The organism is Enterobacter sp. R4-368 (assembly GCF_000410515.1).
Lineage (GTDB): Bacteria > Pseudomonadota > Gammaproteobacteria > Enterobacterales > Enterobacteriaceae > Kosakonia.
In genome coordinates this window covers 633,422-1,556,167 of sequence record NC_021500.1, presented here as the reverse complement: position 1 = coordinate 1,556,167, position 922,746 = coordinate 633,422, and the positions used below count along the sequence as shown (strand labels likewise).

The window sequence follows — 922,746 nt, the reverse complement described above, 5'->3', positions numbered from 1 at the left end:
TCATGGCGTTTGGTTTCAACCCGCATTCAATGCCGTGGCTGGAGCGCCACGGTGTGCGCGTTGATGACTGGGGGCGCATTGCCGCCAGTGTCGAAAGCCAGTATCGCTATCAGACCAGTAATCCGAAAATTTTTGCCGGGGGCGATGCGGTACGCGGTGCCGATCTGGTGGTGACCGCGATGGCGGAAGGGCGCCACGCCGCGCAGGGCATGATGGACTGGTTGGGCGTCAAAGCACCAGGGCAGCATTAAGGCGTTTGCCATAAAACAGGCTTCACGGCGTCACACTTCGCGGCGTAGTATTACGCAAAGTTGTTAGCGCTCTGGAGCCTGTATGCCGCTGAAAATTGAAGTTATCAAAGATAAAATCCTCTCTGAAAATTATTTTGTCCTGCGCAATATCACCTACGATTTAACCCGTCAGGACGGTGAAGTGGTGCGTCATAAACGTGAAGTCTATGACCGGGGCGATGGTGCCACTATCCTGCTGTATAACCGTGAAAAGCAGAGCGTGGTGCTGATCCGCCAGTTCCGGATCGCCGCCTGGGTAAATGGCAGCGTGGATGGTCGACTGATTGAAGCCTGCGCCGGGTTACTGGATGACGATGAACCGGAAGTGTGCATTCGTAAGGAAGCGATCGAGGAGACGGGGTACGAAGTTGGCGAAGTGCGCAAAGTCTTTGAGTTATACATGTCGCCGGGCGGGGTAACGGAAATTGTCCACTTCTTCATTGCGGAATATAACGATGCGCAGCGCGCTAATAACGGCGGGGGAGTGGAAGATGAAGATATCGAAGTGCTGGAGTTACCTTTCCGGCAGGCCTTAGCGATGGTCGCCAACGGTGAGATCTGTGATGGCAAGACGGTGATTTTGCTGCAATATTTGCAGACATCTGGCCTAATGGACTGAAATTTATAAGGTTATCAGCTTTGCTTTCGGATGAAGCTATCCGACAAATCCGATTGAGCAAGCCTACCGGGAAATAGAATATACGCAGGTTCTGCGTCTATTCTTCCGGGGTTGTGCCAGCCATGCGTTACCGCAGCGTTTTGACTTTGCTCTTCGGCCTTCTGGCCGCACCGTGGCTGTGCGCTGCGCCCGCGCAACAAACCTTTTCCGACTGGCAGGTCACCTGTAATAACCAGAACTTTTGCGTGGCACGCAATATTGGCGAGCATCAGGGGCTGGTAATGACGCTGGAGCGCAGCGCCGGCGCGCGTGCCGATGCGACGCTGCGTATCGACTATGGCGGCATCGACGCGCCTGTTACCAAAGAACCGCCGATTGCCGGGCGCTTACTGTTTGACGGCCAGCCGCTGGTGCTGGCTGGCGAGCGCTGGCAAATCACGCCGTGGCATCTGGTGACGGATAATGCCGATGCCATCACTTCGTTTCTAAAAAACATTCAGGAAGGCCAGGCGCTTACCCTGCGAGGCAGCAAGGGCGAGATTTCTCTGGTCGGGCTGAAAGCGGCGCTGCTATTCATTGATGCGCTGCAAAAACGTGTCGGCAGCGAAACGGCATGGATTAAAAAGGGCGATAGCCCGTCGTTAAGCGTCCCGCCCGCACCCGCGTTGAAAAAGGTAGCCACGGCCAACGTTGCGCCAGCTCCGCTGACGCACCAGGAACTGAACGATTTGCTGGATTACGGCACCTGGCGAATGAACAACAGCCAGTGTTCGCTGGATCCGATGCGCCGCCAGGTGCGTGTGAGCGCGCTAACCGATGATAAAGCGTTGCTGTTGATCGACTGTGAAGCGGGTGCGTATAACATGGTTGAACGCGCTTGGCTGGTATCACGGGAAAAACCGTTTGCCGCGCGGCTGGTGCGCCTGATGCTGCCTTTCACGCCGGATAACGGTAACGATGAAATGGAGCTGATGAATGCGGCATTTGATGAGAAAACCCGCGAACTCACCACGCTCTCCAAAGGCCGCAGCCTGGCGGATTGCGGCGTGTCGAGCCGCTGGCGTTTTGACGGCCAGCGCTTTCGCCTGGTGCGTTACGCGCAGGAGCCCTCCTGCGATAGCTGGCACGGCCCCGATGCGTGGCCAACGCTGTGGGTGACGCGCTAATCCTTCGCTGACATAATCCCTTGCGGATATTTTTATCGGGAAGGGAATAATGAAACGCTTTTACCCACAATGGCTTGCGGCCTGCGTGCTCTTTTTTGCCGTTCTGCCTGCACAGGCTGAACTGACCTCAGCGGATAAACAGAGCATCACCCAGCTTGTTGATGTCTGGAATAGCCATCTGAATGGCAATGCCCGGGCAACCGGCAGCGATCTCTATGCGGCTCAGGTCGAATGGTTTGGCCAGCATCTTGAGCGCGACGAGGTCCTGCGCCGCCAGCAAGCGTTCACCTCTCACTCACCACACTATGCGCAGCGCATTATCACCACGCTTGATATCGCCGAAGATGAGGCGGGCCAGGTTCAGGTCGAGTTTGTTAAACAAGCCGGGCTCGATGAAAAACAGGTAAAAAACTACCCGGCGCAGCTTACCTTCAGCAAACAGTCTGCGGGCTGGCGCATTAGCGGCGAAACCGATTTGCTCACCCGCCTCAATCAAAAAGAGGCGTCGGTGCAGGGGCTGTTGACCAAAGGCAAGTTTGACGGCAACAGCAAAGATGTCGTGTGGGTGAACGCGCGCGATCCCAAAACCGGTGGCAGTTGCGATGAAGAGGGTGACTGTGAATGTAAGCTCTGGAGCAGCAACCCGGCTGTACAACCCGCGGTGGTGCCGCAGTGCATTGGTGGTGTGGTGGAAACGCTGTCGCAGCTCGATGATAGCGGGCGCGATCGGGTCGTTGTTTTCCCGCAATGGTGGACCAGCGCCTGGCGAGTGGTTTATGTCTTTGATATCCAGCAAGGGCAATGGACGAAAGCGCTGCCTTCATTTCCCATCAACATCAATATTCAGGAAGACGATGACGCCACAACGCTGGTGAAACGCGATACGCAGCACAACGGCAATGTGCTGGTGAAAAAAGCGCTGTGGGATGAAAAGCAGGAAGATATCGTGACGCCGCAGGAGAGCGAGCCGTTGCTGGTGGTGAAATAAAAAAGGCGCGCCAGCCATTTATGCTGGCGCGCTCACGCTTATTTTTTCAGTACCGCTTTGGCTTTTGCCACCACGTTTTCGACCGTGAAGCCGAAGTAGGGGAACAGTTTCTCGGCAGGTGCCGATTCCCCGTAACCGGTCATACCGACAATCGCCCCTTTCAGGCCGACATATTTGTACCAGTAATCGGCGATCCCGGCTTCAACCGCCACGCGCGCACTCACATCCGACGGCAGTACAGATTCACGCCAGGCTTCATCCTGCGCGTCGAAAATATCGGTCGACGGCAGCGATACCACGCGCACTTTATGGCCTTCGTTAGTCAGTTGCTCCGCCGCGTTGACGGTGATCTCCATCTCCGAGCCGGTCGCAATCAGGATCACATCCGGCGTGCCGTCGCAATCTTTCAGGATATAACCGCCACGGCTGATGGCCTGCACCTGCTCCGGGGTTCGCTCCATTTGTGTGAGGTTCTGGCGCGAGAGGATCAACGCTGTCGGGCCATGATGTCGCTCGATCGCCAGCTTCCAGCCGACTGCCGCTTCTACCTGGTCGCACGGACGCCAGGTGCTGAAGTTCGGCGTTAAGCGCAGGCTGGCGAGTTGTTCAACCGCCTGGTGCGTTGGGCCGTCTTCCCCTAAGCCAATCGAATCGTGGGTGTAAACCATGATCTGCCGGGCTTTCATCAACGCCGCCATACGCGCCGCGTTGCGGGCATATTCAACGAACATCAAAAAGGTGGCGGTATAAGGCACAAAACCACCGTGGTGCGCGATGCCGTTGGCAATGGCCGTCATACCAAACTCACGCACGCCGTAGTGAATGTAATTCCCGGCGGGGTCCTCTTTCAGCGAGGTGGAGCCGGACCAGATGGTGAGGTTGCTGGGCGCGAGGTCGGCGGAACCGCCAAGCAGTTCCGGCAGGATTGGCCCATAGCTGTTGAGCGTGTTCTGCGAGGCTTTACGTGTGGCGATTTTCGCCGGGTTGGCCTGCAGCTTATTGATCCAGTCGGTGGTGGTTTTTTCCCAGCTTTCCGGCAGTTCACCGCTCATACGGCGTTTAAATTCAGCTGCCAGATCCGGGTACTCTTTAGCCCAGGCCGCCAGTTTCTCATTCCATTCATGCTGATGTTTCGCCCCGCGTTCGCGGGCATCCCACGCCTGGTAAATCTCTTTCGGGATTTCAAAAGCCGGGTATTTCCAGCCGAGTTTTTGCCGGGTGAGTGCCACTTCTTCTTCACCGAGCGCCGCGCCGTGCGACTCCTCTTTTCCGGCTTTGTTCGGCGAGCCAAAACCAATCACCGTGCGGCAGATAATCAGTGACGGCTTATCTTTCACGCTTTGCGCTTCTTCAATCGCTTTTTTCACCGCCTCGGGTGAATGCCCGTCGATATCGCCAATCACATGCCAGTTATAGGCTTCGAAGCGTTTGGCGGTGTCATCGGTAAACCAGCCCTCGGTCTCGCCATCAATGGAGATGCCGTTGTGATCGTAAAAGCCGATCAGTTTGCCGAGTCCGAGCGTGCCCGCCAGCGAACAGACTTCATGGGAAATGCCTTCCATCAGGCAGCCATCGCCCATAAACACATAGGTGTAGTGGTCAACAATGTCATGCCCCGGCCGGTTGAATTGCGCAGCCAGCGTACGTTCGGCAATCGCCAGCCCGACGGCGTTCGCCAGCCCCTGCCCGAGCGGGCCGGTGGTGGTTTCCACGCCCGGCGTATAGCCGATCTCCGGGTGGCCCGGGGTTTTGGAGTGGAGCTGGCGGAAGTTTTTCAGCTCTTCAAGCGGCAGGTCATAACCACTGAGGTGCAGCAGGCTGTACAGCAGCATTGAGGCATGACCGTTAGAGAGGATAAAGCGGTCGCGATCGTACCAGGTGGGGTCCGCCGGGTTGTGGCGCAGAAAATCATTCCACAGCACTTCGGCAATATCCGCCATCCCCATCGGGGCGCCAGGGTGGCCAGAATTGGCTTTTTGCACCGCGTCCATACTCAGGGCGCGAACGGCGTTTGCAAGCTCTCTACGGGACATAATTCACTCCATGGCAAAGGTTAAAGTTTAGCGGCGAGCAGATCTTCAAGGCTGCGCTGATCAACGGCGAACTGACGGATCCCGTCGGCCAGTTTTTCGACGGCCATCGGATCCTGGTTATGCTCCCAACGGAATTCAGCTTCTGTTAACGGTTCCGGGCGATGGAAGGTTTGGCGCGATGGCACCAGCTTGCGCTCAACAATGCCTTCCTGTGCCTGTAGCTCTTTCAGCAACGCCGGAGAGATAGTCAGGCGGTCACAGCCCGCCAGCGCGAGGATCTGCTCGGTGCGGCGGAAGCTTGCGCCCATCACGATGGTTTCATAGCGATGTTGTTTGTAGTAGTCGTAGATATTGCGCACCGACTTCACGCCGGGATCTTCATCCACCACATACGGGTCGAGCGGTTTGCGATCGTTATACCAGTCGTAAATACGGCCAACGAAAGGCGAAATCAAAAACACACCCGCTTCGGCACAGGCGCGCGCCTGGGCAAACGAGAACAGCAGCGTCAGATTGCAGTTGATCCCCTCTTTTTCCAGCTCTTCCGCCGCGCGGATCCCCTCCCAGGTTGACGCCAGTTTGATCAAAATGCGTGACTTATCGATGCCCTGATCTTTGTACAACGCCACCAGCTGGCGCGCTTTGGCGATGCTCTTCTCTTTGTCGTAAGAGAGGCGGGCGTCAACCTCGGTGGAGACGCGTCCCGGGATGCTTTTCAGAATTTCCGCACCAAAATTGACCGCCAGTTTGTCGCTGGCTTCTGCCACTTGCTGCTCCTGGGTTTTACCACGCGCTTTGCCGTAGGCAATGGCATCGTCAATCAGATGCGAGAAGTGCGCCAGCCCGGCCGCCTTCAGCAGCAGGGAAGGGTTGGTGGTGGCATCTTCCGGCTGATAGTGGCGAATGGATTCGATGTCGCCGCTGTCGGCCACCACGGTAGTGAATTGTTTGAGGCCGTCTAAGTGATTCATGAAAAATAACTCCTTTAAAAGCAATGGATTACTGGAGTGCTTTCTGTCGCACTTTTGTGAGGATGAGAGGTGCATAACAAAAAAGCATAGCAGACGCGCCCGGGCCCTGCGTTTTGCGGCACGTAACAAAGTTGCGATAAATTGATAACAATTTTGTTTATGTCATGGCGAGATTTTGGCTATGTTCAAAGTTTATGCGGGCGACAGAGGCCATACTATGCGGCGCATTGGGATAGACATCGCACGTTTCACTCTGAAAACAACGTGAAAGGAACCTCAAATGGACGACCAACTAAAACAAAGTGCCCTCGATTTTCACGAATTCCCCCGTCCGGGGAAGATTCAGGTCTCCCCGACAAAACCGCTGGCAACACAGCGCGATCTGGCACTGGCCTACTCTCCTGGCGTCGCCGCGCCTTGTCTTGAGATCGAAAAAGACCCGCTGGCAGCCTACAAATACACCGCGCGCGGCAATCTGGTCGCTGTGGTATCCAACGGTACTGCGGTACTCGGCCTTGGCAATATTGGCGCACTGGCCGGTAAACCCGTGATGGAAGGCAAAGGCGTACTGTTCAAAAAATTCGCCGGAATCGATGTGTTTGATATCGAAGTGGATGAACACGATCCGGACAAACTGATTGATGTTGTGGCCGCGCTGGAACCGACCTTTGGCGGCATTAACCTGGAAGACATCAAAGCGCCGGAGTGCTTCTACATTGAAGCGAAGCTGCGCGAACGCATGAATATTCCGGTATTCCACGACGATCAGCACGGTACGGCGATTATCAGCACCGCCGCTATTCTCAACGGCCTGCGCGTGGTCGAGAAGAACCTCTCCGATGTGCGCATGGTGGTTTCCGGCGCGGGCGCAGCGGCGATTGCCTGTATGAACCTGCTGGTGGCGCTTGGCATGCAGAAACACAACATTGTGGTCTGCGACTCAAAAGGCGTTATCTACAAAGGCCGCGAACCGAATATGGCGGAAACCAAAGCCGCTTATGCCGTTGATGATGACGGCAAACGCACGCTGGCGGATGTGGTTGCCGGTTCGGACATCTTCCTTGGTTGTTCCGGGCCGAAAGTGCTGACCCCGGAAATGGTGAAAGGTATGGCGCGCCAGCCGCTGATCCTCGCGCTGGCGAACCCGGAACCGGAAATTCTGCCGGATCTGGCGAAAGCGGTGCGTCCGGACGCCATTATCTGCACCGGCCGTTCTGATTACCCCAACCAGGTAAACAACGTTCTTTGCTTCCCGTTTATTTTCCGTGGCGCGCTGGATGTCGGCGCAACGGCAATTAACGAAGAGATGAAGCTGGCGGCAGTTAACGCTATCGCGGAACTGGCACATGCTGAGCAGAGCGAAGTGGTGGCTTCAGCCTATGGCGACCAGGATCTCAGCTTTGGCCCGGATTACCTGATCCCGAAACCGTTTGATCCGCGCCTGATTGTCAAAATCGCGCCTGCGGTGGCAAAAGCCGCCATGGATTCCGGCGTGGCGACGCGACCTATCGCTGATTTCGATGCTTATGTCGATAAGCTCACTGAATTTGTCTACAAAACCAATCTGTTTATGAAGCCGATCTTCTCGCAGGCGCGTAACGCACCGAAACGCGTAGTGCTGGCAGAAGGTGAGGAGCCGCGTGTACTGCATGCCACGCAGGAACTGGTGACGTTAGGGCTGGCAAAACCGATTCTGATTGGCCGTCCGAGCGTCATTGAGATGCGTATTCAGAAACTTGGTTTGCAAATCCGCCCGGATGTGGATTTTGAAATCGTCAATAACGAGTCCGATCCGCGCTTTAAAGAGTACTGGATGGAGTACTTCAACATCATGAAACGCCGCGGCGTGACGCAGGAGCAGGCGCAGCGCGCGGTGATCGGTAACACCACCATTATTGGCGCGATCATGGTGCATCGTGGCGAAGCGGACGCGCTGATTTGTGGCACCATCGGTGATTATCACGAGCATTTCGGTGTGCTGCAGCCGATCTTCGGCTACCGCGAGAATGTCCATGTCGCAGGCGCGATGAACGCTTTATTGCTGCCAAGCGGCAACACCTTTATCGCCGATACTTACGTCAATGAGGATCCCAGCGCGGAAGAGCTGGCGGAGATCACCATTCTGGCGGCGGAAACGGTACGCCGTTTCGGCATTGAACCGCGCGTGGCGCTGCTTTCGCATTCGCAGTTTGGTTCATCGAACGCGCCTGCGGCGGTGAAAATGCGCGATACGTTAGCGCTGGTGCGTGAACGCGCGCCGGAGTTAATGATTGATGGCGAAATGCACGGTGACGCGGCGCTGGATGAGAGTATCCGCCATGAACGTATGCCGGATAGCCCGCTGAAAGGGGCGGCGAATATCCTGATTATGCCAAACGTAGAAGCGGCGCGAATCAGCTACAACCTGCTGCGCGTGTCCAGTTCGGAAGGGGTGACCGTAGGGCCGGTGCTGATGGGCGTGGCGAAACCGGTCCATGTGCTGACACCGATTGCCTCGGTGCGGCGTATCGTCAATATGGTTGCACTGGCGGTGGTGGAGGCGCAAACGCAGCCGCTGTAATGTTTGTGTCTGCGAACCGTCGATAATCGGGTTGTCGCTTGTTGAGTTGTTTTTGAAGGAAGCCGCTCGCTCTTTCTGTCCGGGCGGAATTCAATCGCGATGGGTCGCGTTCCGCTGAAATCGGCGAACCGAAGAGTGAGTGATAAGGTCTGGACGCCATGGATGGCGGCCAGAGGCGAATCGAGCCACGGACAAAATTGCCCTGGGAGCCATTCTGAACAGCGCTTGCGCTGACTCCGAAGGGGCAAGTAATCACGAGTCGAGCTGACCGCAGGCACGCACTCGGGAAGTGAGCGTAGTGCAAAGCACCGATTTATCGCGCAGACGCGGGCATTGAAAAGGGGAGCACGGCAGCTCCCCTTTTCCCGTTCACATGTAGCGATGTTTCAGAAACTGTGGAACATCTGTGCACGGAACAATACCTCATCAGCGACATATCCGTTGAACAGCGCACTTTATCCGGCTTGAGATTAAAGAAATTACACCCAGTCTCTGACTTTTATAAACTCGCTGAGGGCGGCTTCCGGGCTGCCTTCGGCGGGCTGATAATTGTATTCCCAGCGCACCAGCGGCGGCATCGACATCAGAATGGATTCAGTGCGCCCGCCGGTTTGTAAGCCAAACAGGGTGCCGCGATCCCACACAAGATTGAACTCCACATACCGGCCGCGACGGTAAAGCTGGAAGTCGCGCTCGCGCTCGCCATAAGGCGTGGCTTTGCGGCGTTCAACAATCGGCAAATAAGCATTGAGATAGCCATTACCCACCGCCTGCATAAAAGCGAAGCAGTGATCGAAATCCGGCGTGTTGAGATCGTCGAAAAACAACCCGCCAATGCCGCGCTGTTCATCACGGTGTTTAAGGTAGAAGTAATCGTCACACCACTTTTTATAGCGTGGATATACCTCTTCGCCGAACGGCAAACAGATATCGCGCGCTGTGTGGTGCCAGTGGCGAGCATCCTCTTCAAAACCGTAGTAGGGCGTTAAATCAAAGCCGCCGCCAAACCACCACACCGGTTCCGCACCGGGTTTTTCGGCGATAAAAAAGCGCACATTGGCATGGCTGGTGGGTACATACGGATTACGCGGATGAACCACCAGCGAAACGCCCATCGCTTCGAAACTGCGACCCGCCAGTTCCGGGCGGTGCGCGGTGGCCGAAGCGGGCATTGCGTCGCCGTGAACGTGCGAAAAATTGACGCCCGCCTGTTCAAACACGCTGCCATCACGCAGCACACGGCTGCGCCCACCGCCACCTGCCGCACGCGTCCACGCATCTTCAATAAATGCGCCGCCATCAAGGGCGCTCAGCTGGTCACAGATCTTGTCCTGCAAATTTAGCAGGGCGTTTTTAACCGGGTGGATATCAGGCGTGGTCATCCGCGTCTCTTCGTGTGGGCTTTATGATTATCAAACCAGCTAAAATAGCTGAGTACGCCGTCGGCAATGGCGCTGGCGATTTTCTGGCGAAACGCCGCTGTGCCGAGCAGCTTCTCTTCTGCCGGGTTGGTGATAAACGAGGTTTCCACCAGCACGGACGGTATCGAAGGCGATTTTAGCACCACAAATGCCGCCTGTTCTGTGTTGCGGCTATGCAGGCGGTGTACCGGTTTGATCTGCTTGAGAATATGCGAGCCGAGCGTCAGGCTGTTTTTAATGGTGTCAGTTTGCACCAAATCGAACAGCACTTGCTGGAGCAGGTGATCTTTGTCTCTGGCTTTTTTCCCGGCCAGATCGTCGGCGGCGTTTTCTTTATCCGACAGGTATTTCGCCATCGCGCTACTGGCGCCGCGATTAGAAAGCGCAAACACCGACGCGCCCGCAGCGCTTGGGTTGGTGAAGCCGTCGGCGTGGATCGACATAAACAGATCGGCACCGTGCTGGTGGGCAATCTCTACGCGATCATAAAGCGGAATAAATTTATCGCCGGTGCGCGTCAGGCGCGCATCAATTCCCTGCGCACGCAATTGGGCGCGGACGGTTTTGGCGATCGCCAGCACCACGTGTTTTTCTTGCGAACCGTTATGACCAATCGCGCCGGTATCAATACCGCCATGGCCCGGATCAAGCATCACAATGCGTTTCGCGCCGGCTTTCCTGGCTTTCGGTTTACTGTGCCCGGTCGTGGTTTTAAGTGGTGTCTCGTCCTTTGCGATAGCGCGAGACATGCCCGTTAATGTCAGGGCGGCCAGGCCTGCTTTCAGCACCTGACGACGCGAGGTGAGTGTTTTTAAAGGTTTAAAGGTGCTCATACGCCTGAATTGTCTTATTCGTGGTCCCTGGTGTTATATCGTATCGTGTTTACCGTTACGACTATCCGTGTGAACTAATGTTTTACTTTTCATTTCAATACGTGACAGAGTGACATTATGCCAAATTTCAGTGCTGAAGATGCCGGATATTGGCGACAGAGGCGCTTAGGGCCATAATCTACGTTTACACAGCTGAAAATGACGGGGAATACCATGGAGATACGCGTTTTTCGCCAGGAAGATTTCGAAGAAGTGATCACCTTGTGGGAGCGTTGTGAGCTGTTGCGACCATGGAACGATCCGGAAATGGATATTGAACGCAAAGTGAATCACGATGTGAGTCTGTTTCTGGTCGCCGAAGTCGGCGGGGAAGTGGTCGGCACGGTGATGGGCGGTTATGACGGTCATCGCGGATCGGCTTATTACCTTGGCGTTCATCCTGAGTTTCGTGGGCGCGGCATCGCTAACGCCTTGTTGAGCCGGCTGGAGAAAAAGCTGATTGCCCGCGGCTGCCCGAAAATCAACCTGATGGTGCGGGAAGATAACGAGATGGTTATCGGCATGTATGAGCGCCTCGGTTATGAACATATGGATTCGGCCAGTCTGGGCAAGCGTTTGATTGAAGATGAAGAGTACTGAGATTTATCCCGCCGATTACGACAGTCATGGCCGTCTGAAACTCCCTTTTCTGTTCTGGTGCGTGTTGCTGCTACAGGCACGCACCTGGGTGCTGTTTGTTATTGCGGGGGCATCGCGCGGGCAAGGCGACGCATTGCTCGCATTGTTTTACCCCGATCATGATGATTTCTGGCTGGGCTTGCTGCCAGGTATTCCTGCGGCATTGACCTTTTTACTGAGCGGCCGCCGCGATCATTTTCCCCGCCTGTGGCGCGCACTCTACCCGCTGGTATTGCTGGTGCAACTGGCGCTGCTGGTATGGCAACCCTGCCGCTGGTTTACCGGCGAGGCGCTCTCCGGGATTGGGCTGTTTCTGGTTATCGCCGATCTGTTTGCGCTGTGGTGGCTTGCGACAAACCGGCGTCTTCGGGCCTGTTTTTCCCTTGCTCAACATTAAGCGGCACTTTTTTCTCTTCCGGGACTCCAACAGGCGTTCAATGAATAAAAGGAATGAAGCATGAAATCCCTGCGTACACTTATTTGCGTTCTGCCGCTGGCGTTAACCGGCTGCTCGACGCTGGCTTCCGTCAACTGGTCTGCGGCCTATCCGTGGAACTGGTTTGGTTCATCTGTCGTGGTGAGCGACAACGGCGTTGGTAACATCACCGCCAGCACGCCACTAAACGAGCAGGCAATTCAGGATGCGCTGGGTGGCGATTACCACCTGCGTAGCGGCATGAAGACGGAAAAAGGCAGTATCGTTCGTTATTTTGAGGCGCTAAAAGATGACAAACTGGCGCTGGTGGTGAACGGAGAAAACGGCGCGGTCAGCCGTATTGATGTGCTCGATAATAGTATCGCCACGGATAAAGGGGTAAAAATCGGCGCGCCGTTCAATTCGCTGTTTGATAAAGCTTTCGGTAACTGTGTGAAAGGCGCGGGCGATGACAGCGTGGGCGTAGAGTGTAAAGCGCCGGGTAGCCAGCATATCAGCTATGTGTTTACCGGCCAGTGGAGCGGCCCGGAAGGGTTGATGCCATCCGATGATGCGCTGAAAAACTGGAAAGTGAGCAAGTTTATCTGGCGCCGTTAATTTGATCTCAACTCGCTGCTGCTGCGGGAAAAACAGGTACAATACCGCGATTATCGCCACGGTTTCGTGGCCTGTTTTTTTCCAGGAGGAGTCATGTCCCAGGTTCAAAGCGGCATTTTGCCAGAACATTGCCGTGCGGCGATTTGGATTGAAGCCAACGTGAAAGGGGACACCGATGCCCTGCGCGTGGCGAGCCGCGTATTCGCCGATAAGCTGGCGACCTTTCAATTGCAATTCCCCGATGCGGCGCTGGGCGCGACTATTGCCTTTGGCAACAAGACCTGGCGCGCACTGAACGGTGCCGAAGGCGCAGACGAGCTAAAAGATTTTCCGGCGTATGGCAAAGGCCTGGCGCCCGCAACACAGCGAGATGTGCTGATCCATATTCTTTCTCTGCGCCACGATGTGAATTTCTCCGTCGCTCAGGCCGCGCTGGCGGCGTTCGGCGAGGCGCTTGACGTTAAAGAAGAGACGCACGGTTTCCGCTGGGTGGAAGAGCGCGATTTGAGCGGCTTTATCGATGGTACGGAAAACCCGGCAGGCGATGAGAAACGTCGCGAGGTCGCCATTATTCAGGATGGCGTGGACGCCGGCGGCAGCTACGTGATGGTGCAGCGTTGGGAGCATAACCTCAAGCAGCTTAATCGCATGAGCGTGGGCGATCAGGAGATGATGATCGGCCGCACCAAAGAGGCCAATGAAGAGATCGACGGTGATGCGCGCCCGGACACGTCACACCTGACGCGTGTTGATCTGAAAGAGAACGGCAAAGGGCTGAAAATCGTCCGTCAGAGCCTGCCTTATGGCACCGCCAGCGGCACGCATGGGCTCTATTTCTGCACCTATTGCGCCCGTTTGTACAACATTGAGCAGCAACTGCTGAGCATGTTTGGCGATACCGACGGTAAGCGCGACGCCATGCTGCGTTTTACCCGGCCGGTGACCGGCGGCTACTACTTCGCACCGTCGCTGGATACGCTGCTGGCGCTGTAAACCACGCACTTCTGCTGACCGGGGAAACCCGGTCACTACTCCCTTCTGCTTATATTCTTTTCTGATTCCAAATCACCAATTGGTATATAAAACCGTTACTGGTTTCACACCCGTTATAAATAAACTGAGTGACGAAATGTCATCAGCTTATAAGGGTGCGCAATGGCCGTTAACTTACTGAAAAAAGGATATCTGACGCTGGCAGCGCTGACGCTGTGGGCCGCTCAGGCACAAGCGACGGAACTGCTTAACAGCTCTTATGATGTATCACGCGAGCTCTTTGCGGCCCTTAACACGCCGTTCGAACAGCAATGGGCGAAAGATAACGGCGGTGACAAGCTGACCATTAAGCAATCTCACGCTGGCTCCTCAAAGCAGGCGCTGGCGATTCTGCAAGGGTTGAAAGCGGACGTCGTGACCTATAACCAGGTCACCGACGTGCAGATCCTGCACGACAAAGGCAACCTGATCCCGGCGGACTGGCAGAGCCGTTTGCCGAATAACAGCTCGCCGTTCTACTCAACGATGGCGTTTCTGGTTCGCAAAGGTAACCCGAAGAACATTCACGACTGGAACGATCTGGTGCGCAGTGATGTAAAACTGATTTTCCCGAACCCGAAAACCTCCGGCAATGCGCGCTACACCTATCTGGCGGCTTGGGGCGCAGCGGATCAGGCGGATGGCGGCGACAAAGCCAAAACTCAGCAGTTTATGACCCAGTTCCTCAAAAACGTTGAAGTGTTCGACACCGGCGGTCGCGGCGCAACAACTACCTTTGTTGAGCGCGGGCTTGGCGATGTGCTGATCTCGTTTGAATCGGAAGTGAATAACATCCGTAAGCAGTATGAAGCGCAGGGTTTTGAGGTTGTCGTACCGAAAGTCAACATCCTGGCTGAATTCCCGGTTGCGTGGGTGGATAAAAACGTGAAGGCCAACGGCACAGAAAAAGCGGCCAAAGCTTATCTCACCTGGCTTTACAGCCCACAGGCGCAAACCATCATCACTGATTACTACTATCGCGTGAACAACCCGGAAGTGATGGCGAAACTGAGCGATAAATTCCCGCAGACGGCGCTGTTCCGCGTAGAGGACAAGTTTGGTTCCTGGCCTGAAGTGATGAAAACCCATTTCGCCAGCGGTGGTGAGCTGGACACGTTGCTGGCGGCGGGGCGTAAGTGATGTTTGCAGGATCAAAACGCGTGCTGCCTGGCTTTGGTTTAAGCCTTGGCAGCAGCCTGTTTTTTGTTTGTCTGATATTGCTGTTGCCACTGAGCGCACTGGTGATGCAGCTGGCGCAGATGAGCTGGGCGCAATACTGGGAGGTGGTCACTAATCCGCAGGTTGTGGCCGCTTATAAAGTCACGCTGATTGCAGCCTTTGTCGCCTCCGTTTTTAACGGCGTGTTTGGCTTGCTGATGGCATGGATCCTTACTCGTTACCGCTTTCCGGGCCGCACCCTGCTGGATGCGCTGATGGATCTACCTTTTGCGCTGCCAACGGCAGTGGCGGGTCTGACGCTGGCCTCGCTGTTTTCGGTGAATGGTTTTTACGGCGAATGGCTAGCGAAGTTTGATATCAAAGTGACCTATACCTGGCTCGGTATCGCGGTGGCGATGGCATTTACCAGCATTCCGTTTGTGGTGCGCACTATTCAGCCGGTGCTGGAAGAGCTGGGGCCGGAATATGAAGAGGCGGCGGAAACCCTGGGCGCGACGCGCTGGCAAAGTTTTCGCAAAGTGGTGCTGCCGGAACTCTCTCCTGCATTGATGGCGGGCGTGGCGTTGTCGTTTACCCGCAGCCTTGGCGAGTTTGGCGCGGTGATCTTTATCGCCGGTAACATCGCCTGGAAGACCGAAGTGACCTCGTTGATGATTTTTGTACGCTTGCAGGAGTTTGATTACCCGGCGGCGAGCGCGATTGCCTCGGTGATCCTGGCGGCTTCTTTGCTGTTGCTGTTTTCCATTAACACCCTGCAAAGCCGCTTTGGTCAGCGTGTGGTAGGTCACTAATGGCGGAAATAACTGAATTGAAACGCTATGACAAGTCTCAGGTGAACTGGGGCAAATGGTTTTTGATTGGCACGGGAGTGATTGTCTCGGCGTTTATCCTCGTTGTGCCGATGGTTTACATTTTCGTGCAGGCGTTTAGCAAAGGCCTGATGCCAGTTCTGGAAAACCTCGCGGACGCCGACATGCTCCATGCCATCTGGCTGACGGTGCTGGTTGCGCTGATCTCGGTGCCGCTGAACCTGATATTCGGCACGTTGCTGGCCTGGCTGGTGACGCGCTTTAACTTCCCGGGCCGCCAGTTACTGTTGACGCTGCTGGATATTCCCTTTGCTGTGTCGCCGGTGGTCGCAGGTCTTATCTATCTGCTGTTTTATGGCTCAAACGGCCCACTTGGCGGCTGGCTGGATGCGCATAATCTGCAAATTATGTTCGCCTGGCCGGGCATGGTGCTGGTTACCGTGTTTGTGACTTGCCCGTTTGTCGTGCGTGAACTGGTGCCGGTGATGTTAAGCCAAGGCAGCCAGGAAGATGAAGCGGCGATTCTGCTTGGCGCGTCCGGCTGGCAGATGTTCAAGCGCGTGACGCTACCGAATATCCGCTGGGCGCTGTTGTACGGCGTAGTGCTCACTAACGCGCGGGCGATTGGCGAATTTGGCGCGGTGTCGGTGGTTTCCGGTTCTATCCGCGGTGAAACCCTGTCGCTGCCGCTGCAAATTGAATTACTGCAGCAGGATTACAACATCGTCGGTTCGTTTACCGCTGCGGCTCTGCTGACGTTGATGGCTATTTTGACGTTGTTTTTAAAGAGTGCGTTGCAGTGGCGTTTGAATAATCAGGAAAAACGCCAGCAACAGGAGGGAAATCATGAGCATTGAGATTGCCAATATTAAGAAGTCTTTTGGTCGCACCCAGGTGCTGAATGATATCTCTCTTGATATCCCATCCGGCCAGATGGTGGCGTTGCTGGGCCCGTCCGGTTCCGGTAAAACCACGTTGCTGCGTATTATTGCCGGTCTTGAGCATCAGACCAGCGGGCGCATTCGTTTTCATGGTACTGATGTCAGCCGTTTGCATGCGCGCGAGCGCCGCGTCGGTTTTGTGTTCCAGCATTATGCGCTGTTTCGTCATATGACGGTGTTCGACAATATCGCTTTCGGCTTGACGGTGCTGCCGCGCCGCGAACGGCCAAATGCGGCGGCGATCAAAGCGAAAGTGATGCAACTGCTGGAGATGGTGCAACTGGCACATCTGGCGGACCGTTTCCCGGCGCAGCTTTCCGGTGGGCAGAAACAGCGTGTAGCGCTGGCGCGTGCGCTGGCGGTGGAGCCGCAAATCCTGTTGCTGGATGAACCTTTCGGCGCGCTTGATGCGCAGGTGCGTAAAGAGCTGCGTCGCTGGTTGCGCCAGTTGCATGAAGAGCTGAAATTCACCAGCGTATTCGTGACGCACGATCAGGAAGAGGCGACGGAAGTTGCCGATCGCGTCGTTGTGATGAGCCAGGGCAATATCGAACAGGCGGATGCGCCGGATCAGGTCTGGCGAGAGCCCGCCACCCGCTTTGTGCTGGAGTTTATGGGTGAGGTTAACCGCCTGAAAGGCACCGTGAGCGGTGGGCAATTCCATGTTGGTGCGCACCGCTGGCCGCTTGGTTATACGCCGGCTTACCAGGGGGATGTCGATCTGTTCCTGCGCCCGTGGGAAGTGGATGTCAGCCGTCGCACCAGCCTCGATTCTCCGCTGCCGGTACAGGTGCTGGAAGCCAGTCCGAAGGGTCATTACACCCAACTGGTTGTGCAGCCGCTGGGCTGGAACACGGAGCCGTTGACCGTGGTGATGCGTGATGAACATCCCCCCCAGCGCGGTGAGCGTCTGTTCGTCGGCCTGCAACATGCCCGTTTATATAACGGTAACGAACGCATTGAGGCCCGCGCAGAACTTGCTCTGGCGGATTCTGCCTGATAGCTTAAACAGACGTGGTTTCTGCCGGATAGCGTACAGCTTTACCCGGCCTACAAGCCCGGTATGCATCCTGCGACCGGGTTTTTTATTGGACAGCGATTGTGAACACATTAGAACAAACCATTGGCAATACGCCGCTGGTCAAATTGCAACGCCTGAGCCCGGACAACGGGAGTGAAATCTGGGTCAAACTGGAAGGCAACAATCCGGCGGGATCGGTAAAAGACAGAGCGGCACTGTCGATGATTGTGCAGGCGGAACAGCGTGGGGAGATTAAACCCGGCGACGTACTGATTGAAGCGACCAGCGGTAATACAGGTATCGCGCTGGCGATGATCGCCGCGCTGAAAGGCTACCGCATGAAATTGCTGATGCCGGACAACATGAGCCAGGAGCGGCGCGCCGCGATGCGTGCCTACGGGGCGGAGTTGATTCTGGTCAGCAAAGAGCAGGGAATGGAAGGGGCGCGCGATCTGGCACTGGCGATGTCAGCGCGCGGTGAAGGCAAACTGCTCGATCAGTTTAACAACCCGGATAACCCCTACGCACATTACACCACCACCGGCCCGGAAATCTGGCGGCAGACCAGCGGGCGAATCACGCATTTTGTCTCCAGTATGGGCACGACTGGCACCATCACAGGCGTATCGCGTTTTCTGCGCGAGCAGGATAAAAAAGTGACGATTGTCGGTTTGCAGCCGGAAGAGGGCAGCAGTATTCCCGGCATTCGCCGCTGGCCTGCCGAGTATATGCCGGGGATTTTTAACGCGTCTCTGGTTGATGAGGTACTGGATATCCATCAGCGCGAAGCGGAAAATACCATGCGCACGCTGGCGGTACTGGAAGGCATTTTCTGCGGTGTCAGTTCCGGCGGCGCAGTAGCCGGGGCAATGCGGGTGGCGAAAGCGAACCCGGGCGCGGTGATCGTCGCCATTATTTGCGATCGCGGCGATCGCTATCTTTCTACTGGCGTATTTGGTGAAGAGAGTTATTCGCAGGGCGCGGGGATTTAACCCGTTAAGGAGACTGAATGGAGATGATCCTGTTCAGGGATAAGACTCGGGCGCAGCAGGCCGATATCGTTGCCGTACAATCACAGGTTGTCTACGGTAGCGTGGGCAACAGTATAGCGGTGCCGAATATTCGCCAGCACCATTTGAACGTACTGGCCGTGCCGACGGTGCTGTTCAGTAACACGCCGCACTATGACACCTTTTACGGCGGCGTCATTCCCGACGAGTGGTTTAGCGGCTATTTACAGGCGCTGGAAGAGCGTGATGTTCTGCGCAGCGTTAAAGCGGTCACGACGGGATATATGGGTAGCGCCAGTCAGATTAAGCTACTGGCGAAGTGGCTCACGGCGCTGCGGGAAAAACATCCACACCTGTTGATTCTGGTCGATCCGGTGATCGGCGATACCGATAGCGGCATTTACGTAAAACCAGAAATCCCGCAGGCATATCGTGAACATCTGCTGCCACTGGCACAGGGTATTACGCCAAATGTATTCGAGCTGGAAGTGCTGAGCGGTCAGCCATGCCGGGATTTGCAAAGTGCGATTGAGGCGGCAAAAGGCCTGCTATCGGCGTCGCTGCATTGGGTGGCGATCACCAGTGCCCCGGTTGAGCAGCAAGATGGGCACATTCACGTGGTACTGGTTACTGCCGATGCGGTTCATATCAGTGGTTATCCGCGTGTGGCGACGGATCTCAAAGGTACTGGTGACCTGTTTTGTTCTGAACTGGTGAGCGGTATTGTTCAGGGTAAAGCGCTCGATGTGGCGATACAGGCTGCGGGCGATCGGGTCGTAGAAGTGATGGGATATACGCTGGAAAAAGGCTATGACGAGCTGATTTTACCGCCGCAGTAAAGCAAAAATGGCGCCTTTCGGCGCCATTCTTTTATGCATTACGCATTACTTTTTGATACGGATCACCGGGGTTTCACCCACGGTTACGCTACCAGAAAGTTTGATAAGCTCTTTGATTTCGTCCATGTTGGAGATTACCACCGGCGTCAGGGTTGACTTGGCTTTCTCTTCCAGCAGCGGCAGATCAAATTCGATTACCGGGTCGCCAACTTTTACGCGTTGGCCTTCTTCTGCGATGCGTTTGAAACCTTCACCTTTCAGTTCCACGGTGTCGATACCGAAGTGAACAAACAGTTCAATGCCACTATCGGATTCGATAGAGAAGGCATGGTTGGTTTCAAAGATTTTACCGATAGTACCATCAACCGGGGCTACCATTTTGTTACCGGTCGGTTTGATAGCAATGCCATCACCAACGATTTTCTCAGCGAACACAACATCCGGTACATCTTCAATGTTGACGATATCGCCAGAAAGCGGGGCAATAATCTCAATGGTTCCGGTGTCTTTTTTATCATCAGAAACCAAAGATTTCAGTTTATCGAAAAAACCCATGATCTTCTCCTAAGCAGTAATTTGGGCGCATCTCGCGGATTAGCAGATTGTTTTTTCTTCAATGAACTTGTTAACCAGCGTCATTAACTCGTCCGTTGTCGGTTGAGCAAGAGCCTGCTCTGCTAACACCTTCGCATCTTCGAAGTTTGTGTTACGAATAATCTTCTTAATGCGCGGGATAGAAATGGCGCTCATACTGAATTCATCCAGACCCATCCCCAGCAACAGAAGTGTAGCACGTTCGTCGCCAGCAAGCTCACCACACATGCCAGTCCATTTGCCTTCCGCATGAGAAGCATCAATAACTTGCTTGATCAGGGTGAGTACAGACGGTGACATCGGCTGGTAAAGATGTGAAATCATATCATTACCACGGTCAACCGCCAGGGTGTACTGCGTCAAATCATTGGTACCGATACTAAAGAAATCAACTTCTTTCGCCAGATGGCGGGCAATTGTCGCGGCAGCAGGGGTTTCTACCATCACGCCAATTTCAATGCTCTCGTCAAACGCCTTGCCTTCGTTACGCAATTCTTGTTTGTAGATCTCAATCTCTTTCTTCAGTGCGCGCACTTCTTCAACAGAGATGATCATCGGGAACATAATTCGCAGTTTACCGAAAGCGGAAGCGCGCAGAATAGCGCGTACCTGATCGCGCAGGATCTCTTTACGATCCATTGCAATACGTACGGCGCGCCAGCCCAGGAACGGGTTCTCTTCTTTCGGAAAATTCATGTACGGCAGCTCTTTGTCGCCGCCAATGTCCATGGTACGAACGATAACTGCCTGAGAACCGCAGGCTTCAGCCACCGCTTTGTAGGCGTCGAACTGCTCTTCTTCAGTCGGCAGGGCGTCACGATCCATGAACAGGAATTCGGTACGGTACAGACCAACACCTTCAGCGCCATTGCGCTCAGCGCCCGCGATATCGCGAACGGTACCGATGTTGGCGCACACTTCCACCTGGTGACCATCAAGGGTGATCGCCGGCAGATCTTTCAGTTTCGCCAGTTCGGCTTTTTCTTCGGCAACCTGAGCCTGCGCCGCACGCAGTGTCTCAATCTCTTCGTCGCTTGGGTTAACGTAAACTTTATTGTTAACCGCATCGAGGATCAGATAATCGCCATTTTTAACCTGAGTGGTGACGCTACCTGTGCCCACAATCGCTGGCAACTCAAGGGAGCGTGCCATAATAGACGTGTGGGAAGTACGACCACCGATATCAGTGATAAAACCAAGCACTTTTTTCAGGTTCAGCTGAGCAGTTTCTGACGGTGTCAGATCGGCCGCAACCAGAATTACTTCTTCCTGAATCGCGCTCAGATCGATAATCGGCATACCCAGGATGTTGCGCAGCAGACGCTTACCGATGTCACGTACGTCAGCGGCACGTTCTTTCAGGTATTCATCATCCAGCTCTTCCAGGGCTGTAGCCTGACCTTCGATAACTTCATGCGCTGCCGCATCGGCAGTCATGTTCTTATCTTTAATCAGGGCTATGATTTCCTGCTCCAGCTCCTCATCTTCCAGCAGCATAATATGCCCTTCGAAGATGGCTTCTTTTTCTTCACCGAAAGTTTCACCCGCTTTCGTTTTGATTGCTTCCAGCTGTGCCGATGCTTTGGCACGACCGCTCAGGAAACGCTCAACTTCCTGGTCAACCTTGTCGGCAGAAATTTTCTTCCGGTCGATGACGATCTCGTCTTCTTTCAGCAGCAGTGCTTTGCCGAAAGCGATACCCGGGGATGCTAAAATGCCTGAAATCATAACCCTACCTTTACTTGTGACTGATCTTGAAAAGAACTCGTAAGTAAAACTTACTCAAGTTCTGCCATCAGTTTAACCAGATGCTCAACCGCTTTTTGCTCGTCTTCGCCTTCAGCGGTCAACGTCACAACAGTACCTTGAGTCAGGCCCAAAGTTTGCAGTTTGAACAGGCTTTTCGCGCTAGCGCTTTTGCCGTTAGAAGTCACAGTGATTTCAGAAGAGAAGCCTTTTGCTTCTTTAACAAACTGAGCAGCAGGGCGGGTATGCAGACCGTTCGGAGCGGTAATGGTAACTTCTTGCTGGAACATTGTATTTCCCCAACTTATAGGTTTAGTGTTGTGGAACTAAAGTCTAGCCTGGCGGCATGACTTTAGCCTGTATTGTTAGCGCCGGCGCAACGGGACAAACTACAGAAGCCTGCCTGGCGCAACCAAACGCTGGCGCTTCTGGCTGCTGACGTTTCGCTCGTCATTAAACATTATGCAGCGAAAGGCAGAATTGAACCAAATCATAAAATCGATTCAGCTTGGTGAAATCTTGCCTTCGATTAATTTCGCGCATCAAAATAAATGTGATGGTTAAATACCAGACCGGGAGGTTTCAGGCAATGCCAGGTAGGACAAAAATTTGATATATGCCACAAAAAAGCACCGCGATGGGTGCTTTTTTGAGCTTATTTAACAATCTGGCATCACTGTTGCAGTTCTTTTTCAGTAAACAGATCGGCAAACAACGCTGTGCTCAAATAACGCTCACCAGAAGACGGCAGAATCACCACGATATTCTTATTGGTAAAGGTCTCGTCTTCTTGCAATTTCAGCGCCGCCGCAACGGCAGCACCTGAAGAGATACCCGCCAGAATACCTTCCTCTTCCATCAGGCGACGCGCGGTGCTGATGGCTTCTTCGTTGGTGATTTTGACAACTTTGTCGATCAGTTTCAAATCCAGGTTGCCGGGAATAAAACCCGCGCCGATGCCCTGAATTTTGTGCGGTCCTGGTTTCAGCTCTTCGCCTGCCAGCGCCTGGGAAATAACCGGAGAGTCAGTTGGCTCGACCGCGACGGTGATCAGGTCAGTTTTGCCTTTGGTATTTTTGATATAACGCGTTACGCCAGTCAGCGTACCGCCAGTGCCAACGCCGGAGATAAATACATCAACCTGGCCATCGGTGTCTTCCCAGATTTCCGGGCCGGTGGTTTTTTCATGAATTTCCGGGTTAGCCGGGTTACTGAACTGCTGCAACAGCAGGAATTTCGCCGGATCGCTGGCGACAATTTCTTCCGCTTTCTGGATTGCGCCCTTCATGCCTTTGGCGCCTTCCGTCAGTACCAGGTTCGCGCCTAATGCCTTCAGCAGTTTACGGCGTTCGATACTCATGGTTTCCGGCATGGTCAGCGTCAGTTTGTAGCCGCGTGCAGCCGCTACATACGCCAGTGCGATCCCGGTGTTACCACTGGTCGGTTCAACCAGTTCTACACCCGGTTTCAGCACCCCGCGTTTTTCGGCATCCCAAATCATATTGGCTCCGATACGGCATTTTACGCTGAAGCTTGGGTTACGTGATTCGACCTTCGCCAGAATGCGGCCGTTACCGATGCGGTTTAGTCGAACCAGCGGCGTATGACCAATCGTCAACGAATTGTCTTCAAAAATCTTACTCATAGCCCGTCCTTAACTGTATGAAATTTGGGAACCACCTCAGCATACGCACTTACTGTTGATGGGGAAGTAAGGAAATCGCATATCTATATACTGAGGTGAAATAATGCTAATCAGTATGGAATAAGAAACGGAATAAATCCTTATCGCCAAATTGCGTGTTTTTCCCGATAGCAATCGACCCACATCGCCGTTGCGCCACACACCGCTACTGGCATCACTACCAGGTTCAACACCGGAATCATCGTAAACAGGCTGGTGAGCGCACCGAATTGCATATTTATAACCTTGCGTTCACGCAAGGAAACGCGCATCGCTTTAAACGGCACCTTATGGTTATCAAACGGGTAGTCGCAATACTGGATAGCGAGCATCCACGCACTGAACAGAAACCACAACACCGGGGCAATGGTTTGCCCAATACCGGGAATAAAATAAAGTACCAGCAGCAGCAGGGCGCGGGGCAGATACCAGGCTAGTTTTTGCCATTCGCGCTTCATGATACGTGGTACATCTTTTAGCAGCCCAAAAACGCCGACGTCGGGCGTTGTCGCACCGGTAAGGCGTGCTTCCAGTTGTTCTGCCAGCAAGCCATTAAACGGAGCGGCAATCCAGTTCGCAAGGGTTGAGAAGAAGTAGCCGAACACCAACAAAATTGAGATAACGGCAATTGGCCACAGTAAATAGCTAAGCCATTGTAGCCACTCCGGCACATGGCTCATCAGCGAAGGGATCCAACTATCGAGCCGGGTAAACAGCCACCAGAACGCACCGCCCATCAGCAAAATATTCACCATTAATGGCAAGATCACAAAGCGGCGAATGCCTGGCAGCGTGACCAGTTTCCAGCCCTGGGAAAAGTAAAACATGCCGCTGCGAGCAACAGACGGGTATGATGAAACCATAATCTGGCCATACTCCTTTCATGACGACCGAAAACTGCAGCTTATAATATTCATCATACTGGGGAAACCCGTTCGGAAATGTTCGAAAAAACAGCAAAAAGCACAATTTCATTCATCTTTATGCTGTGAAAGACACGCGCGCACTTGCACTTGACGTAATGGGCAAATACTCTTAGTGAGTAAATGTTTGCCGTGGTGGCAAGGTGTTAGAACAACAGAGAATATAATGATGCAGGATTTGCGTCTGATATTAATCATTGTTGGCGCGATCGCCATAATTGCTTTGCTGGTTCATGGGTTTTGGACCAGTCGCAAAGAACGTTCGTCCATGTTCCGGGATCGCCCATTAAAACGCATGAAGTCGAGACGTGACGACGACGATTTGGATGACGAGGATGTCGAAGAAGACGAAGGCGTAGGTGAAGTGCGTGTTCATAAAGTGAACCACGCGCCGGGAGCCAGTAACGAGCAGGACGCGCCGCGTCAGCACCAATATCAGCCGCCTTATGCGTCGGCACAGCCACGCCCGTCGGCACCGCCGGTTCAACCCGCAGAGCCACCGCACCACGCGCAGCAGCCTTATTCCCAGCAGCAGCCGGAGCGCCCTGCGCAGGCACCTGCCTTTGAAACGCAGCCGGTGCGTCACGCACCGCAACAGCCTGTTGCCCCACAGTCACAGCCGCAACCAATGGCACCTCAGCAGCCTGCGCCGCAGTATCAATCGCAACCTGAAATTGCGCAGCCCACGCCTCAGCCGGAACCTGAGCCGGTTGTCGAAGCGCCGGTGGAAAAACCGCAGCGTAAAGAAACTGTGATTATCATGAATGTTGCCGCACACCATGGCAGCACGTTGAATGGCGAAGTGCTGCTGAACAGTATTTTGCAGGCCGGGTTCAAATTCGGCGATATGAGCATCTTCCATCGTCATCTTAGCCCGGACGGCAGTGGCCCGGCGCTCTTCAGCCTGGCGAATATGGTGAACCCCGGCACGTTTGATGTCGATACGATGAGTGAGATGGCAACGCCTGGCGTCACCATCTTTATGCAGGTGCCTTCCTATGGCGACGAACTGCAAAACTTTAAACTGATGCTGCAATCCGCACAGCATATTGCCGACGAAGTCGGCGGCGTAGTGCTGGACGACCAGCGTCGGATGATGACCCCGCAGAAATTACGTGAATACCAGGATCGTATTCGCGAGGTCAAAGACGCCAACGCGTAACGGGACCACGAACATTATTTCCTTCCAGAACCCCCGCCAGTCGGGGGTTTTTTATCATTGATGGTGCGATATGGACTCAATTGAACAACAACTGACAGAACTGCGAACCAGCCTTCGCCATCATGAATATCTGTACCACGTTATGGATGCGCCGGAGATCCCGGACGCCGAGTACGATCGTCTGATGCGGGAACTGCGTGAACTTGAAGCGCAGCGCCCTGATTTAGTCACGCCGGATTCGCCAACGCAGCGTGTTGGCGCAGCGCCGCTTACCGCTTTTAGCCAGATACGCCATGAAGTGCCGATGCTGTCGCTGGACAACGTGTTTGACGAAGAGAGTTTCCTTGCTTTTAACAAGCGCGTGCAGGACAGGCTGAAAAGCACCGACGCGCTCACTTACTGCTGCGAGCTAAAGCTGGATGGACTGGCGGTCAGTATTCTCTACGAAAACGGTGTGCTGATGCGTGCGGCAACGCGCGGTGATGGCACCACCGGAGAGGATATCACTACCAACGTGCGCACTATCCGCGCTATCCCGCTCAAGCTGCACGGCGACAATATCCCCGCCCGTCTTGAAGTGCGTGGTGAAGTGTTTTTGCCGCAATCGGGTTTTGAAAAAATCAATGAAGATGCGCGTCGTACCGGTGCGAAAGTCTTTGCCAACCCGCGCAATGCAGCCGCAGGTTCATTGCGCCAGCTTGATCCGCGTATCACCGCCAAACGTCCGCTGACCTTCTTCTGCTATGGCATCGGCATTCTCGAAGGCGGCGAGCTGCCGCGCAGCCATCTGGGCCGCTTGCAGCAGTTCAAAGCCTGGGGGCTGCCGGTAAGTGACCGCATACGCCTTTGCAACACGCCGGAAGAGGTGCTGGCTTTCTATCACCAGGTTGAAGCCGATCGCCCAACGCTCGGTTTTGATATTGACGGCGTGGTGATTAAGGTCGACTCGCTCGATTTACAGGAACAGTTGGGCTTTGTCGCCCGCGCGCCGCGCTGGGCAGTCGCTTTTAAATTCCCGGCGCAGGAGCAGATGACCTTTGTTCGCGATGTGGAATTCCAGGTCGGGCGAACCGGCGCAATTACGCCTGTCGCCAGGCTTGAGCCGGTACACGTTGCCGGGGTGCTGGTCAGCAATGCAACGCTGCACAACGCCGATGAAATTGACCGCCTTGGCTTGCGGATTGGCGACAAAGTAGTGATTCGCCGCGCTGGTGATGTTATCCCGCAGGTGGTCAATGTGGTGCTTTCCGAACGCCCGGAAGAGACGCGTGAAGTGGTTTTCCCGACGCACTGCCCGGTATGTGGTTCCGACGTTGAGCGTGTTGAAGGCGAAGCGGTGGCTCGCTGTACCGGTGGCTTAATTTGCGGTGCGCAGCGTAAAGAGTCACTGAAGCATTTTGTCTCCCGTCGCGCGATGGATGTGGATGGCATGGGCGACAAGATAATCGACCAACTGGTTGAAAAAGAGTACGTCCACACGCCGGCAGATCTATTCCACCTGACGGCCGGTAAGCTGACGGGGCTGGATCGTATGGGCCCTAAATCGGCGCAAAACGTGGTCAATGCGCTGGAGAAAGCCAAAGAGACGACCTTTGCCCGTTTCCTCTATGCGCTCGGTATCCGCGAGGTTGGCGAAGCCACGGCCGCCGGTCTGGCGGCTTACTATGGTACGCTGGAAGCGCTGATGGCAGCAAGCGTTGATGAGCTGCAAAAAGTGCCTGATGTCGGGGTTGTGGTCGCGAAGCACGTGGACAACTTCTTCAATGAAGAGAGCAACCGCGAGGTTATCCGCCAGTTAGTTGAGGATGTTGGCATTCACTGGCCTGCGCCGGTTGTCGTCAAGGCTGAAGAGATCGACAGCCCGTTTGCCGGGAAAACCATCGTGCTGACCGGTAGCCTGAGCCAGCTTTCGCGCGATGACGCCAAAGCACGTTTAACCGCCTTAGGGGCAAAAGTGGCGGGCAGCGTGTCGAAGAAAACGGATCTGGTGATTGCCGGGGAAGCCGCAGGCTCTAAGCTTGCGAAAGCGCAGGAACTGGGTATAGAGGTTATCGACGAAGCTGAGATGATGCGCCTGCTGGGAGCGTAAATGGAAAAGGAACAGCTGGTCGAGATTGCAAATACGCTCATGCCGTTTGGTAAATATCAGGGGCGGCGGCTTATCGATCTGCCCGAAGAGTATCTGCTGTGGTTTGCCCGGAAGGATTCGTTTCCCGCCGGGCGGCTGGGCGAGTTGATGCAGATAACGTTACTGATCAAAACGGAAGGGCTGAGCCACCTGGTACAGCCCCTGAAACGCAATTAAGCTTTCGCCGCTTCCTGCGCCTGCTGTTGCTCCGTTTGACGTTTATAACGGCGCGCCAGCACGGCGCAGACCATCAACTGGATCTGATGGAAGATCATCAGCGGCAGCACCATCATGCCAATCACCGACGTCGGGAACAGGATGTTGGCCATAGGAATACCGTTGGCGAGGCTCTTTTTCGAACCGCAGAAAACAATAGTGATTTCATCGGCTTTGTTAAAGCCACATTTCCGTGCCACCACTACGTTCACTACGATGACAATCGCCAGCAACACCAGGCTTGCCACCACGATAAACAGCAGCGAACCGATGCCCACTTTATGCCAGATGCCGTTCACCACCGCTTCGCTAAAGGCGGAGTAAACCACCAGCAGAATCGACGTCTGGTCGGTTTTTGAAATCCATTTCTTATGCTTTGCCACAAAAGCGCCGGTCCACGGGCGGGAAAGATGCCCCAGCACAAACGGCAGCAGCAGTTGCAGCATGATCTTGCCCACTTGCTCAAGGCTGCCTTCTGCGCCGTGCAGATCCATCAGCAGGCCGACCAGCAGCGGCGACAGGAAGATGCCGAGTAAGCTGGAAGCCGATGCTGAGCAAACCGCCGCCGCGACATTACCGCCCGCCAGCGAGGTAAAGGCAATTGCCGATTGAACGGTCGCAGGCAGAATGCACAAATACAGAAAACCGGTATACAGCTCCTGGCTGACATTCACCGGCGACCACCAGACAAACAGCACGCCGAGCGCCGGGAAAAGCACAAACGTGCTGCACATTACCCAAAGATGTAAACGCCAGTGGCTACCGCCAGCGATGATCGCCTCGCGCGACAACTTCGCTCCATGCATAAAAAACAGCAGCGCAATGGCGGCGGTGGTCAGCCCCTCGAAAAATGGCACAAAACCGCCGCGCGCCGGGAAAAAAGAGGCCAGCAAAACGGTACATACCAGCGTGAGCGTAAAAGGATCAAGGATACGAAAAAGTTTCATGTGCACTCCTGAAAGTCGGTGTCGCTATTGTGCTTTTTCTACTTTGAGAAATAAAATTGATTTATTGCATCCATTCATGAATTTATAAGATGAATTATTCCTTACGTCAGTTACGTGTCTTCGTCACGGTGGCGCAAGCCAAAAGTTTTAGCCGGGCAGGGGAGATAATCGGCCTCAGCCAGTCGGCGGTAAGCCACAGCGTGAAAGAGCTGGAACTGCAAACCGGCGTGCGCTTACTCGACCGTACCACCCGCGAAGTGGTGCTGACCGAAGCCGGGCATCAACTGGCCGGACGCCTCGAACGACTGTTAGATGAGCTTAGCAGCACGCTGCGTGAAGCCGGGCGTGTCGGGCAGCAACTGACTGGCACGGTGCGCGTGGCGGCGAGCCAGACCATTTCGGCGCACCTGATCCCGCAATGCATCGCCAGCAGCAACCAGCGTTATCCGGAAATTGATTTTGTGTTGCACGACAGGCCGCAGCAATGGGTGCTGGAGAGCATTCGCCAGGGCGAGGTGGATTTTGGCATTGTTATCGATCCTGGCCCGGTGAACGATTTTGAGAGCGAAGAGATCCTTGAGGAGCCATTCTTTTTGTTGTGTCGTAACGATCATCCGTGGGCACAGCTTGCTGAGGTGCCGTGGTCGGCGCTGGATGAGGCGCAATTAGTGGTGCAGGATTACGCGTCTGGTAGCCGACCGCTTATCGATGCGGCGCTGCGCCATTTCGCCGTACGCGCAACAATCGTGCAGGAGATTGGCCACCCGGCAACCCTGTTTCCGATGGTCGAAGCGGGAATAGGCATTAGTATTCTGCCCGCACTCGCCTTGCCGCTGCCGCAGGGAAGCGAGCTGGCGGTAAAACGGCTGGTGCCGGGTATGCAGCGCAAAATTATGCTGGTGCGGCGAAAAAACAGGTCGCTCTCAGGGGCGGCGCAGGCATTGTGGGAAGTTGTCAGAGAACAGGCCCGGTGTTTAAACCAGGCCCGTGAGGACGATCCGTTATTTACTCAGACGTAAATATCAATCTGATGATCGTCGGAAGGTTTGTTAACACCTTCCGCTTTCGTTTGCGGGTGCTGCTGGGCTTGTTTCTGCTCTGCTTCTTCAGCCTGTTTGCGCTGCAGTTGCGCCAGCTGCGCTTGCAGTTGCTGGATTTCAGTCTGAATCATCTCTTGCTGTTTCTTCTTGTCTTCCGTCGAACCGCTCCCGTTAGCGATTTCTTTCAGCTGCTGCGTCAGCTTGGTGATCTTCTGAGTAATGCGGCTGATTTGCGAAGCGGTATCGTTGCCGGTAGACGATGAACTACCCGCGCTACCCGTTTGAATTGACGCTGTTGTTGTCGAAATTGTGGTCATTGCACACTCCTTTTTGCCATAAAACATGGTTATCGGCCGACATCATCTATTTCTTGAATTGTGTTCATCGAATGGCCGTTCGGCGGGCATCATATCGGGATATTAAGGATAAATTATGGATAAACGTTACCGTGTTTACCTATTGAAAATACTGAAATTTTATTCGTTTTCACATTGTGGCCAGGGTGGTTTTTTTAGCCAACTTAACGTGGATTTAATCGTTTGTATGCTGCTTTAAAGTAAATTGTTCGGCGGGAAAAATTCATCGATTTACTGGTCACATAACTGGGATCGCGCGGGTTGGTAATCAATGGATTTCGACGGATTTTAACTGACGGCTGGAACAGGGCAGGAGAATGGGGAATAGCAGATAGCAAAAAAGCGCCTTTAGGGCGCTTTTTTACATTGGTGGGTCGTGCAGGATTCGAACCTGCGACCAATTGATTAAAAGTCAACTGCTCTACCAACTGAGCTAACGACCCGAAGTGGTGGGTGATGACGGGATCGAACCGCCGACCCCCTCCTTGTAAGGGAGGTGCTCTCCCAGCTGAGCTAATCACCCACTTCGGTACTTCAACTGATAAGAATTCGCTGGCGAGAAAGTGGTGGGTGATGACGGGATCGAACCGCCGACCCCCTCCTTGTAAGGGAGGTGCTCTCCCAGCTGAGCTAATCACCCACTTCTCATTCTTATCTACACTGCGGAAGCCACAAAAATCGTGGTGGGTGATGACGGGATCGAACCGCCGACCCCCTCCTTGTAAGGGAGGTGCTCTCCCAGCTGAGCTAATCACCCCCGCTGTGTGGAGTCGCATTATAGGGAGAGTTGAAAATGAGTCAACGCATTTTCAAAAGAAATTGTTCGTTCGTCGTAAAATTAGACAAACCGCTGCGTAAAGCGTCGCGAGAGCATGATTTCTAAACAAAATAGCCTGATAACCCCCTCATTGCGGCAACAACATTGAGGAATCAGCCCACAGTGATAGAATATCGCCCACTTTCATTTTAGCTATTGCCGACGGTCGGCATCTTTATAAACGTAAGGCCATTTCATGAAAATCAAAACTCGCTTCGCGCCAAGCCCCACCGGCTACCTGCACGTTGGCGGCGCGCGCACTGCTCTTTACTCCTGGCTATTTGCACGTAATCACGGCGGTGAGTTTGTGCTGCGTATTGAAGACACCGATCTCGAGCGCTCCACTCCGGAAGCAATTGAAGCCATCATGGATGGCATGAACTGGCTGAATCTGGAGTGGGACGAAGGCCCGTACTTCCAGACCAAACGCTTTGACCGCTATAACTCGGTTATCGATGAAATGCTGGAAGCGGGCACCGCCTACAAATGCTACTGCTCGAAAGAACGCCTTGAGCAGCTGCGCGAAACGCAGATGGCAAATAATGAAAAACCACGTTATGACGGTCGTTGCCGCCACGATCATTCGCACCATGCTGATGACGAGCCGTGTGTCGTGCGTTTTGCCAACCCGCAGGATGGTTCTGTTATTTTTGACGACCAGATTCGCGGCCCGATTGAGTTCAGCAACCTCGAACTCGACGATCTGATCATCCGCCGTACTGATGGATCTCCAACTTATAACTTCTGCGTTGTGGTTGATGACTGGGATATGGAAATTACCCACGTTATTCGTGGTGAAGACCATATCAACAACACGCCGCGTCAGATCAACATTCTGAAAGCGTTGAACGCACCGGTTCCGGTATACGCGCATGTGTCGATGATTAACGGCGACGACGGTAAAAAACTCTCCAAACGCCATGGCGCGGTCAGCGTAATGCAGTATCGCGACGATGGTTACCTGCCGGAAGCGCTGCTTAACTACCTGGTACGTCTGGGCTGGTCGAGCGGCGATCAGGAGATCTTCTCACGCGAAGAGATGATCAAGCTGTTCTCTCTTGGCGCGGTAAGCAAATCCGCGAGCGCGTTCAACACTGACAAGCTGCTGTGGCTGAACCATCACTACATCAATTCGCTGGATCCCGAGTATGTGGCGACGCACCTGCAGTGGCACATTGAGCAGGAAAATATCGACACCCATACCGGCCCACAGCTGTTTGAGCTGGTGAAACTGCTCGGCGAGCGTTGCAAAACGCTGAAAGAGATGGCGGCAAGCTGCCGTTATTTCTATGAAGAGTTTGACGAGTTCGATGCGGACGCGGCGAAAAAACATCTGCGTCCGGTTGCGCGTCAGCCACTGGAAGTAGTGCGTGACAAGCTGGCTGCTATCACCGACTGGACGGCGGAAAACGTTCACCACGCGATTCAGGCGACCGCCGATGAGCTGGAAGTGGGCATGGGCAAAGTGGGTATGCCGTTGCGCGTTGCCGTGACCGGCGCGGGTCAGTCTCCGGCGCTGGATGTCACCGTTCACGCCATTGGCCAGGCGCGCAGCATCGCGCGTATCAACAAAGCGCTGGGTTTTATTGCTGAGCGTGAAAGCCAGCAGTAAGTTTTACCTGCTGTAAATAAAAAGCCGCCTTTATTAAGGCGGCTTTTTTATGGCTGTAAGCTTACTGCACGCAGCGTGAATTCCGTCGATTAACGGGCAACCACAAAGCGTTTGGCGTCATCCATAAAGGCTTTATCGCCAGCCGGGGCCACGATCGAACCGAAGTTCATATGGCCGCGCAGTTTCCAGTTCTCCGGAATACCCCAGGTGCGCTGCACATCGGCGTCAACCAGTGGGTTATAGTGTTGCAGGTTCGCGCCGATGCCTTTCTCGGTCAGCGCCAGCCACACGGCGTACTGTGCAATACCGGTGCTGTGTTCAGACCATACCGGGAAGTTATCGGCGTAAGCCGCAAACTGCTCCTGCAAGCCTTTCACCACATCCTGATCTTCAAAGAACAGTACGGAACCCGCCGCCGCGGCAAAGCCATCCAGCTTGTCGGAAGTGGCTTTAAAGCTCTCTTCCGGCACGATTTTTCTCAGCTGCTCGCGAGTCAGCTCCCAGAACTGCACATGTTCTTTACCTAACAGGATCAGCGCGCGGGAACTCTGTGAGTTAAACGCCGAAGGTGCCTGACGAATCGCTTCTTTGATGGTTTCAATGACCACATCTTCTGCCACCGGCAGATCTTTACCCAAGGCATAGATAGTGCGGCGTTGTTTTGCTAAAGCGAGAAAATTGTCTGACATAGTCACTCCTGAAGTTGGCTGCACATCCGCTACGTTGTTACCTGCGGACTGTGGAAACAAAGCGCTAAAAAGTTTCTGTAATGGGTTCATGGTTAATCTGGCCTACAACGAAAGTTTTGATTAATTTTACGGCCAACCTGCGGGCCAGTTCCGTTTGTAATGGGCTGTTTTGCCCTGATGAAACGAATGATAGGCCGGTGACGGGGAAAGAAAAAGCTGAACTATTTGCGCGTAGTGTTCAAAAAATTAGAATGACTTTTGAATAGTTATCGAGGGTAAAAGGCGGGGAGATTCCCCACCTTACACGCGCAGGGAGGGGAAACCGCGCGTTTTCAGGCGGCGAGCCAGCGCTTCCAGATAAAGCGCACAACAAAAAACTCCACCGTGCCGAGCAACAAAAACCACAGGCAGTAAAGAATGATATAAAGCTGCGTCAAATCCAGCAGGTGGAAGCGCTGCACCAGGCTTTGCGCCAGTTGCAACCCAAGCGCAGGGGCAGGAAGCAGCAGCACAGAGAGAAAAGCCATCAGCAGGATACCTGCCAGCGTAAGCAGCGGTTCGAGCGAGTGTTTCATAAGCGTTAATCGAAGGTGAAAAGCCGCATTGTCGGGGAAAGCTGCGCGCTGTGCAACGTCCCCCGACAGGTCTTTACGCTACCACGAAGCGGTCAACCAGCGTCGCCATGGTTTCCGATTGTTGATCCAGCATCTGGCTGGCGCTCGCCGCGCTGGCGACCAGCCCGGCATTTTGCTGGGTTACCTGCTCCAGTTGGTTCAGGGCTTGATGCACCTGCGACACGCCCAGTGACTGCTCGCTCGCCGCACGCGCAATATCGCTGACAAACGCCAGCATCTGCCCGGTATGGGCTTTTGCCGATTGCAGCGCGCGGTCAGAAGCCTGCACCAGCGTGACGCCTTGCTGGATCTGCTCCATGTTTTTGCTCACCAGTTCGCGGATCTGGTGCGCGTCGTTGGCACACCGTTGCGAAAGGTTACGCACTTCGCTCGCTACCACGGCGAAACCTTTGCCCAGCTCACCGGCGCGTGCGGCTTCCACTGCCGCATTCAGTGCCAGCAGGTTGGTCTGAAACGAGATTTCGTCGATTGAACTAACGATATTCGAGATCTGCTCGCTGGAGCCGCGAATGGCAGTCATGCTCTGGCTGGCTTCACCCGCCACCCGGCTTGCTTCCTGCACCTGTTGCTCCATCTCTTGCGTCAGCCGTTTAGCCTCGTTCGCGTTATCCGCCGTCTGGTTCACCGCCGTGGCGATCTGCTCCATGCTGGCCGCGGTTTCTACCAGCGAGGCGGCTTGTTCATCCGTTCGTGAGGCCAGATCCTGGTTCCCGCTGGCAATCTCGGAACTGGCGCCGCGCAGCACGCCCGCGCCGTGTTTTATCTCGCTGACAATATGCTGAATATTTTCAATGGCCTGGTTGTAAGCGCGGTTCAGGAGCGAGAGCTCGTCGCTTCCCGGCACATCCAGACGCTGGGTAAGATCGCCGTCCATTCCTTCAATGGTGGCCAGTGAATGGTGCAACTGGCGATGAATACTGCTGGCGACCAGCAGGGCGAAGAACAGCGCGATCAGCAGGGCTGCGATGCTTATCACCGCAAAAACAATCACATCACGCCAGGCGTTATCCGCCAGATCTTTTGCCGTTTGCAACAGGGTATTTGCCGCGGCATCTTCCACGGATTTCAGCGTATTGATGCGTGCCGTCTGGGCGTTAAACCAGTCGGTTGGGGCGACGCCAAAACCACCGGTCGCCACATGGTCAATTGCCTGCTGGCGCATCTCAAGCGCGCGCGTCACCTCCGGGGTTTGCAGTTGCGCCGTCAGCCGTTCATTGACGGCGGCAGTACTGAACGCTCGCGTTGCCGCCAGCCAGGAAAGTTGCTTGCCAACCACTTCGTTCAGCTGACGGAACTGCCCGTCGGTAAACCGGTCGGCGGAAAACACGTTGGACATCAGCGCACGTTCCACGCCGGTTTGCTCTTTGGCATTCAGCACGCTGTAATATGCTGCCAGTTGATTCACAATTTCGCCGTTATCCGTCAGCTGACTAATTCCACCCACCACATTGAGTAGATCGCTAATAATGGTGCTGTACCAGGTCAGCGAGTCTGTACCGCTAACGCTGAGGGCATGAATTTGTTGGCGAAAATCCGTTATGCCTTGTTGATGCTGGCGGAATTGATCGAGCGCATGACGAATATCATTATTCGCCCGCTGGAGCGGGAATGCTTTTAACGCCTCGGCTAACTGGCTCAGGGCTTTATCAGAGAGAATATATTGCGCAGTTAACTCGGCATTAAATTGCTGTCCTTTGCTGCCGATATATCCTGCGCTCATGCCGCGCTCTTTTTGTAATTCATGAATAACGCCACCGGCATTTTTCGCCAGATCCGTTAAGGTAATGATGGTGCGCATCTGCTGGCCTGTTTCCACGCGTGCCAGGATGCCGCTGGTTGCTAACCATATGAGGGCAAACAATAAAGGCAGTAAAGCCAGTAATAATTTAAATTTCATTGATAAACGGTAAATCCATCTCATACAAATGCCTCATGTTCTCGTTTGCTTTAATTCGTTATCGGAGTAGGGGGCGGGGTCTTTATTTCTAACGCAGGGCTTGTTGATATTTATCAATTCTGTTGAATCCATCTACCACTTAGTGGTTATTATTTTTCGTAATAAGAAAAAATAACCTGCTGATGCGCAGGTTATTTACGTTGTGGTTAAGAATAATAACTAAAAAATTAATGCGTTAGCCTGCCGCCCAAATCTCAGCGTGTTTTTGCATTAATCCAATTAGCGAGCCGCCATCGGCAATAAATTCACGCATCATCTGTGCTTCGCTTTTTCCGCGTTTCACCACATTTGCCAGTTCATCCAGGGCGCTACCCGCATTCAGCTTATCTGCCGACGGCGCGAGCTTCTCCAGCAGGCGAGTGAGATCGTCAGCAATGGTGTACCGCTCACCGGTGTGCACATCGGTAATCAGACCTTCCAGCCCGTAACGGCAGGCCTGAAAGCGATTGAATTTATACAATAAATAATCCTGCGGCTGATGTTTAAACGGTCGCTCGGCCAGCAGCCAGTGCGACAGCGCCTGGATAAACCCTGCCACATTAATGGCGTGTGACAGCGTCAGCGGCGTGTCCATGACCCGCACTTCAACAGTGCCAAAATGCGGGCTGGGGCGAATGTCCCAGTGCAAATCTTTGATGCTTTCAATCATTGAGGTGTAGCTCAGGCGGCGAAATAGCCCTTCAAACTCCTGCCAGTTCGCCACCCACGGCATCGGGCCATTATCCGGAAAGGAAGAGAAAATGTTCAGGCGCGACGACGCATAGCGGGTGTCGGTGCCCTGGATGTAGGGCGAGGCGGCGCTGAGCGCAATAAAGTGCGGCACAAAATGGGAAAGGCCATGCAACAAATAGATCGCGTCGTCGCCGTTGGTGCAGCCAACATGCACATGCTGGCCAAACACCGTCGCTTGTTGCATCAGATAACCAAACGTCTCCAGCGTGCGGCTGTAACGCTCATCATTGCAGATCTCCTGGCGTTGCCACTTCTGAAAAGGGTGAGTACCGCCGCCGCATATCTGCACATGGTGCTCGGATGCAGCCTGCAAAATCACATGCTGCATGGCGGAAAACTGATGTGCCGCCTGGTTGATATCCCGGCACACGCCGGTGGCAATCTCCAGCATGCTTTCGGTGATGTCATGTTTGACTTCACCGGTACTTATCTGGTGTTTTACCGATTCAATCAGCCGTGAAGAGTCCTGGCTCAAATCGTAACCCGGCGGGTTAACGACCTGTAACTCCAGTTCAATGCCGAGCGTAAACGGTTCGGAAACATGAAAATCCGGCAGTGGCATAGCGTTCTCGCGATAAATGGGTTTGCTTCATTATGGAAGCGATTACTCATTCCTTCCTGCGAGGCGGCGACAACCGCTCAAAATATCAACATAGCTGCGCCAGTTGGCCGCGCAACACTTCCACGCCAGGGGCAATTGCATCCGGATTGATCGCGTGAAACCCCATGCGAAAGAAGTTATCCGGCGGCGCGGCATCAAGAAAATGCCGCGCGCCGGGCTCAATCAACACGCCCGCGTGGGCGGCGCGCCAGGTCAGTTGCTGGGTGTTGATCTGTTCTGGTGTGCGCAGCCAGAAGGCGTTGGCATGTTCGCTACCCTGCATCAACTGGCACTCCGGCAGAAACGTGTGTAGCGCGTTGTGCAGACAATCCCAGCGGCGGGCGGAGTCTTCGTGGTAGCGGCGCAAATGGGTTTCGTAATGCCCCTGCGCCAGAAAATGCGCCATCTGGTATTGAATATTGGTTGGCGGATGACGGTACACCAGGCGGCGCAGCGCCCGCGCTTCATCAATGATTTCCGGCGCGGCAACCATATACCCCAGCCGTAACCCCGGCGACAGTGCTTTGGACAAGCTGCTGACATAAATCACGCGCCCGCTGCGATCGCTGGCTTTCAGCGCGGGCAGCGGGTTTTGCATAAAGTTACTTTCCGAGTCGTAATCGTCCTCAATCACCACTGCATCGTGGCGGGCAGCGTAATCGAGCAATTGCACGCGCCGCGCTTTGCTCATCGTCACGCCAGTCGGCACCTGGTGGCCCGGCGTCACATAGTAGTAGTCGCAAGGGGTTTCATTGAGCACCAGCCCTTCGCTGTCCACGTCGTGCGGCACGATTTGCGGCTCGCTTAATAAGAAGGTGTTAATGGCTTCGCGAAAACCCGGGTTCTCCACCGCCACGCGCGTCGCGGGCGACATCAGCAAACGCGTCAGCAGATAGAGCGCGTTTTGCGAGCCGAGCGTAATCAGGATCTCATCCGGTGCGGCAACGATGCCGCGTTTGGGCAACACGCGGGTGCGGATCTGCTCAATCAGCATCGGCACATCCTGGTCAATATGATCAATCACCCATGCCGGGTCGCGCACACCACCGTGCAGCCAGTTTGCCGCCGCGCGCCAGCTGGCAAGCGGGAACTGCTGCGTGTAGGGCTGCCCGTAGATAAACGGGTAGCGGTAGTGCATCCAGCCTGCTGGTTTAAGGATCGATTCCTGCTGGCTGGGGGTGATTTTCAGGCGGTTGCCCCAGTGTGGTGCAGCGCTCTCGCATTCAGGTGCAGGTGGCGTCGGGTTTTGCCCGCAGCGGTAGTAATCCGGGTGCAGGTAGTAACCGCTGCGCGGGCGGCTCACCAGGTAGCCCTCGTTGACCAGGCCTTCAAACACCAGCGCGGTGGTATTGCGCGAAACGTTAAGCTGGCTGGCAAGCTGGCGGCAAGAGGGCAGTGCGGTATCCGCCGGGAAAATCCCGCTCAGAATGGCGTTGATCAAACATTCGCGGACTTGCTCCTGCAATCCACGCTGGCCGTCAAAATTCACATTCAACAGGTGACGAATCATGCTGCACTCCTTCGGATATATCGCGTAATGCGATGGAGCAAATTCCATACCAGCTTCCTGTTAACTGACACACTCATTCGCCAGAACTGGCTCTATTCACAAAAGCGCAAGCCTCCCTATTGTAAAAACGCAGTCACGAAAAACACACGATGTCGTATTTAGGCATATATCTTGCAACGCTTCCGGCACACCTGGGATATACCGGTCTGGCACATTAAATAAGGGTGGAGAGATGAAAAACGTATTCGGCAAATATTGTCTTGCAGCCATGATCTCTTTGGCGTTTTCCTTACACGCAGTCGCAGCGGATTTACCCGAAATAGAAAAATCTGGCACCATGAAAGTGGCGACCGAGGACGATTACGCGCCATTCAACTTTATGAATAATGGCCAGACGGATGGTTTTAACAAGGATATGCTTGAGGAATTACGCAAGTACGCAAAATTCAATATTAACCAAAGTATCTTACCGTGGACGGGATTACTCGCTGCGGTTTCCACCGGCCAATACGATATGGCACTCACCGGTGCGGTAATTACCGATGAACGCCTCAATGTCTTTAATTTCACCCCGCCGTGGGCCTCTGCGCAGCACTATTTTGTCAAACGCGCCGACGATAAAACCTTAAATACCATTGCCGATCTCAGCGGTAAAAAAGTGGGCGTCCAGGCGGGCAGTGCGCTGCTGGCGCGTTTGCCGGAGCTGAAAGCGATGCTGGAGAAAGTGGGCGGAAAACTCGGACCGGTGGTGGAGTACCAGTCCTATCCGGAAGCCTACGCCGATCTGGCGAACAAACGCGTTGATTATGTGATTAACGTGGTGATTTCCGTCAACGATCTGGTGAAAGCCAAACCGAAAGTCTTTGCCAAAGGTCTGGCGGTTTCCGGGCCAGGTTACATGGCGTGGCCGATCCCGAAAAACTCACCTGAGCTGCTGAAATTTATGACCGGTTTTATGAACCATATGACTGAAACCGGCAAGCTCACTGAGCTGCAGAAAAAGTGGTTTGGCGAAACCTATGAACTGCCGAAAGAGCCGATCACCAGCGCCGATCAGTTCCACAAGTTAGCCGGTTTGTAAGTAACCTGCGGCGGGCAACCGCCGCCCGTTTTCACAGGAGGGAACATGGACTTAATCTCATGGCAGTTATTGATTGAAGGCGCATGGACGACCCTCTGGATCTCAGGCGTGGCGATTGCGTTCGGGGTGGTTATCGGCCTGGTTATCGCCTTTATCCGCATGATGAAGATCCCGTTTATTGACCAGTTTCTGGTGGTTTACATCAGCCTGGCGCGTGCCACGCCGCTGGTAACGCTGGTGCTGTTTCTGTTTTTGTCCCTGCCGACGCTCGGCATTAACCTGGATAAAACGCTGGCGGCGATTGTCGCGCTGACGCTGAACACCTCGGCGTTTAACGCGGAAATCTGGCGCAACGCTTTCCGTAACTTCCCCCGTGAACAGCGGGAAGCGGCGGAGTCTGTGGGGATGCGGCGCTGGACCTATTTCCGCCACATCATGTTGCCGCAAATGTGGATCGAAAGCCTGCCGGCGCTGGTCAACGAGATGTCGTTTTTGATCAAAGGCAGCCCGGCGATTGCGGTGATTGGCGTGGTGGATTTAACGCGCGTGACCAACCGGATCTCCTCTGTGACCTATGAACCGCTGTCGCCGATCCTCGCTGCGGCGCTGTTATACGTGATTATTATCGGTCTGCTGCTGAAGTTGCAGGACGTAGCAGAACGCAAAGCGAAGCGCCTGGCGCGATAAAAGGCGGAGGATTTATGAATCAATGGGGAATTATTTGGGCCGCGCGTGAGAGTTTTTACAACGGCCTGCTGGCGACGTTAGAGTTGTTTATTATTGCCGCCGTGGTCGGGTTATTGATCGGTGTGCTGTTTTGCTACCTGATGGAATATCAGAACCGTGTTGTTCATCGCCTGATTATTGCTTTTGTCAGCCTGATGCGGGCAATACCGTTTTTGATTCTGGCGTATCTGCTTTATTACGGTTTACCGCAGTTAGGTATCAGCATGGACGCCTGGACCGCAGGGTTATTAGCCCTGGTAATTTATCATGGTGCCTATTTCTTCGAAATATTACGCAGTCAGCGCAGAATATTCTCCTCGGGCTATATTGAAGCTGCCGTATCGCAAGGTTTTTCTCGTTATAAGATCTTCCTGCGCATTATTTTGCCGAATATTGTCTCTTCCGCGCTGCCCTTAATGGGCAATCAGCTGATTATTTGCCTGAAGGACACGGCGTTTCTGTGCATTATTACCGTGCAGGAGATCACCGCCGCCGCGAACAGTGTGCAGTCCACGTACTTTATTCCGTTTAACGCCTTTATTGTCGCCATTGCGCTGTACTGGGGCATCAGCATTCTGCTGGAGTTGCTGATTAAGCGGTTGAGCCATTACGGAGCGAAAAGAGGAATGACCCATGCCTGAAGCAAACGCGGTAAGCATCAAAAACCTGTCCAAACAGTTTGATAACGTGGAAGTGTTGCGCGATATCAATCTGACCGTAAAGAAGGGCACAGTGGTCAGCATTCTGGGGTCGTCCGGTTCAGGGAAATCGACGCTGCTGCGCTGTATGAACTGGCTGGAACAGCCGGATCGCGGCGAAGTGCGCATCAGCGGGCAGCGCATCGGTGTGGATGAAAAAACCGGCAAAGCGATGTCGCATAAAGATCTCTCACACATCCGTGAACGGGTTGGCATGGTGTTCCAGAGCTTTAACCTGTGGCCGCATCTATCCGTGTTGCACAACGTCAGCGAAGCGCTGGTGCATGTGAAGGGGATGAAGCGTGAACAGGCGAATGAGATTGCCCACCGGCAACTGGAAAAGGTCGGCATGAACCATAAAGCCGATGTCTACCCGATAACGCTGTCCGGCGGGCAGAAGCAGCGCGTGGCGATTGCCCGTTCGCTGGCGATGTCGCCGGAGGTGATTTTATTTGATGAACCCACTTCAGCGCTGGATCCGGAACTGGTTAACGAAGTGCTGGGCGTGATGAAAGATCTCGCTGCAGAGGGTTACACCATGGTAGTGGTGACGCACGAGATGGATTTTGCCCGCCAGGTATCGGATGAAGTGGTGTTTCTGGAAAAAGGGCTGCTGATCGAGAAAGCACCGCCCGAGAAATTTTTCACCAACCCGGATTCGGACAGGGTGAGAAAGTTTTTGCAATCCAGTCGCTGAAGGCGGCAATTGAGAACCGAAAAAACAGACCGCTTATCGTTGTTTTCGAGCGGTGCCGCACTTTGAAATATCTGACAGGATTGTATTGGACTTGCCATTGCGAAGCGGCTACTGCGGTTATAAAATCACCACCTAAGTGAAATTTCACTCATTGTTAGGGTAACGCGTTCAGGGAGATTTATATGAAAAAATGTGATGAGTTCGACGGTTTCTGACAGACAACTTTTTTACAGGCGGAGCTCAGGCTCCGCTTTTTTTATCTAATGACAGGGAATTGTCTATGGAAATCAGTCCGACAGCGTGGCAAGTCATCAGCAATCTGCTTGTTTTTGGCGGTATTTGTACCGCTGTCCTTACCATCCGATTTAACGTGAAGATGGCCCGTAAAACCCAAACGGCGACCTTTCTTTTTGAAAGCAGAAAAGACAGTGAATACATTGATGGTCTGCATACACTTCGGCGCGTTCGCGATTCCGGGAAATCCTTCCGTTCATATGTGTTCCCTGTTGCAGAAAACCTTTCAAAGGATGAGAACTACGAAGGACGAAAAATACAATACATTCTTAATTTCTATGAGCGTATGGCGGTAAGCATAAAAGCCGGTATTTATGAGGAAAACATGCTTAAGCAGGCCTCATATACGACGGTAATAGACACCTACGAAACCGCTGAGCCGCTGATTAAGGTGTTACGGGAAAAACTGCGTACTTCTCTTACTTATCAGGAGTTCGAATGGTTGCATAAACGCTGGAAAAACAAGCCGCTTAAGAACAATAAAACAATCTGACAAGCCCCTGGCAAATTGACTCAGTTATCTCCATTTTTCTGCGATGCCCGCGCCCGGGTTGCTGTTTTCGCGAAAGTTGGCCCGGTAAGCGTCGGTTACAACAGAGCAAGACAGGCAGAAAGCCTGCCGCAAAGCACCATGTGTTACTGCGGATCGTTGCACTCTGCCGAACGTAGTCGAACGCCCGCTCCCTTAATGCTGAACATTTTCCGATGAAAGCCCCATTTTCACCTGAGGGCGAAAAAAATCCTCATGCAGCGCCACCTGGTTACGCCCGCGTTTTTTCGCGTGATACAGCGCGGCATCGGCCGTGCTATACAGCGTCTCGAAATCGCTGTCTTTATGCCCCAGGCTGACACCAAAACTGGCGGTTACCAGTTGCTGGGGGAGCACTTCCAGTGGCGAGGCGTTCAGCGACGAGTGAATATAACTGGCCGTGATCATCGCCTCTTCAACACGCGCTTTGGGCAGAACAATGGTGAATTCCTCGCCACCAACGCGACCGATCGCCGCGCTTTGCGGCACGGCGCGGCGAATACGCGCCACCAGCGCGCAAATTACGCGGTCGCCCATCGGGTGACCGTACTCATCATTAATGCGTTTGAAATGATCGATATCGAGCAGGATCAGCGCCACATGGCCGGTGGTCAGACCCTGGTTAATGTGATTAATGATCGCGCTGCGGTTAAACACGGCGGTCAGCGGGTCGTGCGTCGCCTCATATTCAAGGCGCGCCGCCAGCTGTTGCAACTGCTCATTCATGCGATTCAGTTCGCGCTCAGCGCGATCACTGCGCGAAATCAGGCGATACGATTCACGGATCAGGCGCTGGTAGTTTTTCGCCACCGCCCACAATTTTTCACGGCAGGCATCCGCCGTCAGCCTGTCGTCGGCAGCGGCCAGACGAGCATCTTCGAGGACGGAATAGTCCTCCTTGAATAGCTCATTAATATCTAGCATGCGTTAATGTCCGGGATAAGAAAAACGGTCAGCGACGGGAAATCGATGCGTAGCTCCTGGCCAAACTCCTCGGAGATATCGTCTTCCGCGTCATAGTACCAGTGCAGCTCACACACCGCGCCGTCGCGGGCGTAATCATTCAGGCTTTCGAACAGCGTAAATAACAGCTTGGTGCTGGAGCTGTTGAAGTAGCTCAGCGCCACATGTAGCTGGAGTGGGGCGTCCGTCTGCTGGCCACTCTGCAACCAGCCTTCCAGCGCATCCATCAACGGGCGGAAAAACGCGGCGGCATTCTCCGGGTAGGCTTCGCCTTTTAGCATCAGGCGTTGGGCGGCAAAATCAAATTTCACCTCCGGCGTCGCGGCGGTGGCGGGCAATTCAATAGCCGGCGTCAGTGTCATATCAGTCATGGCAGAACGTTGCCTTTAAGTGAAAGGCGGACAGCGAACCCGCCGCCAGAGGGTGAATGCGATATTCCAGCGGCAGGCTGGTATCCCGCGCCATGGTCAACAAACCGATGTTCGCGCCTTTACTGGTCGCCGGGGCTTCACTGCGCAGCCCCTGTTTCCAGGCATCGCGGATCTCCGCCTGCGACATACCGCGCAACACATCGAGATTTGTCTGCAATAACGTAGATGCTTCCGGCCCCACCAGGTTTGCGGTTTCGAGATAATAGTGAGTTTGATCCATATGAAAGCAGACCGAACCGAAGCGCAGCTCTTGCTGTTCAGTCGATAAATAGCGGTCATCTGAGGAGTAACGCACAATGTTTTGCCCCATCTCGATAAAAGCCGAGAACAGCTTTCTGCGCGTTACCGCTGAGGATTCGTGTTTATCCAGCCATGTACGAATGACTTCACCCAGCGAAACAATATGCTGCTGGGAAAAATAGCCCGTATAAAAAAGCTCAACGGCGTTTTGCCGTTGCAGCGTAAAAAGGGGTAACAGAACGGCTTCTTTGACCTGCAGGTCGTTTATTTGCATGTTGTTCACCAGCGAAAACCAAACCACGTCATGTCATCGCGCGAGGCTTGCTGCCCCTGCCAGGCTTTCAGCGCCGCGAGCAGGGCGTCGGAAAGTGCAGGCATTGGCAGCGTGCGGTTTTGCGCTAACAGTGACTGAATACGTTTTTTGCCAAACATTACATTGCGCGGGCCGCCTGGCTGGTCGGTCGCGCCATCAGAAACAATCAAGAACGTGTCGCCACGACGCAATGGAGCCTGGTAGCGCTGCCACTGGTAATCCACTGGCGTGTCGGTGTAACCCACACCTTTGCGGCAGCTTTCAAGCGTTGTTGCGCTGTCTTTTTCCGCGCTGAGTACGAAAGCGTGCATGCGCGCGCTCGCCCAACTGACCTGCTCATGTTGCGTGTCGACAAACAGAACAAGGGCGTCACAGCCATCGTTGGACTGGCTGCGATCGGCTGAAGGATGCACCTGGCTGAGCGTCTGTTTGATATGTTGATTAATCAGGCTGAGTAGTTGTTCCGGCGCGTTCGCTGGGGCGAGGCTGAGCGCTTTTTCCAGCGCCGAGGAGAAAATAAAAGTCATAAACGCGCCGGGAACGCCATGCCCGGTGCAATCCGCCAGCACCATCAACCAGCCATTTTCCACGCGCTGAAAAGCGTAGATATCGCCGCCAACACAGTCGCGCGGGTGCCAGTGCAGGCACCAGTCATCAAGCGTTTTTTCAATGGTGTTACGCGAGCGGCTCAGCATCGATTCCTGAATAATGCGTGCGTATTCAAGGCTTTGCATAATTTGCAGATGCTGCTTGGCCTGTAAATCCGAGACCGTGCGGATAAGATCTATGCCCAGACCAATACCGATGTATTGCCCCTGCTGGGTGAGGATAAACCCTTCGGTGACGGCTTTGTCGCCAGTTTCGATCACCCGCTCGGACAAATATTCGAGACCGCAATCGGCATCGACGATCAGCGGGTTTTTATCCATAAACGCGATGCAGCTTTTCTGGTCATACAGCTCATGGAAAAACGGACGGCTCATCTGCGACAGAAAAATATGCCGGTTAATCATGCCAATAGGACGGTTATTTTCCAGCACCGGCAGGCCAATTAACGATTTGTGTTCATTGAACAGCGACATGACCTGCACGTTATTGGCATCCGGGGTCACGTGCGGGACGGCAAGGCGCAAGATACCAGCATTAAGCTGTCGTGAAGCGAGCGGTATATCCATGATTCAAACAGCATCCCGATATAAGAATAATCTTAGGTTAAGGCGGATTTGTGACGGTTTGATTTCAATTAAGTAAGCCGATGAATAACGGGAGATTATTGCTCCCTAAGCAAAACCACAGTCATATCTGCGGCGGCGGGCGGAGAGGCGGTAAAAAAAAGCCCGCACTTGTCAGGCGGGCAAATAATACTGGAAGCAATGTGAGCAATGTCGTACCAAATACCTGAGTGATTTGCTCAACTATTCGGTAATGCGAAAGATAATCTTTATCATCTTTGCGGTCAACCCCAAATTTTGTGCGACTTCACCGGCTTAATGCATTGAGTTTAAAAAATTCGCGCCAGCTCACATCATCAACAAAATTACATTCCTTCTGGCGACGTGGATAAGCCCGATGGAAGCGCTTTGTACTGTCTCTTTTTTGCTAATGATGCCGGTCAAACAGTGATCCCTGTTAATGCTTTTGTCAGGTTTTGTCATTACTATCTCTGCGGCTAAAACAGATAACGAGTAAGTGATGACCCTCTTCTGGTGTGTAGTGCCAATATTGCTGCTATTTTTCGGCAAAGCGTGGAGTTCGGCGAAAATTCGCGAGTATTACAGCCGTTCGCAGCGTGCGCTCGAGGCGACGGTTGCCGCTGAAATGGATAATCAGCAACCCTCCTGGATAAACGATGCCGCTCAGCGTGCGCAATTTAGCGCCTCGCTGTGCGAACTGTGCCTGAAAAAAGAGGTGCCCGACTGGTTTCTGGAGAGCATTGCCGGTAACGAAGAGGGAATGGGGTTTCTTACCCGGCACGCCGCGCTGATGGAAACCTTTGGCGCGCCATTTTGCGATCAGGTGCAGGCTGCCGCTGAACTGATCGACAGCGCATGGCAACGATCAAAATTGCGCGGCTACTAAGATACATCCGCCATTATCAATAGCTGTTTTCGCCGTCGATGCCTTATGCAGTGCATCTGCCGCTTGTCCTTTGCTTAACGCCTGCGAAGGCGCAGCGTAAACGCTGCCGGCAGGCAGAATGATGATGCCGCAATTCCGGTACTGCCGGTCAGTTCCTGCTTTCACGCCGTATTCATACCCGCCGTTTTTCACTTTTTAACACGCCTCTTTTTTCTCGACAGGGAAGTGAAACGATAGTGCTTGCCTGAAAGTCAAGAATGCGTATAGTTCTCATTCTCTTTGGTGTTTGTGGGCGCAGCAAGGATCTTCCCCCGCAATAACAGTGAGCGTGAAGGCTGACAGGGAACACTGAAAAGCCGTGACGAGCTGCGCCGGGCCGCATCTGCCCTCATCAAACGATCGCGCACAGGATGCGTGGCGTGGGCGCTCGTCTGCCCTGATGACATTAACGGTAAAGGATCCCCCATGAAGATGAAAACGTCCGTGCTGTCTCTGCTGGTGGCGATGGCGCTTGCCGGTTGCAGCGCACATACCACCACCAGCGCACAGCCTGTGGCACCGGCAGCAAAACCTGCGGCGGCGCAGTTACCAGAGAGCGTGGTGAAACGCGAACTGGCGAGTGGTCTGTATGAAATGGCGATCAGCCCGCAAGGCGATGCACTGTATGTTTCCAGCGCGGAAGGCTTTAAAGATGTGCAGGGCGGAGTGGTATACAAGCTGGATCCGAAAACACTACAAACCCTCGGCGCGACCCACACCGATCTGAAAAACTTTGGCATGGCTATCTCCCCGGATGGCAAAACCGTGTATGTCACCAATTCGCTGGACGGCGGCGTGAGCGCCATCGACACCAGCACCGGCAAAGTACTTTCCCGTACCCTGTTCCCGGAACGCAACGAGAAAGGCCAGCCGTACGGCGCGCGTGAAATTGTGCTGCATAACGGCAATTTATATATCGGTGCCGTTGCCGATCCGGCGCTGGTGTGGGTGGTTGACGCGAAGACCCTGAAGGTAAAGGCGCGTATCAAAAACGCGGGCAAATGGGTGACCGGTCTGCACTTCTCTGCGCAGACGCAACGTTTGTACGTGGCGAATGGCGGTGGCGAAATCCTGGTGGTGAATCCGCGCAATAATCGCATTGAGCAACGCTGGAAACCACTGGGCGACAAACCGGCACTGCTGTTGAATATCGCTGAAGATGAGGCTACCGGCCGCTTGTTCGTCACCGACAATTCAAAAGCCAAAACCACGCTGGTGCTGGATATCCACAGCGGCAAAATTGTGAAACAGCTTGAGGGCGATGCGCTGGCGGTGAAATTCAACGCTAAACGCCATGAAATCTATATTACCCAGCGCGAGTCCGGCAACGTGCTGAGCCTTGATGCAATCAGCTATGCGGTAAAACAGCGCTGGGATCTGCCGCCGCATCCAAACAGCCTGCTGCTTTCCGCCGATGGTCAGACGCTGTTTGTCACCGTCAAACAGGCATTCAACAAAGATCACTCCACCAGCGGCCCGGATAGTGTCGTCAGGATCGATCTGAACAAGTAATGATACTGGCCTGGAAACGGGCCATTTCTTTTTTTATTTCAATAGCTAACGATGATGAATAACCGCAAAAAACATTCAATACCTTTGCGCAAGACCGTGCTTGCACTGACCATTGGCGCGGCCGCGCATAGCGCACAGGCGGCGACTGCTGATGCCAGCGTTAAACCGACTCACGAAGAGACCATGGTCGTGCAGTCCGCCGCTGGCAGTGATTTCAGGCCCGGCGGCAGTGAACTGGTGCCCGCGTTTCTGGACGGACAAGTGGCGCATGGCGGCCGCCTTGGCGTGCTGGGCGAGCAAAAAGCGATGGATGTGCCGTTTAACGTCATCGGTTACACCTCGAAGCTGGTGCTGGATCAACAAGCGAAAACCATCGCTGAGGTGGTCAGTAACGATGCGGGCGTGCAGGTTGGGCAGGGTTACGGCAACTTCGCCGAAACGTACCGTATTCGCGGCTTCCAGCTTGATGGTGACGACATGTTGATGGGCGGTCTGGCGGGCATTGTGCCGCGCCAGATTGTCGATACCCAGATGCTGGAGCGCGTGGAGATTTTTAAAGGTTCGAATGCGCTGATGAACGGTTCTGCGGGTTCGGGTGTCGGCGGGATGATTAACCTCGAACCGAAACATGCCGACGACACACCGCTCACCCGCGTGGGCGTCGATTACACCACCCGCTCGCAAGTCGGCGGTTCGCTGGATGTGGGGCGTCGCTACGGTGATAACAACCAGTTCGGCGTGCGCATGAACTTGCTGCATCGTGAAGGGGATGCCGCGGTGAAAGATGATCATCGCCGCACGACGGCGGCATCGATTGGTCTCGATTACCGTGGCGAGCGCTTGCGCACGTCGCTGGATCTCGGTTACCAGAACAAAACGGTTCACGGCGGCGAAATGGGCGTTAATATCAGCGCTGTCGACTTTATTCCGACGCTGCCGGATACCCGCAAAAACTACAGCCAGCGCTGGGCGCACAGCGATATTGAGAACGAATTTGGCCTGGCTCGCGCCGAATACGATCTGACCGATGACTGGACAGCTTACGGCGCGTTCGGCGGCCAACATGCTCATGAAGACGGCACCTACGGCGCACCTAAACTGTTCAATAAAAACGGTGACGCGACCTTCAGCCGTATGGATACGGTGCGGATTTCCGACTCCTGGAGCGGCATGGCCGGGTTGCGCGGTAACTTCGATACCGGTTTTGTTTCCCATAAAGTGAACGTCGGTTATTCGGCGAACATCAAGCGCGATCGCGTGGCATGGACCCAGTCCGATCAAAAAAATCTGCCGGTGGTGAACATTTATGATCCTTCGGCTATCCCGCTGCCGGACAATTTGACCCATAGCGGCAACTACAGTGACCCGCTGACAACCGCGCGCTACCGCTCGCAGGGTTATACCCTGAGCGATACGCTCGGCGTATTCGAGGACCGGCTGCTGTTTACCGTGGGCGCGCGTCATCAGAAATTATGGGTGCGCAACTACAGCAATGCCACCGGTGCGGAAACCACCACTGCGCGTTATACCCAGGATCGCTGGATGCCGACGTACGGTGTGGTCTATAAGCCGTGGGATGTCGTCTCTTTCTACGCCAACCATACCGAAGCGTTGCAGCCAGGCGGCGTAGCGCCGAAGACAGCTGAAAATCGCTATCAAAGCGTGGGGATTGCGCATTCTAAACAGAACGAAATCGGCGTGAAAACGGACTTTGGACGCATTGGCGGTACGCTGGCGCTGTTTGAAATCAAAAAGCCGACCGGCATTCTTAATAGCACGACCAATGTTTACGGGCTGGATGGTGAGCAGCGTAACCGCGGCGTGGAGTTGAATCTGTTTGGGGAGCCGGTGCTCGGTCTGCGTCTGAATGGCAGTGCGACCTGGCTGGATGCGGAGCTGACGAAAACCAAAGATGGTATCAATCAGGGTAACCGGCCGATTGGTGTGGCAAAGTTCTACGGCGTGATGGGGGCCGAGTATGACATCAAACCGGTCGATGGCCTGACCGCCACGGCACGAGTGAACTATACCGGCTCGCAATATGTAAACACCGCCAATACCCGCAAACTCGACAGTTACACCACACTCGATCTTGGCCTGCGCTACCGTATGCAGCTGAATGCGGAGAAAAACGAGATGGTCTGGCGCGTGGGCGTGGATAACGTCACCAACGAGAAATACTGGGCCAGCGTAGAAGACAACGGCACCTATATTTACCAGGGCGATCCGCGTACCGTAAAAGTCTCAATGAGTTACGACTTCTGATAGGGGTTTTATCCGGCGGGCGTGATGCCCGCCTGTTGCAGGCTTTTCAATACTTCCCGCATCCCCCGGCTCACCACTTTATCCTGACGCATCACCAGCGCTAACTGGCGCTGGAGCGGCGGCTGCACCGGTTGTACGCGCAGGCCCTGGCGGTCCTCTTCAGCCTGAACCGCCACGCCGGGCACGATGCTGTAACCCAACCCGGCGCGCACCATGCGTTTTATCGCTTCAATACTGCCCAGCTCCATCACCGGCGCGAGGGTGACACCGCCTGCGCTAAACCACTGTTCTATGAGCAGGCGCGTGCTGCTGCCGGATTCGAAAATAATCAGCGGCAGGGGGGCAAGCGTTGCCGGTGTTGGCAATAAAACGCCGTCAGCGTCATGGGCTGCGATCGCCACAAATTCTTCGGTAAATAGCGGTGAAATCGCCAGATTGCGTCCGTTGGCGGGCAGCGTCACAAGGCCGATATCGATACGGTTTTCTTCCACCGCGCGCACGATATCACTGGTGTTGCCGGTGCGCACCCCGACTGACAGTAACGGGAACTCGCGGTGCAACTTTTGCAGCAGCGGCGGCAACAGATGAATACAGGTCGTCGCGCCGGTGCCTATCGTCACGCTGCCGCTGACCGCGTGCTGATGCTGCGCCACCGACTGCACCGCGGCGCTGACGGCATTTTCGATCTCTGCACAATGCGCCAGAAAGGTTTCTCCGGCGGCGGTGGCGCGCAGACCACGCCCGGAACGTTCAATCAGGCGAACGTGCAGGGCCTGTTCAAGCTGGCGGATTTGCAGGCTGACGGCGGGTTGCGAAATGCCTAACACCTCTGCGGCGGCGGTAAAACTGCCGCGGGCGAGCACCAGCTTAAACGTCGCTAACTGGTCAAAGCTGAAGTGGGGCATGGCAAAGTTTTCCTTATAACGGTGATAAGCGCAGCCTGGTGCCGTGCGGGCGGCGTTACCGGTAGCCTGTAGATATCATCAAACGGGGAACAGTTTATGGAAATTATTGACGCGCAAGAACACCATCTTAGCGCGATTGTGCAGATTTATGCTTATCACGTGATGCACGGTAACGCCACGTTCGAAACCGAAGCGCCGGACATGGATGAAATGCGTACGCGGCTGGCGAAAACCCGCCACAATGGCTTGCCGTGGTATGTCGCCGTGCATGAAGGGCAGGTTCGGGGCTACTGCTATTTATCGCGTTATCGCGAGCGACGGGCGTATCAGTACACGCTGGAAGATTCCATCTATGTTGATGACAACTTTCGCCAGCAAGGCGCAGGCAAAGCGCTACTCGCCCGCGCGGTTGTCTGGGCGGAGCAAAACGGTTACCGCCAGCTCATCGCCAATGTTGGCAACAGCGAAAATGAAGGTTCATTACGGCTGCACAGCCGCGCCGGTTTCGTGATTATCGGCACGCTGAAAAGCGTCGGTATGAAGCACGGGCGCTGGCTCGATACGGTACTGATGCAGCGCCCGCTGGGGGAGGGGGATGTGACGCTTCCGCAGCCCGGGTAAGCGAGCAGCGCGGGTTATTTCAGGCGCTTTTCTGCGATGCCATACACGGTGTGGCGTTCGCGGTTTCCGACAGAGACAACGAACATCACAATCCGTCCATCGTTCAACTGGTAGACAAGGCGATAACCTGAAGCGCGCAGTTTGATTTGGTAGCTATCAGGTCAATGGCTGAGTCTGTTTGCTTCAATCCTCGGCGCTTTAAGCACCTGAGCAATTTTCTTTTTAAACTGCTTGCGAACAGGGCTGCCTAACTTTCGTCACTCTTTTAATGCGCGTTCATCGAAATCCAGTTGATAAACCATACAACCTCCTTGTTTGCTAAAAGCGGCCTTTCCCTGGCCGCATTGATGTATCAGCGTTTCATCACAAATCGTCCAGCGTCACACGAACCGGTTTCGGATCACGTAAACGCTCACGCACGATTTCGATCAATTGGCGATCCTCATCATTAAGCAGTGTGCGCTGAAACGGTAGTTTGCCGTTCTCGGCAACATATTCGAGCGTCTGTCGCAGGAGCTCGGAAGGTGTTACGCCAGGTTTTTCCAGAGCGACAAAGGAACGCGCTTTTAAATCGTCATCGATACGAACATTCAAATTGCCCATGGATTTACCCCTGTCATTACGTTTGTAATGACGAAATGGCAAGGTGAAGACCTTGATGCAACCGCAGCCAGGCAGATCAGGACAATTCTTCTGCTGTCACAATGCGTTCAAACGCATTCAGTTCCGCCAGCTTGCCGTGATACCACTGATCGCAAAATGCGCTGCCTAAATGGTCTGCCAGGTAAGCGCACTGGCGAAACGACTCCAGCGCAGGTTGCTGGAACAATGGCAGATCGGGCGAGGCGTGGGTGAAGTTGGCCAGCGCCTCATCATCAATACGCTCCAGGCCGTATAACATACCCGTCAGTAACGTCGCCATCACCAGATAAGGGTTGGCGTCCGCGCCCGCCAGACGATATTCGATCCGCCGGTTGCGCGCATCAGAGCAGGGAATACGCAGTGCGGCGTTGCGTTTGTTGTAACCCCAGGAGTGAAAAAGCGGCTCGTCCAGATTCTTACGCAACCGCCTGAACCCATTAACGCCCGGCGCCATGATCGCCAGCGACGCGGGCATCAGTTCCAGCATGCCGGCAAGGGAGAGCCGCACCATCTCATTGGGTGCCTCTGCCGGGCTGGCAAACACATTGTCGCCATTCGCGTCATTAAGGCTGACGTGAAAATGCAGGCCATTACCGGCCAGTTCTGAGAAGGGTTTCGCCATAAAATTGGCCTGATAGCCGAATTTCCCGGCCACGGTGCCGGTAAGTTTGCGCAGCGCCAGCACCTGCTCGCAACTATCCACCACGTTGTGCGAATGGCACATGTTCAGCTCAAACTGTCCGGCCTCGGCTTCGCTAACGATGCCGGATAAGGGAAGACGTTGCGCTGCCGCCATACTTTCCAGCTCTTCAATAAACGCAGAGTAGGCCGACGGCACTGCCAGATGAAAACAGCCCTGCGGGCGGTTTTGCTGTGCAGCGGGATCTACAAGGTAGAACTCCATTTCCGCTGCCACCACCGGGTAAAGACCATGCTGGTGAAACTGACGCAGCACATTTTGCAATATGACTCTTGGCTCCAGCGGCCAGGGCATATTATTGCTGTCGAGCATGGTTAATAATAATTGCGCGTTATGGCGCGGATTGTGCGCGCTCGGGCGTAGCGTGCCGGAAACGGGTAAACATACATTATCAGGCTCTTCGTTAATAAGTCTGTCGGGCGAAGAGGTGATTATTTTCCCTTCGCGATCCATGGTGTAAACAGATTGCGGAAAATAACAACCCGAGCTTAGCGAAAATAAGTTTTCGACGGCGACTCTTTTTCCGCGGAATGTGCCATGGGTATCGTTAAGATATATATCAATGTGTCTTGTTTGCGGGTGTTCGTTCAGATATACCTTGATTTCATGAGAAAAATTCTGCTGAAGCTGTCTGATCTCCTGATCCACCATCAACACAGATCGCGAATGCAACGGTGTTGGAAATGTTGTGGTGGTAAAAAAGTGCGGATATTTTTCAGCAGCGGAATAGTCATCAGCGAGTTCATATTTTTTCTTTCTGTCAGGCCTTTTGGGCGGTGAACTCAGCATAAAAGAGCGCTTTTTATTTTGATATAAACGCCGCGTAAAAAGGAAATACGCGGCGATAAAAATAGTATAAAAATGGCGAGCTTAAAGTGTGGAAGGCATTTTTAGCAGCGGCGAGGGCGCGCTATCCGCGAAATGCGTTTTTACCCAGTCGAGTGTTTTGCGCTGGCCTGGAAAAGTGAGCAATTCGTGGGCATCGGCAAAGCTGACCCAACGGTATTCGCTGTGCTCGTGGTTAAGCGTTATCTCGCAGGCTTCATCGACGTACGCAACAAACACCGGTACGACGGTGATGGCGTCGCGGTGCGCTTCGTAAAACTGCTCGCAGCAGTCGGCGGAATAGAGTTCGCTAAGCTGCAAGCCTGTCTCTTCCTGAGCTTCACGCAGTGCGGTTTGCCAGGCCGTTTCACCGTGTTCAATGCCGCCTGCAATCTGGCACCACAGGCCGTTAAGCATTTTACCGCTGCGTTTAAGCAGCAGAACGCGCCAGCCCGCTGCGGAGTTGCACAGCACAAACAGGGCTATCGAAAAGCAGCGTATCGGGATTTCCTTACTCATTGTTTTCTCCGTGTTAATGGCTAAAGCAGCAATATCAGGGGCTCGACAGGGCTTGTTATGGTTTCGCGCAAATGGCCTTTTTCCTGATTTTTCACAACAACCAGGCAGCAGATCGGTTACACTCGCGGCACAGAAAAGCCACATGACAGGAGGTTTATATGCTGGAAAAATTACGTACCCGCGAGGGGAAAAAATTTATCATTGCGGTGGTGATTGTATTCCTGGTTGCCGTCAGCGTCATTTCGAAAGTGACCTTCGAGGGCGTTGAAGATCAGTACAATTTGCCGATGGAATCCTGGACGGTAACGATGTTTATCATGCAGGGCGCATGGGTTGCTATCTACAGCCTGATGTTCACCATCATTGGATCGCTGCCGTTTGGTTTTTATTTCCTCGGCCCGAAAGACGATCGCGGCTAATCCCTCCCGCCCTGGCGTGCTGTCGGGGCTGTCTCTCTTGCGCCTTAATCGAAATCGTGATCTCTCACGTCCTCAGCGTAAAGTTCTGCAGTAAGCCTCAGTGACCGATAGGTTAACTGCCACTACATTCATTGGTCCGTGCAGGCTGCTGTTTCTCGCTTTAAGAAGCGTTTTTACCGCGCAATAACACATTCGCCAACAATTAAAGATCAAAAAATAACCGCCGATAGAGATCTCACAGGGAGTTCGTGCTGAAAGGAAGATGACGTAAAGGCTGACTCCAGGAGAGCCGTAATGGCCAGAGAACGTGTGACCAAAAAAATGAGCACCCGCGCGCAAATGTTGCTGACGGGGGCCATCACCATCACCCTCGGTTTTGTGGTAACTATCGGGGTACTGAGCTGGCAGTCCAGCAGTGAACAAAAACACCTCGCCGAACAATATCTGCAAAAAATTGCGGAAAGCCAGGCGCTGACTATCCAGCAACAACTGAACTATGCCCGCGATGTGGCGCATAACCTCGGTCACAGTATGATTGCCTTGCCAGAAGCCGGGATCACCGACCGTCAGGTGGCAGATAAGCTGCTTATCTCCGCCCTGCGCGATAATCCGGACTATCTCTCTATCTCGGTTATTTTTGAAGAAAACGCCTTTGACGGTCGCGATGCAGAGTTCGCCGACAAACCCGATCAGGCACCGAAAGGCCGCTATGCCTTTTTTGTCGACCACGATCAATCCGGTAATTTTAAGCTCCACCCGCTGATCTCGATCTTTACGCCAGGCCAGGGCGATTACTATCTGCTGCCGCAAAAAAGCCAGAAAGACACGTTAATTGAACCTTACAGCTACGCCTATAACGGTGTGCCGACGCTGCTGACCTCAGTGGCGGCACCGATTGTCAGCGGTGGCAAACTGCATGCGGTTGTGACGTCTGATATTTCGCTGGCGTCATTGCAGCAGAAAGTGAATCAGATCAAACCGTGGGAAGGGGGCGGCTATGCGGTGCTGCTCTCTACCGCCGGAAAGGTGATTTCTTACCCGGATAAAAACCTGACCAGTAAGCCTTACCCGGGTAAAACGGAGGGCTTCACCAGTAAAGTCGTGGAACAAGATGATCCGATCCTCGGCGAAAAAGCGCTGATCACCTGGCAGCCAGTCTCTATTGGCAACAGTACCGATAACTGGTATCTCGGCGTCGTTGCGCCGGTGAGTTCGGTGATGGCGGCGGCCAACCGTCAATTGATGTACGCCATTGTTCTGGGGGTTATCAGCATCCTGTTGGTGTGTGCGCTACTCGGTCTGATCTTCAGCCGTAAAGTGTTGAAGCCGATTGGTGGCGAACCGCTGGAAGGGGCGAATATCGCGCTGGCGGTCGCGGACGGCAAACTCGATAACGCCATCCCGGTGAAAGGTAACGATCGCAGCAGCCTGTTCTATGCCCTGCATACCATGCAGGCGCAGCTACGGCAGATTGTCGGGCAGATCAAAGAAGCCAGTGACTCGGTGCGTCAGGGAGCCGGGGAGATTGTCAGCGGCAACATTAACCTCTCTTCGCGTACTGAACAGCAGGCCGCGGCGCTGGAACAGACCGCCGCCAGTATGGAGCAGTTTAGCGCCACGGTGAAACATAACGCCGCCAACGCCCACCAGGCGACGGCGCTGACTGCCAATGCCACGCAGATTGCCAGCCGGGGTGAAACGCTGGTCGGCCAGGTGGTGGAAACGATGGCGAAAATTGACGACAGTGCGAAAAAAATCGGCGATATCACGGCGATCATCAACAGCATTGCTTTCCAGACCAATATCCTGGCGTTGAACGCCGCGGTAGAGGCGGCGCGTGCCGGTGAGCAAGGGCGTGGTTTTGCGGTGGTGGCGTCTGAAGTGCGCAACCTGGCGCAGCGCAGCGCCGATGCGGTGAAAGATATCGGTGCGTTGATTGAGGAGTCCGGCAAACGCGTCGAAGCCGGGGTGCAACTGGTGAATGATGCCGGTCACACCATGCAGGAGATGACGCAGGCGGTGAATTCCGTGCAGACCATCATCAATGAGATTGTCAGCGCCTCGGATGAGCAGGCCAAAGGCATTAGCCAGGTGACAATTGCCGTCAATGAAATGGACGGTGTCACGCAACAAAACGCCTCGCTGGTGCAGCAAATGGCCGCGGCGGCAACGTCACTTGAAGATCAGGCGCAGCAACTGGCGCAGACGGTGCATCAGTTCCGCCTCGACGCGTAACCTGAACAGGGAGTCTGGCAACAGGCTCCCTGCCTTCCTTAGCCGGCAACCAGTTCGATACGGTTATTATCCGGATCCAGAATCACGGCTTCGTAAAAACCATCCCCCGTCCACCGCGCGGCGCTGGCTAACCGGCCCTGCTGACGGGCTTTTTCCGCCATCTTATCCACCGCCCCGACATCTCCGACATGAATAGCGATATGCGCCCAGCCGACAAACTCTGCGGCGTTTGGCGCATCGGCCAGCTCCGGCACGGTCATAAGTTCAATGGTTGGCCCGTTGTGCAGCGACATAAAATAGGATGCAAAACCGGGGCGGTTTTGACTGACATATTTCTCATTGCTGGTGGCGGAAAAAAAGTCGCGCCAGAATGCGCGCTGTTCGTCGAGATGGCGTGTCCAGAGTGCGACATGGGCAATGTTCAAGGTGACCTCCAGGGCGTAGGGGATGTGAATTGACAGCGTAATTCATTTGCACGATTATGCTCATTATTGCTCGATATGAATTTTATAAAGAGGATTTATGCTCGATTATGCGGCTTTCCCCGATCAACGACAAGATCTGATCCGTCAGCGTCTGCAGACGCAGGGACGGGTAGTCTGTGCGGAGTTAGCTGTTGAATTGCAGGTTTCAGAGCACACCATTCGCCGGGATTTGCAGGAGCTGAGTAAAGCGGGCATCTGCAAAAAGGTGTATGGCGGCGCGGTGTTGCAGCTGGCAACCGCCGGGAGTTTTACGGAAAGGAAAGAGCAGGACCGGGCAAAAAAAAACCTCCTCGCGCAGCGCTGCGTGCAGCTGCTCAAACCCGGTACCTGCGTATTTATCGATACCGGCACTACCAATCTTGAGCTGGCGAAAGCATTGCCGCCAGCGCTAAACCTGACGGTAGTGACTAATTCACCGGAAATCGCCGTTGCCGCGAGTAAACATCCGCATTGCGACGTGATTATGCTGGGCGGGCTGGTGCAGCGCAGCACCGGCGGTTGCGTGAGCGGCCCGGCCATCAGCCAGCTTAATGGGATCATTTTCGATCAGGCATTTATCGGCGGCTGCGCGATGTCGCCGGAGATGGGGCTGACCGGGTTTGATTACGCCGACGGCGAATTTAAAAAGGCGGTGATTGCCCAAAGCAACCAGGTGGTGGTGGCCTTAACGGCAAATAAGATCCCGGGCGTGGCCCGCTACATTGTTGCCGCCAGCCAGCAGATTGATGTGCTGGTGGTCGAAACCGATCTCAGCAAAGCGTTGCATCAAGCCTTTCGCGCAGAGAATATTGAAATCCTGACGGTTTAAACGCAACCGGCCGTTTCGCGCTTTGCCGCTCAGGGTTCATTTCTTGCCAGCCCACAGCGGAGATGTTAAAAGGTGCCCCTTTAAATGAAACCACAAAGGGGAAGGACGTGAAAAACGCGTCACAGGCGGCGGGAAGCAGCACCGATGCCACGTCGGAAGCAGGGCCAACACTACAACGAGGTTTAAAAAACCGTCACATTCAGCTGATTGCGCTGGGCGGCGCGATCGGCACCGGGCTTTTTCTGGGGATTGGCCCTGCGATCCAGATGGCCGGGCCAGCCGTGTTACTGGGCTACGGCATTGCCGGGGTTATCGCTTTTCTGATTATGCGCCAGCTCGGTGAAATGGTGGTTGAAGAGCCGGTGTCCGGTTCATTTTCCCATTTCGCCTACAAATACTGGGGACCGTTCGCCGGTTTCCTCTCTGGCTGGAACTACTGGGCGATGTTTGTGCTGGTGGGAATGGCGGAACTGACCGCCGCCGGTATCTACATGCAGTACTGGTTCCCGGACGTGCCGACCTGGATTTGGGCCGCCGCTTTCTTTGTCATCATCAACGCCGTCAACCTCGTCAATGTGCGCTTGTACGGCGAAACCGAGTTCTGGTTTGCGCTGATTAAAGTGCTGGCAATTATCGGCATGATTGGCTTTGGCTTGTGGATGCTGTTTACCGGCCACGGCGGTGAGCGCGCCAGCTTCGATAACCTCTGGCGCTATAACGGCTTTTTCGCCACCGGCTGGCACGGGCTTATCCTCGCGCTGGCAGTGATTATGTTCTCTTTTGGCGGCCTGGAACTGATCGGCATTACCGCCGCGGAAGCCAGCGAGCCGCACACCACCATTCCGAAAGCGGTTAACCAGGTGGTGTACCGCATTTTACTTTTCTATATCGGCTCACTGGTGGTGCTATTGGCGCTCTATCCGTGGATTGACGTCAAAGCTAACAGCAGCCCGTTTGTGATGATTTTCCACGAACTTGACAGCAATCTGGTGGCATCGGCGCTCAATTTCGTCATCCTGGTGGCGTCCCTGTCGGTGTATAACAGCGGTGTCTATTCTAATAGCCGTATGCTGTTTGGTTTGTCGGTACAGGGCAACGCGCCGGCCTTTTTGACGCGCGTCAGCCGCCGTGGTGTGCCGGTGAATTCGCTGTTTCTCTCGGGGGCTATCACCTCGCTGGTGGTGTTGGTTAACTATCTGCTGCCGCAAAAAGCCTTCGCCATGCTGATGGCGCTGGTGGTGGCGACGCTGCTGCTGAACTGGATCATGATTTCACTGGCGCACCTGAAATTCCGCGCGGCGATGCGCCGCAAAGGGCGCGATCCGCAGTTTAAAGCGCTGCTCTTTCCGGCGGGTAACTATCTGTGCATTGGCTTCATGCTGATGATCCTCGTTTTGATGTGCACGATGGACGATATGCGCCTGTCAGCGGTGTTGCTGCCGGTATGGATTGTGTTCCTGTTTGTCGCTTTCAAACTGCTGCGTCGTACGCCGAAGCGCGGGTAATTCGCGCGACTCCCTACCAGATCCGGTGGGCTGCGGCCTGCCGGACGGGTGATGATGTCTATGTCTCAACTGTGATAGCCTCGGATCTTATGGCCAATCGCAGAATATATTGTTGTTATGTCCATTCAGAAAATTGCCAGGATGGCGGGCGTTTCCGTAGCAACGGTTTCACGTGTGCTGAATAACAGCGAATCCGTGAAACCGAAAAATCGTGAACGCGTATTGCAGGCCATCAAGGCGTGCCAGTACCAACCCAACTTATTAGCCCGCCAGTTGCGCACCGCGCGCAGCTCAATGATTCTGGTGTTGGTCTCTAACATTGGTAACCCGTTTTGCGCCGAAGTGGTGAAGGGCATCGAAGAAGAGGCGGAAAAAAACGGGTACCGCATCCTGTTGTGTAACTCCGGTGCGGACATGGCGCGCTCGCGCTCAGCACTCAAATTGCTGTCGGGCAAGATTGTTGACGGCATCATCACCATGGATGCGTGTGCGAAATTGCCGGAGCTGTCCACCATGATTGGCGCCGCGCCCTGGGTGCAATGCGCCGAATACGCCGATAACGGCGACGTCTCCTGCGTCGGCATTAACGATGTCGACGCCGCCTGCTGCGTGATTGACCGCTTAGTTGAGCGCGGCTGCCAGCGCATTGCCATGATTAACCACGATCTGAGCTATAAATATGCCCGGCTGCGTGAACGCGGCTACCGGAGCGGTTTACAGGCAAAACGCCTGCGCTATGAAAATGTGGCGTACGCCCGCGATTTGAGTTTCAGCGCCGGGAAAACCGCGATGCAGCAACTGCTTAATGCGCCGCAACGCCCGGACGCGGTGTTTGCCGTTTCCGATACGCTGGCCGCCGGGGCGCTGCTGGCGATCCATGAAGCCGGGCTGACAATGCCGCAGGATATCGCGGTGGTCGGTTTCGATGGCACTGAACTGGCAGAAATGGTTACGCCGCCGCTCAGCACTATCGAGCAACCTTCACAGGCGATGGGGCGCGAAGCCGTACGGCTGTTGCTGAACCGCATTGATAACCCGGACAGCCCGCCAGAAAGCGTAATCATGGACTGGCGTTATATTTCCCGCGCCAGCGCCTGACATTTCAGGCATGATGTGTGTAAAGATTTCGCCAGCCGTCGCGCTGGCTTTTTTATTGCTCAGGGAGCCTTGCCATGACCCGGCAACGACAAGCTGATTTATTTCTGGTTCTGACCACACTTATCGCCGCCTGCGGGTGGATTTTCTCGCGCGAAGCCATTAGCGGAATGCCGGTTTTCGCCTTTCTTGGGCTGCGCTTTTTTGGCGCGGCGCTGGTGCTGCTGCCGTTTTGCCGCGGGCAACGCATCGCGCTGGAAAAAGTGCGTCAGGTGGTGATAAGCGGCGTATGGATGGCGCTCAACCTTTGCCTGTGGATCTGGTCGGTATCGACCACGCCATCGCTGGGCGAGGGGGCATTTATCATGAGCCTGTCGATGCTGTTTGTGCCGCTGGTGGCCTGGGTGATGCTAAAAAACCGTCCGGCGCGCGCCTACTGGGAGTGTTTGCCGGTCGCCATTATTGGGTTAGCGCTGCTGAGCCTGCACATGCCCATCACGTTTCATGCCAGCCAGGGCTGGTTTTTGCTGACGGCGTTCGTGCAGTCGATCTATTTTTGCTACACCAGCCGCTGTGCCAGAGAAGTGCCGCTGCTGCCGCTCACGGCGGTACAGCTTGCGATCACCGGTATTGCCGGGCTGGTGATTTCTGCGCTGTTTGAGTCCTGGACTCAACCCTTTACCAGCACCACGGCGATGTGGCTGGCGGCGAGCATTTTAATTGCCACAAGCCTCAGGTTTGGCCTGCAGCTGCAAGGGCAAAAATATGCTGCCGTCGCCAGCGCTGCCATCATTATGGTGCTGGAACCCTTACTGACGGTGATCGCCGCTTCGATTTGGTACGGTGAGCGCTTACCGCTGCAAAAAATCCTTGGCGGCGTGTTGATCCTGCTGGCGCAGATTTGGTTCCGCTGGCGGATGATTGCGCGTCTACCGTCAAAGCCGTAACGTGCCGGCCAGCACCGTATGCGCACCGCCACCGATCAGCACGCGCCCATTTTCCCTGAGCGCCAGCGCTAAAACGCCGCCGCGCGGTGAGGCCTGGAAGGCGGTAAGCGAGCGCTTACCCAACCGCGCCGACCAGTAGGCCGCCAGCGCACAGTGCGCGGAGCCGGTCACCGGATCTTCATTCACCCCCACCCACGGGGCGAAGTAGCGCGAGACGCAATCATACTCATCCTGACCGGGCGCGGTGACTGCCACGCCGCGGCCTGGCAAGGTGCGAAGCGCCGCAAAATCAGGCGTGAGTGCGTAAATTAATTGCGCATCCTCGACCACCACCAGTTGCTTCGTGCCGAACAAACCGTAACCACTCACCTGTTCATGCGCCAGTCGGAGTGCCTTGAGTAATTCCGCTGGCGCTTCGGGCTGCATGTGCGGCGTCAGTAGCGGGAAATCAAGCTCAATGCCCTGCGCTGCGGCGGTTGCCGTCAGCGGGCCGGAAAGGGTGTGAAAGGTGATGGCATCGCCTTCGGCAAGCCGCCCGTTCTGGCGCAGAATATGTGCGGTTGCCAGCGTGCCGTGGCCGCATAAATCGACTTCGGCCTGCGGCGTAAACCAGCGCAGGTTATTGTCCGCAAGGTTTAAAAACGCGGTTTCGGATACCGCCATCTCTTCGGCTATCTGCTGCATTAATGCGGCAGATAGCCCCTGCGGTGTCATGCATACCGCTGCCGGGTTACCGGAAAAAGGACGCGTACTGAACGCGTCCACCTGGTAAATATCAAGTTCCACTACGGCGCTCCCTTTGTTAACAAGGAGATAACATTATCCCCTTTTTACGCCTGCGGATAGCGCGAATCAGGAGTTAGCCGGGCAGCGCGGCGCCAGTTGATGGCGTGCGCTCACTGCCGCTGCGGCCAGTACCAGCATCATCACCACTTCTGTTGCCAGAAAACCACTCAGCGCCGTGCTGTAGTTGCCTTGCGACTGGCCGACAAGATGCAAAAACAACCCACCGAGCACCGCCGGACCCAGGCCGAGTGTCGCTTGTTGCAACGTGCTAAGCAGGGCGCTACCTGCGCCCGCATCCTGGGTGGTGATATCGCGCATGCCGATGCGGTAAAAGCTATTTACGATCAGCGCCTGGCCATAGCCAATCAGCGCGGTAGACGGCGCGAGCGCCAGCGCACCCACCGTCCTCCCGGAGAGCTGCAGGGTAGCAATTAATGCCAGCAGGCCACTTACCTGGATTATCAGCCCGGTGAGTAAAATGGTGCGCATGGTATAGCGACCAATCATTTTGGGCGCATACCAGGCAGAGACAAAATAGGCGACGCCCAGCGCGACAAAGCTGTTGCCCGACTGGTACGGCGTCATGCCCATTCCTGCTTGCAACGTGAGCGCCATACAGAACATAAAACCCGACCACGCGCTAAAGAACAGCAACGCAATCAGCAGCCCGAAACGGATGCTGTGCAGCTTGAGTAAGCGTGGCGGTAGCAGCGGGATTAAACCCGCTTGTTGCTGTTTCAGTGCGCTGGTGCGCATCCACCATGCCAGCGGAATCAGCGCCAGCAGCGCGGCTTTCGTTTCCCAGGGCCAGTGCAGCTCCGGGCCAAGCGCCAGCGGGAACAGCAGGCAGCAGAGGATCATCGCAAGGGCGATCGTGCCTTGCCAGTCGATTCGCGTGCGCGTTTCGTTTTGCGTTTCCGGCACATAGCGGCGGCTGAGCGCCAGCACCAGAAGGCAAATGGGCACATTGATAAAAAAGGCGTTACGCCAGCCAAGACCGGCGATATCGGCTGAGACCAGCCAGCCGCCGCCCATCTGCCCGATGATAAACGCCACGCCGCCAATACCGCCGTAGAGACTGATGGCGCGCGCGTGGGCTGTGCCTTTTAGCGTGACATGCAACGTTGCAAGGATCTGCGGCACAATCAACGCCGCACCCATGCCTTGCAGTGTTCGCGCGCCAAGCAATGCGGAGACCGAATTTGCCAGCCCGCACAACAGCGAAGCGATACCAAACAGGGCAACGCCCCATAGAAACACACGCCGGCGACCGAGGTTATCCCCCAGTTTACTGCCCATCGCCAGACAGACGGCGAAAGCCACGCCGTACAGCGCGACAATCAGCGCCAGCTGTGTGGCGGTGGTGTGCAGCGACAGGGTGATGGAGTCGAGCGCGACATTGGTAATTGAGGTGTCAATCAATGGCAGCATCTGCCCGGTCAGTAGAAGGATCAGGCCTGCCCGGCCCGGAGAAACAGCAGACGTTTTCATGGGAACTCCATTGCGTCATTCATCGGATGGACGTAGCATCGCTTAACAGAAAAACGGGTACCAGTTCTTGCCTATACTGGTACTGGCACTACCATGCTGGAGATGGTTATGACGTCGATGGTCGAAAAGATCCCGGAACTGACGGTGCTCGATGAGAACCGCAAACAGCTTGGTGCGTTTTTACGTGCGCGGCGGGAAAGCCTCGATCCGCAGCGGCTGGGGTTGCCGCGCAGTACGCGTCGGCGCACGCCGGGGCTGCGGCGTGAAGAGGTGGCGCTGCTGGCGGATGTGGGTGTCACCTGGTATACCTGGCTTGAACAGGGCAGGGACGTCAATCCTTCCGCTACCGTGTTGCAGGCGATTGCCGCTGCTTTGCAGTGTTCGCCAACGGAAACCCGCCATCTGTTTTTGCTGGCCGGGCTAACGCCAACGGAAGCGCTGAATACGCCGCAGTGTGAAGGCATCAGTGAAGGCACCCGGCGTTTGCTGGATAGCCTGCTGCCGCAACCGGCCAGTATTCAGAAAACCAACTTTGACATTGTGGCGTGGAATGCCGGTTTTGAGCGCCTGATGGGGGTTAATTTCAGCGAAATCCCCGACGATGATCGCAACTGTATTTATCTTTATCTCACCCACCCGCAATGGCGTACCCGGCTCGGCTATGATGAGAGCGTGTTACAGACCTTTGTCGCCTATTTCCGCGCGGCCATGGCCGAGCACCGGGGCGATGCGGTGTGGGAAGCGAAGCTGGCGCGGTTTTGTGCGGCTTCTGCGGAATTTGAAGCGTTGTGGCGCAAGCATCTGGACGTGCGCGGTGTGGAAAATAAGGTAAAAATCTTTAACCATCCGCAGTTAGGCGAGTTTTCACTTCAGCAAATGTACTGGTACTCAGCACCGCGTAACGGCTCGCGGCTGCTGGTTTATCTGCCGGTGGATGAGGCCGGTGAAAAGGCGTTGAACTGGCTGGCGGAAAACGCTTAAGGGCGCAGACGTTTTTGATCTTTGCGCGGCAAGCCGTCGACCACGCGGTTCCATGATTCCTGAATCAGGAACGCGAGCAGCGATTCGTCGATGTCGTCGCCAGCGAATACCGAGATCCAGTGTTTTTTGTTCATGTGATACCCCGGCTCAATGCTGGGGTAGATCTGCTGGTTGAGCAGCGATTTTTGCGGCTCGGCTTTCATCGTCACCATCGGCCTGCCGTGCGCGGTGGTGGTCATCATAAAAATCTTCCCGCACACTTTGAACACGTCATGTTCCGGCCCAAACGGCCAGCAATGTTCGGTGAAGGGCAGTTCGAGCGCAATACGGTGCGCGCTCGCTTGCAGGGTTTTACTGTCCATTATTTTCCTCAATGGCCAGCGCACGCCACATGGCTTCGAAGCCAAGGCGCTTAAAATCGGTGATGCGAGAAGCATCCCGGCTGGCGAAAGTGATCGTGGTGTCCGCCATCGACAGGAAAATCGCATCGCCAAAAGGGGAGTATTCATCGGTCAGAAACACCGGCCGTACCGAACGATGGCATAACTCATGCAGCTCCGGAAAAATTTCCGCGACTTGCTGGCGGGTTGCGTCGGTGAGTTTGTCGCTGACAGCAATCTGGCGTACGGCGCAGTGGCCATTCGGGTGGCGGATGCCCCAGTCGATATAGCTGTTCCAGATGCATTGCGTGTGGTGCCTGGAGTCGTTGATCGAGAGATCAATATTCGCCAGCATGGTGCCGCACAGATCGCTTTTCAGATGCAGGTAAAGTGCGTTGAGCAGATCGTCTTTGGTGGCGAAGTAGCGAAACAGCGTCCCTTCCGCAACACCCGCATTGCGGGCGATTAACGCGGTGGAGGCAGCGATCCCCGACTGTGCAATGGCTTCGGTAGCCGCTTCCAGTAACGCCAGTTTTTTATCTTCACTCTTTGGACGAGCCACTACACTTTTCCTCTCAGATTGTAAAAACCACGATTGAAACATGCCCTCTGTAACGCTGCAACGTCGAATGTCATAGAAAAAAAATGATCTTGACGGTTGAGCGTTGCTTTCTATAATGAGTGCTTACTCACTCATAATCAAGTTTAACCAGCGTCGTATCTACGGAATGGATCGATTTTGTCGGGTCAGGATATGAAGCGTCTCATTTTCAGCGTGGTTCTTGTTATGCTCGTTGCCTCTGCCGCAAGTTTACCTTTTGTTCTGAATGCCGGATTTGGCCAACTCCCGCAGGGCGAACAGCTTACTGAAGTCGAAAAATCACCGCATTATCGTGACGGGAAGTTTCAAAACCAGTTGCCGACTCCCGGTTTTACCGGAAAGAAAAATATGCTGGCAGCATGGTGGGATTTTCTGGTCACTAAACGCGAGAACGCGCGTCCACAGCAACCGTTACCGACGGTGAACACCGATCTGGCCAGCCTGCCGCTTGAACAGGATACGCTGGTGTGGATGGGGCATTCGTCCTGGTATTTGCAACTGGCGGGCAAGCGCATTCTGATCGATCCGATCCTGAGTAATTACGCGGCGCCATTTTCATTTCTCAATAAGGCGTTTGCCGGTAACGATCTTTGGACGGCGCAAAATATGCCGGAGATCGATCTGCTGATTATTTCGCACGATCACTATGACCACCTGGATTACGCCACAATCAAGGCGCTGATGCCGAAAATCAAAAAAGTGGTGACGCCACTCGGTGTGGGTTCGCACCTGCGTTACTGGGGAATGGATCCGGCAATCATTCAGGAAGCTGACTGGCAGCAGAAAGTGGTGGTGAGCGACGATTTGGCTGTGCACGTTTTACCTGCGCGCCACTTTTCCGGGCGCGGTCTGAAACGTAATCAGACATTGTGGGCCAGCTTTATGTTCACGACCGCCACGCAAAACGTTTATTACAGTGGCGATAGCGGCTATGGCCCGCATTTCAAAGCGATTGGTGAACAGTTTGGCGTGGTTGACCTGGCGATTATGGAAAATGGTCAGTACGACGAAGACTGGAAGTACATTCATATGATGCCGGAAGAGACTGCGCTGGCAGCTCAGGAACTTAACGCTCGCGCGGTTCTGCCGGGCCATGCGGGGCGTTTTGTGTTGGCAAAACATACCTGGGACGATCCGTACAAACGGCTGGCGGCAGCAAGCCGGGACAAAAGCTATCGCTTACTGACACCGAGGCTGGGCGAACCGGTGCTTGCGGCTGACACTGCGCAAGTTTTCCGCGCCTGGTGGGAATAAACCCGTTTATTAATCGAAGAGCAGAGGGGGATCGCAGTATGACTATTTCCGCTCAGGTTATCGACACCATCGTCGAGTGGATCGACGACAATCTCCATCAACCATTACGTATTGATGATATTGCAGCGCATGCGGGCTATTCCAAATGGCATCTGCAACGGCTTTTCTTGCACTATAAAGGGGAGAGTCTGGGGCGCTATATTCGCACGCGCAAATTATCTCTCGCTGCGCGCGATTTACGTAATACCGATCAGAAGGTTTACGACATTTGCCTGAAGTACGGTTTTGATTCGCAGCAGACGTTTACGCGCATCTTTACCCGCACCTTTAATCAGCCGCCGGGTGCGTACCGGCGGGAGAATCATCAGCATACCCATTGATGGAAAACAGATAAAAAAATCGGCCTGCATAAGGCCGTTTTTTTATTCTGCCAGCGTTTTCTCAATGCCTAAACGGCTTAAAAGCCCGCTAATACCTTCGCGCGCCAGCAGCGTTGAAAGCTGTTTTTGTTCCTCTGCGGTCATATTTTGCAGTACTTTGATTATTTCATGCAGCGCGCTATTTCCGCTGGCGTAAACAGGCGCGGGTTCGGCAATAGAATAGGAAGAATTATGATGGCGCATAGAGGGCGTTTTCATAATGAAACTGCGCACCTCTTTCGTAATGTGAATCAGCCTGGCTCGACCGCCTTTTACACCGGGTAACGGTTCTGTTGTCCAACCTTGCTGGCGGATCCAACGATTTACCGTCTGTCTGGCGACGCCGAGAAACTCCGCTAATTCTTCGGTGGTCATTTTGTTAGGTAATTTCATCATATTATTTTTGATCGCGGAGCCCCAGACGTTGCAACAAGCCGGTAATGCCGTCGCGTAATAAAAGCGAAGAGAGTTGTTTTTGCTCCGCGTCTGTCATCTCTTTTGCCAGCCGGATTAATAATGCCTCGAGTGAGGTATCGCTGGCGGTAAGTGTGGCTTTTGGTTGGTCTTCAGTGCGCTGTGCGCTGCGAATAAATGCGCGGACTTGTTCATTTACATGGACCAGACGGGCTTTACCTCCTTGTACGCCGGGTTTTGGTGATGTAACCCAGCCTTCTTTGCGCACCCATTTATTGATGGTTTGTCGGCTATATCCTGTAAGGCTTGCCAACTCTTCTGGCGTCATTCGTTCCTTGAGCATGTAATTTCCCGAATTGTTGTAAGGGTAATTAATGGTTTATGTTATAGCACCATTTTAGGGGAAAATGTGACATGTTTAACTACTGGCTGCGAGGGCGTTCGCAATGTCTTTCATTTGCATGCTTTTTCAGCGATTGAATAATGCGGCGCGATTTTGCCGTTGACACCTGGCAAGGGAATTCATATTATGCCGCCCGTCAACACGACACGCTTTACGCGATGGGGCTATAGCTCAGCTGGGAGAGCGCTTGCATGGCATGCAAGAGGTCAGCGGTTCGATCCCGCTTAGCTCCACCAAATTCCGCACCCAACGGAATTGGCGCATAAGGCATATTGTGGGGCTATAGCTCAGCTGGGAGAGCGCTTGCATGGCATGCAAGAGGTCAGCGGTTCGATCCCGCTTAGCTCCACCAAAATTCAAACCCTCGCGTTTACGCGGGGGTTTTTCGTTTTATTCCGCGCTGTGTTAATTCTTTCTGCTATACATTAATAAGCAAACATCCGGTGAAGCGTCAGTAATGGCGGTTATTCGAGCCGCTGCTTACTTGATTCGCTTAATAAATAAACCTATTATCTCGGCTCTTCATTTTTTGACCAGCCCAGAGCATTTCATTAATACTGATGAAACATAATCTATACAGTGCGATAAGAAAATTCTTCCTCGCGTTAATTTTATGCCTGGTAGCTACCTCTCTTTCCCGTTTTATTTCTCCTGTTACTCTTGTTGACGCCAGTGAGGTTTATCTTGCCTGGTTGCCGTTAAGTGTAGCGCTGGCAATAATTTTTTTATTCGGACGGCACGGAATACTGCCTGTTATTATTGGTTTTGCTCTGGTAAATGAAGCTTTTTTTCATTTATCTTTTGCCGAGGCAGCAGTGCTTTTGTTTTGTCAGTTGTTTTTTGTGTTTCTGTTCTGCGGTGTGGTTCGCTGGCAACTAGGCTCCCGCTGGCGGTATAGCCTAACAAACAGAGCTAAAGACATGGGCACTCGTATCCTGTGGTTAGGTGTTATTGCCCCCATAGGTATAAAAATTTCGATGTATACTGCTGGCGTTTGGTTTAACTATCCATTTAGTTTGTCTAATTATTTTGGCCCTGCATCAGTTATTTATTCTATCATTGATATTCAAAGCCTGATTTGCTCTGCGATTATTTTTACCACCTGTGCCTATTACTTTTTACGGATGATCCTCAATCCACGCTTTGCCCGTGCATTATGGTTAAGAAGCATTGAACCGTGTTTTTCAAAAAAGAATCGTGTATTTACATTAGGTTGGATTTTTTCGCTGGTCGTTATTGTTACTATTTTATGTATTCCATATAAAAATGATTATATTGCTGGCTATTTAGTGCCCATTGTTTTTATTCTTTTCACCTTTGGCATCAGCAAGTTAAGTACAACGTTGTTGTTATTAAGCTGGGATATTGCGGCGTTTATGCTACTGGCATACAACGATAATTTCCTACATGGCGTGCGTTCCGATTATTCCCTGGCATTTGTCATGTCCGTTTTTATCAGCTTCACCATCTGCATGCTTTATATGATGCGCGTTTTTAACCGTAGCGAGTGGTTGAAAGCGCGCTGGGAGGTGCAGGCGATGAGCGATCCCTTAACGGGTTTGCCCAATTTGCGCGCGCTTGAACAACAGATGGAACAGCAGCCAAACAGTGTGGTGTGCTGTCTGTATATGAAAAATCTGGAGTTCCTCAGCCGCCATTTTGGCCTGATGATGCGTGTTCATGTGAAACGCAGCATCACCCACGAACTTCAGCCTCTGTTACATAACGGTGAACGTTTTTTTCAGCTTCCGGGCAGCGAGTTATTGTTAATACTCAATGGGCCGGAAATATTATCGCGCTTACACCATATTCTGGATTACCTGAACAGTCGCCGTATTTACTGGAACAATACCGCCCTGGATATTGAGTTCGGCGCGTCCTGGGGGGAATTACAGGGCTCGGGCGAAGAACTGCACCACACGTTGGGCCAGTTAAGCTGGCTTTCAGAACAAGCTAGTGCGGATCATCAGGTTCTGGCTCTTACAAACAGCTTGCAAGAGGTTACCGACCAGACTACGGAGCGCGTGTTACAGCTAAACAAGGTGAAGTGTGCGCTGGATGAAAATGGCATTGTTCTCTATGGCCAGCCGATTGTGAATGCCGAAGGGCGCGGCTACCAGGAAGTCCTCACACGGCTGGTTGTTGATGGCGAATTTATTACGCCAGATGTTTTTATTCCCGTTATTGCCCAGTTCAACCTTGGTGCACGGTTTGATATGCAGGTTATAGAGTGCCTGCTCCAGTGGATGCAGGCGCATCCTGAGCCTGGCGATTCGGCACGTTATTCTGTGAATTTAATGCCGCTTACCCTGATGCAAAAAGAGTTTGCTACACAATTTCTGGCTCTTTTCGCGCGTTATGCCGTCTCTCCGCGGCAGGTAATTATTGAGATAACGGAAGAGCAGGCCTTCTCTAATTCAGAAGCGAGTATCCAAAATATGAAGCAGTTGCGAAAAGCAGGATTCAAAATCGCGATTGATGACTTTGGCACTGGCTATGCCAACTTCGAACGTTTAAAAGGGCTGCAGGCGGATATCCTCAAAATCGATGGCTGTTTTATCCGGGATATTTTACAGGACAAGCAGGATGCGATGATCGTCAAAGCGATATGCGAACTGGCGAAGGCCAAATCGCTGACTGTTGTTGCGGAGTATGTGGAGAATGAAGCGCAGCGCGAGTTATTGCTGAATGCTGGCGTCGATTATTTGCAGGGCTATTTGCTGGGTAAACCGCAGCCGCTGGCTAAAGCTGAATAAAAAAACCGGGAAAATCCCCGGTTTTTTTAGCCTATGACAATCAGATAACCAGCGCGGCGATAGCCGCAGACAGCACGCTCACCAGCGTGGAGCCGTACACCAGTTTCAAACCGAAACGGGAAACCACGTTACCTTGTTCTTCATTCAAGCCTTTGATCGCACCGGCGATAATGCCGATAGACGAGAAGTTCGCGAAGGACACGAGGAACACGGACAGGATGCCTTCTGAACGCGGAGAGAGGTTAGCTGCGATTTTCTGCAGATCCATCATCGCCACAAATTCATTCGAAACCAGTTTGGTGGCCATGATACTGGCAACCTGCAGCGCTTCGTGAGCCGGTACGCCCAGCACCCAGGCAATCGGATAGAAAATGTAGCCCAGAATTCCCTGGAAGGAGATGCCCAGCACGGCGGCGAACAGTGCGTTCAGGCCGGAAATCAGGGCGATAAAACCAATCAGCATTGCCGCAACAATAATGGCAACTTTGAAGCCCGCCAGAATGTATTCACCCAGCATTTCAAAGAAGCTCTGGCCTTCGTGCAGCTTCGCCATTTGCAGGTTTTCTTCGCTCTCATCCACGCGGTACGGGTTGAGAATCGACAGCACAATAAAGGTACTGAACATGTTCAGCACCAGCGCCGCAACAACATATTTCGGCTGGAGCATGGTCATGTACGCACCGACGATGGACATCGAAACAGTCGACATGGCGGTCGCTGCCATGGTGTACATGCGGTTGCGGGACATTTTGCCGAGAATGTCTTTGTAAGCAATGAAGTTTTCAGACTGTCCCAGAATCAGGGAGCTAACAGCGTTAAACGACTCCAGTTTGCCCATACCGTTCACTTTGGACAGCACCGTACCGATGGCGCGGATAATGATCGGCAGCACACGAATGTGTTGCAGAATGCCAATCAGAGCAGAAATGAAGACAATCGGGCACAGCACTTTCAGGAAGAAGAACGCCAGACCTTCATCATTCATTTTACCGAAGACGAAGTTAGTACCTTCGTTGGCGAAACCGAGCAGTTTTTCGAACATCTCGGAGAAGCCTTTAACGAAGCCGAGGCCAATATCAGAGTTCAGGAAGAACCAGGCCAGTAAAACTTCAATCACCAGCAGTTGAATAACAAAACGAATGCGGATCTTCTTGCGATCGCTGCTTACGAGCAGGGCAAGCAGCGCCACAACAGCAAGCGCCAGGACAAAGTGCAAAACGCGGGACATATTTGCTCCAAATATGAGACGGGTAGGAATTTCGTGCACATTCTATGTAACAAGACAAAAGAAAACGAGATCAAACACACACTATATTAATGACCTGTGACCAGACTCAAAATTAGTGATCCAACATACATTTCTGTTATGTTAAGTAAAAGCGTGAAAAGTTGCGTCATACTGCTAGACTCTTAACATAACGCTGCGGCAAATGCTGTTGTCGCCGTCACCATCCTTGACATTCAACCCTTCTATTGTTTCTGGCTATCAGAGAAATCAGGTAAACCCATTTAAATGAACTTGATAATCATTCTCATTTTGGTAGCATAAAACATAGCAAAGGCTATATTTAGGGGCAATAAATGAACAGTAGTCGCGTTGAGAATAGTAATGGGCGTGCAGCGCGCAAATTACGGTTTGCCTTAATGGGACCGGCGTTTATTGCTGCTATCGGTTATATCGACCCGGGCAACTTCGCTACCAATATTCAGGCGGGCGCCAGTTTTGGCTACCAACTGCTGTGGGTGGTGGTCTGGGCCAATATTATGGCGATGTTGATCCAGCTGCTTTCCGCCAAGCTGGGGATTGCCACCGGGAAGAACCTCGCAGAGCAGATCCGCGATCACTATCCGCGCCCGCTGGTGTGGTTCTACTGGGTGCAGGCGGAAATTATCGCCATGGCAACCGATCTGGCGGAGTTTATCGGTGCTGCCATCGGGTTTAAGCTCATCCTCGGCGTTTCGTTACTGCAAGGTGCGGTGCTTACTGGCGTGGCGACATTCTTGATTTTGATGTTACAGCGGCGGGGGCAAAAACCGCTGGAGAAAGTGATAGGCGGCCTGCTGCTGTTTGTCGCTGCGGCTTATATTGTTGAGCTGGTTTTTTCTCAGCCGAAACTGGCCCAGCTGGCGCAAGGCATTGTGATCCCGAGTTTGCCGGGTAGTGAAGCAGTGTTCCTTGCAGCTGGCGTACTGGGCGCGACTATTATGCCGCATGTCATTTATCTGCACTCGTCTCTGACGCAGCATCTGCACCAGGGCACTCAGCGCGAGCGTTATTCCGCCACCAAATGGGATGTGGGTATCGCCATGACTATCGCCGGATTTGTAAACCTGGCGATGATGGCGACAGCGGCAGCGGCGTTCCATTTTAACGGTCACACCGGTGTTGCCGATCTCGACCAGGCGTACCTGACGCTTGAGCCGTTATTAAGCCATGCCGCAGCGACCATTTTTGGTCTTAGCCTGGTAGCGGCGGGGCTTTCTTCAACGGTCGTGGGGACTCTGGCCGGGCAGGTGGTGATGCAGGGGTTTGTGCGTTTTCATATACCTCTGTGGGTGCGGCGCACCATCACCATGATGCCGTCGTTTATTGTTATCTGGCTGGGGCTGGATCCGACGAGGATCCTTGTCATGAGCCAGGTGCTGCTGAGTTTCGGCATCGCGCTGGCGCTGGTGCCACTGCTGATTTTCACCAGTAACCACAAATTAATGGGCGAGTTAGTCAATACGCCAATGGTTAAACGGGTTGGCTGGGTGATTGTGGTGCTGGTGGTCAGTTTGAATGGCTGGCTGTTAATCGGCAGTGCGGCAGGTCTGTAAATAGCATGAGAAAAAGGAGCGCTCGCGCTCCTTTTTTTGAATTAGTGGTGATGTCCCCGGCCATGGCCACGATGATCGTCGCGGTCGCGCCAGCCTTCACGGTAACCGCGTTCATACGCGTTCTGTTTGTCCCAGCCGCGATGCCAGCCGCGATCATGTTTATACCAGCGGTTGCCGCGCCACTCATAGTTGCGGCCCCAGTAGTCACGGTCGCGCCAGCGGCCGCCGTCCCAGTAGTTACCGTAATTATCGCGATCGCCAATTTGTAATTTCACAGATGGCAACAGGGTGATTTCGCCAGCATTTGCGACCAGCGGCGCAGAAGCCATTAACACAGCTGCCAGAATCAGTGACCTGAACATACTCTTCTCCTTCACGATCGGGCCGAAACGGCCTGTTACAACAATATTACGGGGCGGCTAAACCCCGTATTATTGGCGGAACTCCTAAATCATCAATGGCAGCATTTTTTGCTAAATTTGCGGTTATTTTGCGCCACTGAGAATGGCGTCGATCTCATCGCTTTCAGTCGTGGTGAAATGGCGGTTTGCCAGCATGCCGACCGCATCGTCAAGCTGGCTGGTTTTACTGGCACCAATCAGCACCGAAGTGACGCGATCGTTACGCAGCACCCAGGCCAGCGCCATCTGCGATAACTTCTGTCCGCGCCGTTCCGCCACTGCATTCAGCGCACGAACGGTCGCGAGCTTTTCATCGGTAATCTGCTCCGGGTTGAGAAAACGGCTGCCGCTGGCGGCGCGGGAATCGGGGGGAATGCCGTGCAGATAACGGTCGGTCAGTTGCCCGCCAGCCAGCGGTGAGAACGCAATACTGCCGACGCCTTTTTCCTGCAACACATCGAGCAATTCGGCTTCGACCCAGCGTTCAAACAGTGAGTATTTCGGCTGATGGATAAGACACGGTGTTCCAAGATCATTAAGGATATCGATAGCTTCGCGCGCCTGCGCTGCCGGGTAGTTGGAAAGCCCGACGTACAGGGCTTTGCCCTGGCGCACAATATGGTCCAGTGCGCGCATGGTTTCTTGCAGCGGCGTCTCGGGATCCGGGCGATGGTGGTAGAAGATATCAACATACTCCAGCCCCATGCGGCGCAGGCTCTGGTCAAGACTGGCAATCAGATATTTACGTGACCCCCAGTCGCCGTAAGGCCCGTCCCACATGGTATAACCGGCTTTACTTGAGATAATCAGTTCATCACGATAGGGCAGGAAATCCTCCTGCAAAATCCGGCCGAAATTGCGCTCTGCGGAGCCCGGCGGCGGCCCGTAGTTATTGGCCAGATCAAAATGGGTAATACCCAGATCAAAGGCATGCCGCAACAACTGGCGGCTATTTTCCAGCAAAGTGGTATCACCGAAGTTGTGCCACAACCCAAGCGAAATTGCCGGCAGCTTTAACCCGCTCTCGCCGCAGCGATGGTAGTGCATCTTCTCATAGCGTGCGGGATCAGCCAGATAAACCATGCAGTTACTCCTTTTTATCAGCGTAGCGTTAGTGTATGCGTTTACATTCACTGAGCTTACACCGCCAGGTACCGTAAAGCTTGCTTTCCACTTTCTCTCTGACGCGTATCCTGGACTCTCATCACAGTTCTCCAATACTCAGGTAAGTGTCAGTATTTGGAGACGTAGCGCAATGCAAAACGATTATTCAGTTGCCGACTACCTACTGGACAGGCTTGCTGGCTGCGGTATTCATCATCTTTTCGGCGTACCGGGCGACTACAATCTGCAGTTTCTTGATCACGTTATCCAGCATCCGGCGGTGCATTGGGTGGGCTGTGCTAATGAACTGAATGCCGCTTATGCTGCTGATGGTTACGGGCGTTGTCAGGGAGCGGGCGCGCTGCTAACCACCTTTGGCGTGGGGGAGTTAAGTGCGATTAATGGTGTCGCGGGCAGCTTTGCGGAATATGTGCGGGTGTTGCAGATCGTGGGGGCACCCTGTCGCAGCGTACAGCAACGTGGTGAACTTTTGCACCACACGCTGGGTGACGGTGATTTCAGCCATTTCTGGCGCATGTATGAACCTATCAGCGCTGCGCAGGCGGTGTTAACGGCAGAAAACGCCTGCTATGAAATTGACCGTGTGATCCGCACGATGCTCAGTGAATCTCGCCCCGGTTACCTGATGTTGCCCGCCGATGTGGCAAAAATGGCGGCAACGCCGCCTGTAAACGTTATCACTCCCGCACCGCTTCAGCCTAATGAAGGGCGTCTGGACAGCTTTCGTCGACGTGTACAGGCGATGCTCAGCGAAAGCCGGCGAGTTGCGCTGCTGGCGGACTTTCTCGCTCACCGCTTTGGTGTACAGAAAATGTTGCAGTGCTGGATGAAGGATGCACCCATCCCGCACGCCACGTTGTTAATGGGCAAAGGCTTGTTTGATGAAACGCAGCCTGGGTTTGTCGGCACGTACAGCGGTGCCGCCAGCCCGCCGCAGGTGCGGGAGGCGATCGAGCGTGCCGATGCGGTAATGTGTGTCGGCGTGCGTTTTACGGACACCATCACCGCCGGGTTTACCCAGCAGTTACCTGTGGAGCGCACGATTGATATCCAGCCCTTTGCGGCGCGGGTAGAAGAAGAGTGGTTCAGCGGGATTACGATGCAGGAGGCGGTAAATATCCTGATTTCGGTTTGTCGCAATAACCCACGCTGCGTGCTTGACCCTGTTCCCGCGCCCTCCGCCAATTCGCCGCATCACTCCGGCATTTTAAATCAGCATACATTCTGGCAAACACTGCAGGCTTTTATTCGCCCCGGTGATATTTTACTGGCCGATCAGGGAACCGCAGCTTTTGGCGCGGCGTCTCTGCGTCTGCCAGCCGGGGTTGAAATGCTGACGCAGCCGCTGTGGGGATCGATAGGTTATTGTCTGCCCGCCGCGTTCGGCGCACAAACCGCCTGCCCGCAGCGGCGGGTCATTTTGCTTAGCGGCGACGGTGCGGCGCAGCTCACCATACAGGAGCTGGGGTCCATGCTGCGTGACGGGCAACGGCCGATCATTTTATTGCTCAATAATGATGGTTACACGGTGGAGCGGGCGATCCACGGTGCGCATCAGCGTTATAACGATATTGCACGCTGGAACTGGACACATATCCCGCATGCGCTCAGCCATGACTGCCAGGCCGAATGCTGGCGTGTTAGCGAAACGGTGCAACTGGCGGAAGCACTGGAAGCCGCTTCACATCACCACCGGCTTGCGCTGATTGAAGTGATGTTGCCGCAAGCCGATTTGCCGGATCTGCTGCGTGATGTCACCCATGCGCTGGAAACGCGTAACAGTGAGTAGTTACTTACTGCGCCGTGGGACAATCATCATCGGTTTTCCGGCCAGCACTAACCAGGCGGGCAGGATCACGATACACAGCAACGGTAGCAAGGTGGTATCCGGCACGACAACGGCCGCCAGGAACAGGCTCAGCCAGCCGTCGCGTGTTACAACCAATACCAGCCCTAATACGGCACAGGAAACGGTGACCGCAGCCGGAACGGCGTCGACATGTTCATGCAGCATTAAGCCTAATGCCACGCCGACAAACACCGCCGGAAAAATACGCCCACCGCGAAAACCGCAGGCGGCAGCGATCACCAGCGCGGCGAGCTTCACCAGGGCAAACAACAGGTAATCGGTAACGGTATAGGTATGGGCAAATGCAAGCTGCTGCATCTCATCCAGCCCCTTAAATAAGGTAACGTGGCCGCCAGCCATGCCCAGAAGGCCAAGCAGGAAGCCGCCAATCCCCAACGTCATCACCGGGTTGTTCAGGCGATGCATTAAGTGATGCAGACGCGGTAAACACCAGACTGCCACCATTCCCAGCGCAATGGCGAACAGCGTCACGACCGCACCGCTAAAAATATCAACTATATGCATCTGCGGATAATGGGGAATGGGCAGCGTGAAATGCGGTGGCGAAAAGAGGCTGGTGGTTAGCGCGCCTGCTGCGGCAGCCATCAACGGGGCGAACAGGCGATCCCACAGTGGCACGTCTTCACTGGTTTTCAGGGTTTGCGAGAAGATAAGCGCCGCCGCCACAGGCGTGCCAAACAGTGCGCCGAGCGTGCCGGCGGAGGCAAGGATTGTCCAGTCCAGCGGCGCAACGCGCGGGAAAATGCGCGCGCCAAGTGCAACGGCAAGGGCGATATTCAGCACCATCACCGGTTGTTCCGGGCCAAGACTTACGCCGCCCGCCAGACCGAGGATCATTGCCAGCGTCAGCCCCGGCAGCGCGGTGACCGCAACCGGCGAACCAATCAGCGGCACCGTCGCCGGATCCGGCCCGCCATGACCGGTGCTGAAACGGATAACCAGGCCTACAGCAACGCCGGTGAGTGTCAAAACAATCAGTATCCACCAGGGGGAATCAGGTGAGATGCCGAGCCGCCACGGTATGCCGCTCCACAACACGGTTTGCAGCAGGGCGGCGATTTTCATCACCAGCGCTAATATCAGACCCGACGCGACACCAATAGTGAGCGCAGGCAGCGCCAGTAACAGCAGCGTTCTCGCACGCGGATGGAGCATCTTTTTATCCTTGTAACGAAGCCTGGCAACGGAGGATGCAACCGGGCTGAAACCTTTAAGGTAATCTGTGACGAAGATCGATAATCCTGGGGCACTCATGATATGGTCGTTGTCGTTACAGCGCCTTGAATTTACAGTGTGCCAAAGATTTATTCTGACTTTAGCGGAGCCGTAAAAGAATGACAAAGTATGCTTTAGTGGGAGACGTGGGTGGCACGAACGCGCGCTTAGCGTTGTGTGATGTCGATAGCGGTGACATCTCCCGGGCCAAAACCTACTCCGGCCTCGATTATCCAAGCCTGGAAGACGTGGTGCGTGTTTATCTGAAAGAGCACGACGTCACGGTGGAAGACGGTTGTATTGCCATCGCCTGCCCGATCACTGGTGACTGGGTGGCAATGACCAACCACACCTGGGCGTTTTCGATTGCCGAAATGAAGAAAAACCTCGGTTTCGCTCATCTGGAAATCATTAACGATTTCACCGCCGTATCAATGGCGATCCCGATGCTCAAAGCGGAACACTTGATTCAGTTTGGTGGTTCCGCGCCGGTTGAAGGAAAACCGATAGCTGTTTACGGCGCAGGCACCGGGCTTGGCGTTTCGCATCTGGTGCATGTGGATAAACGCTGGGTGAGTCTGCCGGGCGAAGGCGGCCATGTCGATTTCGCGCCAAACAGCGAAGAAGAGGGGATTATCCTCGAAGAGTTACGTGCGGAAATCGGCCACGTTTCCGCTGAACGTGTGCTCTCCGGTCCCGGTCTCGTTAACCTCTACCGCGCGATCGTCAAATCAGACGGTCGCTTGCCGGAAAATCTGCAACCGAAAGATGTGACTGAACGCGCGCTGGAAGACAGCTGCATTGACTGCCGTCGCGCGTTGTCACTGTTTTGCGTCATTATGGGGCGTTTTGGCGGCAACCTGGCGCTCAATCTCGGCACTTTCGGCGGAGTTTACATTGCCGGTGGCATTGTGCCGCGCTTCCTCGATTTCTTTACCGCTTCCGGTTTTCGCGGTGGTTTCGAGGACAAAGGGCGCTTTAAATCCTACGTCCAGGATATCCCGGTATTTCTGATCGTGCATGATAACCCGGGGCTGTTGGGCTCTGGCGCTCATCTGCGCCAGACGCTGGGTTACGTGCTTTAAAGATTCATTAACTGACGAAACTCTTTAACTTTGCTGCGGCTGACGGGCACCTGAAACTCCAGGTCCCGCAGCCGCAAAATATAGGTGTTGTTAAACCAGGGTTCGATCTCACGGATTTTATCCAGGTTCACGCAGTAAGAGCGGTGGCAGCGAAAGAAGTGCGCCGCCGGCAGTTTGCTGCAAAACTCAGTGATGTTCATCGGCATCACGTAAGATTCCCGCTTCGTATAGACGAACGTCATCTTCTCATGCGCTTCCGCATAATAGATATCATGAATACTGGTGACGATAATGCGCTCGTCTTTCACCAGATTAATGGTTGCGTTTTCCCGTGGCTGCGGGCTGGCAACCGGGCCAGATTGTTGCTGCCAGGCTGTTTCCAGTTTTTGCAGCATGCTGATGATGCGCGACTCCTGGTACGGTTTCAGAATGTAGTCGAACGCTTCCAGTTCAAAAGCCTCCACCGCATGCTCTTTCCAGGCAGTGATAAAGACGATAAACGGCTTATGGGCAAACTGACTGATATTCTGTGCCAGCAATACGCCATCCAGAGAGGGGATATTAATATCGAGAAAAATGGCGTCGACTTTGTTGTGCTGTAAATATTTCAGCACGTCGAGACCATCGTCGAAAGTGCCGACAATTTCCATCTGGCTATGCGCTTTTATAAGCCAGCTCAGCTCCTGTTGCGCCAGGATCTCATCTTCAACAATGATGACTTTCATACAGCTCTCCTGTTAAGGCAACAATGCAGCGGGAGACGGTTGGCGCTGCACAAAAAACGCGATCTCCGTGCCCGGCGTTAAACGGCGGATATGCAGCCCTTCGCCGTACAGCAGCTTCACGCGCTGATGCACGTTCAGCAGGCCAATTTTGTTGCCGGGCATCTCATCGGCTTCAACGCGGGCAATCATCTGCGGATCGATACCGTTGCCCGTATCGCGCACCGCGATACGCACGCGGTTGCCACACTCTTCCACACTGATGGTGACCACGCCTTTGCCTTTACACGGTTGAATGCCATGCACAATCGCGTTTTCAACCAATGGCTGGATTAGCAGGCTCGGGATCACACAACTGACCTCTTCATCGATGTCATAAATCACCGTCAACTTGTCGCCAAAACGGGCCTGCTCAATGGCGATATAGTCTTTGATTTGATAGAGCTCTTTTTTGATATCAATGAGCTCATCATCTTTTAATTCAATGTTATAGCGCAGGTAACGCGACAAATTGAAAATGAGCTGCCGGGCGGTGTCCGGATTCAGGCGAATCGACGACGAGATAGCATTCAGGGCGTTAAACAGGAAATGCGGGTTGATCTTACTTTGCAAAGCGCGCAGTTCCGCTTTGTTCGCCATCTCCCGCAGCTGTTCGGCGCGGGAAACTTCCAGTTGTGTTGAGATAATCTGTGATAAGCCAACGGCCATATCCTGTAATGAGGAGGTGATCTGGTGCGCATGGCAGTAATAGATCTTCAGCGTGCCGGTCACGATGCCCTGTTCACGCAGCGGGATCACCAGCATCGAGTGGATCTCCGGCGTGCGGTGGGCTTCATCGTTGTTTTTAATGATAATTTCGCCGGTGTTCATCGCCTGGCGAGTGGTTGGACTGATAATATCGTCGCTGTCGCGGTAATTATTTTCCCCCACGCCAACGTAAGCCAGCACGTGATCGGTATTGGTGATAGCCACGGCATCGGCTTTGATATCCCGGCGAATAATGTCACACACTTTGCGCAGGGACTCGCTATTCACATTGCGGAACAGCGGCAGTGTTTTATTGGCAATATCCAGCGCCAGCTTCGCCTGACGACCGGCAATCGCCTCTTTTTCCCCTTCCACGCTTTGCACCAGCAGCACAATAAAGCCGATGCAGACGCTGCCGAGGATCATCGGCACCCCAATTTTGGACACAATATCGAGGCCTAGCGCGGTAGTCGGTGCCCACAGCACCACCAGCGTCATGGTCAGGCTTTCGCAAATCATGCCGCCGATGATGCCCACGCGCCAGTGCTGCGCTTTGGGCACTTTGCGGTTAATCATCCCGGACATCACGCCGGCAATAATGCTGGTGATAAAGCAGGGGATCGCCGTCACGCCGCCAATATCAATCAGATAGCGGTGCACCCCGGCAATCACGCCGGTGATAATGCCGACCCACGGGCCGAACAAAATCCCGCCGGACATCACCGCGATAATACGCACGTTAACCAGCGAACCTTCCACCGGCACGCCGGACCAGGTACTGAACAGAGCAAACATCGAGAAGATGGCCGTCACGCCCAGCAGCTCTTTTGGCGAGTGCGCCGTTTTATGCAGCAGTTCGCGGAACAAGCGGATGCGGATCAAGAAAAACAGGCAGATCAGCATGAGCGCCGCTCGGTCAAAGACGGCCAGCAGCATGTCGAATATTTCGTGCACGGGGGACTCATATGAATAGCGTCAAAAAGCTATGATAAAAAACCGCAGCCCAGATGACCAGCCGCAGTATTCATTCGCTGAATGAGGAAAGACCACTTTTCCAAAAGGGGATTGAAAAGATCCGAAAGAAATGATGCGTCGGTGCGCTAACTGGTGAATTTTTAAGGTAATTTTATCTTTATTTTATTGTTAAAATATATGATGGATTTTTCTATAAGAGGATAATCTGGCTTTCCCTTTCCTAAATTAAACTTCCCCTTTTATGGCGTTGCGTTATTTTTGCGCTTACCTCTCGACAGCGAGATTTTTTTCGGGCTATGTTCTGAGTACGCCGCAAATGCGGCGACGTCGCTCGGACGGTCCGGGCGCTAACGTTACTCCGAGGAATCTATGGCTGACTTCAGTCCTGAACGCCGTTTTACGCGCATCGATCGTCTCCCCCCGTATGTTTTTAATATCACCGCTGAACTGAAAATGGCTGCGCGACGCCGCGGCGAAGACATTATTGATTTCAGTATGGGCAACCCGGATGGCGCGACGCCGCCGCATATCGTTGAGAAACTCTGTACCGTCGCACAACGCCCGGATACGCACGGTTACTCCACGTCACGCGGCATTCCACGTTTGCGCCGGGCGATTTCCCGCTGGTATCAGGATCGTTATCGAGTGGATATCGATCCGGAAACCGAAGCGATTGTTACCATCGGCTCGAAAGAGGGGCTGGCGCATCTGATGCTGGCGACGCTGGATCACGGTGATACCGTGCTGGTGCCGAACCCGAGTTATCCGATTCATATTTACGGTGCGGTGATTGCGGGAGCGCAGGTACGTTCTGTGCCGCTGGTGGAAGGTGTCGACTTCTTCAATGAGCTGGAGCGCGCGATCCGCGAAAGTTACCCGAAGCCGAAAATGATGATTTTAGGCTTTCCGTCTAACCCGACGGCGCAGTGCGTTGAACTGGAGTTCTTTGAAAAAGTGGTCGCGCTGGCAAAACGCTACGATGTGCTGGTGGTTCACGATCTGGCCTACGCCGACATTGTGTACGATGGCTGGAAAGCGCCGTCAATCATGCAAGTGCCGGGCGCACGCGATGTCGCCGTTGAGTTCTTCACCCTGTCGAAAAGTTACAATATGGCGGGCTGGCGTATCGGCTTTATGGTTGGTAATCCGGTGCTGGTCAACGCACTGGCGCGGATCAAAAGTTATCATGATTACGGCACCTTTACGCCGCTCCAGGTGGCTGCGATTGCTGCGCTGGAAGGGGATCAGCAGTGTGTGCGCGATATTGCCGCTCAGTATAAACGTCGCCGCGATGTACTGGTGAAAGGGTTGCATGAAGCGGGCTGGATGGTAGAAATGCCGAAAGCATCAATGTACGTGTGGGCGAAAATTCCGGAACCGTATGCGGCGATGGGCTCGCTGGAGTTTGCCAAAAAGCTGCTGCAGGAAGCGAAAGTGTGTGTCTCTCCGGGTATCGGCTTTGGTGACTATGGCGATACGCATGTGCGTTTCGCGCTGATTGAGAACCGCGATCGTATCCGCCAGGCGGTACGCGGTATTAAGGCCATGTTCCGCGCCGACGGGCTGCTTCCGGCAGCGCAAAAAAGTGCGGCGGAAGATCTGGAACCGTAACTGTTCCTTGCCCGGCTGGCAAAACAAAAAAGGAGCCTTTTGGCTCCTTTTTTGTACAGCACGATATGCTCAGGTTAGATCATCAGGGCGAATGTGCCGGCCCACACAATAACCATCACCGAAATGCCCATAAAGAAATATTTCACGTTCATCGCTCCGCACACCTAAGTATGCATTCATGACCATTCAGGACTGAGTATAGAGAGGTGAAACTACGCCACATCGAAAATGAGAATTATCTCTATTTCGGCCACAGCTCCATCTCAGAATTTCGGGTGAATTCCTCACCAAACGGGGCTAATGTACGCTTAATTTTTAGGCCTTACAAGAGCCTTTTTTCTATTTAATTTTAGTAACTTACAATGTGTCGGGCTTTGGCGACACAATACTTTCACTGCTAAATAAATTGCTATTGAGCGACGATAAAAATGGCCTGCTGAAACGGTTCATTTCCGCTTGAATAATAAGGCTAATTTTTTGAAGCAGGTCACAACTTGTGCAATTAGACCGAAGACAAGCGTCGGCGTGTTTCTGCGATGACATGCATAAAAAAGTAAGTGAGAGGGGAAAAATAACCCTGCGGCGAAAAAAACGTTGAGGGAAGAGGGCGCTGGGGAAACTTGTGAAGAGCCCTGGCATATTATCAAAGCCGAGAGCTTCCCGGCTGATGAGTCCCGCCTGTTGTACCGCAACGAGCACGATCCCTGCCTGCTTATTCGCGGTCATAGATCGTCAATCTTACATATTGTCTCCCCCCGCCAGCCTGCTTTTCCTGGGTAGCCGTTACCGGTTACAGGGGCATTTCGGCTTCAGATCATTTGCGTCAGTAAAAGCGTGATTGCCGGCGCACTATAATAAAATTGTATCTTTTCTGTTAAATCCTGCCTTGCGCTTAATTGTATAGGCAAGTATATATGTTTACACATCAGGACATGTCCTCAGGAGAGAACACCGATGCCGCATACTCTCAATCGCCAGCAGACCCCTAAATGCATGGAGCTGAATACGAAAAGCTGGCTCGCCGAAGCGCCATTGCGCAATAACCTTGATCCCGATGCTGCCGAAAACCCGAACTTACTGGTGGGGTATGGCGGCATTGGTGGTAACAAACCTTATTCTGGCGCGGTGGCAAACCCGAACCGCGAAACCGAAGCGATGCGCGACGGTTCTGATGCCGTATCCAACTGGCCGATGTTTAACACTGCCAGCGGCGCGACCCTGGCCTCGCTGCACCACTGCGGTGGCATGCGGATGGGATTTTCCCGGCATGCAGGGGTGATGAATGTTTGTAATGGCACAAATGAAGCGGTGGCACGCATTGCGCGCGTGCTGCCTCACGATCCGACAACCGGCGTGATGCGTCACGCTGAGGCTGAGTATGAGATTGCGATTGAGTGCGCCGCAGCGCAGGCGCTCAATCTTCCGATGATTGCTGTAATGCAGGGGCAGGGCAAAGCATGAAAAATTTCACCCTTATTCCGGGCCAACTCACTCTCGCGCAGCTGCGCGAAATCTACAGCCAGCCGCTTCATCTGTCGCTGGATGATGGCGCGTTTGCGGCCATTAATGAGAGCGTTGCCTGCGTCAACACCATTATGGCGGAAGGTCGCACCGCCTATGGCATCAACACGGGCTTCGGTTTGCTGGCGCAGACGCGTATCGCGACGGAAGATCTGGAGAATTTGCAACGCTCGCTGGTGCTGTCTCACGCCGCAGGCGTTGGCGAACCGCTGGATGATGCGCTGGTTCGTTTAATTATGGTACTGAAGATCAATAGCCTGGCGCGCGGTTTTTCTGGTATTCGCCTGCAGGTGATCCAGATGCTGGTGGCGATGGTTAACGCGGAGGTTTATCCGTGGATCCCGGCGAAAGGCTCGGTGGGCGCGTCCGGGGATCTCGCACCGCTGGCGCATATGTCGCTGACGCTGCTCGGCGAAGGCAAAGCGCGCTGGCAGGGGGAATGGTTACCGGCGAGTGAAGCGCTGAAAAACGCCGGGCTGGAGCCAATTACGCTGGCGGCAAAAGAGGGGCTGGCGCTGCTGAACGGTACGCAAACCTCCACCGCCTTTGCTTTACGCGGCCTGTTTGAAGCCGAAGATCTGTTCGCTTCTGCCGTGGTTTGCGGTGCGCTGACCACTGAGGCGGCGCTCGGTTCGCGTCGTCCCTTCGATGCGCGTATTCATGACGTTCGCGGCCAGCGCGGGCAGATTGACGCGGCGGCGTTATATCGCCATCTATTAACCGATGACAGCGCCATTTCCCAGTCTCACCACAACTGCAATAAAGTGCAGGATCCTTACTCCCTGCGCTGTCAGCCGCAGGTGATGGGCGCATGCCTGACGCAACTGCGTTTTGCCGCAGAAGTGCTGTTAACTGAAGCAAATGCGGTTTCCGATAACCCACTGGTGTTCGCCGCCGAAAACGAAGTGATCTCCGGAGGAAATTTCCATGCGGAACCAGTCGCGATGGCCGCCGATAATATTGCGCTGGCGATTGCGGAGATAGGCTCGCTGGCGGAGCGCCGTATTGCCCTGCTGATGGACAGCCATATGTCGCAACTACCGCCGTTCCTCGTGAAAAATGGCGGTGTTAACTCCGGCTTTATGATTGCCCAGGTCACCGCAGCGGCGCTGGCAAGTGAAAACAAAGCGTTATCGCATCCGCACAGCGTGGACAGTTTGCCCACCTCGGCAAACCAGGAAGATCACGTTTCTATGGCACCGGCTGCCGGGCGTCGTCTGTGGGAAATGGCGGCGAACACGCGCGGCGTCATTGCTGTCGAGTGGCTTGCCGCCTGTCAGGGGCTGGATATGCGCGAAGGCTTAACCAGCAGCCCGCTGCTGGAACAGGCTCGTCATCTGCTGCGCGAACAGGTTGCGCATTATGAGAAAGATCGTTATTTCGCGCCGGATATCGAACGTGCGATTGCTCTGCTGGCGGAACGCCATCTGACGACATTGCTGCCAGCAATAGTGTCTTGCTGAAGAAGAGAGAGGCATTGCTGGTCATTCGGATGCGGCGGGCTTTGCCTTTGAAATTGAATACATTTTTGCTGTTATAAAACGTAAGGAGCCCCTGTAAGCCAGCATAATGTTTTGGTGTCAGGGGCGGGCGTCACGCCTGGAATGGATTAAGCGGTGGCGGGAAATAAAGGCTCAACGACACGGGAATGAATCCCGTCATGAAGGGATGCTTGCGCATCCCTTTTAATGTTAACGGGACAGTCGTTGCTTACCCCAGTCGAGCGCGGTGTTGATCAGGGAAGTCAGTAGCTGGCGGAACGCTTCACTCTTCTCTTCAGAGAAAGCAAAACTCGTCTCATCCATGTAGCAGCACTGCGCCACTTCCAGTTGTATCGCATGGATGTTCTGGTGCGGTGCGCCGTAATGGCGGGTGATATACCCGCCTTTGAAGCGGCCGTTGAGCACTTTCGTGTAGCGCGGAAATGCCTCGCAGCATGCCAGTAATGCGGCGCTCAGTTCCGGCGCGCAGCTTGCGCCATCGGCAGTACCGAAGTTCAGATCCGGCAGTTTGCCGTCAAACAAACGCGGAACCACCGATTTGATGGAGTGTGCATCCCACAGGAGCGCGTAACCGAAAGTGTCGCGCAACCGCGCCAGTTCCTGCGTCAGCGCTTGGTGATAAGGCTGCCACACAGTATGCAAAATAGCGGCTTTCGTGGCGTCATCCGGCGCTTTACCCGCTTCGAACAGCGACTCACCGTCAAAAAAGGTGTCCGGAAACAGGCCGGTGGTCGCGGTAGCGTATAACGGTTTATCATCTGCCGGGCGGTTTAAATCCACCACATAGCGGGAATAATTAGCGCTCAGCACGCTGGCGCCAAGCTCGCGAATCGGCTGATACAGCAGCGGAATATGCCAGTCCGTATCCTCCAGACGTCGTGCCCGCGCGGTGAGGCCGCTGGCAATTTCCGGTGTCAGTTGCGTGCCGGGATGGGGCATGCTGACCAGTAGCGGCAGCCGTCCCTGATGTAATTCGAATCCGTTAGTCATGCCAGACTTCCTCCCCCTGATAAATAACCTGTTTTGACAGTGTTCCTCCCAGCCAGTAGCTGAGTTCTGCCGGATGAGACACATCCCACGCGACAAAGCTGGCTTCTTTACCCGCCTGGAGCGTACCGCAGCGTTCACTGATACCTAATGCATGGGCGGCATGACAGGTCACTCCCGCCAGCGCTTCTTCAGGCGTCAGACGGAACAACGTGCAGGCCATGTTCATCATCAGGCGCAGCGACAACACGGGCGACGTACCGGGGTTCAGATCGCTGGAAATGGCCATCGGCACCTGATGCTTACGTAATAGCGCCACCGGTGGCTGCTGGCTCTCGCGTAAAAAGTAAAACGCGCCCGGCAGCAGAACAGCAGTGGTGCCGTGCTGCGCCATCAGCACGATATCTTCTTCGCACAAATACTCGAGATGATCGGCGGAAAGCGCACTGTAGCGGGCGGCCAGCCCTGCGCCGTGCAGCAGTGAAAGCTGTTCGGCATGCAGTTTTACCGGTAAGCCAAGCTGCTGCGCTTTGCGGAAAACCCGCTCCACTTGCGGCGGTGAAAAGGCCAGATGTTCACAAAAAGCATCAACCGCATCGACCAGCCCTTGTGCGTGCCAGGTGGGTAGCCAGTGCTGGCAAATCTCGTCGATGTAGTCGTCAGCGCGCCCCTGATACTCGCCCGGCACTGCATGCGCTGCGAGACAGGTGCTGAAGATGGTGAGCGGCATTTCTGCGCCAAGCGCGCGGATCACCTGCAACATTTTGCTTTCATCGGCAAAGCTGAGGCCATAACCGGATTTGATCTCAAGCGCCGTAACGCCTTCTTTGCGCAGTGCGTCAATGCGCTTGCGGGCGCTTTCCAGCAGTTGTTGCTGGCTGGCGTTGCGGGTGGCATTCACGGTACTGATAATGCCGCCGCCTGCTGCGGCGATTTCCGCGTAGCTCGCGCCGTTGAGTCGCATCTCAAATTCCTGGCTGCGATCGCCGCCAAACACGCTATGGCTATGGCAATCGATCAACCCAGGCGTAACCAGCCGCCCCTGCAAATCCACTTCACGATCGACCACATCATCCGGCTGCGTTCCCTCTTCGCCCAGCCATGAGATCTGCGACCCGTCGGTGATCAGCGCGCCGCGAGGGATCAGGTTGTATTTGCCCGCTTCCATGGTGGCAATTTGGCAGTGACGCCATAAAATGCGCATCCGCGTTCTCCCGTCATGGTTCGGCGCGGCAATCGCCACGCCGTCGGTTTTACTTTGCAATCATCGGTAAATTGAGGCCGTGCTCTTTGGCACAGGCGACCGCTGAATCATAGCCTGCGTCAGCATGGCGCATCACGCCCGTCGCCGGATCGTTATGCAGTACGCGGGCAATACGTTCTGCCGCTTCATCCGTGCCATCACAGACGATAACCATCCCCGAATGTTGCGAGAAGCCCATGCCGACGCCTCCGCCGTGGTGCAGAGAAACCCAGGTTGCTCCGCTGGCGGTGTTGAGCAACGCATTCAGCAAAGGCCAGTCGGAAACCGCATCGGAGCCATCTTTCATCGCTTCGGTTTCGCGGTTCGGGCTGGCAACGGAGCCGGAGTCCAGGTGATCGCGGCCAATGACAATTGGTGCGGAGACTTCGCCGCGACGCACCATTTCATTAAACGCCAGCCCCAGACGTGCGCGCTGCCCCAGACCAACCCAACAGATACGCGCAGGTAAGCCCTGGAAACTGATACGCTCTTTCGCCATATCCAGCCAGCGGTGCAGATGCGCGTCATCCGCGATCAGCTCTTTTACTTTTTCATCGGTACGATAGATATCTTCCGCATCGCCGGAGAGCGCGGCCCAGCGGAATGGCCCAATACCACGGCAGAAGAGCGGGCGAATATAGGCGGGCACAAAACCCGGGAAATCGAAGGCGTTGCTGACGCCCATCTCTTTCGCCATCTGGCGAATATTGTTGCCATAGTCGAAGGTCGGAATGCCCTGCTGCTGGAAGGCGAGCATTGCTTTAACGTGCTCGGCCATTGAGGCTTTCGCCGCCTGAGTCACCACTGCCGGTTCACTCTTCGCGCGTTCGCGATACGCTTCCCACTGCCAGCCAATCGGCAGATAGCCGTTTAGCGGATCGTGGGCGCTGGTTTGATCGGTCACGAGATCGGGGCGAACGCCGCGTTTAACCAGTTCCGGTAAAACTTCTGCCGCATTGCCGTGCAGCGCCACAGAGATGGCTTTACCTTCACGGGTGTAGCGTTCAATACGCGCCAGCGCATCGTCCAGATCTGTTGCCTGCTCATCCACATACCCGGTACGCAGGCGGAAATCGATGCGGGATTGCTGGCACTCAATGTTCAGCGAGCAGGCGCCCGCCAGCGTGGCGGCCAGCGGCTGCGCGCCGCCCATGCCGCCCAGACCTGCGGTCAGCACCCAGCGGCCAACCAGCGAACCGTTATAGTGCTGGCGACCCGCTTCGACGAAGGTTTCATACGTACCCTGAACGATCCCCTGGCTGCCAATATAGATCCAGGAGCCTGCGGTCATCTGGCCGTACATCGCCAGCCCTTTAGCGTCCAGCTCGTTAAAGTGCTCCCAGTTGGCCCAGTGGGGAACCAGGTTTGAGTTAGCGATCAGTACGCGCGGTGCATTGCTGTGGGTTTTAAACACGCCGACCGGTTTGCCGGATTGCACCAGCAGCGTTTCGTCATCATTGAGCTGTTTTAGCGCTTCAACCATTTTGTCAAAGCACTCCCAGTTACGCGCTGCCCGGCCAATCCCACCATACACCACCAGCTCTTTCGGGTTTTCCGCGACATCGGGATCAAGGTTATTCATCAGCATGCGCAGCGGCGCTTCGGTCAGCCAGCTTTTCGCATTCAATGTCGTGCCGCGCGGCGCTCTGATCTCAACATCACGATAACGGGATAATTCACTACTCATGCGGTTTACCTTCTCTGTTTGATAGCGGAATACATGCTTACTGACGTTGCGATGCTGCTGTATACGTCTTGTATATACATGATAAGCACATAAGGTGCCAGTTTAATCAATTTATTTATTTCACATATAAAACAATGCGTTGTTATTGATGGCTTTTTTGATCGTAGTGAAAGAAGGGGTATTGGTGCATTTTTTTGCACTGCTATTGTGCTTTAAAGCGTTGAGATGATCATTTTTAGTGCATCTCTGCGCTGTTTTAAAGCGAGCGTGTGGGGAAATGAAGCTGAGGGAATTCGTTTTGTTGTGCTGGATTTATTAACAATGTTTTTATATCTATTTGTTTTTAATTGGTTTTATTTAAATGATCAATGTTGCGATGACGTTATGGCACATGGCTTGCTAGTTGTACATACAAGGATATACAAAAGTTTTTTTGCATTGCCGTCACAACGGGACGGCAAACGATGACCATAAGGCGTAACGATGATTACTTTCAACAATGTGACCAAGCATTATCACGACGGTACCGTCGTGGTCGATGGCCTGAACCTTGTCGCGCCAGGAGGCAAAATTACTGTGCTTGTGGGGCCGTCTGGTTGCGGAAAAACCACCTCATTACGCATGATCAACCGGCTGGTGGAGCCCTCATCCGGGACGATTTTGCTCAATGGCGAATCCACCGCTCTGATGGATGTTGTGCAATTGCGCCGCCGTATTGGTTATGTGATCCAGAATGCCGGCTTGTTCCCGCATAAAACCATCATCGATAACATCGCCACTACCGCGATCCTTAATGGCGCGGCGAAAAGCAAAGCCAGGGCCAGAGCGGCAGAATTACTGGAAGTGGTCGGTCTGGCGCCGCAACTGGCGAAACGCTACCCGTGGCAACTCTCCGGTGGCCAACAGCAGCGCGTCGGCGTGGCGCGCGCACTGGCTGCCGACCCGGAATTTATGCTGATGGACGAACCCTTCAGCGCCGTTGACCCTGTGGTGCGTGAACAGTTGCAGGAAGAGTTTCTGCGCATTCAGAAAGAGGTCAGCAAGACCATCATTATGGTCACGCACGATATTGATGAAGCAATGAAACTGGGTGATTGCATTGTGGTGCTGAAACCTGGCGGCAAGCTGGCGCAACTGGCGACGCCGGGCGAACTGCTGAATGCGCCGCAGAGCGAATTTGTTGCCGATTTCATTGGCCGCGACCGCGGTTATCGCAAACTCAGTTTCCACACCTCCGCACCGCTGACGGCGTTGCAGGCGGAACCGGCTATCGAAATGGGCGCGTCACTTGCGCAGGCACGCAATATCAGCGCACAACGTTGGCTGCTGGTGACGCAGCAGGGCAGAGCCTGCGGCTGGTTTGACACGCATCAGCAGGTAACGGTGATAGCGCCGGAAAACGTGAACCTCGGCGCGACGTTTTCTCCGCAGGGCGGCACGCTGCGCCAGTTGCTGGATTCGGCGCTCAGCTCTCCCTGCCATCGCGCCGTGGTGGTCGATGAACAGCTTACCCCGCTGGGATCGCTGGCGCTGGACAATGTGCTGGATGCCTGCAAGTCGCTGACGCAGGTGGCACTATGAGATTTGACTGGCTGTGGGGGCAAAGCGACAGGATCCTCAGCTTGCTGCTCTGGCACTGCTATTTGTCGATTACGCCGATCCTGATCGGCCTGCTGCTGGCAATACCTGTCGGCTGGGCCGTGAACAACCTGCCAAAAGTGAAAGGTCTCATCCTGAATCTGTTCGGCCTGCTGTACACCATTCCGTCGCTGGCGCTGTTTGTACTGCTGCCGCCGCTGCTGAATACGCAAATTCTCGACCCCATCAACGTGGTCGTGGCGCTGACTATCTACAGCTTTGCGCTGCTGGTCAGAACCGTGTGCGACGGGCTGGATTCCGTGGCCGAAGATACCCGGCAGTCTGCTTTTGCGCTGGGGTACAAACCGCTACAGCAATTTTTGCAGATCGACCTGCCGCTTGCTGTACCGGTGATCGGCTCCGGGCTGCGTGTGGCCGTGGTTTCGAATGTCAGCATCGTGTCGGTTGCCGCGCTGATTGGCGCGCCACAGTTAGGTTCGCTGTTTACCCAGGGGTTTCAGCTTCAGTTTCTCACCCCGATTATCGCCGGGATTGTGCTGTGCATCGCGCTGGCCTTCATTCTGGATTGCCTGGTGGTGGCGATAACCCGCTCTTTAAGCCGCTGGCAACCGCAAAGGGGATAACTGATGAGTGAATGGTTTTTCGATCTCAGCCACTGGTACGGCGACGACGGCATTGTGCCGCTGCTGTTGCAGCATATCGGTTACAGCGCGGCGGCGCTGGCGATTGCCGTCGCCATTGCGTTTCCGGTCGGCTGCTACACCGGCCATACCGGGAAAGGGGAGGCGCTGCTGATTGGTACCACCAACGCCCTGCGTTCGTTGCCCTCTTTTGGTCTGATTATTTTGCTGGTGATCCTGCTGGCGGGGTATTTCGAATCGGATTTGGCCTTTGTTTTACCCTGCATCATCGTGCTGGTGGTGCTGGCGCTGCCGCCAGTGGCGCTGGGCGTACATGCGGGTATCCGTTCTGTCGATCCCAGCGTGCATGATGCGGCAAAAGGGATTGGTCTGACGCCGCTTCAGGTGCTGTTGCAGGTTGAGTTGCCCTGCGCAATGCCGCTGATCCTCTCCGGGATCCGCAGTGCCGCGCTGCAAATTGTTTCCACTGCGACCATTGCGGCCTACGTTTCACTCGGCGGCCTGGGACGATTGATTATCGACGGGCGTGCCGCCAACGACTTTGCGCAGATGACCGCCGGGGCCATCCTCGTCGCGCTGCTGGCATTGATCATTGATCTCTTTTTTTCGCTTTCAGGGAAAGTCGTGGTTTCACCGGGCATCACCCGGAAAACCAAAAACCAGTGATGTTGAGTCCTTTAATTACAGAAGGTTAATAAGATGATTAAGAAACGCTATTTAACGTTGTTCAGTGCTGCACTGCTGTCTGTCGCTTCTTCTGTCTGGGCTGCTGATGCCGGCCAGAAAGTGATTATTGGTTCGGCGGATTTTCCGGAAAACCAGTTGCTGGCGACCATTTACGCCGGGGCGCTGGAAGCGCAAAACATTCCGGTCGAGAAAAAACTCAACATTGGTAGCCGTGAAGTCTATATCCCGGCTCTGCTCGACGGTTCCATCACCGTGATCCCTGAGTACAGCGGCGCGCTGTTAAGCTATCTGGATGCGAAAAACGACGCGCACAGTTCGGAAGATGTGGCGAAAGCGCTGGCCGCTAAGCTGCCGGAAAAAGTGAAAATGCTGAACACGTCCACGGCGCAAAACAGCGATGTGCTGGCGGTAACGAAGAAAACCGCCGACAAGTACAAACTGAAAACCATCGACGATCTGAAACCTGTCGCCGGGCAGTTAGTGCTTGGCGGCCCGGCGGAGTGGAAAACCCGTCATGAAGGTGTTCCCGGCTTGCGTGAAGTTTATGGCCTGACTTTCAAAACTTTCAAAGTGCTGGATGTCGCTGGTCCGCTGACGCTGACGGCGCTGAAAAATAACCAGATTCAGGTGGCTGATCTGACCTCCACTACGCCGGAAATCAAAAAAGATCACCTGGTTGCGCTGGAAGATCCGAAACACCTGTTTGCCGCGCAGAACATTGTGCCCATAGTCGCCAGCAGCACACTGAACCCGACCATTGAAAGCACGCTGAACAAAATCTCCGCGCAGCTCACCACCGAAGATCTGATCGCCATGAACGAGCAACTTGCAGAGTTCGCCAGCATTGATGATGTGGCGCACCAGTGGCTGGTTAAACACCAGTTGAGCAAGTAAGGAACGGCTGCGAGATGACGACAACAATCCGTTCTTCCATGCCGCATATGGATGCGGTCACCTTAGGCAGGGATGCCACGACCATTGATGAGCTGGTGCGCATTGCCGATGGCGCCCAGGTTGTTCTGGCTGATGATGCGCTGGCGCAAATGGATAAGGTCAGCGGTTATATTCACAAGGCGATTGCTGACGGGAAGGTGATTTATGGTCTGACAACCGGCGTGGGAGACCTAGTGACCGAGCGTCTCTCTGCGGATCAAATTGCCAGCGTGCAACTCAATATGCTGCGTAGTCACGCCTGCGGGATGGGGCCGGATTTGTCGGTGCGGGAAGTGCGGGCGATGATGGCGGTGATGCTGAAATCGCTGTTGCAGGGCTACAGCGGCGTCAGTTCTGAACTGGCGCAGCGTATGTGCCTGATGCTGAACCGGCAGGTGACGCCGTGGTCGCCTGCCAGCGGTTCCGTGGGGTATCTGATTGCTACCGCGCATATCGGCTTATCGTTATTTGGCGAAGGGCAGTGCTGGTATCAGGGTGAGTTGTTGCCCTCCACCGACGCGCTGGCGAAAGCGGGCATTGTGCCGCGCATTCCCGGCCCGCGCGAAGGACACGCGCTGATCAGCGGCACCTACGAAATTACCGCACTGGCTTGTCTGGCAGTGCGGGATTTCGAGCAGTTGCTGCCGGTCGCGGATATGGCAGGCGGCATGTGTCTCGAAGCGCTGAAAGGCAACACCCGCGGCTATGACGCGCGTCTGCACGCTCTGCGTCCGCATGACGGGCAACAAGAAACAGCGCAGAATTTGCGCCGTTTACTGCACGGTAGCGAGATCCTTCAGCGTTACCGCGATCACCGGGTGCAGGATGCGCTCAGCTTACGCTGCATCCCGCAAATCCATGGCGCGGTGCGCGATCAACTGGCGCATTGTCGTCATATCGTTACTACCGAACTCAATTCGGTGACCGACAACCCGGTGTTTTTGATTGAAGACGATGCGCTGGTGATTTTGCCTGGCGGTAACGGTCACGGTGCGCCGCTGGCGCTGGCACTCGATGCGCTGGCGGTGGCTATTGCGCAACTAAGCACGGCGTCGCAGGCGCGTTCTGACCGTATTACCAACGTCCATCTCAGTGGCTTACCGGCATTTCTGGTCGGCAAAAGCGGAGCCAATTCCGGGATGATGATCCCGCCGTATGTCGCTGCCGCGCTCGCCGGGGATAATCGCAGCCTGGCGGCACCCGCCAGCGTACATACGGTTTCCACCTGTGCCGGGCAGGAAGACCATATCAGTATGGGCGTCTCCTCGGCGCGAAAAGCGATGCAGGCGGTGGCAAACGCGGTGGATATCGTGGCTATCGAGCTGCTGTGCGCTTGTCAGGCGATTGAATTTCATCGCCCGCTGCGCGCCTCGGTGGGGACAGAGCTGACGCTCTCGCAGGTACGCCAGCAGGTCGCGTTTCGTGAAACCGATACGCCGATGTACACGGATATGCATGCCGTCCGGGATCTGATTGCGGATGGCGAACTAAGCCGCCAGCTTGCTTTACTAATAAAGGAGGGGGCTGATGAGTGAAGCTAATCGTCTGCTCAAGAGAAAATGGAGACTGGAGCTGTCGCGTGTGTAGGCAGGCATAGGGTGCGCTTTGTGATTACCTGGCGCACGTCTCTGCTGTTGCGTGCGCCAGGGAAATCCCTGTCGATGCGGCTCGATGTATGAATGGTGAAGAGGTGCCCTGCAGGGCTGATTAGCCAGCAGGTTCATCCTGATGAACGGGGCGCGCAGGCGCTAAGCATTGCGTGATAAATCACCCAGACCGCGGAGCTGGCGGTGGTTAAGTTCGTAGCTGTGCTGGCCCGCGACGCGTGCGGGAGTGATTTATGAGCGGGTTAATTGCCGATAATGAAGAGGGCTGGCGACGTTTCAGAAGGTCGACGCCGCAGTTTAGCTGGTGTTAACGGGATGTCAGCGTCACGCAGGCGAAAAGCGTGTCGCTGCCTGGGTTGACGGAAACCGTCGCCGGGTTATCAAGCAGCAGGCTGTCGTAATGTTGCAGCGTATGGCGTTCGTCTCCGACGATGACGTCAAGACGATGTCCGGCATTGAACAGCAGCATTGTTCCTTGCTGATGTTGCCATGTGCCAGCGCGCTGCCAGCGCACCGTTGCCTGGGTGGTTTCACGGCGATAAATCACGTTGAAATCAAGTAACGGCCCGCCGATAACCTCGCAGAACACCGCGCTGTCGCCGTTAAAATCCGTCGCCTGAAACGGTGGAATTAACGCGCTGCGCTGGTCATCAATCGTCATAAACATGCCTTCGCCTTCCAGTACACTGATGTTTCGCAGGTAACCGGAGAAACGTGAGAACGCCCCGTCTTCGCGGATCGTCGCAACCGATATGCGCCAGTCATACTGGTCGCTGGCGGGAAAACGGCACACTTCGCGGGTGACACCCTGGCCATTTTTCCAGCGCATCTCAGCGTAGCCACTAGAAGGCAGCAGCCTCATTTGCGCATACTTCCTTCCAGACGGTAACGCGAACCCGGATAGACCAGGCGCACGCTGGTGACGATTTTCTTGTCCTGACGACCGGTCCAGGTGCGGCGGTTTACTTGCAGGCAGGGGGTGTGTTCATCTATTTCCAGGTAAACGCACTCGCTGCGGGGCACGTTCACCGCCTCGATAATATGCTCACCTTCGACAATCGGTGCGATGGAAGAGAGATAGGCATTCGGCGTGATACGGGTAAAATCCTGCTGCAGATAGTCTGGCACAATCAGCGCATTCACCAGCCTGTCTTCCAGCATCACCGGAACGCCGTCTTCATAATGGCAAATCAACGAATGGAACAGGCGGCTGCCTTTCGGCAGATTAAAAGCCAGCGCTTGCTGAGCATCTGCATGCTGCTGGGTCAGCTCCAGCACTCTGGCATGATGGCGATGGCCGCGACTGGCAATCTCATCAGCAATGTTGTTGATCTCCAGCAGCGCCGACTGCCCACGGACTTCGGCGACAAAGGTGCCAATGCCCTGCATACGCACCAGCAGCCCTTCGGCGGTCAGTTCACGCAGCGCGCGGTTAATGGTCATCCGGCTGTAGCCAAACTGGCTGACCAGCTCGCTTTCTGACGGCACGCGGTAGTTCACCGGCCAGGCGCCGCTGTGGATATTGGTTTTAATCATGCTCTTCACCCTTTCATAGAAAGGGGCGGGCTGATCAAGACGTGTCTCGCCTGCGGCTGCTTTAAAAATATCGCTTTGCTCCATGAACCCTTTCCTCGGCCGGATAACCGTTGAAGTTTACTCTACACATATTTGGATGTATATATATAAGCATGTATATACATATCAAATAACGGCAGGCGGTGAGGGGATATATGACGGTATATTTCGCGGCAAAAGCATTGTTGCCGCAGGGCTGGGCGGAGAATGTTCGCATCACGGTTTCCCCGCAGGGCATCATCACCGCGCTCGAAAGCGGTAGTCAGCCAGACGACACGGCGATTCGCCTGGAAGGTTTTTTGGTGCCGGGCATGCCAAACCTGCATTCGCACGCTTTTCAGCGTGCAATGGCCGGGCTAACCGAAGTGGTGGGCGATCCGGCGGACAGCTTCTGGACATGGCGCGATTTAATGTACCGGCTGGTGGATAAAATTACCCCCGAACAGCTGGAAACCATTGCCAGCTATCTGTACATCGAAATGCTGAAGGCCGGTTATACCTCCGTTGCCGAATTTCACTATTTGCACCACGATCGTGGCGGAAAACCTTACGCACAGCCAGCCGAGCTGGCGATGCGTATTTCGCAGGCGGCGAAAACGGCGGGTATTGGCCTGACATTACTGCCGGTGCTTTACAGTTTCTCCGGTTTTGGTGGGCAGCCAGCGACCGCCGGGCAGAGCCGCTTTATTCACGATACGGAAGGCTACCTTGCACTGCATGCCACGCTGACGTCGCAGCTTGCTGCTGAGCCGATGCAGCGTACCGGGCTGTGCTTCCACTCGCTGCGGGCCGTTACGCCGGAACAGATGCAGAGCGTGCTTAAAGCCTGTCCGCAACCGCAGCCGGTGCATATTCATATTGCTGAGCAGCAAAAAGAGGTTGATGACTGCGTGGCCTGGTCTGGATTGCGGCCGGTGGAGTGGCTTTATCAGCATATGCCGGTGGATGAACAGTGGTGTCTGATCCATGCCACGCATATTACGCCGCAGGAAACCCAACAGATTGCCGCTTCCGGCGCAGTGGCGGGCCTGTGCCTGACCACTGAAGCCAATCTTGGCGATGGTATCTTTCCGGGGCCGGACTATCTTGCGCAGCAGGGGCGCTGGGGAATTGGCTCCGACAGCCATATCAGCGTCAGCGTCAGCGAGGATTTGCGCTGGTTTGAGTACGGGCAACGGTTAAACAAACGGCGGCGCAACTTACTGTCTTTGCCGGATGAGCCTTATATTGGCAATGTGCTGTATCAGGGGGCATTGCAGGGCGGACGCCGTGCGCTGGGGCAGGCGATTGGTCAACTGGCGGTCGGCGATCGCGCGGATATGCTGTTGCTCGACAGCCGCGATCCCTTCCTTGCAGCCGCAGGCGATCGTGAACGTCTGAACCGCTGGATTTTCGCCTGCTCAACAAACCCGATAAGAAGGGTAATGGCGGGAGGACGCTGGGTGATTGAAGAGGGGCGTCACGCACAGGAGGAGCAGGTGACCTCTGCATTTATTAAGGTGATGCAGCAACTGGTGGCGTAACACTAAGCAGCAGGACGTTGATAAGAACCTATGGCAGTTGGCAGACGCGGGAAGTGATTTAACTTACTGAATCTGTAGGGTAATGACGACTTTGATCGATGTTCGCAGGAAGGGGGATATTGTCCCCTGCAGGAATCGAACCTGCAACTAGCCCTTAGGAGGGGCTCGTTATATCCATTTAACTAAGGGGACAAAGCGGCGGGAGTATAACGTTATTTACGTCTCGCGTTAAGCTCACATGCCGCCAAGTGATTAAACTGTCGCCGTTTAAGCTCCTTTTTCTGCGCCGTCGCGTTGCTGTTTTTGCTCGTCGGCGCGGGCTTTGGCTTCGGCTTTACGCGCGTTGATCATATCGTTACGGATCTGCGCGTGGCTGAGCAGAGCAAAAATAAAGGTGCCGCCGCAAATATTCCCGGCGAGTGTCGGCAGGGCGAACGGCCAGATAAATTCGCTCCAGTTCAGCGTGCCGTTAAACACCAGATAGAAAATCTCCACCGCACCGACCACGATATGCGTGGTATCCGCCAGCGCGATAAGCCAGGTCATTAAAATGATCACCACAATTTTCGCCGCGCCCGCTGAAGGGAACATCCACACCATGGTGGCGATGATCCAGCCGGAGATAATGGCGTTGGAGAACATCTCCAGCGGCGTGTTCTTCATCACCTCCATGCCGATTTTGACAAAAGCATCGCGGGTGGCTTCATCGAATATGGGCATATACTCGAACGCCCAGGCGGCAATAGCCGTACCAACCAGGTTCCCGAGTAACACCACGCTCCATAAGCGCGTCATCAGGCCAAAGTTAACCCAACTGGGTTTTTGCATCACCGGTAATACGGCCGTGACGGTGTTTTCGGTAAACAACTGCTGGCGCGCCATAATGACAATAATAAAGCCAAAGGTGTAACCGAGGTTCTCCAGCAGGAAACCGCCGGGAATGCCGTCGAGCTGTACGTGAAAAATCCCCTTTGCCAGCAGCGACGCGCTCATCGATAAACCCGCCGCAATCGCTGACCAGAACAGCGCCATCGCGTCACGTTCCAGCTCTTTTTCGCCGTCCTGGCGAATATGCTCATGAATCGCCATGGCGCGCGAGGGCAGGCGTTCTTCATCAAGTTCTATTTTCTTCCCACTCTTCTTCTCGTCGCTCTCCACTTGTAAGTCATCGCTGTGTTTGTCGAGTTTCTCTTCTTTAATATTGTCCACGATGGCCTCGCTTGGTGATGGCGGCAAAATTTAAGCGTAGCGGTTTTCACGCTTATTCCGTGACGGCATCGTCCTAAATTGCGCGAAAAGCAATAATGGCAATACGATATTGAGGAAGTTTGTATAGAATTGTTAACGAGCCGTAAAGGTGAGTTCGGTTAGGCTGAGTGAGCTTTGTTCGCTACGTGGACATCAGAATATGTGCTGATACAATGCGTTGCGCATTGTCTGCGCAAAACGGATTTCCGCGTTTGCGTTATTCAAAATGGCATTCAGCGATGACCATTTTCTTCAGGGAGACACCTATGAAATTCCGCCTGTCGGCGCTTGCGCTGGCTACCACTGTGCTGGTCGGTTGTGCCAGTTCCGGTAAAGATTCGCAGGGACGTTCAGACCCGCTGGAAGGGTTCAACCGCACCATGTACAGCTTCAACTTCAATGTGCTGGATCCGTATGTTGTCAGACCCGTTGCCGTTGTCTGGCGTGATTATGTGCCGCAGCCAGCGCGTAATGGTCTGAGCAACTTCACCAGCAACCTTGAAGAACCGGCGGTGATGGTGAACTTCTTCTTACAAGGCGATCCGTACCAGGGGATGGTTCACTTTACACGCTTCTTCCTGAACACCCTGCTGGGGATGGGCGGCTTGATGGATGTCGCGGGTGCTGCGAACCCGAAATTGCAGCGCGTTGAACCGCACCGTTTTGGTAGCACGCTGGGGCATTACGGCATGGGTTACGGCCCTTATATGCAACTGCCGTTCTATGGCAGTTTCACGCTGCGTGAAGACGGTGGTGATATGGCCGATACGCTCTATCCGGTGCTGTCGTGGCTGACATGGCCGCTGTCGGTGGGCAAATGGACGGTTGAAGGCATTGAATCGCGCGCGCAACTGCTGGATTCAGACGGCCTGCTGCGCCAGTCTTCCGATCCGTACATTCTGGTGCGTGAAGCCTACTTCCAGCGCCACGATTTTATCGCCAACGGCGGTAAGCTGAAACCGCAGGAAAACCCGAACGCGCAGGCGATAGAGGGCGATTTGAAAGATATCGACTCGCAATAAACCCAGCCCAGCAAATAAAAAAGGTGAGCACGGCGCTCACCTTTTTTTATGCCTGATGGTTTATCAGAACGCGTAGTTGAAGTTCGCGCCGTACAGCCATGCACGACCTTCAGAGCTGAAGGTATACGGGCCTTCGGTGAATTTCACTTTCTGACCGTGCATATAAGAAACGCCGACGTCGACGGACGCATCTTTATTAAATGCATAGGTCGCACCGGTGCTCAGCCAGAGGCGATCCTGATCCGGGATGGAGATGGAGCGTTTGTCTGCCGGAACCGGGCTGTCATCGAAGGCGATACCGGCGCGGAAGGTCCAGTTATCATCCATATAATAGGTAGTACCCAGCGCGATACGGTAGGCGTCTTTAAAGCTTTCATCTTTATAGAACAGCGTCTGGCCGTTGTCGCCGGTCGCTTTCAGCTCCTGGAACTGGCTCCAGCTGGTGTAAGTCAGGCTGTAGTGAATGGCCCACTGCGGGTCAACACGGTTATAACCCGACACTTCCCACATTTCCGGCAGGTGCAATGAGAGCGAACCGTTGGTGGTGGCACCGCCAGTACCGTATGGCAAGTTAAGATTTAGCGCCGCATTGATCGGGTTCAGCGCTGCGGGCAGGCTGCTCTTATAATCGCCGTCGAAGTCGACTTTGACTTCAGAACGATAGGTGAAAGCGTAGCGGTTGTTTTTATCCAGCTCGTAGAGAATACCGGCATTCCAGCCAAAGCCCCACTCATCGCCTTTCAGATGGGCGATTTGCGTATCGCGGCTAATACCACCAGCCTGCGCGGCGAGTCGCTGTGCATCTTGTGGTGACAGGCGACCCGATTGCACCAGCCCTGGCAGACCTGCGCCGATGATTTGCGGCAGGTCACCCGCGTAGCGCTCCACTTTCGCACGTGCATAAACGGCATCGAAACCGAGGCCGAAGCTCCAGTGGCTATCCAGACGATACGCACCGCTCAGGTTGAGGTTCAGCGTTTCGAGATCGGTTTTACCGCCCATTGAACCGGCTGCATAGCTGTTGTTGAACTCGGTGGCCAGCCCGTAGTTAGAGGTCACGGACGCGCCCCAGCCAAATTGATCGTTAATCGGTGCCACGAAGTGCAGGTTCGGGATCCACGCGGTCGGGGCGATGTTGTCCTGGCTGGCATTGTTACCAATGGCAGAACGGCCTTTTACGTTAACATCCGGATCGACAAACACCGCACCACCAGAGAAGGTTGGGCGATCGAACATGGTGATCAGCGCCGGGTTGCGGCTGACGCTGCCTGCGTCATCAGCAATGGCGCCTTCACCGGAATAAGCCCGGCCAAGGCCAGAGGATGAAAACTCGTTGAGTTGAAAGCCTGCGGACCAGGCCTGGGTAGAAACGATTGCCACTGCGACTGCCAACGCAGACTTGGTAAACCGGGTTTTCTGGCTCATGACCATAACCTCATTCGAAATCGATTTATTTTTATACAAACTTTGTTACGCGGGGTAACAGGAGCGCGAAGTGTAGGGTCTGAGGTACATCTGAGAAATCAGACCAGTGGCGAGAGTATAGGTCTGACCAGAGGAAATGTTGCAAGTATGTATATAAGATTTTTCAATTGTGATCTTCGAAACGGGATCTGCGCAGCAAAATTGCCCCCGGTGTTAATCAGTCGATTAGATGATTTTTGTTTTAGATCATTTTTAAGTGTGATTTCGGTCACTTATCACCGCTTGCGGAATTAACGACTGGAGCCACATTCCCTCGCGGCGTAAAATATGCGCAACGTTTATCTGGCACCTTGGGTGCGAATTCAGAGGAAATCTACCATGAGTAAATGCAGTGCTGATGAAACCCCGGTTTGCTGCTGTATGGATGTTGGCACCATTATGGACAACTCCGACTGCACCGCCTCTTACAGCCGCGTGTTCGCTAAACGCGCCGATGCGGAAGAAACCCTGGCTGCGCTGAGCGCCAGAGCCCGCAGCGTGGAATCCGATCCTTGCCAAATCACTTCCACGTTCACGGAAGTGGCAGACGGTGTGCGCCTGGATATCGATTTTGTCTTCGCTTGCGAAGCCGAAACGCTGATTTTCCAGCTCGGTCTGCGTTAATTATCCCGCCAACGCTCCCGTCCAGCGGGGGCGTTTTGTTAAGTATCTCTGTGCCTTAGCTCCCATTTTTTTCTCCCTCCCATTGGCTAAATGTAAAAAATTGGTTAAGACTGTTATCAGGTCAGACCACTTAATGCATTACGCTGTTAACAGGGGAGTGTTATGAAGGCATTACCGCTTGTCACCCGCCAGGGCGACCGCATTGCCATTGTCAGTGGGTTACGTACCCCTTTTGCCCGCCAGGCGACCGTCTTCCACGGCGTGCCGGCCATCGATCTTGGCAAAATGGTGGTGGGAGAGATGCTGGCACGCAGCGAAATTCCCCCCGAAGTGATTGAACAACTGGTTTTTGGCCAGGTGGTTCAAATGCCCGAAGCGCCGAATATTGCGCGCGAAATAGTGCTTGGCACCGGCATGAGTGTGCATACCGACGCTTACAGTGTAAGCCGTGCCTGCGCGACCAGCTTTCAGGCGGTGGCGAATGTCACCGAAAGCCTGCTGGCGGGCACCATTCGTGCAGGTATCGCTGGTGGTGCAGACTCATCTTCAGTGCTGCCGATTGGCGTCAGCAAAAAACTGGCGCGAACGCTGGTGGATGCCAACAAAGCGCGCAGCATGGGGCAAAAACTGAAACTCTTCTCGCGCCTGCGTCTGCGCGACCTGCTGCCGGTCCCTCCGGCGGTGGCGGAATATTCCACCGGCCTGCGCATGGGCGATACCGCTGAACAGATGGCGAAAACCTACGGTATCAGCCGTGAGCAGCAGGATGCGCTGGCGCACCGCTCACACCAGCTTGCCGCCCAGGCCTGGGCAGAAGGCAAACTGGCAGAAGAGGTGATGACCGCTTACGCGCCGCCATTTCGTGACCCGGTCGAGAAAGATAACAACGTACGTACAAATTCGAGCCTGGCGGATTATGCAAAACTGCGTCCGGCGTTTGATCGCCAGCACGGCACGGTGACGGCGGCCAACAGTACGCCGCTTACCGATGGCGCCGCGGCGGTGATCCTGATGACGGAATCCCGCGCCAAAGAGCTTGGGCTGGCGCCGTTGGGATACCTGCGCAGCTATGCGTTTACCGCGATTGATGTGCGTGAAGATATGCTGCTTGGCCCGGCGTGGGCAACGCCGCTGGCGCTGGAGCGAGCCGGATTATCAATGGCGGATTTAACCCTGCTTGATATGCATGAAGCCTTTGCTGCGCAAACCCTTAGCAATCTGAAGCTGATGGCCAGCGAGCGTTTTGCCCGCGAGGTACTGGGACGTTCACAGGCAACCGGCGAAGTGGATGACAGCAAATTTAACGTGCTTGGCGGCTCTATCGCTTATGGGCATCCGTTTGCCGCTACCGGCGCGCGTATGATCACTCAGACCCTGCATGAGCTGCGCCGTCGTGGCGGCGGTTTTGGTCTGGTGACGGCCTGTGCCGCGGGCGGTCTGGGTGCGGCAATGGTTCTGGAGGCAGAGTAATGACCACAACATCGGCATTTACCCTTAGTGTGCGTTCCGACAATGTGGCGGTAGTCGCTATTGATGTACCGAACGAGAAGATGAACACCCTGAAAGCGGAGTTCGCAACGGATGTTCGCGCCATTTTAAAACAGATCCGCGAAAACAAAGCGTTGCGCGGCGTGGTGTTTATCTCAGCAAAACCGGACAACTTTATTGCCGGCGCGGATATCAATATGATCGCCCGCTGCCAGACGGCGAAAGAGGCCGAAGAACTCGCCCGTCAGGGGCAGCAACTGATGGCGGAAATCCACGCCCTGCCGATCCCGGTCATCGCCGCGATTAATGGCCCCTGCCTCGGCGGTGGGCTGGAACTGGCGCTGGCGTGCCATCGCCGGATTTGTACAAACGATGCCAAAACGGTGCTGGGATTACCGGAAGTGCAACTGGGGTTGCTTCCCGGTTCTGGCGGTACGCAACGTTTGCCGCGCCTGATCGGCGTGAGTACCGCGCTGGAGATGATCCTCACCGGTAAGCAGTTACGCCCACGGCAGGCATTAAAAGTGGGTCTGGTTGACGATGTGGTTCCGCCTTCCATTTTACTGGACGCCGCCGTCGGACTGGTTTCGCAGGGGCGTCCTGCCAGCCGCCATTTACCGGTGCGTGAACGCATTCTTGCCGGGCCGCTTGGCCGCACTTTATTGTTCCGCATGGTCGCAAAAAAAACCGAACAGAAAACCCAGGGGAATTATCCTGCTGCATCGCGCATTCTCTCGGTGGTTGAAACCGGTCTTGCCCAGGGGGGCAGCAGCGGTTATGACGCCGAAGCACGCGCGTTTGGTCAACTGGCGATGACGCCGCAATCGCAGGCGCTACGGCATCTCTTTTTTACCAGTACCGATATCAAAAAAGATCCTGGCAGCGTCGTCGAACCCGGCCCGCTTAACAGTGTGGGCGTGCTGGGCGGTGGGTTGATGGGCGGCGGTATCGCATTTGTCACGGCCAGCAAAGGTGGGTTGCCGGTTCGCATTAAAGATATTAATGCGAAGGGCATTAACCATGCGCTGAAATACAGTTGGCAACAACTGGATAAAAAAGTGCGCCGTCGTTACCTGAAACCCGCCGAGCGCGACAGCCAGATGGCGAAGATCTCCGGTTCGCTTGATTATCGTGGCTTTGCCCATCGCGATCTGGTGATTGAAGCGGTGTTTGAGGATCTTGCGTTGAAGCAGAAAATGGTCGCTGAAGTCGAAGCTAACTGCGCAGCGCATACCATTTTCGCCTCCAATACCTCGTCTTTACCGATCGGCGATATTGCTGCGCATGCGGCGCGTCCGGAAAAAGTTATCGGATTACATTTTTTCAGCCCGGTGGAAAAAATGCCGCTGGTCGAGGTGATCCCTCATGCCGGTACCGATGAGCAGACCATTGCCACGACGGTGAAGCTGGCGAAAAAACAGGGCAAAACGCCGATCGTGGTGGCAGATAAAGCGGGCTTTTACGTTAACCGCATCCTCGCGCCTTATATTAATGAAGCGATGCGCCTGCTAAGCGAAGGGCAACGCATTGAAACTATCGATCAGGCGCTGGTGAAATTCGGTTTTCCGGTAGGGCCCATCCAGTTGCTGGATGAAGTGGGGATCGATACCGGCACCAAAATTATCCCGGTGCTGGAAGCTGCCTATGGAGAACGTTTTAGCGCGCCTGCAAGTGTGGTTAACGCAATCTTGAATGACGATCGCAAAGGCAGAAAAAATGAGCGCGGTTTCTATCTTTACCCGACGAAAGGGCGTAAAAGCAAAAAGCAGCCAGACCCATCGATCTACCGCTTAATCGGTGTTTCAGATGGCACGCAGTTACCGCCTCAGCAGATAGCAGAGCGGTGCGTGATGTTGATGCTGAACGAAGCGGCTCGCTGCTTTGATGAACAGGTGATTCGCAGCGCGCGCGATGGTGATATTGGTGCCGTGTTTGGCATCGGTTTCCCACCGTTTTTGGGCGGGCCGTTCCACTATATGGATGCGCTGGGCATAAGCGAAGTGGTGGCGACACTACAGCGGTTACAGGCGCAGTACGGCGAGCGTTTTGCTCCTTGCGAGCCGCTGTTACGCATGGCGGAACAAGGTGTAACTTTCTGGCCGACAAAAGAAACCGAACGTTTCAGTTAGTGTCTAAAAAAGTAATTCTGTTATACCTCATGGGCTTTACGGTTATTTAATAAACAGTGATTGACTATAGTTGCGCCATTGAGGTAAAAAACAGCGTTTCATTCAACGAATGGATCAGGCACAATGCCCGGCCATTAATATTTTCCGATGTCGTGAAATGATTTTGCGGTGAAAGTATTAATGATTCTGGTTAACAAAAGCGGTGCAATATGCAAGTTTTTATCATGCGTCACGGCGACGCTGCCCTCGATGCAGCCAGTGACTCGGTTCGTCCCTTAACCCCTTGTGGCTGTGACGAAACCCGTCTGATGGCAACATGGTTGAAAGGCCAAAAAGTGGATATTGAACGTGTTCTGGTTAGCCCTTTTTTACGTGCTGAACAGACGCTGGATAAGGTAGGAGAGTGTATGAACCTGCCTGACAACGTGGATGTCCTGCCGGAACTGACGCCCTGCGGCGATATCGGCCTGGTTAGCGCCTATTTGCAGGCGCTGGCAAACGAAGGTACTTCCGCCGTGCTGGTGATTTCTCACCTGCCGCTGGTCGGATACCTGGTGTCCGAGCTCTGCCCGGGTGAAGCGCCGCCGATGTTTACCACCTCCGCCATCGCCAGCGTTACGCTGGATGAAGACGGTAAAGGTGTCTTTAACTGGCAAATGAGTCCCTGCAACCTGAAGATGCCAAAAGCTATCTGATTCGCCGGACCATGAAAGATAAAGAGCCGCATTGCGCGGCTCTTGTCGTTTCTGCGCTTCAGGGCAACTCCGGCGGCTGCCACTCTTCCACTTCTATAAGCACCAGTATTGCCGCATCGCCGCCATACTCTTTCGGGGCCTGGTGAAACGCCATCACATGCGGGTGCTGCGCCAGCCACAGCGGTGTCTGCTGCTTGAGAATATGTTTGCCGTGGCCGTGCATCACGCAGGCGCAAAACACATGTTCGCGACGGCAGGCGGCAATCAACGCCCCCAGTTCCTGTTTCGCCTGAAGCTGGGTTAAACCGTGCAGATCAAGAAACAGCTCCGGGGCATAATCGCCACGGCGGATCTTTTTCAGCTCAAAATGGCTGACATCGTCGCGCACATATTTTACCGGGCCTTCGGTGTTTAACAGCGGCTGGAACTCATCAGAAAAATAGTGGCTGTTATCGGCCTGCTCCTGCAGCAACCGTTTCTCCGGCACTTCAGTGATTTTTTTTCGTGCCGGGCGATGAACCACGGTGTCCTGCTTTATCTGGCGTGTACCGGCCATCAGTTGCCGGAACAGCGCCTGTTCCTCCTCGCTAAGCGATGGTTTCTTTTTCATCTGCGCATCTCATCTTTTCTTTTTTTCAGTGTACCCGACTCATTGCGCCAGCGGTGCAGCAAAATGCATTTTTACCCCGCGCAGGTGCGTGAGAATGCTGATTTATCGCCGTCTTCGTGGCAAACTAGCCGCCGAATTTAATGCGAGCATGCGCCTGGGGGATACCATGGATAAAATTTTCGTCGACGAAGCAGTGAACGAGCTGCACACCATTCAGGACATGTTGCGCTGGTCGGTAAGCCGATTTAGCGCCGCCAATATCTGGTACGGCCACGGCACCGACAACCCGTGGGACGAAGCAGTGCAACTGGTATTGCCAACACTCTACCTGCCGCTGGATATCCCGGAAGATATGCGCACCGCGCGCCTGACCTCCAGCGAGCGTCACCGCATTGTTGAACGCGTGATCCGCCGTGTTAATGAGCGTATTCCAGTCGCTTATCTCACTAATAAAGCCTGGTTTTGCGGCCACGAATTTTATGTTGATGAGCGCGTACTGGTGCCGCGTTCGCCGATTGGCGAGCTGATTAACAACCATTTTGCGGGTCTTATCGATGAACCGCCGAAGCATATTCTTGATATGTGTACCGGTAGCGGCTGTATCGCGATTGCCTGTGCTTATGCCTTCCCGGAAGCGGAAGTGGACGCCGTCGATATCTCCACGGACGCGCTGGCGGTAACCGAACACAATATCGAAGAGCACGGGCTTATTCATCACGTGACGCCAATCCGCTCCGACGTTTTCCGCGACTTGCCGAAAGTGCAGTACGACCTGATTGTGACCAACCCGCCGTACGTTGACGAAGAAGATATGGCAGATCTGCCTTCTGAGTATCGCCATGAGCCAGAACTTGGCCTGGCCTCCGGCAGCGATGGCCTGAAACTGACGCGCCGCATCCTCGCCTGCGCGCCGGATTACCTCTCTGACAACGGCATCCTGATTTGTGAAGTGGGTAACAGCATGGTACATCTGATGGAACAATATCCGGACGTACCGTTTACCTGGCTGGAGTTTGATAACGGCGGGGACGGCGTCTTCATGCTGACCAAAGCGCAGCTTATCGCCGCTCGCGAACATTTCAGCATCTATAAAGATTAAAACGATGCTCAACACAGACAACGACAACGGAGCCGTGATGGCAGGAAACACAATTGGACAACTCTTTCGCGTAACCACCTTCGGCGAATCGCACGGCCTGGCGCTCGGCTGTATTGTCGACGGCGTGCCGCCGGGCATTCCGCTAACCGAGGCGGATCTGCAACACGATCTGGACAGACGCCGCCCGGGGACATCTCGCTACACCACTCAGCGCCGCGAGCCGGATCAGGTGAAAATCCTCTCCGGCGTGTTTGAAGGCGTCACCACTGGCACCAGCATTGGTCTGCTGATTGAAAATACCGATCAGCGTTCGCAGGATTATGGCGCGATTAAAGATCTGTTCCGTCCGGGACATGCGGATTACACCTATGAGCAAAAATATGGTGTGCGCGACTATCGCGGCGGTGGCCGTTCTTCCGCCCGTGAAACGGCGATGCGCGTGGCGGCTGGCGCTATTGCTAAAAAATACCTGGCGCAGAAATTTGGCATTGTTATTCGCGGTTGCCTGACGCAGATGGGCGACATCCCGCTGGCGATTAAAGCGTGGGAGCAGGTGGAGCAGAACCCGTTTTTCTGCCCGGACCCCGATAAAATTGACGCACTGGATGAGCTGATGCGCGGCCTGAAAAAAGAGGGCGATTCCATTGGCGCGAAAGTGACCGTTATCGCTGATGGCGTACCGGCAGGTCTTGGCGAGCCAGTGTTTGACCGCCTTGATGCGGATATTGCCCATGCGCTGATGAGCATTAACGCGGTGAAAGGCGTTGAAATTGGCGATGGCTTTGAGGTGGTAAAACTGCGCGGCAGCGAAAACCGCGACGAAATCACCAAACAGGGTTTTCAGAGCAACCACGCGGGCGGCATTTTGGGCGGTATCAGCAGCGGCCAACAAATTGTCGCCACTATTGCGCTGAAACCCACCTCAAGCATTACCGTGCCCGGTAAGACGATCAACCGCTTTGGCGATGAGGTCGAAATGATCACCAGAGGTCGTCACGATCCGTGTGTTGGCATTCGCGCCGTACCGATCGCTGAAGCGATGCTGGCGATTGTCTTGATGGATCACTTCCTGCGTCAGCGCGCGCAAAACGCTGATGTAATAACCGATATTCCACGCTGGTAACCATGAAAAAAACGGCAATCGCCTTGTTTGCCCTGCTGGTGAGCGCAACTGCCATGGCGGCGACGCCATGGCAAAAACTGACCCATCCCATCGCCGGTAGCCCCCAATCTATCGGCGCGTTTTCCAATGGTTGCATCGTTGGCGCACATGAGCTGCCGCTGCAATCGGATCACTATCAGGTGATGCGCACCGATCAACGGCGCTATTTCGGCCATCCGGATCTGGTGTTATTCATTCAGCGCTTCAGTACTCAGGTGTACAACCTCGGGCTCGGTACGGTGCTGGTAGGCGATATGGGAATGCCAGCCGGTGGGCGCTTTAACGGCGGTCACGCCAGCCACCAGTCGGGGCTGGATGTTGATATCTTCCTGCAGCTTCCGAAAACGCGCTGGAGCGCGGCGCAATTGCTCAAACCGCAGGCGCTGGATCTGGTTTCCAGCGAGGGCAAACAGGTGGTTCCCGCGCTGTGGAAGCCGGAAATCAGCAGCATGATCAAGCTGGCGGCAGAGGATAACGAGGTGACGCGTATCTTCGTTAACCCGGCTATCAAGCAGCAGCTTTGCCTGGATGCGGGTAGCGATCGTGACTGGCTGCGCAAAGTGCGCCCGTGGTTCCAACATCGCGCGCATATGCATGTGCGCCTGCGCTGCCCGGCGGACAGCCTGGAGTGCCAGGATCAACCGCTGCCGCCGCCAGGCGATGGTTGCGGCGCGGAATTGCAAAGCTGGTTTGAACCGGCGAAGCCGGGTAGTTCAACGCCTGAGAAAAAGACGCCGCCGCCGTTGCCGCCGTCCTGTCAGGCTTTACTGGATGAACACGCACTCTGATGGAACTCTTTCAACAACTGTTTATGGTGTCACCGTTGCTGCTGGTGACGCTTTTTTTTGTCGCGCTGCTGGCCGGGTTTATTGACGCGCTGGCGGGCGGTGGTGGGCTGCTAACCGTTCCGGCGCTGATGGCGGCGGGCATGTCACCGGCGCAGGCGCTGGCGACCAACAAATTGCAGGCCTGCGGCGGTTCGCTTTCGGCATCGCTCTATTTTATTCGCCGCAAAGTGGTGAATCTCGCCGATCAGAAGCTCAATATTTTGATGACCTTTATCGGCTCCACCACCGGCGCGCTGCTGGTGCAACATGTGCAATCCGATGTGCTGCGCCAGATCCTGCCAATTTTAGTTATCTGTATTGGCCTCTATTTCTTGCTGATGCCAGGGCTGGGCGAAGAGGATCGTCAGCGCCGCTTGTACGGCCTGCCTTTCGCGCTGGTTTCCGGCGGCTGTGTTGGTTTCTATGACGGTTTCTTCGGCCCGGGCGCAGGCTCGTTTTACGCCCTGGCGTTTGTCACACTTGCGGGTTTTAACCTGGCAAAATCGACCGCTCATGCCAAAGTGCTGAATGCCACCTCCAACGTCGGCGGGCTGCTGCTATTTATTATTGGCGGCAAAGTGGTGTGGGGCACCGGTTTTGTTATGCTGGCCGGGCAATTTCTCGGCGCGCGCATGGGCTCGCGTCTGGTGCTCAGCAAAGGGCAAAAGCTCATTCGTCCGATGATTGTGATTGTCTCGGCGGTGATGAGCGCCAAACTTCTCTATGACAGTCACGGGCAGGAGATCCTCCAGTATCTGGGGGTGAATGTATGACGCATCACTATCAACAGTTAATTGATATTTTCGACGGCTGTTTTGCCGACGATTTTAATACCCGTCTGATTAAAGGCGACGACGAACCGATCTATCTTCCTGCTGATGCGGATGTTCCTTATAACCGCATTGTCTTTGCCCACGGCTTTTATGCCAGCGCGTTACATGAAATTTCGCACTGGTGCATTGCGGGAGCCGAGCGGCGCAAGCTGGTGGATTTTGGTTACTGGTACTGCCCGGACGGCCGCGATGCGGCGACGCAGGGGAAATTCGAAGATGTTGAAGTCAAACCGCAGGCGTTTGACTGGTTGTTCTGCGTGGCGGCAGGTTTCCCGTTTAACGTCAGTTGCGACAATCTGGAAGGCGATTTCGAACCCGATCGCATCGTGTTCCAGCGCCGTGTACATGCACAGGTGATGGCGTATCTGGAGCAGGGCATTCCTGCACGTCCGGCGCGTTTTATTAAAGCACTACAGGATTATTACCAGACGCCGCCCTTAGCGGCAGCACAGTTTCCGTGGCCGGAAGACCTGTAAGGCCATTTTTTAAAATGAGGAAGAGAGATGATCGCGGAGTTTGAATCACGCATTCTGGCGTTAATAGATAACATGGTGGACCACGCCAGTGATGATGAGCTGTTCGCGGGCGGTTATCTGCGCGGCCACCTGACATTGGCGGTGGCGGAGCTGGAGAGCGGCGATGACCATGCGCCCGAAACCCTGTACGGCAAAGTGACCACCAGTGTGCAAACCGCTATTCAGGCGGGGGAATTATCGCCGCGCGATCAGGCGCTGGTGCTCGGCATGTGGGAAAACCTGTATCAGCAGGCGAAAGCGCACTAAGCCGTTCTTTCCCTCTCCATTCTGGAGAGGGAAAACATCCACCTCATTTCACCGCTTTGCCCTTCAATAACTTTCTGACCCATAAACGATTCGGGTTCATTGCCGCCAGCGTTTCACCGTCCAGCGGGATCGGTTCATTGCTCATTTGTGATGCCAGAATTTCTGCCGCCAGCGGCGCGCTGCAAAGACCTCGTGAACCCAGCGCTCCCAGCATAAACAGGCCGTCATAGGCGGGCGCGCTGACGGCTGTTTCGCTGTGTTCTGCGAGGGTCGCATAGGCGCTAAGCGTTGCGTCGTAATCCGCCACGTTGCCAACCATCGGCAGGTGATCGCGCGTGGCGCAGCGCACGCCGCAGCGCGCCTCGCCCGCGCTGACGTCCACCGTTTTGGCCCATGAAGCCTGCGGGAAGCAGTCGAGCAACCGCTGGCGGTTCTGCTGCTGATCGGCTTCGCTGTAGGCGGTTTCCTGCTGACCGCGATGATAACTGGCGCCAATGCAGTGCTGCTGATTGTGCGGGTTTTGCGGCGTCAGATAGCCGTCATAACACAGCACCTGGCGTAACGGGCTGAGCTGAGGCGTGCTGGGAATATGGCTGACCTGGCCTGCCACCGGATACACCGGCAGTTTTTCCGTTTGCGCAAAGTGGTGAATGCGGTGCCCGTTAGCCAGCACCACGGCGGCATGCTGGCGTAACTCGCCGCCTTTGATATGCAACTGCCAGTAATTATCGCCAGCCGTTAATTGCTCGACATCATACCCATAGTGCACCTGCAAACCCTGTTCACAAGCCAGCGCGATAGCGGACGCCGTGAGCTGCGCCGGGCAAAGCCAGCCGCCTGCCGGGTAAGTGATGCCACCGCAGCCGGTTTCCACGCCGCAGAGCGCATCGACCTCATTAGCCTCAACGCGCCTGGCGAGTTCCGGGGGCAGATCCAGCGTCAGCATCTGTTCGATTTTATGCTGGCTTTTATCATCCCAGCCGAGTTGTGTCACGCCGCACCACTGATGGTCGAATTCAACAGGAAGCGCGTCGTACACGCGGCGGGCAAAGGTAAAAGCCGCCGGGAAGAAACGCGCCAGCGCCGGATCGTGCGCGCTGAGCAAAGGATAGAGTGCGCCCTGGCGGTTGCCGGATGCGCCTTCGGCAGGGGCGTTATCGGCGCAATACAGCGTGACCTGCCAGCCGCGACGCAGCAACGCCAGCGACAATAGTGCGCTGGCTACCCCGCCGCCAATTAGCGCCACTTCGCGCTTCTCTGTGCCGCTGCGGGCAAACCACGGCGCACGAACCGCTGGCATTTGCGGGTTCTCCATCACCCCGGTGAGCATTTCGCGTTTGCGGCCAAAACCTTTGCTTTTGCGCATGGTAAAACCCGCCTCTTGCAGACCGCGCCGGACGAAACCCGCCGAGGTAAAAGTCGCCAGCGTACCGCCAGGCCTTGCAAGACGCGCCATCGCCTGAAACAGATTAGGTGTCCACATGTCCGGGTTTTTGGCGGGCGCAAACCCGTCAAGGAACCAGGCGTCGACGCTCTGGTTGAGCGAATCATCCAGCGTATCGGTCAGTTCGTTGATATCACCGAACCACAAATCGAGCGTCACACGACCGCCATCCAGCAACAGGCGGTGGCAACCGGCAAAGGGCAGCGGCCACTGTGCTTGTAGCTGTTCTGCCCAGTTCGCCAGTTCCGGCCAGTGGGCGTGCGCTTTGCGCAGATCGTCGCGGGTGAGCGGAAATTTTTCAAAACTGATGAAATGTAATCTTTCCAGGGTAGCGTCGGGGTTTACTGCGCGAAAGGCCGTAAACGCCTGCCAGAGGGTAAGGAAGTTCAGACCGGTGCCGAAACCGCTCTCCGCCACCACAAACAGCGGGCGCGGGTGGTCAGGAAAACGCTGTTCAAGACGGTTGCCGCCGAGAAAAACATAACGAGTCTCTTCCAGCCCGTTATCATTAGAGAAGTAGACATCGTCAAAATCTCGGGAAACAGGTGTACCCTCAGCGTTGAATTCCAGGTTGGCGGATTGTATAGCGGTTTGTTTCACGTAAGTTACTCGTCCATCAAGCAGTGTCACGATCTTAACGAGGGACAAAGAAAGGCGCAAATTTCCTCAGAAATTGTCTGATCGGACTTGTTCGGCGTACAAGTGTACGCTATCTTGCGACACGAAACTTAATTAGTGCGACTTTAGGGGTATTGAATGAAACGTGCAGTGATTACTGGCCTGGGCATCGTTTCCAGCATTGGTAACAACCAGCAGGAAGTCCTGGCATCCCTGCGTGAAGGACGCTCAGGGATCACATTCTCTCAGGAATTCAAAGATTCCGGCATGCGCAGCCACGTATGGGGTAACGTTAAACTGGACACCACTGGTTTGATTGACCGTAAAGTGGTTCGTTTCATGAACGATGCCTCTATCTATTCCTATCTCTCCATGCAGCAGGCGATTGAAGATGCCGGCCTGAAAGACGAGGTTTACCAGAACAACCCGCGCGTGGGCCTGATTGCAGGTTCTGGCGGTTCGTCTAAATCTCAGGTTTTCGGTGCTGATGCAATGCGCAGCCCGCGTGGTCTGAAAGCGGTTGGCCCGTATGTGGTCACCAAAGCGATGGCGTCTGCGGTTTCCGCGTGCCTCGCAACACCGTTTAAAATTCACGGCGTGAACTACTCCATCAGCTCCGCATGTGCCACTTCCGCACACTGTATCGGTAACGCGGTAGAGCAGATCCAACTGGGCAAACAGGACATCGTTTTTGCCGGCGGCGGCGAAGAGCTGTGCTGGGAAATGGCCTGCGAGTTCGACGCAATGGGCGCGCTCTCTACCAAATACAATGAAACGCCGGAAAAAGCGTCCCGTACTTACGATAAAAACCGTGACGGTTTCGTTATCGCAGGCGGCGGCGGTATGGTGGTGGTTGAAGAGCTGGAGCACGCGCTGGCGCGCGGCGCGCACATTTATGCGGAAATCGTTGGCTACGGCGCGACCTCCGATGGCGCAGACATGGTAGCGCCGTCAGGCGAAGGCGCAGTGCGCTGCATGAAGATGGCGATGCACGGTGTTGATACGCCGATCGATTATCTGAACTCCCACGGGACTTCCACGCCGGTTGGCGATGTGAAAGAACTGGGCGCTATCCGCGAAGTGTTCGGCAACAACAGCCCGGCGATTTCCGCGACTAAAGCGATGACCGGTCACTCTCTGGGTGCGGCTGGCGTTCAGGAAGCGATCTACTCCCTGCTGATGCTGGAGCACGGCTTTATCGCCCCGAGCATTAACGTGGAAGAGCTGGATGAGCAGGCTGAAGGCCTGAACATTGTCACTAAACCGATGGATGCGACGCTGACTACCGTGATGTCTAACAGCTTCGGTTTTGGCGGCACCAACGCCACTCTGGTGATGCGCAAACTGAAATAAGTTTGTCTTACCGCGAGAAGGGGAGCCTGAGGCTCCCTTTTTTATTGCCAGCGTTAAACCTTCTTCTGCGGGGCAGCAACGGGCTTTGGCTCTGTCTTGATTGTCGTTGAAGTGACATCTTACCGATCTGGCAGAGGCTGTTTTTACGGTTTCTGGCTCGCGTCCTGGCGGCGAAAACAATTCCGCTTTTATTGCGGGGATTTTTATGCGTTGACAACCCGCTACGGTGACAGGCAAACTCCACCCGCAACATTATCCCCACGATAATGCGTAAGCGTTTAACGTTAACCAACGCGCCTTAATCCTGAAACTCAGGTAGAGGGGGCGTGGTACTTCCAAATCCCGCCTTACTCTGCGTTATGGAGTAATGCATGTCTGCAGAATCACAATCTGTTTGTTCTTCTTCAGCGAATGTCTCGCTGTTTCGCATCGCTTTCGCGGTGTTTCTTACCTATATGACTGTTGGGCTGCCGCTACCGGTGATCCCGCTGTTTGTTCACCAGCAGCTCGGCTACGGCAACACGATGGTCGGTATCGCGGTCGGAATTCAGTTTCTTGCTACCGTCTTAACGCGCGGCTACGCCGGGCGGCTGGCGGATCAGTTTGGCGCTAAACGCTCAGCGTTGCAGGGAATGTTTGCCTGTGCGCTGGCGGGTGTGGCGTGGCTTCTCGCGGCGTTATTGCCGGTTGAACCGCTGGCGAAATTCGCGTTGCTGGTGGTGGGGCGTTTAATTCTCGGCTTTGGCGAAAGCCAGTTACTGACCGGAACGCTGACCTGGGGTATGGGGCTGGTTGGCCCGGCGCGTTCCGGCAAAGTGATGTCGTGGAACGGGATGGCGATTTATGGCGCGCTGGCGGCCGGTGCGCCGCTGGGGTTATTGATCCACAGCCAGTTTGGTTTTGCGGCGCTTGCTGCGACCACTATCGCGTTACCGTTTGTTGCCTGGGCGTTTAACGGCAGCGTGCGCAAAGTCCCGGCACATGCGGGTGAGCGTCCCTCTTTGTGGAGTGTGGTTGGGCTTATCTGGCAGCCGGGCCTTGGTCTGGCATTGCAGGGCGTCGGCTTTGCGGTCATCGGTACCTTTGTTTCGCTCTATTTCGCCAGCAACGGCTGGGCAATGGCGGGCTTTACGTTGACTGCTTTTGGCGGTGCGTTTGTGCTGATGCGTATTCTGTTTGGCTGGATGCCGGACCGTTTTGGCGGCGTGCGGGTGGCGATAGCCTCGCTGATAGTTGAAACCGTGGGGCTATTGCTGCTGTGGCAGGCGCACGACGCGTGGACGGCGCTGCTTGGCGCGGCGCTAACCGGCTGCGGTTGTTCACTGATTTTCCCGGCGCTCGGTGTGGAAGTGGTGAAACGCGTGCCGCCGCAGGTACGCGGTACGGCGCTTGGCGGTTATGCCGCGTTTCAGGACATCTCGTATGCCGTCACCGGCCCGCTGACCGGCCTGCTGGCAACCTCGCTCGGCTATCCGTCGGTGTTCCTCGCCGGGGCTATCTCGGCAGTGACCGGCATTATCGTGACGTTAATCGCTTTCCGCTCCCGTAAATAGCGCAGAAAAACACAGCAATAAAACTCTTTGCAACCGGTTTCACAAAACAAGCCCGAGATGATGTCATGTCATCGCGGGCTTGTTTATCCTTTGTTCACCATTGAGCGAAAGGAGAGAGATATGTCCGGGTTTAAAGCGGATTTTTTATGGGGTGGCGCTGTTGCCGCGCATCAGCTGGAAGGCGGCTGGCAGGAAGGCGGTAAAGGTGTGAGTGTTGCCGATGTAATGACTGCTGGCGCGCACGGCGTACCGCGTGAGATTACCGACGGCGTGCTGCCCGGTAAAAATTATCCCAACCATGATGCCATCGATTTTTACCATCGCTACAAAGACGACATTAAGCTGTTTGCCGAGCTGGGTTTTAAATGTTTTCGCACCTCCATTGCCTGGACGCGTATTTTCCCGAAAGGCGACGAGCTGGAGCCAAACGAAGCCGGGCTGCAATTCTATGACGATCTGTTCGACGAATGCCTGAAGTACAATATCGAGCCGGTGATTACCCTGTCTCATTTCGAAATGCCTTATCACCTCGTCACCGAATATGGCGGCTGGCGCAACCGTAAACTCATCGACTTCTTTGTCCGCTTCGCCAATGCCGTTTTCACCCGCTATCGCAGCAAGGTGAAATACTGGATGACATTTAACGAAATCAATAACCAGGCCAACTACCACGAAGATTTCGCGCCTTTTACTAACTCCGGCGTGAAGTACCAGCCTGGTGAAGATCGCGAAGTGATTATGTATCAGGCGGCGCACTATGAGCTGGTGGCGAGTGCGCTGGCCGTAGAGGCCGGACATAAAATCAACCCGGATTTTAAAATTGGCTGCATGATCGCCATGTGTCCGATCTACCCGTTAACCTGTGCGCCGGACGACATGATGATGTCGGTGGTGGCGATGCATCGCCGCTACTGGTTTACCGATGTGCATGTGCGCGGTTATTACCCGCAGCATCTGCTCAACTACTTCGCTCGCCGTGATTTCAAACTCGATATTACCGACGAAGATTTACAGATCCTCACGCGTGGCCGCGTCGACTATATTGGCTTCAGTTACTACATGTCTTTCGTGACCAAAGCGAAAGAAGATAACCCGCAGCTGGATTACGACGAAACCAAGAGCCTCGTGCCGAACCCGTATGTCAAAGCGTCAGACTGGGGCTGGCAAATCGACCCGGTTGGCCTGCGTTACTCCCTGAACTACTTCTACGACATGTATCAGTTGCCGCTGTTTGTGGTGGAAAACGGCTTTGGCGCGATTGATAAGCCTGAAAGCGACGGCGTGGTCAATGATCAGTACCGCATTGACTATATGCGTAACCACATCAGTGAAATGAAAAAAGCGGTGGTGGAGGATGGCGTTGATTTAATGGGCTACACCCCGTGGGGCTGTATCGATCTGGTCTCGGCGGGCACCGGCGAAATGAAAAAACGTTACGGCTTAATCTACGTCGATAAAGACAACGACGGCAACGGCACGCTGGCGCGCAGTCGCAAGAAATCGTTCTGGTGGTATCAGGACGTGATCAAACATAACGGTGACAATCTGTAAAAGCGAATCCCCTCCAGCGGAGGGGATTTTTTTAACTGAGCAGCCAGAAAAGAAACGCCACGATCAGCAGGGCGATAAAGAAGAAACCCGGACGGGTGGAGATCGCTTTTACCGTCTCTACAATCGGTGCCACGAAGGGGCTGTAAATCGGCTGAATATCACGCACCTCAATCATCCCCGACGCCCGTTCCGTGCGGCGCAAGAACACATGGTTCAGAATATCCTGTACCTGCGCGGTGGTTAACACCGTCTGCGGCGTCGCTTGCCATGTCTGCTGCGCGTACTCGGTGATACTGCGCATCTCGTTATTATCCAGCGGCTGCTTTAGCACCGTCTGGATAACATGCAGCGTTGGCGCGGGATGCGTGCTCAATGTCTGACGCGCCTGTAGCCAGGTCATCAGCGGCGTAAAATGTTTTGCCGGGATCAGTTCGCCGCTTTTCACGCCGGACAGCTCCAGCATCGATTGCCAGATAAGTTTGCCCGATTCACCGGTAGCTGCGGTCAGTTTGATAACCGCCTGGTTGAGCGAGTTATGCTCCGCGGGCAGCAGCGGGCGCTCGGTGGAAGGGCGCTGTTGCGGCTGCGGAATCGTGATCTGGTTGTTTTGCAGCATCGTCAGCACCGTTTTCAACTGCTGCGGTGTCAGCTGGCTTAGCGCCGTCTGCCCGAACTGCTGGCGAATAAAATCACTCACCGCCTGGCGATTATTCCCCTGGCTTAACAGCTCCGTCAGCTGTGAAACCATCTGGCGAGTTGTGTGGTTCTGCGTTGCCGTCTCTACGCGCTGGTTGAGGTTCTGTTCCGCCGCCGGAAAATGGCGGGAAAGCAGCGGCGTGTCGTTCTTCAGCCCTAAATCATGCTTAACGCCCGCCCAGACTTCCGCGCTCTGCTGTTGGGTCAGCGCAATCAGGCGAATAACCAGACGCTCGAGCACAGTGCGCTGCATCGTGGATAACGGTTGCTCGCCGATATGATTGGCGGCTGGAGCTGGCTCTTGCCCGGGAGGGCGCGCGGGGGCACCCTGAATGGGTTGAATCATGGTTTCCTCTTACTCTCGCGTGGCGGTGGCGGCATTGCGGGTATGCCCGGCCGCGAGATTATGGCACACTTGCGCGCTCAACTCCCGTTCTCAAACAGGTACTGAAGCGTGAAAATCCTTGTTGATGAAAATATGCCTTACGCCCGCGATCTTTTTAGTCGCCTTGGCGAGGTAAAAGCGGTTCCCGGTCGCCCGATTCCCGTGGCGGAACTGGCTGATGCGGACGCCTTAATGGTGCGCTCTGTCACGAAGGTGAATGACGGTTTATTACAGGGCACGGGGATCAAATTTGTCGGCACGGCGACGGCAGGCACCGACCATGTTGATGAGGCGTTTTTGCAACAGGCGGGCATTTCCTTTTCCGCCGCGCCAGGCTGCAACGCGATTGCGGTCGTCGAATATGTTTTCTCCTCGTTGTTGATGCTGGCGGAGCGCGACGGCTTTGCGTTACAGGATCGCACCGTTGGTATCGTAGGTGTCGGCAATGTGGGCGGTCGCCTGCAGGCGCGACTGGAAGCGTTCGGTGTTCGTACATTGCTATGCGATCCGCCGCGCGCCGATCGTGGCGACGACGGAGATTTCCGCAGCCTGGACGAGCTGGTGCGCGAAGCCGATGTGCTGACATTCCATACGCCGCTGTTTAAAGACGGGCCGTATAAAACGCTGCACCTGGCGGATGATGCGCTGCTTTCGCGCCTGCAGCCTGGCACTATTCTGATAAATGCCTGCCGCGGGCCGGTAGTGGATAACGCCGCGCTGTTGCAACGTTTGCAGGCCGGGCAGGCGCTGAGCGTGGTGCTGGACGTATGGGAGCCGGAGCCGGATCTGAATGTCGATTTGCTTAACCTTGTCGATATCGGGACGGCGCATATCGCCGGTTACACCCTTGAAGGCAAAGCGCGCGGCACCACGCAGGTGTTTGAAGCCTTTAGCGATTTTCTCGGCAAGCGCCAGCAAGTGGCGCTCGACACGCTGCTGCCCGCACCGGAATTTGGCCGCATTACGCTGCATGGCCCGCTTGATCAGTCAACGCTAAAAAGGCTGGTGCATTTGGTGTATGATGTGCGCCGCGACGATGCGCTGCTGCGAAAAGTAGCGGGCACGCCGGGTGAGTTTGACAAGCTGCGCAAAAATTACCTTGAGCGCCGTGAATGGTCATCGCTGTACGTGCAGTGCGATGACGCCAGCGCCGCCGCGCTGCTGCAACAGCTTGGTTTCAACGCCACGCATAACCCGGCACGTTAATGTCATCTTAATGCTCCCTGCCGAATAGTGCGGCGGGGACGCTTTTTTCCTGGAGTAAATCACCATGTCTGAAGGCTGGAATATTGCCGTTCTCGGCGCCACGGGCGCTGTCGGAGAAGCCTTGCTCGAAACGTTAGCGGAGCGCCAGTTCCCGGTTGGCGAAGTGTATGCGCTGGCCAGAAGCGAAAGTGCCGGTGAAAACCTGCGTTTTGCCGGTAAAACCGTGCGTGTGGAAGATGCCGCCGGGTTTGACTGGACGCAGGCGCAACTGGCCTTTTTCGTCGCGGGAGCACAGGCTTCTGCCACCTATATTGAAGAGGCGACCAACGCGGGTTGTCTGGTGATCGACACCAGCGGTCTGTTTGCTCTGGAACCGGATGTGCCGCTGGTGATGCCGGATGTTAACCCGTTCGTACTGGCGGATTACCGTAATCGCAACATTATTGCCGTGCCGGATAGCCTCACCAGCCAGTTGCTGGCGGCGCTGAAACCGCTGATTGATGAAGGTGGTTTATCACGCGTGAGCGTAACGTGCTTGCTGTCCGTTTCCCGTAACGGCAAGCAGGCGGTGGACGCGCTGGCCGGGCAGAGCGCCAAGCTGCTGAACGGTATCCCGATTGATGAAGACGACTATTTTGGCCGCCAGTTAGCGTTCAACATGCTGCCGCTGCTGTCAGACAGCGAAGGTAGCGTGCGTGAAGAGCGGGTTATCATCGATCAGATGCGCAAAATTTTGCAGGACGAAGGGCTGATGATCTCCGCGAATTGCGTCCAGTCGCCGGTCTTTTACGGTCACGCGCAGATGGTGAGTTTTGAAGCGATTCGTCCGCTGGCGGCGGAAGAGGCGCGCGACGCATTCAGCCGCTTTGAAGATATCGCGCTCTCTGACGCGGGAGATTTCCCGACCCAGGTCGGCGATGCCTCGGGCCAGGCGCACCTTTCTGTCGGTTGCGTGCGTAACGATTACGGTATGCCGGAGCAGGTGCAGTTCTGGTCAGTTGCCGATAACGTACGTTTTGGCGGTGCGCTGATGGCGGTGAAAATCGCGGAAAAATTGGTTCAGGAGTATCTGTACTGATGCAGGACAAGCTGAAAGCGCCGGTCTACAAAATTGCGCTTGGCATTGAGTATGACGGCAGCAAGTATTACGGCTGGCAGCGTCAGCAGGAAGTACGCAGCGTGCAGGAGAAGCTGGAGAAAGCGCTCTCGCAGGTGGCTAACGAGCCCATTAACGTGTTCTGCGCCGGGCGTACCGACGCAGGCGTACATGCGACCGGCCAGGTGGTGCATTTTGAAACCACGGCGCTGCGCAAAGACGCGGCCTGGACGCTGGGTGTAAATGCGAATTTGCCTGGTGACATCGCGGTACGTTGGGTCAAAGATGTGCCGGATGATTTTCATGCGCGTTTTAGCGCCACGGCTCGCCGTTACCGCTACGTCATCTACAATCATCGTTTGCGCCCGGCGGTGCTCGGTCACGGTGTGACGCACTATCACCAGCCGCTGGACGCGGAGCGCATGCACCGTGCGGCGCAGTGTCTGCTCGGTGAAAACGACTTTACCTCGTTTCGCGCGGTGCAGTGTCAGTCGCGCACACCGTGGCGCAACCTGATGCATATCAACGTCAGTCGTTACGGTGCTTATATTGTGGTCGATATCAAAGCCAATGCCTTTGTACATCATATGGTCAGGAATATTGTCGGCAGCCTGATGGAAGTAGGCGCCCACAACCAGCCGGAGAGCTGGATAGCAGAGTTGCTGGCGGTAAAGGACAGAACGCTGGCGGCAGCAACGGCGAAAGCGGAAGGGCTCTATCTGGTGTCGGTGGATTATCCCGCGCGCTTTGAGCTTCCCGCTGCGCCAATGGGCCCGCTGTTCCTGGCGGACTAGTCGCAATTTAAAAAGGCATAACCAGACATGGACTTAATACACTTCCTTATTGATTTCATCCTGCATATTGATGTGCACCTGGCGGAGCTGGTAGCGCAATACGGCGTCTGGGTTTACGCCATCCTGTTCCTGATCCTGTTTTGCGAAACCGGCCTGGTGGTGACCCCGTTTTTGCCGGGCGACTCGCTGTTGTTTGTCGCCGGTGCGCTGGCATCGCTTGGCACCAACGATCTGAATGTCCATATGATGGTGGTGCTGATGTTGGTCGCCGCGATTGCGGGCGATGCGGTGAACTACACCATTGGGCGTCTGTTCGGCGAGCGTTTATTCAGTAATCCGGATTCAAAGATTTTCCGTCGCAGCTATCTCGATAAAACGCATCAGTTTTATGAGAAGCACGGGGGTAAAACGATTATTCTGGCGCGTTTTGTACCGATCGTGCGCACTTTTGCGCCTTTTGTTGCGGGCATGGGGCATATGTCCTATCGCCACTTCGCGCTGTTCAACGTGGCCGGCGCGCTGCTGTGGGTGCTACTGTTCACCTACGCAGGCTATTTCTTTGGCACCATTCCGGCGATTCAGGAGAATCTTAAGCTGCTGATTGTGGGAATTATCGTGGTGTCTATACTTCCCGGAGTGTTTGAAGTTATTCGTCACCGTCGCGCCGCGTCGCGACAGGCAAAATAAGAAGTCAGTGGCGGTTCGACCACTTTTTTATCCCAAGTTGCGAACCGTTATGTTTTAATGTGCACCATTTATGGGCTACCAGGTTCATGTATAAAGGTTATCAATGAGCTGGATTGAAAGAATTAAGAGCAACATTACCCCCACCCGTAAGGCGAGCATTCCTGAAGGCGTGTGGACAAAATGCGACAGCTGCGGCCAGGTGCTGTATCGCGCCGAGCTGGAGCGTAACCTTGAGGTCTGCCCGAAATGTGACCACCACATGCGGATGTCAGCGCGTAATCGCCTGCATAGCCTGCTGGATGAAGGTTCACTGGTAGAACTGGGTAGCGAACTTGAGCCGAAAGATGTGCTGAAGTTCCGCGACTCCAAAAAATACAAAGACCGTCTGGCGACAGCGCAGAAGGAAACCGGCGAGAAAGACGCGCTGGTGGTGATGAAAGGCACGCTGCACGGCATGCCGGTTGTGGCCGCGGCGTTCGAGTTCGCCTTTATGGGCGGCTCCATGGGTTCGGTTGTCGGCGCGCGTTTTGTGCGTGCGGTCGAGCAGGCGCTGGAAGACAACTGCCCGCTTATCTGCTTCTCCGCTTCCGGCGGTGCGCGTATGCAGGAAGCGCTGATGTCCCTGATGCAGATGGCGAAAACCTCTGCCGCGCTGGCGAAAATGCAGGAGCGCGGTCTGCCGTATATTTCCGTGCTGACCGACCCGACCATGGGTGGCGTTTCTGCAAGCTTTGCGATGCTGGGCGATCTGAACATCGCGGAACCGAAGGCGTTGATTGGTTTTGCCGGTCCGCGTGTTATCGAGCAGACCGTGCGTGAAAAACTGCCGCCGGGCTTCCAGCGCAGCGAGTTCCTGATCGAAAAAGGCGCAATCGATATGATTATCCGCCGTCCGGAACTGCGCCTGAAGCTGGCGCGTATTCTGGCGAAACTGATGAATCTGCCGTCGCCGGAACCGGAAGATACGCTGACGGGCACGGTGATGCCGTCACCGACCGATCAGGAAGGCGAAGCCTGATAATACCGAAGGGCAGAGCCAACAGGCTCTGCCCTTTTGCTTTTCAAACCGTACATTATTAACGGGCATCATGGACACAAAACGCATTCCGCAAGCCACGTCGCCCCTGGCCGCGTGGCTTTCTTATCTGGAAAACCTGCACAGTAAAACCATCGATTTGGGCCTTGAGCGCGTAAGCCAGGTGGCGGCGCGTCTTGATGTGCTCCGTCCCGCGCCGTTTGTCTTTACCGTTGCCGGAACCAATGGCAAAGGCACGACCTGCCGCACCCTGGAATCTATCCTGCTGGCTGCGGGTTATCGCGTCGGCGTTTACAGTTCGCCACATCTGGTGCGTTACACCGAACGCGTGCGCGTACAGGGCGATGAGCTGCCCGAGAGCGCACATACTCATTCGTTTGCCGAAATTGAAGCGGTGCGTGGCGATATTTCGCTGAGTTACTTTGAATACGGCACTCTGTCGGCGCTGTGGCTGTTTAAACAGGCGCAGCTCGATGTGGTGATCCTCGAAGTCGGCCTTGGTGGTCGCCTGGATGCGACCAATCTGGTCGATGCCGATGTCGCCATTGTCACCAGCATTGCGCTTGATCATACCGACTGGCTGGGGCCGGATCGTGAAAGTATTGGCCGCGAAAAAGCAGGGATCTTCCGCGCCGGGAAACCGGCGGTGGTGGGCGAACCGGACATGCCGTACACCATTGCCGGGGTGGCGCAGGAAAAAGGCGCGCACCTGCTGCGTCGCGGCGTGGACTGGCAGTATGAGGTGGACGCTGATAGCTGGTGTTTTCGCGATGCGCAGGGCGAGCTGAACGGATTGCCGCTACCGCAGGTACCGCAGCCGAATGCCGCAACGGCTGTAGCCGCGCTGCGTGCCAGCAAGCTGGCGGTGAACGAGCAGGCTATCCGCGACGGTATCGCCGGGGCGATTTTACCCGGACGCTTCCAGATTGTGAGCGAGTCGCCGCGTCTCATCCTCGATGTCGCGCATAATCCTCACGCGGCAGGCTATCTTGCCGGGCGTCTTTCCGCACTACCGAAAACCGGGCGCGTGCTGGCGGTGATTGGCATGCTGCATGATAAAGACATCGCCGGAACGCTTGCCTGTCTGGAGCCGGTGGTCGATAGCTGGTATTGTGCCCCTCTGGAAGGGCCGCGCGGTGCGACAGCGGAACAACTGCTGGAACATCTGCAAACCGGTCGTGCATGGCCGGATGTCGCGCAGGCCTGGCAGGCGGCAATGGCGGACGCCGATGCCTGCGATACCGTGCTGGTGTGTGGCTCGTTCCACACGGTGGCGCATGTCATGGAAGCGATGGAAAAAGCGGGGAGAACCGGTGGCAAGTAAGTTTCAGAACCGTTTGATGGGTACCATTGTGCTGGTCGCGCTCGGGGTGATTATTCTCCCCGGGCTGCTCGACGGGCAGAAAAAGCATTACCAGGATGAGTTCGCGGCAATTCCGCTGGTGCCGAAACCCGGCGATCGCGATGAGCCCGATATGATGCCTGCGGCAACGCAAGCGTTACCGGCGCAGCCGCCGGAAGGGGCTGCGGAGGAGGTGCGCGCCGGGAACGCGGCAGCGCCATCGCTGGATCCGTCGCGCCTGGCGGTGAACGGCAGCCCGGACCCGGAAGTGAGCAGTACGCCGGCAGAACAGCCAAAGCCAAAACCGGTCGAGAAGCCGCAGCCAAAACCGCAACCGCAGCAGCAGGCGCAACCGCCAGCCGCGCGTGAGCAGCAGACGGCGGCCAGCGACGCGCCGGTGAAAGCGCAGGAAGATAAATCCGCGCCGACCGGTAAAGCGTATGTGGTGCAGCTGGGCGCGCTGAAAAACGCCGATAAAGTGAATGAAGTGGTGGGCAAATTACGTGGCGCGGGGTATCGCGTTTACACGTCGCCGACAACGCCGGTTCAGGGTAAAATCACCCGCATTCTGGTGGGACCGGATGCATCACGGGACAAGCTAAAAGATTCGCTCGGCGAGCTTAAACAGATCTCGGGTTTAAGCGGCGTCGTCATGAACTATAGCGCGAATTAATGGCCCAACCTTGCCTCACTTGTTGAGGTAAGCGGGCGAGGGAAGCCAGTAATTACTACGCCCGAAGAGGCCAAAGTTCCGATGGCGTTGAATATTTTTTCAGCGCCATTTTTATTTCCGCGCGGGAAGGAAATCCCTACGCAAACGTTTTCTTTTTCTGTTAGAATGCGCCCCGAACTGGACGACAGGGCGTAAAATCGTGGGACACATATGGTCTGGATTGATTACGCCATCATTGCGGTGATTGGTTTTTCTTGTCTGGTAAGCCTGATCCGCGGCTTTGTTCGTGAAGCGTTATCGCTGGTGACATGGGGCTGTGCTTTCTTTGTCGCCAGTCATTACTACACTTACCTGTCTGTCTGGTTCACGGGCTTTGAAGACGAACTGGTGCGCAATGGCATCGCCATCGCGGTCCTGTTTATCGCGACGCTGATTGTTGGCGCTATCGTTAACTATGTGATCGGTGCGCTGGTGGAGAAAACCGGCCTGTCGGGTACTGACAGGGTGTTGGGGATCTGTTTTGGCGCGCTACGCGGCGTGCTGATCGTCGCCGCCATTCTGTTCTTTCTGGATACCTTTACAGGCCTGTCGAAAAGTGACGACTGGCAGAAGTCGCAGCTTATCCCGCAATTCAGCTTCATCATCAGATGGTTCTTTGACTATCTGCAAAGCTCGTCGAGTTTCTTGCCCAGGGCATAAGCCCTGAGATGTGGCTTAGAGTTTGGTGTATTAGGCTATTTTACTCGCCATTTTGAACCTGGGCAGTGCTCACAATCCTCGCGTACTACGTGTACGCTCCGGTTGTTGCGCGCTGTCCGTGTTCAAACTGTTTTCGACAATTACGCCTACTAAACCAAACTCTTAACGAGGAAAAGACGTATGTGCGGTATTGTCGGTATCGCCGGTTTTATGCCGGTAAACCAGTCGATTTATGACGCGTTGACGGTGCTTCAGCACCGTGGGCAGGATGCTGCGGGCATCATCACAATTGATGCCAATAACTGTTTCCGTCTGCGTAAAGCAAACGGCATGGTGAGTGATGTATTTGAAGCCCGCCATATGCAGCGTATGCAGGGCAATATGGGTATTGGTCACGTACGTTATCCCACGGCGGGCAGCTCCAGTGCTTCAGAAGCGCAGCCTTTTTACGTTAACTCCCCGTACGGCATTACGCTTGCGCACAACGGCAATCTGACCAACGCGCATGAGCTGCGTAAAAAGCTGTTCGAAGAGAAGCGTCGCCACATTAACACCACCTCTGATTCTGAAATCCTGCTCAATATCTTTGCCAGCGAGTTGGATAACTTCCGCCACTATCCGCTGGAAGCAGACAACATTTTTGCCGCTATTGCCGCTACTAACCGCCAGATCCGCGGTGCGTACGCTTGTGTGGCAATGATCATCGGCCACGGCATGGTCGCGTTTCGCGACCCGAATGGCATCCGTCCGTTGGTGCTGGGCAAACGCGAGATCGGCGATGGCCGTACCGAGTATATGGTCGCCTCTGAAAGCGTGGCGCTGGATACGCTGGGCTTCGAATTCCTGCGTGATATCGCGCCGGGCGAAGCGGTATATATCACTGAAAAAGGCCAGTTGTTCAGCCGTCAGTGCGCGGACAACCCGGTCAGCAACCCGTGCCTGTTCGAGTACGTTTACTTTGCACGCCCGGACTCCTTCATCGACAAAATTTCCGTCTACAGCGCGCGTGTCAACATGGGCACCAAGCTTGGCGAAAAAATTGCCCGCGAGTGGGAAGATCTGGACATCGACGTGGTAATTCCGATTCCGGAAACCTCCTGCGATATCGCACTGGAAATCGCCCGTATTCTCGGCAAACCGTACCGCCAGGGGTTTGTGAAAAACCGCTATGTTGGCCGCACCTTTATCATGCCGGGCCAACAGCTGCGCCGTAAGTCTGTGCGCCGCAAACTGAACGCCAACCGTGCCGAGTTCCGCGATAAAAACGTGCTGCTGGTGGATGACTCCATCGTGCGCGGCACCACTTCTGAGCAGATTATCGAGATGGCGCGTGAAGCGGGCGCGAAGAAGGTTTATCTCGCTTCTGCCGCCCCGGAAATTCGTTTCCCGAACGTCTACGGTATCGACATGCCAACGGCAAATGAGCTGATTGCCCACGGTCGTGAAGTGGACGAAATTCGCCAGATCATCGGCGCTGACGGGCTGATTTTCCAGGATCTTAACGATTTGATTGACGCGGTGCGTGCCGAAAACCCGGATATTCAGCAGTTTGAATGCTCGGTATTTAACGGCGTCTACGTCACTAAAGATGTCGATCAGCAATACCTCGATTATCTCGACTCCCTGCGTAATGACGATGCCAAAGCAGTACAGCTTCAGAACGAAGTGGAAAGTTTAGAGATGCATAACGAAGGTTGATCCTTCCGCGCCCCTCGCTCTGAGGGGCGCAATCTGTTGCAACGCCCTCTATAATCAGGCAAAGTTCGTGCGTGCAAAAAGGGGCAACAATCATGAAACGACTCATTGTGGGGATCTCTGGCGCCAGCGGTGCCATCTACGGCGTGCGCTTGCTGCAGGTGCTGCGTGACGTGGCGGAAGTGGAAACCCATCTGGTTATGAGTCAGGCCGCCCGACAGACCCTCTCTCTGGAAACCGACTACTCGCTGCGCGATGCGCAGTCGCTGGCGAACGTGGTGCATGACGCGCGCGATATCGCTGCCAGTATCTCTTCCGGCTCGTTTAAAACCGCAGGCATGGTGATTTTGCCATGCTCGATCAAAACCCTTTCCGGCATTGTGCACAGTTATACCGACAGCCTGCTGACGCGTGCGGCGGATGTGGTGCTCAAAGAGCGCAGACCACTGGTGCTGTGCGTGCGTGAAACACCGTTGCACCTTGGGCACCTGCGTTTGATGACGCAAGCGGCGGAACTGGGAGCGGTAATTATGCCGCCGGTTCCGGCGTTTTATCATCGCCCGCAAAGTTTGCAGGAGGTGGTTGATCAGACGGTTAACCGCGTGCTGGATCAGTTCGATATTGAATTACCCCACGACCTTTTTACCCGCTGGCAAGGGAGCGATGTCGCAAAATAGTGCGTCGCTTACCGGCATGCGCTTTTTTGGGGCAATTCTGCAAGCGCGATCATATCCTCAACATTTAATCCTCTTTTCGCTGTGTTAGCACTGCGGTTCGTTCAGCAGAGCTGCTATCTTTCATCATTAAGTAAGTTTGCAACGTTTTATTAACATATTTAACGCGGTGTTTTTTAACGCCCGGGAAAGTGGCATAAGACGTGCAAGGTAACTGTCAGCAACACACACAACACAACGTAATACAAAATAAAAACAGAACACTTGAGGGTAATGTATGAAGAAGACGGTTCTCGCTCTGTTTTTACTGCTGGGCCTGTCGGCGACGGCCAGCGTTTATGCAGCGCTTCCCCAGACGGTACGCATCGGTACGGATGCGACCTACGCGCCGTTCTCATCGAAAGATGCGAAAGGGAACTTCGTGGGTTTTGATATCGATCTCGGCAATGAAATGTGCAAACGCATTCATGTGAAATGCACCTGGGTGGGCAGCGATTTCGACGCGCTGATCCCGTCGCTGAAAGCGAAAAAAATCGATGCCATTATCTCTTCTCTGTCGATTACCGAAAAACGTCAGCAGGAGATCGCCTTCTCTGACAAGCTCTACGCCGCAGATTCCCGCCTGATCGCCGCTAAAGGCTCGCCGATTCAACCGACGCTGGAGTCGCTGAAAGGCAAGCATGTTGGCGTGCTGCAAGGATCAACGCAGGAAGGTTACGCCAATGACAACTGGCGCAGCAAAGGCATTGATGTGGTGGCTTATCAGAACCAGGATCTGATTTATTCTGACCTCGCCGCAGGTCGTCTGGACGCTGCGTTCCAGGATGAAGTCGCCGCCAGCGAAGGCTTCCTGAAACAGCCCGCCGGGAAAGATTTTGCTTTTGCTGGCCCGTCAGTAAAAGACAAAAAATACTTTGGTGACGGCACCGGTATCGGCTTGCGTAAAGATGATACCGAGCTGAAAGCCGCTTTTGACAAAGCGTTTGCCGAACTGCGCAAAGACGGCACCTACGACAAACTCGCCAAGAAATACTTCGACTTTAACGTCTACGGCGATTAAGACTGGCCGACCCGCTATGCCGGGTCAAAAGGGAAAACTGTGCCATGCCGGAAAATCGGCATGGTGCAGAGATACGGTGAATGCTCCAGAATAGTGCCTTGAATGCTTCATAATGGTGCATAAGTGCATAGTTAAGCATTCAGAATGCAAATAAAAGCCATTGGACAGCCATAATTTTTTGCCTTAACGGGGCATAAAGTGGCACGATAGCGGCACCGTGTTGTGATGAGAATTCCCTTAGGGAAGACAGTCTGTTGAGGATAATGATGAAAAAACTGGTGTTATCTCTTTCTCTGGTGCTCGCTTTCTCCAGCGTTTCCAACGTGTTCGCCGCCATTCCGCAAAAATTACGTATCGGTACCGATCCGACCTATACACCATTCGAATCGAAGAATGCGCAGGGGGAATTAGTGGGTTTTGATATCGATCTGGCAAAAGAGCTCTGTAAACGCATTAATACGCAATGTGTGTTTATCGAAAACCCACTCGACGCGCTGATCCCGTCTCTGAAAGCGAAAAAAATCGATGCCATTATGTCGTCGCTCTCCATTACGGAAAAACGCCAGCAGGAAATTGATTTTACCGACAAGCTCTACGCGGCAGATTCCCGCCTGGTGGTAGCGAAAGATTCTGATGTTCAGCCGGAGCTGGACAAACTGAAAGGCAAACGCATTGGCGTACTGCAAGGCACCACGCAGGAAACCTACGGCAACGTACATTGGGCACCGAAAGGCGTAGAAATTGTCTCCTATCAGGGGCAGGACAATATTTACTCCGACCTGACCGCAGGCCGTATCGACGCCGCGTTTCAGGATGAAGTGGCCGCCAGCGAAGGTTTCCTGAAAACCCCGCAGGGCAAAGCCTATAAGTTTGGTGGTCCTTCCATTAAAGACGAAAAACTGTTTGGCGTCGGTACCGGTATGGGCGTGCGTAAAGGCGACACCGAATTGCGCGACGCGCTGAATAAAGCCTTTGCAGAGATGCGCGCTGACGGGACTTACGAAAAGCTGGCGAAGAAATACTTTGATTTTGATGTTTACGGTGGTTAACACCACGCGTGATTAACGTGCGGCCCCTCCCGCTGCGGGAGGGGAAGAGACACGGCAACACCACACACGACAGGACTGGCTGCATGCTGTACGGGTTTTCTCAAGTTATTTTACAAGGCGCGCTGGTCACGCTGGAGCTGGCTCTCAGTTCCGTGGTGCTGGCGGTGCTGATTGGCCTTGCGGGCGCGGGAGCGAAGCTCTCGAAAAACCGGTTTCTCGCGCTGATCTTTGAAGGCTACACCACGCTTATTCGCGGTGTACCGGATCTGGTGCTGATGCTGCTTATTTTTTACGGCCTGCAAATTGCGCTCAATGGCATTACTGATGCGCTGGGTATGGAACAGCTGGATATTGATCCGATGGTGGCGGGTATCATCACGCTCGGCTTTATCTACGGCGCCTATTTCACTGAAACTTTCCGCGGTGCTTATATGGCGGTGCCGAAGGGGCATATTGAAGCCGCAACCGCCTTCGGTTTTACCGGTCTTCAGACTTTCCGCCGCATCCTGTTTCCGGCGATGATGCGTTACGCGCTGCCGGGCATTGGCAATAACTGGCAGGTGATCCTCAAAGCCACTGCGCTGGTCTCGTTGCTGGGGCTGGAAGATGTGGTTAAAGCTACTCAGCTCGCCGGGAAAAGCACCTGGGAGCCTTTCTATTTCGCCATTGTCTGCGGCGTCATTTATCTCATTTTTACAACGGCTTCCAATGGCGTACTGCTTCTGCTCGAACGTCGCTACTCGGTGGGTGTGAAGAGGGCTGACCTGTGATCGAGATTATTCAGGAGTACTGGAAATCCCTGCTGTGGAGCGATGGCTATCGCCTGACCGGCGTGGCTATCACGCTGTGGTTGCTGATCTCCTCGGTGGTGATGGGCGGCGTGATGGCGGTGTTTCTGGCTATCGGGCGCGTTTCCAGCAACAAATTTATCTGTTTCCCGATTTGGTTATTCACCTATGTGTTTCGCGGCACGCCGTTGTATGTGCAGTTGCTGGTGTTCTACTCCGGGATGTACACGCTGGAAGTGGTGAAGGGTACCGAACTGCTGAACGCCTTTTTCCGCAGTGGCCTTAACTGTACGGTGCTGGCGCTCACGCTCAACACCTGCGCCTATACAACCGAGATTTTCGCCGGGGCGATCCGCTCTGTGCCGCACGGTGAAATTGAAGCGGCGCGCGCCTACGGTTTCTCCTCGTTCAAAATGTATCGCAGCATTATCCTGCCCTCGGCGTTGCGCATCGCGCTGCCCGCTTACAGCAACGAGGTGATTTTGATGCTGCACTCCACCGCACTGGCATTTACTGCCACCGTGCCGGATCTGTTGAAAATTGCTCGCGATATTAACTCTGCGACCTACCAGCCGTTTACCGCGTTTGGTCTTGCCGCAGTGCTGTATCTGATTATCTCTTATGTGCTGATAAGCCTCTTTCGCAAAGCGGAAAAGCGCTGGCTTCAGCATATGAAACCTTCTTCGACGCACTGAGAACACGATGTCTGAGAATAAATTAAACGTTATCGATCTACACAAGCGCTACGGCGAGCATGAAGTGCTGAAAGGGGTGTCGTTGCAGGCGAACGCTGGTGATGTGATTAGCATCATTGGCTCCTCCGGCTCCGGTAAAAGTACGTTTCTGCGCTGCATTAACTTTCTCGAAAAACCGAGCGAAGGCTCGATTGTGGTTAACGGACAGAATATCAATCTGGTGCGCGACAAAGACGGCCAGTTAAAAGTCGCCGACAAAAACCAGCTGCGTCTGCTGCGTACCCGTCTGACGATGGTGTTCCAGCACTTCAATTTGTGGAGCCATATGACGGTATTAGAAAACGTCATGGAAGCGCCCATTCAGGTGCTCGGTCTGAGCAAGCAGGAAGCCCGCGAACGTGCGGTGAAATACCTGGCGAAGGTCGGCATTGATACGATGCAGCAGCAAAAATACCCGGTGCATTTATCCGGTGGTCAGCAGCAGCGCGTCTCCATTGCCCGTGCGCTGGCGATGGAGCCGGAAGTGTTGCTGTTTGATGAGCCCACTTCGGCGCTGGATCCGGAACTGGTGGGCGAAGTGCTGCGCATCATGCAACAGCTGGCGGAAGAGGGGAAAACAATGGTGGTGGTGACCCATGAAATGGGGTTTGCCCGCCATGTTTCCACGCACGTTATCTTCCTGCATCAGGGCAAGATTGAAGAGGAAGGCACACCGGATGAATTATTCGGCAATCCGAAAAGCCCGCGTTTGCAGCAGTTCCTCAAAGGTTCGCTGAAATAAAGTGCCTTAACGGGAAGGTGGCGAGACAGGCCACCATCCCTGCGGGATGCCGTTCGCTGAGATAAAACGATAGTGGGTAAACACGGCGCCCCTGGCGCTGACGCGTTTTTCCAGCTGCACTTTCTGTGCGCCGGGCACAACGATGGCATCGCGCGTGCACAGCTCAATCGGACGCTGAAGCCACTCGTCATAGAAACGTAACCCGGCTTCGCAGTGCTTACTCTTACTTACCGGTGGACCAGGGTGACCAATCGAGAAAGCCACTTCACTGTGCACCATCTCGTTTGCGCTATAGCGCACCCACGCTTCCGGCACATTCCACAACGTCATCTCTGCGAACAAAACAAGGCCCAAAAACGTCAGCAGCCGGGTTTTATTGTGGGTGACTTTTTTCCTGCTACACCATGTCGCTAATAATGCCACCAGCACGGCAATTGCCAGCATCACCCACGTGTCGGGCGCGCCCGCTTGCAGGTAGACTTTATGGCTAAGCCTGCTGGCAAACAATATCCAGATAATCCATATCGTGAACAGTACCAGATAAAGCCAAAATCGCGTTTTGCCGGATTTCATCCCGTCCGTATCCCTCTCTTTTAAAGTGCCTGTCAGCGCCGCGTGTAAGCCTTATTTTTCACGCCGGTAAACCCAGTCGTCATAATACTCGCCATGGAGCAGATACACTTTTTCCAGCACTTGTACGCGGGTAAAACCGCTCTTTTCCAGCACTCGTACGGAACCCTGATTGTCCGCCAGTACCCACGCATTCAGCGCATTCACTTTACCCTGTGAAAAGACGTAATCGCAGAGCGCTTGCAGGGCTTCGGAGGCGATGCCGCGCCCCTGGGCTGCTGGCGCAACCGAATAACCAACATCGGCTTCGTGTGGGTTATGCTGGCTGATACGCAGGCCGATATCGCCAACCGCGCTGTGTTGGTCACGAATGATAAAGGCGTTGCTGTCCCGCAGGCGATCGTCAAACAGGGTGCGGATTTGTGCCCTTGAGGCGATTTCGGCCATATAGCGCATCACGCTGTCGTTTGAACGCAGCTGCAGAAAAAAAGGCCAGTCGGATTCCAGAAATGAAGAGAGCGTAAAGCGGGGCGTGTGCAACGTCATGAAATCGCCTTTGCGGTGGTAAGGCGTTTTAGCTTACCACCGCCAGCGACGTACGGATGCCACGAAAATTAGGAGGGAACCACATCCCCCAGCGCCTCTTCCAGATCGTACCAGCGGAAGGCAAAACCGGCGGCTTCGAGGCGTTTTGGCAGCGCGCGTTGGCCGCCAAGCACCAGCACCGCAGATTCACCCATCATCAGGCGCACGGCAAACGCCGGGGCGCGCATGATGGTTGGGCGGTGCAACACATGACCGAGCGTATGCGAGAACTGCTCATTACGAACCGGATAGGGTGAAACCATATTGAACGGCCCGCGCAGATCGTTATCCAGCAGCCAGAGTATGCCGTTAACCATGTCGTCTATATGGATCCACGCCAGATACTGGCGACCATCGCCAATCGGGCCGCCAAGGCCAAGACGAAACAGCGGCAGCAGCTTAGCGAGAATGCCGCCTTTCGGTGCGAGCACTACGCCTGTGCGCAGCAGGCAAACCCGGGTGCGATCGCTTTGCGCTTCACAGGCGATTTGCTCCCAGCGGGCGCACAGCTTATGAGTAAATTCGTTGTGGGGCGGCTCTTCCTCTGTGACCACCACTTCACCGAGATCGCCGTAGTAACCGGAAGCTGAACCGGAAATCAGCACCTGCGGCGGTGTATCACTGGCGTTGATCAGATCGACTATCCGCTGGGTTATCTGCCAGCGGCTGTTGCACAGACGCTGTTTTTGCTCCTCGCTCCAGCGCTTATCGGCAATGGGTTCACCGGCCAGATTGATCACCGCATCGACATCATTCAGGTTGCTCAGCTCGTTCAGCCCTTTTAACAGGCTGACGCGCGCATCAAGCAACTGTTGTGCTTTGGCGGGGTTGCGCGTTACCACCGTCACACTGTGTTTTAGCTCCAGCAGGCGGGGGATCAGATGACGACCAATCAGGCCAGTTCCGCCGGTAATCAGTATCTTCATGCTTCCCTCCAGGATGTGTGTGCTTTTCCTCAGCATATGTGACTCAGCAAAACCCGCATGCGATGGCGGGCACATTTTGCATCAAATTTTTCAGCAATGTGAAGAGGTTACCCGCAATGCTTATACGTGTTGCGCCTTCTGAAGCGCCCGCTCAGTCGCCGGGCGAGTGCGAATGCGCTCAAACCAGTTAAATACCGCCGGGTAATCCTCCAGATCGACGCGCTGACGCGCGTGGGCATTGATCCACGGCCAGGCGGCAATATCGGCAATGCTGTAATGCTCGCCTGCCAGCCACGGTACGCGCTCAAGACGCTTATTCAGCACCTGATATAAACGCTGGGTTTCTACCTGGTAGCGCTCAATAGCGTAGGGCACCGGCTGCGGCGCAAAGTGGTTAAAGTGGTGGTTTTGTCCGAGCATTGGCCCCAGCCCGCCAACCTGCCAGAACAGCCATTGCAGCGTAAGATGGCGCTCGCGGAGTTCACCGCTAAGTAATTTTCCCGTTTTTTCCGCCAGATAAAGCAGGATCGCCCCGGATTCGAATATGCTAAGCGGCGCACCGCCGTCGGCGGGCAGATGGTCGACAATGGCGGGAATTTTGTTGTTAGGTGAGATGGTCAGAAAATCGGGGCGAAACTGATCGCCTTTGCTGATATCCACACGGATCAGGCGATATTCCAGCTCCGCCTCTTCCAGAAAAAGCGTTATTTTATGACCGTTTGGTGTGGGCGCAAAATAGAGGTCTATCATCAAAGCTCCCGTTAAGCGGAAAAGAAACGTCTGAGTTTGAGTATAGGTGTTACCTCTGATGCGTGAACTTTCATCAAGTGACAGTGCGCACAGGACGTTATATTTTGAAGAAAAATCCCAACTACTGAACGAGGATGTTATGAGCGAACCGGCTATTACCTTATGGTCTGACGCAGAGTATTTTTCCCCGTATGTGCTGTCGGCCTATGTCGCACTACATGAAAAAGGACTGCCCTTTACCCTGAAAACCGTTGATCTCGATAGTGGTGCGCAACGTGCGCCGGACTGGCCGGGTTTCAGCCTGACGCAACGTGTGCCGGTGCTGGAGATTGAAGGGTTTGAGCTCAGTGAATCCACGGCGATTGATGAATATCTGGAGGAGCGCTTCGCCCCGCCGGAGTGGGAACGTATTTATCCGCTTGATCTGCAAAAACGTGCGCGCGCCCGGCAAATTCAGGCCTGGCTGCGCAGCGATTTGATGCCTATCCGCGAAGAGCGTTCGACAACGGTGGTGTTTGCCGGCGCCAAAAAAGCGCCGCTCAGTGCTGCCGGGCAGGCGAGCGCCGCCAAGCTGTTCGCGATTGCCAGTGAGCTGCTGGCGCACGATAAACCGAATCTGTTTGGCGAATGGTGTATCGCTGATGTTGACCTGGCATTGATGCTGAATCGGCTTGTGTTGAACGGCGACAACGTCCCGGAGCGGCTGGCGGATTACGCTACCTTCCAGTGGCAACGCTCGTCGGTCCAGCGCTTTGTTGCACTTTCCGCTAAGCGCGCGGGCTGATAAGCCCGACAACTTCCGTTATTATGGGGCGTTTTCTTCCACATGAGGTGCAGTGATGAAACTGATGTTTGCATCGGATATTCATGGGTCGTTGCCCGCGACGGAACGCGTACTGGAACTGTTCGCGCAAAGTGATGCCCGCTGGCTGGTGATCCTTGGCGATGTGCTGAATCACGGCCCGCGCAATGCCTTACCAGAAGGCTACGCGGCAGCGCAGGTGGCGGAACGTTTGAACGAACAGGCCAGCCGGATTGTTGCCGTGCGCGGCAACTGCGACAGTGAAGTGGATCAGATGCTACTGACGTTCCCGATTACGGCGCCCTGGCAGCAGGTTTTACTGCCTGAACGCCGCCTGTTTTTGACGCACGGTCATCTCTTTGGCCCGGATGACGAGCCGCCGCTGGCGGCGGGCGATGTGCTGGTCTATGGTCATACGCATATTCCGGTTGCTGAGAAACGGGGCGATATTTTCCACTTCAACCCCGGTTCGGTCAGTATCCCAAAAGGCGGGTTCGCGGCCAGCTACGGCATGCTGGAAGAGGACGTATTGCGCGTTATCACACTTAATGATCAGCGGGTTATTGCGCAGATCACGATTAATCCGTAAGTTACCTTTCAACCGAAACGCGCCAACAGAGCGCCCTAAAGAGAAGATTTCCCGATGGTGGAACAGAGTCATTTTGCAGGCATGGAGTGGGTGGATATTGTCAATGAAGACAATGAGGTGATAGCGCAGGCCAGCCGTCAGCAAATGCGGGCGCAATGTCTGCGTCACCGCGCAACCTACATTGTGGTGCATGATGGGATGGGCAAAGTGCTGGTACAGCGTCGCACAGAGATCAAAGATTTTATGCCCGGTATGCTGGATGCCACCGCCGGTGGTGTGGTGCAGGCAGGGGAAAACCTGCTGGATTCCGCGCGCCGCGAAGCGGAAGAGGAGTTAGGTATTGCGGGTGTGCCGTTTGCCGAGCATGGCCAGTTTTACTTTGAAGATGAACACTGTCGGGTCTGGGGCGGGCTGTTCAGTTGCGTTTCCCACGGTCCATTCGCGTTACAGGAAGAAGAGGTCAGCGAAGTATGCTGGATGACGCCGGAAGAGATCACCGCCCGCTGCGACGAGTTCACCCCTGATTCACTGAAAGCGCTGGCGCTGTGGATGACGCGCAATGCCAGCAATGATGTGGAAATAGCGCAGGAAACGGAATAACTAGCAGCTATCTCGCAAGCAAAACGTCGGTGCAATCGGCGTTTTGTTTTCCCAGGTTTCATCATTCAGTCGCGCCAGCAGCGCGCGTCCTGCTTCAATACCAATCTTGCGATGCGGCACGGAAATTGTCGTTAACGGTGGCACACATACCCGGCTGACATCGCTGTCGCCGAAGCCGACAATCGCTAAATCGTCCGGAACCTTAATTCTGCGCCGTTGGCACTCGTAAAGCGCGCCGCAGGCCAGCTCATCCGAGACACACACCAATGCGTCCAGTTCCGGCCACGCCAGCAGAAATTCCGGCAATTGTGCCGCTCCCGTAGAAAAGATGGGCGGTGCGGCGGCATTGATCACCCTGTTTGGTGAAAGATGGTGACGTAGCATCGCTTTATACCAACCCTGCAAATGTTGCTGAAAAATCCACTGCTCCTGGTTGGCACACAATAAGCCGATATTCTGATAACCGCGCTGCACCAGCATTTGCGTCAGTTCGAACATTGCCGCAACGTTATCAATACCGATATTCATATCAATGGGATCGGCGCGCACCGCACCGATTTCGATTACCGGAATAGAGGCGTTTTTCAGCCAGTGGCGTACGGTATCGCTATGTTCGACGCTAAGTAAAATGGCCGCGGCCAGATTGGAGGCGAGCAGCGTTTCCAGCAGCTTCTCCTCCTGCTCCAGCCGGTGCTGTGATTCGGCGAGCATGATTTGATAGCCCGCAGGTTGTAACACCTGCTGCAAACCGGCGAACATTTCCGAGCAGCCGGATTCGGCAAGGCTCGGCACCACCATGGCAATCGTCCACGATGAGGCGGAAGCCAGCGCGCTGGCCGCGAGGTTAGGCATGTACCCCAGTTCCTGCACGGCAGCTTCTATTTTCTCGCGCAATTTATCTGAAACCTGCTCCGGGGTACGTAATGCCCTGGAGACGGTCATGGTGCCGACGCCCGCCAGTTGCGCCACATCGGCAAGGGTGACTTTTCCTGTGCTCCGACGTTTTCGGGTAATTGTCATTCCGTTTCCTGAAAGCCCTGATAGCTCAGGCGCTGAGTTATGAGTCATCTCAAGGGAGTATACGCCGGAAATGCCTGCTTTTTCTGCGAATTCCCCTGCGTTTTCATATCTGATAGCGCTATCACATTTTTCGATCATTCCTGTTGGTAGCGCTATCTTTGCGACTATCATCACGGATAAGCGCTGCAGAGTTGCATAAAGTTTGCCCATCTCATCCCGATAAGGAGTGCGAAGTGTTAAACCAATGGCTTAACGACAAAACTATTCAGGTGTTAGAAAGCGTGGAAAACTGGCCGCAAGCGCTGGAGATTTGCGCCAGACCGCTGCTCGCGTCCGGCACCATTACGCCGGAGTATGTGACGGCCATTGTCGCGCAACATCACAAACTGGGACCGTATTATGTGCTGGCACCAGGGCTGGCCATGCCGCATGCCAGGCCGGAGGAAGGGGCAAAAGGCTTAGGCCTGTCATTATTAAAATTGTCTCAAGGGGTGAATTTTGGATCTGAAGAATCCGATCCGGTTGATACCATTATTATGTTGGCCGCACCGGATAAAGACAGCCATATTGAAATGATCGCCGCGCTGGCAGAGTTATTTTCCAGCGATGAAGATATTGCACAATTACATCGTGCAAACACTCAGGAGGAAATTAAAAAAATTATTCATCGTTTCTGATTTTTATTTTATTTCACCAGTGATGAAACATTGCCTGCTATGGGCGATGCGGTTGTACTCTACTCAAAAAAGGTAAACACAATGAAAATAATGGCAATTTGCGGATCCGGCCTGGGCAGTAGTTTTATGGTCGAAATGAATATTAAAAAAGTGCTTAAAAAATTAAATATTGAAGCGGAAGTCGAACATTCCGACCTCTCTTCTGCCACACCAGGTGCCGCCGATGTGTTTGTAATGGCAAAAGATATTGCAGCCAGCGCCAGCGTGCCGGAAAACCAGTTGGTTGTACTTAACAACATTATTGATATCAATGAACTGGAAGCGAAAATCAGCGCTTTCTTCGCCAGCCGTTAACATCAACCGGATGCAGCGCACCACGGTGCGACATGCATAAAGCGAGGTGGATATGTTTATCCTTGAAACGCTAAACTTTGTTGTTGATATTTTGAAAGTCCCGTCAGTATTGGTGGGGTTAATTGCGCTGATTGGCCTGGTTGCGCAGAAAAAATCTTTTTCGGATGTCGTCAAAGGCACAGTGAAAACCATTCTTGGTTTTATCGTGCTCGGCGGCGGTGCAACGGTATTAGTTGGGTCGTTAAACCCGTTGGGCGGTATGTTTGAGCACGCTTTTAATATTCAGGGGATTATTCCGAATAACGAAGCGATTGTTTCAATTGCGCTTGAAAAATATGGCGCGTCTACAGCGCTGATCATGGCGTTCGGTATGGTGGCGAATATTATTGTCGCGCGCTTTACGCGGCTGAAATACATTTTCCTTACCGGACATCACACCTTTTATATGGCCTGCATGATTGGGGTGATCCTCACCGTTGCCGGATTTGAAGGTATCGGTTTGGTGTTTACCGGTTCGCTGATTCTCGGCCTGGTGATGGCGTTTTTCCCGGCGATTGCACAGCGTTATATGAAGCGGATCACCGGCAACGACGATATCGCTTTTGGTCATTTTGGTACGCTGGGCTACGTGTTATCCGGCTGGATCGGCAGTAAATGCGGTAAAGGGTCACGTTCAACCGAAGAGATGAACCTGCCGAAAAACCTGAGCTTCCTGCGAGACAGTTCCATCTCTATCTCGCTGACAATGATCATTATTTATATGATCCTCGCCGTATGTGCCGGGCGTGAGTATGTTGAGGGACAACTGAGCGCCGGGCAGAACTTCCTCGTCTACGCGATTATTCAGGCTATCACCTTTGCCGCAGGTGTGTTCATTATCCTGCAAGGCGTTCGCTTGATCCTGGCGGAAATCGTGCCGGCCTTTACCGGCTTTTCTGAAAAACTGGTCCCCAATGCCCGTCCGGCGCTGGATTGCCCGGTGGTTTATCCCTATGCGCCAAACGCAGTGTTGGTTGGCTTCCTGTTCAGTTTTCTCGGCGGGCTGGTGGGGCTGTTCCTGCTCGGTCAGATGAAGCTGGTGCTGATTCTGCCTGGCGTGGTACCGCATTTCTTCACCGGTGCAACGGCGGGCGTGTTTGGTAACGCTACCGGCGGGCGACGGGGCGCGATGATCGGTGCCTTCGCCAACGGTTTGCTGATCACCTTCCTGCCGGTGTTGCTGCTGCCTGTACTGGGCGCGCTCGGCTTTGCCAATACCACTTTCTCCGATGCCGACTTTGGCTTTATTGGCATTGTGCTGGGCAACCTCGCGCGTTATCTGTCACCGATGGCCATTACCGGTCTGGTGGTGGCGTTGTTCATTGCCTTAGTGATCTGGAATGTGATGTCAAAAGGCAAGTCGGCTGCCAGCGATGCAGATGAAAAGAACGGAGCGAAGTCATGAGCACAATTGCAGAAGTAACACAATTTGCGCGGGACATTCGTGTCGCCACTCTCAGGGCCTTAACGCATCTTGGTTTTGGGCACTATGGCGGCAGCATGTCGGTGGTAGAAACCCTCGCGGTGTTGTATGGCGAGGTCATGCGGATTGACCCGGCCGACCCGGACTGGCCGGAACGCGACTACTTTGTGCTCTCGAAAGGTCACGCTGGCCCGGCGCTGTATAGCACGTTGGCATTGAAAGGCTATTTTCCTCAGGAAGCGCTAATGACGCTCAACGAAAATGGAACCCGTTTGCCAAGCCATCCGGATCGCTTAAAAACGAGGGGCGTAGATGCCACAACCGGATCGCTGGGGCAGGGCATTTCCATCGCGGGGGGAATAGCGCTAGGCCATAAGCTGGCGGGCAGGCCTAATCGCGTGTTTTGTATCGTTGGCGATGGTGAGTTAAATGAAGGGCAGTGCTGGGAAGCATTCCAGTTTATTGCCCATCATCGGCTCAACAATCTGACGGTGTTTGTTGACTGGAACAAGCAACAACTGGATGGCGAGCTGGATGAAATTATCTGCGCCTTCGATCTGCAAGGGAAATTCCGCGCCTTCGGTTTTGATGTCTGTACGGTGAAGGGGGACGACATTGCTGCCCTTCTGGAGGTGGTGAAGCCTGTTCCGCCAGCCGATGCAAGGCCGCGGTTGGTGATCCTCGATAGCATTAAAGGGCAGGGGGTGCCGTACCTCGAAAGTCTCAGTAATTCTCACCACTTACGCCTGACAGATGAGATGAAGCAGGCGCTAAACGACACCATTAAACAACTGGAGGCGGCACATGATTAAGGTGGCTGAACCCGGCGGCAAAGACAGTATCGAGATGCGCAAAGTCTATGCCGGTTTTATCAGCGAGCAGATCGAGGCAGGCAGCGATATTATCGCCCTGGAAGCCGACTTGATGAGTTCGATGGCGATGGATGGTGTCCATAAAAAGTATCCGCAGCAGGTGATCAATTGCGGCATCATGGAAGCGAACGTGATCGGCACGGCGGCAGGGCTTTCACTGACTGGACGTAAACCGTTTGTGCACACGTTCACCGCTTTTGCCAGCCGACGCTGTTTCGACCAGTTGTTTATGGCGCTCGATTACCAGCGCAACAATGTCAAGGTTATCGCCTCCGATGCGGGTGTCACCGCGTGCCACAACGGCGGGACGCACATGTCATTTGAGGATATGGGGATTGTGCGCGGGCTGGCGCATTCGGTCGTGCTGGAAGTGACAGATGCGGTAATGTTTTCCGATATTTTGCATCAACTGGCGGAGCTGGAAGGTTTTTACTGGGTGCGCACCATCCGCAAACAGGCGCCGACCATCTACCAGCCGGGCTCACGCTTCACCATCGGTAAAGGTAATGTGCTGTGCGAGGGGACAGACATTACGTTAATTGCCAATGGCATTATGGTTGCCGAAGCCCTGACCGCCGCGCAGCAACTGGCGCAAGAAGGTATCAGCGTGGCGGTGATCGATATGTTTACTTTAAAACCTATCGACCGTGAGCTGGTGAAGAACTACGCAGAGAAGACCAGGCGGATTGTTACCTGTGAGAACCACAGCATTCATAACGGGCTGGGCTCAGCCGTGGCGGAAGTGTTAGTGGAAACCAGCCCGGTGCCGATGCGCCGTGTTGGCGTGAAGGAACGTTATGGCCAGGTAGGGACACAGGATTTTCTGCAACAAGAGTATGGACTCACAGCGAATGACATCGTGGCGGCGGCACGCGAGCTGTTGTAAATAAGCAGGTGTAAATAAAAAAGGCGACCATCAGGTCGCCTTTTTGTTGCCGGTTACAGCAGATTACTGCTGTGAAGCCTGGATCGCGGTCAGTGCGATGGTGTAGACGATATCGTCAACCAGCGCGCCACGGGACAGGTCGTTAACCGGTTTACGCATACCCTGCAGCATCGGCCCGATGGAGATCAGGTCGGCAGAACGCTGTACCGCTTTGTAGGTGGTGTTACCGGTGTTCAGATCCGGGAAGATGAACACGGTAGCGCGACCTGCAACCGGAGAGTTCGGCGCTTTGGATTTCGCAACGTCAGCCATAACGGCAGCGTCGTACTGCAACGGACCGTCGATCACCAGGTCAGGACGTTTTTCCTGTGCCAGACGCGTTGCTTCGCGCACTTTCTCTACATCGCTACCCGCGCCGGAGTTACCGGTGGAGTAGGAGAGCATTGCCACACGCGGTTCGATACCGAACGCGATAGCGGAATCCGCAGACTGAATCGCGATTTCTGCCAGCTGTTCAGCGGTAGGATCCGGGTTGATGGCGCAGTCACCGTACACATAAACCTGTTCCGGCAGCAGCATAAAGAACACGGAAGAAACCAGTGAGCTGCCCGGTGCGGTTTTGATCAACTGCAGCGGCGGACGGATGGTGTTCGCGGTGGTGTGCACAGCACCGGAAACCAGACCGTCAACTTCGTCCTGTTCCAGCATCAGCGTGCCGAGAACCACGTTGTCTTCCAGCTGTTCGCGGGCGACGGCTTCGGTCATGCCCTTGCTCTTACGCAGCTCAACCAGGCGAGCAACGTAGCTTTCACGTACCACGTCCGGATCGACGATTTCAATCCCGGTGCCCAGCTCAACGCCTTGCGCAGCGGCAACGCGATTGATCTCGTCCGGGTTACCCAGCAGGATACAGGTCGCGATACCACGTTCAGCACAGATAGCGGCAGCTTTCACGGTACGCGGTTCGTCGCCTTCCGGCAGAACAACGCGTTTGCCCGCTTTGCGCGCCAGCTCAGTCAACTGGTAACGGAATGCCGGCGGAGAGAGACGACGGCTGCGTTCGGAAGTTGCGGTCAGAGAATCGATCCACTGGGCATTGATGTAGCCAGCTACGTATTCCTGAACGTTTTCGATACGCTCGTTATCATCAACCGGAACTTCCAGGTTGAAGCTCTGCAGGCTCAGGGAGGTCTGCCAGGTGTTGGTATTCACCATAAATACCGGCAGGCCGGTGGCGAATGCACGTTCACACAGTTTGCGCACGCTGGCGTCCATTTCGTAACCGCCAGTCAGCAGCAGCGCCCCGATTTCCACGCCGTTCATCGCGGCAAGGCAAGCAGCAACCAGCACGTCCGGACGATCTGCGGAGGTCACCAGCAGTGAACCCGGGCGGAAGTGTTCCAGCATGTGCGGAATGCTGCGCGCACAGAAGGTCACGGATTTCACACGGCGGGTTTTGATATCGCCTTCGTTAACAATGGTCGCATTCAGGTGGCGGGCCATGTCGATTGCGCGGGTAGCAATCAGATCGAAGCTCCACGGCACAGCGCCCAGCACCGGCAGCGGGCTGGCTTCTTGCAGTTTCGCCGGATCGATATGAATAACTTTTGCTTTGGACGAGTCATCAAAAATTTCAGACAGGTCAGGGCGGGTACGGCCTTGTTCATCAACCGGTGCGTTCAGTTTGTTAACGATAACGCCAGTGATGTTGGTGTTTTTCGTGCCGCCGAAGCTGTTGCGGGTCAGTTCGATACGCTCTTTCAACTGCTCTGGCGTGTCGGTGCCCTGAGACATGACAAACACGATTTCTGCGTTCAGCGTTTTCGCGATTTCAAAGTTCAGCGATTGCGCGAACTGATGTTTACGCGTCGGAACCAGACCTTCAACCAGCACCACTTCAGCGTCTTTGCTGCTTTCGTGATAGCGGGCGATGATCTCTTCCATCAGCACGTCTTTCTGGTTGCTGGAGAGCAGCGACTCAACGTGGCTCATTTTCAGCGGTTCTGCTGCAGTCAGGCCAGAGTTGGCACGCACGATTGTGGTGGTCTGGTCTGGCGCATCGCCACCGGCGCGCGGCTGAGCGATCGGTTTAAAGACGCTCAGACGAACGCCTTTGCGTTCCATAGCACGGATAACGCCAAGGCTGACGCTGGTCAGGCCGACGCTGGTTCCGGTAGGGATCAGCATAATAATACGGGACACGGTTAATCCTCTTTCGTTACCGTCTTGCGAGACGGGTTACAAAACAGCACCGCCAGCGTGGGCTGGCGGTGTGTGGAATCAGGCAGTCAGGCGGCTCGCGTCTTGCGCGATGACCAGCTCTTCGTTTGTCGGGATAACGACAGCCGGGCGGGTGCCTTCTTTGTTGATAAAGCCAGACTTACCAAAACGGGCAGCCAGGTTACGTTCGTGATCAACTTCAAAGCCGAGAACGCCCAGTTTGCCCAGAGACAGCTCACGTACCATGGCGGCGTTTTCACCGATACCACCGGTGAAGACAACCGCGTCCAGACGACCGTCCATCAGCGCAGTGTAAGAGCCGATGTACTTCGCCAGACGGTGGCAGTAAACGTCCATTGCGCGTTTCGCGTCTTCTTTATCTTTGTAGTTGTCTTCTACATAACGGCAGTCGCTGGTGACTTCGGTCAGACCCAGCAGACCGGACTCTTTGGTCAGCATTTTGTTGATAGCTTCAACGCTCATGCCCAGAGTGTCATGCAGATGGAAAATGATAGCCGGATCGATATCACCAGAACGGGTACCCATTACCAGGCCTTCCAGCGGGGTCAGACCCATGGACGTGTCAACGCATTTGCCGTTACGGATAGCGGAAACAGAACCACCGTTGCCCAGGTGGCAGGTGATGATGTTCAGTTCTTCAACCGGTTTGTTCAAGACTTTGGCTGCTTCCTGAGTCACATAGAAGTGGCTGGTGCCGTGTGCACCGTAGCGACGAACTCCGTGCTCTTTGTACAGTTTGTACGGCAGCGCATACAGGTAGGATTCTTCCGGCATGGTGGTATGGAACGCCGTATCGAAGACAGCCACGTTTTTGTCTTTCAGGTTCGGGAAGGATTTCAGCGCTTCGGCGATACCGATCAGATGAGCCGGGTTGTGCAGCGGTGCGAAAGAGGCTGCGTCTTTGATGCCCTGAATAACGGATTCGTCGATAACCACAGAGCTGGTGTATTTTTCGCCACCGTGCACGATGCGGTGACCGATTGCGGTCAGTTGTGCAGACAGTTCTGGTTTTTGTGCCAGAATAGTGTTAACGATAAAGTTCAGCGCTTCGCTGTGAGCGGCACCTGCACCTAAAGCCGCTTCTTGTTTACCGCCATCAATTTTCCACTTGATGCGCGCTTCAGGAAGGTGGAAACATTCGGCTAAACCAGAAAGGTACTCGTCACCATTAACTGCATCGATGATTGCGAATTTCAGTGAGGAGCTACCGCAGTTCAGAACCAGTACTAACTTACTCGACATGGAAGTACCTATTTATGATACGTGGCTAAAAAAGGTCAGTGAGTCGCACAGCGTAGCGCAGGTGGACACTGACAATTATGATTAACATCATGCCGGGTTTACTTTCTGGCATGATGAGAAGAATACATAAAATTTTAAGCTATTTTGCGCAAATTTCAGGCAGTGGCATAATGAGCTTAAATTTGACGACTTAAAGATATTCGTCTAATGAACCGGTCAAGGCCGCCACAGGATACCTGATACCAGGTGGGATTGACAAAAAATTTTAACGATGTCATTCACAGTTGTTGTTTTGCACAATTTTTTTAATTTTTATATGTGAAGTTGAGGTAAACCATGTCCACTTCAGAGAATCGACCCGTCACTTTTTTTAGTTTGTTTCGTCGGGGTCAGCACTATGCGAAGACCTGGCCTATGGAAAAACGCCTCGCTCCGATGTTCGTTGAAAACCGCGTGATCCGCGCAATGCGCTATGCCACGCGCTTTATGCCGCCAGTGGCAGTGTTTACTCTCTGCTGGCAAATTGCGCTCGGTGGCCAGCTTGGCCCGGCGGTGGCTACCGCGTTGTTTGCGCTGAGCCTGCCAATGCAGGGGCTTTGGTGGCTGGGTAAGCGTTCCGTGACGCCGCTACCGCCGTCAATTCTGCACTGGTTTTATGAAGTGCGCGGCAAGCTGCAAGAAGCGGGTCAGGCGCTGGCACCTGTAGAGGGTAAGCCTGATTACCAGGCGCTGGCCGACACGCTTAAACGTGCTTTTAAACAGCTCGATAAAACATTTCTTGATGATTTGTGAGTTTGAGCAAATTTCGTAATCTCTATAAAAGAAGGCATTTTTGCGATGTCTTCTTTTTTATTTTTCATCGTGTTCTACCCAAAACCCCCGGCAAATCAAAAAAGCCGTCTTTTTCAGCAGGTAAACTCAAGACATCTTTTTTAATGCGCCGATGTGCCACAGGAGTCGAAAGATGGAAATGACTAATGCCCAACGTCTGATCTTATCCAACCAGTACAAAATGATGACCATGATGGACCCGGCAAATGCGGAGCGCTATCGCCGTTTGCAAACCATTATTGAGCGTGGATATGGCCTGCAAATGCGTGAGTTGGATCGTGAATTCGGCGAGTTGAAAGAAGAGACCTGTCGCACGGTTATCGACATCATGGAGATGTACCACGCACTGCATGTCTCCTGGACCAACCTGAAAGATACCAGCGCCATTGATGAGCGCCGCGTGACTTTCCTTGGCTTTGACGCCGCAACGGAAGCGCGTTATCTCGGCTATGTGCGTTTTATGGTCAACATCGAAGGCCGTTATACCCATTTCGACGCGGGAACCCATGGCTTTAACGCGCAAACCCCAATGTGGGAAAAATATCAGCGCATGCTGAGCGTGTGGCACTCCTGCCCGCGTCAGTACCACCTGAGCAGTAACGAAATTAATCAGATTATTAACGCCTGAGGAGGTGAGTGTGCAGTGTAAAGGATTTCTGTTTGACCTGGATGGCACCCTGGTGAATTCGCTGCCTGCCGTGGAGCGGGCATGGTGTAACTGGGCTGATCGATTTGGTATCGCGCATGATGAAGTACTGAATTTTATCCATGGCAAACAGGCGATTACCTCGCTGCGGCATTTCTTACCGGGCAAGTCTGAAGCAGAGATTGCGGCTGAGTTTACCTGGCTTGAACAAATTGAAGCGGCAGATACCGATGGCATTACCGCGCTGCCTGGCGCGATTGCGCTGCTTCAGCACTTAGATGAGTCAGCGATTCCGTGGGCTATCGTCACTTCCGGGTCGGTGCCTGTCGCGCACGCGCGACATCGTGCGACCGGGTTGCCGACGCCGAAAGTGTTCGTCACCGCTGAGCAGGTCACTCGCGGCAAACCTGAGCCTGATGCTTATCTCCTCGGCGCTCAGCTGCTGGGGCTGGTACCGCAAGAGTGCGTGGTGGTGGAAGATGCGCCGGCGGGTGTCCTTTCCGGCCTTGCCGCAGGTTGCCATGTGATTGCGGTAAATGTTCCGGCAGATGCGCCCCGGCTTGATGAAGTAGATTTCCGGCTCACCACACTCGACGCGCTCGATGTCGCAAAACGGCCGGACGGCCTGGTGAATGTCACGCTAAAGGCCTGATTCCATGATTTAACCCCACTTTTGTGGGGTTTTTTATGGCACTATTTCTCCACTCTCAACTGACAAGGATTCGTTGTGAACGGTGAACTTATCTGGGTACTGTGTCTGCTGGGCATCGCGGTGGTGCTTTTTGCGACGGGCAAAGTGCGTATGGATGCTGTTGCGCTGTTTGTCATTGTTGCCTTCGTTCTCAGTGGAACGCTGACGCTTTCCGAAGCGTTTTCCGGTTTTAGCGACCCGAACGTCGTATTAATTGCCGCACTGTTTATCATCGGCGATGGCCTGGTGCGCACCGGTGTGGCGACGAATATGGGGACGTGGCTGGTCAACATGGCGGGCAGCAGCGAAATCAAAATGCTGGTGCTGTTGATGGTTACCGTTGCCGGGCTTGGCGCGTTTATGAGTTCGACCGGCGTGGTGGCGATCTTCATCCCGGTAGTGCTCAGTGTGTCAATGCGCATGCAGATTTCGCCGTCACGGCTGATGATGCCGCTCAGCTTCGCCGGCCTTATTAGCGGCATGATGACGCTGGTAGCGACGCCGCCAAATCTTGTCGTTAATAGCGAATTGCTACGCGAAGGCTTTAGCGGGTTCAGCTTTTTTAGCGTGACGCCTTTAGGGCTGGTGATCTTGCTGCTTGGCATTATTTATATGCTGTTGATGCGTTTCACGTTGAAAGGGGAGAGTGACGATACCGCGCGTGAAAGCTGGAAACGTCGCAGTTTTCGCGATCTTATTAAGGAGTATCGTCTTGCCGGACGGGCGCGCCGTCTGGCGATTCGCCCCGGTTCGCCAATGATTGGGCAGCGCCTGGATGATTTACAACTGCGAGAACGCTATGGTGCCAACATTATCGGTGTTGAGCGCTGGCGACATTTCCGGCGTGTCATTGTTAACGTTAATGGGGTGTCCGAATTTCGTGCCCGCGATGTGCTGCTGATTGATATGTCTGCCGCCGAAGTCGATTTGCGCCAGTTTTGCGCTGAACAACTGCTTGAGCCGATGATCCTGCGCGGTGAGTATTTCTCCGACCAGGCGCTGGATGTTGGAATGGCGGAGGTGTCGTTGATCCCCGATTCGGAACTGATTGGTAAAACCGTGCGCGAAATCGGTTTTCGCACCCGCTACGGTCTTAATGTTGTTGGTCTGAAACGCAACGGCGAGGCGCTGGAAGGCGCAGTGACGGATGAAACATTGCAATTGGGCGATGTTTTTCTGGTGGTCGGCAACTGGAAACTTATCAGCCAGCTTGGTTCGCACGGGCGCGACTTTGTGGTGCTCAACTTACCGGTGGAAGAGAGCGCCGCTTCTCCGGCGCACAGCCAGGCGGCACACGCTATTTTTTGTCTGGTATTGATGATTGCATTGATGCTGACTGATGAAATTCCCAATCCGGTGGCCGCGATCATAGCTTGCATGTTGATGGGTAAATTTCGCTGTATTGATGCGGAAAGTGCGTATAAAGCGATCCACTGGCCGAGCATTATTTTGATTGTCGGCATGATGCCGTTCGCGCTGGCGCTGCAAAAAACCGGCGGTGTGGATTTGGTGGTGAAAGGGTTGATGGATTTGGGCGGCGGCTACGGCCCACATCTGATGCTGATATGTCTGTTCGTGATGTGCGCCACGATTGGGTTATTTATCTCTAACACCGCCACTGCGGTATTGATGGCGCCGATTGCGCTGGCGGCGGCGAAATCGATGGGCGTGTCACCTTATCCGTTTGCCATGGTCGTGGCGATGGCGGCCTCGGCGGCGTTTATGACGCCTGTTTCCTCACCGGTGAATACGCTGGTTTTAGGGCCGGGTAACTATCAGTTCAGTGATTTCGTAAAAATTGGCGTGCCGTTCACGTTACTGGTGATGGTGGTCTGCGCATTATTAATCCCGGTGCTGTTTCCGTTCTGACCTGACCTGACCTGACCTGGCCGGGCTGTTGGCCCGGCATGTTCAGTTACAGCGGCGAATCCTGGCTGATCTCATCCAGCGACAGATGGAAGCTCGGTACAAACACCTGCATAAAGTAATCCATTTCCGGGCTGCGGCGCGCATCGAGCGTTTTTTCCAGCCGTGATTTGGCTAGCAAGAATTCGTTGTTGCCAGCGGAGAGCTCTTCCAGACATTTCAGATAAGCGCACAGGGCATCTGCCTGTTTCACGATCGATTTTTCTTCTGCGGTGTAGTGATGCTCATCGATCAGCGGCGCAAAAATATCACGCAGTTCTTCCGGCACCATCTCGACCAGCTTCTGCTGGGCGATCTTCTCAATGGCTTTATATTCCTGGGCGATTTGCGAGTTGAAATATTTTACCGGCGTTGGCAAATCGCCTGTCAGCACTTCCGATGCATCGTGGTACATCGCCAGCAGCGCGATGCGCTCGGCATTGAGCTGGCCTGCGAATTTACGGTTTTTAATGGCCGCCAGCGCGTGGGCGACCATCGCGACTTGCAGGCTATGTTCGGAGACATTCTCTGTGCGCACATTGCGCATCAGTGGCCAGCGATTGATAAGTTTAAGGCGGGAAAGGTGGGCGAAAAAGTGGCTCTGACTCATGGTTTACCTTGTCTGTGACTGCGACCTGAGCCATTGTGCGCAGAGAGTGGGGGAAGATGCAAATCCTCCCCCGGTATCCTTACTGATGGTAACCCGAGAGGAAACGACCAAAACGGGTAATCGCCATTTCCAGATCGTCTTCACGCGGTAACGTCACAATTCGCACGTGATCCGGCCATGGCCAGTTAAACGCAGAGCCTTGTACCAGCAGCACTTTTTCCTGCAACAGGAAGTCGAGAACCATTTTCTGGTCGTCGTGAATATTGAAGCGTTTGGCGTCGATTTTCGGAAACATATACAACGCGCCGCTTGGTTTCACGCAGGAAACGCCCGGGATCTCGTTAATTAGCTCCCACGCGCGGTTACGCTGTTCATACAGGCGACCGCCAGGCACAATAAATTCACTAATGCTCTGGTAGCCGCCGAGCGCGGTCTGAATTGCATGTTGAGCCGGAACGTTGGCGCACAGGCGCATCGACGCCAGCATCTCCAGTCCTTCAATGTAGCCTTTCGCGTGTTTTTTAGGCCCGCTCAACACCATCCAGCCCTGGCGGAATCCCGCGACGCGATAGGTTTTCGACAGCCCGTTAAAAGTGATGGTGAACAGATCCGGCGCGAGTGCAGCAATGGAGTGATGCTGCGCTTCGTCGTAAAGAATTTTGTCGTAGATTTCATCTGCAAAGATGATGAGGTTGTGCTGACGCGCGATCTCAACGATTTCCAGCAGCAGCTCTTTTGAGTAGACCGCGCCGGTTGGGTTGTTCGGGTTGATAATGACAATCCCGCGCGTACGCGGCGTAATTTTGGCGCGGATATCATCGAGATCGGGGAACCAGCCTGCCGATTCATCGCATAAATAGTGCACCGCTTTGCCGCCAGAGAGTGAGACTGCAGCGGTCCACAGCGGGTAATCCGGTGCGGGCACCAGCATTTCGTCACCGCTGTTCAGCAACGCCTGCATCGACTGCACAATCAACTCGGAAACACCGTTGCCAATATAGATGTCTTCCACAGTGATTTCGCGCATGCCGCGCGCCTGGTAGTGCTGCATGATGGCTTTGCGCGCGGAATAGAGCCCTTTTGAATCGCAGTAACCTTGCGCGCTGGGCAGGTTGCGGATCACATCAACCAGAATTTCATCCGGTGCCTCGAAGCCGAAAGGGGCTGGGTTGCCGATGTTGAGTTTGAGGACCTTGTTGCCTTCTTCTTCAAGACGTTTTGCTTCTTTCAGAACCGGGCCACGGATGTCGTAACAGACGTTATCTAATTTGCTGGATTTTTCGATGGAGGACATGAACCTTTGACCTTTTAGCTGGAATAGCCACTGCCTGCCGTGGAAGTGAGCACGGAACAATGTACTCCCCCCTCGGTCCGTTTTGAAGGGTTAGCAGGAGAAGATTTTGTCTTAATGTCTCTGATGGTTAGCGATTTTTTAACTATTTATTGGGCTTTATGTTTTTTATTTTTTCTGTGTTTGTTTTATGTTTTGGTTTTTAATGCTGATTTTGTGTTTTTAGGTGAGATTTTTTACCGCCTAAAAGCGTTCGTTTAGTCTCGGTTTGAGGCCGTTGTGCTACGGTAGAATTCGCTTTCTGCTTAAAACCAGCGCGATAGATTTCCTCCTCATTCGGCCTGGCGAAGAGGTGAGTTGGCTGTGAACGCAATGTTAAGCATTATTAATAGTTAGTTCTTCACTTAATTAATAGCTATTTAATATTGAGAATGGGAACGATGACTATCACTAATATTAATAAGTAGATGGTGTGGTGGAAGCCATTTGTTTGCTTAAGATAATTCGTAATAATGCTTATAAATATAAAGGTTTTAGGTTAAACTCGTGGGGCAAGAAATGGAACTGATACCAAAGGCCTTGCTTTAGTTAAGGTTTATTTCTTAATTGTAGTTGATTGTTATTACTCGCTTTTAATTCTGACCAGTTATATAGGCTGGTTCTATATGGCGCAGTGCTATGTATAGCCTATGAACGTTGCACAAACATGTTTTTCTTAAAAGGAATAACGCGCTTTGGCATCTTTTATATATCTAAAAGGAATGGCAGAAGGCGAAATAAAGCCATCGAGTTCAGCTTGCGTTAGACAGCGAACTATAAACACCTGAACGACTGCCAGCTTTACCTGGTTATAAACCTGCTGGATGCACTTTTTAAATGGAATTACTTAATCTTACGAGCACAGCATAAACCCGGGTCACTCCGCGCGAACGACCCGTAAGTGAAAAATTATGATAAATGCAAATCGTCCGATATTGAATCTCGACCTCGATCTGCTGAGAACTTTCGTTGCGGTCGCCGATCTAAACACTTTTGCTGCGGCCGCTGCTGCAGTTTGTCGCACACAATCCGCCGTAAGTCAGCAAATGCAGCGGCTTGAACAATTAGTGGGAAAAGAATTATTTGCCCGTCATGGCCGCAATAAACTGTTAACTGAACATGGTATTCAGTTACTGGGATATGCGCGAAAGATCTTACGTTTCAATGACGAAGCATGCACGTCGTTAATGTTTAGCAACCTTCAGGGCGTCTTAACTATTGGTGCTTCTGATGAGTCTGCGGACACCATTTTACCGTTTTTGCTTAATCGTATTAGCTCGGTATACCCGAAGCTGGCTCTTGATGTGCGCGTGAAACGCAACCCCTTTTCTGACGAACGCGAACAAGAGCATGATGTTGATCTCGTGGTGACGACTCACCGTTCCGCGCAATTCGATTGCCTGACGTTACGCACATCGCCCACGCACTGGTACTGCTCGGCTGAGTACGTGTTACAGAAAAGTGAGGCGATACCACTGGTTCTGTTGGATGAGCCCAGCCCATTTCGCGATATGGTCATCAATTCGCTGAATGATGCGGATATTCCCTGGCGTATGGCTTATGTTGCTTCGTCGTTGTCGGCGGTCAAAGCAGCTGTAAAAGCCGGATTAGGTGTAACCGCGCGGCCGGTGGAAATGATGAGCCCTGATTTGCGCGTGCTGGGCAGAGCCGAAGGGCTGCCGCTGTTGCCGGATACGGAATATTTGCTCTGTTATAACCCGCAAAGCCGCAATGAGCTGGCACAGGTAATTTTCCAGGCCATGGAACATTATCAAAACCCCTGGCATTACAGCGGCGGTACTCCTGAAGGAGGAGACGATCCGCTGGTTATCGAAGGGGATTTTAGCTAACATCCCCTGCCAAATCTGGTAACAAAATGTAAGTGCAAAAATGAACCGCTGGCGGCAAAAAAGCGGTTATCGGTTCATTTTGCGCACAGATGATGAATCACAGAAACCCCATTCCTGAAAATTATTCTTTCTTTCAATAATTTAATATCACTCACAGCAAGATCTCCTTTTTTCAACTATAGTCTTTCATGCCTGCTGGTCATGTTAAAAATCAAGGCGGATTGTTGCTGTTTCACTGAATGAATTAACAAAAGCGTGTCTCAGATCAAGAAAATACTCCCGTTGAGGGGGAGGAATCCGGACAAAATCCTGTCAAAATAAGCGGGTAATTAGTGTAAAACCTCGCTACGGACACGATTCAACACCTGGATATTTCTTGTGAATGTTTGAAGCCGTTCAAGAAAACGGCACTAAATGTTAATGAATTGCTGCCGATGTAAACTAATGTGAGGAAACCTTTGTTAAAGTTGACAAAAGGTTATAGAAAGGAGTAAAAACCCACATCGTTTAGCTGTTTTCGCCTTTTACACAGTTAATGTGTGGTTTTTTATTCCTCCCCGTGAATCGATGTGGCGTCATCTGCCAGCAAGAGCAGAGGTAATAACGCTACCTTTTGAGTTAAGCAATGCGTATGTCAACATCCACTGAAATCATCGCTCATCACTGGGCATTCGCTATCTTTCTTATTGTCGCCATTGGCCTGTGTTGCCTGATGCTGATCGGCGGTCGGTTTTTGGGCGGTCGCGCACGCGCGAGGCACAAAAACGTTCCTTTCGAATCGGGTATCGACTCCGTCGGTTCCGCTCGCTTACGTCTATCCGCCAAGTTCTACCTGGTGGCCATGTTCTTCGTCATCTTCGATGTGGAAGCGCTCTATTTATACGCATGGTCAACCTCCATTCGCGAGAGTGGTTGGGTCGGGTTTGTCGAAGCCGCAATTTTTATATTAGTGCTGCTGGCTGGTCTGGTTTATCTGGTGCGTATTGGCGCGCTGGATTGGACGCCCGTGCGTTCGCGCCGTGAGCAAATCAACCCAGAGACTAACAGCTACACTGACAGTCAACGCTAACCGCGAGGCAATAAGATGGATTATACGCTCACCCGCATAGATCCTAACGGTGAGAACGACCGTTACCCCCTGCAGAAACAGGAGATCGTAACCGACCCCCTGGAACAAGAAATTAACCGTAGCGTTTACATGGGCAAACTCGAGAATGCCCTGCACGATATGGTGAACTGGGGACGTAAAAACTCAATTTGGCCATATAACTTTGGCCTGTCGTGCTGTTACGTAGAGATGGTGACATCCTTTACGGCGGTGCACGACGTTGCGCGTTTTGGTGCGGAAGTGTTGCGTGCTTCTCCTCGTCAGGCAGACCTGATGGTGGTAGCGGGCACATGCTTTACCAAAATGGCGCCGGTCATTCAGCGCCTTTACGACCAGATGCTGGAACCTAAATGGGTTATCTCCATGGGTGCCTGTGCCAACTCTGGCGGTATGTACGACATCTACTCAGTCGTACAAGGCGTCGACAAATTTATCCCGGTGGATGTTTACATCCCTGGCTGCCCGCCGCGTCCTGAAGCCTATATGCAGGCGCTGATGCTGCTGCAGGAGTCGATTGGCAAGGAGCGTCGTCCGCTCTCATGGGTGGTTGGCGATCAGGGCGTTTATCGCGCCAATATGCAGTCGGAACGCGACCGTAAGCGTGGCGAGCGTATCGCCGTGACCAATCTGCGTACGCCGGACGAGATTTAATTTGCGCCTGTGGGTAATGGAAGAAACTTCGCATTTCAATAATCCAATAACGCGAAGCCATACCCAACAGTCACCACGGACCCTTTGCAATGGTGAACAATATGACCGATTTAACTGCGCAAGAAGCCGCATGGCAGACCCGGGATCATCTGGATGATCCGGTCATTGGCGAATTGCGCAACCGTTTTGGGCCGGATGCCTTTACCGTTCAGGCGACCCGCACCGGGGTACCCGTTGTTTGGGTTAAGCGTGAGCAGTTGCTGGAAGTGGTCGATTTCTTAAAGAAATTACCGAAACCGTACGTCATGCTGTTCGATTTGCACGGCATGGATGAACGTCTACGCACACACCGCGCCGGTTTGCCAGCCGCGGATTTTTCCGTTTTCTACCACTTCATTTCCATCGATCGCAACCGCGACATCATGCTGAAAGTGGCGCTGGCCGAAAACGATCTGAATGTGCCGACGATGACCAAACTTTTCCCGAACGCCAACTGGTATGAGCGTGAAACCTGGGAGATGTTTGGTGTTACCTTTAATGGTCACCCGCACCTGACGCGCATCATGATGCCGCAAACCTGGACGGGTCACCCGCTGCGTAAAGATTACCCGGCGCGCGCAACCGAATTCGATCCGTTTGAGCTGACCAAAGCCAAACAGGATCTGGAAATGGAAGCGTTGACCTTCAAGCCGGAAGACTGGGGCATGAAACGCGGCACCGAAAACGAGGACTTTATGTTCCTCAACCTCGGTCCGAACCACCCCTCTGCGCACGGTGCGTTCCGTATCATCCTGCAACTGGACGGCGAAGAGATCGTCGACTGCGTGCCGGATATCGGTTACCACCATCGTGGCGCGGAGAAAATGGGTGAGCGCCAGTCCTGGCACAGCTACATTCCTTACACCGACCGTATCGAATATCTCGGCGGTTGCGTAAACGAAATGCCTTACGTGCTGGCGGTAGAAAAACTGGCCGGTATCACCGTGCCGGATCGCGTCAACGTGATCCGCGTGATGCTGTCTGAACTGTTCCGCATCAATAGCCACCTGCTTTATATCTCAACCTTCATCCAGGACGTAGGCGCAATGACGCCGGTGTTCTTCGCCTTTACCGATCGTCAGAAAATCTACGATCTGGTGGAAGCGATCACCGGTTTCCGTATGCACCCAGCTTGGTTCCGCATTGGCGGCGTGGCGCACGATCTGCCGCGTGGCTGGGATCGTCTGCTGCGCGAATTCCTCGACTGGATGCCAAAACGTCTGGCCTCTTACGAGAAAGCGGCACTGCGTAACACCATTCTGAAAGGCCGCTCACAGGGCGTTGCCGCTTACAACGCAAAAGAAGCGCTGGAGTGGGGCACGACCGGTGCAGGCCTGCGTGCGACCGGCATCAATTTTGACGTGCGTAAAGCGCGCCCGTACTCCGGTTACGAGAATTTCGACTTTGAAATCCCGGTTGGCGGTGGCGTGAGCGACTGTTACACCCGCGTGATGCTGAAAGTTGAAGAGTTGCGCCAGAGCCTGCGCATTCTTGAGCAGTGCCTCAACAACATGCCGGAAGGCCCGTTCAAAGCGGATCACCCGCTGACTACGCCGCCGCCGAAAGAGCGCACGCTGCAACATATCGAAACCCTGATTACTCACTTCCTGCAAGTGTCGTGGGGCCCGGTAATGCCGGCCAACGAATCCTTCCAGATGATTGAAGCAACCAAGGGTATTAACAGTTACTACCTGACCAGCGACGGCAGCACCATGAGCTACCGCACCCGCGTTCGTACCCCGAGTTTTGCGCACCTGCAGCAAATCCCGTCGGCTATTCGCGGCAGCCTGGTATCAGACTTGATTGTCTATCTGGGTAGTATCGATTTTGTTATGTCAGATGTGGATCGCTAATTATGCACGAGAATCAACAACCACAAACCGAGGCTTTTGAGCTGAGTGCGGCAGAGCGTGAGGCAATTGAGCACGAGAAGCACCACTACGAAGACCCGCGTGCGGCGTCCATTGAAGCGCTGAAGATTGTTCAGAAACAGCGTGGTTGGGTGCCGGACGGCGCAATTTACGCCATCGCTGATGTGCTGGGTATTCCGGCGAGCGATGTCGAAGGCGTGGCAACCTTCTACAGCCAGATCTTCCGCCAGCCGGTTGGCCGCCATGTTATTCGCTATTGCGACAGCGTGGTTTGCCACATCACCGGCTATCAGGGCATTCAATCAGCGATTGAAAGCCACCTGAAGATCAAACCGGGCCAGACAACGTTCGATGGTCGCTTTACGCTGCTGCCGACCTGCTGTCTGGGTAACTGCGATAAAGGCCCGAACATGATGATTGATGAGGATACTCACAGCCATCTGACGCCGGACGCGATCCCTGACTTGCTGGAGCGGTATAAATGAAAACAGTTATCCGTACTCCTGAAACGCATCCGCTGACCTGGCGTCTGCGCGATGACAAACAGCCGGTCTGGCTCGAAGAGTACCAGAGCAAAAACGGTTACGCCGGTGCGCGCAAAGCGCTGACCGGCATGGCGCCGGATGAGATTGTCAATGCGGTTAAAGATTCTGGTCTGAAAGGTCGCGGTGGCGCGGGGTTCTCCACGGGCCTGAAGTGGAGCCTGATGCCGAAAGACGAATCCATGAACATCCGTTACCTGCTGTGTAACGCCGATGAAATGGAGCCGGGCACCTATAAAGACCGCCTGCTGATGGAGCAACTGCCACACTTGCTGGTGGAAGGCATGCTGATTTCGGCATTCGCGCTGAAAGCCTACCGTGGCTACATCTTCCTGCGCGGTGAATATATTGAAGCGGCGGTGCATCTGCGCCGCGCGATTGCGGAAGCAACCGAAGCCGGTTTGCTCGGCAAGAACATTCTTGGCAGCGGTTTCGACTTCGAACTGTTCGTGCATACCGGTGCGGGACGTTATATCTGCGGCGAAGAAACGGCGCTGATTAACTCGCTGGAAGGCCGCCGCGCTAACCCACGCTCCAAACCACCGTTCCCGGCCAGTTCCGGCGTGTGGGGTAAACCGACGTGTGTTAACAACGTCGAAACCCTGTGCAACGTCCCGGCAATTCTGGCGAACGGCGTTGAGTGGTATCAGAACATTTCGACCAGCAAAGATGCGGGCACCAAGTTGATGGGCTTCTCTGGCCGCGTGAAAAATCCGGGTCTGTGGGAGTTGCCGTTTGGCACCACCGCGCGTGAAATCCTTGAAGATTACGCGGGCGGTATGCGCGATGGCCTGAAATTTAAAGCCTGGCAGCCGGGCGGGGCAGGTACTGACTTCCTGACCGAAGCGCACCTCGACTTGCCGATGGAGTTTGAAAGCATCGGTAAAGCGGGCAGCCGTCTCGGTACGGCGCTGGCGATGGCCGTTGACCATGAAATTGGCATGGTGTCGCTGGTACGCAACCTGGAAGAGTTCTTCGCTCGTGAGTCCTGCGGCTGGTGTACGCCGTGCCGCGATGGTCTGCCGTGGAGCGTGAAAATCCTGCGTGCGCTGGAGCGCGGCGAAGGCCAGCCTGGAGATATCGAGACACTTGAGCAACTGTGTCGACAACTCGGGCCGGGTAAAACCTTCTGCGCGCATGCGCCAGGTGCGGTTGAACCGTTACAGAGCGCGATTAAATATTTCCGCGAAGAGTTCGAAGCGGGCATTAAACAGCAATTCAGCAATACCCATGCAATTGGCGGTATCCAGCCAAACTTGCTGAAAGCGCGCTGGTAATGGTTCTCCCCTCATCAGGTAGATGAGGGGAACGCGAACAGAATTTTGATTAACTCTTAGTCGCTGACTGAGACAACTGGAAGCATGCTAATGGCTACTATTCATGTAGACGGCAAAGAATACGAGGTAAACGGAGCAGACAACCTTCTTGAGGCGTGTCTCTCTTTAGGCCTTGATATTCCTTATTTTTGCTGGCATCCGGCGCTGGGGAGCGTGGGTGCGTGCCGCCAGTGTGCGGTGAAGCAATATCAAAACGCGGAAGACACGCGTGGCCGCCTGGTAATGTCCTGTATGACACCGGCATCCGACGGTACTTTTATCTCTATTGATGACGACGAAGCGAAGCAGTTCCGTGAAAGCGTGGTCGAGTGGCTGATGACCAACCACCCGCACGACTGCCCGGTCTGCGAAGAAGGGGGCAACTGCCACCTGCAGGATATGACCGTAATGACCGGTCACAGCTTCCGTCGCTATCGTTTCACCAAACGTACGCACCGTAATCAGGATCTCGGCCCGTTCATCTCTCACGAAATGAACCGCTGTATCGCCTGTTACCGCTGCGTGCGTTACTACAAAGACTATGCGGACGGCACGGATCTTGGCGTGTATGGCGCCCATGACAACGTCTACTTCGGTCGCCCGGAAGACGGCGTGCTTGAGAGCGAATTCTCCGGCAACCTGGTGGAAATCTGCCCGACCGGCGTATTCACCGATAAAACCCACTCCGAGCGTTATAACCGTAAGTGGGATATGCAGTTCGCGCCGAGCATCTGCCAGCAGTGTTCACTGGGGTGTAACACCAGCCCTGGCGAACGTTATGGCGAACTGCGCCGCATCGAAAACCGTTATAACGGTACTGTTAACCACTACTTCCTTTGCGACCGTGGTCGTTTTGGCTATGGCTACGTCAACCTGAAAGACAGACCGCGCCAGCCGGTTCAGCGCCGTGGCGACGATCTGATCACCCTCAACGCCGAACAGGCGATGCAGGGTGCGGCGGATATTCTGCGTCAGTCGAAGAAAGTGATCGGTATCGGTTCTCCGCGCGCAAGCGTAGAGAGCAACTTCGCGCTGCGTGAACTGGTTGGTGCGGAAAACTTCTACACCGGCATTGCCAAAGGTGAGCAGGAACGACTTGAGCTGGCGCTGAAAGTGCTGCGCGAAGGCGGCATCCGTACACCGGCACTGCGTGAAATTGAATCCTATGATGCGGTTCTGGTTCTTGGGGAAGATATCACCCAGACCGGCGCGCGCGTCGCGCTGGCGGTTCGTCAGGCGGTGAAAGGCAAAGCCCGCGAAATGGCGGCGGCGCAGAAAGTGGCCGACTGGCAGATCGCGGCGATTATGAACATTGGTCAGCGTGCTAAACATCCGCTGTTTGTTACCAACGTCGACAGTACCCGTCTGGACGATATCGCAGCGTGGACCTACTGCGCACCGGTAGAAGATCAGGCTCGCTTAGGCTTCGCCATCGCGCATGCGCTGGACGACGCGTCTCCTGCGGTTGACGGTCTGAGCAATGACCTGAAAAGCAAAGTGGATGTGATTGTTCAGGCATTGGCCGGGGCGAAAAAACCACTGATTATCTCCGGAACTAACGCCGGTAGCACGGCGGTGATTCAGGCGGCGGCAAACGTAGCTAAAGCGCTGAAAGGCCGTGGTTCTGATGTCGGCATCACCATGATTGCCCGTTCGGTAAACAGCATGGGGCTGGGGCTTATCGGTGGCGGTAGCCTCGATGACGCGCTGGCTGAGCTGGAAAGCGGCAGTGCTGACGCCGTTGTCGTGCTGGAAAACGATCTGCACCGTCACGCTTCTGCTGCCCGCGTTGACGCGGCGCTGGCGAAAGCGCCGCTGGTGCTGGTGGTTGATCATCAGCGCACCGCCATTATGGACAGCGCCCATCTTGTGCTCTCCGCAGCCAGCTTCGCTGAAAGCGACGGTACGGTCATCAACAACGAAGGCCGCGCGCAGCGCTTCTTCCAGGTGTATGACCCGACCTATTACGACAGCAAAACGCTGATGCTGGAAAGCTGGCGCTGGCTGCACTCGCTGCACAGCACCGTGCAAAACCGCGAAGTGGACTGGACGCAGCTTGATCATGTGATCGACGCGGCCATTGAAGCGCTGCCGCAGCTGGCCGGTATTAAAGACGCCGCGCCGGATGCCAGCTTCCGCATTCGTGGGCAGAAACTGGCGCGTGAACCGCACCGCTACAGTGGACGCACCGCGATGCGCGCCAATATCAGCGTGCACGAACCGCGTCAGCCCCAGGATAAAGACACCATGTTCGCTTTCTCAATGGAAGGGAACAACCAGCCGTCCGCGCCGCGTTCGCAAATTCCGTTTGCATGGGCGCCGGGCTGGAACTCCCCGCAGGCCTGGAACAAATTCCAGGACGAAGTGGGTGGTCACCTGCGTCACGGCGATCCGGGCGTACGCCTGATCGAAGCGTCTGAAAGCGGTCTTGATTATTTCACTACCGTACCAGGCGCGTTCGAAGCGCAGGATGGCAAGTGGCGTATCGCGCCTTACTATCACCTGTTTGGCAGTGATGAATTGTCGCAGCGCTCTCCGGTGTTCCAGAGCCGCATGCCGCAGCCGTACATCAAGCTGAACCCGGCAGACGCCGCGAAGCTTGGCGTGAACGCGGGCGCGCATATCTCCTTCACTTACGAAGGGCAGACGATCAGCCTGCCGTTGCAGGTTTCGGAAGGTCTGGTGGCAGGGCAGGTTGGTCTGCCAATGGGGATGCCGGGTATCGCGCCGGTACTGGCCGGAGCACGTCTTGAAAATCTGCAGGAGGCGCAAGCATGAGTTGGTTAACACCGGATGTTATCGACATTCTGTTAAGCATTCTGAAAGCGGTCGTCATTCTGCTGGTGGTGGTCACCTGCGGTGCGTTCATGAGCTTTGGTGAACGTCGTCTGCTCGGTCTGTTCCAGAACCGTTACGGGCCGAACCGCGTAGGCTGGGGTGGTTCCCTCCAGCTGGTGGCGGACATGATCAAGATGTTCTTTAAAGAGGACTGGATCCCGCGCTTTTCGGACCGCGTGATTTTTACTCTTGCGCCAATGATTGCCTTTACCTCGTTGCTGTTAGCGTTCGCCATTGTGCCGGTCAGCCCCACCTGGGTGGTGGCCGACCTCAATATCGGGATCCTGTTCTTCCTGATGATGGCGGGTCTGGCAGTTTACGCGGTGCTGTTCGCTGGCTGGTCGAGTAACAACAAATACTCGTTGCTCGGTGCGATGCGTGCCTCCGCGCAGACTCTGAGCTATGAAGTGTTCCTCGGGCTTTCCCTGATGGGTGTGGTTGCGCAGGCCGGTTCATTCAACATGACCGACATCGTTAACAACCAGGCCGGTTTGTGGAACGTTATCCCGCAGTTCTTTGGCTTTGTGACTTTCGCGATCGCGGGCGTTGCGGTGTGTCACCGTCACCCGTTTGACCAGCCGGAAGCGGAGCAGGAGCTGGCGGATGGTTACCACATCGAATATTCCGGTATGAAGTTCGGCCTGTTCTTTGTCGGGGAGTACATCGGTATCGTCACCATTTCCGCGCTGATGGTCACGCTGTTCTTCGGTGGCTGGCAAGGACCGTTGTTACCGCCATTCATCTGGTTCGCGCTGAAAACCGCGTTCTTTATGATGATGTTCATTTTGATCCGCGCCGCGCTGCCGCGTCCGCGTTATGACCAGGTGATGTCCTTCGGCTGGAAAGTCTGCCTGCCATTGACGCTGATTAACTTGCTGGGAACGGCGGCTGTCATTCTCTGGCAAGCGCAATAAGGGGTGAAAAGACCATGACTTTAAAAGAATTACTCGTGGGCTTCGGCACCCAGGTTCGTAGTATCTGGATGATTGGCCTGCATGCGTTCGCCAAACGCGAAACGCGTATGTACCCGGAAGAGCCGGTCTATCTGCCACCGCGCTACCGTGGCCGTATCGTGCTGACGCGCGACCCGGACGGTTCCGAGCGCTGCGTTGCCTGTAACCTGTGTGCGGTAGCCTGCCCTGTCGGCTGTATCTCGCTGCAAAAAGCGGAGATGCAGGACGGCCGCTGGTATCCGGAATTTTTCCGAATCAACTTCTCGCGCTGCATTTTCTGCGGTCTGTGCGAAGAAGCGTGCCCGACAACGGCGATTCAGCTCACCCCGGATTTCGAGATGGGCGAATACAAACGTCAGGATCTGGTGTACGAAAAAGAGGATCTGCTGATCTCCGGTCCGGGCAAATACCCGGAATATAACTTCTACCGGATGGCAGGTATGGCAATCGACGGCAAAGATAAAGGCGAAGCGGAAAATGAAGCCAAGCCTATCGACGTCAAGGGCCTGTTACCGTAAGGAGAGGGGCAATGGAGTTCGCTTTTTATATCTGTGGCCTGGTCGCCATCCTGACGACGGTACGCGTGATTACGCATACCAACCCGGTACACGCGTTGCTGTATCTGATTGTGTCTCTGCTGGCGATTGCCGGGGTCTTCTTTTCACTCGGCGCATACTTCGCCGGGGCGCTGGAGATCATCGTCTACGCCGGGGCCATCATGGTGCTGTTTGTGTTTGTGGTGATGATGCTGAACCTCGGCAATACCGTGGTCGAGCAGGAGCGCAACTGGCTGTCGCCGCAAATCTGGATTGGCCCGGCGCTGCTCTCCGCAGTGCTGCTGGTGGTAATGATTTACGCCATCCTCGGCGTTAACGATCAGGGTATCGAGGGGACGGCGATTGGCGCGAAAGCGGTTGGCATTACGCTGTTTGGTCCTTACGTACTGGCGGTAGAACTGGCTTCGATGCTGCTGCTGGCGGGGCTGGTTGTTGCTTTCCATCTGGGACGCGAAGACCGCCCGGGCGAAGTGCTGAGCAATCGCACGGAAGACCGCGCGAAAAGAAAAACGGAGGAGCACGCATGATCCCGTTGCAACATGGATTGATCCTCGCTGCGATTTTGTTTGTTTTGGGGCTGACCGGTCTGGTTATCCGCCGCAACCTGCTGTTTATGCTGATTGGGCTGGAAATCATGATTAACGCCGCTGCGCTGGCCTTTGTGGTCGCGGGCAGCTACTGGGGTCAGACCGACGGACAGGTGATGTACATTCTCGCCATTAGCCTCGCGGCTGCCGAAGCGAGCATTGGCCTGGCGTTGCTGCTGCAACTCCATCGTCGCCGCCAGAATCTGAATATCGATTCAGTAAGTGAGATGCGTGGATGAACATGCTCGCCTTAACCATTATTTTTCCTTTTATTGGCTTTGTGCTGCTGGCGTTTTCCCGTGGCCGCTGGTCGGAAAATGTTTCCGCAACCGTGGGTGTCGGGTCGATTGGTCTGGCTGCGCTGGTTACCGCGTATGCGGGCGTTGATTTCTTCAATCACGGTCAGCAACCTTTCGCAAAACCGCTGTGGACGTGGATGGCGGTCGGTGATTTCAACATCGGCTTCAATCTGGTGCTGGATGGCCTCTCCCTGACCATGCTTTCCGTGGTCACTGGTGTTGGCTTCCTGATCCACATGTTCGCCTCCTGGTATATGCGTGGTGAAGAGGGTTACTCCCGCTTCTTCGCCTACACCAACCTGTTTATCGCCAGCATGGTCGTTCTGGTGCTGGGTGATAACCTGCTGCTGATGTACCTCGGCTGGGAAGGCGTGGGTCTGTGCTCCTATCTGCTGATTGGTTTCTACTACACCGATCCGAAGAATGGCGCCGCGGCGATGAAAGCGTTCGTCGTTACCCGCGTGGGTGACGTGTTTCTCGCTTTCGCACTGTTCATTCTTTACAACGAACTGGGCACGTTGAACTTCCGCGAAATGGTTGAACTGGCACCGCAGCACTTCGCCAACGGCAATAACATGCTGATGTGGGCGACACTGATGCTGCTGGGTGGTGCGGTGGGTAAATCCGCGCAGCTGCCGTTGCAGACCTGGCTTGCGGATGCGATGGCTGGCCCGACCCCGGTTTCTGCGCTGATCCACGCGGCGACGATGGTTACCGCCGGTGTCTACCTGATTGCACGTACGCACGGCTTGTTCCTGTTGACGCCGGAAGTGCTGCATCTGGTGGGTATTGTGGGTGCCGTAACGCTGCTGATGGCGGGTTTCGCCGCGCTGGTGCAGACCGATATCAAACGTGTGCTCGCTTACTCCACCATGAGCCAGATTGGTTACATGTTCCTGGCGTTGGGCGTACAGGCGTGGGATGCGGCGATTTTCCACCTGATGACGCACGCGTTCTTTAAAGCGCTGTTGTTCCTCTCCTCCGGTTCGGTGATCCTCGCGTGTCATCACGAGCAGAACATCTTCAAAATGGGTGGCCTGCGTAAGTCGATTCCGCTGGTGTATGTTTGCTTCCTGGTCGGTGGTGCGGCGCTGTCAGCGTTGCCGATGATCACCGCAGGCTTCTTCAGTAAGGACGAAATCCTTGCCGGTGCGGTAGCAAATGGTCATATCAATCTGATGATTGCAGGCCTGGTCGGTGCCTTTATGACATCGCTCTACACCTTCCGTCTGATTTTCATTGTTTTCCACGGAAAAGAACAAATCCACGCGCATGCAGGGAAGGGGATTACCCATCATCTGCCGCTGATCGTGTTGCTGGTGCTGTCTACCTTTGTTGGCGCGATGATCGTGCCGCCGCTGAAAGGCGTGTTGCCGGAAACCACCGAGCTTGCGCACAGCAGTGTCGTGATGCTGGAAGTGGCATCCGGTGCGGTAGCGATTATCGGTATCCTGCTGGCAGCCTGGCTGTGGCTGGGTAACCGCACACTGGTGCATTCGATTGCCAACAGCGCAACGGGGCGTTTCTTCGGTACCTGGTGGTTCAATGCCTGGGGCTTCGACTGGCTTTACGATCGCGTCTTTGTGAAGCCATACCTCGGTATCGCATGGTTGCTGAAGAGCGATCCGCTCAATGCGCTGATGAACATCCCGGCGATCCTTTCCCGCTTCGCAGGCAAAGGTCTGCTGTTTAGCGAGAACGGCTACCTGCGCTGGTATGTGGCATCCATGAGCATTGGCGCGGTTGTCGTGCTGGCGCTGTTGATGGTATTGCGCTGAGTTTGTTGGCCGGTTGAGTGCGCTTTATCCGGCCTGCAAACGGAAAGAGAATTTTTAGAAATTCGTTGAAAATCTGGTCCGAATGGACAGGCGTTATCGGTGAAGTCAGAGTGGACACCGCCTGCGCAGAGCAACCGGAGCGTACAGATGTACGTGAGGATTGCGAGCACAGCCGGGGTTCGCTATGACGAGCAAGATAGCCTGAGACGGACTTAAACAAGGAACAAAAATCGCCATGTTACTACCCTGGCTAATTCTGATTCCCTTTATCGGCGGCTTCCTCTGCTGGCAGACCGAGCGCTTCGGCGTGAAGGTGCCGCGCTGGATCGCGCTGATCACCATGGGACTGACGCTGGCGCTTTCTCTGCAACTCTGGTTGCAGGGCGGCTATTCTCTGACGCAAGTCACCGGCCTTCCGCAGTGGCAGGAAACGTTCAAGCATGACTGGATCCCGCGCTTTGGCATTAGCATTCATCTGGCGATGGATGGTTTGTCGCTGCTGATGGTGGTGCTGACCGGCTTCCTCGGCGTGCTGGCGGTGCTCTGCTCCTGGCGTGAAATCGAGAAATATCAGGGCTTCTTCCACCTGAACCTGATGTGGATCCTCGGCGGCGTTATCGGCGTGTTCCTTGCCATCGACATGTTCCTGTTCTTCTTCTTCTGGGAAATGATGCTGGTGCCGATGTACTTCCTGATCGCGCTGTGGGGCCATAAAGCCTCCGACGGGAAGACGCGTATTACCGCGGCGACCAAGTTCTTCATTTATACCCAGGCGAGCGGCCTGGTCATGCTGATTGCCATCCTGGCGCTGGTGCTGGTGCACTACAACGCGACCGGCGTATGGACTTTCGCTTACGAAGATCTGCTGAAGACGCCGATGTCCGGCAATGTCGAATACCTGCTGATGCTCGGTTTCTTTATCGCCTTTGCGGTAAAAATGCCGGTGGTGCCGCTGCACGGCTGGCTGCCAGACGCGCATTCGCAGGCACCGACCGCCGGTTCCGTTGACCTCGCGGGGATCTTGCTGAAAACCGCCGCTTACGGTCTGCTGCGCTTCTCGCTGCCGCTGTTCCCGAACGCGTCGGCAGAGTTTGCGCCTATCGCCATGTGGCTTGGCGTGATCGGTATCTTCTACGGCGCGTGGATGGCCTTCACCCAGACCGATATCAAACGTCTGATCGCGTACACATCTGTGTCTCACATGGGCTTTGTACTGATTGCTATCTACACCGGCAGCCAGCTTGCTTACCAGGGCGCGGTGATTCAGATGATTGCCCACGGTCTTTCCGCTGCGGGTCTGTTTATTCTGTGCGGCCAGCTGTACGAACGTCTGCATACGCGCGATATGCGTATGATGGGCGGCTTGTGGAGCAAAATTAAGTGGCTGCCGGCGCTGTCAATGTTCTTTGCCGTCGCAACGCTTGGGATGCCGGGTACCGGTAACTTCGTGGGTGAATTCATGATCCTGTTTGGCAGCTATCAGGTTGTGCCGACGATCACGGTGATTTCCACCTTCGGCCTGGTGTTCGCATCGGTGTACTCGCTGGCGATGCTGCATCGTGCTTACTTCGGCAAGGCGAAAAGCGAACTCGCCAGCCAGGAACTGCGGGGTCTGTCGCTGCGCGAGCTGTTTATGATTCTGATCCTGGTTGTGCTTCTGGTACTGCTTGGCTTCTATCCGCAGCCGATTCTGGATACATCGCATGCCGCGATGGGCAATATCCAGCAGTGGTTTGTTAATTCTGTTACTACTACAAGGCCGTAAATCGCCATGACGATAACTCCACAACACCTGATTGCGCTGCTGCCGCTGCTAATCGTCGGATTGACGGTGGTGGTTGTGATGCTCTCCATTGCGTGGCGACGCAACCATTTTCTCAATGCCACGCTGTCGGTCATTGGCCTGAACGTCGCGCTGCTCTCTTTGTGGTTCGTCGGCCAGGCGGGGGCGATGGATGTCACCCCGCTGATGCGCGTCGATGGCTACGCCATGCTTTACACCGGGCTGGTGCTGCTGGCGAGCCTCGCCACTTGCACCTTTGCCTATCCGTGGCTGGAAGGGTATAGCGATAACAAAGAAGAGTTTTATCTGCTGGTACTGATAGCCGCGCTCGGCGGCATTCTGCTGGCGAACGCGAATCACATGGCGGCGCTGTTCCTCGGTATTGAGCTGATCTCTCTGCCGCTGTTCGGGCTGGTGGGCTACGCCTTCCGCCAGAAACGCTCGCTGGAAGCCAGTATCAAATACACCATTTTGTCCGCTGCCGCCTCCTCGTTCCTGCTGTTCGGTATCGCGCTGGTTTATGCGCAAACTGGCAACCTGTCGTTTGTCGCGATCGGTAAAAGCCTGGGCGAAGGGATGCTGCATGAACCGCTGCTGCTGGCGGGTCTGGGCATGATGATTGTCGGACTTGGCTTTAAACTCTCGCTGGTGCCGTTCCATCTGTGGACGCCAGATGTTTACCAGGGCGCTCCTGCGCCGGTGTCCACCTTCCTGGCCACCGCCAGCAAAATCGCCATTTTTGGCGTGGTGATGCGTCTGTTCCTCTACGCACCGGTGGGTGAAAGCGAAGCGGTTCGCGTGGTTCTGGGGATCATCGCCTTCGTCTCCATCATCTTCGGTAACCTGATGGCGCTGAGCCAGACCAACATTAAACGTCTGCTGGGCTTCTCCTCTATTTCGCACCTGGGTTATCTGCTGGTGGCGCTGATTGCGCTGCAAGGCGGCCAGATGTCGATGGAAACCGTTGGTGTTTACCTGGCCGGTTATCTGTTCAGCAGCCTTGGCGCGTTCGGTGTGGTCAGCCTGATGTCCAGCCCGTATCGTGGCCCGGATGCAGAGTCGCTTTACTCCTACCGTGGCCTGTTCTGGCACCGCCCGATCCTGTCTGCGGTAATGACGGTGATGATGCTGTCGCTGGCGGGTATTCCGATGACGCTGGGCTTTATCGGTAAGTTCTACATTCTGGCGGTTGGTGTTGAAGCGCATCTGTGGTGGCTGACTGCCGCGGTGGTGCTTGGCTCGGCGATTGGTTTGTATTACTACCTGCGCGTGGCGGTGAGTCTCTACCTGAACGCACCGCAGCAGTTGAACCGCGATGCACCGTCTAACTGGGCTTACAGCGCAGGCGGGATTGTGGTACTTATCTCCGCGTTGCTGGTGCTGCTGTTAGGTATCTATCCGCAGCCGCTGATCAGCATCGTTCAACTGGCGATGCCGATGATGTAAGCCTGGAAACAGGTAAAGAAAAACCGCCGATATCGGCGGTTTTTTTATGGGCTAACCAGATAAACGCTAAATGATTACTTCGCCAGCAGCGGGGTAGACGTTACCTGGTGGTGGCTAATCAGCGGGCCGCGAATATTATTCGCAGCGCGATCCAGCACTTCCTGAATCACGGACGAGAGTTCGTTAATCTCGAACTTCGCCACGTAACCGTCTGCCTGCACTTTACGTACGTGATCTTCGTTAGCACTACCGGAGAGCGATGAGTGGATCACCACCGGGATGTTTTTCAGACGCGGATCGGTTTTGATAAGACGCGTTAAGGTAAACCCATCCATCTCCGGCATCTCAAGGTCGGTCAGGACCATGGAGATCTTATCGCTAACTGCAACACCTTCCGCATCGGCCTGCTGCGCCAGCAACTGGATTTTCTCCCACGCGTCTTTACCGGTGATATGCATCGCACTTGGGATCTGCATCGCGTTGAGGCCTTTTTCCAGCATGGCGCGCGCCACTTTGGAATCTTCGGCCACAATGGCAACAGAACCCGGTTTCAGGTTGAATTTCTTGTCCGGCACATGATCACCATGTACGTCATGATCCGCAGGCACGATGTCATACAGGATCTGCTCAACGTCCAGCACCATCGCCAGGTTGTTGGTATCCTTATCGTCATCCAGGCAGGCAATACTGGTGATATAGCGACCATTGATCGCTTTTTCGGCCGTGTGCACCTGTTTCCAGTCCAGGCGAATAATATTTTCCACGGACTCAACGGCAAATGCCTGCACGCTACGGGCATATTCCGTAATCAGTAAGATGTTCAGACCGCTTGCAGGTTTACAACCCGCTACGGCGGCAAGGTCAATCACCGGGATCACCTGATCGCGAATGTTGACCATCCCCATCAGTGGAGCTTTCATCCCTGCGGGACGGGTAAAGGTGGGCATCGGTACGATTTCGCGTAGCTTAAATACGTTGATGCCAAATAACTCGGATTTGGTGGCATCTAACGATGTGCCAAGGCGAAACAGCAACAGCTCAAACCGGTTCGACAGAGTAAGATTCGCCCTGTCATCGATGTCTTTCTGGAAATTGTCCATCATGCCCTCAAATAGGAAATGCCTGCGTATATCTATTATCGGCATGGTGGAGAAAAAATAGAGTGCCTAAATTAAAATCAAATGTGAACTACCGCAAAATCTTCAGCCAATGTCGTTTGCGAAAAGTACGTTTTACACTCGGCGAGCATCGCCAGGCTGCCTTGTTCGTCATAACGTGAACTGAGATGGGTAATCACCAACTTTTTTGCACCGGCATCGGCAGCGAGTTGCGCCGCCTGGCGGGTTGAGCTGTGTCCCCGGCTGTTCGCTTTTTCCTCCATCGCCTGCTCAAGAGTGGCTTCATGTACCAGTAAATCCACGCCTTGCGCCAGTTCCAGCGCGGCCGGGCAGGGTGCAGTGTCGCCAAAAATCGCCAGTTTTTTTCCGCTTTCTGCCGGGGCGAGATAATCCGCGCCATTGATGATGCGCCCGTCAGGCAGCGTGACGGTTTTCCCCTCTTTTAATTGCTGGAACAGCGGCCCTGCCGGAATGCCTTGCGCTTTTAACGCCGCCGCATTCAGCGCGCCGGGTTTATCATGCTCTTCAATCCGGTAGCCGTAGCACTCCATCGGGTGCGACAGCGGGTAAGCGGTCACTGTGCGCAAACCATCATCAACCACCAGCCCAGGCGTCACTTCTTCAATCGTCAGTGGGTAATCGGTCCATGAACCGCTAAGCCGCAGCGTGGTTTCCACAAACTCATGAATCCCTTTCGGACCATAAATCTGTAGCGGCTGAACATTGCCAGCCATTGAGCGGCTGCATAACAACCCAGGCAGACCGAAAAGGTGATCGCCATGCAGGTGAGTAATAAAAATTTTATCGAGTTTGCCAGGGTGAAAGGCGGTGCGCAGCATCTGGTGCTGGGTTCCTTCGCCGCAATCAAACAGCCAAAGCCCGGCGCGGGTTGGGTGTTGTAAATTGAGCAGCATCGCCGTGACATTACGCGCCCGTGTAGGTACGCCCGCAGAGGTGCCTAAGAAAATCAGTTCCACAATCTTTGCCCGAATGAAAAAGAATCTAGTATAACGAGGTCACTATAAATGAGGAGAACAACATGATCCGCTGGCAGGATGTGCACCATTCCGAACTGACCGTTCCTGAGCTGTACGCGTTACTGAAATTGCGCTGCGAAGTGTTTGTGGTTGAGCAGGCCTGTGCTTATCTGGATGTGGATGGTGATGACCTGGTGGGCGAGAACCGCCATATTCTCGGCTGGAAAGACGACGAACTGGTGGCGTATGCGAGGATTCTGAAAAGTGACGATGACCTCTCGCCGGTGGCTATCGGTCGGGTGATTGTCAGTGCGCAGGTTCGCGGCGAAAAACTGGGTTATCAATTAATGGAGCGCGCGGTGCTTTCCTGTGAGCAACACTGGCCGCAGCACGCGCTATATCTGGGCGCGCAGGCACATCTCCAATCTTTCTATGCCCATTTTGGTTTCCAGGCGGTGACGGATGTGTATGACGAAGATGGTATCGCGCATATCGGGATGGCGCGCGAGATCCGCCAGGCGTAACCGGCAGCCTTTGTCTATAGTTAGCGGACAGGTGCATAACATGGAGACAACAGATGGCATATCATTCTTATGAATCACATATTGATGACGACCTGACCCTGCTGAGCGAAACGCTGGAAGAAATTCTCCGCTCATCGGGCGATCCTGCCGATCAAAAGTACATTGAGTTGAAAGCCCGTGCCGAACAGGCGCTGCATGACGTGAAAAACCGCGTCAGCAGCGCATCGGATACGTATTACTACCGTGCGAAAAAAGCCGTCTATCGCGCAGACGACTACGTGCATGAAAAACCGTGGCAGGGCATTGGTGCCGGTGCCGCAGTGGGTCTGGTGCTCGGTCTGCTGTTAGCCCGCCGCTAACGTTTCACTTCCCCTCCCTGGAAGGGGGTACTGTTATTACGCTAAGTACCCCGTATACTATGTGGTTTTTAACAGGGAGGGGCTCGCGTGTACTCCATTTCCTCGGCGCTTTCACACTTACACCGCTGCCTGACCGGCGACATTCCCCGGTCGTCAGGATTGTGCTTTTTTGATGCACCTTTCCCGTTAAACGACGCTTTTGATCCCCTGACGTGGCTCGCCAGCCAGCACGTGTGGCCGCAATTTTACTGGCAGCAACGTAGCGGCGATGACGAAGCCGCCGCGCTTGGCGCATTGCGCCGTTTCTCTTCTTTATCCCTGGCGCAAGATTTTATGCAGCAATGCGCTGAAGATGTCCGCATCTGGGGGCTTAACGCCTTTGATCCCACACAAGGCGAACTGTTTTTACCGCGTCTGGAGTGGCGTCGGGAAGGCGGGCACGCCTTTCTGCGCGTGTACATTTTCAGCGAGACTTCCCTCTGTGATGACGCACAGCGCGCAATCGCATTTCTTTCGGCGCTGGTGGAATCGACACCGCTGCAAAACGTGCAGCAAACGTGCCTTGAGCAGCATCACATCCCCGAGCGCGATGGCTGGCGAACGCTGATTGCGCAGGCGTTGCAAACGCTGGAAAGCGGCGAACTGGATAAAGTCGTGCTCGCCCGCGCAACGGATTACCATTTTGCCAGCGCGGTGGATGCCGCCGCATTGATGGCCGCCAGCCGTCGCCTCAATCATCACTGCTTTCATTTCATGATGGCGTTCGACGCGCAAACGGCGTTTTTAGGCTCCTCGCCCGAGCGGCTCTGGCGGCGTCGCGGCACGGCTTTGCGCACCGAAGCGCTGGCCGGAACGGTGGCCAATCATGAAGATGACCAGCAGGCGCAACAGCTTGCCGACTGGCTAATGACCGATGATAAAAACCAGCGTGAAAATATGCTGGTGGTGGAGGATATCTGCCAGCGTTTACAACAGCAGACCGGTGCGCTGGAGGTGCTGCCGCCGAAGGTGGTCCGGCTGCGTAAAGTACAGCATCTTCGCCGCTGTATCTGGACCGATCTGCAAACGCCGGATGACGCGCTCTGCCTGCAAATGCTCCAGCCGACAGCAGCAGTTGCGGGATTACCCCGCCGTGAAGCGCGGGCATTTATTGCGCGTCATGAGCCTTTTCAGCGCGCGTGGTATGCCGGTTCGGCGGGCTATCTTTCGCGGCAACAGAGTGAGTTCTGCGTTGCCCTGCGTTCGGCAAAAATTGACGGCAATACCGTGCGTCTTTACGCCGGTGCGGGCATTGTTTCCGGTTCAGACCCGGAGCAAGAGTGGCAGGAAATTGAGAATAAAGCGGCGGGATTACGATCATTATTACAACTTAGTCACGCATAACCGACTCATATCAAAAATACATAGTTCCTGATTATTTATACTAAGCCGTAATATTGATACCGGACAAATTCATGTCGATAAGCTCATTTAACCGACGCTGGGCGGCGGTGATCCTCGAAGCTCTTACCCGTCACGGCGTCAGGCATGTATGCATTGCCCCGGGATCCCGTTCCACCCCATTAACGCTCGCCGCAGCGGAAAATCACGCCTTTATTCACCACACCCATTTTGATGAGCGTGGCTTAGGCCATCTTGCGCTGGGGCTGGCAAAGGCCAGCAATGAGCCGGTGGCGGTGATCGTGACATCCGGCACGGCGGTGGCGAACCTTTATCCCGCGCTGATTGAAGCAGGGCTGACCGGTGAAAAACTGGTGCTGCTGACGGCAGATCGACCACCGGAGTTGATTGATTGCGGTGCCAACCAGGCAATTCGCCAGCCGGGCATGTTTGCCACGCATCCCGCTGAATCTCTCGCGCTGCCGCGACCCTCACAGGACATTCCTGCGCGCTGGCTGGTTTCCACCCTTGATAACCTGCTGGGTTCATTACAGGGCGGCGCGGTACACATTAACTGTCCGTTTGCCGAGCCGCTGTACGGTGAAATGGATGATACCGGCCTTGCCTGGCAGCAGGCGCTGGGTGACTGGTGGCAGTCAGACACGCCATGGCTGCGCGCACCGAACAGGGTGAACAGCGAAACGCAGCGCGACTGGTTTTTCTGGCGACAAAAACGCGGCGTGATCGTAGCTGGTCGCATGAGCGCGGCTGAAGGCCGTTTGCTTGCTGAATGGGCGAAAACGCTCGGCTGGCCGCTGATTGGCGATGCGCTTTCGCAGACCGGGCAACCGCTGCCATGTGCCGATCTCTGGCTCGGCAATGGCCAGGCAGTGGCGGAGCTGAATCAGGCGCAGATTGTGTTGCAGTTTGGCAGCAGTCTGACCGGCAAACGTCTGTTGCAGTGGCAGGCGACCTGCGAACCGGAAGAGTACTGGCTGATTGATCGCCTGCAAGGGCGGCTCGATCCGGCCCACCATCGCGGGCGTCGGCTGGTTTCCAGCGTTGCTGACTGGCTGGAGCAGCATCCGGCTGAACCGCGCGCCCCCTGGTGCGAGGCGATCCCACGCCTTTCGGCGCAGGCCTGGGAAACCGTTTGTGCGAAGCGTGATATTTTTGGCGAGGCACAGCTGGCGCACCGCATCGCGGATTATTTGCCGGCCCAGGGCCAGCTTTTTCTTGGCAACAGCCTGGTCGTGCGGCTGGTCGATGCGCTGGGGCAACTCCCGGCGGGATATCCGGTTTACAGCAATCGCGGCGCCAGTGGTATTGACGGCTTGCTTTCAACGGCGGCGGGCGTTCAGCGCGCTACCGCGCGGCCTACGCTGGCGATTGTGGGCGATCTCTCCGCGCTTTACGACCTCAATGCGCTGGCGCTGCTGCGGCAGGCTTCTGCGCCATTCGTCCTGCTGGTGGTGAATAACAATGGCGGGCAAATTTTTTCGTTACTGCCCACGCCGCCCGCCGAGCGCGAGCAGTTTTATTTGATGCCGCAGAATGTCCATTTTGCGCATGCGGCGGCGATGTTTAGCCTTGCTTACCATCAACCGGAGAATTGGGCTGAGCTTGAGCAGGCGCTGGAAGGCGCCTGGTGCAAGCCTGGTGCGACGGTGATTGAACTGGTGGTGAATGCAACTGACGGCGCGCAGACGTTACAAACGCTGCTGGCGCAGGTAAGCCATCTGTGATCCTGCACGGCCAGGCCATTAGTGGACGCCAGCCGCAACCGTGGCTGGTGTTTCTGCATGGTTTTTCCGGCGATAACCGCGAATGGCAGCACGTTGGCGACGCGCTGAGTGATTTCCCGCGCTTGTACCTCGATCTGCCCGGACATGGTGGTTCAGCCCATACTGGCGTTGCTTCCTTTGATGCGCTGGACGCGCTGCTGCGCATCACCCTTGAGCACTACAACATACGCAACTACTGGCTGGTGGGGTATTCGCTTGGTGGGCGTGTGGCGATGTACCACGCCTGCCAGCATCCTGTCGGGCTGTGTGGCCTGGTGGTTGAAGGTGGTCATCCGGGGCTGACATCCGCGGACGATCGCGCACAGCGGCTGCGTAATGATCAGCAATGGGCTGCGCGTTTTCGCCAGCAGCCATTGAATGAGGTATTTGACGCCTGGTACCGGCAGCCTGTTTTTGCCACGCTGAGCGAATCGCAACGGGCGGCGCTGGTGGCGACACGCTGCGAGAATAACGGTGCGACTCTGGCGGCGATGCTGGAGGCAACCTCGCTTGCCTGCCAGCCCGATTTGCGCGCCGTACTTCAGACACTTTCTGTGCCAGTACATTATTTATACGGTGAACATGACAGCAAATTTCAGGCGCTGGCGACGCAAGTCTCGCGCCACTGTCACGCCATTCCTGCCGCCGGGCACAACGCGCACCGGGAAAATCCCGCTGCCGTTATTGCCGCCCTGGCGCGTATTCTGCGTCTTGAGACAAAGGACACACTATGATCCACCCAGATGAAAACATGCTTTATGCGCCGGTTGAATGGCGTGACTGTTCTGAAGGTTACACCGACATCCGTTATCAGAAATCGGCCGATGGTATTGCCAAAATCACCATTAACCGCCCGCAGGTGCGCAATGCATTCCGTCCGCTGACGGTCAAAGAGATGATTCAGGCCATGGCTGACGCGCGCTATGACGACAGTGTGGGCGTGATTATTCTGACCGGCGAAGGGGAAAAAGCCTTCTGTTCCGGCGGTGATCAAAAAGTGCGCGGCGATTACGGCGGCTACCAGGATGACTCCGGTGTGCATCATCTCAACGTGCTGGATTTCCAGCGCCAGATCCGCACCTGCCCGAAACCGGTTGTCGCGATGGTGGCGGGTTACTCCATCGGCGGCGGCCACGTGCTGCACATGATGTGCGATCTGACCATCGCAGCGGACAACGCCATTTTCGGCCAGACCGGCCCGAAAGTCGGCTCCTTCGACGGCGGCTGGGGGGCGTCTTACATGGCGCGCATCGTGGGGCAGAAAAAAGCCCGCGAAATCTGGTTCCTCTGCCGTCAGTACAACGCTCAGGAAGCGTTGGATATGGGCCTGGTCAACACCGTCGTGCCGATTGCCGATCTTGAAAAAGAGACCGTGCGCTGGTGTCGCGAAATGCTGCAAAACAGCCCGATGGCGTTGCGTTGCCTGAAAGCCGCGCTGAACGCCGACTGCGATGGTCAGGCGGGGCTGCAGGAGCTGGCGGGTAACGCCACCATGCTGTTCTACATGACCGAAGAAGGGCAGGAAGGCCGCAATGCGTTTAACGAAAAACGCCAGCCTGATTTCAGCAAATTCAAACGGAATCCATAATGCGACAGGCGCAGGTTTATCGCTGGCAAATCCCGCTTGATGCGGGTGTGGTGCTGCGTGAGCGGCGCCTGAAAACACGTGACGGATTGTTCGTTCATCTCACCGAAGGCGAGCGCGAAGGCTGGGGGGAGATTTCCCCTCTGCCGGGGTTTAGCCTGGAAACGCTGGATGACGTTCAACCGGTTGTGATGGCGTGGGCGCGTAGCTGGTGCGATGGCGAACAGCCACCGCTGCCGGACGTGCCTTCTGCGGCATTTGGTTTGAGTTGCGCGCTGGCAGAGCTTGGTGATGCGCTGCCGCAGGCGGCGGATTACCGCGCCGCGATGCTGTGCAGCGGTGATCCGGACGAGTTGTTCGCCGCGCTTGCTGCTTTGCCGGGTGAAAAGCTGGCGAAAGTGAAAGTGGGGCTGTATGAAGCGGTGCGTGACGGCATGGTGGTCAACTTGCTGCTGGAATCCATTCCCGATCTCCGGTTGCGGCTGGATGCTAACCGTGCCTGGACGCCGCTGAAAGCGCAACAGTTTGCGAAGTATGTCAACCCGGCTTACCGCTCGCGCATTGCCTTTCTCGAAGAGCCCTGCAAGACGCGCGAGGAGTCACTGGCGTTTGCCCGCGAGACCGGCATTACTCTCGCCTGGGATGAGAGCCTGCGTGACGCAGACTTTCGTTTTGAGCAGCAGCCAGGCGTCGGCGCCGTGGTGATTAAACCGATGTTGACCGGCAGCTTGCAGAAAGTCCAACAGCAGGTTGCAGCGGCGAAAGCGCTGGGGCTGACGACCGTTATCAGTTCGTCAATCGAATCGAGCCTGGGTCTGACGCAACTGGCGCGTATCGCCGCCTGGCTGACGCCGGGAACGGTGCCGGGTCTGGATACGCTGCAATTAATGCAAACGCAGTTGATCCGCCGCTGGCCTGAGAGTGATTTACCCTGCTTGCAGGTTGATGCGCTGGAACCATTGCTATGATTTTTCCCGACTGGCCCTGGCGTCACTGGCGCACGCAACAAGGCGAGCAGGCGGCGATTCGCCTTGAGCAGCAAAGCCTTAACTGGCATGAGCTCTGTGCGCGTATTGACAGGCTGGCCAGCGGGTTTGCCCGCCAGGGCGTGCAGTCGGGCGACGGCGTTATGCTGCGCGCGCGCAATCAGCCGGAAACGCTGCTGGCGTGGCTGGCGCTGTTGCAATGCGGCGCGCGGGTTTTGCCGCTGAACCCGCAGTTACCCGCCACGCAACTGGAGGCGCTGTTAGGGCAGTTGACGCTGCGTTTCGCGCTCGATCTGGAGTCGCATGCGGCGTATGCCGGTTTAACATCGCTGGCGTTAAGCGAGGCTGACGGGGATTATGCCGTTGACTGGCAGCCTCAACGGCTGGCCTCAATGACTCTGACTTCCGGTTCTACCGGCCTGCCGAAAGCCGCCGTGCATACCTGCGCGGCGCATCTTGCCAGTGCGCAGGGCGTACTGGCGCTGATCCCGTTTACCGCGCAAGACGACTGGTTTCTCTCGCTGCCGCTGTTTCATGTTTCCGGGCAGGGGATTTTGTGGCGCTGGCTGCTGGCCGGGGCGCGGATCACCGTGCGGCAAAAAGCGCCGCTGGAGCAAGCGCTGGCCGGGTGCAGCCACGCCTCGCTGGTCCCAACGCAGCTGTGGCGCTTGTTAAATGGCAACGTTCCGGTGTCGCTGAAAGCGGTGTTACTGGGCGGTGCTGCGATCCCTGTTGAACTCACGCAGCAGGCACGCGAGCGCGGTGTCCGCAGCTGGTGCGGCTACGGCTTAACCGAATTTGCTTCGACGGTGTGTGCGAAAGAGGCCGATGGCAAGCCTGATGTCGGCTACGCGCTGCCAGGGCGTGAAGTGAAAATTGTCGGCGAGGAAGTCTGGCTGCGTGCGGCCAGCATGGCGTCGGGTTACTGGTGCAACGGAGAACTCCTCCCGCTGGTAAACAGTGAAGGCTGGTTTGCCACGCGCGATCGCGGCGAGCTGAGCGATGGTCGCCTGACCATTCACGGGCGTCTGGACAATCTTTTTTTCAGCGGCGGGGAAGGCATTCAGCCAGAAGAAGTTGAACGCGTTATTGCCCGCCACCCGCAGGTGCAGCAGGTGCTGGTGGTGCCTGTCGATGACGCCGAATTTGGTCAACGCCCGGTGGCGGTGGTGGAGTGCGCAGGCGATGTTGATGCCGATGCGCTGAGCCAGTGGGTCGCCGATAAACTGGCCCGTTTCCAGCAGCCGGTACGCTGGCTGATGATGCCCGCAGCGCTTAAAAATGGCGGCATTAAAATCTCCCGTAGTGCAGTGGCACAATGGGTCGCCAGCCACTCTTAGAGCAAGCCTTTCATCTTTAACGTAGTGCGGGTCGCGTCGTTCAGATCGTAGCGGTGCAGATCCGCAGGTTTTACCCATGCGTAATCCTGGAATTCGTCATTAATACTGACGTCGCGATTGGCGCTGATGCAGTCAAAAATTAAGTAAATCATGTAGATCTGCTCTTTTATGCCGTCAGCATAGGTTTTCACCCGAATATCGTCGCGAAATGTCCACGGGGTGATTTCTCTCAGCTCCAGCTTGTCGCCCAGTTCCTCACGGATCTCCCGGCGCAGCGCCTCTTCAATCCGCTCGCCAGGCTCCACACCGCCGCCGGATAATGCCCATTGACCCGGGAAAACACCGCGATTGTCGGCCATCTTACACAGCAAATAGGCGCCGTCGTTTTGAATCAATGGGCACACAATCGTCCGTTGTCGCATGGTTAACTCCTTTAGCATGGTGAACATAACGCGCCATGTTAACGCAAGCGCTGGTGCAGAAAAATTGACCCCGTCTATAGTTACTGGCCTTTTTATTCATTCTGCTGACAGAAAAATAGGCGTACAATCAGAGGCTTTTGGGCATCAGGCCCGTTATGTGCGGAAATCAAAAATGAAGAAGATTGCTTTATTAGGTTTAGCCAGCGTGTTGCTGGTCTCTGCTGGGGCGCAGGCCGTGAGTCTGAACGGCCAGATTGGGAAAGATTACACCAACTTTGGTTTCGGTTTGGGAACTGAAACCAGCGGGATCGCCGTGAGCGGTAACTGGGCACACAGTGAAGATGACGGCGATATCGCCGGCCTGGGGCTCGGTTACAACATCCCGCTTGGTCCGTTCCTTGCGACCGTCGGCGGTAAAGGCATTTATCTGAATCCGGATGTGGGCAGCGAAGGTTATGCCGTTGCTGTCGGTGGCGGGTTGCAGTGGAAAATTGCCAGCAGCTTCAGTATTTTCGGCGAATACTACTACTCGCCGGACTCACTCTCCAGCGGCGTGAAAGAGTATCAGGAAGCGAACGCCGGGGCGCGTTATACCATTATGCGCCCGCTGACGGTTGAGGCTGGTTACCGCTACATCGACATGACCGGTAAAGAAGGGCGTCGCGACAACGCGGTTGCCGATGGCCCGTATGTTGGCGTTAGCGCCAGTTTCTAATCCCCTGGCGCGGCATCTGTCCGCGCCCGTTTGTCTCCGTTTTTCCTCTGCGCATGCGCTATAGTGTTTCAACCTCGATTGCAGGAGCTAACGATGTTAAATGTGGAGATGTTATCGACCGGCGATGAAGTGCTGCATGGCCAGATTGTGGATACCAATGCGGCCTGGCTGGCTGACTTTTTCTTTAACCAGGGGTTGCCTCTCACGCGCCGTAACACCGTGGGCGATAACCTTGATGATTTGGTCGCTATCCTGCGTGAACGTAGTGAGCACGCGGATGTGCTGATTGTGAATGGCGGCCTGGGGCCGACCAGTGACGATCTCAGCGCGCTGGCGGCGGCGACCGCCAAAGGCGAAGCACTGGTGTTACACGAAGCGTGGCTGGCACAAATGGAACGCTTCTTTACCGAACGTGGCCGCGTGATGGCACCGAGTAACCGCAAACAGGCCGAGATCCCGGCCAGCGCCGAACTGGTGGATAACCCGGTCGGTACCGCCTGTGGTTTTGCTCTGCAGCTCAACCGGTGCCTGATGTTCTTCACGCCGGGCGTACCATCGGAATTTAAAGTGATGGTGGAACAAGAAATTCTGCCGCGCCTGCGCGCACGCTTTACCTTGCCGGAGCCGCCGGTTTGCCTGCGTTTAACCACTTTCGGTCGCTCAGAGAGCGATCTGGCGCAGAGCCTGCAACACCTTCAACTGCCGCCAGGCGTAGTGATGGGCTACCGCTCTTCGATGCCGATTATCGAATTAAAACTGACCGGCCCGGCAGAGCATCGCGCCGCGATGGAAGCGCTGTGGCCGGAAGTAAAACGCGTCGCCGGGGAAAGTTTGATTTTTGAAGGCACCGAGGGTTTACCCGCAGCACTTGCCGCAACCCTGCGGGAACGTCAGCTCAGCCTGACACTGAGCGAACAGTTCACCGGCGGTCTGGTGGCCTTACAGCTTTCCCGCGCTGGTGCGCCGCTGCTGGCCAGCGAAGTGTTACCGTCGCAGGCGGAAGCGCTGGCGCAGAGTGCCCGCTGGACCACCGAGCTGCGCAATCGCCATCTCGCCGGGCTGGCGCTGACGGTGACCGGTCTTGAAGAGGATCATCTCAACTTCGCGCTGGCGACGCCGGAAGGCACCCGCGCGCTGCGGGTGAAATTCAACACCAACCGCCACGGGCTGGTGGTGCGCCAGGAAGTATGCGCCATGATGGCGCTGAACATTCTGCGCCGCTGGCTGGCGGGTAAAGACATTGCCAGCGATCACGGCTGGATCAACGTGGTGGAAACGCTGTCGGTAGAGTGATCGCTGAGGGTAACGGCATGCCGTTACCCCAATGCGTTTGCCAGTAGCGTAATGGGATGTTCACAGCGTTTGCTGGTGGACATCTCAATTTGCCATTTGCAGGTTTCACAATCCGTCACCACCAGATCCGCGCCGCTGGCTTCAATCTGCTCGAACAACGGCGCGCCAATCGCCTGCGATGTCGGGTAGTTTTCGCTTTTAAAGCCGTAGGTGCCGGCAATCCCGCAGCAGCGCGAATCCAGCACCGTCAATTCAAGCCCGGGGATGCGCCGCAGCAGCTCCAGCGTGTAGTGCGTCCAGCCCATTTTTTCCATATGACACGGTGTGTGGTAAACCACTTTCAGCGGCGTTTCTTTCAACGGCAACGCGCGACCTTCGTCGAGCATGCGCCAGATCCAGCGCGTGGCTAAATCGATATGCGAGCGCAAATGGCTGTTATCCACATCCAGCAGGTGAGGATATTCATCGCGCAGGGTGAAAGCACAGGTGGACGAGGTGGCGATAACCGGCAGTCCCTCGGTCCCGATAGCCTGCTCCAGCGAGCGCACATTAAACTGCGCCTGTTTTTTCGCTTTATCGAAAAACCCATTCGCAATCAGTGGTACGCCACAGCACTTTTCCCGCTGCAATAACTGTACGCCGATGCCCATATGGTTCAGCACACGGATCAGATCTTTACCCAACTGGGGATGGTTGTAATTCACGTAGCAACCGTGGAAAAACGCCACCTGCTGCGCAAATGCCTGTTGCTGCGCGGCAATGCTGCGATACCAGCGGCGAAATGTACCGCTGGAATATTTTGGCAGCGTGCGGTGGTGATCGATTTTTAATGCGGTATCCAGCAACTGGCGCACGGGTTTTAGTGATGTTGCCGCATTCACCAGCGGCGCCATCGGTGTTGATAGCGTCCCCATCAGGTCGGTGTGGCTGAGAATGGCATTACGTATGGAGAGCTTTTTCGGCGCGTACTGGGCGCGGGCGCGCTGAATAATATCGCCAATTTTCACCCCGGACGGGCAGACAGTTTCGCAGCGTTTGCAGTTGGTGCAGTACTTCAGCGCATCATCATACAGCGCGGCGTCTTTTAACCGCAGACGCTCGCCATCAGGGCCTGCTTGCTTCGGGCCAGGGTAAGCGGGGTTGACGCGACTGACCGGGCAGGCGGTGGTGCAAACGGTGCATTTAATGCAGCTTTCAAATTGCGTATTGTTCATTGTTCGCCTCCCTGTGCGCTAATTTGCTGTGCGGCATGCAGCGCGGTAACGACGCAAACGCCGCCGCCGCACCCCTGGGCGATGGCATCAAAACCGCCCAGCACCGAACCAACCACATAAAGATTGTTCACGGCGTCGCCCTCGCGCAGGCCGTGTAGTTGCGCATCGGTCTGCACGCCAAACTGCTGCCACGGTTGGCTGTCAAACACATTATCGCGATACCACTCCTGACGCTGCGCGCTTTGCAGCACGTCGAGATCAAACACCGTTTCCCGCACGCGATCGCGCCCGGCAACCAGCCCGTTACTGAAAAAACTGCCGCTGGCGAGCACCACATTGCGCGCACGCAGCGGGATATCTTCATGTTTACGCGTCCACACTTGCGTTACGCGCTGATCGGCGATATCGGCACGCAGCACCTCGTCACCGGGCATCCAGTTACCGCCGCTGCGTATAAACGCCTGTTGCAGGAGTTGTTGCATGCGCATACCCGGTACAGATGGCGGCAGCGTAGGCAGCAGGCGCAGCGGGCAGGCCAGTTGCTGGTTAAGGCGCGTAAAGACGCTGTTGTCCGTCAGACCAAAGCAGGTGGGCAGATAGAGCATCGCGTAGCGCTGGCTTAGCGGCAGCAGCGCTTCGTACAGGGCGTTGTAGTGCTCGGGTGCGTCCAGCAGGCGGGCGATATTCACCGCGCGAAATTCGCTGGGGTTATCACGCAGCCGATCCAGTAGCGGCAGATCTATCTCTTCTGCCTGCGCGTCAATACCGCGTTTACGCAGGGCACCAGCGGCAAGCTGCGGCTGGAAATCAAGAAAACCACTGATACCAACCACGCCAGTGTGCTGGTGGGTTTCTGTTTTTACCGGCACTTCCTGCGGGCTAAGCCAGGCGGTGCGGAATGTGCCAAGCGGTGTTACGCGCTGGTGCGGCGTATCAACATCGCCCTGTAATGCCAGGCCGCAATCTGCCAGCAGCGTTTGCGCCTGGTGTGCATAGTGGCGAACCTGGTCTGCGCCGAGTCGGGCATAAGGGTGACTGGCATGGTGCTGTTGGAGGTGCGCGATGGCGCTATCAAGCGTATCGATGGGCTGGCCGTCGGGTAAGTGTGAAAGCAAATCCAGCGAGCCGGAAGAGAAGCTCAGAGCACTCTGTCCGCGGCTGACAATGGCGCAGCGCTGGCCGCTCTGCGCAAGACGGATCCCGCAGACTAAACCGGCCAGCCCGCCCCCGATAATGACCGTATCAAATCTCATCTTCCGCCTCCTTTTCCAGACCGCACAACCCCTGATAAACCCAGCGTGTGAATTCGCTTTCACGCAGCGCATCGCCCCAGGCAACGGGTTTAACGCCTTTCCAGCGTTCATTAAGAAAACCGGCCAGTTGATGCAAAGATTCACTTTCGGTCGTGACATGCATGCGGTTAAGCAACCCGGCAGCGCGACAGGCGCATAGCTCGCCCTGGCAGGTGCCCATCCCGACGCGTGTGCGGCGGCGCAAATCCAGCAGCGAGTGGACATTGAGGTTTTCGACGGCGTACTGCACTTCCCCGGCGGTGACGGCTTCACATTCACAGACCAGGCTGCGGTTATGTCTGTCACTACCAAGCCAGGCTGGCGTGCGATCGCCATGGCGATAGACCGCCGAACCGCGGAGCGGCGTCGGCAGAGAAATGATTTTTTTGAGCGCCTGTTCTGTCGGCTCACGTGAGCCAGGCAGCGGCGCGGTGGCGGTGGTGCAAGGAGCATGATGATTGAGCTTGCGACACACGGCATCCGTTGCCCATTCGGCCATCAGCCGGTAAGTCATCAGCTTGCCGCCGGTAATAGTGATAAACCCTTCCAGTCCGTCGCGCTGCGCGTGGTCCAGCAACACAATTCCCCGGCTGACGTTGCGCCCGCTCGGATCATCATCGCTGGCAACTAGCGGTCGCACACCGGCATAAGCACGCAGAATGCGCGTTTTCGCCATCACCGGTGCCAGTTTTTCCCCTTCACGCAGCAGAATATCCACTTCGTCAGGCGTGACGCGCAGGTTATCGATATCGGCGTAATCAATATGCGTCGAGGTGGTGCCAATCAGTGAAATCGTGTCGCCAGGTACCAGAATATCGGCGTCGGCGGGTTTGCGGCAGCGGTTGATGACGTGCTGGTTAATACGGTGATCGAGGATCAGCAGCGCGCCTTTCGCGGGGAACATGCGGATGCTCAGATCGGCATATTCAGCGATACGCTGGCCCCAAATCCCGGCGGCGTTGACCACCACAGGCGCATGTAACTCCTGTGTTTCGCCGCTGGCGGGATGATAAAGCCGCACACCGCTCACCGTATCACCATGGCGGATCAGGCCACACACTTCATGTCCGGTGAGGATTTTGGCGCCATGCTCGCGCGCGTCCAGCATATTGCTGGCGGTGAGACGGAAAGGGTCCACCGTGCCGTCCGGTACGCGCACCGCGCCGATCAGCGCCGGGTTGACGCTTGGCTCCATGCGCAGCGCTTCCTGCGGTGAGATGGCCTGCGCCGGGATCCCCGCTTGCAGACAGGCGTCAATAAACTGGCTTTGATAGACCAGATCATCTTCCGGCAGGGTGATAAACAGGCCGTCTGTCGGTTCGATACAGTGGCGGGCGATGCGTTTGAGGATCTGGTTTTCGGCAATACATTCACGTGCTGATTCGTTATCGGTCACCGCGTAACGCGCACCGCTGTGCAGTAAGCCATGGTTACGGCCGGTCGCGCCGGTGGCGATATCGTGGCGTTCAAGCAGCACCACGCGCAAGCCGCGCAGGGCGCAGTCGCGGGCGATGCCTGCGCCGGTCGCGCCGCCGCCGATAATAATCACATCGTAGTCACTGGAGTTGCGCATGTTCGCGTCCTTCTGGTCGACGTTCCTTAGCAACCATTTAGCCATACTATGATTGTGGTTTGTTTGATATCGCGCATATTCGAGCAAAAAACGAAAGTGAAACGCGCTTTCTTGCGTGAAGTTAGATGTTTGTCATATTTCTGTAACAATATCTGCGACAACTCATTCTCTCTGGTTAAAACTTTCACTACAATCCGCCGCGAATAACTCTGGTTATGTTCGTTTTCACTCATTAATGAAAGATATGAGTCTTACCGCGCCACGGAGGCCGCTATGTTGAGTATTTTTAGACCTGCCCCCCATCAATCGCGTCTGCCCGATGCGCAAATCGACCCGCTGTACCGGCGGTTGCGCTGGCAGATTTTCCTCGGGATCTTCTTCGGTTATGCCGCCTACTATCTGGTGCGTAAGAACTTTGCGCTGGCGATGCCGTATTTAGTCGAACAGGGCTTTTCCCGTGGCGATCTGGGGTTTGCGCTGTCCGGGATCTCCATTGCCTACGGTTTTTCGAAATTTATTATGGGTTCGGTGTCGGATCGCTCGAATCCGCGCGTTTTCCTGCCCGCCGGCTTAATTCTGGCGGCGGCGGTGATGCTGGTTATGGGCTTCGTGCCGTGGGCCACATCCAGCATCATGGTCATGTTTGTGCTGCTGTTCCTGTGCGGCTGGTTCCAGGGGATGGGCTGGCCGCCGTGTGGGCGCACTATGGTGCACTGGTGGTCGCAAAAAGAGCGCGGCGGCATTGTGTCGGTGTGGAACTGTGCGCATAACGTCGGTGGTGGCATTCCTCCGCTGCTGTTCCTGCTGGGGATGGCATGGTTTAACGACTGGCACGCGGCGTTATATATGCCCGCGTTTGGCGCGATTCTGGTGGCGATTCTTGCGTTCGCACTGATGCGCGATACGCCACAATCCTGCGGCTTACCGCCGATTGAAGAGTACAAAAACGACTACCCGGATGATTACAGCGACAAGCACGAAGAAGAGTTGTCCGCCAAACAGATTTTCATGCAGTACATCCTGCCGAACAAACTGTTGTGGTATATCGCGGTCGCGAACGTTTTTGTTTACCTGCTGCGCTACGGCATTCTCGACTGGTCGCCGACTTACCTGAAAGAGGTGAAACACTTCGCGCTGGATAAATCCTCGTGGGCCTATTTCTTCTATGAATATGCGGGTATTCCCGGCACGCTGCTGTGTGGCTGGATGTCGGATAAAGTCTTCCGCGGTAATCGCGGTGCAACGGGCGTGTTCTTTATGACGCTGGTGACCATTGCGACTATCGTTTACTGGTTGAACCCGGCGGGTAACCCGACCGTGGATATGGCTTGTATGATCATCATCGGCTTCCTGATTTATGGCCCGGTGATGTTGATTGGTCTGCATGCGCTGGAGCTGGCACCGAAAAAAGCGGCGGGTACGGCGGCGGGCTTTACCGGCTTGTTTGGCTATCTTGGCGGTTCTGTCGCCGCCAGCGCCATTGTTGGCTATACCGTTGATTTCTTCGGCTGGGATGGCGGCTTTATAGTGATGATTGGCGGCAGCATTCTGGCGGTTTTACTGCTGGTTATCGTGATGATTGGCGAGAAACGTCACCATGCCGACGTGCTGGCGCGTCGTAGCTAACAGGGAGCACTGATGAAAACCACTTTCACCCGTATGACGTCAAGCCTGCTGCTGGCAGGCGCGTTAACCAGCCAGGCGCTGGCCGCCGATAAAATCGTTATCGCCCATCGTGGCGCCAGCGGTTATCTGCCGGAACATACCTTACCGGCGAAAGCGATGGCCTATGCGCAGGGCGCGGATTTCCTGGAACAGGATCTGGTGATGACCAAAGACGACCAGTTGGTCGTTCTGCATGATCACTATCTCGACCGCGTGACGGATGTCGCGGAGCGCTTCCCACAGCGCGCGCGTAAAGACGGGCGCTACTACGCCATCGACTTTACGCTCGACGAGATCCGCTCGCTGAAGTTTACCGAAGGGTTCGAGCTGGAAAAGGGCAAAAAAGTGCAGGTCTATCCGGGGCGTTTCCCGATGGGCAAATCCGATTTCCGCATTCACACGTTTGAAGAGGAGATCGAGTTTGTGCAGGGGTTAAACCACTCCACTGGCAAAAACATCGGTATTTATCCGGAGATCAAAGCGCCCTGGTTCCACCATCAGGAGGGGAAAGATATTGCCGCAAAAACGCTGGAAGTGCTGAAAAAGTACGGGTACACCAGCAAGCAGGACAACGTGTACCTGCAATGTTTTGACGTCAATGAGCTCAAGCGCATTAAGAATGAGCTGGAACCGAAGATGGGGATGGATCTTAAACTGGTGCAGCTGATTGCGTATACCAAATGGAATGAAACGCAGGAGCAGCAGCCGGACGGTAAATGGGTGAATTACAGTTACGACTGGATGTTCGAACCCGGCGCGATGAAGCAGATCGCCCGGTATGCCGACGGTATCGGCCCGGACTATCACATGCTGGTGGCGGACGGTTCAAAACCGGGTAACGTCAAGCTTACGGCAATGGTGAAAGAGGCGCATGCCAGCCATTTGCAGGTCCATCCGTTTACCGTACGCGCGGATCAGCTTCCGCCGTACGCCAGCGATGTGAATCAGCTCTATAAGGTGTTGTATCAGCAGGCGGATGTCGATGGTTTGTTCACCGATTTCCCGGATAAAGCTGTGCAGTTTTTAAAGCACAAGTAAAACAAAAGGGCCTGTGAAGGCCCTTTTTACATCTCAATTTCGATATCGCCTTTCGCCCGGCAGCAGCAGGGCAAAATTTCCCCTTCGTTGATAAAGGCCAGCGGCTCGGCAATCCAGTCTACCTGGCCTGCCACCAGGCGGCAGCGGCAGGAGCCGCAGTAGCCTTCGCGGCACTGGTACTCAACTTCCACCTGGTGCGATTCGAGCGCCACCAGCAGGGAAGGGTGCTCATCCTGGCACTGGACGTGCGTGCCGGAAAGGCTAAGCGTAACGCGGCTCATCAGAGCTGGAAGCTGCTCAGATCGTCGGTGTCGACTTCAGAGTCGATCTGGCCGACCAGATAGGAACTCACTTCCACTTCCTGCGGTGCCACCTGGACGTTATCGGAAACCAGCCAGGTGTTGATCCACGGAATCGGGTTCGAACGGGTCTGGAACGGTAAGTCGAGACCGACTGCCTGCATACGGATGTTGGTGATGTACTCAACATACTGGCAGAGAATGTCTTTGTTCAGACCGATCATCGAGCCGCCCTGGAACAGGTATTCCGCCCACTCTTTTTCCTGCAATGCCGCCTGCACGAACAGGTCATAGCACTCCTGTTTGCACTCTTCGGCGATCTCGGCCATTTCCGGGTCATCCGCGCCGGAACGCAGCAGGTTCAGCATATGCTGGGTGCCGGTCAGGTGCAGGGCTTCGTCGCGGGCAATCAGGCGAATGATTTTGGCGTTGCCTTCCATCAGCTCACGCTCGGCGAAAGCGAAGGAGCAGGCGAAGCTGACGTAGAAGCGAATCGCTTCCAGCGCGTTCACGCTCATCAGGCACAGGTAGAGTTTTTTCTTCAACTCGCGCAGGCTGACGGTCACGGTTTTACCGTTGACGTTGTGCGTGCCTTCCCCCAGCAGATGCCAGTAGCTGGTCATTTCGATCAGCTCGTCGTAGAAGTGCGAGATGCCTTCCGCGCGCTTGAGGATCTGCTCGTTGGTGACGATATCGTCAAACACCACCGCCGGATCGTTAACGATGTTGCGGATGATGTGGGTGTAAGAGCGTGAATGGATCGTTTCTGAAAACGCCCAGGTTTCTACCCAGGTTTCCAGTTCCGGGATAGAGATCAGCGGCAGCAGCGCAACGTTCGGGCTGCGACCCTGAATGGAATCCAGCAGCGTCTGGTATTTCAGGTTGCTGATAAAAATGTGCTTTTCGTGTTCCGGTAGCGCCTGGAAATCAATACGGTCGCGGGAAACGTCAACTTCTTCCGGACGCCAGAAGAAGGAGAGTTGTTTCTCAATCAGCTTTTCGAAAATGTCATATTTTTGCTGATCGTAGCGCGCCACGTTAACCGGCTGGCCGAAGAACATCGGCTCCAGCAACTGATCGTTTTTCGTCTGTGAAAAAGTGGTGTATGCCATGAAATGTGAGTCCTGTCTTGCGAAAAAAAAGGGCGGGTTTCCCCGCCCCTTAGTTAGATCTTACATGCGCCGCTTTCGCAGCCATCGTCCTGGATGGAAGGTGCCAGGTCATCCTGCGCATCTTCCGCGCCATCGCGGGTGTTTTGATAGTACAGCGTTTTCACACCAAATTTGTAGGCGGTCAGCAAGTCTTTCAACAATTGTTGCATCGGCACTTTGCCCGACGGGAAGCGTGACGGGTCGTAGTTGGTGTTCGCCGAAATCGACTGATCGATAAATTTCTGCATGATGCCGACCAGTTGCAGGTAGCCGTCGTTATTCGGCATTTCCCACAGCAGCTCGTAGGCATTACTCAGTTTTTCGTAATCCGGCACCACCTGACGCAGGATGCCATCTTTCGACGCTTTGATGCTCACATGACCGCGCGGCGGTTCAATGCCGTTGGTGGCGTTGGAGATCTGCGAAGATGTTTCAGACGGCATCAGCGCGGAGAGCGTGGAGTTACGCAGGCCGTGCGTTTTGATCGATTCACGCAACGCTTCCCAGTCGTAATGCAGCGGCTCGTTGGTAATACCGTCGAGATCTTTCTTGTAGGTATCGATCGGCAAAATACCCTTCGAGTAGGTGGTTTCGTTGAACCACGGGCACGCGCCTTGCTCTTTCGCCAGCTCGTTAGAGGCTTTCAGCAGCCAGTACTGAATGGCTTCGAAAGTCTGATGCGTCAGGTTGTTCGCGCTGCCGTCCGAGTAACGTTTGCCGTTCTTCGCCAGCCAGTAAGCAAAGTTGATGACGCCAATACCCAGCGTACGGCGGCCCATCGCGCCACGTTTAGCGGCCGGAATCGGGTAATCCTGATAATCCAGCAGGGCATCAAGCGCACGCACCGCAAGCGTGGCCAGCTCTTCCAGCTCGTCGAGGTTTTTAATCGCGCCGAGGTTAAACGCAGAGAGCGTACAGAGCGCGATTTCACCGTTTTCGTCGTTCACATCATCCAGCGGCTTGGTCGGCAGGGCGATTTCCAGGCACAGGTTGGACTGGCGTACCGGCGCAACCACCGGGTCAAACGGGCTGTGGGTGTTGCAGTGATCGACGTTCTGAATGTAGATACGGCCCGTAGACGCGCGTTCCTGCATCATCAGAGAGAACAGCTCCACCGCTTTGATGCGCTGTTTGCGGATGCTGTCGTCTTTTTCATATTTGGTGTACAGGCGTTCGAACTCGTCCTGATCGGCGAAGAACGCATCGTACAGACCCGGCACGTCGGACGGGCTGAACAGGGTGATCTCTTCACCTTTCAGCAGACGGGTGTACATCAGTTTATTGATCTGTACGCCGTAGTCCATGTGACGCACGCGGTTACCTTCCACGCCACGGTTGTTTTTCAGTACCAGCAGGCTTTCGACTTCCAGATGCCACATCGGGTAGAACAGGGTTGCCGCGCCGCCGCGTACACCGCCCTGCGAGCAGGATTTCACTGCCGTCTGGAAGTGTTTGTAGAACGGGATACAACCGGTGTGGAACGCTTCACCACCGCGGATCGGGCTACCCAGCGCACGAATGCGGCCGGCGTTGATACCGATACCGGCGCGCTGGGAAACGTATTTCACAATCGCGCTGGAAGTGGCGTTGATGGAGTCCAGGCTGTCACCACACTCGATCAGTACGCAGGAGCTGAACTGACGGGTCGGCGTACGCACGCCGGACATGATCGGCGTCGGCAGCGAAATTTTGAACGTGGAAACGGCATCGTAGAAACGCTTCACGTAGTCCAGACGGGTTTCACGCGGATAGTTGGAGAACAGGCACGCGGCAACCAGGATATACAGGAACTGCGCGCTCTCGTAGATCTCGCCGGTCACGCGGTTCTGCACCAGGTATTTCCCTTCCAGCTGCTTCACCGCCGCATAGGAGAAGTTCATATCGCGCCAGTGGTCGATAAAACCGTCCATCTGCTTGAACTCTTCTTCCGTGTAGTCTTCCAGCAGATGATGATCGTATTTGCCAAGCTCAATCATTTTCTTCACGTGGTCAAACAGCGCAGGCGGCTCGAACTGGCCGTAGGCTTTTTTACGCAGGTGGAAAATGGCCAGGCGTGCGGCCAGGTACTGGTAGTCCGGCGCATCGCGGGAAATCAGATCCGCGGCGGCCTTAATGATGGTCTCGTGGATATCGGACGTTTTGATACCGTCGTAGAACTGAATGTGTGAGCGCAGTTCAACCTGAGAGATAGATACGTTACTTAGCCCCTCTGCCGCCCAATCCAGTACTCGATGAATTTTGTCGAGATTGATGCGCTCAGTGCCACCATCACGCTTTGTCACCAGCAGACTCTGATTCATGTGATTACCTGTCCGTGAAATAGAAAATATCCCCCATTTATCCACAATTCGTTGCTGTGATTAACTCTGTGGATAAATACTACATATAGGGGGTTTGCGATAAGAGAAACGCTATATGGTGAGTATTCTAGTAAGGATTCTTTTCAGTACAAGAGTTGATTTTGAGGTTAAATTGAGGTTGCGAAAGGGTGATAATCGCTAAGTCCTCGTATCGTAAGGCCTGGCGGCGATGTCAATATTTCGCAAAAAAAAATGAATTTTTGATCGAGTGCTGATTTCTTCATCGGGAAAGGCAATTGCGCAACTTGATGCTGCGCAATCTTCTATCACTTTATCTGATGACCTTAGTCATTTTTTGCCGTTGTATGTAACATATAGTTCACATCCACACCCGGCCCTAACGTAAACTGGTTTAACAACGGGTTGTAATGTAACCCGGTAATGTGACGTTCCTGTAACACGGTGCCGTCAATCCAATGTAAGAGCTCCGCTGGCTTAATAAATTTCTTCACGTCGTGCGTGCCTTTCGGCACCATGCGCAGCACATATTCCGCGCCGACTACCGCCATCAACCAGGCTTTGCCGTTGCGGTTAATAGTAGAGAAGAAGACATGACCGCCGGGTTTGACCAGTTGCGCACAAGCTTTCACCACCGATTGCGGATCCGGAACATGCTCCAGCATCTCCATGCAGGTGACGACGTCATACTGCTGCGCATGTTTTGCCGCATGTTCTTCTACGGTTTCCTGCACATAATTGACCTGAATGCCAGATTCCAGCGCATGCAAACGCGCCACCTGGAGCGGTTCAAAGCCCATATCTAGCCCGGTGACATCCGCGCCTTCCTGCGCCATGCTTTCCGCCAGAATCCCGCCGCCGCAGCCGACATCGAGCACTTTCTTACCGAACAGACCGGCAGCGTGTTCGCTGATATAACCCAGACGCAGCGGGTTGATGCGGTGCAGGGGTTTAAACTCACCTTCTTTATCCCACCAGCGCGAGGCGACAGCCTCAAATTTGGCGATTTCAGCATGATCAACGTTTTGAGCGACCGGCGTTTTTTCGGCATTCATGGGCGCAATAACTCCTCTATCAATAAGACCCGTGAGTATATCAGGCCAACGGGATGAATAAACCTTTGCACGGGTGTTATAGGTTTACCTGTATCAAAGCGGTTGTGTTATAATTTGCGACCTTTGAATCCGGGATACAGTAGAGGGATAGCGGTTAGATGAGCGACCTTGCGAGAGAAATTACACCGGTTAACATCGAGGAAGAGCTGAAGAGCTCCTATCTGGACTATGCGATGTCGGTCATTGTTGGCCGTGCGCTTCCGGATGTCCGAGATGGCCTGAAACCGGTTCACCGTCGCGTACTTTACGCCATGAACGTATTGGGCAATGACTGGAATAAAGCCTACAAAAAATCTGCCCGTGTCGTTGGTGACGTAATCGGTAAGTACCATCCCCATGGTGATTCCGCAGTGTACGACACCATTGTCCGTATGGCGCAGCCGTTCTCGCTGCGTTACATGCTGGTCGATGGTCAGGGGAACTTCGGTTCCATCGATGGCGACTCCGCGGCGGCGATGCGTTATACGGAAATCCGCCTGGCGAAGATTGCCCATGAATTGATGGCCGATCTGGAAAAAGAGACGGTTGATTACGTCGATAACTACGACGGCACCGAAAAAATTCCTGATGTGATGCCTACCAAGATCCCGAACCTGCTGGTGAACGGTTCTTCGGGTATTGCCGTCGGTATGGCAACCAACATTCCGCCACATAACCTGACGGAAGTGATCAATGGTTGCCTGGCTTACATTGATAACGAAGACATCAGCATTGAAGAGCTGATGGTGCATATTCCGGGGCCGGATTTCCCGACCGCGGCAATCATTAACGGTCGCCGTGGCATCGAAGAAGCCTATCGTACCGGTCGCGGCAAGATTTATATTCGCGCGCGCGCGGAAGTGGAAACCGACGCGAAAAGCGGCCGCGAAACCATCATCGTGCATGAAATTCCGTATCAGGTGAACAAAGCGCGCCTGATCGAGAAAATTGCCGAGCTGGTGAAAGATAAACGCGTTGAAGGCATCAGCGCGCTGCGTGACGAGTCCGATAAAGACGGTATGCGCATCGTTATCGAAATCAAACGTGACGCCGTGGGTGAAGTGGTGCTGAACAACCTCTACTCCCAGACGCAATTGCAGGTTTCCTTCGGTATCAACATGGTGGCGTTGCACCATGGTCAACCGAAGATCATGGCGCTGAAAGAAATTCTGGCCGCGTTTGTGCGCCACCGCCGTGAAGTCGTGACGCGTCGTACCATTTTCGAACTGCGTAAAGCTCGTGACCGTGCGCATATCCTTGAAGCGCTGGCCGTGGCGCTGGCGAACATCGATCCGATCATTGAACTGATCCGCCGCGCGCCGACGCCTGCTGAAGCAAAAGCGGGCCTGATCGCGCAGCCGTGGGATCTGGGCAATGTCTCTGCCATGCTGGAACGTGCGGGCGATGACGCGGCGCGTCCGGAGTGGCTGGAGCCGGAGTTTGGTATTCGCGATGGTAAATACTATCTGACCGAACAGCAGGCACAGGCGATTCTGGATCTGCGTTTGCAGAAACTGACCGGCCTTGAGCATGAAAAACTGCTCGACGAATATAAAGAGCTGCTGGAACAGATTGCTGAGCTGCTGCATATCCTTGGCAGCGCTGAACGCCTGATGGAAGTGATCCGCGAAGAGCTTGAGCTGGTTCGCGAACAGTTTGGCGACGAGCGTCGCACCGAAATTACCGCTAACACTGCTGATATCAACATCGAAGATCTGATCAATCAGGAAGATGTTGTGGTCACGTTGTCGCACCAGGGTTATGTGAAGTATCAGCCGCTGACCGACTACGAAGCCCAGCGTCGTGGTGGTAAAGGTAAATCGGCTGCGCGTATTAAAGAAGAAGACTTTATTGACCGCCTGCTGGTGGCCAATACCCATGACACCATCCTCTGCTTCTCCAGCCGTGGACGTCTGTACTGGATGAAGGTCTATCAGTTGCCGGAAGCGAGCCGTGGCGCGCGTGGCCGCCCGATCGTCAACCTGCTGCCGCTGGAGCCGAACGAGCGTATTACCGCCATCCTGCCGGTGCGTGAATACGAAGAGGGCGTGAACGTCTTTATGGCGACCGCCAGCGGTACCGTGAAGAAAACCGCGCTTACCGAATTCAGCCGTCCGCGTTCTGCCGGTATCATTGCCGTCAATCTGAACGAAGGCGATGAGCTGATTGGCGTTGATCTGACGTCAGGTAGCGACGAAGTGATGCTCTTCTCTGCGGCGGGCAAAGTGGTGCGCTTTAAAGAAGGTGCTGTGCGTGCAATGGGTCGTACTGCGACCGGTGTTCGTGGCATCAAACTTGCGGAAAAAGACAGCGTTGTCTCGCTGATCGTACCGCGTGGCGAAGGCGCAATCCTGACGGTAACGCAGAACGGTTACGGTAAACGTACGGCGGAAACCGAGTACCCGACCAAATCGCGCGGTACCCAGGGCGTTATCTCCATCAAAGTCACCGAGCGTAACGGCGCAGTGGTCGGCGCGGTGCAGGTTGATGATTGCGACCAGATCATGATGATCACCGATGCCGGTACGCTGGTGCGTACACGCGTCTCGGAAATCAGCGTGGTAGGGCGTAACACCCAGGGCGTTATTCTGATCCGCACCGCGGAAGATGAAAACGTAGTCGGTCTGCAGCGTGTTGCTGAGCCGGTAGATGATGAAGAGTTAGACTCCATCGATGGTAGCGTAGCGGAAGGCGATGATGATATCGCGCCGGAAGTTGACACCGATACCGACGACGACGCGGCGGACGACGACGCCGAGTAATGCGTTATAAGGGCCGGTTTCCGGCCCTTTTTCATTGCCGTTGCGGCCTTTGCGATTTATCGCTACCTTAATCACACTCTTTTTTAACTTCCTTGTGGCGGAGTTTCCCCAGGTTGAAATACCTCGTCTCGTTTCGCAGTACCCTGAAAGTCTCCCGCTATCTGTTCAGGGCGCTGGCGCTATTGCTTTGGCTGTTGATTGCCTTTTTTTCTGTCTTTTATATTGTTAACGCCTTGCATGACAAAGAGTCGGAAATTCGCCAGGAATTTAACCTCAGTTCCGATCAGGCGCAGCGTTACATCCAGCGCACGTCTGACGTGATGAAAGAGCTGAAGTACATCGCTGAAAATCGTCTGACGGCGGAAAACGGTATTCTGACCTCGCGCAACCGCGACGACAAAACCGAAGTCCCGACATTTATACCGCTGTTCCCGGATTCTGACTGCTCCGCCATGGGCAGCTCCTGGCGCGGCTCGCTGGAGTCGCTGGCGTGGTTTATGCGCTACTGGCGCGACAATTTCTCCGCCGCTTACGATCTCAACCGTGTGTTTTTGATCGGCAGCGACAATCTCTGTATGGCCGACTTCGGCCTGCGCGATCTCCCCGTTGAACGCGACGACACGCTGAAAAGCCTGCATGAGCGCATCGTTAAATACCGTAACGCCCCGCAGGATGAGCGCAGCAACAACGTCTACTGGATGAGCCAGGGGCCGCGTCCGGGGATCGGTTACTTCTATGCGCTGACGCCGGTTTACCTCGGCAACCGCCTGCAAGCGCTGCTGGGCACGGAACAGTCCATTCGCATGGAAAACTTTTTCACGCCGGGTAGCCTGCCGATGGGCGTGACCATTCTGGATGACAACGGCCATGCGCTGATCTCCCTTACCGGCCAGGATAGCGGCATTGTTGTCGATCCGCGCTGGATGCAGGAACGTTCATGGTTTGGTTATACCTCGGGTTTTCGCGAACTGATCCTGAAAAAGAGCCTGCCACCGTCATCGCTGAGCGTGGTTTACTCCGTACCGGTCGATATGGTGCTGGAGCGCATTCGCATGCTGATCCTCAACGCCGTATTGCTGAATGTGCTGGTCGGTGTGGCGCTGTTTACGCTTGCGCGCATGTATGAGCGGCGGATTTTTATTCCGGCGGAAAATGATGCCCAGCGACTGGAAGAGCATGAGCAGTTCAACCGCAAAATCGTCGCCTCCGCGCCGGTGGGGATCTGCATTTTACGTACTCAGGACGGGACGAACATCCTGAGTAACGAGCTGGCGCACAACTATCTGAACATGCTGACGCATGAAGACAGGCAGCGGCTTACGCAAATTATCTGTGGTCAGCAGGTCAATTTCGTTGATGTGTTGACCAGCAATAATACCAATCTGCAAATTAGCTTTGTTCATTCACGTTATCGCAATGAAAACGTGGCGATTTGCGTGCTGGTGGATGTTTCCGCCCGCGTGAAAATGGAAGAGTCGTTGCAGGAGATGGCGCAAGCGGCGGAGCAGGCGAGCCAGTCGAAATCGATGTTCCTTGCGACAGTCAGCCATGAGTTGCGCACGCCGCTGTACGGTATTATCGGTAACCTCGATCTGCTGCAAACGAAAGAGCTGCCGAAAGGGGTCGACAGGCTGGTCACCGCGATGAACAACTCATCGAGTCTGTTGCTGAAAATTATCAGCGATATTCTCGATTTCTCGAAAATTGAATCGGAACAGTTGAAAATCGAGCCGCGCGAGTTTTCCCCGCGCGAAGTGATGAGCCACATCACCGCCAACTATTTACCGCTGGTAGTGCGCAAACAGCTGGGGCTGTACTGCTTTATTGAACCAGATGTGCCGATGGTGCTGAATGGCGATCCGATGCGTTTACAGCAGGTGATTTCCAACCTGCTCAGCAACGCGATTAAGTTTACTGATATCGGTTGTATCGTGCTGCATGTGCATCGCGATGCGGATTATCTCAGTATTCGCGTACGTGATACCGGCGTGGGAATTCCGGGTAAAGAAGTGGTGCGTCTGTTCGATCCCTTCTTCCAGGTGGGAACCGGCGTACAGCGTAACTTCCAGGGCACCGGGCTGGGGCTGGCGATTTGTGAAAAATTGATCAGCATGATGGATGGCGATATTTCCGTTGATACCGAGCCGGGCATGGGGAGCCAGTTCACCATCCGTATCCCGCTTTACAGCGCGGTCGCACCGGTTCGCGCCGATGTCGATGGCCTGGCGGATACGTGCTGCTGGCTGGCAGTGCGTAATGCCTGGCTGTCGGGTTATCTCCAGACATTACTGCAATGGAACGGTATTCAGGTTAAGCAGTACGACGGACGCGCGCTGGGCAACCAGGATACGTTAATCACCGATGATGAACTCTCCTCGTCGTGGACCGGACGCGCGGCCATTATTTTCTGCCGTCGCCATATCGGTATTCCCGTTGAGCGAGCCCCGGGCGAATGGTTGCACAGCGTGGCGTCGCCACACGACCTGCTGACGCTGCTTGGGCGCATTTACCGCGTTCAGGTTATCGAGCCGCAGGCGAGCAACGCGCTTCCTGCCGAGACCCGGGAAGCGGTGCTTAACGATGACATGATGATCCTGGTAGTAGATGATCATCCGATTAACCGTCGCCTGCTGGCCGATCAGCTGGGATCGCTGGGATATCAGTGTAAAACGGCCAATGATGGCGTGGATGCGCTGAATGTTCTGAGCAAAAACCCTATCGATATTGTGCTCAGCGATGTCAACATGCCGAATATGGACGGTTACCGCCTGACACAGCGTATTCGTCAGTTAGGGCTGACGCTGCCGGTGATTGGTGTGACGGCTAACGCGCTGGCAGAAGAGAAGCAACGCTGTCTGGAATCGGGTATGGACAGCTGCCTGTCGAAGCCGGTAACGCTGGATATTCTCAAGCAAACGCTGGCGGCGTATGCCGCGCGGGTACGTAACAGCCGGGTATAAAAAAGAACCCCGGCGGATGCCGGGGTTGCAGGATTACTCTTTTTCTGTCTGCGTCAGGGTGACGGAGGAGAGATAGTTCAGCAGTGCGATATCGTTATCGACACCCAGTTTCATCATTGCTGATTTTTTCTGGCTACTGATGGTTTTGATACTGCGGTTCAGCTTCTTGGCGATTTCCGTTACCAGGAAACCTTCGGCAAACAGGCGCAGCACTTCGCTCTCTTTCGGTGACAGGCGTTTGTCGCCGTAACCGCCAGCGCTGATTTTTTCCAGCAGGCGCGAAACGCTTTCCGGCGTGAATTTCTTCCCTTTTTGCAGTGCCGCCAGCGCTTTTGGCAGGTCTGTCGGCGCGCCTTGTTTCAGCACGATACCTTCAATATCCAGATCCAGCACTGCGCTCAGGATGGCCGGGTTATTGTTCATGGTAAGCACAATAATCGACAGCGTCGGGAAGTGACGTTTAATGTATTTGATAAGCGTGATGCCATCGCCGTATTTATCGCCCGGCATTGACAGGTCGGTTATCAATACGTTTGCCTCAAGTTTCGGCAGGTTGTTAATCAGCGCTGTAGAGTCTTCAAATTCACCGACAACGTTTACCCATTCGATTTGTTCGAGTGACTTGCGAATACCGAACAGTACAATCGGATGGTCATCGGCAATAATTACGTTCATATTGTTCATGTATTAGGCTACCTTGCTACAGCAAGCTCTTGACGTAAGCGTCAATGTCGCTGATGTAATTTTCTATGCCTGGAACATCGCTCTCGCGAATTAATTGCTCCAGCGTTTCGCACAACTGCTTACCAGGTACCAGATTAAGCATGGCAAACACGCCTTTCAGGCGGTGTGCCGTCTGCGCCAGCGCCGCGAAATCGCGCAACGCCGACTCAGTATACAACCTCTTAACATCATCGGGTACTGTGTCAACAAACAGCGCGTAATAGCCGCTGGCGTGGAGCTCGGCGTTTTCGTCACCCCCCAAAGGCGACTCCGGTACATTCTCCTGCGCCAGTTGCTCTTCAATGAGTTGCAATATTGCTCCCTGCATTGCATTGCTCATATTAAAGTTCACGCGCAATTGGCCTGGGCCAATTTTCCGCACGCCTGCCTCATCATCGCTTAAAAGCAAGCCTGAGGCAGTAAGATTAGACGGATTATCTGTCAAAAAGAGATCATATTCTTGACTTGATAACCGCTCATCCGGGGAAATACAGCTTGCCCCCCAGTTTTCCAGCTGGCGAACCACAATATTACGGATTTCGTTAGAGGTAATATCAATCATCGCCACCACGTCATCGAGTAATTTTTCTTCGCTCTCAGCCTGTTGCGGACGAGCCGCCATCTTCACATGCAGTGAGTAGCGGGTGCCCAGATCCTCACGCGCTTTAATATTCAGATGCCCGCCAAGCTTACGCGCCAGCTGATCGCACAGCCAGAAGGTAAGGGCATTCGCTTTTCCGTACTGATCACCCTGCGTATCGTTAAGGAACGGGAAATGCAGATTATCGATTTCACTGGCGTTCACACCCACGCCGGTATCGAGAATCCGGAAGGTCAGGCGGTCTTCCGCCGATTCGTCCACATTCACTTCAAGCGTGATTTTGCCCATCTGCGTGGTCGTGACCGCGTACTGGATGAGCAGCAACAGGATCCGACGCAGAGCGTCACGGTCGCCGTGACGCTCTTCATTGGCCGGAAGCGGGTTATTAATTAAGAGTTGCAGACCCTTACGTTTGATAACCGGCAGGACTTCCGGCACCACTTCATCAATCAAATCCTGAATCGAGAACAGTGTAGACGAACCTTTCCAGCTGTCGCTCTCCAGCATATGTGCCAGCTGGATTTCATCGACCAGTTGTACCAGCCTGTCGGCGTGATCCGCGACAAGATTGCCCTCCTGGCTCTGCAACGCTGCGGCTTCGCTGGCCAGCGATTTCACCGGCTGTTTCAGCGACTCGGCAAGATTACTCATAAAGCTAGCGCGGCCCTGCTGGTTTTTCTCATACAGCCGTTGCGCCTGCTTGAGCTTTTTATTAACCAGCACTTCTCTGTCCTGGTCGCGAATAATAAAGATCTGCGTACGCGAAGCGACCTGGCTGCGGAACTGACGAATTTCGTACAGTTCGTTATTAATGGTGGCCTGAATCACGCCCTGATGCTGATCGGCCATCGCCGTAATATTTTGCAGATTCAGGTGCGGTAATAAGTGATCGGCGATTTTATTGCTCAGGACGGTGCGGTTCGCTTCCTGATCGTGGACCAGCAGCCCCAGCGGCAACAGTGAAACGATCTCTTCATTAAAGGCACGCAGCACACGTAGTTCGTTACTTGCACCAGGCGTTGCCAGACCGTCGGCTTTACGCCCTGGCATCTGGCGAAAAGTGGTGTAACCGAACAATGCCAGCGCCAGCAGGCCGATATTCAGCAGTAACGGCAGAAGAATATTTTGCAGCGTATCCAGCAGCAGTGTCCCGAACGGCACCTGCCAGACCAGACGCAGCCCGGTGCCGTTCAACGCTGAGGAGATCTCAATGCGCGAACTGTTAAAATTGACGGCAACGCTGTCGGTTGTTTCTTTATCCTGCCCGCGTGTGTTGGTCTGCGTGGTATCCGGATCGAGACGGAAGCTATCCAGCGTCATGCCGGGTGGGATCAGATCATTAATCGGCAAATCGAATGCGACTACTGTGGCCAGATGACCCGGCTGGTTGAATGTCGTACGCAGCGTGAAGTAATGGCCGTTTTGCCAGGCCAGATGGCGCAGAGATGAAAAGCTTTCGCGTTCATCAAGGGCATTCGCCTGCTGCAGCATTTCTGCGCGGCGGGAATCGACAATATTACTGATTGTGGTGTCTTTGAAACCGGAAGAAAGATCCTTTAGCGGCAACGTCGACACCAGGATCATGCTGTTATCCTGGCCGTTGAGGTAGTACATCGACCATGGCACGGTTTCCGCGCCCCAGAGCGTATCGAGGTACGTTGAGATCCGCTGCGTCATCTCCAGCGTAGAACTGTCATGGGAACCAAAAATCAACGCTTCTGTTTTACGCCGTGGTTTTTCCAGGTAGTAAACGTCTTGCTTTAAGCGCGTTTCTTGCAGACCTTCACCAGACGTAGCGGCTGGCGCCGCAGCAATGTTGTCGTAAATTTGCCAGGTAGCGTAGCGCCAGGTATCGATACGCTTGTGAATAGCGTGGGTGATATCGACAATCTGATAGCTTTTATCTTTTAACCAGGCGTTGACCGCACTTTGGATCATCACCCCCATTGTCACCAACAGGACGATAATCAACAAAAGAAAGTAACGGGTGATGTTGCCCGGTATCAGGGAAAATTTGCCAGGGATCATTGTGTCCGATCGACTCATTCTTGTGTGGAACCCGTTATGACAACACTGCTGTAAATACTAAGCGCTCGCTGAGACAATGTTGCTGCCATGCCGTAATAACCGCCTGTAACATGCGGCGAACGTGTAGATGTTGTGTTGCAGAGCAGTGTACAGCAGGCAGTATATCGGTTAATGAGTGAATTTCCAGACTCTCTTTCCCGTTTCAGTCTCGAAAACATGGGGATAGGCATATTGACTAAACGCAGTGGCAAATATGTACAGCCAAGAAAAATTGTACATATATTTACCGTTTGGTTGCAAAAAGAACGCGATAAATAACAAACCATTAATTTCGTGAATGCGTCAATGAGAAATATCCGGCATGGTAATTGATTAATTAATAGTCGTTACAAATAGTTATTATATCTAAATAATTATTCAAGTTGCGTAAGGAAAGGTAAAAAAAAACCGAATGCGACGCATCCGGTTATAAGAGGGGTAAACAGACATTCAGATTCGAATGACGGTAATAAATAAAGTTAATGATGATAGCGTCAGTTATTTTAGTTGCGATTGAAGATTATGGTTTTGCATTCAGTGCTATGATTTGTGTTTTACTTATTATTTTGTTTTTAAATGATTTTTTATTATTTTTTGATTATTTGTGCGCATTTGTTTAGCTATTTGTGCGAAAAAAAGTTCCCTCAAATTTACAAAATGAAACATCTATCATTACGTATGAAACATCTTCAAAGTTTTCGTATCATATTCTCGTTGGATTATTTTTCTATTTTAAGCACAATGATTTTGCCAGCTGATTAGAGGGTTAATCGGCAAGCAGTGGCAATAAAAATGCATATAACAGAGGGTTAATAAAATGAAAGTTAAAGTTCTGTCCCTCCTGGTACCGGCTCTGCTGGTAGCAGGCGCAGCAAATGCGGCTGAAGTTTATAACAAAGATGGCAACAAATTAGATCTGTACGGCAAAGTAGACGGTCTGCACTATTTCTCTGACGACAGCAGCGCTGATGGCGATCAGACCTACGTACGTTTTGGCTTCAAAGGCGAAACACAGGTAAATGACCAGGTGACGGGTTACGGCCAGTGGGAATACAACGTTCAGGCTAATAACACGGAAACCTCTACCGACCAGGCATGGACTCGTCTGGCTTTCGCCGGTATCCGCGTAGCTGATGCGGGTTCTTTCGACTATGGTCGTAACTACGGCGTAATTTACGATGTCACCTCCTGGACCGATGTTCTGCCGGAATTTGGTGGCGATACCTACGGTGCTGATAACTTCCTGCAATCCCGTGCTAATGGCGTTGCAACCTACCGTAACACTGACTTCTTTGGTCTGGTTGATGGCCTGAACTTTGCTCTGCAATACCAGGGTAAAAACGGTAGCGTAAGTGGTGAAGACTCTACTGGTCGCAGTGTTCTGAAACAGAATGGTGACGGTTATGGTGCCTCTGTAACTTACGATCTGGGAGCAGGCTTTAGTGTAGGTGGTGCAATGTCCTCCTCGAAACGTACCTACGATCAAAACAACCGTGTTTACACCACCACCGATTCTGCTGGTAACGTCACTGGCTCTTATCCGATCTATGGTGAAGGCGATCGCGCTGAGGTTTACTCCGGTGGTTTGAAATATGACGCCAACAACCTCTACCTGGCGGCACAATACTCTCAGACTTATAACGCGACTCGTTTTGGCGGCGCATCTGGTGCAAAAGCTTATGGTTTTGCCAACAAAGCGCAGAACTTTGAAGTGGTTGCTCAGTACCAGTTTGACTTCGGTCTGCGTCCGTCCATTGCTTACCTGCAGTCTAAAGGTAAAGATATTTCCGGTACGGGTGTTGAAAACTACGGCGACCAGGATCTGCTGAAATACATCGATGTTGGCGCGACTTACTACTTCAACAAAAACATGTCCACCTATGTTGATTACAAAATCAACCTGCTGGACGACAACGACTTCACCAAAGCCGCTGGCATTTCCACAGACAACGTTGTTGCTCTGGGCCTGGTTTACCAGTTCTAAGTTAACAACTGTGATTATTAAGGGGCCGAAAGGCCCCTTTTTTATGTCCCGCGTCGGCCAAAGCTTGCGTTTTAGTGTAGGCTTGCCGCGGGATAACAAATAACGAGAGACAGAGATGATTTTTCTTCGTGCCGGGGTTGTCGCGGCGTTGTTGGTACTGTCCGGTTGCGACACCGGTAGCAAGGCACAGCCCACTGTGCTGGAAGGCAAAACCATGGGCACTTTCTGGCGCGTGAGCGTGGTGGATATTAGCCCGCAACAGGCGCAAAGCCTGCGACAAAAAATTCAGACACAGCTGGATGCTGACGATCATCTGATGTCGACCTGGAAGGACGACTCCGCGCTGATGCGCTTTAACCATTCGACCAGCACGGCACCGTGGCCGGTCAGCGCCGCGATGGCGGATATCGTTACTACCTCGCTGCGTGTCGGTGAGAAAACCGAAGGCGCGATGGATATCACCGTCGGGCCGCTGGTTAATTTATGGGGATTTGGCCCGGATAAACAGCCGGTAAAAACACCGGGTCAGGCACAAATTGATGCGGCGAAAGCGCGTACCGGTTTAGCGCATTTAACCGTGATCAACCGCGCCGGAGAGCAATTCCTGCAAAAAGATCTGCCGGATCTGTTTGTTGACCTTTCGACGGTAGGCGAGGGATACGCGGCGGATCACCTGGCAAGGTTAATGGAGCAGGAAGGGATCGCGCGTTATCTGGTTTCTGTTGGTGGCGCATTAGCCAGCCGGGGCATGAACGCGCAAGGCCAGCCGTGGCGCGTGGCGATCCAGAAACCGACCGATCGTGAGAATGTTGCCCAGGCGGTTGTCGATATTAACGGTCATGGCATCAGCACTTCCGGCAGCTACCGTAATTATTACGAGCTGGACGGCAAACGCATTTCTCACATCATCGATCCGCGTAGCGGGCGGCCAATCCAGCATGCGCTGGTGTCGGTCACGGTTATCGCGCCCACCGCGCTGGAAGCGGACGCCTGGGACACCGGTTTAATGGTGCTCGGCACCGAACAGGCAAAAGAGGTGGTGACGCGGGAAGGGCTGGCGGTATTTATGATTATCAAAGACGGCGACGGTTTCCGCACCTGGATATCACCGCAGTTTTCCGCATTTCTGCTCAGCGAAAAAAATTAAACCGCAAGATTGCGGGTGTCTGGAGCTGCGCATACGGGCACAGTGAGGCTAAGCTTACATGAGGAGCCTGACATGAACGACACCACATTATTAGATGAACAGCGCTGGCAAGCGGTGCTGGCCCGTAATGCGCAGGCCGATGGTCAGTTTGTTTTTGCCGTGCTGACCACCGGCATTTTTTGCCGTCCCTCTTGTACGGCGCGCCACGCCTTGCGTCAGAATGTCCGTTTTTATCCCGATGCGCAGAGCGCCCAGGCCGCTGGTTTTCGCCCCTGTAAGCGCTGCCAGCCGGATAAAACCCACCCGCAGCAACAGCGGCTGGATAAAGTGACCAAAGCCTGCCGCTTACTGGAGCAGGATACGCCTATCACGCTGGAGCAGCTGGCCGCTGAAGTGGCGCTTAGCCCTTATCATTTTCACCGTTTATTTAAATCCGTTACCGGCATGACGCCAAAAGCCTGGCAACTGGCTTTTCGCGCTCGCCGCTTACGCAATACTCTTGCGGTGAGCGAAACCGTTACCGACGCTGTGCTGGCAGCGGGCTTTCCGGATAGCAGCAGTTATTACCGCCAGGCCGATGCATCGCTGGGGATGACGGCACAGCAGTTCCGTCGCGGCGGCGATGCTGCCGACGTCTGGTATACCTTCAGCGACTGCGCGCTGGGCCGCTGCCTGGTGGCGGAGAGCGAACGTGGAATTTGCGCCATTTTACTGGCCGACAGTGACGAGCAGCTTCTTACCCAGTTGCAGGCGATCTTCCCCCGCGCTCAACGTGCGCAGGCTAATGACGCGTTCAGTGCGCGGGTGGCGCAGGTTATCAAGCGGCTCGACAACGCCGATGCCCCCTTTACGCTGCCGCTGGATCTTCGCGGCACCGCGTTCCAGTTACAGGTATGGCAAGCACTGCGCGAGATCCCCACCGGTGAGACGGTAAGTTACCGGGAACTGGCGCAAAAGCTGGGTAAACCAAACGCGGTACGAGCAGTTGCCAGCGCCTGCGGTGCGAACAAACTGGCGATTGTCATCCCTTGCCATCGCGTGGTGCGCAGCGATGGGGCGCTGTCCGGTTATCGCTGGGGGATGGCGCGCAAAGCTCAGTTGCTCCAGCGAGAACGTAACAAAGAGGAGACGTAATGCTCGATCTGTTTTCCGGAGAACAACCCTGGCAGGAGCCGCTGGCATCGGGCGCTGTCGTGCTGCGGCGCCTTGCCTTAGCACCAGCCGACCAACTGTTACGCGGTATCGCACAAGTGGTCAGTCAGTCGCCGCTGCGTCATATGGTCACCCCTGGCGGTTATACCATGTCAGTGGCGATGACCAACTGTGGCAAACTCGGCTGGACCACCGATCATCGTGGTTACCTCTACGCGCCAGTCGATCCGCTAACTCAACAGCCGTGGCCGCCGATGCCTGCGGCTTTTTCTGCGCTGTGCCAGCAGGCGAGCGAGGCGGCTGGTTACCCGGATTTTCATCCGGATGCCTGTCTTATCAACCGTTATGTGCCGGGGGCGAAATTGTCGCTGCATCAGGATAAGGACGAACCCGACCTGCGTGCGCCGATTGTATCTGTGTCGCTCGGTTTACCGGCCATTTTCCAGTTTGGCGGCCTCAAACGTAGCGATCCGCTGCAACGGCTGATGCTTGAACACGGCGATGTGGTCGTATGGGGAGGCGAGTCGCGGCTCTTTTACCACGGCATTGCGCCGCTGAAAGGCGGCTATCATCCGGCGACCGGTGAGTGCCGCTACAACCTGACGTTTCGCCAGGCAGGCAATGGCGAATAAAAATAAGAATTATTCTTGATGTAACCCGGTAGCCGTTTAAACTGCTGGCTGATTTTGTTGACCGGGTTTTGTTATGGAACTTCTCCTTCTTGTCTGGCGTCAGTATCGCTGGCCTTTTGTCGGTGTGCTCGCGCTTACCCTCATGAGTGCCGCGTTTGGTATCGGCCTGATTGCTTTTATTAACCAGCGGCTGATTGAAACCGTGGATATGTCGCTGACCGTTTTACCGGAATTTCTCGGCCTGTTGCTGTTACTGATGGCGGTGACGCTGGGGTCGCAACTGGCGCTGACTACGCTCGGTCACCATTTTGTCTACCGCCTGCGTAGTGAATTTATTAAGCGCATCCTCGACACGCCTGTGGAACGTATCGAACAACTGGGTAGCGCCTCTTTGCTGGCCGGGCTAACCAGTGATGTGCGTAATATCACCATCGCCTTTGTGCGCCTGCCGGAACTGGTGCAGGGCATTATCCTGACCGTTGGTTCCTGTATCTATCTGGCGATGCTCTCCGGCAAGATGCTGTTGATCACTGTGCTGTGGATGGCGCTGACCATCTGGGGCGGGTTCGTGCTGGTTTCCCGTGTGTACAAACATATGGCGAGGCTGCGTGAAACAGAAGACAAGCTGTACAACGATTTCCAGACCGTGCTGGAAGGGCGCAAAGAGCTGAACCTCAACCGCGAACGCGCGGAACACATTTTCGAACAGATGTACCTGCCGGATGCACGTGAATATCGCCATCACATTATTCGCGCCGACACGTTCCATTTAAGCGCGGTGAACTGGTCGAACATTATGATGCTGGGGGCAATCGGCCTGGTGTTCTGGATGGCAAACAGCCTCGGCTGGGCGGATACCAATGTCGCCGCAACGTATTCCCTGACCCTGCTGTTTTTGCGCACGCCGCTGCTGTCCGCAGTGGGTGCTTTGCCCACGCTGCTCAGTGCGCAGGTGGCTTTCAAAAAGCTAAAACAGTTTGCGCTGGCCCCTTATAAAGCCGGGTTTCCCCGCCCGCGGGCTTTCCCGAACTGGCAAACGCTGGAACTGCGCGATGTCACCTTTAAATATCAGGACAACGACTTCGCGATTGGCCCCGTCAATATGACGCTCAAGCGCGGCGAGCTGGTGTTTTTGATTGGGGGTAACGGCAGCGGTAAGTCGACGCTGGCGATGCTGTTAACCGGGCTGTATCAGCCGGTTTCCGGTGAGATCCTGCTGGATGGCAAACCGATGGCGCAGGATAAACCGGAAGATTACCGCAAACTATTCTCGGCGGTCTTTACCGACGTCTGGCTGTTTGACGACCTGCTGGGACCGGAAGGCAGGCAGGCGGATCCGGCGCTGGTGGAAAAGTGGCTTGAGCAACTGAAAATGTCGCACAAGCTGGAGCTGAACAACGGCAAGATCCTCAATCTCAAGCTGTCGAAAGGGCAGAAAAAACGTGTCGCCTTGCTGCTGGCGCTGGCGGAAGAGCGCGATATTCTGCTGCTGGATGAATGGGCGGCGGATCAGGACCCGCATTTCCGCCGCGATTTCTACCAGGTCTTACTCCCGTTAATGCAGCAAATGGGCAAAACCATTTTTGCCATCAGCCATGACGATCACTACTTCGTGCATGCCGATCGTCTGCTGGAGATGCGCAACGGCCAGCTTACCGAGTTGGTGGGTGAAGAGCGTGCGCACGCTTCCCGCGACGCAGTGGCACGCACCGCCTGACAGAGCCGCCCCTTCTGGCGAGGGGGCGTTCGCTGGTTTTTTATCCAAACGCCTGCGCTGTTTATTATTTTTTACAAAACCTGCCGCTATGCTTAAGGCTACTCTGCTCTGGCTTCGGAGCGCTTTGCCACATTCAGGGACCGGCCAATGCCAGTTATCAAAAAAAACAGCGTCAAACTGCGCGATGAAGAGCGTGCGCGGCTGATTTGGCTGCTCACCACCCATAAACCGCTCACCGCCGCGCTGCTTGGCGAAATCACGCTGGTCGAGCAGGTCGACAGTGCCGAGCTTGAGCACGATCTCGCCGAAGTGAAAGTGCTGGTTTCGCACCTGCCGCCACCGGATTTGGCTGACACCCTCGAAGCGCTGCCGGTGGTTGAACGTCACGCGTTATGGCGGCTCATCGATGATGATAAGCGCGGCAAAGTGCTGCTTGAAGCGTCCGAAAACGTCTGGGATGACCTGATCGATGAGATGAGCGACCGCGCGCTGCTGGATGCGCTCGAAACGCTGGATATTGATGAGCAAATCTGGCTGGTGCAGCATCTGCCGCGTAACCTCACCGGACGGCTGATGGCTACGTTGCCGCCGACAGAGCGCGCCCGCATGCGGCAGGTCATGCGTTATGGCAAAAATTGCGTCGGCGCAATTATGGCGTTTGAAGTTATCACCGTACGCTCAGAAGTCACGCTGGCGGCCGTCCAGCGCTATTTGCGACGTCTCGGTAAAATGCCGGAGAACACCGATAAACTGTTTGTTATCGGGCGTGATAACCGGCTGATGGGCGAACTTGGTCTGCAGACTATCCTGCTTAACGCCGCCGGACGGCGGGTGAGCGAGGTGATGGATGCCGATCCGGTGACCTTCTCCCCTGAAGACGAAGCGGAAAAAGTGGCGCGTACTTTTGAGCGTGATAACTTGCTCAGCGCGGCGGTAGTCGATGAAAACGGCATGCTGATGGGCCGTTTGACCATCGATGAGATCGTTGATGTGGTGTACGAAGAGACCGACAACGATATGCGCCAGATGGGGGGCTTAAGTACCGAGGAAGATGTTTTCGCGCCGGTAAGTAAAGCGGTGAAAAACCGCTGGGTATGGCTGGCAACCAACCTGTGTACCGCCTTTATCGCATCACGCGTCATTGATGGTTTTGAACACACTATCTCGCAACTGGTGGCGCTGGCGTCGCTGATGCCGATTGTCGCTGGTATTGGCGGCAATACCGGTAATCAAACCATTACCATGATTGTTCGCGCGTTAGCATTGCAGAACATACAGCCGGGCAACTTTACCTTTCTTATACTGCGTGAAATGGGCGTAGCGCTGATTAACGGTCTGGTGTGGGGCGGGATTATGGGCGGTGTCACCTGGTGGCTGTATGACGATGCGGCGCTGGGCGGCGTGATGACGCTGGCAATGGTGCTGAACCTGCTGATGGCGGCGATAATGGGGGTATTAATCCCGATGGTGATGACCCGGCTGGGGCGCGACCCGGCGGTCGGCTCCAGCGTGATGATCACCGCTATTACCGATACTGGCGGCTTCTTTATTTTTCTTGGGCTGGCGACGATTTTTTTGCTGTAGAAAGGCTCTTTTCCCGCAGCGCGGCTGGCGTAATCGCCAGCGTAACCAGCCCGGCAACAACGCCGATAGCCAGATTACCGGTGCTGACGGTGGCAACCACGGTGACCAGCATTACCAGCGTTTCGATAACTGGCGCTTGCGTCAGCGCCGCGGGTTGCACACTGCTCCAGTTAAAGGTTTTGAACGCGACAATCGCCATAATTCCGGCCAGTACCACCATCGGGATTTTCGCCATCACGTCGCTTAATGCCGTTACCAGCAGTAACAGCACCAGCGCAGCAGCAAGGGTCGAGATACGCGTGCGGCCTTTGCCCATTTCCACATTGACAATGGTCTGGCCGATCATGGCGCACCCGGCAATCCCGCCGTAGAAGCCAGCCAGAATGTTCGCGATCCCAAGCCCGGTGCTTTCCCGGCTTTTATTCGATGGCGAATGTGTCAGATCGTCGACCAATTTTGCGGTCAGCAGCGACTCTATCAAGCCGACAAACGCGATGCTCAGCGCACACGGCCAGACAATGCTCAACGTATGCAGGTTCAATGGTACCAGCCATTGCGTCAGGCCAGGCAAACCGCCCTGCATTGAACCTTCATCCCCCACGGTGGGCAGCAACTGACCGCTAAAAACGGTGAACGCGGTGAACAGCGCAATCGCCACCAGCGGCGCAGGAATGCTTTTTACCCAGCGCGGGAGCCACAGCACAATCAGTATGGTCAGTGTAAACAGCGCCAGAATCAGGGGATCTTTATGCCAGAAATGCGGCACCTGAGCGCAGAAAATCAATATCCCCAGCGCATTAACAAAGCCGGTCATTACAGCTTGTGGGATAAAGCGCATCAGCCGCGACATTCCGCTCAGACCGAAAATAATCTGCATCACACCCGCGAGTAAAACTGCCGGCAGGATGTATTCCACACCGTTTTGATGAACCATCGGACCGATAACCAACGCGACTGATCCCGCCGCCGCCGTGACCATTGCCGGACGCCCGCCGAGCAAAGACATGCTAAAACACAGCACTACTGAGACTATCAGGCTTACTTTCGGGTCAACACCTGCAATAACAGAAAATGAGATAACTTCCGGGATGAGTGCCAGCGCGGTGATTACGCCTGCCAGAACTTCACGGGTAAAAAGCTGTGGTGAGCGCAGAAGATGGCTTACGCGCAATACAGAATGGGTTGATTTTTCAGTCATAAAGATTCGCAGGTGGGATGCCAGAAAAGCAGTGACAAACGGTATCACTGCGTTCGGCAAAGCGGGGGATGATAGCAGATTTCCGAGCAGAGTGACCAGCAATAAGTGTTAAATATAATGCAAAAAATCAACTTATTAGTAACATTAATACAATGAATATTTAATGTTTAAACATTATTTAAATCTCACTTTTTAAGTGCTACGTTAGGGGTGCTAACTACTTTACCCTCAATAAATGCGAATAAAGCAGCACTAAAAGTAAGGCAATATCATCATGAAAAAAATGACTGCCAGGCTGTTTTCGATGGCTGTCGGGCTTAATGCTGTCTCAAAAGCAGCAAAAACGTCCGCATCGAAAGAGCAGGAAACAGATGTGCTTTTAATCGGTGGTGGGATCATGAGCGCCACGTTGGGAACCTGGTTGCAGGATCTCGAACCCACCTGGTCGATTACCATGGTGGAACGGCTGGATGCCCTGGCGGAAGAGAGCTCGAACGGCTGGAACAATGCCGGTACCGGGCATGCCGCCTTAATGGAACTGAATTACACCCCACGCAGCGCGGACGGCTCTGTCAGTATTAAAAAAGCGATTGAAATCAACGAAGCATTTCGTATTTCTCGCCAGTTCTGGGCGCATCAGGTGAAAACCGGCGTATTGCGCGAACCGCGTTCATTTATCAATACCGTGCCGCATATGAGCCTCGTCTGGGGCGACGACAATGTGAACTTCCTGCGCGCGCGCTACAAAGCGCTGCAGCAATGTTCCCTGTTCCGCGGTATGCGTTATTCCGAAGATGCCGAACAGATCAAACAGTGGGCGCCGCTGGTGATGGAAGGGCGTGATGCCGGGCAAAAAATTGCCGCCACGCGTACCGAAATCGGCACCGATGTGAACTTTGGCGAACTGACGCGCCAGATGATTGGTTCGTTGCAGAAAAAAGAGAACTTCGCTTTGCAGCTAGGCACTGAAGTGCGCGGCCTCAAACGCAATGCCGACAATAGCTGGAATGTGACGCTGCATAACCTGCAAACTGGAGCGGAGCAGATCATCAAGGCGAAGTTTATTTTTATTGGCGCCGGTGGTGCAGCGCTGAAGCTGTTGCAGGCATCCGGTATTCCGGAAGCGGCAGACTATGCGGGCTTCCCGGTTGGCGGGCAGTTCCTCGTGGCGGAAAACCCGGCAGTGGTCAATCACCATCTGGCGAAAGTCTACGGCCAGGCCACCGTGGGCGCGCCGCCCATGTCGGTACCGCATATTGATACGCGCATTATCGATGGCAAACGCGTGCTGCTGTTTGGACCATTCGCTACGTTTTCGACGCGTTTTCTGAAAAATGGTTCTCTGTGGGATCTGCTGCGTTCGACTAACTCGTCGAACATTCTGCCGATGCTGACCGTGGGGATGACCAACTTCAGCCTGGTGAAATATCTGGTTAACCAGGTGCTGCAAAATGAGGACGACCGCTTCGATGCGCTGCGCGAGTACTATCCGCTGGCGCAGAAAGAGGACTGGCGTTTGTGGCAGGCGGGCCAGCGCGTGCAGATTATTAAGCGCGAGCCGGGCAAGGGCGGCGTGTTGCGCCTCGGAACCGAAGTCGTGAGCGATAAAGAGGGCACCATTGCCGCGCTGCTTGGCGCGTCACCGGGTGCCTCGACCGCAGCGCCAATCATGCTGGAGTTGATGGAGAAAGTGTTCGCTGAGCGTTTTGCTTCTGATGCCTGGCAGGCAAAACTGAAAGAGATTATTCCTTCTTTCGGCACCGAGCTGAATGGCAATATTGAAGCCGCAGACAAGGAACTGCGCTACACCAGCGAGATCCTCGGCCTGAAATGCGACGAGTCGCTGGTAGCAGATATCACGCCACCGGTGCAAAAACCGACAACACAGCCGCACAATGACGGCGAGCAGGTTGCGGATATCGCGCTGTAATCGTTTTTACTGCAACATAAAAACCGTGACGAATGCGTTACGGTTTTTATTACACTCCCCCGCTGATGGATTAGTGAGTTTTTGTTGGCCGCAGTATCACTATCACCAATGATGGGGGAGGGCATCTATCTCGGGCTGTTTGTTCTCTTGCGCATAGCGCAGACATAACAAAATCAACCGCAATGGATTGGTTTCTTATGGGTTTTTGGGGCGGTACGAGAGGATTAAATATATTAATACAACATTATGATTTATATAATTTCATCAAAGCTGTGAGCCTCTCCATTGACAGATTTTTTACTGGAAATCCCTTTCATATAACAGCTTTCATCACGTATACCGCATCCGGTAAGTCATTTACGTTGACGTGATTTCGTTTGAATGTCTTCACGAACGGTTCTGCGACCCCGTTACTTTGCGGGTTGCGTCCTGGCGTTGCTCACACTACAAACCCCAAGGGAACTGGCGAACGTGCGTGTTGCATCGGCCTGGTGGCAACTGTCCTTATCGGGCAGTTATTCAATATGAGGCGGAGCCTTCAGCACGTTACCTAACCTCTTTTCCAGATTTTCAGTATCGATTAAGTGCGCGATTGAAACGGCGGCTACGGCAAAACCTATATAATCATCGACTGCATGATAGCACCTCATTATCAGCTGCTTCACATAATTGCTACATTTACAATGACGTGCAAAGAAATGTTTAAAAAAACAGCACTTATACCTTTCACGAATGCTTTATAATTTTCAAAAAGCACTTTAAAACCTTCAAATAAACGTACTAAAACTTCAAAAAGCGTTTTAAAACCTTCAAGTAAACACACTGAAACTTCAAAAAGCGCTTTAAAAACTTCAAATAAGCGCATTAAAGCTTCAAAAAGGGTTTTAAAAACTTCAAAAAAAATTTAAAAGTTTCAAAAAAGCGCTTTAAATTTTTAAAGATGCTTTTGATTTTTTATTGATTAAAAGATCCTGGGGTAATGCGATATATTTCATCCTGTTCAGAAATGAACGATTTGCAAATAATTGAAGCACTATTACACAAGGGAATTAAAATGTTTAAAGCAACAGTATTAGAATCCAAAGAAAGTAAAGCAGTTGTGGGCGGAATGGTTGGCCCATACGGTGAATGTTATTTTGTTGATAACCGTCCTAACGGCGTGTATGGCTGGTTCCGTCGTGAATCAGGTAAAAATGGTTTGGAAAAACGTTGTGACGAGAAGTAATTCACAATATTAATTAAGCAGTAAAATTAAAACAAAGGCCAGTTTCTGGCCTTTTATAATGGTCATCAGTGTGAAGATAAAACCTTTTTTTCTGACTTTATTAGTAGCTATAGTTCCTGCTGTATATGCGGTTAATAGCGTATTTCTTTCGGAAAGTGACGTTACTGAAAATACGAAGAAAGAAAGTTCTCACGTCACCTACTCTGATATCGATCGACTGATTACCACGACCGGCGTTCTAAAACCTAACGAGCAAGTTAGTGTCGGGGCGCAGGTTAATGGACGGCTCAATAAGCTGCATGTGAAGGAAGGTGATGCAGTTAAAAAAGGCCAGTTGCTGGCTGAGATCGATCCGACGCTTGCACAAAATGATGTCGATAGTGCTAAATCTGAGCTGGATAATGCATTAGCGCAAAAAAAGATCACGTTACTGTCGCTTAAACAGTCTAAGAGCGATTATAACCGACAAAAGAAAATGTCACTGGATGACGCCACAACGCTGAGCGACCTCGAGACGGCGAAAACAAAATATGAAAGTGATAAAGAACAGCTAGATATAAATGAAATTCAAATAGCTCAGGCCAGAGTCAAGTTAAATACTGCTCAGGCAAACTTAGCGTACACGCGCATTACGTCGCCCATAGATGGCGTCGTCTTGGGTATATTAACGCAGGAAGGGCAGACTATTGTTTCATCACAGAGTGCGCCGACAATTCTGGTGGTGGCTAATCTGGATATCATGACTGTAAATATCAAAATATCAGAAATGGATATTTTGAAAACCAGGGTTGGTATGCCTTTATGGTTTACTGTCACGGCTTCTCCTGACACCCGTTATAAAGGGATGCTAAACAGGATACAGCAAATACCAGAAGAAATGCTTTACGATATGAAGAGCAGTTCAGGTGATTCTGCCGGGAGTAAGAAAACAGCTACCTATTACAATGGAAGTTTTGACGTAGTAAATGATCAGCATGTTTTAAAGCCAGCTATGTCGGTACAGGTTTATTTAGTTGTTGAAGAGAAAAAAAACGTTAAAGCCGTTCCGACAAACTACCTGGGTGAAATGGTTAGCAAAGATCATTATATCGTCAATGTACTTCACAATAATAAAATAGAAAAAAGACGCGTACAAACCGGGATTAAGAACGCGAAAATTACTGAGATCGTTAAAGGATTAGAAATAGGCGATATTATAATAAAGGGTGGCGACTAAATGAGCCGCACCGATGAATATATTATTTTATCAGACGTTTATAAACGATATGAGAGTGGTGGAGAAATCGTTTCTGCACTGAAAGGCGTATCGCTAACCATTATAAAAGGCGAGTTTATCGCTATCGTCGGGCCATCAGGCTCGGGTAAAACCACGCTGATGAATACCATTGGCTGCTTAGATGATATTAGCGCTGGGCAGATGTCATTCTACGGCATTGACGTATCGGTGTTAACAGCAGACTCAGTTGCTGAGTTACGAAATAAATATATTGGTTTTGTATTCCAGAAATACAATCTTTTGCCTTACTTAACCGCGAAAGAGAATGTCGCTTTACCCGCACAATACACCTCAAAAAACTATAAAAATAGAAATGAACGTGCGGAAAAAATACTTGAGTCGGTCGGCTTAAGCGATCGCGTTGATTTTAACCCAAACCAACTTTCTGGTGGACAGCAGCAGCGCGTCAGCATTGCCAGAGCGCTAATGAATGATGCCGACATTATTCTGGCAGATGAACCGACGGGTGCTCTGGATAGTGTGACGGGGTGCCAGGTTATGGACATATTCAAGACGCTTAACCGAAAGGGCAAAACGATTATCCTTGTTACGCATGATAGCAATATTGCGTCACAGGCCGACCGAATCATACACATGAATGATGGCCGGATCGTGAAAGACGAAAGCAGCGTATCAACCAGTGACCTCCAGGCAGCATGCACCAGGGTACTTGAAAAGGATCCGCTTGGCATGATGTTTGGGATAGTCGAAGCATTCAGAACTGCGTTTAGAGCACTGAACGGCCACCGGATACGAGCGTTTCTGTCAATGCTGGGTGTCATTATTGGGGTTTTTGCAGTGCTTATGTCTATTGCCATAAGCGAAGGCGCACACCATCGTGTTATGAAAGAAATGAATTTATTAGCCACCAACACCATTGAAATCAGGCCAGGCACCAGCTGGAAGTCAATGCCAGATCCCGGCAATAAGCTTCTTGAAAAAGATGATGTTGATATGCTTACCGAGCTATTACCGGAAAGTAAAATTTCACCGGTGATAACATCAACAGCGACGATAAATAGTGGTGATAGTGATATTGACGCTGCGCTTACCGGTATCAGTAAGGAATACTTCGATGCCGATAAAGTGTTAGCTGGCCATTTGTTTGAAACTGACAATATAACCGCCAGTGATGCTGTTGCCGTTATTGACTCAAGGCTTGCAGAAACCGCATTCGGTTCCTCGAATGAAGCGGTAGGAAAATATTTGCAGATTTCCGGCTACCCATTTGAGGTGGTCGGGGTGATCAAAGATATCTCGACGGCATCGGAAAAGACGACATTAAAAGCCTGGATACCCTGGACCTCGTACATAAACCGGATTACGGGTCTGATACCTTTTGAAGCCATCCAGGTTCGGGCCAAAGATCCGGCTCAGGTTGAGCTTATAAGAGAGAAAATAGAGCAAGCGCTCACGTTTTCACACGGTAAAAAGGACTTCTTTACCGTCACGAATGAGTCCGTGGCAGAAATGATCGAGAATGTTTCTACCTCAATGAAACTGCTCACGGTAGCTATTTCAACCATCTCGCTGTTGGTTGGTGGAGTGGGCGTTATGAACATTATGTTTGTTTCAGTGACCGAGCGCATTCATGAAATTGGCATTCGTCTTTCTGTCGGCGCGAGTCCTGCTGATATTAAAAGGCAATTTTTAATCGAGTCTGTATTTATCTGTTTTTTAGGGGGAGCCGTCGGCGTGGCTTTAACGAGTTTAGCCAGAATTATATTCCCTCTAGTGACGAACCAATTTGACATGGTTTTGACAATAACACCGATTGTTATTGCCTGTGCGTTTTCATGTTTCATCGGCATCGTATTCGGTTACGTTCCGGCGAAGAAAGCATCATCTTATACGCCTGCTAAAGCATTAGGTTACAAATGAAGTTCAGACAAACATCATTATTTTTGCTTTGCTTATTATGCACAGGTTGCGGCAGTATGTTGAAAACTGAATATCATACGCCAGAGATAAAATTTCCAACGGCGGGGCAAAGCGAGAAAACAGGTTATAAAAATGCTGTCACCAATGAAGCATGGTGGAGTGTATTCAATGACCCCCTGTTATCATCGATCATTAATGATACGCTGAGGAATAACAACGATTTGCATGCGGCCGCGTTGAATCTGTTAAAAAGCAAGCTGGATTCAGGCGAAATAAATACGAATCTTTTTCCTGATTTTAATATGTCAGCGAGTGCAAGTAATAACCGCACTTTATTGCAAGGTACTCCTTCAACAGAGAGTTACAGCTCTTCTTTGTCAATGAGCTATGAGCTTGATTTATGGGGCAAGTTAGCGAGGACGAGAGAGCAGGGTAAATGGAACATTGATGCCAGTGAAGAAGATTTGCAAAACACTGTGTTGGTTATCATTGATTCAATTGCCAAAAGTTACTGGAATATTGCTAAATTCAATGAACAAATTGAGTTTTACAAACAACGGCTTGAGATCGCCAGGTCTACATATCTGGTCGTTAATGCTAAATATAAAAGCGGAGCAGGCGCGAGATCTGATGTCTTATTAGCAAAGCAAGCTATTTATTCAAGCGAGTTACAACTGCGGAATGTTATTAGCCAAAGGGAAAATGAGCGTAACGCCATGGCCATTGTCTATAACAAAAACAGTATTGATCGTCCGAAAGAAAAAAAAGGACTTGGTGAATACCAGGATATCAAACTGCCGTTGTTTAAATCGGTGGACATAATATCGCTGCGCCCGGATATACGCGCCGCGGAATCCAGAATAAAAATAGCAATTACCGGTTATGATCTGGCTAAGATTAACTTCTTTCCCTCTATCTCACTGGGCGCGACGATCGGGGCGGGGAGCACTATTTTCACACAATGGTTTAGCGAGCAAACCTTATTACAATCTATCTCGGCCGCTTTCCCACCGCTTCAGTGGAGAAAGTTGAGTTTTGAATTAGAAAAAGAAAAGATTGCTGTCGCGTTATCAGTTAATGACTTCAGAAAAGTCGTGCTCAATGCATTATCTGAAGTAGAGAACGCTTTAGATGCCAGAAAAAAAGCCGAATATGGTCTTGAGATGCAAAAAAAGACACTCTCAATTTCTCAGAATCTGATGCGAATAAATACAGTCAAGTACAGGTCTGGTTATATATCGCTTCAGACCTTACTGGACTCTCAGGACAATGTTCTTAACCAGAAAATTTCATACGCCGATTGTCAGTACGATTATCTAACTTCTACGATGAAGTTTTTATTATCAATCGGTGGTGGTGAATTTAACAGCAAGGTAAAAAGTTAAAATGGAACATAGACGCGTTGTTATCACCGGCTACGGTGCGATTACGCCGTTGGGAAGCTCAGCGGAAGAAAGCTGGAAATCTATTGTGGATTACCAAACAGGCTATCAGTACGTTGATAAAACGGATGCGAGTATTAACTCGAAATTTTATGGCTTGATTGCGCATGAACCTAAGTTAACGGGGGTTCCTGCTTCTATTCGACGGAAATTACCTCGTTTTGCACGGCTTGGTCTTGCGGCTGCGCAGGAAGCTGTTGCAATGGCATTTAACCAGTCTCTACCTGCCGATATCTACGACCCTCTGAAATGCGGCACGATTGTCGGCACCGGCTGGGGGGGAATTGATGACGCCTACCATAATTATGATGATTATAAACTTGTTGGTGTTGGCTCGCCGTTTAGCTGCTTTCATGCAATGCCAAGCGTCGCAACGGCCGCCTGCAGCATCATGTGGGGATTGAGGGGGTATCAAAATACCCCGATAGCAGCATGTGCCACGGGGAGCATGGCTATTGGCGAGGCTTATGAATTAATTAAAAATGGGCACATGACCATGATGCTTGCCGGTGGAAGTGAATCACTGACATCAAATGCATCGGTGTGGATGATTGATGTGCTTCAGGCGTTAACGCATGAACAACATGATATCCAAAAAGCCTCTTGCCCATTCAGTCTTGACCGCTCGGGGTTCGTTTTATCTGAAGGCGCGGCTATCCTGTGTCTGGAGGAGCGCGAATCAGCGCTGGCAAGAGGGGCGACCATACTCGGTGAAATTAAAGGATACGGGAATTTTTCCGATGGAGTTGATTTTACCGCTCCTGCACAGGATAAGCTTTCACGCGTTTCTACTATCAAGAAAGCGTTAGCTGATTCGGGGCTAAGCGCTAATGAAATTGGTTATATAAATGCGCATGGAACATCAACCATGCTCAACGATCTCAATGAAACACAGTCTATTAAAGATGTCTTCGGGCGGTATGCATATGAGATCCCCGTTTCGAGTACAAAATCATACAGCGGGCATCTGATTGCTGCAGCAGGTAGCTTCGAAAGCATTGTCTGTCTGAAGGTGCTGGAAAACAATATCCTGCCGGCAACACGTAATCTGAACCGCCCCGATCCAGAATGTGATCTTGATTTCATTCCAAACCAGCATCGTCAGACTGTTGTAGATAATGTACTGAATCTCAGTTTTGGGTTCGGGGGGACAAATGCTGCTCTGGTCATAGGTCGCTCGTTATGACAGACATGACATATGATGGCTTTCACGCAAAGCATTGGGCCAATTTTTCTGGTGATTACAACCCGATACACTTTGATCTACTTGCTGTCGCTAAACTGAATCAAACAGCATTGGTTGCGCATGGCATGCGTGTACTGGCAGATGTACAAAATGAGCTGATTAATCATTCCGGTATTTTTAGCGCAACACATTCTGCTCCGGTAAAGTTCTCAGCCAAATTTGAAAAACCGGTATCGTGTGGCACGACGTACTCTTTACGCCACAATGATGGAGAAACAAAGACAACCTTCAAATTGATTGATTCCTCAACCGGTATCACACATATTCGCGGCACTATTTCTCAGGCAAATTATCCAACCATCAACGATGTTATTGCTGAAAGGGTTTTGTCGAAGGAATATCAGGATGAGGTTGTTGCACTGTGGCCTGCTGACATAGAAAAAAATTATGCTGTTTTTTTGTCCTCAGTAATGTTCAGAGAACTATTCAGGGCTAAGGATTTATTTCCTGCCGATTTTTTAAATAAATGTACTCCCGTGCATTCGCTATCAGCGCTGTTGTCGCAGGAACACGTATTACAAACGCATTATGATTTCTATTGCCATTCTTCCTTGTTTTACAGAGAGGGACAAAAAATTGAAGGTTTGTGTCTCTCTATTGCAAGGCCATTGATAACCGGTGATGCAGATTACGGCTGGTTAATTCAAGTTCAGGTGGCGGCAAAAGAAAAAGAAAATACACTCATGCAAATGTCGGTGACACTGAAAGTTGCCATTAACTCACAGGGGAAATGAATATGTACACAGAACTTTATAACGCTATTGCAAGCACTATTGCCGATGCAAAAGATCTTCCTTTAGAAGAGATAAACGAGCAAACGACTATTTCAGAATTAGGTTTAGATAGCCTGGACTATGTAGAACTGATGGTAATGGTTAAAAAGCAATTTAATATAACTATAAATTTCGAAGCAGCAATGAAATCAAATGACATTACTCTTAAAGAGTTTTGTACATCCGTTTTATCAGCTTAGCATTTCAGGTGATTAATAATGAGTGACTCATGGATCCTTGTTACAGGTGGAAATCGCGGGATTGGTTCAGCCATTGTCAATGAATTACGGAGTGACAATAATATTGTATTCACTTCTCGGTCGACAAAATCCAGCCCGGATGAAAATAATCAGTCCAGTAAGACCTTCATTGAGCATGTGGTTTGCGATAACTGTGATGTTGTGCAGGTGGAAACGGTCGCGAAGGATTTGTTAAATCGATATGGGCCGCCTAAAGCCGTCATACATAATGCCGGGGTCACTCAGGATGAACTGCATATTCGTCAATCGATTGAACAATGGCGGAATGTGATTGATACAAATCTCAATGCCATTTTTTATTGGAATCAGTATCTCCTGCCTGAAATGATGGCGAATGGCGATGGTGTCATTTTGCTTGTGAGTTCGGTAACGGGAATAAAAGGCAATATTGGTCAAACGGCTTATGGTGCAAGCAAAGCGGCTCATTTTGGGCTGGCCCGGTCACTGGCACTTGAAGTTGCTCGATTTGGTATTCGCGTTAACTGCCTGGCTCCGGGGGTCATAGACAGTGATATGACGCACAACTTATCGCCAGATGCCTTGAAAAAATTACGTTCGCAAATCCCGCTGCGCCGGTTTGGCTCTGTGGAAGAGGTGGCAAAGGTTGCACGATTTATGATTAGTGAACCTTGTCAATATATGACAGGCCAAACAATTGTGCTTGATGGCGGAATGACCGCTTAACATTCAGGTATAATTCACAAATACAGACCAGTTGAGAGCGTGATGCCAGGCTTTGAATTTCTTAGTTTGTTATTGTCAGGTTATGTTCGTGTTTATTACAAGAAAATAACCATTTTTAGAACAATAAAAAGTAAGCTGATAGCTTTATTTTTTAAATATATAGATTACCGATTTTTACTCTATATTTCGGAGAAATATTGTTTTCTATTTGGTAAGAGTCATGGCCTGAATAATAGTTTCAGGCAAACGCATTACAACGTTCTTGGTTTGCAAAGCACCACAACCCATTTTTTTTGTGTGATGCGACAAAAAATATTAAAGAATGCGCTGGTTAATGAGAATAAACAACTGCTGGAGCAGTTGGAAGCCTGTGCAGGAAAAATAAGGAGCTATATTGATGAAAATAATATATCTTCTCATCTGATATTTGCGCCATTGCACACCGTCTCGGATATTTTACAGACGGTGATTGCCGCGCGGGTTACGGGAAAGCCGGTGGTCGTTGTCTCTGTGCACAATTCAATGCAAAGTCTCCATGAAAAGCAAAATAATAACTCGCAGGGTATCTCTATTGAACAATTCAACCCTGAAGCAATGGAGGGTAATGAAGGCAATAGTTTGCAGGATATTATTTTTTCTCTGGTAGAGAATCAAAAAAAACTTGTTATCTTTCCTGATGCACTTCCGGAATGTACAACCAGGCTTACAAAGAAAAAAATGAAAACGTTTCCAGTTAGATTGCTGGAGCGAAGCTGTGAGTTGCACTCTGGTCTTCCTGTTTTTAGCCGCCTGCTAAAACAGTCGACGTTATTTTACTGTATCAAGCTGGATGATAAAAATAATTTAAATATAGATATTTTAGATTGCGTTGACCATCGCAAGATCGAAAAGAAAATGCCTGAGTTAGTTGAGCAGGGTATCTGCAGATATAACAATGAATGGACTTTGTGGCACTACACATCCTTCTATAGTTATAATTTTTAGGTTTTATTTAATATTATGAAAGAGAAATATTATTCTTCTCCTGAAATGGTTTATCAAGGAGAAATATCCGAGTGTGGGCTTGCATGTGCTTGCATGATGCTCAATACCTTAGGTGAAAATACTACATTAACTGACTTACGTGATAAATGGGGTGGCGGTGATGGTACGTCCCTCGATTTATTAGTTACTATACTTAAATCATACGGGTATGAGGCCTTACCGGTTAAATTTGATGTTAGTAGCATTCAATATTTACCCGTTCCATGTATATTGCATTATGGCGGAAATCATTATGTTTATGTATATAGTCATCACGGTGCCTTCTTTCAGGTTTTAAACCCTGCTACTGGCAGGCTAATGATCTCGGCCGAAGAACTTGAATTATCGGCAACGGGGTTTGGCTTGATCCTTGATGAATCATTATATAAGGATAAAAAAAGCTCGGGTAAAATTAGAAGTGAAAGTGGGTGGCTAGAAAAACTCTCTTTCCCGGGGATCATGAAAAGATGTCTACTGGCAATATTTTTGTCGCTCTTTTCTTTGATTATGCCGATGCTGTTCTCATTTATATCGAAAGATCAAAATTTCTTTGTAGATGAACAGATCAATATTATGTTTATGGGAATGATTCTGCTGTTTTGTCTTATATCATTCCTGCAATACATTAGTAACAAATATGGTTTGAACGCAGCGATAAATGCAGCAACAAAATATAAGCCTTCATTGTTTAAGCGGTTATTGAAGAAAGATATTTCTTACTTTGAAAGACGATCTTCTGCTGATATTAATCAGCGGATTAATTCCATTGGAATGGCTATTCTGAACAGGGAAAAAATACTTAATGATAAATATAAGGCACTGACTATAACAATTATAACTCTATGTATAATGTTATGGCTAAATGTTGTTTTGTCGGTCCTTTCAATCGGAACTATGGCAATTTTTGGTTGCGTTAGTTATTACTTTGCAGGTATCAAAAAGTCATTTGCAAAAAGCTTTGAGGAAAGTGTTTCGGATATTGAAACATTTAATCTTGAAACAATAAATGGAATCCAGGCTATCAGGTCTGGTGAGCTAAGCACTGGCATTCTTGGAAGGTATAATCATTTACTTGAAGTGTTGTTTCATCGATACAAAAAGGTTAGCTCAACTGATATTAGACAGAATGCAATATTTTCATTTCTGAGTAACATTGATTCAATGTTGTTTTTATGGATCTCATTCTATAGCATAAGTGAATTACATATATCTTACGGAAATGTGATTGCCTTTTGGTTTTTCAGACGGATTGCGATGGATAGCATCAATCAATTCTATCAATGTTGCGTTGCACAGAAACTGCAAAAGGTCTCTGATGAGCGATTAAAAGATATGTTATCTTACAAAGAAATCGACATTACTCGTCAGAATTATACAATTAAAGAATCAGTTTGTGTCCAGAATCTACAATTTGGTTATGGACCCGATAGTGCAATTATTAAAAATTTAACTATTGAAATACCGTTGCATTCCAGGACCGCTGTAATAGGAACTTCCGGTGCCGGGAAAAGCACTTTATTGAAATTATTGGCTGGATTATATAAGCCAGGAAACGGTGATTTCATTATAGATGGTCAAAAAATAAATAAAGATGACCTGCATCTGTTTTATTCCAATGTGTATTATCTTCCACAAGGCTCTATCGTCTTTAACGGCACGATTTATGATAATATCGTCTGGTATAGTGGTGGAGAGGCTAATGAACGTGATTGCCGCGAAATGTTGAGGAAATTTGGTTTATTGGAGGTGATTACATCTTTGCCTGCAGGGTTGTACACTAAAATATCGCCAGGTAATCCCGTTCTCTCTTCCGGTCAATTACAACGATTGATGCTTTGCAGGGCATTACTTTCATCTAAATCTATTATTTTGCTCGATGAGCCGACCGCTAATCTCGATGAAAAAAGTGCTATGCTGGCATTAGACTCTTTAATGACCAGTGATAAAACGATTGTATTATCTACCCATGACGTTAAAACGTTATCCCTGTTTGATAATATTATTAACCTGGATAAGCATTGACCGTTATGCATGCGGTAACTATCTGAAAAGAAGCTGGCTTATGGCCAGCTTCTTTTTAACTTTTAGGTATTATAAAAACGGTAATACTTTTCAAGATGTATTATTGGCAAGGAATTAGACCATAGACCAGAGTCAATTGCGGGCCTACAAAAACGCAGGGTTTGTGCTATACAGGGTCTTAGTGTGAGTACCCGGCATAATTGACCCATTCATTTTCAGAAAGCTTCCTGCATACTCATTCTGCCAACGAAGGCGCTCGCCATGCGTAAAGCCCGTTTTACTGAGCATTAGATCATCACTGTGTCCAGGATGGTTGAAGCCGGATGAACAGTGAAAGATGTCTGCCGTGAGGCCGGTCTCTTTGAAACGACGCACTACAGCTCATTGCTATATCGTAGATGTATAACAAAACGGATAACTAAAATACATGGCTGTAAATGTATCAGACTGAACTGCTATGAATGAAAAAAAACCGCAAACACAGTGTGAATGCGGTTTTTATCGAGGTCTATGGTCTGAAACGAACCACACCATATTGTAATTTGGTCGGCACGAGAGGATTTGAACCTCCGACCCCTGACACCCCATGACAACGGCTTAACACCCGGCAAACCCTTGCTTCATCTGGCTTTGCGAGTTGTTTGTATGTATATACAAACAGTGCATTTTTAGCAAAATCCGCGCTATATACTTCAATGACTTAACCCCCAGTTTTACCTTTTTTATCAAAGTCATTTTTTTAAGAGTAAGCAGGGAAGGTTCGTTAATAGCTACTTCCTGTCAGCATATCTAAAAGGCTTCAAAGATTAACTTTTGTGTATAACTTTTTCTTGTCAACAATGTTATCAACAAAAGTAAGTATAAAATTGGAGGTGGTGTGAAAAAATCAGCATTTTTAAATTATTTACATTGACAATTGAGTACATAGCACTTTTCAGTCTGGCTATTGCACATACTGTCATGTACTCTAATCTAACAAATCAAGATTGCTCTAGTTAAAGCAACTGTGTCTTCTCACTCGAAGGAACTTTCATGCCGCAGGCTGAACTTAAAGCTAACGAAATAGGTAGCGAATTAATCGATCTGCTACAGGCTAAATCTTCCATAACTGAAATGGAATTTTATCGTTATATCAAGGACATAGAAAAATTAAAGGATAGAGTCTCGGAAGACTATCTCAAAGCACTAGCGAACGGCGTGTACGGCAGAAAAGATATTGCTATTGATTTTTTTGAAGCATCATTAAAGCAGAATAGTGACATTTTTGCTCAAAACTACGTCGTCTATCTCAACGACTACGGTACATTTAGAGAAACACGGGATTTAGTTAATCGATTAGTGCCTCAATACGGCTCGCGAACCATGATAGGACATGCTTGGGAAACTAATCTTTTCATGGGAGATATTGATAAGGCCTTGTATTTTGCGAATAAATTCATCTCGATTGTAGATGAGAGTGAGGGCGAAAAGATGTCTAGGATCGCAGCCTCAGCATTGAAAGATACTACCGAGTTTAAACAAACTGTTGGGATCACTGACGAGGATTATAAAGATCTGGCTAATCGTGTTGTTGACGTGATGGATGCATATCATGTCAAACCAAGAGTTTTAGAATTTTTCTCCGTCCCAGAGGAACAAACATCTTCATATATAATGTTTGTTAACAGCGATGACATTGATATATTGTCTGATATGAATTTGGATATCGCTTTCTCCTTAGCAGAAAACGATAATTTGGTCGGTAAAAAATTTAGCGTTTGGTTTAAAGGCAATATTGAGGAGGATGCTGATGCCGGTCAGTAGTTCAGATTTTCTTGAGTTTGCTAAAGACTGTGTTACCAGAAACGATGAAATAGGCTATCGCAATGCTGTGGCTAGAGCTTATTATGGTGCCTATCATCATATCCTTCCATTCATTAAGTATGGCCCTAAAGATAATCATCAGGGGCTTATTGATTATTTGATGACAGCTTCTTGGAAAGGGAATGAGCCTTATAGCAAGCTTGAATTAACAGGTTTGGGCATGGCTTTACAAGCATTAAAAGATCAGCGAATCATTTCTGACTATCGGTTAAATGCGACAGTTACAGCCAACGATTCTAAAACCTCCATAAAAACAGCTGAAAAATTGATTGCGAAATGGGTTGACATTAGCAAACCTAAAGCCTCTTAGTTTTTAGTCATCAAAGCCTCGCTATGAGGCTTTATTTTTGTTAATTTCTCCATGTGGTACCATGACCCAATCGATATGATTCTCGGTATAAATCTTTGTCGACTTCGCATCGCTGTGTGCCATCCTGCCTTGTGGATCAATCCCCTGCTTATTGAACAGAAATGCAGACAGAGCCCTGATCTCGTGAAAAGTAGGGCGCTGTTTCTCTGGCAAAGTTGCGGCCACACCGACCTGATCCCTTAATGCTGAGAACGAACGGCTGAGGTAGTCCGGCGCAACCTGTGACGGGTGGCGTACTTCCTTGCTGGTGGGATTACTCCGCTTAAGTGGAAGCCGGTGAACCACATACGGACTGGCAACGTTATCCCGGCTACGCTCGATAATATCCTTCAATACTGGCCCGATGGGGATCGCAACGTGAGAAGCTTCTTTATGTTGTACTTTCTGGCGATGGATGTAGAGCGTGCCCAAAATATCTCCCTGCGGCTCAGCAAACCATACGCAGCCGCACACACCCTCGCTGGGTTGTTTAATTGAATACCTGATCCGGGAAACCTCTAGTCGTGCATGCGTTGTTTGCAGTGCAAGATCCATTGCAGTCTGCAACCACCGTGGCGCGGCTTGGTGAATTTTGAGATAGTCTTTAAGCGATAGTCGGCGACGTACCTTCGATTCAACCCGGCGCATTTTTTTACGCTCAGCAGGGTTATCCATCATTAACGATTCATCGACTGCATAGCTGAATAATTTTTTCAAGAAGCTGACTTTTCTGTTTTGAACATTTGCCGATGCCTCAGAATGATATTTCCTGATATATCCATTAACATGCTCAAGTTCGATATCACAGGCATAAATATCTCTGAAATAATCTTTAACCCTCTCAATATCATTTAGCCAAACTGATAACGTATCACCTCCTGGTTTCTCATCATTAATAGCGCGATCTAAAAGCTTCTGTGCATATTCAGCAAAAGGGCGCGCCTCTCCATTTATTCCGCCGGATTCTCTTACAAGGATTTCAATTGATGGTACTGACTCCGGGCGGAGTCGGTTGTTATATTCTCTGGCGATCGCTATAGCCATTACGCGATCAGTTCCAAGGTGCTTTCTCTTCCCGGTAATCAGAGTAAAACGATATTGACCTGATGATTTTTCAAAATACAGGTGATCCGGAAGGTTTCTGTTTTCCCTTTTGCGAGGTCTTGCGGCCATGTTAATCCTCTAGCATTAACGTGCGAACGCGCTCACTGATCATCGAATCTACACCCCATTGTTCGGAAGAGCATACCCAGACCATTCCGTCCACGACACGTCCCTTCAAGAGGCCATCTTCAACCCAGCGCTTAATCGTTCTGTTATCTGGTACCGAGCCATGTTCAAACTCGCGTTTGCCCCACTGGCTCGCCTTCATCAACTTGGCCATGGTCATATCTCCACTACCGGCTGCAACCGGCTATTTCAATCGGTACGCACATGACGAGCAGCCAAGCCTGGCGCCGTCGTTACACTTCAAACAAATTTCAGGCTCGCTGGTGGCCGGAGCCATCTGTTTAATTATCCTGGCGGTAACCAGCACCGGCATCGGAACGCGCTGGTGCCTGGCTTCTTCCAGTAGTTTTGCCAGTTCCAGCAGACGCGCTTTGCAGTCCATTGCCTCAGCGCGCCACCAGAGCATATCCTCGCGTATACGCCTCAGACGGCGTTGCTTCAGTTTGCAGGGCATACTAAACACTCCTTAAATCTCGAACGCTAACTGTGGCGTAAAGCGGTCGCGGTCGGCGTTATAGTTCAGAGAGCTGGCGCTGTTGATTGATTCGATGCGTTCAACCAGCACCGCGGCCCTCGTCTCTTTGCTTGCCGGCGCGTAAGCTGATTTTTGCCAGGCTTTATCGATGCCAATGTTCCGCGCGACGTTGGTGCTGTCAGCCGACGAAAGCGGTATATGCCGAAAAATATCGGCATTTAGCATGCGAAGGCCGTGCAACTTGCAAATGGGATAGCCGTTCTCATCAACGACATGTCGAATTAAATCGCGCAGAAGTGCAACACAACGACGCGGGCGCTTTGCGTCGTATTCACCCATGCTGCCGATGCATACGCGCGGGAACTCATTGCATAGTCTGATAAATCGCTCATCCGGTTCGTTCATGTGCCATACCGGCGCGCCGACGAATTTCCCATGTGGCCACTCAACGATAAGCGCATCGTTTTCTTCACTGCTGCCGCCAATCACATCCGGTATAACGGCAAAAGCAAAACGTGGGTGGTTAGCCCAGCGTTGGACAAACGCATAATACTGGTTCCAGTCGACGACGCGTTTCTTTGTCCAAAAGCTAAAGGCCCCGTTGTCGAGTGCAAAAGACTGGCAAACCTCGCTAGCCAGCACTAACTGTCCGGGGTTAGCAAAACTGATAAATGCATGGCGGGATTTCCACGCTTTCAGAGCGCAGGTGTCCGGGGTTATCGGCCCGCCATGAAAATGAATCATTTATCTTCTCCTGCGTTACCTTTCACCTGTTCAAACTGCCGGGCGATAGCAGCAGCTTCAGGCGATGGCGCGGATTTATTGCGAAGCCAGATGCAAACCGCACCATCTTCCGTATCGTGAATGGAACCAACAAACCATCCATCCCCAGCAGGCGCTTCTGGTTGCCATTTCGAAATGTCGTAACCATCGACAACCGGATCAATATCTTCCTCATCGCGGTAAACGACTGTCCACTCCAGCCCGTTAGCATCCATCCATGCATTAAATTCAGCGGTTGGAATATGCTCACGACCATCGCAGAAATCGTTGTATGCCGGGTGCGTCCAGTAGCCGTATTGATCACGTTCTACTTGCAGCGGTGCGATTGCCGGTGATGATTGCGTCTGCTCCGCTTCGGTTGATGTCGCTGACTGGCTGCACACTTTGGCGATGTATGCGAGGTTCAACGCCTCAAGGCGAGAAGACAGCTCTTTAATCAGATCGGAATAAACACCGGCCTGCTTGATGCTGGTGGCGTAATTGTTGGCGGTCCTTACCAGCTCGATAATGGTCATTGATGCCAGTTGTTGTCTCATTGCGTTGTATCTCCTTTGCGCGCTGCAACGCGCGATTTTGGGATGCACGAATCCCTCGCCGGGTGGCGATAATTAATGACTGTTCGCTTTAATAAACGCCCGGTGCAGGGCGCTTAATGAAGCGGGCGGCTGCAACCGCCTGTGGCATCTCCACATAATTGAAAGCGCGCTCCGGAAAGGGTTTGCATTAACGACCAGACACTCAGGGGAAGAGGCCGGAACGCGCTTACAGTTATGAGAAAAAATTGCGGCGCCCTCACGGGAAAGATCCGACGCCGCCAAAAACTACCATTGGCATTTATACTGTTGTGTGGTGCCAGACGCTTATCTTCTGGTTTCCGTCGAAGCGACTGCAATTCACCACAACTGGAAGCGCACTCCCGCTTAATCACACCTGCCACCCATAACTGATGAGAGAAGGAGTGCGCTTTCATGTTGTGTGCCTGGCTTTTAACCACATCAGGTTCGGTGTTGTCCTGGTGTTCTCACCCAATCAGAAGGACTCGAATATGGACACGGTGCTGCAGCAACAAATCAACCAACTGACTCTCGAAATTGCCCGCCTGAAAGAGGCTCAGGCAGTAGCCGAGAAAAACGTTGTAAACCTTGTCGCACGGTCTGAATTTACCGTTGCGCTGATCTCGGCTTTTATTTCCGACGGCACCATCAGCACCGATGATGCTGTGGATTTCATCAAGGAGGCTCCCGTCGAAATCCCCGGTTACACTGAGAGCGTCGAGCAGGCCCGCCACACCGTTATCGAAATCCTTAGCTATCCGAGAGCACACTTTTAGCCGCCGCGTTTTACCGGACTCTTCCCGGTGGTCACACCGAATCGCCACGATGGTGAATCGCTCAGGCCGAAGTACGGGGCTGGCTTGCACATTCCGGCTACCCGCTTGGGTTAGGGATACTGTCAAGGGAACCCACCGGACCGCTAACGACACATGTGCCATACGCCGATAAATTAAAGGTACCTTTAGTTACCAATATCGTCAAGCGTAAATGTACTTTAAGTTACATTGCAGGGTAAAAAAATAGCCACGCGAATGTTGGCTACTCTTAGGGAGATTAAAGGTTCTGAGTGACTTGAACTACTTTACCAACAATACGACAGTTGCCGTTGATAGCGATTGGTTTAAAAGCTGGGTTTAAGGGCATTAGATAACTATGTGGGCTATCCCACACCAGTTTTTTCACGGTTGCCTCTGATGAACCATCTAAGATGGCTACAACTATTTTTCCATATAATTCATCAAGCTGACCGTAGTTTGGCTCGACAATGACAATCGATCCCTCTGGTATTGATGGCAGGCCATTCGGGTTCGTCATTGATTCCCCTCTCACAACTAACCCAAAAACCTCAGCAGAAACATCAGCTGTGGTTTGCGTCCATGTAATCACGTCTGAAAGCCTCGCTGCTGCGTAGCTATCTGTCCAGAGTCCGGCCTGGACAGCGGAAATAATTGGTACTGCTGTTGTTGGCTTAACGAAGGGCACCAACTTTGTGTCGTCCGTGACGTTATCCCCTTGACCATACAGCAACCATTCTGGAGTTGTACCAAGCGCTAAAGCCAGTTGGTGAAGATTCTCACCATCTGGCTTAGTCGTTCCACTTTCCCATTTAGTAACGGATACACGACTCACCCCGAGACGCTTGGCAAGCGATTGTTGCGTTATATCCAGCTGTAGGCGCCGGGAGCGGATGCGGTCATTCATTTCAGTTTTCATGTAACTAATGTTACTAATTTCCCATGTAACTGTTGTTTGCTATTTAATGTACCTTTTGTTACCTTTAAAACGTCATCATATAGGAGGAATTATGCGCAAAAGCGATGTTGTAAATCATTTCGGTGGCATTTCTAAAACTGCCAGCGCTCTTGGAATCTCTCACCCTGCAGTGTGCCGATGGGGGAATGTCATTCCTGAAAAGCAAGCTTTTGTAATCGAGCGCATTACCGATGGCGCTTTGAAATACGACGCAAAGATGTACCAAAAGCCTAACGAAAGCGCTGTTAAAGCGTAACCACAGAATCAAGGGGTTAACCGTGGGTAATGAACACTGGAAAGTAGAAAAGCAACCGGCGTGGCTGGTGGCTGCAATACGCAAGACTATCGCGGCTTTGCCCGGCGGCTATGCGGAAGCCGCTGAAATCCTCGATGTAACTACTGATGCGCTTTTTAATCGCCTGCGTGACGGCGGCGATCAGGTGTTCCCGATGGGCTGGGCAATGGTTCTTCAGCAGGCAAGCGACACGAAGCATATCGCTGATGCCGTATCGCGCCAGTCCAACAGTGTGAACGTGCCACTGGTGGCAGTGGATGACATCGACAATGCCGACATCAACCAGCGCTTGATGGAATCAATCGAGTGGATCGGCAAGCACTCAACCTATCTCAGAAAGGCAACTGCTGACGGGGTTATTGACCAGGCGGAACGCGAACAAATCGAAGAGAACAGCTATCAGGTAATGGCGAAGTGGCAGGAGCATTTAACGCTGCTGTTTCGTGTTTTCTGCGCGCCAGAAAAAGTTGACGCCGGCGAGTTGCAGCTCCCGGCGTCGCGGCGTGTCGATCGTAGTGGAGATACCAACGCATGAACAGTTTAACGGCTAAAAGCCGCTTACCGCAACTGAGGATGATCCCCGTTCCGGGCGCTCCTCTGTTTCGGTATGAGCGCAGATTATCAAACCGCTGGGTGTCATGTAACCACAGTCGGGCGGCGGCAATCGTGGGGGTGTATTACCGGAAGGCGAGGCAGCTATGCGCGAACTCAACCGCAGATTCAGAGACCAGTACGGCGTCCCTGTGCGTGTCATCCGCTGGGAGCCAGAAACGCAGCGCGTTATCTACCTGCGGCAAGGTTACGAGCACGAGTGCTTCAGCCCGCTTGAGCAGTTCCAGCGTAAATTCAGAGAAATAAAGGACGACCATGAGCACTAAATTAACCGGTTACGTCTGGGACGCCTGTGCCGCTTCTGGCATGAAGTTGTCCAGCGTGGCGATCATGGCGCGCCTGGCTGACTTCAGTAACGACGAGGGCGTGTGCTGGCCGTCCATCGAGACGATTGCCCGCCAGCTTGGCGCAGGCGTTAGCACTGTGCGCACCGCCATTGGCAAGCTGGAGGATGAAGGGTGGCTGTCACGCAAACAGCGCCGCAACGGCAACCGCAATGCATCTAACGTCTATCAACTCAACGTGGCAAAACTCCAGGCTGCTGCTTTTTCTCACCTGTCAGATTCTGACCCATCAAAATCTGACGCATCAAAATCTGATGCATCAAAATCTGACCCGTCAAAATTCGACGCGTCGAAATCGAGCAAAACCGGCAGTTTTCACCCCCCAGAATCTGGCGGGGATCCGTCAGTAAATTCAAAACAAGATCCATCAGATAAAAAACCTTCTTGTCCGGTTGCTGCGCAACCCGACGATGCGATGGTGATCACCGATCAGGCTAAACAGGTTCTGACGTACCTCAACCAGAAGACCGGATCACGGTATCAGGTCAGTAAATCCTCGCTGGATAACATCCGCGCCCGCCTTGGTGACGGTTTCACCGTTGCTGAACTTGAACTTGTTGTGGACTACACGACCGCAAAATGGGGGCAGGATCTGCGCATGGCTGAATACCTGCGCCCGACAACGCTTTTCCTGCCGTCAAAATTCCCTGGTTACCTTCAGGCCGCGAACAAGTGGGTTGAGGCAGGGCGCCCGGAACGCCGTAACGGCGAATGGGTGAACAGTTCAGCAACGCGCGCCAGTTTTCAGAATGTGGATTATTCGCTGCCGGAGAACGCGGGGTTCCGGTCATGAGATACGGATCAGTTTGCAGTGGCATTGAAGCCGCCACCGTAGCGTGGGGACCATTGGGCTGGAAAGCGGCGTGGTTCGCCGAGATAGAAAAATTCCCGGCTGCAGTGCTGGCGACGCGCTGGCCTGAAGTTGCCAACCTTGGCGACATGACCAAAATCGCTGCGGCCGTTCGCGCCGGAACAGTTGAAGCACCTGACATTCTTGTTGGCGGAACGCCATGCCAGGCGTTCAGCATTGCTGGTTTACGCAACGGGCTCGACGACGCGCGCGGGCAATTAACCCTTTCATATGTGGAATTAGCAGATGCCATCGACGACAAGCGCCGCGACCGCGGTGAAGAAGAAACAGTCATCGTCTGGGAAAACGTTCCGGGCGTCCTCTCGGACAAAGACAACGCGTTCGGGCACCTCCTTGCCGGGCTGGCTGGTGAAGATGAAGCAATCGAACCTGGTGAACGACCTTCAACAGGAAAAAGCAACGGATTCTGGAACTGGAACAAAAAGACCCGTCAGCACGTTGCGACATGGCCACAGCGTGGTTGTATTTATGGACCACAGCGCGCGCTGGCCTGGATTGTCAGAGATGCCCAATACTTCGGAGTGGCCCAACGACGCAAGCGTGTGTTCATTGTCGCAAGTGCTCGAAGTGGATTCGATCCCGCAAAAGTACTTTTTGAGTTCGAAGGCGTGCGCCGGGATACTCCGCCGCGCAGAGAACCGCAATCGGCAGTTGCCGCCCTTACTGCGCGAGGCGTTGGAACGTGTGGCGCAGATGACAACCAGGCACAAGCCGGACATCTGCAACCAGTAGTAGGAACGATATCAGCCAATTCTTTTACCGGTGTCGCTGGTGGCAGACCTGAAGGGGCTGCTGCCGGGCATTTCATACCCTTCGCCCAGTGCGCTAATGGTGATGTCAGCCACACCCTGAAAAGTGAAGGCTTTGATGGTAGCGAAGATGGTACCGGCCGTGGTGTTCCTGTGGTTGCATTTGGCGGCGGTAACACCAGCGGAAATATTGACGTTGCCGCTTGCTTAACCGCTAAAGGGCAGCGCAGCGATTTTGATGTTGAAACCTTCGCGGTTCATGGCACACAGGATCCTGATGTTAATAGCGAACTGGCTCATACATTAGGGCGCAATCATGGGCAGGAAAATGCCTGCATCGCCTTCAGCTATAAGGATCATGGCGCTGATGCCACAGTTGATTTATCGCCAACCATCCGCGCCGGCAACCACGACACAAGCCACGCTAACAGCGGCCAGCCTCCGGCAGTCGTAAATGCGTTATCTGTTCGCCGGCTGACACCGCGCGAATGTGAACGCCTACAGGGATTCCCTGACGATCACACTCTGATTGCGTGGCGCGGCAAAGATGTTGCCGATTGCCCGGATGGCCCACGTTACAAAGCGATCGGCAACAGCATGGCTGTACCGGTCATGCGCTGGATTGGCGAACGCATTGCTGCAGCTTTGCCGGTTGTTGAACCAGCACCGCGCACATGGCAGCGCCCGTTCCTCAAATGGGCTGGTGGCAAGTATTCATTGCTCCCGGAACTGGATTGCCTCATCCCGGCAGGTAAACGCCTTATTGAGCCATTTGTGGGCGGCGGTTCGGTGTTCATCAACTCCGATAAGCATGAAAGTTTCCTGCTGGCGGACGTAAACGCTGATCTGATCAACCTGTACCAGATGCTGACAGTGGTTCCCGAGCTGGTAACCGAGTGGGCCAGGGGATTCTTTGAAAAGCTGAACGATGAAGACAGCTATATCGCCTGTCGCGAAGAGTTCAACAACCAGAGCATGTCCGGACCTGAGCGCGCCGCCGCCTTCCTGTACATCAACCGCCACTGCTTCAATGGCCTGATCCGCTACAACCGCGAAGGGCGTTTCAATGTCGGCTATGGCAAATACCGCGCACCGTATTTCCCCGCCACCGAGATAAACGCCTTTGTATCTATGTCGCGCCGCTGCGTGTTCATGAATGCCGGTTACATCCGCACGCTGGCACTGGCAGGTGAGGGTGATGTCGTTTACTGCGATCCGCCATACGAACCTATGCCCGGTACCGCCGGTTTTACCAACTATGCCGCTGGTGGGTTTACGTGGGACGACCAGCGGGAGTTAGCGCGCTGCTGTGTTGCTGCGCATCAGCGTGGTGCCAGAGTGGTGATCAGCAATTCCACCGCGCCTCGCATCATCGAGCTTTACAAGGGGCATGGCTTCGACCTGCACCACGTCAGCGCCCGCCGCGCCATATCGAGCAAAGGCAGCACGCGCGAAACCGCAACCGACATCGTGGCTATTCTCTGAGGGGGAACCGTGGAAGAACGTAAACCACTGACTGACCGACAGCAACAGGTGCTTAATGCGCTGGTGGATTTTCACAACATGCACGGCTACCCGCCGACCTATACCGAGCTTGCGGCGCTGATCGGCGTCTCGTCGGGCAACGCTGCTTTTGAACACCTTCGCGCCCTGGTGAAAAAAGGCTACATCACGATCGCCAGCGGCACCGCGCGAGGCATCAAAGTGATTGGCGTAAACGACACACTGGCCCTCGATGAGGCCGAAGAAGTGATCCGCGCGCTCCTGGAGGGCGAGGAAAGCTCGGCTGATCTGGCTCAGGAATGGCTGAAACGCAGAGGGTCCGCGGCATGAAGCTGAAATTACCTTTCCCGCCCAGCGTGAACACCTACTGGCGCGCCCCGAATAAGGGACCATTGAAAGGCCGCCATCTTATCAGCGAAGCCGGGCGCAAGTACCAGAGCGAGGCCTGCGCAGCAATTATTGAGCAGTTGCGCCGTCTGCCAAAGCCATCCAGCGAACCTGCCTCGGTGGAAGTCATTCTCTACCCGCCGGATGTGCGCCGCCGCGACATCGACAACTACAACAAGGCGCTGTTTGACGCGCTGACGCATGCCGGAGTGTGGGAGGACGACAGCCAGGTTAAACGCCTGCTGGTGGAGTGGGGGCCGGTAGTGAAGGGCGGCAGGGTGGAGATCACGATCATCAGGTTTGAACCAACAGCGGTTGCAGCCGCTTAAAGGAGATACGCATGCAACAGATGAACGCAACACAGCTTTGTTCACAACATCATTCATTGCTGGCCGGGCAGGTACTAACGATGAGCAGCCAGGACATTGCTGATCTGGTTGAATCTCGTCACGACCACGTTAAGCGCTCCATCGAGAGACTGGCAGAGCGCGGGGTTATCCAACTTCCTCCATTGGGGGAAGTTAGAAACCACCTCGGGCAGTCGGTGGCGGTTTACCAGATTGGCAAGCGCGACAGCTATATCGTCGTAGCTCAGCTTTCGCCTGAATTTACGGCGCGCCTTGTCGACCGCTGGCAGGAACTGGAAAGCCAGCAGGCAATGCAGGTGCCGAAGTCATTACCTGAAGCGCTGCGCCTCGCTGCTGACCTTGCAGAGCAGCAACAACAACTTAAGCAAGAACTTGCCGCCGCTGCGCCAAAGGTTGAGTTTGTCGACCGTTATTGCTCCGCGAAAGGCTCAATGTCATTCCGACAGGTGGCGAAGCTGCTTAACGCCAAAGAGCCCGAGTTTCGTTGCTTCCTGCTGGATAACGACATTCTGTATCGCCTTGGCGGCACGCTGACGCCGCGTCATCGTCATATCGCTCTTGGCCGGTTCGAAGTGAAAACCGGTACCAGCACCGAAAACAATCATGCATTCAGCCAGGCACGATTTACGGCAAAAGGTGTGCAGTGGATTGGCGGTCTGTGGGCTGCACATATCGCGAAGGAGGGCGCAGAGTGAGGGTTCTGTTAAACCCCGTCGTGGTAACTGAGCTTGGGCTTGTCATGTTCCGTCCCGGCACCAGCCTACTGCCGTATTTTCGCCGCGGCCGCATGTTGCTTGAGAATGAACCCGAGCGCCTGGCGGGTATGCCGAACGGTGAACTGCCACCAGCAGAGCAGCCGCTGGCGGAAGATCCGGCACTGGCTGGCGTATTCGAAAATGAAGCGGTGTTGCGCCGCGCTGGCGGCATCAACGGCCTGGAAAGCTGGCTTGAATCCGGTACCGGATGCCAGTGGCCACACGAAAGCTGGCACGATGAGAACATGACAACCATGCGCCACGCGCCGGGTGCGATCCGGCTGTGCTGGCACTGCGACAACATCCTTCGCGAGCACAGCACAGAGCAACTGGCAGCCATAGCAAGGGCGAACTGCGCCTCATACATCCTCACGACCGCACGCCGTGAGCTTGGCTTCGACGACTCCCATTCACTGACGCTGCCGGAATTCTGCTGGTGGCTGGCGCGTTACGGCCTCGCCGACGCGCTGCCGGAGGAGGCCGCACGGCAGGTTCTGCTTATGCCTAAGCCGGTCATTAAATCGGTAACGCGCGAGCTTGATCTGGTGCCCGGCATGCCGAAGGCGCGGGAAATTGTTGAGGAAGTGGCAAAGCAGGTGCTGTCGCTGCACATCGATCCGGAGACGCCTGAATCCTTCATGCAGCGCCCGAAGCGCCGCCGCTGGGAAAACGAGAAGTACACCCGCTGGGTTAAAGCGCAGCAATGTATGTGCTGCAACAACCCGGCAGACGATCCCCACCACCTTATCGGCCACGGTAATGGTGGAATGGGTACCAAGGCGCACGACCTGTTTGTGATCCCGCTTTGCAGAGCGCATCACGACGCGTTGCACGCTGACACCGTGGCATTTGAAGAAAAATATGGCAGCCAGCTTGTGCTGCTGTTTCGTTTTTTAGATCGCGCGCTGGCCATCGGCGTGCTGGCGTAAAGTGGAGATGACTGATGCGTGATATTCAAAAGGTACTGGAACTGTGGGGGGCGTGGGCGGCTAGCGATTCATGCAACGTCGACTTTTCACCAATTGCTGCCGGGTTTAAAGGGCTTCTTCCGCAATCGAGCAAGACGAGAATGATGTGCTCAGATAATGATGGATTGATTATTGAAGGCTGTATGGCTCGTCTTATGAAGAAGCGACCTTACGATTACCACCTGCTGGTCGGGCATTACGTCTATATGGTTTCGAAGCGCCAGATGGCAAAGAACAGGAAGAAGAGCGAAAAGCAGATCCGTATCGAAATGCTGTTAGCAGAAGGATTTATTGAAGGTTGCTTAGCCATATTAGATGTTAAGCTTGACTGTGATAAATAAATTAGCATCCCCTTGCTTATTGATTAGCAAGGGGATTTCCTAGAGGAAAGATAAAGTCTTTAAAGTTGCTTCGATTGTATTTACAACCTGCCTGCAAGCATGATGAAAATTAATTTGTTGGTCATCTAAAAAAATTTTCACCTTATCTTCTAGAACTATTGGATTGTAAAAGGTGTCATCTGTATAGCCGAATTGCTTAATATATAATAGGAAAGTAATGTTTATTATTTGAGGTCTTGTTGAATCAAGCCTAAGACGGTTGAGAGACTTTATTCCTAGTTTTCCTGCCATGACTTTTATTGATGCCTCAGATGGAAAGTTATCTATCGTTTCTCTGTCACAGAAACAATGCATAAATATTCCCATAAAGACACTCCATGACACAAAATCATATACACCATGATTTATAAGTGGTCTCCGGGTTACGGTTTGGTATACTTCTAAATATCTAAGCAATGATTCTATCTCTCTTAGTGATAACCTGGATTGTTCAATTAAATCGATTATTGGAAAGGTAGCGAGGAAATCACATTTTGACGTTGACTTACTGGTTTTAACATTATTAATCCAATGAAGGACAGATGTAATACGTATTTTTTCATTACTATCATAAAATTCATGTGGCAGTGGGATTGTATACTTGATGAACTTATCTAGATATTTTTTTGAGTCAACTGCGTTGCCATATGCATGACGAATGGAAGCCCTTATTTGCCCCATGTTTGCAACTAAAATAAAATACACATTATCTGTTTCAAATATATGCTTTATGCTCTCAAAAAAACTAACCGCATAACTTGGGCGGCATCTGTCTAATTCGTCGACGATAATAATTATTTTTTTGTCTTTTGAGATTTTCTTAAGGAATTCCTTTAGTGCTTTTATGTTTTCCTCATGTTTTGAATGTTCTTCAAGTAGGTTTTCGATCGTTTTTTCAATGCTTTTATCAGATATCTCTTTTAGAGCGTTAGAAAACTCCTCAGCAATATTTTCAGAATCTTGCTTTAAGATCCAAGCGCTACTTGCTTTGAGAGTGGTTTTTAAGCCAAATTTTAATGCTGGTAATGATTTTTCTAAAAATGTTTTTTTGTCTTTTTCAGGGATTAATGAATATATGGCCGCCGCTATGTTTATTATAGGGGCATCTGTATGGTCACTTTTAAATGCGTCTATATAAATAACATGTGCATCCATTTCATTTAATATGAGTGATTTTAATTTTAAACTAAACTCTGTTTTACCAGTCCCCCATGCGCCGTCAATTACTAGTGGTGATATATCTATTTCTGAATCGATTAACTTGATTATATTGCTTGCTATGCTTTGTCTTTGAAATTCATCTCTATCAGAAAAATTGATAGCAAAATCCATATGTTATCCTTCTGGCTTATGTTCATTTCATAACTATATTCGTCTTAGGCAAAAAAATACTACTGCGGTCCGCATTTTTCAATATAGTATGCTAAGAGTGGTCTCTTGGACACCAACTTAAAGCATTTCGTAACCTCGCTTAAGCGGGGTTTTCTTTTTGTGGAAATGGGCGGCTGGTGGGTGTTGTAGCACCCGACCAGCCATTCGCTCATGTTTGAGGTCACAAGCGAACCAGGGCCCACCGCTTTAGCGCAAAAGCATAGTGAGCCTATCAGAGTCCCGCTGACTGATCCATGAAAAATACTGTAAATTTAAACAGTGTTGATTTAATCAATGCTGACTGCCTGCATTACATCGCAACTCTTCCAGATAACTCAATTGACCTGATTGTTACCGATCCGCCTTACTTCAAGGTCAAGCCGAACGGCTGGGACAATCAGTGGAAAGGCGACGAGGATTATCTAACGTGGCTTGATGGCTGCCTGGCGCAATTCTGGCGAGTCCTCAAACCATCGGGCAGCATCTATCTGTTTTGCGGCCACAGGCTTGCGGCAGATATCGAACTGATGATGCGCCGCCGGTTCAGCGTGCTGAATCACATCATCTGGGCGAAACCGTCCGGAAGGTGGAACGGCTGTAATAAAGAAAGCCTGCGGGCTTACTTCCCGGCGACTGAGCGGATTCTTTTCGCCGAACATTATCTGGGGCCGTACCGACCTAAAGATGATGGATATGAGCAGAAAGGGACTGAGCTAAAGCAAAGCCTGATGGCTCCCCTGATTGAATATTTCCGGAACGCCCGCGCATCACTTGGCGTGACGGCAAAGGAAATTGCAGACGCCACCGGCAAGAAGAATATGGTTTCGCACTGGTTCGGCGCCAGCCAGTGGCAACTACCGGGCGAAGCTGATTACCTGAAGTTGCAGGCGCTGTTCACGCGCATAGCGTCAGAGAAGCATCAGCGGAGTGGGCTGGTTCAGCCACACCATCAGCTGGTGGTCACGTACCATTCGCTTAACCGAAAATACTGCCAGCTACTGGAAGAATACAAATCGCTACGGCGTACCTTTTCCGTAACCGCAGCGGTTCCGTATACGGACGTATGGACATACAAGCCGGTGCAGTTCTACCCTGGTAAACATCCCTGTGAAAAACCTGCTGACATGCTCAGGGACATTATCAACGCCAGCAGCAGGCCCGGTGATCTGATCGCTGATTTCTTTATGGGCTCAGGTTCTACGGTTAAAGAAGCGGTGAAACTTGGCCGCCGTGCGATCGGTGTTGAACTTGAAACAGACCGCTTCAATCAGACAGTTGCTGAAGTGTCAGAAGTGTTGCCTGCGAAAGGTAATAGAACATAAAGGCCCGTTTAATCGGGTTTCGCTATTTGGGCTGCCTCCGGGCAGCCTTTTTTATTCCCCTCATTCTGAGAGGACTCACAGCATATACGAGGGGGCTAAATGTCCGAACCTGTTTCCGGTTCCGCTGCGGCGGCAAGCGCTTTAACCGGTGCCAGTTTGTATGGCTTGTTAACTGGTACCGATTACGGCGTTGTGTTCGGTGCGTTCGCTGGTGCCGTGTTCTATGTCGCCACGGCTGCCGATCTGACGATTCTCCGCCGTTCGGCCTACTTCATCGTTTCTTACTTCGCTGGCGTGTATGGCTCCGGGCTGGTGGGTTCAATGCTGGCAAGCATCACCCATTACAGTGATAAACCGCTTGATGCGCTCGGCGCGGTTTTGCTTTCCGCTGTGGCGATTAAGACGCTCACCTTCTTCAGCGAACAGGATCCCCTGTCGCTGCTGCAAAGGTGGCGGGGAGGGACAAATGGTAACAAGTGATCCGCTGGTGCTGACCAACGTGGTGACCAGTACCGCTATCGTTCTGCGGCTGATGATGTTTCGTAAGCCCGGCGGGCGACACAACTGGTGGGCGTCATGGCTGGCTTATCTGATCATCCTGGCTTATGCCACGGTGCCATTCCGTTTCATGTTCGATTTCTATTTCCATGTCCACTGGGCGACCGTGCTGATGAATCTCATCATCTGCGCCGCTGTATTCGCGGCGCGCGGTAACATAGCCAGGATTTTTCACGTACTGAGGCCAGAATAATGCAGATCAGCGATAAGGGCATTACGCTCATCAAACAGTTTGAAGGTCTGCGGCTGACGGCATATCAGGACAGCGTCGGCGTGTGGACGATAGGCTACGGCTGGACGCAGCCGGTGGACGGGAAACCGATCCGCGCCGGGATGACCATCAAAGAGGAAACAGCTGAACGTCTGTTGCGTACCGGGCTGGTGAGCTACGAGAGCGACGTTTCAAAACTGATGAAAGTTAAACTGACACAGGGTCAGTTCGATGCGCTGGTTTCCTTCGCCTACAACCTCGGCGCCCGGGCGTTTTCCACATCAACTCTGCTGAAAAAACTTAATGCCGGTGATTACCGCGGCGCCGCCGATGAGTTCTTACGCTGGAACAAAGCTGGCGGGCAGGTGCTGACTGGTCTTACCCGTCGCCGTGAGGCAGAGCGTGCGTTATTCCTGGATGGTGCGTGATGAACCGCATAACTGCTATTGCATCAATTGTGGCGGTAGTCGTTATTGCCGTTCTGGCAGCGCTGCTGGCGTTTGCAAAAGCTGACCTGTCCAATGCAGAAAGCGATAACCGCGTCCTTAAGAGCGACAACGCATTACAGGGGCAGGTGATTGCCACGCAGGCATTCAACGTGAACCGGTTTAACCAGGTGGCGCAACTGGCAGCCAGTGCAAACGCCGTGGTAGCCGGTGATGCCGAAAAAACCATTATCGAATACCGGGAGATTCTTCGCCGTGAGAAAACCTGTGATCTGCCTGTTCCTGCTGACATTGCTCGCGGGTTGCTCGAGTACGCCTACCGTTTACGTGCCAGCGCAATGCACGCCGATTCCGTCCAGCCTGATACAGCCGATGTTAGTGCCGTTGCCACCGGCGGGATAACGTATTGTCAGGCCGTGCTGTGGATTCGGCCGCTGCTTTCAACTATCGAGCAGGGCAATAACAACTTTGCAGGTATCCGTGATATTGAGCGTCAGCGGCAGCAACAAAAATAGCCCTCCGAAGAGGGCGAATGGAGAAATATTTCGTTTATCTGATAGGTTCAAGCATTAACTAACGCTCATCCCTGAGTGTTTCCCTGGTGTGGGTAGGAGCCACGTTAGGGTTCTTTAACTGTTGCACATAATTCCTGATTGGCAAGGGCAAGCGGTAATAAAAAGAGTGATTCTGTGTTGTTACTCAGCGAACGAATCGAAACCAGCGGGAAAATGATTGCGGGTCTGCAAGCGTACATTGAGCAGTGCATTTGATGATTAAGTGGCTGTAAATAACAACAGCTTTTATGTGTACTTTTATGCATTGATAGTTTTATTATTGTTGATGGTAAATCCAATTCAATCAATAATTTAACTTAGGTCAAATGGTATCCATGAAACTCAGAAATGTATTGTTTGTAGCGCTTTTTCTTGTAGGGTGTACTAATTTCTCCGCACAGCAACCTTATCGTTCCGCGAATGGTGAGCGTATGGTCATTAGCGCAAATATGCCCAATGGTATGTTGAAGTTGTGGGTGAACGATGTCCTGGTGGTTGACGATACATCCCTTAACCAGGATAAAAGCCTCGCAGCAGCTTTCAGCCAAAGCTATACAAACGTTTACAATGGTACCTATAAGGGGCAAAAAGTTATGGCTCGCTGTAAGTTTTCCCGTGACTCAAGGGAGTGTGATGTGTTCGTAGATGGCGAGCATGCCGCCAACCTCTTCCTGAGATAAATTTTACGACTCAGGCATTACAGCAGGCATTCACTGAGTGCCTGTGAAAATGCTACTTTATCCCTGTAATTAACAAGGGGTAACATATGAAGATAGAACCAGATTATCTCAAAGGGCTGTTGGAAGCTTTTGAAGCTTCCGATAAGCCGCAGACTGATATTGTTGAACTTAACGAACAAGGTTTTAGCTACGAAAGTGATATTTTCGTTTTCCATATGAGATTACTTGATGATCGGGGTCTGATTGCTAGGACAGATGGAGACGATGGTTTTGGAGTGATTGAATCAGCTGATGGGATTCCACACTGGTCAGTTCTACCTCTTAGGCTGACAGCTTCAGGGCATGACTTCCTAGAGGCCATACGGAATAAGGAAGTATGGGCTACAGTCAAAACCGGATTTAAGGATGCCAGCCTTGGTACGCTGATGGATGTTTCCAGGAAACTCTTTGAAGGTTTCGTACAGAAAAAAATAGACGGTATCTTGAATTAAGAGATTTGTGTAAGAGATTAATTTTAGTTTTGAACAATGAAGCCACTGGTATTTGCTGGTGGCTTTTTTATTGCGCTTCGCATGCGCTAAACAATCGAGAGTCTTTCAGTCGTGAGCTTGGGGAAAGCTGTTTTCTCGGGCGGCTATCCCATGCGACAGGCTCACAACTAAAAGAAGGATTATATGCATGCAACTATTGATCAGCTTGAACGTGACCTTGCTACTGGCAAACGCCGGTTGCAGCTCAACGCCTGATGGCCAGCGAACGGAGCGTCCGGCACCGCCCGGCCCCCGACTTACTGACGCCGCTCAACGGGATTATTTCACCCTCAGAGAGCGAATCAGCGCAATCACCGGGCAAGTGAACTACTTGCAGGACTATATCAGGCAGCAGTGCATGTAATAAGCGAGGAAAAAAACTTCGGTACGGCAGGATTTTAACACCCGCCGTACATTTAATCAGTAGTCAGAAGTTATCAAGCCTTTTGTTTTCAATGCATTAAAGAAATGGTTAAAGAAGTTGTCGTATGAATACCCGTTCCCTAACGCACCAATTGGATCCCCTCCCGGTGATAATGAAAAGGTACCGTTAGTCGAAAGATAAATATCACAGATCAGGATGATATTTTGTCGCAATACATCATGATGTAAAAAAGATAATTGCTTTATTACTGAGTTTTTTACGAAAATAAATCTTTCTTCAGTCTTAATGTTTAAACCGATAGAGCTAAGGTCTAATTTTAATTCATTATTTTGTACTGAAATATTATAAAGACTTGGGCTCAGTTTTGAATAAGCGTATTCATGTTCTGCAACCAATTCTAAAAAAAATTTGTCTCTGACCTTATTTAGGGCGGGTCCATTTGAATCTGCCCTCTGTCTGATTAGTTCAAAATTTATTGTTGTCATTAGGATCCCTTAACAAAAGTTAGTAATTAGTATCCATGAATTTAGCACCACCGATAAATTCTGTCTCAATTAATAATGGATATTATTATGCAGGTCACTATTGATGGTGTCGCGTACGCGCCTATGCGCAATCAACCTAATAGCTGTATCGGCATTGCCATTTCCACTCATAATCGCGCTGGTGTGCTGAGCCAGGCGCTGGAACATCAACTCAAGCATCTTCCTCCTGGCGCGCTGGTGGTTGTCGTTGACGATGGTTCACAGCCACCAGCAGTTGTACCCGACGGCGTTAAGCTGATCAGGCACGAAAAATCGCTGGGCATCGTGGCATCGAAGAATGCCAGCCTGGCTGCGCTGATGGATGCCGGTTGCGAACATTTGTTTCTGTGGGACGATGACGCCTGGCCGGTTGCTGATGGATGGTGGTTGCCTTATATCGACTCACCCGAGCCGCATTTGAGTTATCAGTTTCTCGATCTGGCTGGCGCGCGCAAGCTGAACGATATCGCAGTGCTGTATCGCGACGATAAGCATGTTGCTTACAGCGGCCAGCGCGGCGTGATGCTCTACTACCACCGCAGCGTGATTGAGCGCGTCGGCGGCTTTGATCCGATATACGGTCGCGGCATGTATGAGCATAGCGATCTGGCGATGCGCATCCACAATGCCGGGCTGACGTCGTGGGCGTTCGCCGATGTGGTTGGTTCAGAAAAGCTCATTCACTCGCTGGACGAGCATGAACTTGTTGAACGTTCGGTACCGCGCCCGGATCGCGAAGAGCAGGTTAAGCGCAACGTGCGGATTCACAACGAGCGGCGCGACACCGGGTATACCGGCTATGCAGAGTACCGCCAGTGGCATGATGTGGTGATCACCACGCTGTTAACCAGCCAGCCCGACCCGCAGCGCAATGAGCGTATGACGGCCGAGCCCGGCATGCTCGCGCGCTGGTCGGCATCTATCAAAGGCGCTGATGCGGTAGTGCTTGCAGACCAGCTCACCAGCGCACCACCCGGTGCCAGTCTGGTCAATGTGCCGGAAGTAGCGATGAACGTTTATTTCCGGCGGTGGCTGCATATCTGGCAGCACCTTCGCGATCATCCGGAGTATCACTCCGTGTGGTGTACCGACGGTACCGATGTCGAAATGCTCCGCGAACCGTGGGCAGATATGGTGCCGGGTATGGTTTATGTAGGCTCCGAACCTAAGACCTATGCCGATGCCTGGGCGCGTCAGCATCACCCCGAGCGCATCTATCAGGACTTTATCGACCAGCACCGCAACGACGTGATGCTTAACGCCGGGCTGCTTGGCGGCCTGCGTGAAGACGTGATGCCGTTTGCTCATGGCATTGTGCGGCTGTATTACCTGCTGGAGTGCCACCGCTTCTGGAAGACTGAGAAAGCACCGGCAGCCGTCGGCGATATGCTGGCCTTTGGCATTGTGGCGAAACGCTTTGGCGATCGCATCGTGACAGGCCCGGCAGTGCATACGGTTTTCAAAACAAACGGTATTGGTAAAGAGGTGGCATGGTGGCAGCACAAGTGAGATTTGTTGTTGTTGGCCATCACTCCCGGCGTCAGCATGCCGATGCTCTGGCCTCTCATATCGGCGCGCACCTTGTTATTGATGAGGATAATCATGGTGCGAACTGGAATCACCGTCGGGCACTCGAATGGGCTTCCACACAACCATGCCGTGTGGTGGTGCTGGAGGATGATGCACTGCCGGTGCCGTGGTTTACCAATAAGGTTATTCCCTGGCTTAATGACAAGCCTGATGACTTGATTAGTTTTTACCTCGGCACTGGCCGCCCTCCACAGTATCAGGCGCAGATTGCTGAGCGGCTGATTGCCGCTGACAGGACGCGAGCCGACTACATCACGTTGCCGCAGCTCATTCATGGCGTGTGTTACAGCGTGCCGCCTCAGCATATGCCGAGGGTGCTGGCACGCTGGGACAGCAGCAAGCCCGCTGACTTCGCGCTGGGTGATGCATGGGGTGCGCCAGTGGTCTACCCCTGCTGGTCGCTGGTTGACCATGCTGATGGCGAACCTGTCGAGCGACATCCAGACCAGATTCCTCGCACCGAGCGTCGGCGCGCCTGGAGGTTACATGGTTAAGCTAACGACACTGAAACCTAGGCTGAAAGTGATTGATACGAGGCGCATCAAACCTGTTTATGGTGAGCAGCGGCGCATAAGTGGCAGCGCCCGTGTGGGACTCAAGCGGCGTATATGGGTGCGGGACGGTGGACATTGCTGCATGTGCGCGCGCCCCGTTGACCTGCATGAAAGTGAACTTGATCACCGCATCGCGCTTCAGTTCGGTGGTGATAACGCAGAGCGAAATCTCTGGACGTTATGCACCGGGTGCCATGCCGGGAAGTCAGCAAGGGAAGCGGCAACAGGTCAGCCAGACAGTGAAGCTTTAAAGCATTGCGTTCCCGGTGAAGAGCAGGGGACAGGGCTTGTGGCGATCTGAACCGAGCCACCCCGGGGGGTATCATCAGAAGTAAACATCAACTGCGCTGGACACCGCGCCCCCTCTCACGCGCAGAAAAAATTCCCTTTTGGAGGGTATAAACATGTTAACAGCGCAAAAGCGAAAATTCGCGGTGGCGCTGATGTCCGGTATGTCTCAAAAAGATGCGGCAATAAAGGCGGGATACTCTGAGAAATCCGCACGGTCAAAGGGTTCGCAACTGGCAAAAGACCCGGAAGTCATCGCATTTATAGAGAGAAAAAAGAAGGAAAACATCGATGTTGATGAGGTTCCCGCATACCGCAAAAATGTTTATACCCCAGCAGTAAACACGCCGGAAAAAATCCCGGTGCCGGAATCGCCGCCCACCGTTGGTACTTACGATGATCCGCTCAAATTTCTTATGGCGGTGATGAACGATGCTGGTGAAGAGATCGACGTCAGGAAAGATGCGGCAAAAGCCATGCTGCCTTATATCCACCCCAAAAAAGGTGAGACCGGGAAGAAAGATGCGCGGAATGCTGCGGCAAAAGTGGCGGCAGGCGCCAGCAAGTTTGGCGCTATGACGCCGCCGAAACTGGTGGTAAACAATAAAAAGGGGTAATTCATGGCACAGTGGTCCACGGCATGCCCTGAATGGGAAAGTCTGCTGGTTAACCGCCAGTCGATCATCCCACCGCCAATTTTTCCTGATCAGGCAGAGCAGGCGCTTGGCATCTTTCGTGAGTTGCGGGTATCAGACCTGCCGGGCAAGCCCACATTCGGTGAATGTTCTGAAGCCTGGGTCTTTGATTTTGTTAAAGCCATCTTTGGAGGTTATGAGGCTGACACAGGTAATCAGCTGATCCGCGAATATGGCCTGTTGATCTCGAAGAAAAACACAAAATCAACGATTGCAGCCGGGATTATGCTGACGGCACTTATTCTTTGCTGGCGCGAAGACGAAGAACACCTGATTCTGGCACCAACCAAAGAAGTGGCAGACAACAGCTTTAAGCCTGCCGCCGGCATGATACGCGCCGACGATGAGCTGACGGATATGTTTCAGATTCAGGATCATATTCGCACTATCACTCACAGGGTGACCCGCAACACACTTAAAGTGGTGGCGGCCGATACTGATACGGTTTCCGGTAAGAAATCAGGACGTATCCTGGTGGACGAATTGTGGCTTTTCGGGAAGCGCGCCAACGCTGAAGCCATGTTTATGGAGGCGCTCGGCGGGCAGGTATCGCGAAACGAAGGGTGGGTTATCTACCTCACCACGCAGAGCGATGAGCCACCGGCTGGCGTATTTAAAGAGCGGCTTGATTACTGGCGTGATGTGCGCGACGGCAAAATCAGCGATCCAAAAACGCTGGGGATCCTTTACGAATTCCCGGAAAGCATGGTGGAAAGCAAGGCATATCTCGATCCTGACAATTTTTATATCACCAACCCCAACATCGGCCTGTCCGTCAGCCCGGAATGGATAGCGGACAATCTCCGCAAAAACCAGGCAAAAACAGACGGCACGCTGCAGCAATTCCTGGCGAAGCATCTCAATATCGAAATCGGCCTGAATCTGCGCAGCGACCGCTGGGCGGGTGTCGATTTCTGGGATCAGCAGGCTAAGCGCGTAAGTTTTGACGATTTATTGCAACGAGCCGAGGTGATCACCGTCGGTATTGATGGCGGCGGACTTGATGACCTACTGGGATTCAGTGCCGTCGGACGTGATGCCGAGACGCGGGAATGGCTCTGCTGGTGTCATGCCTGGGCGCACGAAATAGCAATCCGGCGCCGTAAAAGCGAGGAATCCCGGTTTAACGACTTTATGAAAGCCAGTGACCTGACCATTGTTAAGCGCGTCGGGCAGGATACTGAGGAAGTGGCGGAATATGTCAGCCGGATCCACAGGGCGGAACTGCTCGACAAAATCGGCATAGACCCGTCAGGTGTCGGTCAGATCCTCGATGCGCTCATTGAGGCGGAAATTCCCGCTGATGCTGTGGTTGGTGTCAGTCAGGGCTGGCGCCTTGGCGGTGCGATTAAAACCACGGAGCGCAAGCTTGCTGAAGGTGTTCTGGTTCATGGTGGCCAGCCGTTGATGGCCTGGTGTGTGGGCAACGCACGTGTTGAACCCAAAGGTAACGCCATTCTCATTACCAAGCAGGCCAGTGGAAAGGGCAAGATTGACCCGCTGATGGCACTGTTTAACGCCGTTTCGCTTATGGCGCTTAACCCGGAGGCGAAAAAACAGGATTACCAGGTGCATTTCATATGACAGCTATGTCAGCCAATAACCCGCTCCGGCGGGTTTTTTCGTTTCAGGAGGCAGCAAAATGACGCTTAAACGCGCATGCACCCTCATGACGGTGAAAGCGGTAAACGAGGATGAGCGGATCATTACCGGCATCGCCTCCACGCCATCGCCGGATCGTGACGGGGACATTATTGAGCCGGAGGGCGCGAAGTTTCGCAGCGATACGCCATTCCTCTGGCAGCACGACCGTTCACAGCCGATCGGCACCTGCATGCCGAAAATGACGAATGACGGTCTGGAAATCACCGCGAAGCTGGTGAAACCGACGCCGGACATGCCGTCACAACTGGCTGCGCGCCTCGACGAGGCCTGGGCATCCATCAAGGCCGGTCTGGTGCGTGGTTTATCAATCGGTTTCCGGCCCATTGAATATTCCTTCCTGGATGAAGGTGGTATCCGCTTTCTGTCCTGGGATCTCCTTGAGGTATCTGCGGTGACCATTCCGGCAAACGCTGAATGTTCCATCCAGACCGTTAAATCTTTTGATCGCCAGCTTCTCGCCGCGTCAGGCCATGAGAAACCGGTGGTCAAATTACATCAACCTGCTGGCGCTACAGCAAAAATATCGACTGAAATCAAAGGAAAAAACATGAATATTGCAGAACAGATCAAAAGCTTCGAAGTGAAGCGTTCAGCGCTGGCGGCCTCTCTCGATGAGATCATGTCAAAAGCGGCTGAAGAAGGGCGCACCCTGGACATGGAAGAAGAAGAGAGCTACGACAACACTTCCACAGAAATTAAAGCCGTGGACGCACATCTCAAACGCCTGCGTGACATGGAAAATAACATGGCGGCTACTGCAAAACCCGTAGCCAAAGCCGCCGCGGGTGTCGTGGACACGGTGGACAACCGCGCGCCGGGTATCATCCGTGTTGATCAGAAGCTGGAAAAAGGTATCGCCTTTGCCCGCTTTGCCAAAGCACTGGCTGCTGCGAACGGCAGCCGCTCTGAAGCGCTGGAAATCGCCCGCAAGCAATACCCGGACGATTCTAAACTTCACCACGTGCTGAAAGCCGCTGTTGGCGCTGGTACCACTACCGATCCGACCTGGGCTGGCGCGCTGGTGGAATACCAGGAATATGCGCAGGATTTCGTGGAATTCCTGCGACCGCAGACCATCATCGGCCGCTTTGGTCAGGGCAATATCCCGGCGCTGCGCCAGGTGCCGTTTAACATTCGCATTCCGGCGCAGACCTCCGGCGGTTCGGCAAACTGGGTAGGCCAGGGCAAGGCGAAGCCGCTAACGAAGCTTGACTTCGAATCAATCACTTTCGCGTTTGCTAAAGTGGCTGCTATCGCGGTGCTGACCGATGAGTTGATCCGTTTCTCAAACCCGGCAGCCGATGCGCTGGTGCGTAATGCGCTGGCGGAAGCCGTTATTGCCCGCCTGGACACCGACTTCATTAATCCATCGAAGGCAGAGGCGGCTGGTATTTCTCCGGCATCCATCACCAACGGCATCGTCGCCACCCCGTCAAGCGGTAATCCGGACGATGACGCTGCGGCAGCATTTGGTGTATTCGTTGCGGCTAACCTGCAACCGAATGGTGCGGTCTGGCTGATGTCCAGCACCACTGCGCTGGCGCTGTCGATGCGTAAAAACGCACTGGGTCAGAAAGAATACCCGGAAATGACGCTGCTTGGCGGTACATTCCAGGGTCTTCCGGTGATCGTATCCCAGTACGTCGGCAACCTGCTGGTGCTGGTCAACGCGCCGGATATCTACCTTGCTGACGATGGCGGGGTTGCGGTCGATATGTCCCGCGAGGCATCGCTTGAAATGGAAAGCGATCCGACCGGCGACAGCATCACACCAACGGGCACCGAGCTGGTCTCCATGTTCCAGACCAACAGCGTGGCCATCCGCGCAGAACGCTGGATTAACTGGAAACGCCGTCGCACCGCTGCGGTAGCAGTGATTTCCGGTGTGAACTATGGCACCACTCAGGGCAGCTAATCAGCACAGGAGGGCGGGGAATTTCCCCGCCATTTTGCATGGCAAAAATCAGATATCTGCAACGCACGCATGATTCACATCCAGGCGATGAGAAATCTGTGGATGACCAGTGCGCCAGGGTGCTGGTGCTGCTGGGCAAGGCTGAATATGCCGGTGGTAAGCGCGCTGGCGGCACGAGAAAGAAAAATAACGCGGGGGCTGGTTAATGTGGAATCCTTTCCGGAGAAAAGAAAAAGCTCTTCAGCAGCCAACGGGCCGCGGCGGATGGATGTCTCTTATCGGTGAGCCTTTCGCCGGTGCCTGGCAGCGCAATCTGGAAATTAACCCCACGACCGTACTTTCCTTTTATGCGGTTTTCTCCTGTATATCGCTGATTGCCAGCGATATCTCGAAGATGCCATTGCGGCTCATACTCCGCGATTCGAATGGGATCTGGAAGGAAAGCAGAAAAGGGAGTGTCGCTGCACTTTTAAATAAGCCAAATGCCTTTCAGAACCGGATCCAGTTCTTTGAAAGTTGGGTAACGTCAAAATTTTGTCACGGCAACACGGTGGCCCTGAAAATCCGTAACGCCCGGGGCGACATCACTGAGTTACGCATTCTTGACTGGAATAAAGTGACACCGCTGGTGGCGGATGATGGTTCTGTGTTTTATCAGATTAGCCCGGACAATATGAGCGGGATCGAAACAACTGTGACAGTTCCCGCGCGCGAGGTTATTCACGATCGTTTCAACTGTCTTTTTCATCCGTTGATTGGCCTTTCGCCAATTTACGCCGCCGGGCTGGCTGCCATGCAGGGGCACCACATACAGAAAAATTCCGCATTCTTTTTTCGTAACGGCGGCAAGCCGAGCGGCGTTATTGAGGTGCCTGGCAGTATCAGTGAGGAAAACGCGCGCCTTCTGAAAACTAAATGGGACACCGGGTATACCGGAGAAAACGCAGGAAAAACAGCCATCCTGAGCAATGGGGCAAAATATAACCCCACCTCTGTATCGGCTGCCGATGCACAGATGGTTGAGCAGTTACGGATGTCTGCCGAAATTGTCTGTTCCGTTTTCCATGTGCCGGCTTACAAAGTCGGGATTGGCGCTCTTCCTTCTTATGACAACATTGAAGCGCTTGAGCAGCAGTATTACTCACAGTGTTTACAGACACTTATCGAGTCGATTGAGTTGTTGCTTGATGAAGCCTTTGAACTGGATGGCAACACCGGAACTGAGTTTGACGTGAATTCGTTGCTGCGCATGGACAGTGAGCGCCGAATTAAAACGCTCGGTGAGGCGGTTAAAAATACCATCATGAAACCAAACGAGGCCCGGCTTCGCGAGAATTTGCCGCCGGTTGACGGAGGCGACGATCTCTATCTGCAACAGCAGAACTTTAGCCTTGGTGCGCTGGCGCGCCGCGATGCTTCCGATGATCCGTTCGGGAAAAGTACGGCATCAACGCAACCGCAAACCGTAGCCACTGGCAATGAAGGAAAAGCGCTGACTGATGCCGAGCAGGCGGTGACCAAAGCAATACTCAGAGGATTTTTGACAAAATGAATGAGCGCGAATTATCCCTGATAAAGGTGCTGGGCGAGGAATTCGGCCAGGTCATCACTGAAATGCGTGAGAGTTTCAGCAAAAGCCTCAACGAACACCGGGAAGCGATCGACAAGAGGCTGGATCAGATTGCATCAGATTTCAGTGCCATAAAAGATGTGCCAGCGCCGGATTTTTCCGCACTTGTTTCTGCGGCCGTCGCTGCAATTCCGGCACCGGAGTTACCCGCCTTGCCGGATTTCTCTTCGATGGTCCAGGAGGCTGTTTCAGCGTTACCTCCACCACAGGACGGGAAAAGCATCACTGCCGATGATGTGCGCCCCATGCTTCAGGAAATGGTGGATAAAGCCGTCGGCGCTATTCCTCCGCCTGAAAATGGCAGGGATTACGATCCGGATGTGCTGGCGCAGGCGGTAAAAGAGGCCGTTGACGCGGCGGTTTCCGATATTCCGGTACCGCGGGACGGAAAAAGCCTTACCACTGAAGATGTCAGACCCATGCTGAATGAGCTTGTCACCGCATCCATGCCAGTTTTGCCTGATGTAAAAACGCTGGTGAGCGAGGCGGTTGCTGCGTTGCCTGCTGCTGAGCCCGGCCGCGATGGCCGTGACGCGCTGGCACTCGAAATACTTCCTTTTATCGATGAAGAGAAGAGCTATCCGCGTGGTTCCTATGCGACCCACAACGGCGGGCTGTGGCGTGCTTACGAGAAAACTCACGGTATGCGCGGCTGGGAATGTCTGGTCGATGGTGTAGCAGGTGTGGAAATTGAGCGCTCTGAGCACCGTTCCTTCACCTTAACAGTTAATCGCGCCAGCGGAAGCAGCGAAACCAAGCGTTTTGACGTTCCGGTCATGCTTTACCGCGGTGTGTTCAAATCCGGTGACGAGTATCTGCCGGGAGATACTGTCACGTGGGGTGGCTCGCTGTGGCACTGTGACGAACCTACACAGGATAAGCCCGGAGAAATCTCTTCGAAAGGGTGGACACTGGCCGCCAAACGTGGACGTGACGGGAGGGATAAGACGTGATCGAACTTGTGACCCTCGACCAGGCGAAAGAGCACCTGCGCATTGATGATGATGCCGGTGATGCTGATCTTCAATTGAAAATACAGGCAGGAAGTGCCGCCATTCTCGCTTACGTTCAGGGAAGCCGTCAGCTTATCGTCGGCAGCGATGCGTCGCTGATTGATGGAGAACCACTGCGGAGAGCGCAAACAGCGCTGCTTATGTTACTTGGATGGCTCGACCGAAACCGTGGCGGAGAAGAGGAGGAAAAATTAAAACAGGGTGAACTGCCGTTCTCGGTAACGATGCTTATTTACGATCTGCGCAGACCCACCATTTTATAAAAGGAGGCGTTATGCATGCAGGCCGCTTACGTGACCGCATCACTGTTGTGAACTCTGTGCCCGTCCGCACTCCTTCCGGTGATGTTAAACCGGTGTGGCAGGAAGGAAAATCAATCTGGGCTGAGGTGAAAGGCATCAGCGGGCGGGAATTAATCGTCTCCGGGGCAGAAAAAGCTGAAGCGACAGTGCGGGTCTGGGTCCGTTATCGCAATGACGTTTCAGCCTCTTCGCGTCTGAAAGTTCTTAGCGGCGCTTTTAAAGGGCTTACCCTGGAGGTGACGGGACCGCCCATTCCGGATGCCGGGTGTACACAACTGGAAATTCTCTGCAAGCAGGGGGTGAAGCCGTGATCGATACGAAACTGGATTTTTCAGGCTTACTTGATCTGTCTGATGATCTGTTGGCGCTGAGCAAAGTGGAAAACCGAAAGGTGATGCGCGATGCCACTCGCGCGGCGGCTACCGTTTTCAAAGATGAAGCGGTGAAACGTGCGCCGGTGCGCACCGGTAAAATGAAGAAAAACATTGTGGTTATCACCCAGCGTGATCGCAACGGTGATATCTCCTCCGGCGTACATGTGCGCGGTACCAACCCACGCACCGGCAACAGCGACAATTCGATGAAAGCAAATAATTCGCGCAACGCCTTTTACTGGCGTTTCGTTGAGCTTGGTACGTCAAATATGGCGGCCGTTCCGTTTATCCGTCCGGCCTATGATGCGCGGCAAGAAGATGCGGCAAATGCTGCCTTTGCACGTGCCAATCAGGCGATTGATGAGGCGCTGTCAAAATGACCGAGGCCGATGTTTATCCTCTTATCGGGACGCTCGCTGGTGGTCAGGTTTACCCTGACATTGTTCCGCTTAATCAGCAAGGGCAGCCCGCGGTAGCACCGCCGTGGATCACCTTCACGCTGGTCGATCAGGTTTATGGCGATACGCTTTGTGGCCCGGCGGAAGAAAATTCCGCGCTACAGGTCGATGTATATTCCCGAACAGTCGATGAATCACGGGCACTGCGTGAGCAGGTTATTGCCGCACTGGCACCACTTAAATTCACGCAGATGAGTAAAACCGGCGGACATGATCCAGACACCGGGCTGCGCCGCGCAACTCTTGAAGTCCACATCCAACAGTAAACCTTAACCATCAAAACCAATAACCGCCAACCGGCGGTTTTTTTATGCCTGGAGCAAACATGACCAGCAAATACGAAGTAACGAAAGGTACACAGGTCGGCATTTCTGATGCCCCTGTTACCGCCGAAGACTTTCAGTCTTCTGGTTTTCCCGGCGTCGGCGTGACTTTTCTGGTAGCGGAGTGCGCAACAAAGGAAATCAGCTATACCGGCGGGCAGAAGGGTGACATTGATGTCACCACGCTTTGTTCCCTTGAGCAGGAACAGACCAACGGTCTGGCGGCACCGGCTGAAATGTCTATCAGCCGTAACTGGGTTGGCGATGAAGCCGCACAACTGGCATTGCAGACTGCTTATGAAAACGATGAATTGCGCGCGCTGCGTGTAATTTTCCCGTCTGGCAACGGTTTTTATATCCTGGTTGAAGTGCGACAGAGTTCATGGTCAGCAGCCACGTCCGCTGTTGTGGGTGCCACCTATTCGCTGCGCGTTCGTGGCAAACCAAAACGCATCGTTGCAAACCCTGGATCCTGATCCGAAGCGGCTCCGGCCGCTTTCTTTTCCTCTTCTGAGAAAAAATAATGAGCAATCCGAAACCTTCTTTACGCGCGCTGGCGCTGACGGCGGCCACCGCCTTTCGAACCAAAACTGTCACCGTTAACGAATGGGGCGGCGCGAAGGTAATCCTTCGTGAGCCATCTGGTGAAGCATGGGCGACTTTCCGCGAGTTCGTTGGCGACACACCGGATGATGATAAAAAGCCGCTTTCCGAAACCGAGAAATTCATTCGAAACAAGGAAGCAGATGTGATCCTTTTCCTTGATGTTCTGCTTGATGAAACCGGCAACCGCGTTTTCAGTGAAGATGACCGGGCCACCGTTGCAGAAATTTATGGCCCTGTACATGCCCGCCTGCTGCGCCAGGCTCTTGATCTGGGTATTACACAGGACGAAGCGGAAAAAAAGTAAAGGAACCGCTGACGTTCTTTCTGATGTCGCTGGCACTCCGGCTGGGAAGAACGTTTCATGAACTGCGACATAGCATTACCGCCAGCGAGCTTAAGATGTGGATTGCCTACGATCGTATCAGCCCAATCGGCGACTGGCGCGGCGATGCACAGGCGGCGCAAATTGCTGTGGCCACGCTTAACGCCCAGGGCGGCAAATACGAGATTAAGGATCTGATCCTCCAATTTGGTCAGCAGGACAAAACAGAGGAAATCAGCGATTTAGAAGAGTGGATGTCCAGTCTTTAATGCCCGCCGCGCGCGGGCTTTTTTATGGGTGAAATATGGCAACGCTGCGCGAACTCATCATTAAAATATCAGCCAATTCCAGCTCGTTTCAGTCCGAAATCGCCCGCGCCTCACGCATGGGTGCGGACTATTACAAAACGATGGAGAGCGGCGGTAAGAAAGCCGCGGCAGCCACGCGCGAAACGCAACGCTCCATTGCTGCACTGAATAATGAGCTAGCGTCGGTTAAAGCCACTGCCTCTGGCCTGGCGGGGGCATTTGCAGGCGCGTTCGCAACATCCCAGCTTATCAGCTATGCAGACACCTGGAACCAACTTTCAGGGCGGTTGCGTCTTGCCAGTACAGGTGCTGATGATTTTGCGGCTTCTCAGCGATCCCTGATGGATATCAGTCAGCGCACCGGCACGTCGTTTGAAGCGAATGCGAACCTTTATTCTCGTATCGCTTCCGCGCTGCGCGATGCAGGATATGCCTCTGCTGACGTGGCAAAGGTTACTGAAACCGTTGCTACATCGCTGAAACTGTCTGGCGCCAGCACGGAAGAGGCCAGCTCAGTGATCACGCAGCTAAGCCAGGCGCTGGGCTCCGGCGTTCTTCGTGGAGAAGAGTTTAACGCCATTATGGAAAATGGCGGCAGGCTTGCAAAACTGCTGGCACAGGGGCTGGGCACAACCGTTGGCGGCCTGCGTAATATGGCGAATAACGGAGAGCTGACGACAGATAAAATTGTTCCTCTGTTGACGAATGTGGAGCAGCTACGCAAAGAATTCGACTCGCTGCCGGCCAGCATCAGCGGATCTGCTCAGAAGGTTGAAAACGCCTTTATGGCATGGGTAGGCGGTGCCAACAACGCTGTAGGCGCGTCATCAACCCTGTCTGGCATTCTTGATGGCCTGGCTGAAAATATCGATACCGTTGCCAATACTGCTGGCGCGCTGGTTGGGATCGGTCTGGCTCGCTTCTTTGGGAACATGGTCGGAAGCGTAGCCAGCGCAACTACGGAGATTATCAAAAATACCGCCGCCGAAGTTGCCCTGGCTCAGGCGCAGGTAAGAGGAACTCAGGTTAGCGTTGCCGCCGCGCGGCAGGCTGTATACAGAGCGCAACAGGCAAAATCAGCCGCAGTATCAATAGAGGCTCAGAGCGTTGCTGAACGCAATCTTATTGCCGCGCAAACCGGGCTTGGTAACGCGATTTCTGCCCGCAGCAGCGCGGTAAACAATCTGACCAACAGCGCATCAGCAATGTCCCGCATCGGATCCGGTGTGCTGAGTGTTCTTGGCGGCTGGCCTGGTCTTATCATTGGCGCTGGCGCGGCGATGTATGGTCTTTATGAGCATACCCAACAGGTTCATAAAGAGGCGGTTGCGTTCGCAGATAACCTTGACGATATCAACAGCAAACTTCAGAAAATGTCTGTTGCCGGGCTACGTTCAACTGCGGTCGATGCCAGCGCATCTCTCCAGGCACAGAAAAAAGACCTTGCTGATCTTGATGAGCAGATCAGAAAGGTCAAGGACAGCCAGACTGCGCTGGCACAAATTCAGGAAAGTTATAATAAGTCGCCCTGGATGACACGCCTGAATACTTTCATGGATCAGGAAGATATTACTGCCAAAAATATCGAGCTTACCGGGCAGCTTAATAAGCTTGAATATGAACGCGAGCAGGCAGCATCAAAAGTTGAAGCCACACAGAAACTGGTTAATCAGGCCAGCGATCTGGCGGCGCAAAAAGCCGTCGAGCAGGCTGGTGCCGTTTCCATACTCAAGGGGGCTTATGACCTTTTGAATCGTTCCATGTCGGCTACTGCTGGCGCCACGCCACCGCAATATGCGGGACCTGTGGTGTCTTTGGCTAAAGCCACTCCTCAGCAGCAGACTGCACTGGAAAAAGCGCAGCGGGATAATGTGCTGGCGAGCATGGACGGACTTGCGAAACTCCATCAGCAGCACGTATATGAGGCGGAAGATCTCAAGTTAACTGGCGCGCTGTACACCACCTACATCTACAACAAGGATCAGGCAGCAAGGAAAGACGCCGCAGCGGCGCAGGCCAAGAAAGATACAACGGCTGCCACTAACGCTCAAAACAAAGCTGAAAGGGAAGCGGCTTCGCAGGCTGAGCAGTACAGCCGAAAACTGGCGGATTTAAGTGTCGCCATCGAAGTGCAAAAAGTGCGTGCCAGAGAAGGCGAGCAGGCCGCTGAGCTCTACGCAGCGGCTAACCAGACAGGTGCAAAATGGACGGATGAGCAGCGTAAAGCCATTCAGGCTCAGTCTGCTGAACTCGCCAGGCTGACGCAACTCGCTGACGATCACGTTAAAAAAGTGCGTGAGCAGGCCGACGCGCTGAAAGACCTGACGGAAGCCGCGCGCAAATTTAACGATGATGCAGCGCTGACAACCGAAACCGCCGGGATGAGTGACAGGCAGCGTCAGCGATTTGATGAAACACAGCAGGTTGATCGTGTATTCGCAAATACTGATGGTGGTTCCTCAGCAATTGCTGCCCGTACCGCTGCACTGGATGCGCTGGATAAAAAATACAAAGCGATAGCAGCATCAGAAGCAGACTGGCGGAATGGCGTCTCGAAGGGCTACAACAACTGGTTTGATGAAATGACCAATATTGCCGGTACCGTCTCTGATGGGGTCAAGTCCTCGCTTGATGGCGCATTCAGCAATGTCACCTCGATGCTGGAGGGTAATAAAGTCTCCTGGAAATCGTGGGGGATCTCCGTGCTGCAAATAATAGAAAAAGTGGCGCTGCAAATGGCAGTTGTAAATGCGATGGGAAGTGCATCATCTTCTTCAGGTCTGCTGGGTTCGCTTGTTGGCGGCGTTGCAAGCTTTTTTGGCGGCAGCGCTGCGGGCGCTTCTACAGCCAGCGGTGGAACGGCCATCCAGTCTGCTGTGGCTAACTTTCAGTTCAATGCGCAGGGAGGGGTGTACGATTCGCCATCGCTGAGCTCCTACAGTAACGGCGTCTATAACTCCCCTCAGCTTTTTGCCTTCGCCCAGGGGGCTGGCGTATTTGCCGAAGCAGGACCGGAAGCCATCATGCCATTAACCCGCGCTTCAGATGGTTCGCTGGGTGTAAGGGCTGTTGGCTCCGGAGTAAACACCGCCACCTCTTCAGCCGGTGCACCACAGGTAAACATTCATATCGACAGCAACGGCAACACGAATACGAGCGGAACCAGTGGTTATGAGAGTTTCGGTCGTGACATCGGAAATTATGTTGATCAGCGTTACCGCGAGCTGCAACGGCGTGATTTGTCTCCTGGTGGTTCAATCTGGAATCTGGCTAAAGGGGGCCGCTGATGGCTATTGAGGAATTTACCTGGTGCGCCCGTATCAACGCTGAAGAGGAGGTCACCTTTCGTACCCGCTCCGCTCAGTTCGGCGATAGCTACAAGCAGGTGTCAGGCGATGGCTTAAATCCACGGTCACAGAAATGGACCCTGGAATTTACCGGGGATGAGGACTATATCGCCGAAATCAAAGCATTTCTGGATCGGCATGCCGGTACGAAATCTTTTTCATGGCGCCCACCGCTGGAGCCCCTCGGCTTATTCCGCTGTGACACCTATAAGCCGACGGCGCTGGGTGCCAGAAAATACAACCTCTCTGCAACTTTTGAACAGGCATTTGCACCATGAGTTTAAACAGCGACTATCAAAAACTGGAACCGGGAAACGCAGTCCGGCTTATTGAGGTTGATGGCACCGCTTTCGGTGTGGGCGATGTTCTTCGTTTTCACAGCCACAACATCCCTCACACTGAGGCGGAAATTACCGCGGCGGGTGGTGACGAAACCCTGCTGCCGGCGAAATCTATCTGGTGGCAGGGGAACGAATATAAAGCCTGGCCGTATGAACTGGACGGGATTGAGGCGTCAACCAGTGGCAGCAGCGCATCACCGAAGCTGTCTGTCGCCAACCTTGACGCGTCGATCACTGCGCTGTGCCTTGCTTACGATGATATGTTGCAGGCGAAAGTCACCATCCACGACACGCTGGCGCAGTACCTTGATGCGCAGAACTTTGCGGAGGGAAACCCGGCTGCCGACCCGTTGCAGGAAAAGTTGCAGGTCTGGTACATCGATGCGAAAAGCAGCGAGACAAACGAGGTGGTGGAGTTCATGCTTTCCAGCCCGATGGATCTGCAGGGGCTGATGATCCCGACGCGCCAGTTACATTCGCTCTGTACCTGGTGCATTCGTGGGCAGTACCGTTCCGGTAACGGCTGTGATTATGCCGGGACACGCTATTTCGATAAGCACAACAACCCGGTAAGCGATCCGTCGCTGGATGAATGCAACGGCACGCTGACAGGGTGCAAACTGCGTTTCGGGGAAAATAATGAACTGTCGTTTGGTGGATTCCCCGGCACATCGTTGATCCGGAGCTGATATGCACCAGAAAATCATTGATGCCATTATGGCACATGCGGCCGATGAATATCCGCGCGAGGCGTGTGGGCTGGTGGTGCAGAAAAGCCGTGTGGAGCGTTATTTCCCCTGCCGCAACATTGCCGAAAAACCTGAGGAGCATTTTGTCCTTTGCCCGGAGGACTATGCCGCGGCGGAAGACTGGGGAAGTGTCACAGCGATTGCACACAGTCACCCCGACGCCACCACACAGCCCAGCGAGACGGACAAGGCGCAATGTGATCTCAGCGCCCTGCCCTGGCATATCGTCAGCTGGCCAGAAGGTGATTTCAGGACCATCATGCCGCGCGGCGAACTGCCGCTGCTGGAACGTCCCTTTGTACTTGGCGTCTATGACTGCTGGGGACTTGTCATGAGCTGGTTCCGGCAAGTGCACGGCATCGAGCTGCCGGATTACCGCGTCGATTATCCGTGGTGGGAAGACCAGTACGCCGCCAATTATTATCAGGACAACTGGTATGAATGCGGGTTTCGTGAAGTAAGCGACGAACCGATGCCGGGTGATGTCCTGATCATGCAGGTGCAGGCGAACAAGTGGAACCATGCGGCGATACTGCTGGAAGGTAATATGATGATGCACCATCTGTACGGGCGTCTGAGCAATCGTGAGCCGTGGGGCGGCTACTGGAAAGAAAGGACTATGAAAGTTCTGCGCTATAAAGAATGTTAACTGCGGTTCATTCGTTAATAGGCAGAACCTTTTTGTCAGTTAATCTGCGATACTGTACTGTATGCATATACAGTTTATTTAACTGGGTAAATAACCAGGAAGTTCCTATATTTATTATCGTTTACCATTAGTGCAAATAAATTTTACGATTTACTGAATCTATGGCACGCATAAGGATAGGACGACTGCTTCCTGGTTATCGTGATGTGGGAATAGGCTCTAGAGCGCCTGTCAGAGGAATTTCACTTTTTGCTGAGGGTGAAAGCGTCGTTATCGCAAAGCGAATCCCTAGTCGCGAAATTGCGGTAGAGCTCATATGTTCATCCATTGGTCGGGAGCTTGGTTTGCGAATTCCTGAGCCTGTTCTTTTGGCTGACGCTGATAAAAACTGGTACTTCGGGAGTGTCGATGTCGGACACCCAAACCTCTCTCAGGTAGTAACTGCTTCAGACAATGCAATTATTAGCAAGCTAGAAAGTTGGCCTGGTTTGTTAAGCGCGGCCTGTTTTGATGAATGGATTGCAAACCCAGATCGATGTGACGATAACCTACTCTTTGACGGCTTGGGATTCATTCTCATAGATCATGGTATGGCAATTCCGCAAGGTATGGATGCGAGTGACTGGAGTGATGACTATTACACTAACGCACTTTTGGATATTGCATCGGACAATTGCGGGCGGGCGGAAAATGAAAGGAGCAAGCTTGCTGTAGCTGCGCAGGAGTGGTGTTATTCGGTTCAGGGTTTTGATGCAGCATACGATGAATCTCATCTTCCTGATGTAATCAGGCAAGAGCATAAGCAGCAGATCAGTAAATTCCTTAGGGAGCGCGTGGCTGCTTTAGGAGATGTTTTATATAGAAAGCTCAATCCGGTACAGGGGGCGTTGAATCTCAATGATTAATTTCGATGAAGCATTCTCTCAGCTTCCTGACTTGCCTGATTTTTCTGGTCGTTGGGTTCCTGTTTATCTTGAGCCAATGATGGCTTCCGGTGAAAGACTGACTGTTGCTGTAGCGGCGCTAGGAGACGATGGTAGTGCTATGGTCAAGATGGCTCTTCATCAAGAAAAAATCCAAGCTATGTATGGCGATAAAGCATCTTCTTTCACCAACATTATTGAAACTATTGTCTCCAGTTTTCAATACCATCTTCATACCAAGCAAACATTTGATGGATGGGTCTATCCATTTAATGGAATTAGCATCGGTGAGGCTAGAAATGCCATGTCTACTGGGATAGTAGGTATCCTGAGGCAGGCTGTATCAATGACAGCAAGCCTGTCAGCATTGGAGTTTGACGATACAGGGACTTCTGAACGTGATGAAAAAAACGATCGATGGCCTACCCAGGTAAGGGAAGAAGTTTTAAATTTTCATCCTGAGTTAACAGATTACTTCCGCCGGAGTTTTCATACATCAAACCGCTCGAAAGCATGTAGGATATTTTTTCTAAGCCCTCATATTGCGGTAAATACGGGAAGATTAGTGCCAGGTTCCAACATTTCATATAATTTTGATGTTAACAAATCTAGAATACTTGATTTGCTTACAGTCAAAGAGAATGAAGGAAGTATGGCTCCGCGTAATGCTCATGAGCTAATTGTGTATCGGCCACATGTTGATGACGCGGCATTTAGTTCAGCGCAGATGAAATCGCTTGATGAGTATGTCAATGCTTTAGTTGATGCTGGAGATAGGCATGAGATCAGAGTAACTACAGCTCATTCACCTCAAGAAGCATCGCAAAGATTATGTAGATTAGAGTTTGGTAGATAAAAATGGAAAAACTACTTATCGCGTTGTGTTTGGTCGAACTGGTTGGGTGTGCTACACAAGCCGTTCTGCCGAGCCAGGCTAAGCAAGCGCCGATGAATAATGTTTTCAAGCATCAGGAAATAGCTAAAAATGACGATGCCAAACTAATTGTCGTTCGCGATAAGGGCTACTTAGGAAGTGGTTGTTCAACCGGGGTTTATATTAACAACGAGAAATCCGCTGTCTTAGAGCCAGGTGAAAAAGTAACATTTATCCTTCACCCCGGAGAATGGAGTGTTGCGATGAAAGGTGAAGGGGCTCTTTGTATTTCCGACGATGTGCCATCTGGTCGTGATGTTGAACTGAAACCAAGAGAAACAAAGGCGGTTCGTCTTTTTGCTGATCCAGCAGGTAATATTGACTTAAAACCACTACCGCTAATGTGAGAAATTTTTATCGACATTGAACCCGCTTAATGGCGGGTTTTTTTATGTACGGAGACCATATGCAAGACATAATGACCAGAATTGAGCTTGGTGGAATTCTCGGTAAAACCTTTGGCAAAGCTCACCATCGCTTAATAAGCACCACTCATGAAGCAACCCGTGCACTGGCTGCCACGGTAAAAGGCTTTGAGCAGTTCATGATATCCAGTAAGCGTCGTGGTCTGACGTATGCTGTTTTTCGCGGCAAAAATAATATTGGAATTGATGATCTTGGTTTCCCTGTCGTAGGTGAAGTTATTCGCATAGTTCCTGTTATTATTGGTAGTAAAAAAGCAGGAATATTACAGACGGTACTGGGCGTCGTTTTAGTTGCTGTCGGTGCCATAATGACATACGTATCTGGCGGAACAGCTTCACCTTTTGCAGCCGGACTTATGACTACAGGGGTCGGAATGATTGCTGGTGGAGTAATCCAGATGCTTTCCCCGCAGACTGCTGGACTGGCAAGCAAGCAGGATGCCGATAACAGGGCATCATACGCCTTCGGCAGCGTTACAAATACCGCCGCTCAAGGTTACCCGGTGCCGCTTTTATACGGTAAGCGCCGTATCGGCGGGGCGATTATTTCCGCCGGTATTTACGTCGAAGACCAGCAATAAAATCCTCTCCGCTTAATCACCGCTTACGGGCGGTTTTTTTATGGGCGCAATATGGCAAACAAGAAAACTCAGGGGCGCAAAGGCGGCAGCTCAAGTTCTCGTACGCCTGTAGAACAGCCGGACGATCTCCAGTCTGTTGCGAAGGCTAAGATCCTTGTCGCTCTGGGCGAGGGGGAATTTTCCGGGCAACTTACCGGCCAGAGTATTTTTCTCGACGGTACGCCGCTGCTGAATGCCAATGGCTCATCGAATTTCAGCGGGGTGACGTGGGAGTTTCGCCCGGGCACTCAGGCGCAAAGTTATATCCAGGGCATTCCGGGTACCGAGAATGAGATCAGCGCTGGCATCGAGATTAAAAGCTCAGTGGCCTGGACACACACGTTTACGAACTCTCAGCTTTCTGCGGTACGCCTGCGCCTGAAATGGGCGTCACTCTTTAAACAAGAAGATGACGGCGATCTGGTGGGTAACCAGGTTCAGTATGCGATTGATCTCCAGGTGGATGGCGGTGCGTTTGTCACGAAAATTAACACCGCTGTCAGCGGGAAAACCACATCAGGCTACGAACGCAGCCACCGCATCGATCTGCCCGCCGGTGCCACATCATGGACTGTGCGGGTAAGGAAAATTACTGCTGACGCCAACAGTGCAAAAATCGGCGACACGATGACGCTCCAGAGCTACACGGAAGTTATCGACGCCAAACTGCGCTATCCCAATACGGCGCTGCTCTATATCGAGTTTGACTCCAGCCAGTTCAACGGATCCATCCCGCAGATTTCCTGCGAGCCGCGCGGACGAGTGATCCGCGTGCCGGACAATTACAACCCGGAAACACGCGCCTACACTGGCACATGGTCCGGTGCCTTTAAATGGGCATGGACTGATAACCCGGCATGGATTTTTTACGATCTGGTCGTCTCTGACCGTTTCGGCCTTGGCGATCGCCTGACGGCTGAGAATATCGATAAATGGACGCTCTATCAGGTGGCGCAGTATTGCGATGCGCCAGTGCCGGACGGTAAAGGCGGCAGCGGTACCGAACCACGCTATATCTGTAACGTCTATGTTCAGGATCGCAACGACGCCTATACGGTATTGCGTGACTTCGCCGCCATCTTCCGGGGTATGACCTACTGGGGCGGCAACCAGATTGTTACCCTGGCGGATATGCCGCGCGATGTCGATTACAGCTACACAAAAGCAAACGTCATTGACGGCCGATTCAGCTACAGCAGCAGCACGACGAAAAGCCGGTATACCAGCGCGCTGGTTTCATATTCAGATCCGGATAACGGTTACGCTGATGCAATGGAGCCAGTCTTTGAACAGGAACTGGTAGCCCGCTACAAAGGTTTTAACCAGCTTGAGATGACGGCAATCGGCTGCACACGCCAGTCAGAAGCGAACCGAAAAGGGCGCTGGGGGATCCTCACCAACAATAAAGACCGGGTGGTTTCTTTCTCCGTGGGGCTGGATGGCATGATCCCACAACCTGGATACATCATCGCTGTGGCTGATGAGAACCTGTCTGGTAAGGTTACCGGCGGCCGTATCAGCGCGGTGAATGGCCGGGCGATTACCCTGGACAGAGCGCCGGATGCTGTTGCCGGTGATCGGCTGTTCCTGAACCTGCCTTCCGGTGCTGCGCAGAGCCGTACCATTCAGGCGGTTAATGGAGAAGTGGTCACGGTGACCACCGCTTATAGCGAAACACCGGAAGTGGAAAGCGTATGGATAGTGGAATCGGACGAACTGTATGCGCAGCAGTACCGTGTTGTCAGTGTGACCGATAATAATGATGGGACGTTTTCCATCACCGGCGCGGCTCACGATCCGGATAAATATACCCGTATCGATACCGGGGCTATTATCGACAGCCGCCCCGTCAGCGTCGTGCCGCCGGGCAGCCAGGCAGCGCCCGATAATATCGCTATCGGCAGTTATTCCGTGGTGAACCAGGGGATCAGCGTTCAGACCATGCGCGTTTCATGGACGGACACGGCCAATGCGATCGCGTATGAAGCGCAGTGGCGCCGCAATGACGGTAACTGGGTGAACGTGCCGCGCAGCTCCACCACCTCGTTTGAAGTGCCGGGCATTTATGCGGGACGCTATCTGGTGCGCGTGCGCGCCATCAACGCCGCTGAAATCTCCAGTGGCTGGGGATACTCAACCGAAACCACGCTGACAGGGAAAGAAGGTAATCCGCCTAAGCCGGTTGGATTTATGGCGACAGGAATTAACTGGGGTATCCGCCTCAACTGGGGATTCCCCTCCAACACCGCTGATACGCTGAAAACGGAAATTCAGTACACAGCCAACAGCGATTTTTCGGATCCGCTATTGTTATCCGATGTGCCTTACCCGTCGGCTGAATACACCCAGCTCGGACTGAAGGTCGGGCAGGAATTCTGGTATCGCGCGCAACTGGTCGATAAAACCGGCAACGAATCCGGCTATACCGACTGGATCAGGGGGATGGTAAACGACCAGGCTTCTGACTACCTGGGGGATGTTGCCGGTGATTTCCTCACATCCGCCGACGGTGACCGGCTGACCAGCGATATTGATACCAACCTGGAAGCGGCACTGCAAAACGCGCTGGCCAATAACAGCACCGTTGAGCACCAGTGGGCGCAGTACGGAGCAGTGCGGGCGGATATTCTGGTCGTGAAAACGACGATCGCCGAAGTCGATAATGCGATGGCGGAACTGTCCACCCAGGTGCAGGCGCAGATTGATGATGTTACCGCAACCCTGGAGGACAAACTCACGGCGGTTGTGGACGCCGATGGCGCCACGGCTATCTATACGCTGAAGACTGGCGTCAGGATAAACGGCATGATGTATAACGCCGGGATGTCGATCGCCGTGCTGGCGCAGGCAGGGCAGCCAGTCGTAACGCGGGTCGGGTTCAATGCCAACCAGTTTGTGCTGATGAGCGGTAGTGGTACCACGCAATATTCACCCTTCGCGGTGGTCAACGGCCAGGTGTTTATCTCCAGCGCATTCATTCAGGACGGGACGATCACTAACGCCAAGATTGGTAGTTATATTCAATCGAATAATTATGTTGCTTCTCAAACCGGATGGCGATTAGATAAAGCAGGTAACCTTGAAATTAATGGATATACCTCGGGGCAAGGAAGGAGTTTAATAAATAATGAAGGGCAAAAAGTATATGACCAGAATGGCACTCTGCGTGTTGTTGTCGGTAAGTATTCTTAGTGTTATCGGGTGTTCTTCGTTAAATTCCGGTATAAAGGATGTTAATTGTACTGGTGTTTATAATTCACGGAATCTTACTTCAGAAAAAACACAGTATGTAGTTAAGGTCAATAAAATAAGAATTGATCACAATGGCACAATTACTATCAGGCCAGTAAATACGCTTGATTTACGTTTTTTTCCTGGATTCAAAGAAAAGAGCCTGTTGACTAATTATCAATGTCAGGGTGAGGATTATGGCCTACGGAGTCCAGCTATTTGACGCAAATGGTAACGAACTTGTGGGGAGGTTTGTACCGACGTTTATCATTGATTACATTACCTCTCCAGCATCAGGATCTCGATCCTATCCATCCGTACAGGGTAAGACATTACGCGTTTATCCATTGCAGTACATAGGCGATGGAGCGCGATACGGGACGCCGAACGCCAACGCATCTGTGTCTGGAAACACAGTCACATGGTCATCGGTTTCAGCATCAGTTCCTATTATGATTGTCTATGAATAATGGTAGTAAACAATGGCCTATGGATTGCAAATATTTCGTGATGACGGAAGCCTGTGGATTAGTCCGGATGTCACCCCTCTAAATTATATGGGGAAAATCTCTTTTGCAAATGGAACGGTTGATACCGGTATTTTGTCAAGTAAATCACTAATGTTTTTCGTCAGGCATAACGGGCCTGATGGTGCGGGAACTTTCATCCCGAATAACTCTGGTAGCACATGGAAAATAACAATAACAGGATCTAATTACTCTGGACTTATTTATCTATTTTCAAATACGGTAAAAATCCAGAGTGGGTACGGGGTTGCCGTTTATAATTCATCAGGTGAGATGACGTGGAATACTGACATGCTCCCGTTACAGGTTTTAAAAGTTAACAACCCATACGGCGTAACTCAGACTGGATCTTTTACCGTTTCCGCTGGTGTCCCTGTTGCTGTAAACCCAGGGATTTGCTCAACATGGCTTGCTGTGCTTAATCCAAGTGCAGGGCAATACATTATTGGCGCAATAGCTGCTGGAGCATACGGGAACACAATCTATGGAACCAGAATAGGTGGCGAAGAAATTGTAGGGCAAAGGCCAGTTTATCGATACAAAGAGGTGTTCCTTTGTATCGATGTCTCAAAGTATCCATGATAACCGCTTCGGCGGTTTTTTCATTTTATGGAGTAAATATGTCAGCAGGAACTTTAACCCTAACCAATAATTCTGCTTCGGTGGGTGGTAGTGGGACAGCATTTGCTACAGAGCTGACCGCCGGAGATTTTATTGTCGCCAATGTCGGCGGCATTACTTACACGCTGCCTGTCAAATCTCTGGAAAGCGCTACATCCCTGACGCTAGTAAGTAAGTATCTGGGGCCAACACAATCCGGTGTTGCATGGTCAGCCGTTCCGCGCGCCGCGCAGAACCAGATTACTGCTGCGCTGGTGGCTCAAACCACAGAGGCGCTGCGCGGCTTAAACAGTGACAAGCAGAACTGGCAGGCCGTATTCAGTGACAGCGGTGATATCACAGTAATCCTTCCTGATGGCTCCAGCTTCACCGGCCCTAGCTGGAAAAAAATCAGTGACCTCCTGGCTGATATTGATCCCGCTGGGTTGCAGCAGATTGCAGATCAGGTTGCGGCATACGCCCAGCAGGTAGCCACAGATCGGCAGAATGTTGATACAAAGGCAGCACAAGTTTCAGGCAATGCTGCTACTGCCAGCCAGGCGGCCACAGATGCGGTCGCTGCAAACACAACGGCACAGCAGGCTAAAACTGATGCTATTGCAGCAAAAGTCGCAGCAGAAGCTGCTCGGGATGCCGCACAGTCAGCGAATCCGGATAACCAGCTGAAGAAATCCAACAATCTTAGCGATTTGACGGATATAGCAACTGCTCAAAATAACCTGTCAGTCTACTCAAAATCACAGACGGACAATGCTATCACGGCTGCGCTTGCGGATACTCCGTGGCTACCAATGACGCTCTCGTCCGGGTTCACACTCCATACGACTTATGATCCTACAGCGCGCGCGGTCTACCGTGTAAATAAAGGATATCTTGAGGTGCAGGTGTCGCTTAAAGGACCAACAGCAAATGCTGGAGTTTTCTTCACCCTGCCTACAGGAAGCCGCCCATCCATACAATATTTTGTCCGCGCTGTGGGTCCTGGCTCTGATTACAATACGTCCCCTTCATACGGCTCTTACATGGTTGTCAAAACTGATGGGACGTTAAGTATCAACAGTACTAATTTAGACCAGGGTTTTTACGCGTATTTCAAAGTGCCTATGGCTTAAGGATTTAGTAATGGATAAATTTACGATTATAAATGCTCTGGATAAAAACCTTTATTATACCATTGATTTTATTGTCGGTATTTCCGGTAATACTCTTCCGGAAGTGTGGACGCTTGACCGATTGGGGGATGGTTATTACAAAGCGCAATATCAGGGCGCTAAAGTAGATCCAGAAACAGGTGAGGCGACTGGAGGTAAATGGGTAGAAACTGGTGGACCTTCCCGCGACGATATTATTGCCGCGGCTGACTGGCAAAAAAACTCTGCAATCTCAGAAGCGACAACCAGAATTGCCCCATTACAGGATGCCGTGGATATTGGTATTGCGACTGACGAAGAGCAATCCAGCCTTTTATTATGGAAAAAATATCGGGTATTCTTGAACAGGATTGATACAACAACTGCACCAGATATCACATGGCCCGTGAAGCCATTATAAAAATTTTCTTCATCCTAACTTCTTCTCCAGAATAGATAATCCCGCTATAACAGTTCCCGCTAACGAAGCGGGGGCTTGATCATGCACCTGAACCATTCTACTGTATATAAAAACAGTATTAAGCAGGGCTACACTATGCAATTCATCAAACCAGCTGATTTTCCGCGCGCAGTTGTCGCGCTCCCGCTCTTCAGCGACCTTGTTCAGTGCGGGTTTCCCAGCCCGGCAGCCGACTACGTTGAGCAGCGAATTGACCTTAACGAACTCCTTGTGCAGCGCCCCAGCGCGACATACTTCGTCAAAGCTGCGGGGGATTCCATGATTGATGGCGGGATCAGCGACGGAGATCTGCTGGTGGTTGATAGTTCGCGCACCGCGCAGCACGGCGATATTGTGATCGCGGCGGTCGATGGTGAATTCACTGTGAAGCGCCTGCAATTGCGACCAACCATTCAGCTCAACCCAATGAATAGCGCTTATAGTCCGATTCGTGTGACTAGTGAAGATACGCTCGACATCTTCGGTGTCGTGACTTTTATCGTCAAACCGGCGAGCTGAACATGTTTGCGCTGTGCGATGTGAACAGCTTTTACGCGTCGTGCGAGACAGTATTTCGGCCTGATTTGAAAGGGCGACCAGTCGTTGTTTTGTCGAACAATGACGGCTGTGTGATCGCCCGCAGCGCCGAAGCAAAGCCTTTTGTGGTCATGGGCGAGCCTTATTTTAAACAGAAAGAAGCATTCAGGCGCCACGGCATTGTGGCGTTCAGCAGTAACTACGAGCTGTATGCGGACATGTCAAACCGGGTGATGACGACCCTGGAAGAGATGAGTCCTCGCGTGGAAATATACTCAATCGATGAAGCCTTTTGTGATCTGACCGGCGTCCGTAATTGTCGTGATTTAACTGACTTTGGACGCGAGATACGCGCGACTGTGTTGAAGCGCACTCACCTGACTGTCGGCGTCGGTATAGCGCAAACCAAAACCCTGGCGAAGCTGGCCAATCACGCCGCGAAAAAGTGGCAGCAGCAGACCGGCGGCGTGGTTGATTTGTCCAACATCGACCGCCAGCGCCGGTTGCTGGCTCTTGTTCCGGTTGAGGATGTCTGGGGCGTCGGTCGGCGCATCAGTAAAAAGCTGAACGCCCTGGGCATTAAAACCGCGCTTGAGCTCTCAGAACAAAGCACCTGGATCATCCGCAAGCATTTTAACGTCGTGCTCGAGCGAACGGTGCGGGAGCTGCGCGGCGAACCGTGTCTCGATCTTGAGGAATTTGCGCCGGCGAAGCAGGAAATTGTCTGCTCACGTTCTTTCGGTGGACGAATCACCGACTACGATGAAATGCGCCAGGCGATATGCAGCTATGCAAGCAGGGCAGCAGAAAAGCTACGCAGTGAGCATCAGTATTGCCGGTTTATCTCCGCTTTCGTTAAGACAAGTCCGTTTGCATTAAACGAGCCGTATTACGGTAACAGCGCATCGGTAAAGCTGCTCACGCCCACACAGGACAGCAGGGACATAATCGGGGCGGCAACGCGCTGCCTGGATGCAATATGGAAAGATGGCCACCGCTACCAGAAAGCAGGTGTCATGCTCGGCGACTTTTTCAGCCAGGGCGTCGCGCAGCTCAACTTATTTGACGATAACGCACCGCGCGCGGGCAGTGAAAAGCTGATGGCCGTTTTGGATCAGCTCAATGCGAAAGACGGACGTGGGACGCTGTATTTTGCAGGGCAGGGCATTCAGCAGCAGTGGCAGATGAAGCGTGATATGTTGTCGCCCCGGTACACTACAAGGTATTCAGATCTTATTAGGGTTCGATGAATTTTCTCATTAAGCTTGGTCCGCTATGTGCCAGGAACGGACGTTGCTTACGTTTCGATATGTTAATTTATGGAGTGCAGACAAAGCTCGGTGAAGTGGTTTATTGTGTTTACAAATTGTCAATACGTGCCCAGCTCAGCAATCTGGTCCGATCAATAGATATGGCGAAAAGTGAAGAATGAGCCCCACGATCTTCAGCAAGAACATTTGTAGTCCAGTTGCTGGAAGGCAGGACTATTCATTTTAATTGAATCTGTTTTTCTTGGAAAATAAAATCCCATCCATTCCGTCGCTTTTTATTAGTACTCGTGTTGTACTGCTTTTGCTATCCGTAAGTGTTTGATTCAAAGTAGCGATGTCTGATATATCCAACGCGGCATTTCTATACAATGCATTCTTTATTTCATGTTCACAAAGCATCATGTCAAGACGGTGTTTTATCGAACTGTTTTTTATGAAGTTATTCAATGCAGGGGATATCCAAAATGTCAGTTCTAAAATAACATTAACCTTTTCTTGAAGTTTTTGAATGATATCTGCAATATCATCGCTATCAGCATCCTTCCAAATTGGCTCATTATGGGCTACTCGGTTTCTCAGCATCCGCACGGTTTCAATCCTACGGCGAATAATATCACGCTGTTGAAATTGCTTGTTTTTCCCTGTTACAGTTGGAAGCTTTTTAAATGCAGTTAAAAAACCTTTAGGCCACAGGAAATTTTTATTTGCATCACCATCATAAAAACTTTTATCAAGGATATACTCCCACACGCAAAAATCTGTTTGAGAAATTATCTGATCCAGTGTGGGAACTGCAGTCGACGTTGCACCTAATTTTTTCTTCAGGATTTTTTGAGCACTTTTTTTTGCTTTAGCTAGACCTGCTTTAAAGTCTGATGTTTGAGGCGCTATGATCATTGGCTTGGAACCATCAGCTAATAGTGCCCCACTGTCATCTTCTACAAGGTTGAATGGGACCTTTTCAAACCAGTGCTCTCCTGCAGCGGTGACTATATTTTTCTTGCCAGCCTCATTGATAGCATTACGTAGTGCGACCTCAACAAGTTGAAGTAAACTGTTCAGTGCACCTGTAAGCTCAAGATTCCAGTTGTAGATGCCCAAAAGTTCTGCACTATCACTTACCTTGAACGCTGATTGATAACTGGTTAGCCTAGCTGCTGAAATGAGCTTTTTTATGTCCGTAAAATCAAAACTTTTAGGCATGTTTAATGTATTAACTTATTAATATGTTTGGTCGACTCTTTATACTATAAAAAAGCCTGAATTTCGATTGCAATCGGTCCCACATTGGTTTACTCTTTTCAACGTAGCTAGTCTGATGTTCTTCTCCTGACTCGTGCAGTGCCAGATCTAAGACATAAAGCGCAAGAATCATTGCCCCAACGCTTGTTGGGGCACCTCAACTTTGAAGTCCCTTCCAGTTCTATCTGATTGAAAGAAATCCTTTATTACCAATTGGCGTTATTTGTATCTTTTTCACTTATCGTGTCGTGGTCATTAAAAACGCCAGTGTTGGAAGTCATAGTCAATCACCTCACGAAACTAAAAACGCCTGATGCAACGGCCCCAGCAGCTCTCACTGTAAGTATCACGGTAACCATACCATCCACATTTAGAGAGTATACAGTAATCCAAAGTCCGCTCCTCGCTCATAGCAGAGGTGTTCTTCCTGTCATTTTATTGTTCAACGGGCAGCTACGATTAACTCCGCACCTTGACTTTTCACATCACCTACGGCGCGTGATACCGAATGCCAAACAAAATTATCTGCAGGCACCGCACCGTCGCCAGCTATTTCTTCGGCTTCTTTCCCACCAATGTCCTGCCTCATCCATTCCCGCGCTGCTTCCGGGGTAAGCACTAGCGGACGCCTGTCATGGATATCCACCAGTCCTTTATCGGCCGCTGCTGTAACAATCAAAAATCCTTCCGCCTCATCACCTCGTTCGAACGGTGTGCTTCCGATCGCCGCCATGAAAATTGGCTGGCCGTCGGCGCGGTGGATGAAATAGGGTTGTTTTTTGTCTCCCTCCTTCTTCCATTCAAACCAACCGTCAGCGAAACAAATTGCTCGTCCATGTTGCCATAGAGGTTTGAACATTCTGCTGGTTGCCGCAGTTTCGACCCGGGCATTAATCAATGGGGGTTTGTCCCACCATCCTGGCGCATACGACCAGATAACAGGGTCGAGGTGAAGAAGCTGATCTCGCTCGCTGAGTATCAGGACTTTGGTTCCCGGAGCCACGTTATAGCGGCCAATGGGTTCTGGATCATATGGAATATCACGTTCGGCTTCATCGGCCAGGTAAGCAAGATATTCTTCACGGGTTTGAGCTTGTGCAAAACGTCCACACATAGACACCTCCAGCACTGTAATGCTGAAAGTATAGGGCAGGGAGAAAAACTGGTGCGCACCCTTAAGCACTACGTTTTATAAGGGAATTTGATTTAACAGTACACGGAAATTTAAGTAAAGGAACGGCCGACGATTTTGGTAAGTACCTCTCAAAAAAACGCACTGAACAGACAGGAGTTTTACCTTCATTTTACCTTTGTTTTACCTTGTCGGAATCGCAGGCATAAAAAAACCAACCGCAATGGGTTGGTTTTCTTGAGGTTTTTTGGTCGGCACGAGAGGATTTGAACCTCCGACCCCTGACACCCCATGACAGTGCGCTACCAGGCTGCGCTACGTGCCGACATGTGGCGCTAATACTACCCTTTTCATGGCTGAATGCAAGCTAAGGGCAGACTGAGTGATTCATAATTAATCAATCAGTTAGCGATAAAACGTTTTTCATCCGTCAGAACCTGCAGCAGCAAACTGAGTTGCGGTTTCTGATCGCGAATTTTCTCACCCTGCGCATTCCAGGTCTGGTAATTCCCATTCTGATTCAGCACCAGCGTTATTTCCGGTGTGGTAATCGCCAGCTCGTCGCTATCCGCAGCGGTTACCCAGTTATGACGGCGCGTAGCGGTAAACAGATCCTGACCTTGTGAATACTCGCTTGCCGGCGTGCTGACATGCAGCAGACGCTGCATCAGCGTGGTCATAATGTCTTTATGATCCGTTAACTTGCTAACACGTTGCGCAGGTGTTCCCGGCCAGTGCACGACCAGCGGTACATGCAACCGGCTACGTGACCAGTCAAAATGGTTGTCTTCTTTGCTTTCCGGAACGCCGTGTCCGGCGGTAATGATCACCACCGTGTTATCAAGCTTACCGGAGGCGCGCAGGGCATCCAGCACCCGTGCAATCTGATCATCGACACTGGCAGCGGCTTTGCCATATTTACGGGCAAAGCCGGGCTGCGACATATCAACAGACGCGGTGCCGTTTAGCGAAATCCACGAGAACCAGCGGTTATCTTCCTGCGCATAATGCCCCAGCCAGCTAATCCACTGGTCGGCGGTTTGCTCATCGCTCTGCACTTTTGCCGCGGGCAACGAAAAATCAGATAACAGTGCCTGGCGATAGAGCGGGCTGCTAAAACCGTCGGAAGAGAACAACCCCAGTTGGTAACCCTGCTGGTTAAAAGCGGTAATAAGCGCCGCCGGAATACGCGCTGACAGCACGCCATCCTGGTAACTTGGCGATATGCCATAAAACAGACCGAAATAGCCGCCATCAGCGCTATTGCCAGAGCTCATATGCTGCGTAAACGTGACGTTTTGCTGGGCGAAGCTCGCCAGTTGTGGCATCTGTTTCTCATAACGTGAGTAGTTCAGACCGTCGACGGTAATCAGCAGTACGTTCTGGCCGGAACCCATATCCTGGTAACGCAAATCACTTAGCGGATACTGTACCGATACCGCTTCCGGGTTGCCTTGCTCCACCAGGCGTCGCTGATAATCCTGCGCATCCAATAACCCATGTTTTTCCAGAAAACGACGTGCGGTCATTGGGTAGGAGAGTGGCAGATTCGCCCGCTGCATGGTGATGGGGCGATAGAAATTGGCGTCGGCCCAAATGTACATCACGTGAGTGGCAATAAAGGCGACGAAGAAAAAAGCGGCCAACGGTTTGGCAAAGTGGCGACGCCGGGTAAGGCTGCGCAGTTTCTGCCAGCTCCAGGTCGCAAATAACATCTCAATCAGCAGGATCACCGGCACGCTGATAAACATTAATTGCCAGTCACGCGCGGTTTCATTCTGGTCCGGGTTAATGACCAGTTCCCAGACGATCGGGTTGAGATGCAGGTGAAAACGGGTAAAGACTTCGCTGTCTATCAGCAATAGCGTCATGCCGGCGGTCGCCAGCAGCGCTGACAATACGCGCATCAGCCGCTGGGACATCACAATAAATGTTAGTGGAAACAGCACCAGCAGATAAGTGGCGAAAACCAAAAAACTAAAATGTCCGACCACGCTCAGGTAGGAGTAAATACGCCCGGAGAGGGTGGTCGGCCAGTCGGCAACAAACAGATAACGGCTACCGAGCACGATGGACAACAGAATGTTGAACAACGCGAACCAGTGCCCCCAGCTTACCATCTGGGAGACTTTTTCACGGTAGCGCTGACGATTGGTCACCATAAACTGTCGCTATTTCCCTTAATGCGCCTGGTCGTCGCCGATGGACGATTGTAACGCCTGCGCGAAAGACTTCGCGATAGCCTGACGCTGTGCGGGGGCGACGCTGGTGTTAATCAGGTTCGTCACCATATTGCCCAACACCATCAGGGAGAGATCGGTCGGTGCTTTGTGTTTTTCCAGTACGTTAGCCAGCTCACTCAGAAGCTTTTCAACGTGTTCATCACTGTAGCGGGAGATTTGTGGCATAAATCGAAATCAGTCTGTTCATGAAAAGGCAACATATTACCGTAGCAACAGCTTTTTTTCTGCTTTTTTATCAGCAGTTGCACAGTCGCGTTGGTGGTGGTTGAATACCGCCGGTCTAAAAGGAGAGTTTATCATGAGTCTGGACATCAACCAGATTGCCCTGCACCAGCTTATCAAACGTGATGAGCAAACCCTCGAACTGGTGCTGCGCGATTCTTTGCTGGAACCAACCGCGCCTGTCGAAGAGATGGTCGCTGAGTTGCACCGGGTTTACAGTGCGAAAAATAAAGCTTACGGCCTGTTTAACGATGAGAGCGAGCTGGCGCAAGCGCTGCGTCTGCAGCGCCAGGGCGAAGAGGAATTTCTGGCCTTCAGCCGTGCGGCAACCGGGCGCTTACGTGATGAACTGGCAAAATATCCGTTCGCTGATGGCGGTATTGTGCTTTTCTGCCACTACCGATACCTGGCGGTGGAGTATCTGCTGATCGCCGTGCTGAACAACTTAAGCAGCATGCGTGTTAATGAACATCTGGATATCAGCTCTACACACTATCTGGATATTAATCATGCGGATATCGTTGCACGTATCGATCTCACGGAGTGGGAAACCAATCCAGAGTCGACCCGCTATCTGACATTCCTGAAGGGCCGGGTAGGGCGAAAAGTCGCCGACTTCTTTATGGATTTCCTCGGCGCCAGCGAAGGGCTGAACGCCAAAGCGCAAAACCGCGGGTTGTTGCAAGCGGTGGACGATTTTACCGCTCAGGCGGAGCTGGATAAATCAGAACGCCAGACGGTACGCCAGCAGGTTTACACCTACTGTAATGAGCAGTTGCAGGCGGGCGAAGAGATTGAACTGGCGTCGCTCTCCAAAGAGCTGGCAGGCGTGAGTGAAGTCAGTTTCGAGGAGTTCACCGCAGGTCAGGGCTACGAGCTGGAAGAGAGTTTCCCGGCGGATCGCAGCACGCTGCGTCAGCTGACTAAATATGCCGGTAGCGGCGGTGGCCTGACCATCAATTTCGATGCGTTACTTCTCGGCGAGCGCATTTTCTGGGATCCGGCGACCGATACGCTGACCATTAAAGGCACGCCGCCGAATTTGCGTGACCAACTGCAACGCCGCTTGACCGGCGGGAAGTGATCCTCTGAACCTGCCCGTGTGGGCAGGTTTTCTGCCATGTGCCCCACGGGAGCCGTTAACCCGGGTATCGATTTCACATGACTGCGCGCGAGCATTGCTCTACCAGCTTAAATGCGAGCTGGCAGTGAAAGAGGACTATTCGCGTATGGGCGGGCCAGCCGCATATCGATAGCGAGCAGGCATAAAAAAACCCCGCCGGAGCGGGGTTTCTTCAACTTGTCGGCGATTAAGCGCGAACGAAGTCGATGTGAGTCAGTTTGGCTTTGTACGGGTGACGTTGTACAGCCTGAACTTTCACTTTTACTTCTTTGCCATCAACAGCGATGGTCAGAACTTCGCTATAGAACTCAGCTTTCGCCTGCATGTTCCACAGTTTGTCGTGATCCAGTTCGATAGCGATTGGCGCTTCAGTTCCACCGTAAACGATAGCCGGGAACTTGTTCGCTGTGCGCAGGCGGCGGCTCGCACCCTTACCCTGCTCTTTACGTACTTCTGCGTTAATAGTAAACATTTGAATCTCTCTTAAATAATCCTGTTACAGGCGACCCAGCAACAGGCAGATGATCGGCTTTGCGGATGCAAAAGCGGGCGGTATTCTATCCCTGAATGTTCGATACATCAATCAAAAGCGCGTTTATCCCCGTAATTCATGTGCCCGCCGGAAACGGCCTTCATAATCGAACACTTTTTCCCGCACTTGCCAGTACTGGCCTTTCATCCGCGCGACGACGAAATCAGGGTGGCGTAACAACGCCTGCTGCGCCACGATATCCGCCGCGACAACCCAGCGCAGTGGCACGCCTGGCGTGCGAGTGTGGGGGCGAATAAAGAGTTGTTCAAAGGCGGTGCGTTGTGCGGCGGTTTGCAGGCGGAAGCGCTCACTGACATCCGCACCATCTTCATCGTAATAGGTGATTTTCAGCCATTCGCCTTTATCATCCGCGCCCTGTTGCAACGTCATACCACTACAGCGCAGCACCAGCGCATCCTTCAGTTTCAGCGCCGCTTTTAGCATATCGTCCGGGTCGACCAGCACCGTATCGCAGGTGCGACAGCGCCGGGCGGCGATATCATTTTCTGCGTTGCATTGCGGGCAGTTTTTAAAGCGAAAACGAAAATCGCACTGCTCGCGGTGGCCGTCATCATCTTCCAGCCAGCCCTGGCAGCGGCGACCAAAATGTTCAATCAGCGTGCCGTCGGCGGTGGTTTTTCCCCAAAAGGTATTGGCAAAACCGCACGCCGGGCAGAACACTTGCACCGGCACATTATCGCTTTTACCTTTTGGCGCACCGATTTCCGGAGCGTAGAGATCGTGCGGGTTGCCCGCGTAGTCCAGGATCAGGCAGTCGGTTTTTCCTGGCGCAAGGCGCAGGCCGCGACCAACAATTTGCTGATACAGGCTGACGGATTCGGTCGGGCGCAGAATAGCTATCAAATCCACATGTGGCGCATCAAAGCCGGTTGTCAGTACCGCTACGTTTACCAGAAAGCGAAGTTGCTGATTTTTGAAGGCTTCGATTAAGGCATCACGCTGTGGACCGGGAGTTTCACCGGTGATCAGCGCCGCATCATCGGCAGGTAACAAGCCGGTTATCTCACGCGCGTGTTCGACCGTAGCGGCAAAAATCATCACCCCTTTGCGCGTCTGTGCAAATTCGACAATCTGGCTAACAATGTGCGGCGTAATGCGCTGCTGTTTTTTCAGTTCGCGGTTCAAATCCGCTTCGCTAAAAATGCCATTACTTTGCGTCTGCAAACGGCTGAAATCGTACTGCACTACCGGCATATCCAGCCGTTCCGGCGGTGTCAGGTAGCCGTGCTTAATCATGTAGCGCAGCGGCAGTTCATAAATGCAGTCGCGAAACAGCGCTTTTTCATCACCGCGCACCATGCCGTGATAATGAAAGCGGTAAATCCAGCCTTTACCGAGGCGAAAAGGTGTCGCCGTCAGGCCCAGCAAACGCAGGTGAGGGTTCACTTCGCGCAAATGGCTGAGGATTTGCTGATACTGGCTGTCATCGTCGTCGCCGATGCGGTGGCACTCATCGACCACCAGCAGGGAAAATTCGCTCTGAAACTGTGCCAGATTACGCGCAACGGACTGAACGCTGCCAAACACCACTTTGCCGTGGCTCTGCTTGCTTTTAAGCCCGGCGGCGAAAATATCGGCCTCCAGCCCAAGCGCGACATATTTCGCGTGGTTTTGCGCTACCAGCTCTTTAACGTGTGCCAGCACCAATACACGCCCGCGCGCCAGCCGCGCCAGTTCGGCGATAACCAGGCTTTTTCCTGCACCGGTGGGCAGCACAATGACCGCAGGTTCGGCATGTTGACGGAAGTGGGCGAGGGTGGCGTCCACGGCTTCGCGTTGATAGGGGCGTAAGGTAAAAGTCATTATCTCGCAGGGGTTACACATTCACACTGCACAGTATGCCACGAATCTTTCCTTTGAGCGGTCTGTGATGCTCGTTATACTGTTTGGGTACTCATTTCTGTTTTCGGGCGTATTGCCCGCACCCAGCACCATACAGGCAAAAAAATTTCATGCGACTTGATAAGTTTATCGCTCAGCAACTCGGCGTCAGCCGCGCTATTGCCGGGCGTGAAATCCGCGGCCAGCGCGTTACGGTCAATGGTGAGATCGTCAGAGATACCGCCTTTAAACTGCAACCCGAACACGAGGTTGAATACGACGGCAATTCCCTCGTTCAGCAAAATGGCCCGCGCTACTTTATGCTGCACAAGCCAGAAGGTTACGTCTGCTCGACGGACGATCCGGATCACCCGACGGTTCTCTATTTCCTCGATGAGCCGGTGGCGCATAAGCTGCATGCGGCGGGGCGCCTGGATATTGATACCACCGGTCTGGTATTGATGACCGACGATGGTCAATGGTCGCACCGCATTACTTCGCCGCGCCATCACTGCGAAAAAACCTATCTGGTGACGCTTGAATCGCCGGTCGCAGATGACACCGCTGAGCAGTTTGCCCGTGGCGTACAGTTGCATAATGAAAAAGATCTCACCAAACCAGCGGTGGTGGAAGTTATCACGCCGACACAAGTGCGTCTGACCATCAGCGAGGGGCGTTACCATCAGGTAAAACGGATGTTCGCTGCCGTTGGCAACCATGTTGTGGGCCTGCACCGTGAACGCATTGGTGCGATTGCGCTTGATGCGGATCTCGAACCGGGCGAATACCGGCCATTAACCGAAGATGAAATTGCCAGCGTTGGCATGCCACCCCGCTAATTCAGGAGATTTACGTGACCCGCAGGCCACACTCATCACTGAGCATTGTGTTTATCCTTGGTCTGTTGGCCATGCTGATGCCGTTATCCATCGATATGTATCTACCTGCGCTGCCGGTGATTGCCGAACAGTTTGGCGTTCCGGCGGGCAGCGCGCAGATGACGCTGAGTACCTATATTCTGGGCTTTGCGGTCGGTCAGTTGTTATACGGGCCGATGGCCGACAGCATCGGGCGTAAGCCGGTTATTCTCGGCGGCACGCTGGTTTTTGCCGCCGCTGCCGTTGCCTGTGCCCTGGCACAGAGCATTGAGCAGTTGATTACCATGCGCTTTTTTCATGGTCTTGCGGCGGCAGCGGCAAGCGTGGTGATTAACGCGCTGATGCGCGATATTTACCCACGCGAAGAGTTCTCCCGCATGATGTCGTTTGTCATGCTGGTGACCACCATTGCGCCGCTGCTGGCCCCGATGATTGGCGGCGCGGTATTGGTCTGGTTCAACTGGCACGCCATTTTCTGGATCCTGGCGATTGCCGCATTGCTGGTCTCGGCAATGATTGTCTTTTTTATCCGCGAAACGCTTCCGGTTGAAAAACGGCAAAAATTCCATTTCCGCACCACGCTTGGCAACTTCGCGTCGCTGTTTCGCCATAAACGCGTACTGAGCTATATGCTGGCGAGCGGTTTCAGCTTTGCCGGTATGTTCTCTTTTCTCAGCGCCGGGCCGTTTGTCTATATTGAAATTAACCATATCTCACCGCAGGACTTTGGTTACTACTTTGCGCTGAACATTGTGTTCCTGTTTGTGACGACGATGATTAATGGTCGCATCGTTCGCCGTGTTGGTGCCTTAAATATGTTCCGCAGCGGGCTGTGGGTGCAATTTGCCATGGCGTTGTGGATGGTGGTGACGGCGCTGCTGGATGTCGGTTTCTGGTCGCTGGTGCTGGGCGTTGCGGCGTTTGTCGGCTGCGTTGCGCTGGTGGCTTCAAACGCGATGGCGGTGATCCTGGATGAGTTTCCGCACATGGCGGGCACGGCATCATCACTGGCGGGGACGTTCCGTTTTGGCATTGGCGCCATTGTGGGGGCACTGCTGTCGATGGCGACCTTTAACACCGCCTGGCCGATGATTTGGTCAATTACCTTCTGCGCTACCTGCTCGATTCTCTTCTATCTCTATGCCAGCCGGGCGAAAAAATCGGCATAACCCGCCTGAACAGGGAGCAAGAACGCTCCCTTTTTTGATACATGTCAACCAGAAACAACTTACCTTTACACGCATTTGTTTATTTTATGTAAAATCTATTCGTGTAAAAAGTCACATCATTGTAGTGAAAAAGGTTGAGTTAGATCGCAGAAACGGGTACATATACCCCGAAACCGGGCCTGTCGCTTACCCATAAAATCCTGATAAATGAGTGACTACCCCACACGCCACGCGGGATGCGTTCATTTCTGTGTGGTCGACAGGATGAATTGTCAATAGTGTGTTAATATAAGTGTGAAATATTTGTGAAGTAAAAGTACTTCCGGGGAAAGAACGTGAATACATTACAGCTCTCCATCATCCACCGTCTGCCCCAGTCCTATCGCTGGTTAGATGGTTTTGCAGGTGCCAAAGTTGAACCGATTCCGCAAAATGGTCAGGCAGCGGACGACACGCTTGTCGCCTTAAAACTGTTGAGTCCGGATGGCGACAACGCATGGCCCGTCATGCACAAGCTCAGCCAGGCGCTGAGCGATATCGAAGTGAATTGCTCCGTGCTTGAGTGCGAAGGGGAACCGTGCCTGTTCGTCAACTGCGAGGACGAGTTCGCCGCGACGTGCCGCCTGAAAAATTTCGGTGTTGCCATCGCGGAACCCTTCTCAGGACAAAATCCTTTCTGATTTAGCTTAATGCCAGAAGCTGGCGTGTATACGCCTGTGCAGGCGCATCAAACACACGTCGGCACTCTCCTTGTTCCACCACTTCACCCTCTTTCAGCACAATCACTTGATGGCACAAGGTGCGCACAACCTGCAGGTCGTGGCTAATGAAGATGTACGCCAGCCGGTAGGTTTCCTGTAAGGATTTCAGCAGTGCGAGGATTTGCGCCTGCACCGTGCGATCCAGCGACGATGTCGGCTCATCGAGAATAATCAGCTCAGGCTTGAGGATCAGCGCACGGGCGATAGCGATACGCTGGCGCTGTCCGCCGGAAAACTCACCCGGGAAGCGGTGCCGCGTTTCGGCATCCAGCCCGACTTCACGCATCACCTCGATCACACGTTGTTCGCGTTGTTCACGTGAGAGCTCCGGGTGATGCACCCGCAGCCCCTCTTCGATAATTTGCTGCACATTGAGCCTGGGATTCAGGGCCGAGTTCGGATCCTGAAAGACCACCTGAATACGATGGCGTACCGGCAGCATCTGCTTGCGGTTCCATTGATGCAGCGGTTTATTATCAAACAGGATCGTCCCGCGCGAGGCCACCAGACGCAGCAACGCTAAGCCGGTGGTACTTTTCCCCGAACCGGATTCCCCCACCAGACCGAGCGTTTCACCGGGGCGCAACGTAAAGCTAATGTCCTTCACCACCGTGTTGTTATCCACCACGCGCTTAAAAATCCCTTTGCGGACTGGGAAGCTAACGGCGAGATTTTCAACCCGTAACAAGGGCTGTGCATCAGGATGAAGGGCGACGGGCTCGCCGCTGGGCTCGCTATTGAGCAGCTTTTGCGTATAAGGATGCGCCGGTGCGCTGAACAAGGTCTGTGCACTGTTTTGCTCGACACAGCGGCCGTTTTGCATCACCGCCACATTGTCCGCCAGCTTACGCACAATGCTTAAATCGTGGGTGATAAACAGCAGCCCCATGTTCAGCTCATCGCGCAGCTCGCGCAATAACGTCAGGATTTGCGCCTGCACTGAGACATCAAGTGCGGTCGTCGGCTCATCGGCAATCAGCAGTTCGGGACGCGTGAGCAACGCCATTGCGATCATCACGCGCTGGCGCTCACCGCCGGAAAGCTGATGCGGGAAATCGCTCAATCGTGCGCGGGCGTTGCGGATGCCCACGCGATCCAGGCAATCAAGCATTTCTGCCCGCGCCGCTTCACGCCGCATACCACGATGCAACGAGAGCACTTCATAGAGCTGTTTTTCCAGCGTATGCAGCGGGTTCAGGGAAACCATCGGCTCCTGGAAAATCATGGCGATTTTATTGCCGCGCACGCCGCGCAGGGTTCTTTCGCTGGCATGCAACAACGAGTCGCCATGAAACAGGATATCGCCGGAAGGGTAAACCACCGGCGGTGAGGGAAGCAGGCGCAGGATCGATAACGCGCTAACGCTTTTACCGGAACCGGATTCGCCCACCAGCGCCAGCGTTTCGCCCGCCTCAATCCGCAAGGAGAGGTCATTAACGACAGTATGCAGCGTATCACGCTGGCGAAAGGCAATACTCAGCGCATCGACAGAGAGCAGGGGAGTCGCCATTTTACACCGCCTTATTGGGGTCAAACGCGTCGCGCACGGCTTCGCCAATAAAAATCAGCAGCGAAAGCAGCAGCGCGGTAGAAACAAACGCGGCGATACCCAGCCACGGTGCCTGTAAATTATTTTTGCCCTGCAATAGCAATTCGCCGAGCGACGGTGAACCGAGCGGCAGACCAAAGCCGAGGAAATCGAGCGAGGTGAGCGTGCCGATCGAGCCGCAAAGGATAAACGGCAGAAAGGTCAGGGTGGCAACCATTGCATTGGGCAGCATATGACGCAGGATAATACCGCGATCGCCCACACCCATGGCCTGCGCGGCGCGGATATAGTCGAAATTACGCGTACGCAGAAATTCGGCCCGCACGACGCTCACCAGCGTCATCCAGCCGAACACCACCGTGATGCCGAGAAGCCACCAGAAGCCTGGTTGGATCACACTTGAAAGCAAGATGATTAAAAACAGCGTCGGTAATCCTGACCAGACTTCAATAAAGCGCTGACCGAGTAGATCGATTTTACCGCCGTAATAACCCTGTACCGCACCGGCCAGAATACCGATTACGCTGGAAAAGAGAGTCAGCATTAAACCGAACAGTAGCGAGATGCGCGTGCCGTAAAGGAGTCGCGCCAGCACATCTCCGCCGTTCGCATCGGTACCGAGCCAGTTTTGCGCCGAAGGCGGGGAAGGGAAGGGCTGCGTGGTGGCGTAGTTGATGCTGCGCGCCCCAAAACGCACTGGTGCCCACAGCACCCAACCGTGCTCTTCAAGCTGCTTTTGCAGCCACGGATCCTGATAATCAGCAGGTGTAGCCAGGGGGCCGCCAAAATCGCTTTCGCTGTAATCTCTCACCACGGGCGCGAACCACTGTCCCTGATAGCGCACCAGCAGAGGCTTATCGTTAGCCATCAGTTCGGCGCACAGACTCAGAATAAAAATCACCAGGAAAATCCACAGCGACCAGTAGCCGCGGCGGTTATGGCGAAAACGCGCCCAGCGCGCCCGATTGATGTAGCTTAATTGAACCATCAGCGCCCCTCGAAATCGATGCGCGGATCCACCAGCGTATAGGTGATATCACTGAGGATATTCAGCAGCAGGCCGATCAAAGAGAAAATATAGAGTGTGCCAAACATTACCGGGTAATCCCGTGAGACGGTGGCTTCATAACCTAGCAATCCCAGCCCGTTCAGGGAAAAAATCACCTCAATCAGCAACGAACTGGTAAAAAACATGCTTATAAATGTCGCCGGAAAACCGGCAATGACCAGCAGCATGGCGTTACGAAACACATGTTTGCGCATAATATTGCGCTCACTGACACCTTTGGCGCGCGCGGTTACCACATATTGCTTACGGATCTCATCAAGGAAGGAGTTTTTGGTCAGCATGGTCAGCGCGGCGAAACCACCAATCACTGTTGCCAGCACCGGTAGCGCGATGTGCCACAAGTAGTCGGTGATTTGCTTATACCACGGCAACGTGTCGAAATTGGTCGACACCAGCCCGCGCAGCGGGAAGAAGTCGTAATAACTGCCGCCCGCGAAGAAAATAATCAGCAAGATGGCAAACAGAAACGGTGGAATCGCGTAGCCGACAATAATCAGCGCACTGCTCCAGCTATCAAAGTGGCTACCGTTATAGACCGCTTTGCGAATGCCAAGGGGAATCGACACCAGATAGATAATTAGCGTGCCCCACAGGCCAATGGTCACCGAAACCGGCAGGCTGTCTTTAATCAGCTGCAACACCGACGCGCTGCGAAACAGGCTGTCACCAAAGTCGAAACGCGCATAATCCCACAGCATTTTGAAATAGCGCTGGTACATCGGTTTATCAAAACCGTAGCGCTTTTTGATCTCTTCAATGACTTGCGGATCAAGGCCGCGACCACCGCGATAGTGGCTGTTATTGCTCAACGCATCGCCGACGCCTGTGCGTGCATGTGTGGCACCCATTCCGCCACCGCCGCTACCGGGGAGGTTGCTTTGGTCGCCATACTCAATAGCCGCAATAGCCTGATCGACCGGGCCGCCGGGAGCAATCTGCACGATAAAAAAGTTGATGGTGATAATTGCCCAAATCGTAGGGATGATCAGCAATAACCGGCGAATGAGATACGCGCCCATCTCTTCTCCTTAACGTCTGGCAGCGGGCAGTTTCGCCGCCTTGTTTACGTCATACCACCAGGTGTCAAACCCAAGGGAGTAGACGGGGCGAATGCCGGGCATGGAAAACTTATCCCAATAGGCGACGCGATCGGCTGCCATGTACCACATTGGCAGCATGTAATAGTTCCAGGTCAGCACGCGATCCAGCGCGCGTCCAAGCGGAAGTAACTTCTCTTTGTTTCCCTGCCAGCGGTTGATCTGCTCGATCAGGTTATCGACCGCCGGGTTTTTGACGCCGGCAGCATTATACGAAGAGTCAATGTATTGCGAGCTCCATGAGATTTGCAAATCGCCGCTCGGCCACGGTTGCGCGCGCCACAGACTCGGCATCATGTCATAGTCGCGGCGGCGCAGACGATTGGTGGCCTGCGAGTTATCGACCTGGCGCACATCCATATTGATGCCAAGCCGCGCGAGATTGTGCTGAAACGGCAAAACCCACTGCGTATTGCCGCCGGAGGGCAGCAGCAGTTCAAAAGTTAAAGGCTGGCCGGTTTTGGCATTAACGCGCTGCTGATTTTTCAGTATCCAGCCGGATTCAGTGAGCAATTTATCGGCTTTCAGCAGGTTTTCGCGGTCATAGCCGTCCGCGTTTGATTTCGCGGGCGAATAAATGGAGGTAAACACTTCCGGCGGCACCTGTGCTTTTAGCGGCGCCAGAAGCGTCAGTTCCTCGGCGTCAGGATAATTACGCGCAGCATATTCGGTGTTCTGAAAATAGCTGTTGGCGCGGCTGTATGCCCCGTAGAACAGCGCTTTGTTCATCCATTCAAAATCAAAAGCCAGCGACACCGCTTCGCGCACGCGGCGATCGCTAAATACCGGACGCGTGGTGTTAAATGCCAGCCAGCGCGTATCCTGCGCGGAGGTATTTGGCTGCTCATCTTTAACGATATACCCCCGGCTGAAATTGCTGCCGATATAGCGCGTCGCCCAGTTTTTCGCATCGCCTTCGCTTCGCAGGTCGTAAGCGCCTGCTTTGAACGCCTCGAATGCCACATTGTCATCGAGGTAGTAGTCATAACGAATGTTGTCGAAATTCCAGCGCCCCCGATTTACCGGTAAATTTGCCGCCCAGTAATCGCGAACGCGGGTATAGGCAATGTATTGCCCCATGCGCCAGGTGCTGATGCGATAGGGGCCACTGCCCAACGGCGGGCGGGCGAGCGGATCGCTCAGCTTATGATCTTTCCAGAATTTCTCCGGCATAACGGGCAGCGTTAACAGGCTGAGCATGTCCTCTTTACCCGGTTTGGCCAGCACAATACGCACGGTAAGCGGCGAGATAGCTTTGACGGTCGTGCCTTTGTAGACCAGGCGGAACTGCGGCACACCTTCGGTCATAAATTTCTGAAAGGTAAAGGCGACGTCGCTGGCGCGGATCGGTGAACCGTCATGAAATATCGCCCGTGGATTGATGCTGATCTCCATCCACGAATAATCATCGGCGTAGCGCGCCATTTCCGCGACCAGCGGGTAATAGCTCCCGGGCTCATCGTCCGAGGTGGTAAACAGGGCGTCGTAGAGCGCTTCAGTGCGCACCGCTGGGTTCCCGCGTAATGCGTAGCGGTTGAAGTTATCAAACGTGCCAATGACGGACAGCGTGACGTTACCGCCTTTAGGCGCGGCGGGATTGACGTAATCAAAATGGGAAAAATTAATCGCGTATTTGGGTTCGCCAATAACGGCAAATGAGTAGCTCTCTTTTATGGTTTGCGCCTGACATGTCAGGCCGACAAAAGCCAGCAATAAAGCTGAAATGCGCACAAACTTCATCCGGTGTGTTCCTTTGACCTGCAACGCGACAGGCTCGCTAACTACTTATCATTGAATAATAAGGGAGGCCTGGTCTGATGTGAAATTATTCACGCTAAAGCATGGTGGTGAACTCTGGCGGATGCCACGCGACAAATTGCTCCAGCGTCAGTGGGCGGCTGAAGAAATAGCCCTGCATGTAATGAATGCCATGTTCGCGCAGCCACCTGGCTTGTTCTGGCGTTTCGACACCTTCGGCAACCGTAAGCATATTTAACCGCTTCGCCAGCGTAAGGACCGCGTCGAGCACCGGCGATGTCACGGTTTCTGTGCCGATGGCGTTAACGAAACCACGGTCGATTTTCAGATAATCAAGCGTAAAGCGTTCCAGATAAATCAGTGCGCTGTGCCCGGTACCGAAATCGTCAATAGCGATTTCATAACCTTCGTCGCGCAGCGAATCAAACAGTTTGGTCACTTCCGTATAGCGCAGCATATCCCGCTCGGTAATTTCCAGCACGATACTGAAATGGTGTGGGGGCAGGGAGTGGGCGAAGTTGCGGATATCGTCAAGGAAATTGGCGGCGTGCAAATGGCCTGGCGCGATATTAACGCCCATTTTTGCGCCCGGCGGAAGCAGCGTTTGTAACACTGGCGCATCACGAGCTATCAGATCAAACAGATGCAATGTCAGCGGCACAATGAGCTGCTGCGCTTCGGCAAAGTGAATAAAAGCGTCAGGCGATATTTCTCCTGCGGTGGGATGCCGCCAGCGCATCAGCACTTCGATACCCGTCACTTTCAGATCTTTGGCGCCGATAACGGGCTGATAAACGACATAAAACTGGTCGCGCTTAATGGCCGTGAGGATTTCTCTGCCGGGGCGCAATTGCGTATTAAGGATGAAAGCGCTCAGCAATGCTGCCAGCATGCCGAAGGTTGCTCCCAGCAGTGCGGCGAATTGTATATCTTCCGGACGCCACTTTTCTGCGTAGAGATAAAGCGTGATTGGCGAATCTTCAATTTGGGTAGTCAGAAAAGGGGACTCTGGCATATTGCTCAGGTTAATAAGCCCGCTGGAAAACGTGGAGACAGCCCGATCGCCAATACCAAGGGCGATGCCGGTTAAATCCGGTTGCTGCGAGGTGTAAAGCCGGTAGGGAGTCAGATTGATGTTCAGCGTAGCGAATATGCCCCGATGATCCAGTAATGGGCTGCGAAACCAGAGCGCAATGGCGGGTTTATCCGGCATCATCGGTGTTCCGGGTAAAAACACCATATCGCTGGTTTTATCGAGATCGATTTCCGGAACCAGATCTTTCATCGCAAGACTCATCTCGCCGGTGGCCGAGGAGCAAAAGGCGTAGCGATCTTTTACCAGTAAAAAAGCACGCACATTCATGCTGAATGCGGCACGAGAAGTGAGTTCGCTGGCGACGGCGTGGCAATCATTCAGTGTGAGCGGCTGGAGCGATTCGGCCGTGGCGCGGATATCGTTGAGATAGTCCGAAAGCCAGGACTGCATATTCGTAAGCAGCATATCGTATCTGGCTTCCCGCCGTTGTTGTTCGAACCAAAACTGACAGCCACTCGCGATTAATGCTGAGAACAGACCGATAAGCAGGCTGGTCAGCAAAATTTTTCGATTAACTGAAAAATGGCGGGTGAACATGGCGTTGGGCCCATTGTAGGTGCTCGGGGCGGCGTGGTGATAGCGTCGGACTATAACCTGAAAAGATTTGTATAGCATAATGCAGACATAAAAAAACACTGCCGGAGCAGTGTTTTTTTATACTTAACGCCAGCCAAGGGAAAACCGGCATTAAGCGATTAGCTGCGTGTCAGGATGCGTCGCGCTTCGTTATAGCGCTTCTTCCAGTACGGCTCATCCATGCTTGAAATCATGACACCGTTGCTGGTGGAGGCATGAACAAACTGGTTATTACCAATATAAATGCCAACGTGTCGGCCGGTAGAACCCGCGCGGAACAGAACTAAGTCGCCTGTGCGCAAACTGGTGCGCGAGATGGACTTGCCTGTTTCCTGCTGTTCCCAGGTGGAACGCGGCAGTTCTAAACCAAACTGTTCACGGAAAGTGCGCTGCACAAAACCGGAACAATCGATGCCTTTTTTGGTGTCGCCGCCCAAACGGTAGCGAACGCCTTTCCAGTCAGCATACTGATCCATAATGCGGCCTTTTACGTCCAGATTACGAACCATATTTTCAAATTCATCCTGAGAGGCTTGCAGTGAAGAGTTGTCTTCGCCCACATCAAGCGTCTCAGAATGCACGTTCTTTGCGGTATTTGTAGAACAAGCTGAAAGCAGAACCGCTACTGCAATCGCGGGTATCGCCCGCACGATATATCTCAAAATCGGCTGAGATTTGACCATGTTGCTTATTTTCCCTTGAAGTCCTTAACGATAAATATCGTTATAAAAAATGCCAACGCAGCGAGATTAATTATCTGAATGCATCGAGACAAATGCTCTGACGTAATTTTGTGGAAGAACGCACAAATTTACGCGCAATGAGAATAAGAGCACTCTTTGCGACAAGACGAACCGAGGTTACCTGAACATCTTCGGCATGGCGAGCGGTTTTCTTTAATTTTTTATAAGAAATTATGATACAGAAAGTGAATTCTCAGGATTGAATAAAAAATAACCAATTTGGCTTAAATAACGTGCAAATTGCTCTTTTATAGGCAGATTGCCGTGACGAAAAAATGACAAAATTAGGAAAAAGCCGGGATTACGCATCAGGGATCGAAAACGATCCCTGATGAATGCGCGTTATTGATAATCGGAAGTTGTTTAAATTTTGTTATTTCCGGGCAGAAAATGATCAAAGGCAGAAATAATTTTATCGCTAAGGGGTGTTAGCAAACACCACGGCAGACCGATAAAAACAGCCGAGAGAGAACCGACTGCAATATCAGTAAACCAGTGTGCGCCAATCATCACGCGCGGGAAGGCGAAAACCACAAAAATAATAAGGGCAAAACCAAACGCTTTTCGGCCAAAATATCGCCACATTACGCCAGCGAAAATAAGTAGCATCATGCCGTGATCGCCAGGGAAACTGTCTTTCGAGGCATCTTTGGTGGGGAAGTCGAGCAAATCGCTAACCCGGTGAATATCGGTAAAGAACAGCGACGGGCTGGCGCGTTTGACGGGCATCAGATGTTGCGCCAGTTGATTGATCACCACGGCTATCAGCAGCATCGTCAGGCCAATCATCAGGATACGGCGTCGTCCACTCGCATCCTCTTTTACCCAGAAAGAGAGCATTAAACAGCCCATCGCCACCAGCGAGCAGGCGTCAAAAGCGCGGTTATTGGTTAGCGCCACTAGCCACAAATAAGCGCGGTTTTCCACCAGACCCTGGTTGAAAAAATGGAACATTGCGGCGTCCAGCGGAAACCAAAAACCGTGGTTAGCGGGTAAGTACCAGGAAATAAATAGCGCCAGTCCTGCGGCGTTCAACAGTAAAATTAACGGTAAACGAGTTTTCATAACGAGTCTGTCTTCAATTAACACGGCGGCAACGTTAGTGTTACTCACTTAAACGAAGCTTCAACAAGGCGGACTGCAGTGTGTTCCAGTCTGCCTCCGAGGCGGTAATAAGCTCGATACGGCTGTCCGGCGGCGCGACGTTTTGCGTTTCGATATGCAGATCCTGCCCCTGGCGGTTAACGCGCAGCAATCCTTCCGGAATGCGCATCACCCCTTTCACCCGCTCGACCGGCGCAAGCCGCGCCCACTCCAGCAAACCGATAGTGTCAAATACCGTCTCTTCATCAAAAATCCAGCCGCAGGCGTGATGGCCCTGGCCGCTGTTAAGGCTGCGACGCCAGCGCTGGTGTGCCGGTAAACTTAATGCCGCGAGACCTTTCTTCTCGTCGTGAGCATGGTTATGCGCGGCACTTGAAGGCAGCTCACGCAGGTTACGGCGAGGAAGATCAAGCAGTGCGCCGTCGATAGCGCCCCGGGTCGCGCTTACCTGTAAGCGATCGCCACCAAACTCGGCCCACCATGTCTCCAGCGCCTGCTGGCTCTGCGGTGTGGCGCGATCCTGTTTATTGGCGACAACGACATCCGCCGCCGCTAACTGGTCGCGAAAGTTTTCGTTGGTGAGTGCTTTTTCATCCAGTAACTGGCGGGGATCGAGCAAGCAGAGCGTTGCGCGCAGGTCTATCCATGGCTCATACACCGGTGCGGTGAGCATATCGAGGATCTGTTTTGGGTGGCCCAGGCCTGTCGGTTCAATCAACAAGCGGTCAGGTTTCCCCTGGCGCAGCAATGTATTGAGACCCACCTGCATCGGCAGGCCATTCACGCAGCACATACAGCCGCCCGGGATCTCTTTAAGCAGCGCACCGCTGTCAGCCAGCAGCGCGCCATCAATGCCGACTTCACCAAATTCATTCACCAGCACGGCCCATTTTTCCTGCGGGTCTTTATTGGCCAGCAAATGCAAAATCGACGTGGTTTTACCGCTTCCGAGAAAGCCGGTGATGAGGTTGGTTTTGGTCACAAGTGCTCCAGGCGTCAACGAAATGTAAGGGTGACTGACGATCCTGGCGAAAAAAGTGCGAAAAGAGAAGGGCGCGGACGGCGTAAAAGCACTAACCGTCCGCTTAAGTAGCAGAAATTGTTAATTATCGAGTGCGCGCTTCACCGCTGCATGCGCACCTTCGGTGGTGAGCATCTGCCATGCGTGATTAATGGCATTAACAAACGTCGGGTTGTGCGGCAGGTCGCTACCGAAAATCTCTTTCAGTGTCAGCAGGGCCGTTACGCGTTCATCGACGCTGCTGGTTTCAACAATCGCGTGAATTTTATCCGCCAGCGGATCGCGAATATCAATGCTGTTACCGGCGTCATCCACGCCGCTGACATAGCGCATCCAGCCCGCAATGCCCAGCGCTAACAGCGGCCACGGCGTTTCGCGTTGCAAATGTACCCGAACACCATCCAGCATACGCTGCGGCAGCTTCTGGCTGCCATCCATGGCGATTTGCCAGGTACGGTGCTTTAGTGCCGGGTTAGAAAAACGGTCGATCAGACTATCGGCATAAGCGGGGAGATCAACACCGGTAATGCGCAGCGTCGAGGCTTGTTCCTGGAGCATCAGGCGGCGCACTGCCGTGCGGAAGACGTCATCCTGCATGCAATCATTAATATGCGCGAAGCCTGCCAGGTAGCCGAGATAGGCCAGAAAAGAGTGGCTGCCATTGAGCATGCGTAACTTCATCTGCTCCCACGGCTGTACATCCTGAACCAGTTGTACGCCGGCCACTTCCCATTCGGGACGTCCGGCGACGAAATTATCCTCAATTACCCACTGAATGAACGGCTCACAACTGATGGCGCACGGATCAAATATGCCCAGCGCTTCGCCAATTTCCGCCAGTGATTCATCTGTTGCCGCCGGAACAATGCGATCCACCATGGTGGCCGGAAAGCTCACATTCTCCTCTATCCACTGCGCCAGTTCCGGTGAGCGGGTTTGCGCCATTCCGAGTACGGCATTTTTAACAATATGACCATTATCGGGAATATTATCGCAGGAGAGCACGGTAAAGGGCGGCAGCCCGCGTTCACGGCGACGGGAGAGTGCTTCAACCAGAATCCCTGGCGCTGAATGCGGTTCGCCCGGATGCTGGAGATCGTGTGCGATGCGCGGCTGCTGCAGATCCAGTTTGCCGCTGGCAGGATCGATGCAATAGCCTTTTTCGGTAATCGTCAGGGAAACAATCGCCACTTGCGGTTCGCAAAATTTTTCAATGATGGCGGGCAGAGAATCAAGTTTCGCGTTCAGACATTCGTTCACCGCACCAATGATTATCGGCTGGTTCCCCTCCGCCCCTTTTTCCAGCACGGTGTATAAATGATCCTGCTCGCGTAACTGGGACATGAGCACATCGCCGCTGAACAGGCTGATTTCACAGATCCCCCAATCGCCACCTTGCGCGTTCAGCACCCGGTTGGTCAGCAGCGCCTGATGCGCGCGATGAAATGCGCCAAAACCAAAGTGCACAATTCGCGAGCGCAGTTGTGTGCGGTCATACTGGGGTTGCTGCACGCTGGCGGGCAGCGTTACGGAGGCGATTGTCTTCATCTATATACACCTGATTAACCAATAATTAACAATGTGCAGTGTAAAGTTATATGACAGCAAAAAGAATTGGTATGCCGTAATTATCCGGAGAATGTGAGCTGGATCAATCATTGCTGTGGGAGGATTTGACCGCTGCAATTAAGCATGTATGGTAGTCGTCATATGTTTGTGTGTATTGGTATAACAACTTTGTAGAGGGTAAGGCAATGGAACAAACCTGGCGTTGGTATGGACCGAACGATCCGGTGTCGCTTGATGATGTGCGTCAGGCAGGCGCGACGGGCGTCGTGACCGCACTGCACCATATCCCGAACGGCCAGGTCTGGCCGGTAGACGAGATAAAAGCGCGTCAGGCGCTGCTGGCAGAAAAAGGGCTGGTCTGGTCGGTGGTCGAAAGTATTCCGGTGCATGAGGATATTAAAACTCACACCGGGCAGTACGATACCTGGATTGCCAACTATCAGCAGAGTATCCGCAACCTGGCAGCCTGCGGTATTGATACCGTGTGCTACAACTTTATGCCAATCCTCGACTGGACGCGTACCGATCTGGAATATGAACTGCCGGATGGCTCCAAAGCGCTGCGTTTTGACCAGATTGCTTTTGCCGCGTTCGAGCTGCATATTCTGAAGCGCAAAGGCGCCGAAGCTGATTACAGCGAAGAAGAGCAGCGTCAGGCGCAGGCTTACTTCAACGCCATGACTGAAGCGGAAGTGGAAAAGCTGACGCGCAATATCATTGCTGGTCTGCCGGGCGCTGAAGAGGGGTATACTCTGGAACAGTTCCATGCACGCCTTGCCGAATATGACGGCATCGACAAAGCACAGTTGCGTGAAAATATGGCCTATTTCCTGCGCGCTATCGTGCCGGTTGCGCAGGAAGTGGGCGTACGTATGGCGGTTCACCCGGACGATCCGCCGCGCCCGATCCTCGGCCTGCCGCGTATCGTTTCTACTATTGAAGATATGCAGTGGCTGAAAGAAGCGGTAGACAGCATCAATAACGGTTTCACGATGTGCACAGGTTCATACGGTGTGCGTGCGGATAACGACTTAGTGCGGATGATCGAGACGTTTGGCGATCGCATTCACTTTACGCACCTGCGTTCAACCTGCCGCGAAGATAACCCAAAAACGTTCCATGAGGCCGCGCATTTGCAGGGTGATGTGGATATGGTGTCGGTGGTTGCCGCCATTCTTACCGAAGAGCAGCGCCGCAAGAAAGCCGGTGATTTGCGCCCGATCCCGTTCCGCCCGGATCATGGCCATCAAATGCTTGACGATCTGCGTAAGAAAACCAACCCTGGTTACTCGGCGATTGGTCGACTGAAAGGGATGGCGGAAGTGCGCGGCGTTGAGCTGGCGCTGAAGAAAACGCTGTTCCGCGATCTGCTGTAAGCCGGTTTACCGTCGGAAAATAAAAAGCCACTTCAATGAAGTGGCTTTTTTCATGCATCACGCTTATCAGTCGGCGCGGCCCATATAGCGGCGCTCTTCGATATGAATACGGATTTTCTCGCCGGTGGTCAGGTATTCCGGCACCTGGACAACCAGACCGGTGGTCAGGGTGGCCGGTTTAGTGCGTGAGCTGGCGGAAGCACCTTTGATACCTGGTGCGGTTTCCACAATTTCCAGATCCACCGTCTGCGGCAGTTCGAGCGCCAGCAACTGGCCATCCCACAGCAGAACCTGCATATCCGGCATACCGCCTTCCGGAATAAACAGCAGCTCTTCTTCAATCTGCTCTTTATTGAAGGTGTACGGCGTGTAATCTTCTTTATCCATAAACACGTATTCATTGCCGTCAACATAAGAGAAGTCGACAAAACGACGGTTCAGGGTCACGGTATCAAGAATATCATCGCCTTTAAAACGCTCTTCCACTTTCAGCCCGGTACGGACATCGGAAAAACGCATTTTGTAGAGCGTTGCTGCGCCACGGGCGCTCGGTGACTGAATGTCAATATCTTTCACAATCAGCAGTTTGCCGTTGTAATTCAGCACCATACCTTTTTTAATTTCGTTCGCTCTTGGCATTGCAAGGGTCCTGTAAATTGAAAATAACGAAAATATCGCGACAAACTACTCGCGAGGGACTTTTCAGGCAAGTGGAATCGGAGAGTTTTGCGTTCAGAGGGCAAAAGATGGTAGCTTGCGCCCTGCACGCGCAGCCCCGCGCGCCTGATAATAGAGAACGTTTATGGAATGCCGCCCGGACTGTGGAGCCTGCTGTACCGCCCCGTCCATCAGTAGCCCGATACCCGGCATGCCTGACGGGAAGCCCGCTAATACGCCCTGCGTTCAGCTCGACGCGCAAAAGCGCTGCAAAATCTTCGGCTCGCCGCTGCGCCCAAAAGTGTGTGCCGGTCTGCAACCGAGCCGCGACATGTGCGGCGCAAACCGCGAACAGGCGATGGTTTATCTGCTCGATCTTGAGCAACAAACCGCGCCTTAAATATCTTTTATCCGGCTCAGGCACACCTGCGTAACCAGCGTCATCGCCAGCGCAATCCAGAACACCGCGTGATAACTCCAGATCTCTGCCACCACGCCAGCCAGCGAACCGGCGATAATCCAGCCGACACGCGTGGTATTAGTATAAAGGGTGGTGGCTGAACCCGCCTGGCCAGGCATCAAGTCCTGAAAATAGAGCATGCCAATCCCGGCGAGAATGCCAATATAAATCGCGTTCAGCAGTTGCAAAGCAAGCAGTACCACGGGCGTATGCACCGTCAGCATTCCGGCATAAAAGAAGATGCCCGCCACGGCGCTGACGCGCATCAGGAAGCGTTTGCCGAAGCGCTTTGCGTAATACCCGGCAATCAGCATGGTGGGGATTTCCAGCCCGGCCGCAGTGCCCATCATCACGCCCGCCAGTTTTTCCGGCAGATGCAGCTCATCAATAATAAACAGCGGCATATTAATAATATAAAGGCTGTTGGTGCCCCACATCAGCGTACAAATCACGAACAACAGCAGCGCATCGCGGCGGTGCGTGCGTGGTGCTTCCATCACCGCTGATTTCAGCTTTGGCTCTTTACGCATGGTTGGCAGGAATAGCCACACCATTGCGCCGCAGACAATAAAGGCTGCCGCCGCGCACAAATACATGGTGGAAAAACCAAAGCCCATCGCCAGCGCGTAGGCCAGCGGTGGGCCAATCACCCACGCCAGGGATACTTGCGCACGGAGTATCGAGCTGAACATCACGGCTTCACGCCCGGTGCGATCCGCATGTTCACGCGCAAGGGCAAACATTTGCGGGTTCGCTGTTGAACCGAAACTGCTGAGGAACACGCCGACAAACAGCAAAATAAAGTAGTTACGGTTCCAGGCGAACAGCACACAGGCCAGCACGCCGAGCAGGCAACAAAAGACAATCAGCGTCTTGCGATCGCCTTTGCGGTCAGAGCGTCCGGCAAGAAACTGGCTCACCAGAATGCCAATCACCGCGCTGCCGGTGAAAAAGAAGCCCACCATTGCCGGGCGAACGTGCACTTCATTGGTTAAAAACAGGCTCAGCGTCGGTGTTTGTAACGCACCGGCAATCCCCGTTAAAAAGGCGACGATCAGGAATGCCGTTGAGGTGAAATCAAACGCGCCGGGACGGGCAGCGGCGGGAGAATTTTGCATGTTAAATGAGATCCAATAGCGAGACGCGGAGTGTACGCCGCTGCATGAAAAAAACACAGCCTGCTAAGCAAAATTTGCGACAAAAAATCCAAACCTTTTCCCTGGGTTTTAATTAAGGCTGACGAAAGCTGAAAGTGGATTGCTGAACAGAAAGTCTGCTTCAGCAAATTTGCCTTACGCGTGGCCGAAATGTGCTGAACCTCAAAATTCTGCAACGCCAAATAAGAGAATTCTTGCTTACGGAACAAAAAAAGTGAATGCTCATTGAAACGTTTCAGCGTCATCGCGTTATGTCTGAACAACGGCGGTGACGCACTATTTCTCAACCCAGCTGAAACGATTCAAGTCAGCAAGAGAGGGTCACATGTTCCAGTTATCCGTTCAGGACATCCATCCAGGCCAGCAGGCCAGCAATAAAGAAGACGCTATCCGCCAGATTGCGGCGGCACTGGCAGCAGCAGGCAACGTCGCCGACGGTTACGTCGATGGCATGCTGGCGCGTGAAGGGCAAACGTCCACCTACCTTGGCAATGGTATTGCTATTCCACACGGCACCACCGACACGCGCGATCAGGTGCTGAAAACCGGTGTGAAAGTCTTCCAGTTCCCGCAGGGCATCCTCTGGAGCGAAGGGCAGGTGGCGTATGTCGCCATCGGTATTGCCGCCAGCTCCGATGAACATCTTGGCCTGCTGCGTCAGCTGACACATGTGCTGAGCGATGATTCTGTCGCCGCACAGTTGCAGTCCGCCACCTCTGCTGAAGAGCTGCGCGCACTGCTGATGGGGGAAAAACTGAGCGCATCACTCAAGCTGGATAATGAAACCTTAACGCTCGATGTTGCCGCCAGCGATCTGACGACGCTGCAAGCGCTGAACGCCGCGCGCCTGAAAGAGGCCGGTGCGGTTGACGCCGCGTATGTTACCCGCGCCATTAACGAGAAACCGCTGAACCTGGGTCAGGGCATCTGGCTGAACGACAGTGCTGAAGGCAACGTGCTGAGTGCTGTAGCGGTGAGCCGTGCAGCCACCCCGTTTGAGGTGGAAGGTGAGCGTGCGGCGCTGCTGGTCAGTGTTGCGATGGCCGACGAACAGCCTGTTGCGGTGCTCAAGCGTCTTAGCGATCTGCTGCTTAACAATAAAGCCAACCTGTTGCTGAATGCCGACGCCGCCACGCTGCTGGCGTTGCTGAGCAGTGACGATGCGGTGGCTGAAGATCTGCTGAGCGAGGAGTTTGTCGTGCGTAACGAACACGGTTTGCACGCACGTCCAGGCACCATGCTGGTCAACACTATCAAACAATTTAACAGTGAAATTACCGTCGCCAACCTTGACGGTACTGGCAAACCCGCAAATGGACGTAGTCTGATGAAAGTTGTTGCACTTGGCGTGAAAAAAGGACACCGCCTGCGTTTCACCGCGCAGGGTGATGATGCTGAACAGGCGCTGAAAGCGATTGGCGAAGCCATCGCTGCTGGTCTGGGAGAGGGCGCATAAATGAGCAGACGTGTCGCTACGATCACCCTGAATCCGGCCTATGATCTGGTGGGTTTCACCCCGGAAATTGAACGCGGTGAAGTTAACCTTGTGCGCACCACTGGCCTGCATGCCGCGGGTAAAGGGATCAACGTCGCAAAAGTGCTGAAAGACCTTGGCATTGATGTCACCGTGGGTGGCTTCCTCGGTAAAGATAACCAGGACGGTTTTCAGCAACTGTTCAGCGAGCTGGGCATTGCTAACCGTTTCCAGGTGGTGCAGGGGCGTACCCGCATCAATGTGAAGCTGACGGAAAAAGATGGCGAAGTGACCGACTTTAACTTCTCCGGTTTTGAAGTCACCCCGGCTGACTGGGAACGCTTTGTTAACGATTCGCTGACCTGGCTTGGTCAGTTCGACATGGTTTGCGTGAGCGGCAGCCTGCCGTCGGGCGTCAGCCCGGATGCCTTTACGGACTGGATGACGCGCCTGCGAAGCCAGTGCCCGTGCATTATCTTCGACAGCAGCCGCGACGCGCTGGTAGCCGGTCTGAAAGCCGCGCCGTGGCTGGTGAAACCGAACCGCCGTGAGCTGGAAATCTGGGCGGGCCGTAAATTACCAGAATTGAAGGACGTTATTGAAGCCGCTCATGCGCTTCGCGAACAGGGGATTGCCCATGTGGTGATTTCACTGGGCGCAGAAGGCGCGCTGTGGGTTAACGCTTCGGGCGAATGGATCGCCAAACCGCCGTCAATGGAAGTGGTAAGCACCGTTGGCGCAGGGGATTCAATGGTCGGTGGTCTGATTTATGGTCTGCTGATGCGTGAATCCAGTGAACATACATTACGCCTGGCCACCGCTGTTGCTGCACTGGCGGTAAGTCAGAGTAACGTAGGTATTACCGATCGTACCCAGTTAGCCGCGATGATGGCGCGAGTTGACTTAAAACCCTTCAACTAACAGCAGGAGAGGCATAATGAAAACGCTGCTGATAATCGATTCCGAACTCGGGCAGGCCCGCGCCTATATGGCGAAGACCTTGCTGGGCGCGGCGGCGCAGAAAGCAAATCTGCAATTTATTGATAACCCAGGCGAAGCGGAACTGGCTATCATGCTGGGTAGCAAGCTGCCAGGCGACAGTGCGCTGGACGGGAAAAAGGTCTGGCTGGGCGATATCAATCGCGCAGTCGCCCACCCGGAACTGTTCCTGAGCGAAGCGAAAAACCACGCGTCGGTGTATGTCGCGCCTGCTGCAGCGGCGACAGCCGTGACCAGCAGTGGCCCGAAACGCATTGTTGCGGTCACTGCCTGCCCGACAGGTGTGGCACACACCTTTATGGCGGCGGAAGCTATCGAAACCGAAGCGAAAAAACGCGGCTGGTGGGTGAAAGTGGAAACCCGTGGCTCCGTGGGGGCGGGCAATGCCATCACTCCGGAAGAGGTTGCGCAGGCGGATCTGGTGGTGGTTGCCGCTGACATCGAAGTAGACCTGGCGAAATTTGCCGGTAAGCCGATGTACCGCACGACAACAGGCCTGGCGCTGAAGAAAACGGCACAGGAGTTGGATAAAGCCGTCGCGGAAGCGAAGCCTTATCAGCCGTCGGGTAAACCCTCTGCTGATGCTGCTGAAGGTAAGACTGAGAGTGCGGGCGCATACCGTCACCTGCTGACGGGCGTTTCCTACATGCTGCCGATGGTAGTAGCGGGTGGTCTGTTAATTGCGCTCTCGTTCGCATTCGGTATTACCGCGTTTAAAGAAGAAGGCACACTGGCGGCCGCGCTGATGAAAATCGGTGGTGGTTCAGCCTTTGCCCTGATGGTGCCGGTGCTGGCGGGCTTTATCGCGTTCTCCATCGCCGACCGTCCGGGTCTGACCCCGGGTCTTATCGGCGGTATGCTGGCGGTAAGCACCGGTTCGGGTTTTATCGGCGGTATCATTGCCGGTTTCCTCGCGGGCTACCTGGCGAAAGGCATCAGTAAAGGCCTGAAGCTGCCGCCGAGTATGGAAGCGCTGAAACCGATTCTGATCATTCCGCTGGTTTCCAGCCTGATTGTCGGTCTGGCGATGATTTACCTGATCGGTACGCCGGTGGCGAAAATCCTCGCTAGCCTGACTTCCTGGCTGCAGACCATGGGCACGGCTAACGCTGTCCTGCTGGGTGCAATCCTCGGTGGCATGATGTGTACCGACATGGGTGGTCCGGTCAACAAAGCGGCATACGCCTTTGGTGTAGGTCTGCTGAGTACGCAAACTTACGCACCGATGGCGGCGATTATGGCTGCCGGTATGGTGCCGCCGCTGGCGATGGGTCTGGCGACCATTGTTGCCCGCAACAAGTTCGACAAAGGTCAACGTGAAGGTGGTAAAGCGGCGCTGGTACTGGGTCTGTGCTTTATCTCCGAAGGGGCTATCCCGTTCGCCGCCCGCGACCCGATGCGTGTTCTGCCGTGCTGTATCGCCGGCGGTGCGCTGACCGGCGCTATCTCCATGGCGATTGGCGCGAAGCTGATGGCACCGCACGGTGGTCTGTTTGTGCTGCTGATCCCTGGCGCTATCACGCCGGTACTGGGCTACCTGCTCTCTATCGTCGCGGGTACGCTGCTGGCGGGTCTGGTGTATGCCTTCCTGAAACGGCCAGAAACAGAAGCCGTAGCGAAAGTAGCATAAGAAATTGCCGACATCCGGGAAATGAGAAGGGCCGCTTAGCGGCCCTTTTTTTATGCGGTGGCTTCAGCGGTTTGCTGCGCCTTCAGCCAGGCAATCTCTTCGGCCCAGATATCCGGATTAATGGTTTCCAGAATCATAGGAATGCCATCGAAACGTGCGTCGCGCATGATCCAGCGAAACGCGTCATGCCCGATATTACCTTCGCCGAGGCTGTGGTGGCGGTCGACACGGCTACCAAAAGCACTTTTGGCATCGTTCAGATGCATACCGCGCAGGTACTGGAAACCAACTACACGATCGAATTCCGCAAAGGTGTCTGCCGTGGCTTGTTCAGTGCGTAGATCATAGCCTGCGGCAAACGCATGGCAGGTATCAATGCAGACACCAACGCGGGATTTGTCTTCCACACCGTCAATAATCGCCGCCAGATGCTCGAACTTAAACCCCAGATTGCTGCCCTGACCGGCGGTGTTTTCAATCACGGCGGTGACGCCTTCGGTTTGCGCCAGCGCAATGTTGATGGACTCGGCAATACGCGCCAGACATTCATCCTCGGGGATCTGCATTAAATGGCTGCCGGGGTGGAAGTTCAGCAGGCTCAGCCCCAGTTGCTGACAACGGCTCAGCTCATCAATAAACGCGTCGCGGGATTTTTCCAGCGCCTCGGCTACCGGGTGGCCCAGGTTAATCAGGTAGCTGTCGTGCGGCAGGATCTGACCGGGTGTGAAGTGATATTTTTCGCAGGCGGCTTTGAATTCGTCGATAGTTTCCGGACTCAGCGGCGCGGCCCGCCACTGGCGCTGGTTTTTGGTAAACAGCGCAAAGGCGGTCGCGCCAATCTCAGCCGCGCGAATGGCGGCATTTGCCACGCCGCCGGAGGCGCTCACATGCGCACCAATATATTTCATAAAAACTCCTGTTAAACCCGCCAGGGGAAAACGCTCATCATAGCGGGTCAACAGGGAGGAGATGTAGTGGTTTATGCCATCAGGTGATGAACTGCCAGGTTAATGGCGCCCCCGCCGACAATCAGCCAGACAAACAGAATCAGCCCCATGACCAGCGGTTTTGCCCCGGCATTCTTCAGCGCACTGACGTGTGTGGTCAATCCCAGCGCCGCCATCGCCATCGCCAGCAGCAGCGTATCCAGCGTATTCAACATGTTCACCATCGATGCCGGCAACAGATGGAACGAGTTAAACACCGCGACAGCCACAAAGCCCAGCGCAAACCACGGAATGGTCAGCTTGCTTTTTTCTGCCCCTTGTTGCGGGCTGAGCTGTTTAACGCGTGCGGCCAGCAGCAGTAAAAACGGTGCCAGCATCATTACGCGCAGCATTTTGGCAATCACGGCGGCATTTTCCGTTTCCGGGCTGATGGCATGACCGGCGGCAACCACTTGCGCCACTTCATGTACCGTTGAACCTACCCAGATGCCATAGGTTTCCGGGCTAAACCAGTGACCAACCAGCGGGTAGAGTGCCGGGTAAATAAAGATTGCCAGCGTGCCGAAAATCACGACAGTGGCGACCGCAACCGTCACTTTACTGGCTTCCGCTTTGACCACCGGTTCGGTTGCCAGCACGGCTGCCGCGCCACAGATACTGCTGCCTGCGCCAATCAGCCAGCTGGTTTTTTTATCCAGCCCGAATACTTTTTGCCCAAGAAAACAGGCCAGCAAAAAAGTACTCGATAGCGTCAGCACATCGATGGCGATACCGCTGACCCCCACGTCGGCAATTTGCGAAAACGTCAGGCGAAAACCATAAAGAATGATCCCCAGTCGTAACAGGTGCTGTTTAGCGAACAGTACGCCACCGTCGCAACGATGGTGCCAGGCGGGGTAGAGCGTGTTGCCAAGCAGCATGCCGATAAGAATAGCCAGTGTTAAGGCGCTCAGCCCAAGGCCTGCGACCGACGGGATAGCGCCAAGCCATAATGCGGCGGCGGTAATCAGGCCGGTCAACAACAAGCCGGGAACAAAATGCCATGCCGGATGGCGTCGAGTCTGTAACGTGATTTCTGTCATAACCTTCTCCTCTCAATGGCGAAAAGGTTAAGGCGAACTGGTTTAAAGGTAAAATTGATTATATATTTATAATTAATCTTTATAAGTGGTAAGTGACCTCTATGCATATAACGTTACGCCAGCTTGAAGTCTTTGCTGAAGTGCTGAAAAGCGGCTCCACCACCCAGGCTTCGCAGCAGTTAGCGCTCTCGCAATCTGCGGTTAGTGCGGCGCTGACCGATCTTGAAGGCCAGCTGGGCGTGCAATTGTTTGACCGCGTGGGTAAACGGCTGGTGGTGAATGAACACGGGCGTTTGCTCTATCCCCGCGCGCTGGCAGCGCTCGAACAGGCGACGGAAATCGAGCAACTGTTTCGCGAAGATAACGGTGCCATCCGCGTATTCGCCAGTAGCACGATTGGTAATTACATCCTGCCGGAGGTGATCGCCCACTACCGCCGCGATTTCCCCGATCTGCCGCTGGAACTGAGCGTGGGTAACAGCCAGGACGTGATCAATGCGGTAGCGGATTTCCGCGTTGATATCGGTTTAATCGAAGGCCCGTGCCACACCGCGGAAATTATCGCCGAGCCGTGGATGGAAGATGAGCTGGTGGTGTTTGCACCGCCGTCATCCTCGCTGCTGCAAGGGCGCGTAACGCTGGAGCAACTCGCCGCTGCGCCGTGGATCCTGCGCGAGCGCGGCTCCGGCACACGCGAAATCGTCGACTATTTACTCCTCTCGCATTTGCCGCAGTTTCACCTGGGCATGGAGCTTGGCAACTCAGAAGCCATTAAGCATGCGGTGCGCCACGGGTTGGGCATTAGCTGCCTGTCGCGACGCGTCATTGCTGAACAGCTTGAAACCGGTAGCTTAGTGGAAGTGCCGGTTCCGCTGCCCCGTCTGGTGCGCACGCTGTGGCGTATCCACCATCGACAGAAACACCTTTCCAGCGCATTAAACCGCTTTATTCGCTACTGCGAGATTTGATTGCACCATCAGCAGGCGTCTGCACCGTTTTGGTGGTGCAGACGCAGCGCTGCAACCTTCGATTCATCCCTGAACTCCCCGCATGCCGCGTTCCGCCAGAATATATCGTATTGGCACATTAGTTGCAGAAAGTGATTCAAAGAATCTTTTGTTTCATGGGCGATGAGGTGTTGATGATGAAAACGTGGATAAAGGCCGCAGCGATGGCGACAGTGATGATGGCTTGTGCCTCGCAGGCGATGGCGGATCAATTACAGGATATTCAGCAGCGCGGCGTATTGCGTGTGGCAGTACCGCAGGATTTTCCGCCGTTTGGCTCTGTTGGCACCGATCTCAAACCGCAGGGTTACGACATTGATATGGCCGAATATCTGGCAAAAGGCATGAAGGTGAAACTGCAACTGGTGCCTGTAACCAGCGCCAACCGCGTGCCGTATCTGCAAACGCATAAAGTTGACCTGGTGATTTCCAGCCTTGGCAAAAATGCGGAGCGCGAAAAAGTGATCGACTTCAGCCGTGCCTATGCCCCGTTCTTCCTTGGCGTGTTTGGCCCGAAAGAGGCCACGGTGACCGATGCGAAAGCGTTAAGCGGCAAATCCATCGGCGTTACCCGCGGTGCCGTGGAAGACATGGTGCTGAGCGATATCGCGCCGAAAGATGCCGACGTGAAGCGCTACGAAGATAACAACACCACGCTTTCTGCTTATATGTCCGGCCAGGTGCAGTATCTCGCCACCGGTAACGTTGTTGTGGCGGCAATTGCGCGGCAGAACCCGCAAAAAGCGCCGGTCAGCCAGTTTATGCTGAAAGATTCGCCGTGCTATATCGGGCTAATGAAAAACGAACCAGCGCTGAAAGCGGAAGTCGACAAGCTGGTTGAGCAGGCGCTGAAAGAGGGCGAACTCAACAACTTGTCACAGAAATGGATGCAGGCGCCGTTACCGGCCAACTTTGGCGCGTAACGCATGACGACATCGCTTGATTTTGCCGCGCTCTGGCCGTTCTGGCCGGAGCTGCTGGCTGGGCTCTGGACCACGGTGACCTTAACCACGCTGGCGACGGTTGGCGGTGTGACAATCGGCATCGTCGGTGCGGCGCTGCGTAGCGGTAAACCCGGCGTGATAAGTGCCATCTGGGGCGCGTACGTTGAGCTTATCCGCAACACGCCATTTGTGGTGCAGCTGTTCTTTATTGTGTTTGGTTTGCCGGGCCTCGGGCTGAAACTCACCGCCGGTGAAGCGGCGCTGATCGCCATGCTGGTTAACCTCGGTGCCTACAGCACGGAAATTATCCGCGCCGGGATCCAGGTGGCGCCGAAAGGGCAGTGGGAAGCCGCCCGCGTACTGGGGCTTAGCAAATCGCAAACCTTTTTACGGGTGATTTTGCCTCCCGCGCTGAAACGCATTTATCCGGCGCTGGTGAGTCAGTGCATTATCGTCATGCTGGGCTCGTCGGTGGTGTCGCAAGTCTCTTATGAAGAGTTGACCTTTATGGCCAACCTGATTCAGTCGCGCACGTTTTTAAGTTTTGAAGTCTATTTTGTCACCACGTTGCTGTATCTGATGCTGTCGCTGTTGATGCGCCAGCTGCTGCTGGCAATCGGGCGCAAATGGCTGGGGAGCGAGAGCTGATGAGTACGTTTACCGACTGGGATATTCTGCGCAACCTGCTGCTGGCGGCGCGCTGGACGGTGCTGCTGTCGCTGATCGCCTTCGTCTGCGGCACGCTGGTAACGCTGCCGCTACTGGTGTTGCGCATTAGCCGCTGGAGCTTACCAAAACGGTTTATCAGCGCCTATGCCGCGTTATTTCAGGGCACACCGCTATTGATGCAACTGTTCCTCGCTTTTTTTGGCCTTGCGCTGTTTGGTATTGATGTCAGCGCGTGGACGGCGGCGACGCTGGCGCTAACGCTGTTTACCAGCGCCTTCCTGCTTGATATCTGGTACGGCAGCATCAACGCGCTGCCAAAAGGGCAGTGGGAAGCCTGCCGCTGTCTGGGGCTGAGTTTTGGTCAAACGCTGTTTCGCGTGATTGCGCCGCAAGCCATTCGAATCGCCATTGCGCCGACGGTAGGCTTTTCCGTGCAGGTCATTAAAGGCACCGCGCTGGCGTCGATTATCGGTTTTGTCGAACTCACCAAAGCCGGCACCATGCTTAACAACGTCACCTTTGCACCATTCAAAGTGTTCGGGCTGGTGGCGTTGGGCTATTTCCTGCTGTGTTATCCGCTGTCGCGCTACAGCCGCTATCTGGAGAAGAAATTCCATGCCGCTCATCACCATTAATGAAGTGCAGAAATATTATGGCGACAACCATGTGCTGAAGGGCGTAAGCCTCGACATTGAAATGGGCGAAGTGGTGTCGATTATTGGCCGCAGCGGGTCGGGCAAAAGCACCTTACTGCGCTGCATGAACGGGCTGGAAGGCTACCAGGATGGCAGCATCAAACTGGGTGGTATGACGGTAACCGACCGGGAATCGCAGGCGCGTGAAATAAGCCGCTCAGTGGGAATGGTATTCCAGAGCTTTAATCTGTTCCCGCATATGACGGCGCTGGAAAACGTGATGCTGGCACCGCGCCGGGTGCTGAAATTGCCTGCTGACGAGTGCCGTCGCCTTGCCATTGAGATGCTGGAGAAAGTGGGGCTTGGCGAGCGTATCGACTACTATCCGGCCAATCTTTCCGGTGGTCAGCAGCAACGCGTGGCGATTGCCCGTGCGCTGGCGATGAAACCGAAAGTGCTGCTGTGTGATGAAATCACCTCGGCACTGGACCCGGAACTGGTCGGTGAGGTGCTGCGCGTGCTGGAGCAGCTTGCTCGTGAAGGGATGACGCTGATTCTGGTGACCCATGAAATGAACTTTGCCCGCGAAGTGGGTGACCGCGTCGTGTTTATGCATCAGGGAAAAGTCTGGGAGCAGGGTGACAGCAAGGACTTTTTCGCGCAGCCGAAAACACCGGAACTGCAGCAGTTTATCGCCTCGGTACGCGGTCTGAATTGATCTTTCTGCTCCCGTATCCGCGCGGGAGCTTATTTACCGCCTCGCAACATCGTCCATTCACTGCTTTACTTATAATCCGTTGCCGATCATGAAGGTCTCTAATAAGAGGCGTTTTATGCCGGAAGGCCTGCGTTTCGTTTGCTACAATCGCGCCTCATTTTTTGGATGGATAGCATTTTCTTATGGTTTCCGAAACTAAAACCACAGAAGCGCCCACGCTTCGTCGAGAACTCAAAGCGCGTCATCTGACGATGATCGCCATTGGCGGTTCCATCGGTACAGGTTTGTTTGTCGCATCAGGGGCGACCATTTCTTCAGCGGGCCCCGGCGGCGCGTTGTTCTCCTATATTCTGATTGGCCTGATGGTCTATTTCCTGATGACCAGCCTCGGTGAACTGGCGGCGTTTATGCCGGTTTCCGGTTCGTTCTCCACCTATGGTCAAAAATATGTTGAAGAGGGTTTCGGCTTCGCGCTGGGCTGGAACTACTGGTACAACTGGGCGGTGACCATAGCCGTAGACCTTGTGGCGTCGCAATTAGTCATGACCTGGTGGTTCCCGGACACGCCAGGCTGGATCTGGAGCGCGCTGTTCCTCGCGGTGATTTTCCTGCTTAACTACATCTCAGTGAAAGGCTTTGGTGAAGCGGAGTATTGGTTCTCGCTGATCAAAGTCGCCACCGTCATTATCTTCATCATTGTTGGTGTGATGATGATTGTCGGTATTTTCCAGGGGGAAAAACCGGCGGGCTGGAGCAACTGGACGATTGGCGATGCGCCATTTGCCGGTGGTTTTTCCGCCATGATCGGTGTGGCAATGATTGTCGGTTTCTCTTTCCAGGGGACTGAGCTGATTGGTATCGCGGCGGGGGAATCGGAAGATCCGGAGAAGAACATCCCGCGCGCGGTGCGCCAGGTGTTCTGGCGTATTCTGCTGTTCTATGTGTTTGCGATTTTAATTATCAGCCTGATTATTCCGTACACCGATCCGAGCCTGCTGCGCAACGACGTGAAAGATATCAGCGTCAGCCCGTTCACGCTGGTATTCGAGCATGCGGGTCTGCTCTCGGCGGCGGCGGTGATGAACGCGGTGATCCTGACGGCGGTGCTGTCGGCGGGGAACTCGGGTATGTACGCTTCCACGCGTATGCTCTACACGCTGGCGTGTGACGGCAAAGCGCCGCGCATTTTCGCGAAATTATCGAAAGGCGGCGTGCCGCGTAACGCGCTGTATGCCACCACGGTGATTGCCGCGCTGTGCTTCCTGACCTCAATGTTTGGCAACCAGACCGTGTATTTATGGTTGCTGAACACCTCCGGTATGACTGGTTTTATTGCCTGGCTGGGGATTGCCATTAGCCACTACCGTTTTCGCCGTGGCTATGTCGCGCAGGGGCATTCGCTGGATAACCTGCCGTACCGTTCGGGTTTCTTCCCGCTGGGGCCGATTTTCGCCTTCGCTTTGTGCCTCATCATCACGCTTGGGCAGAACTATCAGGCTTTCCTGGCCGACAGCATTGACTGGGGCGCCGTTGCGGCGACGTATATCGGTATCCCGCTGTTCCTTATTATCTGGTTAGGCTATAAATTTTCCAAAGGAACCCGTTTCGTGCGTTATAGTGAAATGGAGTTCCCGGAACGTTTCACGAAATAAATTCACTCTTTAGCCCTCTGTATGGAGGGCTTTTTTTGCCCCTGCCAACATTCCCTCCCGCTGCGATAATTTACATAACTTTAATTTAACGCAATTGATAATCATTATCACTTAAATTAATGTAAGTGCCTGAATAAAAAGGGTGTCTGCCCGGGCTTTCTGCGCCCGAAGGCCAATAATTTCCTTGTCAGGGTCAATGTAACGCTGACGTGTTTGGCAGTGTGTGAGCACTATTCCTCGCAATTTTTTGTTTTTACCTCATGGAGTTATGGAATGTTTACCTTGAATCCCATCGTCCGGGGAGGCCTCTGCGCGTCCGCACTTTCTTTAGCGCTGCCGGTAATGGCCGTAGAGAATGGCGAAACGCTGGTGGTTACCGCGTCGGCAACGGAGCAGAACCTGAAAGACGCACCCGCCAGTATCAGCGTGATCACCCAGGACGATTTGCAGCGCAAGCCGGTGCAAAACCTGAAAGATGTGCTGAAAGAGGTGCCTGGCGTTCAGCTCACCAACGAAGGGGACAACCGTAAAGGCGTCAGCCTGCGTGGCCTCAACAGTAGCTACACGCTGATCCTGATTGACGGTAAGCGCGTCAACTCCCGTAATGCGGTTTTCCGCCATAACGATTTTGACCTTAACTGGATCCCGGTCGATGCCATTGAGCGCATTGAAGTGGTGCGCGGCCCGATGTCTTCCCTGTACGGTTCGGACGCCCTTGGTGGCGTGGTGAACATCATCACTAAAAAAATCGGCCAGCGCTGGACGGGCACGATTACTGCGGATAGCACGGTTCAGCAGCATCGCGATCGCGGCGATACCTGGAACGGTCAGTTCTACACCAGCGGCCCGCTGATAGATGGGGTGCTTGGGCTGAAAGCCTTTGGTAGCGTGGCGAAACGCGAAAAAGATGGCCAGCAGAGTTCTAAAACGGATGCCAGCGGCCAATCGCCGCGTATTGAAGGTTTCACCAGCCGTGATGGCAACGTTGAGTTTGCCTGGACGCCAACCGACGATCACGATTTTACCGCCGGATATGGCTACGACCGCCAGGACAGGAACTCTGATTCACTGGATAAAAACCGCCTTGACCGGCAAAACTACTCGCTGGCGCACAATGGCCGCTGGGGTGAGGTAAACAGTGAACTACGTTTCTACGGTGAACAGATCGATAACAAAAATCCGGGTAACAGCAGCACAATTCGTTCGGAAAGCAACACGCTCGACGGCAAAGTGGTGCTGCCGCTGGGGCAATATAATCAGCTCGTTACACTGGGTGGCGAGTGGCGCCACGACAAGTTAAAAGATCCTGTTAACCTGACCGGCGGCGACAGCAGCAAAACCTCGACCAGCCAGTACGCGCTGTTTGTTGAAGATGAGTGGCGTATTTTCGAGCCGTTGGCGCTGACCACCGGTGTCCGTATGGATGACCACGACACCTATGGCGATCACTGGAGTCCGCGTGCTTACCTGGTTTACAGCGCCACCGATACGCTGACCGTGAAAGGCGGTTGGGCGACGGCATTTAAAGCGCCTTCTCTGTTGCAGCTCAGCCCGGACTGGGCCACCAACTCCTGCCGGGGCGGTTGCCGCATTGTTGGCAGCCCGGAGCTAAAACCAGAGACCAGCGAAAGTTTTGAACTGGGGCTTTATTACAGCGGGGAAGAGGGCTGGCTGGAAGGCGTGCAGGGCAGCGTAACGGCGTTCCAGAACAATATCGACGATATGATCAATATCAGCCGTACGTCGAGCCTGAGCGAAGCACCGGGTTACGCTAACTTCGTCGGTTTTGAGCGTAATGCCAGCGGCGTATTGGTGCCGGTATTCCGTTACTACAACGTTGATAAAGCGCGGATTCAGGGTGTGGAAACCGAGGTGAAAATCCCGTTTGATGAAGCGTGGAAGCTGACGCTGAATTACACCTATAACGATGGACGCAACCTGAGCGGTGGCGGCAACAAACCGTTGCAGGATCTGCCGTTCCATACCGCCAACGGCACGCTGGACTGGCAAGCCACGCAGGACTGGTCATTCTATGTTTCTGCCAACTACAGCGGGGAAAAACGCGCCGTATCGCAGGGCGTAACACCGGGTGGCTACGTTATCTGGAATGTGGGCGGCGCATGGCAGGCGACAAAAAACGTCAAGCTGCGCGCGGGTGTGCTTAACCTTGGTGATAAGGATCTCAGCCGCGACGATTACAGCTACAACGAAGATGGCCGCCGCTACTTTATGGCGCTGGATTACCGCTTCTGATATGGAAAGCCCGGCAGCAGGACGCCGCCGGGACTCCCGCTATTTCAGCAGATGCTGCGCATGGAAGCGCAGATGATCTTCAATAAACGCAGCAATAAAAAAGTAACTGTGATCGTAGCCGGACTGGATGCGCAGCGTCAGCGGCCAGGATTTTTGCCGTGCCACTTCCGCAAGCCGCGCGGGCTGGAGTTGATCGGCCAGGAACTGATCATTATCTCCCTGATCGATAAGTGTTGGGATCGCGTCAGTTTCGTTGCTTTCCAGCATCAGCGCGCAGCTATCCCATTCACGCCATTGTTGCGCATCCTCGCCCAGATAAGCGCGAAACGCTTTTTGCCCCCACGGCACCTGCATCGGGTTCACTATCGGTGCAAAGGCGGAAACGCTGGTATAACGGCCGGGGTTTTTCAGCGCCATGATCAACGCGCCGTGGCCGCCCATCGAATGACCACTGATAGCGCAGCGGTCGCTGACGTTAAATTGCGACTGGATAAGCGTCGGTAATTCATCGCGCAGGTAATTATACATACGATAATGCGCCACCCACGGCTGCTCGGTGGCGTTGAGGTAAAAACCTGCGCCTTTGCCGAGGTCATAGCTCTCTGCATCTGCGACATCGTCACCGCGAGGGCTGGTATCCGGCATCACCAGCACAATGCCTAACTCTGCGGCTACGCGTTGCGCACCGGCTTTGGTGGTGAAGTTTTCGTCATTACAGGTGAGACCGGAGAGCCAGTACAGCACCGGCGGCGGTGTTGCGCTGTATTGCGGCGGTAAGAAGATGCTAAAGGTCATCGTGCAGTTCAGTACGGCGGAGTCGTGGCGCCAGCGCTGTTGCCAGCCTTCAAAACAGCGGTGCTCTTCAAGCATTTCCATGCGGGGCTCCTTAGAATTTTTACAGACAAAGTAAGGTGACTTCTTGTCATCATACAGGCTATTCCCTTTGCTGCGAGTAACTTTCACTTCCGCATAAACGCAACATACTGCATCATAAACATAACTTTACGTTAACATTTGGGGGCGCTAATGGCGCAATGTGTGGCGCTTTGTGGATTTATTGTGCTGGTTGTCGCGATGGGGATCGGGCGTTTTGCCTTCACGCCGCAGGTGCCGTTGATGATCCGCGACGAGCAACTGACCCTGACCAGCGCCGGGCTGGTGGCGGCGATTAACTACCTCGGTTATCTGCTTGGTGCCTGGGACGCAATGCGCGCGCAGCGACATATCGAAGTCCGTCTCTATCTGGGGATTGGCGGCGCGGTGGCACTCACTTTTCTCTCTTCACTTGCCGATAACGCGCTGCTTCACGGCGCGTTGCGCCTGGTGATTGGCGCAATGAGCGGCTGGGCGATGGTGCTGATTGCCGCCTGGACCAACGATCGGCTGGCACATGCTGGCAAGCCAGGACTGAGTGCCGCGGTATTCGCCGGGCCGGGTGCGGGCATTGCATTAAGCGGTCTGCTGGCGGTGGCGATCCAGGCAAAAGGCTTAAGCGCTGCATCCGCCTGGCAGGTGTATGGGGTGCTGGCGCTGCTGCTGGTGGCGTTGATTGCTCGCTATTTACCGCGTCCTGGCGAGTGGCATCGACCGGGCGAAAAGCCGCAGCCGCTACAGTTAACCACCGATCTTAAACGGCTGGTCTGGAGCTACAGCCTGGCCGGATTTGGCTATATCTTACCGGCGACGTTTCTGTCGCAAATGGCGGCGCTGCGCTTTCCTGGCAGCCTGTTTGCCCAGTTTGTCTGGCCGGTGTTCGGTGCCGCAGCGGTAGTGGGGATTGCGCTAAGTATTTTGCTGCGCCACGTTGGTCACAGCCATCAGCGGCTGGCGGTGGTGCTGTGGCTGCAGGGTGCGGGCGTACTGGCGGCATGGTTGCTGCCGGGGATGAGCGGGCTGGTGTGCGGTGCGTTGCTGGTGGGCGGCGGATTTCTTTGCGCCGTGCAGCTCTCATTGCTGTATGGACGCGAGCTCGCGCCCAATCACACACGTTATATGGCCGGGTTATTGACCACCGGCTATGCGATGGGGCAACTGGTTGGCCCTATGACTTCCGCGCTTTCCACCTGGCTTACGCAGCAGCTTGAACCGGCGCTAGGCGTGGCGGCAATTGCCCTGGTCATTGGCGGGCTTTTAGTCTGGAAACGCACGGCCTGAAAGGCGGCAGCGATTTCAATAATTATCGCCGCCAGGGCTGGATTATGTGCGCGACCTCACGCACAATGTTCGCTCACTTTGCGTTAACAACGCGAAGTTCGCCACACCTGCAGGAGAATAAAAAACATGTCATCACTCAGTAAAGAAGCGGCGCTCGTTCACGAGGCTCTGGTTGCCCGTGGTCTGGAAACGCCGCTGCGCCCACCGGTGCAAATGGATAACGAATCCCGTAAACGCCTTATCGCCGGGCATATGACCGAGATTATGCAACTGCTGAATCTCGATCTGAATGATGACAGCCTGATGGAAACGCCGCATCGCATCGCCAAAATGTATGTTGATGAGATCTTCTCCGGCCTCGATTACGCTAACTTCCCGAAGATCACCGTCATTGAAAACAAAATGAAAGTCGATGAGATGGTGACAGTGCGCGATATCACGCTGACCAGCACCTGTGAGCACCATTTTGTCACTATCGACGGCAAAGCCACCGTTGCCTATATTCCGAAGGATTCGGTGATTGGCCTGTCGAAAATCAACCGTATCGTGCAGTTTTTTGCGCAGCGCCCGCAGGTGCAGGAGCGACTGACGCAGCAGATCCTGACCGCGCTGCAAACGCTGCTCGGTACTAACAATGTCGCGGTTTCTATTGATGCGGTGCATTATTGCGTGAAAGCGCGCGGCATCCGCGACGCGACCAGCGCGACGACGACCACTTCGCTCGGTGGCTTGTTCAAGTCGAGCCAGAATACCCGCCAGGAGTTCCTGCGCGCAGTCCGCCACACTAACTAATTCGCTGGAGCCGCCGACATGGAGAGGAATGTCACGCTGGATTTTATTCGTGGCATCGCCATTCTCGGTATTCTTTTGCTGAATATCACCGCCTTTGGTTTGCCAAAGGCGGCCTACCTTAACCCTGCCTGGTACGGCGACATCACGGCATCGGATGCCTGGACCTGGGCGCTGCTCGATCTCTTCGCGCAGGTGAAATTCCTCTCGCTGTTTGCCATTTTGTTCGGTGCGGGTCTGCAAATGTTGCTGCCGCGCGGTAAGCGCTGGATCCAGTCGCGCCTGACGCTGCTGGTGCTGCTCGGTTTCATTCATGGTCTCTTTTTCTGGGATGGCGATATTCTGCTGGCTTATGGGCTGGTGGGGCTGATTGCCTGGCGCATGGTGCGAGATGCGCAGAACGTGAAGACGATGTTTAACACTGGTGTGGTGCTGTACCTGATTGGCATTGCGGTTTTGTTGTTGCTGGGGGGAATTTCCGGTTCGCAACCGAACCGCTCCTGGTTGCCGGATGCGGCGAATGTGCAGTACGAGACCTGGTGGCGAGTCAGCGGCAGTATCGGGGAGGCCATCAGTAATCGTGCGGATATGCTCTCTAACGCGCTTCTGGCGCTGGGGGCGCAATATGGCTGGCAACTGGCGGGCATGATGCTGACAGGCGCGGCGCTGATGCGCAGCGGCTGGCTGAAAGGGCAATTCAGCCTGCGCCATTACCGCCGGACGGGGGCGCTGCTGATTGGCTTAGGGTTACTGATCAACATCCCGGCGATTATTGCCCAGTGGCAGCTTGGCTGGTCATATCGCTGGTGCGCTTTTCTTCTGCAGGCTCCGCGCGAACTTGGCGCGCCGTTACAGGCGGTGGGTTACGCGGCGCTGGCGTGGGGGTTCTGGCCGCAGATCTGCGGTTACAAACTGGTCAATGCTATTGCCTGCGTTGGACGCATGGCGCTCACTAACTACCTGTTGCAAACGCTAATCTGTATCACCTTATTCAATCGTTTCGGGCTGTTTATGCAGTTCGACCGCCTGCAACTGCTGGCCTTTGTGCCGGCGGTGTGGGCCGTAAATATTCTCTTCTCTCTGTTCTGGCTCAGGCGTTTTCGTCAGGGGCCAATGGAATGGCTATGGCGGCAATTGACCGCACGTGCTGCAGGGACATCATTAGCTCGCACATCCAGATAACGATCTGGATCACAATCATTAACAAAACGGATGTAACCGTTTCCATTCATGTGATGCCACTCACGTAGCAATCGCCTGCTCGCTGCCAGAATAGCCTCCTTACTTAACACAGGGGGTGGCTGTGAACTGCCGCAATCCAGAAAAGGTGGGTAAAAATGATCACCATTCGTGACGTTGCCCGGCATGCGGGCGTCTCTGTCGCGACGGTGTCCCGTGTGCTTAATAACAGCGCGCTGGTCAGCCCGGAAACGCGCGAAACGGTGATGAAAGCCGTCGCCCAGCTGGGTTATCGCCCGAATGCCAACGCTCAGGCGCTGGCGACGCAGGTTAGCGACACCATTGGCGTGGTGGTGATGGACGTCTCTGATGCCTTTTTCGGTGCGCTGGTGAAAGCGGTGGATACGGTTGCGCAGCAGCACGAAAAATATGTGCTGATTGGCAACAGTTATCACGAGGCGGAAAAAGAGCGTCACGCCATCGAAGTCCTGATTCGCCAGCGTTGTAACGCCCTGATTGTTCACTCAAAAGCGCTAAGCGATGAGGAGCTGACAGGCTTTATGGAGCAGATCCCCGGCATGGTGCTGATCAACCGGCTGGTGCCAGGCTATGCGCACCGCTGCGTCTGCCTTGATAACGTCAGCGGGGCGGTGATGGCCACGCGCATGCTGCTCAATAACGGCCATCAGCGCATCGGTTATCTGGCCTCCAGCCACCAGATTGAAGACAACGATATGCGCCGCGAAGGGTGGTTCCGCGCGCTGGAAGAGCAGGGGATTAACGCCCCGGATAGCTGGGTTGGCACCGGTTCGCCGGACATGCAGGGCGGTGAAGCGGCGATGGTTGAGCTGCTGGGGCGCAACCTGCAACTTACCGCGGTCTTCGCCTATAACGACAGCATGGCGGCGGGGGCGCTGACGGCGCTGAAAGACAACGGCATTGCGGTGCCACAGCATTTATCACTGATTGGTTTCGATGATATTCCCATTGCGCGTTACACCGACCCGCAACTGACCACGGTGCGTTACCCGGTCGCTTCAATGGCGCGCCTGGCGACCGAGCTGGCGTTGCAGGGGGCCGCAGGTAAGCTGGATCCAGAGGCTGCGCACTGCTTTATGCCGACGCTGGTACGCCGCCATTCCGTGACCGCACGACAAACTGTGGCACCGATCACTAACTTATAAACTTCGATGATGTAACCGTTTTCAATCTGTGAGTAAATTCACAGTATCTTAACAAGGCGCTGACTATGATGTCAGCGTTTTAGAAGCTGAAACACGATGTAACGGTGATTAATCACTTTCACTACAAGTGAGCGCTTTGAAACATCGAAGAAAGCGAACTTCTGGAGCGTTACCCGGACACGGACGAATGGAATTTTAGAGTGAACTTCGGTCGGCAGTAACGTCTTCGTAACAACTGACCCGCCGAGCATTATTCACAAGAACTACCCTGCATATAAAAAAACCGGAGATACCATGAATAAGAAGGTGTTGACTCTGTCTGCTGTTATGGCAAGCATGCTTTTTGGCGCAGCCGCACACGCAGCGGATACCCGCATTGGTGTGACCATCTATAAATATGACGACAACTTTATGTCGGTTGTCCGTAAGGCTATTGAGAAAGACGCCAAAGCAGCGCCAGATGTTCAGCTGCTGATGAACGACTCGCAGAATGACCAATCCAAACAGAACGACCAGATCGACGTGCTGCTGGCGAAAGGCGTAAAAGCACTGGCGATCAACCTGGTTGACCCGGCAGCGGCAGGTACGGTGATTGAGAAAGCGCGTGGTCAAAACGTTCCGGTTGTTTTCTTCAACAAAGAACCTTCCCGCAAAGCGCTGGATAGCTACGATAAAGCCTATTACGTGGGTACCGATTCCAAAGAATCCGGCGTGATTCAGGGCGACCTGATTGCTAAACACTGGGCGGCGAACCAGGGTTGGGATCTGAACAAAGACGGCCAGATCCAGTACGTGTTGCTGAAAGGCGAGCCGGGTCATCCGGATGCTGAAGCACGTACCACTTACGTTATCAAAGAGCTGAATGATAAGGGTATCAAAACTCAGCAGCTGGCTCTGGATACCGCAATGTGGGATACCGCTCAGGCGAAAGACAAAATGGACGCCTGGCTCTCTGGCCCGAACGCTAACAAAATTGAAGTGGTTATCGCGAACAACGACGCGATGGCAATGGGCGCGGTTGAAGCCCTGAAAGCACACAACAAATCGTCTATCCCGGTCTTCGGTGTCGATGCGCTGCCAGAAGCGCTGGCGCTGGTGAAATCCGGTGCAATGGCCGGTACCGTGCTGAACGATGCTAACAACCAGGCGAAAGCGAGCTTCGAGCTGGCGAAAAACCTGGCCGAAGGCAAAGGCGCGGCAGATGGCACTAACTGGAAAATCGAAAATAAAGTCGTTCGTATTCCTTACGTTGGTGTAGATAAAGACAACCTGGCTGAAATCGCCGGTAAATAATATTAAGAAAGCATGTTCTCATTGGGCGCAACGACTGTTGCGCCCTTATAACACGATATGCCAGGCCAACAAGGTATAATTATGGTCAGCAATAATACTCAGTCGTCAGGTGAATTCTTGTTGGAAATGAGCAATATCAACAAGTCTTTTCCAGGCGTAAAGGCACTCGATAATGTCAATTTGAAAGTCCGTCCGCACTCTATCCATGCATTAATGGGCGAGAACGGTGCGGGGAAATCAACATTATTAAAATGTCTTTTTGGGATCTATCAAAAAGATTCCGGTAGCATTCTTTTTCAGGGGAAAGAGATCGACTTCCATTCCGCGAAAGAAGCGCTGGAAAATGGTATTTCGATGGTTCACCAGGAACTCAACCTGGTGTTGCAACGTTCCGTGATGGACAATATGTGGCTGGGTCGTTATCCAACCAAAGGTATGTTTGTCGATCAGGATAAAATGTTCCACGATACCAAAGCCATTTTTGATGAGCTGGATATTGATATCGACCCTAAAGCACGCGTGGGAACATTATCTGTATCGCAAATGCAGATGATTGAAATTGCCAAAGCGTTCTCTTATGACGCCAAAATTGTCATTATGGATGAGCCGACTTCTTCGCTGACGGAAAAAGAAGTCAATCATCTGTTTAAAATTATCCGTAAACTGAAAGATCGTGGCTGTGGAATTGTTTATATCTCCCATAAAATGGAAGAGATATTCCAGCTGTGCGATGAAATTACGATTCTGCGTGACGGTCAGTGGATTGCCACCCAGCCGCTGGAAGGGCTGGATATGGACAAGATCATCGCCATGATGGTTGGTCGTTCGCTGAACCAGCGCTTCCCGGACAAGCACAACGTGCCGGGCGAAACCATTCTTGAAGTGCGTAATCTCACCTCGTTGCGCCAGCCCTCTATTCGCGATATCTCCTTTGATTTGCGCAAAGGCGAAATACTCGGTATCGCAGGTCTGGTCGGGGCGAAACGTACAGATATCGTTGAAACGTTATTTGGTATTCGTGAAAAATCCTCTGGCACCATTAAATTGCATGGCAAAGTGATTAATAACCACAACGCCAATGAAGCGATTAATAATGGCTTTGCCCTGGTGACCGAAGAACGTCGTTCCACCGGTATTTACGCCTATCTTGATATCGGATTTAACTCACTTATTTCCAATATCCAAAATTACAAAAACAAAGTGGGCTTGTTGGATAATAGCCGCATGAAGAGTGATACCCAGTGGGTCATCGACTCGATGCGTGTAAAAACACCAGGCCACCGCACGCAAATTGGTTCTCTTTCCGGTGGTAACCAACAAAAGGTTATTATTGGTCGTTGGTTATTAACTCAGCCAGAAATTTTAATGCTCGATGAGCCGACCCGTGGTATTGACGTTGGTGCGAAATTTGAAATTTACCAATTGATTGCCGAGCTGGCGAAAAAGAATAAGGGGATTATTATTATTTCCTCTGAAATGCCTGAGTTGTTAGGCATCACTGACCGTATTCTGGTAATGAGCAATGGCCTCGTTTCCGGAATTGTTGATACTAAAACGACAACGCAAAACGAAATTCTCCGTCTTGCGTCTTTGCACCTTTAAGATCAGGGGCTCCTCATGAGTGCGTTAAATAAGAAAACTTTTCTCACTTATCTGAAAGACGGCGGTATTTACGTTGTTCTTTTAGTGTTACTGGCCATTATCATTTTTCAGGATCCCACTTTCTTAAGTCTGCTGAACTTAAGTAACATTCTGACCCAATCCTCCGTGCGTATTATTATCGCGCTGGGCGTAGCGGGGCTGATTGTGACCCAGGGTACCGACCTTTCCGCCGGGCGCCAGGTTGGCCTCGCGGCGGTGGTTGCCGCTACGCTGCTGCAATCAATGGAAAACGCCAACAAAGTATTCCCGGATATGGCTACCATGCCGATTCCGGTGGTGATCCTGATTGTCTGCGCCATCGGCGCGGTTATCGGCCTGGTGAACGGCCTTGTCATCGCTTACCTGAACGTGACTCCGTTTATCACCACGCTGGGTACGATGATCATCGTTTACGGTATCAACTCCCTGTACTACGACTTTGTTGGTGCATCGCCGATTTCCGGCTTTGACAGCGGCTTCTCGACCTTTACGCAGGGCTTTATTGCGCTGGGCAGCTTCCGTTTGTCCTATATCACTTTCTACGCCTTGATTGCGGTGGCGTTCGTCTGGGTGCTGTGGAATAAAACTCGCTTTGGCAAAAACATTTTTGCTATCGGCGGTAACCCGGAAGCGGCGAAAGTCTCCGGCGTTAACGTAGCGCTGAACCTGCTGATGATTTACGCGCTGTCCGGTGTGTTCTATGCCTTCGGCGGGATGCTGGAAGCGGGCCGTATCGGTTCTGCGACCAACAACCTCGGCTTTATGTATGAACTGGATGCCATCGCAGCTTGCGTAGTGGGCGGGGTTTCCTTCAGCGGCGGTGTGGGTACGGTTCTGGGGGTGGTGACCGGTGTGATTATCTTCACCGTCATCAACTACGGCCTGACCTATATCGGTATTAACCCGTACTGGCAGTACATCATCAAGGGCGGCATCATTATCTTCGCGGTGGCGCTAGACTCGCTGAAATACGCACGTAAAAAATAATCCCATCGTCTGTACCAGGCCCGCTCAACGAGCGGGCTTTTTTATTCCTGTTTGCCGCCTTCTGCCATGGAGTAAGCTCACGCCTTTCCCCCAAAAAAGTTCTCTCGCAGTGAGTTGTTAAATTTTTTGCTTCGGTGCTACGCTCAATAAAGTTGCAATATTAATAAGGAGATTAAGGATGAACAGTGAGGGCGCGTTTCCTGCACTTCCCGTGATTGGCTGGCAGGTAGGGGTGGTTGAAGATTTAGATGGTGTGGTCGTGAAGTTTGGTTGCAGCACAGGGCCTTGCGGCGCGGGAGCAACGACGTTTGATTCGCCCTTTTTTAATTTAACGCCTGATATGGTGAGAAGCCTGATCTACGACCTTCAGCGTAGCCTGCAACAGCATGAGAGCAAAGTGGCCTGACGCTTCGCTTGCACGTCGGGTACATCCCATGTGCCCGATATTTAAGTCAATTCTGAATGCCTGTATGCCCATAGCTACTTACGCTTGAAAGAATGAATCTGTGAATGGTGTTGTATCCGCAGCTCAGGGGCGCTTATGAATTTTGTTTATTTTACTGTTGATAATTTACCGCATGAAAAAAACTCACCCGTTAACTTCTCTTTGAAAAATGTCGAACTGTTGCGCGATGGCGACGTGATTGCCTCACTTGGCGATATCAAAATCACTGCATTGCCGTTTTTTTACTTTTGCCCGGTACCGACCGGCTTTCGCAAAATCGAGTTCAGAATGAAGAACAGCCCGCCCGCGCGCATCGTGTGTAGCGCAGGGTACTTAAAAAGCGGGGAATACCTGGTTAATACGCCGGATGGGGAGAAAGCCTTGTCCTTCAACGCGTTAAATGGCCACTGGACGCTCGATAAAACCAGCCGTGCGGTTATCGATCATCGCCATTTTGTTGAGCGTGGTTTTACGCTTGTCCGTCCAGTAAAAACCAACAGCCGCAACGCATCCATTAACTGATGCTTCAGTTTTTTCCTTTCTTTTGCATATCGATAAGCTGCTCGGCGGTGACGGCCGGGTAGCCTTGCGCATCGTCCGGCACTTCCTGCATTGACGGAATCGGCACCAGCGGGCCGAGGAAGCGCGGCTCTCGCTTGAACATGTAAAGATCGGCAATTGTGCCCAACCGCGCACCAAACTCGCGTACGCGTACGCTCCACATATCTTTCGGCGACGGCACGGCGTAACACTGCGCCTGGATGCCCATATGCCGGGCGATAAATAACGCGCGTTCGCAGTGGAAACGCTGGGTAATGATGATGAAATCGTTCGTGTCGAAGACTTTGCGGGTGCGCACAATCGAATCCAGCGTGCGGAAACCGGCGTAATCGAGCACGATGTCGGCAGGATCGACACCGGCGGCAATCAAATCCTTACGCATGGTCATCGGTTCGTTGTAGCTTTGCAGCGCGTTATCGCCGCTCAGCAACAGGTAGTTAACCTTGCCGCTGTTATATGCATTAAGCGCGCCCTGAATCCGGTAGCGGTAATATTGATTGATAACGCCAGTGCGGTAGTACTTCGCGGTGCCGAGGACAACGCCGACCTGGCGCCAGGGGAGATCCTGCAGGTCGTCGTATATATAGGGGGCGGTTTTCCAGCTCATCCAGCGGTCTAAGCCAAGCGCAGTTAACAGCAGTAAGCCGATAAGGACTAACAGGCTGTAAGTAAAACGCTTTAACATGCAGCAGACTCGAACAGGATTAGAATGTCCCTCAGGCTACTTTACCCGTACGGCAAGCGCAAGAAACGGTAGTTCAATTGCGGGGTTTTTCATCACTGCGGGCACGAACCCGCAGCGAGGATCATTTACTCAGCAAAACGCGTTCGACCTTCTCACATCCCAGCGCGCGCAACGTGGCGGCGGTGGCATCCCATTGGGTGAGCGGTGCATCGGCGCGTTCCGCCAGTACGGCGCGTTGAATATCCGCGTAATCAAAACCGCTGAGGCTAAGCAGATTCAGCGCACCCTGCAATGGCGGCAGCGTTGGGTTGAAGGCGGCGTTTTCCGCGTAGCTACCGCTGAAGATGCGCCCGTCGCGACAAAGAATTGCCACGCCTGACGGCGAAGTCGTGTAGGGCGAGTGGCTTTTATTGGCCGCGTGAATAGCTGCCTGCGCGACGTCATCTCCGCGCAGTGAAAAACCGTGATCCTGTTGATCCATTAACAACGTTTTGATGTCGAGATCTTTTGGACCAAACGCGTCCGGCAGGTAATCGCCCAGCGTATGCGGCGCGCGACCCGGCAGGTTAATGCGCAGATTCAGACCGCTGTTCAGTTCATTCATAAACTGGCGGCAGTGGCCGCACGGCGTGTAGTTGACGGTGATGGAAGAGAGCGCTTTTTCACCGCGCAGCCAGGCGTGGCTGATAGCGCTCTGCTCGGCATGCACGGTTTGCTGCATTGTCGCGCCAGAAAACTCCATATTGGCACCGAAGTACCATGTTCCGCTGACGCCACGCGCAATCGCGCCCACGTTAAAGTGGGAAAGGTCGGTGCGGGCGCAGGCGGCGGCGAGCGGCAGCAACGCAAACGCCAGCGCGTCCTCGTCCAGCCCCGTCGCGCTTTGCAATGTTGCCACCTGCTCTGCGCTCAGCATGGCGGGGAAGTGCTCATCCGCCAGCAGAGGAGCCAGTGCGGTCTGTAAATTCTCCGCAAGCCCGGAAAAAGCAGTGTGAAAACGTGAATGCATAGCGGTGCCTCATAGCAGTGTATTGGAATCGTAGTTTACGGGGCTGCCTGGCCTCTATGTGTGATTCACTTCACACTGTATGTGCAACTTATGAAACTCAAACGAAAAATGCGCGACGTATCGCAAATTTTAGCCCAGCAGCGCGAGGATAACCGGGAACAGAAACGGGGCGACCAGCGAAGTGATAATCCCGCAAATCACCAGCGCCAGCGAACTGAAAGCCCCTTCCTGATAATCCAGCTCGGCGCAGCGCGCGGTGCCCAGCGCATGCGAGGCGGTGCCCATTGCCAGCCCGCGTGCCGATTTCGTGGTGATACGCATCAGGTTCAGCAAGGTATGGCCGAACACCGCGCCCAATACGCCAACAAAGATCACGCAGACCGCACTGATTGCCGGGATACCGCCAATGCTGCCGCCAACCGCCATCGCGATCGGTGTGGTGACGGATTTGGGTAATATCGACGCCGCAATTTCTGGTGTCGCGCCCATCAGCAGCGCCACAGCGGTACCGGAAAACATCGCCACCATGCTGCCGATAAAGCAGATAGTAATGATCGATTTCCAGCGGGCGCGAATCTGATGTAACTGCTCATAGAGCGGAAACGCCAGCGCAACAACAGCGGGTTGCAGCAGATCGTTAAGAATTTTACTGCCCTGGAAGTAGTGGTCATACGGAATGCCCGTTACCAGCAGGATCGGGATAATCACCACCATCGCCACCAGCAGCGGGTTGAGCAGCGGTAGCTTGAAACGCGTGGCGAGTTTACGCGCGGCGAAAAACACCGCCAGTGTCAGCGGTAACGACCACCAGATATACGCCATCATTCTTTCTGCCCTTTTTGTCCTGCCACCTTACGCTCGCCGTGCACCAGATGGGTGCTCCAGCTCACCACCAAAAAGACGATAATTGTGCTCACCGCACAGGAAACAACAATCGGGCCGAACTGCGCGCGCAACAGGTCGTAATATTGCATTACGCCAACACCGATGGGCACGAACAGCAGCGCCATGTAACGGATCAAAATAAAGCAGCCGGGATTTACCCATTTGGCGGGCAGAATTTGCAGCGCCAGCAGCACGAACATAATCAGCATGCCGATAATGCTGCCCGGAATAGCAATAGGCAGCAGCGATGAAACAAAAATGCCTGCGTAGAGACAAGCGTAAATAAGCACAAACGCACGAAGGTACTGCCAGAAAATATTCAGTGAGTTACTCATGGTGAAAGCCCTTGTCGAAACGCATTCATCATACAATTAAAGCGAAAAACGTGCTACTGATCACATCATGAATTGTGAGCATACCAAACATTCCATTCAGGAACGTTATGCATTCCCACAAGATTTACCGCGCGATATAGCCAAAAGTGTAGTGAAGAAAGGCACTTTCCACGCCTGAACAGAGACGCTACTATGGCGCCTCTTTTTTATGGGGCGAGATATGCGTGTATTACTGGCGCCGATGGAAGGCGTGCTCGATTCGCTGGTGCGCGAGCTGCTGACCGAGGTTAACGATTATGATTTATGCATCACCGAATTCTTGCGCGTGGTGGATCAACGCCTGCCGGTAAAATCCTTCTATAAAATCTGCCCGGAACTGCATCGTCAAAGCCGTACGCCTTCCGGTACGCTGGTGCGTATTCAACTCTTAGGACAATACCCGCAGTGGCTGGCGGAAAATGCGGCGCGCGCGGTTGAACTGGGCTCCTGGGGCGTCGATCTCAACTGTGGTTGCCCGTCGAAGCTGGTCAACGGCAGCGGTGGTGGCGCGACGTTGCTCAAAGATCCTGAGCTTATTTACCGTGGCGCAAAAGCGATGCGTGAAGCGGTGCCGTCGCACCTGCCGGTGACGGTAAAAGTGCGTCTTGGCTGGGACAGCCCCGCACGCGCGTTTGAAATTGCCGATGCGGTACAGCAGGCCGGCGCCAGCGAACTGGTGGTACACGGGCGCACCAAAGAAGATGGCTACAAAGCGGAGTGCATTAACTGGCACGCCATCGGCGAGATCCGCAAGCGGTTAACCATTCCGGTGATTGCCAATGGCGAGATCTGGGACTGGCAAAGTGCGCAGGATTGTATGGCCGCCACCGGCTGCGATGCGGTGATGATTGGTCGTGGCGCACTGAATGTGCCGAATCTGAGCCGGGTGGTGAAGTACAACGAGCCGCGTATGCCGTGGCCGGAGGTTGTAGCGCTACTGGCGAAATATTCGCGGCTGGAAAAGCAGGGCGATACCGGTTTGTATCACGTTGCGCGCATCAAACAGTGGCTCGGCTATTTACGCAAAGAATATTCTGAGGCCAGCGAGTTGTTTACCGAGATCCGCGCCTATAAACATTCCGCCGATATCGCACAAGCGATCGCCCGCCAGCGCAGCCGCGTTGGCGTCTGACACGCGCCGGTGAACCTTTCGCAGGCTGTCTCGTTATGCGCTCGAATAAAGCTGGGTTGAAGTGCGGGTGTGGGTTGTTACTGTGCAAGCAGGCGAAACCTGATCATCTGGCAACTGCCGGAGGTCAGGTTTTTTTGTTTCCGGGGTCTGAATGAATAGCGCCAAAACAGTAAACAACGTTGTTGTAGTGGTGCCGGGTGGCGGCCGCGCGCACAAGTGGTGATGAGTTACACCCGGTGAAAGCCGATTGATCTGGAAAGCGCCGCCAAAGCGGAGATCGCCAGACGTTGCAGTTTTATTGATGTCGAACGTGAGATAACGGCAGCGGCTCCGGTATGCAGCAGTAAGAACTATTTCTGCTGGTATCGCGCTGTCATCGCCAGTAACGGCGAGAGCCTGAAATAACCCGCACTCCGCCCGCGCAAACCGGGCAGAACGCGTCAGTTAAGGCGCTTAGCAATAAACTCTTTCAGCCACATTACCGCCGGATCGCTGCTGTGGCGCTGATGCCACAGCATCGCCAGCTCAATTGGCTGCACATCGAGCGGCAGCGGGCTGCTCGCAAATCCTCGTCTGCGCTGCCACTCCTGCGCCAGGCCTGCCGGTACGGTCGCCAGGGCTGGCATGGTCTCCAGTAATCCCGGCAGGGCGGCGAAGTGCGGCGTGGTGTAGTGGATGCGGCGCTGATGGCCGGTTTTGGCCAGTAGCGTGTCGAAGTGGCTGCTGGTGGCTTCCCGGTAGCTGACCATTAAATGCGGCTGTGCGGCAAAAGTATCGATATCCAGCGGTGCGCTCAACGTCAGCTGCTGCGGGTGCCAGAGCGTGATAAACGGCATGGTGGTCAGCACTTCGCGCTCCAGCCAGCGCGGCCCGGCCTCGGCGACGCTTATTGCCATATCCATTTCGCCGCCTTCCAGCCGACCGGCATCGCTGAATGGATCGCTGGCCACCACATTCAGACGCATGCCGGGCGCGGCCTGTTGCAGCGCCGGGATCAGCTTTGGCATCAGCCACATTTCCACCCAGTCCGCCATGCCAAGCGTCAGCGTGACGCTGGCAGTCTGCGGATCAAAGGCCGTTTGCTGAAACAGGGCACTCTGCAATTGTTCCAGCAGCGGTAGCAGTTCCGTATGCAGTTCGATGGCGCGGGCCGTCGGCTGCATTTTATGGCCGCTACGGATAAACAGCGGGTCGTCAAACAGCGCGCGCAGGCGTGACAGCACGCCGCTCACCGCCGGTTGACCCAGATGCAGCTTATCCGCCGCGGCGGAAACGCTCTGTTCGCGAAACAGCACGGCAAAGGCGATCAGCAAGTTAAGATCGATTTTGCGAAAATCATTCTCTTTGATAGTCATTATTGCTCCAATCAATTGGAGTGATAGTAGCCGTTGCCGGATACTGGCGCAATGAAAACGACTGGAGAAGAGTATGAAACATTATCCACTTCTGTTGGCGCTGGTGACGGCAGGTTTGAGTTTTGGCGCTATTGCCGCCACACCGCTTTCAACGCACCAGCCGCAAGCGCCGGGCTTTTACCGTATGGCAATGGGCGACTGGCAAATCACCGCCGTTTCCGATGGCACCGTCGCGGTGCCATTCGACAAACTGCTGACCCATATCACGCCGGTGCAGTTGCAGGAACGGATGGCGCAGGCCAGTTTACCCGTCAATGCCGAAACCTCGATCAACGCCTTTGTGATTAACACCGGTAAGCAATTAATTCTGGTGGATGCCGGTGCCGGGCAGTTGTTTGGCGACGCAGGCGGCCATCTGCCGGAAAACCTGCGTGCGGCGGGTATTGATCCGGCCACCATCGATACCGTGCTGCTGACGCATATCCATGCCGATCACTCCGGCGGCATACAGCGCGACGGCAAACCGGTGTTCGCCAATGCCACCGTACGGGTCGATCAGCGGGATGTTGATTTCTGGCTCAACCCGGCACATGAAAAAGAGGTGGAAGAGGGGCAGCGCCATACTTTTGCGGAATCCGAGCGCTCACTGCGCCCGGTGATAGATACCGGTAAGCTCAGCCCTTTCCGCGCGCCGACGCAAATTATCCCCGGCATTGAAGCGATCCCGGCGCCGGGGCATACGCCAGGCAGCGTGATTTACCGCGTCACTCACGGCGGTAAGACGCTGATGCTGTGGGGCGATATTATTCACGCGCATCCGGTGCAATTACCGCAGCCGGAAGTGGCGATCCATTTTGACGTTAACCAGCAGCAGGCGGTAAAAACCCGGGAAAAGGTGCTGGCGCAGGTCGCGCGCGAAGGTGACTGGGTGGCAGCGGCGCATATCGCTTTCCCCGGTATGGGTAAAGTGATGAAAGCGGAGAGTGGCTATCGCTGGGTGCCGGTGAATTACAGCGCGAAGGGGAATTAACCCGCCATGCCGGGTAGCGCCCGCTACCCGGCGCTACTTTAGAAGATCATCTTAAATACGCCGGTGACCACCAGCAGACCAATCAGAAAGATAATCAGGATTGCCCAAAGCAGTATCTTCATCATTTTCTTCGTCCTTTTTATATGCAGGTAGTTAAAAGCGTAGGCAATCTCACGCAGTTGTGCCTTTTTCCTATACTTACCTGTCTATTTGTTAACCAGAGGACGACCTATGCCTGTAACCAAAGTTGCGATTGTGACCGCCGCCGATTCCGGGATTGGCCGACAGTGTGCACTGATGCTGGCCGAACAGGGATTTGATATCGGCATTACCTGGCATTCGGATGAAAACGGCGCGAAAGAGGCTGCGTTGCATATTGAGGATCTTGGGCGGCGGGCGGAAACCACCCATCTCGATCTCAGCCAGTTGCCGGAAGGGGCGCAGGCGATTGAGACATTGATTTCCCGCTTCGGGCGTATCGATGTGCTGGTGAATAACGCCGGGGCGATGAGCAAAGCCCCGTTTCTTGATATGAAATTTGATGACTGGCGCAGCATTTTCACCGTTGATGTCGACGGCGCGTTTCTCTGCTCGCAAATCGCCGCCAGGCACATGGTGCAGCAGGGGCAGGGCGGGCGCATCGTCAATATCACCTCGGTGCATGAGCATACGCCGTTGCCGGACGCCAGCGCCTATACTGCAGCCAAACACGCGCTCGGCGGCTTAACCAAATCGATGGCGCTGGAGCTGGTGGATCACAACATTCTGGTAAACGCCGTCGCGCCGGGGGCAATAGCCACGCCGATGAATAACATGCGCGACGAAGATGCAAAACCGGGGTCGTTACCCATTGTTCCACTGACAAGACCGGGCACCACCAAAGAGATAGCCAGCATGGTCGCCTGGCTCTGTTCAGAACATGCCAGCTACACCACCGGACAATCGTTGATTATTGATGGCGGTTTTATGCTGGCTAACCCGCAGTTCAAACCGAAAACGGCTTAGTCGTTTGACGCGTTGCGCTGGCGTTTTTTCCGCCGATGATGGAACCACCAGCGCAGCGCAACCACCAGCACGATGGCAAGAATCAGCCAGATCCAGCGTTTTACATGCTGGTCGAACTGGTGCAGCCACGGGCCAATCACTTCTCCGCCTACGTAACCGAGGGTGGTAAACAGCAGCGCCCAGACGATGGCGCCAACAATGTTAAGCGGCAGAAAGATTTTCGGTCGCAAGCGACTGGTGCCAATCAACAATGGGCCAATAATGCGAAAGCCGTACATAAAACGTGAGCCGATAACAAACAGGTAGGGATGGCGGCGGATGAGCGACTGCGCCTGGTGGATTTTTTCCCGGTGGCGGGAGAAGCGGCGCAGGATTTTCGTGCCGTAGCGTCTGCCGACCAGATAAAGCAGCTGATCGCCGATCATGCCGCCAAGCGCCACGGATACCACCACCAGCCAGAACCGTAACAGCCCCTGATGCGCGGCAACACCGCCCAGCAGCGTAATTGTCTCTCCTTCAGCCACACTGCCAATCACCAGCGCGGCGTAGCCGTACTGGCTAATCAGATGATTGATATCCATTGTTTTTACGTCCTCCCGGTAAAACGCTTATAAGCATACACCCGATATCGCGCCTTCGCCGGAATGACGCCGTTTCGTTGTCGCGGCATTTTTGTTGCTGTACAAAAAATAATCGCAATAGTGAATTATACTGACAGTGTCGATGTTCGGGCTGTCAGCGAGGGGGCGTTATGAACCATGTCTGGGGACTCTTTTCCCATCCCGATCGTGAAATGCAGGTTATCAAAGGCGAAAACGAGACAATTTCGCATCACTACACCCACCATGTATTAATCATGGCGGCCATTCCGGTTGTATGCGCGTTTATTGGTACCACGCAAATCGGCTGGAATTTTGGCGAAAACAGTGTGGTGACGCTGTCATTGTTTACCGGTTTCTATCTGGCGGTGCTGTTCTATGCGTTGATGCTCGGAGGCGTGGCGGTGATGGGCCGCGTTATCTGGTGGATGGCGCGTAGCTTGCCACAGCGGCCTTCATTAGGGCGCTGTATGGTGTTCGCCGGTTATGTGGCGACGCCGCTGTTTCTCAGTGGGATTGTGGCGCTTTATCCGCTGGTCTGGCTTTGCGCGCTGGTGGGGACGGTGGCGCTGTTTTACACCGGCTACTTGCTGTATGTCGGTATCCCGACCTTCCTGAATATCAATAAAGAAGAGGGCTTAAGTTTTTCAAGCTCGACGCTGGCGATCGGGGTGCTGGTGCTCGAAGTGCTGCTGGCGCTGACGGTGATCCTGTGGGGTTACGGTTATCGCTTGTTCTAAACCTGTTGCGTTGCTGGCGTAAATGTCGGCAACGCAATCTCTCGCAACGATTATCCTCTGGCGACAACCCTGCGTGGCGGCTATTATGCCAAAGCCAGCTCTGTTATTGCTCCGGCTGACAGAAGCGGTGTGCGTAATAACGTGCGTGAATAATTTTCAGAAGTCTCACCATGCAGAAATTTCGAGTTTCCTTATTAAGCCTGGCGTTAATCCTGGCTGCGCCCGTGGCGCCGTTTGCCGTCGCGAAAACCACAGCGGCGACCACCGCCGCACAACCTGAAATCGCTTCAGGTAGCGCGATGATTGTCGATCTGCAAACCAATCAGGTTATCTACTCCAGCCACCCTGATCTGGTGCGTCCTATTGCTTCCATTACCAAGCTGATGACGGCGATGGTGGTACTGGATGCGCACCTGCCGCTGGATGAGAAACTCAAAGTGGATATCAGCCAGACGCCGGAGATGAAAGGGATCTATTCTCGCGTGCGCCTCAATAGCGAAATCAGCCGTAAAGATATGCTGCTGCTGGCGCTGATGTCCTCGGAAAACCGCGCGGCAGCAAGCCTTGCGCACCACTATCCGGGCGGTTATAACGCTTTTATCGCGGCGATGAACGCCAAAGCGAAAGCCTTAGGCATGACGAATACGCGCTATGTGGAACCGACGGGGCTGTCGATTCACAACGTCTCCACCGCCCGCGATCTGAGCAAACTGCTGATTGCCACCAAACAGTATCCGCTGATTGGTCAGCTCAGCACCACACGTGAAGAGATGGCCACCTTCTCTAACCCGGCGTACACGCTGCCGTTTCGCAACACTAACCACCTGGTGTACCGCGATAACTGGAACATTCAGCTAACCAAAACGGGCTTTACCAATGCGGCAGGGCACTGCCTGGTGATGCGCACCGTCATTAACAACAAACCGGTGGCGCTGGTGGTGATGGATGCGTTTGGCAAACTTACCCATTTTGCCGATGCCAGCCGTTTACGCACCTGGATTGAAACCGGCAAAGTGCAGCCGGTTCCGGCTTCTGCATTAAGCTATAAACGCCAGAAAGCGGCGCAGATGGCGCAAAATCCGTCTGCGGGTGAGCAGACCGCGCAAAACGATTAATTACTCCGGCAGCGTCCAGTCACCGTCGTTGAGTGGACGCTGCATAATCAGCGTATCCCGCCAGTCGCCTTTCTTGTAGCCGACGCTTCGCAACTGCCCGGCAATCTCAAAACCGTGCTTTTTATGCAGTCGCAGCGAACCGGAATTGTTGTTGCCATCGCCAATCACCGCAATCAGTTGCCGCCACGGACCCGCTTCACAGCGTGCGATCAACGCGCTCATCAACGTACTGCCAATGCCGCGCCCGGTCATACTGGCATCCACGTAAATCGACTCTTCAAGGGTATAGCGATACGCCTCGCGGGGACGGTAATAACCGGCATAGCAATAGCCGACCACGATGCCGTGATAGAGCGCCACCATCCACGGTAAACCCTCTCTGGCGATGTTGTTCATGCGGGTGCGCATTTCATCGATAGTAGGCGGGACTTCTTCAAAGGAGGCGCGGCCGTGCAGAACATGCCAGGCGTAAAGCGAAGCAATGGCGTGAACGTCTTCAGGGCAGGCGTCGCGCACTACCACCGCAGGACCGGATAAGATATCGACAGCTGACATGACGGGTGTGCTCCTTCAAAGCAGGCGGCCATAGAAACGTTTCTCTGGCGCTGTTCGCTACTCTATTACGAAAGGAGCACACAATACAGCCCGTCGCCGGGTTATTTCATCGCCGTTGACGATGCGTTATCCGTAGCAGCGTCTTCCTGCCAGAACTTACGCTTGCTGGTTTTACCGATGCCGGGGTTCATGCTGTTTGTCGGGTCGTTTTCTTTATAAAAACGTTTTAACGGCTCGGCGGCTTCATACAGATGGCCGACGTTATGCTCGGCCGGATACTGCGCGCCACGCTGGCGTAACAGTTCCAGCATTTGCGCTTTCAGCGCATGGGCATCCACGCCTTTTTTCACAATGTAATCCTGGTGGAAAACATGGCACATAAAGTGGCCGTAATAGAGTTTATGCACCAGTTGGCTGTCGATTTCCGGCGGCAGATGCTCAAACCAGTCGTTGTCATTGCGGCGCAGCGCGATATCCAGCGCCAGAATATCTTCCACTTCATCCGCATGAACCGCCTGGTAACGGATCGCCGCACCGGCGGCGGCAAAGCGGTGTAAAAACGCTTTGCTCCCTTCTTCCGGCGTACAGACAAAGAAATCCCCCTCGGCACTGGCAAAGTAGGTTTTCAGCCAGTTTTCTGCTTCCGCAATGCCATCGCCGGACATTTTCAGCAGCAGGTGATGTTCATATTTATCGCGCCACGCTTTCATGCGCGGCGGCAGGTGAGACGGGAAAAAGCCGCTGATTTTTTGCAATGAGCGGTCAATAAAATGCGGCTTAAACACCGTCGCTTTTTCCAGTAACGCTTCGGTGCGGCCTTTCATGGTGAAGAAGAACGGCATTTTGTCAGTGCCGAGTTTATCGATCATCAGGAAGGTGTCTTTGCCGTAGCGTTCGGCGATATCGTAAATATCGCGATGCATATACTCACCGGCGACCGGCAGATGGTCGAAGTTCGCCAGAATATGACGGCGGATCTCCGCCAGCACTGCCGTTTGATTGGTGCCGATGTAGAAGACCTGCTGGCGCGTTTCGGCCGGGAAGGTGTCCAGACGCACGGCAAAAACCGCCAGTTTGCCGGCACAGCCGGACGCTTCGAACAACCGCTGCGGATCGGCGTTGTAACGCGCCGGGGTGTCGGCATCGACATCGCGCACGCGGGTGACGTAATCATGATCGTGGCCGTGGCGCTGGTCGTGCAGCACGTCGCTATCGCTCACACGATCGTCATCAAGTTTACTGAGGATCTGCTCCGGCGTTTCCCCCAGCGAAATGCCTAAATGGTTCACCAGCACCAGTTTGCCCTGCTCATCGATACGCGCGAACAGCGACATTTCGGTGTAAGCCGGGCCGCGCTGCACCAGCGAACCGCCGGAGTTATTGCAGATGCCGCCGATAACAGATGCGCCAATGCACGAGGAACCGATCACCGAATGCGGCTCGCGACCCAGCGGTTTAAGCGCTTTTTCCAGCGAATAGAGCGTGGTACCAGGGTAGGCCAGCACCTGTTCGCCGTTATCCAGCAGATGCAGCTTATCAAGACGCAGGGTGCTGATAATTACGATTTCCCGGTCATAATCATTGCCGTTTGGCGTTGATCCTTCCGTCAGCCCGGTGTTCGCCGCCTGCATCAGAATAATTTTATCGGCGTTAACACAGGCCTGCAGAACGCGCCACAATTCGACCAGCGAGCCGGGAAAAACCACCGCCAGCGCATTGCCCTGGCCAGAACGAAAGCCTTTACGATAGCGGGCCGTTTTGGCCGGGTCGGTAAGCAGATGAGAAGCGCCAACCAGCCGTTTTAGTTCGCTGATAAACGCGTTGTTTGGATGTGACATTATCCACTCCTTGTGGCTAATCATTGTTCAAGACATTTCATTCTTCGGGCCGCTTTTTACTGGCGTTAGCGCCCGGAAGCTTATCTCAGTAAGCGTCATAAGAATGTGAAGACCTGCCGCTTTGGCGCGTTATGCATGATGACGTGTAAAGTGCGCATTAATGTTAGCCCCGTAAAACCAAACGGGGGAGCGAATTCGCATAAAAATCAGAGTCCAACTCTGCAACACGTGCCAGGATTATGGCACACTGCGTTTCTTTCGCGGCCAGTGACCGCGGTTATGGGTGAAAAAACAAGAGAGTAAACGACATGAAATGGCTATGTTCTGTAGGTGTCGCTGTGAGCCTCGCGCTGCAACCAGCGCTGGCGGAAGAGATGTTCGGCAACCATCCGCTGACGCCAGAAGCAAGGGATGCGTTTGTCACTGAGTTGCTCAAAAAAATGACGGTCGATGAAAAAATCGGCCAGCTGCGTTTAATCAGCGTCGGGCCGGATAACCCAAAAGAAGCCATTCGCGACATGATCAAAGCAAGCCAGGTCGGCGCAATTTTTAACACCGTCACCCGGCAGGATATTCGCGCCATGCAGGATCAGGCGATGCAGCTAAGCCGCCTGAAAATCCCTCTGTTTTTTGCCTATGACGTGGTACACGGCCAGCGTACCGTCTTCCCGATTAGCCTCGGTCTTGCCTCCAGCTTTAACCTTGATGCGGTGAAAACCGTTGGTCGCGTTTCTGCCTATGAAGCCGCTGACGACGGCCTGAATATGACCTGGGCGCCGATGGTTGATGTCTCGCGCGATCCGCGCTGGGGCCGCGTTTCCGAAGGGTTTGGCGAAGATACGTACCTGACCTCTGAAATGGGGCGCACCATGGTCGAAGCGATGCAGGGCAAAAGCCCGGCCGATCGCTACGCGGTGATGACCAGCGTGAAACACTTCGCCGCTTATGGCGCGGTAGAAGGCGGTAAAGAGTACAACACCGTTGATATGAGCCCGCAGCGCCTGTTCAACGACTATATGCCACCGTACAAAGCCGCGCTGGACGCTGGCAGCGGCGGCGTAATGGTGGCGCTGAACTCCCTCAACGGCACACCGGCTTCCTCCGATTCATGGCTGCTGAAAGATCTGCTGCGTGATGAGTGGGGCTTTAAAGGCATCACCATTTCCGATCACGGGGCGATTAAAGAGCTGATTAAACACGGCACCGCCGCCGATCCGGAAGATGCCGTGCGCGTGGCGCTGAAATCCGGCATCAACATGAGTATGAGCGACGAGTACTACAGCAAATACCTGCCGGGCCTGGTGAAATCCGGCAAAGTGACGATGGCGGAGCTGGATGATGCCACCCGCCACGTGCTGAATGTGAAATACGATATGGGGCTGTTTAACGATCCGTACAGCCACCTGGGGCCGAAAGAGAGCGACCCGAAAGATACCAATGCCGAAAGCCGTCTGCACCGCAAAGAAGCGCGGGAAGTGGCGCGTGAAAGCATGGTACTGCTGAAAAACCGTCTGGAAACGCTGCCGCTGAAAAAATCGGGCACCGTGGCGGTGGTGGGCCCGCTGGCCGACAGCAAACGCGATTCGATGGGCAGCTGGTCTGCGGCAGGCGTTGCCGATCAGTCCGTTACCGTGCTGACCGGTATTCGTAACGCGCTGGCTGGTAAAGGTGAAGTGGTGTATGCCAAAGGGGCAAACATCACCAATGACAAAGATATCGTTAATTTCCTCAATCTTTATGAACCGGCAGTGGTTGTCGATCCGCGCTCCCCGCAAGCGATGATTGATGAAGCGGTCGCCGCGGCGAAAAAATCCGACGTGGTTGTTGCGGTAGTGGGCGAAGCGCAGGGCATGGCGCATGAAGCCTCCAGCCGTACCGATATCACCATTCCGCAGAGCCAGCGTGATTTGATTGCCGCGCTGAAAGCCACCGGCAAACCGCTGGTATTGGTGCTGATGAACGGTCGCCCGCTGGCGCTGGTGAAAGAGGATCAGCAAGCCGACGCCATTCTGGAAACCTGGTTTGCCGGCACCGAAGGCGGCAACGCCATTGCCGATATTCTGTTTGGTGACTACAACCCGTCCGGTAAGCTGCCGATGTCCTTCCCGCGCTCTGTCGGGCAGATCCCGGTCTATTACAGCCACCTGAACACCGGGCGTCCGTATGATGCCGATAAACCAAACAAATATACCTCTCGTTACTTCGACGAAGCGAACGGCCCGCTCTATCCGTTTGGCTATGGCCTGAGCTACACCACCTTCAAGGTTTCTGACGTGAAGATGTCTGCACCGTCGATGACGCGCACCGGCAAAGTGACCGCCAGCGTTGAAGTGACCAATACCGGCAAACGCGAAGGCGAAACGGTTATTCAGATGTATTTGCAGGATGTCACCGCGTCAATGAGCCGCCCGGTCAAACAACTGCGCGGTTTTGATAAGGTGAACCTGAAACCGGGCGAAACCCAAACCGTTAGCTTCCCGATCGATATCAATGCGCTGAAATTCTGGAACCAGAAGATGAAGTACGATGCGGAGCCAGGCAAATTCAATGTCTTTATCGGCGTTGATTCTGCACGCGTTAACCAGGGCGAGTTCGAACTGCGTTAACCTCTCACAGGCCGGGAAACCGGCCTGATTTCCCTCGCTATACCTTATTCCTTAATCGTTTAACCTTCTGACGCGACAAAGCCGCTAATTTTCGGCTACGCTCTTTTCTCAAGCTGCTGAAAAAGGCGGTAAAAAATGAGGGAAGTACAATGACAATCATGAAAAAGATTGCGTGCTCAATAGGGTTGATTGCCGCGGTGAGCCTCCCGCTGCAGGCGGCGGAGCCGGTAAAGGTCGGTTCCAAAATTGATACCGAAGGGGCGCTGCTGGGCAATATCATTTTGCAGGTTCTGGAAAGTCATGGCGTAAAAACAGTCAATAAAGTGCAACTCGGCACCACGCCAGTGGTGCGCGGCGCGATCACCTCTGGCGAGCTGGATATTTACCCGGAGTACACCGGTAACGGCGCCTTCTTCTTTAAAGATGAGAACGATGCCGCGTGGAAAAACGCGCAGCAGGGCTACGAAAAAGTCAAAAAGCTGGATGCTGAAAAAAACAAACTGGTATGGCTAACCCCCGCCCCGGCGAACAACACCTGGACAATCGCGGTGCGTCAGGATGTGGCGCAGAAAAACAAACTTAACTCCCTTGAGGATCTGAGCCGCTACCTGAAGCAGGGCGGTGAATTTAAGCTCGCCGCGTCGGCTGAATTCATTGAACGTACCGATGCGCTGCCCGCGTTTGAAAAAGCCTATGACTTTAAATTGAAGCAGGATCAGCTGCTGTCGCTGGCCGGTGGCGATACGGCGGTCACCATCAAAGCGGCGGCGCAGCAAACCTCCGGTGTTAACGCGGCGATGGCCTACGGTACGGATGGCCCGGTGGCGGCGCTCGGTCTGCAAACCCTGAGCGACCCGAAAGGTGTGCAGCCCATCTACGCACCAACGCCGGTAGTACGCGAATCTGTGCTGAAAGCCTACCCGGAACTCGATACGTGGCTGAAGCCGGTATTTGCCAGCCTGGATGAGAAAACGCTGCAAAAACTCAACGCCAGTATTGCGGTGGAAGGGCTGGATGCGAAGAAAGTCGCGGCTGACTACCTGAAAGAAAAAGGCCTGGTGAAATAATTACCCCTATGGATGTTTCGATACGCTGCCATAACCGTGTGTTGTTGCTGTTGGCGGTGCTGGGCGGGCTGGCGGCGTGGCTGCCGTTTGTGAACTATGCGCCAAACCGGCTGGTTTCCGGTGAAAGCCGCGCCTTATGGCAGCTTTTTTCCGCGCTGTGGCTCCTTGCGCCCTGTCTCTTACTGGCAATGAGCTTTATTCCCGGTCGCGGTGCGCAGGTGGCAACGTTGCTGTTTACCGAAGCGCTGTTCTGCCTGCTGATATGGAGCGCGGGCAGGGCGGCGACCGATCTCGTGCAGACGGGCAGCCCGCTGGCGCGCACATCGCCCGGCAGCGGGTTGTGGCTGTGGCTGGCGCTAACGCTGTTGGCCTGTAGCGATGCGATTCGCCGCGTTGTGTCCAACCCCGTGTGGCGCTGGTTGCTGCATGCGCAGGTGTGGTGCCTTCCTCTCTATTTATTGCTCAGCGGCGCGCTGGATAATCTCTCGCTGCTACGCGAATACACCAATCGGCAGGATGTGTTCAACGATGCGCTGGCGCAGCATTTAACGCTGTTGTTTGGCACGTTGCTACCTGCGCTGGTGGTCGGCTTTGCCATCGGGCTGTGGTGCTATCGTCATCCCTCTCGCCAGGGGCCGGTGTTCGCGGTGCTCAACGTTATTCAAACCATTCCGTCGGTGGCGCTGTTTGGCTTACTGATTGCGCCGTTAGCCGGGCTGGTAAAGCAATTCCCCGAACTTAGCCAGTTGGGGATTGCCGGCACTGGCATGACACCTGCGCTGATTGCGTTAATCCTCTATGCCTTACTGCCGCTGGTGCGCGGTGTGGTCGCCGGGTTAAACCAGGTGCCGCAGGAGGTGCTGGAAAGCGCCGAAGCGATGGGCATGAGCGCGCGCCAGCGTTTCTGGCAGGTGCGCGTGCCGCTGGCGCTTCCGCTGCTACTGCGCAGCCTGCGAGTGGTGGCGGTGCAAACGGTCGGGATGGCGGTGATTGCCGCATTGATCGGTGCGGGTGGGTTTGGTGCGCTGGTCTTTCAGGGGCTGCTGAGCAGCGCACTGGATCTGGTACTGCTGGGCGTCATTCCGGTTATCGCCATGGCGGTGATCGTTGATGCGTTATTTGGCTTAGGGATAGCGCTGCTGAAGGTGAAACAGCATGATTGAATTTAATAACGTCAGTAAAACCTTTGCCGGGCAGTCAGCGGTGAGCCATCTCGATTTGCACGTTAAAACGGGCGCGTTTTCGGTGCTGATTGGCACCTCGGGTTCCGGAAAATCCACCACCCTGAAGATGATTAACCGGCTGGTGGAACACGATGAAGGCACAATTACTTTTGCCGGGACGGATATCCGCTCGCTGCCGGTGCTGGAGCTGCGCCGTCGCATGGGGTATGCCATTCAGTCGATAGGTTTATTTCCTCACTGGACGGTGGCGCAGAACATAGCCACCGTGCTGCAATTGCAAAAGTGGTCACGCGCGAAGCGCGACGCGCGGGTCGATGAACTGATGGCTCTGCTGGGGCTGGAGCCTGCCCTGCGCGAGCGCTTTCCGCATCAGCTCTCCGGCGGGCAGCAGCAGCGGGTGGGCGTTGCCCGCGCGCTTGCCGCCGACCCGGAAGTGCTGTTAATGGATGAACCTTTCGGCGCGCTTGATCCCGTAACCCGCGCGGCGTTACAGCAGGAGATGGTGCGCATTCACCGTCTGCTTGGACGCACCATTGTGCTGGTGACGCATGACATTGATGAAGCCTTACAACTGGCCGATCACCTGGTACTGATGGATGGCGGAAAGGTGGTCCAGCAGGGGACGCCGTTATCGATGCTGACCGCGCCGCGTAACGATTTTGTGCGCGAGTTTTTTGGCCGCAGCGAGCTTGGCGTGCGGCTGCTCTCATTGCGCCAGGTGAGCGCTTATCTGCGCAGTGAACGCGTTGCTGTCGGCGAACCGCTTCAGGAAGCGATGACGCTGCGTGAAGCGCTCTCGGCGTTTGTCGCCCAGCAGTGCGAAGTATTGCCGGTGAATAATGCGCAGGGGCAGCCCTGCGGGAGCCTGCATTTTCGCGATTTGCTGCGCGTGGAGGCCGCCTGTGAAGATCCTGCGTGACCCGCTGCTGTGGCTGATGGCGCTGTTTGTTGCGCTGCTGGTCTGGTTACCGCATAGCGCGGCGCTGTTCAGTTCACTTTTTCCGCAGCTCCCGCGCCCGGTCTATTTGCAGGAGAGTTTTATTTCGCTGACCGTCGCCCATTTCTCGCTGGTCGCGGTTTCCAGTGTGATTGCGATTGTGCTGGGGGTTGGCGCAGGCGTTGCGGTCACGCGTTCTGCCGGGCGGGAATTTCGCCCGCTGGCGGAAACCATTGCCGCCGTGGGGCAAACTTTTCCCCCGGTGGCGGTGCTGGCGATTGCCGTGCCGGTAATGGGCTTTGGTAAACAACCGGCGATTATTGCGCTGGTGCTATATGGCGTATTGCCGATCTTGCAGGGCACGCTGGCGGGGATCGCCTCGGTGCCGGAAAGCGTGCAAAGCGTGGCGAAAGGCATGGGCATGAGCGCATGGCAGCGGTTGTTGAAGGTGGAGTTGCCGCTCGCCGCACCGATGATCATCGCCGGGGTACGCACGTCGGTGATCATTAATATCGGCACCGCCACTATCGCGTCTACGGTCGGTGCAAGTACGCTGGGGACGCCAATCATCATTGGCCTGAGCGGTTTTAATACGGCTTATGTGGTACAGGGGGCGGTGCTGGTGGCGCTGGCAGCGATTATTGTCGATCGGGGATTTGAGCGGCTGGCGCAGCGGCTCAACCGACACCGCCACGCACAATAAACGAATAACCGGCGAGCATGACGCCACCAATTCCGCCGATGGCCATCAGCAAAAAGATAGCGATAACAACAATTTTACCAGACTTCATTTTATGCTCCTTCTGAATCAGGCTGGCATTATAAAGGCAAGTTGAGTTGTTAATAAAACATTAAATGCCGAGCAACCAGACGCTGTGCCCCGCTTCGCGCCATGCCAGCATCTGCTGTTGCTGTGCTTCGCCCGGTGTTTCGCCGCACCACACCAGCAGTGTCCGGCCGGGGAACATCTCCGGGCGCAACTGGGGCAGGGCATGCGCCAGAATATCCACCCGCCATCCCTGCTGGCTTGCCATCCAGCCCTCCAGCCACAGGCGCGTGGTGTCCTGCACATTCCAGCCAATCACCAGCGCGTCTTTACCCGGTTTTTTACGCGCAGAAGTCAGGCAGCCGGAAATGTAATTGATCAGGATCCCGTCAAGCAGGCTCAGCATCGCCAGCAGGGCGGGCTGCTGAGTTTGTAGCCGCAATCGTAAGGGGATAAGCAGATGTGTTGCCAGCGCCTGCGCCGGGTAGTCGCGCCCGTGCTCTTTGATCCACTGATGCAGGCGATGCGGGTCGCCCTGTTGCAGGTATTGCAGGGCGGTTTCCTGCTGGGCGCGCCAGCCATCTCGCGTCTCTTCCAGCGCTGAAGAGAGCAGCTTTTGCACTTTGCTGACCTGCACGCCGGTCTCTATCCAGCGTTTGATCTCCCGGATGCGGTCAATGTCCTCTTCGGTGAATAACCGGTGGCCGCCATCCGTGCGCTGGGGTTGCAATAGTCCATAACGTCGCTGCCAGGCCCGCAGCGTCACGGGGTTGATTTCGCATAACAACGCCACTTCACCGATTGTGTAAAGCGCCATGGTGTTACCCTCGCCAGCCGACTCCCTGTATAACTGTAGCCGCTGCCGCCTGGCACAGGATGCGCAGCCGCAAAATTGCGCAAAATGTGTGCGAACGGTTAATCAATGTGGCTTACTTTGTGATGCGGAGCACGATTTTGTATTTTTTTGCAGCGCTTCAAAGAAACATCTGAAAACACCCTGTATGTTACGCGCTTTAGTTGATGTGGTGTGGTGGGTATGTACGAGTTCAATCTGGTGTTGCTGCTGCTTCAGCAGATGTGCGTGTTTCTGGTTATCGCCTGGTTGATGAGCAAAACGCGGCTGTTTATTCCGCTGATGCAGGTAACCGTGCGCTTACCGCATAAGCTGCTGTGCTATGTCACCTTCTCCATTTTCTGCATTCTCGGTACCTATTTCGGCCTGCATATCGAGGATTCTATTGCCAACACGCGCGCGATTGGCGCGGTAATGGGCGGCCTGCTCGGTGGCCCGTTAGTGGGCGGTCTTGTCGGGTTAACCGGCGGTATTCACCGCTATTCGATGGGCGGCATGACCGCGCTTAGCTGCATGCTCTCTACGTTTGTTGAAGGGTTGCTCGGCGGCCTGGTACACCGCGCGCTAATCAAACGCGGGCGCACCGATCTGGTGTTCAGCCCGTTTACCGCCGGGGCGGTAACTTGCGTGGCGGAGCTGATCCAGATGCTGATTATTCTGCTTATCGCCCGTCCGTTTGATAGCGCGTTACACCTGGTGCAAAGCATCGCCGCGCCAATGATGGTCACCAATACCGTTGGTGCGGCGCTGTTTATGCGCATCCTGCTCGATAAGCGCGCAATGTTCGAAAAGTACACCTCGGCGTTTTCCGCCACTGCATTAAAAGTGGCAGCGTCGACGGAAGGGTTTTTGCGCCAGGGTTTTAACGAAGAGAACAGCATGAAGGTGGCGCTGGTGCTCTATAAAGAGCTCGATATTGGCGCGGTGGCGATAACCGACAGGGAAAAACTGCTGGCCTTCACCGGCACCGGCGACGATCACCATCTGCCGGGGCGGCCCATCTCGTCGGTCTGGACGCAGCGCGCCATTGAAACCGGGGAAGTGGTTTATGCCGACGGCAACGAAGTGCCTTACCAATGTTCGCTCCATCCGCAATGCAAACTCGGTTCGACGCTGGTGATCCCGCTGCGCGGCGAAAACCAGCGCGTGGTGGGGACGATTAAGTTGTATGAAGCGAAAAACCGCCTGTTCAGCTCCATCAACCGCACGCTGGGCGAGGGGATTGCGCAACTGCTTTCGGCGCAGATCCTTGCCGGACAGTATGAGCGGCAAAAGGCGCTGCTTACCCAGTCGGAAATTAAACTGCTGCACGCGCAGGTAAATCCGCATTTCCTGTTTAATGCCCTGAACACGCTAAAAGCAGTGATCCGCCGCGACAGCGATCAGGCCGGGTTGCTGGTGCAATATCTCTCAACGTTCTTTCGTAAAAACTTAAAACGCCCGTCGGAAGTGGTAACGCTGGCGGACGAAATTGAACATGTGAACGCCTACCTGCAAATTGAAAAAGCGCGTTTTCAGTCGCGCTTGCAGGTGCAATTACATGTGCCGGAAGCGCTGTCGCACCTGCAACTTCCGGCGTTTACCCTGCAACCGATCGTGGAAAATGCCATCAAACATGGCACGTCGCACCTGCTCGGCGTGGGCGAGATTATGATTAACGCCAGCCAGGACGGGCGGCATCTGGTGCTGGATATTGAAGACAATGCCGGGTTGTACCAGCCGAAAACCGACGCCAGTGGATTAGGGATGAGCCTGGTGGATAAGCGCCTGCGCGCGCGGTTTGGCGATGAGTGCGGCATTACTATTGCCTGTGAGCCGGATCTGTTTACCCGCATTACCCTACGACTCCCGCTGGAGGAACACGCATGTTAAAAGTGCTGATTGTTGATGATGAACCGCTGGCCCGGGAAAACCTGCGTATCCTGCTTCAGGAAGAGAGCGATATTGAGATTGTTGGCGAGTGCGGCAACGCCGTCGAAGCGATTGGCGCGGTGCATAAACTGCGTCCGGATGTGCTGTTTCTTGATATCCAGATGCCGCGCATTAGCGGGCTGGAGATGGTCGGGATGCTCGATCCGGGAAACCGGCCGTATGTTGTGTTCCTGACCGCGTTTGACGAATACGCGGTGCAGGCGTTTGAAGAACACGCGTTCGATTATCTGCTTAAACCGATTGAAGCCCGCCGCCTGGAGAAAACCCTCAGCCGCTTGCGCCTTGAGCGAAACGTGCAGGATGTGTCGGTGCTGCCGGAAAACCAGGAAGCGCTGAAATTCATTCCCTGTACCGGGCACAGCCGGATCTGGTTATTGCAGATGGATGAAGTGGCGTTTGTCAGTAGCCGCATGAGCGGCGTGTATGTGACCAGCCAGGAGGGCAAAGAGGGGTTTACCGAGCTGACGCTGCGCACGCTGGAGAGCCGTACGCCGCTGGTGCGCTGCCACCGCCAGTACCTGGTCAATATGGCGCACCTGAAAGAGATCCGCCTGGAAGATAACGGCCAGGCGGAGCTACTGCTGCGCGATGGCCTGACGGTGCCGGTGAGTCGACGTTATCTGAAAAATTTAAAAGAGGCGTTGGGGTTGTAAATTCCTGTGCGATGCCTACACTGCGCGCTGGTTCATCATTTCCGGAAACAAATATGCTTAATAACGATATCCTGCGCAGCGTGCGTTACACCCTGCAAGCTGATAACACCGCGCTGGTGCGCATTCTTGCACTGGCAGACACGGCAGTGACCGTTGAACAGCTGGCGCCCTGGTTGCGCAAAGAAGACGAGGAAGGTTATAAGCCGTGCCCGGATATTGTGTTGTCCGCGTTTCTGAACGGTCTTATTTATGAAAAACGTGGCAAAGATGAAACCGCGCCGCCGCTGGTGGCTGAACGCAAGCTGAATAACAATATCGTGCTGAAAAAGCTGCGTATCGCCTTTTCGTTAAAAACTGACGATATTCTGGCTATTCTGACCGCCCAGCAGTTCCGCATCTCGATGCCGGAAATCACTGCCATGATGCGTGCGCCGGATCATAAGAACTTCCGCGAATGCGGCGATCAGGTGATGCGTTATTTCCTACGTGGTCTGGCGGTACGCGAGCAAAAACCGAAGGGTAAAACCGAAGCGGAATAATCGATAATCCTTCAGGCTGCATCGCTGATGGTTTAGCGCCAGGCGGGCATCGCCAACAACGCGCAGCTTGAAGGAGAACAGGACTTACTGCACTTCTTTAAAGCCGCGTGATTTCAGCAGCTCTTCTGATTTCTTCATGCTGATTTTGCCATTGACCGTGCCGGTAAACTCGGAACCCTGCAGGTTGTTCAGCGCAGCAAAATCGACCTCGTTGTAATCCACATCCAGCGTCTCTTGCGCGTAGGTTTCCTGATAATCCACGCTCTCTTTGATCCCTTTAATGCTCTGGTATTTTTTGCTGATCGGATCCAGCACTTTCATCGCCTCGTCTTTTGTCTTCGCGCCAATGGAAGCGTACTCGATTTTATTTTTGGCGGTCTGGCGTTCAACCTCGTCACCTTTGTAGTAATAGGTCAGCGTCACTTCCGTGCCCGCCTGCGCAAAGGTAAAGGTTTTACTCTGCTCTTTTTCCCCACAGCCGGTCAGACCAATGAGTAAAGCGACAGAAAAGAGTGCGGCGATGAATTTACTCAATTTCACGATATTCCCCTGTTTTCCATGTGAAGTAATGTTTGGTAATGCAAAATTGAGTATAGAAAAAGGCGCTGAATTCAGCGCCTTATTTTTTATTTCACTTGCTGGCCTGCTTTTGCGCCGCTATCGGGGCTTAACAGGAAGATATCTTTTCCGCCAGGGCCGGCGGCCATCACCATCCCTTCGGAGATACCAAAACGCATTTTGCGCGGCGCGAGGTTGGCGACCATCACCGTCAGGCGACCGATCAGCGCGCTCGGGTCCGGGTACGCGGAACGGATGCCGGAGAAGACATTGCGTTTTTCGCCATCCAGATCCAGCGTCAGGCGCAGCAGCTTGTCGGAACCTTCGACGAACTCGGCGTTTTCAATCAGCGCCACGCGCAGATCGACTTTCGCGAAATCGTCAAAGCTGATGGTTTCCTGAATCGGGTTATCCGCCAGCTCGCCGGTTACCGGTGCGGCAGCCGCTTTCACTTCCTCTTTTGACGCTTCCACCAGTGCTTCCACCTGTTTCATTTCGATACGGTTATACAACGCTTTGAAGGCGTTAACTTTGTGGCCGAGCAGCGGCTGGTTGATGGCATCCCACTCAAGCGTCGTGTTGAGGAACGCTTCGGCGCGCTCCGCCAGCGACGGCAGAACCGGTTTCAGCCACGTCATCAGCACGCGGAACATGTTCAGCCCCATGGTGCAAATGGCCTGCAGATCGGCGTCGCGGCCTTCCTGTTTTGCCACAACCCACGGTGCTTGTTCGTCAACGTAACGGTTCGCCACATCGGCCAGCGCCATAATTTCGCGTACCGCTTTGCCGAACTCACGGCTCTCCCACGCTTCGCTGATGGTCGCTGCCGCGTCGGTAAAGGTTTTGTACAGCGCCGGGTCTGCAAGCTCTGCCGCCAGCACGCCGTCGAAACGTTTATTGATAAAACCGGCGTTACGCGAGGCGAGGTTCACCACTTTGTTGACGATGTCGGCATTCACGCGCTGGATGAAATCTTCGAGGTTAAGATCGATATCATCAATGCGCGAAGAGAGCTTCGCCGCGTAGTAATAGCGCAGGCTGTCGGCGTCGAAATGATTCAGCCAGGTGCTGGCTTTGATAAACGTTCCGCGCGATTTGGACATCTTCGCGCCGTTCACCGTCACGTAGCCGTGGACAAACAGGTTGGTCGGCTTGCGGAAACCGCTGCCTTCGAGCATTGCGGGCCAGAACAGGCTGTGGAAATAGACGATATCTTTACCGATGAAGTGATACAGATCGGCGTCGGAATCTTTCTTCCAGTACGCATCAAAGCTGGTGGTATCGCCGCGCTTGTCGCACAGGTTTTTGAACGACCCCATGTAGCCAATCGGCGCATCCAGCCAGACGTAGAAATATTTGCCCGGCGCGCCTGGAATTTCGAAACCGAAGTAAGGCGCATCGCGGGAGATATCCCACTGCTGCAAGCCGGATTCGAACCACTCCTGCATTTTGTTCGCCACCTGCTCCTGCAACGCGCCGCTGCGCGTCCACGCCTGCAACATTTCGCTAAATGAGGGCAGATCGAAGAAGAAGTGCTCGGAATCACGCATGACCGGCGTCGCGCCGGAAACCACCGACTTCGGCTCAATCAGCTCGGTCGGGCTGTAGGTCGCGCCACATACTTCGCAGTTATCGCCATACTGATCCGGTGATTTGCATTTCGGGCAGGTGCCTTTCACAAAACGGTCCGGCAGGAACATGCCTTTTTCCGGATCGTAGAGCTGAGAGATGGTGCGGTTTTTAATAAAACCGTTCTCTTTCAGGCGGGTATAGATAAGCTCCGACAGCTCGCGGTTCTCGTCGCTGTGCGTCGAGTGGTAGTTGTCGTAGCTGATGTTAAAGCCAGCAAAATCGGTCTGATGCTCCTGACTCATGTCGGCAATCATCTGCTCCGGGGTGATCCCCAGTTGCTGCGCTTTCAGCATGATCGGCGTGCCGTGGGCATCGTCGGCGCAGATGAAGTTGACCTCGTGGCCGCGCATTCGCTGGTAACGGACCCAGACATCAGCCTGGATGTGCTCCAGCATATGGCCGAGGTGGATGGAGCCGTTGGCGTACGGCAGTGCGCACGTTACCAGAATTTTCTTCGCGACTTGAGTCATAGTAGGCATTACATCTTCTTGAGAAAAAGGGGTATCGATAGTACCAAAAGGGGAATTAGCGCGCTACGCGATCTGCGGACGTTTTAATTCAGACAGGGATTTTTGGGTAAAGATTGCGCCTTCGGTGATAAGGATTTTAAGAACGTTTCAATCCCTATATGAATACATGAGTAATAATTAATCCATGCGTTAACGGCATTTATCCGTAAATGAATAATTGTTGCCCGTGGGGTAAACTTGCTGGCTACAATGTCGTTTTCAGAACAACTACAAAGGAGTCGGGATGAGTTCGCAATCCCAGGCCAAATCCCCGGAAGCGTTACGCGCGATTGTCACCGGGACGCTGGCCGATTTTCAGCACCCAACCCTGAAGCACAATCTCACTGCTTTAAAAGCGGTACACCATGTCGCATGGCTGGATGACACCCTGCACGTTGAGTTGCTGATGCCGTTTGTCTGGCGCAGCGCGTTTGAAGAGTTAAAAGCGCAGTGCAGCGCCGAATTGCTGCGGCTGACCGGCGCGCGCGCCATCGACTGGAAGCTGTCGCACAACATCGCCACCTTAAAACGTGTGAAGAACCAGCCGGGCGTCAACGGTGTGAAAAACATCATTGCCGTCAGTTCCGGCAAGGGCGGGGTAGGGAAATCCTCCACGGCGGTAAACCTGGCGCTGGCGCTGGCGGCGGAAGGGGCGAAAGTCGGTATTCTCGACGCCGATATTTATGGCCCGTCGATCCCGGTCATGCTCGGTGCGGAGCACGAGCGTCCGACCTCGCCGGACGGTACGCATATGGCGCCGATTATCGCCCACGGTCTGGCGACCAACTCGATTGGCTACCTGGTTACCGATGATAACGCCATGGTGTGGCGCGGCCCGATGGCCAGCAAAGCGCTGCTGCAATTGTTGCAGGAGTCCATGTGGCCGGATCTGGATTACCTGGTACTGGATATGCCGCCAGGCACCGGTGATATTCAGCTGACGCTGGCGCAAAACATTCCGGTGACCGGCGCGCTGGTGGTGACAACGCCGCAGGATATAGCGCTGATCGACGCCAAAAAAGGCATCGTTATGTTCGAGAAAGTGGAAGTGCCGGTGCTCGGTATTGTTGAAAACATGAGCATGCACATTTGCAGCAACTGCGGTCATCACGAACCGATTTTCGGCACCGGCGGTGCGGAAAAACTGGCCGAGCAGTATCACACCGAGTTGTTGGGGCAGATGCCGCTGCACATTTCGCTGCGTGAAGATCTGGATAAAGGTACGCCGACCGTGGTGAGCCGCCCGGACAGCGAATTTACCGCTATCTACCGTCAACTTGCCGGGCGCGTAGCCGCGCAGCTTTACTGGCAGGGTGAAGTCATTCCTGGTGATATCGCGTTTCGCGCGGTGTAAATCCGTCAACCTCTCCCGTTCGGGAGAGGTTTTTTTACTTCTTCAGATAGTGCATCAGCACGTAATCCCCTTCCGGCGAAACGCCCTGTGCTTCGATATGCCAGCCATGGTGCTGATAAAACGCCAGTGCGGCTTTGTTATGCAGCAGGCATTTCAGTGCGCCAGTGCCGGTAAAGGTGGATTGCGCATGTTTGAGCAGAGCGCTGCCGACGCCTTTGCCCTGAAAGGCCGGGTCGACAAACAGGTTGTGCAGGAAATTGTCGTTTTCGTACACCGAGGCGAACCCCAGCCGGTGGCCCTCTTCTTCGGCGACCCAGATGGTTTCATCGAGCGTGGCGGCGTCAAAATCTTCCAGCCGCCAGTCGCTGCCATCAAGCCAGTGCCAGCTTTCTTTGCGGGCGTGTAAAAAAAGAGTGCGTAAAAACGGTCTGTCACTTTCCTGCCAGCGGCGAATAATCATTCAGCTCCTGGTTTAGCGATGGTAAAAAATGTCGCCGTTATAGGCTTTGAGGATTTTGCCTTCGGCATCGGTGATAAGCACATAGTTGCCGCCCATATAGGTCCAGTGGCTACCGGCTTCGGGGGCTGGCAGGTTACGCAGTTGCCACTGTTTGATGTTGTACTCTTCGCTGCGGTACATTTCTGGTACGGTGTCGCCAATGGTGAATTTCGTAAAGTCGGCGACAAACTCATTAATTTCGTAAGATTGCGGCCCGGTAGCGCCTGGTGTAGCGGTTTGCGGTGCGGCAAAGGCCGTCGAGGCGGTTGCCAACAGCGCGCCCAGAAGCATCATTTTTGTTTTACTCATACTCTCTCCAGGTTGTTCTTATACATTTCACGCGGTTGCATAAATAGCACGCCATCATTGCCGTTAACGGACAGTGGAGCAACTACGAAAAAATAACGCTTTGGTAAAAAGTGTAAGCAAACCCAGGGCAGAGCAGGAAAAGCGGACGGCGATTTTCGCTATCCGCTTGTAACCTTTAAGAATAATCCTGGCTAATCGTCAGCCCGCAAACCCTTCCAGCACGATTTTTCCCACCGCCCGCTGGCTTTCCAGCAGCGCATGGGCTTTGCGCAGATTCACGGCATTGATGGTGCCAAAGTGCTCGCCAAGCGTGGTTTTTAACACGCCTTCATCGATCAACTGCGCCACGCGTGAAAGCAACTGATGCTGGGCAATCATATCGTCAGTGGTGAACATTGAGCGGGTAAACATAAACTCCCAGTGCAGCGAAATGCTTTTCACCTTCAGCGGCATCGCGTCCAGGCTGTGCGGATCGTCAATCAGCGCCAGTTTACCCTGCGGTTTCAGGGCGTTAATCAGCTGCTGATAATGCTCTTCGGTATTATTGAGGCTGGCGACGTGTGAAACCTGTTTGATGCCAATGCGCGCCAGCTCTTCGGTCAGCGGTTTGCTGTGGTCAATCACATAATGCGCACCCAGCTCTTTTACCCACTGCTGGCTGGCGGGGCGAGATGCCGTACCAATGACCGTTAAGCGCGTTAGCTTACGAGCCAGCTGTGTCATGATCGAGCCTACGCCGCCCGCCGCGCCAACAATCAGCAGCACATCATTTTCGTTGCCGCCCTCTTTGATGCCAAGACGGTCGAACAATAACTCCCAGGCGGTAATGGCGGTTAAGGGCAGCGCGGCGGCGGCAGCGTTATCCAGCGTTTTCGGTTTGCGCGCCGCAATGCGTTCGTCCACCAACTGGAATTCACTGTTGCTGCCGGGGCGGGTCAACGCGCCGGCGTACCACACTTCATCGCCCGGCTGGAATAACGTTACCGCTTCCCCCACGGCAGTCACCACGCCAACGGCATCCCAGCCCAGCACGCGCGGAGTATCGGCGTTAAAACCGGCGCGCACTTTGGTGTCCACCGGGTTGACGGAAACGGCTTTCACTTCCACCAGTAAGTCGTGGCCGCTGGCGGTCGGTTGCGGCAGTTCAATGTCGGTAAGAAAATCCAGATTACTGCCGTTTTGCGCGGCGCGGGTAATAGCGATAGCTTTCATCATGGCTCCGTTAATGTGTTTTTGGTGTCGATGCAGATAAGGGTAGTCAAAGCCTATCTGATGAAAAACACGCAAAACGGAGCAGCACTTATCCTTGATGAGTGAAAATCAATTGATCGGGCCGTCCGGGGAGTCCGGGTTTGGCACCGGAATATCGGCGCTGACGCGCAAATCCCGATCGTCGAAAATCATGCAGTGGCGGCTATCAAAGGCGAGGGTAATTTTCTGCCACGGGCGGAAATGGACATCCCCCGGCAGCAGAATTTTTATGTTGTCATGGCCGTAACACTGACCAAACAGGTAGGTGTTATTACCCAGCCGTTCCACCACTTCACACTGAAATTCCAGCGGCGTACCACGCGTGACATCCGTGGAGAGATGCTCCGGACGAATGCCGAGCGTGATCGACGCACCGGGCTCCAGCCGCGAGGTGTCGATACCGAGCGTTAATTGATGCCCCTGCGCCAGCGTGATAGTCACTTCGCCGGGTTGCCAGGCTTTAACCGTTGCGGGCAGGAAATTCATCTTCGGCGAGCCAATAAACCCGGCGACAAACTTGTTTTTCGGATTGTAGTAGAGCGACATCGGCGAGCCCATCTGCTCGACATTGCCGTCGTTCATCACCACGATTTTATCCGCCAGCGTCATTGCTTCCACCTGATCGTGCGTGACATACACCATGGTGGTTTTCAGCTCCTGGTGCAGGCGCGCAATGTGCAGGCGCATCTCGACGCGCAGTTCGGCATCGAGGTTTGAGAGCGGCTCGTCGAACATAAACACACGCGGGTTACGCACAATCGCGCGGCCAATGGCGACGCGCTGGCGCTGGCCGCCGGAGAGCTGTTTCGGTTTTCGGTCCAGCAGATGGCTAAGTTGCAGGGTTTTCGCCACCATCTCCACCTGGCGGCGGATCTCCTCTTTCGGCACTTTGTTCACTTTCAGCCCGTAGCCCATATTTTCCGCCACGGTCATATGCGGATAGAGCGCGTAAGACTGAAACACCATCGACACGCCGCGATGTGCCGGCGCGACATCGTTCATCACTTCATCGCCAATCAACACTTCGCCTTCGCTGACTTCTTCCAGACCGGCAATCATGCGCAGCATGGTGGATTTACCGCAGCCGGAAGGGCCGACAAATACCGCGAATTCGCCATCATCAATCGACAAATTGACATTGTTCAGCGTCACCGTGTCGCCAAACCGTTTGGTGACATTCCTCAGTCGTATATTGGACATCAACGTTCCCCGAATGTAGTAGCCGTTATTTACCGTTTATGCCGTGCGCTGAGTGTTTTTGTATTACGTATAACAATCATCTGGCGTTGCTGCGTAACGGCGAAAAATCTTGCTATGACTATAACTTCCAGTGTTTTTGCGCCCTATATCGAATTTTCATTTCTGTAATGCCGGTCACATAACTCACCGTTTATGCTCGTTTTATTAATTGTTAAAGCGTAGCGTATAACAAATTCAATAAGGCGGGTGAATACGTCTTAAACCCTGCAATATCAGGTGGTTTGTTTAAAAGGTATCCTGATGCTGCGCCATAAAAACCACAAAATTGTTATACCTTGACATGAGGTTGATAATGAAAAAGAACACACTTACTGCACTGATCCTCTCTGCACTCGCCGTTGGCCAGACGGTTAGCCTGTCGGCGCACGCCGCCACTCAGCAGCTTAATGTCTGGGAAGACATCAAAAAGTCGGTCGGCATTCAGGACGCCGTAAAAGATTTCGAACAAAAGTACGACGTCAAAGTTAATGTGCAGGAGATGCCCTACGCGCAGCAGCTGGAGAAATTACGCCTCGATGGCCCGGCCGGCATTGGCCCGGATGTGCTGGTCATTCCTAATGATCAACTGGGTGGCGCGGTGGTGCAAGGGTTGCTGACCCCCCTGAATCTGGATAAAGAAAAAGTTGACGCCTTTACGCCAGCCTCGATCAATGCCTTTCGTCTGGATAACACGCTGTATGGTGTGCCGAAAGCGGTGGAAACCCTCGTGCTTATCTATAACAAGGAACTGATTGATAAGCCGCTGCAAAGCCTGCCGGAGTGGCTCGACTATTCGAAAAAACAGCGCGCACAGGACAAATACGGGCTGCTGGCCAAGTTTGACCAGGTTTATTACAGCTGGGGCGCGATCGGGCCGGAAGGCGGCTACCTGTTTGGTAAAAATGATAAAGGCGGCTTCAACCCGCAGGATATTGGCCTCAATAAACCGGGCGCGGTGGAAGCCGTCACCTTCCTGAAAAAATTCTATGCCGAAGGCGTATTTCCCTCCGGCATCCTCGGCGATAACGGCCTGAACGCCATCGATTCACTGTTTACCGAGAAAAAAGCCGCAGCGGTAATCAATGGCCCATGGGCGTTCCAGCCGTATGAAGCGGCGGGGATCAATTACGGCGTTGCGCCGCTGCCAAACTTACCAGACGGCAAACCGATGAGTTCCTTCCTCGGTGTGAAAGGCTATGTCGTTTCGACCTGGAGCAAAGACAAAAAGCTCGCCCAGCAATTCATCGAATTTATCAACCAGCCGCAGTACGTGAAAACGCGCTATATCGCCACGCGTGAAATCCCGGCGCAGAAAGCGATGATTGACGATCCGGTTATCAAAAACGACGAAAAAGCCAGCGCTGTGGCGGTACAGGCGGCGCGCGCGACGGCAATGCCGGGCATTCCGGAGATGGGCGAAGTGTGGGGCCCGGCGAACGCCGCGCTGGAGCTGAGCCTGACCGGCAAACAGGAACCGCAGGCGGCGCTCGATGCAGCCACCAAACAGATCCATATGCAAGTTGAAGCGATGCAGGCCAGTAACCAGTAACCGCGTGTTGTTGCGAAACGGGAGGGGCACCTCCCGTTGTTGAAAAGGAGTCGTACGTGATTATCAGTCCCAGCGAAAATTTTGCCAAAACGCATGGCGCAGGGCGGCATGCGTGGTGCGGGCTGCTGCTGGCCGTTGTGCCGGGTTTTGGTCAGTTTTATCACCGCCAGTGGTTAAAGGGCCTTATCTTCCTGGTGCTGCTTAGCAGCTTTATGGGCATTTTTTACGATTTTCTGCGCGAAGGATTGTGGGGGTTATACACGCTTGGCGAGGAAGTCCCGCGTGACAACTCCATTTTCTTGCTGGCGGAAGGGATTATCAGCGTACTGATCATCGCCTTTGGCGTGATGGTCTATTACCTCTCGCTGCGCGATGCGTGGGTAAACGGTAAAAAACGCGACGCAGGAAAGCCGCTCAACAGCGTACGCAAGCAGTACCAGTTGTTACTCAGCGACGGCTTCCCGTACCTGATGATCACGCCAGGCTTTATTCTGCTGGTGTTCGTGGTGATTTTCCCGATCCTCTTCGGTTTCGCCATCGCCTTCACTAACTACAACCTTTACCACACGCCGCCGGCCAGGCTGGTGGACTGGGTAGGGTTAAAGAACTTCGTCAACATCTTTACCTTGTCGATCTGGCGTTCGACCTTCCTGGATGTGCTGCAATGGACGGTGGTCTGGACGCTGCTGGCCACCACGTTGCAGTGTTCCGTTGGCGTACTGCTGGCAATACTGGTGAACCAGAAAGATCTGCGCTTTAAGCCGCTGGTACGCACCATTTTTATCCTGCCGTGGGCGGTGCCTGGGTTTGTCACCATTCTGGTGTTCGCCGGGATGTTTAACGACTCGTTTGGCGTGATTAACAATGCCATTCTCGCGTTCTTCGGCATTGCGCCGAAAGCGTGGCTGACGGATCCGTTCTGGACCAAAACGGCGTTGATCATGATGCAAACCTGGCTCGGTTTCCCGTTTGTTTTCGCCATGACGACCGGCGTGTTGCAGGCTATCCCGGACGATCTGTACGAAGCGGCGAAGATGGATGGCGCGGGCACCTGGACGCGGCTGCGCACCATTACGCTGCCGCTGGTGCTGTACTCGATTGCGCCGATCATCATTACCCAGTACACCTTCAACTTTAACAACTTCAACATCATCTATCTGTTTAACAACGGCGGCCCGGCAGTTGCGGGGGCGAACGCGGGTGGGACGGATATCCTGGTGTCGTGGATTTACAAGCTGACGATGTCCTCCTCGCAGTACGCGATTGCGGCGACCATCACCATTTTGCTGTCGATTTTTGTCGTCGGTCTGGCGCTGTGGCAGTTCCGCGCGACCAAATCCTTTAAAAACGACGACATGGCATAAGGGAAGAAAAATGGCTCAATCACAAAGTATCCGCCGCGAGAAGTGGATCCGCCTGACGCTCTCCTGGCTGGTTATCGCGCTGGTCTCGCTGATGATTATCTACCCGCTGGTGTGGACGATTGGCGCGTCGCTGAACGCAGGTAACAGCCTGCTCAGCACCTCGATAATTCCGGAAAATCTTTCGTTTCAGCACTACGCCGATCTGTTTAATGGCCAGGTCAATTACCTGACCTGGTACTGGAACTCAATGAAGATCAGCCTGCTGACGATGGTGCTGACCTTAATCAGCGTCAGTTTCACCGCCTACGCCTTTTCCCGCTTTCGGTTTAAAGGGCGGCAGAACGGGTTGATGCTGTTTTTGCTGCTGCAGATGATCCCGCAGTTTTCGGCGCTGATTGCCATTTTTGTGCTGTCGCAACTGTTGGGCTTAATCAACAGCCATATGGCGCTGGTGCTGATTTATGTCGCCGGAATGATCCCGATGAACACCTATCTGATGAAAGGCTATCTCGATGCCATTCCGCGTGACCTGGATGAGTCCGCACGCATGGACGGCGCGAGTAACTTTCGCATTTTTATTGAGATCATCATGCCGCTGTCGAAACCGATTGTGGCCGTAGTGGCACTGTTCTCTTTCACCGGGCCGCTGGGGGATTTCATTCTCTCCAGCACTATTCTGCGTACCCCGGACAAATACACGCTGCCGATTGGGCTTTACAACCTGGTGGCGCAAAAAATGGGCGCCAGTTACACCACCTACGCGGCGGGCGCGGTCTTGATCGCCGTTCCGGTGGCCATTCTTTATCTGGCACTGCAAAAATACTTCGTCTCCGGCCTGACCTCCGGCAGCACCAAAGGATAACCACATGAAAAGATTTGCACCCGCTCTGCTTGCTGTCTGTCTTGGTAGTTTGTCCGCCAGCACCTTTGCCGCCGACGCGTTAAAGACGCGTCCTTTTAGCGGCATGCCCGCCGATTTCATCAAAGGCGCGGATATTTCAACGCTGCTCGACGCCGAGAAACACGGGGCGAAGTTTTATAACGAAAATAACCAGCCGCAGGATGCGATCGCCATTCTGAAAGCCAACGGCGTCAACTATGTGCGCTTGCGGTTGTGGGTGGACCCGAAAGATGCGCAAGGCCAGGCCTATGGCGGCGGTAACAACGATTTAGCCAGCACGCTGGCGCTGGCGAAGCGGGTGAAAGCGCAGGGCATGAAACTGCTGCTCGATTTCCACTACAGCGATTTCTGGACCGATCCGGGCAAGCAATACAAACCGAAAGCCTGGGAAAAAATGGATTACCCGCAACTGAAAACGGTAATCCATGACTATACCCGCGACACCATCGCCCGCTTTAAGCAGGAGGGCGTGCTGCCGGATATGGTGCAAATCGGCAATGAGATCAACGGCGGCATGCTGTGGCCGGAAGGCAAAAGCTGGGGGCAGGGCGGCGGTGAGTTTGACCGGCTGGCGGGGTTGCTGAATTCCGCTATTGACGGCCTGAAAGAGAACCTGAAGAACGGCGAACAGGTGAAAATCATGCTGCATCTGGCGGAAGGCACCAAGAACGATACCTTCCGCTGGTGGTTTGATGAAATCACCAAACGCAACGTGCCGTTCGATGTCATTGGCCTCTCTATGTACACCTACTGGAACGGGCCAATCAGCGCATTGCAGGCCAATATGGACGACATCAGCAAGCGCTACAACAAAGATGTGATTGTGGTGGAAGCGGCCTACGGCTATACGCTGGCGAACTGTGATAACGCGGAAAACAGCTTCCAGGCGAAAGAAGAAAAAGAGGGCGGCTACCCCGGCACCGTGCAGGGGCAATATGACTATATCCACGATTTAATGCAGTCGGTAATGAATGTTCAGGGCCATCGCGGCAAGGGTATTTTTTATTGGGAACCGACCTGGATTGCCGTTCCCGGAAATACCTGGGCTACGCAAGCGGGGATGAAATATATCAACGACCAGTGGAAAGAGGGAAATGCCCGCGAAAACCAGGCGTTATTTGATTGCCAGGGGAAAGTGCTGCCATCGGTAAAAGTTTTTAATTAATTTTGGTGTGGTAAATTTCAGGAATTCATTATGAATAAATTTGCGCCTTTAAGCCCGAAGGTTGTCTCGCTATTGCATGGCGCGGACTATAACCCGGAACAGTGGGAAAACTATCCCGATATTATTGATAACGACATTGCCATGATGCAGCAGGCAAAATGCAATGTGATGTCCGTCGGCATATTCAGCTGGTCGAAACTCGAACCGCAGGAAGGGGTATTTAATTTCGCCTGGCTGGATGAGGTCATCGATAAATTATATGCCGCCGGTATCCATATATTTCTGGCCACGCCAAGCGGCGCGCGTCCGGCGTGGTTGTCACAAAAATACCCGGAGGTGCTGCGGGTCGGGCGCGATCGCGTTCCGGCGCTGCACGGCGGGCGGCACAACCACTGCATGACCTCGCCGGTGTACCGGGAAAAAACGCTGAAAATCAATACGCTGCTGGCAGAGCGCTATGCGCATCATCCGGCGGTGCTGGGCTGGCACATTTCCAATGAATACGGCGGTGAATGCCACTGCGCGCTGTGTCAGGAGAAATTCCGCGGCTGGCTGAAAGCACGTTATCAGACGCTGGACAACCTCAATCACGCCTGGTGGAGCGACTTCTGGAGCCACACTTACAGCGACTGGTCGCAGATCCAGTCACCGGCGCCGCAGGGGGAAGTCTCCATTCACGGGCTGAACCTCGACTGGCGGCGTTTTAACACCGCGCAGGTAACCGATTTTTGCCGTCATGAAGTGGCCCCGCTGAAAACCGCCAACGCGGCACTGCCGGTGACCACCAATTTTATGGAGTATTTCTACGATTACGACTACTGGCAACTGGCTGAAGCGATCGATTTTATCTCCTGGGACAGCTACCCGATGTGGCACCGGGATAAAGACGAAACGGCGCTGGCTTGCTACACCGCCATGTATCACGACATGATGCGCACGCTGAAAGGCGGCAAACCGTTTGTGCTGATGGAGTCGACGCCGAGCGTCACCAACTGGCAGCCGACCAGCAAGCTGAAAAAGCCGGGAATGCACATTCTCTCGTCGCTGCAGGCGGTGGCACACGGTGCCGATTCAGTGCAGTACTTCCAGTGGCGTAAAAGCCGTGGTTCGGTCGAGAAGTTCCACGGCGCGGTTATCGATCACGTCGGGCATCTGGATACGCGCGTGGGGCGTGAAGTGTGCGCGCTGGGCGACATGCTCAGTAAACTCACCCCGGTAATGGGGTGCCGAACCGATGCCCGCGTGGCAATTATCTTCGATCAGCAGAACCGCTGGGCGCTGGATGACGCCGAAGGGCCGCGCAATAAAGGCCTGGAGTATGAAAAAACGGTTAACGAGCACTATCGCCCGTTCTGGGAAAAAGGCATTGCCGTGGATGTGATCAATGCCGATGCCGATCTCAGCCGTTACCAGCTGGTGATTGCGCCGATGCTGTATATGGTGCGCGACGGTTTTGCCGAACGCGCAGAAGCGTTTGTTGCGGCGGGCGGTCATCTGGTGACCTCCTACTGGACCGGCGTGGTCAATGAAAGCGATCTCTGTTATCTCGGCGGTTTCCCTGGCCCGCTGCGCAAATTGCTGGGTATCTGGGCAGAAGAGATTGATTGCCTGGACGACAACGAGCGCAATCTGGTGCAGGGGCTGGCGGGTAACGAGGCCGGATTACAGGGACCGTATCAGGCGCGCCATCTGTGTGAGTTGATCCATACCGAGAGCGCGCAGGCGCTGGCAACCTACCGGGATGATTTCTACGCCGGGCGACCCGCCGTGACGGTCAATCATGTCGGCAAAGGCAAGGCCTGGCACGTCGCATCACGCAACGATCTCGCTTTCCAGCGTGATTTCTTCGCCAACATTATTGAGGAGTTGAAGTTGCCGCGCGCGTTACAACACGATTTGCCGCCGGGCGTCGTTGCCACGGCGCGTACGGATGGCGAAAGCACGTTTGTCTTTATTCAGAACTTTAGCGCCCAGCAGCAGGTGATAACGCTGCCTGACGGTTATCAGGATTGTTTATCCGGTTCGTCGGTCAGCGGCGCGATGTCGCTGGCTCCCTGGGATTGCCGGGTTATTCGCCGTAACGCATAAGTGAACCTTCCGCGCCTGCCCATTCGGGCAGGCGTTTTTTTATCTGCTGATTATCAGGAGACTATTATGGTGAGCCTTAAATCCTTCCTGCACTACTTCTCTGAAGCGAAAAATGCGGCAACAACGCCGATTAGTGAGGGGGAATTGCAGAAAATCCAGAGGCTGGCGCAAGCCTTTGGTGGCGCGCGGAATATTGCGCATGTGGATGCCTGCTTAACCCGTTTGCGCGTCTCGGTAAACGATCTGGCTATTGTCGATTCTCAGGCGCTACAAAATGAAGGGGCGCTGGGGGTGATTATTCTTGGGCAAGAAGTTCATGCTATTTTTGGCAAACAGTCTGACGCGCTACGTAAATTGCTTGATGAACATTTCTCCTCTCGCTAATAGATAAAAAAAGGGATACCTGCATGGGTATCCCAAAATAAAACAGTGGCAACTTTGCTCAGTTTGCGGAGATAAAATAAATAATGATGTTACTCGTTAATACAGACAACATAGTGCGTTATCCTATTGCGGCGTAATAGTTTCCCGGTGTTGGCTTATTAAAATAAATCGCCAGAGCAAACAAATTTAACCAACAAAGCGATAACGTGCAGGATGAAGCGTATTACCACCAGGCCTCAACCTGAACACCGAAGTTCCAGGTATTATTTTTCGTTCCATCTTCAAATGATTTCCCGTCTTCCGAATCATTTAAATAGGAGGCGAAAAGGCGTAATTCAGGACGAGACATAAATTCTGGGCCATCCGCCAGACCGACAGCAAAAGTATATTTTTCGCCGCTCTGTTTGTAGTGAGTACCGTTTTTATAATCATCTTTCTGGTAGAAGCCGCCGACTTCACCAATCAGGCGTACATAATTGGTGAGCTGATACTGGGCGCGGCCAACCAGCGAAACCAGACGTGTTTTGTCGGTGTATTCGGTGATGTCATTGGCCGAGCCGTATGTCAGCACGTGGTTCAGCGAGAACTTATCGGTAATCGGAATCAGGCCGGTGTTAATCACGCGATAGCCGCTGGCGTCATTAACGTAATGCCACATGTCGTACCAGCCGCCGCCCTGCGACACCATGTTCTGCGCCAGCCCTTTGTTAGCGTATTGCAGCACCAGCTTGTTGTAACCGCCAAACATATCCTGGCTGATTTCACCGGTTACCATCACGCCATCATCGGCTTCATACAGGCCGCCATATTGTTTCTGTTTTTTGGTCGGGTTTGGCATGGCGTAATCAACGCCGAACTCGGTCCACGCGCCTGACCACGGTTTCCAGCCCGCGTAACGCAGGTCGATGTAGTTGATGTTGACATCGTTATCGTTATCCACGCGGTAATCGACATCGTTGGCGTCGCCACGGATCCACGCCACGGATACTGCGCCCGGGCCTAAGGTGTAGTTTTCAACGCCTGCGCCGGAACCGGAAATGTTCCAGTATTTGGTATCGATAATGTGCAGATCGTGGCGCTGGTAGTAACGTTTACCGCCCCAGATCACCGCGTTGGGATCGTTAGGGATAAGTCCTTTGATTTGCAGATTTAACTGGCGCAAACCGAATTGGGCATCATCGCCAATGGTGGTTTCGTTATCGTTGGAGCCGTCGGAAACCATGCTCACCATGGTATCGAGGTAAAAGCTCACTTCGTCTTTCTTATACACTTCCGAGCCCAGTTCCACTTCCCCGTAGGTGTCGGATTCGTTACCGAGGCGGCCGAGTTTGTTTTTCTGCCACTCCACCTGTCCGCCATCGCCCGACACGCCTACGCCGCCGCGCAGGTAACCGTGAAAGTCGATAGGCACCGATGAGGCGGCCAGGATAGATGGTGAAGTCAGCGCAGCGGCTAACGCAAGTGTGAGAGTGCGTAGCGTAGTGTTCATATCATTCCTCTTATTGTTTTGTATTACGTTCACATAAACGCTGTCATAAAATGCCTAAATGTAAAAACAGGCAAACTAACGATTGCGAATGTGTGATTAAGTGCAAATAAATCAGCGTTTTTTGTTACAGGTAGCGAATTCCTTCACAATGTTCGCTATTGTGAGCGTGATACTTATTTGGCAAAAAAGAGACGAGGGAAAGTGTGGTGAGCGTTTTTTTAGATGGCCCCTGTTACAATCGGCGCATAACAACATAAGGAACCGGACCATGAAGTCTAAAAGTGCGACGTTAGAAGACGTTGCCCGCCATGCGGGTGTCTCCTATCAGACCGTGTCCAGGGTACTCAACAAATCTGCCAATGTATCCGAAGCCACGCGTCTCAAGGTTGAGAAATCCATAGAGTTATTGCGCTACGTCCCCAACAGGCTGGCTCAACAGTTGGTCGGCAAGCAGAGCCAGACCATTGGGCTGGTGACCACTTCGCTGGCGCTGCACGCGCCATCGCAGGTGGCCGCGGCGGTAAAACGCTACGCCAACCTCGATGGTTACCAGGTGCTGATCTCGATGATTGATGAGAACGTCAATCATGATATCCAGTCTGCTATCAACGAACTGAAATCACAGCTTGTCGATAAAGTGATCATCAACGTGCCGCTGGAGACCGAACAGGCGCAGCGCATCGCGTCTGACAACGATGATATCGTCTGTCTGTTTCTCGATGTTGATCCTTACAGTTCGGTGTTTAACGTTTCGTTTAACCCGGCAGACGGAACCCGTGCCAGCGTCAAACACCTGTACGATTTGGGGCACCGGGAGATTGCCTTACTGGCCGGACCGGAGAGTTCCGTCTCTGCGAAGCTGCGCCTGAAAAGCTGGATCGAAACCCTTAACGGCTATGGACTGAAACCGGTGATGGTTTTCCACGGTAACTGGGACGCGCAGAGTGGTTACGCCGGTGCGCTACAGATGCTGCGTGAAACGCCAAACTTTACCGCCGTGTTGGTAGGTAACGACCAGATGGCGCTGGGCGTATTAAGCGCGTTTCATCAGCACCAGGTGGCGATCCCCGGTGAGAAATCGGTCATCGGTTATGACGACACTTACGAAAGCTCGTTCTTTTATCCGGCGCTGACCACCGTCTCGCTGGATCTTGATTTACAGGGTAAGGAAGCGGTTCGGCGGCTACTCGACAGCGGTCACGGCGATGCCACTCGCAGCTCTTCGGTACTGCCGGCGCGGCTCATTGTGCGCCATTCCACCGGGGCACTGCAGGCGCAGGGCACCAACCTGCAAGAGATTGCCCAGCAACTGCAAGCCATTGCGCACAAGTTATGGAAATGATCGCGCTTTAATGTCGCCTGTCACCCGGCATGTGTGCCGGGTGATATCACCGCACCGGTTCACTTTACAATCCCTTATTCCGTCTTTCCGCCATGTCTATATTTTCGGGCTTGCGCTGAGGCTGCATTTATTTTCGGATTTTTAATTTTATTAATTAACAGAAAAATAACAGGCAACTTGTTAATATTTCTCAATTCATTGAATGCAATAAACGGCAAGTAAAAAATGCTCTTGCCTGGTAGCGGTTCATCAATTTGCTGTTAAGATAACACTTGCGTGAGGATTAATGTCGACGTTTTAGTGGAAGTGTTATTAAGCGTTTACTTAACTGATAAACATCTTGTGGTCTTAGCGGTAACAGTAAATTGGATATATTTAATATTTTAACTTTCGGGCGTTATTTTTCGATGTAATAGCGTTTTATTTTATCTGTTCCATTAATTTATCTTCCACGACTGTTACGAATTGTTCAGTTGGTGTCGTGGTGCGTTCGCATTAGCTGTAGGGCACTCTGCCCGTATTTGACCGGAATAGATTACAGGAACGCTTATTTTTAAATATAAGGAAGTTCTATATGGAAAGGATGGGGAAACCTAATTCAGGTAAGTTAGTACCGCAATTCTCTGTAACCTCGCAACCCGGCATGGCGCACTACCCACTAAATAGCGTGCCGAATATGAAAACCCCGCTTACGCGCCTTTCCTGCGCAGTGAGACTTACCTTTCCAATACTCCTTTTTTTTACGGGCATTCCTTATGCAATGGCCGTAAATATTACGCAAAACACCCTTTACGATAAGCCGGTTAACGATATTAATGATGGCCTTAACTTCACTTCGAATAGCGGTCTGGAAATTACCGCCGGGGCTGGCACCGTGAATGTCACAAACGGCGCAGGTCCGTATGCAGTAGAGATGGACAACGCTTATTTATGGTTACATGGCGGTTCGCTTAATGGCGCAGGCGATCTGCTTGTGAAGGGGCAGTCGCAGATTCAGTTCGGCGGAGCACAGATCGGTGGTGTCCCCGCCTTGACAAACGGATACGGCGGCACATTTACATTCGGTAATCTTGTGACAGGCGCCGGTGCTGGCACGTCAACGGCTATCAATATTTATGATGCGCAGTCGGTAATCGTGGCCAGCAGCATCAACCTGCAGTCTGAAACAAGCCAGTATGTCCAGACTGGTGGCATGACCACGGTGGCGCATGATATGTCAATTTCACCCAGTGGCGGCGCGGCGAGTGGTGGGTTGTCGGTTAGCGGTTCTGCGATCCTGAATGTAGGCGATAATCTCACCGCCGATCTCGCTGGCGGTGGCATAGGGTTACATATTGCCGATGGCGCAACCGTCAACGTTGGCGGCGATTTAACGCTTTCTAATAATCAAATACTCAATGATATCAATGCGGTTGCGGAAAAGGCATTAATTCGCAATGCGGACGTGCATGTTAACGGCGATATGAACCTTAACGGTACGCATGCCGGCGACACGGCCTGGCAAATACATGGCGGTTCTTCCGGGCAACACGTGGTAATCGACGAAAATATGAATCTCAATGCCTCGGCCACCGGTAATAACATGAAAACGGTACTCGGTCATAATGCCTGGGTGGAAGTGGGAGAAAATATTAACCTTAGCAGCGTATCTGGAGCAAATAACACCCTTTATATTGGCGATGCATTAACGGATGAACTAAATCACATTCGGGCAAGTCGCATTATTATGAGTGGGGGCGGCGATAATAAAGTTATTTTTAATAATAATTTCTCTACGCAGTCGAATGATGACGGCTATGTTTTTAATATGCAAATATTGGGTGAGGGTGGTGTTGAATATCAGTCGGGGCATACCACGCTCGGTTTAGAGTCAGATTATAGTGGTGATACAGTAATTAGCGGCGGTTTAGTCACCATTAAACATACGAAAGCGCTGGGATCAAATACTATAACAATTAATACTGACGCCAACGACCGGTCGCAAGGTCTGGAAATTGCCGGGATGGAACACTATGCCTTCACCAATAGAATGATCGGCACGGGTATGACTACCGTATCAGGGGATGTCATCATTTTTATTAATAAAAACACCTATGCCGGAATGTGGAATATCACTGGGAAAGCAGCAGCCAGTAAGGATTTATTATTCAGTAATAACGCCTTTGGCACGGGTACTATGAATGTCGATGCAAGTGGGGAATTCACTGCGCAAACAGACGCTGCTTTCGAATTTAATAATCACCTGACCGGTACGGGCGACTTTATCGCCGATAATAACTATAACTCATTTAATTTTACCGCTAATGTCGGACGTGATTTTTCCGGCGATGTCTATCTCAGGAATAATGATTTTCTGCTGGGTGGGGTCAATACCACCGCGCTCACCCAGGCCACACTGCATGTTGAAAACGGCAACACCACCACCGTTGGCACAGGCACCCAGTCGATTGGCGGTCTGGCTTTCAACGGCGGCACAATGGTGTTTGGTGATATCGACACCCTGCCTTTGGTGGAGGCGGCCGGAAATGTGGATTTGTCCGGGCGGGGCACAATTCAGATCAGCAACAGCTTGCAAAATACGTCACAGACGCCGGATACCAGCAAACCGCTCCTGCAACAGGATGAGTCCGGTGTTGCGCTCAGGTTAGTGGAAAGCCAGCAAGCCGTGACTGGCGCCGGCGGAAATTTGCTGCTCGTCGATGAACATGGTCAGGCTGTTTCCGCGGAAATGGAGCACGATGTTACGCAAAATGGCCAGACGGTGGCGAAAGGGCACTATGACTATCGTCTTACCAGCGGTAGTGGCGCGGATGGTATGTATATCAATTACGGGCTGACCGAGCTTGAACTGCTGGCGCAGGGCAATGACGCCCTGACATTGAATGCCGAAGGCAACAGCGGTAACGCCGCCGATCTGAGCGCGAAAGTCAGCGGAAGCGGTGATTTACAAATTAATACCGATACCGCGGTTTCATTATCCAATCGGGATAACGACTACACCGGCGTGACGCGGATGGTGGCAGGTGAGTTGCGCTTAGCAAACGATCAGACTCTGGGCAACACTTCCTTAGTCGACATGGCCTCCGCAACGGTGCTGGACATTCATGGCTACCAGCAAACTCTGGGCGCGGTGGAGAGCCAGCAGGGATCGCGGATTGATCTGGCGGGCGGCAACCTGACGGTGACCAACGGCGGTGCTATCGCTGGTGCGCTTACCGGCAGCGGCGCGTTGAATTTCACGGGTGGGCAGATGGCTATCCACGGTGACAATACCGCGCTCAGCGCCGACATCACCATAAAATCGGGGGCGTCAGTCACCCTTGATACTCCCCGGGGGCTGGGGACCGCGGGCATCGACAACCTCGGTTTTCTCAAATTTAACAGCGCCTCCGGTCTGTTTGAAAATCAGCTCACCAATAACGGCATCGTTGTGCTGAACGGCAGCGACATTCAGTTTTCCGCGGACAACACCCATTTCGGCGGGACGGTTGAGATTCGCGATGGCAGCCAGCTTACGGTGAATACAGGAAATCAGCTGAGCTCCGCTTCGATAATCAATGACGGAACGCTTCGGCTGGTGACTAACGATGACTGGACAGTGCAAAACAGCGTGACCGGTTCCGGCGGGCTGGAAAAAAGTGGCCTCGGTATCATTACGCTTTCGCAGGCTGCCGCACTCTACAGAGGCGAGACGAATATCCGGACTGGCGGTGTGAAGTTTGGCTCCCCCGAGGAGCCATTTACGCTTGAATCATCGCACGTCAATATCTATCAGGGCGCGGAGCTTATCGGCAACGGCGCGGTCGCGGGCGATGTCACGAATGCCGGCACGTTGTCGATTGGAGCCGGGAAGCAGTCTGCACGCGCGGCCGGTGCTGCCGCAGTGAGCGATGTTTTAACCATTAACGGCAACCTGAGTAACAGCGGCACGGTTCAGATAGGTGCGGCCAACAGTGGCAAAGCGCCGGGTAACCAGCTGGTAGTGAAAGGAGATTACCAGGGCAGAATCGGTTTGATTAATTTCAATACCGTTCTGGCGGATGACAGCGCCGCAACGGAAACGCTGCGCGTGGAAGGGGGTACCAGCGGTACGACTATGGTCAGCGTTAACAATGTTGGCGGCACGGGCAGGCAAACGCTGAACGGGATCCGGCTCATCCAGGTTAATGGTCGCTCCGCCGGGCGATTTACCCAGCTGGGGCGAATTGTCGCAGGCGCGTATGAATACAGGCTGGTGCGCGGCAACGGACAGGATCGTGCGCACTGGTATTTAAGCAACCAGATGCAAGAAATCATACCGCCTGATCCGGAGGACCCGCCGGTCGACCCCGAAGAGCCACCGTCTGAACCCGAAGATCCACCGAGCGAGCCGGAGCAGCCACCGACTGAACCCGATCAGCCGCCGTCTGAATCCGAAGATCCACCGACCGAGCCGGAGCAGCCACCGACTGAACCCGGTCAGCCGCCGTCTGAGCTGCCCGCACCTGACCCGACGCCACCGCAATCCACTAAGCCGATAAACCGGCCGGAAGGGGGAAGCTACACAGGAAATCTGGCGGCAGCCAACCGCATGTTTGCCATCCGTTTGCAGGATAGCGAGACCGATAACGCGCAGCAGGGCGATACCGCAGAGAGCAGCATGTGGATGCATCAGGCGGGGACACGTAACCGCTCGCGCGACGACAGCGGGCAATTGAAAACCGCGTCGACTCAGTACGTAATGATGCTCGGCGGCGACCTGGTACAGTGGCGCGACGGTCGCCAGGGGCGCGGGCGTGTGGGCGTCATGGCCGGGTACGGAAACAACCACAGCCACACGCACTCGACCGTCAGCGGTTACGACGCTGACGGTCGGGTAAATGGCTACACGGCAGGCGCATACGGCGCATGGTATGCCGACGATCTGAATAAAACCGGTCTGTATGTGGGAAGTTGGGCGCAGTATAGCTGGTTCAGCAATTCCGTCAGCGGTGAGGAACTCGCTACCGAGGCGTATCACGCCAAAGGCGTCAGTGCGTCCGTTGAAACCGCCTGGAACTGGAAAGCCGCTGAGTTTTCCGGCAGCAATGGTTCGCGGACAAGCTGGCACATCCAGCCGCAGGCGCAGGCTATCTGGATGGGAGTAAAAGCTGAAGATCACCGCGAAGCAAACGGCACGCGCGTCAGTGGCGAAGGGAGTAACGCGCTACAAACGCGGCTCGGGATCCGCAGTTGGTTGAACAGCTATGGCGGGCGTGATAATGGCAACGGGCGCACGTTACAGCCGTTTATCGAAGCCAACTGGATCCACAATACCCGACAGTTCGCCACACGTATGGATGGTGAAAGAATCAGCCAGGCGGGCGCGGAGAATGTCGGCGAAGTGAAAATCGGCATTACTGGCAGGTTGAACCCGCAGCTGAGTCTGTGGGGCAATGTCGGCCATCAACTCGGCAGCAAAAGCTATAGCAGTACGCAAGCGACCTTGGGTGTTCGTTATGAATTCAAATAGTTGCCTGTACACTTCTCTTTGTAAGGTTTGCCCGCATGTGGTGCTTGTACAGGAAGGCCGGTTTACAACACCGGGCGGGCGCATTATTCTGAGTGGCGGTTACTCAACGGTTAACCACAACATATTGATTTTTAAATGACTCGGGGTGCCCTTCTTCGTGAAGGCTGAGAAATACCCGTACCACCTGATCTGGATAATGCCAGCATAGGGAGCCGAAATTCGGCTTATTTATCATGAGATTGACTCTCTTTTTGTTAGTGCGCAATGCACTTGAGGTACAAAAAGGGCGCAATCATGGGGTACAGAAATCTTCTATACACATTTCAGCGAAACGGCATGCAAATCCGGCTTTCAAATGGCAGGATGTATAAGAAATCACTACTCACTGATAGCTTCCGTGAAGCCTCTGCTTTGATGATTGGCGTTACGCCTCACATTCCTTTTATTAAATCATTAGCTACGCCGCTCCTCGTGTTCGAATCATTTTTGTCTAATCTGATTGCGTCAGAACGCAAGGCTGTGAGAAATCCACTTTTGCCCCACCAGCAGATAGCTCCTCCTGCTGAAACCGTGGAATCTCAACCGCCAGCCGAACCCGGAAAAGTGCTAACACTCGCGGATGCGTGGGCGACGTACAAAGACGAAAAGGGGAGAAACTGGACGAAATCGATCTCAATGGCGAATGAGCGTTATATCGACGTATTGCTAACTGTCTTGGGCGGAGAAACTAATGTCGCGGCTATCACCAGGCAGGACAATAAACAGGTGATGAGATCATTGAATATCTCCCAAAACGCGTTTTTCAACCTTATCGCTCGATGACTATTCAGTAATAGATCTAATGCGATGATGTTCCTCCTGATGAGCTGGTTGGTGTTGAGGCCATCCACAAGCATCTCAAGCTCTATAAATCACTATTCAAAACTTTTCTCACTGAGGGCAAAGACGTGTTGCAGAAGCCGCCAACTGATGGCGTCGTGTCCTTTTCCCTCTTGACTCTGCCCGTCTTCACTGCGAGCAGATGGCTGCCGGAGAACTGCATAGCCCGGTGATATCGCGCTCGAAAGATGAAATCGGTACGATGCTCAGCTCGCTGGAGCAGATGCGTCTTTCGTTGGTGGATATCATTGCACAGGTTCGTCATTCAAGCGGAAGCGTGGCTCATGCCGCCGAAGAGATTGCCGCAGGAAATACGGATCTCTCGGCACGAACAGAGTCGCAGGCCGCTTCCCTTGGCGAAACGGCTGCCGGTAGAGAACAACTGATTTCCACGGTGAAACACGCCTCAGAAAACACGCACCCGGCTAACCAGCTTGCCAGCAACATGCGCACCTCTGCGCAAGAGGGAAGCGGTGCTTTCAATGAAGGAAACCGAAAGCAGCTCAGGCAAAATCGACACAATTATCGGTCTGATTGAAGATATTGCTTTCCAGACTAATATCCTGGTGCTTGACGCGGCCGTTGAGGCAGACCGAGCTCGCGAGCAGGGGCGCGGTTTTGCCGTTGTCGCTAGCGAAGCCCGCAATCTGGCGCAGCGCTCGTCGGTTGCTGCGAAAGAGATTAAGGAGTTGATTGAGCAGTCCGGCACTCAGGCTCAGCCTGGCAGCGAAAGGGGGGAGCGAGCGGGCGAAAGCATGAAGTGCATTATCGCTTCCGTTAAATAGGTGTCCGAACTGATGCCGGAGATTAATCTCTCCACCAATGAGCAAAGCCGCGCTATTGAGCAGATCAATATTGCTGTCGCGCAAATGGATTCCGTTACCCAGCAGAAAGCCGCACTCGTTGAGGAAGCCTCTGCCGCGGCCCATTCGCTGAAAGTGCAGTCGCAATGACTTAAACAGGCTGTGGCTGACTTCAAACTTAACTGATGACAAACGGTGACAGGCAGGCTTCGGCCTGCCTTTCTTTTTATGGTCGCGTTATCTTTGAAGGTGATTTTGCGCTCCGGTTCCAGCAACGCGAGGCGTTTGAAAGGTAGTGGGGGTTGGTAAGGCTGGGCTGGGTTAAGCAAAAATCAGACTGCAGGAAAAAAGTGCGAAACAATCAAAATTAGGAGTTTTCTTACGATTTGATAAGCAGTAAACTATCCTTTTACCTATCATATAAGAAAATGAAATATACGATTCCAGCCAAGTTGTTCTTCGGTGTTTTAGCACTGACTTTTGTTTGTTTAACATACTTGTTGATTAATGTGGCGATTTAAAAATGAATAATCAAACGACAGAGATAGATTTACTCGAGTTGCTTTTCTTTATAAAAAAGAAAAGTATAAGCATCATTTTCTCAATGGCGGCAGCGCTGATTTTAGCAATTGTTTTTTTGTTGGTAGAGAAAGATAAAGTAAATATAAGCTATGAAATAAAAATAAACAGTGATGCTCCCAGTATGATTATTAATTGTAATACTGACTTTGATTGCAAATCGAATTTCATTGAATCGATTATTAAAGGCATTAGTGACAGATTTACTATTCAGGCAGATGAAAGAACAAAAGTAATTAATCTCACCTGGAGAGGCAATACTTCAGAAAAACCGATTGCTGATGCTGCAATTAAAACGATATATCAAAAAATCAACTCCTGGTATATTCAGGATTATCAAGCGTATAAAAGAATAATTGATGATAATAAAAACAACGTGATGAATGGTAGTGAACTATATACAAAAATAGCCTTTATTACAAAGCTGGACTATTCGAATGAAAAGGATTTTATATTTATCAGTAAAAGTGATGTCAGTAAGAAATATAAAACAGGTATATTTATCGTGTTGTCGTTAATGATGGGGTTTATTTTATCAGCTTTTTATCATTTAACGAAAAGAAGCATAATTGAATATAATGAAAAGAAAATATTCAAAAAAACGCAAATTAACTAAAAAGCATGGTTGCTTGTTACCAAAAGTAATGCCAGCGTAGCGTATAAATAAAGTATAAGCCCGCTGAGTGAATTATCCAAAAAATGTTGTTCACTCGAGAGTTGCGGGCTTTTTACAGTAGTAAATGGAAACAGGAATAACCAGATGGGTGTTGTACAGCACCCATTTTCTTAGCAGGCTAAGTATTAAAAAATTTAACGGATTCATCTTTAATCAACACGATTGATAACCGGGAACATCAGGATAGATCTATAAAAATCCGTTTCGGGTATTGTATTGATACTGACAACATAACCATATTGCTTTCCTGCCCATATTTATTTTATCAACCACGGTTCGGTACATACTGAGAGAGCCCCGTTTGCCTGGCTGGGGCAGAGCAGGTTAGCAGAATAGAGATGGACTGCTGAGCCGACGGAAAAGTTGAATCAGATTCAACTGATTCAGGGTACCCTTCCTTGTGTAGGCTGAGAAATAACTGTATTACCCGATCTGTAAGATACCCACGTCAGTAACGACGGGATTTTCCGCCGTTGAGTACCCGAATAATTTTCAAAAATAAATAAAGCCCCACTTTTTTAGGTTCGGGGCCAGATCTGGCGCGCTTAAATTTACCGTAGGCTGTACGTTAAAAAATAGCGACCTGCGTGCTGTTCGATGCTGTATACCCTGCCGCTGTAATCAACCCGAACCGTGTCACCGTCAACGGCGATCGCCGATAGGGTGCTGCTGCCAGTCAGGAATGGAAAGTCGCCGTAAAGCTGCTGTAAGCTAGCTCCATCGGCGTTGCGTTGGTAATACCGGTATACGGTCGGGACGGTGGCACCGCCTTCGCTGTTCTGCGTGGTGTAAAGCCATGTGCCTGGGGCGATCTGGCGCACGCTCTGAAGCGTGTCGCCTGCTCGCGGATATGGCTGATAACTCAGCCAGCGAAGATGGCCAGCAACACAGTTAACAGCCAATGGGCCGCATTAATGCGCACCTTCTGATAAAACCATAAATAAGTTTGCGGCAATGCGACGTTACGTCCGTAGCCGTGGCTGCGTGCTTCTCTCATTTCTCTCATATTGTTTTGTAGGAACTGCCGTCTACTTTTAGGGTCGATGCCTGGCGGTGATGCCATCTTCCTTCTCCTTTTGCCTTTGAAAGTTATGGGAACAATGGGACGGCAACTGATTGATAAGCAAGCATTAAAAAACGTTCTTTACGGCGTAGAGAAAGATACCTGTGATTTTAGGAACCATAGAAATCAACGTGTCAGGCTGCCTGAAGGTATCGATGTTGTGTTCATGACCGCTATGAAATCATTAAATTCTCATGACTTGCACCTGCTTGTTGAAAAGCCGATTAGCCGGTGAAACCGTCGTCGTAATGTGGGCGTACCCGCGTGGGTTGTGATGAGAGGCAGATGCCGTTTTTGAAGGGGTTGTGTCTTTGTTTCCCCGCTGGCATGATCCTGAACAGGGATTAATGAGAGCATTAATCGCAAGTAGTTGAATTTGTTTTAAATGACTCGGGGTGCCCTTCTTTGTGAAGGCTGAGAAATACCCGTACCACCTGATCTGGATAATGCCAGCGTAGGGAAGTCAGATGCCTGCCCGGCATCCCTTCTTCACGCCGGGCAGGAGCGAAACCATGCAACCTGACCTGCTTGATCGTGTGCAACTCGCACATGCGTTACAGCAATTCCGCCGCCGTTCTCCCCTTGTGCACTGTATGACCAATGACGTCGTACAAACCTTTACCGCTAACGTGCTACTGGCGCTTGGCGCATCACCCGCGATGGTGATTGATAGCGAAGAAGCGCCGCAGTTCAGCGCCATTGCCGATGCCCTGTTAATCAACGTGGGTACCTTAACGCGCGAACGCGCCGCAGCGATGCGCGCGGCGGTCGAGAGCGCGAAAGCCGCGCATAAACCCTGGACACTCGATCCCGTTGCCGTTGCCGTTGGCGCGCTCACGCTACGCACACAATTCTGCCAGCAACTGCTGGCGTTGCGCCCGGCGGCGATCCGGGGGAATGCTTCGGAAATCCTCGCGCTTGCCGGTATGAGCGCCGGCGGGCGCGGCGTGGATACCACCGACACCGCCAGCGCGGCACTGCCTGCGGCGCAGGCGCTGGCGCGACAAAGCGGGGCGATTGTCGCGGTAAGCGGCGAAGTGGATTACATCACCGATGGCCCGCGTGTGTTGATGGTGGCCGGCGGTGATGTGCTGATGACGCGCGTGGTGGGTACTGGCTGCGCACTCTCTGCGGTGGTGGCCGCCTGCTGCGCACTGCCGGGCGATAAGCTGGAAAATGTCGCTGCGGCCTGCGCGTTTATGGCACAAGCCGGTAGCCTGGCCTGTGCGAAGAGCGCAGGACCGGGCAGTTTTGTTCCCGCCTTTCTGGACGCGCTGTACATGCTGGGAGGCAATGCATGAAACGCATCAACGCATTAACCATTGCCGGCACCGATCCCAGCGGTGGGGCGGGCATTCAGGCGGATCTGAAAACTTTTTCCGCGCTGGGCGCATACGGCTGTTCGGTGATCACCGCGCTGGTGGCACAAAACACCCGTGGCGTGCAGTCGGTGTACCGCATTGAACCCGACTTTGTCGCCGCACAGCTTGATTCCGTGCTCAGCGACGTGCGTATTGACACCACCAAAATCGGCATGCTGGCGGAAACGGACATTGTTGAAGCGGTCGCGGAACGGCTGCGTCGCTATCAGGTACGCAATGTGGTGCTGGATACGGTGATGCTCGCCAAAAGTGGCGACCCGCTGTTATCGCCCTCAGCGGTCACTGCGCTGCGTCAGCATTTACTGCCACAGGTTTCACTTATTACGCCTAATTTGCCGGAAGCCGCCGCGCTGCTTGATGCGCCACATGCCCGCAGCGAACAGGAGATGCATGCGCAGGGCGAAGCGCTGCTGGCGCTCGGCTGTGAAGCGGTGCTGATGAAAGGCGGTCATCTGGATGACGCCGAAAGCCCTGACTGGCTGTTCACGCGCGATGGGGCGCTGCGCTTTAGCGCCCCGCGTGTGAAAACGAAAAACACCCACGGTACGGGCTGTACGCTCTCCGCCGCGCTGGCGGCGCTGCGCCCGCACCATGACGACTGGGCATCCACCGTGGTGGAAGCAAAACAGTGGTTAACGGCGGCGCTCGCGCAGGCAGATACGCTGGAAGTGGGGCACGGCATTGGACCGGTGCATCACTTTCACCAGTGGTGGTAAACCGCTATATGAAACGTGCCAGCAGATAATGCTGAAAAAAAGGCCAGCGGTGGAAAATCTGACAAGAGGGAACCAGGCTTATCTCTGCCTGCCGTCAGGCAGGTAAGGATAATCCAATTCGCTTTGCGCGAAGCTTACGGGAGCATAGCTATGACTGATATTGTGCAGTTACTTGGCAAAGACGCCGACAGCCTTCTGCAACACCGTTGTATGACCATCCCCGCTGACCAGCTCTATCTGCCAGGACACGATTATGTTGATCGCGTAATGGTCGATAACAACCGCCCGCCGGCGGTGCTGCGAAATATGCAGACGCTGTATAACCACGGGCGGCTGGCGGGCACGGGCTATCTGTCTATTTTGCCGGTCGACCAGGGCATTGAGCACTCGGCGGGCGCGTCGTTTGCCGCCAACCCGCTCTACTTCGATCCGAAGAACATTGTCGAGCTGGCGATTGAAGCCGGTTGTAACTGCGTGGCATCCACTTACGGTGTGCTGGCGTCGGTTTCGCGCCGTTATGCGCACCGCATTCCTTTCCTGGTAAAACTGAACCACAACGAAACGCTCAGCTACCCTACCGAATATGACCAGACGTTGTACGCCAGCGTCGAGCAGGCGTTCAATATGGGCGCCGTCGCCGTCGGGGCGACGATCTATTTCGGTTCAGCGGAATCACGCCGCCAGATTGAAGAAATTTCCGCCGCCTTTGAACGCGCGCATGAGCTCGGTATGGTCACCGTATTGTGGGCGTACCTGCGTAACTCATCGTTCAAGAAAGATGGCGTTGATTACCACGTTTCCGCCGATTTAACCGGCCAGGCGAACCATATTGCCGCCACCATTGGCGCCGATATTGTGAAGCAGAAGATGGCGGAAAATAACGGCGGCTACAAAGCGGTGAATTTTGGCTATACCGACGAGCGCGTCTACAGCAAGCTGACCAGCGACAATCCGATTGACCTGGTGCGTTACCAGCTGGCGAACTGCTACATGGGCCGGGCCGGGCTGATTAACTCCGGCGGCGCGGCGGGCGGCGATACCGATCTCGGCGACGCGGTTCGTACGGCGGTTATCAATAAACGCGCGGGCGGCATGGGGCTGATCCTGGGCCGTAAAGCGTTCAAGAAAACCATGGCCGAGGGCGTGAAGCTGATTAACGCTGTGCAGGATGTCTATCTTGACGAGAAAGTGACCATCGCCTGATTACCTTTTACCCTCTCCCTGGCGGGGGAGGGTAAATAATCCATCCCCTTTATTTCATCTTACCTGCGTCTCAATCCCCTGATTGCATTCCGTCTTTTTGTGAAAAACCTCACGCCGCGTCGTGCATATGTCTAAAAAATGCCCCTCGTTTAGCGAAACTTGCCCGAAGTTACGCGCTATTTTTGTGCATAATATTTATTTATAAAACGGCTTTTCAAAAAAAATATCAGGGAACCACAATGAAAATTGAATCAGTAAACGTCACCGTGTTTCAGCATCCCACGCGCCGCGTTTCCGACAGCGCCGGGCACTCGCATCCAGGGCCGGAAAAACAGGCCAGCATGGCGATGCTGACGATCGCCGCAGACGATGGCAGCAAAGGCTATTCCTTTGCGCCGCCGGAAGTGGTGCGCCCGTTTGTGCTCAACGCTTTTTTTCGCAAAGTGATGCTCGGGCAGGATCCGTTTAACCGCGAGCGCATCTGGCAGGATCTGGTGCACTGGCAACGCGGCAGTGCGCACCAGTTAACCGAGCGCACACTGTCATTTGTTGAACAAGCGCTGTGGGATTTGATTGGCCGCAAATTAAACATATCGGTGTACAAGCTGCTGGGCGGTTATCGCGACAAAGTCCCGGCGTATGGCAGCACCATGTGCGGCGACGAGCTGGAAGGCGGGCTTTCGACGCCGGACTCGTACGCCGCCTTCGCCGAAAAACTGGTGGCGCGCGGCTACAAAGCCATCAAATTACACACCTGGATGCCACCGGTGAAATTCGCGCCGAACCCGAAAATGGACGTCAAAGCCTGCGCCGCGGTGCGTGAAGCGGTCGGCCCGGATATTGAACTGATGCTTGATGGCTACCACTGGTACAGCCGCACCGACGCGCTCTATATCGGCAAGGAGCTGGAAAAACTCAACTTCGCCTGGTTTGAAGAACCGATGGACGAAGCGAGCATGTCCTCTTACGCGTGGCTTGCGGAAAATCTGTCGATTCCGGTTATCGGGCCGGAAAGCCTGGGCGGGAAACACCATAGCCGCGCCGACTGGGTAAACGCGGGCGCCTGTGACATTCTGCGCGCCGGAGCCAACGGCGTGGGCGGCATTTCGCCAGCGCTGAAAGTGGCGAACCTGGCGGAATCATTCGGCATGGATTGTGAAGTGCACGGCAACGGCGCGGCGAGCCTGGCGGTGATTGGCGCCATCCGCAACTGCCGCTGGTACGAGCGCGGTTTGCTGCACCCGTTCCTCGATTATGATCAACCGGCGGCGTACTTAAACAGCCTGATTGATCCGATGGATGAAGAGGGCTTTGTTCATCTGCCGCAGCGACCGGGGCTCGGCGAGGACATCAATTTCGCCTATATCGAAGCCAATACCGTCAGCCACGACTGACAGATAATAAATACCCTTGTCATTCACTCTCCGGTCCGCTGATTTCAGCGGGGGGCTTAACCCCCTCGCTGCGAGATGTTCTCAAATTAATAAACTATGGGTTGCTGAGATAGCCGTCAGTCGCAATGCAGCAAAAAAGGCCTGGCGGCGCTTGCGCTCACCAGGTCTGTCAATTTGCTTGCAACACGCTCGTAAGGCTGCGGCGCGTTAACGCAATAACGGGCAATCCGGTGGCAACCGGCATTGCAGCGCATTCGGCACCACTTCAATGCGAAACCGCTCGCCGCGCAGCGGTTCGCCGTCGAGATTAAACGTCATTTCATGCGGGGCATTAATTTCAAACCACGCCGATTTCCCGTCGACAATATGCGGGTTATCTTCCGGCTGTGTCAGGGTGGTGAACAGCGCGGGAAGCAGTTCATCACCGGTGAAAATCCGTAGCTGTAATAAGCCGTCATTGATCAGCGCCTGCGGGCAGAGTTGCTGTCCGCCGCCCGCCTGGCGGCCATTGCCGATGCCGATCACCAGTGCATCGCCCTGCCAGTGAAAATCCTCACCACTTATTTCGCAGCGATCCGCTTTCAGCATATCCATGCGCATCAGGCCGTGGATCAGATAGGAGACGCCGCCGAGCGCGGCTTTAAGTTTTTCCGGCGTTTCACTGGTAATGCGGGTGCCAAAACCGCCGGTCGCCATATTGATAAAGCAGGTTTTATCGTTCACGCGGGCGATATCAATTGGCACCGCTTTGCCGACAATCGCCAGCTGTAAGGCCTTATCCAGGCCTTCCGGGATACCGGCGCTGGTGGCGAAATCATTGGCGGTGCCGAGCGGCAAAATGCCCAGCGCCGGGATGGTCTCGCTTTTGCAGTTCACCAGCGCGGTCGCCACTTCGTTGATGGTGCCATCGCCGCCACCGGCAATCACCGTGGCAACGCCAAGCTGCCGCGCCTCTTCGACATAGCGCACCGCGTCGCCTTTTTCCCAGGTGACGCGCACCTGAATATCCATGCCTTCGTCGCGCAATAGCGTTACCGCTTCGCGCAGGGCTTCGTCCCCGGCGCTTTTACCGTTGAGGATTAACAAACTTGTGGGAAATGCGCTCATTCTTTTCATCCTGATTGAATTCGATGAGAAAAGTGTATCTCAGGAGAGAAAAGTGGGGAGAAAAAGCAGAGAAAGGATGAAAAAAAATCAGCCTGCGTAAGGGAGATTACGCAGGCTAAGGAGGTGGTTCCTGGTACAGCTAGCATTTATGGGTTATGTTTTTCAGCGAGAAGGATAATACCCGTATTAAACGGGGCGGTATGTGATCCGATTCTAAGATTTTTCGCGCCGAAAAAATAACCCTGCTCAATCACTTCGCGTGAGGATTGCGGGTTGACTGCCCGGTGAAATTGCGCATTAACAGCGCATATTCCAGCGCCATATCCTGCGGAACCGGCAGCCAGACCGTATAACCGTCTCCCGGCGCGACCGGCATGGCTTCGCCTTTGGCGTTTTCCATGTGCTCCAGCGTAAAGTTGACGTTGCCCTGCGGTGTCATCAACTCCAGGCTGTCGCCAACGGAAAACTTATTTTTCACCGCTACAGCCGCAAGGTCGCCTTTGCGCTCACCGGTGAATTCACCGACAAACTGCTGGCGTTCGGAAACGGAATAACCGTATTCATAGTTCTGGTAGTCGTCATGGGTGTGACGGCGCAGGAAACCTTCGGTGTAACCCCGGTGCGCCAGGCCTTCCAGCGTCTCCAGCAGCGAAGTATCGAACGGCTTGCCCGCCGCGGCGTCGTCAATCGCTTTGCGATAAACCTGCGCAGTACGCGCGCAGTAGTAGAAGGATTTAGTGCGGCCTTCAATCTTCAGAGAGTGCACCCCCATCTGCGTTAACCGCTCAACATGCGCAATCGCCCGCAGATCTTTCGAGTTCATGATGTAAGTGCCGTGCTCGTCTTCAAAGGCGGTCATGTACTCGCCCGGACGCTGGGCTTCTTCAATCATGAACACTTTATCGGTCGGCGCGCCGACGCCGAGTGTCGGTTCAATGTTCTGCACCGGGATCGGTTCATGCACGTGTACGATATTGCCGATGGCATCTTCTTTGCCTTCCTGCACCTTGTATTCCCAGCGACAGGCATTGGTACAGGTGCCCTGGTTCGGATCGCGTTTATTGATATAACCCGAGAGCAGGCAGCGGCCGGAATAAGCCATGCACAGCGCGCCGTGCACGAAGATTTCGATCTCCATCTCCGGCACCTGGGCGCGGATTTCGGCAATCTCTTCTAAAGAGAGCTCGCGGGAGAGGATCACGCGGCTCAGCCCCATTTGCTGCCAGAACTTCACGGTCGCCCAGTTAACGGCGTTGGCCTGTACCGACAGATGAATCGGCATCTGCGGGAAGTTTTCCCGCACCAGCATGATTAAACCGGGATCGGACATAATCAGCGCGTCCGGCCCCATATCCACCACCGGTTTCAGATCGCGAATAAACGTTTTCAGCTTGGCGTTGTGCGGGGCAATATTCACCACCACGTAAAACTGCTTACCCAGCGCGTGGGCTTCGTTAATGCCGATTTGCAGGTTTTCGTGGTTGAATTCGTTATTGCGCACGCGCAGCGAGTAACGCGGTTGGCCCGCGTAAACCGCGTCTGCGCCGTAGGCGAAAGCGTAACGCATATTTTTCAGCGTTCCCGCCGGGGAGAGGAGTTCCGGTTTAAACATGATGTTCTCGTTCTGATGACAGGTCAGATAGCCTCACCGAAGTGAGGCCGCAGGGGAGTTCCCCTAAATTTAGGGCGGGAATTGTAGCGCCGTGGGGCAGGGGAGTAAACCCGCGCGTTAGTTCACGCGCAGGTAGGTGCCATCTGCGCTGACGTTATGGCCGAAACCGCAATTCGTCGCATCATCCGTTTTCATCTCCAGCGTGTTGAGATCCGCCGCCAGACTCAGCGAAATGGTGCATTGGGAAATGCCTTCATCACGCAAAATGATGTCGCCTTTGCCGTTTTTCAGCGTCACTTTTTCGCTGAAATCACCCATATTCGGCCCGGAGTACAGCCCCATGATGCCGAAATAAAGACCGGACCAGTCCGCCTGCCAGCTCTCTTTATCCTGTGGTTTAAGCGTGATGACTTCCCACTCGCTGCGTCCGGCGTACTGCCAGTATTCACCCGCGGCGGAAGCCGGTTTTGGCAGCGCCTGCAGCTTGTCCTGGATACGCGAGAGGTTATATTTCGACTTTTCGTCGTCCGGCATAATGGACAGCCACGCCTGCGCTTTGCGGTAGTCGCCCTGGCGGATCCAGGTAAGCGCGACATTGTTGTAGGCGGTGGCTATCAACACATCATTCGGTTTATCTTTGCCTGATTCGCACTGCTCCAGCCATGCCGCCTGTTCTTCGAAAGCCTCGCGCGCTTTGGGGTAATCTTTCGCTTTGTAATATTGATCGCCTTTTTTGGCGTAATCGGCGATTTTCGCGCAGTCTGCATCCATCTGTGCTTCGGTTAGCTCTGCCTGGCAGTTGAATGCTGCAAATAAGAGTGTCAGCGCACCGTAGTAGTATTTCCTCACTATCCCTTTCCTTTTATTGTTGTCAGGCCTGGCGGCTGACGAAACGATACTATGCCCCAGGCGGCAGCCATCATACAGAGGATTGCGCCGTTGTTCACTGAAGACATATTCACCGGAGTTATACTTGACGACAGGCCGTGTCAGGCTGCTGTCGGGTCGCTGTCAGGTGCGGATCGTGTTGCTGTCTGCGGGGTTGGGTGACACTACAGGCCGGATTCATCAGGAGAAAGAGTATGAGCGATAACAAAGTAAAAGCATTACGTCTGGCTCGGGCCTGGTCACAGGAACAACTGGCAGAGATGGCGGCGCTGAGCGTCAGAACCGTGCAGAGAATTGAAAATGGCGATCAGCCTTCGCTGGAAACACTCAGCGCACTGGCGGCGGTGTTTGGCGTCAGCGTCACCGAGCTTTCCGCGCAGAGCGAGGCCGGCGAAGAGGCGCTGGATAAACGCATCACCGCCGCGCGGGAACAGCTCGACGCCGAAAGCAGTTTCTGGCGCATGTTGATCACCGCCGTTATCGTCTGCGTGCTGCTGTTTTTCCTCAACCGCAGCACCTCGCCGGAGAGCCATTGGTCATTATGGGTGGCGGCGATTTGGGGCGGGCTGGTGGCGGTGAAAGGGTTGCGGATTTTTGTCTTCGCGAATCTGATTAGCCAGTGGCATAAACAGCGTTTGCAGCGGTTGCTGCGTAAATAACTCGACCGGAGCGTGTCGGGCGCATGCGCCCGACATACGGCTTACGCCAGTTTGCAGGCGTCGGCTTCCCAGCGGTAACCGACACCGTAAACGGCGCGGATAAAGGATTGTTCTTCATCCAGCGCTTCGAGTTTGCGACGCAGGTTTTTGATATGGCTGTCGATGGTACGGTCCGTTACCACGCGGTAGTCGTCATACAGATGGTTAAGCAACTGCTCGCGGGAGAACACTTTGCCCGGCTCGCTGGAGAGGGTTTTCAGCAGGCGAAACTCAGCGGGCGTGAGATCCAGCAGCTTGTTGTGCCAGCTCGCCTGAAAACGCCCTTCATCGACAATCAGCGGGCTTTCAGCATCCAGCCGTTCCAGCTCACGCTGCGGTTTGCAACGGCGCAGAATGGTTTTCACGCGCGCCACCACTTCACGCGGGCTGTAAGGTTTGCAGATGTAATCATCCGCGCCAATCTCCAGCCCCAGCAGGCGGTCGATCTCTTCGATTTTCGCCGTCACCATAATAATGGGCACGTTAGAAAAACGGCGGATTTCCCGACATAACGTTAACCCGTCGGTACCGGGCAGCATCAAATCCAGCAGGATCAGATCCGGCGGCGTCTGGCGCACGTAAGAGAGCACCTGATCGCCGTGGTTAATCAGCGTTGGCGCGTAGCTTGCCGCGCGCAGATAGTCGAGCAGCAACTGCCCAAGCTTAGGCTCATCTTCAACAACCAGGATGCGTGGCGTGTTTTCATCGATCGGTAACTCAGTCATACATCTCTCGTTTTTTCGCGTTCAAGCGGTAGTTCAACTGTAATGCTAACCCCGCCGAATGGCGAGTGCGCCGCGTGGATAGCGCCACCGTGCGCTTCCACAATATTCAAACAAATAGCCAGCCCCAGGCCGGAGCCGCCGCTGGCACGGTTACGCGAGCCTTCCGTGCGATAAAAACGCTCGAACAGCCGTTTGAGTTGCTCATCGCTGACGCCCGGTGCGCTGTCGGCAAAACGCATCACCAGCGTGTTGTCGCGGGTCATGACCTGGATAAGCGTTTGCCCGCCCGCATCGGTGTAGCGCAGGCTGTTTTCCAGCAGGTTGTTAAATAACTGCATCAGGCGATCGGGATCGCCAAACACCGTGGCGCTGGCGGGCACTTCAAGAGAAAGGGTCAGATTGCGGCTGGCGTAACGCTCGCGGAAAGCGCCTGCGGCGACTTCGACCAGCGACACCACATCCACCGGCGCTTTCTGGTAGGCCAGCGCCCCTTCATCGGACATCGATAACTGGTGCAGGTCATTGACCAGCTTGGTGAGCGTGGCGACTTCTGCCTGCAGCGAGGCTACCGATTCCGGCGTGAACTGCCGCACACCATCCTGAATCGCCTCCAGTTCGCCGCGCAGCACCGCCAGCGGCGTGCGCAGTTCGTGCGAAATATCCGCCATAAAATCGCGGCGCATTTGCTGATTGCGCTCCAGCGTGCTGGCGAGCTGGTTAAAGTCGCGCGCCAGCCAGCCAAGCTCATCCTGGCTACCGGGATTGACCCGGGTGGAGAAATCGCCCGAGGCGAGCCGGTGGGTGCCATCGACCAGCCGTTTTACCGGCGCCAGTAAACCGCGCGCCAGCGGGAAAGTCGCCAGCGCGGCGAGCAGCGTGGCAAGGCCGACAATCAGCCAACTGGTGCGGCGCTGCTGGCGTTCAAAGTTGATATCGGTGTTGCGCGTCAGGCGCTCAATCGGCGAAGCGATAACCCAGCCGACGGTCGCGTTATTCACGACAATTGCCCGGCGTGTGCCATCCTTTGGCACCGGTGAGCGCGGGCCGACCAGCACATTATTATCCTGATCGGCGACCCAGAATTTGGTGCGCCAGCCGTGCGGCGGCATATCCGGCGGCGGCGGGCCAGGGGAGCGCTCCATTTCGTCATTCGGGCCGGAACGCATGTCACGCTCCCCGCCGGGTTCCATGCCTGGCGGTGCATTGTTGTCCATCTCGCGCGGCGGTTCGCCAGGCCGGTCTTCTTCACGGTCGTTATCGCGTTCGAATGAACGCAAGAGCTGGAAAATCACCCGGTCATTGTTGCGCAGAAACTGCCAGCTACCGTTTTGCGCATACTGCTCAGCCAGCGAGTCGCTCAGCATTTGCAGGCGCTGTTCGTTGCCGCGCTTAATGTAGTCAATAAAACCGTGCTCAAAGCTGAGACGCACTGCCCAGTGCATGGTGATCAGCAGAACAATACAGGTGGCTAAAATCGCCAGAAACAGTTTGGCCGTAATACCCGGCCGCCAGAACTTCATGACGCTCTCCTGTTGCGACGGGCAATCACGACGTTCTGGCTGGCGTCATTCGGGACGCGGGCGAAGAGCAACGCCGGAAGTGAAATAATCACCGCCATGCTGAGATAGGTGTAAAGGAAAACATGGTGCGCCACGCCGCTGTCTGCGGACAGATGCTGCTGACCAAACAGGCCGAGCAGCAGCCCGGCGACAGTCACCCCGATACTCATCGATAACTGCATGATCATCGACAGCAGGCTGTTGCCGCCGCTGGCCAGCTCATCGGGCAGATCTTTGAGCGTTAAGGTGTTCATGGAGGAGAAGCGCATCGAGTTGATCATCCCCTGGCAGAACAGCACCACCGGCAGCAGGTAATACCAGCCGAGCAGCGCTGTTGCCATAAACAGCAGGCTGATGGCGGCCAGGCCAAGCGTGGAGCAGACCAGCGCGCGGCGGTAACCAAAGCGGTTCACCACCTGCACCACGATGCGTTTCATTCCCATGCTGCCCAGCACCATCGGGATCATCATCAGCCCGGCATGAAAGGGCGAAAACCCCAGGCCAATCTGCAAAAACACCGGCGTCATAAACGGCAACATACCGCTGCCGATGCGCCCGGCGAAACTCCCGGCCAGACCCAGCGAAAAAGAGGGCGTGCGGAACAACCGCAGATTAAATAATGCACCGTCGTTGCCTCTGGCATGCAGCAGATAAAAGAGCATCGCCGCCGCGCCCACCGCCACCAGCGCGCCGAGTTGCCACGACGTTAGCCCCAGCCCGCGATTGCCATCGAGCGCCAGCGTCAGCGTTGCCATGCCGCCCGCGAGCAGCACAAAACCCGCCATATCAAAGCGGCGGGTTTGCAGGGTGTAGTTGGGCATCAGGCTGAGGGTGGCGATCGCACCGAGAATGCCCACCGGCAGATTAATCAGGAAAATCCAGTGCCAGGAGGCATATTCCACCAGGATACCACCAAGCGCCGGGCCGAGCAGCGGGCCTACCTGCCCCGGCAGGGTGACAAAAGTCATCGCCGCCATGTACTGATCGCGTGGGACAATTTTCATCACCGTTAGCCTGCCGACCGGCACCATCATCGCGCCGCCGACACCTTGCAGCACGCGCGCCATGACTAACTGATCGAGTGTCGACGCCTGCGCGCAAAACAGTGAGCCGGTGGTAAACAGCACAATGGCGGCAAAAAAGATGTTCCGCACGCCAACCCGGTCTGCCAGCCAGCCGCTGGCGGGCAGCATCACCGCTACCGTCAGCACATAGGCGACCACCACCATATGCATGTGCAGCGGGCTCTCCCCGAGGCTTTTCGCCATCGAGGGGAGCGCCGTGTTAACAATGGTGGTATCCAGCGACTGCATAAAAAAGCCAAAGGCGACGATCCATAGCTGCCAGCGGATATTTTTCGGTAGCTCATTCATTCACTAACTGGCTCTCTTTCGTGTCGGCTAAAGCGCATACGCAGGCGGTCGAAGAAGAGATAGACCACCGGCGTGGTGTACAGGGTGAGTAACTGGCTCATTACCAGCCCGCCCACAATCGTAATACCGAGCGGCTGGCGTAGCTCTGAGCCGTCGCCACCGGAGATCACTAATGGCAGCGCGCCAAACAGCGCCGCCAGCGTGGTCATCATGATCGGGCGAAAACGCAGCAGGCAGGCCTGGAAAATCGCCTCTTCAGCCGTGAGATTACCCTGGCGCTGCGCTTCGAGCGCGAAGTCGACCATCATAATCGCGTTTTTCTTTACAATCCCAATCAACAGCATAATGCCAATTAGCGCGATCAAACTGAATGGCGCGCCGAAAAGCTCAAGCGCCAGCAGCGCGCCCACGCCCGCCGAGGGCAGGGTAGAGAGAATGGTCAGCGGGTGAACATAGCTTTCGTACAAAATCCCCAGCACGATATAGACCGTCGCAATGGCCGCCAGGATCAGGATGACCTGCGAGTTCATTGTTTCCTGGAACACCTGCGCGGTGCCGGCAAAACTGCCGCGCACGCTGGAAGGCACGCCAAGCTGCGTCATCGCGCGGTTAATGGCGTCGCTGGCTTGCGATAACGAGGTTCCCGTTGGCAGGTTAAAGGCAATGGTCGAGGCCGCCGACAGCCCCTGGTGATTCACCGACAGCGGCGCGTTTGCGGGCTGCCAGTGCGCGAAGTAGGAGAGCGGGATCGTTTCGCCGTCACTGTTGATGACGTACATCTTATCCAGCGCGCTGACATCCTGGGTGTAGCGCGGGTCGACTTCCATCACCACTTTGTACTGGTTTAGCGGCTGGTAAATGGTGGAAATCTGCCGTTGACCGAAGGCATTATTCAGCAGGCTGTTGGCCGCCTGGACGCTGATACCGAGCCGCGACATGGTTTCACGGTCGTACACCAGATTCATCTCCGCGCCGTTATCCTGCTGATCCGAGTTAACGTCCGCAAGTTCCGGCAGCGCGGCAAGGGCTTTGCGAATTTTGGGCTCCCATTCGCGCAGGGCGCTGAGCGAGTCCGACAGCAAAGCGAACTGGTAGCTGGCATTGGCCTGGCGACCGCCGACGCGAATATCCTGCACGGCCATCAAAAACAGGCTCGCGCCCGGCTCTTTGGCCAGCTTGCCGCGCAGACGATCAATCACCTGTTGCGCAGTTTCGTGGCGCACACCGCGGGGTTTCAGGGTGATAAACATCATGCCGCTGTTAACACGTGAACCGCCGGTAAAACCGGTGACATTATCTACCGCCGGATCGTCACGGATGATCTTCATAAAGTCCTGCAATTTACCGCGCATCGCCTGGAATGAAATACTCTGATCGGCCTGAATACCACCCATCAGCACGCCGGTATCCTGTTCCGGGAAGAAGGTTTTCGGAATCGAAATATAGAGCCAGATATTGAGCGCGATGGTGCCAATTAACACCAACCCGACTAACCGCGCATGGTTGAGCACCCATTTCAACGATCGTGCGTATTGCTGTTGTAGCGCCACCAGCAGGCGGCCGAAGCCTTTTTCCCGGCTGCGCTCGCGCGGTTTATGCGCTTTTAACAACCAGCCGCACATCATCGGCGTTAGCGTCAGGGAAATGGCCAGCGAAATACCAATCGCCACCGAGAGCGTGACGGCGAATTCGCGCAGCAAACGTCCCGGAAGCCCCGCCATCAGCAGCAGCGGCAGGAATACGGCCACCAGCGAAATACTCATCGACAGCACGGTAAAGCCGACTTCTCGCGTGCCTTGCAGCGCTGCCTGCAACGGTTTCATCCCCGCTTCCAGATGGCGTGAGATATTTTCCAGCACCACAATCGCATCATCGACCACAAAACCGGTGGCAATGGTCAGCGCCATGAGCGACAGGTTATTCAGGCTAAAGCCGCATAAATACATGGCGGCAAACGTGCCGATAAGCGACACGGGGACGGCAACCGCCGGGATCAGCGTTGCGCGGCCTGAACGTAAAAACAGGAACACCACCAGGATCACCAGTGCCACCGAGATAACCAGCGTCTGTTCGACCTCGGCCAGCGAAGCGCGAATGGTCGGCGAGCGATCCTGGGCGATTTGCAAATCAATCGCCGCAGGAATGGTTTGCTGCAGGCCGGGCAGACGGGCGCGAATACTGTCCACCGTCTGAATAATATTGGCTTCCGGCAGTTTGCGGATCATCAGCAAAATGGCGGGCTTCGCATTGGTCATCCCGGCGTTGCGCACATCCTGCACCGAGTCAGTGACTTTAGCGACATCGCTTAAGCGCACGGCGGAGCCGTTTTTGTAGTGAATGATTAACGGTTGGTATTCGGCGGCGGTTTTCAGCTCGTCGTTGGTTTGCACCTGCCAGCGCCGCGTGCCGTCTTCCACTGCGCCCTGCGGTTTGCGCACGTTGGCATTGCTGATTGCCGTACGCACTGAATCCAGCGATACGCCCTGGTTAAACAGCGCCTGCGGGTTTAAATCCACACGCACGGCGGGCAGGGAACTGCCGCCAACGTCAACGTCGCCCACGCCATCAATCTGCGAGATGGTTTGCGCCAGTTGCGTCGAGGCGAAGTCATACAACTGCCCCTGCGAATAGGTGTCTGACGTAAGCGTCAAAATCATGATCGGCGCAGCCGACGGATTCGCTTTGCGATAGGTCGGGCGCGATGGCATGCCGCTTGGTAACAGGTTTTGCGCCGCGTTAATCGCCGCCTGCACATCGCGCGCCGCGCCATTGATATCGCGGTCGAAATTAAACTCAAGAATTATGCGCGTACTGCCCAGTGAACTGGATGAGGTCATTTCACTGACCCCGGCAATGCGCCCGAGCGAGCGCTCAAGCGGGGTGGCAACAGAGGAGGCCATGGTTTCCGGTGACGCGCCCGGCAGTGAGGCGCTAACCATAATCACCGGAAAATCGACCTGCGGCAGCGGGGCGACCGGCAGCAGCCGGAAGCCGAGAATGCCGCACAGTGTAATGGCGAGCGAAATCAAAATCGTCGCCACCGGGCGGTAAATGAAGAGGGCGAAAAACTTCACTTACGCCTCCTCTTCACGGCGTGGGAAACGCTTTTTCACTGCCAGCGACAGGCGATCGAATAACAGGTAAATCACCGGCGTCGTAAAGAGCGTCAGCACCTGGCTCACCAGCAAACCACCGACCATACCAATGCCCAGCGGACGGCGTAACTCTGCGCCGACGCCGGTGCTCAGCATTAACGGTAGCGCACCAAGCAGTGCCGCCAGGGTGGTCATTAATATCGGGCGAAAACGCAGTAAACAGGCCTGGAAAATCGCATCGCGCGGCGACATGCCCTCTTCGCGTTCGGCGGCGAGGGCGAAGTCGATCATCATGATGGCGTTTTTCTTGACGATACCAATAAGCAAAATAATGCCGATGATAGCAATCACATCCAGTTCACTGCCGGACACCATCAGCGCCAGCAGCGCGCCAACGCCAGCCGTTGGCAATGTCGACAGGATAGTGATGGGGTGAATAAAGCTCTCGTACAGCACGCCGAGCACGATATACATCGCCGCGACAGCCGCGACAATCAGCCAGATGGTGCTGCCAAGCGCCGCCTGGAACGCCAGTGTGCTGCCCTGGAATTGCGTGGTGATATCCGTCGGGAAGTTGAGCGTTTTCTCGCTATCCAGCACGGCCTGCACCGCATCGCCGAGCGAATACCCTTCCGCCACGTTGAAGGAGATCGTCGTCGACGGGAATTGATCCAGATGGTTGATACTCAGCGGTGCGTAGCGTTGCTCCACTTTCGCAATTGACGAGAGCGGCACGATGCCGCCATCGGTACTGGTCAGGCGAATGTTGTCGAGCGCGGAAAGCCCCGGCGTTTGCGCCGTGTCGTGTTCCAGCACCACGCGATACTGGTTTGCCTGGGTGTAAATGGTGGAGATCAACCGCTGACCAAACGCGTTATAAAGGGCGTTATCCACGTCCGCCATGTTGATGCCAAGGCGGCTGGCACTGTCGCGATCGACATTCACGTAGGCCACCAGGCCTTTGTCCTGCCAGTCGCTGCTGACATCTGCCAGTTGTGGCAGCGCCTGCAGTTTACTCACCAGTTGCGGCACCCAGGTACTGAGCGCATCCAGCGAGTTGGCCTGCAAGGTGAACTGATATTGCGTGCGGCTGACGGTGGTATCGATGGTTAAATCCTGCGTCGGTTGCAGGTAGAGTGCCACGCCGGGCACTTTCGCCGCCGCCTGTTGCAGGCGCTCAATCACTGGCTGGACCCGATCGTCGCGCTCATCCAGCGGTTTCAGGTTGATTTGCAATCGGGCGCTGTTAAGCGATGGGTTGGTGCCATCGACACCGACAAATGACGTCAGGCTTTCTACCGCCGGATCGCGCAGGATAATATCGGCCACCTGGCGCTGGCGCTCTGCCATGCTGGCAAAGGACGCGGATTGTGGTGCTTGCAGGGTTCCCTGGATAATGCCGTTGTCCTGCACCGGGAAGAAACCTTTCGGAATAAACACCCACAGCATGATCGACAAAAACAGGGTTCCGACCGCCACGCTCAACGTCAGCCATGGGTGATTGAGCACTTTGCTCAGTAGCCTGCCGTAGGCCGCGATGACGCGCTCGAAAAAACGCTCCGACGCGCGGGAAAAACGGTTCTGTTTGCGCAGGGATTCGGCGCTTAGCATGCGTGCGCACATCATCGGCGTCAGCGTCAGCGACACAATTGCGGAAATCAGGATCGCTATCGCCAGCGTGACGGCAAATTCGCGGAACAGGCGGCCGACGATATCCCCCATAAACAGCAGCGGGATCAGGACCGCAATCAACGAGAACGTCAGCGAGATAATGGTAAAACCGATCTCACCAGCCCCTTTCAGGGCGGCGGCCAGCGGTTTTTCGCCTTTTTCGATATAGCGCGAGATATTTTCGATAACCACAATGGCGTCGTCGACCACAAAGCCGGTGGCGATGGTCAGCGCCATTAGCGTCAGGTTGTTGATGGAGAAACCGAGAAATACCATCGCCGCGAATGTCCCGACCAGCGATAGCGGCACCGCCACGCCCGGAATAATGGTCGCCGGAATATTGCGCAGGAAGACGTAGATAATCATCACCACCAGCGCGATCGCCAGCATAAGTTCGAACTGGGTGTCGTCGACCGACGCGCGAATGTTGTTGGTTCTGTCTGACAGCACTTTCACCGTCACCGATTTTGGCAGGCTTTCGGTTAACTGCGGCAGCAGCGTGCGGATGCTATCGGCGGTGTCGATAATGTTCGCCCCCGGCTGGCGCTGGACGTTCATGACAATCGCTTGTTGCTTATTAGCCCATGCGCCAAGCCAGCTATTTTCTGCGCCTTGTTCAACGGTCGCGATATCGCCAAGCCGGATCGGTGCGCCATTCTGATACGCGACAATCAACTGGCGATACTCTTCGGCAGACTGCATCTGATCGTTGGCGGAGAGCGTGACGGCGCGGGTTGGACCGTCGAGGCTGCCTTTCGCCGAATTGACGTTGGCGTTACTGATGGCGGTGCGAATGGTTTCGCTGGTCAGCCCGAGAGCCGCAATCGCCTGGGCATTGAGTTTGACACGCACCGCCGGGCGCTGGCCGCCAGAAAGTGTCACCAGACCGACGCCGGAAACCTGCGAGATTTTCTGCGCGACGCGCGTTTCCACCATATCTTCCACCTGGGTCATGGGCATGGCGGAAGAGGTGACGGCGAGCGTCATAATCGGTGGGTCTGCCGGGTTAACTTTGCTGTAGACCGGCGGGTTGGGCAGATCGGAGGGGAGCAGGCTGTTAGCGGCATTCATCGCCGCCTGCACTTCCTGCTCGGCGACATCCAGCGGCAAACTGAGCTGGAACTGCAAGGTCACCACCGACGCGCCGCCGAAACTTTGCGACGACATCTGTTTTAAGCCGGACATCTGACCAAACTGGCGCTCCAGCGGCGCGGTGATCGCCGAAGTGACCACATCGGGGCTGGCACCGGGGTAGAGCGTCACTACCTGAATGGTCGGGTAATCAACTTCAGGCAGCGCGGAAACGGGCAGAAAACGGTAGCCGATAATACCGGCCAGCAGGATCGCCACCATCAACAGCGTGGTGGCGACCGGACGCAAAATAAACAGACGGGAAGGGCCGCCCGTCCGGCCCGGCGGTAGCAACTGCATCAGGACTGCGCTCCTTTGGCCGGATGTTCACGCTTTGCCGGTACGGCGTCGGCGTTTTTCGCATCCACGACTTCCACTTTCGCCCCTTCGGTCAGGCGGTCAATGCCGTCCGTCACCACGCGATCGCCCGCCGACAGACCGGCGGCAATCACCACTTTCTGGCTGTCCTGAATACCTGGCGTGACGGTGTGTTTGCTGACCTGGTTCTTGTCGTTCAGAACCCAGACGAAGTTGCCTTCGTTGCCCATTTGCAGGGCGGCTGCCGGGATCACTACCGCGTCCTGCTGCGTGGCAACCAGCATGCGCGCGTTGACGAACTGGTTGGGGAACAGGGCATCGTCCTGGTTATCAAAGCGGGCTTTCAGTTTGATGGTGCCGGTGGTGGCGTCAATCTGGTTATCGAGGCTTAACAATGTGCCGCTGCTCAGCTTCTGTTTATTGGTGCGATCCCAGGCTTCCACCACCAGTTGCTGGCCTGCTTTTTGCGCCTGCACCACGGTGGCGATTTCGCTTTCCGGCAGGGTAAACACCAGATCGATGGGGTGGGTTTGCGTCAACACCACGATGCCGGTGGTGTCGCTGCTGCTGATTTGGTTACCAATATCCACCTGTTTTAAACCCACTCGCCCGGAAATGGGGGCGGTTATGCGGCTCCAGTCCAGCTCTAACTGCGCGCTGGCTACAGCGGCTTCATCGGCTTTCACGGTGCCTTCCGATTCGGTGACCAGCGCCTGCTGGCTATCGAGATCCTGGCGCGAAACCAGGCTGGTTTTCGCCAGTTGCTGGTAGCGCGAAAGATCGCGGCGGGCGTTGGCGAGTGTGGCTTTATCTTTCGCCAACTGGCCCTGCGCTTGCGCCAGCGCCACGTTGAACTGGCTTGGGTCGATTTCCGCCAGCAGATCGCCGGCTTTTACTTGCTGGCCTTCCTGGAAATGGATCGCCATAAGCTGGCCCGAAACGCGGCTGCGCACGGTAACGGTATTAGCGGCGGTAATGGTGCCGAGCCCGGAGAGATAACGCGGTACGGCTTCGCGGGTTGCCGTTGCGGCCTGCACCGGCGGCAGCGCGCCGCCGCGCATACCGTGGCGACCTCCGCCCGGCGCGCCCTGGCGCTGAGTCTGCCCGGTGGCGGTAGAAGAAGTCTCTTTATGTGCGAACTGGTACCAGGCTACGCCCGCTACCGCCATGACCACGGCCGCGACAAGCGTGCGGCGAAACGTAACACTGCCTTTCATCGTTATAGGTATCTCATCGGAAAACTAATGGCGAAATAATACTAGTTTAGTAACGGCATGCCCCGGAAAAATGGAGGAAAAATGAAACACTGTCTGGAAACGTATGGCAGGTAGGGTAATTTGCGTTAGGGGGATTTTAAAGAAGAAAATAATGCCGGGAGGGATCCTCCCGGCAAGATATTAACGGAACAGTGTCTGCGCCCAGCGCGCAAGACCGGCGGTGACGGAGCCGAAGTCATCGCCGCTCGCAATCGGGATCCCCGGCAGGGTTTGCGCCAGCGCTTTTTTAATCAGCGGTGAACGCGCGCTACCGCCGGTGAGATAAATCATTTCCGGCGTTTCCGCACTGTTTTCCAGCGCCAGTTGCACCTGTTCAAGGATGCGTTGCAGTGGCTGATTTAGCGCGCTTTCCAGACCATCCTGGTCAATCGCCGCCGCGAGGTCATCGCTAATAAATGGCAAGGGAGCGGTAACCTGGGTGTCGTCGGAAAGGGCGATTTTGCTCTCTTCGGCGCTGCGCACTAACCGGTAGCTCAGACGCTGCCGCCAGACTTTTACCAGCAGCGCTACTTTCTCCGCGTCGCGCGCGTCGCGCAGGAGATCGTTAAGCAGGCGGCCATTGGCGGCGCTGTAAAACTCGGTCTGCGCGGGAACATCGTTAATCGCTACCGCATTCCACCAGGGCAGTATCGGCAGCGCGATGCCTTTTTCTGTCTGACCGCCCATGCCGAGCAGCGGCATCAGGCTTTTGAACGCCAGCGCAATGTCTAAATCGTTACCGCCAACGCGGCAGCCGCTATGCCCTAACAGGCTGGCGGCGCGCTCTTGCTTATCGCGCCACTGCGGCCCCATCAGCAATAATGAGCAGTCTGTCGTACCGCCGCCGATATCGACCACCAGCACACGTTTTTCGGCGCTTAACGTTGCTTCAAAATCGAGCCCGGCGGCGACCGGTTCGAACTGGAACACCACATCACGGAACCCGGCGCGTTTTGCGGCACGCTCCAGGATGCCTTGCGCCTGCGCGTTCGCCTCATCGCCGCCCAGCCCCTGGAAGTTGATCGGGCGACCAATCACGGCCTGATCAATGCTTTCCGGCAGTTGCGTTTCTGCCTGCTGGCGGATATGCAGCATCATGGCGCACACCAGGTCTTCGAACAGGGCGATTTGCTGCGGTTTCAGGCCGCTGGCGCCCAGGAAGGATTTCGGTGATTTAACAAAGTACACCTCTTCCGGGTCGCTGACGTATTGACGCAATGAAGCCAGCCCGAACTGCACGCTGGCGGCGCTAACCTCAATATCTTCCTCGCGGTTAAAGCTCATCGCCCGGCGCAGCAGCGCCTGGGTTTCGCCGTCTGTCGCCGGAACCTGATGGTGGCGATAGAGCCACTCGCTGACCGCTTCACGCGTCGGTGCGCAGAGCATCGACGGGAGTAAGGTACTGTTATTTTCCATTTTCAGCAGTTGCGCTGCGCCGTCGCGCATCACCGCGACCGAGCAGTTTGCCGTACCGTAGTCAAAGCCAACAAACACGTGTTTATCCCCATGCCAGTGAAGAAGGGGGGCGACTTTAGCCGAATGCGTGGCGGGCGACAACCGGAATATGAAAGCAAGGCGGAAAATCCCCGGTTTGTTATGCTGTTAGCGTCACTATTCAGGAGTTGCTATGTACACACTGCACTGGCGCAAGCCGTATGACTGGGCGTGGATGTTCGATTTTTTACGCGCGCGCGCCGTGGCGGGCGTTGAGGAGATTAGCGCAACGCGTTATGTGCGCACATTCCATTATCACGGGCATCGCGGGTTAATCACCGCCGAGCCTGACGAAGCCACCGCGACGCTGAAGGTCACGCTCAGCGATGGGCTTGTGCCAGTGGCTGAATACTGCCTCGCGCGCCTGCGTGGTTTGTTTGATCTGGATTGTGATGCAGAAATCGTCAACACCGCGCTGGGCTCACTGGGTGCGGCGCGTCCCGGTTTACGTTTGCCGGGCAGCGTGGATCCGTTTGAACAGGCGGTGCGGGCGATTCTGGGGCAACTGGTGAGCGTGGCGATGGCGGCGAAGCTGACCGCAAAAGTGGCGCAGCGCTTCGGTGAACCGCTGGCAGAAGCGCCGGGAATGATCTGCTTTCCCGCGCCGCAGCAACTGGCACAAGCGCAACCGGAAGAACTCAAAGCGCTGGGCATGCCGTTAAAACGCGCGGAGTCGCTCATTTTTCTCGCGCAGACGGTCTGCGACGGTACATTCCCGCTCACTCCACCCGCGGATGTGGAACAAGGGGTGAAAGCGCTGCAAACCTGGCCGGGTATCGGTCGCTGGACTGCGAACTACTTCGCGCTGCGTGGCTGGCAGGCGAAAGATGTGTTCCTGCCGGATGATTACCTGATTAAGCAGCGTTTTGCCGGGATGACACCCGCGCAAATCCGCCGCTACGCGGCGCGCTGGCAGCCGTGGCGCTCATATGCGTTGTTGCATGTCTGGTATACCGATGGCTGGCAGCCGGAAGGGGAATAAGGCTGTTAATTGCGCACAAGAGGAAAATAAGGCGTTATTGTCGCAGCAAGTTTGGAACCGGCCAGCGCGGAAAAACCGGAGCGTACACGTAGTACGTGAGGATTTTGAGCACTGCCCGGTTTCAAAATGGCAAGTAAAATAGCCTTATTACCTCTTGTCAGTTAATGGCGAAATAACTGGTATTCAGCATCAAATCCAGCGGCTGCGCCTGCGAAATAATATCCCCGTAGATCAAATCAATACCGATCCCCGACAGGGTATCCATCATCAGCGGCTGATGAGTCGGCCCGGCGATACTTTTCACGCCCAGTCGCTGCGCGTGACCCTGAATAATGGTCACCATCATCTCGTCCATCAGGTTGCCGTGGACATTGGTGACTAACTCAGGCTCCAGCAACAGGTAGTCGGCCATATGCGGTGTGAGGTGGTTAAACACTTCCAGATCGTGACCGATATGGCTGAAAATAATGCGGCAACCCGCATGGCGCAGGCGTTTGAGATTCTCATTAATGGTGTTGCCTTCACGCATCAGCGCATCGGCATGAATAATCAGATGCAGCAAACGCCCCGGCAGTGGCCCGCTTTCCAGCATTTGCAGTAGTTCCGTCACCAAAGACTGACTTGCCAGCCCAACGACGGACAGGGGCAGGGCGACACCAAGGCCTTTACCCGCGACGGCTGTCGCATGGTTGCGGAAAAATTCATGAAACACCCGTCTGTCGAGTGCGCGGATAAGTTCCGGTTCCGACAACCCTGAGCGGAACGCGTGCTCCTCCATCACCTCCCCTTCGCTGGTCCACAGGCGCAGCGACAGCAGCCAGAAATTGCAGGCCTCCGGCACACGCGGAGAGGCCACGCCGCGTGCAATCATCAGCAAATGGTTGTCTTTGATCATATGCCACTGCTCATCCAGCGACATCAAGCTGCGCTCATGCTGCATCAGCCCTTGCTGCGCTTCGTAGACGGTAACGATGCCGCGGCCATTGTTTTTGGAGGCGTAACAGGCGATATCCGCCTGCGACATAACGTCTGAGGCCTGGTAATTGGTCTCATCAATAATCGTAATCCCTGCGCTGGCACCGATGCGGTGCAAACGGCCTTCCCACATAAACTGGTAATCATTGATGGCTTCAATCATCCGCCCGGAGATATAGCGTGCACTCTCGACATTACAGTCCGGCAGCAGCAGGCCAAACTCATCACCGCCCAGGCGGGCGAGAATATCGGTGGATCGCAGCATGCTGAGCATCAGCGAAGAAATTTCACGCAACAAGGCATCACCGGCGGCATGCCCGGCGGTGTCATTCACGGCCTTAAAGCGGTCGAGATCGATAAACACCAGCGCGTGTCGCTGGTGGAACTCCTGCACTGTCACCAGCAGACGCTTGAGATGATTTTCAAAACTGACGCGGTTCGCCAGATGGGTGAGAGCATCGTGAGAGGCGCTGTAACTGAGCTGGCGCAGCATTTTGCGCGACTCGGTGACATCCTGAATAACCAGCACCGAGCCGATATTTTGCCCGTCCAGCGTGCTTAACGGCGTGACGCTATAGTGGATATCAAAGCTGCCGCCGGTGCGACAGTGCAGCACCACATCCTGCTCAATCGCAGTACGCGACATATCGCCGCTATGAATGTTTTCCATCACCGGACCGTTATCGCCGAAGGTGATACGCAGCACTGTCAACAAAGGCTGACCAATGGCGTGTTCTTGTGGCCAGCCACTCATTTTTTCCGCCACCGGATTCATAAAGGTGACTTTCATATCAACATCGGTACACAGCACCGCTTCGCCGATGGAATCCAGCGTAATGTGCAGTCGCTCTTTTTCCTGGAACAGCGCATCGTTCAGCTGTTTTACCTCGGTCATGTCCATATTGACGCCGAGCAGCCGCTCAACTTCGCCGTTCTTATTGAGTACGCGGTTGGCAAGGGTGCGGATATGGCGAATCCCCTCTTTAACCGGCACTCTGAATTCCAGTTTGAAGGCGACGCGGGCGGCCAGCGCATCGCGGATAACGCGCTCGGTTTCCGGGCGATCTTCCGGCAAAATGCGTTCGTACCACAGATGCCAGGTCGGTTTCATATGCGCGGGGACTTCGTACATCTCAAACATCCGTTTATCCCAGCTAATGATGTCGGGCTCCAGCTCCCATTCCCAGATACCGATACCACCTGCTTCATTTGCAAGGGTAATGCGCTCCATCAGGCGCTTGTTCACCCACTCGGTCTGCTTCAGATCGTTAATATCTTCTATCTGGGCAATGAAATAGAGCGGGGTGCCGTCGGCATGGCGCACGACGGAAACGGCCAGCAGCCCCCAGACCAGATCGCCATTACGCGTGTAATAGCGCTTTTCCAGCGAGTAGGTGGGAATGTCGCCGCGCACCAGTTGGTCAAGCAGCTCGAGGTCTTTGTGTAAATCTTCCGGCCAGGTGAGCTGCTGAAAGTTCATTAAACGCAGTTCATCCTGGCTGTAACCCAGAAACTGGCACAGCGCTTTGTTGGCCTGCAGCCACTGCCCATCGGTGCCGACTAACGCCATACCAATGGCGGAATATTCCATGGCGTTACGAAAACGCTCTTCGCTTTCGGTAATGTGCTTACGCTCGGCGCGAAAGGCGTACATCACCATGGTCATAACGTTAACCGGCAGCAGGATCATCAAAAACGGCAGCCAGGGCGCGTTGGTCATCACGCTGCTTTTCGGCGCGATAATCAGGTTCGGCTCCCGCGCGATGATCAACGACACCATCATGACGGTGATCAAAAAGACCAGAAACGCTTCCATGCGCGGCAGACGAACCGCGCTCCACATCAACAGCACAATGACGGCGGTGAAAGGCCACGGTAAATAGTGCAGCGCCAGCCAGCTGAGCGTCAGCGTAACGGCAAGCGTCGCCAGCGTTTCCAGCAGCAATTGCGGTTTACGATGGCGCAGCAAATAGTGCGGTTTGAATAACAGCCCAAGCGGCACCAGCGCCAGCGCGCCGATGGATTCTGACAACACCCAGACAATAAAGGTCCGCAAAACGTTTTCTGGCGGTACCAGCAAACAGATTAGCGCCCCGCCAACCAGCGGCGGAACCACCGCGCTACCAATAGCAAGGCGGATCCAGTCGCCCAGATTTTGCAGCGGGTTATACCAGGGCAGCAATTTACGCAGCATTACCGCGCCGATGGCCGCTTCGACAACATTCACGGCGGTATAGCGCAGGTCGACAAAAGAGGCGGAAAAAAGCAGCACGGTGGCGGCAACATTCCCCAGCGCGCAGGTGAACGCGATGCCGGGCCACATCTTGCCCGCGTGGCGGTAAAATGCCACAGTCATGATCGCGGTGGGAAACCAGAGCGGGGCAATGATGGTACCAAAGCGGATCAGTTCCAGCGAGAACAGGGTAAAAATAAAAGAGAGTAACCCTAAACTGAGGAGCCGCAGTCCAGGATAGGGTGTGGTAACCAAAACGCGCTGGTGTTGTTTCTTCATTACCGCTTAATCCGCAAGCCCTGTGCCGTCCGGAACAGAGTCCGACGAATGAAATTTGAAATTTGGATTATGCTAGTACAAACAATTTACAATTCCTATGGCGGGCGCTCATAATTTGACATCATAGTGTTATTAATTACTTAGTGGATGAATAAAACGCGTATCGCGCTCCATTTTTGAGCAGTTTGCTTTGCGAAGAATGCGTTTCGCGGGTAAAAATTGGCGACTTTTTATCACACCTGAATCCCGTGTCTATTCGACTGGTATCGTGACGGTGAAATCCCTATAATTGCGGCGTTTGACGCTCTGGCGTCGCCCTTCCTTTACATCCAGGTTATCAGGTCGCTAAATTTATGACTGATCAGTCTCATCAGTGCGTCATTATCGGTATCGCCGGCGCATCCGCTTCAGGTAAAAGCCTTATTGCCAGCACACTTTACCGCGAACTGCGCGAGCAGGTAGGTGATGAACATATTGGCGTTATTCCGGAAGACAGTTACTACAAAGATCAAAGCCATCTGTCGATGGAAGAACGTGTAAAAACCAACTATGACCATCCGAGCGCGATGGATCACAGCCTGTTATTCCAGCATTTAGAATCGCTTAAACGCGGCGAAGCCATTGAATTACCGGTTTATAGCTACGTTGAACATACCCGTACGCAAGAAACTATTCGCATTGAAGCCAAAAAAGTCATCATCCTGGAAGGGATCCTGCTGCTGACCGATTCACGCCTGCGCGATGCGATGAACTTCTCGATTTTCGTCGATACGCCGCTGGATATCTGCCTGATGCGCCGTATCAAACGTGACGTTAACGAGCGTGGTCGTTCAATGGATTCGGTAATGGCGCAATACCAGAAAACCGTGCGTCCAATGTTCCTGCAGTTTATTGAACCCTCCAAACAGTACGCCGATATTATCGTGCCGCGCGGCGGTAAAAACCGCATCGCCATTGATATTCTGAAAGCCAAAATCAGCCAATTCTTTGAGTAATAATGTTAGATTGTCACCGTTCGTATTAATTTGCCCGGCCCCTGAGGCGCGCTCAGGGGTATGTCGCATCAAAAGGAGAATGTGCCATGCGTCTTTGTGACCGAGATATTGAAGCCTGGTTGAACGACGGTCGGCTCGCGATTAATCCGCGCCCGCCGGTTGAGCGTATTAACGGTGCGACGGTTGATGTCCGCCTGGGCAACAAATTCCGCACATTCAGTGGGCACACGGCGGCGTTTATCGATCTCAGTGGCCCGAAACACGAAGTCAGCGCGGCGCTTGATCGGGTGATGAGCGATGAAATTGTGCTGGCAGAAGGCGACGCTTTTTACCTGCACCCTGGCGAACTGGCGCTGGCGGTGACGTATGAATCCGTCACGCTGCCTGCGGATTTGGTCGGCTGGCTGGACGGTCGCTCTTCGCTGGCGCGTCTGGGTTTGATGGTGCATGTTACCGCGCACCGTATCGATCCCGGCTGGTCAGGCTGTATCGTGCTGGAGTTCTATAATTCAGGCAAACTGCCGCTGGCGCTGCGCCCGGGTATGCTGATTGGTGCGTTGAGTTTCGAGCCGCTCTCCGGCCCGGCAGAACGCCCTTATAACCGCCGTGAAGATGCGAAATATCGCGATCAGCAAGGCGCGGTCGCCAGCCGTATTGATAAAGACTGAGTGAAGCAGACCTACTGAGGACGCCATGAGAAGAGTGTTAACCACGCTGATGATTCTGTTGGTCGTGCTGGTAGCCGGCCTTTCGGCGCTGGTGCTACTGGTCAATCCCAACGATTTTCGCGCTTATATGGTGCGTCAGGTTGAAGCCCGTAGCGGTTACCAATTGCAGCTTGATGGCCCGTTGCGCTGGCATGTCTGGCCGCAGCTTAGCATTCTCTCAGGGCGGATGACCTTAACCGCTCCCGGTGCGCAGACGCCGGTGGTCGCCGCCGATAATATGCGCCTTGACGTTAACCTGTGGCCGTTGCTGTCGCACCAGCTGCATGTCAAACAGGTGATGCTGAAAGGCGCGGTTATCCAGTTAACGCCGCAAAGCGCCGCTGCGCCGCAACAAGGCGCCCCCGTGGCACCGCGTGAAAACAATCTGCCGCAGGTGGAAGAGGATCGCGGCTGGTCATGGGACATCGCCAGTCTGCAAGTGGCTGATAGCGTGCTGGTGTTCCAGCACGATGATGATGAACAACTGACGGTGCGCGATATTCGCCTGCAAATGGAGCAGGATTCGTTGCACCAGGCAAAGCTTGATTTCGCCGGGCGGATTAACCGCAATCAACGTGATTTAACCCTCTCTTTCAGCGCGCAAGTGGATGCTCGCGACTATCCGCATAACCTCACCGCAGCCATCGATAACGTGAAATGGCAATTGCAGGGCGGCGATGTCCCGACGCAGGGCATCGAAGGGGAAGGACGCTTACAGGCGCAGTGGCAACGTGCTCAGCAGCGCCTGACGCTCAACGATCTGAGCCTGCGCGCGAACGACACCTCGCTCACCGGTAACGGCAGCGTGACGTTTGGCAACCTGCCGGTGTGGGCGCTCGATTTGCAGTTTGACTCCCTCAATCTTGATAATTTGTTACCGCCGGAGCAGACCGCCGATAACAGCGGCTCGCCGCAGCAGCAAGGGCAGGCGCAAAACCGCCTGCCGCGCCCGGTTATCTCCACCAGCCTGGATATACCGCAGTACGAAGGGTTACGCAGTTTTACCGCACAGATTGGCATTAGCGCGAAAAGCGTGCGCTGGCGCGGTATGCAGTTTGCGGATGTGGTCGGACAATTCAACAATAATGCCGGTTTGCTGTCGATTCCTACCCTGCAAGGCAAAATGGGCAACGGGCAGATCTCGTTACCTGGCGAGCTGGATGTGCGCGGTGAGGGATCGCTCGCGACCTTCCAGCCAAAACTGGATAACGTGGAAATCGGCACCATCCTGAAAGCCTTTAATTACCCGATTGCCCTGACCGGCAGCCTGAGCATGGCGGGCGATTTTTCCGGGCCGCGTATCGACGCCGAGAATTTCCGCCGCCACTGGCAGGGCGAGGCGCATGTTGATTTGAAAAACAGCCGTATGGAAGGGCTCAACTTCCAGCAACTGGTGCAACAGGCCGTGGCGCGCAGCAGCGATGTGCAGTCGCAGGAAAACTACGATAACGCCACGCGCCTTGATAGCTTCACCAGCGATGTATCGCTGGATAAAGGTCAGATGAAATTCAGTGATATGCAGGGTAGTTCAGCGCTGCTTTCTTTGACCGGCGAAGGCGAGATGGATCTGGTGAAAGAGCAGGCGGATACGCGCTTTGAAGTGCGCGTGATGGAAGGCTGGAAAGGGGAGAGCGAGCTTATCGATTTCCTGAAAAATACCCCAGTTCCACTGCGCGTATACGGTAAATGGCAGACGCTCAACTACAGCCTGCAAGTGGATCAACTGCTGCGTAAACATCTGCAGGATGAAGCGAAACGCCGGTTAAATGACTGGGCGGATCGCAATAAAGAGCGCCAGAGCGGCAAAGATGTGAAAAAACTGCTTGAGAAGATGTAAGCGAGCCAGCGTGCCGGGTGGACACTGCGCCACCCGGCAACGCAATTTACAAAATGCCTTCCAGCGCCAGGTGCTGTAACAACATAATGGTTTTGCCGTCGGCAATCTCTCCGCTGCGGATAGCCGCCAGTGCGGCGCTAAAATCCATCTCCACCACTTCGATATCCTCGCCTTCATCTGCTAAACCGCCGCCATTGCTGATGCGCCGGCTGTCATCATATTCGGCGATAAAAAAGTGCAATTTTTCGCTGACTGAACCGGGGCTCATCCACGCTTCAAACACTTTTTGCACCTGCTCAAGGCGGTAACCGGTCTCCTCTTCTGCTTCCTGTTTTATGCGCTCTTCTGCGGCAAGCTCATCCAGTAAGCCGGCTGCCGCTTCCAGTAAAAAGCCGCTGTGCTGGTTAACGAATAGCGGCAAGCGAAACTGCCGGGTGAGGATCACGCTGCGTTTGCTCAGGTTATACAGCAGGATCACCGCGCCATTGCCGCGATCGTAAACTTCGCGGCTCTGGCGCTGCCATTCGCCGTCTCTGCGACGAAAGTCAAAGGTGTACTTCGTCAGTTTGCCCCAGTCTTCGGATAAGGGTTTGGTCGCAATAATGCGTATTTGTGCATTTTCAGATGGCATATTCGCTCCTCAGGACGTAAGATCGCATCTTAACGTGCACTTTCGTGCATTAACAAGATATTTCGTGCAATCAGGAGCACCTCATGTTGACCTCACAACGCAAACAACTGATCCTTGCCCGCCTCGCTGAAGAGGGACAGGTGCTGTCAAAAAATCTCAGTGAGCAGTTCGGCATATCAGAAGATACGGTGCGCCGCGATTTACGCGAACTGGCGGCGGAAGGGCGCTTGCAGCGGGTGCACGGCGGTGCGTTACCGGCATCGGCGGCGGTGGTCACCTTTTCCGAGCGACAAACATTGCAATCGGATGCCAAGCGGCGGATCGCGCAGAAAGGGGCAGAGCTGGTATCCCCCGGGCAGGTGGTGATGATCGATGGCGGCACCACTACCAGTGAGTTAATCCGTTTTTTCCCGGAAGACTTGCGCATTACGGTTGTCACCCACAGCCCGAGTATCGCTGTCGGGCTGGCACAACATCCGTTGATTAACGTGGTGATGATTGGCGGCCAGCTTTATAAACACTCTATCGTTAATGTCGGCGCGGCGGCGCTGGAGGGGATTGCTCGCGTGCGCACCGATCTCTTTTTTATGGGGGTGACCGGCGTGCATGTTGAAGCGGGTTTAAGCACCGGTGATTTCGAAGAGTCGCGTATCAAGCATGCCATGGCGCGAAGGGCGGCGGAGACGGTGGTGCTGGCCTCTCCGGAAAAATTAAACACCGCTTCACCGTGGGTGATCGGTGATATCGGACTTATCAATACGCTGGTGGTCGATGCGCAAACCGATGAGCACACACTGGAGCCGTTTGCCCAGCGTGGTATTGCGATTGTCAAAGCGTAGGAAAGCAGGCGGGAATGGCCGGGGCGAACCCCGGCATGTTTTACACTTCGTAATCGAGATTATTGTCGCTGCCAAGCGGAATAAGCTGCACTTTTTGTACCCGGTGGCTTTCGACATCCAGCGTTTTTAGCAGGTAATCACCCACCTGAACCTCTTCTCCTGGCTGCGGAATGCGTTGCAGATACTCCATTAGCAGCCCGGCAATGGTGTGATACTCGCGTTTATCGTCGAGCGGCAGCGGTACATACTGCACCAGATCTTCCAGCGGCATATGGCCGTTCGCCGTCCAGCTACCGTCACTGTTTTTCTGAATATCGTGGCGCGCGTCAATCTCTTCGACTTCGTTGGGCAAATTGCCAGCGATGGTTTCCATCACATCGCTTAGAGTGACCACCCCTTCAACGGAGCCAAACTCATCCACCACAAACGCAAAATGAGTACGGGCATTACGGAACTGTTCCAGCGCCTGCAACAACGGCAATCCTTCCGGGAACACCAGCGGTTGTCGTACCAGCACACGCAGATCGAGCGGTTCGCCGTGTAACGATTGCTGGAGCAGATCGAGGATATGCACCACGCCCAGCAGGGTATCATCCTCTTCGCCACCGGTAACCACCACGCGCGTATGCTGGTTTTTATCCAGCAGGGCACGGACTTCAGCTTCCGGCGCGCTCAGATCGATATGTTCAATATCGTGACGCGACGTCATGATGCTGCTCACCGTGCGCTGATTAAGATTCAGCACGCGCTCAATCATCCGCCGCTCTTGCGGGTTGAAAATCTGGCCATCGTCGCCGTCGCGCAACATCGAGGCGGTATCGGCATCCAGCTCTGCATCTTCTTTACGCCCGCTCAGCAAGCGCATGACCGTTTCGGTGGTGCGCTGTCGCAGCGTTCGGTTGGCGAACAGAAAACGGCGGCGGTTGAAAATTGCCAACTGGTTCAGCGCTTCAATCATGACCGAGAAGCCAATGGCGGCGTACAGGTAACCTTTCGGAATATGGAAACCAAAGCCGTCGGCCACCAGGCTGAAACCGATCATCAGCAGGAAGCTGAGACACAGAATAACAATCGTAGGATGGTTATTGACGAAGCGGGTGAGGGTTTTACTCGCCAGCAGCATCAGCGAAATGGCGATAACCACCGCCGCCATCATCACGGCCAGGTGATCAACCATCCCCACGGCGGTGATCACGGAATCCAGTGAGAAAACCGCGTCCAGCACAACAATCTGCGTCACCACGGCCCAGAATTTCGCGCCGCGCCGCTGCGTGGGGTTGTCGCTGTCTTTCCCTTCGAGGCGCTCGTTGAGTTCAACCGTTGCTTTAAATAACAGGAATAGCCCGCCCACTAACATGATTAAATCGCGGGCGCTGAAACTGAGGCCGCGTACGGTAAATAAAGGTTGGGTCAGCGTGACCAGCCAGGAAATTGAGGCCAGCAGCAGCAGACGCATCAGCATGGCGAGTATCAGACCGGTGACGCGCGCGCGGTCACGCTGTGCTGGCGGCAATTTCTCGGCGAGAATTGCAATAAAAACCAGGTTATCAATACCGAGCACCAGTTCAATCACTACCAATGTGACCAGACCAGCCCAGATTGACGGATCGGCAATCCATTCCATCGTTAACGTAACACCTTATGTGATATGACAATTGTCACAATGCGATCATGGATAAAGCTGAGATAAATTGCAATGTCAGCCTGCGATTTATCTTATTTTAGGAGGTTATTTAAAACGCTTTAAATGTTATTCCCTTATTGTTTCTGGGATTAACTATCACTATTTAAATATGGAAAATAAGAAAAGTCGCATGGGTAATACCATGTCAGTTTTTTGTCAATATGCGGTAAATCCTAAAAAGCTAAAATTTTGGTCTTAATATTATTCTTAAAAAGATGTTTATCTCTGAATGTCGCCTTGCCTGCTATTCGCTTAGCTGCAACAATTCCTCCAGCATCGTTCAAATATACCAGCGTCTTTATTTTCAGCATTGTTAATCAGTGCGAAAGCCGGTACCTGCCGTATTTTATCTGGTTGGCAAATAGCGCCACCAGAAAGAGGATGTAATGGATGACTATCAATGACTTAGCGTCAATCAGTGAATTGGTAACTGAAAGCCAGGGGCGGTAGCGTGCCTGCGGGTATGTCAATCAGCCTGGATTATTCTGTAATCGCATGTGGTTGAATAAACGCTTTTTAGGACTGATGCCAGTTATATTTCTCAAGAATTAACTGCATTCTGAATCTGTGTACAGCTTGAGCGCTTATTTAAATCGCACAGGATAATTACTCTGCCAAAGTGATAATTAATCAATGATGAAATCTAAAACGAAATTGATGCCATTATTGGTGTCCATTAGCTTGATGAGTGGCTGCACCGTCTTCCCCGGGAGCAATATGTCTACGATGGGAAAGGATGTGATTAAACAGCAGGATGCTGATTTTGATATAGACCGTATGGTGAATGTCTATCCATTAACCCCACGTCTGATTGAACAATTGCGCCCGCGCAACAATGTTGCTCAACCGAATATGTCACTGGATCAGGAGATTTCCGCCTACCAGTACCGCGTTGGCCCAGGGGATGTGCTGAACGTAACCGTGTGGGATCACCCGGAACTTACCACGCCAGCCGGTCAGTATCGTAGTTCGAGCGATGCCGGTAACTGGGTACAACCCGATGGCACCATGTTCTATCCGTATGTCGGCAAGATCCACGTTGCCGGTAAGACGCTGAATGAGATCCGTAGTGATATTACCAGCCGTTTAGCGACCTATATTGCTGACCCGCAGGTGGACGTTAATATCGCCGCGTTCCGCTCGCAAAAAGCCTATATCTCCGGCCAGGTGGCAAAATCTGGTCAGCAGGCGATCACCAACGTACCGCTTACCGTTCTTGACGCGATCAATGCCGCAGGTGGTCTGACCGACAGCGCAGACTGGCGCAACGTCGTGCTGACACACCAGGGCCAGGAGCAGCGCATTTCACTGCAGGCGCTGATGCAAAACGGCGATCTAAGCCAGAACCGTTTGCTCTACCCCGGCGACATTCTGTTTGTTCCGCGTAATGACGATCTGAAAGTGTTCGTGATGGGCGAAGTGAAAAAACAGAGCACGCTCAAAATGGACTTCAGCGGCATGACGCTGACCGAAGCGCTCGGCCAGGCCGAAGGTATCGATCTGACCACCTCCAACGCCAGCGGCATTTTTGTTATTCGTCCGCTCAAAGGCAACGAAAGTGGCCGTGGCAACAAGATCGCCAACATCTACCAGCTCGATATGTCGGATGCCACATCGCTGGTTATGGCAACGAACTTCCGTCTCCAGCCGTATGACGTGGTGTATGTCACGACTGCACCGGTTGCGCGTTGGAACCGTCTTATCAACCAGTTGCTGCCGACAATCAGTGGCGTTCGCTACATGACCAACACGGCCAACGACATCCAAAATCTGCAATGACTATGTTCAACAAAATTCTGGTGGTATGCGTGGGGAACATTTGCCGTTCCCCGACGGCAGAACGGCTGCTGAAAAAATACCAGCCCGCTTTAACGGTGGCGTCAGCCGGGCTGGGAGCGCTGGTTGGACGTAGCGCGGACGCCAACGCCGTGAGTGTGGCGGCGGATCATCAACTCTCTCTGGAAGGGCACTGCGCACGACAAATTACCGGAAAAATGTGCCGCGAATACGACCTGATTCTGGTGATGGAAAAACGTCATATTGCCCGCCTGTGCGAGATTGCCCCGGAAATGCGTGGAAAGGTCATGTTATTTGGCCACTGGGATAACGAGCGGGAGATCCCCGACCCGTATCGCAAAAGTCGTGAAGCTTTTGAAGCTATTTACACCTTACTTGACCAGTCTGCCCGCCATTGGGCGCAGGCATTGCAAGCTCAGCAGGGATAATAATGACAGAGAAAACACACCATTCGCATTCTGCTGCCCCGGCGGTGGGCAACGACGAAATCGATATTGGCCGTTTGCTCGGCACAATCATTGAAGCTCGCTGGTGGGTGCTGGGCATCACCTCGGTCTTCGCACTGATTGCTGTTGTCTACTGCCTGTTCGCCACCCCCATTTACAGCGCTGACGCGCTGGTGCAAATCGAGCAGAACACCGGAAGTTCGCTGGTACAGGATCTGAACAGTGCGCTGTCGAACAAGCCACCGGCGTCGGACGCGGAAATCCAGCTTATCCAGTCACGCCTGGTACTGGGTAAAACCGTTGACGATCTTGATCTGGATATCTCCGTGGTCAAGAACACCTTCCCGCTGTTTGGCGCAGGGTGGGATCGCCTGATGGGACGGCAGAACGAGACGGTGAAAGTCACCACGTTCACGCTGCCAAAAGGCATGAACGATCAGACTTTCACATTAAAAGTACTCAGCCCGAAACAGTATCTGCTAAGCAGCGACGGTGGTTTTGAAGCGCGCGGCGAAGTGGGGCAGCAACTCAGCAAGCAAGGCGTCACCATGATGGTGAGCGCCATTCAGGCCTCGAATGACAGCGAGTTCACCGTGACCAAGTTTTCTACGCTTGGCATGATTAACAACCTGCAAAACAACCTGACGGTAACCGAAAACGGCAAAGACACCGGCGTGCTGAGCCTCACCTATACCGGCGAAGACCGTGATCAGATCCGCGCTATTCTGGACAGCATCACGCGCAACTACCTTGAGCAAAACATTGAGCGTAAATCCGAAGAAGCGGCCAAAAGCCTGGTCTTCCTCGATAAGCAACTGCCGGAAGTGCGCAAAAACCTCGATGAGGCCGAGGAAAAACTGAACACCTACCGTCAGCGCAAAGACTCCGTCGACTTGCCGCTGGAAGCGAAATCGGTGCTCGATTCGATGGTCAACATCGACGCGCAGTTGAACGAACTGACTTTCCGCGAAGCCGAAATCTCCAAGCTCTATACCAAAGCGCACCCGGCGTACCGCACCCTGCTGGAAAAACGTAAAGCGCTGGAAGATGAGAAAGCGAAGCTGAACGATCGCATCACCGCGATGCCGGAAACGCAACAGGAGATTGTGCGTCTGACGCGCGATGTCGAATCAGGCCAGCAGGTTTATATGCAGTTGCTGAACAAACAGCAGGAGCTGCGTATCACCCAGGCGAGCACCGTTGGTGATGTGCGTATCGTCGACCCGGCCATTGCACAACCGGGCGTACTGAAGCCGAAGAAAGCGCTGATCATCCTTGGCAGCATTATCCTGGGCCTGATTGTTTCGGTGGTCGGTGTGCTGCTGCGCTCGCTGTTTAACCGCGGCATCGAAAGCCCGCAAGTGCTCGAAGAACAGGGCATCAGCGTTTACGCCAGCATTCCGCTGTCGGAATGGCAAAAAGCGCGCGATAGCGTCAAAACCATCAAAGGGGTTAAACGCTATAAGCAGAGCCAACTGCTGGCGGTGGGGAATCCGACGGATCTGGCCATCGAAGCGGTGCGCAGCCTGCGTACCAGCCTGCACTTCGCCATGATGCAGGCTAATAACAACGTGTTGATGATGACCGGGGTCAGCCCGTCAATCGGTAAAACCTTTGTCTGCGCCAACCTGGCTGCGGTGATTAGCCAGACCAATAAACGCGTGCTGCTGATCGACTGTGACATGCGTAAAGGCTACACCCACGAACTGCTGGGCACCGACAACGTGAATGGCCTGTCTGAAGTGCTGGCCGGGAAGGGCGCTATCGAAAGTTGCGCGAAGCCGACCTCTATCAGCAACTTCGACCTTGTTCCGCGCGGTCAGGTGCCGCCAAACCCATCTGAACTGCTGATGAGCGAACGCTTCAGTCAGCTGGTGAAATGGGCCAGCAGCCACTATGACCTGGTGCTGATCGATACCCCGCCGATCCTGGCGGTAACGGATGCGGCAGTCGTGGGTCGCCATGCCGGGACCACGCTGATGGTGGCGCGTTACGCGGTGAATACGCTCAAAGAGATCCAGACCAGCCTGAGCCGCTTCGAGCAAAACGGTATTCAGGTGAAAGGGGTGATCCTGAACTCGATTTTCCGCCGCGCGACCGGCTACCAGGATTACGGCTACTACGAGTACGAATACAAGTCCGATTCAAAATAACCAGACCTTACCTCTATCCCTCAACGCGCTGCGCCTTTTCCCTGACGGGAAAAGGCGGCAGTAAGGGCGAAAGCGGCATGTTGAACGCATTAGGGAACGCATCATGAGTACAACAGCAAACCCATTAATTTCAATTTATATGCCAACCTGGAACCGGCAACAGCTGGCGATCCGCGCGATTAAATCGGTGCTGCGCCAGGATTACCCGCACTGGGAAATGATCATTGTTGATGACTGCTCCGCAAGCTTCGAGCAGTTGCAACAGTTTGTTGATGAGCTGGGCGACCCGCGTGTCAGTTACACGCGCAACGCCTTTAACTCCGGTGCCTGCGCGGTGCGCAACCAGGCGATTTTGCAGGCGAAAGGCCAGTACATTACCGGTATTGACGATGACGATGAATGGACACCAAACCGCCTGTCCGTTTTTCTGGCGCACAAACATCTGCTTAATACCCGCGCCTTTTTGTACGCCAACGATTATGTCTGTCAGGGCGAAGTCTATTCGCAACCGGCGAGCTTGCCGCTGTACCCGAAATCGCCGTTCTCGCGCAAGCTGTTCTACAAGCGCAACATCGTTGGCAACCAGGTTTTCACCTGGGGCTGGCGTTTTAAAGAGAGCTTGTTTGATACCCAACTGAAGGCGGCGCAGGATTACGACATTTTCCTGCGAATGGTCGAGGAGTACGGCGAGCCGTGGAAAATCGAAGAAGCCACGCAGATCCTGCACATTAACCACGGTGAAATGCAGATCACTTCTTCACCGAAGAAGTTTTCCGGCTACTTCCACTTTTATCGTAAGCACAAAGACAAATTCGATCGCGCCAGCAAGAAATATCAGCTGTTTACCCTCTACCAAATTCGCAATAAGCGGATGAACTGGCGCACCTTGTTGACGCTGTTTTCTCTGCGTAACGGTAAGCGTCTGGCTGATGGGTTGCGGGGGAAATAATGCGTCTGGAAGATTTTCGCGCTAATCACTGGAATTTGCGCCCGTGCTGCATGGTTGCGGCGTACCGCATTGCCCATTTTTGCTCCGTGTGGCGCAAAAAGCATGTCATCAACAATCTCTGGGCCGCGCCCGTCATTTTGTTGTACCGCTTTGTCACGGAATGCCTGTTTGGCTATGAAATTCAGGCCGCCGCGACGATTGGTCGCCGCTTTACCATTCATCATGGCTATGCGGTGGTGATCAATAAAAATACCGTCGCCGGGGATGATTTCACCATTCGTCATGGTGTCACTATCGGCAACCGCGGGTCCGATAGCATGGCCTGCCCGGTGATTGGCAACAATGTTGAACTGGGTGCCAACGTGGTGATGATTGGCGATATCACCATTGGTAACAACGTCACCATTGGCGCGGGAAGCGTGGTGCTCGACAGCGTGCCGGACAACGCGCTGGTGGTCGGTGAGAAAGCGCGCGTGAAGGTGATTAAATGAATATTTTGCAATTTAACGTGCGCCTTGCAGAAGGCGGTGCCGCAGGGGTTGCGCTCGATTTACATCAGCGCGCGCTGCAACAGGGCATTTCATCACGTTTTATTTACGGCTATGGCAAAGGCGGCAAAAAAAGCGTCAGCCACGACAACTATCCGCAGGTCTATAAACAGACGCCACGTCTGACTTCCATCGCTAATCTGGCGCTGTTTCGCCTGTTTAACCGCGATGTTTTCGGCAACCTGAATAATCTCTATCGCACCGTGACCCGTACGGATGGCCCGGTGGTATTGCATTTTCATGTAATGCACAGCTATTGGCTGAATTTGCATGAACTGGTGACGTTTTGCCAGAAGGTGAAAGCGCACAAACCGGATGTCACTTTTGTCTGGACGCTGCATGACCACTGGAGTGTGACCGGGCGCTGTGCCTTTACCGATGGCTGTGAAGGCTGGAAAGAGAATTGCCGCAAATGCCCGACGCTGTCGAACTACCCGCCGGTGAAGGTTGACCGCGCGCATAAACTGGTCGACAGCAAGCGTCAGTTATTTAACGACATGCTGGCGCTCGGCTGCCAGTTTATCTCTCCCAGCCAGCACGTGGCGGACGCCTTTAATAGCCTGTATGGCGCCGGGCGCTGCAGCATTATCAATAACGGTATTGATGTGGCGACAGAAGCGATTCTGGCCGAGCTGGCTCCGGTGAAAGTGACGCAAGGTAAACCGAAGATTGCGGTGGTGGCGCACGATCTACGCTATGACGGGAAAACCAACCAACAACTGGTACGCGACATCATGGCGATGGATGACCGTGTGGAGCTGCATACCTTCGGTAAGTTTTCACCGTTTGAGGGCAGCAATGTCATCAACCACGGTTTTCTGACCGATAAGCGCAAATTGATGAGTGAACTCAACGAGATGGATGCGCTGGTTTTTAGCTCTCGCGTGGATAACTATCCGCTAATTCTGTGCGAAGCGTTATCTATCGGTGTGCCGGTGATTGCCACCCACAGCGATGCGGCACGCGAAGTGTTGCAGAAGTCGGGCGGGAAAACGTTCAGCGAGCAGGAGGTGTTGCCGCTGGTACAGTGCCATAAAGCCGACATTGCCCAGGCGGTATTTGGCGAAAGCCTCGACGCGTTCCGCGCGCGCAGCCGCCAGGCGTACAGTGGCCAACAGATGCTGGAGGAGTATGTCTCATTCTATCAAGGTCTGTAGCTACCTCCTGCTGCCGCTCATTTACCTGCTGGTTAACGTCAAACTCCTCCAGTTAGGAGAGAGTTTTCCGATCACTATCGTGACGTTTTTGCCAGTGCTGCTGTTGCTCTATGTTGAGCGCATCAGTGTAAAAAAACTGATGATAGCGCTGGGAGCCGGGGCAGGGCTGACGCTGTTTAACTTCATTTTTGGTAAGTCGCTGGACGCCAGTAAATATGTCACCTCGACGATGTTGTTCGTTTATATCGTGATCATCATCGGCATGGTGTGGAGCATCCGCTTCAAAACCATTTCACCGCATAATTACCGTAAGATCTTGAGATTTTTCTATGCGGTAGTGGCATTCGTGGTGCTGCTGGCGGCGATGGAAATGGCGCAGATTATCCTCACTGGCGGCAGCAGTTTAATGGAGACGATTTCGAAATATCTCATCTATAGCAACAGTTACGTGCTGAATTTTATCAAGTTCGGCGGTAAACGTACTACGGCGTTATATTTCGAACCGGCATTCTTCGCTCTGGCGTTAATCTCAATTTGGCTCAGCATCAAACAGTTTGGTATCAAAACGCCGAAGACCGATGCTATGATTTTGGCAGGGATAGTTCTTTCGGGATCGTTCTCAGGGGTAATGACATTTATCCTGTTTTATCTGCTGGAATGGGCTTTCCAGTATCTGAACAAAGAGGCGATCCGTAAAAAGTTACCATTGGCAATTATTTCACTGGCAGTCTTTATTGTTGGCGTTGTATTTGCTTTTCCATATATCGCAGAACGAATCGGCGATTTAGGTACGGAAGGCTCTTCCTCGTATTATCGTATTATCGGTCCGCTGGTGATGGTGGGATATTCACTGACCAATATTGATGGTGTAGTAAGATTTGGCTCACTTTACGAATATGTCGCATCATTCGGAATCTTTAACGGTGCGGACGTCGGGAAAACAATAGACAATGGGTTGTATCTGCTGATCATTTATTTTTCATGGTTTGCGGTATTACTAACCGGATGGTATCTGTTTAAAGTTGGGAAAATGACGATAAATGCCTTTGGCAACAATCAGAATTTTCGCGTTCAACTTTATCTGTTCACTCCGATATCGTTGTTTTTTACGGGGTCTATCTTTAGCCCGGAATATGCGTTTTTAATTGTTTGTCCGTTTATTCTGCGCAAAGCGTTGAATATCGCGGCTACATAAAGAGGTGGGTCAAATGCTGCTAAGTGTTATTACTGTCGCGTTTCGTAATTATGAAGGTGTGATGAAAACCTGGCAGTCGCTGGCTCACCTGGCGAAAGCGCAAAATATTGAATTCGAATGGATTGTGGTTGACGGCGGTTCTCAGGATGGTACTGAGGAATTTCTGAAAAACCTCAACGGTCAGTACAATTTACGCTATATCAGCGAACGCGATAAAGGCATCTATGATGCTATGAATAAAGGGATCGATATGGCCGCAGGACGCTTTGCGCTGTTTCTTAATTCCGGCGATATTTTCCATGAAGAAATTGTGGATGTTGTTCGTCAGTTGAATGATGAGCAAGAAAACGCAATGTATATTGGCGATGCGCTGCTGGATTTCGGTGATGGCACAAAAATACGTCGTGGCGCAAAACATGGCTGGTATATTTACCACAGCTTACCGGCCAGTCATCAGGCTATATTTTTCCCGGTAAATGGTCTGAAAACTTACCCCTACGATCTGCAATATAAAGTCTCTTCCGATTACGCATTAGCCGCCAGAATGTTTAAAGCGGGTTTCCCGTTTAAGCGTTTGAAAGGCCTTGTGTCTGAATTTTCGATGGGCGGCGTATCAACATCTAATAACCTTGAATTATGTCAGGATGCTCGCAATGTGCAGCGTAAAATATTACGCATGCCGGGCTTCTGGGCACAGTTGTCTTATATGTTGCGTTTACGGACGACCGGCAAAACGAAAGCCTTATATAACAAAGCATAACGCTCAGATATAAGGAAAAATGATGCAGGATTTAAAAGGATTCTCCGTGCCGAAAGGTTTTCGGGGCGGCAACGCTATTAAGGTTCAACTGTGGTGGGCGGTTCAGGCGACATTATTTGCCTGGTCCCCGCAGGTGCTGTATCGCTGGCGCGCATTCCTGTTGCGCTTATTTGGCGCAAAGGTTGGAAAAGGCGTGGTTATTCGTCCATCGGTAAAAATTACTTATCCGTGGAAATTAACATTAGGCGATTACAGCTGGGTAGGAGATGACGCAGTGTTATACACGCTGGGTGATATTTCTATCGGTGCGAATTCAGTGGTTTCTCAGAAATGTTATTTGTGCACCGGCAGTCACGATTATATGAGCGCGCATTTTGATATTAACGCGACGCCAATCGTGATTGGTGAGAAGTGCTGGCTGGCGACAGATGTGTTTGTCGCGCCGGGCGTCTCCATCGGCGACGGGACGGTAGTCGGTGCGCGCAGCAGTGTTTTTAAATCGCTTCCGGCAAATGTGATTTGCCGTGGCAATCCCGCAGTGGTGACGCGCGAACGCGTTGAAAAGGTAACTCCCTGAACTGGGACTATTGAGGAAAATAAATTATGTCTAAAGTCGCTCTCATCACCGGCGTAACCGGGCAAGATGGCTCTTATCTGGCTGAACTGCTTCTGGAGAAGGGTTACGAAGTTCACGGCATTAAACGCCGCGCTTCCTCATTCAATACCGAGCGTGTGGATCACATCTATCAGGATCCGCACACCAGCAACCCGAAATTCCATCTGCACTACGGTGACCTGACCGATACCTCCAACCTGACGCGTATCCTGCAGGAAGTGCAGCCGGATGAAGTCTACAACCTGGGTGCGATGAGCCACGTGGCTGTGTCGTTCGAATCTCCGGAATATACCGCCGACGTTGATGCCATGGGTACGCTGCGTCTGCTGGAAGCCATTCGCTTCCTGGGTCTGGAGAAGAAAACCCGTTTCTACCAGGCGTCCACTTCTGAGCTGTACGGCCTGGTGCAGGAAATCCCGCAGAAAGAGACCACGCCGTTCTATCCCCGCTCTCCATACGCGGTTGCCAAACTGTACGCGTACTGGATCACCGTGAACTACCGTGAATCCTACGGTATGTACGCCTGCAACGGCATTCTGTTCAACCACGAGTCTCCGCGCCGCGGCGAAACCTTCGTGACCCGCAAAATTACCCGCGCTATCGCCAACATCGCTCAGGGTCTGGAATCCTGCCTGTACCTCGGCAACATGGACTCCCTGCGTGACTGGGGCCATGCCAAAGATTACGTGAAAATGCAGTGGATGATGCTGCAACAGGAAAAACCGGAAGACTTCGTTATCGCGACCGGCGTGCAGTACTCCGTGCGTCAGTTCGTCGAAATGGCGGCGGCACAGCTGGGTATCAAACTGCGCTTTGAAGGCACCGGCGTGGAAGAGAAAGGCATTGTTGTTTCCGTGACCGGCCATGACGCACCGGGCGTGAAACCGGGCGATGTGATTGTCGCCGTTGACCCGCGTTACTTCCGTCCTGCTGAAGTGGAAACCCTGCTGGGCGACCCGAGCAAAGCGCACGAAAAACTGGGCTGGAAACCGGAAATCACCCTGCAGGAGATGGTCTCTGAAATGGTGGCAAAAGATCTGGAAGCAGCGAAAAAACACTCACTGCTTAAGGCCCACGGTTACGAGGTTGCCATCGCGCTGGAGTCCTGAGCATGACCAAACAACGTGTTTTTGTGGCTGGCCATCGCGGGATGGTGGGGTCAGCCATCGTACGGCAGCTCGAACAGCGGGCGGATATCGAACTGGTGCTGCGTTCCCGCGAGGAGCTGAACCTGTTAGATAGCGCGGCTGTGAATGCGTTTTTCGCCAGTGAGCGTATCGACCAGGTTTACCTGGCGGCGGCGAAAGTGGGCGGTATTGTGGCGAACAATACCTACCCGGCGGACTTCATCTACGAAAATATGATGATTGAGAGCAACATCATTCACGCCGCGCACAAGAACGACGTGAACAAACTGTTGTTCCTCGGTTCGTCCTGCATCTATCCGAAACTGGCTCACCAGCCGATTGCGGAAAGTGAGCTGTTGCAGGGGACGCTGGAGCCGACCAACGAGCCGTACGCGATTGCCAAAATCGCCGGTATTAAGTTGTGCGAATCCTACAACCGTCAGTATGACCGTGATTACCGCTCGGTGATGCCGACCAACCTGTACGGGCCGCACGACAACTTCCACCCGAGCAACTCGCACGTTATTCCTGCGCTGCTGCGCCGTTTCCACGAAGCGACGCAGGAAAATGCGCCGGATGTGGTGGTGTGGGGCAGCGGCACGCCGATGCGTGAATTCCTGCATGTGGATGATATGGCCGCGGCCAGCATTCATGTTCAGGAGCTGGCGCGCGAAGTGTGGCAGGAGAATACCGAACCGATGCTGTCGCATATCAACGTCGGCACCGGCGTGGACTGCACCATTCGTGAACTGGCGCAAACCGTGGCAAGCGTGGTCGGTTACAAAGGTCGCGTGGTGTTTGACGCCACCAAACCGGACGGCACGCCGCGCAAACTGCTGGATGTGACCCGCCTGCATCAGCTTGGCTGGTATCACGAGATCTCACTGGAAGCGGGGCTTTCCAGCACCTACCAGTGGTTCCTTGAAAACCAGCACCGGTTCCGGGGGTAAGTATGTTTTTGAGTCAGGAAGATTTTGCCACGGTGGTGCGTTCAACCCCGCTGATTTCCATCGATTTGATCGTGGAGAACTCACGCGGCGAGTTTTTACTCGGTAAGCGCACTAACCGTCCGGCCCAGGGATACTGGTTTGTGCCGGGCGGACGCGTGCAAAAGGACGAGCCGCTGGCGGCCGCTTTCGAGCGACTGACTCAGGCGGAACTGGGACTGCGCCTGCCGATGTCGGCAGGCGAGTTTTACGGCGTCTGGCAGCACTTCTATGACGACAACTTTTCCGGCCCGGATTTCACCACGCATTACATTGTGCTGGGCTTCCGCCTGCGTGTGGATGAGGACACCCTCGCGCTGCCGACGGAGCAGCACAATGATTACCGCTGGGGAACGCCGGAGTCGCTGATTGCCGACCCGCTGGTGCATGACAACAGCCGCGCCTATTTCCTCGACGCGCAGGGAGTACCGGGCTTATGAAAATCCTGGTCTATGGCATCAACTATTCGCCGGAGCTGACCGGGATCGGTAAGTACACCGGCGAAATGGTGGAATGGATGGCCCGTCAGGGCCATGACGTGCGTGTCATTACCGCACCGCCGTACTACCCGGAGTGGAAAGTGGGCGCGCATTACAGCGCCTGGCGCTGGCGCAAAGAGCAGGGCGTTGCCACCGTGTGGCGCTGCCCGCTGTATGTGCCCGCGCAGCCATCGACCTTAAAACGGCTGCTGCATCTGGGCAGCTTTGCCCTGAGCAGCTTCTTCCCGTTGATGGCGCAGCGTCGCTGGAAACCGGATCGCATTATCGGCGTCGTGCCGACCCTGTTTTGTACGCCGGGCATGCGCCTGCTGGCAAAACTGAGCGGTGCGAAAACCGTGCTGCACATTCAGGATTATGAAGTCGATGCCATGCTGGGGTTAGGCATGGCGGGCAAAGGTAAAAACGGTCGCGTGGCGAAGCTGGCGACCGCCTTTGAGCGTAGCAACCTGCATAACGTTGACAACGTGTCGACTATCTCCCGTTCGATGATGAACAAAGCGCGGGAAAAAGGTGTGGCTGCGGACAACATTATTTTCTTCCCGAACTGGTCCGAAGTGGCGCGTTTTCGCGATATCGACGACGGAGCCGTCGCGCAACTGCGCCGCACGCTCGGCCTGCCGGATGACAAAAAAATCATTCTTTACTCCGGCAATATCGGTGAGAAGCAGGGGCTGGAAAACGTCATTGAAGCGGCGGCCAAACTGCACCATCAGCCGTGGCTGTTTGTGATTGTCGGCCAGGGCGGTGGCAAGGCGAGGCTGGAAAAAATGGTCAGCGAGCGCGGGCTTCACAACGTGAAATTCTTCCCGTTGCAGCCGTACGATGCGTTGCCTGCCTTATTAAAAATGGGCGATTGCCATCTGGTGATCCAAAAACGCGGCGCGGCTGACGCGGTGCTGCCGTCCAAACTGACCAACATTCTGGCGGTCGGCGGCAATGCCGTCATTACCGCCGAAGAGAGTACCGAACTTGGCCAGCTGTGCCTGACCCAGCCTGGCATTGCGGTCTGCGTTGAACCGGAATCGGTGGACGCGCTGACCTGGGGCATTGAACGCGCACTGGCGATGCCCAAAAACAACACGGTGGCACGTGAATATGCCGAACGCACGCTCGAAAAAGAGAACGTGTTAAGCCAGTTTATTGCAGATATCAGCCCGGAGAATTCCACTCAGCCCGCACCAGCCCGCGAAAGCGTGCATGACGGCGAACTGAACTTCGATGGCAATGGGGATAAATCATGAGTCAAACACAACTCTATCCGGTCGTGATGGCCGGCGGCTCTGGCAGTCGTTTGTGGCCGCTGTCCCGTGTGCTTTACCCTAAACAGTTTCTCTGCCTGAAAGGCGAACTCACCATGTTGCAAACCACCATTTGCCGCCTGAATGGCGTGGAGTGCGAAAGCCCGGTGGTGATTTGTAACGAACAGCACCGCTTTATCGTCGCGGAGCAACTGCGTCAGCTGCACAAGCTGACCGAAAACATCATCCTCGAACCGGCAGGCCGCAACACGGCTCCGGCTATCGCACTGGCGGCGCTGGCGGTAAAACGTCACAACCCGGATAGCGATCCGCTGATGCTGGTACTGGCCGCTGACCATGTGATCCAGGATGAAGAGGCGTTTCGCACGTCAGTACGCAATGCGATCCCTTACGCCGAAGCGGGCAAACTGGTGACCTTTGGTATCGTGCCGGATCTGCCGGAAACTGGGTATGGCTACATTCGCCGCGGCGCGGTTTCTGCCGGTGAAGTCGATGCGGTAGCGTTTGAAGTGGCGCAGTTTGTTGAAAAACCCAACCTCGAAACGGCGCAGGGTTATGTGGCAAGCGGCGAGTATTACTGGAACAGCGGCATGTTCCTGTTCCGTGCCGGTCGCTACCTCGAAGAGCTGAAAAAATACCGCCCGGATATTCTTGAGGCCTGCGAAAAAGCGATGGACGCCACCGACCCGGATATGGACTTTATCCGCGTCGATGAGGCGTCTTTCCTCGCCTGCCCGGAAGAGTCGATTGACTACGCAGTTATGGAACGCACCGCCGATGCGGTAGTGGTGCCGATGGACGCGGGCTGGAGCGATGTTGGTTCCTGGTCGTCGCTGTGGGAAATCAGCCAGCACACGCCGGAGGGAAACGTCCATCACGGCGACGTCATCACCCATAAAACCGAAAACAGCTACGTTTACGCCGAATCGGGGCTGGTGACGACCGTCGGGGTGAAAGATCTGGTGGTGGTGCAGACCAAAGATGCGGTGCTGATTGCCGACCGTAACGCCGTGCAGGATGTGAAAAAAGTGGTCGAGAAAATCAAAGCCGACGGGCGCCACGAACACCATATCCACCGCGAAGTCTACCGTCCGTGGGGCAAATATGACTCCATCGATTCCGGCGATCGCTACCAGGTAAAACGCATTACCGTGAAGCCGGGCGAAGGACTTTCCGTACAGATGCATCACCACCGCGCTGAACACTGGGTGGTGGTTGCCGGTACGGCAAAAGTGACGATTGACGGTGAGGTGAAACTGCTGGGCGAAAACGAATCTATCTATATTCCGCTCGGCGCGCGCCACTGTCTGGAAAACCCCGGGAAAATTCCGCTCGATCTGATCGAGGTGCGCTCCGGTTCGTACCTTGAAGAGGATGACATTGTGCGGTTTGCCGATCGTTACGGCCGTATTTAATTCCTGTGCCGGATAACGCGAACGTTATCCGGTTTATAAATTTAAATTAATCAACAAGATATGGCCATTTTACGGTCACGGCTGACTGTTGCCTGAAGAAGAGGTAATGATGGAAAAATTAACCTGTTTTAAAGCTTACGATATTCGCGGCAAGCTGGGCGAAGAACTGAATGAAGATATTGCATGGCGTATTGGCCGCGCCTATGGGGAATACCTGAAGCCGCAGACCATCGTGCTGGGCGGCGATGTGCGCCAGACCAGCGAAGCGCTGAAACTGGCGCTGGCAAAAGGGTTGCAGGACGCCGGTGTGAATGTGCTGGATATTGGTCTTTCCGGCACCGAAGAGATCTATTTTGCCACTTTCCATCTGGGCGTTGACGGCGGTATCGAAGTGACCGCCAGCCACAACCCGATGGATTATAACGGCATGAAACTGGTGCGTAAGGGCGCGCGTCCGATCAGCGGCGATACCGGCCTGCGCGATGTCCAGCGCCTGGCGGAAGCCAATGACTTCCCGCCGGTGAACCCGGCAAAACGCGGCAGCTACGAGCAAATTAATCTGCGCGACGCCTATATCGATCACCTGATGGGCTATATCGACACCAACAACCTCAAGCCGCTGAAACTGGTAATTAACTCCGGTAACGGAGCGGCAGGTCCGGTGGTGGACGCCATTGAAGCCCGCTTTAAGGCACTGAATGTGCCGGTGACTTTCGTCAAAGTGCATAACGAACCGGACGGCACCTTCCCGCACGGTATTCCTAACCCGCTGCTGCCGGAGTGCCGCGACGATACCCGCAATGCGGTGATTGAGCATAACGCCGATATGGGCATTGCTTTCGATGGCGACTTTGACCGTTGCTTCCTGTTCGACGGGGAAGGGCAGTTTATCGAGGGCTACTACATTGTTGGCCTGCTGGCCGAAGCGTTCCTCGAAAAACATCCTGGCGCGAAAATTATTCATGACCCGCGCTTGTCGTGGAACACGGTCGATGTGGTTGGCCGCGCGGGCGGTACGCCGGTGATGTCGAAGACCGGCCATGCCTTTATCAAAGAGCGGATGCGCGAAGAAGACGCCATTTACGGTGGCGAAATGAGCGCGCACCACTACTTCCGTGACTTTGCCTACTGCGACAGCGGCATGATCCCGTGGCTGCTGGTCACCGAGCTGCTGTGCCTGAAAGGCAAGACGCTGGCGCAACTGGTGCGCGACCGCATGGTGGCGTTCCCGGCGAGCGGCGAGATCAACAGCAAGCTGGCGGATCCGGTGACGGCGATCAACCGCGTTGAACAACACTTCACGCCGGGTGCGCTGGAGATCGACCGTACGGACGGCATCAGCATCGCATTTGCCGACTGGCGTTTTAACTTGCGCTCTTCCAACACAGAACCCGTTGTACGTCTGAACGTTGAATCGCGGCACGACGAGGAACTGATGAAAGCGCGAACGCAGGAAATTCTGGCACTGTTAAATCAATAACGATAAGGCGTTCCTCTCCCCGATGCCGGGGAGGGTGAACATTACAGGCAGGTACAACAATGACTCATCTCAAAAAACGCGACCGGGCCAAAACGAATGCATCGTTAATCTCTATCGTGCAGCGCTTCTCCGACATCACCATTATGTTCGGTGGCCTGTGGTTGGTGTGTAAGGTCAATGCGCTGCCGTTCTTCTACATGCATCTGCTGATGGCTCTGATTACGCTGGTTGTTTTCCAGATGATCGGCGGAATGACCGATTTTTACCGCTCCTGGCGGGGCGTAAAAATCATGACTGAACTGACGCTGCTGTTGCAGAACTGGACGCTGAGCCTGATTTTCAGCGCCGGTTTGCTGGCGTTCAACAATGATTTTGACAATACCTTCAACATTTATCTCGCCTGGTATTTGTTGACCTCAATGGGGCTGATGATGAGCCGGGCGGTGATCCGCTTTGGCGCAGGCTGGTTGCGTAACCTTGGCTACAACACGCGGCGCGTGGCGGTGGCCGGTGATATGCCGATGGGCCAGGAACTGCTGGAAGGTTTTCGCAATGAGCCCTGGCTCGGGTTTGATGTGGTCGGGGTTTACCACGATCCACAACCGGGTGGCATTACAACCGGCTGGGCGGGAAATCTCGACCAACTGGTGGAGGATGCGAAAAGCGGGAAAATTCACAACGTCTACATCGCCATGTCGATGAACGATGCGGCCTGCATTAAAAAGCTGGTGCGCCAGCTCGCCGATACCACCTGTTCGGTGATCCTTATCCCTGACGTTTTCACCTTTAATATCCTGCACTCGCGTGTGGAAGAGGTGAACGGCGTGCCGGTGGTGCCGCTGTATGACACGCCGCTTTCTGGTGTTAACCGCATCCTGAAACGTCTGGAAGATATTGTCCTCTCCTCGCTGATTTTGCTGCTCATCTCCCCGGTGCTGCTGGCGATTTCCGTGGCGGTGAAACTCAGCTCGCCGGGGCCGGTTATCTTTCGCCAGACGCGCTATGGCATGGACGGTAAGCCAATCAAGGTGTGGAAATTCCGCTCCATGAAGGTGATGGAAAACGACAAAGTGGTGACCCAGGCAACGCAGAACGATCCGCGCGTGACGAAAGTCGGCAGCTTCCTGCGCCGCACGTCGCTCGATGAACTGCCGCAGTTTATCAATGTGCTGACCGGCGGGATGTCGATTGTTGGCCCGCGCCCGCACGCGGTGGCGCATAACGAGCAGTACCGCTCACTGATTGAGGGCTACATGCTGCGCCATAAAGTGAAACCCGGTATTACCGGTTGGGCGCAAATCAACGGCTGGCGCGGTGAAACCGACACGCTGGAGAAAATGGAAAAACGTATTGAGTTCGATCTCGAGTACATCCGTGAATGGAGCCTGTGGTTCGATATCAAAATCGTTTTTCTGACCATCTTTAAAGGCTTTGTTAACAAAGCGGCGTATTAAGGAAAGGTCATGAGCCTGAGAGAAAAAACCATCAGCGGCGCGAAGTGGTCCGCCATGGCGACCCTGACCATTATTGGTCTGGGGCTGGTGCAGATGACCGTGCTGGCGCGCATTATCGATAACCACCAGTTCGGTCTGCTGACCGTCTCGCTGGTGATTATCGCGCTGGCGGATACGCTGTCGGATTTCGGCATCGCAAACTCGATTATTCAGCGTAAAGAGATAAGCCATCTCGAACTGACCACGTTGTACTGGCTCAATGTTGGGCTGGGCATCGTGGTCTGCATCGCCGTTTTCTCCCTGAGCGGGGTGATCGCCGATGTGCTGAATAACCCGGATCTGGCACCGCTTATTAAAACGCTGTCACTGGCCTTCGTGGTGATCCCACACGGCCAGCAATTTCGCGCTTTGATGCAAAAAGAGCTGGAGTTCAACAAGATAGGCGCCATTGAAACGCTGTCGGTGCTGGCGGGCTTCAGCTTTACGGTTATCAGTGCGTTCTTCTGGCCGCTGGCGATGACCGCGATCCTCGGTTATCTGGTCAACAGCGCCGTGCGCACGCTGCTGTTTGGCTATTTCGGGCGCAAAATTTACCGCCCCGGGCTGCATTTCTCGCTGGCGTCGGTCAGCTCCAACCTGCGTTTTGGCGCCTGGCTGACGGCAGACAGCATCATCAACTATGTGAACACCAACCTCTCCACGCTGGTGCTGGCGCGTATTCTCGGTGCCAGTGTCGCCGGGGGCTACAACCTGGCGTACAACGTGGCGGTAGTGCCGCCGATGAAGCTCAACCCTATCATCACTCGCGTGCTGTTCCCGGCGTTTGCCAAAATTCAGGACGACACCGAGAAGCTGCGCGTGAACTTCTACAAACTGCTGTCGGTGGTCGGGATCATTAACTTCCCGATCCTGCTGGGGCTGATGGTGGTGTCGAATAACTTTGTGCCGCTGGTGTTTGGCGACAAATGGAACAGCATCATTCCCATCCTGCAATTGCTCTGTATCGTCGGGCTGTTGCGCGCGGTGGGTAACCCGATCGGCTCGCTGCTGATGGCGAAAGCGCGGGTGGATATCAGCTTTAAATTCAACGTCTTTAAAACGTTTCTCTTTATCCCCGCCATCATTGTCGGTGGACATCTGGCGGGGGCGCTCGGCGTGACGCTCGGCTTCCTGCTGGTGCAAATCATCAACACCGTTCTGAGCTACTTCGTGATGATCAAACCGGTGCTCGGTTCCAGCTACCGTCAATACATCCTGAGCCTGTGGCTGCCCTTTTACCTGTCGCTGCCGACGCTGGTGGTGAGCTATGGCCTGGGTCTGGCGCTGAGCGGACATCTGCCGCTGGCGGCGATGCTGGCGATTCAGGTCGCGGCGGGCGTGGTGGCGTTCGCCGGGATGCTGATTGTGTCGCGTAATGCGCTGGTGGTGGAGATGAAACGCCAGTTTTGCCGCAACGAGAAACTTAAAACGCTGCTTCGCGCAGGATAAGAAACCTGATTGAACCCCTTTATGAGGTCGTTATGAAATTATTGATCCTTGGCAATCACACATGCGGCAACCGTGGTGACAGCGCTATTTTACGTGGATTGCTGGATGCGATTGCCCTGATTGAGCCGGATGCAGAGGTGGATGTGATGAGCCGCTATCCGGTGAGCTCATCCTGGTTACTCAACCGCCCGGTGATGGGCGACCCGCTCTATAGCCAGATGAAAGAGCAGAACAACGCCGCCGGATTGATGGGGCGCGTGAAGAAGGTGCTGCGCCGCCGTTACCAGCACCAGGTGCTGCTCTCCAGGGTGACGGATACCGGGAAGTTGCGCAATATCGCTATTGCACAAGGGTTTACCGATTTTGTCCGCCGTCTGGCGGACTATGACGCGATTATTCAGGTCGGCGGCTCTTTCTTTGTCGATCTGTATGGTGTGCCGCAGTTTGAACACGCGCTGTGTACGTTTATGGCGAAAAAACCGATCTACATGATTGGTCACAGCGTGGGACCGTTCCAGAACGAGGCGTTTAACCAACTGGCGAATTATGTTTTTGGCCATTGTGATGCGCTGATCCTGCGTGAAACAGTCAGCCTGAACCTGATGAAGCAGAGCAATATCACCACGGATAAAGTCGAGCAGGGCGTCGATACCGCCTGGCTGGTGGATCACCATCAGCATGATTTTGTGGCCAGCTATGCGGTGCAGCACTGGCTGGATCTGGCGGCAAAAGAGAAAACCGTGGCGATTACGCTGCGTGAACTGGCGCCGTTTGATAAACGACTCAACACTACCCAACAGGCCTATGAACAGGCTTTTGCCGAGGTGGTAAACCGGATCATTGATGCGGGTTATCAGGTTATTGCGCTCTCCACCTGCACCGGTATCGACAGCTACAACAAAGATGACCGCATGGTGGCGCTCAATCTGCGCCAGTATGTCAGCGACCCGTCGCGCTACCACGTGGTGATGGATGAACTGAACGATCTGGAGATGGGCAAGATCCTTGGCGCGTGTGATTTAACGGTGGGTACACGCCTGCACTCCGCGATTATCTCGATGAACTTTGGAACACCGGCGATTGCTATCAACTATGAACACAAGTCGGCAGGCATCATGCAGCAACTCGGGATGCCGGAAATGGCGGTCGACATTCGCCATCTGCTGGATGGTTCGCTGGCGGCGATGGCGGCCGACACGCTGGGGCAACTGCCTGCGATTAACCAGCGTCTGGCAACGGCGGTGGCGGCGGAGCGCGAGCATGGCATGAAAATGGTCAAATCGGTGCTCGATCGCGTACAGGGGGTGAAATGAAAGTCAGCTTCTTTTTGCTGAAGTTCCCCTTATCTTCCGAAACTTTTGTGCTCAACCAGATCGTTGCCTTTATCAATATGGGTTTTGAGGTTGAGATTGTCGCCCTGCATAAGGGCGATATGAACAATACACACGCGGCGTATACCGAGTACCGGCTGGCGGAAAAAACGCACTGGCTGCTGGCCGAGCCGGAAGGGAAGATGGCAAAACTGAGCTATCGCGGGCAGGCGATAGCGCGGGGTATCTGGAAATCCTCCACCTGGAAAGCGTTGAATATGTCGCGCTATGGTGACGAAGCCCGCAACCTGATCCTGCCAGCCATTTGCGGCCTCGCGCCGCGCACATTCAGCGCCGATGTCTTTATCGCCCACTTTGGCCCGGCAGGCGTTACCGCCGCCAAACTGCGGGAACTTGGCGTTCTTAAAGGCAAAATCGCCACCGTATTCCACGGCATCGATATCTCGCATCGCGACGTGCTGAACCACTATACGCCTGAGTATCAGCAGCTTTTCCAGCGCGGCGATCTGATGTTGCCGATCAGCGAGTTATGGGCCGGCAGACTGAAAAACATGGGCTGCCCGGAGACCAAAATTGCTGTGTCGCGCATGGGGGTTGATATGGCCCGCTTTAGCCTGCGCTCAGTGAAAAACCCCGGTAGTCCATTGCACATTATCTCTGTGGCGCGCCTGACCGAGAAAAAAGGGCTGCATGTCGCTATTGAAGCGTGCCGTCTGTTGAAAGAACGCGGCGTGGATTTCAAATATCGCATCCTCGGTATTGGCCCATGGGAACGCCGCTTACGCACACTTATCGAACAATTCCAGCTGGAAGATGTGATTGAAATGCCGGGCTTTAAACCCAGCCATGAAGTGAAAGCGCTGCTTGATGAAGCCGACGTCTTTTTGCTGCCGTCAGTTACCGGCGCGGATGGGGATATGGAAGGGATCCCGGTTGCGCTGATGGAGGCGATGGCGGTGGGGATCCCGGTGGTTTCAACCGTTCATAGCGGCATTCCGGAGTTGATCGAGGCCGGACAGTCCGGCTGGCTGGTACCGGAAAATGATGCCGAGGCGCTGGCGCAGCGTCTGGCTGCTTTCCGTGATATGGAGAGCCGGGATTTAACACCGGTGGTGACGCGGGCGCGTGAAAAAGTCGAGAACGACTTCAACCAGAAGATCATCAACCAGCAACTTGCCAGTCTGTTGCAGACGCTTTAACAGAGGTTTTATGACCGTGAAGAAAACAGCAACTGCGCTATCGCGACGCACTTTCCTGGCCGCCGGTTCCGCGCTGGCGGCACTTCCTTTGCTACATATTCCCGCTGCCCGCGCGTTGGGACGTAACGACACGGTCAGCATCAGTGATTACAACCGCAATGACTGGCCCGCGGCGTTTAAACAAGCTTTTGCTGACGGGCAAACGGTGGAAGTTCCCGCAGGTGTGGTCTGCGACAATATCAACACTGGTATTTTCATTCCTGCCGGCAAAACACTGCTGGTGCGCGGCGCGCTGAAAGGTAACGGGCGCGGGCGCTTTGTGTTACAGGACGGTAGCCGGGTGGTGGGGGAGAAGGGCGGTAATTTCTATAACATCACGCTGGATGTGCGCGGTTCAGACTGTGTGATCAAGGGCGTGAGTATGAGTGGCTTTGGCCCGGTGATGCAGATTTACATTGGCGGAAAAGAGGCGCGCACGATGCGCAATTTGGTCATCGATAACATCACGGTGAGCAAAGCGAACTATGGCATTTTACGCCAGGGTTTCCACAATCAACTAGACGGTGTGCGGATAACCAATGGTCATTTCAGCGACTTACAAGGTGATGCTATCGAATGGAATGTGGCTATCAATGACCGCAATATTCTGATCTCCGACCATGTGATTGATAATATTAACTGCACCAACGGCAAGATTAACTGGGGCATTGGTATTGGCCTGGCGGGCAGCACCTATGACAATAACTACCCCGAAGATCAAGCTGTTAAAAACTTTGTCGTGGCGAATATTACCGGTAGCAACTGCCGTCAGTTAGTGCATGTGGAAAACGGTAAACATTTTATTATTCGCAATGTGAAAGCGAAAAACATCACCCCGGATTTCAGTAAGAAAGCCGGGATTGATAATGCGACGGTGGCGATTTACGGCTGTGATAATTTCGTCATTGATAATGTTTCAATGGTCAATAGCGCCGGTATGTTGATTGGCTATGGTGTTATCAAAGGCGATTATTTGTCGATCCCGCAGAATTTCAAACTCAACGATATCCAGCAGGACAACAGCAGCAGCAAATATAAGCTGCGCGGTATCCAGATCTCGTCCGGTAATGCTACGTCGTTTGTGGCGATCACTAACGTGAAAATGCAGAGCGCGACGCTGGAGTTGCACAATAAACCGCAACATCTTTTCCTGCGTAATATCAACGTGACGCAACAGGCGGCCAACGGCCCGGCACTGAAGCTGAACTTCGATTTACGCAAAGATGTGCGCGGGCGTTTTATGGCGAAACAGGACACCTTGCTGTCATTGGCGAATATTCACGCAGTCAATGAAAACGGGCAAAGTTCAGTCGATATCGACAGAGTCGATCAGCATGTGGTGAATGTCGATAATTTGAACTTCCGTTTGCCGGCGAAGCGGCTCTAAGCGCGGGAAATGGCCTTTTACGATAAATCCTGGTGCTTTAACACCGGGGTTAGGATTACATCTACTGCCTTGCAGGGACATTAGGCGTAACATCTTTCACTTTCCTCGCTGCAAACGCACTGGCGAAAACAGGTTAAAGGTTTATAATTCATCCAATTATTATAGGTGGAAGAAATAATGGTTAATTTGAAAGCAGTTATTCCGGTAGCCGGTCTGGGGATGCATATGCTCCCGGCCACGAAAGCGATTCCAAAAGAGATGCTACCGATCGTCGACAAGCCGATGATTCAGTACATCGTCGACGAAGTTGTTGCTGCAGGGATCAAAGAAATCGTTCTGGTGACTCACTCGTCAAAAAACGCGGTGGAAAACCACTTCGACACCTCCTACGAACTTGAAGCGCTGCTTGAACAGCGAGTTAAACGTCAGCTGCTGGCGGAAGTGCAGTCTATTTGTCCGCCAGGCGTGACAATTATGAACGTGCGTCAGGCGCAGCCGCTGGGGTTAGGCCACTCTATCCTCTGTGCGCGCCCGATCGTTGGCGACAACCCGTTTGTCGTGGTGCTGCCGGATATCGTGCTGGATACGGCGACTGCCGATCCGCTGCGTTACAACCTCGCGGCGATGGTGGCACGTTTTGCTGAGACTGGTCGTAGCCAGGTGCTGGCAAAACGTATGAAAGGCGATCTCTCTGAATACTCAGTGATCCAGACTAAAGAGCCGCTGGATACGGAAGGCAAAGTCAGCCGCATTGTGCAGTTTATTGAAAAACCGGATCAGCCGCAGACACTGGATTCCGACCTGATGGCAGTGGGGCGCTATGTCCTTTCCGCTGATATCTGGCCAGAACTCGAAAAAACCGAACCAGGCGCGTGGGGGCGTATCCAGCTGACCGATGCGATTGCTCAGCTTGCGGAAAAACAGTCTGTTGATGCGATGTTGATGACCGGCGACAGCTATGACTGCGGTAAGAAAATGGGGTACATGCAGGCCTTTGTAAACTACGGTCTGCGTAACCTGAAAGAAGGTCAGAAATTCCGCGAAAGTATTAAGAAATTGCTTGCACAATAAAGATTAAAAATGTTGTGTAACTAAGATTTTTGGAGCAGGGCAGAAAGGGTTGCCAGAAGGACATTTGATCCTTTGGTTATTCTTACTGCCCTTTTTATTTCCATTATAAAATCAACGATTAAAAAAGGTAGGAATGGGTAATTCTTGCGCTGACGTAAGCAAGATTTTTCCTTGTTTCCGTCCCTGTTTCGGCGGAGAATAGCCGCTTAGCATTTTGTGCCAAGTGGTAGATTCAAATAAGAGCAGCGCAGTTTTTAACATCATAAATTGCCGACAAAAGCACACAGTACACAGGTAGCTGAAGAGCCTGGGGCGGTAGCGTGTCTGAAATATATACACGTAAGTTAATAACCTACTCTTGACTAACCTTAAGTTAATACATAGTAAAGTAAAAGCGGAAGAAACTCGTGAAAATACTGGTCACAGGTGGTGCAGGTTTTATTGGGTCTGCAGTGGTTCGTCACATCATTAATAACACTACTGATCATGTGGTTAATGTAGATAAATTAACCTACGCCGGGAACCTGGAATCACTGGCGGAAATAAATAATGACCCGCGTTATGTTTTTGAACGTGCGGATATTTGTGATAGTGACGCCATGGCGCGGATTTTTGCTGAGCATCAACCTGATGCGGTCATGCACCTGGCGGCAGAAAGCCATGTTGATCGCTCGATTACGGGGCCTGCCGCGTTTATTGAGACAAATATTGTCGGCACCTATGTATTGCTTGAAGCGGCACGTCAATATTGGGTACAGCTTGATGAAGCACGCAAAGCTGCTTTCCGTTTCCATCATATCTCCACTGACGAAGTGTATGGTGATTTGCCCCACCCGGATGAAGTGGCGGCTGGCGAACCATTGCCCCTCTTCACTGAGCAAACTGCCTATGCGCCGAGCAGCCCTTACTCAGCCTCTAAAGCCTCCAGCGATCACCTGGTCCGCGCATGGCGCAGAACCTATGGTTTCCCGACAATTGTTACCAATTGCTCCAATAATTATGGACCGTTCCACTTCCCGGAAAAACTGATCCCGCTGGTTATCCTGAATGCCTTGGCAGGCAAAGCGTTGCCGGTGTATGGCAAGGGAGATCAAATTCGCGATTGGTTGTATGTCGAAGATCACGCGCGCGCGCTTTATACCGTGGTCACGCAAGGTGTTGCGGGTGAGACTTATAATATCGGTGGCCATAACGAAAAACAGAACCTCGATGTTGTCCACACGATTTGTGACTTGCTTGATGAAATCGTACCGAAGGCGACCTCTTATCGTGAGCAGATCACTTACGTAACTGACCGTCCGGGCCACGATCGCCGTTATGCAATCGATGCCGATAAAATCAGTAAAGAACTGGGCTGGAAACCGATTGAAACTTTTGAAAGCGGAATCCGTAAAACGGTTGAGTGGTACTTGTCCAACAGCGCATGGGTCGCGAACGTACAAAGTGGTGCCTACCAGTCATGGATTGAACAAAACTACGGGAAGCGCAGCGAATGAATATTCTGTTATTCGGAAAAACGGGACAAGTAGGCTGGGAGCTCCAGCGTTCGCTGGCTCCATTGGGCAACCTGATTGCGCTGGATGTTGATTCCACAGAATATTGCGGTGACTTCAGTAACCCGCAAGGTGTTGCTGAAACTGTGCGCCGTATACGACCTGACGTGATCGTCAACGCCGCCGCGCATACTGCGGTTGATAAAGCTGAATCCGAGCCGGAATTTGCCTCACTGCTGAATGCGAAAAGTGTTGAAGCTATTGCGCTTGAAGCCGCCAAAATTGATGCATGGGTGGTTCACTATTCAACCGATTATGTTTTCCCGGGTGATGGTCAAACGCCGTGGGTGGAAACAGATAGTGCTGCTCCCCTAAATGTCTATGGCCAGACAAAACTCGACGGTGAAATTGCTCTGCGCGAAAACTGCCCGAAGCACCTTATTTTCCGCACCAGCTGGGTTTACGCCGGAAAAGGGAACAATTTCGCTAAGACCATGCTCAAGCTGGCGAAAACGCGCCAGGAACTCTCGGTGATTAACGATCAGTTTGGTGCACCTACCGGTGCTGAGTTACTTGCAGATTGTACCGCTCATGCAATCCGTACAGCATTGATACAACCACAAGTAGCCGGTTTGTATCATCTGGTTGCTAGTGGTGAAACATGCTGGCATGACTACGCGGCGCTGGTTTTTGCTGAGGCCAGGGCAGCGGGAGTTGAACTCGCTTTGAGTAAATTAAATCCGGTAACGACAGAAAGTTTCCCAACGCCGGCGAAACGTCCGCACAATTCGCGACTGAACACAGATAAATTTCAGCACACTTTCGATCTGGTTCTCCCTGACTGGGAGCTCGGCGTGAAACGTATGCTGGCTGAGTTATTTAGCACAACGCCTATTTGACTATATGAAAAGTGCCTATGGGCAGGCATTTTTGCTCGGGATTACGAAATGAAAACACGTAAAGGAATTATACTGGCGGGTGGTTCGGGAACTCGGCTGTACCCGGTTACAATGGTTGTGAGTAAACAACTGCTGCCAATTTATGATAAGCCAATGATTTACTATCCGTTATCCACGCTTATGCTCGCGGGGATTCGTGATATTTTAATTATTAGTACCCCGCAGGATCTACCTCGCTTCGAACAATTACTTGGCGATGGTAGCCAGTGGGGTTTAAGCCTCCATTATAAAGTACAGCCAAGCCCTGATGGGTTAGCGCAGGCGTTTATTCTTGGTGAAGAGTTTATTGGTAATGACTCCTGCGCTCTGGTGCTGGGCGACAATATTTTCTATGGTCATGATTTGCCGAAGCTAATGGATACCGCTGTGAAACAGGAAAGCGGTGCAACTGTCTTTGCTTACCATGTTACCGATCCAGAGCGCTATGGGGTGGTCGAATTTGATAAAAATGGCACGGCAGTCAGCCTTGAAGAGAAACCGCTGGAACCGAAAAGTAATTATGCGGTAACCGGGCTCTATTTTTACGATAACGATGTTGTCGCCATGGCAAAAAGTCTTAAACCATCCGCCCGAGGCGAGCTGGAAATTACTGACATCAACCGTATCTATATGCAGCAGGGGCGTTTATCGGTGGCGATGATGGGCCGTGGTTACGCATGGCTGGACACCGGTACGCACCAGAGCTTAATCGAAGCCAGTAACTTTATCCAAACCATTGAAGCACGCCAGGGGCTCAAGGTCGCATGCCCTGAAGAGATTGCATTCCGTAAAGGATTTATCAGCGCTGAACAGGTGCGAAAGCTGGCAATTCCGCTGTCAAAAAATGCCTATGGGCAGTATCTCCAGAAGATGGTTAAAGGCTAATAAATGAATATTCTTGAGACGGAAATTCCGGATGTACTGATCATCGAGCCAAAAGTTTTCGGCGACGATCGCGGATTTTTCTATGAAAGTTATAACCAACTAGTATTAGAAGAGAGTATCGGTTGTAAGCTCTCATTTGTGCAGGACAATCATTCAAAGTCGAAGCAAGGAGTACTTCGCGGCCTGCATTATCAAGCCGAACCTTACTCACAAGCAAAATTGGTGCGCTGTGTAGTTGGAGAAGTGTTTGATGTCGCAGTTGATATTCGCCTTGATTCTCCAACTTTTGGACGCTGGGTTGGTATTAACCTTTCCGCAGAAAATAAACGCCAACTTTGGATCCCCGAAGGGTTTGCTCATGGTTTTTTAGTCCTAAGTGAAATGGCTGAATTTTTGTATAAAACAACAAATTATTATGCACCTGCAGCAGAGCGTGGCATTGCATGGAATGACCCAACATTAAATATCGAATGGCCAATACCATCGGATAAATTAATACTTTCATTAAAAGATATGCAAGCTGGCAGTTTTGCTGATTTAAAATAAGGAAGAAAAATGATTCCATTTAATAAACCCTATTTACAAGGGAATGAGTTGACATATATTGCGCAGGCAGTTAGCAGTGGGAAGATTTCTGGAGATGGCATTTTTACTAAAAAATGTCATGAGTTTTTTGAAAAAAAATATGGTTTTAAGAAAGTACTTCTTACTACGTCATGTACTGATGCATTGGAAATGGCTGCAATATTACTGAATATTCAGCCTGGCGATGAAGTGATTGCGCCATCGTACACCTTTGTTTCAACAGTAAATGCGTTCTCTCTTCGTGGTGCGAAATTGATTTTCGTCGATAGCTATAGTAACAATCCAAATATTGATCCCGTTGCTATTCGTAACAGTATTACCGAAAAAACTAAAGCGATTATTGTCGTTCATTATGCCGGGGTCGCCTGCGATATGGATGCGATTATGGCAATATCGAAAGAATTCAATATTCCAGTTGTTGAAGATGCAGCACAAGCGATCGACTCATATTATAATAACAAGCCATTGGGCAGTATTGGTACATTCGGTACTTTTTCTTTTCATGAGACGAAAAACATTATCTCAGGTGAAGGGGGAATGCTTGTCATCAACGACGATAAGTATATACAACGCGCTGAAATAATTAGAGAGAAAGGCACAAATCGTGCTTCATTCTTTAGAGGAGAAGTGAATAAATACGGATGGGTTGATATTGGTTCCTCGTTCTTACCTTCAGATATTATTGCAGCTTATCTCTATGCTCAGCTTGAAAACATGGATATCATCCAAACCAAAAGAATATCACTTTGGGAACAATATTACGCTGGTCTCAGCCGTCTTGCTGAAACAGGTGTCATAGCACTTCCAGCAATTCCAGCGTTTGCAAGTAATAACGCGCATATGTTTTACATTGTTTGTGAAAATATAAATGTCCGAACCGGGCTTATTCAGTATCTTAAGGATAACGGCATATACTCTGTTTTTCATTATCTCTCATTGAATAAAAGCGAGTATTATCTTACTAAGAACGAAAGTGTTGATCTCGAGAACAGCGATCGTTTCACTGACAGTTTGCTAAGACTCCCAATGTTCTATGAATTAGAATTGGAACAAGTGGATTATATATGCTCAAAAATAATTGACTTTTATTATGCGAAGTAATGCGTTCCGCTTGTTTTTGTGAGCTATTATGTTTAAAAAAATAGTTATTCTATATGTGGCTCAACTATACCGTGTTGCATTTCCTCTCTTTTTGGTCCCTTTGATTATTGGGCTCTTAGGTACGGAAAGATATGGTATAGTTTCTTTTTTTACGATGCTAATAACATTAATGGGGTTGTTGGACGCAGGAATAAGCGGGACTTTTATTAAATTAGTCGCTACTAATAAAAATCACCTTGTTACCTTCATGAAGGTTATCAAATTATTTATTAAAGTATTATGTGGTTTTGTTATCATTGCCGGATTTGTTAGTTTTGTTTTTAACTATTTTTCCTTATATATAGTTACCGATTGGTTACAAACGTCATTATCCAGAGAAGAAACCGTATATTGTATAAAACTCACAGGTATAATTCTTGCATTTTTATATTTGCGGTCGTATTTGCAAAGCTTTATAAATGGTATGGAACGACAGGATTTGATTGCTATATGGAACATGTTATATACCACAGCATTTTATGGTGGCTCATATCTAATCCTTTCCTTTTATTCAAATACGTTACCTGCTTTTTTTAATACATTGTTATTTCTATCTGTCATAGATATTATTGCGACATTAGGCTGCGTAGCTTATGTTATTATTAAACAGCATCGGCAACTGATAAATCGACATCCGGAAAGAGATAAAAACAGTACCGATAGTATTTCGTTTAGAAATATAGTTAAGTTTTCATTGCAATTATCTGGTTTGTCGATGATTTGGGTCATCGCTACTCAAGTCGATAAACTCGCGTTATCAACATACACAAATTTAACCCTCTACACTCATTACCAAATTGGTTCTCAACTAAGTGCGGTCGTGCTAGCACTGACTGCACCGTTATCACAATTCCTGCTACCCAGATTAAGCGCACTGGTTAAAGAAAAAAATTACAATAAATTTATTGAGTTGTTTAGCATTAGTTCTGTCGGATATGTAGTTATTCTCGGTCCGTTAGTCCCGTATATGTGCGTTTATGGAAACGATCTCATTTCATTGTGGCTTAAAAATAAAGATCTCGGATTTGCTGTTAATTTATATGCTAAATGGTTGGTCTCTGCTGCTTTTTTTGCGGGGATAATGAATTTTGTTTTTATATTATTATATTCTAAAGGTCAGTTAAAGTACCATTTTTATGCATATGCATTTTATTCTGCGATAACGATTCCGTTAACAATTCTTATCGCTAAATTATATGGTCCAGAATGGTCGTGTATATTCTACTTTATGCATACAATACTTTTCATGATATTATGGGGAGGTTTTTGTTTAAGTAAAGAAATTATAGGTTATATATCTTTATTACTACCCTTGGCTTCGGTTGTTTTAATATTATCTTTCTTGATTTTTTTAATTATACAAAAACTCCAAATTTTTATTCTATATAGGATAATATATGTCATTTTTCCTCCTGTTGCTAATATGATTATTATTTCCACTTTTCTTTATCTTTTACGTATGCCATTAATAGCCGCGATCAGAAATATGAAGTTAAAAAAATGGTATTAGCAAAGCGAGTTTAACCATGAATGTTTTACATTTATCTACAGGCGATAGCAAAGGTGCGTTTTATGGTGCATACAGAACGCATATAAATCTTCAAAGATATGGTCATGACTCCACAATGTTTGTAGTTGAAAAGACATCGAATGATGAGAGTGTAATCTCAGTGGAGCATATTAGACACAAGATTATCAACTTTTTTATTAAATTAATTCGACGGTCTCTGGTACGTTGGAATGATGTAGAGAATAAGTATTATTTATTCTACAATTCTACTTTTAGTTTGAACAAGCTTTTTAAAAGTTATAAGAAAAAACCAGATTTAATAATTATTTATTACGTTTCAGGTTTTCTTTCTGATTATGATATATATATAATACAAAAGAAATACCAATGCCCTGTTGCATTTTATCTCATGGATGCGGCTATGTTCACAGGTGGGTGCCATTACCCATGGAAATGTGAAGGCTATATAGATGGTTGCGATAATTGCCCGGCTATGAAACTCCCCAATTTAATTAAACTTCCGGCTTACGTTTTTAACAACAGGAAAAAATATTATCAAGAAATGGACTGTTTTTTCTTGTCGGCAAGTAAATGGCTTGACGAGCGTTGTAATCGAAGTGGAATAAAAGCAAAGTTAGGTATTAAAAAAGCAATTATAGGTATCGACGAGAATATATTTTGCCCTCGCCCTCTTGATTCAGCCAAGAAACATATTCAAATTAATATTCCGGAAGGGCGGCGAGTAATTTTTTTAGGTGCACAGTCTCTCGGTGACCCTAGAAAGGGGGTGAAATATGTTGTTGAAGCTCTTAATGTAATTAAAAAAAACCATCCTGAGCATCTTAGTAAAGTTTCTCTTTTGACTGTGGGAAATAAGGCCGAACTTCAGTTACCTGAGGATATTCCGGTCATCAATATCGGGTTTATTAGTGACAAAGATAAGTATCCATTCTTATACAACTTCGCAGACGGTTTCATTTGCCCTTCGATAGAAGATGCTGGTCCGATGATGATAAATGAGGCGTTGATGTCCGGTGTTCCTGTTGTTGCTTTTAAAGTTGGTGTGGCAGAGGATCTTATTATTGATGGTCGAAATGGATTTCTGGCACAAGAAGTTAATTCTAATGCGCTCGCAGAAGCAATTTTGAATTTGTTACAGTTGAATGATTCATCCTTAGAAGCTCAAAAAAAATATGCTCGGGAGTATGCCTTGGAAAAATGCTCGGCGCATACGCAAGTGCGTGATATAGAATTACTTATCAGTGAATTTCCAAATTCTTTTAATGGTGACTGAATTTTTTAAGGGAGTTGATATTTCGCCCTTGAAGTATTGTTTATTTAAGATTGATGATGAACAAAAATATGTATATTTAATGTATGATGTTGAAATAGCTTTACGAATCACCTTCGTTTACCTTATGATTTTTTAATGTTATAAGATTTTTTTGATATTAAATGAGTAAATATTAATTTCATAATGAATAGATACAATGCCGATTGTACTAGCGAAAAACATTTTTATCCATGACCATAAATCATAACCAGTATTTTGATAATACTATTTGAAAGGTCATGATTATAAAAGAGAGTTTTTAATGAGAAAAGTATTAATGTAGAATTATTTAATAATCGCATTGTTATCATTTCTAATTATGTGCCAAAGGTTTTTATCTTTTGTATAAAATCTTTTTTAATTAGACGGTCATTAAGGAAGTGTTTTTTATTCACCAACATGTATGGAATGTCTAATAATGTTAAACATAGTTTCGTTTGAAAGAATACTTCTTTTTTTGATAATGACAACTGTTGGTTCACCTTATCTTAGCTCATGGCTTCCTAAAGTCTCTGATATGCCAATAGGCCCACTTATTCGGTGTGTGGCCATTCTTCTGTTTTATGTAATAATCATCTATACGCTATTTCTATCTGGAAGCTTTAAAGTCAACGGGAGTTTAATCACGCTCTTTATCCTGATGCTATCAGGTACTCTGCTTTCGATTATAGATAATCGCTCAAATATTTTGCAAGTAGTTCTAGGATTGCATGCTCTGGTTTTCTACCCAATGGTTTTTAGTATTCTTGCCTGTTATTTTAATAATGATTATGACAATGATCGCTGGCGTAGAATTGCCTTTTTTTTAAAGCGAGTATTGACAGTGGTTTTTCTTATAACCAGCTCGATTGCGATTATTGATGTTGTAACTGGCGGAAATTTTACCTTAATGCTTGGTTACAACCCCAACTATGGGGGAGATAATTTTTCATTGATTAACCGATATTATGATTTAGTGAGAGCCAATGGTGGATTTGCCGATGCATTGGCTTTCGGTTACTTGATGGTTATCGCTTTCATCTTCTTTGTTTATAACATTTTTAGTAAATATGGTTCAAAATATACAAACCTATTAGGTGCCATATTGGCCATCATCGCCTGCTTTATGTCAATTACTCGCGGAGCGATCATTGCCTTAATATGTTCTGGGCTGATTTTTTTATGCCGGAGCAAGATTATCGTGAAAGCCAGCGCTTCATTAATGGCTTTCGTGCTGCTGGTTGCTATTTCGTTGAGTAGTTATTCAGATATATTTATTGGACGCTTCACCGACAGTGATAAAGGTTCAAAGTACTCCACGACGCAACGTTTTGATATGGCGTCAAACTCGATTGATTTTCTAGTCAACCATCCACTAGGTGAAGGCCTGGGATCTCAAGGTGCAGGAAGCACGCTCTCACAAACGACAGAAAGAATTAACACTGATAACTTTATCTTCCATGGTATGTTAGAAGCTGGCATTTTTGGCGGCTTGATGTTCCAATTGTTAATATTATATCAATTCAGAGTTTTTTATAAAAAAACAAAGGGAGCACGGCAGTTTTTCTTTGCATTATTTTTTTTGTACTGGTTATCTGCGGCGGTGAGTTCTTCGTTCCAGGCGGGTATCCTTTCTGTTTTATTTTGGATTGTGTGTTTTATTATTTACAGCGAAACGATAATCACAAGAAGAGAATCACTCTTGGAGTGCGGGAAGTAAGCTATGCTAATCTATAAAGTTAAGGGCAGATTACGTGCCTTGTATTACAGTTTAACTCGCAAGTTATCTATACGAATTCTGGGTAGTAATCCCAAAATTTTCGGCGCGAAGTATATGAAGATGACAAATTGCTCTATCGGAGACAATTGTTGGATACAAGCAGTAGATAAATATAAAACACAAAACTTCACTCCAGAAATCATTTTTGGTGAAAATGTAATGATGAGTTGTAATGTTCATATATCAGCTGTGAAAAAGATTGATATTGGAGATAATGTTTTATTAGGTTCTAATATTTATATTGGTGATCATTCCCATGGTTCAACTCGTCCTGCAAAATATGAGGCTCATATTCCTCCGGCATCACGTGATTTAGATGATATTGCAGAGATAAAAATTGGTAATAATATCTGGGTTTGCGACAATGTGGTCATATTAGCCGGTACATCCGTTGGTAAAGGTTCAATCATCGCAGCGAACTCAGTTGTGAAAGGCCACTTCGAAGAAAATAGTCTCATTGCAGGAAATCCAGCAAGATTCATAAGGAAACTGACTAATGGATAATGCCGCAACAATTTCAGTTGTTATACCAAGTTATAATCGGGTTCAGGAGTTAAAAGAACTCCTTAGCTCTGTACTATCACAAGAGGTTTATCCTGATGAAGTGCTAATCTGCGAAGATAATTCTCCGGAAAAACTAAATATTCAAAATATGGTTGATTCTTTTCGAAGTGAGTACGAAAATAATAAAATAAAACTTACTTTTATTATTAATGAGTTGAATCTTGGTTATGATAAGAATTTGAGAAAATGCATCGAAAGCGCCTCATGCGAATGGGCGGTAATTATGGGTAATGATGATCTGTTATTGCCTAATGCTATTTCAGAAGTTAAAGATTATATAGCAAAAAACCCACGAATCAATTTTATTTCACGTGCTTTTTTGCGCTTTAATCATGATATTTACAATCCCATTGGCTTGTCTTCGCTGAGCGATAAAGACTCAGTTTATAAATGGGGAGCATCAGAACCCAAAATGATTTTCAGGGCCGCAGGTTTTGTCGGTGGGTTGATTGTGAATGTTCCTTTCGCCAGATCTTTACATACGGAAGAATTCGATGGTTCACTCTATTATCAAATCTATTTAGCTGCATCTGCTTTTATAGGTGAAGGTATCGGCTATATCTCCCGGCCAATTATCGGGGGGCGTGCTGATAATCCGCCTATGTTTGGTCAGGCTGCGGACGACAAAGAAGTCCATGTCCCTGGCAGTTACACCGCCCGCGGGCGTGCTGCGATGTGGCGCGGCGTTCTCACCATAGCAAAAAGCGTGGGTGCCGCATATAATGTCGATCTTTATACACCGTTAAAACATGAGCTTACTACCAGACAGTCATTCCATATTTTTGAAATGAATGCGGGGCAAAGTATCAAAGTTAATAAAGAATTAAAGCAGGAGCTCTCCGCGCTAGGATTAATGAGCCATCCCGTGCCGCTTGCGTTCTATTTTCTTAACTGCACGTTGAGATCCAATGCGCGTTTTATCTATAAAGCTATCCGCAAAGTCATGCAATAATGACAAGGTTTTATCAATGAAAAACGATGTTAAAATATCCCTTGTTCATGAGTGGCTGTTAAGCTATGCAGGTTCAGAGCAAGTTTCCGCGCAAATATTAAAAGTTTTCCCAGAGGCGGATCTTTTTTCGGTGGTGGATTTTCTTACTCCGGAACAACGTGCAAAGTTCATGAATAAAAGAGCGAAGACTACCTTTATTCAACACTTACCCAAGGCACAAAAATATTATCAGAAATATTTGCCATTGATGCCTCTGGCGATTGAACAGTTAGATGTTTCTGGTGCCGATATAGTAATTTCAAGTGCGCATGCCGTGGCCAAAGGGGTAATTACTGGCCCGGATCAGTTACATATAAGTTATGTGCACTCACCTATCCGGTATGCTTGGGATCTTCAACATCAGTATTTGCGTGAATCCGGACTTAATAAAGGATTGAAAGGCTGGTTGGCTAAATGGATTCTGCACAAAATGCGTATATGGGATTGTCGCACACCGAATGGCGTAGATCATTTTTTAGCTAATTCACAATACATTGCACGCAGGATTAAGAAAGTATACGGACGAGAGGCTGATGTTATTTATCCACCAGTGGCTGTGGATGAATTCGAGTTGAGAAATGAAAAGTTTGATTTTTATCTTACAGCGTCGAGAATGGTTCCTTATAAAAGAATTGCTCTGATTGTTGAAGCTTTTAATGCCATGCCTGACAAAAAACTGATTGTAATTGGTGACGGTCCTGATTTCGAAAAAATAAAAAAGATTGCCGCAGCCAATGTCACCTTGATGGGGTATCAGCCATTTGCTGTTCTGCGCGAGCATATGCAAAACGCAAAAGCTTTTGTTTTTGCAGCAGAAGAGGATTTCGGCATTATTCCCGTTGAGGCGCAGGCTTGCGGTACGCCTGTTATCGCGTTTGGTAAAGGTGGTGCGCTTGAGACAGTCATCCCGCCTGAACACAGTAACCCGACAGGTATTTTCTTTATGGAACAAACCGCCAGCGCTATTATTGAAGCTGTTGAAATCTTCGAAAAAAGCTCGGTTGCATTTACACCAGAATCATGCCGTAAAAATGCTGAACGTTTTTCACAGCAGCGTTTTGAGCGTGAAATAAAAGAGTATGTCGAATCAAAATGGACGGAGTTTTGCCATTATCGACAGGTAAAACGTTAATATTGGTAGCGCTATGAAAAATATTATACCTGTGATCATGGCTGGCGGCAGCGGAAGCCGTTTATGGCCACTTTCGCGAGAAATGTATCCAAAACAGTTTCTTCAGGTTGGTGGCAGCATAACCATGCTGCAACAAACAGTTAAGCGCCTGGAAAAATTACAGACGTGTCCGCCTGTCGTCATCTGTAATAACGAGCATCGGTTTCTGGTTGCAGAGCAACTGCGAGCTATCGACCAATTGTCGGACAATATTATTCTGGAGCCTTCTGGTCGTAATACCGCACCCGCCATCGCCTTAGCGGCGTTTACGCTCCTCCAAAACAAGCAACAGAATGTTGACAATATCATGTTGGTGCTCGCGGCTGATCATGTCATTCAGAATGAGGATGCCTTTATCACTTCTGTTACGCAAGCTGTGGCCTATGCTGAACGCGGTAAACTAGTTACTTTTGGCATTGTTCCCTCACGTCCGGAAACCGGATATGGCTATATTCGCCGTGGACAGTCGCAAGGTAATGATGCATTTGTTGTTGCCGAGTTTGTCGAAAAACCGAGCTATGAAATTGCATGTGACTATTACTCCAGCGGTGAATACTACTGGAATAGCGGCTTGTTCATGTTCAAAGCCGAAAGTTACCTGGCAGAATTAAAAAAATACCGACCCGATATTTATGTGCAGTGCGAAAATGCGATGACGCAGACCCATCAAGATCTAGATTTTGTAAGGATTGACGAGCAGGCGTTTGCGCAATGTCCCGCGGAATCCATTGATTACGCAGTAATGGAGCATACCGATCATGCTGTTGTCGTCCCAATGGATGCTGGCTGGTCTGATGTCGGCTCATGGTCGTCGCTGTGGGATATTTCCCCTAAAGATGAACGTGGGAATGTAAAACAAGGAGATGTCCTCGAGTTTGATTGCCATAACATTTATGTCCATTCGGAAGACGCGCTGGTAGCTACCTTAGGGCTGAAAAATACCGTTGTGGTCCAGACCTGTGATGCGATTCTAATTGCTGATAAAGACCAAGTGCAGAATGTGAAAAAAGTGGTTGAACATCTTAAGTCTAGTCGACGGACTGAGCACCGCGATCACCAGGAGATCTATCGCCCTTGGGGAAGCATTAATACGCTGGTGCAAGGAGATGATTATCGCGTTCGTAAAGTCACTGTGCGCCCTGAAAAGCAACTCGCCGCGCAAATCCATCATCAGCGTGCTGAACACTGGATGGTACTTTGCGGGCGCGCAAAAGTGATTCTGCAAGATCGCGAATATTTCGTTGAAGAAAACCAGTCAACGTTTATTCCCGCAGGGCTGGTTCATGTATTGGCGAATGCAGGTTCAACTCCTCTGGAAATCATTGAAATTCAATCAGGTAAAAATTTGAGCGAAGACGATGTCATTCGTGTTGAAAATCCTGTTTCAGAGAAAAAATAAAATGTCAGATTTTTTAAGCAATCATGTGATTAACAATTCGAATATACAGTTTGGCACCAGCGGTGCAAGAGGGCTGGTTCAATATTTCACACCACAAGTATGCGGTGCATTTACTGCTAATTTTTTGAGCACTACAGCCGCCTCGTATACTTTTGATACCGTTGCGATTGGTATCGATAACCGCCCAAGTAGTTACGATATGGCACGTGCCTGTGCTGCTGTTGTCGAATATATGGGGTTCAAGCCATATTACTGTGGTGTCATTCCAACACCGGGACTGGCATATTACGCGCTTGAGAACAAAATCCCGGCGATCATGATAACCGGTAGTCATATCCCATTCGATCGTAATGGGTTAAAGTTTTACCACCCGACCGGTGAAATAACGAAGTCTGACGAAGCGGTAATTGCGACTGGGAGTACACGTTTTACCCTGCCCGCCAGATTGCCTGATTTGATCGTGAGCAACGATGCAAGTGCGCACTATATCGCGCGTTATACTTCTTTCTTCCCTAAAAATGCCCTTGCGGGAATACGGATTGGCATTTATGAACACTCCAGCGCCGGACGGGATATTTACCCTATACTGTTTTCGATGCTCGGCGCGGAGGTGGTTTCCCTTGGTCGTAGTGATCAGTTCGTGCCTATCGATACCGAAGCTGTGTCCGAAGAGGATCGACAGCGGGCTATTAACTGGTTACGCGAGTTTCATCTTGATGCCGTGTTTTCAACTGATGGTGATGGCGATCGGCCATTACTTAGTGATGAAAAGGGACGCTGGCTGCGTGGCGACATCCTCGGATTACTTTGCTCTTCACATCTGGGTATTGATGCGGCGGCGGTGCCAGTGAGTAGTAACAGTATTATCACAACTAGCGGTTTGATCCCTCACGTTGTGCTGACCAAAATAGGCTCGCCGTATGTTATCGCGGCCTTTGACGCATTACTGGACCAATTCGGTCGTGTTGCAGGTTTCGAAGCCAATGGAGGCTATCTCTTAGCCAGTGATATCCATCACGCGGGCCGTACGCTGAAAGCATTACCTACCCGTGATGCATTATTGCCGGTGGTAACGGCGCTGGTTTCAAGCCAGCATAAAAAAATTAGTCAACAATTAGCGGAGTTGCCAGCGCGTTATACCTCTTCGAACAGACTGCAGAATTTCTCTGTCGCCCGGAGTGTTGCTTTGCTGGATAAACTTGTGAATGATCCTGCGAAGACCTTAAGCGCTTGTGGTGTAACAAATGCGAGCTTTGTGGGGCGGGATATGACGGATGGCGTCAGGTTATGGTTGACTAACGATGATATTATTCATCTCCGACCTTCCGGAAATGCGCCTGAATTACGATGCTATGTTGAGTCCACCTCTCCACACAAAGCAGATGAGTTAGTCAGAGTTATTCTCTCTCATATCGAGGACCGTTTCTAATGATTAACGTAAGTCGGTTTTTCATTCAATTCGAATCGTGAGGGGATAATGGAATTTAAGGATGTGAAAAATAATTATAAACCCTTCTTGTGTCAGCTTCTTCTCGCGCTGTCTGATTTTATTTTTTTTAATCTGTCATTAGTTTTTTCATTGGCGCTAGTCTATTTTCTGTTCGCTGATTTACAGCGTTTTATTCCGCAGGAGCAGTTTCAATATCGTATCGTTTCCCATTTATTATTGTCATTAACCTGTGTTGCGTGGTTTTTAATCCGCCTGCGTCACTATTCTTACCGCAAACCGTTTTGGTATGAGCTGAAAGAGATCCTGCGTACAATTATCATTTTTGCGATCTTTGATTTGGCGTTGATTGCTTTTACTAAGTGGCAGTTCTCGCGTTTTGTCTGGGTGTTTTGCTGGAGCCTGGCGCTCTTTATGGTGCCCTTTTTCCGCTTCACCACGAAGTATCTGTTGAATCGGTTAGGCATCTGGAAAAAGAAAACCATCATTTTGGGCAGCGGTAAGAACGCGCGTGAAGCCTGGTTTGCCTTGCAGAGCGAAGAAATGCTGGGATTTGACGTCGCGGCTTTCTTTGATGATGAAACAACTCAGGACAAGCTTCTTGATTGCCCGATTTATAAAAATGCTGACGACATCTGGCAAGATCCCGATCTTAAACATGTGCATTTTATCATTGCCTTCGATGTTGATGAGATAGACAAGACGGTGGCGTGGCTGAGGGAGTTGTCCAAACACCAGTGTCGCTCAGTAACCGTCATTCCTTCATTGCGAGGGTTGCCGCTATATAACACGGACATGTCGTTTATTTTTAGCCATGAAGTAATGCTGCTGCGGATCAACAACAATCTCGCGAAACGCACTTCGCGTTTTCTTAAGCGTTCCTTTGATATCGTATGTACACTGTTTATCTTGCTCATTTCATCACCGTTGTTTATCTACCTGTGGTACAAGGTGACACGTGACGGCGGGCCAGCCATTTATGGGCACCAGCGGGTGGGCCGCGCTGGGAAACTTTTCCCATGCTACAAGTTCCGCTCTATGGTGATGAATTCGCAAGAAGTTTTACAAAACTTGCTAGAGAATGATCCGCAGGCGCGTGAAGAGTGGGACAGGGATTTTAAACTGAAGAATGATCCGCGCATCACGAAAGTAGGGCATTTTATCCGCAAAACCAGTCTTGATGAGCTACCTCAACTTTTTAACGTGCTGAAAGGCGAAATGAGTCTTGTCGGACCGCGCCCAGTGGTCACGAAAGAGCTAGAACGCTACGAACTAGATGTTGACTATTATTTAATGGTGAAACCCGGAATGACCGGCTTGTGGCAGGTTAGCGGGCGAAATGACGTGGACTATGATACACGTGTCTATTTTGACTCTTGGTATGTGAAGAATTGGTCTTTGTGGAACGATATTGCCATTCTCTTCAAAACGGTGAAGGTCGTGCTTCGCCGGGATGGCGCTTATTAGTACAGGAGCGCCTACTGGTGGTTCAAAGTGACATCTATTGCTACCAGCTTAGTGGTTTCCTGAGTTAACATTATTTTTACTTAACCTGGCTGTAGATATACAGGCTGGGTGTTCAAACCTGACAGGAGTATGTAATGTCCAAGCAACAAATCGGCGTTGTTGGTATGGCGGTAATGGGGCGCAACCTGGCGCTCAACATTGAGAGCCGTGGCTACACCGTTTCAGTTTTCAACCGCTCGCGCGAAAAAACCGAAGAAGTCATTGCCGAAAACCCGGGCAAAAAGCTGGTTCCTTACTACACCGTACAAGAATTTGTCGAATCACTGGAAACCCCGCGCCGCATCCTGCTGATGGTGAAAGCTGGTGCAGGCACTGATGCCGCTATTGACTCCCTCAAGCCATATCTCGATAAAGGCGACATCATTATTGATGGTGGCAACACATTCTTCCAGGACACCATTCGTCGCAATCGCGAACTTTCGGAAGAAGGTTTCAACTTCATCGGCACAGGCGTTTCCGGTGGTGAAGAAGGCGCGCTGAAAGGTCCATCAATCATGCCTGGCGGTCAAAAAGAAGCCTACGATTTGGTTGCTCCGATCCTGACCAAAATTGCTGCAGTGGCGGAAGATGGCGAACCTTGCGTAACGTATATTGGTCCGGACGGTGCGGGTCACTACGTTAAAATGGTGCATAACGGTATCGAATATGGCGATATGCAGCTGATTGCCGAAGCTTACGCGTTGTTGAAAGGCGGCCTGAATCTCTCTAACGAAGAGCTGGCGAAAACCTTCAGCGAGTGGAACGCAGGTGAGCTGAGCAGCTATCTTATCGACATCACCAAAGATATCTTCACCAAGAAAGATGAAGAGGGTAAATATCTCGTAGATGTGATCCTCGACGAAGCGGCGAATAAAGGCACCGGCAAATGGACCAGCCAGAGCTCTCTGGACCTTGGCGAGCCGCTGTCGCTGATCACCGAATCCGTGTTTGCGCGCTATATCTCTTCTCTGAAAGAGCAGCGTGTTGCCGCGTCTAAAGTGCTTTCCGGCCCGCAGGCGAAACCGGCGGGTGATAAAACTGAATTTATCGAGAAAGTACGCCGTGCGCTATACCTCGGTAAAATTGTTTCCTATGCGCAGGGCTTCTCTCAGCTGCGTGCTGCTTCTGACGAGCATAACTGGAACCTGAATTACGGCGAAATCGCGAAGATCTTCCGCGCAGGCTGTATCATCCGTGCGCAGTTCCTGCAGAAAATCACCGATGCTTATGCCGAGACCCCGGCTATCGCAAACCTGCTGCTGGCACCGTACTTTAAGAAAATTGCCGACGATTACCAACAGGCGCTGCGTGATGTAGTGGCCTATGCCGTGCAGAATGGTATTCCGGTACCGACCTTCTCTGCGGCGGTGGCATACTACGACAGTTACCGTTCTGCGGTACTGCCGGCGAACCTGATCCAGGCTCAGCGTGATTATTTCGGTGCGCACACGTACAAGCGCACAGATAAAGATGGCGTGTTCCATACCGAATGGCTGGATTAATCTGATAATCACCCATCTGGTTTACCCAGGCCCGGTTGTTAAAACCGGGCCTTTTTTTCGTCTCAACCGCCGTTTTTTCAGGCAGTCATATTCATTTTGTCGATTATTTCCCGCTAAACCATGCATAAACGCCGCTGTTGAGGGCCGATTGTCGCCTTGACAGTCCCTCAACAGAAGAGGTAAAAACCCCAACAGTTATTGATATTAAGCGGGTGGCGACGGGATCGTCATCTCCGGTTTCATACACTCACAAAAGTTGCTTATCGAATGAAAATAACAATCTCCGGAACAGGTTACGTTGGGCTATCGAACGGGATTCTGATTGCGCAGAATCATGAAGTGGTGGCGCTGGATATCGTTCAGTCCAAAGTAGATATGCTTAATCAGAAGATCTCTCCCATCGTGGATAAGGAGATCCAGGAGTATTTGCAGAATAAGCCGCTGAACTTCCGTGCGACGACGGACAAAGTCGACGCCTATCGCGGCGCGGATTTCGTCATCATTGCCACGCCGACGGATTACGATCCGAAAACGAACTACTTCAACACCAGCAGCGTGGAGTCTGTGATTCGTGACGTTCATGAGATCAACCCGCAAGCGGTGATGATCATTAAATCCACTATTCCCGTTGGCTTCACCCAGTCCATCCGTGAAAAATACGGCATTGATAACGTTATCTTCTCACCGGAATTCTTGCGTGAAGGCAAGGCGCTGTACGATAACCTGCACCCATCGCGTATCGTTATCGGCGAACGCTCCGAACGTGCCGAGCGTTTTGCTGCGTTGCTACAGGAAGGCGCCATCAAAAAAGATATTCGCGTGCTGTTCACAGACTCAACTGAAGCCGAAGCGATTAAACTCTTCGCCAACACCTATCTGGCGATGCGCGTGGCGTACTTCAACGAACTGGATAGCTATGCAGAAAGCCTGGGGCTGAACAGCCGCCAGATTATCGAAGGCGTATGTCTGGATCCGCGTATCGGCAATCACTACAACAACCCGTCGTTTGGCTACGGCGGTTACTGCCTGCCGAAAGACACCAAACAGCTGCTGGCGAACTACCAGTCAGTACCGAATAATATTATTTCGGCTATCGTTGATGCTAACCGTACACGTAAAGACTTTATTGCGGATTCCATCCTGGCGCGTAAACCGAAGGTGGTGGGCGTTTATCGTCTGATCATGAAGAGTGGTTCCGATAACTTCCGCGCCTCTTCAATTCAGGGCATCATGAAGCGTATTAAAGCGAAGGGCGTGCAGGTCATCATTTACGAACCGGTAATGCAGGAAGATGAATTCTTCCACTCCCGCGTGGTACGCGATCTGGACGCGTTCAAACAGGAAGCGGATGTTATTATCTCCAACCGTATGGCGCAAGAACTGGCTGATGTACAAGACAAAGTCTATACCCGCGATTTATTCGGTAACGACTAATTGTTATTGCTTAAAGTAAAACGGCCCGTCAGGGCCGTTTTTTTTACACATTATAAAACGCTCTATACCAGTCAACAAAGCGCTTCACACCGTCTTTGACTGAAGTCTGGGGCTTAAAGCCTGTCACCTCATACAGCGGCTGGGTGTCTGCGCTCGTTTCCAGCACATCGCCTGGCTGAATCGGCATCATGTTTTTCTGCGCTTCAATACCCAATGCTTCTTCCAGTGCCGTGATGTAATCCATCAGCTCGACCGGAGAGCTGTTGCCAATGTTATAAACATGGTAAGGCGCAGAGCTGGTTGCCGGTGACCCGCTTTCAACTGTCCAGGTTGCATCTGGCTGCGGGATCACATCCTGCATACGGATAATCGCTTCCACAATATCGTCAATGTAGGTGAAGTCGCGCTTCATCTTGCCATAGTTGTAAACGTCAATGCTTTTGCCTTCCAGCATCGCTTTCGTGAACTTAAAGAGCGCCATGTCCGGGCGTCCCCAGGGGCCATAAACCGTAAAGAAACGCAGGCCGGTCGTTGGCAGACCATACAAATGCGAATAGGTGTGCGACATCAGTTCATTGGCTTTTTTCGTTGCCGCGTAGAGTGATACCGGGTGGTCAACTGGATCATCAGTGGAGAACGGCATCTTACGGTTTAACCCGTAAACGGAGCTGGAGGACGCATACAGCAGATGCTGCACTTTATGATGACGGCAGCCTTCAAGTACGTTCAGATGTCCAATCAGATTAGATTCTGCGTAAACGTGCGGGTTTTCCAGCGAGTAACGGACACCTGCTTGTGCAGCGAGATGAATAACGCGGTCGAATTTTTCACGCGCAAACAGCTGCGCCATCCCTTCGCGGTCAGCGAGATCGATTTTATGAAAGTGGAAATCGGGAGAGGCCAGTAAGTCCAGGCGCGCTTGCTTCAGACTGACATCGTAGTAATCATTCAGGTTATCAATACCCACAACCTGGTGGCCCGCTTTCAGCAAACGTTCACTGACGTGATAGCCGATAAACCCGGCAGCGCCGGTAACCAGAAATTTCATAGCTAATCCTTTCTTACTTCAAAAACGTACAATCCTTCTATTGTATGATCCCCGACAGGTAATCGCTATCAGTTATAAACGCGGTCATAATTCTTAAATAGTGTCTGGTAAATCTTAATTACACGTAGTCCTATAGAAAAAAAATAACGAACCGCTAAACTCGCGCTCTATGATTCTCTTTTGCGCTTCTCATTTAGGGTTGCTATGACATACGAAAAAAACAATGTGCCTGCCGGGCAGAGTAATGATTCGGAACTAATTGATTTGTTAGATGTTTTATCTCAACTTTGGCGTGGTAAATGGATTGTAGCCTTATTTATTCTTGTCGCTGTTATTGTCGCTGGCGTCTATTTAAGTATTGCCAAAGAAAAATGGACTTCGATCGCCGTGATCAGCGCTCCTGATGCCGGGCAGATTGCTGGTTACTCCAATGCGATGAGCATATTGAGCAACGATGAAAGATATGATATCGCAGGTATCCAGCAGCGCGTGATTGGCCGCTTTAATTCCGCCTTCACGGCATTGTCGGAAACCCTTAGTAACCAGGATGAGCCGGAAAAACTGACTATTGATACTGCGGTCCAGGGGCAGCCATTGCCGCTAAAAGTTACCTATCAGGGAAGTACTGCCGAGGATGCACAAAAAAAACTGGCGCAATATATCGAGCAAATTGATCAACAAATCGCCAAAGAATTGATTGACGATTTACAGACCAGTGTGAAATCGCGTACTCGCGATTTAGTTGAGTCGCTGTCGACGCAGGAAAAAGTTGCACAGGAGCAAAAAGACCTCAGGATCAAACAGATCGCCCAGGCACTTTCTGTTGCAAAAGAGGCGGAAGTGCATTCACCGCAAGTGCGGCAAACGGAAAACGTATCTCAGGATACGCTGTTTCTGCTTGGCAGCGCGGCGCTGGAGTCGATGATCAAGAATGAATCGTCCCGCCCGCTGGTATTTCCTGATGATTACTACAAAATACGCAAGAATCTTCTTAATATTCAGACGATTGTCGTAAAGCCACAAAATATACATGCTTATCGTTACGTGATGAAACCAACGCTGCCTATCCATCGGGACAGCCCGCGTAAGGTAATTACTCTTGTAGTGGCCATCTTACTCGGGGGCATCCTGGGTTCTGGTTTTGTGCTGATGCGTAACGCATTTCGGGAGCGTCAATCAAAAGCATAAGTAAAAAAACCGGCAACGCCCGGTTTTTTTACGCCCGTTATTTATGCCGCTTGCGTAAATTCTCAATCACGGTCGTTAAATCAAGCTGCTGATCCTGTAACAGCACCAGCAGGTGATACATCAGGTCAGAGGCTTCGTTAGTCAGCTCTTCGCGGTCGTTCACGGTTGCCGCCAGTGCCGTTTCTACACCTTCTTCGCCCACTTTCTGCGCGATACGTTTAGTACCGCTGGCGTAGAGTTTGGCGGTGTAAGAACTTTCCGGGTCGGCCGTTTTACGCGCGGCGAGCAGCTCTTCTAACTGGTAGAGGAACAACCACTGGTGGCTGGTATCGCCAAAGCAGCTGGATGTTCCCGTGTGGCAGGTTGGGCCGATTGGGTTAACCAGGACCAGCAATGTGTCGTTGTCGCAATCAGGCGCTATCTTCACTACGTTAAGGAAATGGCCCGAGGTTTCACCTTTGGTCCATAAACGCCCTTTAGTGCGGGAGAAAAAACTCACTTTGCCGCTTTCCTGCGTTTTAGCCAGCGCCGCTTTGTTCATATATCCCAGCATCAGCACTTCGCCGGAAACCGCATGTTGCACCACGGCGGGCAGCAGTCCGTCGGTTTTTTCCCAGTCCAGTTGGGCCAGTTGTTGCTCTGTTAACATACCCTGATCTCCACGCCCTGGTCTGCCAGGTACGTTTTTAATTCACCAATATTGATAATCTGCTTGTGAAACACGGAAGCTGCCAGCGCGCCGTCAACGTTCGCATCGCGGAAGGCTTCCAGAAAATGTTCCATGGTGCCCGCGCCACCAGAAGCAATCAGCGGTACGTGGCACACCGCGCGCACTTTCTTCAGTTGTTCAAGGTCATAACCATTGCGCACGCCATCCTGGTTCATCATGTTAAGCACGATCTCCCCGGCGCCGCGCTTTTGCACTTCCTGCACCCAGTCCAGCGTTTCCCATTGCGTGACCCGGGTCCGGCTCTCATCACCGGTGTACTGATTAACGTGATATTTGCCCGTTTCGGCGTCAAACCAGGTGTCGATACCGACCACAATGCACTGTACGCCAAAGCGATCGGCCAGCCGTGTGATTAATTCCGGATCGGCCAGTGCAGGGGAGTTAATCGAAATTTTATCTGCGCCGAACGAGAGAATTTTCGCCGCATCGTCAGCAGACTTAATCCCACCTGCCACACAGAAAGGAATATCAATCACTTCCGCCACGCGTGATACCCAGCTCTTATCCACTACGCGGCCATCGCTTGAGGCGGTGATATCGTAGAACACCAGCTCGTCCGCGCCTTCTTCGGCGTAGCGTTTTGCCAGCGGCACAATGTCGCCAATAATTTCGTGATTACGAAACTGTACGCCTTTCACCACCTGGCCATCACGCACGTCAAGACAAGGGATTATCCGTTTTGCCAGCATTGAATGGCCTCCTTCACCGTGAATTTACCTTCCAGCAGCGCCCGTCCGACAATCACGCCGCGCACGCCAGTACCGCGCAGGGCGGCAATATCATTTAAACCGCCGATGCCGCCGGAAGACTGAAACGCTACCTGCGGCCAGCGAGCGCAAATCTCTTCATACAACGCAACGTTCGAGCCCGCGAGCGTGCCGTCTCGCGAGATGTCGGTGCACAATACATGCTTCAGGCCAACAGCAAGATAGGTTTCCACCAGCGCTTCCAGCGTCACACCAGAGTTCTCCTGCCAGCCGCTCACCGCGACCTGCTTAGTGCCTTGTTCATCAATGCGCACATCCAGCGCCAGCACCAGCTTGTCTGCGCCAAAACGTGCAAACCAGCCTTTCACTACCTCAGGCGATTTTACCGCCGTCGAGCCGATGACCACGCGGGCAACACCGGCCGAGAGCAGGGCGGCGACGTCCTCTTCCGTGCGTACACCGCCGCCCACCTGTACCGGAACGTTCGCCCCGGCAACCAGCGTTTTCAGCAACGGGATCTGGCGTTTCGCCGGATCTTTCGCACCGGTTAAATCGACGAGGTGCAGCACCTGCGCGCCCTGAGCGGCATAACCCTGCAAGCGTGGCAGCGGGTCGTTGCCATAATCGCGCTGCTGCGCGTAGTCGCCCTGATGAAGACGTACGACGGTGCCGTCAATTAAATCTAAAGCTGGAATAATCATCACATCTCCAGGAAGTTTTTCAGCAGTTGCGCACCCGCGCGGCCGGAACGTTCCGGGTGAAACTGCACACCGTAAAAATTGTCTTTCTGCACCGCAGCGGTAAACGGCTCGCCGTAATCGCAGCGGGCAATGGTGTACTCATTCACCGGCATGGCGTAGCTGTGCACAAAGTAGAAATAAGCGCCATCCTCGATGCCCTGGAACAGGCGGTTGCCGGCTTTTGCGTAAACCTGGTTCCAGCCCATATGCGGCAGCGGCAGGCCAGCGTCTTTCATCTTCGGCACATCCTGTTCAATGATGCCCAACAAATCGACGCCGTGGGTCTCTTCGCTAAAACGCCCAAGCAGTTGCATTCCCAGGCAGATGCCGAGCACCGGCTGCGTACAGGCTTTCACCAGTTCGATCAGGTCTCGCTCGCGCAGCTGATCCATCGCCGCCTGCGCGGTTCCGACACCGGGTAAAAACAGTTTGTCTGCGCGCAGCACCACATCCGGGTCGCGGCTGACTTGCGGCTCGTAACCGTGGCGTGAGATAGCGGATTTCACCGAGTTCAGATTGGCGCAGCCGGTATCGAGGATCACCACATTCATCACAGCACTCCTTTTGATGAGGGGAGCGTATCGCCTTCCACGCGGATCGCCTGGCGCAGCGTGCGGCCAAATGCTTTAAACAAACTTTCCACGCGGTGGTGGTCGTTTTTGCCTTTGGTTTTGAGATGCAGCGTCACCGCCATGGTGTAAGAGAGCGAGCGGAAGAAGTGCTCGACCATTTCGGTGCTCAAATCGCCCACGCGCTGGTAGGCAAATTCCGCTTTATATTCGAGGTGCGGACGGCCGGAGATGTCCAGCGCACAGCGAGCCAGACATTCGTCCATCGGCAACACAAAGCCAAAACGGTTAATACCACGTTTGTCGCCGAGCGCCAGTTTTAGCGCTTCACCCAGCGCCAGCCCGGTATCTTCGACCGTGTGGTGATCGTCAATATAGAGATCGCCTTTCACCACAATTTCCATCCGAAAACCGCCATGTGTCGCAATCTGATCGAGCATATGGTCGAAGAAACCGACGCCGGTGTGGATCTTGCTACCGCCTTCGCGATCCAGCCACACTTTGACATCAATCTGTGTCTCACGGGTGTTGCGTTCAACGTGCGCATAACGGTCGCGGCGCGTCAGTTGCTCACCAATCATCGCCCAGTTCAGCGTTTCAGGGTTGTATCGCAAACCGCCAATCGACATGTTGTTCGCCAGCTCAATATCAGTAGCGCGATCGCCAATCACATAGCTGTTCATGCGATCGAGCGCGTCCTCCGCCAGCCAGCGTTCCACCAGTTTCACTTTCGGCTTACGGCAGTCGCACTCATCATCTGCAAAATGCAGGCAAATCAGCACCTCTTCAAACGCAATACCCTGCGAAGTAAAGATCTGCATCATCAGGTTGTGCGGGCCATCAAAATCCGCCTGTGGGAAACTGCTGGTGCCCAGACCGTCCTGGTTGGTGATCATCACCAGTTTGTAGCCCGCTTTTTGCAGTTTCAGCAGTACCGGGATCACATTTGGCTCAAAGGCCAGCTTGTCGAATTTATCCACCTGATAATCGGTAGGCGGCTCGGTAATCAGGGTTCCGTCACGGTCAATAAACAGGTACTTCTGGCTCATACTGGCTCCGCACGTAAGGCGTCAATGACGCGCTGGCTCTCTGCACGGGTGCCAATGGTGATACGCAGGCAGCCGCTTAAAGAAGGTTGTTTGTTCTGGTCTCTCAGGATAATGCCTTGATCCCACAAAGATTTAAACACTGCGCTGGAAGCGGTCAGGCGCACGAGAATATAGTTGGTCTCTGAGTCAAACACCTGCTCCACACAGGGAATATCCCGTAGCGCGGTAACCAGATACTGGCGTTCAACCAGAATCTGCGCCACCCGCTCGCGCATCGCGACAATCCCCTGCGGGCTGAGCGCTTGCGCGGCAATATCCGCCACCGGCGTGGAGAGCGGGTAGGGGGCAATCACTTTTAACAGCAGCGCGATAACGTCTTCATTAGCAAGGGTAAAACCGCAACGCAGTCCAGCCAGCGCAAACGCTTTAGAAAGCGTACGCAGTACCACCAGATTCGGGTATTCACTGAGCCAGCCCGCCAGCGTGGCCTGCGGGCAAAACTCAATATACGCTTCATCCGCCACAACAATGGCTTTGCCGCGCGTCATTTCGAGCAAGACGCGGAAATCTTGCGGATTGATAATCTGCCCGGTGGGGTTATTCGGGCTGCAAACATAAATAATTTTGACGCCATCCAGTTTGTCGGCGATACCTTGCAGATCCAGTTGCCAGTCGGCAAGGGCCGGAACGGTACGGTATTCCACGCCCAGCGTTTCGGCGCTGACGCTGTACATGCCGTAGGTCGGCGGGCAGAACAGTACCGCGTCTTTACCCGGTTCACAAAACGCGCGGATTAGCAGTTCAATCCCTTCATCTGCGCCACGGCTGACCAGCACTTGCTCCGGTTTTACGCCCGCATACTGCGCATAACTTTCGATAACCGCTTTCGGCTGGCACTCCGGGTAACGATTTAATGTTTGCTGTGTCAGTTCAAAAGGAACCGCCGTCGGGAACTCATTGGCATTCAGCCAGACGTCACCTTTACCGCCAAGACGGCGAGCCGACTGATAGGGCGTCAGTTCGCGCACGTTTTTACGCGCCAGTTCTTCAATGCTCATGCTTGCTCCTTTAGTGCGTTAACGCGCAACGTGACGGCGTTTTTGTGAGCGGTCAGGCGTTCTGCCGCCGCCAGCGTTTCAATGGTACTGGCAAGCTGCGCAAAACCTTCCCGGGAGAGTTCCTGCACCGTCATACGTTTCTGGAAATCGGCCAGACCCAGGCTGGAACAGGTGGCGGTATACCCATAAGTTGGCAGCACGTGGTTGGTGCCGGAGGCGTAATCGCCTGCGGATTCCGGCGACCAGTCACCGAGAAACACCGAGCCCGCGCTGGTGATGCTCTCCACCAGCGAACGGGCGTCGCGAGTCTGGATGATCAGGTGCTCCGGCCCGTATTGGTTGGAAATCGCCACGCACTGCGCTAAGTCGCGCGCCACAATCAGGCGGCTGGCAGAGAGTGCCTGGCGAGCGGTTTCGGCGCGAGGCAGCTCCGCAAGCTGGCGTTCAACCGCCTCGGCTACACGGGTGGCCATTTCGCTGTCCGGCGTCAGCAGGATCACCTGCGAGTCCGGGCCGTGTTCCGCCTGCGAAAGCAGATCGGAGGCGACAAAATCTGGCGTTGCGCCGCTGTCGGCAATCACCAGCACTTCAGAAGGACCGGCGGGCATGTCAATCGCCGCACCGTCCAGACGCTGGCTGACCTGGCGTTTGGCTTCGGTCACAAAGGCATTTCCTGGGCCAAAAATTTTATCGACCTTCGCGATCGATTCGGTGCCAAAGGCCAGCGCGGCAATCGCCTGCGCGCCACCCACTTTAAAGATCGCCTGCACGCCGCACAGCTTAGCGGCATAGAGAATTTCATCGGCAATCGGCGGCGGTGAGCAGAGCACCACTTTCTGGCAACCGGCAATACGCGCCGGTGTGGCCAGCATTAATACGGTTGAAAACAGTGGCGCGGAGCCACCGGGAATATACAGGCCAACCGAGGCGATAGGGCGGGTAACCTGCTGGCAGCGCACGCCTGGCAGGGTTTCAACATCCACCGTTTGCAGCTTTTGCGCGGTGTGGAAGGTATCGATATTTTTCACCGCCACGGCCATCGCTTGCTTGATATCGTCACCCAGGCGCGCGCTGGCATCAGCGATTTCCTGTTCGGTGACTTTCAGCGCGTCGACCTGAGTCTTGTCGAACCTGGCGCTGTATTCACGCAGGGCGTCATCCCCGCGCACTTTCACGTTATCCAGAATCTCAACCACGGTACGCGTGATGCTATCAGAAGCAGAGATCGCCGGGCGCATCAGCAAGTCGCGTTGCTGCGCTTCACTACAGCTATTCCAGTCGATTACGGTATTGAAGCTCATGGCATTACTCCATCATCTTCTCAATCGGCAGCACCAGAATGGAACTTGCTCCCAGCGCCTTCAGTTTTTCCATGGTTTCCCAGAACAGGGTTTCGCTGCTGACCATGTGCATTGCCACACGCTGTTGATCGCCCGCTAGCGGCAGAATGGTGGGGCGTTCAGCGCCAGGCAGCAGAGCAACGACCTCTTCCAGACGCTCGCTTGGCGCGTGCATCATGATGTATTTCGATTCGCGCGCCTGGATAACACCCTGAATACGGGTCAGCAGTTTGTCGATAAGTTGCTGTTTGGCATCGGTCATTTCGCCGTCGCGCTGGATCAGGCAGGCTTTGGAGCGGTAAATCACTTCCACTTCGCGCAGGCCATTAGCTTCGAGTGTCGCGCCGGTCGAAACCAGATCGCAAATCGCATCCGCCAGACCTGCACGCGGGGCGACTTCAACAGAACCATTTAACAGACAAGATTTAAAAGAGACGCCTTTCTGATCGAGATAGCGTTTTAACAGGTGCGGATAAGAGGTGGCGATACGTTTACCATCCAGCGCTTGCGGCCCGCTCCAGCTTTCATCCACCGGCGTTGCCAGCGACAGGCGGCAGCCGCCGAAATCGAGGCGACGCAGGGTGAAATAGCGCGGATCTTCACCCTGCGCGCGGCGGGTCAGCAGCTCTTCTTCCAGCACGTTTTCGCCGATGATGCCCAAATCAACGACACCGTCCATCACAAGGCCCGGAATGTCATCATCGCGTACGCGCAGAATATCAATCGGCATATTTTCTGCCAGGGCGATCAGGCGCTGGGTGTGCAGGTTAATTTTAATCCCGCAGCGGGCCAGGAGTTCGCGTGAATCATCGCTCAGGCGGCCGGATTTCTGAATAGCTATGCGTAAACGCGAGTTGTCTAACATTCTGTTGTCCTCTTTTATCCTGCTGAATTTGGTTCAAAAAAAAGCCCCCGGAAGAAGATCTTCCGGGGGCTTTCTCTGCGTTCATGCACCACTGGAAGATCCAAACGTCTTCCAGCACACATCGCCTGAAAGACTAGTCAGGATGATGGTGATGATGGTGGTGTTTAAATTGAACGCGGGTCATAAAATTCTCGATGAATGTTTATTCATAAGTTGTCAGTTAACGTAAACCACTTTGGTCGCCGAAGGCAAGGGCTTTTTTTTATCATTAAATCATTTCATATTCGTTGTATGAATTGTCAGTTATCACTGGCTGGCGTAGCCTTAAACAGGTGGAAGCGAGAGTGCAGGGGAGAGGCATGAAAAAGGTCGCGATTATCGGATTAGGATGGCTGGGAATGCCGCTGGCACTGTCATTAACAGCGCGAGGCTGGCAAGTTACCGGCAGTAAAACCAGCCAGGATGGCGTCGAGGCGGCGCGTATGTGCGGCATCGAAAGTTATGTGCTCAACCTTGAACCAGAATTAGTCTGCGAATCGGTGGATCTGGATGCGCTGATGCAGGTCGATGCGTTAGTTATCACCCTCCCGGCGCGCCGCAGCGGCCCCGGCGAAGAGTTCTATCTGCAAGCGATGCAGGAGATTGTCGACAGCGCGCTGGCTTATCGCATACCGCGTATTATTTTTACCAGTTCCACCTCTGTTTATGGCGATGCGCCCGGTGTCATCAAAGAAACCACGCCGCGCCAGCCTGTTACCGCAAGCGGACGGGTGCTGAAAGAGCTGGAAGACTGGCTGCATAATTTGCCTGGCACATCGGTGGATATTTTACGCCTGGCAGGGCTGGTGGGACCGGCGCGCCATCCGGGGCGCTTTCTGGCCGGAAAAACCGCGCCTAACGGCCAGCACGGCGTTAATCTGGTGCATCTCGAAGATGTTATCGCCGCGATTACCTTGTTGCTGCAGGCACCGAAAGGCGGACACATCTATAATCTTTGTGCGCCGGGACATCCGTCGCGCAAAAGTTTCTACACGGCAATGGCGCGACAGCTTGGCCTTACGCCGCCCACCTTCACCGCGTCGCGCAGCGATGATGAGAAGGGAAAAATCATAGACGGTAGCCGTATTTGCAATGAACTGGGCTTTGACTATCTTTATCCGGATCCGGCTCAGATGCCGCTGGCGTAATTTTTTTAGCAATTAGTGCTATTAAAATGTTTAATAATTCAGCGATAGCCTAAAATTCAAGCATTTAGATGCATAAACGGTGCAGGGTAGGCCTTACCGTATTGTCATCCTGCTTCAGGATGGTGCAAAATACGCCGCTGCAAAAAAATGAAGAGACTAGCCGACGTTAATCCGTCGGTTATTTTTTTTGCAGGCACAAACGTCATTCAATAAAAGAGGCCGGGCTTCGTACCGGATAGATACACATTTAAAAACCGACAGTCGTTGTCGCTGAGGAAATAACACAAATGGGGCAATTTTTTGCTTTTGCGCCGGCACTCGCCGTACAGGAGAATCGCCATGACGCATAACGTTACTCCAAAAACCTCTCGCGTGGAATTACGTAAGACGCTTACGTTGATTCCGGTTGTAATGATGGGCCTGGCCTATATGCAGCCAATGACGCTGTTCGATACGTTTGGTATCGTCTCTGGCCTGACCGATGGCCATGTGGCAACCGCGTATGCCTTTGCGTTGGTCGCTATCCTCTTTACTGCGCTGAGCTACGGTAAGCTGGTACGCCGCTTCCCGTCTGCTGGCTCTGCGTATACCTACGCTCAGAAATCCATCTCCCCGGCCGTCGGCTTTATGGTGGGCTGGTCGTCGCTGCTGGACTATCTGTTCATGCCGATGATCAACATTCTGCTGGCGAAAATTTACTTTGAAGCGCTGGTGCCTTCGGTGCCGTCGTGGATTTTCGTGGTGGCGCTGGTGGCCTTTATGACGGTCTCCAACCTGCGCAGCATCAAAACCGTGGCGAACTTCAACACCCTGATCGTTATCCTGCAAATGGGGATTGTCGCCGTCATCGTTGGTTTGATCATCTACGGTGTTTCCCACGGCGAAGGTGCTGGCACGCTGGTAAGTTCCCGCCCGTTCTGGTCTGAAGGCGCCCATGTCGTGCCGATGATCACTGGCGCGACTATCCTGTGCTTCTCGTTCCTCGGCTTTGACGGTATCTCTTCTCTTTCCGAAGAGACCAAAGATGCTGAGCGCGTGATCCCGCGCGCCATCTTCCTGACTGCGCTGATCGGCGGCATGGTATTTATCGGGGCCTCTTACTTCCTGCAACTTTACTTCCCGGACATCTCCCGCTTTAAAGAGCCGGATGCTTCTCAGCCGGAAATCATGCTGTACGTTGCGGGTAAAACCTTCCAGTGGGGCGTGCTGATTTTCTCCAGCGTGACCGTGCTGGCGTCCGGTATGGCCGCGCATGCGGGCGTTTCCCGTCTGATGTACGTGATGGGACGTGATGGCGTATTCCCGACCCGTTTCTTCGGTTATATCCATCCGAAATGGCGCACTCCGGCGTGGAACGTGCTGCTGGTTGGCGCAATTGCGCTGCTGGCGATCCGTTTTGACCTCGTCACGGCCACGGCGCTGATTAACTTTGGTGCGCTGGTGGCGTTCACCTTCGTTAACTTGTCGGTGATCTCCCAGTTCTGGATCCGCGAAAAACGCAACAAGACGCTGAAAGACCATTTCAACTATCTGGTGCTGCCAGTGTGCGGTGCGCTGACGGTTGGCGCTCTGTGGATCAACCTTGAGCAAAGCTCGATGATCCTGGGGCTTATCTGGGGCGGTATCGGCCTGGTTTACCTGGCATGTGTGACGCGCAGCTTCCGCAATCCAGTCCCGCAGTACGAAGATATCGCGCAGTAAATTTTCTTCTGCATATCTACTCAGCCGGAGCCTTGTCTCCGGCTTTTTTATATCTGTTACCTCCCTATTAATAACCCGGCGAACTAAGTTAGATAATTTCGTTATTGGTTCCGTCCAGGCTGCGCGTGGAAAATTCACGATCTGGTTTTCTGACGTAGCTACCGTTATGTTTTCAATGATATTGAGTGGATTGATTTGCGGCGCACTGCTGGGGTTTGTGATGCAGCGCGGGCGCTTCTGCCTGACCGGCGGATTTCGCGATATGTATATCGCCAAAAATAACCGGATGTTTTATGCCCTGTTGATTGCCATCGCCATTCAAAGCGTGGGTGTCTTTGCCTTAATCCAGAGCGGAGTGCTGCAATACAATGCCGGGACGTTCCCGTGGCTTGGCACTGTTGTTGGCGGGTACATTTTCGGACTGGGGATTGTCTATGCTGGCGGTTGCGCGACAGGCACCTGGTACCGTGCAGGGGAAGGGCTGATCGGGAGCTGGATTGCGCTGTTTACCTATATGGTAATGAGCGCGGTTATGCGTTCCCCACATGCAGACGGCATTAATGGGTTGCTGAAAACCTACAGCACCGAACATAACTCGATTGCCGAAACTTTCGGTGTCTCTGTCTGGCCCTTTATCGCCCTGCTGCTTGCCGTCACGCTGTGGGCAGTTGCCAGAGAGCTGCGTAAGCCGAAGCTGAAGATTGCGTCATTACCGCCGCGTCGCACCGGGCTTGCACATCTGCTGTTTGAAAAGCGCTGGCATCCTTTTGTCACTGCGGTACTTATCGGTCTTATCGCACTGCTGGCCTGGCCGCTCAGTGAAGCGACTGGCCGTATGTTTGGCCTCGGCATTACCTCACCCACCGCCAACATTTTGCAGTTCCTGGTGGCGGGGCAGAGTAAGTTCCTCAACTGGGGCGTCTTCCTGGTGCTGGGGATTTTCCTGGGGTCGTTTATTGCCGCGAAAGCCAGCCGCGAGTTTCGCGTACGCGCGGCGGATGCGCAAACCACGCTGTGCAGCGGGTTTGGTGGCCTGCTGATGGGCGTGGGAGCCAGTATGGCCGGCGGTTGTTCGATTGGTAATGGTCTGGTAATGACCGCGATGATGACCTGGCAGGGCTGGGTCGGGCTGGTATTTATGATCCTTGGCGTATGGACGGCGTCATGGTTTTTATATGTCCGTCCGCAGCGCAAAGCGAAACTGGCGGCGGCTGCGGCTTAACTTACAGGAGCTGTTATGGCTGTAAAAAAACTGGACGTGGTAACGCAGGTTTGCCCGTTTCCTCTGATAGAAGCAAAAGCGGCGCTGGCGGAGATGGCCCGCGGCGATGAATTGATTATTGAGTTCGACTGCACCCAGGCGACGGAAGCTATCCCACAATGGGCGGCGGAAGAGGGCCACACCATTACGGATTACCAACAGGTTGGCGACGCCGCCTGGAGTATTACCGTGCAGAAAGCGTAAAGCGTAAGCCGATGCCCTCCCGTTAGCGGGAGGGCTCTCTCAGACAATCTCTTCGGCGTACTGCCACAGCGCTTTCAACAGCGCCTGCTTTTCACTATCGCCTTCATATTGCTGGAACAGCGCCTGCAGCGTTTCGGCGTATTGCTGCAAAAACTCGGGAGTGAAGACATTGCGGCGATGCGTAAGCCAGCGCTGCTGTTCGTGCTCATCCAGCGTGCCGGGGAAGTTACGCGCCCGGTAGTTAAACAGCAGTTTTTCAATGCGCGCATCGGCAAAGGTGATGTCCAGCGCGGGCAGGTTGCGCGGCTCGGTTTCCAGCAAAATTTTCATCGCAGCGCGGTCGGCATCGCTGAAAAAGCCGTTGTAGATTTGTGCGTCCACGTTCTCAGAAGGGACAAACGGTTCCGCCTCGGCGAAAATCGCCAGCACTTTCTCGCGCACCTGGGGGTTATCGCGCAGAATTTGCAGATTATCCAGGCACTGCTGGCGGTTAATGCCCAGCCGCTCGGCGTCGTGCGGGCGCAGCGTATTGGCCTGCGCCAGGATCGGGCACTTATTCAGATGCACCAGTTTCACGGGCACCGCCGCGCTATCGCCGAGTTCCGCTTTCGGTGTATACAGCCTTTCGCGCAGCGCATCGGTATCCAGTTCCAGCAGCGGCGACATGTCTCCCGCCAGATCCACCATAATCACCGCGTTGCGGTTTTCCGGGTGCCAGGCCAGAGGTGCCACCCAACTGGTGTTACCGCGCCAGGCACCAAACATCCCGGAGACATGCACCAGCGGTTTCATTTGCGGCACATCGATCAGCGTCGCCAGCTTCTGCTTATGGCGATGGCTGAACAGGTAGTCGAACAACTTCGGCTGCTTCGCTTTCACCAGTTGCGCCATGGCGATAGTGGCGTAAACATCCGCCATTGCATCGTGGGCGTTGGCGTGTTCAATGCCGTTGGCTTTTGTCAGGTGCTCAAGGCGGAAACTGGGCAGACCGTCTTCATTTTCCGGCCAGTTAATCCCGTCCGGGCGCAGGGCGTAGCAGGCGCGCATAACGTCCAGCAAATCCCAGCGTGAATTATGGTTTTGCCAGCTCCAGGCGTAAGGATCGTAGAAGTTGCGGTAGAAAATATTGCGCGTCACTTCGTCGTCAAAACGCACATTGTTGTAACCGAGCACACAAGTGTTCGGCACGGTGAACAGATCGTGAATACGTTTGGCGAAAGCCGCTTCGTTCTCGCCTTTAGCGCGGGCAATTTGCGGGGTGATACCGGTTATCAGCACCGCTTCCGGCTGCGGCAGATAGTCGTCCGCCGGTTTGCAATAGAAGACTTCCGGCTCGCCAATAATGTTGAAATCCGCGTCGGTGCGAATCGCGGCGAACTGCGCCGGACGATCCAGCGCCGGGCTGGTACCGAAAGTTTCGTAATCGTGAAAGAGAAAAGTGGGCGTTGCGGCGGAATCAGACACCAGATGCTCATCCTGTCAGTAAATATGCCCTCTATGGTAAACCATCCCGGCGCGTGTGCCGAAGGAAAACCGGTCATTCTTCCGCAGACCTTCGCAAAAACAGACGTTTAAAATCGATCCATGTCACACTTTTTTGCAATTTAACCAGGTAACGACACACGAAGTTCCGTACAAAGAACGACGATTTTAGATGCCATTGAGGATATTTCATTGAAACGCCGTTTGTTTGTTGCTTCTTTGCTGGCGGTTTGCGTTAACTACGCTTACGCCGACGACTTACCTTTTGCCCCTCAGCCCCCGGCAATTCAGGCGGGCTCCTGGGTATTGATGGACTACACCACCGGGCAAATCTTAACGGCGGGCAATGAACATCAGCAACGTAACCCGGCGAGCCTGACCAAACTGATGACCGGCTACGTGGTTGACCGCGCCATCGATAGCCACCGCATCAGCGCTGATGATGTCGTCACCGTTGGAAAAGACGCCTGGGCAAAAGGAAACCCGGTGTTCGATGGTTCTTCACTGATGTTCCTCAAACCGGGCGATCGGCTGACGGTGCGTGATTTGAGCCGCGGTTTGATTGTTGATTCCGGTAACGATGCCTGCGTGGCGCTGGCGGATCACGTGGCGGGCGGGCAGCCGCAGTTTGTCGCCATGATGAATGATTACGTCCAGAAGCTGAATCTGCGTGATACCCATTTTGAAACCGTGCACGGGCTGGATGCACCGGGTCAGCACAGCTCGGCGTATGACCTGGCGGTGCTCTCGCGCGCCATCATTCATGGCGAGCCGGATTTCTACCATATGTACAGTGAAAAAAGCCTGACGTGGAACGGCATTACCCAGCAAAACCGCAACGGTTTACTCTGGGATAAGACGCTGAATGTTGACGGGCTGAAAACCGGCCATACGTCTGGCGCAGGTTTTAACCTGATTGCCTCAAGCGTGGACGGAGAACGTCGCCTGATTGCGGTGGTAATGGGCGCCGACAGCCCGAAAGGGCGTGAAGAGCAGGCTCGTAAGCTGCTGCACTGGGGCCAGCAGAACTTTAATACCGTGGAAATTTTGCGTAACGGTAAAAAAGTCGGAAGTGAGCGCGTGTGGTACGGCGATAAAGAGCAGGTTGATGTTGGCACCGATCGGGATTACTGGCTGGTGCTGCCGAAAGCGGAACTGCAAAACGTAAAAGCCAAATATGTACTGGACAGCAAGGAGCTGGATGCGCCGCTGGCAGCACATCAGCGCGTGGGGGAAATCCAGCTTTATGACCGCGATAAAGTGATCGCGCACTGGCCGCTGGTCACGCTGGATAGCGTCCGCAAAGGCGGCTTGTTCTCGCGTCTTAGTGATTACTTCCACCACAAAGGCTGACACCGTCAGGCGTCGGCTGGAAGGCATGCGAAGTTGCTCGCATAATTGAGCGGTTGCAGATGGCAGGCGCAGGCCTGCCCGTTATACTGTATGTTCGAACAGTAACGCTAAGGGAGTTAGTATGAGCTACACAGTCAAGCAGTGTGAAAAACGCCGTATCGCCGGGTTTCATCTGGTCGGGCCGTGGGACGAGAAAGTTAAACAGGGATTTGCACAGCTGTCGATGTGGGTTGATAACAAGCAGATCCAGCCGCTGGAGTGGATTTGCGTTTATTACGACAACCCGGATGAAGTACCCGCAGAAAAATTGCGGGCGGATGTGGCAATCACCGTTGACGCTGCGTTTCAGGTGCCAGCCAACAGCGAAGGGGTGATGACCACTGAGGTTCCGGGCGGCCAGTACGCGGTGGCGCAGGCGCGGGTTTACAACGAAGAGTTTGCAGCAAGCTGGGATCTCTTTTTCGATGAGTTGCTCGCCGATCAGGCGTTACAAATTTCGGCCGGACCCTGTTTCGAAATCTATCGCAACGACGGGCAGCGCGACGGTTACTGGGAGATTGAGATGTATATTCCGGTGGAGTCGAAAGCGCTGTAAGCTGTAAACGCACGCAAAGGGACGTCAGGATCAAACTGGCGTCTCTTTTTTGTTTTAAAAGGTGATCTCTGCCACTGAAAAATCCTACAATTGCGCCTCTTTTTACTACTAGCCCGGAGAACGGCCGTGCGCCGCGACAAATCACTCAGCTCTTTTGAAATTCGTCTTTACCGCCATTATCGCGTCGTTCACGGCGTGCGCATTGCTCTGGCCTTTGTGCTGACTTTCCTGCTGATCCGCCTGCTGGATGTGCCGGAAGGCACCTGGCCATTAATAACGCTGGTGGTGCTGATGGGGCCAATTTCCTTTTGGGGGAATGTGGTACCGCGCGCTTTCGAACGTATCGGCGGCACTATCTTCGGGGCCGCACTGGGGCTGGTAGCGTTAAGGCTGGAGCTGATTTCTTTGTCGCTGATGCTGGTGTGGTGTGCCGTTGCGATGTTTATATGCGGCTGGCTGGCACTCGGTAAAAAACCTTATCAGGCGCTGATTATCGGCGTGACGCTCTCAGTGGTAGTCGGCGCGCCGACCGGGGATATGCATACGGCGCTGTGGCGCAGTGGCGATGTGATCATTGGCTCGCTGCTGGCCATGTTGTTCACCGGCATCTGGCCGCAGCGAGCGTTTTTGCACTGGCGCATTCAGATGGCGAATTACGTCACGGCGTTTAACCGGGTCTATCAGGCGGGTTTGTCCCGCAACCTGGTGGAGCGACCGCGTCTGGAAAAGCACCTGCAAAAAATTCTCAATGACGTGGTAAAAATGCGCGGCTTAATCACGCCAGCCAGTAAAGAAACCCATATCCAGAAAGCGATTTTTGAAGCTATCCAGACCGTCAGCCGTAATTTGGTGTGCATGCTGGAATTGCAGATCAACGCCCACTGGAGCTCGCGCGCCAGCCATTTTGTCATGATCAATGCGAATACTTTGCGTGAAACGCAGCAGATGACGCAGCAGACGTTGCTGACCATTGCCCACGCGTTGTATGAAGGCAACCCGCAGCCGATTCTGGCAAACACGGAAAAGCTCAATGAGATTGTCACCGAGTTACGCCAGTTAAGCCGCGCGCATCAGGGGGATGCACTGGCCGAAACTTCAATTCATGGTTATGTCTGGTTAAGCTTGGAGCTGGCGCGCCAGCTGGAATTGTTATCGCATTTGATCTGCCGGGCATTGCGCAAATAAGCGGCAGATAGCCGCTGTACACAGTCTGGTTGTTTCGATTCAGCTGGATTTGTGGTTATGATAGGGAAAAGGAAAAATTATTGTCATATGCAACCGCTTTGGGTAGGTTTGCCTCTAAGCTTGTTGCGTTAACGAATCCGAATCTCACATTATCAGGGGTGTAAAAATGGAAACAACCAAGCCTTCGTTCCAGGACGTTCTGGAGTTTGTGCGTCTGTTCCGCCGCAAAAACAAGTTGCAGCGTGAAATTCAGGACGTTGAGAAGAAGATCCGTGATAACCAGAAGCGCGTACTGCTGCTGGATAACCTCAGCGATTACATCAAACCGGGCATGAGCGTTGAAGCCATTCAGGGCATTATCGCCAGCATGAAAACCGACTACGAAGATCGCGTAGATGATTACATCATCAAAAACGCCGAGCTGTCGAAAGAGCGTCGCGACATCTCCAAAAAGCTGAAAACCATGGGCGAACTGAAGCCGGCTGAAACGAAAACCGAATAATGCCTCGCGGTGAGAGGTTCGCCTCTCACCCTTCTTTCACGCCGCCCGCCACCATCTTCAATAAATAATTTTTCGGCCAGTGCGCCGCCAGTTCTCTCTTCGCTAAAAACCGGCAAACCGCCCCCACATCGTGACGTGCCGAATCCAGAAACAAACCCACCACGCTCCCGCTGTGCGCCACGTTCAGACCGTATAAACCGAACTGCTCCACCAGGTTGAGCAGGGTAGTGAACGCAGGTTTCGGCAATAGCGTCTGGCTGGCCATCGCGCTGAGTGTTGCGGCTTCGCCGAGCAGTGCGGCATCTTTTTGCGCGCACGCGCGCTGTAGCATTTGCCACGCGCTGTCCAGTATTTCCGCATTGTCCAGCAGCGCCTGCTGGCGCGCCATCCGGTGATAATCTGCGGTCGTTAGCGTCAGCGGGCTTTCCAGTAGCAGGATCTCGGTGGGCGGCAGTGCGCCACAGGGAATGCGCGTTGCCGCCGTGTTGTGGTCAAACAGCGTCAGGCCTGAAAACAGGGTGCTGTCGGTCGGCTCCAGCGCCACGCAAAGTTGCGCCAGCGTCTTTTCATCCAATGATTGATTGAGGTGCCGGGCCGCCGCCACGGCTGTCGCCGCAATATCGGCGGTGCTACTGGCCATGCCTTTCGCCACCGGAATTGTCGAGTGGCAGTCAATACGCAGGGTCGATGAGAGGGATGCGGGGAGTTGCCAGTGCGCCAGCAGTTGCCTGAGCATCGCGCGGGTGAGCGGGCGTTCATTGGCAAGCGGCGTACCGGTGGTGACTTCGACGTGGCTATACCACGCCACCGGGCAGGAGACCAGCTTTTCGCCGCCGAGGATCCAGCCCTGGATAATTTCGCCGCAGGATGCGGGACATGCTGCCTGCGCCACGGTGCTTCCCCTTAAAAATAAAAACCGGATAGTGTCACTTCATCCGCGCGAATGCCAGCGTTAACCACTGCCGGTATATGTCCCTCAGGGCACGAAGCATACCCTGTTATTGCACTCGCAGATGGCTTTTACCTTCGGCAGGTAAGGATTTTCGCAGGATCGATAGTGCACAGCCTTTTCCGTCAGCGCTATCACCCGGCTGCGCCGTTATTTTTTTACCGCCTGAGACGGTATTGAATTACGCATGAAGTTTTCAGCGCTAAAGATCGGTTGGCGAAAGCTGAATAAATCAGGTGTTGATAAAAACGGGCACGCAATACATTGTCATAGCGCAACAAACTCGCGTTTACGCGACGATAAACTGCTTCAGTTTTATTTCCCTGCGGCAATCCAGTGCGCTTTGGGGAAATGTCATGAGAACGCGAACTCTGTTTTCGCGCCGTGACGCAATAAGCCAACAGGTTTTGCCGCCGCTTTTTGCGCGGCTGGGAAGGGGGTGAAAATCCCCCGCAGCCCCCGCTGCTGTGATGCTGACAACCCCGAAAACGCCACTGATCGCCAGATCGGGAAGGACGGGTGAGGATGACGCTAAGCCAGAAGACCGACCTGATGGGCCATTATCAACAACTTCGGTGGGAAGTGGGTTGCTCAGAAGCGAACGGTCGCAAGACCGGGCAAACGCGCGCCTGACTTCAGCTTTCCGCCCGGAATGGGGTGTCAGGAATGTCAAACCGGCGCAGCGCTTTTCTCCTTGCCGGAACCGGCAGCGGCTGTGGGAAAACCACCGTCACGCTGGGGCTGCTCACTGTTTTTAAGCGCCGTGGCTTACGCGTTCAGCCGTTCAAAGTTGGGCCGGATTACCTCGATACCGCCTGGCACAGCGCCGTTTCTGGCGTTGCCTCCCGCAATCTCGACAGCTTTATGCTGCCGGAGCCCACGCTAAACGCGCTCTTTAGCGATCATGCTGCCGCATGCGATGTCGCAGTTATTGAAGGGGTGATGGGATTGTACGACGGCTATGGCACCGACCCGGATTATTGCAGCAGCGCCGCGCTGGCAAAACAGCTCGGTGTTGCGGTGATTTTACTCGTTGATGGCAAAGCGGTGTCGACCTCCATTGCCGCCACGGTGATGGGTTTTCAGCACTTTGATCCGCAACTGCCGATTGCCGGCGTTATCGTGAACCGGGTCAACAGCGACAGCCATTTTCAGCTACTTAAACACGCCATTGAACGCTATTGCGCGCTCCCGGTGCTGGGCTATGTCCCGACCACGCCCGGCGTTGCGTTGCCGGAGCGCCATCTCGGGCTGGTGACCGCCCGTGAATCAGTGGTGGAAGCGCGGGTGTGGCACGATTTTGCCGGGCGTCTGGAGCAAACCCTTGATATCGACCAACTGCTGACGCTCAGCCAGGTCACGACCCTTCCCGCAGGGCAAATGCCGCCGTTGCCGGATGTCGTTGCAGGGCTGACGCTGGCATTAGCCTTTGATGAAGCCTTCAATTTTTACTACCCCGATAACCTCGATTTACTGGAGCGTGCAGGTGTGCGCATTGTGCGCTTTAGCCCGCTGCGGGATCGCCAGTTGCCGGAATGCCAGATGCTGTGGCTGGGCGGCGGTTACCCGGAGCTGCATGCGCGGGCGTTATCAGAAAATACCCCGATGCTGGAGGTTATCCGCGCGGCGCATCGGCGCGGTGTGGCGATCTACGCCGAGTGCGGCGGGCTGATGTATCTTGGCACCGCGCTGCGTGATGCGGACGGCGAGGAGTGGCCGATGGCGAATGTGATCCCCGGTCTTAGCGTGATGGGCAGCAAACTGACCCGCTTTGGCTACTGCGAAGCCCGCGCCACGCAGCAGACCTTACTGGCGGCAGCGGGTGAAACCCTGCGCGGTCATGAATTTCACTACTCGGATTTCACCGCGCAAACGGCGGCGGTGCTTGACTGCCATAAAACCCGCGACGGCGAAGTACTCAAACGCTGGCAGGGCGGCTGGCAGGTTGGCAACACGTTCGCCAGCTACCTGCATCTGCACTTCGCCCAACGCCCGCAAATGCTCAACCACTGGTTTGCCGCCGCAAGGAGCGCGCAATGACGCTGCTTGCCTGGGCTGTGGCCTTTTTACTCGATCGGTTGCTGGGCGACCCGCCGCACTGGCCGCATCCGGTACGCTGGATTGGCGCGCTGATCAACCTGCTGCAAAGCATCGTGCGGCGTTGTTGCCATAGCGATAACGCGCTGCGCGTGGGCGGCGGTGTGATGTGGCTGGTGGTGGTCGGCGTGAGCTGGAGTCTGGCCTGGGGCGTGCTGGCGCTGGCGAGCGCCATTCACCCGTGGCTCGGCTGGTGCGTTGAGGTGTGGATGATTTTCACCACGCTCGCCACCCGCTGTCTGGCAGACATGGCGCGTGAAGTGGAAAAACCGCTGCGCGAAGGGCTTCTGGCGCAAAGCCGCGAAAAACTCTCATGGATCGTCGGGCGCGATACCCGCCAGTTGCAGCCGCCGCAAATCACCCGCGCGGTGGTGGAAACGGTCGCCGAGAACACCGTCGATGGAGTGATTGCCCCGCTGTTCTTTTTACTGCTCGGCGGCGCGCCGCTGGCGATAGCCTATAAAGCGGTCAATACGCTGGATTCGATGGTCGGCTACAAACATGAAAAGTACCGCGCCATCGGCATGGTCAGCGCCCGGCTGGATGATGTCGCCAATTTTATCCCGGCACGCCTGAGCTGGCTGCTGCTGAGCGTCGCCGCCTGCTGCTGCCGCCAGAATGCCCGCGCCGCGTTGCGTATTGGTTTTCGTGATCGGAACAATCACAGCAGCCCGAACTGCGCCTGGCCAGAAGGCACCGTGGCGGGGGCGCTCGGCGTGCGCCTTGGCGGGCCAAATGACTACTTCGGCCAACGTGTCGACAAACCCTGGATTGGCGATGACACCCGCGCCATCGACGTGGATGACATCGGGCGAGCCATCCGGATGATGTGGCTGGCCTCGACGCTGGCGCTGGTGCTGTTTGCACTGGTGCGTTTTGTGTGGATGGGAGCCTGAGGATGGAAAAGATGGATTATTTGCAGCAACCGCAGGCTATTGAAGCCAAAAGTTTTGTCATTATCGACGACATCATCAACGAGACGCGTCCCGATTACCGCTTTGCCAGCCCACTACATGAAGCGGTGATCAAACGGGTCATTCACACCACAGCGGATTTCGACTGGCTCGATATCTTATGGTTCTCCTCTGACGCGCTGGAAAGCCTGTGTTCCGCGATTAGACAGGGTTGCACGCTCTACACCGATACCACCATGGCGCTTTCCGGCATCAACAAAACACTGCTGGCGCAGTTCGGCGGCGAAGTGCGGTGCTATATCTCCGATCCGCGCGTGGTGCGCCGCGCCAAAGCCGACGGTATCACCCGTTCGATGGCGGCGGTTGATCTGGCGCTGGGCGAAGAGGGCGGCAAAGTCTTTGTCTTCGGTAATGCGCCCACCGCGCTGTTTCGCCTGCTGGAACATAACGCGCCGGTAAGCGGCGTGGTCGGTGTGCCGGTCGGGTTTGTCGGCGCGGCAGAATCGAAAGAGGCGCTGGTGGCGAGCGGTTTACCGGGTATTGCCGCTCGCGGGCGCAAAGGCGGTAGCAACGTGGCGGCGGCGATCGTTAACGCATTGCTTTACAGCCTGCGGGAGGCGTAATGAGCGAACAGGCGTTCGACGATCCGGTGTGGCACAACGGAAAAGCGCTGCGCAAAGGCTATACCACCGGCTCCTGTGCGACGGCGGCAGCGAAAGTGGCAGCGCTGATGGTGCTGCGCCAGCACCTTATTCACCAGGTGTCGATTGTCACGCCATCGGGTGTCACGCTGCGCCTGAACGTCGAATGCCCGCATGTGGAGGGGCTTCAGGCTGTCGCCGCGATTCGCAAAGACGGCGGCGATGACGTCGATGCCACGCACGGCATGCTGATTTTTGCCCGCGTCACGCTCAATGATGAGGGGGAGATCATCCTGCGCGGCGGCGAAGGCATCGGCACGGTGACCCGCAAAGGCATTGGCCTGGCGGTCGGAGAGGCGGCCATCAACCGCACGCCGCGCCAGACTATCGAAGCCGCTGTGCGTGAAGTGATTGGCCCGACGCGCGGCGCCGAGGTGGAAATTTTTGCCCCGGAAGGGGAAGCGCGGGCGAAGAAAACCTACAACGGCAGGCTTGGTATTCTTGGCGGCATTTCAATTATTGGCACCACCGGCATTGTCACGCCGATGTCAGAAGAGAGCTGGAAACGCGCGCTGGCGCTGGAGCTGGAGTTAAAACGCGCCGCCGGGATGGATCGGGTGATCCTGGTGCCCGGCAACCACGGCGAGCGTTTTGTGCGCGAACATCTGGGCGTATCGGGCGAACTTGTGGTCACCATGAGTAACTTTGTCGGCTACATGCTGGAAGAGGCGGTGCGCCTCGGTTTCCGGCATATCGTGCTGGTCGGTCACCCTGGCAAGCTGGTGAAAATCGCCGCCGGGATCTTTCACACCCACAGCCATATCGCGGATGCGCGCATGGAAACGCTGGTCGCACATCTGGCGCTGCTCGGTGCGCCGCACGCGCTGCTGCTGGCGGTGAGCGAGTGCGATACCACCGAAGCGGCAATGGAACACATCGACGCCGCCGGGTTCAGCCACCTTTACGATCACCTGGCAACCCGAATCTGTCAGCGTATCGAACAGATGCTGCGCTTTACAAACAACCCGCCGCAGTGCGATGCCGTGATGTTCTCCTTTGATAACAACGTGCTGGGCGCGAACCGTCCGGTTGAAAAAATTGCGAGGGATCTCAGATGTTGACCGTTGCCGGAATGGGGCCGGGCAATCTGGCGCTGATGACGCCGCAGGCGCAGGAGGCGGTGGCGCAGGCTGAAGTGCTGGTTGGCGGTAACCGCCACCTGGCGCAGTTCCCCGATTTTGCCGGGCAACGGCGGGCGCTGGATGCCGATATCCCGGCTTTGCTGGCGTGGCTGGAAAAACACGCCGCGCGCAATGTCGTGGTGCTGGCCTCCGGCGACCCGTTGTTTTACGGCATCGGCACGCGGCTGGTGGCGCATTTTGGTATCGAACAGTTGCGCATTATTCCCGGCATCAGCGCCGCGCAGTACCTCTGCTCGCGCACCGGTATTGATATGAACGATATCTGGCTGACCAGCAGCCACGGGCGCGATGTCGATTTCGATGCCCTGGCGCGTGCCAGCAAGGTCGCGATGGTGACCGATGCCCGCTGCGGGCCAAAAGCCATTGCCGATGCGCTGATTTCGCGCGGGGCAGAAAAGCGCTGGCTGGTGATTGGCGAAAACCTCGGTATGGACAATGAACGTATCCACTGGCTGCGCCCTGCGGATGTGCAGGCGCATTACGAAATGAATGTGGTGGTGATCCTCGATGAAAGATGAGCGGTTTATTCGCGGTGAAAAGGTGCCGATGACCAAAGAGGCCGTGCGCGCAGTAGCGCTGTCAAAGCTGGCGCTGCACGATGCCCGCCACCTGATCGATATCGGCGCGGGCACCGGCAGTGTGAGCATCGAAGCGGCGCTGGCACACCCGCAGTTGCAGGTCACGGCGATTGAACGCAACCCGGCAGCGCTCGGGCTGCTGGAAGAGAATTGTCAGCGCTTTGCTTGTCGCAATATCACCCTGATCCCCGGCGTTGCACCGCTATTCATTGAGCAGCCCGCGGACGCGGTGTTTATGGGCGGCAGTGGCGGCAATCTGACGCAACTTATCGACTGGTCGCTGGCGCAGCTTAGGCCCGGCGGGCGGCTGGTGATGACTTTTATTCTGCAGGAAAACCTCAGCACCGCCCTGGCGCACCTGGCCGATTGCCCCGTCACTGCGCTGGATTGCCAGCAACTTCAGGTTTCCCAACTGACTTCGCTTGGCAGCGGCCACTATTTCAAAGCGCATAATCCCGTTTTTTTAATTTCCTGTGAAAAGGAGCAACACCATGGCTGAGCACGCGGATGCACAAAATGTCTGGTTTGTGGGCGCAGGACCAGGCGATAAGGAGCTCATCACGCTGAAAGGGTATCGCCTGTTGCAGCAGGCGCAGGTGGTGATTTACGCCGGTTCGCTGATTAATACCGAACTGCTGGAATACTGCCCGCCAGACGCAGAGTGCCACGACAGCGCAGAACTGCACCTTGAGCAAATCATTGACCTGATGGAAGCCGGGGTGAAGGCCGGGAAAGTGGTGGTACGCCTGCAAACCGGCGATGTTTCTCTATATGGCTCGGTGCGTGAACAGGGAGAAGTGTTAACCCGCCGTGGTATTCGCTGGCAGGTTGTACCCGGCGTCAGCGCGTTTCTCGGCGCGGCGGCGGAGCTGGGCGTGGAGTACACCGTGCCGGAGGTGTCGCAAAGCCTGATCATCACCCGCCTCGAAGGACGCACGCCGGTGCCGGAGCGCGAACAACTGGAGGCATTTGCCAGTCATCAGACCTCGATGGCGATCTACCTCTCGGTACAGCGTATACACCGCGTGGCGGAACGTTTAATCGAAGGTGGTTACCCACAGACCACGCCAGTGGCGGTTATCCATAAAGCGACCTGGCCGGAAAGCCAGACGGTGCGCGGCACGCTGGCGGATATTGCTGACAAAGTACGCGATGCCGGGATCCGCAAAACCGCGCTGATCCTCGTGGGGGCATTCCTGGGCGAAGAGTTCCACTACTCGCGGCTTTACGCGGCAGATTTTAGCCATGAATACCGCAAAGCCTGAATCGATAGCGCTGTTTTGCCTGACGCCGGGCGGTGTGGCGCTGGCGGCTCGTCTGCAATCTGCGCTGCCGATGACTTGTTTTACCAGTGAGAAACTACTCGCGGCGGGGTTTCAGCCTTTTGACGGCAGTTTTGCCCAGGCGTTGCGCGAGGCGTTTTGTCACTTTTCAGCGGTGATTTTTATCGGTGCAACCGGCATTGCCGTGCGCGTTATCGCCCCGCTGGTGAATGACAAGTTTAACGATCCGGCGGTGATCGTCATTGATGAACGCGGACAGCATGTTATCAGCCTGCTCTCCGGGCATTGCGGCGGTGCGAATGCGCTGGCGCGTTACCTCGCGGCTGTGCTGGACGCCGATCCGGTGATCACCACCGCGACAGACGTAAACGATCTGGCGGCGCTCGACACGCTGGCCATCCAGCTGGATGCGCGAATGCAGGATTTTCGCGCGGCGGTAAAGACCATCAATCAGATGCTGGTCAGCGGTAAACGCGTTGGCCTGTGGTGTGACGCGGCGATGCGTGAGGACGTGGCGCGTTGCGATACACGCGGTTTTATCGCAGTGGATCGCCTCGATGCGTTACCGCAACTGGATGGCCTTGTGTGCGTGACCACTCAAGCGGCGCTGCCGGTTCTCCCTGTGCCTGTTTTCAAACTGGTGCCGAAACGCATTGTGGCGGGGATGGGATGTCGGCGCGATACGCCCTTTACGCTGCTTTCGGCGCTGTTGCAACGCCAGTTGCAGACGAACGCCATTGACCCGCTGGCGCTGCGTGCGATTGGCAGCATCACCTTAAAGCAGAATGAAAAAGGGCTGATCCAACTGGCGCAAAGCCTGGGCGTGCCGTTTGACGTTTTCACGGCTGAGGCATTGCGGCAGCACGAACACCATTTTCCCGCTTCGGAATTTGTCCGTCACACCGCCGGAGTCGGAAGCGTCTCCGGCCCGGCGGCATGGCTGATGAGCGACGGGCAACTGACTGGCGAAACCCTGCGCGAGCAGGGCGTGACTATTACTTTGGGAGTTTCACACTGATGTTAACGGTAATCGGGATTGGCCCCGGCTCACAGGCAATGATGACCATGGAAGCCGTTGAAGCGCTGCAGGCGGCAGAAATTGTGGTCGGTTACAAAACCTATACCCATCTGGTGAAAGCCTTTACCGGCGATAAACAGGTGATCAAAACCGGCATGTGCAAAGAGATTGAGCGCTGCCAGGCGGCGATTGAGCTGGCGCAGGCAGGACATAACGTGGCGCTGATCAGCAGCGGTGACGCCGGGATCTACGGCATGGCCGGGCTGGTACTTGAGCTGGTGAACAAGCAGCAACTCGATGTGGAAGTCCGTCTGGTGCCTGGCATGACCGCCAGCATTGCCGCCGCCGCGCTGCTCGGTGCGCCACTGATGCATGACTTTTGCCATATCAGCTTAAGCGATCTGATGACGCCGTGGCCGGTGATTGAAAAACGCATTGTCGCGGCGGGTGAAGCGGATTTCGTTATTTGCTTCTACAACCCGCGCAGTCGGGGCCGCGAAGGCCACCTGGCGCGCGCGTTTGAACTGCTTACGGGCAGCAAAAGCGCCGACACGCCGGTGGGCGTGGTGAAATCTGCCGGGCGCAAAAAAGAAGAGAAATGGCTGACCACGCTTGGCGAGATGGATTTTGAACCCGTCGATATGACCAGCCTGGTGATTGTGGGTAACCGCGCCACTTATGTGCAAAACGGCCTGATGATCACGCCCCGGGGCTACACCCTGTGAGCGCCGGGGAGGTGTTGGTTATCGGCGGTACCAGCGATGCACGGCAAATTTGCCAGCAACTGGACGCAGCCAATGTGTGCTACACGCTGTCGGTGGCGACACCGACCGGGCAGCAGCTGGCGGGGAATATTCGCGGTCAGGTGCGCTGCGGGCGGCTGGAGATGCGCGATATGGTCGCATGGCTGCAACACCACGGTACGCGCTGGGTCATTGATGCTTCGCACCCGTATGCCGATGCGGTGAGCCGCAATATTGCCGCGGCCTGCGAGCAGGCACAGGTGCTGCTCAGCCGTTATCAGCGCCCGGAGCAGTTAGCGGATTTAACCCATCCGTTGCTGTTTTATGTCGCCACGCTGGAAGAGGCCTGCGCCAAAGCCCGCGAACTGGGCGAGCGTATTTTGCTGACCACCGGCAGTAAAGATCTGGCGCGCTGGCGCGAAGGCTTGCCGGATAAAACCTTACTGGCACGGGTACTTCCCGTGCCGGAAGTGGTGGCGCAGTGCGCGGAGCTGGGTTTTGGCGTTGGTGATATTTTCGCCCTCTGCGGCCCGTTCAGCGCCGGGTTTAACGCCGCGTTTTATCGCCAGTATCGTGTGGAAGTGCTGATCACCAAAGCCTCCGGGGCGGAAGGCGGTTATCTGGAAAAAGTACAGCCCGCGCTGGATGTCAGCATCCCGTGCATCGTCATTGCCCGCCCGCAACCTGCGGTGAGCGGGGAAGAGTTACTCGACAGTCAGGATGCCTTCGCCGGGCGGTTGCGGCGCTGGCTGGCGGCACAGTGAGGAGAACAGCATGAAAAAAGCCCTTCTGGTGGTGAGCTTCGGCACCAGCTATCACGACACCTGTGAGAAAAACATTGTTGCCTGCGAGCGCGAGCTGGCGGCCAGTTGCCCGGATCGCACCCTGTTTCGCGCGTTCACCTCCGGCATGATCATTCGCAAGCTCAGACAGCGCGACAACCTGCACATTGATACCCCGCTCGAAGCGCTGCAAAAGCTGGCGGAACAGGGTTATCAGGATGTGGCAATCCAGTCTTTGCACATTATCAACGGCGATGAGTACGAAAAAATTGCCCGTGAAGTGCAAACGATGCGCCCGCTGTTTAAACGGCTGGTGATTGGTGCGCCGCTGCTCAGCAGCCATGAAGATTACCTGCATCTGATGCAGGCGCTCTCGCGTCAAATGCCGATGGTCGCCGCGGACGAACGCGTGGTGTTTATGGGCCACGGAGCCAGCCACCATGCTTTTGCCGCGTATGCCTGCCTTGACCATATGATGGCGGCGCATCGCTTCCCGGCGCGTGTCGGCGCGGTGGAAAGCTACCCGGAAATCGATGTCATCATCGACAGCCTGCGCCGGGAAGATGTCAAAGCCGTTCATTTGATGCCGCTGATGTTGGTGGCAGGCGATCATGCGATTAATGATATGGCTTCCGATGATGACGATTCGTGGAAAACGCAGTTCGAACGCGTCGGTATCGCTGCCACGCCGTGGCTGCAAGGGTTGGGCGAAAACGCCGATATCCGCGCCATGTTTGTTCAGCATTTACATCAGGCACTCGAACACGCACTGGAGGTGGCGGCATGAGCGGAAAACTCTACGCCCTCAGCACCGGTCCGGGCGCGGCGGATCTTATCACTGTGCGCGGTGCGCGCATTCTCGGAAAGCTGGATGTGCTGTATGCGCCGGCCGGGCGCAAAGGCGGCGACAGCCTGGCATTGTCGATTGTACGCGAGTATCTCGGTGAGCAGACCGACGTGCGCTGTTGTCACTTCCCGATGAGCGCCGACAGCGCGGAAAAAGAGGCGGTGTGGGATGAGGTTGCCGCTGCGCTGGAGGATGAAGTGCAGGCCGGAAAGCAGGTCGGTTTTATTACGCTTGGCGACGCCATGCTGTTCAGTACCTGGGTGTTTTTGCTGCAGCGCCTGCGACACCCGCAAAATCTGGAGATTGTTCCCGGCGTCACCTCGTTTGCCGCTATTGCCGCGCGGGCGCAAACACCGCTGGCGATGGAACAACAGTCGCTGGCGGTGGTTTCCTGCACCGCGCCGGAAAGCGACATCCGCCAGGCACTGGCGCAGCACGACAGCCTGGTGTTGATGAAAGTCTATGGCCGTTTCGCGCGGATCAAAGCGCTGCTTGCGCAAGCGGGGTTGCTCGACCATGCGCTGATGATGGCAGAAGCCACGCTGCCGGGAGAACAATGCTGGCAGCGGCTGGGCGAGGTGAGCGACGATCAGCCGTTGCCCTATTTTTCGACCATTCTGGTGAATAAACAGTGGGCGAAGGCATAACAGCGCCCTGATGTGCGAGGGCTACCGGTGTTCATCCGCGAGCTTGAGCGGTGTGTGCCGATAATGGAGTAATCATCATATTATCGCCAGCCATGACATTGCTTTATTCTACATGGCTGGTGAGAAGTAAAACGGCACGGCGGGCAGCAGTGCCGCTGTGCAAACATGCCCGCATGCGGGCGACGCAGGTTAAGGAGGCGTCATGACGCAGGCCATTATGCTGCAGGGCACCGCATCGGACGTGGGCAAAAGCGTGCTGGTGGCGGGGCTGTGCCGTATTTTTCATCAGGACGGGTTAAGAACCGCGCCGTTTAAATCGCAGAACATGGCGCTCAATTCGGGTATCACTGCGAACGGCCAGGAGATGGGGCGCGCGCAGATATTTCAGGCCGAAGCGGCGGGTATCCAGCCGGATGTGCGCATGAACCCGGTGCTGCTCAAACCGACCAGCGATCGCAAAGCGCAAGTGGTGCTGATGGGCAAAGTCGCCACCGATATGGACGCCGTGAGTTATCACGACTATAAACCGCGGCTGCGCGAGCAGATTATCCAGGTTTACCAGAGCCTGGCGCAGGAGTATGACGCGCTGGTGCTGGAGGGCGCGGGCAGCCCGGCGGAGATCAACCTGCGCGACCGGGATATCGTCAATATGGGCATGGCAGAGATGGCCGCTTGCCCGGTCATTCTGGTGGCGGATATTGACAGAGGCGGCGTTTTTGCCGCGATTTACGGCACGCTGGCGCTATTACAGGAGCATGAACGCTGGCGGGTGAAAGGGGTGATCATCAATAAATTTCGCGGCGATGTCGCGCTGCTTACCCCGGGAATTAAGCAGATTGAAGAGTTGACCGGCGTACCGGTGATTGGCGTAATGCCGTGGCTGGAGGTCGACCTTGAAGATGAAGACGGCGTGGCGTTACAGCGCGGGAAATACTTGCGCACCGGCGAGCGGGCGCTGAATATCGCCGTGGTGCAACTCCCGCATATCTCTAATTTCACCGATTTCAATGCGCTCGCTGCTCAGCCCGACGTACGCGTTCACTACGTGCGCACGCCGGAGGAGCTGCATAGCGCCGATCTGCTAATCCTCCCTGGTAGTAAAAACACCCTTGGCGATCTCAACTGGCTGCGCGAAAGCGGGCTGGCGAAAGCAGTGCTGGAACGTCATCGTGCAGGTGTGCCGATTATTGGCGTCTGTGGCGGGTATCAAATGCTTGGCGAAACCATTATTGATGAGGTGGAGTCCGGACTGGGGCAACAGCCAGGGCTGGGGCTTCTGGAGACGGTGACGCGATTTGCCCGCGACAAAACCACCACCCGAGTCGACGCGAGTTTGCAGGAGACGCTCCCCGGCTGGCTGGCGCCGTGCGCCGGGCTAACGGTGCGCGGGTATGAAATTCATCTGGGTGAAACCACGCGCAGCAATGGTTGCCAGCCGGCGTTATGGCTACAAAAAGCGGGGCAGCGTGTGGCAGATGGCGCAGTCAGCCGTGACGGTCTGGTGTTTGGCACCTATCTGCATGGCTTGTTCGATAGCGACACGTTCACCCGCACACTGCTTAACGGGCTGCGTCAGCGCAAAGGGCTGCCGCCGCTGGATGCGCGCGTTGATTACGCGCAGTACAAAGCGCAGCAGTTTGATATCCTCGCCGACGCCATGCGTCAGCATGTGGACATTGATCGTATTTATCAAATTATGCAGCAACATCAGGAGCAAGCATGTTAACCCTTGTTACCGGCGGCGCGCGCAGCGGCAAAAGCCGTCATGCTGAATCGCTGGTCGCGGATGCAAAAACGGTGCTCTATATCGCCACTTCGCAAATCGTTGATGACGAAATGGCGACGCGGATTGAGCACCACCGGCAGGAACGCCCCCGACACTGGCGCACCGAAGAGCGCTGGCAACAGTTGTCAGCCGTCATTACCCCGCATAACGATCCTGACGAAGCGGTATTGCTGGAATGCATTACGACGCTTGTCACCAATCTGCTGTTTGCTTCTGGCGCGGGCGACGACCCGGATAACTGGGATTACGCCGCGCTGGAAGCGCAGGTTCAGCACGAGATTGAACACCTGATTGCCGCCTGTGCGGCGTGCCCGTCGCCGGTGGTGCTGGTGACCAATGAAGTAGGTATGGGCATTGTGCCGGAAAACCGGCTGGCGCGGCATTTTCGCGATATCGCCGGGCGCGTCAACCAGCGACTGGCGCAGGCGGCAGATCACGTCTGGCTGGTGGTGTCAGGGATTGGAGTCAAAATCAAATGATCAAATTATTTTTCGCCACGCTCTCTTTTATCAGCCGTTTGCCGGTGCCTGGCCGTTGTGTGCAGGGGCTGGATGTCGCGGAATATGTGCGCGGTATTGTGACCTTTCCATTGGTCGGGCTGCTGCTCGGGGCGCTCAGCGGTGTTGTCGTACTGGCGTTACAACCCTGGTGCGGCGTGCCGCTGGCGGCGCTTTTTGGCGTGCTGGCGCTGGCCTTGCTAACCGGAGGCTTTCATCTGGATGGTCTGGCGGACACCTGCGACGGTATCTTTTCCGCGCGTCGACGCGAACGGATGCTGGAAATCATGCATGACAGCCGACTTGGTACCCACGGTGGCCTGGCGCTGGTGTTTGTGCTGGTCGCCAAAATCCTGGTTATCAGCGAGCTGCAACTGCGCGGTGTCAGCATCATTGCCGCACTGGCGATGGCCTGCGCCGCCGGGCGTGGTTGCTCGGTGTTACTGATGTTCGGCCATCGCTATGCGCGCGAAGAGGGGCTGGGCAACCTGTTTATCGGTAAAGTTTCCGGCAGAGACACGCTGGTTACGCTGACCATCACTGCGTTGCTGGCAATAGCCACATTGGGCTTGAAAGGAATTATTGCGCTGCTGGTGACGCTGGCGGCGATCTTCCTGCTGGGGCAGATGCTTAAACGCACGCTGGGTGGGCAAACCGGCGACACGCTGGGCGCCGCGATTGAACTTGGCGAAGTGGTATTTCTTCTGGCGCTGCTCTGAACAGCCCGCAACATAACGAGAAACAACATGCAGACATTGACGACACTACTGGCAAGTATCCCGACCCCCAATGATGTAGCAATGGCGCAGGCACAGCGCCACCTGGATGGTTTACTGAAGCCGGTTGGCAGCCTCGGGCGACTGGAAGCATTAGCGGTACAACTGGCGGGAATGCCGGGGTTAAACGGCACGCCACGTAGCGGTGAGAAAGCCATTGTGGTGCTCTGTGCCGATCATGGTGTCTGGCATGAGGGCGTGGCGGTATCACCGCAGGTTGTCACTGCGATTCAGGCGGCGAACATGACGCAGGCGACGACGGGCGTTTGCGTTCTGGCCGCGCAGGCCGGTGCGAAAGTACATGTGCTGGATGTTGGCATTGATGCCGATCCGATCCCCGGCCTGGTGAATATGAAAGTCGCGCGCGGCAGCGGCAATATCGCCACCGGCCCGGCAATGAGCCCGCAGCAAGCTGAAGCATTGCTGCTGGAAACGATGCGCTACACCCGAGAGCTGGCGGCGCAAGGCGTGAAGCTCTTTGGCGTCGGTGAACTCGGCATGGCCAATACCACACCGGCGGCGGCGATTGTCAGCGTGCTGACCGGCGAAGAACCTGAACATGTGGTTGGCATTGGCGCAAATTTGCCGGAAAACCTGCTCGGGCATAAAGCGCAGGTAGTGCGTAAAGCAATTGCCGTCAACCAGCCCAATCCCGCCGATGGCCTTGAGGTGCTGGCAAAAGTGGGGGGATACGATCTGCTGGGAATGACCGGCGTGATGCTTGGCGCGGCGTCTTGTGGTCTGCCGGTGGTGCTGGACGGTTTCCTTTCTTACGCGTCGGCGCTGGCGGCGTGCCGCATGGCGCCACAGGTAAAACCGTATCTGATCCCTTCGCACCTGTCGGCGGAAAAAGGGGCGCGCCTGGCGCTGGAACATTTAGGGCTGGAACCGTATCTCAATATGGGCATGCGTTTAGGCGAAGGGAGCGGGGCGGCGCTGGCGATGCAACTGGTTGATGCGGCCTGCGCGATCTATAACCACATGGGTACGCTGGCAGCGAGCAATATCGTGCTGCCGGAGACGAAATAACGATGTCCGTTGCCGGGGGAGTTTTGACTTGCCCGGCATTACCCCTCTTTTTGCATTGCCTGCAACAGCGTATCCAGCAAACCCGGATAGCAGGCGTCGAGATCTTCGCGGCGCAGGGAGATCATATTTTCCCGACCCTGCGGGCGCTGCCAGACCACGCCGCTATCGCGCAGGACGCGCCAGTGGTGCGTCATCGTGGATTTCGCCACATCTTCCGGGCGCAGGGCGTTACAACTTAATTCGCTGCCGTCGGCAAGCCGCTTGATCATCGCCAGGCGCAGGGGATTGCCAAGGGCAAAGAGCACATTTTCAAGGCGAAATTGCTCACGTTCGGGGTGGTTAGCGATCATAATCTTCCTGTGTCGGCGGTGGCTGTGCTGGAAAAGCAGCAGCCCGTATCGGCGGCTGGGCCGGTACTATACGCAAACTGCTTTGCGAAAGCCACGAGGTCAATCGCGGCTCAACCAATCGTAAGAATAGCAAAAATAGTTCGAATATACTCGTACAGTTGTACTATTATAGATGCCGTGAATGAATAGCGGCCAATTCCGGTCGCGAACTAACAGTCAAATGACTAAGGACGCATCATGCCCCGACCCATCCCCCTCGAACGTTATCGTAACATCGGTATCTCCGCGCATATCGATGCCGGTAAAACAACCACTACTGAGCGCATTCTGTTTTACACCGGGATGAGCCACAAACTGGGTGAAGTACACGATGGCGCGGCAACAACCGACTGGATGGCGCAGGAGCAAGAGCGCGGCATTACCATTACGTCTGCGGCGGTAAGCTGCTTCTGGCCTGGTATGGACCGGGGTTTTGAGCCGCACCGCATTAATATTATCGACACCCCCGGGCACGTGGATTTCACCATTGAAGTGGAACGTTCCATGCGTGTGCTCGACGGCGCGGTAATGGTGTATGACTCCGTGGGTGGCGTGCAGCCGCAGTCGGAAACCGTGTGGCGTCAGGCTAATAAATACCACGTGCCGCGTCTCGCGTTCGTCAACAAGATGGACAGACCCGGCGCGGATTTTTTCCGCGTGGTGCAGATGATGATCGACCGCCTGAAAGCCAACCCGGTGCCGATTGTGATCCCTATCGGCGCAGAAGAGCATTTCACCGGCGTGGTGGATTTGATCAAAATGCGCGAAATCATCTGGGATGACGCGACGCAGGGCATGACTTTCAGCTATGGCCCGGTGCCGGATGACCTCATGGCAACCGCGCTGGAGTGGCGTGAGAAGATGATCTCCGCGGCGGCGGAAGCCAGTGACGAGCTGATGGATAAATATCTGGAAACCGGCTCGCTCGACGAAGCGGAAATTATTGCCGGCCTGCGCAAACGCACTGTTGCCGGGGAAATTCAGCCGATGCTGTGCGGCAGCGCCTTTAAAAATAAAGGCGTCCAGCGCATGCTCGACGCGGTGGTAGAACTGATGCCGTCGCCGCTGGATATCCCTGCTATTCAGGGCGTGGATGAAAAAGGCCAACCGGCAGAGCGCCATGCGAATGACGACGAACCGTTCTCGGCGCTGGCGTTTAAACTGATGACCGACCCGTATGTTGGCCAGCTTACCTTTATCCGCGTCTATTCCGGCGTGCTGAAAAAAGGGGATGCAGTTTACAACCCGGTGAAAGGCAAGAAAGAGCGTATCGGACGTATCGTGCAGATGCATGCCAATGATCGCCACGAAGTGGATGAGCTGCGCGCCGGTGATATTGCCGCCTGCGTCGGCCTGAAAGATGTCACCACCGGTGACACGTTAAGCGACCCGGATAAAGTGATCACGCTGGAGCGCATGGAGTTTCCTGAGCCGGTGATTTCGCTCGCTATTGAGCCGAAAACTAAAGCGGATCAGGAGAAAATGGGCATCGCCTTGCAACGGCTGGCGTCGGAAGATCCGTCATTCCGCCTGCATACTGACGAGGAATCCGGACAGACGATTATTTCCGGGATGGGCGAGTTGCATCTGGAAATTATTGTTGACCGCATGAAACGTGAGTTTGGCGTGGAGGCGAATATCGGTCGCCCGCAGGTCACATACCGCGAAACCTTGCGTAAAACCGTGAAGGATATCGAAGGTAAATTTGTGCGCCAGTCCGGCGGTAAAGGTCAGTATGGTCATGTGGTTCTGACGCTTGAACCGCTGGAGCCGGGTAGCGGCTTTGTATTTGAAGACGCCACCAAAGGCGGCGTGGTGCCGCGCGAGTATATTCCCTCCGTGGAAAAAGGCCTGCGCGAAGCCATGAACAACGGCGTGCTGGCGGGTTACCCGGTGGTCGATGTGAAGGCAACCCTGACATTCGGTTCCTATCACGATGTCGACTCCTCGGAAATGGCCTTCCGCATGGCGGCGATCTTTGGCTTTAAAGAGGGCGCGCGCAAAGCCGATCCGGCAATCCTTGAGCCGATTATGCATGTGGAAGTGGAAACACCGGAAGAGTACGCCGGGAACATCATGGGCGATCTCTCTTCCCGTCGCGGGATGGTGCAGGGCATGGAAGAGCGGTTCGGTAGCCAGATTATCCGCGCCGATGTGCCGCTGGCTGAAATGTTCGGCTACTCGACCACGCTGCGATCCATGTCGCAAGGCCGCGCGACCTACAGCATGGAGTTCCACCACTATGCGGAAGCGCCGCGCAACGTGGCGGACGACATCATCGCCAGCCGCAGCAAAGGCTAACCTGAAAGTGTTAAAACAAAAACCCCGCCTCGGCGGGGTTTTTTCTTGCAAACTGAGCGCCAGCTCATCACCTCTGAAGATAGTCGGTGGCAGGTGTGACTCAGCCTTATTCTTTCGGGACGTTAATCCTTCAAAGCAGGCAAAAAAGATGAGTAGGGCTTTCAATACGCTTGCTGGAGCGTGTTTTCTTTGTCATCCGCTATTTCAGCAACAAAGAACCCGGAAAGCGTTGTTTACTGAGCAGCAATAATATCTGTCCCTGTGACGGACTGGATTTTCCAGGTACCCGCTTCTTTAACCATGCAATCCACGACAACATGTTTTTTGTCTTTACCGAAGGCAACAAACACGTTAGTACAGACAGGGTCAACAAGGGTCTGCAATACATTCACATTGCCTGGCCAGTCGTCATCAAAATCCTGCGTGCCGATGAAAAAATCCCCTCCATACGCGGCTTCATCTGTTTTTGCCGCGTGACGTAGCTTTTTCAGCGTGCTTGCGGTGACATATTTATCGATTTCATGCCCGTCCAGCGGTGGAGATTTATCCTCAACAACCTGCGCGATATACCATTTGTTAAATGTAAGGGCCTGCTGCTGTGCAATATCAATTGGGGAGTGTTCGGCCCAAGTCGCTGTTGATATCAACAGCAATAATAGCGAAAGTTTTTTCATATTAATCATGCCTGTAAATTTTGAATGCCGGGTTATGCTTTCTGTAAGCGGCACCGGGATACATACCCGAATGTTGAACAAAATCGCTGATCCACACCTTACCATCAAAAATACAGGTATGACCGGGAACGCTCTCCGGGATACCCTGAATGACAGCTACATCGCCAGTTTGCGGTTGGCCAGTGATTTCATAAAAGCCGGCATGAAGCAGGCTGGCACCTAGATCTTTGGCATAATTTGCGCGAACACCGATAATACCTCCCGCTTCAATCGCTTTCCTGACGGCGAAAGCGCATTTATGAAGACTCCCCGCGTGCGCGTGTTTGCGCGCATACTCAACTGCGGCATTTTTATCCCACATAATTCCCTTTCCCAAATGCAAGTTTTTGTAAACGCGGTTGTAATTTTCAAAGATATGAACATTTCATTATGTCGGAATAGTCTTAAACGAAGCGCGAGCGGGAGATGATTTTTTACTAAACAGACTGCCCGGTTGTGACAGGCAGAACCATAGAAGCAAACTATGATTAGCACATACCCGTTGCGCCTGAGGATAAGATGATGCGCTGCGTTAAACTTTTTTGCTGTTGTGTTGCGTTACTCTGCGCCCAGGGCGCGCAGGCTGTGAGCTATCCGCTGCCGCCGGAAGGCAGCCGTCTGGTGGGCAGCCCGTTAACTATCACCATTCCTCATGACAACACCTTCCCGCTGGAAGCGTTTGCCGCGAAATACGGACAGGGGCTGAGTAATATGCTCGAAGCCAACCCGGATGCCGATCCCTTTTTACCGAAAGCCGGTTCACAACTGGTTATTCCGCAGCAGGTGATCCTGCCTGCGACTGTTCGCGAAGGCATTGTGATTAACGTTGCGGAAATGCGCCTCTACTATTACCCCAAAGAGTCGAATACGGTCGAGATCTTACCGATTGGCATCGGCCAGGCCGGACGCGAAACGCCGCGCAACTGGGTGACTGCGGTGGAACGCAAGCAGGAAGGGCCGACCTGGACACCTACGGCGAATACGCGGAAAGCGTACGAGAAAGAGGGAAAAACCTTACCTGCGTTTGTGCCTGCCGGGCCGGATAACCCGATGGGGCTTTATGCTATCTATATCGGAAAGCTGTACGCTATTCACGGCACGAACGCTAATTTTGGCATTGGGTTGCGCGTCAGTCAGGGCTGTATCCGTTTACGCAGCAATGACATTAAATACCTCTTCGACAATGTGCCTGTGGGAACACGGGTACAGATTATCGACCAGCCGGTCAAAATCACCACCGAGCCGGATGGCAGCAGTTGGGTGGAAGTTCACGAACCGCTATCTCGCAATCGCGCTGAGTTTGAGTCCAGCAATAAAGTGCCGCTGCCTGCCACTCCGGTGCTACATGCGCTAATGAAAGACGAAGGCATCGATGCGAACCGCGCAAGCCAGGAACTGGAGCGCCGTTCCGGTATGCCGGTAAATATTAGTGCGCCTGCGGTGAATCATCCGCTAGATAAACAACCGCTATAGAATGGTTTATCAATAAATTTGAACCTTAAGGTTAAACAATCGGTATTTATTCTTCTTATGGAGTGCGTAGAGTAAGGGCAATCCTTGACGGGAAATTCCCCCGTCTGCTGATTACCTCTCTGAACAGAAGGACAACGACGCCATGAAGAAGATCGGATTTTTGTCATTTGGTCACTGGACACCTTCGCCGCAGTCTGCGACGCGTTCGGCGGCTGATACGCTGCTGCAATCCATCGATCTGGCGGTTGCCGCTGAAGAACTTGGTGCGGACGGCGCGTATTTCCGAGTGCATCACTTTGCCCGTCAGCTCAGCTCACCTTTCCCGTTACTGGCCGCTATTGGCGCCAAAACCCACAAAATAGAGATTGGCACCGGCGTTATTGATATGCGCTATGAAAACCCGTTGTATATGGCGGAAGATGCCGGCGCGGCGGATTTGATTTCCGGCGGTCGTTTGCAGTTGGGTATCAGCCGGGGCTCACCGGAACAGGTTATTGATGGCTGGCGCTATTTTGGCTATCAGCCGGCGGAAGGCGAAACCGATGCGGATATGGCGCGCCATCATACGGAAACGTTTCTGGATGTGCTGCGCGGCGAAGGGTTTGCCAAACCGAACCCGCAGCCGATGTTCCCGAACCCACCAGGCTTGCTGCGCCCGGAACCCTGGTCTGAAGGTTTGCGCGAACGTATCTGGTGGGGCGCAGGCTCAAACGCGACAGCGGTCTGGGCGGCAAAACTGGGGATGAACCTGCAAAGCTCCACGCTGAAAGATGATGAAACCGGAGAACCGTTCCATATCCAGCAGGCGCAGCAGATTCGGGTCTACCGTGAAGCCTGGAAAGCAGCAGGGCACTCACGCACGCCGCGCGTCTCCGTTAGCCGCAGTATCTTCGCGCTCATGGACGATCGTGATCGGGCTTACTTTGGTGGCAGCCGTGATGACAGCGATAAAATCGGCTTTCTTGATGAGAAAACCCGCGCTGTTTTTGGCCGCAGCTACGCCGCAGAACCGGATAAATTGATCGAGCAGCTGAAAAAAGATGAGGCCATTGCCGAAGCAGATACGCTACTGCTGACCGTGCCGAATCAATTAGGCGTGGATTATAATGCGCACGTGATTGAGTCGATTCTCAAGCATGTCGCGCCGGGGATGGGCTGGCGTGATTGATGTGAAACGGCAGTTGAAAGCATAACTTTCTCTTCGTGCGGCGCTTTGTAAAGCGCCGCATTCCGTTTTGCAGTACAGAAATTTATCACCGACACTTGAGCCAAAGACGTAGTCGGCGCAGGCATTGTGCTTTACACTGCGCGCTGCAAAAAACAGAGCAAATGAACGATTAAGTAGGTGGTAAGGCGATGAACGGAAAGATCACAACCTGGTTTAAAGATAAAGGTTTTGGATTTATCAAAGATGAAAACGGCGAAAACCGTTACTTTCATGTGATTAAGGTCGCCAACCCTGAGTTGATTAAAAAAGATGCGGCGGTAACGTTCGAACCCACGACAAACAACAAAGGGTTGTCTGCTTATGCGGTGAAAGTTGTCCCGGAAAGCAAATACATTTATATCGCAGGTGAACGAATTAAGCTCACGTCGATCAAATCTTATCTGGTATACAGCGAAGAAGTTCCTGTCGATACCCGCATCGATAAAGACAATGCCGTGCTCTCCGTTGGCGCGCTGATGGGAAGTATCCGGCCGAAATCCGCGACTAAGCCTGGCGAAATGCGTTCGCTAAAAAAACTGGCAATCACCACTTTTCAGGGAACGACCCTGATTTTCTCCGAAGACGAGATAGACGTGGATGCGACGGTTAAGCTGCTTAACGTCTAAAAACATCCAGATTGGTTTGCTGCCGAAACCGGCGTTTTTCTAAACCGCGTTTCGGCATCATTTACTGTTCGCTGTGGTTCTCGTTTTTCTGTTCAATCCGCCCCGCCAGAGCAATGCTTTCGCCCCGAGCGAGTGTGGAATGGCGAGCGTAATGTTTGCGCTTCGCGGGTAATGAGCCGATTCCTCAATCTGGTCTCTTCGCAGCAATTACAGCTATAATCCGACCCAATGTTCAACCGGTTTACAGACGAAAATGACAAAACTCACTTTACAAGAGCAGATGCTCAAAGCGGGATTAGTAACCAGCAAGAAAATGGCCAAAGTCCAGCGCACTGCCAAAAAATCACGTGTTCAGGCGCGTGAAGCAAGAGAAGCCGTGGAAGAGAATAAAAAAGCACAGCTTGAGCGCGATAAGCAATTAAGCGAGCAACAAAAACAAGCGGCGTTATCCAAAGAATATAAAGCGCAGGTTAAGCAACTTATTGAAATGAACAGGATCACTATTGCCAAAGGCAATATTGATTTTAATTTCACAGATAATAAGTTAATTAAAAAAATAGTGGTGGATAAAAATACGCAGGCACAATTGATTAGCGGTCGTCTCGCCATTGCTCGTCTGGTTGTTGATGGCAAGGATGAAAGTGAATATGCGATTATTCCCGCAATCGTAGCCGATAAAATCGCTCAGCGGGATGCGAACAGTATTGTGTTAAACAGCGCGCTTAGTCAGGAAGATCAAGATGAAGATGATCCGTACGCTGATTTTAAAGTGCCCGATGATTTGATGTGGTAATAACCATTGCAAACAATTTCAACCTCCGGGGGAATGTATGAGTAACGAAATACCGCTTAAATTTTATGACATCGTTGATGAGTATTCGACGGAAACCGAAAAAACGGTAAAAGAATCAGAACGCGATGCGCTGGCGCACTATTTTCAGCTACTGATCACCCGTTTGATGAATAACGAAGAAATCAGTGAAGAGGCGCAGCAGGAAATGGCCAATGAAGCGGGTATTGACACGCTGCGTATTGACGAGATTGCGACGTTTCTGAATCAGTGGGGCAACGAGTAGCGCTGTTGCCGTGATTTTCAAAAGCGCGAAAGTGCATTTTTTATGTCCGCTCGCCGCCGGAAGCGGACATCGCAAACATCCCCGAGCGTGCAAAACATCAGTAGAGGATATTTGCCATCGCTTTGTACCGTTCAGGTAACGCGCTGTTCAGCGCCAGGACTTTTTCAAGAGTAGAAAATGTTGGAGCCCCTTTAGCGCGTTCGCCATCAACAATCGCGGAACGTATTGTCGCCACCGCCGTAGAAATGGTGTTGAAATACTCTTCTGATTCCGCAGTTTGTAATTCTCCTGAAACGGCGTAACGGACAATTGGCCAGTCTGTAAAATCAATTAACGGGAACGCTTCTTTATCAGATGATATGTTGGCTAATAACAACTCTTCTGCTTTTTTATGATCTCTTTGTGCAGTTGAAAGTAGCTGTAAGCGATATTTCATTCTTGACAAAATATCGCTATTCATTTTTTCAGACGAGAGTGCCGCAATAAAGGTGGATAGCTCATCAGGCGGGCTGTGATCATAATGCGTCTTCCGCTGGGCTTCAGAAGAAGGTTGGGTGCTATTTGATGCAATTTCAATTAAATAATTTAAAATTTCTAAAGTCATTTAATGTGCCTTATGAATTTCATTGTGCGGTATTAACTGGCGATAGTGAAAATAGTGCTGGCAGCTTTGTATCACTGTTAATAAATCCCGTGTCGAAAATAACGCATGGCCTGCCAGTATATGACAGGTGCTTTAAATGAACATTTTTAAAACGTCACGCATGTTTCATATTTAAATAGCAGCGCGCTGCCAGGCTTACGCGATGAGTATTATTGATAGTGCGCGGTTTGAAAAACGAATAATTGTGCGGTCTGCTGTGAGTTCAACTCAACATGGTTAATAACGGTGGGGGCTACTGACGTGGGGCGGCCTGCGAGAAGCGGTATCGCCGGTGTTGGATTTGCTTCGAACAGGTTCCGGTATTTTGCAAACCGCCAGCGTTTTGTGGCTTAACGGTTAGCGAGGCACAAGCCCCGCAAAAGAGGAGCCTGGTTCAACAGAAAGGTTTCGCAGACTTGCCTCTGACATGAGGCATTTTGCGATGATGGCTGTTAATCACAGCGATACTATGCTTTTTCCTGCGGTTGCAGTTGATAAATCCATGCCGTCACATGCTTGCCGTCGAGCGTGGTCACATCCACCCAAACACGATCGTAGCCCTCTTCGAATTCGTCCAGCATCGTCCAGTGCGCCGCGAGATTAGCGGATACAAACAGGTAACCATCAACCCGGGAACCGTCTTTATCCAGCACAATGCCAGGAAATTCGGCGGCGGCCCCCCAGCCAAATTCATAAAATGTTCCCGTAACGTAACCCGGCAGCCACTCTCCACCGATATTTTCCAGAATATGTGCATTCGAGTGACCGGGGCGAAGCGTCCCGTAAACAAACAGTGATTCCATTTTTCCTCATTATCTAACGCAATGAATAACCAGCAGAATGATCATCAACATACGTTTAAGCGCTGCAGTTCGCAACTGGCTGGAATCGGGTAAGTGGTTGTGACATCCCGGGGAAGTGCTCAGAGTTATTACCGGCATTGAGAATGTACTTACTGATATGGGGCTTATTCCCGATCTCGTTGCAGAAGGGGAAGTGACACAAGCTATATCGCACCGCTCGACCATTAATTCCCTTATTATGTTGATAGGGCCGGTGATTGCGGCCTCGCTTATTTCACTTTTTTCCGCTGGTGTTGCGTTGTATATTTCTGCGCTGGTTTATGCATCATCCTGCATCGCATTTATTATTTTATGGTTTAAATATGATGTGGACACTGTTTCAACTGGCAAAAAGGAGAGCTGGTTTTATAAAACTAAGGGAGCATTTAAAGCAATTTACCATGTTAAATCTGAGCTTCATATTGCGCTGGTCTCCTCTGTTATTAACTTTACGATGTTCCCTTTCTTTTCCGTGACGATACCCTACTGGATCAGCACTGAATTAAAGCTTCCCGCCACCTATCTTGGCGCGTTTGAATTCTCATTTGCTCTGGGGCTCATTGCCAGTAGTCTTTATATAAACGCTTTTGTAAGAGCGTGGGCGGGACGGCTCAAGAATGTTTTATCTGGCTTTGTCCTGTTGGGCAGCAGCGTCATGGCAATTGTCCTGATGGGAAATATCTATATGTCTATTTTGCTGGCGTTCTTTTGCGGTATGGCGTTTATTTTTATTAACGTCAACCTCAGTACGCTGCGCTCAACGGCAACTCCCCGTAATTACCGAACGAGAATGAGCGCCATGGCAGGCTTTTTATCCAGCCTGGCCAACCCTTTTGGCGTGGCCATTGCTGGCTGGTATATCAGTTTATTAGGTGTGGTTCCGTTTACCGTTATTTCCGGTGCCGTTGTGGTGTTAATTGCTCCCGTTATTTTATGTTCGTTTCATTTGCGTCGGGCACTTTCACTTGATGAAGTTGAAATGAAAGGGTATTACGAAAAAACCTACCCGGATGCATTTTATAAACGCGGGCAGCAAAAACAGGACGCATAAAAGGTATTTAACAGAAGTGCTTTGACGTTATGACCAGACTTTGCATGGGATGCCATTCTGGCAACCCATGCAAAGTGTGTTTTCTCTGTGACTGGTTTGTGTGGGGGCTAAGGCGTGTTTGCGGTTACGAGATGGTTATTAATGGCGTACACCGTACAGTTGCCCGCGCCCGGACGCTGCTCCTGTTGACAGATGCTTAGCGCCGTTTCTGCGGCTTCATGGCTGTTTCTGCCCCAGTACGCCGCGCCCCAGTCGCCGTCCTCGTCCGTGGCAAAGGCTTTTTCATAGCGTTGTGTTGCTGCATATTCTGAGAACGCCTTTTTCCCGGCGGCATTGAGCGCGGGCGGTGCAGGCAGGTGCGTTTCGGGCAGAGGCACAGCTTCGCTGGTCGGTAAATGCTGCTGTTTTAGAAATGCGGCCACCGTCTGCCACCAGAAACTTTCCGGCGCTGAATCCATAAAGACATGGCCGTTATTACCGAAGGCAGGCATCGTGATGAATTGCGCAGTGTGGCTTCCCTGCTGATAGGCATCGAACATCTCTTTACCCATCGACGGCGGGAAGGATTTATCATTTTTCGCATACAGCCACAGGGACGGGATTTGCGCTGTCTTCCCGTAACGTGCGTAGGCTTGCAGCAGACCGGCTTTATCGCAGAGTGATTTCCCGTCAATCGCGCCCCTTCCGCCGTCGAAATTGATTACCGCCTTAACGCCTGGTGGATTAGCCGCGCCAGTAGCAAGCGCCGCAAAACCGCCTGCGGACATTCCGGCAAGGATCGCGTTATCGGCTGCGGCCCACGGCTGGTGGCGCACGGCATCGAGAGCCGCGAGCAGGTTACGGGTATCCTGCTCCCCGGCCCACAGATGTAAAGGTTGCGCGCAGGAGCCATCGGCATACTCCGCCGCACCGCTTGATTGCCCGTAACCCTGGCGCAGGACCACCACCGCCGCATAACCGTGGCGCGCAAAAGCGATAGCCGCTGAGGCATAACGGTTCGGGTTGATTATCCAGCGATCAAATTCAGCAGTGCCAACGGTTCCATTAGTGATTAACACCACGGGTAAAGGCGTTTGGCTGTCCATGCGTGTCACAAAGGCATCCAGCACGGCCGGCTGACCATTATCTAAGGTAACCGCCAGCAAAAGCGGCTCTCTTATCAACCCGTTAATCTGTTGATATTCCGGGGTTTGCTCTACAACATCTGCATGGCCTGCAACAGTAAAAAGAAGGAGGGCGGTGGTGAAAAGGCGTTTTGCCGGACGAGTCGTAAAACGGTTGCGCATGGTGGTTAACCCTGAAATGTTTGGCCTTAAAAGGCGCGGCGTGACTGGAGAGCTGGTCACTTGTTTTTCTATTTCCTGTCGCGCGGTATTGATCACGCATGTCGGTACTTTCTGCAAGCCGTGAGCATAGCATTAAGGTAAGCAAACATTTTCAATGGATTACGTTACAGGTTCAGCTTGATGCTCAAGAAGCGGAAAGGGGCGGTTTCTGGAGAGGAAAAACTTATCGCTATGTTTAGCGGAGCGATAAAAAGCAAAAAGCCTGCTTAAAAGCAGGCTTTTTTTGAATCTGGCTCCTCTGACTGGACTCGAACCAGTGACATACGGATTAACAGTCCGCCGTTCTACCGACTGAACTACAGAGGAATCGTTGTGGAGGCTTATCTTAGCGGCGAAAAATCTTTTGTCAAACCTCATTTCTCGCAGGGTGTGCTGACTGCCGAATCCATCGACAATTTGAGTTCATTATCATCGTTTTCTGTGGAAATGCTTTGCAGGATCACGGTTTCTCCCCCATCATTTGAAATGTGATTTCACCTTTTGCGGCTAAGGACCAATTTGAACGTCGTTACTCCTCTTCGCCAGGCTGTCATGCGCACGCCGTGGTACAGAAAGCGTAAAAGCTACCGTGTTTTATTCTGGCGAGAAATCACCCCCCTTGCCGTACCTATCTTCCTCGAAAACACCTGCGTCCTGATGATGGGCGTGCTCAGCACCTTCCTCGTAAGCTGGCTGGGCAAAGAGGCGATGGCGGGGGTAGGTCTTGCCGATAGTTTTAACATGGTGGTGATGTCATTTTTCGCGGCAATCGACCTGGGAACCACGGTGGTGGTGGCCTTCAGCCTCGGTAAGCTGGATGGCGAGCGGGCGAGGGCGGCGACGCGCCAGTCGCTGGTGATCATGACGCTGTTTTCGATTGTGCTGGCGGCGGTGATCCACTACTACGGTACGGAAATTATCGATTTTATCGCCGGGGCGGCAACGGCGGAGGTCAAGGCGCTGGCATTGACCTATCTTGAACTGACGGTTCTCAGCTACCCTGCTGCGGCCATTGCGCTGATTGGCAGCGGTGCGCTGCGCGGCGCGGGCAATACCAAAATCCCGCTGCTGATTAACGGCGGCATGAATATCCTCAATATTCTTATCAGCAGCGTGCTGATCTATGGTCTCTTCGGCTGGAAAGGGATGGGCTTCGCCGGGGCAGGGCTGGGGCTGACCATTTCCCGCTATATTGGCGCGGTGGCGATTATCTGGGTACTGATGATTGGCTTTAACCCGGCGCTGCGTATTCCGCTAAAAAGTTACTTCGAAAAGCTCAACTTCAGCATTATCTGGGAAGTGATGGGTATCGGCATCCCCGCCAGTATCGAATCGGTGCTGTTTAACGGCGGCAAGCTGCTAACGCAAATGTTCGTTGCCGGTATGGGCACCAACGTTATCGCCGGTAACTTTATTGCTTTCTCCGTCGCCGCGCTAATTAACCTGCCGGGCAACGCGCTGGGTTCCGCCTCCACAATTATTACCGGTAAACGACTGGGCAAAGGACAGATAAGCCAGGCTGAGCGCCAGTTGCGGCATGTATTCTGGCTCTCGACGCTGTTACTGACGGTGCTTGCCTGGGGAACCGCGCCGTTTGCCGGGCTTTTCGCCTCGTTTTACACCCAGGAAGAGGATGTAAAAGAGGTGGTTAAAGTGCTTCTCTGGCTTAACGCGGCGTTTATGCCCATCTGGGCGGCATCCTGGGTGCTACCCGCCGGGCTGAAAGGCGCGCGCGACGCCCGTTTCGCCATGTGGGTGTCCATGCTTGGAATGTGGGGTTGTCGCGTCGTCGCCGGTTATACCCTCGGGATTATGCTCGGTATGGGCGTGGTTGGGGTCTGGCTCGGGATGTTCCTTGACTGGGCGGTGCGCGGCGCGCTCTTTTACTGGCGTATGGTTAGCGGACGCTGGCTGTGGAAGTACCCGAAGCCGCAAAAAAGCGCCATTTCTGCACAGAATGGAGAATAATTCGGCAAACGCGCCAAAATGTGAAAATCAGGCTTTGACAAGGGCCTGGGGCATCGCTAATATTCGCCCCGTTCACACGATTCCTCTGTAGTTCAGTCGGTAGAACGGCGGACTGTTAATCCGTATGTCACTGGTTCGAGTCCAGTCAGAGGAGCCAGATTTAAAAAAGCCTGCTTTTAAGCAGGCTTTTTGCTTTTCTGCGTTCTCACATCCCGCAACTTAGTATTTTTCCCTGCGGGAATTTCTCGTTGAAGCAGCAATGCATCGCGATGACAAAGGCTATCGACATGGTCAGTTCGGGCGGCGATACGCTGGTAAAGAAGCGCTGAAAAGCCATTATGCCTGCACGGAGTAAAATAAAACCCGCCGCAGCGGGTTTGTGAATGATACGAACGCTTAGCTTGCCTGCACGCGCAGTGGTGCAGTGGCTGCATCAAGCCACGCGCGGGCGCCGTCATCAACCAGTGGCGACAGGGTGTCGCGCACCTGCTGGTGATAATCATCCAGCCACTGCTGCTCCTGTTCACTCAACAGGCTCCATTCCACCTGGCTTAAATCGATGGGAATAAGCGTCAGCGAAGCAAAGCGGCAGAATCCCGGCTGGCTTTCCACCACTTCCACCTGGTTTTCGATACGAATGCCGTAGTTGTCCGCTAAATAGTAACCCGGCTCAATAGTCATGATGTTGCCCGCCGACAGCGGCCAGGGGTTGACCTTTTTCGCAATGCGTTGCGGCTGCTCATGGATCAGCAACTGATGACCAACGCCATGACCGGTGCCGTGATCGAAATCCAGCCCTAAATCCCACAGCGCGCGGCGGGCAAACGCATCCAGTTGGTGGCCGTGCGTACCTGCAGGAAATTGCAGGGTGAACATCGATAAAAAGCCTTTCAGCACGGCGGTGTAGTGCAGCCGTTGCTGAGCATTGAGTGCCCCAAACGACAGGGTACGCGTCGCGTCAGTGGTGCCGTTTTGGTACTGGCCGCCGGAATCATTCAAATAGAAATTGGCGCTGGTGATGGCTTTATTTGTTTTTTCGCTGCTGTGGTAATGGCACATCGCCGCATTGCTGGCAGAGGCTGAAATGGTGCTGAAACTCTGTTCAATAAAGCCGGGTTGCCGCTGGCGGAATGCCAGCTGTTTTTGCTGCGCTTCCAGTTCGGTTACCGGGTTACCCGCCGCTTCCCGGGCGGGCACTTCGCGCGCCAGCCAGGCGAGGAAATTGACCCACGCCGCGCCATCCTGCTGGTGGCTTTCGCGGTAGCCTGCCAGTTCGGTCGCGTTTTTATGCGCTTTGATAAAGGTAATAGGATCGGCGCTCCACAGCACTTCGCCCCCCTGCTGTTCAATAGCGAAACGCAGCGCCACCGGCGCGAAATCACCGTCGAGCAGGATGCGTTTTCCGGCAGCGATCTGCTGGCAACGCGGCAGAAAATCCCCGACATCATGCAGCTTCAGCGTGGAGGTGAGCTGCGCAGATAAACCGGCAGTTTTCTGTGGATTGACAAACCATTCGACGGCACCTTCGCGGCTGAGCAGGGCAAAGGAGTGCGCCACCGGGTTCATCGCAATGTCCGAACCGCGAATATTCAGCAGCCAGGCGATATTATCCGGCAGCGTAATCGCCAGGTAATCCGCCCCTTTTTCCGCCAGCACCCGCGCGATGCGCGCGCGTTTATCGGCACTGCTTTCACCGCTTATCGCCAGCGGCATTTCACGGATCGCGCCGCACGGTGCCGCCGGGCGATCGGTCCAGATGACATCGAACGGATCGCTGTCCAGTGCCACCAGTTCACAGTGCGTGGCGTTCAGCGCCTGGAACTGGCTGTTGACCATCAGCAGCGGCTCAAAGCCGATGCGACTGCCCGCAGGCAATGAAGCGTTTAACCACTGATCCAGCGGCTCGTTGTGCAAATGGTGGATCGCAAAATCATGGAGATCGACTTCGCTACGCACCTGTACCTGGTAGCGACCATCCACAAACAGCAGCGCTTTGTCGCGCAGCACCAGCGCCAGCCCGGCAGAACCGGTAAAGCCGGTGAGCCACTGGAGTTTATTGTCATGTGGCGCGCAGTCTTCGCTCTGGTGCGCATCGGCACGCGGAACAATCATGCCGTCAAGCTCCAGGGCGACCAGCCGATCGCGTAACGCTTGTAACGGTGTCGGGGTTTGCATGGTTAATCCTTTTTAATTGTTATCGGAATGGCGGTTCGTTAAAGGTGCGCAATTTACGCGAGTGCAGGCGATCGCCCTCTGCGCGGAGCAGGTCGATGGCGCGGATGCCAATTTGCAAATGCTCGGAAATCGCCCCTTCGTAAAAACGGTTGGCCTGGCCGGGAAGTTTGATCTCGCCGTGCAGCGGTTTGTCAGAAACGCAGAGCAGGGTGCCATACGGCACGCGGAAGCGATAACCCTGCGCGGCAATGGTGGCACTTTCCATATCTATCGCCACCGCGCGGCTCAGGTTAAAGCGTAGGGAGGAAGCGGAATAACGCAGCTCCCAGTTGCGATCGTCGGTGGTGACCACCGTGCCGGTACGCAGCCGCTGTTTAACCTCCTCACCCGGCATGTCGCTGACCTCTTTGGTCGCGTCGTATAGTGCACGTTGCACTTCAGCGATGCTCGGGATCGGAATATCCGGCGGCAGCACGGCATCCAGCACGTGGTCATCGCGCAGGTAGGCATGCGCCAGTACGTAATCGCCAATCGACTGGCTTTCACGCAGCCCGCCGCAGTGGCCAATCATCAGCCAGACATCCGGGCGCAGCACGGCCAGATGATCGCAAATGGTTTTCGCGTTCGACGGGCCAACGCCAATATTTATCAGCGTAATGCCCTGACCGTCAGCGGTGACGAGGTGCCAGGCCGGCATCTGGTGTTTTTTCCACGCCAGATCAGAAATGGCCTGCTCCGGCGCTTCCGTATCGGCAGTGATCCAGTTGCCGCCCGCGCAGGAGAGCGCGACGTAAGGGCTATCGGGATTGAGGATCTCGTTACAGCCCCAGCGCACGAACTCATCGACATAACGCGTGTAGTTAGTAAACAACACAAACGGCTGGAAATGTTCAACCGGCGTGCCGGTGTAGTGGCGCAGTCGCGCCAGCGAGAAATCGACACGGCGCGCATCAAAATGGGAAAGCGGGTAAAGCTCGGTCGGGTGGAATAGTCCATCGGCGGTCTCATCACCAATCTGCGCCAGTTCGGTGGTGGGAAAATGGCGCGTTAAGCCCGCGCTCATTGACCTATCCAGCGTCAGCTCCGAGCCGTCAATCACGTAAGGGTACGGGATTTCATGCGCGGATAACCCCACCTCGATGTGTGCGCCATAGTCCTGACACAGCAGGGTTAATTGTTCGAGTAAATAGGGACGAAACAGCGAAGGGCGGGTGATGGTGGTGGTGTAACAGCCCGAATGGGTGAAGCGGGCGTAGGCGCGGGTTTTCGGTGGGTTCGTCGCGCTGCCATTCCAGCTTACGGATAACTGCGGATAGACGAATAACCCTTGTGCGCGGGCTTCGGTATCGGGAAGCTGACCGTCGTCAATATAGCGAGCGATCGCCTGACGAAGGGCCTCGACGGAACGGTCATACAGCGCTTCAAGTTGATCCAGCGCTTGTTCCGGGGTCAGAGTTGCACCCTTATTATTCATCTTTATCTCCTTATCTGCTCTACGGCTGTAGCCGATAGTATGTCACAGGAATGTGAAACGAAAGCAGCGCGCAACGGGATTCAGAGGAAACGGATGAGGGAACAATCCGGCGCGACAGCGCGCGCCGGAAGGCGGATTAGCCGCTGATTTTCACCAGTGTACGGCCCTGGATTTTATTATTGAGGAAATCGGCAGCGGTTGCCGGAGCCTGTTCCAGCGTAATTTCGGTTGCGGCCTGCTGGTAGTAACTTTCTGGCAACGTACGTGCGAGATTTTCCCACACGGCGCCGCGCTGTGCGGTTGGCACCATCACGGAATCCACGCCCTGCAAACGCACGTTTCGCAGAATAAACGGCATCACGGTGGTCGGCAGTTCGAAACCGCCTGCCAGACCGCATGCGGCAACGCATCCGCCGTAGTTCGTCTGCGCCAGCACTTTTGCTAACACATGGTTGCCAACCGTATCAATCGCACCGGCCCACAGCTGTTTTTCCAGCGGACGGGTCTGTTCAAAATCGCTGCGCGGCAGGATCTCATCGGCACCCAGCTTACGCAGAAAATCATGGGTAGATTCGCGACCGGTTACGGCGGCAACGGTGTAGCCCAGCGCTTTCAGCAGCACGACAGCGGTGCTGCCAACGCCGCCACTGGCACCGGTCACCAGCACGGTACCATCCTGCGGTTTAATCCCGGCATCCTGCAGCGCCATGACGCACAGCATGGCGGTAAAACCAGCGGTGCCAATGATCATCGCATTGCGCGCACGTAAACTTTCCGGCAGCGCCACCAGCCAGTCCCCTTTTACGCAGGCCTGCTCGGCAAGTCCACCCCAGTGGTTTTCGCCCACACCCCAGCCGGTGAGGATCACGGCCTGGCCGGGAGTAAAGCGCGCATCGCGGCTTTCGCTCACGCGACCGCAAAAATCAATGCCTGGCACCATCGGGAACTGGCGAATGATTTTGCCTTTACCGGTGATAGCCAGCGCGTCTTTGTAGTTAAGGCTGGACCAGTCAATATCGACCCGAACGTCGCCTTCACCCAATGCGGGCAGGTCGACCTCTTTCACTTCCGCCAGGGTTTTATTCTCATTCTGTTCCAGAACTAATGCTTTCATGACTGCGTTTTCCTCGTCGGATGAGGTGTATTTTTCGGCGTTTTCGCCGTCCTGTGCAGATGCTCCATCCCCCGTCATGCTTCACGCAGCAGGGGCGGTTGTTATGCTGTGGTGGAAAAATTCCCAGTACTGATCCAGCGGCTCGACGGAGCGGAACAGTTTGGCGCGCATTACTGCGCCTTCCCAGCCGGACCAGAACACCCTGGCCAGTTCGCGGCTCGCGGCATCTGGCGGCAGTTCGCCGCAGACTTTTGCTTCATCGAGACACGTTGCGACGCGCGTTTCCCAGTCGGCGAGGATGGCTTTCAGACGCGCCGGGAAGGCTTCCGGTAACAGTGGCGTTTCCTGCAACAGGTTGCCCACCAGGCAACCACGGCGGAAATCGTATTTCGCCATTCCCTGGCCTGCGTGGTGCACAAAGGCGGCCATTCGTTGCAGCGGGGAGCGCTGGGTATCGGTTAAAAATTTATCCAGTTTATGCGCGAAAAAGTCGCCGTAAGCGGCCAGCACTGCCATGCCAAATTCCTGTTTGCTTTTAAAGCAGTGATAAAACGAGCCTTTAGGAACCGCGATATTTTTGATCACCGCATCAATGCCCGCCGACAGATAGCCGGTTTCGGTTAGCACTTCCAGGCCGGAGCGAATCAGCTCCTGGCGGGTATCGGTAAAGTCGCGCTCGACTTTTGGCGGCCGTCCGCGGCGGGGTTTTTGCCGTGCTGCTGTTTCGCCATTCATAATTTAGACCGATCGGTTTTAATTCGGCAGAGGCTACGCCGATTTACCATTCCAGGCAAGCGAAGAAACAAAAAAGCCCGCACGAGGCGGGCTTGCAAACTTGCCGGTTGACGCTGTTACCGCAAACGCCAGCGGGCAAACCGGGTTAGGCGGTGGTATTAATATTACGACCGATTGCCGGGTTGGAAGGTAACTGCGGGATCTGCTGAATCAAGTCGCTGGCGATCGTTTTCTGGGTATCGAGCGCTTTTTTCAGCACCAGCGTGTTGACTTGGTTATCAAGCTGATAAGAGTCAAGGCTGCTGGCTAATGATGCAATTTGTATCGGATCCATGCTGTAAATCCTTTATTGTAGAAAAAACAACCAGAGAACAGCTATGAGTATAGCTGCACAATTTTTATCGGCAGTAAGCGCGGGATCTTTAAGCGAGGCGTGAGACGAACCCGATGATGAATAAGCGAAAACCCGCCGTGGCGGGTTAATGGAGAAAGATTAAGCGTCGGGGCTTTCGGCGAATTTCAGCAGGGCATCGCCATCCAGCCGGTAACGCACCCATTCACTTTGCGCCCGCGCGCCAATGCTCTGGTAAAAATCAATGGCTGGCTGGTTCCAGTCGAGCACGCTCCACTCCAGACGACCGCAGCGGCGCTCAACGGCATACTGCGCAATCTTTTGTAGCATCGCTTTTCCGGCACCGTTACCGCGAAAATCGGGCGAAACGTAGAGATCTTCCATGTAAATGCCGTTGCGGCCAAGCCAGGTCGAATAACTGGTGAAGAAAACCGCATAACCCACGGCTTTGCCTTCGATTTCACAGATCAAGGCTTCCGTTTTGCTCTCCGTGCCAAACAGGGTTTCGCGGATCTCATCTGCTGTGGTGATCACTTCTTCAGGCGCTTTTTCATACACCGCCAGTTCATAAATCATCGCAAAAATAGCGCTTGCGTCAGTCGGGCGGGCGGGGCGGATGGTAATGCTCATTGCGTTTCCTGTTGTTGTTACCGGGAGTTCAAAATTGATGGCCGCCAGCATAAGCGGTATTGTGCAAAGAATTAAGTGCAATGAAATCACTACTCGATGAATATTATGCATCCCACGTTACGGCGTCTTGATCTCAACCTGTTACCCGTTTTCGACGCGGTCTACCGCCACCGTTCTGTGCGCCAGGCGGCAGAAGAACTGGCGATGAGCACATCGGCGCTCAGCCACGCGCTCTCAAGACTACGTGTGACGCTCAACGACCCGTTATTTTACCGGGAAGGGCACGTAATGTGCCCAAGCGTTTATGCCAGCCAGCTTGCGCCCGCCATTGCGTCGGCATTAGCGCATCTCAACCATGAACTCACCCCGCAAGCGGAGTTTGATCCCGCGACGACCACAGACTGTTTGCAGGTCGCGATCACCGATTTCACCGTGTTTAGCATTTTCCCCGCGCTGATGTCCGCATTGCAGCATACGGCGCCCGGACTGCGTTTTGAGTTTCGCTATTTGCCTCATAGCCCGGCGCTTAATGAGCTGTTGGCAGGAGAAGTGGATTTCGCGCTGGGGTTTAGCGCGCCGCAGGATATTCATTACGCAGAGCTGGATGAGATCGGCTTGTTTGCAGATGAATATGTCGTTATCAGCAATCAACACAGGCAACAGTTAACGCTGGACGATTACCTTGCCGCGCGCCACCTGGTGGTAACGCCGTGGAATGAAAGCAAAGGCGTGCTGGATTGTGAACTCGAACGTCTGGGTTATACGCGACAGGTGGCGATAAAAACGCCCTCGATGCTCAGCGCGCCTTTTATTATCGCCGACAGCGATCTGCTGATGGCGCTTCCGCGTTCGGCAGCGGAAAAGTTAAAACAGGCGGCAAGGATTACCATTTTTGCGCTGCCTTTTGCGGTTCCGCCGTTCGAGGTGAAGATTTATTCCCATAAACGCAGCGGCAAGCGCGGGGCGGCGCAGTGGTTGCAGAAAATGTTGAAAGAACTGTCGCACCCGCAAACTACGCGCAACATGTAAACAGCCTGTCCGTAGGCCAGACGTTGCGCAGTGCACAAAAACGGCGATGACTCGTTAGCGAATGCGGCGGGATTGCTGTTATTTCCCGGTGATGCCTTCGCGCATGAATGTGACGGCGTTCTTATTTATTAATAAGACTTTCGCTGGCTGCATTAACCCACCAAAAATAACACTCTATTTATTAATTGGTTACTTTTTTATAACCTCAAAACGGTTAAGTTGTGAAAGATATACAACTTCTATCGATTAACTCGTTTTTTTTATTTCCGATATAGAGATAAGGCGCGGTTCGAATGCCCGAAGCCGATGCTGTACCCGCCATATAAAACAACAATAGGTACTCATGCCATGAAACTATCCCTCGCGCAAAAACTTTGGCTCCCTCTCATCGTGGCGCTGGTGTGCCTTGCCGGGACACTGCTCTACAGCTCTTTTACGGTCAAAGAAGACCAACTGTCACTGCGCAAAAACGAGTTGCAGCATGTTTCGCAACTGGCGCTGAGTATCGTCAAAACACAGGCCGCGCTGGTTGATAAAGGGGCGATCACGCAACAGGAAGCGCAGCAGCGTGCAACCCAGTTAATTAAGGATTTACGCTATGGGGAAACGGGATACTTCACGATTCTCAATACCCAGGCTGAAGTGATTATGCATCCGATCAACGCCAAGCTGATTGGTCAGGGGCCACAGGTTGCGGATGCCAATGGTGCCTATATCTTCAGAGATATGGTTGCGGTTACCCGTGATAATCAGGCCGGGTTTACCGCTTATGTTTTTCCGCGCCCCGGCGAGACGGAAGCTCAGCCGAAAATCGCTTACAGCATTCCGTGGACGCCCTGGGGCTGGATCATCACCACCGGTTTGTATGTGGATGATATCGACGCGGCGTTTCGGGTTTCGCTGTATCAGAACCTGATTGAATTTGTGGCTATCAGTATTTTGCTGTCGGTGATCGTCTATCTCATCAACCGGGGAACGTTGCTGGCACTTGGGGGCGAACCTCGTTATGCCGTTGATGTCGCCGCGCGGATTGCCGCCGGGGATCTTTCGCAGGCGGTGGATAAAAAATCCGGGGATAACTCAAGCCTGATCCACGAAATGGGCGTGATGCGTGAGCAACTGACCGCCGTGATCAATGATATCCGTGAAGGGGCGGAGATCATTAACACCAGCACCCATGATATTGTTGCCGGAAATCAACAAATTGCCTCACATTCCGAGCAGCAGGCGATGTCGCTGGAGCGCACCTCGTCCAGCATGGAAGAGATCACCGCTGCCGTGAAACAAAACGCGGAGAATGCCGGGCAGGCGCGTCATCTGGCGAGTGAAGCTGTGGATATTGCTTCGCGCGGCGGTGTGGTAATGCAGAGCATGAATGAAACCATGAACGGTATCTCCGAGAGCGCCGGGAAAATAGCGAGCATTATCGAGGTGGTCAACGGCATCGCGTTTCAGACCAATATTCTGGCGCTGAACGCGGCGGTTGAAGCAGCCAGAGCGGGTGAGCAGGGCAGAGGCTTCGCGGTGGTCGCCGGTGAAGTGCGCAGTTTGTCATTGCGCAGTTCGCAGGCGGCGCAGGAAATTAAAGGGCTGGTGGAAGAGTCTGTCACTCGCGTCAATAACGGCTCGTCACAAATTAAAATTGCCGGCAGCAGTATCGACGACATGATTGTGGCGGTGCGGCGCGTCTCGGACATCATGTCGGAAATCTCCGTCGCGACCGAGGAGCAGAGTAAAGGCATCAGCCATGTTAACGAAGCGATTGTGCAAATTGATGCGGTCACGCAGCAGAACACCGCTCTGGTTCAGCATGCGGTATCGGCGGCCAGTGCGCTGGAAGAGCAGACCCGTCGACTGACACAGACGGTGGCCTTTTTTAATACTGGCAGATAATCACCGCGACATCACGTTCCTGGGCCTGCGAAGGCAGGCCCGTTAAGCCTTATCCCTGCCAGCCTCGTCATTACAGGCAAACCAGAAATCGCAACAACGGGAGTTCATCTTCACTTTTACGGTGGACTGCCTTTATTGCTCAATCGGCAAGCGTAAGCCCTGAGCGCAACAATGCTGCTGGTCAGGAATACCTGAAAAAAAGCGAGGTTGAAAACCGCGACTGGTGCAAGGGGCGCACGCGCTCGGCTCGCAAAGCAACGTTTTGCCTGGATGAAAGGTGAGTGGTTTATCGCATGCGGTTGGCAGAAAAGCAAAAAGCCTGCTTAAAAGCAGGCTTTTTTAAATCTGGCTCCTCTGACTGGACTCGAACCAGTGACATACGGATTAACAGTCCGCCGTTCTACCGACTGAACTACAGAGGAATCGTGTGAACGGGGCGAATATTAGCGATGCCCCAGAGCCTTGTCAAAGGATGGATCGTGCCGTCGCGATCGTTTGCTGACTATTTCAGCAATCTGCTGCCGGGATAAGCACTTAAGCGCGCATTTGCACCAAAATTGTGCAATGCATCTTCCATGGGGCATCATACAAACCACTGTTTCAGTAATAATTCCCCCGCTCGTAATTAGAATCTCTTATTATCCAGCCTGTTAGCGCCTTTCATTTTGCCTAACTAAAACTGGCAAGCATATTGCAACTCCTCTGGCTACATCACATCCGGCGTTGGCACTGGTACCCGTACAGGAGGCAAAATGAACTTAAGACGACTGAAATACTTCGTAAAAATCGTCGATATTGGAAGCCTGACTCAGGCAGCCGAAGTATTACACATTGCGCAGCCCGCGCTGAGCCAGCAGGTTGCCACTCTGGAAGGCGAGCTGGATCAGCAATTGCTTATTCGCACCAAACGCGGTGTGACGCCGACCGAAGCGGGCAAAATCCTCTACACCCATGCACGGACGATTTTGCGCCAATGCGAACAGGCGCAACTGGCGGTAAACAATGTCGGTCAGTGCCTGCGGGGACAAGTCTCCATCGGCCTGGCACCGGGCACTGCTGCGTCTTCCGTCACCATGCCGTTGTTGCAGGCGGTGCGGACCGAGTTGCCGGAAGTTATGGTTTATCTGCATGAAAATAGCGGCTCAACGCTGAACGATAAATTGCTCAGCGGGCAACTGGATATGGCGGTGCTGTATGAACGCGCGCCTGGCGCGGGGATCAGCAGCCTGCCGCTGCTGAAAGAAGATCTGTATCTGGTGGGCACGCGTGACTGCCCAGGCCAGAGCGTCGATCTGACGGCGGTTGCCGATATGAATCTTTTCCTGCCGCGCGATTACAGCGCTGTCCGTTTGCGTGTTGATGAAGCCTTTTCGCTGCGTCGACTGACCGCGAAGATCATTGGCGAAATTGAGTCGATCGCCACGCTGACGGCGGCGATTGCCAGCGGAATGGGCGTGACGGTACTGCCGGAGTCTGCCGCGCGTTCGCTGTGCGCCGCGACCAACGGCTGGATGGCGCGTATCACCACGCCGTCGATGAACCTGCCGTTGTCGTTAAACGTTTCCGCGCGCGGCACGCTCTCGCCGCAGGCGCAAGCGGTGAAAGATATTTTAATGTCATTAGTTAGCCGCCCGGCAATGGAAAGCCACGAGTTGCAGCTGGTGAGCTAAGCATTATTCCTTAATGGAATAAGATGCTGGTTTTTATTATTTGTTCTGCCTGGCCGCAGACTTTAACAATATCGTCATGTCTGACAGGCCAGGAGCAGCGAAGGGTGAATTTCCAGCAACTCAAAATTATCCGCGAGGCGGCGCGGCGGGATTACAACCTGACCGAAGTCGCCAACATGCTTTACACATCACAATCCGGCGTGAGCCGCCATATTCGTGAGCTTGAAGAAGAGCTGGGGATTGAGATTTTTATCCGTCGCGGCAAACGTTTGTTGGGCATGACGGAACCCGGTAAAGCGCTGCTGGTGATTGCCGAGCGCATTCTTAACGAAGCGAGCAATGTGCGCAGGCTCGCCGATCTCTTTACCAATGACACCTCTGGCGTGCTGACTATTGCGACGACGCATACCCAGGCGCGTTACAGCTTGCCCTCGGTGATTAAAGCTTTTCGCGCGCTGTTCCCGGAAGTGCGGCTGGAGTTGATTCAGGGCACCCCGCAGGAGATTGAATCTCTGCTGCATAACGGTGGCGCAGACATTGGCATTGCCAGCGAACGCTTAAGCAATGACAGCTCACTCGTGGCGTTCCCCTGGTTTCGCTGGCACCACAGTTTGCTGGTACCGGCGGATCACCCGCTGGCGCAATCCTCACCGTTAACGCTCGAAGATATCAGCCGCTGGCCGCTTATCACTTATCGCCAGGGGATAACCGGACGTTCGCGTATTGATGAAGCGTTTGGTCGCAAGGGGTTAATCCCGGATGTGGTGCTGAGCGCGCAGGATTCCGATGTTATCAAAACCTATGTTGAGCTGGGGCTGGGCGTCGGGCTGGTGGCGGAGCAATCGAGCGGCGAAAACGAAGAGGGCAAACTGGTGCGGCTGGATACGCAACACCTGTTTGATGCCAATACTGTCTGGTTAGGGTTAAAACGCGGCCAGTTACAACGAAATTATGTCTGGCGCTTTATTGAACTGTGTAACGCCGGGCTGTCGGTAGACGATATCAAACGCCAGGTGATGGAGCCGGACGAAGCGGCGATCGATTACCAGATTTAACAAGGGTCACAAGAAACAGAGCCTCCGCATGCGGAGGCTTTTTTTATTGATGCGCGTGCGGCGGTGTTTTCATCAGCATCGCTGTCAGAGCGGAGAGCAGACAGCCTGCCAGCAGATAAATGGCGACGGAATGCCACTCACCGCCGGAAAAGTTCAGCAGCGCGGCAGCAATAAAGGGCGTAAACCCGCCGCCAACCACGCTGGCGACCTGGTAACCAACACCCGCGCCGCTGTAGCGATAACCCGCGCCGAACATTTCGGTGAACATCGGCTGCTGTACGCAAACCACCATATCGTGAGCGATATTGGCCAGCAGTAACGAGAAGATCACCACGCCGAAAATGGAGCGCATTTCCAGCGCCATAAAAAACGGGAAGGCGCTCAGCGCGCCGATCAATGCGCCGGTGATATAGATGCGCCGCCGTCCAAAACGATCCGCCAGCCAGGCGAATAACGGAATGGTCAGGCAACTTATCCCGCCGACCAGCAAGCCGATATTAAGGAACAGCTCACGCGGTAAACCCAGATTTTGCGTCGAGTAGTTCAGCGCAAAAGCAGTGACGATATACATGGTCAGCAGTTCGCACAGGCGCAGGGCGATAATTTTCAAAAACGCCCCTGGATGGCGAAACAGCGCTTCAAATACGGGCGGGCGTTTTTTTATTTGCGTCGGTTGTTGCGTCTGCGCTCGTTCAAACTCGGCCGATTCCGCCATGCCGTTACGCACCCACAGCGCACCGAGCACCAGTACAATGCTGAACAAGAATGGCAGACGCCAGCCCCAGCTCAGAAACTGTTCGTTGGTGGTCAGGCTGCTGATGAGCGACACAAGCCCCGTGGAGAGCAATAACCCGACGCCATATCCGACCTGAACGCCGCTGCTATAGAAGGCTTTTTTGCCGGAGGGCGCACTTTCGACCGCCAGCAGCGCCGCGCCGCCCCATTCGCCACCAACGGCGAAACCCTGAATGGCGCGCAGGATGACCAATAACGCCGGTGCCCACCAGCCGATGGTGGCAAAAGAGGGCAGAATACCAATACAGGCGGTGGCGATCCCCATCATCCAGACCGTCATCATCAGCATTCGCTTGCGACCGAGACGATCGCCGAAATGACCAAAGACAATTCCACCGAGCGGGCGGAATAAAAATCCGACGCCAAACGTGGCGAAAGCAGCAAGCGTGCCCATCGCCGGATCTATCTGCGGGAAAAATTCGCTGTTAAACACCAGCGCGGCGGTGATGCCATACAGTAAAAAATCGAACCAGTCGACCACTGCGCCAGCGAAGCTGCCCCAGGCTGCACGGCGGGCGCGATTTAGTGGCGGTACCTCTTCATCGGGGCGGGTTGTGATGAGCGTGGAGTCCATAGTTGTTCTGTCCGTTCCTCAAAATTGCAAAATTTTCTAGTTTTAATAGGAGAAAAGGTTACTCACATCGTACGCAGCTAAAAAAGTCGCTATTGAGACTACAGCGACAGTGGACAGGTGAAAACTCTTTTGCAGAGCGGGCGGCATGAAAGGGGGAATTTAACTCAGGGGGCGTTAATGCGCAGAAGATTATTCGGTTGTTGAATGATTTGCATGTGTGGTATTCGGTCGGTCGATGTTACACCGCAGGCGCCGGCCATAAGCCGTTAATCTTCTTATCGGATGCCCGGCCTGTCATGCGCCTGGCAGGCCAGGTATCCGTGTTATTCATTGCCTACGGCATTGATGACTAACGTACGCGATGAATACGGCGTAAAGCGGCAAGCAGGTTGTTTTTATCCGCCTCGCTGAGATTGGGCGCCATAATTTGTGCCGACAGCCATGCGGTGTCGGCTTCAGTGAAAGGGCCGGTGAGCAGTCGCTGGCTGATGGCAGTGAGCAACTGGCTATCGAGTTGATTTATCTGTTGCCGGGTCGCGTCCAGGCTTCTGGCCGAGTGGCTGGTATCCGGTGTGGCTAACCAGTCGGCCAGATAGCGATACTGAACGGCCTTGCTGGCGTTCATTAATGCGCGGAAAAAAGGCTCCACGGAACCGGGATCCAGACCCGCGTCCTGGGCATTTTTCACTGCTTCTGCCAGTACTTTTTGTTCCCGCCCGACATCTTCCACGGGGGAGTGGTGCTGTGCCTTGTAACTGGCGACGTCTTTCATGATCAGCATGCGTTCATTGAGTGCTGATGAAAGTGTGCTGAGCGACACCGAGGCGACGGAGCCTGCAAACACATTGCCGCACATGAACAGTGACGAAAGGAAAACAACCGCAGACTGGAACATCAACTTACCCTCCTGTCAAAACCCAAAAAAAAGCCGTTCTCGGGGAAGAACGGCGAATCGACCATCACGGCTAAAATCACTAACACGATTCATATTCTATTAGTTACGTGAATGGATTATTTCCTGGTGAGCGTTTTATGTAAGTAAATGAAACGATGTAAATAAGCGACAAAGAGTGAGGGCGCAGCGTGAAAATTGTGCTGGCGCATGCGGGATGTACAATACCGGGCGCGAGACGGCGCGGGAACGCCTGACGCTCTCGTGTCGCTCAGGCTTAACGCTTGTTACCTTTGGGAACATTCAGATGACAGATATCACAATCAGACCAGCGCGAAGCGAGCATTTTGCGGCGTTAAGAGCCATCGAACTTGCATCGTTTGAAACCCTGCGCGAGGCGGGTGCAGTGAGCGGAACGCCTGTCGCTAACAGCCTGGAAGCGTTGCACCAGCTGTGCAGGGAAGGGGTATTGCTCGTCGCGTTTGCACCGGACGATATTCCCGTCGGGTTTGCCGGTGCCGTGATTAGGGAAGACTGGTTGCACATTGCCGAAGCGGATGTTCACCCGGACTGGCAGCGGCAGGGCATTGGCCGGTGCCTGATGCACGCGCTTTTGTCGGAAGGCAAAGCGCGCGGTTTAAACGGTGCCTCGTTGACGACCGATCGTGATGCGCCCTTCAACGCACCTTTTTACGCTTCGCTGGGTTTTGACATCGTTGAAGGCAACGCCATTTCACCCCGGCTGAAAGCGGTGCTAACAGAGGAAATCCTCGCCGGGCTGGATCCGAAACGCCGGGTTGCCATGCAATTAGTGTATTGAAATCAAGGGTCGCAGTGCGTTATGTGCAAGCGAGCACGGACGGATAGATAAACAATCGCTTAGCGCAGGCAAGCGATATATTTCTCACCTGAACGGCGCACCATTTCCGCAGCATCGTGCGCGATCTCCCGCCCTTCAAACGCGCCGTAGAGTTTCGCGAATTTCACCGCATCCAGCCGGCGCGTTATTTCACGAACCGTCTCTGCCGGCAGCGGCAGCATATTCGGATAGCTCCACATAAAGGAGACGGCATTAGCGCCTGGCGTGACCTGAACGATATCGCCGGATAGCAGCACACCATCATCCCGCGCCCAGTGAAGGACGCAGCCGCCGGCAAAATGACCGCCAAGGCGCATGATACTTACGTCTGAGGTCAGTTGCAGGGTGTCGCCATCCCAGAGGGTAATGTGCGGGCTGTCGCGCATGATCCATTCGCGATCGCGTTCATGCAGATAAATCGGGGCGTCAAATACGTCAGCCCAGTCTTGCATGGTGGTATAGAAATGAGGATGCGAAATAGCAATAGCCCTGAGCCCGCCCAGAGAGGCGATCAGCGTTTTTGTGGCGTCGTCGAGGGTGGAAATGCAGTCCCACAGGATATTGCCCTGCGCTGTTCGCAGCAGAAAAGCGCGCTGCGCAATCGCGAAATCAGGCACGGTTTTAATGCTGAAGAGATCGCTTTCGTGTTGTTGCCATTTATTGACATGCGAGGCCAGAAGGGTGGAGAAATCAACCCACTTCTGCCCGGTTACCGGCACGAACTGGCGCTCATCTTCGCAGATAGTGCACCGGTGTGGGGGCGTGTCAGTTATTTCATACGATGTGCCGCACGCGTTGCATAAGGTGATCATTATTTTCCTCTTTGTTGCGGATACGTCAGTGCTAAAGGGTTTTGCAGCGAATGGCCGCTTTTTTGCGCGCCATTATTTGAGTAATAACCTCTTTAGCATGGCACATGAAGGCCGCGGTATGTGCTGGAGAGTGCAGCCAATAAAAGAAGAATTGTCCGCTGCGCGACAGAACGGTTCAGCGCGCAGCAGGCTGGGGCAGAACGAAGGAAAAGGTGAATGCCGGATTTAAGGCTCATTCGGTGGGAAGGTGTCGCGTTTTTCTGCCCATTTCAGCATGGCATCCAGCGCCGGGCACAGGGCCTGGCCCCACTCCGTCAGCCGGTATTCCACCTTCGGCGGGATCTGCGGATAGACCTTGCGCGACACGATGCCATCCGCTTCAAGCTGCCTTAGTTGCTGGCTTAACATCTTTTGCGAAATGCCCGGAATAAGCCTGCTGAAATCGGAGTAGCGCTGCACTTTTCCATCAAATAAATGAAACAGGATGACCAGCTTCCAGCGGCCTTCCAGTAATCGCAGCACCTGTTCGACGCCAAGTGCGGCGGTATCGGGGGTATAAATCTTACTCATAAGCCTGTTACTAACTTTTTTGTGCGTTCTTGATGATTTGACACTATATGGTGAAAATGAGAGCACCGCAAACCACAGGAGCCTCTCATCATGTCTTTGTCACTACCCGACGCTGTTGCTACCTACTTCGCCATCAGCAATGGCGCAGATATCGCCAACGTTAACCTCTGTTTTACGCCTGATGCCGTGGTTATCGATGAACATAAGACCCATCGTGGCCTTGACGCTATCCAGGCCTGGCAACGCGACGTGCAGAGTGCGTTTGAGTACACCGTTGAACCGATCCGGGTTGCTGATGAGGGAACACGGTTAACGGTGACCTCGCATGTGGCGGGCAATTTTCCCGGCAGCCCGGTGCAACTTAGCCATGCGTTCACTTTGCTGGACGGGAAGATTGCCGCACTGGAGATCGTCTGATGAGCATAAATCTGAACTTACAAGGAAAACGCGTTCTGGTCACGGCGGGCACTAAAGGTGTCGGAAAGGCGGTTGTTGGCCTGTTTCATGAACAGGGGGCGAAAGTGTTAACCACCGCGCGGATCCAGCCTGATGAATCGTTAGCGGATCACTTTGTGGCGGCCGATCTGACAACGGTTGAAGGTTGTCAGCGCGTCGCGCAGGCGGTGCAGAGCCGCTTTGGCGGTGTTGATATTATTGTTCATGTGGTTGGCGGCTCGACAGCGCCCGCGGGTGGTTTTGCGGCGTTAGGCGAAGAGGAATGGCAGCAGGAACTGAATCTCAATCTGCTGCCTGCGGTCCGCCTCGACAGAGCACTTTTACCCGGCATGCTCGCGCAGGGAGCGGGGGTTATTATTCATGTCACCTCCATCCAGCGCGAACTGCCGTTGCCGGAATCGACAACAGCGTATGCCGCGGCAAAGGCTGCACTCTCGACCTACAGTAAAAGCCTGTCGAAAGAGGTCTCACCAAAAGGGATCCGCGTGCTGCGTGTCGCACCCGGCTGGATTGAAACGGAAGCCTCTGTCGCGCTGGCTGAACGGCTCGCGCATCAGGCAGGAACGGATTACGAAGGCGGCAAGAAAATCATCATGGATTCGCTCGGTGGCATTCCGCTGGGGCGTCCATCAAAACCGGTGGAAGTCGCGAATCTCATTGTGTTCCTCGCTTCATCCTGCGCGGCGGCAATCACGGGTACGGAGTACGTTATCGATGGCGGCACAGTACCCACCGCGTAATCGCGACGATGATTGCGCGTGACCTCCGTGTGCCGGTGGCTGTTTATTCTCTCGCGCGAGCTGGAATGTGTGTAAATCAGGCCGCTCGCTGTACGGAAAAAGAGAAGTAACGGCTGAAGGGAAGGGGGCAACACGTTGCCAGGCCTGAAAAGCAAAAAGCCTGCTTAAAAGCAGGCTTTTTTGAATCTGGCTCCTCTGACTGGACTCGAACCAGTGACATACGGATTAACAGTCCGCCGTTCTACCGACTGAACTACAGAGGAATCGTGTGAACGGGGCGCATACTACTGGCCCAGTACTTGAGTGTCAACACTAAATTTAACACACTGATTCAATTGGCGAATTAAAACACAGGCGGCGTTTTAATGTACCTGCCTTGCGCTTTCGTTATCGCAGCCCGCCTGCCCGCGCAGACGGCTTAGCGGATCCTGGCCATAAAAATGGCAGAAGCGCTGCCACAGCGCCGGGAAGCGGGGAGCAAACAGCTCTGGCGCGCTAAAGAAATACTCGGAAAGCACGGCAAAACATTCTGCCGGATCGGTTGCCGCGTAGGCGTCGATGCTGGCCGCGCTTTCGCCAACCAGGTCAATCTCATCCTGAATATTGTCCATCGCGGCGCGCAGATCGTGTTCCCAGCCGGCCACTTCGCGCAGCGGAATCAGCGGAATGCCGCTGGCGCGATCGCCGTTGCGCGTATCCAGTTTATGCGCCACTTCATGAATAATGAGATTGAAGCCGGAAGCGTCGAACGAGTCCTGAATATCCAGCCAGTTAAGGATGATAGGGCCTTGTTGCCAGCTCTGCCCGGACTGAACCACGCGCTGATTGTGCACCAGGCCAATGTCGTCTTCCCACTCGTCATCAACAACAAACGGCGCCGGGTAGATCAGCACTTCGTGGAAGCCATCGAGCCATTCAAGGCCAAGCTCCAGCACCGGCAGGCAAAATAGTAAGCCGATGCGCGCGCTTTTCAGCGCATCCAGATCGAATCCTTGCAACGGAACCAGGCGTTTTTGCTGCAAAAAGCGGTCAGCCAGATGAACAAGTTTCTCCTGTTCCTCCGGCGACAAATTTGCTAACACAGGGGCATTTAACGCTTCTTCCCAGGGGTATTCTGCACCTTCGGCAGATTCCCTTGTCTTCCAGGGCCACTTAATCATCGTTTTGCTCGCAAACTCGCCACTTGAACCAAATTAACGGGACAGGGTCTGTTAAAATGCCAAATTACCTGGCATCATGGCAACCATCTGAACGGAGAGATGCCGGAGCGGCTGAACGGGACGGTCTCGAAAACCGTAGTTGGGGCAACTCAACCGGGGGTTCAAATCCCCCTCTCTCCGCCATTATTCAAACAGTTACGCGCTTCGCTTTCAACGACTCCCGTCACAGTTGCTTTTCCACTCTTGCATTTGCACATTTTATAACCTTTTCTTAACATAATCGATAGAAATGATTGCCGCTTTTACCATTAATTTTTGTAGCGTTTTCCCGCGGTCTGGAAATATCACTGCACGCGCGTTAATTACACTTTTTCTTATTAGTTTTTATCCCGTTACGTCTGTTTGTCATTTACGTGTTGCACACTCTTTGGCGGTCTGCGGCCGTTGCAGGTGAGGGGATTCATCAGTCTCGCTGATATATCTTTAAAATTCATCAACTGGCGATATGATGAGAGAGTTGTCACATTTATGTCGGAACCATTTCCTTCCTTTCATCCCTTAACCCATGCGGAAAAAACCATTATGGACGATAAAGCGGTGCGCAGCCTTGGTGGCAAACTGGCACTCTGGGTGTTCTGGATTTTCTGCGTCTATTTTGTCTGGTCGGTGCTTAATGATATCTGGCCAGTCAGCCAGACAAATTTGCCGGCCGGGTTTAATACTGGCACTGTGGGTACCGCGACCGGGAGCTGGCTGAATTCGTTTTTTGGCGTGCTGGTGTTAGCCGTCGTGGGTGCGATACTTGGCGCTATTGCCTGGTACACACGTCCGCAGGATCCGGATGGCTGAAACAGCAGGTAAGGGCTTTCATTGACGGGAACAAGCATGAATGTAATCGACTGGCAGTACCGTTTTGACCAATGGATTTCTCAGCATTTCAACCACGGCGACGCCGCGCATGATGTCTCACACTTTCGTCGGGTCTGGAAAACAGCACAAACGCTCATGCAGGGCCAGCAGGTCGATGCGCTGGTGGTGCTGACCGCCTGTTATTTTCATGACATTGTGAGCTTTGCCAAAAATCACCCCCAGCGTCATCAGTCCTCAGTGATGGCCGCAGAAAAAACGGCGGCTATTCTTGCAAGCGAGTTTCCTGATTTCCCGCAACACGTCGTGGCTGGCGTGCGCCATGCCATTGAAGCGCACAGCTTCAGCGCCGGCATTGCCCCGCAAACGCTGGAAGCGAAAATTGTTCAGGATGCCGATCGGCTGGAATCGCTGGGGGCGATTGGCCTGGCACGCGTTTTTGCCGTTTCCGGCTCAATGGGAGCGGCCTTATTTGATGGCGAAGATCCGTTTGCCGCCGAACGTGAACTGGATGATAAAGCCTTCGCTCTCGATCATTTTCGTTGCAAGCTGCTGAAATTACCCGCCACCATGCAGACTGAACAAGGGCGTAAACTTGCCGAACACAACGCGGATTTTTTAGTGCACTTTATGGCGAAACTCAGCGCCGAACTGCAAGGCGATCACCAGCGCGTTGATGAAGAGGTGCTGCGCCGCTTTGGTTTTCATCTGGCCTGACGGAGACGCGTGATGGCGGATGTGCATGATAAAGCGACGCGCAGTAAAAATATGCGCGCCATCGGCACAAAGGATACGGCGATTGAAAAGCGGCTTGCCGCGTGTCTTGCTTCACTGGAACTCGATTTTCGTGTCCAGGACGCCGCCTTGCCGGGGCGGCCTGATTTTGTGCTCGACGATTATCGCTGCGTTATCTTTACCCACGGTTGCTTCTGGCATCACCACACCTGTTATCTGTTCAAAGTGCCTGCCACGCGCACGGATTTCTGGCTGGAAAAGATTGGTAAAAACGTTGAACGCGATGCACGCGACACGGCGTTATTGCTGGAGCAGGGCTGGCGAGTGCTGGTGGTCTGGGAGTGTGCGCTGCGGGGGCGGCTAAAACTTAGCGACGAGGCGCTAAGTGAACGGCTGGAGGAGTGGATCTGCGAAGGTCAACAGACCGCGCAGATCGACACTCAGGGGATCCATGCGACGACGGTTACTTCTCTGCCTCGCAAGGCGTAACGATCGGGCGCGCCGGAATGAGATATTTACCCAGCGTCACCAGTACCACCGCCATAATAATAATGCCCAACGCCAGCCATTCCACGGATGAGAGATGTTCCCCGCCAAAACTTGTGCCGAGCAGCACGGCGACAACCGGATTGACATACGCATAGCTGGTGGCAACGGCAGGCGAGACGTTGCGGATCAGATACATATAGGCGTTGATGGCGATAATGGAGCCAAAGAGCGCCAGATAACCGACGGCAAAGAAACCGGAAAGTGGCGGTACTGCGCTAAGGCGCTCGCCACTCAATGCCGAAGCCGCTAACAACACAATGCCTGCGGCCAGCATTTCGATTGCGCCCGCCATCATGCCGCCCGGCAGTTCAATGCGCGAACCGTATACCGAGCCAAATGCCCAGCTTAGCGAACCGACCAGAATCAACACGGCCCCCCACGGATTACCGCTTAAATTCCCGCCGCTATTAAGTAAAACAATGCCTGCCAGACCAATGGCTATGCCAAACCATTCAAGTTTTCGCGTCTTAATGCCGAAAAAGTGACTGAAACACAAGGTAAATAACGGAACGGTCGCCACAACAACAGCGGCAATTCCCGATGGCACATTTTGGTGTTCGGCGACGGTCACAAACCCGTTGCCCACCGCCAGCAGCAGCACGCCAATCAGTGCGGCATTAAGCATCGGGCGCAGCGGCGGCAATTTATGGCCGGTCAGTAATAAGACGCTGGTCAGAATGACGCCCGCAGATAAAAAGCGTGTACCGGCCAGCATAAACGGCGGCCAGCTTTCAACACCAATGCGAATAACAAAGTACGTGGAACCCCAAATAATATAGAGCGCGAAAAGCGCGCCAATAAGCGGTAAAACCTGCCTGAAACGCATAACCCACCACGGCAAAAGATAAGAGGCTTATAGTAAACGTTAAAACTATCGGCCTGGCGAGTGGTTAATTGCGAAAGAAGTGTTAAATTTTTGTTGACTCAAGGTGGTGATTTTCGTCCCGGACTTTTTCCATCATACTGAGAAGCGTGACATCATAAATTCAAAAGGAAGACATTTTGGCAGGAAGTAGTTTATTAACATTACTCGATGATATTGCGACGTTGCTGGATGATATTTCAGTGATGGGCAAACTGGCGGCGAAAAAGACCGCCGGTGTGCTGGGCGACGATCTTTCGCTTAACGCGCAGCAAGTCACCGGCGTGCGCGCCAATCGTGAATTGCCGGTGGTGTGGAGCGTCGCGCGTGGGTCATTGCTGAATAAGGTGATTCTCGTCCCGCTGGCGTTACTGATTAGCGCCTTCATCCCCTGGGCCATTACACCTTTGTTGATGCTTGGCGGCGCATTTTTATGCTTTGAAGGTGTGGAAAAAGTGCTGCACACGTTTGAGGCGCGTAAACATAAAGAGAGCCCGGAGGCGCGCCAGCAGCGTCTGGAGGCGCTGGCAGCGCAGGATCCGCAGCAGTTCGAGAAAGATAAAATCAAAGGCGCGGTGCGCACCGATTTTATTCTCTCTGCCGAGATTGTTGCCATCACGCTTGGCATCGTTGCCGACGCGCCTTTGCTGAATCAGGTGCTGATCCTGTCGGGTATCGCGGTGCTGGTTACCATTGGTGTTTACGGGCTGGTGGGTATCATCGTGAAGCTCGATGATATGGGCTACTGGCTGGTAGAGAAACCGGGCGTTCTGACGCAAGGGCTGGGGAAAGGGTTGTTATTCACCGCGCCCTGGCTTATGAAGATCCTGTCTGTCGTTGGTACGCTGGCAATGTTCCTGGTCGGTGGCGGGATTGTGGTACATGGTATTGCGCCGTTACATCACGCTATCGAACATTTTGCCGCGAGCCAGCCCGCACTGCTACAGGCGCTGACACCGATGGCGGCCAACCTGGTGCTGGGCTTTGTGATTGGTGCCGTGGTGGTCGCGGTTTTGAAAGGTGTGGAACGTTTACGTGGCGGTGAAAAATAAAATCTCGCGGCAGGGATTATGCAAATTTAAGTAACTTCGTCTAAGGTGAAAAAGTTTCGCCCTGATACCGGAGGCAAGAATGGTCTTTTTGGTCAGCGATGAAGTGCAGAGTAAAAAGGGTGGTCCGCTCATGATTGTTACCGGTTATGCCAGCGGTATGGTTGAGTGCCGCTGGTATGACGGCTACGGCGTCAAACGGGAAGCCTTTCGTGAAGATGAGCTGATGCCTGGCGACAGGCGGCGGATCCACGAAGAAGCATAACCACTAAAACGCCCGGCATTGCTGGGCGTTTTTATTGCCGGATAAAATACGAGCGGGGCGAAAGAGCACTCACAGAGATTTCAGGGAGCCCGTGTGCGGCAGAACCGTGTCGTAAAACAGCCCAGGTCGTTTAAACAACTGCAGCGCTATTTTGTTCCGGCTCAGGTGGTCAACCTTTGCTTTGTGATCGTGATGGTGTGCTCGACGATCCTGACGTGGCGTGAAGTCATTGTGCTGCAGGGGGCTTATGTCGCCAGCCAGCGTAGCGCGCTGGAAAACGTCAGTAATGCGCTGGATATGCAGTTTCAGGTCGGTGTGGACCGGTTGCTCTTTTTCCGAAATGGGATGCAGGCCGCCCTGCAAACGCCGTTGGGATTTGAAGCGTTAAATTCCGTGCAGGGCGAGTTTGATCGTAAACGTGCCTTACCGTACTGGCAGATTGGGCTGGATAACAGCCGGACGCTGCCCATTTACGGCGTTTCCGATGCTTTGGTTGAACAGAGCGAGCTGCTGCGTCGCGACGAGGAGCTGTTGCACAACGAACTCACGGCGGCAATGGAACTTGGCTACCTGTTTCGCCTCTCCTCTGAGGCCTCTATGTTGCCGCGTCAGGCTTATTATTTCTCACGTGCGGGCTTTTTCCTCTCTACGCGCGCGGTTGAGCATGAGCAGGACATTATTTCTACCTATTACCGCTTATTAACGCGCCCCTGGTTTAGCAGCCAACAGCTGCAGAAAAACCGCGCGCGTGGGGTTCGCTGGTTCACGTTTTTTACCAACTCAGAAAGCAACAGCTTTGTTGCCGCCAGTGTGCCGCTTGATTATGAATACTATTGGTACGGTGTACTGGTCATGAGTTTCCCGTTGAGTGCGATTAAGCCGTTACTGGTTGGCGTACAACTCCAGCAGGATGGCGGGGAGTATCAGCTTTACGATAACCATTTCCGGCTGCTGACCAGTACGCAACCGCAACAGAATGCCAGCGGTGAGTTTAATCAGGATGAGATCGCTAAGCTACAAGCAGACATGACACGCGATACCGTCGGTGGCCTGCATCTGGGCACCCGTTATGTGAGCTGGCAAAAACTTAAACATTTTGGCGGCGTGCTGGTGCGCATTCACTCTTTGCAGGAAGGCCTCTCCGGGGATTTCGGGCGTATCAGCATTGCGCTCTCGCTGTTGTGGGTGTTGTTTACCGGCATGTTGCTTTTTTCCTGGGTGGTCATCCGCAGAATGGTGACCAACTTGTATAGCATGCAACACACGCTGCAATGGCAGGCGTGGTTCGACCCGCTGACGCGCCTTTATAATCGGGGCTCGTTTTTTGAGCAGGCGAAAGTGTTATCTGAAGAAGCGCGGGTTCAGCGACGGCCTTTCTCAATCATTCAGCTTGATATTGACCATTTTAAGGGCGTCAATGACCAGTTCGGCCATCAGGCTGGTGATTTGGTACTATCCCACGCCGCCGGGCTTATCAGCAGTTCCCTCAGAGAGCAGGATGTTGCCGGGCGCGTCGGCGGCGAGGAGTTCTGTATTTTATTACCGGACAGCACACTTGAGCAGGCGGTACAGGTTGCCGAGCACATCCGTTCGCGCATTGAAAGTAAAGAGATCCTGATCCACAAGCGTACGACATTGCGCATCACGGTTTCCCTCGGCGTCTGCGATGCGCAGGAAAACGGCAATTACGATTTTGAATATCTGCAATCCGTCGCCGATAGCCGCTTATACCGGGCGAAAAACAGTGGTCGCAATCAGGTCTGTTCAGTGGATGTGATGCCAAAGAGGTGATCCAGACCTTCACGCCAGCCCGCAGCTCCCTCTTGTTGCGTGTGATAAACCCGTGGCGGGCTATCCTGACGCAGCGTTACTCCCTGACGATTAAGGCCTTTTACCACCACGGCGTAGTCAACGTTATCAAGTAGCGGCGCATCGTTTGGCCCGTCACCCAGCCCGACCGTGACAGCGCGTTTACCCCGGTAATGGCGATATTGCCGGGTCAGCCAGTTTACGGCCTGATCTTTTCCGCCGCGCTCATCCAGCACATGCCAGAAACGGGCTCCCTGAACAACACGTAAGCCCAGTTGCGCCAGCGCATCATCAAAGGCGGCCATGTGTTCATCGCTGTCGCGCCAGATCAGGGTTTCAGAGGCTTCCTGCAACTTAGCGAGAGTAGCCTGCGCAGGCGTAAGGCCTGTTAACTCTGCCAGCACATGTTCATCCAGCTCTGTAAAGGTTGTGAATTTCCAGCCATTGCTCAGGCGTAATTGAGTCAGCACACGGGCGATTTCCGCATGGGGGGAACCCGTAATAATCCTTGGGTAGTCGTCATGATCTTGCCAGTGTTCATCTAACTGAATCACCGCGCCGTTTTCGGCAATAAAAGGCAGACCTTGCAGTTGCAGCATGTTTTGCACAGCGATCATTTCTGCCGCGGTTTTGCTGCTACAGAGGATCACTGGTATCTGGCGCTGGCGCAGGCGCGCAAGCCACCCGGCAGCGGGTTGCCATTCACCGGTGTGGCTATCCAGCAGCGTTCCTTCTATGTCAGAAAAGATCAGTAACGGGTCGTCCAGGCTCGGCATAGTGAGCTCCTTTGGCAGTATGAGTCGGGAGACTTTTGTCGCGCATTGTATGCAGTAGAATACAGATGTATCTGCTAATTCATTGATTTATAGTTATTTCTTGTCATGTGGACGTTTTATCTATAAAGTTGTCCCCACATCAGATTCCCTGGTGTACGAATTTTAAGTGCTTCTTGCGAGAGCAAGTTTGTCCCGGCCGTTTCGGCGGCCGGGATGTTTTCTTCAGCGATTCGCCTCCGTAATACTGAAGTCATGCACGTCCAGTTCAAATGCTTCCGCCAGTTCCCGCCAGGTATGATATTCCCGACCATCCACGCTCACGCGCTGGCCATCTTCGTCGTCGACACGATGCACTTCGCTTTCGCTGATTTCGTTAATCGCAGCCAGCAGGGCATCAACATCGATATGCACGTCCCGCTTTGCGGTCTCGCTGTACTCTTTGACTGTTTTCACGCCGTCACCTCCTTCATAAATGCAGTGTTAAGTATAGTCGGTAGAAAAAATCGCCAGCTAAACGCAGGCACGCTGTCAGGGCTGCGGTTTTGTTCTACACTGGCGTAAATGCGAGAGGAGGGTACTTATGAAAGTTAACGATCGGGTTACGGTCAAAACGGACGGGGGTCCACGCCGTCCGGGGGTGGTATTGGCTGTCGAAGCGTTTAATGAAGGTACGATGTACCTGGTCTCATTGGAAGATTACCCGCTCGGGATTTGGTTCTTTAATGAAAAAGACCACCCGGACGGCGTATTTGTAGAACGTGCAGATTAATATTTCGCCCTCCGCCTGGAGGGTGAATAAATAAAAAATATCCTCAACGCATATTAACAAATATACCGGTGGTAACATTATCTGTTAGCCGCACTACATGATATATAACCTGCTTATTATGCGTTTTAATTTTTCTTTTAATATTACCCTTATGTGATGATACCGTTTTCGCTTTAATATTCATCTGATCGGAGATTTGAATCGTATCCTGCCCGGACATCCACATTCTCAACATGCTTGACTCGGTACGACTTAGTGAAAGTGTTGGTAAGTTAATGGTCCCAACGCTTTTTTTCTCTTTGTTGAGACAATCTCCCAGAATATTATCCAGCGACTCAGGCTTGATTGATTTAGAACTAATCAATAAGTTTTTGCGAACCAAAAGATATTCATCAAAGTGGATATTGGCGATAGCCATAAACACAATAAAAAGTGTACGGGGATGCTGATTAATGACTTGCTTAATGTGTTGACTGCTGCTTGGGTCATGAATAAAGCAGTCCTCATTAATAAACACCACGGTTGGCTGGAGTGTGGCGCAAGCTGATTCGAGTTCATCAACAGTCTGGATGTCGTTGATATCTCGCTTTTTAACCCCCCGGCTTGTCAGATACCCTGTTAATCCCAACCGGGTATAACTGCATAAATCCATAATAATCGTTGACATGGCATACCCTCACTCAATGCGTAACGATAATTCACCACCCGCCAGAAGCTTCAGAAGCCATACAGGAAAAACTTATATTACTGAAGTACGACGCGAAACTTCAGGCGAACCCACTATCCCGTAAAGTTAGGTATAATTTGCCAGGAATCATCTTAAAGTAAAGTAAATGTTGCGTTATGTGAGAAGGCTAAAAACAAATAAGCCGCGCCAGATATATGGTGGGGGATGTTTTTCAAATTTAACTTTAGGAATATCCTCAGAAAGGCATTACTAAAGTCAGGGATTACTATTCTGTGGAAGTTCGCTAACAATATCAGCTAACAGATTGAAAATCTCACTGAATAATCGCTCACAATAAGGGGCGATTAACGGCATCATTGCCGCCATCAGTAAAATCCCAACGCTTAACGTAACGGGAAAACCAATCACGAACACCGACAATTGCGGTGCCATGCGGTTCAGTAAACCAAGGGAAAGGTTAATGGTCAGCAGCAATGTGATAACCGGTAACGCCAGCATCAACCCATTGAGGAAGATCATGCCTGCCGCACGCGTCAGCGCCAGATACGCATTGCTGTTTACCGGGTTACCGCCAATCGGCAGGGTGTGGAAGGTATCAACCAGCATCGAGATTAACCACAAATGCCCGTTAAACGTGAGGAACAGCAGCAGCGCCAGCATATCGAGGATGCGCGCCAGCACCGGCATGTTTAAGTGGCTGGTGGGGTCGACAAAGGTGGCGAAAGAGAGGCCCATTTGCAGGCCAATCAGCTCACCGGCGGTACGAATGGTCGCAAAGGCGAACTGCATCGTAAAACCGAGCGCGACGCCAATCAGGATCTGCTGTAGCGCCAGCCAAAGCGCCGCCGGGGCGAATACCGGTACATCCGGCGTTGGCGGCAAGGTGGGGGCGATAACGATGGTAATCACCATCCCCAGCCCCACTTTTATCCGGCGCGGAATACGCGATTCACTGAGGATCGGCGCGGTCATAATTAACGCCATCACGCGCAGCAGTGGCCAGAAATACATACTGATCCAATGCAGCCACTGATCGCTGGTGACGTTCAACATAAGTCGGCTTACCCGATGATATAGGGAATGTTGTTGAACAGGGTGCGCATGTAATCAAGCAGTAAATTCAGCATCCACGGCCCGGCAACCACAATCGTGACAAACACGGCGATGATTTTCGGGATAAAGGAGAGCGTCATTTCGTTGATCTGTGTCGCCGCCTGCAAAATACTGATAACCAGGCCCGTGACCAGCGCAACCAGCAGCAGTGGGGCAGCGAGCGCGAGTGCGACTTTCATCGCCTCGGTGCCCATCATCATGACCGATTCTGGTGTCATGGCTTACTCCTAACTGTAAAAGCTCTGGGCGAGCGAGCTGACCAGTAACTGCCAGCCATCCACCAGCACAAACAACATCAGTTTGAACGGCAGGGCAATGGTTGCGGGCGGTACCATCATCATCCCGAGCGCCATCAGAACGCTGGCGATCACCAGATCGATAATCAGGAACGGAATAAAGATTGTAAAACCAATCTGGAATGCGGTTTTCAGCTCGCTGGTGACATAAGCGGGCAACAAAATGCGCATCGATACGGCTTCCGGCCCCTGAATCGGCGGGCTATTAGAGAGACGGGCAAACAGCGCCAAATCGGCTTCGCGCGTCTGGCGCAGCATAAATTCACGCAGCGGTTGTGCGCCGCGTTCCAGCGCCACATCGACAGAGATTTTATTCTCGCTAAACGGCTGATAGGCGTCGGTATAAATCTTGTCGATCACCGGCGACATAATAAAAAAGGTTAAAAACAGCGCCAGCCCAAGCAGCACCTGGTTCGGCGGCGCAGAGGGTGTTCCCAGCGCGTTTCGCAGCAGGCCGAACACAATGATGATGCGTGTAAAGCTGGTCATCATCAGCAAAATGGCGGGCAGGAAGGTGAGCGAGGTAATAAATACCAGCGTCTGCACAGGCAGCGACCAGCTCTGGCCGCCACCGGCTATCGGCTGGCTAATCAAACCCGGAAGTTGTGCAAATGCCGCAGGGGCAACCAGCCATAATCCGGCCAGCGCAAAAGAGAACAAACGGCGCATCAGGATCTCCCGGAACGCTTAAGCAAATTCTTCATCACGGTCTGGAAATCCACATTTTTCACGTTCACGTCTTCACTTTCTGCGGGTGCGGGAGGAAGTTTGTGCAACAGATTGATGTTGGTGGGCGTAACGCCCAGCACCAGGCGTGCATCCTCAACATCCACGATCACCACGCGTTCACGCGGGCCAACCGTGGTGCTGGCGGTCACTTTTAAACCCCGGCCGCTGGCGGTTTTGCCGCCGAGGCCAAGGCGTTTGGCGAGCCACGCGATAATCAGAATTAACGCGATCATGCCAAACAGCGCGCCACTGACCTGCAACAGTGGCGAACCGGAAAGGGCAGACGGTTGGGAAACCGTGGCCTGTGTTTTCATGCTCGACTCAGCGGCTCAAACGACGCATACGCTCGGAAGGGGTGATGATATCGGTGATACGTACGCCGTATTTATCCGCAACGACCACCACTTCACCCTGAGCAATCAGATAACCGTTGATCAGGATATCCAGCGGTTCGCCCGCCAGCCCGTCAAGTGCCACCACGGAACCCTGCGTCAAACGCAGCAGCTCTTTAATTGTCATACGCGTACGACCCAGTTCCACGGTCAGTTTGACCGGGATATCCATAATCAGGTCGATATCCTGGAGAGTGCCGCCAACATCACCACCGCCGAGCTGCTGAAACACGGCATCGGCCGCGCTTTTCGTCGCGGGAGTGGTTTTTTGTTCGTTCAACGCGTCAGCCCACAGATCGTCCAGTGCTCCGCTGTTCTCATCGGACGGATTGTTCATATCACTCATTTGGGCTGTTCCTCATTCAGCGAATTCAAAATCGGGTTTATCAAGTGCTCTACACGTAACGCATATTGTCCGTTGACCGTACCATACTGGCTCGTTAGCACCGGTACGCCGTCCACATGAGCGATAATGCGATCGGGTTTATCAATCGGCAGCACATCGCCGGGTTGGAGCTTAAGTATCTGCGACAGGCGCAGGGGAATATCCGCGAAATTGGCAATCAAATTCAGTTCAGAGTGCTGAACCTGACGCACCAGGTTGTCACGCCAGTTCTGGTCTTCACTGCGTGAGTTTTCCAGCGGCGGGTTGACCAGCATTTCGCGCAGCGGTTCTATCATGCTGAAAGGCAGACAGATATTGAACTCACCCGTCAGGTTGCCGATCTCAACATGGAACGGCGTATTGACGACGATATCGTTCGGCGATGTCGTAATATTGGTAAATTTGACCTGCATTTCCGAACGCACATACTCCACGTCCAGCGGGTTAATCGCCTTCCACGCATCGCTATAGGCTTCGAGCGCCAGCTTCAGCATGCGGTTAATGACGCGCTGTTCAGTGTGCGTAAATTCACGGCCTTCCACTTTCGTTGGAAAACGCCCGTCACCACCGAACAAGTTATCCACGGCGATAAACACCAGGCTTGGCGAGAAAACAAACAGGCCGGTGCCGCGCAGGGGTTTCAGGTGGATCAAGTTAAGGTTGGTCGGAACGGGTAAGTTACGCGCAAACTCGTGATAGGGCTGAATGCGGATCGCGCCAACGGTGATATCCGGGCTACGACGCAGCAAGTTAAACAACCCCATACGGAACTGACGCGCAAAACGCTCGTTGATGATCTCCAGCGCTTGCAGACGCTCACGCACCACGCGGCGCTGGGTATTGGGGTCATAGGGGCGAATATCGCTATCGCCACCCATACCCGGTTGCGGATCATCGCTCTTATCGCTGTCTCCGTTGAGCAGCGCATCGATTTCGGCCTGAGAAAGAATGCTATCGCCCATGTCTTTACCGCAAAATGAAAGCTGTATAAAGAACGTCAGTGACTTCCTGCTTCGGCTGTCCTGGCACTAACGGCGTTGCGATCGTCTCTTTAATCGCGGTAGCAAGGTTCTGCTTGCCTTCGTTGGTTGCAAGCTGTGCTGCGTCCTGACGTGAGAACAACATCAACAAGCGGCTGCGTACTTCCGGCAGATATTCGCTAAGTCTGGCGCGCGTAGCGTCATCTTTCAGACGCAGTGTGATACCGACATACAACACACGGTCAGCATCGCCCAGATTCACTGTAAAAGTGTCGAGAGCGAAGAAAACCGGCGCTGGCGGAGGAGGCGCTTCCACTTTTGCGCTAGCCGCAGGTTTCTGTTGCATACGCCAGTAACTATAGCCAGCGGTGGCGCAAGCTGCGAGTGTGATTAACACCAGCAGCGGGATCCAGATAGAGCGCTTACGTTTTTTGTTAATAGCGGAGTCAGTCATCTGTTACGGGCTTCCTGTTAGTACTGCTTATGAGCTGATTATCCCGTGTCCTGCTCCCGTCAAAGCGCGGAAAAGACGGGGATAATCATGCTACCTCTGGCGTTTAGGCAAAGATGTCGACTGCGCCGTTACCGCGAGCCGCAGATTGCAGGCTTGCCGGGGTGACTAACGCGTCGCCATCATCCGCGCCAAACAGATCGCCTGCGCCCGAACGTGAAGCCTGTTGCTGCTGTTGAGAGGCCTGCTGTTGCTGCTGCTGACCGGCAAAAGACTCGCTGCTGATATTGCTCTGACCCAGCTGAATGCCGTTTTCTGCAAGCGAGGTACGCAACATCGGCAGCGCCGCTTCCAGTGCCTGGCGAACATGACTGTGCGCTGAAACCATCTGCAACTGCGCCTGGTTATCTTCAAGCTTAATAGAAATCTGAACCTGACCCAGATCTTCCGGGTGCAGACGCAGCTCCGCGCTCTGCTGGCCCTGGCGGGTAAAGAGCGTGACATGCTGGCTGATATTCTGCTGCCACTCATGGCTGCCCAGCGGTGCGCTGATCACCGGTGCGGCGACAGGCGTGCTGGCCTGGGCGGCACTGGCGGTAGTCGTCACCGGTGCGATGCTGGCCGTGGTATTGGTGGTTTGTAGCGCGTTGTCATTATCTTTCTTCACCGCCGCAGAAGAAGAGGCGAGCACCGCCGTCTGCTGGGCATCATCCGCTACATGGAACGGCGCGGTGCTGGCAGGGCTGTCATTTTTCGCGCTGCCGCGCGGTAAATCAGTATCTGTCGTCAGTGAACTGGTATTCAGTGCGCGGTTTGCTGCTTTGGCCACATCAATACCGCTTGTCGCGGTAGCCGGTTGGGCGCTGGCGTTGTTTAACTGCGCAGCTTGTTGATGCGGCAGCATCGCCATCAGCGCGCTTAAACCTGCCAGCTCTTCATCATTTAAATCGGTTTTGTTTTCGCTGTCAGTGGCTTTAGCCGTTTTGCTTAACGCGGCCAGCACATCGGTTTTCGCCGCAGGTGTGAGGCCAGAAAACAGTTTTTGCACGTCAGCGTCGCTTGCCGCTGAGGCAATCACATCGCTTTTCGCGCTCTGGCGCGCCAGCAGTTCCGCCAGTTTTTGCGCCGGTGTTTGTGCCTGCGTCTCTTCGCCGGTAGCTGCGGTTGCCGCCAGGTTGCCTTTCGCCAGCTTGCCGCTCAGGGCGGCTGCCTGCAGATCGGCAAGCGTAATCGGCGCATCGCTCTCCTGTCCCTGGCCGCCGGTCATTGCACCCGTCAGCAGAGCGAGGAAATCTTGTGCAGAATCGCCGCCGCTTTTGCCGGCTTGTACACCGGTGGTGGCATCGGATTCTGTCATTAACAGTTTTGACAAGTTGATCATTCTATTTTCCTCAGGGACGCGCGCTGTGCAAATTCATCCATTTTTTTCTGATCGAGACGGTTTTCCGCCAGTAACGCCGCGGCGCTTTGTCGGTCCTGCAAGGTTTGCCAGGCTTGTAAACGTTGTTTCTTTTCACGCCAGCTACCCAGGGCACTATCGACTTTTTCATTCCACTGCGCTAACTGCTGACGGTGCTGCTCAATCGCTTTTTCCAGCGTCTGAATAAATTGCTGATAATTCTGCCAGCGTTGGTTATCAATCCCCTGGCTCATGTTGTTATTCAGACTGCTGCGATACTCATGCTGATATTCAATCAGCATTTTTAATTGCTCTTCCGCTTGCTGGCAGCCGCGACGCATCTCACCCAGTTTCAGTGCGGCGTCGTCAACTTCTTTCTCTGCCAAATCCTTTAGCGTCGTTAATGCGCTGTTTTGCGTCATAAGTCAGCTCTCCACTACCTTAGACTGTCGGGAAGATCAGCTCTAATGCCTGCATTGAATCTTCCCACCCGGCACGTTCAAAAATGCCCTGCTGCAGGAAGGCTTCCAGGTGTGGCCACAATGCGATGGCTTTATCCAGCATTGGGTCGCTACCGCGCGCATATGCGCCAACGCTAACCAGATCGCGGTTACGCTGGAAGCTCGACAGCAACTGCTTAAAGTTCCGGACTCTGGCGTAATGTTGTTCCGTAATTAACGCTGTCATCGCACGGCTGATAGAGGCTTCAATGTCAATGGCCGGGTAGTGACCGGCTTCCGCCAGGCGGCGGGACAAGACAATGTGCCCATCAAGAATGGCTCGTGCGGAGTCAGCGATCGGATCCTGCTGGTCATCCCCTTCGGTCAGAACGGTATAAAACGCGGTGATCGAACCGCCGCCGTGAATACCGTTCCCCGCGCGTTCCACCAGCGCCGGTAATTTGGCGAAGACAGAAGGGGGATAACCTTTCGTCGCTGGCGGTTCGCCAATTGCCAGCGCGATTTCACGCTGCGCCATGGCATAACGCGTCAGGGAGTCCATGATCAGAAGCACATGCTGACCGCGGTCGCGGAAATCTTCAGCAATGCGCGTCGCGTACGCAGCGCCCTGCATACGCAATAAAGGAGAAACGTCTGCCGGGGCGGCAATCACCACCGAACGTGCGCGGCCTTCTGCGCCAAGGATGTTCTCGATAAAATCTTTTACTTCGCGGCCACGTTCACCAATCAGCCCGACGACAATAACGTCGGCCTGGGTATAACGGGCCATCATGCCTAACAGCACGCTTTTACCGACGCCGGAACCGGCGAACAGACCCATACGCTGACCACGACCGACGGTCAGCAGGGCGTTAATGGCGCGTACGCCGGTATCCAGCACATGCTCAATCGGCGTACGTTGTAAGGGGTTAAACGGCTGCGTGACCAGTGCGCCGGTCTCACCGGTTTCCGGTGCAGGCAGACCGTCGAGCGGCTTGCCGCCGCCATCCAGCACGCGGCCAAGCAGGGCAGGGCCGAGCGGCAGCTGTTTACCGCTTTGCAAACCATCACCTAACACGCTGCGGGCATAAACGCGCGCGCCAGGCAAAATACCTTCAACTTCTTCCAGCGGCATTAAAAACAGGCGCTGGCCGTTGAAGCCAACCACTTCGCATTCGACTTCGCGCGTTTCGACACCGTCCTGACGCTCAATAATGCAGGTCGCGCCCAGCGGCAGCTGCAGGCCGGTGGCTTCCAGCACCAGCCCGGTCGCGCGGGTCAGCCGACCATAACGGCGCACAGCGGGCAGCTGCGCCATTTTGACTTCAAAGTTATCCAGCGTCGTTAGCCAGCGGGTCAAACGTGCGGTCATTAAACTACTCCCGGCGCCGCCAGACGGCACAGTTCCTGCCAGCGTGTTGCTACGCTGGCGTCGAGATCGCCTTCATCGGCGGACACTTTGCACCCGCCCGGATGCAGGGTCGGGTCGCCACGCAAACGCCAGCCGTGCAGGCTGAGGGTTGCGCCAAGCATCTCTTCCACGCGCTGCAAATCGTCCGGATGCACGCGCAATTGCGGTTTCCCGCTGAAAAGCGGCTCCTGCTGGATTAAATGCTGGATCTGCTTGATCAGCGCGCTGTTATCAACAACCGGCACCTGGCCTAACACCTGGCGCGCGGCTTCCAGCGCCATCTGCATCAGACGCGAGGCGATAACGCTGTCCAGCGCATCCAGCGTGTACTGGAATTCGCTGACCAGCTGCTGCATACGCGCATGGATTGGCGCCTGTTGCTGGCGCGCCTGGTTGAGACCATCTTCGCGCCCCTGCGCCAGACCTTCCTGGTAGCCGACGTCGTGACCCGCTTTGCGGCCTTCCGCCAGACCGGCGTTATACCCGGCGTCGTGCGCCTGCATCTGGATCTGCGCTAACTGCTGCTGCAGCTTTTGCTCTTCTGATATCTCATCTTCTTCGCCGTCCGCTTCAGCGGCTGACGACGACTCTTTCGTCAGCAGGGGAGCGAACTCGGCGGCCAGCGGGAGGGCCAGATCGTCCGGCTTCCAGACTTTCCACGGCAATTCATTAGACATAGGTATCCTCGCCGCTGCCAATTACCATCTCGCCGGTCTCCGCCAGACGGCGAACGATGAGCAGGATGGCTTTCTGTTCGTTTTCCACCTGAGACAGACGCACCGGCCCACGGTTGGCCAAGTCGTCGCGCAGAATATCTGCCGCACGTTGCGACATGTTGCGCAGGAACTTCTCGCGCAGCGGTTGCTCGGCACCTTTGAGGGCAACCAGCAGGGATTCGGAATCCACTTCCTGCAGCAGGCGCTGGATGCTGCGGTCGTCCACATCCACCAGGTTTTCGAACAGGAACATCTCGTCGATAATTTTCTGCGCCAGCTCGCCGTCGAACTCGCGAACGGCGGTAATAACGGCTTCTTCCTGCTGCGTTTTCATCAGGTTGATGATTTCCGCCGCGGTTCTCACGCCGCCCATTTTGCTGCGCTTGAGGTTCTGGCCGTCGAGCAGGTTGTTCAGCACTTCGGTCAGTTCCGCCAGTGCGGCAGGCTGTACGCCGCCGAAGGTGGCGATACGCAGCATCACATCGTGGCGCATACGCTCATCAAACAGCGCAAGGATATCCGCCGCCTGAGAACGTTTGAGGTGCACAAGGATAGTGGCGATGATCTGCGGGTGTTCGTCGCGGATAAGGTCGGCGGCGCTCTGCGGCTCCATAAAGTTGAGCGTTTCGATGCCGCTGGTGGTATCGCGCGTTTCGAGGATATCTTCCAGCAGGCTGGAGGCACGCTCTTCGCCGAGGGCTTTGACCAGCACCGAACGCAGGTAATCGTTGGCGTTGATGTTCAGCGCCGCGAATTGTTCCGCTTCGTTCTCGAACTCCTGCAATACGTCCATCAGCTGTTTGTTGGAGATCTGACGTACGCTGGCCATCGCGGTACTCAAGTGCTGGACTTCGCGGGCGGAGAGGTGTTTGAACACCTCAGCCGCGCGATCTTCGCCAATGGTCATCAGCAGGATGACGCTTTTGTCCGTTCCGGAAAGATTATTGCTCATGTTCGTTACTCATCCACTGGCGAATGACCAGCGCCACGACGCGCGGATCGTTATCTGACATTTCGCGAATACGCTGGCTCATCACCTCGGCGCTCAGGCGCTGGTTAGAGCGACGCTGCTGGTTCTGTTCGTCTTTGCTGAGGCGAACTTCCACCGATTCTTCGATTTCCGCTTTGGCTTGTTGCGCTTCCTGCAAGGCTTTCGCCTCTTCCTGGCGGCGTACCAGCTGCGGACGTACGGCTTTACGCCACAGCAGCCACGCCACGATGAGCACCAGCAACCAGCGACCTGCGGACATCAGCTGATCGATAAACGACTGCTGTTGCCAGAACGGGAGCTGACCACCAACATCATCCGTTGCGTTGAACGGCGAGTTGACGACGTTCAGGGTGTCACCGCGTTTCTCGGTGTAACCCATCGCTTCGCGAGTCAAATCTTCAATCTGTTTAATCTGGTCGGCTGTCAGCGCGGCGGTTTTGCCACCCGGCAGTGAACGATAGTTGACCACCACCGCAACAGAGAGGCGCTCGATATCGCCGACATTCATTTTGGTGTGGCGGATCGTACGGTCGACTTCGTAGTTATTGGTTTCGTTATGCGTGGTGTTACGCGGCCCGGTAGTGGTGGTGTTAGCCGTGCTCGTGCCTTGCTGGCCCTGCGCATTTTGATTCTGCTGACCGTTCTGCTGGTTAGCCGGTGTGGTAATCGGCGCGGTATTCGCCGGAGCAGGCTGGTTCGACAGCGCACCCGGAACGCCGCCAGGATACTGGCCGCCAATCTGCTCGCTGCTATTTACCTGACGTGAACGCAGCACAGCCTGTGACGGATCGCCGCCGTTTGGCGTGTATTGCTCTTCCGTCTGCTCTTTATTCGCAAAATCGAGTTTCGCCGTTACCTGCGCGTGAACGTTGCCGTTACCCACGATAGGGCCAAGGATCGCTTCGATACGGCGCTGGATACGGCCTTCAACGTCGGCGGTGTATTTCAGTTGTGCATCATTCAGGTCACGACCGGCAACGCCGGATTGGGTCAGCAGACGACCGCCCTGATCGACAACGGTCACGTTGCCCGGCGGTAAACCTGCCACCGCGCTGGAAACGAGGTGTACGACGGCGCTGATCTGGCCATCATCCAGCGCGCGTCCCGGTTGCAAGTTCACCGTCACGGATGCGGAAGGGGCTTTCTGCTCGCGCACGAACAGCGACGGTTTTGGCATCGCGAGGTGAACGCGGGCGCCTTTTACCGGACCGAGTGCTTCGATGGTGCGTGCCAGTTCGCCTTCCAGAGCACGCTGGTAGTTCACTTGTTCGCTGAACTGGCTGATACCAAATTTTTCCTGATCCAACAGTTCAAAACCGACAGCGCCGCCTTTCGGCAGACCCTGTTGAGCCAGTTTCAGGCGCAGCTCCTGGACTTTATCGGCGGGAACTTCAATAGCACCGCTACCGTCAGCAAAGCGGTAGGGGACGTTCATCTGCGTCAATTGGGTGACGATAGCGCCGCCGTCCTGATCGGACAGGTTGCTATAAAGCGTGCGGTAGTCCGGGCTTTTCGCCCACAGTACCATAGCAACAACAATGGCAACCGCTGCTGCAGCGGCCACCATAAGAGGAATTTTGGGGTTCGCGCGTAAGCGGTTAAGCCACTCAAGAGATTTATTCTGCGGTGCAGTTGTTGCAGTCGCACTCATTGCGCACCTCGTAACTCTGGGTGGATGTTGTTATTTGAGTTGAGAAACAAAACAGACTCCCGGGTCGGCAAACTCGACAAATGTCCATTAACTGGCAGTGTCATTATTTGATGAATCCGAATTTTCTATGCCTCAAATAACCTGGTTTTTTATCGCTATTTACCGCCATTATCCCATTGACAAGCTGTTAACCTTGTCAGGTATCAAACCATCCGGGGATTTACCATGGCTATACAGGGCATTGAAAGCGTCGTCAGTCAGCTGCAGGCAACTGCCGGGATTGCGCGTAATCAGAGCGTGGAAAGTGAACCGTCTATCAGCTTCGCCGGGCAACTGCATGCTGCGCTGGATCGCATTAGCGACACGCAAAACGCAGCGCGTACCCAGGCGGAAAAATTTACACTCGGTGAGCCGGGCGTAGCGCTGAACGACGTGATGACCGATTTGCAGAAATCATCGATTTCGTTGCAGATGGGCATTCAGGTACGTAACAAACTGGTTTCTGCATATCAGGACATCATGAACATGCAGGTGTAGTGATTCTGACTCACGCATAACCACGAATAATGGGAAGATAACCACCTCGCTGGCGGTTATCTTCCCTTGTTTTGTGTTTCGCGCGCTTTCCCTCCTAATCCTTTTTGCACCCTCCCTGCCACTTTACGTGGGCACAGACGATCACATCGACCATAGCCGTTGCGGGTACAGTCATGCTTACCGTTTTCCACTGACGATGCCCGAAGGAGAGATGACGAATGTTTGCTCATATGAGAATCGCCCGGCCCGTAACCGACCTTGAACTGAGCTGCCGCATGTATTGCGAGGCGCTGGAACTGCGCAAAATTGCGGATTTCACCGATCATGAGGGCTTCAGTGGCGTGATGGTAGGGCACCGCTCTGCGCCCTGGCACATCGAATTCACACGTTGTCATCACCATCCGGTTAAACCTGCTGCGACGGCAGAGGATTTACTGGTGCTTTATTACCCGGACGCTGATGAATGGGCTGCGCGCTGTGAAGCCATGCGCAAAGCCGGGTTTACAGAGGTCGTTTCGTTTAACCCTTACTGGGATATTTCAGGCAAGAGCTGGCAGGACCATGACGGCTACCGCGTGGTGTTGCAAAACAGGGCGTGGGTATCTGTCTGAGTTACGCTGGTTCCACGCAGGTGCTTTGCCATTACCATGAATTAATGGGTTTTATTTCCTTTTTTGCAAATATTTCTTGCGCTGAAATATCTGATTCTTTAGCTGATTTTATTATATTTACATAAAAATACCTTTTGTTTTTTTACACTGTAGTGCTTATTACACCGCGGTGAGGGATATGATGTACAGGAATACGCAACAGATTGATAATATCCTTATTGATCTTAATAAAGCAGTTGATGCGCATTATGATTGGTTAATCAATATGTTCGCCTGCGTGGTCAATAATAATATTGATCAGTCGGAAAGCATTAACGCACACTCGCACCACCTGTGCCATTTCGGTCGCTGGCTGGATGGACACCAACCCACGAATCAGGAGGAATCCAGCTGCCTGCAGGCAATTGATGCGACACACACTAAAATGCATAACTGCGGCCGTGAATTGATGTGTGTGATTAGGGATAAAAAAACAAATACTGATAAATTTTCAGAGTTTAAGCATCGTCTTGCGTTATTTTCCGCAGCGGTGACCGCCTATAAAACGTATTTATTAAAGCTGCGCGGTGGCGTTGATATATTAACCGGGCTGCCAGGTCGCAGGATGCTGGATGAAAGGTTTGAACAGCAACTGAAAGAAGTATCAGACCGGAAGATGTATATGTTGCTGCTTGATATCGATCGTTTTAAAGATGTGAATGACACCTACGGGCATCTGGTCGGTGATGGCGTTTTACGCGAACTGGCGCAGCAACTGCGCGATCGGATCCGTGGGGGCGACACTGCCTACCGCTACGGCGGTGAGGAGTTCATTATTATTCTGTATGCGCCTTCGGACAGAGAGGCGTGTATGGCCGCGATGCGCCTGCGTGAGTCGGTTGCAGCGTCAGCCATTCACTACGACGATAAAGCGCTTAACATTACGGTGACCATCGGTGTGACTCAGGCATGGGATGGAGAGTCTATTGGCATCGTCGTGAAAAGAGCCGATGCGGCGATGTATCGGGGAAAACAGACCGGGCGCAATCGCTGTATGTTTATGGATGAAGGCGGTGAGATTCACCTTATTACCCATTAATATTCCATTATCCCTGGTGCGATTTGTTTTATATCGTGTTCAATACTATCAGCAAGGGGGCTGTTATTAACGGCGGTTGACTCTATTTTCAACCATACTAAAAAAGCCCTGCAAAGGGCTTTTTTGGGAGCAGGAAAACACCCGGCGAATTACAGGTTCTGGTAGCAGTCTTCCAGACCGGTATAGTAAGAGGAGTTAACCAGCGCTTGTTTAAGCGCACGCCGATTCTGGCTGTCAAAAAAGGCATAATTAATTTTACCGGCCAGCGCCAGACCCGTCGGGCGCATCATATGATACGTGTTATCACCTGAGCCAATTTTTGGCGCAACATAATTTTTAAGCAGATCATTGCCCTGCAGATCGAAACTCTCGTTAATGCCAAGTGATTTATGATAAATCACTTGTAATAACAAACTCAGATTATAGTTATCCGGGTGGCTTACCGTTGAGTAGCAATCCGGATTAGCGGAAAGGGTGCGGAAATACTCTTCTGAATAATCGAAATAAAGCTTGCCTTGTTGAAATAGTGTGCGGTATTTCAACGCATCTTCTTTAAGCATATTGGTTTGTTTTTCACTGGAAAAACTCACGGAATGGTACGCTTCCACCACGTTTTGAATACTCACATTGGTGAGATAAAGATGCAGCATGCGGTAATCGACGTAGACCATAAAATCAGGGATTTTATCTGTATAGTACCCGAGCTGCGGCGTTGAAACGCGGGATTCCATGGTCGGTAGCATGGTGATATCGAAGAATTGGCTTAAGGCTGCTGTTGAAAACGGTCCCCATTTTTCTGCATGATGCTGCATAAAAATGAAATCACACTGTTCTAATTCGTGATAGAAGTTAATGAAGTCATTATTTTCGTTAAGTTTATAAATAGGCATATTGAAAATGCCGTCAAACTTCCCTTCATGCAGCCCGCTGACGTTCATTATCAAATTTCCCAGAACTTCAAGTTGGCAATTACCAATTAATGCTAATTTCATTTTATAAACGCCCCCAGGCTAATGCATTCCGTTGTAATTACAGCGGCTAATTTTATCGTTAGCCTGGGGGCGGAGTACAGGTAAAACCTTATTTTTGTATCAAATACCGGATCGTCGGCCCATCTTGCTGAATATCCAGCACGGTATAGCCATGATTACGCGCATCAAGCGGAATATTATTAATGGATTGCGGGCAGTCGCTTATCACTTCTAGGATCTCGCCTTTTTTTAACTGCGGCATCGCTTCAAGCGTCGCAACAGCCGGGTAAGGGCAGGGCTCGCCGCTCATATCAAGACGGTAATCGGGCACGATGTTCATGCAGTCTCCTTAACGGTAGCCACCGTGTTAGCGCGGCGGAAGAAGCGTTTTTCCCAGCCGACGACAAACAAGAAGGCGGCGAGCAACAAAAGATAAGTGACCAGCAGGCCACCCAGCGGACCGAAGGTTTTCAACAGGTTGATTTTGTCCCAGCTGGTGGCCAGCGCAGGGGATAAATCATCCCAGTAATAGGCGAGGATCGTTGAGCCAAGCACGTTACCCAGCCCAACCCACCAGTAGTGTACCTGGCCTTCCACCGCGCGGTACATCCAGCCGGTTTCACAGCCGCCTGCCAGTACAATACCAAAGCCGAACAGCAAGCCGCCGATCACCGCATTCGGACCCGCCCACATAATTTTGGCTTCCATGCCCAGCTGGACATAGCTAAAGATGCCGATAGCGCTGGCCGCCATCCCGAAAATAATCGCTTTCGCCATCATCGTGCGCCCGGTGATCCACATATCGCGGAAGGCTGAGGTAAAACAGATTTGCGCACGTTCGATAAGCAGACCAAAACCCACACCAAACAGCATTGCCAGGCCTAATTTGGGCTGGTTCATTGCCGTCAGCAGCGCCCAACCCACCATGCCGGCGAACACCAGCATGCCGATACGAAAACGACGTTTTGCCTGAGCGGGTTTTTGCGTCAGCGGTGAGGCGGCTGAGACTTTTTGCATTTTAACCGGGATGCGAAACAGCGGCAGCAACGTGAAGCGTGCGCCAAACCATGAGCCAATGGCGGTGGCGACGGCAAAAAACCACGCGTGTAACGAGAACTGCGGAATACCGGTAAAGAAGGCGGCGAGGTTACAGCCCATCGCCAGACGTGCGCCGAAACCGGCAATCATCCCGCCGATAATGGCCTGCATGATGCGGATACGGCTGTGCGGCAAACGCAGCTTGACGTTGTTCGCCCACAGCGCGGCGGCGAAACAGCCGCCGAACATGCCGATGATCATCATGCCATCAATACGGGTGAGCGGCGTGCCGTCAAGGTGGATCAATTTGAAGTAGCCCCACTCTTCGGTATGTACACCTGCCAGTTGCAATAACTGACCGCCCCAGCGGGTAAACTCGCCGGTAACCGCCCAGAACGTGCCGGTGATACCAAAATAGTAAGTGGAGAGGATGCCCGCAGCGATAACTGCCGGGACGGGAGACCAGAACTTAATCAGAAAGCGGTCTTTGAACTGTTGCCATGACATAGAAATGAGCCTCTGAACTCAGAAGGAACGGGTAATGCAAAAGAACCCCGGATAATACACGGGCGGGATGACAAGCTAACGTAAAAAAGGCGAAAAACCTGGTACAGATCAAACTTGCAGGCGGTGGGGGAAAGGGTGGCGATGATAATGCTTTAATGCCACAATATTTTTTTCTTCGCGAGCAGGATAAATAATGAAAAAGCGAGTGATTATTGGCGCGGCGATGCTGCTGAGCGGCTGCGTTCAGGTGGATAATTACGATGCGGTGGTGAAACAGCCCGCACCGGCAGGGCTGGCGGGTTACTGGCAATCTTCCGGGCCGCAAAGCAGCCTGGTGAGCCCGGAAGCCATCGCCAGCCTTATCGTGACAAAAGAGGGTGATACACTCGATTGCCGCCAGTGGCAGCGCGTGATTGCCGTTCCGGGCAAGCTGATGCGTCATGGCGACAAGCTGTATAACGTGACGCAAAAACGCGACATTTACCGCCTTGAGCGCGAAGGTAATACGCTGGAGTTTGATGGTCTGACATTGCAACGCGTCGATAAACCCACGGTTGAATGCCAGGACGCTTTAACAAAATCCGGGCTGAACATTACGCACTAAATGGCACGCCGGGCCTGCATATTGCCCGGCGCATTTTTATAGCGCATCCTCAATGACCCACACGCTGACGCTACCCCCATGGCAGGTGAATGTTCCTTCACCATGTTCATCGGTGGTGATCGTCTCCTCGCGGTTACCAAGAAAATCCCGCCACACTTTACTGGCGTAGTTCTCCCCCAGCATCAGCTGCTTTTCTCCCTCGTCGCCATTGGACATCACCACCACGCAACCCGGCTCACATTCGGTGCCGCTGCGGCTAAAGGCGATGCAGTTAGGATGATCAAACCACAGGGTTTGCACGCCGTGGGCGAAACGCTGGCGGGCGAGAATTAACCGTTCGAGATTTTCAATGACTGGCATATCGACGTGGTAGGTTTCGCCATCGCCGCCGGTATCGTCGTAGCTTGCGCCAAACAGATCCGGGTAAAAGACTGACGGCACGCCATTTTCACGCAGCAGGATCAGCGCATAGGCCAGCGGTTTAAACCAGGCTTCGACCGGCGCTTCCAGGGCTTGCAGGGGTTGCGTGTCGTGGTTGGCAACCAGCGTTACGGCGTGAAACGGATCGGCTTCCACCAGGGTTCCGTCGAAGATCTGGCGCATATCGTAATTGCGCCCCTGTTGCGAGGCTTCGTGAAATTTCATATGCAGCGGCGCGTCAAAGAGCATCGTTTTGCCCTCAACCTGGCCGATATACTGCTGCAGCTTTTCCACTTCATGGGACCAGTATTCCGCGACGATAAACAGCGGCCCGGGCGCGACTTCCTGCACATGCTCGATCCACTCTTTATAGAACCAGGCCGGAATGTGTTTCACCGCGTCCAGACGAAAACCGTCGCAGTGAGTCTGTTCCATTACCCAACGCGCCCAGTATTTGATCTCTTCCGTCACCGCATGGTTACGAAAATCGATATTGGCGCCCATCAGGTAGTCGAAGTTGCCCAGCTCGTCGTCGACCTGGTCGTTCCAGCCGTCGCCGGTATAGTCGTTAACGATTTTAAATACGCCGTATTCGTCCGGATTTTCAATATGATCGACGCCGCTAAAGCATTTGTAATCCCAGATAAATCGCGAATATTTCCCGGCTCGGGCAGGGAAGGTGAAGCGCGTCCAGGCTTCACATGCAACAACCTCGTCGTCAATTTGCGTGCGATCCTGTTGATTGACCCGGTTCACGCGTACCGCTTCTTTTTCATCGGCGCCCATTTTGTGATTGACCACCACATCCAGCAGCACGGCGATACCGTTCGCCTGCAGCGCGTCAATGGCGGCGAGCAGTTGCGCTTTATCCCCGTATTTGGTGGCGACGTTACCTTTCTGATCAAACTCACCGAGATCGAATAAATCGTAGCTGTCATAACCCACCGACTGGTCGCCTGCGGCACCTTTGTACGCCGGTGGAAGCCAGACCATATTGATCCCCATGTCGCTCAGCGCACCTGCGCGCGCGCGAAGTTCCGGCCAGAGTGCGCCGCCATCAGGGGAGTACCAGTGAAACGTTTGCAACAGGGTGGGGTTTTTCATCTTCCATGCTCCAGAATGAGACGCTGGAAGTATGGCTGAGATTTCAGAAACGACGAACCGCTACGCACATAGTGGCGTGGGAATTTGTATTGCGAGATAAGAACGGGAAGAGGGGGGAAGGCGAAAACCGTAGCGGGTGATGGACTGTTCCTGTATCACCCGCCGGGCATGAGATTAGATCTCGTTGGGGAATAAAATGTTTCCAGAGAGACGTCCATATGTCGAATGTAGGTTATGTTGTCGGGATGTCTGTCCAACCAATGTCCGCAGCTCGTCCATTCGCTGGCTTAACAGTTCTTTGAGTGAAACTTCATTTTCCAGAATTTGCTGTAGCAACGGGCGAATTTGCGCCTGCATTTGAGGCGCGACTTCACTCATATCCTGGAACTGTGTCAGTTTCTCCACAGCGGTAATGTATTTCAACTCGTGCTCAATGAGTTCGTCCCAACGCCCTTCCTTCGCGAGGTTAAGCATGGTGCGGCTGGTGACCAACAGCTGCTGATAGTGGTGGAGCAACCCGAAATTTGCTTCCATTAGTAAGTGTCCCGCGCGTTTTGATTATTGGGGCCAATCTCTTTCCAGGCATCAGCAATGTTGTTGAGCAACGTTGAAACTTCATCAATGGCGGAGAGGTCATTGTGGAGATTAGCCTGTAAAAGACGTCGTGTCATATAGTCATAAAGACTGTCCAGGTTTGCGGCGATCTCGCCACCGACTTCGTGGTCGAGACCGGCACGCAAACCGTTGGTAATGATATTAATAGCCTTTGAAAGCGCCTGTCCTTTACCGGGAATATCTCCCTGCTCAATCAGGATCGCAGCCCTTTTCATGGCGCTTAACGCGCCATCAAAAAGCAGTACCACAAGTTGATGCGGGCTGGCGCTCAGGACGGCGCTTTCCACGCCGACCTGAGCATAAGCCTGAGTTCCCGATTTCGTATACATTTCAAACCTCAACGAATACTTTATTAATTGGTCTTGTTAAATTGCTGGGTCAAATAGTTACCGGTTGATTCCAGTGACGATACCAGCGTACTTAAACTTGTAAATTGCGCTTTATAACGAGCCATGGTTGCGGTGATCTGGTCGTTAACCCGGTCATACTGCTCAGACAGCTTTTTCAGCGTCTTGTTAATCCCATCGGTTGCATTCTGCACGGTGCCGTCAGTACCGAGGAAATCGTCCAGCAGATTGCTGGCCTGCGTCGCAAAACCTGTGGTTTTGCCATCACCGGTCAGGAAAGAGATCACGTCAGTTGATTTTTCCGTCAGCGCTTTGTCGAGCTTGGTGCTGTCAACGGTCAATTTGCCGGAGACATCCTGGGTAATACCCAGCTGCGACAGGATATTGTAGCTGCCGGTATTGCTCTGAGAAGAGGAGAGCAGCGAGCGCAGACGCGTCTGAATGTTACGCAGCGTACCGTCACCCAGCAGATCGCCGTTAGAGTTGTCCTGAGACGTACTGCCCTGATCCACTTTCGTGTATTTTGTCTGGTTGGCAATGGTGGTTTGCAGGGAGTTATAAGCATCAACAAACGCCTGCACCGCCGCAGTCATTGGCGCATTATCTTTGGTTACCGCCAGCGTTTCCGGGCTGCCGATATTGGTCTTGTTCAGCGTCAGCGTTACGCCTTCCGGCGCATCGGTGATGGTGTTACTGCTACGCGTGATCGCCACGCCGTTGATCTTCAGGTTGGCGTCAGCAGCGGCAACCTGCTGCGTCATGGTATTGCTGGCGCTGCCGGCATTGCTTGAATCATAACTAACGTACTTGGCTAACTCGGTATCATTAGTGGTGATCGTCATCTGGTTGGTGGTACCGCTATCGCGCGAGGTCAGCGCCAGATAGTAGCTGCTGTCATCGGCTTTAATGATACTTGCGGTCACACTTCCTGCTTTCGCGTTGATCGCATCACGGATATCCGCCAGGCTGGTCTTATCGCTTGCCAGCGTAACGGTCAGCGGATCTTTTTGACCCGGTTGGGTGATCGTAATGGTACGCGAGCTCAGGCTGCTATCACCTAAATCCGTATCTTTACTTGCCGCTTTCGGGCTGAGCAGCGACTGCGCTGCTGCCAGCGACGTCACTTCAATAGAATATGATCCCGCCGTTGCACTGGTCGCCAGGGAGGCGGTAAACGCCGTGTTAGTGCTGGAAACTTTGGCCGATGCAATTTTGGAAGTATCTTTCAGCGCATTGGCCGCTGTTTGCAGCTTGGTCAGCGACGTCTGAACGATGCCCCAGGCAGTGAGTTTTGCTTTATACGATGTCTGCTGAGTGGTAATTGGCGTCAGCCTGGTCTCTTCGGCCGTCTGCAGCTGGCTATACAGCGTACTGAGCGACGAACTTAAGCTGGTGCCTGCTCCGATAGAACTAATAGTTGCCATTTCTTTATCCTTCAGTTTTAGACAATCACTGTGGGGATTATCGGCAGCGACTGCGAAAAGATTAGAGGGTTTTTTTTAAAACAATGGCGGAATAAAGATAAAGAATAGCGGGCAGTTTGCGGCTTTAAAAAAATGATCTTTTTTTCTAAAGGTTGCTAAGAGGCGGTCGATAATCAGGGGGACGGTGAGAAAACCGTAGGCAGATGCCTGAATCTGATAACTTTTTTTAAGGAATTACATCATGGCTGTTATTAATACTAACACCCTGTCTCTGATGACTCAGAACAACCTGACTAAATCTCAGTCTTCTCTGGGTACGTCTATTGAGCGCCTGTCTTCTGGTCTGCGTATCAACAGCGCTAAAGATGACGCTGCTGGCCAGGCAATTGCTAACCGCTTTACTTCCAACATCAACGGCCTGACCGTTGCTGCACGTAACGCGAACGACGGTATCTCTCTGGCGCAGACCGCTGAAGGCGCGCTGAGCGAAATCAACAACAACCTGCAGCGTATCCGTGACCTCACCGTTCAGGCACAGAACAGCTCCAACTCTGCCTCTGACATCGACTCCATCCAGGCTGAAGTTAACCAGCGTATGGAAGAAGTGAACCGTGTTACCACCCAGACCGACTTCAACGGCATCAAAGTGCTGAACACCGGTTCCGGCACCAGCAGCTACAACTTCCAGGTTGGCGCGAAAGATGGCGAGCAGATCTCCATCAGCCTGACCTCTTCTGATTCTTACAACCTGTACAACGCTACCGGTGCAACGTCCCAGACTTCCGGCCAGACCATCAACGGTACTGCACGTTCTACCGCTGCTGAAGGCTTCGACGTTCTGAGCGGTACAGTGAACAGCGGCGGTACCACCAACGGTAACCCGCTGGCAGATATCGATGCGGCAATCAAAGCGGTTGACACTCAGCGCAGCCTGCTGGGTGCGTCCCAGAACCGTTTCGAATCCACCATCACTAACCTGAACAACACCGTGAACAACCTGTCGTCCGCACGCAGCCGTATTCAGGATTCTGACTACGCGACTGAAGTGTCGAACATGTCCCGCGCGCAGATCCTGCAGCAGGCTGGTTCTTCCGTACTGGCCCAGGCCAACCAGGTTCCGCAGACCATGCTGTCCCTGCTGCGTTAATCGCAAATTACGTCGTATCAGAAAGCGCCGCTTGTCGGCGCTTTTTTATTTCTTTGAAAAATAAGCCGAATAAAAATAAAAAAATCCCTAAAGAGTTCGTTAACCCCGTCGATAACAATTATGACGGTGATGAAGCCGCTGGCGCATACCGGAATATAAATTACTCAATGAAGGATAATAATCATGGCTGTTATTAATACTAACACCCTGTCGCTGATGACCCAGAATAACCTGACTAAATCTCAGTCTTCTCTGGGCACCTCGATCGAGCGCCTCTCTTCCGGTCTGCGTATCAACAGCGCTAAAGACGACGCTGCAGGCCAGGCAATTGCTAACCGTTTTACTTCTAACATCAACGGTCTGACCGTTGCTGCACGTAACGCGAACGACGGTATCTCTCTGGCACAGACCGCTGAAGGCGCGCTGGGCGAAATCAACAACAACCTGCAGCGTATCCGTGACCTGACCGTTCAGGCGCAGAACAGCTCCAACTCTGCCTCTGACATCGACTCCATCCAGGCTGAAGTTAACCAGCGTATGGAAGAAGTGAACCGTGTTACCACCCAGACCGACTTCAACGGCATCAAAGTGCTGAACACCGGTTCTGGCTCCAGCAGCTACAACTTCCAGGTTGGCGCGAAAGACGGCGAAACTATCTCCATCAGCCTGAGCTCTTCCAACTCTTACAACCTGTACAACGCTACCGGTGCAACGTCCCAGACTTCCGGCCAGACCATCAACGGTACTGCGCGTTCTACTGCTGCTGAAGGCTTCGACGTTCTGAGCGGTACGGTAAGCAGCGGCGGCGCCACCGATGGTAACCCGCTGGCGGATATCGATGCGGCAATCAAAGCGGTTGACTCTCAGCGCAGCCTGCTGGGTGCGTCCCAGAACCGTTTCGAATCCACCATCACTAACCTGAACAACACCGTGAACAACCTGTCTTCCGCACGCAGCCGTATTCAGGATTCTGACTACGCAACTGAAGTGTCGAACATGTCCCGCGCGCAGATCCTGCAGCAGGCTGGTTCTTCCGTGCTGGCCCAGGCCAACCAGGTTCCGCAGACCATGCTGTCCCTGCTGCGTTAATCGCAAATTATGCAGTATCAGAAAGCGCCGCTTGTCGGCGCTTTTTTATTTTGTGATTTGCGCATATTTTCGACGAAAATTGCTCAAAAAATAGAAAAATTACTAAAGAGTTCTACAAGGTCGTCGATAACAATTATGACGGTGATGAAGCCGCTGGCCCATACCGGAATATAAATTTCTCACTGAAGGATAATTATCATGGCTGTTATTAATACTAACACCCTGTCGCTGATGACCCAGAACAACCTGACTAAATCTCAGTCTTCTCTGGGCACCTCGATCGAGCGTCTCTCTTCCGGTCTGCGTATCAACAGTGCAAAAGATGATGCGGCTGGCCAGGCAATTGCTAACCGTTTTACTTCCAACATCAACGGTCTGACCGTTGCTGCACGTAACGCGAACGACGGTATCTCTCTGGCACAGACCGCTGAAGGCGCGCTGGGCGAAATCAACAACAACCTGCAGCGCATCCGTGACCTGACCGTTCAGGCGCAGAACAGCTCTAACTCTGCCTCTGACATCGACTCCATCCAGGCTGAAGTTAACCAGCGTATGGAAGAAGTGAACCGTGTTACCACCCAGACCGACTTCAACGGCATCAAAGTGCTGAACACCGGTTCCGGCACCAGCAGCTACAACTTCCAGGTTGGCGCGAAAGACGGTGAGCAGATCTCCATCAGCCTGACTTCTTCTGATTCTTACAACCTGTTCAACGCTTCTGGCGCAACGTCCCAGACCACCGGCCAGACCATCAACGGTACTGCACGTTCTACCGCTGCTGAAGGCTTTGACGTTCTGAGCGGTACAGTGAACAGCGGCGGCACCACCGATGGTAACCCGCTGGCAGATATCGATGCGGCAATCAAAGCGGTTGACTCTCAGCGCAGCCTGCTGGGTGCGTCCCAGAACCGTTTCGAATCCACCATCACTAACCTGAACAACACCGTGAACAACCTGTCTTCCGCACGCAGCCGTATTCAGGATTCTGACTACGCGACTGAAGTGTCGAACATGTCCCGCGCGCAGATCCTGCAGCAGGCTGGTTCTTCCGTGCTGGCCCAGGCCAACCAGGTTCCGCAGACCATGCTGTCCCTGCTGCGTTAATTCGCAACCGCTTAAAAAAGGCATCTTCGGATGCCTTTTTTTATCTGCAATCGCCAGATATAACGCCTTTTCTGTTAGCTGTTTTGCCTCTCGATCTTTCTTTCGTCCTCCAGAATATTGCATAACGACAGGAACGCCTTTTGCTATCACCCCGGTGGTTTGCGCGGTGATATGAGGATGACAGATGCAAAGCATACTAATCAGCGTTGATCAATTTGACGCGTTTACCCCCCATACCTCTGAACTTATCGATATTGCGGACGCCTTGCTGGCCAAAGGCTGGCGTGTGGATGTCATTAGCTCAACCGCCGGGCAGAAGTTAGCGAGTGAAATCGCACGCCTGAGCGCGACAGGGCGTTTTACTGTCATCACCGAAAAGCAGGGGGCGCTGGAAACCTATTACAACGCCATCTGGATCTATCGCGGCTTCTTTAGCGAAAAGTTACTTGATGCCATCGAAGCCGGGAAACTCGACGGCGCGATGATTTTCCGCCATTTCAGCGATTACAACGATCTCTACTTGCCGTGGGGCGTAGCGCTGGAAAACCAGTTTGCCGCACTGACGCTGGATCTCTCCGCCCGCACTTCGGCCATCTTGCTACAAACTGGTGTGGAGAGCGCGCAGCTCAAACATCTGCCGTGGTCAGTACCGGCCAGCTTTGGCGCATTTACCCGCACGCGCGACGCGCAAACCTTGTCCCGCGTACTTTATATGGCGGGCAAAATGTCGGCGGAAATGTATGAAGTTCAGCAGCAGGCGAGGGAGGCAGGGATCCAGATCGAGTGGTTCGATCTTAGCCAGCAGGTACAACGCCTCGAACCGGCCTGGCTGGAACAGTATGACGTGATCATCGGTAATGACGAAAGCGTGGCGAAGGCGCTGACGCTTGGGATCCCGCTGTTCCTGGTTAACGAAGGTTACGTTGAAGGTTATCTGAATGCCGATAACCTGGCGCGTCATGAAGCCGATCATTTCTGCGCGGTGACGCTGCACAACTGCCCGGACGCCAATGAATGGGTGGAACTGCTGCAAAGCGGTTATGCCAGTGCACGCGAGTGGGCGCTGGCGCAGCGTGCGACTTTTGTCAGTAAATGGACGCTGGATACCGCGCTGGAGGCAATTTTTTCGCTGCCGTTGGTGGAAAAATCCCGCCAGCTGGATAACAAAGCACGCTATACGCTGGACTTCCACAGTAAAGCGGTGCTGGCGCAGCAGCAGACCAGCGAGTACTCCTTCAGCCGCTGGCTCGAAGATCGCCAGATTAGCGATGCGCGACGCGAAGCGCTGCTCTCTTTCGCTGGCGCAAACCCTGACAAAGCCAGTATCGGCGTGGTTATCCTTGGCGATAACGACCGCAGCGCGCAGACCAGAAGTTCTGTAGAAAGCCAGTCGCTGGCTGCCGCCAGCATTGATGTCATTGCCGACGATAACGCCTGGCCTGCGGCAGTAAATGCGCTGCTGAGCACGCGAGATGCCGATGCGCTGTTACTGATCCCCGCCGGTTTTACACTGCGGGATGATGCGTTGTTGCGCTTTGCCGAACAACGGATGCAGCAGCAAAATGCATGGCTGTTTTATTGCGATGAAATGACGCGCGCGGAAAACGGCGAACCACTCCTGACGCTGCGTCCTGATGTCAATATTGACCTGCTGCGCGGCGTGCCGTATGTCGGGCGCGTTCTGCTTTTTTCGCGTGATATTGCCCGCCAGCTCGGTGGCCTGAACAGCCACTATCCGCAGGCGGCAATGATCGACTTGCTGTGGCGCTTTGTTGAAGGGCAGGGAACACCGGCGCTGGGCCGCGTTGCCGAAGTGCTGGTAGAGAGCCCGGAAGCGGCGTCGTGCTGGAGCGAAAATCCGGCGGTGGTGGCCGAATGCGAACAGATTTTACTGGCGCACCTGCAACGGCTTGGCATTCAGGCCTCGCTGGAAGAGGGGTTAGCGGCGAACATCAAACGCCTGCGCTACCACTGGGACGCAAAGCCGCTGGTGTCGATCATTATTCCAACCCGCGATCGCGTTGCCCTGCTCAAACGCTGTATTGAAAGTTTGATGGAGAAAACGCGTTATCAGCACTATGAGCTGTTAATTGTTGATAACCAGTCGGTGGAAGAGGATGCCTGCCGTTTTCTCAATGATCTGGCGGCGCTGGGTATCGATCAGGTACGTATTTTGCGCTACGACGCGCCGTTTAATTTTGCTGAAATCAACAACGCTGCGGCGCAACAGGCGCGCGGTGAGGTGCTGGTTTTTCTCAATAATGATTGTGAAATTATTGATGGCGGCTGGCTTGATGCCTTGCTGGAGCAGACGCTACGCCCGGAAGTGGGGCTGGTTGGCGCGCGTCTGGAGTATCAGGATGGTCGTATTCAGCACGGCGGCTTTTTGCTCGGCGTGCAGCATGGTGTTGAGGTGGCGTTCGACGGTGCCGACGGCGAAAGCAACGGTTTCCAGCACTATCTGAAAACGCCGCGCAATCTGGCGGCGGTAAGCGCTTCCTGCATGATGGTGCGCAAAGAGGTCTTTTTCGCCCTCAACGGTTTTAACCAGGAAACCTATCCGCTCTATTTTGCCGATGTCGATCTTGGGTTACGCGCGCAGCAGCAAGGTTATCTCAATGTCTGGACACCGTACGCCCGCGTGAAACATATGGGCGGTGCCACCCGCTTACTGGGCGATAAGTTCCATGTGCAGGAGCGCCCGTTACTGACGGATTTTGCCACGCTGCGTAATGAATGGCGGCAAGGGCTGCTGGCAGAACCGTCATACCATCCGTTAATGCAAAAAGCAGGGCAGGTGTTTACGCTCAGCGCGAGCCTGGCGCGCCTGCATCAGCCGTTGCCGGGTCGGCCGCTGCCGGTGGTGCTGGCGCACCATGTTAACTGGGTCGGCGGTGGACACCACCGGGTGATGCAACCCTTCAAAGCGCTGGAACGTCATTTAATGATTGAAGGCGGCCTGACCAACACCATTCCAGGTGTGATGGAAGCTGCCGCGCAGCAGCCGGATGTGATTTTGCTGGAGCTGATTACCGGCAGCCGTTTTCCGCAGATTATTCAGCAGTTACGCAGCACCAGTAATGCCAAAATCGTGCTGGAGTATGATGACTACCTGCTTAATGTGCCGATTAAAAATGGTTCTCGTCAGCACTTCCCACAGCAAATGGTGAAGAATTTTCGCAAAGTCGTCGACAGCGCCGACTGGCTGGTGGTTTCCACCGCGCCGCTGGCGGACGCCTACAGCCGTTTCCATAGCGACATCCGCATCGCGCAAAACCGTCTTGCGCCGAACCAGTGGAAACATCTGTTGAGCGAGCGTGGCACGGGCAAAAAAGTGCGCGTTGGCTGGGCTGGCGGCAGTTCTCATACCGGTGATCTGGAGATCTTATTGCCGCTGATTAAAGCGCTGGAAGGGAAGGTGGAATGGGTCTTTATGGGCATGAAACCACGCAATGTCCGCTGTGAATTCCACCCTGGTGTGCCGTTTGAAATGTACCCGGAAAAACTGGCCAGCCTCAATCTCGACCTGGCATTAGTGCCGCTGGAAATTAATCAGTTCAACGAATGTAAGAGCAACCTGCGTCTGCTGGAGATCGGCACCTGCGGTGTACCGATCATTGCCACCGACATCGTGCCTTACCGTTGCGATCTGCCGGTGACGCTGGTGGAAAACCGCTTCAAAGACTGGATGAACGCGGTTCAGGCCTATATCAACGATGCCGATTTACGTCACCGGCAGGGCGATGCGCTGCGTGAAGCGGTGCTGAATAACTGGTATTTGCGCGGCGCAGGCCTGGATGACTGGCAGCAGGGCTGGTTACCAAAAGCATAATTTTCTCTGCCAGGCCGGCGGGCCTGGCAAACGTTCAAGGAATATCGATGAATAACCTCGCTCAGTACCCCTATCTGATTGTGGCACCCGATTACTCGGAGGCGTCGGCCGGGATACAAGTGCTGCACTATTTTTGCCAGACAATCAATAATTCAGGCGGAAAAGCGTGGATTGTGGGCGGGACGGTTAACCCAAAATGGAATACACCGCGTCTTACGGAAGACGATTATACGCAATTACAGAACTCAGGTGAGCCGTGGATTGCGGTTTACCCGGAAGTGACGAGCGGCAACCCGCTGCGCGCGCCGGTGGTAATGCGCTATATGCTCAACAGAGAAGGGGTGATGAATGGCAATCGCCTCGATTTTTCGCCTGACGATCTGTTTTTCTGGTATCGCGACGAATTCGCCGAAAAAGAGTTTCAACCGGCGCTGTTAAATATTGAGAATTACGACCTCGAGCTGTTCCAGGATGATTATCCTCATAAGGATCTGGACTTACTCTATATTAACCGCTTACCCGCCAGCGTTATTGAATATGACAAACTGCCGAAAAATCTGACGGTACTGAGTATGCAAAACCCGCTGCCGCTCGAAGAACTGGCAAAAGTTCTCAAGCGCGGGCGCGTGTTATATACCTATGAATCTTCCGGGACCTGTCTGCTGGCGAATTTGTGTGGTTGTCCGGTTGTTGGGTTAATCGCGCCAGGTTACGAAAGCTATGCATTAAGTGAAAAAACGATACGCGAAAACGGTAATGCAGGTTATACGCTGATGAATACCCCGGAAGCTATCGAACACGCACGCGAAAACCTGTATAAGTCGCGCGAGCAATTATTACTGAGACGCGAACGATCGCTGGTGCAATTCAGGGACTTCATAGAAAAAACACAACGTAAAGCGCAAGAAAAAGCACAACAACATTACCGCAATACGTTTCAGGGTTGGCTTGAAAATAGCGTGGCGGAAAAACGCAGTGATACGCGCTCTTCACTGGCGTTGCTGTTCGTTATTCTCAATCCGCACGGCGACAGCGCCGCTGTTAATATCACCGTGGATTCTTTACGTGGACAATTAGGCAATTTGCCGAATGCCCGCATTCTTCTCGTGCAGGATGGCGCGCATCACGACGCAACGGATAACACCCTCTCGGTTGTCGATTTTCAGCATTACCAGCACAATTTTGCCAGCCTGGTTCAGACCACTTCTGTCGACTGGTTACAGGTGGTTCCTGCCGGTGTGACCTACAGGCATGACAGCGTGTATCGTTTAGCCCGAACACTGCAAGAGCGCTCCGCTGCCCAGGCTATTTATGCTGATGAAGCCGTGAAGCATGCGAATTCGGTGACGCATTTTTTCAAGCCAGAATTTAATCTTGATCTCTTTGTCAGTGCGCCATCCCGTTATTTGCAACGGGTTTTCTTTCGCGCATCGGCATGGCTGGAATGCGGTGGCTGGGACCCTCACGCCGGGCTGGCTTTTGAATTCGATCTCATCACAAAATTGATTGCCCGTTATGATACCGCCGCCATTGGTCATTATGCGGATATCGTCAATATTGTTGACGAGAAAATGCTCACTCCGGCAAGCATTGAGACTGAGGGCGGCATTGTCGGGACTTTCGCCGCGCAGCGTAATTTGCCGGTAGATCATGTGGAGTATTGCGACGGTGTCGCGTGGCGGATCCATTATCCACTGAATAATACGGGGCGGGTGAGTGTTGTCTTAACCCATAATCATGATGCTAATTTAATGACGCGCTGTATCGCGTCGCTGGTGGATAACACCGACTGGCATGATTACGACATTATTATCCCCGTGATAAACACCACCGACCCGATTGTTTTGCAGACCGCGCGGGAAGTTGAAAAACTATTACCCGGCAAGGTTCAGGTGCTTGAGCTGAATAACTGCAGTGAGGTGCAGGCGGTAAATATTGCTGCGTCACACGCGGCGGGCGCGTCTTTATTGTTATTAGACGTAAGATCGGTTTTCGTCTTAAAAAGCTGGTTAAACACCTTACTCAATCCGATGGTGCGCCCGGAAGTGGCGTGTAGCGGGCCGAAAATCATTAGCTTTGATAAAAAGCTCATCAGCGCAGGGATGATTGTTGGCGCGGATAATGGCATCGCGAATGTCGGCGCTGGAGAAGACTGGCAATCTTTCGGTTATCAGGCTCGCTATCAGTGTGAACAAAATTACTCCGTGCTCAATAGCCTGTGTTTGCTTGTCAAAAAAGAGTGTTTCACGCAGGCAGGCGGGCTGGATGAAAAATACACGTCGCTTGAAGTGAGTTCGGCGGCGTTTTGTCTGGCTGTGCAAAAAATGGGTTACGTCTCTGTCTGGACGCCGTACAGCATCATTGCCTCGGACAATTATCACTTTATGCAGAGTGAGTACCGACAATCACTGCTACCGCAAATGACCGCGCTGATGGAAGACTTCAGCGAGGTATTTGCAGGCGATCCCGCGTATAGCAACTTTTTGTCGCTGAGTTCGCCACTCTTTACGCTGGACGCCAGCGTTATACAAAACCGCTGTTGTGCAAGCCCGGCGCACACGCCGGTGGTATTGCTGGTTTTGCGTTCGCAGACCATTTATACAAAACGCTTAACGCATTATTTCCGCATGATGGAAGAAGCCGGCGAGATCGCGCTTGTTATCAACGATGCGTTGCCTGCGCTACCCGCGTTACTCAGAACGCGTCCCGCCATCACCATTTTGGATGCTCAGTTTAGTGAACGTGATATCAGCACCGTTACGCAGTTTCGCGCGATGACGGGGCAGGTTGTGCATTGTCTTTTCGATGAAAATGCCGAGCCGCTGATTGCACGCCAGAATAGCCAATCTCTGCCGTTTGATCGCTGGCTGGTATTAAATCCCGCGCTGGAAAAATGGGGGCGCGGCAAAGGGCTGGACGTTTTGCGAATCCCTGATTACCTCCCGGAGGAATGGTTTTCACAGGGTAAAGCCGTTGCGGTGAATGCTCCGCGGCGCGTGTTATGCCCTGTTTTTTCTCTCACCGGGAAAGAGCGGGACTTTATCTTTCAGCTGATAGAAAAAACGCATCACATTGTTGACTGGTATATTTTTGGCGAGTGTCCAGCCAGCTGGTACCCGCTGGTGAAGGGCACCTTCAGATACCATGCTAATCCTGTCTCGGTGGAGACGCTGGATGCGCTGAGCCCGGATGCGGTGATTTTGTTCCGCGATAATAACCATGAGCATCGGTTTGCGGATAGTTATGCCGTGTTGCAGTACGCCGCACGAAATATCACCGTTATTTGCAGTGATTTCCCTTGTTTCAGCGAGTATGACTTCGCGACGAAACTGAAACCTAAAATGGCGCTGTGGACGCAGGCCATCGACGATTTCGCCACCAAAGGCAATCCGCTCTGCGAGAATCAAGAGCAAATCAACAACTTGCTAACAGATCGCTATCTCTTTGATGAACCGCGCCAACAAGCGCTGCTCGCCATGCTGAAACAATAGGTCATTTTGCGGCAATGAAACCCGGTAGTGCGGCATTACCGGGTTTTTTGCTGACAGGGGATTACGTAAGCCCTGCCATTTTTCCGCCGCCTGCGCAGACCCGGCCAGTTTACCTTTAGCACCGGGGGGAAAAGCATAACAAAATGCCCCCTGTTTCACCGATAGCTCGCCAGGCGCGTCGTTATGATGAACAGATAATTCCTACGCGCGCAGGTTTGTCTATGGACAATAATATCTTTGTTACCAGCCCTCTTTTGCCACCGCTGGAAGAGTTTATTCCTTACCTTGAGAAGATCTGGAACAACCGGATCCTTACTAATGGCGGTGTTTTTCATCAGGAACTTGAAGAGGCGCTGGCAAGTTACCTTGGCGTGAAACATGTCTGCCTGTTCGCAAACGGCACGCTGGCGCTGCTCACCGCACTGCAGGCGCTCCGCGTTACCGGCGAGGTCATTACCACGCCGTACTCCTTTGTTGCCACCTCCCATACCCTGTTATGGAATGGCCTGACGCCGGTTTTCGCCGACATCGATCCGCAAACTTACAATATCAATCCTGAGCGTGTCGAAGAGCTGATCACCCCGCAGACCACGGCGATTATGCCGGTTCACTGCTACGGCATTCCCTGCGATGTGGACAAAATCCAGCAGGTCGCGGATATCTACGGCCTGAAAGTGATTTATGACGCGGCGCACGCGTTTGGCGTGAAGAAAAATGGCGTCAGTATTTTGAATCACGGGGATTTGTCGGTGCTGAGTTTCCACGCAACGAAAGTGTTTAACACCTTCGAAGGCGGCGCGATTATTTGCCACGATGCGCGGACCAAGCAGCGTATCGATTATTTGAAAAACTTCGGTTTTGCCGGGGAAACGCGCGTTGTTGCGCCTGGTATCAATGCCAAAATGAACGAAGTTGAAGCGGCATTTGGCTTGCTACAGCTTAAACATATCGATCAGGCACTGGCCGATCGCCAGGCGCTTTACCAGCATTATGTGGAATTATTGCAGGGGATCGACGGCGTTCGTCTGCTGGATGTGCCTGCTGATGTGACCTGGAACCATGCTTACTTCCCGGTTTTGATTGAACCGGAGTTCGGCATCGATCGCGATTCGCTTTATGACGTGCTGAAAAATGCCGGCATTTTAACGCGTCGCTATTTCTACCCGCTGATTAGCTCTTTCAGTATGTATCGCGGGTTTGCTTCCTCGCAGAAAGAGAATTTGCCGTGCGCAAATGCTATCGCTGACAAAGTGCTGTGCTTACCGATTTATCCGGGGCTGGCGCGCGAAGATCAACAGCGTATCACTGACATCATTCGCGGTGTCGCCGCAACCGTGACACCCGGTGCGGCGGTGATTTCGCTGGAGGGTGCATGACGGCTATGCGCACTGCGATGATCCTCGATGCGGGATTTGCCTCGTTGCCTTTACAACGGGCGATCAAAACGGCGGGCTTTACCACGCTGGTGTGTAGCGGTAAGCCGCACGATGCGGGAATGAAATCGGCGGATATTGCCAAAGCCCAGAATTATGCCGACCGCGATGCGGTGTTAGCGATTGCCCGCGAACACAATATTGCGGCCATTACGCCTGGCGTGACCGATGTCTCGTACCTGACGGGGAGCCGCGTTGCCGCCGAACTGGGCTTGCCTGGCTTTGACTCGCCGGATGTCAGCGACACGCTTTTTCTTAAAGATCGCTTCCGCGCCTGGGCAGAGCAACAGGGCTATCCAATACCGCGTGCGGTAAGACGTGCTGAAGATGCGCGCCATCTCCCGTTTCCGTTGCTGGTAAAACCGATTGATGCTTATAGCGGCATCGGGATTACGCTGGTGCAGCAGGCCGCAGAACTTGACGATGCGGTGGCAAAAGCCCGTAGCGCTTCGCAAAACGGCGAGTGCGTGATTGAAACCTTTTGCCAGGGCGCGCTGTACAGCCACTCTGCGTTTATCCGTGGCGGGGAGATTGTCTGCGAATTTTTCGTCGATGAGTTCTGCACCGTCTACCCCTGGCAGGTCAACAGTAGCAGCTTGAGTCTTTCCCTGACGGAAAGCATGCGAGATCGCGTTAGCGAATGTATGCAAACCCTGGTGCGCCAGCTTCAACTGGTCGACGGTTTGCTGCACACCCAGTTTATAGCCAATGACGATGATTTCTGGCTTATCGAACTTACCCGGCGCTGCCCGGGCGATCTCTATTCCCGTTTGATTGAGCTTTCAACCGGTGTTGATTACTCCAGCGAGTTTGTTGCCCCGTTCCTGGGTTGCCAGCACGCCACGGCGTTTTCAGCGCGGCGACCTGCGCATCTTCGCGCTATAGCGCGGCACACTATTTCCAGCGATGTCGATACCCATTTTACCGGCTACCTTTTTGCGCCGCTGGCAGCACGCATTATCGAAACTATTCCGCTGAAATTGCCAGGCGATCGGCTGGAGCCCGCGCCGCGTGACAGGGCAGGGTTGGTATTCGCCGAATTTGATGATGTTGCTGAACTGGCGCGTCTGACGCCGCAGCTTAAAAACTATTTTTCCTTTAAAACGACGTAAGGACCGGATTATGGCTAAGCCCTTATCCCTGGCATTTATCGGCGGCGGCCTTAATTCCGCCATCGGTATGACCCATAAAATCGCCAGCCAGATGGATGGACATTTCCAGTTATCCGCCGGCTGTTTCAGCCGGGATGACGCCCTGAATCGGCAAACCGGCATGGCCTGGGGGCTTGATGAGAGCAAGATTTACCAGGATGCGTTGACACTGCTTGAGAAAGAGCATGCGCATCTGGATGCGGTGGTGGTGCTAACGCCTACGCCCGCGCACCGCGAAATTCTGATGGCGTGTCTGGAATATCCGCTGCCGATCATTTGCGAAAAAGCGTTAGTGGCGAGCGTCAAGGATGCTGAAGACATTCAGCAGCGCGTTGACGAGGTGAATAGCCAGCTCTACGTGACGTTCAACTATACCGGTTATCCGATGGTGCGCGAATTACGCCAGCGTTTGCAAAGCGGCGCGCTGGGCCGGATTCAGCACGTGATGGTTGAGATGCCGCAAGAGGGTTTCAGCCGCTGTCGCAGCGACGGTAGCATCGCGTTGCCGCAAACCTGGCGGCGCACGGATAACGCGATCCCGACGGTATCGCTGGATCTTGGCGTACATGTCCATCAACTGGTGGAATTCCTCACCGAGAAACATGCGCTGGATGTCTATGCCGTTAACAGTACCTTTGCCCGTGTGCCGGGCGTTGTGGACACGGTGAATATCGTCTCTCGTTATAGCGATGATGTGGTGTGCAACTACTGGTATGGCAAGGCGGCGCTGGGTTATCGCAACGGTTTGCGGATCAGGGTGTACGGCACAGAAGGCAGCGCGGAATGGCTGCAAATGGAGCCCGAGTATTTACGTATCGCGGATATTCACGGCAACGTTAGCATTATTGACCGCACGGCGAGTGACAACACGGTGGCGAACCAGGAGCGGTACTGCCGCTTTAAAGCTGGCCATCCCGCCGGGTTTATTGAAGCCTTTGCGAACTATTACTGTGATATCGCAGCAGCATTACGCGGCGAAGCGAATGGTTATGCTATTGGCTCGCAGGTGGCTTTAAAAGGATTAGCTTTCCTTGAAAGCGCCAACAAAAGCGCATTAGCGCAACAAAAAATCATACTGTGATAGCCACTTATTGTGTACTGAATGAGTCTCTGAGGTAGATATGTCTATTCTTGAAAAAATTAGCGAGTCCAGAAACCATTTTCTCGATACGATCGACGAAATGCAGAACAATGGTCGTCCGTTGGTATTATGCGGTGCCGGTTATTTAGGGCAAAAAACATGGGAATTTTTGACCAGCCAGAATGTGAAGGTTGATTATGTGGCGGTCAATGAGAAATATTTTACCGAAGGTTCAACCTTTTACGGTTACGATATCATCAATTTAGACCAACTGGCCCGACAAGAAGGCACCTATAATTACATTCTGGCTATCCAGTATGTGAGCGCTGAATTAGAAGCGATGCTCGCAAACAATGCTGAAAGCATATTGATCTTCGATCACTCTTTTATTGGCGTGAATACCGATACGCTTTATACCGCCGAATTTTGTCAGGAAAATGAGGCTGCTTTGACTGAGTTTTATAACTCTTTAGGCGATGAGCGCTCAAAAGAAACGCTGGTGGCGTTTATTAATCAACGTATTTGCGCGCGCAGCTTGTACTACGGTAAATATTTCGATCCTAACCACTATCTTGCAGAAGACCTGGTGCGTTTGCAGGATAACGAAGTGTATGTCGATTGCGGTGCTTACGATGGTGACAGCGTGGTTGCATTCCTGAAAGCTGCGCAGAAGCAGGGCGTGAAGAAACCCGCAAAAATCCTCGCTTTTGAACCAGAAGAGAAAAACTTCTCTTTATTACAACGCGCTGATATTGGCGATGTTGAACTGAAAGCCATCAATAAAGGTGTCTGGTCGGAAAATACCACATTACGCTTTGATTCCGGAATGGATACCTCGTCTCGTTTAAGCGAAGGGGAAGGTAACACGTCCATTGATGTGGTCAGCATTGATAATGCTCTTGAAGGCACGAATTACGCTACATTTATTAAAATGGATATTGAGGGGGCGGAACTGGAAGCGCTAAAAGGTGCGCAACATACCATTCGTGCATCTTTGCCTGTTCTGACTATTAGCTTGTATCACAAGCCGGAAGATTTGCTGACGATCCCGCAATACATTCGTGAACTGTCGGATAATTATCGTTTTTATTTGCGCGGGCATCATCCGGCGCTGGCTTTTGAGCTGGTGTTATATGCATTACCGGCCGGGAGAACGGTTCAATAAAGTCAAATAACCCCCATTTCACCCACTATTCATCCGATTAAAACCACTCCAGAATCGGATAATCGTGCCGATAACTCAATTAACGCAGGGCTGTTTATCGTGAATTCACTCTATACCGCTGAAGGTGTAATGGATAAACACTCGCTGTGGCAGCGTTATGTACCTCTTGTGCGTCACGAAGCATTGCGCCTGCAGGTGCGTTTGCCGGCGAGTGTGGAACTGGACGACCTGCTACAGGCGGGCGGTATCGGTTTACTGAATGCAGTAGACCGATATGACGCTCTGCAAGGAACGGCATTTACCACTTACGCAGTACAGCGTATTCGTGGGGCGATGCTGGACGAATTGCGCAGCCGCGATTGGGTGCCGCGCAGCGTTCGGCGTAATGCCCGCGAAGTGGCGCAGGCAATGGGGCAACTTGAGCAAGAACTGGGACGTAACGCGACGGAAACAGAAGTGTCGCAGCGTCTTGGAATTCCTGTAGAGGAATACCGTCAGATGCTGCTCGATACCAATAACAGCCAGCTTTTCTCCTATGATGAATGGCGGGAAGAGCATGGCGACAGTATCGAGCTGGTCACTGACGATCATCAACAGGAAAACCCGTTATTCCAGTTAATGGAAAGTAATTTACGTCACCGGGTCATGGAAGCGATTGAATCGCTGCCGGAACGTGAACAACTTGTCCTGACACTGTACTACCAGGAAGAACTCAATCTGAAAGAGATTGGCGCCGTTCTGGAAGTCGGGGAGTCGCGAGTCAGCCAGCTCCATAGCCAGGCCATTAAGCGCTTACGTACCAAGCTGGGTAAGTTATAGGTCGGTGATTCTGCATCACTCCTGGTAAATGCCGTACAACGCATTGACAACCAGGAGTTATCATGACGGTGCAGCAACCTAAAAGACGGCCTCTAAGCCGCTACCTTAAAGACTTTAAACACAGCCAGACGCATTGCGCACACTGCCACAAGCTGCTTGATCGCATCACGCTGGTACGCCGGGGCGAAATCGTGAATAAAATCGCGATTTCGCGTCTGGATATGCTGTTGGATGAAGCGGCCTGGCAACAAGAGCAAAAAGAGTGGGTCGCACTCTGTCGTTTTTGCGGCGATCTGCACTGCAAAGAGCAGAGCGATTTCTTCGATATCATCGGTTTTAAACAATATCTCTTCGAACAAACCGAAATGAGCCACGGTACGGTGCGCGAGTATGTCGTGCGTTTGCGCCGCCTCGGCAACCATCTCACTGAACTTAATATTTCCCGACAGCTGCTTGAAGAAGGTTTCCTCGACGAAAATCTGGAACCGTGGTTACCTGCGACCAGCACCAATAATTATCGGATTGCCTTGCGCAAATATGCGCAGTTTAAAACCCAGATGCGTTTTGCCTCCGTGCAAAAAATCGCTGTAGGTGCAACATCTGATTTATATTAAAAAGGAATAAGATGTAGCCGAGTTGTGCTTGTACTTAGCGTCAGGCACCTTACACTACAGCCAATTTCTTTATCGGGGTAACTATGAAACTAGCACTTTTGGGACGTCAGGCGCTGATGGGTGTGATGGCCGTCGCGCTGGTAGCAGGTATGAGCGTGAAAACATTCGCGGCGGAAAACCTGCTCAATAAAGTCAAAGAGCGTGGCACGCTGTTGGTGGGTCTGGAAGGCACGTATCCGCCGTTTAGTTTCCAGGGCGACGACGGCAAGCTTACTGGTTTTGAAGTAGAGTTCGCCGAAGCGTTGGCGCAGCATCTTGGCGTAAAAGCATCCCTGAAACCCACCAAATGGGACGGCATGCTGGCATCGCTGGATTCTAAACGCATCGACGTGGTGATTAACCAGGTCACCATCTCCGATGAGCGCAAGAAAAAGTATGATTTCTCCACGCCCTATACCGTTTCTGGTATCCAGGCGCTGGTGAAAAAAGGGAACGAAGCGGGCATCAAATCCGCTGCGGACCTGAAAGGCAAGAAAGTGGGCGTGGGTCTCGGCACTAACTATGAAGAGTGGCTGCGTAAGAACGTGCAGGGAGTTGATATTCGCACCTATGATGATGACCCGACAAAATATCAGGATCTGCGCGTTGGCCGTATTGACGCCATCCTGGTCGATCGTCTGGCCGCGCTGGATCTGGTGAAGAAAACCAAAGATACGCTGGCGGTAGCGGGGGATGCGTTTTCACGTCAGGAATCCGGCGTTGCGCTGCGTAAAGGTAATGACGATTTGCTGAAAGCTATCGACGCAGCCATTGCCGAAATGCAAAAAGACGGCACCATGAAAACGCTGTCGGAAAAATGGTTTGGCGCGGATGTGACGAAGTAATCGTTGCCCGCTAAAAAAAGGCGCTTAATCAAGCGCCTTTTTTATTTGATCGCTTTTAGTGTGCATAATAAAAAGCAGTTGCTAACGTTACCCGGTCTTCGGAGGTTTTATGCCCTTGCACAATGTGACCCGCTTTCCGCGCCTCGAGTTGATTGGTGCGCCCACGCCGCTGGAATATTTGCCGCGGCTTTCCGATTACCTGGGACGCGAAATTTTTATTAAACGCGATGATGTCACGCCGGTGGCGATGGGCGGCAATAAGCTGCGCAAACTCGAGTTTCTGGCAGCGGATGCGCTGCGCGAGGGCGCTGATACGCTGATTACCGCCGGGGCGATTCAGTCCAATCATGTTCGTCAGACGGCGGCCGTGGCGGCCAAATTAGGTCTGCACTGCGTTGCGCTATTAGAAAACCCGATTGGTACCACAGCAGAAAACTACCTCACCAATGGCAACCGCTTGCTGCTGGATCTGTTTAATGCGCAGATCGAAATGTGCGATGCGTTGACGGATCCCACTGCGCAACTGGAGGAACTGGCGACGCGTGTTGAAGCACAGGGTTTTCGCCCTTATGTGATCCCGGTTGGTGGCTCAAACGCGCTGGGCGCAATGGGGTATGTGGAAAGTGCGCTGGAAATCGCCCGGCAATGCGAAGGTGCGGTGGCCCTTTCGTCGGTGGTGGTGGCTTCCGGCAGTGCCGGTACGCACGCCGGGCTGGCGGTCGGGCTTGAGCAACTGATGCCGGAGGTGGAGCTGATTGGCGTGACGGTTTCGCGTAGCGTTGCGGATCAGAAACCGAAAGTGGTGACGCTGCAACAGGCGATTGCGCGAGAACTCGAATTGCAGGCCAATGCCGATATTCTGTTGTGGGATGATTACTTCGCGCCAGGCTACGGCACGCCGAATGATGAAGGAGTGGAAGCGGTCAAATTGCTTGCCCGTCTGGAAGGCATTTTGCTCGATCCGGTTTATACCGGCAAAGCGATGGCCGGGTTACTGGATGGTATTGAACAGAATCGCTTTAAAGATAACGGGCCAATCCTGTTTATCCATACGGGCGGCGCACCGGCGCTGTTTGCCTATCACCCCCATATTTAATTCCCAGGCAGAGCAAAAATAATGCAAGAGAGTCTACAACTGGTTATCGACTCCGCGCCTTACCTGTTAAAGGGCGCGGTATTTACACTGCAACTCAGTATTGGCGGGATGTTTTTTGGTTTACTGCTGGGCTTTCTGCTGGCGCTGATGCGCATGTCGTCGTTCTTACCTGTGCGCTGGCTGGCGCGTTTTTACATTTCGATTTTTCGCGGTACGCCGCTTATCGCCCAGTTATTTATGATCTACTACGGTCTGCCGCAGTTTGGTATTGAGCTGGATCCTATTCCGTCTGCGATGATTGGTCTGTCACTTAATACGGCGGCCTACGCAGCGGAAACGTTGCGCGCGGCGATTTCGTCTATCGATAAAGGGCAGTGGGAAGCGGCGGCCAGTATAGGCATGACGCCGTGGCAAACGCTGCGTCGCGCGATTCTGCCGCAGGCCGCGCGTGTCGCGCTGCCACCGTTGAGCAATAGTTTTATTAGCCTGGTGAAAGATACGTCACTGGCAGCCACTATCCAGGTGCCGGAACTGTTCCGTCAGGCGCAGTTAATCACCTCCCGTACGCTGGAAGTGTTCACTATGTACCTTGCGGCGTCGCTGATTTACTGGGTAATGGCGACGGTGCTTTCTTCGCTGCAAAACTATTTCGAAAACCAGCTTAATCGCCAGGAGCGTGATCCGAAATGAGTGCTATCGACGTGAAAAACCTGGTGAAAAAATTCCACGGCCAGACGGTGTTGCACGGTATCGATCTTGAGGTGCAACAGGGCGAAGTGGTGGCGATTATTGGCCCGAGCGGTTCCGGTAAAACCACCTTGCTGCGCAGTATTAACCTGCTTGAACAGCCGGAGAATGGCACAATCCGCGTGGGCGATATCACCATTGATACTGCGCGATCGCTGAGCCAGCAGAAAAGTGCTATCCGCCAGTTACGCCAGCATGTCGGGTTTGTCTTTCAGAACTTCAATCTGTTCCCGCACCGGACAGTGCTGGAGAACATTATTGAAGGGCCGGTGATCGTGAAAGGCGAGCCCAAAGACGAGGCGGCCGCGCGGGCGCGCGAACTGCTGGTAAAAGTGGGGCTGAGTGGCAAAGAGAATCGCTACCCGCGGCGCTTGTCGGGCGGGCAGCAGCAGCGTGTGGCGATAGCCCGCGCGCTGGCGATGCGTCCGGATGTGATCCTCTTCGACGAGCCGACGTCCGCGCTCGATCCTGAGCTGGTGGGTGAAGTGCTTAATGCCATTCGCCAGCTGGCGCAGGAAAAACGCACGATGGTGATTGTCACACATGAGATGAGCTTTGCGCGTGACGTGGCGGACAGGGCAATATTTATGGATCAGGGGCGCATTGTGGAACAAGGACCCGCGAAAGCGCTGTTTGCCAACCCGCAGCAACCGCGTACGCGCCAGTTTCTGGAAAAATTCCTCATGCAGTAATGCCTTCGCGGTTCAGCGCCCATTGCGGCTGAATCGCGTTAATTCCACTTAAGTTAAAATTCAATGGTTTTATTACGTACAAATTTTGCAGGGATATTTCCCGGTTTTCTGTTGTGCGCCTGAAACGCCAGGCCGTTATTCCCTCCTGAAGATACCGTTAACGTTGGCGTTAAACGCAACTTATTTCCGGCGGTATCGATATTTTATATTTATAATTAAGTTTTATGTGTTAGTTTATTGTATACAAAATAATGATTATTAAAACCAGGGGTATTACCGGTCGGTATGCAGGATACAGAATTCTTTACCTGGCGTCGTGACATGATGTCGCGGTTCCAGGAGATGACAACATCCCAGGATGTTTATTCCGAATTACAGCGGCAGACACAGCTGCTGGAATTTGATTATTTTTCGCTTTGCGTTCGTCACCCGGTGCCTTTTACCCGGCCGAAGTTGAGCGTTGAAACCTCTTATCCACAAGCGTGGATGCAGCATTATCAGGCAGAGAATTACTTTGCTATTGACCCGGTGCTGAAGGCTGAAAACTTCATTCAGGGACATCTTCCCTGGAATGACAAACTCTTTCGCGATGCCACGGTATTGTGGGATGCCGCACGGGATCACGGATTGCGTAAAGGTATTTCGCAGTGCCTGATGTTGCCCAATCATGCGATGGGTTTTTTGTCCGTGTCGCGTACCAGTCTGTTTGGCAAAATGATGTCGGATGATGAAATTGAATTGCGCCTGCAGACGTTGGTGCAGTTAAGCCTGCTGGCATTAACGCGTCTGGAAGATCAGATGGTGCTGGCGCCTGAAATGAAATTCAGTAAGCGTGAACGTGAAATTCTCAAGTGGACGGCGGAAGGTAAAACATCTGCAGAGATCGCGATGATTTTATCCATCTCCGAAAACACCGTTAATTTTCATCAAAAAAATATGCAGAAGAAATTTAACGCGCCGAACAAAACACAGATCGCATGCTACGCAGCGGCGACAGGGATGATTTAAATATCCCTTATGTTTTGCCCGGCAAAGATAGCCAGCTGACAAACTTATTTTGGCAGCCGGTTATTATTTACTGGCGATAGGCTTGTTTAATTTGCTTAACAGTACCGGAAAATACCGTCGCCTGAGCTTCGTCTTCCATTTGTTCGATTTGCTTTTCCATTTTAAGGATAACGCGTCCGGCGTCTGCCTGGCCCATGGCCTGCAGCATCAGCGTAATCATTGATTTCAGGCAGGAGACTTCCAGCGCCAGTTCCTTTGCATTATCAGCAGTGGAAAAATCAGGTGTGCTCAATTTATTTTCCTCGTTACGGTGTCGCGCAGGTGCGCGACGGACACTGTCAAAGCGGCGGAGTATACCATAATGATGGCAAAAGAAAGCAGTGGTTGTTTTTTGATCATTGTTTTCAGTTTATTAAATTAAACCTGACGGTAATTAACGGTACTGCGTTTAATTGTCGAAGAATATATGTTTAAGCAAGGTTTAGAGGCAGTTAATTGTTGTTACATGCAAAGCGTGCTAATAATCATACATGCAAAGACAATTTTAGAGTAACTTTTTGAAAATCAGGGCTAAAACTTTTTTAGCGCTGCGCTTTAAAAGATCGCGGAACTTTCCACACGCTGTATAACTTAATTTCCAAAAACGCGAACAAAATCGAAAGTTACTGGTTTTTTAACCTTTCACTGTTAGATGAAAAAAAGTTAATATACCTTGAATTAGGCTTTTGTCGCGTTATCCCTATTCCGGAGATACTCCATTGATCAACGTACTACTTGTTGATGACCATGAACTGGTGCGCGCAGGGATACGACGCATTCTTGAAGACATTAAGGGCATAAAAGTTATCGGTGAGGTCAACTGTGGGGAAGATGCCATTAAATGGTGTCGTGCCAATACGGTTGATGTCGTTCTGATGGATATGAACATGCCCGGTATCGGTGGCCTTGAAGCGACGCGGAAAATCGCGCGTGGTAATGCGGATACCAAAGTGATTATGCTTACTGTCCACACTGAAAACCCACTGCCCGCGAAAGTGATGCAGGCAGGAGCAGCGGGCTACCTCAGCAAAGGCGCTGCGCCGCAGGAAATGGTGAACGCTATCCGCTCTGTGCAGTCTGGTCAGCGCTATATCGCTTCCGACATTGCTCAGCAAATGGCGCTTAGCCAAATCGAACCCGAAAAAACGGACTCGCCGTTCGACAGTTTGTCTGAACGTGAATTGCAGATTATGCTGATGATCACCAAAGGCCAGAAGGTCAATGAGATCTCAGAACAGCTACATCTGAGCCCAAAAACGGTGAATAGCTACCGCTATCGTATGTTCAGCAAATTGAACATTCACGGCGACGTCGAACTGACGCACCTCGCTATTCGCCACGGGTTGTGCAATGCGGAGACGTTAATAAGTCAGTGACTGAAGTTTTTGATTCGAAAGCATTTCTCAAAACGGTTACCAGTAAACCCGGCGTCTATCGTATGTATGATGCCGGCGGCACTGTTATCTATGTCGGTAAAGCGAAAGACCTGAAAAAACGGCTTTCCAGCTATTTTCGCAGCAACCTTGCCTCGCGCAAAACGGAAGCGCTGGTTGCACAGATCAAACAGATTGATGTCACCGTTACCCATACGGAAACCGAAGCGCTGTTGCTTGAGCATAACTACATCAAGCTCTACCAGCCCCGGTATAACGTGCTGCTGCGTGACGATAAATCCTACCCGTTTATTTTCCTCAGCGGTGATACGCATCCTCGTCTTTCCATGCATCGCGGTGCGAAGCATGCCAAAGGGGAGTACTTCGGGCCTTTCCCGAACGGTTATGCTGTGCGCGAGACGCTGGCGCTGCTGCAGAAAATTTTCCCTGTTCGCCAGTGTGAGAACAGCGTCTATCGCAACCGCTCACGCCCCTGCCTGCAATACCAGATTGGTCGCTGCCTTGGGCCGTGTGTCGCCGGGTTGGTCAGCGAAGAGGAGTATGCGCAGCAGGTTGACTATGTGCGCCTCTTTCTTGCCGGTAAAGATGACCAGGTACTGACTCAGCTTATCGCGCGTATGGAAAAAGCCAGCCAGGCGCTGGAGTTTGAAGAAGCGGCACGTATCCGCGACCAGATTCAGGCCGTACGCCGCGTGACGGAAAAACAGTTTGTTTCTAATACTGGCGATGATTTAGACGTTATTGGCGTGGCTTTTGATGCCGGAATGGCCTGCGTGCATGTGCTGTTTATCCGGCAGGGAAAAGTACTTGGCAGTCGCAGCTATTTCCCGAAAGTGCCAGGCGGGACTGAGCTTGGCGAAGTAGTGGAGACATTTGTTGGCCAGTTCTACTTGCAGGGGAGCCAGATGCGTACCTTGCCGGGTGAAATTTTGCTCGATTTCAATTTGAGCGATAAAACGCTGTTGAGTGACTCGCTTTCCGAACTCGCTGGCCGGCGGGTGAATGTGCAAACCAAACCGCGCGGTGACCGTGCGCGTTACCTTAAGCTGGCGCGTACCAACGCCGCTACGGCGCTGACAACCAAACTTTCTCAGCAATCCACGGTTCACCAGCGGCTTGCTGCGCTGGCCAGCGTGCTTAAGCTGCCGGAAGTGAAGCGCATGGAGTGTTTCGACATCAGCCATACGATGGGGGAGCAAACCGTGGCCTCATGCGTCGTATTTGATGCCAATGGGCCGTTGCGTGCGGAGTATCGACGCTACAACATCAGTGGTATCACGCCGGGTGATGACTACGCGGCGATGAATCAGGTGCTGCGTCGCCGCTACGGTAAAGCGATCGAAGAGAGCAAAATTCCCGATGTGATCCTTATCGATGGTGGCAAAGGGCAGTTAGGGCAGGCGAAAGCCGTTTTTGCCGAACTGGATGTGGCGTGGGATAAAAATAAACCGTTGCTGTTGGGCGTAGCGAAAGGGGCCGATCGCAAAGCCGGTCTGGAAACGTTGTTCTTTGAGCCGGAAGGTGAGGGCTTTAGCCTGCCGCCGGATTCACCAGCACTGCACGTTATCCAGCATATTCGCGATGAGTCACACGATCACGCCATCAGTGGACACCGGAAAAAACGCGCGAAAGTGAAAAACACCAGTTCACTGGAGACCATTGAAGGTGTCGGGCCGAAGCGACGTCAGATGTTGTTAAAATATATGGGCGGTTTACAAGGTCTACTCAATGCAAGTATTGATGAAATCTCAAAAGTGCCGGGGATCTCGCAAGGACTGGCAGAAAAGATCTACTACTCGTTGAAACATTAAGGGCTCTGTAGCACCATAGAGCGAATATTTACGGACAACAGACAGTTAACGCCACTATGCGATTTAATATCCCTACGTTGCTTACCCTATTTCGCGTCATCCTGATCCCGTTTTTCGTGCTGGCGTTTTATCTTCCCTTTCCGTGGGCGCCATTTGTTTGTGCGCTGATTTTCTGTTGTGCTGCGGTAACCGACTGGTTTGACGGTTTTCTGGCGCGTCGCTGGAATCAAAGTACCCGTTTTGGTGCCTTCCTCGATCCTGTTGCTGACAAAGTGCTGGTTGCGATTGCGATGGTGCTGGTCGCAGAACACTACCACAGCTGGTGGGTGACGCTGCCGGCGGCAACGATGATCGCGCGGGAGATCATTATCTCTGCGTTGCGTGAATGGATGGCGGAAATGGGTAAGCGCAGCCGTGTGGCCGTTTCGTGGATTGGTAAAGTCAAAACCACGTCGCAGATGGTCGCGCTTGTATGGCTCCTCTGGCGTCCGAATATCTGGGTTGAATATGCCGGCATTGCGCTGTTTTTCGTTGCCGCAGTATTAACGCTGTGGTCAATGCTGCAATACCTCAATGCTGCGCGTGGCGATCTGCTTGAACCGTGATCGTTTCGTCGCAATTTTCAGCAAACGATCCGGGTTTTGAAAAATATCGTTGACTCAGTGCGTCAGGTAAGTAGAATGCAACGCATCGGAAGGCAGCGCAGCTCGCCAGATGATTGTAAAATCAAGAGATTACAAGAAATCTTGATAATGCGGGAATAGCTCAGTTGGTAGAGCACGACCTTGCCAAGGTCGGGGTCGCGAGTTCGAGTCTCGTTTCCCGCTCCAGTTTAACGCATCGGCTATATTAGCGGGTGTGGGTTGCAAAACCTGTAGTATTCAGGCGCGTTAGCAAAGCGGTTATGTAGCGGATTGCAAATCCGTCTAGTCCGGTTCGACTCCGGAACGCGCCTCCAATTTCCTTCCCGAGCCCGGATGGTGGAATCGGTAGACACAAGGGATTTAAAATCCCTCGGCGTTCGCGCTGTGCGGGTTCAAGTCCCGCTCCGGGTACCATGGGAAAACAAGAATAAAATCAATGATAAGCAGTGTCGTGAAACCGCCCTTAAAGGCGGTTTTTTTATGCCTGTATTTCGCTTTCGCCGTATCAAGAGGGCACTACTGCCCTATAAATCACCGAACCTATTGAAATCGTGCGCTTGGATCTCACCATTGGTTATTCGTTTTAATGTCCTGAAATTTCCTTCTTTCATTTCACGTTCCCTGGTTCCCTGCATAGCGGTGTCATAACTCATGCATTTGCTGACGCGTATAAGCTTACCTGTGCTAGTGCGCTGGCAATCATCTGCCTGGAACGTTGTAGATAGTGAACAAAATGCTGACCCCTTAACGAAGGGAAGAGCGGTGTGAGTATGTGCATTGAACATGCCAGCACTCACACCTGATGGCGGTGATTAACCCACTTCCGGGAGCAACCCGGCGACGATAGAGAACTGAATAACAATAATCGCGACACCGCAGGCAAAAATCAGACACAGCGCCGGTTTGCCGCCGAGTACGCGATAACCGCTTTGCGAATGATGCTTACGGCTTTGCCATGCCAGCATTGAAGGCAACAACAGCGCCAGCACGGAAAGAGCAACGCCGGCATAGCCCAACGCCATTACAAAGCCACGCGGGTAAAACAGCGCAAACGCCAGCGGTGGCAGAAACGTGATAGCGCCTGTCTGTAAACGTCCTGCGACATTGTTGCGGCGCTGGAACAAATCGGCAAGGTAATCAAAGAGACCGAGCGATACACCAAGGAAAGAGGTTGCAAGCGCCAGGTCGGCAAACAGATGTACCGCTAACTCAACGTGTGGTGATGCCACCACTTCGCGTAATGCCTGCAACAGACCATTAAGCCCGGCCTGGCTGGCCAGCAGCCCGGTGAAGGTCTGGGAATCAATACTGCCAAGCGTCGCCAGTTGCCAGAATATATAGGCTACCAGCGGGATGGCGCTGCCGGTAATAAACACCCCGCGCAGTTTACGAATATTGCCGCCCATATAACTGACGATGCTGGGGACGCTGCCGTGAAAACCAAATGAGGTGAAAATGACCGGTATGGCGGACAGCGCCAGACCTTTTTCCAGCGGCATGGTCAGCAAATTAGCCTTATGAATATGCGGCATCAGCAGCGCCAGCATCACTACCAGGAACAACAGTTTGGCGCTGAACAGAAAACGGTTAAACAGATCGACCAGTGAGGTTCCTGCGCACACAACGCCGCCGGCAACAAAAGTGAACAGTAACACACCAGCCGTGGGCGAAAGCGAAATGTTAAGCCACGCGCTGATGCTTGCGGCCAGCAATTCACCTGCGCCACTGATATATGCCGCCGTCAGCGCATACATCAAAAACATCATGCTAGAGCCTGTCACCCACTGACCATATTTCCCCAGATAACGCCGGGCCAGCGATCCAAGCCCGGTATCTGCCGGGACATGCTGATAAACCTCCAGCAGAAGAAGGGCGGTGTAACACATCACGGCCCATAAAGTGAAAAGTAAAACAAAAGTGGTTGCAAAACCTACGCCTGCCGCTGCCAGCGGCATTGCCAGCATTCCCGCGCCGATGGTTGTTCCGGCGACGATAAAAACACTACCCAGTGATCGATTCTTCACGCTTTCCTCTGTAATAAAACGCACTGCCAGCTCAAGATGCGGCGCAGAGTAAGGCAATTCAGTGATTTCGTCAAACAACCGTTACATGGGCTGTATTTATTTCTTTACGACAACCTTCTTTCGGACACCAGCGAAGAAAAATTGCCAGATTTGCCTACTTCATCAGGAAGACGTTTTTACGCGGCAATCCGGCGTAACCTAAAAAATATTCTTAACCCTCAACATATTGAGGGCGGGCAACGCCGGGTAATAATCCCTTTACAACGCGATGGTCGCGCAGCGGAAACCTGCTTGGTCATGGTCACTGACAAATTCACTGGTTTGGGGGCCAGAGATAGCATTGCCAGAATCTCGCCAGCAAAAGGATAGGGGGACGAGGGAAATCTGTCCGATCATTGACCCGGCCTTTGCTCAAGGCTTGCCGGAAGATGAGTGGATTATTGACAATGTCGACTGGCTGACCGGGTTGTTTTTTGAAAATGGCGTCCCGCTCGAAACGGCAATTATCGCTACTTTAAACCTACCGTGAATAAGCAGGACTGGCGCTGCACCAGCTGTGCCGGATGCATGTAAACCTGTTTTAGCGCAACATCCACAGTAAATGTTGAGTTTATGATGCATCTTTTTCGGGGAGGAGCTATGACATCCATTCACGGTCATGAAGTGTTGAATATGATGATTGAAACAGGCGAGCGTTATTCAAACGAGAGTCTGACGGCGGCAATTATTCAGCGGTTTGGCGAAACGGCGCGTTTTCATACCTGCTCAGCGGAAGGAATGACGGCGGCTGAACTGGTCGCATTTCTGGCATCACGCGGAAAGTTTATTCCGGTGGAAGAGGGGTTTTCTACTCACGAAAGTAAAATCTGCAGGCATTAATAAAAAAGGCGGTAAAGAATATTCTTTACCGCCGGTAATATTAGTTTTGTGTGTCCAACGTCGCCAGTTCTTTATCGATGAAATAAAGACCCTCGCCGCTTTTACCTGCCAGTGTTAATTTATCAATCACTGATTTAAACAGTTTTTCTTCTTCATGCTGTTCCGCCACATACCATTGCAGGAAATTAAATGTTGGATAATCCTGAGTGGTCATCGCAACATGCGCCAGCTCGTTAATTTTCTGCGTGATCAGTTGTTCATGTTCGTACGTTGCGCGAAACAGAACATCGAGTGAAGCATACTCAGCTACCGGCGATTCAATGGCATTGATACGTGGCAGGCTGCCGGTATCAGTCAGGTAATCAAACAGGCGCTGCATATGCGTCATCTCTTCCTGCGCGTGGCGGCGCAGGAACGCGGCCGCACCCTCAAAACTATGGTAGCTGCACCATGCGCTCATCTGCTGATAGAGCAGGGAAGAAAACAGTTCCAGATTCATTTGTTCATTTAATTTTTCGATCATCTCTGCTTTTAACATGGCGCGGCTCCATAAATATAATTATCAGGCGAAAGGAACGCTCACTATAATTTGTTATTTAATTATTTGCAAAAGGTAAAATAAAAAATAAATGCATTAAGAAGATAATGAGAATAACACGCATTGCCAGCAATTAATTAAATGAATGAGAATTGTTTTTATTTTTAATAAAAAGATAAGCCAGTAGAATTATACTGGCTTAAGAATTTACCAGGTCGGTTTGGTTTGTGTAAAAGCCACACCACGGCACTGGTACTGAATAGTTACTTTCGTATTCATACAGACCGAGCCGCTGATCAGGCTACAGGTTTGCACCGGCTGACCGTAAGGCACTGCGGTGGCATACCCCATCTGTTGGCACTGTTTATTAGCAGTCCCCTGCGCGGTATAGGTGTCGTATTTTGCAGTTTGCATCATCGACTGGTTATAGCTCAGGCGTACCAGACCGCTAATGGTATCCACGCTACTGACTTCCGCTTCTTTCGTCATCGTGCATCCCGCGAGCAGGAGCAGCGAGGCGGCTACAACTATTCTCTTCATGAAATCACTCTGTTTCATTTTGGCATGATCTCATCTTATCGCGTTGATTTGCAGGCAATCGACAGAATAACCCGCCGAACAGCCTCTACTAATCGCGACGGCAACGCGCGAAGAGCAAAAACTGTGAGCCTGCTTCTGATTTTTAAAACCATTTTTCATTAAATTTGAAAGTATGTTTGTCAGGTAGTAAGGTTTACCCAACCTTTGCTATCTGAAGCATGTTACAGGAGATCAAAAATGAAAATTGCACTGATGATGGAAAACAGCCAGGCGGCGAAAAACGCCATCATCCTCAAAGAGCTGAAGACGGTTGCCGATGAGAAAGATTTCCCGGTTTTTAACGTCGGGATGAGCGATGAGAACGACCACCATCTGACCTATATCCACCTTGGTATTATGGCCAGTATTTTGTTGAATGCCAAAGCAGTGGATTTCGTGGTAACCGGCTGTGGCACTGGCCAGGGCGCGCTGATGTCACTGAATATTCATCCGGGTGTGGTGTGCGGTTACTGTATCGATCCGGCGGATGCTTTCCTGTTCGCGCAGATCAACAACGGTAACGCACTGGCACTGCCGTTCGCCAAAGGTTTTGGCTGGGGCGCAGAACTGAACGTACGCTTTATCTTTGAGAAAGCCTTTACTGGTCGTAAAGGGGAAGGTTACCCGCCGGAGCGCAAAGAACCGCAGGTGCGCAACGCGGGAATTCTGAACCAGGTGAAAGCGGCGGTGGTAAAAGAGAACTATCTCGATACGCTGCGCGCTATCGACCGTGAGCTGGTGAAAACCGCCGTTTCTGGTGAACGCTTCCAGAAATGTTTCTTTGAAAACAGCCAGAATAAAGAGATTGAAGCCTTCGTTCGCGAAGTCCTCGCCTGATAATAAAAAGCCGCAACAGATGTTGCGGCTTTTATCTTTTTCCTTTCCTGCATCAGGCTTTCTGTTTACGTGACACGGCGCTACCCGCATCCTTTGTTAGCCGCAGGGTATCAATCATGCCCACCAGACAAATCAGCGCAATAAACACAAACGCCAGCCGAAAGCTGATCCCCTCAATGGCGGTTATTTGTAACCACATACTGACATGCTCACCAATGCGAATACCAATCGCCCCCAGTGTAATGCCTAAGCCCACCGCCAATTGTGTCGCCGTGCTGAATAACGTGTTGGCATAACTCATTTGCGGCGACGGTACATCGGCAAATGCCAGCGTACTGACGCCGGTGAACTGCACCGAACGGAACACGCCGCCGAGATAGAGGATCACAAACGTCAGCCACACCGGAGTATGCGCAGTCAGTAATGCGCAGGCCAGCAGCGCCAGCACATTGAACGCGCCATTGATTAACAGTAGCTTTTTGAAACCCAGCCAGCGGATAAGCGGCGTAGTGGCAGGCTTGATGGAAAGATTACCGGCAAACACCGCCAGCACTAACAACCCGGCGTGGAACGGATCCATGCCGAATCCGACCTGAAACAGCAGCGGCAACAGAAACGGCACGGCGCTAATAGAGGCGCGAAACAGTGAACCGCCGTACATGGTTACGCGAAATGTCGGCACTTTCATGGCGTCGAGGCGGATCATCGGCCATTTTGCGCGCTGAAAATGGCGCAGGGTAACAACAAGTGTTAACGCGCCGAGTGCCAGCAAACCCAACGTTAGCGTACCTTGCGGATGTTCAGAACCTAACGCCTCCATAGCGTACACCAGGCTGACCATCGCCACAGAAGTGGCAATAAAACCCGGCAAGTCGAATGGACGGCGCTCCTCCTCGCGGATATTGGGGATAATGCGTAACGCCAGCGCAATCGCCAGCAGGCCCAGCGGCACATTAATAAAGAAGATCCAGCGCCAGTTGGCATAGTGGGTAATAAAACCACCGAGCGGTGGGCCAATAATAGGCGCGACCAGCGCGGGCCAGGTCAGCGTGGCGATAGCGGTAATGAGCTGGTGTTTCGGCGTGGTGCGCAACACCGCAAGACGGCCGACCGGCACCATTAACGCACCGCCGGTGCCTTGTAAAATTCGCATCGAAACAAACATCTCAACGCTGGTCGAAAGCCCGCAAAGCACCGAGGCGAGGGTAAAGATCGCCAGTGCCAGCGAGAAAACATTGCGCGCACCAAAGCGATCAGCAATCCAGCCACTGGCGGGGATCAGCACTGCAAGTGTGATCAAATAGGCACTGATGCCAATATTGAGCGCGACGGCTTCCACCCCGAAGGTTTTCGCCATATCCGGCAACGCCGTGGCGATCACTGTGCCGTCGATAAACTCCATAAAGAAAGCGCCGGCTACCAGTAGCGCAGCGGGAGAAAGACCTCCTGTCTTTCGCGAAAGGGTGCTTTCACTCATTGTTGGGATGCCATTTGCAAAAATAATTGAAGATGCTAAAAATTTTTTTAGCATGCTAACCGCAGGATTTATAATTGAATTTTTAACAAAGTTACTGCATTTTTGATTTTTGAAACGTGATTTCCATCACATTGAACTTGCTTTTTGTGATGCAGGTCATATTATATGCGCATTGAGACGTAACACCTGCATAACACATCGCCGGAGTAACAAATGAAACTGCGTAAAATCCTGAAGCATATGTTTGAAACCTATTGCAAAACTTTCAAAGACGTACCGCCAGGCGCTATGTTCTGATGATAAAAAAACCTGCCGCGAGCAGGTTTTTTTATGCCCGCCATTCGACGGCAGAAGGGGACAAAACTACTCTTGCCAGGCATTTCCCGCTACTATGACGCCCTTTAGTAAAGGAGCCTCATATGTCGCAAAATCTTTCTGCTGACCAGGAACTGGTCTCTGATGTCGTCGCCTGCCAGCTGGTCATTAAACAAATCCTTGATGTTATTGACGTCATCGCGCCGGTTGAAGTGCGCGAGAAAATGGCGAACCAGTTAAAAAGCATCGATTTTACTACCCATCCGGCAGCCGCCGATCCGGTCACCCGCCGCGCTATCCAGAAAGCCATTGCGTTGATCGAACTGAAATTCACCCCGCAGGGCGAAGCGCACTGATTTTATTCTTGCTGTGTTACGCCTGTCGGTCTGTGACACAGCGGGGATTTTGAAACGTTGTTTTGATCAACAATAACGCCACTGAATTCAACCAACCTTGTACAAAAGGAGTCGGGAATGAAAAAAGTGGCGGTGTTGTTGGCGCCCGGTTTTGAAGAAGCGGAAGCGATTATCACCATTGATATTTTGCGCCGCTTGCAGATTGAGGTCGAAACGCTGGCCTGTGCGGGGTCCCGCGCGGTGGTCAGTTATCACAATATTCCCATGGTGGCAGACAGCACGCTGGCCGAGCGCTCGCAGACGCTGTATGACGCCATCGTGCTGCCCGGCGGTCCGCAGGGCAGTGTCAACCTCGCCGCCAACCCGGCGGTGCTGCAATTTATTGAACATCATGACGCGGCGGGCAAATTTATTTGCCCAATTTGTTCGGCCGCCGCGCGCGTGCTGGGGGCAAACGGCTTACTGAAAGGTCGCCGCTATGTTTGCTCCGGTGATTTATATGAAAACGTGCGCGACGGCGAATATGTTGATGCGCCAGTGGTCGAAGATGGCAACCTGATCAGCGGCAAAGGTCTGGGACGGGCTTTTGATTTTGCCTTAACCATAGCCGCGCGCCTGCAAGGGAACGAAATCGCGGCGCGAGATCACGCCGAGCATATCTACTATAGCTGGTGATTTTTCCGCCCGGATGCGTCCTGTATCCGGGCACAAGGATAAGCTGGCTGATGTTATGGATTATCCTGCTTTTACCCTTCTTATTTGTCAGACAAAAACGGCTGATTTTATGTGATAAATCGCTGAATTTATGTACGGAATTACTGTAATTCAGCCGTGTGATGCCGCTCTCCTATGGAGAATCAATTTCCCGCTAAAACTATTTCCAGCACAGAGCTCCAGTGACGTATGGACTCTAATGCCTTGTTTTATGAACTTTTAAAAGACCTGATGAGTTGTTTTCCCTACATAAAAGAATGCTAAAGCTGGAGTTTACCATGCACAAATTCACTAAAGCGTTGGCGGCCATCGGCCTGGCTGCCGTTATGTCACAATCCGCTATCGCTGAAACCATGAAGCTCGGATTTCTGGTTAAACAACCGGAAGAGCCATGGTTCCAGACGGAGTGGAGATTCGCCGACAAGGCAGGCAAAGATTTAGGTTTCGAAGTGATCAAAATCGCCGTCCCCGATGGCGAAAAAACCCTGAACGCCATTGATAGCCTGGCGGCCAGCGGCGCGAAAGGGTTTGTTATCTGTACTCCCGATCCGAAACTGGGCTCCGCAATTGTTGCCAAAGCGCGCGGTTACGACATGAAAGTCATTACCGTCGATGACCAGTTCGTCAACGCCAAAGGTGAGCCGATGAAATCGGTGCCGTTAGTGATGATGGCGGCGAGTGAAATTGGCGCACGTCAGGGCGATGAGTTGTACAAAGAGATGCAAAAACGCGGCTGGGATGTGAAACAGACCGGCGTGATGGCGATTACGGCTAACGAACTGGATACCGCTCGCCGCCGTACCACTGGCTCCATGGATGCGCTGAAAAAAGCCGGTTTCCCGGAAAAACAGATCTACCAGGTGCCGACAAAATCGAACGATATCCCCGGTGCATTTGATGCCGGTAACTCCCTGCTGGTACAGCATCCGGAAGTGAAACACTGGCTGGTGCTGGGTATGAATGACAACACCGTGCTTGGTGGCGTGCGTGCTACGGAAGGGCAGGGCTTTAAAGCGGCTGACGTTATCGGTATCGGCATTAACGGCGTGGATGCGGTGAGCGAGTTGTCCAAAGCGCAGGCGACGGGCTTCTTTGGTTCCCTGCTGCCAAGCCCGGACGTTCACGGCTACAAAACCAGTGAGCTGCTGTACAACTGGGTGACCAAAGGCGTGGAACCGCCAAAATTCACCGCCGTTACGGATGTGGTGTTGATCACCCGCGATAACTTCAAAGAAGAGCTGGCGAAAAAAGGACTGTAATTCTCTGTTGGTTGCGCTCCCCGCATAAGCGGGGAGCCAGACGTACAATGAACTGTTTTGCGGAGACGTTATGCAACAGTCTACTCCTTACCTCTCGTTTCGCGGCATCGGTAAGACATTCCCCGGTGTGAAAGCGCTCAGCGAGATCAGTTTTGATTGTTATGCCGGGCAGGTTCACGCCTTGATGGGCGAAAACGGCGCCGGTAAATCAACGCTACTTAAAATCCTCAGCGGCAACTACGCGCCGACGACCGGCACGCTGGTAATAAAAGGAGAAGAAGTCTCCTTTGCCGATACCACCGCCGCGCTCAACGCCGGGGTGGCCATTATTTACCAGGAGCTGCATCTGGTGCCGGAAATGACCGTCGCCGAGAACATCTATCTGGGCCAGTTGCCGCATAAAAGCGGCATTGTGAACCGCTCCCTGCTCAACTATGAAGCGGGTTTGCAGCTTCAGCATCTGGGGCTGGATATCGACCCACAAACGCCGCTGAAATACCTCTCCATCGGCCAGTGGCAGATGGTGGAAATTGCCAAGGCGCTGGCGCGTAACGCCAAAATTATCGCCTTCGATGAACCAACCAGTTCCCTTTCTGCGCGTGAGATCGACAACCTGTTTCGCGTGATCCGCGAGCTGCGTAAAGAGGGGCGGGTCATCCTTTATGTCTCTCATCGCATGGAGGAGATATTTGCCCTGAGCGACGCCATTACTGTGTTTAAAGATGGCCGCTATGTGCGCACCTTTACCGATATGCAGCAGGTCAATCATGACCAACTGGTGCAGGCGATGGTCGGGCGCGAGCTGGGCGATATTTACGGCTGGCAGCCGCGAGAATATGGCGAGCAGCGCCTGCGCCTGGAGCAGGTGAAAGCGCCGGGCGTACGCACGCCGATTAGCTTGAGTGTGCGCAGCGGAGAAATCGTCGGCCTGTTTGGGCTGGTCGGTGCCGGGCGCAGCGAATTGATGAAAGGGCTGTTTGGCGGAACGCAGATCACCGAAGGGCAGGTGTTTATTGACGGCGAGCAGGTCAATATTCACAAACCTGCTCACGCCATCCGTGCCGGCATGATGTTGTGCCCGGAGGATCGCAAAGCCGAAGGCATTATTCCGGTGCACTCGGTACAGGAGAACATCAATATCAGCGCCCGGCGCAAATACATTCGCGCAGGGTGTCTCATCAACAGTGGCTGGGAGAGTGAAAACGCCGAGCACCATATTCGCTCGCTCAATATCAAAACCCCGAGTGCGGATCAGCTGATTATGAATCTGTCTGGTGGCAACCAGCAGAAAGCCATTCTTGGCCGCTGGTTGTCGGAAGAGATGAAGGTGATCCTGCTTGATGAGCCTACGCGTGGGATTGACGTCGGGGCGAAACATGAAATTTACAACGTGATTTATGCGCTGGCGGCACGTGGCGTGGCGGTGCTGTTTGCTTCCAGTGATTTGCCGGAAGTCCTTGGCGTCGCCGACCGTATTGTGGTCATGCGTGAAGGCGAAATAGCCGGTGAGTTGTTACACGGTCAGGGCGATGAACAGCAGGCGCTGAGCCTTGCGATGCCGAAAGTGAGTCAGGCTGTCGCCTGAGTGAGGAGAATACGATGTCATCTTTAACTACGTCCCGCGCGCCGAAGTCGGCGTTCAGCTTCGGGCGCATCTGGGATCAGTTCGGCATGCTGGTGGTGTTCGCCGTACTGTTCATTGGTTGCGCTGTTTTCGTGCCGAACTTTGCCTCTTTCGTCAATATGAAAGGGCTGGGGCTGGCGATTTCCATGTCCGGTATGGTGGCCTGCGGCATGCTTTTTTGCCTGGCCTCCGGTGATTTCGACCTTTCCGTCGCGTCTGTGATTGCCTGCGCCGGGGTGACCACGGCGGTGGTGATCAACCTAAGCGAAAGCCTGTGGATTGGGGTATTTGCCGGGTTGCTGCTCGGTGTGGTGAGCGGCTTTATTAACGGCTTTGTCATCGCACGTTTGAAAATCAATGCCCTGATAACCACACTAGCGACAATGCAGATTGTGCGCGGTTTGGCCTATATCATCTCTGATGGTAAAGCGGTCGGGATTGAAGATGAGCGCTTCTTTACGCTCGGTTATGCGAACTGGTTCGGCCTGCCTGCGCCCATCTGGCTGACGGTCGGCTGCCTGATTATTTTTGGTTTCCTGCTTAATAAAACCACCTTTGGTCGCAACACGCTGGCGATTGGTGGTAACGAAGAGGCGGCGCGGCTGGCGGGTGTGCCGGTAGTCAGAACCAAGATTATTATCTTTGTGCTCTCAGGCCTTGTGTCAGCGGCGGCGGGGATTATTCTTGCTTCACGTATGACCAGCGGACAGCCAATGACCTCGATCGGTTATGAGCTGATTGTCATTTCAGCCTGCGTGCTGGGTGGCGTATCGCTGAAAGGTGGCATCGGTAAAATTTCCTACGTTGTGGCCGGGATTTTGATTCTGGGGACCGTGGAAAACGCCATGAACCTGCTGAATATCTCTCCCTTCTCGCAATACGTTGTGCGCGGCTTGATCCTGCTGGCGGCGGTGATTTTCGACCGCTACAAACAAAAGGCCAAACGCACGGTTTGATGCTTTTTGCTTAAATTTGCACACAACCTTATAGTGTAACTCCAGACCTTACCAGCCGCTAATCCGGCTGGTAAGTCATGTTTAAAATGGCGAGCAGCGTCACACTGTCTATACTTACATGGCTAATGATAATGAGACGTTAATGAAAAACGGCTCTCATCTGACACTGTAAGGAGGAAACCAGGGTGGAAGACGCACTAGCTATACCGCCTCTCATTTCCGGAAATTTTGCCTTTTTTTTCGATTTGGATGGCACCCTTGCGGATATCAAACCGCACCCGGATGATGTTTTTATCCCTGAAGATGTGCTGACCAGACTTTCATTGCTTGCTGAGCTAAATGACAGGGCGTTGGCATTGATTTCAGGGCGTTCAATTACTGAGCTGGAACAGCTCGCCAAACCGTATCGTTTCCCGCTGGCCGGGGTACATGGGGCGGAGCGCCGCGATATCAATGGTCGAACCGAACGAATGACCTTACCGGAAACGGTTTTGCAGCCGCTGGAACGTGAATTACGGCATGGCATTGCGCCGTTAACCGGCGTTGAACTTGAAACTAAAGGGATGGCATTTGCACTGCATTATCGCCAGGCACCGCAGCATGAAGAGGCGGTCTTTGCCCTGGCAAAAACACTCATCGCGCACTACCCGCAGCTGGCAATGCAGCCGGGAAAATGTGTGGTCGAGCTGAAACCCTCTGGCATTCATAAAGGCGCCGCTATTGACGCGTTTATGCAAACGCCACCCTTTCTCGGCAAGAAACCGGTGTTTCTTGGCGACGATCTGACTGACGAACATGGATTTAAAGCCGTTAACAAACTTGGCGGCATATCGATAAAAGTCGGCCCGGGCGCAACACAGGCAATGTGGCGTCTGGCTGGCGTGAATGATGTCTATAAATGGCTTGAACAACTTGTCGACCATCAACAACAAGAACAACGGGCGCTAACAAACAGGAGAGATGGCTATGAGTCGCTTAGTCGTAGTATCTAATCGTATTGCTCCGCCTGACGATAGAAAATCCAGCGCTGGCGGGCTGGCTGTGGGGATCCTTGGGGCGCTAAAAGCGACCGGTGGGCTGTGGTTTGGCTGGAGCGGGGAGATCGGTGACGAGGATCAACCGCTAAAAAAGGTCACGAAAGGGAATATTACCTGGGCCTCTTTTAACCTCAGCGAAGATCATTACGAGCAGTATTATTCGCAATTTTCCAACGCGGTGCTGTGGCCCGCTTTCCACTATCGTCTGGATTTGGTTAAGTTCCAGCGCGAGGCGTGGGAAGGCTACCAGGATGTCAACGCGCTACTGGCTGACAAGCTGCTGCCGCTGATTAAAGACGACGACATTCTGTGGATCCATGATTACCACCTGTTGCCGTTCGCCAGCGAGCTGCGTAAGCGTGGCGTCAACAACCAGATCGGCTTCTTCCTGCATATTCCGTTCCCGACCCCGGAAATTTTCAACGCCTTGCCACCGCATGCCGAGTTGCTTGAGCAGCTGTGTGATTATGACCTGCTGGGCTTCCAGACCGAAAGCGATCGCCTGGCTTTCCTCGACAGCTTGTCGATGCAAACAAGGCTTACCACGCGTGGTGGTAAAGAGCATGTTGCCTGGGGAAAAAACTTCCGCACCGAAGTCTATCCCATCGGTATTGAGCCGCAAGAAATCGCGCAACAAGCCGCAGGGCCGCTGCCGCCCAAACTTGCACAACTGAAAAATGAACTGAAGAATGTGAAAAACATCTTCTCGGTAGAGCGTCTGGATTATTCCAAAGGCTTGCCGGAACGCTTCCTGGCGTATGAAACACTGCTGGAGAAGTTCCCTCAGCACCACGGTAAGATCCGTTATACGCAGATAGCGCCCACCTCGCGTGGCGAAGTGCAGGCCTATCAGGATATTCGTCATCAACTGGAAACCGAAGCCGGGCGCATCAACGGGAAATACGGTCAGCTTGGCTGGACGCCGCTCTATTACCTCAATCAGCATTTTGATCGCAAAGTGTTGATGAAGGTATTCCGCTATGCGGAAGTCGGGCTGGTGACGCCGCTGCGTGACGGGATGAACCTGGTGGCGAAAGAGTATGTGGCGGCTCAGGATCCTGAAAATCCGGGGGTGTTAATTCTTTCGCAGTTTGCCGGTGCGGCGAATGAGCTGACGTCGGCGCTGATCGTTAACCCTTACGATCGTGATGATGTCGCGGCGGCGATGGACAAGGCATTAAGGATGCCGCTGGCGGAGCGTATTTCGCGTCATGCGGAGATGCTCAAAGTCATCAAGGAGAATGATATCCATCACTGGCAGCAGAGGTTTATCAGCGATTTAAAGCGCATCACGCCACGTAGCGCACAAAGCCAGCTACAAAGCAAAGTGGCGACCTTCCAGAAGCTAGCCTGAGGTAACAACGCTCCCGCTTATGCGGGGGCGTTCTACGCGCTTAACGGTACTAACAGCACATCAACTTCACTGGCCTGGACAATGCTTTTCGCCGAGCAGACGGCGCGCGAGAAGAACGTCTGATTGTGATTACCACACACCACTAAATCGACATCCTGGGTGCGACAAGTATGCAGAATGTGCTTGCTCAGCTCGCCGGAGGCAATTAGCGCCTGTTCGATAGGATAATTCGCGTTGCGCACCAGCTCATCCAGAAACTGCTGCGTCTCTTCCTGCAACACCTCACGGACGTTTTCCATCATCGGCGCTGCAAGCTGGTTATACAGTTCCGGGTCAGCGGCTAAGGTAATCAGTGTGATACGGGCACTGGAAGGGCGGGCAATATCGACCGCTTTTGCCAGCAATTGTTGGCTTTCTGGCGTAACGGCTACGGCGACCAAAAGATGTGCATAAGCCATTTTTACTCCCCGATTGAATCAAATTTTTCTCACCATTACTCCGATTCTTAAACCAGCGCAACCTGTGAATATGGCAGGGATGTGAAGGTTATCATAAATATTCATTAATTATTCTTACGTAACGGTATGGTCGCGCTTTAATCACCTTAACCGATTTTAAAAGCTTAACTAAAATTAAGAGAATTTAAGATCGAATTGTTAAATTATCAATCATAAAGATTAACAAAAATGCAATGGTTACTTCGGGTGATTAATTAAGATCGCTTAAAACATAATGTATTGTTTTATATAACTTTTTATTTTTGTTTCTTAAGTAGACACATATTGTCAAATGTAAATAGGGCAGCATCCTAATCCTCCGACCAGTTAGCGTGGGTAAGAGAGCGTTTTGCATGCCTATTCGGACAATTGGAATAGAAAAGGGGGCTGATCGCGCAAAAAAACATCAATTCACAAGCGAGACTGATAGATTTCTTGTCCATATTCACGTAAATTATGTGACTTGGATCACAAAAATTTCAAATTTCCGCACTGGTCAGATTGTATGTGGCAGCACCTACGAGTACAGTTGCGTCGAATTAGGAAAAATCTTAGTTCTTTGTAAGAAATGATTAAGAACGTTGTAAGGCAATTAACATTTGAGCGAAGCGCCTTATCGCAAGATCCTAGTCAGTTATGCATTTAGCCTTTCTTTTTTATACCGGGTTTTTTCCCGGCGACATCACGGGGTGCGGCTTAGCCGCATAAGATACAAGTTGGTTATTCGGGATGGGAAAAATGCATACATCCGAGTTGCTGAAACATGTTTATGACATTAATTTGTCGTATTTACTTCTTGCTCAGCGTTTGATCAGCCAGGACAAAGCGTCCGCCATGTTCCGTCTTGGTATTAATGAAGAGATGGCGACCACACTGGTTGAGTTAACCCTTCCGCAAATGGTGAAGTTGGCTGAAACCAATCAGCTGATTTGCCAGTTCCGTTTTGACAATCATCAGACCATCACTCGTCTGACCCAAGAGTCACGTGTGGACGATTTACAGCAAGTTCACACCGGGATTTTACTTTCAACCCGCCTGCTGAATGAGTCTTCACAGACTGGCGACGCGGCCCGGAAGAAAAGGGCATAACGATGAGCGAAAAAAGCATTGTTCAGGAAGCACGCGATATTCAGTTAGCAATGGAACTGATTACGCTGGGTGCGCGTTTACAAATGTTGGAGAGTGAGACGCAGCTTAGCCGCGGTCGTCTTATCAAACTCTACAAAGAGTTGCGTGGTAGCCCGCCGCCAAAAGGTATGCTGCCATTCTCCACCGACTGGTTTATGACCTGGGAACAAAACATCCACGCGTCTATGTTCTGTAACGCATGGCAATTTTTGTTAAAAACAGGCCTTTGCAGCGGCGTTGACGCAGTCATCAAAGCATACCGACTTTACCTCGAACAATGCCCTCATGCTGAGGAAGGACCGCTGCTGGCGCTGACCCGCGCCTGGACGCTGGTTCGTTTCGTGGAAAGCGGAATGCTGGAGTTGTCTCGCTGCAATTGCTGTGGTGGTAATTTTATTACTCACGCGCATCAGCCTGTTGGTAGCTTTGCCTGCAGTTTATGCCAGCCGCCGTCCCGCGCGGTAAAAAGACGTAAACTTTCCCAGGATGCTGCCGATATTATTCCACAACTGCTGGATGAACAGATCGATCAGGCTGTTTAACCGAATACAGGTGGAAACACTCCAGCAGCGGTGCAGTTATGCCGCTGCTTTTTTTTTACCTGCTACTCGCGTTAACCCTTTGAAATGTTTATCCCGAGCCTTAGTCATTAGCAGAAGGATGATGTCGTGCTTATCGTATTAGGTTACCTGGTTGTTCTTGGTGCAGTCTTTGGCGGTTATATGATGACCGGCGGAGAACTTGGGGCACTTTATCAACCGTCTGAACTGATCATCATCGGGGGCGCGGGGGTAGGTGCATTCATCGTTGGCAACAACGGTAAAGCTATCAAAGGAACGCTGAAAGCGATGCCTTTGCTGTTTCGCCGTTCGAAGTACACCAAAAGTATGTATATGGACTTGCTGGCGCTGCTGTATCGCCTGATGGCGAAATCACGTCAGCAAGGGATGTTCTCGCTGGAACGGGATATTGAAAACCCGAAAGAGAGCGAGATTTTCGCCAGCTACCCGCGCATTCTCGCGGATGCGACGATGCTTGAATTTATCGTGGATTATCTGCGACTTATCATCAGCGGCAATATGAATACCTTCGAAATTGAAGCGCTGATGGATGAAGAGATTGAGACCCATGAAAGCGAAGCCGAAGTCCCGGCGAACGCGCTGGCGATGGTCGGTGACTCACTTCCGGCATTCGGTATCGTGGCGGCGGTAATGGGTGTAGTACATGCGCTGGCCTCGGCGGATCGTCCGGCGGCGGAGTTGGGTGCGCTGATTGCGCATGCGATGGTGGGAACTTTCCTCGGTATTTTGTTGGCATACGGTTTTATCTCTCCGCTGGCAAGCGTACTTCGCCAGAAGAGTGCGGAAACCGCCAAAATGATGCAGTGCGTGAAGATAACCCTGCTGTCGAACCTGAACGGTTATGCGCCGCCGATCGCGGTTGAGTTTGGTCGTAAAACACTTTACTCCAGCGAGCGCCCGTCGTTTATCGAACTGGACGAACATGTTCGTGCGGTCAGAAACCCTAACCAACAGACGACGACTGAGGACGCATGAAAAACCAGTCCCATCCGATCGTCGTAGTTAGACGAAAAAAACATAAAGGCCATGGTGGTGGCGGACACGGCTCCTGGAAAATTGCCTATGCCGACTTTATGACGGCGATGATGGCGTTTTTCCTGGTGATGTGGCTTATCTCCATCTCCAGCCCGAAAGAGCTTATCCAGATTGCGGAATATTTCCGCACGCCGCTGGCAACTGCGGTCACGGGTGGGCCGAGAATTTCGAACAGCGACAGCCCGATTCCGGGCGGTGGCGATGACTACACACAGCAACAGGGCGAAGTACAAAAACAGCCCAATATTGACGACCTGAAAAAACGCATGGAGCAGTCGCGCTTGAGTAAATTGCGCGGCGATCTGGACCAGTTAATTGAAGCCGATCCCAAACTGCGCGCATTGCGTCCGCATTTGAAAATCGACCTGGTACAGGAAGGGTTGCGTATACAGATTATCGATAGCCAGAACCGGCCGATGTTTAAAACCGGCAGCGCGGAAGTCGAACCTTATATGCGCGATATTTTACGGGCGATTGCGCCAGTACTGAATGGGATCCCGAACAAAGTGAGCCTCTCCGGTCACACCGACGATGCCCCTTACGCTAACGGCGATAAAGGGTACAGCAACTGGGAGCTTTCCGCCGATCGCGCTAACGCGTCGCGCCGTGAGCTGGTTGCCGGTGGCCTGGATGATGGCAAAGTGATGCGCGTTGTTGGCATGGCGGCAACCATGCGCCTGGTCAACCGTGGCCCGGATGAAGCAATCAACCGCCGAATTAGTCTTTTGGTGCTGAACAAACAAGCAGAAGCGGCCATTCTGCATGAGAACGCCGAAAGTCAGAGTGCGCCAATAAGCGCGATTACACAGCCAGAGCCAGCGGCAGCGGCAGCACCCGCGCCAGCAGCCTCGTCTCCGGCAGCAGTTCCTACGTCGCCACAAGCCAATCCGAGGTGATAGCGTGAGCATGGATATTAGTGATTTTTACCAAACATTCTTTGATGAGGCCGACGAACTGTTGGCCGATATGGAACAACATTTATTGGACCTGGTGCCGGAAGCGCCGGATTCAGAACAGCTCAACGCCATCTTCCGTGCTGCTCACTCTATTAAAGGCGGTGCGGGTACATTTGGCTTTACCATCTTGCAGGAAACAACTCACCTGATGGAGAACCTGCTTGATGAGGCTCGGCGTGGCGAGATGCAGCTCAACACCGACATTATCAACCTGTTTTTGGAAACCAAAGATATTATGCAGGAACAGCTCGATGCCTATAAAAGCTCGTCAGAGCCAGATGCCGCAAGCTTCGAATACATCTGCAATGCCCTGCGCCAGCTGGCGCTGGAGGCAAAAGGAGAGGTCGTTCCTGCCGCTGCGAATGGTGCAAAACTCTCGGTTGTAGAGACCGCACTGGCATCTGATGCGACAGCGCCCGCCGCTGAAAACGACGGTAAATTACGAATCGTTCTTTCTCGCCTGAAAGAGAATGAAGTTGACTTACTCGAAGAGGAGTTGGGCAACCTCGGCACGCTGAGCGATGTGGTGAAGGGGAAAGATACCCTGAGCGTGACTATCGACGGCGGCGTGGGCGAAGACGACATTATCGCGGTGCTGTGCTTTGTTATCGAAGCGGATCAAATCGCTTTCGAAAAAGCGGCACCCGCGCCCGCGGCAGCAGAAACGGCTGTTGAAGCTCCGGCTGAAGTGGCTGAAGCGCCGGCAGCAGCGGCTGTTCCGGCGGTGCAGGCGGCTCCGGCTGCGGCACCAGCGCTGAAAGCGGTAGCGAAAGAGCAACCGGCAGGCCGTGAGAAACCGGCAGCCCGCGCCAGTGAATCGACCAGTATCCGTGTTGCGGTCGAAAAAGTTGACCAGTTGATCAACCTGGTAGGCGAACTGGTTATTACCCAGTCCATGCTGGCACAGCGTTCGAACGAGCTGGACCCGGTGACGCACGGTGATTTGATCACCAGCATGAGCCAGTTGCAACGCAATGCCCGCGACCTGCAGGAATCGGTGATGTCCATCCGTATGATGCCGATGGAATACGTCTTCAGCCGCTTCCCGCGCCTGGTTCGCGATCTGGCGAGCAAGCTTGATAAACAAGTGGAACTGACGCTGCAGGGCAGCTCAACCGAACTTGATAAGAGCTTGATCGAACGCATTATTGACCCGTTAACGCACCTGGTGCGTAACAGCCTCGACCACGGTATTGAAACGCCGCAAAAACGTGTGGAAGCAGGGAAGTCGCCTATCGGCAACCTGATCCTTTCGGCGGAACACCAGGGCGGGAACATCTGTATTGAAGTGACCGATGATGGCGCAGGTCTGAACCGTGAACGTATTCTGGCGAAAGCGATTTCGCAGGGGATGGCCGTACACGAGAACATGACCGATGAAGAAGTGGGCATGCTGATTTTCGCGCCGGGCTTCTCCACCGCTGAACAGGTAACTGACGTTTCCGGACGCGGCGTGGGCATGGACGTGGTGAAACGTAACATCCAGGAGATGGGCGGCCACGTTGAAATCAAATCGAAACAGGGCACCGGGACGACCATTCGTATCCTGCTGCCGCTGACGCTGGCGATCCTCGACGGCATGTCAGTAAAAGTGAACAACGAAGTCTTTATCCTGCCGTTGAACGCGGTAATGGAATCGCTGCAACCGCGTGAAGAGGATCTGCATCCGCTGGCCGGTGGTGAGCGCGTGCTGGAAGTGCGCGGCGAATATCTGCCGCTGGTTGAACTGTGGAAAGTCTTTGATGTTATGGGCGCGAAAACCGAGGCTACGCAGGGGATTGTCGTTATTCTGCAAAGCGCGGGTCGTCGCTATGCATTGCTGGTTGATCAACTGATTGGTCAGCATCAAGTGGTGGTGAAAAACCTGGAAAGCAACTATCGCAAAGTGCCGGGCATTTCTGCTGCCACTATCCTTGGGGATGGTAGCGTCGCGCTGATTGTTGACGTATCAGCGTTGCAGGGATTGAATCGTGAACATCGTATGGCGCACACAGCCGCCTGATTTAGTTAAGAAGGTATAAAACATGACCGGTATGAGTAATGTAGCAAAACTGGCGGGCGAGCCATCAGGTCAGGAGTTCCTGGTTTTCACTCTGGGCGATGAAGAATACGGAATCGATATTCTCAAAGTGCAGGAAATTCGTGGCTATGATCAGGTGACCCGAATCGCCAATACCCCCGACTTTATCAAAGGCGTCACCAACCTTCGCGGTGTGATTGTGCCGATTGTCGACCTGCGCGTGAAGTTCAGCCAGGGCGATGTCGAGTATGATGACAACACGGTTGTTATCGTGCTGAATCTCGGTCAGCGCGTGGTGGGGATTGTGGTTGATGGTGTTTCCGACGTCCTGTCGCTGGCATCTGACCAGATCCGCCCGGCACCGGAATTCGCGGTCACGCTGTCGACCGAATACCTGACCGGCCTCGGCGCGCTCGGCGACCGTATGCTGATTCTGGTAAACATTGAGAAACTGCTCAACAGCGAAGAAATGGCGCTGCTGGATATCGCTGCCACGCACGTAGCGTAATAATCACGCCAGTCGCGTAATAATAAAGGTGGATGAAGCTGCTTCATCCGCCTTTATTTTTGTTCTTTTTCTGCCGCTATAATATATATCCTTCATCCCCGCTTAATTTCTATTTCATAAAGTTCTCTTACTTCTCGTTACGGCTGGTCATATATTGTGATGTTTATCACAACTAAAGGTATATATCTTTCGGGAAATTAATGGATTAGCCATTAATTATTGGCTAACTCAATGATTTGAAGGCATAAAACCATCACCTGCTTATTGCTCTCACACCGTTGCGTTTAAGTGGTTGAAGCGCGCAGCGTAAACTAAATTTCTGTTATTCCTGCTTTAATTGTTTGCGTGTTTTTCTTATTTCGGTGGCTAATTAATTGCGCGGTGAAATAAACAGCACGCGGTATTTTCGGAGGTGGAAACATGAACAGAAAATTACTTTATGTGCTGGTAAGTGGTGTTGTGGTAATGGCCGCGCAAAATGCGCGTGCGGTCACCAGTAGCGGGACGATTGGCGCGACCCTGACGTTGACTAACGGCTGTCTGATTAATGGCTCGCCAAGCCAGAACGGGATCAACTTTGGTACGCTTGATTTTGGTACGCATCCGGCAACGTTTTCACAGCTCACCACCCAACTCACCAACGCAAGCGGCGGTAACAGTTTCGGTATTCAATGTACGACAACCGATTACACCGTGCAGGTAACCGGCAACACCAACTCTACCGCGCCGGGCACCGTGGTCGGCACACCGGGAACGCCTGCCCGTTACCTGGTCAATGCGGCCAATACCACGCAAGGCGTTGCCTACAGCCTTTATAGCGATAGCGGCTTCAGCAACGTCATCACTAACAACACCAACATTCCTCGCGCTTCAACGACCGGTGGTGTCGATAACTACACGCTCTATGGGCGGATCTCCGGCGGTGGCAACAGCGTTAGCGTCGTACCGGGTACCTATACCGATACGATCAATGTGAGCGTGACGTACTAAACCTCCCCAGATGATGCCAGGCGGCATGCGCGTTTCCCTGCGGGGGAACCGGGGATCTCTGCGCGTCATTTCTGGGCTGCTCTTGTTCGCGATGATGGCCCCGCAGGGTGCCTTTGCGGTGACGACGCAAACCTTCACCGTGGGCGCAACCATCGCGCCTGGCTGTTCAGTGGTGAGCGGCAGCGGCGGGGCACTCGGCTCACTCAATTTTGGCACCCGCAGCGGCGTGCAGAGCGGGCAGGTCACCGCCAGTTTCGTGCCTGGCGCGTCGTTCTCGCTGGGCTGCACGCCCGGCGTGGCGCTGAGTATGAGTATCAACGGCGGGCAGAACTACGCAAACGTGCGCAACATGCAACGCAGCGGCGGTACAGATCGCGTGCCTTATCGCCTCTATACCAGCAGCACGCTGGCGGCAAATACCGAGATCGGCGTTAACCAGGCCGTCTCTGTCGCTTACAACAATAGCAACACTATCTCGCTGGCGATTTTCGGTGCGGCGCAGCTAACCGGGTTCAGCCCGGCGGGAACCTATACCGATCAACTCACTGTGACATTGTCATGGTAACAAGGGAGAAGGCGATGAAGGTCATTTCGACGGGTCGCGCGGCGGGCGTGCTGTGTACCTGTGCGCTGACGCTTAGCGCGGGCAACGTTTTTGCGGCGGCCACTATTCTGCTCTGGCCCATCGATCCGTGGCTCAGCGCCACCAGCAACGCGACCGAATTATGGATCCAGAACCAGGGTGAAGCGCCCACCACCATGCAGGTGCGCATTGTCCGCTGGCAGCAGGAAAAGGGGCTTGAACGCTACCAGCAACAAAACGAGATCGTTGCCAGCCCACCGATTGTGAGAATCGAAAAAGAGAGTAAACAGCTGATTCGCCTGATCAAGCAGGCGTCAATCCCGGCGGGTGTCGAACAGGCTTATCGCATCATCGTTGATGAGATCCCGCAGCCGGAAAACAGCGACAAACCGCAGATTGGCCTCAAGCTGCAAATGCGCTACTCGATTCCGCTCTTTGTTTATGGCACCGGCATCGAAACTCACACCAGCGGCGCGCATCATGCGCTGGTAGATACCAAAGATTTACACTGGCGGGTGAGCCGGGAAAACGGCAAACCGGCCCTGGAAGTGCGTAACAATGGTGATGTCCATGTCCGTTTAAGCAAAGTCAGCGTGCGGCAAGGCGGGCAAACGCGACAGGTTGCCGAGGGACTACTCGGTTATGTGCTGCCGCACAGTGTGCGTAGCTGGCCGCTACCCGCGGGTATCAGTAATCCAGTGGAAATGAAGGCGACGATCAATGCCAGGGAAAGCGAATGGCAGTCGTCCGCGGGCAACTGATTTTAACGGTCACTTTTATGCTGCTGGCGAGTTCAGCACGGGCACAACAGGGCGATGATATGCTCCCGCCGCCGCCCGATGCGCACGCCATCAACGAGCACGCTGTATACCATTTAAGCCTGGTGATTAACCATTACGATACCCGGCGGGTGGTGCCCGTGACCCGGCGGCAGAACGCTTTTTTTGTCTCCAGCGCCGATCTCCTGCAGGCCGGGCTGCCTGCTGGGCATCTACCTCAAGGGGAGGTCAATGTGTCGGCACTGGCGAATGTGCGCGCCGATTATGACAGCGCGGGTCAGCGTCTGCTGCTCTCGGTGCCCGGTGAGTGGGTGCCGGAGCGTGCTACGGCGTTTAACTCGGGTCTGCGGCGCACGACACCGAAATATGGTCAGGGCGCGTTACTCAATTACGATGTCTACACCAGCACCACCGAACACATCGGCGGTCAGGCGGCGCTGTGGCATGAGTTTCGCTACTTCAACGGCAACGGCGTGCTCTCCTCAACCGGTGCACTGCGTAAGACACTTTCCGGTAGCCTCAGGCAGCAGGAAGGGTATATGCGTTATGACACCACCCTCACGTTTACCGATGAAGATGACGCCACGCAGTGGAGCGTGGGCGATGTTATTTCCGATGCATTAACCTGGAGCAGCAGTGTGCGTATCGGCGGCGTCAGTTACGGGCGCGACTTCTCCCTGCGCCCGGATCTGGTCACCTGGCCACTGCCCGCGTTTTCCGGCGAAGCGGCAGTACCGACCTCGGTGGATGTGTTTATTAACGGCTATCGCGCCGGGAACACGCAGTTACAACCGGGTCCCTTCACGCTGACCAATATGCCCTATATCAACGGCGCGGGGGATGCCGTGCTGGTTACCACGGATGCGCTGGGGCGCCAGGTCAGCACCACCTTGCCTTTTTATGTCGCCAGCGATTTGCTCAAACCCGGCTTAAGCGACGGAGCGATTACCGTGGGGGCGCTGCGGCGCAATTACGGCGTCGAGAATATTGACTACGGGACGCTGGTGACCAGCGCATCGTATCGCTATGGAGTGAGCGATTATTTCACCCTCGAAGGGCATGGCGAAGCGGCGCAGTCTCTGACGCTGGGCGGCGCGGGCGCGGTGCTGAAACTCGGGCGGCTTGGCGTGGTGAACGGGGCATGGACGCAAAGCCGCATGTCTGGCGATAACGGCAGCCAGCTTGCCTGGGGGTATCAGTACAATACCCGCCTGTTTAGCGTTAATACGCAGCACAGCCGACGCGATCGCGGCTTTGGCAATCTGGCGCTCTACGACCAGCGCAACCTCTACAACAACGAGCAAAGCAACGGGCAGCGGCCTGTCGCCAGCCTGAGCCGCAACACGGATCAATATGCGCTGACGGTTAATATGGGCGATTTCGGCAACGTGGGCGCGGCATGGATCGGTGTACGCAGCTTTGATAATAAAAAGACGGAACTGCTCAACCTCTCCTGGAGCCGTAATCTGTGGGGCGGCAGTAGCCTTTATCTGGCGGCGAGCCGTGATAACCAGCAGGGCGACTGGACATTTGCCCTGTCGCTGCAAATACCGATTGGCGACATGGATAGCGCAGCGGTGAGTATGGAGCGAACCCCCGATTACGGCTCCACCGAGCGTATCAACTATAACCACGCCATGCCGACCGATGGCGGTTTTAGCTGGAACATGGCTTTTGCGCACCAGTCGCAGGCGAAAAATTACCAGCAAGGCACGCTGGGCTGGCGCAATAACAATGTCGAGTTGCAGGGCGGCGGTTACGGCGAAAGCGACATGCTGACATGGTGGGGCGAAGCGCTGGGGTCGCTGGTGTTGATGGATGGCCAGCTATTTGCCGCCAACCGCATCAATGACGCGTTTGCGCTGATCAGCACCGGCGGTCACGGCGGTGTGCCGGTGAACTATGAAAATCAGCCGGTAGGTGAAACCAACCGTGATGGCTATCTGCTCGTGAGCGGGGTATCTGCCTATTACCCGGCCAGTTACAGCATTAATACGCTGAACTTACCGGCGGATACGCAACTGAAAGATACCGAGCGCAAAATTTCGCTGCGTCGGCGCAGTGGCTATCTGGTGGAATTTCCGATGGTGCAGGAGCGCGTCGCCAGCGTGATCCTGCATGATGAAAACGGCGAAGCCATTCCGCTTGCCAGCGAAGTTGACCGGGCGGGTAAAGCCACGGCCATTGTCGGCTATGACGGCATTGCGTGGCTGGAAAATCTGGATGAAGCCAATGCGCTGCATGTCCGTTTGCCGGATGGCAAAACTTGCGACACCCGCTTCACGCTGCTCGCCAATCCTGATCATAAATTGCAAACCTACGGGCCACTGACCTGCCGGAGGAACCCCTGATGCGTCGGCTATTTCTTCTTTTATTACTCCTGAGCAGCGGGTCAGCGTGGTCGGCCTGTACGGTTAGCACGACCAGTGGTGCGTTCGGCACGGTGACGTCGTTTGTGCTTAACGCCTCGGCGCAAAACACCACCGCCAGCCTGATTGTGCGCTGCGACGCGGCGCTCAACCTGCTCACCAACGACTCGATTACCCTGACGGTGACCGGGGCGAGCGCCACCGCCTCGAACCGGGGCGTCATGAAACGGTCTGATAATGCCGCCGTGACGGATGTGATCCCGCTCCGTGTCTGCGGCCAGGCCAACTGCGCAAATAATAGCGAAGCGACTATCAGTGGTAACAGCTACACCTGGAGCGGTGCCGTCTTGCTGGCGTTGCTGGGTACCCGAACCTATACCTTGCCGCTCTATTTCCTCACCGTACCGGGGCAAAACGTCAGCGCCGGGCCTTATACAGTGACGCTCAATTTTAGCGTCGCGTATAACGTCTGCTCGGTGGGGATTTTAGGGTTCTGTTCGACAGCACAAACCGGCACGGCGACCACCAGCCTGCAGGTCAACGGCACCATCACCAACGACTGCACCACCATCAGTGCACCGAACGTTAATTTTGGCAGCGCGCCGCTGGTGCGCAACTTCCCGACCATTTCGCAATCTGTTGCCATCACCTGTACGAAAGGCATGGTTTACACCGTCGGCATCAACAACGGCGGCTACTACAACGGCAGCGCACGGAATATGGCCAGCGGCAGCAACCGGCTCAGTTATGAGATTTACAAAGGGGCAACCACCAACCGCTGGGGCAGCGCCGGTGCGGAGCGCTGGTCAAGCGGCGTCTCATCGCAGGTGAGCACCGATGGCCTGCTGCGAACCTACAATTACACCGCGCAAATTTTGACGTCGCAGACCACGCCGCCGGGGGGAACATATAGTGATACATTAACTGTGGATATCGCGTTTTAAGTCATAATTTAATTCCCTTTCGCAAATGTAAAGTTCCGTGGCCGCATGCCGATAACACCGTTAAGAACTTATCAAGAAGGTGTTGCATGTTGAACCGTATCCGCGTCGTTACTCTGCTTATGAGCGTGCTGGTGGTCTTTGCCTTGTTGCAGCTTGTCTCTGGTGGCCTGTTTTTTTCGTCGCTTAAGCAAAACCAGCAAAGTTTTGCGGTCTCCAATGACCTGCGCATGCAACAGACGGAATTAGGTAAAGCCTGGGAGTTGATGCTGCAAACGCGTATCAACCTGAGCCGTTCCTCGGCGCGGATGTTGCTGGATCCGAGCAACCAGCAGAGCAGTGCGAAAACCGATTTGCTGAACAGCGCGAAAGCGTCGCTTGCCGATGCGGCAAAACATTACGATGCCTTCCGCGCGCTGCCATCGCTGCCGGAAACTGACGCCGCGCGCCAGACGCTGGATGAGAAATACCGCACCTACAATGCCGCGCTGGCGGAACTGGTGCAGTTCCTTGAAGCCGGCAATATTAACGGCTTTATGGCGCAGCCGACGCAGGGGATGCAAAACGCCCTTGGCGATGCGATGAAGAAATACGCGGATTTGAGTGAAGGCTTGTATCGCAATGCCTGGGAACAGAGTGTCAGTGATTACAATTTTGCCAAATGGCAGATGGCGATCCTGGCGCTGGCGCTGGTGATCGTGCTGGCCGGGGTCTGGTATGGCATTCGCCGTATTCTGCTGTCGCCGTTGTCGTCGGTCATTGCCCACATCCGTGAAATCGCCGGTGGCAACCTGACACATTCGCTGACCATTGCTGGTCGCAGTGAAATGACCGAGCTGGCGCAGAGCGTTGACCATATGCAGAACGCGCTGATCGAAACGGTGACCAACGTTCGCCAGGGTTCAGATGCCATTTACGCCGGTACCAGTGAAATCGCCGCCGGCAACAACGATCTCTCGTCCCGTACCGAAGAGCAGGCGTCCGCGCTCGAGCAGACCGCCGCCAGTATGGAAGAGTTGACCGCCACGGTGAAACAGAACGCCGATAACGCCCGTCAGGCTGCACTGCTGGCGCAGAGTGCGTCGGAAACGGCAGAGCGCGGCGGTAAAGTAGTCAACAGCGTGGTAAAAACCATGCACGACATTGCGGGCAGTTCGCAAAAAATTGCCGATATTATTAGTGTGATTGACGGCATTGCTTTCCAGACCAATATCCTGGCGCTGAACGCCGCGGTGGAAGCGGCCCGCGCCGGTGAACAAGGGCGTGGTTTCGCCGTGGTCGCCGGAGAAGTGCGCAATCTTGCCAGCCGCAGTGCGCAGGCGGCGAAAGAAATTAAAGGCTTAATTGAAGATTCTGTCTCCCGTGTCGATACCGGTTCTGTGCTGGTGGAGAGCGCAGGGGAGACGATGTCGGACATCGTTAACGCGGTAACCCGGGTGAACGACATTATGGGTGAGATCGCCTCGGCTTCTGATGAACAGAGCCGCGGCATCGATCAGGTTGCGCTGGCGGTATCCGAAATGGATCGCGTCACGCAGCAAAACGCGTCACTGGTACAACAATCGGCAGCCGCAGCGGCCGCTTTAGAAGAACAAGCCAGTTTGTTGACGCAGGCGGTATCTGCTTTCCGCCTTTCTTCTGTATCCGGCAAACCGGCGTCGCGTGCTACAACTCCGGCAGCAGGCAGCGCTCAGACCCCGGCGCGGAGTCGCCAACTTGTAACCGGACAAGAGGATAACTGGGAAACATTTTAGCAGTTCTTAACCGCGGACTTTTTCCGCCAGATGGGGCGTTAATGTTAAATCGTATTCGCATCTCGACAACACTTTTTTTGATTTTGATCGTGTGTGGCATTTTACAGGTTGGCAGTAACGGGTTGTCTTTCTGGGCATTTAAAGAGAGCACTTCACACTTACAAGAAGTAGAAAACAGTAATCACCAGCGCAGCGCATTAATGCAGATGCGGGCCACGCTGCTTCAGGCCAGCACCGCGTTGAACAAAGCCGGGACGTTAACGGCGCTGAGTTATCCGCCGGATGACATCAAGGCGCTGATGACCCAGGCGAAAGCCAGCCTCAAGCAGTCGGCAGAGGTAGAAAAAGAGTTTCTTGGCCTGAAGGTGATGACACCGGAAGGCAAAAAATTACAGGAAATCACGCAGGCCAGTTACACCGCCTGGCGCGGTGACCTGGAGCACCAGGCGACCTGGCTTGAAAACAACCAGCTGTCGGACTTTATGACCGCGCCGGTGCAGGAGTCGCAGGATAAGTTTGATGCCAGTTTCAGTGCGTGGGAGAAACACATTAACCACTTTACTGAACAGGCGAGAGCGGATGGTGAAAGTAATTATCATCGCTCGGCGGTGATTTTTGTCGTGGTGGTTATTCTTGCCGCGTTATTGACCAGCGCCGCGTTGTTCTGGTCGCGCAAGATGATTGTCCAGCCGCTGGCGGTGGTCAGCAGCCACTTTGACAGCATCGCTGAAGGCAATCTGGCACGACCGATTGCCGTTGAGGGGCGTAACGAGATCTCGGCGATTTTTACCAGCCTGAAAAAGATGCAAACTGCGTTACGCACCACGGTGAGCGATGTCCGCCAGGGCAGCTACGCGATGCATACCGGTATCTCGGAAATCGCGGCGGGCAACAATGATTTATCGTCGCGAACGGAGCAGCAGGCGGCGTCGCTGGCGCAAACCGCGGCCAGCATGGAGCAGTTAACGTCGACGGTAAGCCAGAACGCCGATAACGCCCGTCAGGCTTCCGTACTTGCGCAGAGCGCGGCGGAAACGGCGAGAAAAGGCGGGCAGCAGACATCGAGCGTGGCAAGTACCATGCAGCAGATTGCCGGCAGCTCGCAGAAAATTGGCGACATCATCAGTGTGATTGATGGCATCGCGTTTCAGACCAATATTCTGGCGCTGAACGCCGCCGTGGAAGCGGCCCGCGCCGGTGAACAGGGGCGGGGTTTCGCGGTGGTCGCCGGTGAGGTGCGTAACCTGGCAAGCCGCAGCGCGCAGGCGGCAAAAGAGATTAAAGGCCTGATTGAAGAGTCGGTTTCCCGCGTTCAGCAGGGATCCACCCTGGTGGATACCGCCGCGCAGACGATGACGGAAATCGTCCGCTCTGTCACTCAGGTCAACGACATCATGGGCGAGATCGCCTCCGCGTCCGATGAACAACGGCGCGGGATAGAGCAGGTGGCTCAGGCAGTAACACAGATGGATCAGGTGACACAACAGAACGCTGCGCTGGTTGAAGAGGCAGCTTCCGCCACCGACCAACTGGCTAACCAGGCAGATAATCTTACCGCGCTGGTGGCCGTATTTAAGATTGAAGAGCATGTCGCAATACCCGAAGTGGCACCGCCTAAGGCAGTGCCCGTTGCATCCTGAACCTAGTTGAGAAGGCGCTATGACATCATCCATGCCTAACGGGCAAACGTCATCAATATTGCAACAGATGACACAGCGCCTGGCGCTGTCCGACGCGCACTTCCGTCGGATATGTCAATTGATCTACCAGCGTGCGGGGATTGTCCTCGCGGATCATAAACGCGACATGGTTTACAACCGCCTTGTCCGCCGTTTACGCACGCTTGGGCTAGATGATTTTGGCCGCTATCTGAGCATGCTGGAAGCGAACCAGAACAGCGCCGAGTGGCAAGCGTTTATTAACTCGCTGACCACCAATCTCACCGCGTTTTTCCGGGAGGCTCATCACTTCCCGGTTCTCGCGGACCATGCGCGCAAACGCACGGGGGAATACCGGGTCTGGAGCGCGGCGGCGTCGACAGGCGAAGAGCCGTACTCGCTTGCCATTACCCTCGCTGACGCGCTGGGTATGGCACCGGGTCGCTGGAAAGTTTTCGCCAGCGATATTGATACAGAAGTGCTGGAAAAAGCGCGTAGCGGCATCTACCGCCAGGACGAGTTGAAAACCCTCTCGCCCCAGCAGATGCAACGCTACTTTATGCGCGGCACAGGCCCGCATGCCGGGCTGGTGCGCGTACGGCAGGAACTGGCGAACTACGTCGATTTCACCACGGTCAATTTGCTGGATAAGCAATACAACGTTCCGGGGCCTTTCGACGCAATTTTTTGCCGTAACGTAATGATTTATTTTGATAAAACGACGCAACAGGACATTCTGCATCGTTTCGCTCCGCTGCTTAAGCCGGACGGATTATTGTTTGCCGGGCATTCGGAGAACTTCAGCAACCTCGTGCGTGAGTTTACCCTTCGTGGGCAAACAGTTTATGCGCTGAGTAAGGATAAAGCATGAGTAAAATCAGGGTGTTGTCCGTCGATGATTCCGCATTGATGCGCCAGATCATGACAGAAATTATCAATAGCCACAGCGATATGGAAATGGTGGCGACGGCGCCAGACCCATTGGTTGCCCGGGATTTAATTAAAAAATTCAACCCGGACGTGTTAACGCTGGATGTGGAAATGCCGCGCATGGATGGGCTGGATTTCCTTGAAAAATTAATGCGTTTGCGTCCAATGCCGGTGGTAATGGTCTCTTCACTGACCGGTAAAGGCTCGGAAGTGACGCTGCGGGCGCTGGAACTGGGGGCAATTGATTTTGTCACCAAACCGCAGATTGGCATTCGCGAAGGCATGCTGGCTTACAGCGAGATGATTGCCGACAAGGTACGCACCGCGTCACGCGCGCGTATCGCGGCGCATAAACCGATGGAAGCGCCGACCATGCTGAAAGCCGGGCCGTTACTCAGCTCGGAAAAACTGCTGGTAATTGGCGCGTCAACCGGAGGAACAGAGGCAATTAGGCATGTACTCCAGCCATTGCCGCTCTCAAGTCCGGGTATTCTTATCACTCAGCATATGCCACCGGGCTTTACCCGCTCATTTGCTGAGCGTTTGAATAAGCTCTGTCAGATCAGCGTCAAAGAAGCGGAAGATGGTGAGCGCGTATTACCCGGACACGCGTATATTGCACCTGGCGATCGGCATATGGAGCTGGCGCGTAGCGGGGCGAACTATCAAATTAAGATCCATGACGGCCCGCCGGTTAACCGGCACCGACCGTCGGTGGACGTGCTGTTTAATTCGGTGGCGAAACACGCGGGGCGTAACGCCGTGGGAGTGATTCTCACGGGGATGGGCAACGATGGCGCGGCCGGAATGTTAGCAATGCACCAGGCGGGCGCCTGGACGATTGCGCAAAATGAAGCAAGTTGTGTGGTGTTCGGCATGCCGCGTGAGGCCATCAATATGGGTGGCGTCAGCGAAGTGGTCGATCTTAGCCAGGTAAGCCAGCAGATGCTGGCAAAAATCAGTGCCGGACAGGCGATACGTATTTGAACCAGGAGTAATTTTTTATGGCGGATAAAGAGCTTAAGTTTTTGGTCGTGGATGACTTTTCCACCATGCGTCGAATTGTACGTAACCTGCTAAAAGAGCTGGGATTTAACAACGTTGAAGAAGCAGAAGACGGTGTTGATGCGTTAAACAAATTGCAGACGGGTGGCTTCGGTTTTGTTATCTCTGACTGGAACATGCCAAACATGGACGGTCTGGAACTGCTGAAAACGATTCGTGCCGACAGCAATATGGCTTCCATGCCGGTGCTGATGGTTACAGCAGAAGCGAAAAAAGAGAACATCATCGCGGCGGCGCAGGCCGGCGCGAGCGGCTACGTGGTGAAACCGTTTACCGCTGCAACCCTGGAAGAGAAACTCGGTAAGATCTTCGAGAAACTTGGCATGTGAGGACTGGCTAATGATTCAACCTTCAATTAAACCAGCGGACGAACATTCACCCAGCGACATCATTGCCCGGATTGGCAGCCTGACGCGTATGTTGCGTGATAGCCTGCGCGAATTAGGTCTCGACCAGGCGATTGCCGAAGCTGCGGAAGCGATTCCGGACGCGCGTGACCGTCTGGATTATGTTGTGCAGATGACCGCGCAAGCGGCAGAACGCGCGCTTAACAGCGTTGAAGCCTCTCAGCCGCACCAGGATGAGATGGAAAAAGGCTCGAAAGCGCTGAGCAAACGTTGGGACGAGTGGTTTGAAAACCCGATCGAACTGGCGGATGCGCGTGAACTGGTGACCGATACGCGCAAATTCCTTGGCGAAATTCCGGGGCACACCAGCTTCACCAACGCCCAGTTGCTGGACATCATGATGGCGCAGGATTTCCAGGACCTCACCGGTCAGGTTATCAAACGCATGATGGATGTTATCCAGGAGATCGAACGTCAGCTGTTGATGGTGCTGCTGGAGAACATCCCGGAACAGTCCGCACGGCCGAAGCGTGAAAACGACAGCCTGCTCAATGGCCCACAACTCGACGCGACCAAAGCGGGCGTAGTGGCAAGCCAGGATCAGGTCGACGACTTGCTCGACAGTCTGGGTTTCTGATGTCTCAGTACACGCGCTTTCAGCCAGCCTGAAGGCGCGTGTCTGACAAGGAAAAGGGAAGGGGAAACCCTCCCTTTTTTTATTGCAGGAAAATATCCCCCATTGAGAAGGTGTTCGCCAGCGCATGCAACACCATCGGGACAATCAAGCCGCCCGTACCGAGCCTGACCACACATAACACCGCAGAAAAAATAAAGAGCTGAATAAAGGTGATGGGCGCGTGATATTGCATATGGATGACGGCGAACAGCAGTGAGGTCAGCACAATCCCCACTTGCTGCGGCGCTTTTCCCCATCCCAGGCTGGCATTGAGTAAAAAGCCGCGGAAGATAATCTCTTCACTTACGGGTGCCACCAGGCACGCCGTTAAAATCCACGCCCAGCGGGTCAACCCGGTGTAATCACGCAGCGAATCAAGCCAGGGTTCGGGCTGCTGAAACAATTTCTCCATCACCAGCATCACCGCCAGCGCCAGCAGTGGCACCGTTAGGTTACGCAGTGCCAGTGTGCCAACGGGTAATAGCCCCTCAAAATGGCGCGCGTAATAGCGCCAGAGTAGCAGTGAACAAGGCAATAACAGCGCGGTGCAGAGAAACGGCACGGCAAGGCCATTTCGATAAAGCGTCATAAAACCGGGGATGAAAAAAGCCAGATAAAAGAGGCTGTAATAGCTAACAAACGCCGCGATGCAAATTGCCGTATGCGAAATTCTGTCCAGGTGTCGTGGCATAAAAAACGTCCGTGCCGATAAATACGCGAAGCTGACCATTATAAAGGAGAGCGCTGGCATTTCTGTTCTGCGGTTAATAATCAGGATATGTCGATAAAAAATGGGCTTTAGGCAGGGTTTTCCCACTAGCGTTGCCGTTTGGTCTGCGTTTCAGCTGGCGGGGTTGAACATCAGGCGACACCTCAAATGGCGAAAACCCTCTGTTTTTATGCCTTACTCTGCCCATTGGACAGGCTTGACTCTGGCAATATGTCATCAAACCTGTAACCCGTGGATGTGTTGGCCGTGGCCTCTGAAGACAACGACGACAAAACAGAAGCCCCCACAGCGCACCGACTAGAGAAGGCGCGCGAAGAAGGGCAAGTCCCCCGATCCAAAGAACTGACATCGCTACTGATCATGTTGGTCGGTATCGGCATTCTGTGGTTTGGCGGTGAAGCGTTTGGTCGCAGGTTATCGATGGCGCTCTCATCCGGGCTGCGTTTTGACCACAAGATTATCAGTGACCAGAACCTGATCCTCGGGCAGATCATCGTGATGTTAAAAAACGTGCTGCTCGGTATGTTGCCGCTGTTGACGGGCGTGGTGATCATCGCGCTGGTCGCGCCGGTGATGCTGGGCGGGCTGGTGTTCAGCACCAAATCGCTGGAGTTTAAGTTTTCCAAGCTCAACCCGCTCAGCGGGTTGGGGCGTTTGTTCTCTGCGCAAGTGGGTGCGGAGCTGGTGAAAGCGTTGATGAAAGCGCTGCTGATGGGCAGCGTCGCGGGCTTTTTTTTATGGCACCACTGGCCGGATATGATGCGCCTGATGAGCGAATCGCCGCTGACCGCTATGGCGAGCGCCCTCAATCTGGCCGGGCTGTGCGCGATGCTGGTGGCGCTGAGCATTATCCCGATGGTGGGGTTTGACGTTTTCTGGCAGATCTACAGCCATCTGAAAAAACTGCGCATGTCCCGCCAGGACATCCGTGACGAATTTAAACAGAGCGAAGGCGACCCGCACATTAAAGGCCGCATCCGTCAGATGCAGCGTGCAGCGGCGCGCCGTCGCATGATGGCCGATGTGCCAAAAGCAGATGTCATTGTCACCAACCCGACGCACTACTCCGTCGCACTGCAATATGACGAGAATAAGATGAGTGCGCCGAAAGTGGTGGCCAAAGGCGCGGGAATGATTGCGCTGCGTATTCGTGAGCTGGGGACGGAGAACCGTGTGCCGATCCTCGAAGCGCCACCGCTGGCGCGTGCGCTCTATCGCCATTCTGAAATTGGTCAGCAAATCCCGGGCCAGCTGTATGCGGCAGTTGCCGAAGTGCTGGCGTGGGTATGGCAGTTGAAACGCTGGCGTCTGTCCGGCGGGCAACGACCTGTTAAACCTGAGAATCTCCCGGTGCCTGAGGCGCTGGACTTTTTGAACGAGAAGGACACTGATGGCTAATCTGGTAGCAATGCTGCGTCTACCCAGCAATCTGAAATCGACCCAATGGCAGGTTCTCGCCGGGCCGGTGCTCATTTTGCTTATTTTGTCGATGATGGTGCTGCCGCTACCGGCGTTTATCCTCGACTTGTTGTTTACCTTTAACATCGCACTTTCCATCATGGTGCTGTTGGTGGCGATGTTCACCCAGCGCACGCTGGAATTCGCCGCATTCCCGACCATTCTGCTGTTTACCACCTTGTTGCGCCTGGCGCTGAACGTCGCTTCGACGCGTATTATCCTGATGGAAGGGCATACGGGATCGGCGGCGGCAGGGCGGGTAGTTGAAGCCTTCGGTCACTTCCTCGTTGGCGGTAACTTCGCCATCGGTATCGTGGTGTTCGTCATCCTCGTTATCATCAACTTTATGGTTATCACTAAAGGTGCGGGGCGTATCGCCGAAGTGGGCGCGCGTTTCGTACTCGATGGGATGCCCGGTAAACAGATGGCGATTGACGCCGATCTCAACGCCGGGATTATCGGTGAAGATGAAGCGAAACGCCGCCGTTCTGAAGTGACGCAAGAAGCGGACTTCTACGGTTCGATGGACGGTGCGAGTAAGTTCGTTCGCGGCGACGCCATCGCCGGTATTCTGATCATGGTTATTAACGTCATCGGCGGTTTGCTGGTGGGCGTTCTGCAACATGGTCTGTCGATGGGCGATGCGGCCTCAAGTTACACCCTGCTGACCATCGGTGACGGTCTGGTTGCGCAGATCCCGGCGCTGGTTATCTCTACCGCGGCGGGCGTTATCGTCACCCGCGTCAGCACCGATCAGGATGTTGGTCAGCAGATGGTTGGCCAGTTGTTCAGCAATCCGCGCGTGATGATGCTCAGCGCCGGCGTACTCGGCCTGCTGGGGCTGGTGCCGGGGATGCCGAACTTTGTGTTCCTGCTGTTTACCGCCGCGCTGCTCGGTCTTGCCTGGTGGCTGCGTGGTAAAGACCAGGCCACTCCTGCTGAAGCCGCGCCGATGAAGCTGCCGGAAAACACCCAGGCGGTGGAAGCCACCTGGAACGATGTGCAGCTTGAAGATTCCCTCGGTATGGAAGTGGGCTATCGCCTGATCCCGATGGTGGACTTCCAGCAGGATGGCGAACTGTTAGGCCGTATCCGCAGTATTCGTAAGAAATTCGCGCAGGATATGGGCTTCCTGCCGCCTGTTGTCCACATCCGCGACAATATGGATCTGCCACCAGCCCGTTACCGCATCCTGATGAAAGGGGTGGAAATTGGTAGCGGCGAGGCCTATCCGGGGCGCTGGCTGGCGATTAACCCAGGCACGGCGGCGGGCACGCTGCCGGGTGAGCAAACCGTGGACCCGGCTTTTGGCTTGGCCGCTATCTGGATTGAGAGCGCGTTGAAAGAACAGGCGCAGATCCAGGGCTACACCGTTGTGGAAGCCAGTACCGTAGTGGCAACACACCTTAACCACCTGATTGGTCAATTCTCGGCGGAGCTGTTTGGTCGCCAGGAAGCGCAGCAACTGCTTGACCGGGTGAGCCAGGAGATGCCGAAGCTGACCGAAGATTTGGTGCCGGGCGTCGTCACGCTGACCACGCTGCACAAAGTGCTGCAAAACCTGCTGGCCGAAAAAGTGCCAATCCGCGATATGCGCACCATTCTCGAAACGCTGGCCGAGCATGCGCCGCTGCAAACCGATCCGCACGAACTCACGGCGGTAGTGCGCGTGGCATTGGGACGCGCCATTACCCAGCAGTGGTTCCCGGGTAATGATGAAGTGCAGGTGATTGGTCTTGATACGCCGCTTGAACGTTTGCTGTTGCAGGCATTGCAGGGCGGTGGCGGTCTGGAGCCGGGTCTTGCCGATCGCTTACTGGAACAAACTCAGGAGGCGTTAACGCGCCAGGAAATGTTGGGTGCGCCGCCGGTGTTGCTGGTTAACCATGCGCTGCGTCCACTGCTGGCACGCTTCCTGCGCCGCAGCCTGCCGCAACTGGTGGTGTTGTCGAACATGGAAATGTCGGATAACCGCAGCATCCGTATGACTGCGACTATCGGAGGCAAATAATGCGTTATCTTGCCTGGTTGGTGGCCTTGCCGCTGTTTGCCCACGCGGCCGGAAACGGCATTGGCGAAGGCATGTGGCAGGCCAGCAGTATCGGTATCCGGCTGGATAACCGCGGCGTGGTCTCTTCATCACGACCGCTGGGCCCGTCGCAGCCGGTAAACGGGCTGATGACGGATGTCTCGTGGCGCTATGAATTAAATGGCCCAACGCCTGCCGGGTTAGTGGTTCGGCTCTGTTCTCAGGCTCGCTGTGTCGAGCTGGATGGGCAGAGTGGCACCACGCGCGGCTTTACCGATGTTCCGGCACTCGAATCGCTGCGTTTTGTCTGGGAAGTGCCCGGCGGTGGACGGTTATGGCCGCCGCTGGACGTTCGTAGTAACAAAGTGCTGGTCAATTACCGTCAACCCACTCAGCAAAACTAACCGCTTCGCTTCAATGAGTTAGCTTGTTTTTTGCCCGAAAATCCCGCCGCACTGGCGGGATTTTGCTATCCGCCCCGCATTTTTGACCGCTCCTTTTGATGCAACAGAAACGCTGTTTTATAAATCAGTGAAGCGCGTATCGGCACTCTTTGCATTTTTGCCAGCCACGTAATTTTGATGGCAGAAACAGAAAGGTTTCCCGTTGCACATCCTCTTACTTTAGCCGTGTAAGAAATTCCTTTGGCTAAGCCGGATCGTCAAAGGTCCCCCAAAATAAACAGGGTTGACGGCAATGAAAACACGAAAAATTGGATTGGCTAATTATCTCGCCTATGGCTCGGGCGATTTTCTGGGTGCGGGCACAACCGCGTTAACCGCAGCATGGTTACTCTATTTCTATACGACCTTTTGCGGCCTGACGCCGATTGAAGCGACATTTATCTTCGCGACAGCAAGGGTGCTGGATGCGGTGGTCAGTCCGCTGATGGGCTTTTTAACCGATAATTTCGGTTCGACCTGGCTTGGTAAACGCTTCGGTCGACGTAAGTTCTTTATTTTGTTAGGTATCCCTTGCGTGTTCAGCTACTCAATAATGTGGGTAGGGGACATGAGTTTCTGGTATTACCTGCTGACGTATCTGCTGTTTGATGTGGTCTACACCATGATTCTGGTGCCGTACGAAACGCTGGTGCCGGAAATGACTGACGACTTTAAACAGAAAACCAAATTCTCCGGCGCGCGTATCTCCATGGCGCAGATGTCGGCTATTCTGGCCTCGTTCCTGCCGGGCGTCCTGCTGTCACACTTTGGTAAAGACAACCCGGTCTCCTTTTTCTACGCAAGCCTGGTGTTCTCGGTGCTCTGTGCGCTGATGCTGACGTTTGTCTGGTGTTTTACCTGGGAGCGTCCGCGCGAAGAGTGGACTGAAGCGGCGCTGCGCGCGGAGGAAGAGAAAAAGAGCCTCACGCTTGGGCAAAGTTTGCGCCGCCTGTTTGTTGAACTCAGCTCTACGCTGCGTATCAAGATTTTCCGCCAGCACCTTGGGATGTACCTCGGCGGTTATATCGCGCAGGACGTATTTAACGCGGTGTTCACCTATTACGTGGTGTTCGTGCTGATGCAGGAAGCATCGCTGGCCTCCAACTTGCTGGGCACGATGGCGATTTTCCAGTTCATCGCGGTGATTGCCATGATACCGCTGTGCATCCGCTTTGGACCTGCACCGTCATACCGCATGGTGGTGGTGCTGTTCGGTCTGAGCGCCGCCTCTTATGCCGTGCTCTACTACGCCGGTTTAAGCGATGTTTATTCGCTGCTGTTGCTGGTGTCCGCCGTTGCCGGTCTGGGACGCGGTGGTATCAACTACGTACCGTGGAACACCTACACCTACATTGCGGATATTGACGAAGTGGTCACCGGCCAGCGCCGTGAAGGGATCTTCGCCGGGATCATGACGCTGACCCGTAAAGCCTCGCAGGCCGGTGCGGTGATGCTGGTGGGGATTGTGATGCAGGCGTCTGGCTTTGTCTCCGGGCAGAAAACCCAGGTGCCAGAAGTGAGCCACACCATTTTGATGATCATGTGCTTTGGCACCATTGCGGTACTGTGCTGCGGCTTCCTCGTCTCCTTACGCTTCAAGCTGAACCTGAAAACCCACAGCGTGCTGCGTGAAGAAACGGCCAAAATGCGCCAGAGCGGCCGCGCGATGCCAGAAAGTATCACTCCGCAAGCGCGCGAAACCGTCGAAATGCTGGCGGGCATGCCTTACGAATCCTTGTGGGGCAACAACAACATTGGCTATCTGAATCGCAATAAACCTGCCGCGCCATCGCTGAAAGACGCGTCACTGAAATCGACTTATAACTGAGGTTAAGAATATGAAGGTTTGGCCTGTCAAACACAGCCCGTTACTGCGTCAGCCAGAGCGTTTTATCGCCCGTGATGAACTGAAAGCGTTGATCCGCAAGGTGACGCATAACCTGGTCAATATTCACGACAACACCGGTGAGTTTTTACTCCGTCTCGACGATGGGCGCGTGATTGATACTAAAGGCTGGGCTGGCTGGGAGTGGACGCACGGCGTGGGTCTGTACGGGATGTATCAGTATTATCGCCAGACCGGCGAAGAGGGTGTGCGCGAGGTGATTGATAACTGGTTCGCCGACCGTTTTGCAGAAGGCGCAACCACTAAAAACGTCAACACCATGGCACCGTTCCTGACGCTGGCGTATCGCTATGAAGAAACCGGTAACCCGACTTATCTCCCATGGCTGGAAAGCTGGGCCGAATGGGCGATGAACGAGATGCCGCGCACCGACTGCGGCGGCATGCAGCACATTACGCTGGCGGAGGAGAACCACCAGCAGATGTGGGACGACACGCTGATGATGACCGTGCTGCCGCTGGCGAAAATCGGCAAATTGCTCAACCGGCCAGACTATGTGGAAGAGGCGGTGTATCAGTTTCTGTTGCATGTGCAGAACCTGATGGACAGGGAAACCGGGCTGTGGTTCCACGGCTGGAATTATGACGGTCACCACAATTTTGCCAACGCGCGCTGGGCGCGCGGGAATAGCTGGCTGACCATCGTTATCCCGGATTTCCTTGAGCTTGTCGATCTGCCGGAAAACAATGCGGTGCGCCGTTATCTGCTCCAGGTGCTGAATGCGCAAATCGCCGCGCTGGCGAAGTGCCAGCATGAAAGCGGGTTGTGGCATACGCTGCTCGACGATCCAGATTCTTATCTGGAAGCCTCGGCAACCGCCGGATTTGCCTATGGCATTCTGAAAGCGCTGCGTAAGCGTTATATCAGCACCGATTACACGGATGTGGCGGAAAAAGCGGTGAAAGCGATTGTGGGAAATATTTCGCCGGAAGGGGAGTTATTGCAGGTGTCGTTCGGCACCGGGATGGGCAGTAATCTGGCGTTTTATCGCCAGATCCCGCTGACCTCAATGCCATACGGGCAGGCGATGGCGATGCTCTGTTTGACGGAGTATCTGCGCAAATATTTCTGAAAAGCGATAAATGAAAAACCCCGGCTGGCCGGGGTTTTTTTATGGCTAAAAACGGAAGGGATTACATACGCTCTACGGTTTCGATACCCAGCGTATCCAGACCGAGTTTCAGCGTTTTTGCCGTCAGCAGGGCCAGTTTCAGGCGGCTTAAACGGGTTTCGTCGTTTTCCGCGCTGAGGATCGGGCAGTGCTCGTAGAAGCCGGAGAACAGACCCGCCAGATCGTACAGATAGGCGCACATCACATGCGGCGTACCTTCACGGGCAACGACGGACAGGGTTTCTTCGAACTGCAACAGACGCGCTGCCAGCTGGGATTCACGCTCTTCGCCAATCACCACCGGTGCGTTTTCCAGTACGCTCTCTTCAATACCCGCTTTACGGAATACGGAGAGCACGCGGGTGTAAGCGTACTGCATGTACGGTGCGGTGTTGCCTTCAAAGGCCAGCATGTTGTCCCAGTCGAAAACGTAATCGGTGGTGCGGTTTTTCGACAGATCCGCATATTTCACCGCGCCGATACCGACCGCGTTGGCCAGTTTTTCCAGCTCGTCGGCAGGCATATCCGGGTTCTTTTCAGCCACCAGACGGCGCGCGCGTTCCAGCGCTTCATCCAGCAGATCGGAAAGTTTCACCGTACCGCCCGCGCGGGTTTTGAACGGCTTGCCGTCTTTGCCGAGCATCATGCCGAACATGTGGTGTTCCAGCGGCACGGAATCCGGCACATAACCGGCTTTACGCACGATGGTCCAGGCCTGCATCAGGTGCTGATGCTGACGGGAATCGATGTAGTAGAGCACGCGATCGGCATGCAGCGTTTCATAACGGTATTTCGCGCAGGCGATGTCCGTGGTGGTGTACAGATAGCCGCCATCCTTTTTCTGGATGATGACGCCCATCGGTTCGCCTTCTTTGTTTTTGTACTCATCCAGGAATACCACGGTCGCGCCTTCGCTCTCGACCGCCAGACCTTTGGTTTTCAGATCCGCAACGATGCCCGGTAACATCGGGTTATACAGGCTTTCACCCATTACATCTTTACGGGTCAGCGTCACGTTCAGGCGTTCGTAGGTTTTCTGGTTCTGACTCATGGTGATATCGACCAGCTTGCGCCACATCTCGCGGCAATATTCATCGCCGCCTTGCAGTTTCACCACGTAAGCGCGTGCGCGTTCAGCGAATGCCGCGTCTTCGTCATAATGTTTTTTGGCTTCACGGTAAAAACCTTCCAGATCGGCCAGCGCCATTTCACCAGCATTCTCTTGCTGTTGCAGCTCAAGATAGGCAATCAGCATGCCGAACTGGGTGCCCCAGTCACCGACATGGTTAGCGCGAATCACGTTATGGCCGAGGAATTCCAGCGTACGAACTGATGCATCGCCAATGATGGTGGAGCGCAGATGGCCGACATGCATCTCTTTCGCCACGTTCGGCGCGGAGTAATCGATAACCACGGTTTGCGGCTGCGGTTTTGTTACGCCCAGGCGATCGGATTTCAGCGCCGCATCTACCTGCGAGGCGAGAAACTCAGGCGCGAGGAAAATATTGATAAAGCCAGGACCGGCGATTTCAACTTTATTGGCAATCCCGTCGAGAGAAAGGTGAGACAGAACCTGCTCGGCCAGTTGTCGCGGCGCCATGCCCAGTTTTTTCGCTACTGCCATCACGCCATTAGCCTGATAGTCGCCAAACTGAATTTTTGCTGACTGACGAACCTGCGCTTCACAATCGACTGGCGCGCCTGCTGCAATCATGGCCTGACTGACTTTTTCTGAGAGAAGAGCCTGAATATTCACCGGGATACCTTACTTTTAGGACACCGCGTCGCTGAGGCGGCGTCCGGGTGTTTAATAAAGGCGGGAGTATACTGCAAATGCCCGGTGGCGTCAGCACTGCATAACACGGTAGATTATGCGCTTTGTTATGACTTGCGAGCACTGTTATGCGTACCTGGCAAACTGTCGAAGAGTTGCAGGATATCGTGGAAGATTTGCCACGATTTACCCAAGATTTGCAAAATTTAGCTACCCGTCTGGGGCTGGATATCGCACCCTTAAATGCCGATCACATCTCGTTGCGCTGCCACCAGAACACCACGGCGGAGCGCTGGCGGCGTGGTTTTGAACACTGTGGCGAACTGCTGTCGGAAAACATCATTAATGGTCGGCCGATTTGCCTGTTCAAACTGCGTGAACCCGTGTGCGTCGCCCACTGGCAGTTTACGGTGATTGAGTTGCCGTGGCCGGGTGAAAAGCGCTACCCGCACGAAGGGTGGGAGCATGTAGAAATCGTGCTGCCGGGCGATATCGCCACGCTCAACGCGCGTGCGCTGGCGCTGCTGGCTGATGAGGGCTTAAGCCAGCCGGGTATTTCGGTGAAAACCAGTTCACCAAAAGGCGAGCGCGAACGGCTGCCCAATCCAACGCTGGCGGTGACGGATGGCAAAGTCACCGTGAAATTTCATCCGTGGACCATTGAAGAGATTGTCGCGAGCGAGCAGGGGTGAAAGCGCTTGCGAAAGCGAGCCATGCTGAACCGGGGGAGAGGAAATGACCTTACTGGAAATCTGTTGTTATGGCGTCGATGACGCGGTGATTGCTGAGCAACGTGGCGCCGATCGCATTGAATTTTGCGCCGCACCGAAAGAGGGCGGTTTAACCCCTTCCTTTGGCGCGTTAAAAGCGATTCGACAGGCGGTGACCATTCCTGTACATCCGATCGTGCGCCCGCGCGGTGGGGATTTTTGCTACCGGGCCGATGAGTTTGCCTCCATGCTGAGCGATATTGCGATGCTCCGTGATCTGGGTTTTCCTGGCCTGGTCACCGGTGTGCTGACGGAAGAGGGAGATGTCGATATTGTGCGCATGCGGGAAATTATGCAGGCCGCACAGGGGATGGCGGTAACTTTTCATCGCGCGTTCGATATGTGTGCTAATCCGCTTCAGGTGTTTGATAACTTAGCCGAATTAGGCATCGCACGTATTCTCACGTCTGGTCAGCAGCCCTCGGCAGCAAAAGGACTTTCATTAATCAGGGAACTAAATGCCAGGTCTGGTGTTCCAATCATTATGGCCGGCGCAGGTGTGCGTCCGGATAACCTCGAAACCTTTCTCCATGCGGGTATTAAAGAGGTGCATAGCTCGGCAGGCCGCTGGACAGCATCGCCGATGCGCTATCGCAATCCAGGATTATCGATGTCGTCAGATGCCAGTGCGGATGAATATGCCCGCTACGGCGTGGATGGCGATGCGGTGGCGCTAATGAAAGAGATGATTTTGCACCATCGCCCGTAACAGTTTTTACCGCGCATCATGTCGCCCAATATGATGCTTGCTTGTACCAGGCCCCTGCCATTAACAGGGGCCTTTTTTTATCTTACGGTTTGCGGGCAATCAACACCGCGCGAACCGGGGCCGGGTAGCCTTCAACGGTTTTACTGTTATCCGCCGGGTTAAGAAAATCGGCCAGTGATTCCGTGACCATCCACGGCGTACGACGTTGCTCGTCGGTACTGGTAACGCTGGTATCCGCAATGCGTACATCAACAAAACCACACTTCTCCAGCCAGTTTTTCAGCGCCAGCGCGGAAGGGATAAAATAGACGTTTCGCATTTGCGCATAGCGGTCACCGGGCACCAGCACGGTATTTTCATCGCCTTCCACCACCAGTGTTTCCAGTACCAGCTCGCCATCTTTCACTAACTGATCTTTCAACTGCCACAGATGTTCAAGCGGTGAACGGCGGTGATAGAGCACGCCCATGGAAAACACAGTATCGAAAGCGTTCAGCGCCGGAAGCTGCTCAATGCCAAGCGGCAAAAGATGCGCGCGGCGGTCGTCGCCCAACAGCTTACGCACGGCTTCAAACTGGCATAAAAACAACTGCGTTGGATCGATACCAACGGCAAGCTGCGCACCCGCGCCGACCATGCGCCACAGGTGGTAACCGCTGCCGCAGCCGACATCCAGAATGGTGCGGCCTTTCAGGTCAGAGAGGTGCGGCAGGACGCGCTCCCATTTCCAGTCGGAACGCCATTCGGTGTCGATATCAATGCCATACAGTGAAAATGGCCCTTTGCGCCACGGCATCAGATTACGCAGCAGCGTTTCCATACCTTTAAGCTGCCCGGCGCTGAGCGGTTCGGCGCTTTGCGCGCTGACGCTGTGCAGCAGATCCAGCTTTGCGGGGGTGATGGTCGGCAGAAATTCTACCGCGTTGTTCCACTGCTTAAACTGCCCGTGCAATGCTTCACGCTGCCAGGCGGCGATCTGGGCGGGTAACGTTTCCAGCCAGTGCGCGAGCGTACCGGTGGCTATTTGCTGATAAAAACGGCCGAACTCAATCATGCTGCAACCGCCTTCAGAGCCACCAGCGAACCAAAATTAAAACACTGGAACCACAGTTCGCTGTGCTCAAACCCGGCAGTGCGCAGGCGGGTTTTATGCGCTTCAACAGAATCCGTCAGCATGACATTCTCCAGCATGCTGCGCTTCTGGCTGATCTCCAGTTCGCTGTAGCCGTTAGCACGTTTAAAATCGTGGTGCATATTGAACAACAGTTCGCCGACGGTGTGGTCTTCAAAACTGAATTTTTCCGATAACACTAACGCGCCGCCAGGGTTTAGCCCCTGGTAAACTTTCTGCAGCAGTTTCAGGCGGTCGTCCGGCTGCAGAAATTGCAAGGTGAAGTTGAGTACCACCATCGAGGCGTTTTCAATCTGAACATCGCGAATATCGCCTTCTATCACTTCAACGGGCGTAGGCGCTTTATAGGCATCGATATGACGACGGCAGCGCTCCACCATGGCGGGTGAATTGTCGACGGCGATAATTTTGCAATCAGCATGGTGAATGTTGCGACGCACTGAGAGCGTTGCCGCGCCCAGTGAGCTGCCGAGATCGTAAACCTGCGTGGCAGGCTGGACAAAGCGCTCCGCCAGCATGCCGATCATCGAGATAATATTGGAGTAACCCGGTACGGAACGCTGGATCATGTCCGGGAAGACTTCGGCTACCCGTTCGTCAAAAGTCCAGTCGCCCAGGCTGGCGATAGGCGCAGAAAAAAGCGTGTCGCGGTGAGACATAGTGTAAATATCCGGGAAAACAAAGGGGCGTATTGTGCGCTAATGCAGGGAGAAAACCAACTCCCAGGGCATGTACCACAGATTTGCCAGCACCATCAACAGCAGCGAGCAAAAGGTTGCGCCCATGCCGGAACGACGCCAGCGGATCAGGCGGTGGTGAAAGCCGTAATAATGCATCAGGCGACCGGCGATCAGCAGCAGCCCACAAACATGCACTAACCAGGTTTGCGCGCCGTCCATCTCCATAAAAAGAAGCAGGATCAGGGCGACGGGAATGTATTCCACCGCATTGCCATGAATGCGTATCGCACTTTGCAGCTCGCTAAACCCGCCGTCGCCATAGCTAACACGGTATTGCGTGCGCAGGCGAATAACGTCAAAAGAAAATTTTATGAGTAACAATGCACCCAGCACGGCGTAAAGCGCGCTAACCATACTAACTCCCTTTAAGGCTCTGGTGACCGCTAAACAATGATAGGTGGTTCGTTCAGAAAAGAGAAGATTGCAGCGGAAGAGAAGGGGCGTCGCCAACGCTCGGGACGGCGGCCTGCAACTGCTGCCACAGGGTTTCCACCAGTTCCGGCGCTTGTGCGATATCGGGCGTATGCAAAAACAAATAGGGGGTGGTGGTCTGTTCCCACAACGGGAGTTTTTGCAGCCATACGGCAAACAGCTGGCGATTTTGCTCCATATTATCGCTGCCGATAAAACGCACCATCGGATGGCTGGCGGTTATCAGCGCATGCACCGGGACTTTCGGCTTTTTGCGCTGCGCTTCAATGATCGCTTCACTGTGCGGAATAGCGCTGTGCACCGGTCGGCTATCAAGGATCACGCGATTCACCCCGCGCGCATGTAAGCCCTGATTGAGCGCTTTTTCCTCTTCGCCTTTGGCGAAAAAGCCTGGATGACGCACTTCAACGCCATAGGTGAAATCAGCCGGCAGCGCGTCCAGAAATGCCCACAACGCGGGGATATCGCGTGGGCCAAAGGATGCCGGAAGCTGTAACCAGTACTGGCCTATCCGGTTGGCAAGCGGCGACATTCGTTGAAAAAACTCGTCTGTCAGATCGCGGCAGTTACGCAGCGCCGCCTGGTGCGAAATGGTGGCGGGGAATTTAAAGCAAAAGCGGAAATCATCGGTGGTTTGTTCGCGCCAGCGCCCCACGATCTCAGCTTTTGGCAGTGCGTAAAGCGTGGTGTTGCCTTCGACGCAGTTAAAGTGACGGGCGTACTCTTCGAGGCTGGTGATGCCAAGGCGCACCCATTTGGGGTGCGACCATTGCGGCAGGCCGACATACATCATAACGCGCTGAGGATCTCGTCCGTGCTGCGAACACGGCTAATGCGCGGGAAGATATACTTCAGGCTGCCCTGATGTTGCTCGTTGCTGCCTGCGCTGCAAGCATCTTCTGCAATCACCAGCGAAAAACCTAATTCCCACGCGTTGCGCGCGGTGGATTCCACGCCAATATTGGTGGAAATGCCGCACAGCACAATGGTGTCGATGCCACGGCGGCGCAGTTGCAGCTCAAGATCGGTGCCGTAAAACGCGCCCCACTGGCGTTTGGTCACTTCAATATCGCTCTCTTTTTTACCCAAGGCCTGCGGGTAAACCCACCAGTTTTCCGGTAGTGTATGACCACCTGTTGGCGCGTCAACCGGCTGTTTCAGCGCTTCGGCAAAATCCGCTGACCAGCCAACGCGCACTAATACGACCGGCGAACCGTTGGCACGGAATTTTTCCGCGAGCGTTGCGGCACGTTGAACCACGTCCTGCGCTGTGTGCGGGCCACCGGCGAAAGGTAAAATACCCTCCTGTAAATCGATCACCACCAGTGCGGTTTTCTCAGCATTGAGTTCCAGCATAATAACTCCTGAAAAATGAATGACGTCGGCGGATACCTTACGCGTTATGCAGGTGCGGACGGTTTACAAATTTTGTTAAATTTTGTGAGAATGCGCAATAAGCGCGCAGCAAACGCGCGTACAGTCGGTCGCGGGCTTATCGTCAGTCAGAATTTCCAGTATAATAGCCCCCTTTTTTCATCCAGTTGTGACATACGAAAATAGCTGCCACCAGAGTGCCTGCCCCGCAGGCGGCGGGTCGCGCGCAGCTAATTAAGGGATATCTCATGCGTACAGTATATTGCGGGCAGCTCAATCAGTCCCATGTGGGACAGCAAGTAACGCTTTGTGGGTGGGTCAATCGTCGTCGTGACCTCGGTAGCCTTATCTTTATTGATATGCGCGATCGCGAAGGCATCGTGCAGGTGTTTTTCGACCCGGACCGTGAGGATGCGTTCCAGCTCGCCTCTGAACTGCGTAATGAGTTCTGCATTCAGGTTACCGGTACCGTGCGTGCGCGCGACGGCAAAAACGTCAACAAAGATATGGCAACCGGTGAAGTGGAAGTGTTCGCCACCGGGCTGAATATTATCAACCGTTCTGACGTGCTGCCGCTGGACTCCAACCACGTTAATACCGAAGAAGCGCGTCTGAAATACCGCTACCTCGATCTGCGCCGCCCGGAAATGGCTCAGCGCCTGAAAACCCGCGCCCGGATCACCAGCTTCGTGCGTCGCTTTATGGATGACCACGGTTTCCTCGATATTGAAACCCCGATGCTGACCAAAGCGACGCCGGAAGGCGCGCGTGACTATCTCGTGCCGTCGCGCGTGCATAAAGGCAAATTCTACGCGCTGCCGCAATCCCCACAGCTGTTTAAACAACTGCTGATGATGTCCGGCTTCGACCGTTACTATCAGATCGTCAAATGTTTCCGTGATGAAGACCTGCGTGCTGACCGCCAGCCGGAATTCACCCAGATCGATGTGGAAACCTCCTTTATGACCGCGCCGCAGGTGCGTGAAGTGATGGAAGCGCTGGTTCGCGAGCTGTGGCAGGAAATTCGTGGTGTGGATCTGGGCGAGTTCCCGATTATGACCTTCGCTGAAGCCGAGCGTCGTTACGGTTCCGATAAACCCGATTTGCGTAACCCGATGGAGCTGGTGGACGTGGCCGACTTGCTGAAAGCGGTCGAGTTTAAAGTCTTCTCCGGCCCGGCAAACGATCCGAAAGGCCGCGTTGCCGCGCTGCGTGTGCCAGGTGGCGCACAACTTAGCCGTAAACAGATTGACGACTACGGCAAGTTTATCGAAATCTACGGGGCGAAAGGCCTTGCTTACATTAAGGTCAACGAAGCGGCAAAAGGACTGGAGGGGATCACCAGCCCGGTCGCGAAGTTCCTGAACGCTGAAATCGTTAGCGCGATCCTTGAGCGCACTGGCGCACAAGATGGCGACATGATTTTCTTCGGCGCGGACCACAAAAAAGTGGTGGCTGATGCGCTGGGCGCGCTGCGTCTGAAGCTGGGTAAAGACCTGAATCTGACCGACGAAGCCAAATGGGCGCCGCTGTGGGTGATCGACTTCCCGATGTTTGAAGATGACGGCGAAGGCGGTCTGACCGCGATGCATCACCCGTTCACCTCGCCGAAAGATATGACTGCCGCTGAGCTGAAAGCGGCACCGGAAGAGGCCGTAGCGAATGCTTACGATATGGTTATCAACGGTTATGAAGTGGGCGGCGGTTCTGTACGTATCCATAACGGCGAAATGCAGCAGACTGTATTCGGCATTCTGGGCATCAATGAGCAGGAACAGCGTGAGAAGTTCGGCTTCCTGCTGGATGCGCTGAAGTATGGTACGCCGCCGCACGCGGGTCTGGCGTTTGGTCTGGATCGTCTGACCATGTTACTGACCGGCACCGATAACATCCGTGATGTGATTGCGTTCCCGAAAACCACGGCGGCGGCCTGTCTGCTGACCGAAGCGCCAAGTTTCGCCAACCCGGCATCGCTGGCTGAGCTGGGTATTTCCGTCGTCAAAAAAGAGACGCCGGAGAATAAATAAGATGGCCTTTAAGCACCCTGTTTCTGTGCTGGTGGTGATTTACGCCGAGGACACGAAACGGGTGCTGATGTTGCAGCGACGCGACGATCCTGATTTCTGGCAGTCGGTTACCGGCAGTCTTGAAGCAGGGGAGGTAGCGTCGCAAGCCGCCATGCGTGAAGTAAAGGAAGAGGTCGACATCGATATTGCTTGCGAGCAACTGACCTTAGTTGACTGTCAGCGCACGGTGGAATTTGAAATATTTAGTCATTTACGTCATCGCTATGCGCCGGGCGTTACGCACAATACCGAATCCTGGTTTTGTCTTGCGCTGCCCCATGAACGCCAGATCGTTTTTAGTGAACATCTGGCGTACCGCTGGCTTGATGCCCCGGCAGCGGCGGCATTAACCAAGTCGTGGAGCAACCGGCAGGCGATTGAAGAATTTGTTATTAACGCCGACTAATTTCCCCTGGAATTTCAGTTCTCAGGAAGGTGGCAATCCCCGGCGTCGCCAGGTGTTTACTGTGGTAAGCAACGGGTGCGAACGGGGGCAGCCAACGCGCCAGAGGACTGAAAGCCGCCGGGAAAAGGCTTTATTGGAGAGTTTTTTATGGCAGGTCATAGTAAATGGGCCAACACCAAACACCGCAAAGCGGCACAGGATGCTAAACGCGGTAAGATCTTTACCAAAATCATCCGTGAACTGGTAACGGCTGCGCGTCTGGGCGGCGGTGATATCGGTTCTAACCCGCGCCTGCGTGCGGCGGTTGATAAAGCGCTGTCTAACAACATGACCCGCGACACCTTAAACCGTGCTATCGCGCGTGGTGTGGGTGGTGATGATGACACGAACATGGAAACCATCATTTATGAAGGTTATGGTCCTGGCGGCACGGCGGTGATGGTGGAGTGTCTGAGTGACAACCGCAACCGTACCGTGGCGGAAGTGCGTCATGCTTTCAGCAAATGCGGTGGCAACCTCGGTACTGACGGTTCTGTCGCCTATCTGTTCAGCAAAAAAGGGGTTATCTCCTTCGACGCAGGCGACGAAGACACCATTATGGAAGCGGCGCTGGAAGCCGGTGCTGAAGACGTAGTGACGTTTGATGATGGCGCAATTGACGTTTATACCGCGTGGGAAGAGATGGGCGCCGTGCGTGACGCACTGGAAGCCGCGGGTCTGAAAGCGGACAACGCTGAAGTCTCCATGATTCCGTCGACCAAAGCCGACATGGACGCGGAAACCGCGCCGAAACTGCTGCGTCTGATCGATATGCTGGAAGATTGCGACGACGTGCAGGAGGTTTACCACAACGGTGAGATCTCTGATGAGGTTGCGGCGACACTCTAATGTCGCTGATTAACTCGCCTGTCACCGGAGACGCATAATGGCGATCATTCTCGGTATCGATCCGGGTTCGCGCGTCACCGGTTACGGCGTGATCCGCCAGACGGGACGACAACTGACCTATCTCGGCAGCGGTTGTATCCGTACCAAAGTGGATGATTTACCGTCGCGTCTGAAGCTGATTTATGCGGGCGTGACGGAGATCATTACCCAGTTCCAACCGGATTTTTTCGCTATCGAGCAAGTGTTTATGGCGAAAAACGCCGATTCGGCACTCAAGCTGGGGCAGGCGCGCGGTGTGGCGATTGTCGCCGCCGTCAATCAGGACTTGCCAGTGTTTGAATATGCCGCACGGCAGGTAAAGCAGACGGTGGTGGGGATTGGCAGCGCGGAAAAAAGCCAGGTGCAGCATATGGTGCGCACGCTGCTGAAACTGCCCGCTAACCCGCAGGCGGATGCGGCAGATGCGCTGGCTATCGCCATCACGCATTGCCATGTCAGCCAGAATGCGTTGCAGGTTAGCAGCACAAGGCTCAATCTGGCTCGCGGACGATTACGCTAAAAAGCGCCGGTTTACCGGCGCTTTTTTTATAACAGCGAATTTATCTTGCGTGCGTCCTCGTCGGTCGACGGGTTATAGACCACCATTGTTAAGTCCGGTTGCCCTTCCACCGAAAAACTCGAATACTCCAGCGATAACCGACCGACCGCACCATGCAGCAGGATTTTGGTGCCTTCTTCCATGACCGCAATATCGTTATTCTGCCAGAGCTCGGCGAACTCAGCAGAAGCTGCACTGAGTTCTTCCACCAGCGGACGAATTTCAACCGACGCACCCGCGCGGGTTGCATCAGCACGAAAAGCGGCCACCAGAAAGCGGGCGAGCGAGTGCCAGTCCACCTGCGCGGCGCGTGCCTGGGGATTAAGGAAAATACGCCGCAGAATGTTACGTTCATGTGCAGGCTGGCTGGCGTAATCGGATAACACCACCGTGGCGGCTTTGTTCCAGGCGAGCACATCCCAGGTTGCATTGCGGATCATCGCCGGGCTCAGGTGCATACAGTCCAGCACCTTTTGCAGCCTTTCTGTCACGGTTCCTCTGGCCGGGTAATGCATGCCCGGAGCACGGCCTAATGCCAGATGAAAAACGTGTTCGCGTTCGCGCTGAGAAAGGCGCAGCGCCTGACAAATGCGCTCCAGCACTTCCGCCGAAGGCGTTCCCCCGCGACCTTGCTCAAGCCAGGTGTACCAGGTAGCACTAATACAGGCCAGATGCGCCACCTCTTCACGGCGTAGCCCCGGCGTACGCCGCCGTGCGGTATGAAAACCCAGCGCCACAGGGTCAAGCTGCGCCCGGCGCGACTTCAGGTAACTGCCCAGATCTTTAGGCTGAGTAACGCTTTGCATCCTGTTAGTCCTTATACCCCGATAACGTCACTACTTTTCACTACAGAGGATATTTATAAGGATAACGGCGCGAGTCAACATCAGGAGACACACACATGCATGTTTTTCTAACGGGCGCGACCGGTTGGGTCGGCGCAAAAGTGGCGGCAGAGCTGATTGCTGCCGGGCATCAGGTGAGCGGCCTGGCAAGAAACGCGGATAAAGCACAGGCGTTGCTGGCTGCGGGAGGGCAGGTTGTTTCCGGAACGCTGGATGATCATTCCCTCTTGTTTGACGCGGCCTCGCGTGCGGATGCGGTGATCCATACCGCCTTTAATCACGACTTTTCCCGCTTTGCGGAAAATAGCGAACAGGACCGTCGCGCCATTGAAGTGATGGGGGAGGCGCTGATCGGTAGTGACCGTCCGTTGCTGGTGACCTCGGGGCTGGCAAGGTTGGTTCAGGGACGGCCAGCAACAGAAAAGGATCATCCTGTCAGCGCGCCGGACTATCTACGCCGTTCCGAACAGGCGGCACAGGCTCTGGTCGAAAAAGGTGTCCGGGCTGCCAGTGTGCGTCTGGCTCCAACTGTTCATGGTGTAGGCGATCACGGTTTTATCCCGATTTTGATCGCGCTGGCGAAGAAAACTGGTGTATCCGCCTGGCCGGGCGAGGGCAATAATCGCTGGGCGGCGGTGCATCGCCTTGATGCGGCGAAGCTCTACCGGTTGGCGCTGGAAAGTGGCGTCACGGAAACGGTATACCATGCGGTAGCGGAGCAAGGGATCGCGATGCGGGAGATTGCTATCGCCATCGGCAACATGCTGGGCCTGCCCGCTGAATCACGCGGTGCTGACCATTTTGGCTGGTTTGCCACCTTTGCCGCAGCGGATATGTCAGCGTCCAGCGAGCGAACCCGCGAGGTCTTAGGCTGGCACCCTGAGCAACGCGATTTGCTCACCGATCTTGCGGATGCGGCCTATTACGCGAATTCCTGAACCGCGCTCGCGTTTTCCTGTATATTCGGCTGGATATCTATCCAGCCTTTTTTTATCATACGGCATTACACTTTCAGCCGTTAACGCAGGAGCGTCACGTGATAGGCAGACTCAGAGGCATTATTGTAGAAAAACAACCCCCGTTGGTTCTGCTGGAAGTGGGGGGCGTGGGATATGAAGTCCATATGCCGATGACCTGCTTTTATGAGCTCCCGGACGCCGGAAAAGAGGCGGTTGTTTTTACACAGTTTGTGGTTCGCGAAGACGCTCAGCTCTTGTACGGCTTTAATAACAAGCAGGAACGGACGCTGTTTCGTGAGCTCATCAAAACCAATGGCGTTGGGCCGAAGCTGGCGCTGGCGATTTTGTCCGGTATGTCGGCGCAGCAGTTTGTTAACGCCGTAGAACGCGAAGATCCTGCGGCGTTGGTCAAATTGCCGGGAATAGGGAAGAAAACCGCCGAGCGTTTGATTGTCGAGATGAAAGATCGCTTTAAAGGTCTGCATGGCGATCTCTTCACCCCAGCGGCAGATTTGGTGCTGGCCTCTCCGGCGAGCCCGGCGACGGATGATGCGGAACAAGAAGCCGTTGCTGCGCTGGTGGCGTTGGGCTATAAACCTCAGGAAGCCAGCCGGATGGTAAGCAAGATTGCGCGTCCGGACGCCAACAGTGAAACCCTGATCCGCGAAGCACTGCGCGCGGCGTTGTGAGGTAGAGGATGATTGAAGCAGACCGTCTGGTAACGCCCGCCAGCACCAATATAGAGGAAGTTGCAGACCGCGCTATTCGTCCGAAAATGCTCGACGAGTATATCGGTCAGCCGCAGGTGCGCTCGCAAATGGAGATCTTTATCCAGGCGGCAAAGCTGCGCGGTGACGCGCTGGACCATCTGCTTATCTTCGGCCCACCGGGCTTAGGTAAAACGACGCTGGCGAATATCGTGGCAAACGAGATGGGTGTCAATCTGCGCACGACCTCAGGGCCAGTGCTGGAAAAAGCGGGCGATCTTGCCGCGATGCTCACTAACCTCGAGCCGCATGATGTGCTGTTTATCGATGAAATACACCGCCTCTCGCCGGTTGTTGAAGAGGTGCTTTATCCGGCGATGGAAGATTACCAGCTGGATATCATGATCGGTGAAGGGCCAGCGGCGCGCTCGATAAAAATCGATTTACCGCCGTTTACCTTGATCGGCGCGACGACGCGTGCGGGTTCGCTTACGTCGCCGTTGCGCGATCGTTTCGGTATCGTGCAGCGTCTGGAGTTCTATCAGGTTGCGGATTTACAGCACATTGTCGGGCGCAGCGCGCGCTTTATGGGGCTGGCGATGAGCGACGAGGGTGCGCTGGAAGTGGCGCGCCGCTCACGCGGTACGCCACGTATTGCGAATCGTCTGCTGCGGCGTGTGCGCGATTTCGCCGAAGTGAAACACGATGGCGATATTACCGCTGATATCGCGGCCCAGGCGCTCGACATGCTGAATGTCGATGCCGAAGGCTTCGACTATATGGATCGTAAGCTGCTGTTAGCCGTTATCGATAAGTTCTTCGGTGGCCCGGTCGGGCTGGACAACCTGGCGGCAGCCATTGGCGAAGAGCGCGAAACGATTGAGGATGTGCTGGAGCCATATCTTATCCAGCAGGGTTTTTTGCAGCGTACGCCGCGTGGTCGGATGGCAACAGTCAGAGCGTGGAACCACTTCGGCATTACGCCACCGCAAATGCCATAACATTAAAGGCCGGAGAGCATTTGCTTCCGGCCTTTCGCTTTAGCTGGCGGGTTTCTTCATCATGCTGAAGATAAACAGCAGCGCCGCGCACAACACCACGGATGGGCCCGCGGGCGTGTCATAAAAGGCTGAAAATGTCAGCCCGCCGGTGACGGCAATCATCCCGATCCCGACCGCGATGCCCGCCATTTGCTCCGGCGTACGTGCGAAGCGTCGCGATGTCGCGGCAGGGATAATCAACAGGGAGGTAATGATCAGTGCGCCGACGAATTTCATGGCAACGCCAATCGTTAATGCAGTGACCAGCATCAGTAACAGCTTCACACGCTGCAGCTTCACGCCATCGACAAAGGCCAGCTCGGGGCTGATGGTCATCGACAGCAGATTGCGCCATTGCCAGAACAAAATCCCCAGCACCACGACAACGCCCAGAGCGATCGCCACCAGGTCGCCTGGTGTCACTGCCAGCAAATCCCCGAACAGATAGGCCATTAAATCGACACGGATATTTGACATCAGGCTGACAACAACCAGACCCAGCGACAATGCGCTGTGCGCCATGATCCCCAGCAGGGTATCAATGGCCAGATGAGGCCGTTTTTCCAGCCATACCAGCCCGGCGGCCAGCAGCAGCGTAACCGCGATCACCGCATAAAAGGGATTGACGTCCAGTAACAAACCGAAAGCGACACCCAAAAGAGAAGCATGCGCGAGCGTATCGCCGAAATAGGACATTCTGCGCCAGACAACAAATGAGCCCAACGGACCTGCCGCGCAGGCGAGCATAACCCCGGCAAGCCAGCCGGGTAGTAATAATTCAATCATGAGTGTCCATTACCCTGGCGCAGCACAATGCGGCCCTGTAAATCGTGGCGGTGGTTGTGATTGTGGCGATAAATTCCCAGCTGTTCCGCGCCACGCTGGCCGAACATGGAGATAAATTCCGGGTGCATCGAAACCACTTCTGGCGTGCCAGAACAGCAAATATGGTGATTCAGGCAGAGCACTTCATCGGTTTTTGCCATAACCAGATGCAGATCGTGAGAAACCATCAATACAGCGCAGTCCAGCTCTTTACGCAACTGGTCGATCAGGTTGTACAGCGCTACCTGGCCATTCACATCAACGCCCTGGGTTGGCTCATCAAGAACCAGTAATTGGGGGCGATTAAGCAGCGCTCGCGCGAGCAATACACGCTGGGTTTCGCCACCAGAAAGTTTTTGCATTGGCGCATCGACCAGGTGTGCGGCCTGAACACGTTTCAGTGCCGGAACAATATCGTCTTTACTGGTGCCAGGACGCAGGCGCATAAAGCGGCCAACGGTGAGCGGCAGAGTCGCGTCAAGGTGTAATTTCTGCGGCACGTATCCGATGCGCAGCGTTTTGTCACGCTTGATTAACCCGGAATCGGGTGCTACCAGCCCAAGCACAACGCGCACCAGCGTTGATTTGCCCGCGCCATTAGGGCCCAGCAGGGTTAAAATTTTACCAGCGCGTAAATTCAGCGAAATATCAGACAGGACGCGACGTTGGCCGAATGAGACGGTGATTTTTTCGAGCGTTACAAGATTCGTCATAGCATTTATGGGGTTGCACAAGTTGTCGAATGTTATAATATCACATCCCACTCATTCATTACGATTAATAGTCGCATTATGTTACATAAAAATACGCTTCTTTGCGCAGCGTTATCCGCTGCGCTTCTCGGTGGAGCAGCACAAACTGCTAACGCCGCCGTTGTAACGTCATTAAAGCCGCTGGGGTTTATCGCGTCAGCAATAGCCGATGGGGTGACACCGACGGAAGTATTACTGCCGGACGGTGCATCAGAGCACGATTATTCCCTGCGTCCTTCGGATGTAAAACGCTTACAGAACGCGGACTTAGTATTTTGGGTTGGGCCTGAAATGGAAGCATTTATGGTGCGTTCCGCGCAGCAAATCCCGGCGAAAAAATTAGTGACGATGGCGGATCTGGATGGCGTGAAAACGCTACTCATGAAAGGGTCGGATGACGATGAGCACGACCATGATGATGGACATCATCAGGACGAAAAAAGTGATGAACATCACCATCACGGTGAGTACAACATGCATCTGTGGCTTTCCCCGGAGATTGCGCGGCTGTCAGCGGTTGCAATCCACGATAAATTAGTGGAAGTTATGCCGCAAAGTCGAGCCAAGCTGGACGCCAACCTGCAAGCATTTGAGGCATCATTAGCCCAGTCCGATAAGCAGGTCGGTAACGAGCTGGCACCGCTGAAAGGGAAAGGGTATTTCGTTTTTCATGACGCCTATGGCTACTTTGAAAAACACTACGGACTGACTCCGCTGGGTCACTTTACCGTCAACCCCGAAATTCAGCCTGGTGCGCAGCGTTTACATGAAATCAGAACACAGTTGGTTGAGCAAAAAGCAACCTGCGTTTTTGCTGAGCCACAGTTCAGGCCAGCGGTCGTAGAAGCTGTTGCCAGAGGGACATCCGTTCGAATGGGAACGTTGGATCCGCTCGGTATCGGCATCAAGTTAGGCAAAGAGAGCTATCCGCAGTTCCTTGCCCAACTTTCACATCAGTATGCGAGCTGCCTGAAAGGAGAATAACGAGGAAGTGAATACGTGCAACAGATAGCCCGCTCTGTCGCCCTGGCATTTAATAATCTGCCCCGACCCCACCGCGTTATGCTGGGGTCGCTTACAGTTCTCACTCTCACGGTCGCCGTTTGGCGTCCGTACGTTTACCACCCCGAATCCGTTACCCCCATTGTTAAAGCCATCGAACTGCCGAAGAGCGAAATTCGTTCTTTGTTGCCGGAAGCCAGCGAACCTATCGACCAGACTGCCTCGGATGACGATGTTGACGCTATTCCGCAGGATGAACTCGATGAGAAAACATCCAGTGAAGCCGGCGTACATGAATATGTCGTATCGACGGGCGATACGCTGAGCAGCATTCTTAATCAGTACGGCATCGATATGGGTGATATCAGCCAGCTTGCCGCTGCGGATAAAGAACTGCGTAACCTGAAAATTGGCCAACAGATCTCCTGGACTCTGACCGCGGATGGCGATTTGCAGCGGTTGACCTGGGAGATGTCCCGCCGCGAGACCCGTACTTATGACCGCATTGATGGCGGCTTCAAAATGAGTAGCGAAACGCAGCAGGGCGATTGGGTAAACTCGGTGATGAAAGGGACTGTCGGCGGGAGTTTTGTTTCCAGCGCGCGCGACGCTGGGTTAACCAGCGGTGAAATCAGCGCGGTGATCAAAGCCATGCAGTGGCAGATGGATTTCCGCAAACTGAAAAAAGGCGATGAATTCTCCGTACTGATGTCTCGCGAAATGCTGGAAGGCAAGCAAGAGCAAAGCCAGTTGCTTGGTGTGCGTTTGCGTTCCGACGGCAAAGATTATTATGCAATCCGCGCAGAAGACGGCAAATTTTACGATCGCAACGGTACTGGTCTGGCAAAAGGATTTTTGCGTTTCCCGACATCCAAGCAGTTCCGCGTATCTTCAAATTTTGACCCCCGTCGTCTGAACCCGGTTACTGGTCGGGTTGCGCCGCATAAAGGCGTTGATTTCGCGTTGCCGCAGGGAACGCCTGTGCTGGCCGTAGGAGATGGTGAAGTCGTCGTGGCGAAACGCAGCGGAGCGGCAGGTAACTATGTCGCTATCCGTCACGGGCGCACCTATACCACGCGATATATGCACCTGCGCAAACTGTTGGTAAAACCAGGGCAGAAAGTGAAACGCGGCGATCGTATTGCGCTCTCCGGGAACACCGGACGTTCTACCGGGCCGCATTTGCACTATGAAGTGTGGATCAACCAGCAAGCGGTTAATCCGTTAACGGCGAAGCTGCCGAGAACCGAAGGATTAAGCGGGTCGGATCGTAAAGATTATCTGGCACAGGTTAAAGAGATTCTGCCTCAGTTAAAAGTAGACTGATTCGTTTAACAAATGTGCGTCCGAAGCCGATGTCCAAACCGCATCGGCTTTTTCTTTTGTGCGATGGATGGCGCCTCGCTACACTATCTCATTATTTTATGTGAACTGATTTCTCGCCTGCGGAAGATGCATGGAAACGAAAAAAAATACCGCTGAATACATTCCTGAGTTTGAAAACGAATTTCGCCACCCGCGTTACTGGGGCGCGTGGATGGGAGTGCTGGCTTTTGCGGGCGTTGCATTGATCCCGCCGTCGGTGCGCGATCCTGTACTCGGCAAACTTGGTCGTCTGGCCGGAAAGTTCGGCAAAAGCGCGCGCCGCCGTGCGCAGATCAATCTCTACTACTGCTTCCCTGAAAAAAGCGATGCGGAAAGAGAGGCCATTATTGATGAGATGTTCGCCACTGCGCCACAAGCCATGGTTCTGATGGCTGAACTGGCGTTACGTGGCCCGGAAAAGGTTCTTCCGCGTGTGGAATGGCAGGGCCGGGAAATTATTGATGAAATGCACCGCAACGAAGAGAAGGTGATTTTCCTTGTCCCGCACGGTTGGGGCGTTGATATCCCGGCGATGTTAATGGCATCGCAAGGCCAAAAAATGGCGGCGATGTTCCACAATCAGGGCAACAAAGTGTTCGATTATGTATGGAACACCGTGCGTCGTCGTTTTGGCGGGCGTTTACATGCGCGTAATGATGGGATCAAACCCTTTATCCAGTCGGTTCGCCAGGGCTACTGGGGGTACTACCTTCCGGACCAGGATCACGGTGCGGAGCACAGCGAATTTGTTGATTTCTTTGCAACCTATAAAGCGACCCTGCCGGCGATTGGCCGTCTGATGAAAGTGTGCCGTGCGCGCGTGGTGCCGCTGTTCCCGGTTTATGATGCGAAAACACACCGGCTGATTATTCAGGTGCGTCCGCCGATGGACGACCTGCTCACCGCCGATGACAACACGATTGCCCGCCGTATGAACGAAGAAGTTGAACAGTTTGTCGGTCCGCGTCCTGAGCAATACACCTGGATCCTCAAATTGCTAAAAACGCGAAAACCAGGTGAAACCGAGCCTTACCAGCGCAAAGATTTATTTCCGAAAAAATAGCCCATAAAAAGGCCTCTCATAGAGAGGCCTTTTTGCTTCCTGTTACCGCTTATTCAACGGTGAGAATGCGCGTGGTGTTGGTGGTGCCGATGGTGCTCATCACATCACCCTGAGTCACGATAACCAGGTCACCGGAGAGCAAATAGCCTTTATCGCGCAGCAGGTTTACTGCGTCGTGAGCTGCCGTCACGCCGTCATTTACGCTGTCGAAATAGACCGGGGTGACGCCGCGATACAGAGCTGTCAGATTGAGTGTACGTTCATGACGAGAGAGAGCGAAAATCGGCAGCCCGGAACTGATGCGCGAGGTCATTAGCGCGGTGCGACCCGATTCTGTCATCGAAATGATAGCGGTTACACCTTTCAGGTGGTTTGCCGCATACATCGCCGACATGGCAATCGCTTCTTCCACGTTATCGAATTGGATATCCAGGCGGTGTTTGGAGACGTTGATGCTTGGAATCTTCTCAGCACCCAGACATACACGCGCCATTGCAGCAACGGTTTCGGACGGATACTGACCAGCGGCCGTTTCGGCAGAGAGCATGACCGCATCGGTGCCATCGAGCACGGCGTTGGCAACGTCCATCACTTCCGCACGCGTTGGCATTGGGTTGGTGATCATCGACTCCATCATCTGCGTCGCAGTGATTACTGCCCGGTTCAGCTGGCGCGCACGGCGGATCAGCGCTTTCTGGATACCAACCAGCTCCGGGTCACCGATTTCAACACCGAGATCGCCGCGTGCGACCATTACCACGTCGGAGGCGAGGATCACATCATCCATCGCATCCTGATTGCATACCGCTTCTGCACGCTCAACTTTTGCCACGATTTTGGCATCGCAACCGGCATCGCGCGCCAGACGGCGAGCGTAGTTAAGATCTTCGCCGCAGCGCGGGAAGGAGACGGCCAGGTAGTCAACGCCGATCAATGCTGCTGTTACGATGTCCGCTTTGTCTTTTTCAGTCAGCGCTTCAGCAGAGAGGCCGCCGCCCAGCTTGTTGATGCCTTTATTGTTCGACAGCGGGCCGCCGACGGTCACTTCGGTAAACACTTTCATGCCCTGAACTTCCAGCACTTTTAGCTGTACGCGACCGTCGTCCAGCAGCAGGATATCACCCGGAACCACATCGGCAGGCAAACCTTTATAATCGATGCCCACTTTTTCTTTGTCGCCTTCACCTTTACCGAGGTTGGCGTCGAGCAGGAATTTATCCCCGATGTTCAGGAAAACTTTGCCTTCCTTAAAGGTGGAAACACGAATTTTTGGCCCCTGTAAATCGCCAAGGATAGCAACATGACGTCCCAGTTTTGCCGCAATCTCACGCACTTTATCCGCACGTAATTTATGATCTTCAGGTGTTCCGTGTGAGAAGTTCATACGTACCACGTTAGCACCGGCAGCGATCACCTTCTCAAGGTTGTTATCGCGGTCAGTAGCCGGGCCTAAGGTGGTTACGATTTTGGTTCTGCGAAGCCTTCTGGACATGTAATACTCCGTTGACTGAAACAACTTGGTGTTGCGTGAACATAAATCCGGTCATTTGGCGCCCTGCTGTGAAGGGCGATGCGTCAGATCGGACAGCGTAAGAGGTTACCGCTTTTATATTTACTATTAGTGGTTATCGCTTTTAATAAGCAGCTCTTTATCAAAGCGCGATTCTTTCAGTGCTTCTTTGACTCGCTTCAAGTTATCCCTGAATTTTGCTCCCCGACGCAATGTGAACCCTGTTGCCAGCACATCAATCACCGTGAGTTGCGCAAGACGAGAAACCATTGGCATATAAATATCTGTATCTTCCGGAACATCCAGGGTGATAGCAAGTGTTGCCTCACGCGCCAGCGGCGTGCCTGCGGACGTAAGGGCTATCACCATGGCATCGTTTTCACGCGCCAGTTGCGCAAGTTCCACTAAATTCTTGGTTCTTCCGGTATGCGAAATCAACACAACCACGTCATCGTCGCTACAATTCATACAACTCATGCGTTGCAAGACAATGTCGTCGGAGTAGACCACCGGCACATTGAAGCGGAAAAATTTGTTCATGGCATCGTGTGCAACGGCGGCAGAGGAACCAAGGCCAAAGAAGGCAATTTTTTTCGCCTGCGTCAGTAAATCTACGGCGCGGTTTACCGCGGCCATATCCAGTGACTGGCGCACATGGTCGAGACTGGCCATCGCGGATTCGAAGATTTTGCCGGTATAGGCTTCAACACTGTCATCTTCATCAACATTTCGATTAACATAGGGCGTGCCATTGGCGAGGCTTTGCGCCAGATGCAGTTTGAAATCGGGAAAGCCCCGGGTATCGAGGCTGCGGCAGAAGCGGTTCACTGTGGGTTCGCTGACATCCGCTTCTTGCGCAAGTGCGGCAATGCTTGAGTGGATGGCCTGGTCCGGCGCGGCGAGGATCACTTCCGCCACTTTACGCTCGGATTTGCTAAGGTGTTCCAGCCGTGACTGGATTTTTTCCAGCATATTCATGGGTGATAAACGCTCATGGTAAAACGATTACACCGATAGATGGAATCGTGATGCAATTTAATTAGATATTACCCCTGCGGCGCGCAGAAAGGTAAGTCGTGATGAGAAATGTTGTTGTTTTTTTTCATTACATGATCAGAGTCGGATTTTACCCAACGCATATTGGGCAAATATCCCGCTTTATCAGGGCGAAAGAACAGTTTTTTCGTCACAACAGAATAACGCACGTCCTGACAAGGCTTAACAGTTTCGGGAATTACGTAAAAGCAGTACAGTGCACTGTAATAAAATTACAACTGAGGCCTGGCTGAAGCTCCAGGATAGCCAACTGAGGAGAAAGACATGGCGGTAATACAAACAGCCCAGGCGTGTGACCTGGTCATTTTCGGCGCCAAGGGCGACCTCGCCCGCCGGAAATTGCTGCCTTCCCTGTACCAACTGGAAAAAGCGGGCCAGATTCACCCGGAGACACGAATCCTGGGCGTGGGCCGCGCTGATTGGGATAAGGAAGCGTATACCAAGGTTGTTCGCGAAGCGCTTGAAACCTTTATGAAGGAGAAGATCGACGAGAGCCTATGGGACAAGCTGAGTGGTCGTCTGGATTTTTGCAATCTGGACGTCAACGATACGTCGGCATTCAAACGTCTCGGCGAGATGTTGGATCAAAAAAATCGCACCACCATCAATTACTTCGCCATGCCGCCGAGCACCTTTGGCGCAATCTGCAAAGGCCTGGGTGAAGCGAAGCTGAACGCTAAACCGGCGCGCGTGGTAATGGAAAAACCGCTGGGCACCTCGCTTGCCACGTCGCGGGAAATCAATGACCAGGTGGGTGAGTTTTTCGAAGAGTGCCAGGTGTATCGTATCGACCACTACCTCGGTAAAGAGACGGTACTCAACCTACTGGCGCTGCGTTTTGCGAACTCTCTTTTCGTCAATAACTGGGACAATCGCACCATCGACCACGTGGAAATCACCGTGGCGGAAGAGGTAGGCATTGAAGGGCGCTGGGGCTATTTCGACCAGGCCGGGCAGATGCGCGATATGATCCAGAACCACCTGCTGCAAATTCTGTGCATGATTGCCATGTCGCCGCCGTCCGATCTGAGCGCCGACAGCATTCGTGACGAGAAAGTAAAAGTACTGAAGTCGCTGCGCCGTATTGATCGCACCAACGTGCGTGAAAAAACCGTCCGCGGCCAGTACAGCGCCGGTTTTGCCCAGGGCAAAAAAGTGCCGGGTTACCTGGAAGAAGAGGGCGCGAATAAGACCAGCAACACCGAAACGTTCGTTGCGATCCGTGTCGACATTGATAACTGGCGTTGGGCTGGCGTGCCGTTCTACCTGCGCACCGGTAAGCGTCTGCCGACCAAGTGCTCTGAAGTGGTTGTTTATTTTAAAACACCGGAACTGAATCTGTTCAAAGAGTCCTGGCAGGATCTGCCGCAGAACAAATTGACCATTCGCCTGCAGCCGGACGAAGGGGTGGATATCCAGGTGCTGAACAAAGTGCCGGGTCTCGATCACAAACACAATCTGCAAATCACCAAGCTCGATCTGAGTTATTCCGAAACGTTCAATCAGACGCATCTGGCCGATGCCTATGAGCGTCTGTTGCTGGAAACGATGCGCGGCATTCAGGCGCTGTTTGTGCGCCGTGACGAAGTGGAAGAAGCCTGGAAATGGGTGGACTCCATTACGGAAGCCTGGGCGGCGGATAACGACTCGCCGAAACCTTACCAGGCGGGAACCTGGGGGCCTGTGGCCTCGGTAGCGATGATCACCCGTGACGGCCGTTCCTGGAACGAGTTTGAGTGATTCGCTGCAGGTTAATGTTGCGTAATTTTACCGGTAACATGATCTAACTCAGCTATCCGAACAATTTTTCATCTTTCAGGCCCCGACTGGATTCACCAGCGGGGCTTTTTTTATTACACTGGCTGAAGCGATTTTGCCTTTGGGGCGCGGCGCTCTGGTGTTTTCAGCTTGTTACGTAAAGCTAATCGCACTGTTAACGCGGCTTCCCCGGACAGATAAATTTCAGGAGCCTCTATGAACCCGACAATGTTACGCGTAACAAATCGTATTATCGAACGTTCGCGCGAAACCCGCTCAGCCTATCTGGCGCGTATTGAACAAGCGAAAAGCGATACCGTACGCCGCTCAACACTCGCTTGCGGTAACCTGGCGCACGGTTTTGCTGCTTGCCAGCCCGACGATAAAGCCTCCCTCAAAAGCATGTTGCGCAACAACATCGCGATCATCACCTCTTATAACGACATGCTCTCTGCGCACCAGCCTTACGAGGTCTATCCGGATATCATCCGTAAAGCGCTGCATACCGTGAATGCAGTGGGGCAGGTGGCTGGTGGTGTTCCGGCCATGTGCGATGGCGTAACGCAAGGTCAGGACGGGATGGAGTTATCCTTACTGAGCCGCGAAGTGATTGCCATGTCTGCTGCGGTCGGCCTGTCGCATAACATGTTCGATGGCGCGCTGTATCTGGGTGTGTGCGATAAAATCGTCCCGGGGCTGGCAATGGCAGCATTGTCGTTTGGCCACCTGCCGGCAGTGTTTGTACCATCAGGCCCGATGGCGAGCGGTCTGGCCAACAAAGAGAAAGTGCGTATCCGCCAGCTTTATGCTGAGGGCAAAGTCGATCGGATGGCACTGCTGGAATCTGAAGCCGCGTCCTATCACGCGCCAGGCACCTGTACGTTCTACGGTACCGCCAACACCAACCAGATGGTGATTGAGTTTATGGGCATGCAGTTGCCGGGTTCCTCGTTTGTACACCCGGATGCGCCGCTGCGCAAAGCGTTGACAGAAGCGGCGGCTCGCCAGGTCACTCGTCTGACGGGCAACGGCAACGAATGGATGCCGCTTGGCAAAATGATCGATGAAAAAGTGGTGGTTAACGGTATCGTTTCGCTGCTGGCGACCGGTGGTTCCACAAACCACACGATGCATCTGGTGGCGATGGCGCGTGCAGCGGGCATCATCATTAACTGGGATGATTTCTCCGATCTCTCTGATGTTGTTCCTTTACTGGCGCGTCTCTACCCGAATGGCCCGGCGGATATTAACCACTTCCAGGCGGCGGGCGGTGTGCCGGTATTACTGCGTGAGCTGCTGAAAGGCGGTTTGCTGCATGAAGATGTTAATACTGTCGCAGGCTTTGGTCTGGCGCGTTATACCCACGAGCCGTGGCTCAATAATGGCGAACTGGACTGGCGCGAAGGTGCGGCCGCGTCGCTGGATGACAACGTGATCGCCAGCATTGATAAACCGTTCTCTCAACATGGCGGCACCAAAGTGCTGAGCGGCAACCTCGGGCGTGCGGTAATGAAAACCTCCGCCGTTCCGGTAGAAAACCAGGTCATTGAAGCGCCGGCAGTGGTTTTTGAAAGCCAGCATGACGTGCTGCCCGCATTTGAGGCTGGGCTGCTGGATCGCGATTGTGTGGTCGTTGTTCGTCATCAGGGGCCAAAAGCGAACGGTATGCCAGAATTACATAAACTCATGCCGCCACTTGGTGTATTATTGGACCGCCGTTTCAAAATTGCATTAGTTACTGATGGACGGCTGTCAGGGGCATCAGGTAAAGTGCCTTCGGCAATCCACGTTACACCAGAAGCGTATGATGGTGGGTTGCTGGCAAAAGTGCATGATGGCGACATGATTCGGGTTAACGGGCAGACTGGAGAATTAACGCTGCTGGTTGATGACAACGTTCTTGCCGCACGTCAGCCACATATTCCTGACCTTAGCGCGATGCGCGTGGGCACAGGGCGCGAAATGTTTGGTGCGCTGCGGGAAAAACTTTCCGGCGCGGAACAGGGCGCGACCTGTATCACTTTTTAAGACGACAAGATTTTAGTTCTGGCGAGAGAAAAACACTGATGAAAAACTGGAAAACGAGTGCAGAAGCAATCCTGAAAACGGGTCCGGTAGTGCCGGTAATCGTAGTGAACAAACTGGAGCACGCCGTACCGATGGCGAAAGCGCTGGTGGCAGGTGGTGTTCGCGTTCTGGAAGTGACTCTGCGTACGGCTTGCGCTATCGACGCTATTCGCGCTATCGCGAAGGAAGTGCCGGACGCGATTATCGGTGCTGGTACCGTGCTGAATCCGCAGCAACTGGCAGAAGTGACCGCCGCTGGCGCACAGTTCGCCATCAGCCCAGGCCTGACTGAGCCGCTGCTGAAAGCCGCGACCGAAGGCACTATACCGTTGATCCCGGGCATCAGCACCGTTTCTGAACTGATGCTGGGTATGGACTACGGTCTGAAAGAGTTTAAATTCTTCCCTGCGGAAGCTAATGGCGGCACCAAAGCGCTGCAGGCGATTGCGGGTCCGTTCTCGCAGGTTCGTTTCTGCCCGACTGGCGGCATTTCTCCGGCTAACTACCGTGATTATCTGGCGCTGAAAAGCGTGCTGTGCATCGGTGGTTCCTGGCTGGTGCCGGCTGATGCGCTGGAAGCAGGTGATTACGATCGCATCACTAAACTGGCTCGCGAAGCTGTTGAAGGTGCGAAGCTGTAATTTTCGGCGGGGTTAAAGCCCGCCTGATAAAAGCCCGGTCGCATAAATGCCGACCGGGCTTTTTTTCTCTCACTCGTCCAGGGTGACGGCCGCTAAGAAGCTGATTCTGCTTTATTGCCCCCCGATTTGACTCTCAGGGGGCCGGCAGATGCAGATGCGGCTGTGAGGGATTTGTTCGCCTTCAGGAAGCAATCAATGCAACCTGCCGGGAAGGCTGTTTACCCGCTGACCTTCACCGCCGCCGCCGCCGCAACGGCATATTCCACCGCTTTTTCAACGTTATCTGCCACGGCCAGCGCGACGCCCATACGGCGGGAACCCGCAATTTCCGGCTTACCAAACAGACGCAACTGCACGCCAGCACCTACGGCGCTGTCCACCTTATCAAAGGTGACATTCTGACTGGTCAGGCGCGGCAGGATCACCGCCGAAGCGGAAGGACCATACTGACGAATAGCGCCAATGGGCATGCCGAGAAACGCGCGGACATGCAGGGCAAACTCGGAAAGATCCTGCGAAATCAAGGTCACCATGCCGGTATCGTGCGGGCGCGGCGAAACTTCGCTGAAGATAACGTCATCGCCGCAAACAAAAAGCTCAACGCCAAACAGGCCGTAGCCGCCAAGCGCCAGCACCACTTTGCTGGCGATAGCTTGCGCGCGCTCCAGCGCCAGGGGCGACATTTGCTGCGGTTGCCAGGATTCGCGGTAGTCGCCATCTTCCTGGCGATGCCCGACCGGCGCGCAGAAATGAACGCCGTCGACGGCGCTGATGGTCAGCAATGTGATTTCAAAATCAAAATTGACCACACCTTCAACAATGACACGCCCGGCACCGGCGCGGCCGCCTTGTTGGGCATATTCCCAGGCGCTTGCTAATTGATCGGCGCTTTTAATAAAGCTCTGCCCTTTACCGGAGGAGCTCATCACCGGTTTTACAATACAAGGTAAACCTATCTCCGCGACGGCTTGCTGAAATGCAGCTTCACTGTCGGCAAAGCGGTAACTGGAGGTGGGTAGTTGTAACTCTTCAGCCGCCAGGCGGCGGATGCCTTCACGGTTCATCGTTAGCTTGGTGGCGCGTGCGCAGGGGACGACATGCTGACCTTGCGCTTCCAGCTCAATCAGCGTATCGGTGGCGATAGCTTCGATTTCCGGCACGATAAAGTGAGGTCTTTCCTGTTCAACCAGTGCCTTCAACGCCGCGCCATCAAGCATATTGATCACATGCGAACGATGCGCAACATGCATCGCAGGTGCATCGGGATAGCGATCCACGGCGATCACTTCAATGCCCAGACGCTGACATTCGATGGCAACTTCCTTGCCCAGTTCACCAGAGCCTAATAACATCACGCGTGTTGCTGCGGGGCGCAGCGCAGTTCCTAAAAGAGTCATAGCATTGTACCGTTAGAAAAAATTTGCGCGCAGTATAAACGAAAACGTTTGCGCCTGTCTTTTATCACTTGCGGTGGTTTTTTCATCGCGCTACTATACTGTATAAATACACAGTTAAATGAGGCTGCATCATGGCGGTAGAAGTTAAATACGTTGTCATTCGTGAAGGTGAGGAAAAAATGTCTTTTGCCAGTAAAAAGGAAGCCGATGCTTACGATAAGATGCTCGATCTGGCCGAAGTCCTCGGTGACTGGCTTGCAACAGGGCCGGTAGATCTGGAAGACAACGCGCGCGATCAGATGGCGCTGTGGCTTGCTGAGCAAAAAGAGGCGCTTAACGGCATCCTGAAATCAGGCAAATTACCGGGCACGGAAGCTGAAGAAGCGGTAGCGCCGGTCGACTCTTCAGATTCTGAAGCGACTGACGCTGTGGATATCAAAACTGCAGCGAAGCGCGTGAAAGTCGCCTGAGCTTGCACTGCCAGCAATCTGTACCATGCTTTGAAGGGGTAAAAACCAGGAGATAAGCATGAAAATAGCAGGAGTTTTCGCCGGTTTGCTTTTGCTGGCAGGCAGTATGGCGGCGCATGCCGTTACGGATAAGTCGGTGAAATTTCCCTCGTGCGAGGGACTCAAGGCAGACGGCATTGCCGCCAGTGTTAAGCGGGATTATCTGCAGAATCGCATTGTCCGATGGGCTGATGATCAAAAGAAACTGGGTCAGGCCGATCCAGTCGCCTGGGTCAATCCGAAGGAAATTACCGGCAAGAATGATAAATGGGTTGTGCCGTTAACCGTACGCGGGAAAAGCGCGGACCTTCACTATCGAGTGACTATCGATTGTAAAGGCGGAACCGCAGAGTATCAGCCGCGATCGTAACACCGCATTTTCCCATTCTTTTCAGATATAGACACTTCCTGACATCCCCCTCGCTTACTCTGTGCGCACAACTGTCATGATAAGCGAGGGTTCTATGAGCTGGTTAAATCAACTGCAGTCATTGCTTGGTCAAAAAGGTGATACGCAGACGCCGTCTCCCGGTGGCCATGGACTCAACAATTTGTTGGTGCCGGGTGCATTAGGTGGCCTGGCGGGCCTGCTGGTCGCCAGTAAATCATCGCGCAAACTGCTCGCGAAATATGGCACCGGCGCTTTGCTGGTGGGTGGGGGAGCCGTTGCGGGCAGCGTGTTGTGGAATAAGTATAAAGATCGCATCCGGGATGCGCATCAAGGTGAGCCGCAATTTGGTCAGCACAATACGCCTCTGGATGTCCGCACTGAGCGGCTGATCCTGGCGCTGGTGTTCGCCGCTAAAAGCGACGGACACATTGATGATAAAGAACGTGCGGCGATAGAACAGCAGTTGCGTGAAGCAGGTGTGGAAGCGCAAGGGCAGCAACTGGTAGCGAATGCTATAGACCAGCCGCTGGACCCCGCGCGTCTGGCGCAGGGAGTGCAAAACGAAGAAGAAGCGCTGGAAGTTTACTTCCTGAGCTGCGCCGTTATCGATATCGATCATTTTATGGAACGCAGCTATCTGAACGCGCTGGGCGATGCGTTAAAAATTCCGCAAGATGTGCGAGAAGATATCGAGGCGGATCTCAAAAAGCAGAAATTAGCGCTTAGCTCATGATTTAAATTACGTTTCGCTTGCATCGCGCGTGGGTTTTGCCACCCTTATAGGTATGTAAAACCAAATAAGAATTGTGCTATGTCGCCAAAAGCAAAAAAAATCCCGCACGCCATGACAATGCATGGTGATACGCGTATCGACAACTATTACTGGCTGCGGGACGATACGCGCTCACAGCCAGATGTTCTGGATTACCTCCATCAGGAAAATGATTACGGGCGAGAAGTGATGGCTTCCCAGCAAGCGTTACAGGACGACGTGCTGGCAGAAATTATCTCGCGAATACCGCAGCGCGAAGTCTCCGCGCCTTATATCAAAAATGGCTATCGTTACCGGCACATCTACGAGCCGGGAAGCGAATATGCGATTTATCAACGTCAGTCGGTTCTCAGTTCCGAGTGGGATGAGTGGTCGGTGTTACTGGACGCCAACCAGCGTGCCTCACACAGTGAGTTCTATACCCTTGGCGGCATGGAAGTCTCACCCGACAACACCATTATGGCGATTGCTGAAGATTATCTTTCCCGCAGACAGTATGGTCTGCGTTTCCGCAATCTTGAGACGGGCAACTGGTATCCGGAAATGCTGGATAATGTCTCGCCGGAATTTGTCTGGGTTAACGATTCAGAAACGCTCTATTATGTGCGCAAACATGCCACAACATTACTGCCGTACCAGGTCTGGCGACACACCGTTGGCACGCCTTCGCAACAGGATGAACTGGTGTATGAAGAGCAGGACGAGACCTTTTATGTTGGCCTGAGTAAAACCACCTCCCAGCACTACATTACTATTCACCTGGCCAGCGCGACCACCAGTGAAGTACTCCTGCTGGATGCCGAACTGCCGGACGCGCAACCGCTGCGTTTTCTGCCAAGGCGCAAAGATCACGAATATAGCCTTGATCACTACCAGCACACCTTTTATTTGCGATCCAATCGTGATGGTAAAAACTTTGGTCTGTATCGCACCAAAGTGCGTGATGAACGGCGCTGGGAAGTGCTGATCCCGGCGCGCGAGCATGTGATGCTTGAAGGGTTTACGCTGTTTACTGATTGGCTGGTTGTGGAAGAACGCCAGCGCGGCCTGACCAGTTTGCGCCAGATTAACCGCAAAACCCGGGAAGTTATCGGCATCGCGTTTGATGATCCCGCCTATGTCACCTGGCTTGCTTACAACCCGGAACCGGAAACATCGCGCCTGCGTTATGGCTATTCATCAATGACCATGCCGGACACGCTGTTTGAACTGGATATGGATACCGGAGAACGGCGTGTTCTGAAACAAATGGAAGTGGCAGGGTTTGATGCCAGCGATTATTGCAGCGAGCACCTGTGGATCCACGCCAGAGATGGTGTCGAAGTACCGGTGTCGCTGGTTTATAACCATAAACATTTCCGCAAAGGTGAGAATCCGTTACTGGTGTATGGTTATGGTTCATACGGCGCCAGTATGGACGCAGATTTTAGCAGCAGCCGGCTTAGCTTGCTGGATCGTGGATTTGTCTGCGCTATCGCGCATATTCGCGGTGGCGGTGAATTGGGCCATTCATGGTATGAGGACGGGAAGTTCCTCAACAAGAAAAACAGCTTTAATGATTTTATCGATGTCACTGACAGCCTGCTGGCGCAGGGCTATGGCTCGCCCCTGTTTTGTTACGGCATGGGGGGGAGCGCAGGTGGATTACTGATGGGCGCGGTGATTAATCAACGTCCAACGCTATTCCATGGTGTCATTGCCCAGGTGCCGTTTGTCGATGCCCTGACCACCATGCTTGATGAGTCGATCCCGTTGACCACCGGGGAATTTGAAGAGTGGGGCAATCCGCAGGATGAGACCTATTATCACTACATTAAAAGTTATAGCCCGTACGACAATATTGCCGCGCACGCCTATCCGCATATGCTGGTAACGACCGGACTTCACGATTCGCAGGTGCAATACTGGGAACCTGCAAAATGGGTCGCGAAACTGCGTGAATATAAAACCGATGATAATTTGCTGTTGCTGTGCACGGATATGGATTCCGGGCACGGTGGGAAATCAGGCCGGTTTAAATCCTACGAAGGTGTTGCGCTGGAATATGCGTTCTTAATCGCCCTGGCGCAGGGAACATTGCCCGGAAAAGGGAACGGTTACTCTTCGCCCAGGTAGTGTTTTAAGGTTAAGCGTAGTTCCGGGCTCATGCGCTCCAGGTTGTTAAACAGCCAGCGCAGGTAGCCCGGATCGCGATCGGCAATTTCAGAGACGGCTTTACCCCGGTATTTACCAAACGTAAATGTTGTCAGCAAAGCAGGGCGTCCGGTTACTGTGGCCATCTGATCGGGTGTCCAGCCAGACACTTGCATAATGTCGATCAACAGCGCAGCGGTGATGTAGCAATCATATAACGCCCGGTGGTGATGCAATCCGGCAGGGGTCTGAACACTCAGCTTGCGGGATTTATACAGCGCCATATTGCTGTATTTGATGCCGGGCCACAGGCGGCGCGCCAGCTTCATGGTACAAATCCACTCCCCTGGCATTTCAGGCAGCACCCGGCGATCAAAACTGGCGTTGTGCGCCACATACCAGTCGCTCCCGTAATAGTGCGGTACGATCTCCTCAATCCACGGCTGATGAGCGACCATCGCTTCGGTGATATGGTGTATCGCCATGGCCTGCGGACTGATTGGCCTGTCGGGGCGTACCAGATGGCTCATCGGGTTGACGATCTGCCCGTCGACGACATCAACGGAGGCAATTTCAACAATCCCCCCCTGTAAATCGCAGGTTTCGGTATCGATAACGCGTAACATGCCCGGCTCCATTATTTCACTTTGGGCTCGTAAGGCAGGCGGGAGAGCGACACGGAGGCCAGACGGTGGGCTATCAACCGCTCTCTAAACCAGTTCCGCAGATGTTCCGGCTGCTCGCGTTCAACGGCTTCGGCAATTACCGGCATGTTGTAACGCTCTTTAAACGCGACACCAGCCGCAGCAAGGTCGACGTTGATCTTGTCCATCTCTTGTTGTTCGAGCTGCGCTAGATTGGTAATCATGATGTTCTCCTGGGTTCACGCGGCAAAAGTTACTAAGCCTGTTGCAGAAAGACAAGCACGCCGACGATGATACTCGACGCGATTATTGTACAGCGTTATTCTTTGTGCCATATGCATAACTAAAAGGAATGAACAATATGCCTGTTGCATCCTGTCGCCACTGGCGAGCCATCGCATTGCTAGTCAGCCTGTTCGCTACGCCTGCTGTTCTGGCGCATGCCCATCTTAAAGGGCAGTATCCTGCCGCCAACGCCGCTGTTACCGCCGCACCACAAGCATTAACGCTGAATTTCTCTGAAGGCATTGAGCCTAAATTTAGCGGCATCGCGGTGACCAACGCACAGCAGCAAATTATCAAGACTGGCGCAGTAAAGCGCAATGAGAATGACAACAAGCAGATGATTGTTCCGCTGGAGGAGTCGCTGCCGCCGGGCAACTATACCGTTAACTGGCATGTCGTTTCGGTTGACGGCCACAAAACCAGTGGCCAATACGCATTTTCCGTGAAGTGAATGATGTTAGCAGCCGTGTTGGTGGGATTGCGCTTTGTGCATTTTGCGGCCCTGATGTTGGTATTTGGCTGCACGTTATTTAGCGTGTGGTTCGCGCCGGGCAGTCTGCAACGCCTTCTCGTGCAACGCTTTCTTTTTTGGCAACGGGGCTGTTTATGGCTTGCCGCAGTAAGTGCAGCTGCGATGTTTGCCGCGCAGGGCGGTGTAATGGGCGATGGCTGGCCTGATGTAGTGCGTACTGAAATCTGGCTGGCAGTCGCTGGCACGCAAACCGGAGCCGTGCTGGCGTGGCAAGTTGTTGCTGCGTGTCTGGCGCTTGTTGTCGTGCTTATGCAACCGCTACAGCAACGTAAAATACTGCTACTGGTGATCCTGCAGTTTGTCCTGGCCGCTGGCACTGGGCATGCCGCGATGCGGGAAGGCGCGATGGGCGTGGTGCAGCGGGGTAATCATGCCTTGCATTTATTCTGTGCCGCAATGTGGCTGGGCGGGTTATTGCCCGTATTATTCTGCATGAAACTGGCCCATGGTCGCTGGCGTGAGGCGGCAATTGCCACCATGATGCGCTTTTCCTGGTACGGCCATTTCGCCGTTGCAGGGGTGATCCTCACTGGCGTTATCAATACACTCTTAATCCAGGGTTTGGTCTGGCCATGGCAGAGCCACTGGGGGCAGGGGTTATTGTTGAAATGTGCGCTTGTGGCGCTGATGGTAGTAATTGCTGTGATGAATCGGTATGTTCTGGTGCCGCAGCTGAATCAGCAAAGCGACACCGCGCGGCAACGTTTTATCGCGTTGACCTGGGGCGAAGTCGGGCTGGGCGCACTGGTGCTGGCAGCGGTAAGTTTGTTTGCAACATGGGAACCTTTTTGAATGAACCTGGCGGGAAAAATGAAGAAAAGTTTATTAGTTCTGGTAATGCTGGCATGTTCAGGTACGGCACTGGCTTCGCCGCAGGTCATTACCGTAAGCCGCTTTGAGATTGGCAAAGACAAATGGGCATTTAACCGTGAGGAAGTCATGCTGACCTGCCGGCCAGGTCATGCATTGTATGCCATCAACCCCAGCACGCTGGTGCAATACCCGTTGAATGACGTTGCTGAAAAAGAGGTGGCCAGCGGTAAGACTATTGCTCAGCCGATTAGCATTATTCAGATCGATAATCCCGCCAAACCTGGTGAAAAAATGAGCCTTGCGCCTTTTATTACGCGAGCTGAGACACTTTGTTAAAAGCCAGCGCTAATCCGCTGATCCACAATAAAAAACCGCAAGCCTGAATACACAAGCTTTGCGGTTTTTACTTTTCATAAGCGTGACGGTAACCCAATTTTTCTGACCACTTTTGTCGCGGACTGGAAAACCTGACGCTGTCATCTATTCTTAAAGTGCAAGGCGACTTAGCCTGCATTAATGCCAACTTTTAGCGCACGGCTCTCTCCCAAGAGCCATTTCCCTGGACCGAATACAGGAATCGTGTTCGGTCTTTTTTTATCTCTACGTCATGCAGGTTTCTTAATCTCGTCATGAAAATTCCCAAAACCGTGCATCGCCACAAACCATAACATATTCTGCACCGCGTACGTCCAGGTATTTTTTTGTCATTACGAAGTTTTTATGACCAGAATAATGTGTCCTCCATGCGCTGCATCACATAGCCTGCCAGTAAGCCAGGGTAAACCGTCACGTGCCTCGGGCTTACGGTTTTCCGAGGCACAGAAGATAAATCGCCTACTCAGCAGAGGTTCTGAACCCGGGGGGCCGTTAATGGTTTCACTCGATGCACTTTCGTTTTGGCGAAAGCTTTTGACTTGCTTGCCCTGGTCCAGCAATAAGCTGCACTTTCAGAACATCATTACTTCCCTGATGTGCCGGCAACCCGCGTAAGTCAAAGTGAAAAGCGCTCGCTATATCTTTCGCATGACGGCTGCAACATACCGAAAGTAGTTATAAAAAACTCAATATCACGACGATATAACCGATAAGATGATCCGACTTTTCATTCAAGGGAGTGCACATGTTGTGAAAATAAAGATGGCATTAGCCATGTTATTCGCTTGCGCGGCTTATGGTCAGGGCGATATACAGCGCAATGAGCTGGAGAAGGTTGTCATCGATTTTTTTTAAGAAAAGTGACCTGGTCCCGGGAGGGTGTCAGTCCGTAAAGGAAATTCTGGCAAAAGACCCAAACAATCAACAGCCAAAGGAAATGTTGATAGGGTTTTGTGATAACAATATTGATTTTACAAAACCAGTATCTTTCCCTGACATTTCACAACACGAATATGCGGGAGATTCTTATAACTGCGGTGTCATCTCAGGAGAGACTGAACTTGGCCGTAGAATTGGCATCCGATTTATTTCCGAAGAACCCAATCATCTGATTATCCGTTTCAAGTTCTCGCGACGACTAAGTGTCTATATTGTTAAAAAACCGTTTACGATTGCAGAATACCGTCGGGAGATTGATTCCTTTAATAAACTATCGATATTTGCCTTTAGGCTTGCAGGTATTAGCGCTCGATAATTACCAGATATTTTGCGCGAACCTTGCATTCGGGCACGGCGATGTGTCACGGCTCAGAAATACTCCATGGTGTGAGCGTCAATGCTAAACAGCGGAGATTTGCGTGGGCTTCCCGGCGGGGGAGGCCAGTAGCGCAAAGCATCAGAAAAGTGCTTCGGGTGCCCGGAGGGGGATGTAAAAAAGCACCAGAATTGGCGCTAACGAATTTTAACCGTCCAGCCCGGTCTGCAAATCAGGTTAGCTGGACGGTTACAGACAAATGCTGTTATGCCGAAAATAAGTCGTTAATTTTTGCAATCACATCGTCCAGTAATTCGAAACGGCGGCGGTATTCAGCACGTTTTTTACTGGCGATCGCCTCCAGCGGTTTACGCGCGAATTGCAGCGGTAAACGCCAGCGCCATGCACTCTCTTTTTCGCCTTCAATTGACGCCCAAAACTCATCATAGCTGGCATGGAAATGGCGGCCTTTGCTCAGACGATAACGCAACGCACGGAAGACGTGCCCGTTATCACTGACGCCATAAATTGCCGAAACGCCGGAAAGCAGGGAAATCTGGCTGATGACTTCAAGCAGCATTTTTTTCGGGAAGATGCCGTGGCAGGCGCGGGTTGCGATTTTAATTACTTCGTGGCTGACGCTTCGGCGCGGGCCTTGCAAACCACCAACCACCAGCGCGCGATGGCCTTCTTCACCCACCACACTAAAGGTCACGCTTGCCAGCAAGGTTTGCTCGCTATCATACATCCACAGGGTGGCTTCTCCCTCACGCTCAGCTTTGTTGGCGCAAGAGGCATAGACGCTAAAACGCGCATCATCTTTGCCGGTAAATTCTATTATCTGCACCGGTACGGGTGAAGACAGCGCTTCAGCCAGTTTTGGCGATACTTTTTCATCAAGCCAGGCGTAGTGGCTGATAATGGCATTCGCGCGTTGCGAAGCATTTAACCCGAGCGTTAAATATTGGCGATGCGATTTGCTCGGTAGCGTTATTTGCGCGTCAAGTAAGCGGCTAAAATTCGGGCGCTGCGAAAGCGCGGTAAGCATCCGGTTCGTGGACGACCAGAACAGCAGCGAACGTAACAAAAACTTAAAGCGGTAATTACGTTTTTTCCAGATAGGACCAGGCACAAGACGTCCGCTTATCAGGTCGGAAATAATATGCGTATTATGATTTGAGTTAAGTTCTGTTTGCAGGCTGGGATTCGACACGGAGAAAGACCTCTAAAAGTTGAGCGCTTAGTTTAGAGGCCTGGAAAATACAAATTAACCTTGCTGCCAGCTTTATTTCCGTTCTGTTTAAGTTCTATTTATAAATAGATACAAAAACAATTCTCTCTTATTTAAGTAGGATTTTCCTATACTGGTGAGAGGGGGGGGTGAATATGTATCAGCGTATTGAAGGCATTCACTGGCGACATATTTGGATTGTCGGCGATCTACACGGTTGCCACCAGCGTTTAATGCAAGCCTTACGGGAACGCCACTTTGATCCCTATCAGGATTTACTCATCTGCGTCGGGGATCTAATCGATCGTGGTCCGCAGAGCCTGCAATGCCTTGAATTACTCAACAAATCCTGGTTTCGTACCGTGCGTGGCAATCATGAACAGATGGCTATCGACGCGCTGCGTTACGGCGAGATGGCGATGTGGCAGCTTAATGGCGGCACCTGGTTTAGCACACTTGATGAAGCACAGCAGCAACAGGCGCTCGAAGCACTGCGTACTTGCGCTGAATTGCCATACATTATGGAGTTGCGCTGCAGGGAGGAGGTGAATGTGATTGCCCATGCAGACTACCCGGCAGAGGAGTATCTGTGGGAACAGGAGGTGGACAGTGAATCCGTGCTCTGGCGGCGCGACCGGCTTAACCAGCTTTTAGCCGGTAAAGGCAATCGCATCGCGGGGGCCGATCATTTCTGGTTTGGCCATACTCCGCTTAAGCAGCGTTTTGATGGACACAATCAGCACTATATCGATACCGGGGCGGTTTTTGGCGGCGAACTGACGCTGGTACAGCTTCAGTGATCAGAAATCGCTGAACTCGTTAGCCGGGTGCCAGAAACCATCGATAAACTCTTCTACCGGAAAACAGCCGCCGTGGCGCATTCGCTGATCGTTCATTGCGATGAGACACTGCTGTTCCGTGTTATAGACATCGACCACGATGTCATCGCATCCACCGTCCAGGTAGCAAACAAATAAAACCAGAGCGAACATTCCATCCTCAGCGCTGTACAACGTAACGATAAGTGTAGGGGATGAATGAGGGCAGGGGAAATCAGGCAGGTAAATAACCCGTCTTGCGGACGGGTTCCCTTTGGGTCAGGCAAGACGCATAACCCAGGTATCAGATTTCTGATCGTAATGTTCGCGATAAAGCACCGAGTGTTCGCCATTCAGGATCGCGGGAATGCTGGTATCCGCGTCCCAGGCATCAAGCTGCATACATAAATCCGGGTCAGAACTGCAGGGAATGCGTAACGTTCGCTCGCCCTGATTATCTCCCTGCAACTCGGCATCATCGATTTCAAATGCGCCAATACGCACGCTGGTTTTCGTCATAATGCTCTCCGTTGATCGTCAAAAAATGTGGTATGACCAGTAAGGTCACCCACATTTCAGCCTGGTACAACAATGAGCAAGTCGCCAGTCAAAAAATGCGTTTTTTTAGCGCACTGTCACGCATTACCGGCGAACAATCGCCCATCACGTACCAGTTCACGGGGATAACTGTTTTTCAGACGTGAACCAATTTTTTTGGCAAGCCCCAGAGGCTGGCCCTGGAAAGTGACAATCACTTCATCATTTTTGGGAGGATTTTGCGGGTAAATATCGCGCCCGCGATACCACTCTTCCGCCTCCGCGAGCGTCAGCGCAAACGCCAGCGGATTATTAAGACCGGCGAGAGCAATAACGGCCTCATGCTGCCAGCGATACCCTTTGTTATAGGTCTCAGCAAGACGAATACCAATACGCGAAAAACGGACTTTGCCAATCAGTGGCTCGATCTGCGCCGGGAACAGCCAAATCTCTTTATCCCGCTGCCATAAATGCAGCTCGTCGCTCCATTGAAGACCAACCTGCGCAGCTGCTGCTGCCACCTGCGCGGCGTCTTTGGGTTTCAGCGGGGTAAAGGGAAAATTACCGACCTTGTAAGTCGGCGCGGGCAACGGCGCTATCGCGGCGGTTTTGCGCAGGCGGGCGACAAAAAAACCTTCACAGTCGTAAATCTGCGGGAACACATGCAGAAAACCTTCTGCGGTGAGCGCCTGGCTGGCTTGCGGGAACAGTTCACCGAGCGGCAAAAATTGGACAGCATGCGGGTATTTAGCCTGCAGCCAGTGGCAGATCGCTTCGTTTTCGTCACGATTAAGGGTGCAGGTTGAGTAAACCAGGGTTCCCCCGGGTTTTAAGGCGTGGAATGCGCTGTCGATCAACTCGCGTTGGGTGGCGGCAATCTCAAGGTTACTGGCAACAGACCAGTTTTTTAGCGCGTCAGCATCTTTACGTACCACGCCTTCGCCTGAGCAGGGCGCATCAAGCAAAACGGCATCGAACATTTCTGGTAATGCCGGACCGAATACGCGTCCGTCAAAATGGGTCAGCGCCACGTTGCTGATGCCGTTGCGACTGATGTTGGCATGCAATACTTTTACGCGGCTGGCGGAAAATTCATTTGCGAGGATCGCGCCCTTGTTGCCCATCCGTGCGGCAATCTGCGTGGTTTTAGAACCGGGGGCTGCGGCGACATCTATCACCCGCTGCGGCATTTCTTCGTCGGCAAAAAGCGCTGCTACGGGCAACATTGAACTGGCTTCCTGAATATAAAACAGGCCGCTCAGGTGCTCTGCGGTGCTGCCCAGTGGCAATGTGTCTTCATCATCGCGCTCGATCCAGAAACCTTCCGCACACCACGGTACCGGCGTTAATTGCCAGCCATAAGGCGCGACCAGTTCCAGAAAGTCGTTAACGGCAATTTTCAGCGTATTGACGCGGATACTGCGCCGCAGTGGGCGTTGACAGGCAGCAATAAATTCATCGAACGAGAGATGTTCCGGCATAGCTTGACGCATTTGCGCCAGAAATTCATCCGGAAGATAGACAGCGTTTTGAGCCACGGGGCGTACCACAGGAGTAAAAACAGGCGCGCAGTGTAACACAAAGGCTCCGGCGCAAGCACGCCGGAGCCTGCAGGCTTAACGCGGCAGGGCGGTGCCCCACTGGCGCCACTCTTTGGGTTCGCTTTCGAGCAGCAGGAAGTGTTTACCCGGTTGCGCTTTCGGCGCCAGTGGTGTTTCCGGCGGTGTAGCGAAGGCGATACCACCGCGGATAAACTGGTTGAAAGTCCCTGTTTTCACCACACCGCCAACCAGACCAAAGTCCAGCGAGTAACCGGAAGCGAGCCAGAACACCGAGTTATTCCGTACCAGGTGCTGATAGCGTTTACTGATCCGCATGCCAATCATCACGCGATCGGAAAGCGTTCCCAGCATCATGCCGGTAACGGTGCCAACTTCGATACCGCGGAATAACACCGGGGTGCCGATGTTAATCGAACCCGCTTCCGGCGCTTCGACAACGATATTCAGACCATCGAGGTAGCGGGAATCGGTAATGGTGGCTTCTGAAATTTCAAAGTCGCGCCGCGCGTCGCCGCGGCCCGGCTCTACATTGATATAGGGTTGCAACAAGGTATCGAGGTGTTCGACACCCGCAGCGGAGATTTGCGGGGTGATCACCGAGAAGCGTGACCCGGCGCGGGCAAACGTCTGGACATATTCCGGATACAGCACGGCGCTCGCCTGGACTTCGTTCTTATCAGTAATCAGTTGCAAATCCTGAATTTGCCCGATATCGATTCCCAGATAACGAATAGGCATGCCCGCCGCCATTTTTCCGGCGTCAAATGCATGTAATGTAATCTGCCCGCCGACCGCGCGAGCCGCGGTTTCTGAAGCATAAAGTACGCGTTTATCGCCTTTGCGCACACGTCCACTGGCACCGCTAAGGTTATCGAAACTGATAGCGCCCTTGATGGCGCGCGAGAGCGGGGCGGCCTGCACGGTAAGGCCGCTACCGTTCAGTTGTACTTTCGCGCCACCTTCAGCCCAGAAAACGCTATTGCTGGTCAGTAAGTTGCGGTATTCCGGTTTGATATGCAGTTCAATATCAAACGCATTCGCGCGCGGACGCACGGTAATCACTTCGCCGACTTCAAACTTGCGGTACAGCACCACTGAACCGGCCTGAACGTCCGGTAGCGTGTCCGCCGTCAGCGTCAGCGTGGTGGTTGGCAGGTCGCTCAGGCTGTTTTCGAGAGCCTTATCGAGATTGGCGAACAGAGGGTAACTGTTTTTCATCTCGCCTTTGGCACCAGGCAGAATGCGGATGCCGCCGCTGAGCCACTCATTAGCGCTGGCGGCGAGGAACTCAACGCCATCCAGTCCTACTTTGACATCAACACGGCTGTTGACGACGAACTTACTGTCGCCGTGCACTAAATCGCGATACTGCGGATCAATAGCGACAGCAAACGTAACGCCCTGGCTCGTCAGGTTGCGCTCCAGCACCTGGCCGACCTGCACGCCATGGAGCACCAGCGGTTGTCCGGCGTCAATACCGTAGCTTTCCGGTGCGGTGAGTGTCAGGGTTACCACACCAGTTTCCTGCAACAGGTTTTTGTCCGCCGGCAGGACAACAAACTGATTACGCGGTTGACCTTCACCCGGCACCAGCTCCAGCGTGCTGCCGGTCAGCAGGGAGCTGAGATTGGTATTGCTCAGTGAAATTTTGGGATTGTGCATTTCGATGCGCGTATTATCGCGCAACAGGTTCACCACACTCGGATCAACCGTTAATTCGCCGCTGACAGCGCCGCCAGGGTTGAGGTTAATTTTAGTCAGTTGCCCCACTTCCAGCCCCTGATACATCAGCGGTGTTGAACCGGCTTTTAATCCCTGGCCGCCCGGCAAATCGAGTTTCACCAGTACGCCGCGCTGGCTGTGCGCCAGGTCTTCGTATAAGCCATATTCGTCGTCCTGGGCGGCGGGTTGCGAGGCTTCAGGTGAGTCAAACGCGATTGCACCGTTGACCAGTGCCGCCAGACTTTCAAGTTCGACTTTGGCACCGCTCAAGCCGACATCGGCTTTCACGCCGGAAACGTTCCAGAAACGGCTGCCTTTTTTCACCAGATTGGTGAAACGGCGCTCGATCAGTACATCAATGGTGACGCCCTGTTTATTGGTGTTGATCGAATAGTCATACACGCGCCCGACCGGGATTTTACGGAAGTAGACCAGTGAACCGCTGTTCAGCGCCCCTAAGTCCGGAGCATGAAGATGGATCATTAATTCGCCGTTGTTCAGGCGATATTTCGGTTGCGTATCCAGCGCGGTGAAGTGCTCCTGCGGTTCGCCTTTGCCTGGCATCATGCCAATATAGTTACCGCCTACCAGCGCATCGAGCCCTGAAACGCCCGCCAGCGACGCTTTCGGCGTAACCAGCCAGAACTGAGTTTCACTGCGCAAGGCGTCTTTCATGTTGGATTTGATGCTGACGCGGACTTCGATTTTCTTCAGATCTTCGCTCAGGCGGATGTCCTGCACCGTGCCGACTTCAACGCCCTGATAGCGGACAGGGGTACGCCCTGCAACAATGCCATCGGCGGACATAAAATCAATCGTGATGGTGTTGCCGCGATCTTCATAACTGCTCCAGATAAGCCAGCCCGCAATGAGCAGGGCGATGACCGGGAGCAACCAGAAAGGCGAAATGCGCCGTTTTGTTTTAATACGCGCTTCAGTCGGCGAAGCGGGGGTTTCCTGACTCATGTGCATCCCAAAGTAAGCGGCTGTCCAGCCATTCCACAGCAAGAATAGTCAAAATTACCGCTGCACCGAAATAAAACGCAGCGGGTCCCATAGTAAAAGCGAGGAGTTGGTCGCGGTTAATCAGTGACATCATTAATGAAATGACAAACAGATCGAGCATCGACCAACGCCCAATCCAGGTCACAAAGCGCAAAAGTAAAATACGAGTGCGTAACCCCTGTTCAAATTTGAAATGGATACTAAGAAGCAGTGTAAACAGCACGATCACTTTGGTAAACGGCACCAGAATACTGGCGATAAACACCACACCCGCCACGGCAACATTGCTGTGCGCCAGCGAAATTATCCCCGACATAATCGTATCTTCTTGTCGTGTGCCGTTGACGTAAATAACGGAGATTGGGAGCAGGTTTGCCGGAAACAGAAAGATCAATGATGCGAGAAGTGATGCCCAGCATTTCTGCAAACTCTGTTTACGACGATGCGTTAATGGAATGTGGCAGCGAGGGCAGCGACCGCGAACGTCCGGATAACCGGTAAAATGGCAACCCAGACAGATCAGTAACTTGGGATCGGGGCGTCTCGCCGGGCGTTGCGGATAAAAGCGCTCCCACAGCTGTTCAACGTTCAAATGGATGAGCGTCATTACGCTTAAAATCACGAGTGCGACAAACGCAAACAACCCGATACCCGGTTGGATGTAGGCATAGTCCTGCACTTTAATTGAGGCGACGCCAACGCCAACCAGATAGATATCCAGCATCACCCACTCTTTCAGTTTTTCCAGCATTAACAACACCGGGCGCAGGTTCATGCCGAGGATGTTGCCAAGCCATAAATAGGCGATAGCGGTAACCAGCACCAGCGGCGCGCCAACGGTGCAAAACAGCACCATCGCGCCGGTGATCGGCGAGCCTTGGGCGGTCATTTGCCAGATACCCTGCAACAAATTGGCGTCAATACGAACACCGAGTAAATAAAGATGTAGCAGCGGTTCACCCCAGGCGAAGGGCATCAAGAGGATCATAGTCACCGCCATCGCACCGAGGCGCGTTAATGACCAGTCCCGTCCGTCACGAACTTTCGCATCACAACTGGGGCAAAATGCACTTTGGTGCGATTTCATAACCGGTAACGCAAAAAGCGTATCGCACTGGGGGCAGCGCTGGTAATGTGCGCGTGGCAGTGCTTCACCCACGCGATGAACGGCGATTTTTTTCCCCGGCGTAATTTGTTGTATCTTTAGTGCCATTGCGGGTATCAGAAAATGTTTAGATGCATCTATCTTAACTCATGAATGGAACATCTTGAGCATCAACGCATTTAATGCTTATTTTAATAGGCTAAGCAGTTTTTCGAAGTAAGACACCAAAGTGGTTGGATAATGAACAAAACAGAATTTTACGCGGATTTAAACCGCGATTTTCAGGCGTTAATGGCAGGTGAAACCAGTTTTTTAGCGACGCTCGCGAATACCAGTGCGCTGTTATTTGAACGCCTTGATGGGGTGAACTGGGCCGGTTTTTATCTTCTGGAAGTGGATACGCTGGTGTTAGGGCCGTTCCAGGGCAAAATTGCCTGTGTGCGCATTCCAGTTGGGCGAGGAGTTTGCGGCACTGCGGTTGCGCAAAATCGCGTACAGCGTGTGGATGATGTGCATCAGTTCGATGGTCATATTGCCTGTGATGCGGCAAGTAATTCTGAAATCGTACTGCCGGTAACGGTAAATAATCAGATTATTGGCGTGCTGGATATCGACAGCGTCGTCTTTTCTCGCTTCACCGCCGAGGATGAACAGGGGCTGCGCGAACTGGTTTCGCATCTTGAAAACGTTCTTGCGGCGACCGATTATCAAAAAATCTTTGCACCCGTCGCAGGATAATCAACGGATAACGTAGCATTTACCGATAGCGTCATTATAATGACGCCTGTTCATGCCTGCGCTTGTTGGCAACGTCCGTTGTAATCAGGAAATTTCATGGAAAATCAACCTAAGTTGAATAGCAGTAAAGAAGTTATCGCTTTTTTGGCCGAACGTTTCCCACACTGTTTCAGTGCTGAAGGCGAAGCACGCCCCCTGAAAATCGGTATTTTTCAGGATCTCGTCGAGCGTGTTGAGGGTGAGATGAATCTCAGCAAAACCCAACTTCGTTCCGCTTTACGTCTTTATACTTCAAGCTGGCGTTACCTCTACGGTATCAAAGCGGGTGCGGCGCGTGTGGATCTCGATGGCAACGCGTGTGGCGTGCTGGATGAGCAACACGTAGAACATGCCCGCAAACAGCTTGAAGAAGCCAAAGCGCGCGTTCAGGCACAACGTGCTGAACAGCAAGCTAAAAAACGAGAAGCCGCTGCTGCCGCAGGTCAAGAAGAGACGCCGCGCCGTGAGCGCAAAGCTCGCCCGGCTCCGCGTCGTAAAGAGGGCGCTGAACGCAAACCTCGTACTGACAAACCTGTCGCGAAAACCCAGCGTGCACCTCAGCAGGAAGAGCGCCATACACCAGTTTCAGATTTATCTGTGCTGAGCGTTGGGCAAAACCTGAAGGTGAAAGCAGGGAATAATGCGATGGACGCCACGGTGCTGGAAATCACTAAAGATGGCGTTCGCGTACAGCTTAGCTCGGGTATGTCGATGATTGTACGCGCAGAACATTTAATGTTCTGAAACGGAGGCCTGGCCTGGCATGAACACTTTGTTTAAGCGCACAGCATTGGCTGGTCTGTTATTCGTAACAGGCCACGCTCTGGCTGTGGAAGATATTACCCGTGCCGATCAAATTCCGGTATTAAAGGAAGAGACCCAGCACGCGACGGTGAGCGAACGCGTTACCTCGCGTTTCACCCGCTCTCACTACCGTCAGTTTGATTTAGATGCCGCTTTTTCGGCGAAGATTTTCAATCGTTATCTCAATCTGCTCGACTACAGCCACAATGTGCTGTTGGCGAGCGATGTTGAACAGTTCTCCCAGAAAAAAAGCCTGATTGGCGACGAACTGCGCAGCGGTAAACTGGACGTATTTTACGACCTGTACAACCTGGCGCAGAAACGTCGTTTTGAGCGCTACCAGTACGCGCTGAAGGTGCTTGAGCGCCCAATGGATTTTTCCGGCAATGACACCTTTAACCTTGACCGTAGCAAAGCGCCATGGCCAAAAGATGAAGCGGAACTGAATGCGCTGTGGGACGGCAAAGTTAAGTACGATGAGCTTAGCCTGAAGCTGACCAGAAAAGACGAGAAAGAGATCCGCGACACGCTGACGCGTCGTTATAAGTTTGCGATTCGCCGTTTGGCGCAAACCAATAGCGAAGACGTGTTCTCGTTAGCAATGACCTCTTTTGCGCGTGAAATTGACCCGCATACCAACTACCTTTCTCCACGTAATACCGAGCAATTTAACACCGAAATGAGCCTGTCTCTTGAGGGGATTGGCGCGGTGTTGCAGGGAGATGACGACTATACCGTGATCAACTCTATGGTCGCGGGCGGCCCGGCGGCGAAAAGCAAAGCTATCAGCGTTGGCGATCGCATCGTAGGTGTAGGTCAAACTGGCCAGAACATGGTTGATGTTATCGGCTGGCGTCTTGACGATGTGGTTGCGCTGATTAAAGGACCAAAAGGTAGTAAAGTGCGCCTTGAAATCCTGCCGGCGGGTAAGGGCACCAAAACGCGTATTGTTACCCTGACGCGTGAACGGATTCGTCTCGAAGATCGCGCCGTGAAAATGTCAGTGAAGAGCGTCGGCAAAGAAAAAGTTGGCGTTCTCGACATCCCTGGTTTCTACGTTGGTCTGACTGACGATGTCAAAGTCCAGTTGCAAAAACTTGAAAAACAAAATGTTAGCAGCGTGGTTATCGACCTGCGTACTAACGGCGGCGGCGCGCTGACGGAAGCGGTATCGCTCTCCGGTCTGTTTATTCCGTCCGGCCCGGTAGTACAGGTTCGTGATAACAACGGTAAAGTGCGTGAAGACAGCGATACCGACGGCGTGGTCTATTATAAAGGCCCGCTGGTGGTGCTGGTTGACCGCTTTAGCGCCTCTGCATCAGAAATCTTTGCGGCTGCAATGCAGGACTATGGTCGCGCGCTGATCGTCGGCGAACCGACGTTTGGTAAAGGTACTGTTCAGCAATATCGCTCGCTCAACCGTATTTACGATCAGATGCTTCGTCCTGAGTGGCCGTCGCTGGGATCGGTGCAGTACACCATTCAGAAATTCTATCGTGTTAACGGTGGGAGCACGCAGCGTAAAGGTGTAACGCCGGACATTATTATGCCAACGGGCACGCAGGTTACTGAAACCGGTGAAAAATTTGAAGACAACGCACTGCCGTGGGACAGCATTAACGCGGCTACGTTCGTCAAGTCTGGCGATTTAAAACCGTTTGGCGCGGAGCTGCTCAAAGATCATGAGGAACGGATCGCCAAAGATCCTGAGTTCCAGTACATCATGAAAGACATTGCGCGTTTCGATGCGTTGAAAGATAAACGTAACATCGTTTCTCTTAACCTGGCGCAGCGTGAGAAAGAGAATGCGGAAGATGATGCCATTCGTCTCTCTCGTCTCAACGATCGCTTCAAACGCGAAGGCAAACCGTTACTGAAAAAACTGGATGATTTGCCAAAGGATTATCAGGAGCCCGATCCGTATCTCGATGAAACGGTTCATATTGCCCTGGATCTGGCGCATCTGGAAAAAGATCAACCAGCGGAACAGCCCGCTCCCGCCAAGTAAAATAAAACAGGCACAAGAAATTGTGCCTGTTTTTTTTAACAACTCCTCTCTGGCGTAAGCAATGTACTACAAAATGTAAAGTTGTGTTTTTCTCGTGACTTACGCCGCTCGGATGCTTGAAAATAACCGCTATGCCCATACGATGTGGGTAATCGCATAGTGCGTTTTGTTAAGTCGAGGTTAAAAGAAAATTATGATGCGAATCGCGCTCTTCCTGTTGACTAACCTGGCCGTCATGTTGGTGTTCGGTCTGGTGCTTAGCCTGACGGGCATTCAGTCGAGCAGCGTTCAGGGCTTGTTAATTATGGCGCTGCTGTTTGGTTTTGGCGGCTCGTTCATTTCGCTGTTGATGTCGAAATGGATGGCGCTGAAATCTGTCGGTGGTGAAGTGATTGAACAGCCACGTAACGATATGGAGCGCTGGCTGATTGACACCGTTGCCCGGCAGTCTCGCCAGGCGGGTATCGCGATGCCGCAGGTGGCTATTTACCATGCGCCGGATATCAATGCCTTCGCAACCGGTGCGCGCCGTGATGCTTCGCTGGTTGCTGTCAGCACCGGCCTGCTGCAAAACATGAGCCGCGATGAGGCCGAAGCCGTTATCGCCCATGAAATCAGCCACATCGCAAATGGCGACATGGTCACCATGACGCTGATCCAGGGTATCGTGAACACCTTTGTTATCTTCATTTCACGTATCATTGCGCAAATAGCGTCAGGTTTCCTCAGTGGCAACCGTGATGATGGCGAAGAAACTAACGGCAACCCGCTGATCTACTTCGCTGTTGCAACCGTGCTGGAGCTGGTGTTTGGTATTCTGGCGAGCATTATCACCATGTGGTTCTCGCGTTACCGCGAATTCCATGCCGATGCCGGATCTGCAAAATTGGTTGGCCGTGAGAAGATGATTGCTGCCCTCCAGCGTTTGAAAACCAGTTATGAACCGCAGGAAGCAAGCAGCATGATGGCTTTCTGTATCAACGGTAAGTCAAAATCGCTGAGTGAACTGTTCATGACTCACCCGCCGCTGGATAAACGTATTGAAGCATTGCGTTCTGGCGAATATCTGAAATAACAGGTTAGCTGGGCAATAAAAAACGCGTCAAATGACGCGTTTTTTATTGCCCAGCTAAAACCACGTTCTGTGGATGCGGTAAGCACTAGATTGAGTTTTGCCCTACAGCATCCGGATTTAAAGCTTACCGAACGGGCAGGGCGTTAATTCCTTCGACGATGTGCTATACAAGCGATTCTTTACTCACTGGCGCGCGGCTGTGTAATACGTAGACTGCTGATTACGGCGGCGATCGTGGCGAGTGTTCCTGCCAGTAGCAACGAGATATGCGTCCCATGTGTTTCAAAAAGATTAAACATCAACGCTACCAGCGCAGCTCCGGCGCTTTGTCCCAGCAACCTCGCCGTACCCAGCATGCCGCTGGCACCACCGCTGCGCTGTCGTGGCGCTGCAGTGATAATAGTGTGGTTGTTGGGCGACTGAAACAGACCGAAACCTGCACCGCATAATGCCATTCGCCAGATGATATCAGTATCAGCCGGTGCCGATGGTAGCAACGCCAGTGCAAATAACCCGCCCGCCATCATGACCATTCCTAACCCACCCAGAAGCCCGGCATGAACGCGCTCAATCAGATATCCTGCCAGCGGAGCCATTACCATTGTCGCCAGCGGCCAGGGCGTTAACAGCAAACCTGTTTCCACTTCACTGCGCCCAAGCACCGTCTGCAAAAAGAAGGGCAGGGAAACCAGTGCCAGCATCTGTGCGCAAAATGAACAGACCGAAGTGCCAATCGACAAAGAAAAAAGCGGGATCCGCAGCAAATCTACTGGTAATAAGGGCACCGGTAATTTCAACTGTCGGCGAATAAAAAGTGAGCCAATCAGCAACAATGCGGCCAACTCCACCAACACTAACACCGTGGATTGCCCCTGTGCGAAGCTGCTAAGAGCAGTGATTAACAGGCCGAATGTCAGCGCGTTCATCACTGCGCTGGGCAGGTCGAATTTAGGTTTTGCACTGCGTGCCGCATTGGGAGGTAAATATTTTATTGCCAGCAGCAAGGCGAGAATACCCAGCGGTACATTGATCAGGAATAACCATTGCCAGGAAGCAACAGAAAGAATGGCCGCTGCAATGGTCGGCCCTGCTGCAGATGATACGGCGACAACGAACGAGTTAATGCCCATGCCGCGTCCCAGGCTTCGATAGGGGTAAATCAGCCGAATGAGCGCAGTATTAACGCTCATCAGCGCGGCACCGCCAAAGCCCTGCGCAACACGCGCTAGTGTCAAGGTCAATAACGAGTCGGAAAGCGCGCAAAATAGCGAGGTAAGCGTAAAGAGCACCAGGCCGCATTGATAAACCCGGCGATAACCAAACATATCGCCAAGGAATGAAAGGGTCAGTAGTGAAACGACGATCGCAATTTGATAGGCATTCACAATCCAGATTGAACTGGCAGCGGAAGCATTGAGATCCCGGGCAATGGTCGGTAGAGCAACGTTTGCAATTGCACCGTCCAGCACGGCCATGGCGATGCCAATAATAATTGTCAGAATTGCGCCGTAACGCTGTGGAATGGGCAAGCCATCAAGGGAAGTTTTATCCATGGAAATTTCAGGGCTAATGTCACAAAGTTATTTGTATAATAATTCTATCATTGGCATTCCGGTTTTATGTCGCAGATTTGTAACGAAGTTGACAAACGCGCATTGCGGTGACCGGATGACGAATTTATAATAAAAACCGATTCTGAATTTTATAAAACACAGGCGATGAGGTGATTAATGGCAATCGCAGATTTGGACAAGCAGCCAGATTCTGTCTCTTCTGTATTGAAGGTATTTGGCATTCTGCAGGCGCTCGGAGAAGAGCGTGAAATCGGCATCACCGAGCTTTCGCAACGTGTCATGATGTCGAAAAGCACCGTTTATCGCTTTTTGCAAACCATGAAATCGTTAGGTTATGTCGCGCAGGAAGGGGAGTCTGAAAAATATTCCCTGACGCTGAAGCTTTTTGAGCTTGGCGCGCGCGCATTGCAAAACGTTGATTTGATCCGCAGCGCGGATATCCAAATGCGTGAGCTTTCTCGTCTGACGAAAGAGACCATCCACCTGGGCGCGCTGGATGAAGATAGCATCGTCTACATCCATAAAATTGATTCAATGTACAATCTGCGCATGTATTCGCGCATTGGTCGCCGTAATCCGCTGTACAGTACCGCGATTGGCAAAGTCCTGCTGGCATGGCGCGATCGTGAAGAAGTGAAGCAGATTCTTGAAGGTGTTGAGTATAAGCGCAGCACTGAGCGCACTATCACCAGTACCGAAGATCTGTTGCCGATGCTGGATATTGTGCGTCAGCAGGGGTATGGCGAAGACAACGAAGAACAGGAAGAAGGCTTACGCTGTATTGGCGTACCGGTTTTTGACCGTTTCGGCGTTGTGATTGCTGGTTTAAGTATTTCTTTCCCGACATTGCGCTTTTCGGAAGAACGCCTGCATGAGTACGTAGAAATGCTGCACAATGCCGCGCGTAAAATTTCCGAACAGATGGGTTATAACGACTATCCGTTCTGAATGAAGATAAAAAAAGCCGCCTGAAGAGGCGGCTTTTTTGCGTAAAGGATTAGCCGTTATCGACTACGGTATCGCTTTTACGCAACAGTGGGCAGTTTGCCAGACCCAAAAAACCATTACTGGAATGCACATATTGTGCGGTACTGGTGCCTCGTGCAGTAGCATATTTACATTGCAATCCCAGCCCAGCAGCGTTTTCCGTACTGTTAATCAACACCCCGTAACCGCTCAGCAAGAGCCCAATCCACAGCAGCGCCAGAATAATAACGCTTCGTATGAGTGTACGCATATTTGCTCCTTGCACATCGGTAGACTGTATCACAAGGCTACGGTATTTACCTGGTGAAACAAGTCCAGCATTCCTAAAAATACCGAAAGGAGATACAGTTAGTCGCGGTTTAAGGAAGCCATGATAACCTGGTTACACCTTGCAACGTATCGGAGAGTGGAGTGAGAAAATATAGATGGCTGATTCTGGCTGCCGTATTGGTAGTCTGCCTGCTGCTCTGGACTCAAATGCTTAACGTAATGTGTGATCAAGATGTACAATTCTTCAGCGGCATCTGCGTCATCAATAAATTCATCCCCTGGTAATGGCATTTTTTCAGTGAGAGATTTCCTTCCTTGACGTCAGTGGTAGAATGCCGCGTCTATATAGAGGTGGTGAAATGAACGAAGTATTAAATTCAGGCGCGATCAACCTTGCGTCCATAGTCCTTTCTTTGGTGGTTCTGCTTGTCGGTCTGGTTTTGTGGTTCTTTATCAATCGTGCCAGTTCACGTACGAATGAACAAATCGAGTTACTCGAAGCTCTGCTGGATCAGCAAAAACGACAAAATGCCTTGCTGCGCCGGCTGTGCGAGTCAAATGAACCTGAAAAAGAAGAAGCGGTTGAGCCAGTAAAAGCGCAACAAAAAGGCGATGATGATTTCATTCGCCTGGTCGCAGAGCGCTAGCCAGACCGGGAGTGCGAGATGGCGTGGAGAAACCCCTGGTATAACCCTGCAATCTCGCACCACACGCCGGAAGGTTTTAACCATTCGGCCTCTGTCGCCCATCAAGCCGGAGATGTTAAGCGCTGGCGGAAAGAGCGCAAAGCCGCCGGGCTTCCCAGACCACCCTCCAGTGGTTACCCGGGGTTTATCGAACAGTGGTGGCAAAAAGCCAATATTATTGGTGATGATGATGGCCTCTGGTGGTTAGGCCATGCCAGTATGCTCTTGCGCCTGCAGGGCCAATATCTCCTCACCGATCCCGTCTTTTCCCACCGTGCTTCACCTGTTAGTTTTGCGGGTCCTCAGCGGTGTACACCGCCAGCACTCGCGATTGCCGACATTCCGCAACTGGACGCGATCTTAATTTCCCACAACCACTACGATCACCTGGATGCGTGGACGGTGCGTGCGCTGCTGCGTCGCTTTCCGGATGTGCATTTCTTTGTGCCTCTGGGGGTGGGCGATTGGCTTAGTCGTCGCGGTGCGCAGCATGTTACTGAGTTAGACTGGTGGCAAAGTTTTACATTTCAGGGAATGACCTACACCGCGGTGCCTGCACAACATTGGAGCATGCGCACTTTGTGGGATCGCAATCGCTCGCTGTGGTGCGGCTGGGTCATTGAATCATCCACGCAGCGTTTTTGGTTTGCTGGTGATACAGGTTACACGCCAGAATTGCTCACTATTCCTCAACGATTAGGTCAACTGGATATTATCGCGCTGCCGATTGGGGCTTATGCGCCACGCTGGTTTATGGCAATGAATCATATGGATCCACAAAGCGCTGTCGCGCTTTGGCAACAACTGGGGGCACCACTTGCGATTCCCATTCATTGGGGTGTATTTGAGCTGGCGGACGAATCGCTTGATGAGCCTGTAACAGAGTTACAGCGAGCATTAACCGAAACGGCAGCAGAGAATGATAACTTTCGGATCTTAAAAATTGGGCAGTATTTGCCCTTTTGTTAATTCAGCCTCTCCTCCAAAAAGATGAGTTCTTTTATAATCATGTTGTTTTATTTATATCGAAACGTTTTCTTTGCCTTTTTATGAGGCAGTGTCATCATAATTTCATTATTTTGGTGCACAACTTTGCTTATTTGCACAAGAAATATCCATACCGGTTTAAGGTAATAGTTTCTCCGATGCGTATATTTGTTTAAGAATCTTCCTAGTCTTAGAAAAAAGCATAAGTATGCGCAAAAAGTTCTTACGATATACGCTATATGCATAGCGGGGAGGGAGCTGACATGGAGCAACGGAACTTATTGAGCTATAGTAATAAATTGGCTGCTTTGAGTATTGGTATTGGTGTTCAGAGCGTCTGTTATAGCGTTCAATGTTATGCATAAACGTGCACAACAAGTCTCGGTTCCTGTTGAATTTGTGCGACGGATCCAGACATGTTTAAAAATGGCTTGCCATAATTTACGTATTATGTGATAACACGTTTTGGGTCAATCGAGGTACAGTTCTGTTTATGTGTGGCATTTTCAGTAAAGAAGTCCTGAGTAAACACGTTTCGTTGAATACAGCTTCTCTGCCGAACCTTATATTAGTGCCTCAAGCAGTAATGTCTCAGTTTTCTCAGTCAATGCCTGCGGGCGAAGTATATACATTAAGGAATTTTGCAAATGGCAAAGATTAAAGGTCAAGTTAAGTGGTTCAACGAGTCTAAAGGTTTTGGTTTCATTACTCCGGCTGACGGCAGCAAAGATGTATTCGTACACTTCTCTGCGATCCAGGGTAACGGCTTCAAAACTCTGGCCGAAGGCCAGAACGTTGAGTTTGAAATTCAGGACGGCCAGAAAGGCCCGGCTGCAGTTAACGTAACTGCTATCTGATTTCGACACCCCTGAGCTTGAAGCGCGTGTAGCGCATCAATGTCAGACATAAAGCCTCGCCTTAGTGCGGGGCTTTTTAATTTCCACGGCATAACAAATGGCGGTACACTTTCGCCCTTTAAGAACGCCCCGGAGTTTTTATGGCTTTCAGTTGTCCGCTCTGCCACGAACCTTTGCACCGTCGAGATAAATCCTTCTTTTGCGCACAGCGACATCAGTTTGATATTGCGAAAGAGGGGTATGTCAATCTTTTGCCCGTTCAGCATAAACGCTCGAAAGATCCTGGTGACAGTGCGGAGATGATGCAGGCGCGCCGTGCCTTTCTGGATGCGGGGCATTACCAGCCACTGCGTGATGCGATTGGCGACATTTTGCATGCGCGGCTACCGTCGTTAGCCGATGCGGTGCTGGATATAGGCTGTGGAGAAGGGTATTACACCCAGGCGTTTGCCGCGATTGCTCAGCGACATGGTGCACAAATGTTAGGTCTGGATGTTTCAAAAGCGGCGATCCGTGCGGCGGCAAAACGCTATTCGGCGATCATGTTTTGTGTTGCATCCAGCCACCGCTTGCCTTTTGAGGATGGTTGCATTGACGGGCTGGTGCGTATTTATGCGCCCTGTAATGCGCAAGAACTGGCACGCGTAATGAAACCAGAAGGTATTGTTATCACTGCATCACCTGGGCCACGCCATCTGATGGAACTTAAGGGGCTCATATATGATGAGGTGCATTTACACGCGGAAAACAGCGGCGATATTGCGGGATTCAAACTGCTGGAACAGCGATCGCTCTCTTATGAGATGATATTGACGGGCCAGCAAGCCGTGGCGTTATTGCAGATGACGCCTTTTGCCTGGCGGGCAAAACCGGAGGTGTGGGAAAAGTTAGCGGCAATGGAGCAGTTTCACTGCCAGACCGATTTTACGATCCACTGTTTACAGCGGGAAAGTTAAGCGGCGAAATGGCTCCACAAGATCTGCGCGCCAATGCCAATGAGTACGATCCCACCGAGGATCTCGGCGCGCTTTCCAAGCAAGGGGCCAATAAAGCGACCAATCATTATTCCTAACGTGGACATAATAAAAGTGGCGCAGCCAATCGCCAGCGCAGTTGCGAGAATATTGACTTGCAGGAACGCGAGGCCAACGCCAACAGCCATCGCGTCGAGACTGGTAGCAATTGCGGTGGTTACCAGCAACCAGAAACCATGACGATGGGGCGTTTCCACTTCACAGTCGTCATCGCCACGTATTCCCTCAAGCACCATTCGGCCGCCGAGAAACACCAGCAGCACAAACGCTATCCAGTGGTTCCATTCCAGGACGAATTTTGTGGCCAGCAGGCCCAGCCCCCAGCCAATGAGCGGCGTCAGGGTTTCAATCACGCCAAAGATAAGGCCAGTGCGCAATGCTTCGGAAAACTTCGGTTTATGTAAGGTGGCGCCCTTACCGATAGAAGCCGCGAACGCATCCATCGACATGCCAAAAGCGAGGAGAAGAGTGGCAGATAAATTCATGTGAGCGTCCTGACCGGGAATTCCATATAACACATCTCTGCCCCCAGTAAACAGCAGTTGATGTGCCAATGGTCTCGCCTGACTGATGATTTCAGTCCGTACGCGCCACGTTTTGCAACGAGTATGTTGACACGTACATTTCCAGGTGGTGGAAATCGGCTACTCCCCAACGACGGACGCACCTTAACATATTTTGAGAATATAAAACAACAACGGCAATATATAATGTTGCTTGCCGTGTGATAACGATTAGCATTTAGATTTTTTGGTGAAAGTTACGTTAATAAATATAAGTAAATCTCCCATCAATATAGCAACGGCTATAACTCTGATGATTATTTACGCGGAGCGATTTTCGCCCTCTCAAATGCTAACTTACTGAGTTTTAAGTAAAACATTTGAGATCTTTTCCAGGTCGTCGATATTTCGTACGCGAATCAGCAAACGTCGTTGCTCTAATTGCATCACTAACACACCATCTTCCGATAAATTCATCTCTTTTATACGGCTATATTCAATCCAGGCATTAGCAAAGAAAAAACCACGCATTTTAAAGATGATTTTGGGGGCGCGGATCCAGAATAGATAAATACCCAGCAAAGCCAGGGCAAATAATAACCACATGGTTAATGATGAACCGCCATTGGCTGTGTTGTTATAGATAAGGATCACCAGTAGGCCGACAAAAATTGCGCCATCGGTACGGCTTCTGCGTAACAGGGGAACTGCCAGGAGCGTGGCACCATTGCGGCGTGGCATGATGAATTCATCATAGATGGCGAAAGCCAGCAGGGCGGCGATAAACAGTACCAATACGATATCCGTAATCGTCATTGTTTCTCCTTACATAAAAAAACCGGGGGCAAGCCCCCGGTTATCACATCACATATTAAAGACCCAGAAGACCGATAGCGTAACCCACAATCCCGATGACGAAGAAGCCAACGATGATCCACAGCGGGTTAACTTTCTTACGCAGCAGCCACATACAAGCGAAAGTCAGCAGCAGCGGTACCAGGCCCGGCATCAATTGATCGAGAATGGTTTGTACTGTCGTAACGTTGGTTTTACCGGTCTGATCGGTAATTTCTGATACCACCAGTGGAATGTTCACATGCGTCCACTTGTTAACCAACGCCCCCATAACAAACAGGCCGAGAATTGACGCCCCCTCGGTCAGTTTTTGCAGGAAACCACCGCCCATATCTTTAACAATATCGATACCTTTACGGTAGCCGTACGCCACGCCGTAATAACGTGTTGCCAGACGGACGATATTGAACAAGACGAAGAACAGCAGTGGCCCGAGCAGGCTACCGCTCATGGCAATCCCTGCTCCGAGCGCTGCAAATACCGGGCGAACCGTACCCCAGAAAATCGGGTCACCGACACCGGCCAGCGGCCCCATCAGACCAACTTTAATACCGTTAATCGCGCCATCGTCGATCTCTGCACCATTCGCACGCTGCTCTTCCATTGCCAGCGTAACGCCCAGTACCGGCGCTGCAACGTACGGATGGGTGTTAAAGAACTCCAGATGACGTTTAATGGCCTGACGGCGCGCTTCGTTATTTTCCGGGTACAGGCGTTTAATCGCCGGCACCATCGAGAAGCAGAAGCCCAATGCCTGCATGCGTTCGAAGTTCCATGACCCCTGGAACAGGTTAGAACGCAGGAACACGCCACGAATGTCACTCTGGGTGAGTTTTTTCTCAGTCGGAGTTTTTGTCATATCAACCATGTCGTTCACCTGTTAATCCAGTTCGTTATCAAGATCGTTGGAACCCGCAGCCGGAGCAGCGCCGCCTGCTGAACGGTTATATTTCGGGCTGAGCTGAATGTAGAGGATCGCCATGACTGCACCGATAACACCCAGCGAGACGAGGTTGAAATTGGTGAATGCCGCCGTCACGAAGCCGAGATAGAAGAACGGCATCAGGTAGCCTGCGCGCATCATATTGATGACCATCGCATAACCTACCACCACGATCATACCACCGGCGATATTCAGACCGCTGGTCACGACTTCAGGAATGGCGTTCAGCATGCTCTGAACTTCACTGGTACCGACAGAGATAGCGACAATGACCGCCGGGATAGCGATACGCATAGCTTGCAGGAACAGGGAAGAGACGTGGATCCAGGAAAGTGCCGTCAGGTTGCCGGTTTCGGCTGCCTTATCCGCGGCATGCTGGAAGCCGACGGTAATGGTACGAACAATAATGGTCAGAACCTGGCCTGCTGCCGCCAGCGGAATGGCCAGCGCGATACCGGCACCGATGCTCTGATGACCGCCAATGACCAGAATGGTCGAGATAATCGACGCCAGCGCCGCATCGGGAGCGACCGCCGCACCGATGTTCATCCAGCCCAGAGCAATCATTTCCAGCGTACCGCCGATAATAATACCGGTTTTCATATCACCCAGAACGATGCCCACCAGCGTACATGCCACCAACGGACGGTGGAACTGGAATTCATCGAGTATCGACTCCATACCGGCAATACACGCGACGACGAACACCAGCACAATCTGAAGAGTGGTAATCTCCATTGTACTTCTCCTATAGCTAAATCAGACGTAAGTGTGAAAACTGAGTCAATCAGGCCGCCGCGGTTATTTCGCCACTTTGCTGATTAAATCCATCATTTTCAGTTTCGGATCGTTTGAAACTTTGCGGACTTCCAGCTCAATATTGCGTTCGTTCAATTTCCTGAAGGCGGCAATATCTTTCTCGTCCACCGAAACTGCGTTATTCACCTGGGTTTTACCCTGACGATAAGCCATACCGCCAATGTTGACGGAGGTGATTTTTACCCCTTCTTCAACGACGCGCAGCACGTCAGTCGGATTGGTGAACAACAGCATCACGCGCTCGCCCGCGTATTTAGGGTTGTTGTACACACGCACCATTTTGGCGACATCAACGACATGCGCCGTCACACCTGGAGGCGCAACCTGAGTCAGCAGAGTTTTACGGACATTATCTGCTGCCACTTCGTCGCTCACGACGATAATACGCGTAACGTTAGTCTCTTTTGTCCAGCGGGTAGCAACCTGGCCATGGATCAGACGGTCATCGATACGGGCAAGGCCGATAACCATATAATCATTAGGCCCCATGGGTTTGGCCGGTGCTGCCGCTTTCGGTGCCACAGGAGCCGGTGTGGGTTTTGCCACCGGTTGTGCTTTCAGCGCTTTCACACCTTCACGTCCGGTCTCCACCGCCAGCGCCACCAGTTCGTCAAACGTCGGGTTGTCATCCCGGGCCATCAGTGTTTCCACCAGCATCGGAATATTGACGCCAGCAATAACTTCATAATGCTCTTTATCGACGACAATACGGCTGGCAGCGTTAAACGGACTGCCGCCCCATGTATCAACGAGAAACAGCACACCTTTGCCGGTATCCAGCTTCGCCAGCTGTGCGTTGTACTTTTCGATCAACGTTTCCGCATTTTCACCGGGAACAAAATCAATCCAACCGACGTTCTCCTGCTCGCCCAGCAGCATCTCGGCGGTTTTGAGCAACTGTTCCGCAGCCCAACCATGTGTGCCTATAACAATAGCAATGGTCACTTGCTACCTCCTTCTTCTTGTCGTTAACACACCATTAATTGATGTATTGTGAATCTGTCCCGGTAACGGTAAACCGAATCGATTCAGATAAGGGTTAAAGAGAACACCTATGACTTTCGGGAATTATTTTAGATAGCGAAAAAATAATTTATGTGATGAAGATCCGTAATTTAGGTTTCCTCTTCGTGAAATTTCGAAGCGCAAAATATCCACACAAATTGCAAATTCCGGTAAATCTTTGCAAATGCCAAAGTCTCTCTGATATGTTTATCCTCCGTTTAATGAGTCAGGAGTATAGGGCAGCAGCCCACCGTATGGATCGTCACCGACGTCAGTTCACTTTTTGGCCTTCTCGTGCCACGCAGCCCGGCGTTTTCCGCCATTTCCCATCGACGTTCAATGTCACATTTGTGCGTTTGTGCACACTGAATAACGCATCTCTTCTCAGGAGCCTGTCATGGAATTCTTAATGGATCCCTCGATTTGGGCGGGATTATTGACGCTGGTTGTTCTGGAAATTGTTCTCGGTATCGACAACCTGGTGTTTATTGCCATCCTTGCCGACAAACTGCCGCCGAAACAGCGTGATAAAGCGCGTCTCATTGGTCTGTCGCTCGCGTTGGTGATGCGACTGGGGCTGTTATCGCTGATCTCGTGGATGGTCACGCTGACACAACCGCTTTTTTCCGTCTGGGATTTCACCTTCTCCGGGCGCGATCTGATTATGTTATTCGGCGGTGTGTTCCTGCTATTCAAGGCGACGACGGAGCTGCACGAACGGCTGGAAAACCGCGAGCATGACAGCGGGCATGGCAAAGGCTACGCCAGTTTCTGGGTAGTGGTCGTGCAGATCGTTATTCTTGACGCCGTCTTCTCACTCGATGCGGTCATCACCGCAGTAGGCATGGTCAATCACCTGCCGGTAATGATGGCGGCTGTCGTTATTGCGATGGCAATGATGCTGCTTGCGTCAAAACCGCTGACGCGTTTTGTGAACCAACATCCCACGGTGGTCGTGCTCTGTCTGAGCTTCCTGCTGATGATTGGTTTGAGCCTGGTGGCTGAAGGTTTTGGCTTCCATATTCCGAAAGGTTACCTGTACGCGGCGATTGGTTTCTCTATCATCATTGAGTTCTTTAACCAGATTGCGCGCCGCAACTTTATTCGCCATCAGTCGCATCTGCCGCTGCGCGCCCGTACGGCTGATGCCATCCTGCGTTTAATGGGCGGCCGCCGTCAGTCGAACCCGCAAATTGAAGCTGATAGCCAGGCTTCAGTACCGGTGCCGGAAGGGGCGTTTGCGGAAGAAGAGCGTTATATGATTAACGGCGTATTAACGCTGGCCTCACGCTCGCTTCGCAGCATTATGACGCCGCGCGGTGATATCAGTTGGGTGGATGCCAACCTCGGTGTTGAACAGATCCGCCAGCAACTGCTGTCCTCGCCGCACAGCTTGTTCCCGGTTTGCCGTGGTGAGCTGGATGAAGTCATTGGCATTGTGCGCGCAAAAGAGATACTGGTGGCGCTGGAAGAGGGCGTGGATGTTGCGGCGATCGCTTCGGCAACACCGGCGATTGTGGTGCCGGAGACGCTGGATCCGATTAAGCTGCTGGCCGTATTGCGCCGGGCGCGCGGGAGTTTTGTTATCGTCACCAATGAGTTTGGTGTCGTGCAAGGCCTGGTAACGCCGCTGGACGTGCTGGAAGCTATCGCCGGTGAATTCCCGGACGCGGATGAAACGCCAGAAATCGTTGCCGATGGTGACGTCTGGCTGGTGAAAGGCACCACAGACTTGCATGCGCTCCAACACACGCTGGGCCTGGACAACTTCATCGATGAAGACGAAGACATTGCCACCGTGGCGGGTCTGGTGATTGCCGCGCGAGGGCAAATCCCGCCAGTGGGCGAAACCTTCGAAATGGCACCGTTGCATATCACCGTGATGGAAGCCAACGATTACCGTGTTGATCTGGTCCGTATTGTTAAAGAGCAACCTGCTCACGACGAAGAAGAGTAATCTTTACCCCGGCATTAACGGCGCGACATGGCCGTTATGCCGTTCCGGCGGCGGGGAGATATTCCCCGCCAGCCAGGCCGGAAAATCCTTCACCGGCATCGGTGCTGCAAAAAGAAAACCCTGCAACATATGTACACCCTGTTGACGTAAATACAGCGCTTGTTGCGTTGTCTCCACTCCTTCCGCGACCAGCTCAATATTCAGCCGTTGGCCGAGCGCGATAATCATATCGGTCACCGTCGAGTTTACTGCATCCGTACCAATAGCCGCGGTATAAGACTTATCAATTTTCAGGATGTCCGGGTGTAATTTCTCCAGCCACGAAAGTGAACTATTACCCGTACCGAAATCATCAATGGCAATCTTCGCGCCATGGCGATGAAGCTCACGCAGCATGCGGGATTCGACATCCAGCAACGCATCGCGCTCCGTGAGTTCAATGGTTAACTGCTGGGCAGGATTTTTGTTAAACCAGAGCTGGACGAGATCTTTTAACAATTCACCGTGGCGCAAATGGCTTGGTGCGGCGTTGATGCCGATATGAAAGTGAGGATCATCAGGAAAGAGCGCCAGTTGACGCTGGGTTTCAGCCAGCACATAACGTGTCAGTGGGGCAATCAGATGCTGCTCTTCGGCAATCGGGATAAATATCTCCGGCGGGATCCAGCCCTGACGCGGATTGTGCCAGCGCAACAAAATTTCGACGCCCGCACACTGCATATTGTGTGCATTGAGTAATGGCTGGCAAAACAGCTCAAACTCATGCCCGGCAAGCCCGAGGTTTATCTCGCGGGAAAAGCTCATCCGGCTGGCGGTGGCAAACCAGGCAATAAAACCGGTCAATAAACTCATCATCAGCGCCAGCGGCAACTGCGAAGGCAAATGCCACAGCGCCAGTCGCGTAGAACCCGGCCCGGTTACGCTAATGGTAAAAGGAAAATGGGCAGATGTACGCTGGTAGCGCTTTTCGTTTTCCAGCGGCGGCAAGTTATCCAGCACACCTTTGCCTTCGACCAGATGTTTGCCGCCGACGCTGAGGCTGACGCTGGTAATCAATGGCGCTTGCGGCTCCAGCATTAAATTACTCAGCAGCTCAATATTTACCGCCTCCATCACGCCACTTTGTCCGTCCTCACTGGTGGGATACCACATGATCAAGATAGGGCGATCTTTTAGCAGTGACTGATCGGTGGTGAGCACCAGCTTTTGCGAACGTGAAGGCAGCGAGGGCTGAAGTTGGTGAATGGCAACATCGCGCTGGCCAAAGATACTCGAACAGTAGAGCGTTCCGTGCTGAATCAGGCCGATAGAGCGCACGGTTTGCAGGCTTGCTGCCAGCTTGCGAAGCTGCAGGTGAATATCGCTACAGGGAATGCCAACCAGCGGCACCAGCACACTGCGACCCGCCTCCAGCGGCAGCATCAATCGCTCAAGGGTTTTAACCGCGTGGTTGGTAAAGGCGTAAATACGCTGATGATTTAAATTACGCTCCGAAATAAAGCGAAACGTGAGGGTTAAAAATAGTGCGACAGCGCCAACCAGCACGCAAACAATGGCGCGCCGTCGTCGGTAACTTTTAATGATCCGTTGAGCCGTCTGCATGCCGCTGCCGCCTGTAAAATCCCTGACCTGATTTCCATGCCAGAACACTCAAAGTGTAGTGGGGAATTACCGGAGCGACGATAAATCGGTGAAAGCTCACTCAACTGCAGTAAACATGAAAAAACGCCGTTCGGCTGAACGGCGTTGATAAGCAAGAATTAATCACACTGTACTTTGATGGCTAGCCCGCCACGCGATGTTTCACGGTATTTGGCGTTCATATCTTTACCGGTCTCATACATCGTTTCGATCACTTTATCGAGCGAAACGCGCGGCGCGCTGGTTCGGCGCATTGCCATGCGTGAGGCGTTAATCGCTTTCACTGAAGCAATAGCGTTACGCTCAATGCACGGCACCTGGACTTGCCCGGCCACCGGATCGCAGGTCAGGCCAAGGTTGTGTTCCATGCCAATTTCCGCCGCCACGCAAACCTGTTCCGGGCTGGCGCCCAGCAGTTCTGCCAGACCCGCCGCAGCCATCGAACAGGCAACGCCCACCTCGCCCTGGCAGCCAACTTCGGCACCAGAAATGGAAGCGTTCATTTTATACAATGCGCCGATAGCGCCAGCGGCGAGAAAATAGCGGATATAAATATCCGGGCTGACGGATTCGATAAAGTGGTCGTAATAGGCCAGCACCGCCGGAACGATACCGCAGGCACCGTTAGTTGGTGCGGTTACCACGCGGCCACCGGCGGCGTTTTCTTCGTTAACCGCCAGCGCAAACATGTTCACCCAGTCGATAACGTTCATTGGATCGCTGGAGAGCTTATCGCTGGCAACCAACATGCGGCGCAGTGCGGAAGCACGGCGCGGAACGCGCAGCGGCCCCGGTAATACGCCTTCCGTATTCATGCCGCGATCGATACAGGCGCGCATGGTGGACCAGACATTACCGAAGTACTCTTCAATCTCTTTTTTCGAGTGCAATGCCAGTTCGTTCTGCATAACCATGCCAGAAAGCGACAAGCCGGTTTCTTTGCAATACTCCAGCATCTGGGTAGCGGAATTGAACGGATAAGGGACATCGACCGAGCTGGTGGTCTCTTTACCAAAATGCTCTTCATCGACGATAAAGCCCCCGCCGATGGAATAATAGGTTTTGCTGTAAATGACGCTTTCGCCATTCAGCGCGGTGATACGCATGCCATTCTCATGCAACGACAGGTTATCGCTGTGAAAACGCATCCCGTCATCTTTCGGGAAATCGACTTCATGACGCCCCTGCGCCAGCAACAGACGACCGCGATTTTCCACATCACGGATAAAACCCGGAATTGCATCGATATCGACTGTGGCCGGCTCGTTACCCGCCAGTCCCATAATGATCGCGATATCGGTATGGTGGCCTTTCCCGGTAAGGGAGAGCGAGCCGTACACATCCACTACCACGCGGGTGACGTCATCCAGCAATCCTTTTTCGACCAGATCATCGACGAACTGCTTACCGGCCTTCATCGGGCCTACAGTGTGGGAAGATGAGGGACCAATCCCCACCTTAAACATGTCGAATAGACTAATCACATTAACGCTCCTGACAGGGTTACCGGCGTTTCCAGTAACGATGTAATAACTGCGCATAGTGTAAGAGGGAAGGCCATCATCAGCTTAACTATTCACATGAATTAAACTAATGGCTAACCCTGATTTTACTAATAGCGCGTACGCTGTCACAAAAGTGCTATATGTAAAGTATAGTCAAGGTCTGCGCCCAATCTGCAGCGCCAGCGAGCGAATAATTCCTGCCGTCATGCCCCAGACAAAATAATGCTGATACCAGGATAACCACACCCGATGCGCATTGCCGTGGCGGTGGATATCCAGCGGATGATAGCGGCCAAGACGCAGTGCTTCGGCGAGCGGCATTTCAAACACCGCCGCCACTTCATCTTCACTGGCGTGATAGGGCAAATCCGGCGGGATAATGCCGACCACCGGCGTAACCTGAAAACCGGTCACGCTATCAACCGGCGGCAAAACGCCAATCACCTCGACGGCCTCAGGCGGAATGGCGACCTCTTCCTGCGCTTCGCGCAGTGCCGCAGCGATTAGCGACGCATCCGTGCTGTCAACCGCGCCACCGGGGAACGCTACCTGACCGGCATGCTTGCGAAGCAGAGGCGAGCGTTGCGTCAGTAATAAGCCGGGCTGCTCACGGCGCACGACCGGCACCAGTACCGCCGCCTGACGTGTATTTGCCACCGCCGGGTTGAGTTGCGGGCGTAAAAGCTGAAAGCGCGATAAAAAATCATCCAGAGTTAAAGCCGGTTGCTCCACGAATCATCTCTCCAGTTGCCGCAGGATACGGTTAACTTTATCAAAAGTTTCCTGATACTCCGCCTCTTCCTGGCTGTCGGCCACAATACCGCCGCCTGCGGAACAGTAAATTTTCCCCGCACAGGCGCTGAGCGTGCGAATGGTGATGCTGGTATCCATGTTCCCGCAGAAACTGAGATAACCAATCGAACCGCACCAGGCGTTACGCCGCTGCGGTTCAAGCTCATCGATAATTTCCATCGCCCGCACTTTCGGTGCGCCGGTGATCGAGCCGCCCGGAAACGCCGCGCGCAGCAGATCGCTGGCATGGCGTCCGGCGGGCAATTTCGCCGTTACAGTGCTGACCAGATGGTGCACGGCAGGAAAAGGTTCGACCACGAACAGTTCCGGCACGCGCACCGACCCCGGTGTCGCCACGCGACCGATATCGTTGCGCATCAAATCAACAATCATCAGGTTTTCGGCCTGATCTTTCGGTGAGGCGGCGAGTTTCTGTGCCTGCTGCGCATCGGCCTGCGGGTCGGCAAGCCTTGGCAACGTGCCTTTAATCGGCCGTGTTTCGATATTGTCGCGTTCAAGGCGAATAAAACGCTCCGGCGACAGGCTCAGGATCGCGCCGTGTTCAAGGCGTAGAAAAGCGCTGAACGGCGCGCGGTTTTCGCGATTGAGTTGGCTAAACGCCAGCCACTCATCCCCGCAATAGTCGGCAGCAAAACGTTGCGCCAGATTGACCTGGTAGCAGTCGCCGCTGTGTAACCATGCCTGAACCTGGCGGAATTTTTCGCCATATTCGCCACGCGTCATATTGGCCTGCCAGGCGGAAGTCAGCCGAAACGGTTGGCGCTGCGGTTCACTTTGCGCCTGTAACCATGCCAGCCTGGCGTTAACATCGCTATGGCTGAGCAATGTCACACGCTGCAACTGATGATCGACAATCAGCGCCCAGTCATAAATCCCGACCGCCATATCCGCGATGCGAATGTCCTGTTCGGCAATTGCAGGCAGCTTTTCGAAACGACGGCCTAAATCATAGCCAAACAGCCCCAGTGCACCGCCCTGAAACGGCAGATCGGCATGAGGTTCGCATCGAAACGGGTAAGCATCCAGACGTTGTTGCAGCAGGTGTAGCGGATCTTCCTGCGATATCTCGCTACCATTAAGGGTAGTGGCCTCGCCGTGTGTCGTTAGTGTCTCCAGCGGATCGGCAACCACAATATCAAAACGACTGTGCGGATGTTCAGCATGGCCAGAATGCAACAGCATGGCCCAGGGCTGGTGGCTGAGTGGCGCAAAGTAGTGTTCGGCGGCGTCCTGGCGCCACGGCAGCGAAATAACGGCGGGGGATAACGTCTTCATTGATCCTGACTCATGTGCGTCTGCGCTGGTGAAGCGGGCCGACGCATGGAATAATTAGCGCCAACAATTTAGCAGGAGTTGACAATGTTTGCAGGTTTACCTTCCCTCAGCCACGAGCAGCAGCAAAAAGCGGTAGAGCGTATCCAGGAATTAATGTCCGGTGGCATGAGCAGCGGGCAGGCGATTGCGCAGGTTGCTGAAGAGTTACGCGCCAGCCATACCGGCGAACGGATCGTGGCGCGCTTTGAAGATGACGATGACGAGTAATTACACCGCGGCGATGATTTTGATTTCCACTTTATAACGCGGGTTCATCAGTTTTGCCTGCACGGTGCAGCGCACCGGTGCATGGCCCGCAACAACCCAGGCATCCCACGCTCTATTCATGGCGGCGAAGTCGTCGCCATCGGCCAGAAAAATGGTGGCATCAAGAATGCGCGTTTTATCGCTGCCTTGCTTGAGCAGAACCGCATCAATTTGCGCCAGCGTGTTGGCCGTCTGTTCAAACGCATCGGCATCGAGGTTTTCCGGCACGCCAGTGTAGTAAAGCGTCTGATTGTGGATAACCACATCAGACCAGCGGTCTGCCGCATCAATACGCACAATTGTCATTGTCTTTTCCTTCTTATTGGCCATGAATTCGCGGGCAAGAGTGCCATAAAAACCTGGCTGGCGTAAATCCGCTCACCCTGACATAATCACTGGCGATTTAACCAGGGGGTAGTGTGACGGACGATTTTGCAACAGACGGCCAGTTAGCCAAAGCCATTGCGGGATTCAAACCGCGTGAACCGCAGCGCCAGATGGCGCAAGCCGTCACACAGGCGATTGAGAATACGCAGCCGCTGGTGGTGGAAGCGGGCACCGGTACCGGTAAAACCTACGCCTACCTCGCGCCTGCGCTGCGCGCCGGGAAAAAAGTGATCATCTCCACCGGTTCGAAAGCCTTGCAGGATCAGCTTTACAGCCGCGATTTACCCACCGTCGCCAAGGCGCTTGAGTTCACCGGGCGTACCGCGCTGCTGAAAGGGCGCTCCAACTACCTCTGTATTGAACGTCTGGAGCAGCAAGCGCTGGCCGGTGGCGATCTGCCGGTACAAACGTTAAGCGATGTGATTTTGCTGCGCTCCTGGTCGAATCAAACCACCGATGGTGACATCAGTACCTGCGTCAGTGTGGCGGAGGATTCGCAGGCGTGGCCGCTGGTGACCAGTACCAACGATAACTGTCTGGGTAGCGACTGCCCGATGTATAAAGACTGTTTCGTGGTCAAAGCACGTAAAAAAGCGATGGATGCCGACGTGGTGGTGGTCAACCATCACCTGTTTCTTGCCGATATGGTGGTGAAAGAGAGCGGCTTCGGGGAGCTGATCCCGGAAGCCGAAGTGATGATCTTTGACGAAGCGCACCAGCTTCCTGATATCGCCAGCCAGTATTTTGGTCAGTCACTCTCCAGCCGCCAGCTTCTTGATCTCGCTAAAGATTTCACCATTGCCTACCGCACCGAACTGAAAGATACCTCGCAGTTACAGAAGTGCGCCGATCGTCTGGCGCAGAGCACGCAGGATTTTCGCTTGCAGTTAGGTGAGCCGGGTTATCGCGGTAACCTGCGCGAGCTACTGGCAGATGCGCATATTCAACGTGCGCTGTTGCTGCTCGATGATGCGCTGGAACTCTGTTACGACGTGGCGAAGCTGTCGCTGGGCCGCTCCGCACTGCTGGATGCCGCGTTCGAACGCGCGACGACATATCGTGCCAGGCTGAAACGGCTCAAAGAGATCAACCAGCCAGGTTACAGCTACTGGTATGAATGTACTTCACGTAACTTCACGCTGGCGTTAACGCCGCTGACCGTAGCGGATAAGTTTACCGAGGTAATGGCGCAGAAAAAGGGCAGCTGGATTTTCACCTCTGCAACGCTTTCCGTGAATGACGATCTGCACCACTTTACCGCGCGGCTTGGCATTGAAGGGGCGCAATCGCTGTTGCTGCCAAGCCCCTTTGATTATGAGCGCCAGGCATTGCTGTGCGTACCGCGCAATCTTCCGCAGACCAATCAACCAGGCGCTGCGCGCCAGCTGGCGGCGATGCTCAGACCGATGATCGAAGCCAACAATGGCCGCTGCTTTATGCTGTGCACCTCGCACGCCATGATGCGTGACCTCGCCGAGCAATTTCGCGCCACCATGAGCCTGCCGGTCTTGCTGCAGGGAGAAACCAGCAAAGGGCAACTGTTGCAGCAATTTGTGAATGCCGGTAACGCGTTACTGGTGGCAACCAGCAGTTTCTGGGAAGGGGTGGACGTGCGTGGTGACACGTTATCGCTGGTCATTATTGATAAGCTGCCGTTTACGTCTCCGGAAGATCCGTTGTTAAAAGCGCGGATGGAAGATTGCCGTCTTCGTGGAGGCGATCCGTTTGATGAAGTTCAGCTGCCGGACGCGGTTATTACCCTGAAACAAGGCGTCGGGCGCCTGATACGTGATATTGACGATCGCGGCGTGCTGGTCATTTGCGATAACCGTCTGGTGATGCGCCCCTATGGCGCGGTGTTTCTCGCCAGTCTGCCGCCTGCGCCGCGAACCCGTGATATTCGCCGCGCGGTTGAATTCCTCGCCTCTCCCCCGGCGCAGTAATTTTCTGTGGACTGTGGTAAGATGCGCGCCATTTTGTTTTTCATGGACCGCTATACCCATGCGCATTCTGGCTATTGATACTGCCACAGAGGCTTGTTCTGTCGCCTTATGGAACGATGGAACCACCTTCGCTCACTTCGAACTTTGCCCACGCGAACACACGCAACGCATCCTGCCACTGGTCAGGGATGTGCTTGGCGACGCTGAACTTAACCTGACGCAACTGGACGCACTGGCGTTTGGTCGTGGTCCGGGAAGTTTTACCGGCGTGCGCATCGGCATTGGCATTGCGCAAGGGCTGGCGCTCGGCGCTGGCCTGCCGATGATTGGCGTTTCAACGCTGGCGACGATGGCGCAGGGCGCGTGGCGCAAAACGGGCGCGACCCGCGTGCTGGCGGCGATTGACGCACGTATGGGCGAAGTCTATTGGGCTGAATATCAGCGCGATGAAAATGGCGTCTGGCACGGCGAAGAGACGGAAGCGGTATTAAAACCGCAAGCCGTCATTGAGCGTTTGCAGCAGCTGGATGGCGAGTGGGCGATGGTTGGTACTGGCTGGCCCGCATGGCCTGAGATGGGCAACAACAGTACGGCAACCCTGCGTGATGGTGAGATCTTATTGCCCGCCGCGGAAGATATGCTGCCCATCGCTCGTCAACTGTTGGCTGCGCAGAAAACCGTCGCCGTCGAGCATGCCGAGCCGGTTTATTTGCGTAACGAAGTGGCATGGAAGAAACTTCCTGGCCGGGAATGAATCTCAGTAGTATCCACTGGGGTAAGGAGTCGCATCATGGCGGGTCAAAAAAAGGGTGTGCGCGGATTGCTGGCAGGGCTGGCAATTGCGGTATTAAGCGGTTGTGTTTCTGTGCCTGACGCGATTAAAGGAACCAGTCCCACGCCGCAGGACGATTTAGTGCGCGTGATGAGTGCGCCGTCGCTGTATGTCGGCCAGGAAGCCCGTTTCGGTGGCAAAGTGGTGGATATTCAGAATCAGCAGGGGAAAACCCGGCTTGAGATCGCTGCCGTACCGCTCGACAGCGGCGCGCGTCCGGTTCTGGGCGAGCCATCCGTTGGGCGAATTTTTGCTGATGTGAACGGTTTTCTCGATCCGGTCGATTTCCGCAATCAGCTGGTCACCGTGGTTGGCCCGATAACCGGCACGGCAGACGGCAAAATTGGCAACGCGCCGTATAAATTTATGGTGATGCAGGCAAATGGTTACAAACGCTGGCGGTTAACCCAGCAGGTGATGTTACCGCCGCAGCCAATCGACCCGTGGTACTGGGGGCCGGGGCCGCATCCGCATGCGTGGCACGGCGGGTACGGTGGATGGGGTTGGTTCCCCCCTGAACCTGCGCGAGTTGAGACGGTCGTAACAGAGTAATTTCTTGTTTTATCAGGAAAACGAAACAGCGGCTAAGCCGCTGTTTTTTATATTGGGCTTTGTATAAGAAAAATAATTAGTGACGCGCTTCGCAACCTTCAATCCGCTTAATTAATAAACTGGTACGCTGAGTTAATATTATGTTAACGACTTGTTTATTAACTGGGGTTGTGATGACCAAGAATACTCATTTTAGAGGTGATGCATTGAAGAAGGTTTGGCTAAACCGGTATCCCGCCGATGTTCCGGCGGAGATCAATCCTGACCGTTATCAATCCCTGGTTGAATTATTTGAACACTCCACGGCGCGTTACGCCGACCAGCCTGCGTTTATCAACATGGGCGAGGTCATGACGTTCCGTAAACTTGAAGAGCGCAGCCGGGCGTTTGCGGCTTACTTACAGCAGGGGCTGGGGCTGCAAAAAGGCGATCGCGTCGCGTTGATGATGCCGAACCTGTTGCAATACCCGGTCGCGCTGTTTGGTATCTTGCGCGCCGGGATGATCGTGGTGAACGTCAACCCGCTTTATACGCCGCGTGAACTGGAACATCAGCTTAATGACAGCGGTGCTGCCGCGATTGTTATTGTGTCGAATTTCGCCCATACGCTGGAAAAGATCGTTGATAAAACGCAGGTGCGGCATGTCATTTTGACGCGCATGGGCGACCAGCTTTCCCCGGCAAAAGGGACGCTGGTGAACTTCGTGGTGAAATACGTGAAACGGCTGGTGCCCAAGTATCATCTGCCGGACGCCATCTCCTTCCGTCGGGCGCTGCAGACCGGTTACCGCATGCAGTACATCAAACCGGAAGTGGTCGCCGACGATCTCGCCTTCCTGCAATACACTGGCGGCACAACCGGCGTGGCAAAAGGGGCAATGCTGACGCACCGCAATATGCTGGCAAACCTTGAACAGGTGAACGCGACTTACGGGCCGTTGCTGCATCGCGGGAAAGAGCTGGTGGTCACTGCGCTGCCGCTGTACCACATTTTCGCCCTGACCATGAACTGCCTGCTGTTTATTGAGCTCGGCGGGCAAAACTTATTGATCACCAACCCGCGCGATATTCCGGGGCTGGTGAAGGAGCTTGGCAAATATCCGTTTACGGCCATGACCGGCGTGAATACGCTGTTCAATGCCTTGCTGAATAACGACGATTTCCGCAAGCTGGACTTCTCCTCGCTGCACCTGTCCGCTGGTGGCGGGATGCCTGTTCAGCAGGCGGTTGCCGATCGGTGGGTGAAATTAACCGGGCAGTATCTGCTGGAAGGTTACGGTCTGACCGAATGTGCGCCGCTGGTCAGTGTGAACCCGCATGATATTGACTACCACAGCGGCAGCATTGGCCTGCCGGTTCCCTCAACGGAAGCCAAACTGGTCGATGACGACAACAATGAAGTCTCACCTGGCGAACCGGGCGAGTTGTGCGTGAAAGGGCCGCAGGTGATGCTGGGATACTGGCAGCGCCCGGACGCCACGGATGAGATCCTGCGTGACGGCTGGCTGCACACTGGCGATATTGCGGTGATGGATGACGAAGGCTTCCTGCGCATCGTCGATCGCAAAAAAGATATGATTCTGGTTTCCGGTTTTAATGTCTATCCGAATGAAATCGAGGATGTGGTGATGCAACATGCCGGCGTGCAGGAAGTGGCGGCTGTCGGCGTACCGTCGGAAAACAGCGGCGAAGCGGTGAAGATTTTCGTGGTGAAAAAGGACGCCTCGCTGAGCGAAGAGGCGTTGATCGCTTTCTGTCGCCGTCAACTGACCGGATATAAAGTGCCGAAGCTGGTTGAATTTCGCAATGAACTGCCAAAATCGAATGTCGGTAAGATTTTAAGGCGAGAATTGCGTGACGAAGCGCGTGGCAAAGTGGACAATAAAGCCTGAGCTATGCGTGAGTCCCCTAACGCCGGTTAAGCCGGCGTTTTTTATGGGCGCAACTAAAGAGAAAATGACGTGAATTACCAGATGATAACGACGAACGATGCGCTGGCAGCAGTATGTGAAGCCGCCCGCGCATTTCCAGCGATTGCCCTGGACACCGAGTTTGTCCGCACCCGCACCTATTATCCGCAACTGGGGTTGATCCAGTTGTATGACGGTGAACATGTGGCGCTGATTGATCCGCTGACCATCACCGACTGGACGCCGTTTCGCGATTTGCTCATCAACACCGCCGTGACCAAATATTTGCATGCGGGAAGTGAAGATCTGGAAGTGTTCCTCAATGCGTTTGGCGTACAGCCACAGCCGATGATTGACACGCAGATCCTCGCCGCGTTCTGCGGCCGCCCGCTGTCGTGGGGCTTTGCAGCGATGGTGGAAGAGTTTACCGGGCTGGTGATTGATAAGAGCGAATCCCGTACTGACTGGCTGGCGCGTCCGCTGACCGAACGCCAGTGCGATTACGCCGCCGCCGATGTGTGGTACCTGCTGCCTATCGCCGGTAAATTGCTGGCGGAAACCGATCAGGCGGGAAGACTGGATGCCGCGCTGGATGAGTGCCGCCTGATGATGCAACGCCGCCAGGAAGTGTTAGCCCCGGAAGAGGCGTGGCGCGAGATTACCAACGCATGGCAATTACGTACGCGCCAGCTTGCCTGTCTGCGCTTACTTGCCGACTGGCGGCTGCGCAAAGCGCGTGAGCGCGATTTAGCCGTCAACTTTGTGGTGCGTGAAGAGAACCTGTGGGCCGTGGCGCGTTATATGCCTGGCAGTATGGGCGAACTGGACAGTATTGGTCTTTCCGGGAGCGAAATCCGCTTCCATGGCAAAACGCTGCTGGCGCTGGTTTCCCAGGCGCAGGCATTGCCGGAAGAGGCGCTGCCAGAGCCGCTGCTTAATCTGATGGATATGCCGGGTTATCGTAAAGCGTTCAAAGCTATCAAAGCGCTGGTGCAGACCATCAGCGAGAGTCAGGGGATTAGCGCTGAGCTGCTGGCATCACGCCGGCAGATTAATCAATTACTCAACTGGCACTGGAAATTGAAACCGCAAAATTCGTTGCCGGAATTGATTAGCGGCTGGCGTGGTGAATTGATGGCCGATCAGCTGAAAATATTACTTGCGGAATACCCGCGTTAAATACTGTAAATAAATACAGCTTATTTGCGGAAATAAAATAAAAAAGGCAGAAAATATTCTGCCTTTTTTTATCGCGGTACCTGGGAAATCTATTTTGTCTCTTCGGTTTCCGGTAGGGTGACGTTCAGTTCCAGAATGGAAATATCATCCCCTTTTTGCTCCAGTTGCACCGACACCATTTCCGGATCGATTTGCACATATTTGCAGATCACTTCCAAAATGTCCCGCTTCAACTGCGGTAAATAATGCGGTTCAGCATCGCTGCGGCGGCGTTCAGCAACAATTATCTGCAGACGCTCTTTCGCAATGCTAGCGGTGTTCTTTTTTCTGGAGAGAAAAAAGTCGAGTAATGCCATAACTTATCCTCCGAACAGGCGTTTGAGGAAACCTTTCTTCTCTTCTTCAATGAAGCGGAAAGGACGATCTTCTCCCAGCAGACGTTCCACGGCATCGGCATAAGCTTTGCCGGCGTCAGCATTGGTATCCAAAATAACCGGCTCACCCTGGTTCGACGCACGTAACACCGACTGATCTTCCGGGATCACGCCAATCAGTTTGATACGCAGGATTTCCAGTACATCTTCCATACTGAGCATGTCACCACGGTTTACGCGACCCGGGTTATAACGGGTGAGCAGCAGGTGCTCTTTAATCGGCTCTTCGCCATTTTCCGCGCGGCGGGATTTCGACGCCAGAATACCGAGAATTCGGTCAGAGTCGCGCACGGAAGAGACTTCCGGGTTGGTGGTAATAATCGCTTCATCAGCGAAGTAGAGCGCCATCAATGCGCCTGTCTCAATGCCTGCCGGGGAGTCGCAGACGATAAAATCGAAGTCCATTTTCTTCAGGTCTTCCAGCACTTTATCGACGCCTTCGCGAGTCAGAGCGTCTTTATCACGCGTTTGCGATGCCGGGAGAATGTAGAGGTTTTCAGTGCGTTTATCTTTGATTAACGCCTGATTGAGTGTGGCATCGCCCTGAATAACGTTAACGAAATCATAAACCACGCGGCGCTCACAGCCCATAATCAGGTCGAGGTTACGCAGGCCGATATCGAAGTCGATAACAACGGTCTTTTTGCCCTTCTGGGCTAAACCAGTAGCGATGGCCGCGCTGGAGGTGGTCTTGCCAACGCCCCCTTTACCCGAAGTAACAACAATAATGCGTGCCATAGGAGTTCCTTGTTAAAAGGGCTTAATTTAAGGGTTGAATTGTCAAAGCGTCGTTGGCCAACTGCAAACGCGCCGCTTTGCCATAAAATTCGGCCGGGATTTGATCGCTCAGCCAGTATTCCCCCGCAATGGAGACCAGCTCCGGCGTGAGATGAGAACAGAATATTTGGGCGTCTTTATCGCCACTGGCGCCTGCCAGCGCCCGGCCGCGCATCATGCCATAGACATGAATATTGCCATCGGCGATGAGTTCTGCGCCCGCGCTGACGTGGCTGGTCACAATCAAATCACAATTTGGCGCATAAATGCGCTGGCCAGAACGCACCGGTGCGTCAATTAAGCGTGTTTTTGTGATCGGCGCCGCAACCGGCGTCGGCTCCGGTGCGCGCTCGTTACGCGCTGCTTTCTCTTTTCCTTCCGTCAGCAGCGGAAGACCGGCGCGTTCAACTTCAGCCTTCAGTTCTGGATCTTTGCAACCGCTAATGCCAACCACATGTAAATCTGTCGTGGTAATAGCCTGCAACAGCGCGGGCCAGTTAACAGCGCCTTCCAGCGCGGAAACATTGACAACAATAGGAGCGTGCAGCAAAAAAGCGGGAGCCTGAGCGATTTTGTCTTCTAACGCCTGACGAATAACCTCGGGTTTTGCATCATGCAAGTGAACCACTGATAAGGTAAAACTACTGCCTTTTAGCTCGATGGGCGTATTTGACATCCTGACCTTACTCATTTTGCTATTATCACCCGCATCTTGAGTGATATTCCGAAGACTATCAGGCATGTTATAGTCACTATTATTTTCAGGCAAGTAACCTCCCGATAATTCCGAGTAAAAGTATGTTTTGTGTGATCTACCGAAGTGCCCGACGCGATCAGACTTATCTGTACGTCGAAAAAAGAGACGATTTTTCCCGCGTGCCGGAAGCATTAATGCAAAGTTTCGGTCAGCCTCAGTTGGCAATGATTCTGCCGCTCGATGGCCGTAAAAAATTAGTCGGTGCAGATTTAGAAAAAGTAAGAGAGGCGTTAATTTCGCAGGGCTATTATTTGCAACTTCCTCCGCCGCAAGAAAATTTATTGAAGCAGCATCTCGCCGCTCAGGGTAAAGAATAATCCTACGACAATAACGGCGGATCGCTCCGCCGTTTCTTAATTATGGCTATTGTATCGCCGTAACATATTGGCATTTGACAAACCGCCGGGTGGCGCGGATAGTCATTTTTCGCTCATGTTCAATGTGTTACCGGAGGTCGTACACCATGTATCAACATCATAACTGGCAGGGCGCTCTGCTGGATTTCCCGGTGAGTAAAGTGGTTTGCGTTGGCAGCAACTATGCGAAACATATTCAAGAGATGGGGAGCGCTACCCCGGAAGAGCCGGTACTGTTTATTAAGCCCGAAACGGCGTTGTGCGATCTTCGCCAGCCGCTGGCGTTGCCGCAGGATTTTGGTTCGGTTCACCATGAAGTTGAGCTGGCGGTGCTGATTGGTGCAACGCTGCGTCAGGCGACGGAAGATCATGTGAAAAAAGCGATTGCCGGTTATGGTGTCGCGCTCGATCTGACGCTGCGCGATCTGCAAGGCAAAATGAAAAAAGCCGGGCAGCCATGGGAAAAAGCGAAAGGGTTTGATAATTCCTGCCCCATCTCAGGGTTTATTCCGGCGGCGGAATTCCAGAGCGATCCGCAAAACACCACGCTTGGGCTGAAAATCAACGGCGAAGTGCGCCAGCAAGGCACTACGGCGGATATGATCCATAAAATTATTCCGCTGATTGCCTATATGAGCCGCTTCTTTACCTTAAAAGCCGGCGATGTCATTCTGACCGGCACGCCAGAAGGGGTAGGGCCATTGAACAGTGGTGATGAGCTGGAAGTGAGTTTCGACGGGCTTTCGTTGACAACTCGCGTCCTTTAAAGCAGTTTGCCGCCTTTCCTGGCGGCAAAACTTGCATCCGCATGCCAGACTGGTTATAAGGTGCACCCTAGATTTCAACGGCGGATTTCATCATGAGCGACACTCCTTTCTGGCAAAGCAAAACCCTTGAGCAAATGACGGACGCGGAGTGGGAGTCGCTGTGCGATGGCTGCGGGCAGTGCTGCCTGCATAAGTTAATGGATGAAGACACTGACGAAATCTATTTCACCAACGTTGCCTGTCGCCAGCTAAACATAAAAACCTGCCAGTGCCGCAACTACGAACGCCGCTTCGAGTATGAGCCGGACTGCATCAAGCTGACCCGTGAAAATCTCCCCACTTTCGAATGGCTGCCGCCAAGCTGCGCTTACCGCCTGCTGGCGGAAGGAAAGGCGTTGCCGCTGTGGCACCCGTTGCGCACGGGCTCGAAAGCCGCCATGCATGCCGAGCGTATTTCGGTGCGCCACATTGCGGTGAAAGAGTCAGAAGTCCGCGACTGGCAGGAGCATATCCTTAACAAACCTGAGTGGGCGGATTGATGCGTTGATATGAAAGGGGTTTTTAACTACTAATTTTGTGCCTGGGGCATCTTCGGGATACTTCCTCCAAAGTTCGCGTTCAAAATATCCATTTGATTTGACCTGCCCCCATTATTAAACACAATAATCAGTTAGTAATGTCGGTTGATTTGCTCCCGTATTCTCCGTTTCGCCATCCCGCTGCAAACTCTGAAGGGGGCTGATAATTCAACGAAGAATGAGGCCGACATTCGTTATAGTCCTGCCGCCATGCGCTTATAATTGCTTTTGCATGAACAACATCATGGAACCAGTGCTCATTCAGGCATTCATCGCGAAAACGACCATTAAAACTCTCGATAAAGCCATTCTGTGTCGGCTTGCCCGGCTGAATAAGCCGCAGCTCAACATTATGTTCAAAGGCCCACTGCTCCAGCGCACGGCAGGTAAACTCAGGCCCCTGATCTGTTCTTATCGTCGCCGGATAGCCACGAAACAGCGCAACGCTGTCCAGAATGCGTGATACCTGAACGCCTGTAATCCCGAAAGCAACGCTGATCGTCAGACACTCCTTCGTGAAATCATCAACGCAGGTCAGGCATTTAATCCGGCGACCACTGGCCAGCGCATCCATGACAAAATCCATTGACCACGTCAGGTTGGGACCTGCCGGACGCAACAGCGGAAGCCGCTCAGTTGCCAGCCCCTTACGGCGCCGTCTGCGTTTTACGCCCAGGCCATTGAGATGATAAATGCGGTAGACCCGTTTGTGGTTAACACAAAGGCCTTCACGACGCAGAAGCAGCCAGATACGGCGGTAACCGAAACGTCGGCGTTCCATTGCCAGTTCGGTGATACGTGCAGACAGATACGCATCAGTAGCCGGGCGGTGCGCATCATAACGGCAGGTCGACAGGGACAAACCTGTCAGCCTGCAGGCACGCCGTTGCGACAGACCTGTCGCTTTGCACATCACTGTCACGGCTTCCCGCTTCTGGTCTGCCGTCAGTACTTTCGGCCCAGAGCCACCTGTAGTGCCTCTTTATCCAGCATGGCTTCGGCGAGCAACTTCTTGAGGCGGGCGTTCTCTTCTTCAAGTGACGTAAGCCTTTTTACTTCAGGTACTTCCATGCCACCAAACTTCTTACACCACGTATAAAACGTGGCGTCGGAGATGGCGTACTTACGGCAAAGTTCGCGGGCGGAAACACCCGCCTCGGCTTCGCGAAGAATATTGATGATCTGTTCGTCGGAAAAACGTTTCTTCATGGGGTTGTCCTCATGTTGCTGATGAAGACATTACTAACATCGTCGTGTGTTAATCAATGGGGGGCAGGTCACTCATCAACCATTATTACGTCACATGGGCTGGGTTGAGGCTGCAGATCTGATCGACAAAGGCATGAGCGACCCGATTATCGCGCACATGTGATCCAGTTTCTGGGGTAAATAAGAACAGGGCCCGGTTGGTTCCCGTTTTTTTATGGTTATATACCAGCCTAATTAAAAATAAGAATCCGCTATATGGTTGAGGCAATAAATACTATTTACTCTAATAATGTGTGCTTACTTTAGAGGTATAAAGATCATGTTTAAACGTCGCACTCTTAATGCTGCACTTGCGGCGGTGATTTCGTTGGCCGTATTTTCCGCGCCTGTATTCGCAAATCCGGGAAATGGAAACGGAAATGGTAATGGAAACGGCGGCGGTCATGGCAACAGTAACGGCAATCATGGCAATAACGGTAACCATGCTAATAAAAGTAATAACTCCTCTTCCGATGACCAGGTTAACCGTAAAAACTATGGAAAGCCGGACCATGTTGAGTCAGATATTAGTGCCTCGCGTGCCCGTTCCCTGGCAGTCAATTACGGCCTGACCGGCTATCAGTCTCTCCCGCCGGGGATTGCGAAAAATCTTGCCCGTGGCAAACCCTTGCCTCCGGGGATTGCGAAAAAAGCAGTACCGGCCTCCATGCTTGGCCAACTGCCTTACTATCCGGGTTATGAGTGGCGCATTGTAGGAGATGATCTGGTTCTGGTCGCGCTGAGCACCGCTATTGTTACCGCGATCATCAATGGTGTTTTTAATTAATACAGCTCACGTTTTACCCACAAAGCCTCGCAATGTGCGGGGCTTTTTTATACGCCGGAAAAAGAAAGACGTGAATTCTGTGAATACTTAACAAGTCCGTCTTAGCATTGGCGTTTTTCAGACGAAAAGGCAAGGATTGAAAATTGCCTTCCGCTGCTCAATGAGCTCTACGCTTAGGGTGATGACAGACGAGTAGAATATTTTTTTGACTTAAGGTAAATCCAGGCCGGCGGAATATAATTGCCGGTCGCTATTTGTTAAATTGTTCCCTTTTATAAAATAAGCCTTACAAAGGAAGATAATGAAAATTAACGCCGGATATGCGGTGCTATTGGTAACGTCATTATTACTCCCGGGTTGCACCAAGACCGGTTCTGCAACGCAGCGCGCAGGGGGGAACGATAAGGTCGATAACATGTTTGCCGGGTATAAAGGGACACAGGTAACCGCGGCGGAAAGCGATATCAACCGCTATGCAGGGCAGATCAAATCGGCGACTGAAAGCCACCTTTTTGAGGGGGATCGTTACGCAGGGAAATCATGTACGCTGCAAATCAGTCTTGCTGAGAATGGCGCTTTAGAAGATGCGCGGCCGATAAGCGGCGATCTAGCGCTTTGCCGCGCGGCTATTATCGCTGTCACGCAAGCGAGACTCCCGAAACCACCTTCACCAGCGGCGTATGCGGCCTTAAAAAACGCGACGCTGGAATTCAAACTGTAATGGGGAAAGCAGGAGCGCATAGATAAGGACTCGCTTTTTCACTATTGCCTGCCGGTGCAGGGGGGAGAAAATTACTCCTGCACCAGCCACATGTCCGACTCTTCAAACATCTCTTCAAGCATACGGTTGAGCTTTTCACGATCGCTTTTGCTGGCGTCGCTGTTCAGGCCATTGGCCTGCATCGGTTTTACGCGCACGTCGGCATCAGGAAAGATGCGGTGCACACGTTTAGTCAGTTCTTCGAGGATAATCTCTTTAGCGCCGGGTAAACCCGCAACATTACGCTTGTCATAAACCAGTTCAACAAACACAAGGCAGCCCTTTTCACTGTTTTTTCGTACAGCACTTATACTGGATGAAAAGCCAGTATTCAAGCAAAGAATCCTTTTGCGTTTAACGAGGGGGCGATCTTTGGGCAGTGATGGAAGGCGTTGCACAAAAAAATCCCACACGATGCGGGATGCTCAGGCGAGTTTAATAGACGCTCTTTTCCTTTATAAAATGCTCACCGTTTATCTCATGCTGGAACGAATCCCGTCACAAGCCTGATAGATCTTTGGGATGGTCTAAAGCGCACTATTTTTAGCGATCGGGTTCATGACGGGCATGGCGGCATTAACATTGAGCACCTGACTATATTTCATTACCAAACCGGTGATAAAGACATATACCCGATTAATAATGAAGACGAGCATTAACGTAGTAAATTTTACTTAAAACCTGCTTTCGCCAGGCACATTGAGCAATTATCGGCAGCGCTAATCTACGCTTCAGCCGCATTTTGTGCGTACTCCTGTGCGCCGCGGCGGCGGTGTGATACTGTTGTATCTATAAGTTTTATGTATTGTTTTACAGGAGTTGTTGTGTTTGCCGAATATGGAGTTCTCAGTTACTGGTCCTATTTTATCGGTGCTATTTTCATCATTTTATTGCCGGGGCCGAATACCTTTTTTGTATTGAAAACCAGTGTTGCCCATGGATTACGAAATGGCTACGTTGCAGCGAGTGCCGTGTTTATTGATGATGCGGTCCTGATGTTTCTGGCCTATGCAGGCGTTGCCACGTTGATTAAAACCACGCCGGTATTATTCAACATCGTTCGCTATCTTGGGGCGTTTTATCTGCTCTACCTTGGCGTCAAAATGTTGTACACCACGCTCAAACGCGGCGCGAAAGAAGAGGGCGACCATGACGTGCATAAAGGCGATATCTTCAAGCGGGCGCTGATATTAAGCCTGACGAATCCGAAAGCGATTTTGTTTTATGTCTCCTTCTTTGTGCAATTTATCGACATTACCTTTGCAAAACCAGGGATGTCATTCTTTATTCTCGCCAGTACGCTGGAGTTGATCAGTTTCTGCTATTTCAGTTTCCTGATCGTTTCCGGTTCGTATCTCACACAGTGGGTAAAAACCAGGAAGAAGCTCACCCGGTTGGGTAACTCACTGCTGGGGCTGGTTTTTGTTGGTTTTGCCGCACGCCTGGCGACGCTGCAATCCTGAACCTGAGGCAATAGAGATGCGTTTCTACATCGCGGCTTACCGAAATGCTTTTCGCCGTAGCCATACATTGAGCGGAAAACAACTGGCCACATTTCTGCTTTATAGCGTTGTGGTTTTTGCGCTGTTGATGGGGTTGTATCTGCTGGCGTGGCAAGTGGTGATTTATACGCCGGTGATAAATTATTTAACCGCGCCGGGCGTGATGCAATTTTCAATCTATGCCGTTCATTTTTTTCAGTTCATTGTCTTTTTACCCGTGGCTATCCACCTTTTGAAAATGGTGGTCGCTTATCTTTGTCGCAAATAATTATTCCAGTGCAATAACCTGATTGCTGAAAAAAACACGTCCGAAGACGTGGTTTGGACGGGTTCACTGCGTTAATTCAGGCATACGATCCATTACAAATCTCAATACTTTTTCTCCATCCATCGACGCGAAAGGGTAACTTTCAATAATGGCAATGGGGGCTTCTTCAGCTATGTGATTTTTGAGTTCACCAAGTTTGTACTGGATGTGCGGCGCAACCAAAAAACAGTCAAAAGCAGGGGCGACGCTGGCGAAGTTATCCACGCCAACAGCGCTGACGAGCAGGGGATAACCATGTTCATTAGCCGCTTTTTGCATCTTTTTGGCCAGTGATGTGGCGGTATTGCCAAAAAGACAACATATTAATAGTTTTTTCATAGGTGCCTCCTGTGGTAGTTGCGACCACACTATGCCCACTGTTGACGAGAAAATGAGCGCAATATCCAGGTTTACACCACCTAATACGAAAGTTTATGCAGGCATAATTCAAAGCAGTTTATTCATGTTATAGCCAGTAATCTGGTAACCATTCGCTTCATACACTTTTCTGGCATGTTCGTTTTCGGCCGCCACGCGAAGTTTAATTTGCCGAATCCCCGCCGCGCGAAGATTTGACTCCAGAGATTGCATTGACTGGCTTCCCAAACCTTTGCCGCGAAAGGCAGGACGCAGGTAAAAATCATAAATAAAAGCGGATTTATCGATAAAGTCGGCTCTGTACCATAGCGATCCCACAATCCGGGTCATGCCGTTGTCGACAAGCGTAATCGTTGTCAATGAATGGCCGGGTGTTTTCTGCGCCTCCGGCAAACTGGTTTCGATTTCTCGCCTGGCTTGTTCTGTCGCCTCATCCTGGGATAAACCGTAATTTGCTGCAATTTCTGTAGCATAATCAGGGATAAAATAAGCAACGAAATCAGCGAATTCAGCCGCTGACATGGGACGTAACCGAATCATTTTCGACCTCAATGTATTCTCCGGGCGTTTTCGCCCGGAGCTCGCTTTGCAAAGGGTTACCGGAACACCGATATCGCTTCCGCCAGGCGAATGGCCTGCTGGTTCAGGCGACCGGTTGCTTCCGCTCCTTCTTGTACTCGTTGTGCATTCTGGTGGGTGATCTTATCCAGATCTTCCACCGCCAGGCTGGCTTCACTCAACGCCGTTGCCTGCTCGGCGGTTGCCGCGCTGATCTGTGCTATCAGCGAGGTCACATTTTGCACTTGCTCAACGATCTCCTTCATGGTTTTTCCCGCGTCGTCCGCCAGTTGGCTGCCGGAATTAACATGTGTCACGCTATTCTCAATCAATGCTTTGATTTCGCTGGCGGCTCGCGCACTACGCTGCGCCAGACTGCGTACCTCTCCTGCGACAACGGCAAAACCTTTACCTTGTTCACCCGCTCGCGCCGCCTCAACTGCCGCGTTCAGCGCCAGAATGTTGGTCTGGAAGGCGATGCTGTCGATAATACTGGTGATACTGGCGATTTGCCGTGAGCTTTCTGCAATCGCCGTCATCATTTCTATCATCTGGTGCATTACCTGGCCACCTTGCCGTGCGGCATCGCGCGTACCTTGTGACAAGGCGGTGACTTCGGCGGCGGTTTCCCGGTTGCTTTTTACCGTGGCGGTTAATTCGTTCATCGTCGCGGCCGTTTGCTCAACGTTCGCCGCCGCCTGTTCTGTCTGGCGGCTCAGGTCATCATTGCCTTGTCTCAGAGACTCCGAGGCTTTCAGCACGGTCATCGCCTGGCCGCTGACATCGTTGACCAGCCAGCGAAACATCAGGCCGAGCTGGCTTATCGCGCGCAATGTCATACCGACTTCATCTACCCGATTGGGTTGATCGACTTGATGTGCTTCGCCACTCGCCACCTGTAAAGCCTGGCGGTACAAGCGCTCAATCGGGCGGACAATTTGCAGCTCCAGCCAGATATTGATAAAAAGCAGCAGGAGCGTCATAAAACTGGCGAAACTGACCAGTTGACCGGGCGTCAGATCGTGACCCCAGGCAGCGGCAAGGCTGAATAGCAACGCGATGATCAACGCCGAACGTAACCGCCAGCGCAGAGGCATGGTGACAAACAGGGAGCGCCAGCGCATCAGGCCCGTGCGGATAATTAACCCTTTATGGAAACGTCGACCGCTCGCCTGGCCTTCACGAAACTGGCGATAAACCTCTTCGGCGGCAGTAACTTCTTCTGCCGCTGGCCGGGTACGCACCGACATGTAACCCTTCACTTTTCCCTGGCGAATCACCGGAATCGCGTTAGCGCGCACCCAGTAATGATCGCCATTACTGCGGCGGTTCTTTACCAGTGCTGTCCAGGGTTCTCCCTGTTTCAATGTCGACCACATATCGGCAAACGCCTGCTTTGGCATATCCGGATGGCGCACCAGATTGTGCGGCTGGCCTTTGATCTCCTCCAGTGAGAAGCCGCTGACATCAATAAATGCATCATTGGCATAATTGATGTAACTGTCCGGATCGGTGGTGGACATTAACGTTGCATCATTATCGAAAACGTACTCTTGCTGTGTAACGGGCTCATTGTTGCGCATAGTGAGTATTCTCGGGAAAAAGGACGGGCGTGGGATATTGCTAAATTCTTATATCTATTTACGGCATGGTTCACTCTGAGCTTTATATTTTTTGACGCACTTCTGATAACCGTAAAACAAAAAGAGGTTTTGCGCCATAAACATAGCCATACAAAATAAAAGTGCTTTAATTATGGTTAGATTGAAAAAACATTATATATCTGGAATTTTTATCGCCTGGTCAGAAAGGCCGTTTGTGAACATGCCAGATAGTTAGTGTGCTGACGAATATTTAAGATAAGGCACATAAATAAATAGCTGAATCGTTCTCTGGCTCACTAAATACAGCAATGAGCATTTCCGCTGCGTACGGATTCAGCTAATCTGAAATGAACAACAACGAAAGGATTGTTCATATGAAAGGTAATGTCGTTCATCACGAACACCGCATTGGGTTTATTGTTATCCGCGATGAGAACGGCGAGTTCGCTGTCGCGGAGCTACTGGGGAGCTACGATGTCGAAAGGGGCGATGTCGTGTCCGGCGAGCTGCAGACCAGCGGCGGCGGAACGTTATTCAATGAGACGCAGGATGAGTCGATGGATGTTTTTATGAAGGGGTACGGGCTATCGGAACAGGATGCGATAAGCTATATCCTGCGTACGCATTAAACCGCAACAGCGAGCGTGGCTCGCCTTTGCCGGGCGAGCTGACGCAACCCTTCACTTTTTTCCGGACCGGGCATTTTTCCACCGGGAAAGCCGTTTTTCCGTGGTCATGCAGAACCTTAAGTTAAATTTCCGCTCCCTTGACTGAGAATAGGCCAGGGCAGTTGCAGACGATTCTGCAAGACAATTATCCGACTCTGCGTAATGCTAATGTCAGATTAACGCATTATCTTTTTTCTCATACTTTAGCCGTTTTTATGTTTTTACCTTTCAGGTATTTAAAGTTAATGAGCTTAGGATAGATGATGAATACGATCCCGCATAAGATCCACCAGGTCTACACCCGGGGGATGGCAGCGCTACCGGCAGAGGTGCATGCCTCCATCGACAGTCTCAGGCAATTAAATCCCGGCTGGGAATATTATTTTTACGACGGGAAAAAAATGCTGGCCTATCTGCATGAGCACTATGGTCAGGAGATGCTGGCGTTATATGAAAAAATAAATCCGCAGTATGGCGCTGCGCGCGCGGATTTTTTTCGCTATTTATTGATGTATCGTGAAGGTGGCGTTTATTTAGATATCAAAAGCTCTTGCACTGTTCCGTTTAGCGAAGTTATTCCGCCCGATTGCGAAATATTATTATGTAACTGGGATAATAAACCGCAGGGTTGCGATAATAATATGGGCAAACATGAAGAACTCGCTTTTCTGAAAAATGGAGAGTACCAGCAATGGAATATTATTGTCGCTCCGGCTTCACCTTATATTAAAGCTGTTATTGATGAGGTCGTTGAGCGGCTTAAACGCTATAAGCCGTGGCGCTATGGTGTCGGAATGCGGGGGGTGTTAAATACCACCGGGCCAATTCCGTTTACGCTGGGTATAGAAAAAGTGCGTAAGTGTGAGCGTTTTCGTCAGCGGGAAAATCACCGTGACGTGGGGCTGGTCTATCGCAACGTCAGTAAAAAAGTCATTAAGCAATTTAATGCAAGCCACTACAGCAAATTACGAACGCCTGTTGTTACGTTGACCGGAGCGGATCATTTCTATTATTTACTCTGGCGCGCTTTTGTTTTTCCGTTCTGGCGTTTGAAGAAAAATACGATTAATGAGAGCAGGAAGGTGCTGAGCAAGCTGAAATCGCGTTGTACCTGAAGGGAAGAGAAAAGTAAAAGAAAGATGGCAGTTTCGACATCAAAACTGCCAGCGAAGATTTTTTGAGATTGTTAAAGCGTATATCCATCACTTGCGCACTTTATAACCTGTAGGCATAAAGTGCGCAAACGCAAATTTTTCTGCGGTTGGATTGATAAAATTTATGATCAGCGTATTAATTCATCACTATTGCTGATTGACCAGCCCGGAGCCGTGCCCGGAGCTGGTCATCAGGAGCTATGCCGGGGTGCGCTGCTCATGCAGTTTGAAAATTTGCACCATCTCCAGCAGATTCTCAGCCTGCTGCTGCATCGCGTGCGCGGCGGCTGAAGATTCCTGCGACAGCGTAGCGTTCTGCTGTGTGGCGGCATCCATCTGGGTAATGGCGATGTGCACCTGATCGATGCCCGTACTTTGCTCATTACTGGCTAGCGAAATCGTCTCCACTAACTGGCTGACGCGTCCCACGCTTTGCATGATCTCTTCCATGGCGTTACCGGCGTTTTTCACTAGCGTATTGCCTTCATCAATACGACTGACTGAGCGCTGGATCAAATCACTGATCTCTTTCGCCGCTGTCGCGGAACGTTGTGCCAGCGCCCGGACTTCTGCGGCGACAACCGCAAAGCCGCGGCCTTCGGTTCCTGCGCGTGCGGCTTCCACAGCAGCGTTCAGCGCCAGGATATTGGTCTGGAAGGCGATACTGTCGATTACGCCAATAATGTTGCTGATTTCGCCGGAGAGCTGATTAATTTCACTCATCGTGGTGACAACTTTTTCCACCACTTCGCCGCCCTGGTTTGCCACACGGGTCGCTTCCCGGGTGATATCGCTGGCAACACGCGAATTCTCGGCGTTGTTTTTTACCACCGAGGTGAGCTCTTCCATCGATGCCGCCGTCTGTTCCAGCGCGCTGGCCTGCGCTTCATTACGCGACGAAAGCTCACGGCTGCCGCTGGCGATTTGCTGCGACGCACCGGCAATCGTTTCGGTGCCGGAACGCACGCCGGTAACGATGCGTGTCAGATTACCGTTCATCTCCTGCAGGGCCTGCATCAGTTCGGCGGTTTCATCGCGTCCGGATACCACGATAGCAGACTGTAAATCACCGGCTGCGACATTGCGGGCAACCGATACCGCCTGTGCCAGCGGGTGAGTGATACTGCGGATCAGCCACCAGGTGATCAGCATACCGACCATCAACGTGAACGCCATTACCAGCATGAGCATCAGGCGTGTCTGCTGGTAATGCTCATGATTACTCGCGTCGGTCTGCGCACGGATAAGCTCCGCTTGTTTCAGCGTGCTGGCGACCATCTCATCAATCATCCGTGTCGGTTCACGATCGATTCCTGTCACCAGATGATCGACGCGTTGGGCGCTGGTGGCGTCCTGAACACTGTATTGCTGCAGCGCAGCCAGATAATGGCTTTCCAGTTCAGCATGTAAATTGATGGTCTTGATGGCCTCGGTATTGGGCAGCCCAATTTGCGGCAGCAGTTCGCTGAGCGTTTTCAACAGCGCCTGCGTTTTCTGGCTCTGTTCGACAAAGGCGTTTTTATACTTGTCGAACGCTTGTTGTCCCTGCGTGCCGCGCAGCAGGGTGTTTTTCCACTCCTGCACCTGAATCTTAAACTGCACCTGCGCGTTGCGGGCCGTGTCGATACTCTCCGCAACCACCTTCTCCGTGGCCATGATCTGTTGGTTTTGTACTAATCCGCTGGCGTTAATCGACAACCCGCGAATACCCATAAACAGCGTTGCCAGTAAAAGAATGGCCGCCAGGAAACCGAGCCGTTGCCCGATAGTGAGATGGTTGAGTTTCATCAATCGATACTTCCCATAGTCAGTGAGGCGCAAAAAAGAGCGCACACCAGCAATATCGACGGGTTTAAGCACAGCTTTAATGAGGGAAGGGCAGTAAACACGCAGAATTTGAGTTAACTACTTGAAGCGGAATGTGATCGGTTTTTTATGACATTTTCGTGACAAAGCCTGACTGTTGGGAAATACAACAGTCAGGCTAATTTATCGGCATTACGAACCGTACAAATGTTGCTGCTGCGGCTCTGTCGCCATCTTCGATAATAAGCGGAACGGTTTGTTATCCGCGAGCCAGGCCGGGATCTCCTCGGGTGATAGCGGACGTGAGAAAAGATAGCCCTGCGCTTCATCGCAGCCGTATTCGGCAAGCATTCGCGCGGTTTCCAGATCTTCAATCCCTTCCGCCAGCACCACATAATGCAACTCTTTGAGCATCATAATGACGTTGCGGGCGATAATCCGGCTGCCGGTGTCAGTGGTGACCTGGCTTACCAGCGAACGGTCGAGCTTAATCACATCGATGGGAATGCGACGTAAGTAACTGATATTGCTGTATCCAGCGCCAAAGTCATCCAGCAAAATGGTAAAGCCAAGCAATTTTAAACGATCAAGTTCTTCCAGTGCCGGATCGCTTTCCAGCACTTTCTCGGTCTCCAGGCATTCAATACGGACATCCGAGGTGAATAGCCCGGCGGCCAGCACGTTCTGTTCCAGTTCATCGGCAAATCCGGGGCGCGAAAAATCACTGACCGTGACGTTAATGGACACCGGCAGCAGAATACCTTGCTGTTTCCACTGTTTAAGCTGAGAAATCACCGACTTAATCACCCACTGCGTCAAGTCCGTCATCAGCGTGGTTTTTTCCGCCAGCGCCACAATCACTGCCGGTGAGATCTGTCCCAGTTCCGGGTGCTTCCAGCGTAACAGCGCTTCCACGCCTTCGGTTTTGCCAGAACGCAGCGAAATCTTAGGTTGAAAAACGAGGTAGAGCTGATCGGTGGCTTTGATTGCCTCGCTGAGATCGTAGAGCAGCTTAAAATCTTTATTCCGCTTGTGATCGAGAATCGGGTTGAACTGCAACACCCGGATCTTTTCGCGGATTGATTCATGCAGCGCGCTGATGCCCTGGCGTACAATCTCCTGCACGTTATCGTCCTGCGGCGAAAATTTCACATAGCCTGCGTGGATCGTCAGATTGATATCAATGTCGCCGGTGATTTTCGCCTTTATTCCAGGCAATTTTTCCGCCCGTTTTGCCAGCGTCAGCGCATAGTCCATATCGACCAGCACAGCGTAGCGCCCGGTGGTGAAAGCATACAGCGTGGTCTCTTCTTTCAGCTTTAAGCGCAAGCGCAGCAGTGGCCCGAAACTGCGCAGCATCTTCTCCAGCGCTTCCACGCCCAGGTAGCGGGATAATTCATACGCGCGCGGCATATCAATACAATCAAAAATCATCAGGGCGTAGCTGCCGCTCGTTTTTTCCAGCGTCAGTCGCTCCATCTCTTTCACCAGAAACTGACGATTCGGTAAACCGGTGAGGGCATCGATTAACCCAATGGTATAGCAGGATTCAAGATAAACGGTGGCGAGCGCGGCGACGCGGTGGAAATTGGTTATCTGGCGTGATGACGGCGTATAAATTTCAGGATGACTGACACATAACGTGCCCAGCACCGTGCCGTCTTTATTTATCATTGGTGCCGACGCGTAAAAAAGAATATTGCCGCTTTTTACCAAAGGTTGATGATTAAATCGTTCATCGAGCCGGGTATCGGAACTAATAACGGTCTGGCAACCGTGCAGCGAATATTGGCACATGGTCTGTTCGATACGAATTTTGACGTGCTCAATCGGGATATTCTTAACATATTTGATATATTGATATTCGTCGTCGAATGTTGTGATAAAACATCCTTCGACGCCCATCACTTCACATGCCAGACGCGCAAACTCGGCTAGTGCTGCATCGCGGGATTTATCTTCCTTACTCAGCAGCTCCAGTGCGGCAAGCCGTTTGCTTTCGCTTTTTTTGAGACCAGTGAACATAGCGAGCTCCTGCCCAAATCAATGAGACGGTGGTGTTCTGTTCAGATGACTCCATCATGCGCTTAGGCTTACCGCTTAATAAAAATCCTGACGCGCAATTACCACCAACCGAATTGGGTTCCGGCCACAGCAATAACCGCCACGACGAGCATAATGATGGTTGTCTTTCTCACGAAAACTCCTTTGCTGGCGATAATCGCCAGAAATCAATTGTATAAGAAATAGAAGAAAATGAGATTTTTCTCAAGCCTGTATATCACAGAGATATGCTTAATCGAGACGAATAAAAGGTTTTTTTTCTTTATGCTTCTTCACGTGATACATCGCTTCATCTGCCGCTTGTAACGCACCCTCGGCATCGGTCAATTTTGGGTTGATTTCGATGACGCCCACGCTGGCGCCCGGGTAGAAAATTCGTTTTTCCCCGAGCTGATATTCGCCGGTAATGCGTTTGTCGAGGCTCTTTTTCAGCGACGTTGAATGGATACCTTCCGCCTGCTTCAGCGGCCCGCCCAGGCAGGCGAGTAAAAACTCATCACCGCCAAGACGCCCGACGATATCGTCTTTACCGCGATCTGTCGCCAGCCGTTTACCCACTTCAATAAGAAACTGATCGCCAGCCTCATGTCCCAACTGATCATTGATGCCTTTGAAATTATCGAGATCGATAAAAGCGATAATCACGTGCATTTCCCGATGGCGGGCGAGGGAAAATAGCGCTGCGAGATTTTCGAAGATAGCGCGCCGGTTGGGTAGCCCGGTCAGCGCATCGGTATAGGAGTAGGCGATCAGCGCCGCGTTAGCTTCGCGCAACTGATCAACGAGACTCTCTTTTTCAATGAATTGCGCAATCAGCCTGGCAAACAGTCGCAGGACCTGTTTACCACGCATGCTCAGTGATTTTCTGGCATGGCTGGCAGCGCATAACGTGCCATAAAGCGAACCGTCGGCCAGATGAACCGGGGTACTTAAATAGGTGGTGATGCCCAGCGCCTGCGCCGCTTCGCAATCTTTCCAGCGGTTGGCTACGTCATTGCTGAACGGGCAGCCATCATCCAGTGCGCGTTTGCACAGGCTATCGCCCCACGGCAGGGAGAACCCTTCCGGGATATCAAGCTGTTTGCTGTTGCGGGAATAGACAATGTGCTGCAGGCGGGGGTTGTCACTAATTTTCGTTAAGTACGTCGATTCCATATCTGTCACCATTTCCAGCATTTCCAGAAACTGGCGAACTAACCCTTCAAGCGAGTGTTCTTTTGACAGCGTTTCAGAGACACGGGCGAGAATGAAATCGGACATGACTTTTTTACTCCTGTGCCCTGGTGATATGGACATTAAAGCTGAAGATTTTATGGCGCGTCATTAAATCATGAAAAAAACATGATTTACATATCGTAGCGGGATGGCATTAAAAAGTTGCAGGCGAGAACGAAAAAAAGCCCCGTTGATGAAGCGGGGCAAAAACTCATTGATTACGGAATGATGTTCTCTGGTCATGGGTGAGAACGAGGCTAACTATACCCGCTGAAAGTGCAGTAAGAATGGAGAAATCATGGAGATATCGCTGTTGCATGGCTATGCTGGAAAGCGGTTTACAGGCGATTTAAGGAAAAAAAGATGCGTTATTGGTTACTGGCGTTACCTGTTGTTCTCGCGGCGTGTTCTGCCACACAGCCTGAATCTCCCCGCCCCCCACAAATCGGTATGGCTAACCCGGCGGCGGTTTACTGCCAGCAGCGGGGCGGCGAGCGCGTGCCGGTGCAAAGCCCACAAGGCGTACGCACCGAGTGCAAATTGCCGGGCGGCGAAGTGATCGATGAATGGGCGCTGTGGCGGCGCGATCACCCGTAATCGCACCACGTGACAATCGCCGGGTCGCCAGGGTACACTTCTCTCTCAGAATTATCCTATTTTCAGCTGGCGCGGGAGCGCATGAGAGAAGCATGTTCCAGTTACGTCCGGGCAGCCCGGCTTTAATTATCGGTGCCCAAACCGCCAATGGCCGCAGCAATATTGGCAAATCCGTTGAGCTTTTTGGGCTGTGTCAGCCCGGCGAGCGTTTTCTTAATCCGGTGAACGGCGTGGTAACAGAAATGCCACGTAATGCCGCGCGTGCGCTGTGGCTGGTGACCGGCGATGTGACCGCTTTTGATGGTCAGCATGGCTTCGCGTTTGTGCGCGCCGAACATCTGATGCCGCTGCAGCCGGACAGCGAACCTCAGGATGTGCGCGAGCGCGTTATCGGTTAAGCCAGCGAGCGCAGCCACTGAGCCAGCACCAGCGCGTGGTTCTGCTCACTGTTTTTTGCCGCGTATAACAGCGTCACGGTACCTTTTTTCCCGCGTGCCGCCAGCGTTTTTCCTGCCTCTTCCTGCGCGGCAAGTTCCTGACGGTAGCTTTCACTGAACGCGGCGAAATCAATGGCTTCGCCGTGAAACGCTTTGCGCAGTTCTGTTGATGGTGCCAGCGTTTTATTCCATTCATCGCAGGCCAAATCCGTTTTCCTGATGCCGCGCGGCCAGAGCCTGTCGACTAACACCCGATAGCCGTCGTCATCGGCGGCGGGATCATATACCCGTTTGCACTGGATCATTGTGACCTCTCCATCTCTTCAATCCACGCCACCAGCTCCGGTAATTGCCGATCGGAAAAGACGCGAATGCCGTGTTCTTCCAGTAGCGCGGCCGCTACGCCCATACCTTGCCGACGCGTGCCGCTAAAGGTTCCATTATAGATAAACTGGCTGCCGCAGGTGGGGCTGCCATCGGTGAGCAGGGCTGCGCGACATCCCGCGTTCTGCGCAGCCTGCAGCGCCAGCCAGGCGGCTAACTGATAGTGTGCGGTAACGTCCCGCCCATCGTTTTCGACAATCCGCGCCTGTTCACGCATCACGTCTGCGCCGTGGCCGGCGATAATTTCCGCCGGTCTTCGCGGCACGGGTAAACCGGCGGCCAGTTCCGGACAGTGGATCACCAGACGATCTTCCTGCTGCCAGCGTCGTAGCGCCTCATGTAGCGCCGCTTTAGCACTGCCGTTGTAACGCACGTTGAAACCCATCAGGCACGCGCTGACAAGAATTTTAGTTTGGTGCATCTCATTTGCCCTAATGCCTTGCCGGAAAACTATTTTTTCATAATTTTGCATGATATATGCCTGCTGATTTTAAGGTGTTGTGATTACATTAAAAGACAGCTAATGTGATATTCCTTATGTTATTCGTTATCCGCTCCGGCATAAGGACACTTTCATGCATCACATTCCTCCGAAAAAAACATTACGCATCGCATTGGTCGGCGATTACAGCCACGATGTTGTTGCACATCAGGCGATCCCACTAGCGATTGATGATGCCGCTGCCGTGCTGGAAATCACCGCGGATTACGACTGGTTACCCACCAGCGAAATCAACAGCGATGAAGATCTGGTTGGTTATGACGCCATCTGGGTTGTACCGGGAAGCCCCTATAAAAACGCCAATGGCGCATTTATCGCCATTAAATACGCACGTGAAAACGCGGTGCCATTCCTCGGGACGTGCGGCGGCTTCCAGCATGCGGTCATTGAATATGCCCGCAATGTACTGGGCTGGGCAGATGCGGCGCACGCCGAAACGGAAAACGTCGGCCGGATGGTGATCACGCCGCTGACCTGTGCGCTGGTGGACCAAAACGGTGCTATCGAACTGCGACCTAACACGTTAATTGCCCGCGCTTACGGTCGTGAACTGATTGAAGAAGCCTACCGGTGCAGCTTTGGCGTAGCAGAAGAGTTTGCCCGCGAGCTGGAAAGCGGCGATCTGCGGGTTACCGGTTGGGATGAAGACGGAGAGATCCGTGCTGTGGAACTGGTGACGCACCCGTTTTTTGTTGCCACCTTGTTCCAGCATGAACGCGCGGCGCTCGCCGGGCGTCCGGTACCGCTGGTTCAGGCGATGCTGCGCGCGGCATGTGAATAAAAAAACAGGCCTGCGGGCCTGTTTTTTTCCTACCTCTGAATCCCCTCCGGAAGCGGTGGTGAGTGGCTGGCACGCCTTACGCCATTTCGCGATCGCGCCCGGCGAATGCCCCACAAACCGCCATAACCACCGATAACACGGCACAGGCCAGCAGCGGAAGATGCCAGTTGCCGCTGGCATCATGAATTTTCCCCATTAGCGGCGGCCCGCAAGCCGCCAGCAGATAACCGACCGATTGCGCCATACCGGAAAGCGCGGCAGCCTGGTGAGCGGAGCTGGCTCGCAGACCGATAAACGTTAACCCGAGGATCATCGTCGCGCCGGAGCCGAAGCCAAAAACAAGGGTCCAGAGCGTGGCATGTTCTGGTACCAGCCACAATCCCAGTGAACCGACAGCACACAGCAGCGCGACCACGACAGCGATACCGCGCTGATCTTTCAACCGGTGCAGAACCAGCGGCACCAGCAGACCCGGCATTGCTGTCGCCAGTTGCAGAATGCCATGTACTGATCCCGCCTGCGCTTCACTGAAGCCGTGCGCTATCAGAATCGACGGCAGCCAGCCAATGACGATGTAATAGATTAATGAGTTGATCCCTAAAAACAGCGTGACCTGCCAGGCAAGCCAGGAGCGCCAGATCCTGCGACTATGCAGCGCGCCGGCGTTACTGAGTGCCGCAGGAGCGCCGTGGTGCAGCCGGGGGAGCCACAGCAACAGCGCCAGTAACGGAAAGATCATCAGCATCAATAATGCGCCATGCCAGCCTGCACCGTATTGCGCCAGCGGCACAACGACCGACGAGCCGAGCGCCGCCGCTGCGCCCATAGTGAGTGAGTAAGCGCCTGTCAGTTTCGCCACATGTTGGGCGAAGTCGCGTTTTATTATCCCCGGCAGCAGCACGTTGCCGAGTGCGATCCCGCAGCCGATGATCGCTGTACCCGTAAACAGCAGTAGTGCTGAGGGCAGGGAACGAAGGGCGATACCAAGGCAAATCAGCACCATCGCCGCGAACAGGCTGCGTTCCATGCCGAAACGGCGCGCCACACCGGCCGCCAGTGGCGATATCAAGGCAAAAGCCAGCAGTGGCAGGGTGGTGAGCATGCCGGTTTGCGCGGTGGTTAACCCATATTCCGCGCGAATCGCATCCAGCAGCGGCGCTGCGCCAGTAAAGGTGACGCGCAGCGTGGTGGCAATCATCAGGATCCCGGCAATCAGCAGCACGCTTTGCTTACTGCGGGAGGGGAGGCTGTTAGTCATTGTCTTCTCTGAAAAAATAACAGGCCGCTACGATAACGTTTTTTTCTCCGGTTTGAATCAAGCTAGAATGACACTTTATCGCTAAAGTCGGACAAATTAATGCACGGACTTGGGCTCGGCGGCTACGATCCGGATAGCCAGCAGGAAATGGCGGTGGCGTTCAGCATCACCGTTGAAGAGAGTGAACAATTGATCCCGGCGCATCACCATCGCAAAGGGCAACTCATTCTGGCGTTGAAAGGCGCGATTACCTGCGAGGTCGAACATGCCCGCTGGATGGTGCCGCCGCATCATGCGATGTGGCTTCCCGGGCAGGTGCTGCACAGTAACCGCGCCACGGCAAATGCGCAGCTCTGTTTCCTGTTTATTGAACCCTGGTCGGTGGTGATGCCGGATCACTGCTGTACGCTCAAAGTTTCAGCACTGGTACGCGAATTGATCCTCACATTAGCCACGCGCACGCCTGCCCAGCGGCGGCAACCCGCCACCCAGCGGCTGGTGCAGGTGCTGTTTGATGAACTGCCGGCACAGCCGCAAATGCACTTACAGCTTCCGGTTTCCGCACACCCGAAGATCCGCCAGATGGTCGACAGCATGGAAAGCAACCCGGCAGACAGGCAGACACTGGCGCAGTGGGCGCAGGTGTTTGCCATGAGCGAGCGCAATCTGGCGCGGCTGGTCGTCAGGGAAACGGGGTTAAGCTTTCGTCGCTGGCGGCACCAGATGCAGTTGATCCTCGCGCTACGGTTATTAATTGACGGCCATCCGGTACAGCACATTGCACAGGCGCTCGGGTATGACTCGACGACCGCGTTTATCACCATGTTTAAAAAGGGGCTTGGGCAGACGCCGGGGCGTTACCTGGCGGCGCTCGGCGAAGCGTGACATTTTCTGCTCTCTATTCCGTTGTTTTTATGTGGACTTGGCATGTTTGTTCTGCCAGGACGGGCAAGATAAGCAATAAGTATGGGAGGTTTGTTTTTAATAACTTTTACGGATAATCAATGCACTTTTTGATATTTGTCTGATGAATAAGGTTGTGTGACCTTAGCGCTGCGTTAACACAATAACAGGGCATAAGGATTAGCATGGCAACCTCATCACATACGAAAAAAACAGGCGCAATCAGCGCCCTGGCGCTGCTTTCAGCGCTCTCTTTTTCCGCGCACGCGGACAAACTGGCGGATATCAAAGCCGCGGGCGTGGTCAAAGTGGCGACCTTTGACGCCAACCCACCGTTCGGCGCTATCGATGCGAAATCCCATGACATCGTGGGTTATGACGTCGATTTTGCCAAAGCGCTGGCAAAAAGCCTCGGCGTAAAACTGCAACTGGTGGCGACGAACCCGGCGAACCGCATTCCGCTGCTGCAATCCGGCAAAGTGGATTTGATCGTTGCGGATATCACCATCACCCCGGAACGCGCGCAGGTGATCGACTTCTCCACGCCGTATTTTGTCACCGGCCAGCAATTCCTCGTACCGGCTGCTGCGGCCGATAAGCTGGACGCCTACAGCAAAGCGCGCATTGGCGCGGTTAAAGGCACCACTGGCGAGCAGACGCTGCACCAGCGTTTCCCGCAATCTCGCGTGCTGGCTTATGACGATATCCCGCTGGCGCTGACCGCGTTGCGTAACGGCAATGTGCAGGCCATCACTCAGGACAGCACCATTCTGGCCGGTTTGCTGGCGGAAGCGCCGGATAAAGCGAAATTCAAAATCCTGCCGGACTTGTTGTCCAAAGAGGAGATCGGTGTCGGTGTGAGTAAAGGCGAAACCGCATTGCTTAACGCGGTGAATACTGAACTGGTCAACCTTGAGAAAAACGGCGAAGCGGCAAAAATCTACGATACCTGGTTTGGTCCGCAAACCAAAACGCCCGCTCCACGCAGCTTTACCATAGAAGCGAAGTAACTATGCTGGCAGGTCTGTTTTCTACCTCTGTGGCGGATGCCACAGAGGTGTTGCCCGTGGCGAAAGGCACGGTGGAGTTTCGCCAGGCGAGCAAACGCTACGGCGACAACGTGGTATTAAAGTCGATTGATTTACAGGTTGCCGCCGGCGAAGTGCTGGCGGTGTGCGGGCCTTCGGGTTCCGGTAAATCAACGCTTATCCGTTTGATTAACCAGCTCGAAACCCTGAGCGGCGGGGAGATCTATGTTGACGGTCAGCCGACCAGCCAACTGAAAGGGCGCCAGCTTCGCGAGTTGCGCCGCCATGTCGGTTTCGTTTTTCAGCAGTTTAATCTTTATGCCCACCTCAACGCGCTGGATAACATTACGCTGGCGTTACGCCGTATTCACGGCAAAAGCGCCGCCGAGGCGCAGGCCATCGCGCTGGCGCTGCTGGCGCGCGTTGGTTTGCAGGATAAAGCGCATCACTATCCGGCGCAGCTTTCCGGCGGGCAACAGCAACGCGTGGCAATCGCCCGCACGCTGGCCGCCGATCCGCATATCATTCTGTTTGATGAGCCAACCTCGGCGCTTGATCCGGAGATGATTGGCGAAGTGTTGCAGGTGATGAAATCGCTGGCGCACAGCGGCATTACGCTGATGGTGGTGACCCATGAGATGCAGTTTGCCCGTGAAATCGCCGATCGCGTGATCTTTATCGACGGGGGCGAAATCCTTGAGCAGGCAGCACCGGCGCAATTCTTTTCTGCCCCGCAGCACCCGCGCGCGCAGCGCTTTTTACAGAAAGTGCTCAACCCGCTGCACGCGGATAGCAAGGAGTTGTAATGGCGCTGCATCTCGACTGGGCGGGCGTGCTGACCGGGCAGCCCGCACAATGGATCATTTCCGGTTTTCTTACCACCATCTGGGTTACCGTAGCGGGAACCGTACTGGCGACGGTATTAACGATACTGCTGCTGGCGCTGCGTCTGGCCGGTGGCAAGGTCGGGCGAGGCGCGGTGGCGGCGTGGGTATCGCTGTTTCGCAATACGCCGCTTCTGGTGCAGCTATTGTTCTGGTATTTCGCCGCCTGGAATGTGTTGCCGCAGAGTTTCCGCCAGTACGTTAACGACGATCACGCGTTCAGCATTTTGCCAGGCGATGTCTGGTGGTTGACGCCAGAGTTTCTCTCGTCGGCCTGGGCGCTGGGGCTGTTTACCGCGGCCTTTCTGGTTGAAGAGATCCAGGCGGGTTTGCACGCGGTGCCGCGTGGACAGGTTGAAGCCGCGCAATCGCAGGGGTTTAGCCCGCTGGCGTTGTTCCGCTGGGTGCTGCTGCCGCAGGGACTACAAAATGCCTGGCAGCCGATAGTGGGGCAGTATCTGAATCTGATGAAGCTCTCTTCGCTGGCGACCGGTATCGGGCTGGGGGAATTAACCTACCAGACCCGGCAGATCGAGAGTTTTAACGCCCACGCGCTGGAAGCGTTTGCCATCGGCAGCGCGCTCTATTTGCTGCTGGGGCTGGTGATGAGCGTGTTGTTCAACCTGCCACGTAACTGGCGGATGCAACGCCGTGCAGCGGAGGGGCAACATGATCGCTAATATCACCGTGATCATCGATAACCTCGACTATTTGCTGTGGGGGCGAGCGGCGCAGGGTGAGCCGGGCGGGGTACTGTTATCGCTGCTGATGACCGTCGGCGCGGCGGTTCTGGCGTTTCCCGGTGGTGTGCTGCTGGCGTGCTGCGCATGGCGCTTTCGCGGCTGGCCACGCAAAGTGCTCTTTCTCTGGGCGGAGCTGATTCGCGGCATTCCGCTGATCTTCGTGATCTTCTGGCTGTGGTTTTTACTGCCCTGGTTAACCGGCGCCGATCTCCCCGGTGCGGTGACCGTAACGCTGGCGCTGGCGTGGTTTACCTCGGCGGCGGTGATGTATTCGACCCTTGCCGCGCTTGGGGCACTGCCGAAAGGGCAGTACGAAGCCGCGCTCAGTAGCGGGTTTGGCAGTGCGCAAATCCTGTGGCTGGTGCTGTTGCCGCAGGCATTACGCAACGCGTTGCCGTCGTATATCGGTTTGCTTATCGCGCTGCTGAAAGACACCTCGCTGGCGTTTATTGTCAACGTACCGGAATTGACGACAGTCGCAGGCCAGGTGAATAACCGGGTGCAGGTCTATCCTGCCGCGCTGTTTGTCTTTACCGGCCTGGTCTATTACCTGCTGTGCAGCGCGCTGGAGTTTGCGGTCAAACAGTGGCAGCGGCGTCACTCACTGCCGGCCAATTAGCAGCGAAACCAACCCGGCAGCAATCAGTGGCCCGACCGGAACGCCCCGGAACAGGGCCACACCCAACACGGTGCCGACCAGTAATCCCGCTACCAGCGACGGTTGTGAACTCATCAACGTTACGCCGCGTCCACCCAGCCACGAGACAAAAACACCAACCGCAATCGCCACCAACGATTTCCAGTTCACAAACGAGTGCAGCAGCGTCGAGGGCGGCAATGAGCCGCTGGCGATCGGCGCCATCACGCCAATGGTGAGGATAATAATGCCAACGGTCAGCCCCTGCTTTTCAATCCACGGAAAGAAGGTGTTGAGCGGGGTAATGCGCACAATGATCAACACCAGAATAGAGACCGCAACGGTGGTGTTATGGCTGACAAAACCCAGCGCCGCGAGCGCCAGCAGAATAAACAGCGTGGTATCAAACATCAGAAATTCCTTGCCAACAAAGAAACCTGTTTACTCTACGCATAAACCGGTGATGAAACAGGCTTTTTTCGTGCAGGCAGATAATTTCAGGCAGTTGCCAGAAGCGAAGGGCGGTTTTTAATCAAAAGTCAGCTGAATTGTCATCAACGATTCATAATTCAGAGATATGAATTAGGCACCGACAGGCCTTTGCGAGTTACCATCATGCCTTCAGATGTGTTGATTATCACCGCCCTGTTCTTCACGCTGGCCGCCGGGCTGGTGATTTCCGTCTTGATTCTGGAAAGGAGCGGCTGGTAAGCCGCACAAGCGCGTTATTCGCGGCGAAAATCCACCAGTTCCGGCCTGGCGATGCGCAGGTAGTCGCCGGTATTCATGATTACCGATTTCTCCAGTAACCCGGCGTTAAACGCGATGTCATCAAAGCGCTGAAACAGTACCGGGTCGGCAACCAGGTGCAGATCCGGGTGAAAGCTGAACGGGGGAATGGCGCCAAATACGCACGCCGTTAACGCATCCACTTCCGCCGGGCTTGCCAGCGAGGCTTTACTGCCACCAAAGTGCTGCGCTAAGCGGGAAAGGTCGGCCTGTAAGTCGGCGGCCAGGATCGCCAGCACATGCTTTTTCACCCCGTTACCTTTTATCTTACACAGCAGCGCTTTCGCGCCCTGACCCAGCGCGGTACCGCGAATTTCACTGACGGCCTCACATTTGCCGACGGCCTCGTGTTCAACAACGCGAAAGCGCGCGTCGTGCTGTTCAAGCAGGTTTATCAAATGCTGGTGGATGTTACGGCTGGCAATTTCAGACATATTCACTCCCGATGAAGACGTTGAAGATTAAGAATAATTCACGCACCGGGAGATGAAAATAAAAAAGCCGCCCTAAAGAGGCGGCGAAAAAATACAAGCACTACAAACAACGCTTTTTGTGTGTACTGTTAGTTTCTTTTCAAACGGCAGCCATATGCCACCAGGCTCAAGGCGTTCACAGGATGAACTGAGCGCAACAGCACCGACGTAAACGTTATCCACGCCCGCCGTGCCACAAATGTTTCGATGTGATTACTGTGCCACATTTACGCGCAGGCAAGAGGGTAAATAGCCGCTATTTTGTACGGCAATTCAGCCATTAGCCCGGGGAAATGCGGTTTTTTTACGCAGATGCGCAATAAAGAGAGGCAGCCGGAAAGGGTTCCGGCTGCGGAAGGTTAGCTGGTGGATGTCGTTTGTTTATGGAAAAGTTCGCGGAATACCGGGTAGATATCCTCCTGATCGCGAATATGCTGGATGGCGAAATTATCAAACATCGTTTGCAGGTGTTCATACTCGCGCCATAACGTCTGGTGCGCCCGGCGGGTGATCTCGATATAACTGTAGTAACGCACCACCGGCAGGATCTTCTTCGCCAGGATTTCGTGACACAGCGGTGAGTCGTCCGCCCAGTTATCGCCGTCCGACGCCTGCGCGGCGTAAATATTCCATTGCGCCGGGTCGTAACGCTCTTTAACCACTTCATCCATCAGTTTCAGCGCGCTGGAAACAATGGTGCCGCCTGTTTCCTGCGAGTAGAAGAACTCATGTTCATCCACCTCTTTCGCCTGCGTATGATGGCGGATATAGACCACTTCGACGTTTTTATAGGTTCGGCTCAGGAACAGATAGAGCAGAATGTAAAAACGCTTGGCCATATCTTTGGTCGCTTGATCCATCGAACCGGAAACGTCCATCAGGCAGAACATCACCGCCTGGCTGGAAGGTTCTGGCCGTTTTTCGTAGTTTTTGTAGCGTAAATCAAAGGTGTCGATAAACGGTACGCGCTCAATTTTTGCCCGCAGTTCGGCAATCTCTTTGCGCAGACGCTCCTCTTCAAGTAATTGTGCAGGTTCGCTTTTTGCCACCGTTTCGAGGCTGCTTTCCAGTTCGCGCAGCTCACGACGTTTTCCTGCCGTCATGGCGGTGCGGCGCGCCAGCGAGTTTTGCAACGAACGCACAACGCTGATATTCGCCGGTACGCCATTGGCGGTGTAGCCCGCGCGGTGCGTTTTGAACTCATTAAGCTGCCGTTGCTGGTTCTTTTTCAGGTTCGGCAGCGCCAGATCCTCAAACAGCAAATCGAGATACTCATCTTTGGAGATCTGGAAAACAAACTCATCCTGGCCTTCGCCGTCAGGGCTGGCTTCGCCCTGGCCGCCGCCGCCACCACCACCGCCGCCTTGTGGGCGCTCGATGCGGTCATTTTGCACAAAATGATCGTTTCCCGGATGTACGCGGTGGCGCAGGCCGCCACGCCCCTGATGGAACATCGGTTCGCTGATATCTTCCGTCGGGATGGAGACGGATTCGCCATTCTCCACGTCGGTTACCGAACGCTTGTTGATCGCTTCGGAGATCGACTGCTTTATTTGCGCTTTATAACGGCGTAAAAATCGCTGGCGGTTAACCGTGCTTTTATTTTTACCGTTCAAACGCCGGTCAATGAACCAGGTCATAGTTCCCTCCCGCTGCGTATGCCAACGTAGCAACTGGCCGCGCACAGGGCGCGGCCAGCGCGTTGTTATGATGATTTACGTACACGCAGATACCATTCGCACAACAGGCGAACCTGTTTGCGGGTGTAGCCTTTCTCCATCATACGGTCGACAAAATCGTCGTGCTTTTTCTGCTCGTCGGTAGAGGTTTTGGCGTTGAACGAAATCACCGGCAACAGCTCTTCGGTGTTCGAGAACATTTTCTTCTCGATAACCGTGCGCAGTTTTTCGTAGCTGGTCCAGTTCGGGTTGCGTCCGTTGTTGTTAGCGCGGGCGCGCAGCACGAAGTTAACGATCTCATTACGGAAATCTTTCGGGTTGCTGATCCCGGCCGGTTTTTCAATTTTTTCCAGTTCCGCGTTCAGGGATTCACGGTCAAACAACTGGCCGGTATCCGGGTCGCGGTACTCCTGATCCTGGATCCAGAAATCCGCGTAGGTGACATAACGATCGAAGATGTTCTGTCCATATTCGGAATAGGATTCGAGGTAAGCGGTCTGGATCTCTTTGCCGATAAACTCGGCGTATTTCGGGATCAGATAGCCTTTCAGGAATTCCAGGTAACGTTCAGCCAGCTCCTGCGGGAACTGCTCACGTTCAATTTGTTGTTCCAGTACGTAGAACAGGTGCACCGGGTTGGCTGCCACTTCGACGTGGTCAAAGTTGAACACACGCGAGAGGATTTTAAAGGCAAAACGTGTCGACAGGCCGTTCATCCCTTCATCAACACCGGCGTAATCGCGGTATTCCTGATAGGACTTCGCTTTCGGATCGGTATCTTTCAGGCTTTCACCGTCGTAGACACGCATTTTCGAGTAGATGCTGGAGTTTTCCGGTTCTTTCAGACGCGAAAGAATCGAGAAACGGGCCAGCGTTTCGAGCGTTCCCGGTGCGCACGGCGCATGGGAGAGCTCACTGTGGTTGAGCAGTTTTTCGTAAATTTTCATCTCTTCCGAGATGCGCAAGCAATAAGGCACTTTGACGATGTAAACACGGTCAAGGAACGCCTCGTTGTTTTTGTTGTTACGGAACTGCACCCATTCGGATTCGTTCGAGTGGGCGAGGATGATGCCGTTAAACGGCAGGGCGGAGATGCCTTCCGTACCGTTGTAGTTGCCCTCCTGCGTGGCGGTCAGCAGTGGGTGCAGCACCTTGATCGGCGCTTTAAACATTTCGACGAACTCCATGATGCCCTGGTTCGCCCGGCACAGCGCGCCGGAGTAGCCATAGGCGTCTGGATCGTTTTGCGCGTGGTTTTCCAGTTTGCGGATATCCACTTTACCGACCAGCGCTGAAATGTCCTGGTTGTTCTCATCGCCCGGTTCTGTTTTGGCAATCGCAATCTGTTCCAGAATCGACGGCCAGACTTTTACCACGCGGAATTTGCTGATATCTCCGCCAAACTCGTGCAGGCGTTTGGCGGCCCACGGCGACATGATCGTGCCGAGATAACGGCGCGGGACGCTGTACTCTTTTTCCAGGATCTGCGCGTCTTCCTGCGGGTTAAACAGGCACAACGGGTGGTCGTTAACCGGGCTGCGCTCGCCATTGGCGCTCAACACGTAAATTGGCACCCGTTGCATTAAGGATTTCAGGCGTTCGGCCAGGGACGATTTACCCCCGCCCACCGGGCCGAGCAGATAGAGGATCTGTTTCTTTTCTTCCAGACCCTGCGCAGCGTGTTTGAGGTATGAGACAATTTGCTCAATCGCCTCTTCCATTCCATAAAATTCCTCGAACGCGGGGTAGCGTCCGATAACCCGGTTCGAAAAGAGACGGGAAAGCCGTGGCTCCTGGGCAGTGTCTACCATCACAGGTTCCCCTATGGCCATCAGCAGCCTTTCAGCAGCATTCGCATAGGCGCTGCGATCTTGCTTACAGATGGCAAGAAACTCCTGCAGAGTGAACTCTTCGTCCTTGGCAGCTTCATAACGCTGGCGATAGTGATCGAATATATTCATGGCATGCCGTCCTTTCGTAATCTGTGGGAACAGTACAGCTATCAGTTTTTCCACTTTTAGCGTCGCAAACCAACGGGATAAAAATTATGCTCCGTCCTATTTGTTATGAGCGTGTATCCAGCTTTGATCAAGTTATCGCTGAAGAAGATTCTGATGGCAGAGGGCCTTTTTTTGCCCCATATTTGGATTAAATATCTATTGAGTTAGATTTATACAGATTTTTTATATTTAATATCGGGATTCTGCATTGGAAAATGCCAACATTTTACATCAGGCGAATGTTGGTAAATTTTTACAGGATGTGCGGGATCGCAAGTATAGAAAAAGTGACGCCGTCATGGTCACTTCGCCGAAGCGGAAAGATTATCGACAACAGAAGTACGCGAGCTGTGTTAAAGGATGATGACAGACAGGATTAACAGGGCGGTTGTCGCCAGCAAAACGAAAGACGCGGTGCCGGGCGGCAATGCCCGGCACCGTAAAATGACATGTCAGCTGCGGTGCTCTTCAATGTATTGCGCGAGATCCGCTGGGGTTTTCAGCACGCTGGCGACTTCTGTTGGTGGGATCATGCAGCCGTAAACGTCCTGCACTTCCAGCACCATATCGACGGCGAGGATGGAGTCGAGAATATCGGACTCAATCAGCTCATCGTGAAAGCCCACTTTGCGGGATAAAATCTTTTCAAACAGCGCGAGAATTTCTTGTTCCATGATTTTTCCTGTGTATTCAGTTGCTGCGGGCATGGGTATCCAGCAGTTTGCGGTCGATTTTGCCGTTAGGGTTCAGCGGCAAAGCCTCCTGGATGATGATTTGCGACGGCACCATGTATGGCGGCACCACCTGTGAAAGCGAGTGTTTAATCGCGTCCGGCGCCAGATTTGTTACGCAGAATGCCGCGATACGCAGCACGCCGCCGCCCGCTTTCATTAGCGGTAATACCACTGCTTCACGAATGCCGGACATCGCCAGCAGGCGGTTTTCAATCTCGTTAATTTCGATGCGATAACCGTTGAGCTTGATCTGGCTGTCGTTGCGGCCCTGGCAGTAAATAAGCCCATCTTCGTAGCCCAGATCACCGGTCTTGTAGCCGCGCCATGCTTCGCCCTCACGGTGCAGCAGTTTCGCCGCGTTCTCCTGCGGCAGGCCGAGATAACCGCGCATCACGTTTTTGCCCCAAATAACCAGCTCACCGTCAGCGGTAATCTCCATTCTGCTCTCTGGCATCATGGTGCCGACCGGCAGCAGATCGTTTTCGCTGGCGAGGATGTCGTCCGTGATTTCGACAACGGTAGTGGCGATAGTCGCTTCGGTCGGGCCGTAGGAGTTGAGGATTTTGGCCTGCGGGAAGCGGCGGCGAAGCTGTTTGACCAGCGCTTTGTTTAGCACTTCGCCGATAAACACAAACACGCCGAGCGCGGGCAAATAATCACTGTTGAATTGCGGCGAGAGCAGTTTCTGGTAAGCGAAAGAGGGGGTGGAAACCCAGACTGAGACCGCGTTACTTTTCAGGCGCTCAAGCCAGTTTTCTGCCGCGATATCCTCTTTGGCGTTCAGCACGATATGGCCGCCGGTTGCCAGGTTTGCCAGCAATGGGATCAGTGACAGGTCAAAGCTGAACACCGCGTGATTCATCAATACCGGTACTTCCGGCAAGGCAAAATCCTGACGCACCCACTGCATAAAGTGCCACACGCTTTCACGGCCGATCTGCACGCCTTTCGGTTTACCCGTGCTGCCGGAGGTGAACATGATATAGGCGAGATCCGGCTCTGCCAGCGGCTGGGCGATTTCACCGGTCGGCACAAACTGCCGGGTCGCTACGTCGTAGTAGTACGGCGCGCTGGCGAGATGGCAAATCTCTTTCAACCGTTCCTGCGGATAGATGCAATCTACCGGAATGTAAGGAATGTTATGCAGCAGGCAGCTATAGATAGCGACGGCGAATTCCGCCTGCTGGTGGCCGTACAACACCACTGGCGTCGCCGGCGAAGGCTGACAGCGCTGATAGCGTTCGGCCCAGTCTGTCACCGCGCCAGAGAGCTGTTGCCAGTTAAGTGCTTCATCGCTGCCGCTTATCGCTAACTGATGCGGGCGGGCGGGATCGAGTAATGCCGCACGCAGGAAATCCTGCAGCGCCTGGAGGTCAGAGTGTAGGTTCATAGAGGTGACATTCCGCTAAAAATGTAAAGAGATGCCGCAGCGCTTGCCAGCGTTAACAGGCGTCCCAAAAAGAGGATCGAGGGAAATTGCAGCCAGCGGTTCAGCACCGGGCTACGTTTGGCTGACCACAGCAGCATGTTGTGCGCCACAGAAATGGCGCCAAACAGCGCGCCGCTAATCACATAGTGCCGTTCGAGCCCGTTCCATGCCCCCATACAAAACAGCGTGCAGAAAATACCAATATTCTGCGCCAGTGTTTTGTTCTGACGGAAAAAGTCGAGCTTCATTAAATTCATATAAATCGGCATAAACACCACATCGCGCAGCCACTCTGAAAGGCTGATGTGGAAACGACGCCAGAAATCCTGCGGGTTTTTCGCCAGAATCGGCATATTAAAGTTTGCCGGAACGTTGAGGCCAAACAAACGAGCGGCGCCGATGGCCATATTGCTGTAACCGGCGAAATCAAAATAGAGGTAAGCGCTGTAGGCGAGCGACATCACGACGCCGACACTTAATGTAAACGGGCGGTGGCTCCAGTCCTGGATCACCAGGTTATCGATCAGCATGGCGAATAAAAATTTCTGCACGATGCCGGTGAAAATTTGTTCTGCGGCTATGAGAAATTGCTCACGCGTGAGCGTAAACACCGGTTTATTAATATCCGTTATCCACGTCCGCCAGCGGTACATTGGGCCGGCCAGAATAATGAACGGCATAAACAGGTAACAGAAGTAGTGCAAAACATTGTTGCCGTCTTTTTTATTGCGATAGAGCAAAACATCGATGGCGCGAAAGGTCATAAAAGATAAGCCAATCATGCCCCAATGGTTATTCAGGTGTAATTTCACCGCAAACAAAGGCACTAACGTTAAACTTACCGCCTGCCAGGTTTTTAACCAGCCTTTCTCTTTTAAGGTGACGAGAATATAAAAGCTGATAAAAACCGCGACGGGAACGATATAGTCGCCCTGAAATATATATCCCCAGCCAAAGGCCGCCAGCACGGAAAAAGCACATAAGTAAGTTAACCGATAGCGCAGCACGCGGTTAACCAGCGCAAATAACAACGCCGAGGAAAAGAGAAAAAAGAAAAAGGTTCCGGAGCTGTACATCATTCATTCCTCAGAACTTTTGATATTCAAAGTGCACTTTTAAATTCATGCTTTCATCAACAGAGGACCACGCGATAACGGTGACCGCCAGTAAGAGATAAAGGAAAAACAGGCGAATAGCGTATTTCATCGTTTAAAACTCTCAATAATAAAGCGGTCCATCGGTACCCATGCCAGATCGGTAGGATGCAGGCGATCCCAGTTCCAGCCGTCCTGATACGGCATGGAGTACATATCAAAATAGGGGATCTGGTTTTCTTTCAGGATGGCGGTGGTTTGCGTTACCGCAGGCTGCACCAGCTCAGGGTTTTGCACCGCACGACGGTTTATCGCATCGATAATGACTACCACCTGAACGTGGTGCTCTTTCAGCAACTTAATCATGGCGCGAAACGCTTTCAACTGTTCCGGCTCAACGGGCGAATCGTCCCATACTTCTGGTTTTTCGCCGGGTTGATAAACCGTTTTGTCCATCCACAAGGTGTCTGCGCTTTCCTGGCGCGCCTCGTTCAATTCGCGGGCGTGGGCCAGTTCATGTTCCCAGTTCGGCGTGATATCAACAGCGGGTTGTACAGGCCAGGGGCGTGCGGGTGACGCTTCAACGTCCAGCAACGCCAGCCAGTCGTTTTTAATCAGTGTGCAGAAATTAGCAAATTCGTAACTGACTTCTTGCCAGATATTATCCAGATCCCAGCCAGCAATTTTCATTTGTTCAAAGGTTAAATGGCTGGTCTCTTTTTTATTGATATGGCGTAAGTAGTTGACCAGGAATGGTCGTGTTTGTTCATCCTCCATTAAAGGATTAAAAACCGGTGCCGGAAAATTATTCGCGAAAATAGCCGGAGGTACGCCGGTTGAATAAAAACTATCGGGCGCGAGCAGTAAAACGACTTTACTGTTTGCGTTAAGGTCATTCTTAAAGCGAGACAGCAGAAGAAAATGGGTGACGCTATCATCAAAACTGTCGCCAAATGCAACAACATTACGGTGTAAATCATTATTAAGGTAATTATATACAGCGTAAGGTTCATCTTCTGAGGTGGCGACTTCCGATGCGCCGATGAAAAAAATCGCATTACCCTGCAGGGCATGAGAAATAGTGGCTATTTTTTCCGCCTGTTCTTTTGCCGTACCGTCCATTGCTTTAATCAGCGGCTGGAATTTAAGCGGCGGATCAAAACGGGTCAACAGCGGATGAACGCAGAGGAACAGGATGGCGAGAAACGCCATCAGGAAATGTAGGCAGAAAGTATTTTTGATTTTCATTATAAAATTAAAACTACTTGATATTCATTTGTTTAAAATATGTTGTTTTTTAACATTACAGAGGAATTGATCTCTGTTTCCGCGACACTATATACCAGCCTTATGACAGATGATGAGCACTGCCGTGTAACGGTATGTACAGCGCGTCATTTATCACCAGAAATGGCCGAAGAGGGTTAATGAACAGGGCGGGAAAGTGTTTTATTGCCCCGATGATGGCAGGCTTTTCGTCCCATCGAATTTGCGTTTTTTTGTAATGTTTAGGTAAAAAAATTTGGGTAGGCTGGCGCGGGCGGTTAAACTTCTTGCGCCAATTATTTGACTACAGGAAAGAAAGGACTGTGACCAAAATCAAACTCGTGGCACTGGGCGTGCTGACCGCGTCCTGCGCTTTTGCAGCAAATGCAGAAAATACCTTTTCACTGGGCGCTGGCGTAGGCGTCGTTGAATCCCCGTATAAACAGTATGATAAACGTGTCCTGCCGGTTCCTGTTATCACCTATGAAAGTGATAATTTCTGGTTTCGCGGCTTAGGCGGCGGTTATTACCTGTGGAATGACCAGGCGGATAAACTCTCCATCACCGCGTTTTACTTCCCATGGGAGTTCAAACCAAAAGACAGTGATAATAACCAGTTGCGTCAGTTGGATCGCCGTAAAGCGACGATGATGGCGGGGCTTTCATACATTCACAATACCGAGTACGGTTTCCTGCGCACCACACTGGCGGGCGATGTGCTGGATAACAGCAACGGTGTTCTGTGGGACATCGGCTGGTTGTACAACTACAACAACGGTGCGCTGAGCGTCACGCCGGGCGTCGGTGTTGAGTGGGCCAGCGATAACCTGAACCAATACTACTACGGTGTGTCGCGCGATGAAGCGCGTCGCAGCGGGCTGAAAAGCTACGATCCGGATAATGGCTGGAGTCCCTATCTGGAGCTAACGGTCAGCTACCGTCTGACGGACAGCTGGACCGTGTACGGCACGGGCCGTTACACCCATCTGTCGGATGAGATCAAAGACAGCCCGATGGTGGATAAATCCTGGGGCGGTCTGTTGTCTACCGGGGTGACGTACCGCTTCTGATTGTGCAGTTGAATAGTGCGATCTGTGCAATAAAACAGGGCCATTGGCCCTGTTTTGCTTTACGGTGCAACGTTTAGCAGGAGGACAATATGGCAGACAAAAAAGTGGTTTTTGCAGGCCAGGTTTCACAACCCGCCATTGGCCAGGGCACATGGTACATGGGTGAAAACACGCGACTGCGTCAGCAAGAAGTGGATGCGCTGCGCGCGGGTGTCGATCTGGGATTAACGCTGATTGATACGGCGGAAATGTACGCTGACGGCGGAGCGGAAGAAGTGGTCGGCGAAGCCTTACAGGGCGGTTTGCGTGACAAGGTGTTCCTGGTTTCCAAAGTTTATCCATGGAATGTGGGCGGCAAGAAAGCCATCGCGGCTTGCGAAGCCAGCCTGCGTCGCCTGAAAACAGAGGTTCTCGATCTCTATTTGCTGCACTGGCGTGGTAACTACTCCCTCGCTGAAACCGTCGAGGTGATGGAAACGTTGATCGCGCAGGGCAAAATACGCCGCTGGGGCGTTTCAAATCTGGATCACAGTGATATGCAGGAGCTGATGCGCGTGCGCGGCGGGGACGCCTGTGCGACAAATCAGGTGCTGTATCATCTTGGTTCACGCGGCATTGAATATGATCTGCTGCCGTGGTGCCAGCAACGGGCAATGCCAGTGATGGCCTATTGTCCACTGGCGCAGGCTGGCCGCCTGCGCGATGGTTTGCTGGAAAACAGCACGGTGCGCGAGATTGCCGCAGCTCATGGGGTGAGTGCTGCGCAAATTTTACTGGCATGGGTGATAAGCCACCAGGGCGTGATTGCCATTCCCAAGGCGTCCAGCGTGGCGCATGTGCAGGAAAATGCGGCGGCATTGAATATCACGTTAAGCAGCGAAGAGTTAATACGGCTGGACAACGCGTTCCCGGCACCTGGCCGTAAAACGCCACTCGACGTGGTGTGACAGGAGTAATAACCCTCTCCTGTCGGGAGAGGGTCGGCAGGATCAGCGTTTAACGACGCGGATAGTCTGCGCCAGGCGGGACGGCTTCTCTTCAGTGGTTTTCTGCGGCACGGTCGCGTTAACCGATTCCACACAGACAAACGTTTTGTAACCGTCATCCGGCATGTCAGTCATGCTGACGGAGAGTGCCGGGCCGGGGTTCCACGCCACGACATTTGCGTTATGGCTGTGGATGACTTCTATGGTGCGGTTAAGCGCGCTGTCGTGGATCAGGCTGCAGGCTTCCGCATTCAGATAGACGCGGTCGGTGCGATCCGGGAACGTCTGTACACCATCGGCCAGTACATCTTCTTTCGCATCGTTCACTTTGTCGATAAAGCGATCGCCAAGACCACTCACTTTTACGGCTGCGATATCACCGACATTGAAATAGGTGTGCAGCGCCGAGGTGGTTTCAAACTCACCGTGAGCTTCCAGCTCCATTTCGCAGGTCGCGCCCAGTTTGTAGCGGGCATACACCGTAAAGTCGTGTGGCCAGAATTTGCGCGATGCATCGCTGCTCTGCAGTTCAAAGGTCAGTACAACACCGCTGGCATCTTCGTTATGTGCTTTCAGCGCCCATGGCAGATTGCGCGCAAAACCATGCGCTGGCAGGCCTTGCTGTTTTGCCGGGCCGAACCACGGCCAGCAGACCGGCACGCCGCCGCGCAGCGCGACGCCATTTTTAAACGGCGTGTTGCCGCTCAGCCACAGGACTTCTTCTTCGCCCTGCGGTTTCCATGAGAGCAGATGTGCGCCCTGTAAGGCGAATGAACCTTTAACCTGCGGATGGTCAACGACGATAACGTCCAGCTCGTCCATTTTGCGCAGGGAGAGAGTAGAGGTAATTTGTTCGACTACCGGAAGTGCAAAAATTTTATTAATCATTAACGCAATCCTCTGTCTTCAAAACAAAAAAAGAGCGACCGAAGTCGCTCTTTCAGATCATGTTCTCATCTCAACTTATTTGGAGATGTGAGCGATCAGATCCAGAACTTTGTTGGAGTAACCAGTTTCGTTGTCGTACCAGGAAACCAGTTTCACGAAGTTGTCGTTCAGTGCGATACCCGCTTTAGCATCGAACACGGAAGTGCAAACTTCACCGTTGAAATCGGTAGAAACCACGTCGTCTTCGGTGTAACCCAGAACGCCTTTCATCGGGCCTTCAGAAGCGGCTTTGATGGCTTTCTTGATTTCTTCGTAGGACGCAGCTTTTTCCAGACGAACGGTCAGGTCAACAACAGATACGTTCGGAGTCGGAACGCGGAACGCCATACCAGTCAGTTTGCCGTTCAGTTCCGGCAGTACTTTACCTACAGCTTTAGCAGCACCGGTAGAGGACGGGATGATGTTCTGGGATGCGCCGCGGCCGCCGCGCCAGTCTTTGTGAGACGGGCCATCAACGGTTTTCTGAGTGGCGGTGGTCGCGTGAACAGTAGTCATCAGACCTTCGATGATGCCGAAGTTGTCGTTGATAACTTTTGCCAGCGGAGCCAGGCAGTTAGTGGTGCAGGAAGCGTTGGAAACGATGTCCTGACCAGCATATTTGTCGAAGTTAGCGCCACGTACGAACATCGGGGTGTTGTCTTTGGACGGGCCAGTCAGAACAACTTTTTTCGCGCCAGCGGTGATGTGTTTACGAGCGGTTTCGTCGGTCAGGAAGATACCGGTAGCTTCAGCAACAACGTCAACGCCGATTTCGTTCCATTTCAGGTTAGCCGGGTCTTTCTCAGCAGTAACACGGATGGTTTTGCCGTTAACAACCAGGTGGCCGTCTTTCACTTCTACGGTACCGTTGAAACGACCGTGAGTGGAGTCATACTTCAGCATGTACGCCATGTAATCAGCGTCCAACAGATCGTTGATACCAACGATTTCGATGTCAGAACGTTCCTGAGCAGCACGGAAAACAATGCGACCGATACGGCCAAAACCGTTGATACCTACTTTGATAGTCATATATTCCACCAGCTATTTGTTAGTGAATAAAAGGTTGGCTGTAAAATTACAAAAACCTTACGCAGCGTCAAGCGGAATCGTGTCAATCATTGCGACAAATCAATCCTCCGCATAACCTTTGTTCGACTGACTCGCCTCACTCTTCCTTTGAGCATGCTCCCCATATAGGGGCGCCGCCCGGAATTTTAAAGGTCAGACAGGATAAAAATGTGAGATTAATCACAATTCACCGGCTGCTTTACCGCAACAAATAAGTTTAGAACAAAAGTTAACGCCGCAGTGTTAATGTTTTGTTAGAATCAGGGTGAAAAGTTGTCGAGTTTTTACCGTGAGGCGTGAGCAAATGGCGCATAATTCTTCTGAAGACGACCTGAAAAAAACACTGACTGAAATGCAATTTTACGTGACGCAGAACCATGGCACCGAGCCGCCGTTCACCGGGCGTTTTCTGCATAACAAACGCGACGGGGTTTATCACTGTCTGGTGTGCGACGCCGCGCTGTTCAATTCGCAAACCAAGTATGATTCTGGCTGCGGCTGGCCAAGTTTCTTTGAGCCGGTGAGCGAAGACGCTATTCGCTATATCAACGATTATTCGCATGGCATGCAACGCGTGGAAATCCGCTGTGGAAAATGTGATGCGCATCTGGGACACGTCTTTCCGGATGGTCCGCAACCGACCGGCGAACGCTATTGCGTCAACTCTGCTTCCCTGAGTTTTACGGATGACGAAAACGGCGAACGATCTCAGGGTTGAAAAAACGATTCAGCAATTATTCCACGGAGTTTTCAAAGATGAATCTTGATCAAATCGTTAACAGCATGACGCCGGAGATCTACCAGCGCCTGGTAACGGCCGTTGAGTTAGGTAAATGGCCGGATGGCGTGGCGCTGACAGCAGAGCAAAAAGAGAACAGTCTGCAACTGGTGATGCTGTGGCAGGCGCGCAATAATACGCAGGCGCAGCACATGACCATTGATACTAACGGCCAGATGGTGATGAAAAGTAAGCAGCAATTAAAAGAGGATTTTGGCATTTCGCCAAAGCCGATCGCGACGTTTAAATCGTAAGTCGCCATGCCGGAGGCGCAACGCCATCCGGCAAGGGCATCATTCAGGCATGCGTTTCCTGCCAGTCCGCGAGCGTATAGAGCGTCGCGCCAGCCGCTGACATCTCCATAAACGCCTGCGTGCTGTCCTGCGGATTCAGGTTCACGCCACGGCAACCGTCGGTAATGACATTCACCTCGTATCCAAGTTGTAGCGCATCCAGCACGGTAAATTTCACGCAGTAATCGGTGGCTAAACCGAGAATTACCAGTTCGCGGATGCCGTGCTGCTGCAACCAGTTGTGCAGGGCGGTTTCCTGACGATGGCCGTTATCGAAAAACGCGCTGTAACTGTCAATCAGCGGGTTTTCCCCTTTGTAAAACACCGCATCGATAGCTTTCTGGTTTAGCAACGGATGCAGCGCTGCGCCTTCGCTGTTTTGTACACAGTGATCGGGCCAAAACGTTTGGGTTAACCCGGCCAGTTCGCCAGTTGTGAACGGCGCGACGTGGTGCTGACTGGCGAAACTGCCATGTCCGGCCGGGTGCCAGTCCTGGCTTGCCACGATGGCATTGCCGCGTGTCTTACACCACGTCATCATGGCATTAGCAACATCAACCGTGCTGTCACCTTCAGCTACCGCCAGCGCGCCGCCAGCGCAAAAATCATTTTGAATATCAACCAGCAGCAGTGCGCGTTGCGTCATTCGAGCCTCCTCATTCATCCGGCGTCAGTTCACCGCGCAGGTTTTGTGTCATGGCGGTGCGAATGGAATCAGCGTCCAGCTCCTGGCTTAACAGGTAGTGAAGTTTTGTCAACGTCGCTTCAACTGTCATGTCTGCGCCGCCAATCACGCCAGCGTGGGCGAGGGCGTTGCCGGTGGCGTAGCCTCCCATGTTGACCTTGCCGGACATACATTGTGTCAGGTTGACCACGACAATGCCGCGGGCGCTGGCTTCCTGTAACTCTTTCAGAAACTCACCGTTTTGCGGCGCATTACCCACGCCGTAAGAACGCAGGATCAGCGCTTTTACCGGCTGGCGCAGAAAGTTACGCACCACATCGGCGGAAATGCCTGGATAAATCGTTACCACGCCAATCGGCTGCGGGGTGATCGGGTGGACAACCAGTTCTCCCGTGGTGTGCGGCGCGGGCGGCGTGCCCAGGCGGCGAATATGAATACCCGCTTCCAGTAATGGCGCCAGGTTAGGCGAAGCGAACGCGTCGAAACCATCAGCGTGCGCTTTGGTGGTGCGGTTGCCGCGATACAAACGGTTATTGAAGAACAGCGTCACTTCGTTAATCGGGAAATTCGCCGCCACATATAACGCATTAAGCAGGTTGATTTGGCCATCAGAACGCAGTTCGGCGAGCGGGATTTGTGACCCTGTCACAATAACCGGTTTGCCTAAGTTTTCCAGCATAAACGACAGTGCCGACGCGGTGTAGGCCATCGTGTCTGTACCGTGCAGAATGACAAAACCATCGTAATCGTCATAGTGCGCTTTCACATCGTCTGCGATATGTTGCCAGTCTTCCGGTGTCATATCGGACGAATCCATCAGCGGCTCATATTCATGGATGGTGAAATCAGGCATCTCCGGGCGATGGAATTCAGGCATCAGCGCCAGTTGACGTTGCAGGTGACCGGAAACCGGCACATAGCCGTGTTCTGAGCGTTGCATACCGATAGTACCGCCCGTGTAGGCAACGTAAATGGATTTTTTTTGCATAGTTATATTCTGGCTTCATCAAAAAAATCCCCTCCGGTGGAGGGGACGTGGTCAGGTGATTTTAGCGGATATTGGCGCAGTTCAGACAGAGCGCATAACGATTTTGTGGATCGTTAAACACCGCCAGTTTGTCGGTTTCAGCTTTCATCTGTAGCGCAGCGCTTGCCAGTGGCGCGGGCAAATATGCCTGCAATGCTTTTGGCAGCATGGCGCTTACCGAACCGGACATGCTATCCATTAGCCGATCAAAGAATGTCGGCTCTTCCTCGTAGTAATCGATATGCCACTGTTTCAGTTTCGCAAGCTCAGCCGCTTTCGCCAGCGCGTCGTCGAAATCGCCCAACGCATCAACCAGCCCGTTATTTTTCGCATCCTGGCCGGTCCAGACGTGACCCTGGGCGATTTTATCAACCTGCTCAGGCGTGCTGTTGCGCGACTGCGCCACCAGCGTGATAAAGTGTTTGTAGCCATTCTCAATGCTCAACTGCATCATCTGCGAAACTTCGTCCGGCAGCGCTTTGGTCATGCTGACATCTGCCAGCGGCGAGGTTGCTACGCCATCGGTATGCACGCCGATGCTGTCGAGGCTGTTTTCCAGCGTGTTGATAACGCCGAAGATGCCAATCGAGCCGGTCAGCGTGCTGGCACTGGCGATAATGTAGTTCGCCGGGGTCGAGATCCAGTAACCGCCGGAGGCCGCCATGCCGCCCATTGATACCACGACAGGTTTACCTGCCGCGCGGGCTGCCGCCAGCTCGGAGCGGATCACTTCCGATGCGCTGACGCTGCCGCCTGGGCTGTTGACGCGCAGCACAATGGCTTTCACTTTCGGATCCAGACGTGCGTCGCGGATCTGTGCGGCAGTGGTGTCGCCGCCTACGTTCCCCGGCGTCTCTTCGCCGTCCATGATCGCACCGTTAGCGAAAATCACTGCCACGGTATCGCCGACATCGCTCGCTTTTTTTGCCTGGTAATCATACATGCTGACCGCGCGGAAGTTCTTATCCTCCGTGCTCCAGCCAAACTGTTTAACCATTGCTTTTTCCGCATCGGTTGCCGAGCCCAGCTCATCCACCAGCTTGTTGTCCAGCGCGTATTTCGCCGTGTCGCCATCCACTTTACGCAGCCCATCCAGCATCGCTTGCGCGCCCGGGAAGACCTGCTGCGCGGTGATTTGGCGGTTAGCGGCAACGGTGTTGAGGTAGTTCTGCCACAACTCATTAATCCAGCGGCTATCTGCGTCGCGTGCTGCCGGGGACATATCGTCGCGAATAAACGGCTCAACGGCGGATTTATAGGTGCCGACGCGGAATACGTGGGTGGTGACTTTCAGCTTATCAAGCAGCGATTTATAGTAGAGGCCGTTGGTGGCAAAGCCATGCAGATCAACCACACCCTGCGGCGACAGCCAGATCTTGTTGGCGAAGCTGGCAAGGTAATACTGGCCCTGACTGTAATTGTCGCCCACGGCATAAACCGGCTTACCGCTGTCGCGGAACTCACGCAGCGCTTTGCCGATATACTGCATCGATGGTTGATCAGCACCGGCGAAATTTTTCAGATCCATCACAATCCCGGTGATATTCCGGTCATGCTGCGCCTGGCGAATGGTATCGACGATGTCAAACAGTGAGTTTTCCTGCAGACGATCCGAACTGGCACCAAACAACTGGCGGCCCAGTGCGCCAAGCCGGCTGCTGGCCGAGGTTTTGTCCACCACTACGCCGGAAATATCCAGCAGCAATGCGCCCCGACTGTTACTGCTGGTTTTGCTGTCGCTCATTTGCATCCACACGCCTGCGACAACCAGCACCAACAAAATAAAGAAAAGATTCAGCACCAGCTTGCGGATAAAGTTCAGCAATCGCCAGCTCCACTTGAAAAAACCGGCAATAATACGCCAAAGGGTTCGCATGTATTCTCCCTGGTAGTTAACGACCACCGCTGCCCGAGCGGCAAAGTGTGGTTATCCTAATTACCCCGCTGCCACTTGTCAGCAGGAATCGCCTCCGGCGCTGTAACAATTTCTACGCCCGTGTTAATTTTGTGAACAAATTTCAATACAGGAGTTTAACTAATGGACGCACTTGAGATGCTCGTCAATCGTCGTAGCGCATCCCGGCTGGCAGAACCGGCCCCGGCAGGTGAACAACTGGATAACATTGTGCGTGCGGGGATGCGCGCGCCGGATCACGGTACGCTTCAGCCATGGCACTTTTTTGTCATCGAAGGGGAAGGGCGCGAACGTTTCAGTCAGACGCTGGAGCAGGCCGCGATTGCCGCAGGCCAGGATGAAAAAGGCGTCGAAAAAGCGCGTACATCGCCTTTTCGCGCACCGTTAATCATCGCGGTGGTGGCAAAATGCGACATTCACCATAAAGTCCCGCAGTGGGAGCAGTTGCTCTCTGCCGGCTGCGCGGTAATGGCAATGCAGATGGCGGCGCTGGCGCAGGGGTTTAATGGAATCTGGCGCACAGGCCCGCTGACCGACAGCCCGGTGGTTCGCCAGGCATTTGATTGCCGCGAACAGGATAAAATCGTCGGTTTTCTGTATCTCGGCACACCGCAACTGAAAGCCTCGACTACTGTCACCGTACCGGATACCACGCCGTTCGTGACACGTTTCTAAGCTCCGCCTGATATCGGACGGCTGCGACAACTCTGCCGCAGCCGTTTTCTTTTAAAGTCCAGTCTGCTTTCGCCGATAACGTGTTCTTATTAAGGAAAAATAAGGAAAGATGATGCGTGGCGAAATGAAAGCAGGGATGGTAATTGTGGGGGCAATGACGCTGGCAGGATGCACCATCTCCACTTCCACAATGGACGATTACTCAGCAGCGGATGCGGCAAAGCTGCGCGTTGAAAACTATGCGACACCATTGGTGGCAGAAATTTACCAGCAGTCGGGAAGTTGCCTTCGTCAGGTCGATCAAAAATCGCTGACATCCGCAGTGAATATCCTTGGCATTAAATCCACCCGCAATAAAAAAATCGCTGGTATTGCCCCGTTACCCGCCAGCTCGCCATTACAGGGCAAAGATGTGATGGAGTTTTCCGTTAAGCCTGGCCAGTTCTTGCGCATCGGCTATGTCACCGTTTCGCAAACCACCTATTCGCAAACCGTGCATGAATCATTTCGCAGCGTATCGCCAAAAGCGGGGCACAGCTACGAGGTATACACCTTGCCCGGCGGCTACTACACCCACGAAATTATGATCACGGACGTTACCGAAGGCAAAGATACTCCGGCACCGGTGTGGGCACTGAATGAGTGCCCGTATGATTACAATCTGTTCCACACCAAAGTTTATCGCTAAGCGGTGGAATGCTGATGAAACGTCTGATATCCACTGCCGTGATGCTGCTGTTGGCTGGCTCACTGACGGGCTGCATTGAGGTAGCGAATAAAGTCGATAAAGTTATGACATTGCGCACCTGGGAGACGGAAAACAGTCCGGTCATCTATGCCACATTCAATGCGGCAACCGGCGTGCGCGTTAGTTTTTCGACGCGCACATTCCCGGTGCAAATCGCCGATAGTGATGCGTGGTTACGTTTTACCATTGATTACGGTAATGCTTTTGTTCAGTTGCACAAAATCGAAGTCACTCACCTGGCACGCGATCTCCAGCCCTTTGACGCGTTTCTGGCATGGGCTGATAAGCCGCTAGCTACCCGACAGGCTGAAAAGGCGCAGATTAATGCGCGTGCGGACTATGTCAGCAATCACTATTCCGTGGTTAATGAAGCGGGTACGGATGAACCGTTGTTTATTTTCAGAGGAGATATTTTCCTGTTCTCTGACCCCGTCCAGCTGGCGCTCACGCGTGCAGATGTAGCCAACATCATCGTAGAGGCGCAGCGGGTACAACGCCTCTATAACCTGAAAAACGCGAAGGGATCATCGTAAAAGCACGCCCGTCCGGGCGTGCGGTTTACTTATGCTGGGCGGCAAACTCGTCCTTGGCTTTCTGCAACTGTTGCTGGAACGCCGGATTAGTATGCAAAGTGGCAACGACAGCGGAGCCAACAATGCGCGCGGCGTCCACGTCACTTTGCCAGTGGTAGCCACAAATCACCCGGCTTTGCCCCAGGTCGTAGCCGCGTTTGAGGATCTGATCCTGACGCTGTGGGTTAATCTCTGCCAGCACCAGTGCGGTAGCCCAACCGATAGAGGTATGACCGGACGGATAAGAGCCGTTTTTCGCCAGTGAATCCTGCTCTTTAGTGTTGCAGGTTGGTACGCCGTAGAAGGCAAACGGGCGGATACGCATATATTTTTGCTTCGCGCCGCGGGTTGCCAGATCGCCTGCATCTTCGATCATATTGGTCAACAGCTTATGCAACTGAGGGGAGTCTTTCTCGGTGATCGGTGAGCCAAATGCGCCGGAGAAGGCGTTTGCCACGCCGCCGCTGCTCAGGTTTGCGTCTTCCGCTGCCTGTTTGCCGCGCTCGGTGTTACGCAGCAAGCGGCCCTGCTCGTACATCGCCTGATCGTTTAAAAACGCGATGCTACCGACTTCCGGCGGTGGTGGTAACAGCGCCAGGCTATCAATCGCCTGCGCATTTTTCAGGTAATAAAGATCAGGTTTGGTGGTGGCATCATTCCCGGATGGAACCAGAGCAAAAGCGCTGGTAGAGAGCAAACTAGCAAGACAAAACGCGAGGATATTTTTTTTCATGAGCGGTTCCTTTGTGTAAAAAAGCATCTGTAGCCCTCAGTGGCTGCTGTCATATTTCTGTCATGAAAAGCCAAAAAGAACATTGCGGTGACTCGCAAAATGGCCAATGTAGCTATAAATATGAAGTTTACGAGCGAAAAATCATCGCATGCAATCTCTGTTTCGTTTGCTTAATGAGCAATAACGCGCGAATTAAGATTGCCAGACTTACCAGCTCAGCATTTGGGCGCTACCATAGCGCGATTGCAATGACAGGAGATGTCCATGAGCGAGCAAGCCATTCGTTTAACGCAATACAGCCACGGAGCCGGTTGCGGTTGTAAAATTTCCCCCAAAGTGCTGGATACCATTCTGCATAGCGAGCAGGCGAAGTTTCTCGACCCGAACCTGCTTGTCGGCAACGAAACGCGTGATGACGCCGCCGTTTACGATTTGGGTAACGGTACCTGCATTATCAGCACCACCGACTTCTTTATGCCGATTGTCGATAACCCCTTCGACTTTGGCCGCATTGCCGCGACCAACGCCATTAGCGACGTTTTCGCGATGGGCGGCAAACCGATTATGGCGATTGCCATTCTGGGCTGGCCACTCGACAAACTGGCACCGGAAATCGCGCGTGAGGTGATCGACGGTGGGCGTTTTGCCTGCCAGCAGGCGGGGATCGCGCTGGCGGGCGGTCACTCAATCGACGCGCCGGAGCCGATTTTCGGCCTTGCCGTAACTGGCGTGGTACCAACCGAACGCGTGAAGAAAAACAGCACCGCCCAGGCGGGCTGCAAACTGTTCCTCACCAAGCCGCTGGGCATTGGCGTATTAACCACGGCGGAGAAAAAATCGCTGCTCAAACCGGAACACGTTGGTCTGGCAACGGAAGTGATGTGCCGCATGAACCTTGCCGGTGCCGCCTTTGCCGGGATCGACGGCGTAAAAGCGATGACCGATGTCACCGGCTTTGGCCTGCTCGGTCACCTGAGTGAAATGTGCCAGGGCGCGGGTGTACAGGCGCAGATCTGGTATCAGGATGTGCCGAAATTGCCGGGTGTGGAAGAGTACATCGCCCAGGGCGCAGTGCCCGGCGGTACCCTGCGTAACTTCGCCAGCTATGGTCATCTGATGGGTGAGATGCCAACGGCAGTGCGCGATTTGTTGTGCGATCCGCAAACGTCCGGCGGCCTGCTGCTGGCGGTGGCACCGGGTGCAGAAGAGGAAGTTAAAGCGACGGCAGCGGAATACGGTATTCAACTGAGCGCGATTGGTGAACTGGTCAGCGCACGCGGCGGTCGCCCGATGATCGAGATCCGTTAATCCTATGCGGTTATTTATTGCCGAAAAGCCCAGTCTGGCGCGTGCCATTGCCGATGTGCTGCCGAAGCCGCATCGCAAAGGCGACGGCTATATTGAGTGCGGTAATGGTCAGGTGGTGACCTGGTGCATTGGTCACCTGCTTGAGCAGGCGCAGCCGGACGTCTACGACAGCCGCTATGCACGCTGGAACCTGGCCGATCTTCCGATCGTGCCGGAAAAGTGGCAGTTGCAGCCGCGCCCGTCGGTGCTTAAGCAAATCAATGTTATCAAACGCCTGCTCGCCGATGCCGAACAGGTGGTGCACGCCGGTGACCCGGATCGTGAAGGGCAGTTGCTAGTTGATGAAGTGATTGACTACCTGCAACTGCCAGCTGAAAAACGCCAGCAGGTGCAGCGTTGCCTGATTAATGATCTCAATCCGCAGGCGGTAGAGCGGGCGATTGAGCGCCTGCGGGCAAATAGCGAATTTATTCCACTGTGTGTGTCGGCGCTGGCGCGCGCCCGTGCCGACTGGCTCTATGGCATCAACATGACCCGCGCTTATACGCTGCTGGGGCGCAATGCCGGCTATCAGGGCGTGCTCTCCGTTGGACGCGTGCAAACGCCGGTGCTGGGGCTGGTGGTGCGTCGTGACGAAGAGATTGAGAACTTCGTGGCGAAAGATTTCTTTGAGGTGAAAGCGCATATCGTCACGCCAGCCGGGGAGCGCTTTACCGCTCTGTGGCAGCCGAGCGAGGCGTGTGAACCTTATCAGGACGAAGAGGGGCGTTTATTGCATCGTCCGCTGGCGGAGCATGTGGTGAACCGCATTAGCGGCCAACCCGCGCTGGTGACGGCCTATAACGATAAACGGGAATCAGAACTCGCGCCGCTGCCGTTTTCGCTTTCGGCGTTGCAAATTGAAGCGGCAAAACGCTATGGGCTCAGTGCGCAGAATGTGCTCGATATTTGCCAGAAACTCTACGAAACCCACAAGCTGATCACCTATCCGCGTTCTGATTGTCGTTATTTACCGGAAGAGCATTTTGCCGGACGACACGCGGTGATAAACGCGATTGGTGCGCATGCTCCGGATTTGTTGCCGCAGCCGGTGGTGAACCCGGACACGCGCAACCGCTGCTGGGACGATAAAAAAGTCGATGCTCACCATGCGATTATCCCGACGGCCCGCGCCTCGAAGGTCAATCTCAGCGATAACGAAGCTAATGTTTATAACCTGATTGCTCGCCAGTATCTGATGCAGTTCTGCCCGGATGCGGTGTTCCGCAAATGCCAGATCGATCTCGACATCGCCAACGGCAAGTTTATCGCCAAAGCGCGTTTTCTGGCGGAGGCCGGGTGGCGCACGCTGCTTGGTTCGAAAGAGCGCGATGAAGAGAACGACGGCACTCCGCTGCCGGTGGTGGCAAAAGACGACGAATTATTGTGCGAAAAAGGCGAAGTAGTGGCGCGCCAGACCCAGCCGCCGCGCCACTTTACCGATGCAACATTGCTGTCGGCGATGACCGGGATTGCGCGTTTCGTACAGGACAAGGATCTAAAGAAAATTCTGCGTGCTACCGATGGTCTGGGCACCGAGGCGACGCGTGCCGGGATTATCGAACTGCTGTTTAAGCGCGGTTTTCTGGTGAAAAAAGGGCGCTACATCCACTCGACCGAACCGGGACGAGCGTTGATCCACTCACTGCCGGAGATGGCGGCGCGGCCTGATATGACCGCGCACTGGGAGTCGGTGCTGACGCAAATCAGTGAGAAAGAGTGCCGCTATCAGGATTTTATGCAGCCGCTGGTGGGGACACTGCACGAGTTGATTCACCAGGCGCGTAACACGCCGGTGCGTCAGTTCCGTGGGCTGGTGGCACCGGGCGGTGAGAAGAAAAAACCGTTTGCCAAAGGTCGCGGGAAGAAACGCCCGCCATCAGCAGAGGCGGGCGGTGACGCGGCAACTGCGGCCGGATAACGCGTTTTCGCTGTTACCCGGCCAGCTTATTAAATCACGCCCTGCGCCAGCATCGCGTCGGCGACTTTCACGAAGCCCGCGATGTTGGCACCGCGCACATAGTGCGTCTGTTTGCCTTCGCCACCGTACTCAACGCAAGCCTGGTGAATATCCAGCATGATGTGATGCAAACGCGCATCCACTTTTTCCGCTTTCCAGCCCATACGTGCGGCATTCTGCGCCATCTCCAGACCGGAGGTGGCAACCCCGCCTGCATTCGCCGCCTTCCCCGGCGCGAACAGCACGCCCGCCTCGAGGAACAGTTCGGTGGCATCAATGGTGGCAGGCATATTGGCACCTTCCGCCACCGCTTTTACGCCGTTGGCAATCAATACACGCGCCGCGTCGATATCCAGCTCATTTTGCGTGGCACACGGCAGCGCGATGTCGACCGGCACTGACCACGGTTGTTTGCCTTCGAGGTATGTCAGACCAAATTCCCGTGCATAATCGGCTATACGGCCGTCGCGGCTGGTTTTGATCTCGCACAGACGGGCCAGTTTTTCACGGTTAAATCCGGCTTCATCTACCACCGTACCGGCAGAGTCCGACGCGGTAATCACCCGTGCGCCAAAAGCCATCGCTTTTTCAATCGCGTACTGCGCCACGTTGCCGGAACCGGAAACCGCCACACGCATCCCTTCAAAGCCAAGACCGTGACGCTTGAGCATCGCTTCGGTGAAATAGACCAGGCCGTAACCCGTCGCTTCCGGGCGGATCAGACTGCCGCCAAACGACAGCCCCTTGCCGGTAAACACACAAGCGGTATTGTTGGAAAGCTTTTTCATCATCCCGGCCATAAAACCGACTTCGCGTGCGCCGACGCCAATATCTCCGGCGGGCACGTCGGTATCCGCGCCAAGATGACGATACAATTCGCTTATCAGCGCCTGGCAGAAGCGCATCACTTCGCCATCGCTCTTGCCTTTCGGATCGAAATCACTGCCGCCTTTGCCACCGCCCATCGGCAGGGTTGTGAGCGCGTTTTTGAACGTTTGTTCGAAGCCGAGGAATTTGAGGATCGACAAATTTACCGACGGGTGAAAACGCATACCGCCTTTATAGGGGCCAATAGCCGAACTGAACTGTACGCGCCACGCGCGGTTAACCTGCACCTGATTGCGGTCATCAACCCAGGCGACGCGAAACTGGATCACGCGCTCCGGTTCAACGAGGCGTTCGAGTAATGACATCTGGCGGTAACGCGGGTGAGCTTCAAGGAAGGGCCAGAGGGTAGTCATCACTTCACGAACGGCCTGGGAGAACTCCGGCTGGTGCGGGTCACGCTGTTCGACATACTGGAGAAATGATGCAAGAGAGTGCGTCTGATCCATAGATATAAGAGTCTCTTATTGTTGTGGTGAATTTGTTGTGATGGTGGTGCGCAAAAAGCGGGCACTTCCGGACTATAACATCCGCAAAGCTATAGGCCGCAAGGGAAAAAAACGCACACCAGGCAAATTAATAATTGGCAATCTGTCATAACTAAAAACGATGATCGGTGAAATTAAAGTCCTGCTGCAGAGATCCGTTATAGTAATGAGTGGCGTCAATCAAAAAGGACAAGTTATGGCCCGAATTAAGTGGATAGCAGCAGCGTTACTGGTTGCTGCCTCAACCAGCGTGCTGGCTGAACGTTTACCGTCGCCGGGGATTGAGGTGAATGTGCCGCCGGAAGTGTTCAGCTCCGGTGGGCAGACGCAGACCACGCAGCCCTGCATGCAATGCTGCGTATACGGTAATCAAAACTACAGCGAAGGGGCGGTTATCAAAACCGAGGGTGTGTTATTACAATGCCAGCGCGATGAGAGAGCCATTTCCACTAACCCGCTGGTGTGGCGGCGCGTGAAGCCATAAACGCTTCCAGCAGCGGAATATCCGCCGGAGCCAGCGGCAGTTTTAGCGCTTCGGCGGGTAAGCACCACAATAACGCGCGGTGATAGTGACGTACCGGTTCACCGCTAAAATTCACCACATGCCAGGCGTGCAAATGAATCAGCCGCCCGGAAACCTCCCGCTGATGGCTGGCAACATAGCGCGCAGGTACAGCATCAATACCCAACTCTTCCCGCAACTCGCGCGTTAGCGCCTGCGGCTGTGTTTCCCCGGCTTCTACTTTTCCACCGGCAAATTCCCACAGACCGGCCTGATCGGCATGGTCGGGTCGCTGTGCCAGTAAAATGTTGCCGTCGCGCTCAATGATGGCGGCCACGACATCCAGGGTTTTCAGAAGGGTCATTACTGCGTTCCGTTAGTGTGCTGGCTCCATTCGAACCAGCCGCCATCATACACGGCGATATCTGCCCAGCCGAGCGCGCGGGCAATAAAAAAGGCAAACGAGGCGCGCCAGCCGGTACCGCAATAAAAAATCACCGGGTTATCGCCAGTGATGTGCTGTTGTTGCCAGAGTGCGGCGATCTCAGACGGGTTTCGCACCGTGCCGTCTGCATGGTGAAAATTGGTAATCAACTGGCTGTCGCCTGCTGCCAGCCCCCAGCGGGCGCCGGGAATATCGCCGACAGCGGCGATATAGTCGTAACCGCTTGTCTGACCGCTAAACTCAGGCCAACTGCGGATACTGACCAGCAATGTGTCGGGCTGCGCCAGACGCTGCTCGGTTTGCGCCATATTGAGCAGAAGCTCAGGCCGCGCCGGGATATTCACGCCAAAATCCGATTGCGGGTTGATGCCTGACGCTGCACCGGTTTGCCGGGCGAAACCGGCGCGCAACCAGCTCTGCCAGCCGCCATCCAGTAAGTGAACCTCTCTGATCCCGGCGTATAACAAAATGTGCGCCATCCGCTCCGCCGCATAATTGCCGCGGCCGTAAAGGATGGCGGTACTCTCCGCGAGCAGGCCATGACTGAGCAGCACCTGGCGTAATTGTTCTGGCTTGAGCACATTCCACAGCGGCAGGCTTTCTACTTCGCGGGTGTCGATATAATCCGCGCCGGGAATATGCCCGGCGCGATAGCGGTGTTCAGCGTCACAGCCCACTTCCAGCAGCCGCCACTCGCCCTGCGGGCCAGCGGTGACCGGGCGGTGTTGTAGCAGATCCGCCAGCCACGCTGCACAAACCCACGGAGAGCGCGCGGGCGTCATCGGTCAGACCTTAAATTTGGCCCACACCGGTGCGTGGTCGGACGGTTTTTCCATGCTGCGAATGTCGTAATCGATACCCGTCTCAATGCAGCGCTCCGCCAGCGGTTGGCTTGCCAGCAGCAGATCGATACGCAGGCCGCGGTTATCGTCGAAGCCTTTTGAGCGATAATCAAACCACGAGAAGCGATCCTGAGTTTCCGGGTTGGCTTCGCGGAACGTATCCACCAGCCCCCAGCCTTTCAGACGCTCCATCCATTCGCGCTCTTCCGGCAGGAAGGAGCATTTACCGGTGCGCAGCCAGCGTTTGCGGTTCTCTTCACCGATACCGATATCAAGGTCTGTCGGGCTGATATTCATATCGCCCATGATCAACACCGGTTTTGTTTTATCGAGTTCTGTATCGAGATAGTTCTGCAAGTCCTGGTAGAACTTTTCTTTCGCCGGGAACTTCAGCGGGTGGTCGCGGCTTTCGCCCTGCGGGAAATAGCCATTAATCACCGTGATATCGCCGATAGGCGAGGGGATCTCCGCCATGATAATGCGGCGCTGCGCTTCTTCACCGTCGTTCGGCCAGCCGCGACGCACGGAAATCGGCGTCTCTTTGGTCAGCAATGCCACGCCGTAGTGGCCTTTCTGTCCGTGATAAAAAACGTTGTAACCCAGCCGTGCGACATCTTCGAGCGGAAACATATCGTCGTGGACTTTGGTCTCCTGCAGGCCGATGACGTCCGGCTGATGTTGCTCAACCAGCGCTTCAAGCTGGTGAGGACGGGCGCGCAGGCCATTGATATTAAAAGAGACAAATTTCATAGTCGCAGCCATTTAGCAGAGTGAAAGATGCAGAGATGTTAGCAGAATTTACATTTAACCACCGCCACTTATTGATATCGCCGCCGCCGATGCGCACTGGCGCATCACGTGCCCTTATTTAGGGCGAAACGCACTAAAACAGGGCGCACGCTGTAAATTAATTTCGCTGATGATCACAGTTCTATAATTAAAATTTCTAATTGCATAAACAGGCGTCTTTCCTCCCTCTCCACCTCATTTGGATCTCTGATTATTCACTTTTTATGCAAATAAAGTGAATGGCGATAGGTTTTAAGTTATTGAAATTTCGTTGCTGAAAGTCGTTTATGCATTTTTATCGCTGGCTGGCACGAACCGTGCAATCTACATTTACAGCGAAAACGTTCATATTCGTTAACATTTTATCAACTATTTATTTACCGGATGAGGTCGCTATGTCTCTGTCAATTACGCGTGAAAACTTTGATCAATGGATGCTGCCTGTCTACGCGCCTGCGCCTTTTATTCCGGTACGCGGTGAGGGCTCCCGCTTGTGGGATCAGCAGGGTAAAGAGTATGTCGACTTTGCCGGAGGGATTGCGGTGAATGCGCTGGGGCATGCGCATCCCGCGCTGTGTAAAGCGCTCAGCGAGCAGGCGGCGAAGTTCTGGCATACCGGCAACGGTTACACCAACGAGCCGGTGCTGAAACTGGCGAAACGCCTGCTGGACGCGACCTTTGCCGATCGCGCCTTCTTTTGTAACTCCGGTGCCGAGGCAAACGAAGCGGCGCTGAAGCTGGCGCGCAAATATGCCCACGATACCTTTGGCCCGCATAAAAGCGGCATTGTCGCGTTCAAGAATGCGTTCCATGGACGCACCTTATTTACCGTTAGCGCGGGCGGGCAACCGGCTTATTCGCAAGATTTTGCGCCGTTACCGCCGCAAATCCAGCATGCGCAGTTCAACGATCTGGCCTCCGCCAGCGCCTTAATTAATGACGATACCTGTGCCGTTATTGTCGAGCCGATGCAGGGTGAAGGCGGCGTGGTGCCAGCCAGCCAGGCGTTTTTGCAAGGGTTGCGCGAGCTGTGTACCCGTCATAACGCGCTGCTGATTTTTGATGAGGTGCAAACCGGCGTTGGTCGTACCGGCGAGCTGTATGCCTATATGCATTACGGCGTGACGCCGGATGCGCTGACCACGGCAAAAGCGTTGGGCGGTGGTTTCCCGATTGGCGCGATGCTGACCACCGAACAGTTTGGCAAAGTGATGAATGTCGGTACTCACGGTACGACCTACGGCGGTAACCCGCTGGCCGGCGCGGTGGCGGGTGCGTTGCTCGATATCGTCAACACGCGGGAAACTCTGACTGGCGTGAAGCAACGCCATCAATGGTTTACGGAGCAGCTTGCGGCGATCAATGACCGTTATCACCTGTTCAGTGAAATCCGCGGCTTAGGGTTGCTGATCGGTTGTCAACTGGCTCCTGAGTATGCCGGAAAAGCAAAACAACTTTCACAACTGGCAGCAGCAGAAGGCGCAATGGTATTGATTGCCGGTGGCAATGTGCTGCGTTTCGCTCCGGCGTTGAATATCAGCGAAGAAGAGATCCGCGACGGGCTTGCGCGTGTTGCCCGCGCCTGTGAAAAATTCATTACGGAGAACGCATCATGATGGTGATCCGTCCTGTCGCCGAAGGCGATTTACCGGCGCTGATGCGGCTGGCCGGAAAAACCGGTGGCGGCCTGACGTCGTTGCCGGTTGATGAAGCAACGCTTGCTGCGCGGATTGAACGTTCGCGCCGTACCTGGCAGGGCGAGCTGCCGAAGGGTGAGCAAGGGTATGTTTTTGTGCTGGAAGAGACGCAAAGCGGCGAGGTGGCGGGGATTTGCGCCATTGAGGTCGCGGTGGGTCTGAACGATCCCTGGTATAACTACCGGGTCGGGACCCAGGTTCATGCCTCGAAAGAGCTGAATGTCTATAACGCGCTGCCAACGCTGTTTCTCAGTAACGACCACACCGGTAGCAGCGAACTCTGCACACTGTTTCTCGATCCCGCCTGGCGTAAAGAGGGTAACGGCTATCTGTTGTCGAAATCCCGCTTTCTGTTTATGGCGGCATTCCGCGAGCGCTTTAATGAGAAAGTAGTGGCTGAGATGCGCGGCGTGATTGACGAGCACGGTTATTCGCCATTCTGGGAGAGCCTGGGTAAACGTTTCTTTTCGATGGAGTTCAGCCGGGCGGATTACCTGTGCGGCACCGGGCAAAAAGCCTTTATCGCGGAGTTGATGCCAAAGCACCCTATTTATACCCACTTTCTTTCACAAGAGGCGCAAGCGGTGATTGGCGAGGTGCATCCACAGACGGCACCGGCCCGTGCGGTGCTGGAAAAAGAGGGCTTTCGCTACCGTAACTATGTCGACATTTTTGATGGCGGGCCGACACTCGAATGCGATGTTGACCGGGTGCGGGCGATTCGCAAAAGCCGCCTGGTGACGGCAGGCGAAGGCCAGCGTGCACCGGGTGAATGGCCCGCGTGTATGGTCTCCAATGAGCAGTACCAGCAATTCCGCGCCATGCTTATTTACGCGGATCCAAACACCGAGCGTTTGCTCTTAACGGCTGCCGAACTGGATGCGCTGAAGTGCCAGCCGGGGGATACCGTGCGGCTGGTGCGCCTGTGTGCCGAAGAGAAAAGTGGCGAGGAGAAAACAAAATGAGTTTATGGATTAAGGGTGACTGGGTAACAGGCCTGGGCGAACGCCGTGTCAAAACCAACCCGGTAAGCCACGAAGCGTTGTGGCACGGCTTTGATGCCGATAGCGAGCAAGTGGCGCTGGCGTATCAGGCCGCGCGCGACGCTTTCCCGCAGTGGGCGCGGCAGGCTTTTACTGAGCGCCAGGCGATTGTCGAGAAATTCGCGGCGCTACTGGAGATCAACAAAGCGGCGCTGGCCGAAATCATCGCCCGCGAAACCGGTAAGCCGCGCTGGGAAGCGGCGACCGAAGTGACGGCGATGATCAACAAAGCCTCAATATCGGTAAAGGCGTACCACGTGCGTACCGGGGAACAACACACGGAGATGGCAGATGGTGCCGCAACACTGCGCCATCGCCCGCATGGCGTGCTGGCCGTTTTCGGGCCGTATAACTTCCCTGGTCATCTGCCGAATGGGCATATTATCCCGGCGTTGCTCGCGGGTAATACTTTGATTTTTAAACCCAGCGAACTCACACCGTGGACCGGTGAAGCGGTGGTCAAACTCTGGGAGCAAGCGGGTTTGCCTGCAGGTGTGCTGAATCTGGTGCAGGGCGGGCGTGAGACCGGCCAGGCGCTGAGCGCACTGCCGGGGCTGGACGGATTGTTATTTACCGGCAGCGCCAATACGGGTTATCAGCTTCACCGCCAGCTTGCCGGGCAGCCAGAAAAAATTCTCGCGCTGGAGATGGGTGGCAATAACCCGCTAATTGTTGAAGATCCTGACGATACCGATGCCGCCGTCCATCTGGCGATCCAGTCAGCATTTATTACCGCCGGGCAGCGCTGCACCTGCGCACGCCGCTTACTGGTTAAGCGTTCTAAAGCGGGCGATGACTTTCTGGCGCGGCTGGTGGAAGTGAGCGCGCGGCTGCAACCGCAGGCCTGGGATGCGGAACCCGCGCCGTTTTTCGGTGGCCTGATTTCACCCCAGGCGGCGCAGCAGGTTTACCAGGCCTGGCAGGCGCACGAAGCTCGCGGCGGTAAAACTTTGCTGGCACCGCGTCTGTTAGCGGAAGGAACCTCGCTGCTGACGCCGGGGATTATCGAGATGACGGACGTGGCGGGAGTGCCGGACGAAGAAGTTTTTGGCCCGCTGCTGTGTGTCTGGCGCTATGACGATTTTGATCAGGCAATCCGTATGGCGAACGACACGCGCTACGGGCTGGCCTGCGGGTTAATTTCACCGGATCGGCAAAAATTTGATCAACTGCTGCTGGAAGCGCGCGCCGGGATCGTCAACTGGAATAAACCGTTGACCGGTGCGGCCAGTACCGCGCCGTTTGGCGGCGTGGGCGCCTCGGGTAACCATCGCGCCAGCGCGTGGTACGCAGCGGATTACTGCGCATGGCCGATGGCGAGTCTTGAATCTCCCGCGTTGATGTTGCCACAGACGCTCAGCCCGGGACTGGATTTCTCTCGCGAGGCGCAGCCATGAAAGCACGTGAGGTTAACTTCGATGGCCTGGTTGGGCTAACGCACCATTACGCCGGATTATCTTTTGGTAATGAGGCCTCGACCCGCCACCGTTTTCAGGTTTCTAACCCGAAACTGGCGGCAAAGCAGGGGCTACTGAAAATGAAAGCGCTCGCCGACGCGGGTTTCCCGCAGGCGGTGATCCCGCCGCAGGAGCGCCCTAATATCGCGGTCTTGCGGCAGCTTGGTTTCAGCGGCAGCGATGAGCAGGTAGTGGAAAAAGCTGCCGCACAAGCGCCGCAGATCCTCTCCGCTGCCAGCTCGGCATCGTCGATGTGGGTTGCAAACGCGGCTACCGTCTGCCCGTCGGCGGATGCGCTGGATGGCAAAGTGCATCTCACGGTTGCTAACCTGAATAATAAATTCCACCGCGCAATGGAAGCCCCGACCACAGAAGCCGTGCTGCGCGCCATCTTTCGCGATGAAACAGCGTTTGCTGTCCACCCGGCGTTGCCGCAGGTTGCCATGTTTGGCGATGAAGGCGCGGCGAACCATAACCGCTTTGGCGGGGATTACGGCGAAGCGGGTGTGCAACTCTTCGTTTACGGTCGGGAGTACGCAAGCCATGATGCCCCGGCGCGCTATCCGGCGCGCCAGACGCGCGAAGCCAGCGAGGCGGTGGCACGTATTAATCAGGTGCGCGCGGAGCAGGTGGTTTTCGCCCGGCAAAACCCGGACGTTATCGATCTGGGCGTGTTTCATAACGATGTGATTGCCGTTTCGAACCGGCAGGTGCTTTTTTGTCACGAACTGGCCTTTGCTAACCAGGCTCGTGTGCTGGCCGAGCTACACTCTAAAGTACCGGGATTTATGGCAATTGAAGTTCCGCAGCAGGCTGTTTCGGTTAGTGATGCGGTGGCAACGTATCTGTTTAACAGCCAACTGCTGAGTCGTGATGATGGCAGCATGTTGCTGGTATTGCCGCAGGAGTCGCAGGAACATGCCGGGGTGTGGCGCTATCTGAACACGCTGCTGGCGCAGGATAACCCGATCAGTGAGCTTAAAGTATTTGACCTGCGTGAAAGTATGGCGAATGGCGGTGGTCCGGCGTGCCTGCGCTTGCGTGTGGTGCTAACCGAGGCGGAGCAGCAGGCCGTTAACCCGGCAGTAATGATGAATGACAGTTTGTTTGCCACCCTCAATGACTGGGTGGATCGGTACTATCGCGATCGGCTGACGCAAGCGGATTTAGCCGATCCGCAGCTTTTACGCGAGGGGCGGGAAGCGCTGGACCGATTAACGCAGTTGTTGAATCTGGGATCGGTGTATCCCTTCCAGCGTTAACCGGAGGCCGTATGGATAACTTTCTTGCTGCAACGCTTGCGGGCGACATCCCGCGAAAAATGTCAGGGGAGTCGGGCGGTATTCACTGGTTGTGGCACGAACAAGGGATTCTGGAGCTGATCCCGAAACAATCCGTCGGGCGATCGCTGGTTATCTCGTGTGCTATCCACGGTAATGAAACCGCGCCGGTGGAGATGCTGGATCTGTTGCTTAAGAATGTCTTTGCGGGCGAACAGCCACTCACCTGGCGGCTGCTGGTGATCCTTGGAAACCCGCAGGCGCTGGCGCAAAACAAGCGATTTTTGCATAACGATCTCAACCGGATGTTTGGTGGCCGCTGGCAGCAGTTGCCGCCCAACGATGAAACAGTGCGCGCCGCCCAGCTTGAACGAGCGGTGACGCATTTCTTTGCGGCGGGCGATGAGGTGCGCTGGCATCTGGATTTACATACCGCGATCCGCGGTTCGCATCATGTGCGCTTTGGCGTGCTGCCACAGCGAGCAGAGCCCTGGGATGAACCGTTTCTGGAATGGCTGGGTGACGCAGGACTGGAGGCGCTGGTGTTTCACCAGGCACCGGGCGGCACCTTTACCCATTACAGCTGTGAGCATTTTAATGCGCTGGCTTGCACACTGGAGCTTGGCAAAGCGTTACCATTTGGTGAAAACGATCTAAGCCAGTTCCAGCGCACGGCCTGGGCGCTGGCGGCGTTACTGGCGGGCGAACCCGCACCGGATACGGAAAACACGCCGCTGCGCTATCGGGTGGTGCAGCAACTGACCCGCCACAGTGAAGAATTTAAACTCTTCATGAGTGCGGATACACTCAATTTTACGGCCTTCAGTGCGGGTACTTTGCTGGCAGAAGATCGCGGCGAGCGGTATGTGGTGCAACATGAACAGGAGTATGTTTTGTTTCCGAATCCGAATGTTGCCATTGGCTTACGTGCCGGACTTATGCTCGAGAAAATTAATTAAACAGCAAGCCCTGTTCACGCAGGGCTTATTTTTATGGTTTTCTTAAATAAATTGCAGAATTATCCTGTTGAAGCGCTTTATTAATAAATCACGTTGATTTAAGATTATCCATAATTCCTTTTTAATCAGTATATTGAATATTTAACTTTCGACTCTTCACGCTTTATCCTTATTTCCTTCACATTTGACGTAAAAATGATATTTACACTTTCATTGTTTTACCGTCGCTCTGATTAATTGACGATAAAGCCAGTAAAGTGATTAGCGTCAACACGGCAACCGCCGTAAGTAAAACCGAAGTAAGGAATAAAATTATGCGTAAATTGACTGCTCTGTTTGTTGCCTCTACCCTGGCTTTTGGCGCTGCAGGTCTGGCTCATGCTGCGGATACCACCGCCGCACCCGCTGACGCGCAACCCATGATGCACCACAAAGGTAAAGGCCCGCACGACATGATGTTCAAAGGTCTGAACCTGACCGATGCGCAGAAACAGCAAGTCCGCGAGATCATGAAAAGCCAGCGCGAAGAAATGAAACGTCCGCCGGTGGAAGAGATGCGCGCAATGCATGACATCATTACCAGCGACAGCTTTGACCGCGCGAAAGCTGAAGCGCAAATCACCAAAATGGAACAGCAGCATAAAGACGTTATGCTGAAACGTATGGAGACGCAGAACAAGATTTACAACATTCTGACCCCGGAACAGAAAAAGCAGTTCAATGCCAATTTTGAGAAGCGTCTGACAGAACATCCGGCAGCGGAAGGTAAAATGCCTCCTGCACCTGCTGAATAATTCAGCGCCCCTCCTTAAGACCGCCGGTTTTGCTCATCGCTTGTTTTACGTGATGGGCAGAACCGGCGGTTTTTTCTTGTTTCCCTCTTGCCAGCCGCTACTGGCGCGGTATCCTCGTTAAACCCCGTTTTTGCGGCGATGTTACTTATCTGAAATTTATGATTTTTTACATGTCTGATTGCGCAGTAGCCTAAGGCAAATCGTGTCGGCTGCCGATAACTCACACATGGCAAAGTAAACAATAACAATGATGCAGGCTGTCCGAAGAGGCAGCGGCGCAGGTGAAGCACCGCGCCCTTCAGGAGTGATGATGGAATTCTTTGATATCCGTAAAATGCCGGTAAATCTCTGGCGTAATGGGGCGGGCGAAACCCGAGAAATTTGCTGTTTTCCGCCCGCAACACGTGATTTTAACTGGCGAGCCAGTATCGCTTCTCTGGCCAGCAACGGTGATTTTCCGCAATTTCCCGGTGTGGATAGAGTAATAACCCTTATTGAAGGCGGCGAAGTGACGCTGAACGGCGGAGGCGCTTTCAGCCACACGCTTAAACACCACCAGCCCTTTACTTTTGCCGGTGAGCAGCCGGTCAGGGCTGAACTTTCAGACGGGCGCATGTCCCTGGATTTTAACGTGATGACGCGCCGCGATCGTTGCCAGGCGAAAGTGCGTATCGCCGATCGCACCTTTACCACTATTGGTACACGCGGCGGCGTTATTTTCGTTCTGAGCGGGGCGTGGCAATTAGGCGATAAATTGTTGACCGCCGATCAGGGCGCCTACTGGCAGGAAGGGCGGCAAACTCTGCGGTTGCTAAAGTCAGAAGGGCAATTACTGTTCAGTGAAATCACCTGGCTGCCCGGCCATTAACCCAGTTCAATGATTTCGTACTCCCCGGAAAGCAGCGGCTTGCAGAGAATTTTGTAGCCGTCATGATCGAAACCCGCCGGTAAACGCAGCAGTTGCGCGGCAGCGGCGGGCTCATCAACTGAACCTAACCATAGCCAGTTGTGAATAATGTGATATTGCGTCATTCCCGCAGCGCTCTCTTTTAGCCCGATTGGGCCGCGCCATGGCCAGCAGACCAGTTGCAGGCGTGCCATCGCAGCAGCTAAGCGTTCATCATGTGCTTCACGCGTCTCTTTGCCGCAACATGCCCCGGCACAGCGCTGTAATGCGGATCGAAAACAAGCCCGGCCGCGACTGAGCGATTCCAGACCCAGCAGCCCGTAGCACAGCTTTTCGTCATCAGCGATCGACTGCAGCGCTTGCAATGCGGCGCGACGGTTGGCAAACAGGCCATACAGATTGGGAGAGGAGGAGAAATCCACCTCTTTGGCATACACCACCTGCGGTTTTTCACCGCTAAGGCGAAGCGAGCAGAGCTGGCGATTACGGCGCAGACGCTTATTAAATAGCGGCTGTTGTTCTTTAATCAGCCGCGCTTCGAGCAACAGCGCGCCAATCTCACCGGCGGTACAAATCCAGGTAATACGCCGCGACTGACGCAGCATCGCCGCTTCATCGGGCGTGCGCAGATGCGACAGCACACGACTGCGGATATTGACGCTTTTACCGATATAAAGCGGCATCGCCTCGCTTTCGCCGTGAAAAATATAGACGCCGGGCTGTTTGGGCATTGCTTCCAGCCACGGACGAAGATGTTCCGGATATTCATAGATTGCCGCCGCTTCGAATTCAAGACGCGGGGCTGATTGACGCCTGACCACAAAAGACTCCTGATACTGTTTACCTATCCAGTATAGCAGCCAATAAGTGCCTAAAAAAGAGGCGGCTTGCGCCGCCTGTAGGTTATTTCTGTTTCCAGAAATCGTCGAATACGGTAATAGGCGGGCGGCGCTTGTGCTCCGTTTTCACATACCAGCCTTCAATGATTTTCGCGATACTGGCGTCCAGCGTTTTCCCTTCCAGATAATCATCGATATTTTCGTAAGTTACGCCCAGTGCGGCTTCATCGGGCAGTGAGGGGCGATCGTCTTCCAGGTCGGCCGTTGGCGCTTTTTTATAAAGATGTTCCGGGCAGCCCAGGTAAGCCAGCAACTGTTTACCCTGGCGTTTGTTCAGGCGGAAAAGCGGGTTGATATCAGTGCCGCCATCGCCATATTTGGTGAAGAAACCGGTCACCGCTTCGGCGGCATGGTCTGTACCAACCACCACGCCTTTCGTCATGCCCGCAATGCTGTATTGCGCTTTCATACGTTCGCGCGCTTTTTCATTGCCGCGCACGAAATCGCTCAGTTCGATGCCTGTGTCACGCAGCGCCTGCTCGCTTGCCAGCACTGAGGCTTTGATATTGACGGTCAGAACGCGATCCGGCTGAATAAACGCGATGGCATCCTGGCAATCCTGTTCATCCGCTTGCTTACCGTAAGGCAGGCGGACGGCGATAAACTGATATGCTTGATTACCCGTTTCCTGGCGCAGTTCGCTGATTGCCATCTGGCTGATTTTCCCGGCCAGCGTGGAGTCCTGGCCACCGCTAATGCCAAGCACCAGCGTTTGCAAAAAAGGATAGGTTTTCAGATAGGTTTTCAGAAAGTCCACGCTGCGGCGAACTTCTTCTTCGGCATTGACCGTGGGCTTCACGCCTAACGCCTGAATAATCTCTTGTTGCAGAGTCATTTACCCCTCCGTTGTGTTGTCCTGCTTTGCAGGGTGCAAATAGATAATAGGGCCAAATTAACCCTTTGGCGGTAAAACGACAAGGATCACAGATTTGAGTGCCGCAATTTACGGCGTTTTAGCAGCTTATCTCACTTTTATTAGATTTCTCCGAAAGTTATACCAATGCCGTCTGTTAGTTGAAAAATGCAATTTTATATTCCAGGCTTAGATAACACGCTGATACACAAGCGGATACAAAAGAGGATGGAATATGAATAAGAACATCGCAGGAATTCTGGGTGCAGCTGCAGTGCTGACTATGCTGGCGGGTTGTACGGCTTACGATCGTGCAAAAGATCAGGTTTCTCAGCCAGTCGTGAAAGATGTGAAAAAAGGCATGAGCCGCCAGCAGGTTATGCAGGTTGCTGGTCGTCCTTCTTCTGAAGTTACAATGATCCACGCGCGCGGCACTTGCCAGACCTATATTCTGGGTCAACGTGACGGCAAAACCGAAACCTATTTCGTTGCGCTGGATGAAACTGGTCATGTCATGAACTCCGGCTACCAGACCTGCGCCGAGTATGATACCGACCCGCAAGCTAAGCAGTAATTTCGGTTTTTAGCCTGAGCAAATACAAAACCGGCCAGTTGGCCGGTTTTTTATGGCTGCAATAACGCTTACGCCGGGATGCTATCGATTTTGCTGATGCGCGACCAGACGCGGTGCGCCGCAAGATGCGTCAGAAAATCATCCATAAAATTCGCCGTGGCGTTATCCGCCTCGACAATACCGTCCTCTCCCTGGTCATCCACATCCAGTAAGCGCTTAAACTGCCGTGCATCACCCGCAAGCGCGATGGTTTTCAGGTGTTTATAGGCTTCCAGCAGATAATATTTCGCGTCGCCATTCTGCAGGATATCGCTGATATCGCCGCCGGGAACAATGACGCCATCTACCGTCAGCGACGGCGATCCGGCGAAGGTGGCGGCAATCGGTAATTCGGAGCCATCATCCGCAGTCACGTTGCCCATTCGCGCATAGAGCAGCTTGCTATGAACGCCTTTGGCTTTCAGCCCCTGCAATACGTTGAGTACATCCGCTGCGCTAACCTTATCATGCAGTAAAACTGCCACCACCCGGCCTTTCACGTTGCCATCCGGGATGGCATAAAGACTCAGCGAAGGATCTTTTTTCAATCCATTCACTTCCGGCGGCGGGGCGATATTTAACTGATCGTCGCTCAGGGTGATACCAAGGTTTTCCGCTACACCTTGCGCCAGATGCACGTCAATGTGCGCCAGGTGATCCACCACACGTTCGCGAATATACGCGCGCACCACTTTGCTCAACTCGAAGCTGAAAGCGTCAATAATATGGCGTTGTTCAAACGGTGTCTGGCTTAACCAGAACAGGCGAGGATGTGCGTAATATTCACCGAATGAGGGGCTGCGTTCGCGGATTTTTTCCCCTTCGACGCGCTCCTGGTAAGTCTCGAAACCACCGCGTTTCGGGCCGGGCGGTGTTTCCCGCGGCCAGTTATCATTGATGGAGTTCGGTTCATAGTTAGCGGGATTGGTGTCAATCTCCATGCGGTGCATGCCGTCGCGCTGCAAATTATGGTACGGACAAGTTGGGCGGTTGATGGGGATTTCATGGAAGTTCGGCCCGCCAAGTCGGCTGATTTGCGTATCGGTATAGGAGAACAGACGCCCCTGCAGTAGCGGGTCATTGGTAAAATCCAGACCGGGCACGATATGCCCTGGGTGGAACGCAGCCTGCTCGTTTTCGGCAAAAAAGTTATCCGGGTTACGGTTTAACACCATTTTTCCGACGCGCTGCACGGGAACCAGTTCTTCGGGAATCAGTTTGGTTGGATCCAGCAGGTCGAAATCAAATTTGAATTCATCCTCTTCCGGGATCAGCTGTAACCCCAGCTCATACTCCGGATAATCGCCAGCTTCAATGGCTTCCCATAACTCGCGACGGTGGAAGTCCGGATCGCGCCCGGTCAGTTTTTGCGATTCGTCCCACACCAGCGATGCCTTGCCTGCCAGCGGTTTCCAGTGGAAGCGCACAAACGTAGCTTTGCCTTCGGCGTTGATCAGGCGAAATGTGTGGATGCCAAAACCTTCCATCGTGCGATAGCTGCGCGGAATGCCGCGATCGGACATCGCCCACATCACGTTATGTAAGGTTTCGGGCTGTAACGACACATAGTCCCAGAAGGTGTCATGCGCGCTTTGACCCTGCGGGATCGCCCAGTGCGGCTCTGGTTTTACCGCATGGACAAAATCGGGGAATTTATGCGCATCCTGGATGAAAAAGACCGGCGTATTGTTGCCAACCAGGTCAAAAATGCCTTCTTCAGTGTAGAACTTGGTGGCAAATCCGCGGATGTCACGAACGGTGTCCGCTGAACCCGCGCCGCCCTGCACGGTAGAAAAACGGACAAATACCGGGGTGATTTTATCCGCATCAGAGAGAAAATCCGCTTTGGTAATATCACTCAGGCTACGATAGGGCTGAAAGTAACCATGTGCCGCCGACCCGCGCGCATGCACGATACGTTCCGGGATGCGTTCATGGTCGAAATGGGTGATTTTCTCCCGCAGGATAAAGTCTTCCAGCAGTGTTGGGCCGCGTTTTCCCGCGCGCAGGGAGTTTTGGTCATCGGCAATACGCACGCCCTGGTTAGTGGTAAGGGGATAATTTTCGCCGCCCTTGCGGTAAGGCTCCAGCGCGTTCAGCTTGTCATTCGACGTGTCCGGCGCTTTCATGCTCCCCGGCGCGGTCGGTTGCTCGCCAGGTGCTGTGGGACACGGGGAAGGGCGGTGCGAATTGTCCTCAGGGGCCAGGGAGTCCAGCCCTGGGCGGGATTCGTTAGCGTCATGAACCGGGGCGTGATGATGAGGGTCTTTCTCGTTGTGCGACATTGAACTCGTCTCCTGTTTTCATTGCTGAAAAATGGTCGATGTTTCCTTAAAACCCTTCTAACTATAGAACAACGTGCTGCGTTAACCTGGTTAATCAGGAGGCAGCAAGGAAGTGAAAAATCAGAGAAAGTGGTGCCAGGCGCGACGTACAGGCTCACAATCGGCTATGATAGGTCTTTAATGTTTGAAGAATTTGTCTGTAGAACGCATCGCTTATGAAATCTTATCGTCAACAAAACCGAGCCATTATCAGCTATGTCCCGCGTGTCGAACCGGCTCCCCCCGATCACGCCTCAAAAGTGGATGGCTATCGTGATGTCTGGTTGCTGCGTGGCAAGTATGTGGCGTTTGTGTTGATGGGGGAAAAGTTTCGCCGCTCGCCGATCTTTAGTGTCCCGGAAGCCGCGCAGCGCTGGGCGCTGCAAATGCGCCAGGAAGGCGAGATAGAAGAAGAGTAAACAAAACCGCCTGACATTGCAGGCGGTTTTCATTGTCAATCAATGCCCCAGGGAGCGAGTGGCATTATTTATTTCTTGCCGGGTGATTAACGGTGCGCCAGTTCGGCGTCCTCTTCACTGTCCAGTACCGCTTTATCGGTCTGTTTCAGCCACTGGCTGGTTAACGTACCGGCGGTCATGGAACCACTGACGTTCAGGGCGGTACGGCCCATATCGATAAGCGGTTCAACAGAGATAAGCAGCGCCACCAGCGTTACCGGCAGGCCCAGCGCAGGCAGCACGATAAGCGCGGCAAAAGTCGCACCGCCACCAACGCCTGCTACGCCTGCGGAACTCACGGTGACAATCCCTACCAGAGTGGCAATCCACAGCGGATCCAGCGGGTTGATGCCAACGGTCGGGGCTACCATCACTGCCAGCATCGCCGGGTAAAGCCCCGCACAGCCGTTCTGCCCAATGGTTGCACCAAAAGAGGCGGAGAAGCTGGCGATGGATTCCGGTACGCCCAGACGACGCGTTTGCGCTTCCACGTTCAGCGGAATGGATGCAGCGCTGGAGCGGCTGGTGAAGGCAAATGTCAGTACCGGCCATACTTTACGGAAGAATTTCAGCGGGCTAACGCCGTTCACGCCAAGCAGCAGACCGTGCACTACAAACATAATGCCCAGGCCAAGGTAAGAGGCGATAACGAAGCTGCCCAGCTTGATGATGTCCTGAATGTTAGAACCGGCGACAACTTTGGTCATCAGCGCCAGCACGCCATACGGTGTCAGTTGCATCACAAGGCGTACCAGTTTCATCACCCAGCTTTGCAGCGTATCGATAGCGGTCAGAACGCGCTGGCCTTTCGGCGCATCATCTTTCAGCAGCTTCAGTGCCGCAACGCCAAGGAAAGCAGCGAAGATAACGATGCTGATAATTGAGGTTGGGTTTGCGCCGGTCAGGTCGGCAAACGGGTTTTTCGGTACGAAAGAGAGCAGCAATTGCGGCACGGTGAGATCGGCCACTTTGCCGACATAGTTGCTCTGAATAGCATTCAAACGCGCAGTTTCTGCCGTTCCCTGCACCAGTCCTTCCGCCGTCAAACCGAACAGATTGGTCACCAGTACACCCACCAGCGCAGCGATAAGCGTGGTGAACAACAATGTACCGATGGTCAGAAAACTGATTTTGCCCAGTTGTGACGCGTTATGCAGCCGCGCAACGGCGCTCAAAATTGAGGCGAAAACCAGCGGCATGACAATCATTTGCAGCAACTGAACATAGCCATTGCCGACGACGTTGAACCACTGGATGGAATCTTTCAGTACCGGGTTATCAGAACCATAGATTGCCTGCAGCGCGAGACCAAAGATCACGCCAAGGCCTAAACCGACCAGTACTTTTTTTGCCAGGCTCCACTGTTTGTGACGCGCCTGCGCCAGCAAAAACAGCAGTGCCACGAACACTACAACGTTCGCGATGAGTGGAAAATTCATTCCCGTTCTCCTGATATCATTATTCGGTCGGCCTTCTCGGCCGCTCCTGTTGCGCAAGGTTAGCAGAAGTGCCGAAACGGGCTTATATCCAAATGGAATGGGTTATATCAAAAGCCTTAGAAATGCCGGTTTAATGTTCAGATTGCTGATGAATAAAGCGATTAAACTGATCTTGCAGCGACGTTATCATGTGCGATGACCAGCGGACTGCTCCGTTTTCGGGCAATGTTTGCGGCATCCATACCGCATATGTAAAGAGCGCCATACATAATACGCGCTCCAGTTGATTCCCTTTTTGCGGCACCAGCAGCGGCAGACGAAAGCGCCAGCGGCAGGGCCAGAGCAGCGGTACACCCGCAGGAGTAAGCATGTCCGCCAGAATATGGCTGAGATAACCCACCACCATTCCCTGTAACGCATCGGCGGGCACTATCCAGCTTTCCGGCACTTTTAAATAAAAGAGCGTCAGTGCCAGAAAAACCGCCAGCAGGCTATGCGTAAATCCGCGATGCCCGAAAGCGCGGGCGACAGGTTTTGATATCCACTTCAGACGCTGCCCGAGAAAGGATTTGGGATGGTCGATATCCGGCAGCAGGCAGGTGAGAATAGCGGACGGGACAATATGCCACCAGTCACCCTGGGCGAGGACGGGCGTTAACTCAGCGTTTTTGGAAAACACCGCGCAAGCAATGGAAAAAAGCAGGTGTCCTTCCGCCGTCATGGTCAAACTCACTCAACTGTCGATGCATACAGTATAGGATGTTTGTACAGTAGGCGGAAGAGGTGACGGTGTAACTCTTTGTCACAATCCTGCGCGCTTAACGCGCCAGCCAGCCACCATCGACGGCAAGGGTGTAACCATTAATATAATCCGCCGCTTTTGAGGCCAGAAACACCGCAGCGCCTTTCAGATCTTCTGGTTCTCCCCAGCGTCCGGCCGGGATACGTTCAAGGATCTCCTGGCTGCGTTCCGCATCTTCGCGCAATTGCTGCGTATTATTGGTCGCCATATAGCCGGGTGCTATCGCGTTCACGTTAATCTGATGGGGCGCCCATTCGTTTGCCAGTAAACGTGTCAGCCCCATGACCCCGCTCTTGGACGCCGTATATGAAGGCACGCGGATACCGCCCTGGTACGAGAGCATCGAGGCGATGTTAATGATTTTTCCGCCATTACCCTGAGCGATAAATTGCCGTGCCACCGCCTGAGAGAGAAAAAAGACCGTTTTCAGGTTCAGGTTCATCACGTCATCCCAGTCTTGCTCACTGAAATCAATGGCATCGCAGCGGCGGATCGTGCCCGCGTTATTCACCAGAATGTTGATGTGCCCAAATGTCGCAACGGCTTGCTTAACCACCTCCTCAAGACCCTGCTGGTGGCGAAGATCTGCCTGAATTGCATGGAAACGGCGTCCTAAGGCCTGCACGCGGGAGGCGGTTTCCTGCGGCACTTTGCGGCCAACACCGACAATATCGCAGCCCGCTTCCGCAAGCCCTAATGCCATTCCCTGGCCCAGCCCGGTGTCGCACCCGGTGACGATAGCCACTTTACCCGCAAGCTTAAAGGCTTCCAGTATCATATTTACTCCGGCGTTATAAATTGTTGTCTGGGCATCTGCGCCTGAAGATCAGGATAGAAGGTGGACAGCGAAAACACAAATAAAAATGAAATGCCGTTTCAAAAATGAGAGGTGATGGGGCGATCGGTATCACCCCAGAGGAGAAATTAACCGAGCAGATGTGTGAGGGTAAGCTGTTCGAGACTTTCGAGTTTCACGTTAGCAAGCACATAACGCGGGTCCGTGCGATGTTCGGCATCCGGCACAACGATGGAACGCATCCGCGCCGCTTTGCTGGCAATCATGCCGTTAACCGAATCTTCCAGCGCTACACATGTGAGCGGGTCTACGCCCAGTTTTGCCGCACAGTCCAGATAAACCTGCGGGTGCGGCTTGCTGTAGGGTAACTTTTCCGCGGAGGCGAGTGCGTCGAAACTGTCGCGTAGATCGAACATAGTCAGCACTTTTTTCAGCATATGCAGCGGCGACGCGGATGCCAGCCCTACTGCCAGTCCGCTGTTTTTACACAGCGCGACGGCTTCACGTACGCCAGGCAGCAACGGGCGCTCTTCCTCAACAAGGGAGATGGCGCGCTGAATGATGCGTTCGGTGACTTCCTGACGGCCCGGACCATTCCACGGCTGCTGGGCATACCACATTTCAACCACCATATCGATGCGCAGGCCAAGCGTATCCGGTAACTCATTGCGCCTTGAAATGTCGACGCCAAGGCTTGCCACAACCTCGAGTTCGGCGCGATCCCAGAGCGGTTCAGAGTCAATCAGTAATCCATCCATATCAAAAATGGCAGCAAGAATTTGTCGCGGGGCAGACATAACACCTCTCTATTCAAGGATTTTGCAGGGATAAAAGCGAAATTATGTTTAAGCATTCATCATACTGCCTTTAAAGATCAGGCGAAAATGGTTATCAGCAGGTAGACTAAGGCGCAAACAGTGCGTCACTTACAAGGGGAATCCATGACGTATCAACAAGCTGGACGCATCGCCGTACTGAAACGCGTTCTGGGTTGGGTGATTTTTATTCCAGCCGTCATTTCGACCATTATTTCTGTACTGAAGTTTATGTACGATCACAGCGAAAAACAGCCGGGCATCAATGCCGTGATGCTTGATTTCGCCCATGTAATCATCGAGATGATGCGTTTTAACACGCCATTCCTGAATCTTTTTTGGTACAACTCGCCAACACCTGATTTCCACCAAAGTCTGAACATCATGTTCTGGGTTATCTATGTACTGATCTTTGTCGGGCTGGCGCTGCAGGCGTCCGGTGCGCGCATGAGCCGCCAGGCGCGTTTTCTGCGTGAAGGTGTGGAAAATCAGATGATCCTCGAGAAAGCCAAAGGACCGGAAGGGTTAACGCGTGAGCAGATTGAAGCACGCATTGTGGTGCCACATCACACCATCTTTCTGCAAATTTTCCCGCTCTATGTATTACCGGTGATAATCATTGTTGCAGGCTATTTCTTCTTTACGCTGCTCGGTTTTCTGTAACACCTCAAACCCGAGGCGTTGCGCCCCGGGTCTGAGCACAACACTCACGCCGCCAGCACGCGATCCAGCGCTTTTTGCGCATTCACCAGATGTTCGCCACCGAATAAGATTGCCCGATTAAACAAAGTGTAAAGCTGGTAAAGGGGTTGGCGATCGAGGAAATCTGGAGGAAGCGGGGAGATGGACTGGTAACCGTCATAGATTTGCGGCGGCTGGTCCGGGTGCAGCGGCAGCATCGCCAGGTCACACTCACGGTCGCCCCAGTAGCAAGCCGGGTCGTAGATGTAAGGACCGTCAGGCCCAAGGGCGCAATTGGCCGACCAAAGATCGCCATGCAATAACGAGGGTTGCGGCTGGTGAGAACTCAGCCGTTGCTGAACGTGTTCGACAATCGCGTCGATATTACCAAACTCCAGCCCTCTTTCCGCCGCCAGTTCTAACTGCCAGCCAATGCGCTGCTCGGCAAAAAACGTTGACCAGCGGCGCTGCCAGGCGTTGGGCTGCGGCGTGGTGGAAAGATCGTTGTCGAAATCGAGGCCAAACTGCGGCTGATCGCTCCACTGGTGCAGGCGCGCTAACTGCTGACCCAGCAGGAACGCGCTGTGCGCATCAAGCGGGCGGGCAGGAAGATACTCCATAACCAGAAAGCTGTAGTCGCGGTCACTTCCCACCGCCCAAACCGCAGGGACACGCACGGTATTACTGCGTGCCAGCAGGGCGAGTTGGTCGGCTTCGGCCGTAAAAATGGGGAGCAGTGCGCGATCATCACACTTTACGAAGAGATCGCGCCCGGCGTAGCGTACGTGCCACGCGGCATGGATTTCGCCACCGGGCAGTTCGTCGCGTTGTTCAATTTCACCTTCACCCAGTTGTTCGCTTAACAGACCACTTATCGCTTGCCACATGATGTCTCTCCCATGTAATCAGCCAGATCATAAGGTTAGCGCACTACAGCTGTTGAAAAATCCGACTTAACGCACGCCCGGCATACGCAACGGTGGAAAGGCACTTAATGTTCCTGTTTCTGGAACGCCTCCCAGGTGGTGACAGTGATTTCCGTCTCTTCGTCCACGGCGCTTTCAGCAAGCCCACTTGCCAGCGCATGAACCTCTTTTTCATTAAGCGCACTGATGAAACCGAACGTATTGGTGCCAAGATCGTGTACGTTGCCGTTATCATCCGTCATCGTGAGGAGAAAGCCGGCACGTGTAAAGTGGTTATTGATCTCATTGATGTCTGTCAGCGTCTGGTCATGAAATTTGACCTCAACTACGTAGCGGGTGATGCCATCGCTGCCCATCTTTCACCTCGTTGTTATCTTGATGTTTTTTTAGCATAGACGGCGAGTGACATTTGTCGACCACCGCGGAGATATTTGATATTTCCCCTTCCAGCCGGAAGGGGAGGTACGTCAGGCATGGCGCAAATAGTCGTAGATCTTTTGCGTGTCTTCCTGCGCGCACAAACGAGTACCCTGGTTGATGGTGGCTGCACTCCCGGCGGCGACGCCGAAACGCACCATGTCATCAAAAGGCGCATCTTGTGCAAGTTTGAGCGTCATTGCGCCAACCATGCTGTCGCCAGCGCCCACCGTGCTTTGGCTTTTCATCGGCGGCGGTACGACCTGAACACAGTTTTCAGCATCCACGCCCAGCGCTCCCTGCGGGCCAAGGGAGACGACCACGCGCAAGGCTTTGCCCGCCTGAACGATCTCCTGCGCGGCTTTGCGCACATCATCAGGCTGGGTAAGCTCTCTGCCGACCAGCGCGCTCAACTCCTTCTGGTTGGGTTTTACCAGCTCGATATTACCAATTGCGAGCGCTGCGGTTAGTGCCTCGCCCGAGCTATCGACAATGCAACGAATTCCCTGTTTTTGCGCGGACTTAACTAACTGTGTCAGCTTTTCAACCTCGATACCCGGAGGCAGACTGCCACTTATCACCAAAATCGCGCCGCGCTCAATAGTCAGGACTTTCTCTTCAATCTGGCGAAACTCGTCTTCATTCAATGCGGCACCAGGCATAACAAACCGGTATTGCTCACCGCTGGACTCGACATGAACGTGCAGGTTCTGCCGCGTCCAGTCTTGTGTGGCTACGGTTACGGTCGATCGGCCAGTAATGCGGTGAGATGTTCACCCGTTGCGCCGCCAGTGGGAAATATTGCCGTTGCTTTACCGCCCAGATGGGCAATCGCGCGTGCAACATTAATGCCGCCGCCGCCAGGCTCAAAAACGGGTGCTGTACAACGCAGTTTACCTTCGGGATAAATTTGTGGCGTTAGCGTCGCACTATCAAGCGAAGGCGCCAGCGTAAGGGTGTATATAGCTGCCATGTTGACCTCCTTTTTCTCAGACTGATGTAAGCCTGGCACTGTTAAGGCAGAAGGGAAAGGAATTAAGGGCATGATTTCAAAATGATATTGATTTAATGCGCAGCAGTTATTAATAACCTTTTTTGCTGTTTTGAGATCCCTCTTATTCAAAAAATCAAATAAGATTTCATTGATCTGTTTAAGCGGCCTTTTTATAATTTGTTACCTTTCTTTGGACCGCTGGTCATTGATCCTAATGAAAGTTTCCGGGACCGTGTTGGTCTCTTTTTTTGCTGTTCGGACTCTAAATAAATGAAGCTTTTGAAGACAGTACCCGTGCTTGTGATGGCGGCGGGTGTGTTTGTATCAATGCACGCGTTTGCAGATGATACCGTTTTTACTGTCATGGATGATCCCTCTACCGCTAAAGCGCCGTTTGAAGGCGGTGTAAACGGTGGTTATCTGGCTCAGTCCGGCAATACAAAGAGTTCCTCTTTGACTGCTGATTCCACCTTGACCTGGTACGGCGAGACTACCGCCTGGTCTTTGTGGGGCAACGCCAGCAATACATCGTCAAATGATGTGCGTTCGTCTGAAAAATACGCAGTAGGTGGCCGTAGCCGTTATAACATGACGGATTACGATTACCTGTTTGGCCAGGCGAGCTGGTTAACTGACCGCTATAACGGCTATAGCGATCGCGACGTGCTGACTGCTGGTTATGGTCGTCAGTTCCTGAATGGTCCGGTTCACAGCCTGCGCTTTGAATTCGGTCCTGGTGTTCGTTATGACAAGTACACCGACGGCAACACGAAAACGACTGGGCTCGGTTATGCTTCCGGCACCTACGCCTGGCAGATGACTGATACCACGAAATTCACGCAGGGTGTTTCCGTATTTGGTGCGGACGATACCACCGTGAACTCTGAAACAGCGCTGAACGTAGCGATTAACGCGCACTTTGCTCTGAAAGTTGCGTATAACCTGACCTGGAACTCCCAGCCACCATCAACGGCGCCGGACCATACCGATCGCAGAACGACGGTAACGTTAGGCTATAAAATGTAATTTGTTGGGCCGAAAATATCGGCCCATCTTTTATTTGTTAATTTGTGCTCTTTTCATTCTACTATTCCTTTTTCAATTTCGCTTAAGTATTCCTTTCTCTTCATAATTTACTCACAATTAATATTTGGGTTACACATTCAGTTTATTTGACACGAATAGATAAATAAATTGACTGTGCAAAAGTGTGATCCAGATCTACACTAACAACACGGGCAAAAAAAGCCCAGCCAGTTAATGTTGTTATTCAAGTATGAGAATTTAATTATGAAAAAAATCAAAACCGCTGCGGTCGCCGTCGTGCTTTCTGCACTCTCTTTTGGCGTTTTCGCGGCTCAGCCTGCAGTAACTGCCAGCCAGACTAACACTAACATCACCAACATTGAAGCGGGTTCCAATATGGTTCCGGTGTCTCATTCAACGCAGGGTTCAAATGACAATGCGTTTAACGCACATACCCTGGTTGCGGGCAAGTGGAACTAAATACGTTTTCAGTTAATTCATTAACTTTAAAAAAACCGGATTTAGTCGTACCGGTTTTTTGTATTTGTGCGGCAATGCGGATTTTGTAAGATAAGGTTATTTCGCTGCGGGCGAAAAATGATTTTGTTATTAAGTGCTGTTATTAAATGAAGTGAAAATACAATGTTAGCTACGAAGAAGCGCCAGAATATTTTCTGCAGACTGGTTAGCGACTTTTAGCACCATATCCTGGCTCTGCTGTAATATCTGCGCTTTTGCCATCTTACTGACTTCCAGCGCGTAATCCGCATCTTCAATCCGGCTCTTCGCCGCTTGTGTTGCAACATTTTGCTGTGCCAGTACCGATTTATTCGATTCAAAACGATTGATATACGCGCCATATTGCGCGCGCCAGCCGCTTACTTTCTCGAGTGCTTTGTCAAGCGCACCCATTGCGACACCTGCTGAGGCCGCCGTTTGCAAGGATGTCGCGTTTAAACCCAGTGATTTCACATCAGCCGGAGTGGCAGGCATGGTTACGGATTGGATATCATCCCCAACGTTCGCGCTGGTTACGACCTCCCACGGGCGACTCTGCTTCGGCGGTTCCGCCGGCGTTATTGTTGGTTTTGGCAGAGTTCCCCAGGTTAAGTTGCTGGTAAAAGAGCCACTGCCGACGATCATTACCACCAAGTCTTCCGTAACGTTATCGATCTTTACGCGCTCAAGTCGGTTTGAACCGTTGCTACCATCATTGTAAGCATTGCCCGGTTCGTAACGGTCACCATCTCCGCTGTAAGCAATAGCCATACCGTTGTAATTCAGCGTTTCGCTACCGTTTAGCGCCCAGGCTGCGCCGCCATCAATCAGTAAAGAATCGTCGTAGGTAGCGCCATGCGCAAAACCGTTGGCTTCGGTCAGAACCCGGCTGGTCGCTTTCGCGGAATCCGTGATGCCACGACTTTTCCATGTATAGTCCGGGGCTGCGCCGTTAATTGGTGTACCGGCCAGATGCTTACCATCGCGCGTGAATAACTGGATGTCATCATCCAGGCCCAGTGAATCAATGGTAATAGCAATATTCGTCGAACCGGCAGGGATGTAGGCCAGTGAGACAATGCCTGAACTGAACGAATAATTGGTACCCTGAACCGGAAACTTGACGTTTAACGGCGGCACATCACCAATCAACTCCGGTGGCAGTTCGGGTGAATCAGTAGCCAACGGGTAGCGTCCAAAAATCTCGGTACCCTCTGAGATTGACTGAATATTGTTAAGAATATTTTGATATTCGTTCTGAATGCTTTGCCGGTCATTCTCCGAGAGGGTGCTATTTCCTGACTGTATGGCCAGGCTTTTCGCCCGGATCAGAAGTTCGCTAACAGTGCTCAAACTGCCATCGGCGGTCTGTGCCATACTGATAGCATCATCAAGACCACGTGATACCACGCTATCCGCACTGGCGTTAGAGCGCATGCGATTAGCGATAGACTGCCCGGCAGCATCTTCCTTCGCGCCATTAATGCGCAACCCCGATGACAGACGTTCAATACTTTCCTGAAGCGAAGAAGACGTTTTTTTTCGGGTAGTGAGGTTCAGCCCGATAAACTCATTATGATTGATTGCCTGCATTACCGTCATTAATTCATTCAGACCGCTAATGAATTAATCATCGGCAAAGGAATGAGTAACTTTAAGGTAAATTCGCGGGAAAATTTAACTTTGTGCAAGTGCCTGAAAATAGATGGTGTGCAGAAAAAGGCCTGTTGCGTTACCTCTTCACGCTGCCAGGGGATAGAGGCAGTGTACAGTTGTTGCTAACAATATGCTTTACTGACTCTTTTACAGATGTAAGCCGCATTCTTCGTGAGCCAGGCTGCTTATCAAAACCATCGCCACCGGAGGTGAAATGGGAACATCAAAAGACGAAGCGTTATATGACGAGATGTGCCGTGTAGTGGGGAAAGTCGTGCTGGAGATGCGCGATCTCGGACAAGAACCTAAACATATTGTGATTGCCGGGGTGATCAGAACTATGTTGGCCAATACAAAAATTAAGCGTTCCGGGCTAACGCAAGAAGCGATGGAAACCGTGATCCGCGCTTTAGGTTACAACGCCTGAAAAAGCAGGCTGGATATGATAAAGAAAGGCACGTGCGTGCCTTTCTGAACAGTCATACCTGGTCAAGGAAGGTGGCGTTATTGACGCCGTTTCTTGTAACGGCCCGGAAGGGAGCGGGATGACTTCATGCTGTGGTGCTTATAAAACGAAAAAATAATGATCGCGAGAAGCGCGAAAATAATAACGAAGTAAAGGATTACCATGCTTTATCAGTAGGTTAGGTGTTAACGGGTAGCCAAATAAACGGCTTGAGATACCGCTATGTCAAGAATTTGGTAAAAATTCAGACAATCCTTAGGTCGGGTGGTTGTTTTTGAAACGTTTTCTGTGCGGAGTTTTGAAACTGCAATAAAGCCGCACTCTTGAGCTGAGTCACACTAATCCTTTCAACCCCCTGCGCAAATGTGTACTATTGCCGGGTACTTAACAGCGGCAGGTAAGGGTATCAGGTAGCAGTTGATCTCTACGCTGTACAGATTCCGCAGAGTGAAGCGAGAAAACTTATCGTCGCGGCTGTTATATCTTTGATCTCTCATTTTGTATGTGCTCTTTCGTGCGGGGCACCACTGCAAATTAAGGAAATGAAATGCCTGTAATTACTCTTCCTGATGGCAGCCAACGCCATTACGACCACGCTGTAAGCCCAATGGATGTTGCGCTGGATATCGGTCCGGGACTGGCGAAAGCCTGTATCGCTGGCCGCGTCAACGGTGAACTGGTAGATGCATGCGATGTGATTGACAGCGATGCCAAACTTGCCATCATCACCGCAAAAGATGAGGACGGACTGGAAATCATTCGCCACTCCTGCGCGCATCTGTTAGGTCACGCGATTAAGCAACTTTGGCCCAACACCAAAATGGCTATTGGTCCGGTTATTGATAACGGTTTCTACTATGACGTTGATCTTGACCATACGCTGACCCAGGAAGATATCGACGCGCTCGAAAAGCGTATGCATGAGCTCGCCGAAACAAACTACGATGTCATCAAGCAGAAAGTAAGCTGGAAAGAGGCGCGTGAAACATTTGTTAAACGCGGCGAAAGCTATAAAGTTTCGATCCTTGATGAGAATATTGCCCATGATGACAAGCCTGGCTTGTATCATCATCAGGAATATGTCGACATGTGCCGTGGTCCGCACGTGCCGAACATGCGTTTCTGCCATCACTTCAAATTGATGAAAACAGCGGGTGCCTACTGGCGCGGTGACAGCAATAATAAAATGCTGCAGCGTATCTATGGTACCGCGTGGGCAGATAAAAAAGCGCTGAACGCTTATCTGCAACGTCTGGAAGAAGCGGCAAAACGCGATCACCGTAAAATCGGGAAACAGCTCGATCTGTATCACATGCAGGAAGAAGCGCCGGGTATGGTGTTCTGGCATAACGATGGCTGGACTATCTTCCGCGAACTGGAAACTTTCGTACGTTCTAAACTGAAAGAGTACCAGTATCAGGAAGTGAAAGGCCCGTTCATGATGGACCGTGTGCTGTGGGAAAAAACCGGCCACTGGGACAACTACAAAGATGCCATGTTTACGACGTCTTCTGAGAACCGTGAATATTGCATCAAGCCGATGAACTGCCCGGGTCACGTTCAGATCTTTAACCAGGGCTTAAAATCCTACCGCGACCTGCCGTTACGTATGGCAGAGTTCGGTAGTTGCCATCGTAACGAGCCGTCAGGCGCTCTGCATGGCTTAATGCGTGTACGCGGCTTCACTCAGGATGACGCTCACATCTTCTGTACAGAAGAGCAGGTGCGCGATGAAGTGAACGCTTGTATCCGTTTAGTCTACGATATGTACAGCACCTTTGGCTTCGAGAAGATCGTCGTCAAACTCTCCACTCGTCCGGAAAAACGTATCGGTAGCGACGAGATGTGGGATCGTGCTGAGGCGGACCTGGCTGTGGCGCTGGAAGAGAATAATATCCCGTTTGAGTATCAACTGGGTGAAGGCGCATTCTACGGTCCGAAAATTGAATTTACCCTGTATGACTGCCTCGATCGTGCATGGCAGTGCGGTACTGTCCAGCTGGACTTCTCCTTGCCGTCTCGTCTGAATGCCTCTTATGTTGGCGAAAGTAACGAGCGACAAGTCCCGGTGATGATTCACCGTGCAATTCTTGGTTCTCTGGAGCGCTTTATCGGCATCCTGACTGAGGAATTTGCGGGCTTCTTCCCAACCTGGCTTGCCCCTGTGCAAGTAGTTGTGATGAACATCACTGATTCGCAGGCTGAATACGTTAACGAATTGACCCGTAAACTGCAAAATGCGGGCATTCGTGTAAAAGCAGACTTGAGAAACGAGAAGATTGGCTTTAAAATCCGCGAGCACACTTTACGTCGTGTCCCTTATATGCTGGTTTGTGGTGACAAAGAGGTTGAAGCCGGCAAAGTAGCTGTGCGTACCCGTCGCGGTAAAGACCTGGGTAGCCTGGACGTAAATGATGTTATCGAGAAGCTGCAACAAGAGATTCGCAGCCGCAGTCTTCAACAACTGGAGGAATAAGGTATTAAAGGCGGAAAACGAGTTCAAACGGCGCGTCCCAATCGTATTAATGGCGAGATTCGCGCCACGGAAGTTCGCTTAACAGGTCTGGAAGGCGAGCAGCTTGGTATTGTGAGTCTCAGAGAAGCTCTGGAAAAAGCTGAAGAAGCCGGGGTCGATTTAGTCGAAATTAGCCCTAACGCCGAGCCGCCCGTTTGCCGTATAATGGATTACGGCAAGTTCCTCTATGAAAAGAGCAAATCTTCTAAGGAACAGAAGAAGAAGCAAAAAGTTATTCAGGTTAAGGAAATCAAATTCCGACCTGGTACAGATGAAGGCGACTATCAGGTAAAACTCCGCAGCCTGATTCGCTTTCTCGAAGAGGGCGATAAGGCCAAAATCACGCTGCGTTTCCGCGGTCGTGAGATGGCCCACCAACAGATCGGTATGGAAGTGCTTAATCGCGTGAAAGAAGATCTGGTTGAACTGGCAGTAGTCGAATCCTTCCCAACGAAGATCGAAGGCCGCCAGATGATCATGGTGCTTGCTCCGAAGAAGAAACAGTAAGGCCATCAAGTAATTAAACCTGTGGGCCACAAGCTCACGGGTTTAGTTCGCCTTTGTTTCGTTTATTAACAATGCGAAGTGGAAGTTAAAAAATGCCAAAAATTAAGACCGTACGCGGTGCTGCTAAGCGCTTCAAAAAAACCGGTAAAGGTGGATTTAAGCATAAGCACGCTAACCTGCGTCATATTCTGACCAAAAAAGCTACCAAGCGTAAACGTCACCTGCGTCCGAAAGCCATGGTTTCTAAAGGCGATCTGGGCCTGGTAATCGCGTGCCTGCCGTACGCATAAGTCGTTAACCTTTTAACTTTTTTAAGAATATAGATACAGGAGAGAGCATATGGCTCGCGTAAAACGTGGTGTGATTGCACGTGCACGTCATAAGAAAATTTTGAAACAAGCTAAAGGTTACTACGGCGCGCGTTCACGCGTTTACCGTGTTGCCTTCCAGGCTGTTATCAAAGCTGGTCAGTACGCTTATCGTGACCGTCGTCAGAAAAAGCGTCAGTTCCGTCAACTGTGGATTGCACGTATCAACGCAGCAGCACGTCAGAACGGTATTTCTTACAGCAAATTCATCAACGGCCTGAAAAAAGCCTCTGTTGAAATCGACCGTAAGATCCTGGCTGACATCGCAGTATTCGACAAAGTGGCATTTACTGCCCTGGTTGAAAAAGCGAAAGCAGCTCTGGCGTAAGCCAGTTTAAGAGAGGGAGCTTAGCTCCCTCTTTTGCTTTAACATTATCAATGCATTGACATTTTGCCGTGATGCGTTTTCAATAAGCCATCACCGCCACTTACCCTGTTAAGGTAACGCAAGCATGAATGCTGCTATTTTCCGCTTCTTTTTTTACTTTAGCACCTGAATCCGGGAGGCTAGCGCGTGAAAGAAGAAACGGAAAACAGCGCCAGAAAGCCTCCCTTGTGGAGGCTTTTTTTGTATCTGCCGCTTGTAAATATCGTCATATAACGAGGAAAACCATGTCACATCTCGCAGAGCTGGTTGCCAGTGCGAAGGCAGCCATTAACGATGCTTCAGATGTCGCCGCGCTGGACAACGTACGCGTCGAATACCTGGGCAAGAAAGGGCACCTGACCCTTCAGATGACCACCCTGCGTGAGCTGCCGCCAGAAGAGCGCCCGGCTGCGGGTGCGGTGATCAACGAAGCGAAAGAGCAAGTGCAGCAAGCGCTGAACGCGCGTAAATCGGATCTTGAAAATGCTGCATTAAATGCACGCCTGGCTGCCGAAACTATTGATGTATCGCTGCCGGGGCGTCGAGTAGAGAATGGCGGTTTGCATCCGGTGACCCGCACAATCGACCGCATCGAAAGCTTCTTTGGTGAGCTTGGCTTTACTGTCGCCACGGGTCCGGAAATCGAAGATGATTATCATAACTTCGATGCGTTGAACATCCCGGGCCACCACCCGGCGCGTGCTGATCACGACACCTTCTGGTTTGACGCAACCCGTCTGTTGCGTACCCAGACTTCAGGCGTACAGATCCGCACGATGGAAAATCAGCAGCCGCCGATCCGCATTATTGCGCCGGGCCGCGTATATCGTAACGACTACGACCAGACGCACACTCCGATGTTCCATCAGATGGAAGGGCTCATTGTTGATAAAAATATCAGCTTCACCAATCTGAAAGGCACGCTGCACGACTTCCTGCGTAACTTCTTTGAAGAAGATTTGCAGATCCGCTTCCGTCCATCCTATTTCCCCTTTACTGAGCCCTCAGCGGAAGTGGATGTCATGGGTAAAAACGGCAAATGGCTGGAGGTACTTGGCTGCGGGATGGTGCATCCGAACGTACTGCGTAACGTCGGGATTGATCCGGAAGTTTACTCAGGTTTTGCATTCGGTATGGGGATGGAGCGCCTGACAATGCTCCGTTACGGTGTCACCGACTTGCGCGCGTTCTTCGAAAACGATTTGCGTTTCCTCAAACAGTTTAAATAAAGGCAGGCAAAATAATGAAATTCAGTGAACTGTGGTTACGCGAATGGGTTAATCCAGCCATTGATAGCGAAGCGCTGTCCGGGCAAATCACCATGGCGGGCCTCGAGGTCGATGGGGTTGAACCGGTTGCCGGTGCATTTCATGGCGTGGTTGTGGGCGAAGTGATGGAGTGCGCTCAGCACCCGAACGCTGACAAACTGCGCGTAACGAAAGTAAACGTGGGCGGTGAGCGCCTGCTGGACATCGTCTGTGGCGCGCCAAACTGTCGCCTTGGGCTCAAAGTCGCGGTCGCCACTGTCGGTGCGGTACTGCCGGGCGATTTCAAAATCAAAGCGGCAAAACTGCGTGGCGAGCCGTCGGAAGGCATGCTCTGTTCTTTCTCCGAGCTGGGTATTTCTGACGATCATTCCGGCATTATTGAACTGCCTGCAGATGCGCCGATCGGCACCGATATCCGTGAATATTTAAAACTGGATGACAACACCATCGAAATCAGCGTGACGCCGAACCGTGCCGATTGCCTCGGGATCATCGGTGTGGCGCGTGATGTTGCGGTGCTCAACAAATCTCCGCTGACCGAGCCGGATATCGCACCTGTTGCCGCTACCATCGCCGATACGCTGCCAATTACTGTGGAAGCGGCAGAGGCCTGTCCGCGCTACCTTGGCCGTGTAGTGAAAGGGATTAACGTCAAAGCGCCAACTCCGCTGTGGATGAAAGAGAAGCTGCGCCGTTGCGGCATTCGCTCGATTGACGCCGTTGTGGACGTCACCAACTACGTGCTACTGGAACTGGGGCAGCCGATGCATGCGTTTGACCGCGACCGCCTGGATGGCGGCATTGTGGTGCGTATGGCGAAAGAGGGCGAAACCCTGGTGCTGCTGGACGGTAATGAAGCCAAACTGAATGCAGACACGCTGGTGATTGCCGACCATAGCAAAGCGCTGGCAATGGGCGGTATCTTCGGTGGTGAGCACTCTGGTGTAAACAGCGAAACGCAGAACGTGCTGCTGGAATGTGCTTTCTTCAACCCGCTGTCCATTACCGGCCGCGCGCGCCGTCACGGTTTGCATACTGATGCTTCTCATCGTTATGAGCGTGGTGTCGATCCGCAACTGCAATACAAAGCGATGGAACGCGCCACGCGTCTGCTGCTTGATATCTGTGGTGGTGAAGCCGGCCCGGTAATTGATGTCACGAACGACGCCACGCTGCCGAAACGTGCGACTATCCGTTTGCGCCGTAGCAAGCTGGATCGCCTGATTGGCCACCATATTGCCGACGATCAGGTCAGCGATATTCTGAACCGTCTGGGCTGCGAAGTGACTGAAGGACAGGATGAGTGGCTGGCGGTAGCCCCGAGCTGGCGTTTCGACATGGAAATCGAAGAAGATCTGGTCGAAGAAGTTGCTCGCGTTTATGGCTACAACAATATTCCTGATGAGCCGGTGCAGGCTGGCCTGATTATGGGTGAGCACCGCGAAGCGAACCTGTCGATGAAGCGTGTTAAAACCATGCTTAACGATAAAGGCTACCAGGAAGTCATTACTTACAGCTTTGTCGATCCGAAACTGCAGCAACTGATTCATCCGGGTGAGGAAGCACTCATCCTGCCAAGCCCAATTTCCAGCGAGATGTCGGCGATGCGCCTCTCTCTGTGGACCGGTTTGCTCGGCACTATCGTTTATAACCAGAACCGTCAGCAGAGCCGTGTGCGTATTTTCGAAACCGGCCTGCGCTTTGTGCCTGATACGCAAGCTAATCTAGGCATCCGTCAGGATGTGATGCTGGCGGGCGCGATTTGCGGCAACCGTTATGACGAGCATTGGGATCTGGTGAAAGGAAGCGTCGATTTCTTCGATTTAAAAGGCGACCTTGAGTCCGTGCTGGAACTTACAGGTAAACTTTCCGCCATTGAGTTTCGCGCGGAAACGAATCCTGCACTGCACCCAGGCCAATCTGCAGCGATTTATCTGAAAGATAAGCGCATTGGTTTTATTGGGGTTGTTCACCCGGAACTGGAACGTAAGCTTGATCTGAACGGCCGCACACTGGTATTTGAACTGGAGTGGAATGCGCTTGCAGACCGCGTGGTTCCTCAGGCTCAGGAGATTTCGCGCTTCCCTGCGAACCGTCGTGATATCGCTGTCGTGGTCGCAGAAAATGTGCCTGCAGCAGATGTTTTGGGCGAATGTAAGAAAGTTGGCGTAAATCAGGTAGTTGGCGTAAACTTATTTGACGTGTACCGCGGTAAGGGTGTAGCGGAAGGGTATAAGAGCCTTGCCATTAGCCTGATCCTTCAGGATACCAGCCGTACACTCGAAGAAGAGGAGATTGCCGCTACCGTTGCCAGATGTGTAGAGGCATTAAAAGAGCGATTCCAGGCATCATTGAGGGATTGAACCTATGGCGCTTACAAAAGCTGAAATGTCAGAATATCTGTTTGATAAGCTTGGGCTTAGCAAACGGGACGCAAAAGAGCTGGTAGAGCTGTTTTTCGAAGAGATCCGTCGTGCTCTGGAAAACGGTGAGCAGGTAAAACTCTCCGGCTTTGGCAATTTCGATTTGCGCGACAAAAATCAACGTCCGGGTCGTAATCCAAAAACGGGCGAAGATATTCCCATTACAGCCCGGCGCGTGGTGACCTTCAGACCCGGCCAGAAGTTAAAGAGCCGTGTCGAAAACGCTTCGCCCAAAGCTGAATGATATGAACTAATTAAAAAGGCCGCATCGCGGCCTTTTTTCTTTTCAGCATCCGGCATCAACCTTAGAATCAGTGGCCTTGCTGACCAATAAAACGGAAAACATGCTGGCATACGCTCATCTTCAACAGCAACGCAACCGCCGCTGGCTGGGTGGATTGCTGCTGCTCTTACTCTTCGCGCTGCTGTTTAGTCTCTGCGCGGGCGATCAATGGATTTCTCCGGGCGCCTGGTTTACGCCGGATGGGCAACTGTTTGTCTGGCAAATTCGTTTGCCGCGCACGCTGGCCGTGTTGTTGGTTGGGGCTGCACTGGCGTTATGCGGTGCGGTGATGCAGGCACTGTTCGAAAACCCGCTTGCGGAACCAGGATTGCTTGGAGTCTCAAGCGGTGCGGGCGTTGGGCTCATTGCTGCTGTATTGCTGGGCGGCGGATTGCTCCCTGGCTGGGCGCTCGGCGTTTGTGCGATCGCTGGCGCGCTCGTTGTGACGCTGATTCTGCTGCGTTTCGCGCGCCGCCACATCTCTACCAGCCGTTTACTGCTGGCTGGCGTCGCGTTGGGTATTATCTGTACCGCATTAATGACCTGGGCCGTCTATTTCTCTTCCTCCTTCGATTTGCGCCAGTTGATGTACTGGATGATGGGCGGTTTCGGCGGCGTGGACTGGCAACAAAGTTGGCTGATGGCGGCGCTGGTGCCAGTCATCATTTGGGTCTGTTTCCAGTCCCGGCCCTTGAATATGCTGGCGCTGGGAGACATTTCCGCGCGCCAGTTAGGGTTACCGATGTGGCTATGGCGAAACGTGCTGGTGGTAGCCACGGGCTGGCTGGTCGGGGTAAGCGTCGCGCTGGCAGGCTCAATTGGTTTTATCGGTCTGGTCATTCCACATATCTTACGTCTGTGCGGTTTGACCGATCATCGGGCATTGCTGCCAGGCTGCGCGCTGGCAGGGGCGGTGGCACTGTTATTTGCCGATGTGATAGCGCGTCTGGCGCTCAGTGCGGCCGAGTTGCCGATAGGCGTTGTGACCTCGACGCTGGGCGCGCCGGTATTTATCTGGCTATTATTGAGAGCCGGGCGTTGAGCCCGCAAACCATAACATTCATTAAGGTGACGCTATGCAACAGGATATTCTCAATACTGAAGTTAAGACTATCGATGGCGAGCAGACAACGCTTGCCGGTTACCACGGCAAGGTGCTGCTGTTGGTCAACGTCGCCTCGAAATGTGGGCTGACGCCGCAGTACGAACAGCTGGAGCAGATGCAAAAAGAATTTGAAAGTGAAGGTTTTACCGTACTCGGTTTCCCCTGCAATCAGTTTCTCGGCCAGGAACCGGGTTCAGAAGAGGAAATTAAAACCTTCTGTAGCACCACGTATGGCGTAACATTTCCGCTGTTCAGCAAAATCGATGTGAATGGCGAAGCACGTCACCCGCTGTATAAAAAGCTGGTTGCCGCAGCGCCGAAGGCCGTTGCACCTCAGGGCAGCGGTTTCTACGAACGTATGGAGAGCAAAGGTCGTGCGCCGAAAGAGCCGGGCGATATTCTGTGGAATTTTGAAAAATTCCTGATTGGTCGTGACGGCAAGGTGATTCAACGTTTCTCTCCGGATATGACACCAGAAGATCCAATTCTCGTTGACGCGGTAAAACAGGCGCTGGCGAAGTAATGTCGATGCTGTTGCAGCTTCAGGATGTGGCTGAACCCGGCAGGCTTGGGCCGATAACGGCATCGGTCGGCCGGGGAGAAGTTCTGCATCTGGTCGGGCCGAATGGTGCGGGGAAAAGCACACTGCTGGCGCGCATTGCCGGGTTATCGGGCGGGCAGGGAAGGGTGCTGTTTAATGCCCGTTCGCTGGCGCAGTGGCCTGCATCGCAACTGGCGCAACATCGTGCTTACCTGGCCCAACAGCAGACACCGCCGTTCGCTATGCCTGTCTGGCAGTACTTATCCCTGCATCAGCGCGATAACGCACAGACCGCGCTGCTGGCGCAGATTGCGGGCAAGCTCGGCCTCAGCGATAAGCTGGGGCGGGCGGTGAATCACCTGTCAGGCGGCGAATGGCAACGGGTACGCTTAGCGGCGGTGATTTTACAGATTCACCCGGCCGGCAACCCCGCCGGAGAGCTTTTATTGCTGGATGAGCCGATGAATAGCCTCGATGTTGCCCAGCAGGCGGCACTGGATAAGCTTTTAAACGAGCTGGTTGCCGCAGGTATTACCGTGGTGATGAGTAGCCACGATCTTAACCATACGTTGAGGCATGCGCGCCAGGCATGGTTGCTCAGCGGTGGCAAACTGTTAATGAGCGGACGGCAGAATGAGGTGCTGACGCCATCGCATCTGGCGACGGCGTATGGTTTGGCTTTTCGCCAACTGGATGTGGAAGGTCACCGCGTGTTGATCCCTACAACGTGACGAAAACGTGACTTGCCACATATCTGATTCACACGGTAGATTATTCCGAGAAAAAGAAATAAAGAGGCTTGATCCAGGATGCGTATCTGGTTATTGCTGGCAGCGGCGTTATTCCTTGCAGGATGTAGTTCTCATCGCGCGCCGCCGCCAAATCCAAGATTGTCAGATTCGATAACCGTTATTGCTGGCCTGAATGATCAGCTTAGCCAGTGGCATGGTACGCCCTATCGCTACGGTGGCATGAGCCGTTCCGGTGTTGATTGTTCCGGCTTCGTTATGATGACGTTTCGCGATAAGTTTTCGTTGCAATTGCCGCGCGAGACGCGGCAACAGGCGGAAATTGGCACGAAAATCGATAAAGAGGATTTGCTGCCAGGCGATCTGGTTTTCTTTAAAACCGGTTCCGGAGAGAGCGGGTTGCACGTTGGAATTTACGATACAGATAATGAGTTCATTCATGCCTCAACCAGCCGGGGAGTGATGCGTTCTTCGCTGGATAATGTCTACTGGCGTAAAAATTTCTGGCAAGCACGCCGCATCTAGAATGAGAAAGCCCGCAAGGGCTTTTTTTAAACCAGGAAATTTCCACTAAATAATCACGTTTATCTTAATTAAGATCTGTGTACATTGGGATCCGGACATCCATCAATTCGTTATCAGGCTAATAAAGGTTAAGGAGAAGCCAAAAAATAAAACGGGAAAAAAATGAAGTTAATCTCATTTAAAACAATAGATTTGAAATATTTCCACCTGTGTTTGACAATGCCGGATATCACCCTTAATGCGGGGCTGGCGCAATGATAGTATCGCTGGATGACACATATCGCTCTGAGCTTCTATTACTGCCTGCGAGGAAAGGTAACGGAATGCTACAGGGACTGGAAATTATCGTTAACTTTGTGGGGCCAGACAGCAATGTCCGCACGCCTACAGAGCTGGTCATTCCGCGCCTTACGCCTGAAGAAATACTCGCTTTATTCAATGAACAACTGGCACTCCTTGAAGCCTGCCAACTCTTTTTTATTCAACATCAATTAACGGCCTGGATTAATATTGCGCCCTCTTTGGTTGATGTCTTGTTGGCAGATGAAACGCTAGCGACAAACATTAGGAAATTTCCTTTTCTTGAATTTACCATTAATGAGAATTTTCCCGATCTAAATAAGGGAAAAGATAATCACCCCTTGTTTCTATTGGCGAAACAATATTCACTGGTGCTGGCTAATTTTGGTGCCGGAACCGCTTCGACAAAAGCCATTTTTGATGGTTTATTTAAGCGCGTGGTACTGGATAAAAATTTTGTTCATCAGCGGCTGGCGTCACCTTCATTCGAACCTTTTATGCGGGTGATTGTTGCGCAGCTTGAACCCTATTGTGATGCATTGATGATTGCAGGCATTGATGATGAACAGGCGCTCAACCGGGCAGCAGCCTTTTCCTTTAGCGCCATGCAGGGTGCCATGTGGCCACCCGTCACCGTCGAACAGTTAACTTCTCTGGTTCAGCCATAGCCCTGCTTTTGCCTGGTGTTTAAACGCCAAAGTTAGCACTACACTAAAGGCAGGAGGAACCATGACCCTGTCTTTTACTACCCACTGGCGAGATGAATTGCCAGATTTTTATACCGCATTATCCCCAACACCGCTGCACAACGCCCGTCTGCTATGGCGCAATGAGCTACTGGCACATGCGCTGGATGTACCGGATGCGCTGTTTCATCCCGTCTCGGGAGCCGGCATCTGGGGCGGCGAAGCGCTGTTACCCGGCATGTCCCCACTGGCGCAGGTTTATAGTGGACATCAGTTTGGTGTCTGGGCCGGGCAATTAGGTGATGGACGCGGAATTTTGCTCGGTGAACAGCAACTCCCGGACGGCACAACCCGGGACTGGCACTTAAAAGGTGCCGGGCTGACGCCGTATTCACGCATGGGGGATGGCCGCGCGGTGTTGCGTTCGACCATCCGTGAAAGTCTGGCTTCGGAAGCGATGCACTATCTGGGGATCCCGACCACGCGGGCATTGAGCATTGTGACCAGCGATACGCCAGTCATGCGCGAAACGCAGGAGCAGGGCGCGATGCTGATGCGTATTGCCGAAAGTCATGTGCGCTTTGGTCATTTCGAACATTTTTACTACCGACGCGATCCGCAAAAAGTCCGTCAACTGGCAGATTTTGTTATCCGTCATCACTGGCCGGAATTGCAAAACGAAAGCGATAAATATGTCGCATGGTTCCGGGATGTCGTGCGGCGCACCGCGCAGATGATTGCGCGCTGGCAAGCGGTAGGGTTCGCGCACGGTGTAATGAATACCGATAACATGTCGATTCTTGGTTTAACAATCGACTATGGCCCGTTCGGTTTTCTCGATGATTACCAGCCCGGTTTTATCTGTAACCACTCTGATTACCAGGGGCGGTACAGCTTTGAAAACCAGCCGGCGGTGGCGCTGTGGAATCTGCAGCGCCTGGCGCAGTCGCTATCGCCCTTTATTGCTGTGGAGGGGTTAAACGCCGCGCTGGATGATTATCAGCACCAGTTACTCACCGAGTATGGCCAGTTGATGCGCAGCAAGCTGGGCTTCTTTACTCGCCAGCAAGGCGATAACGATCTTCTGAATTCGCTGTTTGCGCTGATGGCGCGCGAAGGTAGCGATTATACGCGTACGTTCCGCATGCTCAGCCTGACCGAGCAGCAAAGCACTGCGTCGCCGTTACGGGATGAGTTTATCGATCGCGGCGCATTTGATGACTGGTTTGCACAATATCGCTCACGCTTACAGCAGGAAAATATCGATGACGCTCAGCGGCAGGCGCATATGCAACGGGTTAACCCGGCAATGGTGCTGCGAAACTGGCTGGCGCAGCGCGCTATTGATGCCGCAGAGAAAGGCGATAGCAGCGAGCTGGAGCGACTTCATGAGGCATTACGCCAGCCATTTATCGATCGCAGTGATGATTACGTCAGCCGTCCGCCCGACTGGGGCAAACGGCTGAAAGTCAGCTGTTCGAGTTGAAATGGCCTACTTTGTCAGGATCAATTTTCCGGCATGCGTCTGGCGCAGAAGGTATTGCTGCCCGTTGTGCTCAATAACGACGCGTCCTTCATCCCCCAGCAGTGAACGGCTGTGAATGCGGCGATCGGTTGGGGTGATGTGCGTGGGCTTTTCCTGAGGCGTGACCGGTGATGCAGGCGTGCTATCCATTTGCGACATATCCGTTTTAAGACAAACCAACAATGATAATGATTATCAATAGTATGACGATGTGAAGCAAGGGCGATTGTTTACCTGAACGCAGTTCCCCCAGGAAAAAGTAGGGGGAATGCGTAATTGAGTCAGCAGGAAAAGGTTAAAAACGGGTGGCAACCGCGGTTGCGAGTTTTTCCAGCAGCAGTTCACTGTCTTCCCAGTTCAGGCATGGGTCGGTAATGGATTGCCCGTATACCAGCGGCTGGCCACTGACAATTTTTTGCGTGCCTTCTTGCAGGAAACTTTCCGCCATCACACCAGAGATCGCGAGCGAGCCATTACGAATTTGCGTACAAATGTCGTCACAGACATCCAACTGGCGGCGATGCTCTTTCTGGCAGTTGCCATGACTGAAATCCACTACCAGATGCTCCGGCAAACCAAATTCGCGTAGCGTATCGCAAGCGTTGGCAATATCTCCGGCATGGTAATTCGGTTTTTTACCGCCGCGCATAATGATGTGGCCGTACGGGTTGCCGCTGGTCTGATAAATGGTCATTTGCCCGCTTTTATCCGGCGACAGGAACATATGGCTGGCACGTGAAGCGCGGATCGCGTCAACGGCGATGCGTGTATTGCCATCGGTACCGTTTTTAAAACCGACCGGGCAGGAAAGCGCCGAGGCCATTTCCCGGTGAATTTGGCTTTCAGTGGTGCGCGCGCCAATCGCTCCCCAACTAATTAAATCGGCAATAAACTGGCCGGTCACCATATCGAGGAATTCGGTCGCGGTGGGTACTCCCAGCTCATTGACCTGCAATAGCAGTTTACGCGCCAGTTCAAGACCGTGATTTACGCGGTAACTGCCGTTCAGATCCGGATCGGAAATCAGTCCTTTCCAGCCCACAACGGTGCGCGGTTTTTCGAAGTAGGTGCGCATAACGATTTCCAGATGCGCGTGGTGTTTTTCACGTAATACTTGTAAACGGCTCGCGTAATCAACGGCGGCGTCAAGATCGTGAATCGAGCAGGGACCAATAATCACCAACAGGCGGCGATCTTCACCATTCAGAATTTTTTCTATCCGCCGACGGGATGCGGTCACATGCTCCGCTACCTCTGAGGTAACAGGGTAGCGCTGCGCAAGTTCAGCTGGTGTCACCAAGCTGCTGATTGGCGCAGTGCGAAGTTCATCGGTTTTGTTCATCAAGAATCTCAAAAATTAGGTGCTTCAGCGGCAGGAATGCCGGAAGTGATGCGCAACACCTTAAACCAATCCCGGCTTATTTCAAGAGGGGTTGCAAAGCACATCACGTTTCCGGGCAATATCATAGCGCACTTCGCACCTGTGTACTAGCTTGTTAGTACATGCGGCGATTTAACCCCATAATATCGAGCATCTTGGTGGCAATTTCTTCTACCGAGTAGTTGGTACTATTAAGGCAGGGGATCTGATTCTTGCGATAAAGCGCTTCCACTTCTGCAACTTCCATCCGGCACTGGCGCAATGACGCGTAGCGGCTATTTTCCCGGCGCTCTTCGCGAATGGCAGCAAGGCGCTCCGGATTAATGGTCAGACCAAATAATTTATGCTGCAGTGGCTTTAACGCAGCGGGGAGAACGAGGTTATCCATATCATCGGCAATAAAAGGATAATTTGCCGCGCGAATACCAAATTGCATCGCCAGATACAGACTGGTCGGTGTTTTTCCACAGCGCGAAACGCCCAGTAAAATCACCTGCGCCTGATCAAGATTGCGCAAAGAAATACCATCGTCGTGCGCGAGGGTGTAATCAATTGCCGCGATACGCGCATCGTATTTCGTTAAATTACCGGGATTGAGCCCATGTGTGCGGTGCGCAATGGGGGTGGGATCGAGTTTTAATTCCTCCTGCAGCGGCGCAACCAGCGCCTGAACGATATCCTGACAAAATCCTTCGCTTTGCAAAATAATGGCGCGAATTTCCGGTATCACAATGGAGTAGAACACCAGGGGGCGATTACCGGTTTGCTGATAGATGGCGTCTATTTGTTCTTTGACGGCACGGGCCCGACTCTCGTTTTCCACAAACGGCAGCGTAATACTGCTGACGGCAACCGGGAATTGCGACATGACCGCATGGCCTAATACTTCAGCGGTGATAGCGGTTCCATCAGAAATATAAAAGACGTGGCGATCAACTGAACTGTCCATTTAACCCATCCTGAATGACATGCGTAATTCTCTGAAAGCATAAATTAAAATCCTCAACATGCGTATCTCCTTTTTCTCATTTTTAAAATGAAATGGTGTTTTTATTTTTAATGAACTCAACGGTTCATTTTTTTAATTTCTCCTATAAAAAATAAGGAGATACAAAAATGAGAAATTACTCAAGGTGATTTATTGATGGGAATCTATCCGAAAAACCAGAAATCGTAATTGCTTACACGATTCACCGTTTTTTCAACGGAATTAATTATGCCAGGATAAAAAAGTAGTTCGACGTTTTCACCCATTCATATATCACAAAAGGATTGTTTCGATGTCCAACAATGGCTCGTCTCCGCTGGTGCTTTGGTATGACCAACTCGGCATGAATGATGTAGACAGAGTTGGGGGCAAAAATGCCTCCCTTGGTGAAATGATTACTAATCTGTCCGGTATGGGGGTTTCCGTACCGAATGGGTTTGCGACCACGGCCGATGCGTTTAACCAGTTTCTGGAACAAAGCGGGCTAAATCAGCGCATTTACGAATTACTGGATAAAACTGACATCGATGATGTGTCCGAACTGGCCAAAGCCGGTGCGCAGATCCGCCAGTGGATTGTCGACACGCCATTTCCGCCGGAGCTGGAAAAAGCCGTCCACGAAGCCTATGCCAAACTCTCTGAAGACGACGCTGAAGCGTCTTTCGCGGTGCGTTCTTCTGCGACCGCAGAAGACATGCCGGATGCCTCGTTTGCCGGTCAGCAGGAAACCTTCCTCAACGTGCAAGGGTATGACGCCGTGCTGGTGGCGGTGAAGCATGTGTTTGCCTCGTTATTCAACGATCGCGCCATCTCCTATCGCGTGCATCAGGGCTACGATCATCGCGGCGTCGCGCTTTCTGCCGGTGTGCAGCGCATGGTGCGTTCGGATATCGGTTCTTCTGGCGTGATGTTCACCATCGATACGGAATCCGGTTTTGATCAGGTAGTGTTTATCACCTCTGCCTGGGGACTGGGCGAAATGGTGGTGCAGGGCGCCGTTAACCCGGATGAGTTCTATGTGCATAAGCCAACGCTTGCGGCAAATCGTCCGGCCATTGTGCGTCGCACCATGGGATCGAAGAAAATCCGCATGATCTATGCGCCGACGCAAGAGCATGGCAAGCAGGTGCAGATTGAAGATGTACCGCAGGCCGAGCGCGACCGTTTCTCCCTGACCGACGACGAAGTGCAGGCGCTGGCGAAGCAGGCGGTGCAAATCGAGAAACACTATGGCCGTCCAATGGATATTGAATGGGCGAAAGACGGCCATACCGGTAAATTGTTTATCGTGCAGGCGCGTCCGGAAACCGTGCGTTCGCGTGGCCAGGTGATGGAGCGTTACACGCTGCATGCCCAGGGGCGCATTATCTCTGAAGGCCGTGCCATTGGGCATCGCATTGGCGCCGGTACGGTGAAAGTGATCCACGATATCAGCGAGATGAACCTGATCGAGCCGGGCGATGTGCTGGTAACCGACATGACCGACCCGGACTGGGAACCGATCATGAAAAAAGCGGCGGCGATTGTTACCAACCGCGGCGGTCGTACTTGCCACGCGGCGATCATTGCGCGTGAGTTAGGTATTCCGGCGGTGGTGGGCTGCGGCGACGTGACCGAACGTATTAAAACCGGGGAGAAAGTCACCGTCTCCTGCGCCGAAGGCGATACCGGTTATGTGTATGCCGATCTGCTGGATTTCAGCGTGAAAAGTTCAAGCGTAGACACCATGCCGGATCTGCCGCTGAAGATCATGATGAACGTCGGCAACCCGGATCGCGCCTTCGATTTTGCTTGCCTGCCAAACGAAGGCGTAGGCCTTGCGCGTCTGGAATTCATCATCAACCGCATGATCGGCGTGCATCCGCGCGCACTGCTGGAGTTTGATGATCAGGACGCGAAATTACAAAACGAAATCCGCGAAATGATGAAAGGCTTCGATTCGCCGGTTGAGTTTTATGTCGGCCGTCTGACGGAAGGCATTTCGACACTGGGAGCGGCATTCTGGCCAAAACGCGTGATTGTGCGTCTGTCTGATTTTAAATCGAACGAATACGCCAATCTGGTCGGCGGTGAGCGCTACGAACCGGAAGAAGAGAACCCGATGCTCGGCTTCCGTGGCGCAGGCCGTTATGTGGCCGACAGCTTCCGCGATTGCTTCGCGCTTGAGTGCGAAGCGGTAAAACGCGTGCGTAACGATATGGGGCTGACCAACGTGGAAATCATGGTCCCGTTTGTACGTACCGTTGAACAGGCAAAAGCGGTAGTTGATGAGCTGGCGCGCCAGGGGCTGAAACGCGGTGAGAACGGGCTGAAAATCATCATGATGTGCGAAATCCCGTCCAACGCGCTGCTGGCGGAGCAGTTCCTTGAGTATTTCGATGGTTTCTCTATCGGCTCCAACGACATGACGCAACTGGCGCTGGGTCTCGATCGCGATTCCGGCGTGGTCTCAGAACTGTTCGACGAACGTAACGACGCGGTGAAAGCGCTGCTTTCGATGGCGATCCGTGCGGCGAAAAAGCAGGGCAAATATGTCGGCATTTGCGGGCAAGGGCCTTCAGATCACGAAGACTTTGCCGCCTGGTTGATGGATGAGGGCATTGATAGTCTCTCACTCAACCCGGACACCGTTGTGCAGACCTGGCTAAGCCTCGCCGAACTGAAAAAATAAAGGCAAAAGTAAAATCCCCGACATAATGTCGGGGATTTTTTTATTTCAGCCGCGAACTCGGCGGCGATCACAATAACCAAAAAACGTAAAAAGCCTGGCAATTATTGCAATTGTCCCCTCGTTAGCTTCTTCCAATACTTGAGCCGGTAGTGAGCAGTGCGACGTTAATCTGTCGCGCCATGTTGAAATATTTTTTGACCTCACAAGGCTAATAAAAATGACAATCTCCTCTGTCCTGAGTACAAAAGACAAAATTGGTTACGGTCTGGGTGATATGGCGAGCGCCCTGGTCTGGCAAACCGCAACGCTGTTTCTCGCTTATTTCTATACGGATGTGTTTGGGTTACCCGCCGCCATAATGGGAACCATGTTTTTGGTCGTGCGTGCGGTGGATGCTTTTGTTGATCCTTGCATCGGCGCACTGGTGGATCGTACGCAAACGCGACACGGGCGTTTTCGCCCCTGGCTGCTGTGGTTTGCAATACCGTTTGGTGTGAGCTGCATTATTACCTTTTATGTCCCGGACGCAGGGGCGACGGCAAAAATCCTCTATGCCTGCGTCACTTACGCCATCCTTAGCTTTATCTACTCTGCGATTAATGTCCCTTACTGCGCCATGCCCGGCGCGCTGACGATGGACCCGCACGAGCGCCACTCGCTGCAGTCCTGGCGCTTTGGTTTATCGTTTATTGGCGGCCTGATCGTGACCGTTATTGCCCTGCCACTGGTGGCACATCTGGGGGCTGGTAATGATCAAAAAGGGTATTTTTATGCCATGAGCATGATGGGCGTACTGGGCATTTTTCTGTTCTTTGGCTGCTTCTTTATGACACGCGAGCGTTTTACGCCGCGCAATGATAGCTCCGGTTCGCTGTTCAGCGATCTCAAATTGCTGGCGAAAAATACGCAGTGGCGCATTGTCTTTGTGTTTAATATTTTGCTGTTAACCGCGGTTGTAACGCGTGGTTCCGCCACGATGTATTACGTCAAATACGTATTACAGCGCCCGGATATGGTATTTACCTTTATTGTTTCGGGCATGATCGCTGCCCTAAGCGGAGCGCTATTATCAGCGCGGTTATTAGGGAAATTTGACCGGGTGCGCGCCTACCAGTGGACAATTATTACATTCGTCGTTTTCGCGGCGCTGATCTTTATTATCCCGCCGACGCAAGTGTGGCTTATTTTTGGCCTCAATATCGTTTTCAGCTTTATTCAGAACCTGACCACGCCGCTGCAATGGACCATGTTCTCTGACGTGGTGGATTACGAAGAGCACCGCAGCGGGCGTCGCCTCGACGGACTGGTGTTCTCGACAGCGTTATTCGCCATTAAATTTGGCCTTGCGCTTGGCGGCGCAGTCGTGGGTTGGGTGCTTGGTGCCGTGGATTATGCGCCGAATCAGGCAGCCCAGAGCGCGACGGTGCTGACGACCATTAACGCATTGTTTACGCTGATCCCCTGCCTGCTGTTTATCTGCATGGTGCTGCTGCTGACCCGCTACAAACTCAATAGCCAGGTTGCCGACAGTATCGCGCAAGATCTGATACGTAAACGCGGCGTCAGTGAAAGCGACACGGCAGTGCAAACCGCCCCGGATTTCAATAACACAGGAGTGACCCGATGACTGCTATCTACCAGGACGCAAACCGTCCCGTGGCCGAACGCGTTGCGGATTTACTGGCGCGGATGACGCCGGAAGAGAAATTCGCGCAAATGCATGCGTTGTGGCTGGTGCTTTCAGAAGAGGGAGAGCACCGCGAGCGCACCGATCTCAGCGATGAGTTTGCCGGTGTCAGCACGCAGGCGGCGCTGGCACAGCGGCTTAAACTGGGGGTCGGGCAAATAACCCGTCCACTGGGCACGCATATTGTGGAGGCGAAGCGCGGTGTACGTGCGGCTAATCGGCTACAAAAAACGTTGGTGGAAGAGACGCGGTTGGGTATCCCCGCGCTGTTTCATGAAGAGTGCCTGGTGGGTTTATTGTGCAAAGACGCGACGTTATTTCCCTCCTCGCTGAACTACGGTTCCACCTGGGATCCGCAACTTGTGCAACGTGCCGCCCATCATATCGGGCTGGAAGCGCGATCGACCGGATGCAAACAGGGGCTGGCTCCGGTACTGGATGTCTCGCGCGATGTGCGCTGGGGGCGCACGGAAGAGACGTTTGGTGAAGATCCGTGGCTGGTGGGGGTGATGGCGTGCGCCTACGTGAACGGGTTGCAGGGTGAAAAGGGCGATATGCTGGCGACGCTCAAACACTATGTTGGCCACTCGTTTAGCGAAGGCGCGCGTAACCATGCCCCGGTACACCTCGGCTTTTGCGAGCTGAACGACACCTTTTTGCTGCCGTTCGAGATGGCGGTGAAGCTGGCGAAAGCAGGATCGGTGATGCCAGCCTATCACGACATTGATAACCAGCCGGGTCACAGTGACCATTTCTTGCTCACCACTTTGCTGCGTGAACAGTGGGGCTTCGAGGGCATTATTGTTGCCGATTACGGTGGCGTCAGCCTGCTGCATCAGCATCACGGCGTGACACACGATGCCGCGGAATCCGCTGCGCTCTCGTTTAATGCCGGGCTGGATGTTGAATTGCCAAAAGATGACTGTGCACGCCATCTGGCAGAGGCCGTTGAGCGTGGACTTATCTCCATGGCAAAAGTGGACGAAATTGTCGCCCGCGTGTTGGCAGTGAAATTCCGCCTCGGTTTGTTCGAACAGCCTTATACCGATGAACAGGGTATCGACCTGCAGTCTGCCAGGACGCGGCGGGTAGCGCGCGAGGTCGCTACGCGCTCAATGACGCTGCTGGAAAATAACGGCATTCTGCCATTGAACGGCTCACCGAAAGTGGCGGTAATTGGCCCGACCGCTGACGATCCGCTGGCTTTGCTCAGCGGGTACAGTTTCCCGGTGCATTTGATCATTAGCGATATGCTGGAGGAGACCACGCAGGTCACCACGCCGCTTGCGGCGCTGCGCCAGACGCTGGGCGAGGGGAACGTCCGTTATGCCAAAGGCTGCCATATTATTGAAAAACGTATGGCTGGCGCCCCCGTTTTCCCCGGGGATGCGTCGGGGAAACCGATGCAGCAGTCACCAGTTTCCAGGGATTTGAGCCTGATCCCGCACGCGGTGAGCGTGGCGCAGGAAAGCGAGGTGATCATTGCCTGTGTGGGCGATCTTGCCGGGCTGTTCCAGAGCGGGACGGTGGGAGAAGGTTCCGACACGGACAGCCTGACGCTGCCGGGTGTGCAACAACAGTTGCTGGAGGCGTTAGTGGCAACCGGGAAACCGGTCGTGGTGGTCATGACCGGTGGGCGTCCGTATAACCTGCAAGGGCTGGAGTCGCGCGTTGCCGCATGGTTAATGGCGTGGGCGCCGGGGCAGGAGGGCGGCCGGGCGATTGCCGATGTATTGACCGGGCGGGCAGAGCCGCAGGGGCGTCTGGTCGTCAGCGTGCCGAAAAGCGCGGGGGCGATGCCCTATTATTACAACCACAAGCTGAAAAGCGGTGGTACACCGTTTGCCTTCCATTTTGGCGCACTTTACCCCTTTGGCTACGGGAAGAGCTGGACGCAGTTCGAGTATATGAACCCGGTATTACTGACACCTGATGTGGCGATTGATGACGATATTCGTGTGCAGGTGCAGGTAAAAAATAGCGGAGATCGCAGCGGCAGCGAGGTGGTGCAACTGTATGTCCGGGATAAAGTAGCGTCAATGGTGCGTCCGGTGCAGGAGCTAAAAGCGTTCCAGCGCGTGGCATTATCACCGGGTGAAACGGCAACCCTGACGTTCATCGTGCCGGTGGATATGCTCAACTTTACGCGCCGTGACGGGCAGCGCATTGTCGAACCGGGTGAGTTTGAGCTGCAAATCGGTGCCTCATCGGCAGATATCCGCGCAGCGCTCACGGTGAACGTTTACGGCGAGACCCGCGAACTTCCCACCGCCTGGAAAATGATGAGTCAGTGCGAAGTCAGTCAGTGATAACATCGTAGCCCATCGCTCGATGGGCTATTTTTTTTGCACAAACAGACAACAATAACCCGGCTGAAATAACAACCACGCTGCATGACTTACAATTACCTGAGGTATTTGTGCGATCGTAAGCTATTCGTGCCTGCCGCTGGTATATATTTATTGTATTGATAATTACCCCGCATATAATTCCCTCCCGTAACTTAGCTCTTCGTTATTTTCTATTTCTCTGTACTTGCAGAAAAAATTTATTGAGATTTTACCTGGTGGGAAAATAGCTGCGCGCCATTATGTCCATTTTATTTCTCATGGTATTAAGGGGTTTGGCAACGTTGAACCCGGCGGTATCCGGTGGGTGAACTACGCCTGTGAACGCAGGATTTACAGGGCGCTGCAGGGCCGGTTATGTAACGTCGTTGATCGCGTGCTGTCTCAGCATCATCTTATCAGCAGCTGGCGCAGGTAAATACGTAAGCGGGTTTAGAGTGATCGTGTTTTCACGATTTTAATTTATTAACTATTGCAGTTTTTATTTCGCTGTAGCGGAAGTGATCTATTTATTTTCCTGCAATCGTGTTGAGGTTATTCAAATGAAAGCTTATTTATTCATGTATATCGTGCTCGCATGCGCGGGTCTTAATGGCTGTGCGTCGTATAACGATCATATTCGTGACTGTGACGGACACGATGTGAGCACGATGCATTTAGCACTCGATTATCTACCGATTGGTGCAGCCATTGATAATGGCGCCTGCGCGGTGAGCGGCAACGGAAGCGCGTCTGCATCCGGCAAATAAGTGCTTGAAATGAAAGCGGCGAAAAAAAAGCCCATCGTGGGAGATGGGCAAAGACTACACACAGCAATTCGTTGTTTCACTCAGGGGATTTCCATGCTTATAAATCAAGGTGTTGATTTATAACCGTGAGCTAATAGTAGGCATGTCGATTTTTTGCGTCGATCAGATTCGTCTCATTAGTTAAATGGACGTGAAGAATATATGGGCTAAATCGCGCAATATTTCGCTTTCAGAGGGATCTGATCGGGGTTTCGTGTCTGAAATGATAAGTAGCGCTTAATAATAATTAAGGCGGGCTACCCCGCCTTATTATTTTCAGGAGGGGTTATCTAAATCGTCGACTTCGCTTAGCGCATTATCTGTCGCTACCGGTTCGGGCGCTTCATTCACCCACGCGGAGAATAGCCGCCAGGAAACCGCCAGTAATACCGGACCAATAAACAGGCCAATCATACCGAAAGCGACCAGTCCGCCAATTACCCCTGAAAGAATAAGGATCAGCGGTAAATCCGCACCCATGCGAATAAGTACCGGGCGGATGAAGTTATCCAGCGTGGCGACAATGCAGCTCCAGACCAGCAACACGGTGCCCCAGGTGGAATCTCCGCTCCAGTAAAGCCAGATAATGGCCGGAACCAGCACCAGTAACGGCCCGAGCTGCACCAGACAGGTCATCAGCATGACCACGGTAAACAACGTGGCGTAGGGCACCCCGGAAATGGCCAGACCAACGCCGCCAAGCACGGCCTGCACCAGCGCGGTGACCACCACACCAAGCGCTACGGCGCGGATAGCCTGACCTGCCAGCAGCACAGCGGCATCGCCACGTTTCCCGGCAAGACGAATGGCGAAATGGCGGATCCCTCTGGCAACTTGCTCACCACGCCAGTAAAGCAGGGCGCTGAACAGCAACATCAGGCCGCAGTGCAGCATAAAGCGTCCGATATGCGCGGCCTGGCCGACAAACCAGGTGGTTGTCGCGCCTACGTACGGCCGCAGTTTGGCCATAATGGCGCTGCCGCCCATATCCAGCAGGCTGTGCCAGCCCGCATAGAGCTTCTCACCAACGAAAGGGATGCTGTTTAGCCAGGCTAAATCCGGCGGTGACATGGCGCCGGTGCTGATGGCATGGATCACCGGGCCGCTGGAGTCCACCAGGCTATTAACCAGTAGCGCGACAGGAATGATAAACAGCAGGATCAACAGCATCATCATCACTAAAACCGCCAGCGAGCGGCGGCCAAACAGCACGCGTTGCAGGCGTACCAGCAGTGGCCAGGTGGCGATCACCACCGTTCCCGCCCAGGCAAAACCGAGGATGAAGGGCTGGACGACCCACAGACAGGCGATAATCATGATTGCTAAAAACAGTACCGACAGCATGATTTGCGGTACATCCCTGGACTGACGTAGATCAACCATACGATTTACTCACCTTATTGAGTGGCTGAAAATTCGGTGTTTCTGGAAATCACCAGTGATAATGATTAATGATTTCAGCGGTTTTGGACAGTCCGATTCTGCCTGTAATTCTCATGGGCGCATAAGAAAAAAATGTGATACAACGATGAATGCTTAAAGCAAACGATTAACTATTCACAACACTAACAGTCAGGCAGGGTCAAGCATAATGATCCCACAGATTTCCCAGGCACCGGGCGTCGTTCAACTGGTGCTGAATTTTTTGCAGGCTTTGGAGCAACAAGGTTTTACCGGTGATACCGCCACCAGCTACGCCGACAGGCTAACGATGGCGACAGACAACAGTATTTACCAGCTATTACCCGATGCCGTCGTTTTCCCTCGTTCAACGTCCGACGTTGCCTTGATCACACGCCTCGCTGCCGAGCCGCGTTTTCGTACGCTAGTCTTTACTCCGCGCGGCGGCGGTACCGGCACCAATGGCCAGGCGCTGAACCAGGGCATCATCGTTGATATGTCCCGCTATATGAACCGCATTATGGAAATCAATCCTGAAGAGGGATGGGTGCGCGTTGAAGCAGGCGTTATCAAAGATCAGCTCAATCAGTATTTGAAACCTTACGGTTTCTTCTTCGCGCCGGAGCTGTCGACCAGCAACCGCGCGACCCTGGGGGGAATGATCAACACCGACGCTTCCGGGCAGGGTTCTCTTGTTTACGGGAAAACTTCCGACCATGTGCTGGGTGTCCGCGCTGTGTTACTGGGTGGCGATATCCTCGATACGCAGGCGATGCCGGTGGCGCTGGCAGAAACGCTGGGTAATGCCAGCACCGCTATCGGGCGTATCTATAAAACGGTGCTGGAGCGCTGTCGCGATAACCGTCAGCTGATTCTGGATAACTTCCCCAAACTGAACCGTTTTCTTACCGGTTACGATCTGCGTCATGTGTTTAATGACGAGATGACCGAATTTGATTTAACCCGCATTCTGACCGGCTCAGAAGGGACGCTGGCGTTTATTACCGAAGCGCGCCTTGATATCACGCCGCTGCCGAAAGTTCGCCGTCTGGTGAACGTTAAATATGATTCGTTTGATTCCGCGCTGCGCAATGCGCCGTTTATGGTGGAAGCGCGGGCGCTCTCCGTCGAAACCGTAGATTCGAAAGTGCTCAATCTGGCGCGGGAAGATATTGTCTGGCATTCGGTGAAAGAGCTGATTACCGATGTGCCGGACAAAACCCTGCTTGGCCTGAATATTGTTGAGTTTGCCGGTGACGATCAGCCGCTGATTGATGCGCAGGTGCAGTCGCTGTGCCAGCGCCTCGATACGTTAATGGCTAAGGGTGAAGGCGGCGTGATTGGCTGGCAATTGTGCGAAGATCTGACGGGCATTGAGCGCATTTACGCCATGCGTAAAAAAGCCGTGGGGTTATTAGGGAACGCGAAAGGCGCGGCCAAGCCGATTCCCTTCGCGGAAGATACCTGCGTGCCGCCGGAACATCTGGCGGATTACATCGTTGAATTCCGTGCGCTGCTTGATGGACATGGCCTGAGCTACGGCATGTTTGGTCATGTCGATGCCGGGGTGCTGCATGTGCGGCCCGCGCTGGATATGTGCGATCCGCAGCAAGAAGTGCTGATGAAATCCATTTCGGATGATGTGGTGGCGTTGACGGCAAAATATGGCGGTTTGCTGTGGGGCGAGCACGGGAAAGGTTTCCGCGCCGAATATAGCCCGGCGTTTTTTGGCGAGCAGTTGTATGGTGAGTTACGCAAAATCAAAGCGGCGTTCGATCCGGAAAACCGGCTGAACCCAGGTAAAATTTGCCCGCCTGAAGGCATCGATGCGCCGATGAAGAAGGTGGATGACGTTAAGCGCGGTACGCTTGACCGGCAAATTCCTATTGCCGTGCGTTCCTCATGGCGTGGCGCCATGGAGTGTAACGGTAACGGCTTATGCTTTAATTTCGATGTGAAAAGCCCGATGTGCCCGTCGATGAAAATCTCGGCGAACCGTATTCATTCGCCAAAAGGGCGGGCAACGCTGGTGCGTGAATGGCTGCGTCTGCTGGCCGATCGTGGCATCGATCCAATTAAGCTGGAAAAAGAGCTGCCGGAAAAGCGGGCCAGTTTGCGCACATTAATCGAGCGTACGCGCAATAGCTGGCATGCCCGTCGCGGCGAGTATGATTTCTCGCATGAAGTTAAAGAAGCGATGTCCGGCTGCCTGGCCTGTAAAGCGTGCTCTACACAATGCCCGATCAAGATTGATGTGCCGGAGTTCCGGTCACGCTTCCTGCAGCTCTATCACAGCCGTTATCTGCGCCCGGTACGCGATCATCTGGTCGCCACGGTTGAGAGCTATGCGCCATTAATGGCGCGCGCACCGAAAACATTTAACTTTTTTATGAGCCAGCCGTGGGTGCGTTCCCTTTCCGCGAAGCATATCGGCATGGTGGATTTACCGTTGCTGTCGGTGCCGTCATTGCAGCGTCAGATGGTCGGGCATCGCACGGCGAACATGACGCTTGAGCAGCTTGAACAGCTCGATGCCGCGCAGAAAGCGAAAACTGTGCTGGTGGTGCAGGATCCATTTACCAGCTATTACGATGCGCAGGTCGTAGCGGATTTTGTTCGTCTGGTCGAACGGCTTGGCTTCGCGCCGGTCGTGTTGCCTTTCTCGCCAAACGGCAAGGCGCAACACATTAAAGGTTTCCTGAATCGCTTTGCCAAAACGGCGCAAAAAACCGCAGATTTCCTTAACCGCGTGGCACAACTGGGCATGCCGATGGTCGGCGTCGACCCGGCGCTGGTGCTCTGCTACCGCGACGAGTACAAGCTGGCGTTAGGCGATAAGCGTGGGGACTTTCATGTGCAACTGGTGCATGAATGGCTGCCAGCGGCGCTGGATAACATCGGTGAACGCGCGCTCAGCGGTGAGCCCTGGTATCTGTTCGGCCACTGCACAGAAGTGACTGCGCTACCGGGTGCTACGGGGCAATGGGCGTCGATTTTTGCGCGTTTCGGCGCGGTACTGGAAAATGTCAGTGTTGGCTGCTGCGGCATGGCCGGAACCTATGGTCATGAAGTGAAGAACCATGCCAGTTCGCTGGGCATTTATGAGCTTTCCTGGCATCAGGCGATGCAGCGTTTGCCGCGTAATCGCTGTCTGGCAACCGGCTACTCTTGCCGCAGCCAGGTTAAACGAATCGAAGGGAATGGCGTGCGCCATCCACTACAGGCATTGCTGGAGATTTTGGGATGATCTGGAAACGTGCGGTTACGCTGGAAGCCCTGAATGCAATGGGTGATGGCAATATGGTGGGGTTGCTGGATATTCGCTTTGAACGCATCAGTGACGATGCGCTGGAGGCGAGCATGCCGGTAGATCAACGAACTCATCAGCCGTTTGGCCTGTTACACGGTGGTGCGTCGGTGGTGCTGGCGGAAACGCTCGGTTCTGTTGCCGGCTATTTGTGTACGGAAGGGGAACAGAAAGTGGTGGGGCTGGAGGTCAACGCTAACCACTTGCGCTCGGTGCGCAGCGGGCGTGTGCGCGGTGTTTGTCGGGCGCTGCATACGGGGGGGCGGCATCAGGTCTGGCAAATCGATATTTATGACGAACAATCCCGCCTGTGTTGTTCATCACGGCTGACCACGGCAATTGTCTAATCATTTTCGGCGGTATAACCGCCGAAAAATCTTCATTTTTTATTCATTATTCTGCGCATTAGATTTTAGCTCTTCGTGCTATATTGTCCGGCACTGGATGTACCGCCCGGTTGTCAGCAACCGACGCGAGTGGCTGTAACGCGTAATGACCTGATGAAGTGATTCATTGTCTCTTTAAGCGCTACTGAATTAAGGCTTTTAGGTAACAATGATGACACCGTTTAAGCGCGAATTTTTACACCCACGCCATTGGGTGACATGGGCCGGATTAGGTTTGCTCTGGCTGCTCGTTCAACTTCCTTATCCTGTTCTTGCCCGCCTTGGCGCGGGGCTGGGGCGGCAATCACGTCGATTCCTGCAGCGCCGTGAGCGTATCGCCCGCCGTAATCTCGAATTATGTTTCCCCCATATGAGCGATGAACTGCGTGAGCGGCTGATTGCGAAAAATTTTATGTCGTTGGGCATGGGGTTGATTGAAACCGGCATGGCGTGGTTCTGGTCGGATAAGCGTGTACGCCGCTGGTTTGATGTCGAAGGCTATCAGCATTTGCAGACCGCCCAGGCCAGCCAGCGTGGTGTGATGGTGGTCGGCGTGCATTTTATGTCGCTGGAGCTGGGCGGGCGCGTAATGGGGCTTTGTCAGCCAATGATGGCAACCTATCGCCCGCATAATAATGCGTTGATGGAATGGGTACAGACGCGCGGGCGTATGCGTTCCAATAAATCGATGATTGATCGCCGTAACCTGAAAGGTCTGGTCAATGCGCTGAAACAAGGGGAAGCCGTTTGGTTCGCGCCGGATCAGGACTACGGTCGCAAAGGCAGTATTTTCGCCCCGTTCTTCAGTGTGCAAAACGCGGCCACCACCAACGGCACCTACGTTTTATCGCGCCTTTCCGGGGCGAAAATGTTGACGGTCACGATGGTGCGTAAAGAGGATTGCTCCGGTTATTCGCTGCATATCGGCCAGGCGCTGAACGACTATCCGGTTCAGGATGAGTTTGCTGCCGCCAGTTACATGAACAAAGTGATTGAGCGCGAAATTCTGCGCGCACCGGAGCAGTATCTCTGGATCCACCGGCGTTTTAAAACCCGCCCGGTCGGCGAACCTTCGCTTTATAACTAACCTTTGTTAACGCGCCCCTTCTCAGGGGCGTTGTATTATTCTGTTGCCAACAACATGTATACGGGATGGTTATGGTCAAGTTTATTGCGGGCGGCTGTTTAGCCTTATTATCGGCGTATTCATCGGCTGCGGGTATCACGCTGCAGTGTGATGAATACCGCGCCAGCGTCGAACCGGATGGGCTCACTGTCAATGGTCGACATTACACGAATCCACAGGAGAATCCGTATGATATCTCCGATCAATATTCCGGCCGCTCGCTGATTTATACCGACAGCCAGGATCAAAATAAGGCTACCAACTGGGCGGCGATCCATATCATCACGCAGATCGAAACGGGTAAAAAAGCCTTCTTCTATGCGGACAGCAAGCACACCAACGATAAAGCGATCGTCTGCACCCGCGAAAACGCAGAGGAATAGTACACGGGCAGCCTGCCTGGGATAGCGCCTTTACCCAATCACCCGCCAGCGGCTTTTATGTGAGTTTAAAATCCCTCCAGTAACTGGAGTTGCTTAAAGGTTAGCGGGCGGGAAAAGGTGTACCCCTGAATACCGCCGGCGTTATACCTGTTAAGCAGAGCGAGGTCGGCTGTGCTATCCACGCCTTCACAAATCACGTTCGTCCCGGCAGGTATTACGCTGTCAATGAAACGGTGCAGTGTTGAAAGTTTTGCCGGGTGGCGGGCAATGCCATCGACAAGGGAGCGATCGATTTTAATAGTATTGAACGCAAACAATTGCAGGCGCTCTGCATGTTCATTTCCACAGCCAAATTTACCGAGTGAAACCATAAAGCCATACTCTTTGGCTTTCTTTAATGAAGGTAACTTACTGATAAATTGAGGATAAGTCATTTTGTCACTGACCTCAATTTCGATACGTTGCGGGGCAATATTACTGTGCTGGCAGCGTTCAAGGAGCTGGGTAAGATGATCCATATCATTAGCCAGCTGCGACGATAAAATGAATGAAACCGTCATTGTTTCTTTCATTTTTAGTACATGACAAATAACTTCAAAAATAAAATCGGTTACTTTTCTGCTGACCGCCGTTTCTTCCAGCAGAGCGGCTATTTGCTCTGCGGGAATGAGAAAATCCTCAGCGTTATAAAATTGCGCCACCGCTTGATAGCGGAGAATGTTTTTTCCTGAGAGAGTAATGATGGGATGAAACTCTGCCGTCATCAGGAATTTTCTGCCATTAATTTCCAGTGTGTTAATTTTCATTTTCCTGATTTCGCCCTTACTCAAAAGAACAGGACATTCTTAATAAACAATTTTCAATTCTACACAGGCCCTGATAATGATTGAAAATTGTTTTAAATGATCGATTATCTTATTTTGATAGTCTATATCTATTACTATCATGAAAATGATCGCTTAAATCTATAAATTAACAAAGAAGATTATTCTTAATATTTATATTTTGGCGGTTTTGTGGTGGTTAGACTTACAATGAGTTTGTGTTAGGTTGTTGTTTTGTTGTGAGAAAGGTAACTGGCCGCCAATATGCTTAACGCGCTCCTGCCCGATGTTTGGCTTATGACAATAAAGCACGAATGAATTAACAATATTAACCATTAGTAAGATGTCTGCTGGTAATGCACGCGTGTTTATAAGCCTGGATCTTTATTCGTTTTTTGGGCCTTGCTGTTTAACCGAGGTATTGAAGGTGTATTCAGGATGCGTTTAAAAATAGATGGCCAAACATAAAAATATAATGACAGTTTTATGACAGTAATAACCTGGTCTCGAATAACAAGAAGAACGAACGGGAAACGTATTTCCCGTCCGGTTAATTAAAGGGTTAGCAATAGACTATCGCCGGGTGGGCTAATTACCTGGCTTTCGCAATGTAATGAGGGATCAACAATGTTGTTTCATGAAATCGACGATCAATTGTGAAACACATTCAGGATTTTCCCGGTTACTGATATGCGCCGCATTTGGAATCAGCGTGAATTGACAACCTAATGCTTCAGCCATCTGTCGCCCTTCCACGGGCGGGCGCGGCAGATCCAGTTCACCAGTTGCCACATGCGCCGGACAAGCCACAGAATCCAGAATGGTCATCCGATCTGGTCGACCGAAAATCAATTTACCGAGCGGCACAATACTGCTGCGAAGTTGCTCAGCAGAAAGTGAGGAAAGATAAGCGGTGAGTTGCTGAACATCTGCGGGCGCGGCAAACTGCGAATAAAATTGACCGACGATATAGTCGAGTAACTCCGGGGGAAGGGTGCCAGTCGCATCGATGGCGTTGAGCATCGCGAAATAACGCTCTCGCGCCAGATCGGTTTCATCGCCGATAAAGGTATCAAATAACATCATCGCCTTAACCCGCGCAGGTGCGGCGGCAGCGAGTTCTGCTCCCCACATTCCACCAACCGACAAGCCGACCACGGCAAACTGGTCGATATTGAGCGAATCCATTAAAGCCAAATGGTCTGCAGCAATATCGGCCAGAGAGGAGGGGGAGCCTGGCAACGCGGGGGATTCGCCATGTCCCCACAAATCTGGCGCTATCACACGAAAGTGCTGGCTGAGCGTTTCAATTTGCGGCGACCACATCGATTTATCAAACAAATAGCTGTGGCCCAACAGCACGGGAAAACCCGTTCCGCTATCTAAATAAGACATCATTGGTTTTGCATTCATCAATACTCTCCTTGTTTGATGGCTCAGCGACGTGAGCGCATTTTCAAAAAAACGAAGATAACTGACTTCATCTGAGAAATGAGGGAGTAATTTCTTATTTTTTGAACGTTTTTTCTTATCCCAGTGCCATTTTCGCTAGAGCGGCCAGAACACCATAACCTCACTCCGGCGTGGAGATAGTTGGGTAAAGCAAGGTTTCCAGGAAGCTGGCTACTATCCATAGCGTTTCGCTGAAAATTGACCATAACCCCACCACCAGAACCACCACCGCGAGCAGTAACAAAATCAACGCTGTTTTATCCATAACTTGCTCAAATGTGGTAAAAAATCCTCGCTTTCGGACACTCATTCCAGCATCCAGTTCAACTTTTTACTATGACTATTTTGCCGTCGACGTGCGGCCTATTGATATCACTGGAGATTAATTTAATAACGCAAAGCGCCGAAGTTTGGGTTATGCGTCTAAGACGCCGTTATGCGCAAAGATAATGTTTTGATAAGCGGGTCACTTTTTACAGTAAAAAATACCGAAACCCTATCTCAATAATAGGCATTGGCTATACATCTTTTCGTTTTCATCTCTTACTCGCCGCTGTGCCCGCTAAAGTCATTATTTATCAATTTATTAAACAAATTTTCACTTACCTGTAAAGCCTTTGCGCAGAGTCTATGCTTATACCATGTGCCGAAAAAAGGGGCTTGTGGGGAATAACCCTTCGGAAAAGAGGTTGAAGTGATAATCATTATCACTAACATAGCATTATGAACCTTTGATCTGCTGATGTGAGGTAAACGATGGAATCATTTAATCCGCAAGATTTTACGTGGCGGGGGCTAACCATGACACCCGCTGCTGCAGAACATATCCGTGCGCTGGCCAGTAAGCAGGCCGGCGTGCTCGGCGTACGGCTGGGTATCAAGCAGACGGGTTGCGCAGGTTTTGGCTATGTACTCGATACCGTGACGGAGCCGAACGAAGACGATTTGCTTTACGAATCTGACGGCGCACGCCTTTACGTACCGCTGCAAGCGATGCCGTTTATCGACGGCACCGAAGTGGATTACGTGCGTGAAGGTTTAAATCAGATCTTCAAATTTCATAACCCGAAAGCCCAGCACGAATGCGGCTGTGGCGAAAGTTTCGGGGTATAGGCGGTACTATGTCTCGTAATACTGAAGCAACTGACGATGTTAAAATCTGGACCGGCGGCAACCTCAATTATAAAGAGGGCTTTTTTACCCGGTTGAGCACCGACGAGCTGGCAAAAGGCATCAATGAAGATGTCGTGCGGGCCATTTCAGCGAAACGCAACGAGCCAGATTGGATGCTCGAATTCCGCCTGAACGCCTTCCGCGCGTGGCTGGAGATGGAAGAACCGCACTGGCTGAAAGCGCAGTACGAAAAACTGGATTATCAGGATTACAGTTACTACTCCGCACCGTCCTGTGGCAATTGCGACGACACGTGCGCCTCGCAGCCCGGTGCGGTGCAACAGACCGGTGCAAATGCCTGGCTGACGGAAGAGGTCGAAGAGGCCTTTAACCAGCTTGGCGTTCCGGTACGCGAAGGTAAAGACGTGGCGGTCGACGCCATTTTTGACTCCGTCTCGGTGGCAACGACGTACCGGGAAAAATTGTCGGAGCAAGGGATCATCTTCTGCTCGTTCGGCGAGGCGATCCATGACCACCCGGAACTGGTTAAAAAATACCTCGGAACGGTGGTGCCTTCCAATGACAACTTTTTCGCCGCGCTTAACGCCGCCGTCGCCTCTGACGGAACGTTTATCTATATCCCGAAAGGCGTGCGTTGCCCGATGGAACTGTCGACCTATTTCCGCATTAACGCGGAAAAAACCGGCCAGTTCGAGCGCACCATTCTGGTGGCGGATGAAGGAAGCTACGTCAGCTATATCGAAGGATGTTCCGCACCAGTGCGCGACAGCTATCAACTGCACGCGGCAGTGGTGGAAGTGATCATCCACAAAGACGCGGAAGTGAAATACTCCACGGTGCAGAACTGGTTCCCGGGGGATAACAACACCGGCGGCATTCTCAACTTTGTGACCAAGCGTGCGCTGTGCGAAGGCGAAAACAGCAAGATGTCGTGGACGCAATCTGAGACGGGCTCGGCCATCACCTGGAAATACCCGAGCTGCATTCTGCGCGGCGATAACTCGATCGGTGAGTTCTTCTCCGTCGCGCTGACCAGCGGGCATCAGCAGGCGGATACCGGCACCAAGATGATCCATATCGGCAAGAACACCAAATCGACGATTATTTCCAAAGGGATCTCCGCCGGACACAGCCAGAACAGCTATCGCGGGCTGGTGAAAATCATGCCGACAGCGACCAATGCCCGTAATTTCACCCAGTGCGACTCGATGCTGATTGGCCCGGATTGCGGGGCGCACACCTTCCCGTATGTCGAGTGCCGTAATAACAGCGCGCAGCTTGAGCATGAAGCCACGACATCGCGTATTGGTGAAGACCAGCTCTTCTACTGTCTGCAACGCGGGATCAGTGAAGACGATGCCATTTCCATGATCGTCAACGGCTTCTGTAAAGACGTTTTCTCTGAACTGCCGCTGGAGTTTGCCGTTGAAGCGCAAAAACTGCTGGCTATCAGCCTTGAACACAGCGTCGGTTAAGAATTAAAGGATAAGAAATGTTAAGTATTAAAGACTTGCAGGTAAGCGTTGAAGATAAAGAGATCCTGCGCGGCCTGAGCCTGGACGTGCGTCCTGGTGAAGTCCACGCGATTATGGGGCCGAACGGTTCCGGGAAAAGTACGCTTTCCGCGACGCTGGCCGGACGTGAAGATTACGAAGTGGTAGGTGGCAGCGTCGAGTTTAAAGGCAAAGATTTGCTGGAGCTTTCGCCGGAAGAGCGTGCCGGTGAAGGGGTGTTTATGGCGTTCCAGTATCCGGTAGAGATCCCAGGGGTCAGTAACCAGTTTTTCCTGCAAACGGCGCTTAATGCGGTGCGTGAATATCGCGGCGAAGAGGCGCTGGATCGCTTTGACTTCCAGGATCTAATGGAAGAAAAAATTAAGCTTCTGAAAATGCCGGAAGATCTGCTTACCCGTTCGGTCAATGTCGGTTTCTCCGGCGGTGAGAAAAAACGTAACGACATCCTGCAGATGGCGGTGCTGGAACCCGATCTGTGCATTCTGGATGAAACGGACTCCGGTCTTGATATTGATGCGCTGAAAATTGTTGCCGAAGGGGTGAATGCACTGCGTGACGAAAAACGCGCATTTATCATTGTTACGCACTACCAGCGGATCCTGGATTACATCAAACCGGATTTTGTACACGTGTTGTATCAGGGGCGCATCGTGAAATCCGGTGATTTCACGCTGGTTAAGCAACTGGAGGAGCAGGGCTATGGCTGGCTTACCGAACAGCAGTAACGCGCTGCAACAGTGGCATCATCTGTTTGAAACGCAGGGCGGTGCGCGTTCTGAATCGGCGCAGCAGCATCTGCAGCAAATGCTGCGTTTAGGGTTGCCGACACGCAAACATGAAAACTGGAAATACACGCCGCTGGAAGGCTTACTGAACAGCCAGTTTGTGAGTACCTCTGGCACGATTGGTGCCGGGCAGCGCGATACGCTGGCATTGCCGGTGGATGCCGTACGACTGGTGTTTGTCGATGGTCAGTTTAACGCGGCGCTGAGCGATGACACCGCGGGTTCTGGTTTTGAGGTCAAATTTGCCGATGTGCGGGAGGCGCTGCCTGCGCCGGTGCAGCCGGAAGTGTTCCTGCATCTGACAGAAAGCCTGGCGCAGAGCGTGACCTGGATTCAGGTAGCGCGTAACCAGCGTCCTGCTAAACCGTTGCTGCTTATGCATATTACTCAAGGGCTGGCGGGCGACGAGATGAATACCGCCCATTATCGCCACCATCTTGAGCTTGCCCAGGGGGCGGAAGCGACAATTTACGAACATTACGTCAGCCTGAACGATGCGCGCCACTTTACGGGCTCACGCCTGACGATGAATGTGGCGGCGAATGCGCACCTGCACCACGTCAAACTGGCGTTTGAAAATCCGCAAAGCTACCACTTTGCGCACAATGACATCTTGCTTGCGGCGGATGCGGCGGCAGATAGCCACAGTTTCCTGCTCGGCGGCGCGGTGTTGCGCCACAACACCAGCACGCAACTTAATGGCGAAAACACGCAGTTGCGCATCAACAGCCTGGCGATGCCGGTGAAAGCGGAAGTGTGCGATACCCGCACCTGGCTTGAGCATAATCAGGGCTACTGCAACAGCCGCCAGCTACATAAAACCATCGTCAGCGATAAAGGCCGCGCGGTGTTTAATGGCCTGATCAAAGTTGCGCAACATGCCATCAAAACCGACGGGCAGATGACCAATAATAATCTGTTGCTCGGACGCCTGGCGGAGGTGGATACCAAGCCACAACTGGAAATTTATGCCGATGATGTGAAATGCAGCCACGGTGCGACGGTAGGCCGCATTGATGATGAACAGATGTTTTATTTGCGCTCGCGCGGCATCAATCAACAGGCGGCGCAACAGATGATAATCCATGCTTTCGCGGCTGAACTGACGGAAGCCATTAGCGACGAAGCATTGAAACAACAGGTTCTGGCGCGTATCAGCCAGCGCCTGGCAGGGGGCAGAGTATGAGTTTTCCCGTGAACGCCGTTCGCGCCGATTTCCCGGTGCTGCAGCGTGAAGTGAACGGACTACCGTTGGCCTATCTCGACAGCGCGGCCAGTGCGCAAAAACCGAACCAGGTCATTGATGCCGAAGCTGAATTTTTCCGCCACGGGTATGCGGCGGTACACCGCGGTATTCATACGCTCAGTGCGGAAGCCACCCAGCGAATGGAAAACGTGCGGGTGCAGGCCGCGGCGTTCCTTAACGCACGGTTGCCGGAAGAGCTGGTGTTTGTGCGCGGCACGACCGAAGGAATTAACCTGGTGGCGAACAGCTGGGGTAACAGCCAGGTGCGCGCGGGCGACAACATTATCATTAGCGCGATGGAACACCACGCCAATATCGTTCCGTGGCAGATGCTGTGCGAGCGCGTGGGCGCGGAGTTACGCGTGATCCCGCTTAACCAGGATGGCACGCTGCAACAGGATGTGTTGCCAACGTTGCTGGATGAACGCTCGCGGCTGCTGGCGATCACGCAGGTGTCGAACGTGCTGGGCACCGAAAACCCGGTAGCGGAAATCATTGCGCTGGCGCATCAGCATGGTGCGAAAGTGCTGGTGGACGGCGCGCAGGCGGTCATGCACCATCCGGTGGATGTGCAGGCGCTGGATTGCGATTTTTATGTTTTCTCCGGGCATAAACTGTATGGGCCTACGGGTATTGGCGTGTTATATGCCAAAGAGGCTATCTTGCAGGATATGCCGCCGTGGGAAGGGGGCGGCTCGATGATCGCCACCGTGAGCCTGACCGAAGGCACAACTTATGCGAAAGCGCCGTGGCGTTTTGAAGCCGGTACGCCGAACACAGGCGGCATTATCGGGCTTGGTGCGGCAATTGAGTATGTCCGCAAGCTGGGGCTGGAAGCGATTGGTGAATACGAGCAGACGCTGATGCATTACGCACTCAATGCGCTGGCGGATGTGCCGGATCTGACGCTTTATGGCCCGGCGCAGCGCAAGGGCGTCATCGCGTTTAATCTCGGGAAACACCACGCCTATGATGTCGGCAGTTTTCTCGATAATTACGGCGTTGCGGTGCGCACCGGCCATCACTGTGCGATGCCGCTGATGGCGTTTTACCATGTTCCCGCCATGTGTCGCGCGTCACTGGTTATGTACAATACGGAAGAAGAGGTGGATCGTCTGGTAACTGGCCTGAAACGCATTCATCAGTTACTGGGCTAACGTGAGAGGCAAAAATGGCCGCATTACCCGATAAAGAGAAACTGCTGCGCAATTTTAGCCGCTGTGCCAACTGGGAAGAGAAGTACCTCTATATTATTGAGCTGGGGCAGCGTCTACCGGAATTAAGCGCCGACGCACACAATCCTGAGAACGTTATTCAGGGCTGTCAGAGCCAGGTCTGGATTGTCATGCACCGCAATGAAGCGGGGGTGATTGAGCTGGCAGGCGACAGTGACGCCGCGATTGTCAAAGGACTTATTGCCATCGTCTTTGTGCTCTATCAGCAGATGACCGCGCAGGATATTGTGGCGTTTGACGTGCGCCCGTGGTTTGAAAAGATGTCCCTCACGCAACATTTGACGCCTTCTCGCTCACAGGGGCTTGAGGCGATGATCCGCGCGATTCGCAACAAAGCCGCCAACATTAGCTAAACTTAAAAGACCATTTTTCATCCTGTTACGATGCGAGGCGTTATACGCCTCGCTGGATCTTCAGCTTTCTGACACCTTGTCAGTGGATACAGGAACTTCAGTATGAAACGCGCGTCTTTGCTCTCCTTATGTCTTTTCGGCGCTTTAAGCGCACTCCAGGTGGCTCGTGCGGCAGAATATCCTCTGCCTGCCGACGGGAGCCGCGTTATTGGACAAAACCAGACTTACACCGTGCAGGCGGGGGATAAAAACCTGCAGGCCATCGCCCGTCATTTCGACACGGCAGCAATGTTGATCCTTGAAGCCAATAACACGATTGCACCCGTACCGAGGCCGGGTACGATCGTCACCATCCCTTCACAAATGATTTTGCCCGATACGCCGCGCGAAGGGATTGTGGTTAATCTGGCCGAGTTGCGGCTGTATTATTTCCCGCCTGGGAAAAATAGTGTGCAGGTGTACCCGATAGGTATTGGCCAACAGGGGCTGGAAACGCCGGTTTCGGTGACGCGGGTCAGCCAGAAGATCCCGAACCCAACCTGGACACCGACAGCGGGCATTCGCGCGCGTTCATTAGCCAACGGCATTGAATTGCCACCGGTGATACCCGCAGGGCCAAATAACCCCTTAGGGCGCTTTGCGCTGCGTCTGGGGATTGGCAATGGCGAATATCTTATCCACGGTACCAATGCGCCGGACAGCGTTGGGTTACGGGTCAGCTCAGGCTGTATCCGCATGAATGCACCGGATATCCAGGCGCTGTTTGCACAGGTTGCGGCTGGTACGCGCGTGACGATTATCAACGAACCGGTGAAATACACCGTAGAGCCTGACGGGCGGCACTTTATTGAAGTGCATCGTCCGCTGGCACAAAAGGTTGAAGAAAATACGCAGACGGTGCCGATCACCTTCTCTCCCGCGCTGGAAGCGTTTATTCATAATGCCGGCGGTGATAGTGGCATGATTACGCAGGCGTTGAATCGCAGGGCGGGTTATCCGATAGCGATTCCGGTTAAGACAGCGGCGGCAGCGTCGAAAGAAAGTGTGTTGTCCGTACAGAACAATGCGAAAGGTACGACGGTGGATTCAGAAGCCCAACAGGAGGCGGTAACGCAGTAGGCGAACAGGAAGGGCAAATTACAGGCAAAAAAAATGGCGCACCGAGTGCGCCATTTCATTACAGGAACTCTTACTTACGGTAAGAGTGAGCCTGGTTGTCCAGACGCTGGTTAGCGCGAGCTGCGTCATCTTTAGCAGCCTGAACGTCGGAACGGATTGCGTTCACGTCGTTGCTCAGCTGGTCAACTTTAGCGTTCAGAGTCTGAACGTCAGAAGACAGCTGATCGATTTTAGCATTGCTGGAGCAACCAGCCAGCAGAGTAGAACCCAGGATTACCGCGCCCAGTACCAGTTTAGTACGATTCATTATTAATACCCTCTAGATTGAGTTAATCTCCATGTAGCGTTACAAGTATTACACAAAGTTTTTTAGGTTGAGAATATTTTTTTGATGGGAATCCACTTAAATTTGATCGTTCGCTCAAAGAAGCACCGACTTTCAATAAAAGGTTAAAAAACGCGTGTTAAAACAGCGAGCTTCCATCGGATTCATCTTAGATAATGGCCAGTTTAAATAGTGAAATCCGATTGGATTTTTTATTTTAAATGGGGGCGGGAATATAAAAAAAAGCGCCGCAAGGGCGCTTTTTTAATCAGTCTGAATTGTCCGGCGATTATTACAGAACGTGGACAGAAGCCGTGTTTGTAGTGCCGCTCGGAACCAGTGCGCCGGAAACCATAACAACTACGTCGCCTTTGCTTGCCAGGCCGCTTTCCAGCGCCACTTCTTTACCCAGACGGTAGAAATCATCTGTAGAAGAGATCTCTTTCACCAGCTGCGGGATAACGCCTTTGCTCAGCACCAGCTGACGTGCGGTCACTTCGTTGGTGGTCAGCGCCAGAATAGTGGCGTCCGGGAAATATTTACGTACAGCGCGGGCAGATTTGCCGCCCTGAGTCGCAACAACAATCAGCGGAGCTTCCAGTTTTTCAGCGGTTTCAACAGCGCCACGGCAAACCGCTTCCGTGATGCGCAGTTTACGGCTGTCGTTGTTGAAATCCAGACGGCTGGTCATCACGCGATCGGTACGCTCGCAAATGGTGGCCATAATGGTCACCGCTTCCAGCGGATATTTCCCTTTAGCGGATTCGCCAGACAGCATCACGGCGTCGGTGCCGTCGAGGATGGCGTTCGCCACGTCGCCAGCTTCAGCGCGGGTCGGACGCGGGTTTTTAATCATGGAGTCGAGCATCTGGGTCGCAGTGATAACGACTTTGCGAGCGCGGATACATTTTTCAATCATCATCTTCTGCGCGAAGATCACTTCTTCAACCGGGATTTCTACGCCCAGGTCGCCGCGCGCAACCATGATGCCGTCAGAGGCTTCGAGGATTTCGTCGAAGTTGTTCAGGCCTTCCTGGTTTTCAATTTTGGAGATGATCTGGATGTTCTCGCCACCGTGAGCTTTCAGATGCTCACGAATTTCAACCACGTCAGAACGTTTACGGATAAAGGAGGCCGCAACAAAGTCGACGCCTTGTTCGCAACCGAAGATCAGGTCTTGCTTATCTTTTTCAGCCAGCGCCGGCAGGGCGATGGAAACGCCTGGCAGGTTAACGCCTTTGTTTTCACCGAGGTCGCCGTTGTTCAGCACTTTACAGATAACTTTATTGCCAACGATTTCGGTCACTTCCATACCGATCAGACCATCGTCTACCAGTACGGTGTTGCCAACGCTCAGATCGTTGGTGAAACCTTCGTAGGTCACGGCAACCGTATCCGCGTTGCCGACAACAGATTTGTCAGTGGTGAAGGTGAAAGTCTGACCTGCTTTCAGGGAGACGTCGTTGCCACCTTCCAGCTTGATGGTGCGGATTTCCGGACCTTTGGTGTCCAGCAGAATTGCCGCTTTTTTACCGGTTTTGCTCATCACGTTGCGCAGGTTTTTGATGCGCTGGCCGTGCTCAGCATAGTCACCGTGAGAGAAGTTTAAACGCATGACGTTCATGCCAGCGTCCAGCATTTTCGCCAGCATCTCTTCGGATTCGGTTTTCGGACCGATGGTGCAAACAATTTTGGTCTTTTTCATGACAGTTCTGGTCTTTAAGTTTGAGTTGAGAAGGATTGGGAATTTACGCTCCGGTTAGCGCACGGCTCCGGAGTCAAACCTGTGTTGCGAAAAGAGCGATGCCACAGTCTAAGGATAGGTGACATCAAAAAAGCGTGCAGAAGAATGTGTGCCTGAGATTCAGCCAGATCGGGGAAAAATTGATGTGAGTAATTTGTTTTACAGTTCAATCAGCTGAATCCATTCAAATTAGGATGGCGGCATTATAGCGTCGACATCGACAGAAAGGAATTAAAAACGCCGTTTCAAAATACGAATTTATCATCATTGTCGATTTGTTGTGTAACCGTTATCACAAAATTGCGCAACCGTTGCGTAGCCGAGGCAGCCCGCAGCCTGGCCATCGTAATGGCATCAGTTTGAACCACTCTCACGCCGTGTTATTTATCTTCTACGGCTCCGCTTATTTACTTTCTCGCCTCCTGAGATTGAAAAATAAACAATAAGATTTTTCTGTTTGTTTTTTATGCGCAAGGGGTTGTGGGTATTAATTTAATAAAAAATGTGCGCCAGTTTGCTTTTTAATTAATCGCCGGGGCGGCGGGTTTTTACTTCTCTCTTTTGCATCAGCGAGGCGGATATATCTAATGAGTACTGCTTAAAAGGGTGGAAATATATTTTATATTTCTGAATTAACATCACGTTTTTGCATGAAATTTGTTTTAAGGATAATCTTAAAATGCTTGCTTTTGTTTATGGTTAACTGCTTGTTTTTTATTAAAAAGTAGAATGAATTGCGAAAGTAGTGAAAAACTAAATTGTTGATACTTATGGTCTTTAACTTTTAGAAAGAATTTGCAATAAAACGCCTTGTTACTACTCTTAAGCGACTCTTGATGAGACCCGAAAAATTTATAAAAAATTTCGTTCCGGATTATTAACTCCGGAGGTCGGCTGGTGCCTGCTTATTATTTACTGCCAGCCTTATTAAATGCGTTTACTCATGATGAAGGTTGGGTGATGACAACTTCCGCTGTTGCTGGACAGGGATATGCTTTTATTCCGCCGCCAGAAATTCCGACCCAGCAGGGACCGATGGGCATCCTGTACGATTTTAATGACGGTGCCCGGTTATTGTTGCCAGCCGGTAACTGGCGGGTAGAAATAAGCGATGACGAAACGGGAAATATTCTGTTTGCCGACGATGTCGCGCAGGGCTGGGTAATCAGCACAAAAAAATATTACGTGCCGTTTCGTCTGCGGGTCTGGGACGGCGTCCAGCCGGAGCCCGTGCTGGACCACGCTCTGGATATGCGCGGCAAAACGGTACTGATCTCCTTTCCCGGCGGTACGCTGGGCGACCTCATCGGCTGGGTGCCTTACGCTGAACGCTTTCGGCAGACGTACCAGTGCAACGTTCATTGCACCATGGCACAGCCGATCGTCGATCTCTTCAAGCCGGTCTATCCGCAGCTCAATTGTGCTACCCCCGAAGAGTGGCTGGCCGGGCCGGGCGTGAGTGAGCCGCCTTACGCCAGCTGGCGCGTCGGGCTCTTTTTTCACGGCGATCTCGACAAGCAGCCATTTGATTTTCGCGCTGTCGGTCTGCACCGTACCGCCGGACATATTCTCGGCGTCGATCCCACAGAAATCGTTCCGGACCTGCGCCAGCGTAGCGCGCGTCGTATCGCTGAACCCTATGTCTGCATCGCGACCCAGTCCACCAGCCAGGCCAAATTCTGGAACAACGGCAATGGCTGGCATGAAGTGATCGACTATCTGAAAGCGCAGGGCTACCGCGTGCTGTGTATCGACAAAGAGCGCGTGGTAGGCCGCGGGTACATCTGGAACAAAATCCCCCACGGCGCGGAAGATTTCACCGGCAATCTGCCCCTCGCTGAACGCGTGGCGTTGCTGGAACACGCCGAATTTTTTATCGGCCTCGGCAGCGGTCTCTCCTGGCTTGCCTGGGGTTGCCATATTCCGGTGGTGCTGATCAGTGGATTCAGCCTGCCGAACAGCGAATTTCATACCCCCTGGCGCGTCATCAACACCCATGTCTGCAACGGCTGCTGGGATGACGTGCGATTTAATTTTGACCATCAGGACTATTTCTGGTGTCCGCGCCACAAAGGCACGGACCGGCAGTACGAATGCACACGTTTTATCACTGGTAAGCAGGTCATCGGTCATCTTCGTCGGCTGATTGCCCTGCGAAGTAATCCCTTTGGCATCAAAACAACAGCACTGGCAGACCCCGATCAACATGCCGCCTGACGGATGAGAGACGGGTTTTGAGGACACAGAAATGAAAAAAAGTCTTAACTGCAGTTACCGGCTGGTATGGAATGACGTTCAGCGGGCGTTTGTGGTGGTTTCAGAACTGACCCGGGCGAAAGGCAAGCGTGCAGGCGGCGCGGTGTTGATCTCGGCGGCGGTGGGTGGCCTGTTCGCAAGCAGCGGGGCGATGGCGTTTACCCCGGACGTCACTGGTTCGACGCAGGATGAGGTGGTGCAGGAGGGGGTTCAGAATGTGCGCCCTGGAGGCTTAACCACAAACCATACCATCAGTACCCGTGGTACGCAGATAGTGGCGGGCGGGCAGACCGTGGATACGCGTGTTCAGGATGGCGGTTCGCAGATTGTGCGGCAGAACGGCCAGACGACCGGTACCGTTGTCACTAACGGGACACAGATTGTTGAAGTGGACGGGACGGCAACGGGCACGCAGCTTAACAGCGGCGGTACGCAGGCGGTCGCTGGCAGGGCTAATAGCACCGTTGTCGGCGCTGGTGGTGTGCAGACTGTGCAGGAAAGCGGGGTGGCAAGCCAGACGATTATCAACACTGGTGGCGTGCAAGCTGTTAACGGCAGTTCCGTCCAGGGCGTCATTAACGCCGGCGGCATCCAGCTCATCAACAGCGGTGGTTTCTCTCAGGATGCGACGGTAAACAGCGGGGGTGTCCAGCACGTTAACGTCGGCGGTTCCGCGGCCGACACCGCCATCTTTGGCGGCGGCAATCAGGTCGTGGCCGGCACGGTATCCGGTGCGCACCTCAACGACGGTGGCGCGCAGCTGGTTCAGCAAACCGGTAAAGCCACCGGCACCATCATTAACAATCGCGGTACGCAGACCGTAGACGGCACTGCTATCTCCGCAGTGGTCAACGGCGGCGGTACCCAACTGGTGCATAGCGGCGCGCTGGCGGCGGGCACCATCGTGAACAGCGGCGGGATTCAGCATATTAATCAGGGCGGGGCAGCCTCTGACGGCGTGGTGTTTGGCGGCGGCACTCAGGTACTGGCGGGAACCGCATCCGGCACCAGCGTCAACGATGGCGGTGCGCAGCTGGTGCAGAAAACCGGCAAATCCACCGGAACCATCATCAACAATCGCGGCACGCAGACCGTAGACGGCCAGGCCATCTCTTCTGTCGTCAATGCTGGCGGGACGCAGCAGGTTAATCGCGGCGGGCTGGCGACGGGCGGCGTGGTGAACACCGGTGGTCTGCAACATATCAGCGAAGGCGGTGCAGCATCCGATGCCATTCTGCTCGGCGGCACCCAACTGGTGGAAGGCACCACCTCCGGCACCATCATTAATAACGGCGGTCTGCAGCAGATCCACGCCAGCGGCATGAGCAGTGATGCGGTGGTTAACGCCGGCGGTAAACAGGATGTGGACGGCGTCTCCTTCTCCGCTGAAGTGAACGACGGCGGCCTGCAGAAAGTCCGCAGCGGCGGTGCCGCCACCAGCGCAGTTATTAACACCGGCGGGATTCAGAATGTACTCTCAGGTGGATCAACCGCCTTCACCACGCTGTTGGGCGGTATTCAGCAACTGGCGGGCGTAGCGGCAGATACCATTATCGGTGCCGGCGGCGTACAGCACGTTCAGGTCGGTGGCAGCGCCAGCGGATCGCTGATCAACGATGGCGGCCTGCAGCGCGTGGATGGCACAGCCAACTCATCGGTTATTTATGAAGGCGGCATCCAGTTGGTGAACAGCGGCGGTCTGGCGGATAACGCGACCGTTAACAGTGGCGGCCTGCAACACATCAATGAAGGTGGTGCAGCGTCCGACACCACGGTGTTTGGCGGCGGTCGGCAAGTTGTTGCCGGTACGGCCTCCGGCACCAGCATCAATGACGGTGCCTACCAGCTTGTTCAGGCAACCGGTAAAGCCACCGACACTATCATCAACAGCGGTGGCACTCAGGCGGTAGACGGCACGGCGATCTCCGCTGTAGTCAACGATAGCGGGGTTCAACTGATCCACTCCGGCGCGCTTGCCGCAGGCTCGCTGGTTAATTCCGGTGGTCTGCAGCATATCAACGAAGGCGGCGCTGCCTCGGATGCGCTGCTGTTTGGCGGTACCCAGATTGTCGAAGGCACCGCATCCGACACCCGCGTGGACTCTGGCGGTGTGCAACAGGTTCACGTTACCGGGAAAACCATCGACAGCAAAATCTATGACGGCGGTTTCCAGGATGTTGACGGCACGGCTAACGGCACGATCGTCTACAACGGCGGTAAACAGCTGATCCGCAGCGGCGGTCATGCGAACGACACCCGCGTCGATAAAGATGGTGTGCAGATTGTGCGTGCCGGCGGCGCGGCGTCAAAAACGACGCTGCTGGGCGGAACGCAGCAGGTCGCGGGTATGGCAGGCGACACGGTTATTGGCGATGGCGGCATTCAGCACGTCCAGGTGGGCGGCATTGCCATGGGCGCGCTGATCAACAGCGGCGGTCTGCAGCGCGTTGACGGCTCGGCGACCTCCGCCGTGGTGAACAACGGTGGCGTGCAACTGGTGAACAGCGGTGGGTTGGCCGCAGGCTCCATCGTCAACAGCGGTGGCCTGCAGCATATCAACCTTGGCGGCGCAGCGTCTGATGGCACTATCTTCGGCGGGGGTAAACAGTTGGTGGCAGGGACCGCGTCCGGCACCAGCGTCAGCGATGGCGGTCAGCAGATCGTGCAGGCCAGCGGTAAAACCTCCGGTACGCAAATCAACAGCGGCGGTGTGCAGAGCGTGGACGGCAGCGCCACCTCATCCGTGGTACGCGATGGCGGCATCCAACTGGTGAATAACGGCGGCCTGGCGGCAGGTACTGCTGTACACAGCGGCGGCCTGCAGCACATCAACCTTGGCGGCGCAGCGTCTGATGGCACTATCTTTGGCGGCGGTAAACAGGTGGTGGCAGGCACGGCGTCCGGTACCAGCCTGAACGATGGCGCTTATCAAATCGTTACGACCACCGGGAAAGCGACCGGCACCCTGATCAACAGCGGCGGCGTGCAGAGCGTTGATGGCAACGCGACCTCGGCAGTGGTGCGCAACGGCGGCATCCAGCTGGTGAATAAAGGTGGTCTGGCGGCAGGCACCACGGTGAACAGCGGCGGTCTGCAGCACATCAATCTCGGCGGCGCGGCGTCTGACGGCACCATCTTCGGCGGCGGCAAGCAGCTGGTGGAAGGTACTGCCTCCGGTGCCAGCGTGAACGATGGCGGTACGCAACTGGTGGCAGGGAGCGGTAAAACCACCGACACCCATATCAACAGCGGTGGTGTGCAGAGCGTAGACGGTACGGCCATCTCGTCCGTGATCAATAACGGCGGTCAGCAAATCGTCAACTACGGCGGCCTCGCTGCCGGTTCGATCGTCAATAACGGTGGGGTGCAACACATTTCCGCTGGCGGCGCGGCTTCTGACGGTACGGTGTTCGGCGGCGGTACGCAACTGGTGGAAGGTTCGGCTTCCGGTACCAGCATCAGCGACGGCGGGGTACAACTGGTGACCAAGAGCGGTCAGGCCAGCGGCACGCTGATTAACAGCGGCGGCGTACAACGCGTACACGGCCAGTCGTTCGACGCGGTGATTAATAACGGCGGTGCGCAGATCGTTGACCCGTATGGCTGGGCACGCCAGAGCGTGATTAACGCCGGCGGGACGCAGATCCTCAGCAACTCTGCTGTGGCGATCTCCACCGTGATGAATGGCGGTGAGCAGCACGTCAATAACGGCGCGAAATCTTTCGCCGCGCGCCTGCTGGGCGGTACGCAGAATATCGGCAGCGGCGGGCAGGCCTTCGAAACTCTCGTTGAAAAGGGTGGCGTGCAGAACGTTAACGCGGGCGGTTACACCTACGGTGGCACCATCTCCACTGGCGGCAGACAACATGTTGCCTCCGGCGGCGTAACCGACTTCACCTTTGTCGATGGTGGCCTGCAGGTGGTTGACGGTACCTCGATTGTCAGCATCGTGAAAAACGGCGGGCGTCAGGTTGTCAACAAAAATGCCAATGCCGAAGTCTCTGTGGTGATTGATGGCGGTATTCAGGAGGTCTTTGGCACCACCACCGGATCGGAGATCACCCGGGCGGAACAACGCATCTATAGCGGGGGTTCAGCCACCTCTACCGTGCTGAGCGATGGTGCGGTTCAGGGGATTTACGACGGCGCGATAGTGACCGATACCCGTAACCGCAACAGCATCCAGAACCTGTACAGCGGTGGGCGTGCAGAAAACAACCTGATGGATGATTTTGCAGTGCAGAACATCGCTGCGGGCGCAACGGCGGTGAACACTTCGATGATCAACTCCAGCCAGCAGAATGTGCGCGGCAGTGCCGTTGATACCGATCTTTCGGCGAATGCCGTGCAGAACGTCTACCGCGGCGGGACGGCGACTCGCACGGCGATCTACGAGCGCGGCATCCAGAATATCTTCAGCGGCGGTTCATCAATACTTGCTGTCATCCAGGCCGGTGGGATCCAGAACGTGCTGAACGGCGGTACCGCCATCAGCACCACCATTAACAATGGCGGTACCCAGAACGTGAATAGTGGCGGGACGGTGATCTCCACCATTATCCGTGAGGGCGGGATCCAGAACGTCAATGATGGCGCGATCGTTATCGACAACAAAGTGGTTGGCGATCAGGTGGTTAATCAGGGCGGCACCGTCGCCTCGTCCACCGTCAGCGAAAACGGTACCCAGAGTGTCACCTTTGGCGGCACGGCGATTGCCACGACCGTCAGCAAAGGTGGCGCCCAGTTCGTGCGCGCCGGTGGCACGGCGGATCTGACGGCGATTGAGCGCGGCGGCGTGCTGGCGCTGGAAGATGGCGCAACGGTCACCAATATCAATCTCAATAGCGGCGCAGCATTGATGGCGGGCACCGGTACCACGCTCAACGGCACCAACGCACTTGGCAGCTTCTCCATTGCCAATAAAGTTGCCGATAGCGTGCTGCTGGAAGGCGGCGGTCTGCTGTCGGTTGCCGCTGACGGCAGTGCCAACAACACCGTGGTAAGCGAGAACGGTACGCTGAGTGTCGCCGAAGGCGGGATGCTGACCGGGATAACCAAAGTCAACGACGGCGCTACGCTTGCCGGCAATGTTAACAACAGCGGCGAACTGCGTATCACCACTGACACCAGTGCCAACACCGTTAACGCGGCCATCAACGGTAGCGGTACGCTGTATAAAGAAGGTGATAACACGCTGACTCTGAGCGGTGCGCTTAATCAGGCGGGCGGTACTTATCTGCAGAGCGGTACGCTGGTGTTCAGCGGGCTGGATGCCGTGACCGACATCATCGCCCAGCGCGGCACCTCGCTGCAGTTGACCAACGGCACTACGCTGACCGGGATGATCGACCCGACAGACCTGACCGTCGATGCCGGTTCAAGCTGGCTGATGACCGCAGACTCCCTGCTCAATAACCTGACGCTGGGCGGCTCGATCGATTACCAGGCACCGACCGGGACGTTCGTTCCGAAAACCCTGACGGTTACAAACCTGGTGGGCAATGGCGGCACCATTACCCTGAACACCCTGTTTAACGGTAATAGCGCAGTGAGCGACAGCCTGGTGCTGGACGGCGGCACCGCCACCGGTAATACGCGGATCGCCATTCGCAGCCAGGGCGGTCTGGGTGCACGTACCACCGGTAACGGCATCCAGGTGGTGAATGCCATCAACGGCGCGACCACGACCGATGATGCTTTCAGTCTCAGCGGCAGCCTGCAGGCGGGGGCGTATAACTACACCCTGCAACAGGGCAGCGCCGACCAGAGCTGGTATCTGACGACTGCTGAAGCCGGTGGCAACGAGAACGGCCCGCAGAACTACCGTTCGGCGACGTATCTCTATAGCTCTGTCTATGCGCAGGCCATGGACTACGACAGTGCGCTGCTCGGTTCGCTGGATGCCCGTCGCTATGCGGCGCGTACCGCCGCCGAAAGCGGTAGCAACATGTGGGCCCGTTTCCAGGCCGGTCAACTGAGCCACGATCACGGCAGCAACGATCTGCGTAACGGCAACACACCGGACAGTAAAGGCGGCTATACCTTCCTGCAGATCGGTAGCGACCTGTGGCAGGGTTCGGCTTCTGCCATGGAATGGACCGTTGGGGTGTACGGTGCGGCGGGGCTTTCTGCCGTCGACGTGCAGCGCAACGACAAGTCGAAAGCCGGTACGGTACGTGATGACGCTTACAGCGGCGGCCTCTACCTTAACGGCGTGCATGAGAGCGGCTGGTGGATGGATGTGGTGGCCCAGGGCACACGTCACAACTTCGATACCAACCCGCGCGATGGCGACGGTCTGAAAACTCACGGCTGGGGCTATGTTGGCTCCTTCGAAACCGGTCTGCCGTTTGAGATCGGCGGCGGCCTGGTGCTGGAACCGCAGGTGCAGTACCAGTATCGCGGCGTGAACCTGAAAGATGGTAATGATGACGTTGCAGACGTGCAGTTCGGCGATGGTCACAGCCAGCAGGTGCGTGCCGGTCTGCGTCTGGGCAACAACGCGACGCTGAAAGAGACTGGCAAACCGGTACCGGTAAGCTGGTGGGTGCGTCCGTCTTTCATCCAGACCTTTGACACGAAGGGTACGCTGAACGTCAGCGCACCGGGCGTAGCAGGCAGCGAGGTTGCGTTCAATCCGGATCAGGACGGCACCGCTGCTGCGCTGGATGTCGGCATTGACGGCCAGATCCGCGATAACGTTACCCTCGGGGTGCGCGCGGGCTACACCCGGAGCATTAATGACGCAGGCACTGGCGGCTACGGCGGTCAAATCACGCTGAAAGTCGGCTTCTGATAGCCAGGCGGTAACACGAAAAGCCGTGCCGTAAGGTGCGGCTTTTTTTTATGCACATTCGGAGAAGGTAGCTTGATCGCTGTCGCTAACGCAGAGTCGGCGTGGCGGTGAATATATGCTGAGATGAAAAAGAGGAATAAAAGCTGAGAATGACTAAGAATGGTGCGTCCGAATGGACTCGAACCATCGACCCCCACCATGTCAAGGTGGTGCTCTAACCAACTGAGCTACGGACGCACTGAAAAGGAATGGTGCGTTCAATTGGACTCGAACCAACGACCCCCACCATGTCAAGGTGGTGCTCTAACCAACTGAGCTATGAACGCAGTGTTGTGGTTGACAACGGGGACGAATATTAGCGGCAGGCCGGAGATGTGGCAAGCGGAAAATGGCAAATTTCTCACGCAATTCACCTGATTGCGGAACAACTGAGCAAAATGTCGTGAAAGTAGCCGCCAGCGGGCGGCTACCAACGTTTTAGCGCGCAGCGCGCTGCAAAATGGTTGCCGAGGGCTGACGTTGCAGGTAACGCATCCGCAGCATCATCATTATCGCCGCCGAGGTCAGGCCAATAATAAAGCCCATCCAGAAACCCGCAGGGCCCATTCTGTCGACCACTAAATCGGTTAACGCCAGCGTGTAACCCACCGGTAAACCCAGCACCCAGTAAGCAATAAAGGTGATAAAAAAGATCGAGCGCGTATCTTTATAACCACGCAGGATACCGCTGCCAATCACCTGAATGGAGTCGGAGATTTGGTAAATCGCCGCCAGCAACATCAAGTGCGATGCCAGCGTCACGACCTGTGGATTATCGTTATAGATCAGCGCGATATGTTCACGCATTAACGCGGTGAAAATCGCCGTTAACGCCGCCATGGAGATGCCGACCAACAACCCCGTGTGGGCTGAGGTTTTCGCATCCAGCGTTGAACCCTGGCCGAGACGAAACCCGACGCGAATGGTCACCGCCGCTGACAGCGAGAGCGGTAAAACAAACATTAGGGAACTGAAATTCAGCGCGATCTGATGTCCGGCGACATCGACAATGCCCAACGGCGAAACGAGCAGCGCTACCACGGCAAACAGCGTTACTTCGAAAAAGAGCGCCAGTGCAATGGGCAGCCCGAGCTGAGTCAGGCGTTTTAACACCGCGACGTCAGGTTTGGCAAAACGTTGCATCGCTTGGATATCACGCATCGCGCGGGCGCGTTTAACGTACAGGCGCATGCAAATAAACATCACCCAATAGACGGACGCGGTCGCCACACCGCAGCCCACGCCGCCGAGTTCGGGCATACCGAAATGGCCGTAAATAAAGATGTAGTTCACCGGGATATTCACCAGCAGGCCGACAAACCCCATCAGCATACCCGGGATCGTGCGGGCGAGGCCTTCGCACTGATTACGCATCACCTGGAAAAAGAGATAGCCTGGCGCCCCCCACATCAACGCACGTAAAAAACGCACGGCTTTATCCGCCAGTTGCGGATCGATGTTGTGCATGGCGTAAATAATATGGCCGGCATTCCACAGCACAATCATGATCAACACCGCGACCAGGCCTGCCAGCCAGAACCCCTGGCCAACCTGATGGGCAATTCTGTCGCGACGTCCGGAACCATTTAACTGGGCAATCACCGGCGTCATCGCCAGCAGCAGACCGTGGCCGAACAGAATGGCGGGAAACCAGATTGAGGTCCCGATTGCCACCGCCGCCATATCCGTGGCGCTGTAGCCACCGGCCATTACCGTATCGACGAAACCCATGGCTGTCTGGGCGACCTGCGCGAAAATAACCGGCACGGCGAGCGCCAGTAACTGACCCGCTTCTCTCATATACTTCTGCACGAGAACACCTTTATCTTGTAGTTATAAGAAGAATGGAACGACTAATCAGGAAGGAGTTTTTCCTTGTGCTAAAAAGGATGCCGCACAGCGATGGGTGCGACATGTGTACAAATATTACCTGCTATGGCGCGCTTTTGCCATGCCAGTCATAAAGCAAAGTTATCTTTTAGCACGCGGCGCTACGCTTATCTTCTCGCCAGAGTGGCGGGAAAAAGGGCGGCAGGGCGATTGAAACTGGCAAGGGTAAATTTCACCTGTTATTGTGCGTAAAGAACACGGTAATGGCCGTATGAATGGAACAGGAGTGGTAAGTATGTTTACGGGTATTGTGCAAGGCACGGCGAAACTGGTGTCAATTGATGATAAACCCAATTTCCGCACTCACGTTGTTGAGTTGCCTGAGACGATGCTGGATGGTATTGAGACCGGCGCTTCCATTGCCAATAATGGTTGCTGTCTGACAGTGACGGCGATTAACGGCCGCCATATCAGCTTCGATCTGATGAAAGAGACGCTGCGTATCACCAACCTCGGCGATCTGAATGTGGGCGACTCGGTAAACGTTGAGCGCGCGGCAAAATTCAGCGATGAAATCGGCGGTCACTTAATGTCGGGTCATATCATGACCACCGCCGAAATAGTCAAAATTCTCACCTCGGAAAATAACCGCCAGATCTGGTTCAAAGTGCAGGATCCTGCGCTGATGAAATACATTCTGTACAAAGGTTTTATCGGCATTGACGGGATCAGCCTGACGGTTGGCGAAGTCACCAGTAGCCGCTTCTGCGTGCATTTAATTCCGGAAACGTTGCAGCGTACGACGCTTGGCGCGAAAAAACTGGGGCATCGCGTGAATATCGAAATTGACCCGCAAACGCAGGCGGTTGTCGATACCGTGGAGCGTGTGCTGGCCTCGAAAGAAGCGGCGATTGTCGCAGCAGCCAGCGAAGAGTAAAAATAAACCCCGGCATGCCGGGGTTTATTTTTTAACGCGCGACGCGCAACCCGTGTTCAATACCCCGGCTGAAAACCACCTGCCAGAGCTGAATGTCCCGCGCACGAAACGCCCCCGCGCAGGCATTGAGATAATAGCTGAACATCCGTTTAAAGCGTTCCGAGTAGTTGTCGGCGATTTCCGGCCAGGAGGCAAGAAAACGCTCATGCCACGCCATTAACGTGCGGTCATAATCCGCGCCGAAATTATGCCAGTCTTCCATCACAAAGTGTGATTCGCTGGCATCCGCAATCTGGCGAACAGAAGGCAAACAACCATTCGGGAAGATGTAGCGGTTGATCCACGGATCCACATTATGATCGGTACGTTTTGAGCCGATGGTATGCAGTAAAAAAATGCCATCGGGTTTCAGGTTACGATCGACAACGCGGAAATAGGTCGCATAGTTTTTTGGCCCGACATGTTCAAACATGCCAACGGAAACAATGCGGTCAAATTGCTCGTCGAGATCGCGATAATCCTGCAAACGGATATCGACATCCAACCCTTCGCAACGCTTCTGCGCCAGCTTTTGCTGCTCTGCGGAGATCGTCACGCCAACCACACTGACGCCGTAATTTTGCGCCATAAACTGCGCCAGACCACCCCATCCACAGCCAATATCCAGCACGCGCATGCCGGGTTTCAACTGCAGCTTTTCACCAATAAGCCGCAATTTTGCCCGTTGTGCATCGTCCAGCGTTTCAGCGTCTTTCCAGTAGGCGCAAGAGTATTGCATCTGCGGGTCCAGCATGCGGGTAAACAGATCATTACCAAGATCGTAATGTTCTTTGCCCACAATCCAGGCCCTTTTTTTACTTTGCAGATTAAATAATCTTGCTCCGGCAATGCGGAGTGTATCTTTGAAATGGTGCGGAAGTTGGTTTTCCAGCCCGGCGCGTAAGACTTTGGTGAAAAATATGTCCAGGCGGGCGCAATCCCACCAGCCGTCCATATAACTTTCGCCGAGTCCGAGCGAGCCTTCCTGTAAAACACGTTTGAAAAAATCAGGATTTTTCACCTGAATATCTGACGCTGCGGGACCGTTGACGCGGATACCTGCGCGACCCAGCAGTTCGTTTGCTATACGGAACCAATTGTCATCCCGTACGCTAACTTCTTCTATACACGATGAACTCATAACTTCTCCATCACTCGCAGTGATCAGAACCTTCAAACAGCGTAGACGCTTTTTCGGGCTTGTGAGAAATCTCACGGTTTTTACCGTGAGGCTGATATCCGACGTAGAACAGAGGAAGGGAGAGGACCCTTGCCGAAAGGCCTTCCATGGGTAAACGGGTACAATCCGGTACCCGTTAATGCATAATATTTATCGTATTTATTAAACAGCCGAAAATGAGTATAGGCTTCAAAATCAGGTGATTCAATAAAAAGCCCGTAGCAAGCTAACCACTGTGTTGTTGATAGTCGCTTGCGCAACTATTAATGCGACGAGGAAGCCACAGCCTTTTTACCTGCTAATTCATCGTGCGTGCGGCGCTGAAGGCGATAACCCAGCGCGACCAGTAGTACCATTGCCAGCATGACACTGGTGGTCGTCAGCAGTGGTGTGGCGATGAGCCATGAGACCACCAGGCTTGCCAGAAAACATAAACCCAGCTGTAGCGTATTCTGTAGGGCGGCTGCGCGGCCGGTTGCCTGCGGGAAAGGACGCAGCGCCTGCGCGACCACGATAGGGTAAATCGCGCCGTTGGCCATTGCCATAAAGCAGAAGGGGATGAGCAGCGCGGCCAGCGACACGTCCGGCATAAAACCGACGGCCCAGGTGGCGAGGACACTTAACGCGAACGCCCCCAGCAGCCATGGCAACAAACGAGAACCCTGCCATTTCTGCAACGCGGCACGGCAACCGTAACCGCCCACCAAAAAGGCGATGGTTTGCGGCACATAACTGAGGCCAATAACCGATGGGCCATAACCCATTTCATGCAGAATAAACGGTGAACCGGTCAGCCAGGCGAAGAAACTGGCTGAGCAGGCGGCATAGATAATCACATTCCCGCGATAATCCCGGGCACGCAGCAGATCCATAAATGTCAGCGGTTGTTCGTGGTGTTCACTTTTCTGCGCGGGTGATTTCAGCCGCCATGCCGGGATCATCAGAATTAGCGTTATCGCCAGTAAAGTGGCGAAAATGGCCTGCCAGCTGAAATGCGCAAGGATCCAGGCGCCCAGCAGCGGTGCCAGTGCCGGCGTCAAACCCACGAGCGGCATAATGGTGGCGAAGATGCGATTGACGCGATGCGCGGGGTAGTTATCCGTCACCAGCGCCTGCCAGCTTACTGTCGCGGCGCAGACGCCGACCGCCTGGAGAAAGCGCAGTACCAGCAGCAGGGTTGCATCACGTACCCATAATGTTCCAAGACAGCCCAGCGCGAAAATCGCCAGCCCGGCCAGCAAAACCGGCTTGCGACCATAGCGATCTGATAGCGGCCCCCATACCAGTTGCGCAATGGCAAAGCCCGCCAGAAACAGGCTTAAAGTCGCGCTAACCACCGCAGACGATGTGTCTAAATCTTGCTGTATCGCGCTGAAGGCGGGGAGGTACATATCAGTGGCTAAAAAGCCGAGCACGCTTAATCCCGCGAGCCAGACTAAAAATCCGTTGCCAGGTTGCATTGGTGTTTCTCTTTAATTGCAGGTAATCAGGGCTGTCGAGTGTAAGGAGTGCATTAGCGCTTGTGAAACGCTAATATTTGCGTAGTGGTTTCAAATTTTTTGCAGGCAGATTATGTGGTCAGAATATTCGCTGGAAGTGGTTGATGCTGTCGCGCGCAATGGCAGTTTTAGCGGTGCGGCGCAGGAGTTACACCGTGTACCTTCTGCGGTGAGCTATACCGTGCGGCAACTTGAAGAGTGGCTGGCTGTTCCGCTGTTTGAACGCCGCCATCGGGATGTTGAGCTTACGCCTGCCGGAGTCTGGTTTTTGAAAGAAGGGCGAGCTGTTATCAAAAAAATGCAGATCACCCGTCAGCAGTGCCAGCAAATTGCCAACGGCTGGCGCGGGCAACTGGCGATCGCCGTCGACAACATCGTAAAACCTGAACGTACCCGGCAATTAATCGTCGATTTCTATCGACATTTCAGTGATGTTGAGTTGCAGGTCTACCAGGAAGTCTTTAACGGTGTCTGGGATGCGCTTGCTGACGGGCGGGTGGAGCTGGCGATCGGCGCAACGCAGGCTATTCCCGTCGGTGGGCGTTATGCGTTTCGCGATATGGGAATGCTGAGCTGGAAATGCGTGGTTTCCAGTCGCCATCCGCTGGCGTCACTGGCAGGCCCGCTTAGCGACGATACCTTGCGCAACTGGCCTTCACTTATCCAGGAAGATACGTCCCGCTCGTTGCCGAAACGTATTACCTGGCTGCTGGATAATCAGAAACGCGTGATTGTTCCTGATTGGGCGTCGTCGGAGGCGTGCTTATCGGCAGGGTTATGCGTGGGAATGGTGCCGGCCCACTTTGCCCGCCCGCGGCTCGACAGCGGTGACTGGGTTGCGCTGACCCTGGAAAATCCCTTCCCGGATGCGGCGTGCTGCCTGACATGGCAACAAAATGAGGCGTCCCCGGCGTTAAACTGGCTGCTGGAATATCTGGGAGATAGCGAAACGCTGAATGACGAGTGGTTACGGGAGCCGAATTAACGGCTCCGTAATAAGCGGTTAGCGGCGGTAGTCGCGGAACGGGCCATCGGCCACGGAACGGCGTTCAACCAGACGCGGATGTACTTCAATAGACTGCGACTCTTCGCGCTTGTTGACGATACGATCAAGCAGCATGGTAAACGCCGTTTCTCCCAGCGAATCTTTCGGCTGGTGAATCGTGGTCAGGGCCGGGGTGAAGAAGCGTGAGTTACGTACGTTGTCATAACCAATCAGGGAAATATCCTGCGGTACGCGTAAACCCATCTCATCGGCAGCGCACAGTGCGCCCATCGCCATAATGTCACCGCCGCAAAAGACTGCGGTAGGGCGATGCGCCTGATTGAGGATTTGCTGCATCGCGCGATAGCCGGATTCCGGCTCGAAATCGCCCTGCACGATCCAGTTTTCCGGCACGCTGATAAGGGCTTCTTCCATCGCTTTCATAAAGCCGGCCAGACGGCCAGCGCCAGTGTTACGCTCCAGCGGGCCGGGGATCACGCCAATATCGCGGTGTCCGCGATCAATAAGGTAGCGCCCGGCCATATAACCGCCTTCAAAGGCGTTATCAATAACGGAATCCGTAAAGTCGGCCTTCGCTTCGCCCCAGTCCATCACTACCATCGGAATATGGCGGTACTCTTCCAGCATGCTCAACAGCGATTCCGGGTATTCGGAACACATTACCAGCAAACCATCAACGCGCTTTTGCGCCATCATCGACAGATAAGCACGCTGTTTTTCGAGGCTATTCCAGGCATTGCCGAGGATCAGGGTATAACCCTTCTGGAAGCACTTTTTCTCTACGGCTTCAATAATTTCAGCAAAGTAGGCCGCTTCACTGCTGGTGGCCAGCAAGCCGATCGATTTAGTGTGATTCACTTTCAGGCTGCGGGCGACGGCGCTGGGGGAATAGTGCAACTCTTTAATCGCCGCCCACACAGCGTTGCGCGTCTCTTCGGCGACGAAACGGGTTTTGTTAATTACATGTGATACGGTTGTAGTGGAAACGTTTGCTCGTTTCGCTACGTCTTTAATCGTTGCCATCAGATATCACTCCAGACCATATCATAAGCTCCTGATAATACTTAAGGTAAACGTTTGCCTTTAATCACCCTGTACCCATCAAAGGGGGTGCGGTACGCCGGGAAAACGACACTGGACGTCAGGAGGGGAGTCAATGGCCGGTACGCTAATAAATTTAGCGTCGAATTTTGTCTGATCTTGAGCAAAAGGGGAAGTATTAAAACGTTTCTCCTGCGAATTCCCGCAAGATTTTTAAGATAATTTGTGCAAAAATGCGTTATCTCACTTTTTGTGGGGAAATTAAAAAGGGGAAAATTGATGAGCACCGATCTGAAGTATTCTTTAATCACTACCGTCATCGTTCTGAGCCTGATTGTTTTCGGCGGTCTGACTGCTGCACTGCATTGATCTATCGCGAGGGAGAGCCTTTTCTCCCTCGGTTTTCTTCCCCGCCATTGTTATCACTTCTGCAATAATCTTTTGTCATTCTGCTAACTTCTGTTTTTTGTGATAGCTGTCATACTTTTGGCTTCAGCGACAGGGTCGCAAGTCGGCATGTCTATTTTGGAGTCACAGATGAAAATTAATTTCCCTTTGCTTGCCCTGGCGATTGGCGCCTTCGGCATTGGTACCACCGAGTTTTCCCCGATGGGATTACTGCCGGTTATTGCCCGCGGCGTCGACGTTTCTATTCCGGCGGCGGGGATGCTGATTAGCGCCTACGCTATCGGCGTAATGGTCGGTGCGCCGTTAATGACATTGCTGCTGTCTCACCGCGGCAGACGCAATGCCCTGATCTTTTTGATGGCGATTTTTACGCTCGGTAACGTGCTGTCGGCGATTGCGCCGGATTACGCCACATTAATGCTGGCGCGGATCGTCACCAGCCTGAACCACGGCGCGTTTTTTGGTCTTGGCTCGGTGGTGGCGGCAAGCGTTGTCGCCAAAGAGAAGCAGGCCAGCGCAGTGGCAACCATGTTTATGGGGCTGACCATTGCTAACATTGGCGGTGTGCCTGCCGCAACCTGGCTGGGTGAAACCATTGGCTGGCGTATGTCCTTCATGGCCACCGCCGGGCTGGGTGTGATTGCCATGGCAAGCCTGTTCTTTTCGCTGCCGAAAGGTGGCACAGGTGAGCGCCCGGACGTACGTAAAGAGCTGTCGGTACTGGTACGCCCACAAGTGTTGTCCGCATTGCTGACCACCGTGCTCGGCGCAGGCGCCATGTTCACGCTGTATACCTACATTGCGCCGGTACTGCACACCATTACCGATGCCACTCCCGTTTTTGTGACGGCGATGCTGGTGTTGATTGGCGTTGGTTTCTCCATTGGTAATTATCTTGGCGGCAAACTGGCGGATCGCTCGGTCACCGGCACGCTGAAAGGTTTTTTGATCCTGCTGATTGCCATCATGCTGGCGATCCCGTTCCTGGCGCGCAGTGAAGTGGGCGCAGCCATCAGCATGGTGGTGTGGGGCGCGGCGACGTTTGCGGTGGTTCCGCCGTTGCAGATGCGTGTCATGCGCGTTGCGCATGAAGCACCGGGCCTTTCATCTTCAGTCAATATCGGTGCCTTTAACCTCGGTAACGCGCTGGGCGCGGCAGCCGGTGGGGCAGTGATTTCCGCTGGGCTGGGTTATGATTTCGTCCCGGTTATGGGGGCAATTATTGCCGGGCTGGGCCTGCTGGTGGTGCTGTTCTCTGGTCACTCTCAGCCAGAACGTGCCTGTGCCGCAGCAGAATAAATAGCACAAATGCAAAAAAGGAGGGGCTAGCCCCTCCTTTGTTTTATGCCGCGTTTATGCCGCTAAATTTTTGGCCACGAATGACCAGTTTACCAGCGCCCAGAAATGTTCGAGGTAGTTCGGACGCGCATTACGGTAATCGATGTAATACGCATGTTCCCAGACATCGACGGTTAACAGCGGGGTTGCATCGCTTGTCAGCGGAGTGCCCGCATTAGACGTTGAAACAATGGCTAATGTGCCATCCGCTTTTTTCACCAGCCACGTCCAGCCAGCACCGAAGTTTTTAACCGCAGCATCGGTGAATTGCGCTTTGAATTCGGCAAAGCTGCCGAATGATTTGGCGATAGCTGCCGCCAGCTCACCGGTCGGTTCACCGCCAGCATTCGGGGCCAGGCAGTTCCAGTAGAAAGTATGATTCCAGACCTGGGCTGCATTATTGAACACGCCGCCTTCGCTGCTTTTCACAATCTCTTCCAGCGATTTACCTTCAAAAGCGCTGCCTTTGATCAGGTTGTTGAGGTTGGTGACATACGTCTGATGGTGTTTACCATAGTGGTATTCCAGCGTTTCGGCTGAGATATGCGGCGCCAGGGCGTCTTTTGCATACGGTAATGCAGGTAATTCAAACGACATTGCTATTCTCCTTTCATTATTTTAATAACACCCAATAGCCCTACTGGATGTGCGGATTAGGGTAGCAAATCGAAAGGCCAGACAAAAGAGGGAGTTACCTGCCGCAGGCGCGGCAGGTGAGGGGTCAGCGAATGGTTTTCGGCGTCACGACGCGACGCGCGCCAACATAATGGCGCTGCCAGTAATCTTCACTCAGCGAGGTAACCTGAATGTCCTGGCCGCTACGCGGAGACTGAATGAATTTACCATTACCGACGTACACGCCCACGTGATCGGCGGTACCACGGCCCTGGGTACGGAAGAACACCAGATCGCCGCTCTCCAGTTCCGCCACATTCACCGGCGATGCATCGCGCAGGTGATACATTTCATTGGCGGTACGCGGAATACGGAATTTCACCAGATCCTTATATGCGTAATAGACCAGACCGCTGCAATCGAAACCGGTGCTTGGTGAGGTGCCGCCCCAGTGATAAGGCTTGCCAATCTGATTCATCAGCTTGGACATGGCGGTTTTTTGTGCTTTTTGAATGCGAACTTTATGCACATCGGCGATGGCGTTAGTGCTTTTAACCTTCACACAATGCGGCTTGTGGCCTTTGCGCGGCGTACATTTCTCAGTCCAGGTGACGGCGGTGGTTTTTAACGGGCTGGATGTATTACGACGCGAGGTGATTTTGCTGGCTTTTTTGCTGGTAGTAACTTTTTTGTTTGCCGGAGCTTTTTTACTCTCCGTTGTTTTTTTGCTGGTGGTTTTTTCTGCCGGACTGCGACTGTTTTTCTTTGGTGTCTTTTGTGATGTATTTTTTTTCTTACGTTCGGATGCTTTCGCCAGATGCGATTTTTGCACGGCCGACGCTCGCGCCTGTTCAGAGGCACTCGCTAATGGCGTGAAAGAAATCGTGGTGAACAACAAAGCACAGAGCGTGATTGAAGCTTTTGGTATCCGCGCCACTGAGCAATCCCCTGTTAGGGCAAGCATTTAATATGCCTGCAAATGGTTTTTTAAAACTCGTCGATTCTAATCCATAAAAACCCCAAAAGTTAATACTGTTTTTGCATCTATAGCTTCGTTTCGTTAACAAGCGCAAAAAAAAGCAGCAAAACGTTTCTATGTGCTCAAGAGTTAGGCAGCAAGCGGGATGGCGAGTTGAGTTAAGTCATATTCTTAAGGCAACTTTTGCCGACAGACGATAAAATCATGAACGGTGAACAAAATGTTATTTTCCGATGCCCCTATGAACCGTTACAATGGCGAACATCTGCCGTAGAAGAAGTTGAAGGAAGCATGACAATGAGCACAACACTTGAAAAAATCCAGCGCCAGATCGCTGAAAACCCGATTCTGCTGTATATGAAAGGCTCTCCGAAGCTGCCAAGCTGCGGTTTCTCCGCCCAGGCGGTACAAGCGCTCTCTGCATGCGGTGAACGTTTTGCCTATGTAGACATTCTGCAAAACCCGGATATTCGCGCAGAACTGCCGAAATACGCTAACTGGCCGACCTTCCCGCAGCTGTGGGTTGAAGGTGAACTGGTTGGCGGCTGCGATATCGTGATTGAAATGTATCAACGCGGCGAATTGCAGACGCTTATCAAAGAAGCGGCGGCAAAACATAAAGACGAGCCGAGCGCAGAGTAATTTCTGCCAATAAAAAAGCGACCTGACGGTCGCTTTTTTTATGCCTGATTTTCGTCCGCGATAGGCAACGGCCAGCCGCCAAGGCGCTTCCAGCGATTGACGATTTCGCAAAATAGCAGGGCGGTTTGCTCTGTATCGTATAGCGCGGAGTGCGCCTGCGAGGCGTCAAACGCGATGCCCGCCGCGCCACACGCTTTTGACAGCACCGTCTGCCCGAGTGCCAGCCCGCTTAAAGACGCGGTATCGAAAGTGACAAACGGGTGGAACGGGTTGCGTTTCAGTGAAGCGCGTTCCGCAGCGGCCATCATAAAACTGTGATCGAACGTCGCGTTGTGCGCCACCATAATTGCGCGGTTACAACCCTGATCTTTAATGCCTTTGCGCACCATTTTAAAAATGGCATGCAGGGCGTCATGCTCACTCACCGCGCCACGCAGCGGATTGCCCGGATCAATGCCGTTAAAGGCCAGCGCTTCGGGTTGCAGGTTCGCGCCTTCGAAAGGCTCAACGTGGAAATGCAGCGTGCTGTCGGGCATGAGCCAGCCTTGTTCATCCATTTTCAGCGTAATGGCGGCGACCTCCAGCAGCGCGTCGGTTTTGGCGTTAAACCCGGCGGTTTCAACATCAATTACCACAGGGTAAAAACCGCGAAAACGGTCGCACAGACCAGTCAGTTGAGCGTTATCGGACATCAGGATCTCTTGATACGGGAAAATGGCAGCGCATTATGGCAAATTTTACGAAGGGATGTAAAACAGCGGGCGCAAAGCGCGCCCGGAGGGGATTAGTTACCCAGGCCTTTACCGGCGTCTTTCTCTTCGATCAGCTCGATTTTGTAACCGTCCGGATCTTCAACGAAGGCGATAACCGTGGTTCCACCTTTAACCGGACCCGCTTCACGCGTCACATTACCGCCGTTGTTGCGGATAGCTTCGCAAGCTTGCGCCGCGTTTTCCACGCTCAGCGCGATATGACCGTAAGCATTACCCAGATCGTAGCTTTCCACGCCCCAGTTGTAGGTCAGTTCAATCACCGCTTCTTCGCTTTCCGGGCCGTAGCCAACGAAAGCCAGCGAATATTTATATTCCGGGTTTTCACTGGTACGCAGCAGCTTCATGCCCAGCACGTTAGTATAAAATTCGATGGAGCGTTGCAGGTTGCCGACGCGCAGCATGGTGTGAAGTAAGCGCATAATATCCTCTTGTATGAATGTGTTAACGTTCCGAATAGAAACACAGTTTTAGTATAGCGGCGCAGACCCGCCGCTATCAATGAACAATCAGAGGATCACAGAGAAGGGTAGTCGGTGTAACCTTCCGCGCCGCCGCCATAGAAGCTTTCCGGGCGCTGTGGGTTCAGTTCCGCTTTCAGTTGCAGACGTTTTACCAGGTCCGGGTTGGCGATATAGGCGCGACCAAAGGCTACCGCGTCAATCAAACCTTTCTCGATCAACTGTTCCGCTTTTTCCGGGGTATAGGCACCTGCACCAATGATCGGGCCGTGGAAACGTGCGCGCACTTTTTCACGGAACGCGTCGGTGTACGGTTCACCGCCGGCCCAGTCCGGCTCTGACATATGCAGGTAAGCAATACCGCGCTTGCCCAGTTCCTCGATCAGATATAACGCATCGGCTTCTTCGTTCGGGCCGTTATCCATGTTCTGGAAAGAACCGATCGGAGACACGCGAATACCAATGCGCTCTGCGTCCCACTCTTTGCTTACCGCGTCGACCACTTCCAGCACCAGGCGCGCGCGATTTTCCACGCTGCCGCCGTACTGGTCGGTACGCTGGTTCGCCGACGGTGAAAGGAACTGGTGCAACAGGTAACCATGGGCCGAGTGCAGTTCAACCAGATCAAACCCGGCGTCGCGCGCATTGGCAACGGCCTGGCGGAAATCATTAACGATACCCGGGATCTCATCGGTTTCCAGCGCGCGCGGCGTGGAGGTGTCTTCACGCGTGGCGTTGCCGTTGGCATCACGCAGAGAGGTACGCGTTCCCGCGTTGATGGCTGACGGTGCGACCGGCGCGGCACCACCCGGTTGCAGACTGCTGTGCGAGATACGACCGGTGTGCCACAGCTGTACGGCGATACGGCCGTTTTCGCTATGCACGGCATCGGTGATTTTCTGCCATGCCGCAATTTGTTCTGCGCTGTGCAGACCCGGTGCGCCGGCATAGCCTTTCGCCTGCGCGGAGATTTGCGTGGCTTCGCTGATAATCAGGCCGGAGCTGGCGCGCTGACGATAATATTCCGCCATTAACGGCGTAGGAATATCACCCGGCTCGATGCTGCGCAGTCGCGTCAACGGTGCCATAAAAACGCGGTTTGGAACGGTAATAGCGCCCACTTTCAGCGGCGTAAATAATTTACTGGACATAACAACTCCTGAATAGACCGGTCGACTAGTAAAAAGTGAAATAAAAATGCCTGCTCTCAGACAGGCGTTGCAATGATGCTGTTTGCATGCGCCAGCGCGCTTTCCAGCGGCAGGGCGCTTCGCGAAATTTTGGCCTGCAAATTGGCACCTAACCACAGGGAGTACAACACTTGCGCCTGCGTTAGTGGTTCGCCCTGAAACGTTAAGCTGCGATCGTTACGCCCTTTTTCCAGCGTATCCGCGAGCAGGGCGATAACGCCGCTCGCGCCTTTGTCCATTGCTGAACGCATGTCTTCCGACAGATCGCACACTTCCGCCGACAGTTTCACCGTCAGGCAACCGCTAATAATTCCCTGTTGGCTAAACTGCCGGAGCGTCTCCTGATAATACGCCAGCAGCTTGTCACGGTAGTTTCCCGGCCCGCTGGCGAAATGGGCCGCCAGCCGCTGGTGATACGCGGCATAGTGACGCTCAAGCAACGCCACGCCGAACGCCTCTTTAGAGCGAAAATAGTGGTAGAAAGAGCCTTTTGGCACTTCCGCTGTTTTCAGTAATTCGCTCAGGCCCATACCGGTAAACCCGCGATGCATGCAAAGCTGCTCGCCGGTCGCCAGTAAATGTTCGCGCGTGTCATGTTCGGTATTTCTGCTCATCGCGCCACTCTACTAGACCGATCGGTCTGTTGCAAGTGGCGAACAATGCGTTTTTCGCCTTGCGCGTTGTCGACAGGCAGTCTTCAATAAAGGGAACTGCCTGTATTACCGGAGACGACTGTGCCAGAACAACTGGAGTTTTTCCCCGTCCAGAGCCCGTGCCGCGGTATTTGCCAGTCGGATGAGCGCGGTTTTTGTCGTGGCTGCATGCGTAGCCGCGATGAGCGTTTTAACTGGCAAAAAATGACCGATGCGCAAAAGCAGGAGGTGCTGCGTTTGTGCCGCCAGCGCCTGCAGCGCAAAATGCGCGCAAACAAAGCGTCCTCTGCGGAAGAACCTCAGCAACCTTCACTGTTTTAGTCGCCAAAATGCGTATACTCGAAGGCAAATTACCTTCGAGGAAATCATTATGGTTCAACGTATTGCCCTCGCGCCGCAAGGCCCGGAGTTCTCCCGTTTTGTGATGGGCTACTGGCGTTTAATGGACTGGAACATGTCCCCGCAGCAGCTGGTTAGCTTCATTGAGTCTCATCTTGATCTCGGTGTGACTACCGTTGATCACGCGGATATTTACGGCGGTTATCTGTGTGAGGCCGCATTTGGCGAAGCGCTCAAGCTCGCTCCGCGTCTGCGTGCCCGCATGGAGATTGTCAGCAAATGTGGCATCGCCACCACCGCGAAACCGGAACATGCGCTGGGTCATTACATTACTGAACGCGACCACATTATTCGCAGTGCCGAACAGTCGCTGGTGAATCTTGCCACCGATCACCTTGATTTGTTACTGATCCACCGTCCCGATCCGTTGATGGACGCCGATGAGGTGGCGGAAGCATTTCTGCATTTGCATCAGAGCGGAAAAGTGCGCCACTTTGGCGTTTCTAACTTCACACCCGCTCAGTTCTCTCTGTTGCAGTCACGCCTGCCATTTACGCTGGCGACCAACCAGGTCGAGATCTCGCCGGTTCACCAGCCGCTACTGCTGGATGGTACGCTGGATCAACTGCAGCAGCTGCGCATCCGCCCGATGGCATGGTCATGTCTCGGCGGCGGGCGTCTGTTTAACGATGCTGCGTTCCAGCCGCTACGTGATGAACTGGCGCGCGTTGCGCAGGAACTGAATGCCGAAACCATCGAACAGGTGGTCTATGCCTGGGTGATGCGTCTGCCGTCTGCGCCGCTGCCCATTATTGGCTCGGGTAAAATTGAGCGCGTGCGTTCGGCGCTGGGGGCACTGAACCTTCAGATGACGCGCCAACAGTGGTTCCGTATTCGCAAAGCGGCGCTTGGTTACGACGTGCCATAACGCGGGCAGATGACCTCCCGGTGAAATCTGCCACCCTGGTTTAAACTTACAGGGTTAAAACAGACCGAAGGAGGTCATATGAAGCGTTTTAGTCTGGCTGTGCTGGCGCTCGTGGTTTGCGCCGGGGCGCAAGCCGCCAGTGAAGAAGTGGAAATGAACCTGGTCACTGCGCAGGGCGTTGGGCAGTCGGTTGGTAGTGTAAAAATCAGCGAAACCGATAAGGGGCTGGAATTTGCGCCCGATCTGAAAGCCCTGCCGCCCGGCGAGCATGGTTTTCACGTCCATGCTAAAGGCAGTTGCCAGCCTGCGATTAAAGAGGGGAAAGCCTCTGCTGCTGAAGCGGCAGGAGGACACCTCGATCCGCAGCATACCGGCAAGCATGAAGGGCCAGAAGGCGCCGGACATTTAGGCGACCTGCCGGTGCTGGTGGTCAACAATGACGGTAAAGCGACCGACCCGGTGGTGGCGCCGCGTCTGAAAAAACTCGCGGATGTGAAAGGCAAAGCGCTGATGGTGCACGTGGGCGGCGATAATATGTCCGATCAACCGAAACCGCTCGGCGGTGGCGGCGCACGTTACGCCTGCGGCGTTATCAAGTAAGCGTTCCGACTGCCGGGGCTTGCTCCAGCTGCGATAGCGCGCAATATAAGCGCCAGACAACCGAGGCCAGCTCCCGCGCGGCCGGCTGGTGATGTTTACCCAGCACCGCGCTAATCCGCTGCAGCTCGGTCAGCGTGGCAGAAAGTGTTCGTTGCCGGACGCCACGCTCACTCATCACATCCCGCAATAAGACAATGCATAACTCGCGGACTTTGGCGAGGGGATCCGAGCGGATTTCCCAGTCGCGTAGCTGCCAGACAACATGCGAGCAATTCAATAACACAACCCCCCAGCGCAGCAGCCAGCGGCGCGCTTGCGCGTCCTGGCTATGGCTTAACTGGCTAATGTGGTGATAAACCACCGATTCAAACTCATGCTCGCTCAGCTGTGGCACGCGGCTAAGTTGATCGACAAAACTGCGGCGCAGCGTGCGAATGTGACGCCGACTTTTGCGGGCATCTGAGCCCGGACGTAACACGGCAAACGCGAGCCACGCCAGCGCGACGCCTGAGATCTTCGCCAGGTTGTCATTTAAGAAGTCCGCAAAGTCATAAACCGGTGGATTGGTCACGGCGATAAACGAGCCCATAAAAACAATCAACTGCCCCCACAACCCGGCCAGCTTTGGCATTTGTAATTTCAACAATTGCAGGGTGGTTAACAGCGGGAAGAGAAACAGCAGAAACACCGCCAGCTCGCTGATTTGCACCATCAGGCCGAATTTCACCATAAAGCTGAACAGCGACAGCAAAATTAAGGTGCGCAACAGCAGTGTCAGGGAGTTAAACGGCGCGGGTGAGACGGAGTAAAGCACACAGCTGATAGCCGCCAGCGTCAGCGCCGCCGAGCCCGATTCCCACTGCGTATTGATGCTCCATGCGCCGACCAGACTCAGCGCGCAAAAGGTACGAATGCCGCTCCATAGCGCTTCGGCATTATCCGTATCACGCATCAATCCCGGGCTTCGCGGCGGCGTATAACTGCTGACTGGCGAAGCATTCTCCACGCGCGCCAGCCAGCGACTACTGGTGAGGTATAAACGGCAGAAGTAGCGTAAGCGCTGCCAGAATGCATGGTGCCGGTAATCGTCGCTTTCTCCGGGCGCGAGCGGGGCGATAATCCGTGCGACGGTAAGCGCATCCGCGCGCGGGTGAGCAAGCTCGGAGAGCAGTTGCTCAAGAACCTGGCGCAAGTTATCCGGCGCGTCGGGCCAGTTCAGCAGCATTCTGCGCAGGCTGGAGATCACGCTGGTCATGCGCAACTGTTGGTGCAGTAACCAGGTAAGCAAACTGTTTTGCCGCCGAAAACGGTAATGGCTCCAGAACGCCTGAATGCGCAGCAAATTGGTGGTGAGGATCTGGCCGATAACGCTCTCATGGGCGGTGCGGATAGCATCTGTGGTTTCTGGCTGCCACAGAAGGCTTGCATGCTCCAGCAACCGGGCATGCATTTTTTTCAATGCTGACAGCAGGGTGGTTCCGTCCGCGTTGCCGGGCAGGATCATCATCATCATGCCGCCGCACAAAATGCCCAGGATCACTTCGCACACGCGCGCCTGAGCAATGTCCCACAGCTCAGTAATATCGGTCACATCGACCATGGCGAACGCGATAATCGCGGCGGTATAACCCGCCAGTTGAAAGGCATAGGCGACATTATTGGTGAACTGCGCGCAAGCCCAGGTACAAAAGCCAATCCAGGTGGCCATGGCGAACAGAAACAGCCACGGATCGTTGAGTGTCTGACCGGCGATGATCAGTGCCGCGCTGGCTCCAAGCAGGCTCCCGGCAATACGGCCAAGGCTTTTACTGATCACGCCGCCGACGGTGGGGAAGCTGACAACGGCTGCGGATGTCATGGCCCAGTACGGTTCATCGAGATCGAGATAATAAGCCACCGTGAGCGCCAGACACATCGCGATACCGTTGCGCAGCGCATAGCGCCACTGTCCGACCGTGGCTTTTACCCATGGCAGATTTTGCCAGAGCCAGACAGGCGATTTCATTACTGACCACCAATCGCCACGGTGCACGTGGTGCCGGAAACCAGCGTCAGCCCGGCGGGCAGGTTATCAAACTGAATACGTACCGGCACACGCTGCGCCAGCCGTACCCACGGTACGTTCGGTTTGATATCGGCAACCAGCCCGCTGTCAGTCTCGACGCTTTGGTCATATATCGCGCGACCAATACTTGATACGTGACCCTGTAACGTAACATCTCCACTATAAAGCACGATTTTCGCTGCTGCCCCTTCATGAATATGGCGCAACTTGGTCTCTTCAAAGTAACCCATCACATAAAACGAATGGCTATCGACCAGCGCGAAAACCGGTTGCCCGGCGGTAGCGTAATTGCCAGTACGGGTGGAAAGGTTGGTGACCCAGCCGTCTACCGGTGCCTTAACTACTGTTTGCGCCAATTGCCATTGTGCCTGCGCAAGTTGTGCCTGCGCTGCCGCAACGCTTGCCTGCGCGGCTTTAACACTAATATTGGCAGTATCGAGATCTTCTGCGGAGATGTAGTTTTGTGAGAGATGGCGACGGCGATTGGCTTCATTATTCGCTTTTGCCAGATCGGTTTGCATACGAGCCAACTGGGCTTCGGCGTTCAGTACGGCAATGTGGTAAGGCGTATCGTCAATACGAAACAGCACATCGCCCGCTTTAACCAACTGATTATCTTTCACCTTCAGTTCGCTGATGCTGCCTGAGACCTGCGGTGTGATACTGACCTGCTCAGCGCGGATCTTTCCGTCACGCGTCCAGGGGGACTGCATATAAAAGTTCCACATCCACCAGGCCGCGACAATCGCCACAGCCAGCACCAGGAGAGTAGAAAAATACTTCAGGGATTTCAGGCGCATAATTACCACACAATTAGCAAGCCGAGGGCGAGGCTCAGCGCAATAACAAACAAGGAGAGATCCATCAGGATGGGGTGCCAGATATCACCCGCATAAATCCACCCGCGCAACAGGCGATGCGCAATAAGCCAGAACAAAAAGCCCAGCATGACCACTTTAAATACGGGAGGGAAATAGATCGATGCGCCAAAAATCAGATCTTGCAGGGGTAAGTTCGGGAAACTTGAGTTCAACTTCACACTTTGTGTCCTGTGCAACCTAACGGATCGCCAGATTGATGATTATCATTAGATAAGTACCAACCACTGCGTGTTGCTAAGGCAGGTGGAATCTCAGCGTAAGCCCCGGCGAGAACCGCAATACATTTGTTTTACCAATATAAATACTGCAAACTATTCTAAAATGAGTATAATAACTTAGCAAGCTAATTATAAGGAGATGAAATTGGAATCGCCATTAGGTTCTGATCTGGCACGCTTAGTGCGCGTCTGGCGCGCTTTGATTGACCATCGCCTGAAACCTCTGGAATTAACGCAGACTCACTGGGTAACGCTGCATAATATTCATCAGCTGCCGCCCGATCAGTCGCAAATTCAACTGGCAAAAGCGATTGGCATTGAGCAGCCTTCGCTGGTGCGTACGCTGGATCAACTGGAAGAGAAAGGCCTTATTTCTCGCCAGACCTGCGCCAACGATCGCCGGGCAAAGCGGATCAAATTGACAGAAAAAGCGGACCCAATCATTGAAGAGATGGAGACGGTTATTCGTAAAACCCGGGGGGAAATACTTTCCGGGATCTCTGCGGAAGAACTCGATCAGTTGATTAAAATGATTGCCCGACTGGAACAAAACATCAATGAGCTTCAGTCGAGAGACTGACCAGCAAAGCCTTGCATCCGCAAGGCTTTTTTACATCAACATTCAGTATCGGCAATATGAAAGGGCGGCCACTGGCGTGACCACCTAATGCGGGAATTAACGCGGGGAAACGGTAATCTGACGACCATTGCTTGCCATCACGACGCGCTGGCCTGCGGAGAAACGGGTGTTGCCCTGTTTCTGCACGACCATAATGGTGTTGCCATCATCTTTACGAATTTCCAGCTCAACACCCTGCGTTTTATTCAGTGACCCCTGGACGGATTGCCCTGCAACACCACCGGCTACCGCGCCTGCTGCGGTGGCGAGAGAACGTCCCGTACCGCCGCCAACAGTATTGCCAAGGAAACCACCCAGCACTGCACCGCCAAGCGCGCCGATAACATTGTTTTCGTCGCCACCCTGAATCTGTACCGGACGGACGTTAACAATGGTGCCGTAAGTGACATTCTGCACCTGTTTAGCTTCGGATGCAGAGTAGACATCACCGGAAAGCGTGTCGTTATTCACGCAGCCAGCCAAAGTAAAACCAATCAGCGAAACTGCCAGTGCACGTAACATCATTTATGAATCTCCTGTTCACCATGAAACGCCCTTGCGGGCATCCGACATGGTTAAATTATATGGCATTTTAGCAATACCAGGTCATATCTTCTGCCAAATCCCGGCAAAAATAATAATCAACGCGAGTTTAACCAGATTTAAACGAAGCGATTATAAGCGCAGCCCGGCGTAATTTCACTTAACGGAAAATCATCCGATTGTTAAAAAGTGTTTGCAGCCGATGGCGTTAACCCCCGCTTTATGGTGGAGTGGTGCCCTTCGGTCATGCATTAAAGGAAGGCGTATGAAATCGGGTCGCTACATTGGGGTGATGTCTGGAACAAGTCTGGATGGGGTTGATGTGGTGCTGGCGGCAATCGATGAAACCATGGTCGCGCAGCAAGCGAGCCTGACGTTTCCGATTCCGCTGCCGTTAAAAGAGGCGATTCTTGGCATTTGCCAGGGACAGCAACTTACACTTTCGCAACTGGGGCGGCTGGATACCCAACTGGGCAAGTTGTTTGCCGACGCGGTGCTGGCGCTAATGGACCGAGAGCAACTCCACCCGGAAGATATCGTCGCGATTGGCTGTCACGGGCAAACCGTCTGGCATGAGCCGACAGGCATTGCGCCGCATACTTTGCAGATTGGTGACAATAACCATATCGCGGCGCGTACGGGGGTGACGGTGGTCGGTGATTTTCGCCGCCGTGATATCGCGCTTGGCGGGCAGGGCGCGCCGCTGGTGCCGGCCTTTCACCATGCACTGCTGGCGCACCCGGTAGAACGGCGCATGGTGCTCAACATTGGTGGCATCGCCAATTTATCGCTTCTGATCCCCGGCCAGCCGGTCAGAGGCTATGACACCGGACCTGGCAACATGCTCATGGACGCATGGATTTGGCGGCAAAAAGGCAAACCCTACGACAAAGATGCGCAGTGGGCGAGCGAAGGCAAAGTGGTGCTGCCGCTCCTGCAAAACATGCTAAGCGATGCCTACTTTGCCACGCCTGCACCGAAAAGTACCGGTCGTGAATACTTTAACTACAGCTGGCTGGAACGCCACCTGGCGCACTTCCCGGGGTTAAGCGCCAGCGATGTGCAGGCCACGCTGGCTGAACTGACGGCGGTGACAATTTCCGAACAGGTGCTGCTCAGTGGCGGTTGTGAACGCCTGCTGGTCTGCGGTGGGGGGAGTCGAAATCCGCTGGTCATGGCGCGTCTGGCGGGGCTTTTGCCAGGTACAGAAGTCACCACCACGGATGAAGCCGGTATCAGCGGCGACGACATGGAAGCGCTGGCGTTTGCCTGGCTTGCGTGGCGGACCCTGGCCGGACTGCCTGGCAATCTGCCCTCAGTCACCGGCGCGTCCGCTGCCTCGGTGCTCGGCGCGATTTACCCTGCTAACCCGCGGCAGAATCAGAGTTAACCGCATTTCACTTTAGTTGAACCGGGCTAGACTGACCAGGCTTAGGGAGGGCGTTTCGCCCTCCGTGACCAGGACCGTCCCGGGAATACTCTATGAAAAAAATAGTCATCGCCTGTCTGCCCGCACTGCTTGCCGGATGCAGCTATTACAATCAGTTTGTAGAACGCATGCATACCGATACGCTGGTTTACCAGTGCGACGAAAAACCGCTCACCGTGAAAATTAATAATACCCGCCAGCAGGCGAGTTTTGTCTGGGATGATAAATTGCTGACCTTACAGCAAGGGCTTTCAGCCTCCGGCGCACGTTACACGGATGGCGTCTACGTTTTCTGGTCGAAGGGTGAGAGTGCGACCGTCTACAAGCGCGATCGCATCGTACTGAATAATTGCCAGCTTATTCCGCAGCGTTGAGATTTTCACAGGGGGGCGCATAATAGCCCCACCTGATGATTACTTTCGCTAACGCCATGTCTGATAACGATCAATTGCAGCAAATCGCGCATCTGCGCCGTGAATACACCAAAGGTGGTCTGCGTCGCGGCGACCTTCCCGCCGAACCGTTGGCATTATTTGAACGTTGGCTGGGGCAGGCCTGTGAAGCTCAACTCGTTGACCCGACTGCAATGGTCGTGGCGACAGTGGATGAGAACGGCCAACCTTACCAGCGCATCGTATTGCTCAAGCATTATGATGAAAAAGGGCTGGTGTTCTATACCAACCTTGGCAGCCGTAAAGCGCATCACATCGAAAACAACCCTGCTGTCAGCCTGCTGTTCCCATGGCATATGCTGGATCGCCAGGTGATGGTCACCGGCAAAGCGGAGCGGCTTTCAACGCTCGAAGTGATGAAGTATTTCCACAGCCGCCCGCGTGACAGCCAAATCGGCGCCTGGGTATCGAAACAATCGAGCCGCATCTCCGCGCGCGGCATTCTGGAAAGCAAGTTCCTTGAACTGAAGCAAAAGTTCCAGCAGGGCGAAATCCCGTTACCCAGTTTCTGGGGCGGCTATCGCGTCAGTATTGACCAGATGGAGTTCTGGCAAGGCGGTGCCAATCGCCTGCATGACCGTTTTTTATACCAGCGCGAGAATGATGCGTGGAAAATTGACCGCCTCGCGCCGTAAACCCTGAAAAATGTTGCTATAAGCGCTGGCACTCCGTGTTCCGGCGCTTTATTCTATCTGCCCCCCATGAAGTATCCTTTCGCATCTGGCGAAAAGTCGTGTACCGGCAAAGGTGCAGTCCGTTTTATACATGGAGATTTTGATGGCAAGCAGTAACTTGATTAAACAATTGCAAGAGCGGGGCCTCGTGGCTCAGGTGACGGATGAGGAAGCGTTAGCAGAGCGACTGGCGCAGGGCCCGATCGCGCTCTATTGCGGCTTCGATCCCACCGCTGACAGCTTGCATTTGGGGCATCTGGTTCCATTGTTATGCCTGAAACGCTTCCAGCAGGCTGGCCACAAGCCAGTAGCGCTGGTGGGTGGCGCGACCGGTCTGATTGGCGACCCGAGCTTTAAAGCCACTGAGCGTAAACTGAACACTGAAGACACCGTGCAGGAGTGGGTGGATAAAATCCGCAAACAGGTTGCACCGTTCCTCGATTTCGACTGTGGCGACAACTCCGCTATCGCTGCAAATAACTACGACTGGTTTGGCAGCATGAACGTGCTGACCTTCCTGCGCGATATCGGCAAACACTTCTCTGTTAACCAGATGATTAACAAAGAAGCGGTCAAGCAGCGCCTGAACCGCGATGATGTCGGCATCTCGTTCACCGAGTTTTCCTACAACCTGTTGCAGGGTTACGACTTTGCCTGCCTGAACGAACTGCATAATGTCGTGCTGCAAATTGGCGGCTCCGACCAGTGGGGCAATATCACGTCGGGTATCGATCTGACTCGCCGCCTGCACCAAAACCAGGTGTTTGGCCTGACGGTTCCGCTGATCACTAAAGCCGATGGCACCAAATTTGGTAAAACCGAAGGCGGCGCGGTGTGGCTCGATCCGAAGAAAACGAGTCCGTATAAGTTCTACCAGTTCTGGATCAATACCGCCGATGCGGATGTTTACCGCTTCCTGAAGTTCTTCACCTTTATGGACATCGCGGAAATTAACGCGCTGGAAGAAGAAGACAAAAACAGCGGTAAAGCGCCGCGTGCGCAATATGTGCTGGCTGAGCAGGTGACGCGTCTGGTTCACGGCGAAGAGGGTTTAACCGCCGCTAAACGCATCACTGAAAGCCTGTTCAACGGTACGCTGAGTGATTTGAGCGAAGCCGATTTTGAACAGCTGGCGCAGGATGGCGTACCAATGGTTGAGATGGAAAAAGGTGCCGATCTGATGCAGGCGCTGGTTGACTCTGAGCTGCAGCCATCCCGCGGCCAGGCGCGTAAAACCATCGCGTCTAACGCTGTTACCATCAACGGCGAAAAACAATCCGATCCGGAGTATTTCTTCACTGATGGCGATCGCCTGTTCGGCCGCTACACGCTGTTGCGCCGCGGTAAGAAAAACTACTGCTTGATCTGCTGGAAATAAAAACAGACCTGCCGAAGGGAGTGAGAAATCACTCCCTTCTTTTTATTGCTCCACTTTTGCAAGGCTACCAACAATGAAGAATATCCTCGCCATTCAATCGCATGTGGTCTTTGGTCATGCGGGGAATAGTGCCGCCGAGTTTCCGATGCGCCGCCTGGGCGCTAACGTCTGGCCGCTGAACACGGTGCAGTTTTCTAACCATACCCAGTACGGCAAATGGACCGGCAGCGTTATGCCGCCAGCCCATCTGACCGAAATTGTGCAGGGCATTGCGGCAATTGACCAACTGAAACGCTGCGACGCGGTGCTGAGTGGTTATCTGGGTTCGGCAGAGCAGGGAGAGCATATTCTTGGGATCGTCCGCCAGGTGAAAGCAGCCAACCCGCAGGCGAAGTATTTCTGCGATCCCGTCATGGGGCATCCGGAGAAAGGCTGCATCGTTGCGCCAGGGGTTGCCGAGTTTCATGTCCGCCACGCCTTGCCTGCCAGCGATATCATTGCGCCCAATCTGATTGAGCTGGAGATCCTCTGCGAGCATGCGGTCCACACGGTGGAGGACGCAGTGGCTGCGGCACGTGAGCTGATTGCGCAGGGGCCGCAAATCGTGCTGGTGAAACACCTGGCGCGCGCGGGACTGAGCGCCGATCGCTTTGAAATGTTACTGGTGACGTCCAGTGAAGCCTGGCACATTAGCCGTCCGCTGGTGGATTTTGGCGCACGTCAGCCTGTCGGCGTGGGCGATGTGACCAGCGGATTGTTACTGGTGAAATTGTTGCAGGGGGCGAGCGTACGTGAAGCGCTCGAACACGTAACGGCGGCAGTGTATGAAATTATGCTGGCGACCAAAGATTTGCAGGAGTATGAACTGCAGGTGGTCGCGGCGCAGGACAGAATAGCGCAACCTGAGCATCTTTTTAGCGCGACATTGCTGTAAAAAAGGCGGGGATCCCCGCCTTTATTGTTGCCCGCTGAGCAGCGCGTACGCGGGCATTCACATTCTACTGAATACCTTCTGCCGCCATTGCAGTCGCCACCGCAGGGCGAGCGGCAACACGCGCCATATACGCATCAATATTCGACAGACCTTCCATATTCAATTTCACCGCGCGCGCCCAGCGCAGAACCGTGAACAGATAACCGTCGGCAATGGTAAAGTGCGCACCGCTAATCCATGCGTTATTGCTCAGGGATTCATTCACGTAGTGCAATTTTTTCTCAAGCAAAGCGCGTACGGTGGGTTTGTACTCTTCTGGTGTATCCGGGCGAAACAGCGGGGTGAAGCCTTTATGCAGCTCGGTTGCGATAAAGTTCAGCCACTCCAGCGTTTTGTAACGCGGCAGGGTGCCAACAGGTGCCAGTAACTGGCTCTCAGGCGCGCTGTCAGCAACGTATTGCATAATCGCCACGCCTTCGGTAATCAGAGTGTTGTCATTCAGCAGCAGCGCCGGGATTTGTCCTTTCGGGTTGATGGCAAAAAAGTCATCGCCGTTTTCCAGGCGTTTTTTCATCAAATCAACACTTACCAGATCCACATCTTTACCGCTCTCACGCAGAGCAATATGTGAGGCGAGAGAGCAGGCGCCCGGCTTGTAAAACAGTTTCATTATCTTTTCCTTATGGCTGATTTCCGGCATAGGTTATTACGCGGCAGAATAAAAAAAAGCCGCTAACTTGCGTTAGCGGCTGAATAATTCGAGTTCCCCGCGGCGATTATGCCGTAGCGGTTTCCGACGTGTCGCGAGTGGTATCTTCGCTCTGCGTCATGCGGTTCAGCTTCGGTGCAGTGACGATCATCAGCAAAGCGATAATCGCTGTTGCGATACCAATTTGCAGGAACACGGTGCCATAGATATTCAGTGACATCAGCGGATCGGTCACGTTTTCCGGGATCGCCATCTGATTAGCCACATAGCCGGCGATAATGTTCGCGCCAGCCGTGGTCAGGAACCAGCTTCCCATAATGAATCCCATCAGACGCTGCGGCACCAGTTGCGCAACCATCGCCAGACCGAGACCAGAGATCATCAGTTCACCGATACTTTGCAGACCATAGCTTGCGATCAGCCAGCTTACGGAAACGATACCCGCATCAGATGCGAATTTCGTGCCCAGCGGCAGCACCAGGAACGCGCCGGAGCACAGCACCATACCGATAGCGAATTTGTGCGGCATCGGCAGCGTATCACCCATTTTGTTATAGATAGCGGCCAGAATCGGGCTACCAATGATGATCCAGAACGGGTTCAGCGCCTGATACTGCTCAGGTTCGAAAGCGATACCGAACAGCGTGTGCTCAACGTTACGGATAGCAAAGAAGTTCAGCGATGTCGGCATCTGGCTGTAGAGCACGAAGAAGACAATCGCTTGTACCATCAAAATAAAGGCGACGATCATTTTACGACGCGCTGCACCTTTCAGTGCGAAAGTCTCTTTGGCGAAGATGCAGATAATACCCAGCGCCACAACGCCCAGCACCATACGCGCGATGCCCTGGTTGTGCAGCAGCCAGGTGGCGATAGCAATCAGCGCCACGATGCCGACAATGGTTGCCAGCAGATAGCCAACGCGCAGCGGTTCGAAATCGGGTTTAGAACCGTGGTTTTTCACCCAACGTTTGCAGAAGGCGAAGTTAACGATAGTGATCAGCAGACCCACCACGCTCAGACCAAACGCAGTGCTCCAGCCGAACTTCGCAGCCAGCCACGGGGTTGCCAGCATGGAGAAGAACGAACCGACGTTAACGGACATGTAGTACATGGTAAATGCACCATCCAGACGCGGGTCGTCTTTCGCATAGCAGGTGGAGAGCAGGGATGACGGGTTGGCTTTAAACAGACCATTACCCACGGCAATTGCCGCCATGCCCATGTACACAATGCTCGCATCATGACCGGACCACGCTACCAGCGCATAACCGATGGCCAGCACGATCGCGCCCAGCATGATTACGCGTTTGGTGCCCAGTACTTTGTCACCCAGCCAGCCACCGATGGCAACCAGGCCATAAACCAGTGCGCTGAAGGAGGAGAACAGTGTAATAGAGTCCGCTTCTGACATACCCAGTTGTTTCACCAGGTAAACAGCCATAATCCCTTGCAGGCCGTAGTAACCAAAACGTTCCCATAACTCGATAGAGAAGATCAGATAAAACGCTTTCGGTTGCTTAAAAGCGTTCAGGCTGACGCTTTCCGTTGGTTTGTTTGCAGTTGACACATATACCTCTTTTTTTACATCCCATATTAACGGGGGTGTTCAGCGCGCAATGACCAGAGTTCATCACGCTTATAGTTATATTGGGAGGGGAAAACGGCGGTTAATGTTCACTATCCAGCGCGTTCAGGCAAGTCTTTTGACATATTCTGTTACATAGATCCAGGGCATTACAATGCTCGGTGTTTTTATTTGTTATTCAGAGTTAAATTTCATCATTGAAATAAAAGTGGATTTTTCTACTACAGTCCGGGGGTTAGATTGCACATTAAGGCATATGTTCTGCTATTTTGGCTAAATGGTAGTGTATTGGGCTAGTTTATGTAGTCAATCTGGTCATATCTCTTGTAAAACATGATTAAAGTTTGCACTGCAACCATTTGCTATACATCGCTAATCTCTTTTTTAACATTGTGTTAGCAATAGCGACCGAATTTGCCGTCAGTTGGATTTTTTTCTTCTAAAAAAAGGAATAAACTTAGTAAATACGCATAAGTGGACGATTATTTGCTCAATATCACGATCTGTGCGCAATCATTCGCCATTTTAGCTCTTTTGTAGAGATGCGACCTTTATCACATAACGTAATGGCGAAAAATCAGCGAAATCCTGCGTGCAGCGTGTTGGCTGCACGAAAAAAAACGTGCAGCCGGTGACGGGTTATATGGATTAGATCCGTGAAGCTTTCAACTCGTTTTTTGCTGCTTAATTTATGCCTCGCGTATTTTTCTCGCTTCGTGTTCCTCTGCGCAGGAATCCTGGCAACAATCGCGCCATCCCTTTTTTGCGAATCGCTTTATCAATCCCCGCCGGCTGTTGCACTGCGCTGGCCTGCTGAACCACATTGTTTTTATAAACGACATCAATGATAAATGAGGGTCCTTCGTCATCATCCGACGATTCTTCGCGTGTTACCCCGGTAGCGATGAGATTGAAAGCATCGAGTATGCGGGCGGTGGATTTACCATTTGGTGTTCGCTGAAAAAACGCCTCAAACAGGATTTTTCCGGTTAATCCTTCTGTTTCGTTCAGTGTTTGCTCATTTATCACGCTTTTCCTGATGATTTTCTTTGGCATCTCGCCTAAAAAACCGCTGTTCTCAGCCGCTACTTTGTATTGATATTGCGCAATATGTGTCGCGAAATAGGGTTCTGGTTCCACCCGGAAGTTGTGGGCAAATACCCACACGTCTTTCAGAAACTTATTGGTGAAAATATTTTCTGTTTTCAAACTTTTCGACTCGATGCTGAAACCTTCGTCACCGCTGTATTCGACAAACAGGTGAGAGAAATTTTCCCGGTTTGCAATGTAGTCCAGCGCATCTTGATCTTTAGGGGATAAATCAGGGTAGCTGAAGGTCTGAGTGGACGCAGGGGCACCGGTATATTGTCGCGAATGCTTGAAGTGGGTATAGATGCGCTCCTCATCATAATTATTGAGTCGCATAAATTTGAGGTGAGCGAGAACCTCTTCCAGGGTACCAAACTGTTTACTCGCAATATAATCAACGGTTTCCATCAACCTTTTCCCCTTCAAAAAGGCGACCCGTGGCGCGAGCCCGTCGGGATCATCTAATGCCACAGGGTTATTGCGCACCATGCGAAACAGATTGAGCCCGTCAATGCCACCCGCCGGATCCGCGCTCAGCCACCGCCCCGCCCACGGCTGATAATAGCGGTAGCCGTAGTAATAAAGCCCGGTGGCGTCCTGCTCTTTACCTGAATAGCGGATGGTCTTGTAATCCGCCTCCAGCTGGCTGCGCGCGGCAAACAACGCCGTGCCGCCGAACGGGTAATACTCCTCCTGGCTGATAAGCTCGCCGCTGGCGTCCACTTCCAGACTGCTGCTGCCGGTCAGGTTGTCGTAGCTGTAGCGCACCGCGTCATTGCTGATACCGGCGGGCTGCCCGCTTTCCCAGTGCAGCACCCGCACCTGGGCACGTCCGGCCACGCCGACGGTTATCACCTGTAATTCCTCTGTGGCGCTGCTGCGCAGTTCCAGACCCGGCAGGTAAACCACCCGTCTGGTCTGCGTGCTGTTGCCGGTCAGCTGCGAGGTGATTTTGACGATGCGCTGGCTGCTGGCGTCGTAGCGGTAACGTTCGCTGTCGTCGGCTGCGCCGTCGCGGGTGACGGGTGTGACCTGCTGCAGCTCCTGGCGCGCCGTCCACAGCAGGCTCTGCCCCGGTAAAAGCTCTTTCTGCTGACCACCGGCAGTGAACAGCGCCTCCACATCCGCCGGGTTTCCCGTAAACGTGCTGAGTACTGCGCGGTTACTGCGGTCGCTGACTGTAACTGATGTCGTGTAGTTATTGCCGGATGCGGGCGCGCTGTGCTGAATTTTCGTCAGATTACCGGCGTTATCGTAGGTGTAAGTGCGGGTGTAGTTTGTGTATGTGGCGTTATCGAAGGAGGTGTAATCAGGCAGTGTGCTGTTCTGCTGTACCGCACTGGCCATTTCACGCCCGCTGGCACTGACCAGCTGGTACAGGCTGTCGTAGGCGTAGTGATTTTCGGGAACGACTTCCTGATTGCGCCAGAAACGCGTCTCCTCGGCATCATTAGTAATCACCAGCACATTGCCCACCGGGTCGTATTCGTAGCGCAGGTCCTGCAGCACTTTTGTGGCGGAGACTCGTTCCGTTTTAATGCCAACCAGCCGCTGGGTTTCCGCTTCGTACGAATATGTGGTCACCACGCCGTTGCCGTGCTCCTCGCGCAGCTTCTGCCCGGCGGCGGACCAGGTCAGGGATTTCACAATTACCTGCTCGGAACCGCCATTCACCGTCAGCCAGCTGCCTTTCAGCAGCCCCGCCACGTCATAGGCCACGCGCTGGATATTGCCTTTCGCATCGGTGGTGGTGAGTACATTTCCGGCCGCGTCCACTGTACTCAGCGTGGTGTAAGTTTCGCCCGCCAGCAGGTCGTTCCACGCGGAAGCATCCGCGCCCTGCCAGTCTGCGTCGGCATCGTCCGGCAGTAACTGGCGGGTGACGGCAAGCGGCACGCCGTTCAGGGAAATGCTGGTCGTGGAAAGCAAACCAGCCGGGTCGTAGTGGCTGACCAGCTGACCGGCAAGATTATGGCTCTGTTCATCTGCGGAATGACCGCCCCGGGCGAACCGCTCCGTGACGCGCGCGCTGTCGCCGGCAACCTGCTCGGTAATGCCGAGCAACCGCCCCGGCAGGCTTGCCGCTTCATACTGAAAAGTGCGGGTAACGGCAGCGCTGCGGTCATTCTCTGAACCAATATTGCTGACCTGCAAAAACGCCCGCCCGGAGGCGTCATTCAGGGCAACCGTGGTTCCGGCATCGGCACTTTGCGTACGCAGCGGCGTGCCGTTCAGGTCGGGGACATAACTGAAATTCGTCCGCCCGGCGGCATACAGACGCGGGTCGGCACTTTGTGACGGCAAACCGCGCGCATCAAACTGATGGCGGATGATGCGCTCGTCGGTAGTGTCCAGGGTGTCGGGATGGCGGTGATAAACGATGTCACGCACCGCCAGACCACGATTATTCAGCACCACTACGGTCGGGGTTTTAACATAGAGGGAAGTCGTCACAGCGTGCTCCGGGAGAGGGAAGTTACTGCTTAAATTATAAACAACGCAAAAAAAACAGGCCGGGGGATTAGTTCGCTGAATAATCTGAAATGGTACTCAAATGGGTTAAGTGTAGGAAGTTTCAATCCCGGACGTTGCTACTTGCACACGCGTTGCTCATGCCAGAGACGCACACTTTTATCGGAGAAGGGGCCGCGGAAATCTGTCGCACTTTATCGAAACGGAATGGCTGCTTTTTTTGCAGCCATTCCGACAGCAGAACTAATGAGCCAGCGAAGTCGCCCGGGAGCGGAAGACGTTCCTTGCACGGTTGAATATTCCTGAAATCCACCCTCTAAAGCGCGCCCATCTACCGGGAGACGCCCCAGCAAAAGCACACGGTATTTCAGGTACAGTCGCCCTCCGGTTTATCACCGGTGCGGGTGCCTGTGCTACGGTTGGAAAGCAACGAAACTGACGCGATCCCAACACTTATCGATCAGGGTGATAATGATCCGTTCCTTGCCGATTAGCTATAGTCCGCGCGGCTTGCGGAAGTGGCACGGCGAAAATCCTGGTCGCTGAGGCTGCACCTGCAATCCGACTATAATCACAGTTACTCCATTGCGGCGTTTATTGAACATTATCAGCGCTTACATGCGTAGCATCTGCTGAAAATAACAGTGGTCCCGGCGAAATATATTCGCTGGTGAACGTACATTATTTTTTCATCACAGAGACCCGACTTTTTGCAGTTGTTTTTTGAGTAAATAAAATTAACCTCCCTTTATATTCCGAACTTGGTGATGTACGTTGTGCCGGGTAATCCCAATACCCAGCCTTCGCTGTGGTAATACCACTGATATTATTTTGATCTTTCTCATCAACAACTAAATCCTGGCTAATCAACACAGTTTTCCCCATTCTTAATAAGTCCATCGCGGTCATGCGGACACAAACATCCTCAAGTTGTCCCATCAAAATTATCGGATTATCGGCGAATTTCGCTAAAAATTGAGTGGTCGTCATTATCCTGCCAGCATCATTAGCTCTTGATACATCTTCCGCTGGAATATCCATTCCAGGGGCAAATAAACTCTCTGTTTTCTTTAACATTCTCCATGAACCAACCATTGATTCCATGGGCGTTCGAAGTTTACTGTAAGTCTTCACTTTATTAGTTAGGCTTTCGACACTTTCACCTTTTGGTAAACCTTTCATCGCGCTAAATAAATAATTAACGTCGATCATTGGCAATTGCTTTTCTTTGGCAAAATTTATTATTTCAATATGCCTTCGTTCTGTTTCAGGGTTAGTTCTTATTTTTCCTTTTTTATTAAATAACGCCTTAACCCCAGTATTAGCTGTTTGTAATCGCTGCATATCTATCATCATAAAAACGGGTTCTTGTCGCACGGAAACTAAATCTGTCACCACTTTTTGCAAACTTTCAAAAGGTGCTTCTGTGGAAATGGCCCACGTTTGTTGTCCTGGCTTCGTCATTCCCTCATCGAATCTTTCACTTAAAATATTGCCGATTATGCTCGCATCATTTTCATACGGTTGCAGACCATTATTATCCAGATAGCGAACGGGGTTATTCCTGACCATTTTAAAAAGATTCAGCCCGTCCACCGTCCCTGCCGGATCTGCCGAGAGCCACCGTCCCGCCCACGGCTGATAATAGCGGTAGCCGTAGTAATAGAGCCCGGTGGCGTCCTGCTCCTTGCCGGAATAACGAATCGTTTTGTAATCCGCCTCCAGCTGGCTGCGCGCGGCGAATAACGCCGTGCCGCCGAACGGGTAATACTCTTCCAGGCTGATGAGTTCGCCACTGCTGTCCACTTCCAGACTGCTGCTGCCGGTCAGGTTGTCGTAGCTGTAACGAATCTGGTCGTTGCTTATCCCGGCAGGCTGCCCGCTTTCCCAGTGCAGCACCCGCACCTGCGCGCGTCCGGCCACGCCGACGGTTATCACCTGTAATTCTTCGGCTGCGCTGCTGCGCAGCTCCAGACCCGGCAGGTAAACCACCCGTCTGGTCTGCGTGCTGTTGCCGGTCAGCTGCGAGGTGATTTTCACGATGCGCTGGCTGCTGGCGTCGTAGCGGTAGGTTTCGCGGTCGTCCGCTGCACCACTGCGGGTGACGGGCGTGACCTGCTGCAGCTCCTGGCGTGCTGTCCACAGCAGGCTCTGCCCCGGTAAAAGCTGTTGCTGCTGACCGCCGGCAGTGAACAGCGCGTCGACATCGGCCGGATTTTCGGTGAGTGTGCTGATTACTGCGCGGTTACTGCGGTCGGATACGGTGATACTGGTGGTGTAGTTGTTGCCGGACGCCGGGGCGCTGTGCCGGATTTGTGTCAGATTACCGGCGTTATCGTAGGTGTAGATGCGGGTGTAGTTTGTGTACGTGGCGTCATCAAAAGAGGAATACGCCGGAAGGTTGCTGCTCTGCTGTACCGCACCGGCCATTTCGCGCCCGCTGGCACTGACCAGCTGGTACAGGCTGTCGTAGGCGTAGTGATTTTCGGGAACCACTTCCTGATTGCGCCAGAAACGCGTCTCCTCGGCATCGCTGGTAATCACCAGCACATTGCCCACCGGGTCATACTCGTAGCGCAGGTCCTGCAGCACTTTTGCCGGTGTCATACGTTCCGTTTTAATACCGACCAGCCGCTGGGTTTCCGCTTCGTACGAATATGTGGTCACCACGCCGTTGCCGTGCTCCTCGCGCAGCTTCTGCCCGGCGGCGGACCAGGTCAGGGATTTCACGATAATCTGCTCGGAACCGCCATTCACCGTCAGCCAGCTGCCTTTCAGCAGACCCGCCACGTCATAGGCCACGCGCTGGATATTACCTCTGGCATCCGTGGTGGTCAGGACATTCCCGGCGGCATCCACTGTGCTGGTTGTGGTGTAAGTTTCGCCCGCCAGCAGGTCGTTCCACGCGGAAGCATCCGAACCCTGCCAGTCGGCTTCGGCATCGTCCGGTAGTAACTGGCGGGTGACAGAAAGCGGTACGCCGCCAAGAGAAACACTGCCCGTCGAAAGCAAACCTGCCGGGTCGTAGTGGCTGACAAGCTGGCCGGCAAGATTGTGGCTCTGTTCATCTGCGGAATGACCGCCCCGGACAAAACGCTCCGTGACGCGCGCGCTGTCGCCGGCAACCTGCTCGGTAATGCTGAGCAACCGCCCCGGCAGGTTTGCCTCTTCATACTGAAAGGTGCGGGTGACGGCAGCACTTCGGTCATTCCCTGAGCCAATATTGCTGACCTGAAAAAATGCCCGCCCGGAGGCGTCATTCAGGGCAACCGTGGTTCCGGCATCCGCGCTCTGCGTGCGCAGCGGCGCGCCGTTCAGGTCGCAGGTAAATTCAAAGTTCGCCAGCCCGGCGGCATACAGACGCGGGTCGACGCTCTGTGACGGTAAACCGCGCGCATCAAACTGATGGCGGATGATACGCTCATCGGTGGTGTCCGGCGTTTCCGGATGACGGTGATAAACGATGTCGCGTACCGCCAGTCCACGGTTATCCAGCACCGTGACCGACGGGGTTTTGGTAAACGTTGTGGTTTGCATAAGTTCCTCTTGTTGCCTGGTAACCGACGGGTTAGTCGATTGCGGCAGAGATAAAAATCGAACAAACATTCAACGATGCACATTGCGGATTGACTGGTTCCACAGAAGGGACAGTACGCCGCACTATTGCATCTGTAGCGAACCAGGATGCACAGGAAACCTGGTAAAGTGAGTATAACTAACCGCCGAAAAGTGGAGAGTGCCCGCACTTATCAGGGTGTTAATCCATGACAGCAGACAATGAGTCTGTCAGACTTGCCGCAATCTTTATTACACTGGAGTCAAACTATGAACTTTCATCCATGGCTCAACGCGTTACATATCGCGGCGGCCATCGTCTGGATAGGCGGAATGCTGGTTATGGCGGTTGTTGCCGGCTGGTGCGCCACACAAGCAGATAACACCGCGCGTGTCGCATTGGCGGGCGATGTCCGGCGCTGGAGCCGGAAAATCACCACGCCTGCAATGGTGCTGCTGTGGGTTGCTGGTGCGGTAATGGTGGTTGCGCACGGTCAAATGCCGCATCTGTGGCTGATAATCAAGGTGGTGGTAGTGTTGCTGCTTTCAGGCCTGCACGGTTTTCTCTCTGCCACGCTGCGTCGCATCGCGGCAGGTGAAGCGGTGAAGGGGATGGGCGCTTTGCGTAATGCAACCACCATTACTCTTGTCGCTGTGGTGGTGATAATTCTGCTGGCGGTGCTGCGCCCGTTCTGACGACGTTAACTATCGACTTTACTGTCGTACTCGCACAGATCTTCGATAATGCAGGAGCCGCAGCGCGGCTTACGGGCGATGCAGGTGTATCGCCCGTGCAGGATCAGCCAGTGGTGGCAATCGACTTTAAATTCAGCGGGTACCACTTTCAAAAGCTTCTCTTCCACTTCCTCAACGTTTTTACCCGGCGCGAAACGTGTGCGGTTAGAGACGCGAAAAATATGCGTATCCACGGCGATGGTTGGCCAGCCAAACGCGGTGTTAAGTACCACATTGGCGGTTTTGCGCCCGACGCCCGGCAGCGCTTCCAGCGCGGCTCTGTCTTCCGGCACTTCGCCATTGTGTTTTTCCAGCAAAATACGGCAGGTCTTGATGACATTCTCCGCTTTGCTGTTAAACAAGCCGATGGTTTTGATGTACTGCTTCACGCCCTCAACGCCCAGCTCCAGCATCGCTTTGGGCGTGTTTGCCACCGGGTAGAGCAGGGCTGTCGCTTTATTGACGCTGACATCGGTGGCCTGCGCGGAGAGCAGTACGGCGATCAGCAACTCAAACGGCGAGGTGAAATTCAGCTCGGTAGTCGGGTGCGGGTTGTTTTCCCGTAAGCGGGTTAAAATTTCCAGTCGTTTTGCTTTATTCATTATGCCTTCCCGGGCGCGGCCTGAGTGCTGTCGTTTTCCGCAGTCGCCGCCGCTTCACGGCGTTTTTTCATTTTCTGATCGATAAGGTATTTCACCGCCAGCATCATGCCGAGGCCAATAAACGCGCCCGGCGGCAACATCGCCAGCAGGAACGGGGAATCGGTGTGGAACACTTCTATGCGCAGCGCCTTCGCCCAGCCGCCTAACAGGCCATCCGCGCCATCAAACAGCGTACCGTTACCGAGGATCTCGCGCAAGGAACCCAGGACGAACATGGCGCAGGTTGCACCCATACCAATAGAGAAACCATCGAGTGCTGAAAGTGCCGGGCCTTTTTTGGCCGCAAACGCTTCAGCACGCCCCACCACAATACAGTTGGTGACGATCAGCGGAATAAAAATGCCCAGTGACTGGTAAAGCCCGAACGCATAAGCGTTGATCAGCATTTGTACCGCGCTGACCACCGAGGCGATGATCATCACGTAGATAGGGATGCGGATCTCATCCGGCGTCCAGCGGCGCAGGAGCGAGATAAACAGGTTGGTCAGGGTGAGTACAAGCGTTGTCGCCAGCCCCAGACCCAGCGCGTTGGTGGCAGTGGACGTGACCGCCAGCAGCGGACACATACCCAGTAGCTGTACCAGGGCAGAGTTGTTTTTCCACAGTCCCTGAACAATAACCTCTTTCACTTCGCTCATCGCTTACTCTCCACAACCCGGTAAACGGGAAAGCTGTTCCGGTAGTGTCATCGCGTACAGGCCGGTCCGTTTCACCGCGTTAACGACCGCGCGCGGCGTAATGGTCGCACCGGTAAACTGATCAAAATCACCGCCATCTTTTTTCACCGCAAAGTGGCTATCGGCCGCGCCGTCAATCCGCTTCCCGGCGAAGTGGGTGATCCAGTCAGAAATTCGCAGCTCAATCTTATCGCCGAGACCCGGGGTTTCATGGTGCTCCGTCACCCGCACACCCAGCACCGTGCCGCTGAAATCTGCGCCGACAAGCAGCTGGATGGCGCCTGAGTAACCGTCCGGTGCGGTCGCTTCAAGGACAGCAGCAACCGGCTTGTCATCTTTTTTGGCGATCCACACATGGTGTTGTCCTTTGCCAAGCGCCGGATCGCTGACCAGAAAACAGCTCTGTTGCAGCGAGTTATTATAGCTGTCGCCCGGGATCACCTGATCAAACAGCGCTTTTTGTTGCAGCGCGGCCTGGTCGGCAATCGTTGTTTTGGTCATTTGGTCTATAGCGGCGGTCAGCCCGGTAGAACCCGCGGCGAACAGCGCCAGCGTCACGCCATGTTTACGCATTGTCTTTAGCATGGCGGCTCCTTAACGATGCCCGTACACGCGCGGACGCGTGTAGTAATCAATCAACGGCACGGTAATATTTGCCAGTAATACGGCAAAGGCCACGCCATCCGGGTAGCCGCCAAAACTGCGGATAAGCCACACCAGCACGCCTGCCAGCGCGCCAAAAATCAGCCGGCCTTTGTTGGTGGTCGAGGCGGTAACCGGATCGGTCAGAATGAAAAACGCACCGAGCATGGTCGCGCCAGAGAACAGATGCAATTGCGGCGCAGCCAGCGACTGCGGGGCGAAAACCCAGCCGAGTGTGGCGCAAATCGCCAGAGTCAGCAGGAAGCTTACCGGGATATGCCAGCGAATAGTTTTTTGCCACAGCAGGAACAGACCACCTGCCAGATAGCCGAGGTTGACCCACTGCCAGCCCGCACCAGCCAGCACGCCGCTATAGATAGGGGAGCGCAGGATCTGCTCGACGCTGTGTCCGGCATGCAATGAAGTTTTAAAGGTGTCGAGCGGCGTCGCCTGGCTGATGCCATCGATACCAATGCGCAGCGTTTCCATATTTGCGCCAGCGGCAGTGTGACCGGTGAAAATAACCTGTAACGCATCGATAAAGCCGGGAACGGTGCGTGCGATTTCATACGGCGGCAGCCAGCTGGTCATCTGCACCGGGAAGGAGATTAACAGCACCACATAGCCAATCATTGCCGGGTTAAACGGGTTGTGGCCTAAACCGCCGTAAAGCTGCTTGGCGATAACTACTGCGAACACGGTGCCAAGCACCACCATCCACCACGGGGCGAAAGAGGGAATACTGATAGCCAGCAGCAGACCGGTTAACAGGGCAGAGTTGTCCGCCAGGATCGCGCTAACGTTCTGCTTGCGTAATTTCAGTACCAGCGCTTCGGCAGCCAGTGCGCTGATAATGGCGAGAATGAGCTGTATCAGCGTCCCCCAACCGAAAAACCACAATTGCGCAGCAATGCCCGGCACGGCCGCGAGCGTCACCAGCAGCATAATACGTGAGGTCTGGCGCTGGTTATGGGTGTAAGGGGAGCTTGCGATTCTGAAAACCATTTAATCCTCGTTAACGGCTTGCTGTGCGGCCTTCTTCGCCTGAACACGGGCGATGGCTGCGGCGACGGCGGCTTTGCGCGGGTCGTCATTGGCGGCCTGCGCAAAAGACGAGACCTCATCAGTTTGCGTGGCGGCTTGTAGTTGTTCTGATTTGCGCGCTTTGGCGCGGGCAATCGCCGCTTCAACGGCAGCTTTGCGCGGATCGACCGGTGCAGATTCAGCCGGTGACTGTCCGGCGTCCACCTGAGGTTGCTCAGCGTTTGCGGTCGATTCTGCTGGCTGGCTCTGCGCGAGCTTACGCGCTTTGGCGCGGGCAATCGCCGCTTCAACGGCAGCTTTGCGCGGATCGACCGGTGCAGATTCAGCCGGTGACTGTCCGGCGTCCACCTGTGGTTGCTCAGCGTTTGCGGTCGATTCTGCTGGCTGGCTCTGGGCGAGCTTACGCGTTTTGGCGCGGGCAATCGCTGCTTCAACGGCGGCTTTGCGCGGATCGGCTGTTTCGCCGGTGGCGGCACTGTTTTCCACCTGCTGCGCTTTTTCTGCCTGGCGGGCGCGTGCCTGCGCTTTGCGTGCTTCGCGCGCGGCAATCACTTCGCTGTTATCAGGCATGGTACCGGCCTGAATGACAACTGGCTGGGCAGCGGTCGTCTGTTTTTCGCGCACGCGCGCCAGCGCGGCATCAATCGCCTGCTGATCTTTAGCCGCAGGCTGAACCGCAGCCTGTTTATGACGCTGCTGACGGGCGATTTTTTCGCGCTCAAGACGTGCCTGGCGCGCTTCAAAGCGCGCTTTGGCTTCGGCGTTGCGTTTTTCTTCCTCGGCGATGGCGTAAATCTCAGCCTTCTCCTGGCGGAAATATTGCACCAGCGGAATATTACTTGGGCATACCCACGCGCAGGCACCACATTCGATGCAATCGGAAAGGTTATGCGCCGTCGCTTTGTCGTGCTGCTGGCCTTTGCTGAACCAGTAGAGTTGCTGAGGCAGCAAATCGGCCGGGCAGGCGTCGGCGCAGGCGCTGCAGCGAATGCAGCCTTTTTCTTCCTGCGGCTCGCCCATCTCGCTGGCGGAAGGTGCTAACAGGCAGTTGGTAATTTTTACTACCGGCACATCCAGCCACGGCAGCGTGAAGCCCATCAGCGGGCCGCCCATAATCACCAGTTGCTCAGCGGAAGGGCAGAAACCGGCGAAATCGAGCAGATGGCGCACCGGTGTTCCCAGGCGCGCCCAGACATTGCCCGGTCGGCTAACCGCTTCGCCGGTCACCGTAACAACGCGCTCCGTTAAGGGTTCGCCGTCGATCACCGCGCGTTTAACCGCATAGGCGGTACCCACGTTTTGCATCAGAATACCGATATCCGACGAACGTCCGCCGTGCGGCACCTGCTTGCCGGTGAGGATCTGCGTAAGCTGTTTGGCACCACCGGAGGGGTATTTCGTTGGGATGACTTTCAACTGAATATCGTGGCTGTCCGCCAGCACCGCACGCATCATGGAGATCGCCTGCGGTTTATTATCCTCAATACCGATAAGTACCTGACGCGGTCTAAGGATGTGCGCCAGAATCCGCACACCTTCCATAATCTGCGCCGCGCAATCCTGCATTAAGCGGTCATCAGCGGTGATGTAGGGCTCGCATTCCGCAGCGTTAATAATCAATGTTTCGATTTTATCGCCGCCGCCTTGCAATTTTGCTCCGGTCGGGAAGCCTGCGCCACCAAGGCCGGCTACGCCAAACTGGTGGATGCGCTCGATCAGCTCGTCATGGCTATGCGAACGATAATCCGCCCAGCCGTCGCGCTCAATCCAGCGATCTTCGCCATCCGCTTCAATAATGATGCTCATCTCCGGCAGCGCAGAGGGGTGTGCGGTGGAGTGGGGCGCAATCGCGACCACGGTGCCGGACGTCGGCGCATGAACAGGTAACATACGGCCACGGCCGCGCGTCAACGGCTGGCCACGCAACACCTTGTCACCGACGCGTACGCACAGTTCGCCTTCGGCACCAATATGCTGCTTTAACGGGAGCACAAAGCGGCTCGCCAGCGGCATTTGGCGCAGCGGCGTACCGTTTGATTGGGTTTTCATTTCAGGCGGATGAATGCCGCCGTGAAAATCCCACAGTTTCTCTTTTCGGAAAGCGGAAAATAACTTAAGCATGGTGTTCCACAGGAATATTACGCACCGGAATGGACTGCAAATCCCATTTCCAGCTATGGGTGGTCGTTTCCACAGGACGCAATTCAATGCACTGCGTCGGGCACGGATCCACGCAAAGATTACAGCCGGTGCACAGATCGCTCATCACCGTATGCATGGCGCGTGTTGCGCCGAGAATGGCGTCTACCGGACAAGCCTGAATGCACTTTGTGCAGCCAATGCAATTGTTCTCATCGATTACCGCCAGCATACGCACAGGCTCAAGCGCTGCGGCATCGCCATCAATGGGTTGCGGATCGACATTCAATAGCGCGGCGATTTTCAGCATCACCGCTTCGCCGCCGGGGGCGCAGCGGTTAATTTTTTCACCCTGCAGACCAACCGCCTCAGCGTAAGGGCGGCAGCCTGGGTAGCCGCACTGCCCGCACTGGCTTTGCGGCAATAATTCATCAACGCGTTCAACAACCGGATCATCCTCAACCGCAAAACGGCGGGAGGCATAACCCAGAATGACGCCAAACAGCAGCCCCAGCACGCTCAGTGCGGCAACGGCTATGGAAATCGCACTCATATTACAGTTTCACCAGACCACTAAAGCCCATAAAGGCCAGAGACATTAAGCCCGCAGTGATTAACGCAATCGCATTGCCGCGAAAGGGGGCGGGCACATCGGCAACGGCAAGACGTTCGCGAATCGCGGCGAACAACACCATCACCAGTGAGAACCCTACGGCGGCGGCGAAGCCATACAACGCCGACTGCATGAAGTTGTGCCCAAGGTTGATATTGAGCAGGGCCACGCCGAGCACCGCGCAGTTAGTAGTGATAAGCGGCAGGAAGATACCCAGCAGTCGATAGAGCGCCGGGCTGGTTTTGCGCACCACCATTTCGGTGAACTGCACCACCACGGCGATAATCAGGATAAACGCCAGCGTGCGCAGATAGACTAAATCCAGCGGGATCAGCACCCATGTATCGATGAGCCAGGCACAGATAGACGCCATCGTCATCACGAAGGTGGTCGCCAGCCCCATGCCCATTGCGCTTTCCAGTTTTTTGGAAACGCCCATAAACGGACACAAGCCAAGAAACTTCACCAGCACGAAGTTGTTGACCAGTACCGTTCCGATAAATAGCAGCAGATAGTCTGTCATTATGTGGCCTGAAATAAAAAAAGCCGCCTATTATCGGTCAAACAGTACCGGGCGACAACAGGATAACTGTAAGGTTATTACGGATTAACAAAGGTCCTTTTCACGCGGCTTGAGCGCTTGAAATAGGGCACCATCAACGCGGCGGCAAGCAGCGGAAAGAGTAACTGACGCAGTGCCAGTTCATCGGTGACAGGAGCGAAGGCAAAGGCTTTCACGGAGAGCAATACGCAGACCAAAAGCCAGATAATATAGTGCTTCGGCACGCTGCGGCGGCGTTTAAAAAAGGCGATAACCAGCCAGAAAGTGTAATACCAGATGGCGATCGCGAAGGCGAAAGAGACGAACCACAGTATGGTTTGTTTCAGCGGTTGTGCGCCCAGCGCCGTTACCGACTGGGGTGTCATTAAGGCAGTGGCATACAGCAATAATGCCAACGAGGTGCTTAATAACGTGACCAGCAACCAGGCCAGAGGGCCGAGTAACCAGCCTCCGATTCTTTCTGCGGGAGTCGTTGTCATGCGTATTCCTCTGTTAAGGCATTAATGCTCTGAATGGTTTCGCCGGGCGAGGAGTATAAAGCATTACACAACGAATGCCAGCGGCGTTACTGCACGTAGCGCCATACCGAGCGCGGAACGCACCCAATGTCAAACAGGCGGCCGCCAGAAACCAGTTCAGCCCGGCGATGATCGGCTGCGCGGTACATGTTGATAATTTCACCGCTGTCGGTCAGCGTATAGTTGAGGTGATCAAACAATTTTTCCAGACTTTCAAGCGAACTGATTTTGCGGAATTTTAATAAATAGTCCTGAACGGTCATGTCGAGGGGTGTCCATATAATAAGAAAGAGGCAGAAAATATACGCGGGCTAATTTTGTACGAATAATAAACATTATTACCCGGGCGTAAATAGCACAGGAATGGTCTGCCACTAAATTAAGAGTTTTCTTTTCAGGTGAAACCAGGCACCAGAACAGCGCCCGGCTGTGAAGATTAACGCCCTTCGTCATGGCTGGCAATAAGCATATGACGCTTAATTGCACTTTGCGCGTTTTACGGCGGCAATTATTTCTTTTGTGCCGCGACGCTCTGTTCAGGGGGCTGATAATTATCGATATGGCTGGCAAAAACCAAAAGAATGGTCGATACGCCGAGCACCACCCAGCCCATTAATTCAATAATCCGATTGAAAATTCCGGCCATACTTTTACTACTCCCTGATGTTTACTTTTGTCTGCGGCTGTCGATAAAAATCGACGCCCGGTTGCAGATTTAAGCAGATTTTTTAGGCAGAAACCAGGGCTGAGCGCGGTAAATTCATTCGTTTCGCTAATGGGTTGCTGAAGCGGTTGTCGCCACCTGGCAGATGGTGTGAAATAGACGTTCCAATAAGGAGAGGCCCCTCTATGAGCGATAATATCCGTGTCGGATTAATAGGTTATGGCTACGCCAGCAAAACATTTCATGCGCCGTTGATTGCCGGAACGGCGGGAATGGAACTGGCCGCGATTTCCAGCAGCGACGAAGCGAAAGTAAAAGCGGATTGGCCAGCCGTGCCGGTTGTCTCTGAGCCGAAGCATCTGTTTAACGATCCCTCGATTGACCTGATTGTCATCCCCACGCCGAACGATACCCATTTCCCGCTGGCCAAAGCGGCGCTGGAAGCGGGCAAACATGTGGTGGTGGATAAACCCTTTACGGTGACACTGTCACAAGCGCGTGAGCTCGACGCGCTGGCGCGCAGTCTCGGGCGTGTATTGTCGGTGTTCCATAACCGCCGCTGGGACAGTGACTTTCTGACGCTGAAAGCCTTGCTGGCCGACGGTGCGCTGGGCGAAGTCGCCTATTTCGAGTCGCATTTTGACCGTTTCCGCCCGCAGGTACGTAACCGCTGGCGCGAGCAAGGCGGGCCTGGCAGCGGCATCTGGTATGATTTGGCGCCGCATTTGCTCGATCAGGCGGTTAACCTTTTCGGCTTACCGGTATCGATGACGGTAGATCTGGCGCAGTTACGCCCTGGCGCGCAATCCACAGACTATTTTCACGCGGTGCTTGCCTACCCGCAGCGGCGCGTTGTGCTGCATGGCACTATGCTGGCGGCCGCAGAATCGGCCCGCTATATCGTGCATGGTTCGCGCGGCAGTTACGTGAAATATGGTCTGGATCCGCAGGAGGAGTGCCTGAAAAGTGGTGCGCGGTTGCCGCAGGCCGACTGGGGTTATGACATGCGCGACGGCGTATTAACCCGCGTTGACGGCGAAGAGCGTAAGGAAGAGAACTGGCTGACGCTACCGGGCAACTACCCGGCTTATTACGCGGCCATTCGCGACGCGCTTAACGGCGTGGGGGAAAACCCGGTTCCGGCCAGCCAGGCGATCCAGATAATGGAGCTGATTGAGCTGGGCATTGAATCTGCAAAACATCGTTCTACGCTGAGTCTGACCTGAAAATCACCGCTCACGCATTGTCGTGAGCGGTTTTCTTCTTTCTTCTTACGCCTTCGCAACGCTATCGCGCAGCGCTTGTTTTTCCGCCGCGCTGAGAAAAGCCATCTCCAGCCCGTTAATCTGCGCCTGGCGAATCTGTTCGCGACTCAGCCCGGCGGCCGGGGCCGCAACCTGGTATTCATGACCAATTTCGACACCTTGCACTGCCGGGTCGTCGGTATTGATGCTCGCCAGAATGCCATGCTCAAGGAAGGTTTTCAGCGGATGACGGGCGAGGGAGGGCACGGTACTGGTCTGAATATTCGACGTCAGACAGGATTCAATACCGATGCGTTGTTCGGCGAGAAAATCCATCAGCGCGGCATCTTCGATCGCCTTCACGCCGTGGCCAATTCGTACGGCACCGAGTTCACGAATCGCCTGCCAGATGCTTTCCGGACCGGCGGCTTCACCCGCATGAACAGTAATCTGCCAGCCCGCATCGCGCGCACGGTTAAAATGCGAAAGGAAAAGACTACCAGGGAAACCCAGCTCATCACCGGCCAGATCCAGCGCGGTAATGCCGTCGCGGTGCGCCAGCAGCGCGTCGAGTTCCTGCAAACACGCGGCCTCGCCGAAGGTACGGCTCATAATGCCGATTAAGCGCACCTGCACATTGAAATCACGGCTCCCTTCGCGCACGCCGGCAATCACCGCTTCGACAACGCCCGCGACCGGCAGGTTGTGGGTCATCGCCATATAACCTGGCGAAAAGCGCAGTTCAACGTAGTGCAACCCGTTCTGCGCCGCGTCCTGCATGTTTTCGTAAGCGACACGGCGACAGGCATCCAGTGACGCCAGCACTTTGACACCCCAGTCGAGTTTCGCAAGGAAGCTGACCAAATCCGGTTCATTAGAGGTGACCTGAACGTGCGGACGCAGTGCTTCAAGGGTTTGTGCAGGCAGGGGCAGATTGTACTGGCGGCCAAGATCCAGAATGGTTTGTGCACGGATGTTTCCGTCGAGATGGCGATGAATATCAGTTAACGGCAGGTTGGGATCAATCATGGTCGCACTCTTATTTTAAGAAAGTGCTCGCCATTATAGAGACAAAAGGCGGTAAAAAGCTATCTTGCGCAACCCGGAGGGCGGGTTGCGCAAATCTGGTTTAATAAAGCGACGCTAATGCCGCGATTAATCCCTTCACACCTTGTTCGAGTTTCACCCGTGGGCAACCGACATTCAGACGCACAAACCCTCGTCCTTCCGCGCCGTAAGTATCGCCGCGCATGATGGCCACCTTTTGCTCCTCGATCAGCGCTTTTTGCAGTGCGGAATCATCAATCCCTAACGGGCGCAAATCTATCCATGCCAGATAGGTGGATTCCGGTACTTGCCAGTTCAGCACAGGAAAGGCGTTATTCAGACGCTCTGCCAGATAAACCAGATTGGCGCGCAGGTAAGTACGAAGCGCATCCAGCCACGGCGCGCCGTCGCGGTAAGCGGCGATATGGGCGACGACCGACAGCACCGCCGGCGAGGAGAGGCCGTTGCTGTTTTTCAGCGCCTCCAGCCAGCCATTGCGCGACGACGCATCATCAATAAGCCCCCACGCGCCGGTCAGTGCGGGAATGTTAAAGCTTTTCGATGCCGAACTAAACAGCGCCCACGGCCCGCGAGCGACAGCGCACCAGGGGATGTGCGGTTGGCTGCTCCAGACCATATCCATATGAATTTCATCGCTTATCACTTTCACGTTATGGCGTTCACACAGCGCCGCCATGGTTTCCAGTTCATGGCGAGTCCATACTTTGCCTGTCGGGTTTTGCGGGCTGCACAGCAGCAGGATTTTACTCTCCGGCCTTGCCAGCGCGGCGTCGAGCTGCGCCATATCGCAAAACCAGCCTGCATTGTTGTGTTGTAGCGGCACGGCCAGCAACTGCCTCTGATTCCCCTGAATGGCTTTATAAAACGCGTCATACGCCGGGGTATGAACCACGATGCCATCGCCCGGCTGTGACCACTGGCGGATCATTTCGGCAATCATCCAGATAACCGACGGACCATAAACAATGCTGTCAGCATCGATCTGTGTATTAAAGCGGCTGGTCATCCAGTGCGAAATAGCCCCCAGAAACGCCTCGTTTTTCCAGCGGCTGTAACCCAGTACGCCATGCGTAAGCCGCTGTTGTAGCGCGTTAATTACGCACGGCGCGGTGGCAAAATCCATATCGGAAATGGTGAAAGGAAGCAAATCCGCACGCCCAAAGCGATCGGCGACATAATCCCACTGCGTACACCAGGTGCCGAGGCGGTCAACCGGAGTGGAGAAATCGAAGGTATCCGTGGTCATTTTATTATTCCGCCTCCACCGGGGTGCCAAACCGTTGCGCATTGATAAGCTGCGCCATTTCATCTTTTACTGACTGCACTTGCGGCCCAATCACCACCTGCAAATCATGTTCATTCACTTTGATAACGCCAATCGCGCGGTTGGCCTTGAGGGCGTCAACATTAACGTTATCCATCTCCTTGACCGACAGGCGTAAGCGGGTGATGCAGTTATCCAGCGTTGCGACGTTATCCGCCCCGCCAAGCGCAGTAAGCAGGGCAGGAACGTCATAACCGGATTTGCCCGTCACGCCCTGCGTTGCAGAGGCCGCGCTTTCCGCTACAGCGTTGTCGCGCCCCGGTGTTTTCAGGTCGAAATGGGTGATCGCGAAACGGAATAAGGCGTAGTAAACGACAAACCAGATGGCGGCCACCAGCGGCACCAGATACCACTTCGTCGCCATGCCGTGCAGCACGCCGAAGACAATGAAATCAATCACATTGCCATCCGTGTTGCCGATCGTCACGCCGAGCACGGCCATCACGGTAAAGCCCAGCCCGGTGAGCACGGCATGAATTAAATAGAGCACCGGGGCGACAAACAGGAACAGAAATTCGATCGGTTCGGTAGTGCCGCCCACCACGCAGGCAATCACGCCGGAAATCATCAACCCTTTTATTTTATGGCGGTTTTCGGGCCGCGCGCAGTGGTACATCGCCAGCGCCGCGCCGGGTAAGCCGCCCAGGAACGCGGGCATCTTGCCTTGCGAGAGAAAACGGGTCGCGCTTTCGGCGAAACCGTGCGTTTGCGGGCAGTTAAGCTGCGCCTGGAAAATGGTCAATGCACCGCTGACGCTATGTCCACAGACCTCCATTGTTCCACCAGCTTCCGTAAAACGGATCAACGCCACCAGAATATGTTGCAGACCAAAGGGCAGCAGCAGGCGTTCGCCAGTGCCGAAAATCATCGGCCCGAAATCTCCGGCGCGATCGATAATGTGCCCCAGGCCGCTAATCGCCATGGCAAACCACGGCCAGACCAGCGGGATCGCAAGCCCTACAACGCCCATCACGACGCTGGTGACAATCGGCACCGAGCGCGTCCCGCCGAAAAAAGCCAGCGCGTCCGGCAGGCGCAGGGTATGAAAGCGTTCATGTAAACGCCAGATAATAATCCCGGCAATCACCGCGCCGAGGATCCCGGTATCAATGGACTGGATGCCGAGCACATTCTGCACGTTATGTGCTTTGAGCAGTGATGCATCGGTAGTGGGCAATATGCCCTGCGCGGTAAGCCAGAAATTCACCGCCAGGTTCATCACCGCATAGCCGACAAAACCGGAAAAAGCCGCCACGCCTTTATCTTCACGCGCCAGTCCAAGCGGAATAGCGATGCAGAACATCACGGGCAGGAAACTGAACGCGAATGAGCCAATTTTGTTCATCCAGATAAAAATGGCCTGCAGCAGCGGATGGCCCAACACCGGCAGCAGTGTTATCACATCGCGGCTGCTGAGCGAGCTGCCAATGCCGAGCATGATGCCGCAAAACGACAGCAGCGCGACGGGCAGCATAAAGGTTTTACCGAGCTGCTGGAAAAATGCCCACAGGTTCGCTTTTTGCGCGGTTTTCCCCGCCATAACCTCTCCTCACGAAAAAAGAATGCTCTGGCGGATGCGCAGAGCGCAGACGGTTTTATCAGTTTTTGTCGCGCAAAAAGCGCGAGCCGGTAACGGGGTTGCCGTTTTCGGATTCCGGCAAGGTGGCCCAAAAGAAAATAAAAAGCCCCTCGAAAGGGGCTGGAAAATTACTGCTGCGGTACCGCCGGAACGGGCGGTGTCGCGTCGTCCGGCTGGGCAGGCTGCAGCCCTGGCATACCAAACATCCCGACAAACTGCTCGAGCGGCATTTTTTCGCCATTCAGCGTCACCTGGCCGTTAGCATATTGCAGGCTGGTGAGGATGCTGTTGTTTTCCACGGTGGTGATGCGGAACATCTGGCCCATCGCCGCCAGGCCTTTCACCTGCTGGCTTGCCAGTTTCGCCGCGTCCTCTTGCTGATAACCTTCAAGTTTCGCCACCTGAGTCATCATTTCGGTGGCCATATCCAGCGGGATCGTCAGCTTGCTGTCGAGGGATTTCACCGAGCGGTCAACCTGATCGGCCAGCGTTTGCGACGTGCCGGTTGCGGTTGACGGATCTTTCAGGAACAGGGACATATTAAACGACGCTTCGCCTTTGGCGTTCTTCCAGCTTAGCGGCGCAATGGTCAATACCGGCTCGCCTTTCAGCAACAGCGGAACAATACTAAGGAACGCTTCAGTGGCTTTCTGCTGGTAGAGTTCCGGGTTCTGCGCGATATCCGGTTGCGCCATTAAGGCCCGGATTTGCGCGTCGTACTGCTCGCTGGCCTGATGCCAGGCTTTGCCGTCAATCTGACCCACTTTCAGCGTCAGTTTTCCGCTGCCGAGATCCTGACCCTGCACCTTCAGGCTGTTCAGGGAGTAATCCAGTTGGCTGTTAAGGCTCTTTTTGTCGTCCGCAACGTCCGATTTGGCGGTTAAGTTCATGCCTTCGAGCAGCGCCATCTCTTTATTTTCAATAGAGATCGCGAGCTTATCGAGGCTCATCTTCTGGTTGCCGGTACGCTCATCAAAGCTGGACATTTCGCTGGAGCCGTCGGTTTTCAGGTTATTGAACGACAGCTGCACTTTCTGCCCATATTCATTTACCGTATCCACCAGGCCGCTTTCGGCTTCGCCGCTCAGCGACAACGCGTTACCTTTACTGTCTGCGCTGAAGCGGAAATGGCCGCCGCTGAAGGCAACTTTGTCGCCATCTTTTTCTGAATTCAGCGGGCTCAGCACGACATCCGTGCGGGTATCGCCGCTGTAGCCAATGCGGGTGTCGGCGGAGAAGGGCGCCTGGCCTTTGGCGATATCAAACAGCCCTTTTGTCACTTCGTTATTGACCAGTTGCGTATGCACGGAAGCCATCGCAGGCGTCAGGCTAAAGGTTTTAAGCTGCGCCAGCGGGAAGGGTCCATGATCGACCGTCTCGTGCAGAACAATGGCTTGCCCCGGCTTCAGCCAGGTATTGGTGCTACCGGCGAGCGGTTTAATGTTTAACGTTAACTGGCTGGAAAAGAGGCCGCGCTGGTAATCCTGCGCAGAGATCTCAATATTGGCCTCCGGCGCGTTGCGCTTAATTTGTGCGTTCGCCTGGCTGACCATCTCCGCCAGACGACCTTCAAGTTGTTTGCCAGTGTACCAGGCTCCGCCCGTCCAGACGATACCGAGCGCGACGATAATCCCCGCGGCAACCCACGTTTTTTTCATAGTATTTATCCCTAAAAAAGAAACCAGGCGGTTAACGCCGCCTGGATGTCGAGTGATGTGCCTTCAAGCTTAGCAATCCTTGCTAAAAAGTTCAGTAACTTACTCTCACTTATTAAATACTCGCGCTACGCGACCGGTGCCGCTTACGCCAACAGGTGATTCGTTGGCGGCGATAAACGCTGATTCACCTGCCTTGAGCACTAATTGCTGGCTCGCTTTGCTGAGCACCGCCTCGCCTTCGACGCAGAAGACAATGGCCGCGCTTTGCTGCGCCAGCTGGGTTTCGCTGGTGCTGAGATCGTGCAGCGAGAAGGCAAAGTCGTCTACCGGGATAGGGAAATCCAGCTCCGCGCCGTGCTGCGTCGGTTGCGTCAGCAGCTCATTCGCCGGTTTTGGCGTGAATTTTACGTTCGCCACCAGTTCCGGAATGTCGATATATTTCGGCGTCAGCCCGGCGCGCAATACGTTGTCAGAGTTCGCCATCACTTCCAGCGCCACACCCTGCAGATAGGCATGCGGCGTTTCGGCAAACAGAAACATTGCTTCGCCTGGGTTCAGTTTCACCACATTCAGCAGCAGCGGAGAGAAGAGGCCGCTGTCATCCGGGTAGAACTCGCTAATCAGACGAATGGTCTGCCACGGTTCGCCGGAGTGATTGCCGAGCGCTGATTTCAGCACCGCCAGCGCGCGGGATTTATCCTCGCCTTGCATATTGAGCAGCGCGGCAAACAGCTCGCTCAGGCGCTCTGCGCCCGGCGCTTGCAGGAAATGGGCGATCGCCGGGTGCGCGCCCGCCACCGGTTGCAGCAGGGAAACAATGTCGGAAAACTCGCGAAAGGCGTTCATCGCAAGGAACGGCGTCAGGGCAAACACCAGTTCCGGCTTGTGATTTGGATCTTTGTAGTTACGTTCTGCGGCGTCCAGCGGAATGCCTGCGGCGTTCTCTTTGGCAAAGCCTGTTTCGGAGTTTTTCTTGTTGGGATGCACCTGAATCGACAGCGGCTGGTCGGCGCACAGCACTTTAAACAGGAACGGTAATTCGCCAAAACGGTTAGCGACGGCGCTGCCCAGCAAACGGGTTTTGTCCTGTTCAATCACCTCACGCAGCGCACGGGTCTGGCCGCTGGCATCCTGCACCTTTGAGCTGCTCTTCGGGTGCGCGCCCATCCACAGTTCCGCCATCGGCAGATTGTCAGGATTGGCGATGCCGTAGAGATCCGTTAATGCCGTTTTACTTCCCCAGGCATAGTTCTGCACGGAGTTGATGAGTTTTTGCATTATCAAGCCCTTTCTCATTAATGAAATTATGGCGTTATTAAAGCAACAAAGCCGACGGAAGTAACCTGCGAGGGTAAAAAGTCGTACTAGTCTCAGTTTTTGTTAAAAACTTGTGTAGGATATGGCGACTCGCTTTAACACAGGCAGATGGATTGACTGCCTGAACAATAACCAGATCAGCCGTAAGTGAGAGAACAATGTCGAACAAACCCTTTTATTATCAGGATCCTTTCCCGCTCGGAAAGGATGACACCGAATACTACCTGCTAAGCCGCGACTATGTTTCTGTGGCTGAGTTTGAAGGGCAGCAGATCCTGAAAGTGGATCCGCAAGCGCTGACCCTGCTGGCGCAACACGCTTTCCACGACGCCTCATTTTTACTGCGCCCGGCGCACCAGCAGCAGGTCGCCGATATCCTTGCCGATCCTGAAGCCAGCGAAAACGACAAATATGTCGCCCTGCAATTCCTGCGCAACTCGGACATTGCCGCTAAAGGCATTCTGCCGACCTGCCAGGACACCGGCACGGCGATTATTATGGGCAAGAAAGGACAGCGCGTCTGGACCGGTGGCGGGGATGAAGCGGCGCTGGCACGCGGTGTTTACAACACCTACACCGAAGAGAACCTGCGCTATTCGCAAAACGCCCCGCTGGATATGTACAAAGAGGTGAATACCGGTACCAACCTGCCGGCGCAGATTGATCTCTACAGTGTTGATGGCGACGAGTATAAATTCCTCTGCATCGCAAAAGGCGGCGGTTCGGCGAATAAAACCTACCTGTTTCAGGAAACCAAGGCACTGATCACCCCGGCGAAGCTGAAAAACTACCTCGTCGAGAAGATGCGCACCCTCGGCACAGCGGCCTGCCCGCCGTATCATGTCGCGTTTGTGATTGGCGGTACGTCGGCGGAAGCGACTCTGAAAACGGTCAAACTTGCCTCCACCAAATATTATGACGCGCTGCCAACTGAAGGTAACGAACATGGACAGGCGTTCCGCGACGTGCAACTGGAGCAAGAACTGCTGCTGGAAGCGCAGAACCTCGGTCTTGGCGCACAGTTTGGCGGCAAATATTTTGCGCATGATATTCGCGTGATCCGCCTGCCGCGCCACGGTGCGTCTTGTCCGGTTGGCATGGGCGTTTCCTGTTCAGCCGATCGCAACATCAAAGGTAAAATCAACCGCGATGGCATCTGGCTGGAGCGTTTAGAGCAGAATCCGGGCAAATACATTCCGGAAGCGCTGCGCGAGGCCGGTGAAGGCGAAGCCGTGAAAGTGGATCTTAACCGCCCGATGAAAGCGATCCTCGAACAGCTTTCGCAGTACCCGGTCTCTACGCGCTTGTCGCTTACCGGCACGATTATCGTTGCGCGGGATATCGCCCACGCGAAGCTCAAAGAGCTGATGGACAGCGGCGAACATCTGCCGCAGTACATTAAAGATCACCCGATTTACTACGCAGGCCCGGCAAAAACGCCGGAAGGCTATGCCTCCGGTTCGCTGGGGCCGACCACCGCCGGGCGTATGGATTCTTATGTCGATCAACTGCAGTCGCAGGGCGGTAGCATGATCATGCTGGCGAAAGGTAACCGCAGCCAGCAGGTGACCGATGCCTGTCACAAGCATGGCGGTTTCTACCTCGGCAGCATTGGCGGCCCGGCGGCGATCCTTGCGCAGAACAGTATCAAAAGCCTTGAGTGTGTCGCTTATCCGGAACTCGGCATGGAAGCTATCTGGAAAATTGAAGTGGAGGATTTCCCGGCGTTTATCCTTGTGGATGACAAAGGCAACGATTTCTTCCAGCAAATTCAATCCGAGCAGTGTGCCCGCTGCGTTAAATAGTATTGACCGCCCTTCGGGGCGGTTTTTTTAAGCACAAAGCAGTAAACAACATTATAAAAAGCATCAATACTTTTACTTGTTTGCAGGTGAGCAATGTCGCAACCCAATATCACTTTGTAACCAAGGAGAGAGTCATGGCAACGCATCGCAGTGAGAAAGATTCGATGGGCGCAATCGACGTCCCGGCAGACAAACTGTGGGGAGCGCAAACCCAGCGATCGCTTGAGCATTTTCGTATCTCAACGGAAAAAATGCCGGTCTCACTGATCCACGCACTGGCGCTGACCAAACGCGCGGCGGCGAAAGTTAATCAGGATTTGGGGTTACTGCCCGAAGAGAAAGCGCGCGCGATCATCGCGGCGGCGGATGAAGTGCTGGCCGGGCAACATCCCGATGAGTTTCCGCTCGCTATCTGGCAGACCGGGTCCGGTACGCAGAGCAACATGAACATGAACGAGGTGCTGGCCAATCGCGGCAGCGAAATCCTCGGCGGCGTGCGCGGCATGGAACGCAAGATCCATCCCAATGACGACGTGAATAAAAGCCAGAGTTCCAATGATGTTTTCCCGACAGCGATGCATGTCGCGGCGGTGATTGGCGTGCGTGAGCAACTGATCCCGCAGCTACAGGTGCTGAAAAAGACGCTTAATGAGAAAGCCACCGCGTTTGCCGGTATTGTCAAAATCGGCCGTACACATTTGCAGGACGCGACGCCGCTGACGCTGGGCCAGGAGATCTCCGGCTGGGTGGCGATGCTTGAGCATAACCTTAAACATATCGAACAAAGCTTGCCGCATCTGAGCGAACTGGCGCTTGGCGGCACCGCCGTGGGCACCGGGCTGAATACGCACCCGGAATACGCCGTGCGCGTGGCGCAAGAGCTGGCCAGTTTTACCGGACAACCGTTTATTACCGCGCCCAACAAATTTGAAGCGCTGGCGACCTGCGATGCACTGGTGCATGCCCATGGCGCGCTGAAAGGGCTGGCCTCTTCATTAATGAAAATCGCTAACGATGTGCGCTGGCTCGCCTCTGGCCCGCGGTGTGGTATCGGCGAAATCGCTATCCCGGAAAACGAACCGGGTAGCTCGATCATGCCGGGTAAAGTTAACCCCACACAGTGCGAAGCGATGACCATGCTATGCTGCCAGGTGCTGGGCAATGATGTGGCGGTGAATATTGGTGGCGCATCCGGCAACTTTGAGCTGAACGTTTTCCGCCCGATGGTTATCCATAATTTCCTGCAATCGGTGCGTCTGCTGGCGGACGGCATGGAGAGCTTTAACGAGCATTGCGCCGTGGGGATTGAACCCAACCGCGAGCGTATTGATCAACTGCTAAATGAGTCTTTGATGCTGGTGACCGCACTGAATACCCATATCGGCTATGACAAGGCGGCGGAAATTGCCAAAAAAGCGCATAAAGAGGGGCTGACGCTAAAAGCTTCTGCGCTGGCGCTCGGCTACCTGACGGAAGCCGAGTTTGACAGCTGGGTGCGTCCGGAATCGATGGTTGGCAGTTTGAAACAGGCTTAACCCGCCAGATACAGGTGCAGCCGCGGGATGATCAGCGTCAGCGGCTGCGCCTGCGGTTTATAGCGGTGTTGAATAGTTTCCGCGTTGTAATCCAGCAGCTCGCCAATATCCGGAACGGTTCCTCCATTCTCTTCTGAAATCAGCGTGATAAGCGGTGTCGGACAGGCATATTGCACCTGCTTTTGTGAACCGGCATACCAGACGCGGGCAATGGGCTGCACTTTCACCGGACGTTTGATTTTCAGCCGCGCCTGTGTTGGCAGGGCGGCGATATCGTTGTACTCCTGTTCAATACGTCCCAGCCACTCTTCTCGCGTCCATGCAGAAACGGCGCGCGGGGATTTCAGGCTTTTTTCCAGTTGCGCCAGTACCTCATCGCGGGTCAGGTTTTTAATAATATGCTTATTCGCCCAGCCAAAACGGATGGTTGCCGGTGCGCGAATGGCCGTCAGTGTCCGGTAAGCATTTAAGGTGATAAGCCCCGGCAGATGGCGGTGAACCCATTCAAACCGGGCCGCAGGGGCCAGCCCCGATTCCTGAGTGACTATCCGTTCAAAGGTTGATTTCAGCGCGTTCACGGTGCTGATGCGTTCAGCCAGCGCGCTAAGCGTGGCCTCATTTGCCTGGTAGCAGATAACGCCCGGCAGCCGCACAGCGGCTTTGCTGCTGCGGTTTTCCGACTGCTGCTGAATAAATAAATGGGTGAAATGATTGAGGGCAAGCGCTGCCGCCTGCTGACCAAGATGTTGTTCGACATGGATCGCGGTAAGCGGGTTGTGTTCCGCGCCTTTGGGGATATCCGGCAGGCTAAATACGCGCGCGGCCATTAACCGGCACTCTGCTAACTCGGTTTTTAGCGCAGCCAGTTCCTGTTCCAGCTGCCGGAAGGTGGTGTTAAGGCGTTCGATCAAATCTAAGGCAGCCATTGTTTACTCCATTAGTTACAACATACTTATATTTATAGCACAGTCGCCGGGAGCAGGCCACTGTACGGTTAATGGTCAGGAGGGCAAAACAATGTGGTGGTAAATTGGCCAGTGGAAAGAAAATTTCGCGCCGCCCAGCTCGCTCTGCGCGCAACTGACTTCGCCGCCGAAAGCCTGCGCGATGGAATGCACAATCGCCAGCCCTAACCCGCAGCCGCCGGTCGCGCGGTCGCGGCTGGGATCGAGGCGAACAAAGGGCTCAAACACGCGTTCGCGCTCTTCGGGCGCAATACCGGGGCCATCATCTTCAACGATCATGCAGGCTTGTGAACCTTCGCGTTGTAAGGTGACTTTTATCGTTTGCTGGCTGTAACGCAGGGCGTTATTCACCAGATTATCCAGAACGCGCTCCATCAGACGCATATCCAGCGCGCCATAATCTTCACCCGGCGTTGTTGCCAGCAAAAAGGTGTGCTGCGGGTTCATGCTGCGCGCATCGTCAAGGTAACTGCTGAACCACGCCGGTAGATCCGGGGAGGTGAGTTTCAGTTCGGTCTGCGGGCGATCGAGACGGGCGTAAGTCAGCAACTCTTCAATCAGCGCTTCCAGTTGCCCGATATCGCGATTTAACGCCGCATGCTCGGTTTCGCTGAGGTTTTCGCTCATCTCCAGCCGGTAACGCAGCCTGACCAGCGGCGTGCGCAGTTCGTGGGCTATGCCGTCTATAAGGTGCTTTTTACTGGCAATCAGCGCATTGATATTGTCCGCCATCTGGTTAAAGGCGATGCCGAGCCGCTCAAAACTCGAGGCACTGTCAAAATGAATGCGCTCCTCTAAATGCCCCTCGCCGAAGCGTTGTGCTGCCGATTCAAGCCGCAACATCTCCTGCCAGTGCGGGCGCATCCAGATAAATACCGGGAAGGCGAGAGAGATAGCAATTAGCGCCATCAATCCCATATCCAGCAGCCGCGTTTCATGCAGGAAAAAGAGATACGGCACCGGGCCGACCGCCAAAACATAATGGCTGCGGGGAATACGCTGGATAAAGGTGTATTCCGAATCAAGCGCCACGATATCGCCTTCGCGCAGCCGTTGCGCCGGACGTGGTTCCAGCGTGTATTTGCTCATTGGCTCAATGCGCAGATTAAACGACAGATTGAGATCCAGCTCCTTCAGGGTTCTGGCCCATTGATTGGGCGGGATCTCGCGCAGCTCGCTACGCATCAGGTACAGCGAGCTTTTCATCAGGTCGTCAAGGGACTGGCGGCCAGCGCGCTCGGCGGTGAATTTATAAACCAGACCCACCAGCATCGTCATGACCAGAAAGCAGACGAACAGCAAAAGGTAAAACTGGACGAACAGCTTTTTCATAGCGACACCTGGTTTTGCGTTTTAGTTGTCCCACGCATGCGGGGCAAACAGATAGCCTTTGTTGCGCACGGTTTTAATACGGTAGGGTTCCGTTGCGCTGTCGAGCAATTTTTTACGCAGACGGGAAATCGCCACATCAACGCTGCGATCCATGCCATCGTAGCTTACACCACGTAAGTTTTTCAGCAGCGCATCGCGGTCCATAATCTGCCCAGCATGGGTCGCTAATTCCCACAGCAATTCGAAATCGGCGGTGGAGAGGGCGACTTGTTGCCCGGCCAGCAACACCTGGCGGTTAACCGGATCGATAGACAAGGTGCCGAAGCTGATTGTCTTATGCTGTTTCAGCGAGGGCGTGGCGGGTTCGGCGACGGTATTCACAGTACTGCGCTGGCGCAAATGCAAACGCAGACGCGCCAGCAATACGGCGGGCGGCGTGGTTTTCAGAATGTAATCGTTGGCGCCCATCTCCAGTGAAAGAATGTGGTTCATATCACTGTCCAGCGAGGTGAGCAGCACAATCGGGCCGCTCCACTGGTTACGCAGGTCGCGGCACAAGGTCATGCCATCTTTCCCGGGCAGCATGATATCCAGCAGCACCAGTTCGGGTTTTTCGCGGGCGATCACCTCTTCGGCGCGATCGCCACGGGGTTCGACAATGACGTCCATATCGTGTTTGCCCAGATAAGCGGCAATCAGTGCGCCCACTTCCGGGTCATCTTCCACAAAAACGATCTTATTCATAAGCCATCGCGATTGTTCAAAAACGTCAACATACACCGCCTTGCTATAAGCTGCCATTAATCTTTTCTAAACGAAGAGGCTTCCGTTATGCTGTAGGTCGTTGTTGTTGCAGTGATAAAGGGAAAATCATGGGGTTGGTGATTAAAGCGGCTATCGGGGCGCTGGTGGTGGTGTTGATTGGTCTGCTGGCCAAAACAAAAAATTACTATATCGCCGGGTTAATCCCGTTATTTCCGACTTTCGCGCTGATTGCGCACTATATTGTCGCCACCGAGCGTGGCGTTGAAGCGCTGCGCACCACGATCGTGTTCGGCATGTGGGCGATTATTCCCTATTTTATCTATTTACTGTCGCTCTGGTATTTCACCGGTTTGATGCGGGTCTGGCCGGCGCTGGGCTGTGCGGTTATTTGCTGGAGCCTCAGCGCCTGGTTGTTAATTTATTGCTGGAGCCGTCTGCATTAGCGCATCAGCATCCAGGTGGCGGGAACGGCGGCGATTAACAAGGCACCAATCAGCGCTTTTTCATGCTGTTTGAGCATTTCCGTCATCTCATGTGTGCGACGGGCGTACATAAACACCAGCAGTCCCGGTGCGTAGAGCACCACCGACAGCAATAAATGCATCGGACCGGATGCGTACAGCAGCCACAAGCCATACAGGCAAGCGCCAATCGCCACCGCCTGGTGCAAAGGACGCTGCGCGATCTTCCACAGGAATGCGCCGACAAGGAAATAGGGCACCAGAATCATCTCTGACGCGATGGTCAGCAGCGTGTTGTAATCCGAACCGGTGAGCCAAATCAGCACCAGACAAACCTGCACGCTAATATTGGTCAGCCACAACGAGGCAGCAGGTGCATTGTTTTTATTCTGCCGTGCGAAGATCTTCGGAAACGCTTTATGCGTTGCGGCCAGCAACGGCACTTCCGCCGCCATAATCGTCCAGCTCAGGTACGCGCCGCAGACGGAGACAATCAAACCTGCCGCGATAATGACTTCTCCCCAGCTTCCCAGCAGTTTCACCATCAGACCGGCCATTGACGGATTACGCATTTCCGCCAGTTCCGGGCGCGGGACGACGCCGAGCGAAAGCAGGGTAACCAGCAGGTAGACGGTCAGCGCAGCCAGCACGGCGAGCAGTGTGGCGCGGCCAACATCGTGCTTATTGCGCGCCCGGGCAGAAACCACAACCGCGCCTTCGACGCCAATAAATACCCACAGGGTGATCAGCATGGTGTTTTTCACCTGTTCCCATACTGGAACGCCCAGCTCGATGCCGCTGAAATCAAGGCGGAATTTGTCGAGGTTAAAGGCCAGCGCCGCCAGCACAATAAACAGCCCGAGCGGTACCAGTTTCGCCAGCGTCGCTGCCAGATTGATACTCGCCGCGGTTTGTACGCCGCGCAGAACCAGCGCATGCACAATCCACAATAGTGCGGATGCGCCAACAATCGACTGCCAGGTGTTGCCATCGCCAAACAGGCGCAACGATGGCGTGTCGGTAAAGAAACTCAGGGCGGAAAAGACGATAACCAGATAAGAGACGTTGGCGATAACCGCGCACAGCCAGTAGCCCCAGGCCGAACAAAAGCCAATCAGCTCACCAAAACCTTCACGGGCGTAAGTGAATATGCCGCCATCCAGATCCGGGCGAATACGGGTCAGGATCAGCATGGCAAAAGCGAGCAATAAAATCCCCGCCCCGGTGATCATCCAACCAATGATCAGCGCCGCCGGGCTGGCAACTTCCGCCATATTTTGTGGCAGGCTGAAAACACCAGCGCCCAGCATTGAGCTTAAAACCAGCGCAGTTAATGCGCTAAGGCCAAGTTTCTTTTCCATGGTTATCCTGTCAAAAAAGCAACTAATCCAGAATAATTATTTTGCCGTGGCGCATAAATATGGTGGATATCACTAAGGCGCGGGATTTTACGGAGAGTCGACGGACCATGCAATGAGGGGGGACGACAATTTTACGAAAAAGGGTAAAAAAATAAAAAAGGCGGCCGTAGCCGCCTGATTCATAAATGCAGATTATTTATACAGATCGGCGCTGATGGTCATGTTGTTACCACTTTCTGACCACTGGCGGGTGATGTGATAGTACTTAGCACCTTTCTGCGCGGCACGTTTGGCGACCTGGTAAGAGATCTCCGTCATGTTGCCATAGTTGCCGGTGAACTTGATGCTGTCGAAAGGCACCATCTGCGCGGCGGTGATTTTATTCACCTCTTCAATCTTTGTTCCGTCAGGCAGCGTGACACTGTAACGACCGCCGGAAGACGACTGAGTTTCGAAGAAACGACCTACACCAACGCCCGCTGTCGCATCGCTGGCGACGCCTGGGATCTCAACTTTTTTGGCTTCTTCTCCGCCTTTTGCCAGCGCGGCGCGGCCAGCATCCGAGTCACGCGGGATAGCATCCGCGCTCTGGATAACGCGTTTTTTCGCGTCGGCTTTATAGATGAAGGCCGTGACGATCTGGTTGCCGCCCTGGTTAGCATCTACTTGGCGAACAATAAAGAAAGAGGCTGCGCCTTTCTCTTTGGCGGCTTTAGTAATTGCGTCGTTCACTTCCGGCTGGGTGCGGAAGAAACCCTGAACGGTCACCGTATCGTACGGCTGAAGCGCAATTGCTTGATCTTTAGGTAACTCGGTCACGCCGTTAATAACACGGAAAGCAGGACGCTCCGCTTTTGCTGCGTCAGCCTTGTATAAATCGACCGTGGCGCGCTGATTACCGCTGTTGCCCGCGTCGGAGGTATCAACAACGTAAAATGATGCGGCACCTTCTTTATCCGCGCGTTTGGATGCTGCGTTAACGACGTCGCCAATGGCATTAAAACGGCCGGTGATCACGATGCGATCGTAAGGTTTTACCGCTGCCGCTTGCTCCGGTGTTAACTCTGTCGCTGCGTTGGCGGTAAATGCCATTGCCGAGAGAAGTGCTGACGCCAGGAGGGTGTACTTAAGCTTCATAAAAATAATCCTTCGCCTTGCGCAAACCATAAACTGGTGTTGTTGTTGGGAAAACGTCGGTGATTATTGCATTTAAACAGCGCAACTGTCTGCGTCATTTTTCACTGACTGTGCTACCGGAAGGGAAATAACGATAACCTTTAGTGATATGTTGAAAAAACAGACGCTTGACCAGCAAAACCGATAAAGGTTATGACTTTATTAAGTTAATACATTGTTAAAAAGCGCATCTTCGCTGGAGATTAATCGTGTTTTGCCGCTTCGTCTGAGCGGAATATCGGCCTGTATGCGGGAATTTAAGGCAAATAACCTTGCCTGCGGCCTCCGACAGGTAATTTTCACGGATAAATGCATAATTTCTCTTTTCCGGCTGTGGATCACAGGCGTTATTTTCAGTAGGTTATAGAAAGTTTGTTACTGTTTTATTTTCCGCAGCGTTGCGTAAATAACCGCGCCGGAACCACTGACAAACCATCATCTAAAACCGATGGAAGGGAAAACTATGCGTATTGGTGTACCTAAAGAACGGTTGGCCAATGAAACCCGCGTTGCTGCGACGCCGAAAACGGTCGAGCAACTGCTTAAACTGGGTTTTACCGTCGCGATTGAAAGCGGCGCGGGCAAGCTGGCAAGTTTCGATGACGATGCGTTCGCCCAGGCCGGCGCGACGATTGTCGATGGGAGCAACGTCTGGCACTCGGACGTTATCCTTAAAGTTAACGCGCCGGATGACGAAGAGATCGCGCTGCTTAATCCGGGCACGACGCTGGTGAGTTTTATCTGGCCTGCGCAAAATCCGGCATTAATGGAGAAGCTGGCTGCGCGTAACATTACCGTGATGGCAATGGATTCCGTGCCGCGTATCTCCCGCGCCCAGTCGCTGGATGCGCTGAGCTCAATGGCCAACATTGCGGGATATCGTGCGATTGTTGAAGCGGCGCATGAATTCGGCCGTTTCTTTACCGGGCAGATCACGGCGGCGGGCAAAGTGCCGCCGGCGAAAGTCATGGTGATTGGCGCAGGCGTTGCCGGTCTGGCGGCGATTGGCGCGGCTAACAGCCTTGGGGCCATTGTGCGTGCGTTCGATACGCGCCCTGAAGTCAAAGAGCAGGTGCAGAGTATGGGCGCCGAGTTCCTGGAGCTGGATTTCCAGGAAGAAGCGGGCAGCGGCGACGGTTATGCGAAAGTGATGTCCGAAGCCTTTATCAAAGCAGAAATGGAACTCTTCGCAGCCCAGGCGAAAGATGTCGACATCATTGTCACCACGGCGCTTATCCCGGGGAAACCGGCACCGAAGCTGATCACCCGTGAAATGGTTGATTCCATGAAGCCGGGCAGCGTTATTGTGGATCTTGCTGCGCAAAACGGCGGTAACTGCGAATACACGGTACCGAACGAGGTCAGCACCACCGCCAATGGCGTGAAAGTGATCGGTTATACCGATTTACCAGGACGTCTGCCTACGCAGTCTTCCCAGCTTTACGGCACCAACCTTGTGAACCTGCTGAAACTGCTGTGTGTTGAAAAAGATGGCAACGTGGTTGTCGATTTCGATGACGTTGTGGTTCGCGGGGTTACCGTGGTTCGCGACGGTGAAGTTACCTGGCCTGCGCCGCCGATTCAGGTTTCTGCACAGCCGCAGACTGCGCCAAAAGCGGCTGCGGCACCAAAAGAAGAGGCCAAACCGGTTTCGCCGTGGCGGAAATATGCCTTTATGGCACTGGCGATCATTCTGTTTGGCTGGCTTGCCAATGTTGCACCGAAAGAGTTCCTCGGCCACTTTACCGTTTTCGCGCTGGCTTGCGTGGTCGGTTACTACGTGGTGTGGAACGTCTCGCATGCGCTGCACACGCCGCTGATGTCGGTCACTAACGCCATTTCCGGCATTATCGTGGTCGGCGCGCTGTTGCAGATTGGTCACGGCGGCTGGGTCAGCTTCCTGAGTTTTATTGCGGTACTGATTGCCAGCATTAATATTTTTGGTGGTTTCACCGTCACTCAGCGCATGCTGAAAATGTTCCGGAAGAACTAAGGGGTAACAGATGTCTGGAGGATTAGTTACAGCTGCATACATTGTTGCCGCGATCCTGTTTATTTTCAGCCTGGCGGGACTTTCAAAACACGAAACGTCCCAGCAGGGAAATAACTTTGGTATCGCCGGGATGGCGATTGCGCTGATTGCAACCATCTTTGGCCCGGACACCGGCAATGTCGCCTGGATTTTAGTGGCGATGATTATCGGCGGCGCGATTGGTATTCGCCTGGCGAAGAAAGTGGAAATGACCGAAATGCCAGAGCTGGTGGCGGTGCTGCACAGCTTTGTCGGCCTGGCTGCGGTACTGGTAGGCTTTAACAGCTATCTCGATCACGAAGTGGGACTGGATCCGGTGCTGGTGAATATTCACCTGACGGAAGTGTTCCTCGGCATCTTTATTGGTGCGGTGACCTTCACCGGTTCTATTGTCGCTTTCGGTAAACTGCGCGGGAAAATCTCTTCTAAGCCGCTGATGTTGCCGCATCGCCACAAACTGAACCTGGCGGCGCTGGTGGTTTCCTTCGTACTGCTGCTGGTGTTTGTGCGCACCGAAAGTGTCGGCTTGCAAGTGCTGGCGCTGTTGGTGATGACGATAATTGCGCTGGTGTTTGGCTGGCATCTGGTCGCTTCTATCGGCGGTGCGGATATGCCGGTCGTGGTTTCCATGCTGAACTCCTACTCCGGTTGGGCGGCGGCGGCGGCGGGCTTTATGCTCAGCAATGACCTGCTGATCGTGACCGGTGCGCTGGTCGGTTCTTCCGGTGCGATCCTCTCTTACATAATGTGTAAGGCGATGAACCGCTCCTTTATCAGCGTGATTGCCGGTGGTTTTGGTACGGACGGTTCTTCAACTGGTAGCGATGAAGAGGCGGGCGAGCACCGCGAAATCAATGCCGAAGAGACCGCAGAGCTGCTGAAAAACTCGCATTCGGTCATCATCACCCCGGGCTATGGCATGGCGGTGGCGCAGGCGCAGTATCCGGTGGCGGAAATCACCGAGAAACTACGCGCGCGCGGCGTGAAGGTGCGTTTCGGTATTCACCCGGTTGCCGGACGTTTGCCGGGCCATATGAACGTGCTGCTGGCGGAAGCGAAAGTGCCGTATGACATCGTGCTGGAAATGGACGAAATCAACGATGATTTCGCCGACACCGACACCGTGCTGGTTATCGGTGCGAACGACACGGTTAACCCGGCGGCGCAGGATGATCCGAAGAGCCCGATCGCGGGTATGCCGGTGCTGGAAGTGTGGAAAGCGCAAAACGTGATTGTGTTTAAGCGCTCCATGAACACTGGCTACGCGGGCGTGCAAAACCCCTTGTTCTTCAAAGAGAACACGCAGATGCTGTTTGGCGATGCCAAAGCCAGCGTCGACGCTATCCTCAAAGCGCTGTAATGCGTACCGCCTGAAAAACCGCTCTTCGGAGCGGTTTTTTTTGGTCCGCGTGGACGAAAGCAGAGTGTCTATACTTTTATCTTCATGTTTTTTATGAGGAGGAAGGATGACGTTTTTGTCACGTTTTGACTTCATATCCATAGTGATGCTGCCATCATTCTGGATTGGTCTTGCCACGGTGGTTATTGTTACGCTGGTTGTCTACTGGCTGTTCACCTACTTACTGAATATGGTGCTGAAAGGCGCGCGTAACTGGAGTGAAAAGCAGAGCGGCGTCGGCAGGCTGCAGCATGTTGTGGTGGATATGCTCAGACGCACCAGCAAATTCCTGCTCTTTGTGGCGGCGTTACTCTTCAGCCTGCGGTTTGTCGATCTCCCCGATCACCTGTTTAACACGCTCGGGCACGCCTGGTTTTTAGTGCTGGCGATCCAAATCGCCCTCTGGCTTGATCAGGGCGTGGTGTCGTGGATGCGTCACTTAATGTATTCGCCCAATACCAGTAAAAACCCGGTCACCATGGTGATTGCGGGTCTGCTGCTGCGCATGATGCTGTGGACGATGATGCTGCTATCGATTCTGGCGAATGTCGGGGTCAACATTACCGCGCTGGTCGCCAGCCTTGGCGTGGGCGGTATCGCCATTGCGCTGGCGGTACAAACCATTCTCAGCGATGTTTTCGCCTCGCTTTCTATCGGTTTTGATAAACCTTTTGAGATTGGTGACTTTGTCGTTTTCGGCGACGTTGCCGGCACCATTGAGCATATTGGCCTGAAAACGACGCGTATTCGTAGCCTGAGCGGGGAACAAATCGTCTGCGGTAACGCCATCCTGCTTCAGCAAACGCTTCATAACTACAAACGTATGCAGACCCGGCGCATCGTCTTCACTTTTGGTCTGGCGCTCACTACGCCGCCGGAAAAGCTGCGTAAAGTCGGCGAGATGGTGCGTAGCATCATCACTGATGTTGGCAACACGCGCTTTGACCGCGCCCATTTCCTCGGGTTTGGTACCGATCGGCTGAATTTTGAAGTGGTGCATATCGTCAACTCGGCGGACTACAACACCTACATGGATATCCAGCAAGAAATCAATATCCGCATCATGGAACATCTCGCCGCAGAGGAGATTGAGCTGGCGCTGCCGTGCGTAGTGGTGAAAGGGGGAGTGGCTGTCGAAACGCCACCCGCAGAGCCACAGGGGGAACAAACGGCCGTATAAAAAACCCGCCTTGCGGCGGGTTGCTTGTTTAATCGTCTTCGTCGTCGTCCAGTTCGACAGGCGTCTGGTACTCATCCGGTTTAATGACCAGTAGATCGCAGCGCAGATGATCAATCACCTGCTCGGCGGTGTTGCCAAGGAAGGCGGCGGAGATACCGGTGCGCCCGATGGTGCCAAGCACGACAATCCCTGCCTGCAGATGTTCAGCCAGATCCGGGATCACCTCTTCGGGTAACCCTTTTTCCACATGCGTGAGTTTTTCATCAATGCCAAATTTCTGCCGTAACGCTTTCATTGCCAGCAAGTGCTGACCGCGAATGGCGTCGTTGTATACGCTGGGATCGAATTCCGGCAGTTCAATCGCGATGTTGATAGGCGTCACCGGGTAAGCGCCAACGAGATGAACTTCGGTGTGGTTTACCTGTTCGGCCAGTTGCAGCGTCTCTTTGACCAGCTTTTCATTCAGCGAGTTGTGGTAAATCTCTTCGCTGGCAAGGTTGACTGCGACCACTGCACGTCCGGCTTCCGGCCAGGGTTGGTCTTTCACCATCCACACTGGGCACGGGCATTTACGCAGCAGATGCCAGTCGGTCGGCGTAAAAATAACGGATTCCAGTTTGTCATGCTGGTGGGTCATTTTCAGCAGTAAATCGTGTCCACCTGCCAGAACTTCCTGAATAATGGCTTCGAAGGGACGATTGTGCCAGACCACTTTGATTTCGATTGGCACACCCGCGTCGATATAGTATTTCGCCTGTTCGCGGATCCACGCGGTGCGCTGGCTGATGACGCCCTGGCGCATTGCGGTACGCTCGTCTGGGGACAGAAGGGTGGTCATTTCGTAAGAGAAGTCATAGATAGGCAAAAACGCTTTAATGCGGCCGCCAATCCGTTGATGCAAATACACAGCACGTCGTAACGCTGGCTGATCGTCCTGATTGGGATCGATGGCGACCAACATATTCTGATACTTAGCCATACAGGGTCTCCTTACATCTGTCACCACAGTCTGTCAGTAAAAGATAACCCATAAGTGCTGAATGAAACAGGGGAAAGCCTTCGCCAGATCAATAAATCAGATAAATTAATGACCCGGCAAAGGGGATATCAGGCGGGGAAAAAATCAGGCAACGTTACGCGCATGACCGGCCAGTTGCGCCAGCATGTCGCTATTTTCAATGGTGATATATTTTCCTTTCACCGCCAGCATGCCGCTCTTCTGGAAACGGCCTAACAGACGGCTGATGGTTTCCACCGTCAGACCCAGATAGTTGCCGATGTCGCCACGCGTCATCGTCAGGCGGAATTCACGCGGGGAGAAACCGCGCTGTGCAAAACGGCGTGAGAGGTTATAAATAAATGCCGCCAGGCGTTCTTCTGCATTTTTCTTCGAAAGCAGCAGGATCATATCCTGATCGCCTTTGATCTCGCCGCTCATCAAACGCATCATCTGCTGACGCAGATTGGGCATTTTACCCGAGAGGTCATCCAGCGTTTCGAACGGGATTTCACAGACCATCGATGTTTCAAGAGCCTGCGCGAAGCTCGGATGATGGCCAGTACCAATGGCATCAAAGCCCACCAAATCACCCGCCAGATGGAAACCTGTGATCTGCTCGTCGCCCTGTTCAGTAATGGTGTAGCTTTTGATCGTACCGGAGCGGATAGCGTACAGCGATTTCAATTCATCCCCGGCTTTGAACAAAGTCTGACCTTTCTGGATGGGCTTTTTACGCTCAATGATGTTATCGAGCTGATCCAGCTCGTGTTCATTAAGAGTAAAGGGGATGCAAAGCTGGCTAATGCTGCAATCCTGGCAATGGATTGCACAACCGCCAGACTGAATGCGTCGTATAATTCGCTTTTCCGGGATCATAGGTCTGCTCAACGCCGTAATTGATATTGGTCAATTTTAACAGCTTTTTACTGGCCGCGTAAGCCCGGTAAAACGTCAATTCACGATTTATAAAACGGGAGGCAGAAATGAAAAGAGATGACATTGCACCATCTCTTTGAAATTCCATCATTTCGCTAAGGCTTTTACCACAAAAGAGGGTGAAAAGAACGCTAAATGTGCGTTTTTTCTCACAATAGAAGATACCCTTCATGGCGTAGCAACCACTCTTTTCGCTGCACGCCGCCCGCATATCCCGTCATTGTGCCGTTACTGCCGATAACGCGATGGCAGGGCACGACAATACTCACCGGATTTGAACCATTCGCTGCGCCGACCGCACGCGCGGCACCTGCACGTCCTAGTTTTACCGCCAGTTGACCATAATGCATGACCTGACCACAGGGGATGGTGCGTAGCGCTTGCCACACGTCGCGCTGAAAAGGCGTGCCGCCAGTTGCCGTCGGCAGAGTTTCAATCACTGCCAGATCGCCGTCAAAATAGTCCTGCAATTTTTGGCTTAGCCCGCCCGGATTATGCGCTGCCACGCGCTGGTAACCCTCCCGGCGATAGTGGATATTTAATAACTCAACCATCCGATCGCTGTGTTCTTCCCATTCAACCGCGCGAAGCTGGAATTGTTCATCGCACAGCACCCAAAGCGGGCCAAGCGGCGTGGAAATATTATCTTCAAGTAAAGTCAGCATCTGGCATCCTTTTCAGTGGGCAACGGCGCCAATTTACCAAACGTCCAGCGATGCTGCTATACCCCGAAAGAGACTATATTCTGGGTAAAGAAATAAGCTGGTGAAATAATAGCCAGCGAAGTATGCATTATTTAATAGATGATATATTGCGCTTATTTCGCGAATAAAAAAATAGAGCCTGCCGACATCCGTCAGGCTCTACAGTACACACAGCAGCGCATCCGTTCGTTATTTTATGCATTTTCATCCTTGCGCGGTAAATATAGTTATAGCGTTCCTTCATCATATTTCCAGTAAGAATTGGTGATTGATTTCACGTTAATTTAACTGAAATTCAGAATATTAATTTTTCTTAAGTTGAGTTTTTCATAACATTACTAAGAGTGATGTTATTGGAATATCGTCCAGGAGAACCATTCGCTATTATTTTTTTCGGGTGCAAAAGCCATTTTGCCACCAGGCATTGTGAGCGCAGGCCCTGCCAGCTATAGTACGGGGGCTGAAGTAGCCGGAGGACTGCCCTATGAACCCTGACGACAAATTGCTTTTCCTTGACGCCATGGAAGATGTCCAACCCCTGAAGCGCAGTGCCGATGTGCACTGGCAACCGAGCCACAATTCGCGCACGCTACAACGCGTCGACACGCTGCAACTCGACAACTTTCTGACCACCGGGTTTCTTGATATCGTGCCGCTTGATTCACCGCTGGAGTTCAAACGAGAAGGCCTGCAGCAAGGGGTGCTTGATAAATTGCGCCAGGGAAAATATGGCCAACAGGCAAGCCTGAACTTACTGCGCCAGCCGGTTGAACAGTGCCGACAAATGGTGTTTCGTTTTATGTATCATGCGCGCCAGGATGGGCTACGCAATGTGCTTATCATTCATGGTAAAGCGCGTGAAGACGGTTCGCATGCGAATATCATTCGGAGTTATCTGGCGCGCTGGCTACCTGAATTCGATGAGGTTCAGGCGTTTTGCACCGCGCTGCCGCACCACGGCGGAAGTGGCGCTTGCTATGTTGCGATCCGCAAATCTGAGCAGGCGAAGCAGGATAACTGGGAACGGCATGCGAAACGCAGCCGTTGAAGATCGCGGTGGTGTCGGGTAATTAGTTTGCGAATGATAAATAAAAGGCGGGAACCAGACCGGTTCCCGTTGTTTTTTTAATCGGCATATTCGGCCGCAATAAGAATTTCATTTTGCCGGGTACCCAGCGCGCTTGAAAGATGTTCTGCCTCCGAACTATTCAGCTCAATTGAAATATCCTCCTGTCCATCGTTGAAATCGATGTGCAGGCATACATTGCCATTAGATTTCGTCACGGAGATTTGATTTGGAAACAATGCAATATTCTTTTTACCCATCATTAATACCTCTTCAGTATTCGACTAACTCCCTTTGACCTTCCATCGCTGCCAGTACACCATCGGCCAGCGCGAACATTTCATCCTCACCAGGATAAACGACGATTTCAGATGTAATAAAACTGACGCGCTGACGAATAAGTTCGACAATTCTTCTGTTATAGGCGATGCCGCCGGTAATGATGATGGCATCGACCCAACCCTCCAGTACGGCGGCGCACGAGGCGATCTCTTTGGCTATCTGGTAGGCCATGGCTTCCAGAATGTCCTGCGCTTTTTTATTCCCATCCATAATCTGTTGCTCAACGTCACGGATATCCTTGGTGCCGAGATAACCATATACGCCGCCTTCGCCAATCAACTTCTTCTTCAATTGCGCATACGTGTACTGCCCTGAAAAGCACAGTTTTAATAATTCATAGCTGGGAAGGCGGCCTGCGCGTTCCGGCGAGAATGGCCCATCGCCGCCCAGGGCTGAATTCACATCCACAATACGACCTTCGCGGTGAGCGCCCACGCTGATGCCGCCACCTAAGTGGGCCACGATCAATTTAAGCGTGGAATAGGGGCGGTTTGTTTCCGTGGCATAACGGTGCGCGACAGCTTTTTGATTCAGCGCGTGAAAAGCTCCAACGCGTGAAATCTCCGGCATTCCGGATATTTTTGCTATCGGGTCATATTCGTCGACGACGACAGGATCAACGGTATACGCCATCTCTTCTTTATTTACCGCCCGCGCGAGTTCCCAGGCCAATATGGCACCCAGATTAGAAGCATGTTCACCGTTCAGGCCGACACTGGCATCGTGAATATAGTCATCATTAATACGATAAACGCCGCTTTGCAAATGACGAACCAGACCACCGCGCCCGATAAATATATCAATGTCATTTAAGCGAAAACCATGTTCCTGCAATATGTCGAGAATAATCTGCTTGCGAAAGGCTTTTTGATCCAGAATCGTGGAAAAAGCCGCCATCTCTTTTTCATCATGGTTAAATGTGCGGTAAATAAGCTGCGTGCGGTTGTTATATACCGCAATTTTTGTAGACGTTGAACCTGGATTTATCACCAAAATATACATAGTCAGTCCTTGCATTGAGATATCGCACAAGCAATAGCAAAATATTTTGTTTTAGCGCTGTCTGATCGCGAGGTAAATACCACCGGTTTTGTTGTTCCCGTCAGTGTGCTTGCGCTCAATGCTCCGCCAAGCTGCATCACCGTTTTATAAAAGACATTGGCGCTGTTGATATCCGGAAGGATGGCCAGGTCAATATCGCCGCCGACCTGCGAATGCAACCCTTTATGTCGGCAGGATTCTTTATTAAAAGCCAGATCGATGGACAGCGGCCCTTCAACAATACAGTTATCATAAGCGATGCCGCTCAGCGCCGCGGCATCCACGGTAGCGGCGATTGCAGGCGTAATATGCTCAACGGCGGCAATCAGCGCGACTTTGGGCACCGCAATACCAACCTGATGCAGAACATTAACCGACTGGGCAATCATCGTGGCTTTATCTCGCTGATCAGGTGTAATAGTGATACCGGCATCAGTGATTGCAAACAGCTTGTGATAATGCGGGCTTTCGATAAACGCTAATTGCGTGACAAGCCGCGATGCCGCAATGCCAGTCTCTTTATTTAAAATCGCTCGCAAATAAATGGCGCTATCGACAAGTCCTTTCATTAAAATATGCGCTCGCCCGGATTTAACGACGCTCACCGCCGCTTTGCAGGCTTCTGTTTTATCTGGAATATCAATTATTTCGATATGGCTGATATCAAATTTAAGATGTTCGGCGAGCGAGGTTATTTTATCCCGGCAACCAATCAGAATGGCCTCTGCCAGCCCGTCATTTCTGATCCACTTAATGGCTTCGAGTGCATGAGAATCTTCTGCTGCGGCAACGGCAATTATTTTCGGCCTTTTCCTGCGCGCAAGCTCAACAAACGAACTTAATTTTTCAAGCATGATAAAAAATCCTGAGTCCCCAATATTGCCTCACCAGATGTATCACCGGTGAGGCCCGGAAATGGCATATCTTTAATACATATGCTGGCCGCCATTGATGGCAATATTGGAGCCGGTAATAAACCCGGCCTTATCACTGGCGAGATACAGGGCCAGTTCGGCGATTTCATCGGCTTCGCCGAGGCGACCAACGGGAATTTGCGCCACAATAGCTTCCAGTACATCGGTGGGGATGGCCTGCATCATCTCGGTGTTGATGTAGCCAGGGGAGATGGTATTAACGGTAATATTTTTACGTGCTACCTCCTGCGCCAGTGCTTTCGTGAAACCATGCACACCCGCTTTGGCGGCAGAATAATTAGTCTGGCCAAACTGTCCTTTCTGACCATTTATCGACGATATATTAATGATGCGCCCGCGCTGGTTAGCCAGCATGTTATCCAGAACGGGTTTGGTCATATTGAACATGCTGTTCAGATTGACCTGAATAACCGCATCCCATTGCGATTTATCCATTTTTTTAAAGGTTGCATCGCGGGTAATACCCGCGTTGTTTACCAGAACATCGATATGACCATATTGCTTCAGCAGTGTACCGACCGTGTCCTGACACTGCGCGTAATCGCTGACGTCACAGCGAATAGCGTCGGCTTTGGCAAACCCTGCTTCTCGCTGGATCTCAACCCACTCTTTCAGGCGATCCGCATCCGTATCAATGGCGATAACCTGGTAATGCTCCAGCAGAAAGCGAAGGCTGATTTTTCCACCAATACCGCGGATCCCACCGGTCACAAGCGCAACTTTACCCATCATCATTTCCTCACGTTAAATAACATTCTTCATCGCGGCGTTATTCCATTTCGACGGTGACGGCGATACCCATACCACCGCCGATGCACAGCGTTGCCAGACCTTTTTTGCTTTTTCTGCGCTGCATTTCATGGAGCAAAGAGACAAAAATTCGCGTGCCGGATGCACCGATAGGGTGGCCGAGCGCAATCGCGCCGCCATTGACATTCACTCTGGAGAGATCCCAGCCCATTTCCCGGTTGACGGCGATGGCCTGAGCGGCGAAGGCTTCATTGGCTTCGATAAGATCCAACTCATCAACCTGCCAGTTCGACCTGGTTAGCGCATGACGAGATGCCGTGATGGGGCCGGTTCCCATTATTTCTGGCAAGACGCCTGAAGTACCGAACGCCACGATCCTGGCCTGCGGCTTGATCCCCAGCTCACGCGCTTTTTTCGCCGTTGCCAGGATAACCATTGCTGCACCATCATTAACGCCAGAGGCATTACCGGCGGTAACGGTGCCATCGGTTTTAAAGGCTGGTCGGAGTTTGGCTAAACCTTCACGCGATGTTTGCGGACGGGGAAATTCATCGGTATCAAACAGGACGGGTTCTTTACGGGGGCGGGTGATGTCAACCGGAACAATTTCACTGGCAAAATGATGCGTTTCTAACGCGATTGCCGCTTTGTGTTGTGACGCAAGGGCGAAAGCATCCTGTTCTTCACGTGTGATCGCATATTTTTCGGCCACATTCTCGGCGGTGATCCCCATGTGATAATCATGAAAAGCATCCCAGAGGCCATCCTTCACCATGCTGTCCAGCATTGGCCAGTTACCCATTTTCATGCCGTTACGTGAATGGGGTAAAACATGCGGTGCCTGGCTCATACTTTCTTGCCCTCCGGCAATAATTAATTCGGCATCACCACATTTCAGCGCCTGCCATGCCAGTTGCAGCGCTTTTAACCCCGAACCACACACTTTATTAATTGTTAGTGCCGGAACATCGACAGGAATACCTCCCTGAATTAACGTCTGGCGCGCCGGGTTTTGCCCGCTGCCTGCGGTAAGTACCTGGCCGATAATAACTTCATCGATCTCTTTTGCTGCAATACCTGTTTTTTTCAGAAGCGCTTTAATCACCGTGGCGCCTAATTGCGGCGCACTAATTTCAGCAAGCGATCCATTTAGTACGCTGATAGCAGTTCTTGCACAATCAAGAACGACAATATCCGTGTCCTTCATTTGTATTACCTTTTGATTTAAATGATTCAACTATTAATGCGCAGAGATTTTTCTACAGTATTGATATGCGTCAATACTTAAAAGTTGTTAACAATGGCGTTAAAATTACAATGTTTCTTATTTTTCTGTAATTAACCTTATTTACTGCATTTGCCTGGTGGTTTTTTCATTCATCATTAATTCATTGGCCATGATCTTTTTCTTAAACTTTAATAAGGATTGCGTGTAGATCTTTCTTGTTGGCACCGGAGGTATCTTATTGATAAAACGCTTTCTTCTCCTCGGGTAGCTACGGGGGTGGCGCTGTATGGCAATTTTCGACTTAAGTAAAAAATCTAATTTAAGGGGCAGTTTACACATACTCTGTATCTGAAAAGATAAATATAAATCCATTCTTATAGCTAATGACAATTCTATGGGGGTTGACGAGGTTGGGGGAAAAAGGTGTATATGGATACAATTAGTTGTTTCTCTAAATGCTTCCGTTAAACGCTTTCAAAATATATCTGAAAAGGACGTGTGCTTTATGGTTAATTCAATCCACAATTTGCATATTGGTCAGTGTGCAGAGTTTAAAAAAACATTGACGGATAATGACGTCGCAGATTTTGCATTGGCATCTGGCGATACCAATCCCGTTCATCTGGATGAGAGTGCAGGGCGGGAAAGTATATTCGGGCAACGTGTTGTTCATGGTATTTTGGTAAGTGGGCTCATCTCGGCGGTAATTGCTAATAAACTGCCCGGCAACGGTTCTATTTATCTTGGCCAGGATCTCAAATTTATTAAGCCAACATTTATTGGCGATACGATTACGGCGACGGCGGAAGTTATCGCGATTAATTGCGAAAAAAACCGGGTGCGGCTCAAAACCACGTGCACCAATCAGCATGGGGATAAGGTTATTGTCGGTGAAGCCGTCGTTCTGCCGCCGCTGGAAAAAGCGCTGGCTGAGGAGGTGAACTGATGGAGCTTATTATTCAAGGCAATGTGGCTAAAAACTGCCATCCTGAAGGTTTACGCCAGGGCATTGATAAACAAATTAACTATGTTGAGTCGCATGGGGAAATCTATGGTCCGCGCAAGGTGTTGGTGATTGGTGCCTCTTCCGGATATGGGCTGGCCTCACGCATTGCGGTGGCCTTTGGTGGCGGTGCCGATACGATTGGCGTTTCATTTGAAAAAAGTCCGGGCGAAAAAGGTATAGGCAGCGCCGGATGGTATAACAATATTTTTTTTCGTCGCCGGGCGCATGAGAAAGGGCTTATCGCGAAAAATTTTATCGCGGATGCTTTTTCCGATACGACCCGCAACGACGTGATTGCGTACATCAAGCAGGAGTTTGGCGGCAGCATTGATCTGCTTGTCTATTCGGTTGCCTCTGGCGTGCGAATTTGCCCGGATGGTACGCGCTACACCTCGACGCTTGGCGTGCGCGGGCAAGCCTTTTCCGGCCCGGGTTTTGACCTGGAAACCCGCAAGATGGTGAATCAAACGCTGGAACCGGTGACCGAACAACAACTTGCCGATACGGTAAAAGTTATGGGTGGGGAAGACTGGCAACGCTGGATTGATATGTTATCGGCGGCTGGTGTGCTGGCTGAGGGGTTCAAAACGGTGGCGTACTCTTATACTGGCCCGAAATCAACGTGGCCGCTCTATAAAGAGGGCGCGTTAGGCGCGGCGAAAGCCCATCTGCACGCAACAGCCGACCAGCTTGACGCACAGCTCCAGCGCATTAATGGTCATGCCTATGCGGTGGTGTGCAAAGCGCTGGTGACCAAAGCCAGCGCCTTTATCCCTATGTTTCCGTTATATATTACCTTGCTGTACAAGGTAATGAAGCAGAAGCGGTTGCATGAAACCTGCATCGAGCAGATGCACAGGCTGATGTTGAACCACCTTTACCCACCAATGGGCAACGTCGTAACGGATGAGGAGCGGCGGATCCGCCTTGATGATTTCGAGCTGCGCCCGGATGTTCAGCAAGCCGTGGAGTTGCTAAGAAAACGGGTCACCACCGAGAACTTTAAAACCGTTGGTGACTTTGCCGGGTATCTTGCCGAGTTTTACGCGCTGAATGGCTTCTCAATGCCGGACGTGGACTACTCCTCTGAGCTGGATCTGCGCCAGCTGGTAAAAGAGTACAGCCATGCATAAGCATGCCTGATATGACAAATGCGCCAGTCTGTCGGCGCATTTGTTGATGAAAATCGCGGTCGGTTATGGTTTCTGTACGGTCTTTATTTCACGACAGGCAGATCGGAATAGCGTGTGGTGTAGGCGGGGGAAAGCATGTCGCGTTTCATCGCCCAGTTTTTTTCAATTCCCTGTCCTGCAAACCAGACGCTTCCTCTCCCCGATGTATTTAAACGATCAATGGTTTCCATCAGCGCTGCGCTGTTCGCGTAGGGGCGATTCTCATCAAACAGATTGAGTTGGGCAACGCCGCTGCTGAAAAAATCTGAAAGCATCACGCCAGCCTTCATATAGCGATGCCCCTCCCGCCATATCTGATCCAGCGAGCTTGTCGCAGCACGGATAATGTCGCGCGTATCATTAGTCGGCGTCATCAACGTCACGGATGCCTGATTTCCGTAGTAAATACGATTATCCGCATGCGGGCTGGTACGAATAAAGACGCTGATGAAGCGGCAGAACTGATGTTCCGCGCGTAACTTCTCTGCCGCGCGTTCAGCATAGGCGCAAATGGCCTGATGCATATCTGAATACTGCGTGATCCGCTTGCCAAAAGAGCGGCTACAGATAATTTGCTGCTTGGTGGGGGGAAATTCATCAAATGCCAGACATGATTCGCCGCGCAGTTCCCGCACGGTTCGTTCCAGCACAACATTGAAGTGTTTACGGATAACCCAGGTTGAACTGTCGGCAAGTTGCAGCGCATTTTCAATGCCCATTAACGCCAGCTTTTTACTGATGCGACGTCCCACGCCCCAGACCTCATGTATCGGCACGTGAAACAGTAACTTACGTTGCCGCTCCCGGGAGGAAATATCCACAACTCCCCCGGCGCTGGCCCATCTTTTGGCGGCATAATTGGCCACCTTGGCGAGGGTTTTCGTTGGGGCAATGCCAACGCCCGTTGTCAGCCCGGTATTTTTCAAAATCTGATTACGGATCTGATGGCCGAATGCCTCAAGTGAAATACAGTTTGATACGCCAGACAGATCGATAAAAGCCTCATCAATAGAATAAAGCTCGACGGAGGGGGTGATTTCAACCAGCGTCGACATGACACGATTGCTGAGGTCGGCATACAGCGCATAATTTGAGCTAAACACCGTCACGCGCTGACGATGAAGCTCATCTTTGATTTTGAAATAAGGCGCAGCCATGTCTATGCCCAGGTCCTTTGCCTCACGCGATCGCGAAATAATGCACCCATCGTTGTTGGACACGACAACGACAGGTTTCCCCTGCAGATCCGGGCGAAACAGCGTCTCGCAGGAGGCGTAGAAGTTATTCACATCAACAAGCGCGAACATGTCGATTTGACTTCAACGTAAATGTCACGACGCCAAAGATCTGCAACTCTTCCTCGGCCTGGAAAACAATCGGCGCATAATGAACATTATGCGGGATGAGCTGGAGAACAGGGCGGGTCCGCAACTCCTTCACCGTGAATTCCCCGGCAACCGCCGCAACAACAATATCACCGTGCACTGGGGTTAATGAGCGATCAACCACCAGCAAATCACCATCGCTAATCCCCGCACCGATCATCGAATCCCCGCTTACCCTGACAAAGTAAGTCGCGCTGGGGTGTTTAACCACCAGTTTGTTTAAATCAAGCCGCTCTTCGACATAATCCTGCGCCGGGCTTGGGAAGCCACAAGGAACGCGCTCAGCAAAGAGCGGAAGGGGAATGAGGCGATCACTCTCGGTCGATGGGATGAACTGCATGATGATGAACCTGGTTAACTGTGTTTATATACAGTATTGCTAAATTCTGTCACTGATCAAGAGGCGAAGCGGGCCGCATTCAGGAAATGTTTGAAGTAGCAAAGAATTTAGCTGAAAACGTTGCCATTCTATATTGATGGCCCTTACCAATATCATTTTAAAACCACTGGCTTAATAACCCGGCGTACAACACCGGATTACTTGTTGCCAAAAAATGCAGGGAAATAGCACAGCATCAGAAATTCAGTAATGTGAGGGTTACTATTTTTCGCGTATTAAGGAGAGGCGTAGATGTTAAATATTGCCAGAAGCACCGGTAATTCCACCACCGGTGTGCATATGCTGCAACGCTTTAAAAATGGCTACCGCATTCGTTGTAATCGCGAGACCCTAAAGCGGTTCACTTCCATCGATGTTAAGCCGGAGTATCAACATCTGTTCGGCGCAGATGGCGAAGGTATCTACCATTCGGCAACCTTTCCAACTATTGCTGAAGGCGCGCAAGCGCTGTGCAACTTCATCCGGACGGTTTGCGGTCTGGAGTGTCAATGGAAACCGTAACGGTGTGGCGGTTTCACGCGTTGAACCTGTAAAAATAAGGGTATTTACGAGCATTTTCGTGCCTGTTGGCGGCGTCTCATCCGCGCCGGAAAAGAGTGGCGATGCCGTGGCTGACGTTGAAACGGGAATTGGCGTCGGCTGGCAGGAGACCAGCCGACGCTATGATTGTTGCGCACGTCGCCGATTTACGGCGACGTATTCATCACCACCGTTTTACTGCGAATCGTGTTCGTTCAAAGTCAAACGCTCGCCGGAACCCTGAAAACGCTCACCAACTCTTTCATCACTCTGGCTTGTTCGTTGAGCATTTCAGACGCGGCAACCGACTCTTCGACCAGCGCCGCATTTTGCTGGGTAGTGGTATCAATCTGGCCGATCGCAATGTTGATTTGCTGTACGCCGTCACTCTGTTCGAGGCTCGCTTGTTCGATCTCTTTCAGAATACTGGAGACGTTATCCACGTTCTCGACCATTTCGTCCATTTTACCGTTCACCTGACGCACCATCTCCAGGCCGCGTACGCTCTGCTGTGTCGAGTTTTCAATCAGCGCCCGGATATCTTTCGACGAATTCGCCGTTTTCTGCGCCAGATTGCGAACTTCCTGCGCCACCACGGCAAACCCTTTGCCATGTTCACCTGCGCGAGCTGCTTCAACCGCGGCGTTAAGCGCCAGGATATTGGTCTGGAAGGCGATAGAATCAATCAAGTTAATGATGTCAGACATTTTGTCCGCCGAGCTGCTGATATTGTGAATTTCCTGCGTCAGCGAGGTCATCAATTTGCCGTTATCTTTCGCCGCGTCACTGGCTCTTGCAGAAAGCTGCGACGCATTTGCCGTATTATCACCCGTATTCTTAACCGTTGAAGAGATTTGCTCCATGGAGGCGGCAGTTTGCTCAATGGAACTCGCTTGTTCTTCCGTACGGGCAGATAAATCGCGTGTGCCGGCCATGATCTGCGATGCGCCAGTGGCAATATTTTCCGCGCCGCTGCGGATCTCCAGAACAATTTTTTTCAGCTCCTCCTGCATGTGGCCGATTGCGCCTGTCAGCAGCCCCGTTTCGTCTTTTGAGGTGACTTTTATCTCGGTGCCCAGATCGCCTTTCGCGATCCTGATCGCCGCATCAACGGCATGTTTGATAGGGCCAACAATGGCACGTGAAATAATGATTGCCATAATAATGCCGAATATAAAACAGATGAGGGTAATGAAGATCATCACCATCCGGCTCAGATTGTAATCATGCAAGAAATCACTATATGACGTTTGCATTTCATCCCGTTGCAGGCTGATAAAGTTATTAATCTTCTCAATATACTGACTTTCATAATTACGCGTATTGGTTGTATATTCCGTCATGGCGGCGTCAGGATTGGTTTGTATATTGCCAATCACTTTGCTACGGGACTGAATATAAAGACTGCGCGCGGCGGTGATTTTCTCTAACAGAGTCTGCGACGCATCATCATCAGCCTGTTTATTCAGCTGTTTATACAGTTCGCTTATTTGTTCAGACCTGGCGGCAAGGTCTGTAATCAACTGTGCTTTTTTAGCTGCATCTTTTTCAATGATCGCATTAAGAAACAGCGTCGTTGAACCATTAACATCGCGGATTAAATTATTACCCAGCGCGGTGGTCGGGTAATCTTCAGTCACGATTTTGGATATTTTATTTTTCGCCTCATCAAGCCGGTAAATCGCATTTCCGGCAATAAAAAGTAATAACAATAATAATATCCCGAAAGATAGCATTATCTTATTTCTGATACTTATACCCTTTGGCTTACCGATCGTTGTTGTATTTTCCATGGTCTTCCCTTAGTGAAATTTATCTGCATGCCTGGCCGCTATAGCGGTCGGCATCTACGTTTTATCGGCCATGAGAAGGTATTGATTAGTGATCGATCGTTAAAATCTTAATAAAAATGAAAAGCAATAGTTTATATCTATCAATTGTAAGGTGATCGATCGTTGATATATTGTATAATTTTGATGCAGCAATTTTTTTGAATGAAATTGATATTGTTAACGTAAATTAAAGAAATATCACTGAGGAGAGAAACCGCGTAAATAAAATGTATGGCGGCAATAAACCGTAACGCACCGATCTACAGAGCAATATTTATTGCCAGAGAATAAATAATCACCTAAGTAAGTACTTCAGAATTATTGCATAAGAAATACATCAAACCAGACAGATATGGTCGCTTTGGTATGCCGCACGGCGTTCTCTATCCAGCGCGGCATTCACTATGGCTACTGCAACAGTATTTTTACGGTTAACTGCTGATATAGGTCAGATAAGCCGCCAGATAAACGACACCACAGGCAAACCATATTTTTGCCAGAAACTGATAATCGTTTTTGTCCATTTTTCCCGCACCTTTCAAAAAGTATACGTAATGGCAATGACCGCTGAGCTTTGGTTACGGCGCAGCACAATTGGGCTGTCAGCCGCGTGATCGTTCAGCCATGTGTAATTGGCGCTCAGCAATGTTCCCCAGTGGGCATCAAATTGATGGCTCCACGTCAGGCTATTATCGATCCCATAAAATCCCTGTTCTGCGTGGTAGCGCGCATAGCCGGAACGCAGACTTTGCTTTTGGCTGACACCGTAAAACGTGTTCATATATCGGCTATCGCCAAACAGCGCGGCAGACTGGAAAGCCAGCGTATCGCGGGTGGTCTGCACCGGCAGCAAGGTGAGGGACGCCTGATACTGCACCCCCTGGCTGTCGGTAAGTGGCAGGGTGGCTTTGCTTTCCAGCACCAGCCAGTCTGTGGCTTGCCAGCCAACCGCCAGCGCGGTATTCAGCGTGGCGTCAATATTGCCCATGCCTTTTAAGTTTTCCGCGCCGTCCCGCCAGCCAGAATCACGATCGGCGCGGCCTGACGCATAACCCAGCGTATGTTCCAGATAAAAACCATTGTCGGTTTGCAGGTCATAACCCAGCCCTTTTTGCGAATCAAAAAAGAGCGCATTATCGCGGATCTGAATTACCGGAACCACCTGCACACGTTGCTTGTCTGAACCGCTGTAGCGCGGGGCATATTCCCCGCCAATGCCCACCGTCACTCCGTTTTGCACGGCGGGGGCGTCGTCGGCTCTGGCTGTGGAGGCAAACAGAGCCAGCAGGGGACAGGCGCTATACAACACGGTTTTTCTCATTATCATCATCACATCTCGCTGGGTGGGGTAGTATGCTGCGGCGAAGGTTCGCCATGTCCTGACAAGGAATATAGACAGGTCATATCAATAAACGGTCAGGGAATTATTAAGAAATGGTCAAGGTAAGCAAATGATATCCCGTAGAGTGCTTGTGATTGAAGATGATGCCGATGCGGCCAGCGTACTGGAAGCCTATCTGCGACGTGAAAACTATGACGTTTCGCTGGCCGGAGATGGGCTGACAGGGCTGGACATGGCGCAGCGCTGGAAACCTGATCTGATCTTACTGGATATCATGTTGCCGGGCATGAATGGCACCGAGGTGCTGGCGGCGCTGCGGCGCATTAACGATGTCCCGGTGATCATGGTCACCGCCATGGGGGATACTTCTGAGCGCATAGGGGCGCTGCGATACGGGGCCGATGATTATGTGGTGAAACCGTATCACCCTGGCGAAGTGGTGGCACGCGTGCAGGCGGTGCTGCGGCGCAGTAAACGAACGAACACGCAGGAAGAGGTGCTCCGCTGGCAGACGCTGGAGGTGGATACTGTCTCCATCACCGCAACGGTCACCCAGGCTGAAAACAGTGTGCGCAGCCTGGAACTGACGCCAACGGAGTTTTCTATTCTGATAACGCTGATGCGCCACCCGACATTGCCCTTTTCCCGCCAGCACTTGCTGGAACACTGTTTGCCGGAGAGCGAAGCGCTGGAGCGCGTGGTCGATACGCATGTCTACAACTTGCGCAAAAAGCTGGAAAACGCGGGTGTTACCGGCGTTTTAGCGAATGTGCGCGGTATTGGATACAGGTTCCGCCAGCCATGAAAAATCGTGCTCATCAATCGCTGTGGCGCTGGATTTGCGCGCGCATCATCGCGCTGGCTATCGGCACTGTTATTGTCATTGCCCTGTGTATGTGGCTGCGTTGCGCCGTGCAAAACTTCTGGGTTTTGCATGATATGCCGTCTGCGGTGAAGGCGGAGTACCTCGCCCTGCTGGACAACCCGCAGGCGAACCCGGTGCGTTTCCATGAGATCGTCGATAAATGGTGGGGGATAAGCTATTCGAAGCCCTCCATCGCCTCGGCCGACTGGATCATGGTGGGCGTGCTGGTACTGGTGATGATCCCCTTTATTGTGATTATGGGGCTACGTTACGCCCGGCCACTCTCTTTACAGTTCAGCCACCTGCGCGAAGCGGCCGATGAAGTCACGCAAGGCGAATTTGGCCGCCAGGCGGACCTGGTAAAAGATGCGCCCGCCGAAGTGGTTCGTTTTGTCAGCGATTTTAATGACATGACCCGTCAACTGGCGCGCTACGACCGGGAGTTGCGCGCGTCGCACGTTGCGATGGCGCACGAGCTGCGTTCTCCGCTCACCGCCGCCATTGGTCGCCTGCAAGGGATGCTTGATGGCGTCTTTGAACCCAGCCAGCAACAACTGGGGATGGTGATGAAACAGCTACAGCACCTGAGCCGCCTCACGGATGAGTTGCATCTGCTTTCGCTGGCCGATGCCGGTCAATTGACGCTTAATCTTCAGCCGCTGTCGCTGGAAGATCTGTTAGCCGAGCAGCTCGCCTGGCTGAAACCGCAGGCTGATGCCGCGGGAATAACTATGGCGCTGACGTCCCGTTCCTCTTCGCTGTTTACTGGCGATGCGTTCCGGCTGGGGCAGGTCTTTATCGTGCTGATGGAAAATGCGCTGCGCTATGGCCGGCGGGGCGGCCAGCTTGCGATCCACCTCAGTCAGCAGGGGAGCGCGTGGCGGATCGATTTTGAGGATGACGGACCGGGCGTGGAAAGCGATTTTCTGCCAATCATGTTCGATCGCTTTACCCGCGCGGAAACCTCCCGTGCCAGGCATTCCGGCGGCAGCGGGCTGGGGCTTTCTATCGCGCGGGCGATATGTGTTGCCCACGGCGGCAGTATCAGCGCGGCGCTGCCCGAAAAAGGCGGATTACGGATCAGCATCACTCTCCCTGTGGATGGTCGCGGCGAAAAAAAATTGCACTCTTGATGAATTCTTGACGAAACGTGGAGTGATTCTCGACGCACGCCACGTTAAATGGCGCCATTACCGATCCGGAGTGGCGTCATGTCAGAACAATTCACCGATTATTTTCGTCAAAGCCTGCACCACCTTTTTAATGCGGCACGCGCTTTATCCTTCCTCGCTCTGCTTCCATTACTGGTTACGGCGGCGGTCATTCCGCTGTTGACGGGGTGCGGAGAGAAAAAAACAGACCACGCCGCACCGCCCAGGCCTGTGCGTTATCTGGTAGTCGCGCAGGCGTCGCCGAATCCGGGCACGGTACGAACCGGCGAGATCCACGCCCATGATGAAACGGTGCTGGCTTTCCGGCTGGATGGACGCATGATCAGCCGGCCGGTGGATATCGGCGCGCGCGTACATGCCGGGCAGGTACTCGCCACGCTGGAAAGTGAAACCGGCAAGAACCAACTGGCCAGCGCCACCGCCGATATGGAAAGCGCCCGCGCCGCCGAACAGCTTGCCGCGCTGAACCTGAACCGGATGCAGAAACTGATGCCCTCCGGCGCGATCGCCCGCACGCAGCTTGATAGCGCCCGTGCCGACTGGCAGTCTGCCGCATCCCGCCTTAAAAGCAGCGCTGCAGCAGTGCGCAATGCCCGGGATAATCTGGCCTGGACCCAACTGACCGCGCCTGCCGATGGCGTTATCACCCGCGTTAACGCCTCTGCAGGACAAGTGGTCAGCGCCGGGGAAAGCATCTTCACGCTGGCGACCAGCGACGCGCGCGATGTGGTTTTTGCTATCGCCGATCCGCAATTACTGCCCGCGCAGGCAGTAAGAACGCACCTGTTTTCGGTCGCGCTGCTGGCCGATCCCACGCAGAAAACCACCGGCGTATTGCGTGATATCAGCCCGCAGGCCGATCCGCAAACGCGCACATGGCAGGTCAGGCTGACGCTTCAGTCCCCACCAGCGGCGATGGCACTGGGTGCCAGCGCCACCGTTGATATTCCGGTGGCGACATCGCCCGGCTTTGTGGTGCCCGCCTCGGCGTTGAGCCGCGTCGGCGACCAGCCGGCGGTCTTTGTCATCGACAAACAGTCGCAGGCGCAGCTTCGGACGGTCACGCTTGCGAGCTACACCGCCTCGTCTGCGGTGATTGCAACCGGCATCAGTGCGGGTGACCGGGTTATCACCGCAGGCGTAAGCAAACTGCGCGCCGGTGAAAAAGTGACGCCGGGAGAGCTGCAGCCATGAGCTCTGTTGAAACCAAACCGCGCTTTAATCTTTCTGCCTGGGCGCTTGAACACCAGCAACTGGTGAGCTTTTTTATGATGCTGGTTATCGCCACCGGCATCCTCTGTTATGAAAACCTGCCGCGCACTGAAGATCCGGCGTTTACCATCAAGACGGCGGTGGTCTCCGCGCAGTGGCCTGGCGCTACGGTTACCGACACTACCCGGCTGGTCACAGATGTACTGGAAAAAAAATTACAGGAGATCCCGTGGCTGGATTACATCGAAAGCGAAAGCCGGGCTGGCAGCGCCGTTATCTATGTAAATCTGCGCGATGACACCCCGCCGGCGCAAGTGCCGGACATCTGGTATCAGGTGCGCAAAAAGATGCAGGACATTGCGCCTTCGCTAACGCAGGGTGTGCAGGGACCGGCGGTAAATGACGAATTTGATGATACGTTCGGCACGATTTATGGCTTCACGGCGGATGGCTACACGGCGCGTGAACTGCGCGATCGGGTGGAAGATATTCGCCGCGACCTGATGTCAGTGCATGATATTGGCAGAATCACTCTGCTGGGCGAACAGCAGGAGCAGATCGTCATTGCGTTTTCTCCCCGGCAACTGGCTGGCATGGGGCTGGATATCCAGCAGGTGAGCGATGCACTCAATGCGCAAAATGCCGTCGAGCCAGCCGGGATTATTCGTACCGGGCAGGATAACGTTGCGCTGCGGGTTAGCGGCGCGCTGACTACGGAAGAGAGCCTGCGGGCGGTTACCCTGCATATCAACGATCGCTATATTCCCCTGACCGATATCGCCACCGTGAGCCGCCAGCTTGCCGAACCGCCAGCGCCGGTGTTTCGTGTCAACGGTCAGCCTGCGATGGGGCTGGCCATTTCTATGGCCTCCACCGGCAACATGCTGCGTTTCGGCCAGGCGCTCAACGCCAGGATGGCAGAGATTAAAACCCAGTTGCCCCACGGCATAGAGATGACAAAAGTCGCCGATCAATCCGCGGTGGTGAGTGATGCGGTTAGCGGCTTTGTGCGGGTGCTTGTCGAAGCGGTGCTGATTGTGCTGGCTGTTTCATTTGTCTCGCTGGGGATGCGGGCAGGGCTGGTGGTGGCCGCCGCCATCCCGCTGGTGCTGGCGATGACGTTTGCCGGAATGATGCTGGCCGGTATTGGCTTGCAGCGGATTTCTCTGGGCGCGCTGATCATTGCACTTGGCCTGCTGGTGGATGATGCCATGATCACCGTCGAAACCATGGTCGCCAGGCTGGAAGCCGGCGAATCGCGCAAAAGCGCCGCTACCTACGCCTTTAAAACCACCGCGTTTCCTATGCTTACCGGGACGCTGGTGATGATCGCCGGTTTCATTCCAGTCGGGTTTGCCGCCTCCAGCGCCGGGGAGTACTGCTTTTCGTTATTTGCCGTGGTGCTGATAGCGCTACTTTGCTCATGGGTGGTGGCGATCCTGTTCTCGCCGTTGACCGGGGCCTGGCTGCTGCCCGCCAGAATAGAAAGCCACAGCAAAGGTAGCGGACGCCTGGCGCGTGCCTACCAGGCCTTACTGGCGCGCGCGCTGCGCCACCGCTTAATGACCATTGGCCTCGCGGTGGTGGCGCTGGCGCTGGCGTGCGTGGGTGCCACCCGAATGCACGGGGAGTTTTTCCCGGCCTCGGATCGCCCCGAATTGCTGGTCAGCCTGTCGCAGCCCGCTAATACCGCGCAACTGGAAACAGAAAAGCAAGTCGAACGGCTGGAAAAGGTGTTGAACGGTAACAAGGATATTGATCACTACACGACCTATGTCGGCTCCGGCGCGATACGTTTTTATCTGCCGATGGATGTCCTGCGCGATAACGAAAACACGGCGCAACTGGTGGTGGTGGCAAAAGATTTAGCGGCGCGCGATCGCCTGCGCCAGCAACTGGACAGCGTGCTGGAAAGCCAGTTCGCCGGGTTTACCACGCGCGTTTCGCCGCTGGAGTTAGGGCCGCCGGTAGGGTGGCCAGTGAAATACCGGGTGAGCGGGCCGGATTATGCCAGGGTACAACAGTTCGCGCGTCGGCTGGCGAGTGACATTGGCACCTCATCGCTTGCCCGCGAAGTGAATTTGACCGCTGGTGAACCGGAAAGAACCATCACGTTGCAGGTGAACCAGACTGCGGCGCGGGCGGCAGGGGTTTCGTCGCAGAGCATTGCACAAATGCTGAATACGGTCTGGTCCGGGCGTACGGTAACCACGGTGCGGGATAATGATCGGCTGGTGGATGTGGTTCTCCGTGGCAACGAGCGTGAACGGCTGGATATCGGCACGTTATCGACACTGATGTTGCCTGGCGCTAACGGCACGAAAATTCCGCTGAACGAAGTGGCAACCGTGGGCTGGGGTGTGGACGATCCGGTTATCTGGCGTCGCCAGCGGCTGCCGTTTATTACGGTGCAAACCGATCTGGCACCCGGTGTGAGTGCCGAAAATCTGTCGGCTGGCCTGCGCCCGGCGGTGGATAAACTGCGTGCGCAACTGCCTGCAGGATACCGGATCGAAGAGGGCGGCACGGTAGCGGAATCGGCAAAGGGGAATGGCTCGGTTTACGCGGTGTTACCGGTGACGCTTATCGTGATGCTGGTGTTGTTAATGCTCCAGTTGCAGCGTTTTTCCCGCATGTTGCTGGCGCTGTTGATGGCACCTTTTGGTTTGCCTGGCATTGTGCTGGCGATGCTGCCGACCGGCACGCCGATGGGGTTTGTCGCCTTGCTTGGCGTGATTGCGCTGGCGGGGATGATTATTCGCAACGCCGTCATTTTGATAAGCGAAGTGGACAGCAATCTGGCGCAGGGGATGGCTGCGAACGAGGCGATTGTGGCTGCCGCAGAACACCGCGCCCGCCCGATTATGCTGACGGCATGTGCCGCCATTTTGGGCATGATCCCGATTTCACATCAGGTGTTCTGGGGGCCAATGGCCTATGCAATTATCGGCGGGCTGGTTGTCGCCACGCTGGTGACGCTTACCGTTTTACCGGCGGCGTTCAGCCTGCTGCTGGATAAAGAAAGACGCCATTAATGGAGGTGCCAGGAGGGGACATCACGCGCCAGGGCGAGATGTCTTTAAAGTAAATGCCAAAAGCGCCGATAAGGAGAGTGGGGCGCATGCAGGATTTTTCAGCGCCGGAAGCGATAAAGTAACCAGGATGTTGCCAATAATTTTCTGCAAAAGGGATTGATGACAGGCAGACCGCCAGCGCGGGGTGGTCTGCATAAAGGTATTCAAAATGATAAAGGTGCTGAAAAAAGGCGTTTCCATATATATAGCAGCGTTATTATTATCTTTTGCTTTTTTCTATATTGTTGCGCAAGTCGCCTACTATGCTTTTATCCAGGAAAAAGTAGAAGATTATGCCGAATCGATACTTGCCCGCAGCGATAATATTATTCTTCAGGTCCGCGAAATCAACGCATTACGCGAAGAGTTTTCCGTCTACACTCCGTGTAGCGATCCCTATTTGCACGCGTTAAGAAAACGCTTATGGCCTTATCCGCTGATCAAAGATATTGGCTATGTTGAAGACGGCAGAATAATCTGTTCCGCGCTGTGGGGGAAATATGCTGCGCCGTTGTCTCTCAATGTGTTCAAAAACAAAGTGAGCAGAGGCAGTTATACATGGGTGTTTGATGCACTGATTGAGAGCAATATCACTGCGGATGTCGTTTATAATAATAATTTTTCTGTTACAGTGTCACCTTTCGCTTTCACCCGTTTTCGCGAAGATTCTATCCGCTGGGGTTTTAATGCGGTGGTCGGAGACTACAACCACAAACAACATTTTTTCCGCGTAGGCAATAATACATCGCTGCTCGAAAATATAGAGCATGGTAAAGTGCATGAACTCTTTTTTATTACTGAAAAGTCATGTGATGCGCGGCATGATATCTGCGTTGTGGCTGGCGTCAGACACTCTTTCGTGTTTAATAACAACGGCTATATTCTTCTTTTCCTCTTTTGCGTCGCCTCGTTGGTGGGGTTGATTATTGGCGCGTTAATCAATAAAAATCAGCATGAGAACCAGTCATTATTAACCCGATTAGAAAATGCCATTATTAATAAAGAGTTGCATTTTGTTTATCAGCCGCTTTACCGGGTAAAAGATAAAAGTATCATCGGTGTCGAAGTGCTGTTGCGCTGGAATGATAAACAAATGGGAAATATCGGCCCGGATATTTTCATTCCGCTGGCAGAAGAAAATGGCTTGATTAATAAGATAAGTCTTTACGTTGTTGAACATGCGATCAAAGAGTGTGGTGCTGCGTTGAGAGAAAAAGATATCACGCTAAGCATAAACGTCAGTTGTTCAGATATCTGTTCAAAAACGTTTTATCAGCGGCTTATCGATACCCTGCAACAAGAAGGCGTGGCAGGGAAACATATCATGCTGGAAATCACTGAAAGGCAGAGTGGTCGCATAGAAGATATTATGCAGTCAATATGTTTATATAAAGAGCATGGTGTGTTATTTGCGCTGGATGATTTCGGTACCGGTTATTCCAATTTAAAATGGCTGTCCATGCTGGATGTAGATGAAATAAAAATTGATAAATCAATAACGGATTCTATCGGTACACAGTCCATTAACCGCCATATTCTGCCTGGTCTTATTGCGATGTTTAAAGATATGCCACGCATTATCGTTTTCGAAGGCGTCGAAAATGAAGCGCAGCATCTTTTTTTGCAAGGCAATTTGCCGGAATCCTGTGCACAGGGCTGGTATTTTTCCAAAGCATTAGCTTTTTCTGAGATAGAAAATCTTCTGGCACAGGTAAAACAAATGGGTGAATGCGCCGTTGAGGGCGCTGACAACAACGTCGCCGTGATGGCACCCTGACAGCGAAACGGCTCTGCTACCTGAGGCGGCTCTGTTTTTACAATCAATGGGTAACGCTCTACACTGGTGGGCAGTTTCCCCATTGGATGTCCCGGATGACGACACTTAAAAGTAATAATTTCTTTTTTATCATTCTGTTATTACTGGTCAGTCTGGCGTTTTTCAGCCTGATCCAGCCTTACTACTCCGCCATTATCTGGGCGGTGATCCTGGCGCTGATTTTTTACCCGCTGCGCATGCGTTTATCGGCGCTGCTCGGTGGGCGCAACGGCGTGGCATCGCTTATCACCGTGTTGCTGATCTGCGTGATTGTCTTTATTCCGTTGATGATGGTGCTCTCCTCGATCGCCGTGGAGGTCAATAGTCTGTACCAGCGGTTGCAGAATAACGGCACCGATTTGCCGCAGTTGTTAAGCGACGGGATCGCGCATCTGCCGGAGTGGGCAAAAAATTCGCTGCGTGAAAATGATTTCGATTCGGTCGCCGCGATCCGCGAAAAACTCTCCGGCGTGGCGCTGAGCGTTGGGCGCTATCTGGCGGGCAGCGCGGTACTGATCGGCAAAGGCACGCTGGGAATTACGGTCGGCTTCTGTTTGATGGTCTATTTACTGTTCTTTTTACTGAAAGATGGCGCAGAACTGGTGCGCAAAATCTACGACGTGGTGCCGCTGTCGGCGACCATCAAACGCCGCCTGTTTCTGAAATTCGCCGGTGTGGCGCGCGCAACGGTAAAAGGCACGCTGGTCGTGGCCATTGTGCAGGGGGCGCTGGGCGGTATCGGTTTCTGGTTTGCCGGGTTCAACGGCAGCCTGCTGTGGGCGACGTTAATGGCGTTTTTGTCGCTGATCCCGGCAGTGGGGACGGCGATTGTCTGGGTCCCGGCGGTGATCTTTCTCTATTCAACCGGCGAGCTGGTCACGGCGACTGTTCTGACACTCTACTTCGTGATTGTGGTGGGGCTGGCTGACAATCTGTTGCGCCCGCTGCTGGTGGGAAAAGATACCCGCATGCCGGACTACCTGATCCTGCTTACTACGCTCGGCGGGCTGCAGTTCTTTGGCATTAACGGTTTTGTGCTGGGGCCAATGATTGCCGCGCTGTTTATTACCTCATGGAATTTGCTGGCGCAGTCGCGGGCGAATACAGAAAAACAAGCGTAATAATATTTAAAAACGCCGTCTGGAAATTTATGGCGGCGTTTTTGTTTGTCGTAAAGAAGTGCAAAGACTTTGAGTAAAATCTTAGCCTGTGATAAAAAAGGGCGGTGTTTAACTACTGAGGACAATTTATTTCCGCTACGATGAGAAGCAATTTGCGGATAATTGTAATTATATGGACATTCTGTTCAGCGTCTTAAAACCTGATTCTTCCCTCCCGTTTTCTTCCTGCTGCCTGCTGGCAGATGACCAGTACTGGCGCTCTGCGCTGTAGTTTTCTCTCTGCCTGAGCTGGCACGTTGTGCCCGGCTGACATCGTTGTTTTTCCGGTTTCCCGTCGTTCGGTAAGCCGCAGGAAAGTATGTTCTCAAGCAGGAGAAAAAAATGATTTACTGGATTTTATTAGCCCTGGCGATTGTTGCTGAAATAACCGGCACGTTGTCGATGAAATGGGCAAGTATTAGTGATAGTCACACCGGTTTTATTTTAATGCTGGTGATGATTGCACTGTCGTATATTTTTCTGTCATTCGCGGTTAAAAAAATAGCCCTCGGCGTGGCGTACGCATTATGGGAAGGCGTTGGCATATTCATAATTACTATTTGTAGCGTCTTTCTTTTCGATGAACCATTATCGACGCTGAAAGCCGCCGGTCTGGCTACGCTGGTACTGGGCATTGTGTTGATCAAATCCGGGACGCGCAAAGCCGTGCGTCAGGAGCGTAACCATGCTGCAGTTTGAGTGGGTTCACGGCCTGTGGCTGGCAATGGCGATTGTGCTGGAGATCGCAGCGAACATCTTTTTAAAGTTCTCAGACGGTTTTCGCCGCAAGTGGTATGGTTTCGCTTCCCTTTTCGCTGTGTTAGCGGCATTTAGCGCCTTATCGCAGGCGGTGAAAGGTATCGATCTCGCGGTGGCGTATGCACTGTGGGGCGGGTTTGGCATTGTCGCCACGCTCGCCGCCGGCTGGGTGCTCTTTGGGCAGCGCCTGAATTATAAAGGCTGGCTTGGTCTGGCTCTGCTGATTGTCGGTATGACACTGATAAAACTCGCCTAATGTTAAGTTGCCCACGTTTGTGGGCAATGAAATTCGCGGGCGGTATCAGGCTTAGGATACTATCTCCCCACACCTCTGTTTCCCTCGACACCAGTAAGGGACGGCCAATGTTTAATCCGTTAAGCTGGCGTAATCTCCCCACGGCAAGGACGCTGTTTGTCATGCTCTTTATGGCCGGCATCGGACTGATTGTTTCCGTCGTCGCGCTGCTTTATCTTTCGCTGCACCTCATTAGCACCAAGGCCAATGAAATTGATGAACACCGCACCGCGCTGTCTGTGCAGGGGGCGATTCAGACGGCGGTAAACCGGACCCGGTCGCTGGTCATTGATAACGCTGTCTGGGATGAAGCGGTTAAGGAAGCGTATCGTCCTCAGCTGGATAGCGCATGGTTATACAGCACCTGGGGTTCGGGTTTTAAAATCAATAACCTGTACGACGGTACCTTTGTGCTGGATGAGAAGTTCGCCGTGCTGTGGGGGGCGTTTCGCAGCCAGCCTTTTACCGGGCCTAATCTCGCGTTTTTTGGTGACGGACTGGCCGCGCTGATTCGTGATAACAGCGAGCCGCTGCGCGCGGGAAAAGAGGTTTTCGCGGGGATCACCCGCACCCGCGAAGGGGTGGCATTTGTCAGTATCGGGCTTATTCGCCCGGCGAGCGGGCGGCTTAACGTTTATGACGAGACGCGCCGCTACCTGGTGATCACCCGCCATCTCAATGCGAAGCTCCTCAGCGATCTGGGAACGACCTTTCAGATTGATGACTTGCGCTTGCAGGCGCGACATGCCGGCGTAGCCAGCATACCGCTGCGCGGTTCGGCAGGTGAAACGCTGGGATATCTGAGCTGGACGCCGCATTTACCCGGCGCGGAGGCCGCGCAGGCGGCAGCGGCCAATATCCGCCAGATAGCCGCGTTAGCGGCGGGGTTGATCCTGCTGTTTATCGCCCTCAGCAGCGCCGGGCTTTACAAACTGGCGCGTGGGGAAAAGCTGGCGCGCAAAATCGCCCTGACGGACTGGCTGAGCCGTTTGCCTAACCGCCGCGCGCTGATTGAACATCTCGATAACCTGAGCGCAATGGGCGATCCCGAAATGATCAGCGTGGTGTTTATCGATCTCGACGGCTTCAAAGACGTGAATGACATATATGGCCACGATGTTGGTGACCGGTTGATTGTGACTATCGCCGATACGCTACGGCAGAAAGTGCCGACCGGCGGCATGCTGGCGCGAATGGGCGGTGATGAATTCGCCATGACGCTCAGCGGCCCGTGGTCACTGGAAAAAGCCGACGATTTTGCGCATAACGTGTTGCGCTACCTTGAGATGCCCGTGCGCATTGGCAAACGTACTATCCATATTGGTGCCAGCATCGGTATTGCCAGCGGTACGCTGCTGGAGTGCTCCAGTTCAGAGTTGTTTCGCCGCGCGGATATCGCCATGTATCACTCAAAAATTACCGGCAAAGCGCGAATGACCCACTATGACGCAGAGCTGAACAGCGCGCGTGAACGGCAATTAATGATTGAGAATGACATCCGTGACGGACTGGAGCGCGATGAGTTTGATGTCTGGTATCAACCGATTGTCGACGCGCAAAGCCAGACGATGATTGGCGTTGAAGCGCTGGCGCGCTGGCCGCGCCGCCCGGATGGCGAACTCAAGCCGGATGACTTTATCCCGGTCGCCGAAACCAGCGGGCTTATCTACGCACTCGGACAGTTTGTGCTGCGCCGCGCCTGCAGCGATTTGCAGCAGCTTAATCATCTGAAATTGTCGGTTAATATCTCACCTGCGCAATTTCGCGACCCGGAATTTGAAGACAAAGTGGCGCGGGTGCTGGAAACCTGCCTGTTTCCGGCGCACCGCTTACAACTGGAGGTGACGGAAACCTACGTGCTGGAAAACCCGGAGCGCGCCCGTTCGGCCATCGCCAATCTGAAAGCGTTGGGCACGGCGGTTGCGCTGGATGATTTCGGGACGGGTTATTCGAGTATTGGTTACCTGCGGCGCTTTAATTTCGACACCATCAAAATTGATAAATCGCTGGCCGGGCTGGTGGATGACGATGAACAAGCCTCGGCGCTGGTGAGCGGTACGATCCGTATTGCCAGCGCGCTGGGCATGCAGGTGGTGGCGGAAGGTGTGGAAAACGAGAAGCAGATGAAGCTGCTGCGGCTGGCCGGCTGCGACCAGCTGCAGGGGTACTATTTCAGCGAACCGATGCCGATTAAGGATATTTTGCAGTTACCTTTGCTGCGAAAGGGCTGAATTACTCGTCTGCCTCTTTTGCCAGCGCTTCCAGTTTGTCACGAAAACCGGTAACCGAAATGGCGCGGTTGTCGGCGCGCCAGCGATCTTTCGCCGCCGGCGCCGAGCTTTGCACGGCAATCAACTGCCAGCCCGCATCGGTTTTTAACATCAGTGGCGAACCGCTGTCGCCGGGCAGCGTATCGCACTGGTGTGACAATACGCTATTTTGCGCCCAGCCGGTGACGACACAATCCTGGTGGCTGAACAGGCTATCAAGATGATCTTCCGGGTAGCCCGCCTGCGTGACTTTACGGTCGGTCGCTTTTAATGCGGCGGTGAGTTCATCTTTATCGCCGACAAAGATCGGCAGCGGCGTAATGCCGGAAGGGGGATACCGTAACACGATCAGCCCGAAATCCCAGGGCGCGGCAGAAGAGGGAACAATCCAGCCATCGCCGTCGGCTTTCAGGCGGTGGCCGAGCGACGGATCGACACGGCCTTCGATACCGTGAATTTCATACCGCCAGCTGCCTCGTTGCGAAACAAAGCGCAGCGCTACGGCTTTGTCCGCTTTGCCGCGCGGCGGTGTTAACAGGCAGTGCCCGGCGGTTAATGCCAGGTGCGGCGAGATAAGCGTAGCTGTGCACAGATTGCCGCTGGCGGTTTCCAGCTGACCAATCGCATCCCACGGCGCTTTGGTAGGGGTAGTAACAGACACCCTGTCATCATGACCAAAAAAGAGCGTTTTCACATCACGGGCGCTTATCGCGTCATCGCCGCCATCGTCAGCATGTCCAACAGCGGAAAACAAAAACAGCGGTCCCAGCAACAGCACAACGGTTTTTCGCATATCACACTCTGGTGGGGTAATTATGATTATTAACGTAAGCCCAGGTAAACAAATATAGACGGGACGAGCAGAAAGTGGGAGTAAAATCAGCGTGCTACATTAATAAAGATAAAAGCGGACGGCAATCAGTGCGCAGATGATTAACATCGCCAGAATGACTTCAAAACGATAACGTCGCAGCATCATAGGCCCTCCAGAGAAAAACGGCGCTTCACCCTAAGGGTTCAGCGCCGACTTGTCACAGCGTTCTGATACGAACGCCGGTATCAGACACGTTTACTTATGCAGCCGGTTGTGCAGCCGGTTTGGTCGCAGTGTGTTTAACGTGTTTTTTGTGGTGTTTTTTCGCAGCCTGAGCTTTCTGCTCTACAGCTGGTTTAGCTGCTTTTTTGTGATGTTTTTTCACTTTTGCGGCCTGAGCTTTCTGCTCAACGGCTTTTTTGTGTTTTTTGTGCACTTTTTTAGCCGGTGCAGCTTTAGTGGTGGCAGCCGGTGCAGCGGTCGTTGCTGCCGGAGCAGCAGCCGGAGCCTGGGTAGAAGTAGCGGTGTCAGCAGCGAAAGCAGCAGAAGACAGACCCAGAGCAGCGGCAACAACCAGAGCTAATACTTTTTTCATTCCGATATCCTCGAATTGGTTTCTTCATTCAACCCCACTGCGGGGCCGTTGAAAGAACTATATCCCTGTAATTAAACGCCTTCCGTGAGTGATTGGTTTCGGCGTGTAACGTAATGTACAGAGCGAGGAACCACGCCGGAACTGCCGCTCCGGCGCGGGTGTATCAGAGGTAACGGCGGAGAAGATGCTGGTGGAAATAGTCGGCGTTTAGCGCTTCGCCGGTGGCATTCTGAATAAGCTGCGCGGTACTGAAGCGGCTGCCGTGCTGCCAGATATTTTGTCGCAGCCAGTCAAAGAGCGCCGTAAGATCGCCTGCGGCAATCGCCTCATCCAGCCCTGGCAGCGCGGTTCGCGCGGCGTGGAACAGTTGCGCGGCATACATGGCACCGAGTGTATACGACGGGAAATAACCAAAGCCGCCATCGGTCCAGTGAATGTCCTGCATACAGCCGTTGCGGTAGTTGCCTTCGGTGGAAAGCCCCAGCCAGGCCTGCATTTTTTCATTCCACAACCCCGGAATATCGTCAACCTCAATCTCGCCGTCGATCAGCGCGCGTTCAATCTCATAACGCAGGATCACATGCGCCGGGTAACTCACTTCGTCCGCATCGACACGGATATAACCCGGTTTTACGCGCTGGTTCCAGGCGACAAAGTTGCGCGCTTCAAACGCCGGTTGCATCCCGAAACGTTCAATAATGGCCGGTTGCAGACGGCGCAGGAAAGCCTCGCTGCGGCCTAACTGCATTTCAAAAAACAGGCTTTGTGATTCATGAATCGCCGTGGAACGTGCCAGCGCAATCGGCTGCCCCGGCCAGCTGCGCGGCAGATTTTGTTCATAACGCGCATGGCCGGTTTCATGTACCACGCCGAACAGCGCGCTCAACAACTCATTTTCATCGTAACGCGTGGTAATACGAACATCTTCCGGAACGCCGCCGCAGAAAGGATGGGCGCTGACATCGAGCCGCCCACCGTTAAAGTCGAAACCGAGTTCCTTCATCGCCTGCAAACCCAGTTCGCGCTGGTCGGCAATCGGGAACGGCCCCTGCGGTGCTATCAATGCTTGCTGCTCCTGTTTTGCCACCGCTTTTTTCAGCAGATCCGGCAGCCAGGATTTTACTTCGCCAAACAGTTCATCAAGGCGGGCGCTGGTCATATCCGGCTCGAATTTATCCAGCAGCGCATCGTACGGTGAACACCCTTTCGCGGCGGCCCGCAGTCTGGCCTCTTCACGCGCCAGTTTAACCACCTCTTTCAGGTTGGCTGAAAAGCCTGTCCAGTCATTGGCCGGACGCTGTGTGCGCCAGGCGTGCTCACATTTGCTGCCCGCCAGCGACTGCGCTTCAACCAGCGATTCCGGCAGCAGTGCCGCTTCCTGGTAGTGCCGTTCAATTTCGCGCAGGTTGGCCTGCTCAATATCGTCCAGATCTTCTTGCCGCGCGTTGGCGATCCACTCGCCCACCTGTTTATCGGTCAGGATCTGGTGGCGCAGGACACTTAACTCTGCCAGCGCTTCGCCGCGTGCTGCGCTACCGCCTGGCGGCATCATGGCAAACATATCCCAGCTGGCAATCGAAGCGAGGTGTGAAAAGCGCGACAGGCGCAGGAAAGTGCGGGTGAGCTGGTGATAGTTATGCTTGTCCATAATGCCTCTGATTTTTAGCGTGTGATCGTGTAACCACCTAAAAGTAGTAGTTATTCAATACTTTTCCTGAACTGTATCATAATAGGAATAATCTATTTAAATAACCAATACCAACGCGTAACGCAGTAATATTATGAATCCTTTTGTCTGGGTAATATTTGCTCTGCTGGCGCTTGATGCGGTGCGGGAATTAATGGGCGCGGCGTCGATTTTGAGTCTGTTTTAACACACACAAGCACAGAGTAAAAAAAAAGCCCTGCATGCGCAGGGCCGTTAACTATCGCGGCATCAGTGCAGGCGAGAGTGGAGCCTGCTTCCTACCAGGATAGCAATCACCAGCATGGCGGCGATAAAACCGCCGACGCCGTTCCAGCCATAGCTGTGCCAGAACACGCCGCCTAATGTCCCTGCCACGCTGGAGCCGAGATAGTAGCTAAATAAGTAGAGCGACGAGGCCTGGCCTTTGGCGCGTCGCGCGCGCGGGCCAATCCAGCTACTGGCAACGGAATGGGCGGCAAAGAAGCCTGCGGTAAACAGCAGCATACCGATGAAAATCAGCCCCAGCGTTGAGAACAGCGTGAGCAACAACCCCAGCAGCATGATGGCGGTAGCGCCAACCATCACCGGCCCGCGCCCGTATTTATTGGTCATCACCCCGGCTTTCGGCGAACTCCATGTGCCCGTCAAATAGGCAACGGAAAGCAGCCCCACCACCGCCTGGCTCAGCATCCACGGCGATTGCATCAGGCGGTAACCGATGTAGTTAAACAGGGTGACGAACGAGCCCATCAGCAAAAAGCCTTCCAGAAACAACAGCGGCAATCCCTGGTCGCGCCAGTGCAGGCGGAAATTGATAAACAGCGTTTTTGGCCGCAGCGAGGTCGGGCGGAAATGGCGTGATTCGGGCAGGATCCGCCAGAACATCAGTGCGGAAGCCAGCGCAAAGCAGCCAATCACCGCCAGCGCGATACGCCAGTTAAAAAAGTCGGTAAACACGCCGCTCAGCAGGCGTCCGCTCATGCCGCCGATGGAGTTGCCGCTGATATACAGCCCCATTGAGAAGGCAACAAAACTGGGGTGGATCTCTTCGCTTAAATAGGTCATGCCAACGGCCGCAACGCCGCTGAGCGATAACCCAATCAACGCGCGCATCACCAGGATGCCGTGCCAGCTGGTCATCATGGTTGACAATAATGTGCAGCACGATGCCAGCAGCAGCGCGGTGACCATCACTTTTTTTCGCCCGATGGCGTCAGAAAGCGGGCCGGTAAACAGCAGACCAATCGCCAGCATGGCGGTGGAGATCGAGAGGGAAATACTGCTGCTGGCCGGAGAGACCCCAAACTCCTGTGACAGCACCGGTAAAATGGGCTGAACACAGTACAGCAGGGCGAATGTCGCTAACCCGGCGGAAAAGAGCGCCAGCGTGACGCGCATAAATTGGGGTGTACCACGTTTGATAAATTGTCCCGGCAAAGAGACTGGTTTTTCGTCGACGACGCTTGCCGGCCCGGTGTCAACGGTTGTTGTACGACTCACTGGAGATCCTTAACGTTTTATACCCGTGATTTTGGTGACGGGCTTACCACGTCGCTAAGGGTATGAAAGTGGCAATATTCTGTCTAATATATTAATAATCTCAAATAATATGTATTAAATATGAATATTGAACTGCGTCATTTACGTTACTTTATTGCCGTTGCCGAGGAGCTGCATTTTGGTCATGCGGCGGCGCGGCTGAATATCTCGCAGCCGCCGTTAAGCCAGCAAATTCAGATCCTTGAACAACAAGTTGGTGCGCGCTTGCTTGCCCGCACCAACCGTAGTGTGTCACTCACGCCTGCCGGGCGGCAGTTTCTGGCAGATAGTCGGCAAATTTTAAGCCAGGTCGATGAAGCCGCCGCACGCGCCATGCGACTACACCAGGGGGAAACCGGGGAGCTGCGCATTGGTTTTACCTCCTCCGCACCGTTCATAAAAGCGGTCTCCGACACGCTCTCTTCGTTCCGCCAGCGTTACCCGGATGTACATATCCAGACACGCGAAATCAACACCCGCGAACAAATTTCACCGCTCAATGAAGGGCTGCTGGATTTGGGACTGATGCGTAACACGCCGTTGCCGGAGACGCTGGCCTGGGATGTGATCCTGCGTGAGCCGTTGCTGGCGATGATCCACAAAGATCATCCTTTAGCGGCGCGTTCGGCGGTGTCGCTGGTGGAACTGGCACAGGAGCCGTTTGTCTTTTTCGATCCGCATGTTGGTACTGGTCTGTATGACGAGATCCTCGGCCTGATGCGCCGTTATCAGCTGGCGCCAACGATTACGCAGGAAGTGGGCGAAGCGATGACCATTATCGGCCTGGTGGCGGCCGGGTTAGGGGTGTCGATTTTACCGGCGTCATTCCGGCGTGTGCAGCTAACGGAAATGCGCTGGGTGCCGATTATTGAAGCGGATGCGGTATCAGAAATGTGGTTAGTCTGGTCAAAACATCATGAGCAGGGCAGCGCTGCCGCCCGCTTTAAGCAGCAGTTGATCACCGCTGCTGACGGATAAATTTTGCACATAAGTCATTGCAAAATGTGCTGTAAATCACACGCCGGGGTAAATATTTGACGGCGACCAGTGAAGTGTTTCACCATAGCCGAACGTTTATTTCGAAGCGTGAAAATAAGGGAGTCAGAGGTGGTTGCTGATAGTCAGCCTGGGCATATTGATCAAATAAAGCAGACCAATGCGGGGGCGGTATACCGCCTGATTGATCAGCTTGGCCCGGTATCGCGCATCGATCTCTCACGCCTGGCGCAACTTGCTCCGGCCAGTATTACGAAAATAGTACGTGAAATGCTCGAAGCCCACCTGGTGCAGGAGACGGAAATCCAGGAGCCTGGCAGCCGCGGGCGTCCGGCGGTCGGGCTGGTGGTTGAGACCGAAGCCTGGCACTACCTTTCTTTGCGCATCAGCCGGGAAGAGATCTTTCTTTCCCTGCGCGATCTGAGCAGCAAACTGGTCGTCGAAGACCGCCTTGAGTTAGCGCTGGTGGATGAACTACCGCTGCTGGATCGCATTATTCTGCATATTGACCGCTTCTTTACCCGCCATCAGAACAAACTGGAACGTTTGACCGCCATCGCGATTACGCTGCCCGGCATTATTGATACCGAAAATGGTATCGTTCATCGCATGCCCTTTTATGACGATGTTAAAGATATGCCGCTGGGTGAAGCGCTGGAAAAGCACACTGGCGTGCCGGTGTATGTCCAGCATGACATCAGCGCATGGACGATGGCCGAAGCCCTGTTTGGCGCGTCGCGCGGAGCAAGGGATGTGATCCAGGTGGTTATCGATCACAACGTTGGGGCGGGGGTTATTACTGACGGGCGCTTGTTGCATGCGGGAAGCAGCAGCCTGGTGGAGATTGGCCACACGCAGGTTGATCCCTACGGCAAACGCTGTTATTGCGGCAACCACGGTTGCCTTGAAACCATCGCCAGCGTCGAGAGCGTGCTGGAACTGGCGCAGTTGCGCATGAGCCAGTCAATGAGTTCGATGCTGCACCAAAAACCGCTGACCGTGGAGTGGCTCTGCCAGGCTGCGCAGCAGGGCGATTTATTGGCGAAAGATATCATTAGCGGCGTGGGTGCGAACATTGGACGCATTCTGGCCATCATGGTGAATTTGTTCAACCCGCAAAAAATACTGATTGGATCGCCGCTCAGCAAAGCGGCAGACGTGCTTTTTCCCGCCATTGCCGCGTGCATTCGCCAGCAGGCGTTGCCCGCATACAGCCAGCACATTAGCGTGGAAAGCACGCAATTTACCAACCAAGGCACCATGGCCGGTGCGGCGCTGGTAAAAGACGCGATGTATAACGGATCTTTACTTATCCGTTTGTTGCAGGGGTAACATTTTTACACTGTTGCCATAAAAATTGCGCTACCTCAATCTTGCCCCCAGGCAGTTACCTTAGACTTTCCCCACTGAATTATTTTCCTGGTTTATATTTTCGTAGAACAACGGTGGGATGAGTGATGCTTAAGCGTTTCTTTGTAACGGGTACAGACACTTCTGTCGGGAAGACAGTGGCGTCCCGCGCGCTACTCCAGGCGCTGGCAGCCAGTGGTAAAACGGTGGCGGGTTACAAGCCTGTTGCCAAAGGGAGCAAAGAGACGCCGGAAGGGCTGCGCAATAAAGACGCGCTGGTGTTGCAAAGCGTTTCGTCACTGGAGCTGCCTTACCAGGCGGTCAACCCCATCGCATTAAGCGAAGAAGAGAGCAGCGTCGCGCACAGTTGCCCCATCAATTACACCCTGTTATCGAATGGCCTGGCTGATCTCTGCAATCGCGTCGATCACGTGGTTGTGGAAGGCACTGGCGGCTGGCGTAGCTTAATGAATGACTTACGCCCGCTTTCGGAGTGGGTGGTGCAGGAGCAGATGGCGGTGGTTATGGTGGTGGGTATTCAGGAAGGGTGTCTTAACCACGCCTTGCTGACCGCGCAGGCCATCGCCAGCGACGGCTTACCGCTGATTGGCTGGGTGGCGAACCGCATCAATCCGGGGCTTGCGCACTATGCCGAAATTATCAATGTGCTGAGCAAAAAACTTCCCGCGCCGCTGGTCGGTGAATTGCCGTATTTGCCGCGCCCGGAACAGCGTGATCTGGCGCAATACATCAATCTGCAAATGGCGACTGGCATGTTAGTTGCCGACCGTATTCTGGCCTGACGCGGGCCGTTCGTTCACAGCTCGCTGTTCCTGTTTCTCCGCTTATACTCTTTATTGCATTTGATGCAAAAGTAGACAATTTAAGCGGAGAATCTTATGAGTATATCCCTATACAGTAAAACGCCCCAGGTTGCGGTGCTGGATAACCGTGGCCTGGCGGTGCGCGACATCACGTATCACCGCCATCCGGAAACGCCGGACACCACCGACGAGCGCATCACCCGCCATCAGTTTGATGCGCGCGGTTTGCCGTCACAAAGTGCCGACCCGCATCTGTATGCCGCCGGGCGGGCGAATTTCAGTTATGTCCCCGACCTGAACGGCGCGCCGCTGCGCACGCAAAGTGCCGATGCCGGAACCACGGTTGCCCTGAATGACGCCTCCGGGCGGGCGTTTTTGCTGGTCAGCAATATTGGCTCAGGGAATGACCGTAGTGCCGCCATCACCCGCACTTTTCAGTATGAAGGTGCAGGCCTGCCGGGGCGGTTGCTCAGCATTACCGAGCAGGTTGCCGGCGACAGCGCGCGCGTCACGGAGCGGTTCGCCCGGGGCGGTCATTCCGCAGATGAACAGAGCCACAATCTTGCCGGTCAGCTTGTCAGCCACTACGACCCGGCAGGTTTGCTCTCAACGACCAGCATTTCCCTGAGCGGCGTGCCGCTTGCCGTCACCCGCCAGTTGCTTCCGGACGATGCCGAAGCAGACTGGCAGGGCGCGGATGCTTCCGCGTGGAACGACCTGCTGGCGGGCGAAACCCACACCACAACCAGCACGGTGGACGCCGCCGGGAATGTACTCACCACCACCGATGCGAAAGGTAATATCCAGCGCGTGGCCTATGACGTGGCAGGGCTGCTGAAAGGCAGCTGGCTGACGGTGAATGGCGGTTCCGAGCAGGTAATTGTGAAATCCCTGACCTGGTCCGCTGCCGGGCAGAAGCTGCGCGAGGAGCACGGCAACGGCGTGGTGACCACATATTCGTATGAAGCGGAAACGCAGCGCCTTGTTGGCATTAAAACGGAACGTATGACACCGGCAAAAGTGCTGCAGGACCTGCGCTACGAGTACGACCCGGTGGGCAATGTGCTGGTCATCACCAGTGATGCTGAGGAGACGCGTTTCTGGCGCAATCAGGAAGTGGTTCCCGAAAATCACTACGCCTACGACAGCCTGTACCAGCTGGTCAGCGCCAGCGGACGCGAAATGGCAAATGTGGTACAGCAGAACAGTAACCTGCCTGATGTCACCTCCTTCGATAACGCCACGTACACGAACTACTCCCGCACTTACAACTACGATAACGCCGGTAATCTGACGAAAATTCAGCACAGCGCGCCCGCATCCGGCAATAACTACACCACCAGCATCACCGTATCCGACCGCAGCAACCGGGCGGTAATCAGCACACTCACCGAAAACCCGGCGGATGTGGAGGCGCTGTTCACTGCCGGTGGTCAGCAGAAACAGCTTTTACCGGGGCAGAGCCTGCTGTGGACGGCACGTCAGGAACTGCAGCAGGTCACGCCCGTCACCCGCAGTGGTGCAGCGGACGACAGCGAACGTTACCGCTACGATGCCGCCAGCCAGCGCATCGTGAAAATCACCTCGCAGCTGACCGGCAACGGCACGCAGACCAGACGGGTGGTTTACCTGCCGGGTCTGGAACTGCGCAGCAGCGCAGCCGAAGAATTACAGGTGATAACCGTCGGCGTGGCCGGACGCGCGCAGGTGCGGGTGCTGCACTGGGAAAGCGGGCAGCCTGAAGGCATCAGCAATGACGCGGTGCGCTACAGCTACGACAACCTCACCGGCAGCAGCAGCCTCGAAGTGGACAGCAGTGGCGAACTTATCAGCCAGGAGGAGTATTACCCGTTCGGCGGCACGGCGTTATTCACCTCGCGCAGCCAGCTGGAGGCGGATTACAAAACGATTCGTTATTCCGGCAAGGAGCAGGATGCAACCGGGCTTTATTACTACGGCTACCGCTATTATCAGCCGTGGGCGGGACGGTGGCTCTCGGCTGATCCGGCAGGGTCGGTGGATGGATTAAACCTTTTCAGAATGGTACGAAATAACCCAATGACTCTGAGTGATAGTGATGGGAAATTTTCTTTCTCTTTCTCTTTCTCTTTCTCTTTCTCTTTTGAATCTAAAATTCAGCACACTATTAAAAAAGCAACGAAATTTCTTGAAGGCGCTCTCGATACTTTGAATGAGGGAAAATCAACGGCTATTACTGAGGTTGCAGAAGCATTATATGGAAACGCCTCCGCACAAACAATCAATATCTGGAAGTCAATGATAGAAGGTGCTATTTTTTACGCCAGGGAGTTTGATGCCTCAAAAAATGCGAAAATTATTGATGATGAAAATATTGTTGCAAGAGTAAATAAGGTTGCTTCGATTGAATATACTAAATATATACAAACTCTGGCGAGAGCGAAATCTCTGGATTTGGATGTAAAAGAAAAGAAAAACAAAGTTTCTGAAATTAATAAAAATTACAAGAATTTAAAAAATTTGAAATATATGGAATTTAACAAAGGAGCCATAAAAAAACATGAGGCACGCTTCGGAAAAAACTTTCCAGTAACCGCAGTCATTCATGAGTTTTCACATGCAGTGGCAAATACCAAAGATGTTATTTATGTAACCGCATATAAGGAAAAGCCTAATGAATTAAGTTATCATCCGCTTTATTTACTTGCCAGAGGGGAAGTTCCTGAAGAACAGCAAACTACGTTTTACCAGGCTTCAGTACAAGACTATGAGCGTTTAGCTCAAACAAATGCTGATACATTTGCACATGCAACAGCTTTGCTTTTTTACTCAACGCAAAAAAACAGGGATAAAAAAGAATTATATAGACAGTTTGTGAACCAAAAAGCGCGTAACTTCAGGCGCCCAAGTGTAACGCATTAATTTATTATAATGATACCTCTCTAGCCACACTACATAC

871 protein-coding genes, 18 tRNA genes, 1 other RNA gene, 11 pseudogenes, 3 riboswitches and 2 other annotated features (1 of these 906 running past the window's edge) are annotated in these 922,746 nt (G+C 53.5%); of the genes and pseudogenes, 553 read left to right on the top strand and 348 right to left on the bottom strand.

Features of this window, described 5'->3' with window-relative positions:
* From aegA to H650_RS07275, 4 genes are all read left to right on the top strand, one after another.
* A protein-coding gene (gene aegA / locus H650_RS07290; RefSeq protein WP_020454668.1) for a formate-dependent uric acid utilization protein AegA crosses the window boundary here: on the top strand, positions 1-251 show its final stretch. Its footprint begins 1,729 nt before the window's first position; only the last 251 of its 1,980 coding nucleotides appear in the window; its start codon lies off the left edge, out of view; its stop codon occupies positions 249-251.
* Positions 252-333: 82 nt separating this feature from the next.
* The gene (gene nudK / locus H650_RS07285; protein ID WP_020454667.1) at positions 334-909 is read left to right on the top strand and encodes a GDP-mannose pyrophosphatase NudK; all 576 of its coding nucleotides are present in this window, start codon (positions 334-336) and stop codon (positions 907-909) included.
* A 122-nt stretch (positions 910-1,031) separates the two neighbouring features.
* Complete coding sequence (locus H650_RS07280; protein WP_020454666.1) at positions 1,032-2,075, top strand: DUF1176 domain-containing protein; 1,044 nt, start codon at positions 1,032-1,034, stop codon at positions 2,073-2,075.
* Positions 2,076-2,124: 49 nt separating this feature from the next.
* Complete coding sequence (locus H650_RS07275; RefSeq protein WP_020454665.1) at positions 2,125-3,063, top strand: hypothetical protein; 939 nt, start codon at positions 2,125-2,127, stop codon at positions 3,061-3,063.
* Between the two features lie 38 nt (positions 3,064-3,101).
* Here H650_RS07275 and tkt read toward each other — a convergent pair whose 3' ends face one another.
* Both tkt and tal read right to left on the bottom strand, forming a co-directional pair.
* Entirely contained in the window at positions 3,102-5,096 is a 1,995-nt protein-coding gene (gene tkt / locus H650_RS07270; protein WP_020454664.1) for a transketolase, read from the bottom strand.
* Between the two features lie 20 nt (positions 5,097-5,116).
* Positions 5,117-6,067, bottom strand: coding sequence for a transaldolase (tal, locus tag H650_RS07265; protein ID WP_020454663.1), 951 nt, complete (start codon positions 6,065-6,067; stop codon positions 5,117-5,119).
* A gap of 280 nt (positions 6,068-6,347) precedes the next feature.
* Between tal and maeB the strand changes: the two genes are divergently transcribed.
* Complete coding sequence (gene maeB, locus H650_RS07260) at positions 6,348-8,627, top strand: NADP-dependent oxaloacetate-decarboxylating malate dehydrogenase (RefSeq protein WP_020454662.1); 2,280 nt, start codon at positions 6,348-6,350, stop codon at positions 8,625-8,627.
* A 479-nt stretch (positions 8,628-9,106) separates the two neighbouring features.
* Here maeB and hemF read toward each other — a convergent pair whose 3' ends face one another.
* On the bottom strand, positions 9,107-10,009 hold the full coding sequence (hemF, locus tag H650_RS07255; RefSeq protein ID WP_020454661.1) for an oxygen-dependent coproporphyrinogen oxidase: 903 nt from the start codon (positions 10,007-10,009) through the stop codon (positions 9,107-9,109).
* On the bottom strand, positions 10,006-10,881 hold the full coding sequence (amiA, locus tag H650_RS07250) for an N-acetylmuramoyl-L-alanine amidase AmiA (RefSeq protein ID WP_020454660.1): 876 nt from the start codon (positions 10,879-10,881) through the stop codon (positions 10,006-10,008). Before amiA ends, hemF begins: the two co-directional genes overlap by 4 nt.
* 213 nt (positions 10,882-11,094) lie before the next feature.
* Between amiA and H650_RS07245 the strand changes: the two genes are divergently transcribed.
* The 10 genes from H650_RS07245 to pdxK all read left to right on the top strand — a co-directional run bounded on the left by H650_RS07245 (position 11,095) and on the right by pdxK (position 19,423).
* Positions 11,095-11,520 (top strand): GNAT family acetyltransferase, encoded by a 426-nt coding sequence (locus tag H650_RS07245; protein WP_017458925.1) that lies wholly within the window; start codon positions 11,095-11,097, stop codon positions 11,518-11,520.
* Positions 11,507-11,956 carry a DUF2919 domain-containing protein gene (locus H650_RS07240; RefSeq protein ID WP_020454659.1) on the top strand — a complete coding sequence of 150 codons (450 nt, stop codon included), beginning with the start codon at positions 11,507-11,509 and terminating at the stop codon, positions 11,954-11,956. Before H650_RS07245 ends, H650_RS07240 begins: the two co-directional genes overlap by 14 nt.
* Before the next feature lie 60 nt (positions 11,957-12,016).
* Positions 12,017-12,592: an RpoE-regulated lipoprotein gene (locus H650_RS07235; protein ID WP_020454658.1), complete on the top strand. Its 576-nt coding sequence runs from the start codon at positions 12,017-12,019 to the stop codon at positions 12,590-12,592.
* A gap of 93 nt (positions 12,593-12,685) precedes the next feature.
* Positions 12,686-13,585: a Dyp-type peroxidase gene (locus H650_RS07230; RefSeq protein WP_020454657.1), complete on the top strand. Its 900-nt coding sequence runs from the start codon at positions 12,686-12,688 to the stop codon at positions 13,583-13,585.
* 162 nt (positions 13,586-13,747) lie between these two features.
* Complete coding sequence (locus H650_RS07225) at positions 13,748-14,764, top strand: sulfate ABC transporter substrate-binding protein (RefSeq protein ID WP_020454656.1); 1,017 nt, start codon at positions 13,748-13,750, stop codon at positions 14,762-14,764.
* Positions 14,764-15,594: a sulfate/thiosulfate ABC transporter permease CysT gene (gene cysT / locus H650_RS07220; protein WP_017458920.1), complete on the top strand. Its 831-nt coding sequence runs from the start codon at positions 14,764-14,766 to the stop codon at positions 15,592-15,594. Before H650_RS07225 ends, cysT begins: the two co-directional genes overlap by 1 nt.
* A complete protein-coding gene (cysW, locus tag H650_RS07215; protein WP_020454655.1) occupies positions 15,594-16,469 on the top strand; it encodes a sulfate/thiosulfate ABC transporter permease CysW in 876 nt (291 codons plus the stop codon). Before cysT ends, cysW begins: the two co-directional genes overlap by 1 nt.
* Positions 16,459-17,553 (top strand): sulfate/thiosulfate ABC transporter ATP-binding protein CysA, encoded by a 1,095-nt coding sequence (gene cysA / locus H650_RS07210; RefSeq protein WP_020454654.1) that lies wholly within the window; start codon positions 16,459-16,461, stop codon positions 17,551-17,553. Before cysW ends, cysA begins: the two co-directional genes overlap by 11 nt.
* A 101-nt stretch (positions 17,554-17,654) precedes the next feature.
* On the top strand, positions 17,655-18,566 hold the full coding sequence (gene cysM / locus H650_RS07205; protein WP_020454653.1) for a cysteine synthase CysM: 912 nt from the start codon (positions 17,655-17,657) through the stop codon (positions 18,564-18,566).
* A gap of 17 nt (positions 18,567-18,583) precedes the next feature.
* Positions 18,584-19,423, top strand: coding sequence for a pyridoxine/pyridoxal/pyridoxamine kinase (gene pdxK, locus H650_RS07200; protein ID WP_020454652.1), 840 nt, complete (start codon positions 18,584-18,586; stop codon positions 19,421-19,423).
* 45 nt (positions 19,424-19,468) lie between these two features.
* Here the strand turns inward: pdxK and crr are convergent, their stop codons facing one another.
* The 5 genes from crr to cysZ all read right to left on the bottom strand — a co-directional run bounded on the left by crr (position 19,469) and on the right by cysZ (position 24,310).
* Positions 19,469-19,978, bottom strand: a complete 510-nt coding sequence (gene crr / locus H650_RS07195; RefSeq protein WP_020454651.1) for a PTS glucose transporter subunit IIA — start codon at positions 19,976-19,978, stop codon at positions 19,469-19,471.
* 39 nt (positions 19,979-20,017) lie between these two features.
* Positions 20,018-21,745, bottom strand: coding sequence for a phosphoenolpyruvate-protein phosphotransferase PtsI (gene ptsI, locus H650_RS07190; RefSeq protein WP_020454650.1), 1,728 nt, complete (start codon positions 21,743-21,745; stop codon positions 20,018-20,020).
* A gap of 50 nt (positions 21,746-21,795) precedes the next feature.
* Complete coding sequence (gene ptsH / locus H650_RS07185) at positions 21,796-22,053, bottom strand: phosphocarrier protein Hpr (protein WP_007370907.1); 258 nt, start codon at positions 22,051-22,053, stop codon at positions 21,796-21,798.
* Positions 22,054-22,436: 383 nt separating this feature from the next.
* On the bottom strand, positions 22,437-23,408 hold the full coding sequence (cysK, locus tag H650_RS07180) for a cysteine synthase A (protein WP_017458913.1): 972 nt from the start codon (positions 23,406-23,408) through the stop codon (positions 22,437-22,439).
* Between the two features lie 140 nt (positions 23,409-23,548).
* On the bottom strand, positions 23,549-24,310 hold the full coding sequence (gene cysZ, locus H650_RS07175) for a sulfate transporter CysZ (RefSeq protein ID WP_020454649.1): 762 nt from the start codon (positions 24,308-24,310) through the stop codon (positions 23,549-23,551).
* 226 nt (positions 24,311-24,536) lie between these two features.
* Between cysZ and zipA the strand changes: the two genes are divergently transcribed.
* From zipA to H650_RS07160, 3 genes are all read left to right on the top strand, one after another.
* Positions 24,537-25,532, top strand: coding sequence for a cell division protein ZipA (gene zipA, locus H650_RS07170; RefSeq protein WP_020454648.1), 996 nt, complete (start codon positions 24,537-24,539; stop codon positions 25,530-25,532).
* A gap of 70 nt (positions 25,533-25,602) precedes the next feature.
* On the top strand, positions 25,603-27,621 hold the full coding sequence (gene ligA / locus H650_RS07165) for an NAD-dependent DNA ligase LigA (RefSeq protein ID WP_020454647.1): 2,019 nt from the start codon (positions 25,603-25,605) through the stop codon (positions 27,619-27,621).
* The gene (locus tag H650_RS07160) at positions 27,622-27,837 is read left to right on the top strand and encodes a DUF3820 family protein (protein ID WP_020454646.1); all 216 of its coding nucleotides are present in this window, start codon (positions 27,622-27,624) and stop codon (positions 27,835-27,837) included. It begins immediately after the preceding gene.
* Here the strand turns inward: H650_RS07160 and H650_RS07155 are convergent.
* Positions 27,834-28,823, bottom strand: coding sequence for a bile acid:sodium symporter family protein (locus tag H650_RS07155; protein WP_020454645.1), 990 nt, complete (start codon positions 28,821-28,823; stop codon positions 27,834-27,836). The genes H650_RS07160 and H650_RS07155 overlap by 4 nt on opposite strands.
* 89 nt (positions 28,824-28,912) lie before the next feature.
* Between H650_RS07155 and H650_RS07150 the strand changes: the two genes are divergently transcribed.
* Positions 28,913-29,842 (top strand): LysR family transcriptional regulator, encoded by a 930-nt coding sequence (locus H650_RS07150; protein WP_020454644.1) that lies wholly within the window; start codon positions 28,913-28,915, stop codon positions 29,840-29,842.
* On the opposite strand, the gene H650_RS07145 is transcribed toward H650_RS07150, so the two are convergent.
* The 5 genes from H650_RS07145 to H650_RS07125 form a co-directional block, all read right to left on the bottom strand.
* A complete protein-coding gene (locus H650_RS07145) occupies positions 29,833-30,180 on the bottom strand; it encodes a FlxA-like family protein (RefSeq protein WP_020454643.1) in 348 nt (115 codons plus the stop codon). The genes H650_RS07150 and H650_RS07145 overlap by 10 nt on opposite strands.
* A gap of 406 nt (positions 30,181-30,586) precedes the next feature.
* A tRNA-Lys gene (locus H650_RS07140) sits at positions 30,587-30,662 on the bottom strand.
* Positions 30,663-30,666: 4 nt separating this feature from the next.
* A tRNA-Val gene (locus H650_RS07135) sits at positions 30,667-30,742 on the bottom strand.
* A gap of 41 nt (positions 30,743-30,783) precedes the next feature.
* A tRNA-Val gene (locus tag H650_RS07130) sits at positions 30,784-30,859 on the bottom strand.
* Positions 30,860-30,900: 41 nt separating this feature from the next.
* Positions 30,901-30,976 (bottom strand) — tRNA-Val (locus H650_RS07125).
* Between the two features lie 256 nt (positions 30,977-31,232).
* On the opposite strand from H650_RS07125, the gene gltX reads away from it, so the two are divergent.
* Entirely contained in the window at positions 31,233-32,648 is a 1,416-nt protein-coding gene (gene gltX / locus H650_RS07120) for a glutamate--tRNA ligase (RefSeq protein ID WP_020454641.1), read from the top strand.
* An 89-nt stretch (positions 32,649-32,737) separates the two neighbouring features.
* Here gltX and H650_RS07115 read toward each other — a convergent pair whose 3' ends face one another.
* The 5 genes from H650_RS07115 to pdxR form a co-directional block, all read right to left on the bottom strand.
* On the bottom strand, positions 32,738-33,337 hold the full coding sequence (locus H650_RS07115; protein WP_020454640.1) for a nitroreductase family protein: 600 nt from the start codon (positions 33,335-33,337) through the stop codon (positions 32,738-32,740).
* A gap of 332 nt (positions 33,338-33,669) precedes the next feature.
* Positions 33,670-33,912 carry a DUF1158 family protein gene (locus tag H650_RS07110; RefSeq protein ID WP_017458712.1) on the bottom strand — a complete coding sequence of 81 codons (243 nt, stop codon included), beginning with the start codon at positions 33,910-33,912 and terminating at the stop codon, positions 33,670-33,672.
* Between the two features lie 73 nt (positions 33,913-33,985).
* On the bottom strand, positions 33,986-35,893 hold the full coding sequence (locus tag H650_RS07105; RefSeq protein ID WP_044489441.1) for a methyl-accepting chemotaxis protein: 1,908 nt from the start codon (positions 35,891-35,893) through the stop codon (positions 33,986-33,988).
* Positions 35,894-36,104: 211 nt separating this feature from the next.
* Positions 36,105-37,223, bottom strand: coding sequence for a YbdK family carboxylate-amine ligase (locus H650_RS07100; protein WP_020454638.1), 1,119 nt, complete (start codon positions 37,221-37,223; stop codon positions 36,105-36,107).
* Positions 37,224-37,308: 85 nt separating this feature from the next.
* On the bottom strand, positions 37,309-38,772 hold the full coding sequence (gene pdxR, locus H650_RS07095; protein WP_020454637.1) for a MocR-like pyridoxine biosynthesis transcription factor PdxR: 1,464 nt from the start codon (positions 38,770-38,772) through the stop codon (positions 37,309-37,311).
* 232 nt (positions 38,773-39,004) lie between these two features.
* Between pdxR and H650_RS07090 the strand changes: the two genes are divergently transcribed.
* The 5 genes from H650_RS07090 (at position 39,005) to H650_RS07070 (ending at position 42,761) form a co-directional block, all read left to right on the top strand.
* Positions 39,005-39,853 (top strand): transporter substrate-binding domain-containing protein, encoded by an 849-nt coding sequence (locus H650_RS07090; RefSeq protein WP_020454636.1) that lies wholly within the window; start codon positions 39,005-39,007, stop codon positions 39,851-39,853.
* Positions 39,854-39,898: 45 nt separating this feature from the next.
* Positions 39,899-40,540 carry an amino acid ABC transporter permease gene (locus H650_RS07085; protein ID WP_020454635.1) on the top strand — a complete coding sequence of 214 codons (642 nt, stop codon included), beginning with the start codon at positions 39,899-39,901 and terminating at the stop codon, positions 40,538-40,540.
* Between the two features lie 14 nt (positions 40,541-40,554).
* Entirely contained in the window at positions 40,555-41,220 is a 666-nt protein-coding gene (locus H650_RS07080; RefSeq protein ID WP_020454634.1) for an amino acid ABC transporter permease, read from the top strand.
* On the top strand, positions 41,213-41,974 hold the full coding sequence (locus H650_RS07075; protein WP_020454633.1) for an amino acid ABC transporter ATP-binding protein: 762 nt from the start codon (positions 41,213-41,215) through the stop codon (positions 41,972-41,974). Before H650_RS07080 ends, H650_RS07075 begins: the two co-directional genes overlap by 8 nt.
* A gap of 280 nt (positions 41,975-42,254) precedes the next feature.
* Positions 42,255-42,761 carry a DUF4760 domain-containing protein gene (locus tag H650_RS07070; protein WP_020454632.1) on the top strand — a complete coding sequence of 169 codons (507 nt, stop codon included), beginning with the start codon at positions 42,255-42,257 and terminating at the stop codon, positions 42,759-42,761.
* Between the two features lie 192 nt (positions 42,762-42,953).
* Here H650_RS07070 and H650_RS07065 read toward each other — a convergent pair whose 3' ends face one another.
* Genes H650_RS07065 through H650_RS07050 form a run of 4 tightly spaced genes read right to left on the bottom strand, consistent with a single transcriptional unit; the run spans position 42,954 to position 45,919 of the window.
* Complete coding sequence (locus H650_RS07065; protein ID WP_020454631.1) at positions 42,954-43,721, bottom strand: GGDEF domain-containing protein; 768 nt, start codon at positions 43,719-43,721, stop codon at positions 42,954-42,956.
* Entirely contained in the window at positions 43,715-44,131 is a 417-nt protein-coding gene (locus H650_RS07060) for a DUF1987 domain-containing protein (RefSeq protein WP_020454630.1), read from the bottom strand. Before H650_RS07060 ends, H650_RS07065 begins: the two co-directional genes overlap by 7 nt.
* A complete protein-coding gene (locus H650_RS07055) occupies positions 44,124-44,705 on the bottom strand; it encodes a SiaB family protein kinase (RefSeq protein ID WP_238328383.1) in 582 nt (193 codons plus the stop codon). Before H650_RS07055 ends, H650_RS07060 begins: the two co-directional genes overlap by 8 nt.
* A gap of 5 nt (positions 44,706-44,710) precedes the next feature.
* Positions 44,711-45,919 (bottom strand): SpoIIE family protein phosphatase, encoded by a 1,209-nt coding sequence (locus tag H650_RS07050; RefSeq protein ID WP_020454628.1) that lies wholly within the window; start codon positions 45,917-45,919, stop codon positions 44,711-44,713.
* Between the two features lie 517 nt (positions 45,920-46,436).
* Between H650_RS07050 and H650_RS07045 the strand changes: the two genes are divergently transcribed.
* The gene (locus H650_RS07045) at positions 46,437-46,823 is read left to right on the top strand and encodes a hypothetical protein (protein ID WP_020454627.1); all 387 of its coding nucleotides are present in this window, start codon (positions 46,437-46,439) and stop codon (positions 46,821-46,823) included.
* Here the strand turns inward: H650_RS07045 and H650_RS07040 are convergent.
* The gene (locus tag H650_RS07040; RefSeq protein ID WP_044489440.1) at positions 46,803-47,015 is read right to left on the bottom strand and encodes a hypothetical protein; all 213 of its coding nucleotides are present in this window, start codon (positions 47,013-47,015) and stop codon (positions 46,803-46,805) included. The two genes, H650_RS07045 and H650_RS07040, sit on opposite strands and share 21 nt — an antisense overlap.
* 273 nt (positions 47,016-47,288) lie before the next feature.
* On the opposite strand from H650_RS07040, the gene H650_RS07035 reads away from it, so the two are divergent.
* Together H650_RS07035 and H650_RS07030 are read left to right on the top strand one after the other, a co-directional pair.
* Entirely contained in the window at positions 47,289-48,374 is a 1,086-nt protein-coding gene (locus H650_RS07035) for a YncE family protein (protein ID WP_020454626.1), read from the top strand.
* Between the two features lie 51 nt (positions 48,375-48,425).
* Positions 48,426-50,639 carry a TonB-dependent receptor gene (locus tag H650_RS07030; RefSeq protein ID WP_020454625.1) on the top strand — a complete coding sequence of 738 codons (2,214 nt, stop codon included), beginning with the start codon at positions 48,426-48,428 and terminating at the stop codon, positions 50,637-50,639.
* Positions 50,640-50,647: 8 nt separating this feature from the next.
* Here the strand turns inward: H650_RS07030 and H650_RS07025 are convergent, their stop codons facing one another.
* On the bottom strand, positions 50,648-51,544 hold the full coding sequence (locus tag H650_RS07025; protein ID WP_020454624.1) for a LysR family transcriptional regulator: 897 nt from the start codon (positions 51,542-51,544) through the stop codon (positions 50,648-50,650).
* Positions 51,545-51,640: 96 nt separating this feature from the next.
* Between H650_RS07025 and H650_RS07020 the strand changes: the two genes are divergently transcribed.
* Positions 51,641-52,165: a GNAT family N-acetyltransferase gene (locus H650_RS07020; RefSeq protein ID WP_020454623.1), complete on the top strand. Its 525-nt coding sequence runs from the start codon at positions 51,641-51,643 to the stop codon at positions 52,163-52,165.
* 14 nt (positions 52,166-52,179) lie between these two features.
* Here the strand turns inward: H650_RS07020 and H650_RS25665 are convergent.
* The 4 genes and pseudogenes from H650_RS25665 to H650_RS07005 form a co-directional block, all read right to left on the bottom strand.
* Positions 52,180-52,467: pseudogene (locus H650_RS25665) on the bottom strand (type II toxin-antitoxin system RelE family toxin).
* A gap of 61 nt (positions 52,468-52,528) precedes the next feature.
* Positions 52,529-52,768: a type II toxin-antitoxin system RelB/DinJ family antitoxin gene (locus H650_RS07015; protein ID WP_020454622.1), complete on the bottom strand. Its 240-nt coding sequence runs from the start codon at positions 52,766-52,768 to the stop codon at positions 52,529-52,531.
* A gap of 76 nt (positions 52,769-52,844) precedes the next feature.
* Positions 52,845-53,960: a glutamine synthetase family protein gene (locus tag H650_RS07010; RefSeq protein ID WP_238328382.1), complete on the bottom strand. Its 1,116-nt coding sequence runs from the start codon at positions 53,958-53,960 to the stop codon at positions 52,845-52,847.
* Between the two features lie 417 nt (positions 53,961-54,377).
* Positions 54,378-54,851 carry an NUDIX hydrolase gene (locus tag H650_RS07005; protein ID WP_020454620.1) on the bottom strand — a complete coding sequence of 158 codons (474 nt, stop codon included), beginning with the start codon at positions 54,849-54,851 and terminating at the stop codon, positions 54,378-54,380.
* 158 nt (positions 54,852-55,009) lie between these two features.
* Here H650_RS07005 and H650_RS07000 point away from each other — a divergent pair, with 158 nt between their 5' ends.
* Positions 55,010-55,270: a DUF2534 family protein gene (locus H650_RS07000; RefSeq protein WP_017458690.1), complete on the top strand. Its 261-nt coding sequence runs from the start codon at positions 55,010-55,012 to the stop codon at positions 55,268-55,270.
* Positions 55,271-55,564: 294 nt separating this feature from the next.
* The gene (locus H650_RS06995; RefSeq protein ID WP_020454619.1) at positions 55,565-57,505 is read left to right on the top strand and encodes a methyl-accepting chemotaxis protein; all 1,941 of its coding nucleotides are present in this window, start codon (positions 55,565-55,567) and stop codon (positions 57,503-57,505) included.
* Positions 57,506-57,543: 38 nt separating this feature from the next.
* Here the strand turns inward: H650_RS06995 and H650_RS06990 are convergent, their stop codons facing one another.
* Positions 57,544-57,930: a VOC family protein gene (locus tag H650_RS06990; protein WP_020454618.1), complete on the bottom strand. Its 387-nt coding sequence runs from the start codon at positions 57,928-57,930 to the stop codon at positions 57,544-57,546.
* A gap of 97 nt (positions 57,931-58,027) precedes the next feature.
* Here H650_RS06990 and H650_RS06985 point away from each other — a divergent pair, with 97 nt between their 5' ends.
* From H650_RS06985 to H650_RS06970, 4 genes are all read left to right on the top strand, one after another.
* A complete protein-coding gene (locus H650_RS06985; protein WP_020454617.1) occupies positions 58,028-58,798 on the top strand; it encodes a DeoR/GlpR family DNA-binding transcription regulator in 771 nt (256 codons plus the stop codon).
* Between the two features lie 107 nt (positions 58,799-58,905).
* Complete coding sequence (gene pheP / locus H650_RS06980; protein WP_020454616.1) at positions 58,906-60,303, top strand: phenylalanine transporter; 1,398 nt, start codon at positions 58,906-58,908, stop codon at positions 60,301-60,303.
* 117 nt (positions 60,304-60,420) lie between these two features.
* A complete protein-coding gene (locus H650_RS06975) occupies positions 60,421-61,401 on the top strand; it encodes a LacI family DNA-binding transcriptional regulator (RefSeq protein WP_044489438.1) in 981 nt (326 codons plus the stop codon).
* A gap of 74 nt (positions 61,402-61,475) precedes the next feature.
* Complete coding sequence (locus H650_RS06970) at positions 61,476-62,345, top strand: DMT family transporter (protein WP_020454614.1); 870 nt, start codon at positions 61,476-61,478, stop codon at positions 62,343-62,345.
* Here the strand turns inward: H650_RS06970 and H650_RS06965 are convergent.
* Both H650_RS06965 and H650_RS06960 read right to left on the bottom strand, forming a co-directional pair.
* A complete protein-coding gene (locus H650_RS06965; protein WP_020454613.1) occupies positions 62,334-63,131 on the bottom strand; it encodes a PhzF family phenazine biosynthesis protein in 798 nt (265 codons plus the stop codon). The genes H650_RS06970 and H650_RS06965 overlap by 12 nt on opposite strands.
* A gap of 66 nt (positions 63,132-63,197) precedes the next feature.
* The gene (locus tag H650_RS06960; protein ID WP_020454612.1) at positions 63,198-64,622 is read right to left on the bottom strand and encodes an MFS transporter; all 1,425 of its coding nucleotides are present in this window, start codon (positions 64,620-64,622) and stop codon (positions 63,198-63,200) included.
* Positions 64,623-64,739: 117 nt separating this feature from the next.
* Here H650_RS06960 and H650_RS06955 point away from each other — a divergent pair, with 117 nt between their 5' ends.
* The gene (locus H650_RS06955) at positions 64,740-65,603 is read left to right on the top strand and encodes a helix-turn-helix transcriptional regulator (protein WP_502690910.1); all 864 of its coding nucleotides are present in this window, start codon (positions 64,740-64,742) and stop codon (positions 65,601-65,603) included.
* Here H650_RS06955 and H650_RS06950 read toward each other — a convergent pair.
* Both H650_RS06950 and H650_RS06945 read right to left on the bottom strand, forming a co-directional pair.
* Complete coding sequence (locus H650_RS06950; protein ID WP_020454610.1) at positions 65,600-65,965, bottom strand: MmcQ/YjbR family DNA-binding protein; 366 nt, start codon at positions 65,963-65,965, stop codon at positions 65,600-65,602. The genes H650_RS06955 and H650_RS06950 overlap by 4 nt on opposite strands.
* Entirely contained in the window at positions 65,955-66,545 is a 591-nt protein-coding gene (locus tag H650_RS06945; protein ID WP_020454609.1) for a TetR/AcrR family transcriptional regulator, read from the bottom strand. Before H650_RS06945 ends, H650_RS06950 begins: the two co-directional genes overlap by 11 nt.
* A 177-nt stretch (positions 66,546-66,722) precedes the next feature.
* Between H650_RS06945 and H650_RS06940 the strand changes: the two genes are divergently transcribed.
* Together H650_RS06940 and H650_RS06935 are read left to right on the top strand one after the other, a co-directional pair.
* The gene (locus tag H650_RS06940) at positions 66,723-67,838 is read left to right on the top strand and encodes an MBL fold metallo-hydrolase (RefSeq protein ID WP_170956388.1); all 1,116 of its coding nucleotides are present in this window, start codon (positions 66,723-66,725) and stop codon (positions 67,836-67,838) included.
* A 38-nt stretch (positions 67,839-67,876) separates the two neighbouring features.
* Positions 67,877-68,218, top strand: coding sequence for a RamA family antibiotic efflux transcriptional regulator (locus tag H650_RS06935; protein ID WP_020454607.1), 342 nt, complete (start codon positions 67,877-67,879; stop codon positions 68,216-68,218).
* Between the two features lie 42 nt (positions 68,219-68,260).
* Here the strand turns inward: H650_RS06935 and H650_RS06930 are convergent, their stop codons facing one another.
* Together H650_RS06930 and H650_RS06925 are read right to left on the bottom strand one after the other, a co-directional pair.
* Complete coding sequence (locus H650_RS06930) at positions 68,261-68,653, bottom strand: YfeC-like transcriptional regulator (protein WP_020454606.1); 393 nt, start codon at positions 68,651-68,653, stop codon at positions 68,261-68,263.
* Between the two features lies 1 nt (position 68,654).
* Positions 68,655-69,014 carry a YfeC-like transcriptional regulator gene (locus H650_RS06925; RefSeq protein WP_044489437.1) on the bottom strand — a complete coding sequence of 120 codons (360 nt, stop codon included), beginning with the start codon at positions 69,012-69,014 and terminating at the stop codon, positions 68,655-68,657.
* 220 nt (positions 69,015-69,234) lie between these two features.
* On the opposite strand from H650_RS06925, the gene H650_RS06920 reads away from it, so the two are divergent.
* The 3 genes from H650_RS06920 (at position 69,235) to H650_RS06910 (ending at position 71,830) form a co-directional block, all read left to right on the top strand.
* A tRNA-Ala gene (locus tag H650_RS06920) sits at positions 69,235-69,310 on the top strand.
* 40 nt (positions 69,311-69,350) lie between these two features.
* Positions 69,351-69,426: transfer RNA gene (locus H650_RS06915), tRNA-Ala, on the top strand.
* Positions 69,427-69,634: 208 nt separating this feature from the next.
* Entirely contained in the window at positions 69,635-71,830 is a 2,196-nt protein-coding gene (locus tag H650_RS06910) for a sensor domain-containing phosphodiesterase (protein WP_044489436.1), read from the top strand.
* A gap of 40 nt (positions 71,831-71,870) precedes the next feature.
* On the opposite strand, the gene H650_RS06905 is transcribed toward H650_RS06910, so the two are convergent.
* The gene (locus tag H650_RS06905) at positions 71,871-73,058 is read right to left on the bottom strand and encodes a NupC/NupG family nucleoside CNT transporter (protein ID WP_020454603.1); all 1,188 of its coding nucleotides are present in this window, start codon (positions 73,056-73,058) and stop codon (positions 71,871-71,873) included.
* Between the two features lie 353 nt (positions 73,059-73,411).
* Between H650_RS06905 and H650_RS06900 the strand changes: the two genes are divergently transcribed.
* Positions 73,412-74,650: an Nramp family divalent metal transporter gene (locus tag H650_RS06900; RefSeq protein WP_044489435.1), complete on the top strand. Its 1,239-nt coding sequence runs from the start codon at positions 73,412-73,414 to the stop codon at positions 74,648-74,650.
* Between the two features lie 41 nt (positions 74,651-74,691).
* Here the strand turns inward: H650_RS06900 and ypeC are convergent, their stop codons facing one another.
* Together ypeC and mgrA are read right to left on the bottom strand one after the other, a co-directional pair.
* Positions 74,692-75,012 (bottom strand): DUF2502 domain-containing protein YpeC, encoded by a 321-nt coding sequence (gene ypeC / locus H650_RS06895; RefSeq protein ID WP_017458671.1) that lies wholly within the window; start codon positions 75,010-75,012, stop codon positions 74,692-74,694.
* Positions 75,013-75,135: 123 nt separating this feature from the next.
* Positions 75,136-76,134, bottom strand: coding sequence for an L-glyceraldehyde 3-phosphate reductase (mgrA, locus tag H650_RS06890; RefSeq protein WP_020454601.1), 999 nt, complete (start codon positions 76,132-76,134; stop codon positions 75,136-75,138).
* Positions 76,135-76,306: 172 nt separating this feature from the next.
* On the opposite strand from mgrA, the gene H650_RS06885 reads away from it, so the two are divergent.
* A complete protein-coding gene (locus tag H650_RS06885; RefSeq protein WP_020454600.1) occupies positions 76,307-77,965 on the top strand; it encodes an alpha-keto acid decarboxylase family protein in 1,659 nt (552 codons plus the stop codon).
* Here H650_RS06885 and H650_RS06880 read toward each other — a convergent pair whose 3' ends face one another.
* Positions 77,966-79,201 (bottom strand): ion channel protein, encoded by a 1,236-nt coding sequence (locus H650_RS06880; RefSeq protein WP_020454599.1) that lies wholly within the window; start codon positions 79,199-79,201, stop codon positions 77,966-77,968.
* Positions 79,202-79,380: 179 nt separating this feature from the next.
* Here H650_RS06880 and glk point away from each other — a divergent pair, with 179 nt between their 5' ends.
* The gene (gene glk, locus H650_RS06875) at positions 79,381-80,346 is read left to right on the top strand and encodes a glucokinase (RefSeq protein ID WP_020454598.1); all 966 of its coding nucleotides are present in this window, start codon (positions 79,381-79,383) and stop codon (positions 80,344-80,346) included.
* On the opposite strand, the gene H650_RS06870 is transcribed toward glk, so the two are convergent.
* Together H650_RS06870 and H650_RS06865 are read right to left on the bottom strand one after the other, a co-directional pair.
* Complete coding sequence (locus H650_RS06870) at positions 80,343-81,071, bottom strand: LytR/AlgR family response regulator transcription factor (RefSeq protein WP_020454597.1); 729 nt, start codon at positions 81,069-81,071, stop codon at positions 80,343-80,345. The two genes, glk and H650_RS06870, sit on opposite strands and share 4 nt — an antisense overlap.
* Positions 81,072-81,083: 12 nt before the next feature.
* Positions 81,084-82,769 (bottom strand): sensor histidine kinase, encoded by a 1,686-nt coding sequence (locus H650_RS06865; protein WP_071925212.1) that lies wholly within the window; start codon positions 82,767-82,769, stop codon positions 81,084-81,086.
* 390 nt (positions 82,770-83,159) lie between these two features.
* On the opposite strand from H650_RS06865, the gene alaC reads away from it, so the two are divergent.
* A complete protein-coding gene (gene alaC / locus H650_RS06860) occupies positions 83,160-84,401 on the top strand; it encodes an alanine transaminase (RefSeq protein ID WP_020454595.1) in 1,242 nt (413 codons plus the stop codon).
* A 74-nt stretch (positions 84,402-84,475) separates the two neighbouring features.
* Here the strand turns inward: alaC and ypdK are convergent, their stop codons facing one another.
* Positions 84,476-84,547 carry a membrane protein YpdK gene (ypdK, locus tag H650_RS25185; protein ID WP_099458783.1) on the bottom strand — a complete coding sequence of 24 codons (72 nt, stop codon included), beginning with the start codon at positions 84,545-84,547 and terminating at the stop codon, positions 84,476-84,478.
* Between the two features lie 808 nt (positions 84,548-85,355).
* On the opposite strand from ypdK, the pseudogene H650_RS26210 reads away from it, so the two are divergent.
* The 3 genes and pseudogenes from H650_RS26210 to hutH form a co-directional block, all read left to right on the top strand.
* A pseudogene (locus H650_RS26210) lies at positions 85,356-85,490 on the top strand (hypothetical protein); the annotation flags it as partial.
* Between the two features lie 27 nt (positions 85,491-85,517).
* A pseudogene (locus H650_RS06855) lies at positions 85,518-85,862 on the top strand (urocanase-related protein); the annotation flags it as partial.
* Positions 85,859-87,385: a histidine ammonia-lyase gene (gene hutH, locus H650_RS06850; protein WP_020454592.1), complete on the top strand. Its 1,527-nt coding sequence runs from the start codon at positions 85,859-85,861 to the stop codon at positions 87,383-87,385. The pseudogene H650_RS06855 and the gene hutH, both read left to right, overlap by 4 nt.
* A 228-nt stretch (positions 87,386-87,613) precedes the next feature.
* Here hutH and hutG read toward each other — a convergent pair whose 3' ends face one another.
* From hutG to hutU, 3 genes are read right to left on the bottom strand one after another with little or no spacing between them, the layout of a single operon-like run.
* A complete protein-coding gene (gene hutG, locus H650_RS06845; RefSeq protein WP_020454591.1) occupies positions 87,614-88,414 on the bottom strand; it encodes an N-formylglutamate deformylase in 801 nt (266 codons plus the stop codon).
* On the bottom strand, positions 88,407-89,615 hold the full coding sequence (hutI, locus tag H650_RS06840; RefSeq protein ID WP_020454590.1) for an imidazolonepropionase: 1,209 nt from the start codon (positions 89,613-89,615) through the stop codon (positions 88,407-88,409). Before hutI ends, hutG begins: the two co-directional genes overlap by 8 nt.
* Positions 89,616-89,664: 49 nt before the next feature.
* A complete protein-coding gene (gene hutU, locus H650_RS06835) occupies positions 89,665-91,341 on the bottom strand; it encodes a urocanate hydratase (RefSeq protein ID WP_020454589.1) in 1,677 nt (558 codons plus the stop codon).
* A 483-nt stretch (positions 91,342-91,824) separates the two neighbouring features.
* On the opposite strand from hutU, the gene H650_RS06830 reads away from it, so the two are divergent.
* From H650_RS06830 to H650_RS06810, 5 genes are read left to right on the top strand one after another with little or no spacing between them, the layout of a single operon-like run.
* The gene (locus H650_RS06830) at positions 91,825-92,922 is read left to right on the top strand and encodes an ABC transporter ATP-binding protein (protein ID WP_020454588.1); all 1,098 of its coding nucleotides are present in this window, start codon (positions 91,825-91,827) and stop codon (positions 92,920-92,922) included.
* Positions 92,919-93,563 carry an ABC transporter permease gene (locus H650_RS06825; RefSeq protein ID WP_020454587.1) on the top strand — a complete coding sequence of 215 codons (645 nt, stop codon included), beginning with the start codon at positions 92,919-92,921 and terminating at the stop codon, positions 93,561-93,563. Before H650_RS06830 ends, H650_RS06825 begins: the two co-directional genes overlap by 4 nt.
* Positions 93,564-93,566: 3 nt before the next feature.
* Positions 93,567-94,247, top strand: coding sequence for an ABC transporter permease (locus H650_RS06820; protein WP_020454586.1), 681 nt, complete (start codon positions 93,567-93,569; stop codon positions 94,245-94,247).
* A gap of 33 nt (positions 94,248-94,280) precedes the next feature.
* Positions 94,281-95,162 (top strand): ABC transporter substrate-binding protein, encoded by an 882-nt coding sequence (locus H650_RS06815; RefSeq protein ID WP_020454585.1) that lies wholly within the window; start codon positions 94,281-94,283, stop codon positions 95,160-95,162.
* 14 nt (positions 95,163-95,176) lie between these two features.
* Positions 95,177-96,736, top strand: a complete 1,560-nt coding sequence (locus H650_RS06810) for an HAL/PAL/TAL family ammonia-lyase (RefSeq protein WP_238328381.1) — start codon at positions 95,177-95,179, stop codon at positions 96,734-96,736.
* 379 nt (positions 96,737-97,115) lie between these two features.
* Here the strand turns inward: H650_RS06810 and H650_RS06805 are convergent, their stop codons facing one another.
* Together H650_RS06805 and hutC are read right to left on the bottom strand one after the other, a co-directional pair.
* Positions 97,116-97,670 (bottom strand): HutD/Ves family protein, encoded by a 555-nt coding sequence (locus H650_RS06805; protein ID WP_020454583.1) that lies wholly within the window; start codon positions 97,668-97,670, stop codon positions 97,116-97,118.
* The gene (gene hutC / locus H650_RS06800; protein WP_020454582.1) at positions 97,667-98,428 is read right to left on the bottom strand and encodes a histidine utilization transcriptional repressor HutC; all 762 of its coding nucleotides are present in this window, start codon (positions 98,426-98,428) and stop codon (positions 97,667-97,669) included. Before hutC ends, H650_RS06805 begins: the two co-directional genes overlap by 4 nt.
* Before the next feature lie 110 nt (positions 98,429-98,538).
* Here hutC and H650_RS06795 point away from each other — a divergent pair, with 110 nt between their 5' ends.
* Positions 98,539-99,906, top strand: a complete 1,368-nt coding sequence (locus H650_RS06795; RefSeq protein ID WP_020454581.1) for a formimidoylglutamate deiminase — start codon at positions 98,539-98,541, stop codon at positions 99,904-99,906.
* A gap of 120 nt (positions 99,907-100,026) precedes the next feature.
* Here the strand turns inward: H650_RS06795 and H650_RS06790 are convergent.
* Positions 100,027-100,098: transfer RNA gene (locus tag H650_RS06790), tRNA-Arg, on the bottom strand.
* Between the two features lie 75 nt (positions 100,099-100,173).
* A complete protein-coding gene (locus tag H650_RS06785) occupies positions 100,174-101,115 on the bottom strand; it encodes a formate/nitrite transporter family protein (protein ID WP_020454580.1) in 942 nt (313 codons plus the stop codon).
* A 305-nt stretch (positions 101,116-101,420) separates the two neighbouring features.
* Here H650_RS06785 and mlaA point away from each other — a divergent pair, with 305 nt between their 5' ends.
* Positions 101,421-102,176 carry a phospholipid-binding lipoprotein MlaA gene (mlaA, locus tag H650_RS06780; RefSeq protein ID WP_017458648.1) on the top strand — a complete coding sequence of 252 codons (756 nt, stop codon included), beginning with the start codon at positions 101,421-101,423 and terminating at the stop codon, positions 102,174-102,176.
* Between the two features lie 63 nt (positions 102,177-102,239).
* Here the strand turns inward: mlaA and fadL are convergent, their stop codons facing one another.
* Positions 102,240-103,607: a long-chain fatty acid transporter FadL gene (gene fadL, locus H650_RS06775; protein ID WP_502690895.1), complete on the bottom strand. Its 1,368-nt coding sequence runs from the start codon at positions 103,605-103,607 to the stop codon at positions 102,240-102,242.
* 372 nt (positions 103,608-103,979) lie between these two features.
* Here fadL and H650_RS06770 point away from each other — a divergent pair, with 372 nt between their 5' ends.
* From H650_RS06770 to sixA, 4 genes are all read left to right on the top strand, one after another.
* Positions 103,980-104,264, top strand: a complete 285-nt coding sequence (locus tag H650_RS06770; protein ID WP_020454578.1) for a YfcZ/YiiS family protein — start codon at positions 103,980-103,982, stop codon at positions 104,262-104,264.
* Between the two features lie 162 nt (positions 104,265-104,426).
* Positions 104,427-105,734 carry an acetyl-CoA C-acyltransferase FadI gene (gene fadI, locus H650_RS06765; RefSeq protein WP_020454577.1) on the top strand — a complete coding sequence of 436 codons (1,308 nt, stop codon included), beginning with the start codon at positions 104,427-104,429 and terminating at the stop codon, positions 105,732-105,734.
* Positions 105,734-107,881 carry a fatty acid oxidation complex subunit alpha FadJ gene (gene fadJ / locus H650_RS06760; RefSeq protein ID WP_020454576.1) on the top strand — a complete coding sequence of 716 codons (2,148 nt, stop codon included), beginning with the start codon at positions 105,734-105,736 and terminating at the stop codon, positions 107,879-107,881. The genes fadI and fadJ overlap by 1 nt, the downstream gene beginning before the upstream one ends.
* Before the next feature lie 209 nt (positions 107,882-108,090).
* Positions 108,091-108,576, top strand: a complete 486-nt coding sequence (gene sixA, locus H650_RS06755; protein ID WP_020454575.1) for a phosphohistidine phosphatase SixA — start codon at positions 108,091-108,093, stop codon at positions 108,574-108,576.
* Positions 108,577-108,634: 58 nt separating this feature from the next.
* On the opposite strand, the gene smrB is transcribed toward sixA, so the two are convergent.
* Positions 108,635-109,186, bottom strand: a complete 552-nt coding sequence (gene smrB / locus H650_RS06750; RefSeq protein ID WP_020454574.1) for an endonuclease SmrB — start codon at positions 109,184-109,186, stop codon at positions 108,635-108,637.
* 166 nt (positions 109,187-109,352) lie between these two features.
* Here smrB and prmB point away from each other — a divergent pair, with 166 nt between their 5' ends.
* Genes prmB through H650_RS06720 form a run of 6 tightly spaced genes read left to right on the top strand, consistent with a single transcriptional unit; the run spans position 109,353 to position 113,889 of the window.
* Positions 109,353-110,285: a 50S ribosomal protein L3 N(5)-glutamine methyltransferase gene (prmB, locus tag H650_RS06745; RefSeq protein WP_044489696.1), complete on the top strand. Its 933-nt coding sequence runs from the start codon at positions 109,353-109,355 to the stop codon at positions 110,283-110,285.
* Between the two features lie 37 nt (positions 110,286-110,322).
* A complete protein-coding gene (gene aroC / locus H650_RS06740) occupies positions 110,323-111,408 on the top strand; it encodes a chorismate synthase (protein ID WP_020454572.1) in 1,086 nt (361 codons plus the stop codon).
* 2 nt (positions 111,409-111,410) lie between these two features.
* On the top strand, positions 111,411-112,235 hold the full coding sequence (mepA, locus tag H650_RS06735; protein ID WP_020454571.1) for a penicillin-insensitive murein endopeptidase: 825 nt from the start codon (positions 111,411-111,413) through the stop codon (positions 112,233-112,235).
* Positions 112,235-113,047, top strand: a complete 813-nt coding sequence (locus H650_RS06730; protein ID WP_020454570.1) for a sulfite exporter TauE/SafE family protein — start codon at positions 112,235-112,237, stop codon at positions 113,045-113,047. The genes mepA and H650_RS06730 overlap by 1 nt, the downstream gene beginning before the upstream one ends.
* The gene (locus H650_RS06725) at positions 113,044-113,583 is read left to right on the top strand and encodes an elongation factor P hydroxylase (protein WP_020454569.1); all 540 of its coding nucleotides are present in this window, start codon (positions 113,044-113,046) and stop codon (positions 113,581-113,583) included. The genes H650_RS06730 and H650_RS06725 overlap by 4 nt, the downstream gene beginning before the upstream one ends.
* Before the next feature lie 27 nt (positions 113,584-113,610).
* Positions 113,611-113,889, top strand: coding sequence for a YfcL family protein (locus H650_RS06720; RefSeq protein ID WP_020454568.1), 279 nt, complete (start codon positions 113,611-113,613; stop codon positions 113,887-113,889).
* Between the two features lie 43 nt (positions 113,890-113,932).
* Here H650_RS06720 and mnmC read toward each other — a convergent pair whose 3' ends face one another.
* A complete protein-coding gene (gene mnmC / locus H650_RS06715) occupies positions 113,933-115,933 on the bottom strand; it encodes a bifunctional tRNA (5-methylaminomethyl-2-thiouridine)(34)-methyltransferase MnmC2/FAD-dependent 5-carboxymethylaminomethyl-2-thiouridine(34) oxidoreductase MnmC1 (RefSeq protein WP_020454567.1) in 2,001 nt (666 codons plus the stop codon).
* Between the two features lie 156 nt (positions 115,934-116,089).
* Here mnmC and fabB point away from each other — a divergent pair, with 156 nt between their 5' ends.
* The 3 genes from fabB (at position 116,090) to H650_RS06700 (ending at position 120,408) form a co-directional block, all read left to right on the top strand.
* On the top strand, positions 116,090-117,304 hold the full coding sequence (gene fabB / locus H650_RS06710) for a beta-ketoacyl-ACP synthase I (protein ID WP_020454566.1): 1,215 nt from the start codon (positions 116,090-116,092) through the stop codon (positions 117,302-117,304).
* A gap of 371 nt (positions 117,305-117,675) precedes the next feature.
* Positions 117,676-118,857, top strand: a complete 1,182-nt coding sequence (locus H650_RS06705) for an MFS transporter (RefSeq protein WP_020454565.1) — start codon at positions 117,676-117,678, stop codon at positions 118,855-118,857.
* A 120-nt stretch (positions 118,858-118,977) separates the two neighbouring features.
* Positions 118,978-120,408 carry a 6-phospho-beta-glucosidase gene (locus tag H650_RS06700; protein ID WP_020454564.1) on the top strand — a complete coding sequence of 477 codons (1,431 nt, stop codon included), beginning with the start codon at positions 118,978-118,980 and terminating at the stop codon, positions 120,406-120,408.
* Between the two features lie 31 nt (positions 120,409-120,439).
* On the opposite strand, the gene flk is transcribed toward H650_RS06700, so the two are convergent.
* Complete coding sequence (gene flk / locus H650_RS06695; RefSeq protein WP_071925286.1) at positions 120,440-121,447, bottom strand: flagella biosynthesis regulator Flk; 1,008 nt, start codon at positions 121,445-121,447, stop codon at positions 120,440-120,442.
* Positions 121,448-121,558: 111 nt separating this feature from the next.
* Here flk and pdxB point away from each other — a divergent pair, with 111 nt between their 5' ends.
* From pdxB to hisP, 15 genes are all read left to right on the top strand, one after another.
* On the top strand, positions 121,559-122,695 hold the full coding sequence (gene pdxB, locus H650_RS06690; RefSeq protein ID WP_020454562.1) for a 4-phosphoerythronate dehydrogenase PdxB: 1,137 nt from the start codon (positions 121,559-121,561) through the stop codon (positions 122,693-122,695).
* A gap of 64 nt (positions 122,696-122,759) precedes the next feature.
* Positions 122,760-123,773 (top strand): aspartate-semialdehyde dehydrogenase, encoded by a 1,014-nt coding sequence (locus H650_RS06685; protein WP_020454561.1) that lies wholly within the window; start codon positions 122,760-122,762, stop codon positions 123,771-123,773.
* Positions 123,773-124,585: a tRNA pseudouridine(38-40) synthase TruA gene (gene truA / locus H650_RS06680; RefSeq protein ID WP_020454560.1), complete on the top strand. Its 813-nt coding sequence runs from the start codon at positions 123,773-123,775 to the stop codon at positions 124,583-124,585. The genes H650_RS06685 and truA overlap by 1 nt, the downstream gene beginning before the upstream one ends.
* Positions 124,586-124,612: 27 nt before the next feature.
* Positions 124,613-125,272, top strand: a complete 660-nt coding sequence (locus H650_RS06675) for a DedA family protein (protein WP_020454559.1) — start codon at positions 124,613-124,615, stop codon at positions 125,270-125,272.
* A gap of 103 nt (positions 125,273-125,375) precedes the next feature.
* The gene (gene accD, locus H650_RS06670) at positions 125,376-126,290 is read left to right on the top strand and encodes an acetyl-CoA carboxylase, carboxyltransferase subunit beta (protein ID WP_020454558.1); all 915 of its coding nucleotides are present in this window, start codon (positions 125,376-125,378) and stop codon (positions 126,288-126,290) included.
* 70 nt (positions 126,291-126,360) lie between these two features.
* Positions 126,361-127,632: a bifunctional tetrahydrofolate synthase/dihydrofolate synthase gene (gene folC / locus H650_RS06665; protein WP_020454557.1), complete on the top strand. Its 1,272-nt coding sequence runs from the start codon at positions 126,361-126,363 to the stop codon at positions 127,630-127,632.
* Positions 127,622-128,323, top strand: a complete 702-nt coding sequence (gene dedD / locus H650_RS06660; protein WP_020454556.1) for a cell division protein DedD — start codon at positions 127,622-127,624, stop codon at positions 128,321-128,323. Before folC ends, dedD begins: the two co-directional genes overlap by 11 nt.
* 210 nt (positions 128,324-128,533) lie before the next feature.
* The gene (cvpA, locus tag H650_RS06655; protein ID WP_020454555.1) at positions 128,534-129,022 is read left to right on the top strand and encodes a colicin V production protein; all 489 of its coding nucleotides are present in this window, start codon (positions 128,534-128,536) and stop codon (positions 129,020-129,022) included.
* Positions 129,023-129,202: 180 nt separating this feature from the next.
* Positions 129,203-130,720, top strand: a complete 1,518-nt coding sequence (purF, locus tag H650_RS06650; protein WP_017458622.1) for an amidophosphoribosyltransferase — start codon at positions 129,203-129,205, stop codon at positions 130,718-130,720.
* Between the two features lie 92 nt (positions 130,721-130,812).
* A complete protein-coding gene (locus H650_RS06645) occupies positions 130,813-131,394 on the top strand; it encodes a UbiX family flavin prenyltransferase (protein WP_020454554.1) in 582 nt (193 codons plus the stop codon).
* A gap of 274 nt (positions 131,395-131,668) precedes the next feature.
* The gene (argT, locus tag H650_RS06640) at positions 131,669-132,451 is read left to right on the top strand and encodes a lysine/arginine/ornithine ABC transporter substrate-binding protein ArgT (RefSeq protein WP_020454553.1); all 783 of its coding nucleotides are present in this window, start codon (positions 131,669-131,671) and stop codon (positions 132,449-132,451) included.
* A gap of 266 nt (positions 132,452-132,717) precedes the next feature.
* Positions 132,718-133,500: a histidine ABC transporter substrate-binding protein HisJ gene (hisJ, locus tag H650_RS06635; RefSeq protein WP_020454552.1), complete on the top strand. Its 783-nt coding sequence runs from the start codon at positions 132,718-132,720 to the stop codon at positions 133,498-133,500.
* A gap of 83 nt (positions 133,501-133,583) precedes the next feature.
* Positions 133,584-134,270: a histidine ABC transporter permease HisQ gene (locus H650_RS06630; RefSeq protein WP_020454551.1), complete on the top strand. Its 687-nt coding sequence runs from the start codon at positions 133,584-133,586 to the stop codon at positions 134,268-134,270.
* Positions 134,267-134,983 (top strand): ABC transporter permease, encoded by a 717-nt coding sequence (locus tag H650_RS06625; protein ID WP_020454550.1) that lies wholly within the window; start codon positions 134,267-134,269, stop codon positions 134,981-134,983. Before H650_RS06630 ends, H650_RS06625 begins: the two co-directional genes overlap by 4 nt.
* Positions 134,984-134,990: 7 nt before the next feature.
* Complete coding sequence (gene hisP, locus H650_RS06620) at positions 134,991-135,764, top strand: histidine ABC transporter ATP-binding protein HisP (protein WP_017458616.1); 774 nt, start codon at positions 134,991-134,993, stop codon at positions 135,762-135,764.
* 6 nt (positions 135,765-135,770) lie between these two features.
* Here the strand turns inward: hisP and H650_RS06615 are convergent, their stop codons facing one another.
* From H650_RS06615 to yfcG, 4 genes are all read right to left on the bottom strand, one after another.
* Positions 135,771-136,337, bottom strand: coding sequence for a hypothetical protein (locus H650_RS06615; protein WP_020454549.1), 567 nt, complete (start codon positions 136,335-136,337; stop codon positions 135,771-135,773).
* Between the two features lie 51 nt (positions 136,338-136,388).
* A complete protein-coding gene (locus H650_RS06610; RefSeq protein WP_020454548.1) occupies positions 136,389-136,880 on the bottom strand; it encodes a GNAT family N-acetyltransferase in 492 nt (163 codons plus the stop codon).
* Between the two features lie 68 nt (positions 136,881-136,948).
* The gene (locus H650_RS06605; RefSeq protein WP_020454547.1) at positions 136,949-137,845 is read right to left on the bottom strand and encodes a TIGR01777 family oxidoreductase; all 897 of its coding nucleotides are present in this window, start codon (positions 137,843-137,845) and stop codon (positions 136,949-136,951) included.
* 120 nt (positions 137,846-137,965) lie between these two features.
* A complete protein-coding gene (gene yfcG / locus H650_RS06600; protein ID WP_020454546.1) occupies positions 137,966-138,595 on the bottom strand; it encodes a GSH-dependent disulfide bond oxidoreductase in 630 nt (209 codons plus the stop codon).
* A 139-nt stretch (positions 138,596-138,734) separates the two neighbouring features.
* Between yfcG and yfcF the strand changes: the two genes are divergently transcribed.
* The 3 genes from yfcF to yfcD are packed head-to-tail and all read left to right on the top strand — an operon-like array spanning position 138,735 to position 140,586.
* Positions 138,735-139,379, top strand: coding sequence for a glutathione transferase (yfcF, locus tag H650_RS06595; RefSeq protein WP_020454545.1), 645 nt, complete (start codon positions 138,735-138,737; stop codon positions 139,377-139,379).
* Positions 139,380-139,434: 55 nt separating this feature from the next.
* On the top strand, positions 139,435-139,986 hold the full coding sequence (gene yfcE, locus H650_RS06590) for a phosphodiesterase (protein ID WP_020454544.1): 552 nt from the start codon (positions 139,435-139,437) through the stop codon (positions 139,984-139,986).
* Positions 139,987-140,040: 54 nt separating this feature from the next.
* Entirely contained in the window at positions 140,041-140,586 is a 546-nt protein-coding gene (yfcD, locus tag H650_RS06585; protein ID WP_020454543.1) for an NUDIX hydrolase YfcD, read from the top strand.
* Here the strand turns inward: yfcD and H650_RS06580 are convergent, their stop codons facing one another.
* On the bottom strand, positions 140,587-141,606 hold the full coding sequence (locus tag H650_RS06580; protein ID WP_020454542.1) for a LacI family DNA-binding transcriptional regulator: 1,020 nt from the start codon (positions 141,604-141,606) through the stop codon (positions 140,587-140,589).
* Positions 141,607-141,839: 233 nt separating this feature from the next.
* Here H650_RS06580 and H650_RS06575 point away from each other — a divergent pair, with 233 nt between their 5' ends.
* The 5 genes from H650_RS06575 to H650_RS06555 all read left to right on the top strand — a co-directional run bounded on the left by H650_RS06575 (position 141,840) and on the right by H650_RS06555 (position 145,857).
* Positions 141,840-142,283: a PTS sugar transporter subunit IIA gene (locus tag H650_RS06575; RefSeq protein ID WP_020454541.1), complete on the top strand. Its 444-nt coding sequence runs from the start codon at positions 141,840-141,842 to the stop codon at positions 142,281-142,283.
* An 81-nt stretch (positions 142,284-142,364) separates the two neighbouring features.
* Positions 142,365-142,637 (top strand): PTS sugar transporter subunit IIB, encoded by a 273-nt coding sequence (locus H650_RS06570; RefSeq protein ID WP_020454540.1) that lies wholly within the window; start codon positions 142,365-142,367, stop codon positions 142,635-142,637.
* 52 nt (positions 142,638-142,689) lie between these two features.
* Positions 142,690-144,081: a PTS ascorbate transporter subunit IIC gene (locus H650_RS06565; protein WP_020454539.1), complete on the top strand. Its 1,392-nt coding sequence runs from the start codon at positions 142,690-142,692 to the stop codon at positions 144,079-144,081.
* Positions 144,078-144,911 (top strand): transketolase, encoded by an 834-nt coding sequence (locus tag H650_RS06560; RefSeq protein ID WP_020454538.1) that lies wholly within the window; start codon positions 144,078-144,080, stop codon positions 144,909-144,911. The genes H650_RS06565 and H650_RS06560 overlap by 4 nt, the downstream gene beginning before the upstream one ends.
* Positions 144,904-145,857, top strand: a complete 954-nt coding sequence (locus tag H650_RS06555; protein ID WP_020454537.1) for a transketolase family protein — start codon at positions 144,904-144,906, stop codon at positions 145,855-145,857. Before H650_RS06560 ends, H650_RS06555 begins: the two co-directional genes overlap by 8 nt.
* A 63-nt stretch (positions 145,858-145,920) precedes the next feature.
* Here H650_RS06555 and pta read toward each other — a convergent pair whose 3' ends face one another.
* Together pta and ackA are read right to left on the bottom strand one after the other, a co-directional pair.
* Entirely contained in the window at positions 145,921-148,059 is a 2,139-nt protein-coding gene (pta, locus tag H650_RS06550) for a phosphate acetyltransferase (protein WP_017458608.1), read from the bottom strand.
* A 78-nt stretch (positions 148,060-148,137) separates the two neighbouring features.
* Entirely contained in the window at positions 148,138-149,340 is a 1,203-nt protein-coding gene (ackA, locus tag H650_RS06545) for an acetate kinase (protein ID WP_020454536.1), read from the bottom strand.
* Positions 149,341-149,676: 336 nt separating this feature from the next.
* On the opposite strand from ackA, the gene yfbV reads away from it, so the two are divergent.
* From yfbV to H650_RS06525, 4 genes are all read left to right on the top strand, one after another.
* Complete coding sequence (gene yfbV, locus H650_RS06540; RefSeq protein WP_044489434.1) at positions 149,677-150,132, top strand: terminus macrodomain insulation protein YfbV; 456 nt, start codon at positions 149,677-149,679, stop codon at positions 150,130-150,132.
* A 172-nt stretch (positions 150,133-150,304) separates the two neighbouring features.
* Complete coding sequence (locus H650_RS06535; RefSeq protein WP_020454534.1) at positions 150,305-150,799, top strand: YfbU family protein; 495 nt, start codon at positions 150,305-150,307, stop codon at positions 150,797-150,799.
* Between the two features lie 10 nt (positions 150,800-150,809).
* A complete protein-coding gene (locus H650_RS06530) occupies positions 150,810-151,469 on the top strand; it encodes a sugar phosphatase (RefSeq protein WP_020454533.1) in 660 nt (219 codons plus the stop codon).
* Between the two features lie 75 nt (positions 151,470-151,544).
* Positions 151,545-153,377, top strand: coding sequence for an SLC13 family permease (locus H650_RS06525; RefSeq protein WP_020454532.1), 1,833 nt, complete (start codon positions 151,545-151,547; stop codon positions 153,375-153,377).
* A gap of 46 nt (positions 153,378-153,423) precedes the next feature.
* On the opposite strand, the gene yfbR is transcribed toward H650_RS06525, so the two are convergent.
* Both yfbR and H650_RS06515 read right to left on the bottom strand, forming a co-directional pair.
* Positions 153,424-154,023, bottom strand: coding sequence for a 5'-deoxynucleotidase (yfbR, locus tag H650_RS06520; protein WP_020454531.1), 600 nt, complete (start codon positions 154,021-154,023; stop codon positions 153,424-153,426).
* Between the two features lie 79 nt (positions 154,024-154,102).
* The gene (locus H650_RS06515; RefSeq protein ID WP_020454530.1) at positions 154,103-155,317 is read right to left on the bottom strand and encodes a pyridoxal phosphate-dependent aminotransferase; all 1,215 of its coding nucleotides are present in this window, start codon (positions 155,315-155,317) and stop codon (positions 154,103-154,105) included.
* A 947-nt stretch (positions 155,318-156,264) separates the two neighbouring features.
* Here H650_RS06515 and lrhA point away from each other — a divergent pair.
* The 14 genes from lrhA to nuoN all read left to right on the top strand — a co-directional run bounded on the left by lrhA (position 156,265) and on the right by nuoN (position 172,971).
* The gene (gene lrhA / locus H650_RS06510) at positions 156,265-157,203 is read left to right on the top strand and encodes a transcriptional regulator LrhA (RefSeq protein ID WP_044489433.1); all 939 of its coding nucleotides are present in this window, start codon (positions 156,265-156,267) and stop codon (positions 157,201-157,203) included.
* 625 nt (positions 157,204-157,828) lie between these two features.
* Positions 157,829-158,272 carry an NADH-quinone oxidoreductase subunit NuoA gene (nuoA, locus tag H650_RS06505; RefSeq protein WP_017458599.1) on the top strand — a complete coding sequence of 148 codons (444 nt, stop codon included), beginning with the start codon at positions 157,829-157,831 and terminating at the stop codon, positions 158,270-158,272.
* Positions 158,273-158,287: 15 nt separating this feature from the next.
* A complete protein-coding gene (nuoB, locus tag H650_RS06500) occupies positions 158,288-158,962 on the top strand; it encodes an NADH-quinone oxidoreductase subunit NuoB (RefSeq protein ID WP_007371088.1) in 675 nt (224 codons plus the stop codon).
* Between the two features lie 89 nt (positions 158,963-159,051).
* Entirely contained in the window at positions 159,052-160,854 is a 1,803-nt protein-coding gene (gene nuoC / locus H650_RS06495; RefSeq protein WP_020454526.1) for an NADH-quinone oxidoreductase subunit C/D, read from the top strand.
* A gap of 2 nt (positions 160,855-160,856) precedes the next feature.
* Positions 160,857-161,357 carry an NADH-quinone oxidoreductase subunit NuoE gene (gene nuoE / locus H650_RS06490; protein WP_017458597.1) on the top strand — a complete coding sequence of 167 codons (501 nt, stop codon included), beginning with the start codon at positions 160,857-160,859 and terminating at the stop codon, positions 161,355-161,357.
* A complete protein-coding gene (nuoF, locus tag H650_RS06485) occupies positions 161,354-162,691 on the top strand; it encodes an NADH-quinone oxidoreductase subunit NuoF (protein WP_020454525.1) in 1,338 nt (445 codons plus the stop codon). Before nuoE ends, nuoF begins: the two co-directional genes overlap by 4 nt.
* Before the next feature lie 90 nt (positions 162,692-162,781).
* Entirely contained in the window at positions 162,782-165,508 is a 2,727-nt protein-coding gene (gene nuoG / locus H650_RS06480; protein WP_020454524.1) for an NADH-quinone oxidoreductase subunit NuoG, read from the top strand.
* Positions 165,505-166,482: an NADH-quinone oxidoreductase subunit NuoH gene (nuoH, locus tag H650_RS06475; RefSeq protein ID WP_017458594.1), complete on the top strand. Its 978-nt coding sequence runs from the start codon at positions 165,505-165,507 to the stop codon at positions 166,480-166,482. Before nuoG ends, nuoH begins: the two co-directional genes overlap by 4 nt.
* 14 nt (positions 166,483-166,496) lie before the next feature.
* Positions 166,497-167,039: an NADH-quinone oxidoreductase subunit NuoI gene (nuoI, locus tag H650_RS06470; protein WP_017458593.1), complete on the top strand. Its 543-nt coding sequence runs from the start codon at positions 166,497-166,499 to the stop codon at positions 167,037-167,039.
* Between the two features lie 11 nt (positions 167,040-167,050).
* A complete protein-coding gene (gene nuoJ, locus H650_RS06465; protein ID WP_017458592.1) occupies positions 167,051-167,605 on the top strand; it encodes an NADH-quinone oxidoreductase subunit J in 555 nt (184 codons plus the stop codon).
* Complete coding sequence (gene nuoK / locus H650_RS06460; RefSeq protein WP_002463445.1) at positions 167,602-167,904, top strand: NADH-quinone oxidoreductase subunit NuoK; 303 nt, start codon at positions 167,602-167,604, stop codon at positions 167,902-167,904. The genes nuoJ and nuoK overlap by 4 nt, the downstream gene beginning before the upstream one ends.
* Complete coding sequence (gene nuoL, locus H650_RS06455; protein ID WP_020454523.1) at positions 167,901-169,742, top strand: NADH-quinone oxidoreductase subunit L; 1,842 nt, start codon at positions 167,901-167,903, stop codon at positions 169,740-169,742. The genes nuoK and nuoL overlap by 4 nt, the downstream gene beginning before the upstream one ends.
* Positions 169,743-169,977: 235 nt before the next feature.
* Positions 169,978-171,507: an NADH-quinone oxidoreductase subunit M gene (nuoM, locus tag H650_RS06450; RefSeq protein WP_020454522.1), complete on the top strand. Its 1,530-nt coding sequence runs from the start codon at positions 169,978-169,980 to the stop codon at positions 171,505-171,507.
* 6 nt (positions 171,508-171,513) lie between these two features.
* Positions 171,514-172,971 carry an NADH-quinone oxidoreductase subunit NuoN gene (gene nuoN / locus H650_RS06445; RefSeq protein WP_020454521.1) on the top strand — a complete coding sequence of 486 codons (1,458 nt, stop codon included), beginning with the start codon at positions 171,514-171,516 and terminating at the stop codon, positions 172,969-172,971.
* Between the two features lie 74 nt (positions 172,972-173,045).
* On the opposite strand, the gene H650_RS06440 is transcribed toward nuoN, so the two are convergent.
* Together H650_RS06440 and rnz are read right to left on the bottom strand one after the other, a co-directional pair.
* Entirely contained in the window at positions 173,046-174,071 is a 1,026-nt protein-coding gene (locus H650_RS06440; RefSeq protein ID WP_044489694.1) for a chemotaxis protein, read from the bottom strand.
* 77 nt (positions 174,072-174,148) lie between these two features.
* Positions 174,149-175,066, bottom strand: coding sequence for a ribonuclease Z (gene rnz / locus H650_RS06435; protein ID WP_020454519.1), 918 nt, complete (start codon positions 175,064-175,066; stop codon positions 174,149-174,151).
* A gap of 62 nt (positions 175,067-175,128) precedes the next feature.
* Here rnz and H650_RS06430 point away from each other — a divergent pair, with 62 nt between their 5' ends.
* From H650_RS06430 to menE, 8 genes are all read left to right on the top strand, one after another.
* Positions 175,129-175,590, top strand: a complete 462-nt coding sequence (locus H650_RS06430; protein WP_020454518.1) for a GNAT family N-acetyltransferase — start codon at positions 175,129-175,131, stop codon at positions 175,588-175,590.
* Positions 175,591-175,643: 53 nt separating this feature from the next.
* Positions 175,644-175,949, top strand: a complete 306-nt coding sequence (elaB, locus tag H650_RS06425; RefSeq protein WP_020454517.1) for a stress response protein ElaB — start codon at positions 175,644-175,646, stop codon at positions 175,947-175,949.
* An 87-nt stretch (positions 175,950-176,036) separates the two neighbouring features.
* Positions 176,037-177,332 (top strand): isochorismate synthase MenF, encoded by a 1,296-nt coding sequence (menF, locus tag H650_RS06420; protein ID WP_044489429.1) that lies wholly within the window; start codon positions 176,037-176,039, stop codon positions 177,330-177,332.
* Positions 177,333-177,403: 71 nt separating this feature from the next.
* Positions 177,404-179,074 (top strand): 2-succinyl-5-enolpyruvyl-6-hydroxy-3-cyclohexene-1-carboxylic-acid synthase, encoded by a 1,671-nt coding sequence (gene menD, locus H650_RS06415; protein WP_020454515.1) that lies wholly within the window; start codon positions 177,404-177,406, stop codon positions 179,072-179,074.
* Complete coding sequence (gene menH, locus H650_RS06410) at positions 179,071-179,847, top strand: 2-succinyl-6-hydroxy-2,4-cyclohexadiene-1-carboxylate synthase (protein WP_020454514.1); 777 nt, start codon at positions 179,071-179,073, stop codon at positions 179,845-179,847. Before menD ends, menH begins: the two co-directional genes overlap by 4 nt.
* A complete protein-coding gene (menB, locus tag H650_RS06405) occupies positions 179,844-180,701 on the top strand; it encodes a 1,4-dihydroxy-2-naphthoyl-CoA synthase (RefSeq protein WP_020454513.1) in 858 nt (285 codons plus the stop codon). Before menH ends, menB begins: the two co-directional genes overlap by 4 nt.
* Positions 180,701-181,666, top strand: coding sequence for an o-succinylbenzoate synthase (gene menC, locus H650_RS06400; protein ID WP_020454512.1), 966 nt, complete (start codon positions 180,701-180,703; stop codon positions 181,664-181,666). Before menB ends, menC begins: the two co-directional genes overlap by 1 nt.
* On the top strand, positions 181,663-183,024 hold the full coding sequence (gene menE, locus H650_RS06395; RefSeq protein ID WP_020454511.1) for an o-succinylbenzoate--CoA ligase: 1,362 nt from the start codon (positions 181,663-181,665) through the stop codon (positions 183,022-183,024). The genes menC and menE overlap by 4 nt, the downstream gene beginning before the upstream one ends.
* On the opposite strand, the gene nudI is transcribed toward menE, so the two are convergent.
* Positions 183,021-183,446 (bottom strand): nucleoside triphosphatase NudI, encoded by a 426-nt coding sequence (gene nudI, locus H650_RS06390; protein ID WP_020454510.1) that lies wholly within the window; start codon positions 183,444-183,446, stop codon positions 183,021-183,023. The two genes, menE and nudI, sit on opposite strands and share 4 nt — an antisense overlap.
* A 172-nt stretch (positions 183,447-183,618) precedes the next feature.
* Here nudI and H650_RS06385 point away from each other — a divergent pair, with 172 nt between their 5' ends.
* Positions 183,619-184,161 carry a YfaZ family outer membrane protein gene (locus H650_RS06385; protein WP_020454509.1) on the top strand — a complete coding sequence of 181 codons (543 nt, stop codon included), beginning with the start codon at positions 183,619-183,621 and terminating at the stop codon, positions 184,159-184,161.
* Positions 184,162-184,254: 93 nt separating this feature from the next.
* Positions 184,255-185,454 carry a nicotinamide mononucleotide deamidase-related protein YfaY gene (locus tag H650_RS06380; RefSeq protein WP_020454508.1) on the top strand — a complete coding sequence of 400 codons (1,200 nt, stop codon included), beginning with the start codon at positions 184,255-184,257 and terminating at the stop codon, positions 185,452-185,454.
* A 23-nt stretch (positions 185,455-185,477) separates the two neighbouring features.
* Here the strand turns inward: H650_RS06380 and glpC are convergent, their stop codons facing one another.
* Genes glpC through glpA form a run of 3 tightly spaced genes read right to left on the bottom strand, consistent with a single transcriptional unit; the run spans position 185,478 to position 189,533 of the window.
* Entirely contained in the window at positions 185,478-186,668 is a 1,191-nt protein-coding gene (gene glpC, locus H650_RS06375; RefSeq protein ID WP_020454507.1) for an anaerobic glycerol-3-phosphate dehydrogenase subunit GlpC, read from the bottom strand.
* Positions 186,665-187,921, bottom strand: coding sequence for a glycerol-3-phosphate dehydrogenase subunit GlpB (glpB, locus tag H650_RS06370; protein ID WP_020454506.1), 1,257 nt, complete (start codon positions 187,919-187,921; stop codon positions 186,665-186,667). The genes glpC and glpB overlap by 4 nt, the downstream gene beginning before the upstream one ends.
* A complete protein-coding gene (gene glpA, locus H650_RS06365) occupies positions 187,911-189,533 on the bottom strand; it encodes an anaerobic glycerol-3-phosphate dehydrogenase subunit A (protein ID WP_020454505.1) in 1,623 nt (540 codons plus the stop codon). Before glpA ends, glpB begins: the two co-directional genes overlap by 11 nt.
* Positions 189,534-189,806: 273 nt before the next feature.
* Here glpA and glpT point away from each other — a divergent pair, with 273 nt between their 5' ends.
* Together glpT and glpQ are read left to right on the top strand one after the other, a co-directional pair.
* A complete protein-coding gene (gene glpT, locus H650_RS06360; protein WP_020454504.1) occupies positions 189,807-191,159 on the top strand; it encodes a glycerol-3-phosphate transporter in 1,353 nt (450 codons plus the stop codon).
* A gap of 12 nt (positions 191,160-191,171) precedes the next feature.
* Positions 191,172-192,236 (top strand): glycerophosphodiester phosphodiesterase, encoded by a 1,065-nt coding sequence (glpQ, locus tag H650_RS06355; RefSeq protein WP_020454503.1) that lies wholly within the window; start codon positions 191,172-191,174, stop codon positions 192,234-192,236.
* A gap of 26 nt (positions 192,237-192,262) precedes the next feature.
* Here the strand turns inward: glpQ and yfaE are convergent, their stop codons facing one another.
* The 4 genes from yfaE to ubiG all read right to left on the bottom strand — a co-directional run bounded on the left by yfaE (position 192,263) and on the right by ubiG (position 197,059).
* Positions 192,263-192,517: a class I ribonucleotide reductase maintenance protein YfaE gene (gene yfaE, locus H650_RS06350; RefSeq protein WP_017458569.1), complete on the bottom strand. Its 255-nt coding sequence runs from the start codon at positions 192,515-192,517 to the stop codon at positions 192,263-192,265.
* Entirely contained in the window at positions 192,517-193,647 is a 1,131-nt protein-coding gene (gene nrdB, locus H650_RS06345; RefSeq protein ID WP_017458568.1) for a class Ia ribonucleoside-diphosphate reductase subunit beta, read from the bottom strand. Before nrdB ends, yfaE begins: the two co-directional genes overlap by 1 nt.
* Positions 193,648-193,700: 53 nt before the next feature.
* Entirely contained in the window at positions 193,701-195,986 is a 2,286-nt protein-coding gene (gene nrdA, locus H650_RS06340; protein ID WP_020454502.1) for a class 1a ribonucleoside-diphosphate reductase subunit alpha, read from the bottom strand.
* Between the two features lie 344 nt (positions 195,987-196,330).
* A complete protein-coding gene (ubiG, locus tag H650_RS06335; protein ID WP_020454501.1) occupies positions 196,331-197,059 on the bottom strand; it encodes a bifunctional 2-polyprenyl-6-hydroxyphenol methylase/3-demethylubiquinol 3-O-methyltransferase UbiG in 729 nt (242 codons plus the stop codon).
* Between the two features lie 158 nt (positions 197,060-197,217).
* Between ubiG and gyrA the strand changes: the two genes are divergently transcribed.
* Entirely contained in the window at positions 197,218-199,860 is a 2,643-nt protein-coding gene (gene gyrA / locus H650_RS06330) for a DNA topoisomerase (ATP-hydrolyzing) subunit A (RefSeq protein WP_020454500.1), read from the top strand.
* A gap of 113 nt (positions 199,861-199,973) precedes the next feature.
* Complete coding sequence (rcsC, locus tag H650_RS06325; protein ID WP_020454499.1) at positions 199,974-202,820, top strand: two-component system sensor histidine kinase RcsC; 2,847 nt, start codon at positions 199,974-199,976, stop codon at positions 202,818-202,820.
* Between the two features lie 33 nt (positions 202,821-202,853).
* Here the strand turns inward: rcsC and rcsB are convergent, their stop codons facing one another.
* Positions 202,854-203,504 carry a response regulator transcription factor RcsB gene (rcsB, locus tag H650_RS06320; protein ID WP_017458563.1) on the bottom strand — a complete coding sequence of 217 codons (651 nt, stop codon included), beginning with the start codon at positions 203,502-203,504 and terminating at the stop codon, positions 202,854-202,856.
* A 16-nt stretch (positions 203,505-203,520) separates the two neighbouring features.
* On the bottom strand, positions 203,521-206,190 hold the full coding sequence (gene rcsD, locus H650_RS06315; protein WP_110093601.1) for a phosphotransferase RcsD: 2,670 nt from the start codon (positions 206,188-206,190) through the stop codon (positions 203,521-203,523).
* Positions 206,191-207,028: 838 nt separating this feature from the next.
* Between rcsD and H650_RS06310 the strand changes: the two genes are divergently transcribed.
* From H650_RS06310 to mgtE, 6 genes are all read left to right on the top strand, one after another.
* Positions 207,029-208,195: a porin OmpC gene (locus H650_RS06310; RefSeq protein ID WP_020454496.1), complete on the top strand. Its 1,167-nt coding sequence runs from the start codon at positions 207,029-207,031 to the stop codon at positions 208,193-208,195.
* A gap of 115 nt (positions 208,196-208,310) precedes the next feature.
* Positions 208,311-209,342: an FAD:protein FMN transferase ApbE gene (gene apbE, locus H650_RS06305; RefSeq protein WP_020454495.1), complete on the top strand. Its 1,032-nt coding sequence runs from the start codon at positions 208,311-208,313 to the stop codon at positions 209,340-209,342.
* A gap of 72 nt (positions 209,343-209,414) precedes the next feature.
* A complete protein-coding gene (ada, locus tag H650_RS06300) occupies positions 209,415-210,476 on the top strand; it encodes a bifunctional DNA-binding transcriptional regulator/O6-methylguanine-DNA methyltransferase Ada (protein ID WP_020454494.1) in 1,062 nt (353 codons plus the stop codon).
* Positions 210,476-211,126, top strand: a complete 651-nt coding sequence (gene alkB / locus H650_RS06295) for a DNA oxidative demethylase AlkB (RefSeq protein ID WP_020454493.1) — start codon at positions 210,476-210,478, stop codon at positions 211,124-211,126. Before ada ends, alkB begins: the two co-directional genes overlap by 1 nt.
* Before the next feature lie 73 nt (positions 211,127-211,199).
* A complete protein-coding gene (locus tag H650_RS06290; RefSeq protein WP_020454492.1) occupies positions 211,200-212,843 on the top strand; it encodes a multidrug ABC transporter permease/ATP-binding protein in 1,644 nt (547 codons plus the stop codon).
* 147 nt (positions 212,844-212,990) lie between these two features.
* On the top strand, positions 212,991-214,427 hold the full coding sequence (gene mgtE / locus H650_RS06285; protein WP_020454491.1) for a magnesium transporter: 1,437 nt from the start codon (positions 212,991-212,993) through the stop codon (positions 214,425-214,427).
* On the opposite strand, the gene H650_RS06280 is transcribed toward mgtE, so the two are convergent.
* On the bottom strand, positions 214,390-215,625 hold the full coding sequence (locus tag H650_RS06280) for a SulP family inorganic anion transporter (RefSeq protein ID WP_020454490.1): 1,236 nt from the start codon (positions 215,623-215,625) through the stop codon (positions 214,390-214,392). The genes mgtE and H650_RS06280 overlap by 38 nt on opposite strands.
* Positions 215,626-215,899: 274 nt before the next feature.
* Between H650_RS06280 and mqo the strand changes: the two genes are divergently transcribed.
* Entirely contained in the window at positions 215,900-217,555 is a 1,656-nt protein-coding gene (mqo, locus tag H650_RS06275; RefSeq protein ID WP_020454489.1) for a malate dehydrogenase (quinone), read from the top strand.
* Between the two features lie 661 nt (positions 217,556-218,216).
* On the opposite strand, the gene H650_RS06270 is transcribed toward mqo, so the two are convergent.
* Entirely contained in the window at positions 218,217-218,420 is a 204-nt protein-coding gene (locus H650_RS06270) for a hypothetical protein (protein ID WP_020454488.1), read from the bottom strand.
* A gap of 189 nt (positions 218,421-218,609) precedes the next feature.
* On the opposite strand from H650_RS06270, the gene H650_RS25660 reads away from it, so the two are divergent.
* The 12 genes from H650_RS25660 to H650_RS06215 all read left to right on the top strand — a co-directional run bounded on the left by H650_RS25660 (position 218,610) and on the right by H650_RS06215 (position 231,560).
* On the top strand, positions 218,610-218,780 hold the full coding sequence (locus tag H650_RS25660; protein ID WP_020454487.1) for a hypothetical protein: 171 nt from the start codon (positions 218,610-218,612) through the stop codon (positions 218,778-218,780).
* Between the two features lie 58 nt (positions 218,781-218,838).
* The gene (locus H650_RS06265) at positions 218,839-219,996 is read left to right on the top strand and encodes an efflux RND transporter periplasmic adaptor subunit (RefSeq protein ID WP_020454486.1); all 1,158 of its coding nucleotides are present in this window, start codon (positions 218,839-218,841) and stop codon (positions 219,994-219,996) included.
* Entirely contained in the window at positions 219,997-221,937 is a 1,941-nt protein-coding gene (locus H650_RS06260) for a MacB family efflux pump subunit (RefSeq protein WP_020454485.1), read from the top strand.
* Positions 221,934-223,322 (top strand): efflux transporter outer membrane subunit, encoded by a 1,389-nt coding sequence (locus H650_RS06255; RefSeq protein ID WP_044489427.1) that lies wholly within the window; start codon positions 221,934-221,936, stop codon positions 223,320-223,322. The genes H650_RS06260 and H650_RS06255 overlap by 4 nt, the downstream gene beginning before the upstream one ends.
* A 1-nt stretch (position 223,323) precedes the next feature.
* Positions 223,324-224,565, top strand: a complete 1,242-nt coding sequence (locus tag H650_RS06250; protein ID WP_020454483.1) for a beta-ketoacyl-[acyl-carrier-protein] synthase family protein — start codon at positions 223,324-223,326, stop codon at positions 224,563-224,565.
* Positions 224,562-225,359, top strand: coding sequence for a MaoC/PaaZ C-terminal domain-containing protein (locus tag H650_RS06245; RefSeq protein ID WP_020454482.1), 798 nt, complete (start codon positions 224,562-224,564; stop codon positions 225,357-225,359). The genes H650_RS06250 and H650_RS06245 overlap by 4 nt, the downstream gene beginning before the upstream one ends.
* A 2-nt stretch (positions 225,360-225,361) precedes the next feature.
* Positions 225,362-225,598 (top strand): acyl carrier protein, encoded by a 237-nt coding sequence (locus H650_RS06240; RefSeq protein WP_238328380.1) that lies wholly within the window; start codon positions 225,362-225,364, stop codon positions 225,596-225,598.
* A gap of 18 nt (positions 225,599-225,616) precedes the next feature.
* Positions 225,617-226,342, top strand: a complete 726-nt coding sequence (locus H650_RS06235) for an SDR family oxidoreductase (RefSeq protein WP_020454480.1) — start codon at positions 225,617-225,619, stop codon at positions 226,340-226,342.
* Between the two features lie 42 nt (positions 226,343-226,384).
* Complete coding sequence (locus tag H650_RS06230) at positions 226,385-227,326, top strand: hypothetical protein (RefSeq protein WP_020454479.1); 942 nt, start codon at positions 226,385-226,387, stop codon at positions 227,324-227,326.
* Between the two features lie 15 nt (positions 227,327-227,341).
* On the top strand, positions 227,342-229,387 hold the full coding sequence (locus H650_RS06225; RefSeq protein WP_110093600.1) for a peptidase domain-containing ABC transporter: 2,046 nt from the start codon (positions 227,342-227,344) through the stop codon (positions 229,385-229,387).
* Between the two features lie 1,032 nt (positions 229,388-230,419).
* Positions 230,420-231,190, top strand: a complete 771-nt coding sequence (locus tag H650_RS06220; RefSeq protein ID WP_020454477.1) for a hypothetical protein — start codon at positions 230,420-230,422, stop codon at positions 231,188-231,190.
* Positions 231,177-231,560, top strand: coding sequence for a hypothetical protein (locus H650_RS06215; protein ID WP_020454476.1), 384 nt, complete (start codon positions 231,177-231,179; stop codon positions 231,558-231,560). The genes H650_RS06220 and H650_RS06215 overlap by 14 nt, the downstream gene beginning before the upstream one ends.
* A gap of 21 nt (positions 231,561-231,581) precedes the next feature.
* Here H650_RS06215 and H650_RS06210 read toward each other — a convergent pair whose 3' ends face one another.
* From H650_RS06210 to H650_RS06190, 5 genes and pseudogenes are all read right to left on the bottom strand, one after another.
* Positions 231,582-232,772 (bottom strand): phage integrase Arm DNA-binding domain-containing protein, encoded by a 1,191-nt coding sequence (locus H650_RS06210; RefSeq protein ID WP_020454475.1) that lies wholly within the window; start codon positions 232,770-232,772, stop codon positions 231,582-231,584.
* Between the two features lies 1 nt (position 232,773).
* Positions 232,774-232,983, bottom strand: coding sequence for a hypothetical protein (locus H650_RS06205; RefSeq protein ID WP_020454474.1), 210 nt, complete (start codon positions 232,981-232,983; stop codon positions 232,774-232,776).
* Positions 232,984-233,013: 30 nt separating this feature from the next.
* Positions 233,014-233,235 carry a hypothetical protein gene (locus tag H650_RS06200; RefSeq protein WP_238328379.1) on the bottom strand — a complete coding sequence of 74 codons (222 nt, stop codon included), beginning with the start codon at positions 233,233-233,235 and terminating at the stop codon, positions 233,014-233,016.
* Positions 233,236-233,295: 60 nt separating this feature from the next.
* On the bottom strand, positions 233,296-234,048 hold the full coding sequence (locus H650_RS06195; RefSeq protein ID WP_020454472.1) for a hypothetical protein: 753 nt from the start codon (positions 234,046-234,048) through the stop codon (positions 233,296-233,298).
* Positions 234,049-234,125: 77 nt separating this feature from the next.
* Positions 234,126-234,413: pseudogene (locus H650_RS06190) on the bottom strand (hypothetical protein); the annotation flags it as partial.
* Between the two features lie 719 nt (positions 234,414-235,132).
* Here H650_RS06190 and H650_RS06185 point away from each other — a divergent pair.
* Entirely contained in the window at positions 235,133-235,417 is a 285-nt protein-coding gene (locus tag H650_RS06185; protein WP_189660097.1) for a hypothetical protein, read from the top strand.
* Between the two features lie 277 nt (positions 235,418-235,694).
* Here the strand turns inward: H650_RS06185 and H650_RS06180 are convergent, their stop codons facing one another.
* Entirely contained in the window at positions 235,695-236,354 is a 660-nt protein-coding gene (locus tag H650_RS06180; RefSeq protein ID WP_020454469.1) for a LexA family protein, read from the bottom strand.
* A gap of 91 nt (positions 236,355-236,445) precedes the next feature.
* On the opposite strand from H650_RS06180, the gene H650_RS06175 reads away from it, so the two are divergent.
* The 10 genes from H650_RS06175 (at position 236,446) to H650_RS06130 (ending at position 243,586) form a co-directional block, all read left to right on the top strand.
* Positions 236,446-236,649, top strand: a complete 204-nt coding sequence (locus H650_RS06175) for a Cro/CI family transcriptional regulator (protein ID WP_020454468.1) — start codon at positions 236,446-236,448, stop codon at positions 236,647-236,649.
* Positions 236,650-236,671: 22 nt separating this feature from the next.
* Positions 236,672-237,223 (top strand): YmfL family putative regulatory protein, encoded by a 552-nt coding sequence (locus H650_RS06170; RefSeq protein ID WP_020454467.1) that lies wholly within the window; start codon positions 236,672-236,674, stop codon positions 237,221-237,223.
* Positions 237,224-237,386: 163 nt separating this feature from the next.
* Positions 237,387-237,566, top strand: a complete 180-nt coding sequence (locus tag H650_RS24405) for a DUF4222 domain-containing protein (RefSeq protein WP_071925208.1) — start codon at positions 237,387-237,389, stop codon at positions 237,564-237,566.
* Positions 237,556-238,437, top strand: coding sequence for a conserved phage C-terminal domain-containing protein (locus H650_RS06160; protein ID WP_020454465.1), 882 nt, complete (start codon positions 237,556-237,558; stop codon positions 238,435-238,437). Before H650_RS24405 ends, H650_RS06160 begins: the two co-directional genes overlap by 11 nt.
* A complete protein-coding gene (locus H650_RS06155) occupies positions 238,434-240,749 on the top strand; it encodes a Dam family site-specific DNA-(adenine-N6)-methyltransferase (RefSeq protein WP_020454464.1) in 2,316 nt (771 codons plus the stop codon). Before H650_RS06160 ends, H650_RS06155 begins: the two co-directional genes overlap by 4 nt.
* Positions 240,750-240,758: 9 nt before the next feature.
* The gene (locus H650_RS06150; protein ID WP_020454463.1) at positions 240,759-241,097 is read left to right on the top strand and encodes a LexA family protein; all 339 of its coding nucleotides are present in this window, start codon (positions 240,759-240,761) and stop codon (positions 241,095-241,097) included.
* Positions 241,094-241,483: a RusA family crossover junction endodeoxyribonuclease gene (locus H650_RS06145; protein ID WP_020454462.1), complete on the top strand. Its 390-nt coding sequence runs from the start codon at positions 241,094-241,096 to the stop codon at positions 241,481-241,483. The genes H650_RS06150 and H650_RS06145 overlap by 4 nt, the downstream gene beginning before the upstream one ends.
* 11 nt (positions 241,484-241,494) lie before the next feature.
* Positions 241,495-242,217: a phage regulatory protein/antirepressor Ant gene (locus H650_RS06140; protein WP_020454461.1), complete on the top strand. Its 723-nt coding sequence runs from the start codon at positions 241,495-241,497 to the stop codon at positions 242,215-242,217.
* Positions 242,214-243,206, top strand: coding sequence for a DUF968 domain-containing protein (locus tag H650_RS06135; RefSeq protein WP_020454460.1), 993 nt, complete (start codon positions 242,214-242,216; stop codon positions 243,204-243,206). The genes H650_RS06140 and H650_RS06135 overlap by 4 nt, the downstream gene beginning before the upstream one ends.
* Positions 243,207-243,220: 14 nt before the next feature.
* On the top strand, positions 243,221-243,586 hold the full coding sequence (locus H650_RS06130) for an antiterminator Q family protein (protein ID WP_020454459.1): 366 nt from the start codon (positions 243,221-243,223) through the stop codon (positions 243,584-243,586).
* A gap of 39 nt (positions 243,587-243,625) precedes the next feature.
* Here H650_RS06130 and H650_RS06125 read toward each other — a convergent pair whose 3' ends face one another.
* Positions 243,626-244,957 (bottom strand): KAP family P-loop NTPase fold protein, encoded by a 1,332-nt coding sequence (locus H650_RS06125; RefSeq protein WP_020454458.1) that lies wholly within the window; start codon positions 244,955-244,957, stop codon positions 243,626-243,628.
* Positions 244,958-245,250: 293 nt separating this feature from the next.
* Between H650_RS06125 and H650_RS06120 the strand changes: the two genes are divergently transcribed.
* From H650_RS06120 to H650_RS06085, 8 genes and pseudogenes are all read left to right on the top strand, one after another.
* Positions 245,251-246,318 (top strand): DNA-methyltransferase, encoded by a 1,068-nt coding sequence (locus H650_RS06120; protein WP_020454457.1) that lies wholly within the window; start codon positions 245,251-245,253, stop codon positions 246,316-246,318.
* A 99-nt stretch (positions 246,319-246,417) separates the two neighbouring features.
* A complete protein-coding gene (locus tag H650_RS06115; RefSeq protein ID WP_020454456.1) occupies positions 246,418-246,798 on the top strand; it encodes a phage holin family protein in 381 nt (126 codons plus the stop codon).
* Positions 246,785-247,069: a phage holin family protein gene (locus H650_RS06110; protein WP_020454455.1), complete on the top strand. Its 285-nt coding sequence runs from the start codon at positions 246,785-246,787 to the stop codon at positions 247,067-247,069. The genes H650_RS06115 and H650_RS06110 overlap by 14 nt, the downstream gene beginning before the upstream one ends.
* Positions 247,066-247,515 carry a lysozyme gene (locus H650_RS06105; RefSeq protein WP_110093598.1) on the top strand — a complete coding sequence of 150 codons (450 nt, stop codon included), beginning with the start codon at positions 247,066-247,068 and terminating at the stop codon, positions 247,513-247,515. Before H650_RS06110 ends, H650_RS06105 begins: the two co-directional genes overlap by 4 nt.
* The gene (locus tag H650_RS06100; protein WP_020454453.1) at positions 247,515-248,048 is read left to right on the top strand and encodes a hypothetical protein; all 534 of its coding nucleotides are present in this window, start codon (positions 247,515-247,517) and stop codon (positions 248,046-248,048) included. Before H650_RS06105 ends, H650_RS06100 begins: the two co-directional genes overlap by 1 nt.
* Positions 248,049-248,422: 374 nt before the next feature.
* Entirely contained in the window at positions 248,423-248,767 is a 345-nt protein-coding gene (locus H650_RS06095) for a hypothetical protein (RefSeq protein WP_044489425.1), read from the top strand.
* An 86-nt stretch (positions 248,768-248,853) separates the two neighbouring features.
* Complete coding sequence (locus tag H650_RS06090; RefSeq protein WP_020454451.1) at positions 248,854-249,258, top strand: DUF2513 domain-containing protein; 405 nt, start codon at positions 248,854-248,856, stop codon at positions 249,256-249,258.
* 192 nt (positions 249,259-249,450) lie between these two features.
* A pseudogene (locus tag H650_RS06085) lies at positions 249,451-249,661 on the top strand (lysis system i-spanin subunit Rz); the annotation flags it as partial.
* Positions 249,662-249,717: 56 nt separating this feature from the next.
* Here H650_RS06085 and H650_RS06080 read toward each other — a convergent pair.
* Complete coding sequence (locus H650_RS06080; RefSeq protein WP_020454450.1) at positions 249,718-250,167, bottom strand: hypothetical protein; 450 nt, start codon at positions 250,165-250,167, stop codon at positions 249,718-249,720.
* An 87-nt stretch (positions 250,168-250,254) separates the two neighbouring features.
* On the opposite strand from H650_RS06080, the gene H650_RS06075 reads away from it, so the two are divergent.
* The 30 genes from H650_RS06075 (at position 250,255) to H650_RS05940 (ending at position 277,993) form a co-directional block, all read left to right on the top strand.
* The gene (locus H650_RS06075) at positions 250,255-251,715 is read left to right on the top strand and encodes a glycosyltransferase family 2 protein (protein ID WP_020454449.1); all 1,461 of its coding nucleotides are present in this window, start codon (positions 250,255-250,257) and stop codon (positions 251,713-251,715) included.
* Complete coding sequence (locus H650_RS06070) at positions 251,697-252,290, top strand: hypothetical protein (RefSeq protein ID WP_020454448.1); 594 nt, start codon at positions 251,697-251,699, stop codon at positions 252,288-252,290. The genes H650_RS06075 and H650_RS06070 overlap by 19 nt, the downstream gene beginning before the upstream one ends.
* Complete coding sequence (locus tag H650_RS06065) at positions 252,283-252,651, top strand: HNH endonuclease (RefSeq protein ID WP_020454447.1); 369 nt, start codon at positions 252,283-252,285, stop codon at positions 252,649-252,651. Before H650_RS06070 ends, H650_RS06065 begins: the two co-directional genes overlap by 8 nt.
* 103 nt (positions 252,652-252,754) lie before the next feature.
* A complete protein-coding gene (locus tag H650_RS06060) occupies positions 252,755-253,255 on the top strand; it encodes a terminase small subunit (RefSeq protein ID WP_020454446.1) in 501 nt (166 codons plus the stop codon).
* A 3-nt stretch (positions 253,256-253,258) separates the two neighbouring features.
* Positions 253,259-254,917, top strand: coding sequence for a terminase large subunit (locus H650_RS06055; protein WP_020454445.1), 1,659 nt, complete (start codon positions 253,259-253,261; stop codon positions 254,915-254,917).
* A gap of 58 nt (positions 254,918-254,975) precedes the next feature.
* Positions 254,976-256,913 (top strand): phage major capsid protein, encoded by a 1,938-nt coding sequence (locus H650_RS06050; protein ID WP_020454444.1) that lies wholly within the window; start codon positions 254,976-254,978, stop codon positions 256,911-256,913.
* Between the two features lie 38 nt (positions 256,914-256,951).
* The gene (locus H650_RS25655) at positions 256,952-257,119 is read left to right on the top strand and encodes a hypothetical protein (protein WP_020454443.1); all 168 of its coding nucleotides are present in this window, start codon (positions 256,952-256,954) and stop codon (positions 257,117-257,119) included.
* On the top strand, positions 257,119-258,465 hold the full coding sequence (locus tag H650_RS25905) for a phage portal protein (RefSeq protein WP_044489423.1): 1,347 nt from the start codon (positions 257,119-257,121) through the stop codon (positions 258,463-258,465). Before H650_RS25655 ends, H650_RS25905 begins: the two co-directional genes overlap by 1 nt.
* Positions 258,462-259,496: a hypothetical protein gene (locus H650_RS25900; protein WP_020454441.1), complete on the top strand. Its 1,035-nt coding sequence runs from the start codon at positions 258,462-258,464 to the stop codon at positions 259,494-259,496. The genes H650_RS25905 and H650_RS25900 overlap by 4 nt, the downstream gene beginning before the upstream one ends.
* Entirely contained in the window at positions 259,493-259,819 is a 327-nt protein-coding gene (locus H650_RS06035) for a head-tail connector protein (RefSeq protein ID WP_020454440.1), read from the top strand. Before H650_RS25900 ends, H650_RS06035 begins: the two co-directional genes overlap by 4 nt.
* A gap of 11 nt (positions 259,820-259,830) precedes the next feature.
* Entirely contained in the window at positions 259,831-260,169 is a 339-nt protein-coding gene (locus H650_RS06030) for a phage head closure protein (protein ID WP_020454439.1), read from the top strand.
* Positions 260,166-260,612, top strand: a complete 447-nt coding sequence (locus H650_RS06025; protein WP_020454438.1) for an HK97-gp10 family putative phage morphogenesis protein — start codon at positions 260,166-260,168, stop codon at positions 260,610-260,612. Before H650_RS06030 ends, H650_RS06025 begins: the two co-directional genes overlap by 4 nt.
* A complete protein-coding gene (gene gp17 / locus H650_RS06020) occupies positions 260,609-260,956 on the top strand; it encodes a tail completion protein gp17 (protein ID WP_020454437.1) in 348 nt (115 codons plus the stop codon). The genes H650_RS06025 and gp17 overlap by 4 nt, the downstream gene beginning before the upstream one ends.
* Before the next feature lie 59 nt (positions 260,957-261,015).
* The gene (locus H650_RS06015; protein WP_020454436.1) at positions 261,016-261,489 is read left to right on the top strand and encodes a phage tail protein; all 474 of its coding nucleotides are present in this window, start codon (positions 261,016-261,018) and stop codon (positions 261,487-261,489) included.
* Positions 261,490-261,536: 47 nt separating this feature from the next.
* Positions 261,537-261,923: a phage tail assembly chaperone gene (locus H650_RS06010; RefSeq protein WP_020454435.1), complete on the top strand. Its 387-nt coding sequence runs from the start codon at positions 261,537-261,539 to the stop codon at positions 261,921-261,923.
* Positions 261,924-261,946: 23 nt separating this feature from the next.
* Positions 261,947-262,210, top strand: a complete 264-nt coding sequence (locus H650_RS06005; RefSeq protein ID WP_020454434.1) for a phage tail assembly protein T — start codon at positions 261,947-261,949, stop codon at positions 262,208-262,210.
* Between the two features lie 35 nt (positions 262,211-262,245).
* Positions 262,246-265,536, top strand: coding sequence for a phage tail tape measure protein (locus H650_RS06000; protein ID WP_020454433.1), 3,291 nt, complete (start codon positions 262,246-262,248; stop codon positions 265,534-265,536).
* Complete coding sequence (locus H650_RS05995) at positions 265,536-265,874, top strand: phage tail protein (protein WP_020454432.1); 339 nt, start codon at positions 265,536-265,538, stop codon at positions 265,872-265,874. Before H650_RS06000 ends, H650_RS05995 begins: the two co-directional genes overlap by 1 nt.
* Positions 265,871-266,626 carry a phage minor tail protein L gene (locus H650_RS05990; protein ID WP_020454431.1) on the top strand — a complete coding sequence of 252 codons (756 nt, stop codon included), beginning with the start codon at positions 265,871-265,873 and terminating at the stop codon, positions 266,624-266,626. The genes H650_RS05995 and H650_RS05990 overlap by 4 nt, the downstream gene beginning before the upstream one ends.
* A gap of 1 nt (position 266,627) precedes the next feature.
* Positions 266,628-267,335: a C40 family peptidase gene (locus H650_RS05985; RefSeq protein ID WP_020454430.1), complete on the top strand. Its 708-nt coding sequence runs from the start codon at positions 266,628-266,630 to the stop codon at positions 267,333-267,335.
* Positions 267,336-267,496: 161 nt separating this feature from the next.
* Positions 267,497-268,240 (top strand): HipA family kinase, encoded by a 744-nt coding sequence (locus tag H650_RS05980; protein WP_044489422.1) that lies wholly within the window; start codon positions 267,497-267,499, stop codon positions 268,238-268,240.
* A complete protein-coding gene (locus H650_RS05975) occupies positions 268,233-269,114 on the top strand; it encodes a hypothetical protein (RefSeq protein ID WP_020454428.1) in 882 nt (293 codons plus the stop codon). Before H650_RS05980 ends, H650_RS05975 begins: the two co-directional genes overlap by 8 nt.
* Positions 269,115-269,116: 2 nt before the next feature.
* Positions 269,117-269,539, top strand: a complete 423-nt coding sequence (locus H650_RS05970) for a hypothetical protein (RefSeq protein WP_020454427.1) — start codon at positions 269,117-269,119, stop codon at positions 269,537-269,539.
* A 59-nt stretch (positions 269,540-269,598) separates the two neighbouring features.
* Positions 269,599-270,198, top strand: coding sequence for a tail assembly protein (locus H650_RS05965; RefSeq protein ID WP_020454426.1), 600 nt, complete (start codon positions 269,599-269,601; stop codon positions 270,196-270,198).
* Between the two features lie 51 nt (positions 270,199-270,249).
* Positions 270,250-273,429, top strand: a complete 3,180-nt coding sequence (locus tag H650_RS05960; RefSeq protein WP_020454425.1) for a TipJ family phage tail tip protein — start codon at positions 270,250-270,252, stop codon at positions 273,427-273,429.
* A 521-nt stretch (positions 273,430-273,950) separates the two neighbouring features.
* Entirely contained in the window at positions 273,951-274,577 is a 627-nt protein-coding gene (locus tag H650_RS25645; protein ID WP_071925206.1) for a hypothetical protein, read from the top strand.
* A 38-nt stretch (positions 274,578-274,615) separates the two neighbouring features.
* A complete protein-coding gene (locus H650_RS25895) occupies positions 274,616-275,728 on the top strand; it encodes a hypothetical protein (protein ID WP_020454424.1) in 1,113 nt (370 codons plus the stop codon).
* Positions 275,729-275,738: 10 nt separating this feature from the next.
* Positions 275,739-276,167, top strand: a complete 429-nt coding sequence (locus tag H650_RS24240) for a tail fiber assembly protein (protein WP_020454423.1) — start codon at positions 275,739-275,741, stop codon at positions 276,165-276,167.
* 135 nt (positions 276,168-276,302) lie between these two features.
* Positions 276,303-276,725, top strand: coding sequence for a translesion error-prone DNA polymerase V autoproteolytic subunit (locus H650_RS05945; protein ID WP_044489689.1), 423 nt, complete (start codon positions 276,303-276,305; stop codon positions 276,723-276,725).
* Positions 276,726-276,727: 2 nt separating this feature from the next.
* On the top strand, positions 276,728-277,993 hold the full coding sequence (locus H650_RS05940; RefSeq protein WP_020454421.1) for a Y-family DNA polymerase: 1,266 nt from the start codon (positions 276,728-276,730) through the stop codon (positions 277,991-277,993).
* Positions 277,994-278,236: 243 nt separating this feature from the next.
* On the opposite strand, the gene H650_RS05935 is transcribed toward H650_RS05940, so the two are convergent.
* From H650_RS05935 to H650_RS05915, 5 genes are all read right to left on the bottom strand, one after another.
* Positions 278,237-279,217, bottom strand: coding sequence for an Abi family protein (locus tag H650_RS05935; RefSeq protein WP_020454420.1), 981 nt, complete (start codon positions 279,215-279,217; stop codon positions 278,237-278,239).
* A gap of 481 nt (positions 279,218-279,698) precedes the next feature.
* Positions 279,699-280,370, bottom strand: a complete 672-nt coding sequence (locus tag H650_RS05930) for an SOS response-associated peptidase (protein ID WP_020454419.1) — start codon at positions 280,368-280,370, stop codon at positions 279,699-279,701.
* Between the two features lie 266 nt (positions 280,371-280,636).
* Positions 280,637-280,713: transfer RNA gene (locus tag H650_RS05925), tRNA-Pro, on the bottom strand.
* 76 nt (positions 280,714-280,789) lie between these two features.
* A complete protein-coding gene (gene yejM, locus H650_RS05920; protein ID WP_020454418.1) occupies positions 280,790-282,550 on the bottom strand; it encodes an LPS biosynthesis-modulating metalloenzyme YejM in 1,761 nt (586 codons plus the stop codon).
* 18 nt (positions 282,551-282,568) lie between these two features.
* A complete protein-coding gene (locus H650_RS05915; RefSeq protein ID WP_017458551.1) occupies positions 282,569-282,796 on the bottom strand; it encodes a YejL family protein in 228 nt (75 codons plus the stop codon).
* Between the two features lie 133 nt (positions 282,797-282,929).
* Between H650_RS05915 and yejK the strand changes: the two genes are divergently transcribed.
* Positions 282,930-283,937, top strand: a complete 1,008-nt coding sequence (yejK, locus tag H650_RS05910) for a nucleoid-associated protein YejK (protein ID WP_020454417.1) — start codon at positions 282,930-282,932, stop codon at positions 283,935-283,937.
* 226 nt (positions 283,938-284,163) lie between these two features.
* On the opposite strand, the gene rplY is transcribed toward yejK, so the two are convergent.
* A complete protein-coding gene (gene rplY, locus H650_RS05905; RefSeq protein WP_017458549.1) occupies positions 284,164-284,448 on the bottom strand; it encodes a 50S ribosomal protein L25 in 285 nt (94 codons plus the stop codon).
* 123 nt (positions 284,449-284,571) lie between these two features.
* The gene (gene radD / locus H650_RS05900; protein ID WP_020454416.1) at positions 284,572-286,332 is read right to left on the bottom strand and encodes a DNA repair helicase RadD; all 1,761 of its coding nucleotides are present in this window, start codon (positions 286,330-286,332) and stop codon (positions 284,572-284,574) included.
* A 149-nt stretch (positions 286,333-286,481) separates the two neighbouring features.
* Between radD and rsuA the strand changes: the two genes are divergently transcribed.
* The 3 genes from rsuA to H650_RS05885 all read left to right on the top strand — a co-directional run bounded on the left by rsuA (position 286,482) and on the right by H650_RS05885 (position 289,077).
* Positions 286,482-287,189: a 16S rRNA pseudouridine(516) synthase RsuA gene (gene rsuA / locus H650_RS05895; protein WP_020454415.1), complete on the top strand. Its 708-nt coding sequence runs from the start codon at positions 286,482-286,484 to the stop codon at positions 287,187-287,189.
* Positions 287,190-287,203: 14 nt separating this feature from the next.
* A complete protein-coding gene (locus H650_RS05890) occupies positions 287,204-288,397 on the top strand; it encodes a Bcr/CflA family multidrug efflux MFS transporter (RefSeq protein ID WP_020454414.1) in 1,194 nt (397 codons plus the stop codon).
* 335 nt (positions 288,398-288,732) lie between these two features.
* Positions 288,733-289,077, top strand: a complete 345-nt coding sequence (locus H650_RS05885; protein ID WP_020454413.1) for a YejG family protein — start codon at positions 288,733-288,735, stop codon at positions 289,075-289,077.
* A gap of 1 nt (position 289,078) precedes the next feature.
* Here H650_RS05885 and yejF read toward each other — a convergent pair whose 3' ends face one another.
* The 9 genes from yejF to H650_RS05840 all read right to left on the bottom strand — a co-directional run bounded on the left by yejF (position 289,079) and on the right by H650_RS05840 (position 300,719).
* Positions 289,079-290,668 carry a microcin C ABC transporter ATP-binding protein YejF gene (gene yejF / locus H650_RS05880; protein WP_020454412.1) on the bottom strand — a complete coding sequence of 530 codons (1,590 nt, stop codon included), beginning with the start codon at positions 290,666-290,668 and terminating at the stop codon, positions 289,079-289,081.
* A 1-nt stretch (position 290,669) separates the two neighbouring features.
* A complete protein-coding gene (locus H650_RS05875; protein WP_020454411.1) occupies positions 290,670-291,695 on the bottom strand; it encodes a microcin C ABC transporter permease in 1,026 nt (341 codons plus the stop codon).
* Entirely contained in the window at positions 291,695-292,795 is a 1,101-nt protein-coding gene (yejB, locus tag H650_RS05870) for a microcin C ABC transporter permease YejB (protein ID WP_020454410.1), read from the bottom strand. The genes H650_RS05875 and yejB overlap by 1 nt, the downstream gene beginning before the upstream one ends.
* A gap of 9 nt (positions 292,796-292,804) precedes the next feature.
* The gene (locus tag H650_RS05865; protein WP_020454409.1) at positions 292,805-294,613 is read right to left on the bottom strand and encodes an extracellular solute-binding protein; all 1,809 of its coding nucleotides are present in this window, start codon (positions 294,611-294,613) and stop codon (positions 292,805-292,807) included.
* A gap of 94 nt (positions 294,614-294,707) precedes the next feature.
* The gene (pdeN, locus tag H650_RS05860) at positions 294,708-296,264 is read right to left on the bottom strand and encodes a cyclic di-3',5'-guanosine monophosphate phosphodiesterase PdeN (protein ID WP_020454408.1); all 1,557 of its coding nucleotides are present in this window, start codon (positions 296,262-296,264) and stop codon (positions 294,708-294,710) included.
* A 158-nt stretch (positions 296,265-296,422) separates the two neighbouring features.
* The gene (gene mepS, locus H650_RS05855; RefSeq protein WP_020454407.1) at positions 296,423-296,986 is read right to left on the bottom strand and encodes a bifunctional murein DD-endopeptidase/murein LD-carboxypeptidase; all 564 of its coding nucleotides are present in this window, start codon (positions 296,984-296,986) and stop codon (positions 296,423-296,425) included.
* Positions 296,987-297,409: 423 nt separating this feature from the next.
* A complete protein-coding gene (locus tag H650_RS05850) occupies positions 297,410-298,111 on the bottom strand; it encodes a phosphatase PAP2 family protein (protein ID WP_020454406.1) in 702 nt (233 codons plus the stop codon).
* Between the two features lie 40 nt (positions 298,112-298,151).
* Complete coding sequence (locus tag H650_RS05845) at positions 298,152-299,132, bottom strand: CobW family GTP-binding protein (protein WP_020454405.1); 981 nt, start codon at positions 299,130-299,132, stop codon at positions 298,152-298,154.
* 120 nt (positions 299,133-299,252) lie between these two features.
* Entirely contained in the window at positions 299,253-300,719 is a 1,467-nt protein-coding gene (locus H650_RS05840; protein ID WP_020454404.1) for a mannitol dehydrogenase family protein, read from the bottom strand.
* 206 nt (positions 300,720-300,925) lie between these two features.
* Here H650_RS05840 and uxuA point away from each other — a divergent pair, with 206 nt between their 5' ends.
* The gene (gene uxuA / locus H650_RS05835; RefSeq protein ID WP_020454403.1) at positions 300,926-302,116 is read left to right on the top strand and encodes a mannonate dehydratase; all 1,191 of its coding nucleotides are present in this window, start codon (positions 300,926-300,928) and stop codon (positions 302,114-302,116) included.
* Positions 302,117-302,182: 66 nt separating this feature from the next.
* Here the strand turns inward: uxuA and yeiP are convergent, their stop codons facing one another.
* The gene (gene yeiP / locus H650_RS05830; protein ID WP_017458534.1) at positions 302,183-302,755 is read right to left on the bottom strand and encodes an elongation factor P-like protein YeiP; all 573 of its coding nucleotides are present in this window, start codon (positions 302,753-302,755) and stop codon (positions 302,183-302,185) included.
* A 163-nt stretch (positions 302,756-302,918) separates the two neighbouring features.
* Between yeiP and H650_RS05825 the strand changes: the two genes are divergently transcribed.
* A complete protein-coding gene (locus H650_RS05825; protein ID WP_017458533.1) occupies positions 302,919-303,173 on the top strand; it encodes a YkgJ family cysteine cluster protein in 255 nt (84 codons plus the stop codon).
* On the opposite strand, the gene setB is transcribed toward H650_RS05825, so the two are convergent.
* A complete protein-coding gene (setB, locus tag H650_RS05820) occupies positions 303,170-304,351 on the bottom strand; it encodes a sugar efflux transporter SetB (RefSeq protein WP_020454401.1) in 1,182 nt (393 codons plus the stop codon). The two genes, H650_RS05825 and setB, sit on opposite strands and share 4 nt — an antisense overlap.
* A gap of 364 nt (positions 304,352-304,715) precedes the next feature.
* Between setB and fruB the strand changes: the two genes are divergently transcribed.
* From fruB to fruA, 3 genes are read left to right on the top strand one after another with little or no spacing between them, the layout of a single operon-like run.
* Positions 304,716-305,846, top strand: coding sequence for a fused PTS fructose transporter subunit IIA/HPr protein (gene fruB, locus H650_RS05815; protein ID WP_020454400.1), 1,131 nt, complete (start codon positions 304,716-304,718; stop codon positions 305,844-305,846).
* On the top strand, positions 305,847-306,785 hold the full coding sequence (gene fruK, locus H650_RS05810) for a 1-phosphofructokinase (protein WP_020454399.1): 939 nt from the start codon (positions 305,847-305,849) through the stop codon (positions 306,783-306,785).
* 16 nt (positions 306,786-306,801) lie between these two features.
* Positions 306,802-308,493, top strand: coding sequence for a PTS fructose transporter subunit IIBC (gene fruA, locus H650_RS05805; RefSeq protein WP_020454398.1), 1,692 nt, complete (start codon positions 306,802-306,804; stop codon positions 308,491-308,493).
* Between the two features lie 50 nt (positions 308,494-308,543).
* On the opposite strand, the gene nfo is transcribed toward fruA, so the two are convergent.
* A complete protein-coding gene (nfo, locus tag H650_RS05800) occupies positions 308,544-309,401 on the bottom strand; it encodes a deoxyribonuclease IV (RefSeq protein WP_020454397.1) in 858 nt (285 codons plus the stop codon).
* Positions 309,402-309,472: 71 nt separating this feature from the next.
* Positions 309,473-310,522, bottom strand: a complete 1,050-nt coding sequence (locus H650_RS05795) for a YeiH family putative sulfate export transporter (protein ID WP_020454396.1) — start codon at positions 310,520-310,522, stop codon at positions 309,473-309,475.
* Positions 310,523-310,623: 101 nt separating this feature from the next.
* Between H650_RS05795 and yieE the strand changes: the two genes are divergently transcribed.
* From yieE to cirA, 7 genes are all read left to right on the top strand, one after another.
* A complete protein-coding gene (gene yieE, locus H650_RS05790; RefSeq protein WP_020454395.1) occupies positions 310,624-311,490 on the top strand; it encodes a DNA-binding transcriptional regulator YeiE in 867 nt (288 codons plus the stop codon).
* Between the two features lie 176 nt (positions 311,491-311,666).
* A complete protein-coding gene (locus H650_RS05785) occupies positions 311,667-312,452 on the top strand; it encodes a transporter substrate-binding domain-containing protein (protein WP_044489688.1) in 786 nt (261 codons plus the stop codon).
* 3 nt (positions 312,453-312,455) lie between these two features.
* Entirely contained in the window at positions 312,456-313,121 is a 666-nt protein-coding gene (locus H650_RS05780; RefSeq protein WP_020454393.1) for an amino acid ABC transporter permease, read from the top strand.
* Positions 313,121-313,777 (top strand): amino acid ABC transporter permease, encoded by a 657-nt coding sequence (locus H650_RS05775; RefSeq protein ID WP_020454392.1) that lies wholly within the window; start codon positions 313,121-313,123, stop codon positions 313,775-313,777. The genes H650_RS05780 and H650_RS05775 overlap by 1 nt, the downstream gene beginning before the upstream one ends.
* A complete protein-coding gene (locus H650_RS05770; RefSeq protein ID WP_020454391.1) occupies positions 313,758-314,495 on the top strand; it encodes an amino acid ABC transporter ATP-binding protein in 738 nt (245 codons plus the stop codon). Before H650_RS05775 ends, H650_RS05770 begins: the two co-directional genes overlap by 20 nt.
* Positions 314,496-314,677: 182 nt before the next feature.
* On the top strand, positions 314,678-316,147 hold the full coding sequence (locus H650_RS05765) for an amino acid permease (RefSeq protein ID WP_020454390.1): 1,470 nt from the start codon (positions 314,678-314,680) through the stop codon (positions 316,145-316,147).
* Between the two features lie 273 nt (positions 316,148-316,420).
* Complete coding sequence (gene cirA, locus H650_RS05760; protein ID WP_020454389.1) at positions 316,421-318,400, top strand: catecholate siderophore receptor CirA; 1,980 nt, start codon at positions 316,421-316,423, stop codon at positions 318,398-318,400.
* A 39-nt stretch (positions 318,401-318,439) separates the two neighbouring features.
* On the opposite strand, the gene fghA is transcribed toward cirA, so the two are convergent.
* A complete protein-coding gene (gene fghA, locus H650_RS05755; RefSeq protein ID WP_020454388.1) occupies positions 318,440-319,276 on the bottom strand; it encodes an S-formylglutathione hydrolase in 837 nt (278 codons plus the stop codon).
* Between the two features lie 150 nt (positions 319,277-319,426).
* Between fghA and H650_RS05750 the strand changes: the two genes are divergently transcribed.
* The 9 genes from H650_RS05750 (at position 319,427) to H650_RS05710 (ending at position 328,594) form a co-directional block, all read left to right on the top strand.
* Complete coding sequence (locus tag H650_RS05750) at positions 319,427-320,554, top strand: YbfB/YjiJ family MFS transporter (protein WP_044489421.1); 1,128 nt, start codon at positions 319,427-319,429, stop codon at positions 320,552-320,554.
* 126 nt (positions 320,555-320,680) lie between these two features.
* Complete coding sequence (folE, locus tag H650_RS05745; protein ID WP_017459784.1) at positions 320,681-321,346, top strand: GTP cyclohydrolase I FolE; 666 nt, start codon at positions 320,681-320,683, stop codon at positions 321,344-321,346.
* A gap of 18 nt (positions 321,347-321,364) precedes the next feature.
* Positions 321,365-322,525, top strand: a complete 1,161-nt coding sequence (gene yeiB, locus H650_RS05740) for a DUF418 domain-containing protein YeiB (RefSeq protein WP_020454386.1) — start codon at positions 321,365-321,367, stop codon at positions 322,523-322,525.
* A gap of 155 nt (positions 322,526-322,680) precedes the next feature.
* On the top strand, positions 322,681-323,706 hold the full coding sequence (gene galS / locus H650_RS05735) for an HTH-type transcriptional regulator GalS (protein ID WP_020454385.1): 1,026 nt from the start codon (positions 322,681-322,683) through the stop codon (positions 323,704-323,706).
* 294 nt (positions 323,707-324,000) lie between these two features.
* The gene (gene mglB / locus H650_RS05730; RefSeq protein WP_020454384.1) at positions 324,001-324,999 is read left to right on the top strand and encodes a galactose/glucose ABC transporter substrate-binding protein MglB; all 999 of its coding nucleotides are present in this window, start codon (positions 324,001-324,003) and stop codon (positions 324,997-324,999) included.
* Positions 325,000-325,080: 81 nt separating this feature from the next.
* A complete protein-coding gene (mglA, locus tag H650_RS05725) occupies positions 325,081-326,601 on the top strand; it encodes a galactose/methyl galactoside ABC transporter ATP-binding protein MglA (RefSeq protein ID WP_020454383.1) in 1,521 nt (506 codons plus the stop codon).
* 15 nt (positions 326,602-326,616) lie between these two features.
* Positions 326,617-327,627 carry a galactose/methyl galactoside ABC transporter permease MglC gene (mglC, locus tag H650_RS05720; RefSeq protein WP_020454382.1) on the top strand — a complete coding sequence of 337 codons (1,011 nt, stop codon included), beginning with the start codon at positions 326,617-326,619 and terminating at the stop codon, positions 327,625-327,627.
* Positions 327,628-327,805: 178 nt separating this feature from the next.
* Entirely contained in the window at positions 327,806-328,033 is a 228-nt protein-coding gene (locus H650_RS05715; RefSeq protein ID WP_020454381.1) for a hypothetical protein, read from the top strand.
* Between the two features lie 135 nt (positions 328,034-328,168).
* Positions 328,169-328,594 carry a hypothetical protein gene (locus tag H650_RS05710; RefSeq protein ID WP_020454380.1) on the top strand — a complete coding sequence of 142 codons (426 nt, stop codon included), beginning with the start codon at positions 328,169-328,171 and terminating at the stop codon, positions 328,592-328,594.
* A 4-nt stretch (positions 328,595-328,598) separates the two neighbouring features.
* On the opposite strand, the gene sanA is transcribed toward H650_RS05710, so the two are convergent.
* The 4 genes from sanA to H650_RS05690 form a co-directional block, all read right to left on the bottom strand.
* Positions 328,599-329,318, bottom strand: a complete 720-nt coding sequence (gene sanA, locus H650_RS05705; protein ID WP_020454379.1) for an outer membrane permeability protein SanA — start codon at positions 329,316-329,318, stop codon at positions 328,599-328,601.
* A gap of 121 nt (positions 329,319-329,439) precedes the next feature.
* On the bottom strand, positions 329,440-330,327 hold the full coding sequence (gene cdd, locus H650_RS05700; protein ID WP_020454378.1) for a cytidine deaminase: 888 nt from the start codon (positions 330,325-330,327) through the stop codon (positions 329,440-329,442).
* Positions 330,328-330,456: 129 nt separating this feature from the next.
* Positions 330,457-331,152, bottom strand: a complete 696-nt coding sequence (locus H650_RS05695) for a CidB/LrgB family autolysis modulator (RefSeq protein WP_020454377.1) — start codon at positions 331,150-331,152, stop codon at positions 330,457-330,459.
* Positions 331,149-331,547, bottom strand: coding sequence for a CidA/LrgA family protein (locus H650_RS05690; protein WP_020454376.1), 399 nt, complete (start codon positions 331,545-331,547; stop codon positions 331,149-331,151). Before H650_RS05690 ends, H650_RS05695 begins: the two co-directional genes overlap by 4 nt.
* Positions 331,548-331,767: 220 nt before the next feature.
* On the opposite strand from H650_RS05690, the gene dusC reads away from it, so the two are divergent.
* Positions 331,768-332,718, top strand: a complete 951-nt coding sequence (dusC, locus tag H650_RS05685) for a tRNA dihydrouridine(16) synthase DusC (RefSeq protein ID WP_020454375.1) — start codon at positions 331,768-331,770, stop codon at positions 332,716-332,718.
* A 440-nt stretch (positions 332,719-333,158) separates the two neighbouring features.
* Here the strand turns inward: dusC and H650_RS05680 are convergent, their stop codons facing one another.
* Positions 333,159-334,073 carry a LysR family transcriptional regulator gene (locus H650_RS05680; RefSeq protein ID WP_020454374.1) on the bottom strand — a complete coding sequence of 305 codons (915 nt, stop codon included), beginning with the start codon at positions 334,071-334,073 and terminating at the stop codon, positions 333,159-333,161.
* Positions 334,074-334,146: 73 nt separating this feature from the next.
* On the opposite strand from H650_RS05680, the gene H650_RS05675 reads away from it, so the two are divergent.
* On the top strand, positions 334,147-335,103 hold the full coding sequence (locus tag H650_RS05675; protein WP_020454373.1) for an MBL fold metallo-hydrolase: 957 nt from the start codon (positions 334,147-334,149) through the stop codon (positions 335,101-335,103).
* A 38-nt stretch (positions 335,104-335,141) separates the two neighbouring features.
* On the opposite strand, the gene yohP is transcribed toward H650_RS05675, so the two are convergent.
* Positions 335,142-335,225 (bottom strand): small membrane protein YohP, encoded by an 84-nt coding sequence (gene yohP / locus H650_RS24375; protein WP_000698460.1) that lies wholly within the window; start codon positions 335,223-335,225, stop codon positions 335,142-335,144.
* Positions 335,226-335,334: 109 nt separating this feature from the next.
* Between yohP and H650_RS05670 the strand changes: the two genes are divergently transcribed.
* Complete coding sequence (locus tag H650_RS05670) at positions 335,335-336,108, top strand: SDR family oxidoreductase (protein WP_020454372.1); 774 nt, start codon at positions 335,335-335,337, stop codon at positions 336,106-336,108.
* On the opposite strand, the gene H650_RS05665 is transcribed toward H650_RS05670, so the two are convergent.
* Positions 336,105-336,689: a DedA family protein gene (locus tag H650_RS05665; RefSeq protein WP_020454371.1), complete on the bottom strand. Its 585-nt coding sequence runs from the start codon at positions 336,687-336,689 to the stop codon at positions 336,105-336,107. The two genes, H650_RS05670 and H650_RS05665, sit on opposite strands and share 4 nt — an antisense overlap.
* 170 nt (positions 336,690-336,859) lie before the next feature.
* On the opposite strand from H650_RS05665, the gene H650_RS05660 reads away from it, so the two are divergent.
* Entirely contained in the window at positions 336,860-337,447 is a 588-nt protein-coding gene (locus tag H650_RS05660) for a Yip1 family protein (protein WP_020454370.1), read from the top strand.
* A gap of 170 nt (positions 337,448-337,617) precedes the next feature.
* Positions 337,618-338,562, top strand: a complete 945-nt coding sequence (pbpG, locus tag H650_RS05655; RefSeq protein ID WP_020454369.1) for a D-alanyl-D-alanine endopeptidase — start codon at positions 337,618-337,620, stop codon at positions 338,560-338,562.
* Here pbpG and H650_RS05650 read toward each other — a convergent pair whose 3' ends face one another.
* Positions 338,563-339,117 (bottom strand): GNAT family N-acetyltransferase, encoded by a 555-nt coding sequence (locus H650_RS05650; protein WP_020454368.1) that lies wholly within the window; start codon positions 339,115-339,117, stop codon positions 338,563-338,565. It lies immediately after the preceding gene.
* Positions 339,118-339,218: 101 nt separating this feature from the next.
* Entirely contained in the window at positions 339,219-340,955 is a 1,737-nt protein-coding gene (dld, locus tag H650_RS05645) for a D-lactate dehydrogenase (RefSeq protein WP_020454367.1), read from the bottom strand.
* A 308-nt stretch (positions 340,956-341,263) separates the two neighbouring features.
* Here dld and bglX point away from each other — a divergent pair, with 308 nt between their 5' ends.
* The 5 genes from bglX (at position 341,264) to H650_RS05620 (ending at position 347,452) form a co-directional block, all read left to right on the top strand.
* Entirely contained in the window at positions 341,264-343,561 is a 2,298-nt protein-coding gene (gene bglX, locus H650_RS05640; RefSeq protein ID WP_044489420.1) for a beta-glucosidase BglX, read from the top strand.
* A gap of 149 nt (positions 343,562-343,710) precedes the next feature.
* On the top strand, positions 343,711-344,628 hold the full coding sequence (gene osmF, locus H650_RS05635) for a glycine betaine ABC transporter substrate-binding protein OsmF (protein ID WP_020454365.1): 918 nt from the start codon (positions 343,711-343,713) through the stop codon (positions 344,626-344,628).
* A gap of 8 nt (positions 344,629-344,636) precedes the next feature.
* Positions 344,637-345,791 carry an ABC transporter permease gene (locus H650_RS05630; RefSeq protein ID WP_020454364.1) on the top strand — a complete coding sequence of 385 codons (1,155 nt, stop codon included), beginning with the start codon at positions 344,637-344,639 and terminating at the stop codon, positions 345,789-345,791.
* Positions 345,784-346,731, top strand: a complete 948-nt coding sequence (locus H650_RS05625) for an ABC transporter ATP-binding protein (protein WP_020454363.1) — start codon at positions 345,784-345,786, stop codon at positions 346,729-346,731. Before H650_RS05630 ends, H650_RS05625 begins: the two co-directional genes overlap by 8 nt.
* Positions 346,715-347,452 carry an ABC transporter permease gene (locus H650_RS05620; RefSeq protein WP_020454362.1) on the top strand — a complete coding sequence of 246 codons (738 nt, stop codon included), beginning with the start codon at positions 346,715-346,717 and terminating at the stop codon, positions 347,450-347,452. The genes H650_RS05625 and H650_RS05620 overlap by 17 nt, the downstream gene beginning before the upstream one ends.
* On the opposite strand, the gene H650_RS25165 is transcribed toward H650_RS05620, so the two are convergent.
* Both H650_RS25165 and mlrA read right to left on the bottom strand, forming a co-directional pair.
* Positions 347,427-347,540, bottom strand: a complete 114-nt coding sequence (locus H650_RS25165) for a protein YohO (protein ID WP_020454361.1) — start codon at positions 347,538-347,540, stop codon at positions 347,427-347,429. The genes H650_RS05620 and H650_RS25165 overlap by 26 nt on opposite strands.
* Positions 347,541-347,600: 60 nt before the next feature.
* Entirely contained in the window at positions 347,601-348,332 is a 732-nt protein-coding gene (gene mlrA, locus H650_RS05615; RefSeq protein ID WP_020454360.1) for an HTH-type transcriptional regulator MlrA, read from the bottom strand.
* Positions 348,333-348,551: 219 nt separating this feature from the next.
* On the opposite strand from mlrA, the gene H650_RS05610 reads away from it, so the two are divergent.
* The 3 genes from H650_RS05610 to H650_RS05600 are packed head-to-tail and all read left to right on the top strand — an operon-like array spanning position 348,552 to position 351,492.
* Positions 348,552-350,240 carry a sensor histidine kinase gene (locus H650_RS05610; RefSeq protein WP_020454358.1) on the top strand — a complete coding sequence of 563 codons (1,689 nt, stop codon included), beginning with the start codon at positions 348,552-348,554 and terminating at the stop codon, positions 350,238-350,240.
* Entirely contained in the window at positions 350,234-350,953 is a 720-nt protein-coding gene (gene btsR / locus H650_RS05605; protein ID WP_017459820.1) for a two-component system response regulator BtsR, read from the top strand. The genes H650_RS05610 and btsR overlap by 7 nt, the downstream gene beginning before the upstream one ends.
* Before the next feature lie 53 nt (positions 350,954-351,006).
* Complete coding sequence (locus tag H650_RS05600) at positions 351,007-351,492, top strand: YehS family protein (protein ID WP_020454357.1); 486 nt, start codon at positions 351,007-351,009, stop codon at positions 351,490-351,492.
* 84 nt (positions 351,493-351,576) lie between these two features.
* On the opposite strand, the gene H650_RS05595 is transcribed toward H650_RS05600, so the two are convergent.
* Positions 351,577-352,032 (bottom strand): YehR family lipoprotein, encoded by a 456-nt coding sequence (locus H650_RS05595; protein WP_020454356.1) that lies wholly within the window; start codon positions 352,030-352,032, stop codon positions 351,577-351,579.
* An 86-nt stretch (positions 352,033-352,118) separates the two neighbouring features.
* Positions 352,119-354,152, bottom strand: a complete 2,034-nt coding sequence (gene metG / locus H650_RS05590; RefSeq protein ID WP_044489687.1) for a methionine--tRNA ligase — start codon at positions 354,150-354,152, stop codon at positions 352,119-352,121.
* Positions 354,153-354,435: 283 nt separating this feature from the next.
* On the opposite strand from metG, the gene apbC reads away from it, so the two are divergent.
* Positions 354,436-355,545 carry an iron-sulfur cluster carrier protein ApbC gene (gene apbC, locus H650_RS05585; RefSeq protein WP_017459824.1) on the top strand — a complete coding sequence of 370 codons (1,110 nt, stop codon included), beginning with the start codon at positions 354,436-354,438 and terminating at the stop codon, positions 355,543-355,545.
* Between the two features lie 34 nt (positions 355,546-355,579).
* On the opposite strand, the gene H650_RS05580 is transcribed toward apbC, so the two are convergent.
* From H650_RS05580 to H650_RS05565, 4 genes are all read right to left on the bottom strand, one after another.
* Positions 355,580-356,005 (bottom strand): GNAT family N-acetyltransferase, encoded by a 426-nt coding sequence (locus tag H650_RS05580; protein WP_020454354.1) that lies wholly within the window; start codon positions 356,003-356,005, stop codon positions 355,580-355,582.
* Positions 356,006-356,017: 12 nt separating this feature from the next.
* Entirely contained in the window at positions 356,018-356,353 is a 336-nt protein-coding gene (locus H650_RS05575; RefSeq protein ID WP_020454353.1) for an RcnB family protein, read from the bottom strand.
* Positions 356,354-356,551: 198 nt separating this feature from the next.
* Complete coding sequence (locus tag H650_RS05570) at positions 356,552-357,565, bottom strand: zinc-binding alcohol dehydrogenase family protein (RefSeq protein ID WP_020454352.1); 1,014 nt, start codon at positions 357,563-357,565, stop codon at positions 356,552-356,554.
* A 108-nt stretch (positions 357,566-357,673) separates the two neighbouring features.
* Entirely contained in the window at positions 357,674-358,804 is a 1,131-nt protein-coding gene (locus H650_RS05565; protein ID WP_044489418.1) for an ABC transporter ATP-binding protein, read from the bottom strand.
* A gap of 352 nt (positions 358,805-359,156) precedes the next feature.
* On the opposite strand from H650_RS05565, the gene H650_RS05560 reads away from it, so the two are divergent.
* The 6 genes from H650_RS05560 to H650_RS05535 all read left to right on the top strand — a co-directional run bounded on the left by H650_RS05560 (position 359,157) and on the right by H650_RS05535 (position 366,294).
* The gene (locus H650_RS05560; RefSeq protein ID WP_020454350.1) at positions 359,157-360,392 is read left to right on the top strand and encodes an extracellular solute-binding protein; all 1,236 of its coding nucleotides are present in this window, start codon (positions 359,157-359,159) and stop codon (positions 360,390-360,392) included.
* 56 nt (positions 360,393-360,448) lie between these two features.
* A complete protein-coding gene (locus H650_RS05555) occupies positions 360,449-361,756 on the top strand; it encodes a carbohydrate ABC transporter permease (RefSeq protein ID WP_020454349.1) in 1,308 nt (435 codons plus the stop codon).
* A gap of 10 nt (positions 361,757-361,766) precedes the next feature.
* Positions 361,767-362,618, top strand: a complete 852-nt coding sequence (locus H650_RS05550) for a sugar ABC transporter permease (protein ID WP_020454348.1) — start codon at positions 361,767-361,769, stop codon at positions 362,616-362,618.
* Positions 362,619-362,622: 4 nt separating this feature from the next.
* Positions 362,623-363,822: a glycoside hydrolase family 53 protein gene (locus H650_RS05545; RefSeq protein WP_020454347.1), complete on the top strand. Its 1,200-nt coding sequence runs from the start codon at positions 362,623-362,625 to the stop codon at positions 363,820-363,822.
* A gap of 30 nt (positions 363,823-363,852) precedes the next feature.
* Positions 363,853-365,910 (top strand): beta-galactosidase, encoded by a 2,058-nt coding sequence (locus H650_RS05540; RefSeq protein ID WP_020454346.1) that lies wholly within the window; start codon positions 363,853-363,855, stop codon positions 365,908-365,910.
* 66 nt (positions 365,911-365,976) lie between these two features.
* Positions 365,977-366,294 carry a PTS sugar transporter subunit IIB gene (locus H650_RS05535; protein ID WP_020454345.1) on the top strand — a complete coding sequence of 106 codons (318 nt, stop codon included), beginning with the start codon at positions 365,977-365,979 and terminating at the stop codon, positions 366,292-366,294.
* A 223-nt stretch (positions 366,295-366,517) separates the two neighbouring features.
* Here the strand turns inward: H650_RS05535 and H650_RS05530 are convergent, their stop codons facing one another.
* Complete coding sequence (locus H650_RS05530; RefSeq protein ID WP_020454344.1) at positions 366,518-367,783, bottom strand: maltoporin; 1,266 nt, start codon at positions 367,781-367,783, stop codon at positions 366,518-366,520.
* A gap of 268 nt (positions 367,784-368,051) precedes the next feature.
* Between H650_RS05530 and H650_RS05525 the strand changes: the two genes are divergently transcribed.
* The 5 genes and pseudogenes from H650_RS05525 to H650_RS05505 all read left to right on the top strand — a co-directional run bounded on the left by H650_RS05525 (position 368,052) and on the right by H650_RS05505 (position 377,493).
* Positions 368,052-369,125, top strand: coding sequence for a LacI family DNA-binding transcriptional regulator (locus tag H650_RS05525; RefSeq protein WP_020454343.1), 1,074 nt, complete (start codon positions 368,052-368,054; stop codon positions 369,123-369,125).
* 760 nt (positions 369,126-369,885) lie between these two features.
* Positions 369,886-374,616, top strand: coding sequence for an autotransporter outer membrane beta-barrel domain-containing protein (locus H650_RS05520; protein WP_020454342.1), 4,731 nt, complete (start codon positions 369,886-369,888; stop codon positions 374,614-374,616).
* A gap of 131 nt (positions 374,617-374,747) precedes the next feature.
* Positions 374,748-374,843, top strand: a riboswitch (TPP riboswitch).
* A 67-nt stretch (positions 374,844-374,910) separates the two neighbouring features.
* Positions 374,911-375,599: pseudogene (locus H650_RS05515) on the top strand (integrase); the annotation flags it as partial.
* A pseudogene (locus H650_RS05510) lies at positions 375,590-376,448 on the top strand (methyl-accepting chemotaxis protein); the annotation flags it as partial. The pseudogenes H650_RS05515 and H650_RS05510, both read left to right, overlap by 10 nt.
* A 373-nt stretch (positions 376,449-376,821) precedes the next feature.
* Complete coding sequence (locus tag H650_RS05505) at positions 376,822-377,493, top strand: hypothetical protein (RefSeq protein ID WP_020454339.1); 672 nt, start codon at positions 376,822-376,824, stop codon at positions 377,491-377,493.
* A gap of 611 nt (positions 377,494-378,104) precedes the next feature.
* On the opposite strand, the gene H650_RS05500 is transcribed toward H650_RS05505, so the two are convergent.
* Both H650_RS05500 and H650_RS25890 read right to left on the bottom strand, forming a co-directional pair.
* A complete protein-coding gene (locus H650_RS05500) occupies positions 378,105-378,455 on the bottom strand; it encodes a hypothetical protein (RefSeq protein WP_044489417.1) in 351 nt (116 codons plus the stop codon).
* Positions 378,416-378,616, bottom strand: coding sequence for a hypothetical protein (locus H650_RS25890; RefSeq protein WP_020454337.1), 201 nt, complete (start codon positions 378,614-378,616; stop codon positions 378,416-378,418). Before H650_RS25890 ends, H650_RS05500 begins: the two co-directional genes overlap by 40 nt.
* A gap of 381 nt (positions 378,617-378,997) precedes the next feature.
* Positions 378,998-379,094: riboswitch (TPP riboswitch) on the top strand.
* Positions 379,095-379,128: 34 nt separating this feature from the next.
* On the opposite strand from H650_RS25890, the gene thiM reads away from it, so the two are divergent.
* The 4 genes from thiM to H650_RS05475 all read left to right on the top strand — a co-directional run bounded on the left by thiM (position 379,129) and on the right by H650_RS05475 (position 383,311).
* A complete protein-coding gene (thiM, locus tag H650_RS05490) occupies positions 379,129-379,917 on the top strand; it encodes a hydroxyethylthiazole kinase (protein WP_020454336.1) in 789 nt (262 codons plus the stop codon).
* Positions 379,914-380,714, top strand: a complete 801-nt coding sequence (gene thiD / locus H650_RS05485; RefSeq protein ID WP_020454335.1) for a bifunctional hydroxymethylpyrimidine kinase/phosphomethylpyrimidine kinase — start codon at positions 379,914-379,916, stop codon at positions 380,712-380,714. Before thiM ends, thiD begins: the two co-directional genes overlap by 4 nt.
* Before the next feature lie 150 nt (positions 380,715-380,864).
* Positions 380,865-381,917, top strand: coding sequence for a class I fructose-bisphosphate aldolase (gene fbaB, locus H650_RS05480; RefSeq protein WP_020454334.1), 1,053 nt, complete (start codon positions 380,865-380,867; stop codon positions 381,915-381,917).
* A 239-nt stretch (positions 381,918-382,156) separates the two neighbouring features.
* Positions 382,157-383,311 (top strand): mandelate racemase family protein, encoded by a 1,155-nt coding sequence (locus H650_RS05475; RefSeq protein ID WP_020454333.1) that lies wholly within the window; start codon positions 382,157-382,159, stop codon positions 383,309-383,311.
* Between the two features lie 207 nt (positions 383,312-383,518).
* On the opposite strand, the gene yegS is transcribed toward H650_RS05475, so the two are convergent.
* The 3 genes from yegS to H650_RS05460 all read right to left on the bottom strand — a co-directional run bounded on the left by yegS (position 383,519) and on the right by H650_RS05460 (position 386,879).
* Complete coding sequence (gene yegS / locus H650_RS05470; RefSeq protein WP_020454332.1) at positions 383,519-384,418, bottom strand: lipid kinase YegS; 900 nt, start codon at positions 384,416-384,418, stop codon at positions 383,519-383,521.
* A gap of 250 nt (positions 384,419-384,668) precedes the next feature.
* Positions 384,669-386,030: a prephenate-dependent tRNA uridine(34) hydroxylase TrhP gene (trhP, locus tag H650_RS05465; protein WP_020454331.1), complete on the bottom strand. Its 1,362-nt coding sequence runs from the start codon at positions 386,028-386,030 to the stop codon at positions 384,669-384,671.
* Positions 386,031-386,147: 117 nt separating this feature from the next.
* Complete coding sequence (locus H650_RS05460; RefSeq protein ID WP_020454330.1) at positions 386,148-386,879, bottom strand: tetratricopeptide repeat protein; 732 nt, start codon at positions 386,877-386,879, stop codon at positions 386,148-386,150.
* A gap of 233 nt (positions 386,880-387,112) precedes the next feature.
* Here H650_RS05460 and H650_RS05455 point away from each other — a divergent pair, with 233 nt between their 5' ends.
* A complete protein-coding gene (locus H650_RS05455; RefSeq protein ID WP_020454329.1) occupies positions 387,113-387,577 on the top strand; it encodes a helix-turn-helix domain-containing protein in 465 nt (154 codons plus the stop codon).
* Between the two features lie 41 nt (positions 387,578-387,618).
* On the opposite strand, the gene baeR is transcribed toward H650_RS05455, so the two are convergent.
* The 7 genes from baeR to yegD form a co-directional block, all read right to left on the bottom strand.
* Complete coding sequence (baeR, locus tag H650_RS05450) at positions 387,619-388,341, bottom strand: envelope stress response regulator BaeR (protein WP_017458511.1); 723 nt, start codon at positions 388,339-388,341, stop codon at positions 387,619-387,621.
* Complete coding sequence (baeS, locus tag H650_RS05445; protein ID WP_020454328.1) at positions 388,338-389,861, bottom strand: envelope stress sensor histidine kinase BaeS; 1,524 nt, start codon at positions 389,859-389,861, stop codon at positions 388,338-388,340. The genes baeR and baeS overlap by 4 nt, the downstream gene beginning before the upstream one ends.
* On the bottom strand, positions 389,858-391,273 hold the full coding sequence (locus H650_RS05440) for an MFS transporter (protein ID WP_020454327.1): 1,416 nt from the start codon (positions 391,271-391,273) through the stop codon (positions 389,858-389,860). Before H650_RS05440 ends, baeS begins: the two co-directional genes overlap by 4 nt.
* On the bottom strand, positions 391,270-394,347 hold the full coding sequence (gene mdtC / locus H650_RS05435) for a multidrug efflux RND transporter permease subunit MdtC (protein ID WP_020454326.1): 3,078 nt from the start codon (positions 394,345-394,347) through the stop codon (positions 391,270-391,272). Before mdtC ends, H650_RS05440 begins: the two co-directional genes overlap by 4 nt.
* Positions 394,348-397,470, bottom strand: coding sequence for an MdtB/MuxB family multidrug efflux RND transporter permease subunit (locus H650_RS05430; protein ID WP_020454325.1), 3,123 nt, complete (start codon positions 397,468-397,470; stop codon positions 394,348-394,350).
* A complete protein-coding gene (locus tag H650_RS05425) occupies positions 397,470-398,705 on the bottom strand; it encodes an MdtA/MuxA family multidrug efflux RND transporter periplasmic adaptor subunit (protein ID WP_020454324.1) in 1,236 nt (411 codons plus the stop codon). The genes H650_RS05430 and H650_RS05425 overlap by 1 nt, the downstream gene beginning before the upstream one ends.
* 180 nt (positions 398,706-398,885) lie before the next feature.
* Positions 398,886-400,238, bottom strand: coding sequence for a molecular chaperone (gene yegD, locus H650_RS05420; RefSeq protein WP_020454323.1), 1,353 nt, complete (start codon positions 400,236-400,238; stop codon positions 398,886-398,888).
* A gap of 133 nt (positions 400,239-400,371) precedes the next feature.
* Here yegD and alkA point away from each other — a divergent pair, with 133 nt between their 5' ends.
* Positions 400,372-401,220, top strand: coding sequence for a DNA-3-methyladenine glycosylase 2 (alkA, locus tag H650_RS05415; protein ID WP_020454322.1), 849 nt, complete (start codon positions 400,372-400,374; stop codon positions 401,218-401,220).
* A gap of 157 nt (positions 401,221-401,377) precedes the next feature.
* Here alkA and H650_RS05410 read toward each other — a convergent pair whose 3' ends face one another.
* Entirely contained in the window at positions 401,378-404,707 is a 3,330-nt protein-coding gene (locus tag H650_RS05410; RefSeq protein WP_020454321.1) for a diguanylate cyclase, read from the bottom strand.
* Positions 404,708-405,060: 353 nt separating this feature from the next.
* Here H650_RS05410 and udk point away from each other — a divergent pair, with 353 nt between their 5' ends.
* The 3 genes from udk (at position 405,061) to asmA (ending at position 408,246) form a co-directional block, all read left to right on the top strand.
* Positions 405,061-405,702: a uridine kinase gene (gene udk, locus H650_RS05405; protein WP_017458502.1), complete on the top strand. Its 642-nt coding sequence runs from the start codon at positions 405,061-405,063 to the stop codon at positions 405,700-405,702.
* 86 nt (positions 405,703-405,788) lie between these two features.
* Positions 405,789-406,370, top strand: a complete 582-nt coding sequence (gene dcd, locus H650_RS05400; RefSeq protein ID WP_017458501.1) for a dCTP deaminase — start codon at positions 405,789-405,791, stop codon at positions 406,368-406,370.
* A gap of 25 nt (positions 406,371-406,395) precedes the next feature.
* Entirely contained in the window at positions 406,396-408,246 is a 1,851-nt protein-coding gene (asmA, locus tag H650_RS05395) for an outer membrane assembly protein AsmA (protein ID WP_044489414.1), read from the top strand.
* 46 nt (positions 408,247-408,292) lie between these two features.
* Here asmA and H650_RS05390 read toward each other — a convergent pair whose 3' ends face one another.
* Positions 408,293-408,877 (bottom strand): NUDIX hydrolase, encoded by a 585-nt coding sequence (locus H650_RS05390; protein WP_020454319.1) that lies wholly within the window; start codon positions 408,875-408,877, stop codon positions 408,293-408,295.
* A gap of 83 nt (positions 408,878-408,960) precedes the next feature.
* On the opposite strand from H650_RS05390, the gene H650_RS05385 reads away from it, so the two are divergent.
* Positions 408,961-409,716, top strand: coding sequence for a DeoR/GlpR family DNA-binding transcription regulator (locus H650_RS05385; protein WP_020454318.1), 756 nt, complete (start codon positions 408,961-408,963; stop codon positions 409,714-409,716).
* A gap of 40 nt (positions 409,717-409,756) precedes the next feature.
* Here H650_RS05385 and H650_RS05380 read toward each other — a convergent pair whose 3' ends face one another.
* On the bottom strand, positions 409,757-411,340 hold the full coding sequence (locus H650_RS05380) for a TerC family protein (protein ID WP_020454317.1): 1,584 nt from the start codon (positions 411,338-411,340) through the stop codon (positions 409,757-409,759).
* 693 nt (positions 411,341-412,033) lie between these two features.
* Between H650_RS05380 and H650_RS05375 the strand changes: the two genes are divergently transcribed.
* The 37 genes from H650_RS05375 to ugd all read left to right on the top strand — a co-directional run bounded on the left by H650_RS05375 (position 412,034) and on the right by ugd (position 455,414).
* The gene (locus H650_RS05375) at positions 412,034-413,179 is read left to right on the top strand and encodes a polysaccharide export protein (protein ID WP_044489412.1); all 1,146 of its coding nucleotides are present in this window, start codon (positions 412,034-412,036) and stop codon (positions 413,177-413,179) included.
* Positions 413,180-413,181: 2 nt separating this feature from the next.
* A complete protein-coding gene (gene wzb / locus H650_RS05370) occupies positions 413,182-413,625 on the top strand; it encodes a low molecular weight protein-tyrosine-phosphatase Wzb (protein ID WP_020454314.1) in 444 nt (147 codons plus the stop codon).
* Positions 413,626-413,627: 2 nt separating this feature from the next.
* Positions 413,628-415,796 carry a tyrosine-protein kinase Wzc gene (wzc, locus tag H650_RS05365; RefSeq protein WP_020454313.1) on the top strand — a complete coding sequence of 723 codons (2,169 nt, stop codon included), beginning with the start codon at positions 413,628-413,630 and terminating at the stop codon, positions 415,794-415,796.
* A gap of 103 nt (positions 415,797-415,899) precedes the next feature.
* Positions 415,900-416,745, top strand: a complete 846-nt coding sequence (wcaA, locus tag H650_RS05360) for a colanic acid biosynthesis glycosyltransferase WcaA (protein ID WP_044489411.1) — start codon at positions 415,900-415,902, stop codon at positions 416,743-416,745.
* Complete coding sequence (wcaB, locus tag H650_RS05355) at positions 416,745-417,236, top strand: colanic acid biosynthesis acetyltransferase WcaB (protein ID WP_020454311.1); 492 nt, start codon at positions 416,745-416,747, stop codon at positions 417,234-417,236. Before wcaA ends, wcaB begins: the two co-directional genes overlap by 1 nt.
* Positions 417,233-418,450, top strand: coding sequence for a colanic acid biosynthesis glycosyltransferase WcaC (gene wcaC / locus H650_RS05350; RefSeq protein ID WP_020454310.1), 1,218 nt, complete (start codon positions 417,233-417,235; stop codon positions 418,448-418,450). Before wcaB ends, wcaC begins: the two co-directional genes overlap by 4 nt.
* On the top strand, positions 418,425-419,645 hold the full coding sequence (gene wcaD, locus H650_RS05345) for a colanic acid polymerase WcaD (protein ID WP_020454309.1): 1,221 nt from the start codon (positions 418,425-418,427) through the stop codon (positions 419,643-419,645). Before wcaC ends, wcaD begins: the two co-directional genes overlap by 26 nt.
* Positions 419,646-419,658: 13 nt before the next feature.
* Positions 419,659-420,405 (top strand): colanic acid biosynthesis glycosyltransferase WcaE, encoded by a 747-nt coding sequence (wcaE, locus tag H650_RS05340; RefSeq protein WP_020454308.1) that lies wholly within the window; start codon positions 419,659-419,661, stop codon positions 420,403-420,405.
* 22 nt (positions 420,406-420,427) lie between these two features.
* Positions 420,428-420,982: a colanic acid biosynthesis acetyltransferase WcaF gene (gene wcaF / locus H650_RS05335; RefSeq protein ID WP_017458487.1), complete on the top strand. Its 555-nt coding sequence runs from the start codon at positions 420,428-420,430 to the stop codon at positions 420,980-420,982.
* Between the two features lie 26 nt (positions 420,983-421,008).
* Positions 421,009-422,130, top strand: coding sequence for a GDP-mannose 4,6-dehydratase (gene gmd / locus H650_RS05330; RefSeq protein ID WP_017458486.1), 1,122 nt, complete (start codon positions 421,009-421,011; stop codon positions 422,128-422,130).
* Positions 422,131-422,132: 2 nt separating this feature from the next.
* Positions 422,133-423,098, top strand: coding sequence for a GDP-L-fucose synthase (gene fcl / locus H650_RS05325; RefSeq protein WP_020454307.1), 966 nt, complete (start codon positions 422,133-422,135; stop codon positions 423,096-423,098).
* A 2-nt stretch (positions 423,099-423,100) separates the two neighbouring features.
* Complete coding sequence (locus H650_RS05320; RefSeq protein WP_020454306.1) at positions 423,101-423,574, top strand: GDP-mannose mannosyl hydrolase; 474 nt, start codon at positions 423,101-423,103, stop codon at positions 423,572-423,574.
* Positions 423,571-424,875, top strand: a complete 1,305-nt coding sequence (gene wcaI / locus H650_RS05315) for a colanic acid biosynthesis fucosyltransferase WcaI (RefSeq protein WP_020454305.1) — start codon at positions 423,571-423,573, stop codon at positions 424,873-424,875. Before H650_RS05320 ends, wcaI begins: the two co-directional genes overlap by 4 nt.
* On the top strand, positions 424,872-426,308 hold the full coding sequence (gene cpsB, locus H650_RS05310; RefSeq protein ID WP_020454304.1) for a mannose-1-phosphate guanyltransferase: 1,437 nt from the start codon (positions 424,872-424,874) through the stop codon (positions 426,306-426,308). Before wcaI ends, cpsB begins: the two co-directional genes overlap by 4 nt.
* A gap of 109 nt (positions 426,309-426,417) precedes the next feature.
* The gene (cpsG, locus tag H650_RS05305) at positions 426,418-427,788 is read left to right on the top strand and encodes a colanic acid biosynthesis phosphomannomutase CpsG (protein WP_044489686.1); all 1,371 of its coding nucleotides are present in this window, start codon (positions 426,418-426,420) and stop codon (positions 427,786-427,788) included.
* Positions 427,789-427,847: 59 nt separating this feature from the next.
* A complete protein-coding gene (wcaJ, locus tag H650_RS05300) occupies positions 427,848-429,242 on the top strand; it encodes an undecaprenyl-phosphate glucose phosphotransferase (RefSeq protein WP_020454302.1) in 1,395 nt (464 codons plus the stop codon).
* 9 nt (positions 429,243-429,251) lie between these two features.
* Positions 429,252-430,730, top strand: a complete 1,479-nt coding sequence (gene wzxC, locus H650_RS05295; RefSeq protein WP_020454301.1) for a colanic acid undecaprenyl disphosphate flippase WzxC — start codon at positions 429,252-429,254, stop codon at positions 430,728-430,730.
* A gap of 32 nt (positions 430,731-430,762) precedes the next feature.
* A complete protein-coding gene (wcaK, locus tag H650_RS05290) occupies positions 430,763-432,043 on the top strand; it encodes a colanic acid biosynthesis pyruvyl transferase WcaK (protein ID WP_020454300.1) in 1,281 nt (426 codons plus the stop codon).
* Positions 432,040-433,260 carry a colanic acid biosynthesis glycosyltransferase WcaL gene (gene wcaL / locus H650_RS05285; RefSeq protein WP_020454299.1) on the top strand — a complete coding sequence of 407 codons (1,221 nt, stop codon included), beginning with the start codon at positions 432,040-432,042 and terminating at the stop codon, positions 433,258-433,260. Before wcaK ends, wcaL begins: the two co-directional genes overlap by 4 nt.
* Positions 433,261-433,270: 10 nt before the next feature.
* Positions 433,271-434,686 carry a colanic acid biosynthesis protein WcaM gene (wcaM, locus tag H650_RS05280; RefSeq protein WP_020454298.1) on the top strand — a complete coding sequence of 472 codons (1,416 nt, stop codon included), beginning with the start codon at positions 433,271-433,273 and terminating at the stop codon, positions 434,684-434,686.
* Positions 434,687-434,863: 177 nt separating this feature from the next.
* Positions 434,864-435,757: a GalU regulator GalF gene (galF, locus tag H650_RS05275; RefSeq protein ID WP_020454297.1), complete on the top strand. Its 894-nt coding sequence runs from the start codon at positions 434,864-434,866 to the stop codon at positions 435,755-435,757.
* A 407-nt stretch (positions 435,758-436,164) separates the two neighbouring features.
* Positions 436,165-437,253 carry a dTDP-glucose 4,6-dehydratase gene (rfbB, locus tag H650_RS05270; protein ID WP_020454296.1) on the top strand — a complete coding sequence of 363 codons (1,089 nt, stop codon included), beginning with the start codon at positions 436,165-436,167 and terminating at the stop codon, positions 437,251-437,253.
* The gene (gene rfbD / locus H650_RS05265) at positions 437,250-438,149 is read left to right on the top strand and encodes a dTDP-4-dehydrorhamnose reductase (RefSeq protein ID WP_020454295.1); all 900 of its coding nucleotides are present in this window, start codon (positions 437,250-437,252) and stop codon (positions 438,147-438,149) included. Before rfbB ends, rfbD begins: the two co-directional genes overlap by 4 nt.
* A 48-nt stretch (positions 438,150-438,197) precedes the next feature.
* A complete protein-coding gene (gene rfbA / locus H650_RS05260; RefSeq protein WP_020454294.1) occupies positions 438,198-439,073 on the top strand; it encodes a glucose-1-phosphate thymidylyltransferase RfbA in 876 nt (291 codons plus the stop codon).
* A gap of 3 nt (positions 439,074-439,076) precedes the next feature.
* Positions 439,077-439,619: a dTDP-4-dehydrorhamnose 3,5-epimerase gene (gene rfbC, locus H650_RS05255; protein ID WP_020454293.1), complete on the top strand. Its 543-nt coding sequence runs from the start codon at positions 439,077-439,079 to the stop codon at positions 439,617-439,619.
* Between the two features lie 9 nt (positions 439,620-439,628).
* The gene (gene rffA / locus H650_RS05250) at positions 439,629-440,759 is read left to right on the top strand and encodes a dTDP-4-amino-4,6-dideoxygalactose transaminase (protein ID WP_020454292.1); all 1,131 of its coding nucleotides are present in this window, start codon (positions 439,629-439,631) and stop codon (positions 440,757-440,759) included.
* A gap of 28 nt (positions 440,760-440,787) precedes the next feature.
* Positions 440,788-442,308 (top strand): lipopolysaccharide biosynthesis protein, encoded by a 1,521-nt coding sequence (locus H650_RS05245; protein WP_020454291.1) that lies wholly within the window; start codon positions 440,788-440,790, stop codon positions 442,306-442,308.
* A 16-nt stretch (positions 442,309-442,324) separates the two neighbouring features.
* The gene (locus H650_RS05240; protein WP_110093597.1) at positions 442,325-443,602 is read left to right on the top strand and encodes a glycosyltransferase; all 1,278 of its coding nucleotides are present in this window, start codon (positions 442,325-442,327) and stop codon (positions 443,600-443,602) included.
* Positions 443,603-444,059: 457 nt separating this feature from the next.
* Positions 444,060-445,340, top strand: a complete 1,281-nt coding sequence (locus H650_RS05235; protein WP_189660095.1) for an O-antigen ligase family protein — start codon at positions 444,060-444,062, stop codon at positions 445,338-445,340.
* Positions 445,341-445,343: 3 nt separating this feature from the next.
* Positions 445,344-445,904, top strand: coding sequence for an acyltransferase (locus H650_RS05230; RefSeq protein WP_020454288.1), 561 nt, complete (start codon positions 445,344-445,346; stop codon positions 445,902-445,904).
* Positions 445,897-446,916 carry a glycosyltransferase family 2 protein gene (locus H650_RS05225; protein WP_020454287.1) on the top strand — a complete coding sequence of 340 codons (1,020 nt, stop codon included), beginning with the start codon at positions 445,897-445,899 and terminating at the stop codon, positions 446,914-446,916. Before H650_RS05230 ends, H650_RS05225 begins: the two co-directional genes overlap by 8 nt.
* A 16-nt stretch (positions 446,917-446,932) precedes the next feature.
* Positions 446,933-448,087, top strand: coding sequence for a glycosyltransferase family 4 protein (locus tag H650_RS05220; protein ID WP_020454286.1), 1,155 nt, complete (start codon positions 446,933-446,935; stop codon positions 448,085-448,087).
* Between the two features lie 13 nt (positions 448,088-448,100).
* Entirely contained in the window at positions 448,101-449,525 is a 1,425-nt protein-coding gene (locus H650_RS05215; protein WP_020454285.1) for a mannose-1-phosphate guanylyltransferase/mannose-6-phosphate isomerase, read from the top strand.
* Between the two features lies 1 nt (position 449,526).
* Positions 449,527-450,954, top strand: coding sequence for a phosphomannomutase (locus tag H650_RS05210; protein ID WP_020454284.1), 1,428 nt, complete (start codon positions 449,527-449,529; stop codon positions 450,952-450,954).
* A 48-nt stretch (positions 450,955-451,002) separates the two neighbouring features.
* Entirely contained in the window at positions 451,003-452,439 is a 1,437-nt protein-coding gene (locus H650_RS05205; protein WP_020454283.1) for an undecaprenyl-phosphate galactose phosphotransferase, read from the top strand.
* A gap of 134 nt (positions 452,440-452,573) precedes the next feature.
* Positions 452,574-453,980: an NADP-dependent phosphogluconate dehydrogenase gene (gene gnd / locus H650_RS05200; protein ID WP_020454282.1), complete on the top strand. Its 1,407-nt coding sequence runs from the start codon at positions 452,574-452,576 to the stop codon at positions 453,978-453,980.
* Between the two features lie 267 nt (positions 453,981-454,247).
* Positions 454,248-455,414 (top strand): UDP-glucose 6-dehydrogenase, encoded by a 1,167-nt coding sequence (gene ugd / locus H650_RS05195; protein WP_020454281.1) that lies wholly within the window; start codon positions 454,248-454,250, stop codon positions 455,412-455,414.
* Positions 455,415-455,457: 43 nt separating this feature from the next.
* On the opposite strand, the gene H650_RS05190 is transcribed toward ugd, so the two are convergent.
* Positions 455,458-456,462, bottom strand: a complete 1,005-nt coding sequence (locus tag H650_RS05190; RefSeq protein ID WP_020454280.1) for an NAD-dependent epimerase — start codon at positions 456,460-456,462, stop codon at positions 455,458-455,460.
* Positions 456,463-456,666: 204 nt separating this feature from the next.
* On the opposite strand from H650_RS05190, the gene wzzB reads away from it, so the two are divergent.
* The gene (wzzB, locus tag H650_RS05185; protein ID WP_020454279.1) at positions 456,667-457,650 is read left to right on the top strand and encodes an LPS O-antigen chain length determinant protein WzzB; all 984 of its coding nucleotides are present in this window, start codon (positions 456,667-456,669) and stop codon (positions 457,648-457,650) included.
* Between the two features lie 37 nt (positions 457,651-457,687).
* Here the strand turns inward: wzzB and hisIE are convergent, their stop codons facing one another.
* The 9 genes from hisIE to hisL all read right to left on the bottom strand — a co-directional run bounded on the left by hisIE (position 457,688) and on the right by hisL (position 464,892).
* Entirely contained in the window at positions 457,688-458,299 is a 612-nt protein-coding gene (gene hisIE, locus H650_RS05180) for a bifunctional phosphoribosyl-AMP cyclohydrolase/phosphoribosyl-ATP diphosphatase HisIE (RefSeq protein ID WP_020454278.1), read from the bottom strand.
* Positions 458,293-459,069 (bottom strand): imidazole glycerol phosphate synthase subunit HisF, encoded by a 777-nt coding sequence (gene hisF, locus H650_RS05175; RefSeq protein ID WP_020454277.1) that lies wholly within the window; start codon positions 459,067-459,069, stop codon positions 458,293-458,295. Before hisF ends, hisIE begins: the two co-directional genes overlap by 7 nt.
* Positions 459,051-459,788 carry a 1-(5-phosphoribosyl)-5-[(5-phosphoribosylamino)methylideneamino]imidazole-4-carboxamide isomerase gene (hisA, locus tag H650_RS05170; RefSeq protein ID WP_020454276.1) on the bottom strand — a complete coding sequence of 246 codons (738 nt, stop codon included), beginning with the start codon at positions 459,786-459,788 and terminating at the stop codon, positions 459,051-459,053. The genes hisF and hisA overlap by 19 nt, the downstream gene beginning before the upstream one ends.
* Entirely contained in the window at positions 459,788-460,378 is a 591-nt protein-coding gene (gene hisH / locus H650_RS05165) for an imidazole glycerol phosphate synthase subunit HisH (RefSeq protein WP_020454275.1), read from the bottom strand. Before hisH ends, hisA begins: the two co-directional genes overlap by 1 nt.
* Positions 460,378-461,445: a bifunctional histidinol-phosphatase/imidazoleglycerol-phosphate dehydratase HisB gene (hisB, locus tag H650_RS05160; RefSeq protein ID WP_020454274.1), complete on the bottom strand. Its 1,068-nt coding sequence runs from the start codon at positions 461,443-461,445 to the stop codon at positions 460,378-460,380. The genes hisH and hisB overlap by 1 nt, the downstream gene beginning before the upstream one ends.
* Complete coding sequence (gene hisC / locus H650_RS05155; protein ID WP_020454273.1) at positions 461,442-462,503, bottom strand: histidinol-phosphate transaminase; 1,062 nt, start codon at positions 462,501-462,503, stop codon at positions 461,442-461,444. The genes hisB and hisC overlap by 4 nt, the downstream gene beginning before the upstream one ends.
* Positions 462,500-463,804, bottom strand: a complete 1,305-nt coding sequence (hisD, locus tag H650_RS05150) for a histidinol dehydrogenase (protein ID WP_020454272.1) — start codon at positions 463,802-463,804, stop codon at positions 462,500-462,502. Before hisD ends, hisC begins: the two co-directional genes overlap by 4 nt.
* A 4-nt stretch (positions 463,805-463,808) precedes the next feature.
* Positions 463,809-464,708 carry an ATP phosphoribosyltransferase gene (gene hisG, locus H650_RS05145; protein ID WP_020454271.1) on the bottom strand — a complete coding sequence of 300 codons (900 nt, stop codon included), beginning with the start codon at positions 464,706-464,708 and terminating at the stop codon, positions 463,809-463,811.
* A 35-nt stretch (positions 464,709-464,743) separates the two neighbouring features.
* Positions 464,744-464,866, bottom strand: a sequence feature (His leader region).
* A complete protein-coding gene (gene hisL / locus H650_RS24365) occupies positions 464,842-464,892 on the bottom strand; it encodes a his operon leader peptide (RefSeq protein ID WP_001364200.1) in 51 nt (16 codons plus the stop codon). Its footprint overlaps the feature before it by 25 nt.
* A 175-nt stretch (positions 464,893-465,067) precedes the next feature.
* Here hisL and H650_RS05140 point away from each other — a divergent pair, with 175 nt between their 5' ends.
* From H650_RS05140 to tsuB, 5 genes are all read left to right on the top strand, one after another.
* Entirely contained in the window at positions 465,068-465,895 is an 828-nt protein-coding gene (locus H650_RS05140; protein WP_020454270.1) for an SDR family oxidoreductase, read from the top strand.
* Between the two features lie 287 nt (positions 465,896-466,182).
* A complete protein-coding gene (yoeI, locus tag H650_RS26205) occupies positions 466,183-466,245 on the top strand; it encodes a membrane protein YoeI (protein ID WP_487249776.1) in 63 nt (20 codons plus the stop codon).
* Positions 466,235-467,596: an APC family permease gene (locus tag H650_RS05135; protein ID WP_020454269.1), complete on the top strand. Its 1,362-nt coding sequence runs from the start codon at positions 466,235-466,237 to the stop codon at positions 467,594-467,596. The genes yoeI and H650_RS05135 overlap by 11 nt, the downstream gene beginning before the upstream one ends.
* Positions 467,597-467,762: 166 nt before the next feature.
* Positions 467,763-468,818, top strand: a complete 1,056-nt coding sequence (tsuA, locus tag H650_RS05130; RefSeq protein ID WP_044489408.1) for a thiosulfate utilization transporter TsuA/YeeE — start codon at positions 467,763-467,765, stop codon at positions 468,816-468,818.
* Positions 468,819-468,833: 15 nt separating this feature from the next.
* Complete coding sequence (tsuB, locus tag H650_RS05125; RefSeq protein WP_020454267.1) at positions 468,834-469,061, top strand: thiosulfate utilization sulfurtransferase TsuB/YeeD; 228 nt, start codon at positions 468,834-468,836, stop codon at positions 469,059-469,061.
* Positions 469,062-469,100: 39 nt separating this feature from the next.
* On the opposite strand, the gene sbcB is transcribed toward tsuB, so the two are convergent.
* Positions 469,101-470,525, bottom strand: coding sequence for an exodeoxyribonuclease I (gene sbcB, locus H650_RS05120; RefSeq protein WP_020454266.1), 1,425 nt, complete (start codon positions 470,523-470,525; stop codon positions 469,101-469,103).
* A gap of 210 nt (positions 470,526-470,735) precedes the next feature.
* On the opposite strand from sbcB, the gene dacD reads away from it, so the two are divergent.
* The 4 genes from dacD (at position 470,736) to H650_RS05100 (ending at position 474,178) form a co-directional block, all read left to right on the top strand.
* Positions 470,736-471,896 (top strand): serine-type D-Ala-D-Ala carboxypeptidase DacD, encoded by a 1,161-nt coding sequence (gene dacD, locus H650_RS05115; protein WP_020454265.1) that lies wholly within the window; start codon positions 470,736-470,738, stop codon positions 471,894-471,896.
* 121 nt (positions 471,897-472,017) lie between these two features.
* Positions 472,018-472,491, top strand: a complete 474-nt coding sequence (gene sbmC, locus H650_RS05110; RefSeq protein WP_020454264.1) for a DNA gyrase inhibitor SbmC — start codon at positions 472,018-472,020, stop codon at positions 472,489-472,491.
* Positions 472,492-472,617: 126 nt separating this feature from the next.
* Positions 472,618-473,676 carry an FUSC family protein gene (locus H650_RS05105; protein WP_020454263.1) on the top strand — a complete coding sequence of 353 codons (1,059 nt, stop codon included), beginning with the start codon at positions 472,618-472,620 and terminating at the stop codon, positions 473,674-473,676.
* 166 nt (positions 473,677-473,842) lie between these two features.
* The gene (locus H650_RS05100) at positions 473,843-474,178 is read left to right on the top strand and encodes a DUF496 family protein (RefSeq protein ID WP_020454262.1); all 336 of its coding nucleotides are present in this window, start codon (positions 473,843-473,845) and stop codon (positions 474,176-474,178) included.
* Between the two features lie 25 nt (positions 474,179-474,203).
* Here H650_RS05100 and H650_RS05095 read toward each other — a convergent pair whose 3' ends face one another.
* Positions 474,204-475,070, bottom strand: coding sequence for a GHMP family kinase ATP-binding protein (locus tag H650_RS05095; RefSeq protein ID WP_020454261.1), 867 nt, complete (start codon positions 475,068-475,070; stop codon positions 474,204-474,206).
* A 442-nt stretch (positions 475,071-475,512) separates the two neighbouring features.
* Positions 475,513-475,694, top strand: a riboswitch (cobalamin riboswitch).
* 99 nt (positions 475,695-475,793) lie between these two features.
* Between H650_RS05095 and H650_RS05090 the strand changes: the two genes are divergently transcribed.
* From H650_RS05090 to cobT, 16 genes are all read left to right on the top strand, one after another.
* A complete protein-coding gene (locus tag H650_RS05090) occupies positions 475,794-477,167 on the top strand; it encodes a cobyrinic acid a,c-diamide synthase CobB (protein WP_020454260.1) in 1,374 nt (457 codons plus the stop codon).
* The gene (gene cbiB / locus H650_RS05085; RefSeq protein ID WP_020454259.1) at positions 477,164-478,120 is read left to right on the top strand and encodes an adenosylcobinamide-phosphate synthase CbiB; all 957 of its coding nucleotides are present in this window, start codon (positions 477,164-477,166) and stop codon (positions 478,118-478,120) included. Before H650_RS05090 ends, cbiB begins: the two co-directional genes overlap by 4 nt.
* Before the next feature lie 11 nt (positions 478,121-478,131).
* Entirely contained in the window at positions 478,132-478,761 is a 630-nt protein-coding gene (locus H650_RS05080; protein ID WP_020454258.1) for a cobalt-precorrin-8 methylmutase, read from the top strand.
* Positions 478,761-479,900 (top strand): cobalt-precorrin-5B (C(1))-methyltransferase CbiD, encoded by a 1,140-nt coding sequence (gene cbiD / locus H650_RS05075; RefSeq protein ID WP_020454257.1) that lies wholly within the window; start codon positions 478,761-478,763, stop codon positions 479,898-479,900. Before H650_RS05080 ends, cbiD begins: the two co-directional genes overlap by 1 nt.
* Positions 479,894-480,499 (top strand): cobalt-precorrin-7 (C(5))-methyltransferase, encoded by a 606-nt coding sequence (locus H650_RS05070; protein WP_020454256.1) that lies wholly within the window; start codon positions 479,894-479,896, stop codon positions 480,497-480,499. The genes cbiD and H650_RS05070 overlap by 7 nt, the downstream gene beginning before the upstream one ends.
* Positions 480,489-481,058 carry a decarboxylating cobalt-precorrin-6B (C(15))-methyltransferase gene (locus H650_RS05065; protein WP_020454255.1) on the top strand — a complete coding sequence of 190 codons (570 nt, stop codon included), beginning with the start codon at positions 480,489-480,491 and terminating at the stop codon, positions 481,056-481,058. The genes H650_RS05070 and H650_RS05065 overlap by 11 nt, the downstream gene beginning before the upstream one ends.
* Complete coding sequence (locus H650_RS05060) at positions 481,051-481,824, top strand: cobalt-precorrin-4 methyltransferase (RefSeq protein WP_020454254.1); 774 nt, start codon at positions 481,051-481,053, stop codon at positions 481,822-481,824. Before H650_RS05065 ends, H650_RS05060 begins: the two co-directional genes overlap by 8 nt.
* Positions 481,805-482,860 (top strand): cobalt-precorrin 5A hydrolase, encoded by a 1,056-nt coding sequence (gene cbiG, locus H650_RS05055; RefSeq protein ID WP_020454253.1) that lies wholly within the window; start codon positions 481,805-481,807, stop codon positions 482,858-482,860. Before H650_RS05060 ends, cbiG begins: the two co-directional genes overlap by 20 nt.
* The gene (locus tag H650_RS05050; protein ID WP_020454252.1) at positions 482,860-483,585 is read left to right on the top strand and encodes a precorrin-3B C(17)-methyltransferase; all 726 of its coding nucleotides are present in this window, start codon (positions 482,860-482,862) and stop codon (positions 483,583-483,585) included. Before cbiG ends, H650_RS05050 begins: the two co-directional genes overlap by 1 nt.
* On the top strand, positions 483,582-484,367 hold the full coding sequence (locus tag H650_RS05045; RefSeq protein ID WP_020454251.1) for a cobalt-precorrin-6A reductase: 786 nt from the start codon (positions 483,582-483,584) through the stop codon (positions 484,365-484,367). The genes H650_RS05050 and H650_RS05045 overlap by 4 nt, the downstream gene beginning before the upstream one ends.
* Before the next feature lie 10 nt (positions 484,368-484,377).
* The gene (cbiK, locus tag H650_RS05040; RefSeq protein WP_020454250.1) at positions 484,378-485,172 is read left to right on the top strand and encodes a sirohydrochlorin cobaltochelatase; all 795 of its coding nucleotides are present in this window, start codon (positions 484,378-484,380) and stop codon (positions 485,170-485,172) included.
* On the top strand, positions 485,169-485,879 hold the full coding sequence (locus tag H650_RS05035; protein ID WP_020454249.1) for a cobalt-factor II C(20)-methyltransferase: 711 nt from the start codon (positions 485,169-485,171) through the stop codon (positions 485,877-485,879). The genes cbiK and H650_RS05035 overlap by 4 nt, the downstream gene beginning before the upstream one ends.
* A 202-nt stretch (positions 485,880-486,081) precedes the next feature.
* Complete coding sequence (locus tag H650_RS05030) at positions 486,082-487,605, top strand: cobyric acid synthase (protein ID WP_020454248.1); 1,524 nt, start codon at positions 486,082-486,084, stop codon at positions 487,603-487,605.
* The gene (gene cobU, locus H650_RS05025; protein WP_020454247.1) at positions 487,599-488,144 is read left to right on the top strand and encodes a bifunctional adenosylcobinamide kinase/adenosylcobinamide-phosphate guanylyltransferase; all 546 of its coding nucleotides are present in this window, start codon (positions 487,599-487,601) and stop codon (positions 488,142-488,144) included. Before H650_RS05030 ends, cobU begins: the two co-directional genes overlap by 7 nt.
* On the top strand, positions 488,141-488,881 hold the full coding sequence (gene cobS / locus H650_RS05020; RefSeq protein WP_020454246.1) for an adenosylcobinamide-GDP ribazoletransferase: 741 nt from the start codon (positions 488,141-488,143) through the stop codon (positions 488,879-488,881). The genes cobU and cobS overlap by 4 nt, the downstream gene beginning before the upstream one ends.
* Before the next feature lie 27 nt (positions 488,882-488,908).
* Entirely contained in the window at positions 488,909-489,967 is a 1,059-nt protein-coding gene (cobT, locus tag H650_RS05015) for a nicotinate-nucleotide--dimethylbenzimidazole phosphoribosyltransferase (protein ID WP_044489406.1), read from the top strand.
* A 38-nt stretch (positions 489,968-490,005) separates the two neighbouring features.
* Here the strand turns inward: cobT and H650_RS05010 are convergent, their stop codons facing one another.
* On the bottom strand, positions 490,006-490,317 hold the full coding sequence (locus tag H650_RS05010) for an ArsR/SmtB family transcription factor (protein WP_020454244.1): 312 nt from the start codon (positions 490,315-490,317) through the stop codon (positions 490,006-490,008).
* 237 nt (positions 490,318-490,554) lie between these two features.
* On the opposite strand from H650_RS05010, the gene fusA reads away from it, so the two are divergent.
* Positions 490,555-492,657 (top strand): elongation factor G, encoded by a 2,103-nt coding sequence (fusA, locus tag H650_RS05005; protein ID WP_020454243.1) that lies wholly within the window; start codon positions 490,555-490,557, stop codon positions 492,655-492,657.
* Between the two features lie 233 nt (positions 492,658-492,890).
* Here fusA and H650_RS05000 read toward each other — a convergent pair whose 3' ends face one another.
* Together H650_RS05000 and H650_RS04995 are read right to left on the bottom strand one after the other, a co-directional pair.
* Positions 492,891-493,331: a DUF3828 domain-containing protein gene (locus H650_RS05000; RefSeq protein WP_020454242.1), complete on the bottom strand. Its 441-nt coding sequence runs from the start codon at positions 493,329-493,331 to the stop codon at positions 492,891-492,893.
* Between the two features lies 1 nt (position 493,332).
* Complete coding sequence (locus H650_RS04995; protein WP_020454241.1) at positions 493,333-493,692, bottom strand: hypothetical protein; 360 nt, start codon at positions 493,690-493,692, stop codon at positions 493,333-493,335.
* Between the two features lie 200 nt (positions 493,693-493,892).
* On the opposite strand from H650_RS04995, the gene ldtA reads away from it, so the two are divergent.
* The 5 genes from ldtA (at position 493,893) to H650_RS04970 (ending at position 497,752) form a co-directional block, all read left to right on the top strand.
* Complete coding sequence (gene ldtA, locus H650_RS04990; protein ID WP_020454240.1) at positions 493,893-494,843, top strand: L,D-transpeptidase; 951 nt, start codon at positions 493,893-493,895, stop codon at positions 494,841-494,843.
* 142 nt (positions 494,844-494,985) lie between these two features.
* Entirely contained in the window at positions 494,986-496,011 is a 1,026-nt protein-coding gene (locus tag H650_RS04985; RefSeq protein WP_020454239.1) for an LLM class flavin-dependent oxidoreductase, read from the top strand.
* Between the two features lie 188 nt (positions 496,012-496,199).
* A complete protein-coding gene (locus tag H650_RS04980) occupies positions 496,200-496,676 on the top strand; it encodes a cold-shock protein (protein ID WP_020454238.1) in 477 nt (158 codons plus the stop codon).
* Between the two features lie 253 nt (positions 496,677-496,929).
* Positions 496,930-497,469 (top strand): DUF2058 domain-containing protein, encoded by a 540-nt coding sequence (locus H650_RS04975; protein ID WP_044489404.1) that lies wholly within the window; start codon positions 496,930-496,932, stop codon positions 497,467-497,469.
* A gap of 37 nt (positions 497,470-497,506) precedes the next feature.
* Positions 497,507-497,752, top strand: coding sequence for a DUF2543 family protein (locus tag H650_RS04970; protein ID WP_020454236.1), 246 nt, complete (start codon positions 497,507-497,509; stop codon positions 497,750-497,752).
* Positions 497,753-497,849: 97 nt separating this feature from the next.
* On the opposite strand, the gene H650_RS04965 is transcribed toward H650_RS04970, so the two are convergent.
* Together H650_RS04965 and H650_RS04960 are read right to left on the bottom strand one after the other, a co-directional pair.
* A complete protein-coding gene (locus H650_RS04965) occupies positions 497,850-498,356 on the bottom strand; it encodes a hypothetical protein (protein WP_020454235.1) in 507 nt (168 codons plus the stop codon).
* A 506-nt stretch (positions 498,357-498,862) separates the two neighbouring features.
* Complete coding sequence (locus H650_RS04960; protein ID WP_020454234.1) at positions 498,863-499,198, bottom strand: gamma-glutamylcyclotransferase family protein; 336 nt, start codon at positions 499,196-499,198, stop codon at positions 498,863-498,865.
* 115 nt (positions 499,199-499,313) lie between these two features.
* On the opposite strand from H650_RS04960, the gene H650_RS04955 reads away from it, so the two are divergent.
* Positions 499,314-500,288, top strand: coding sequence for an MFS transporter (locus H650_RS04955; protein WP_238328378.1), 975 nt, complete (start codon positions 499,314-499,316; stop codon positions 500,286-500,288).
* Positions 500,289-500,395: 107 nt separating this feature from the next.
* On the opposite strand, the gene H650_RS04950 is transcribed toward H650_RS04955, so the two are convergent.
* Positions 500,396-501,574, bottom strand: a complete 1,179-nt coding sequence (locus tag H650_RS04950; protein WP_020454232.1) for a dienelactone hydrolase family protein — start codon at positions 501,572-501,574, stop codon at positions 500,396-500,398.
* 290 nt (positions 501,575-501,864) lie between these two features.
* Positions 501,865-501,940 (bottom strand) — tRNA-Asn (locus tag H650_RS04945).
* A 6-nt stretch (positions 501,941-501,946) separates the two neighbouring features.
* Here H650_RS04945 and H650_RS26110 point away from each other — a divergent pair.
* The 3 genes from H650_RS26110 (at position 501,947) to H650_RS04935 (ending at position 503,738) form a co-directional block, all read left to right on the top strand.
* Positions 501,947-502,105, top strand: coding sequence for a DUF5951 family protein (locus tag H650_RS26110; RefSeq protein ID WP_353609784.1), 159 nt, complete (start codon positions 501,947-501,949; stop codon positions 502,103-502,105).
* A gap of 9 nt (positions 502,106-502,114) precedes the next feature.
* Positions 502,115-503,581, top strand: a complete 1,467-nt coding sequence (locus H650_RS04940; RefSeq protein ID WP_097405715.1) for an EmmdR/YeeO family multidrug/toxin efflux MATE transporter — start codon at positions 502,115-502,117, stop codon at positions 503,579-503,581.
* 81 nt (positions 503,582-503,662) lie between these two features.
* Positions 503,663-503,738, top strand: a tRNA-Asn gene (locus tag H650_RS04935).
* Between the two features lie 239 nt (positions 503,739-503,977).
* On the opposite strand, the gene H650_RS04930 is transcribed toward H650_RS04935, so the two are convergent.
* From H650_RS04930 to H650_RS04905, 6 genes are all read right to left on the bottom strand, one after another.
* Positions 503,978-505,756, bottom strand: a complete 1,779-nt coding sequence (locus H650_RS04930; protein WP_020454229.1) for an aminopeptidase P family protein — start codon at positions 505,754-505,756, stop codon at positions 503,978-503,980.
* A gap of 19 nt (positions 505,757-505,775) precedes the next feature.
* Positions 505,776-507,230: an AMP nucleosidase gene (locus tag H650_RS04925; RefSeq protein WP_020454228.1), complete on the bottom strand. Its 1,455-nt coding sequence runs from the start codon at positions 507,228-507,230 to the stop codon at positions 505,776-505,778.
* Between the two features lie 136 nt (positions 507,231-507,366).
* Entirely contained in the window at positions 507,367-508,344 is a 978-nt protein-coding gene (gene acuI / locus H650_RS04920; protein ID WP_044489683.1) for an acrylyl-CoA reductase (NADPH), read from the bottom strand.
* 81 nt (positions 508,345-508,425) lie between these two features.
* On the bottom strand, positions 508,426-509,079 hold the full coding sequence (acuR, locus tag H650_RS04915; protein WP_020454226.1) for an acrylate utilization transcriptional regulator AcuR: 654 nt from the start codon (positions 509,077-509,079) through the stop codon (positions 508,426-508,428).
* A 145-nt stretch (positions 509,080-509,224) separates the two neighbouring features.
* Positions 509,225-509,413, bottom strand: a complete 189-nt coding sequence (locus H650_RS04910) for a YjfB family protein (protein ID WP_017458405.1) — start codon at positions 509,411-509,413, stop codon at positions 509,225-509,227.
* Positions 509,414-509,572: 159 nt separating this feature from the next.
* Entirely contained in the window at positions 509,573-510,061 is a 489-nt protein-coding gene (locus tag H650_RS04905; RefSeq protein WP_020454225.1) for a GNAT family N-acetyltransferase, read from the bottom strand.
* Positions 510,062-510,157: 96 nt separating this feature from the next.
* Between H650_RS04905 and H650_RS04900 the strand changes: the two genes are divergently transcribed.
* Together H650_RS04900 and H650_RS04895 are read left to right on the top strand one after the other, a co-directional pair.
* A complete protein-coding gene (locus tag H650_RS04900; protein ID WP_020454224.1) occupies positions 510,158-511,090 on the top strand; it encodes a LysR family transcriptional regulator in 933 nt (310 codons plus the stop codon).
* Between the two features lie 348 nt (positions 511,091-511,438).
* Entirely contained in the window at positions 511,439-512,983 is a 1,545-nt protein-coding gene (locus H650_RS04895; RefSeq protein ID WP_189660094.1) for a methyl-accepting chemotaxis protein, read from the top strand.
* A gap of 346 nt (positions 512,984-513,329) precedes the next feature.
* On the opposite strand, the gene H650_RS04890 is transcribed toward H650_RS04895, so the two are convergent.
* A tRNA-Asn gene (locus H650_RS04890) sits at positions 513,330-513,405 on the bottom strand.
* 330 nt (positions 513,406-513,735) lie between these two features.
* Here H650_RS04890 and nac point away from each other — a divergent pair.
* Both nac and cbl read left to right on the top strand, forming a co-directional pair.
* Entirely contained in the window at positions 513,736-514,653 is a 918-nt protein-coding gene (gene nac, locus H650_RS04885; RefSeq protein WP_020454222.1) for a nitrogen assimilation transcriptional regulator NAC, read from the top strand.
* Positions 514,654-514,757: 104 nt separating this feature from the next.
* Positions 514,758-515,708, top strand: coding sequence for an HTH-type transcriptional regulator Cbl (gene cbl / locus H650_RS04880; RefSeq protein WP_020454221.1), 951 nt, complete (start codon positions 514,758-514,760; stop codon positions 515,706-515,708).
* 43 nt (positions 515,709-515,751) lie between these two features.
* On the opposite strand, the gene shiA is transcribed toward cbl, so the two are convergent.
* Positions 515,752-517,077, bottom strand: a complete 1,326-nt coding sequence (gene shiA / locus H650_RS04875) for a shikimate transporter (protein WP_020454220.1) — start codon at positions 517,075-517,077, stop codon at positions 515,752-515,754.
* Between the two features lie 349 nt (positions 517,078-517,426).
* Positions 517,427-517,972, bottom strand: a complete 546-nt coding sequence (locus H650_RS04870; RefSeq protein ID WP_020454219.1) for a chorismate mutase — start codon at positions 517,970-517,972, stop codon at positions 517,427-517,429.
* A 304-nt stretch (positions 517,973-518,276) separates the two neighbouring features.
* Between H650_RS04870 and H650_RS04865 the strand changes: the two genes are divergently transcribed.
* Positions 518,277-518,789, top strand: coding sequence for a GNAT family N-acetyltransferase (locus tag H650_RS04865; RefSeq protein ID WP_044489682.1), 513 nt, complete (start codon positions 518,277-518,279; stop codon positions 518,787-518,789).
* 59 nt (positions 518,790-518,848) lie between these two features.
* Here H650_RS04865 and H650_RS04860 read toward each other — a convergent pair whose 3' ends face one another.
* Positions 518,849-519,640 (bottom strand): MBL fold metallo-hydrolase, encoded by a 792-nt coding sequence (locus H650_RS04860; RefSeq protein WP_044489402.1) that lies wholly within the window; start codon positions 519,638-519,640, stop codon positions 518,849-518,851.
* A 225-nt stretch (positions 519,641-519,865) separates the two neighbouring features.
* Positions 519,866-520,210: a winged helix-turn-helix transcriptional regulator gene (locus tag H650_RS04850; RefSeq protein WP_020454215.1), complete on the bottom strand. Its 345-nt coding sequence runs from the start codon at positions 520,208-520,210 to the stop codon at positions 519,866-519,868.
* Between the two features lie 90 nt (positions 520,211-520,300).
* Between H650_RS04850 and H650_RS04845 the strand changes: the two genes are divergently transcribed.
* Positions 520,301-520,627, top strand: coding sequence for a nuclear transport factor 2 family protein (locus tag H650_RS04845; protein WP_020454214.1), 327 nt, complete (start codon positions 520,301-520,303; stop codon positions 520,625-520,627).
* Positions 520,627-521,406, top strand: coding sequence for an SDR family oxidoreductase (locus H650_RS04840; protein WP_020454213.1), 780 nt, complete (start codon positions 520,627-520,629; stop codon positions 521,404-521,406). The genes H650_RS04845 and H650_RS04840 overlap by 1 nt, the downstream gene beginning before the upstream one ends.
* Positions 521,407-521,593: 187 nt before the next feature.
* On the opposite strand, the gene H650_RS04835 is transcribed toward H650_RS04840, so the two are convergent.
* Positions 521,594-521,669 (bottom strand) — tRNA-Asn (locus H650_RS04835).
* Between the two features lie 99 nt (positions 521,670-521,768).
* Positions 521,769-522,566: a DgsA anti-repressor MtfA gene (gene mtfA / locus H650_RS04830; RefSeq protein ID WP_020454212.1), complete on the bottom strand. Its 798-nt coding sequence runs from the start codon at positions 522,564-522,566 to the stop codon at positions 521,769-521,771.
* A 93-nt stretch (positions 522,567-522,659) separates the two neighbouring features.
* On the opposite strand from mtfA, the gene H650_RS04825 reads away from it, so the two are divergent.
* The 4 genes from H650_RS04825 to H650_RS04810 all read left to right on the top strand — a co-directional run bounded on the left by H650_RS04825 (position 522,660) and on the right by H650_RS04810 (position 524,657).
* A tRNA-Ser gene (locus tag H650_RS04825) sits at positions 522,660-522,749 on the top strand.
* Between the two features lie 399 nt (positions 522,750-523,148).
* On the top strand, positions 523,149-523,415 hold the full coding sequence (drpB, locus tag H650_RS04820) for a cell division protein DrpB (RefSeq protein ID WP_020454211.1): 267 nt from the start codon (positions 523,149-523,151) through the stop codon (positions 523,413-523,415).
* 36 nt (positions 523,416-523,451) lie between these two features.
* Positions 523,452-524,150, top strand: coding sequence for a phosphohydrolase (locus H650_RS04815; protein ID WP_020454210.1), 699 nt, complete (start codon positions 523,452-523,454; stop codon positions 524,148-524,150).
* A 12-nt stretch (positions 524,151-524,162) separates the two neighbouring features.
* Positions 524,163-524,657: a very short patch repair endonuclease gene (locus tag H650_RS04810; protein ID WP_020454209.1), complete on the top strand. Its 495-nt coding sequence runs from the start codon at positions 524,163-524,165 to the stop codon at positions 524,655-524,657.
* Here H650_RS04810 and yedA read toward each other — a convergent pair.
* Positions 524,632-525,543 (bottom strand): drug/metabolite exporter YedA, encoded by a 912-nt coding sequence (yedA, locus tag H650_RS04805; RefSeq protein ID WP_020454208.1) that lies wholly within the window; start codon positions 525,541-525,543, stop codon positions 524,632-524,634. The two genes, H650_RS04810 and yedA, sit on opposite strands and share 26 nt — an antisense overlap.
* A 176-nt stretch (positions 525,544-525,719) precedes the next feature.
* On the opposite strand from yedA, the gene H650_RS04800 reads away from it, so the two are divergent.
* The 3 genes from H650_RS04800 (at position 525,720) to dgcQ (ending at position 528,684) form a co-directional block, all read left to right on the top strand.
* Positions 525,720-526,631, top strand: coding sequence for a DUF808 domain-containing protein (locus H650_RS04800; protein WP_020454207.1), 912 nt, complete (start codon positions 525,720-525,722; stop codon positions 526,629-526,631).
* Positions 526,632-526,710: 79 nt separating this feature from the next.
* Positions 526,711-526,893: a YodC family protein gene (locus H650_RS04795; protein WP_020454206.1), complete on the top strand. Its 183-nt coding sequence runs from the start codon at positions 526,711-526,713 to the stop codon at positions 526,891-526,893.
* A gap of 93 nt (positions 526,894-526,986) precedes the next feature.
* Complete coding sequence (gene dgcQ / locus H650_RS04790) at positions 526,987-528,684, top strand: cellulose biosynthesis regulator diguanylate cyclase DgcQ (protein ID WP_020454205.1); 1,698 nt, start codon at positions 526,987-526,989, stop codon at positions 528,682-528,684.
* Here dgcQ and H650_RS04785 read toward each other — a convergent pair.
* Both H650_RS04785 and yodD read right to left on the bottom strand, forming a co-directional pair.
* Positions 528,648-529,478: a mannosyl-3-phosphoglycerate phosphatase-related protein gene (locus H650_RS04785; protein ID WP_020454204.1), complete on the bottom strand. Its 831-nt coding sequence runs from the start codon at positions 529,476-529,478 to the stop codon at positions 528,648-528,650. The genes dgcQ and H650_RS04785 overlap by 37 nt on opposite strands.
* 222 nt (positions 529,479-529,700) lie before the next feature.
* Positions 529,701-529,931, bottom strand: a complete 231-nt coding sequence (gene yodD, locus H650_RS04780) for a YodD family peroxide/acid resistance protein (protein WP_017458383.1) — start codon at positions 529,929-529,931, stop codon at positions 529,701-529,703.
* A 127-nt stretch (positions 529,932-530,058) separates the two neighbouring features.
* On the opposite strand from yodD, the gene dsrB reads away from it, so the two are divergent.
* Entirely contained in the window at positions 530,059-530,247 is a 189-nt protein-coding gene (dsrB, locus tag H650_RS04775) for a protein DsrB (RefSeq protein WP_017458382.1), read from the top strand.
* Between the two features lie 43 nt (positions 530,248-530,290).
* On the opposite strand, the gene rcsA is transcribed toward dsrB, so the two are convergent.
* The 14 genes from rcsA to fliF form a co-directional block, all read right to left on the bottom strand.
* Complete coding sequence (gene rcsA, locus H650_RS04770; protein WP_020454203.1) at positions 530,291-530,914, bottom strand: transcriptional regulator RcsA; 624 nt, start codon at positions 530,912-530,914, stop codon at positions 530,291-530,293.
* Between the two features lie 276 nt (positions 530,915-531,190).
* The gene (gene fliR, locus H650_RS04765) at positions 531,191-531,988 is read right to left on the bottom strand and encodes a flagellar biosynthetic protein FliR (RefSeq protein ID WP_020454202.1); all 798 of its coding nucleotides are present in this window, start codon (positions 531,986-531,988) and stop codon (positions 531,191-531,193) included.
* A gap of 8 nt (positions 531,989-531,996) precedes the next feature.
* Positions 531,997-532,266 (bottom strand): flagellar biosynthesis protein FliQ, encoded by a 270-nt coding sequence (gene fliQ, locus H650_RS04760; RefSeq protein WP_017458379.1) that lies wholly within the window; start codon positions 532,264-532,266, stop codon positions 531,997-531,999.
* 9 nt (positions 532,267-532,275) lie between these two features.
* Complete coding sequence (fliP, locus tag H650_RS04755) at positions 532,276-533,013, bottom strand: flagellar type III secretion system pore protein FliP (RefSeq protein WP_017458378.1); 738 nt, start codon at positions 533,011-533,013, stop codon at positions 532,276-532,278.
* The gene (fliO, locus tag H650_RS04750) at positions 533,013-533,387 is read right to left on the bottom strand and encodes a flagellar biosynthetic protein FliO (RefSeq protein ID WP_017458377.1); all 375 of its coding nucleotides are present in this window, start codon (positions 533,385-533,387) and stop codon (positions 533,013-533,015) included. Before fliO ends, fliP begins: the two co-directional genes overlap by 1 nt.
* A gap of 7 nt (positions 533,388-533,394) precedes the next feature.
* On the bottom strand, positions 533,395-533,811 hold the full coding sequence (gene fliN / locus H650_RS04745) for a flagellar motor switch protein FliN (protein ID WP_020454200.1): 417 nt from the start codon (positions 533,809-533,811) through the stop codon (positions 533,395-533,397).
* On the bottom strand, positions 533,808-534,812 hold the full coding sequence (gene fliM, locus H650_RS04740) for a flagellar motor switch protein FliM (protein ID WP_020454199.1): 1,005 nt from the start codon (positions 534,810-534,812) through the stop codon (positions 533,808-533,810). The genes fliN and fliM overlap by 4 nt, the downstream gene beginning before the upstream one ends.
* 4 nt (positions 534,813-534,816) lie before the next feature.
* A complete protein-coding gene (fliL, locus tag H650_RS04735; RefSeq protein ID WP_020454198.1) occupies positions 534,817-535,284 on the bottom strand; it encodes a flagellar basal body-associated protein FliL in 468 nt (155 codons plus the stop codon).
* A 103-nt stretch (positions 535,285-535,387) separates the two neighbouring features.
* Positions 535,388-536,662, bottom strand: a complete 1,275-nt coding sequence (fliK, locus tag H650_RS04730) for a flagellar hook length control protein FliK (RefSeq protein WP_020454197.1) — start codon at positions 536,660-536,662, stop codon at positions 535,388-535,390.
* Positions 536,659-537,102 (bottom strand): flagellar export protein FliJ, encoded by a 444-nt coding sequence (gene fliJ, locus H650_RS04725; protein ID WP_017458372.1) that lies wholly within the window; start codon positions 537,100-537,102, stop codon positions 536,659-536,661. The genes fliK and fliJ overlap by 4 nt, the downstream gene beginning before the upstream one ends.
* 19 nt (positions 537,103-537,121) lie before the next feature.
* Complete coding sequence (gene fliI / locus H650_RS04720) at positions 537,122-538,492, bottom strand: flagellar protein export ATPase FliI (protein ID WP_020454196.1); 1,371 nt, start codon at positions 538,490-538,492, stop codon at positions 537,122-537,124.
* Entirely contained in the window at positions 538,492-539,208 is a 717-nt protein-coding gene (gene fliH / locus H650_RS04715) for a flagellar assembly protein FliH (RefSeq protein WP_020454195.1), read from the bottom strand. The genes fliI and fliH overlap by 1 nt, the downstream gene beginning before the upstream one ends.
* Positions 539,201-540,199 carry a flagellar motor switch protein FliG gene (fliG, locus tag H650_RS04710; RefSeq protein WP_020454194.1) on the bottom strand — a complete coding sequence of 333 codons (999 nt, stop codon included), beginning with the start codon at positions 540,197-540,199 and terminating at the stop codon, positions 539,201-539,203. The genes fliH and fliG overlap by 8 nt, the downstream gene beginning before the upstream one ends.
* Entirely contained in the window at positions 540,189-541,889 is a 1,701-nt protein-coding gene (fliF, locus tag H650_RS04705) for a flagellar basal-body MS-ring/collar protein FliF (protein ID WP_020454193.1), read from the bottom strand. Before fliF ends, fliG begins: the two co-directional genes overlap by 11 nt.
* Positions 541,890-542,114: 225 nt before the next feature.
* Between fliF and fliE the strand changes: the two genes are divergently transcribed.
* The 3 genes from fliE (at position 542,115) to H650_RS04690 (ending at position 544,115) form a co-directional block, all read left to right on the top strand.
* Complete coding sequence (gene fliE, locus H650_RS04700; RefSeq protein WP_017458367.1) at positions 542,115-542,426, top strand: flagellar hook-basal body complex protein FliE; 312 nt, start codon at positions 542,115-542,117, stop codon at positions 542,424-542,426.
* A gap of 218 nt (positions 542,427-542,644) precedes the next feature.
* A complete protein-coding gene (locus H650_RS04695) occupies positions 542,645-543,037 on the top strand; it encodes a VOC family protein (protein WP_020454192.1) in 393 nt (130 codons plus the stop codon).
* Positions 543,038-543,218: 181 nt separating this feature from the next.
* Complete coding sequence (locus tag H650_RS04690; RefSeq protein WP_044489681.1) at positions 543,219-544,115, top strand: diguanylate cyclase; 897 nt, start codon at positions 543,219-543,221, stop codon at positions 544,113-544,115.
* 149 nt (positions 544,116-544,264) lie between these two features.
* Here H650_RS04690 and H650_RS04685 read toward each other — a convergent pair whose 3' ends face one another.
* From H650_RS04685 to yedE, 3 genes are all read right to left on the bottom strand, one after another.
* Entirely contained in the window at positions 544,265-545,107 is an 843-nt protein-coding gene (locus tag H650_RS04685) for a WcbI family polysaccharide biosynthesis putative acetyltransferase (protein ID WP_170956308.1), read from the bottom strand.
* A gap of 88 nt (positions 545,108-545,195) precedes the next feature.
* Positions 545,196-545,426, bottom strand: a complete 231-nt coding sequence (gene yedF, locus H650_RS04680) for a sulfurtransferase-like selenium metabolism protein YedF (protein ID WP_020454189.1) — start codon at positions 545,424-545,426, stop codon at positions 545,196-545,198.
* The gene (gene yedE / locus H650_RS04675) at positions 545,423-546,631 is read right to left on the bottom strand and encodes a selenium metabolism membrane protein YedE/FdhT (RefSeq protein ID WP_020454188.1); all 1,209 of its coding nucleotides are present in this window, start codon (positions 546,629-546,631) and stop codon (positions 545,423-545,425) included. The genes yedF and yedE overlap by 4 nt, the downstream gene beginning before the upstream one ends.
* A 193-nt stretch (positions 546,632-546,824) precedes the next feature.
* Between yedE and yedD the strand changes: the two genes are divergently transcribed.
* Positions 546,825-547,235: a lipoprotein YedD gene (gene yedD, locus H650_RS04670; protein ID WP_020454187.1), complete on the top strand. Its 411-nt coding sequence runs from the start codon at positions 546,825-546,827 to the stop codon at positions 547,233-547,235.
* A 36-nt stretch (positions 547,236-547,271) separates the two neighbouring features.
* Here yedD and amyA read toward each other — a convergent pair whose 3' ends face one another.
* The 4 genes from amyA to fliD all read right to left on the bottom strand — a co-directional run bounded on the left by amyA (position 547,272) and on the right by fliD (position 551,145).
* A complete protein-coding gene (gene amyA, locus H650_RS04665) occupies positions 547,272-548,759 on the bottom strand; it encodes an alpha-amylase (RefSeq protein ID WP_020454186.1) in 1,488 nt (495 codons plus the stop codon).
* Positions 548,760-548,933: 174 nt separating this feature from the next.
* Complete coding sequence (gene fliT / locus H650_RS04660) at positions 548,934-549,293, bottom strand: flagella biosynthesis regulatory protein FliT (protein WP_020454185.1); 360 nt, start codon at positions 549,291-549,293, stop codon at positions 548,934-548,936.
* Positions 549,293-549,703 carry a flagellar export chaperone FliS gene (gene fliS, locus H650_RS04655; protein ID WP_017458358.1) on the bottom strand — a complete coding sequence of 137 codons (411 nt, stop codon included), beginning with the start codon at positions 549,701-549,703 and terminating at the stop codon, positions 549,293-549,295. The genes fliT and fliS overlap by 1 nt, the downstream gene beginning before the upstream one ends.
* A gap of 23 nt (positions 549,704-549,726) precedes the next feature.
* Positions 549,727-551,145 (bottom strand): flagellar filament capping protein FliD, encoded by a 1,419-nt coding sequence (gene fliD, locus H650_RS04650; RefSeq protein WP_020454184.1) that lies wholly within the window; start codon positions 551,143-551,145, stop codon positions 549,727-549,729.
* Between the two features lie 241 nt (positions 551,146-551,386).
* On the opposite strand from fliD, the gene H650_RS04645 reads away from it, so the two are divergent.
* From H650_RS04645 to sdiA, 16 genes are all read left to right on the top strand, one after another.
* Entirely contained in the window at positions 551,387-552,292 is a 906-nt protein-coding gene (locus H650_RS04645) for a flagellin N-terminal helical domain-containing protein (protein ID WP_017458356.1), read from the top strand.
* A gap of 183 nt (positions 552,293-552,475) precedes the next feature.
* Positions 552,476-553,381 (top strand): flagellin N-terminal helical domain-containing protein, encoded by a 906-nt coding sequence (locus tag H650_RS04640; protein ID WP_020454183.1) that lies wholly within the window; start codon positions 552,476-552,478, stop codon positions 553,379-553,381.
* A gap of 198 nt (positions 553,382-553,579) precedes the next feature.
* Positions 553,580-554,485, top strand: coding sequence for a flagellin N-terminal helical domain-containing protein (locus tag H650_RS04635; RefSeq protein ID WP_020454182.1), 906 nt, complete (start codon positions 553,580-553,582; stop codon positions 554,483-554,485).
* Between the two features lie 184 nt (positions 554,486-554,669).
* On the top strand, positions 554,670-558,317 hold the full coding sequence (locus H650_RS04630) for a glycosyltransferase (protein ID WP_020454181.1): 3,648 nt from the start codon (positions 554,670-554,672) through the stop codon (positions 558,315-558,317).
* Positions 558,318-558,364: 47 nt separating this feature from the next.
* Positions 558,365-561,808, top strand: coding sequence for a glycosyltransferase family protein (locus H650_RS04625; protein ID WP_020454180.1), 3,444 nt, complete (start codon positions 558,365-558,367; stop codon positions 561,806-561,808).
* Between the two features lie 221 nt (positions 561,809-562,029).
* Positions 562,030-563,184: a DegT/DnrJ/EryC1/StrS family aminotransferase gene (locus H650_RS04620; protein WP_020454179.1), complete on the top strand. Its 1,155-nt coding sequence runs from the start codon at positions 562,030-562,032 to the stop codon at positions 563,182-563,184.
* On the top strand, positions 563,181-564,353 hold the full coding sequence (locus H650_RS04615; protein ID WP_020454178.1) for an ATP-grasp domain-containing protein: 1,173 nt from the start codon (positions 563,181-563,183) through the stop codon (positions 564,351-564,353). Before H650_RS04620 ends, H650_RS04615 begins: the two co-directional genes overlap by 4 nt.
* A 10-nt stretch (positions 564,354-564,363) precedes the next feature.
* Positions 564,364-565,473 carry a Gfo/Idh/MocA family protein gene (locus H650_RS04610; RefSeq protein WP_020454177.1) on the top strand — a complete coding sequence of 370 codons (1,110 nt, stop codon included), beginning with the start codon at positions 564,364-564,366 and terminating at the stop codon, positions 565,471-565,473.
* A 40-nt stretch (positions 565,474-565,513) separates the two neighbouring features.
* Positions 565,514-566,638 carry an FkbM family methyltransferase gene (locus tag H650_RS04605; RefSeq protein WP_020454176.1) on the top strand — a complete coding sequence of 375 codons (1,125 nt, stop codon included), beginning with the start codon at positions 565,514-565,516 and terminating at the stop codon, positions 566,636-566,638.
* 99 nt (positions 566,639-566,737) lie between these two features.
* Positions 566,738-567,457 carry an RNA polymerase sigma factor FliA gene (locus H650_RS04600; protein WP_007371523.1) on the top strand — a complete coding sequence of 240 codons (720 nt, stop codon included), beginning with the start codon at positions 566,738-566,740 and terminating at the stop codon, positions 567,455-567,457.
* Positions 567,458-567,519: 62 nt separating this feature from the next.
* Positions 567,520-568,071, top strand: coding sequence for a flagella biosynthesis regulatory protein FliZ (fliZ, locus tag H650_RS04595; protein WP_017458347.1), 552 nt, complete (start codon positions 567,520-567,522; stop codon positions 568,069-568,071).
* A gap of 83 nt (positions 568,072-568,154) precedes the next feature.
* Entirely contained in the window at positions 568,155-568,955 is an 801-nt protein-coding gene (gene tcyJ, locus H650_RS04590) for a cystine ABC transporter substrate-binding protein (protein WP_017458346.1), read from the top strand.
* 109 nt (positions 568,956-569,064) lie between these two features.
* Positions 569,065-570,051, top strand: coding sequence for a D-cysteine desulfhydrase (gene dcyD, locus H650_RS04585; RefSeq protein WP_020454173.1), 987 nt, complete (start codon positions 569,065-569,067; stop codon positions 570,049-570,051).
* A gap of 21 nt (positions 570,052-570,072) precedes the next feature.
* A complete protein-coding gene (tcyL, locus tag H650_RS04580; protein ID WP_020454172.1) occupies positions 570,073-570,741 on the top strand; it encodes a cystine ABC transporter permease in 669 nt (222 codons plus the stop codon).
* Positions 570,738-571,490: an L-cystine ABC transporter ATP-binding protein TcyN gene (gene tcyN / locus H650_RS04575; RefSeq protein ID WP_020454171.1), complete on the top strand. Its 753-nt coding sequence runs from the start codon at positions 570,738-570,740 to the stop codon at positions 571,488-571,490. The genes tcyL and tcyN overlap by 4 nt, the downstream gene beginning before the upstream one ends.
* Positions 571,491-571,775: 285 nt before the next feature.
* Positions 571,776-572,498 carry a quorum-sensing transcriptional regulator SdiA gene (gene sdiA / locus H650_RS04570; RefSeq protein ID WP_020454170.1) on the top strand — a complete coding sequence of 241 codons (723 nt, stop codon included), beginning with the start codon at positions 571,776-571,778 and terminating at the stop codon, positions 572,496-572,498.
* A gap of 67 nt (positions 572,499-572,565) precedes the next feature.
* On the opposite strand, the gene H650_RS04565 is transcribed toward sdiA, so the two are convergent.
* Together H650_RS04565 and H650_RS26200 are read right to left on the bottom strand one after the other, a co-directional pair.
* Positions 572,566-572,790, bottom strand: a complete 225-nt coding sequence (locus H650_RS04565) for a DUF2594 family protein (protein ID WP_020454169.1) — start codon at positions 572,788-572,790, stop codon at positions 572,566-572,568.
* Positions 572,787-572,858 carry a hypothetical protein gene (locus tag H650_RS26200; RefSeq protein WP_436873842.1) on the bottom strand — a complete coding sequence of 24 codons (72 nt, stop codon included), beginning with the start codon at positions 572,856-572,858 and terminating at the stop codon, positions 572,787-572,789. Before H650_RS26200 ends, H650_RS04565 begins: the two co-directional genes overlap by 4 nt.
* Positions 572,859-573,256: 398 nt before the next feature.
* Between H650_RS26200 and uvrY the strand changes: the two genes are divergently transcribed.
* The 6 genes from uvrY to H650_RS04535 all read left to right on the top strand — a co-directional run bounded on the left by uvrY (position 573,257) and on the right by H650_RS04535 (position 576,800).
* Positions 573,257-573,913, top strand: coding sequence for a UvrY/SirA/GacA family response regulator transcription factor (gene uvrY, locus H650_RS04560; RefSeq protein WP_020454168.1), 657 nt, complete (start codon positions 573,257-573,259; stop codon positions 573,911-573,913).
* Entirely contained in the window at positions 573,910-575,742 is a 1,833-nt protein-coding gene (uvrC, locus tag H650_RS04555; protein ID WP_020454167.1) for an excinuclease ABC subunit UvrC, read from the top strand. The genes uvrY and uvrC overlap by 4 nt, the downstream gene beginning before the upstream one ends.
* Positions 575,743-575,798: 56 nt before the next feature.
* Positions 575,799-576,347, top strand: a complete 549-nt coding sequence (gene pgsA, locus H650_RS04550; protein WP_017458337.1) for a CDP-diacylglycerol--glycerol-3-phosphate 3-phosphatidyltransferase — start codon at positions 575,799-575,801, stop codon at positions 576,345-576,347.
* 149 nt (positions 576,348-576,496) lie between these two features.
* Positions 576,497-576,572 (top strand) — tRNA-Gly (locus H650_RS04545).
* A gap of 54 nt (positions 576,573-576,626) precedes the next feature.
* Positions 576,627-576,700 (top strand) — tRNA-Cys (locus H650_RS04540).
* Between the two features lie 13 nt (positions 576,701-576,713).
* Positions 576,714-576,800: transfer RNA gene (locus tag H650_RS04535), tRNA-Leu, on the top strand.
* A 398-nt stretch (positions 576,801-577,198) separates the two neighbouring features.
* Here the strand turns inward: H650_RS04535 and tyrP are convergent.
* Positions 577,199-578,410 carry a tyrosine transporter TyrP gene (gene tyrP / locus H650_RS04530; RefSeq protein WP_044489680.1) on the bottom strand — a complete coding sequence of 404 codons (1,212 nt, stop codon included), beginning with the start codon at positions 578,408-578,410 and terminating at the stop codon, positions 577,199-577,201.
* 287 nt (positions 578,411-578,697) lie between these two features.
* On the opposite strand from tyrP, the pseudogene H650_RS04525 reads away from it, so the two are divergent.
* Together H650_RS04525 and H650_RS04520 are read left to right on the top strand one after the other, a co-directional pair.
* Positions 578,698-578,983 (top strand): annotated as a pseudogene (locus H650_RS04525) (PM0253 family protein).
* 66 nt (positions 578,984-579,049) lie between these two features.
* Positions 579,050-579,289, top strand: coding sequence for a YecH family metal-binding protein (locus tag H650_RS04520; RefSeq protein WP_020454165.1), 240 nt, complete (start codon positions 579,050-579,052; stop codon positions 579,287-579,289).
* Positions 579,290-579,329: 40 nt separating this feature from the next.
* On the opposite strand, the gene ftnA is transcribed toward H650_RS04520, so the two are convergent.
* Together ftnA and yecR are read right to left on the bottom strand one after the other, a co-directional pair.
* Positions 579,330-579,827 carry a non-heme ferritin gene (gene ftnA / locus H650_RS04515; protein ID WP_020454164.1) on the bottom strand — a complete coding sequence of 166 codons (498 nt, stop codon included), beginning with the start codon at positions 579,825-579,827 and terminating at the stop codon, positions 579,330-579,332.
* 207 nt (positions 579,828-580,034) lie between these two features.
* Positions 580,035-580,367 (bottom strand): YecR family lipoprotein, encoded by a 333-nt coding sequence (gene yecR, locus H650_RS04510; protein WP_044489679.1) that lies wholly within the window; start codon positions 580,365-580,367, stop codon positions 580,035-580,037.
* A 237-nt stretch (positions 580,368-580,604) separates the two neighbouring features.
* Between yecR and H650_RS04505 the strand changes: the two genes are divergently transcribed.
* Entirely contained in the window at positions 580,605-581,243 is a 639-nt protein-coding gene (locus H650_RS04505; RefSeq protein ID WP_020454162.1) for an RpiB/LacA/LacB family sugar-phosphate isomerase, read from the top strand.
* Positions 581,244-581,295: 52 nt separating this feature from the next.
* Here the strand turns inward: H650_RS04505 and H650_RS04500 are convergent, their stop codons facing one another.
* Positions 581,296-582,720: an MFS transporter gene (locus H650_RS04500; protein ID WP_044489399.1), complete on the bottom strand. Its 1,425-nt coding sequence runs from the start codon at positions 582,718-582,720 to the stop codon at positions 581,296-581,298.
* A 213-nt stretch (positions 582,721-582,933) separates the two neighbouring features.
* On the opposite strand from H650_RS04500, the gene azuC reads away from it, so the two are divergent.
* From azuC to otsA, 8 genes are all read left to right on the top strand, one after another.
* Entirely contained in the window at positions 582,934-583,017 is an 84-nt protein-coding gene (azuC, locus tag H650_RS25150; RefSeq protein ID WP_017458329.1) for a stress response protein AzuC, read from the top strand.
* A gap of 122 nt (positions 583,018-583,139) precedes the next feature.
* Positions 583,140-583,391 (top strand): DUF2766 family protein, encoded by a 252-nt coding sequence (locus tag H650_RS04495; RefSeq protein ID WP_020454160.1) that lies wholly within the window; start codon positions 583,140-583,142, stop codon positions 583,389-583,391.
* A 117-nt stretch (positions 583,392-583,508) separates the two neighbouring features.
* Positions 583,509-584,066, top strand: coding sequence for a DJ-1 family glyoxalase III (locus H650_RS04490; protein WP_020454159.1), 558 nt, complete (start codon positions 583,509-583,511; stop codon positions 584,064-584,066).
* 317 nt (positions 584,067-584,383) lie between these two features.
* Positions 584,384-585,364, top strand: coding sequence for an arabinose ABC transporter substrate-binding protein (locus tag H650_RS04485; protein WP_020454158.1), 981 nt, complete (start codon positions 584,384-584,386; stop codon positions 585,362-585,364).
* 70 nt (positions 585,365-585,434) lie between these two features.
* Positions 585,435-586,949 carry an L-arabinose ABC transporter ATP-binding protein AraG gene (gene araG / locus H650_RS04480; protein ID WP_020454157.1) on the top strand — a complete coding sequence of 505 codons (1,515 nt, stop codon included), beginning with the start codon at positions 585,435-585,437 and terminating at the stop codon, positions 586,947-586,949.
* Positions 586,950-586,963: 14 nt separating this feature from the next.
* On the top strand, positions 586,964-587,944 hold the full coding sequence (araH, locus tag H650_RS04475; protein WP_020454156.1) for an L-arabinose ABC transporter permease AraH: 981 nt from the start codon (positions 586,964-586,966) through the stop codon (positions 587,942-587,944).
* Positions 587,945-588,129: 185 nt separating this feature from the next.
* Positions 588,130-588,936 carry a trehalose-phosphatase gene (otsB, locus tag H650_RS04470; protein WP_020454155.1) on the top strand — a complete coding sequence of 269 codons (807 nt, stop codon included), beginning with the start codon at positions 588,130-588,132 and terminating at the stop codon, positions 588,934-588,936.
* Complete coding sequence (gene otsA / locus H650_RS04465; RefSeq protein WP_020454154.1) at positions 588,911-590,335, top strand: alpha,alpha-trehalose-phosphate synthase; 1,425 nt, start codon at positions 588,911-588,913, stop codon at positions 590,333-590,335. Before otsB ends, otsA begins: the two co-directional genes overlap by 26 nt.
* A gap of 32 nt (positions 590,336-590,367) precedes the next feature.
* Here the strand turns inward: otsA and uspC are convergent, their stop codons facing one another.
* A complete protein-coding gene (uspC, locus tag H650_RS04460) occupies positions 590,368-590,793 on the bottom strand; it encodes a universal stress protein UspC (protein ID WP_020454153.1) in 426 nt (141 codons plus the stop codon).
* A 777-nt stretch (positions 590,794-591,570) separates the two neighbouring features.
* On the opposite strand from uspC, the gene flhD reads away from it, so the two are divergent.
* The 17 genes from flhD to cheZ all read left to right on the top strand — a co-directional run bounded on the left by flhD (position 591,571) and on the right by cheZ (position 609,113).
* Complete coding sequence (gene flhD, locus H650_RS04455; protein ID WP_017458320.1) at positions 591,571-591,921, top strand: flagellar transcriptional regulator FlhD; 351 nt, start codon at positions 591,571-591,573, stop codon at positions 591,919-591,921.
* 2 nt (positions 591,922-591,923) lie between these two features.
* A complete protein-coding gene (gene flhC / locus H650_RS04450) occupies positions 591,924-592,502 on the top strand; it encodes a flagellar transcriptional regulator FlhC (protein ID WP_017458319.1) in 579 nt (192 codons plus the stop codon).
* Positions 592,503-592,628: 126 nt separating this feature from the next.
* Entirely contained in the window at positions 592,629-593,516 is an 888-nt protein-coding gene (gene motA, locus H650_RS04445) for a flagellar motor stator protein MotA (protein ID WP_017458318.1), read from the top strand.
* The gene (gene motB, locus H650_RS04440; RefSeq protein ID WP_017458317.1) at positions 593,513-594,472 is read left to right on the top strand and encodes a flagellar motor protein MotB; all 960 of its coding nucleotides are present in this window, start codon (positions 593,513-593,515) and stop codon (positions 594,470-594,472) included. Before motA ends, motB begins: the two co-directional genes overlap by 4 nt.
* 10 nt (positions 594,473-594,482) lie before the next feature.
* Positions 594,483-596,534, top strand: coding sequence for a chemotaxis protein CheA (gene cheA / locus H650_RS04435; RefSeq protein ID WP_020454152.1), 2,052 nt, complete (start codon positions 594,483-594,485; stop codon positions 596,532-596,534).
* 22 nt (positions 596,535-596,556) lie between these two features.
* Positions 596,557-597,060, top strand: a complete 504-nt coding sequence (gene cheW / locus H650_RS04430; protein ID WP_007371553.1) for a chemotaxis protein CheW — start codon at positions 596,557-596,559, stop codon at positions 597,058-597,060.
* A 420-nt stretch (positions 597,061-597,480) separates the two neighbouring features.
* Positions 597,481-598,050: a Csu type fimbrial protein gene (locus H650_RS04425; RefSeq protein ID WP_020454151.1), complete on the top strand. Its 570-nt coding sequence runs from the start codon at positions 597,481-597,483 to the stop codon at positions 598,048-598,050.
* Positions 598,051-598,141: 91 nt separating this feature from the next.
* Complete coding sequence (locus H650_RS04420) at positions 598,142-598,615, top strand: Csu type fimbrial protein (RefSeq protein WP_044489678.1); 474 nt, start codon at positions 598,142-598,144, stop codon at positions 598,613-598,615.
* A gap of 14 nt (positions 598,616-598,629) precedes the next feature.
* Positions 598,630-599,394 (top strand): fimbrial biogenesis chaperone, encoded by a 765-nt coding sequence (locus H650_RS04415; protein WP_020454149.1) that lies wholly within the window; start codon positions 598,630-598,632, stop codon positions 599,392-599,394.
* On the top strand, positions 599,370-601,763 hold the full coding sequence (locus H650_RS04410) for a fimbria/pilus outer membrane usher protein (protein WP_020454148.1): 2,394 nt from the start codon (positions 599,370-599,372) through the stop codon (positions 601,761-601,763). The genes H650_RS04415 and H650_RS04410 overlap by 25 nt, the downstream gene beginning before the upstream one ends.
* On the top strand, positions 601,763-602,725 hold the full coding sequence (locus H650_RS04405) for a Csu type fimbrial protein (RefSeq protein WP_020454147.1): 963 nt from the start codon (positions 601,763-601,765) through the stop codon (positions 602,723-602,725). The genes H650_RS04410 and H650_RS04405 overlap by 1 nt, the downstream gene beginning before the upstream one ends.
* 86 nt (positions 602,726-602,811) lie before the next feature.
* Positions 602,812-604,476: a methyl-accepting chemotaxis protein II gene (gene tar, locus H650_RS04400; protein WP_020454146.1), complete on the top strand. Its 1,665-nt coding sequence runs from the start codon at positions 602,812-602,814 to the stop codon at positions 604,474-604,476.
* A gap of 41 nt (positions 604,477-604,517) precedes the next feature.
* On the top strand, positions 604,518-606,116 hold the full coding sequence (gene tap / locus H650_RS04395) for a methyl-accepting chemotaxis protein IV (protein WP_020454145.1): 1,599 nt from the start codon (positions 604,518-604,520) through the stop codon (positions 606,114-606,116).
* Positions 606,117-606,135: 19 nt separating this feature from the next.
* The gene (gene cheR / locus H650_RS04390; RefSeq protein ID WP_017458307.1) at positions 606,136-607,005 is read left to right on the top strand and encodes a protein-glutamate O-methyltransferase CheR; all 870 of its coding nucleotides are present in this window, start codon (positions 606,136-606,138) and stop codon (positions 607,003-607,005) included.
* On the top strand, positions 607,002-608,051 hold the full coding sequence (locus H650_RS04385) for a protein-glutamate methylesterase/protein-glutamine glutaminase (protein WP_020454143.1): 1,050 nt from the start codon (positions 607,002-607,004) through the stop codon (positions 608,049-608,051). Before cheR ends, H650_RS04385 begins: the two co-directional genes overlap by 4 nt.
* Before the next feature lie 17 nt (positions 608,052-608,068).
* Positions 608,069-608,458, top strand: a complete 390-nt coding sequence (gene cheY, locus H650_RS04380; RefSeq protein ID WP_007371559.1) for a chemotaxis response regulator CheY — start codon at positions 608,069-608,071, stop codon at positions 608,456-608,458.
* 10 nt (positions 608,459-608,468) lie between these two features.
* Positions 608,469-609,113: a protein phosphatase CheZ gene (gene cheZ, locus H650_RS04375; protein ID WP_020454142.1), complete on the top strand. Its 645-nt coding sequence runs from the start codon at positions 608,469-608,471 to the stop codon at positions 609,111-609,113.
* A gap of 79 nt (positions 609,114-609,192) precedes the next feature.
* On the opposite strand, the gene H650_RS04370 is transcribed toward cheZ, so the two are convergent.
* Entirely contained in the window at positions 609,193-609,843 is a 651-nt protein-coding gene (locus H650_RS04370) for a CPBP family intramembrane glutamic endopeptidase (RefSeq protein WP_020454141.1), read from the bottom strand.
* Positions 609,844-610,128: 285 nt separating this feature from the next.
* Here H650_RS04370 and flhB point away from each other — a divergent pair, with 285 nt between their 5' ends.
* The 5 genes from flhB (at position 610,129) to bglB (ending at position 616,790) form a co-directional block, all read left to right on the top strand.
* Positions 610,129-611,280 carry a flagellar biosynthesis protein FlhB gene (gene flhB / locus H650_RS04365; protein ID WP_044489677.1) on the top strand — a complete coding sequence of 384 codons (1,152 nt, stop codon included), beginning with the start codon at positions 610,129-610,131 and terminating at the stop codon, positions 611,278-611,280.
* Positions 611,273-613,351: a flagellar biosynthesis protein FlhA gene (flhA, locus tag H650_RS04360; RefSeq protein WP_020454139.1), complete on the top strand. Its 2,079-nt coding sequence runs from the start codon at positions 611,273-611,275 to the stop codon at positions 613,349-613,351. The genes flhB and flhA overlap by 8 nt, the downstream gene beginning before the upstream one ends.
* Positions 613,351-613,773, top strand: a complete 423-nt coding sequence (gene flhE / locus H650_RS04355) for a flagellar protein FlhE (RefSeq protein ID WP_020454138.1) — start codon at positions 613,351-613,353, stop codon at positions 613,771-613,773. Before flhA ends, flhE begins: the two co-directional genes overlap by 1 nt.
* 292 nt (positions 613,774-614,065) lie before the next feature.
* The gene (locus H650_RS04350; protein WP_020454137.1) at positions 614,066-615,640 is read left to right on the top strand and encodes an MFS transporter; all 1,575 of its coding nucleotides are present in this window, start codon (positions 614,066-614,068) and stop codon (positions 615,638-615,640) included.
* Between the two features lie 10 nt (positions 615,641-615,650).
* Positions 615,651-616,790, top strand: coding sequence for a beta-galactosidase BglB (gene bglB, locus H650_RS04345; protein ID WP_020454136.1), 1,140 nt, complete (start codon positions 615,651-615,653; stop codon positions 616,788-616,790).
* Positions 616,791-616,851: 61 nt separating this feature from the next.
* Here bglB and argS read toward each other — a convergent pair whose 3' ends face one another.
* A complete protein-coding gene (argS, locus tag H650_RS04340; RefSeq protein WP_020454135.1) occupies positions 616,852-618,585 on the bottom strand; it encodes an arginine--tRNA ligase in 1,734 nt (577 codons plus the stop codon).
* A 146-nt stretch (positions 618,586-618,731) separates the two neighbouring features.
* Here argS and H650_RS04335 point away from each other — a divergent pair, with 146 nt between their 5' ends.
* Together H650_RS04335 and cutC are read left to right on the top strand one after the other, a co-directional pair.
* Entirely contained in the window at positions 618,732-619,295 is a 564-nt protein-coding gene (locus H650_RS04335; RefSeq protein WP_020454134.1) for a VOC family protein, read from the top strand.
* Positions 619,296-619,338: 43 nt separating this feature from the next.
* Positions 619,339-620,082 carry a copper homeostasis protein CutC gene (gene cutC / locus H650_RS04330; protein ID WP_020454133.1) on the top strand — a complete coding sequence of 248 codons (744 nt, stop codon included), beginning with the start codon at positions 619,339-619,341 and terminating at the stop codon, positions 620,080-620,082.
* A gap of 82 nt (positions 620,083-620,164) precedes the next feature.
* Here the strand turns inward: cutC and cmoB are convergent, their stop codons facing one another.
* From cmoB to H650_RS04305, 5 genes are read right to left on the bottom strand one after another with little or no spacing between them, the layout of a single operon-like run.
* Positions 620,165-621,136 (bottom strand): tRNA 5-methoxyuridine(34)/uridine 5-oxyacetic acid(34) synthase CmoB, encoded by a 972-nt coding sequence (gene cmoB, locus H650_RS04325; RefSeq protein ID WP_020454132.1) that lies wholly within the window; start codon positions 621,134-621,136, stop codon positions 620,165-620,167.
* Positions 621,133-621,873 (bottom strand): carboxy-S-adenosyl-L-methionine synthase CmoA, encoded by a 741-nt coding sequence (gene cmoA, locus H650_RS04320; RefSeq protein WP_020454131.1) that lies wholly within the window; start codon positions 621,871-621,873, stop codon positions 621,133-621,135. The genes cmoB and cmoA overlap by 4 nt, the downstream gene beginning before the upstream one ends.
* Before the next feature lie 39 nt (positions 621,874-621,912).
* A complete protein-coding gene (locus H650_RS04315; RefSeq protein WP_017456923.1) occupies positions 621,913-622,308 on the bottom strand; it encodes an MAPEG family protein in 396 nt (131 codons plus the stop codon).
* Between the two features lie 52 nt (positions 622,309-622,360).
* The gene (locus H650_RS04310) at positions 622,361-623,179 is read right to left on the bottom strand and encodes a DUF72 domain-containing protein (RefSeq protein ID WP_044489395.1); all 819 of its coding nucleotides are present in this window, start codon (positions 623,177-623,179) and stop codon (positions 622,361-622,363) included.
* The gene (locus tag H650_RS04305) at positions 623,176-623,742 is read right to left on the bottom strand and encodes a hydrolase (protein ID WP_020454129.1); all 567 of its coding nucleotides are present in this window, start codon (positions 623,740-623,742) and stop codon (positions 623,176-623,178) included. Before H650_RS04305 ends, H650_RS04310 begins: the two co-directional genes overlap by 4 nt.
* A 266-nt stretch (positions 623,743-624,008) precedes the next feature.
* On the opposite strand from H650_RS04305, the gene aspS reads away from it, so the two are divergent.
* The 4 genes from aspS (at position 624,009) to ruvC (ending at position 627,679) form a co-directional block, all read left to right on the top strand.
* Positions 624,009-625,787 carry an aspartate--tRNA ligase gene (gene aspS / locus H650_RS04300; protein WP_020454128.1) on the top strand — a complete coding sequence of 593 codons (1,779 nt, stop codon included), beginning with the start codon at positions 624,009-624,011 and terminating at the stop codon, positions 625,785-625,787.
* A gap of 1 nt (position 625,788) precedes the next feature.
* Positions 625,789-626,232, top strand: coding sequence for a dihydroneopterin triphosphate diphosphatase (gene nudB / locus H650_RS04295; RefSeq protein WP_020454127.1), 444 nt, complete (start codon positions 625,789-625,791; stop codon positions 626,230-626,232).
* Positions 626,233-626,379: 147 nt separating this feature from the next.
* Positions 626,380-627,120 carry a YebC/PmpR family DNA-binding transcriptional regulator gene (locus H650_RS04290; RefSeq protein ID WP_020454126.1) on the top strand — a complete coding sequence of 247 codons (741 nt, stop codon included), beginning with the start codon at positions 626,380-626,382 and terminating at the stop codon, positions 627,118-627,120.
* 37 nt (positions 627,121-627,157) lie between these two features.
* Positions 627,158-627,679, top strand: coding sequence for a crossover junction endodeoxyribonuclease RuvC (gene ruvC / locus H650_RS04285; protein WP_020454125.1), 522 nt, complete (start codon positions 627,158-627,160; stop codon positions 627,677-627,679).
* 26 nt (positions 627,680-627,705) lie between these two features.
* On the opposite strand, the gene H650_RS04280 is transcribed toward ruvC, so the two are convergent.
* The gene (locus H650_RS04280) at positions 627,706-628,524 is read right to left on the bottom strand and encodes a helix-turn-helix transcriptional regulator (RefSeq protein ID WP_020454124.1); all 819 of its coding nucleotides are present in this window, start codon (positions 628,522-628,524) and stop codon (positions 627,706-627,708) included.
* Positions 628,525-628,619: 95 nt separating this feature from the next.
* On the opposite strand from H650_RS04280, the gene H650_RS04275 reads away from it, so the two are divergent.
* The 3 genes from H650_RS04275 to ruvB all read left to right on the top strand — a co-directional run bounded on the left by H650_RS04275 (position 628,620) and on the right by ruvB (position 631,230).
* On the top strand, positions 628,620-629,501 hold the full coding sequence (locus H650_RS04275; RefSeq protein WP_020454123.1) for an SDR family oxidoreductase: 882 nt from the start codon (positions 628,620-628,622) through the stop codon (positions 629,499-629,501).
* A 98-nt stretch (positions 629,502-629,599) separates the two neighbouring features.
* Positions 629,600-630,211, top strand: a complete 612-nt coding sequence (gene ruvA, locus H650_RS04270; protein ID WP_020454122.1) for a Holliday junction branch migration protein RuvA — start codon at positions 629,600-629,602, stop codon at positions 630,209-630,211.
* Between the two features lie 8 nt (positions 630,212-630,219).
* Positions 630,220-631,230 carry a Holliday junction branch migration DNA helicase RuvB gene (gene ruvB / locus H650_RS04265; RefSeq protein WP_020454121.1) on the top strand — a complete coding sequence of 337 codons (1,011 nt, stop codon included), beginning with the start codon at positions 630,220-630,222 and terminating at the stop codon, positions 631,228-631,230.
* Positions 631,231-631,269: 39 nt separating this feature from the next.
* Here the strand turns inward: ruvB and znuB are convergent, their stop codons facing one another.
* Both znuB and znuC read right to left on the bottom strand, forming a co-directional pair.
* Positions 631,270-632,055: a zinc ABC transporter permease subunit ZnuB gene (gene znuB / locus H650_RS04260; protein WP_020454120.1), complete on the bottom strand. Its 786-nt coding sequence runs from the start codon at positions 632,053-632,055 to the stop codon at positions 631,270-631,272.
* Positions 632,052-632,807, bottom strand: coding sequence for a zinc ABC transporter ATP-binding protein ZnuC (znuC, locus tag H650_RS04255; RefSeq protein WP_020454119.1), 756 nt, complete (start codon positions 632,805-632,807; stop codon positions 632,052-632,054). The genes znuB and znuC overlap by 4 nt, the downstream gene beginning before the upstream one ends.
* Before the next feature lie 78 nt (positions 632,808-632,885).
* On the opposite strand from znuC, the gene znuA reads away from it, so the two are divergent.
* From znuA to lpxM, 3 genes are all read left to right on the top strand, one after another.
* Positions 632,886-633,830 carry a zinc ABC transporter substrate-binding protein ZnuA gene (gene znuA, locus H650_RS04250; protein WP_044489394.1) on the top strand — a complete coding sequence of 315 codons (945 nt, stop codon included), beginning with the start codon at positions 632,886-632,888 and terminating at the stop codon, positions 633,828-633,830.
* Between the two features lie 15 nt (positions 633,831-633,845).
* Entirely contained in the window at positions 633,846-635,174 is a 1,329-nt protein-coding gene (mepM, locus tag H650_RS04245) for a murein DD-endopeptidase MepM (protein WP_044489393.1), read from the top strand.
* Between the two features lie 130 nt (positions 635,175-635,304).
* Positions 635,305-636,276, top strand: coding sequence for a lauroyl-Kdo(2)-lipid IV(A) myristoyltransferase (gene lpxM / locus H650_RS04240; RefSeq protein ID WP_020454116.1), 972 nt, complete (start codon positions 635,305-635,307; stop codon positions 636,274-636,276).
* 49 nt (positions 636,277-636,325) lie between these two features.
* Here lpxM and pyk read toward each other — a convergent pair whose 3' ends face one another.
* Positions 636,326-637,768: a pyruvate kinase gene (gene pyk / locus H650_RS04235; protein ID WP_017456939.1), complete on the bottom strand. Its 1,443-nt coding sequence runs from the start codon at positions 637,766-637,768 to the stop codon at positions 636,326-636,328.
* 126 nt (positions 637,769-637,894) lie between these two features.
* A complete protein-coding gene (locus H650_RS04230; protein WP_017456940.1) occupies positions 637,895-638,764 on the bottom strand; it encodes a MurR/RpiR family transcriptional regulator in 870 nt (289 codons plus the stop codon).
* A gap of 342 nt (positions 638,765-639,106) precedes the next feature.
* Here H650_RS04230 and zwf point away from each other — a divergent pair, with 342 nt between their 5' ends.
* From zwf to kdgA, 3 genes are all read left to right on the top strand, one after another.
* Complete coding sequence (zwf, locus tag H650_RS04225; RefSeq protein WP_020454115.1) at positions 639,107-640,582, top strand: glucose-6-phosphate dehydrogenase; 1,476 nt, start codon at positions 639,107-639,109, stop codon at positions 640,580-640,582.
* Positions 640,583-640,816: 234 nt separating this feature from the next.
* Positions 640,817-642,628 (top strand): phosphogluconate dehydratase, encoded by a 1,812-nt coding sequence (edd, locus tag H650_RS04220; RefSeq protein ID WP_020454114.1) that lies wholly within the window; start codon positions 640,817-640,819, stop codon positions 642,626-642,628.
* A gap of 38 nt (positions 642,629-642,666) precedes the next feature.
* Positions 642,667-643,308 carry a bifunctional 4-hydroxy-2-oxoglutarate aldolase/2-dehydro-3-deoxy-phosphogluconate aldolase gene (gene kdgA / locus H650_RS04215; RefSeq protein WP_020454113.1) on the top strand — a complete coding sequence of 214 codons (642 nt, stop codon included), beginning with the start codon at positions 642,667-642,669 and terminating at the stop codon, positions 643,306-643,308.
* Between the two features lie 218 nt (positions 643,309-643,526).
* On the opposite strand, the gene purT is transcribed toward kdgA, so the two are convergent.
* On the bottom strand, positions 643,527-644,705 hold the full coding sequence (purT, locus tag H650_RS04210; RefSeq protein WP_044489391.1) for a formate-dependent phosphoribosylglycinamide formyltransferase: 1,179 nt from the start codon (positions 644,703-644,705) through the stop codon (positions 643,527-643,529).
* 131 nt (positions 644,706-644,836) lie between these two features.
* Between purT and H650_RS04205 the strand changes: the two genes are divergently transcribed.
* The 4 genes from H650_RS04205 (at position 644,837) to ptrB (ending at position 648,492) form a co-directional block, all read left to right on the top strand.
* The gene (locus H650_RS04205; protein WP_020454111.1) at positions 644,837-645,175 is read left to right on the top strand and encodes a YebG family protein; all 339 of its coding nucleotides are present in this window, start codon (positions 644,837-644,839) and stop codon (positions 645,173-645,175) included.
* 58 nt (positions 645,176-645,233) lie between these two features.
* On the top strand, positions 645,234-645,584 hold the full coding sequence (yebF, locus tag H650_RS04200) for a protein YebF (protein WP_020454110.1): 351 nt from the start codon (positions 645,234-645,236) through the stop codon (positions 645,582-645,584).
* A gap of 94 nt (positions 645,585-645,678) precedes the next feature.
* Positions 645,679-646,338, top strand: a complete 660-nt coding sequence (locus H650_RS04195; RefSeq protein ID WP_020454109.1) for a tellurite resistance TerB family protein — start codon at positions 645,679-645,681, stop codon at positions 646,336-646,338.
* Between the two features lie 78 nt (positions 646,339-646,416).
* Entirely contained in the window at positions 646,417-648,492 is a 2,076-nt protein-coding gene (gene ptrB, locus H650_RS04190) for an oligopeptidase B (protein WP_020454108.1), read from the top strand.
* Here ptrB and exoX read toward each other — a convergent pair.
* Together exoX and H650_RS04180 are read right to left on the bottom strand one after the other, a co-directional pair.
* On the bottom strand, positions 648,474-649,136 hold the full coding sequence (gene exoX, locus H650_RS04185) for an exodeoxyribonuclease X (RefSeq protein WP_020454107.1): 663 nt from the start codon (positions 649,134-649,136) through the stop codon (positions 648,474-648,476). The genes ptrB and exoX overlap by 19 nt on opposite strands.
* 11 nt (positions 649,137-649,147) lie before the next feature.
* On the bottom strand, positions 649,148-649,378 hold the full coding sequence (locus H650_RS04180) for a DNA polymerase III subunit theta (protein WP_020454106.1): 231 nt from the start codon (positions 649,376-649,378) through the stop codon (positions 649,148-649,150).
* A 137-nt stretch (positions 649,379-649,515) separates the two neighbouring features.
* Between H650_RS04180 and yobA the strand changes: the two genes are divergently transcribed.
* The 4 genes from yobA (at position 649,516) to H650_RS04160 (ending at position 652,414) form a co-directional block, all read left to right on the top strand.
* The gene (yobA, locus tag H650_RS04175) at positions 649,516-649,890 is read left to right on the top strand and encodes a CopC domain-containing protein YobA (protein WP_020454105.1); all 375 of its coding nucleotides are present in this window, start codon (positions 649,516-649,518) and stop codon (positions 649,888-649,890) included.
* Entirely contained in the window at positions 649,891-650,763 is an 873-nt protein-coding gene (gene copD / locus H650_RS04170; protein WP_020454104.1) for a copper homeostasis membrane protein CopD, read from the top strand. It begins immediately after the preceding gene.
* Between the two features lie 18 nt (positions 650,764-650,781).
* A complete protein-coding gene (locus H650_RS04165; protein ID WP_044489676.1) occupies positions 650,782-651,120 on the top strand; it encodes a YebY family protein in 339 nt (112 codons plus the stop codon).
* An 874-nt stretch (positions 651,121-651,994) separates the two neighbouring features.
* Positions 651,995-652,414: a hypothetical protein gene (locus tag H650_RS04160; protein WP_189660093.1), complete on the top strand. Its 420-nt coding sequence runs from the start codon at positions 651,995-651,997 to the stop codon at positions 652,412-652,414.
* A gap of 265 nt (positions 652,415-652,679) precedes the next feature.
* On the opposite strand, the gene H650_RS04155 is transcribed toward H650_RS04160, so the two are convergent.
* Positions 652,680-653,627 carry a VirK/YbjX family protein gene (locus H650_RS04155; protein WP_020454101.1) on the bottom strand — a complete coding sequence of 316 codons (948 nt, stop codon included), beginning with the start codon at positions 653,625-653,627 and terminating at the stop codon, positions 652,680-652,682.
* Between the two features lie 173 nt (positions 653,628-653,800).
* Here H650_RS04155 and pphA point away from each other — a divergent pair, with 173 nt between their 5' ends.
* Complete coding sequence (pphA, locus tag H650_RS04150) at positions 653,801-654,445, top strand: protein-serine/threonine phosphatase (protein ID WP_020454100.1); 645 nt, start codon at positions 653,801-653,803, stop codon at positions 654,443-654,445.
* On the opposite strand, the gene H650_RS04145 is transcribed toward pphA, so the two are convergent.
* The 5 genes from H650_RS04145 to yebS form a co-directional block, all read right to left on the bottom strand.
* On the bottom strand, positions 654,446-654,637 hold the full coding sequence (locus tag H650_RS04145; RefSeq protein WP_017456957.1) for a YdfD/YebW family protein: 192 nt from the start codon (positions 654,635-654,637) through the stop codon (positions 654,446-654,448).
* A 105-nt stretch (positions 654,638-654,742) separates the two neighbouring features.
* Entirely contained in the window at positions 654,743-654,982 is a 240-nt protein-coding gene (locus tag H650_RS04140) for a YebV family protein (RefSeq protein ID WP_017456958.1), read from the bottom strand.
* 116 nt (positions 654,983-655,098) lie between these two features.
* On the bottom strand, positions 655,099-656,538 hold the full coding sequence (gene rsmF / locus H650_RS04135; RefSeq protein WP_110093668.1) for a 16S rRNA (cytosine(1407)-C(5))-methyltransferase RsmF: 1,440 nt from the start codon (positions 656,536-656,538) through the stop codon (positions 655,099-655,101).
* A gap of 78 nt (positions 656,539-656,616) precedes the next feature.
* Positions 656,617-659,250: a PqiB family protein gene (locus H650_RS04130; RefSeq protein ID WP_020454098.1), complete on the bottom strand. Its 2,634-nt coding sequence runs from the start codon at positions 659,248-659,250 to the stop codon at positions 656,617-656,619.
* Positions 659,219-660,502: a membrane integrity lipid transport subunit YebS gene (yebS, locus tag H650_RS04125; protein WP_044489390.1), complete on the bottom strand. Its 1,284-nt coding sequence runs from the start codon at positions 660,500-660,502 to the stop codon at positions 659,219-659,221. The genes H650_RS04130 and yebS overlap by 32 nt, the downstream gene beginning before the upstream one ends.
* Positions 660,503-660,634: 132 nt before the next feature.
* Here yebS and msrC point away from each other — a divergent pair, with 132 nt between their 5' ends.
* The 4 genes from msrC (at position 660,635) to htpX (ending at position 665,058) form a co-directional block, all read left to right on the top strand.
* Entirely contained in the window at positions 660,635-661,132 is a 498-nt protein-coding gene (msrC, locus tag H650_RS04120) for a free L-methionine (R)-S-oxide reductase MsrC (protein ID WP_020454096.1), read from the top strand.
* Positions 661,133-661,228: 96 nt separating this feature from the next.
* The gene (gene proQ / locus H650_RS04115; protein WP_020454095.1) at positions 661,229-661,915 is read left to right on the top strand and encodes an RNA chaperone ProQ; all 687 of its coding nucleotides are present in this window, start codon (positions 661,229-661,231) and stop codon (positions 661,913-661,915) included.
* Positions 661,916-661,934: 19 nt separating this feature from the next.
* A complete protein-coding gene (gene prc, locus H650_RS04110) occupies positions 661,935-663,983 on the top strand; it encodes a carboxy terminal-processing peptidase (RefSeq protein WP_020454094.1) in 2,049 nt (682 codons plus the stop codon).
* A gap of 193 nt (positions 663,984-664,176) precedes the next feature.
* Entirely contained in the window at positions 664,177-665,058 is an 882-nt protein-coding gene (gene htpX, locus H650_RS04105) for a protease HtpX (RefSeq protein ID WP_044489388.1), read from the top strand.
* Between the two features lie 179 nt (positions 665,059-665,237).
* Here the strand turns inward: htpX and H650_RS04100 are convergent, their stop codons facing one another.
* A complete protein-coding gene (locus H650_RS04100; protein ID WP_020454092.1) occupies positions 665,238-666,611 on the bottom strand; it encodes an MFS transporter in 1,374 nt (457 codons plus the stop codon).
* 177 nt (positions 666,612-666,788) lie between these two features.
* Between H650_RS04100 and kdgR the strand changes: the two genes are divergently transcribed.
* On the top strand, positions 666,789-667,580 hold the full coding sequence (gene kdgR / locus H650_RS04095; protein ID WP_017456967.1) for a DNA-binding transcriptional regulator KdgR: 792 nt from the start codon (positions 666,789-666,791) through the stop codon (positions 667,578-667,580).
* Between the two features lie 49 nt (positions 667,581-667,629).
* Here kdgR and H650_RS04090 read toward each other — a convergent pair whose 3' ends face one another.
* Positions 667,630-667,869 carry a YobH family protein gene (locus H650_RS04090; RefSeq protein WP_020454091.1) on the bottom strand — a complete coding sequence of 80 codons (240 nt, stop codon included), beginning with the start codon at positions 667,867-667,869 and terminating at the stop codon, positions 667,630-667,632.
* A gap of 161 nt (positions 667,870-668,030) precedes the next feature.
* On the opposite strand from H650_RS04090, the gene mgrB reads away from it, so the two are divergent.
* The 6 genes and pseudogenes from mgrB to rlmA all read left to right on the top strand — a co-directional run bounded on the left by mgrB (position 668,031) and on the right by rlmA (position 671,375).
* Complete coding sequence (mgrB, locus tag H650_RS24355; protein ID WP_017456969.1) at positions 668,031-668,174, top strand: PhoP/PhoQ regulatory lipoprotein MgrB; 144 nt, start codon at positions 668,031-668,033, stop codon at positions 668,172-668,174.
* A 74-nt stretch (positions 668,175-668,248) separates the two neighbouring features.
* Positions 668,249-668,536, top strand: coding sequence for a YebO family protein (locus H650_RS04080; RefSeq protein ID WP_020454089.1), 288 nt, complete (start codon positions 668,249-668,251; stop codon positions 668,534-668,536).
* Between the two features lie 18 nt (positions 668,537-668,554).
* On the top strand, positions 668,555-669,544 hold the full coding sequence (locus H650_RS04075; RefSeq protein WP_020454088.1) for an MBL fold metallo-hydrolase: 990 nt from the start codon (positions 668,555-668,557) through the stop codon (positions 669,542-669,544).
* Positions 669,545-670,055: 511 nt separating this feature from the next.
* Positions 670,056-670,197 (top strand): annotated as a pseudogene (locus H650_RS25145) (DUF2627 domain-containing protein).
* Positions 670,198-670,209: 12 nt separating this feature from the next.
* Complete coding sequence (gene cspE, locus H650_RS04070) at positions 670,210-670,419, top strand: transcription antiterminator/RNA stability regulator CspE (RefSeq protein ID WP_001062678.1); 210 nt, start codon at positions 670,210-670,212, stop codon at positions 670,417-670,419.
* Positions 670,420-670,559: 140 nt separating this feature from the next.
* The gene (gene rlmA / locus H650_RS04065) at positions 670,560-671,375 is read left to right on the top strand and encodes a 23S rRNA (guanine(745)-N(1))-methyltransferase (RefSeq protein WP_020454087.1); all 816 of its coding nucleotides are present in this window, start codon (positions 670,560-670,562) and stop codon (positions 671,373-671,375) included.
* Here rlmA and mntP read toward each other — a convergent pair.
* The 5 genes from mntP to manX all read right to left on the bottom strand — a co-directional run bounded on the left by mntP (position 671,372) and on the right by manX (position 675,518).
* Positions 671,372-671,938, bottom strand: coding sequence for a manganese efflux pump MntP (gene mntP, locus H650_RS04060; protein ID WP_020454086.1), 567 nt, complete (start codon positions 671,936-671,938; stop codon positions 671,372-671,374). The genes rlmA and mntP overlap by 4 nt on opposite strands.
* A 375-nt stretch (positions 671,939-672,313) precedes the next feature.
* A complete protein-coding gene (locus H650_RS04055) occupies positions 672,314-672,772 on the bottom strand; it encodes a DUF986 family protein (protein ID WP_020454085.1) in 459 nt (152 codons plus the stop codon).
* A 55-nt stretch (positions 672,773-672,827) separates the two neighbouring features.
* A complete protein-coding gene (locus H650_RS04050) occupies positions 672,828-673,679 on the bottom strand; it encodes a PTS mannose transporter subunit IID (protein WP_020454084.1) in 852 nt (283 codons plus the stop codon).
* A gap of 12 nt (positions 673,680-673,691) precedes the next feature.
* Positions 673,692-674,492, bottom strand: coding sequence for a PTS mannose/fructose/sorbose transporter subunit IIC (locus H650_RS04045; protein ID WP_017456976.1), 801 nt, complete (start codon positions 674,490-674,492; stop codon positions 673,692-673,694).
* Between the two features lie 63 nt (positions 674,493-674,555).
* Positions 674,556-675,518, bottom strand: coding sequence for a PTS mannose transporter subunit IIAB (gene manX / locus H650_RS04040; protein WP_020454083.1), 963 nt, complete (start codon positions 675,516-675,518; stop codon positions 674,556-674,558).
* Between the two features lie 457 nt (positions 675,519-675,975).
* Between manX and yoaE the strand changes: the two genes are divergently transcribed.
* Positions 675,976-677,535, top strand: coding sequence for a CNNM family cation transport protein YoaE (yoaE, locus tag H650_RS04035; protein WP_020454082.1), 1,560 nt, complete (start codon positions 675,976-675,978; stop codon positions 677,533-677,535).
* A 3-nt stretch (positions 677,536-677,538) separates the two neighbouring features.
* Here the strand turns inward: yoaE and pdeD are convergent, their stop codons facing one another.
* From pdeD to pabB, 4 genes are all read right to left on the bottom strand, one after another.
* Positions 677,539-679,137 (bottom strand): cyclic di-3',5'-guanosine monophosphate phosphodiesterase PdeD, encoded by a 1,599-nt coding sequence (gene pdeD / locus H650_RS04030; RefSeq protein WP_020454081.1) that lies wholly within the window; start codon positions 679,135-679,137, stop codon positions 677,539-677,541.
* Between the two features lie 158 nt (positions 679,138-679,295).
* Positions 679,296-680,660 carry an L-serine ammonia-lyase gene (sdaA, locus tag H650_RS04025; RefSeq protein WP_044489386.1) on the bottom strand — a complete coding sequence of 455 codons (1,365 nt, stop codon included), beginning with the start codon at positions 680,658-680,660 and terminating at the stop codon, positions 679,296-679,298.
* A 174-nt stretch (positions 680,661-680,834) separates the two neighbouring features.
* Positions 680,835-681,413, bottom strand: a complete 579-nt coding sequence (locus H650_RS04020; protein WP_020454079.1) for a CoA pyrophosphatase — start codon at positions 681,411-681,413, stop codon at positions 680,835-680,837.
* Between the two features lie 3 nt (positions 681,414-681,416).
* A complete protein-coding gene (pabB, locus tag H650_RS04015) occupies positions 681,417-682,769 on the bottom strand; it encodes an aminodeoxychorismate synthase component 1 (RefSeq protein ID WP_020454078.1) in 1,353 nt (450 codons plus the stop codon).
* A gap of 84 nt (positions 682,770-682,853) precedes the next feature.
* Between pabB and H650_RS04010 the strand changes: the two genes are divergently transcribed.
* Positions 682,854-683,036 carry a YoaH family protein gene (locus H650_RS04010; RefSeq protein WP_017456983.1) on the top strand — a complete coding sequence of 61 codons (183 nt, stop codon included), beginning with the start codon at positions 682,854-682,856 and terminating at the stop codon, positions 683,034-683,036.
* Here the strand turns inward: H650_RS04010 and H650_RS04005 are convergent, their stop codons facing one another.
* On the bottom strand, positions 683,037-683,381 hold the full coding sequence (locus H650_RS04005) for a RidA family protein (RefSeq protein WP_020454077.1): 345 nt from the start codon (positions 683,379-683,381) through the stop codon (positions 683,037-683,039).
* 113 nt (positions 683,382-683,494) lie between these two features.
* Between H650_RS04005 and yoaA the strand changes: the two genes are divergently transcribed.
* The 5 genes from yoaA to rnd all read left to right on the top strand — a co-directional run bounded on the left by yoaA (position 683,495) and on the right by rnd (position 689,878).
* Positions 683,495-685,405 carry a DNA repair helicase YoaA gene (yoaA, locus tag H650_RS04000; RefSeq protein ID WP_020454076.1) on the top strand — a complete coding sequence of 637 codons (1,911 nt, stop codon included), beginning with the start codon at positions 683,495-683,497 and terminating at the stop codon, positions 685,403-685,405.
* A 58-nt stretch (positions 685,406-685,463) separates the two neighbouring features.
* Entirely contained in the window at positions 685,464-686,159 is a 696-nt protein-coding gene (gene tsaB, locus H650_RS03995) for a tRNA (adenosine(37)-N6)-threonylcarbamoyltransferase complex dimerization subunit type 1 TsaB (RefSeq protein WP_020454075.1), read from the top strand.
* 36 nt (positions 686,160-686,195) lie between these two features.
* Complete coding sequence (locus H650_RS03990; protein WP_020454074.1) at positions 686,196-686,789, top strand: Slp/YeaY family lipoprotein; 594 nt, start codon at positions 686,196-686,198, stop codon at positions 686,787-686,789.
* 206 nt (positions 686,790-686,995) lie between these two features.
* Positions 686,996-688,681 (top strand): long-chain-fatty-acid--CoA ligase FadD, encoded by a 1,686-nt coding sequence (gene fadD, locus H650_RS03985; RefSeq protein WP_020454073.1) that lies wholly within the window; start codon positions 686,996-686,998, stop codon positions 688,679-688,681.
* Positions 688,682-688,750: 69 nt separating this feature from the next.
* Positions 688,751-689,878 (top strand): ribonuclease D, encoded by a 1,128-nt coding sequence (gene rnd / locus H650_RS03980; RefSeq protein ID WP_020454072.1) that lies wholly within the window; start codon positions 688,751-688,753, stop codon positions 689,876-689,878.
* 89 nt (positions 689,879-689,967) lie between these two features.
* Here rnd and minE read toward each other — a convergent pair whose 3' ends face one another.
* From minE to minC, 3 genes are read right to left on the bottom strand one after another with little or no spacing between them, the layout of a single operon-like run.
* Positions 689,968-690,234 (bottom strand): cell division topological specificity factor MinE, encoded by a 267-nt coding sequence (minE, locus tag H650_RS03975; RefSeq protein ID WP_017456990.1) that lies wholly within the window; start codon positions 690,232-690,234, stop codon positions 689,968-689,970.
* Between the two features lie 3 nt (positions 690,235-690,237).
* Positions 690,238-691,050 (bottom strand): septum site-determining protein MinD, encoded by an 813-nt coding sequence (gene minD, locus H650_RS03970; protein WP_017456991.1) that lies wholly within the window; start codon positions 691,048-691,050, stop codon positions 690,238-690,240.
* 22 nt (positions 691,051-691,072) lie between these two features.
* Positions 691,073-691,765, bottom strand: a complete 693-nt coding sequence (minC, locus tag H650_RS03965) for a septum site-determining protein MinC (protein ID WP_020454071.1) — start codon at positions 691,763-691,765, stop codon at positions 691,073-691,075.
* Positions 691,766-691,887: 122 nt separating this feature from the next.
* Here minC and H650_RS03960 point away from each other — a divergent pair, with 122 nt between their 5' ends.
* The 3 genes from H650_RS03960 to ycgN all read left to right on the top strand — a co-directional run bounded on the left by H650_RS03960 (position 691,888) and on the right by ycgN (position 693,508).
* Positions 691,888-692,163: a YcgL domain-containing protein gene (locus H650_RS03960; protein ID WP_044489383.1), complete on the top strand. Its 276-nt coding sequence runs from the start codon at positions 691,888-691,890 to the stop codon at positions 692,161-692,163.
* 146 nt (positions 692,164-692,309) lie between these two features.
* Positions 692,310-692,969 (top strand): fumarylacetoacetate hydrolase family protein, encoded by a 660-nt coding sequence (locus H650_RS03955; protein ID WP_020454069.1) that lies wholly within the window; start codon positions 692,310-692,312, stop codon positions 692,967-692,969.
* A 92-nt stretch (positions 692,970-693,061) separates the two neighbouring features.
* Positions 693,062-693,508 carry a cysteine cluster protein YcgN gene (ycgN, locus tag H650_RS03950; protein WP_020454068.1) on the top strand — a complete coding sequence of 149 codons (447 nt, stop codon included), beginning with the start codon at positions 693,062-693,064 and terminating at the stop codon, positions 693,506-693,508.
* A 127-nt stretch (positions 693,509-693,635) separates the two neighbouring features.
* Here the strand turns inward: ycgN and H650_RS03945 are convergent.
* Positions 693,636-694,756, bottom strand: a protein-coding gene (locus H650_RS03945; RefSeq protein WP_110093593.1) for an IS3 family transposase whose coding sequence is annotated in 2 segments (ribosomal slippage) — positions 693,636-694,498 and positions 694,498-694,756 — 1,122 coding nt in all. Because the reading frame shifts where the segments join, the coding sequence is not laid out codon by codon here.
* A gap of 319 nt (positions 694,757-695,075) precedes the next feature.
* Between H650_RS03945 and H650_RS03935 the strand changes: the two genes are divergently transcribed.
* Together H650_RS03935 and tolA are read left to right on the top strand one after the other, a co-directional pair.
* The gene (locus H650_RS03935) at positions 695,076-695,582 is read left to right on the top strand and encodes an anti-virulence regulator CigR family protein (RefSeq protein ID WP_020454065.1); all 507 of its coding nucleotides are present in this window, start codon (positions 695,076-695,078) and stop codon (positions 695,580-695,582) included.
* A 301-nt stretch (positions 695,583-695,883) separates the two neighbouring features.
* Positions 695,884-696,303 (top strand): cell envelope integrity protein TolA, encoded by a 420-nt coding sequence (gene tolA, locus H650_RS03930; RefSeq protein WP_020454064.1) that lies wholly within the window; start codon positions 695,884-695,886, stop codon positions 696,301-696,303.
* A 71-nt stretch (positions 696,304-696,374) separates the two neighbouring features.
* On the opposite strand, the gene H650_RS03925 is transcribed toward tolA, so the two are convergent.
* Complete coding sequence (locus H650_RS03925; protein WP_020454063.1) at positions 696,375-696,614, bottom strand: DinI family protein; 240 nt, start codon at positions 696,612-696,614, stop codon at positions 696,375-696,377.
* 552 nt (positions 696,615-697,166) lie between these two features.
* Between H650_RS03925 and leuE the strand changes: the two genes are divergently transcribed.
* Entirely contained in the window at positions 697,167-697,805 is a 639-nt protein-coding gene (gene leuE / locus H650_RS03920) for a leucine efflux protein LeuE (protein ID WP_020454061.1), read from the top strand.
* 16 nt (positions 697,806-697,821) lie between these two features.
* Positions 697,822-698,112 (top strand): hypothetical protein, encoded by a 291-nt coding sequence (locus H650_RS03915; protein ID WP_020454060.1) that lies wholly within the window; start codon positions 697,822-697,824, stop codon positions 698,110-698,112.
* A 63-nt stretch (positions 698,113-698,175) separates the two neighbouring features.
* On the opposite strand, the gene H650_RS03910 is transcribed toward H650_RS03915, so the two are convergent.
* The 3 genes from H650_RS03910 to H650_RS03900 form a co-directional block, all read right to left on the bottom strand.
* Positions 698,176-698,490, bottom strand: a complete 315-nt coding sequence (locus H650_RS03910; protein WP_020454059.1) for a PTS sugar transporter subunit IIB — start codon at positions 698,488-698,490, stop codon at positions 698,176-698,178.
* Positions 698,491-698,598: 108 nt separating this feature from the next.
* A complete protein-coding gene (locus H650_RS03905) occupies positions 698,599-699,069 on the bottom strand; it encodes a GNAT family N-acetyltransferase (RefSeq protein WP_238328377.1) in 471 nt (156 codons plus the stop codon).
* A 56-nt stretch (positions 699,070-699,125) separates the two neighbouring features.
* Complete coding sequence (locus H650_RS03900; RefSeq protein WP_020454057.1) at positions 699,126-700,670, bottom strand: methyl-accepting chemotaxis protein; 1,545 nt, start codon at positions 700,668-700,670, stop codon at positions 699,126-699,128.
* 395 nt (positions 700,671-701,065) lie between these two features.
* On the opposite strand from H650_RS03900, the gene H650_RS03895 reads away from it, so the two are divergent.
* Together H650_RS03895 and H650_RS03890 are read left to right on the top strand one after the other, a co-directional pair.
* Positions 701,066-701,320: a hypothetical protein gene (locus tag H650_RS03895; RefSeq protein WP_020454056.1), complete on the top strand. Its 255-nt coding sequence runs from the start codon at positions 701,066-701,068 to the stop codon at positions 701,318-701,320.
* 347 nt (positions 701,321-701,667) lie between these two features.
* The gene (locus tag H650_RS03890) at positions 701,668-702,474 is read left to right on the top strand and encodes a glycosyltransferase family 32 protein (RefSeq protein WP_238328376.1); all 807 of its coding nucleotides are present in this window, start codon (positions 701,668-701,670) and stop codon (positions 702,472-702,474) included.
* Positions 702,475-702,711: 237 nt separating this feature from the next.
* Here H650_RS03890 and H650_RS03885 read toward each other — a convergent pair whose 3' ends face one another.
* The 4 genes from H650_RS03885 to H650_RS03870 all read right to left on the bottom strand — a co-directional run bounded on the left by H650_RS03885 (position 702,712) and on the right by H650_RS03870 (position 707,643).
* The gene (locus H650_RS03885) at positions 702,712-704,301 is read right to left on the bottom strand and encodes a methyl-accepting chemotaxis protein (RefSeq protein WP_020454054.1); all 1,590 of its coding nucleotides are present in this window, start codon (positions 704,299-704,301) and stop codon (positions 702,712-702,714) included.
* A gap of 210 nt (positions 704,302-704,511) precedes the next feature.
* Complete coding sequence (locus H650_RS03880) at positions 704,512-706,344, bottom strand: EAL domain-containing protein (RefSeq protein WP_020454053.1); 1,833 nt, start codon at positions 706,342-706,344, stop codon at positions 704,512-704,514.
* Between the two features lie 98 nt (positions 706,345-706,442).
* Positions 706,443-706,496: a hypothetical protein gene (locus tag H650_RS26105; protein ID WP_071925284.1), complete on the bottom strand. Its 54-nt coding sequence runs from the start codon at positions 706,494-706,496 to the stop codon at positions 706,443-706,445.
* 118 nt (positions 706,497-706,614) lie between these two features.
* Positions 706,615-707,643: a sensor domain-containing diguanylate cyclase gene (locus tag H650_RS03870; RefSeq protein ID WP_020454051.1), complete on the bottom strand. Its 1,029-nt coding sequence runs from the start codon at positions 707,641-707,643 to the stop codon at positions 706,615-706,617.
* Between the two features lie 318 nt (positions 707,644-707,961).
* Here H650_RS03870 and H650_RS03865 point away from each other — a divergent pair, with 318 nt between their 5' ends.
* Together H650_RS03865 and H650_RS03860 are read left to right on the top strand one after the other, a co-directional pair.
* Positions 707,962-708,195: a putative hemolysin gene (locus H650_RS03865; protein WP_020454050.1), complete on the top strand. Its 234-nt coding sequence runs from the start codon at positions 707,962-707,964 to the stop codon at positions 708,193-708,195.
* Positions 708,196-708,287: 92 nt separating this feature from the next.
* Entirely contained in the window at positions 708,288-708,593 is a 306-nt protein-coding gene (locus H650_RS03860) for a hypothetical protein (RefSeq protein ID WP_020454049.1), read from the top strand.
* Here H650_RS03860 and H650_RS03855 read toward each other — a convergent pair.
* Together H650_RS03855 and H650_RS03850 are read right to left on the bottom strand one after the other, a co-directional pair.
* Positions 708,590-708,937: a DUF488 domain-containing protein gene (locus H650_RS03855; protein WP_020454048.1), complete on the bottom strand. Its 348-nt coding sequence runs from the start codon at positions 708,935-708,937 to the stop codon at positions 708,590-708,592. The genes H650_RS03860 and H650_RS03855 overlap by 4 nt on opposite strands.
* A complete protein-coding gene (locus H650_RS03850; protein ID WP_044489672.1) occupies positions 708,934-709,437 on the bottom strand; it encodes a 2-thiouracil desulfurase family protein in 504 nt (167 codons plus the stop codon). The genes H650_RS03855 and H650_RS03850 overlap by 4 nt, the downstream gene beginning before the upstream one ends.
* Before the next feature lie 154 nt (positions 709,438-709,591).
* Between H650_RS03850 and H650_RS03845 the strand changes: the two genes are divergently transcribed.
* Entirely contained in the window at positions 709,592-710,299 is a 708-nt protein-coding gene (locus tag H650_RS03845) for a CTP synthase C-terminal region-related (seleno)protein (RefSeq protein WP_020454046.1), read from the top strand.
* 76 nt (positions 710,300-710,375) lie between these two features.
* Here the strand turns inward: H650_RS03845 and H650_RS03840 are convergent, their stop codons facing one another.
* Positions 710,376-711,557, bottom strand: a complete 1,182-nt coding sequence (locus H650_RS03840) for a CynX/NimT family MFS transporter (RefSeq protein ID WP_020454045.1) — start codon at positions 711,555-711,557, stop codon at positions 710,376-710,378.
* Positions 711,558-711,656: 99 nt separating this feature from the next.
* Here H650_RS03840 and H650_RS03835 point away from each other — a divergent pair, with 99 nt between their 5' ends.
* The 5 genes from H650_RS03835 to H650_RS03815 all read left to right on the top strand — a co-directional run bounded on the left by H650_RS03835 (position 711,657) and on the right by H650_RS03815 (position 715,734).
* Positions 711,657-712,442 (top strand): AraC family transcriptional regulator, encoded by a 786-nt coding sequence (locus tag H650_RS03835; protein WP_020454044.1) that lies wholly within the window; start codon positions 711,657-711,659, stop codon positions 712,440-712,442.
* A gap of 203 nt (positions 712,443-712,645) precedes the next feature.
* Positions 712,646-713,470, top strand: coding sequence for an ABC transporter substrate-binding protein (locus H650_RS03830; RefSeq protein ID WP_020454043.1), 825 nt, complete (start codon positions 712,646-712,648; stop codon positions 713,468-713,470).
* 2 nt (positions 713,471-713,472) lie between these two features.
* Complete coding sequence (locus H650_RS03825) at positions 713,473-714,294, top strand: amino acid ABC transporter ATP-binding protein (RefSeq protein ID WP_020454042.1); 822 nt, start codon at positions 713,473-713,475, stop codon at positions 714,292-714,294.
* Complete coding sequence (locus tag H650_RS03820) at positions 714,294-715,052, top strand: amino acid ABC transporter permease (RefSeq protein WP_020454041.1); 759 nt, start codon at positions 714,294-714,296, stop codon at positions 715,050-715,052. The genes H650_RS03825 and H650_RS03820 overlap by 1 nt, the downstream gene beginning before the upstream one ends.
* Positions 715,042-715,734, top strand: coding sequence for an amino acid ABC transporter permease (locus tag H650_RS03815; RefSeq protein WP_020454040.1), 693 nt, complete (start codon positions 715,042-715,044; stop codon positions 715,732-715,734). The genes H650_RS03820 and H650_RS03815 overlap by 11 nt, the downstream gene beginning before the upstream one ends.
* On the opposite strand, the gene H650_RS03810 is transcribed toward H650_RS03815, so the two are convergent.
* Positions 715,717-716,163 carry a DUF441 domain-containing protein gene (locus tag H650_RS03810; RefSeq protein ID WP_020454039.1) on the bottom strand — a complete coding sequence of 149 codons (447 nt, stop codon included), beginning with the start codon at positions 716,161-716,163 and terminating at the stop codon, positions 715,717-715,719. The genes H650_RS03815 and H650_RS03810 overlap by 18 nt on opposite strands.
* Positions 716,164-716,367: 204 nt before the next feature.
* On the opposite strand from H650_RS03810, the gene H650_RS26195 reads away from it, so the two are divergent.
* Positions 716,368-716,463: a hypothetical protein gene (locus H650_RS26195; RefSeq protein WP_020454038.1), complete on the top strand. Its 96-nt coding sequence runs from the start codon at positions 716,368-716,370 to the stop codon at positions 716,461-716,463.
* 14 nt (positions 716,464-716,477) lie between these two features.
* Here the strand turns inward: H650_RS26195 and H650_RS03805 are convergent, their stop codons facing one another.
* The 7 genes from H650_RS03805 to H650_RS03775 form a co-directional block, all read right to left on the bottom strand.
* On the bottom strand, positions 716,478-716,975 hold the full coding sequence (locus H650_RS03805) for a YbaK/prolyl-tRNA synthetase associated domain-containing protein (RefSeq protein ID WP_020454037.1): 498 nt from the start codon (positions 716,973-716,975) through the stop codon (positions 716,478-716,480).
* Between the two features lie 398 nt (positions 716,976-717,373).
* Positions 717,374-718,654 (bottom strand): YeaH/YhbH family protein, encoded by a 1,281-nt coding sequence (locus H650_RS03800; protein WP_020454036.1) that lies wholly within the window; start codon positions 718,652-718,654, stop codon positions 717,374-717,376.
* Positions 718,655-718,719: 65 nt separating this feature from the next.
* Positions 718,720-720,654 carry a protein kinase YeaG gene (yeaG, locus tag H650_RS03795; RefSeq protein WP_020454035.1) on the bottom strand — a complete coding sequence of 645 codons (1,935 nt, stop codon included), beginning with the start codon at positions 720,652-720,654 and terminating at the stop codon, positions 718,720-718,722.
* Between the two features lie 491 nt (positions 720,655-721,145).
* The gene (locus tag H650_RS03790) at positions 721,146-721,367 is read right to left on the bottom strand and encodes an acyl carrier protein (RefSeq protein ID WP_020454034.1); all 222 of its coding nucleotides are present in this window, start codon (positions 721,365-721,367) and stop codon (positions 721,146-721,148) included.
* A 16-nt stretch (positions 721,368-721,383) separates the two neighbouring features.
* Positions 721,384-722,817, bottom strand: coding sequence for an AMP-binding protein (locus H650_RS03785; protein ID WP_020454033.1), 1,434 nt, complete (start codon positions 722,815-722,817; stop codon positions 721,384-721,386).
* Positions 722,814-723,932: an MBOAT family O-acyltransferase gene (locus H650_RS03780; protein ID WP_020454032.1), complete on the bottom strand. Its 1,119-nt coding sequence runs from the start codon at positions 723,930-723,932 to the stop codon at positions 722,814-722,816. The genes H650_RS03785 and H650_RS03780 overlap by 4 nt, the downstream gene beginning before the upstream one ends.
* A 126-nt stretch (positions 723,933-724,058) precedes the next feature.
* The gene (locus H650_RS03775) at positions 724,059-725,198 is read right to left on the bottom strand and encodes a D-alanyl-lipoteichoic acid biosynthesis protein DltD (RefSeq protein ID WP_020454031.1); all 1,140 of its coding nucleotides are present in this window, start codon (positions 725,196-725,198) and stop codon (positions 724,059-724,061) included.
* Between the two features lie 341 nt (positions 725,199-725,539).
* On the opposite strand from H650_RS03775, the gene H650_RS03770 reads away from it, so the two are divergent.
* The gene (locus tag H650_RS03770) at positions 725,540-726,286 is read left to right on the top strand and encodes a MipA/OmpV family protein (RefSeq protein WP_020454030.1); all 747 of its coding nucleotides are present in this window, start codon (positions 725,540-725,542) and stop codon (positions 726,284-726,286) included.
* A gap of 89 nt (positions 726,287-726,375) precedes the next feature.
* Positions 726,376-727,233 carry an aldo/keto reductase gene (locus tag H650_RS03765; RefSeq protein ID WP_020454029.1) on the top strand — a complete coding sequence of 286 codons (858 nt, stop codon included), beginning with the start codon at positions 726,376-726,378 and terminating at the stop codon, positions 727,231-727,233.
* A 42-nt stretch (positions 727,234-727,275) separates the two neighbouring features.
* Here H650_RS03765 and H650_RS03760 read toward each other — a convergent pair whose 3' ends face one another.
* Positions 727,276-728,160 carry a D-hexose-6-phosphate mutarotase gene (locus H650_RS03760; RefSeq protein WP_020454028.1) on the bottom strand — a complete coding sequence of 295 codons (885 nt, stop codon included), beginning with the start codon at positions 728,158-728,160 and terminating at the stop codon, positions 727,276-727,278.
* Positions 728,161-728,235: 75 nt separating this feature from the next.
* Positions 728,236-729,231: a glyceraldehyde-3-phosphate dehydrogenase gene (gene gapA, locus H650_RS03755; protein ID WP_020454027.1), complete on the bottom strand. Its 996-nt coding sequence runs from the start codon at positions 729,229-729,231 to the stop codon at positions 728,236-728,238.
* Positions 729,232-729,574: 343 nt separating this feature from the next.
* On the opposite strand from gapA, the gene msrB reads away from it, so the two are divergent.
* Together msrB and H650_RS03745 are read left to right on the top strand one after the other, a co-directional pair.
* Entirely contained in the window at positions 729,575-729,988 is a 414-nt protein-coding gene (msrB, locus tag H650_RS03750) for a peptide-methionine (R)-S-oxide reductase MsrB (protein WP_020454026.1), read from the top strand.
* 38 nt (positions 729,989-730,026) lie between these two features.
* Positions 730,027-730,302, top strand: coding sequence for a YeaC family protein (locus H650_RS03745; protein WP_020454025.1), 276 nt, complete (start codon positions 730,027-730,029; stop codon positions 730,300-730,302).
* Between the two features lie 43 nt (positions 730,303-730,345).
* Here H650_RS03745 and pncA read toward each other — a convergent pair whose 3' ends face one another.
* The 3 genes from pncA to sppA all read right to left on the bottom strand — a co-directional run bounded on the left by pncA (position 730,346) and on the right by sppA (position 733,929).
* Positions 730,346-730,987 carry a bifunctional nicotinamidase/pyrazinamidase gene (pncA, locus tag H650_RS03740; RefSeq protein ID WP_020454024.1) on the bottom strand — a complete coding sequence of 214 codons (642 nt, stop codon included), beginning with the start codon at positions 730,985-730,987 and terminating at the stop codon, positions 730,346-730,348.
* 10 nt (positions 730,988-730,997) lie between these two features.
* A complete protein-coding gene (gene ansA / locus H650_RS03735; RefSeq protein ID WP_020454023.1) occupies positions 730,998-732,014 on the bottom strand; it encodes an asparaginase in 1,017 nt (338 codons plus the stop codon).
* 61 nt (positions 732,015-732,075) lie between these two features.
* Positions 732,076-733,929: a signal peptide peptidase SppA gene (gene sppA, locus H650_RS03730; protein WP_020454022.1), complete on the bottom strand. Its 1,854-nt coding sequence runs from the start codon at positions 733,927-733,929 to the stop codon at positions 732,076-732,078.
* A gap of 162 nt (positions 733,930-734,091) precedes the next feature.
* Here sppA and H650_RS03725 point away from each other — a divergent pair, with 162 nt between their 5' ends.
* The 3 genes from H650_RS03725 (at position 734,092) to H650_RS03715 (ending at position 735,924) form a co-directional block, all read left to right on the top strand.
* Positions 734,092-734,643 carry an NAD(P)H nitroreductase gene (locus H650_RS03725; protein ID WP_020454021.1) on the top strand — a complete coding sequence of 184 codons (552 nt, stop codon included), beginning with the start codon at positions 734,092-734,094 and terminating at the stop codon, positions 734,641-734,643.
* Positions 734,644-734,752: 109 nt separating this feature from the next.
* A complete protein-coding gene (locus tag H650_RS03720) occupies positions 734,753-735,331 on the top strand; it encodes a hypothetical protein (RefSeq protein WP_233500381.1) in 579 nt (192 codons plus the stop codon).
* Between the two features lie 14 nt (positions 735,332-735,345).
* Positions 735,346-735,924, top strand: a complete 579-nt coding sequence (locus tag H650_RS03715) for a hypothetical protein (RefSeq protein WP_020454019.1) — start codon at positions 735,346-735,348, stop codon at positions 735,922-735,924.
* Between the two features lie 25 nt (positions 735,925-735,949).
* On the opposite strand, the gene phoC is transcribed toward H650_RS03715, so the two are convergent.
* Positions 735,950-736,696 (bottom strand): acid phosphatase PhoC, encoded by a 747-nt coding sequence (gene phoC / locus H650_RS03710; RefSeq protein WP_020454018.1) that lies wholly within the window; start codon positions 736,694-736,696, stop codon positions 735,950-735,952.
* Positions 736,697-736,960: 264 nt separating this feature from the next.
* On the opposite strand from phoC, the gene selD reads away from it, so the two are divergent.
* Both selD and H650_RS03700 read left to right on the top strand, forming a co-directional pair.
* Positions 736,961-738,004 (top strand): selenide, water dikinase SelD, encoded by a 1,044-nt coding sequence (selD, locus tag H650_RS03705; RefSeq protein ID WP_020454017.1) that lies wholly within the window; start codon positions 736,961-736,963, stop codon positions 738,002-738,004.
* Between the two features lie 4 nt (positions 738,005-738,008).
* Positions 738,009-739,964, top strand: coding sequence for a DNA topoisomerase III (locus H650_RS03700; protein ID WP_020454016.1), 1,956 nt, complete (start codon positions 738,009-738,011; stop codon positions 739,962-739,964).
* 29 nt (positions 739,965-739,993) lie between these two features.
* Here H650_RS03700 and gdhA read toward each other — a convergent pair whose 3' ends face one another.
* Positions 739,994-741,337 carry an NADP-specific glutamate dehydrogenase gene (gene gdhA, locus H650_RS03695; RefSeq protein ID WP_020454015.1) on the bottom strand — a complete coding sequence of 448 codons (1,344 nt, stop codon included), beginning with the start codon at positions 741,335-741,337 and terminating at the stop codon, positions 739,994-739,996.
* Between the two features lie 235 nt (positions 741,338-741,572).
* On the opposite strand from gdhA, the gene H650_RS03690 reads away from it, so the two are divergent.
* Positions 741,573-741,860, top strand: coding sequence for a DUF1496 domain-containing protein (locus H650_RS03690; RefSeq protein ID WP_020454014.1), 288 nt, complete (start codon positions 741,573-741,575; stop codon positions 741,858-741,860).
* On the opposite strand, the gene H650_RS03685 is transcribed toward H650_RS03690, so the two are convergent.
* Genes H650_RS03685 through xthA form a run of 3 tightly spaced genes read right to left on the bottom strand, consistent with a single transcriptional unit; the run spans position 741,826 to position 743,915 of the window.
* Positions 741,826-742,242, bottom strand: a complete 417-nt coding sequence (locus tag H650_RS03685) for a pyrimidine (deoxy)nucleoside triphosphate diphosphatase (RefSeq protein WP_020454013.1) — start codon at positions 742,240-742,242, stop codon at positions 741,826-741,828. The two genes, H650_RS03690 and H650_RS03685, sit on opposite strands and share 35 nt — an antisense overlap.
* The gene (locus tag H650_RS03680; protein ID WP_020454012.1) at positions 742,242-743,105 is read right to left on the bottom strand and encodes a sulfurtransferase; all 864 of its coding nucleotides are present in this window, start codon (positions 743,103-743,105) and stop codon (positions 742,242-742,244) included. The genes H650_RS03685 and H650_RS03680 overlap by 1 nt, the downstream gene beginning before the upstream one ends.
* A gap of 3 nt (positions 743,106-743,108) precedes the next feature.
* The gene (gene xthA, locus H650_RS03675; RefSeq protein ID WP_020454011.1) at positions 743,109-743,915 is read right to left on the bottom strand and encodes an exodeoxyribonuclease III; all 807 of its coding nucleotides are present in this window, start codon (positions 743,913-743,915) and stop codon (positions 743,109-743,111) included.
* A gap of 434 nt (positions 743,916-744,349) precedes the next feature.
* Between xthA and astC the strand changes: the two genes are divergently transcribed.
* The 7 genes from astC to ves all read left to right on the top strand — a co-directional run bounded on the left by astC (position 744,350) and on the right by ves (position 752,052).
* Positions 744,350-745,570 carry a succinylornithine/acetylornithine transaminase gene (astC, locus tag H650_RS03670; protein ID WP_044489671.1) on the top strand — a complete coding sequence of 407 codons (1,221 nt, stop codon included), beginning with the start codon at positions 744,350-744,352 and terminating at the stop codon, positions 745,568-745,570.
* A complete protein-coding gene (gene astA / locus H650_RS03665; protein ID WP_020454009.1) occupies positions 745,567-746,616 on the top strand; it encodes an arginine N-succinyltransferase in 1,050 nt (349 codons plus the stop codon). Before astC ends, astA begins: the two co-directional genes overlap by 4 nt.
* Positions 746,613-748,091: a succinylglutamate-semialdehyde dehydrogenase gene (astD, locus tag H650_RS03660; RefSeq protein WP_020454008.1), complete on the top strand. Its 1,479-nt coding sequence runs from the start codon at positions 746,613-746,615 to the stop codon at positions 748,089-748,091. The genes astA and astD overlap by 4 nt, the downstream gene beginning before the upstream one ends.
* Complete coding sequence (gene astB / locus H650_RS03655; RefSeq protein WP_020454007.1) at positions 748,088-749,413, top strand: N-succinylarginine dihydrolase; 1,326 nt, start codon at positions 748,088-748,090, stop codon at positions 749,411-749,413. Before astD ends, astB begins: the two co-directional genes overlap by 4 nt.
* A gap of 11 nt (positions 749,414-749,424) precedes the next feature.
* Positions 749,425-750,390 carry a succinylglutamate desuccinylase gene (astE, locus tag H650_RS03650; RefSeq protein WP_020454006.1) on the top strand — a complete coding sequence of 322 codons (966 nt, stop codon included), beginning with the start codon at positions 749,425-749,427 and terminating at the stop codon, positions 750,388-750,390.
* Between the two features lie 314 nt (positions 750,391-750,704).
* Positions 750,705-751,184 carry an ATP-independent periplasmic protein-refolding chaperone Spy gene (gene spy / locus H650_RS03645; protein WP_020454005.1) on the top strand — a complete coding sequence of 160 codons (480 nt, stop codon included), beginning with the start codon at positions 750,705-750,707 and terminating at the stop codon, positions 751,182-751,184.
* Between the two features lie 310 nt (positions 751,185-751,494).
* Entirely contained in the window at positions 751,495-752,052 is a 558-nt protein-coding gene (gene ves, locus H650_RS03640; protein WP_020454004.1) for an environmental stress-induced protein Ves, read from the top strand.
* Here the strand turns inward: ves and cho are convergent.
* Together cho and nadE are read right to left on the bottom strand one after the other, a co-directional pair.
* Positions 752,049-752,912, bottom strand: coding sequence for an excinuclease Cho (gene cho, locus H650_RS03635; protein ID WP_020454003.1), 864 nt, complete (start codon positions 752,910-752,912; stop codon positions 752,049-752,051). The two genes, ves and cho, sit on opposite strands and share 4 nt — an antisense overlap.
* A gap of 82 nt (positions 752,913-752,994) precedes the next feature.
* On the bottom strand, positions 752,995-753,825 hold the full coding sequence (nadE, locus tag H650_RS03630; RefSeq protein ID WP_020454002.1) for an NAD(+) synthase: 831 nt from the start codon (positions 753,823-753,825) through the stop codon (positions 752,995-752,997).
* A gap of 253 nt (positions 753,826-754,078) precedes the next feature.
* Between nadE and osmE the strand changes: the two genes are divergently transcribed.
* On the top strand, positions 754,079-754,417 hold the full coding sequence (gene osmE / locus H650_RS03625) for an osmotically-inducible lipoprotein OsmE (RefSeq protein WP_017456537.1): 339 nt from the start codon (positions 754,079-754,081) through the stop codon (positions 754,415-754,417).
* A 68-nt stretch (positions 754,418-754,485) separates the two neighbouring features.
* Here the strand turns inward: osmE and katE are convergent, their stop codons facing one another.
* Complete coding sequence (gene katE, locus H650_RS03620; protein ID WP_044489381.1) at positions 754,486-756,741, bottom strand: catalase HPII; 2,256 nt, start codon at positions 756,739-756,741, stop codon at positions 754,486-754,488.
* A gap of 215 nt (positions 756,742-756,956) precedes the next feature.
* On the opposite strand from katE, the gene cedA reads away from it, so the two are divergent.
* The gene (cedA, locus tag H650_RS03615) at positions 756,957-757,199 is read left to right on the top strand and encodes a cell division activator CedA (RefSeq protein ID WP_017456539.1); all 243 of its coding nucleotides are present in this window, start codon (positions 756,957-756,959) and stop codon (positions 757,197-757,199) included.
* An 86-nt stretch (positions 757,200-757,285) separates the two neighbouring features.
* On the opposite strand, the gene H650_RS03610 is transcribed toward cedA, so the two are convergent.
* From H650_RS03610 to hxpB, 4 genes are all read right to left on the bottom strand, one after another.
* On the bottom strand, positions 757,286-758,677 hold the full coding sequence (locus H650_RS03610) for an L-cystine transporter (RefSeq protein ID WP_020454000.1): 1,392 nt from the start codon (positions 758,675-758,677) through the stop codon (positions 757,286-757,288).
* Between the two features lie 130 nt (positions 758,678-758,807).
* Entirely contained in the window at positions 758,808-759,398 is a 591-nt protein-coding gene (locus tag H650_RS03605; RefSeq protein ID WP_020453999.1) for a metal-dependent hydrolase, read from the bottom strand.
* 97 nt (positions 759,399-759,495) lie between these two features.
* Positions 759,496-760,257, bottom strand: coding sequence for a 2-dehydro-3-deoxy-D-gluconate 5-dehydrogenase KduD (kduD, locus tag H650_RS03600; RefSeq protein ID WP_020453998.1), 762 nt, complete (start codon positions 760,255-760,257; stop codon positions 759,496-759,498).
* Positions 760,258-760,403: 146 nt separating this feature from the next.
* The gene (hxpB, locus tag H650_RS03595) at positions 760,404-761,072 is read right to left on the bottom strand and encodes a hexitol phosphatase HxpB (RefSeq protein WP_020453997.1); all 669 of its coding nucleotides are present in this window, start codon (positions 761,070-761,072) and stop codon (positions 760,404-760,406) included.
* Between the two features lie 144 nt (positions 761,073-761,216).
* On the opposite strand from hxpB, the gene H650_RS03590 reads away from it, so the two are divergent.
* The gene (locus H650_RS03590; protein WP_020453996.1) at positions 761,217-761,753 is read left to right on the top strand and encodes a YniB family protein; all 537 of its coding nucleotides are present in this window, start codon (positions 761,217-761,219) and stop codon (positions 761,751-761,753) included.
* A gap of 44 nt (positions 761,754-761,797) precedes the next feature.
* Here the strand turns inward: H650_RS03590 and H650_RS03585 are convergent, their stop codons facing one another.
* The 3 genes and pseudogenes from H650_RS03585 to pfkB form a co-directional block, all read right to left on the bottom strand.
* Positions 761,798-762,658 carry a fructosamine kinase family protein gene (locus tag H650_RS03585; protein WP_020453995.1) on the bottom strand — a complete coding sequence of 287 codons (861 nt, stop codon included), beginning with the start codon at positions 762,656-762,658 and terminating at the stop codon, positions 761,798-761,800.
* A 104-nt stretch (positions 762,659-762,762) separates the two neighbouring features.
* Positions 762,763-763,053, bottom strand: coding sequence for a type V toxin-antitoxin system endoribonuclease antitoxin GhoS (gene ghoS / locus H650_RS03580; RefSeq protein WP_020453994.1), 291 nt, complete (start codon positions 763,051-763,053; stop codon positions 762,763-762,765).
* Between the two features lie 111 nt (positions 763,054-763,164).
* A pseudogene (pfkB, locus tag H650_RS03575) lies at positions 763,165-764,087 on the bottom strand (6-phosphofructokinase II).
* A 291-nt stretch (positions 764,088-764,378) separates the two neighbouring features.
* Between pfkB and H650_RS03570 the strand changes: the two are divergent.
* Together H650_RS03570 and H650_RS03565 are read left to right on the top strand one after the other, a co-directional pair.
* Positions 764,379-765,134, top strand: a complete 756-nt coding sequence (locus H650_RS03570) for a DUF481 domain-containing protein (RefSeq protein WP_044489379.1) — start codon at positions 764,379-764,381, stop codon at positions 765,132-765,134.
* Between the two features lie 264 nt (positions 765,135-765,398).
* On the top strand, positions 765,399-765,614 hold the full coding sequence (locus tag H650_RS03565; RefSeq protein ID WP_044489670.1) for a YdgH/BhsA/McbA family protein: 216 nt from the start codon (positions 765,399-765,401) through the stop codon (positions 765,612-765,614).
* 165 nt (positions 765,615-765,779) lie between these two features.
* Here the strand turns inward: H650_RS03565 and H650_RS03560 are convergent, their stop codons facing one another.
* A complete protein-coding gene (locus H650_RS03560) occupies positions 765,780-767,225 on the bottom strand; it encodes a flagellin N-terminal helical domain-containing protein (RefSeq protein WP_044489669.1) in 1,446 nt (481 codons plus the stop codon).
* A 277-nt stretch (positions 767,226-767,502) separates the two neighbouring features.
* Between H650_RS03560 and fumD the strand changes: the two genes are divergently transcribed.
* From fumD to selO, 15 genes are all read left to right on the top strand, one after another.
* Positions 767,503-767,715 carry a fumarate hydratase FumD gene (gene fumD, locus H650_RS03555; RefSeq protein ID WP_020453990.1) on the top strand — a complete coding sequence of 71 codons (213 nt, stop codon included), beginning with the start codon at positions 767,503-767,505 and terminating at the stop codon, positions 767,713-767,715.
* Positions 767,716-768,301: 586 nt separating this feature from the next.
* Positions 768,302-770,230, top strand: a complete 1,929-nt coding sequence (thrS, locus tag H650_RS03550; protein WP_017456552.1) for a threonine--tRNA ligase — start codon at positions 768,302-768,304, stop codon at positions 770,228-770,230.
* A gap of 3 nt (positions 770,231-770,233) precedes the next feature.
* Positions 770,234-770,776, top strand: coding sequence for a translation initiation factor IF-3 (infC, locus tag H650_RS03545; RefSeq protein WP_071908164.1), 543 nt, complete (start codon positions 770,234-770,236; stop codon positions 770,774-770,776).
* Positions 770,777-770,868: 92 nt separating this feature from the next.
* Positions 770,869-771,066 (top strand): 50S ribosomal protein L35, encoded by a 198-nt coding sequence (rpmI, locus tag H650_RS03540; RefSeq protein ID WP_001124225.1) that lies wholly within the window; start codon positions 770,869-770,871, stop codon positions 771,064-771,066.
* 49 nt (positions 771,067-771,115) lie between these two features.
* Positions 771,116-771,472 (top strand): 50S ribosomal protein L20, encoded by a 357-nt coding sequence (gene rplT / locus H650_RS03535; protein ID WP_013366084.1) that lies wholly within the window; start codon positions 771,116-771,118, stop codon positions 771,470-771,472.
* 119 nt (positions 771,473-771,591) lie between these two features.
* Positions 771,592-771,716 (top strand) — a sequence feature (Phe leader region).
* Positions 771,597-771,641, top strand: a complete 45-nt coding sequence (gene pheM, locus H650_RS25135) for a pheST operon leader peptide PheM (protein ID WP_001386830.1) — start codon at positions 771,597-771,599, stop codon at positions 771,639-771,641. Its footprint overlaps the feature before it by 45 nt.
* Positions 771,717-771,756: 40 nt before the next feature.
* Positions 771,757-772,740, top strand: coding sequence for a phenylalanine--tRNA ligase subunit alpha (gene pheS, locus H650_RS03530; protein WP_007374647.1), 984 nt, complete (start codon positions 771,757-771,759; stop codon positions 772,738-772,740).
* A 14-nt stretch (positions 772,741-772,754) separates the two neighbouring features.
* Entirely contained in the window at positions 772,755-775,142 is a 2,388-nt protein-coding gene (gene pheT, locus H650_RS03525) for a phenylalanine--tRNA ligase subunit beta (RefSeq protein WP_016496337.1), read from the top strand.
* Between the two features lie 4 nt (positions 775,143-775,146).
* Positions 775,147-775,446: an integration host factor subunit alpha gene (gene ihfA, locus H650_RS03520; protein WP_006820203.1), complete on the top strand. Its 300-nt coding sequence runs from the start codon at positions 775,147-775,149 to the stop codon at positions 775,444-775,446.
* Between the two features lie 100 nt (positions 775,447-775,546).
* On the top strand, positions 775,547-776,527 hold the full coding sequence (gene btuC, locus H650_RS03515) for a vitamin B12 ABC transporter permease BtuC (RefSeq protein ID WP_044489668.1): 981 nt from the start codon (positions 775,547-775,549) through the stop codon (positions 776,525-776,527).
* Between the two features lie 34 nt (positions 776,528-776,561).
* Entirely contained in the window at positions 776,562-777,113 is a 552-nt protein-coding gene (locus H650_RS03510) for a glutathione peroxidase (protein WP_016496335.1), read from the top strand.
* Positions 777,113-777,862 (top strand): vitamin B12 ABC transporter ATP-binding protein BtuD, encoded by a 750-nt coding sequence (gene btuD / locus H650_RS03505; RefSeq protein WP_016496334.1) that lies wholly within the window; start codon positions 777,113-777,115, stop codon positions 777,860-777,862. The genes H650_RS03510 and btuD overlap by 1 nt, the downstream gene beginning before the upstream one ends.
* Before the next feature lie 78 nt (positions 777,863-777,940).
* Positions 777,941-778,405, top strand: a complete 465-nt coding sequence (locus H650_RS03500; RefSeq protein WP_016496333.1) for a C40 family peptidase — start codon at positions 777,941-777,943, stop codon at positions 778,403-778,405.
* A 254-nt stretch (positions 778,406-778,659) separates the two neighbouring features.
* Positions 778,660-779,373, top strand: a complete 714-nt coding sequence (locus tag H650_RS03495; RefSeq protein ID WP_044489375.1) for an EAL domain-containing protein — start codon at positions 778,660-778,662, stop codon at positions 779,371-779,373.
* A 61-nt stretch (positions 779,374-779,434) separates the two neighbouring features.
* On the top strand, positions 779,435-780,877 hold the full coding sequence (gene selO, locus H650_RS03490; protein ID WP_016496331.1) for a protein adenylyltransferase SelO: 1,443 nt from the start codon (positions 779,435-779,437) through the stop codon (positions 780,875-780,877).
* Positions 780,878-780,883: 6 nt separating this feature from the next.
* Here selO and hemP read toward each other — a convergent pair whose 3' ends face one another.
* The 3 genes from hemP to ppsR all read right to left on the bottom strand — a co-directional run bounded on the left by hemP (position 780,884) and on the right by ppsR (position 783,246).
* Entirely contained in the window at positions 780,884-781,075 is a 192-nt protein-coding gene (hemP, locus tag H650_RS03485) for a hemin uptake protein HemP (RefSeq protein WP_044489374.1), read from the bottom strand.
* A gap of 136 nt (positions 781,076-781,211) precedes the next feature.
* Complete coding sequence (gene aroH / locus H650_RS03480) at positions 781,212-782,258, bottom strand: 3-deoxy-7-phosphoheptulonate synthase AroH (protein ID WP_016496329.1); 1,047 nt, start codon at positions 782,256-782,258, stop codon at positions 781,212-781,214.
* Positions 782,259-782,412: 154 nt separating this feature from the next.
* Positions 782,413-783,246, bottom strand: a complete 834-nt coding sequence (gene ppsR, locus H650_RS03475) for a posphoenolpyruvate synthetase regulatory kinase/phosphorylase PpsR (protein ID WP_016496328.1) — start codon at positions 783,244-783,246, stop codon at positions 782,413-782,415.
* 331 nt (positions 783,247-783,577) lie between these two features.
* On the opposite strand from ppsR, the gene ppsA reads away from it, so the two are divergent.
* From ppsA to H650_RS03455, 4 genes are all read left to right on the top strand, one after another.
* Positions 783,578-785,956, top strand: a complete 2,379-nt coding sequence (gene ppsA, locus H650_RS03470) for a phosphoenolpyruvate synthase (protein ID WP_016496327.1) — start codon at positions 783,578-783,580, stop codon at positions 785,954-785,956.
* A gap of 217 nt (positions 785,957-786,173) precedes the next feature.
* Positions 786,174-787,583, top strand: coding sequence for an MFS transporter (locus tag H650_RS03465; RefSeq protein WP_016496326.1), 1,410 nt, complete (start codon positions 786,174-786,176; stop codon positions 787,581-787,583).
* Entirely contained in the window at positions 787,580-789,952 is a 2,373-nt protein-coding gene (locus tag H650_RS03460) for a glycoside hydrolase family 3 N-terminal domain-containing protein (protein ID WP_016496325.1), read from the top strand. The genes H650_RS03465 and H650_RS03460 overlap by 4 nt, the downstream gene beginning before the upstream one ends.
* A 581-nt stretch (positions 789,953-790,533) precedes the next feature.
* Positions 790,534-790,740, top strand: a complete 207-nt coding sequence (locus H650_RS03455; RefSeq protein WP_016496324.1) for a hypothetical protein — start codon at positions 790,534-790,536, stop codon at positions 790,738-790,740.
* A 19-nt stretch (positions 790,741-790,759) separates the two neighbouring features.
* On the opposite strand, the gene rprA is transcribed toward H650_RS03455, so the two are convergent.
* Together rprA and ydiK are read right to left on the bottom strand one after the other, a co-directional pair.
* Positions 790,760-790,867: antisense sRNA RprA (rprA, locus tag H650_RS24330), an RNA gene on the bottom strand.
* A 188-nt stretch (positions 790,868-791,055) separates the two neighbouring features.
* Complete coding sequence (gene ydiK, locus H650_RS03450) at positions 791,056-792,162, bottom strand: AI-2E family transporter YdiK (RefSeq protein WP_016496323.1); 1,107 nt, start codon at positions 792,160-792,162, stop codon at positions 791,056-791,058.
* Between the two features lie 208 nt (positions 792,163-792,370).
* Between ydiK and ydiJ the strand changes: the two genes are divergently transcribed.
* The 4 genes from ydiJ (at position 792,371) to H650_RS03430 (ending at position 797,382) form a co-directional block, all read left to right on the top strand.
* Positions 792,371-795,427 (top strand): D-2-hydroxyglutarate dehydrogenase YdiJ, encoded by a 3,057-nt coding sequence (ydiJ, locus tag H650_RS03445; RefSeq protein WP_016496322.1) that lies wholly within the window; start codon positions 792,371-792,373, stop codon positions 795,425-795,427.
* The gene (menI, locus tag H650_RS03440) at positions 795,424-795,834 is read left to right on the top strand and encodes a 1,4-dihydroxy-2-naphthoyl-CoA hydrolase (RefSeq protein WP_016496321.1); all 411 of its coding nucleotides are present in this window, start codon (positions 795,424-795,426) and stop codon (positions 795,832-795,834) included. The genes ydiJ and menI overlap by 4 nt, the downstream gene beginning before the upstream one ends.
* 208 nt (positions 795,835-796,042) lie before the next feature.
* A complete protein-coding gene (gene lpxP / locus H650_RS03435; RefSeq protein WP_016496320.1) occupies positions 796,043-796,960 on the top strand; it encodes a kdo(2)-lipid IV(A) palmitoleoyltransferase in 918 nt (305 codons plus the stop codon).
* A gap of 71 nt (positions 796,961-797,031) precedes the next feature.
* Positions 797,032-797,382 (top strand): hypothetical protein, encoded by a 351-nt coding sequence (locus tag H650_RS03430; RefSeq protein ID WP_233500380.1) that lies wholly within the window; start codon positions 797,032-797,034, stop codon positions 797,380-797,382.
* A gap of 65 nt (positions 797,383-797,447) precedes the next feature.
* Here the strand turns inward: H650_RS03430 and H650_RS03425 are convergent, their stop codons facing one another.
* The 3 genes from H650_RS03425 to H650_RS03415 all read right to left on the bottom strand — a co-directional run bounded on the left by H650_RS03425 (position 797,448) and on the right by H650_RS03415 (position 799,923).
* A complete protein-coding gene (locus H650_RS03425) occupies positions 797,448-798,188 on the bottom strand; it encodes an EAL domain-containing protein (protein WP_016496318.1) in 741 nt (246 codons plus the stop codon).
* 639 nt (positions 798,189-798,827) lie between these two features.
* A complete protein-coding gene (locus tag H650_RS03420) occupies positions 798,828-799,619 on the bottom strand; it encodes an alpha/beta fold hydrolase (protein WP_016496317.1) in 792 nt (263 codons plus the stop codon).
* A gap of 160 nt (positions 799,620-799,779) precedes the next feature.
* Entirely contained in the window at positions 799,780-799,923 is a 144-nt protein-coding gene (locus H650_RS03415; RefSeq protein ID WP_147271666.1) for an Ecr family regulatory small membrane protein, read from the bottom strand.
* Positions 799,924-800,414: 491 nt separating this feature from the next.
* On the opposite strand from H650_RS03415, the gene sufA reads away from it, so the two are divergent.
* From sufA to ldtE, 7 genes are all read left to right on the top strand, one after another.
* Positions 800,415-800,771, top strand: coding sequence for a Fe-S cluster assembly scaffold SufA (sufA, locus tag H650_RS03410; protein ID WP_016496315.1), 357 nt, complete (start codon positions 800,415-800,417; stop codon positions 800,769-800,771).
* A gap of 8 nt (positions 800,772-800,779) precedes the next feature.
* Positions 800,780-802,267 (top strand): Fe-S cluster assembly protein SufB, encoded by a 1,488-nt coding sequence (gene sufB, locus H650_RS03405; protein ID WP_016496314.1) that lies wholly within the window; start codon positions 800,780-800,782, stop codon positions 802,265-802,267.
* A 17-nt stretch (positions 802,268-802,284) separates the two neighbouring features.
* Entirely contained in the window at positions 802,285-803,031 is a 747-nt protein-coding gene (gene sufC, locus H650_RS03400; RefSeq protein ID WP_016496313.1) for a Fe-S cluster assembly ATPase SufC, read from the top strand.
* Positions 803,006-804,277, top strand: coding sequence for a Fe-S cluster assembly protein SufD (gene sufD / locus H650_RS03395; protein WP_016496312.1), 1,272 nt, complete (start codon positions 803,006-803,008; stop codon positions 804,275-804,277). Before sufC ends, sufD begins: the two co-directional genes overlap by 26 nt.
* Positions 804,274-805,494 carry a cysteine desulfurase SufS gene (sufS, locus tag H650_RS03390; protein ID WP_016496311.1) on the top strand — a complete coding sequence of 407 codons (1,221 nt, stop codon included), beginning with the start codon at positions 804,274-804,276 and terminating at the stop codon, positions 805,492-805,494. The genes sufD and sufS overlap by 4 nt, the downstream gene beginning before the upstream one ends.
* A 14-nt stretch (positions 805,495-805,508) precedes the next feature.
* Entirely contained in the window at positions 805,509-805,925 is a 417-nt protein-coding gene (gene sufE, locus H650_RS03385; protein WP_016496310.1) for a cysteine desulfuration protein SufE, read from the top strand.
* A 102-nt stretch (positions 805,926-806,027) separates the two neighbouring features.
* Positions 806,028-807,044: a L,D-transpeptidase LdtE gene (ldtE, locus tag H650_RS03380; RefSeq protein ID WP_016496309.1), complete on the top strand. Its 1,017-nt coding sequence runs from the start codon at positions 806,028-806,030 to the stop codon at positions 807,042-807,044.
* Between the two features lie 70 nt (positions 807,045-807,114).
* Here ldtE and H650_RS03375 read toward each other — a convergent pair whose 3' ends face one another.
* The 3 genes from H650_RS03375 to ynhH all read right to left on the bottom strand — a co-directional run bounded on the left by H650_RS03375 (position 807,115) and on the right by ynhH (position 809,283).
* Positions 807,115-807,351 carry a major outer membrane lipoprotein gene (locus H650_RS03375; protein WP_007374746.1) on the bottom strand — a complete coding sequence of 79 codons (237 nt, stop codon included), beginning with the start codon at positions 807,349-807,351 and terminating at the stop codon, positions 807,115-807,117.
* Positions 807,352-807,661: 310 nt separating this feature from the next.
* On the bottom strand, positions 807,662-809,074 hold the full coding sequence (gene pykF / locus H650_RS03370) for a pyruvate kinase PykF (protein ID WP_016496308.1): 1,413 nt from the start codon (positions 809,072-809,074) through the stop codon (positions 807,662-807,664).
* A gap of 14 nt (positions 809,075-809,088) precedes the next feature.
* Positions 809,089-809,283, bottom strand: coding sequence for a protein YnhH (gene ynhH, locus H650_RS26055; protein WP_419177756.1), 195 nt, complete (start codon positions 809,281-809,283; stop codon positions 809,089-809,091).
* A gap of 790 nt (positions 809,284-810,073) precedes the next feature.
* Here ynhH and H650_RS03365 point away from each other — a divergent pair.
* Together H650_RS03365 and H650_RS03360 are read left to right on the top strand one after the other, a co-directional pair.
* On the top strand, positions 810,074-811,330 hold the full coding sequence (locus tag H650_RS03365) for an autotransporter strand-loop-strand O-heptosyltransferase (protein WP_044489667.1): 1,257 nt from the start codon (positions 810,074-810,076) through the stop codon (positions 811,328-811,330).
* 31 nt (positions 811,331-811,361) lie between these two features.
* Positions 811,362-818,165, top strand: a complete 6,804-nt coding sequence (locus H650_RS03360; protein WP_016496306.1) for an AIDA repeat-containing protein — start codon at positions 811,362-811,364, stop codon at positions 818,163-818,165.
* 160 nt (positions 818,166-818,325) lie between these two features.
* Here H650_RS03360 and H650_RS03355 read toward each other — a convergent pair.
* The 3 genes from H650_RS03355 to mdtK form a co-directional block, all read right to left on the bottom strand.
* A tRNA-Val gene (locus H650_RS03355) sits at positions 818,326-818,402 on the bottom strand.
* A gap of 12 nt (positions 818,403-818,414) precedes the next feature.
* Positions 818,415-818,491: transfer RNA gene (locus H650_RS03350), tRNA-Val, on the bottom strand.
* A 151-nt stretch (positions 818,492-818,642) separates the two neighbouring features.
* Positions 818,643-820,016, bottom strand: coding sequence for an MdtK family multidrug efflux MATE transporter (gene mdtK / locus H650_RS03345; RefSeq protein WP_044489373.1), 1,374 nt, complete (start codon positions 820,014-820,016; stop codon positions 818,643-818,645).
* Positions 820,017-820,329: 313 nt separating this feature from the next.
* Between mdtK and H650_RS03340 the strand changes: the two genes are divergently transcribed.
* On the top strand, positions 820,330-820,971 hold the full coding sequence (locus H650_RS03340; protein ID WP_016496304.1) for a riboflavin synthase: 642 nt from the start codon (positions 820,330-820,332) through the stop codon (positions 820,969-820,971).
* Between the two features lie 31 nt (positions 820,972-821,002).
* On the opposite strand, the gene cfa is transcribed toward H650_RS03340, so the two are convergent.
* Positions 821,003-822,151 carry a cyclopropane fatty acyl phospholipid synthase gene (cfa, locus tag H650_RS03335; RefSeq protein ID WP_016496303.1) on the bottom strand — a complete coding sequence of 383 codons (1,149 nt, stop codon included), beginning with the start codon at positions 822,149-822,151 and terminating at the stop codon, positions 821,003-821,005.
* A gap of 302 nt (positions 822,152-822,453) precedes the next feature.
* A complete protein-coding gene (punC, locus tag H650_RS03330) occupies positions 822,454-823,650 on the bottom strand; it encodes a purine nucleoside transporter PunC (protein ID WP_016496302.1) in 1,197 nt (398 codons plus the stop codon).
* Positions 823,651-823,762: 112 nt separating this feature from the next.
* Here punC and punR point away from each other — a divergent pair, with 112 nt between their 5' ends.
* Positions 823,763-824,674 carry a DNA-binding transcriptional activator PunR gene (gene punR, locus H650_RS03325; RefSeq protein ID WP_016496301.1) on the top strand — a complete coding sequence of 304 codons (912 nt, stop codon included), beginning with the start codon at positions 823,763-823,765 and terminating at the stop codon, positions 824,672-824,674.
* Between the two features lie 18 nt (positions 824,675-824,692).
* Here punR and purR read toward each other — a convergent pair whose 3' ends face one another.
* A complete protein-coding gene (gene purR, locus H650_RS03320; RefSeq protein ID WP_016496300.1) occupies positions 824,693-825,718 on the bottom strand; it encodes an HTH-type transcriptional repressor PurR in 1,026 nt (341 codons plus the stop codon).
* Between the two features lie 297 nt (positions 825,719-826,015).
* Here purR and cydH point away from each other — a divergent pair, with 297 nt between their 5' ends.
* Both cydH and H650_RS03315 read left to right on the top strand, forming a co-directional pair.
* Positions 826,016-826,105, top strand: a complete 90-nt coding sequence (gene cydH / locus H650_RS25130; protein ID WP_016496299.1) for a cytochrome bd-I oxidase subunit CydH — start codon at positions 826,016-826,018, stop codon at positions 826,103-826,105.
* Between the two features lie 168 nt (positions 826,106-826,273).
* Positions 826,274-827,443 carry an MFS transporter gene (locus H650_RS03315; RefSeq protein WP_044489666.1) on the top strand — a complete coding sequence of 390 codons (1,170 nt, stop codon included), beginning with the start codon at positions 826,274-826,276 and terminating at the stop codon, positions 827,441-827,443.
* Between the two features lie 54 nt (positions 827,444-827,497).
* On the opposite strand, the gene sodB is transcribed toward H650_RS03315, so the two are convergent.
* Both sodB and H650_RS03305 read right to left on the bottom strand, forming a co-directional pair.
* A complete protein-coding gene (sodB, locus tag H650_RS03310) occupies positions 827,498-828,079 on the bottom strand; it encodes a superoxide dismutase [Fe] (protein ID WP_016496297.1) in 582 nt (193 codons plus the stop codon).
* A gap of 124 nt (positions 828,080-828,203) precedes the next feature.
* The gene (locus tag H650_RS03305; protein WP_044489372.1) at positions 828,204-829,034 is read right to left on the bottom strand and encodes a C40 family peptidase; all 831 of its coding nucleotides are present in this window, start codon (positions 829,032-829,034) and stop codon (positions 828,204-828,206) included.
* Between the two features lie 339 nt (positions 829,035-829,373).
* Here H650_RS03305 and H650_RS03300 point away from each other — a divergent pair, with 339 nt between their 5' ends.
* Positions 829,374-829,718 (top strand): Grx4 family monothiol glutaredoxin, encoded by a 345-nt coding sequence (locus H650_RS03300; protein ID WP_016496295.1) that lies wholly within the window; start codon positions 829,374-829,376, stop codon positions 829,716-829,718.
* A gap of 38 nt (positions 829,719-829,756) precedes the next feature.
* Here H650_RS03300 and rnt read toward each other — a convergent pair whose 3' ends face one another.
* The 4 genes from rnt to H650_RS03280 all read right to left on the bottom strand — a co-directional run bounded on the left by rnt (position 829,757) and on the right by H650_RS03280 (position 832,753).
* Positions 829,757-830,410 carry a ribonuclease T gene (rnt, locus tag H650_RS03295; protein WP_016496294.1) on the bottom strand — a complete coding sequence of 218 codons (654 nt, stop codon included), beginning with the start codon at positions 830,408-830,410 and terminating at the stop codon, positions 829,757-829,759.
* Between the two features lie 92 nt (positions 830,411-830,502).
* Positions 830,503-830,910, bottom strand: coding sequence for a lactoylglutathione lyase (gloA, locus tag H650_RS03290; RefSeq protein WP_016496293.1), 408 nt, complete (start codon positions 830,908-830,910; stop codon positions 830,503-830,505).
* A gap of 95 nt (positions 830,911-831,005) precedes the next feature.
* Positions 831,006-832,100 (bottom strand): alkene reductase, encoded by a 1,095-nt coding sequence (locus H650_RS03285; protein WP_016496292.1) that lies wholly within the window; start codon positions 832,098-832,100, stop codon positions 831,006-831,008.
* A gap of 56 nt (positions 832,101-832,156) precedes the next feature.
* Positions 832,157-832,753, bottom strand: a complete 597-nt coding sequence (locus tag H650_RS03280; RefSeq protein ID WP_016496291.1) for a TetR/AcrR family transcriptional regulator — start codon at positions 832,751-832,753, stop codon at positions 832,157-832,159.
* 120 nt (positions 832,754-832,873) lie between these two features.
* Between H650_RS03280 and H650_RS03275 the strand changes: the two genes are divergently transcribed.
* The 3 genes from H650_RS03275 (at position 832,874) to sodC (ending at position 834,659) form a co-directional block, all read left to right on the top strand.
* Positions 832,874-833,113: a DUF1289 domain-containing protein gene (locus H650_RS03275; RefSeq protein ID WP_016496290.1), complete on the top strand. Its 240-nt coding sequence runs from the start codon at positions 832,874-832,876 to the stop codon at positions 833,111-833,113.
* Positions 833,114-833,162: 49 nt separating this feature from the next.
* Positions 833,163-834,059: an aldo/keto reductase gene (locus H650_RS03270; RefSeq protein WP_016496289.1), complete on the top strand. Its 897-nt coding sequence runs from the start codon at positions 833,163-833,165 to the stop codon at positions 834,057-834,059.
* Between the two features lie 78 nt (positions 834,060-834,137).
* A complete protein-coding gene (gene sodC / locus H650_RS03265) occupies positions 834,138-834,659 on the top strand; it encodes a superoxide dismutase [Cu-Zn] SodC (protein WP_016496288.1) in 522 nt (173 codons plus the stop codon).
* Here sodC and H650_RS03260 read toward each other — a convergent pair.
* From H650_RS03260 to H650_RS03250, 3 genes are read right to left on the bottom strand one after another with little or no spacing between them, the layout of a single operon-like run.
* Positions 834,652-836,664 (bottom strand): FUSC family protein, encoded by a 2,013-nt coding sequence (locus H650_RS03260; RefSeq protein ID WP_016496287.1) that lies wholly within the window; start codon positions 836,662-836,664, stop codon positions 834,652-834,654. The genes sodC and H650_RS03260 overlap by 8 nt on opposite strands.
* Positions 836,664-837,524 (bottom strand): efflux RND transporter periplasmic adaptor subunit, encoded by an 861-nt coding sequence (locus tag H650_RS03255; RefSeq protein WP_016496286.1) that lies wholly within the window; start codon positions 837,522-837,524, stop codon positions 836,664-836,666. The genes H650_RS03260 and H650_RS03255 overlap by 1 nt, the downstream gene beginning before the upstream one ends.
* Before the next feature lie 2 nt (positions 837,525-837,526).
* Positions 837,527-837,763 carry a DUF1656 domain-containing protein gene (locus H650_RS03250; RefSeq protein ID WP_016496285.1) on the bottom strand — a complete coding sequence of 79 codons (237 nt, stop codon included), beginning with the start codon at positions 837,761-837,763 and terminating at the stop codon, positions 837,527-837,529.
* Between the two features lie 199 nt (positions 837,764-837,962).
* Here H650_RS03250 and slyA point away from each other — a divergent pair, with 199 nt between their 5' ends.
* The gene (slyA, locus tag H650_RS03245) at positions 837,963-838,403 is read left to right on the top strand and encodes a transcriptional regulator SlyA (RefSeq protein ID WP_016496284.1); all 441 of its coding nucleotides are present in this window, start codon (positions 837,963-837,965) and stop codon (positions 838,401-838,403) included.
* Between the two features lie 96 nt (positions 838,404-838,499).
* Here slyA and slyB read toward each other — a convergent pair whose 3' ends face one another.
* Entirely contained in the window at positions 838,500-838,967 is a 468-nt protein-coding gene (gene slyB / locus H650_RS03240; protein WP_016496283.1) for an outer membrane lipoprotein SlyB, read from the bottom strand.
* A gap of 283 nt (positions 838,968-839,250) precedes the next feature.
* Between slyB and anmK the strand changes: the two genes are divergently transcribed.
* The 5 genes from anmK to pdxY all read left to right on the top strand — a co-directional run bounded on the left by anmK (position 839,251) and on the right by pdxY (position 843,852).
* Entirely contained in the window at positions 839,251-840,375 is a 1,125-nt protein-coding gene (gene anmK, locus H650_RS03235; protein WP_016496282.1) for an anhydro-N-acetylmuramic acid kinase, read from the top strand.
* A 92-nt stretch (positions 840,376-840,467) separates the two neighbouring features.
* Positions 840,468-840,788, top strand: a complete 321-nt coding sequence (gene mliC / locus H650_RS03230; RefSeq protein WP_016496281.1) for a C-type lysozyme inhibitor — start codon at positions 840,468-840,470, stop codon at positions 840,786-840,788.
* 56 nt (positions 840,789-840,844) lie between these two features.
* Positions 840,845-841,501 (top strand): pyridoxamine 5'-phosphate oxidase, encoded by a 657-nt coding sequence (pdxH, locus tag H650_RS03225; protein ID WP_044489665.1) that lies wholly within the window; start codon positions 840,845-840,847, stop codon positions 841,499-841,501.
* A 142-nt stretch (positions 841,502-841,643) separates the two neighbouring features.
* Positions 841,644-842,918 carry a tyrosine--tRNA ligase gene (gene tyrS, locus H650_RS03220; protein ID WP_016496279.1) on the top strand — a complete coding sequence of 425 codons (1,275 nt, stop codon included), beginning with the start codon at positions 841,644-841,646 and terminating at the stop codon, positions 842,916-842,918.
* Between the two features lie 73 nt (positions 842,919-842,991).
* Positions 842,992-843,852 (top strand): pyridoxal kinase PdxY, encoded by an 861-nt coding sequence (pdxY, locus tag H650_RS03215; RefSeq protein WP_016496278.1) that lies wholly within the window; start codon positions 842,992-842,994, stop codon positions 843,850-843,852.
* A 64-nt stretch (positions 843,853-843,916) separates the two neighbouring features.
* On the opposite strand, the gene gstA is transcribed toward pdxY, so the two are convergent.
* The 3 genes from gstA to H650_RS03200 form a co-directional block, all read right to left on the bottom strand.
* Complete coding sequence (gstA, locus tag H650_RS03210) at positions 843,917-844,522, bottom strand: glutathione transferase GstA (protein ID WP_016496277.1); 606 nt, start codon at positions 844,520-844,522, stop codon at positions 843,917-843,919.
* A gap of 106 nt (positions 844,523-844,628) precedes the next feature.
* On the bottom strand, positions 844,629-846,131 hold the full coding sequence (gene dtpA, locus H650_RS03205) for a dipeptide/tripeptide permease DtpA (RefSeq protein WP_016496276.1): 1,503 nt from the start codon (positions 846,129-846,131) through the stop codon (positions 844,629-844,631).
* Positions 846,132-846,833: 702 nt separating this feature from the next.
* The gene (locus H650_RS03200; RefSeq protein ID WP_016496275.1) at positions 846,834-849,692 is read right to left on the bottom strand and encodes an RHS repeat domain-containing protein; all 2,859 of its coding nucleotides are present in this window, start codon (positions 849,690-849,692) and stop codon (positions 846,834-846,836) included.
* Positions 849,693-850,135: 443 nt separating this feature from the next.
* Between H650_RS03200 and H650_RS25885 the strand changes: the two are divergent.
* Positions 850,136-850,336, top strand: a pseudogene (locus H650_RS25885) (S-formylglutathione hydrolase); the annotation flags it as partial.
* A gap of 55 nt (positions 850,337-850,391) precedes the next feature.
* Here the strand turns inward: H650_RS25885 and H650_RS03195 are convergent.
* Positions 850,392-853,247 (bottom strand): RHS repeat domain-containing protein, encoded by a 2,856-nt coding sequence (locus H650_RS03195; RefSeq protein WP_016496274.1) that lies wholly within the window; start codon positions 853,245-853,247, stop codon positions 850,392-850,394.
* Between the two features lie 288 nt (positions 853,248-853,535).
* On the opposite strand from H650_RS03195, the gene H650_RS03190 reads away from it, so the two are divergent.
* The gene (locus H650_RS03190) at positions 853,536-853,961 is read left to right on the top strand and encodes a CopD family protein (RefSeq protein WP_016496273.1); all 426 of its coding nucleotides are present in this window, start codon (positions 853,536-853,538) and stop codon (positions 853,959-853,961) included.
* 5 nt (positions 853,962-853,966) lie between these two features.
* On the opposite strand, the gene nth is transcribed toward H650_RS03190, so the two are convergent.
* The 10 genes from nth to blr form a co-directional block, all read right to left on the bottom strand.
* Positions 853,967-854,602 carry an endonuclease III gene (gene nth, locus H650_RS03185; RefSeq protein ID WP_016496272.1) on the bottom strand — a complete coding sequence of 212 codons (636 nt, stop codon included), beginning with the start codon at positions 854,600-854,602 and terminating at the stop codon, positions 853,967-853,969.
* Positions 854,602-855,300 (bottom strand): electron transport complex subunit E, encoded by a 699-nt coding sequence (locus tag H650_RS03180; protein ID WP_016496271.1) that lies wholly within the window; start codon positions 855,298-855,300, stop codon positions 854,602-854,604. Before H650_RS03180 ends, nth begins: the two co-directional genes overlap by 1 nt.
* Before the next feature lie 3 nt (positions 855,301-855,303).
* A complete protein-coding gene (rsxG, locus tag H650_RS03175; RefSeq protein WP_044489371.1) occupies positions 855,304-855,924 on the bottom strand; it encodes an electron transport complex subunit RsxG in 621 nt (206 codons plus the stop codon).
* Between the two features lie 9 nt (positions 855,925-855,933).
* Positions 855,934-856,986 (bottom strand): electron transport complex subunit RsxD, encoded by a 1,053-nt coding sequence (gene rsxD, locus H650_RS03170; protein ID WP_016496269.1) that lies wholly within the window; start codon positions 856,984-856,986, stop codon positions 855,934-855,936.
* Entirely contained in the window at positions 856,987-859,146 is a 2,160-nt protein-coding gene (gene rsxC / locus H650_RS03165; RefSeq protein ID WP_016496268.1) for an electron transport complex subunit RsxC, read from the bottom strand. It abuts the gene before it with no gap.
* Positions 859,139-859,717 (bottom strand): electron transport complex subunit RsxB, encoded by a 579-nt coding sequence (gene rsxB, locus H650_RS03160; RefSeq protein ID WP_016496267.1) that lies wholly within the window; start codon positions 859,715-859,717, stop codon positions 859,139-859,141. Before rsxB ends, rsxC begins: the two co-directional genes overlap by 8 nt.
* Position 859,718: 1 nt before the next feature.
* Positions 859,719-860,300, bottom strand: a complete 582-nt coding sequence (gene rsxA, locus H650_RS03155) for an electron transport complex subunit RsxA (RefSeq protein ID WP_016496266.1) — start codon at positions 860,298-860,300, stop codon at positions 859,719-859,721.
* Positions 860,301-860,377: 77 nt separating this feature from the next.
* Positions 860,378-860,818 carry a DUF2569 domain-containing protein gene (locus H650_RS03150; RefSeq protein ID WP_016496265.1) on the bottom strand — a complete coding sequence of 147 codons (441 nt, stop codon included), beginning with the start codon at positions 860,816-860,818 and terminating at the stop codon, positions 860,378-860,380.
* An 86-nt stretch (positions 860,819-860,904) separates the two neighbouring features.
* Positions 860,905-861,120: a transcription modulator YdgT gene (gene ydgT / locus H650_RS03145; RefSeq protein ID WP_016496264.1), complete on the bottom strand. Its 216-nt coding sequence runs from the start codon at positions 861,118-861,120 to the stop codon at positions 860,905-860,907.
* Between the two features lie 245 nt (positions 861,121-861,365).
* Positions 861,366-861,503 (bottom strand): division septum protein Blr, encoded by a 138-nt coding sequence (gene blr / locus H650_RS03140; protein ID WP_016496263.1) that lies wholly within the window; start codon positions 861,501-861,503, stop codon positions 861,366-861,368.
* 203 nt (positions 861,504-861,706) lie between these two features.
* On the opposite strand from blr, the gene H650_RS03135 reads away from it, so the two are divergent.
* The gene (locus tag H650_RS03135; RefSeq protein ID WP_016496262.1) at positions 861,707-862,747 is read left to right on the top strand and encodes an oxidoreductase; all 1,041 of its coding nucleotides are present in this window, start codon (positions 861,707-861,709) and stop codon (positions 862,745-862,747) included.
* A 45-nt stretch (positions 862,748-862,792) separates the two neighbouring features.
* On the opposite strand, the gene add is transcribed toward H650_RS03135, so the two are convergent.
* The 5 genes from add to manA form a co-directional block, all read right to left on the bottom strand.
* Complete coding sequence (gene add / locus H650_RS03130; protein WP_016496261.1) at positions 862,793-863,794, bottom strand: adenosine deaminase; 1,002 nt, start codon at positions 863,792-863,794, stop codon at positions 862,793-862,795.
* Positions 863,795-863,894: 100 nt separating this feature from the next.
* Positions 863,895-865,079, bottom strand: a complete 1,185-nt coding sequence (locus H650_RS03125) for a MalY/PatB family protein (protein WP_016496260.1) — start codon at positions 865,077-865,079, stop codon at positions 863,895-863,897.
* A gap of 4 nt (positions 865,080-865,083) precedes the next feature.
* The gene (malX, locus tag H650_RS03120; protein WP_016496259.1) at positions 865,084-866,697 is read right to left on the bottom strand and encodes a maltose/glucose-specific PTS transporter subunit IIBC; all 1,614 of its coding nucleotides are present in this window, start codon (positions 866,695-866,697) and stop codon (positions 865,084-865,086) included.
* 167 nt (positions 866,698-866,864) lie between these two features.
* Complete coding sequence (locus H650_RS03115; RefSeq protein ID WP_016496258.1) at positions 866,865-868,394, bottom strand: YdgA family protein; 1,530 nt, start codon at positions 868,392-868,394, stop codon at positions 866,865-866,867.
* A 105-nt stretch (positions 868,395-868,499) separates the two neighbouring features.
* Positions 868,500-869,672: a mannose-6-phosphate isomerase gene (gene manA / locus H650_RS03110; protein WP_016496257.1), complete on the bottom strand. Its 1,173-nt coding sequence runs from the start codon at positions 869,670-869,672 to the stop codon at positions 868,500-868,502.
* A gap of 197 nt (positions 869,673-869,869) precedes the next feature.
* On the opposite strand from manA, the gene fumA reads away from it, so the two are divergent.
* Positions 869,870-871,516, top strand: a complete 1,647-nt coding sequence (gene fumA, locus H650_RS03105; protein ID WP_016496256.1) for a class I fumarate hydratase FumA — start codon at positions 869,870-869,872, stop codon at positions 871,514-871,516.
* 134 nt (positions 871,517-871,650) lie between these two features.
* Entirely contained in the window at positions 871,651-873,051 is a 1,401-nt protein-coding gene (gene fumC / locus H650_RS03100; RefSeq protein WP_016496255.1) for a class II fumarate hydratase, read from the top strand.
* Here the strand turns inward: fumC and tus are convergent.
* From tus to rstA, 3 genes are all read right to left on the bottom strand, one after another.
* A complete protein-coding gene (gene tus, locus H650_RS03095) occupies positions 873,048-873,977 on the bottom strand; it encodes a DNA replication terminus site-binding protein (RefSeq protein ID WP_016496254.1) in 930 nt (309 codons plus the stop codon). The genes fumC and tus overlap by 4 nt on opposite strands.
* Positions 873,978-874,052: 75 nt before the next feature.
* Positions 874,053-875,348 (bottom strand): two-component system sensor histidine kinase RstB, encoded by a 1,296-nt coding sequence (gene rstB / locus H650_RS03090; RefSeq protein ID WP_016496253.1) that lies wholly within the window; start codon positions 875,346-875,348, stop codon positions 874,053-874,055.
* Positions 875,349-875,369: 21 nt separating this feature from the next.
* On the bottom strand, positions 875,370-876,092 hold the full coding sequence (rstA, locus tag H650_RS03085) for a two-component system response regulator RstA (protein WP_044489662.1): 723 nt from the start codon (positions 876,090-876,092) through the stop codon (positions 875,370-875,372).
* A gap of 128 nt (positions 876,093-876,220) precedes the next feature.
* Between rstA and H650_RS03080 the strand changes: the two genes are divergently transcribed.
* Positions 876,221-876,556 (top strand): GlpM family protein, encoded by a 336-nt coding sequence (locus H650_RS03080; protein ID WP_016496251.1) that lies wholly within the window; start codon positions 876,221-876,223, stop codon positions 876,554-876,556.
* On the opposite strand, the gene H650_RS03075 is transcribed toward H650_RS03080, so the two are convergent.
* On the bottom strand, positions 876,553-877,935 hold the full coding sequence (locus tag H650_RS03075; RefSeq protein WP_016496250.1) for an amino acid permease: 1,383 nt from the start codon (positions 877,933-877,935) through the stop codon (positions 876,553-876,555). The two genes, H650_RS03080 and H650_RS03075, sit on opposite strands and share 4 nt — an antisense overlap.
* Before the next feature lie 192 nt (positions 877,936-878,127).
* Positions 878,128-879,072, bottom strand: a complete 945-nt coding sequence (gene ydgH, locus H650_RS03070) for a DUF1471 family protein YdgH (RefSeq protein ID WP_016496249.1) — start codon at positions 879,070-879,072, stop codon at positions 878,128-878,130.
* A gap of 502 nt (positions 879,073-879,574) precedes the next feature.
* Here ydgH and pntA point away from each other — a divergent pair.
* The 3 genes from pntA to H650_RS03055 all read left to right on the top strand — a co-directional run bounded on the left by pntA (position 879,575) and on the right by H650_RS03055 (position 883,722).
* On the top strand, positions 879,575-881,104 hold the full coding sequence (gene pntA / locus H650_RS03065; protein WP_016496248.1) for a Re/Si-specific NAD(P)(+) transhydrogenase subunit alpha: 1,530 nt from the start codon (positions 879,575-879,577) through the stop codon (positions 881,102-881,104).
* A gap of 10 nt (positions 881,105-881,114) precedes the next feature.
* Positions 881,115-882,503, top strand: coding sequence for a Re/Si-specific NAD(P)(+) transhydrogenase subunit beta (gene pntB, locus H650_RS03060; protein ID WP_016496247.1), 1,389 nt, complete (start codon positions 881,115-881,117; stop codon positions 882,501-882,503).
* Positions 882,504-882,609: 106 nt separating this feature from the next.
* The gene (locus H650_RS03055) at positions 882,610-883,722 is read left to right on the top strand and encodes a mechanosensitive ion channel family protein (RefSeq protein WP_016496246.1); all 1,113 of its coding nucleotides are present in this window, start codon (positions 882,610-882,612) and stop codon (positions 883,720-883,722) included.
* Positions 883,723-883,750: 28 nt separating this feature from the next.
* Here H650_RS03055 and uspE read toward each other — a convergent pair whose 3' ends face one another.
* From uspE to ogt, 3 genes are all read right to left on the bottom strand, one after another.
* A complete protein-coding gene (gene uspE, locus H650_RS03050) occupies positions 883,751-884,701 on the bottom strand; it encodes a universal stress protein UspE (RefSeq protein WP_016496245.1) in 951 nt (316 codons plus the stop codon).
* 144 nt (positions 884,702-884,845) lie between these two features.
* Positions 884,846-885,598 (bottom strand): fumarate/nitrate reduction transcriptional regulator Fnr, encoded by a 753-nt coding sequence (fnr, locus tag H650_RS03045; RefSeq protein ID WP_016496244.1) that lies wholly within the window; start codon positions 885,596-885,598, stop codon positions 884,846-884,848.
* Between the two features lie 209 nt (positions 885,599-885,807).
* Positions 885,808-886,323, bottom strand: a complete 516-nt coding sequence (gene ogt / locus H650_RS03040) for a methylated-DNA--[protein]-cysteine S-methyltransferase (protein ID WP_016496243.1) — start codon at positions 886,321-886,323, stop codon at positions 885,808-885,810.
* Between the two features lie 523 nt (positions 886,324-886,846).
* Between ogt and smrA the strand changes: the two genes are divergently transcribed.
* Positions 886,847-887,410, top strand: coding sequence for a DNA endonuclease SmrA (gene smrA / locus H650_RS03035; RefSeq protein ID WP_016496242.1), 564 nt, complete (start codon positions 886,847-886,849; stop codon positions 887,408-887,410).
* A 77-nt stretch (positions 887,411-887,487) separates the two neighbouring features.
* Here the strand turns inward: smrA and H650_RS03030 are convergent, their stop codons facing one another.
* From H650_RS03030 to H650_RS03010, 5 genes are all read right to left on the bottom strand, one after another.
* Positions 887,488-887,691 carry a hypothetical protein gene (locus tag H650_RS03030; RefSeq protein WP_238328375.1) on the bottom strand — a complete coding sequence of 68 codons (204 nt, stop codon included), beginning with the start codon at positions 887,689-887,691 and terminating at the stop codon, positions 887,488-887,490.
* Between the two features lie 10 nt (positions 887,692-887,701).
* Positions 887,702-888,772, bottom strand: a complete 1,071-nt coding sequence (buk, locus tag H650_RS03025) for a butyrate kinase (protein ID WP_016496240.1) — start codon at positions 888,770-888,772, stop codon at positions 887,702-887,704.
* A gap of 2 nt (positions 888,773-888,774) precedes the next feature.
* A complete protein-coding gene (locus H650_RS03020) occupies positions 888,775-889,665 on the bottom strand; it encodes a phosphate acyltransferase (RefSeq protein ID WP_016496239.1) in 891 nt (296 codons plus the stop codon).
* Between the two features lie 72 nt (positions 889,666-889,737).
* A complete protein-coding gene (phbB, locus tag H650_RS03015) occupies positions 889,738-890,481 on the bottom strand; it encodes an acetoacetyl-CoA reductase (protein ID WP_238328374.1) in 744 nt (247 codons plus the stop codon).
* Between the two features lie 34 nt (positions 890,482-890,515).
* Complete coding sequence (locus H650_RS03010; RefSeq protein WP_016496237.1) at positions 890,516-891,703, bottom strand: acetyl-CoA C-acetyltransferase; 1,188 nt, start codon at positions 891,701-891,703, stop codon at positions 890,516-890,518.
* A 526-nt stretch (positions 891,704-892,229) separates the two neighbouring features.
* Between H650_RS03010 and H650_RS03000 the strand changes: the two genes are divergently transcribed.
* Both H650_RS03000 and fabV read left to right on the top strand, forming a co-directional pair.
* Complete coding sequence (locus H650_RS03000) at positions 892,230-892,670, top strand: MaoC family dehydratase (RefSeq protein WP_016496235.1); 441 nt, start codon at positions 892,230-892,232, stop codon at positions 892,668-892,670.
* A complete protein-coding gene (gene fabV, locus H650_RS02995; protein ID WP_016496234.1) occupies positions 892,670-893,863 on the top strand; it encodes an enoyl-ACP reductase FabV in 1,194 nt (397 codons plus the stop codon). Before H650_RS03000 ends, fabV begins: the two co-directional genes overlap by 1 nt.
* Positions 893,864-893,946: 83 nt before the next feature.
* Here fabV and umuC read toward each other — a convergent pair whose 3' ends face one another.
* On the bottom strand, positions 893,947-895,209 hold the full coding sequence (gene umuC / locus H650_RS02990) for a translesion error-prone DNA polymerase V subunit UmuC (RefSeq protein WP_016496233.1): 1,263 nt from the start codon (positions 895,207-895,209) through the stop codon (positions 893,947-893,949).
* Positions 895,193-895,627 carry a translesion error-prone DNA polymerase V autoproteolytic subunit gene (umuD, locus tag H650_RS02985; RefSeq protein WP_016496232.1) on the bottom strand — a complete coding sequence of 145 codons (435 nt, stop codon included), beginning with the start codon at positions 895,625-895,627 and terminating at the stop codon, positions 895,193-895,195. Before umuD ends, umuC begins: the two co-directional genes overlap by 17 nt.
* Positions 895,628-895,918: 291 nt before the next feature.
* Between umuD and H650_RS02980 the strand changes: the two genes are divergently transcribed.
* The gene (locus H650_RS02980) at positions 895,919-896,188 is read left to right on the top strand and encodes a hypothetical protein (RefSeq protein WP_016496231.1); all 270 of its coding nucleotides are present in this window, start codon (positions 895,919-895,921) and stop codon (positions 896,186-896,188) included.
* A gap of 239 nt (positions 896,189-896,427) precedes the next feature.
* On the opposite strand, the gene H650_RS02975 is transcribed toward H650_RS02980, so the two are convergent.
* Both H650_RS02975 and H650_RS02970 read right to left on the bottom strand, forming a co-directional pair.
* The gene (locus tag H650_RS02975; protein ID WP_044489370.1) at positions 896,428-897,999 is read right to left on the bottom strand and encodes a methyl-accepting chemotaxis protein; all 1,572 of its coding nucleotides are present in this window, start codon (positions 897,997-897,999) and stop codon (positions 896,428-896,430) included.
* A 577-nt stretch (positions 898,000-898,576) separates the two neighbouring features.
* Positions 898,577-899,365: a MipA/OmpV family protein gene (locus tag H650_RS02970; protein WP_044489661.1), complete on the bottom strand. Its 789-nt coding sequence runs from the start codon at positions 899,363-899,365 to the stop codon at positions 898,577-898,579.
* A 124-nt stretch (positions 899,366-899,489) separates the two neighbouring features.
* Between H650_RS02970 and H650_RS02965 the strand changes: the two genes are divergently transcribed.
* The 9 genes from H650_RS02965 to H650_RS02925 all read left to right on the top strand — a co-directional run bounded on the left by H650_RS02965 (position 899,490) and on the right by H650_RS02925 (position 911,964).
* Positions 899,490-900,185, top strand: coding sequence for a response regulator (locus H650_RS02965; RefSeq protein ID WP_044489369.1), 696 nt, complete (start codon positions 899,490-899,492; stop codon positions 900,183-900,185).
* Positions 900,182-901,378, top strand: a complete 1,197-nt coding sequence (locus H650_RS02960; protein ID WP_016496226.1) for a sensor histidine kinase — start codon at positions 900,182-900,184, stop codon at positions 901,376-901,378. The genes H650_RS02965 and H650_RS02960 overlap by 4 nt, the downstream gene beginning before the upstream one ends.
* A gap of 78 nt (positions 901,379-901,456) precedes the next feature.
* Positions 901,457-902,611, top strand: a complete 1,155-nt coding sequence (locus tag H650_RS02955) for an efflux RND transporter periplasmic adaptor subunit (RefSeq protein WP_016496225.1) — start codon at positions 901,457-901,459, stop codon at positions 902,609-902,611.
* A complete protein-coding gene (locus tag H650_RS02950) occupies positions 902,608-905,664 on the top strand; it encodes an efflux RND transporter permease subunit (protein WP_016496224.1) in 3,057 nt (1,018 codons plus the stop codon). Before H650_RS02955 ends, H650_RS02950 begins: the two co-directional genes overlap by 4 nt.
* Before the next feature lie 208 nt (positions 905,665-905,872).
* Positions 905,873-907,480, top strand: a complete 1,608-nt coding sequence (locus H650_RS02945; protein WP_016496223.1) for an EAL domain-containing protein — start codon at positions 905,873-905,875, stop codon at positions 907,478-907,480.
* A 95-nt stretch (positions 907,481-907,575) separates the two neighbouring features.
* On the top strand, positions 907,576-908,640 hold the full coding sequence (locus tag H650_RS02940; protein ID WP_016496222.1) for an AI-2E family transporter: 1,065 nt from the start codon (positions 907,576-907,578) through the stop codon (positions 908,638-908,640).
* Positions 908,641-909,021: 381 nt separating this feature from the next.
* Entirely contained in the window at positions 909,022-909,378 is a 357-nt protein-coding gene (gene mdtJ / locus H650_RS02935) for a multidrug/spermidine efflux SMR transporter subunit MdtJ (RefSeq protein WP_016496220.1), read from the top strand.
* Positions 909,365-909,694 carry a multidrug/spermidine efflux SMR transporter subunit MdtI gene (gene mdtI / locus H650_RS02930; RefSeq protein ID WP_016496219.1) on the top strand — a complete coding sequence of 110 codons (330 nt, stop codon included), beginning with the start codon at positions 909,365-909,367 and terminating at the stop codon, positions 909,692-909,694. The genes mdtJ and mdtI overlap by 14 nt, the downstream gene beginning before the upstream one ends.
* A gap of 107 nt (positions 909,695-909,801) precedes the next feature.
* Positions 909,802-911,964 (top strand): putative bifunctional diguanylate cyclase/phosphodiesterase, encoded by a 2,163-nt coding sequence (locus H650_RS02925; protein WP_016496218.1) that lies wholly within the window; start codon positions 909,802-909,804, stop codon positions 911,962-911,964.
* A 1-nt stretch (position 911,965) separates the two neighbouring features.
* Here H650_RS02925 and H650_RS02920 read toward each other — a convergent pair whose 3' ends face one another.
* The 4 genes from H650_RS02920 to H650_RS02910 form a co-directional block, all read right to left on the bottom strand.
* The gene (locus tag H650_RS02920; protein WP_016496217.1) at positions 911,966-912,796 is read right to left on the bottom strand and encodes a trypsin-like serine peptidase; all 831 of its coding nucleotides are present in this window, start codon (positions 912,794-912,796) and stop codon (positions 911,966-911,968) included.
* A 99-nt stretch (positions 912,797-912,895) separates the two neighbouring features.
* Positions 912,896-912,979, bottom strand: coding sequence for a small membrane protein YdgU (ydgU, locus tag H650_RS26190; protein ID WP_455428442.1), 84 nt, complete (start codon positions 912,977-912,979; stop codon positions 912,896-912,898).
* A gap of 97 nt (positions 912,980-913,076) precedes the next feature.
* On the bottom strand, positions 913,077-913,412 hold the full coding sequence (gene asr, locus H650_RS02915) for an acid resistance repetitive basic protein Asr (protein WP_016496216.1): 336 nt from the start codon (positions 913,410-913,412) through the stop codon (positions 913,077-913,079).
* A 163-nt stretch (positions 913,413-913,575) separates the two neighbouring features.
* Positions 913,576-915,060 (bottom strand): carboxypeptidase M32, encoded by a 1,485-nt coding sequence (locus tag H650_RS02910; RefSeq protein WP_016496215.1) that lies wholly within the window; start codon positions 915,058-915,060, stop codon positions 913,576-913,578.
* Positions 915,061-915,193: 133 nt separating this feature from the next.
* Between H650_RS02910 and H650_RS25880 the strand changes: the two genes are divergently transcribed.
* Positions 915,194-915,286 carry a KPN_01571 family protein gene (locus H650_RS25880; RefSeq protein WP_016496214.1) on the top strand — a complete coding sequence of 31 codons (93 nt, stop codon included), beginning with the start codon at positions 915,194-915,196 and terminating at the stop codon, positions 915,284-915,286.
* 62 nt (positions 915,287-915,348) lie between these two features.
* Here the strand turns inward: H650_RS25880 and ynfM are convergent, their stop codons facing one another.
* Positions 915,349-916,599 carry a multidrug efflux MFS transporter YnfM/SxtP(Kp) gene (gene ynfM, locus H650_RS02905; RefSeq protein WP_016496213.1) on the bottom strand — a complete coding sequence of 417 codons (1,251 nt, stop codon included), beginning with the start codon at positions 916,597-916,599 and terminating at the stop codon, positions 915,349-915,351.
* Positions 916,600-916,719: 120 nt separating this feature from the next.
* Here ynfM and ynfL point away from each other — a divergent pair, with 120 nt between their 5' ends.
* The 4 genes from ynfL (at position 916,720) to H650_RS02885 (ending at position 922,709) form a co-directional block, all read left to right on the top strand.
* On the top strand, positions 916,720-917,616 hold the full coding sequence (gene ynfL, locus H650_RS02900; protein WP_016496212.1) for a multidrug efflux transcriptional activator YnfL/SxtR(Kp): 897 nt from the start codon (positions 916,720-916,722) through the stop codon (positions 917,614-917,616).
* Between the two features lie 129 nt (positions 917,617-917,745).
* The gene (gene mlc, locus H650_RS02895) at positions 917,746-918,966 is read left to right on the top strand and encodes a sugar metabolism global transcriptional regulator Mlc (RefSeq protein WP_016496211.1); all 1,221 of its coding nucleotides are present in this window, start codon (positions 917,746-917,748) and stop codon (positions 918,964-918,966) included.
* A 125-nt stretch (positions 918,967-919,091) separates the two neighbouring features.
* Positions 919,092-919,787: a dethiobiotin synthase gene (gene bioD, locus H650_RS02890; protein WP_044489367.1), complete on the top strand. Its 696-nt coding sequence runs from the start codon at positions 919,092-919,094 to the stop codon at positions 919,785-919,787.
* A gap of 96 nt (positions 919,788-919,883) precedes the next feature.
* Positions 919,884-922,709, top strand: a complete 2,826-nt coding sequence (locus tag H650_RS02885; protein WP_016496209.1) for an RHS repeat protein — start codon at positions 919,884-919,886, stop codon at positions 922,707-922,709.
* The last annotated feature ends 37 nt before the right edge of the window (positions 922,710-922,746 follow it).

Bases quoted from the DNA above. Each gene is read 5' to 3' on its own strand.
- H650_RS05245 (WP_020454291.1), top strand. From the start codon at position 440,788: ATGTTTAAAAAAATAGTTATTCTATATGTGGCTCAACTATACCGTGTT.
- H650_RS03420 (WP_016496317.1), bottom strand. From the start codon at position 799,619: ATGAATGCAAAACCAATGATGTCTTATTTAGATAGCGGAACGGGTTTT.
- wzzB (WP_020454279.1), top strand. From the start codon at position 456,667: ATGACATACGAAAAAAACAATGTGCCTGCCGGGCAGAGTAATGATTCG.
- galS (WP_020454385.1), top strand. From the start codon at position 322,681: ATGATCACCATTCGTGACGTTGCCCGGCATGCGGGCGTCTCTGTCGCG.
- smrA (WP_016496242.1), top strand. From the start codon at position 886,847: ATGAACCCTGACGACAAATTGCTTTTCCTTGACGCCATGGAAGATGTC.
- H650_RS25905 (WP_044489423.1), top strand. From the start codon at position 257,119: ATGTGGAATCCTTTCCGGAGAAAAGAAAAAGCTCTTCAGCAGCCAACG.
- flhA (WP_020454139.1), top strand. From the start codon at position 611,273: ATGGCTAATCTGGTAGCAATGCTGCGTCTACCCAGCAATCTGAAATCG.
- H650_RS04405 (WP_020454147.1), top strand. From the start codon at position 601,763: ATGCGTCGGCTATTTCTTCTTTTATTACTCCTGAGCAGCGGGTCAGCG.
- yobA (WP_020454105.1), top strand. From the start codon at position 649,516: ATGCCTGTTGCATCCTGTCGCCACTGGCGAGCCATCGCATTGCTAGTC.
- fabB (WP_020454566.1), top strand. From the start codon at position 116,090: ATGAAACGTGCAGTGATTACTGGCCTGGGCATCGTTTCCAGCATTGGT.
- hisJ (WP_020454552.1), top strand. From the start codon at position 132,718: ATGAAAAAACTGGTGTTATCTCTTTCTCTGGTGCTCGCTTTCTCCAGC.
- H650_RS04995 (WP_020454241.1), bottom strand. From the start codon at position 493,692: ATGTGGGATAAAAATGCCGCAGTTGAGTATGCGCGCAAACACGCGCAC.
- H650_RS05660 (WP_020454370.1), top strand. From the start codon at position 336,860: ATGAACCATGTCTGGGGACTCTTTTCCCATCCCGATCGTGAAATGCAG.
- zwf (WP_020454115.1), top strand. From the start codon at position 639,107: ATGGCGGTAATACAAACAGCCCAGGCGTGTGACCTGGTCATTTTCGGC.
- H650_RS03360 (WP_016496306.1), top strand. From the start codon at position 811,362: ATGAAAAAAAGTCTTAACTGCAGTTACCGGCTGGTATGGAATGACGTT.
- crr (WP_020454651.1), bottom strand. From the start codon at position 19,978: ATGGGTTTTTTCGATAAACTGAAATCTTTGGTTTCTGATGATAAAAAA.
- H650_RS06220 (WP_020454477.1), top strand. From the start codon at position 230,420: ATGCCGCAGGCTGAACTTAAAGCTAACGAAATAGGTAGCGAATTAATC.
- dld (WP_020454367.1), bottom strand. From the start codon at position 340,955: ATGTCACATCCAAACAACGCGTTTATCAGCGAACTAAAACGGCTGGTT.
- purF (WP_017458622.1), top strand. From the start codon at position 129,203: ATGTGCGGTATTGTCGGTATCGCCGGTTTTATGCCGGTAAACCAGTCG.
- H650_RS03860 (WP_020454049.1), top strand. From the start codon at position 708,288: ATGTTCCAGTTACGTCCGGGCAGCCCGGCTTTAATTATCGGTGCCCAA.
- menI (WP_016496321.1), top strand. From the start codon at position 795,424: ATGATCTGGAAACGTGCGGTTACGCTGGAAGCCCTGAATGCAATGGGT.
- H650_RS06110 (WP_020454455.1), top strand. From the start codon at position 246,785: ATGGTAACAAGTGATCCGCTGGTGCTGACCAACGTGGTGACCAGTACC.
- H650_RS05960 (WP_020454425.1), top strand. From the start codon at position 270,250: ATGGCAAACAAGAAAACTCAGGGGCGCAAAGGCGGCAGCTCAAGTTCT.
- H650_RS05970 (WP_020454427.1), top strand. From the start codon at position 269,117: ATGGAAAAACTACTTATCGCGTTGTGTTTGGTCGAACTGGTTGGGTGT.
- H650_RS04485 (WP_020454158.1), top strand. From the start codon at position 584,384: ATGCACAAATTCACTAAAGCGTTGGCGGCCATCGGCCTGGCTGCCGTT.
- H650_RS06250 (WP_020454483.1), top strand. From the start codon at position 223,324: ATGGAACATAGACGCGTTGTTATCACCGGCTACGGTGCGATTACGCCG.
- H650_RS03885 (WP_020454054.1), bottom strand. From the start codon at position 704,301: ATGAAACTCAACCATCTCACTATCGGGCAACGGCTCGGTTTCCTGGCG.
- H650_RS04145 (WP_017456957.1), bottom strand. From the start codon at position 654,637: ATGTTCGCTCTGGTTTTATTTGTTTGCTACCTGGACGGTGGATGCGAT.
- wcaK (WP_020454300.1), top strand. From the start codon at position 430,763: ATGAAATTATTGATCCTTGGCAATCACACATGCGGCAACCGTGGTGAC.
- lpxP (WP_016496320.1), top strand. From the start codon at position 796,043: ATGATGACACCGTTTAAGCGCGAATTTTTACACCCACGCCATTGGGTG.
- flhD (WP_017458320.1), top strand. From the start codon at position 591,571: ATGCATACATCCGAGTTGCTGAAACATGTTTATGACATTAATTTGTCG.
- purR (WP_016496300.1), bottom strand. From the start codon at position 825,718: ATGGCAACGATTAAAGACGTAGCGAAACGAGCAAACGTTTCCACTACA.
- nuoG (WP_020454524.1), top strand. From the start codon at position 162,782: ATGGCTACTATTCATGTAGACGGCAAAGAATACGAGGTAAACGGAGCA.
- phbB (WP_238328374.1), bottom strand. From the start codon at position 890,481: ATGATGATGGGTAAAGTTGCGCTTGTGACCGGTGGGATCCGCGGTATT.
- H650_RS04695 (WP_020454192.1), top strand. From the start codon at position 542,645: ATGTTTGCTCATATGAGAATCGCCCGGCCCGTAACCGACCTTGAACTG.
- nudK (WP_020454667.1), top strand. From the start codon at position 334: ATGCCGCTGAAAATTGAAGTTATCAAAGATAAAATCCTCTCTGAAAAT.
- H650_RS06090 (WP_020454451.1), top strand. From the start codon at position 248,854: ATGAAGATAGAACCAGATTATCTCAAAGGGCTGTTGGAAGCTTTTGAA.
- H650_RS03760 (WP_020454028.1), bottom strand. From the start codon at position 728,160: ATGATTAATAAAATTTTTGCACTTCCGGTAGTCGAACAAATTACCTCT.
- pdxH (WP_044489665.1), top strand. From the start codon at position 840,845: ATGTCTGATAACGATCAATTGCAGCAAATCGCGCATCTGCGCCGTGAA.
- H650_RS05220 (WP_020454286.1), top strand. From the start codon at position 446,933: ATGAAAAACGATGTTAAAATATCCCTTGTTCATGAGTGGCTGTTAAGC.
- nuoK (WP_002463445.1), top strand. From the start codon at position 167,602: ATGATCCCGTTGCAACATGGATTGATCCTCGCTGCGATTTTGTTTGTT.
- sufC (WP_016496313.1), top strand. From the start codon at position 802,285: ATGTTAAGTATTAAAGACTTGCAGGTAAGCGTTGAAGATAAAGAGATC.
- H650_RS25645 (WP_071925206.1), top strand. From the start codon at position 273,951: ATGGCCTATGGATTGCAAATATTTCGTGATGACGGAAGCCTGTGGATT.
- fumC (WP_016496255.1), top strand. From the start codon at position 871,651: ATGGCAACGCATCGCAGTGAGAAAGATTCGATGGGCGCAATCGACGTC.
- H650_RS03190 (WP_016496273.1), top strand. From the start codon at position 853,536: ATGAACTTTCATCCATGGCTCAACGCGTTACATATCGCGGCGGCCATC.
- trhP (WP_020454331.1), bottom strand. From the start codon at position 386,030: ATGTTTAAACCGGAACTCCTCTCCCCGGCGGGAACGCTGAAAAATATG.
- ada (WP_020454494.1), top strand. From the start codon at position 209,415: ATGAACGACACCACATTATTAGATGAACAGCGCTGGCAAGCGGTGCTG.
- H650_RS04965 (WP_020454235.1), bottom strand. From the start codon at position 498,356: ATGACTTTAGAAATTTTAAATTATTTAATTGAAATTGCATCAAATAGC.
- H650_RS06280 (WP_020454490.1), bottom strand. From the start codon at position 215,625: ATGACTGAAAAATCAACCCATTCTGTATTGCGCGTAAGCCATCTTCTG.
- H650_RS05065 (WP_020454255.1), top strand. From the start codon at position 480,489: ATGAAAGATGAGCGGTTTATTCGCGGTGAAAAGGTGCCGATGACCAAA.
- H650_RS04905 (WP_020454225.1), bottom strand. From the start codon at position 510,061: ATGAGCATTACCATCCGCCCCGCCCGCCCGACTGACGCAAGCGCTATT.
- tal (WP_020454663.1), bottom strand. From the start codon at position 6,067: ATGAATCACTTAGACGGCCTCAAACAATTCACTACCGTGGTGGCCGAC.
- H650_RS05775 (WP_020454392.1), top strand. From the start codon at position 313,121: ATGAGTACGTTTACCGACTGGGATATTCTGCGCAACCTGCTGCTGGCG.
- wcaL (WP_020454299.1), top strand. From the start codon at position 432,040: ATGAAAGTCAGCTTCTTTTTGCTGAAGTTCCCCTTATCTTCCGAAACT.
- H650_RS06605 (WP_020454547.1), bottom strand. From the start codon at position 137,845: ATGAAGATACTGATTACCGGCGGAACTGGCCTGATTGGTCGTCATCTG.
- H650_RS05080 (WP_020454258.1), top strand. From the start codon at position 478,132: ATGGATTATTTGCAGCAACCGCAGGCTATTGAAGCCAAAAGTTTTGTC.
- astA (WP_020454009.1), top strand. From the start codon at position 745,567: ATGATGGTGATCCGTCCTGTCGCCGAAGGCGATTTACCGGCGCTGATG.
- tkt (WP_020454664.1), bottom strand. From the start codon at position 5,096: ATGTCCCGTAGAGAGCTTGCAAACGCCGTTCGCGCCCTGAGTATGGAC.
- hutU (WP_020454589.1), bottom strand. From the start codon at position 91,341: ATGAGTAGTGAATTATCCCGTTATCGTGATGTTGAGATCAGAGCGCCG.
- fliI (WP_020454196.1), bottom strand. From the start codon at position 538,492: ATGACCGCACGTTTGACCCGCTGGCTAACGACGCTGGATAACTTTGAA.
- H650_RS04615 (WP_020454178.1), top strand. From the start codon at position 563,181: ATGACGGCTATGCGCACTGCGATGATCCTCGATGCGGGATTTGCCTCG.
- H650_RS02970 (WP_044489661.1), bottom strand. From the start codon at position 899,365: ATGATAATGAGAAAAACCGTGTTGTATAGCGCCTGTCCCCTGCTGGCT.
- radD (WP_020454416.1), bottom strand. From the start codon at position 286,332: ATGACTTTTACCTTACGCCCCTATCAACGCGAAGCCGTGGACGCCACC.
- H650_RS05235 (WP_189660095.1), top strand. From the start codon at position 444,060: ATGTTAAACATAGTTTCGTTTGAAAGAATACTTCTTTTTTTGATAATG.
- fliJ (WP_017458372.1), bottom strand. From the start codon at position 537,102: ATGACGCAAAACAGCGCATTAACGACGCTAAAGGATTTGGCAGAGAAA.
- purT (WP_044489391.1), bottom strand. From the start codon at position 644,705: ATGACTCTTTTAGGAACTGCGCTGCGCCCCGCAGCAACACGCGTGATG.
- H650_RS06815 (WP_020454585.1), top strand. From the start codon at position 94,281: ATGATTAAGAAACGCTATTTAACGTTGTTCAGTGCTGCACTGCTGTCT.
- cdd (WP_020454378.1), bottom strand. From the start codon at position 330,327: ATGCATTCACGTTTTCACACTGCTTTTTCCGGGCTTGCGGAGAATTTA.
- H650_RS05385 (WP_020454318.1), top strand. From the start codon at position 408,961: ATGTTGACCTCACAACGCAAACAACTGATCCTTGCCCGCCTCGCTGAA.
- azuC (WP_017458329.1), top strand. From the start codon at position 582,934: ATGAAACTGCGTAAAATCCTGAAGCATATGTTTGAAACCTATTGCAAA.
- gmd (WP_017458486.1), top strand. From the start codon at position 421,009: ATGTCTAAAGTCGCTCTCATCACCGGCGTAACCGGGCAAGATGGCTCT.
- rplY (WP_017458549.1), bottom strand. From the start codon at position 284,448: ATGTTTACTATTAACGCAGAAGTACGTAAAGAGCAGGGTAAGGGTGCG.
- acuR (WP_020454226.1), bottom strand. From the start codon at position 509,079: ATGAATGGCGAAACAGCAGCACGGCAAAAACCCCGCCGCGGACGGCCG.
- glpB (WP_020454506.1), bottom strand. From the start codon at position 187,921: ATGAGATTTGATACGGTCATTATCGGGGGCGGGCTGGCCGGTTTAGTC.
- gltX (WP_020454641.1), top strand. From the start codon at position 31,233: ATGAAAATCAAAACTCGCTTCGCGCCAAGCCCCACCGGCTACCTGCAC.
- hutC (WP_020454582.1), bottom strand. From the start codon at position 98,428: ATGGAGCAAAGCGATATTTTTAAAGCAGCCGCAGGCGAGACACGTCTT.
- H650_RS02920 (WP_016496217.1), bottom strand. From the start codon at position 912,796: ATGCGAAAAACCGTTGTGCTGTTGCTGGGACCGCTGTTTTTGTTTTCC.
- thrS (WP_017456552.1), top strand. From the start codon at position 768,302: ATGCCTGTAATTACTCTTCCTGATGGCAGCCAACGCCATTACGACCAC.
- ydiK (WP_016496323.1), bottom strand. From the start codon at position 792,162: ATGGTTGATCTACGTCAGTCCAGGGATGTACCGCAAATCATGCTGTCG.
- H650_RS07060 (WP_020454630.1), bottom strand. From the start codon at position 44,131: ATGACTGATATGACACTGACGCCGGCTATTGAATTGCCCGCCACCGCC.
- tus (WP_016496254.1), bottom strand. From the start codon at position 873,977: ATGGCTGCCTTAGATTTGATCGAACGCCTTAACACCACCTTCCGGCAG.
- hisH (WP_020454275.1), bottom strand. From the start codon at position 460,378: ATGAATGTGGTGATCCTCGATACCGGCTGCGCCAATCTGAACTCGGTG.
- H650_RS07155 (WP_020454645.1), bottom strand. From the start codon at position 28,823: ATGAAACTTTTTCGTATCCTTGATCCTTTTACGCTCACGCTGGTATGT.
- rsxB (WP_016496267.1), bottom strand. From the start codon at position 859,717: ATGAGTGCGATTTCCATAGCCGTTGCCGCACTGAGCGTGCTGGGGCTG.
- ppsR (WP_016496328.1), bottom strand. From the start codon at position 783,246: ATGGACAGTTCAGTTGATCGCCACGTCTTTTATATTTCTGATGGAACC.
- tar (WP_020454146.1), top strand. From the start codon at position 602,812: ATGTTGAACCGTATCCGCGTCGTTACTCTGCTTATGAGCGTGCTGGTG.
- H650_RS04845 (WP_020454214.1), top strand. From the start codon at position 520,301: ATGTCTTTGTCACTACCCGACGCTGTTGCTACCTACTTCGCCATCAGC.
- cpsG (WP_044489686.1), top strand. From the start codon at position 426,418: ATGGAAAAATTAACCTGTTTTAAAGCTTACGATATTCGCGGCAAGCTG.
- rsxG (WP_044489371.1), bottom strand. From the start codon at position 855,924: ATGCTAAAGACAATGCGTAAACATGGCGTGACGCTGGCGCTGTTCGCC.
- H650_RS04280 (WP_020454124.1), bottom strand. From the start codon at position 628,524: ATGCAAAGCGTTACTCAGCCTAAAGATCTGGGCAGTTACCTGAAGTCG.
- ptsI (WP_020454650.1), bottom strand. From the start codon at position 21,745: ATGATTTCAGGCATTTTAGCATCCCCGGGTATCGCTTTCGGCAAAGCA.
- H650_RS03000 (WP_016496235.1), top strand. From the start codon at position 892,230: ATGGTTAATTCAATCCACAATTTGCATATTGGTCAGTGTGCAGAGTTT.
- fliK (WP_020454197.1), bottom strand. From the start codon at position 536,662: ATGATCAACTTGTCAAAACTGTTAATGACAGAATCCGATGCCACCACC.
- pdxR (WP_020454637.1), bottom strand. From the start codon at position 38,772: ATGATTCGTCACCTGTTGAATGTGAATTTTGACGGCCAGCGTGGATTG.
- fliT (WP_020454185.1), bottom strand. From the start codon at position 549,293: ATGGAAGCAAATTTCGGGTTGCTCCACCACTATCAGCAGCTGTTGGTC.
- H650_RS03680 (WP_020454012.1), bottom strand. From the start codon at position 743,105: ATGACGCCCGCGCGCTCTCCGTGGGTTTGTGCAGCGTGGCTGGCGGAT.
- H650_RS04610 (WP_020454177.1), top strand. From the start codon at position 564,364: ATGGCTAAGCCCTTATCCCTGGCATTTATCGGCGGCGGCCTTAATTCC.
- H650_RS03495 (WP_044489375.1), top strand. From the start codon at position 778,660: ATGATAGTATCGCTGGATGACACATATCGCTCTGAGCTTCTATTACTG.
- yebF (WP_020454110.1), top strand. From the start codon at position 645,234: ATGAAAATAGCAGGAGTTTTCGCCGGTTTGCTTTTGCTGGCAGGCAGT.
- H650_RS05850 (WP_020454406.1), bottom strand. From the start codon at position 298,111: ATGAAAACTCGTTTACCGTTAATTTTACTGTTGAACGCCGCAGGACTG.
- truA (WP_020454560.1), top strand. From the start codon at position 123,773: ATGCAGGACAAGCTGAAAGCGCCGGTCTACAAAATTGCGCTTGGCATT.
- H650_RS06185 (WP_189660097.1), top strand. From the start codon at position 235,133: ATGGACACGGTGCTGCAGCAACAAATCAACCAACTGACTCTCGAAATT.
- bioD (WP_044489367.1), top strand. From the start codon at position 919,092: ATGCTTAAGCGTTTCTTTGTAACGGGTACAGACACTTCTGTCGGGAAG.
- mepS (WP_020454407.1), bottom strand. From the start codon at position 296,986: ATGGTCAAATCTCAGCCGATTTTGAGATATATCGTGCGGGCGATACCC.
- lpxM (WP_020454116.1), top strand. From the start codon at position 635,305: ATGGAAACGAAAAAAAATACCGCTGAATACATTCCTGAGTTTGAAAAC.
- pbpG (WP_020454369.1), top strand. From the start codon at position 337,618: ATGCAGAAATTTCGAGTTTCCTTATTAAGCCTGGCGTTAATCCTGGCT.
- H650_RS04490 (WP_020454159.1), top strand. From the start codon at position 583,509: ATGAAAAAAGTGGCGGTGTTGTTGGCGCCCGGTTTTGAAGAAGCGGAA.
- gnd (WP_020454282.1), top strand. From the start codon at position 452,574: ATGTCCAAGCAACAAATCGGCGTTGTTGGTATGGCGGTAATGGGGCGC.
- baeR (WP_017458511.1), bottom strand. From the start codon at position 388,341: ATGACTGAGTTACCGATCGATGAAAACACGCCACGCATCCTGGTTGTT.
- H650_RS03590 (WP_020453996.1), top strand. From the start codon at position 761,217: ATGACGTATCAACAAGCTGGACGCATCGCCGTACTGAAACGCGTTCTG.
- H650_RS04080 (WP_020454089.1), top strand. From the start codon at position 668,249: ATGAACGAAGTATTAAATTCAGGCGCGATCAACCTTGCGTCCATAGTC.
- H650_RS05010 (WP_020454244.1), bottom strand. From the start codon at position 490,317: ATGATCGCTAACCACCCCGAACGTGAGCAATTTCGCCTTGAAAATGTG.
- nrdA (WP_020454502.1), bottom strand. From the start codon at position 195,986: ATGAATCAGAGTCTGCTGGTGACAAAGCGTGATGGTGGCACTGAGCGC.
- sodB (WP_016496297.1), bottom strand. From the start codon at position 828,079: ATGTCGTTTGAATTACCTGCATTACCGTATGCAAAAGACGCCCTGGCG.
- H650_RS07080 (WP_020454634.1), top strand. From the start codon at position 40,555: ATGAATCAATGGGGAATTATTTGGGCCGCGCGTGAGAGTTTTTACAAC.
- pncA (WP_020454024.1), bottom strand. From the start codon at position 730,987: ATGACGCAACGCGCACTGCTGCTGGTTGATATTCAAAATGATTTTTGC.
- metG (WP_044489687.1), bottom strand. From the start codon at position 354,152: ATGACTCAAGTCGCGAAGAAAATTCTGGTAACGTGCGCACTGCCGTAC.
- H650_RS06565 (WP_020454539.1), top strand. From the start codon at position 142,690: ATGTTTATCCTTGAAACGCTAAACTTTGTTGTTGATATTTTGAAAGTC.
- H650_RS04620 (WP_020454179.1), top strand. From the start codon at position 562,030: ATGGACAATAATATCTTTGTTACCAGCCCTCTTTTGCCACCGCTGGAA.
- H650_RS04970 (WP_020454236.1), top strand. From the start codon at position 497,507: ATGAGTAACGAAATACCGCTTAAATTTTATGACATCGTTGATGAGTAT.
- H650_RS05675 (WP_020454373.1), top strand. From the start codon at position 334,147: ATGAAACATTATCCACTTCTGTTGGCGCTGGTGACGGCAGGTTTGAGT.
- menE (WP_020454511.1), top strand. From the start codon at position 181,663: ATGATTTTTCCCGACTGGCCCTGGCGTCACTGGCGCACGCAACAAGGC.
- ptsH (WP_007370907.1), bottom strand. From the start codon at position 22,053: ATGTTCCAGCAAGAAGTTACCATTACCGCTCCGAACGGTCTGCATACC.
- add (WP_016496261.1), bottom strand. From the start codon at position 863,794: ATGATTGATCCCAACCTGCCGTTAACTGATATTCATCGCCATCTCGAC.
- H650_RS05475 (WP_020454333.1), top strand. From the start codon at position 382,157: ATGAAAATTGAATCAGTAAACGTCACCGTGTTTCAGCATCCCACGCGC.
- cmoA (WP_020454131.1), bottom strand. From the start codon at position 621,873: ATGTCTCACCGCGACACGCTTTTTTCTGCGCCTATCGCCAGCCTGGGC.
- H650_RS05670 (WP_020454372.1), top strand. From the start codon at position 335,335: ATGCCTGTAACCAAAGTTGCGATTGTGACCGCCGCCGATTCCGGGATT.
- fliP (WP_017458378.1), bottom strand. From the start codon at position 533,013: ATGCGCCGTTTGTTCTCTTTTGCGCTGGCCGGATTATGGCTGGTTGCC.
- H650_RS03585 (WP_020453995.1), bottom strand. From the start codon at position 762,658: ATGTGGCAAGCGATAAGTGGTCTGTTAAGCGAACAACTGGGTGAAGGT.
- H650_RS03195 (WP_016496274.1), bottom strand. From the start codon at position 853,247: ATGCAAACCACAACGTTTACCAAAACCCCGTCGGTCACGGTGCTGGAT.
- H650_RS06570 (WP_020454540.1), top strand. From the start codon at position 142,365: ATGAAAATAATGGCAATTTGCGGATCCGGCCTGGGCAGTAGTTTTATG.
- fliQ (WP_017458379.1), bottom strand. From the start codon at position 532,266: ATGACACCAGAATCGGTCATGATGATGGGCACCGAGGCGATGAAAGTC.
- H650_RS02940 (WP_016496222.1), top strand. From the start codon at position 907,576: ATGACGACACTTAAAAGTAATAATTTCTTTTTTATCATTCTGTTATTA.
- H650_RS03805 (WP_020454037.1), bottom strand. From the start codon at position 716,975: ATGTCTGAAATTGCCAGCCGTAACATCCACCAGCATTTGATAAACCTG.
- ypeC (WP_017458671.1), bottom strand. From the start codon at position 75,012: ATGTTCAGGTCACTGATTCTGGCAGCTGTGTTAATGGCTTCTGCGCCG.
- H650_RS06050 (WP_020454444.1), top strand. From the start codon at position 254,976: ATGACGCTTAAACGCGCATGCACCCTCATGACGGTGAAAGCGGTAAAC.
- tyrS (WP_016496279.1), top strand. From the start codon at position 841,644: ATGGCAAGCAGTAACTTGATTAAACAATTGCAAGAGCGGGGCCTCGTG.
- H650_RS03685 (WP_020454013.1), bottom strand. From the start codon at position 742,242: ATGACCCTTCTGAAAACCCTGGATGTCGTGGCCGCCATCATTGAGCGC.
- H650_RS04625 (WP_020454180.1), top strand. From the start codon at position 558,365: ATGAATAACCTCGCTCAGTACCCCTATCTGATTGTGGCACCCGATTAC.
- yeaG (WP_020454035.1), bottom strand. From the start codon at position 720,654: ATGAATATATTCGATCACTATCGCCAGCGTTATGAAGCTGCCAAGGAC.
- H650_RS02965 (WP_044489369.1), top strand. From the start codon at position 899,490: ATGATATCCCGTAGAGTGCTTGTGATTGAAGATGATGCCGATGCGGCC.
- H650_RS06975 (WP_044489438.1), top strand. From the start codon at position 60,421: ATGTCCATTCAGAAAATTGCCAGGATGGCGGGCGTTTCCGTAGCAACG.
- rsxD (WP_016496269.1), bottom strand. From the start codon at position 856,986: ATGGTTTTCAGAATCGCAAGCTCCCCTTACACCCATAACCAGCGCCAG.
- fliL (WP_020454198.1), bottom strand. From the start codon at position 535,284: ATGACTGACTCCGCTATTAACAAAAAACGTAAGCGCTCTATCTGGATC.
- astB (WP_020454007.1), top strand. From the start codon at position 748,088: ATGAAAGCACGTGAGGTTAACTTCGATGGCCTGGTTGGGCTAACGCAC.
- H650_RS06095 (WP_044489425.1), top strand. From the start codon at position 248,423: ATGAAACTCAGAAATGTATTGTTTGTAGCGCTTTTTCTTGTAGGGTGT.
- buk (WP_016496240.1), bottom strand. From the start codon at position 888,772: ATGTATATTTTGGTGATAAATCCAGGTTCAACGTCTACAAAAATTGCG.
- H650_RS06115 (WP_020454456.1), top strand. From the start codon at position 246,418: ATGTCCGAACCTGTTTCCGGTTCCGCTGCGGCGGCAAGCGCTTTAACC.
- H650_RS06255 (WP_044489427.1), top strand. From the start codon at position 221,934: ATGAAGTTCAGACAAACATCATTATTTTTGCTTTGCTTATTATGCACA.
- H650_RS05240 (WP_110093597.1), top strand. From the start codon at position 442,325: ATGAATGTTTTACATTTATCTACAGGCGATAGCAAAGGTGCGTTTTAT.
- motB (WP_017458317.1), top strand. From the start codon at position 593,513: ATGAAAAACCAGTCCCATCCGATCGTCGTAGTTAGACGAAAAAAACAT.
- H650_RS05915 (WP_017458551.1), bottom strand. From the start codon at position 282,796: ATGCCACAAATCTCCCGCTACAGTGATGAACACGTTGAAAAGCTTCTG.
- katE (WP_044489381.1), bottom strand. From the start codon at position 756,741: ATGTCGCACAACGAGAAAGACCCTCATCATCACGCCCCGGTTCATGAC.
- H650_RS03900 (WP_020454057.1), bottom strand. From the start codon at position 700,670: ATGCGCAACAATGAGCCCGTTACACAGCAAGAGTACGTTTTCGATAAT.
- H650_RS05680 (WP_020454374.1), bottom strand. From the start codon at position 334,073: ATGACTATCAAAGAGAATGATTTTCGCAAAATCGATCTTAACTTGCTG.
- mdtI (WP_016496219.1), top strand. From the start codon at position 909,365: ATGCTGCAGTTTGAGTGGGTTCACGGCCTGTGGCTGGCAATGGCGATT.
- yfcF (WP_020454545.1), top strand. From the start codon at position 138,735: ATGAGCGAACCGGCTATTACCTTATGGTCTGACGCAGAGTATTTTTCC.
- folE (WP_017459784.1), top strand. From the start codon at position 320,681: ATGTCATCACTCAGTAAAGAAGCGGCGCTCGTTCACGAGGCTCTGGTT.
- H650_RS04290 (WP_020454126.1), top strand. From the start codon at position 626,380: ATGGCAGGTCATAGTAAATGGGCCAACACCAAACACCGCAAAGCGGCA.
- H650_RS04810 (WP_020454209.1), top strand. From the start codon at position 524,163: ATGGCGGATGTGCATGATAAAGCGACGCGCAGTAAAAATATGCGCGCC.
- fbaB (WP_020454334.1), top strand. From the start codon at position 380,865: ATGACTGATATTGTGCAGTTACTTGGCAAAGACGCCGACAGCCTTCTG.
- nuoI (WP_017458593.1), top strand. From the start codon at position 166,497: ATGACTTTAAAAGAATTACTCGTGGGCTTCGGCACCCAGGTTCGTAGT.
- H650_RS05140 (WP_020454270.1), top strand. From the start codon at position 465,068: ATGAAAAAGGTCGCGATTATCGGATTAGGATGGCTGGGAATGCCGCTG.
- H650_RS06065 (WP_020454447.1), top strand. From the start codon at position 252,283: ATGGTTAAGCTAACGACACTGAAACCTAGGCTGAAAGTGATTGATACG.
- aspS (WP_020454128.1), top strand. From the start codon at position 624,009: ATGCGTACAGTATATTGCGGGCAGCTCAATCAGTCCCATGTGGGACAG.
- H650_RS05965 (WP_020454426.1), top strand. From the start codon at position 269,599: ATGCAAGACATAATGACCAGAATTGAGCTTGGTGGAATTCTCGGTAAA.
- nuoJ (WP_017458592.1), top strand. From the start codon at position 167,051: ATGGAGTTCGCTTTTTATATCTGTGGCCTGGTCGCCATCCTGACGACG.
- H650_RS07150 (WP_020454644.1), top strand. From the start codon at position 28,913: ATGAATTATTCCTTACGTCAGTTACGTGTCTTCGTCACGGTGGCGCAA.
- H650_RS04385 (WP_020454143.1), top strand. From the start codon at position 607,002: ATGAGTAAAATCAGGGTGTTGTCCGTCGATGATTCCGCATTGATGCGC.
- manA (WP_016496257.1), bottom strand. From the start codon at position 869,672: ATGCAAAAACTCATCAACTCCGTGCAGAACTATGCCTGGGGAAGTAAA.
- ftnA (WP_020454164.1), bottom strand. From the start codon at position 579,827: ATGTTAAAAGCAGAGATGATCGAAAAATTAAATGAACAAATGAATCTG.
- mlaA (WP_017458648.1), top strand. From the start codon at position 101,421: ATGAAATTCCGCCTGTCGGCGCTTGCGCTGGCTACCACTGTGCTGGTC.
- pabB (WP_020454078.1), bottom strand. From the start codon at position 682,769: ATGAAGACGTTATCCCCCGCCGTTATTTCGCTGCCGTGGCGCCAGGAC.
- H650_RS05210 (WP_020454284.1), top strand. From the start codon at position 449,527: ATGTCAGATTTTTTAAGCAATCATGTGATTAACAATTCGAATATACAG.
- H650_RS07230 (WP_020454657.1), top strand. From the start codon at position 12,686: ATGTCCCAGGTTCAAAGCGGCATTTTGCCAGAACATTGCCGTGCGGCG.
- H650_RS05875 (WP_020454411.1), bottom strand. From the start codon at position 291,695: ATGGTTCAATTAAGCTACATCAATCGGGCGCGCTGGGCGCGTTTTCGC.
- ogt (WP_016496243.1), bottom strand. From the start codon at position 886,323: ATGCTGACTTTACTTGAAGATAATATTTCCACGCCGCTTGGCCCGCTT.
- H650_RS03725 (WP_020454021.1), top strand. From the start codon at position 734,092: ATGGACGCACTTGAGATGCTCGTCAATCGTCGTAGCGCATCCCGGCTG.
- H650_RS06560 (WP_020454538.1), top strand. From the start codon at position 144,078: ATGAGCACAATTGCAGAAGTAACACAATTTGCGCGGGACATTCGTGTC.
- ansA (WP_020454023.1), bottom strand. From the start codon at position 732,014: ATGCAAAAAAAATCCATTTACGTTGCCTACACGGGCGGTACTATCGGT.
- nac (WP_020454222.1), top strand. From the start codon at position 513,736: ATGAACTTAAGACGACTGAAATACTTCGTAAAAATCGTCGATATTGGA.
- H650_RS03775 (WP_020454031.1), bottom strand. From the start codon at position 725,198: ATGAAAATCAAAAATACTTTCTGCCTACATTTCCTGATGGCGTTTCTC.
- H650_RS05750 (WP_044489421.1), top strand. From the start codon at position 319,427: ATGGCGCAATGTGTGGCGCTTTGTGGATTTATTGTGCTGGTTGTCGCG.
- H650_RS06205 (WP_020454474.1), bottom strand. From the start codon at position 232,983: ATGGCCAAGTTGATGAAGGCGAGCCAGTGGGGCAAACGCGAGTTTGAA.
- asr (WP_016496216.1), bottom strand. From the start codon at position 913,412: ATGAAAAAAGTATTAGCTCTGGTTGTTGCCGCTGCTCTGGGTCTGTCT.
- wcaF (WP_017458487.1), top strand. From the start codon at position 420,428: ATGCAGGATTTAAAAGGATTCTCCGTGCCGAAAGGTTTTCGGGGCGGC.
- H650_RS03285 (WP_016496292.1), bottom strand. From the start codon at position 832,100: ATGTCCAGTAAATTATTTACGCCGCTGAAAGTGGGCGCTATTACCGTT.
- rplT (WP_013366084.1), top strand. From the start codon at position 771,116: ATGGCTCGCGTAAAACGTGGTGTGATTGCACGTGCACGTCATAAGAAA.
- H650_RS04645 (WP_017458356.1), top strand. From the start codon at position 551,387: ATGGCTGTTATTAATACTAACACCCTGTCTCTGATGACTCAGAACAAC.
- H650_RS04305 (WP_020454129.1), bottom strand. From the start codon at position 623,742: ATGCTGGAACTCAATGCTGAGAAAACCGCACTGGTGGTGATCGATTTA.
- H650_RS04370 (WP_020454141.1), bottom strand. From the start codon at position 609,843: ATGCCACGACACCTGGACAGAATTTCGCATACGGCAATTTGCATCGCG.
- rffA (WP_020454292.1), top strand. From the start codon at position 439,629: ATGATTCCATTTAATAAACCCTATTTACAAGGGAATGAGTTGACATAT.
- flhE (WP_020454138.1), top strand. From the start codon at position 613,351: ATGCGTTATCTTGCCTGGTTGGTGGCCTTGCCGCTGTTTGCCCACGCG.
- H650_RS04100 (WP_020454092.1), bottom strand. From the start codon at position 666,611: ATGGATAAAACTTCCCTTGATGGCTTGCCCATTCCACAGCGTTACGGC.
- H650_RS03870 (WP_020454051.1), bottom strand. From the start codon at position 707,643: ATGTCCGATTTCATTCTCGCCCGTGTCTCTGAAACGCTGTCAAAAGAA.
- H650_RS03560 (WP_044489669.1), bottom strand. From the start codon at position 767,225: ATGCAGGCAATCAATCATAATGAGTTTATCGGGCTGAACCTCACTACC.
- H650_RS06380 (WP_020454508.1), top strand. From the start codon at position 184,255: ATGTTAAATGTGGAGATGTTATCGACCGGCGATGAAGTGCTGCATGGC.
- ydgU (WP_455428442.1), bottom strand. From the start codon at position 912,979: ATGCTGCGACGTTATCGTTTTGAAGTCATTCTGGCGATGTTAATCATC.
- pheT (WP_016496337.1), top strand. From the start codon at position 772,755: ATGAAATTCAGTGAACTGTGGTTACGCGAATGGGTTAATCCAGCCATT.
- H650_RS03340 (WP_016496304.1), top strand. From the start codon at position 820,330: ATGTTTACGGGTATTGTGCAAGGCACGGCGAAACTGGTGTCAATTGAT.
- H650_RS05565 (WP_044489418.1), bottom strand. From the start codon at position 358,804: ATGTCCAATATACGACTGAGGAATGTCACCAAACGGTTTGGCGACACG.
- nth (WP_016496272.1), bottom strand. From the start codon at position 854,602: ATGAATAAAGCAAAACGACTGGAAATTTTAACCCGCTTACGGGAAAAC.
- H650_RS03425 (WP_016496318.1), bottom strand. From the start codon at position 798,188: ATGAAAATTAACACACTGGAAATTAATGGCAGAAAATTCCTGATGACG.
- H650_RS02975 (WP_044489370.1), bottom strand. From the start codon at position 897,999: ATGGAAAATACAACAACGATCGGTAAGCCAAAGGGTATAAGTATCAGA.
- cheA (WP_020454152.1), top strand. From the start codon at position 594,483: ATGGATATTAGTGATTTTTACCAAACATTCTTTGATGAGGCCGACGAA.
- yecR (WP_044489679.1), bottom strand. From the start codon at position 580,367: ATGAAGAGAATAGTTGTAGCCGCCTCGCTGCTCCTGCTCGCGGGATGC.
- ppsA (WP_016496327.1), top strand. From the start codon at position 783,578: ATGTCCAACAATGGCTCGTCTCCGCTGGTGCTTTGGTATGACCAACTC.
- H650_RS02885 (WP_016496209.1), top strand. From the start codon at position 919,884: ATGAGTATATCCCTATACAGTAAAACGCCCCAGGTTGCGGTGCTGGAT.
- xthA (WP_020454011.1), bottom strand. From the start codon at position 743,915: ATGAAATTTGTCTCTTTTAATATCAATGGCCTGCGCGCCCGTCCTCAC.
- sbmC (WP_020454264.1), top strand. From the start codon at position 472,018: ATGAGCTACACAGTCAAGCAGTGTGAAAAACGCCGTATCGCCGGGTTT.
- yfcG (WP_020454546.1), bottom strand. From the start codon at position 138,595: ATGATAGACCTCTATTTTGCGCCCACACCAAACGGTCATAAAATAACG.
- H650_RS05070 (WP_020454256.1), top strand. From the start codon at position 479,894: ATGTTGACCGTTGCCGGAATGGGGCCGGGCAATCTGGCGCTGATGACG.
- gp17 (WP_020454437.1), top strand. From the start codon at position 260,609: ATGACCGAGGCCGATGTTTATCCTCTTATCGGGACGCTCGCTGGTGGT.
- H650_RS05865 (WP_020454409.1), bottom strand. From the start codon at position 294,613: ATGAAGTTTGTGCGCATTTCAGCTTTATTGCTGGCTTTTGTCGGCCTG.
- H650_RS06725 (WP_020454569.1), top strand. From the start codon at position 113,044: ATGACGCATCACTATCAACAGTTAATTGATATTTTCGACGGCTGTTTT.
- H650_RS03745 (WP_020454025.1), top strand. From the start codon at position 730,027: ATGAATCTTGATCAAATCGTTAACAGCATGACGCCGGAGATCTACCAG.
- H650_RS03055 (WP_016496246.1), top strand. From the start codon at position 882,610: ATGACGTTTTTGTCACGTTTTGACTTCATATCCATAGTGATGCTGCCA.
- H650_RS03890 (WP_238328376.1), top strand. From the start codon at position 701,668: ATGGCAGCGCTACCGGCAGAGGTGCATGCCTCCATCGACAGTCTCAGG.
- fumD (WP_020453990.1), top strand. From the start codon at position 767,503: ATGGGAACATCAAAAGACGAAGCGTTATATGACGAGATGTGCCGTGTA.
- H650_RS05940 (WP_020454421.1), top strand. From the start codon at position 276,728: ATGTTTGCGCTGTGCGATGTGAACAGCTTTTACGCGTCGTGCGAGACA.
- ydgH (WP_016496249.1), bottom strand. From the start codon at position 879,072: ATGAAGCTTAAGTACACCCTCCTGGCGTCAGCACTTCTCTCGGCAATG.
- H650_RS03430 (WP_233500380.1), top strand. From the start codon at position 797,032: ATGGTCAAGTTTATTGCGGGCGGCTGTTTAGCCTTATTATCGGCGTAT.
- punR (WP_016496301.1), top strand. From the start codon at position 823,763: ATGTGGTCAGAATATTCGCTGGAAGTGGTTGATGCTGTCGCGCGCAAT.
- H650_RS06615 (WP_020454549.1), bottom strand. From the start codon at position 136,337: ATGAAATCCGGCAAAACGCGATTTTGGCTTTATCTGGTACTGTTCACG.
- yejB (WP_020454410.1), bottom strand. From the start codon at position 292,795: ATGGGCGCGTATCTCATTCGCCGGTTATTGCTGATCATCCCTACGATT.
- rsxA (WP_016496266.1), bottom strand. From the start codon at position 860,300: ATGACAGACTATCTGCTGCTATTTATCGGAACGGTACTGGTCAACAAC.
- H650_RS06555 (WP_020454537.1), top strand. From the start codon at position 144,904: ATGATTAAGGTGGCTGAACCCGGCGGCAAAGACAGTATCGAGATGCGC.
- H650_RS04980 (WP_020454238.1), top strand. From the start codon at position 496,200: ATGAACGGAAAGATCACAACCTGGTTTAAAGATAAAGGTTTTGGATTT.
- dcd (WP_017458501.1), top strand. From the start codon at position 405,789: ATGCGTCTTTGTGACCGAGATATTGAAGCCTGGTTGAACGACGGTCGG.
- znuA (WP_044489394.1), top strand. From the start codon at position 632,886: ATGTTACATAAAAATACGCTTCTTTGCGCAGCGTTATCCGCTGCGCTT.
- rfbD (WP_020454295.1), top strand. From the start codon at position 437,250: ATGAATATTCTGTTATTCGGAAAAACGGGACAAGTAGGCTGGGAGCTC.
- H650_RS06705 (WP_020454565.1), top strand. From the start codon at position 117,676: ATGTCTGCAGAATCACAATCTGTTTGTTCTTCTTCAGCGAATGTCTCG.
- sixA (WP_020454575.1), top strand. From the start codon at position 108,091: ATGCAAGTTTTTATCATGCGTCACGGCGACGCTGCCCTCGATGCAGCC.
- H650_RS03300 (WP_016496295.1), top strand. From the start codon at position 829,374: ATGAGCACAACACTTGAAAAAATCCAGCGCCAGATCGCTGAAAACCCG.
- H650_RS03825 (WP_020454042.1), top strand. From the start codon at position 713,473: ATGCTGGCAGGTCTGTTTTCTACCTCTGTGGCGGATGCCACAGAGGTG.
- H650_RS06225 (WP_110093600.1), top strand. From the start codon at position 227,342: ATGAAAGAGAAATATTATTCTTCTCCTGAAATGGTTTATCAAGGAGAA.
- H650_RS03765 (WP_020454029.1), top strand. From the start codon at position 726,376: ATGGCAGACAAAAAAGTGGTTTTTGCAGGCCAGGTTTCACAACCCGCC.
- flhC (WP_017458319.1), top strand. From the start codon at position 591,924: ATGAGCGAAAAAAGCATTGTTCAGGAAGCACGCGATATTCAGTTAGCA.
- drpB (WP_020454211.1), top strand. From the start codon at position 523,149: ATGGACGATAAAGCGGTGCGCAGCCTTGGTGGCAAACTGGCACTCTGG.
- punC (WP_016496302.1), bottom strand. From the start codon at position 823,650: ATGCAACCTGGCAACGGATTTTTAGTCTGGCTCGCGGGATTAAGCGTG.
- yfcD (WP_020454543.1), top strand. From the start codon at position 140,041: ATGGTGGAACAGAGTCATTTTGCAGGCATGGAGTGGGTGGATATTGTC.
- H650_RS05410 (WP_020454321.1), bottom strand. From the start codon at position 404,707: ATGAAGAAACAACACCAGCGCGTTTTGGTTACCACACCCTATCCTGGA.
- cysW (WP_020454655.1), top strand. From the start codon at position 15,594: ATGGCGGAAATAACTGAATTGAAACGCTATGACAAGTCTCAGGTGAAC.
- ugd (WP_020454281.1), top strand. From the start codon at position 454,248: ATGAAAATAACAATCTCCGGAACAGGTTACGTTGGGCTATCGAACGGG.
- pntA (WP_016496248.1), top strand. From the start codon at position 879,575: ATGCGTATTGGTGTACCTAAAGAACGGTTGGCCAATGAAACCCGCGTT.
- btsR (WP_017459820.1), top strand. From the start codon at position 350,234: ATGTTAAAAGTGCTGATTGTTGATGATGAACCGCTGGCCCGGGAAAAC.
- H650_RS07160 (WP_020454646.1), top strand. From the start codon at position 27,622: ATGGAAAAGGAACAGCTGGTCGAGATTGCAAATACGCTCATGCCGTTT.
- cbiG (WP_020454253.1), top strand. From the start codon at position 481,805: ATGAATACCGCAAAGCCTGAATCGATAGCGCTGTTTTGCCTGACGCCG.
- yedA (WP_020454208.1), bottom strand. From the start codon at position 525,543: ATGCGTTTCAGGCAGGTTTTACCGCTTATTGGCGCGCTTTTCGCGCTC.
- H650_RS05610 (WP_020454358.1), top strand. From the start codon at position 348,552: ATGTACGAGTTCAATCTGGTGTTGCTGCTGCTTCAGCAGATGTGCGTG.
- H650_RS05215 (WP_020454285.1), top strand. From the start codon at position 448,101: ATGAAAAATATTATACCTGTGATCATGGCTGGCGGCAGCGGAAGCCGT.
- H650_RS04415 (WP_020454149.1), top strand. From the start codon at position 598,630: ATGAAGGTCATTTCGACGGGTCGCGCGGCGGGCGTGCTGTGTACCTGT.
- mlrA (WP_020454360.1), bottom strand. From the start codon at position 348,332: ATGGCGCTTTACACAATCGGTGAAGTGGCGTTGTTATGCGAAATCAAC.
- astD (WP_020454008.1), top strand. From the start codon at position 746,613: ATGAGTTTATGGATTAAGGGTGACTGGGTAACAGGCCTGGGCGAACGC.
- H650_RS04195 (WP_020454109.1), top strand. From the start codon at position 645,679: ATGAGCTGGTTAAATCAACTGCAGTCATTGCTTGGTCAAAAAGGTGAT.
- mgtE (WP_020454491.1), top strand. From the start codon at position 212,991: ATGCCAGTTATCAAAAAAAACAGCGTCAAACTGCGCGATGAAGAGCGT.
- H650_RS03125 (WP_016496260.1), bottom strand. From the start codon at position 865,079: ATGACCACGGATACCTTCGATTTCTCCACTCCGGTTGACCGCCTCGGC.
- H650_RS04050 (WP_020454084.1), bottom strand. From the start codon at position 673,679: ATGGTTGATATGACAAAAACTCCGACTGAGAAAAAACTCACCCAGAGT.
- H650_RS05935 (WP_020454420.1), bottom strand. From the start codon at position 279,217: ATGCCTAAAAGTTTTGATTTTACGGACATAAAAAAGCTCATTTCAGCA.
- H650_RS02950 (WP_016496224.1), top strand. From the start codon at position 902,608: ATGAGCTCTGTTGAAACCAAACCGCGCTTTAATCTTTCTGCCTGGGCG.
- H650_RS06730 (WP_020454570.1), top strand. From the start codon at position 112,235: ATGGAACTCTTTCAACAACTGTTTATGGTGTCACCGTTGCTGCTGGTG.
- H650_RS05135 (WP_020454269.1), top strand. From the start codon at position 466,235: ATGACGCATAACGTTACTCCAAAAACCTCTCGCGTGGAATTACGTAAG.
- gdhA (WP_020454015.1), bottom strand. From the start codon at position 741,337: ATGGATCAGACGCACTCTCTTGCATCATTTCTCCAGTATGTCGAACAG.
- selO (WP_016496331.1), top strand. From the start codon at position 779,435: ATGACCCTGTCTTTTACTACCCACTGGCGAGATGAATTGCCAGATTTT.
- fliG (WP_020454194.1), bottom strand. From the start codon at position 540,199: ATGAGCAATAATCTTTCCGGAACGGACAAAAGCGTCATCCTGCTGATG.
- wzc (WP_020454313.1), top strand. From the start codon at position 413,628: ATGACAGAGAAAACACACCATTCGCATTCTGCTGCCCCGGCGGTGGGC.
- yejK (WP_020454417.1), top strand. From the start codon at position 282,930: ATGAGTCTGGACATCAACCAGATTGCCCTGCACCAGCTTATCAAACGT.
- H650_RS04925 (WP_020454228.1), bottom strand. From the start codon at position 507,230: ATGAATAATAAGGGTGCAACTCTGACCCCGGAACAAGCGCTGGATCAA.
- fadI (WP_020454577.1), top strand. From the start codon at position 104,427: ATGAAGGCATTACCGCTTGTCACCCGCCAGGGCGACCGCATTGCCATT.
- fliS (WP_017458358.1), bottom strand. From the start codon at position 549,703: ATGTATACGAAATCGGGAACTCAGGCTTATGCTCAGGTCGGCGTGGAA.
- H650_RS04815 (WP_020454210.1), top strand. From the start codon at position 523,452: ATGAATGTAATCGACTGGCAGTACCGTTTTGACCAATGGATTTCTCAG.
- H650_RS03510 (WP_016496335.1), top strand. From the start codon at position 776,562: ATGCAACAGGATATTCTCAATACTGAAGTTAAGACTATCGATGGCGAG.
- mepA (WP_020454571.1), top strand. From the start codon at position 111,411: ATGAAAAAAACGGCAATCGCCTTGTTTGCCCTGCTGGTGAGCGCAACT.
- H650_RS25655 (WP_020454443.1), top strand. From the start codon at position 256,952: ATGGCAAAAATCAGATATCTGCAACGCACGCATGATTCACATCCAGGC.
- H650_RS06210 (WP_020454475.1), bottom strand. From the start codon at position 232,772: ATGGCCGCAAGACCTCGCAAAAGGGAAAACAGAAACCTTCCGGATCAC.
- cutC (WP_020454133.1), top strand. From the start codon at position 619,339: ATGACCTTACTGGAAATCTGTTGTTATGGCGTCGATGACGCGGTGATT.
- H650_RS03690 (WP_020454014.1), top strand. From the start codon at position 741,573: ATGGCCCGAATTAAGTGGATAGCAGCAGCGTTACTGGTTGCTGCCTCA.
- fusA (WP_020454243.1), top strand. From the start codon at position 490,555: ATGCCCCGACCCATCCCCCTCGAACGTTATCGTAACATCGGTATCTCC.
- glpQ (WP_020454503.1), top strand. From the start codon at position 191,172: ATGAAAACCACTTTCACCCGTATGACGTCAAGCCTGCTGCTGGCAGGC.
- zipA (WP_020454648.1), top strand. From the start codon at position 24,537: ATGATGCAGGATTTGCGTCTGATATTAATCATTGTTGGCGCGATCGCC.
- ubiG (WP_020454501.1), bottom strand. From the start codon at position 197,059: ATGAATGCCGAAAAAACGCCGGTCGCTCAAAACGTTGATCATGCTGAA.
- spy (WP_020454005.1), top strand. From the start codon at position 750,705: ATGCGTAAATTGACTGCTCTGTTTGTTGCCTCTACCCTGGCTTTTGGC.
- uspC (WP_020454153.1), bottom strand. From the start codon at position 590,793: ATGGCTTATGCACATCTTTTGGTCGCCGTAGCCGTTACGCCAGAAAGC.
- ldtA (WP_020454240.1), top strand. From the start codon at position 493,893: ATGCGCTGCGTTAAACTTTTTTGCTGTTGTGTTGCGTTACTCTGCGCC.
- aroC (WP_020454572.1), top strand. From the start codon at position 110,323: ATGGCAGGAAACACAATTGGACAACTCTTTCGCGTAACCACCTTCGGC.
- fumA (WP_016496256.1), top strand. From the start codon at position 869,870: ATGTCGAACAAACCCTTTTATTATCAGGATCCTTTCCCGCTCGGAAAG.
- yieE (WP_020454395.1), top strand. From the start codon at position 310,624: ATGCATATAACGTTACGCCAGCTTGAAGTCTTTGCTGAAGTGCTGAAA.
- H650_RS04795 (WP_020454206.1), top strand. From the start codon at position 526,711: ATGGTCTTTTTGGTCAGCGATGAAGTGCAGAGTAAAAAGGGTGGTCCG.
- yejF (WP_020454412.1), bottom strand. From the start codon at position 290,668: ATGGCGACTCCCCTGCTCTCTGTCGATGCGCTGAGTATTGCCTTTCGC.
- H650_RS06235 (WP_020454480.1), top strand. From the start codon at position 225,617: ATGAGTGACTCATGGATCCTTGTTACAGGTGGAAATCGCGGGATTGGT.
- astE (WP_020454006.1), top strand. From the start codon at position 749,425: ATGGATAACTTTCTTGCTGCAACGCTTGCGGGCGACATCCCGCGAAAA.
- H650_RS05525 (WP_020454343.1), top strand. From the start codon at position 368,052: ATGAAGTCTAAAAGTGCGACGTTAGAAGACGTTGCCCGCCATGCGGGT.
- H650_RS06610 (WP_020454548.1), bottom strand. From the start codon at position 136,880: ATGACGTTGCACACGCCCCGCTTTACGCTCTCTTCATTTCTGGAATCC.
- uxuA (WP_020454403.1), top strand. From the start codon at position 300,926: ATGGAACAAACCTGGCGTTGGTATGGACCGAACGATCCGGTGTCGCTT.
- rlmA (WP_020454087.1), top strand. From the start codon at position 670,560: ATGGCTTTCAGTTGTCCGCTCTGCCACGAACCTTTGCACCGTCGAGAT.
- minD (WP_017456991.1), bottom strand. From the start codon at position 691,050: ATGGCACGCATTATTGTTGTTACTTCGGGTAAAGGGGGCGTTGGCAAG.
- ihfA (WP_006820203.1), top strand. From the start codon at position 775,147: ATGGCGCTTACAAAAGCTGAAATGTCAGAATATCTGTTTGATAAGCTT.
- H650_RS06825 (WP_020454587.1), top strand. From the start codon at position 92,919: ATGAGATTTGACTGGCTGTGGGGGCAAAGCGACAGGATCCTCAGCTTG.
- rstA (WP_044489662.1), bottom strand. From the start codon at position 876,092: ATGAATAAGATCGTTTTTGTGGAAGATGACCCGGAAGTGGGCGCACTG.
- nuoA (WP_017458599.1), top strand. From the start codon at position 157,829: ATGCGTATGTCAACATCCACTGAAATCATCGCTCATCACTGGGCATTC.
- H650_RS05785 (WP_044489688.1), top strand. From the start codon at position 311,667: ATGAAAACGTGGATAAAGGCCGCAGCGATGGCGACAGTGATGATGGCT.
- H650_RS03835 (WP_020454044.1), top strand. From the start codon at position 711,657: ATGCACGGACTTGGGCTCGGCGGCTACGATCCGGATAGCCAGCAGGAA.
- fruB (WP_020454400.1), top strand. From the start codon at position 304,716: ATGTTCCAGTTATCCGTTCAGGACATCCATCCAGGCCAGCAGGCCAGC.
- H650_RS03845 (WP_020454046.1), top strand. From the start codon at position 709,592: ATGCATCACATTCCTCCGAAAAAAACATTACGCATCGCATTGGTCGGC.
- H650_RS06230 (WP_020454479.1), top strand. From the start codon at position 226,385: ATGCCAGGCTTTGAATTTCTTAGTTTGTTATTGTCAGGTTATGTTCGT.
- btuC (WP_044489668.1), top strand. From the start codon at position 775,547: ATGCTGGCATACGCTCATCTTCAACAGCAACGCAACCGCCGCTGGCTG.
- fliF (WP_020454193.1), bottom strand. From the start codon at position 541,889: ATGAGTGCGACTGCAACAACTGCACCGCAGAATAAATCTCTTGAGTGG.
- rsuA (WP_020454415.1), top strand. From the start codon at position 286,482: ATGCGACTTGATAAGTTTATCGCTCAGCAACTCGGCGTCAGCCGCGCT.
- H650_RS05715 (WP_020454381.1), top strand. From the start codon at position 327,806: ATGAACAGTGAGGGCGCGTTTCCTGCACTTCCCGTGATTGGCTGGCAG.
- yohP (WP_000698460.1), bottom strand. From the start codon at position 335,225: ATGAAGATACTGCTTTGGGCAATCCTGATTATCTTTCTGATTGGTCTG.
- cfa (WP_016496303.1), bottom strand. From the start codon at position 822,151: ATGAGTTCATCGTGTATAGAAGAAGTTAGCGTACGGGATGACAATTGG.
- yedD (WP_020454187.1), top strand. From the start codon at position 546,825: ATGAAAAAGCGAGTGATTATTGGCGCGGCGATGCTGCTGAGCGGCTGC.
- H650_RS05505 (WP_020454339.1), top strand. From the start codon at position 376,822: ATGAATAATCAAACGACAGAGATAGATTTACTCGAGTTGCTTTTCTTT.
- pykF (WP_016496308.1), bottom strand. From the start codon at position 809,074: ATGAAAAAGACCAAAATTGTTTGCACCATCGGTCCGAAAACCGAATCC.
- H650_RS03895 (WP_020454056.1), top strand. From the start codon at position 701,066: ATGAAAGGTAATGTCGTTCATCACGAACACCGCATTGGGTTTATTGTT.
- cmoB (WP_020454132.1), bottom strand. From the start codon at position 621,136: ATGATTGAGTTCGGCCGTTTTTATCAGCAAATAGCCACCGGTACGCTC.
- H650_RS04425 (WP_020454151.1), top strand. From the start codon at position 597,481: ATGAACAGAAAATTACTTTATGTGCTGGTAAGTGGTGTTGTGGTAATG.
- mtfA (WP_020454212.1), bottom strand. From the start codon at position 522,566: ATGATTAAGTGGCCCTGGAAGACAAGGGAATCTGCCGAAGGTGCAGAA.
- tap (WP_020454145.1), top strand. From the start codon at position 604,518: ATGTTAAATCGTATTCGCATCTCGACAACACTTTTTTTGATTTTGATC.
- H650_RS07055 (WP_238328383.1), bottom strand. From the start codon at position 44,705: ATGCAAATAAACGACCTGCAGGTCAAAGAAGCCGTTCTGTTACCCCTT.
- bglB (WP_020454136.1), top strand. From the start codon at position 615,651: ATGAAGGTTTGGCCTGTCAAACACAGCCCGTTACTGCGTCAGCCAGAG.
- minE (WP_017456990.1), bottom strand. From the start codon at position 690,234: ATGGCATTACTCGACTTTTTTCTCTCCAGAAAAAAGAACACCGCTAGC.
- H650_RS03810 (WP_020454039.1), bottom strand. From the start codon at position 716,163: ATGTTTGATACCACGCTGTTTATTCTGCTGGCGCTCGCGGCGCTGGGT.
- H650_RS05600 (WP_020454357.1), top strand. From the start codon at position 351,007: ATGCTTAATAACGATATCCTGCGCAGCGTGCGTTACACCCTGCAAGCT.
- fadJ (WP_020454576.1), top strand. From the start codon at position 105,734: ATGACCACAACATCGGCATTTACCCTTAGTGTGCGTTCCGACAATGTG.
- cirA (WP_020454389.1), top strand. From the start codon at position 316,421: ATGTTTACCTTGAATCCCATCGTCCGGGGAGGCCTCTGCGCGTCCGCA.
- H650_RS03820 (WP_020454041.1), top strand. From the start codon at position 714,294: ATGGCGCTGCATCTCGACTGGGCGGGCGTGCTGACCGGGCAGCCCGCA.
- fliM (WP_020454199.1), bottom strand. From the start codon at position 534,812: ATGGGCGATAGCATTCTTTCTCAGGCCGAAATCGATGCGCTGCTCAAC.
- H650_RS07000 (WP_017458690.1), top strand. From the start codon at position 55,010: ATGCTGGAAAAATTACGTACCCGCGAGGGGAAAAAATTTATCATTGCG.
- H650_RS03700 (WP_020454016.1), top strand. From the start codon at position 738,009: ATGCGGTTATTTATTGCCGAAAAGCCCAGTCTGGCGCGTGCCATTGCC.
- gapA (WP_020454027.1), bottom strand. From the start codon at position 729,231: ATGACTATCAAAGTAGGTATCAACGGTTTTGGCCGTATCGGTCGCATT.
- H650_RS07110 (WP_017458712.1), bottom strand. From the start codon at position 33,912: ATGAAACACTCGCTCGAACCGCTGCTTACGCTGGCAGGTATCCTGCTG.
- hutG (WP_020454591.1), bottom strand. From the start codon at position 88,414: ATGACTAACGGATTCGAATTACATCAGGGACGGCTGCCGCTACTGGTC.
- nuoM (WP_020454522.1), top strand. From the start codon at position 169,978: ATGTTACTACCCTGGCTAATTCTGATTCCCTTTATCGGCGGCTTCCTC.
- tolA (WP_020454064.1), top strand. From the start codon at position 695,884: ATGAAAATTAACGCCGGATATGCGGTGCTATTGGTAACGTCATTATTA.
- H650_RS06015 (WP_020454436.1), top strand. From the start codon at position 261,016: ATGACCAGCAAATACGAAGTAACGAAAGGTACACAGGTCGGCATTTCT.
- menC (WP_020454512.1), top strand. From the start codon at position 180,701: ATGCGACAGGCGCAGGTTTATCGCTGGCAAATCCCGCTTGATGCGGGT.
- nfo (WP_020454397.1), bottom strand. From the start codon at position 309,401: ATGAAATATATTGGTGCGCATGTGAGCGCCTCCGGCGGCGTGGCAAAT.
- H650_RS06955 (WP_502690910.1), top strand. From the start codon at position 64,740: ATGGTCGAAAAGATCCCGGAACTGACGGTGCTCGATGAGAACCGCAAA.
- H650_RS06130 (WP_020454459.1), top strand. From the start codon at position 243,221: ATGCGTGATATTCAAAAGGTACTGGAACTGTGGGGGGCGTGGGCGGCT.
- H650_RS06515 (WP_020454530.1), bottom strand. From the start codon at position 155,317: ATGTCCTCCATCGAAAAATCCAGCAAATTAGATAACGTCTGTTACGAC.
- H650_RS04950 (WP_020454232.1), bottom strand. From the start codon at position 501,574: ATGCGCAACCGTTTTACGACTCGTCCGGCAAAACGCCTTTTCACCACC.
- H650_RS04985 (WP_020454239.1), top strand. From the start codon at position 494,986: ATGAAGAAGATCGGATTTTTGTCATTTGGTCACTGGACACCTTCGCCG.
- fcl (WP_020454307.1), top strand. From the start codon at position 422,133: ATGACCAAACAACGTGTTTTTGTGGCTGGCCATCGCGGGATGGTGGGG.
- uspE (WP_016496245.1), bottom strand. From the start codon at position 884,701: ATGGCTAAGTATCAGAATATGTTGGTCGCCATCGATCCCAATCAGGAC.
- H650_RS05575 (WP_020454353.1), bottom strand. From the start codon at position 356,353: ATGAGTAAAACAAAAATGATGCTTCTGGGCGCGCTGTTGGCAACCGCC.
- sufA (WP_016496315.1), top strand. From the start codon at position 800,415: ATGGAATCATTTAATCCGCAAGATTTTACGTGGCGGGGGCTAACCATG.
- H650_RS06265 (WP_020454486.1), top strand. From the start codon at position 218,839: ATGGTCATCAGTGTGAAGATAAAACCTTTTTTTCTGACTTTATTAGTA.
- yfbV (WP_044489434.1), top strand. From the start codon at position 149,677: ATGTCCACTTCAGAGAATCGACCCGTCACTTTTTTTAGTTTGTTTCGT.
- H650_RS03715 (WP_020454019.1), top strand. From the start codon at position 735,346: ATGAAACGTCTGATATCCACTGCCGTGATGCTGCTGTTGGCTGGCTCA.
- ruvB (WP_020454121.1), top strand. From the start codon at position 630,220: ATGATTGAAGCAGACCGTCTGGTAACGCCCGCCAGCACCAATATAGAG.
- H650_RS06720 (WP_020454568.1), top strand. From the start codon at position 113,611: ATGATCGCGGAGTTTGAATCACGCATTCTGGCGTTAATAGATAACATG.
- H650_RS04900 (WP_020454224.1), top strand. From the start codon at position 510,158: ATGAATATTATGCATCCCACGTTACGGCGTCTTGATCTCAACCTGTTA.
- copD (WP_020454104.1), top strand. From the start codon at position 649,891: ATGATGTTAGCAGCCGTGTTGGTGGGATTGCGCTTTGTGCATTTTGCG.
- H650_RS06140 (WP_020454461.1), top strand. From the start codon at position 241,495: ATGCAACAGATGAACGCAACACAGCTTTGTTCACAACATCATTCATTG.
- H650_RS03465 (WP_016496326.1), top strand. From the start codon at position 786,174: ATGACAATCTCCTCTGTCCTGAGTACAAAAGACAAAATTGGTTACGGT.
- yegS (WP_020454332.1), bottom strand. From the start codon at position 384,418: ATGAGCGCATTTCCCACAAGTTTGTTAATCCTCAACGGTAAAAGCGCC.
- pdxY (WP_016496278.1), top strand. From the start codon at position 842,992: ATGAAGAATATCCTCGCCATTCAATCGCATGTGGTCTTTGGTCATGCG.
- wzxC (WP_020454301.1), top strand. From the start codon at position 429,252: ATGAGCCTGAGAGAAAAAACCATCAGCGGCGCGAAGTGGTCCGCCATG.
- cobS (WP_020454246.1), top strand. From the start codon at position 488,141: ATGATCAAATTATTTTTCGCCACGCTCTCTTTTATCAGCCGTTTGCCG.
- H650_RS05520 (WP_020454342.1), top strand. From the start codon at position 369,886: ATGGCCGTAAATATTACGCAAAACACCCTTTACGATAAGCCGGTTAAC.
- H650_RS05225 (WP_020454287.1), top strand. From the start codon at position 445,897: ATGGATAATGCCGCAACAATTTCAGTTGTTATACCAAGTTATAATCGG.
- H650_RS06795 (WP_020454581.1), top strand. From the start codon at position 98,539: ATGACGGTATATTTCGCGGCAAAAGCATTGTTGCCGCAGGGCTGGGCG.
- ackA (WP_020454536.1), bottom strand. From the start codon at position 149,340: ATGTCGAGTAAGTTAGTACTGGTTCTGAACTGCGGTAGCTCCTCACTG.
- rfbC (WP_020454293.1), top strand. From the start codon at position 439,077: ATGAATATTCTTGAGACGGAAATTCCGGATGTACTGATCATCGAGCCA.
- H650_RS07045 (WP_020454627.1), top strand. From the start codon at position 46,437: ATGACCCTCTTCTGGTGTGTAGTGCCAATATTGCTGCTATTTTTCGGC.
- H650_RS06270 (WP_020454488.1), bottom strand. From the start codon at position 218,420: ATGCGCTTATTTGAAGTTTTTAAAGCGCTTTTTGAAGTTTCAGTGTGT.
- H650_RS26195 (WP_020454038.1), top strand. From the start codon at position 716,368: ATGCCTTCAGATGTGTTGATTATCACCGCCCTGTTCTTCACGCTGGCC.
- H650_RS05665 (WP_020454371.1), bottom strand. From the start codon at position 336,689: ATGGATATCAATCATCTGATTAGCCAGTACGGCTACGCCGCGCTGGTG.
- cbiB (WP_020454259.1), top strand. From the start codon at position 477,164: ATGACGCTGCTTGCCTGGGCTGTGGCCTTTTTACTCGATCGGTTGCTG.
- baeS (WP_020454328.1), bottom strand. From the start codon at position 389,861: ATGAAGTTCTGGCGGCCGGGTATTACGGCCAAACTGTTTCTGGCGATT.
- H650_RS05190 (WP_020454280.1), bottom strand. From the start codon at position 456,462: ATGAAATTTCTGGTTACCGGCGCTGCCGGGTTTATCGGCTATCACGTC.
- H650_RS03610 (WP_020454000.1), bottom strand. From the start codon at position 758,677: ATGAATTTTCCACTCATCGCGAACGTTGTAGTGTTCGTGGCACTGCTG.
- H650_RS03955 (WP_020454069.1), top strand. From the start codon at position 692,310: ATGTATCAACATCATAACTGGCAGGGCGCTCTGCTGGATTTCCCGGTG.
- ligA (WP_020454647.1), top strand. From the start codon at position 25,603: ATGGACTCAATTGAACAACAACTGACAGAACTGCGAACCAGCCTTCGC.
- fruK (WP_020454399.1), top strand. From the start codon at position 305,847: ATGAGCAGACGTGTCGCTACGATCACCCTGAATCCGGCCTATGATCTG.
- selD (WP_020454017.1), top strand. From the start codon at position 736,961: ATGAGCGAGCAAGCCATTCGTTTAACGCAATACAGCCACGGAGCCGGT.
- cpsB (WP_020454304.1), top strand. From the start codon at position 424,872: ATGAGTCAAACACAACTCTATCCGGTCGTGATGGCCGGCGGCTCTGGC.
- pgsA (WP_017458337.1), top strand. From the start codon at position 575,799: ATGCGATTTAATATCCCTACGTTGCTTACCCTATTTCGCGTCATCCTG.
- aroH (WP_016496329.1), bottom strand. From the start codon at position 782,258: ATGAACAAAACCGATGAACTTCGCACTGCGCCAATCAGCAGCTTGGTG.
- H650_RS07010 (WP_238328382.1), bottom strand. From the start codon at position 53,960: ATGGATCGCGAAGGGAAAATAATCACCTCTTCGCCCGACAGACTTATT.
- cobU (WP_020454247.1), top strand. From the start codon at position 487,599: ATGTTAACCCTTGTTACCGGCGGCGCGCGCAGCGGCAAAAGCCGTCAT.
- glk (WP_020454598.1), top strand. From the start codon at position 79,381: ATGACAAAGTATGCTTTAGTGGGAGACGTGGGTGGCACGAACGCGCGC.
- H650_RS05320 (WP_020454306.1), top strand. From the start codon at position 423,101: ATGTTTTTGAGTCAGGAAGATTTTGCCACGGTGGTGCGTTCAACCCCG.
- fnr (WP_016496244.1), bottom strand. From the start codon at position 885,598: ATGATCCCGGAAAAGCGAATTATACGACGCATTCAGTCTGGCGGTTGT.
- yfaE (WP_017458569.1), bottom strand. From the start codon at position 192,517: ATGAGCCGCGTTACGCTTAGCCTTTCCGGCACGCACGTCCAGTGCCAG.
- H650_RS04055 (WP_020454085.1), bottom strand. From the start codon at position 672,772: ATGACGATTACGGATATCGTATTGGTACTGTTTATCGCCGCCCTGCTG.
- astC (WP_044489671.1), top strand. From the start codon at position 744,350: ATGTCTCTGTCAATTACGCGTGAAAACTTTGATCAATGGATGCTGCCT.
- H650_RS04310 (WP_044489395.1), bottom strand. From the start codon at position 623,179: ATGATGTATGTCGGCCTGCCGCAATGGTCGCACCCCAAATGGGTGCGC.
- H650_RS03780 (WP_020454032.1), bottom strand. From the start codon at position 723,932: ATGTACAGCTCCGGAACCTTTTTCTTTTTTCTCTTTTCCTCGGCGTTG.
- H650_RS05780 (WP_020454393.1), top strand. From the start codon at position 312,456: ATGACGACATCGCTTGATTTTGCCGCGCTCTGGCCGTTCTGGCCGGAG.
- thiM (WP_020454336.1), top strand. From the start codon at position 379,129: ATGCAACCTGACCTGCTTGATCGTGTGCAACTCGCACATGCGTTACAG.
- H650_RS03150 (WP_016496265.1), bottom strand. From the start codon at position 860,818: ATGACAACGACTCCCGCAGAAAGAATCGGAGGCTGGTTACTCGGCCCT.
- H650_RS02910 (WP_016496215.1), bottom strand. From the start codon at position 915,060: ATGGACAAGCATAACTATCACCAGCTCACCCGCACTTTCCTGCGCCTG.
- H650_RS04635 (WP_020454182.1), top strand. From the start codon at position 553,580: ATGGCTGTTATTAATACTAACACCCTGTCGCTGATGACCCAGAACAAC.
- msrB (WP_020454026.1), top strand. From the start codon at position 729,575: ATGGCGCATAATTCTTCTGAAGACGACCTGAAAAAAACACTGACTGAA.
- H650_RS07005 (WP_020454620.1), bottom strand. From the start codon at position 54,851: ATGAGTAAGGAAATCCCGATACGCTGCTTTTCGATAGCCCTGTTTGTG.
- H650_RS05530 (WP_020454344.1), bottom strand. From the start codon at position 367,783: ATGAACACTACGCTACGCACTCTCACACTTGCGTTAGCCGCTGCGCTG.
- rstB (WP_016496253.1), bottom strand. From the start codon at position 875,348: ATGAAAAAGCTGTTCGTCCAGTTTTACCTTTTGCTGTTCGTCTGCTTT.
- H650_RS06675 (WP_020454559.1), top strand. From the start codon at position 124,613: ATGGACTTAATACACTTCCTTATTGATTTCATCCTGCATATTGATGTG.
- mglB (WP_020454384.1), top strand. From the start codon at position 324,001: ATGAATAAGAAGGTGTTGACTCTGTCTGCTGTTATGGCAAGCATGCTT.
- H650_RS03960 (WP_044489383.1), top strand. From the start codon at position 691,888: ATGTTTTGTGTGATCTACCGAAGTGCCCGACGCGATCAGACTTATCTG.
- cheW (WP_007371553.1), top strand. From the start codon at position 596,557: ATGACCGGTATGAGTAATGTAGCAAAACTGGCGGGCGAGCCATCAGGT.
- H650_RS06180 (WP_020454469.1), bottom strand. From the start codon at position 236,354: ATGAAAACTGAAATGAATGACCGCATCCGCTCCCGGCGCCTACAGCTG.
- H650_RS25165 (WP_020454361.1), bottom strand. From the start codon at position 347,540: ATGAAGTCTGGTAAAATTGTTGTTATCGCTATCTTTTTGCTGATGGCC.
- cvpA (WP_020454555.1), top strand. From the start codon at position 128,534: ATGGTCTGGATTGATTACGCCATCATTGCGGTGATTGGTTTTTCTTGT.
- H650_RS04350 (WP_020454137.1), top strand. From the start codon at position 614,066: ATGAAAACACGAAAAATTGGATTGGCTAATTATCTCGCCTATGGCTCG.
- H650_RS06925 (WP_044489437.1), bottom strand. From the start codon at position 69,014: ATGCTCAAGGAACGAATGACGCCAGAAGAGTTGGCAAGCCTTACAGGA.
- H650_RS03020 (WP_016496239.1), bottom strand. From the start codon at position 889,665: ATGCTTGAAAAATTAAGTTCGTTTGTTGAGCTTGCGCGCAGGAAAAGG.
- H650_RS03255 (WP_016496286.1), bottom strand. From the start codon at position 837,524: ATGCGCCTGAAATCCCTGAAGTATTTTTCTACTCTCCTGGTGCTGGCT.
- H650_RS04685 (WP_170956308.1), bottom strand. From the start codon at position 545,107: ATGAAATTAGCATTAATTGGTAATTGCCAACTTGAAGTTCTGGGAAAT.
- H650_RS05430 (WP_020454325.1), bottom strand. From the start codon at position 397,470: ATGCAGTTGCTACCGCCGGGCCGGACGGGCGGCCCTTCCCGTCTGTTT.
- H650_RS04850 (WP_020454215.1), bottom strand. From the start codon at position 520,210: ATGAGTAAGATTTATACCCCCGATACCGCCGCACTTGGCGTCGAACAG.
- H650_RS02925 (WP_016496218.1), top strand. From the start codon at position 909,802: ATGTTTAATCCGTTAAGCTGGCGTAATCTCCCCACGGCAAGGACGCTG.
- H650_RS03075 (WP_016496250.1), bottom strand. From the start codon at position 877,935: ATGGAAAAGAAACTTGGCCTTAGCGCATTAACTGCGCTGGTTTTAAGC.
- H650_RS04180 (WP_020454106.1), bottom strand. From the start codon at position 649,378: ATGATTACCAATCTAGCGCAGCTCGAACAACAAGAGATGGACAAGATC.
- H650_RS06900 (WP_044489435.1), top strand. From the start codon at position 73,412: ATGAACAGTAGTCGCGTTGAGAATAGTAATGGGCGTGCAGCGCGCAAA.
- yeiP (WP_017458534.1), bottom strand. From the start codon at position 302,755: ATGCCAAGAGCGAACGAAATTAAAAAAGGTATGGTGCTGAATTACAAC.
- H650_RS03500 (WP_016496333.1), top strand. From the start codon at position 777,941: ATGCGTATCTGGTTATTGCTGGCAGCGGCGTTATTCCTTGCAGGATGT.
- mntP (WP_020454086.1), bottom strand. From the start codon at position 671,938: ATGAATTTATCTGCCACTCTTCTCCTCGCTTTTGGCATGTCGATGGAT.
- fliN (WP_020454200.1), bottom strand. From the start codon at position 533,811: ATGAGTGATATGAACAATCCGTCCGATGAGAACAGCGGAGCACTGGAC.
- anmK (WP_016496282.1), top strand. From the start codon at position 839,251: ATGAAATCGGGTCGCTACATTGGGGTGATGTCTGGAACAAGTCTGGAT.
- H650_RS02980 (WP_016496231.1), top strand. From the start codon at position 895,919: ATGTTAAATATTGCCAGAAGCACCGGTAATTCCACCACCGGTGTGCAT.
- H650_RS06905 (WP_020454603.1), bottom strand. From the start codon at position 73,058: ATGTCCCGCGTTTTGCACTTTGTCCTGGCGCTTGCTGTTGTGGCGCTG.
- rnt (WP_016496294.1), bottom strand. From the start codon at position 830,410: ATGTCCGATAACGCTCAACTGACTGGTCTGTGCGACCGTTTTCGCGGT.
- hisC (WP_020454273.1), bottom strand. From the start codon at position 462,503: ATGAGCATTGAAGAACTGGCGCGTAAAAACGTGCGCGAACTGACGCCC.
- ydgT (WP_016496264.1), bottom strand. From the start codon at position 861,120: ATGACCGTTCAGGACTATTTATTAAAATTCCGCAAAATCAGTTCGCTT.
- H650_RS05375 (WP_044489412.1), top strand. From the start codon at position 412,034: ATGATGAAATCTAAAACGAAATTGATGCCATTATTGGTGTCCATTAGC.
- H650_RS05560 (WP_020454350.1), top strand. From the start codon at position 359,157: ATGAAAAAGAACACACTTACTGCACTGATCCTCTCTGCACTCGCCGTT.
- H650_RS03990 (WP_020454074.1), top strand. From the start codon at position 686,196: ATGGCGGGTCAAAAAAAGGGTGTGCGCGGATTGCTGGCAGGGCTGGCA.
- H650_RS03840 (WP_020454045.1), bottom strand. From the start codon at position 711,557: ATGACTAACAGCCTCCCCTCCCGCAGTAAGCAAAGCGTGCTGCTGATT.
- H650_RS07225 (WP_020454656.1), top strand. From the start codon at position 13,748: ATGGCCGTTAACTTACTGAAAAAAGGATATCTGACGCTGGCAGCGCTG.
- H650_RS07090 (WP_020454636.1), top strand. From the start codon at position 39,005: ATGAAAAACGTATTCGGCAAATATTGTCTTGCAGCCATGATCTCTTTG.
- ves (WP_020454004.1), top strand. From the start codon at position 751,495: ATGGAATTCTTTGATATCCGTAAAATGCCGGTAAATCTCTGGCGTAAT.
- glpC (WP_020454507.1), bottom strand. From the start codon at position 186,668: ATGAACAATACGCAATTTGAAAGCTGCATTAAATGCACCGTTTGCACC.
- rcsA (WP_020454203.1), bottom strand. From the start codon at position 530,914: ATGTCAACGATTATTATGGATTTATGCAGTTATACCCGGTTGGGATTA.
- araH (WP_020454156.1), top strand. From the start codon at position 586,964: ATGTCATCTTTAACTACGTCCCGCGCGCCGAAGTCGGCGTTCAGCTTC.
- H650_RS03815 (WP_020454040.1), top strand. From the start codon at position 715,042: ATGATCGCTAATATCACCGTGATCATCGATAACCTCGACTATTTGCTG.
- fliO (WP_017458377.1), bottom strand. From the start codon at position 533,387: ATGAAAACACAGGCCACGGTTTCCCAACCGTCTGCCCTTTCCGGTTCG.
- fliR (WP_020454202.1), bottom strand. From the start codon at position 531,988: ATGTTGAACGTCACCAGCGATCAGTGGCTGCATTGGATCAGTATGTAT.
- H650_RS06880 (WP_020454599.1), bottom strand. From the start codon at position 79,201: ATGCTCCATCCGCGTGCGAGAACGCTGCTGTTACTGGCGCTGCCTGCG.
- H650_RS24240 (WP_020454423.1), top strand. From the start codon at position 275,739: ATGGATAAATTTACGATTATAAATGCTCTGGATAAAAACCTTTATTAT.
- smrB (WP_020454574.1), bottom strand. From the start codon at position 109,186: ATGAAAAAGAAACCATCGCTTAGCGAGGAGGAACAGGCGCTGTTCCGG.
- H650_RS06075 (WP_020454449.1), top strand. From the start codon at position 250,255: ATGCAGGTCACTATTGATGGTGTCGCGTACGCGCCTATGCGCAATCAA.
- btuD (WP_016496334.1), top strand. From the start codon at position 777,113: ATGTCGATGCTGTTGCAGCTTCAGGATGTGGCTGAACCCGGCAGGCTT.
- mgrA (WP_020454601.1), bottom strand. From the start codon at position 76,134: ATGGTTTATCTGGCTGATCCCGCACGCTATGAGAAGATGCACTACCAT.
- dsrB (WP_017458382.1), top strand. From the start codon at position 530,059: ATGAAAGTTAACGATCGGGTTACGGTCAAAACGGACGGGGGTCCACGC.
- H650_RS24405 (WP_071925208.1), top strand. From the start codon at position 237,387: ATGCGCGAACTCAACCGCAGATTCAGAGACCAGTACGGCGTCCCTGTG.
- H650_RS25900 (WP_020454441.1), top strand. From the start codon at position 258,462: ATGAATGAGCGCGAATTATCCCTGATAAAGGTGCTGGGCGAGGAATTC.
- sanA (WP_020454379.1), bottom strand. From the start codon at position 329,318: ATGTTAAAGCGTTTTACTTACAGCCTGTTAGTCCTTATCGGCTTACTG.
- hemP (WP_044489374.1), bottom strand. From the start codon at position 781,075: ATGTCGCAAATGGATAGCACGCCTGCATCACCGGTCACGCCTCAGGAA.
- shiA (WP_020454220.1), bottom strand. From the start codon at position 517,077: ATGGACTCCACGCTCATCACAACCCGCCCCGATGAAGAGGTACCGCCA.
- cysA (WP_020454654.1), top strand. From the start codon at position 16,459: ATGAGCATTGAGATTGCCAATATTAAGAAGTCTTTTGGTCGCACCCAG.
- H650_RS03460 (WP_016496325.1), top strand. From the start codon at position 787,580: ATGACTGCTATCTACCAGGACGCAAACCGTCCCGTGGCCGAACGCGTT.
- H650_RS06290 (WP_020454492.1), top strand. From the start codon at position 211,200: ATGGAACTTCTCCTTCTTGTCTGGCGTCAGTATCGCTGGCCTTTTGTC.
- H650_RS05625 (WP_020454363.1), top strand. From the start codon at position 345,784: ATGATTGAATTTAATAACGTCAGTAAAACCTTTGCCGGGCAGTCAGCG.
- H650_RS06080 (WP_020454450.1), bottom strand. From the start codon at position 250,167: ATGACAACAATAAATTTTGAACTAATCAGACAGAGGGCAGATTCAAAT.
- H650_RS05205 (WP_020454283.1), top strand. From the start codon at position 451,003: ATGGAATTTAAGGATGTGAAAAATAATTATAAACCCTTCTTGTGTCAG.
- H650_RS06160 (WP_020454465.1), top strand. From the start codon at position 237,556: ATGAGCACTAAATTAACCGGTTACGTCTGGGACGCCTGTGCCGCTTCT.
- alkB (WP_020454493.1), top strand. From the start codon at position 210,476: ATGCTCGATCTGTTTTCCGGAGAACAACCCTGGCAGGAGCCGCTGGCA.
- wcaI (WP_020454305.1), top strand. From the start codon at position 423,571: ATGAAAATCCTGGTCTATGGCATCAACTATTCGCCGGAGCTGACCGGG.
- menD (WP_020454515.1), top strand. From the start codon at position 177,404: ATGTCGATAAGCTCATTTAACCGACGCTGGGCGGCGGTGATCCTCGAA.
- pheS (WP_007374647.1), top strand. From the start codon at position 771,757: ATGTCACATCTCGCAGAGCTGGTTGCCAGTGCGAAGGCAGCCATTAAC.
- H650_RS07030 (WP_020454625.1), top strand. From the start codon at position 48,426: ATGATGAATAACCGCAAAAAACATTCAATACCTTTGCGCAAGACCGTG.
- H650_RS06010 (WP_020454435.1), top strand. From the start codon at position 261,537: ATGAGCAATCCGAAACCTTCTTTACGCGCGCTGGCGCTGACGGCGGCC.
- cysK (WP_017458913.1), bottom strand. From the start codon at position 23,408: ATGAGTAAGATTTTTGAAGACAATTCGTTGACGATTGGTCATACGCCG.
- H650_RS03115 (WP_016496258.1), bottom strand. From the start codon at position 868,394: ATGAAAAAAACGTGGGTTGCCGCGGGGATTATCGTCGCGCTCGGTATC.
- H650_RS04005 (WP_020454077.1), bottom strand. From the start codon at position 683,381: ATGACAATTGTGCGTATTGATGCGGCAGACCGCTGGTCTGATGTGGTT.
- H650_RS03135 (WP_016496262.1), top strand. From the start codon at position 861,707: ATGAGCGATAATATCCGTGTCGGATTAATAGGTTATGGCTACGCCAGC.
- hisP (WP_017458616.1), top strand. From the start codon at position 134,991: ATGTCTGAGAATAAATTAAACGTTATCGATCTACACAAGCGCTACGGC.
- cbiK (WP_020454250.1), top strand. From the start codon at position 484,378: ATGAAAAAAGCCCTTCTGGTGGTGAGCTTCGGCACCAGCTATCACGAC.
- H650_RS04785 (WP_020454204.1), bottom strand. From the start codon at position 529,478: ATGCCGAGCCTGGACGACCCGTTACTGATCTTTTCTGACATAGAAGGA.
- H650_RS25660 (WP_020454487.1), top strand. From the start codon at position 218,610: ATGTTTAAAGCAACAGTATTAGAATCCAAAGAAAGTAAAGCAGTTGTG.
- H650_RS04275 (WP_020454123.1), top strand. From the start codon at position 628,620: ATGCATGTTTTTCTAACGGGCGCGACCGGTTGGGTCGGCGCAAAAGTG.
- wzb (WP_020454314.1), top strand. From the start codon at position 413,182: ATGTTCAACAAAATTCTGGTGGTATGCGTGGGGAACATTTGCCGTTCC.
- hxpB (WP_020453997.1), bottom strand. From the start codon at position 761,072: ATGTCTGCCCCGCGACAAATTCTTGCTGCCATTTTTGATATGGATGGA.
- H650_RS05090 (WP_020454260.1), top strand. From the start codon at position 475,794: ATGTCAAACCGGCGCAGCGCTTTTCTCCTTGCCGGAACCGGCAGCGGC.
- H650_RS04860 (WP_044489402.1), bottom strand. From the start codon at position 519,640: ATGATCACCTTATGCAACGCGTGCGGCACATCGTATGAAATAACTGAC.
- H650_RS07020 (WP_020454623.1), top strand. From the start codon at position 51,641: ATGGAAATTATTGACGCGCAAGAACACCATCTTAGCGCGATTGTGCAG.
- fabV (WP_016496234.1), top strand. From the start codon at position 892,670: ATGGAGCTTATTATTCAAGGCAATGTGGCTAAAAACTGCCATCCTGAA.
- mglC (WP_020454382.1), top strand. From the start codon at position 326,617: ATGAGTGCGTTAAATAAGAAAACTTTTCTCACTTATCTGAAAGACGGC.
- H650_RS05990 (WP_020454431.1), top strand. From the start codon at position 265,871: ATGAGTTTAAACAGCGACTATCAAAAACTGGAACCGGGAAACGCAGTC.
- H650_RS05550 (WP_020454348.1), top strand. From the start codon at position 361,767: ATGGCTCAATCACAAAGTATCCGCCGCGAGAAGTGGATCCGCCTGACG.
- H650_RS06985 (WP_020454617.1), top strand. From the start codon at position 58,028: ATGCTCGATTATGCGGCTTTCCCCGATCAACGACAAGATCTGATCCGT.
- yedF (WP_020454189.1), bottom strand. From the start codon at position 545,426: ATGAACATCGTGCCCGATTACCGTCTTGATATGAGCGGCGAGCCCTGC.
- menB (WP_020454513.1), top strand. From the start codon at position 179,844: ATGATCCACCCAGATGAAAACATGCTTTATGCGCCGGTTGAATGGCGT.
- H650_RS05945 (WP_044489689.1), top strand. From the start codon at position 276,303: ATGCAATTCATCAAACCAGCTGATTTTCCGCGCGCAGTTGTCGCGCTC.
- H650_RS07035 (WP_020454626.1), top strand. From the start codon at position 47,289: ATGAAGATGAAAACGTCCGTGCTGTCTCTGCTGGTGGCGATGGCGCTT.
- H650_RS07100 (WP_020454638.1), bottom strand. From the start codon at position 37,223: ATGCCACTGCCGGATTTTCATGTTTCCGAACCGTTTACGCTCGGCATT.
- H650_RS03720 (WP_233500381.1), top strand. From the start codon at position 734,753: ATGATGCGTGGCGAAATGAAAGCAGGGATGGTAATTGTGGGGGCAATG.
- H650_RS05770 (WP_020454391.1), top strand. From the start codon at position 313,758: ATGCCGCTCATCACCATTAATGAAGTGCAGAAATATTATGGCGACAAC.
- H650_RS05030 (WP_020454248.1), top strand. From the start codon at position 486,082: ATGACGCAGGCCATTATGCTGCAGGGCACCGCATCGGACGTGGGCAAA.
- H650_RS05455 (WP_020454329.1), top strand. From the start codon at position 387,113: ATGAGCGATAACAAAGTAAAAGCATTACGTCTGGCTCGGGCCTGGTCA.
- accD (WP_020454558.1), top strand. From the start codon at position 125,376: ATGAGCTGGATTGAAAGAATTAAGAGCAACATTACCCCCACCCGTAAG.
- H650_RS07050 (WP_020454628.1), bottom strand. From the start codon at position 45,919: ATGGATATACCGCTCGCTTCACGACAGCTTAATGCTGGTATCTTGCGC.
- H650_RS04910 (WP_017458405.1), bottom strand. From the start codon at position 509,413: ATGGATCCGATACAAATTGCATCATTAGCCAGCAGCCTTGACTCTTAT.
- H650_RS04090 (WP_020454091.1), bottom strand. From the start codon at position 667,869: ATGCGTACACTCATACGAAGCGTTATTATTCTGGCGCTGCTGTGGATT.
- H650_RS05380 (WP_020454317.1), bottom strand. From the start codon at position 411,340: ATGGAATGGATTGCCGATCCGTCAATCTGGGCTGGTCTGGTCACATTG.
- H650_RS07115 (WP_020454640.1), bottom strand. From the start codon at position 33,337: ATGTCAGACAATTTTCTCGCTTTAGCAAAACAACGCCGCACTATCTAT.
- H650_RS06200 (WP_238328379.1), bottom strand. From the start codon at position 233,235: ATGCTCTGGTGGCGCGCTGAGGCAATGGACTGCAAAGCGCGTCTGCTG.
- glpA (WP_020454505.1), bottom strand. From the start codon at position 189,533: ATGCGCAACTCCAGTGACTACGATGTGATTATTATCGGCGGCGGCGCG.
- fliZ (WP_017458347.1), top strand. From the start codon at position 567,520: ATGACGGTGCAGCAACCTAAAAGACGGCCTCTAAGCCGCTACCTTAAA.
- H650_RS06125 (WP_020454458.1), bottom strand. From the start codon at position 244,957: ATGGATTTTGCTATCAATTTTTCTGATAGAGATGAATTTCAAAGACAA.
- asmA (WP_044489414.1), top strand. From the start codon at position 406,396: ATGAGAAGAGTGTTAACCACGCTGATGATTCTGTTGGTCGTGCTGGTA.
- H650_RS03605 (WP_020453999.1), bottom strand. From the start codon at position 759,398: ATGACGGCGGAAGGACACCTGCTTTTTTCCATTGCTTGCGCGGTGTTT.
- H650_RS06005 (WP_020454434.1), top strand. From the start codon at position 261,947: ATGTCGCTGGCACTCCGGCTGGGAAGAACGTTTCATGAACTGCGACAT.
- H650_RS06195 (WP_020454472.1), bottom strand. From the start codon at position 234,048: ATGATTCATTTTCATGGCGGGCCGATAACCCCGGACACCTGCGCTCTG.
- H650_RS07025 (WP_020454624.1), bottom strand. From the start codon at position 51,544: ATGCCCCACTTCAGCTTTGACCAGTTAGCGACGTTTAAGCTGGTGCTC.
- H650_RS03455 (WP_016496324.1), top strand. From the start codon at position 790,534: ATGAAAGCTTATTTATTCATGTATATCGTGCTCGCATGCGCGGGTCTT.
- H650_RS02955 (WP_016496225.1), top strand. From the start codon at position 901,457: ATGTCAGAACAATTCACCGATTATTTTCGTCAAAGCCTGCACCACCTT.
- H650_RS25880 (WP_016496214.1), top strand. From the start codon at position 915,194: ATGAATCCTTTTGTCTGGGTAATATTTGCTCTGCTGGCGCTTGATGCG.
- H650_RS06030 (WP_020454439.1), top strand. From the start codon at position 259,831: ATGCATGCAGGCCGCTTACGTGACCGCATCACTGTTGTGAACTCTGTG.
- znuC (WP_020454119.1), bottom strand. From the start codon at position 632,807: ATGACGAATCTTGTAACGCTCGAAAAAATCACCGTCTCATTCGGCCAA.
- yfcE (WP_020454544.1), top strand. From the start codon at position 139,435: ATGAAACTGATGTTTGCATCGGATATTCATGGGTCGTTGCCCGCGACG.
- H650_RS05425 (WP_020454324.1), bottom strand. From the start codon at position 398,705: ATGAAAGGCAGTGTTACGTTTCGCCGCACGCTTGTCGCGGCCGTGGTC.
- mliC (WP_016496281.1), top strand. From the start codon at position 840,468: ATGAAAAAAATAGTCATCGCCTGTCTGCCCGCACTGCTTGCCGGATGC.
- mglA (WP_020454383.1), top strand. From the start codon at position 325,081: ATGGTCAGCAATAATACTCAGTCGTCAGGTGAATTCTTGTTGGAAATG.
- ycgN (WP_020454068.1), top strand. From the start codon at position 693,062: ATGAGCGACACTCCTTTCTGGCAAAGCAAAACCCTTGAGCAAATGACG.
- sufB (WP_016496314.1), top strand. From the start codon at position 800,780: ATGTCTCGTAATACTGAAGCAACTGACGATGTTAAAATCTGGACCGGC.
- H650_RS06215 (WP_020454476.1), top strand. From the start codon at position 231,177: ATGCCGGTCAGTAGTTCAGATTTTCTTGAGTTTGCTAAAGACTGTGTT.
- H650_RS04045 (WP_017456976.1), bottom strand. From the start codon at position 674,492: ATGGAGATTACCACTCTTCAGATTGTGCTGGTGTTCGTCGTCGCGTGT.
- slyA (WP_016496284.1), top strand. From the start codon at position 837,963: ATGAAATTGGAATCGCCATTAGGTTCTGATCTGGCACGCTTAGTGCGC.
- H650_RS05035 (WP_020454249.1), top strand. From the start codon at position 485,169: ATGAGCGGAAAACTCTACGCCCTCAGCACCGGTCCGGGCGCGGCGGAT.
- H650_RS06960 (WP_020454612.1), bottom strand. From the start codon at position 64,622: ATGAAAACGTCTGCTGTTTCTCCGGGCCGGGCAGGCCTGATCCTTCTA.
- H650_RS05580 (WP_020454354.1), bottom strand. From the start codon at position 356,005: ATGATTATTCGCCGCTGGCAGGAAAGTGACAGACCGTTTTTACGCACT.
- H650_RS04165 (WP_044489676.1), top strand. From the start codon at position 650,782: ATGAAGAAAAGTTTATTAGTTCTGGTAATGCTGGCATGTTCAGGTACG.
- H650_RS04605 (WP_020454176.1), top strand. From the start codon at position 565,514: ATGTCTATTCTTGAAAAAATTAGCGAGTCCAGAAACCATTTTCTCGAT.
- H650_RS03565 (WP_044489670.1), top strand. From the start codon at position 765,399: ATGAAAAAAATCAAAACCGCTGCGGTCGCCGTCGTGCTTTCTGCACTC.
- rfbA (WP_020454294.1), top strand. From the start codon at position 438,198: ATGAAAACACGTAAAGGAATTATACTGGCGGGTGGTTCGGGAACTCGG.
- htpX (WP_044489388.1), top strand. From the start codon at position 664,177: ATGATGCGAATCGCGCTCTTCCTGTTGACTAACCTGGCCGTCATGTTG.
- slyB (WP_016496283.1), bottom strand. From the start codon at position 838,967: ATGATGTTACGTGCACTGGCAGTTTCGCTGATTGGTTTTACTTTGGCT.
- cysT (WP_017458920.1), top strand. From the start codon at position 14,764: ATGTTTGCAGGATCAAAACGCGTGCTGCCTGGCTTTGGTTTAAGCCTT.
- H650_RS04840 (WP_020454213.1), top strand. From the start codon at position 520,627: ATGAGCATAAATCTGAACTTACAAGGAAAACGCGTTCTGGTCACGGCG.
- cedA (WP_017456539.1), top strand. From the start codon at position 756,957: ATGAAATCTTATCGTCAACAAAACCGAGCCATTATCAGCTATGTCCCG.
- H650_RS04230 (WP_017456940.1), bottom strand. From the start codon at position 638,764: ATGAATATGCTGGAAAAAATCCAGTCACGGCTGGAACACCTTAGCAAA.
- ldtE (WP_016496309.1), top strand. From the start codon at position 806,028: ATGAAACGCGCGTCTTTGCTCTCCTTATGTCTTTTCGGCGCTTTAAGC.
- fliE (WP_017458367.1), top strand. From the start codon at position 542,115: ATGGCTATACAGGGCATTGAAAGCGTCGTCAGTCAGCTGCAGGCAACT.
- kdgA (WP_020454113.1), top strand. From the start codon at position 642,667: ATGAAAAACTGGAAAACGAGTGCAGAAGCAATCCTGAAAACGGGTCCG.
- H650_RS05100 (WP_020454262.1), top strand. From the start codon at position 473,843: ATGGAAACAACCAAGCCTTCGTTCCAGGACGTTCTGGAGTTTGTGCGT.
- H650_RS04630 (WP_020454181.1), top strand. From the start codon at position 554,670: ATGCAAAGCATACTAATCAGCGTTGATCAATTTGACGCGTTTACCCCC.
- fliH (WP_020454195.1), bottom strand. From the start codon at position 539,208: ATGTCTAATGAATTGCCGTGGAAAGTCTGGAAGCCGGACGATCTGGCC.
- H650_RS03365 (WP_044489667.1), top strand. From the start codon at position 810,074: ATGACAACTTCCGCTGTTGCTGGACAGGGATATGCTTTTATTCCGCCG.
- H650_RS06430 (WP_020454518.1), top strand. From the start codon at position 175,129: ATGATCCGCTGGCAGGATGTGCACCATTCCGAACTGACCGTTCCTGAG.
- prc (WP_020454094.1), top strand. From the start codon at position 661,935: ATGAACACTTTGTTTAAGCGCACAGCATTGGCTGGTCTGTTATTCGTA.
- H650_RS05980 (WP_044489422.1), top strand. From the start codon at position 267,497: ATGGCACGCATAAGGATAGGACGACTGCTTCCTGGTTATCGTGATGTG.
- H650_RS04960 (WP_020454234.1), bottom strand. From the start codon at position 499,198: ATGGAATCACTGTTTGTTTACGGGACGCTTCGCCCCGGTCACTCGAAT.
- rcsB (WP_017458563.1), bottom strand. From the start codon at position 203,504: ATGAACAATATGAACGTAATTATTGCCGATGACCATCCGATTGTACTG.
- H650_RS07145 (WP_020454643.1), bottom strand. From the start codon at position 30,180: ATGACCACAATTTCGACAACAACAGCGTCAATTCAAACGGGTAGCGCG.
- H650_RS05985 (WP_020454430.1), top strand. From the start codon at position 266,628: ATGCACCAGAAAATCATTGATGCCATTATGGCACATGCGGCCGATGAA.
- cobT (WP_044489406.1), top strand. From the start codon at position 488,909: ATGCAGACATTGACGACACTACTGGCAAGTATCCCGACCCCCAATGAT.
- hisD (WP_020454272.1), bottom strand. From the start codon at position 463,804: ATGAGCTTCAATACCGTAATCGACTGGAATAGCTGTAGTGAAGCGCAG.
- glpT (WP_020454504.1), top strand. From the start codon at position 189,807: ATGTTGAGTATTTTTAGACCTGCCCCCCATCAATCGCGTCTGCCCGAT.
- yejM (WP_020454418.1), bottom strand. From the start codon at position 282,550: ATGGTGACCAATCGTCAGCGCTACCGTGAAAAAGTCTCCCAGATGGTA.
- yeiB (WP_020454386.1), top strand. From the start codon at position 321,365: ATGGAGAGGAATGTCACGCTGGATTTTATTCGTGGCATCGCCATTCTC.
- H650_RS03280 (WP_016496291.1), bottom strand. From the start codon at position 832,753: ATGAGCAGAAATACCGAACATGACACGCGCGAACATTTACTGGCGACC.
- H650_RS06155 (WP_020454464.1), top strand. From the start codon at position 238,434: ATGAGATACGGATCAGTTTGCAGTGGCATTGAAGCCGCCACCGTAGCG.
- prmB (WP_044489696.1), top strand. From the start codon at position 109,353: ATGGATAAAATTTTCGTCGACGAAGCAGTGAACGAGCTGCACACCATT.
- tcyL (WP_020454172.1), top strand. From the start codon at position 570,073: ATGCAAGAGAGTCTACAACTGGTTATCGACTCCGCGCCTTACCTGTTA.
- pdxK (WP_020454652.1), top strand. From the start codon at position 18,584: ATGGAGATGATCCTGTTCAGGGATAAGACTCGGGCGCAGCAGGCCGAT.
- H650_RS06100 (WP_020454453.1), top strand. From the start codon at position 247,515: ATGAACCGCATAACTGCTATTGCATCAATTGTGGCGGTAGTCGTTATT.
- hemF (WP_020454661.1), bottom strand. From the start codon at position 10,009: ATGACCACGCCTGATATCCACCCGGTTAAAAACGCCCTGCTAAATTTG.
- rcsD (WP_110093601.1), bottom strand. From the start codon at position 206,190: ATGAGTCGATCGGACACAATGATCCCTGGCAAATTTTCCCTGATACCG.
- H650_RS04495 (WP_020454160.1), top strand. From the start codon at position 583,140: ATGTCGCAAAATCTTTCTGCTGACCAGGAACTGGTCTCTGATGTCGTC.
- H650_RS07240 (WP_020454659.1), top strand. From the start codon at position 11,507: ATGAAGAGTACTGAGATTTATCCCGCCGATTACGACAGTCATGGCCGT.
- gstA (WP_016496277.1), bottom strand. From the start codon at position 844,522: ATGAAACTGTTTTACAAGCCGGGCGCCTGCTCTCTCGCCTCACATATT.
- H650_RS06175 (WP_020454468.1), top strand. From the start codon at position 236,446: ATGCGCAAAAGCGATGTTGTAAATCATTTCGGTGGCATTTCTAAAACT.
- H650_RS03785 (WP_020454033.1), bottom strand. From the start codon at position 722,817: ATGAACCTACACTCTGACCTCCAGGCGCTGCAGGATTTCCTGCGTGCG.
- H650_RS05000 (WP_020454242.1), bottom strand. From the start codon at position 493,331: ATGAAAAAACTTTCGCTATTATTGCTGTTGATATCAACAGCGACTTGG.
- nuoL (WP_020454523.1), top strand. From the start codon at position 167,901: ATGAACATGCTCGCCTTAACCATTATTTTTCCTTTTATTGGCTTTGTG.
- blr (WP_016496263.1), bottom strand. From the start codon at position 861,503: ATGGCCGGAATTTTCAATCGGATTATTGAATTAATGGGCTGGGTGGTG.
- ydiJ (WP_016496322.1), top strand. From the start codon at position 792,371: ATGATCCCACAGATTTCCCAGGCACCGGGCGTCGTTCAACTGGTGCTG.
- wcaA (WP_044489411.1), top strand. From the start codon at position 415,900: ATGAGTACAACAGCAAACCCATTAATTTCAATTTATATGCCAACCTGG.
- H650_RS06700 (WP_020454564.1), top strand. From the start codon at position 118,978: ATGTCCGGGTTTAAAGCGGATTTTTTATGGGGTGGCGCTGTTGCCGCG.
- dcyD (WP_020454173.1), top strand. From the start codon at position 569,065: ATGCCCTTGCACAATGTGACCCGCTTTCCGCGCCTCGAGTTGATTGGT.
- H650_RS06440 (WP_044489694.1), bottom strand. From the start codon at position 174,071: ATGGACAATTTCCAGAAAGACATCGATGACAGGGCGAATCTTACTCTG.
- wcaB (WP_020454311.1), top strand. From the start codon at position 416,745: ATGCGTCTGGAAGATTTTCGCGCTAATCACTGGAATTTGCGCCCGTGC.
- H650_RS05710 (WP_020454380.1), top strand. From the start codon at position 328,169: ATGAATTTTGTTTATTTTACTGTTGATAATTTACCGCATGAAAAAAAC.
- H650_RS03850 (WP_044489672.1), bottom strand. From the start codon at position 709,437: ATGCACCAAACTAAAATTCTTGTCAGCGCGTGCCTGATGGGTTTCAAC.
- cbiD (WP_020454257.1), top strand. From the start codon at position 478,761: ATGAGCGAACAGGCGTTCGACGATCCGGTGTGGCACAACGGAAAAGCG.
- H650_RS05390 (WP_020454319.1), bottom strand. From the start codon at position 408,877: ATGCCATCTGAAAATGCACAAATACGCATTATTGCGACCAAACCCTTA.
- dusC (WP_020454375.1), top strand. From the start codon at position 331,768: ATGCGTGTATTACTGGCGCCGATGGAAGGCGTGCTCGATTCGCTGGTG.
- kdgR (WP_017456967.1), top strand. From the start codon at position 666,789: ATGGCAATCGCAGATTTGGACAAGCAGCCAGATTCTGTCTCTTCTGTA.
- H650_RS05540 (WP_020454346.1), top strand. From the start codon at position 363,853: ATGAATAAATTTGCGCCTTTAAGCCCGAAGGTTGTCTCGCTATTGCAT.
- sufE (WP_016496310.1), top strand. From the start codon at position 805,509: ATGGCCGCATTACCCGATAAAGAGAAACTGCTGCGCAATTTTAGCCGC.
- H650_RS06245 (WP_020454482.1), top strand. From the start codon at position 224,562: ATGACAGACATGACATATGATGGCTTTCACGCAAAGCATTGGGCCAAT.
- H650_RS03180 (WP_016496271.1), bottom strand. From the start codon at position 855,300: ATGAGCGAAGTGAAAGAGGTTATTGTTCAGGGACTGTGGAAAAACAAC.
- H650_RS04895 (WP_189660094.1), top strand. From the start codon at position 511,439: ATGAAACTATCCCTCGCGCAAAAACTTTGGCTCCCTCTCATCGTGGCG.
- H650_RS04640 (WP_020454183.1), top strand. From the start codon at position 552,476: ATGGCTGTTATTAATACTAACACCCTGTCGCTGATGACCCAGAATAAC.
- thiD (WP_020454335.1), top strand. From the start codon at position 379,914: ATGAAACGCATCAACGCATTAACCATTGCCGGCACCGATCCCAGCGGT.
- yoaE (WP_020454082.1), top strand. From the start codon at position 675,976: ATGGAATTCTTAATGGATCCCTCGATTTGGGCGGGATTATTGACGCTG.
- H650_RS07070 (WP_020454632.1), top strand. From the start codon at position 42,255: ATGGAAATCAGTCCGACAGCGTGGCAAGTCATCAGCAATCTGCTTGTT.
- fliD (WP_020454184.1), bottom strand. From the start codon at position 551,145: ATGGCAACTATTAGTTCTATCGGAGCAGGCACCAGCTTAAGTTCGTCG.
- ynfL (WP_016496212.1), top strand. From the start codon at position 916,720: ATGAATATTGAACTGCGTCATTTACGTTACTTTATTGCCGTTGCCGAG.
- ghoS (WP_020453994.1), bottom strand. From the start codon at position 763,053: ATGGGCAGCGATGGCATCACCCGCTACGTAGTTGAGGTCAAATTTCAT.
- gloA (WP_016496293.1), bottom strand. From the start codon at position 830,910: ATGCGCTTACTTCACACCATGCTGCGCGTCGGCAACCTGCAACGCTCC.
- H650_RS05230 (WP_020454288.1), top strand. From the start codon at position 445,344: ATGCTAATCTATAAAGTTAAGGGCAGATTACGTGCCTTGTATTACAGT.
- H650_RS25895 (WP_020454424.1), top strand. From the start codon at position 274,616: ATGTCAGCAGGAACTTTAACCCTAACCAATAATTCTGCTTCGGTGGGT.
- yedE (WP_020454188.1), bottom strand. From the start codon at position 546,631: ATGTCATGGCAACAGTTCAAAGACCGCTTTCTGATTAAGTTCTGGTCT.
- hisF (WP_020454277.1), bottom strand. From the start codon at position 459,069: ATGCTGGCAAAACGGATAATCCCTTGTCTTGACGTGCGTGATGGCCAG.
- hisIE (WP_020454278.1), bottom strand. From the start codon at position 458,299: ATGTTAACAGAGCAACAACTGGCCCAACTGGACTGGGAAAAAACCGAC.
- H650_RS04865 (WP_044489682.1), top strand. From the start codon at position 518,277: ATGACAGATATCACAATCAGACCAGCGCGAAGCGAGCATTTTGCGGCG.
- H650_RS06820 (WP_020454586.1), top strand. From the start codon at position 93,567: ATGAGTGAATGGTTTTTCGATCTCAGCCACTGGTACGGCGACGACGGC.
- H650_RS06645 (WP_020454554.1), top strand. From the start codon at position 130,813: ATGAAACGACTCATTGTGGGGATCTCTGGCGCCAGCGGTGCCATCTAC.
- amiA (WP_020454660.1), bottom strand. From the start codon at position 10,881: ATGAGCACCTTTAAACCTTTAAAAACACTCACCTCGCGTCGTCAGGTG.
- hutH (WP_020454592.1), top strand. From the start codon at position 85,859: ATGAAAAATTTCACCCTTATTCCGGGCCAACTCACTCTCGCGCAGCTG.
- minC (WP_020454071.1), bottom strand. From the start codon at position 691,765: ATGTCAAATACGCCCATCGAGCTAAAAGGCAGTAGTTTTACCTTATCA.
- udk (WP_017458502.1), top strand. From the start codon at position 405,061: ATGACTGATCAGTCTCATCAGTGCGTCATTATCGGTATCGCCGGCGCA.
- msrC (WP_020454096.1), top strand. From the start codon at position 660,635: ATGAACAAAACAGAATTTTACGCGGATTTAAACCGCGATTTTCAGGCG.
- nuoC (WP_020454526.1), top strand. From the start codon at position 159,052: ATGGTGAACAATATGACCGATTTAACTGCGCAAGAAGCCGCATGGCAG.
- H650_RS03830 (WP_020454043.1), top strand. From the start codon at position 712,646: ATGGCAACCTCATCACATACGAAAAAAACAGGCGCAATCAGCGCCCTG.
- H650_RS05975 (WP_020454428.1), top strand. From the start codon at position 268,233: ATGATTAATTTCGATGAAGCATTCTCTCAGCTTCCTGACTTGCCTGAT.
- sppA (WP_020454022.1), bottom strand. From the start codon at position 733,929: ATGCGAACCCTTTGGCGTATTATTGCCGGTTTTTTCAAGTGGAGCTGG.
- H650_RS05795 (WP_020454396.1), bottom strand. From the start codon at position 310,522: ATGACAGAAATCACGTTACAGACTCGACGCCATCCGGCATGGCATTTT.
- H650_RS25890 (WP_020454337.1), bottom strand. From the start codon at position 378,616: ATGGCATCACCGCCAGGCATCGACCCTAAAAGTAGACGGCAGTTCCTA.
- nuoH (WP_017458594.1), top strand. From the start codon at position 165,505: ATGAGTTGGTTAACACCGGATGTTATCGACATTCTGTTAAGCATTCTG.
- wcaM (WP_020454298.1), top strand. From the start codon at position 433,271: ATGACCGTGAAGAAAACAGCAACTGCGCTATCGCGACGCACTTTCCTG.
- H650_RS03270 (WP_016496289.1), top strand. From the start codon at position 833,163: ATGGTTCAACGTATTGCCCTCGCGCCGCAAGGCCCGGAGTTCTCCCGT.
- H650_RS04505 (WP_020454162.1), top strand. From the start codon at position 580,605: ATGAAAATTGCACTGATGATGGAAAACAGCCAGGCGGCGAAAAACGCC.
- H650_RS04420 (WP_044489678.1), top strand. From the start codon at position 598,142: ATGATGGCCCCGCAGGGTGCCTTTGCGGTGACGACGCAAACCTTCACC.
- H650_RS03080 (WP_016496251.1), top strand. From the start codon at position 876,221: ATGGGGTTGGTGATTAAAGCGGCTATCGGGGCGCTGGTGGTGGTGTTG.
- edd (WP_020454114.1), top strand. From the start codon at position 640,817: ATGAACCCGACAATGTTACGCGTAACAAATCGTATTATCGAACGTTCG.
- H650_RS06930 (WP_020454606.1), bottom strand. From the start codon at position 68,653: ATGATGAAATTACCTAACAAAATGACCACCGAAGAATTAGCGGAGTTT.
- sodC (WP_016496288.1), top strand. From the start codon at position 834,138: ATGAAGCGTTTTAGTCTGGCTGTGCTGGCGCTCGTGGTTTGCGCCGGG.
- exoX (WP_020454107.1), bottom strand. From the start codon at position 649,136: ATGTTACGCGTTATCGATACCGAAACCTGCGATTTACAGGGGGGGATT.
- umuD (WP_016496232.1), bottom strand. From the start codon at position 895,627: ATGCAGTTCATCCCATCGACCGAGAGTGATCGCCTCATTCCCCTTCCG.
- H650_RS06935 (WP_020454607.1), top strand. From the start codon at position 67,877: ATGACTATTTCCGCTCAGGTTATCGACACCATCGTCGAGTGGATCGAC.
- H650_RS05930 (WP_020454419.1), bottom strand. From the start codon at position 280,370: ATGTGTGGACGTTTTGCACAAGCTCAAACCCGTGAAGAATATCTTGCT.
- wcaE (WP_020454308.1), top strand. From the start codon at position 419,659: ATGCTGCTAAGTGTTATTACTGTCGCGTTTCGTAATTATGAAGGTGTG.
- H650_RS03905 (WP_238328377.1), bottom strand. From the start codon at position 699,069: ATGATTCGGTTACGTCCCATGTCAGCGGCTGAATTCGCTGATTTCGTT.
- H650_RS03935 (WP_020454065.1), top strand. From the start codon at position 695,076: ATGTTTAAACGTCGCACTCTTAATGCTGCACTTGCGGCGGTGATTTCG.
- cheR (WP_017458307.1), top strand. From the start codon at position 606,136: ATGACATCATCCATGCCTAACGGGCAAACGTCATCAATATTGCAACAG.
- H650_RS06805 (WP_020454583.1), bottom strand. From the start codon at position 97,670: ATGAGGCTGCTGCCTTCTAGTGGCTACGCTGAGATGCGCTGGAAAAAT.
- cysZ (WP_020454649.1), bottom strand. From the start codon at position 24,310: ATGGTTTCATCATACCCGTCTGTTGCTCGCAGCGGCATGTTTTACTTT.
- H650_RS06810 (WP_238328381.1), top strand. From the start codon at position 95,177: ATGACGACAACAATCCGTTCTTCCATGCCGCATATGGATGCGGTCACC.
- cheZ (WP_020454142.1), top strand. From the start codon at position 608,469: ATGATTCAACCTTCAATTAAACCAGCGGACGAACATTCACCCAGCGAC.
- H650_RS03415 (WP_147271666.1), bottom strand. From the start codon at position 799,923: ATGGATAAAACAGCGTTGATTTTGTTACTGCTCGCGGTGGTGGTTCTG.
- H650_RS05650 (WP_020454368.1), bottom strand. From the start codon at position 339,117: ATGTCAGCTGTCGATATCTTATCCGGTCCTGCGGTGGTAGTGCGCGAC.
- cspE (WP_001062678.1), top strand. From the start codon at position 670,210: ATGGCAAAGATTAAAGGTCAAGTTAAGTGGTTCAACGAGTCTAAAGGT.
- hisA (WP_020454276.1), bottom strand. From the start codon at position 459,788: ATGATTATTCCAGCTTTAGATTTAATTGACGGCACCGTCGTACGTCTT.
- H650_RS04335 (WP_020454134.1), top strand. From the start codon at position 618,732: ATGCGTACCTGGCAAACTGTCGAAGAGTTGCAGGATATCGTGGAAGAT.
- H650_RS03375 (WP_007374746.1), bottom strand. From the start codon at position 807,351: ATGAATCGTACTAAACTGGTACTGGGCGCGGTAATCCTGGGTTCTACT.
- fghA (WP_020454388.1), bottom strand. From the start codon at position 319,276: ATGGAAATGCTTGAAGAGCACCGCTGTTTTGAAGGCTGGCAACAGCGC.
- wcaJ (WP_020454302.1), top strand. From the start codon at position 427,848: ATGACTCATCTCAAAAAACGCGACCGGGCCAAAACGAATGCATCGTTA.
- H650_RS04870 (WP_020454219.1), bottom strand. From the start codon at position 517,972: ATGTTCCAGTCTGCGGTTGTTTTCCTTTCGTCACTGTTCATGTGCGGC.
- H650_RS04520 (WP_020454165.1), top strand. From the start codon at position 579,050: ATGACATCCATTCACGGTCATGAAGTGTTGAATATGATGATTGAAACA.
- H650_RS06260 (WP_020454485.1), top strand. From the start codon at position 219,997: ATGAGCCGCACCGATGAATATATTATTTTATCAGACGTTTATAAACGA.
- H650_RS03790 (WP_020454034.1), bottom strand. From the start codon at position 721,367: ATGGAACAAGAAATTCTCGCGCTGTTTGAAAAGATTTTATCCCGCAAA.
- nudB (WP_020454127.1), top strand. From the start codon at position 625,789: ATGGCCTTTAAGCACCCTGTTTCTGTGCTGGTGGTGATTTACGCCGAG.
- H650_RS03010 (WP_016496237.1), bottom strand. From the start codon at position 891,703: ATGAAGGACACGGATATTGTCGTTCTTGATTGTGCAAGAACTGCTATC.
- H650_RS05630 (WP_020454364.1), top strand. From the start codon at position 344,637: ATGGATGTTTCGATACGCTGCCATAACCGTGTGTTGTTGCTGTTGGCG.
- malX (WP_016496259.1), bottom strand. From the start codon at position 866,697: ATGGCGGGGAAAACCGCGCAAAAAGCGAACCTGTGGGCATTTTTCCAG.
- H650_RS07105 (WP_044489441.1), bottom strand. From the start codon at position 35,893: ATGAGATGGATTTACCGTTTATCAATGAAATTTAAATTATTACTGGCT.
- H650_RS06950 (WP_020454610.1), bottom strand. From the start codon at position 65,965: ATGGACAGTAAAACCCTGCAAGCGAGCGCGCACCGTATTGCGCTCGAA.
- pntB (WP_016496247.1), top strand. From the start codon at position 881,115: ATGTCTGGAGGATTAGTTACAGCTGCATACATTGTTGCCGCGATCCTG.
- H650_RS05690 (WP_020454376.1), bottom strand. From the start codon at position 331,547: ATGAGTAACTCACTGAATATTTTCTGGCAGTACCTTCGTGCGTTTGTG.
- maeB (WP_020454662.1), top strand. From the start codon at position 6,348: ATGGACGACCAACTAAAACAAAGTGCCCTCGATTTTCACGAATTCCCC.
- H650_RS03570 (WP_044489379.1), top strand. From the start codon at position 764,379: ATGAAGCTTTTGAAGACAGTACCCGTGCTTGTGATGGCGGCGGGTGTG.
- H650_RS06385 (WP_020454509.1), top strand. From the start codon at position 183,619: ATGAAGAAGATTGCTTTATTAGGTTTAGCCAGCGTGTTGCTGGTCTCT.
- apbC (WP_017459824.1), top strand. From the start codon at position 354,436: ATGAGTTCGCAATCCCAGGCCAAATCCCCGGAAGCGTTACGCGCGATT.
- phoC (WP_020454018.1), bottom strand. From the start codon at position 736,696: ATGAAAAAAAATATCCTCGCGTTTTGTCTTGCTAGTTTGCTCTCTACC.
- H650_RS05440 (WP_020454327.1), bottom strand. From the start codon at position 391,273: ATGAATGAGCTACCGAAAAATATCCGCTGGCAGCTATGGATCGTCGCC.
- alkA (WP_020454322.1), top strand. From the start codon at position 400,372: ATGTACACACTGCACTGGCGCAAGCCGTATGACTGGGCGTGGATGTTC.
- yfbR (WP_020454531.1), bottom strand. From the start codon at position 154,023: ATGAGTCAGAGCCACTTTTTCGCCCACCTTTCCCGCCTTAAACTTATC.
- nudI (WP_020454510.1), bottom strand. From the start codon at position 183,446: ATGCGACAACGGACGATTGTGTGCCCATTGATTCAAAACGACGGCGCC.
- proQ (WP_020454095.1), top strand. From the start codon at position 661,229: ATGGAAAATCAACCTAAGTTGAATAGCAGTAAAGAAGTTATCGCTTTT.
- H650_RS03260 (WP_016496287.1), bottom strand. From the start codon at position 836,664: ATGAAATCGCCTGTCTGGCTCTGGCAAAATCTGCCATGGGTAAAAGCC.
- bglX (WP_044489420.1), top strand. From the start codon at position 341,264: ATGAAATGGCTATGTTCTGTAGGTGTCGCTGTGAGCCTCGCGCTGCAA.
- H650_RS03855 (WP_020454048.1), bottom strand. From the start codon at position 708,937: ATGATCCAGTGCAAACGGGTATATGATCCCGCCGCCGATGACGACGGC.
- H650_RS03865 (WP_020454050.1), top strand. From the start codon at position 707,962: ATGCGTTATTGGTTACTGGCGTTACCTGTTGTTCTCGCGGCGTGTTCT.
- H650_RS06685 (WP_020454561.1), top strand. From the start codon at position 122,760: ATGTCTGAAGGCTGGAATATTGCCGTTCTCGGCGCCACGGGCGCTGTC.
- H650_RS07275 (WP_020454665.1), top strand. From the start codon at position 2,125: ATGAAACGCTTTTACCCACAATGGCTTGCGGCCTGCGTGCTCTTTTTT.
- rpmI (WP_001124225.1), top strand. From the start codon at position 770,869: ATGCCAAAAATTAAGACCGTACGCGGTGCTGCTAAGCGCTTCAAAAAA.
- alaC (WP_020454595.1), top strand. From the start codon at position 83,160: ATGGCTGACTTCAGTCCTGAACGCCGTTTTACGCGCATCGATCGTCTC.
- H650_RS06870 (WP_020454597.1), bottom strand. From the start codon at position 81,071: ATGAAAGTCATCATTGTTGAAGATGAGATCCTGGCGCAACAGGAGCTG.
- pyk (WP_017456939.1), bottom strand. From the start codon at position 637,768: ATGTCCAGAAGGCTTCGCAGAACCAAAATCGTAACCACCTTAGGCCCG.
- H650_RS03030 (WP_238328375.1), bottom strand. From the start codon at position 887,691: ATGATGGGTAAAAAGAATATTGCATTGTTTCCAAATCAAATCTCCGTG.
- sdiA (WP_020454170.1), top strand. From the start codon at position 571,776: ATGCAGGATACAGAATTCTTTACCTGGCGTCGTGACATGATGTCGCGG.
- H650_RS06995 (WP_020454619.1), top strand. From the start codon at position 55,565: ATGGCCAGAGAACGTGTGACCAAAAAAATGAGCACCCGCGCGCAAATG.
- gyrA (WP_020454500.1), top strand. From the start codon at position 197,218: ATGAGCGACCTTGCGAGAGAAATTACACCGGTTAACATCGAGGAAGAG.
- H650_RS06910 (WP_044489436.1), top strand. From the start codon at position 69,635: ATGAAACATAATCTATACAGTGCGATAAGAAAATTCTTCCTCGCGTTA.
- tsuA (WP_044489408.1), top strand. From the start codon at position 467,763: ATGTTTTCAATGATATTGAGTGGATTGATTTGCGGCGCACTGCTGGGG.
- tsaB (WP_020454075.1), top strand. From the start codon at position 685,464: ATGCGCATTCTGGCTATTGATACTGCCACAGAGGCTTGTTCTGTCGCC.
- nuoF (WP_020454525.1), top strand. From the start codon at position 161,354: ATGAAAACAGTTATCCGTACTCCTGAAACGCATCCGCTGACCTGGCGT.
- H650_RS04205 (WP_020454111.1), top strand. From the start codon at position 644,837: ATGGCGGTAGAAGTTAAATACGTTGTCATTCGTGAAGGTGAGGAAAAA.
- H650_RS05570 (WP_020454352.1), bottom strand. From the start codon at position 357,565: ATGAAAGCTATCGCTATTACCCGCGCCGCGCAAAACGGCAGTAATCTG.
- H650_RS07280 (WP_020454666.1), top strand. From the start codon at position 1,032: ATGCGTTACCGCAGCGTTTTGACTTTGCTCTTCGGCCTTCTGGCCGCA.
- H650_RS07245 (WP_017458925.1), top strand. From the start codon at position 11,095: ATGGAGATACGCGTTTTTCGCCAGGAAGATTTCGAAGAAGTGATCACC.
- H650_RS06000 (WP_020454433.1), top strand. From the start codon at position 262,246: ATGGCAACGCTGCGCGAACTCATCATTAAAATATCAGCCAATTCCAGC.
- H650_RS04140 (WP_017456958.1), bottom strand. From the start codon at position 654,982: ATGACGAAAACCAGCGTGCGTATTGGCGCATTTGAAATCGATGATGCC.
- H650_RS07065 (WP_020454631.1), bottom strand. From the start codon at position 43,721: ATGCTAGATATTAATGAGCTATTCAAGGAGGACTATTCCGTCCTCGAA.
- elaB (WP_020454517.1), top strand. From the start codon at position 175,644: ATGGCATATCATTCTTATGAATCACATATTGATGACGACCTGACCCTG.
- ruvC (WP_020454125.1), top strand. From the start codon at position 627,158: ATGGCGATCATTCTCGGTATCGATCCGGGTTCGCGCGTCACCGGTTAC.
- sufS (WP_016496311.1), top strand. From the start codon at position 804,274: ATGAGTTTTCCCGTGAACGCCGTTCGCGCCGATTTCCCGGTGCTGCAG.
- H650_RS06885 (WP_020454600.1), top strand. From the start codon at position 76,307: ATGCAAAACGATTATTCAGTTGCCGACTACCTACTGGACAGGCTTGCT.
- H650_RS07015 (WP_020454622.1), bottom strand. From the start codon at position 52,768: ATGGGCAATTTGAATGTTCGTATCGATGACGATTTAAAAGCGCGTTCC.
- setB (WP_020454401.1), bottom strand. From the start codon at position 304,351: ATGCAAAATTCTCCCGCCGCTGCCCGTCCCGGCGCGTTTGATTTCACC.
- osmF (WP_020454365.1), top strand. From the start codon at position 343,711: ATGACAATCATGAAAAAGATTGCGTGCTCAATAGGGTTGATTGCCGCG.
- amyA (WP_020454186.1), bottom strand. From the start codon at position 548,759: ATGAAAAACCCCACCCTGTTGCAAACGTTTCACTGGTACTCCCCTGAT.
- H650_RS05050 (WP_020454252.1), top strand. From the start codon at position 482,860: ATGTTAACGGTAATCGGGATTGGCCCCGGCTCACAGGCAATGATGACC.
- H650_RS02945 (WP_016496223.1), top strand. From the start codon at position 905,873: ATGATAAAGGTGCTGAAAAAAGGCGTTTCCATATATATAGCAGCGTTA.
- pdeD (WP_020454081.1), bottom strand. From the start codon at position 679,137: ATGCAGACGGCTCAACGGATCATTAAAAGTTACCGACGACGGCGCGCC.
- H650_RS06070 (WP_020454448.1), top strand. From the start codon at position 251,697: ATGGTGGCAGCACAAGTGAGATTTGTTGTTGTTGGCCATCACTCCCGG.
- H650_RS07235 (WP_020454658.1), top strand. From the start codon at position 12,017: ATGAAATCCCTGCGTACACTTATTTGCGTTCTGCCGCTGGCGTTAACC.
- hutI (WP_020454590.1), bottom strand. From the start codon at position 89,615: ATGCGCATTTTATGGCGTCACTGCCAAATTGCCACCATGGAAGCGGGC.
- H650_RS05535 (WP_020454345.1), top strand. From the start codon at position 365,977: ATGGTGAGCCTTAAATCCTTCCTGCACTACTTCTCTGAAGCGAAAAAT.
- H650_RS04010 (WP_017456983.1), top strand. From the start codon at position 682,854: ATGTTTGCAGGTTTACCTTCCCTCAGCCACGAGCAGCAGCAAAAAGCG.
- umuC (WP_016496233.1), bottom strand. From the start codon at position 895,209: ATGTTCGCGCTTGTTGATGTGAATAACTTCTACGCCTCCTGCGAGACG.
- H650_RS06120 (WP_020454457.1), top strand. From the start codon at position 245,251: ATGAAAAATACTGTAAATTTAAACAGTGTTGATTTAATCAATGCTGAC.
- H650_RS06970 (WP_020454614.1), top strand. From the start codon at position 61,476: ATGACCCGGCAACGACAAGCTGATTTATTTCTGGTTCTGACCACACTT.
- H650_RS06060 (WP_020454446.1), top strand. From the start codon at position 252,755: ATGTTAACAGCGCAAAAGCGAAAATTCGCGGTGGCGCTGATGTCCGGT.
- H650_RS04690 (WP_044489681.1), top strand. From the start codon at position 543,219: ATGTACAGGAATACGCAACAGATTGATAATATCCTTATTGATCTTAAT.
- tsuB (WP_020454267.1), top strand. From the start codon at position 468,834: ATGGCTGTAAAAAAACTGGACGTGGTAACGCAGGTTTGCCCGTTTCCT.
- cheY (WP_007371559.1), top strand. From the start codon at position 608,069: ATGGCGGATAAAGAGCTTAAGTTTTTGGTCGTGGATGACTTTTCCACC.
- H650_RS03910 (WP_020454059.1), bottom strand. From the start codon at position 698,490: ATGAAAAAACTATTAATATGTTGTCTTTTTGGCAATACCGCCACATCA.
- H650_RS05825 (WP_017458533.1), top strand. From the start codon at position 302,919: ATGGAATGCCGCCCGGACTGTGGAGCCTGCTGTACCGCCCCGTCCATC.
- otsA (WP_020454154.1), top strand. From the start codon at position 588,911: ATGAGTCGCTTAGTCGTAGTATCTAATCGTATTGCTCCGCCTGACGAT.
- H650_RS06310 (WP_020454496.1), top strand. From the start codon at position 207,029: ATGAAAGTTAAAGTTCTGTCCCTCCTGGTACCGGCTCTGCTGGTAGCA.
- osmE (WP_017456537.1), top strand. From the start codon at position 754,079: ATGAATAAGAACATCGCAGGAATTCTGGGTGCAGCTGCAGTGCTGACT.
- cydH (WP_016496299.1), top strand. From the start codon at position 826,016: ATGAGCACCGATCTGAAGTATTCTTTAATCACTACCGTCATCGTTCTG.
- fadL (WP_502690895.1), bottom strand. From the start codon at position 103,607: ATGGTCATGAGCCAGAAAACCCGGTTTACCAAGTCTGCGTTGGCAGTC.
- acuI (WP_044489683.1), bottom strand. From the start codon at position 508,344: ATGAAAGCATTAGTTCTGGAACAGAATGAGAATAAAACCCTGGCGGAA.
- lrhA (WP_044489433.1), top strand. From the start codon at position 156,265: ATGATAAATGCAAATCGTCCGATATTGAATCTCGACCTCGATCTGCTG.
- H650_RS03880 (WP_020454053.1), bottom strand. From the start codon at position 706,344: ATGTTCACTGGTCTCAAAAAAAGCGAAAGCAAACGGCTTGCCGCACTG.
- H650_RS06770 (WP_020454578.1), top strand. From the start codon at position 103,980: ATGAGTAAATGCAGTGCTGATGAAACCCCGGTTTGCTGCTGTATGGAT.
- mdtJ (WP_016496220.1), top strand. From the start codon at position 909,022: ATGATTTACTGGATTTTATTAGCCCTGGCGATTGTTGCTGAAATAACC.
- nuoB (WP_007371088.1), top strand. From the start codon at position 158,288: ATGGATTATACGCTCACCCGCATAGATCCTAACGGTGAGAACGACCGT.
- araG (WP_020454157.1), top strand. From the start codon at position 585,435: ATGCAACAGTCTACTCCTTACCTCTCGTTTCGCGGCATCGGTAAGACA.
- H650_RS07075 (WP_020454633.1), top strand. From the start codon at position 41,213: ATGCCTGAAGCAAACGCGGTAAGCATCAAAAACCTGTCCAAACAGTTT.
- H650_RS04500 (WP_044489399.1), bottom strand. From the start codon at position 582,720: ATGAGTGAAAGCACCCTTTCGCGAAAGACAGGAGGTCTTTCTCCCGCT.
- argT (WP_020454553.1), top strand. From the start codon at position 131,669: ATGAAGAAGACGGTTCTCGCTCTGTTTTTACTGCTGGGCCTGTCGGCG.
- fruA (WP_020454398.1), top strand. From the start codon at position 306,802: ATGAAAACGCTGCTGATAATCGATTCCGAACTCGGGCAGGCCCGCGCC.
- ptrB (WP_020454108.1), top strand. From the start codon at position 646,417: ATGTCGCCAAAAGCAAAAAAAATCCCGCACGCCATGACAATGCATGGT.
- nuoE (WP_017458597.1), top strand. From the start codon at position 160,857: ATGCACGAGAATCAACAACCACAAACCGAGGCTTTTGAGCTGAGTGCG.
- H650_RS05995 (WP_020454432.1), top strand. From the start codon at position 265,536: ATGGCTATTGAGGAATTTACCTGGTGCGCCCGTATCAACGCTGAAGAG.
- tcyJ (WP_017458346.1), top strand. From the start codon at position 568,155: ATGAAACTAGCACTTTTGGGACGTCAGGCGCTGATGGGTGTGATGGCC.
- H650_RS07085 (WP_020454635.1), top strand. From the start codon at position 39,899: ATGGACTTAATCTCATGGCAGTTATTGATTGAAGGCGCATGGACGACC.
- wcaC (WP_020454310.1), top strand. From the start codon at position 417,233: ATGAATATTTTGCAATTTAACGTGCGCCTTGCAGAAGGCGGTGCCGCA.
- H650_RS04075 (WP_020454088.1), top strand. From the start codon at position 668,555: ATGGCGTGGAGAAACCCCTGGTATAACCCTGCAATCTCGCACCACACG.
- H650_RS04315 (WP_017456923.1), bottom strand. From the start codon at position 622,308: ATGGTTAGCGCGCTTTACGCCGTGCTGGGTGCATTGTTACTCATAAAA.
- nadE (WP_020454002.1), bottom strand. From the start codon at position 753,825: ATGACTCTGCAACAAGAGATTATTCAGGCGTTAGGCGTGAAGCCCACG.
- H650_RS06240 (WP_238328380.1), top strand. From the start codon at position 225,362: ATGTACACAGAACTTTATAACGCTATTGCAAGCACTATTGCCGATGCA.
- rsxC (WP_016496268.1), bottom strand. From the start codon at position 859,146: ATGCTTAAGTTATTTTCCGCTTTCCGAAAAGAGAAACTGTGGGATTTT.
- H650_RS03800 (WP_020454036.1), bottom strand. From the start codon at position 718,654: ATGACCTGGTTCATTGACCGGCGTTTGAACGGTAAAAATAAAAGCACG.
- H650_RS04130 (WP_020454098.1), bottom strand. From the start codon at position 659,250: ATGAGTCAGGAAACCCCCGCTTCGCCGACTGAAGCGCGTATTAAAACA.
- H650_RS04975 (WP_044489404.1), top strand. From the start codon at position 496,930: ATGACAAAACTCACTTTACAAGAGCAGATGCTCAAAGCGGGATTAGTA.
- sufD (WP_016496312.1), top strand. From the start codon at position 803,006: ATGGCTGGCTTACCGAACAGCAGTAACGCGCTGCAACAGTGGCATCAT.
- H650_RS02960 (WP_016496226.1), top strand. From the start codon at position 900,182: ATGAAAAATCGTGCTCATCAATCGCTGTGGCGCTGGATTTGCGCGCGC.
- H650_RS05695 (WP_020454377.1), bottom strand. From the start codon at position 331,152: ATGATGGCGTATATCTGGTGGTCGTTACCGCTGACACTGGCGGTGTTT.
- znuB (WP_020454120.1), bottom strand. From the start codon at position 632,055: ATGATTGAATTATTACTACCCGGCTGGCTTGCCGGGGTTATGCTCGCC.
- H650_RS06145 (WP_020454462.1), top strand. From the start codon at position 241,094: ATGAAGCTGAAATTACCTTTCCCGCCCAGCGTGAACACCTACTGGCGC.
- kduD (WP_020453998.1), bottom strand. From the start codon at position 760,257: ATGATACTGGAAGCCTTTAAGCTTGCGGGTAAAGTGGCTATCGTCACC.
- H650_RS06055 (WP_020454445.1), top strand. From the start codon at position 253,259: ATGGCACAGTGGTCCACGGCATGCCCTGAATGGGAAAGTCTGCTGGTT.
- galF (WP_020454297.1), top strand. From the start codon at position 434,864: ATGGTTAATTTGAAAGCAGTTATTCCGGTAGCCGGTCTGGGGATGCAT.
- nrdB (WP_017458568.1), bottom strand. From the start codon at position 193,647: ATGGCATACACCACTTTTTCACAGACGAAAAACGATCAGTTGCTGGAG.
- hisB (WP_020454274.1), bottom strand. From the start codon at position 461,445: ATGAGCCAGAAGTACCTGTTTATTGACCGTGACGGAACCCTGATTACC.
- H650_RS05060 (WP_020454254.1), top strand. From the start codon at position 481,051: ATGGCTGAGCACGCGGATGCACAAAATGTCTGGTTTGTGGGCGCAGGA.
- tcyN (WP_020454171.1), top strand. From the start codon at position 570,738: ATGAGTGCTATCGACGTGAAAAACCTGGTGAAAAAATTCCACGGCCAG.
- H650_RS06630 (WP_020454551.1), top strand. From the start codon at position 133,584: ATGCTGTACGGGTTTTCTCAAGTTATTTTACAAGGCGCGCTGGTCACG.
- H650_RS04930 (WP_020454229.1), bottom strand. From the start codon at position 505,756: ATGCAAACCCCGACACCGTTACAAGCGTTACGCGATCGGCTGGTCGCC.
- H650_RS03915 (WP_020454060.1), top strand. From the start codon at position 697,822: ATGCGTTTCTACATCGCGGCTTACCGAAATGCTTTTCGCCGTAGCCAT.
- pphA (WP_020454100.1), top strand. From the start codon at position 653,801: ATGTATCAGCGTATTGAAGGCATTCACTGGCGACATATTTGGATTGTC.
- pdeN (WP_020454408.1), bottom strand. From the start codon at position 296,264: ATGTTCACCCGCCATTTTTCAGTTAATCGAAAAATTTTGCTGACCAGC.
- nuoN (WP_020454521.1), top strand. From the start codon at position 171,514: ATGACGATAACTCCACAACACCTGATTGCGCTGCTGCCGCTGCTAATC.
- H650_RS05840 (WP_020454404.1), bottom strand. From the start codon at position 300,719: ATGAAGACAATCGCCTCCGTAACGCTGCCCGCCAGCGTGCAGCAACCC.
- H650_RS05765 (WP_020454390.1), top strand. From the start codon at position 314,678: ATGGTTTCCGAAACTAAAACCACAGAAGCGCCCACGCTTCGTCGAGAA.
- H650_RS04410 (WP_020454148.1), top strand. From the start codon at position 599,370: ATGGCAGTCGTCCGCGGGCAACTGATTTTAACGGTCACTTTTATGCTG.
- H650_RS06580 (WP_020454542.1), bottom strand. From the start codon at position 141,606: ATGACAATTACCCGAAAACGTCGGAGCACAGGAAAAGTCACCCTTGCC.
- wcaD (WP_020454309.1), top strand. From the start codon at position 418,425: ATGTCTCATTCTATCAAGGTCTGTAGCTACCTCCTGCTGCCGCTCATT.
- H650_RS03315 (WP_044489666.1), top strand. From the start codon at position 826,274: ATGAAAATTAATTTCCCTTTGCTTGCCCTGGCGATTGGCGCCTTCGGC.
- H650_RS05545 (WP_020454347.1), top strand. From the start codon at position 362,623: ATGAAAAGATTTGCACCCGCTCTGCTTGCTGTCTGTCTTGGTAGTTTG.
- apbE (WP_020454495.1), top strand. From the start codon at position 208,311: ATGATTTTTCTTCGTGCCGGGGTTGTCGCGGCGTTGTTGGTACTGTCC.
- mqo (WP_020454489.1), top strand. From the start codon at position 215,900: ATGAAAAAAATGACTGCCAGGCTGTTTTCGATGGCTGTCGGGCTTAAT.
- yebS (WP_044489390.1), bottom strand. From the start codon at position 660,502: ATGGCACTAAAGATACAACAAATTACGCCGGGGAAAAAAATCGCCGTT.
- folC (WP_020454557.1), top strand. From the start codon at position 126,361: ATGGACACAAAACGCATTCCGCAAGCCACGTCGCCCCTGGCCGCGTGG.
- H650_RS06535 (WP_020454534.1), top strand. From the start codon at position 150,305: ATGGAAATGACTAATGCCCAACGTCTGATCTTATCCAACCAGTACAAA.
- H650_RS06830 (WP_020454588.1), top strand. From the start codon at position 91,825: ATGATTACTTTCAACAATGTGACCAAGCATTATCACGACGGTACCGTC.
- hisG (WP_020454271.1), bottom strand. From the start codon at position 464,708: ATGTTAGACAACTCGCGTTTACGCATAGCTATTCAGAAATCCGGCCGC.